788 protein-coding genes, 39 tRNA genes, 1 other RNA gene, 24 pseudogenes, 1 riboswitch and 1 other annotated feature (1 of these 854 running past the window's edge) are annotated in these 922,746 nt (G+C 46.1%); of the genes and pseudogenes, 546 read left to right on the plus strand and 306 right to left on the minus strand.

Annotation, left to right across the window (positions count from 1 at the left end):
• Positions 1–617, minus strand: the 5' portion of a protein-coding gene (locus AC5YBZ_RS02865; protein ID WP_494520078.1) for a DUF481 domain-containing protein. Its footprint begins 127 nt before the window's first position; the window shows 617 of its 744 coding nt (coding positions 1–617); the start codon lies at positions 615–617; the stop codon falls past the left edge of the window.
• 240 nt (positions 618–857) lie between these two features.
• Here AC5YBZ_RS02865 and rpsF point away from each other — a divergent pair, with 240 nt between their 5' ends.
• Genes rpsF through rplI form a run of 4 tightly spaced genes read left to right on the plus strand, consistent with a single transcriptional unit; the run spans position 858 to position 2,301 of the window.
• The gene (gene rpsF / locus AC5YBZ_RS02870; RefSeq protein WP_110457147.1) at positions 858–1,268 is read left to right on the plus strand and encodes a 30S ribosomal protein S6; all 411 of its coding nucleotides are present in this window, start codon (positions 858–860) and stop codon (positions 1,266–1,268) included.
• Between the two features lie 8 nt (positions 1,269–1,276).
• Positions 1,277–1,582, plus strand: coding sequence for a primosomal replication protein N (gene priB, locus AC5YBZ_RS02875; RefSeq protein ID WP_110457148.1), 306 nt, complete (start codon positions 1,277–1,279; stop codon positions 1,580–1,582).
• Positions 1,583–1,593: 11 nt separating this feature from the next.
• Positions 1,594–1,821, plus strand: a complete 228-nt coding sequence (gene rpsR, locus AC5YBZ_RS02880; RefSeq protein ID WP_011867078.1) for a 30S ribosomal protein S18 — start codon at positions 1,594–1,596, stop codon at positions 1,819–1,821.
• Between the two features lie 27 nt (positions 1,822–1,848).
• The gene (gene rplI, locus AC5YBZ_RS02885) at positions 1,849–2,301 is read left to right on the plus strand and encodes a 50S ribosomal protein L9 (protein WP_475515829.1); all 453 of its coding nucleotides are present in this window, start codon (positions 1,849–1,851) and stop codon (positions 2,299–2,301) included.
• A 149-nt stretch (positions 2,302–2,450) separates the two neighbouring features.
• Here the strand turns inward: rplI and AC5YBZ_RS02890 are convergent, their stop codons facing one another.
• The gene (locus tag AC5YBZ_RS02890; protein WP_494520077.1) at positions 2,451–4,655 is read right to left on the minus strand and encodes a S46 family peptidase; all 2,205 of its coding nucleotides are present in this window, start codon (positions 4,653–4,655) and stop codon (positions 2,451–2,453) included.
• A 123-nt stretch (positions 4,656–4,778) separates the two neighbouring features.
• Between AC5YBZ_RS02890 and dnaB the strand changes: the two genes are divergently transcribed.
• A complete protein-coding gene (gene dnaB, locus AC5YBZ_RS02895; RefSeq protein ID WP_110457153.1) occupies positions 4,779–6,185 on the plus strand; it encodes a replicative DNA helicase in 1,407 nt (468 codons plus the stop codon).
• 101 nt (positions 6,186–6,286) lie between these two features.
• Entirely contained in the window at positions 6,287–7,363 is a 1,077-nt protein-coding gene (alr, locus tag AC5YBZ_RS02900) for an alanine racemase (RefSeq protein WP_494520076.1), read from the plus strand.
• Between the two features lie 73 nt (positions 7,364–7,436).
• Here the strand turns inward: alr and AC5YBZ_RS02905 are convergent, their stop codons facing one another.
• Positions 7,437–7,901: a chemotaxis protein CheX gene (locus AC5YBZ_RS02905; protein WP_494520075.1), complete on the minus strand. Its 465-nt coding sequence runs from the start codon at positions 7,899–7,901 to the stop codon at positions 7,437–7,439.
• A 405-nt stretch (positions 7,902–8,306) separates the two neighbouring features.
• Here AC5YBZ_RS02905 and dusA point away from each other — a divergent pair, with 405 nt between their 5' ends.
• The 3 genes from dusA to AC5YBZ_RS02920 all read left to right on the plus strand — a co-directional run bounded on the left by dusA (position 8,307) and on the right by AC5YBZ_RS02920 (position 10,270).
• Positions 8,307–9,296, plus strand: coding sequence for a tRNA dihydrouridine(20/20a) synthase DusA (dusA, locus tag AC5YBZ_RS02910; RefSeq protein ID WP_494543400.1), 990 nt, complete (start codon positions 8,307–8,309; stop codon positions 9,294–9,296).
• Positions 9,297–9,621: 325 nt separating this feature from the next.
• Positions 9,622–9,912 carry a hypothetical protein gene (locus tag AC5YBZ_RS02915; RefSeq protein WP_494520073.1) on the plus strand — a complete coding sequence of 97 codons (291 nt, stop codon included), beginning with the start codon at positions 9,622–9,624 and terminating at the stop codon, positions 9,910–9,912.
• A 151-nt stretch (positions 9,913–10,063) separates the two neighbouring features.
• Positions 10,064–10,270, plus strand: a complete 207-nt coding sequence (locus AC5YBZ_RS02920) for a PspC domain-containing protein (RefSeq protein WP_494520072.1) — start codon at positions 10,064–10,066, stop codon at positions 10,268–10,270.
• Positions 10,271–10,643: 373 nt separating this feature from the next.
• On the opposite strand, the gene AC5YBZ_RS02925 is transcribed toward AC5YBZ_RS02920, so the two are convergent.
• Entirely contained in the window at positions 10,644–11,381 is a 738-nt protein-coding gene (locus tag AC5YBZ_RS02925) for an enoyl-CoA hydratase (protein WP_494524334.1), read from the minus strand.
• A gap of 50 nt (positions 11,382–11,431) precedes the next feature.
• On the opposite strand from AC5YBZ_RS02925, the gene AC5YBZ_RS02930 reads away from it, so the two are divergent.
• Genes AC5YBZ_RS02930 through AC5YBZ_RS02940 form a run of 3 tightly spaced genes read left to right on the plus strand, consistent with a single transcriptional unit; the run spans position 11,432 to position 13,633 of the window.
• On the plus strand, positions 11,432–11,902 hold the full coding sequence (locus AC5YBZ_RS02930) for a copper chaperone PCu(A)C (RefSeq protein ID WP_494520070.1): 471 nt from the start codon (positions 11,432–11,434) through the stop codon (positions 11,900–11,902).
• 12 nt (positions 11,903–11,914) lie between these two features.
• A complete protein-coding gene (locus AC5YBZ_RS02935) occupies positions 11,915–12,886 on the plus strand; it encodes a DUF2333 family protein (protein ID WP_494520069.1) in 972 nt (323 codons plus the stop codon).
• 3 nt (positions 12,887–12,889) lie between these two features.
• Entirely contained in the window at positions 12,890–13,633 is a 744-nt protein-coding gene (locus AC5YBZ_RS02940; protein WP_494524336.1) for a TIGR04219 family outer membrane beta-barrel protein, read from the plus strand.
• A gap of 108 nt (positions 13,634–13,741) precedes the next feature.
• Here AC5YBZ_RS02940 and tolC read toward each other — a convergent pair.
• Positions 13,742–15,068: pseudogene (gene tolC, locus AC5YBZ_RS02945) on the minus strand (outer membrane channel protein TolC).
• Between the two features lie 289 nt (positions 15,069–15,357).
• On the opposite strand from tolC, the gene nudF reads away from it, so the two are divergent.
• The 7 genes from nudF (at position 15,358) to parC (ending at position 23,419) form a co-directional block, all read left to right on the plus strand.
• Positions 15,358–15,966 (plus strand): ADP-ribose diphosphatase, encoded by a 609-nt coding sequence (nudF, locus tag AC5YBZ_RS02950; RefSeq protein WP_494520066.1) that lies wholly within the window; start codon positions 15,358–15,360, stop codon positions 15,964–15,966.
• Positions 15,924–16,409, plus strand: coding sequence for a DUF1249 domain-containing protein (locus AC5YBZ_RS02955; protein ID WP_494520065.1), 486 nt, complete (start codon positions 15,924–15,926; stop codon positions 16,407–16,409). Before nudF ends, AC5YBZ_RS02955 begins: the two co-directional genes overlap by 43 nt.
• 9 nt (positions 16,410–16,418) lie before the next feature.
• Positions 16,419–17,258 (plus strand): 3',5'-cyclic-AMP phosphodiesterase, encoded by an 840-nt coding sequence (gene cpdA / locus AC5YBZ_RS02960; RefSeq protein ID WP_494524338.1) that lies wholly within the window; start codon positions 16,419–16,421, stop codon positions 17,256–17,258.
• A 183-nt stretch (positions 17,259–17,441) separates the two neighbouring features.
• Positions 17,442–18,020 (plus strand): YqiA/YcfP family alpha/beta fold hydrolase, encoded by a 579-nt coding sequence (locus tag AC5YBZ_RS02965; RefSeq protein WP_494520063.1) that lies wholly within the window; start codon positions 17,442–17,444, stop codon positions 18,018–18,020.
• Positions 18,021–18,065: 45 nt separating this feature from the next.
• On the plus strand, positions 18,066–19,952 hold the full coding sequence (parE, locus tag AC5YBZ_RS02970) for a DNA topoisomerase IV subunit B (protein WP_494520062.1): 1,887 nt from the start codon (positions 18,066–18,068) through the stop codon (positions 19,950–19,952).
• A 90-nt stretch (positions 19,953–20,042) separates the two neighbouring features.
• Positions 20,043–21,152 (plus strand): PQQ-dependent sugar dehydrogenase, encoded by a 1,110-nt coding sequence (locus AC5YBZ_RS02975; protein WP_494521667.1) that lies wholly within the window; start codon positions 20,043–20,045, stop codon positions 21,150–21,152.
• On the plus strand, positions 21,152–23,419 hold the full coding sequence (gene parC, locus AC5YBZ_RS02980) for a DNA topoisomerase IV subunit A (RefSeq protein ID WP_494520061.1): 2,268 nt from the start codon (positions 21,152–21,154) through the stop codon (positions 23,417–23,419). Before AC5YBZ_RS02975 ends, parC begins: the two co-directional genes overlap by 1 nt.
• A 179-nt stretch (positions 23,420–23,598) precedes the next feature.
• On the opposite strand, the gene AC5YBZ_RS02985 is transcribed toward parC, so the two are convergent.
• The 7 genes from AC5YBZ_RS02985 to rsgA form a co-directional block, all read right to left on the minus strand.
• On the minus strand, positions 23,599–23,790 hold the full coding sequence (locus AC5YBZ_RS02985; RefSeq protein WP_494520060.1) for a bacterioferritin-associated ferredoxin: 192 nt from the start codon (positions 23,788–23,790) through the stop codon (positions 23,599–23,601).
• A gap of 188 nt (positions 23,791–23,978) precedes the next feature.
• Complete coding sequence (locus tag AC5YBZ_RS02990; RefSeq protein WP_494520059.1) at positions 23,979–24,905, minus strand: D-2-hydroxyacid dehydrogenase; 927 nt, start codon at positions 24,903–24,905, stop codon at positions 23,979–23,981.
• A 131-nt stretch (positions 24,906–25,036) separates the two neighbouring features.
• Entirely contained in the window at positions 25,037–25,735 is a 699-nt protein-coding gene (locus AC5YBZ_RS02995) for a glycerophosphodiester phosphodiesterase (protein WP_494520058.1), read from the minus strand.
• Positions 25,735–28,923: a mechanosensitive ion channel domain-containing protein gene (locus AC5YBZ_RS03000; protein WP_494524340.1), complete on the minus strand. Its 3,189-nt coding sequence runs from the start codon at positions 28,921–28,923 to the stop codon at positions 25,735–25,737. The genes AC5YBZ_RS02995 and AC5YBZ_RS03000 overlap by 1 nt, the downstream gene beginning before the upstream one ends.
• Before the next feature lie 142 nt (positions 28,924–29,065).
• Positions 29,066–29,968 (minus strand): DMT family transporter, encoded by a 903-nt coding sequence (locus AC5YBZ_RS03005; protein WP_494520056.1) that lies wholly within the window; start codon positions 29,966–29,968, stop codon positions 29,066–29,068.
• Positions 29,969–29,976: 8 nt separating this feature from the next.
• The gene (asd, locus tag AC5YBZ_RS03010) at positions 29,977–30,837 is read right to left on the minus strand and encodes an archaetidylserine decarboxylase (protein WP_494524341.1); all 861 of its coding nucleotides are present in this window, start codon (positions 30,835–30,837) and stop codon (positions 29,977–29,979) included.
• Between the two features lie 46 nt (positions 30,838–30,883).
• Positions 30,884–31,939 carry a small ribosomal subunit biogenesis GTPase RsgA gene (gene rsgA, locus AC5YBZ_RS03015; protein WP_494520054.1) on the minus strand — a complete coding sequence of 352 codons (1,056 nt, stop codon included), beginning with the start codon at positions 31,937–31,939 and terminating at the stop codon, positions 30,884–30,886.
• 114 nt (positions 31,940–32,053) lie between these two features.
• On the opposite strand from rsgA, the gene orn reads away from it, so the two are divergent.
• The 27 genes and pseudogenes from orn to AC5YBZ_RS03150 all read left to right on the plus strand — a co-directional run bounded on the left by orn (position 32,054) and on the right by AC5YBZ_RS03150 (position 58,215).
• A complete protein-coding gene (orn, locus tag AC5YBZ_RS03020) occupies positions 32,054–32,599 on the plus strand; it encodes an oligoribonuclease (RefSeq protein ID WP_110457177.1) in 546 nt (181 codons plus the stop codon).
• Positions 32,600–32,703: 104 nt separating this feature from the next.
• A tRNA-Gly gene (locus tag AC5YBZ_RS03025) sits at positions 32,704–32,779 on the plus strand.
• A gap of 47 nt (positions 32,780–32,826) precedes the next feature.
• Positions 32,827–32,902 (plus strand) — tRNA-Gly (locus AC5YBZ_RS03030).
• Between the two features lie 9 nt (positions 32,903–32,911).
• Positions 32,912–32,987 (plus strand) — tRNA-Gly (locus AC5YBZ_RS03035).
• Between the two features lie 47 nt (positions 32,988–33,034).
• A tRNA-Gly gene (locus AC5YBZ_RS03040) sits at positions 33,035–33,110 on the plus strand.
• Positions 33,111–33,543: 433 nt separating this feature from the next.
• Positions 33,544–33,999 (plus strand): hypothetical protein, encoded by a 456-nt coding sequence (locus AC5YBZ_RS03045; protein ID WP_494520052.1) that lies wholly within the window; start codon positions 33,544–33,546, stop codon positions 33,997–33,999.
• Positions 34,000–34,361: 362 nt separating this feature from the next.
• Positions 34,362–35,840: an NAD(P)H-hydrate dehydratase gene (locus tag AC5YBZ_RS03050; protein ID WP_494520051.1), complete on the plus strand. Its 1,479-nt coding sequence runs from the start codon at positions 34,362–34,364 to the stop codon at positions 35,838–35,840.
• Between the two features lie 107 nt (positions 35,841–35,947).
• The gene (tsaE, locus tag AC5YBZ_RS03055) at positions 35,948–36,421 is read left to right on the plus strand and encodes a tRNA (adenosine(37)-N6)-threonylcarbamoyltransferase complex ATPase subunit type 1 TsaE (RefSeq protein ID WP_494520050.1); all 474 of its coding nucleotides are present in this window, start codon (positions 35,948–35,950) and stop codon (positions 36,419–36,421) included.
• Positions 36,408–37,727: an N-acetylmuramoyl-L-alanine amidase gene (locus AC5YBZ_RS03060; RefSeq protein ID WP_494520049.1), complete on the plus strand. Its 1,320-nt coding sequence runs from the start codon at positions 36,408–36,410 to the stop codon at positions 37,725–37,727. Before tsaE ends, AC5YBZ_RS03060 begins: the two co-directional genes overlap by 14 nt.
• 11 nt (positions 37,728–37,738) lie before the next feature.
• Complete coding sequence (gene mutL / locus AC5YBZ_RS03065) at positions 37,739–39,613, plus strand: DNA mismatch repair endonuclease MutL (RefSeq protein WP_494524342.1); 1,875 nt, start codon at positions 37,739–37,741, stop codon at positions 39,611–39,613.
• A gap of 28 nt (positions 39,614–39,641) precedes the next feature.
• Positions 39,642–40,531, plus strand: a pseudogene (miaA, locus tag AC5YBZ_RS03070) (tRNA (adenosine(37)-N6)-dimethylallyltransferase MiaA).
• A 93-nt stretch (positions 40,532–40,624) separates the two neighbouring features.
• A complete protein-coding gene (gene hfq / locus AC5YBZ_RS03075; RefSeq protein WP_494520047.1) occupies positions 40,625–40,903 on the plus strand; it encodes an RNA chaperone Hfq in 279 nt (92 codons plus the stop codon).
• 20 nt (positions 40,904–40,923) lie between these two features.
• The gene (gene hflX, locus AC5YBZ_RS03080) at positions 40,924–42,222 is read left to right on the plus strand and encodes a ribosome rescue GTPase HflX (protein ID WP_494543401.1); all 1,299 of its coding nucleotides are present in this window, start codon (positions 40,924–40,926) and stop codon (positions 42,220–42,222) included.
• Between the two features lie 41 nt (positions 42,223–42,263).
• Complete coding sequence (gene hflK, locus AC5YBZ_RS03085; RefSeq protein ID WP_494520045.1) at positions 42,264–43,406, plus strand: FtsH protease activity modulator HflK; 1,143 nt, start codon at positions 42,264–42,266, stop codon at positions 43,404–43,406.
• Between the two features lie 2 nt (positions 43,407–43,408).
• Positions 43,409–44,287 (plus strand): protease modulator HflC, encoded by an 879-nt coding sequence (gene hflC / locus AC5YBZ_RS03090; RefSeq protein WP_494520044.1) that lies wholly within the window; start codon positions 43,409–43,411, stop codon positions 44,285–44,287.
• Between the two features lie 324 nt (positions 44,288–44,611).
• Entirely contained in the window at positions 44,612–45,202 is a 591-nt protein-coding gene (gene petA, locus AC5YBZ_RS03095; RefSeq protein WP_475515859.1) for a ubiquinol-cytochrome c reductase iron-sulfur subunit, read from the plus strand.
• The gene (locus tag AC5YBZ_RS03100) at positions 45,202–46,416 is read left to right on the plus strand and encodes a cytochrome b (protein ID WP_475515860.1); all 1,215 of its coding nucleotides are present in this window, start codon (positions 45,202–45,204) and stop codon (positions 46,414–46,416) included. The genes petA and AC5YBZ_RS03100 overlap by 1 nt, the downstream gene beginning before the upstream one ends.
• Entirely contained in the window at positions 46,416–47,117 is a 702-nt protein-coding gene (locus tag AC5YBZ_RS03105) for a cytochrome c1 (RefSeq protein ID WP_475515861.1), read from the plus strand. The genes AC5YBZ_RS03100 and AC5YBZ_RS03105 overlap by 1 nt, the downstream gene beginning before the upstream one ends.
• Before the next feature lie 106 nt (positions 47,118–47,223).
• Positions 47,224–47,853: a stringent starvation protein SspA gene (gene sspA / locus AC5YBZ_RS03110; protein WP_475515862.1), complete on the plus strand. Its 630-nt coding sequence runs from the start codon at positions 47,224–47,226 to the stop codon at positions 47,851–47,853.
• 2 nt (positions 47,854–47,855) lie between these two features.
• A pseudogene (locus tag AC5YBZ_RS03115) lies at positions 47,856–48,313 on the plus strand (ClpXP protease specificity-enhancing factor).
• Positions 48,314–48,490: 177 nt separating this feature from the next.
• A complete protein-coding gene (locus tag AC5YBZ_RS03120; protein WP_475515864.1) occupies positions 48,491–49,066 on the plus strand; it encodes an anthranilate synthase component II in 576 nt (191 codons plus the stop codon).
• A 170-nt stretch (positions 49,067–49,236) separates the two neighbouring features.
• A complete protein-coding gene (locus AC5YBZ_RS03125) occupies positions 49,237–51,711 on the plus strand; it encodes a S9 family peptidase (protein ID WP_494543698.1) in 2,475 nt (824 codons plus the stop codon).
• 209 nt (positions 51,712–51,920) lie between these two features.
• Complete coding sequence (locus tag AC5YBZ_RS03130; protein WP_494520043.1) at positions 51,921–53,066, plus strand: HDOD domain-containing protein; 1,146 nt, start codon at positions 51,921–51,923, stop codon at positions 53,064–53,066.
• Between the two features lie 408 nt (positions 53,067–53,474).
• Positions 53,475–54,692, plus strand: coding sequence for an aspartate aminotransferase family protein (locus tag AC5YBZ_RS03135; protein ID WP_494524343.1), 1,218 nt, complete (start codon positions 53,475–53,477; stop codon positions 54,690–54,692).
• 134 nt (positions 54,693–54,826) lie between these two features.
• A complete protein-coding gene (astA, locus tag AC5YBZ_RS03140; protein WP_494524344.1) occupies positions 54,827–55,846 on the plus strand; it encodes an arginine N-succinyltransferase in 1,020 nt (339 codons plus the stop codon).
• Positions 55,847–55,855: 9 nt separating this feature from the next.
• The gene (astD, locus tag AC5YBZ_RS03145) at positions 55,856–57,316 is read left to right on the plus strand and encodes a succinylglutamate-semialdehyde dehydrogenase (protein ID WP_494524345.1); all 1,461 of its coding nucleotides are present in this window, start codon (positions 55,856–55,858) and stop codon (positions 57,314–57,316) included.
• Positions 57,317–57,420: 104 nt separating this feature from the next.
• A complete protein-coding gene (locus AC5YBZ_RS03150; protein ID WP_494524346.1) occupies positions 57,421–58,215 on the plus strand; it encodes a DUF1338 domain-containing protein in 795 nt (264 codons plus the stop codon).
• A 108-nt stretch (positions 58,216–58,323) separates the two neighbouring features.
• On the opposite strand, the gene AC5YBZ_RS03155 is transcribed toward AC5YBZ_RS03150, so the two are convergent.
• From AC5YBZ_RS03155 to crp, 4 genes are all read right to left on the minus strand, one after another.
• Positions 58,324–59,676, minus strand: a complete 1,353-nt coding sequence (locus AC5YBZ_RS03155; RefSeq protein ID WP_494543402.1) for an ATP-binding protein — start codon at positions 59,674–59,676, stop codon at positions 58,324–58,326.
• The gene (locus tag AC5YBZ_RS03160) at positions 59,673–60,347 is read right to left on the minus strand and encodes a response regulator (protein ID WP_494520039.1); all 675 of its coding nucleotides are present in this window, start codon (positions 60,345–60,347) and stop codon (positions 59,673–59,675) included. The genes AC5YBZ_RS03155 and AC5YBZ_RS03160 overlap by 4 nt, the downstream gene beginning before the upstream one ends.
• 283 nt (positions 60,348–60,630) lie before the next feature.
• A complete protein-coding gene (locus AC5YBZ_RS03165; protein ID WP_494520038.1) occupies positions 60,631–60,969 on the minus strand; it encodes a PepSY domain-containing protein in 339 nt (112 codons plus the stop codon).
• 81 nt (positions 60,970–61,050) lie between these two features.
• Positions 61,051–61,686, minus strand: coding sequence for a cAMP-activated global transcriptional regulator CRP (gene crp / locus AC5YBZ_RS03170; protein WP_012156707.1), 636 nt, complete (start codon positions 61,684–61,686; stop codon positions 61,051–61,053).
• Positions 61,687–62,267: 581 nt separating this feature from the next.
• Here crp and AC5YBZ_RS03175 point away from each other — a divergent pair.
• Positions 62,268–63,041, plus strand: coding sequence for an SEL1-like repeat protein (locus AC5YBZ_RS03175; RefSeq protein ID WP_494520037.1), 774 nt, complete (start codon positions 62,268–62,270; stop codon positions 63,039–63,041).
• A 466-nt stretch (positions 63,042–63,507) separates the two neighbouring features.
• Here AC5YBZ_RS03175 and AC5YBZ_RS03180 read toward each other — a convergent pair whose 3' ends face one another.
• From AC5YBZ_RS03180 to AC5YBZ_RS03190, 3 genes are all read right to left on the minus strand, one after another.
• Positions 63,508–64,395, minus strand: coding sequence for a phosphoribulokinase (locus AC5YBZ_RS03180; RefSeq protein ID WP_494520036.1), 888 nt, complete (start codon positions 64,393–64,395; stop codon positions 63,508–63,510).
• 83 nt (positions 64,396–64,478) lie between these two features.
• Positions 64,479–64,730 carry a YheU family protein gene (locus AC5YBZ_RS03185; protein WP_494520035.1) on the minus strand — a complete coding sequence of 84 codons (252 nt, stop codon included), beginning with the start codon at positions 64,728–64,730 and terminating at the stop codon, positions 64,479–64,481.
• Between the two features lie 3 nt (positions 64,731–64,733).
• On the minus strand, positions 64,734–65,708 hold the full coding sequence (locus AC5YBZ_RS03190; protein ID WP_494521664.1) for a hydrolase: 975 nt from the start codon (positions 65,706–65,708) through the stop codon (positions 64,734–64,736).
• A 134-nt stretch (positions 65,709–65,842) separates the two neighbouring features.
• Between AC5YBZ_RS03190 and AC5YBZ_RS03195 the strand changes: the two genes are divergently transcribed.
• Together AC5YBZ_RS03195 and AC5YBZ_RS03200 are read left to right on the plus strand one after the other, a co-directional pair.
• Complete coding sequence (locus tag AC5YBZ_RS03195) at positions 65,843–66,349, plus strand: twin-arginine translocation signal domain-containing protein (protein ID WP_494520034.1); 507 nt, start codon at positions 65,843–65,845, stop codon at positions 66,347–66,349.
• Between the two features lie 106 nt (positions 66,350–66,455).
• Complete coding sequence (locus AC5YBZ_RS03200; RefSeq protein ID WP_494520033.1) at positions 66,456–68,063, plus strand: GMC family oxidoreductase; 1,608 nt, start codon at positions 66,456–66,458, stop codon at positions 68,061–68,063.
• A gap of 22 nt (positions 68,064–68,085) precedes the next feature.
• On the opposite strand, the gene AC5YBZ_RS03205 is transcribed toward AC5YBZ_RS03200, so the two are convergent.
• A complete protein-coding gene (locus AC5YBZ_RS03205) occupies positions 68,086–68,529 on the minus strand; it encodes a TIGR02444 family protein (RefSeq protein WP_494543403.1) in 444 nt (147 codons plus the stop codon).
• 228 nt (positions 68,530–68,757) lie between these two features.
• A complete protein-coding gene (locus AC5YBZ_RS03210) occupies positions 68,758–70,671 on the minus strand; it encodes an ABC transporter ATP-binding protein (RefSeq protein WP_494520031.1) in 1,914 nt (637 codons plus the stop codon).
• Positions 70,672–70,846: 175 nt separating this feature from the next.
• Between AC5YBZ_RS03210 and AC5YBZ_RS03215 the strand changes: the two genes are divergently transcribed.
• Entirely contained in the window at positions 70,847–71,047 is a 201-nt protein-coding gene (locus tag AC5YBZ_RS03215) for a YheV family putative zinc ribbon protein (protein WP_494521663.1), read from the plus strand.
• A gap of 80 nt (positions 71,048–71,127) precedes the next feature.
• On the opposite strand, the gene AC5YBZ_RS03220 is transcribed toward AC5YBZ_RS03215, so the two are convergent.
• Positions 71,128–71,439, minus strand: coding sequence for a hypothetical protein (locus AC5YBZ_RS03220; RefSeq protein ID WP_119977604.1), 312 nt, complete (start codon positions 71,437–71,439; stop codon positions 71,128–71,130).
• A 495-nt stretch (positions 71,440–71,934) separates the two neighbouring features.
• Here AC5YBZ_RS03220 and AC5YBZ_RS03225 point away from each other — a divergent pair, with 495 nt between their 5' ends.
• Positions 71,935–73,371, plus strand: a complete 1,437-nt coding sequence (locus AC5YBZ_RS03225) for an MFS transporter (RefSeq protein WP_494520030.1) — start codon at positions 71,935–71,937, stop codon at positions 73,369–73,371.
• Between the two features lie 291 nt (positions 73,372–73,662).
• Entirely contained in the window at positions 73,663–75,066 is a 1,404-nt protein-coding gene (dbpA, locus tag AC5YBZ_RS03230; RefSeq protein ID WP_494520029.1) for an ATP-dependent RNA helicase DbpA, read from the plus strand.
• 737 nt (positions 75,067–75,803) lie between these two features.
• Here dbpA and AC5YBZ_RS03235 read toward each other — a convergent pair.
• Positions 75,804–76,112 carry a hypothetical protein gene (locus tag AC5YBZ_RS03235; RefSeq protein ID WP_115407322.1) on the minus strand — a complete coding sequence of 103 codons (309 nt, stop codon included), beginning with the start codon at positions 76,110–76,112 and terminating at the stop codon, positions 75,804–75,806.
• A gap of 81 nt (positions 76,113–76,193) precedes the next feature.
• On the opposite strand from AC5YBZ_RS03235, the gene AC5YBZ_RS03240 reads away from it, so the two are divergent.
• Positions 76,194–76,994, plus strand: a complete 801-nt coding sequence (locus tag AC5YBZ_RS03240; RefSeq protein ID WP_494543404.1) for a hypothetical protein — start codon at positions 76,194–76,196, stop codon at positions 76,992–76,994.
• Between the two features lie 889 nt (positions 76,995–77,883).
• Here AC5YBZ_RS03240 and AC5YBZ_RS03245 read toward each other — a convergent pair.
• Positions 77,884–79,269: a DEAD/DEAH box helicase gene (locus AC5YBZ_RS03245; protein WP_494520026.1), complete on the minus strand. Its 1,386-nt coding sequence runs from the start codon at positions 79,267–79,269 to the stop codon at positions 77,884–77,886.
• A gap of 556 nt (positions 79,270–79,825) precedes the next feature.
• Here AC5YBZ_RS03245 and AC5YBZ_RS03250 point away from each other — a divergent pair.
• From AC5YBZ_RS03250 to cydC, 3 genes are all read left to right on the plus strand, one after another.
• Positions 79,826–80,158, plus strand: a complete 333-nt coding sequence (locus AC5YBZ_RS03250) for a DUF3622 domain-containing protein (RefSeq protein WP_475515888.1) — start codon at positions 79,826–79,828, stop codon at positions 80,156–80,158.
• A gap of 183 nt (positions 80,159–80,341) precedes the next feature.
• Entirely contained in the window at positions 80,342–82,159 is a 1,818-nt protein-coding gene (gene cydD, locus AC5YBZ_RS03255) for a heme ABC transporter permease/ATP-binding protein CydD (RefSeq protein WP_494543405.1), read from the plus strand.
• 11 nt (positions 82,160–82,170) lie between these two features.
• Positions 82,171–83,961 carry a heme ABC transporter ATP-binding protein/permease CydC gene (gene cydC, locus AC5YBZ_RS03260; protein ID WP_494543699.1) on the plus strand — a complete coding sequence of 597 codons (1,791 nt, stop codon included), beginning with the start codon at positions 82,171–82,173 and terminating at the stop codon, positions 83,959–83,961.
• 182 nt (positions 83,962–84,143) lie between these two features.
• Here the strand turns inward: cydC and putA are convergent, their stop codons facing one another.
• The 4 genes from putA to AC5YBZ_RS03280 form a co-directional block, all read right to left on the minus strand.
• Positions 84,144–87,323, minus strand: a complete 3,180-nt coding sequence (gene putA / locus AC5YBZ_RS03265) for a bifunctional proline dehydrogenase/L-glutamate gamma-semialdehyde dehydrogenase PutA (RefSeq protein ID WP_494524351.1) — start codon at positions 87,321–87,323, stop codon at positions 84,144–84,146.
• A gap of 485 nt (positions 87,324–87,808) precedes the next feature.
• Positions 87,809–88,384 (minus strand): TIGR04211 family SH3 domain-containing protein, encoded by a 576-nt coding sequence (locus AC5YBZ_RS03270; RefSeq protein ID WP_494520023.1) that lies wholly within the window; start codon positions 88,382–88,384, stop codon positions 87,809–87,811.
• Positions 88,385–88,598: 214 nt separating this feature from the next.
• Positions 88,599–89,867: an inorganic phosphate transporter gene (locus AC5YBZ_RS03275; protein ID WP_494520022.1), complete on the minus strand. Its 1,269-nt coding sequence runs from the start codon at positions 89,865–89,867 to the stop codon at positions 88,599–88,601.
• A gap of 24 nt (positions 89,868–89,891) precedes the next feature.
• Positions 89,892–90,572: a TIGR00153 family protein gene (locus AC5YBZ_RS03280; RefSeq protein WP_110455915.1), complete on the minus strand. Its 681-nt coding sequence runs from the start codon at positions 90,570–90,572 to the stop codon at positions 89,892–89,894.
• 253 nt (positions 90,573–90,825) lie between these two features.
• Here AC5YBZ_RS03280 and AC5YBZ_RS03285 point away from each other — a divergent pair, with 253 nt between their 5' ends.
• The gene (locus tag AC5YBZ_RS03285; protein ID WP_494524352.1) at positions 90,826–92,310 is read left to right on the plus strand and encodes a CYTH domain-containing protein; all 1,485 of its coding nucleotides are present in this window, start codon (positions 90,826–90,828) and stop codon (positions 92,308–92,310) included.
• A 131-nt stretch (positions 92,311–92,441) separates the two neighbouring features.
• Here AC5YBZ_RS03285 and AC5YBZ_RS03290 read toward each other — a convergent pair whose 3' ends face one another.
• The 8 genes from AC5YBZ_RS03290 to AC5YBZ_RS03325 all read right to left on the minus strand — a co-directional run bounded on the left by AC5YBZ_RS03290 (position 92,442) and on the right by AC5YBZ_RS03325 (position 99,332).
• Positions 92,442–93,263, minus strand: a complete 822-nt coding sequence (locus tag AC5YBZ_RS03290; RefSeq protein WP_494524353.1) for an ion transporter — start codon at positions 93,261–93,263, stop codon at positions 92,442–92,444.
• A gap of 67 nt (positions 93,264–93,330) precedes the next feature.
• Positions 93,331–93,663: a hypothetical protein gene (locus AC5YBZ_RS03295; protein WP_494520019.1), complete on the minus strand. Its 333-nt coding sequence runs from the start codon at positions 93,661–93,663 to the stop codon at positions 93,331–93,333.
• A 65-nt stretch (positions 93,664–93,728) separates the two neighbouring features.
• Positions 93,729–94,373, minus strand: a complete 645-nt coding sequence (locus tag AC5YBZ_RS03300) for a hypothetical protein (protein WP_494520018.1) — start codon at positions 94,371–94,373, stop codon at positions 93,729–93,731.
• 82 nt (positions 94,374–94,455) lie between these two features.
• On the minus strand, positions 94,456–95,142 hold the full coding sequence (locus AC5YBZ_RS03305; RefSeq protein ID WP_494520017.1) for a PspA/IM30 family protein: 687 nt from the start codon (positions 95,140–95,142) through the stop codon (positions 94,456–94,458).
• An 82-nt stretch (positions 95,143–95,224) separates the two neighbouring features.
• Positions 95,225–95,638 (minus strand): YjfI family protein, encoded by a 414-nt coding sequence (locus AC5YBZ_RS03310; protein ID WP_110455921.1) that lies wholly within the window; start codon positions 95,636–95,638, stop codon positions 95,225–95,227.
• Positions 95,639–95,715: 77 nt separating this feature from the next.
• Positions 95,716–97,443 carry a polyamine aminopropyltransferase gene (locus AC5YBZ_RS03315; RefSeq protein ID WP_494520016.1) on the minus strand — a complete coding sequence of 576 codons (1,728 nt, stop codon included), beginning with the start codon at positions 97,441–97,443 and terminating at the stop codon, positions 95,716–95,718.
• A 24-nt stretch (positions 97,444–97,467) separates the two neighbouring features.
• On the minus strand, positions 97,468–98,367 hold the full coding sequence (locus AC5YBZ_RS03320) for a DUF350 domain-containing protein (RefSeq protein WP_494520015.1): 900 nt from the start codon (positions 98,365–98,367) through the stop codon (positions 97,468–97,470).
• A gap of 11 nt (positions 98,368–98,378) precedes the next feature.
• A complete protein-coding gene (locus AC5YBZ_RS03325) occupies positions 98,379–99,332 on the minus strand; it encodes a hypothetical protein (RefSeq protein ID WP_494520014.1) in 954 nt (317 codons plus the stop codon).
• 241 nt (positions 99,333–99,573) lie between these two features.
• On the opposite strand from AC5YBZ_RS03325, the gene glnE reads away from it, so the two are divergent.
• Positions 99,574–102,450 (plus strand): bifunctional [glutamate--ammonia ligase]-adenylyl-L-tyrosine phosphorylase/[glutamate--ammonia-ligase] adenylyltransferase, encoded by a 2,877-nt coding sequence (gene glnE, locus AC5YBZ_RS03330; protein ID WP_494520013.1) that lies wholly within the window; start codon positions 99,574–99,576, stop codon positions 102,448–102,450.
• A gap of 19 nt (positions 102,451–102,469) precedes the next feature.
• Here glnE and AC5YBZ_RS03335 read toward each other — a convergent pair whose 3' ends face one another.
• The 3 genes from AC5YBZ_RS03335 to AC5YBZ_RS03345 all read right to left on the minus strand — a co-directional run bounded on the left by AC5YBZ_RS03335 (position 102,470) and on the right by AC5YBZ_RS03345 (position 105,623).
• Complete coding sequence (locus AC5YBZ_RS03335) at positions 102,470–103,264, minus strand: ABC transporter permease (RefSeq protein ID WP_494520012.1); 795 nt, start codon at positions 103,262–103,264, stop codon at positions 102,470–102,472.
• Positions 103,265–103,273: 9 nt separating this feature from the next.
• Entirely contained in the window at positions 103,274–104,410 is a 1,137-nt protein-coding gene (gene zapE / locus AC5YBZ_RS03340; protein WP_494520011.1) for a cell division protein ZapE, read from the minus strand.
• 286 nt (positions 104,411–104,696) lie between these two features.
• On the minus strand, positions 104,697–105,623 hold the full coding sequence (locus AC5YBZ_RS03345) for an LpxL/LpxP family Kdo(2)-lipid IV(A) lauroyl/palmitoleoyl acyltransferase (protein WP_494521661.1): 927 nt from the start codon (positions 105,621–105,623) through the stop codon (positions 104,697–104,699).
• 102 nt (positions 105,624–105,725) lie between these two features.
• Here AC5YBZ_RS03345 and hldE point away from each other — a divergent pair, with 102 nt between their 5' ends.
• Positions 105,726–107,156, plus strand: coding sequence for a bifunctional D-glycero-beta-D-manno-heptose-7-phosphate kinase/D-glycero-beta-D-manno-heptose 1-phosphate adenylyltransferase HldE (gene hldE, locus AC5YBZ_RS03350; RefSeq protein WP_494520010.1), 1,431 nt, complete (start codon positions 105,726–105,728; stop codon positions 107,154–107,156).
• Entirely contained in the window at positions 107,153–107,986 is an 834-nt protein-coding gene (locus tag AC5YBZ_RS03355) for a hypothetical protein (RefSeq protein WP_494524356.1), read from the plus strand. The genes hldE and AC5YBZ_RS03355 overlap by 4 nt, the downstream gene beginning before the upstream one ends.
• 73 nt (positions 107,987–108,059) lie before the next feature.
• Here AC5YBZ_RS03355 and AC5YBZ_RS03360 read toward each other — a convergent pair whose 3' ends face one another.
• The 4 genes from AC5YBZ_RS03360 to AC5YBZ_RS03375 all read right to left on the minus strand — a co-directional run bounded on the left by AC5YBZ_RS03360 (position 108,060) and on the right by AC5YBZ_RS03375 (position 111,547).
• Positions 108,060–108,350 carry a hypothetical protein gene (locus AC5YBZ_RS03360; protein ID WP_494520008.1) on the minus strand — a complete coding sequence of 97 codons (291 nt, stop codon included), beginning with the start codon at positions 108,348–108,350 and terminating at the stop codon, positions 108,060–108,062.
• Positions 108,351–108,710: 360 nt separating this feature from the next.
• Positions 108,711–110,093, minus strand: a complete 1,383-nt coding sequence (locus AC5YBZ_RS03365; RefSeq protein WP_494543406.1) for an NAD(P)(+) transhydrogenase (Re/Si-specific) subunit beta — start codon at positions 110,091–110,093, stop codon at positions 108,711–108,713.
• Positions 110,094–110,099: 6 nt separating this feature from the next.
• On the minus strand, positions 110,100–110,375 hold the full coding sequence (locus AC5YBZ_RS03370) for an NAD(P) transhydrogenase subunit alpha part 2 (RefSeq protein ID WP_248977486.1): 276 nt from the start codon (positions 110,373–110,375) through the stop codon (positions 110,100–110,102).
• Complete coding sequence (locus AC5YBZ_RS03375) at positions 110,375–111,547, minus strand: Re/Si-specific NAD(P)(+) transhydrogenase subunit alpha (protein WP_475515910.1); 1,173 nt, start codon at positions 111,545–111,547, stop codon at positions 110,375–110,377. The genes AC5YBZ_RS03370 and AC5YBZ_RS03375 overlap by 1 nt, the downstream gene beginning before the upstream one ends.
• A 331-nt stretch (positions 111,548–111,878) precedes the next feature.
• Between AC5YBZ_RS03375 and AC5YBZ_RS03380 the strand changes: the two genes are divergently transcribed.
• The 5 genes from AC5YBZ_RS03380 to AC5YBZ_RS03400 all read left to right on the plus strand — a co-directional run bounded on the left by AC5YBZ_RS03380 (position 111,879) and on the right by AC5YBZ_RS03400 (position 118,990).
• Positions 111,879–113,663, plus strand: coding sequence for an assimilatory sulfite reductase (NADPH) flavoprotein subunit (locus AC5YBZ_RS03380; protein WP_494520005.1), 1,785 nt, complete (start codon positions 111,879–111,881; stop codon positions 113,661–113,663).
• 92 nt (positions 113,664–113,755) lie between these two features.
• Positions 113,756–115,453, plus strand: coding sequence for an assimilatory sulfite reductase (NADPH) hemoprotein subunit (gene cysI, locus AC5YBZ_RS03385; protein WP_494520004.1), 1,698 nt, complete (start codon positions 113,756–113,758; stop codon positions 115,451–115,453).
• Complete coding sequence (locus AC5YBZ_RS03390; RefSeq protein WP_494520003.1) at positions 115,446–116,198, plus strand: phosphoadenylyl-sulfate reductase; 753 nt, start codon at positions 115,446–115,448, stop codon at positions 116,196–116,198. Before cysI ends, AC5YBZ_RS03390 begins: the two co-directional genes overlap by 8 nt.
• Before the next feature lie 579 nt (positions 116,199–116,777).
• On the plus strand, positions 116,778–118,496 hold the full coding sequence (locus AC5YBZ_RS03395; RefSeq protein ID WP_494543407.1) for a hypothetical protein: 1,719 nt from the start codon (positions 116,778–116,780) through the stop codon (positions 118,494–118,496).
• Between the two features lie 80 nt (positions 118,497–118,576).
• Positions 118,577–118,990: a DUF3010 family protein gene (locus AC5YBZ_RS03400; RefSeq protein ID WP_494520001.1), complete on the plus strand. Its 414-nt coding sequence runs from the start codon at positions 118,577–118,579 to the stop codon at positions 118,988–118,990.
• Positions 118,991–118,993: 3 nt separating this feature from the next.
• Here AC5YBZ_RS03400 and AC5YBZ_RS03405 read toward each other — a convergent pair whose 3' ends face one another.
• From AC5YBZ_RS03405 to AC5YBZ_RS03415, 3 genes are all read right to left on the minus strand, one after another.
• Entirely contained in the window at positions 118,994–119,512 is a 519-nt protein-coding gene (locus AC5YBZ_RS03405) for a peroxiredoxin family protein (RefSeq protein WP_494521660.1), read from the minus strand.
• 100 nt (positions 119,513–119,612) lie between these two features.
• The gene (locus AC5YBZ_RS03410; RefSeq protein ID WP_494520000.1) at positions 119,613–121,193 is read right to left on the minus strand and encodes a hypothetical protein; all 1,581 of its coding nucleotides are present in this window, start codon (positions 121,191–121,193) and stop codon (positions 119,613–119,615) included.
• A 42-nt stretch (positions 121,194–121,235) separates the two neighbouring features.
• Entirely contained in the window at positions 121,236–122,162 is a 927-nt protein-coding gene (locus AC5YBZ_RS03415) for a phospholipase A (RefSeq protein WP_494519999.1), read from the minus strand.
• Positions 122,163–122,417: 255 nt separating this feature from the next.
• Here AC5YBZ_RS03415 and cobA point away from each other — a divergent pair, with 255 nt between their 5' ends.
• Complete coding sequence (gene cobA / locus AC5YBZ_RS03420; RefSeq protein WP_494519998.1) at positions 122,418–123,224, plus strand: uroporphyrinogen-III C-methyltransferase; 807 nt, start codon at positions 122,418–122,420, stop codon at positions 123,222–123,224.
• On the opposite strand, the gene AC5YBZ_RS03425 is transcribed toward cobA, so the two are convergent.
• Positions 123,218–124,051, minus strand: coding sequence for a TIGR03899 family protein (locus AC5YBZ_RS03425; RefSeq protein ID WP_494519997.1), 834 nt, complete (start codon positions 124,049–124,051; stop codon positions 123,218–123,220). The genes cobA and AC5YBZ_RS03425 overlap by 7 nt on opposite strands.
• 353 nt (positions 124,052–124,404) lie before the next feature.
• On the opposite strand from AC5YBZ_RS03425, the gene hemG reads away from it, so the two are divergent.
• From hemG to aroG, 3 genes are all read left to right on the plus strand, one after another.
• Positions 124,405–124,926, plus strand: a complete 522-nt coding sequence (gene hemG, locus AC5YBZ_RS03430) for a menaquinone-dependent protoporphyrinogen IX dehydrogenase (protein ID WP_494519996.1) — start codon at positions 124,405–124,407, stop codon at positions 124,924–124,926.
• Between the two features lie 20 nt (positions 124,927–124,946).
• Entirely contained in the window at positions 124,947–125,474 is a 528-nt protein-coding gene (locus AC5YBZ_RS03435; protein WP_494543408.1) for a cytochrome b/b6 domain-containing protein, read from the plus strand.
• A gap of 441 nt (positions 125,475–125,915) precedes the next feature.
• Positions 125,916–126,974, plus strand: a complete 1,059-nt coding sequence (gene aroG / locus AC5YBZ_RS03440; RefSeq protein ID WP_494519994.1) for a 3-deoxy-7-phosphoheptulonate synthase AroG — start codon at positions 125,916–125,918, stop codon at positions 126,972–126,974.
• A 56-nt stretch (positions 126,975–127,030) separates the two neighbouring features.
• Here aroG and AC5YBZ_RS03445 read toward each other — a convergent pair whose 3' ends face one another.
• Positions 127,031–127,207 carry a hypothetical protein gene (locus AC5YBZ_RS03445; RefSeq protein ID WP_475515922.1) on the minus strand — a complete coding sequence of 59 codons (177 nt, stop codon included), beginning with the start codon at positions 127,205–127,207 and terminating at the stop codon, positions 127,031–127,033.
• A 304-nt stretch (positions 127,208–127,511) separates the two neighbouring features.
• Between AC5YBZ_RS03445 and AC5YBZ_RS03450 the strand changes: the two genes are divergently transcribed.
• The 3 genes from AC5YBZ_RS03450 (at position 127,512) to AC5YBZ_RS03460 (ending at position 131,788) form a co-directional block, all read left to right on the plus strand.
• A complete protein-coding gene (locus AC5YBZ_RS03450; RefSeq protein ID WP_494519993.1) occupies positions 127,512–129,287 on the plus strand; it encodes an ABCB family ABC transporter ATP-binding protein/permease in 1,776 nt (591 codons plus the stop codon).
• Between the two features lie 1,041 nt (positions 129,288–130,328).
• Positions 130,329–130,910: a DUF5610 domain-containing protein gene (locus AC5YBZ_RS03455; RefSeq protein WP_494519992.1), complete on the plus strand. Its 582-nt coding sequence runs from the start codon at positions 130,329–130,331 to the stop codon at positions 130,908–130,910.
• Positions 130,911–131,047: 137 nt separating this feature from the next.
• Positions 131,048–131,788 carry a ferredoxin--NADP reductase gene (locus AC5YBZ_RS03460; protein ID WP_494519991.1) on the plus strand — a complete coding sequence of 247 codons (741 nt, stop codon included), beginning with the start codon at positions 131,048–131,050 and terminating at the stop codon, positions 131,786–131,788.
• Between the two features lie 183 nt (positions 131,789–131,971).
• Here AC5YBZ_RS03460 and AC5YBZ_RS03465 read toward each other — a convergent pair whose 3' ends face one another.
• A complete protein-coding gene (locus tag AC5YBZ_RS03465; protein WP_494519990.1) occupies positions 131,972–132,184 on the minus strand; it encodes a hypothetical protein in 213 nt (70 codons plus the stop codon).
• A 575-nt stretch (positions 132,185–132,759) separates the two neighbouring features.
• Here AC5YBZ_RS03465 and AC5YBZ_RS03470 point away from each other — a divergent pair.
• From AC5YBZ_RS03470 to AC5YBZ_RS03485, 4 genes are all read left to right on the plus strand, one after another.
• A complete protein-coding gene (locus AC5YBZ_RS03470) occupies positions 132,760–133,767 on the plus strand; it encodes a Fe(3+) ABC transporter substrate-binding protein (protein ID WP_494543409.1) in 1,008 nt (335 codons plus the stop codon).
• A gap of 168 nt (positions 133,768–133,935) precedes the next feature.
• Positions 133,936–135,567: an ABC transporter permease gene (locus AC5YBZ_RS03475; RefSeq protein ID WP_494519988.1), complete on the plus strand. Its 1,632-nt coding sequence runs from the start codon at positions 133,936–133,938 to the stop codon at positions 135,565–135,567.
• Positions 135,568–136,608, plus strand: coding sequence for an ABC transporter ATP-binding protein (locus AC5YBZ_RS03480; protein ID WP_494543410.1), 1,041 nt, complete (start codon positions 135,568–135,570; stop codon positions 136,606–136,608). It begins immediately after the preceding gene.
• 158 nt (positions 136,609–136,766) lie between these two features.
• Positions 136,767–137,714 carry a Dyp-type peroxidase gene (locus AC5YBZ_RS03485; protein WP_494524363.1) on the plus strand — a complete coding sequence of 316 codons (948 nt, stop codon included), beginning with the start codon at positions 136,767–136,769 and terminating at the stop codon, positions 137,712–137,714.
• Positions 137,715–138,215: 501 nt separating this feature from the next.
• On the opposite strand, the gene argR is transcribed toward AC5YBZ_RS03485, so the two are convergent.
• Positions 138,216–138,686: a transcriptional regulator ArgR gene (gene argR / locus AC5YBZ_RS03490; RefSeq protein ID WP_494524364.1), complete on the minus strand. Its 471-nt coding sequence runs from the start codon at positions 138,684–138,686 to the stop codon at positions 138,216–138,218.
• A 376-nt stretch (positions 138,687–139,062) separates the two neighbouring features.
• Here argR and mdh point away from each other — a divergent pair, with 376 nt between their 5' ends.
• The gene (mdh, locus tag AC5YBZ_RS03495) at positions 139,063–139,998 is read left to right on the plus strand and encodes a malate dehydrogenase (protein ID WP_494519985.1); all 936 of its coding nucleotides are present in this window, start codon (positions 139,063–139,065) and stop codon (positions 139,996–139,998) included.
• 75 nt (positions 139,999–140,073) lie between these two features.
• Here the strand turns inward: mdh and ispB are convergent, their stop codons facing one another.
• Entirely contained in the window at positions 140,074–141,045 is a 972-nt protein-coding gene (ispB, locus tag AC5YBZ_RS03500; protein ID WP_494524366.1) for an octaprenyl diphosphate synthase, read from the minus strand.
• Positions 141,046–141,320: 275 nt separating this feature from the next.
• Here ispB and rplU point away from each other — a divergent pair, with 275 nt between their 5' ends.
• From rplU to AC5YBZ_RS03535, 7 genes and pseudogenes are all read left to right on the plus strand, one after another.
• The gene (rplU, locus tag AC5YBZ_RS03505; RefSeq protein ID WP_033537952.1) at positions 141,321–141,632 is read left to right on the plus strand and encodes a 50S ribosomal protein L21; all 312 of its coding nucleotides are present in this window, start codon (positions 141,321–141,323) and stop codon (positions 141,630–141,632) included.
• A gap of 14 nt (positions 141,633–141,646) precedes the next feature.
• Positions 141,647–141,901 (plus strand): 50S ribosomal protein L27, encoded by a 255-nt coding sequence (gene rpmA, locus AC5YBZ_RS03510; protein ID WP_007650346.1) that lies wholly within the window; start codon positions 141,647–141,649, stop codon positions 141,899–141,901.
• 220 nt (positions 141,902–142,121) lie between these two features.
• On the plus strand, positions 142,122–143,291 hold the full coding sequence (cgtA, locus tag AC5YBZ_RS03515) for an Obg family GTPase CgtA (RefSeq protein ID WP_494519983.1): 1,170 nt from the start codon (positions 142,122–142,124) through the stop codon (positions 143,289–143,291).
• Between the two features lie 35 nt (positions 143,292–143,326).
• Positions 143,327–144,088: a threonine/serine exporter family protein gene (locus tag AC5YBZ_RS03520; protein ID WP_494519982.1), complete on the plus strand. Its 762-nt coding sequence runs from the start codon at positions 143,327–143,329 to the stop codon at positions 144,086–144,088.
• Positions 144,085–144,554: pseudogene (locus tag AC5YBZ_RS03525) on the plus strand (threonine/serine exporter family protein). Before AC5YBZ_RS03520 ends, AC5YBZ_RS03525 begins: the two are co-directional and overlap by 4 nt.
• 52 nt (positions 144,555–144,606) lie before the next feature.
• A complete protein-coding gene (folA, locus tag AC5YBZ_RS03530; protein ID WP_494543411.1) occupies positions 144,607–145,089 on the plus strand; it encodes a type 3 dihydrofolate reductase in 483 nt (160 codons plus the stop codon).
• 86 nt (positions 145,090–145,175) lie between these two features.
• The gene (locus AC5YBZ_RS03535; RefSeq protein ID WP_494519980.1) at positions 145,176–145,562 is read left to right on the plus strand and encodes a DUF3718 domain-containing protein; all 387 of its coding nucleotides are present in this window, start codon (positions 145,176–145,178) and stop codon (positions 145,560–145,562) included.
• Positions 145,563–145,764: 202 nt separating this feature from the next.
• Here the strand turns inward: AC5YBZ_RS03535 and AC5YBZ_RS03540 are convergent, their stop codons facing one another.
• The 7 genes from AC5YBZ_RS03540 to lptD all read right to left on the minus strand — a co-directional run bounded on the left by AC5YBZ_RS03540 (position 145,765) and on the right by lptD (position 154,758).
• On the minus strand, positions 145,765–147,795 hold the full coding sequence (locus tag AC5YBZ_RS03540; protein ID WP_494519979.1) for a methyl-accepting chemotaxis protein: 2,031 nt from the start codon (positions 147,793–147,795) through the stop codon (positions 145,765–145,767).
• A gap of 102 nt (positions 147,796–147,897) precedes the next feature.
• Positions 147,898–148,722 carry a symmetrical bis(5'-nucleosyl)-tetraphosphatase gene (locus tag AC5YBZ_RS03545; protein WP_494519978.1) on the minus strand — a complete coding sequence of 275 codons (825 nt, stop codon included), beginning with the start codon at positions 148,720–148,722 and terminating at the stop codon, positions 147,898–147,900.
• Positions 148,723–148,763: 41 nt separating this feature from the next.
• On the minus strand, positions 148,764–149,144 hold the full coding sequence (gene apaG, locus AC5YBZ_RS03550) for a Co2+/Mg2+ efflux facilitator ApaG/CorD (RefSeq protein WP_475515938.1): 381 nt from the start codon (positions 149,142–149,144) through the stop codon (positions 148,764–148,766).
• A 53-nt stretch (positions 149,145–149,197) separates the two neighbouring features.
• Positions 149,198–150,007 carry a 16S rRNA (adenine(1518)-N(6)/adenine(1519)-N(6))-dimethyltransferase RsmA gene (rsmA, locus tag AC5YBZ_RS03555; protein WP_475515939.1) on the minus strand — a complete coding sequence of 270 codons (810 nt, stop codon included), beginning with the start codon at positions 150,005–150,007 and terminating at the stop codon, positions 149,198–149,200.
• Positions 150,007–151,008, minus strand: coding sequence for a 4-hydroxythreonine-4-phosphate dehydrogenase PdxA (pdxA, locus tag AC5YBZ_RS03560; RefSeq protein ID WP_494519977.1), 1,002 nt, complete (start codon positions 151,006–151,008; stop codon positions 150,007–150,009). Before pdxA ends, rsmA begins: the two co-directional genes overlap by 1 nt.
• Positions 151,009–151,013: 5 nt before the next feature.
• Positions 151,014–152,315, minus strand: a complete 1,302-nt coding sequence (gene surA / locus AC5YBZ_RS03565) for a peptidylprolyl isomerase SurA (protein WP_494519976.1) — start codon at positions 152,313–152,315, stop codon at positions 151,014–151,016.
• A 124-nt stretch (positions 152,316–152,439) separates the two neighbouring features.
• Positions 152,440–154,758, minus strand: coding sequence for an LPS assembly protein LptD (gene lptD, locus AC5YBZ_RS03570; protein WP_494519975.1), 2,319 nt, complete (start codon positions 154,756–154,758; stop codon positions 152,440–152,442).
• 155 nt (positions 154,759–154,913) lie between these two features.
• Here lptD and AC5YBZ_RS03575 point away from each other — a divergent pair, with 155 nt between their 5' ends.
• The 5 genes from AC5YBZ_RS03575 (at position 154,914) to AC5YBZ_RS03595 (ending at position 159,179) form a co-directional block, all read left to right on the plus strand.
• Entirely contained in the window at positions 154,914–155,918 is a 1,005-nt protein-coding gene (locus AC5YBZ_RS03575) for an aminoglycoside phosphotransferase family protein (protein WP_494519974.1), read from the plus strand.
• Entirely contained in the window at positions 155,915–156,616 is a 702-nt protein-coding gene (murU, locus tag AC5YBZ_RS03580) for an N-acetylmuramate alpha-1-phosphate uridylyltransferase MurU (RefSeq protein ID WP_494519973.1), read from the plus strand. Before AC5YBZ_RS03575 ends, murU begins: the two co-directional genes overlap by 4 nt.
• Before the next feature lie 14 nt (positions 156,617–156,630).
• The gene (gene djlA / locus AC5YBZ_RS03585; protein ID WP_494519972.1) at positions 156,631–157,410 is read left to right on the plus strand and encodes a co-chaperone DjlA; all 780 of its coding nucleotides are present in this window, start codon (positions 156,631–156,633) and stop codon (positions 157,408–157,410) included.
• Between the two features lie 101 nt (positions 157,411–157,511).
• Entirely contained in the window at positions 157,512–158,180 is a 669-nt protein-coding gene (locus AC5YBZ_RS03590; RefSeq protein WP_494543412.1) for an outer membrane beta-barrel protein, read from the plus strand.
• Between the two features lie 48 nt (positions 158,181–158,228).
• Positions 158,229–159,179: a D-2-hydroxyacid dehydrogenase gene (locus tag AC5YBZ_RS03595; protein WP_494543413.1), complete on the plus strand. Its 951-nt coding sequence runs from the start codon at positions 158,229–158,231 to the stop codon at positions 159,177–159,179.
• Positions 159,180–159,235: 56 nt separating this feature from the next.
• Here AC5YBZ_RS03595 and purT read toward each other — a convergent pair whose 3' ends face one another.
• Entirely contained in the window at positions 159,236–160,414 is a 1,179-nt protein-coding gene (gene purT / locus AC5YBZ_RS03600; protein WP_494543414.1) for a formate-dependent phosphoribosylglycinamide formyltransferase, read from the minus strand.
• 271 nt (positions 160,415–160,685) lie between these two features.
• Here purT and AC5YBZ_RS03605 point away from each other — a divergent pair, with 271 nt between their 5' ends.
• The 4 genes and pseudogenes from AC5YBZ_RS03605 to AC5YBZ_RS03620 all read left to right on the plus strand — a co-directional run.
• On the plus strand, positions 160,686–161,081 hold the full coding sequence (locus AC5YBZ_RS03605; protein WP_494519968.1) for a DUF3302 domain-containing protein: 396 nt from the start codon (positions 160,686–160,688) through the stop codon (positions 161,079–161,081).
• 1 nt (position 161,082) lies between these two features.
• Complete coding sequence (locus AC5YBZ_RS03610) at positions 161,083–162,219, plus strand: HlyD family secretion protein (protein ID WP_494543415.1); 1,137 nt, start codon at positions 161,083–161,085, stop codon at positions 162,217–162,219.
• A gap of 565 nt (positions 162,220–162,784) precedes the next feature.
• A pseudogene (locus AC5YBZ_RS03615) lies at positions 162,785–163,519 on the plus strand (PAS domain-containing protein); the annotation flags it as partial.
• Between the two features lie 144 nt (positions 163,520–163,663).
• Positions 163,664–164,050: pseudogene (locus tag AC5YBZ_RS03620) on the plus strand (methyl-accepting chemotaxis protein); the annotation flags it as partial.
• Positions 164,051–164,078: 28 nt separating this feature from the next.
• On the opposite strand, the gene AC5YBZ_RS03625 reads toward AC5YBZ_RS03620, so the two are convergent.
• Positions 164,079–164,624, minus strand: a complete 546-nt coding sequence (locus AC5YBZ_RS03625) for a DUF4136 domain-containing protein (protein ID WP_494543700.1) — start codon at positions 164,622–164,624, stop codon at positions 164,079–164,081.
• Between the two features lie 242 nt (positions 164,625–164,866).
• Here AC5YBZ_RS03625 and AC5YBZ_RS03630 point away from each other — a divergent pair, with 242 nt between their 5' ends.
• Positions 164,867–165,136 (plus strand): DUF1289 domain-containing protein, encoded by a 270-nt coding sequence (locus AC5YBZ_RS03630; protein ID WP_494543416.1) that lies wholly within the window; start codon positions 164,867–164,869, stop codon positions 165,134–165,136.
• A 4-nt stretch (positions 165,137–165,140) separates the two neighbouring features.
• On the opposite strand, the gene AC5YBZ_RS03635 is transcribed toward AC5YBZ_RS03630, so the two are convergent.
• The 4 genes from AC5YBZ_RS03635 to AC5YBZ_RS03650 are packed head-to-tail and all read right to left on the minus strand — an operon-like array spanning position 165,141 to position 168,411.
• A complete protein-coding gene (locus AC5YBZ_RS03635; RefSeq protein ID WP_494543417.1) occupies positions 165,141–166,394 on the minus strand; it encodes an ATP-binding protein in 1,254 nt (417 codons plus the stop codon).
• A 12-nt stretch (positions 166,395–166,406) separates the two neighbouring features.
• Positions 166,407–167,120: a response regulator gene (locus AC5YBZ_RS03640; RefSeq protein ID WP_475515953.1), complete on the minus strand. Its 714-nt coding sequence runs from the start codon at positions 167,118–167,120 to the stop codon at positions 166,407–166,409.
• Positions 167,120–167,530, minus strand: coding sequence for a DUF3019 domain-containing protein (locus tag AC5YBZ_RS03645; RefSeq protein ID WP_494519962.1), 411 nt, complete (start codon positions 167,528–167,530; stop codon positions 167,120–167,122). Before AC5YBZ_RS03645 ends, AC5YBZ_RS03640 begins: the two co-directional genes overlap by 1 nt.
• 5 nt (positions 167,531–167,535) lie before the next feature.
• A complete protein-coding gene (locus AC5YBZ_RS03650; RefSeq protein ID WP_475515955.1) occupies positions 167,536–168,411 on the minus strand; it encodes a MipA/OmpV family protein in 876 nt (291 codons plus the stop codon).
• Positions 168,412–169,297: 886 nt separating this feature from the next.
• Between AC5YBZ_RS03650 and AC5YBZ_RS03655 the strand changes: the two genes are divergently transcribed.
• Complete coding sequence (locus AC5YBZ_RS03655) at positions 169,298–169,864, plus strand: acetate uptake transporter (protein WP_475515956.1); 567 nt, start codon at positions 169,298–169,300, stop codon at positions 169,862–169,864.
• A 96-nt stretch (positions 169,865–169,960) separates the two neighbouring features.
• Here AC5YBZ_RS03655 and AC5YBZ_RS03660 read toward each other — a convergent pair whose 3' ends face one another.
• The 4 genes from AC5YBZ_RS03660 to AC5YBZ_RS03675 form a co-directional block, all read right to left on the minus strand.
• The gene (locus tag AC5YBZ_RS03660) at positions 169,961–170,629 is read right to left on the minus strand and encodes a YiaD family glycine zipper/OmpA-like lipoprotein (RefSeq protein WP_494524371.1); all 669 of its coding nucleotides are present in this window, start codon (positions 170,627–170,629) and stop codon (positions 169,961–169,963) included.
• Between the two features lie 207 nt (positions 170,630–170,836).
• Entirely contained in the window at positions 170,837–171,307 is a 471-nt protein-coding gene (locus AC5YBZ_RS03665; protein WP_494519959.1) for a YcxB family protein, read from the minus strand.
• 288 nt (positions 171,308–171,595) lie between these two features.
• Positions 171,596–172,024, minus strand: a complete 429-nt coding sequence (locus AC5YBZ_RS03670; RefSeq protein ID WP_494519958.1) for a VOC family protein — start codon at positions 172,022–172,024, stop codon at positions 171,596–171,598.
• Between the two features lie 29 nt (positions 172,025–172,053).
• Positions 172,054–172,659 carry an NAD(P)H-dependent oxidoreductase gene (locus AC5YBZ_RS03675; RefSeq protein ID WP_494519957.1) on the minus strand — a complete coding sequence of 202 codons (606 nt, stop codon included), beginning with the start codon at positions 172,657–172,659 and terminating at the stop codon, positions 172,054–172,056.
• Between the two features lie 155 nt (positions 172,660–172,814).
• On the opposite strand from AC5YBZ_RS03675, the gene AC5YBZ_RS03680 reads away from it, so the two are divergent.
• The 4 genes from AC5YBZ_RS03680 to AC5YBZ_RS03695 all read left to right on the plus strand — a co-directional run bounded on the left by AC5YBZ_RS03680 (position 172,815) and on the right by AC5YBZ_RS03695 (position 177,785).
• On the plus strand, positions 172,815–173,459 hold the full coding sequence (locus tag AC5YBZ_RS03680; protein WP_494519956.1) for a helix-turn-helix transcriptional regulator: 645 nt from the start codon (positions 172,815–172,817) through the stop codon (positions 173,457–173,459).
• Positions 173,459–174,172 carry a pseudouridine synthase gene (locus AC5YBZ_RS03685; protein WP_494543418.1) on the plus strand — a complete coding sequence of 238 codons (714 nt, stop codon included), beginning with the start codon at positions 173,459–173,461 and terminating at the stop codon, positions 174,170–174,172. Before AC5YBZ_RS03680 ends, AC5YBZ_RS03685 begins: the two co-directional genes overlap by 1 nt.
• A 174-nt stretch (positions 174,173–174,346) precedes the next feature.
• Positions 174,347–175,315 (plus strand): LysR family transcriptional regulator, encoded by a 969-nt coding sequence (locus tag AC5YBZ_RS03690; protein WP_494519954.1) that lies wholly within the window; start codon positions 174,347–174,349, stop codon positions 175,313–175,315.
• A 166-nt stretch (positions 175,316–175,481) separates the two neighbouring features.
• Entirely contained in the window at positions 175,482–177,785 is a 2,304-nt protein-coding gene (locus tag AC5YBZ_RS03695; protein WP_494543419.1) for an OmcA/MtrC family decaheme c-type cytochrome, read from the plus strand.
• 364 nt (positions 177,786–178,149) lie between these two features.
• Here the strand turns inward: AC5YBZ_RS03695 and AC5YBZ_RS03700 are convergent, their stop codons facing one another.
• Entirely contained in the window at positions 178,150–179,685 is a 1,536-nt protein-coding gene (locus AC5YBZ_RS03700; protein ID WP_494519952.1) for an MFS transporter, read from the minus strand.
• 442 nt (positions 179,686–180,127) lie between these two features.
• The gene (locus AC5YBZ_RS03705) at positions 180,128–183,235 is read right to left on the minus strand and encodes an ImpA family metalloprotease (RefSeq protein WP_494543420.1); all 3,108 of its coding nucleotides are present in this window, start codon (positions 183,233–183,235) and stop codon (positions 180,128–180,130) included.
• A 351-nt stretch (positions 183,236–183,586) separates the two neighbouring features.
• Between AC5YBZ_RS03705 and AC5YBZ_RS03710 the strand changes: the two genes are divergently transcribed.
• Entirely contained in the window at positions 183,587–185,308 is a 1,722-nt protein-coding gene (locus AC5YBZ_RS03710) for a methyl-accepting chemotaxis protein (protein WP_494543421.1), read from the plus strand.
• 205 nt (positions 185,309–185,513) lie between these two features.
• Here the strand turns inward: AC5YBZ_RS03710 and AC5YBZ_RS03715 are convergent, their stop codons facing one another.
• The 10 genes and pseudogenes from AC5YBZ_RS03715 to pepA all read right to left on the minus strand — a co-directional run bounded on the left by AC5YBZ_RS03715 (position 185,514) and on the right by pepA (position 198,542).
• A complete protein-coding gene (locus AC5YBZ_RS03715; protein ID WP_494524376.1) occupies positions 185,514–188,414 on the minus strand; it encodes a valine--tRNA ligase in 2,901 nt (966 codons plus the stop codon).
• Between the two features lie 20 nt (positions 188,415–188,434).
• Positions 188,435–188,917: a DNA polymerase III subunit chi gene (locus AC5YBZ_RS03720; RefSeq protein WP_110456003.1), complete on the minus strand. Its 483-nt coding sequence runs from the start codon at positions 188,915–188,917 to the stop codon at positions 188,435–188,437.
• Between the two features lie 753 nt (positions 188,918–189,670).
• Complete coding sequence (locus AC5YBZ_RS03725; protein WP_494543422.1) at positions 189,671–191,506, minus strand: ATP-dependent nuclease; 1,836 nt, start codon at positions 191,504–191,506, stop codon at positions 189,671–189,673.
• A 69-nt stretch (positions 191,507–191,575) separates the two neighbouring features.
• On the minus strand, positions 191,576–191,914 hold the full coding sequence (locus AC5YBZ_RS03730) for an energy transducer TonB family protein (RefSeq protein ID WP_494543423.1): 339 nt from the start codon (positions 191,912–191,914) through the stop codon (positions 191,576–191,578).
• A gap of 128 nt (positions 191,915–192,042) precedes the next feature.
• A complete protein-coding gene (locus AC5YBZ_RS03735) occupies positions 192,043–192,522 on the minus strand; it encodes a hypothetical protein (protein WP_494543424.1) in 480 nt (159 codons plus the stop codon).
• A gap of 508 nt (positions 192,523–193,030) precedes the next feature.
• A complete protein-coding gene (locus AC5YBZ_RS03740) occupies positions 193,031–193,162 on the minus strand; it encodes a hypothetical protein (protein ID WP_494543425.1) in 132 nt (43 codons plus the stop codon).
• A gap of 519 nt (positions 193,163–193,681) precedes the next feature.
• Positions 193,682–194,572 carry a TPR end-of-group domain-containing protein gene (locus AC5YBZ_RS03745; protein WP_494543426.1) on the minus strand — a complete coding sequence of 297 codons (891 nt, stop codon included), beginning with the start codon at positions 194,570–194,572 and terminating at the stop codon, positions 193,682–193,684.
• 316 nt (positions 194,573–194,888) lie between these two features.
• Positions 194,889–195,353 (minus strand): rhodanese-like domain-containing protein, encoded by a 465-nt coding sequence (locus tag AC5YBZ_RS03750; RefSeq protein ID WP_475515973.1) that lies wholly within the window; start codon positions 195,351–195,353, stop codon positions 194,889–194,891.
• Positions 195,354–196,080: 727 nt separating this feature from the next.
• Positions 196,081–196,846 (minus strand): annotated as a pseudogene (locus AC5YBZ_RS03755) (EAL domain-containing protein).
• 187 nt (positions 196,847–197,033) lie between these two features.
• The gene (pepA, locus tag AC5YBZ_RS03760) at positions 197,034–198,542 is read right to left on the minus strand and encodes a leucyl aminopeptidase (protein ID WP_494543427.1); all 1,509 of its coding nucleotides are present in this window, start codon (positions 198,540–198,542) and stop codon (positions 197,034–197,036) included.
• Between the two features lie 221 nt (positions 198,543–198,763).
• On the opposite strand from pepA, the gene lptF reads away from it, so the two are divergent.
• Positions 198,764–199,876 carry an LPS export ABC transporter permease LptF gene (lptF, locus tag AC5YBZ_RS03765; RefSeq protein ID WP_494519941.1) on the plus strand — a complete coding sequence of 371 codons (1,113 nt, stop codon included), beginning with the start codon at positions 198,764–198,766 and terminating at the stop codon, positions 199,874–199,876.
• Positions 199,873–200,931, plus strand: a complete 1,059-nt coding sequence (gene lptG / locus AC5YBZ_RS03770; RefSeq protein WP_475515977.1) for an LPS export ABC transporter permease LptG — start codon at positions 199,873–199,875, stop codon at positions 200,929–200,931. The genes lptF and lptG overlap by 4 nt, the downstream gene beginning before the upstream one ends.
• Positions 200,932–201,023: 92 nt before the next feature.
• On the opposite strand, the gene AC5YBZ_RS03775 is transcribed toward lptG, so the two are convergent.
• The 7 genes from AC5YBZ_RS03775 to AC5YBZ_RS03805 all read right to left on the minus strand — a co-directional run bounded on the left by AC5YBZ_RS03775 (position 201,024) and on the right by AC5YBZ_RS03805 (position 208,312).
• Positions 201,024–201,533, minus strand: coding sequence for an RDD family protein (locus AC5YBZ_RS03775; protein WP_494524381.1), 510 nt, complete (start codon positions 201,531–201,533; stop codon positions 201,024–201,026).
• A 57-nt stretch (positions 201,534–201,590) separates the two neighbouring features.
• Positions 201,591–201,839, minus strand: coding sequence for a DUF2960 domain-containing protein (locus AC5YBZ_RS03780; protein ID WP_494543428.1), 249 nt, complete (start codon positions 201,837–201,839; stop codon positions 201,591–201,593).
• Positions 201,840–201,893: 54 nt separating this feature from the next.
• Positions 201,894–202,376: a GNAT family N-acetyltransferase gene (locus tag AC5YBZ_RS03785; protein ID WP_475515979.1), complete on the minus strand. Its 483-nt coding sequence runs from the start codon at positions 202,374–202,376 to the stop codon at positions 201,894–201,896.
• Positions 202,377–202,536: 160 nt separating this feature from the next.
• A complete protein-coding gene (locus AC5YBZ_RS03790; RefSeq protein WP_494524382.1) occupies positions 202,537–204,015 on the minus strand; it encodes a carboxypeptidase M32 in 1,479 nt (492 codons plus the stop codon).
• A gap of 37 nt (positions 204,016–204,052) precedes the next feature.
• The gene (locus AC5YBZ_RS03795) at positions 204,053–204,685 is read right to left on the minus strand and encodes a DUF2913 family protein (protein WP_475515981.1); all 633 of its coding nucleotides are present in this window, start codon (positions 204,683–204,685) and stop codon (positions 204,053–204,055) included.
• Between the two features lie 227 nt (positions 204,686–204,912).
• Positions 204,913–206,211: a DEAD/DEAH box helicase gene (locus tag AC5YBZ_RS03800; protein ID WP_475515982.1), complete on the minus strand. Its 1,299-nt coding sequence runs from the start codon at positions 206,209–206,211 to the stop codon at positions 204,913–204,915.
• 313 nt (positions 206,212–206,524) lie between these two features.
• Positions 206,525–208,312 (minus strand): aminopeptidase P family protein, encoded by a 1,788-nt coding sequence (locus AC5YBZ_RS03805; protein WP_494543429.1) that lies wholly within the window; start codon positions 208,310–208,312, stop codon positions 206,525–206,527.
• Positions 208,313–208,489: 177 nt separating this feature from the next.
• Between AC5YBZ_RS03805 and AC5YBZ_RS03810 the strand changes: the two genes are divergently transcribed.
• Both AC5YBZ_RS03810 and AC5YBZ_RS03815 read left to right on the plus strand, forming a co-directional pair.
• Positions 208,490–209,677, plus strand: a complete 1,188-nt coding sequence (locus tag AC5YBZ_RS03810) for an MFS transporter (protein ID WP_494519937.1) — start codon at positions 208,490–208,492, stop codon at positions 209,675–209,677.
• Positions 209,678–209,858: 181 nt separating this feature from the next.
• Positions 209,859–211,082, plus strand: coding sequence for a M24 family metallopeptidase (locus tag AC5YBZ_RS03815; protein ID WP_494519936.1), 1,224 nt, complete (start codon positions 209,859–209,861; stop codon positions 211,080–211,082).
• Positions 211,083–211,414: 332 nt separating this feature from the next.
• On the opposite strand, the gene bamJ is transcribed toward AC5YBZ_RS03815, so the two are convergent.
• The 3 genes from bamJ to AC5YBZ_RS03830 all read right to left on the minus strand — a co-directional run bounded on the left by bamJ (position 211,415) and on the right by AC5YBZ_RS03830 (position 213,171).
• A complete protein-coding gene (gene bamJ / locus AC5YBZ_RS03820; RefSeq protein ID WP_494519935.1) occupies positions 211,415–211,888 on the minus strand; it encodes a BamJ family beta-barrel-assembly machinery protein in 474 nt (157 codons plus the stop codon).
• A 91-nt stretch (positions 211,889–211,979) separates the two neighbouring features.
• Positions 211,980–212,642, minus strand: a complete 663-nt coding sequence (locus tag AC5YBZ_RS03825; protein WP_494519934.1) for a DUF1294 domain-containing protein — start codon at positions 212,640–212,642, stop codon at positions 211,980–211,982.
• A 43-nt stretch (positions 212,643–212,685) separates the two neighbouring features.
• Positions 212,686–213,171 (minus strand): hotdog fold domain-containing protein, encoded by a 486-nt coding sequence (locus AC5YBZ_RS03830; protein WP_494519933.1) that lies wholly within the window; start codon positions 213,169–213,171, stop codon positions 212,686–212,688.
• A 229-nt stretch (positions 213,172–213,400) separates the two neighbouring features.
• Between AC5YBZ_RS03830 and AC5YBZ_RS03835 the strand changes: the two genes are divergently transcribed.
• Complete coding sequence (locus tag AC5YBZ_RS03835) at positions 213,401–214,318, plus strand: polyprenyl-phosphate transporter (protein WP_494519932.1); 918 nt, start codon at positions 213,401–213,403, stop codon at positions 214,316–214,318.
• 147 nt (positions 214,319–214,465) lie between these two features.
• Here the strand turns inward: AC5YBZ_RS03835 and AC5YBZ_RS03840 are convergent, their stop codons facing one another.
• Positions 214,466–214,810, minus strand: a complete 345-nt coding sequence (locus tag AC5YBZ_RS03840; protein WP_475515989.1) for a DUF3634 family protein — start codon at positions 214,808–214,810, stop codon at positions 214,466–214,468.
• Positions 214,811–215,028: 218 nt separating this feature from the next.
• Here AC5YBZ_RS03840 and AC5YBZ_RS03845 point away from each other — a divergent pair, with 218 nt between their 5' ends.
• A complete protein-coding gene (locus tag AC5YBZ_RS03845; protein ID WP_494519931.1) occupies positions 215,029–215,208 on the plus strand; it encodes a hypothetical protein in 180 nt (59 codons plus the stop codon).
• A gap of 101 nt (positions 215,209–215,309) precedes the next feature.
• Here the strand turns inward: AC5YBZ_RS03845 and AC5YBZ_RS03850 are convergent, their stop codons facing one another.
• The 4 genes from AC5YBZ_RS03850 to aptA form a co-directional block, all read right to left on the minus strand.
• Positions 215,310–216,032, minus strand: a complete 723-nt coding sequence (locus AC5YBZ_RS03850; RefSeq protein WP_475515991.1) for a TorF family putative porin — start codon at positions 216,030–216,032, stop codon at positions 215,310–215,312.
• 122 nt (positions 216,033–216,154) lie between these two features.
• Positions 216,155–216,520, minus strand: a complete 366-nt coding sequence (locus AC5YBZ_RS03855) for a cupin domain-containing protein (RefSeq protein ID WP_475515992.1) — start codon at positions 216,518–216,520, stop codon at positions 216,155–216,157.
• 70 nt (positions 216,521–216,590) lie between these two features.
• Positions 216,591–218,081, minus strand: coding sequence for a CoA-acylating methylmalonate-semialdehyde dehydrogenase (locus AC5YBZ_RS03860; RefSeq protein ID WP_475515993.1), 1,491 nt, complete (start codon positions 218,079–218,081; stop codon positions 216,591–216,593).
• Positions 218,082–218,135: 54 nt separating this feature from the next.
• Complete coding sequence (aptA, locus tag AC5YBZ_RS03865; protein ID WP_475515994.1) at positions 218,136–219,464, minus strand: omega-aminotransferase AptA; 1,329 nt, start codon at positions 219,462–219,464, stop codon at positions 218,136–218,138.
• A gap of 255 nt (positions 219,465–219,719) precedes the next feature.
• On the opposite strand from aptA, the gene AC5YBZ_RS03870 reads away from it, so the two are divergent.
• Positions 219,720–221,216, plus strand: coding sequence for an aldehyde dehydrogenase (locus AC5YBZ_RS03870; RefSeq protein ID WP_494519930.1), 1,497 nt, complete (start codon positions 219,720–219,722; stop codon positions 221,214–221,216).
• Between the two features lie 269 nt (positions 221,217–221,485).
• Positions 221,486–222,349, plus strand: coding sequence for a sulfurtransferase (locus AC5YBZ_RS03875; RefSeq protein WP_494519929.1), 864 nt, complete (start codon positions 221,486–221,488; stop codon positions 222,347–222,349).
• On the opposite strand, the pseudogene AC5YBZ_RS03880 reads toward AC5YBZ_RS03875, so the two are convergent.
• Positions 222,346–223,654: pseudogene (locus AC5YBZ_RS03880) on the minus strand (NAD(P)/FAD-dependent oxidoreductase). The gene AC5YBZ_RS03875 and the pseudogene AC5YBZ_RS03880 sit on opposite strands and share 4 nt — an antisense overlap.
• A 184-nt stretch (positions 223,655–223,838) precedes the next feature.
• On the opposite strand from AC5YBZ_RS03880, the gene AC5YBZ_RS03885 reads away from it, so the two are divergent.
• The 12 genes from AC5YBZ_RS03885 to AC5YBZ_RS03940 all read left to right on the plus strand — a co-directional run bounded on the left by AC5YBZ_RS03885 (position 223,839) and on the right by AC5YBZ_RS03940 (position 236,121).
• A complete protein-coding gene (locus tag AC5YBZ_RS03885; RefSeq protein WP_494519927.1) occupies positions 223,839–224,387 on the plus strand; it encodes a cupin domain-containing protein in 549 nt (182 codons plus the stop codon).
• Between the two features lie 411 nt (positions 224,388–224,798).
• Entirely contained in the window at positions 224,799–225,560 is a 762-nt protein-coding gene (locus AC5YBZ_RS03890) for a gamma-glutamyl-gamma-aminobutyrate hydrolase family protein (RefSeq protein ID WP_494519926.1), read from the plus strand.
• A 5-nt stretch (positions 225,561–225,565) separates the two neighbouring features.
• Positions 225,566–226,915 carry a glutamine synthetase family protein gene (locus AC5YBZ_RS03895; RefSeq protein WP_475516000.1) on the plus strand — a complete coding sequence of 450 codons (1,350 nt, stop codon included), beginning with the start codon at positions 225,566–225,568 and terminating at the stop codon, positions 226,913–226,915.
• Positions 226,916–227,205: 290 nt separating this feature from the next.
• Positions 227,206–228,306: a polyamine ABC transporter substrate-binding protein gene (locus AC5YBZ_RS03900; RefSeq protein ID WP_475516001.1), complete on the plus strand. Its 1,101-nt coding sequence runs from the start codon at positions 227,206–227,208 to the stop codon at positions 228,304–228,306.
• A 184-nt stretch (positions 228,307–228,490) separates the two neighbouring features.
• On the plus strand, positions 228,491–229,591 hold the full coding sequence (locus AC5YBZ_RS03905; RefSeq protein ID WP_494519925.1) for a polyamine ABC transporter substrate-binding protein: 1,101 nt from the start codon (positions 228,491–228,493) through the stop codon (positions 229,589–229,591).
• A gap of 101 nt (positions 229,592–229,692) precedes the next feature.
• A complete protein-coding gene (gene potA / locus AC5YBZ_RS03910) occupies positions 229,693–230,829 on the plus strand; it encodes a polyamine ABC transporter ATP-binding protein (protein ID WP_475516003.1) in 1,137 nt (378 codons plus the stop codon).
• On the plus strand, positions 230,826–231,752 hold the full coding sequence (locus tag AC5YBZ_RS03915) for an ABC transporter permease subunit (protein ID WP_475516004.1): 927 nt from the start codon (positions 230,826–230,828) through the stop codon (positions 231,750–231,752). The genes potA and AC5YBZ_RS03915 overlap by 4 nt, the downstream gene beginning before the upstream one ends.
• Complete coding sequence (locus tag AC5YBZ_RS03920) at positions 231,749–232,576, plus strand: ABC transporter permease subunit (RefSeq protein WP_494519923.1); 828 nt, start codon at positions 231,749–231,751, stop codon at positions 232,574–232,576. Before AC5YBZ_RS03915 ends, AC5YBZ_RS03920 begins: the two co-directional genes overlap by 4 nt.
• A gap of 106 nt (positions 232,577–232,682) precedes the next feature.
• Positions 232,683–233,969 (plus strand): NAD(P)/FAD-dependent oxidoreductase, encoded by a 1,287-nt coding sequence (locus tag AC5YBZ_RS03925; protein WP_494543430.1) that lies wholly within the window; start codon positions 232,683–232,685, stop codon positions 233,967–233,969.
• A gap of 460 nt (positions 233,970–234,429) precedes the next feature.
• Positions 234,430–235,194, plus strand: coding sequence for an 8-oxoguanine DNA glycosylase OGG fold protein (locus tag AC5YBZ_RS03930; RefSeq protein WP_494543431.1), 765 nt, complete (start codon positions 234,430–234,432; stop codon positions 235,192–235,194).
• 69 nt (positions 235,195–235,263) lie between these two features.
• Entirely contained in the window at positions 235,264–235,404 is a 141-nt protein-coding gene (locus AC5YBZ_RS03935; RefSeq protein WP_494543432.1) for a hypothetical protein, read from the plus strand.
• A 378-nt stretch (positions 235,405–235,782) separates the two neighbouring features.
• Positions 235,783–236,121, plus strand: a complete 339-nt coding sequence (locus tag AC5YBZ_RS03940; protein ID WP_494543433.1) for a hypothetical protein — start codon at positions 235,783–235,785, stop codon at positions 236,119–236,121.
• Positions 236,122–236,248: 127 nt separating this feature from the next.
• On the opposite strand, the gene AC5YBZ_RS03945 is transcribed toward AC5YBZ_RS03940, so the two are convergent.
• The 8 genes from AC5YBZ_RS03945 to rpsU all read right to left on the minus strand — a co-directional run bounded on the left by AC5YBZ_RS03945 (position 236,249) and on the right by rpsU (position 243,979).
• Entirely contained in the window at positions 236,249–236,845 is a 597-nt protein-coding gene (locus AC5YBZ_RS03945; protein WP_494543434.1) for a hypothetical protein, read from the minus strand.
• Between the two features lie 101 nt (positions 236,846–236,946).
• Positions 236,947–237,939, minus strand: coding sequence for a helix-turn-helix transcriptional regulator (locus tag AC5YBZ_RS03950; RefSeq protein WP_494543435.1), 993 nt, complete (start codon positions 237,937–237,939; stop codon positions 236,947–236,949).
• A 285-nt stretch (positions 237,940–238,224) separates the two neighbouring features.
• Positions 238,225–238,965 carry a helix-hairpin-helix domain-containing protein gene (locus tag AC5YBZ_RS03955; protein WP_494543436.1) on the minus strand — a complete coding sequence of 247 codons (741 nt, stop codon included), beginning with the start codon at positions 238,963–238,965 and terminating at the stop codon, positions 238,225–238,227.
• 288 nt (positions 238,966–239,253) lie between these two features.
• A tRNA-Ile gene (locus AC5YBZ_RS03960) sits at positions 239,254–239,330 on the minus strand.
• A 196-nt stretch (positions 239,331–239,526) separates the two neighbouring features.
• Positions 239,527–241,365, minus strand: coding sequence for an RNA polymerase sigma factor RpoD (rpoD, locus tag AC5YBZ_RS03965; protein ID WP_494519921.1), 1,839 nt, complete (start codon positions 241,363–241,365; stop codon positions 239,527–239,529).
• Positions 241,366–241,490: 125 nt separating this feature from the next.
• Positions 241,491–243,218: a DNA primase gene (dnaG, locus tag AC5YBZ_RS03970; protein ID WP_494519920.1), complete on the minus strand. Its 1,728-nt coding sequence runs from the start codon at positions 243,216–243,218 to the stop codon at positions 241,491–241,493.
• A gap of 95 nt (positions 243,219–243,313) precedes the next feature.
• Positions 243,314–243,757, minus strand: a complete 444-nt coding sequence (locus tag AC5YBZ_RS03975) for a GatB/YqeY domain-containing protein (RefSeq protein ID WP_494524388.1) — start codon at positions 243,755–243,757, stop codon at positions 243,314–243,316.
• Between the two features lie 6 nt (positions 243,758–243,763).
• Entirely contained in the window at positions 243,764–243,979 is a 216-nt protein-coding gene (gene rpsU / locus AC5YBZ_RS03980; protein ID WP_006080725.1) for a 30S ribosomal protein S21, read from the minus strand.
• A 324-nt stretch (positions 243,980–244,303) separates the two neighbouring features.
• Here rpsU and tsaD point away from each other — a divergent pair, with 324 nt between their 5' ends.
• Positions 244,304–245,317 carry a tRNA (adenosine(37)-N6)-threonylcarbamoyltransferase complex transferase subunit TsaD gene (tsaD, locus tag AC5YBZ_RS03985; RefSeq protein ID WP_475516010.1) on the plus strand — a complete coding sequence of 338 codons (1,014 nt, stop codon included), beginning with the start codon at positions 244,304–244,306 and terminating at the stop codon, positions 245,315–245,317.
• Between the two features lie 44 nt (positions 245,318–245,361).
• Here the strand turns inward: tsaD and plsY are convergent, their stop codons facing one another.
• The gene (gene plsY, locus AC5YBZ_RS03990) at positions 245,362–245,973 is read right to left on the minus strand and encodes a glycerol-3-phosphate 1-O-acyltransferase PlsY (RefSeq protein ID WP_475516011.1); all 612 of its coding nucleotides are present in this window, start codon (positions 245,971–245,973) and stop codon (positions 245,362–245,364) included.
• A 296-nt stretch (positions 245,974–246,269) separates the two neighbouring features.
• On the opposite strand from plsY, the gene folB reads away from it, so the two are divergent.
• The 5 genes from folB (at position 246,270) to AC5YBZ_RS04015 (ending at position 249,874) form a co-directional block, all read left to right on the plus strand.
• Positions 246,270–246,623 (plus strand): dihydroneopterin aldolase, encoded by a 354-nt coding sequence (gene folB, locus AC5YBZ_RS03995; protein ID WP_494519918.1) that lies wholly within the window; start codon positions 246,270–246,272, stop codon positions 246,621–246,623.
• A 4-nt stretch (positions 246,624–246,627) separates the two neighbouring features.
• On the plus strand, positions 246,628–247,119 hold the full coding sequence (gene folK, locus AC5YBZ_RS04000; protein WP_494543437.1) for a 2-amino-4-hydroxy-6-hydroxymethyldihydropteridine diphosphokinase: 492 nt from the start codon (positions 246,628–246,630) through the stop codon (positions 247,117–247,119).
• A gap of 23 nt (positions 247,120–247,142) precedes the next feature.
• Complete coding sequence (locus AC5YBZ_RS04005; RefSeq protein ID WP_494519916.1) at positions 247,143–247,943, plus strand: undecaprenyl-diphosphate phosphatase; 801 nt, start codon at positions 247,143–247,145, stop codon at positions 247,941–247,943.
• A 35-nt stretch (positions 247,944–247,978) separates the two neighbouring features.
• Positions 247,979–248,833, plus strand: a complete 855-nt coding sequence (locus AC5YBZ_RS04010; RefSeq protein WP_494543438.1) for a methyltransferase domain-containing protein — start codon at positions 247,979–247,981, stop codon at positions 248,831–248,833.
• A gap of 99 nt (positions 248,834–248,932) precedes the next feature.
• On the plus strand, positions 248,933–249,874 hold the full coding sequence (locus AC5YBZ_RS04015) for a L,D-transpeptidase family protein (RefSeq protein WP_494519914.1): 942 nt from the start codon (positions 248,933–248,935) through the stop codon (positions 249,872–249,874).
• Positions 249,875–249,967: 93 nt separating this feature from the next.
• On the opposite strand, the gene cynR is transcribed toward AC5YBZ_RS04015, so the two are convergent.
• Positions 249,968–250,855: a transcriptional regulator CynR gene (cynR, locus tag AC5YBZ_RS04020; protein WP_494519913.1), complete on the minus strand. Its 888-nt coding sequence runs from the start codon at positions 250,853–250,855 to the stop codon at positions 249,968–249,970.
• Between the two features lie 105 nt (positions 250,856–250,960).
• On the opposite strand from cynR, the gene AC5YBZ_RS04025 reads away from it, so the two are divergent.
• The 4 genes from AC5YBZ_RS04025 to AC5YBZ_RS04040 all read left to right on the plus strand — a co-directional run bounded on the left by AC5YBZ_RS04025 (position 250,961) and on the right by AC5YBZ_RS04040 (position 255,301).
• Positions 250,961–251,620, plus strand: a complete 660-nt coding sequence (locus AC5YBZ_RS04025) for a carbonic anhydrase (RefSeq protein ID WP_494519912.1) — start codon at positions 250,961–250,963, stop codon at positions 251,618–251,620.
• Positions 251,621–251,650: 30 nt separating this feature from the next.
• Positions 251,651–252,121 carry a cyanase gene (gene cynS / locus AC5YBZ_RS04030; RefSeq protein ID WP_494519911.1) on the plus strand — a complete coding sequence of 157 codons (471 nt, stop codon included), beginning with the start codon at positions 251,651–251,653 and terminating at the stop codon, positions 252,119–252,121.
• Positions 252,122–252,190: 69 nt separating this feature from the next.
• Positions 252,191–253,408 carry a CynX/NimT family MFS transporter gene (locus AC5YBZ_RS04035; RefSeq protein ID WP_494519910.1) on the plus strand — a complete coding sequence of 406 codons (1,218 nt, stop codon included), beginning with the start codon at positions 252,191–252,193 and terminating at the stop codon, positions 253,406–253,408.
• Between the two features lie 627 nt (positions 253,409–254,035).
• Positions 254,036–255,301 carry a RidA family protein gene (locus AC5YBZ_RS04040; protein ID WP_494543439.1) on the plus strand — a complete coding sequence of 422 codons (1,266 nt, stop codon included), beginning with the start codon at positions 254,036–254,038 and terminating at the stop codon, positions 255,299–255,301.
• Between the two features lie 348 nt (positions 255,302–255,649).
• Here AC5YBZ_RS04040 and AC5YBZ_RS04045 read toward each other — a convergent pair whose 3' ends face one another.
• Together AC5YBZ_RS04045 and AC5YBZ_RS04050 are read right to left on the minus strand one after the other, a co-directional pair.
• Positions 255,650–255,916, minus strand: a complete 267-nt coding sequence (locus tag AC5YBZ_RS04045) for an Lpp/OprI family alanine-zipper lipoprotein (protein ID WP_110456066.1) — start codon at positions 255,914–255,916, stop codon at positions 255,650–255,652.
• A 204-nt stretch (positions 255,917–256,120) separates the two neighbouring features.
• On the minus strand, positions 256,121–257,365 hold the full coding sequence (locus AC5YBZ_RS04050; protein ID WP_494519908.1) for a multifunctional CCA addition/repair protein: 1,245 nt from the start codon (positions 257,363–257,365) through the stop codon (positions 256,121–256,123).
• Between the two features lie 166 nt (positions 257,366–257,531).
• On the opposite strand from AC5YBZ_RS04050, the gene AC5YBZ_RS04055 reads away from it, so the two are divergent.
• Both AC5YBZ_RS04055 and AC5YBZ_RS04060 read left to right on the plus strand, forming a co-directional pair.
• Positions 257,532–259,247 carry an ExeA family protein gene (locus AC5YBZ_RS04055; RefSeq protein WP_494543440.1) on the plus strand — a complete coding sequence of 572 codons (1,716 nt, stop codon included), beginning with the start codon at positions 257,532–257,534 and terminating at the stop codon, positions 259,245–259,247.
• Entirely contained in the window at positions 259,247–260,254 is a 1,008-nt protein-coding gene (locus AC5YBZ_RS04060) for a general secretion pathway protein GspB (protein ID WP_494519906.1), read from the plus strand. Before AC5YBZ_RS04055 ends, AC5YBZ_RS04060 begins: the two co-directional genes overlap by 1 nt.
• A 100-nt stretch (positions 260,255–260,354) precedes the next feature.
• On the opposite strand, the gene AC5YBZ_RS04065 is transcribed toward AC5YBZ_RS04060, so the two are convergent.
• The 15 genes from AC5YBZ_RS04065 to AC5YBZ_RS04135 all read right to left on the minus strand — a co-directional run bounded on the left by AC5YBZ_RS04065 (position 260,355) and on the right by AC5YBZ_RS04135 (position 277,126).
• Entirely contained in the window at positions 260,355–261,611 is a 1,257-nt protein-coding gene (locus tag AC5YBZ_RS04065; RefSeq protein ID WP_494519905.1) for a cytosine permease, read from the minus strand.
• 114 nt (positions 261,612–261,725) lie between these two features.
• Positions 261,726–262,115 (minus strand): allophanate hydrolase-related protein, encoded by a 390-nt coding sequence (locus AC5YBZ_RS04070; RefSeq protein WP_494519904.1) that lies wholly within the window; start codon positions 262,113–262,115, stop codon positions 261,726–261,728.
• Positions 262,116–262,170: 55 nt separating this feature from the next.
• Positions 262,171–263,124, minus strand: coding sequence for a carbamate kinase (gene arcC / locus AC5YBZ_RS04075; protein ID WP_494519903.1), 954 nt, complete (start codon positions 263,122–263,124; stop codon positions 262,171–262,173).
• Positions 263,125–263,132: 8 nt separating this feature from the next.
• Entirely contained in the window at positions 263,133–264,545 is a 1,413-nt protein-coding gene (locus AC5YBZ_RS04080) for a YlbE family protein (protein ID WP_494519902.1), read from the minus strand.
• A 13-nt stretch (positions 264,546–264,558) separates the two neighbouring features.
• Entirely contained in the window at positions 264,559–266,097 is a 1,539-nt protein-coding gene (gene fdrA / locus AC5YBZ_RS04085) for an acyl-CoA synthetase FdrA (protein WP_494543441.1), read from the minus strand.
• A 23-nt stretch (positions 266,098–266,120) separates the two neighbouring features.
• Entirely contained in the window at positions 266,121–266,969 is an 849-nt protein-coding gene (locus tag AC5YBZ_RS04090) for an oxamate carbamoyltransferase subunit AllH family protein (protein WP_494519900.1), read from the minus strand.
• 9 nt (positions 266,970–266,978) lie between these two features.
• The gene (locus tag AC5YBZ_RS04095) at positions 266,979–267,641 is read right to left on the minus strand and encodes a cysteine hydrolase family protein (RefSeq protein ID WP_475516029.1); all 663 of its coding nucleotides are present in this window, start codon (positions 267,639–267,641) and stop codon (positions 266,979–266,981) included.
• A gap of 336 nt (positions 267,642–267,977) precedes the next feature.
• The gene (locus tag AC5YBZ_RS04100) at positions 267,978–268,880 is read right to left on the minus strand and encodes a LysR substrate-binding domain-containing protein (protein ID WP_494519899.1); all 903 of its coding nucleotides are present in this window, start codon (positions 268,878–268,880) and stop codon (positions 267,978–267,980) included.
• A 344-nt stretch (positions 268,881–269,224) separates the two neighbouring features.
• Positions 269,225–270,472: a sodium:proton antiporter NhaD gene (gene nhaD, locus AC5YBZ_RS04105; RefSeq protein WP_494543442.1), complete on the minus strand. Its 1,248-nt coding sequence runs from the start codon at positions 270,470–270,472 to the stop codon at positions 269,225–269,227.
• A 423-nt stretch (positions 270,473–270,895) separates the two neighbouring features.
• Positions 270,896–272,182: a glutamate-1-semialdehyde 2,1-aminomutase gene (hemL, locus tag AC5YBZ_RS04110; RefSeq protein WP_475516032.1), complete on the minus strand. Its 1,287-nt coding sequence runs from the start codon at positions 272,180–272,182 to the stop codon at positions 270,896–270,898.
• A 554-nt stretch (positions 272,183–272,736) separates the two neighbouring features.
• Positions 272,737–273,135 carry a c-type cytochrome gene (locus tag AC5YBZ_RS04115; RefSeq protein ID WP_475516033.1) on the minus strand — a complete coding sequence of 133 codons (399 nt, stop codon included), beginning with the start codon at positions 273,133–273,135 and terminating at the stop codon, positions 272,737–272,739.
• Positions 273,135–273,524, minus strand: coding sequence for a cytochrome C (locus AC5YBZ_RS04120; protein WP_475516034.1), 390 nt, complete (start codon positions 273,522–273,524; stop codon positions 273,135–273,137). Before AC5YBZ_RS04120 ends, AC5YBZ_RS04115 begins: the two co-directional genes overlap by 1 nt.
• Entirely contained in the window at positions 273,524–274,750 is a 1,227-nt protein-coding gene (locus tag AC5YBZ_RS04125; protein WP_475516035.1) for a molybdopterin-dependent oxidoreductase, read from the minus strand. The genes AC5YBZ_RS04120 and AC5YBZ_RS04125 overlap by 1 nt, the downstream gene beginning before the upstream one ends.
• A gap of 6 nt (positions 274,751–274,756) precedes the next feature.
• The gene (locus AC5YBZ_RS04130) at positions 274,757–275,071 is read right to left on the minus strand and encodes a c-type cytochrome (protein WP_494519897.1); all 315 of its coding nucleotides are present in this window, start codon (positions 275,069–275,071) and stop codon (positions 274,757–274,759) included.
• A gap of 336 nt (positions 275,072–275,407) precedes the next feature.
• Positions 275,408–277,126, minus strand: a complete 1,719-nt coding sequence (locus AC5YBZ_RS04135; protein WP_475516037.1) for a chloride channel protein — start codon at positions 277,124–277,126, stop codon at positions 275,408–275,410.
• Positions 277,127–277,189: 63 nt separating this feature from the next.
• Here AC5YBZ_RS04135 and AC5YBZ_RS04140 point away from each other — a divergent pair, with 63 nt between their 5' ends.
• A complete protein-coding gene (locus tag AC5YBZ_RS04140) occupies positions 277,190–278,023 on the plus strand; it encodes a DUF6776 family protein (RefSeq protein ID WP_475516038.1) in 834 nt (277 codons plus the stop codon).
• Between the two features lie 114 nt (positions 278,024–278,137).
• A complete protein-coding gene (gene erpA / locus AC5YBZ_RS04145; protein WP_220061717.1) occupies positions 278,138–278,488 on the plus strand; it encodes an iron-sulfur cluster insertion protein ErpA in 351 nt (116 codons plus the stop codon).
• A gap of 376 nt (positions 278,489–278,864) precedes the next feature.
• On the opposite strand, the gene AC5YBZ_RS04150 is transcribed toward erpA, so the two are convergent.
• From AC5YBZ_RS04150 to AC5YBZ_RS04170, 5 genes are all read right to left on the minus strand, one after another.
• Positions 278,865–279,326, minus strand: a complete 462-nt coding sequence (locus AC5YBZ_RS04150; protein ID WP_494519895.1) for a hypothetical protein — start codon at positions 279,324–279,326, stop codon at positions 278,865–278,867.
• 104 nt (positions 279,327–279,430) lie between these two features.
• Complete coding sequence (locus AC5YBZ_RS04155; RefSeq protein ID WP_110456079.1) at positions 279,431–279,802, minus strand: DUF2750 domain-containing protein; 372 nt, start codon at positions 279,800–279,802, stop codon at positions 279,431–279,433.
• Between the two features lie 151 nt (positions 279,803–279,953).
• Positions 279,954–281,261 carry an alkaline phosphatase gene (locus AC5YBZ_RS04160; RefSeq protein WP_494524790.1) on the minus strand — a complete coding sequence of 436 codons (1,308 nt, stop codon included), beginning with the start codon at positions 281,259–281,261 and terminating at the stop codon, positions 279,954–279,956.
• 133 nt (positions 281,262–281,394) lie between these two features.
• Positions 281,395–283,851 (minus strand): S9 family peptidase, encoded by a 2,457-nt coding sequence (locus AC5YBZ_RS04165; protein WP_494543443.1) that lies wholly within the window; start codon positions 283,849–283,851, stop codon positions 281,395–281,397.
• A 74-nt stretch (positions 283,852–283,925) separates the two neighbouring features.
• On the minus strand, positions 283,926–286,688 hold the full coding sequence (locus AC5YBZ_RS04170; RefSeq protein WP_494543444.1) for a TonB-dependent receptor plug domain-containing protein: 2,763 nt from the start codon (positions 286,686–286,688) through the stop codon (positions 283,926–283,928).
• 378 nt (positions 286,689–287,066) lie between these two features.
• Here AC5YBZ_RS04170 and AC5YBZ_RS04175 point away from each other — a divergent pair, with 378 nt between their 5' ends.
• Complete coding sequence (locus tag AC5YBZ_RS04175; RefSeq protein WP_475516042.1) at positions 287,067–289,244, plus strand: winged helix-turn-helix domain-containing protein; 2,178 nt, start codon at positions 287,067–287,069, stop codon at positions 289,242–289,244.
• Positions 289,245–289,385: 141 nt separating this feature from the next.
• On the opposite strand, the gene AC5YBZ_RS04180 is transcribed toward AC5YBZ_RS04175, so the two are convergent.
• Positions 289,386–290,498, minus strand: coding sequence for an anhydro-N-acetylmuramic acid kinase (locus AC5YBZ_RS04180; RefSeq protein ID WP_494543445.1), 1,113 nt, complete (start codon positions 290,496–290,498; stop codon positions 289,386–289,388).
• 9 nt (positions 290,499–290,507) lie between these two features.
• Positions 290,508–291,935 (minus strand): peptidoglycan DD-metalloendopeptidase family protein, encoded by a 1,428-nt coding sequence (locus AC5YBZ_RS04185; protein WP_494524400.1) that lies wholly within the window; start codon positions 291,933–291,935, stop codon positions 290,508–290,510.
• Between the two features lie 127 nt (positions 291,936–292,062).
• Between AC5YBZ_RS04185 and tyrS the strand changes: the two genes are divergently transcribed.
• Positions 292,063–293,259 carry a tyrosine--tRNA ligase gene (tyrS, locus tag AC5YBZ_RS04190; protein ID WP_475516045.1) on the plus strand — a complete coding sequence of 399 codons (1,197 nt, stop codon included), beginning with the start codon at positions 292,063–292,065 and terminating at the stop codon, positions 293,257–293,259.
• Positions 293,260–293,689: 430 nt separating this feature from the next.
• On the opposite strand, the gene AC5YBZ_RS04195 is transcribed toward tyrS, so the two are convergent.
• The 9 genes from AC5YBZ_RS04195 to gltB all read right to left on the minus strand — a co-directional run bounded on the left by AC5YBZ_RS04195 (position 293,690) and on the right by gltB (position 309,028).
• A complete protein-coding gene (locus tag AC5YBZ_RS04195; protein WP_494543446.1) occupies positions 293,690–294,169 on the minus strand; it encodes a nuclear transport factor 2 family protein in 480 nt (159 codons plus the stop codon).
• The gene (locus tag AC5YBZ_RS04200; protein ID WP_475516046.1) at positions 294,166–294,792 is read right to left on the minus strand and encodes a trimeric intracellular cation channel family protein; all 627 of its coding nucleotides are present in this window, start codon (positions 294,790–294,792) and stop codon (positions 294,166–294,168) included. Before AC5YBZ_RS04200 ends, AC5YBZ_RS04195 begins: the two co-directional genes overlap by 4 nt.
• The gene (locus AC5YBZ_RS04205) at positions 294,789–295,178 is read right to left on the minus strand and encodes a DUF2721 domain-containing protein (protein WP_494521657.1); all 390 of its coding nucleotides are present in this window, start codon (positions 295,176–295,178) and stop codon (positions 294,789–294,791) included. The genes AC5YBZ_RS04200 and AC5YBZ_RS04205 overlap by 4 nt, the downstream gene beginning before the upstream one ends.
• Positions 295,179–295,345: 167 nt before the next feature.
• Positions 295,346–296,323 (minus strand): cobalamin biosynthesis protein CobD/CbiB, encoded by a 978-nt coding sequence (locus AC5YBZ_RS04210; protein WP_494543447.1) that lies wholly within the window; start codon positions 296,321–296,323, stop codon positions 295,346–295,348.
• Between the two features lie 100 nt (positions 296,324–296,423).
• Positions 296,424–297,116, minus strand: coding sequence for a 5'-methylthioadenosine/adenosylhomocysteine nucleosidase (locus AC5YBZ_RS04215; RefSeq protein ID WP_119978802.1), 693 nt, complete (start codon positions 297,114–297,116; stop codon positions 296,424–296,426).
• Between the two features lie 1,501 nt (positions 297,117–298,617).
• Positions 298,618–301,023 carry an Ig-like domain-containing protein gene (locus AC5YBZ_RS04220; protein ID WP_494543448.1) on the minus strand — a complete coding sequence of 802 codons (2,406 nt, stop codon included), beginning with the start codon at positions 301,021–301,023 and terminating at the stop codon, positions 298,618–298,620.
• 429 nt (positions 301,024–301,452) lie between these two features.
• A complete protein-coding gene (locus tag AC5YBZ_RS04225; RefSeq protein WP_494543449.1) occupies positions 301,453–301,719 on the minus strand; it encodes a hypothetical protein in 267 nt (88 codons plus the stop codon).
• Between the two features lie 1,444 nt (positions 301,720–303,163).
• Complete coding sequence (locus AC5YBZ_RS04230; RefSeq protein WP_494543450.1) at positions 303,164–304,573, minus strand: FAD-dependent oxidoreductase; 1,410 nt, start codon at positions 304,571–304,573, stop codon at positions 303,164–303,166.
• Between the two features lie 6 nt (positions 304,574–304,579).
• The gene (gene gltB / locus AC5YBZ_RS04235; RefSeq protein WP_494519880.1) at positions 304,580–309,028 is read right to left on the minus strand and encodes a glutamate synthase large subunit; all 4,449 of its coding nucleotides are present in this window, start codon (positions 309,026–309,028) and stop codon (positions 304,580–304,582) included.
• A gap of 481 nt (positions 309,029–309,509) precedes the next feature.
• Between gltB and mnmL the strand changes: the two genes are divergently transcribed.
• The 3 genes from mnmL (at position 309,510) to oxyR (ending at position 312,179) form a co-directional block, all read left to right on the plus strand.
• A complete protein-coding gene (mnmL, locus tag AC5YBZ_RS04240; protein WP_494519879.1) occupies positions 309,510–310,424 on the plus strand; it encodes a tRNA modification radical SAM protein MnmL/YtqA in 915 nt (304 codons plus the stop codon).
• 296 nt (positions 310,425–310,720) lie between these two features.
• Positions 310,721–311,086 carry an Hpt domain-containing protein gene (locus AC5YBZ_RS04245; protein ID WP_494519878.1) on the plus strand — a complete coding sequence of 122 codons (366 nt, stop codon included), beginning with the start codon at positions 310,721–310,723 and terminating at the stop codon, positions 311,084–311,086.
• Between the two features lie 181 nt (positions 311,087–311,267).
• A complete protein-coding gene (oxyR, locus tag AC5YBZ_RS04250) occupies positions 311,268–312,179 on the plus strand; it encodes a hydrogen peroxide-inducible genes transcriptional activator OxyR (RefSeq protein ID WP_494519877.1) in 912 nt (303 codons plus the stop codon).
• 1 nt (position 312,180) lies between these two features.
• Here oxyR and AC5YBZ_RS04255 read toward each other — a convergent pair whose 3' ends face one another.
• Both AC5YBZ_RS04255 and mutH read right to left on the minus strand, forming a co-directional pair.
• Entirely contained in the window at positions 312,181–313,260 is a 1,080-nt protein-coding gene (locus AC5YBZ_RS04255; protein WP_494519876.1) for an adenylate/guanylate cyclase domain-containing protein, read from the minus strand.
• 320 nt (positions 313,261–313,580) lie between these two features.
• The gene (gene mutH / locus AC5YBZ_RS04260; RefSeq protein WP_494519875.1) at positions 313,581–314,270 is read right to left on the minus strand and encodes a DNA mismatch repair endonuclease MutH; all 690 of its coding nucleotides are present in this window, start codon (positions 314,268–314,270) and stop codon (positions 313,581–313,583) included.
• A 689-nt stretch (positions 314,271–314,959) separates the two neighbouring features.
• On the opposite strand from mutH, the gene rppH reads away from it, so the two are divergent.
• The 9 genes from rppH to AC5YBZ_RS04305 all read left to right on the plus strand — a co-directional run bounded on the left by rppH (position 314,960) and on the right by AC5YBZ_RS04305 (position 323,254).
• Positions 314,960–315,484, plus strand: a complete 525-nt coding sequence (gene rppH / locus AC5YBZ_RS04265) for an RNA pyrophosphohydrolase (protein WP_494519874.1) — start codon at positions 314,960–314,962, stop codon at positions 315,482–315,484.
• Positions 315,485–315,509: 25 nt separating this feature from the next.
• Positions 315,510–317,741: a phosphoenolpyruvate--protein phosphotransferase gene (gene ptsP, locus AC5YBZ_RS04270; RefSeq protein WP_494519873.1), complete on the plus strand. Its 2,232-nt coding sequence runs from the start codon at positions 315,510–315,512 to the stop codon at positions 317,739–317,741.
• Between the two features lie 99 nt (positions 317,742–317,840).
• Positions 317,841–318,632 (plus strand): sulfite exporter TauE/SafE family protein, encoded by a 792-nt coding sequence (locus AC5YBZ_RS04275; RefSeq protein WP_494519872.1) that lies wholly within the window; start codon positions 317,841–317,843, stop codon positions 318,630–318,632.
• 95 nt (positions 318,633–318,727) lie between these two features.
• Positions 318,728–319,579, plus strand: a complete 852-nt coding sequence (locus tag AC5YBZ_RS04280) for a thymidylate synthase (protein ID WP_494519871.1) — start codon at positions 318,728–318,730, stop codon at positions 319,577–319,579.
• A 303-nt stretch (positions 319,580–319,882) separates the two neighbouring features.
• The gene (nhaA, locus tag AC5YBZ_RS04285; RefSeq protein WP_494524408.1) at positions 319,883–321,058 is read left to right on the plus strand and encodes a Na+/H+ antiporter NhaA; all 1,176 of its coding nucleotides are present in this window, start codon (positions 319,883–319,885) and stop codon (positions 321,056–321,058) included.
• On the plus strand, positions 321,055–321,438 hold the full coding sequence (locus AC5YBZ_RS04290; RefSeq protein ID WP_494519869.1) for a hypothetical protein: 384 nt from the start codon (positions 321,055–321,057) through the stop codon (positions 321,436–321,438). Before nhaA ends, AC5YBZ_RS04290 begins: the two co-directional genes overlap by 4 nt.
• A gap of 202 nt (positions 321,439–321,640) precedes the next feature.
• Positions 321,641–322,549 (plus strand): transcriptional activator NhaR, encoded by a 909-nt coding sequence (gene nhaR / locus AC5YBZ_RS04295; protein ID WP_494521655.1) that lies wholly within the window; start codon positions 321,641–321,643, stop codon positions 322,547–322,549.
• Positions 322,550–322,623: 74 nt separating this feature from the next.
• A complete protein-coding gene (locus AC5YBZ_RS04300; protein WP_494521654.1) occupies positions 322,624–322,863 on the plus strand; it encodes an FAD assembly factor SdhE in 240 nt (79 codons plus the stop codon).
• Positions 322,844–323,254: a protein YgfX gene (locus AC5YBZ_RS04305; protein ID WP_494519868.1), complete on the plus strand. Its 411-nt coding sequence runs from the start codon at positions 322,844–322,846 to the stop codon at positions 323,252–323,254. The genes AC5YBZ_RS04300 and AC5YBZ_RS04305 overlap by 20 nt, the downstream gene beginning before the upstream one ends.
• Positions 323,255–323,267: 13 nt before the next feature.
• On the opposite strand, the gene nadB is transcribed toward AC5YBZ_RS04305, so the two are convergent.
• On the minus strand, positions 323,268–324,890 hold the full coding sequence (gene nadB / locus AC5YBZ_RS04310; protein ID WP_494519867.1) for an L-aspartate oxidase: 1,623 nt from the start codon (positions 324,888–324,890) through the stop codon (positions 323,268–323,270).
• 197 nt (positions 324,891–325,087) lie between these two features.
• On the opposite strand from nadB, the gene rpoE reads away from it, so the two are divergent.
• The 11 genes from rpoE to acpS all read left to right on the plus strand — a co-directional run bounded on the left by rpoE (position 325,088) and on the right by acpS (position 334,585).
• Positions 325,088–325,666, plus strand: a complete 579-nt coding sequence (rpoE, locus tag AC5YBZ_RS04315) for an RNA polymerase sigma factor RpoE (protein ID WP_110456599.1) — start codon at positions 325,088–325,090, stop codon at positions 325,664–325,666.
• A 38-nt stretch (positions 325,667–325,704) separates the two neighbouring features.
• Entirely contained in the window at positions 325,705–326,310 is a 606-nt protein-coding gene (locus tag AC5YBZ_RS04320) for a sigma-E factor negative regulatory protein (RefSeq protein ID WP_494543451.1), read from the plus strand.
• Positions 326,311–326,377: 67 nt separating this feature from the next.
• Complete coding sequence (locus AC5YBZ_RS04325) at positions 326,378–327,310, plus strand: MucB/RseB C-terminal domain-containing protein (RefSeq protein WP_494543452.1); 933 nt, start codon at positions 326,378–326,380, stop codon at positions 327,308–327,310.
• Positions 327,311–327,317: 7 nt separating this feature from the next.
• Entirely contained in the window at positions 327,318–327,776 is a 459-nt protein-coding gene (locus tag AC5YBZ_RS04330) for a SoxR reducing system RseC family protein (RefSeq protein WP_494543453.1), read from the plus strand.
• Between the two features lie 129 nt (positions 327,777–327,905).
• On the plus strand, positions 327,906–329,696 hold the full coding sequence (lepA, locus tag AC5YBZ_RS04335; protein ID WP_494519863.1) for a translation elongation factor 4: 1,791 nt from the start codon (positions 327,906–327,908) through the stop codon (positions 329,694–329,696).
• A gap of 151 nt (positions 329,697–329,847) precedes the next feature.
• Positions 329,848–330,765 (plus strand): signal peptidase I, encoded by a 918-nt coding sequence (lepB, locus tag AC5YBZ_RS04340; protein WP_494543454.1) that lies wholly within the window; start codon positions 329,848–329,850, stop codon positions 330,763–330,765.
• A 1-nt stretch (position 330,766) separates the two neighbouring features.
• Positions 330,767–331,444 carry a ribonuclease III gene (rnc, locus tag AC5YBZ_RS04345; protein WP_110456593.1) on the plus strand — a complete coding sequence of 226 codons (678 nt, stop codon included), beginning with the start codon at positions 330,767–330,769 and terminating at the stop codon, positions 331,442–331,444.
• Positions 331,441–332,433: a GTPase Era gene (gene era, locus AC5YBZ_RS04350; protein ID WP_475516071.1), complete on the plus strand. Its 993-nt coding sequence runs from the start codon at positions 331,441–331,443 to the stop codon at positions 332,431–332,433. The genes rnc and era overlap by 4 nt, the downstream gene beginning before the upstream one ends.
• A 112-nt stretch (positions 332,434–332,545) precedes the next feature.
• The gene (recO, locus tag AC5YBZ_RS04355; RefSeq protein ID WP_494519860.1) at positions 332,546–333,241 is read left to right on the plus strand and encodes a DNA repair protein RecO; all 696 of its coding nucleotides are present in this window, start codon (positions 332,546–332,548) and stop codon (positions 333,239–333,241) included.
• Positions 333,242–333,349: 108 nt separating this feature from the next.
• Entirely contained in the window at positions 333,350–334,087 is a 738-nt protein-coding gene (pdxJ, locus tag AC5YBZ_RS04360) for a pyridoxine 5'-phosphate synthase (protein ID WP_494519859.1), read from the plus strand.
• Positions 334,088–334,186: 99 nt separating this feature from the next.
• Positions 334,187–334,585 (plus strand): holo-ACP synthase, encoded by a 399-nt coding sequence (gene acpS, locus AC5YBZ_RS04365; RefSeq protein ID WP_494519858.1) that lies wholly within the window; start codon positions 334,187–334,189, stop codon positions 334,583–334,585.
• A gap of 56 nt (positions 334,586–334,641) precedes the next feature.
• On the opposite strand, the gene AC5YBZ_RS04370 is transcribed toward acpS, so the two are convergent.
• A complete protein-coding gene (locus AC5YBZ_RS04370) occupies positions 334,642–335,925 on the minus strand; it encodes a sensor domain-containing diguanylate cyclase (RefSeq protein ID WP_494519857.1) in 1,284 nt (427 codons plus the stop codon).
• 661 nt (positions 335,926–336,586) lie between these two features.
• On the opposite strand from AC5YBZ_RS04370, the gene AC5YBZ_RS04375 reads away from it, so the two are divergent.
• Positions 336,587–337,126 carry an Mpo1 family 2-hydroxy fatty acid dioxygenase gene (locus AC5YBZ_RS04375; protein WP_494519856.1) on the plus strand — a complete coding sequence of 180 codons (540 nt, stop codon included), beginning with the start codon at positions 336,587–336,589 and terminating at the stop codon, positions 337,124–337,126.
• A 67-nt stretch (positions 337,127–337,193) separates the two neighbouring features.
• Here AC5YBZ_RS04375 and AC5YBZ_RS04380 read toward each other — a convergent pair whose 3' ends face one another.
• Together AC5YBZ_RS04380 and AC5YBZ_RS04385 are read right to left on the minus strand one after the other, a co-directional pair.
• A complete protein-coding gene (locus AC5YBZ_RS04380) occupies positions 337,194–338,477 on the minus strand; it encodes an HlyC/CorC family transporter (protein WP_494519855.1) in 1,284 nt (427 codons plus the stop codon).
• 134 nt (positions 338,478–338,611) lie between these two features.
• Entirely contained in the window at positions 338,612–339,400 is a 789-nt protein-coding gene (locus AC5YBZ_RS04385) for a cytochrome C assembly family protein (RefSeq protein WP_494519854.1), read from the minus strand.
• Between the two features lie 292 nt (positions 339,401–339,692).
• Here AC5YBZ_RS04385 and ffh point away from each other — a divergent pair, with 292 nt between their 5' ends.
• The 13 genes from ffh to AC5YBZ_RS04450 all read left to right on the plus strand — a co-directional run bounded on the left by ffh (position 339,693) and on the right by AC5YBZ_RS04450 (position 355,731).
• Positions 339,693–341,066, plus strand: a complete 1,374-nt coding sequence (gene ffh, locus AC5YBZ_RS04390) for a signal recognition particle protein (RefSeq protein ID WP_494519853.1) — start codon at positions 339,693–339,695, stop codon at positions 341,064–341,066.
• A 300-nt stretch (positions 341,067–341,366) separates the two neighbouring features.
• A complete protein-coding gene (locus tag AC5YBZ_RS04395; protein ID WP_494543455.1) occupies positions 341,367–342,587 on the plus strand; it encodes an efflux RND transporter periplasmic adaptor subunit in 1,221 nt (406 codons plus the stop codon).
• A 2-nt stretch (positions 342,588–342,589) separates the two neighbouring features.
• The gene (locus AC5YBZ_RS04400; protein ID WP_494543456.1) at positions 342,590–345,736 is read left to right on the plus strand and encodes an efflux RND transporter permease subunit; all 3,147 of its coding nucleotides are present in this window, start codon (positions 342,590–342,592) and stop codon (positions 345,734–345,736) included.
• Positions 345,729–347,246 carry an efflux transporter outer membrane subunit gene (locus AC5YBZ_RS04405; protein ID WP_494543457.1) on the plus strand — a complete coding sequence of 506 codons (1,518 nt, stop codon included), beginning with the start codon at positions 345,729–345,731 and terminating at the stop codon, positions 347,244–347,246. Before AC5YBZ_RS04400 ends, AC5YBZ_RS04405 begins: the two co-directional genes overlap by 8 nt.
• 258 nt (positions 347,247–347,504) lie before the next feature.
• Positions 347,505–347,756: a 30S ribosomal protein S16 gene (rpsP, locus tag AC5YBZ_RS04410; RefSeq protein WP_494543458.1), complete on the plus strand. Its 252-nt coding sequence runs from the start codon at positions 347,505–347,507 to the stop codon at positions 347,754–347,756.
• 20 nt (positions 347,757–347,776) lie between these two features.
• The gene (rimM, locus tag AC5YBZ_RS04415) at positions 347,777–348,307 is read left to right on the plus strand and encodes a ribosome maturation factor RimM (RefSeq protein ID WP_110456582.1); all 531 of its coding nucleotides are present in this window, start codon (positions 347,777–347,779) and stop codon (positions 348,305–348,307) included.
• A 15-nt stretch (positions 348,308–348,322) separates the two neighbouring features.
• On the plus strand, positions 348,323–349,069 hold the full coding sequence (gene trmD / locus AC5YBZ_RS04420; protein WP_494543459.1) for a tRNA (guanosine(37)-N1)-methyltransferase TrmD: 747 nt from the start codon (positions 348,323–348,325) through the stop codon (positions 349,067–349,069).
• A gap of 35 nt (positions 349,070–349,104) precedes the next feature.
• Complete coding sequence (gene rplS / locus AC5YBZ_RS04425) at positions 349,105–349,455, plus strand: 50S ribosomal protein L19 (protein WP_475516081.1); 351 nt, start codon at positions 349,105–349,107, stop codon at positions 349,453–349,455.
• 439 nt (positions 349,456–349,894) lie between these two features.
• Positions 349,895–350,986, plus strand: a complete 1,092-nt coding sequence (locus tag AC5YBZ_RS04430; RefSeq protein WP_494519849.1) for a 3-deoxy-7-phosphoheptulonate synthase — start codon at positions 349,895–349,897, stop codon at positions 350,984–350,986.
• A gap of 14 nt (positions 350,987–351,000) precedes the next feature.
• Complete coding sequence (gene tyrA / locus AC5YBZ_RS04435) at positions 351,001–352,140, plus strand: bifunctional chorismate mutase/prephenate dehydrogenase (protein ID WP_494519848.1); 1,140 nt, start codon at positions 351,001–351,003, stop codon at positions 352,138–352,140.
• A 296-nt stretch (positions 352,141–352,436) separates the two neighbouring features.
• On the plus strand, positions 352,437–354,101 hold the full coding sequence (hcp, locus tag AC5YBZ_RS04440; protein WP_494543460.1) for a hydroxylamine reductase: 1,665 nt from the start codon (positions 352,437–352,439) through the stop codon (positions 354,099–354,101).
• Positions 354,102–354,160: 59 nt separating this feature from the next.
• On the plus strand, positions 354,161–355,216 hold the full coding sequence (locus AC5YBZ_RS04445) for an FAD-binding oxidoreductase (RefSeq protein ID WP_494543461.1): 1,056 nt from the start codon (positions 354,161–354,163) through the stop codon (positions 355,214–355,216).
• A 179-nt stretch (positions 355,217–355,395) separates the two neighbouring features.
• Entirely contained in the window at positions 355,396–355,731 is a 336-nt protein-coding gene (locus AC5YBZ_RS04450) for a hypothetical protein (RefSeq protein WP_475516086.1), read from the plus strand.
• A gap of 58 nt (positions 355,732–355,789) precedes the next feature.
• Here AC5YBZ_RS04450 and AC5YBZ_RS04455 read toward each other — a convergent pair whose 3' ends face one another.
• The 3 genes from AC5YBZ_RS04455 to hpf (AC5YBZ_RS04465) all read right to left on the minus strand — a co-directional run bounded on the left by AC5YBZ_RS04455 (position 355,790) and on the right by hpf (AC5YBZ_RS04465) (position 360,622).
• Positions 355,790–357,118 (minus strand): IS4 family transposase, encoded by a 1,329-nt coding sequence (locus AC5YBZ_RS04455; RefSeq protein ID WP_494518922.1) that lies wholly within the window; start codon positions 357,116–357,118, stop codon positions 355,790–355,792.
• Positions 357,119–357,257: 139 nt separating this feature from the next.
• Positions 357,258–359,252 (minus strand): prephenate dehydratase, encoded by a 1,995-nt coding sequence (pheA, locus tag AC5YBZ_RS04460; protein WP_494519846.1) that lies wholly within the window; start codon positions 359,250–359,252, stop codon positions 357,258–357,260.
• A 41-nt stretch (positions 359,253–359,293) separates the two neighbouring features.
• Positions 359,294–359,414: a sequence feature (Phe leader region), on the minus strand.
• An 833-nt stretch (positions 359,415–360,247) separates the two neighbouring features.
• Positions 360,248–360,622, minus strand: coding sequence for a ribosome hibernation-promoting factor, HPF/YfiA family (gene hpf / locus AC5YBZ_RS04465; protein ID WP_475516088.1), 375 nt, complete (start codon positions 360,620–360,622; stop codon positions 360,248–360,250).
• Between the two features lie 270 nt (positions 360,623–360,892).
• Between hpf (AC5YBZ_RS04465) and AC5YBZ_RS04470 the strand changes: the two genes are divergently transcribed.
• Entirely contained in the window at positions 360,893–361,576 is a 684-nt protein-coding gene (locus tag AC5YBZ_RS04470) for a cytochrome b/b6 domain-containing protein (RefSeq protein WP_494519844.1), read from the plus strand.
• 188 nt (positions 361,577–361,764) lie between these two features.
• On the opposite strand, the gene AC5YBZ_RS04475 is transcribed toward AC5YBZ_RS04470, so the two are convergent.
• Positions 361,765–362,226 carry a c-type cytochrome gene (locus AC5YBZ_RS04475; RefSeq protein WP_494524415.1) on the minus strand — a complete coding sequence of 154 codons (462 nt, stop codon included), beginning with the start codon at positions 362,224–362,226 and terminating at the stop codon, positions 361,765–361,767.
• A 241-nt stretch (positions 362,227–362,467) separates the two neighbouring features.
• Between AC5YBZ_RS04475 and trpR the strand changes: the two genes are divergently transcribed.
• A complete protein-coding gene (gene trpR / locus AC5YBZ_RS04480; protein WP_494519842.1) occupies positions 362,468–362,746 on the plus strand; it encodes a trp operon repressor in 279 nt (92 codons plus the stop codon).
• A gap of 400 nt (positions 362,747–363,146) precedes the next feature.
• On the opposite strand, the gene slyD is transcribed toward trpR, so the two are convergent.
• Positions 363,147–363,761 carry a peptidylprolyl isomerase gene (gene slyD, locus AC5YBZ_RS04485; protein ID WP_494519841.1) on the minus strand — a complete coding sequence of 205 codons (615 nt, stop codon included), beginning with the start codon at positions 363,759–363,761 and terminating at the stop codon, positions 363,147–363,149.
• Positions 363,762–364,483: 722 nt separating this feature from the next.
• Here slyD and thrA point away from each other — a divergent pair.
• Genes thrA through thrC form a run of 3 tightly spaced genes read left to right on the plus strand, consistent with a single transcriptional unit; the run spans position 364,484 to position 369,201 of the window.
• Entirely contained in the window at positions 364,484–366,952 is a 2,469-nt protein-coding gene (gene thrA / locus AC5YBZ_RS04490; protein WP_494519840.1) for a bifunctional aspartate kinase/homoserine dehydrogenase I, read from the plus strand.
• Positions 366,949–367,884: a homoserine kinase gene (gene thrB, locus AC5YBZ_RS04495; RefSeq protein ID WP_494519839.1), complete on the plus strand. Its 936-nt coding sequence runs from the start codon at positions 366,949–366,951 to the stop codon at positions 367,882–367,884. Before thrA ends, thrB begins: the two co-directional genes overlap by 4 nt.
• Before the next feature lie 30 nt (positions 367,885–367,914).
• On the plus strand, positions 367,915–369,201 hold the full coding sequence (thrC, locus tag AC5YBZ_RS04500) for a threonine synthase (protein ID WP_494519838.1): 1,287 nt from the start codon (positions 367,915–367,917) through the stop codon (positions 369,199–369,201).
• A gap of 139 nt (positions 369,202–369,340) precedes the next feature.
• Here thrC and nfo read toward each other — a convergent pair whose 3' ends face one another.
• The gene (gene nfo, locus AC5YBZ_RS04505; RefSeq protein WP_494519837.1) at positions 369,341–370,201 is read right to left on the minus strand and encodes a deoxyribonuclease IV; all 861 of its coding nucleotides are present in this window, start codon (positions 370,199–370,201) and stop codon (positions 369,341–369,343) included.
• 543 nt (positions 370,202–370,744) lie between these two features.
• Here nfo and AC5YBZ_RS04510 point away from each other — a divergent pair.
• Complete coding sequence (locus AC5YBZ_RS04510; RefSeq protein ID WP_494519836.1) at positions 370,745–371,287, plus strand: hemerythrin domain-containing protein; 543 nt, start codon at positions 370,745–370,747, stop codon at positions 371,285–371,287.
• Positions 371,288–371,360: 73 nt separating this feature from the next.
• On the opposite strand, the gene AC5YBZ_RS04515 is transcribed toward AC5YBZ_RS04510, so the two are convergent.
• The 5 genes from AC5YBZ_RS04515 to AC5YBZ_RS04535 form a co-directional block, all read right to left on the minus strand.
• Positions 371,361–371,552 carry a DUF3545 family protein gene (locus AC5YBZ_RS04515; protein ID WP_475516098.1) on the minus strand — a complete coding sequence of 64 codons (192 nt, stop codon included), beginning with the start codon at positions 371,550–371,552 and terminating at the stop codon, positions 371,361–371,363.
• A 218-nt stretch (positions 371,553–371,770) separates the two neighbouring features.
• Positions 371,771–373,408, minus strand: a complete 1,638-nt coding sequence (pgi, locus tag AC5YBZ_RS04520) for a glucose-6-phosphate isomerase (RefSeq protein WP_494519835.1) — start codon at positions 373,406–373,408, stop codon at positions 371,771–371,773.
• Between the two features lie 15 nt (positions 373,409–373,423).
• Positions 373,424–374,380 carry a transaldolase gene (gene tal, locus AC5YBZ_RS04525; RefSeq protein WP_494543462.1) on the minus strand — a complete coding sequence of 319 codons (957 nt, stop codon included), beginning with the start codon at positions 374,378–374,380 and terminating at the stop codon, positions 373,424–373,426.
• Positions 374,381–374,646: 266 nt separating this feature from the next.
• A complete protein-coding gene (locus tag AC5YBZ_RS04530) occupies positions 374,647–375,741 on the minus strand; it encodes an OmpA family protein (RefSeq protein ID WP_494543463.1) in 1,095 nt (364 codons plus the stop codon).
• A 230-nt stretch (positions 375,742–375,971) separates the two neighbouring features.
• The gene (locus AC5YBZ_RS04535) at positions 375,972–378,335 is read right to left on the minus strand and encodes a phosphoketolase family protein (RefSeq protein ID WP_494519833.1); all 2,364 of its coding nucleotides are present in this window, start codon (positions 378,333–378,335) and stop codon (positions 375,972–375,974) included.
• Between the two features lie 430 nt (positions 378,336–378,765).
• On the opposite strand from AC5YBZ_RS04535, the gene AC5YBZ_RS04540 reads away from it, so the two are divergent.
• Together AC5YBZ_RS04540 and yaaA are read left to right on the plus strand one after the other, a co-directional pair.
• Positions 378,766–380,244, plus strand: a complete 1,479-nt coding sequence (locus AC5YBZ_RS04540; protein WP_494519832.1) for an alanine/glycine:cation symporter family protein — start codon at positions 378,766–378,768, stop codon at positions 380,242–380,244.
• A 130-nt stretch (positions 380,245–380,374) separates the two neighbouring features.
• A complete protein-coding gene (gene yaaA / locus AC5YBZ_RS04545) occupies positions 380,375–381,148 on the plus strand; it encodes a peroxide stress protein YaaA (protein ID WP_494519831.1) in 774 nt (257 codons plus the stop codon).
• Positions 381,149–381,287: 139 nt separating this feature from the next.
• Here yaaA and AC5YBZ_RS04550 read toward each other — a convergent pair whose 3' ends face one another.
• Positions 381,288–382,691: a M28 family peptidase gene (locus tag AC5YBZ_RS04550; RefSeq protein WP_494543464.1), complete on the minus strand. Its 1,404-nt coding sequence runs from the start codon at positions 382,689–382,691 to the stop codon at positions 381,288–381,290.
• A gap of 135 nt (positions 382,692–382,826) precedes the next feature.
• On the opposite strand from AC5YBZ_RS04550, the gene AC5YBZ_RS04555 reads away from it, so the two are divergent.
• On the plus strand, positions 382,827–383,123 hold the full coding sequence (locus AC5YBZ_RS04555; protein WP_110456556.1) for an ArsR/SmtB family transcription factor: 297 nt from the start codon (positions 382,827–382,829) through the stop codon (positions 383,121–383,123).
• Between the two features lie 151 nt (positions 383,124–383,274).
• Here AC5YBZ_RS04555 and rpsT read toward each other — a convergent pair whose 3' ends face one another.
• A complete protein-coding gene (gene rpsT / locus AC5YBZ_RS04560; RefSeq protein WP_110456555.1) occupies positions 383,275–383,541 on the minus strand; it encodes a 30S ribosomal protein S20 in 267 nt (88 codons plus the stop codon).
• A 247-nt stretch (positions 383,542–383,788) separates the two neighbouring features.
• On the opposite strand from rpsT, the gene murJ reads away from it, so the two are divergent.
• From murJ to AC5YBZ_RS04620, 12 genes and pseudogenes are all read left to right on the plus strand, one after another.
• Complete coding sequence (murJ, locus tag AC5YBZ_RS04565) at positions 383,789–385,348, plus strand: murein biosynthesis integral membrane protein MurJ (protein WP_494524421.1); 1,560 nt, start codon at positions 383,789–383,791, stop codon at positions 385,346–385,348.
• A 65-nt stretch (positions 385,349–385,413) separates the two neighbouring features.
• Entirely contained in the window at positions 385,414–386,349 is a 936-nt protein-coding gene (gene ribF / locus AC5YBZ_RS04570) for a bifunctional riboflavin kinase/FAD synthetase (protein ID WP_494519828.1), read from the plus strand.
• Positions 386,350–386,382: 33 nt separating this feature from the next.
• A complete protein-coding gene (gene ileS / locus AC5YBZ_RS04575) occupies positions 386,383–389,205 on the plus strand; it encodes an isoleucine--tRNA ligase (RefSeq protein WP_494543465.1) in 2,823 nt (940 codons plus the stop codon).
• Between the two features lie 10 nt (positions 389,206–389,215).
• On the plus strand, positions 389,216–389,728 hold the full coding sequence (lspA, locus tag AC5YBZ_RS04580; protein ID WP_494519826.1) for a signal peptidase II: 513 nt from the start codon (positions 389,216–389,218) through the stop codon (positions 389,726–389,728).
• A gap of 4 nt (positions 389,729–389,732) precedes the next feature.
• Positions 389,733–390,155, plus strand: coding sequence for an FKBP-type peptidyl-prolyl cis-trans isomerase (gene fkpB, locus AC5YBZ_RS04585; protein ID WP_494519825.1), 423 nt, complete (start codon positions 389,733–389,735; stop codon positions 390,153–390,155).
• Positions 390,156–390,184: 29 nt separating this feature from the next.
• The gene (gene ispH, locus AC5YBZ_RS04590) at positions 390,185–391,114 is read left to right on the plus strand and encodes a 4-hydroxy-3-methylbut-2-enyl diphosphate reductase (protein WP_494521653.1); all 930 of its coding nucleotides are present in this window, start codon (positions 390,185–390,187) and stop codon (positions 391,112–391,114) included.
• 231 nt (positions 391,115–391,345) lie between these two features.
• Complete coding sequence (pilV, locus tag AC5YBZ_RS04595) at positions 391,346–391,885, plus strand: type IV pilus modification protein PilV (RefSeq protein WP_494543466.1); 540 nt, start codon at positions 391,346–391,348, stop codon at positions 391,883–391,885.
• Positions 391,886–392,866 carry a PilW family protein gene (locus tag AC5YBZ_RS04600; protein WP_494524422.1) on the plus strand — a complete coding sequence of 327 codons (981 nt, stop codon included), beginning with the start codon at positions 391,886–391,888 and terminating at the stop codon, positions 392,864–392,866.
• 13 nt (positions 392,867–392,879) lie between these two features.
• Positions 392,880–393,352, plus strand: a pseudogene (locus AC5YBZ_RS04605) (pilus assembly PilX family protein).
• Positions 393,349–397,056: a pilus assembly protein gene (locus tag AC5YBZ_RS04610; RefSeq protein WP_494543467.1), complete on the plus strand. Its 3,708-nt coding sequence runs from the start codon at positions 393,349–393,351 to the stop codon at positions 397,054–397,056. The pseudogene AC5YBZ_RS04605 and the gene AC5YBZ_RS04610 overlap by 4 nt, the downstream one beginning before the upstream one ends.
• Positions 397,057–397,058: 2 nt before the next feature.
• The gene (locus AC5YBZ_RS04615) at positions 397,059–397,451 is read left to right on the plus strand and encodes a type IV pilin protein (RefSeq protein ID WP_494524424.1); all 393 of its coding nucleotides are present in this window, start codon (positions 397,059–397,061) and stop codon (positions 397,449–397,451) included.
• A complete protein-coding gene (locus AC5YBZ_RS04620; RefSeq protein WP_494543468.1) occupies positions 397,448–397,744 on the plus strand; it encodes a TapY2 family type IVa secretion system protein in 297 nt (98 codons plus the stop codon). The genes AC5YBZ_RS04615 and AC5YBZ_RS04620 overlap by 4 nt, the downstream gene beginning before the upstream one ends.
• Before the next feature lie 90 nt (positions 397,745–397,834).
• Here AC5YBZ_RS04620 and AC5YBZ_RS04625 read toward each other — a convergent pair whose 3' ends face one another.
• Entirely contained in the window at positions 397,835–398,326 is a 492-nt protein-coding gene (locus tag AC5YBZ_RS04625) for a GspH/FimT family pseudopilin (protein WP_494524425.1), read from the minus strand.
• 151 nt (positions 398,327–398,477) lie between these two features.
• On the minus strand, positions 398,478–398,990 hold the full coding sequence (locus tag AC5YBZ_RS04630) for a GspH/FimT family pseudopilin (protein WP_494524426.1): 513 nt from the start codon (positions 398,988–398,990) through the stop codon (positions 398,478–398,480).
• Positions 398,991–399,279: 289 nt separating this feature from the next.
• Between AC5YBZ_RS04630 and AC5YBZ_RS04635 the strand changes: the two genes are divergently transcribed.
• The gene (locus AC5YBZ_RS04635; RefSeq protein WP_110456541.1) at positions 399,280–399,618 is read left to right on the plus strand and encodes a P-II family nitrogen regulator; all 339 of its coding nucleotides are present in this window, start codon (positions 399,280–399,282) and stop codon (positions 399,616–399,618) included.
• A gap of 147 nt (positions 399,619–399,765) precedes the next feature.
• Here the strand turns inward: AC5YBZ_RS04635 and AC5YBZ_RS04640 are convergent, their stop codons facing one another.
• A complete protein-coding gene (locus AC5YBZ_RS04640) occupies positions 399,766–400,788 on the minus strand; it encodes a LacI family DNA-binding transcriptional regulator (protein ID WP_494543469.1) in 1,023 nt (340 codons plus the stop codon).
• A 422-nt stretch (positions 400,789–401,210) separates the two neighbouring features.
• Here AC5YBZ_RS04640 and AC5YBZ_RS04645 point away from each other — a divergent pair.
• Together AC5YBZ_RS04645 and AC5YBZ_RS04650 are read left to right on the plus strand one after the other, a co-directional pair.
• Positions 401,211–403,833, plus strand: a pseudogene (locus AC5YBZ_RS04645) (TonB-dependent receptor).
• Between the two features lie 119 nt (positions 403,834–403,952).
• On the plus strand, positions 403,953–405,482 hold the full coding sequence (locus tag AC5YBZ_RS04650) for a tryptophan halogenase family protein (protein WP_494543470.1): 1,530 nt from the start codon (positions 403,953–403,955) through the stop codon (positions 405,480–405,482).
• A gap of 190 nt (positions 405,483–405,672) precedes the next feature.
• On the opposite strand, the gene AC5YBZ_RS04655 is transcribed toward AC5YBZ_RS04650, so the two are convergent.
• Positions 405,673–406,392, minus strand: coding sequence for a SapC family protein (locus tag AC5YBZ_RS04655; protein WP_494519813.1), 720 nt, complete (start codon positions 406,390–406,392; stop codon positions 405,673–405,675).
• Positions 406,393–407,346: 954 nt separating this feature from the next.
• On the opposite strand from AC5YBZ_RS04655, the gene AC5YBZ_RS04660 reads away from it, so the two are divergent.
• From AC5YBZ_RS04660 to nagP, 5 genes are all read left to right on the plus strand, one after another.
• A complete protein-coding gene (locus AC5YBZ_RS04660) occupies positions 407,347–410,082 on the plus strand; it encodes a beta-N-acetylhexosaminidase (RefSeq protein WP_494524429.1) in 2,736 nt (911 codons plus the stop codon).
• A gap of 309 nt (positions 410,083–410,391) precedes the next feature.
• A complete protein-coding gene (gene nagK / locus AC5YBZ_RS04665) occupies positions 410,392–411,300 on the plus strand; it encodes an N-acetylglucosamine kinase (RefSeq protein WP_494519811.1) in 909 nt (302 codons plus the stop codon).
• Between the two features lie 44 nt (positions 411,301–411,344).
• Complete coding sequence (gene nagA, locus AC5YBZ_RS04670; RefSeq protein ID WP_494519810.1) at positions 411,345–412,475, plus strand: N-acetylglucosamine-6-phosphate deacetylase; 1,131 nt, start codon at positions 411,345–411,347, stop codon at positions 412,473–412,475.
• A gap of 104 nt (positions 412,476–412,579) precedes the next feature.
• The gene (nagX, locus tag AC5YBZ_RS04675) at positions 412,580–413,716 is read left to right on the plus strand and encodes a transmembrane glucosamine N-acetyltransferase NagX (RefSeq protein WP_494543471.1); all 1,137 of its coding nucleotides are present in this window, start codon (positions 412,580–412,582) and stop codon (positions 413,714–413,716) included.
• Positions 413,717–413,959: 243 nt separating this feature from the next.
• On the plus strand, positions 413,960–415,264 hold the full coding sequence (gene nagP / locus AC5YBZ_RS04680) for an N-acetylglucosamine MFS transporter NagP (protein WP_475516128.1): 1,305 nt from the start codon (positions 413,960–413,962) through the stop codon (positions 415,262–415,264).
• 305 nt (positions 415,265–415,569) lie between these two features.
• On the opposite strand, the gene AC5YBZ_RS04685 is transcribed toward nagP, so the two are convergent.
• Together AC5YBZ_RS04685 and AC5YBZ_RS04690 are read right to left on the minus strand one after the other, a co-directional pair.
• Positions 415,570–415,645 (minus strand) — tRNA-Thr (locus AC5YBZ_RS04685).
• Between the two features lie 21 nt (positions 415,646–415,666).
• Positions 415,667–415,742: transfer RNA gene (locus tag AC5YBZ_RS04690), tRNA-Phe, on the minus strand.
• A gap of 379 nt (positions 415,743–416,121) precedes the next feature.
• On the opposite strand from AC5YBZ_RS04690, the gene AC5YBZ_RS04695 reads away from it, so the two are divergent.
• Positions 416,122–416,676, plus strand: a complete 555-nt coding sequence (locus AC5YBZ_RS04695; RefSeq protein WP_494543472.1) for a cytochrome b — start codon at positions 416,122–416,124, stop codon at positions 416,674–416,676.
• Positions 416,673–417,248 (plus strand): YceI family protein, encoded by a 576-nt coding sequence (locus AC5YBZ_RS04700; RefSeq protein ID WP_494543473.1) that lies wholly within the window; start codon positions 416,673–416,675, stop codon positions 417,246–417,248. Before AC5YBZ_RS04695 ends, AC5YBZ_RS04700 begins: the two co-directional genes overlap by 4 nt.
• A gap of 138 nt (positions 417,249–417,386) precedes the next feature.
• Here the strand turns inward: AC5YBZ_RS04700 and AC5YBZ_RS04705 are convergent, their stop codons facing one another.
• Complete coding sequence (locus AC5YBZ_RS04705) at positions 417,387–418,028, minus strand: trimeric intracellular cation channel family protein (RefSeq protein ID WP_494543474.1); 642 nt, start codon at positions 418,026–418,028, stop codon at positions 417,387–417,389.
• 460 nt (positions 418,029–418,488) lie between these two features.
• Here AC5YBZ_RS04705 and ltaE point away from each other — a divergent pair, with 460 nt between their 5' ends.
• Positions 418,489–419,496 (plus strand): low-specificity L-threonine aldolase, encoded by a 1,008-nt coding sequence (gene ltaE / locus AC5YBZ_RS04710; RefSeq protein WP_494519804.1) that lies wholly within the window; start codon positions 418,489–418,491, stop codon positions 419,494–419,496.
• A 140-nt stretch (positions 419,497–419,636) separates the two neighbouring features.
• On the opposite strand, the gene AC5YBZ_RS04715 is transcribed toward ltaE, so the two are convergent.
• From AC5YBZ_RS04715 to AC5YBZ_RS04750, 8 genes are all read right to left on the minus strand, one after another.
• Positions 419,637–419,858 carry a hypothetical protein gene (locus AC5YBZ_RS04715; RefSeq protein WP_494519803.1) on the minus strand — a complete coding sequence of 74 codons (222 nt, stop codon included), beginning with the start codon at positions 419,856–419,858 and terminating at the stop codon, positions 419,637–419,639.
• Between the two features lie 207 nt (positions 419,859–420,065).
• Positions 420,066–420,443 (minus strand): cytoplasmic protein, encoded by a 378-nt coding sequence (locus tag AC5YBZ_RS04720; protein ID WP_494519802.1) that lies wholly within the window; start codon positions 420,441–420,443, stop codon positions 420,066–420,068.
• 451 nt (positions 420,444–420,894) lie between these two features.
• On the minus strand, positions 420,895–421,107 hold the full coding sequence (gene cspE / locus AC5YBZ_RS04725) for a transcription antiterminator/RNA stability regulator CspE (RefSeq protein ID WP_110456523.1): 213 nt from the start codon (positions 421,105–421,107) through the stop codon (positions 420,895–420,897).
• Between the two features lie 708 nt (positions 421,108–421,815).
• Positions 421,816–422,028 (minus strand): transcription antiterminator/RNA stability regulator CspE, encoded by a 213-nt coding sequence (gene cspE / locus AC5YBZ_RS04730; protein ID WP_110456523.1) that lies wholly within the window; start codon positions 422,026–422,028, stop codon positions 421,816–421,818.
• A 546-nt stretch (positions 422,029–422,574) separates the two neighbouring features.
• Positions 422,575–423,723, minus strand: coding sequence for an L-threonine dehydrogenase (yiaY, locus tag AC5YBZ_RS04735; protein WP_475516140.1), 1,149 nt, complete (start codon positions 423,721–423,723; stop codon positions 422,575–422,577).
• A 418-nt stretch (positions 423,724–424,141) separates the two neighbouring features.
• On the minus strand, positions 424,142–424,615 hold the full coding sequence (locus tag AC5YBZ_RS04740) for a LabA-like NYN domain-containing protein (protein WP_475516141.1): 474 nt from the start codon (positions 424,613–424,615) through the stop codon (positions 424,142–424,144).
• A 184-nt stretch (positions 424,616–424,799) separates the two neighbouring features.
• Positions 424,800–425,045, minus strand: a complete 246-nt coding sequence (locus AC5YBZ_RS04745; RefSeq protein WP_494543475.1) for a GNAT family N-acetyltransferase — start codon at positions 425,043–425,045, stop codon at positions 424,800–424,802.
• Positions 425,046–425,068: 23 nt separating this feature from the next.
• Positions 425,069–425,233, minus strand: a complete 165-nt coding sequence (locus AC5YBZ_RS04750; protein WP_494543476.1) for a hypothetical protein — start codon at positions 425,231–425,233, stop codon at positions 425,069–425,071.
• A gap of 352 nt (positions 425,234–425,585) precedes the next feature.
• Here AC5YBZ_RS04750 and AC5YBZ_RS04755 point away from each other — a divergent pair, with 352 nt between their 5' ends.
• Complete coding sequence (locus AC5YBZ_RS04755; protein ID WP_494543477.1) at positions 425,586–426,740, plus strand: efflux RND transporter periplasmic adaptor subunit; 1,155 nt, start codon at positions 425,586–425,588, stop codon at positions 426,738–426,740.
• Positions 426,740–429,853, plus strand: a complete 3,114-nt coding sequence (locus AC5YBZ_RS04760) for a multidrug efflux RND transporter permease subunit (protein ID WP_494543478.1) — start codon at positions 426,740–426,742, stop codon at positions 429,851–429,853. Before AC5YBZ_RS04755 ends, AC5YBZ_RS04760 begins: the two co-directional genes overlap by 1 nt.
• Positions 429,854–430,007: 154 nt before the next feature.
• On the opposite strand, the gene AC5YBZ_RS04765 is transcribed toward AC5YBZ_RS04760, so the two are convergent.
• The gene (locus AC5YBZ_RS04765; RefSeq protein WP_494519797.1) at positions 430,008–431,093 is read right to left on the minus strand and encodes a metallophosphoesterase; all 1,086 of its coding nucleotides are present in this window, start codon (positions 431,091–431,093) and stop codon (positions 430,008–430,010) included.
• A 351-nt stretch (positions 431,094–431,444) separates the two neighbouring features.
• Positions 431,445–433,109: an energy-dependent translational throttle protein EttA gene (gene ettA, locus AC5YBZ_RS04770; RefSeq protein ID WP_494519796.1), complete on the minus strand. Its 1,665-nt coding sequence runs from the start codon at positions 433,107–433,109 to the stop codon at positions 431,445–431,447.
• Between the two features lie 391 nt (positions 433,110–433,500).
• Here ettA and glyA point away from each other — a divergent pair, with 391 nt between their 5' ends.
• From glyA to AC5YBZ_RS04840, 14 genes are all read left to right on the plus strand, one after another.
• A complete protein-coding gene (gene glyA / locus AC5YBZ_RS04775; protein WP_494524434.1) occupies positions 433,501–434,757 on the plus strand; it encodes a serine hydroxymethyltransferase in 1,257 nt (418 codons plus the stop codon).
• A gap of 123 nt (positions 434,758–434,880) precedes the next feature.
• On the plus strand, positions 434,881–435,345 hold the full coding sequence (gene nrdR / locus AC5YBZ_RS04780; protein WP_494519795.1) for a transcriptional regulator NrdR: 465 nt from the start codon (positions 434,881–434,883) through the stop codon (positions 435,343–435,345).
• Between the two features lie 37 nt (positions 435,346–435,382).
• On the plus strand, positions 435,383–436,516 hold the full coding sequence (gene ribD, locus AC5YBZ_RS04785; RefSeq protein WP_494543479.1) for a bifunctional diaminohydroxyphosphoribosylaminopyrimidine deaminase/5-amino-6-(5-phosphoribosylamino)uracil reductase RibD: 1,134 nt from the start codon (positions 435,383–435,385) through the stop codon (positions 436,514–436,516).
• Between the two features lie 26 nt (positions 436,517–436,542).
• Positions 436,543–437,214 carry a riboflavin synthase gene (locus tag AC5YBZ_RS04790; RefSeq protein ID WP_494524436.1) on the plus strand — a complete coding sequence of 224 codons (672 nt, stop codon included), beginning with the start codon at positions 436,543–436,545 and terminating at the stop codon, positions 437,212–437,214.
• Between the two features lie 67 nt (positions 437,215–437,281).
• Positions 437,282–438,385: a bifunctional 3,4-dihydroxy-2-butanone-4-phosphate synthase/GTP cyclohydrolase II gene (ribBA, locus tag AC5YBZ_RS04795; protein WP_494543480.1), complete on the plus strand. Its 1,104-nt coding sequence runs from the start codon at positions 437,282–437,284 to the stop codon at positions 438,383–438,385.
• A 124-nt stretch (positions 438,386–438,509) separates the two neighbouring features.
• On the plus strand, positions 438,510–438,986 hold the full coding sequence (gene ribH, locus AC5YBZ_RS04800; RefSeq protein ID WP_494524438.1) for a 6,7-dimethyl-8-ribityllumazine synthase: 477 nt from the start codon (positions 438,510–438,512) through the stop codon (positions 438,984–438,986).
• Positions 438,987–439,000: 14 nt separating this feature from the next.
• Complete coding sequence (nusB, locus tag AC5YBZ_RS04805) at positions 439,001–439,405, plus strand: transcription antitermination factor NusB (protein ID WP_119977396.1); 405 nt, start codon at positions 439,001–439,003, stop codon at positions 439,403–439,405.
• Between the two features lie 361 nt (positions 439,406–439,766).
• Positions 439,767–440,729, plus strand: coding sequence for a thiamine-phosphate kinase (gene thiL / locus AC5YBZ_RS04810; protein WP_494543481.1), 963 nt, complete (start codon positions 439,767–439,769; stop codon positions 440,727–440,729).
• A complete protein-coding gene (locus AC5YBZ_RS04815) occupies positions 440,726–441,220 on the plus strand; it encodes a phosphatidylglycerophosphatase A family protein (RefSeq protein WP_494543482.1) in 495 nt (164 codons plus the stop codon). Before thiL ends, AC5YBZ_RS04815 begins: the two co-directional genes overlap by 4 nt.
• 736 nt (positions 441,221–441,956) lie before the next feature.
• Positions 441,957–443,531 carry a hypothetical protein gene (locus AC5YBZ_RS04820; RefSeq protein ID WP_494519791.1) on the plus strand — a complete coding sequence of 525 codons (1,575 nt, stop codon included), beginning with the start codon at positions 441,957–441,959 and terminating at the stop codon, positions 443,529–443,531.
• A 9-nt stretch (positions 443,532–443,540) separates the two neighbouring features.
• On the plus strand, positions 443,541–444,803 hold the full coding sequence (locus AC5YBZ_RS04825) for an ankyrin repeat domain-containing protein (protein WP_494519790.1): 1,263 nt from the start codon (positions 443,541–443,543) through the stop codon (positions 444,801–444,803).
• A 199-nt stretch (positions 444,804–445,002) separates the two neighbouring features.
• Complete coding sequence (gene fdrA / locus AC5YBZ_RS04830) at positions 445,003–446,556, plus strand: acyl-CoA synthetase FdrA (RefSeq protein ID WP_494519789.1); 1,554 nt, start codon at positions 445,003–445,005, stop codon at positions 446,554–446,556.
• 2 nt (positions 446,557–446,558) lie between these two features.
• Positions 446,559–447,980, plus strand: coding sequence for a YlbE family protein (locus AC5YBZ_RS04835; protein ID WP_494519788.1), 1,422 nt, complete (start codon positions 446,559–446,561; stop codon positions 447,978–447,980).
• A gap of 176 nt (positions 447,981–448,156) precedes the next feature.
• Complete coding sequence (locus AC5YBZ_RS04840; RefSeq protein WP_494519787.1) at positions 448,157–449,092, plus strand: carbamate kinase; 936 nt, start codon at positions 448,157–448,159, stop codon at positions 449,090–449,092.
• A gap of 196 nt (positions 449,093–449,288) precedes the next feature.
• Here AC5YBZ_RS04840 and AC5YBZ_RS04845 read toward each other — a convergent pair whose 3' ends face one another.
• From AC5YBZ_RS04845 to AC5YBZ_RS04855, 3 genes are all read right to left on the minus strand, one after another.
• Entirely contained in the window at positions 449,289–450,257 is a 969-nt protein-coding gene (locus tag AC5YBZ_RS04845; protein ID WP_494519786.1) for an oxamate carbamoyltransferase subunit AllH family protein, read from the minus strand.
• A 9-nt stretch (positions 450,258–450,266) separates the two neighbouring features.
• Positions 450,267–451,124 (minus strand): LysR family transcriptional regulator, encoded by an 858-nt coding sequence (locus AC5YBZ_RS04850; protein WP_494519785.1) that lies wholly within the window; start codon positions 451,122–451,124, stop codon positions 450,267–450,269.
• Between the two features lie 140 nt (positions 451,125–451,264).
• Entirely contained in the window at positions 451,265–452,191 is a 927-nt protein-coding gene (locus AC5YBZ_RS04855; protein ID WP_494543483.1) for a LysR family transcriptional regulator, read from the minus strand.
• Between the two features lie 217 nt (positions 452,192–452,408).
• Here AC5YBZ_RS04855 and AC5YBZ_RS04860 point away from each other — a divergent pair, with 217 nt between their 5' ends.
• Both AC5YBZ_RS04860 and AC5YBZ_RS04865 read left to right on the plus strand, forming a co-directional pair.
• Positions 452,409–452,894: a nucleoside deaminase gene (locus AC5YBZ_RS04860; protein ID WP_494519783.1), complete on the plus strand. Its 486-nt coding sequence runs from the start codon at positions 452,409–452,411 to the stop codon at positions 452,892–452,894.
• Positions 452,894–454,129, plus strand: a complete 1,236-nt coding sequence (locus AC5YBZ_RS04865; protein WP_494519782.1) for an MFS transporter — start codon at positions 452,894–452,896, stop codon at positions 454,127–454,129. Before AC5YBZ_RS04860 ends, AC5YBZ_RS04865 begins: the two co-directional genes overlap by 1 nt.
• 104 nt (positions 454,130–454,233) lie before the next feature.
• On the opposite strand, the gene pyrI is transcribed toward AC5YBZ_RS04865, so the two are convergent.
• The 7 genes from pyrI to barA all read right to left on the minus strand — a co-directional run bounded on the left by pyrI (position 454,234) and on the right by barA (position 462,854).
• Complete coding sequence (pyrI, locus tag AC5YBZ_RS04870) at positions 454,234–454,695, minus strand: aspartate carbamoyltransferase regulatory subunit (protein ID WP_475516164.1); 462 nt, start codon at positions 454,693–454,695, stop codon at positions 454,234–454,236.
• 16 nt (positions 454,696–454,711) lie between these two features.
• Complete coding sequence (gene pyrB / locus AC5YBZ_RS04875) at positions 454,712–455,641, minus strand: aspartate carbamoyltransferase (RefSeq protein WP_494519781.1); 930 nt, start codon at positions 455,639–455,641, stop codon at positions 454,712–454,714.
• 537 nt (positions 455,642–456,178) lie between these two features.
• Positions 456,179–457,840: a DNA repair protein RecN gene (gene recN / locus AC5YBZ_RS04880; protein WP_494519780.1), complete on the minus strand. Its 1,662-nt coding sequence runs from the start codon at positions 457,838–457,840 to the stop codon at positions 456,179–456,181.
• A gap of 117 nt (positions 457,841–457,957) precedes the next feature.
• Positions 457,958–458,902: an AEC family transporter gene (locus AC5YBZ_RS04885; RefSeq protein WP_494524443.1), complete on the minus strand. Its 945-nt coding sequence runs from the start codon at positions 458,900–458,902 to the stop codon at positions 457,958–457,960.
• Between the two features lie 315 nt (positions 458,903–459,217).
• Complete coding sequence (locus AC5YBZ_RS04890) at positions 459,218–459,475, minus strand: DUF3319 domain-containing protein (RefSeq protein ID WP_494519779.1); 258 nt, start codon at positions 459,473–459,475, stop codon at positions 459,218–459,220.
• Between the two features lie 6 nt (positions 459,476–459,481).
• Positions 459,482–460,078, minus strand: coding sequence for a YjaG family protein (locus tag AC5YBZ_RS04895; protein WP_494543484.1), 597 nt, complete (start codon positions 460,076–460,078; stop codon positions 459,482–459,484).
• Positions 460,071–462,854 carry a two-component sensor histidine kinase BarA gene (gene barA / locus AC5YBZ_RS04900; protein ID WP_494519777.1) on the minus strand — a complete coding sequence of 928 codons (2,784 nt, stop codon included), beginning with the start codon at positions 462,852–462,854 and terminating at the stop codon, positions 460,071–460,073. Before barA ends, AC5YBZ_RS04895 begins: the two co-directional genes overlap by 8 nt.
• Positions 462,855–462,970: 116 nt before the next feature.
• Here barA and rlmD point away from each other — a divergent pair, with 116 nt between their 5' ends.
• The 13 genes and pseudogenes from rlmD (at position 462,971) to rpoS (ending at position 476,954) form a co-directional block, all read left to right on the plus strand.
• Positions 462,971–464,302 (plus strand): 23S rRNA (uracil(1939)-C(5))-methyltransferase RlmD, encoded by a 1,332-nt coding sequence (gene rlmD, locus AC5YBZ_RS04905; RefSeq protein WP_494524444.1) that lies wholly within the window; start codon positions 462,971–462,973, stop codon positions 464,300–464,302.
• Between the two features lie 168 nt (positions 464,303–464,470).
• The gene (gene relA, locus AC5YBZ_RS04910) at positions 464,471–466,675 is read left to right on the plus strand and encodes a GTP diphosphokinase (protein WP_494543485.1); all 2,205 of its coding nucleotides are present in this window, start codon (positions 464,471–464,473) and stop codon (positions 466,673–466,675) included.
• 67 nt (positions 466,676–466,742) lie between these two features.
• Complete coding sequence (mazG, locus tag AC5YBZ_RS04915) at positions 466,743–467,546, plus strand: nucleoside triphosphate pyrophosphohydrolase (protein ID WP_494543486.1); 804 nt, start codon at positions 466,743–466,745, stop codon at positions 467,544–467,546.
• Between the two features lie 109 nt (positions 467,547–467,655).
• Positions 467,656–469,293: a CTP synthase gene (pyrG, locus tag AC5YBZ_RS04920; RefSeq protein WP_475516174.1), complete on the plus strand. Its 1,638-nt coding sequence runs from the start codon at positions 467,656–467,658 to the stop codon at positions 469,291–469,293.
• 131 nt (positions 469,294–469,424) lie between these two features.
• Positions 469,425–470,721, plus strand: a pseudogene (gene eno, locus AC5YBZ_RS04925) (phosphopyruvate hydratase).
• A 100-nt stretch (positions 470,722–470,821) separates the two neighbouring features.
• Positions 470,822–471,121 (plus strand): cell division protein FtsB, encoded by a 300-nt coding sequence (ftsB, locus tag AC5YBZ_RS04930; RefSeq protein ID WP_475516176.1) that lies wholly within the window; start codon positions 470,822–470,824, stop codon positions 471,119–471,121.
• 65 nt (positions 471,122–471,186) lie between these two features.
• Positions 471,187–471,918, plus strand: a complete 732-nt coding sequence (ispD, locus tag AC5YBZ_RS04935) for a 2-C-methyl-D-erythritol 4-phosphate cytidylyltransferase (protein WP_475516177.1) — start codon at positions 471,187–471,189, stop codon at positions 471,916–471,918.
• Between the two features lie 51 nt (positions 471,919–471,969).
• Positions 471,970–472,452 (plus strand): 2-C-methyl-D-erythritol 2,4-cyclodiphosphate synthase, encoded by a 483-nt coding sequence (gene ispF, locus AC5YBZ_RS04940; protein ID WP_494524792.1) that lies wholly within the window; start codon positions 471,970–471,972, stop codon positions 472,450–472,452.
• A gap of 12 nt (positions 472,453–472,464) precedes the next feature.
• Positions 472,465–473,535 (plus strand): tRNA pseudouridine(13) synthase TruD, encoded by a 1,071-nt coding sequence (gene truD, locus AC5YBZ_RS04945; protein WP_494524450.1) that lies wholly within the window; start codon positions 472,465–472,467, stop codon positions 473,533–473,535.
• Positions 473,528–474,277: a 5'/3'-nucleotidase SurE gene (gene surE / locus AC5YBZ_RS04950; RefSeq protein WP_494524451.1), complete on the plus strand. Its 750-nt coding sequence runs from the start codon at positions 473,528–473,530 to the stop codon at positions 474,275–474,277. The genes truD and surE overlap by 8 nt, the downstream gene beginning before the upstream one ends.
• On the plus strand, positions 474,274–474,909 hold the full coding sequence (locus AC5YBZ_RS04955; RefSeq protein ID WP_494519768.1) for a protein-L-isoaspartate(D-aspartate) O-methyltransferase: 636 nt from the start codon (positions 474,274–474,276) through the stop codon (positions 474,907–474,909). The genes surE and AC5YBZ_RS04955 overlap by 4 nt, the downstream gene beginning before the upstream one ends.
• 123 nt (positions 474,910–475,032) lie before the next feature.
• Positions 475,033–475,902 (plus strand): peptidoglycan DD-metalloendopeptidase family protein, encoded by an 870-nt coding sequence (locus AC5YBZ_RS04960; RefSeq protein WP_494543701.1) that lies wholly within the window; start codon positions 475,033–475,035, stop codon positions 475,900–475,902.
• Between the two features lie 77 nt (positions 475,903–475,979).
• Positions 475,980–476,954 (plus strand): RNA polymerase sigma factor RpoS, encoded by a 975-nt coding sequence (rpoS, locus tag AC5YBZ_RS04965; protein ID WP_494519767.1) that lies wholly within the window; start codon positions 475,980–475,982, stop codon positions 476,952–476,954.
• A gap of 191 nt (positions 476,955–477,145) precedes the next feature.
• Here rpoS and mutS read toward each other — a convergent pair whose 3' ends face one another.
• Complete coding sequence (gene mutS, locus AC5YBZ_RS04970; protein WP_494524453.1) at positions 477,146–479,713, minus strand: DNA mismatch repair protein MutS; 2,568 nt, start codon at positions 479,711–479,713, stop codon at positions 477,146–477,148.
• A gap of 333 nt (positions 479,714–480,046) precedes the next feature.
• On the opposite strand from mutS, the gene recA reads away from it, so the two are divergent.
• The 14 genes from recA (at position 480,047) to AC5YBZ_RS05040 (ending at position 490,434) form a co-directional block, all read left to right on the plus strand.
• Positions 480,047–481,108, plus strand: coding sequence for a recombinase RecA (gene recA, locus AC5YBZ_RS04975; RefSeq protein WP_494519765.1), 1,062 nt, complete (start codon positions 480,047–480,049; stop codon positions 481,106–481,108).
• 13 nt (positions 481,109–481,121) lie between these two features.
• Positions 481,122–481,571: a recombination regulator RecX gene (gene recX / locus AC5YBZ_RS04980; RefSeq protein ID WP_494519764.1), complete on the plus strand. Its 450-nt coding sequence runs from the start codon at positions 481,122–481,124 to the stop codon at positions 481,569–481,571.
• A 198-nt stretch (positions 481,572–481,769) separates the two neighbouring features.
• Complete coding sequence (alaS, locus tag AC5YBZ_RS04985) at positions 481,770–484,394, plus strand: alanine--tRNA ligase (RefSeq protein WP_494524454.1); 2,625 nt, start codon at positions 481,770–481,772, stop codon at positions 484,392–484,394.
• A 590-nt stretch (positions 484,395–484,984) separates the two neighbouring features.
• Positions 484,985–485,182 (plus strand): carbon storage regulator CsrA, encoded by a 198-nt coding sequence (gene csrA, locus AC5YBZ_RS04990; RefSeq protein WP_110456474.1) that lies wholly within the window; start codon positions 484,985–484,987, stop codon positions 485,180–485,182.
• A 213-nt stretch (positions 485,183–485,395) separates the two neighbouring features.
• A tRNA-Ser gene (locus AC5YBZ_RS04995) sits at positions 485,396–485,487 on the plus strand.
• A gap of 22 nt (positions 485,488–485,509) precedes the next feature.
• Positions 485,510–485,586, plus strand: a tRNA-Arg gene (locus AC5YBZ_RS05000).
• A 30-nt stretch (positions 485,587–485,616) separates the two neighbouring features.
• A tRNA-Arg gene (locus AC5YBZ_RS05005) sits at positions 485,617–485,693 on the plus strand.
• A gap of 33 nt (positions 485,694–485,726) precedes the next feature.
• Positions 485,727–485,803 (plus strand) — tRNA-Arg (locus AC5YBZ_RS05010).
• 57 nt (positions 485,804–485,860) lie between these two features.
• Positions 485,861–485,937 (plus strand) — tRNA-Arg (locus tag AC5YBZ_RS05015).
• 8 nt (positions 485,938–485,945) lie between these two features.
• Positions 485,946–486,037 (plus strand) — tRNA-Ser (locus AC5YBZ_RS05020).
• Between the two features lie 754 nt (positions 486,038–486,791).
• Positions 486,792–487,040: an OadG family protein gene (locus tag AC5YBZ_RS05025; RefSeq protein WP_494543487.1), complete on the plus strand. Its 249-nt coding sequence runs from the start codon at positions 486,792–486,794 to the stop codon at positions 487,038–487,040.
• A gap of 19 nt (positions 487,041–487,059) precedes the next feature.
• Positions 487,060–488,871, plus strand: coding sequence for a sodium-extruding oxaloacetate decarboxylase subunit alpha (gene oadA, locus AC5YBZ_RS05030; RefSeq protein WP_494524455.1), 1,812 nt, complete (start codon positions 487,060–487,062; stop codon positions 488,869–488,871).
• Positions 488,872–488,879: 8 nt separating this feature from the next.
• Entirely contained in the window at positions 488,880–490,010 is a 1,131-nt protein-coding gene (locus tag AC5YBZ_RS05035) for a sodium ion-translocating decarboxylase subunit beta (protein WP_494519759.1), read from the plus strand.
• A gap of 238 nt (positions 490,011–490,248) precedes the next feature.
• Positions 490,249–490,434, plus strand: a complete 186-nt coding sequence (locus AC5YBZ_RS05040) for a hypothetical protein (RefSeq protein ID WP_494524456.1) — start codon at positions 490,249–490,251, stop codon at positions 490,432–490,434.
• A gap of 42 nt (positions 490,435–490,476) precedes the next feature.
• On the opposite strand, the gene AC5YBZ_RS05045 is transcribed toward AC5YBZ_RS05040, so the two are convergent.
• The 3 genes and pseudogenes from AC5YBZ_RS05045 to AC5YBZ_RS05055 form a co-directional block, all read right to left on the minus strand.
• On the minus strand, positions 490,477–490,818 hold the full coding sequence (locus tag AC5YBZ_RS05045; protein ID WP_494519751.1) for a PBPRA1643 family SWIM/SEC-C metal-binding motif protein: 342 nt from the start codon (positions 490,816–490,818) through the stop codon (positions 490,477–490,479).
• Positions 490,819–490,903: 85 nt separating this feature from the next.
• The gene (locus AC5YBZ_RS05050; protein ID WP_110456469.1) at positions 490,904–491,089 is read right to left on the minus strand and encodes a hypothetical protein; all 186 of its coding nucleotides are present in this window, start codon (positions 491,087–491,089) and stop codon (positions 490,904–490,906) included.
• Positions 491,090–491,466: 377 nt separating this feature from the next.
• Positions 491,467–492,715, minus strand: a pseudogene (locus AC5YBZ_RS05055) (dicarboxylate/amino acid:cation symporter).
• A 274-nt stretch (positions 492,716–492,989) separates the two neighbouring features.
• Here AC5YBZ_RS05055 and AC5YBZ_RS05060 point away from each other — a divergent pair.
• From AC5YBZ_RS05060 to AC5YBZ_RS05225, 34 genes are all read left to right on the plus strand, one after another.
• Positions 492,990–493,412 (plus strand): YqaA family protein, encoded by a 423-nt coding sequence (locus AC5YBZ_RS05060; protein WP_494543488.1) that lies wholly within the window; start codon positions 492,990–492,992, stop codon positions 493,410–493,412.
• Positions 493,413–493,449: 37 nt separating this feature from the next.
• Complete coding sequence (locus AC5YBZ_RS05065; RefSeq protein ID WP_494543489.1) at positions 493,450–496,284, plus strand: M16 family metallopeptidase; 2,835 nt, start codon at positions 493,450–493,452, stop codon at positions 496,282–496,284.
• 179 nt (positions 496,285–496,463) lie between these two features.
• Positions 496,464–498,047: a glutamate--cysteine ligase gene (gshA, locus tag AC5YBZ_RS05070; protein ID WP_494543490.1), complete on the plus strand. Its 1,584-nt coding sequence runs from the start codon at positions 496,464–496,466 to the stop codon at positions 498,045–498,047.
• On the plus strand, positions 498,047–498,472 hold the full coding sequence (locus AC5YBZ_RS05075; protein ID WP_494543491.1) for a hypothetical protein: 426 nt from the start codon (positions 498,047–498,049) through the stop codon (positions 498,470–498,472). The genes gshA and AC5YBZ_RS05075 overlap by 1 nt, the downstream gene beginning before the upstream one ends.
• A 110-nt stretch (positions 498,473–498,582) precedes the next feature.
• Positions 498,583–499,203: a transglycosylase SLT domain-containing protein gene (locus AC5YBZ_RS05080; protein ID WP_494543492.1), complete on the plus strand. Its 621-nt coding sequence runs from the start codon at positions 498,583–498,585 to the stop codon at positions 499,201–499,203.
• Positions 499,204–499,482: 279 nt separating this feature from the next.
• Positions 499,483–499,992, plus strand: coding sequence for a 5-(carboxyamino)imidazole ribonucleotide mutase (purE, locus tag AC5YBZ_RS05085; RefSeq protein ID WP_475516196.1), 510 nt, complete (start codon positions 499,483–499,485; stop codon positions 499,990–499,992).
• Between the two features lie 324 nt (positions 499,993–500,316).
• Complete coding sequence (locus AC5YBZ_RS05090) at positions 500,317–500,877, plus strand: sigma-70 family RNA polymerase sigma factor (protein WP_494543702.1); 561 nt, start codon at positions 500,317–500,319, stop codon at positions 500,875–500,877.
• Positions 500,864–501,664, plus strand: a complete 801-nt coding sequence (locus tag AC5YBZ_RS05095; RefSeq protein WP_494519748.1) for a hypothetical protein — start codon at positions 500,864–500,866, stop codon at positions 501,662–501,664. Before AC5YBZ_RS05090 ends, AC5YBZ_RS05095 begins: the two co-directional genes overlap by 14 nt.
• A 176-nt stretch (positions 501,665–501,840) precedes the next feature.
• Entirely contained in the window at positions 501,841–505,128 is a 3,288-nt protein-coding gene (locus AC5YBZ_RS05100) for a S41 family peptidase (protein ID WP_494543493.1), read from the plus strand.
• A 402-nt stretch (positions 505,129–505,530) separates the two neighbouring features.
• A complete protein-coding gene (locus AC5YBZ_RS05105) occupies positions 505,531–506,403 on the plus strand; it encodes a hypothetical protein (protein WP_494543494.1) in 873 nt (290 codons plus the stop codon).
• Between the two features lie 625 nt (positions 506,404–507,028).
• The gene (hpf, locus tag AC5YBZ_RS05110) at positions 507,029–507,385 is read left to right on the plus strand and encodes a ribosome hibernation-promoting factor, HPF/YfiA family (protein ID WP_110456460.1); all 357 of its coding nucleotides are present in this window, start codon (positions 507,029–507,031) and stop codon (positions 507,383–507,385) included.
• Positions 507,386–507,693: 308 nt separating this feature from the next.
• Positions 507,694–507,909: a TIGR02450 family Trp-rich protein gene (locus AC5YBZ_RS05115; RefSeq protein ID WP_494519743.1), complete on the plus strand. Its 216-nt coding sequence runs from the start codon at positions 507,694–507,696 to the stop codon at positions 507,907–507,909.
• A 220-nt stretch (positions 507,910–508,129) separates the two neighbouring features.
• Positions 508,130–508,552 (plus strand): organic hydroperoxide reductase Ohr, encoded by a 423-nt coding sequence (ohr, locus tag AC5YBZ_RS05120; RefSeq protein WP_494521649.1) that lies wholly within the window; start codon positions 508,130–508,132, stop codon positions 508,550–508,552.
• 33 nt (positions 508,553–508,585) lie between these two features.
• The gene (locus AC5YBZ_RS05125; protein WP_494519742.1) at positions 508,586–508,993 is read left to right on the plus strand and encodes a DoxX family protein; all 408 of its coding nucleotides are present in this window, start codon (positions 508,586–508,588) and stop codon (positions 508,991–508,993) included.
• Positions 508,994–509,460: 467 nt separating this feature from the next.
• On the plus strand, positions 509,461–511,608 hold the full coding sequence (locus tag AC5YBZ_RS05130; protein ID WP_494543495.1) for a TonB-dependent hemoglobin/transferrin/lactoferrin family receptor: 2,148 nt from the start codon (positions 509,461–509,463) through the stop codon (positions 511,606–511,608).
• Between the two features lie 9 nt (positions 511,609–511,617).
• Positions 511,618–512,973: a 4Fe-4S binding protein gene (locus tag AC5YBZ_RS05135; protein WP_494519740.1), complete on the plus strand. Its 1,356-nt coding sequence runs from the start codon at positions 511,618–511,620 to the stop codon at positions 512,971–512,973.
• Between the two features lie 1,161 nt (positions 512,974–514,134).
• Positions 514,135–514,917: an ABC transporter permease gene (locus AC5YBZ_RS05140; protein WP_494543496.1), complete on the plus strand. Its 783-nt coding sequence runs from the start codon at positions 514,135–514,137 to the stop codon at positions 514,915–514,917.
• A gap of 53 nt (positions 514,918–514,970) precedes the next feature.
• Positions 514,971–515,579, plus strand: coding sequence for an ABC transporter ATP-binding protein (locus AC5YBZ_RS05145; RefSeq protein WP_494543497.1), 609 nt, complete (start codon positions 514,971–514,973; stop codon positions 515,577–515,579).
• Positions 515,569–516,330 carry a KpsE/RkpR family capsule polysaccharide export protein gene (locus tag AC5YBZ_RS05150; protein WP_494543498.1) on the plus strand — a complete coding sequence of 254 codons (762 nt, stop codon included), beginning with the start codon at positions 515,569–515,571 and terminating at the stop codon, positions 516,328–516,330. Before AC5YBZ_RS05145 ends, AC5YBZ_RS05150 begins: the two co-directional genes overlap by 11 nt.
• Positions 516,306–516,860, plus strand: a complete 555-nt coding sequence (locus AC5YBZ_RS05155) for a hypothetical protein (RefSeq protein WP_494543499.1) — start codon at positions 516,306–516,308, stop codon at positions 516,858–516,860. Before AC5YBZ_RS05150 ends, AC5YBZ_RS05155 begins: the two co-directional genes overlap by 25 nt.
• Positions 516,857–518,545 (plus strand): polysaccharide biosynthesis/export family protein, encoded by a 1,689-nt coding sequence (locus AC5YBZ_RS05160; protein ID WP_494543500.1) that lies wholly within the window; start codon positions 516,857–516,859, stop codon positions 518,543–518,545. Before AC5YBZ_RS05155 ends, AC5YBZ_RS05160 begins: the two co-directional genes overlap by 4 nt.
• A 186-nt stretch (positions 518,546–518,731) precedes the next feature.
• Positions 518,732–520,768 carry an HlyD family secretion protein gene (locus tag AC5YBZ_RS05165; RefSeq protein ID WP_494543501.1) on the plus strand — a complete coding sequence of 679 codons (2,037 nt, stop codon included), beginning with the start codon at positions 518,732–518,734 and terminating at the stop codon, positions 520,766–520,768.
• Between the two features lie 4 nt (positions 520,769–520,772).
• The gene (locus AC5YBZ_RS05170; RefSeq protein WP_494543502.1) at positions 520,773–522,932 is read left to right on the plus strand and encodes a glycosyltransferase family 2 protein; all 2,160 of its coding nucleotides are present in this window, start codon (positions 520,773–520,775) and stop codon (positions 522,930–522,932) included.
• 2 nt (positions 522,933–522,934) lie between these two features.
• Entirely contained in the window at positions 522,935–524,152 is a 1,218-nt protein-coding gene (locus AC5YBZ_RS05175; RefSeq protein ID WP_494543503.1) for a DUF6395 domain-containing protein, read from the plus strand.
• 60 nt (positions 524,153–524,212) lie between these two features.
• Positions 524,213–526,243: a glycosyltransferase gene (locus AC5YBZ_RS05180; protein ID WP_494543504.1), complete on the plus strand. Its 2,031-nt coding sequence runs from the start codon at positions 524,213–524,215 to the stop codon at positions 526,241–526,243.
• 121 nt (positions 526,244–526,364) lie between these two features.
• The gene (locus AC5YBZ_RS05185; RefSeq protein WP_494543505.1) at positions 526,365–527,531 is read left to right on the plus strand and encodes a nucleotide sugar dehydrogenase; all 1,167 of its coding nucleotides are present in this window, start codon (positions 526,365–526,367) and stop codon (positions 527,529–527,531) included.
• A gap of 83 nt (positions 527,532–527,614) precedes the next feature.
• Positions 527,615–528,205 carry a hypothetical protein gene (locus AC5YBZ_RS05190; RefSeq protein ID WP_494543506.1) on the plus strand — a complete coding sequence of 197 codons (591 nt, stop codon included), beginning with the start codon at positions 527,615–527,617 and terminating at the stop codon, positions 528,203–528,205.
• A gap of 96 nt (positions 528,206–528,301) precedes the next feature.
• Positions 528,302–529,225, plus strand: coding sequence for a UTP--glucose-1-phosphate uridylyltransferase GalU (gene galU, locus AC5YBZ_RS05195; RefSeq protein ID WP_494543507.1), 924 nt, complete (start codon positions 528,302–528,304; stop codon positions 529,223–529,225).
• Positions 529,226–529,337: 112 nt separating this feature from the next.
• Positions 529,338–531,557: a glycosyltransferase family 2 protein gene (locus AC5YBZ_RS05200; protein WP_494543508.1), complete on the plus strand. Its 2,220-nt coding sequence runs from the start codon at positions 529,338–529,340 to the stop codon at positions 531,555–531,557.
• Between the two features lie 20 nt (positions 531,558–531,577).
• Positions 531,578–532,162 (plus strand): DEAD/DEAH box helicase family protein, encoded by a 585-nt coding sequence (locus AC5YBZ_RS05205; protein WP_494543509.1) that lies wholly within the window; start codon positions 531,578–531,580, stop codon positions 532,160–532,162.
• A 1-nt stretch (position 532,163) separates the two neighbouring features.
• A complete protein-coding gene (locus AC5YBZ_RS05210; RefSeq protein WP_494543510.1) occupies positions 532,164–533,189 on the plus strand; it encodes a hypothetical protein in 1,026 nt (341 codons plus the stop codon).
• A gap of 221 nt (positions 533,190–533,410) precedes the next feature.
• Positions 533,411–535,546 (plus strand): capsule polysaccharide biogenesis protein, encoded by a 2,136-nt coding sequence (locus tag AC5YBZ_RS05215; RefSeq protein WP_494543511.1) that lies wholly within the window; start codon positions 533,411–533,413, stop codon positions 535,544–535,546.
• Positions 535,547–535,693: 147 nt separating this feature from the next.
• Positions 535,694–536,881: a capsule polysaccharide biogenesis protein gene (locus AC5YBZ_RS05220; RefSeq protein ID WP_494543512.1), complete on the plus strand. Its 1,188-nt coding sequence runs from the start codon at positions 535,694–535,696 to the stop codon at positions 536,879–536,881.
• A gap of 148 nt (positions 536,882–537,029) precedes the next feature.
• On the plus strand, positions 537,030–537,563 hold the full coding sequence (locus tag AC5YBZ_RS05225; protein ID WP_494543513.1) for an acyloxyacyl hydrolase: 534 nt from the start codon (positions 537,030–537,032) through the stop codon (positions 537,561–537,563).
• A 219-nt stretch (positions 537,564–537,782) separates the two neighbouring features.
• Here the strand turns inward: AC5YBZ_RS05225 and ssrA are convergent.
• Positions 537,783–538,138: a transfer-messenger RNA gene (gene ssrA, locus AC5YBZ_RS05230) on the minus strand.
• A 115-nt stretch (positions 538,139–538,253) separates the two neighbouring features.
• Entirely contained in the window at positions 538,254–538,748 is a 495-nt protein-coding gene (smpB, locus tag AC5YBZ_RS05235; RefSeq protein ID WP_475516211.1) for an SsrA-binding protein SmpB, read from the minus strand.
• Between the two features lie 202 nt (positions 538,749–538,950).
• Here smpB and AC5YBZ_RS05240 point away from each other — a divergent pair, with 202 nt between their 5' ends.
• Complete coding sequence (locus tag AC5YBZ_RS05240; protein WP_475516210.1) at positions 538,951–539,385, plus strand: type II toxin-antitoxin system RatA family toxin; 435 nt, start codon at positions 538,951–538,953, stop codon at positions 539,383–539,385.
• Positions 539,386–539,409: 24 nt separating this feature from the next.
• Complete coding sequence (locus tag AC5YBZ_RS05245; protein ID WP_494519718.1) at positions 539,410–539,742, plus strand: RnfH family protein; 333 nt, start codon at positions 539,410–539,412, stop codon at positions 539,740–539,742.
• Between the two features lie 120 nt (positions 539,743–539,862).
• Here AC5YBZ_RS05245 and AC5YBZ_RS05250 read toward each other — a convergent pair whose 3' ends face one another.
• A complete protein-coding gene (locus AC5YBZ_RS05250; RefSeq protein ID WP_494519717.1) occupies positions 539,863–540,372 on the minus strand; it encodes an outer membrane protein assembly factor BamE in 510 nt (169 codons plus the stop codon).
• A gap of 410 nt (positions 540,373–540,782) precedes the next feature.
• On the opposite strand from AC5YBZ_RS05250, the gene AC5YBZ_RS05255 reads away from it, so the two are divergent.
• The 7 genes from AC5YBZ_RS05255 to AC5YBZ_RS05285 all read left to right on the plus strand — a co-directional run bounded on the left by AC5YBZ_RS05255 (position 540,783) and on the right by AC5YBZ_RS05285 (position 549,806).
• Positions 540,783–541,592 carry an SAM-dependent methyltransferase gene (locus AC5YBZ_RS05255; RefSeq protein WP_494519716.1) on the plus strand — a complete coding sequence of 270 codons (810 nt, stop codon included), beginning with the start codon at positions 540,783–540,785 and terminating at the stop codon, positions 541,590–541,592.
• A 56-nt stretch (positions 541,593–541,648) separates the two neighbouring features.
• The gene (locus AC5YBZ_RS05260; RefSeq protein ID WP_494524466.1) at positions 541,649–541,870 is read left to right on the plus strand and encodes an RNA-binding protein; all 222 of its coding nucleotides are present in this window, start codon (positions 541,649–541,651) and stop codon (positions 541,868–541,870) included.
• Between the two features lies 1 nt (position 541,871).
• Positions 541,872–542,726: a hypothetical protein gene (locus AC5YBZ_RS05265; RefSeq protein ID WP_494543514.1), complete on the plus strand. Its 855-nt coding sequence runs from the start codon at positions 541,872–541,874 to the stop codon at positions 542,724–542,726.
• A complete protein-coding gene (locus AC5YBZ_RS05270) occupies positions 542,695–543,648 on the plus strand; it encodes a GGDEF domain-containing protein (protein ID WP_494543515.1) in 954 nt (317 codons plus the stop codon). Before AC5YBZ_RS05265 ends, AC5YBZ_RS05270 begins: the two co-directional genes overlap by 32 nt.
• A gap of 1,202 nt (positions 543,649–544,850) precedes the next feature.
• Positions 544,851–546,485: a malate synthase A gene (gene aceB / locus AC5YBZ_RS05275; protein ID WP_494524468.1), complete on the plus strand. Its 1,635-nt coding sequence runs from the start codon at positions 544,851–544,853 to the stop codon at positions 546,483–546,485.
• Between the two features lie 128 nt (positions 546,486–546,613).
• Positions 546,614–547,939, plus strand: coding sequence for an isocitrate lyase (aceA, locus tag AC5YBZ_RS05280; RefSeq protein ID WP_494519712.1), 1,326 nt, complete (start codon positions 546,614–546,616; stop codon positions 547,937–547,939).
• Between the two features lie 466 nt (positions 547,940–548,405).
• A complete protein-coding gene (locus AC5YBZ_RS05285) occupies positions 548,406–549,806 on the plus strand; it encodes an HDOD domain-containing protein (protein WP_494543703.1) in 1,401 nt (466 codons plus the stop codon).
• A 22-nt stretch (positions 549,807–549,828) separates the two neighbouring features.
• Here AC5YBZ_RS05285 and AC5YBZ_RS05290 read toward each other — a convergent pair whose 3' ends face one another.
• From AC5YBZ_RS05290 to AC5YBZ_RS05300, 3 genes are all read right to left on the minus strand, one after another.
• Positions 549,829–550,653, minus strand: coding sequence for a M90 family metallopeptidase (locus AC5YBZ_RS05290; protein WP_494524470.1), 825 nt, complete (start codon positions 550,651–550,653; stop codon positions 549,829–549,831).
• 432 nt (positions 550,654–551,085) lie between these two features.
• A complete protein-coding gene (locus AC5YBZ_RS05295; RefSeq protein ID WP_494524471.1) occupies positions 551,086–551,514 on the minus strand; it encodes a CopG family transcriptional regulator in 429 nt (142 codons plus the stop codon).
• A complete protein-coding gene (locus tag AC5YBZ_RS05300) occupies positions 551,474–552,217 on the minus strand; it encodes an AAA family ATPase (protein WP_494519709.1) in 744 nt (247 codons plus the stop codon). The genes AC5YBZ_RS05295 and AC5YBZ_RS05300 overlap by 41 nt, the downstream gene beginning before the upstream one ends.
• A gap of 514 nt (positions 552,218–552,731) precedes the next feature.
• Between AC5YBZ_RS05300 and AC5YBZ_RS05305 the strand changes: the two genes are divergently transcribed.
• The 3 genes from AC5YBZ_RS05305 (at position 552,732) to AC5YBZ_RS05315 (ending at position 554,000) form a co-directional block, all read left to right on the plus strand.
• Positions 552,732–552,950 (plus strand): DUF3820 family protein, encoded by a 219-nt coding sequence (locus AC5YBZ_RS05305; protein ID WP_494519708.1) that lies wholly within the window; start codon positions 552,732–552,734, stop codon positions 552,948–552,950.
• 133 nt (positions 552,951–553,083) lie between these two features.
• The gene (locus AC5YBZ_RS05310; RefSeq protein ID WP_475516942.1) at positions 553,084–553,386 is read left to right on the plus strand and encodes an NrfJ; all 303 of its coding nucleotides are present in this window, start codon (positions 553,084–553,086) and stop codon (positions 553,384–553,386) included.
• A gap of 113 nt (positions 553,387–553,499) precedes the next feature.
• Positions 553,500–554,000, plus strand: a complete 501-nt coding sequence (locus AC5YBZ_RS05315) for a GNAT family N-acetyltransferase (RefSeq protein ID WP_494519707.1) — start codon at positions 553,500–553,502, stop codon at positions 553,998–554,000.
• 12 nt (positions 554,001–554,012) lie between these two features.
• On the opposite strand, the gene AC5YBZ_RS05320 is transcribed toward AC5YBZ_RS05315, so the two are convergent.
• Positions 554,013–555,755: a bifunctional metallophosphatase/5'-nucleotidase gene (locus tag AC5YBZ_RS05320; RefSeq protein ID WP_494543516.1), complete on the minus strand. Its 1,743-nt coding sequence runs from the start codon at positions 555,753–555,755 to the stop codon at positions 554,013–554,015.
• A 129-nt stretch (positions 555,756–555,884) separates the two neighbouring features.
• Positions 555,885–557,000, minus strand: coding sequence for a CNNM domain-containing protein (locus AC5YBZ_RS05325; RefSeq protein WP_494519705.1), 1,116 nt, complete (start codon positions 556,998–557,000; stop codon positions 555,885–555,887).
• A 146-nt stretch (positions 557,001–557,146) separates the two neighbouring features.
• Here AC5YBZ_RS05325 and rlmN point away from each other — a divergent pair, with 146 nt between their 5' ends.
• The 8 genes from rlmN to der all read left to right on the plus strand — a co-directional run bounded on the left by rlmN (position 557,147) and on the right by der (position 566,003).
• The gene (rlmN, locus tag AC5YBZ_RS05330; RefSeq protein WP_494543517.1) at positions 557,147–558,268 is read left to right on the plus strand and encodes a dual-specificity RNA methyltransferase RlmN; all 1,122 of its coding nucleotides are present in this window, start codon (positions 557,147–557,149) and stop codon (positions 558,266–558,268) included.
• Positions 558,269–558,304: 36 nt separating this feature from the next.
• Complete coding sequence (gene pilW, locus AC5YBZ_RS05335) at positions 558,305–559,090, plus strand: type IV pilus biogenesis/stability protein PilW (RefSeq protein ID WP_494519703.1); 786 nt, start codon at positions 558,305–558,307, stop codon at positions 559,088–559,090.
• On the plus strand, positions 559,090–560,049 hold the full coding sequence (locus AC5YBZ_RS05340) for a RodZ domain-containing protein (RefSeq protein ID WP_494519702.1): 960 nt from the start codon (positions 559,090–559,092) through the stop codon (positions 560,047–560,049). Before pilW ends, AC5YBZ_RS05340 begins: the two co-directional genes overlap by 1 nt.
• 19 nt (positions 560,050–560,068) lie before the next feature.
• Positions 560,069–561,184: a flavodoxin-dependent (E)-4-hydroxy-3-methylbut-2-enyl-diphosphate synthase gene (ispG, locus tag AC5YBZ_RS05345; RefSeq protein ID WP_119977447.1), complete on the plus strand. Its 1,116-nt coding sequence runs from the start codon at positions 560,069–560,071 to the stop codon at positions 561,182–561,184.
• 150 nt (positions 561,185–561,334) lie between these two features.
• Positions 561,335–562,606, plus strand: coding sequence for a histidine--tRNA ligase (hisS, locus tag AC5YBZ_RS05350; protein ID WP_494524472.1), 1,272 nt, complete (start codon positions 561,335–561,337; stop codon positions 562,604–562,606).
• Between the two features lie 12 nt (positions 562,607–562,618).
• Positions 562,619–563,242, plus strand: a complete 624-nt coding sequence (locus AC5YBZ_RS05355; protein WP_494519700.1) for a tetratricopeptide repeat protein — start codon at positions 562,619–562,621, stop codon at positions 563,240–563,242.
• Positions 563,243–563,253: 11 nt separating this feature from the next.
• On the plus strand, positions 563,254–564,441 hold the full coding sequence (bamB, locus tag AC5YBZ_RS05360) for an outer membrane protein assembly factor BamB (RefSeq protein WP_494519699.1): 1,188 nt from the start codon (positions 563,254–563,256) through the stop codon (positions 564,439–564,441).
• Between the two features lie 92 nt (positions 564,442–564,533).
• Positions 564,534–566,003 (plus strand): ribosome biogenesis GTPase Der, encoded by a 1,470-nt coding sequence (gene der / locus AC5YBZ_RS05365; RefSeq protein WP_494524473.1) that lies wholly within the window; start codon positions 564,534–564,536, stop codon positions 566,001–566,003.
• A 423-nt stretch (positions 566,004–566,426) separates the two neighbouring features.
• On the opposite strand, the gene xseA is transcribed toward der, so the two are convergent.
• On the minus strand, positions 566,427–567,755 hold the full coding sequence (gene xseA / locus AC5YBZ_RS05370; protein WP_494519698.1) for an exodeoxyribonuclease VII large subunit: 1,329 nt from the start codon (positions 567,753–567,755) through the stop codon (positions 566,427–566,429).
• 119 nt (positions 567,756–567,874) lie between these two features.
• Between xseA and guaB the strand changes: the two genes are divergently transcribed.
• The 3 genes from guaB (at position 567,875) to tadA (ending at position 571,811) form a co-directional block, all read left to right on the plus strand.
• Positions 567,875–569,341, plus strand: coding sequence for an IMP dehydrogenase (gene guaB / locus AC5YBZ_RS05375; protein ID WP_494519697.1), 1,467 nt, complete (start codon positions 567,875–567,877; stop codon positions 569,339–569,341).
• A 106-nt stretch (positions 569,342–569,447) separates the two neighbouring features.
• Entirely contained in the window at positions 569,448–571,025 is a 1,578-nt protein-coding gene (guaA, locus tag AC5YBZ_RS05380; protein ID WP_494519696.1) for a glutamine-hydrolyzing GMP synthase, read from the plus strand.
• Between the two features lie 258 nt (positions 571,026–571,283).
• On the plus strand, positions 571,284–571,811 hold the full coding sequence (gene tadA / locus AC5YBZ_RS05385) for a tRNA adenosine(34) deaminase TadA (protein ID WP_494519695.1): 528 nt from the start codon (positions 571,284–571,286) through the stop codon (positions 571,809–571,811).
• A 227-nt stretch (positions 571,812–572,038) separates the two neighbouring features.
• Here the strand turns inward: tadA and mltF are convergent, their stop codons facing one another.
• Complete coding sequence (mltF, locus tag AC5YBZ_RS05390; RefSeq protein ID WP_494524474.1) at positions 572,039–573,493, minus strand: membrane-bound lytic murein transglycosylase MltF; 1,455 nt, start codon at positions 573,491–573,493, stop codon at positions 572,039–572,041.
• 616 nt (positions 573,494–574,109) lie between these two features.
• Here mltF and purL point away from each other — a divergent pair.
• From purL to cydX, 4 genes and pseudogenes are all read left to right on the plus strand, one after another.
• Complete coding sequence (gene purL / locus AC5YBZ_RS05395; RefSeq protein WP_494521647.1) at positions 574,110–577,991, plus strand: phosphoribosylformylglycinamidine synthase; 3,882 nt, start codon at positions 574,110–574,112, stop codon at positions 577,989–577,991.
• Positions 577,992–579,231: 1,240 nt separating this feature from the next.
• Positions 579,232–580,788: a cytochrome ubiquinol oxidase subunit I gene (locus tag AC5YBZ_RS05400; protein ID WP_494543518.1), complete on the plus strand. Its 1,557-nt coding sequence runs from the start codon at positions 579,232–579,234 to the stop codon at positions 580,786–580,788.
• 15 nt (positions 580,789–580,803) lie between these two features.
• Positions 580,804–581,944, plus strand: a pseudogene (gene cydB / locus AC5YBZ_RS05405) (cytochrome d ubiquinol oxidase subunit II).
• A gap of 12 nt (positions 581,945–581,956) precedes the next feature.
• A complete protein-coding gene (gene cydX / locus AC5YBZ_RS05410; RefSeq protein WP_494519691.1) occupies positions 581,957–582,073 on the plus strand; it encodes a cytochrome bd-I oxidase subunit CydX in 117 nt (38 codons plus the stop codon).
• A 538-nt stretch (positions 582,074–582,611) separates the two neighbouring features.
• On the opposite strand, the gene AC5YBZ_RS05415 is transcribed toward cydX, so the two are convergent.
• Entirely contained in the window at positions 582,612–584,612 is a 2,001-nt protein-coding gene (locus tag AC5YBZ_RS05415; protein ID WP_494543519.1) for a methyl-accepting chemotaxis protein, read from the minus strand.
• Positions 584,613–584,847: 235 nt separating this feature from the next.
• On the opposite strand from AC5YBZ_RS05415, the gene AC5YBZ_RS05420 reads away from it, so the two are divergent.
• Both AC5YBZ_RS05420 and AC5YBZ_RS05425 read left to right on the plus strand, forming a co-directional pair.
• Complete coding sequence (locus AC5YBZ_RS05420) at positions 584,848–585,045, plus strand: TetR/AcrR family transcriptional regulator C-terminal domain-containing protein (RefSeq protein ID WP_494521646.1); 198 nt, start codon at positions 584,848–584,850, stop codon at positions 585,043–585,045.
• 379 nt (positions 585,046–585,424) lie between these two features.
• Positions 585,425–586,336 (plus strand): DUF6268 family outer membrane beta-barrel protein, encoded by a 912-nt coding sequence (locus AC5YBZ_RS05425; protein ID WP_494543520.1) that lies wholly within the window; start codon positions 585,425–585,427, stop codon positions 586,334–586,336.
• Between the two features lie 136 nt (positions 586,337–586,472).
• On the opposite strand, the gene AC5YBZ_RS05430 is transcribed toward AC5YBZ_RS05425, so the two are convergent.
• The 3 genes from AC5YBZ_RS05430 to AC5YBZ_RS05440 form a co-directional block, all read right to left on the minus strand.
• Positions 586,473–587,033, minus strand: coding sequence for a chalcone isomerase family protein (locus AC5YBZ_RS05430; protein ID WP_494543521.1), 561 nt, complete (start codon positions 587,031–587,033; stop codon positions 586,473–586,475).
• A 66-nt stretch (positions 587,034–587,099) separates the two neighbouring features.
• Entirely contained in the window at positions 587,100–587,579 is a 480-nt protein-coding gene (locus AC5YBZ_RS05435) for a DUF2947 domain-containing protein (protein ID WP_475516247.1), read from the minus strand.
• 250 nt (positions 587,580–587,829) lie between these two features.
• Positions 587,830–590,313, minus strand: coding sequence for a motility associated factor glycosyltransferase family protein (locus tag AC5YBZ_RS05440; RefSeq protein WP_494543522.1), 2,484 nt, complete (start codon positions 590,311–590,313; stop codon positions 587,830–587,832).
• A 699-nt stretch (positions 590,314–591,012) separates the two neighbouring features.
• Here AC5YBZ_RS05440 and pseB point away from each other — a divergent pair.
• The 9 genes from pseB to pseI all read left to right on the plus strand — a co-directional run bounded on the left by pseB (position 591,013) and on the right by pseI (position 599,631).
• The gene (gene pseB / locus AC5YBZ_RS05445; RefSeq protein WP_475516249.1) at positions 591,013–592,017 is read left to right on the plus strand and encodes a UDP-N-acetylglucosamine 4,6-dehydratase (inverting); all 1,005 of its coding nucleotides are present in this window, start codon (positions 591,013–591,015) and stop codon (positions 592,015–592,017) included.
• Positions 592,014–593,159, plus strand: coding sequence for a UDP-4-amino-4,6-dideoxy-N-acetyl-beta-L-altrosamine transaminase (gene pseC, locus AC5YBZ_RS05450; protein ID WP_494543523.1), 1,146 nt, complete (start codon positions 592,014–592,016; stop codon positions 593,157–593,159). Before pseB ends, pseC begins: the two co-directional genes overlap by 4 nt.
• 232 nt (positions 593,160–593,391) lie before the next feature.
• On the plus strand, positions 593,392–594,273 hold the full coding sequence (locus AC5YBZ_RS05455) for a class I SAM-dependent methyltransferase (RefSeq protein WP_494543524.1): 882 nt from the start codon (positions 593,392–593,394) through the stop codon (positions 594,271–594,273).
• A gap of 82 nt (positions 594,274–594,355) precedes the next feature.
• Positions 594,356–595,111, plus strand: coding sequence for a hypothetical protein (locus AC5YBZ_RS05460; RefSeq protein ID WP_494543525.1), 756 nt, complete (start codon positions 594,356–594,358; stop codon positions 595,109–595,111).
• A gap of 13 nt (positions 595,112–595,124) precedes the next feature.
• Positions 595,125–595,832, plus strand: coding sequence for a pseudaminic acid cytidylyltransferase (gene pseF, locus AC5YBZ_RS05465; protein ID WP_494543526.1), 708 nt, complete (start codon positions 595,125–595,127; stop codon positions 595,830–595,832).
• 1 nt (position 595,833) lies between these two features.
• Positions 595,834–596,964 (plus strand): UDP-2,4-diacetamido-2,4,6-trideoxy-beta-L-altropyranose hydrolase, encoded by a 1,131-nt coding sequence (pseG, locus tag AC5YBZ_RS05470; protein ID WP_494543527.1) that lies wholly within the window; start codon positions 595,834–595,836, stop codon positions 596,962–596,964.
• Entirely contained in the window at positions 596,954–597,916 is a 963-nt protein-coding gene (locus tag AC5YBZ_RS05475) for an ATP-grasp domain-containing protein (RefSeq protein ID WP_494543528.1), read from the plus strand. Before pseG ends, AC5YBZ_RS05475 begins: the two co-directional genes overlap by 11 nt.
• Positions 597,903–598,586: an HAD family hydrolase gene (locus AC5YBZ_RS05480; protein WP_494524487.1), complete on the plus strand. Its 684-nt coding sequence runs from the start codon at positions 597,903–597,905 to the stop codon at positions 598,584–598,586. The genes AC5YBZ_RS05475 and AC5YBZ_RS05480 overlap by 14 nt, the downstream gene beginning before the upstream one ends.
• Positions 598,576–599,631 carry a pseudaminic acid synthase gene (gene pseI / locus AC5YBZ_RS05485; protein ID WP_494543529.1) on the plus strand — a complete coding sequence of 352 codons (1,056 nt, stop codon included), beginning with the start codon at positions 598,576–598,578 and terminating at the stop codon, positions 599,629–599,631. Before AC5YBZ_RS05480 ends, pseI begins: the two co-directional genes overlap by 11 nt.
• A gap of 156 nt (positions 599,632–599,787) precedes the next feature.
• On the opposite strand, the gene AC5YBZ_RS05490 is transcribed toward pseI, so the two are convergent.
• From AC5YBZ_RS05490 to AC5YBZ_RS05505, 4 genes are all read right to left on the minus strand, one after another.
• Positions 599,788–600,051 (minus strand): hypothetical protein, encoded by a 264-nt coding sequence (locus AC5YBZ_RS05490; protein ID WP_494543530.1) that lies wholly within the window; start codon positions 600,049–600,051, stop codon positions 599,788–599,790.
• Entirely contained in the window at positions 600,051–601,346 is a 1,296-nt protein-coding gene (locus tag AC5YBZ_RS05495; RefSeq protein ID WP_494543531.1) for a motility associated factor glycosyltransferase family protein, read from the minus strand. Before AC5YBZ_RS05495 ends, AC5YBZ_RS05490 begins: the two co-directional genes overlap by 1 nt.
• Before the next feature lie 505 nt (positions 601,347–601,851).
• Positions 601,852–601,927: transfer RNA gene (locus tag AC5YBZ_RS05500), tRNA-Arg, on the minus strand.
• A gap of 77 nt (positions 601,928–602,004) precedes the next feature.
• Positions 602,005–603,162 carry a flagellar assembly protein T N-terminal domain-containing protein gene (locus AC5YBZ_RS05505; protein ID WP_494524502.1) on the minus strand — a complete coding sequence of 386 codons (1,158 nt, stop codon included), beginning with the start codon at positions 603,160–603,162 and terminating at the stop codon, positions 602,005–602,007.
• 605 nt (positions 603,163–603,767) lie between these two features.
• Between AC5YBZ_RS05505 and AC5YBZ_RS05510 the strand changes: the two genes are divergently transcribed.
• Both AC5YBZ_RS05510 and AC5YBZ_RS05515 read left to right on the plus strand, forming a co-directional pair.
• Positions 603,768–604,391, plus strand: a complete 624-nt coding sequence (locus AC5YBZ_RS05510) for a FlgO family outer membrane protein (protein ID WP_494524503.1) — start codon at positions 603,768–603,770, stop codon at positions 604,389–604,391.
• Complete coding sequence (locus tag AC5YBZ_RS05515; RefSeq protein ID WP_475516272.1) at positions 604,388–604,834, plus strand: LPP20 family lipoprotein; 447 nt, start codon at positions 604,388–604,390, stop codon at positions 604,832–604,834. The genes AC5YBZ_RS05510 and AC5YBZ_RS05515 overlap by 4 nt, the downstream gene beginning before the upstream one ends.
• A gap of 194 nt (positions 604,835–605,028) precedes the next feature.
• Here AC5YBZ_RS05515 and AC5YBZ_RS05520 read toward each other — a convergent pair whose 3' ends face one another.
• The 3 genes from AC5YBZ_RS05520 to flgA all read right to left on the minus strand — a co-directional run bounded on the left by AC5YBZ_RS05520 (position 605,029) and on the right by flgA (position 606,613).
• Entirely contained in the window at positions 605,029–605,454 is a 426-nt protein-coding gene (locus tag AC5YBZ_RS05520; RefSeq protein ID WP_494519680.1) for a flagella synthesis protein FlgN, read from the minus strand.
• A gap of 6 nt (positions 605,455–605,460) precedes the next feature.
• Positions 605,461–605,784, minus strand: coding sequence for a flagellar biosynthesis anti-sigma factor FlgM (gene flgM, locus AC5YBZ_RS05525; protein WP_494519679.1), 324 nt, complete (start codon positions 605,782–605,784; stop codon positions 605,461–605,463).
• A gap of 121 nt (positions 605,785–605,905) precedes the next feature.
• Positions 605,906–606,613 carry a flagellar basal body P-ring formation chaperone FlgA gene (flgA, locus tag AC5YBZ_RS05530; RefSeq protein ID WP_494519678.1) on the minus strand — a complete coding sequence of 236 codons (708 nt, stop codon included), beginning with the start codon at positions 606,611–606,613 and terminating at the stop codon, positions 605,906–605,908.
• 199 nt (positions 606,614–606,812) lie between these two features.
• Between flgA and AC5YBZ_RS05535 the strand changes: the two genes are divergently transcribed.
• From AC5YBZ_RS05535 to AC5YBZ_RS05730, 40 genes and pseudogenes are all read left to right on the plus strand, one after another.
• A complete protein-coding gene (locus AC5YBZ_RS05535; protein WP_494519677.1) occupies positions 606,813–607,733 on the plus strand; it encodes a chemotaxis protein CheV in 921 nt (306 codons plus the stop codon).
• Positions 607,734–607,880: 147 nt separating this feature from the next.
• Positions 607,881–608,714 carry a CheR family methyltransferase gene (locus AC5YBZ_RS05540; RefSeq protein ID WP_494519676.1) on the plus strand — a complete coding sequence of 278 codons (834 nt, stop codon included), beginning with the start codon at positions 607,881–607,883 and terminating at the stop codon, positions 608,712–608,714.
• Positions 608,715–608,861: 147 nt separating this feature from the next.
• Complete coding sequence (gene flgB, locus AC5YBZ_RS05545; protein WP_494519675.1) at positions 608,862–609,260, plus strand: flagellar basal body rod protein FlgB; 399 nt, start codon at positions 608,862–608,864, stop codon at positions 609,258–609,260.
• A 2-nt stretch (positions 609,261–609,262) separates the two neighbouring features.
• Positions 609,263–609,682, plus strand: a complete 420-nt coding sequence (gene flgC / locus AC5YBZ_RS05550) for a flagellar basal body rod protein FlgC (protein ID WP_494521644.1) — start codon at positions 609,263–609,265, stop codon at positions 609,680–609,682.
• A gap of 10 nt (positions 609,683–609,692) precedes the next feature.
• Positions 609,693–610,475 carry a flagellar hook assembly protein FlgD gene (gene flgD, locus AC5YBZ_RS05555; protein WP_494519674.1) on the plus strand — a complete coding sequence of 261 codons (783 nt, stop codon included), beginning with the start codon at positions 609,693–609,695 and terminating at the stop codon, positions 610,473–610,475.
• A gap of 62 nt (positions 610,476–610,537) precedes the next feature.
• On the plus strand, positions 610,538–611,899 hold the full coding sequence (gene flgE / locus AC5YBZ_RS05560; protein WP_494519673.1) for a flagellar hook protein FlgE: 1,362 nt from the start codon (positions 610,538–610,540) through the stop codon (positions 611,897–611,899).
• A 186-nt stretch (positions 611,900–612,085) separates the two neighbouring features.
• The gene (flgF, locus tag AC5YBZ_RS05565; protein ID WP_494519672.1) at positions 612,086–612,829 is read left to right on the plus strand and encodes a flagellar basal-body rod protein FlgF; all 744 of its coding nucleotides are present in this window, start codon (positions 612,086–612,088) and stop codon (positions 612,827–612,829) included.
• Positions 612,830–612,839: 10 nt separating this feature from the next.
• Positions 612,840–613,628 carry a flagellar basal-body rod protein FlgG gene (flgG, locus tag AC5YBZ_RS05570; RefSeq protein WP_110456386.1) on the plus strand — a complete coding sequence of 263 codons (789 nt, stop codon included), beginning with the start codon at positions 612,840–612,842 and terminating at the stop codon, positions 613,626–613,628.
• A 9-nt stretch (positions 613,629–613,637) separates the two neighbouring features.
• The gene (flgH, locus tag AC5YBZ_RS05575; RefSeq protein WP_494524504.1) at positions 613,638–614,315 is read left to right on the plus strand and encodes a flagellar basal body L-ring protein FlgH; all 678 of its coding nucleotides are present in this window, start codon (positions 613,638–613,640) and stop codon (positions 614,313–614,315) included.
• 11 nt (positions 614,316–614,326) lie between these two features.
• Positions 614,327–615,418, plus strand: a complete 1,092-nt coding sequence (locus AC5YBZ_RS05580) for a flagellar basal body P-ring protein FlgI (protein ID WP_494524505.1) — start codon at positions 614,327–614,329, stop codon at positions 615,416–615,418.
• Positions 615,419–615,435: 17 nt separating this feature from the next.
• Positions 615,436–616,422, plus strand: a complete 987-nt coding sequence (gene flgJ, locus AC5YBZ_RS05585; RefSeq protein WP_494543532.1) for a flagellar assembly peptidoglycan hydrolase FlgJ — start codon at positions 615,436–615,438, stop codon at positions 616,420–616,422.
• Between the two features lie 40 nt (positions 616,423–616,462).
• The gene (gene flgK / locus AC5YBZ_RS05590; RefSeq protein WP_494524507.1) at positions 616,463–618,376 is read left to right on the plus strand and encodes a flagellar hook-associated protein FlgK; all 1,914 of its coding nucleotides are present in this window, start codon (positions 616,463–616,465) and stop codon (positions 618,374–618,376) included.
• An 11-nt stretch (positions 618,377–618,387) separates the two neighbouring features.
• The gene (gene flgL, locus AC5YBZ_RS05595; protein ID WP_494543533.1) at positions 618,388–619,578 is read left to right on the plus strand and encodes a flagellar hook-associated protein FlgL; all 1,191 of its coding nucleotides are present in this window, start codon (positions 618,388–618,390) and stop codon (positions 619,576–619,578) included.
• A gap of 85 nt (positions 619,579–619,663) precedes the next feature.
• Positions 619,664–620,485, plus strand: coding sequence for a flagellin N-terminal helical domain-containing protein (locus AC5YBZ_RS05600; protein ID WP_494524509.1), 822 nt, complete (start codon positions 619,664–619,666; stop codon positions 620,483–620,485).
• Between the two features lie 248 nt (positions 620,486–620,733).
• Positions 620,734–621,552 carry a flagellin N-terminal helical domain-containing protein gene (locus AC5YBZ_RS05605; RefSeq protein ID WP_494524510.1) on the plus strand — a complete coding sequence of 273 codons (819 nt, stop codon included), beginning with the start codon at positions 620,734–620,736 and terminating at the stop codon, positions 621,550–621,552.
• Between the two features lie 95 nt (positions 621,553–621,647).
• Positions 621,648–622,028: a flagellar protein FlaG gene (locus tag AC5YBZ_RS05610; RefSeq protein WP_494524511.1), complete on the plus strand. Its 381-nt coding sequence runs from the start codon at positions 621,648–621,650 to the stop codon at positions 622,026–622,028.
• Positions 622,029–622,062: 34 nt separating this feature from the next.
• Positions 622,063–623,431 (plus strand): annotated as a pseudogene (gene fliD, locus AC5YBZ_RS05615) (flagellar filament capping protein FliD).
• Between the two features lie 18 nt (positions 623,432–623,449).
• Entirely contained in the window at positions 623,450–623,770 is a 321-nt protein-coding gene (locus AC5YBZ_RS05620; protein WP_494519664.1) for a hypothetical protein, read from the plus strand.
• Positions 623,771–623,779: 9 nt separating this feature from the next.
• On the plus strand, positions 623,780–624,187 hold the full coding sequence (gene fliS, locus AC5YBZ_RS05625) for a flagellar export chaperone FliS (protein ID WP_494519663.1): 408 nt from the start codon (positions 623,780–623,782) through the stop codon (positions 624,185–624,187).
• Positions 624,188–624,461: 274 nt separating this feature from the next.
• Positions 624,462–625,895 (plus strand): sigma-54 dependent transcriptional regulator, encoded by a 1,434-nt coding sequence (locus AC5YBZ_RS05630; RefSeq protein ID WP_494524514.1) that lies wholly within the window; start codon positions 624,462–624,464, stop codon positions 625,893–625,895.
• A 117-nt stretch (positions 625,896–626,012) separates the two neighbouring features.
• On the plus strand, positions 626,013–627,086 hold the full coding sequence (locus AC5YBZ_RS05635; protein ID WP_494519661.1) for a sensor histidine kinase: 1,074 nt from the start codon (positions 626,013–626,015) through the stop codon (positions 627,084–627,086).
• Positions 627,079–628,428, plus strand: a complete 1,350-nt coding sequence (locus AC5YBZ_RS05640) for a sigma-54-dependent transcriptional regulator (RefSeq protein ID WP_494524516.1) — start codon at positions 627,079–627,081, stop codon at positions 628,426–628,428. The genes AC5YBZ_RS05635 and AC5YBZ_RS05640 overlap by 8 nt, the downstream gene beginning before the upstream one ends.
• A 283-nt stretch (positions 628,429–628,711) precedes the next feature.
• Positions 628,712–629,044 (plus strand): flagellar hook-basal body complex protein FliE, encoded by a 333-nt coding sequence (fliE, locus tag AC5YBZ_RS05645; RefSeq protein ID WP_494519659.1) that lies wholly within the window; start codon positions 628,712–628,714, stop codon positions 629,042–629,044.
• 67 nt (positions 629,045–629,111) lie between these two features.
• A complete protein-coding gene (gene fliF, locus AC5YBZ_RS05650) occupies positions 629,112–630,803 on the plus strand; it encodes a flagellar basal-body MS-ring/collar protein FliF (protein WP_494524798.1) in 1,692 nt (563 codons plus the stop codon).
• Positions 630,796–631,845: a flagellar motor switch protein FliG gene (gene fliG, locus AC5YBZ_RS05655; RefSeq protein WP_494519658.1), complete on the plus strand. Its 1,050-nt coding sequence runs from the start codon at positions 630,796–630,798 to the stop codon at positions 631,843–631,845. Before fliF ends, fliG begins: the two co-directional genes overlap by 8 nt.
• Positions 631,845–632,789 carry a flagellar assembly protein FliH gene (gene fliH / locus AC5YBZ_RS05660; RefSeq protein ID WP_494519657.1) on the plus strand — a complete coding sequence of 315 codons (945 nt, stop codon included), beginning with the start codon at positions 631,845–631,847 and terminating at the stop codon, positions 632,787–632,789. The genes fliG and fliH overlap by 1 nt, the downstream gene beginning before the upstream one ends.
• Positions 632,758–634,098 carry a flagellar protein export ATPase FliI gene (gene fliI / locus AC5YBZ_RS05665; protein ID WP_475516297.1) on the plus strand — a complete coding sequence of 447 codons (1,341 nt, stop codon included), beginning with the start codon at positions 632,758–632,760 and terminating at the stop codon, positions 634,096–634,098. Before fliH ends, fliI begins: the two co-directional genes overlap by 32 nt.
• Positions 634,099–634,151: 53 nt before the next feature.
• Complete coding sequence (gene fliJ, locus AC5YBZ_RS05670; RefSeq protein WP_494519656.1) at positions 634,152–634,598, plus strand: flagellar export protein FliJ; 447 nt, start codon at positions 634,152–634,154, stop codon at positions 634,596–634,598.
• Between the two features lie 189 nt (positions 634,599–634,787).
• The gene (locus AC5YBZ_RS05675; protein WP_494543534.1) at positions 634,788–636,122 is read left to right on the plus strand and encodes a flagellar hook-length control protein FliK; all 1,335 of its coding nucleotides are present in this window, start codon (positions 634,788–634,790) and stop codon (positions 636,120–636,122) included.
• Positions 636,123–636,198: 76 nt separating this feature from the next.
• Positions 636,199–636,720, plus strand: coding sequence for a flagellar basal body-associated protein FliL (gene fliL / locus AC5YBZ_RS05680; RefSeq protein WP_494519654.1), 522 nt, complete (start codon positions 636,199–636,201; stop codon positions 636,718–636,720).
• A 39-nt stretch (positions 636,721–636,759) separates the two neighbouring features.
• A complete protein-coding gene (fliM, locus tag AC5YBZ_RS05685; RefSeq protein WP_475516301.1) occupies positions 636,760–637,788 on the plus strand; it encodes a flagellar motor switch protein FliM in 1,029 nt (342 codons plus the stop codon).
• A 54-nt stretch (positions 637,789–637,842) separates the two neighbouring features.
• A complete protein-coding gene (gene fliN, locus AC5YBZ_RS05690) occupies positions 637,843–638,226 on the plus strand; it encodes a flagellar motor switch protein FliN (RefSeq protein WP_475516302.1) in 384 nt (127 codons plus the stop codon).
• 16 nt (positions 638,227–638,242) lie between these two features.
• The gene (gene fliO, locus AC5YBZ_RS05695; RefSeq protein WP_475516947.1) at positions 638,243–638,623 is read left to right on the plus strand and encodes a flagellar biosynthetic protein FliO; all 381 of its coding nucleotides are present in this window, start codon (positions 638,243–638,245) and stop codon (positions 638,621–638,623) included.
• Positions 638,624–638,649: 26 nt separating this feature from the next.
• Complete coding sequence (fliP, locus tag AC5YBZ_RS05700) at positions 638,650–639,369, plus strand: flagellar type III secretion system pore protein FliP (RefSeq protein WP_494543704.1); 720 nt, start codon at positions 638,650–638,652, stop codon at positions 639,367–639,369.
• 8 nt (positions 639,370–639,377) lie between these two features.
• Positions 639,378–639,647, plus strand: coding sequence for a flagellar biosynthesis protein FliQ (fliQ, locus tag AC5YBZ_RS05705; protein WP_110456360.1), 270 nt, complete (start codon positions 639,378–639,380; stop codon positions 639,645–639,647).
• 91 nt (positions 639,648–639,738) lie between these two features.
• A complete protein-coding gene (fliR, locus tag AC5YBZ_RS05710; RefSeq protein ID WP_494519653.1) occupies positions 639,739–640,536 on the plus strand; it encodes a flagellar biosynthetic protein FliR in 798 nt (265 codons plus the stop codon).
• Positions 640,536–641,669, plus strand: coding sequence for a flagellar biosynthesis protein FlhB (gene flhB, locus AC5YBZ_RS05715; RefSeq protein WP_494524517.1), 1,134 nt, complete (start codon positions 640,536–640,538; stop codon positions 641,667–641,669). The genes fliR and flhB overlap by 1 nt, the downstream gene beginning before the upstream one ends.
• A gap of 91 nt (positions 641,670–641,760) precedes the next feature.
• Positions 641,761–643,860, plus strand: coding sequence for a flagellar biosynthesis protein FlhA (gene flhA, locus AC5YBZ_RS05720; protein WP_494543535.1), 2,100 nt, complete (start codon positions 641,761–641,763; stop codon positions 643,858–643,860).
• 11 nt (positions 643,861–643,871) lie between these two features.
• A pseudogene (gene flhF / locus AC5YBZ_RS05725) lies at positions 643,872–645,268 on the plus strand (flagellar biosynthesis GTPase FlhF).
• Positions 645,269–645,272: 4 nt separating this feature from the next.
• A pseudogene (locus tag AC5YBZ_RS05730) lies at positions 645,273–646,055 on the plus strand (MinD/ParA family protein); the annotation flags it as partial.
• Positions 646,056–646,069: 14 nt separating this feature from the next.
• Here the strand turns inward: AC5YBZ_RS05730 and AC5YBZ_RS05735 are convergent.
• The gene (locus tag AC5YBZ_RS05735; RefSeq protein ID WP_475514295.1) at positions 646,070–646,957 is read right to left on the minus strand and encodes an IS982 family transposase; all 888 of its coding nucleotides are present in this window, start codon (positions 646,955–646,957) and stop codon (positions 646,070–646,072) included.
• An 83-nt stretch (positions 646,958–647,040) separates the two neighbouring features.
• On the opposite strand from AC5YBZ_RS05735, the pseudogene AC5YBZ_RS05740 reads away from it, so the two are divergent.
• The 11 genes and pseudogenes from AC5YBZ_RS05740 to AC5YBZ_RS05790 all read left to right on the plus strand — a co-directional run.
• Positions 647,041–647,148 (plus strand): annotated as a pseudogene (locus AC5YBZ_RS05740) (MinD/ParA family protein); the annotation flags it as partial.
• Positions 647,141–647,860: an RNA polymerase sigma factor FliA gene (locus AC5YBZ_RS05745; protein ID WP_494524519.1), complete on the plus strand. Its 720-nt coding sequence runs from the start codon at positions 647,141–647,143 to the stop codon at positions 647,858–647,860. The pseudogene AC5YBZ_RS05740 and the gene AC5YBZ_RS05745, both read left to right, overlap by 8 nt.
• A 42-nt stretch (positions 647,861–647,902) precedes the next feature.
• On the plus strand, positions 647,903–648,286 hold the full coding sequence (gene cheY, locus AC5YBZ_RS05750) for a chemotaxis response regulator CheY (RefSeq protein ID WP_119977497.1): 384 nt from the start codon (positions 647,903–647,905) through the stop codon (positions 648,284–648,286).
• 13 nt (positions 648,287–648,299) lie between these two features.
• Positions 648,300–649,037, plus strand: coding sequence for a protein phosphatase CheZ (locus AC5YBZ_RS05755; protein WP_494519647.1), 738 nt, complete (start codon positions 648,300–648,302; stop codon positions 649,035–649,037).
• A 15-nt stretch (positions 649,038–649,052) separates the two neighbouring features.
• Entirely contained in the window at positions 649,053–651,227 is a 2,175-nt protein-coding gene (locus AC5YBZ_RS05760; protein ID WP_494543536.1) for a chemotaxis protein CheA, read from the plus strand.
• A gap of 96 nt (positions 651,228–651,323) precedes the next feature.
• On the plus strand, positions 651,324–652,442 hold the full coding sequence (locus AC5YBZ_RS05765) for a protein-glutamate methylesterase/protein-glutamine glutaminase (RefSeq protein ID WP_494519645.1): 1,119 nt from the start codon (positions 651,324–651,326) through the stop codon (positions 652,440–652,442).
• Positions 652,435–652,902, plus strand: coding sequence for a membrane anchored protein in chemotaxis locus (locus tag AC5YBZ_RS05770; protein WP_494543537.1), 468 nt, complete (start codon positions 652,435–652,437; stop codon positions 652,900–652,902). The genes AC5YBZ_RS05765 and AC5YBZ_RS05770 overlap by 8 nt, the downstream gene beginning before the upstream one ends.
• 44 nt (positions 652,903–652,946) lie before the next feature.
• The gene (locus tag AC5YBZ_RS05775) at positions 652,947–653,738 is read left to right on the plus strand and encodes a ParA family protein (RefSeq protein WP_494519643.1); all 792 of its coding nucleotides are present in this window, start codon (positions 652,947–652,949) and stop codon (positions 653,736–653,738) included.
• Positions 653,722–654,753: a chemotaxis protein CheW gene (locus AC5YBZ_RS05780; RefSeq protein WP_494519642.1), complete on the plus strand. Its 1,032-nt coding sequence runs from the start codon at positions 653,722–653,724 to the stop codon at positions 654,751–654,753. The genes AC5YBZ_RS05775 and AC5YBZ_RS05780 overlap by 17 nt, the downstream gene beginning before the upstream one ends.
• 7 nt (positions 654,754–654,760) lie before the next feature.
• A complete protein-coding gene (locus tag AC5YBZ_RS05785) occupies positions 654,761–655,255 on the plus strand; it encodes a chemotaxis protein CheW (RefSeq protein WP_110456347.1) in 495 nt (164 codons plus the stop codon).
• Positions 655,256–655,404: 149 nt separating this feature from the next.
• Positions 655,405–655,806, plus strand: a complete 402-nt coding sequence (locus tag AC5YBZ_RS05790; protein ID WP_494524799.1) for a DUF2802 domain-containing protein — start codon at positions 655,405–655,407, stop codon at positions 655,804–655,806.
• 34 nt (positions 655,807–655,840) lie between these two features.
• Here AC5YBZ_RS05790 and AC5YBZ_RS05795 read toward each other — a convergent pair whose 3' ends face one another.
• Positions 655,841–656,161 carry an EscU/YscU/HrcU family type III secretion system export apparatus switch protein gene (locus AC5YBZ_RS05795; RefSeq protein WP_494519641.1) on the minus strand — a complete coding sequence of 107 codons (321 nt, stop codon included), beginning with the start codon at positions 656,159–656,161 and terminating at the stop codon, positions 655,841–655,843.
• A 12-nt stretch (positions 656,162–656,173) separates the two neighbouring features.
• A complete protein-coding gene (locus AC5YBZ_RS05800) occupies positions 656,174–657,955 on the minus strand; it encodes a hypothetical protein (protein WP_494524522.1) in 1,782 nt (593 codons plus the stop codon).
• Positions 657,956–658,181: 226 nt separating this feature from the next.
• On the opposite strand from AC5YBZ_RS05800, the gene AC5YBZ_RS05805 reads away from it, so the two are divergent.
• Positions 658,182–658,964 carry an MlaA family lipoprotein gene (locus AC5YBZ_RS05805; RefSeq protein WP_494524523.1) on the plus strand — a complete coding sequence of 261 codons (783 nt, stop codon included), beginning with the start codon at positions 658,182–658,184 and terminating at the stop codon, positions 658,962–658,964.
• A gap of 115 nt (positions 658,965–659,079) precedes the next feature.
• Positions 659,080–660,180, plus strand: a complete 1,101-nt coding sequence (locus AC5YBZ_RS05810) for a response regulator (RefSeq protein WP_494524524.1) — start codon at positions 659,080–659,082, stop codon at positions 660,178–660,180.
• Positions 660,181–660,281: 101 nt separating this feature from the next.
• Here AC5YBZ_RS05810 and AC5YBZ_RS05815 read toward each other — a convergent pair whose 3' ends face one another.
• Positions 660,282–661,793 (minus strand): peptide MFS transporter, encoded by a 1,512-nt coding sequence (locus AC5YBZ_RS05815; RefSeq protein WP_494524525.1) that lies wholly within the window; start codon positions 661,791–661,793, stop codon positions 660,282–660,284.
• 553 nt (positions 661,794–662,346) lie between these two features.
• Between AC5YBZ_RS05815 and rfaH the strand changes: the two genes are divergently transcribed.
• From rfaH to AC5YBZ_RS05960, 29 genes and pseudogenes are all read left to right on the plus strand, one after another.
• The gene (gene rfaH, locus AC5YBZ_RS05820) at positions 662,347–662,865 is read left to right on the plus strand and encodes a transcription/translation regulatory transformer protein RfaH (RefSeq protein WP_494543538.1); all 519 of its coding nucleotides are present in this window, start codon (positions 662,347–662,349) and stop codon (positions 662,863–662,865) included.
• A 928-nt stretch (positions 662,866–663,793) separates the two neighbouring features.
• Entirely contained in the window at positions 663,794–666,535 is a 2,742-nt protein-coding gene (locus AC5YBZ_RS05825; protein WP_494543539.1) for an SLBB domain-containing protein, read from the plus strand.
• Between the two features lie 124 nt (positions 666,536–666,659).
• On the plus strand, positions 666,660–667,622 hold the full coding sequence (locus AC5YBZ_RS05830; protein ID WP_494543540.1) for a Wzz/FepE/Etk N-terminal domain-containing protein: 963 nt from the start codon (positions 666,660–666,662) through the stop codon (positions 667,620–667,622).
• Positions 667,623–667,860: 238 nt separating this feature from the next.
• Complete coding sequence (gene wecB, locus AC5YBZ_RS05835; RefSeq protein ID WP_494543705.1) at positions 667,861–668,976, plus strand: non-hydrolyzing UDP-N-acetylglucosamine 2-epimerase; 1,116 nt, start codon at positions 667,861–667,863, stop codon at positions 668,974–668,976.
• Between the two features lie 22 nt (positions 668,977–668,998).
• Complete coding sequence (gene wecC, locus AC5YBZ_RS05840; protein ID WP_494543541.1) at positions 668,999–670,264, plus strand: UDP-N-acetyl-D-mannosamine dehydrogenase; 1,266 nt, start codon at positions 668,999–669,001, stop codon at positions 670,262–670,264.
• Positions 670,264–671,454 (plus strand): UDP-N-acetylglucosamine 4,6-dehydratase, encoded by a 1,191-nt coding sequence (locus AC5YBZ_RS05845; protein WP_494543542.1) that lies wholly within the window; start codon positions 670,264–670,266, stop codon positions 671,452–671,454. The genes wecC and AC5YBZ_RS05845 overlap by 1 nt, the downstream gene beginning before the upstream one ends.
• A gap of 12 nt (positions 671,455–671,466) precedes the next feature.
• A complete protein-coding gene (locus AC5YBZ_RS05850; RefSeq protein ID WP_494543543.1) occupies positions 671,467–672,618 on the plus strand; it encodes a LegC family aminotransferase in 1,152 nt (383 codons plus the stop codon).
• Between the two features lie 16 nt (positions 672,619–672,634).
• A complete protein-coding gene (gene neuC / locus AC5YBZ_RS05855; RefSeq protein WP_494543544.1) occupies positions 672,635–673,813 on the plus strand; it encodes a UDP-N-acetylglucosamine 2-epimerase in 1,179 nt (392 codons plus the stop codon).
• A 7-nt stretch (positions 673,814–673,820) separates the two neighbouring features.
• Positions 673,821–674,894: an N-acetylneuraminate synthase gene (gene neuB, locus AC5YBZ_RS05860; RefSeq protein ID WP_494543545.1), complete on the plus strand. Its 1,074-nt coding sequence runs from the start codon at positions 673,821–673,823 to the stop codon at positions 674,892–674,894.
• Entirely contained in the window at positions 674,887–675,540 is a 654-nt protein-coding gene (locus tag AC5YBZ_RS05865) for an acetyltransferase (protein WP_494543546.1), read from the plus strand. The genes neuB and AC5YBZ_RS05865 overlap by 8 nt, the downstream gene beginning before the upstream one ends.
• Before the next feature lie 15 nt (positions 675,541–675,555).
• A complete protein-coding gene (locus AC5YBZ_RS05870) occupies positions 675,556–676,617 on the plus strand; it encodes a nucleotidyltransferase family protein (RefSeq protein ID WP_494543547.1) in 1,062 nt (353 codons plus the stop codon).
• Positions 676,617–677,318 (plus strand): acylneuraminate cytidylyltransferase family protein, encoded by a 702-nt coding sequence (locus tag AC5YBZ_RS05875; RefSeq protein WP_494543548.1) that lies wholly within the window; start codon positions 676,617–676,619, stop codon positions 677,316–677,318. Before AC5YBZ_RS05870 ends, AC5YBZ_RS05875 begins: the two co-directional genes overlap by 1 nt.
• A gap of 76 nt (positions 677,319–677,394) precedes the next feature.
• Entirely contained in the window at positions 677,395–679,068 is a 1,674-nt protein-coding gene (locus AC5YBZ_RS05880) for an asparagine synthetase B family protein (protein ID WP_494543549.1), read from the plus strand.
• Between the two features lie 5 nt (positions 679,069–679,073).
• A complete protein-coding gene (locus AC5YBZ_RS05885) occupies positions 679,074–680,432 on the plus strand; it encodes an MATE family efflux transporter (RefSeq protein WP_494543550.1) in 1,359 nt (452 codons plus the stop codon).
• 19 nt (positions 680,433–680,451) lie between these two features.
• Positions 680,452–681,111 carry an alanine racemase gene (locus AC5YBZ_RS05890; protein WP_494543551.1) on the plus strand — a complete coding sequence of 220 codons (660 nt, stop codon included), beginning with the start codon at positions 680,452–680,454 and terminating at the stop codon, positions 681,109–681,111.
• A complete protein-coding gene (locus tag AC5YBZ_RS05895) occupies positions 681,089–681,532 on the plus strand; it encodes an alanine racemase C-terminal domain-containing protein (protein ID WP_494543552.1) in 444 nt (147 codons plus the stop codon). The genes AC5YBZ_RS05890 and AC5YBZ_RS05895 overlap by 23 nt, the downstream gene beginning before the upstream one ends.
• Positions 681,533–682,243: 711 nt before the next feature.
• Complete coding sequence (locus AC5YBZ_RS05900) at positions 682,244–682,855, plus strand: hypothetical protein (protein WP_494543553.1); 612 nt, start codon at positions 682,244–682,246, stop codon at positions 682,853–682,855.
• A complete protein-coding gene (locus AC5YBZ_RS05905) occupies positions 682,848–683,570 on the plus strand; it encodes a hypothetical protein (protein WP_494543554.1) in 723 nt (240 codons plus the stop codon). The genes AC5YBZ_RS05900 and AC5YBZ_RS05905 overlap by 8 nt, the downstream gene beginning before the upstream one ends.
• Before the next feature lie 52 nt (positions 683,571–683,622).
• Complete coding sequence (locus AC5YBZ_RS05910) at positions 683,623–684,111, plus strand: hypothetical protein (RefSeq protein ID WP_494543555.1); 489 nt, start codon at positions 683,623–683,625, stop codon at positions 684,109–684,111.
• A gap of 15 nt (positions 684,112–684,126) precedes the next feature.
• Positions 684,127–684,672 (plus strand): acyltransferase, encoded by a 546-nt coding sequence (locus AC5YBZ_RS05915; protein WP_494543556.1) that lies wholly within the window; start codon positions 684,127–684,129, stop codon positions 684,670–684,672.
• Positions 684,665–685,378: a WecB/TagA/CpsF family glycosyltransferase gene (locus tag AC5YBZ_RS05920; protein WP_494543706.1), complete on the plus strand. Its 714-nt coding sequence runs from the start codon at positions 684,665–684,667 to the stop codon at positions 685,376–685,378. The genes AC5YBZ_RS05915 and AC5YBZ_RS05920 overlap by 8 nt, the downstream gene beginning before the upstream one ends.
• A 1,150-nt stretch (positions 685,379–686,528) precedes the next feature.
• On the plus strand, positions 686,529–687,596 hold the full coding sequence (gene wecA, locus AC5YBZ_RS05925) for a UDP-N-acetylglucosamine--undecaprenyl-phosphate N-acetylglucosaminephosphotransferase (RefSeq protein WP_494543557.1): 1,068 nt from the start codon (positions 686,529–686,531) through the stop codon (positions 687,594–687,596).
• Positions 687,597–687,739: 143 nt separating this feature from the next.
• Positions 687,740–688,783: a UDP-N-acetylglucosamine--undecaprenyl-phosphate N-acetylglucosaminephosphotransferase gene (gene wecA, locus AC5YBZ_RS05930; protein WP_494543558.1), complete on the plus strand. Its 1,044-nt coding sequence runs from the start codon at positions 687,740–687,742 to the stop codon at positions 688,781–688,783.
• A gap of 183 nt (positions 688,784–688,966) precedes the next feature.
• Positions 688,967–689,624: pseudogene (locus tag AC5YBZ_RS05935) on the plus strand (sugar phosphate nucleotidyltransferase); the annotation flags it as partial.
• A 387-nt stretch (positions 689,625–690,011) separates the two neighbouring features.
• A complete protein-coding gene (rfbB, locus tag AC5YBZ_RS05940; protein ID WP_494543559.1) occupies positions 690,012–691,088 on the plus strand; it encodes a dTDP-glucose 4,6-dehydratase in 1,077 nt (358 codons plus the stop codon).
• A complete protein-coding gene (gene rfbA / locus AC5YBZ_RS05945; protein WP_494519612.1) occupies positions 691,085–691,960 on the plus strand; it encodes a glucose-1-phosphate thymidylyltransferase RfbA in 876 nt (291 codons plus the stop codon). Before rfbB ends, rfbA begins: the two co-directional genes overlap by 4 nt.
• An 8-nt stretch (positions 691,961–691,968) precedes the next feature.
• Positions 691,969–692,853, plus strand: coding sequence for a dTDP-4-dehydrorhamnose reductase (rfbD, locus tag AC5YBZ_RS05950; protein ID WP_494543560.1), 885 nt, complete (start codon positions 691,969–691,971; stop codon positions 692,851–692,853).
• A gap of 10 nt (positions 692,854–692,863) precedes the next feature.
• Entirely contained in the window at positions 692,864–693,418 is a 555-nt protein-coding gene (gene rfbC / locus AC5YBZ_RS05955) for a dTDP-4-dehydrorhamnose 3,5-epimerase (protein WP_494543561.1), read from the plus strand.
• Positions 693,419–693,639: 221 nt separating this feature from the next.
• A complete protein-coding gene (locus AC5YBZ_RS05960; protein WP_494543562.1) occupies positions 693,640–694,419 on the plus strand; it encodes a hypothetical protein in 780 nt (259 codons plus the stop codon).
• Positions 694,420–694,613: 194 nt separating this feature from the next.
• Here the strand turns inward: AC5YBZ_RS05960 and tnpC are convergent.
• Positions 694,614–695,486, minus strand: a pseudogene (gene tnpC / locus AC5YBZ_RS05965) (IS66 family transposase); the annotation flags it as partial.
• On the opposite strand from tnpC, the gene AC5YBZ_RS05970 reads away from it, so the two are divergent.
• A complete protein-coding gene (locus AC5YBZ_RS05970; RefSeq protein WP_494543563.1) occupies positions 695,421–695,801 on the plus strand; it encodes a GGDEF domain-containing protein in 381 nt (126 codons plus the stop codon). The pseudogene tnpC and the gene AC5YBZ_RS05970 sit on opposite strands and share 66 nt — an antisense overlap.
• Before the next feature lie 231 nt (positions 695,802–696,032).
• On the opposite strand, the gene AC5YBZ_RS05975 is transcribed toward AC5YBZ_RS05970, so the two are convergent.
• The 3 genes from AC5YBZ_RS05975 to AC5YBZ_RS05985 form a co-directional block, all read right to left on the minus strand.
• The gene (locus AC5YBZ_RS05975; protein WP_494519598.1) at positions 696,033–696,626 is read right to left on the minus strand and encodes a Crp/Fnr family transcriptional regulator; all 594 of its coding nucleotides are present in this window, start codon (positions 696,624–696,626) and stop codon (positions 696,033–696,035) included.
• Positions 696,627–696,746: 120 nt separating this feature from the next.
• Complete coding sequence (gene deoD, locus AC5YBZ_RS05980; RefSeq protein WP_494543564.1) at positions 696,747–697,457, minus strand: purine-nucleoside phosphorylase; 711 nt, start codon at positions 697,455–697,457, stop codon at positions 696,747–696,749.
• Positions 697,458–697,473: 16 nt separating this feature from the next.
• Positions 697,474–698,694, minus strand: a complete 1,221-nt coding sequence (locus tag AC5YBZ_RS05985; RefSeq protein WP_494543565.1) for a NupC/NupG family nucleoside CNT transporter — start codon at positions 698,692–698,694, stop codon at positions 697,474–697,476.
• 517 nt (positions 698,695–699,211) lie between these two features.
• Here AC5YBZ_RS05985 and AC5YBZ_RS05990 point away from each other — a divergent pair.
• The 12 genes from AC5YBZ_RS05990 (at position 699,212) to AC5YBZ_RS06045 (ending at position 710,770) form a co-directional block, all read left to right on the plus strand.
• Positions 699,212–699,958 carry a phosphatase gene (locus AC5YBZ_RS05990; RefSeq protein WP_494524803.1) on the plus strand — a complete coding sequence of 249 codons (747 nt, stop codon included), beginning with the start codon at positions 699,212–699,214 and terminating at the stop codon, positions 699,956–699,958.
• A 277-nt stretch (positions 699,959–700,235) separates the two neighbouring features.
• Entirely contained in the window at positions 700,236–700,559 is a 324-nt protein-coding gene (locus tag AC5YBZ_RS05995) for an ArsR/SmtB family transcription factor (RefSeq protein ID WP_494524579.1), read from the plus strand.
• A 33-nt stretch (positions 700,560–700,592) separates the two neighbouring features.
• Positions 700,593–700,838, plus strand: a complete 246-nt coding sequence (locus AC5YBZ_RS06000) for a thioredoxin family protein (RefSeq protein ID WP_494524580.1) — start codon at positions 700,593–700,595, stop codon at positions 700,836–700,838.
• A 244-nt stretch (positions 700,839–701,082) separates the two neighbouring features.
• On the plus strand, positions 701,083–702,087 hold the full coding sequence (locus tag AC5YBZ_RS06005; RefSeq protein ID WP_494519591.1) for a permease: 1,005 nt from the start codon (positions 701,083–701,085) through the stop codon (positions 702,085–702,087).
• 354 nt (positions 702,088–702,441) lie between these two features.
• A complete protein-coding gene (cysD, locus tag AC5YBZ_RS06010; protein ID WP_494543566.1) occupies positions 702,442–703,347 on the plus strand; it encodes a sulfate adenylyltransferase subunit CysD in 906 nt (301 codons plus the stop codon).
• 66 nt (positions 703,348–703,413) lie between these two features.
• Entirely contained in the window at positions 703,414–704,823 is a 1,410-nt protein-coding gene (gene cysN / locus AC5YBZ_RS06015) for a sulfate adenylyltransferase subunit CysN (RefSeq protein WP_494543567.1), read from the plus strand.
• A 103-nt stretch (positions 704,824–704,926) separates the two neighbouring features.
• Positions 704,927–706,654 carry an SLC13 family permease gene (locus AC5YBZ_RS06020; protein WP_494543568.1) on the plus strand — a complete coding sequence of 576 codons (1,728 nt, stop codon included), beginning with the start codon at positions 704,927–704,929 and terminating at the stop codon, positions 706,652–706,654.
• A gap of 114 nt (positions 706,655–706,768) precedes the next feature.
• Positions 706,769–707,404 (plus strand): adenylyl-sulfate kinase, encoded by a 636-nt coding sequence (gene cysC / locus AC5YBZ_RS06025; RefSeq protein WP_494543569.1) that lies wholly within the window; start codon positions 706,769–706,771, stop codon positions 707,402–707,404.
• A 60-nt stretch (positions 707,405–707,464) separates the two neighbouring features.
• Complete coding sequence (gene cysQ / locus AC5YBZ_RS06030) at positions 707,465–708,259, plus strand: 3'(2'),5'-bisphosphate nucleotidase CysQ (protein WP_494524585.1); 795 nt, start codon at positions 707,465–707,467, stop codon at positions 708,257–708,259.
• Positions 708,260–708,288: 29 nt separating this feature from the next.
• A complete protein-coding gene (gene mak / locus AC5YBZ_RS06035; protein WP_494524586.1) occupies positions 708,289–709,194 on the plus strand; it encodes a fructokinase in 906 nt (301 codons plus the stop codon).
• A gap of 90 nt (positions 709,195–709,284) precedes the next feature.
• Positions 709,285–710,037 carry a YdcF family protein gene (locus tag AC5YBZ_RS06040; protein WP_494524587.1) on the plus strand — a complete coding sequence of 251 codons (753 nt, stop codon included), beginning with the start codon at positions 709,285–709,287 and terminating at the stop codon, positions 710,035–710,037.
• 61 nt (positions 710,038–710,098) lie between these two features.
• Positions 710,099–710,770 carry a DUF2982 domain-containing protein gene (locus AC5YBZ_RS06045; protein WP_475516351.1) on the plus strand — a complete coding sequence of 224 codons (672 nt, stop codon included), beginning with the start codon at positions 710,099–710,101 and terminating at the stop codon, positions 710,768–710,770.
• Between the two features lie 69 nt (positions 710,771–710,839).
• Here the strand turns inward: AC5YBZ_RS06045 and AC5YBZ_RS06050 are convergent, their stop codons facing one another.
• The 4 genes from AC5YBZ_RS06050 to galU (AC5YBZ_RS06065) all read right to left on the minus strand — a co-directional run bounded on the left by AC5YBZ_RS06050 (position 710,840) and on the right by galU (AC5YBZ_RS06065) (position 713,858).
• The gene (locus AC5YBZ_RS06050) at positions 710,840–711,259 is read right to left on the minus strand and encodes a bactofilin family protein (protein ID WP_475516352.1); all 420 of its coding nucleotides are present in this window, start codon (positions 711,257–711,259) and stop codon (positions 710,840–710,842) included.
• 81 nt (positions 711,260–711,340) lie between these two features.
• Entirely contained in the window at positions 711,341–711,847 is a 507-nt protein-coding gene (gene napF / locus AC5YBZ_RS06055) for a ferredoxin-type protein NapF (RefSeq protein ID WP_475516353.1), read from the minus strand.
• Positions 711,848–711,924: 77 nt separating this feature from the next.
• Positions 711,925–712,938 (minus strand): UDP-glucose 4-epimerase GalE, encoded by a 1,014-nt coding sequence (gene galE / locus AC5YBZ_RS06060; protein ID WP_494524588.1) that lies wholly within the window; start codon positions 712,936–712,938, stop codon positions 711,925–711,927.
• On the minus strand, positions 712,938–713,858 hold the full coding sequence (galU, locus tag AC5YBZ_RS06065; RefSeq protein ID WP_494524589.1) for a UTP--glucose-1-phosphate uridylyltransferase GalU: 921 nt from the start codon (positions 713,856–713,858) through the stop codon (positions 712,938–712,940). The genes galE and galU (AC5YBZ_RS06065) overlap by 1 nt, the downstream gene beginning before the upstream one ends.
• Before the next feature lie 293 nt (positions 713,859–714,151).
• Between galU (AC5YBZ_RS06065) and phhA the strand changes: the two genes are divergently transcribed.
• The 5 genes from phhA (at position 714,152) to maiA (ending at position 719,027) form a co-directional block, all read left to right on the plus strand.
• A complete protein-coding gene (phhA, locus tag AC5YBZ_RS06070; protein WP_494543570.1) occupies positions 714,152–714,949 on the plus strand; it encodes a phenylalanine 4-monooxygenase in 798 nt (265 codons plus the stop codon).
• Positions 714,950–714,989: 40 nt separating this feature from the next.
• Positions 714,990–715,328, plus strand: coding sequence for a 4a-hydroxytetrahydrobiopterin dehydratase (locus AC5YBZ_RS06075; RefSeq protein ID WP_494524591.1), 339 nt, complete (start codon positions 714,990–714,992; stop codon positions 715,326–715,328).
• Positions 715,329–715,561: 233 nt separating this feature from the next.
• Positions 715,562–717,106 carry a transcriptional regulator TyrR gene (gene tyrR, locus AC5YBZ_RS06080; RefSeq protein ID WP_475516358.1) on the plus strand — a complete coding sequence of 515 codons (1,545 nt, stop codon included), beginning with the start codon at positions 715,562–715,564 and terminating at the stop codon, positions 717,104–717,106.
• A 208-nt stretch (positions 717,107–717,314) separates the two neighbouring features.
• Complete coding sequence (locus AC5YBZ_RS06085) at positions 717,315–718,301, plus strand: fumarylacetoacetate hydrolase family protein (protein WP_494524592.1); 987 nt, start codon at positions 717,315–717,317, stop codon at positions 718,299–718,301.
• Between the two features lie 81 nt (positions 718,302–718,382).
• Entirely contained in the window at positions 718,383–719,027 is a 645-nt protein-coding gene (maiA, locus tag AC5YBZ_RS06090) for a maleylacetoacetate isomerase (RefSeq protein ID WP_494524593.1), read from the plus strand.
• A 57-nt stretch (positions 719,028–719,084) separates the two neighbouring features.
• Here the strand turns inward: maiA and AC5YBZ_RS06095 are convergent, their stop codons facing one another.
• Entirely contained in the window at positions 719,085–719,975 is an 891-nt protein-coding gene (locus tag AC5YBZ_RS06095; protein WP_494524594.1) for a LysR family transcriptional regulator, read from the minus strand.
• A gap of 247 nt (positions 719,976–720,222) precedes the next feature.
• Here AC5YBZ_RS06095 and AC5YBZ_RS06100 point away from each other — a divergent pair, with 247 nt between their 5' ends.
• Positions 720,223–721,440 carry an MFS transporter gene (locus AC5YBZ_RS06100; RefSeq protein ID WP_494524595.1) on the plus strand — a complete coding sequence of 406 codons (1,218 nt, stop codon included), beginning with the start codon at positions 720,223–720,225 and terminating at the stop codon, positions 721,438–721,440.
• A gap of 41 nt (positions 721,441–721,481) precedes the next feature.
• Here AC5YBZ_RS06100 and AC5YBZ_RS06105 read toward each other — a convergent pair whose 3' ends face one another.
• The 13 genes from AC5YBZ_RS06105 to AC5YBZ_RS06165 form a co-directional block, all read right to left on the minus strand.
• Positions 721,482–722,852, minus strand: coding sequence for a sigma-54-dependent transcriptional regulator (locus AC5YBZ_RS06105; protein WP_494524596.1), 1,371 nt, complete (start codon positions 722,850–722,852; stop codon positions 721,482–721,484).
• The gene (locus AC5YBZ_RS06110; protein ID WP_494543571.1) at positions 722,849–724,672 is read right to left on the minus strand and encodes a sensor histidine kinase; all 1,824 of its coding nucleotides are present in this window, start codon (positions 724,670–724,672) and stop codon (positions 722,849–722,851) included. Before AC5YBZ_RS06110 ends, AC5YBZ_RS06105 begins: the two co-directional genes overlap by 4 nt.
• 91 nt (positions 724,673–724,763) lie before the next feature.
• A complete protein-coding gene (locus tag AC5YBZ_RS06115) occupies positions 724,764–726,161 on the minus strand; it encodes a TRAP transporter large permease (RefSeq protein WP_494524598.1) in 1,398 nt (465 codons plus the stop codon).
• Positions 726,161–726,799, minus strand: coding sequence for a TRAP transporter small permease (locus tag AC5YBZ_RS06120; RefSeq protein ID WP_475516366.1), 639 nt, complete (start codon positions 726,797–726,799; stop codon positions 726,161–726,163). The genes AC5YBZ_RS06115 and AC5YBZ_RS06120 overlap by 1 nt, the downstream gene beginning before the upstream one ends.
• Before the next feature lie 88 nt (positions 726,800–726,887).
• Entirely contained in the window at positions 726,888–727,907 is a 1,020-nt protein-coding gene (locus tag AC5YBZ_RS06125; protein WP_494543572.1) for a TRAP transporter substrate-binding protein, read from the minus strand.
• A 541-nt stretch (positions 727,908–728,448) separates the two neighbouring features.
• Complete coding sequence (locus AC5YBZ_RS06130) at positions 728,449–728,676, minus strand: hypothetical protein (RefSeq protein WP_494519568.1); 228 nt, start codon at positions 728,674–728,676, stop codon at positions 728,449–728,451.
• Between the two features lie 150 nt (positions 728,677–728,826).
• A tRNA-Val gene (locus AC5YBZ_RS06135) sits at positions 728,827–728,902 on the minus strand.
• Positions 728,903–728,939: 37 nt separating this feature from the next.
• Positions 728,940–729,015, minus strand: a tRNA-Val gene (locus AC5YBZ_RS06140).
• A gap of 37 nt (positions 729,016–729,052) precedes the next feature.
• Positions 729,053–729,128: transfer RNA gene (locus AC5YBZ_RS06145), tRNA-Val, on the minus strand.
• 37 nt (positions 729,129–729,165) lie between these two features.
• Positions 729,166–729,241: transfer RNA gene (locus AC5YBZ_RS06150), tRNA-Val, on the minus strand.
• A gap of 37 nt (positions 729,242–729,278) precedes the next feature.
• Positions 729,279–729,354: transfer RNA gene (locus tag AC5YBZ_RS06155), tRNA-Val, on the minus strand.
• A 37-nt stretch (positions 729,355–729,391) separates the two neighbouring features.
• Positions 729,392–729,467 (minus strand) — tRNA-Val (locus AC5YBZ_RS06160).
• A gap of 37 nt (positions 729,468–729,504) precedes the next feature.
• Positions 729,505–729,580 (minus strand) — tRNA-Val (locus AC5YBZ_RS06165).
• 650 nt (positions 729,581–730,230) lie between these two features.
• Here AC5YBZ_RS06165 and gltX point away from each other — a divergent pair.
• From gltX to AC5YBZ_RS06215, 10 genes are all read left to right on the plus strand, one after another.
• The gene (gltX, locus tag AC5YBZ_RS06170) at positions 730,231–731,640 is read left to right on the plus strand and encodes a glutamate--tRNA ligase (RefSeq protein WP_494519567.1); all 1,410 of its coding nucleotides are present in this window, start codon (positions 730,231–730,233) and stop codon (positions 731,638–731,640) included.
• Positions 731,641–731,744: 104 nt separating this feature from the next.
• A tRNA-Ala gene (locus AC5YBZ_RS06175) sits at positions 731,745–731,820 on the plus strand.
• A 161-nt stretch (positions 731,821–731,981) separates the two neighbouring features.
• Positions 731,982–732,057 (plus strand) — tRNA-Glu (locus AC5YBZ_RS06180).
• Between the two features lie 106 nt (positions 732,058–732,163).
• A tRNA-Glu gene (locus tag AC5YBZ_RS06185) sits at positions 732,164–732,239 on the plus strand.
• 106 nt (positions 732,240–732,345) lie between these two features.
• Positions 732,346–732,421: transfer RNA gene (locus tag AC5YBZ_RS06190), tRNA-Glu, on the plus strand.
• A gap of 106 nt (positions 732,422–732,527) precedes the next feature.
• A tRNA-Glu gene (locus AC5YBZ_RS06195) sits at positions 732,528–732,603 on the plus strand.
• A 106-nt stretch (positions 732,604–732,709) separates the two neighbouring features.
• A tRNA-Glu gene (locus AC5YBZ_RS06200) sits at positions 732,710–732,785 on the plus strand.
• A gap of 106 nt (positions 732,786–732,891) precedes the next feature.
• Positions 732,892–732,967 (plus strand) — tRNA-Glu (locus AC5YBZ_RS06205).
• A gap of 106 nt (positions 732,968–733,073) precedes the next feature.
• Positions 733,074–733,149 (plus strand) — tRNA-Glu (locus AC5YBZ_RS06210).
• Positions 733,150–733,201: 52 nt separating this feature from the next.
• Positions 733,202–733,277: transfer RNA gene (locus AC5YBZ_RS06215), tRNA-Ala, on the plus strand.
• Positions 733,278–733,774: 497 nt separating this feature from the next.
• On the opposite strand, the gene AC5YBZ_RS06220 is transcribed toward AC5YBZ_RS06215, so the two are convergent.
• Positions 733,775–735,604, minus strand: a complete 1,830-nt coding sequence (locus AC5YBZ_RS06220) for an ABC transporter ATP-binding protein (protein ID WP_494543573.1) — start codon at positions 735,602–735,604, stop codon at positions 733,775–733,777.
• A gap of 292 nt (positions 735,605–735,896) precedes the next feature.
• Between AC5YBZ_RS06220 and AC5YBZ_RS06225 the strand changes: the two genes are divergently transcribed.
• From AC5YBZ_RS06225 to AC5YBZ_RS06260, 8 genes and pseudogenes are all read left to right on the plus strand, one after another.
• Positions 735,897–737,378 carry a DNA-3-methyladenine glycosylase 2 family protein gene (locus AC5YBZ_RS06225; RefSeq protein ID WP_494524599.1) on the plus strand — a complete coding sequence of 494 codons (1,482 nt, stop codon included), beginning with the start codon at positions 735,897–735,899 and terminating at the stop codon, positions 737,376–737,378.
• On the plus strand, positions 737,375–737,959 hold the full coding sequence (locus tag AC5YBZ_RS06230; protein ID WP_494543574.1) for a methylated-DNA--[protein]-cysteine S-methyltransferase: 585 nt from the start codon (positions 737,375–737,377) through the stop codon (positions 737,957–737,959). Before AC5YBZ_RS06225 ends, AC5YBZ_RS06230 begins: the two co-directional genes overlap by 4 nt.
• A gap of 63 nt (positions 737,960–738,022) precedes the next feature.
• Positions 738,023–739,321: a DEAD/DEAH box helicase gene (locus AC5YBZ_RS06235; protein ID WP_494543575.1), complete on the plus strand. Its 1,299-nt coding sequence runs from the start codon at positions 738,023–738,025 to the stop codon at positions 739,319–739,321.
• Between the two features lie 43 nt (positions 739,322–739,364).
• Complete coding sequence (locus AC5YBZ_RS06240; RefSeq protein ID WP_494519560.1) at positions 739,365–739,835, plus strand: phosphatase domain-containing protein; 471 nt, start codon at positions 739,365–739,367, stop codon at positions 739,833–739,835.
• A 64-nt stretch (positions 739,836–739,899) separates the two neighbouring features.
• Positions 739,900–741,417 (plus strand): phospholipase D family protein, encoded by a 1,518-nt coding sequence (locus AC5YBZ_RS06245; protein ID WP_494519559.1) that lies wholly within the window; start codon positions 739,900–739,902, stop codon positions 741,415–741,417.
• Positions 741,418–741,511: 94 nt separating this feature from the next.
• Positions 741,512–742,411, plus strand: coding sequence for a chemotaxis protein CheV (locus AC5YBZ_RS06250; RefSeq protein WP_494543576.1), 900 nt, complete (start codon positions 741,512–741,514; stop codon positions 742,409–742,411).
• A gap of 304 nt (positions 742,412–742,715) precedes the next feature.
• Positions 742,716–743,940: pseudogene (gene sstT, locus AC5YBZ_RS06255) on the plus strand (serine/threonine transporter SstT).
• Positions 743,941–744,271: 331 nt separating this feature from the next.
• Positions 744,272–744,679 (plus strand): hypothetical protein, encoded by a 408-nt coding sequence (locus AC5YBZ_RS06260; RefSeq protein ID WP_475516380.1) that lies wholly within the window; start codon positions 744,272–744,274, stop codon positions 744,677–744,679.
• Positions 744,680–744,750: 71 nt separating this feature from the next.
• Here the strand turns inward: AC5YBZ_RS06260 and AC5YBZ_RS06265 are convergent, their stop codons facing one another.
• Positions 744,751–745,404, minus strand: a complete 654-nt coding sequence (locus AC5YBZ_RS06265; protein ID WP_494524603.1) for an RluA family pseudouridine synthase — start codon at positions 745,402–745,404, stop codon at positions 744,751–744,753.
• Between the two features lie 205 nt (positions 745,405–745,609).
• Between AC5YBZ_RS06265 and AC5YBZ_RS06270 the strand changes: the two genes are divergently transcribed.
• Both AC5YBZ_RS06270 and AC5YBZ_RS06275 read left to right on the plus strand, forming a co-directional pair.
• A complete protein-coding gene (locus AC5YBZ_RS06270) occupies positions 745,610–746,329 on the plus strand; it encodes a substrate-binding periplasmic protein (protein WP_494524604.1) in 720 nt (239 codons plus the stop codon).
• Positions 746,330–746,519: 190 nt separating this feature from the next.
• On the plus strand, positions 746,520–747,446 hold the full coding sequence (locus tag AC5YBZ_RS06275; RefSeq protein WP_494524605.1) for a M14 family metallopeptidase: 927 nt from the start codon (positions 746,520–746,522) through the stop codon (positions 747,444–747,446).
• On the opposite strand, the gene AC5YBZ_RS06280 is transcribed toward AC5YBZ_RS06275, so the two are convergent.
• Positions 747,430–748,074, minus strand: coding sequence for a LysE family translocator (locus AC5YBZ_RS06280; RefSeq protein WP_494524606.1), 645 nt, complete (start codon positions 748,072–748,074; stop codon positions 747,430–747,432). The two genes, AC5YBZ_RS06275 and AC5YBZ_RS06280, sit on opposite strands and share 17 nt — an antisense overlap.
• A gap of 234 nt (positions 748,075–748,308) precedes the next feature.
• Here AC5YBZ_RS06280 and nadE point away from each other — a divergent pair, with 234 nt between their 5' ends.
• Positions 748,309–749,142 carry an NAD(+) synthase gene (gene nadE, locus AC5YBZ_RS06285; protein ID WP_475516385.1) on the plus strand — a complete coding sequence of 278 codons (834 nt, stop codon included), beginning with the start codon at positions 748,309–748,311 and terminating at the stop codon, positions 749,140–749,142.
• A 71-nt stretch (positions 749,143–749,213) separates the two neighbouring features.
• Here the strand turns inward: nadE and AC5YBZ_RS06290 are convergent, their stop codons facing one another.
• Positions 749,214–749,666, minus strand: coding sequence for a DUF6942 family protein (locus AC5YBZ_RS06290; RefSeq protein WP_494543577.1), 453 nt, complete (start codon positions 749,664–749,666; stop codon positions 749,214–749,216).
• A gap of 165 nt (positions 749,667–749,831) precedes the next feature.
• On the opposite strand from AC5YBZ_RS06290, the gene AC5YBZ_RS06295 reads away from it, so the two are divergent.
• Entirely contained in the window at positions 749,832–751,370 is a 1,539-nt protein-coding gene (locus AC5YBZ_RS06295; protein WP_494524607.1) for an alpha/beta hydrolase, read from the plus strand.
• Positions 751,371–751,377: 7 nt separating this feature from the next.
• On the opposite strand, the gene AC5YBZ_RS06300 is transcribed toward AC5YBZ_RS06295, so the two are convergent.
• The 4 genes from AC5YBZ_RS06300 to AC5YBZ_RS06315 all read right to left on the minus strand — a co-directional run bounded on the left by AC5YBZ_RS06300 (position 751,378) and on the right by AC5YBZ_RS06315 (position 756,212).
• Positions 751,378–753,384 carry a sensor domain-containing diguanylate cyclase gene (locus tag AC5YBZ_RS06300; RefSeq protein WP_494543578.1) on the minus strand — a complete coding sequence of 669 codons (2,007 nt, stop codon included), beginning with the start codon at positions 753,382–753,384 and terminating at the stop codon, positions 751,378–751,380.
• Positions 753,385–753,881: 497 nt separating this feature from the next.
• Positions 753,882–753,958: transfer RNA gene (locus AC5YBZ_RS06305), tRNA-Pro, on the minus strand.
• 138 nt (positions 753,959–754,096) lie between these two features.
• Complete coding sequence (locus AC5YBZ_RS06310; RefSeq protein WP_494543579.1) at positions 754,097–755,881, minus strand: DUF3413 domain-containing protein; 1,785 nt, start codon at positions 755,879–755,881, stop codon at positions 754,097–754,099.
• 115 nt (positions 755,882–755,996) lie between these two features.
• Entirely contained in the window at positions 755,997–756,212 is a 216-nt protein-coding gene (locus tag AC5YBZ_RS06315; RefSeq protein WP_494521640.1) for a YejL family protein, read from the minus strand.
• A 77-nt stretch (positions 756,213–756,289) separates the two neighbouring features.
• On the opposite strand from AC5YBZ_RS06315, the gene yejK reads away from it, so the two are divergent.
• The 16 genes from yejK (at position 756,290) to AC5YBZ_RS06395 (ending at position 770,049) form a co-directional block, all read left to right on the plus strand.
• A complete protein-coding gene (yejK, locus tag AC5YBZ_RS06320; RefSeq protein ID WP_110456279.1) occupies positions 756,290–757,321 on the plus strand; it encodes a nucleoid-associated protein YejK in 1,032 nt (343 codons plus the stop codon).
• Between the two features lie 235 nt (positions 757,322–757,556).
• Positions 757,557–758,438, plus strand: coding sequence for a 6-carboxytetrahydropterin synthase (locus AC5YBZ_RS06325; protein WP_494524610.1), 882 nt, complete (start codon positions 757,557–757,559; stop codon positions 758,436–758,438).
• A 102-nt stretch (positions 758,439–758,540) separates the two neighbouring features.
• The gene (locus AC5YBZ_RS06330) at positions 758,541–759,329 is read left to right on the plus strand and encodes a M23 family metallopeptidase (RefSeq protein ID WP_494521639.1); all 789 of its coding nucleotides are present in this window, start codon (positions 758,541–758,543) and stop codon (positions 759,327–759,329) included.
• A 266-nt stretch (positions 759,330–759,595) separates the two neighbouring features.
• Complete coding sequence (locus AC5YBZ_RS06335) at positions 759,596–760,219, plus strand: LON peptidase substrate-binding domain-containing protein (protein ID WP_494543580.1); 624 nt, start codon at positions 759,596–759,598, stop codon at positions 760,217–760,219.
• A 48-nt stretch (positions 760,220–760,267) separates the two neighbouring features.
• Positions 760,268–760,915, plus strand: a complete 648-nt coding sequence (locus tag AC5YBZ_RS06340) for a sigma-70 family RNA polymerase sigma factor (RefSeq protein WP_494519542.1) — start codon at positions 760,268–760,270, stop codon at positions 760,913–760,915.
• The gene (locus AC5YBZ_RS06345; RefSeq protein ID WP_494543581.1) at positions 760,908–761,660 is read left to right on the plus strand and encodes a ChrR family anti-sigma-E factor; all 753 of its coding nucleotides are present in this window, start codon (positions 760,908–760,910) and stop codon (positions 761,658–761,660) included. The genes AC5YBZ_RS06340 and AC5YBZ_RS06345 overlap by 8 nt, the downstream gene beginning before the upstream one ends.
• Before the next feature lie 23 nt (positions 761,661–761,683).
• Positions 761,684–762,631, plus strand: coding sequence for a YbgA family protein (locus AC5YBZ_RS06350; RefSeq protein ID WP_494524619.1), 948 nt, complete (start codon positions 761,684–761,686; stop codon positions 762,629–762,631).
• Complete coding sequence (gene phrB, locus AC5YBZ_RS06355) at positions 762,628–764,022, plus strand: deoxyribodipyrimidine photo-lyase (protein WP_494519539.1); 1,395 nt, start codon at positions 762,628–762,630, stop codon at positions 764,020–764,022. The genes AC5YBZ_RS06350 and phrB overlap by 4 nt, the downstream gene beginning before the upstream one ends.
• 9 nt (positions 764,023–764,031) lie before the next feature.
• On the plus strand, positions 764,032–764,466 hold the full coding sequence (locus AC5YBZ_RS06360) for a nuclear transport factor 2 family protein (protein WP_494519538.1): 435 nt from the start codon (positions 764,032–764,034) through the stop codon (positions 764,464–764,466).
• A gap of 29 nt (positions 764,467–764,495) precedes the next feature.
• Positions 764,496–765,215: an SDR family NAD(P)-dependent oxidoreductase gene (locus AC5YBZ_RS06365; RefSeq protein WP_494519537.1), complete on the plus strand. Its 720-nt coding sequence runs from the start codon at positions 764,496–764,498 to the stop codon at positions 765,213–765,215.
• On the plus strand, positions 765,215–766,468 hold the full coding sequence (locus AC5YBZ_RS06370; RefSeq protein ID WP_494519536.1) for an NAD(P)/FAD-dependent oxidoreductase: 1,254 nt from the start codon (positions 765,215–765,217) through the stop codon (positions 766,466–766,468). The genes AC5YBZ_RS06365 and AC5YBZ_RS06370 overlap by 1 nt, the downstream gene beginning before the upstream one ends.
• Positions 766,465–767,220 carry a DUF1365 domain-containing protein gene (locus AC5YBZ_RS06375; RefSeq protein ID WP_494543582.1) on the plus strand — a complete coding sequence of 252 codons (756 nt, stop codon included), beginning with the start codon at positions 766,465–766,467 and terminating at the stop codon, positions 767,218–767,220. The genes AC5YBZ_RS06370 and AC5YBZ_RS06375 overlap by 4 nt, the downstream gene beginning before the upstream one ends.
• 33 nt (positions 767,221–767,253) lie before the next feature.
• Positions 767,254–768,534 (plus strand): class I SAM-dependent methyltransferase, encoded by a 1,281-nt coding sequence (locus tag AC5YBZ_RS06380; RefSeq protein ID WP_494524621.1) that lies wholly within the window; start codon positions 767,254–767,256, stop codon positions 768,532–768,534.
• Entirely contained in the window at positions 768,512–769,021 is a 510-nt protein-coding gene (locus AC5YBZ_RS06385) for a DUF2878 domain-containing protein (protein WP_494519533.1), read from the plus strand. The genes AC5YBZ_RS06380 and AC5YBZ_RS06385 overlap by 23 nt, the downstream gene beginning before the upstream one ends.
• 3 nt (positions 769,022–769,024) lie before the next feature.
• Positions 769,025–769,531 carry a chalcone isomerase family protein gene (locus AC5YBZ_RS06390; RefSeq protein ID WP_494519532.1) on the plus strand — a complete coding sequence of 169 codons (507 nt, stop codon included), beginning with the start codon at positions 769,025–769,027 and terminating at the stop codon, positions 769,529–769,531.
• Positions 769,528–770,049 carry a DUF3833 domain-containing protein gene (locus AC5YBZ_RS06395; protein WP_475516410.1) on the plus strand — a complete coding sequence of 174 codons (522 nt, stop codon included), beginning with the start codon at positions 769,528–769,530 and terminating at the stop codon, positions 770,047–770,049. The genes AC5YBZ_RS06390 and AC5YBZ_RS06395 overlap by 4 nt, the downstream gene beginning before the upstream one ends.
• Positions 770,050–770,165: 116 nt before the next feature.
• On the opposite strand, the gene AC5YBZ_RS06400 is transcribed toward AC5YBZ_RS06395, so the two are convergent.
• Positions 770,166–770,744, minus strand: a complete 579-nt coding sequence (locus tag AC5YBZ_RS06400; protein WP_494543583.1) for a VOC family protein — start codon at positions 770,742–770,744, stop codon at positions 770,166–770,168.
• A 125-nt stretch (positions 770,745–770,869) separates the two neighbouring features.
• Positions 770,870–771,418, minus strand: coding sequence for a L,D-transpeptidase family protein (locus tag AC5YBZ_RS06405; protein WP_475516412.1), 549 nt, complete (start codon positions 771,416–771,418; stop codon positions 770,870–770,872).
• Between the two features lie 138 nt (positions 771,419–771,556).
• On the opposite strand from AC5YBZ_RS06405, the gene AC5YBZ_RS06410 reads away from it, so the two are divergent.
• A complete protein-coding gene (locus tag AC5YBZ_RS06410; protein WP_494519529.1) occupies positions 771,557–772,384 on the plus strand; it encodes an ion transporter in 828 nt (275 codons plus the stop codon).
• A gap of 40 nt (positions 772,385–772,424) precedes the next feature.
• Positions 772,425–773,936: an MATE family efflux transporter gene (locus tag AC5YBZ_RS06415; RefSeq protein ID WP_475516414.1), complete on the plus strand. Its 1,512-nt coding sequence runs from the start codon at positions 772,425–772,427 to the stop codon at positions 773,934–773,936.
• A gap of 82 nt (positions 773,937–774,018) precedes the next feature.
• Here AC5YBZ_RS06415 and AC5YBZ_RS06420 read toward each other — a convergent pair whose 3' ends face one another.
• On the minus strand, positions 774,019–774,267 hold the full coding sequence (locus AC5YBZ_RS06420; protein ID WP_494543584.1) for a DUF2986 domain-containing protein: 249 nt from the start codon (positions 774,265–774,267) through the stop codon (positions 774,019–774,021).
• Positions 774,268–774,386: 119 nt separating this feature from the next.
• Between AC5YBZ_RS06420 and yqfB the strand changes: the two genes are divergently transcribed.
• From yqfB to AC5YBZ_RS06435, 3 genes are all read left to right on the plus strand, one after another.
• The gene (gene yqfB / locus AC5YBZ_RS06425) at positions 774,387–774,716 is read left to right on the plus strand and encodes a N(4)-acetylcytidine aminohydrolase (RefSeq protein WP_475516416.1); all 330 of its coding nucleotides are present in this window, start codon (positions 774,387–774,389) and stop codon (positions 774,714–774,716) included.
• 191 nt (positions 774,717–774,907) lie between these two features.
• Complete coding sequence (katG, locus tag AC5YBZ_RS06430) at positions 774,908–777,085, plus strand: catalase/peroxidase HPI (RefSeq protein WP_494543585.1); 2,178 nt, start codon at positions 774,908–774,910, stop codon at positions 777,083–777,085.
• 603 nt (positions 777,086–777,688) lie between these two features.
• Complete coding sequence (locus AC5YBZ_RS06435; RefSeq protein ID WP_475516418.1) at positions 777,689–778,663, plus strand: nucleoside hydrolase; 975 nt, start codon at positions 777,689–777,691, stop codon at positions 778,661–778,663.
• Between the two features lie 166 nt (positions 778,664–778,829).
• Here AC5YBZ_RS06435 and rbsK read toward each other — a convergent pair whose 3' ends face one another.
• The 3 genes from rbsK to AC5YBZ_RS06450 form a co-directional block, all read right to left on the minus strand.
• Positions 778,830–779,993, minus strand: coding sequence for a ribokinase (gene rbsK, locus AC5YBZ_RS06440; RefSeq protein WP_475516419.1), 1,164 nt, complete (start codon positions 779,991–779,993; stop codon positions 778,830–778,832).
• A 233-nt stretch (positions 779,994–780,226) separates the two neighbouring features.
• Positions 780,227–780,652, minus strand: coding sequence for a hypothetical protein (locus AC5YBZ_RS06445; RefSeq protein ID WP_475516420.1), 426 nt, complete (start codon positions 780,650–780,652; stop codon positions 780,227–780,229).
• Between the two features lie 212 nt (positions 780,653–780,864).
• Entirely contained in the window at positions 780,865–781,221 is a 357-nt protein-coding gene (locus AC5YBZ_RS06450; RefSeq protein WP_475516421.1) for a glutathione S-transferase N-terminal domain-containing protein, read from the minus strand.
• Positions 781,222–781,578: 357 nt separating this feature from the next.
• On the opposite strand from AC5YBZ_RS06450, the gene AC5YBZ_RS06455 reads away from it, so the two are divergent.
• From AC5YBZ_RS06455 to AC5YBZ_RS06465, 3 genes are all read left to right on the plus strand, one after another.
• Positions 781,579–782,283, plus strand: a complete 705-nt coding sequence (locus AC5YBZ_RS06455) for a DUF445 domain-containing protein (protein WP_494543586.1) — start codon at positions 781,579–781,581, stop codon at positions 782,281–782,283.
• A gap of 116 nt (positions 782,284–782,399) precedes the next feature.
• Positions 782,400–782,750, plus strand: a complete 351-nt coding sequence (locus tag AC5YBZ_RS06460; RefSeq protein ID WP_110456258.1) for a VOC family protein — start codon at positions 782,400–782,402, stop codon at positions 782,748–782,750.
• A gap of 1 nt (position 782,751) precedes the next feature.
• Positions 782,752–783,105: a 5-carboxymethyl-2-hydroxymuconate Delta-isomerase gene (locus AC5YBZ_RS06465; RefSeq protein ID WP_119979014.1), complete on the plus strand. Its 354-nt coding sequence runs from the start codon at positions 782,752–782,754 to the stop codon at positions 783,103–783,105.
• A gap of 46 nt (positions 783,106–783,151) precedes the next feature.
• Here the strand turns inward: AC5YBZ_RS06465 and AC5YBZ_RS06470 are convergent, their stop codons facing one another.
• From AC5YBZ_RS06470 to purM, 6 genes are all read right to left on the minus strand, one after another.
• Positions 783,152–784,480, minus strand: coding sequence for an IS4 family transposase (locus AC5YBZ_RS06470; RefSeq protein WP_494543587.1), 1,329 nt, complete (start codon positions 784,478–784,480; stop codon positions 783,152–783,154).
• A 134-nt stretch (positions 784,481–784,614) separates the two neighbouring features.
• Entirely contained in the window at positions 784,615–786,276 is a 1,662-nt protein-coding gene (gene asnB, locus AC5YBZ_RS06475) for an asparagine synthase B (RefSeq protein ID WP_494543588.1), read from the minus strand.
• 398 nt (positions 786,277–786,674) lie between these two features.
• Positions 786,675–788,369 carry a M28 family metallopeptidase gene (locus tag AC5YBZ_RS06480; protein ID WP_494543589.1) on the minus strand — a complete coding sequence of 565 codons (1,695 nt, stop codon included), beginning with the start codon at positions 788,367–788,369 and terminating at the stop codon, positions 786,675–786,677.
• 204 nt (positions 788,370–788,573) lie between these two features.
• Positions 788,574–789,320 carry an HAD-IIA family hydrolase gene (locus AC5YBZ_RS06485; protein WP_110456254.1) on the minus strand — a complete coding sequence of 249 codons (747 nt, stop codon included), beginning with the start codon at positions 789,318–789,320 and terminating at the stop codon, positions 788,574–788,576.
• Between the two features lie 180 nt (positions 789,321–789,500).
• The gene (purN, locus tag AC5YBZ_RS06490) at positions 789,501–790,145 is read right to left on the minus strand and encodes a phosphoribosylglycinamide formyltransferase (RefSeq protein WP_494543590.1); all 645 of its coding nucleotides are present in this window, start codon (positions 790,143–790,145) and stop codon (positions 789,501–789,503) included.
• Positions 790,145–791,182 (minus strand): phosphoribosylformylglycinamidine cyclo-ligase, encoded by a 1,038-nt coding sequence (gene purM, locus AC5YBZ_RS06495; RefSeq protein ID WP_494519521.1) that lies wholly within the window; start codon positions 791,180–791,182, stop codon positions 790,145–790,147. The genes purN and purM overlap by 1 nt, the downstream gene beginning before the upstream one ends.
• Before the next feature lie 212 nt (positions 791,183–791,394).
• On the opposite strand from purM, the gene upp reads away from it, so the two are divergent.
• Entirely contained in the window at positions 791,395–792,021 is a 627-nt protein-coding gene (gene upp, locus AC5YBZ_RS06500; protein WP_110456250.1) for a uracil phosphoribosyltransferase, read from the plus strand.
• 115 nt (positions 792,022–792,136) lie between these two features.
• Here the strand turns inward: upp and AC5YBZ_RS06505 are convergent, their stop codons facing one another.
• The 4 genes from AC5YBZ_RS06505 to AC5YBZ_RS06520 form a co-directional block, all read right to left on the minus strand.
• Positions 792,137–792,754 carry an acyltransferase gene (locus AC5YBZ_RS06505; protein WP_494519520.1) on the minus strand — a complete coding sequence of 206 codons (618 nt, stop codon included), beginning with the start codon at positions 792,752–792,754 and terminating at the stop codon, positions 792,137–792,139.
• 2 nt (positions 792,755–792,756) lie between these two features.
• The gene (gene tsaA / locus AC5YBZ_RS06510; protein WP_494519519.1) at positions 792,757–793,494 is read right to left on the minus strand and encodes a tRNA (N6-threonylcarbamoyladenosine(37)-N6)-methyltransferase TrmO; all 738 of its coding nucleotides are present in this window, start codon (positions 793,492–793,494) and stop codon (positions 792,757–792,759) included.
• A gap of 108 nt (positions 793,495–793,602) precedes the next feature.
• The gene (gene rcsF, locus AC5YBZ_RS06515) at positions 793,603–793,989 is read right to left on the minus strand and encodes an Rcs stress response system protein RcsF (RefSeq protein ID WP_494519518.1); all 387 of its coding nucleotides are present in this window, start codon (positions 793,987–793,989) and stop codon (positions 793,603–793,605) included.
• Positions 793,990–795,558: 1,569 nt separating this feature from the next.
• Positions 795,559–795,951, minus strand: a complete 393-nt coding sequence (locus AC5YBZ_RS06520; protein ID WP_494519517.1) for an H-NS histone family protein — start codon at positions 795,949–795,951, stop codon at positions 795,559–795,561.
• Between the two features lie 329 nt (positions 795,952–796,280).
• Here AC5YBZ_RS06520 and AC5YBZ_RS06525 point away from each other — a divergent pair, with 329 nt between their 5' ends.
• The 3 genes and pseudogenes from AC5YBZ_RS06525 to AC5YBZ_RS06535 all read left to right on the plus strand — a co-directional run bounded on the left by AC5YBZ_RS06525 (position 796,281) and on the right by AC5YBZ_RS06535 (position 799,967).
• A complete protein-coding gene (locus tag AC5YBZ_RS06525) occupies positions 796,281–797,030 on the plus strand; it encodes an electron transfer flavoprotein subunit beta/FixA family protein (RefSeq protein WP_494519516.1) in 750 nt (249 codons plus the stop codon).
• Positions 797,030–797,953 carry an electron transfer flavoprotein subunit alpha/FixB family protein gene (locus tag AC5YBZ_RS06530; RefSeq protein WP_494519515.1) on the plus strand — a complete coding sequence of 308 codons (924 nt, stop codon included), beginning with the start codon at positions 797,030–797,032 and terminating at the stop codon, positions 797,951–797,953. The genes AC5YBZ_RS06525 and AC5YBZ_RS06530 overlap by 1 nt, the downstream gene beginning before the upstream one ends.
• 149 nt (positions 797,954–798,102) lie before the next feature.
• A riboswitch (Lysine riboswitch) is annotated at positions 798,103–798,319 on the plus strand.
• A 78-nt stretch (positions 798,320–798,397) separates the two neighbouring features.
• Positions 798,398–799,967 (plus strand): annotated as a pseudogene (locus AC5YBZ_RS06535) (Na+/H+ antiporter NhaC family protein).
• A gap of 81 nt (positions 799,968–800,048) precedes the next feature.
• On the opposite strand, the gene AC5YBZ_RS06540 reads toward AC5YBZ_RS06535, so the two are convergent.
• Positions 800,049–802,181: a M3 family metallopeptidase gene (locus AC5YBZ_RS06540; protein ID WP_494519513.1), complete on the minus strand. Its 2,133-nt coding sequence runs from the start codon at positions 802,179–802,181 to the stop codon at positions 800,049–800,051.
• A 269-nt stretch (positions 802,182–802,450) separates the two neighbouring features.
• Here AC5YBZ_RS06540 and AC5YBZ_RS06545 point away from each other — a divergent pair, with 269 nt between their 5' ends.
• On the plus strand, positions 802,451–803,029 hold the full coding sequence (locus AC5YBZ_RS06545) for a thymidine kinase (RefSeq protein ID WP_494519512.1): 579 nt from the start codon (positions 802,451–802,453) through the stop codon (positions 803,027–803,029).
• Between the two features lie 115 nt (positions 803,030–803,144).
• Here the strand turns inward: AC5YBZ_RS06545 and AC5YBZ_RS06550 are convergent, their stop codons facing one another.
• The 8 genes from AC5YBZ_RS06550 to AC5YBZ_RS06585 form a co-directional block, all read right to left on the minus strand.
• The gene (locus tag AC5YBZ_RS06550; protein WP_494519511.1) at positions 803,145–803,801 is read right to left on the minus strand and encodes a 3-oxoacid CoA-transferase subunit B; all 657 of its coding nucleotides are present in this window, start codon (positions 803,799–803,801) and stop codon (positions 803,145–803,147) included.
• 11 nt (positions 803,802–803,812) lie between these two features.
• Positions 803,813–804,520: a CoA transferase subunit A gene (locus AC5YBZ_RS06555; RefSeq protein ID WP_494519510.1), complete on the minus strand. Its 708-nt coding sequence runs from the start codon at positions 804,518–804,520 to the stop codon at positions 803,813–803,815.
• Between the two features lie 68 nt (positions 804,521–804,588).
• The gene (locus AC5YBZ_RS06560) at positions 804,589–805,497 is read right to left on the minus strand and encodes a hydroxymethylglutaryl-CoA lyase (RefSeq protein ID WP_494519509.1); all 909 of its coding nucleotides are present in this window, start codon (positions 805,495–805,497) and stop codon (positions 804,589–804,591) included.
• 2 nt (positions 805,498–805,499) lie between these two features.
• Complete coding sequence (locus AC5YBZ_RS06565; protein ID WP_494543591.1) at positions 805,500–807,533, minus strand: acetyl/propionyl/methylcrotonyl-CoA carboxylase subunit alpha; 2,034 nt, start codon at positions 807,531–807,533, stop codon at positions 805,500–805,502.
• 54 nt (positions 807,534–807,587) lie between these two features.
• A complete protein-coding gene (locus AC5YBZ_RS06570; RefSeq protein WP_494519507.1) occupies positions 807,588–808,394 on the minus strand; it encodes an enoyl-CoA hydratase-related protein in 807 nt (268 codons plus the stop codon).
• Between the two features lie 45 nt (positions 808,395–808,439).
• Positions 808,440–810,047: a carboxyl transferase domain-containing protein gene (locus AC5YBZ_RS06575; RefSeq protein WP_494519506.1), complete on the minus strand. Its 1,608-nt coding sequence runs from the start codon at positions 810,045–810,047 to the stop codon at positions 808,440–808,442.
• Positions 810,048–810,141: 94 nt separating this feature from the next.
• Complete coding sequence (locus AC5YBZ_RS06580; protein WP_494519505.1) at positions 810,142–811,311, minus strand: isovaleryl-CoA dehydrogenase; 1,170 nt, start codon at positions 811,309–811,311, stop codon at positions 810,142–810,144.
• A 119-nt stretch (positions 811,312–811,430) separates the two neighbouring features.
• Entirely contained in the window at positions 811,431–811,829 is a 399-nt protein-coding gene (locus tag AC5YBZ_RS06585) for a MerR family transcriptional regulator (protein ID WP_494519504.1), read from the minus strand.
• Between the two features lie 284 nt (positions 811,830–812,113).
• On the opposite strand from AC5YBZ_RS06585, the gene AC5YBZ_RS06590 reads away from it, so the two are divergent.
• The 3 genes from AC5YBZ_RS06590 (at position 812,114) to AC5YBZ_RS06600 (ending at position 814,826) form a co-directional block, all read left to right on the plus strand.
• Positions 812,114–814,018: a propionyl-CoA synthetase gene (locus AC5YBZ_RS06590; protein ID WP_494519503.1), complete on the plus strand. Its 1,905-nt coding sequence runs from the start codon at positions 812,114–812,116 to the stop codon at positions 814,016–814,018.
• A 302-nt stretch (positions 814,019–814,320) separates the two neighbouring features.
• Positions 814,321–814,539 (plus strand): hypothetical protein, encoded by a 219-nt coding sequence (locus AC5YBZ_RS06595; RefSeq protein WP_494543592.1) that lies wholly within the window; start codon positions 814,321–814,323, stop codon positions 814,537–814,539.
• Positions 814,540–814,634: 95 nt separating this feature from the next.
• Positions 814,635–814,826, plus strand: coding sequence for a DUF3185 family protein (locus AC5YBZ_RS06600; protein ID WP_475516953.1), 192 nt, complete (start codon positions 814,635–814,637; stop codon positions 814,824–814,826).
• 129 nt (positions 814,827–814,955) lie between these two features.
• Here the strand turns inward: AC5YBZ_RS06600 and AC5YBZ_RS06605 are convergent, their stop codons facing one another.
• A complete protein-coding gene (locus AC5YBZ_RS06605) occupies positions 814,956–815,954 on the minus strand; it encodes an NADP-dependent oxidoreductase (protein WP_494543593.1) in 999 nt (332 codons plus the stop codon).
• A gap of 327 nt (positions 815,955–816,281) precedes the next feature.
• Here AC5YBZ_RS06605 and AC5YBZ_RS06610 point away from each other — a divergent pair, with 327 nt between their 5' ends.
• Both AC5YBZ_RS06610 and gnd read left to right on the plus strand, forming a co-directional pair.
• Positions 816,282–816,722 carry a MarR family winged helix-turn-helix transcriptional regulator gene (locus tag AC5YBZ_RS06610; RefSeq protein ID WP_494543707.1) on the plus strand — a complete coding sequence of 147 codons (441 nt, stop codon included), beginning with the start codon at positions 816,282–816,284 and terminating at the stop codon, positions 816,720–816,722.
• Between the two features lie 236 nt (positions 816,723–816,958).
• Positions 816,959–818,500 (plus strand): NADP-dependent phosphogluconate dehydrogenase, encoded by a 1,542-nt coding sequence (gene gnd, locus AC5YBZ_RS06615; protein WP_494543594.1) that lies wholly within the window; start codon positions 816,959–816,961, stop codon positions 818,498–818,500.
• Between the two features lie 97 nt (positions 818,501–818,597).
• On the opposite strand, the gene AC5YBZ_RS06620 is transcribed toward gnd, so the two are convergent.
• Positions 818,598–820,130, minus strand: a complete 1,533-nt coding sequence (locus AC5YBZ_RS06620) for a DUF3612 domain-containing protein (protein ID WP_494524636.1) — start codon at positions 820,128–820,130, stop codon at positions 818,598–818,600.
• Positions 820,131–820,316: 186 nt separating this feature from the next.
• Between AC5YBZ_RS06620 and AC5YBZ_RS06625 the strand changes: the two genes are divergently transcribed.
• Complete coding sequence (locus AC5YBZ_RS06625) at positions 820,317–820,862, plus strand: aldolase/citrate lyase/malate synthase family protein (protein WP_494519498.1); 546 nt, start codon at positions 820,317–820,319, stop codon at positions 820,860–820,862.
• 115 nt (positions 820,863–820,977) lie between these two features.
• On the opposite strand, the gene AC5YBZ_RS06630 is transcribed toward AC5YBZ_RS06625, so the two are convergent.
• The gene (locus AC5YBZ_RS06630; RefSeq protein ID WP_494519497.1) at positions 820,978–821,853 is read right to left on the minus strand and encodes a 1,4-dihydroxy-2-naphthoate polyprenyltransferase; all 876 of its coding nucleotides are present in this window, start codon (positions 821,851–821,853) and stop codon (positions 820,978–820,980) included.
• A gap of 432 nt (positions 821,854–822,285) precedes the next feature.
• On the opposite strand from AC5YBZ_RS06630, the gene AC5YBZ_RS06635 reads away from it, so the two are divergent.
• The 5 genes from AC5YBZ_RS06635 (at position 822,286) to AC5YBZ_RS06655 (ending at position 827,298) form a co-directional block, all read left to right on the plus strand.
• Positions 822,286–823,203, plus strand: coding sequence for an SDR family NAD(P)-dependent oxidoreductase (locus AC5YBZ_RS06635; RefSeq protein ID WP_494543595.1), 918 nt, complete (start codon positions 822,286–822,288; stop codon positions 823,201–823,203).
• 106 nt (positions 823,204–823,309) lie between these two features.
• Entirely contained in the window at positions 823,310–824,173 is an 864-nt protein-coding gene (gene tesB, locus AC5YBZ_RS06640) for an acyl-CoA thioesterase II (RefSeq protein WP_494519495.1), read from the plus strand.
• A gap of 98 nt (positions 824,174–824,271) precedes the next feature.
• Positions 824,272–824,670 (plus strand): YbaY family lipoprotein, encoded by a 399-nt coding sequence (locus AC5YBZ_RS06645; protein ID WP_494519494.1) that lies wholly within the window; start codon positions 824,272–824,274, stop codon positions 824,668–824,670.
• A 510-nt stretch (positions 824,671–825,180) separates the two neighbouring features.
• On the plus strand, positions 825,181–825,828 hold the full coding sequence (ompW, locus tag AC5YBZ_RS06650; protein WP_494519493.1) for an outer membrane protein OmpW: 648 nt from the start codon (positions 825,181–825,183) through the stop codon (positions 825,826–825,828).
• A 141-nt stretch (positions 825,829–825,969) separates the two neighbouring features.
• On the plus strand, positions 825,970–827,298 hold the full coding sequence (locus tag AC5YBZ_RS06655) for an IS4 family transposase (RefSeq protein ID WP_494518922.1): 1,329 nt from the start codon (positions 825,970–825,972) through the stop codon (positions 827,296–827,298).
• Positions 827,299–827,349: 51 nt separating this feature from the next.
• On the opposite strand, the gene AC5YBZ_RS06660 is transcribed toward AC5YBZ_RS06655, so the two are convergent.
• On the minus strand, positions 827,350–828,669 hold the full coding sequence (locus AC5YBZ_RS06660; RefSeq protein ID WP_494543596.1) for a Na+/H+ antiporter family protein: 1,320 nt from the start codon (positions 828,667–828,669) through the stop codon (positions 827,350–827,352).
• A gap of 309 nt (positions 828,670–828,978) precedes the next feature.
• Here AC5YBZ_RS06660 and AC5YBZ_RS06665 point away from each other — a divergent pair, with 309 nt between their 5' ends.
• Positions 828,979–829,584, plus strand: coding sequence for a peroxiredoxin (locus tag AC5YBZ_RS06665; RefSeq protein WP_494519491.1), 606 nt, complete (start codon positions 828,979–828,981; stop codon positions 829,582–829,584).
• Positions 829,585–829,863: 279 nt separating this feature from the next.
• Here the strand turns inward: AC5YBZ_RS06665 and rnt are convergent, their stop codons facing one another.
• Positions 829,864–830,553 carry a ribonuclease T gene (rnt, locus tag AC5YBZ_RS06670; protein WP_494519490.1) on the minus strand — a complete coding sequence of 230 codons (690 nt, stop codon included), beginning with the start codon at positions 830,551–830,553 and terminating at the stop codon, positions 829,864–829,866.
• Between the two features lie 191 nt (positions 830,554–830,744).
• Between rnt and AC5YBZ_RS06675 the strand changes: the two genes are divergently transcribed.
• From AC5YBZ_RS06675 to AC5YBZ_RS06755, 17 genes are all read left to right on the plus strand, one after another.
• Positions 830,745–831,578 carry a flagellar protein MotY gene (locus tag AC5YBZ_RS06675; protein ID WP_494543597.1) on the plus strand — a complete coding sequence of 278 codons (834 nt, stop codon included), beginning with the start codon at positions 830,745–830,747 and terminating at the stop codon, positions 831,576–831,578.
• Between the two features lie 580 nt (positions 831,579–832,158).
• Positions 832,159–834,306 carry a prolyl oligopeptidase family serine peptidase gene (locus AC5YBZ_RS06680; protein WP_494519488.1) on the plus strand — a complete coding sequence of 716 codons (2,148 nt, stop codon included), beginning with the start codon at positions 832,159–832,161 and terminating at the stop codon, positions 834,304–834,306.
• Positions 834,307–834,477: 171 nt separating this feature from the next.
• Positions 834,478–834,876, plus strand: a complete 399-nt coding sequence (ybgC, locus tag AC5YBZ_RS06685) for a tol-pal system-associated acyl-CoA thioesterase (protein ID WP_494519487.1) — start codon at positions 834,478–834,480, stop codon at positions 834,874–834,876.
• Entirely contained in the window at positions 834,866–835,555 is a 690-nt protein-coding gene (gene tolQ / locus AC5YBZ_RS06690; RefSeq protein WP_494524643.1) for a protein TolQ, read from the plus strand. Before ybgC ends, tolQ begins: the two co-directional genes overlap by 11 nt.
• Positions 835,555–835,989: a protein TolR gene (gene tolR / locus AC5YBZ_RS06695; RefSeq protein ID WP_494519485.1), complete on the plus strand. Its 435-nt coding sequence runs from the start codon at positions 835,555–835,557 to the stop codon at positions 835,987–835,989. The genes tolQ and tolR overlap by 1 nt, the downstream gene beginning before the upstream one ends.
• Before the next feature lie 3 nt (positions 835,990–835,992).
• Positions 835,993–836,928, plus strand: coding sequence for a cell envelope integrity protein TolA (gene tolA / locus AC5YBZ_RS06700; RefSeq protein ID WP_494519484.1), 936 nt, complete (start codon positions 835,993–835,995; stop codon positions 836,926–836,928).
• Positions 836,929–836,937: 9 nt separating this feature from the next.
• Positions 836,938–838,263 carry a Tol-Pal system beta propeller repeat protein TolB gene (tolB, locus tag AC5YBZ_RS06705; protein ID WP_494519483.1) on the plus strand — a complete coding sequence of 442 codons (1,326 nt, stop codon included), beginning with the start codon at positions 836,938–836,940 and terminating at the stop codon, positions 838,261–838,263.
• A gap of 31 nt (positions 838,264–838,294) precedes the next feature.
• Complete coding sequence (pal, locus tag AC5YBZ_RS06710) at positions 838,295–838,834, plus strand: peptidoglycan-associated lipoprotein Pal (protein ID WP_494519482.1); 540 nt, start codon at positions 838,295–838,297, stop codon at positions 838,832–838,834.
• Positions 838,835–838,858: 24 nt separating this feature from the next.
• Positions 838,859–839,578, plus strand: a complete 720-nt coding sequence (gene ybgF / locus AC5YBZ_RS06715; RefSeq protein ID WP_494543598.1) for a tol-pal system protein YbgF — start codon at positions 838,859–838,861, stop codon at positions 839,576–839,578.
• Between the two features lie 161 nt (positions 839,579–839,739).
• Positions 839,740–839,815, plus strand: a tRNA-Lys gene (locus tag AC5YBZ_RS06720).
• Positions 839,816–839,852: 37 nt separating this feature from the next.
• Positions 839,853–839,928, plus strand: a tRNA-Lys gene (locus AC5YBZ_RS06725).
• A gap of 130 nt (positions 839,929–840,058) precedes the next feature.
• Positions 840,059–840,134: transfer RNA gene (locus AC5YBZ_RS06730), tRNA-Lys, on the plus strand.
• A 130-nt stretch (positions 840,135–840,264) separates the two neighbouring features.
• Positions 840,265–840,340: transfer RNA gene (locus tag AC5YBZ_RS06735), tRNA-Lys, on the plus strand.
• Between the two features lie 37 nt (positions 840,341–840,377).
• Positions 840,378–840,453: transfer RNA gene (locus AC5YBZ_RS06740), tRNA-Lys, on the plus strand.
• Positions 840,454–840,490: 37 nt separating this feature from the next.
• Positions 840,491–840,566: transfer RNA gene (locus AC5YBZ_RS06745), tRNA-Lys, on the plus strand.
• A gap of 37 nt (positions 840,567–840,603) precedes the next feature.
• A tRNA-Lys gene (locus AC5YBZ_RS06750) sits at positions 840,604–840,679 on the plus strand.
• A gap of 37 nt (positions 840,680–840,716) precedes the next feature.
• Positions 840,717–840,792: transfer RNA gene (locus tag AC5YBZ_RS06755), tRNA-Lys, on the plus strand.
• 354 nt (positions 840,793–841,146) lie between these two features.
• On the opposite strand, the gene AC5YBZ_RS06760 is transcribed toward AC5YBZ_RS06755, so the two are convergent.
• The 3 genes from AC5YBZ_RS06760 to acs form a co-directional block, all read right to left on the minus strand.
• A complete protein-coding gene (locus tag AC5YBZ_RS06760) occupies positions 841,147–841,404 on the minus strand; it encodes a GrxA family glutaredoxin (protein ID WP_494519480.1) in 258 nt (85 codons plus the stop codon).
• A gap of 65 nt (positions 841,405–841,469) precedes the next feature.
• Entirely contained in the window at positions 841,470–843,209 is a 1,740-nt protein-coding gene (gene radD / locus AC5YBZ_RS06765; protein ID WP_494519479.1) for a DNA repair helicase RadD, read from the minus strand.
• A 172-nt stretch (positions 843,210–843,381) separates the two neighbouring features.
• Positions 843,382–845,334, minus strand: coding sequence for an acetate--CoA ligase (gene acs, locus AC5YBZ_RS06770; protein WP_494524645.1), 1,953 nt, complete (start codon positions 845,332–845,334; stop codon positions 843,382–843,384).
• 178 nt (positions 845,335–845,512) lie between these two features.
• On the opposite strand from acs, the gene AC5YBZ_RS06775 reads away from it, so the two are divergent.
• The 3 genes from AC5YBZ_RS06775 to AC5YBZ_RS06785 all read left to right on the plus strand — a co-directional run bounded on the left by AC5YBZ_RS06775 (position 845,513) and on the right by AC5YBZ_RS06785 (position 851,051).
• Positions 845,513–848,935, plus strand: coding sequence for a hybrid sensor histidine kinase/response regulator (locus AC5YBZ_RS06775; protein WP_494543599.1), 3,423 nt, complete (start codon positions 845,513–845,515; stop codon positions 848,933–848,935).
• Between the two features lie 24 nt (positions 848,936–848,959).
• Positions 848,960–849,571, plus strand: coding sequence for a fumarylacetoacetate hydrolase family protein (locus AC5YBZ_RS06780; protein ID WP_494524647.1), 612 nt, complete (start codon positions 848,960–848,962; stop codon positions 849,569–849,571).
• 190 nt (positions 849,572–849,761) lie between these two features.
• Complete coding sequence (locus tag AC5YBZ_RS06785; RefSeq protein ID WP_494524648.1) at positions 849,762–851,051, plus strand: NAD(P)/FAD-dependent oxidoreductase; 1,290 nt, start codon at positions 849,762–849,764, stop codon at positions 851,049–851,051.
• Between the two features lie 162 nt (positions 851,052–851,213).
• On the opposite strand, the gene AC5YBZ_RS06790 is transcribed toward AC5YBZ_RS06785, so the two are convergent.
• A complete protein-coding gene (locus tag AC5YBZ_RS06790) occupies positions 851,214–851,771 on the minus strand; it encodes an outer membrane beta-barrel protein (RefSeq protein WP_494519474.1) in 558 nt (185 codons plus the stop codon).
• 714 nt (positions 851,772–852,485) lie between these two features.
• Here AC5YBZ_RS06790 and AC5YBZ_RS06795 point away from each other — a divergent pair.
• Complete coding sequence (locus AC5YBZ_RS06795) at positions 852,486–853,019, plus strand: protein tyrosine phosphatase family protein (RefSeq protein WP_494519472.1); 534 nt, start codon at positions 852,486–852,488, stop codon at positions 853,017–853,019.
• A 306-nt stretch (positions 853,020–853,325) separates the two neighbouring features.
• Here the strand turns inward: AC5YBZ_RS06795 and AC5YBZ_RS06800 are convergent, their stop codons facing one another.
• Entirely contained in the window at positions 853,326–854,195 is an 870-nt protein-coding gene (locus AC5YBZ_RS06800; RefSeq protein WP_494524649.1) for a LysR family transcriptional regulator, read from the minus strand.
• A gap of 176 nt (positions 854,196–854,371) precedes the next feature.
• Here AC5YBZ_RS06800 and AC5YBZ_RS06805 point away from each other — a divergent pair, with 176 nt between their 5' ends.
• Together AC5YBZ_RS06805 and fghA are read left to right on the plus strand one after the other, a co-directional pair.
• Positions 854,372–855,502 (plus strand): S-(hydroxymethyl)glutathione dehydrogenase/class III alcohol dehydrogenase, encoded by a 1,131-nt coding sequence (locus AC5YBZ_RS06805; RefSeq protein ID WP_494543600.1) that lies wholly within the window; start codon positions 854,372–854,374, stop codon positions 855,500–855,502.
• A 114-nt stretch (positions 855,503–855,616) separates the two neighbouring features.
• Positions 855,617–856,459, plus strand: a complete 843-nt coding sequence (gene fghA / locus AC5YBZ_RS06810) for an S-formylglutathione hydrolase (protein ID WP_494543708.1) — start codon at positions 855,617–855,619, stop codon at positions 856,457–856,459.
• Positions 856,460–856,718: 259 nt separating this feature from the next.
• Here the strand turns inward: fghA and AC5YBZ_RS06815 are convergent, their stop codons facing one another.
• From AC5YBZ_RS06815 to ppsR, 4 genes are all read right to left on the minus strand, one after another.
• Entirely contained in the window at positions 856,719–857,378 is a 660-nt protein-coding gene (locus AC5YBZ_RS06815; protein ID WP_494519469.1) for a response regulator transcription factor, read from the minus strand.
• Between the two features lie 217 nt (positions 857,379–857,595).
• Entirely contained in the window at positions 857,596–858,024 is a 429-nt protein-coding gene (locus tag AC5YBZ_RS06820; protein WP_494519468.1) for an acyl-CoA thioesterase, read from the minus strand.
• A 163-nt stretch (positions 858,025–858,187) separates the two neighbouring features.
• On the minus strand, positions 858,188–859,255 hold the full coding sequence (locus AC5YBZ_RS06825; RefSeq protein WP_475516482.1) for a 3-deoxy-7-phosphoheptulonate synthase: 1,068 nt from the start codon (positions 859,253–859,255) through the stop codon (positions 858,188–858,190).
• 177 nt (positions 859,256–859,432) lie between these two features.
• Positions 859,433–860,245 (minus strand): posphoenolpyruvate synthetase regulatory kinase/phosphorylase PpsR, encoded by an 813-nt coding sequence (gene ppsR / locus AC5YBZ_RS06830; protein WP_494519467.1) that lies wholly within the window; start codon positions 860,243–860,245, stop codon positions 859,433–859,435.
• 126 nt (positions 860,246–860,371) lie between these two features.
• Here ppsR and ppsA point away from each other — a divergent pair, with 126 nt between their 5' ends.
• From ppsA to AC5YBZ_RS06855, 5 genes are all read left to right on the plus strand, one after another.
• Positions 860,372–862,741 (plus strand): phosphoenolpyruvate synthase, encoded by a 2,370-nt coding sequence (gene ppsA, locus AC5YBZ_RS06835; protein ID WP_494519466.1) that lies wholly within the window; start codon positions 860,372–860,374, stop codon positions 862,739–862,741.
• 106 nt (positions 862,742–862,847) lie between these two features.
• Positions 862,848–865,892 (plus strand): D-2-hydroxyglutarate dehydrogenase YdiJ, encoded by a 3,045-nt coding sequence (gene ydiJ, locus AC5YBZ_RS06840; RefSeq protein WP_494519465.1) that lies wholly within the window; start codon positions 862,848–862,850, stop codon positions 865,890–865,892.
• On the plus strand, positions 865,885–866,334 hold the full coding sequence (locus AC5YBZ_RS06845) for a DUF1285 domain-containing protein (RefSeq protein WP_494519464.1): 450 nt from the start codon (positions 865,885–865,887) through the stop codon (positions 866,332–866,334). Before ydiJ ends, AC5YBZ_RS06845 begins: the two co-directional genes overlap by 8 nt.
• 141 nt (positions 866,335–866,475) lie before the next feature.
• Positions 866,476–866,892: a MarR family winged helix-turn-helix transcriptional regulator gene (locus AC5YBZ_RS06850; RefSeq protein WP_494519463.1), complete on the plus strand. Its 417-nt coding sequence runs from the start codon at positions 866,476–866,478 to the stop codon at positions 866,890–866,892.
• A 69-nt stretch (positions 866,893–866,961) separates the two neighbouring features.
• The gene (locus AC5YBZ_RS06855; protein ID WP_494519462.1) at positions 866,962–867,393 is read left to right on the plus strand and encodes a PliI family lysozyme inhibitor of I-type lysozyme; all 432 of its coding nucleotides are present in this window, start codon (positions 866,962–866,964) and stop codon (positions 867,391–867,393) included.
• Between the two features lie 45 nt (positions 867,394–867,438).
• On the opposite strand, the gene AC5YBZ_RS06860 is transcribed toward AC5YBZ_RS06855, so the two are convergent.
• Together AC5YBZ_RS06860 and AC5YBZ_RS06865 are read right to left on the minus strand one after the other, a co-directional pair.
• The gene (locus tag AC5YBZ_RS06860; protein ID WP_494519461.1) at positions 867,439–867,783 is read right to left on the minus strand and encodes a hypothetical protein; all 345 of its coding nucleotides are present in this window, start codon (positions 867,781–867,783) and stop codon (positions 867,439–867,441) included.
• Between the two features lie 296 nt (positions 867,784–868,079).
• The gene (locus tag AC5YBZ_RS06865) at positions 868,080–869,117 is read right to left on the minus strand and encodes a Glu/Leu/Phe/Val dehydrogenase dimerization domain-containing protein (protein ID WP_494519460.1); all 1,038 of its coding nucleotides are present in this window, start codon (positions 869,115–869,117) and stop codon (positions 868,080–868,082) included.
• Between the two features lie 321 nt (positions 869,118–869,438).
• Here AC5YBZ_RS06865 and AC5YBZ_RS06870 point away from each other — a divergent pair, with 321 nt between their 5' ends.
• Positions 869,439–869,888 (plus strand): DUF4826 family protein, encoded by a 450-nt coding sequence (locus tag AC5YBZ_RS06870; RefSeq protein ID WP_494519459.1) that lies wholly within the window; start codon positions 869,439–869,441, stop codon positions 869,886–869,888.
• A 91-nt stretch (positions 869,889–869,979) separates the two neighbouring features.
• On the opposite strand, the gene AC5YBZ_RS06875 is transcribed toward AC5YBZ_RS06870, so the two are convergent.
• The 6 genes and pseudogenes from AC5YBZ_RS06875 to AC5YBZ_RS06900 all read right to left on the minus strand — a co-directional run bounded on the left by AC5YBZ_RS06875 (position 869,980) and on the right by AC5YBZ_RS06900 (position 875,671).
• Positions 869,980–871,107 carry a ribosomal protein uL16 3-hydroxylase gene (locus AC5YBZ_RS06875; protein WP_494519458.1) on the minus strand — a complete coding sequence of 376 codons (1,128 nt, stop codon included), beginning with the start codon at positions 871,105–871,107 and terminating at the stop codon, positions 869,980–869,982.
• A 151-nt stretch (positions 871,108–871,258) separates the two neighbouring features.
• Positions 871,259–872,629: an adenylosuccinate lyase gene (gene purB / locus AC5YBZ_RS06880; RefSeq protein WP_494519457.1), complete on the minus strand. Its 1,371-nt coding sequence runs from the start codon at positions 872,627–872,629 to the stop codon at positions 871,259–871,261.
• Positions 872,630–872,661: 32 nt separating this feature from the next.
• A complete protein-coding gene (gene hflD, locus AC5YBZ_RS06885; protein ID WP_119978965.1) occupies positions 872,662–873,279 on the minus strand; it encodes a high frequency lysogenization protein HflD in 618 nt (205 codons plus the stop codon).
• Between the two features lie 3 nt (positions 873,280–873,282).
• Positions 873,283–874,398, minus strand: a complete 1,116-nt coding sequence (gene mnmA, locus AC5YBZ_RS06890) for a tRNA 2-thiouridine(34) synthase MnmA (RefSeq protein WP_494519456.1) — start codon at positions 874,396–874,398, stop codon at positions 873,283–873,285.
• A gap of 179 nt (positions 874,399–874,577) precedes the next feature.
• Positions 874,578–875,028: pseudogene (locus AC5YBZ_RS06895) on the minus strand (NUDIX hydrolase).
• A gap of 28 nt (positions 875,029–875,056) precedes the next feature.
• Entirely contained in the window at positions 875,057–875,671 is a 615-nt protein-coding gene (locus AC5YBZ_RS06900) for an rRNA large subunit pseudouridine synthase E (RefSeq protein WP_494521637.1), read from the minus strand.
• Between the two features lie 430 nt (positions 875,672–876,101).
• Here AC5YBZ_RS06900 and AC5YBZ_RS06905 point away from each other — a divergent pair, with 430 nt between their 5' ends.
• Positions 876,102–878,321 (plus strand): NADP-dependent isocitrate dehydrogenase, encoded by a 2,220-nt coding sequence (locus AC5YBZ_RS06905; protein ID WP_494519454.1) that lies wholly within the window; start codon positions 876,102–876,104, stop codon positions 878,319–878,321.
• 110 nt (positions 878,322–878,431) lie between these two features.
• On the opposite strand, the gene cspD is transcribed toward AC5YBZ_RS06905, so the two are convergent.
• Positions 878,432–878,638, minus strand: coding sequence for a cold shock domain-containing protein CspD (cspD, locus tag AC5YBZ_RS06910; RefSeq protein ID WP_028764803.1), 207 nt, complete (start codon positions 878,636–878,638; stop codon positions 878,432–878,434).
• A 244-nt stretch (positions 878,639–878,882) separates the two neighbouring features.
• Between cspD and clpS the strand changes: the two genes are divergently transcribed.
• A complete protein-coding gene (clpS, locus tag AC5YBZ_RS06915; protein ID WP_494519453.1) occupies positions 878,883–879,191 on the plus strand; it encodes an ATP-dependent Clp protease adapter ClpS in 309 nt (102 codons plus the stop codon).
• Between the two features lie 34 nt (positions 879,192–879,225).
• The gene (gene clpA, locus AC5YBZ_RS06920; RefSeq protein WP_494519452.1) at positions 879,226–881,481 is read left to right on the plus strand and encodes an ATP-dependent Clp protease ATP-binding subunit ClpA; all 2,256 of its coding nucleotides are present in this window, start codon (positions 879,226–879,228) and stop codon (positions 881,479–881,481) included.
• Positions 881,482–881,665: 184 nt separating this feature from the next.
• On the opposite strand, the gene infA is transcribed toward clpA, so the two are convergent.
• The 3 genes from infA to aat all read right to left on the minus strand — a co-directional run bounded on the left by infA (position 881,666) and on the right by aat (position 883,421).
• Positions 881,666–881,884 carry a translation initiation factor IF-1 gene (gene infA, locus AC5YBZ_RS06925; protein WP_005500725.1) on the minus strand — a complete coding sequence of 73 codons (219 nt, stop codon included), beginning with the start codon at positions 881,882–881,884 and terminating at the stop codon, positions 881,666–881,668.
• Between the two features lie 114 nt (positions 881,885–881,998).
• Positions 881,999–882,721 carry an arginyltransferase gene (locus AC5YBZ_RS06930; protein WP_494519451.1) on the minus strand — a complete coding sequence of 241 codons (723 nt, stop codon included), beginning with the start codon at positions 882,719–882,721 and terminating at the stop codon, positions 881,999–882,001.
• Positions 882,711–883,421, minus strand: a complete 711-nt coding sequence (gene aat, locus AC5YBZ_RS06935; RefSeq protein WP_494519450.1) for a leucyl/phenylalanyl-tRNA--protein transferase — start codon at positions 883,419–883,421, stop codon at positions 882,711–882,713. The genes AC5YBZ_RS06930 and aat overlap by 11 nt, the downstream gene beginning before the upstream one ends.
• Positions 883,422–883,473: 52 nt before the next feature.
• Between aat and AC5YBZ_RS06940 the strand changes: the two genes are divergently transcribed.
• Positions 883,474–883,965 carry an outer membrane lipoprotein gene (locus tag AC5YBZ_RS06940; protein WP_494519449.1) on the plus strand — a complete coding sequence of 164 codons (492 nt, stop codon included), beginning with the start codon at positions 883,474–883,476 and terminating at the stop codon, positions 883,963–883,965.
• Positions 883,966–884,048: 83 nt separating this feature from the next.
• Here AC5YBZ_RS06940 and AC5YBZ_RS06945 read toward each other — a convergent pair whose 3' ends face one another.
• Positions 884,049–884,390 carry a hypothetical protein gene (locus tag AC5YBZ_RS06945; protein ID WP_494519448.1) on the minus strand — a complete coding sequence of 114 codons (342 nt, stop codon included), beginning with the start codon at positions 884,388–884,390 and terminating at the stop codon, positions 884,049–884,051.
• Positions 884,391–884,618: 228 nt separating this feature from the next.
• On the opposite strand from AC5YBZ_RS06945, the gene AC5YBZ_RS06950 reads away from it, so the two are divergent.
• Positions 884,619–885,371, plus strand: a complete 753-nt coding sequence (locus AC5YBZ_RS06950) for a Nif3-like dinuclear metal center hexameric protein (RefSeq protein ID WP_475516504.1) — start codon at positions 884,619–884,621, stop codon at positions 885,369–885,371.
• 128 nt (positions 885,372–885,499) lie between these two features.
• Here AC5YBZ_RS06950 and metG read toward each other — a convergent pair whose 3' ends face one another.
• Positions 885,500–887,521, minus strand: a complete 2,022-nt coding sequence (gene metG / locus AC5YBZ_RS06955) for a methionine--tRNA ligase (RefSeq protein ID WP_494519447.1) — start codon at positions 887,519–887,521, stop codon at positions 885,500–885,502.
• Between the two features lie 158 nt (positions 887,522–887,679).
• Here metG and apbC point away from each other — a divergent pair.
• From apbC to AC5YBZ_RS07000, 9 genes and pseudogenes are all read left to right on the plus strand, one after another.
• A pseudogene (gene apbC / locus AC5YBZ_RS06960) lies at positions 887,680–888,794 on the plus strand (iron-sulfur cluster carrier protein ApbC).
• Between the two features lie 11 nt (positions 888,795–888,805).
• Positions 888,806–889,441, plus strand: a complete 636-nt coding sequence (gene udk / locus AC5YBZ_RS06965) for a uridine kinase (RefSeq protein ID WP_494519445.1) — start codon at positions 888,806–888,808, stop codon at positions 889,439–889,441.
• Between the two features lie 27 nt (positions 889,442–889,468).
• Entirely contained in the window at positions 889,469–890,053 is a 585-nt protein-coding gene (gene dcd / locus AC5YBZ_RS06970; protein ID WP_475516507.1) for a dCTP deaminase, read from the plus strand.
• Complete coding sequence (gene pabC, locus AC5YBZ_RS06975; protein WP_494519444.1) at positions 890,053–890,886, plus strand: aminodeoxychorismate lyase; 834 nt, start codon at positions 890,053–890,055, stop codon at positions 890,884–890,886. The genes dcd and pabC overlap by 1 nt, the downstream gene beginning before the upstream one ends.
• Positions 890,883–891,890 (plus strand): endolytic transglycosylase MltG, encoded by a 1,008-nt coding sequence (gene mltG / locus AC5YBZ_RS06980; protein WP_494543601.1) that lies wholly within the window; start codon positions 890,883–890,885, stop codon positions 891,888–891,890. Before pabC ends, mltG begins: the two co-directional genes overlap by 4 nt.
• Positions 891,887–892,516, plus strand: a complete 630-nt coding sequence (tmk, locus tag AC5YBZ_RS06985) for a dTMP kinase (protein ID WP_494519442.1) — start codon at positions 891,887–891,889, stop codon at positions 892,514–892,516. Before mltG ends, tmk begins: the two co-directional genes overlap by 4 nt.
• Positions 892,517–892,518: 2 nt before the next feature.
• Positions 892,519–893,436 (plus strand): DNA polymerase III subunit delta', encoded by a 918-nt coding sequence (gene holB / locus AC5YBZ_RS06990; protein WP_494521636.1) that lies wholly within the window; start codon positions 892,519–892,521, stop codon positions 893,434–893,436.
• Positions 893,437–893,441: 5 nt separating this feature from the next.
• Positions 893,442–893,768 carry a PilZ domain-containing protein gene (locus AC5YBZ_RS06995; RefSeq protein WP_494519441.1) on the plus strand — a complete coding sequence of 109 codons (327 nt, stop codon included), beginning with the start codon at positions 893,442–893,444 and terminating at the stop codon, positions 893,766–893,768.
• Between the two features lie 46 nt (positions 893,769–893,814).
• On the plus strand, positions 893,815–894,603 hold the full coding sequence (locus tag AC5YBZ_RS07000; protein WP_494519440.1) for a TatD family hydrolase: 789 nt from the start codon (positions 893,815–893,817) through the stop codon (positions 894,601–894,603).
• 415 nt (positions 894,604–895,018) lie between these two features.
• Here AC5YBZ_RS07000 and rsmF read toward each other — a convergent pair whose 3' ends face one another.
• Positions 895,019–896,452, minus strand: a complete 1,434-nt coding sequence (rsmF, locus tag AC5YBZ_RS07005; protein ID WP_494519439.1) for a 16S rRNA (cytosine(1407)-C(5))-methyltransferase RsmF — start codon at positions 896,450–896,452, stop codon at positions 895,019–895,021.
• 87 nt (positions 896,453–896,539) lie between these two features.
• On the opposite strand from rsmF, the gene AC5YBZ_RS07010 reads away from it, so the two are divergent.
• On the plus strand, positions 896,540–897,766 hold the full coding sequence (locus AC5YBZ_RS07010; protein ID WP_494519438.1) for a nucleoside recognition domain-containing protein: 1,227 nt from the start codon (positions 896,540–896,542) through the stop codon (positions 897,764–897,766).
• A gap of 117 nt (positions 897,767–897,883) precedes the next feature.
• On the opposite strand, the gene AC5YBZ_RS07015 is transcribed toward AC5YBZ_RS07010, so the two are convergent.
• A complete protein-coding gene (locus AC5YBZ_RS07015; protein WP_494521635.1) occupies positions 897,884–898,690 on the minus strand; it encodes a DUF481 domain-containing protein in 807 nt (268 codons plus the stop codon).
• A 403-nt stretch (positions 898,691–899,093) separates the two neighbouring features.
• Complete coding sequence (locus AC5YBZ_RS07020) at positions 899,094–899,465, minus strand: diacylglycerol kinase (RefSeq protein WP_494519437.1); 372 nt, start codon at positions 899,463–899,465, stop codon at positions 899,094–899,096.
• A gap of 227 nt (positions 899,466–899,692) precedes the next feature.
• Between AC5YBZ_RS07020 and AC5YBZ_RS07025 the strand changes: the two genes are divergently transcribed.
• Positions 899,693–900,568: a DNA ligase gene (locus AC5YBZ_RS07025; RefSeq protein WP_494543602.1), complete on the plus strand. Its 876-nt coding sequence runs from the start codon at positions 899,693–899,695 to the stop codon at positions 900,566–900,568.
• A gap of 197 nt (positions 900,569–900,765) precedes the next feature.
• On the opposite strand, the gene AC5YBZ_RS07030 is transcribed toward AC5YBZ_RS07025, so the two are convergent.
• The 3 genes from AC5YBZ_RS07030 to AC5YBZ_RS07040 all read right to left on the minus strand — a co-directional run bounded on the left by AC5YBZ_RS07030 (position 900,766) and on the right by AC5YBZ_RS07040 (position 905,101).
• Positions 900,766–902,715, minus strand: coding sequence for a HAMP domain-containing methyl-accepting chemotaxis protein (locus tag AC5YBZ_RS07030; RefSeq protein WP_494543603.1), 1,950 nt, complete (start codon positions 902,713–902,715; stop codon positions 900,766–900,768).
• 502 nt (positions 902,716–903,217) lie between these two features.
• On the minus strand, positions 903,218–904,156 hold the full coding sequence (gene ylqF, locus AC5YBZ_RS07035; protein WP_494519434.1) for a ribosome biogenesis GTPase YlqF: 939 nt from the start codon (positions 904,154–904,156) through the stop codon (positions 903,218–903,220).
• A gap of 105 nt (positions 904,157–904,261) precedes the next feature.
• Positions 904,262–905,101: an isopenicillin N synthase family dioxygenase gene (locus AC5YBZ_RS07040; protein ID WP_494524655.1), complete on the minus strand. Its 840-nt coding sequence runs from the start codon at positions 905,099–905,101 to the stop codon at positions 904,262–904,264.
• 298 nt (positions 905,102–905,399) lie between these two features.
• Here AC5YBZ_RS07040 and AC5YBZ_RS07045 point away from each other — a divergent pair, with 298 nt between their 5' ends.
• Positions 905,400–906,308, plus strand: coding sequence for a bifunctional methionine sulfoxide reductase B/A protein (locus AC5YBZ_RS07045; RefSeq protein WP_494543604.1), 909 nt, complete (start codon positions 905,400–905,402; stop codon positions 906,306–906,308).
• A gap of 137 nt (positions 906,309–906,445) precedes the next feature.
• Here AC5YBZ_RS07045 and AC5YBZ_RS07050 read toward each other — a convergent pair whose 3' ends face one another.
• Both AC5YBZ_RS07050 and rne read right to left on the minus strand, forming a co-directional pair.
• Entirely contained in the window at positions 906,446–908,005 is a 1,560-nt protein-coding gene (locus tag AC5YBZ_RS07050) for a SulP family inorganic anion transporter (protein WP_494543605.1), read from the minus strand.
• A gap of 127 nt (positions 908,006–908,132) precedes the next feature.
• Positions 908,133–911,549, minus strand: a complete 3,417-nt coding sequence (gene rne, locus AC5YBZ_RS07055; protein WP_494543606.1) for a ribonuclease E — start codon at positions 911,547–911,549, stop codon at positions 908,133–908,135.
• A gap of 597 nt (positions 911,550–912,146) precedes the next feature.
• On the opposite strand from rne, the gene rluC reads away from it, so the two are divergent.
• The 3 genes from rluC (at position 912,147) to AC5YBZ_RS07070 (ending at position 914,818) form a co-directional block, all read left to right on the plus strand.
• The gene (rluC, locus tag AC5YBZ_RS07060; protein WP_110456148.1) at positions 912,147–913,106 is read left to right on the plus strand and encodes a 23S rRNA pseudouridine(955/2504/2580) synthase RluC; all 960 of its coding nucleotides are present in this window, start codon (positions 912,147–912,149) and stop codon (positions 913,104–913,106) included.
• Positions 913,103–913,759, plus strand: a complete 657-nt coding sequence (locus AC5YBZ_RS07065) for an HAD-IA family hydrolase (protein ID WP_494519429.1) — start codon at positions 913,103–913,105, stop codon at positions 913,757–913,759. The genes rluC and AC5YBZ_RS07065 overlap by 4 nt, the downstream gene beginning before the upstream one ends.
• 171 nt (positions 913,760–913,930) lie before the next feature.
• Entirely contained in the window at positions 913,931–914,818 is an 888-nt protein-coding gene (locus AC5YBZ_RS07070) for an IS982 family transposase (RefSeq protein WP_475514295.1), read from the plus strand.
• 126 nt (positions 914,819–914,944) lie between these two features.
• Here AC5YBZ_RS07070 and AC5YBZ_RS07075 read toward each other — a convergent pair whose 3' ends face one another.
• A complete protein-coding gene (locus AC5YBZ_RS07075; protein WP_494543607.1) occupies positions 914,945–915,553 on the minus strand; it encodes a Maf family protein in 609 nt (202 codons plus the stop codon).
• 325 nt (positions 915,554–915,878) lie between these two features.
• Here AC5YBZ_RS07075 and yceD point away from each other — a divergent pair, with 325 nt between their 5' ends.
• The 9 genes and pseudogenes from yceD (at position 915,879) to AC5YBZ_RS07120 (ending at position 922,675) form a co-directional block, all read left to right on the plus strand.
• Positions 915,879–916,403, plus strand: coding sequence for a 23S rRNA accumulation protein YceD (yceD, locus tag AC5YBZ_RS07080; RefSeq protein WP_494524659.1), 525 nt, complete (start codon positions 915,879–915,881; stop codon positions 916,401–916,403).
• Positions 916,404–916,420: 17 nt separating this feature from the next.
• Complete coding sequence (gene rpmF / locus AC5YBZ_RS07085; protein WP_020913118.1) at positions 916,421–916,591, plus strand: 50S ribosomal protein L32; 171 nt, start codon at positions 916,421–916,423, stop codon at positions 916,589–916,591.
• A gap of 15 nt (positions 916,592–916,606) precedes the next feature.
• Positions 916,607–917,637: pseudogene (plsX, locus tag AC5YBZ_RS07090) on the plus strand (phosphate acyltransferase PlsX).
• Between the two features lie 9 nt (positions 917,638–917,646).
• Positions 917,647–918,606, plus strand: coding sequence for a beta-ketoacyl-ACP synthase III (locus AC5YBZ_RS07095; protein WP_494543608.1), 960 nt, complete (start codon positions 917,647–917,649; stop codon positions 918,604–918,606).
• A 43-nt stretch (positions 918,607–918,649) separates the two neighbouring features.
• A complete protein-coding gene (gene fabD / locus AC5YBZ_RS07100) occupies positions 918,650–919,576 on the plus strand; it encodes an ACP S-malonyltransferase (protein WP_494519424.1) in 927 nt (308 codons plus the stop codon).
• Between the two features lie 11 nt (positions 919,577–919,587).
• Positions 919,588–920,334, plus strand: a complete 747-nt coding sequence (gene fabG / locus AC5YBZ_RS07105; RefSeq protein WP_494519423.1) for a 3-oxoacyl-ACP reductase FabG — start codon at positions 919,588–919,590, stop codon at positions 920,332–920,334.
• 160 nt (positions 920,335–920,494) lie between these two features.
• Positions 920,495–920,728, plus strand: coding sequence for an acyl carrier protein (gene acpP, locus AC5YBZ_RS07110; RefSeq protein WP_011865403.1), 234 nt, complete (start codon positions 920,495–920,497; stop codon positions 920,726–920,728).
• Positions 920,729–920,913: 185 nt separating this feature from the next.
• Positions 920,914–922,155: a beta-ketoacyl-ACP synthase II gene (gene fabF / locus AC5YBZ_RS07115; protein WP_494519422.1), complete on the plus strand. Its 1,242-nt coding sequence runs from the start codon at positions 920,914–920,916 to the stop codon at positions 922,153–922,155.
• A gap of 160 nt (positions 922,156–922,315) precedes the next feature.
• Entirely contained in the window at positions 922,316–922,675 is a 360-nt protein-coding gene (locus AC5YBZ_RS07120) for a hypothetical protein (RefSeq protein WP_494543609.1), read from the plus strand.
• The last annotated feature ends 71 nt before the right edge of the window (positions 922,676–922,746 follow it).

Raw genomic sequence — 922,746 nt, forward strand, 5'->3', positions numbered from 1 at the left:
TTGTAACTTAAATCTAGGGTTAAGGTGTTGTTTTCTTCGCCAGCTTCTGCGGTCAGATCGGCGTTAAAGCTAGTGTATTCATGGATACGTTGCTCCAATTTGGCTGCGGTACGTAAAATGATATCGCGATCGGCGGCGGGGGCGGGAATGTCATCGGTTACCGCTGGTAAATTATAACGATAACCAGGACCTACCTCTAAACTGAGGCGGGTGTTATTGTCGCTGATCACATCGAAACCATAGCCAGTTGAAACGGTAGAGCTGCGGGTATAACTACCGAAGCGGTCTTCAATAAAGTCGCCGCGAGCAAACACATAGCCGCTGTAAAATTTATAACTGGACTGTAGCTGTAGATCGTACTTTTCCGAGGTGGTTTTTTCCGCATCGGCGGCGTAATAGGCTTTTATCACCCCTTCTTGACGGTACACCGCCGTATCGTAAACCAATTTTGTTCGGCCGTTAAAGCTACTGGAGTCGGTGTTACCGGTGTTGATCTGTAAACCCGCTTCGATTTCGGCAGAAAAATCACTGGGGGGCTCTTGGTAGTCGGGCGGAACAAGTGCCCAGGCGCTGTAAGAAAAACAGAGTGTGACGAATAAAAGAGTAGCTCTTACCATTATTATTATTCTTAATTTGCTTAAGCGAGCCCAGATTTCGGTGCTCGTCAATACGACAGCCCAATATGATAGCGTTTTCATGCCCTGTCGGTAAAGTGCAACGGCTTAAGATATCGCTTGAATTTTGTTGCTTGTGCAGGTAATATTCCGCGGCTTAATTCAGTCACTTTAATTAGTTCCTTGCCTCTATTTGGTCTGACTGAGCCAACAACGAGGCTAGATAACCGTAAGGAGCAAAAAATGCGTCATTATGAAATCGTATTTTTAGTTCACCCTGATCAGAGTGAACAAGTGCCAGGTATGATCGAACGTTACACGGGTATTCTTACCCAAGCTGGCGGTCAAATCCATCGTTTAGAAGATTGGGGCCGTCGTCAACTGGCTTACCCAATCATCGAATTGCATAAAGCTCACTATGTTCTTATGAACGTAGAAGCAACTGCAGAATCGGTTGAAGAGCTAGAAACAGCTTTCCGTTTCAACGACGCTGTTCTTCGTAGCATGGTTATGCGCACTAAAGGTGCCATCACTGAAGCTTCTCCAATGGCTAAAGCAAAAGACGAGCGTGATTCACGTCGTTCTAGCGAAGATCGTCCAGTTGCTGATGCAGCTGATGAATCTGAAGAAGCCGCTGAAAACACAGCAGAGTAAGTTTTTCTGTGTCCACCAATAACTTGGTGTTGTCTGGAACCATAACCCGTTCTAGAAGCTTTAAAAGCCCTGCTGGTATCGCGCATTGCGTGATTATGTTGGAACACAAATCACAGTGTTATGAAGCTGAAATGCTCAGAAACGTATACTGTCAGATACAAGTCATATTGAGCGGCGAACGCTTTGAAAGCGTTACAGACAAACTGAAATCCGGGGTGGATATCGAGGTTCAAGGTTTTATTGCTCTGCAACAAGGGCGAAATGGCCAAAACCGTTTGGTATTACACGCTGAAAATGTCGAATTGAAAACTTAGGAGACTGTCACATGGCACGTTATTTCCGTCGTCGCAAGTTCTGCCGTTTCACTGCAGAAGGCGTTACAGAGATCGATTACAAAGATATCGCTACTCTAAAGAACTACATCACTGAAAGTGGTAAAATTGTTCCTAGCCGTATCACTGGTACAAACGCTAAATATCAACGTCAACTAGCTCGCGCCATTAAGCGTGCTCGTTATCTTTCTCTACTGCCGTACACTGATTTACATCAGTAATACTGCATCAATTTAGAGGAATATAAAATGAACGTTATTTTACTTGATAAAATCGCTAACCTAGGCAACTTGGGTGACCAAGTTTCTGTAAAAGCGGGTTACGCACGTAACTACCTTTTACCACAAGGTAAAGCTGTTGTTGCTAACACTGCTAACACTGAAGTTTTTGAAGCACGTCGTGCTGAACTAGAAGCTAAGTTAGCTGCTGATCTAGCTGCTGCAAACGAGCGCGCTGAAAAGATTAACGCACTTGAGCCAGTTGTTATCGCTTCTAAAGCGGGTGACGAAGGCAAGCTATTCGGTTCAATTGGTAACCGTGATATCGCTGATGCAGTTACTGCTGCTGGTGTTGAACTTGCTAAGAGCGAAGTTCGTCTTCCACTAGGTGCTATCCGCACTACTGGTGAATACGAAATTGATGTTCAAGTTCACACTGAAGTTAAAGCTGTAGTTAAAGTTTCTGTTGTTGCAGAAGCTTAATAACTTAGCTTAATCGCTTTAAAGAGAGCACCGCACTAACGTGATTAGAGCGGTGTTTTTTTATGCCTAAAATAAGCGACTAGCAAGTTGGTAATTTTAAACCGGCAATAAAAAACCACCCGCAGGTGGTTTTGATATAGCCTAGGCGGTTAATTACTGACGAGTGTTAGCTCATCAAGCAGATTATCGGCATGATCCACCTCATCCATCATCCACAGGATATACCTAAAGTCGACGTGCACAGCACGTGTAATGGTTGGGTTAAAGAACCAATCTTTAGTGATCGCCTCATAGGTCGAGTCAAAATTCAGCCCCACCAGTTCACCTTTGCCGTTAAACACCGGTGAGCCTGAGTTACCTCCCGTGGTATCGACACTGGATAGAAAGTTAACCGGCACCGAGTCGAAGCGTTCAGGTTTATCTATACAAGAAAACAGACGGCACAACCATGAGGCGGGATCTTGATAAACCGACTCCACTTGGTGACTGCCGTAACGCTTAGCGGTAATGGCATCTAATACCTTTTGCGGCGCATTAAATGGCGTGACGCCAGTATGTTTAGCCGCAAGTCCTTCTAAGCGGGTAAAGGGCTGTTTATAGAGGGCATCTTTTGATTGATAACCATCGACCATACCGTAAGTGATGCGCAAAGTACCGTTAGCATCGGGATACACTGGCCAATCGTTTGCCTTGTAGTAGGCGATAACCGCTTGCATATAATCTGGGCGGGCTTTAGACAGTTTACCGGCTAAGGTCTTTTGCGCTTGCTCTTGTGCCATATTGGTGTCGTATAGGGCAACCGCTAAGCGAATAAAGGGATCGCTACTGCTTTCAAAGGCATTAACATCGGCATCCATCCAGGCTAAACGTTTAGCTTGATCTGTAAGTGAAGTTAATGAGTAGAGGCCGTCTAATTTATCTGACAGCGTGATGTTACTCCCTTCGGTGTTGAGCATCTCGTCGAGCTCAGCCACTCGATGTTCTTGCGCCAGATACGCGTTAAGATCCTGCAGCCATAACGTCTTATCAACGGAAATGGCAAAACGTGAATCGATACGTTTAAGACGCGCTTTAAACATCTTCATGTCACGGGTTTGATAACCCTCTTCACGCTCAGCATCGGGCTTGGTTTGCTCTTTGGCTAAGCGGTAAAGCTGATTGGCCGCAGACAACAAGGCGCTAGACTGAGCGTTGTCGAAGAAGTAGCGCCGTTGCTGCGCTGCACGTTGCTCAATCAATAAGGCTTCGAGTTGGTCAAATTTGGCTTGGTAGTGCTGATACTCACTATCGTTTGCAAGCCAGTGGCTAAAGCTATCTTCGCGTGACTGTTTGATGCTCGCAATATCGGTAGCCTTAAAACCATCGAGTAGACCATTGTACTTTTTCATGCGATTAGCCATCGACAGTAGCGTGCCTGCATATTTGATGGCTACATCCGTATCATGTTCTCCCATGGCTTCGAGGGTATCGATACGCAGTTGATAGCGCGTAGCGAGGGTAGGGTAGAGCCAGTCGCTGGCAAACTTAAGTTCACTGGTGAGGCGGTAACGGCTGGTCGAACCCGGATAGCCTGCGGCAAATACGCCGTCACCGGCTTTGACGCCATCGCGGTTAATCTTGAGGTAGCTTTTAGGGGTAAAGGGCACGTTGTCAGCTGAATATGCCGCAGGCTTACCATCTTTGCCTACATAAGCGCGCAAGAAGGTAAAGTCGCCCGAATGGCGCGGATATTCGTAGTTATCGATATCACCACCAAAGGCGCCCACGCTCTCTGGTGGGGCATAGACCAGACGCACATCACGAATGATTAACTGCTTGATAAGGTAGTATTCTAAGCCGTTATGAAAACTGCGTACCGAGCAGCGGTAGTTTTCATCGCTCTCACACTGTTTGATTAAGGCTTTGCGATGGGTTTGGATTTGCTCAAACCGTTGCAGTGGATCGTCGCTTAATTGGTGTTTGACTTGGTCACTCACATCGGTGACCGCCTCGGTAATATACAGGCGCTCATTAGGGCCCGCCGAGGGTTCATCGCTCATTTTTTTGGCTAAGAAGCCGGTTTCGATGTAGTTATGTGCTTTTTTACTGTTGTATTGGATAGCCTGATAAGCACAGTGGTGATTAGTCACAACTAACCCTTGGGGGGATACGAAACTGGCGGTACAATACCCGAGGCCAACAACGGCATTCATTGGGTATTGGGTCAGATCGGCGAGTTGCTCTGCTGCAATGTGAATACCGCGTTCGCTAAGTTTATCGGCGATTGACGGCATCTGATAAGGTTGCCACTGCCCTTCATCGGCTATGGCGATGCCTGATGACAGCATTAAGGCTGCAACCAATGCTTTGCGCATGTTTATTCCTTAATTATTATAGGTGTGTTTGTTGGATTAACTGGCGTAGGCTGCCAGTTATGGCTCTGCTTGACCCCAGTTTTATATCATATTTTGCCTAATTGTTGGAAATTTGGAGAGTAAATGGCACAGCAAGGTAGTTTTCAGGCTAAGAAAAAGCCCAGAGATTTACAACTCGATGCATTAAAGATGCCGCCACATTCGATTGAGGCCGAGCAATCTGTGCTGGGTGGTTTGATGTTGGACTCTGACGCGTGGGATAAAGTGGCTGAGGCCGTGGTAAAAGAAGATTTCTATTCCCGTTCTCACCGGATGATCTTTATGGCGATGGAGTCTTTGGTGGCTGCCGGCCAACCGATAGATTTGATCACCGTATCAGAGCAGCTCGAACTTGAAGATAGTCTTGAAGATGCCGGTGGTTTTGCCTACTTAGGTGAAATTGCTAAAAATACCCCAAGTGCAGGTAATATTTTATCCTACGCCTCTATCGTGCGTGAGCGTGCGGTGGTACGCGAAATGATTAAAGTCGCCAACGAGATTGCCGATGCCGGCTTTAATCCTGAAGGACGAAACTCGGGCGAGCTACTGGATTTAGCCGAGAGTAAAGTCTTTAAAATCGCCGAGCAGCGCACCAATGCCAATGAGGGACCAGAAGGCATTAAGACCATTTTGGAAAAAACGGTCGATAAAATTGAAGCCCTATATAACAACCCGCATAACGGTGTTACCGGGGTATCGAGTGGCTTTGGCGACTTAGATAAGATGACCGCCGGTTTCCAATCGGGTGACTTGATCATCGTGGCGGCGCGTCCCTCTATGGGTAAGACCACGTTTGCGATGAACCTGTGTGAGCAAGCGGCATTGAATGAAGGCAAACCGGTATTGATTTTTAGTCTCGAGATGCCTTCAGAACAGATCATGATGCGTATGCTGGCGTCGCTTGGACGCGTCGACCAAACCAAGATCCGTACCGGTCAGCTCGACGATGACGATTGGGCTCGGGTATCGTCGACCATGGGCATTATGCTCGAGCAGGGCAAGATGTATATCGATGATGGCTCGGGTTTAACGCCAACCGAGGTGCGTAGCCGCGCACGGCGGATTGCCAGAGAGCATGGCGGTTTGTCGATGATCATGATCGATTACCTGCAATTGATGCAGGTACCTGCTTTGTCAGACAACCGAACGCTGGAGATCGCCGAGATCTCGCGCTCGCTTAAAGCCTTGGCAAAAGAGTTAGAGATCCCAGTGATCGCACTGTCACAGCTTAACCGCTCGTTGGAGCAACGCGCCGATAAACGCCCTGTAAACTCGGATTTGCGTGAATCGGGTTCTATTGAGCAAGATGCGGATTTGATCATGTTTATTTATCGTGATGAGGTGTATAACGACGACTCACAAGATAAAGGCACCGCAGAGATCATTATTGGTAAGCAACGTAACGGCCCTATCGGCCGGGTGCGTTTGGTGTTCCAAGGCCAATATTCACGCTTTGATAACTACGCGGGTCCTCAATTCGAAGAAGATTAATCGCCAGTGGGGCAGGATGAAAGATGATTTATCTTGCCCCGCGAGCCGTTAATTTGCGCTATGTTGTTATAGGTTACTTGCTTCTAAAATAAGGTTATTGTTTGAAACCCTTTCCCCGTGCAGAGATCAGTGCCGCGGCGCTGAAATCGAATTTACGCCGATTACGCGAGCTCGCCCCCCACAGTAAGGTCATGGCCGTGGTTAAGGCTAATGGCTATGGTCATGGTTTACTGAATGTTGCTAACTGTCTATCGACCGCCGACGGTTTTGGCTTGGCAAGATTAGAAGAGGCGCTCGAACTCAGGACTGGTGGCGTTACTGCTAAACTGCTGCTGTTAGAAGGTTTTTTTCGTCAAAGCGATCTGGAACTGCTCGTCACCCATGACATAGATACCGTGGTGCACCACGAGTTTCAAATCGAGATGCTCGAGCAGCAAACTCTGACTAAGCCTGTGACCGTATGGCTAAAAATTGATTCGGGTATGCATAGGCTTGGCTTTAATCTGGCCCAGTTCAACGCCATTTATGCCCGTTTAATGGCGTGCCCGCAAGTGGCCAAACCTATCCATTTGATGACCCACTTTGCCTGCGCCGATGAGCCTGATAATCCAGCGACGGCGAAACAAGCCGAACGTTTTAATGAGATGACCCAAGGTCTGCCGGGATTTCGCACCTTAGCTAACTCGGCTGCAGCATTGTACTGGCAGCAAACACAGGCCGATTGGATCCGCCCAGGTATTGCCCTTTATGGTGTCTCACCCGTTGCCAATGACTTTGGCAGTAATCATGGTTTAGTGCCAGCCATGGAGTTGGTGTCGCAGCTCATTGCTGTTCGCGACCACAAGGCCGGCGATCCTGTGGGCTATGGCAGTTATTGGCATGCTAAGCAAGATACCCAATTAGGGGTGGTGGCGATTGGTTACGGTGACGGTTATCCGCGTAATGCCCCAGAGGGTACCCCAGTGTGGGTCAATGGCCGCTTAGTACCTATTGTTGGCAGAGTATCAATGGATATGCTTACGGTGGACTTAGGCATAGACGCCACTGATAAGGTTGGGGATGCTGTCATGTTGTGGGGCAAGGCGTTACCCGTTGAGGATGTTGCCGAGCATATTGGCACTATCGCCTACGAGTTAGTGACCAAATTGACCCCGCGCGTAGCCGTTTGCATGGACTAACGACAAATACCCCATTAGCGCTGATTTTTATAACGATTAACTACCTTAACGACCCAAGTCGTTAAGGTCTGTGTTAGCGTTCGAAACAGATTTCGATATAAGCGTTACCGAATTCGCTACTAAAAGGCATAACGATTTTTTGCCCATCTGATTTATGGGCTATGGTGTGTGCCTTACCCGATACCACTACTGGGGTCGCCATCTCAAAGTCGTAGCCCTTTTCCCCTAATAGTTTTTTTGCTCCGCCTGTCACCATGTTGGTTAATTCGCCGACCAGATCGGTGATCTCCTCGTTGATCTGTTGCGGCTTTTCTCCCAGCATCTTATGCATGATCTCAAGTATCAATGGCGCTTCAAAGGTGATCGATAGCGATCCCTTTGTCTGCGGCCCAACTAGGCCAATAAGTCCTGATACATCTCCCTTAGCGATATTATCTTGCTTTAAATTTGGCTTACCCGGCGTCAGTTGCATGTTCGCCATGGTCTCCAGCACATTGAGTAGCGAGGCTAAAAAGGGGTTAATAAAGTTAACATTCATGACGGATGAGGCCTTATCTCAAGTAGGGATTAATTCAAGGCTATAAGCTTAGGTGTATTTAGCGTTATAACACATTGTGGTTTGACCACCTTAGCATAGGCGTACCGATCTCGAGCAAGGGCTTTATTAGGCTTACGTGATCGTTTGACGTTTTTATAGGCGGCATTTGAAACTTGTCATTACTGTGTATTTTATTTGCTGGGTAAACATGTCAAGTAAGGCGCTGATAGTGGGGCAAGTAGCAAGGGGAAGGGGCATGACATGTATAGAGGATATTACAGGTAAGTTTGCCCGTTCTTTTTACGTCTCAATTGAACGCAGACCTGTGCATTCTCTAGTGGTCGAGGTAAAATGCGCGGTCACGCCCTTTACTGTGGCTTGCTAAACTAGGGGATACCGTTTTTTATGTCGTTAAATATCATGCCATCAGTCATCAATCGTACTTTCAGTATTGCGCCCATGCTGGATTGGACGGATAGGCATTATCGCTACTTTGCTCGCATCATGTCTGCTCAAGCTTTGCTGTATACCGAGATGGTGACAACGGGAGCGATTATCCATGGTAAGGGGGATTATTTAGCGTATAACGAAGAGGAGCACCCGCTTGCACTGCAACTTGGTGGGTCGAATGCGGTTGACTTAGCCACCTGTGCCAAATTGGCTGAGCAACGTGGTTATGATGAGATTAATCTTAATGTCGGTTGCCCGTCAGATAGAGTGCAAAATGGACGCTTTGGTGCCTGCCTTATGGCCGAACCTAAGTTGGTGGCCGAATGTGTCGATGCAATGCGCAGTGTGGTGGATATCCCCGTTACGGTCAAAACCCGTATTGGTATCGATGAGTTAGACAGTTATGAGTTTTTGACTGAATTTATCGACACAGTTAGCGCCGCAGGCTGTGACACCTTTATTATCCATGCCCGAAAAGCTTGGCTGCAAGGCTTGAGCCCCAAAGAAAATCGTGAGATCCCAGAGCTGGATTATCAGCGCGTTTATCGTTTAAAGCGCGATTATGCCGCGCTGAATATCTCCATTAATGGTGGCGTTAAAACCTTAGATGAATGTGCTGAGCATCTTAAACATCTAGACGGTGTAATGGTGGGGCGTGAAGCCTATCAAAACCCTTATATTCTGGCCGAAGTTGATCAATGCTTATGTGGTAGCGAAAAGCCTGTGTTGAGCCGAGATGCCGTGCTAGAAAAAATGCTCCCCTATATCGAAAAACACTTACAAGCAGGCGGGCGCTTAAACCATATCACTCGCCATATTACTGGGCTGTATCAAGGTGAAGTGGGCTCGCGAGCTTGGCGTCGTTATGTGAGTGAAAATGCCCACAAACCTGGCGCGGGTATCGAAGTGATCCATCAGGCCAGAGCCTGCATGGATAGTGTGTAAATAAGTACTATCCATCTTTATTGGATAACATCACGGTTTAATTCACTGTTACCTTGTTATGTCAGCGTAAGCCTTCACCTTCGGTGAAGGCTTTTTTGTTGCGCTCAGCTTTGATATGGGCGTTCAACATAGAGGGTAGTGAAAATGACCACTGCCTAGCGAAACTCGCTAACACCTACTGACTTGGTTAATGCTTGTTCGTTATTTGGGATAATGCCCATCTTGTGTTTTCTATTTTAATTCAGTTGCTTAGTTTGTTTTTGTCGAGTTGGCACACCGCTTGTATTGTCTTATTTATCACCATTCAACAACAAAGGGTAAGACCATGAACAAGTTAACTAAGATGTCATTAATCGCTGCCACATTTATCGGGGTTAGTTTTTCTGCAACGGCAGAGGATTTTATACCCAATGACATCAGCGCCACTTTGGAGCGTCAGTTAGCGGCGCAAATGCAAGAGGCGATCGCTATTGCTCAACAAGAATTAACATTGTCACTGCAGGCGCAGTTGTCGGAGTCGCTGTTTGATAGTGGCTTTGAGTCATCTAACCCGGTGCTCGATACGGTAATGCCAGAGCAACATCCTGTGATTGCCAGTGTGAGCCAAAAGGACTAGGCAGATGTATTTTGTGGAGCTGGCATTGATTTTATTGTTACCTGTCTTAGGTTTTGTGATTTGCGCGGCACTGGTGTGCACAGTAAGAAGTCTGACTGGCAGTTAACTGTAAACTTGTATTGCTAAAGCAATAATTTAATAGGAGTCACCAATGAAGATTGATGATTTAACTGATGCTCTAAAGCGATCTGATAGTTTGATTTGTGGGGTTGCGGCGACGATGGCTGATAAGTTTGCTTGGTCGTGTCTGTGGACTCGCGTGGTGTGGGCACTCGCGGTGGTAATAAATCCGGCTATGTGGTTACTGATTTATTTTGTGCTAGCACTGGTATTACCGAAGCGAAGAGCACCTTATTAGTTAGCTACATAGGCTTTGATTGATAGGTCATAGCAAGTGTTAAACCAGATGATAGTGATATTTATTGAGAGGATACTATGATGAAACTTAGATTAACCAGTACACAGAGCCCAGCCGCTATTGCCGTAGAGTTAGGCGTGGTTGTTGTAATTAGCTTGCTGATTTTTACCTTAGTACTTTAGCTGTAATGGTTACGATAAATAGATTCAATGAGTTAGAACTGATTCTCGCTTCACGATAATAGCTAAGTGTGAGGTGACTTTTGTACCAAGAGGAGATGACAGCATCATATAGGTTGGATTTAGGTTGTAAATAATGATGTCGCCGGCTTAGGTTGGCTAAACCGACGCTGTATTATCACTCGTTTATGGTGTTACTTATTCAAGAAAGCGGTAAATTGCGCCTTAGCTTCATCACTTTGCAGTCGCTGCGCGAACGCTGCTAACTCTTGTTGCATTTGCGAGCGCACCACCTCGATATCGTATCGCATTAAGCGGCGACTCGCCTGCAAGGCTTGAGGCGGTTTCTGCGCTAACTTAATCGCTTGGTTGAGCGCATGGTCAAATAGCTGCTCACTGGGTAACACCTGATTGACGATATTCATCGACAATGCCGACTCGGCATTAAAGCTTTCACCTAATAGCAGCAATTCGGCGGCTTTTTGCGGTCCCACTAAACGTGGCAATAACAGGCTGGCACCGGCTTCGGGAACCAAGGCTAAATTGACAAAGGGGAGTTGAAATTTAGCACTGTTGTCGGCGTAAACTAAGTCGCAATGCAGTAGCAGTGTGGTACCGATCCCGACGGCAGCTCCCGTCACGGCAGCAACAATGGGCTTATTGAGATCAAGCAGGGTAAAAAGAAACTTAAACGCAGGATGCTCTGGACCTAAGTTACTATTTTTTAAAAAGTCAGCGATATCATTACCTGAGGTGAAACAATCTGTTTGCCCTTTAATCAGAAAGGCATTAATTCCGTTGTCTGATTCCCCTTGGATAAGGTATTCTGTGAGCTGATTGTACATATCGAGATTAAGCGCATTGCGTTTTTCTGGGCGATTTAAGGTGATAATGCGAACGCCCTGCTCATCCAGAATTTGAATGGTACTCATTGGTCAAGATCCTTATTGTGGCAAATGGGATTAAGAAGGAGTTTAAGACATTGAAACAGATTTTCAAACACGCGTTTAACTTTGTGTTGCTATCATGCACTTCATTCTCCGCTTTGGCAAATGTGATGCTAGTCGATGGTTATGTGCGAGCCATGCCTACCACAGTCCCTAATACGGCAGCCTATTTTACCCTGATGAATCATGGCCCTGAGATCAACTTAGTGGCTGTAGAAACCGATGTTGCCGAGCAGGCACAATTACACACTCTGGTCGAAGAGGGAGGCGTGATCAAAATGCGCCAACAAGCCCATTTTACCATTGCCACCCATGGCAATTTGGCCTTGGCGCCATCGGGTGACCATGTGATGCTGTTAGGCTTAAAACAGCCATTGCAAATTGACCAGAAAGTTGATTTAACGCTTAAATTTGATAATGGTACCGAGCAGGTCATTACCCTGAAGGTCACCAAACAAGATGCGGCTAAGCAAGATGGTGAAATGGATCATCATCACCACCATTAATGGAGTCATCGTATGCAGATAACATGGAAAAAAGGCGGCCTTGTAGCCGCGATAGTGTTTCTAATTGGCTATTTCGTCAGTGTCTGGTGGAGCGTCGAGCCCGATAGGATAGAGCCACACCAGCTTAACAGTGCCACTGGCCACAAAGTGGTAGGCTATGCGACGACCACGTCACTGATTTTAACGGTCGAGACCCTGCTCGATAAGAGCGGTGGTTGGTTATCTAATGACATTATGCCGCCCTCGTTATTTATGGATAACATGCCAGCGTTTGAATTTGGTGCTATCGAGCAGGCGCGCGATCTCGCCTTGATCATGCGCAAAGAGTTTAGTCGTTCGCAATCGCAATCGACTGCCGATAAAGACCTGTTAGCCGCCCATTCTAAGCTGAATATTGAACACACCAGTTGGTTGGTTCCCAGTGCCGAAGGTGAATACCGTGATGCGATAAAATTACTCAAACTGTATCGTGCCCGTATCGCGGACACTAATAATCCAGACGCTCAGTTTTATGCCCGTGCCGATAACTTAAATGAATGGCTAAAAGAGGTGCAAAAGCGCCTAGGTAGTATGTCACAGCGGCTATCTGCTAGCGTAGGACAGGATCGTCTCAATACCGATTTGGCCGGTGATACCGAAGCCAGTCAGTCGACCCCTAATCTAGCACATAAGCAGATAAAAACAGGTTGGTGGCAAATTGATGATGTCTTTTATGAAACTCGCGGTGCCACATGGGCCTTGCTGAATTTTATGAAGGCTATCGAGGTCGATTTTGCCGATGTATTAAAGAAGAAAAACGCTGAAGTCAGCTTACAGCAGATCATTCGTGAGCTGGAAGAAACTCAGCAACCTGTGTGGAGCCCGATGATCCTGAATGGTTCTGGGTTTGGCATAGTGGCTAATCACTCTTTAGTGATGGCCAATTATATTTCCCGCGCAAACGCTGCGGTAATTGATCTCACTAACTTATTGACTCAAGGTTAAATGATGAAAAAAACACTACTTGCATGTGCTCTGCTGAGTTCATTGGCAGCGACTTCTGCACAGGCCGCGACACTGGTTGGTTTTAAAGTGGGTGGCGATATTTGGCAAGCAGATACCAATGGTACTTTTGCACAAGGTGGTCAAACTCAACAAGATTTTGATTACGGCTCATCATCACAAGGTAGCCTTTGGGTTGCCGTTGAGCACCCGATCCCATTAGTACCTAATGTTAAAATTCGTGAAAATCGTTTAGACGCCGATGGTCAAGGCACATTGGTTGCTCCTTGGACTTTTGGAGAGCATACCTTTAATCCTGGTGATATTACGACCGCGACTAACTTAAGCAATACCGATTTTGTGCTGTATTACGAACTGCTCGATAACGACTTGGTCGCGCTCGATTTAGGTGCGGCTTACAAACGTATGCACGGTTCATATCGAGTTGCTGATGCTGGCCATCCTGAGCAAAAAGATCTCAGCAGTGGTGTGGTGATGGCGTACGCTAATGCCGAAGTCGGTTTACCCGGCTTAGGTTTATACGGTTTTGCTGATGTGATGCTCGGCATCGATGAAACTAGCGTATATGATTATTCTGTTGGTTTAGGTTGGCAGTTTGATGGGGTCGCGCTAGACACTAAAATCCGTGTCGGCTACCGTGATTTTACCTTCGATGTTAATGCCTTTGACGGTATCACTGCGAATTCACAGTTCAAGGGCGCTTTTGCTGGTGTAGAACTGGTGTTTTAAAGCCCTTATTTAAGGTACATTCAACCTAGCGTGATTATCTGTATGTGTTGAATGAATCGATATAAAAAAACCGCCGTAAGGCGGTTTTTTTATAATTAACAATCCGTTTTACTGGCTGACAACAGGTGTAATTAACCCACTGTTAATCGCAATCACATCATCTTCATTCAGGGTACCAGCCGCTTGTTTTAGCGCTAAAATGGAGTTGATGTAACCGTAACGGGCATTCGATAATTGACGTTTTGAATCGTACAAATCACGGGTACGGTTTAGTACGTCAACAATCGTACGAGTCCCCACTTCAAAACCGGCTTGGGTGGCTTTTAGTGCACTCTCTGAAGAGATAACTGATTGCTCATAAGCACGAATTGAGCTGATAGAGGCGCCGACGTTGTTGAAGTTGTTGCGCACATCTTTAACGACTTTACGGTACGTTTGTTCCATCTTTTCACTGGCTTCAACATACTGATACTGTGCTTGATTAACTCGTGAACTGACTTTGAAACCTTCGAAAATCGGTACGCTTAAGGTTAAGGCCGACATTGGCATTATCCACATCCGGCTGATTACCTATTTGGTTCTTTTGCTCAAGATTAGTGGTGTAACCTGCATTTAAATTCAGCGACGGCATATGACCTGATTTGTAAAGCGTGATGGTCTGCTGTGCAATATCTTTACCGATGCGGGTCGCCATAAGATCAACACTGTTACTTTCGGCCATTTTTAACCACTCACCCGGTTTAGCTGGCATCGGTGAAACGGCGGTGAAGCGATTAGTATCTAAGATATCGATTGATTTATGGTCGATGCCGGTGATCTCGCGTAAGGCTTCGTAGCTGTTGATTAGCTGGTTTTCCGCTAAGATTTCAGAGGCGCGGGCTAAATCGTACTGTGCTTGAGCTTCATGTACATCGGTAATGGCAGTCAAGCCTACCGCAAAACGTTGTTTAGTTTGTTCTAGTTGACGTTCAATCGCGCGTTTTTCTGCGCCTTTAAACTCGTAGTTATCTTTTGCCGACAATACCTCAAAATAAGCACTCGTGACGCGAATAATTAGGTTTTGCAGCACGGATGCATAAGCAGCATCGGCCTGCGTGGCGGCAAGTTCAGCCAAATCCAGACCCACCCACGCACTGTGGTCGTATACTACTTGCTTCAATGACACGCCAGCATTTAAGCCGCTGTTATAGATACTGTCAGATACATCTGACCAACTCTTGCCATAACCAATGCTAGCGCTAATGGTTGGCAGCAGTGGAGCGCGATTTTCTTCAATCTGCTCGTAGAGTCTGTCGCGCTGAGATTGCGCTTGCAGAGCAATAGGGTCGCTGGTGAGGGCTTGTTGATAAATTTGCAATAGATCGTCGGCGTGCACGGCTGAAGTTGTCGCCGTTAGAGTCAAGGCTGCACACAAGGTGCGAATCTTAAATTTCATTACCTGTCCTTTTTTAGACATAAATACTCCTTAGGGTGGAGCAATTTACTTAATAAAGTTAAGTGATGCTTTACAGCAAATCATTGAGTAAAGCGGTTTGCGCTTCCCGACGCTTCCCGATACATCTAAACTTATAAGGTTAAGATATTAAGAAATTAACCAATTTTAAGTCAACTATGAAGTGTAACAGTTTTTGATTTTATGTCTGCAATTTTTAGGAGCTTACATGCTATATTTAGCGACCCTGCATATACCCTAGCGACGATGAAGATAACTCAAAGGAAAGCTGATGAAACAGAAGTTTAGCCGTGATGATATCGAGATGCTCAGCAAAGAACCCCTCTATCAGGGGTTTTTTCGTGTTGATGAATATCGTTTTAAACACAGGTTATTTGCCGGCGGATGGAGTGAGGTAGTGACCCGTGAGGTATTTGAGCGTGGCCACGCTGTGGTGGTGCTGCCCTATGATCCAGTTAGCGATAAAGTGGTGTTGATTGAGCAAATTCGGATACCTGTTGTGGCGGATACCTCGACACCATGGTTGTTTGAGTTAGTGGCTGGTATGATTGAACCTGGTGAATCGGCAGAGCAAGTGGCCCACCGTGAGCTGCAAGAGGAAGCGGGATTGGTGGCAAGCAAAATGGTGCGAGTAGGTGACTACTTTGCTAGCCCTGGTGGCAGTAGTGAACGTTTTGACTTTTATTGGGCCCAAGTAGATGCGAGTGTAGCAAATGGTATTCATGGGCTTAGTGATGAGCATGAAGATATCAAGGTACATGTGATGTCACGTGAAGCGGCTTACCAACTATTATGTGATGGTGTGATAAATAACGCCTCTACCATGATTGGTCTGCAATGGCTGCAATTGAACTACCAAAAATTAAGAGAAGGGCTGTGACAGTTTCGTTAAACAAGCGGCACAATAGCTATCAAGTGGACGTCAGTCGCTTTTTGGCTTTATGTAGTCGAAATTACTTTAATATATTGCGTTGGCTACCCGCCTCTTGCGAGCAAGGGGCCTGTTGGCAAGTCAATGGTGATTTTGGCAGTTTAGACGTAAAATTGCTCGAAAATACCCAATATACCCAATTGATTGAAATCTCTAGAGCCATCGACTCCGTGCAATTAATTGATACCCCGAAGGTTGTCGTTCGTGTTTATCACGATGCTAAATTAGCAGAAGTGTTAACTAGTCGACAGATTTATCGCTTAAGACCAGTATATGATTACCCAAATATACGTATGTATCATAGAGATGAAAAGTACCAGGTAAATGCTTTTCTTGAAGAGTTACTACAGATTGACAACCATGTCAGGATTATTTGTCAGTCGACATTTTAGGGTTTTAATGTGCTAAAAGAGGCAATCTCTTATTCTATCGGTGAAGGTGAAAGCGTTAGACTGGTCCAAGTGACCGATCCGCACCTGTTTGCCGATCGCGAAGCTCAACTTTTAGGCGTTAATACCGCAAATAGCTTAGAAGCGGTGCTTAGCACCATTAAGGCGGTTGATTATCCCGCGCACCTTATGTTGGCGACAGGGGATATAAGTCAGGATTACTCGCACGAGTCTTATCATAATTTTGTGCGTGCGATTGAACCGCTGAATTTACCTTGCCATTACTTACCCGGTAATCATGACGATCCCCGAGTGATGCACCTGCATATGCAAGGGCCTCGAGTGTATGGCGAACAACGCATCTTGGCAGGTAACTGGCAAATTATCATGTTGGACTCCACTGTTAGGGGAAAGCCCGGAGGCCATATGGCGGACACTCAACTAGCTTTGATAGAGTCCGCGATTGCCGCACAACCAGATAAACATACATTATTGGTGATGCACCACAATCCAATTTTGGTGGGGTGTCAGTGGCTGGATCAACACTGTATGGACAATGGTTCTGACTTTATTGCCAAGGTTGCTAAGCTACCTCAGGTTAAGGGATTATTGTGGGGGCATGTGCATCAAAGCTTAGATCAAACCCACCCAACAGAGCATGGCAGCATGCGTTTAATGGCAACACCTTCCACCTGCATCCAGTTTAAACCTAAGTCGCCTTATTTCGCTTTAGATGCGCAGCAACCAGGCTATCGATTACTGGAGCTTAAAAGTGATGGTGCTATATTGACCAATGTTTACCGGGTTCCAGGCAATAAGTTTTCTCCCGATCATGAGTCAAGTGGCTACTAACGAATCCTCATGCTAGCTCAGCGTCATGGTGATGCTTGATTGGAGCTAAAGCTTTATTTGGTGAATTGCGCTGCCAATGTTAGCATCGTGGCACTTACTCTATCTGTCGCTACCTTTTGATTTATTCGGTGTTGTCAGTGTCGGTATCACGAGTTAAATAATAGCAATCGTTATCGAGGAAATATGCTGCTCTATCTCCATGGCTTTAATAGCTCCCCTCAGTCAGATAAAGGACTGGCGACCGCTCGATATATTGCCAAGCATTTTCCACAACTCTCTTTTTTTCAACCGCAGTTACCCGCCACTCCCGCAGCCGCGATGACATTACTGATAGAGATTGTCGAACAAGCATTGGCTAAAGGGGAGTCGCTGCATTTTATTGGTTCCTCATTGGGGGGCTACTTTGCTAGTTACCTCGCCGAAACTTACGGTGGCAGGGCGGTACTTATTAATCCTGCTGTCACGCCTTATGCCTTATTTGATGATTTTATCGGCCAACAGTACAATCCCTATACTGATGAAACGTATCAAATATTACCCGAGCATAAACAAGAGGTTGCACTGTATGATACCCAGGTTATTCTCTACCCTGAGCGTTTTTTTGTATTATTACAATCTGGTGACGAAGTGCTCGATTACCAACAAGCAGTGAATAAATACCATTGTTGTCAGCTGCTAATAGAGGCGGGTGGTGACCATAGTTTTATCGGCTATGAACAACAGTTGGATAGGATCTGCCAGTTCCTGTTTCTTAATAAATAGACATGTAGGGCCGCAATAAGGCCTGAATAACCATATGTGTGTGCCATGACAAATCAATACACCTCAGATGCAATTGAAGTACTTAATGGACTCGACCCTGTTAAGCGTAGACCCGGCATGTATACCGACACCACCCGTCCGAACCATTTAGGACAAGAGGTGATCGATAACAGTGTGGATGAGGCGCTGGCAGGACACGCAACTAAAATTGACGTGATCCTTCATAAAGATAACTCGCTGGAAGTGATTGACGATGGTCGTGGTATGCCCGTTGATATTCATCCAGAAGAGGGGATTTCTGGGGTCGAATTGATCTTAACTAAACTGCATGCCGGCGGTAAGTTTTCTAACGATAACTACCAGTTTTCAGGCGGCTTGCACGGGGTGGGTATCTCGGTGGTTAACGCCTTGTCTGATCGCGTGGAAATCAGCGTGAGACGTGGCGGTGAAGTCTATGAAATGGCGTTCCAGAATGGTGATAAGGTTGAAGATCTTAAGGTCACAGGCACCTGCGGTAGACGCAATACGGGCACCCGGGTGCATTTTTGGCCTACCGCCAGCTATTTTGATTCAGTTAATTTCTCTATTCCTAAACTGGTTTATTTGCTGCGCGCCAAAGCGGTATTGTGCCCTGGACTGCGAATTAAATTCACCAATAAACAAACTGGTGAAAGCGAAGAGTGGTTTTATGAAAGCGGCCTAACCGATTATCTGCAAGCCTCGATTAACGGAGCAGAGACCTTACCCAAAGAGCCGTTTATCGGCACTATGACAGGCAATACCGAAGCGGTTGATTGGGCGATAACTTGGTTGCCAGAAGGCGGTGATTACCTTAACGAAAGCTATGTTAACCTTATTCCGACCCCGCTAGGTGGCACCCATGTCAATGGATTTAGGCAAGGCTTGCTTGACTCTATGCGCGAGTTTTGTGAGTTCCGAAATCTGATCCCGCGCGGTATCAAGCTCTCGCCCGAAGATATTTGGGACCGCAGTAGTTATATCTTGTCGATTAAGATGCAGGATCCGCAATTTGCAGGACAGACTAAAGAGAAACTCTCCAGCCGCCAGAGCGCTGCATTTGTCTCTGGTATTGTGCGTGATGCCTTTAGTTTATGGCTTAATACCAATACAGAGCAGGCCGAAGCCTTGGCCGATATGTGCATTAATAATGCGCAGAAACGCTTAAAAGCAGCCAAGAAAGTGGCGCGTAAAAAAGTGACCTCGGGCCCAGCCCTACCCGGGAAGCTAACCGATTGTAGCGGCCAAGATCCTATGCGTGGCGAGCTATTTTTAGTCGAGGGTGACTCGGCAGGCGGCAGTGCTAAACAGGCAAGAGACCGTGAGTTTCAAGCCATCATGCCCTTGCGCGGTAAGATTTTAAATACCTGGGAAGTGGACGCATCGCAGGTATTGGCCTCGCAAGAGGTGCACGATATTTCAGTGGCGATAGGCTGCGATCCTGACAGTAATGATATTGCTGAGCTGCGTTACGGCAAAATTTGTATTCTGGCCGATGCTGACTCCGACGGACTGCATATTGCGACCTTACTATGTGCACTGTTTATGAAGCATTACAAAGTATTGGTAGAGAAAGGCCATATCTATGTGGCGATGCCGCCGCTGTTTCGTATCGATGTGGGTAAAGAGGTGTTTTATGCCCTTGATGAGGCGGAAAAGCAGGGCATTTTAGATCGCATCGCCGCTGAGAAAAAGAAAGGCAAAGTACAGGTGACTCGCTTTAAAGGTTTGGGCGAGATGAATCCGCTGCAACTGCGCGAAACTACAATGGATCCCAATACGCGCCGTTTAGTGCAGTTAACTATTGATGAAGCCGATGATACGATGGCTCTGATGGATATGTTGTTAGCGAAGAAACGCTCAGGCGATCGTAAAGCCTGGCTGGAGACCAAAGGGGATATGGCTCAGCTATAACCTATATGATTCAAGGATGAATAAGTAGATGAACTTAAGATAATGAAAAATAAATCAATAAAAACTTTATCTTTTAAGTTGTTTATAGCCATGGTCACCATGGCTATGGCAACAGCGGTCAATGCCGAGCGGCAATCGATTATGATCACGGTCGCCAAAGGATTTGGGCTCTCTTTGTATGCTTCCGATCTGGGCGATGCTAAGCAGATGGCCATGGGCGACAATGGTACCCTATTTGTCGGCTCCTATAAGGCGGGGGCAATCCATGCATTGGTGGACAGTAATGCCGATGGTCGAGTCGATAAACGCTATATCGTCGCCAAGGATCTACATCATCCAGAAGCACTCGCTTTTCATGATGGCGATCTTTACGTGGCCGAAGGCTCGCGGATTATCCGTTATGCGGATATCGAAAATCGCATGCGTCGTCCTAATCGTGGTAAAGAGGTGTATAACCGCTTACCAGGCAAAACCAACAAGAGTCGCCGCGCGATGCGCTTTGGTCCTGATGGCCGCTTATATGTTGCTATTGGGGCCCCCTGTAATGTGTGCGAGGCTCCTGCGCCGTTTGGCAGTATCATCGCCATCGATGTCAACAGCGGCAGCAGCCAACAGGTGGCCACAGGTTTACGTAATGTGACCGGTTTTGATTGGGCACCAGATGATAATAAATTATGGTTTGCCGACATAGGTCGAGACTGGATGGGGGATCGATTACCCCCGGATGAGATCAATCGCGTTGATACCGTTGGTAGTCATTACGGGTTTCCCTATATTCATGCTACCGACGTCGAGGAACCCGCTTATGAAAAACCTAAGGGGTTAAAAGTGATCGCTCCGGTGTTTGAGTTACCCGCCCACGTTGCGCCCATGGGGTTGCAATTTTATCGTGGTCAGCAGTTTCCGGCCAAATACCATGAGCAGATGTTTGTTGCTGAAAATGGCTCGTGGAATCGGTCGAGTAAAATCGGTTACCAGGTCACTATGCTGACGCTCGCGGGCGATAAGATAGTTGAGCGGCAAACCGTGGTGAGTTTTCTAGATGGTGAATTCCCGGTCGCTAGACCTTACGGGCTGCTGTCGGCTCCCGATGGCACTATCTATATTTCTGATGATTTTAAAGGCAATGTTTATCGACTGTTTTATAAAGATGACGGCGTCAATGAGAGTGAACCGAGTGAACAACAGGATCCAAATTAATGAGTGATGCGATAGATTTGAGCCTCGATGGTGTCGAGCAGATGCCACTGAGGCGTTTTACAGAAGAAGCTTATCTCAATTACTCCATGTACGTCATCATGGACCGTGCATTACCGCATATCGGTGACGGCTTGAAGCCAGTGCAGCGGCGTATTATCTACGCCATGAGTGAGCTAGGTTTATCGGCGCAGTCTAAGCATAAAAAATCGGCTCGTACCGTCGGTGACGTATTGGGTAAATACCATCCTCATGGTGATAGTGCCTGTTATGAAGCCATGGTGTTGATGGCTCAGCCATTCTCTTATCGTTATCCGCTGGTTGACGGACAAGGTAACTGGGGGGCACCCGATGATCCTAAATCGTTTGCCGCCATGCGTTATACCGAGGCGCGTTTATCGAAATTCTCAGAAGTGCTACTCACAGAGCTGGGTCACGGCACTGTCGATTGGGGCGTTAACTTCGACGGCACCATGAAAGAGCCGCTGGTGTTACCGGCCCGTTTACCGCATATTTTACTTAATGGGATTACCGGTATTGCGGTGGGGATGGCAACCGATGTGCCACCCCATAACGCACGTGAATTAGTCGATGCTTGTATCGAATTATTGGATAACCCTAAGACCGAACTTGAACGCATTATGGAGCTGGTTCCGGGGCCGGATTATCCGACAGAAGCGGAAATCATCACGCCTAGAGCCGATATCGCTAAAATTTACAGTACTGGTCGTGGCTCGATTAAAGCGCGCGCCGTGTACACTATCGAAGCTGGTGAGATAGTGATCACTGCACTGCCGCATCAAGCCAGTAGCGGTAAGATTTTAGAGCAGATAGCCGCGCAGATGCAGGCCAAGAAGCTGCCGATGGTCGCCGACCTACGTGATGAGTCTGATCATGAAAGTCCGGTGCGCATGGTGGTTGTGCCTCGCTCGAATCGCGTTGATTGCGATCAACTCATGGCGCATCTATTTGCCACGACCGATCTGGAAAAGAACTTTAGGGTCAACTTAAACGTGTTGGGGCTCAACGGCCGTCCGCAAGTTAAAGGGCTTAAGCAGCTCCTAAGCGAATGGTTAGAGTTTAGGATGAGCACCGTCAGACGCCGCCTAGAACATCGGCTCGATAAGGTGCAGGCCAGATTACATATTCTTGATGCCTTGATGATAGCGTTCCTCAATATTGATGAAGTGATTGAGATCATCCGTTATCACGACGATGCGAAAACCGAGCTGATGTCGCGCTTTAGCCTGAGCGAAGACCAAGCTAATGCCATCCTTGATTTAAAACTGCGCCATTTAGCTAAGCTAGAAGAAGTGAAGATTAAGGCGGAGCAAAGCGAGCTCGAAGCCGAACGTGAAAAGCTCGAGCTACTGCTTGGCTCAGAACGTCGTATGAAAACCTTAATCAAAAAAGAGCTTAAGCAAGACGCTGAAACCTATGGTGACGCTCGCCGTTCGCCGCTGGTCGAACGCCAAGAATCTAAAGCTTTAAGCGAGCAAGAGTTAGTCCCAGCCGAAGCGGTGACTGTGGTGTTATCGGAAAAAGGCTGGGTACGTTGTGCCAAGGGCCATGATATCGACCCTACAGCATTATCTTATAAGGCGGGAGACAGTTTCCTCTGCGCCGCCTCAGGGCGCAGCAATAATGCCAGCGTGTTTATTGGTAGTACCGGCAGGGCATTTGCCACCGATACCCATACCTTACCGTCGGCGCGTAGCCAGGGTGAACCATTAACCACGCGCTTCCAATTGTCGCCAGGTGAAACCATTGAGCATGCCTTGATGGGAGAAGATGGGCAATGCTTCCTACTGGCGAGTGATGCAGGTTACGGCTTTATTGCTGACTACAAAGATATGGTGTCGCGTAATAAGGCGGGTAAAGCCCTATTAAGTTTGCCTGCTAATGCCAAAGTACTGCAGCCTAAACGGGTCGATAAGTCTCGTCGTGAGTCGATTTTAGCGATCACTAATGAAGGTCGAATGCTACTGTTTTCAGTAGATGCACTGCCACAACTGTCTAAAGGTAAAGGTAATAAAATCATCGGTATTCCGAGCGAGCGCGCTAAAAATCGTGAAGAGCTGCTGATGCATTTACAGGTGGTGCCCGAAGACACCGCCGTCACCTTGTGGGCGGGGAAGCGTAAGTTGACCTTGAAATCTAGCGATCTTGAGCATTATCGTGGTGAGCGTGGCCGCCGCGGCGCTAAATTACCGCGCGGTTTACAGCGTGTGGATAAAGTTGAGCTCGGCGCCGATGAGCCAGTGCTTTAACCCCTCAGAGCTTTAATATCTGAGTGAGATAACAAAAAGCTGCTTTTAAGCAGCTTTTTTATTGGTCATTTTTTATGTCTAAGGCTTTACTGCATCAGGTTACTAAGGAGTCCTCAATACATAACGCTATGGTTTTAGCTTTGTGGCGTAAGTCTGTCTTAGTATGACTAACGCATCGATTAAGCCACTTCGTAGAAGTTAGGCGCGACATCTAATCTTGCTTGAATAATCTCACTGGCCATGCGGGTACATTTACCGCATTGGCTGCCAACGCCCAAACGTTTTTTAAGATCGGCTAAAGAGGTATCTCCCTGATCGACAGCTTGTTTAATCTGAGTATCGGTAATGGCATGGCATAAACAAACGTACATACTAAGGCTCTCTCTATAGTGATGCTTGAGAGTGTAAATGAAAACGATTCTCAGTTCTAATAACTTTAAGTTATAGGTAGTATTTATGCGGCAAGCTTCAGCTATTAAAAACCAGACGCTATTTTAGTCCGTTTTGACAGCTCCCTTGATAGGTGACTAGCGCCAATATAATGCTTAAAGGTAAGTTTTCAATAGCCGCGTTCAAAGTTGACTAAATGGCTGAGCGCTTGCCCCTTGATAAAGTGGTGATAGTTAGCGGCAAAGATTTCCACCACTTGCTCAGGCTGACTCGGTGCTGCAATATGCGGGGTGATGGTGGCATTGCTTAATGACCAGATGGGATGGTTGTCGGGTAACGGCTCTTGATTGAACACATCTAAAATCGCTTGTTGCTTGGGTCGCTGTAGTAGTTGTTGATATAGCGCATCGAGATCGAGTACATCACCTCGACCGAGATTAAATAAAATGGCTTCATCTTTAATCATGCTGAGCATTTGGCTGTCTAAAATGCCTCGGGTATCTGGCGTACTAGGCAGGATCGCGGCAATGGCATCGGCCTGGGCAATATGGCTGGGCAGATTGGCGAGGGTATCGACCTTATCGAATCCAGTCGTTGGTTTGGCACCGCGGTTAATTCCGGTCACCCGCATGCCGAAGTGTTTAGCCGTTTGTGCAATATGTTTGGCAATATTGCCTGTGCCTAAGAGTAATAATGTTTGCCCTTGCAAGGTTTTAAAGCTGCTAGGGCGCCATATTTTATCCGCCTGTTGTGACTGATACTGTTTATGTTGACGTTGATGAGCCAGCAAGTAGCCAAATAGATATTCACTCATTAAAGGGCCAAATATCCCTTTAATGTTAGTGAGTTGGTAATCGCGGCGTAGGCGAGGTTTGACTAAGGGGTCGACACCCGCATAGGTCGATTGCATCCAAGTCAATTGCTGCGCATGGCCCACGAGCGGCGCCGCTAATGGGGGCTCTGCTAACCAAATGTTTGCGCTGAAAATACTGCTAGGATCATCGTCTAGTAGCGTCATTTGTGGGAGGTGACAGGAGTCGAGCAGTTGGCGGTATTTCTGGTTATCACTGGTGAGCAGCAGCAGTTTATGTTGCATAGCAAGTCCCTATTATCATTGGCGTTATCGCGCTTATTGTGGCCATATGGTGAGCAACTCTAGCCTAACACGTTAACTTGGTAGCTTAACCGAGTGGCTTAGATTAGCGCTTAGATTAGTGTATTCGCTTTTCAGCTAAGCTGCTCGATAACTTGCTGACTAATATCAGGATAGTTACTAAAAATCCCATCAACGCCGAGCTTAACTAAATAGGCGATATCTGCCGCATCATCGACGGTATAAACATAAACCTTAGCCCCGCGCTGGTGGGCATCTATCACTATCTCTGGGGTAATAAAGCTCAAGCTGAGGTGCAGCGAATAAGCCTGTAAGTGGCTCACTAAGGCGGCATTATCAAAAGGAATGCCCTCAATAAGCGGCGCCACTAAGACTTGAGGAAACTGCTGTTTGACGCTGGCAACAAAGTGGTGGTTAAAGGAGGAGATCAACAGCTTATCGGCGCTAAAATTTAGCTGGGATAAGATATTAGGGTACAAGCTTAAAAATGGCGCCAGTGAGTTCATCCCCTTAAGCTCAATATTGACGATACAGTCGACGTGTTGCAGATAAACCAGCAACTCCCACAGGGTGGGGATAGGCTCTGCGCCGACGCGTACCGTGGCTAAATAGGCTTGGCTGACTTCTTCTATCAGTCCTGTGCCAGTGCTTTTACCATCGAGGCGCCTATCATGAAATACATACAGTTGGCCTTCGACATTGTGCACGTCAATTTCTATAGCCGTGCTCCCAAGTTGCACTGCTTTTTTTATCGCGGCTAGGGTGTTTTCTGGCGCATAACCGCTAGCCCCTCGGTGAGCGAATACCTGCATTAGTTTCTAATCAACCCTTGAGTTTCTTTGCCTTGGCCACTGTTAATATGCACTTCAAGCTGTGGGTAAGCGAGTTCTAAATCGTTTTCTTTGAGTTTCTTATTCACCTGTTTATGCAGCTTGTGACGCAGCGGCCAACGGGTATTCATGTCTTTTGCATAGGCGCGAATTTCGTAATCTTGGGTGTGTTTACCAAAGCCTGCAAACCACACTTCGGGCTCAGGGATCGCCAGCGCTTCATCGCACTCTTTAACAGCTTGATACAGTGCCGCTTCAACCCGGGCCGGGTCTGAGTCTCGCGCTACCGAGACGTACACAATCACTCGAGTGATAGGATCGGATAATGACCAGTTGATCAGCTGCTCGGTAATAAATGCTTTATTGGGCACAATGATCTCTTTGCGATCCCAATCGACAATGGTGGTGGCGCGGATCTGAATTTTACTGACAGTGCCGGTTAAGTCGCGAATGGTGACCGTATCTCCAATCCGTACTGGCTTTTCGAATAAGATGATAAGACCCGAGATAAAGTTGGCGAAAATTTCTTGTAAGCCAAAACCCAAACCCACCGAGAGGGCAGCCACTAACCACTGCAGCTTGGACCATTCCATCCCTAAGGTGGAAAAGCCACTCAACATACCAAAAAACACCACCAAATAGCGGCTTACCGTGGTAAGGGCGAAACCCGTACCCGGTGTTAGATCTAGCCGCTGGAGGATCATCAGTTCCAGTAGGCCGGGTAAATTAGTGGCAATCATTAATGAAAAGCCCACAATAATCAGTCCCAGCAGTAACGATTTAAGCGTGATAGGCAGCTGCTGAGAGATACCATCGATCACGGTCGAGCTGGTCCAGAGGGTGATGCCATCCAAAAATGAGAAGATGGCACTGTGGGTTTGTGTCCACAGTCCAATTAAGCTGATTAAGAAAGCCAGGGTCAATAACGAACGCACCAAGCCTAATGATTGACTCGAGATGGTTTCTAGATCGACCACTGGCTCTTCGTAGGTGTCGCCTTGTTCATTATTGGCGCTGTCGTCATCTTTTTCTCGTTGGGCCAATATTTCGGCGCGTTTGGCTTTTGCGCGGTGGAAGGCGATCCGCCGGCGCTCAATCAGCATCCAGCGTTTGATCAGTTGATAGAGCAACATAAAGCTCAATGACAAGATCAAGGACAGCTGTAGCTGTAACAACATCTGGAAGGCGGTAAAATAGTAGCCCCTAAAGGCTAATATAGCGCATGCGGGCGGCAGCAATAACAGTACGGCCCAGAGTGTTTTTTGCAGGAGGCGCTTGTTTTTATCATCTTGATGATAACGTCGCTTCTGCTTAGATAGCTGTAAAATATCTTTATAAAACCAAAACAGCATGATGGCAAATAAGATAAAGGCACCACGGCCTAAGCTGTTACGGATCATTGAGGTTTCTAGCACCTCGGTAAAACCCAGCACACCAATGATTGGCATGGTCATCAGAGTGAAGGTGCGCAGCCGTTGCTGCCCCGCATGAATGGTATTGGCATCACCTTTAAAGTGGCCAATTAATACCCCTTTTTCTAACGCAAGCAGATCGGTAAAACGATATAGCAGGTACAAGGCGGCGATAGCTAAGATCCCCATACCAACCGATGATACCAAGTTATGCTGTGAGTAATATAAAATCAGGCCGCCGGTCAATAATGGTAAGGGTTTGATGGCGCTATAACATAGCGAAGTAAAAAGCGCGGCTATGGTGTAGGCAAACTTATCTTGGGTTACGTTACCGACAAATGCGGCATTGTGGGCCATGGCTTTATTAAAGCTTGGGGTGACTAGGTCCTGAAGCACTAGGCATAAGACAAATAAGATTATCCACCAAGACCACAGCGTACTTTGTTCCTTAAAGGAGTCGGTAATTTGGTACCAGGGAGCTTGGGTTAGCAGCCATTGGCTACTTTGCAGCAGATCACTAAACCAGAATCGGTCAATACTATTGGCGTTAGCAACCCAGAACAGATGTTCGTTGAGGGTTGTTTTAAGATTTTTGTATTGTTGATTGAGTTGCTCATAGAGCACCCGCAGTTCGGCTAACTCGCCGATATACAAATCGTAGTTTTCCAGTAGTTGTTGTTGCAATTTATACTGTGATTGCAACAATTTAGTTTGCAATGGTGTGTGATCGCTCGCCCCGTTGTTGAGATTGGCATGCAAGGTGAGATCTTGCTCTATTTGATAGCGTTCAAGACGTGCGTTGGCGATATCATTGCTGATCTTGTCTTGATTAGGTGGTTTAGGCAGTGACGATAAAATGCGCAAAAAACGCTCACCAAACGCCGAATTCAGTTTGACTAAGCCTATCTGCTGCTGAATATTACTCAACTGCTTGGCTTGCATTTGATATTGGGTTTCGGCTTCTTCTTGTTTGGTGGCCACTTCGCTCATTTGGTAAGTGAGTTGTTGTAGCTGTTCGCCGTAGGCTTGGTTTTGTTCATTAAGTGCTAGCGCAAGTGCATCATCGGTTGCCGAGGTTTCAATTTGGCTGGCCGCTATGGTGGCGGCAGTGGTTTTATGGCGTTGCACTGAAATCGCCGCATTTAGCTTTTCGATCAGCTGTTCTTGCTGGATCAATTGGCGGCGCACTAAGGTTAACTGTTGTTGAGTGAGGGCGATCTGTTTTTGGCTGCTGGCAAGCTCTGATTCCAGTGTCGACAATGTCTGGCGGTAGAGCCGCCCTTGGGCTTCGGTTATGTCGGTTTCGTTACTACTACTGGTGCGAGTGTGCTGCGCTAGCGTGCTATTGGCCTGCGTAATAATGGTGGGCAGTTGATGCTGTCGTTTGATCAGTTCGTTAATTTGTTGCCCTAGGCTGGCTTCAATCTCTTTTAGTTCAGATAGGCGAAGGTAAGCCATGGAGGCTTGTTGGCTTAAATCTTGTTGTGGTTGCCAACTTAACGGCTTAGATGCCTGCTCTATTTGTTTGCTGATATCATTTTTTTTGTTTTGATATTGATGCTGCAGCGCCTCGAAATTACTTTGTAGTTCGCGCTGCTCATTGATCTGTTGTTCCAGTAAAGCCAGTTGCTCTTCGGGGGTTTTCGTTATGGTATTTGTGCTTTGGCCTATCCCTAAGTGTTTGTTAAGAGATAGCGGTGAGTTAGCAGTGGCTGCAAAAGAAAGAACACATAGAAAAATGAGTAAAATACGAGACATAATCTGCTTTTTATTGGCATTAATACATGGATAGACCGCTATATAGTACCAATATAGATAGAAAATGATATTGATGGAGCGGTTAATTTGAACTGAATCGCGACAGGGCTGCTTGATCTGTGGTTATTGCCAATCACCTTGACTATGTCGAGGCGGTCTCTGATCGTTTTTGGGCCCGCTGACTTTTATGGCTCTGTTGCGTTTCATAGATGGCGGTTACCACCACCAGCGCGCCGCCAATCACCGTATTCAGAGCTAACTCTTCCCCTAATAGCCACAGTGCTAATAGCGCACCATATAAGGGTTGCAAGCAGGAAACTAAGCTGACGGTTTTGGCGCTAAGTTGACGTAGTGCCGATGTAAATAACGCATGCGGCGCGGCGGTAAATACCACGCCGAGTAGGATAATCAAGCCCCAAACTGAGTGGTTGATGGTGCTGATATTGACTTGATGCCAAGGCATTAAAAACACAACGGCCACGGCGGTTTGATACAGCATGGCTTGTGCGCCGCTATATTCAGCAAAGTAACGCTTGTGGAGTAAATTACGAGCAGTAAACAGCATGGCTGAGAGTATGCCCAAAATGATCCCCAAGGTGACATCGTTACCGAGTGTGGCTTCGGGGATCAATAAACTGACGCCACAGAGCACACTAATACCGCTTAGTAAGTCGGTGCGTTTGAGGCGGCTTGCGTTAAACAGTGGCTCAATTAATACCGTCATCACTGGATAGGTAAAAAAGGCAATCATCCCTATGGCCACAGATGAGAGCTGCATAGAGGCGAAATAGGTGACCCAATGCAGGCTCACGATAACCCCAAGCCCAATTGCTATCAGGTAATCTTTGTGAGCGTTGAGACGAAGGCGGCAACCACTGCTTTTAACAATAAGCGCTAAAATGAGGGCGGCAACAGCGCAGCGCAGCAAGGTAATATCGAGTGCACTCAGTGGGATTAATTTAGAAAACAGTGCCGTCCCACCAAAGAGTAAGACGGCAATATGCAGCTCGATTAATCCGTGATGGCTGCTAGCGTTCGGCTTCAATGTCGCAGTTAGTCTATTTTGGCAAAAGCTTGACCCATGCGCGTGACCGCTTTGGGTTTAACACCGTCGGCAAACTCTTCAATGGCATCTTTAGCAAACAACATCACCACAGTACTGCCTAGCTTAAAGCGACCCATTTCCTCACCTTTGTCTAAGGTTAAGGCTTCCGGCCCTTCAGTTGGGTAGTCCCAGGTGAAGACTTTTTTACCCGTTGGCGGGGTGACTGTGCCAGCCCAGACAGTTTCGATGCTGGCGACAATGGTTGCGCCAACAAGCACCATAGCAATAGGGCCTATTTCGGTTTCAAACATCGCCACGACGCGCTCGTTTCGAGCAAATAGCCCAGGTACGTTTTCAGCCGTTAATGGATTGACCGAAAACAGTTCACCAGGGACATAGGTCATCTTAGATAAGGTGCCTTTTATTGGCATATGAATGCGGTGGTAATCTTTAGGCGCTAGATAAATGGTGGCAAAATCGCCTCCTTCAAAGCGCTTTGCATCATCGACTTGATTGCCTAATAAGGCTAAAGCAGAGTAGTCATGGCCTTTAGCCTGAAAGATGCGTCCCGATTTGATAGGGCCACATTGACTGACGGCGCCGTCGACAGGATGGACGATATAATCGTCATCATCACATAAAGGACGAATTCCCGGTTTTAATGCGCGGGTAAAAAATGCGTTAAAGCTGGCATAAGCCTCTGGTTCACTTTGGGCGGCTTCGCTCATATCAATTTTGTACTGCTTGATGAACCACTTAATTACGCTAGTGGTGACCATACCTAGCTCTGCTGCCGCTAACTTACCAACCAGGCGTGAGAGAAGGTGTTTTGGCATCATGTATTGCAAGGCAATTTTCAGTTTGTCCACGTTAGTTATCCTTAAAATCCAATATGGCTATGTTGCTGGCAGTTGGTTAGTCGCTGTCATTTCTAAAATGACGAGCATGGCGCTGCTCATCGAGGCTGTCTATGATGCGATGATAGTTGTTGTACCTATCTTCGAATATTTTGCCTTCGTTAAACGCAGCGGTAATGGCACAACCTGGATCGTTTTTATGTTTACAATCCCTAAACTTACAGGTGCCAATATAGTCTCTAAATTCGATAAAACACCAGCCGACACGTTCTGGAGGCAGATGCCACAAAGCGAATTCGCGCACGCCAGGTGAGTCCACTAGGTCACCGCCGCTGGGGAAGTGCAGTAATTTAGCCGTGGTGGTGGTGTGTTGACCTAGGCCTGAGTTTTCAGACACATCGCCAGTGAGTAATTCGGCGTCGGGTAATAGCGCATTGATTAATGATGATTTTCCAACGCCTGATTGGCCGACAAACACACTCACTTTATCTTTAAGCAGCGCTTTTATGGTGTCGACCCCTTCGCCTTCGATGCTGCTGACTTTATACACAGGGTAACCAATTTCTTGGTAGCGACGTAAAGCCGCTTCAACTTGGGGGGCTTCCTCTGCACTAAGTAGGTCAATTTTATTGAGGATAATGACAGGCGCTATGCCTGTGTCTTCAGCGGCCACGAGGTAACGGTCGATAATTTGGGTGGTAAAACTTGGTACTACCGATGAGACAATCAATATTTGGTCAATATTGGCGGCAATAATTTTGATGCCATCGTACATGTCAGGTCGAGACAATGATGAGTGCCTTGGGTGCACCGCTTCGACAACGCCGGCAATGGTCGCTGTGGTTTCAACAGTAAGGCGGACAATCACTTTATCGCCAGTGACTAAGCTTTGAATATTTCTGCGTATGTTACAGCGGACCAATTGGCCATCTTCGGTTTCAATGTCAGCATGTTGACCAAAACGAGAGATGACGGTGCCGAGCAACTCGGGCCCAAGTGAACTATCTTGTAGTTCTGGTGCGGCGTCACCAGCCTCTTTGCGCTGCAAACGTTTTTCGTGGTTAGCACGCATGCGGCGGCGCTGGCCTTGACTTAAAGGTTTCTTTTTACTCACAGTGTAATCATCGTCAAAATAAGGTTATTTTGTGTTGTCTAAAGAAAGCAGTATGATACACGGTCTTAAACAAAAAAGCCTGAATTTAGGCAAACGTAATAATAAGGCAGAGACATGGCTGCAGATGAAAGTAATCTGATTTGGGTTGATCTAGAGATGACAGGGTTAGAACCTAGTGTCGATAGAATCATTGAGATAGCGACTATTGTGACAGATAAGGAGCTAAATATTCTGGCAGAGGGCCCTGTGATTGCGATCAATCAGTCAGATGAAGTGTTGGCAGGCATGGATGATTGGAACCAGAAACATCATGGTGAGTCTGGCTTAATTGAACGGGTTAAAGCAAGCCGCATTAATGAAGCGCAAGCAATTGAACAAACGATTGCATTTTTAGCGTTACATGTACCCAAAGGTGTATCACCTATGTGCGGCAATAGTATTGGTCAAGATAGACGCTTTTTGAACCGTTATATGCCAACACTTGAGGATTACTTTCATTATCGTAATATTGATGTGAGTACGGTAAAAGAGTTGGTTCGTCGTTGGAAGCCTGAAGTAATGGACGGCTTTACTAAGCGTGGTACCCATCAAGCATTGGTCGATATTCAAGAATCTATTGCTGAATTGCAGTTTTATCGTGATAAAGTATTTAAAATTTAATCAATCAGTATAAATTTTTAAAGCAAGGGGTTGCAGCGGGGCGAAATTCTCCTATAATGCGGCCTCAACTTTCAGCTAGCGGCTCACGTTAGCAGGATTGAAACGCGACATTAGCTCAGTTGGTAGAGCGATACCTTGCCAAGGTATAGGTCATCGGTTCGAACCCGATATGTCGCTCCAAATTACAATTTATAGCGTCACCAAATGCTATAGATAAAAAGATTTATGCGACATTAGCTCAGTTGGTAGAGCGATACCTTGCCAAGGTATAGGTCATCGGTTCGAACCCGATATGTCGCTCCAAATTTGATTGCGACATTAGCTCAGTTGGTAGAGCGATACCTTGCCAAGGTATAGGTCATCGGTTCGAACCCGATATGTCGCTCCAAATTACAATTTATAGCGTCACCAAATGCTATAGATAAAAAGATTTATGCGACATTAGCTCAGTTGGTAGAGCGATACCTTGCCAAGGTATAGGTCATCGGTTCGAACCCGATATGTCGCTCCAATCTCCTTTTCGTTTTGTATCCCTCCCGCTAAACTTGCTTGCAATTTTAGAACAGTTGACTCTAATTTATCAGAGAAACAGTGCTATACTTTACCTAAGGTCTATGTCATCGGTTGCTTGTTTCGAAGCCGATATGTCGCTCCAATTTTTCTTTCGCTTTTATTATTTCTCTCCTCCTTAAACTTGTTAGCGCCAGAAATCGCTGCAATCGTATGCTACAAGTTTGTTCTTGGTTCATGCTAAATGTCTTGTATCAGTTAATTTGGTCTTGGGCGATTGCCGCTTAATTTCTTTAACGAAACCTAATGTAAATATGGTTGAACTGTGCAAACTATGACCTTGTTCAAAAAAAAATTCGCAAAATACTTCATAATGAAATCGAATCGATATTGACGCCTAGTCAAATGGCTTGGCTTGGATGGGAGAGGGTAAGATGAGATTTCAGCAGCTTAATGAACAATTGGAGTATATCTCTAAGTGTCGCTTAGAAATGGCTCGACTATATGGTCGCTTACACAGTGCAGTTGATTCATCTCGCGTCAAGTTGATGCTTGAGTACTTACAGCAGCATGAAAAAGAGATGTCACTGAAGATAGATGATTATATCGAAGAGGCCCCCTCTAAATTATTAGAACTTTGGTACAACGATATTGTGTTTGAAGACTTCATCAAACGCTGCCAAGAGGTGGTTCCTAAAGCCAATATGAATGAAGAAGATTTATTAGAGCTGCATTTAGATTTGGATAACCGTCTGATTGGACTGCTGCAGAAAACGGCCGACTCATCTGTGCCTGGTGATGTCAAAAATGCGATGAGCGAGCTGGTACGAGTAAAGAAAATTCAACAGCAGCGTTTAGTGCATAGCTGCATTCGTATGGATGATATCTAAAGTATGTCGATAACTTAGTCGCTTAACAGGCTTAAGTTACTGAGTTATCTGTTGCTGGGAGCTACGCCCAGCATCTATTGCTACCAGCTTGAACCGCGCTAACCGTTTCTATCTTGCGCGTTTTCCCTTCTTTATTGCCCAAGGTCACCACATTGTTTTACCCCCCGCCCCGCAGAATGCCAACCTTTACCTAAAGCTCAGGCTTAAGTCGTACTATCTGGCTCATTTTTTTGTGCAAGATCAAACTTATCTCAATAATTACGGTAAGTCGTGAATCTAATGACAAACAAGCTATCTAACATCGAATATGCTAAGCCTTATCTACCGCATATGATGTTTTATTAACTTTTAGGAGTCTTTCCATGTTGTTTTGTGATGCACAACTTCCGCAAACATTATATTCGGCACAAATGGTGAGAGAGGCTGAGGCCCATTTTATCAATTCAGGTGAAATATCGTTATTAGGGTTAATTGATCGCGCAGGGCAGGCGGCCTTTGCATTATTGCAGCAGCAAAATAAGTTAACTAGCCAGATTTTGGTATTAGCGGGATATGGCAACAATGGGGCTGATGCTTATATCTGTGCCACGCTTCTGCTTGAAGCTGGCTGCCAAGTAAAATTGTATGCCCTTGAAAAAGAACCTGTTGGCGAAGGCGTGAGTTATGCCAAAGCGGCGTTTCTGGCGGCAGGCGGTCACCTAGAGCAAGATTGGCAGCAAGGGTTATTAGCGGCTGATGTGGTGATTGATGGTTTACTCGGTACCGGCTTTCACGGCGAGCTCAATGAGACGTTTACGGCCATTATTACCACTGTCAATCAGCAGCCTTCTTGGGTGTTATCCATCGATGTGCCTTCGGGAATTAATGCCGACACGGGGGCTGGGCAGCTGGCGGTTAAAGCGGATGTGACATTGACCATGGGAGCCGTAAAGCAAGGGCTTGTTACCGGCAAGGCTCGAGATTGCGTCGGTTATTTATGGTTTGCCGATATTGGATTAACCCCACACCTTCCTCCGTCTAATGTCATTAATATTGCGCACCGAGTCACCGACTTAGGCATGCCCACTCGGGCGAAAAATAGTCATAAAGGCTCTTGTGGTAAGGTCACTGTGATCGGGGGGGATATCGGTATGGCCGGTGCGCCAAGGCTGGCTGGCGAAAGCTGTTTACGCGCCGGTGCAGGTCTTGTTGCCGTGGTTTCCAGGCCGCAGCATCTCCCTATTATCAATGCTGGGCGACCAGAGTTGATGTTTTGGGGGTGTGAGTTGGTTGATATGGAGGTGTATCAACGATTGGGGTGGGCCGATGTATTATTAATAGGGCCAGGCCTTGGCAAGCATGACTGGGGATACAATTTACTCAAAGCCACTGGATTAAGCGATAAGCCATGCGTTATGGATGCCGATGCGCTTAATCTATTGGCACTTGAGCCCAATAAGCAGCGCCATTGGGTGTTAACGCCTCACAGTGGCGAAGCGGCAAGGCTACTGGGGCTCAGTATTGAAGAGGTTGAACAAGACCGCTTTGCTGCAGCTTACGCCTTGCAAGCCAAGTATGGTGGCGTTGTGGTATTGAAAGGCGCGGGCACACTTATTTACGATGGCACTCGTTGCCATGTTGCCCCAGTGGGTAACCCTGGATTAGCCAGTGGTGGCAGTGGTGATGTATTAGGGGGCATAATTGCGGCGCTAATGGCGCAAGGAATGTCCAATATGGATGCGGCCAGCGCGGGTGTTGTGGTGCATGGCGTCGCTGCAGATATGGCGGCTAAAGAGGGTGAGCGTGGTATGTTGGCTTGCGATCTGTTTCCGCATATCCGTGCGCTAGTGGACAAGATTTAAAACCATCAGATTAAAAACAGCTAATGTTTGTTTAGATAGAATTCAGTTTGGGTTAAAGTATCTGGTTATAATCAGTTTGCTCCAATTTAGGTTACGACAAATATAACATGACGCCAGTGACAGTTTATCTTGAAAACGAGTTTGACACAGTGAGCTTAGGGCAGCAGTTAGCTCAAGCGATCACGCCTCCGTTAACCATCTATTTGAGTGGTGAATTAGGCGCTGGAAAAACGACCTTTAGTCGTGGTTTGATCCAAAGTTTAGGTCATCAAGGGGCGGTTAAGAGCCCAACTTATACGTTAGTTGAACCCTATGAACTGAATGGTATTGAAGTTTATCATTTTGATTTATATCGTCTCAGTGACCCTGAGGAGTTGGAGTTTATGGGGATTAGGGATTATTTTGCCGATAATAGTTTATGCATTGTAGAGTGGCCCGATAAAGGGGCTGGTATATTGCCCGAAGCCGATCTATTTATCGATATAAAATACCTTGATCAAGGCCGAGAGGTTACCTTAAGTGCAAATAAGCCTGCTGGGCAATTACTGCTAGACAGTTTACCTCATAATGATAACAACTGATTCGATAATAAAGCGTGTATTGCTGCTGTTGCTGTTGTGTGTTCCAGCAATGGCTCACAGCGCGAATAGGTTAGATGGTGTGCGAATTTGGGCCGCGCCGAAATCGACGCGGGTAGTTTTTGACCTACGTCAGCCGCCGCAATATAGCCACTTTACTTTGACGAGTCCTTATCGACTGGTGGTCGATCTCAGTGGTACCTCGACCGCGATGGATCTTCGCAAGATCGAGAATAATAGTAAGCTAGTCAAAAAGGTGCGCATTAGTAAGCCTCCAAAAAAAGGCACGCTTAGACTCGTCATCGATTTAGTTAAGCCTGTTAAAGCTAATTTATTTGCTTTACCCCCAACAGCGCCGTACGGCAATCGTTTAGTTGTCGATCTTGAAGACGGTGGGGCAGAACAGCAAATCGTTAAAGCCAAGCCCGTGTCTGAATTAAGGGATGTGATCGTCGCGATTGATGCAGGTCATGGTGGTGATGATCCCGGGTCAATCGGCCCTAAAGGGACCTATGAGAAAAAAGTGGTGTTGCAGATTGCTAAAAAGGTGGAAGCGAAAATCAATGCCACCCCAGGCATGAAGGCCGTCATGACCCGTTCTGGTGACTATTTTGTTAACCTCAATAAGCGCTCAGAAATTGCACGTACCAGTAAAGCCGATCTGTTAGTGTCAATCCATGCTGATGCATTTACTTCGCCTCAGCCACACGGTGCCTCGGTTTGGGTGCTATCAATGCGACGGGCTAACAGTGAGATCGGTCGTTGGCTGGAACAAAAAGAGAAGCATTCAGAACTGCTCGGCGGTGCGGGTGAGATCATTCAAAATGCCGATAATGAACAGTATCTAGCCATGACTTTACTCGACATGTCGATGGACCGTTCTATGGCCATTAGCCATAATATTGCCGGTGATGTATTACTCAATTTAGGCAAAGTCACTAAATTACATAAGCACCAGCCAGAAGCGGCCAGTTTTGCGGTATTAAAGTCTCCCGACATTCCCTCTATTTTGGTTGAGACAGGCTTTATCTCTAACCATAAAGAGGAGCGTTTACTGACACAGCGCGAGCATCAAAACAATATTGCTAATGCGGTACATAAGGGCGTATTACGCTACTTTGAAACCAACCCGCCCGCCAATACCCTTCTGGCTAATCGTAGTACTTTGAGCCATAAGGTCGAAAGAGGTGAGTCGTTATCGGTTATTGCTCATCGTTATCAAGTGTCGGTAAGCAGTATTAAAAAGGCCAATAACCTTAAATCAAACACAGTTCGTATTGGCCAGAAGCTGGTCATTCCCCGCGCTTAATAGGAGTCAAAATGACCATTAAAATTTTGCCTCCTCAGCTGGCTAACCAGATTGCCGCTGGCGAGGTTGTTGAGCGTCCCGCATCGGTTATCAAAGAGTTGGTTGAAAACAGCCTAGATGCTGGCGCCAGCAAAATCGATATCGAAATCGATAAAGGCGGCAGTAAGCTGATTAAGATCCAAGATAACGGATCAGGGATCGAAAAAGATCAACTCGGCTTGGCGCTGTCGCGTCATGCGACCTCTAAATTGGCTTCTTTGGATGATCTCGATGCTATTTTAAGCTTTGGTTTTCGTGGCGAAGCACTTGCCAGTATTAGTTCGGTATCGCGTTTAACCTTCACTTCGCGCACTGCTAGCCAAACTGAGGCGTGGCAGGCTTTTGCTGAAGGCTCTGAAATGGCGGTAAAAGTGATCCCCGCCGCACACCCTGTAGGCTCTACGGTAGAAGCGGTCGATCTGTTTTTTAATACCCCTGCTCGTCGTCGTTTTCTAAAAAGCGACAAAACAGAATTTACTCATATTGATGAGTGGCTTAAGCGGATTGCTTTAGTGCGACGTGATATCCATTTTACCCTAAAGCATAATGGTAAAATGGTGCGTAATTATCGTCCGGCGAATACCCAAAATCAGTATCTACAGCGTCTAGCTCAGGTGAGCGGTAAACAATTTGCCGAGCATGCGTTGGCGGTAGATTGCGAGCATAATGGGTTAAAGCTCAGTGGCTATATCCAGTCGCCGCATTTCGAGGTGAGCTCAAGTGATACTCAGTATTTTTATGTTAATGGTCGATTGGTGCGTGATAGGCTGGTTAATCATGCGGTGAGACAAGCGTTTGCTGAGCAATTGCAGAGCGTTCAGGTTGGTTATGTGTTGATGCTTGAGATTGACCCACATCAAGTGGATGTTAACGTGCATCCAGCAAAGCATGAAGTGCGTTTCCATGAAAGTCGCTATGTACATGACTTTATTTTACAAGCCTTACAATCGGCTCTGTCACAGGCTGAGCTGTTGCCGTTGAATGCTTATCAGCCTGGGGGGAATGAGGCTCTAGCGGAGCACACCGAAGAACCATCAGCACAATCATCGCCAGCGGCAAACCGTCCATCGTCGCCGTTTGCTGGGCAGTATGGCGTGTCTGCTCCTGTTTCTTCCCCGATTGAAGAACGTCATGTGCATGAACGAGCTGCTTCGGCGTATGGTCAACGGGAATCAGGCTATAGTCAGTCTACTGCTTCTGGGTATCGATCAAGCCATTCAGATCGCTATCAAGCACCAGATTTACCTTCGCAGGTAGCCATTGATAATTATGCGCAGTTGCTTGCGACACCCGATGTAAACAGGTCCACAACTGCACCACCATCGCCTATGCCTTTGGTTTTAGCTGGGCAATACTGGGTAATTGCGCAAGGTGATGCTCTGAAGTTATTGGCGTTTTCGAACGTCGCCGATGCAGTGCTGCGTCAACAGATAGAGCACAAGCTTGCATCAGGGCTCGTGGGGCAACCATTATTGATGCCGGTGTCAATAAAAGCTGACAATGACTGGCTCGATACTCTTGAGCAACGAGAGCAACTTATCAGGAAACTGGGCCTCGAATTAACTATTCGATTGGGGCAGTTGATTATCAAAAAAGTGCCCCCATATCTAAGGCAAAGCAAGTTAGCGGATGTTATCGCTGATTTTTTACAGTGGATTCGCTTTGAAGAGCCAGAAGATGAGGCCATCGTGAATTGGTTAGTTGGCCATGGCCGAGATCACTTTACTTCGGCGTCAGCACTTTGGACTGATTTTTGTCAGTTACCTGAGCCGCAACAGCAACAAATAATATCGAAAGCCAAGGCGTTACCTTGGCAAGAGTGGTTAAGTGAGCAAACGAGTGACTAGCAATAATAAGCCGACAATTTTAACCCTAATGGGACCGACGGCGTCCGGCAAAACTGCGTTAGCTATTGAGCTCGTGGAGCGTCACCAGTGTGAAATAATCTCGGTTGATTCAGCTCTCATCTATCGTGATATGGATATTGGTACCGCTAAGCCCAGTGCTGAAGAGCAACTTCGTGCGCCACACCGATTGATTGATATTCGTGATCCTAGCGAAAGTTACTCAGCCGCCGATTTTCGCCATGATGCGCTTAACGAAATTGAACATATCTTAGCCGCGGGGAAAACACCGTTATTAGTGGGTGGCACCATGCTCTATTTCAAAGCCTTGCTTGAGGGATTATCACCATTGCCAGCGGCGAACAATGAAATTAGAGCCGATATCGCCAAAGAGGCTGAAACACTAGGCTGGCAAGCACTGCATCAGCAATTGCAGCAGATTGATCCCGTGTCAGCGCAGCGTATTCATCCTAACGACCCACAGCGTTTATCGCGGGCATTAGAGGTGTTTCGTATCAGTGGTAAAAGCTTAACCGAATTAACAGAGGTGAAATCCGCCGCATTGCCATACTCAGTTGTGCAATTTGGTATATCCCCAAGCGATCGGAAAGTGTTACATTCAGCCATTGCTACACGCTTTGATACCATGTTAAAGCAAGGGTTCATCGAAGAAGTGCAAGCGCTCAAAGCGCGTGGTGATTTGCATTTAGAACTGCCTTCGATGCGCTGTGTGGGGTACCGTCAAGTATGGCAATACCTCGATGGTGATTACGACTATGATACTATGGTTGAAAAATCCGTAGTTGCGACTAGGCAATTGGCTAAGCGTCAATTAACATGGTTACGCGGCTGGGCCATTTAAATTGGCTAGAGAGCGGTGATGATGCAAATATAGGTCGACTAATACAATATTGTCGCTAGCTAATTCATTCACTCTATATAATACTAAAACCAAACCCGAAGTTGATGCAGCATTAGGTTTTATTTAATTTTAATAAAAAAGGAAATTATATAATGGCAAAGGGGCAATCTTTACAAGACCCATTTTTGAACGCATTACGTCGTGAACGCGTTCCGGTATCTATCTACCTAGTTAACGGTATCAAGCTTCAAGGACAAGTTGAATCATTTGATCAGTTTGTTATTTTATTGAAGAACACTGTCAGCCAGATGGTATATAAGCACGCTATTTCAACAGTTGTGCCAGCGCGCCCATTTAATGTGAGCAACCATCACAACACCCCTAATCAGACGGGCAGTTACAACGCACCTACAGAAGACAGTGCTGAGTAATTTCCTGAGGAGTTTACTTTTTGTTTGATCGCTATGAAGCGGGAGACGCAGCCGTTCTTGTTCACATCGACTTTGCCGATGAAAGCAGTAGAGAAGATATTACTGAACTTCGTTTGTTAGTTGAGTCCGCAGGAGCCAAAACCGTAGGTGTTATAACGGGAAGTCGTCGCTCTCCAGATCGTAAGTTTTTTGTTGGTTCAGGGAAAGCGGAAGAATTAGCAGCGTTAGTTGCTGCCACTGACGCGAGTGTGGTTATTTTTAATCATCCATTGAGCCCAGCCCAAGAGCGAAATCTTGAGCAGGTGTGTCAGTGCCGTGTATTAGACCGTACAACACTCATCCTCGATATTTTTGCGCAGCGTGCGCGTACGTACGAAGGTAAGTTACAGGTGGAGCTAGCGCAATTGCGCCACATGTCAACGCGCCTCATACGTGGTTGGACCCACCTTGAGAGACAAAAAGGCGGGATTGGCTTACGTGGCCCTGGTGAAACACAGCTTGAAACCGACAGACGTTTGTTGCGTGGACGTATTAAAACAATCAACAAGCGTTTGGAAAAAGTCGACAAGCAGCGAGAGCAGAGTCGACGAGCTCGTCAGCGCAGTGAATTAGCTACCGTATCCTTAGTTGGTTACACTAACGCTGGCAAATCAACATTATTTAATGCACTTACCGTGTCAGATGTTTATGCGGCAGACCAATTGTTTGCTACGCTCGATCCGACCTTAAGAAAGCTAGAGTTACAAGACGGTCCGGTTATTTTAGCCGATACCGTTGGTTTTATTCGGCATCTTCCGCATGATCTTGTCGCTGCTTTCAAAGCGACATTACAAGAAACGCGTGAAGCCGATCTGTTATTACACATAGTCGATTGTTCTGATGACAATATGGGTGATAACTTTGAGCAAGTGCAGTTGGTGCTCAAAGAGATAGGTGCTGATGATATTCCACAATTGGTTGTCTGTAACAAGATAGACCTGTTGGAAGATGTGGGTCCCAAGATCGATTACGATAGTGAAGGGGTTCCTACGCGGGTGTGGGTTTCGGCTCAACAACGCAAAGGCTTGGAATTGCTCGAGGAGGCGATCAACAAAATTGTAGGTCGTGTCGTTTTAGAGCTTACCTTGCAAATACCAGCGACGGCTGGGCATTATCTTGGTCAGTTTTATCGACTGGATGTGATACAGCAGAAAGAGTATGACGATCTGGGGAACTGTATCTTGTCTGTACGTTTATTAGAAGCCGATTGGCATCGATTAACAAAGCAGAGCCAAGGGGAATTGGAAACCTTTATTGTTGAAACAGCAGCAGTAGAGTAGTTTTTAGTAATCTCGTTTATTTCATACCTATGGAGTGCTAAATGGCTTGGAACGAGCCCGGTAACAAGGGTCAAGATCCTTGGGGAAATAAAAATAGCAATGACAAAGGGCCACCAGATCTAGACGAAGTGTTTAAGAATATTTCTAAACGCTTTGGCGGCAAAGGTAATGGCTCTGGCGGTGGATTCAGTACATTAGGATTCGTTATTGTTTTAGGTATCGCCGTGGTGGTGTGGGGACTCTCGGGTTTCTATACCGTTAAAGAAGCTGAAAAAGGGGTTGCGTTACGCTTTGGCCAATATATCGGTCAAGTGGAACCTGGCTTACAGTGGAAAGCGACCTTCATCGATGAAGTGTTTCCGGTAAACGTGAGTAATGTTCGCTCGATCCCTGCATCGGGAAGCATGCTGACAGCTGATGAAAATGTGGTGTTGGTTGAGCTAGATGTGCAATACATTGTAGTCGATGCTTATCGCTATTTGTTCAGCGCTGTCGATGCGAATTCAAGTTTACGTGAAGCTACTGATAGTGCTTTGCGCTATGTGGTCGGTCACAACCGTATGGATGACATTTTGACCACCGGACGTGATCAGATTCGCCGCGATACTTGGGATGAAGTGAACCGTATTATCGAACCGTATAATTTAGGTATCGAAATTCGCGACGTTAACTTTTTGCCTGCACGCCCACCTGAAGAGGTGAAAGATGCCTTTGATGATGCTATTGCAGCGCAAGAGGATGAGCAACGCTTTATCCGTGAAGCTGAGGCGTATTCGCGTGAGATTGAGCCTAAAGCTCGTGGTACCGTACAACGTATGGAACAACAAGCTAACGCATATAAGGAACGTGAAATTCTAGAGGCTCGCGGTAAAGTCGCTCGCTTTGAGAAATTACTTCCAGAGTATCAAGCTTCTCCAGAAGTGACGCGTAATCGTCTTTATATCGATGCGATGTCAAAGGTTTATTCGGGTGCTAACAAAGTATTGGTCGATGCGAAAAGCAGCGGCAATATGATGTATTTGCCTTTGGATAAATTGATGGACCAAAACAAAGCATCTAAGCAACCTCAAGCGGCAGCGCAAGGTTCATCGAATCAGTCTGCTAACAGCGTGGTGGATAATTTAAGTATGCCACTTGACGGGCGTCCTTCTCGTAGCGACCGTACTCGCCAGGGGAGAAACTAATCATGGGTAGATTATCTGTCATTATTATCGCAATCTTGATTGCGACCGGTTTATCTTCACTGCTGGTTGTTAATGAAGGTGAGCGGGCAATTGTATCGCGATTTGGTAAAATTCTTAAAGATGATGGTGTGACAAGGATTTATACGCCGGGTTTACACGTTAAGCTGCCATTGATTGATAAGATTAAGTTTTTAGACTCACGCATCCAGACTATGGACGGCGCAGCAGACCGCTTTGTGACTTCAGAGAAAAAAGACTTAATGGTCGATTCGTATGTCAAGTGGCGTATTTTCGATCATGAGAAATACTATCTTGCTACAAACGGTGGTAACAAGGTTCAGGCAGAATCTTTGTTGCAACGCAAGATTAATAACGATCTTCGTACCGAGTTTGGTCGTCGTACTATCAAAGACATCGTCTCAGGTAGCCGTGATGAGTTACAACAAGATGCATTGAGAAATGCATCTGAAAGTGCTGAAGACTTGGGTATCGAAGTGGTTGATGTGCGTGTCAAGCAGATTAACTTACCCGCTAATGTGAGTTCGAGTATTTATCAGCGTATGCGTGCAGAACGTACCGCGGTAGCGAAAGAGCATCGCGCACAAGGTAAGGAGCAATCTGAGATCATTCGAGCTAAGACCGATGCGAGTGTAGAGATTCAAATTGCTGAAGCTGAGCGTAAAGCCTTATCCGTACGAGGTGAGGGTGACGCTATTGCAGCAAAAATCTATGCAGATGCTTATAACAAAGATCCTGAGTTTTATTCTTTCTTACGTAGTTTGGAAGCATATAAAGCCAGTTTCTCAAACGGTTCAAACGTGATGGTATTAGAGCCAGACAGTGACTTCTTCAAATACATGAAGCGTTCTGACGGCAAATAAGCCATAAAAATAAAAAAGCCCGACGAGTTCGGGCTTTTTTGTACTTATTAAATTCAAACAACTAATTTAGCTTAAGTTGTTAATCTATCGTTAATCAATTTGCTGCTTCATTTTCGCATAATATGTGCTATTTCCCTTGCTATTGCCCCTATAGATTGATTGTTTTGCAAACAGAGTTAACTTTGTTCGCTGTTTTACTATGATCTGCTTCTAATTTTTGGCTATAATGAGCCCCGCCTCAAATTTGATTTTTGTGCTTTGGGGTAAAACCCCAATATCAAATTTTTTAAAACAAAAATTCCAACACTCTCTGGAGATAAGTGGATGAGCAATGCGCCAGTCGATACCGGACGTCGCAGATTCCTGACCGCAGCAACCGCCGTAGTAGGTGGTGCTGGTGCCGTCGCTGTAGCGGTTCCTTTTATAAAGTCATGGAATCCGAGTGCCAAAGCGAAAGCTGCAGGTGCACCGGTTGAAGTAAACATTAGTAAGTTAGAGCCGGGTCAGTTGATCCGTGTTGAATGGCGTGGAAAACCTGTATGGGTTGTCCGTCGCACCGAAGAGATCTTACAAGGTCTTGCTACTCACGATGAGAAATTACGTGATCCTGGTTCGAGTGAAGAACAGCAACCTGCCTATGCGCAAAATGCGGTTCGTTCAATTAAGCCTGAGTACTTTATCGCTGTAGGTCTTTGTACTCACTTAGGTTGTTCGCCTACGTATCTACCGGATACTTTTGGTGAGCAAGTCGAAGGTGTGGCCTCTGGTTTCTTCTGTCCATGTCATGGTTCAAAGTTTGATATGGCAGGCCGTGTATTCCAAGGCGTTCCAGCACCCTTAAACCTTGTTGTTCCACCTCATCAATACATTGATGACGGCAACGTAATTATCGGTGTCGATCAGGGAGCTGCGTAATGGTAAAGAATATTATTGATTGGATTGATGCAAGAATCCCCATGACGGCCACCTATAACCGTCATGTTGGACAATATGCAACACCAACAAACTTTAACTTTTGGTACTTCTTTGGCTCGCTAGCCATGCTAGTGTTAGTCAACCAGTTACTGACTGGTATTTGGCTAACCATGAACTATGTACCTACCGCTGAGGGTGCGTTCGCCTCTATTGAATACATCATGCGTGATGTTGAATATGGTTGGTTACTGCGTTATATGCACTCCACTGGTGCCTCTGCATTCTTTGTCGTTATCTATCTGCACATGTTCCGTGGTCTTATCTACGGCTCATATCAAAAGCCTAGAGAGCTTCTCTGGTTGTTTGGTATGCTAATTTTCCTTGTGTTGATGGCCGAAGCCTTTATGGGTTACCTACTACCTTGGGGACAGATGTCTTACTGGGGAGCTCAGGTAATTATCTCGCTATTTGGCGCGATCCCTGTGATTGGTGATGACCTAACGCTTTGGATCCGTGGTGACTTTGTTGTTTCAGGTGCAACACTAAACCGTTTCTTCGCACTGCATGTGATTGCACTCCCATTGGTGCTAGTCGTATTGGTATTCTTGCACTTAATTGCGCTACACGAAGTGGGTTCAAACAACCCTGACGGTATCGAAATTAAGAAGAATAAAGATGAAAATGGTTGGCCAAAAGATGGCATTCCATTCCACCCTTACTACACAGTAAAAGATATTATGGGCGTCGCAGGCTTCCTAATTGTCTTCTGTTATGTATTGTTCTTTATGCCTGAAGGCGGTGGATACTTCCTAGAGAAGCCAAACTTCGAAGCAGCTAACCCGATGAAGACACCTGAGCATATTGCGCCAGTTTGGTACTTCACGCCTTTCTACGCGATTTTGCGTGCGATTCCTGACAAGCTGTTAGGGGTTGTGGGTATGGGCTTAGCGATTGCTGTGTTGTTTGTTTTACCTTGGCTAGATCGTTGTAAAGTTAAGTCGGTGCGCTACCGTAGCATGATCCACAAGCTTAACATTGGTCAGTTCGCTGTATCGTTTGTTGTCTTAGGATACTTGGGTGCGGTTCCAGCCACGCCAGCGCTAACCATTGCGGCTCGTATCTTTACTCTGACTTACTTCGGTTTCTTCTTAGCGCTTTGGATTTACAGCAAGAATGAGAAGACCAAGCCTGTACCAGAGAGGTTGACTCACTAATGAAAAAATTATTGATTGCATTAATTACATTGGTGCCATCACTTGCCTTCGCTGCAGGTGGTTCAAATGTACATTTAGAAAGTGCCAACATCGACCTAAAGGATACTGAGTCACTGCAACGTGGTTTAGATAAATTTCAGCACTATTGTGCTGGTTGTCATAGCACTCAGTATCAGCGTTATAACCGTGTTGCCGAAGATTTAGATATCTCATTAGACGATATGCGTAATAAGTATATGGTCGTTGAAGGAGCTAAAGTTGGCGATTTGATGGAAAACTCGATTCCTGAAGTTGACGCGGCAAAATGGTTTGGTGCAGCGCCGCCTGATTTGACTCTGGTAGCTCGCGTGCGTGGTGAAGATTGGATCTACACTTACCTTAAGAGCTTCTATCATGATGAGAGTCGCCCATTTGGCGTGAACAATACCGTCTTCCCATCAGTGGCCATGCCTCATGTGATGCAAGAACTGCAAGGCCTATCGGTTAAGCAAGAAGATGGTAGCTTTGTGACAACTGGCGGTAAGCTTACTGCAGAAGAGTACGACCAAGTAGTGCGTGACATCACGGGATTCCTTGTTTATTCAGGCGATCCGGTCAAACTTGAGCGTGAAAGCTTAGGTTGGTGGGTGATGGGCTTCCTGTTCATTTTCTTTATCGTGGCTTATCTGTTAAAGAAAGAATACTGGAAAGATGTACACTAACCCCTAATAAAGGTTAGAATGTATTATCCGCATATTCCAAACGGGGGGCTTTGCCCCTCGTTTGTTTTTGCTTTTTTAGCTTTCGACTTAATTTTGGAGGGTATCAATGGCTGTTGCTGCCAATAAACGCTCAATCATGACCCTGTTTTCAGGCGCTGACGATCTCTATAGCCACCAAGTACGTATCGTATTGGCGGAAAAGGGCGTTACCGTTGATGTTCTACAGGTTGACCCTAATGAGATGCCTGAAGATCTTATTGAGCTAAATCCATACAATACAGTTCCGACATTAGTTGATCGTGAGCTAGTACTTTATAACTCGCGTATTATTATGGAATATTTGGACGAGCGTTTTCCTCATCCGCCACTAATGCCTGTTTATCCTGTATCTCGTGGTCAGACTCGTTTGATGATGCACCGTATAGAAAACGATTGGTACACCTTAGTAGATCGTATTCGTAAGGGGGATCGTGCCGACGAGGCGCGTAAACAGTTGCAAGAGAGCTTAACCTCAATTTCGCCAATCTTTAATGAAATGCCTTATTTTATGGCGGAAGAGTTTGGTCTGGCTGATTGTTATTTAGGTCCGCTATTATGGCGCCTGCCTGTACTGGGTATCGAGTTAGATAGCCGCACAGCCAAAGAAGTTAAAGCCTATATGACGCGTCTATTCGATCGTGAGTCATTCAAAGCATCATTAACAGAGTCTGAGCGCGAAATGCGCATGGGTATCTAAAAATGAAACCGATGACACCTAATCGTCCGTACTTGCTGCAAGCATATTATGATTGGTTGATGGACAATGAGCTAACGCCACATGTAGTGGTTGATGCTTATGTTCCAGGCACTCAAGTGCCTCAGCAATATGTTAAAGATGGACAGATTGTGCTGAATATTACCGCCAGTGCGGTGGGTAATTTACAGATCGGTCACGATGCTATCGAATTTAGCGCTCGTTTTGGTGGTGTGCCTCAGCAAGTTGTTTTACCTATGGCATCCATCGTGGCTATTTATGCACGAGAGAATGGTGCGGGGACGGTATTCGACCAAGAAGAAGCCTATCAGATTGAACTTGAGCCAGAAGAGACAGGCCTCTATCGGTAGTCGAGCAGAAACCTGCGCCAGCGACGTCTTCAACACCTGAGGGTGATGAAGCTAAGCCTAAGCGCCGTGGTCATCTAACGGTCGTTAAGTAGCAATACGTTTAACTGCATATTACAAAAAACCAGCCAAATGGCTGGTTTTTTATTGCCTACTCTTTGTCGAGTTGGGCATTGAGCTCATGGGGTTTGCTAGTGGATGAATAGTTAACTTCTCTGTGTTAGCATCTGCGCCACAAGAACAACCTCACGACCTTAGGCTAGTAGCAGTATATGCTCTTAATGATCGACAATTACGATTCATTTACGTATAACTTAGTGCAGTATTTTCAGCAGCTCGGGCAGGAAATCATAGTTAAACGCAATGATGAGATCACCCTAGCACAAATTGAACAGTTATCGCCTCGCTTACTGGTTATCTCGCCGGGGCCTTGCTCACCTAATGAGGCGGGGATTTCATTGGCTGCTATTAGCCATTTTGCTGGTAAATTGCCGATATTGGGTGTCTGCTTAGGTCACCAAGCCATTGCTCAGGTGTTTGGGGCGAGTGTGGTGCGCGCCAAACGCGTGATGCACGGCAAAACCAGTCGTATTACCCATAGTGATAAAAGGTTGTTTGCAGGGCTAAATCAACCGTTAACTGTGACTCGGTATCACTCACTGTTAGTCGACAGTGTACCGAAAGATTTTGTACTCGATGCTTGGTTTGACGATCCGCTTCACGGACGCGAGATCATGGCGATGAGCCATTGCTCTCTACCTATCTATGGCGTTCAGTTTCATCCAGAGTCGATTTTGACAGAGCAAGGGTTGGAGTTACTAAAGCGCTTTATCGATATGGCGGCTTAACTTAGGTATAGGTGCATATTTTACAGCTTACCTGCATTTTCTTTTTTCAAACTGTTACAACATTTTTACTTGTCCTTCCGCGTTTTTAGTCCATTTTGTGATATAAAAGGCAGCAAAATAACTGCCATGCAGCGACAGCTGTTTATGCAAAATAATAAGAAGGAAGGATGATGATGGGTGCTTTTCGTGGTTTTAGCCTCAGCCTATTAACGCTCGCCATGTTGGGTGGCTGTGCTACCTCATTGCAAGAAAATTCAGCAGAGACGACAACCTCTGCGCCAGTCAACTTGGCTGCACCGCCAAGTATTGGCCACCCCCTCACACTCAAGCAAATAATGGCCAATCCTGATTGGATGGGGATTTTTGCCAAGGGCGAATATTGGAGTGATGACAGTCAATCGATTTATTTTGCCAGACAGGCCCATGGCGCACCGATTAAGACCTATTATCAGCAGCGTCTAACTGAGCCCAGTGCTAATGAGTTAGCATTAGAACAATTACATGCCGCGTCACAGCAACACGGGGTTTTGGACAACGCTAAAACACGTAAAGCCTACCTTTACCAAGGCAATTTGTTTGTTAAAAACCTGTTGTCAGGCCAAGTGACTCAGTTGACGCGTCAAAATATCGCTATCGATGGGGTGCGGTTCCTAAACAGTGGCGATATCGCTTATTGGCAAGGCGATGATATCTTTAAGATCCATCAAGACTCTGGTTTGCTGGAGCAGATGGCTAATATCAAGATGGCTATAGAGCCCAAAGGGGTAGAGGAGCCATCAAGCTACATTGCCAAGCAACAACACAGATTGATTGAGTATGTGGCCTTGCAGCAAGAAAATGCTATCGCAAAGCAAACCTATCAAACTCAGCTGGCCAAGAGCGATCCAACCTTATCGGCCAAAACCTGGTATTTAGGTGATAAAGAGGTAGTGACCCAGTTAAGCCTGTCGCCAACGGGACGCTATGTTTTATTGTCGCTGCGTGACAAGGATTATAGCTGGCGTGCCGAGCATGACATCATGCCTAATTACCTAGGTAAGGATGGCTATGTTGATGCTGTTCCTGCGCGAGCACGGGTTGCAGAAGACAAGCATCCAGGCGAGCGTTTAGTGTTATTAGATCTGCAAACCCGAGATAAAAAAGAGATCACTATCGAGGGATTAACTGGTTTTGATGACGATGTCTTAGCCAAGGTTAAAGCTGAAAATGCGCAAGCTAAGGGCGAGCGTTACCAGAGCCAAACCTCCCCGCGTAAGGTGCAATTAATGCAAGATTGGGGTTGGTCTCAAAGCGCCATTCAATGGCAAGCTACGCAGGATAAGGTCGCAGTAATGCTGGAAGCGATTGATAATAAAGATCGCTGGCTTGCCACACTCGATATCAACCAAGGGCGTTTAGTTACCCAGCACAGATTGCACGATGATGCTTGGGTAAACTACAACTTTAATCAGTTTGGCTGGTTGCCCAATAGCGATAGCCTTTATTATCTGTCAGAAGAGACTGGTTATTCTCATCTTTATATTAAGACCAAAGGTGAGGAAGCTACGCCACTGACTCAGGGGAAATATGTTGTTAGCGATATTACCCTTGGCCCTAAAGCGGAGTTTATCTATTACAAAGCCAATAAACAGCACCCAGGGATCGATAATGTTTATCGGGTTGAGATAGCCTCGGGTAAAGATCAGCAGTTAACCCAGTGGGATGGTCAACTCGATTACCAACTTAGCCCAGACGGAACTAAGTTGCTGCTTAATGCATCTCGTCGTACCCAGCCTGCAGAGCTATTTGTGCAGGCCATTGATGGTGAGCTAACTCAGCTAACCCATTATACCAGTGATGCGTTTAAGCAATACCCGTGGCAAGCGCCCGAAGTCGTTGCTGTGCCGTCAACCCATGGCGCCGATGATGTTTATGCGCGAGTGTATTTACCTCAAGGATTTGATAACACCAAGGCGGATAAGTATCCGGCGGTGATCTTCAATCATGGCGCAGGTTATCTGCAAAATGCCCATTATGGCTTCTCGGGTTATTTTCGAGAGTTTATGTTTCATAACTTACTGACTCAAAATGGTTATGTTGTGATGGACATGGATTATCGTGGGTCCAAAGGTTATGGTCGCGATTGGCGCACCGCGGTTTATCGAAATATGGGGCACCCGGAGGTTGAAGATTTAAAAGATGGCGTTAGCTGGATGGCGAGTAACGTCAATGTTGACGCTGAGCGCGTTGGCACCTATGGGGGATCTTATGGTGGTTTCCTTACCTTTATGGCGTTATTTACTGAGCCTGAGCTATTTCAGGCCGGTGCAGCTCTGCGCCCTGTGAGTGACTGGGCGCATTACAATGCGCCTTATACCTCTAACATTCTAAATACCCCTGAGGTGGATGCTATCGCCTATGAGCGCAGCTCACCCATTGAGCACGCCCAAGGGCTTAACAAGCCATTATTGATCATGAGCGGTGTACTCGATGATAACGTCTTCTTCCAAGATAGTGTGCGTTTAGTACAACGTCTCATTGAATTGGAAAAGCCGATGTTTGAAACGGCTATTTATCCGGTTGAGCCTCACGGTTTTCGTCAACCATCGAGTTGGCTGGATGAATATCGTCGAATCTTTAAGCTGTTCGAACAAGAGCTTAAATAAAGTAATAACACAAGGCTTCCTATCGGAAGCCTTTTTTATATCGCAAAATAAATAAGTTAGCTTAAGGGGATACTGTTTTGCCATTCCCATTCAGGTTCTTAGTCACGAAAATGTCTGTTTTATGGTGTTACAGCAAGCTGTCTGGCTGGGGATTTAGTGTAATATAGCGCAATTAAGCGTTAATCTTGGCCTGTCATAAAGGGGTTTAGGTGGGAAAATCTGTTTCAGGTGGTGTGCGTCCGGGCATCATTGTCGATATTGAACATCGGCTGTTAAAGCAACTGATTGTGGGAAAACAAACAGCGACAACATCGATGTTTGATGAACTCGATCGTGAGCTCGAGGGCGATGCCAATAAGCTGGCTATCGAACGTGATGCGATATTTGAGCGTTTATCTAAGCAAATTCAAGCCAGACAAGTGTTTGAGACTGTATCGGCACAGCTCATTAGCACGGTTAATTCCACTTTAGATAACCAATTAGCCTCACCCGAGCAATTGCTGCCACAATCGGGGCTCAATGAGAGTCAGATGTTGATGCTGGAGGTGCTACATCAACAAAATCTGGATATCAATCGTTTAAGGCTGATCATGAACGATCTGCCTTGGCTGTGCCGTGACCTAAGCAATATCGTTAACAGTCCTTCTTTTAGGCAAAAAAGGCAGCAGCGCTCCGATGTGAAAGTGACCGACTTGAAATTAGTGCTTAATTTTATTGGTATTGAAAATCTGCGCCAAGTGATCCCCTATTTTTGTCTACGAAATTGGCTGCCCGCCGCCAATGCCAACTTGCTGTGGACCACGCGTAAATTATGGCGCTATTCGATGCTCACCGGCATCGCGGCTAAAGCTTTGGCTAAGCTTAATGAGCAAGACGTGGCCTTTGCTTATAGTTGCAGCTTGTTATACCAGTTAGGCACTTCAGTGGTGCTTAAAAATGGTGCAAAAGTGTTTGAAACTGTCTGGGGTAATTGGCTCAGAGAGGCCAGTGCTAGTCGAGATAAAGAGCTGTATGATGCTGTATTAGCAACTGAATTTCCAGCCAATAACATTTATCAGCAGGCATTGCAGCACGCCCATAAACTTAACTGGCAACTACCGAGCTTGCTTGATTTTACCGCGAGCCCCTTGACTCAGGTACAAATTGAACTCGATACCCATTTAGCTTACAGCGAGTTATCGACCTATGCCGCCTTAGTCGCGCGCGCGAGCTGCTTTGCTAAGGTGATGATGTTAGAAGAGATGCGCTTAATCACCCCAAAAGAAAAGTGCTTAATGTTTGATTATTATGAATTATCAGAGCAAGAACTGCTCAGGCTCAAGGGGCAAAATTACCGTAAGTTAGATCTCTTATAAGCTCACTCAACCCTCTTTGATCAGCCAAGGCTGTCGTCGATAGTCTTGGTGGTTGTAAATGAATGCAGATGTAATCAATTTCCTCGTTACGCCATCGTTAATAAATGTGTATATATTCATTATTACTGCATTGTTAATGGTTTTGCAGTCAACTAAGTTTTTTTGTGACTAAATATGCTGTAAACCCCGCCTTTAAACGCTTGTATAAGTCATAAAGCCAAATCTTTATGCATTAATCGTGCACCTGTTCAAGGTGTATAGTGTTGGAAACTAGTATTTTGTTCACATTTTCGTTATTAATGTCATCTAAGATAACTCAATAACCGTCGTCGTTGCAGGTCATTGTCACGACTAAAGGCGGGTACGAATGGTTTTTAAAGCCATCGACAACAAAGAAAGGATAGAGGAATGAGCGTTAACAACAAGCTAACCCGAGCCCAGTTTGATGAAGTTATGGTGCCTAATTATGCACCTTCTGCCGTGATCCCAGTGCGTGGTGAGGGAAGCAGAGTATGGGATCAGGATGGCAATGAGTTTATCGACTTTGCCGGTGGCATCGCGGTAAATTGCTTAGGTCACTGTCATCCAGCATTGGTTGCGGCGTTAAAAGAGCAAGGCGAAAAGCTTTGGCATCTTTCGAATGTGATGACTAACGAACCTGCCTTGGCGTTGGCGACTAAATTGGTCGATGCCACTTTTGCTGAAAAAGTCTATTTTGCTAACTCTGGCGCCGAAGCAAACGAAGCGGCGCTTAAATTGGCTCGCCGTTATGCGCTAGATAAATTTGGCGCTGGTAAAGAGCAAATTATTGCGTTCGATAAAGCCTTCCATGGCCGAACTTTCTTTACTGTGACGGTTGGCGGCCAAGCGGCATATTCTGATGGATTTGGTCCTAAACCTCAGGGCGTGACGCATTTACCGTTTAATGATATTGCCGCGCTTGAAGCGGAAGTATCAGATAAAACCTGTGCGATTATGCTTGAGCCTTTGCAAGGTGAAGGCGGGATTATCGACGCCTCACCTGAGTTTTTGGCTGCGGTACGTGCATTAGCCGATAAGCATAACGCCTTAGTTATTTTCGATGAAGTGCAAACCGGTGTAGGGCGCTTAGGTGCGCTGTATGCTTACATGTTGACCGACGTGGTGCCAGATATCCTCACCACGGCCAAAGCCTTGGGTGGCGGCTTTCCGATTGCGGCAATGCTGACGACCACTGAGATTGCCGAGCACCTTAAAATCGGCACACATGGCTCAACTTACGGTGGTAATCCATTGGCGTGTGCCATAGGTAATGCGGTGTTGGATGTGGTCAATACACCTGAAGTGCTTGATGGGGTTAAACGCCGCGAGCAGTTGCTGCGTGATGGCCTAAACAAGATCAATGACAAGTATCAAGTCTTCGCTGAGATTCGTGGTAAAGGCTTGTTGATGGGCGCGGTATTGAATGAGCAGTATCAAGGTCGTGCTAAAGACTTCTTAGTTGCGGGTATCTCGCAAGGGCTGATGAGCCTGATTGCCGGTGCCAATGTGATCCGCTTTACTCCTTCTCTTGTGATCCCTGAGGCAGATATTGCCGAAGGTCTGGTGCGTTTCGAGCGCGCGGTAGCTCAAGTGGCTGCAGACTAAGAGGCGAAAAAGCGCGGAGGCTCCATTATCGCGCTTTTTTGTTAGCATAATTTCTTGGCTCTCAAGTGCATTTGCGGCGCATACGTGCCGTGCTGCCTGTACTTGAGCGCCTTGATAAGTGAGGAGGCTCAAAGATGTTAATTATCCGCCCCATCCGCTCGAGCGATTTTGCTGCGCTGTACCACATAGCAGAAGAATCAGGCCATGGATTTACGTCTTTACCCGTCAATGAGGAGCTGCTGCGCAATAAGATTGCCCGCTCAGAAGCCTCATTTGTCAAAACTATCGACAAGCCATTTGATGAAGGTTATCTGATGGTGCTCGAAGACACCGACACCCAAGAGGTGGTGGGTACCTGCGGTTTAGAAGCCGCTGTAGGCATGGTCGATGCGTTTTATCATTATCGTTTAGGCACCGAAGTGTACCACTCGGAGCAAATTGACGTGCGCAATGAGGTTGAGACCTTAACCTTATGCCACGATTACACAGGCTCAGCCGAGCTTTGTACTCTGTTTTTAGGCGACAAATACCGTAAAAATAATAATGGCCGCATGTTGTCACGCAGCCGTTTTCTATTTTTAGCCCAACATAGCGAGCGCTTTGGTGAGACTGTCATCGCCGAGATGCGTGGCGAGAGTGACGCCGAGGGGAATTCCCCTTTTTACACTTGGTTGCAGCAACACTTTTTAGGTATCGACTTTGTGCAGGCCGATTATCTGTCAGGCCTAGGGCAAAAAGCCTTTATGGCAGAGATGATGCCTAAAAACACTGTGTATGTGTGTATGTTGCCAGAAGCCGCGCAAAAGGTGATTGGCGAAGTGCATACTAATACGCGTCCGGCGCTAAATCTGCTGCAAGCTGAAGGCTTTCGTTGCCGCGGGTATGTGGATATTTTTGATGGCGGCCCCACGGTCGAATGCAATATTAATGATATTCGTTCGGTCAGAGAAAGCCGTTTATTGACGGTCAAGGTCGGAGATATGCCGGCCTCTGACAGTAGTTTTATCCTCTCAAATACTTTGTTAGCCGATTATCGCGCCACATCAGCCAAGCTGGTTGTCAGCGATGAGACCGATGAAGTGATTCTCTCTCCTGAGCTCGCGGCCGCATTAATGGTTGCCACAGGCGATCCCATCCGTGTCTTAGCAATGTAGGAATAACCAATGACTCAATTTATTAACGGCCAGTGGGTTGCCGGTCTTGGTCACGATGTGACCTCAACTAACCCAGCAAATAATGACATTATCTGGCGCAGCAAAACGGCGACAGCAGAGCAGGTTAATCAAGCCGTTGCAGCGGCGCGCGCGGCACAGTTTGACTGGTTTATGCTTGGCTTTGATGCACGTTTGGCGATTATTGAAGCTTACCGCGCCGAACTTGAGGCGCACAAAGATGACATCGCCGAAACCATTGCCCAAGAAACCGGTAAACCTCAGTGGGAAACCGCTACCGAAGCGGGGGCCATGATAGGCAAAATCGGCTTATCCGTTGCCGCTTACCATAAACGCACGGGCAGCAGCGAGAATGAAACTCCAGCTGGACGCGCTGTATTGCGTCACAAGCCCCATGGGGTAGTGGCGGTGTTTGGCCCCTATAATTTCCCTGGACACCTGCCTAATGGGCATATAGTGCCTGCACTATTGGCGGGTAATACTGTGGTATTTAAGCCGTCGGAGTTAACGCCTAAAACCGCTGAGCTGATGCTCAAACTGTGGCAACAAGCGGGTTTACCAGCCGGAGTGATTAACCTAGTGCAAGGCGAGGTCGACACAGGTAAAGCCTTGGCATCACATCCGCAAATTGATGGCTTATTCTTTACTGGTAGTTCGCGCACAGGTCATCTTTTGCATCAGCAATATGCAGGGCATCCGGGTAAGATTTTGGCATTAGAGATGGGCGGCAATAATCCACTTATCATCAAAGATGTCAAAGACACTAAGGCCGCGGTGCACGATATTATCCAGTCGGCTTACATCTCTTCTGGGCAGCGTTGTACCTGTGCTCGTCGACTCTACATAGAGCAAGGCGATGCCGGTGATGAGTTACTCAATCAACTCGTGCAAGCGGTCAAACAGATCAAGGTCGGTGCATGGAATGCTCAGCCTCAACCCTTTATGGGCTCAATGATCTCAGAGACTGCCGCCAAAGGCATGGTGGCGGCGCAGCGTAATCTACTTAACTTAGGTGCTACCGCGCTGGTGGAGTTAACTCATCTAGAGGAAGGTACCGGGCTGGTTTCTCCTGGGCTTATTGATGTTACTCAGGTGATTGAATTACCAGATGAAGAATATTTCGGCCCGCTACTGCAAGTGGTGCGTTATAGCGATTTTGAGCAAGCGATTACGTTAGCGAATGCTACCCGTTATGGTTTGTCTGCTGGGCTACTTGCCGACAGCCGTGACGATTATGAGTATTTCTTAGCGCGTATTCGCGCTGGCATCGTTAATTGGAATAAACAGATCACAGGGGCGTCGGGCGCGGCGCCATTTGGTGGTGTCGGCGCATCGGGCAACCACAGAGCCAGCGCATTTTATGCGGCCGATTACTGTGCCTATCCTGTTGCCTCGGTAGAAGCCGATGTGGTGAGCTTACCTGCGACACTCAGCCCAGGTTTAACGGTATAGCGCTCAATAGATGGGGGATCTTATTCCCCCATGTTTATAGACTAGCTGCACGTTTATTGGCGACATAATTAACGGACAATAGATGCCGTTTAAGGATGAAATTGATGCACACAGATGTAAACCAGCTTTTTGCGTCCCTGTGGGATGATTATGTTGAAATGACCCCTTCTGCCGCAAAAGTACACCAACTCTTGGGTAAGGGTGAGCCGATCATTAACGATCATATTGCCCTGCGTACCTTTAATCTCGACAAGGTTAATTTAAGTGTGTTAGCCAACCATTTTGAGTCTTTGGGGTATGTCGCGTGTGGCGACTACTATTTCGAAGCCAAGAAACTTAAAGCAAAACACTTTGAGCACCCTGATGCGACTCAGCCTAAGGTGTTTATCTCTGAGCTATTGGTGGAAGAGTTTAGCCCGCAGTTGCAAGCCATAGTGAAAGACTTGGTCGACCAAGTCGATGTTGCTGCCACCACGGCGGATAACTTCCTCTATTCTGGGTGTCACTGGACGCTGGATATTGCCACCTATGAAGCCTTACTCGCTGAAAGTGAATATGCCGCGTGGGTTGCCGCCATCGGTTACCGAGCTAATCATTTTACGGTATCGATTAACCATTTAGCGGGGGTCGAAACCCTAGCTGAGGTTAATGAGATCCTAAAAGATAACGGTTTTGTGCTTAACTGTGTGGGCGGTGAGATTAAAGGCTCGCCAGAGGTGTTACTTGAGCAATCATCGACCATGGCCGATAAAATAGCGGTGAGCTTTAGCGATGGGCAGAAGACGATCCCTAGCTGTTTTTATGAGTTTGCCCTGCGTTACCCTAAAGCCGACGGTGAGCTTTACACCGGCTTTGTGGCGGCCTCTGCGGACAAGATTTTTGAAAGCACCAATAGTTAACTGCCTACTAGTGTAGCGAGCGAGTATCAGCTTGCCTCAACGCACTAAAAAGCCGATGTTGAAACATCGGCTTTTTTATTGGCTTAAATAATGGAACAAACGGCAGGGTTATTGCGGCGTAAAGCGTAACTGAATTTTTAAGCCGCCAAGGGTGTCACTGTGCTCAAAACTAAGGCCAATCGCATACTGCTCGGCAATGTCTTTCACTATCGAGAGCCCTAGAGTGCCATGACCTATGATGCTCTCATCTAAACGAGTCCCTCTGTGAGTAAGCAATGACAGCTGATCACTGTCGACACCACAGCCATCGTCTTCGATGGTTAATATAAGCTGCTTATCGTCATTTTGTGCTGTTGCCCTCTTTACGCAAACAGACACTGTCGATTTAGCCCATTTAAAGGCATTATCGAGCAGGTTGCCAATCAGCTCCATGCCATCTTCCCTGTGTATCGGCAAGCGGTTGATACTGTCATCAATGGCAAATTGACTCTGTATCTGTTTGCCATGGTGAACCTTATTTAAGGTCTGACACAGATCATGTAGATCTTTGGGCAGCTGCATCTGCGCCGCCGGTAGCATGTCGCCAGTGATCCGCGCCGCCGCCAGTTTGCGCTCAATCATTTTATGAATAAGATCGAGTTGCTTTTGCAATGCCATGGCCGAGTCAGGGTTTTTTAGCCCCAAAGCTTCAACTTGCTGCTGCATCACCGCCAGCGGGGTTTTTAAGCCATGACTAAGATTACCCAAATTATTACGACTGCGTTCCATCTGCTTGCTTGAGTATTGCAAAAGCTCGTTATAGGTGGTGGCTAGTGGGGCAAGCTCTGGAGGGATCTTGTTGACATCTAAAGAGGTTATTTCTCCGCCGCGCAGTTTAATCAAGGCTTGTTGCATATCATTTATCGGTTTAAAAGATTGCCTTAATACGATAAAAATCCCCGCGATCATGGCCAGCAGCATGGCTAAGTTGACCCCCAGTTTGGTGCCATAAACTTGAGTGAAGACTTGGCGGCCAATACTCAAGTCTTGGGCGACTGTAATGGTGGCCTGTACTAAGGCGGTCTCACTGCTTAGGCCTAAAGAGAGCAGTTGGATGTCGTGATTTTGCGGCCCTTTGGTCTGCCAGACTCGGGTTTCCCCTTTGGTTAAGGGGCGAATATCGAGGCGTTGATCCCATAAGGAGCGGGATCTGAGCTCGATATGATCCATATTAAGTTGATAATAGCGGCCCGAATAGACAGGTTTGTAGAAGCTCGATAGTTGGCTTTGATCTATGCTGATGTTGCCGTTATCGAATTGAATCGCCAGTAATACCTGCTGTAAATCCTCTTCGAGACGGTCAATAATCGAGTCATGAAACGCTTGCCTGAGCATCGACTCAAAAATGACGATGGCAACAAAGGTTGAGATGATCACCAAGCCTGATAACCACAGGCTCAGCTTGGTGCGAATGGAGATCATTGTTTTAAGCCGTGAAAAATATACCCTTGTCCGCGGCGCGTTTCGATGGCGGTTTTGCCCAGTTTTTTACGCAGATGGGTCACGTAAACCTCAACCACATTACTCTCTTTCTCGTCATCAAATTGATACAGTTTGTCGGTCAGCTGCGCTTTTGATAGCAGCTTTTTCGGCGACATCAAAAAAATCTTCAGTAAGCGAAACTCCATGGCGGTCAATTCAAAATGTTGCTCGCCAACGCTGACGCTTTGCTGGCCTTCATCTAAAGTCACCCCCTCGAAGCTGAGTTCTTTAGTGGGAGTACTGGCCTTGCCGTGGGCACGGTTGATCAGCGCATTGATGCGGGCCAACAGCTCCTGAGTATGAAACGGTTTACCTAAGTAATCATCGGCGCCAGCATTAAAGCCTTCTACTTTTTCGTGCCATTGACTGCGAGCCGTCAGCATAATGACTGGTGTGTTAACCCCTTGATTACGCCAATTTTGTAGTAACAATAAGCCATTACCATCAGGCAAACCAATGTCGAGGATCACGCAATCATAATTGGTCTCTTTGATAAGGTAGTCGGCTTCTGCGGCTTTATCGGTGATATCGGTAACGTAACCCGCTTGTTTCAGCTGTTTTTCCAGCTCGGCAACTAAGAGGGTGTTGTCTTCAACGAGCAGCAATTTCATATATGGATTTACCTGTTTGGGTGATCATTTCTGGTTGGAGTTGCTCAAAAAATGATTGTTTCTAAGCATTATCTAGCCTAGTTATTAATACCAATAAAATTGAATAAGTGATCTATTTGTTGATAAAAAAACGAGCTATACAAGGTGCGAGTTGAAATAACGATTTACTTTGCTTGTAAACTTATACCTTGTAGCAGCGCATCTTAACCATCAAGCATGACCCGATAATTAATGCGATTGGCATAAATCATACACCTTTTCCAAGAGGCCATGTAGCGCTGTGTTATTTTTTGTCGTATTGGCAATGAGTGGGCAGTTCCGCAGTGTTTCTTGGTTCGCCAGTGGTGGCATCCATCTTCAGCGAGATTAATTCTCCTTGCAGACTTCTAAGTTGCAGATGGTAATGCCATTGTCCTTGAGCTTGATACAAATGGGCGTCGAGCAGTTTAACGCTGCAATAGCTTTCGACTTTGGCTAGTACTACATCGAGGGGGAGTATTTTACCATCGCTGACCAGTTTTTGGGCTTGATTGTGCTCAAGTTCGGTAAGTGGCGTGGCTGATAGCGAGGCGAGCGAAAAGAGATAGAGGATGAATGCACTAGCAATGTAGATGGGTTTCACTAATGCTGTCCTAAAAAAAGTGGCCTGACATAATGTCAGGCCACTTTAGCGAAGATCTATTAAATCTAACTTAACGCTAGCTTAGCGAGTACCATAAACTACGATAGTTTTACCGTGCGCCTGGATAAGATTTTGCTCTTCAAGCATTTTTAGGATTCGGCCCACAGTTTCACGTGAACAGCCCACAATCTGGCCAATCTCTTGACGAGTGATCTTAATCTGCATACCGTCAGGATGGGTCATCGCATCAGGCTGTTTAGCTAGGTGCAGTAAGGTTTGCGCAATGCGACCAGCAACATCAAGGAAAGCTAAATCGCCCACTTTCTGGCTGGTACTGTGCAGGCGGTAAGCCATTTGCGAAGAGAGTTTCATCAAGATCTCAGGATTAACCTGGATCAATTGCTTAAACTTCTTGTACGAGATCTCGGCGATCTCACACGCCTGCTTAGCGCGAACCCAAGCGGTACGTTCAGCTTGTTCTTCAAACAAGCCTAATTCACCAATAAAGTCGCCTTGGTTAAGGTAAGAGAGGATCATCTCTTTACCTTCTTCATCTTTGATTAATACTGCAACAGAGCCTTTAACGATGTAGTACAGCGTATCTGAGTCTTCACCAGCATGGATCAGTGTGCTTTTGGCTGGATATTTATGAATGTGACAGTGTGATAAAAACCATTCCAAAGTTGGATCCGGTTTAGGCTTACCAATCAGAGCCATGCCTGTGTTCCTCGACTGAATTAATGTAAATACAAGAATATGCTAAATAAGTAGATTACGTCAATTGAGCAGAAAAAACCTCGTGAGAGATCAAACTTTGCGACAAATTTGCAACCCAATAAGCAGATTTTACCGTATTGTAAATATCGGACTTTATAATGATACATTAGTAATATATGTCAACTATTACCGTGTTAAGTCGACGCTATTTGCCTAACAATGCTGTATGCATCACACCAACTGCTTGAGCCGATTCTCTATGCCGTTATTTACGCTTAGATAGCGTTGGTTAGGCGCTATTGTCAATTTTGTTTAAAGAGCGTTGCCTATGCGACGATTTATCTCGACTTAGCGTGGCGATTATTGTTAACGTTATCGGTCTATGTCGCTGTTGGTGTTAGTAGGCTTTTTAATGCCTCTAGTTAACGTCCCTAGCGATTTCGGTATGGCACCCAGTGCCGATGGCTGGTTACGCCACTAGGTTTTATGGGTTGCTGTATTTGTCTTATCAGTGAACGTTTATTGCTTTAACGGGCGGTTTGGTTGGCCAATTGAGTTGTTTGATTTGGGAGAAGTGAACCATGAAGATCAATACGTGGATGATAACCGCCAGTTTATTGTTTGGCAGCGCGGTAAGCCATGGGGCGTTCGCATTTTCGATTCCAGCCACGGCGCAAGCGCAAGCGGCGAGTAAGTTGGCTCATATCCAACTCAAAGCGGTTCAAGGCGACTCCGAAGCCCAATACTTGTTGGGTTTGATGTATGTATCGGGACGTTTTGTCTCACAAGATGCCTCTCTAGGGCAACAATGGATCATTCGCGCCGCAGAGCAAGGCCACCTCAAAGCGGCACAAACCATTGCCGATCTCTCCTTCGATGGTAAGCTTATCGATAAAGATTTAGCCCAAGCCGAACGCTGGTATCAACAATTAGCGGCTCAAGGCGATACACGGGCTAAATTTCGTTTAGGCTTTATTTATGCATCAGGTGGTCATGGCGTAGTACGTAATTGCGGTAAGGCGGTCGATTACTTTCTTGCCGTGGGTGATAACGTGGCGCTGGGCAATGCGGCGTGGATATTATCCACATGTCCCGAATCTGAACATCGTAACGGTGATAAGGCGATGGCTATCGCTAAGGGTCTAGTTGCTGCCAATAACCAAGATCCGACTCATTTAGATAACCTTGCGGCGGCGTACGCCGAAATGGGTGACTTTAATGCTGCGGTTAATATCCAGCAACAAGCTATACATGCGCTTAAACAGATGGCAGACCAACATCGTTTTGATGAGTTTCAGTTGCGCTTGCAGCATTATCAGCAGCAAAAACCTTACCGCGAAGCTTTACCCTTATAGTCTGCAGTGAGCTTGGCTGCCGCTTGCAAATATGCGCAAGTGCATCCGCTGCAGCGCATATTAAACAAGGCGAAGCGGCGTATTGCTTGAGCTCAAGCCGAATTGTTACTTTTGAGTCTAAATGACGGCAGCAATCCCCAGGGTATTAAAAACCGAATTCAATAATAGGCAGGTATTCACGAGCCGATGTAGTGAGCACTTATGTGGATATAAATAGGCTGGTGTGGATACAAATGGGTTGGGTTACAGCATAAATGACAAGCCGTACTTACTGAAGAATGGTGTACTAAGGTATCGTGAGCAATAGCTTACAGTGGGGGATGGTGCGCTAGCATACTCAAGGAAGCAAACAGATCAAGATGGGGGAATTCACTCCCAAGAGTATACTAACTATCAGTCTTTCGCCTGAAATCCCGATGAGTGAGATTCTACGTGGACTGACTTAAACGAAGCTTAAGCTACGCCATTATTCATTATCTAAATCGAGTAGCTGTTGTCTTTTTTCTTGTAGATCGCGGATAAGCGGATTCAAAATCAGCTCCATCGCCAGTGACATTTTACCGCCAGGCACTACCAAGGTATTGATACGAGACATAAATGAACCATCGATCATCTTAAGGTAATAGGGAAAGTCGACGTTGTTGATACCGCGAAAGCGGATCACCACAAAACTTTCATCTAAGCTGGGGATGGTTTTGGCGCTAAAAGGATTAGAGGTATCGACGGTGGGCACGCGCTGAAAGTTAATATGGGTGCGTGAGAACTGGGGCGTCATATGGTTAATATAATCGTCCATGCTGCGCACAATTGAGCCCATCACTTTCTCGCGGCTATGGCCACGTTCAGAAGTATCGCGAATGATCTTCTGGATCCACTCTAAATTAACAATGGGGACCATGCCGATTAGCAGATCCACATGTTGCGCCACATTGCACTCATCGGTGACCACCCCACCGTGTAACCCTTCGTAATAGAGCATGTCGGTGTTGTCGGGTAGCGGTCGCCACTGGGTAAAGGTGCCGGGCATCTGATTAAAAGGCACTGCCTCATCAAAAGTGTGTAGGTAGGAGCGGGTCTCGCCTTGGCCCGTTGCGCCATAATCTCGAAAACACTGCTCTAGTTTCTTAAAGTCATTGGCTTCTGGGCCAAAATAGCTGATATTTTTGCTGTCGTGTTGCGATTGGCGGATCTTCAGTTCCATCTCGGGACGGGTATAGTGATGAAAGCTGTCTCCCTCGATCACCGCCGCGTTGATCCCCAGTTGGCGGAATATATGGCTGAACGCAGTCGTGGTCGTGGTGGTGCCGGCTCCAGAGGAGCCCGTCACGGCAATTATCGGGTGTTTGGCTGACATTTGTTTACCTAAAAACGCTGAAGTAGTCACGGTCTGCTAAGCAGCAGTGAAGCAATAGTTATACGGTACAGACCCTGTGCAGGTCAATCTTCTGTTGATTTGGCTAAGGTATTGTCTTTGTGACGAATCGCAATCGATTCATCCTCTTCACTGTACTCGACGACCAGTTCATTGCGCGCTAGTGCCTGCTGGCATTGACGTATCGCCGTAGACATTGCCGCGTCATCGAGGGCAGCAAAACTGCCATCTTCCATCTGAGTGAATAAAAATTCTTTGATTAAGTTATCCAATGTATCACTGGGCAGTTGTTGTAACGCAGAGTAAGGCACCAACATGGTTTATTGTCCTATGTCGAACAGAAAATGGGTGATACGTTTTTCTAAATAATATTGCGGTTTTAGTGGCGTACCGCCGTCGATAAAGCCCACATGGCCGCCATTATGATGCAGCTCATACTGCACCGCGCTCGCCAGCTCACAGGCATTGGGGATCACCTCATCATTCATAAAGGGATCGTCTTTAGCGTGGATCACCAGTGTCGGCTTGGTAATTTTACTCAGATAGGCCAGGCCGCTGGCGCGTTGATAATAATCGGCTACGCCGCTAAAGCCGTGTAAGGGGGCGGTAACCCGATCGTCAAACAGATGGAAGGTCGTTAAAAGTGCAATATCGGCATGGGACACTGGCATCTGGCCCTGCAAGGAGGGCATATCGAGTTTTTCACGCACTTTTTGCTGTAACTGTTTAATAAGGTAAGTTTGATACACTTTTGAAAAACCGCTTTTCAGCCTAGTGGCGCAAGCGCCCAATTGCAGTGGCGCCGAGACGATAATCCCCCGTTCAATTAAGCTGTTATCGGCACGTTCCCCCAAATATTTTGCCAGCACATTGCCCCCTAAGCTATAGCCGACGGCCAATAAGGGGCTGGTGGGATAATGCTGCTTAAGCATGCTAAGGGTGGCCTGTAAATCTTGGGTATCGCCGCTGTGATAACTGCGGGCCAAGCGATTACTCACCCCAGAGCAGCTGCGATGATGATGCACCACGGCGCATACCTGCATACTGGCCAAGCGGTTAAGTAGGCGCCTGATATAGTGGGAATCGGCGCTGCCTTCTAAGCCATGCACCAAGACCACAATGGCTTGATTAGCCTTGGGCTCACCTAAAAAATCAACATCGATAAAGTCACCATCATCGAGTTCGAGGCGTTGGCGTGTTAGCGCAGGGCCATCCACTTTTGTCAGCACCGGTAATATCGTCTGAATATGTGGGTTTTTAGCCCACCAAGGGGGAGAAAATTGTGGTTGCGTCATCATTGGCTGTTGCTGAATATTAAAACATGTGTTTAATTATTGTAAGTGTCGATAAGTGTCGATAAGTGTACCACAGAAAGTGGTGCCGAATTTAAGCCTCTACAGGTCGATTAGGGCAATGCAGGAGAGAGAACATGAACAGACGAACCTTTTTGGCTACGGCGCTCGTAGGCACTGGGGCGTTGGCTTTAGGTGTCACTCTTTATCGCCCGCCTTATGTGCAAGTCAATAAAGCACTCGACCGTCACCACCGCCTGTTGTTCAGTTTGCTGCTGCCAGTGGTATTAGATGGCGCACTGCCGCAAACTGATTCGCTGCGAATTGCCGCGCAAAATCGCACTCTAGATGCTATTAGCGACACTATGGCACTGCTGCCTATTGATGCGCAAGCCGAGCTAGAGCAGTTACTGAATCTGCTGGAATCGCGACTTGGCATGTTGTTGCTCACCGGGAGCATGACGCCACTGTTACTGCGTAGCCCAGCGCAACTGATTGCCATGTTAGAAAGTTGGCGAAACAGTTATTTAGATATGATGATCACCGCATATCAAGGTTTAAGGGAGTTGATAATGGCCAGTTATTACGCTTGCCCAGAGCATTGGTCGCGGCTGAATTACCAAAAACCTGCCTTGTTTGGCTAAACCTCCGGGCTCACTCATGTGGCTAACGATAACCGTTCGCTGCGTATTGATACCATAATCCACCCTTAAACAAGGGTTACAGCAGCATTAGTACGGAGGCCAGACATTGGCGATACCAGACCCCATAGTAGAAGGCTTAGCAAGCGGATGGCATCACATCGATGGCAGCCATCTTGACGCGCCCACCACGTTAGAAGCCGATGTCGTGATTGTGGGCAGCGGCGCTGGTGGCGGTGTATCGGCGGAGATCCTTACCCAAGCCGGTTTATCGGTGATCATCATCGAGGCGGGGCCGCTCAAGTCCTCAGAGAGTTTCAATATGGAAGAGCGCCGTGCCTATCCTAACTTGTACCAACAAGCGGCCTCGATGAAAACCAAAGATAAGGCGATAGGCATTTTTCAGGGGCGCGCCGTAGGTGGCTCAACCACCATCAACTGGACCACATCGATTCGTACCCCTGACGAGGCCCTGCGCTTTTGGGCTGCTGAAAAATCGGTGAGCGGCCTGACAAGCGAGACTCTAGCGCCTTGGTTTGAGCAGATGGAGCAGCGACTCAATATCAGTGAGTGGGCTATTGAGCCTAATAACAATAACCTGGCGCTCAAGCGCGGCTGTGAAGCCCTAGGCTGGCAGCACACAGTGATCAAGCGTAACGTGGCGGGCTGCTGGAACACAGGTTATTGCGGCATGGGCTGCCCAGTCAATGCCAAGCAGTCGATGTTAGTGACCACCATTCCGGCGGCGCTATCCCAAGGGGCGACGTTAGTCAGTCGAGTGAAAGTGACTAAAATTGAGCACCACAAGCAGCAAGTATTTGCCTTAAAAGCGCAGGCGCTGAATGACACCCTCACGCCGACGGGGGTCGAAGTACTGTTTAAGGCCAAGCATTATATTTTAAGCGCCGGTGCCATACATACCCCAACCTTGATGCTGCGCTCAAAACTGCCCGATCCTTATCAACTCATCGGCAAACGCACCTTTTTACATCCCACCTTACTCAGTGGTGCACTGTTTAACGATGCGATTAATGGCCACAGCGGCGCGCCGCAATCTATCTATTCTGACCAATTTGTGTGGCAAAATGGCGCTTCAGGCGAGCTAGGTTATAAGCTTGAGGTACCGCCGATCCACCCGGTGTTAATTGCTTCTAAAACCTTAGGATATGGCCAGAGTCATGCGCAGTTAATGGCCGAGTTTAATCAACTGCAGGTGACCATAGCGCTGGTGCGCGATGGTTATCATCATGACAGTCAGGGGGGCCAAGTGCAGCTAACCGATAATGGCTTTAATCTCGATTATCCGCTTAACGAGGCGTTTTGGGGGGCAGCGCGGCGTGCCTTTGCCAGCATGGCAGAGCTGCAATTTGCGGCGGGCGCAAAGCAAGTGCTGCCCATGAGTGAGGGTATGGGGCTGTTGTCGAGCTGGGCCGAGGCGAAACAAGCGATTGCCGAGATGCCCTTAGCACCACTGAAAACCATCGTCGCGTCGGCGCATGTCATGGGCGGTTGTCCAATGGGTGAGGACCCGGCAATGGCGATGGTCAATAGTCAGGGGCAATCGCACTATTTCGATAACTTGTCGGTGATGGATGGTTCAATCTTTCCCACCAGTTTAGGGGCCAATCCTCAACTGTCGATTTATGCGATTACGGCTAAAAATGCCACCGCGTTAGCGCAGCGGTTAACCTCTGGCATATCAACGCCCGATGGCTGAGCGTCAATGCCGCAGAGATAAGTTACCTGTTGGATATGCGCGTCAAGTGCTCGCCAATATCCATATCGAACAGGCTCAAATAGCGGGCTAGGTTATCGGCATGGGGTGAGGATTGCAGTAAGCTTGGGGTGTGCAAAATCAATTTTTGCACCTTGCGCTCTAACATCAGTTCCGCCGTCAACATCTGCTGATACTCATCGGGGGCGAGATGGCCTTTACTGAGTTTTCGCAGGTGACGATAGGGCTGGAGCAAGTTGAGCTCAACGCTTGCTATCTGTGTGGTGAGGTGTTGCCAGCTTTGAGTAGGCATAAGGTAGTCATGGCTGTCGAGCCACGTTGCCAACAGCGCTAGGTTAACATTTACCCCGTGTTCATCCTGTAGCTTGAGGTACTCAGCCTGCTGCTGGGCATAGAGTAAGTCGCAGTCTTGCCAAAGCGATGGGGGAAGTTGGGTTAAACACGTCATGGTGACAGATCCTTGTGCTACTTGATTACGATGAACAGGTGTTATAAGCGAGCGTGAACTACCCCAGTTTTGGCTGAGTACTTGTGCGTGCTGGTGGCTGGCGAAAGCCTTCAGCGCCAACATTAGCCTTAGATGCAATCTGCCTTGAGGCGAATAAACCGCCTCAAGGGAGTTGGATGACTGTAGTTAAGTGGCTATAGTTAAGTGGTTATGGCTAAGTGATTGTAGTTAGGTGATTTGTGCGGTTACGCTTTGTTCCATCGCTTCAATCTGTTCTTGCAGTTCCAGCCACTCCATTTCGCTCTCTTCCAATGCTTGGGTCAGCTCGGTTCGCTCGCTCAATACCGCCGTCAGCTTGGCCTTGTTATCGGCATCATACAGGCTGGTGTCGGCCAGCATGTTTTCTAATTCGCTTAGGCGTTCGCTGCACTCTTGCTGCTGTTTTTCCAGTTTGGTTTGTACTTTCTTCAGCGGCGACAGTTTTTGTCTTAACTCAGCTTCGAGGCGCTTTTGCAGTTTTTTATCTTGTGCAGGCGAAGCTTCGCTCACGCCTTCGTTGTGATTATCGCTCTTGGCCGCATCGAGCAACCATTGGTGATAATCATCGAGATCGCCATCGAAGCTACGCACTTCACCTTGATCCACCAAGTAGTAGTCGCTGCAACTGAGGCGCAATAAGTGCCTATCGTGAGAGACGATAATCATCGCCCCTTCGAAAGATTGCAGTGCCATGGTGAGCGCATGACGCATCTCAAGATCTAAGTGGTTGGTGGGCTCATCGAGTAGCAGCAGGTTAGGGCGTTGCCATACCAAGAGCGCTAACACCAAGCGGGCTTTTTCACCACCCGAAAAAGGCCGCACTGGCGATAATGCCATGTCACCGTTAAAGCCGTATCCGCCCAGAAAATCACGCAGCTCTTGCTCGCGATGGTTGGGGGCAAGGCGCATTAAATGTTGCAGCGGTGAGTCATCTAAGCGTAAAAACTCCAGTTGATGCTGGGCAAAGTAACCTATGTTAAGTCCTGGGTTGGTTTCATAGATGCCGCTTAGCGGTTGCAGTTGGCCCGACAATAACTTTATCAGGGTGGATTTACCCGCGCCGTTACGTCCGAGCAGGCCGATACGCGCACCGGGCACCAAGTTAAGGTGAACATGGTTTAAAATCACCTTATCGCCATAACCTACAGAGACTTGCTCCATTTTCACCAAAGGATTGGGCAGGGCGTCGGGGGCTTTAAACTCCATATAAAATGGGCTGTCGGCTTTAGATGGCAGCAGTTCAGCCATGCGTTCGAGCGCCTTTAAGCGGCTCTGGGCCTGCTTAGCCTTACTGGCCTTATAGCGAAAACGGTCAACAAACGACTGCATGTGCGAGCGCTCTTTTTGTTGGCGCTCATACGCCACCTGTTGCTGCGCCATCCGCTCGGCGCGAATGCGTTCAAAGGCGCTGTAATTGCCTTTGTAATAGTTGAGTTTGTGGTGTTCGACATGGACAATTTCATCCACAATGGCGTCGATAAAGTCCCTGTCGTGACTGATCAGAATCAAGGTGCCTTGGTAGGACTTAATCCACCCCTCAAGCCAATACATGGTGTCTAAGTCTAAGTGGTTGGTGGGTTCATCGAGCAGCAACAGATCCGAGCGACACAGTAGCGCTTGGGCCAAGTTGAGTCGCATGCGCCAACCACCCGAGAAACTTTTAACCGGATTTTGCTGATCGGCTTCGGCAAAGCCAAGGCCAGCCAATAAGCTGGCGGCGCGCGATTGAATGGTATAGCCGCCGATGGCATCGAGTTTGCCGTGCAGCAAGGCAATGGCATTACCGTCGTTATCTTGCTGGGCTTGATGCAGTGCCTGCTCTAATTGTCGATATTCTTTATCACCGTCAATCACATATTCTAATGCGCTGACACCTAACGCGGGTGTCTCCTGCGCCACCGAGGCAATTTGCCAGCCACTAGGAAGGCTAAACTCGCCTTTATCTAAGCTTAAATGACCGAGGATCAGCGCTAACAAGGATGACTTACCCGTGCCATTAGCGCCCACTAAGCCGACTTTATGGCCGGGATAGATGGTCAGTGACGCTTCGTCTAATAGGGTTTTTGAACCACGAATAAGTTGTGCTTGAGTAATGGTGATCATTAAGGTCGACTTGATACTGCATGGAGATAATTGGCTGAGGATAATAGCGTAAAATCGCCTATTTTAGCCACCGTTTCGCAATAACAATTTCTAACTAATGGAAGTCTTTTTGATTGGCTTATGGCAAAATGCCGCCATTGAATTGCTAATTTACAGACTACAGGTTAATCGCAACGTGAGTAAAGTCAGAGTAAAGAAACGTTTTGTCGCCGGCGCGAAGTGCCCCAAGTGTAAAGCGGTAGACAGTATCGTACTGTTTAAAGAGCAAGGAGTTGAAACGGTAGAGTGCATCGAGTGTGATTACCGTGAGCAACAAGCCGAAGCCGAGGTTGCCGCTAAGGCGACAGGTGGTGTTATTGGGGTGTTTAAGCCTTAAATAACTCAAGCCCTTAAACAGCTTAAGCTAGGTGCTGCTAGGTGCTGCTAGGCGCTGGCACCTAGCACTGTATCTGACGCTTAATCCTTAAAGCCTTCATATAAAAACAGATGACGCGTCTGGTTAAAGCGTGCTTCATCGCTGTTGATAAAATCGATAGCCAGTTGCGCCTGCTCTTGGCGACACTTATCGAGCTTGGCGATTTCATATTCGTTCATCACTATGTTCATCGCCTCGACCGTCCATTCGCACTCACCTAGGCCGATGGTGACTTCGTCGGGATCATAGTGAGTCACCATCCAGTCTTGCAGCTGCTCAGTTGAAATCTGCTGATTTTTCCATTGTTCAAGTTGTTCGATAAGTTGGCTTTTGCTGATATTGGCTTGTGTCATTGGGTTGTTAATTACTGGCTGATAAATCTTGCCGCCTAGGATACCGATTTATAACCGGCGATGCGATGCTAAATGGAAGCTTGCCGATAACTTAGGCTTAATTAACTTAGCCACAATTAACTTAGCCACAATTAACTTAACCTTAATTGACTTCGCCTCAAGCTGCGCGTCTTGGTGATGTGACTGTTATCGCTAGCGCATGCCCTATCTTTTATCCCTAGTTGTTTCGTCATAGTCATATTAGCCATTGCCATTTAGCCAATGTTATTTCGCCAATGCTACTTCGCTCCGCCACTGCTTTTTAGCTATTGCTCATTAACCACAGTGACTCACTCGCAGACACTGAGCCAAGTGGTTTAACCCATAAGCGAGGGGTGAGCCTGTGGTGTGTATCGCAACCTTGATAAAATGGGGGGGCATTTAGGTTGCAAGTGTTGCCTTGTTGTACGCGGCGGGGTAGTTTGTTGTGTTTTTTTTATTTTTGGATCACATCAAATGAATAATAAAGTTACATCCAAAGCCACCGAGTCGGCTGCGTCGACTCACACTAAGACGGCTTTTCCGCGTATGTTTTGGGTCGCCAATGGCGTCGAACTGCTCGAACGCGCCGCCTATTATGGCGTGTTTATCGTCATCACCTTGTATTTGTCTCGTATCTTGGGCTTTAGCGACGTAGAAGCGGCGTGGTTGGCAGGCTCCTTCTCGGCGGGTCTCTACTTTTTACCCACCTTCAGCGGTGCCTTAGCCGATAAGATAGGCTTTAGGGGCGCCTTGTTGCTGGCGTTTGGTCTATTGACCATAGGTTATGCCTCATTAGCGATTTTCCCCATGCTAATAGAAAACCAAGGGCTGGTGGAATACGGTAAAGACACTGTCTACCATGGCTTGAGAGAAGCCGATATTCGCTGGGCGATCATCCCTATCTTAATCGTCATCATGATTGGTGGCTCCTTCATCAAGGCGGTGATCACCGGCACGGTTGCGCTATCGACCACCACAGCGACCCGCGCTAAGGGCTTTTCTATCTTTTATATGATGGTTAATATCGGCGCTTTTTCCGGTAAAACTGTGGTTAAACCGCTGCGCGAGTCGATGGGCGATCTGGGATTAATTAACCTCAACTATTTTGCCGCTAGCATGACGCTACTGGCGTTTATCAGCATTTTGCTGTTCTTTAAGAGCACAGATAACAATCGCTCGGGTAAGAGCCTGGGACAAATTTGGCAAGCATTAACGAAAGTGCTGTCTAATGGCCGTTTGATTTCGCTTACCGTGATTATCTCTGGTTTTTGGATGGTGCAACATCAGCTGTATGCCACCATGCCAAAATATGTGCTGCGCATGGCGGGCGAAGGATCTTCCCCTTCTTGGTATGCGAACGTTAATCCGCTGGTGGTGTTTCTGTGTGTGAGCCTAGTGACCACGCTAATGGCAAAACGCAGCGCACTTTCTTCGATGACCATAGGCATGTTTATCATGCCTGTATCGGCGCTACTCATGGCCTCGGGCAATATGTTTGCCGGTACTGACACCATTTTAGGCATGCATCCTATTGCGGCGATGATGATCATCGGCATTGTGTTTCAAGGCTTAGCGGAGTGCTTTATTTCGCCGCGTTTCTTGGAGTACTTTTCACTGCAAGCACCTAAGGGCGAAGAGGGCTTGTACTTAGGCTTCTCGCATCTGCATTCGTTTATTAGCTCATTGTTGGGTTTTGGTTTGTCAGGATATTTACTCGAGGCTTACTGCCCCGATCCGCGCACCTTTAGTGACCATGCTGCCTGGGTTGAAGCCTCATCCCATGCCCATTACATCTGGTACGTGTTTGCCGGTATTGCCAGCGTGTCGGCAATCTCGTTAATTATTTATGGCGCTGCGATTAAACGCATGGACGCAAAAGTGACAGCTGAGGCCGAGCTGGCCACCGCTTAACTCGCGACTCTTTTAACCGCTATCTTAACAGCTGTTATCTCAAGCCCCTGCGCCGCGTAGGTAAATATTCACGCGGCGTCGGGGCTTTTTAGTGATAAACCCTTTTAACCACACTTGCCTAACGCACTTTGATTAAAACATTGCTATAATCGCCGCCAATACAGGGCAGGGCTTAACGCATTCGGTAATATGAGGGTGTTGGGTTTGCCTATCGACATGCTTTAAATTCGATTAGCTGTGCACGCGCGATTAATACTCGGCCAAGCCCAGCTGTCCGACTAGGAAAATACCGTGAGTCAAGCCGACAACAACACCGCAACTGCTTTTAACAGCCTGGCATTAAAACCTGAACTGCTTGAGACCCTAACCACCATAGGTTTTGAGTCTATGACCCCCATTCAAGCCAAAAGCTTGCCAGCCATCTTAAACGGCGAAGATGTGATTGGCCAAGGCAAAACTGGCTCAGGGAAAACCGCCGCCTTTGGCTTAGGATTACTCAATAAATTGGATGTGAAACGTTTTCGCATTCAAGCTTTGGTGATGTGCCCCACCCGCGAGCTGGCCGACCAAGTGGCGGCCGATCTGCGAACGCTGGCCCGTGGCATCCACAATATTAAAATTTTAACCTTGTGTGGCGGCGTGCCTATGGGGCCACAAATTGGCTCGCTTGAACATGGTGCCCATATTATTGTGGGGACGCCGGGTCGTATTATCGATCATCTCGATCGCGGTCGTTTAGATCTTGAAAACGTCAACATGTTAGTGCTTGATGAAGCCGATCGCATGTTAGAGATGGGGTTTCAAAAAGAGCTCGACGCCATCATGCTCGCCGTGCCGCGTGAGCGTCAAACCTTGCTGTTTAGCGCCACTTTCCCAGAGCAAATTCAAACCATCAGCGAGCAGTTTTTGGTCAACCCTGTGATGATCAAGGTTGAAGGCAAGCACGACGGTGACACCATTGACCAGCATTTTTATGAGTGCGGTAACAATAACGATCGCATGAAAGCCCTGCGCCTGCTGCTACTGCATCACAAGCCAGAAAGTGCCGTGGTGTTTTGTAATACCAAACGCGAAACCAAAGATGTGGCCGCGAAATTGGCTAACGATGGCTTTAGCGTTGTGGCGCTGCACGGCGACTTAGAGCAGCGCGATCGCGACCAGATGTTACTGCGATTTGCCAACAAGAGTGCCAGCGTGATGGTGGCTACCGATGTGGCCGCACGCGGGCTCGATATCGATGCGCTCGATATGGTGGTTAACTACCATGTTGCTTACGACACCGAAGTGCACATTCACCGTATTGGCCGTACTGGCCGCGCGGGCAGCAAAGGGGCGGCGCACACCTTCTTTAACCATGAAGACGGTTACAAAATTGCACTGCTTGAAGATGAAATTGGCCGTGACATTCTGGGCGAAGCCTTGCCAAGCGAAAGCCTGCTCGACACTTACCCACCCCAACCACGCATGGTCACTATTCAAATTGATGGCGGTAAGAAAAACAAAATTCGTCCAGGCGACATCTTAGGTTGCCTCACAGGTGACAACGGCATCGAAGGCACCGAAGTGGGCAAGATTAAGATCACCGAGTTTCGCTCATATGTTGCTGTCGATCGCAAAGTGCTCAATAAAGCCCTTAACAAGATAACCAAGGGCAAGCTTAAAGGTAAGAGCTATCGCGCTTGGGAACTGCGCTAACTTATCGCGCTAATGTGAAAAGGAGCTGACTAACGTCAGCTCCTTTTTTGTTTGTTGTGTTTCTTATTTAGTGTTTGGCCGAATTGCTATTGGTTAAGAGGGTTGAAGGCGTACCTTCATGGCAACCTATCACCTGCGGTGAGCTAATGTGCAAGCGCTCTTTTGGCTCGGTGAGTGAAGCGTAGCTTCGTGCTTACGAACGAAAGAGGTATGGATGCCGAAAAATGTTGGGAATATTTTTGGCCATGATTTCGAAGGCCAAAACCGCGCTTACACTTATATCTAACGCCTCTTCGATTTAGCCGTATTTGATGTGAGTTGCTGGTTCAAAAGCTAACCAGGTTTTGCCCCAAAGTTTGGTGGTCTTGAAATGAAGAACAATGACATTTGCTTGAGTAGCGGCTGGCTGTATTTTCATTTATTGATGTGCTATGAAGACGCACCTTCATGGCAATTAATAGCCTGCCGCAGGCTTTATGTGCAAGCGCTCTTTTGGCTCGCTGTGAATATATCCCTATACGCTCCACGGCGGCATCCATGCCGCCAAGGGCCAAAACCGCGCTTACACCTATCTCTAACGCTTCTTCGATTGGACTTCATTTGATACGACTAGTGAGTTAAAGGCTAAGAAGCTTTTGCCCCATTCCTTGTTTCGCATGGCTGAACTGGCTCTGCTTTGTATTGGACTGTTGACCTAATTTTAGTAATTCTAGAACAGTGTCTACTGTTCTAGAGGCTTACCATTCTCTAGATAATCTTGGTAGCGCTTTTCTAATGCCTTCAAGAATGTTGCTCCACCCAATACGTTCTTTCCAAAGCTTGCCATCGACTATTACTCTGTAGCAGTCAATACGATTGGTTTTATATAACTCTAACGTGTGCGTAGTTGGCACTCCATTGTCGTAATCTGTAATTTCAATCACTCTTCGAAGCTCAGGAATACATTGCACAGATACATCACCTTGTTCGTATTGTGCTGAAGTAGAATTTACTTTACTGTATGATTTACGATAATTTTTTTGAGTCTTACTAGTGTGTCTATACATGCTTGGCCTCCTACCTTACAAGGTAGCGTACCTTGCAAGGTAGCGCTAATAAGCTGTTATACAACTAAAGGAGATTCTGAGTTGTTCTCAAAATTATTTAATTTATTTCGGCCATCTTCTAAAGAAGACAAGTGTGGACGTGCAGAGACTCCATCGGTACAAATAAAAACATCTGTAGTAATGTCTTCTTCTTCATCAAGCTCTGTCAGCAATGCTCGAAAGTTACTTAAAGAAGCTACTCAACTCAAAAAATCTAAAGAGTACGATGCAGCATGTGAAAAGTTACGAGAGGCTTATGAGGCATCTGACGCGAATGAACTTATGGTTAAAGAGCGTCTTCGCTTGCCTATGTACCTTCAGTTAGCTGGAAAAAACGATGAGGGTTGGAAAGCTCTCAACGAACTAAACGTAGAGTACGTCGATGTATTCTCTCAAGCAGAAATAGCTAATCAGATGCGAGTTTTTCTTCAAAAAGAAAAACAGTTTAAAAAGGCAATAATGTTCTCAATCTGGGCGATTGCAAAAGAAATTGAGCGAGACGTTCAAAATGTTGAAGCATCAATTGAAAATACAGATAGGATGGCTGAATTACGCGCTGAATACGACTTCCTTGAAGACGATGATGAAAAAGAGATTCATGGTTACACACCTAATGGCAATCCTATAACTGATTACGCTTACGAGTTATTCCTGTCGAGGCTTACAGAAGCTAAGTCAATAGAGGGTGTACATCAGCGCATTGAAAAAGATATGAAAAAGGCAAAACTTCTTGAGCTGATTCAGCCTCTTGCTAATGACATCTCTGCCTATTTTTCGCAAAAGAGTCATTATCGCCTTGAAGAAGTTAGAGGTATCATAGACAAACACGTAAACGTTGTATAACAAAGCATTTAAGAGTGATTCGCAACGCTTGGCAGTTTCGCTTCGCTCAAGTATAGCCAAACGTCGCTCACACCTTAATGCGGCGTTAGCCCATAGAAATATTAATCTGAAACTCACATATATAGAGCTAAAGTTCTAACACGGAAATGTCCAAAACCGAGTTAGCTTTTGATTGTCCGAGTGACACTAGTAAGATCAAATCGAAGAGATTAAGAACTCGGGTGTAGGTGCGGCTGTGACCTTCCGTGACATGGATGTCACGGCAGAGCCTACAGGGATTGTACTTGCGGCGTGTCACAGAAGCACCTGCACAAAAGGCCTGCGGCAAGCAATTCAAAATGATGAAGGTTAACGCTACCATCAATCAATAAAAACCAACTCAGCCAAATGCAAAATCCAAAAATGCCAACACCTTCATTCGAAGTCCCACAACCTTTTGTCCAAACATAATTTTGCTTTTTACGGTTCTGTGGATACCAATTACGGCTAAATCGAAGAGATTAAGAACTCGGGTGTAGATGCGGCTGTGACCTTCCGTGACATGGATGTCACGGCAGAGCCTACAGGGATTGTACTTGCGGCGTGTCACAGAAGTACCTGCACGAAAGGCCTGCTGCAAGCAATTGATAAACCATGAGGTTATGGTTAAAACAACCCCTTTAAATACCTAAGTCGGGTAAACGTAAGGCCACACTCACCGTGCCTCAGAGGTATCGACACATTCCCCGTTGGCCAGCCAATCGCTATATTCGTAGGCTTCATCCCTAATCCCTAATCCCTAGACCGGGTAACACCTAGGGCGAATAATTCCTAGGGTAGGAAATTGCGAGATAAAAAAATGGCCAGTATTGCTACTGACCATAGTGTGGTTACGACTTACCGATAAGCGTTACTTAGCGGTTTGCGCGGCACTTGGGCGACGCGTACGGCGACGACTCGGGGCGTTACCGTCTCGGTGTTCGCTCTTGCCTTGGTAAGGACTTTTGCTTTGTCCTTGGCCTTCGCGGTTGCCTTGCGGCTTATCGTCATTGCGGTTGTGACCGCCGCTATTACGCGCTGGGCGATTGCCGCTGGGCTTAGCATTACGTGGGCCACGGTTTTGTCCATGACGCTTAGGTGTTAAGTCTGTTTCTGGCAGCTTATGAGTCGACTCAAAGCCTGCCACTTCGGTGCGCGGCAGGGTTTTACCGATCAAGCGCTCGATATCGGCCAGCAATTTGCTCTCTTCGCTGCTCACCAGTGAAATCGCTTTACCCGCGGCGCCGGCGCGACCAGTACGACCGATACGATGTACGTAATCCTCTGGCACGTTCGGCAAGTCAAAGTTGACCACTTGTGGTAGTTGATCGATATCGAGGCCACGAGCGGCAATATCGGTCGCAACCAATACGCGGACTTCGCCACTTTTAAAGTTAGCCAGCGCCTTGGTGCGCGCGCCTTGGCTCTTATTACCATGAATGGCCGCAGCTGTGATGCCTTTGGCATCTAAGCTCTTAGCGAGGCGGTTTGCGCCATGCTTGGTGCGGCTAAAGACCAATACTTGTTGCCAATCATGTTGCTTAATTAATTGCACCAGTGCAGCCGACTTTTGCGTCTTGTCTACTGGGCAAATTAACTGCTCTACCGTATTGGCGGTGGTGTTACGCGGCGTTACTGAGATCTCGACCGGATTGTTAACCAAGCCTTTGGCTAGGGTGCGGATCTCATCGGAAAAGGTGGCCGAAAACATCAGGTTTTGACGCTTGGCGGGTAATACGGCCAAGATTTTTTTGATGTCGTGGATAAAGCCCATATCCAGCATGCGGTCGGCTTCATCGAGCACTAACACTTCTAGCTGGTTAAAGCTAACGGCGCGTTGGTTATAAAGGTCGAGTAAACGCCCTGGGGTGGCCACTAAAATATCGACGCCACGATTAATTTGGCTGATTTGCGGACCAATGCCGACGCCGCCAAATACTACGGCGCTACGCAGGGGTAAATATTTGCCGTAAGTAGTGACGCTTTCTGCTATCTGTGCAGCCAGCTCTCGAGTTGGGGTTAACACCAGTGCACGCACTTGTTTGGCGCGAGCACGTTCTCCTTTGCTTAGCAATTCGAGTAGTGGCAGGGTAAAGCCTGCGGTTTTGCCCGTGCCGGTTTGTGCCGCCGCCATTACATCCTTACCTTCTAACACGGCTGGAATCGCCTGCGCTTGAATTGGAGAGGGTGTTTCATAACCTTTGTTGGCTACAGCTTTTAAGATAGGGGCGGATAAACCTAGGGAGGTAAAACTCATAGATGGGTCTCTTGGGGCTGCATGGGCAGCAAAATTCAGGTGCCAGGTACGCTGGCGGGCGTGCATCTTACAGGATTTACTGAAAAATCGCTAATTATTCGCTAAAACATGGCGAATAAATGTGCAGGCATGGGAGCCATGGGCTATCAATGGCTGGGTGGAAGTATAGCGTTTAAGTGGTACGTAAGACACCTTGTGTGGTTAAGGGGTCGTTAAGGCACCTGTAATATCGAGCGTCGGCTGTAGATGACTAGGCCGTTAGGCGATATATTTAGCTGGGCTTAGCGTCGCTAAAAATGAGGGGCAGTATGTCATTAAACATAACTTTAATAATAACTTAGGCTTATACTTGCCTTGTGTTAGTACTTTTTGGGTTATTAAAATTGACCCCTTAGTTAAATTGATTAGTATTATTCACTCGCTCATGATTGAGTTTTGTGCAAAGGAGACTACAATAGCCGCCTTTCGGGCAAAACCCATCGCGGGCCTCGCCCAACCGGTGGTAGATATTTAGACACTCGAAGATCTATGCCTTTACTTATGTTAGGACTGAATCATGTTAAAAGATAAAAAGTATGCCCTTCGTGTTGTTGAAACCGAAAAAGGCTGGAGTGCACAAGTCACTCGTCGTATGACTGCGCGTAAAACCGTGGTTTCTAAGTCAAAAGCTGGCTTTGCAACCGAAGCGGAAGCGACAGAGTGGGGCAATGCCGCACTGCAACAGATCGTTGAAAACCTAATGGTACGCAATCAGCGCCGCGCTAAGCAGCGTGAAGAGCGTACCGAAGCGTTAGCGGCAAAAGAAGCGGCAGCGCAAGAGTGGCGTGACGCGCATCCAGATGCCGATGCAGATGAAGATGACGACGAGATCTATATCAAGCAAGATTAAAGCTTGTTATTGATATATCGCCCTAAAAGCCAGCCATAAGTGCTGGCTTTTTTGATCTAGCTCAATTTTTGTGAAGCGCCTAACATTTACGCTCGCCCCTGTTTATTAAGCTCCCATTGCCTGCGATACTTCATGGATTGGCAATATACGCCGTTACCCTCGCCTCAATGTCGTCGGAGCCCCATGGACAAAAGCTTAGAAAAAGTGCTTTCCCGTTGGTTGAAACAGCAAAAATCAGCCTGTGGCATCTACCTTAACCTCACTGTGTTGTTTGGCGTATTGACGGGCCTAGCCTTAGTGGTACAAGCCTATCTGCTGGCCACCATGTTGCATGGCATGATTATCGAGTCGCAGCCCAAAACCGATTTCATCAACCATTTTTATCTCCTCATCGGCATCATAGCGCTTAGGGCATTATTGGCCTATGGCCGCGAGCGCGTAAGCTTTAAAGCGGGCTGTTTGCTGCGCGGGCAGATCCGTAAAGCGGTGCTGGATAAGTTAACCCAACTGGGGCCTGTGTTTATAAAAGGTAAGCCGGCGGGTAGCTGGGCCAGCATTGTATTAGAGCAGGTTGAAGATCTGCATGACTTTTACGCCAAATACCTGCCACAGATGCTGCTGGCGGGCTTTATCCCGCTGACCATTTTGGCGGTGGTGTTGCCGATAAACTGGGCCGCGGGCATCATCTTGCTGGCAACGGCCCCGTTAATTCCGCTATTTATGATCTTAGTGGGCATGGGCGCTGCCGATGCCAACCGTAAAAACTTCACCGCCTTGTCGCGTTTAAGTGGCCACTTTATGGACCGCCTTAAAGGCATGAGCACCATTAAGCTGTTTTATCGTGGCGAGCGTGAGATCAAAGCGATTGAAACCGCCTCCGAAGAGTTTCGCAGCCGCACTATGGCGGTGCTGCGTATGGCCTTTTTAAGCTCAGCCGTGCTGGAGTTTTTCGCTGCAGTGTCGATTGCGGTATTGGCGGTGTATTTTGGTTTTAGCTTTCTTGACCATCTCGATTTTGGTCATTATGGCGCTGGCCTTACCCTGTTTACCGGTTTATTTGTGCTGATCTTGGCCCCCGAGTTTTATCAACCGCTGCGGGACATGGGCACGCATTATCACGCTAAGGCGCAGGCCATCGGCGCGGCAGAAGCGTTAATGGCCTTGCTTAATCATCCCGAGAGTGGCTGTGGCGATAACAATAGTGGCGATAACGGCGATAACCATAGTGGCGGCAATCAGGGGGTGCCGTTTGCCTCTCATCAGCCGCTGAGTATTGTGCTGCAAGATGTGACCGTGCGTAGCCTCGATGGCCAAGTGTTGGCCGGGCCGCTGAGTGTGACGTTAGCGGCTGGGCAACGTATGGCGTTGGTGGGGCCTAGCGGGGCAGGCAAAAGCAGTTTACTCAATATGTTGCTCGGCTTTTTACCCTATGAAGGGTCGGTGTTGGTCAATGGCATCGAGCTGAATACACTCGACAGAGTCAGTTATCGCCGCCATTTGGCCTGGCTGGGGCAAGAGCCGCAGCTGTTTCATGGCACGGTGCGCGATAACGTGGCGATGAGTAATATCGAGATGAGCGACGCCTGCGTACTGGCGCTTTTGGACAAGGCGCAGGTGAGAGAGTTTGTCGACGCGCAGCCGCTCGGGTTAGCCCATCCCATAGGGGAGCAGAGTGCCGGGGTATCGGTGGGGCAAGCTCAACGCTTGTGCCTTGCTCGTGCGATGGGGCAAGAGGCGCAGCTTTTGTTGCTTGATGAGCCTACCGCCAGTTTAGACAGTCACAGTGAGCAAGCGGTATTAGCGGCACTGGATGAGGCGATGGCAGGCGCGAGCGCCTTGATGGTGACTCATCGTCTAGATTCTCTGCAGCAGATGGACAAGATAGTGGTGTTAGACAAGGGGCGCATTGTGCAGCAGGGCGATTATCAGACCTTGGTAAGCCAGCAGGGGCTATTTCGGGAGCTGTGCCATGAGCAGGCTTTAAGCGAGGCATTGTCATGAAACGTAAAGGGATAAGCCAACTGTTGCCGTTTTTAAGGCTGTTTAAACGCCAATGGCTGATGATGGGCGTTGGCCTGTTGTTAAGTATCACCACCTTGATGGCTGGCATTGGCTTGTTATCGCTGTCGGGCTGGTTTCTCTCGGCCACGGCGGTTGCAGGACTCTCGGTGGCGACCGCACAGGCGTTTAACTATTTTACCCCCGCAGGTGGCGTGCGATTTTTATCCATCGCCCGCACCGCCAGTCGCTATGGTGAGCGCCTTGCCACCCATGAGGCCACCTTTAAATTACTGACCGAGCTTAGGTGCTGGGCATGGCGCAAGTTGATGCCGCTGAGCGCGAGCGATCTTCAGGCGGTGCGCGGTGGCGATCTGCTGAATCGTTTAGTGTCAGACATTGATACGCTCGATCATCTCTATTTACGCTTAATCACTCCCATGGCCGCCTCGCTGTTGATGATTGGCGCCTTATACCTGTTTTTGGGCTGGTTTGATGCCACCTTAGCGCTCACCCTGTGCGGCGTGTTATTGGCCTTATGGTGTTTATTGCCGTTGATCTTTTATGCCTTAGGCCATCGCCCGGGCATCGCCCAGCTTGAGGCAAAACGCGACTTTAGAGTATTAATGCTCGAATATGTGCAAGGTCAGGCCGAGTTAACCCTATTTGGTGCGCTACCTCGGTTTCGCGCTGAGCTTGATAGGGCGCAGACAAAGTTGTTTGCCAGCCAAGCGGCGATGGCCAATGTCACTGCGCTGAGCCAAGCGGCGTTGGTCTTGTGTCATGGGCTTGCCGTGGTACTGCTGCTATATATGGCGGCCGATGGGGTGGGTGAACATCTGCCACCTGGGCCCATGCTGGCGCTAGTAGTCTTTATGACACTGGCTTGTATCGAGATGTTGATGCCGCTAGCGGCAGCGTTTCAGCACCTGTCTGCGTGTGTGATGGCCGCCGAGCGAGTCAATGAGGTGGCGCTGCAATCGCCTAGCATCATCTTCGATGAGCAGGCAGAGCATAGAGTCACCCACGGCGCGTTAAGCTTGCAGCAGGTCGATTTTGCCTATACGGCAGATAAACCAGTACTCAAAGGAGTTGATCTAACCCTGCAGGCTGGCGACAAGGTGGCGCTGCTGGGGCAAACTGGTTGTGGCAAGTCGAGTTTGTTGTCATTAATCACTCGTCAGTGGCAGCCGCAAGCGGGCAGTATCATGCTCGATGGGGTGCCTATTTCAGCCTACAGCGAAAAACAACTGCGCCAAGGCATGACTGTGGTGAGCCAGCGTATCTACCTGTTTGCCGGAACCCTGCGCGATAACTTAACCTTAGCCCAGCTCGATACGCAAACGGAGATCCAGACACAAGGCTTAAGCCGTGCAGCCAGGCGTGAGGCGCAGGCGGCCAATGATAAGCTGCTCGTTGAGGTGCTCAATAAAGTGGGCTTAAGTACCTTAACTCAAGGTGATAAGCCACTGGATACTTGGATTGGTGAAGGCGGGCGGCAGTTGTCTGGAGGGGAGCAGCGCCGTATTGGGGTTGCCAGAGCGCTATTGCGTGACGCGCCGTTATTGCTGCTTGATGAGCCTACCGAAGGGTTAGATCAACGCACCGAACGTGAGATCTTGGCGCTGTTATTTGAATTTGCTCAAGATAAAACCTTGTTGATGATAAGCCACCGCCTAACTGCGATGGCGCAGATGGACTGTATTCATCTGATGGAAAATGGGGCGATCCGCCAAAGTGGTAGCCATCAAATGCTGCTGCAACAGGATGAATACTATGCCAGTTTACAACGGCGCTTAGTGTAAACAAGGCTTGCTTAAGCCGGCGATGAGCCGTTAAGCTGACAGTAAAAAGCCAGTTGCATTGCAACTGGCTTTTTACTTATCGACTTTTTACTTATCGACTTTTTATTTATCGTCGCTGACACCTTACGGTATCGGCTTACTTGTTCATTTGCCTACTTACGCTATGGGATACGCTAATGGTATTAGTCATCACTATCGCCCAGTGATAAGAGGGTCGCATTGCCACCGATGGCGGTGATGTTATTGGTGCGGGTCTTTTCGGTCACAAAACGGGTTAAGTAGTGTGGGCCACCGGCTTTAGGGCCTGTGCCCGACAGGCCTTGTCCGCCAAAAGGCTGCACGCCAACGACAGCGCCAATTTGGTTGCGATTGATATAGACATTACCCACATTAACCTTGTCGGCTAAGGCGAGGGCATGGCTTTCGTTACGGCTATGGATCCCCAGGGTGAGACCAAATCCGGTTGAATTGATCTCATCAATAACCTTAGGTAAATCGGCAGCCTTATAGCGGATAACATGTAGGATAGGCCCAAAGTGCTCTTTTTCTAACACTTTAATCGAGTCAATTTCTACCGCAATCGGCGCCACAAAGTGGCCATTTTCGGTGCCAGATGGTAACTCAAGCTGGTTAATCAAACGGCCTACTTGCTTAATGTGATCGATATGGGCATTAAGGTTGGCCTTGGCGGTCGCATCGATCACCGGCCCGACATCTGTCTTCACCGAGTTGGGATCGCCAATGGTTAACTCATTCATCGCCCCTTTGAGCACATCAATAACACGATCGGCGATATCTTCTTGTAAAAACAGCACTCGCAGCGCCGAGCAGCGTTGTCCTGCACTGGTAAAGGAAGATGACACCACATCATTAACCACTTGCTCTGGCTGCGAGGTTGAGTCCACTACCATGGCATTTTGGCCACCAGTTTCGGCGATTAGCGGAATGATGGCCCCTTCGCGCTGGGCTAAGGTTAGGTTGATGCGCTTGGCCGTGACGGTTGAGCCTGTGAAGCAGACGCCCCCTATGCGCTCATCGGCGGTGATGGTCGCGCCAACGCTAGCACCCGTGCCAGGCAGGAACTGTAACACCTCTTTGGGGATCCCCGCTTGATGCGCCAGCTGCACCGCGCGGTAGCCGATAATTGAGGTTTGTTCGGCAGGCTTAGCCACCACAGTGTTACCCGCAGCAAGCGCGGCGGCAACTTGACCTAAGAAGATGGCTAGCGGGAAGTTCCAAGGGCTGATACACACAAAGACGCCGCGACCTTGCAAGAACAGCTCATTGAGTTCACCCGTTGGGCCAGGCAGCAGTTCAGGCTTGGCCATCATCTTCTTGGCTTGCACCGCGTAGTAGCGACAGAAATCGACCGCTTCGCGCACTTCATCGATACCGTCTTGAATGCTCTTACCCGCTTCACGGGTACATAAAACAATCAACTCTTCGCGGTGTTCTTCTAATAGATCCGCTAGCTTTTGTAACGCGTTGGCGCGCACTTCAACGGGCGTTGCACACCATGAACCAAAGGCGCCGTGGGCACTGGCGAGCGCATGTTCTATGGCGTGGCTGTCGGCAAAGGCGACGGTGCCGACCACCTGAGTGGTGTCATAGGGGCTGAGCACTTCTATGGTGTCACCCGTTAGGGTTTCGCCATTGACCAGCGGGCCCGCGCTCCAGCGCTTGTCTTTAAAGGTGTCTAGCGCCGCGAAAAATGGCTCAGATTCCGAGATGATATTCATATTGAGTCCCTTAGAGTTTTTACGTTCGGCGCCAAAAATATCGGCTGGCTGAACAATTTTATTATTGGCTAGGGTGTTGTAGTTTTGTAGGGTCGTCAAAGGATGGACAACCAAAGAGTCGATGGGGGTTTTAGGGTCCACCAGTTTATGCACAAACGAGGTGTTGGCGCCATTTTCTAGCAGGCGACGCACCAAGTAAGGTAGCAGATCTTTGTGGGCACCAACGGGCGCATAGATACGCACTGTGCTCACGCCAGCTTCGGCCAGCAAGGTGTCATACAACTCTTCGCCCATGCCGTGCAGACGTTGAAATTCATAGAGGCGATCGCCCGCCATATCGGCAATGGCCGCGACAGTTTGCGCATTGTGGCTGGCAAACTGCGGATAGATGGCGCCGCGTGTGGCATCTGACAACAAATAGCGGGCGCAGGCAAGGTAAGAGACATCGGTGCCTGCCTTACGGGTGTAGAGTGGGTAACCGCCTTCACCTGCCATTTGTGCCCATTTTAGCTCGCTGTCCCAGTAAGCACCTTTCACTAAGCGCAGTGGGATCTCATCGCCTTGATCTTTCGATAGGCGCGTTAGCCAGCACAGTACCGGCAGGGCGCGTTTAGAATAGGCTTGCACGACTATGCCTAACAGGCCCCAGCCTTTGGCGGCGTCTGAGTTATACAGCTTTTGGAACAGCTTGAGCGACAGCTCTAAGCGGTCGGCTTCTTCGGCATCGATAGAGACGCCAATATTGAGGGCGCGTGCTTGCTTGATTAATTTGATAACGGTGTCGTACAGCTCGGTGAGTGTGCGATCTTCGTTAGCGACTTCATAGCGTGGATGCAGCGCTGACAGTTTAATAGAGATGGTTGGACGCGGCGCTTGGCTTTCATCGTACTCTTGCTCGCCCAAGGCGGCGATAGCACTAGAATAATCGTCGAAGTATTTTTGCGCATCTTTCATGGTGAGCGCCGCTTCGCCGAGCATGTCGTAGCTGTGGGTATAACCTAGCTTACGTTTATCGACACTGTTTTTTAGGGCTTCTTTAACGGTGCGACCTAATACAAATTGCTTGCCCATGATCTTCATCGCTGCCAGCATGGCTTGGCGGATCACAGGTTCGCCTAAACGGTTAACTAAGCGGTTGAGTAGGCTACTAGGCTTACCATCAATCTCTTTATCTAGGTTGACGATTTTACCCGTTAGCATCAATCCCCAAGTCGAGGCATTGACTAAGGTGGAGCCACTCTTATTGAGGTGTTCGTCCCATTTCGCCCCTGAGAGCTTGTCTTCAATCAGTGCGTCGGCGGTCTCGGCATCGGGGATGCGCAGCAAGGCTTCGGCGAGGCACATCAAAATAATGCCTTCTTGAGTCTCTAAGCTATATTGCTGCAAAAAGGCATCGATACCGACCATCAGGCCTTTTTTATCGTATTGACGTACCTTGCTGACTAGGTCGTGAGCACGCTGGGTGACGCGCTGGATCTCTGCTTCACTGGAAGGCACCAGTTGGATCAGTTCTGAGAGGTATTGCTCTTCATCGACAATATAGTTGTGGGTGATCGCTTCAAAAAGCTCATCTAGGGTAGCTGAGTCATAACGACCAGTCAGAACTTCACTTGCTTTGAACATAGTAGTAACTTCCACCTGGACCTACATTAGGGACAGTTTTGGCTTGAACAAAAGGTCTGTTTAAAAGGCGTTTGGTCTTATTTTTGTATCCAATCTGGCGCCTTCGCGCGCCGATTATACATTCAAAATGTGACGAGGAACACCATTGTGAAAACTAATGTGATCCTTGTTTGAAATGATGTAAATAGATGGTGTGCTATGCCCAGCTTGTATGGGTTTAGTTAGTGAGTGGTAATTGCACTGCGTTTGAAATCAACTGTAAATGGAGTGTTAAATACGGTCTGTTTTGTCGTGTTGACCTTAATCGCTATGGTGTCTGCTGCAATCCATTTGTTGTCATCGCGGGCTGGCGTTATCGCAGCGGCTGACAAGGTGGCTTTGTGCTGCTCAGATGTGGTAACTCCCTGACATTTGGCTATCAAAAAGTGTAATGCACAAAAAAGCCAGCAGCCTAGCTGCTGGCTTTTTTAAAGCGCTAATAGTTATTACCAACGATTCTTCTGGCGACGACGTGGTCTTGGCAGGTAAGCGATGATCACCCCAAGAATTAAGCCGATACCGGCAATCATACCGCCTTGCTTGAGCTGTTCGAAACGCTCGTTGTTTTGGATTTTTGCTAGCTCGCGTGTGGCGCTGTCGCGTTCGCTACTGGCTACGGCAAGCGCTTGCTCACTGTTGGCAAGCTGAGAGCGAAGTTGACGGATAAGTTGAGTGCTGTTGCTGCTTTCATTGGTCAAGGTATCGAGTTCAGTTTGTACCTGAGCCAGTTTGGCTTCGACTTCGGGTAATTGCACTCGAAAGCTCTTGCTAGTCATGACTAGATTACCATCTACCCAACCCTCACGGCCTTTGTGGTCGATAATCTTAACGTAGTCGCCTTCAGTCTCACCTAAGTAAGTGATGGCTTGCCCTGCTTCTATACTGCCTAAAATACGGAACTGAGTGCCGGGGCCGCCATGAAGGAAGATGTAGACGTTATCTGAAATATAACGGGTTTGTTCTGCTGCCGAAAGCGTCGCTGACAGCAACATCAATGCAACGATAGATAGGAGTCTTAACACTTTGAGTTCTCTTCAACGAAATATTGCCACATGCTAGGGATTTCACGGTCTTTTTGCAAGGGGTGGCGAGGCTGATATTTTGTCAAATGACGACAGAGATCAATCATGGTGTGTGGTTGTAGGCTCTGTGGCTATGTAGTAGGCCCATGTGGCGGCCATAAAAAAGGAAGCCTTAAGGCTTCCTTTTAGTGGTGCTATCAATACTATCAAGCGATTAGCCGAAAATACCCTTGATGGTAAAGAAGAAGATGATCGATAGACCCGCACCAGCAGGTAAAGTGACCACCCAAGATACCACGATGTTACGTACCACACCGATATTGATAGCGGCAATACCACGTGCCATCCCCACACCTAATACTGCACCCACTAAGGTTTGCGTGGTAGAGATAGGTAAACCGGTGCCCGAGGCGATAACCACGGTAGATGCGGCTGCTAGCTCGGCGGCAAAACCACGGCTAGGAGTAAGGTGGGTAATATTTTTACCTATGGTTTGCATAACGCGCTTACCAAAGATAGCCAGACCCATCACAATACCCACGGCACCTAAAGGTAGGATCCACCATACCAATGGGGCTTTGCTGCTGATCTCACCACCACTGTTGACCACAGAAACAACCGCGGCCAGTGGGCCAATGGCGTTAGCAACGTCATTAGAGCCGTGCGCAAATGCCATACAACAAGCGGTAACCACCATCAAGATGGCGAACACTTTCTCAACGTTACCAAACTGGGTTTGACGATCGGCTTTGTCGCTCATCTTCAGACGTTTAATCGCCACCATACCGCCAAGACCAACAAGGATGGCAATGCCTATGGCTAATGCATAAGACTCAACATCACTGAAATGCAAACCAACGTGCTTTAGCCCTTTCTTGATGGTCACAAGTGACATGACAAAGCCAGCTAAACCCATGTAGAACGGCACATAACGTTTAGCATTTTCAAGCGGATTTTCGGTATTGAAAATCAACTTTTGTACGCTTTGGAATATCATAAAGGCGATAAAACCGGAGATGGCTGGCGTGACCACCCAAGAGCCCACAATGCCAAACACCTTACCCCAAGCCACTGAGTCAGCACCCACTCCGACCGAGGCAAACCCCACTATCGCGCCCACAATTGAGTGAGTCGTCGATACTGGCCATCCTAATGCCGAGGCAACCACTAACCAGATACCTGCAGCTAATAGCGCCGCAATCATGCCGTAAACCAATAACTCGGGTGAGTCGACAAAATACGCTGAATCGATGATCCCTTTTCGAATCGTGCTGGTAACTTCACCGCCGGCAAGATAGGCGCCAGCGAATTCGAAGATCATTGCAATAATGATCGCTTGTTTAATGGTGATCGCGTTTGAACCTACAGAGGTTCCCATTGCATTGGCGACATCGTTTGCGCCGATACCCCACGCCATTAAAAATCCAAATGCGGCCGCAATAGCAATAAGCCATGGGCCGTTGGTGACTAATACATCAACCATGTTGATACCTTGATAACTTGTTTTTTAGACGCGAGCTAACATTAGCTCTAAGCGAGAACCGACGCGCTCAGCAAGATCTGCTAAGTCACCAACCCACTCAATTATCTTATAAAGGAACATCACATCGATAGGATTTAGCTCATTTTCAATGCTAAATAACTGGCGACGGATTTTGATTTGTAGATCATCTGTGTCCTCTTCGATTTGGTCGAGTTCACTGATCATCTTAGCTACAAGATCGACTTCACGCCCACGAAAACCTGTTTCTAGTAGGTCGTCGAGTTCGTTAATGGCTTCCTTAGCCTGCACAACAGCATCAATACAGCGTTGTAAATAGGCGGTGAAGGGTTCTTGTATAGCTGCGGGGACAAGTAGTTGACGGCCAATGACGCGGCCTGAAATGTCTTTCGCCTTATTAGCGATCTTATCTTGCTGGGTAAGTAGCTCCAGTAAGTCAGTTCGTTCAACTGGCATAAACAGGCCACCAGGAAGAGTCAGACGGATCTCTCTTTTAAGATCATCCGCTTCACGTTCCGCTTGGCTAATTTGCTTACGAAGTTGAACGGCTTTGTCCCAGTCACCTGCGACAGTTGCTTCAAAAAATGGTACAAGTATCGACGCACAATAGTGCACTTTATCGATATGCTCTTGTAACGGTTTGATTGGCGATTTTGCAAACACGCCCAAAATAGAGTTTACTGGCATTGCCGTGTACCTATTTAGGTTATTCCACTGTTGGAAAATGCGGGCGCATGTTAACCCAAGCGTCCACGTATTGAAACTGTGTTTTTATATAAAAACTGACAGTTTTTATTCTAACGAGTTATATAGAAACTGCAAAGCGTAATCCTAAAGTGCTTTTGTGACAGCAATATTACATTATGACGTTTTCATTAAATAATAATGAAAGCTGCATTACAGAAGCGAATTTATTAATCAAAAAGTGAGCAATTGGCGAATGGTAGCCGAAATAGAACTTAAACTATTTTTCCCACAAAAAGAACGACAAGCCTTGGTGTCACTGCTAAACAGTTTACCTCATAGTGAGTCAAAAGGCGTAAAACATCTCAGTAATAGTTATTTTGATACCCCAGACTTACAGCTGCGGCAATGGGACATGGGGCTGCGTATTCGCGGTTGCGATGGCCATTATGAGCAGACTATCAAGACTGCGGGCAGTGTTGTGGGCGGAGTGCATTCTCGCCCCGAATACAATATTGATATCGATCAACCTAAGGTCGATTTATCACGCTTCCCGCCTAAAATTTGGCCAGCAGGTGCTGACATCGATAAAGTGCAGCGCCAATTAAACTCGCTATTTGATACCGATTTTAGCCGGATGATTTGGCATATTTATCTGCAAGATAGCTTGGTTGAGGTGGCCTTAGATATTGGCACTATCACTGCCAATGGTGTCAGTGAACCTATATGTGAAATCGAGTTTGAGCTGCTTGCTGGCCAGACGCAGGCGTTATTGACATTGGGCGAGCAAGTCACCGAGCAGGTCTCTGCGCGTTTGGGGCGAGCCAGTAAGGCGCAGCGAGGGTATCGCTTGGCCGCGATGGCAAGCCCACAGCAGTTAGAGGCGCTTGATGTTATCGCCTTAAGCGATAAGGCAACGCCAAAACAGGCATTATTAACTGTGCTTAGTATTGGGCTGGAGCGTTGGCAATTGCTTGAAGCCATGGTGTTAGCGTCCACCGAGTGTGTTGAGCAACCAGAACTGGTATATCGGCTGCGCGCCTGTATCAGGCTGCTGCGCTCTACTTTGATGTCATTTGGTCTGTTAGATGAGCCCTTATCACAGGCTTTTGCGCGCATAGAGCAACATCTGGCCCCAGTGGATACAGCTTTAGGCTACAGCACCTTATTAACTCAAAGCGACACTCTGTTAGCGACGCTGCCGCAGATGGAGGGGGTTGAGCCATTAATCACCGAGGCTTTAGTTGCACTGGATTTACCCGGCATGATGCAAACTATGTTGGCAGATACCAATTATGGCCATCTGCAGCTCAAGTTGGTTAACTTATTATTTGCCTATCGCGAAGGCTTACTGCCGCTTAATCTCTCGTCTGAGCTGGTGCAATTTGCCAATATCCAGCTAGAAGATTCATGGCGGCAAGTGAGTACTATGATGTCGTCTGAGACGGCATTAAACCGTGATGACTTGCTCTCGCTGGGTAAGGCGTTAGAGCAAAGTCACTTAGTGGGCATCGCTTATGGCGACTTGTATCGCGTCAAATCAAGAGCGCTATTTAACGCTCCTTGGCATGATTTAGCCCAAGGGATCAGCAGCTTAATTGCCTACCAATGTTTAGCAAAGCTGGCTAAGGCGCACAATGTGGCGATTCAGCCTTGGCTCGATGAGCAACAACAGAGCTTATTGGTGGCGATGGAACATTCGCGCCGCTCAGCCCTTAAGGTAACGCCTTACTGGCGTTAATTCCGGCTAAGGCTTGGTGTCAGCGCTTGGGCTCCCAAGCCTTAATTGGGCTTATGTTGGCATTGGCGGTGTTGAGCTTTGTGGTTTAATGCTGATATGGCTGGCCAACCCCTTAGCATTAACCATGTTGGCTATCTGGGGGGGGGACTATCTTGTTTGAGCGACTTGTCTTGCTGGAGCTGTTGTTTAAGTTCAGCCACCTCTTGTAGCAGTATGGCTTGGTTTTGCTCCATTCGTTGCAGGGCATGATGAAGATCACTACGAATTTCTTCGCTCTGAGTATCTAACTTTTCTGACTCATCGGGAGCGATAAAAATCGAGGCCATATAGCCCGATATCACCCCGAAAAAGCTCACACCACACACTATGACTAGACCGCCGATAAAGTGGCCTATGGTGGTGACCGGATAATGGTCGCCATAACCTACGGTGGAAATAGTTACCAGCGCCCACCAGATGGCCTCTTCAGCGGTATGGATATTCGACCCAGGCTCGCCACTTTCTACAATTAATATCAATACTGAGGCGAAGGTGAGTAAGGTGACCAAGGCCACTAGTAGGCTAGCAAGCGTCGCCTGACGTCGCTGTTTCATCATGGGCACAATGATTGAGCGGGTCATTCTGAGTAGGCGAATCACCCGTAAGATCTGAAATAACCTTGCCATGCGCAGCGGTTCAATCGCCGGGATACTGGCAACAAGATCGATCCAATTGTGTTTGATATAGTGACGCTTATCGTCGGCGCGAAACAGATTGATGAAAAAATAACTGATGAAAATGGTGCAAATACTGGCATCGACAAATAATAGCAGTCGGCGAGTTTCAGTGTCGAGCTTGGCAAAAGTGAGCATCAATACCACGACCACAGAGATTAATGATAGCGCCATCATGGCTAGCTGAAACGGTGATGGGGCCTGCTCCATTGGCGGTAACCAACGTTTTTTCTCTGCCATAAAATGGTTCCCTAAACGGGACGCAGGTTAATCTCGCGCCCTTTTGTGTTGTATATGAGACACAATCTTATTCGTTTTCTCCAACAAAATGAACCAAGTCATCCAACACCCGGCGTTTTATTTCCAGCTGTTCGTTAGGGGGCAGGTTGTATTTTTGCGCCAGTAGTTGGTAATCATCTAGGCTGAGCGATACCGTGAGTCTTGGACGTTTGGGGCGTTTAGTGACCGATAATCCTAAGATAGTGCGGATTTGATCCGAGGGGCTAACCCCAGCATCCAGTGCCGCTTTTCGGATGGAGTATTGAAACTTTTCATCTAGATCGAATGCCACTTGCGTGGCCTTGGCGGCCTTTTGGTTTTGTAACCACTGCTCCGGGAGCGGTTGTTTAATTTTACTCATCTATCGTTACCTCTGCTGGGCGGCAAGTCGCTAAGGGGGCTGCGGATTTAGCGCTGCTGCGCTTATTACTTGCCTGGCCAGTATTCACGAATATCACTCAATGGGCGATACAGGGTCAACATGACATCGGTCTCACCGCCTTCATAGACCTCGACTTCAATGCCATAACGTTCTTCATCGTCGAGTAGTTGATACAGCTCAAATGGCTCACCACTATTAGTATCTTCGTCTTGGGGAGGTGTCATGCCACGATAATCTTGACGGTGAAAATAGCCAAATTGGGCAAAGTTAATCTGATGATATTGGCTGCCTAACCAAGCGTTCAGTGATTCAGGTGCTGTGGGCAGTATATTGAGGCTTGCCTGAACATCTTCTTCAAAAATATCACTAAATTGGTCAAGGTCGACAATTTGTTCAACTTGGCTGCGGGTGATTTTTAGGGCAAAACACAGATGAGTTTCATCATCTTCGTCGAGTGATAAAAACAGGGTTTCACTGCCATGACCTTTTAACACCCATTCGGTCGATTGTCGACGTTCAAATTCATAGGTGTTGACCGCTTCGACACGCAGTTGTTGGCCGCGCAGTTGTTCGGGCAGGGCAAAGCTGTCATCGAGGGTGATCATATCGCCAAGCTGGAGATGATTGGGGTGGCTTAGTTGACGTGGCGCTGGGGCTTTTTTACTAAAGAGCCCTTTTAAGAATCCCATGAGATACTCCTAACACTAACGAAAATGGCTAAAAGCACCTTAAGGCAAGCCCCAAAGTGCTTTGTAGCAAACTTAACAGCGATTACTTGCGCGCTTTAAGGCGTTCGAGTACCGCATTGGCATTGGATTTCTGTTCGCCAATGCCCGCTTCGGCTAATTTGGCCTGTAGCGATTTATCACTGTTCTCTTCGGCTAAGGTTTCAGAGGCCTTTAAGCGATCGTCAAACTGTTGTTGACGTGCTTTAATGCGCTCGAGTGAATCTTTAGCGTTCAGTAGTTTTGAGTTGCTGCTGGCAAATGAGTCGGTAATGGTTGCCGTGGCTTTTTGTACACTCTCAGTGGTTTTAACCATGCTGAGTTGGCGCTGATAATCTGCCAGCTGGCGCTCGGTTTTACGCACTAACTCTTTGAGTCGGGTCGCATGAGCACTAAAGCTATCGTTAGCCGTCTGCTGTTCGGCAAGCTCTTGGTCTAGTTGGGCTATCTTCTCGGCCACTTCTAGCGCCAGGGTTTCATTGCCTTTTTCTAGCGCCTGAGTGGCATAGCCTTCATGCTCGGCGACAGCGCGTTTTAGACGGTCGATTTCGCGGCTAGCATGCATCTCTTTAGCCATCACATCGGTTAGCTCACGCTTAGCCTTAGTGAGGTGCTTTTCTGCATCGCGGATCTCTTGCTCAAAAATACGCGTGGAGTTGGCATCAACAATGCTTTGGCCCACTTCGGTCGCGCCGCCGCGAAACGCGGTTAAAATCTTATTTAGAATGCCCATTATGAGACTCCTCTACAGTGTAATCGTGTGCTAAAAACCGAATGTCTCGCTCACAGTTACCACAAGTTAATTTGGTCTGAATCTAGTTTAAGAACTCGCTGAGTTCATCGATCACTTCTAAGCAGTTATCCGACAGTACCGATAACTCTTGTTCAATTTCTTTCATGCTCGAGTTGACCGACAGCGCTCCGTACACCACGTATTTGTCGTCAATTTTGGCAAAAGAGGACAGCGGCATGGGAATATTAAGCTCTAGCATGGTTTCGAACATCTGGCTGCGACGCTCGGGTTTTACTTCATCTTCGCCCCACAGATAACTGATGCACAGCACCTGATTCTCTGTGACCGACACAAATAACGGTATCTCTTCACGTCCAACAATATTGACTTGTAACACCTCAACATCACCGTCAATGGGATAGCAATCAAACTGAAAGCCAGTGTGGCTATTGTCGCCAAGATCATTGAGGTGGTTGGCAATTTGGTGAATGTTCATAGTTGTCCTCTTTGACATATTATGTCTGCGGTTAAAGATAGCACTGAGACATAATATGTCAAGCGCTATTTTACGATTCAAAATAGGGTTAGATTTTCATTTTCAGACCAAGCTTGTTGATGATACTGATACAGCTGCATTGAGCCAATCTCATTCACTTTTACCTCATCGGCGTGTTGATAATAGTTGCCAGGAAACTCAAATGCCCCTTTGATAAGCCCCGGCGTTAACCAAGCTTCCTCTATCGATAACTGGGCCAGCGCTTGCAGACGCTCACGTGGCGCTTTGCCTGCAAGGGTGGCGATACTCCAGCCCCACTCGCCAAAACTGGGCACATTATGGTGATATTGCTGCATATTAAACCCTGCGCTGGCGAGGGTCTTACCCACAGAAATAAACGCCTTAGGGGCATGATAGGGCGAGGTCGATTGGATCGTAATTGCGCCGTCTGCGCTCAGTAGCTCTTTGAGTTTAAGGTAAAACATGTCGGAGTAGAGTTTATTGAGATCCGGATGGCTCGGGTCGGGTAGGTCGACAATAATGGCATCAAATTTATCGCCGCGGCGGATCAGTTTATCGGCGCCATTAAAGGCATCATCGAAGACCAGCTCGACCCGCTTGTCGTTGAGCGCATCATTATTGAGCTTAAGCAAGGCGTGACGCAGTCGCGTCGGCATGGCGTCATTGGGGTTTTTAAATAACGCCACTAAGTCCGCATCCAGATCCATAAGTGTCACCTGCTGGGGTTGCCACTTGAGGACTTGGCGTAAGCCTAAGCCATCGCCGCCGCCAATTATCAGCACCTTGTCATGGCGCGCACTGGCTTCGAGTGTCGGATGAACTAAAAACGCATGGTAGATATGCTCATCCTGGCTAGAAAACTGCAGCCGGCCATTAATGTAAAGCGAATACACCGGGGGCAGATCATTTCCGCGTAAGCGTTCGGTAAAGGTTAGCTGTTGGAAGCGAGTCGCCTTGGCGTAGATCACTTTATCTTTGTAGAGCAAGTTATTAAATTGTTGCTCCCACTGCGGCCCATGGCTGGCGAGCAGGACTAACAAGCCGCTAGCGATAATATGGCCAGCGAGCAGTAATTTGGCGTGAGTGATATTATCCCAAAAGCGCCAAATAAAGATGAAGCCTGCGAGCAGGTTAAAGCTGGCGGTTAAGGCCGCCGCCAGTTGAATATCGATGGCTAACATCAATGTCACCCAAATCGCCGCGCCTACCCCTGCGCCAATATAGTCGGCGCCATAAATGGTGCCAGCATTGTGCAGCAAATGGGCTTCACACAGGGATTGTCTGACTCTGGCGATCAGCGGGATCTCCATGCCGATCATCAAGCCCAGCAATACTCCCCAAAAATAGGGCAGATACTCACTTAGTTTTTGCAAGCTGCCGATAAAGCCGCCTTGAGGCAGCTGATCGGGTGGCAGGCCGATAGTGTTAGCGATCAGCATCGGCAGCTGCTGACCAAAGCCGATGACGGCGGCGGTGATTAAAATCGCCAAGGCGCCGCACAGGGCGACACTGAGTTCTAAAATCGCAAAGCCAGTATAAGCGCAGCGAATTTTTCGCGCCGCAAAGGCGCCAATACCCATGGAGACGATCATTAGGCCAATCATGGTGTAGATGGCGGCTTCTAATGCGCCGAGCACTCGCCCGGCATAGTGAGACAATAAGTATTCGTAAATCAGACCGCAGCCAGCCAGTACGGCCATGATGCCCAGCAACAGTAGATCGTCAAACCAGGTGAGTTTTTTGGCGCCAACCGAGGTTGGCGCAGTCGTGGGAGAAGAGTGCATTACATCCTTGCTGGTGTGGTTAGATTACACCATCAAACTGGTTAAAATAAGGGCGATAGCCACGCTAATGGCCAATTCAACGGTGGCGATCCCCACATTGTGTTGCAGCTCCACCTCTTCGGCCAAATTGATGTTAGCTAAGACTAACTTTTTCACTAAGGCTTGCAGCAAAGAGAGCGCCAGCAGCATGATCACCGAAAACACTAACCAGCCAATAATATTGTTGATATAGGCATCGGGGATAAAAATAATAAAGTGACTGGCGGCATTAAAGCTCAGCGCCATCGCTAACATATAGCCGCTGTGGCGAATGGCTAATGCGGTTTGACCTTGAGCTAAGGCTTGTTGCATCGAGGTATCTTGGTGGCGTTTAGCGTAGCCTTTTTCACGGATGCGGGTGAGTAACACCAACATGAGTTGTGAAATAGCAAATGCACTAAAGATTGCGATAAAGGTATCTAGAGTCAGATCTTCAGCCCAAATCAGTACGGCGCGAATAATAATGGCAGTGGCGATGGCTGCGGTGGCATCGACAATTGCCACCGAAATATTACCCTTAATGATGAGGGCGTTTTTATCAATCTCGTTAAGGGCGATCTTATCGTGTAAAAAGCGCCCCAGTTTGATCAGCATTAAGCCGAAGATGCCGTAGGCACTCATGCCGATAGCTTCAACCCAGTATGACTCGGCCGCCTCACCAGTGATGGCGCCCGTTAGCACTATGCCTAAGCCTGCCACTGCGCCAGCGGTGCTGATACCAAAGGCAAAATTATCGCGCTCAGACAGTTCATGGGTGCTGTTCACCTTAACGGTCCAGCCCTGCAGGTAGCGTATCGCCGTAAGGAGGATAATGGCGATAGCAAGATCGATCCCCAAAATGATGGCCAGTTCGGTGGTGATACCGAAGTGTTGCAATATTGTCATCTTAATTTCCTTTATTTGCCCCGACGGACACCGCGTGTCGTGCGACTGCCTGAATTTCTAAAGTTGCTGTTTTTGGAGTAGTTAGAGCGAAATTTACTGCCACTGCTGCGGCCAGCCGTGCTGGCTTTAGGCACGCTGGCACTTTGGCGTGACAAGCTAGTAGAACCTGCACGCGGCTTGGCATAGGGGCTGTCGAACTTTTTCCCCTGGGCATTAAACTGCTTTTTGGTACGCTCAAAGGTTTGATTCTGCGCCTGAGCTTGTTTCGGTGATGTGTAACGGTAGCGACCGACATCATTGTAATAACTGTAGTTACGGCGGCTCGACCAACGGTCGTAATACACTGGGCCGCGCACCAGATTAGAGAACATGGCATACATGCCATACCAGGCCCAAAACGACATGCCGTCGGAGCCTGTTTGCCAATTACCGTAGGCGGGGTTACCAACCAGTTGACTGCCTGCACCAAAATCTTCGGCGCCATTGGCCAGTACTGCCGCCTCACGGCTGATGGCATTGACCCGTGCCAAGGCGCCATCTGACATATCGGCGACCACATTAACCGGATCCGACAGCATATCGTTAAACAGGCTAGGATCGGCGGCTTGATAGAGGTTTTCTGCTTCGCTGAGCTGTTGATCCAGATCGACAAAGTTATTGCCATCACTGAGCTCGTTAAGGCGTCGTTGCAGCGAGGTATACATAGGCCCGGCTGACGTTGCATCTTTGGCTAACTCGCGCAGCAGTGGGGCGAGATCGGTTTTTTGTCCTTCGAGCACCTCAACATACTGCCTGAGTAGGTTGGCATTACGGATCTCACCATTGTCGAGCATCTGACCCAGATTATTGATGCGCTCTTGGGCGAGCTGTTGAAATTTTGCGATTTTTTCTGGCCTGTCATCACCGCAGCCCGTTAAGGTCAGCAGTAAGGTCAGGGTGAGAATGCGCATTAGCATTACTGCCATGTTTTCTCCATAAACATAAGGTTAGATTACAACGGATAAAGGATGAACCGTTGAGCACTTCTTTGCATAATATAGCGACTAGTTGGGTTATAGTAACCCTTAAACGCGATCAATTTCGTCTCCTGCGGCCCTTTTTATTGCGGCACAGGGCTCGATAAGCCATATCGCGCGAATTAACGCATATCTATATCATTCGAGACATATTATGTCGAATGTTTAAATGTTAGGGATTGTTTAGGCTATGGAAAATATCACGCATCACCCGTTACCCGCAGTGGTTAAGCAAGCCGCAGAATTGCAATGGCAACGCCTGACTGACGTTTGGCCTGATATGTCTGAGCAGTTAACAACAGAGCAAGAGGCACAATTACGCCAGATGCTCGGTTTAAGTGACTTTGTCGCCGAGCAGCTTTGCCGCCACCCAAACTGGATCATGTCGTTATTTGAAGGGCAATTAGCAAGCCTAGACCGTGCCGATTTCAGCAACGAGTTAAACTCCTTGTTGGCGGGTGCTAGCGATGAAGAGCAGGTCAAAGCCATATTGCGCCGCTATCGCAATCGGCAAATGGTGCGTTTGGCCTGGCGTGATTTTCAAGGCTATGCCTCACTCAATGAAGCCCTACTCGATTTATCGGCGCTAGCCGAAGCGCTCATTATTGCGGCGCGCGATTGGCTTTATCAGCAAATGTGCACGCAACATGGTACGCCATGCGATAGCGAAGGGGTTGCGCAGCCCTTGATGATTTTGGGCATGGGCAAGCTGGGGGGACGTGAGCTTAATTTCTCCTCCGATATCGATCTGATCTTTACCTTTCCCGAACATGGCGAGACCCGTGGTGGTCGGCGCGCCTTAGACAATCAACAATTTTTTATTCGTATGGGTCAGCGCTTAGTGAATTTACTTCACCAAGTGACGGTCGATGGCTTTGTGTATCGAGTCGATATGCGTCTGCGTCCCTATGGCGAGAGCGGCCCCTTGGTGGTCAGTTTTAGCGGCCTTGAAGATTATTACCAAGAGCAGGGCCGAGACTGGGAGCGCTACGCCATGGTGAAAGCCCGCGCGCTGGGGCCGTGGAACGCGTTTTCTGATGAGCTACATGACATGTTACGCCCGTTTGTTTATCGGCGTTATTTAGATTTCTCGGCCATCGAGTCACTGCGTAAGATGAAACAGCTGATCAGCCAAGAGGTGCGCCGGCGTAAGTTGACCGACAATATCAAGCTGGGCGCTGGTGGGATCCGTGAAGTGGAGTTTGTGGTGCAAAGCTTTCAATTAATTCGCGGCGGCCGTGAGCCCGCGTTGCGCCAGCAGAGTCTGTTTGCTGCCATCGATACGCTGTACCACTTAGGCCAACTTGAATATTTGGCGGTCGATGAGCTGAAAAACAGCTATCAACTGCTAAGGCGTGTCGAAAACTTATTACAAGCCATTGGCGATCATCAAACTCAGACCTTACCTAGCAGCGAACTCGATTGGCAGCGTCTCTGTTTTGCCATGGACATGACGGATGAGGCTGAACTTCGCAGCCATATCGATGCGGCGATGAGTAAAATTCACCGTTATTTTAACGACACCGTCGGTGGCCAAGATACCGAAGAGATCTGCGATCTGTGGACGCAACAGTTATGGAATGTGCAAGACGATGACGATGCACATAGCCTGATGGAAGAACAAAGCATTGCCGATCTCGCCTTATGGCCAGCGTTAAAAAGTTGGCGCGAGACAGTTGCTAAACGCACAATAGGTCCACGTGGACGAGACACCTTAGATAAATTAATGCCTTTGCTGTTGCAGGAATTCACTCATCTGGCGGCACCGTCTAAGGCCTTTACGCCGGTCTCTAAGGTGCTGGATCAAATTTTAACTCGCACTACCTATTTAGAGCTGTTGTTTGAAAACCCCGGTGCGCGCCAGCAATTGGTGAGTCTGTGTGTGGCCAGTCCGTGGATCGCGCAGCAGTTAGCCAAATTTCCCATGTTGCTTGATGAGCTTATCGACCCATCGCAGCTGTATGACACCACATCGCTCGACGATTACCCCAGTGAGTTACGCCAATATTTACTGCGGGTTCCCGAAGAGGATATGGAGCAGCAAATGGAAGCCTTACGGCAGTTTAAATTGTCGCAGCAGTTAAAAATTGCCGCCGCCGACGTCACCGGCGTATTGCCTGTGATGCAGGTGAGCGATCATCTCACATTTTTGGCTGAGGCGATCATCGAGCAGGTGATTCAGCAGGCATGGCAACAGGTCGTGGCGCGCCATGGGGTGCCGCCCCACTTGCAAGGCGAGCAGATGGGCTTTGCCGTGATAGGTTATGGTAAAGCCGGTGGCATAGAGCTGGGGTATGGCTCAGATCTTGATTTAGTGTTTTTGCATGACTATAGCCGCGAAAAATATCCACAGAGTAGCCAAACCGATGGCGATCGCCCTGTTGATATTGGTCATTTTTACTTAAAGCTGGCCCAGCGAGTGTTACATCTGTTTTCAACTCGTACCACCTCGGGTGAACTGTACGAAGTCGATATGCGCCTGCGTCCCTCGGGCGCATCGGGTTTACTGGTGAGTGAAATTGAATATTTTGGGCGCTATCAACAAGAGGAAGCTTGGACCTGGGAGCATCAAGCCTTAGTACGTGCACGCTTCCTATTTGGTGATAATGCCTTGGCGGTGCGCTTTAGTGAGCTGCGCCGCGATGTGCTGGCGATGGCACGCGATAATAACCAGCTGGCGAAAGAGGTGCGAGAGATGCGCCAGAAAATGCGTGCTCACCTGTTGAAAGTTGAGTCGGGTTATTTCGATTTAAAACAAAGTCCCGGTGGCATTGCCGATATCGAGTTCATTGCCCAATACCTAGTCTTAGCGCATACCTATACCCACCCTGAGTTAGCAACCTGGTCTGATAATGTGCGCATTTTTGAAACGCTTTCAGAGTTAGAGTTATTAGCGCATCTCAGTGCCCAACATTTGACTCAAGCCTATTGCTTTTTGCGTGATGAAAGTCACCGACTGACATTACAGCAAGCACCCGGCCAGCTGCCGCTGGAGCGGGTGGCGTCTCATACCCAGCGGGTACTGTCTATCTATGAGCAAGTCCTCGGAAGTGATGAGTCGCAATAACCAGATTGATACTCGGTCGCTAGTCAGATGGAATACGCCGCAGTAACAGTTTACCGCTGGCATTGAGGCTATAGTTAACCGACAAGCTGAGGGCGAGGGTGACACATAAGCTGAGCATGATAAATATGGCCAGTAAGATGATCAGCTGATATTTGATCGCCAGCATAGGATCGCTACCGCCCAATATTTGCCCTGTCATCATGCCGGGTAAGGTGACTAATCCTGTGGTGCTCATCGAGGCCAATATGGGCGCTAACGCTTGGCGTAATGCCTGTTGAACAAAAGGCTTAGCGGCCTGTTTTGGCCGCGCCCCCAGGGCTAGGCGGCCTTCATATTCACTGCGATTCTCCTCTAAAGCGTTAAATAGGCGCTGCAGGGCAACGATATTGCCGCTGAGGCTATTGCCTAATAACATACCCGCCAGCGGGATCAAATACTGGGCGCTATAGGTGGGCGTGGGTTGCAGTAATCCCAGTAGTAAAATGGCCAATACCGGCAATAACGACAGGCTGACGCTGGCTAGCATGGGCAAAAATAGCACCCGCTTAGGCAATTTTGCGCCGCCTAAAATGGCACTCGCACCAATTAACATCATGGCTGCTAACCACGTCAAGTTGAGCCAGACACTGTTGAGATCGAACAAAAACTGTAAGTAGATCCCCACCAGCAGGAGTTGCAGCGTCATACGCAGCACCGCAATGCCAATATCACGGCCGATCCCCAATTGTAGCCAGTGATTAATGGTTGCTGGGATGCTGAGTAGCAGCATAAACAGCGTTAAATCTACCCAACTAATATCAATGGTTGCTTGCATATCGCGTCTCTAGTGATCGCTCTTATCGACAGCGCTAAGTGTAGCGGTTAAATATTGGCGTGATTGCATTTCAATCAGCCGGCTCTGGGTACGCTTAAACTCAAAGGCCAATGCCCCTGGGGTATAAAGGTGCTCCAGTGGCAGGGCGGCATGTAAATACAGCTGTACTTGTTGATCGTAAAGCTCATCGACCAAGGCGATAAAGCGCCGCGCCGGATCGTCATTGGCAGCGTAGTGTAACTGCCGCTCGCCAGTCTGGGTGGCCTGTGCGCCATCTTCGGTGCCCCGGGCGCGTATCCATGAGCGCGGCGCTCCGCCCAGCGGCGGAATGTCGCTGAGTAAAATAGTGCGATAACAACTGGCTAGCTCAATATAATCCAGTTGAGATCGCGGCCCATCACAGAGGGCATCGAAGCTTAGCCAAAGTGTGCTGCGGGTGCGTTTTATTACCGGGATCTGTCGACCTAAGATCTGGATCGGCTGGGTTTGTACCTCAGTGTCATCACGCAGTTGTTCAAACAGTGCGTCAAACCGAGCAGCATGGTTGTAAAAGTAGGTTTGTTGATAAGTTAATTGCCGCAGACGATGATCGAGCGGGCCGTCAAGATGGAACGCTTGAGTATGCTTATTGAGCAGGTCGATGGTAGGTAAAAAACGCTCGCGAGCTAAGCCGTTTTCATACAGCTTATCGATGGGGGTATTAGAGGTCGCAACCAGCACGATACCGCGGCGAAATAAGGCCTCAAACAGCTTGCCTAAAATCATCGCATCGCCAATATCGGCAACAAAAAACTCATCGAAACAGATAACCTTGCACTGCTTAGCGAGGCGCTGGGCAATCCGCTCTAACGGGTTTTGCTGGCCCTGTTCGAGTCGCATCTCTTGATGCATTCGCGCCATAAAACGGTGAAAGTGCAGCCTAAGTGGCATATTGGCGGGCAGGCTCTGGCAAAATAGATCCATCAGCATGGTCTTACCGCGACCGACACTTCCCCATAGATAGAGGCCGTTAATGTGCGGCGTTTGGCTGTGGAGTTGTTGATACAGGTGCTCTAACTGTTCGATGGCGGCTCGCTGGTGGGGGTCGTCAACAAAATGGGCTTCACTTTGTAATTGGGCGAATCGTTGGCGTGGAGAGAGTGACATAAACACTGTGGGTTATTGACCAATCGCATCAGTATATCAGCATATTATGACAATAATCGAATGGGGCCCGTTTAGCATGCTTGCCCGTAAGTGAGGTAAATTGTCTTAGGTGGCTCGCTGTTCTGAGTGACCACAACATGGGTATCGACCCGAGTAAAAGGGCCGCAGGGAGGCGCTGAGTCTGCAGCTCTTTGCGATGGGACGTTGCTATGAAAAGTGATTATGGGAAGTGACTCGCAGCGGGTAGCAATCATAACGCCAGCACTGCGCTGGCGTTATGATGAGCTTATTGATACAGCGACGGATCGTCTTGATTAGGGCGAGTTTTAAAGCGGCGATGCAGCCACATATATTGGGCGCGATTACGATTGATGATCGACTCGATAATTTGGTTACCGCGAATGGCATCTTCGATTTCATTGTCGCCGGGAAAATTATCCAGTGGCGCTTGGACTTCAATGGTGTAGCCCTTATCGTCGCCGTTGCGTTCGACCACAAAAGGCAAGACTTTAGCTTTGCCTAGCTTAGCCAAGGTGGTTGCGCCTGTGATGGTGGCGGCATCGGGCACATTAAAGAAGGGAATAAAGACAGCGCTTGAACGGCCAAAGTCTTGATCGGCCGTATACCAGATAACATCGGGGGCTCTGAGGCTGCGCACCATTTGACGTAAATCTCGCTTAGGTACCAAGCCTTTGTTGGAGCGTAATCGGCCATTAACCTGCAGATATTCCATCAATGGGTTGTTATGTGGCCGATACACGCCGATACCGGGTTGAAACTGACCAAAGATGCGCGCGCCCATCTCTAGGGGTAGACAATGCACCGCAAACAAGATAACCCCTTGGCCGCTAGCCAAGGTTTGCTCGACATGTTCTTGGCCTTTAATCGTCATATGACGCTGTACTTTGGCATCTGACCACCACCATGCGTTGGCGATATCAAAGATGGCTTTGCCAGTCTCTTCAAAATTCCGATTCAGCAATTGCGCTTGCTCTTGCGCTGGCATATCAGGAAAGCACAGCTCTATATTACGTTTGGCGGTATGCACTCGGCTGCCAGCCACTCTTTTAGCGAAGCGCCCAAGCATTTTCCCCAGCCACATCTGCATCGGTAGGGGTAACAACTGAGTGAGGCGCATCAAGCCGACGCCCAACCAGACTAGCCAATATTTAGGATGACAAAATGTTACCGAGAATTCTGCTTTTTCGACCACGAGCCACTCAAATCTATTAATCAAAATTACTGCACATTCTAACTCAAATATTAGGTAAAATTAGGTATAATCATGGATTAATTTTTAAAAGATAAGCCCAATATGAAGATTTCTCTGCCAGCATTTGAAAAAGCTAAAGTTCTCGTGGTCGGCGATGTGATGTTAGACCGTTACTGGACCGGACCGACTGGGCGCATCTCTCCTGAGGCTCCGGTACCTGTGGTGCGAGTCAATCAGGTTGAAGATAGACCGGGCGGCGCAGCTAACGTGGCGCTGAATATTGCAGCCTTGGGCGGCAACGTTCGCCTAGCGGGTATTGTTGGCGAAGATGAAACTGCCACAGCCCTTACCCAAGGCGTGCAAGCCTTAGGTGTTGAGCCTAAATGGTTCAGAGTAGCTGAGAAGCCGACAATCACTAAGCTCAGAATTTTGTCACGTAATCAGCAATTGCTGCGTTTAGATTTTGAAGAGCCTTATCTGCCCGCGCACAGTCAAGCGCTGTTAAATAGTGCCGAGAGCGAATTTACCGATGTATCTGTTGTGGTGCTGTCTGATTACGCTAAGGGCGCATTAGATAAGCCGCAAGAGTTTATTGCCAGAGCGAAAGCGAAGGGCATTAAAGTCTTGGTCGATCCTAAAGGCAGTGACTTTTCTCGTTATCGCGGCGCAACGCTATTAACGCCCAACATGCTTGAGTTTGAGCAAGTTGTGGGGACTGTGCGCGATGAAGCGGATCTGGTAGAGAAGGCACAGGCGTTGCTTAAAGAGCATGATTTAGAAGCCATGTTGGTGACGCGTTCAGAAAAAGGCATGACCCTCATCACCGCTAACGCGCCTGAGTTACATATTCCGACCGTGGCCCGTGAAGTGTACGATGTGACAGGTGCTGGTGATACAGTTATTTCGGCGCTTGCTACCGCCTTAGCCGCGGGAAGCGATCTGCCACAAGCATGTGCGATTGCTAACACTGCCGCAGGGATTGTTGTCGGTAAGCGAGGCACCTCAACGGTGAGCCGTATCGAATTGATCGCCGCCTTAAACTTAAGTCATGGCGAGAGCGGCTTTGGGGTGATAAGCGAAGATCAGTTAGTTTATGCGCTAGAAGAGGCGAAGCTGCGCGGTGAGCGCGTGGTGATGACCAATGGCTGTTTTGATATTTTACATGCGGGCCATGTTAGCTATTTGCAGCAAGCCAAAGCCTTGGGCGATCGCTTAATTGTGGCGGTTAATGATGATGAGTCGGTAAAGCGTCTCAAAGGCGATGGTCGTCCGGTCAATCAACTGGATCGCCGCATGGCGGTGCTTGCTGGACTTGCGTCGGTCGACTGGGTGGTGTCATTCAGTGAAGATACGCCGCAACGCATTATTGCCCGCCTGCTGCCCAATATGTTGGTTAAAGGTGGCGACTATCAGGTTGAGGATATCGCAGGGGGTAAAGAGGTGATTGCCGCCGGTGGCAGCGTTGAAGTGCTTGGCTTTGAAGATGGTGTATCTACTACAGCGATAATACAAAATATCATGGCGAAACAGTGATCTCAGAGGCGTTACTGCTAGCCAGTGCTTGGTTGTGGGTCCCTATGTCCCATGGGCAAGCATTGGTTTGTCATACGCCTGAGCTTGTTCAATGTTTAGCCCAGTTACCCAGCGATGCGCGTCAGCAACTGCCACCCAAGCGAGAGCTGCTTAAAGAGCTGGGTAACCGTGGCGCCATGGCGAAACCTATCGACCACCCTGAGATCACTGGGGTGGTGTTGCTTAACCCTGAGAATATTCCTCGATTATCGTCGGCACGTTGGAGCGGTGAGTTGTATAGCTTAGCCCTTGATAATGCCGTGCCAATGACGCTCTGGCATGAGCAGGGGCATTTGGCTGTGACCTCTTCTGCGTCAGCATGGTTAACTCAGCATCCCTTGTCGGGTTATCAACATGAGTGGCTGGCCGATATTTACCTCGTGTGGGTGCTGGCAAGGCAAGGGCAAGACCAGCATCTGGCTTGGCAGCAATACCATAAACGTAATCTCGCGATGTTTGATAATGTGCTGGCTCTCTCTCACTGGTCAGCGCCTATGCTGGCTCAGTTGCTGCATAGTTATAGCTGGCAGGAGTTAGGTCAGTTTAAGGATTTTGATCGCTTAATCGATGAGATTTATCCGACGTTACACCAATATCAGGCCGATGAATTAAATGAGTTTGCAAGTTTGTCACAGCATCTTTTTGGCAGCAGTATTCGCTATAGACTGCCACATTATATGTTTTGGCGCCGGGCACAAATGGCGGATGTGATTCGACCGACACTGGAACACCTTATGGGTAAGCCAAAGGCGCTAGCGTGGTTAGATACGCAGACCATGAGTGGTGATTAAGCCTCATTGACACTTGGAGCTCGCTAGAGCAAAACGCGCCGATGTCTCAAGGGCAAGTTGCACCACTGATACACTATAACTGTTGCCGTGGTGGGCGACGCTCACGCAATATCACATTGGGGTTAAAGTCGATATCACCTTCATCATTGATGGTCACCAACTGATCTTCCTGTTTGGCTATTGCTGTGGAGGTGTTTGGGGTGCGTCTAACAAACAGTAGCTGGTAGCCGAGTTTGGCTAAAGTGTAGAACGCAAACCGCTGCGCATTAGTGAGCCTATCCCAATGTTCATCTGATTTAGCTTGAGAAAGGCGTCTATCTTCAGTCGATAACAGTGGATGTTTAAGTGCGATCTCTTGCAACATAATCTTCCCCTTAGGCAATAGAGAATGAGTATCGATGTCATGTGATAAATGTCATGCAGTACGTGACGCATATAATCAGAAGATTTTGGCTTTAGCAAGTTAAAGCTCAGTTTGTTACATTTGCTCTGTGTTAATGGCAGATGGTGTATATTAATTGCAGAGGCTAAGACTTAGGTGCCGATATGTGCGGGGTATCGAAAGCGTGGCCGACAACGTTGCTGACACACGGTATAACCTACGCCTATTTCGGGCTAAAAGCTGGTCGTATTTTTAGCCAATAAAAAAGACCGCTTATGCGGTCTTTTTAACGGCTGTCTTAGATAATGTGGCTAATCCCTATGGGGTTAACCTATACCAATATTAATCAGCTTCTTTCAAACTTTGGGTTAAATCGACAATGGCCTTTTTACCATCGCCAAATAACATCAAGGTGTTATCTTTAGCAAACAGCGGATTAGGTAAGCCGGCAAACCCTGGGCTGAGAGAGCGTTTCACCACGACCACTGTGCGCGCCTTATCGACGTTTAAGATAGGCATGCCGTAAATTGGGCTGCCTTTATCCTCGCGTGCCATGGGGTTGGTCACATCGTTTGCGCCAATTACAATCGCCACATCGGTCTGCTCAAACTGAGGGTTGATCTCATCCATTTCGATTAACTGCTCGTACGGCACTTCGGCTTCAGCTAAGAGTACGTTCATGTGCCCTGGCATACGGCCAGCAACAGGGTGAATCGCGTAGAGCACTTGAGCGCCGCGAGCTTCTAGCACTGAGGCGAGTTCGCGCACCGCGTGTTGCGCCTGCGCCATTGCTAAACCATAACCCGGTACAATCACCACGCGCTCGGCGGTTTCTAGCAGCATCGCCACTTCTTCTGGTGAAGAGGAGGTTACCTTGCCAGCATAAACTTCGTCGGCATCGATAGTTTCGCCGCCCTCGGCCATGACGCCAAATAGGACGTTAAATAGTGAACGGTTCATCGCCTTACACATGATCTGGGTCAAGATGATGCCAGAGGCCCCAACCAGTGAGCCCGACACAATCAATACCGTATTACCCGTGATAAAGCCGGTTGTCGCCGCCGCAATACCCGAGTAGGAGTTCAGCAAGGCAATTACCACTGGCATATCGGCGCCGCCGATAGGCACCACTAAGAACAAGCCCAATAATACGGACACCGCGACGAGCGCATAGATTAGCACCGTGTTGCTTGGGTCTAGCACTATGGCGACTGACAAACAGATTGCAGCGATTAATAAAGCGGCATTAATCACTTTATTGCCTGGTACTTTAATTGGGTTGCCTGAGATCAACTCTTGTAACTTAGCAAAAGCAACGAACGAGCCTGACAAGGTAACCGAACCTATGAGTACCGTTAAGGCAATTGAGATCAGCGCCACGATATGGGTGGCCGAGTCAGGGTCAAGGAAGCTGGCTAAGGCGATAAACAGCGATGCACCGCCACCAAAACCGTTAAGCATAGCGACCATTTGAGGCATGGCGGTGACTTGGATTTTAGTGGCCATCAAGGCCCCAATGGTTCCGCCTAATAGAATACCAGCAATGATCCACTCGTAGCTTAAAATGCTTTGATTGAACAAGGTCACGACCACGGCTATAAACATACCTAAGGCCGATAACTGATTACCACGTACAGCGGTGCGTGGTTTAGTTAACCCTTTAATGCCTAAAATAAACAGACTCGCGGCCACGAGGTAGGCGAGATAAATAATCGTCATACTCATGTTGGCTTATTTCCTTTTAAACATGGCAAGCATGCGATTGGTAACCATATAGCCACCGACCACATTAATCGTGGCAAGTACCACAGCGATAAATCCTAATACGTTAACCCAAACACCTGCGCCAGAACCGGCCGACAGCAATGCGCCTACCAGTGAGATGCCCGAAATGGCATTAGAGCCAGACATTAACGGGGTATGCAGGGTTGGTGGGACTTTAGTGATCAGTTCCACCCCAAGAAAAACGGCCACCACAAATAGGGTGAGTAGTAATAAAATTTCCATTATTGAGCCTCCTCTGGCGCAGCAATGTCGGGCATGCCCAATAGCGAGCGGATCCGGGCGTTAACCACTTCTCCTTGATGCACGACAACTGTATCGCGCACGATTTCATCATCAAAATCTAAATGAAGTTGGCCGTCATTATCGACGAGCAATTTCAGTAGGTTTTCAATGTTGGTGCCATACATTTGACTGGCGTGGGTTGCGGCTGTGCCTGGTACATTCGAAGGACCCAAGATCGTGACGCCATTATGCACAACGGTTTCATCGAGGCGGGTCAGCTCACAGTTGCCGCCAGTTTCGGCAGCCAAATCGACAATGATAGTGCCAGGTTTCATCCCCTCGACCATGGCTTTAGTGATAAGCACTGGCGCCTTGCGACCAGGAATGGCAGCAGTGGTGATAACAATATCTTGTTGTGCTAGCACATTGGTCATGGCTTGCTGTTGGCGCTTAATAAAGTCATCACTTTGCTCGGCAGCATAACCGCCTTTGGTCTCGGTGTTTTCAGTTTCCAGATCCAGCTCGACAGGCTTGGCACCGACAGACAGAATTTGTTCGCGCGCGGCGGGGCGAATATCATAAGCTTCCACCACGGCGCCAAGGCGTTTAGCGGTCGCACATGCCTGTAGGCCTGCTACACCAACGCCCATGATAAAGGCACGGGCCGGTTTTAAGGTGCCTGCAGCCGTCATCATCATAGGGAACATACGCGGTGCTTTATGGGCGGCCAGTAGTACCGCTTTGTAGCCAGCGATCGTCGCCATTGACGATAGAATATCCATGCTTTGGGCGCGCGTGATGCGTGGTACGAGCTCAAGGGCGATAGCTGTGGTGCCCGTTGCGGCAAGCGCCGTGGCGTTGTCTGGGTGAGCTAGGGGATCCATCATGCCGATAAACAGTTGGTTAGCTTTAGCCAGCGTTTTGATTTCATCAAATTGGCTGCCTTTGCAGTTAACCACAGTGATGATGTCAGCCTGCTCAAACACTTGCTCGCGGGGGGTGATAATAGCTCCGGCTTCCTGATATTGTTGATCGCTAAAACCTGCGCTTTCGCCAGCGCCGCTTTCGACAAGGATTTGGAGGTTTTTTTTGATTAACCGAGTCACGTTTGCCGGAATCAACGCAACGCGTTTTTCATCGGCTTGGCTCTCTTTTAGTAGACCTAGTTTCACTGAGAAACCTCTTAGTTAGGGACAGACGTCGTTATTAAAGTTGACTCATTATTGTGGCGAGTCTATTAGCATACACAAGCCCGAATTTTTCATATTTGGCTTTTTACCACTGGTCAGAGCAAAAAATTTGCGCTAGACCACAATTTCTTATTTTAAATTCTGTGCTTAACTACCCATTTTTTACGATTTTGATTCGCCACCCTCACTTTTGTAGCTCAATTAATGCGCTCTGCATATTCCAAAAAGATATTAAAAATCATATTTTATTCTTTTTTGCTTTTCAAGTAAGGCTCTAAGCTAGGTCTATTACACTGATATAGGGCCGTCCTTCATGCTGTTAAAAGAGCTTTCATCACTAGCTTCTCCACTGTCTCAAGGACAGGTCGATAAGCTAAAACAACTCACGAGTGAACTTACTGCGGTGCAACTGGCGTGGGTGGGCGGCTATCTGTCGGCGACTGCCGAAGTGGCGAGTCATGCCATCAATACTGCCAGTGCGCCAGAGCAAACCATCACTATTCTCTATGGTAGTCAAACAGGCAATGGCCGAGGTGTTGCGACCGACTTGGCTGAAAAAGCCCAGGCACAAGGCTATGCCGTTAATCTCGTTTCTATGGCCGACTACAAGGTGCGCCAGCTGAAACAAGAGACCTTACTACTTGCCGTGGTCAGTACCCATGGTGAAGGCGAAGCCCCTGATGATGCCATTGAGCTACACCAGTTTTTAGCATCGAAACGTGCGCCGCGTTTAGAGCAGCTTAATTATGCTGTATTAGCGCTCGGTGACTCGAGTTACGAGTTTTTCTGCCAAACCGGTAAAGACTTTGAGCAGCGCCTTGCCGCGTTAGGTGCTAAATCGATTGTGCCGCTAACTGAGTGTGATGTCGATTATGATGTGGCTGCGAGCCAATGGCAGCAGCAGGTGTTGACTGCCGTTAAGCCGTTAATCTCGGCCTCTAGCGCGAACGTGGTCTCAATAGGCGGTGTCAGTAGCGCCACTGCAGCAACTTACACTAAGCAAAAACCCTATAGCGCCGAGGTGCTAGTGAGCCAAAAATTGACCGGGCGTGATTCAGACAGAGATGTGCGCCATGTTGAGATTGATCTCGCTGACTCAGGGCTCAGTTATCAAGTGGGTGATGCACTCGGGGTATGGTTTAGTAATTCAGATGCCTTGGTTAATGAGATTTTGAGTGCCTTGTCCCTCGATGGCGCAGTGCAGGTGACGCTTGCTGAGCAAAGCCTGTCGTTTTTTGAGGCGCTTAAAGATAAGCGCGAATTAACCCAGCTTTACCCTGGACTGGTGCAAAGCTGGGCACAACTAAGCGGTGATGAAGCATTACTGGTAATTAGCGAAGACCGAGAACAGACGCGTCAGTTTGTGCTCAATCATCAACTTGCCGATCTGGTTGCTCTGTATCCGGTTGATATTACCGCTTTCCAGTTGGTCGAGTTATTGCGCCCAATCACGCCGCGCCTCTATTCGATAGCATCGAGCCAAGCCGAGGTGGACGGCGAAGTACATCTGACTGTGGCATTGGTTGCGGATGAGCGAGAAGGTGTTGCCCGTTTTGGCGGCGCGTCACACTTTTTAGCGACCGCAGCAGAGGGTGCAGCAGTTAAGGTCTATGTTGAGCCGAACAACCACTTTCGTTTGCCTGATAATCCAGAAACGCCTGTGATTATGATAGGTCCTGGCACCGGTGTGGCCCCTTTTAGGGCCTTTATGCAGGAGCGTGCCGTACAAGGGGCGGCTGGAGAAAGTTGGTTATTCTTTGGTAATCCGCACTTTGAGCAAGACTTCCTGTATCAAACCGAGTGGCAGCAATATCTTAAAGAGGGCACGCTAACCCGCTTTGATTCGGCTTTTTCGCGAGATCAGGCGCACAAGGTTTATGTGCAGCATCGCATTGCTGAGCGCGGGGAGGCCTTGTGGCAGTGGTTAGAAAAGGGGGCTCACCTCTACGTGTGTGGCGATGCCGAGCGAATGGCTAAAGATGTGCATCAAGCTCTGCTTGATGTGGTGAAGCAATATGGCAGTAAAGATGAAGAGGCGGCCGCAGCATATTTAGAGCAACTTCGCCGTGATAAACGTTATCAAAAAGATGTTTATTAATCGACGTATTACGCATTTTAGCTAAAAAACCACTTAAAGTAGCGAAACGTGCATCGGCAGCGCCCGGGCACTTATAGGGAAAGACAGTAGCCATGAGCGAACAAAAATTATCAGTAAATGAACACCTAAAGACCGACAGTAACTATTTGCGCGGCACTATCGAAGAGGGGCTAGATACCTCATTGACTGGCTCGTTCAGCGAAGGTGACCAGCAACTGATCAAGTTTCATGGTTTTTATCAGCAAGATGACCGCGATCAACGCAATGAACGTAAAGCGCAAAAGCTAGAACCTCTTTACAGTTTTATGTTGCGTGCTCGAGTGGCGGGTGGGGTGTGTACGCCGAAGCAATGGTTGGGGGTCGATAAAATTGCCTCAAACCTCACCAGCTCAAATAGCATTCGTCTTACGACGCGTCAGACGTTTCAGTATCACGGTATTCCTAAGCGTAATCTTAAAACGCTAATTCAAGATTTGGACAAAGAAGCGCTAGATTCAATCGCAGCTTGTGGTGACGTCAACCGCAACGTGATGTGTAATCCCAACCCGGTAGAGTCTAAGCTGCATCAGCAAGCTTTTTACTGGGCCAAGCAGTTGTCGGATAACTACTTGCCGCGTACTAAAGCTTACGCCGAGATATGGTTAGGTGATGACAAGGTGGCCGTCAGTGAGGGTGATGAAGTAGAGCCTGTGTATGGCAAAACGTATCTGCCGCGTAAATTTAAGATGGCGGTGGCGGTACCGCCCGATAATGATGTCGATGTCTACACCAACGACCTTGGCTTTATCGCCGTAGCTGAAGCGGGTGAGTTAATTGGTTTTAATATGGTGGCAGGCGGCGGTATGGGATCAACCCATGGCGAGGTTGCCACCTTCCCGCGTCTGGGTGATGATTTTGGCTTTATTAAAGCGGAAGATTGCCTTAAGTTTGCCGAAGCGGTACTTAAAGTGCAGCGTGACTGGGGCAATCGCTCCGATCGTAAACAGTCACGCCTTAAATACACCATTGTAAAACATGGATTTGATGCCTTTAAAGCTGAAGTTGAAAAGCGTGCTGGCATTAAGTTTGAGCCTAAACGTGATGTAGTGATCGGCGATCGCGGCGATCGTTATGGTTGGATAAAAGGCGTTGATGACCAATGGCATTTGACCCTATTTATCGAAGGCGGTCGGATTAAAGATCTACCGGATCAGCCGTTGCAAACTGGACTGCGTGAAATTGCCTTGGTACACAAAGGGGATTTTCGTATGACCTCTAATCAGAACATCATCATCGCGGGTGTTGCCGAGGCAGATAAAGCACAGATTGAAGCGATTGCGCGCCGTCACGGTTTGATGGGCAAGTTGATCAGCGAAACCCGTGGTCATTCCATTGCCTGCGTAGCATTGCCGACTTGTGCATTAGCGATGGCAGAAGCGGAGCGTTACTTTCCTGATTTCTTGACCAAAGTTGAAGCGCTGCAGGAAAAGCATGGTTTTCTCGACCAAGGTATTGTTATTCGTATGACGGGGTGCCCTAATGGTTGTGCTCGTCCTTTTGCGGCTGAAATTGGCTTGGTTGGTAAGGCTCCCGGGCGTTATAACCTCTATCTTGGTGCCAGTTTTGAAGGTACGCGATTGAATAAGCTTTATCGAGAGAATATTCAAGAGACGGAGATTTTAGCCGAACTCGATGCCCTGTTTGCTCGCTATGTCAGTGAGCGTGAAACGGGAGAAACCTTTGGTAACTTCACTGTGCGTGTCGGCGTAGTGAAAGCGGTATTAGATGCCGCCAGGGATTTTCATGGATAAATTAATGATATCGCCAAACCAGTTACAGGCGCTGATTGGCGCACCTAAAGTAGAGCAACAAGCTGAATTAGCAAAGATAAATGAATACCTTGTGACTCTTACAGCGGCCGAGCGCGTCCTGTGGGGATTAGCCTATTTACCCGGTGAGCATGGTTTGTCATCCAGTTTTGGCATTCAGGCGGCAGTCATGTTGCATCTGGTCAGTCAGGCTCAGAGTGATATTGCGGTGATCTTAACCGATACAGGTTACCTGTTTCCTGAGACTTATCAGTTTATAGATCAATTGACCGAGCGCTTGCAACTTAACCTTAAGGTGTACCGAGCGCCAATGAGCGCCGCTTGGCAAGAGGCCAAATTTGGCAAATTGTGGGAGCAGGGGCTCGATGGTCTAGAGCAGTATAATCGCATCAATAAAGTGATCCCGATGCAAAATGCACTACAAGAGCTTAATATTGGCACTTGGTTTGCGGGGTTAAGACGCACCCAAGCCAGCACTCGTGAAGCTTTGCCTATTTTAGCCATTCATGGCGAACGTTATAAATTACTGCCCATAGTCGATTGGAGTAATAAAGATGTGCATCAATATTTGATCGCACATCAATTACCCTATCATCCGCTGTGGGAGCAAGGTTATGTCTCAGTAGGTGATACCCATTCTACCCAACCCTTAACACTGGGAATGACAGAAGAAGAGACACGTTTTAATGGCTTGAAGCGGGAATGTGGCCTGCATTATGAGATTTAGGTGTTATGGGATTGGTGTATAACTGCTGGTGTTTTTTTAGGCGCTTAGATTGTAGCTATCATCATGATAGTTAAGCTAATAAGACGTTAGTCTTAATACTTTTTCATGCTTTATGCACTTTTTTTAAACATGGTTATACACAGGCTGGTGATTTGTTCTATAGTTGTAAGTTCCCGTAGATGGTTTTGATAGTTTGTCTGGATTTTATTCCGCTGGGGTAGCGTAACTTTTATCTTCCTTATAAAAAGGTTACCAGCAGACAGGGCAGCAATTCGATACCAACACGTCACTGCGAAACTTGATTGGTTTGCTAGCGCTTGCTAATTATCGCTTAGGCCCTGGATAGTCCGGTGTGGCTATCCAGGTGTCTGGGACTGTTATTCACTTATGTGGCATCGCCTGTTTATCTTCTTTCTTGTGGTATTTTCACCTGTTCAATTGCTTGATACGCCTAACTAGTCCAATAGTCATTTCCCTTTTTATTCATCCATATAGTACTATCTGTACACTATTTTTTTGTACCAGCCAAAGGCGGTGACAATGTCTTGGCGGATCATCGATATTTAAAGGGAGTTTTTAATGAAGAAGGCATTAGTGGCCGCGGCCGTGATCGCTATTGGAGCCGGTGCTTACTGGGTTTCGCAACAAGAAGAGCCGCAGTCACATAATGCGACGTTGGCCTATATTCCTGCCGATACTCCTTTGTTTTCTGCACAGTTTAGTCCGTTTCCTATCAAAGATTACATCGACGCTATTCCTGAGGCGCAAAAGCAATATCCTGAAGAATTACGCGAGTTGATGCTTGAAGAAGATGATCCGCGCGCGAAGTTTGTTCTCGGATTATTGAATCGCTACATGGGGAGTATTAAAGATGGACAGACCTTTATCGATACCTTTGGTTTACCGCAAAATATCACCAGCTATTTTTATACCTTAGGCGCACTTCCTGTTCTTAAACTTGACGTTGCAAAGCCTGAGGCGATTTGGGCGCTGTTAGACAGCCTCGAAGCCGAAAGTGGCTTAATGCATGACATGCGCTCCTTGGGTGATGTTAATTACCGCGCCTATCCATTGATGGATAAAGGGGATACTGAGCAAGTCGATCTGGTGGTCGCTATCAATAATGACATGCTGACCCTAACCTTATCCACCAACTTTAGTGAGCCGATGTTGTTGGAAACGGCCTTAGGGGTAAAGGCGGTGACCAATCCTATTAGTGATACCAATATTATCGATGACGCTATTGCTAAACACGGTTTTTTAAAGGATGGATTAAGTTATATCAATCATCAGGAGTTGGTGAAGGGCATTACCACTCGTGACGGCAACCAATTGGCTAAACAGTTAACTCGTCTCTTTGCCATGGCTGATGAAGATCCCTTTATCGAATTGCGCTCACAAGTGTGCCGCGATGAGTTTAATGGTATCGCCAACAACTGGCCTAAAACCGTAATGGGGTACACAGAATTTGAGTTAACCAAGCAGCAGACCACTATGGGCATTAGTACGGTTATCGAAAGTCACAACCAGGTGATTATGGGCGCGTTGCAACAAGTTCGTGGTTTTTTACCTACTTATACTCAAGATATTTCAAGTAGTGTATTTTCTATCGGTTTAGGCATAGATGTCGCTCAGTTTGTGCCTGCGATGACAAAAGTGTGGGACGACCTGCTTACGCCATCCTATCAGTGTGAACCTCTACGCCAAATACAAGCTGAGATGGAAGGTCAAAGTCCAGCCATGTTAGGTATGTTTACAGGGATGGCCAATGGGGTTAAAGGGTTGTCGATGTCGCTTATTAACTATGAGTTAAATGAAGCGGCGGCGGATTTTGAGATTAAAACCTTGGATGCTATTGTGACGCTGTCGGCAGATGACCCCGCCATCTTGTTTAATATGGTGAAGCCATTTGCACCAGAATTAGCCAATATTCAACTCCCTAAAGATGGTAGCCCCGTTGATTTAAACAGCGCGCTGCAATTCCCGCCTTATTATGGCTTTACCGTGAAGATGGCCCTTAAAGGTAATCATTTAGCTCTCTACAGTGGTGATAAAAGCCAACAAATTGCAGATGGATTAGTCGAGGAGGCGTTAGCGAGCAACGGGTTATTGCGCCTATCGGCCGATTACGCCAAGCTGTTTACGCCGATGATGACGTTAATGGAGATCAGTGGTGAGCCTATCCCTGAAGAGTTAGCTAGCCTTAACGATTACCGTATGAAGGTAAAGGTGGATTTAGATGTTAATGCTAGAGGCATAGTGATTAATTCATTGATGCAGACGGCAAACGACAAGTAAGCCATTAATCGATTTGAGCCCTCCCCCAGTGGTGAGTCACCAGGGGGAGGGCTTTTTAGTTTTTACAGCAGGTGAATATTGTGGTGATAACAGGTGTGTTTTTAAAGGGGAATGAAGCTCGTTTAGTGAGTGTTGAGGGGACGCGTGCAGACCATAGGGTGTTAGTAAGTAAAATCAATAAACTGGCTATTCCTAAGGCTCCTACCGCAGAGGATATTTCGCTGTTTTGCGCCGCCTTTGGGGCGTATTGTCAGCAACATAATGTGGCGCAATTAGTGCTTAATCGCCGCGCAACAACTGGACAAGGTGCTGGTGGCGCAGGCACTTTTATCCTTGAGGGAGTGTTATTGACTATCGCTAATGTGCCATTGAGCTTGGTGCATCCGGCGACACTTAAAGCAACCGATAAGCGAACTGCTGAGTTGAAGGCTGATAAGCCTAAAACGGTTGATTTAGGCAAGGCCTACGACCTTGCCTTCGAAGGGTTAAGTTAAGGCTTAACTGCGTTTCTCTACGCCTAGCTCAGCTAAGGTGGCGGCGATATCTTCGGCTGCGCTGGCAGGGTTGATATCGTCATCAATTTTTAAGATAGTACCGTCCTTTCCAATATAAAAAGTCACTCGGCTGGCGACTCGCACTAAATTAAGCACATCAAAGGCTTTAGCCGTGGCTTTTGTCGGGTCGCTTAACATGGGGAAATCGGCTTTTTGTTCTTCGGCAAACTTTTGGTTATCTTCAAGATCATCGACACTGGCCATCATATAAACGGCGTTATATTCCCGAATAAGGTGGCCTTTTTGCACCAGTGATTTGCACTCTAATGTACAGCCGTGAGTATTAGCCATGGGATACCAAGCCAGCACCAGCGTTTGTTTGCCTAAATAATCTTGTAGTTGGTAGAAATGACCGTCGGTTGCTTGCAGCCTAAAGTCTGGTGCTTTATCGCCTACTTTTAAATCGGTTGCATGGGCCAAATTGATGCTGGCTAGGCCGAGGAACAGGACGCTTGTGAGCATCCTAATATGGGGCCATCGGCTCGATAGGGTGTTGATTAGTGTCTTCATGTTATTGCTCCTTTTTTTGTGGACATTAGGCGATTGCTAGAGGGCTTTCTGGTCATTCTAGAGAGTCTTTGCTGGCGTATAAATCGATGAGCGAGATGATCGAATTGCGCCATAACATGGCGTCTGTATTGGTTAAAATATCAGGATAAGTTGCTAGCCCTGATAACTGTTGGCCGAGCATATCATAAATGAGGCTACTGCTAATGCTCACCTTAATATTGCTGTTGGGTAACGTAATGAGGTGATATCTATCAAAGCTACCGCGAGTCGGCTCACCGATTAATAGGGTATTTGCCCATTGCTGGGCAAAATAGGCTACCCACTGGCATTGCTGACGACAGTCGGGGCCAATCAATAATACTAGCTGTCCCGCTTGAGCCATGGGGGATGTTAATGGTGTTAGCCAAGCGGGCTCATATTGAGGCATCTGATGTGCGTCTGGTGGATAGGGGGACAATTTAGGCTGAGTGAGCCTTTGTTGGGCAAATGTGCCGCTTGGCAATCTCGCTCGGCTGGTCGCTGATGTTGGCGCACTACTGGGCCATTTACGTGCATGCCATTGACTAAAGCGAGTATCAAACTGGCTACGGATCTGTTGGCTGGCTTGGTTTACCTGCTGTTGTTCATCGGTGGGGAGGTTATCATAGGCAACAAATTTCAATTGCGACAAATAATCGCTGCGCAAGTTTGGCGCTCGTCGATAACGGGCAATGGCGTAAAGTGCTGAAGCCGTGTCTACATTGGCTTGTAAGTTGTGCTTGCGATAGTGTTGCGCCAACCCAGTTAACAGTTGATCCCCATGGCCATAAGCATTACGTAAATCTATGATGGTTAGCGGCGTTGATAACGACTGGCTGAGCGCTTTTTGCAATGGACTATTGGGAGTGAATTTACTTAAGTCATGTAGGCTAAATTGACCGCGGACTGCATCATAGTAGCCCTCTGTTTTTAGTGCTGTTGCAGGCAAGATTTGAGTCGAAGATGGTAATGGCAGATTAAGCTGGCGGATATGCTGTTGCAGATCACTCAAGGTGATGCGTACATGGTCGCTATGCTCTATGCCTATCTCTTGTCTCAGTAGCGAAATATGGTGTAGCAGTTTGGCTTGCTGATCAGGCTGTGATTGCTGTGATGGTGCTAAAAACCGTTGCCAAGCATCGACCCAGCGGGCAATGGGCAGGCCATCAATATGAGTCACTAAAGGGTGTTCGCTATCGATTAGCCTATTGTCGTTATTGAGTACTCGCCAGCCATCGTTACTGTGTTGAAGATGAATGGGCAGCTTAGCTGCATTATTTACATCAGATATGCGACTAGCAATATCATCGAGAGGTGCTAATACATTATGTAGCTGCATGGCAAACTCACTGCGCTTGACGGGCAATGTGCTCTGCTCGGCCAGCCTTTGAGCCCGCTCGCTAATGAGTGTTAATCGCTGCGGTGCAATAGCGGCAAATGAGGAGTGTTCGGCTAATTGTTGCTGCAAAAATTGTAAATCGTCACGGATCTCTTTACCTGTTAACAGCGCCTTAGGTGGCTCGTTTCGCAGTGCGATAAACGTCAGTTGCAGGCAGCTAATAAGCATGATTAATCCAAAGCCATTGATGATGGATTGATGACCGAATTTCATCATGCTGATGGTTTATCCTCTCGTGCTGAACCCACACTCAGGCCGTTATAAAATGTCGTTTATGGAAAAGCCAATCCCAATTCTATTGGTGTGTGAGTTATAGTCTAATAGGCTCTCGCCATAGCCGTTAAAGTACTGCGTATACAGTCTTAGGTTGCCGACGATGGGGTAACTCCAAGTGACTTCCACTGCGCCATAGTTAGGATTATCTAAGTTGTTACGCAGTAGCATACTAAATCTATGTTTATCTAACCCGTACACCGCGTGTAATTCAACATTACCCATATAATCAGTGATATCGGGGTTGTCGTCGCCTCTTGCCGATGTGGGCGTCTCTTTGGCGTCTTCAGGAATACGCCACCACACCTTGGCGCTCAATGCAAAGGGGCCGCTGTCAAAAACCATAGTACCGTAGATACGATTCCAGCTACGGGAGAGATCACCTGTTTGGCCATTGGATTGATGCACCGCGCCGATCCCCCACAGCGAGTTAGTTAGCGGGCCAATTTTCCAATCATTATTGAACAGCATAAATACTTCGGGTTCATGATTTGTTTCCCGAAACGGTGATGAAATCTCTTTATTATAGACCTGCCAATAAGATTGATTGGTATAGGCAAAAAACAAGTGGCCATTATCGCCAAATACGTTGTACATCAGCGGAAACTTGAAGCTAATTTGAAATTTAGCTTCCATTTTATCTATATCGGCGTCGGAATTTTCTATCTCTTCTTTAAAGGGCTCGATATTGGGACTGGTGTTATAGGTGAAAGGTAAGATGTAATTGACCTTGTGCGGGGTGATCACAAAGGGTAAGTCGGCGGTTGCCAATTCCACCTTTATCCTCTCATCAACCAATGAGTCGCTTTTTGAGGGAGAGGCGATCTCTGGTTTGTCTGCGCTAAAGGCTGGCGTAGCGAGCGTAAGTAATCCAAGTAGAGGCGTCCAATAACGACACTGAGATATTTTCATCCATGTGTTCCTTTTAGCATATGCGCTTTGAGCATATGAGATCATGTGGCTATAACAGTAAAAGCTAGATCTGTTTTAACATTTGACTCGCCACACTGCATCTTTTATCTGCGCCGCGACGGTTTTTGCTACCGTCATAGGTTCTTTTCGATACATTCTTAATAACTAAATGGAATAGAATCTAATTATTATATATTTTTTAAGTAATAAAAATGACGCTATATTAAGCTAATTATTATTGGCAGAGATGCGGACATGGAACTAATTACTTTACCTAGGCAGCAGGAGCGCGGCAAAGTTTGGCTGGTTGGCGCAGGCCCAGGAGACGTTGAGCTACTCACGCTTAAAGCTTTTCGCATCTTAAAACAAGCCGATGTAGTGCTTTATGATGCTTTGGTGAGTGAGGACATCATGGCCTTAGTGCCAGTAGCTGCCGAGAAAATTGCCGTGGGTAAACGCGCTGGTAAACATAGCGCGGCCCAAGATGAGATCAATCAACTGCTTGTTACTAAGGCTTACACCCGCAAACATGTGGTGCGCCTTAAAGGCGGTGATCCGTTTATCTTTGGTCGCGGCGGTGAAGAGCTAGAAACCCTGGTCGAAGCCGGCGTCGCCTTTGAAGTTGTCCCTGGCATAACGGCGGCGAGCGGGACATCAGCCTATGCTGGCATTCCATTGACCCATAGAGATCATGCGCAAGGCGTGACCTTTATTACCGGTCATTGCAAACTGGCGAGTCGTCCGATCGACTGGCAAAGCTACGCCAACAGTCAAAACACCCTAGTGATTTACATGGGGATTTTAAATGCTAACACCATTAAGCAAGGGCTCATTGGGGCGGGTCGTGCGTCGACGACACCGGTTGCGATCGTTTCTAAAGCGACGACCGATGAACAGCGAAGCTTTATCGGCACCTTAGAAGAACTGGAACAGTTGGCGGCATCGCCACAACTACAGATGCCAGCACTCATGATTATTGGCGAAGTGGTTGATTTAGCTCAAAGCCTTAACTGGTTTAATCCTCAGCCTGTAAATTGCGGCGTGGCGCAAACGAGTCAATAATCAATTTTAAAGTCTTTACTAAAAATGGCTGTTAGCGCTTTAACATACTCTTCATCCGGTTTAGAACGCACCAATTGGGCGAGTTCATCGCCCGAAGGAGTTAAGCGATAGTAGTTAAATTGCAGGTTTCCATGTTTAGGGGTGAGCGTCATAGATTTGCCCGATAATGTCAGGCTGATGGCGGTTTTAGCGTTAAGCACCCCGGTTTCAAACTCGCTTTTATGCAGTAATCCCGCATCCACCATAGTTAGGATGGCGGAGTAAGGTAAGCCAAATTGTGACAGGGCGATGTGGGTATTGTCTGACTTGCGAAACAGTTGTCCAATGCCACCAGAATGGCGATAGCCCATGAGTAATTTCAGTTTGGATTCGTTATTAACGGTTACGCTCATGCCTAAGGCTTTTTCAAACATCTGTGCTTCTTTGTGAGTTAGCTGTTTGAGTGTCGATAGGCTGCGTAAGCTAAAGCGACCGGGACTGGTGAGTTCATTGGCTAATATACGCCCCCATAAGGTTTGCATGTTACGGTTATGGATCTGCTCCGCTAATTGAAAGAATTGATGGATCCAGTCGGGGTCTAAATCAGCGCCAATCACATCAGAAGGTGTTTGTGCTAGCGCAATAGTATAGATAGTTTCTAGATTACTCTGGTATTGGTTGACTAACAGGTTTTGCCGTTGCTGGGCACGCGCTGTTATTGATGCCATCGAAGGTCGATACCCTTCCTCACCACTCAAGCCTATATAACGCCCAAGTGACAAGGCTTTTTTACGTGCAGAGACATCAAGCTGATTGTGCTGTGAAGCGCTAGAACCCTTTTCAGTCATGGTTTCAAATGTAATTATGTGATGAAGTAACAAGCAGTCTATCGCACTATTATTGACCTTGCCTTGCTTAATTTCATCTTATTTATTACTGATATCTATGAATTTACCTTGGTTTTTTCTTTAGGAGTTGAGCAGCATGATGCAAGGGGGGGCTATCGTTAACAGTGAGCGCGCACTGAGCATGGCGAGCTGGGCGAGGGGCATTAATCTTAACGAATTATCGCTGTATTTGTGATGCAGGTAAACTTACCAGGGCTTTTGCTGCAACCCCTCGTGATCTGTTTCAATTAAATATTGCTACAAATCGCTTATGATGATTTTATTGGTTGATATTAATAAAGTTAGAGGTATCAGTGAGTAAAATATTAATTATCTATTCTAGCGTACATGGACAGACGCGTAAGGTCACTGATCACCTCAAGCAGCGTCTCGAATCTTTTGGCAATCAGGTTACTTGCGCCAGTATTGACGATGTGCCACCACTTGAAGCCTTTGATAAGGTGGTGCTGGGGGCCAGTATTCGTCACGGTAAACATCATCCCGCGGTCTATGACTTTATTAGTCAAAATATGCAGGCCTTAAATGATAAGGTGAGTAGTTTTTTTTCGGTCAGTCTAGTGGCCAGAAAACCGGCTAAAAACACCCCAGAAACCAACCCCTATATGCAGGCATTTTTAGCCAAAACGTCTTGGAAACCTAAGTTACTGGCAGTATTTGGTGGCAATTTAGATTATCAAGGCTACAACGCCCTCGATAGAAATATTATTCGCTTCATCATGTGGCTCACCAAAGGGCCGACAGCGCCAGATACTCGGGTGGAGTACACCGATTGGGATAAAGTGGGCGAATATGCGAGTCAATTGCATCAACTGTAAGTGTGGCTTACGGCTAGGAGATGACTGATATGCTCCGTAAATTGATTAATAAAACCATAGAGTACCAACATCTGCTGTTGATCTTGTTATCGCTATTTTTGATCCTCACCAGCAGTTGGATTGTAATGGGGCGCAGCATCAGAGTGAATGCTTCAGTCTGGGATTATTTACATGTTTATTTAGGTATGTTGGTTGCCGGTTTGTCGCTACCGATGTTACTGGCGAATGTTGTTAAGGGGAAGTGGCGTCAATTTTTTCCTTGGCTTATGGGGGATTTTACCCAACTAAGTAGTGATGTTTGCGGTTTAAAGCGCGGTAAGATCCCTGCAGCTGGGGGGCGAGGCCTCTTTAGTGTGATAGAGGGGGTTGGCCTGATATTGCTGTTGTTAGTGTCGTTTACCGGTGTGATGTGGTTTGTGACTCAAGGCAGCAGTGAAGCGTTAAATTGGCGCAGTTATCATCAGAGTTGTGCCCATGGATTTATAGGCTTTATGCTGGTGCACTGTATATGCGCTGCAGCGCACCTTATTGACTTAATTCGTAACTAAATATTGGGTTAACTGTCCGTCCGTGACAAGGTTAGCATCTTCATCGTAAATTAATATACATGGCCGTTGGTGTAGACTTATCAGACGAGTAACTGCTGACCTCTACTAATTGAGGAACAGCAATAAGCTCAACGTTATTTTCTGTTATAGCCTATTGGCTTGATGGTAACCTTAGGTTAGATGAAGGTTGTGGCTGCTTTAAACTGAACTTCGCTGTTATGTTAAATTTAGCGACAGCTTTAGGCGGCATTAACGGCTTATTACGAGTGGTGAAATTGATAAATCACCTTTTACAAATTACTGATAAAAATCTTATTTTTCATCTTTAATTGTATTAGGCCACTGTTTAGTTGCAATACTCGATAATACTGGATAGATTTAAACAAGTAGCGCAAAAGAGAGACTTGTTTTTAATCGTTAGCCGGAGTGTAAATATATATCATGTATTATCAAAACGATGATGTTCGTATCAATAAAATTAAAGAGTTATTACCTCCAGTCGCGATTCTTGAGCGATTTCCGGCTACTGAAAATGCATCTGCCACTGTTTTTAATGCGCGTAATAGTATTCATCAAATATTAAAGCAGCAAGATGATCGCCTGTTGGTGGTGGTGGGCCCGTGTTCAATCCACGATCCTGTGGCGGCGTTGGAATATGCGCAAGGCTTAGTGAAGGTACGAGAGCAATATAAAGATCAACTTGAGATCGTCATGCGAGTTTACTTTGAAAAGCCGCGCACCACTGTGGGCTGGAAAGGGTTAATCAACGATCCTGATATGGACAATAGCTTTAAATTAAATGATGGGCTGCGCACAGCACGTAAGCTATTACTGGATTTAAACGATATGGGCGTGCCGACTGCCGGTGAGTTTTTAGATATGATCACACCGCAATATGTTGCCGATCTGATGTGCTGGGGAGCTATCGGTGCTCGCACAACAGAGTCTCAGGTTCATCGTGAATTGGCGTCGGGTTTATCTTGTCCTGTGGGATTCAAAAATGGAACCGATGGCACTATTAAAGTGGCGATCGATGCTATTGGCGCGGCCAGTGCCCCACATCATTTCTTGTCGGTGACCAAATACGGCCATTCTGCCATTGTATCGACTAAAGGTAACCCTGATTGCCATATTATTCTGCGGGGGGGCAAAGAGCCCAACTATAGTGCTGAACATGTTAAAGCGATTAACGAACAACTGCTTAAGGCTAAGTTGCCTACCAATATTATGGTGGATTTTAGTCATGCTAATAGCTGTAAGCAGTTTACACGTCAGTTGCTGGTGGCTGAAGATGTTGCAGGGCAGATAAGTGCTGGTGAGCGAGCCATTTTTGGCGTGATGATTGAAAGTCACCTAGTGGAGGGGCGCCAAGATCACGTAGAGGGACAGGCTTTACGTTATGGCCAAAGTATTACCGATGCGTGTTTGGGCTGGCAAGATACTGAAACATTACTCGGTATGCTTAACCAGAGTATTATACGTCGTCGCGAAACAGGTTAAAAAAATATAAATATAAAGAGGAAGCCGATGGCTTCCTCTTTATTATTAAAGTGCGATTAACGACTTTGCTGAGTAATGAGGTATTCGTTAGCCTTGGCTAAACTGCCAAAAGAGGAGATTAAATTACTCTGACCTTTTTGTTGAATTTCGGGGTTATTCGATTCGGTCATCATCCATACCCAAGTTTGTATTAACGGTAGTGGTGGGTATTGCGCGTCAGATGATTGTGGCATATCGGCTTCCTTAACATTTAGCGGGTTATTCCCGATGCTCTATACAATATTGGTTGAGCGACTTTATATAATACCGAGGTTATCAAAAATCGCCATATATGATAACCCCTTGAGGTTATGAGTATATTGACGATTAACGGTCCCTTGTTCGGTCAAGGTGTCAACCTAACGGTAATACTTTGTAACCGTTTTTTACCACAAAAATAACACTAAAGTCTATCAGCTGATTGAGGCTAGATGGGGAATGTTTTCTTGCTGGTTACTTCTCGATATTTGTGGTGTTTATTGATGATACGGAGCCCCTATGCGCCCGACACTTTATTTTGATGGACCGATAGATAAATTAAATTGGCATGTATTAAAGCTACTTTGGCCCTACTTACTGGAGTTTAAGGGGCGGGTGATACTGGCTTTGCTGTGTTTGGTTATCGCTAAACTCGCCAGTGTTGGTTTACCCTTTGTACTCAAAGAGATTGTCGATACTTTAGATAAAGCATCGACAGAGCAAATTATTAGCGTACCTATAGCCTTAGTCGTTGCTTATGGCGCAATGCGGTTGTTAAACACGGTCATTTCTGAGGTGCGTGACACCTTATTTGGTCGAGTGACAGAGCGAGCGATTCGTCGCCTTGGCTTGTCGGTATTCCAACATCTACATCGATTAGATTTAGCCTTTCATCTGGAGCGCCGCACTGGTGGTCTGTCTCGTGATATTGAGCGTGGTACCAGCGGTGTCAGCTTCTTGATGCGTTTTATGGTGTTTAATATTGTGCCCACCCTGTTAGAAATTGCCTTAGTGGTGGGGATTTTGTTTTATAACTACGGTTGGCAGTTTGCGTTGATCACTTTAGGTGCAGTGGTGGCTTACATCTTATTTTCAGTGATAGCCACCGAATGGCGTACCGGTTTTGTTCGCGAAGCGGCATTAGCTGACTCACAATCTAATACCCGCGCTATCGACAGTTTATTGAATTATGAAACCGTGAAGTATTTCAATAATGAAGAATATGAGGCGCAAAAGTACGATCAAGCATTACAACGTTGGGAGCGGGCAAAGCGCAGTAATCGCTTATCATTGTTTGCCCTAAATGCTGGTCAAGCATTAATTATTTCGTTAGCCATGACCTTGATGCTAGCGTTAGCCGCGCAGCGGGTTAGCGCTGCGGCAATGACCATCGGTGATTTTGTGTTGATTAACGCCTTTATGATGCAGCTTTTTATGCCACTGAATTTTTTAGGCTTTGTCTATCGTGAGATCCGAGGCGCCCTAGCCAATATTGAGCGCATGTTCTCTTTATTAGATCGGACACCTACCATTGAAGACAAGCCAGATGCCGCCAGTCCGACACTGACCCAAGGTAGCCTACGTTTTGAACATGTTAGCTTTAGTTATGATGGCCGTAAGATCCTTGATGATGTGAGTTTTGAATTACCCGCAGGTAAAAAAGTGGCGATTGTGGGTGACAGTGGTGCGGGCAAATCCACCATAGTTAAACTGCTATTTCGTTTTTATGAAGCACAGTCTGGGCACATTTTTATTGATGGTGAAGATATTACACAATTGAGTCAACATGCTCTGCGACAAGCCATTGCTATAGTGCCGCAAGATACTGTGTTATTTAATGATTCACTATTGGAAAATATCCGCTATGGCTCACCAAATGCAACTGATGAACAGGTGCAAGGCGCGATTAGGATGGCTCATTTAGCCGGATTTATTGAGCAACTTAAGGACGGCTGGCACACTAAAGTGGGTGAGCGCGGTTTAAAGCTCTCGGGTGGTGAAAAGCAGCGAGTCGCTATTGCTCGAGCCGTTTTAAAGGGATCGCCTTTGTTGGTGTTTGATGAAGCCACATCATCGCTCGATAGCCATTCAGAGCAAGCTATTTTGACGGCATTAAAAGAGATGGAAAAAGGCCACAGCAGTTTGGTCATCGCCCATCGCTTATCGACGGTGGTCGATGCTGACCAAATTATAGTGCTTAGCCAAGGCAAGATAGTGGAGCGCGGTGATCATCACAGCTTGTTAAAAGCCAAAGGCTTGTACCATAAATTATGGACGGTGCAGCATCAACATTAATCGGCTTAGGTTGTAATCATACACGCTGTTTTATTTGCTTGCGGCAGGCTGGAATTCGTTTTTGCTGCAGATTGACATGCGACCCGATCGCCCCCGTTGCCACCTTGGTTTGACTAACCCATGAAGCTAATCAAAGATAGGTGATGGCTCTTGGGGGAAATGTTATTAATGGAACTTAGTGGTGGTGACTGTATATAATCGTGATGCTCTATATTTCATGATGAGCGCCTAACAGACAGCCATTACGCTGTTTTTGAGGTGTTAATGGGTCTCCAACCATCGCAAAGTAGGCTTAGTTTATTATTGCCAGTGTCGTAAGGCGTGAGTCGTATGATCTCCCCGCGCTTAAAACAGATGGTTTCGCCTTCGATGACGGTTAACCGATCACAGTTTTGACAGCTGACCGAGAGGGGTTTACTTTTTCCACCCGCTCCAAAAAACGAATCACTCACCAGATGTTCTCCTTGGTATTGAATTTTATACTAGCTGTACCGCTATTCCATATGTTGCTAATGTAGTCAAGTGTAACGTATAAAGCTAGCGCTATCCAAGTCGCATTAGATTAATAACTCTAAATCATCTATTTAGTTAGCCCTAAACCTTAATCATTTTAGTCAAGGCTCATAGCGCCGGCATTACTCGATTACTGGCAGTGAAAGCTTGGGTCGAGCAAACGCATGCTAGACGGTTAATCTCGATGATCTATGTGTGGTTTTCGAGATATAGGCTTATGCCAGCGGTTTCCACTTGACCGCTGTGGCACTGTATTGAAACACATCAATATGATTTAAATATTGCACTGCTCACGGTAGGCCTATTGCCTTGTTAGCTCTATGTCACATTATCATCACCACATGGTAACCCATTTGGGGGGTAAATTCGATCTAGTTAGCACTTTTTACTTAAAATACACCATCTTGATACATTTTAAGGTGTTATAGCGTAAAGGTGCATAAGGCAGAGATAAAAGTTAAAGCGGTTTAAAAAATGGTCGATAATAGAAGCTAGGCTAAAGGGCCATTATCGCTTAGAGAGGCAGTTATGCAGATTAACAATCATGGCACCGCCGTGTCAGAAACGGCTCGAACTAAATCAGAAGCCAATATGGATCACGGCCAGCAGGTGTCGGCAGTGGCTAAAACTAACACAGCTCAGGCAACGAGTAAGCAGCTAATGAATAAGGCCATTTTGTCAGCACAGCATGAGGTGAACCTCAGCTCAGCTAACGAACCTATGCGGCTACTCTATAAGGCTGCGATAGCTTCAATTAATGAGCATCTCGCTCCCTCTATGGGTGAGCAGGCGATTGAAACCGCGGTTGAACAAGGTGTCGATACTTCTGCTGAAGCGACAGCCGAACGTATTGTTAGCTTTGCTACGCAGTTTTTTACTGTGCATCAAGAGCAAAACAGTAATATGGCCTTTGACGAGCAGCTTAACTCATTTTTGGCGATTATTGGCGGCGCGATTGAGCAGGGGTTTGATGAAGCTAAAGATATTCTATCTGGATTGAAAGTTCTCGAAGGGGATGTTGCCGATGGTGTAGAGCAAACTTACTCTTTGGTGCAGCAAGGGTTACAGGAATTTCGTGACAGCTTTAACCCAGATGTTGGATCTCTATAAGCAAGTGATGATTTAATCTTGTACCGACTCATTAATTGGTCAAATAAGCTCTATGGTATAGGTTGCCTTGACTCTACTCTCAATAACTTCAATGATGGTGTTTATCGACCTTGATAAAACTCTCAAAGGGGACGCCAATGTGGCAACAGGCAAACGTGGTAGAGCGCATAGATTGGAACGAACGGTTATTTACGTTAAAGCTGTCTGCTGATATTGGTGATTTTATTGCGGGGCAGTTTATTAAGCTCTCACAAGTTATTGATGATAAAAGAGTAGCGCGAGCTTACTCATTAGTAAATGCGCCTTCGAGTCAGTATCTTGAGATTCTGGCGGTAAGTGTAGAAGAGGGGAAGCTCTCTCCGCAATTACAGATGCTAAATGTTGGCGACAGTATCGATATTTCCACTCAGGCGACAGGTTTTATGACCCTAGATGAGTTGCCAGCTCAAGGCCAACATTTATGGCTATTTGCAACCGGAACCGCTGTAGGGCCTTTTATCTCTATGATGCGAACCGAGCAACCATGGCTGCGTTTTGACAAGGTGATTTTGGTTTATGGGGTTAGGCAGGCAAATGACTTAGCTTATTACCAAGAGTTGCAGCAGTTTAAGTTAACCTATCCGCAGCAGTTTGAACTCGTCACCTCTGTGACTCGTGAAAAAGGCGTTGGTACCATAGCTAGCCGTATACCCGATGCGATGGCTGCAGGCGTTATTGAGGCGCAAGTTGGGCTTCAATTAACCCCCGAAGATGCTCAAGTGATGATTTGTGGTCACCCTGAGATGATTAAAAGTCTGACTCAACAGCTTAAAGAGCGTGGTTTAGCCACTAATTTACGCCGAGCGCCCGGCCAAATCACGGTTGAAAAATATTGGTGACAACAGGCTCTAAGCCCCATCTCTTGTGTCGCAGTAACGCTTATCTTCTTTGCAAAGATGAGGTAGCTTAAACCAATTAACTGAAAGGTGGGGGGCTTTAATGCTATCGCCCACCTTTAGCCTACTGTCTCAACCCCCTAGCTTCTAGCCACTAAATACTGCTTTAGTGTCATAAAGCCTTCTTTAATGCCTTACTCCTTTGATAACGGCCGCCTTTTTTACTGCTGCGGTGTTTTGCCATGTATTGGCGTTTGCTGTACTTGCTACTCGGCGTATGACTTTACTCGCCATAGACTGGTTAACAGCATGGTCCGTGTTATCTTTGGTCGTATTGGCGGCGGCCGCTGCGTTTGCTGTTTCTGCGGTTTTGTTCGCCAAAGGTTCCGTAAAGTTCATGGCTAACGCCAAATTGTATTCGCCGCTCCTCATCGAATTTTCGTCTATCGGCATGGTGAACATAGCGACAACGGCACGGCGAAGAGTTGCACCCTTTGAGGGGGAGCGTAGGGGCTTGCGCAGAAAGGTAACGTTGACCTTGCAGTGAGTTGGCTCTGGTACAATCCATAGCATCATTGACAATTTCTACGCTATGAAAATTCGACTTTATTGACAGATTTTGTAGCTCCGCAACAGGTGGGTATTCACTAATCGGTTTGGCTATAGTTTTGCTACGTGCTGTATTTGCAGATTTTTTTCGCCTTATACCTAATCTGTGCTTAAACAGATATAGCAGTAACATGAGCGCCAAGATCAGTGCGGTAATTTTAATAAGCATAGTTATTCTCTGTGATGTATCGCTTGTCAGGTTGTTGCGTTTGCCCTGTTAGTGTAGACACTATTGTTAACTAAGCACAAAACTGCCGATATATGATGATTTTTTGATAATTCGACTTGCCGTCATGTGAGGTTTTGATTACCCTATTCGCAATTGATAACCATTATCATTATCGGTTTGTGACTGGAGAGTTGAAATGAACTTTACTAAAGGCATTATTGCGTTAGGTTTGGCTTGTATAACATCAATGACAAGTGCCGCTGAGACGTTAACGATTTACTCATATCGGCAGGCATTTTTGATAGATCCCATTTTAACTGACTTTACCAAACAGACGGGTATTGAGGTGAATGTGGTCTTTTCTAAAAATGGCATTGCCGAACGTATTGCCAGAGAAGGGCGCTTATCTCCCGTTGACTTAGTGCTGACATCTGACTTTTCTCGCTTAATGGAATTGACCGAGAAAGGTTTGGTTAGTCCGGTGAAGAGTGATGTGTTGCAGAGCAATATCCCAGAAACGATGCGCTCGCCCAGTGGAGAGTGGTTCGCATTAACTCAGCGGGTGAGAAATATTTATTCATCTAAAGAGCGTTTAGGGCTATTAGATATTGATTATGAAGATCTTGCTGACCCCAAATATAAAGGCAAAATTTGTACTCGCAGCGGTAAACACCCCTATAACATTGCTTTGGTTGCCTCGATGATCGCCCATCATGGTGAAGCTGAAACCAAAGAGTGGTTAAATGGTTTTAAGGCCAATTTGGCACGTAAGCCACAAGGTAATGATCGTGCTCAGGTGCAAGCTGTTAAAGAAGGTTTGTGTGATATTGCCATAGGTAATAGCTATTACTTAGGTAAAATGCTGCAAGATCCTAATCAAGTTGCTTGGGCTGAGGCGGTCAATATTAACTTCCCTAATCAAAGTAATCGGGGTGCGCACATTAATATTTCAGGAATGGCGTTGGCTAAGTATGCCCCCCATAAAGACAACGCAATCAAATTAATGGAATATTTGTCAGGTGATGCCGCACAGCAATCTTATGCGCAGATCAATATGGAATATCCGGTCAAAGTCGATGTCGCGCCATCTGAGCTAGTGGCCTCTTGGGGGGAGTTTAAAGCCGATGCGTTACCGATCTATAAATTGGCTGAGTATCATCAGGCAGCCGTAAAATTATTAGATGAAGTGAAGTTCGATTTATAACATATAGTCAATGCTTGCTTTTGATATCGGTATAGCCTTCTTATTTAGAAGGCTATTTTGCTTTTTAGCTACAGAGCGCACATTTTTGTAAGTTATAATCGTTTTTATTTAAGCTTCGATTTAGGTTGGTCCTTGATAATTATCTGACTAAGCCAGATGAGATAACGAATGATTTTAGGTTTTGCTCGACGTTGGTCAGTGCTCAGTTACTTGATAGCAGTGATCTTAACACTGCCATTGTTAGCCATTATTGTGCAGGCGGCTGTGCCCGGTGAGGCTATATTTGCTCATCTACTCGATACCGTATTACCCACATATATCTTTAATACGTTGGCGTTGATGCTGTGTGTCTGTATTGGTGCCGTGGTATTTGCACTGCCCGCAGCTTGGTGCATTGCCCGTTGTGAGTTTCCGGGGCGCCAACTCTTCCAGTGGGCATTGTTATTACCTTTAGCTATGCCAGCCTATGTGGTGGCTTATGTGTATACCGATCTGCTCGATTATGCTGGCCCGATTCAACGAAGTTTGCGTACTTTGTTTGGTTGGCAATCGCCCCAAGACTATTTTTTCCCCGATGTACGCACCTTGATGGGTGCAGCAGTGATGTTAGCTTTAGTGTTGTTTCCCTATGTTTATCTGTTGGCTCGCACCGCATTTATGGAGCAATCCTCAAGCTTACAACATGCAGCTCGCGTGATGGGGTGCTCCCCATGGCAAGGTTTTTGGCGCTTAAGTTTACCCATGGCAAGGCCCGCATTAGCCGTTGGCGCTTCTCTGGTCGCAATGGAAACCGCAGCTGACTTTGCTACAGTAAGTTATTTTTCTGTGCCGACATTAACCACAGCGGTATATGACACTTGGCTAGGCTATGGCAGTTTATCTGCTGCCGCCAAGTTATCGGCAATTATGTTGTTGGTGATTTTTTGCATGATTGGCAGTGAGCGTTTTGCGCGCCGTAAGCAAAAGTTATTTCAGAAGCAGGCCGAGCTCAATGATCGTGACCGTTATCTGTTATCGGCACCTAAAGCATGGCTGGCAACTTTTTACTGCGCTGGTTTATTGGTGTTGGCTTTTCTACTGCCTTTTACTGTACTTGTCAGTTATGCCTGGCAATATTTTGAGGTCAGTTGGCACAACCAGTTTTTACAATATAGCTTTAACAGTCTTTACATTGCGTTATTAGTGGCCTTGAGCACTGCGGTTATTGCAGTGGTTCTGATGTTTGTTAGGCGATGTAGCCCACGGCGCAGCGACCTATTACCGTCACGTTTAGCGTCTACCGGCTATGCGCTGCCTGGTACCGTGCTGGCGATTGGGATCTTGGTGCCACTCACTTATATGGATTTTGCCATTAATGATATTTACGCCTACTTCGATGCACAAGGGCCTGGTTTACTGTTAAGCGGCAGCGTATTTGCGTTAATTTTTGCCTTTTCAATTCGCTTTGTGGCTATTGCTATTGGCAGTGTGGAGAGCAGTTACAAGCGTATAAGTCCAACGCTGGATATGGCTTCGATCACCATGGGGCTAAGACCCAACGCCTTGCTGCGTAAGGTGCACCTTCCTCTGTTACGAAAAGGCATTTTTGCTGGCGTGTTGTTGGTGTTTATCGAGTGCATGAAAGAGCTGCCTGCGGCCTTATTACTAAGGCCGGTCGGGTTTGAAAATCTTGCCACCTACGTATATCAGTTCGTGTCAGATGAACAGCTTGAGCATGGCGCTCTGGCGGCTATTGTTATTGTTCTTGTTGGTCTCATTCCGCTGATCTATTTAAACCGTTCTTTGGAGCATAATACTTAAATGTCTACCCTCAATATCGAAGATGTTCATAGTGATTACCAAGGTCTGGTGATTTTAAAAGGACTCAGCCTTAATATTCAACGGGGAGAGATTGCTGCGCTGCTAGGCCCCAGTGGCTGCGGTAAGACTACCCTGCTCAGGGCGATTGCTGGGCTGCAACCTATCTCTGCTGGCAGAATTAGTATCAATAAGCGGTTGTTGTCGGGCGATGATCACTTTGTGCCGAGTGAGCAAAGAGAAGTGGGGATGATCTTCCAAGATTATGCACTGTTTCCCCATTTAACGGTTGCCGACAATATTTTGTTTGGGGTCAAAGGATTAACTAGTGCTGAGCGACAAGCGAGATTAACTGAAATGCTAGCTCTGGTGAAACTCGATGGTTTAGCAACCCGCTATCCACACGAGTTATCTGGCGGTCAGCAACAGAGGGTATCGATTGCTCGAGCACTGGCCTATGAACCTGAGTTATTACTGCTCGATGAGCCTTTTTCTAATATAGATGCCAAAGTGCGTAATGAAATGATGCTGGAGATCCGCAGCATTTTAAAACAACGTAATGTCAGTGCAGTATTTGTGACGCACAGTAAAGATGAAGCCTTTGTATTTGCTGATAAATTAGCGCTATTTAATCAAGGAGCCATAGTGCAATATGGTTGTGCCGAAGCGCTTTACAGTGCGCCAGCCGATAAATATGTTGCTGAATTTTTAGGAGAGGGCAATTATCTTGCTGCTGAGGTGGTGGACGGTTTTACACTCTCTACGCCACTGGGGGCGATTGTCAGCACTGCACCTATGTTGTTTGATGTAGGGCATAGTGGTGAACTGTTATTGCGTCCAGAGCAAATCGATATTCATGCCAATGAGCAAGGGGAGGGGATGATCGTCGAGCGACGTTTTTTAGGCTGTAATTGTCATTATCGAGTATTGGTCGGTACACAACGCTATGATGTTCGCAGCCCCAAAAACGATTTAGCGCTTGGCCAACGGGTTCAATTAGAGGTGATCCCTCATTCCTTGGTGTTATTGTCGCGTCCTGAGTAACATATTTGTCACTCATGGTGGTTGTTCTGGTTAATAAACGTTAATCTAACCGTAAATACGGTTTCTTTTTAACGCGTTGTAGATTGTGTAATACTATTCATCATTAAAGTTTTGGACAATATTGCCGAAAATTGAAACTGACAGAGGGTAGGGTCTATATGGATAGTCAGGTTATGCCACGTGAACAGTTAGGTGTGTGTGCCGAAGGAAATTTACATAGCGTATATTTGATGTTTAATGCCGATGACGGTGTGGAATCTCAATTACGTCCTTGTGTGGCCAATGTTGCGCAGTACATTTATGAGTTATCGGACCAATATGCCGATAGCGCCTTTAATGGCTTTATCGCGATTGGCGCAAATTATTGGGACAGCTTGTATCCGCAGGTCCGTCCGGTTCAATTGAAACCGTTTCCAGCGATGAATGCCGATAATCGAGACGCGCCAGCCCACGAGTATGACCTCTTTATTCACCTTCGCTGCGATCGTTATGACATCTTGCATCTTGTGGCAAATGAAGTGTGCCAGATGTTTGAAGGTTTGGTTGAACTGGTGGATGAAGAGCGCGGTTTTCAGTTTATGGATACGCGGGACCTTACCGGTTTTGTCGATGGCACTGAAAACCCCAAAGGGCGTCATCGCCAAGATGTGGCGTTAGTGGGCGATGAAGACGCCACATTTCGTTCTGGCAGTTATGTGCATGTACAAAAGTACGCGCACAACTTAAGCAAATGGAACCGACTTCCTCAGAAAAAGCAAGAAGATATCATCGGCAGAACTAAGATTGATAATATCGAATATGCTTCGCAGGACAAACCACTCACTAGCCATACTAAGCGGGTTAATCTGAAAGATAGCCAAGGACGTTCGATGGAGATCTTAAGGCAGAGTATGCCTTATGGCTCAATGAAAGAGCAGGGATTGATGTTTATCGCGCTGTGCCGTAATTCGGAGAATTTTGAAAAAATGCTCCAGAGTATGATCCACGGTGACGGAGCGGGTAATCATGATCACTTAATGCACTTTACTCAAGCACTAACAGGCTCGGCTTTTTTTGCGCCTTCGCTGGATTTTATGCAACTGGCTGCCGCCGAAAACGGTGAGTGAATTGCGTAAGTGTAGTGCCAATGGGCTGCTGATTAACCACCGTGACCAAGTATGTCAATGCAGCTTGTGTATTGATGTAGTGATGCAAAATTGTGCGCCAAACCAGTAGTCATACAAAGCTGACTGCAATAAAATTCGACTCGGCTAGAATAGGCTCTAGTTGGCCTGTTTTCTAAGCTGGACAAGCGTAAAAAGCGATAACATCTTGCATGCTGATTAAATGCCGATAAGTTTCTCTTATCGGCATTTTTATATCTAGGCTTAGGGCTTTAAGTAATGCTTACCATGGCGAAGCAGTTGTTAATGGCTGAATAAGCGTGATAGCAACGCGATAAAAAAGACGCCATTGGCGTCTCTTATCTGCTAAGCCGAGCTGATGGCTGTTAACTCACTAGTATCAGTTTTTTGAATATTTAATATCTCGAAAAGTGACTCTTTCGAGATTGGATAAGTGACAATACGATTAATAATACAACATGCGAGATAGCAGACCGCCGTCAATTAATCTGCATAGTTAAATAATGACTTTACTGTGTTTAATGTTTTATCCACTTCTTGAATATTCGATGGGCAGATGAAAATCGTGTCATCACCAGCAATCGTTCCCAATATACCTTCAGGCTTACCTATAGAATCCAGCAGTCTAGCGATTAACTGTGCTGCTCCTGGGCTGGTTCTTACCACAATCATAGATTGATTATGGTCTACATCCAGTACAAGGTTTTTCAGTGGGCTGCCAGCCGTCGGAACCCCTAGCTCTGCGGGGAGGCAGTAAACCATCTCTTGTTTGGCGTTGCGTGTACGCACAGCGCCGAACTTACTGAGCATGCGCGAGACTTTCGATTGGTTAATATTGTTATAACCTTCAGCTTGAAGTGCGGTGACGATTTCACTCTGAGATCCAAAGCGCTCCTCTTTTAAAATTGCCTTAAAGGTTTTGACGAGTTCTTCTTGGTTTTTATTAGCTTGCATAGCTTTCGCATTCATTATCCGTGAAATTGACTCATTGTGAATAGCTATGCAAAGTAAGTCAAGCATTATTCGGTCGTTGTGAATAAAAATTCACTTGTCACTTTGTGCTCTGTTGTCGATGTTGCATAATGATTAGCGGATACCTGCCTCATTTAATAGGGTTATTTTACATTGGAATGGTTCGAATGTGGATTTATTTTCGCTACAAAAAGCCATTGAGTAATCGTTAATACATGCACTTTACCTCGGCTATTTATAAAATATCTTGCTACACGACTAAGGGATAATTGAATTATTGGTGTGATTGAAGTAATGTTGCGCCATCTGTAAATTTAGATCTATGTCACATAATAACCAAGAATTAACGGAGATAACTATGAAAGTTGCTGTACTTGGTGCCGCTGGTGGTATTGGCCAGGCTCTTGCTCTACTACTTAAAACTCAATTGCCTGCCGGCTCTAAATTATCCCTTTACGATATCGCGCCAGTGACCCCTGGTGTTGCGGTTGACTTAAGCCACATCCCTACAGCGGTTGAAGTCAAAGGGTTCGCGGGCGAAGACCCAACACCAGCACTAGAAGGTGCTGATGTGGTGCTAATTTCTGCAGGTGTTGCGCGTAAGCCTGGTATGGATCGCTCAGATCTATTTAACATCAATGCAGGGATCGTTAGAAACCTTGTTGAAAAGTGTGCAGCAACTTGTCCTAAAGCGCTTATCGGTATTATTACCAATCCTGTTAACACCACCGTCGCTATCGCTGCTGAGGTACTAAAGGCTGCAGGCGTTTATGATAAAAACCGTTTATTTGGTGTCACTACCCTTGATGTTATTCGCTCTGAAACCTTCGTGGCCGAAGCCAAAGGGTTAGATGTGGCTGATGTTAAAGTCAATGTCATTGGTGGCCACAGCGGTGTAACCATTCTTCCTCTGCTTTCTCAAGTTGAAGGCGTTACTTTTAGTGATGACGAAGTCGCTGCTTTGACTACTCGTATTCAGAATGCGGGTACTGAAGTGGTTGAAGCTAAAGCCGGTGGTGGTAGTGCAACACTTTCAATGGGTCAGGCTGCGTGTCGTTTTGGTCTGTCATTGGTTCGCGGCCTTCAAGGTGAAGCGAATGTTGTGGAATGTGCCTATGTTGACGGTGGTAGTGAGCATGCAGCATTTTTCGCTCAACCAATCCTTCTAGGTAAGAACGGTGTTGAACAAGTACTGGCTTACGGTGAAGTGAGTGAGTTTGAAGCTAATGCGCGTGATGCGATGTTAGATACGCTAAAGGCTGATATTAAGCTTGGAGTCGAATTCGTTAAGTAAGCTAAACGAATCAATAAAAAAGGAGCCGATTGGCTCCTTTTTTGTTATTTAAATCTTTGCGCCATTAGTCAATCATTAGTGATTACGCGCTACGGCGATTCTAGCGAGTGATATTAGCGCTTGCTTGTAGTCACTCTCTGGCAGTATTGCTAAGGCACTAATGGCCTTATCAGCCTCTTCTAGCGCTCTTTGTTCAGTATATTTGAGTGCACCACATTGCTTGAGCGCATTGAGAATTGTCTCAATGTGACCAGAACCGTCACCTTGCTCAATCGCTTGACGAATCAAGGCTTGCTCTTCATCGGTACCATTGGCAATGGCATAGATTAGCGGTAACGTAGGCTTACCTTCGGCTAAATCATCACCAATGTTCTTTCCTAACTCTTCGGTTTCTGCTGTGTAGTCTAATAAATCATCGGTGAGCTGGAATGCTGTGCCTAAATATTTACCATAGTCAGCTAAGGCGGTTTGCACCTCAATACAGCTATCAGCCAAAACGCCTGCTAAACGGGTCGCAGCTTCAAACAGCTTTGCTGTTTTGCAATAGATGACACGCATATAGCTTTCTTCAGTGGTGTCAGGATCGTTACAGTTCATTAGCTGTAATACTTCGCCTTCTGCTAATACGTTAGTAGCATCGGCTAGGACTTCTAACACTTGCAAGCTGCCCAGCTCGGTCATCATCTGAAACGAGCGAGTATATAAAAAATCACCGACTAACACGCTTGCGCTATTACCAAAAAGTGCATTAGCTGTCTCGCGACCACGTCTTAGCATTGACTCATCTACCACGTCATCATGCAGTAATGAAGCGGTATGAATAAATTCAACGATTGCAGCCAGCTTGATATGAGCTTCACCGTCATAGGCAATCGCACGAGCCGCCAGAATGGATAGCAGTGGGCGCATTCTCTTGCCCCCGCCATTGATAATATAGAATCCAAGTTGGTTAATTAGGGCTACATCTGACTCCAACTGTTTATAGATCAGTTGATCGACGGCTTTCATATCAGCATCAGCCAGCTGACGAATGGCGTTCAAATCCATATTAGGCTCTACTTCTAGTGGTATTTTGTAATTCAGGCAGCCCAAATTAAGGCAAAAATGTTATAGTATTGAGATTCTACCTAAAAATGTCGAGTAAGGCATTATTAGAAGACTAATGTGAGAGTAATTCCGATCTTTTTTTGATCAAAGTGAATTAGAGCTTGTCAGCCTAATGAACTTAGCGTAAACTCCGCGACCATTGTCATTAAAGCTTTTATAGCGCCCAGCCTAACATTAAAAGGTCTGCGTGCTTGAAATATCGGAGTAAAATAGCTATGTACGCTGTTTTTCAAAGTGGTGGTAAGCAGCACCGTGTTGCTGAAGGCCATACAGTTCGTTTAGAGAAATTAGAAGTCGCTACAGGCGAAACTATCGAATTTGACCAAGTTCTTTTGGTTGCTGATGGTGAGACTGTACACGTTGGTGCACCTTTAGTTGAAGGTGGTAAGGTTGTTGCTGAAGTTGTCAGCCATGGCCGTGGCGAAAAGGTAACTATCGTTAAGTTCCGTCGTCGTAAGCACCACGATAAGAAGATGGGCCACCGTCAGTGGTTCACCGAAGTTAAAATTACTGCTATCAACGCTTAATAGGAGTCTAACTCATGGCACATAAAAAAGCTGGCGGTTCTACTCGTAACGGCCGCGATTCAGAAAGTAAACGTCTTGGTGTTAAGCGTTTCGGTGGTGAATCAGTTCTTGCTGGTAACATCATTGTTCGCCAACGTGGTACTAAATTCCACGCAGGTGTTAACGTAGGTATTGGTCGTGACCATACTCTATTTGCACTAACTGACGGTAAAGTTAAGTTTGAAGTTAAAGGTCCTAATAACCGCAAGTTCATTAGTATCGAAGCTTAACTCTTAGTTCACCTAAGATAGTTTATAAAGCCCTGCCTCTGGTAGGGCTTTATTGTTTATAAATCTGGTGAAATGAGCCGGTTACGCTGCTCCAGCACCAGTAAAACATTGAACCCTCAAACCTGTGTATCTCGTTTGAAGTTCAATACAGAAATTGTTTTTTGGCGGTACGATTAGATTGGCAGTATAATCGGTCTATTGTGTGGTGCCTGGAGTTGGTATGAAGTTTGTCGATGAAGCTGTGATCAGAGTAGAAGCTGGTGATGGTGGTAGTGGTTGCGTTAGTTTTAGACGTGAAAAATATGTGCCTGATGGTGGCCCAGACGGTGGTGATGGTGGTGATGGTGGTAGTGTTTATCTGCAAGCAGATGAAAACCTTAATACCCTAATCGACTATCGCTTTGAGCGTTTTCATTTTGCCGAGCGTGGTAAAAATGGCCGTGGCCGTGATTGTACTGGCCACAGTGGTCAAGATCTTATCCTTAAGGTGCCAGTCGGGACCCGCGCCATTGATGAAGAGACTCAAGAGGCATTAGGCGATCTCAAGACCCATGGTCAAAAACTGCTAGTGGCAAAAGGGGGCTTCCACGGCCTAGGTAATACGCGCTTTAAGAGCAGTACCAACCGTGCGCCAAGACAGAAAACCCTTGGTACGCCAGGTGAAGTACGTAGCTTGCGCTTAGAGCTGATGTTACTTGCCGATGTGGGCTTATTGGGTATGCCCAATGCGGGCAAATCAACCTTTATTCGCGCCGTGTCTCGTGCAAAGCCTAAAGTGGCTGACTATCCGTTTACCACATTGGTTCCTAACCTTGGTGTGGTGACGCCGCGTCATGGGCAGAGCTTTGTGATTGCGGATATTCCCGGCTTAATCGAGGGCGCCGCAGAAGGTGCCGGTTTGGGTATTCGCTTCTTGAAACACCTCGAGCGTTGCCGAGTGCTGCTGCATATTTTGGATATTGATCCTATCGATGGCAGCGACCCTGTTGATTCAGCCCGTGCAATTGTTGCCGAGCTTGAAAAGCATTCTCCATTGCTGGCGAGTAAGCCGCGTTGGTTAGTGTTTAACAAGACAGATCTGCTCCTTGAAGAAGAGATCCAAGAGCGAGTAGAGCGTATTGTTAAAGAGTTAGACTGGAAAGGCGAAGTCTTTACTATCTCTGCGTATAATCGCGAAGGCACCCAAGAACTTAGCTTGAAGTTGATGGACTTTATTGCTGCGCTACCTGAAGAGGTAGAAGCGGATCCTGATGCTGAAGTTGAATTCAAGTGGGATAATTATCATCAACAGACTCAAGATGTTGTCAACGAAGATTATAATGGCGATGACTTGGATGATGATGACTTTGACGATGATGATTATGATGTTGAGATCATCTATCAAAGGTAAGCTTAGCTTATTATCGCTTTCATTCTGAGAACCACGTGTACGCAGATACTCAAAATGATATTACTCGGCAAGTTGTCCGGGTTGCCCAACTTTTGCTAGCCTATGGCGCTGAATCTGAACTCATTGAAGAGATCAGCCAGCGCCTCGGTTTGGCATTAGGGTTGGCTAGTGTTGAAATATCCATCTCCTCTAACTCCCTCGTGCTAACCAGCTTAGTGCATGGGCGGTGTATTACCACCACGCGTCGAATTCGCGAACATGGCATAAATATGACCATTATCTGCGAACTACAGCGCATCTGTTTATTAACTGAGAAGGGCATATACGGCTTAAATGAAGTGCGTAAGCGCGTATCTCGTATACAAGCTAAAAGCTACCCTAAGCGCTATTTAATCCCCATGATTGGCTTATCCTGTGGCAGTTTTTGTCACCTATTTGGTGGCGATATGGTAGCGATAATAATCACCATCTTTGCCGCCTCGCTAGGCATGTTTGTGCGCTTAGCCATTGCTAAGCGTCATTTCAATTTATTGGTGAACTTTGCCGTCACTGCCTTTGTGACAACCTTAGTGGCGCAAATGGGCTATCACTTTGATCTTACCAGTACACCAAAGTTACCTATGGCGGCGAGTGTGTTAATGTTGGTGCCGGGCTTTCCGATGATTAATGCGATTTCAGATATGGTTAAGGGACACCTTAACGTGGGGATCTCGCGTTGGGGGCATGCCACTTTATTGACTGTTTCCTCGGTGATCGGCATAACTATCGCGATGCAATTAGGTGGGTTATTCCTTTGATAGAACTCTTACTAAAATTGGCAAACGATGCGCTGTTTTCATCGATTCCGGCGGTAGGTTTTGCCATGGTATTTAACGTGCCGAAACGCTTTTTACCTTATTGTGCGTTAGCCGGCGCAACGGCCACAGCGTCAGAACCTTGTTATTACATATTAACTTACCTATTGAATGGGCCACGTTTGTGGCGGCTGCATTGGTCGGCGTATTGACGATTAGCTTTGCCAAACGTCATCTTGCGCCACCTTTAATGTACGCAGTAGCGGCTATCATACCTATGATCCCAGGTACTTATGCTTACAATACTGTTATTGCGTTAGTGCAGCTGTCTGCCCAGTCGCAGGTGAGTCCAGAGTTGACTGCTGAAGTGATCAGTAATGGTTTAAAAACGGTATTTATACTCGGTGCATTGTCTGTCGGCTTAGCGATGCCCAGTCTGCTCTATTTTCGCACCCGTCCAGTCATTTAATCCTGTTGATATAATCCGTTTTAATTAAGCGGCCGAGACCGTTGGAGCTAATATGAGAATTGCTATGATTGCCGCGATGGCCAATAACCGTGTGATAGGCAAAGATAATCAGATGCCATGGCATCTGCCTGAAGATCTGCGCCATTTTAAGGCCATGACCTTAGGTAAACCGGTAGTGATGGGGCGTAAGACCTATGAATCCATCGGTCGTCCGTTACCTGGGCGCCACAACATTGTGATTAGTCGTCAGGTCGGACTTACTATTGAGGGCGTGACCTGCGTCGATTCATTTGATGCTGCGCTGCAAGTGGCTGGTGATGGCGATGAGCTCATTATCATTGGTGGTGGTCAGTTGTATCAGGCGTTATTGCCCAGAGCCGATAAACTCTATTTGACCGAGATTAATCTTGATGTTGAAGGGGATACGTTTTTTCCTGATTGGGATGATGGATCGTGGGAGCGAGTGACCACTGAAACACATATGAATGAGAAAGGTTTAGAGTATCGCTTTATCAACTTGGTAAAAAAATGTTAACGTGTGGGTGCTATCCTAAGTAGTCTTAGCGTAAATGTTACCGTTTATGCTATTGAAAAAAATAATAAATATTATAGGAGTACCCCATGCGTCTGTTACCTACGACGATTGCAGTGATATTAGTGGCCTCATCTTATGCGGTGCCAGTAAAAGCCAACGATCAACTAGCTGCCAATATTTGTAATTACGTTCAAGCGGATGATAAAAATCGCTTACGTAAAAAGCTGAAAGAGACTCGTGTAAAACTGCGTAACGTCTACCAAGATATCTCCTGCGATGGTGATAGCTTGTTACGCTTTGCGATGAAAAGTGGCGCTAATGACGTGGGAGCCTTTGTCGCGAAGCGTCTCTCTGCCGAGGATTTGGCCAGTAAAGAAGCTGATGGTCAAAGTATTCTTGAATGGGCTGAGGCTAACGATCATAGTGCGTTGGCGATGACCTCTGCAATTAAAGAACGGATTGCTGGAAGCTAACCTTATACCTAATCTAGAGTTATAAGTATCAAGCCATAAAAAACCGGACTAACAGTCCGGTTTTTTTGGGGTTAATGTTTATCGAGTCATCGCTCCCATCACACTATTATTTCATTGGATAAGTGCAATGAAAGCAGTGCTTTTTTAGCGCCTATAAGCGCCGTTAATCAGGCTTTAGCGAGCGCGAGTAGCGTCATAAGCACTAGACTTTAAACTCGCCTACAGAGGCTTGTAGCTCCTCTGCTAATCGTGCCACCTGATGGCTCGACTGCGCAGTTTGATCTGCACCAATCGCGGTCTCTTCTGAGATGGCGGCGATATGTTCAAGCTTCTCAGACACCTGTTGGCTGACAATGTTTTGTTCTTGCGCCGCATTAGCAATATGGGTGCCTGAATCATGGGCGCGATGCACTGCATGGTTAATGCTTTCGAGCGCGAGGTTAGCTTGCTCTGTTTTCTCTACGCAATGACTGGCTTGCTCTCGTCCTAGTTCCATCACTGATACCGCTTGCTGTGCCCCTTGTTGCAAGACTTCAATCATCTGCTGGATCTCTTGAGTCGAGTCTTGTGTGCGCGAGGCTAAGCTGCGGACCTCATCGGCGACCACGGCAAACCCGCGGCCCTGTTCGCCGGCCCGCGCGGCTTCGATGGCGGCGTTTAATGCCAGTAAATTGGTTTGTTCTGCGATACCGCGGATCACATCCAATATTGAGCCAATCGCGGCGCTGTCAGAATGCAGTTTATTGATCACTTGACCGGCTTTGGTCACTTCCTCGGCTAAGGCTAAAATCGTACGCTTATTGTCATCGGCTATGGTGCGCATATGCTGAGCTTCTTCATCGGCACTTTTTATCTGGCTCAATGCATCATCGGCACTGCTGGTGACTTGCATTGCACTTGAACTTAACTGCGTCGTCGCAGCGGCGACCTGATCGACCTGATTTTTTTGCTCTTGAATACCCGCAGTAGTCTGCGCTGTGATGGCTGATGTCTGCTCAGCTGCGGCGGCCAGCTGATTAGATCTATCCAAAATGCCTTGAATAAGCGTGCGTAAACTATCGACTAAGCGATTACAGTTGCGCGATAACTCGGAAAATTCATCATGGCCCGAATCATCCAATTTATGGGTGAGGTTACCTGATGCGAGAATATCGAGTGCATTATTGACCTCGCCCAATGAGCGGGTCAGTGGGCGGATCACCGCAATGCTCACCATGATAGCGACGATTATGGCGATCACAACCAGTGCCATGGTGCTATAGCTGGCACTGTCGATATCATCTATGGCCTTGTTACTGATGCTTTGAGAGATGTTTTCAATCGACTGATTCAGGTTACTCATGCCTTGATTAACAGTATCGACGTCGGTTTCAACTTTGCTCAATAGATCGGTCGCGGCTATGTCAAAATCCAGTTGTTTCCCCTTTTGTAGCTGGATGGCATTGGGGCCATCAAGTATCACGAGGACTTTAGTTGCTTCTTGGTTAATATTGTCGAGCACCTGCTGGTCGATAACGCCCTCCCAGTGCCGACTCACATAGGCTAGCTTGTTACTAGCATCGCTTAAAATGTAACCTATTTCTTTGGTGATGGTGTCATATTTAGCTTTATCGTTAGTATTAACCAGATCATAACTGCTAGTGATGAGGTTACTAAAGCTGTTATCGATATTACTGGCGGTGGCTGCAATTTCACGTTCGGTAGGATCTTCGCTGATCTCCAGATCGATAAGATCCAGCAGCAATGAAGCGGTGTCATCGGCTGCCACTTCCAAGTCGTCGAGCGTAGCAAGCAAAGCTTCTTGCGTTTGTAGCGACTGTAAACGCGCCGAGATCATTTTTTGGCTATCATCTTCAAAAGCTTGATAACTGGTTTTAAGGGCGGCAATTTGTGTATCGAGCTCTTGCCCTTGTTGCAGCCCTTGAATAATGGTTTGTAAGTTATTTAGCTCGCTAATAAACCCTTTAGCATCTTCGTCGAACCTTGTCTGGATCTGTGGTAGTTGGGCCGAATGCGTACTGTGGTAAGCCTCTAATAGTTGTTTTTCTTGTAGGGCGAGACTTTGTGTCAGGTGGTTACTGCTCTCTAGCGCCGGAAGGCTCAGCTCTTGCAGCACCAAGGTGCTGCTCTTGATATTATTATTGGTGATTAACGAGGCAACGCCTAATGTGATTAACAATAAAGTGACAATGCTAAATCCGCCAATCACTCTTGCGGCGACATTTAATTTCATAGGGGACTCCGATTTTTTTGTTGTTATATCCCGAATTACCAATATTTTAATAGGGTTGGCAGGGCTGTTACTCTAGCTCTATCGGCCAGTTAGTACTTTATCTTAACCTTTTTTTAACTTGTTTTGGGTGATTTTTTGGTTTGATTCTAAGTGCCAGAGGGTTAAATGTTGACCCCAGCAACAGCCAGTGTCTAATGCTTTAAGCGCTGGATGAGCCACTTTCCCCATTAATGAGGCCCAGTGGCCAAACACTAAAGTATGGGTTTGCGCCGCTAAATTGGGAAGTGCAAACCATGGCACTAAGCCTGGGTGACTGTCACTGTCGGGGGGCTGTTTACAGTCGAAGTCTAAACGACCGTCATGGTGTAAATAACGCATACGGGTGAGAGCGTTAATACAATAGATTTTTCGCTCAAGCGCCGGCATAGATAATGACCAAGTATCGACATCATTGGTGTACATCTTGGCGATAAGCTCGGTTAAATAATCGGGGCGTTGTAGGGCTTCATGTACGCTACGGGCTTCTTGTATGGCGGTTTGTGCGTTCCATTGCGGTGGCACACCCGCATGGGTCATCAGTAATTTGTGTTCACTATGTTGTCGCACCAGTGGCTGTATTCTCAGCCAGTCGATCAGATGGTTAATGTCGCTGGCCGCGAGCAAAGCGTCAAGTTTGTCACTGGGTTTAGGGCGCTTAAGTTTGCCATGTAAGGCTAGCAAATGCAGGTCATGGTTACCCAGCACAGGTTGAGCAGCGCCATCTAATGATTTGATATACCTTAATGTTTCTAGTGACTTATCACCTCTGGCAACCATATCGCCAACCACCCAAAGCTCATCTTTTGATGGGTTAAAATCGACCTGACTCAATATGGCTTGTAGTTCATCAAAACAGCCTTGTATATCGCCGATAAAATAGGTGGCCATCAATTACTCATTTAGTTGGAGGATATAAGAAGTTAAGTACGCTAGTGTATGAGCCCGGGCGCAGCTAAGCGAAAGGGCGCGATGGGGGCTTTAAATTCACGGCCATCTTTTGTGACCATCACATAATGACCTTCCATCACGGCGAAAGGGGTCTCACACACGGTACCACTGGTATATTGGTAGGCGGTGTTCGGTGCAATGGTTGGCGTTTCGCCGACCACGCCTGCACCTTGCACTTCGCTATAATGACCATTGGCATCGGTAATACACCACATACGGCTGATTAGGGTGACGTCTTGCTCACCTAAATTGATAATAGTGATGGTATAGCTAAAGAGGTAACGGTCTTCTGCGGGGGATGACTGCTCTTCGATATATTCAGTTTTAACCTCAATTTTAATTGAGGATTCAAGTGGTTTCATTGAATGTCCTAAATGTAACAGAGAGTGCGGGGAGCTATTCCCCGCGAAGAGACTTAGCCGTTTTTCTTGTCGATGACTAAGTTAGCCATGGCAACGTACTGCTCAACCGTTATCTGCTCTGGGCGTTTGGTCGCATCAATATTGAGCGAAGCAAAGTCTTCATCAGATAGCATCTGTTTGAGATTATTACGCAGCGTCTTGCGGCGCATATTAAATGCGGTCGTACACAGGTGTCTTAATAAGTCGACATCTTTACATGGCCAAGGCTTATTCTTATAAGGCACTAAGCGTACTACGGCCGAGTCAACTTTTGGCGGTGGGGTAAAACATCCCGGTGGCACCTCTAACACAGGCATCACTTGGCAAAAATATTGCGCCATCACCGTTAGGCGACCATAGGCCTTAGTGCCGGGCGAGGCCGATAGACGCAGCACCACTTCTTTTTGCAGCATGAAATGCATATTTTCAATATGCTCTGCAAACTCAAATAGGTGGAACATTAATGGTGTCGAGATGTTGTAAGGCAAGTTGCCAAACACCTTCATCTGCTTGCCTTCTTCCACGAGCTGGTTAAAGTCAAACTTAAGCGCATCACCTTGGTGGATCTCGAGTTTATCTTTAAGAAATGGATGGGTTTTAAGCCGCTCAACCAAGTCTTTATCGAGTTCAACCACGGTCAGCTTGTCGATGCTTTCGGCAACAGGTTCTGTCAATGCCGCTAGGCCTGGACCAATTTCAACCATGACATGGTCATTGTCGGGGGCAATCGCGCCAACAATTCGATTGATCACATTGCTGTCGGTCAAAAAGTTTTGTCCGAAGCGTTTTCTTGCGGTGTGGCCTAAATGTACTTTATTACTCATTACTTCTCTTTTTGTGACTCGTTCGTAGTGGCTAATTCAATAGCCTTGTTTAACGCGCAGACAAAGCTACCTATTTCGGCTTCACCTGTACCAGCAAGGGCTAATGCCGTGCCATGGTCGACGGAGGTGCGAATATAGGGCAAGCCTAAGGTGATATTAACCGCACTGCCAAATCCTCGTGACTTGAGTACTGGCAGGCCTTGGTCGTGATACATGGCCAAGACAACGTCGGCATCTTCTAAATATTTAGGTTGAAATAGGGTATCGGCAGGCAAGGGGCCCACCAGACTCATGCCTTGCTCACGCAGCTCTTCTAATGCTGGACTGATAACATCTATCTCTTCTCGGCCTAAGTGGCCATCTTCTCCTGCATGCGGATTGAGTCCACAGACATATATTTTGGGGTTTTGTAAGCCAAATTTATTCACCAAATCATGGTGTAAAATGTTGATAATTTGATGCAGGCGATCGCGAGTGATCGCTTTAGACACATACGCCAGCGGAATATGAGTGGTCACTAAGGCGACCTGTAATCCGGGGGCGGCCAATAACATCACCACATCTTGGCAGTTTGCCTGATGGGCGAAAAATTCGGTGTGGCCACTAAATGGAATACCCGCTTGATTGATAATCCCTTTGTGCACAGGGCCCGTTACGACGGCATCAAATTCGCCGCTCATATTCTTGTCGCCAGCGTAACTTAATGTGTCAATCACATAGCTGCTGTTTTGTTCGTCAAGCTTGCCGCATACAGATTCGGTGACCAAGGGAAAAGGTACAATGGTCAAGGTGCCTGCTTCTTGAGGTTTAGGGGCTTGATTTGGCTGATAAGGACGCAGCTGGATCGGTAAGCCAATTTTTTTGGCTCTGGCCTTCAATAAAGCCGGATCGGCACAAACAACAAGCTCAGCGGGCCAAGCACGCTGAGCAAGTTGGATGACTAATTCTGGTCCCACGCCAGCCGGTTCGCCCGGCGTGATTGCGATACGTTTAGTCGTCAATATGATTAACCTCGGTTAAAGTCGGCATCAAATACTTCGATGTAAGCTTCCGCTCGCATCTCATCCAGCCAGTTTTGCAGTTCTTCATTAAACTTGCGACGGAAAATCAGTTGATGAGCACGATTAGTATTGAACTTGTCTGTCGCGTCAGTCTTACGTTTTTCTTCAAGCTGTACTATGTGCCAGCCATGACTGGAGCGAAATGGCTCACTGATTTCATTAATTTGTAGAGAGTTCAAGGTTTGTGCAAATGCAGGCACATAAACCGCAGGATCAGCCCAACCTAGCTCGCCACCTTTGGCGGCAGAACCTGGGTCTTCACTGTATTGACGCGCTAAATCGGCAAAATCGACATCTCCGGCACGCAGTTGCTGCACAAAGTTGTCGAGCATGGCCTTAGCGCGCTCTTCCGACAGGATTGGCGATGGTTTAATTAGAATATGGCGAGAGCGAACCTCATCAACCTCTTGGGTTTGTAGGCCGCGCGCATCCATGACCTTGATAATGTGGAAACCCGCACCGCTGCGAACAGGGCCAATAATGTCATTGGTTTTGGCACCCGCCAGTAGTTCAGCAAACAGCGTTGGCATTTCATTGATGTTCATGTAGTCCCAAATACCGCCTTCAAGTGCTTTAGGACCCGCCGATGACGCAATGGCGGTTTGCTTGAAGTCGGCGCCATCTTGCAGACGTTTCAATACGATATTGGCCCGTTTACTGGCACTGTCTAACTGTTCGCTATTGGGGTTGCTTGGTACTTCAATTAAGATGTGACCAATTTGAAACTCCACCTGCTGCATGCCTTGTTCTTCAATCAATTTAACTAGGCTACTGATCTCTTGTGGCGATACTTGAATACGGCGCTGAACCTGAATGCGTTGGATTTCACCTAAGGTGATCTCTTCACGTAATTGTTCGCGATATTGTGCCCAGCTCAAGCCGTCGGCTGCAATTTTGGCTTGCATGTCGGCTACGGTGATATTTTGTTCTCTAGCAATATTCTCAATGGTTTGATCTAGCTGTAAGTCACCAATGTGAAGGCCGATACGGTCTGCCATTTGCAACTGTAAGCGGGTCATGATCAGCCGCTCAATCACCTGGGTACGAAGTGCTTCGTCAGAGGGTAACGCTTGGCCTGCAGCTTCTGCGTTCGCTTTGACTGTGTTTAGCATGTTGGTGATTTCGCTTTCCAGCACAATCCCTTCGTTAATTTGTACTGTCACGCGGTCTAATGGCTGTGCGGCCATAACGCTGTGGCTCATCGCCAATGTGAGTAACGCAATAATCAGTTGTTTACAGGGTCTCATCCACAAAAATCCTTGGCATATTGAGGTCGTTTGTCATTGTTGACCGACCACTTAATTCGATTATTTTGATTGGACTACAAGTCCGTATCTAGGTTCAGCAAAAGAGTAACTAATTTATTGAACCCTAGTTTTTCAAGTAGAGCGGCTTACGATAATTAAACAAACCATCATCGAGCATATCAGCCACACCTAATGGGCCTGAACCACCTAAACCTTTGATAACAAAATTCAGGTAGAAGCCATGCTCAAACAGTTCTCGATCATCAATGGTGGGTTCTAAATTATCATCGTAGTTGGTCTTAATGCGATAATGATAACTTAAGCGTAGCGCCCAGCAACAAGATTCATATTGAAACCCGGTATAGGTTTCAACACTTCGGCTTTCATTGAGGTCATAATACCAGTTGCCAACAATATACAAGTTGTCACTGATTGGCCATGCGCCGCGCACACCTGTTTGTGACACATTAACCGATTCATTGGTGTTGCTGTTAATTAAATCGGGTACATAGCGGTAACTTAACTGCAGTAGTTTATTGGTCTCGGGTCGAAAATCTAATGTGACTTCACTCTTTTTATTTTCACTATTTTCGGTGTCGTATTGAATAGCGCCGCTCATAAACCAATCATTATAGAGTTGCGTATTCAGCTCTGCCGCTAATACCGAGTTAGAGGTATTTTCTTGTTGAAAGCTCTGGTTAGGTTGCGACACCTCGGTGAGGCCGACTTTACTGTCTTCAAAGTAATAAATTTGGCCAATACTGAACTGAAAGGTCTCACGGTTATGCTCATCAAACAGGCGTGTGGTTAACCCGAGTGTCATTTGATTCGCATCGGCAATACGGTCGAGGCCTGAAAAACGGCGATCCCGAAACAGACCATAGTAGTCATCTTGCAGCAAGGCGGTATCGTAGATACCAATTTGCGATTGATCTTCATAGCCGACATACAGGTATTGAAATTGAGGCTCTAATGTTTGACGGTAGTTGACATTAAAATAGTCGGTATAACGCTCAAAATTGATCTGCCCATGCAGGCGCACCTGAGGTAAGGTGCGGCTCACGCTACTGGCTAGCTCAGAATCAGGATTATTATCGGTATCTTGCCAGTAGTTGGTCTGCAGCAGTTTAATTTCGCTGGTTAATGAGCCCGCGGGACCATGAATTGGCAAGGATATACTGGGCTCTAGGTGCAGGCGATTAGCACTATTATACTGATTGTCTTTATGGCGAAAGTTGCTCGCTTCGGCCAGTAGATTAACATCTAAGCCACTCCACAGCTCTGGACTGCGGTAATTGAGCCCCACTTGCGGCATCACCTGATATGGCGATTCATCTTCGCCTAATACCTTAATATCTTGTACTCTGGCAGTGATATCCCAGTTGTTCTCAAAGTAGGCTATCTCACCAATGCGTGACAGTTGGTTATCGGTGGCGCGCAATACGTCCGATTTCAGATCGTTAAAGTAATTATTATCAGAGACATCGGTAAAATTGGCTAATACGCGCCAATTCTCATCCACGGCGCCTTTATGTTGCCAGTGATATAAGTAACGGTCAGAGCGATTAGTCAGTAGGTTGTCGTTGGCTAAATATTCAACATTTAAGCCGCCTTGCTGGGCTTCACCAGCCAGATAACGGAACTCCGTTTTTAAGAACAGACCGCGCGCGGACATGTAATGCGGCGTGAAGGTGAAATCGTATTCGGGAGCGATATTCCAATAATAAGGGGTCGCAAGTTCAACCCCATTGGTGGTGCTGGTACTAAATAACGGAAACAGGAAGCCTGACTTGCGTTTATCCGAGACGGGTATCGTCATGTAAGGTAGATAAAAAACCGGTACGCCAGCAATTCTTAACTTGGCATCCCACAGTTCGCCCCACTCTTCGGTGCTGTCAATTTTAATGGTTTCAGCTTCAAGCAACCAAGAAGTATCGCCCGGAGGACAGGTGGTGAAATTGGTATTGCTCAGATGCAGGTTATTATCTTGAGTGATTTGCAGTTTTTCAGCATCGCCATGAATCTGCTGCCCATGCAGCCAATATTGGGCACCGCTTAATTCGGCGCTATTAGTGCGCATTTGCGCGCTCAATGAGTCGGCGGTAACGGTAAACATACTGTCTTGAAACACCAAGTTACCGTTGGCATCTAAGCGTTCGTTGGCTTGATCTAGCGTTGCGTTATCGGCTGCAATGTGCCGCCCGCCTTGGCTGAAAGAGACATCGCCGCTAAAGGTTGCCTTATCGCCTAACTTAGCCTCAGTGGTGTTTGAAATGATTTTTATTTGCTGTAAATCGAGTGGCACATCAGCGCTATTGGCATCTGGAATAGGCACGGGAGGTTCCACAAGACATTGTGTGTCGGTATCGACGGCGCGATCTAATTCGTCTGCTAGGACTAGGTGTGGAAGCAGTATTAAAGCCAATAAGTAACGGATATGCATCTTTATCGTTTTTGTGATTTCTTAGTCTAGACAAATTATCGAAGAGAATAGTTGCAGCTATTTACACAAGCAACCGAGCAAAAGAGATAGAATCATCTTAATTGCTGTTTCCATTTTGCTTTATAATAAAGCAATTTTTGCTTAAGAGCCATGAGGTGCCCTTGTCAGATCTAAGATTTATCGCCTTAAAAGCGTGGATTGAACGCGTACTGAGCGCCAATGCCGCCATAGAACTCATTTCTGGTGATGCCAGTTTTCGTCGATATTTTAGGGTAACTCTGGGGCCTAAAAGCTACATCGCCATGGACTCACCTCCGGATCTAATTGCCGTGGGCCCGTTCATCACATTAGCAAACGAATACCAAAAACAGGGGGTTAATGTTCCTCAAGTCATTGAAAAAAATGTTGAACAAGGTTTTTTGCTGCTCAGTGATTTGGGTGATACTCAGCTACTGAGCGTATTAACACCCGCCAATGTCAGCGATTATTACCAGCAGGCATTAGGTTTGCTCATTCCTATTCGCGCAGTCACCACTGTCGATGGCGTACCATTACCACGTTATGACGCCGCCTTTGTTTATCGAGAGTTAGATATTTTTTCTGATTGGTTAATCGGTCGCCATTTACAACTTAAGTGCAGTGCTGATACTCAGCAGATGCTAGCCGATACCTATCGGATACTGGCTGATAGTGCACTAGCGCAACCCCGCGCGGGGATGCACCGCGACTTTCATAGCCGTAATTTGATGTTGTGTGATAAACAGTTGGCGGTGATTGATTTTCAAGATGCAGTGATAGGGCCTGTCACCTATGATGCGGTGTCACTGCTTAGAGACTGTTATGTGCGCTGGCCTGGCGAGGTGGTTGATACCTTGATGCAGCAGCATTACCAGCAATTACTCTCTGACAATGTGCTGAGTCAGGATGTCACTTTGGCGCAATATCAGCGTTGGTTCGATTTAATGGGCATACAGCGTCATCTTAAGGCCGCAGGTATCTTTTGTCGGTTAAATTACCGTGACGCTAAGCCCGGTTACATGCAAGATATTGCGCTCACATTGCAATATGTTAGCGATATCGGCAAGCACTACTCAGTATTACACCCCTTTATCCACTGGTTAGATAATCAAGTGATCCCCAAGATGGAGCAGACCCTGTGAAGGCGATGATTTTAGCTGCAGGTCGTGGCGAGCGTTTACGACCGCTGACGGATAAGCTACCCAAACCGCTGGTTGAAGTGGCAGGTAAGTCATTGATTGTCTACCATATAGAGCGTTTAGCCGCCCTTGGTTTCACCGATATAGTGATTAATCATGCTTGGCTGGGTGATAAGCTTATCCAGGCCTTGGGTGATGGCGAGCGTTGGCAAGTTAACTTGCATTACAGCGGCGAAACAGAGGCATTAGAAACCGGTGGTGGGATTAAAAACGCCTTAGGGTTACTCGGATCTGATCCGTTTTTAGTGATCAACGGCGATGTGTTTATTGATGCGATGCCAACCATCGCAGGCCAACCTCTCTCGTTAGCGGCTATCAAGGCTGCAATGGGCGAGGCTCAGGCTTATTTGTGGTTAGTCGATAATCCGTTGCAGCATCCAGAGGGGGATTTTGCCTTACTTGAGGGGCGGCTGAGCGCTGCTGGCCCAGCCAAGCTGACCTTTTCAGGTATGGGAATTTACCAGCCAGCGCTGTTTAATGGCACCACCAGTAAGCGGTTTGCACTGGCGCCCCTTCTAAAAGATAAAATGGCGCATGGATTAGTTGCCGGTGAACATTTTAACGGCTTTTGGTGCGATGTCGGTACGGTCGAGCGATTAGCGGCACTAAATACGCGCATGACAACACTAGATAAAAAATAACATTAGGTTAATAGATGAAAATTTGGGGTAAGGTATTTGGTTTTGCGATCGGCTTTATGTTTGGTCGTATTTTTGGCGCAATGTTAGGATTATGGCTAGGCCATTTATACGACAAAAAGCGCGCCGAACTCAGTGGCATTATTGGCAAGGGCAGTAATCGCCAAACGCTGTTTTTTAATACCACCTTTGCGGTGATGGGGCATGTTGCAAAGGCCTCCGGCCATGTCACCGAAACGGATATTCGTATCGCTAGCGCGCTCATGGATCAACTGCGCTTAAGCGGTCAGGCTCGGCGCGATGCCCAGATGGCTTTTAACCAAGGTAAAGCCAGTGATTTTGATCTTAACGCTTGCCTCAAAACCTTTCGGTTATTGTCCATGGGGCGTAAAGATCTGGTGCAGATGTTTTTGGAAATCCAGATCCAGACCGCCTTATCTGACGGTGAGCTCGATGCCAAAGAGCATGCTATCTTACTGTTGGTCGCTAAGGAGCTGGGTTACAGCCGTCAGCAGCTCGATGAGTTACTTAAACGCTGGCAGGCGGAGTTTAATTTTCATCGCAGTGGTGGCCAGCAACAGACCTCGATTGCCGACGCCTACAGCGTGCTGGGGTTAACCGAAGCCGACTCTGATCAACAGGTCAAACGTGCCTATCGTAAGCTGATGAATGAACATCACCCAGATAAGTTAGTCGCTAAAGGCTTACCTGCTGAGATGATGGAGCTGGCTAAGAAAAAAGCTCAAGATATTCAAGCGGCTTATGATAGAGTCAAACAAGATCGCGGTATGAGGTAGCGATTTCAAATAGCAGGTTGAAACTCGGTATTAAGCCTCCATCATTGGGTGGCTTAGATCGCCAATGGATTAGCGCCATCTTGGTGCTCAGGGAGATAAACATGAAAGCGATAACGACAACGAGTCGATATCAAGTCGGCTGTCTATTACCTTTGCTGCTCTGCCTAACTGTCCCGTCAACCCCAGTGCAGGGGGCCTCTGTTCAGACTGAACCCGGAATGTTTGTGGCACCATTTGGTGGCTATAGTTTTGCCGCCAGTGAATTCGATGCCATCGAGCTTAATACCCAAACCCAAAGTGGGATTAATATCAGCGAGTCCGGCCACTACGGCATCATGGTCGGCATTCACACTCGTGACCCCGGCAATGTCTATTTGCTTTATAGCCATCAGGCCACAGAGCTTAATCGCCGCGGCAATGTTACCCCTAAGCAACTAACCACATTGGATGTCGATTACCTGCACGTGGGCGGCTCGCTCTATTTTCCTCATGGTGCCTTACGCCCCTACATCACCACTAGTTTAGGGCTGACCCAAATGCGCCCCGATAACGATTATGGCAACGAAACGCGTTTTTCGATGGGGTTTGGTGCCGGGATTGAGTATCAAGTGAATCCGCGCCTCTCGCTGTTTACCGATGCGCGGGCATTCGCCACCTTTGTGAGCAGTGACAATTTGCTCTTTTGTGATGCTAGCCAGTGTATCTGGCAGATAAGTGCCGACATTATGTGGCAAGGGCAGGTCAATGCTGGGCTAAAATTACGTTTTTAACTGGCGTTGAGACGATAACTCACTTAACGGATGATGAGAATAATAACGATGAAAATTGTAGTACTCGATGGCTATACCTTAAATCCGGGCGATCTGAGCTGGCATGAGTTTGAGTCGCTCGGTGATTTTCACTGTTTTGAGCGCACCGCAGCGCCATTAGTGTTAGAACGTGCTCAAGATGCCGATATTATATTAACCAACAAAACCGAGCTTAATGCCGATACCCTTGCCATGCTGCCTTGCGTGCGCTACATAGGTGTATTGGCGACGGGTACGAATGTGGTTGACGTTAACGCCGCCGCTGCGCGGGGGATAGTGGTCACGAATGTGCCAGGGTATGGCCCCGATGCCGTAGCGCAGATGGTTTTTGCCCATATATTGCATCACACCCAAAAGCTCGCAGAGCATCATCAGGCGGTTATCGCAGGTCGATGGAGTCAAAGTGCTGATTTTTGTTTTACCTTATCGCCGCTGCAATCGCTTAAAGGTAAAACCTTAGGTTTAATCGGTTATGGCGATATCGGCCGTCAGGTGGCCAATATAGCGCGTGCATTTCAGATGCAGGTATTGGTCAGTACGCCGCAGCCAAAAACTGACTTACCCACAGGTGTCAGCTGGTGTGAGCGCAGCGCGTTATATCAAGAAGCTGATATTATCTCTTTGCATTGTCCACTCACGCCTGAGACGGATAAGATGATCAATGCCGCTAGTCTTGCAAAGATGAAACCCAATGCGCTGCTGATCAATACCGCTCGTGGCGCCTTAGTCGACGAAGCCGCGTTAGCCCATGCGCTGAATGAGGGGGCTATTCGCGCCGGTGTTGATGTGTTGTCCAGTGAGCCGCCAGCGGTCGATAACCCCTTGCTCACGGCGAGCAATATCAGCATTAGTCCACATAATTCGTGGGCGACCCGTGAAGCGCGGCAAAATTTGATGGATATTGCACTGAGTAATCTAACCGGCTACCTGTCGGGGCAATCCATTAACCGCGTCGCTTAGTGCGATATTTACATTTAAAAAGGCGCCTTGGCGCCTTTTTAAATGCTTGCACGTTACTAGTCGAAGATCACCTCGACCTTGGATGCTACCGTTAAGGCTTTTTCTATCGCATCTTCAATGGACTCACCACGGGCAAGGCCAACGCCGAGTCGTCGGCGTCCGTCAATTTCAGGTTTGGCAAACAGGCGCAGTTGCGTATTCGGCTCGGTTAAGGCCGCGGCCATATTGCGATAACGTAAGTCTTTCGATTGTCCCTGAGCCAAGATCACCGCCGATGCTGACGGACCATGCTGCGCAATATTAGCAATAGGTAAGCCTAAAATGGCGCGTACATGCAGGGCAAACTCAGACAGATCTTGGCTGATCAAGGTGACAAGTCCGGTATCGTGAGGGCGAGGGGAGACTTCTGAAAAATAAACCTCATCGCCTTTAATAAACAGCTCGACACCAAACAGACCGTAGCCGCCTAAGGCCTCAACTACTTTACGGCCAATCTGTTGCGATTTAGCCAATACGCTAGCCGACATGGCTTGTGGCTGCCATGACTCGCGGTAATCGCCCTCTTCTTGTCTGTGACCAATAGGATCGCAGAAATGGATACCATTTACGGCGCTAATGGTCAGTAAGGTGATCTCATAATCAAATGGCACGAAGCCCTCAACGATGACGCGCCCGCCGCCCGCGCGGCCACCCTCTTGGGCGTATTGCCATGCTGGCAAGATTTGGGCGTCTTCGCGGATCACGCTCTGGCCTTTACCTGATGAGCTCATCACGGGTTTGACCACGCAGGGCAGGCCAATCGTTTGTACTGCCTGTTCAAATTCAGTTTGAGTGTCGCAAAAAAAGTAAGGCGAGGTGGGAATGGCTAGGGTTTCTGCGGCAAGGCGACGTATGCCTTCCCGATCCATGGTCAGTTGGGTGGCTTTGGCGGTCGGGATGACATTGAGCCCTTCGGCTTCCATATCGACCAAGGTTTGGGTGGCAATGGCTTCAATTTCTGGAATAACCAAGTGCGGTTGCTCTAGTGTGATCACTTGGCGCAGAGCCTCGCCATCGAGCATGTTTATCACATGTGAGCGGTGGGCGACTTGCATGGCAGGTGCATTGGGGTATCTGTCGACGCCAATCACTTCAACGCCTAAACGTTGCAGTTCGATTGCGACCTCTTTTCCAAGCTCGCCGCAGCCGAGCAACATGGCGCGCAGCGCGCCTTTAGTGTGGGGTGTGCCTATCATGGTGTGGGTACCTTTTATTCATTATTGGCTAAGGGGATATGCCAATTTTTTATTAGTGTTTTTTAATATCTTACCTTTTTACAGCAAAGTTAAACGGTTTTCGAGTCACCGAGTGTACAAGCGATAACTGCATCAAACTCTGCCGATACAAAAAATGTGATGTCACTGTTGGTTATTGTTTTACTTAAGTGTTATAAGGATGTTAATTGTGGTGGGGTTTCACCGCTCAGAGTACGCTATTGTCAGCGTATAAAAGAATAAGGAGAGCGCTATGTTTTTGGATTACTTTGCGTTGGGGGTGATTATTTTTGTCGGCGTGTTTTTGTTTTATGGCGTTATTGTTATCCATGATATTCCTTATGAAATAGCTAAAAAGCGTAATCATCCGCAACAAGATGCATTGCATGTAGCAGGTTGGGTGAGTTTATTTACCTTACATGCCATTTGGCCTTTTTTATGGATATGGGCCACGTTATATCGAGAAGATAGAGGGTGGGGCTTTAACCAAGTGGTTGAGCGAGAATTACAGTTGGAAGATGAAGTTAAGCAACTCAATCAGACTGTGGTGCAGTTAGAGCATCGAATACAGGCGATCGAAGAGTCTAAGGCGGTTTTGCCAACGCCTGCCAGTGTTATCCCCCCCCAGATGGCTGAAAAGGAATCATAAGATGGATCTGTTAATCGTATTGACTTACGCAGCTTGCTGCATCGCCATATTTAAGGTTTTCCATATTCCGTTAAATAAGTGGACTGTGCCTACCGCGGTGTTGGGTGGTATTTTTATTGTCGGTGGACTGGTGCTGCTGATGAATTACAACCATCCCTATACGCCTTATGCTAAAGAGATGTTTGTGTCTGTGCCGATCAATCCTGCCGTTAAAGGCGTTGTTACCGAGGTGCATGTTGCGCCTAATGTACCTCTAAAAAAAGGCGATGTGCTGTTTAAATTAGATCCCACTCCTTTTGAGGCCGTGGTGATGCAGAAGCGAGCAGCGTTAGCTGCTGCCGAGCTAGAAGTGCCACAGTTAGAAGCGGCTTGGCAGACAGCTAAAGCCAGTGTTGAGTTAGCATTAGCCGATCGAGACCGTACTAAGTCGGTCTTTGACCGTTACGATAAAGGCCAAAGACAAGCTGGTGCCAACTCCCCTTTTAGTGAACTTGAACTTGATAATCGGCGGCAACGATACTTAGCGGCCGAAGCGCAATATACCGCAGCGAAATCAGAAGAGTTGCGGGTTCGCTTGGCTTATGAATCTAATGTTGATGGGGTTAACACTAAAGTGGCGGGGCTCCGCGCCGAATTAGATAAGGCGTTGTATGAGCTTGATCAAACTGTGGTTTATGCACCGTCTGACGGGATAGTGACTCAAATGGCCTTACGCCCTGGCATTGTTGCTGTGCCTATGCCGCTGCGTTCAGTGATAAGCTTTATTCCTAATGAAGAGCGTTATATGGCTGGCGCATTTTGGCAAAACTCTCTGTTGCGTCTCAAGGAGGGTGATACAGCTGAAGTGATTTTAGATGCAGCGCCCGGACAAGTATTTAGCGGTACTGTGGCTAAAATATTGCCAGCGATGGCCGAAGGTGAGTTGCAATCAACGGGGAGTTTGATGCCCTCGCGTATGTTGACTTTGCCTGGGCGAGTGGTGGTGTTGATCAAAGTCGACAATAACCAGATTAGCCAATCTTTCCCCGCAGGTGTATCGGGGGAAATCGCCATCTATACTGAGCATTTTTCCCATGTGGCGGTTATGCGTAAGGTGTTGGTGAGAATGCAAGGTTGGTTAAATTATCTGTTCCATTAATCTTATTACACTGCGTATTGAAGATTAATGCTTAATGTTTTATTTCCTGCGCCGATAACAATAGATGATTATCGGCGCAGGAAACTCCTCTGCTCAGTATAAAAACCTATCTGGCTATAATCGTATTTAATATCAGCTCACCAACAGGCTCCGGCATAACGCTTTCGTGTATGGGGATTTTAGGCTCATCTAGTTGGTTTAAATTGTTAATTATGTAGCGCTTGGGGGGAGGTGATGTTTCAGGCCTGCTCATTGGACCTGTGAGGCCACTTTTATATGTGACGCAGTGCGCGAAACGGGTAAAATAGTGACATGTCTGCTGATCCGCTCCGCCAGCTATGCCGTATCGGCTACGCCAATCTAATAAGGTGCTGGTGTATATATGAACTGTGTTGAAAGTGATTTTGCTTATTTAAAGTAGAGTGCATGTGGTCAGTTAGATTGAGTCTATGCTGAAGCATGCATTTTTTGTTCTGTTTAGGGGCCCAGTCTCCAGAAGTTAAGGTGTAACTGTATGTTTGGTTTTGGTGGTGGTAAGTCAGCGTTGCAACAGCAACAAGCGCTAATGAATGAAGCCTTGCGTACTGATAACCACATTTTAAGTGCTATCCGTAATAGCGTGCCTTACATTGAGTTTTCTGTCGATGGTCACATATTGACAGCCAATGAACAGTTTTTGGCCGTTATCGGTTACTCGCTTAAAGAGATCCAAGGACGGCATCATAGTGTCTTGTGTCAAAGCGAATATGTCTCTGATCGCAGTTATAAACAGTTTTGGTACGATCTAGGGCAAGGAAAACTCAATCAAGGTACCTTTCAGCGCATTTGCAAAGATGGGGCTACCATCTGGATTGAAGCCACCTATGTGCCAGTTAAAGATGCACAAGGCCGGGTGAGTAAAGTTATCAAAATCGCCAGCGATGTGACCGAAGACCGGCAACAGCTCGATCGTCAAGAAGCGATTTTTAATGCGTTAAATAAGTCGCTGGCATTTATCGAATTTACCCCAGATGGTGAAGTCATCGACGCCAATAGTAATTTTTGTAACACCATAGGCTACTCGCATCACGAGATTAAGGGCCTGCATCATCGACTTTTTTGTACCGAAAGCTTTTTACGTGAGCAGCCTGACTTTTGGGCGTTGTTGGCTAAAGGCCGATTTCAATCTGGCTTATTTGAACGTATCACCAAGCAGGGTAATACTGTGTGGCTAGAAGCCACCTATAACCCTATCGTTGACGAGAAGGGCAACGTGGTGAGAGTGGTTAAGTTTGCCAGTGATGTCACCCCGCGTATAGAGCACCAGCAAGCGGTACAAAACGCGTCAGTATTGGCTCGTCAAAGCGCAGTTGAGACGGTTGATATTGCTCAAAATGGTGCCAACATGCTCGATTCAGCCTCCGAAGTAGCTAATGATATTGATGCATCGGTGACGGAAGCGGCGGCCTTAATGGAGCAATTAGCACTGCAATCACAACAAATTACCAATATCGTGAGCACTATAGCTAAGGTTGCCGATCAGACCAATCTACTGGCCCTTAACGCTGCTATTGAAGCGGCTCGAGCTGGTGAATATGGCCGCGGCTTTGCTGTTGTGGCCGATGAGGTGAGAACCTTAGCGGCAAATACCTCCAGAGCGACTCATGATATCGAAGAGATCGTCAAACGTAATAGTGAATTAACCAAGGTATCAGAAGCGGGGATGTTAGCCATCCAAGCCAAGGTATCTCAGTGTAATCAACAACTGCAATTAACCCAGTCTTTAATTGACGACATTCGCAAAGGGGCGCAAAACGTCGCCGATACGGTTAATGGATTGGTGAGCGACTAGCCAATACTCGTATGCTTACGCCGCAGGATTATTTTGATGACTCTTGCGGCGGAAATTGAGCTAATATTTTTGCCACGGTTTGCTGTGTTAGCTGAGCTTTATCTGCGCCGCCTGAATCAAAACTAAAGCTGTCGCTGCCACGCCAAATCAGCTGCTGTGTCCTAGTATCAATCATATCAATTTGAATCGTTTGTAATTTTGCCGAGTCACTGCCGATAGGCACGCCCACGCTGGTGCCTATGCCCACTCCACCAGAGCTGCCCCAACTGCCTGTTCCCAGCCCTATGGATAGCCCGGACGTTTTAGGCTTATTGGTAATACTGAAGGTGTAATTGACCTTAAATTGTGCCGCGTCATTGGCTTGGTTAAACCCTTGGGCGAGCAGAGATGATTGTATGGCATCGGTTATCCGTTGTGCACTTAGAGGATCGCTATTGCTGGCTGTGGTGATGCTAGAGAAAGTGTGCAGCTGACTAAAGTCATAAGCGGTATCGTAATCTTGATTTGGTTTGCTGCTGCAGGCCAACAGCAGTAGGCTACAAAAGAGTATGCTTGCCAATCGTGTCGATATCATCATTAATCCTCTACGGTTATTGCCGTTACTGACTCTAAGCACTACAGCGAAAAAATGCAGTGATTCACATGGTTAGTCGTGGTGGCTGATCGTTTATCTGCATTTTTTGAGTATGTATCTCATGGCTTAATATTAGCCAGTTTGCACCAGATAGGTTATGTTTTATTAACATTTAACGTTGTCGATACGCTGTGAAATAGACTTTGGGATGACTGGCTGTACTCAATCATTAAGGAGGGCAAGTGGAACAATTAGAGTTTTTTGCAATACCTAGCCCTTGTATTGGGGTGTGCCAGACGGATGCGAGAGGCTACTGTAAAGGGTGTTTACGTAACCGAGATGAGCGCTTCAATTGGCTCAATTTTTCAGATGCACAAAAATATAATGTGATCCGTTTGTGTAAACAGCGTAAGCGCCGGCGATCACAGGCGTTACAAAAAGCCAAGAAGAGTGAAATATTACAAGCAAGATTAGCGCAAACTGCTCGTTTAGATTTCGATGAGCAAGCCTAATCGCTCACCAACTGAGGGTAAACCTCGTCTCGCTAGGTTTGCTGGTAAGTGTCACGTCACCATGATGCCACTGCATGATGCGTTTGATGATGGCCAGTCCCAAACCGTGCCCTTGGCTATCTTGTGTTGTGGCTTGGCTACGATAAAAGGGCTCAAATATTTTATTCTGCTCTTGCGGTGCGATCCCATCACCATCATCAGTGACACTGATACTGACCCCTTTATTAAGAAAGCTGAGTTCGATCTGGATCTGCTGCTTGGCGAACCGCTGTGCATTGACGAGCAGATTTTGCAGGGCGCGGTCGATAAGCGCTGGATCGGCACTTACTGGGCGCTGATCTCCTGCGATAGTAAAATCGATGGAGATAGGGCTGAGGTGTTGTAAACGTTCAATCGCTTGCCGCACAACAGATGTTAGATCGCACTGGATCTGAGGTTGCGTATGCCGCCGAGTTTCCAAACTGGCGTAGGTTAGCAACTCTTGTAGTAGGTTTTCCATCTCTTCGACATCTTGCTGCATCTCGGCTAAAAAAGCCTGTCGCCGCTCGATATCGGTATCGGGGTGACAATACTGTGGCATTAAGGCTAGCGCGAATTTAAATCGGGCCAGCGGTGTTCTAATTTCATGGGATACCGCATTGGACAAGTGGCGCTGATTTTCTATTAGCGCACTAATATGTTGAGCCATCTCATTAAAAGTTTGGGCTAGTGGCAACACTTTTGAGTGAGGGGGCAGTTGGATTTGGGTGTCCCACTTTGCCTGACCAAAGGCTTTGGTCGCCAGCCTTAATGTTTGTAGATCTCGCGATAGCGGCCACACCCACAGCAACACCACTAAGGCTAATGACAGATAAAACAATAGTGTAAACAGCCTTCTAAGCTGTCCATTTGGAGTCAGCTCTATTGGGCCAGCCATTAATATCTGTTGCTCATCTAACTTGATAAAATGCAGCTCATGCTGATCATTATGAGCCGTCACTAACACCTTATCTGTGCTGAGTTGGTCGCTATCGATTAAGGCAATTTGTTTGGCATCTAATAGTTGCAGCGGATAGAGCCTGTTGCTGCCTATCTGGGCGAGCAGTTTCGCTCGCTCAGCTCGTGGGTGGGCGGCCAGCAGTTTGGCCATCGCTATCAGCGGTGCGTTAGCAGCATCGCTGTCTTCGATGTTATTTTGCCAAATACTGTCCAGCGTCCAGCCGATCCCCAGTACGCCGATGCTGAGTATAAGATAGAGGCTAACAAACAGTCGTTTCAAAAGTCATTTCGCTTAATTGTTCCATGCCTCGGGGGCAAATAGGTAGCCTTGGCCCCACACGGTTTTGATTCTAAAAGGCGTATCAATATTGTCCCCCAGCTTTTTGCGTAAACGTGAGATGCGAACATCTATCTTTCTATCTTTACCATCGAAGTCGATATTGAGAAGGTATTGATAGATATATTGGCGGCTGAGTACCTGCCCACCTTGTGAGGCCAGCAACCATAATAGTTCAAACTCATGGCTGGTGAGGTCGACTTGTTTATCTCCTAGACGGATAGTTTGCGTGTGTGGATCGATACTGAGACGTCCGTAAGTCAAACAATGTGATTCGGCCTGCATAGGTTTCGCTTTGCGGCGTAGCAGATTATTGATTCTAGCAATCAATAAGGCCGGATCGACGGGCTTGACGACATAATCATCAGCGCCGAGTTCTAGGCCTTTAATTTGGTCTTCATTTGAGCCCATGGCGCTCATCAGTAAGATAGGGCCAGCAAAATAGTCGGGTAGCTTTTCACACAAGGTGAGCCCATCCATGCCAGGTAGCATGATGTCGAGCAAGATAATATCGGGTTTATAATTGAGCAGTCGAGTGAGTACGGTATCGCCACGACGCTCAACTTCAACATGCATTCCGTGGGATTTTAAATAATCCACGATGAGGTTGGCTAGACGGATATCGTCTTCGACAAGCAGGACTCTATGGGTCGCTTGAGCTTCTGACATTAAAATAGACTCCAGGGGTTACGATAGCGGCGCCGAGTTTTGGGCTCCGAGGTTGGGGTAATGTTTAATTGCGCACTGGCTAAGGTTTGGTGCGTCAGTTTGTTGATCAATATAAATTGAATATCTTCTTTACTTGAAACCTTCAGCGACAGAGCATGAATGTCTGCGGTATCGGCGCACCATTTAGGTATGGTTTGATAATTAGATAAAACACATACCACTTGCGGAATAGCGGTATGCCAGTTTAAGTGCAATTCTATCTCACAGCTTTGTTCTTCAGTGGCGGTAATACAAAATTGTGGCGATACCGACAGTGAGGCCGTATGTTCGCTTTCTGTCGCCATAGTGCTATTGGCTAAGAAGAACCACAGCAATGTGGCATGTAAAAATGGGATAATCAACGAGTACACTAGTCTTAAAACCTATACGCAGCGCCAACAAAGAAGGTGTTGCTGCTGTGCTTATTGACTAAGGGACTGGCAACTATCTCATCGGCCAGGTCGGTGTAGCGGGCTAGAAATAACAATGCCCAATGTGAGTTAATTATATATTGAGTCGTCAATGTTAGGCTTACGTTGGTCGCAGAACCAGGATTGTAAGCTTGGTGCCAGTAATAATTTTCGCTGCTTCTGACACCATAGTAATAATTGACCACTTCTTGGCTTTTCCAATTGGCACTGCTTGCTAGTTCAAATTTCCATTGATCGATGGCAAAGCGATACATCCATTTTAGTTGAGCTTCCATACCTGAATGAACATCGAGTAGATCGTGAGCCCATGCCATATTGAAGATGCCAACAGGTGTATATAAAAAGGCTTCAACGCCACCTAGAACGGTAAAATCTCGCTCCTCCAATTCATTAAATTGTAATGCATAAAGATCGTCTAAATCCCAAAATGATGTTGAATTAGCGCTGCCTGTTGAGACTCGGCTGCCACCAGCAACAAAGATATTAGAGGGATCCCAGCGAGAAAAATAGGCACTATCATCACTAAAACTGGTGACAAGATTAACGGTCATGTTTTCGCTTTCAAGCAGGCTATAGCCAAGGTTACCGTTATCTAAAAACCACTTTTCACCGTAGTAAGCAAAGGTTGGCGTGATATAGATGGGAATGTCATCGAACTGGGTGATGGGATTGGATTTTACGCCATAGCCAACAGCAATACCGATATCCCAAATACCAATGGTGATGCACTCGCTATTATTGTTGCAGTCGACAGTCTCATTGGCATAGGTTGCAAATGATAATAAAGCTGTCGTTAGTAGTGCAGTGATAAATTTTTTCATTATGGCTATGGGATCATGGGTGATTAAGTAATTAAATTCCTACACTACAGATTAACACTGAAGCCGTTTTTAAGCTGTTGTTTCAATAAGGTTGATACAAAGTGATACAGTTGTCGATTCACTAGCATGCTTGGGCTGTAGGGGATAGGATCACCTGCTCACAATGCTCCCACTAAATGACGTAATACCGCCTTTTAACATAACCCAGCGTGTCTATTTTTCTGCATCATAACCTCTTAGGTAAAGTCATTGACTTAACCACCGACGAGTGTTTACTCCAAGGTTGAGACGGTGATGACAAGGATGGGGTCATAAGCTTATCGTCGTTGCTAATGGAGCCACGGGTAAGGCATTTGATATCACCTAAGGATAAACAGCCTCACAGAGCGACCCCCCTGCAGTGTCGGGCTGGTCGTAGGCTGGGCGCATGGTGCGATGTTTCGCGCGACTTTAACCTGATCTAGATCAGCCATGCTGGTTTTTTAGGATATGCCGCTTAATTTTGCGATCCATGTCTCGTTATGGTTGGTTGCGTGTGCTTGATCACAATAAGCGGCACTATTGCCTCGCCTTGAGAAGGCGATAAGCTCAGTGGTACTTACTCGTTGTGATGCGCGTCATGCTAACTGTCTATTTGTGATGTTGGTCTCGCTTTTGTGACGGGTTTATCTATCTTTATGATTATATTGGATTATATACCCCCTCAAATATGGTGTCCCGCCACGATCTAAGCGCAACTATCTGTATTTAAATACTATTTCATTTAATTTTGCTCGAATGTGGCTGTGGATTGCTGTCGTACTGCAGCTGCTCTAGAATCCGCCGCTTGCTGCGCGACCTATAGGAGATCGCGTATTTCTGCATTGCAATTGATTAGGGGAATTTAATGTCTACCACTTTCGCAAATCCTGCGCCTTTAGGCTTAATGGGATTTGGCATGACCACTATTTTACTCAATATTCACAACGCTGGATATTTTCCCATTGACGCTATGATCCTCGCAATGGGGATGTTTTATGGCGGACTAGGGCAAGTGATTGTAGGGATTATGTGTTTTGTCAGAGGCGACACCTTTGGTACCACAGCCTTTACCTCATACGGTTTATTCTGGCTGACCTTGGTAGGGCTTATCATCTTGCCTAATGGCGGGATTGCTGCGAGCCCAGCACACTTTATGGGCTGGTATTTGGCATTGTGGGGCACCTTTACTGCCTTTATGTTTGTGGCCTCGCTGCGCTACCCAAGGGCAAAACAGTTTGTGTTTGGGTCTTTGACGCTATTGTTCTTTTTACTGGCGGCGCGTGATTTTACTGGCAGTGAGTTAATTGGCACGATTGCGGGGTTTGAAGGCATTATCTGTGGCGCCAGTGCCATCTATTTTGCCATGGCTCAGGTGATCAACGCCGAATATGGGCGCACCATTTTGCCTGTAGGTGAAATCAAAAAAGCCTAACCTAATAGTGATGTTCAGGCTGCCGAGGTTTGCAATCGAGAGAGGTGCAAAATGGCAGCCTGAGCCGTCACGCTGGTATTAAGGCGGCAATTGGCCTTAATTAATGGGGCTTAACACTATTTCAACGCGGCGATTTTGTGCTCGACCTTGTTCAGTACTGTTACTCGCAATAGGACGTGACTCGCCCATGCCTTGTGAGGCGATACGTACAGGTGCAACATTTTGTGACATCAAGTAGTTGGCCACTTCACTGGCACGAACTTGTGATAGTCGTAAATTATATGACTCACTTCCCGTGCTATCGGTATAGCCAATAATATTCAGTCTGGTTTCATCATATTCTTTAGCCACTAACGCGACGCTGTTGAGCACTTGCTGTGCACGTGTACTCAGTTGACTCTGGTCAACACCAAAGGTCACTTCGTTGGGCATATTCAAAATAATATTATCGCCACTACGGGTTACACTTACCCCCGTCGATTGTAGTTGTTTACGCAGCTCGGCTTCTTGTACATCCATATAATAACCAACCCCGCCACCAACAGCCGCCCCAGATGCGGCGCCGATCAAGGCACCTTTACCGCGATCGCTCTTGCTTGAAGAGGCCACGCCAATAGCGGCGCCAGCAATCGCGCCAATAATCGCCCCATTGGTGGCTTTGGCATTTTGCGATTCATTAGTGTATGGATTGGTGGTTTGGCAGGCTGACAATAGTAGCGCCGAGCCAGCAACAAGCGCGGTTAACGCATGTTTTTTATGGTTCATGGTGACTCCAAAATTGATCGACAACGCTCTGTTTGCCGAGATTGATGAATATTTTTTATTAACAATGATCTTAGTTTACCTAAGCGAGAGTCAGTTAATTCAAGCTGACTCTTTGCTCCTTTTGCGTTTAACTATACTCACATACCGTGGGCCAGTTAATATTGATTTTCGTCGGTGAGCTTTATCGGCTCAGTAGGCCCAAACTGCTTATATCTTAGCCCTAATAAAATCGCAGGCCTGAGGATTCAGATGACTTTTTGATACGTAACTGGTGCCTTTGGCTAAGGTGATGAGGAAACCTTTATCGGTTTCTTTAATGCGATACATCTCATCCCAAGCAATGAGGGTGTTGACGCAATAAGACTGAGTGCTAATGCCGCGCTCATCTACGGTCAGGGTGGTTTCATTACCTGCGGCTTTGCTCCACATCTGCCTTATCAGCCACCATGATCGTTTAAATTTAACACTAAGTGCTTCCAGTACCCCAAGGCCGATAATAAACCATGAAGCATAGCTATTACTGCCAGTGAGCAGAAGCGCCGTGCCAATAACAATAAAGCCGATGGCTTTGTAATAGGCTTTTATCGATGTGTCCTGCGTCACCGATTGGTCAAAGCATTCTGCATAATAGGCTTTATCGAGGGTAAATTGGGTGGTGTAGTGAAATGGGTCACTCATAGGGAATTTAAAGTCACTTAAAACGATTTTGCCTTAGTGTAATGGCAATAGAAATTTGTGCAACGATGTACTCGCTTTAGAGTCTATTTATCAACAAACTTTAATATAAGACTGTCGGTTATCCTAAGTGTCAAAGGGCTAGGATAAAGGGCTGTGTTACTCGCAAGCGTTATGTTTACTCAGCCGATCTGGTTAAGGTAAGCAGCTAAATCGCCTGTGTTAACTGCTTAACTAAGATGCGATGCTTATCAGGGATAATGGGTCCAAGCATCGGTGAGTCAGTTACTACTAACCGGCGTTTTCGTAATGATTGCGCTCACTTGGGTTGTCGCTTACATATTGGACAAACTCCACTTCAAATCCGTCAGGATCAATAAAATAGGCATTGCGGCGGTGTGGAGCGCTCACGCCTTCTTTGTCGACTGCAAATCCCGCTTGAGTTAACCGTTTGATGACGCCGTCAAGATCATGGGTGACAAACGCAAAATGGGCCAGCCCGACTTGATGACCTGTCAATTCTCGATTGTTCGCTTCACCATCATCATTCAAGGCCAAATATTGATAGTCATCACCAAAGTGTACCCAATGGCGTGGCTTGCCATACCAAGTCCCTTCGCCACCCCCGCGGATCGCCCAGTGAGGCAATGCCGCCTGATAGAAGGCTAGGCTGGTGTTGATATCTTTAACGACTAAATTCACATGCTCTAAATGGATCATGATTTACTCCTTATGTACATGGCTTAAAGCTACATGCCGTAGCTGTATTCCTGCTGTTTTGGGTAAGCTTGATGCTGGTGGTTATGGCGAATGGTGGCTAAGGCGAGGGCGTATTGATGCAGCATGTGTAGGCTGTAATCAATGCGCGCTCTGAGGTGTTGTTCGCGCGCATCTTGCGGACCTTGTTGCAGCACATTTTCACTGTTTCTAATGATCAGGTGATCGGGAATGGGCACCAGTTTGTTGTTCTTTAGTGCATTCATTTTGAGCTCGGCAATTGGGTAGGCGCCGCTTATGCCGCTCGATACCGCCACTAATAGCGCCGGTTTGTGGGCGGTGTCTTGACCATCACACAGCAGCAGAAAATTCTTTAATAAGGGCGATGCCATGCCGCCCCATTCTGGCGTGATAAGCACTAAGGCATCGGCCTGTTTCACCTGCTGGTCAATACTGTGCCAGTCGCTATCGAGTAATGCAGGACTCGCCCTGTCACCATCCCAAAAAGGTAGCTGATACTGACACAGTTCAACATGGTTAATGGACTGAAATTGAGGGCTATGCTCTGCAATATATCGCGCGACATTGGCGCTTTGAGATGGGGTTCTTTGGCTGGCACTGACGATGAGGAGATTCATATTGTAAACCTTTTTGTTTATTTAATAATTTATAAAGTAGATGCTTTACTTAAGTTTGTAAACAATAAAGTAAATAAAAAAGTTTACTTATTGGTTGGCTCGACATGATTGATCGCAGATAATAGTCAGATAGCAGTCTGAGCCGGGAGCCGAGAGTGACCAAGAAAACCAGTGAAAAAATAGTCGATTATATTAAAGTGACTGGGCCGTGTACCGCCAAGACCTTAGCTGAACAGTTTTCATTAACCACCATGGGGGTGCGCCAGCATCTGCAAGGGTTAGAAGAGGCCGGGATGCTGGCCTTTGACGATCGCAAGGCGAGTCGTGGTCGGCCGACACGCTATTGGTCTCTCACCAAGAAAAGTGACGCCTTGTTCCCTGATAAACATGATGATTTAACTCACCAACTGATTGAGTCGGTTAAGGTTGTGTTTGGCGATAGTGGATTAGCACAATTGATCAGCCACAGAGAAGAAGCCAGTAAAGTGCTTTATCAAAGTGCATTGGCGCATCATGCCAGTGTGCTCGATAAACTGCATGCCCTTGCCAGACTAAGAACCGACGAAGGCTATGTCGCCACCGTTGAGCAAGAGGATAATCACTTTTGGCTGCTGGAAAATCATTGTCCTATTTGCGCCGCAGCCAGCAGTTGTGTCAATTTTTGCCGCTCAGAGTTACAGCTTTTTCAATGGTTATTTGAGGGGGTCGCAACTGTCAGCAGAGAGGAGCACATTATTGAGGGCGCTCGCCGCTGTGCCTATAAAGTGACGCCTACAACTGGCCTTGTAGGTGAGTCATAATGCAGTCTAAACGGGCGAGGTTAGACAGGTTTATTAGCAGCCATACGCAGATCCCCAAAAAGCAGATACGGCTAATTCTGGCCCAAGGGCGGGTGACGGTTGACGGCCAACTAGCCCGTGATATTGATTTAGCGGTCGACCAATTTAGTCATATCGTTTTTGACGGCCAGGTGCTGCAGCAGCGCCGCGCACGTTACATCATGTTACACAAGCCTGTGGGAGTGGTATGCGCCACCAAAGATGAGCAGCACAAAACGGTCATCGACTTGCTCGATGGCACTGATAATCGCGATCTGCATATTGTAGGCAGGCTCGATCTCAATACCTCTGGTCTAGTGCTCCTGACCAATGATGGCCAGTGGTCTAAACGCATTATGGCGCCAGACCATAAAGTGGCTAAAACCTATTTAGTGACCCTTAAAAAACCCTTGAGTCAGGAGTATATTGAGGCCTTTGCTCAAGGGTTTTATTTTGCATTTGAAGATATCACCACCTTGCCAGCTCAGTTAACCATAGTGAACGCTGCACTGGGGCATCAAGCATTAGTGACCTTGTATGAGGGGCGATATCACCAAATTAAGCGTATGTTTGGCCGTTTTCGCAATCCTGTCGTGGCGCTGCACCGTTTATCGGTTGGCACCTTAGCGTTGGATGAGCACCTGCAACCAGGCCAAAGCCGCGAGTTGACACCTCATGAGGTGGCGACAATATAGTTCGCCGTGATCAATCGCGCCGCTTGGTGTATTTGCTAGCCCCAGCTAAACGCAAGACCATGATGATTACAATTGTTAACGGTTTGTTTTCAAATGTGTGATCAAGCCGCTAGTGTGGCGATTATTGGCTATGCTATAAACAGATGATAACCCTCATAGACAATAGTGCCGATGATGAGTCAAACCTTAAAAAAGATCAGTGAGCTCGACGTGTTTTGCTTAATGGTATTTAAGGTGATCTTTCAAACAGGACACGCCAACGTCGCCGCCAAACAACTTAATGTCTCTGCGCCAAAAATTAGCCGTTGTTTAAATATGTTACGCGCCACCTTTGATGATGAGTTGTTTTATCGCCGTCAACTGGGGTTAAAACCCACCCCCATGGCGGAGTTTTTATATGAGCCTGTCTGTCAGTTTTGTGATGCGGTGTTAAAAATAGAGCAATCGCTGGTGGATCAAACCTGTGAGCCCAGCCGAGGCTGTTTCAAAGTGGCGGTGATCCCCAGCATTTTGGCCAGCTTATCGTTAGCCTTTGCCCAAAGTGAGCATCGTCAGTTAATGGGCCAACTGCAGTTTGTGACTTGGGACAATGAATCAGCCGACAGTATTCACAATGGTGAACTGGATATGGGCATCGCTTTCGCCGCCGACAGTGAACATACGCTGAGTATTGAACCTGTCGGTGATTTGTCACAGCTTTGTGTTGCGGCCCATCAAAGCCATGCGATTTGGACGGATGCTTCAGAACTGACCTTAGAGGCCATCTGCCAATTTCCGTTTTTGTGCCTAAATGGCAAAGGCTTTAATGATAAGATCGATCCCTTAGAAGTGTTTGCTCGCCAAGCGGGGCTTACTCTTGAGGGGATCGATAGAGTCTGCTCACGAGATGAATGGTATAGCCACTTACTCACCATGGGCTCCTTGTCATTCTTACCTTGCTCAGAGGCGCTGATTTGCACCGCTTTACCCGGTATCAAAGTGATGGCATTGCCTAGTGAACAGGTGCAACGTTTGCATGGTGATAGCATGTCTCCACAATATTTACTTATTGAAAATGCACCAGAATATCGACGTTATTCAACCGAGCAGCGTGCGCTAATGGTTCAATTACTTAAACAATTGCTGGCCACTGGCCAAAGCTGACCCTCTGTTTTAAATATTGAAATTTACCGTTGCAGATTTCGAAATTTCCATTCATGAATCTATCAATTACAGTCACAACTCGAACACAATTCACTAACAATTTGTATTGCCTGCCTTATATTTGGGTTACTGCAATAGCAGCAAATACCTAGAAAGGGATATGGCGATGAAAAAAAATAAAACAACGTTATTAGCCATGGCACTCATGTGTGCCATTGGCGTGAGCGCATGTAGTGATGGTGATGATGGCCAAGACGGTGCACCCGGCGCCCCTGGGATCCCAGGTGAGCCAGGTAGTCCAGGGACTCCAACTGGTTCTACAGTCAATACGGTCAATTCAGCAGCAGACTTCATGCTAACCTTACAACCTGCCGATATCGTCGTTGTGGGCACTGATGCTTTTAGCCTCAAGTTCGACGTGACCGGCAAGAATGCTAAAGGAGAAGAGGTTCCGTTTACGGGGTTAGATAAGATAGCCTTATATGTCACCAATGAAGTGGTCAACACTACTGATGTTGGCGCGCCCATGTTGTGGTCTAACAATGCATTGGTCAATGAGTTTGGCTCGAGCATGTACTGTACGCCAACGGGTGATACAACGGATCGCAGGGGTAATGTAGTCGATGCCTGTACTCTGGTGGAAGATCCTGAAAATCCAGGTACCTATATGGGCACATGGGAACATGATGGTAATGCGCCTGTTGTCTCTGCCGCGGGTGATCCTAATAGTTTATTTAGGGTGATGATCCGTAGTTATGATGTAACCGATGCAAGTGGTGAAGGGATCTCGGATAAGTTACTTTCTACTCCGCTAGATTTCATTCCTGCCACGGGTGAATTAGCCGTATCGGCTAAAGATGCGGTATCCAATGCTGCGTGTATTCAGTGTCACAGTGAGCTGAAAGGCTATGGTGATGGTGATATGCGCATCGCCAATATTGGCGCCCACCACAACTATCAAAAAGTGGAAAATTGTGTGGCGTGTCATAACCCCGCTAATGCCACCGATCAAAACGATCCTGAAAGAGGTTATAACCTTAACTTCAACGCAATGATCCACACCATTCACGCCGGTGGTCATCTTGCAGAGTGGGGCGTGTTAAAAGGAGAGGCATTAGACGAGTTTGGTGAGATCCACTTCCCTGCTGAGCTTAACGAATGTACCACTTGTCACGATAACGGTGAGCAGTGGAACGTTAATGTCTACCGCGAAGCGTGTGTGGGGTGTCACGTTACCGTTAACTTTGAAACCGGTGAAGGCCACTCTGAGTATACTTTGCCACAAGCAGATGATTCAGCCTGTATGACCTGTCATATTGGTGGACTCAGCCCTGCAGTTGCGCATAAAGTGGGTGGCAGAGATGAGCTAGCTGACAAGTTTATTATCGACATCCAGTCGACAGAAATCCTTGCATCGGCTACGGCAGGTAAGAGCACATTGGTTGTTACTTCAAAAGTGACTATGAATGGTGTAGCACTTGATGCAGCAACATATGCCGAGATTACTGACTATATGACCAGTGCTACTCGTGGCTTCTTAATCGGTCGCTTAGATGCTGATACTGGTGATATTGCACATGGTTATGCTTCTGCTGGAAGCTTCAAAATGAACTTCACTGGCGGCGTTATGGGTGCTGGTGGTGTATTGGTCAATCAAGCCGAGTTCGATACTGACGAGTTGGTTGGGCCAATATATGCGACTGCAGAAGTTCAAGTATGTGGTGAAGCAGGCAAGATCGTTAAGTGCACTGGTCATGAAATTGGCGTGGCAAATCAAGCGGAAACCAAATATTTTAATCTTACAGATGGTGCCGCAGCAGTTGAAATGCGCATTGCTGATGCTGACCGTACAACTGTTAGCGAAGCAAAATGTAATGCTTGTCATGGTAACCTTACTTACCCTAAAGGAACCCACGGAACGACTGAGTTTACGCAATGTGTAGCTTGTCATAGTGAGAATTTAGGTGCCGTTCCAAGCTTCCACCCTACCGTTACTTTCAACACTGGTAAAAAAGATGCTGATGGTAATGATATTTGGGAAGCTGTAGAAGGCTTAACTTTTGCTAACCGCGATCTTGTTACTGTCGCTCACCGTTTCCATAGTGGTCACTGGGATGGCGAAGCAGGAGTTTATCGTGATGAAGATGGTAACCTGAATGGTTTCTCTGCAGTTGAAACTGATTGTCAAGCTTGTCATAAAGATGGTGCTACTTTCTTTGCAGCCGATGGTGGACTAACTTCTGGTAAGCGTTCAATTGAAACCGATGCAGGCTTTATCTCTCCAGTGGCTGAATCTTGTCGTAGCTGTCACGTTGAAGCGTCTGCGCTGGCTCACTTCAAGAGTAATGGGGCCTATGTTCAGGACGATCCAGGTTCAATTTCGAACTTGCCAGTTGAGTCTTGTGCAACCTGTCACGCTGAAGGTAAGACTTACGGTGTTGATAAGGTTCATATGGGAGGCGCTCATTAACACGTATGTGTACCCAAGATAGCCATAATAATAAATCTCGTTAGGTGAGCTCATCCCTGCTAGTAGTTCACTGAGATAAAGCAAGATTTTGGGGACCGATTCGGTCCCCTTTTTTATGGCCGAGTATTCAGACCGCATACTTACATTGAGTAACTTAGATTGAGTATTTTGAATGAGTGTTCTGATTGCATATGAATGTCACTCCCATGAATCGCGCGTATTCACAGCTTAGGTTGTCATCCATGGGGATAAGGTCAAATCGCGCTCAGATGTCATTAGGGCTAAGTCGATATGTGAGTGAGATAAAAGAGGGCAAATAATTTGCCCTCTTTGTGTGTCAATCACCAGCCCTTAAACAAGCCACTTACTGACTTTGTTGTAATTTAAGCAACCATTTACCGTAAAGGAAAATCCCCACAGCCGAAATAGTGCCGATTGCCGCGATGATATACCACGCCATACCGATATTGTGGGTGTTATACAGCAAGGTGGTGAGCGATTGCGCCGACTCGCCGGTATAGCTTACCAAGGTGGTGAAGGCTTCACCCTGTGGGATCGCCGCCACATCGTTCACACTCATGCCGCGCTCAGCTAATAGCTCACGGGAGAAGATCTCTTTTGAGGCATAAATCTCATATAGCTTAGGGCCAAAATAGCCTTCCAATCCCCAGCCTATCCCTTGGGGGAGCATCACAAAGCCCAAGTACATGGCTTTTTTACCTTCGGGGGCAATGTTGCCCATAAATTCGTTCTTTTTCGGGCTAATCATCATCTCACCGAAAGAGAACATGGCGATGGCCAGTACAATCATCCAAGCTGCATTGGTCGCGCCAATGAACACAAAGGCTAAGATACTCAATAAGCAGCCACCTAACATGGCGGTGGTGATACGGTATTTAGCAGTGAGCGCCGCGACTAAGAAGCAACTGGTCATGATCATGCCAGCGTTAAGGTTAAGCATGCCTTCTGGCATCACCTTAGTGCCGCTGTTATCGAGCCCGAGCCAGAACTGCAATATACCGTTTGAGGTGCCCTCAGGGCCAAACAAACTGGTGACAATTACGCTGGTATCGACCCATTCGGCAATGTGGATAGGTAGCACATCAAATAACGAGTTAAACAGAAACCAGAAACCAGCAAACACCAACATATAGTAGATCACGACTGGTTTTTTCAGTTCATGCCAAGCATCTTTCCATAGGGCTTGCTGGGTCACTTCGCCATTTTTTATCTGTAGGTTACGCGCTAAACGCTCATCTTTCCCCGGCTCTTTATAGGCCAGTAAAAAGAGAAAGTTGAGCGAAATAATTGCCGCGCAGGCATAAAACACATTGTCCCAAGAGAGCTGGCGCATATGCACGGCAACGAGCGGCCCTAAGAAGCCCCCAATGTTGACGACCTGATAAAAAATACCCCACGCCATCGAGGTGTTTTGTCTCCCCGTCGATAGCACTAAGGTGCCTTGAATACCGGGTTTAAAGATGCCGGTACCGCCTGCTAATAACATGGCACCAAACAGGAACCCCCAGAAACTGGGGAATAAGGCCATTACTAAATAGCCGCCAATTTTGATTAAGGTGGAGGCGAAAATTGTTTCCTTGTAACCGACGCGATCGGAAATGCCCCCAGTAAACACAGGAATAAAGGTTTGCATCAAGGCCCAAATAGAGATGATAACGCCATAGTCGTGCAAACTAATGCCCAAACCGCCTTCAGACACCGGCGCTTTGGCATACAGGCCAGCACTGGCTTTGACGCCGTAGTAAGCGATACGCTCTACTAGCTCCATGCCGCCGACAATCCAAAAAATATAACTTAAGCTGGCAATGGAGGCCCACATACCCAGCTGTTTCACTTCACGCAGGTCGTTATCTGCGTAAGTATTGTTGGAATCGCTCATACCCTTCCTTCTTATTATTATCCCAATCCCATTAATGATGTGCTGCTGACTGATGCTTAAAATGGGCTGTTACTACGGGGTAAATTTAATATGACCAGCTATTGAGTTTACCTTTGCATTCGTCCATTTGTTGATCGATAAGTCATCGCTTATTAAATGTGATGGGTACTCTTTATTGTTGTTTTATAGGCAATAATGTTGATATTGCGCTAATAGTGTGTGATCTAGTGGCACACTTTACCTAAATTTCGCCCTAAAAACCAAAGTGATTGTTGTCAATGTGCTTGGTGTTACAGCGCTTAGTCTTGCCGCTGCAAAGCAAATGGCATCAGTTAGGTGATAGATGAGAGGGCTATAAAGGTGGATAACAAGATGAAAAAAGCGAGCACCTAAGATGCTCGCGAGATGATTTAACCGTGGTTAAGCAATTAGCTCAGGCCGATTAGAGTGGCCAAGCTTGAGTGCCATCAACTGGTACCTCGAGTAAGTCTAAGCCAAAGCAATAGTCACCCGGTTGGTACACATAGACAGATTTGTTCACTAAGGGATAAACAAAGCTGGCCACCTGAGCCTTAGCGGCATCAGTGGTCTCCAGTCCCCACATTTGATAGAAGTCACGATAATCTAAGCCAGTTGAGTAGCTCATGGCGATCATCAAGAAATCGTTTTGGCTCATGTTTTTAGCATCATCCAAACTGAATTGGTCAAATCCTATCCCTGCGCGATCCGCCAGCCAACTTGCTTCATCGGCCTGCGCCCGCTCAAATGCACGCAGTACAATGTGCAGTCGTGCAAGCAGGTGCCAACCGTTTTGCAGGGGTCCTTGTTGCTGCGCCACGACCATAGATTGCAGCATAATCGCCATACCATTAGACCAGCCAGTGAGCTTAGCCGCCTGCATATAAGCAAAGGGATCGACTTCATTTTGGCTCGCTTGCAAGGTGGCAAATTCATCGCTTATCTCTAGCCCTTGGCATTGTGGTAACTTGCCGCTTTCAAGGTAGGCGCGAGACTTGCTGTAATAGGAGTAAGGGTTGGTTGAGGCGTGCCCCTCATGGCCGTTGAAACGTAGGCGCCAGCTTTCTAAGCCATGGCCTAACTCATGAATATCGCCATGTCCGGTAGGGCTAAATGACCAGCCCGCATCGTAGGGGTTACCCGAGCAGCCTGCACCGCAGGTGGGTTGATCCGCATTCATGTGTTTAACGATGTCGAGCTGATTGATGGTCAGCCCTTTGCTGGCGGCAAAGTCATGAATTTCATCGACCCTTTCAATAAATGGGCCTTGAAAACCCGCCAGTAGGTGAGGGTAGTTATGCACATGGGTCATGATAGCCTGCCCCATTTTCTCTGGGGTGTCCCATAGCGGCTCATGGCTCATGGTGCTGCGCATCTTATCGAGGCGAGAATGCACCTCAAAGTGCGGTGTGGCCAGCTCAGCCCAATCGTAGTCACCTTTGTCGAGTGCTTGTAAAAAGGCGGTGCCGTCCATCCCTTCACGCCAATAGGGGTGTTGCCCTACAGTCGTAAACGACAGTGTCACCGGGAGATCGTTGGCATTAAAACTGACCTGCAATGGACCGCCGTAGGGGGAGGTCAGCTTAATAGTTTCACCCGGCTTAATTTCAATATGGGGTGATTGTAAAAACTTAGCGCGGTTATAGCCATTATTGGCAAACTCATGGGTTGAGCCTGAGCGCTGGGTATTAATAAATACCCAAGCGCGCAGTGGGCTGTCATCGGTGCGGGTGACCTTAACGGTTTGTCCGGGCAGTGCATAGACACCCGCCGATCGAAACCCTTGCTTGCTGACCAACTTGACCTGCTGACTCATCGGGGTGATATGGCTAAAATCGGTGCGGCTGAAGTTACCTAAATCGAGCGGCACCGCATTGATATCACGCGTGTAATAAACCGTATGATCGGCAAAAAAAGCCTTTAAATAGTCCATGGTGGCAGTGGTCGCCACATTCATAGGGTAGCTAATGTCATGGCGATACACATCGCCCAGCATGATCAGGTATTTGTACAGCTGGTGATCATCTAGGCTGAAAATGTCGAGTTTTTGGCTATCAAACCCAACTATCTGGCTACGAATATGATTGAGGGCGGGGCGATAATCGTTATTAAAGCGAGCATCGCAGCCAGTGGCGCAGGCCGCTAAATTAAACGGCGCTGTTTCATCCCTTAGTAGGCTTAACCATAGACTCTCTTGGGTTAACGAGGGTTTAGCGTTAAACATGGCGCTATAGTTAGCCCAGTCGGCTTTATCGGCACCAAAATAGTTACCTGGTCCACCCGGACCTTGCATGGCAAATCCCATGGTGTTGAGCACAGTTTGAGTGAGCGGCACGCTGTTCCAACTGTGCATATGCTGATAAAGCAGTGGTGTACCAGCCTGTTGTAGGCGCGTTAGGTTGTCGCTGACCAGTGCGTCGCTAAAATCGCCGCTTGAGCCAGTGATCACCAGCTGAGCATCGGCTAAGCAGTCGCTGAGCTCGGCGGCCACATTGCAGCGCGTCACTTGCCAATCGGGGAACTGTTTACCTAACCATGCTGTAATACGGTTATTGCTCCAATCGCCCATCATTAGCAATTTGACCTGCTTTGCTTGAGGCAAGGTGGTGGCATCTTGGGCTAACAACCAACCTAAGAGTCGCAGCATACTGGGTTCAAAATCGAGATTATTGCCCTCTTGCATACCAGAGATGATATCTGAGCCAAACGCGGCGTTACGCTGGCCTGCCGTTTCACTGGTCGCCGCGAAAATACGGCCATTATTGCCGCGCACCAGTTCGAAACGTTTGCTGTTGGGGTAGGCATTGGCGGCGGAGATGATCTGGATCATTTGCGATTGTTGACCCGAGTCATAACGCACCACATCATTTTGATAAATCTCGCGCAGCATCGTCAGATGCTCTTGGCGATACTGAGCGATAAGGTTGACGGCGCGGTCGATCACCTGAGTCTCAAAGCCACTCATTTGGCCAGCATCCCCAGTGCGAATGGCGGCGCTGATCTGATCTTTAAGGCTCAATGTCAGCTGATCTTGACTGCGTTGACCTGCGCCATCGGTAACCTCTAGCGATAAGCTGATGTCGGCATCTTGCTCTAATGCAGTGGCATCAATGGTTAACACGGCGGTATCTGCGCCCGATAAGTTCACGCTTGGGCCGCTCAGTTGCTGCCAGCGGTAGCTCACGGTGCCCTGGTTATAGACGGCCACCTCGGCGATGAGGGTTTGCAGCTGATGGTTCCACCCCTGCAAGTCTGGGCCCAGTTCAACATCGGGTGGCTGCACAGGCTCCGGCTCCGGGGTTGGCTCTGGCTCCGGATCAGGATCTGGGTTAGGCTCTGGCTCCGGATCTGGGGTTGGATCGGGATTAGGCTCTGGATCCGGATCGGGTGTAGTCGGAGGCGGCGTGGTTGGCGGGATAATGTTGCCTTCACCTGTACCACTGTCTGGGATGCTAGGGGAGTTGTCCTCTACGCCACCACCACTACAAGCCATCAACCCCAGTATGAGGGGCAGGAGTAACCATTGTTTCATTATTAACATTCCATGATCATTTTGGCGCTATTTTGATTGCATTAATATGATAAAGCAATTGTTTAAAGAAATTAGTCAATAAAAACAATGGTTAATCTGGTTTGTTGACGTTAGTAAAAATATTGACGCTAAGGATGAGTGATATTCATTCACTGCTTACGCAGCCGTTTTTGGTTAAGCTGTTGTTTTTAAAGTTTATACTTCTGGATGTTGTTCAAACTGTTTCTTATATATTGATCTCCCCCCAAGTATTGATATATAGCGCTTGTTAGACTGCCCGACAATAAATATGGTGTCGTTTCAAATCATCATCTTTATCCTGTCGACTAGGGTGAATCAAGGAAAATCGGTATGTCTCGGTTAGAAAACGAATTGCTTCAAGCCAATACACTGGCATCATCCACCAAAGGCCTGCGTTTTTTTGAACGCTTCAAATCAGTGCGCTTTCAGTTAAAGCTCAATGTGTTTTTGAGCATTATCGCTTTTTTGTTTTTGGGGTATAAAGGGATAACCGGAATGCAGCAGGCCGGGGATTCGATTGGTGAGCTTTACACCCAAGGCATGCAGCACAGCATTCGGGCTGGTACAGTATTAAACGAGCTAGAGAAGGCCCGTAGCGGCCTATTGCTTGGGTTTCAACATGATCCCAGTAGTCAGTTTGCCGATATGCACAATCATCCCCTTGAGTTTCATATCGATGCCAGTAAGGCATCGATTAAAAAGCTGCACGATATTGTCGATAACGAGATTTTAAGCTCAAATTTAGATGATAGTGAGCGCCAGCAGGTCAATCGACTCGTTAACTTACTCGACAAGGTGACAGAAGAGGGCTTTAAACCCGCCATAGCAGCCTTAAGTAATGGTGATTATACTCAATCGAATCATCTCCTGTTGACGAAAATCAACCCACTATTTAAAGATATCACTGGCGAGGCTCAAGGGTTCTTAGATCTCCAAATCGGCGAGGCGAAGCACAGTTTTGAGCTATCTGAAGATAATATTGCTCAGTATATCTGGCTGGTGGCAATTTTCTCTGGCATCAGTATGTTAGTCATTAGCGTCAGCTCAATGCTTATCATCAAACGGGTCAGTGAGTCAGTCACTCAATTAGAAGCTACCGCGATCGATATTGCCGCGGGAGATCTCACCAAGCGCATTACACTTGGCGGTAGCGATGAGTTTGCCCATATTGCCGACAATGTTAATCGGATCGCGTCAGACTTCCAAAAGGCGGTCAACAATACCCATCAATCCACATCTCGTTTGGCTAGCTCAGCCGAAGAGAACGCCGTGGTGTCAACGCAGACCCAGCGTAACGTCTTAGACCAGCAACAACAAACCCAGCTTATCGCCACGGCGATTCATGAGTTTACCGCGACCGTGCGTGAGGTAGCGCAAAGTGCTGCTGCGGCGGCAACAGTGTCAGAGGAGGCGAATAGTGCCGCCCACGGGGCGCAAACCGTAGTCAATGAGAGTATCTCGGTTATCGAAGCGCTTGCCACAGAGTTGACCAGTGCGAGCGAAGCGATGACGCTACTCGCACAGCACTCAAATGAGATTGGTAGCGTAGTCGATGTGATCCAGGCTATTTCAGAACAAACTAACCTACTCGCATTGAACGCAGCGATTGAGGCGGCAAGGGCAGGCGAACAGGGACGAGGATTTGCTGTGGTGGCCGACGAGGTACGTTCGCTCGCTAAGCGCACTCAAGACTCTACCGAAGAGATCCAGAAGATGATTCAGCGGTTACAACAGGGCGCGCAAAGTTCGATGCAGAAGATGCAAAGTGGCACCGAGCAGGTGAAACTGAGTGTCGATAAATCCCTCTCGGTGCGAGAAGCATTACAGTTGATCATGAATAGCATCGAGCAGATCAATGGCTTAAATGCACAAATTGCGACTGCTTCAGAGGAGCAAAGCTCGGTAACTGAGGAGATCAATATTAACATCACTAATATTAGCGAGATCTCAGATCAAACCGCAGAAGGGGCAAGGCAGAGCAGCGCCGCGACCGAGGATTTAGCCAGACTCGCCGAATCGATGGAAGCTGATATTGCTCATTACAAGGTGTGAGCCCTTTTAGTTAAGCCTATAGCGCCATAGCTTTTATAATAATGGTTTAGGCAATATAGACTTAAGCCATGAAAGCATTAGCAATAAAGGTGTTAGGCAATAAAAAAGGCAGTCTTATGACTGCCTTTCTTGTTAAGCGGTTAAGTCTCTAGGTTTTCAGCTTTTAAACCTTTCAGCCCTAAAACCTTGCAGCTTTCAAACGCGGTTAAGCTTCCAGCTTGGCAAGTTCTGCTTTTTGCTCGGTGAGCTTGTCCATATCACGTTGGTATTCCGCTTGCTTAGCACGCTCTTTTTCAATCACGGCAGCAGGGGCTTTCGCTACGAAACCTGGGTTAGACAGCTTACCTTCGATACGCTTAAACTCACCCGCTAGCTTCTCAAGCTGCTTGTCGATACGCGCCATCTCTGCCGCCACATCGATAAGCCCCGCCATTGGGATCAACAGCTCCATGTCACCAATCAACTGAGTGGTCGACATAGGCGCAGTGTCGTTGTCGCCAAGAATGGTCATGCTTTCAAGTTTAGCCAAGGTCTTAAAGAAGGCTTGGTTGGTCTCAATACGGGCCTTGTCGCGCTCACTTACGCCACGCAGCAGTGCATTAAGCGGCTTGCTTGGGGCGATGTTAAGCTCGGCGCGAATATTACGTACCGCGGTGATCACTTGCTTCACCCACTCAAGATCTTCCATCGCGGTGGCATCGACTTTATCTGCCTGATACTCAGGGAACGGCGCGAGCATCAAGGTGTCGCCTTCAACGCCAGCTAGCGGTTTAACGCGCTGCCAAATCGTCTCAGTGAGGTAAGGCATCATGGGGTGCATCAGGCGCTGCATCGCTTCAAGGATGGTCACCAAGGTGTGGCGAGTACCACGAAGCTGGGCGTCAGTGCCGCTTTGCATCACAGGCTTAGTGAGCTCTAGGTACCAGTCACAGAACTGGTTCCAAGTGAACTCATAAATGGTGTTGGCCGCCAAGTCGAAGCGGTAGTTTTCCATGTGCTCATCATAGGTTTTCACGGTTTGATTAAACAGACCGATAATCCAGCGATCGGCCAATGACAGCTCCATTTCGCCGCCATGTTGACCACAATCTAATGGCTCGCCTACAGCATCATCTGCAGCATCATCCGCTTGCACTTCGGTGTTCATTAACACGTAGCGTGATGCGTTCCAGATCTTGTTACAGAAGCTGCGGTAACCGTCGAGACGCTTCATGTCCCAGTTGATATCGCGGCCAGTTGAAGCCATTGATGCCAAGGTGAAACGCAGTGCGTCAGTACCGTGAGCTTCGATGCCATCGCTAAACTCTTTACGGGTGCTCTTTTCAATCTTTGCGGCTAGTTGAGGCTGCATCATGTTGCCGGTGCGCTTCTCAACTAAGGTTTCAAGATCGATACCGTCAATCATATCCAGAGGATCGAGCACGTTACCCTTAGACTTAGACATCTTGTTACCCGCTTCATCGCGGATAAGGCCTGTCACATAGACCGTCTTAAACGGCACTTGTGGTTTGCCATTTTCATCTTTAATGAAGTGCATGGTCATCATGATCATGCGCGCCACCCAGAAGAAGATGATGTCAAAACCTGTCACCAACACATCCGTTGGGTGGAAGGTTTTAAGCGCCTTAGTATCTTCTGGCCAGCCTAAGGTTGAGAAGGTCCATAACGCTGAACTAAACCAAGTGTCCAGTACATCAGGGTCTTGGCGTAGCACAACGGTGTCGGCTAAGCCGTGCTTAGCACGTACTTCGCTTTCATCGCGGCCCACGTACACTTTACCCGCTTCGTCATACCAAGCAGGAATACGGTGTCCCCACCATAGCTGGCGTGAGATACACCAATCTTGAATGTCACGCATCCAAGAGTTGTACATGTTCTCATACTGCTGCGGTACAAATTTGATATCACCGTTTTCAACCGCTTCCATGGCGGTTTTCGCCATTGGCGCTACGGCAACATACCATTGGTCGGTCAGTAGTGGCTCAATCACCACACCAGAGCGATCGCCATAAGGCACTTTTAATCCGTGGGGATCAATTTTGCCCAGCAGGCCTAAGGTTTCAAACTCTTCAACAATGGCGCTACGGGCTTTAAAACGGTCAAGGCCGGCATAACGCTCTGGCAGAGCGTTGTCTAACTCGCTGTTGGCGGTGCCGTCGCTGTTAACCACTTCAGCCGTTGAGCGGATCGCCGCGTCCATGGTTAAGATGTTAAACATGGGTAGGTTGTGACGTTTACCGACTTCGTAGTCGTTAAAGTCATGGGCCGGGGTGATTTTGACACAACCGGTACCAAATTCCATGTCGACGTAATCGTCGGCAATGATCGGAATGCGGCGGTTAACGATAGGCAGCAGGATAAATTTGCCAATCAGTGATTGATAACGCTCATCATCAGGGTGCACTGCAACGGCGCTGTCACCTAACATGGTTTCAGGGCGCGTAGTGGCCACTTCAAGGTAGTCTTTTCCGTCAGCGGTCAGTGCGCCATCGGCCAGCGGGTAGCGAAAATGCCACATGCTACCTTGCTTCTCTTTGTTCTCAACTTCGAGATCAGAGATCGCGGTGTGCAGCTTAGGATCCCAGTTAACGAGGCGCTTACCACGGTAGATGAGCTCATCTTCATACAGACGAACAAACACCTCTTGTACCGCTTCAGACATCCCTTCGTCCATGGTGAAACGCTCACGATCCCAATCAACCGATGCGCCAAGACGACGTAGCTGTTTAGTGATGGTGCCGCCCGATTGGTTTTTCCAATCCCAGATGCGCTCGATAAAGGCATCGCGACCGAGATCGTGACGGCTCTTACCCTCTTCGGCTTCTACTTTGCGCTCAACCAGCATCTGGGTGGCAATACCCGCATGGTCGGTACCCACCTGCCAAAGGGTGTTTTTGCCCTTCATGCGCTGGTAACGGGTCAAAGTATCCATGATGGTATCTTGGAAGGCATGGCCCATATGCAGACTGCCCGTCACGTTTGGTGGCGGGATCATGATGCAATAGTTGCCTTTTGACTCATCGCCGTGGGGCTTAAAGTAACCTTTCTCTTCCCAGTTCTGGTAGAGGCTTTGTTCGATTGACTGCGGGTTGTATGTCTTTTCCATAGGAGCGTGTGCTTCTCAAACTAATTAATTGGTTGTTGGGTCGTCAGGGGGATCCCTAACTGGCGATACTGACGATAACGATCGCGGGCGGTCGCTTTCATGGCAGCATCGTTAGCAACGAAGTCGATAATCTGGCCAAAGTTTACCGCAAATTGCGGCGCTTGGTCTGCAAGATTTATCAGAAGATGACGATTTTTATTGGGGCCGAGCTTATCAAAGCCAATTTCCACTGGCGCGCCGCCCGTTGGCCCTTCACCTTTTAGGTTGTGGGGCACGAATGCTGTGGGCTCAAATTGCCATAATATTTCGTCAATGGCATAGGCTTGCTGCTGATCGTTGCAATGAATATACACCAATTGCTGGCGAGCAAACGCTTGCTGTGCAAGTTGGCACGCCAAACGGTAAACATCATCGAGCGCCGATGTCACCGTAGCTGCTGCGGCTGCAGGTTGCCCAGCTTTAGGAAGTGTTTGCGGCATCAGGTAAAACAGGGCGTTTGGCATTATCTGGCTCTATGTTGGCTGAGTCTGACTTGATGATTGACGAAAGGGGAGATTTTACACTAAAAGTGGGGGGGTAAACCATAGGGGGAGGGGATTTGTCGAATAACAAATTGGGTAATATTTTTGGTGGTAGCGTTTGGCCGCATCGTCATTGATTTGGTGTGTTTGAAGGTCGTACCTTCATGGCAACCTATCACCTGCGGTGGGCCATGTGCCAGCACTCTTTTGAGGTGGGGAGAGTAGTTTCATTGTTTTATTTAAGTACTTACCTGTTTTTGGTATTTGTAAGGTGAGTTTTAAACCATAGCTTCATGGTTTATCAATTGCCTGCCGCAGGCTTCATGTGCAAACACATTTGTGACACGCTACGAGCACATCCTTGTGAGCTCTGCCTCGGCATCCCTGCCTCGGAAGGTCAAAAATGTGTTTACACTGGATTATCAGTCTCTTCGATTTAACCTTATGGGATCACAAGTAAAGGCCCTTAGCGTAGATCTAAAACACCAGGAATACAGCAAGCGCTGAGCAATGAGTATCTGAAGAAAGCAGGATTATATTCACTGAGAGATGGATGGATCGCAGTTCATTTAGAACACCTAATCAGAAAATGAATTAGGTGTTCTAAATGAACCGCCCTCGGCTTTGGCATCCTGCTTCGCCCTACCTCCTAAATCCATTTAGTCGTGTGCGGAGCCGCATGCAGGGTGGCGTGGGGGCTGGAGGCTAGATACCTCCGGCTACCCGATTATATTTCTATTCTTCAGCATTGATTGTAACTGATGAAAGGCGGGCCTGAACGACATCACTTAGTTCCGACATATCCGACCAAGCTACTGCACCTGCAGGTAATCCATGTTCTCCAAGTTCAAGAATACCGTCCAATAAGCCTTTAATTTTTTGGTACATATCTTGTTCTTCTTTAATATGTTTTATACAGTTTTCTGGCTTATCACTGCCAATAGTTTCGTCAAAGTAAGCATCTTCAAAGTTGATCACAGAAGCAACTACTCTTGATTTTTCTGTCATTTGAGCAAGAATTTTCTCGTTGTTAGTCCAAGCTGGATTTGCCATCGTAAATTGGTCATAAACAATTGCACCATTAACACTCAACTCTTTATTTTTTCTCTTAGATTTTACTGTTGGAACATCAGTGTCATGTAGCGCGTAGAACTTTTTACCGAAGTGGTTTAAGACTTTCATCATTGACGCAACGGTTACTTTCCCTCTTGCTCTTATGATATTTAGATCGTGATACGAATTGTTATCTGATTCAATCTCTTTATTCTTGATGTAGTTAAAAGCAGAGTATTCAGTATCACCTTCAACGATAAGAACTTTTCCACCAAAAAAAGCTTCGGATATATGCGAGTCAAATAAGTTAATTAACTTTAAATTTTCTTTGTCATCTTCATCTAACTGTGCGGATTCAGGCTTAAACAAAGTGGTGGTTTCAATGTCATCATTTTGAGTTTTATCAACTCTAATAATCGTAGTGTGGTCTTTTGTCAGGTCAATAAAGCTAGGAGAGTGTGTTGCAACCATTATCTGCCAATTTTCATTATCAGGAAGAGAATAAAGTACATCTCTTGCGACTTCTGTAGCAGATGGGTGTAAACTCACCTCGGGTTCATCAAGTAATAAAACATGAGCTGTATTTGGGCCAACCGGTTCATGATGTGATTTTGCTGTTTTTCCAGCAGCTTTGGCTCGAATGCCATTATCGGCCAACAGCTTAAGTATCGTCCATAGTGCAGTTCTTCTGCTTCCACTACCTTGTTTTTCTAAAGGAAATGTCAAGCCACCTATAGGCCCCATCTCGATTGAGAACTCGTTACCTAAGAGATCAATTTTAATTGGGGCTGAGCTTTCTGGAGCAGATATCTTTAATTCTTGGCTTGGGAATATTTTGCTAATAATTTCATTTGCAGTACCTTCTAGGCCTTCGATACTTTCTTGTTGCGTTATTTTTGATGAGTCTCGCAAATCCTTTAAGCTTTCCACAAGTAATTCATACTTGGTTTTTTCGTCTTCTTCATTCTCTTTAATTGTTTTGATACTATCTTCGAGCAAACTTTTCAAAAGAGATGTAATAGCCTTAGACTGAACCTCTGGATCATCGAATGTATTCACTCTATGTGGTTTTGGTCTTCTAGCTTTTGCCACATTATTTGTTCCCCAAGGCATTCTTTCTTGGTCGCCTTCTTGCGCCCATCTATCAAGAGCAACGTTAAACCCGACTCTCACAGGCTCTTTATTGGTTCCAGTCCACTTCCACTTTTCTCTTATTAGATATGTTCCGTCACCTTGATCTAAACACCATTCATCTCCAGGTTTATTATCTTCGATGGCCACAGAATGTACTTCTATTTCAGGAAAACTATCCACGCTAACTTGCTTGTTGTGAAAATCATCTTGCTCTAATTTTAAACAATCAGTGACAGCCTCATATGCTTTTAGAATCGTACTTTTCCCCGCATTATTAGGGCCAACCAAAACTACTATGTTGTCGATATCTAGCTCAATGGGCTGGCTCCCTATACAACCAAAATTCTTGATTTTTAATGTCTTAATACTTGGGGCTTGGCTCATTATTAATTCCTTTTAGGTGTCGAGGTGTTCTAGAAATAGTCCCGCTGACTTGGCTTGTTATAAGGCGCTTCAACGCACCAACTTAAACTTAAAGATAACATTAAAACATCTTTGCTCTTTATCACTCTCTGAGAATAACCATTTCTCCATTGCCTTTATAGCTGAACGGTCAAATATACGTCGGGGCTTTGTCTCAGTTATTTTTTGAGAAGTTACAACACCAGTAGAGTTTACTATGGCTTCTATTTTCACAAATCCAGAATCTAAACGCAGGTGATCTTCAATCACAGGCCATTTAGCAACAACAGCGTGCTTTAGCTCAAACTTTGAGTTATCACATGATGATACTTCATAGTTTGGTGTGCTTATTGATGCAACCACTGCGGCTGCGATTAATGCCGAACTCATAATGCCTTATAACGCCGCGTTAAGTAGTGAGCAACGCCACCACAGAACTTAAACCATTACACCGTAAACACAAAACCCAACGATGAAATGAAAATGCCATGCGTTGGGAATCTGTCTTAAACGCTTTGTTAGGCTTTTTGATCCAAGTTAAATATCGCTGTACAACCCAATCCAGTAGATTGAAGCATCATATTTACGCCCCCTTTATTCTGCATCCAGATGTAATCTCCAGTTTCAGCAACATAGTCAAAAGCAGACATTTCCTTGGCATATGCCATACATGATTTTGAAGACTGAATTATTGAAGTAAGGTCATATTTGCATTGAGTTCCAACTTTAAACAACGTAACTTTGTTAAAAACAGAATCCCCTTTGCTACCCCAAGTACCAATCATTGTAAGTTGATTTGGGTTGTCATTATGTTTGGTAACATTGATGCGTATGTCAGAGCCTCCCGCATTTTCATATATCTTTTTTATAGCAGTATCACAACCTGTAAAGCCTTGGTTATGAGCTTGTTTTACTGCAAAATCTATAAACTCAGGATCTCCAGAAAAGGATGGAGATGAGATAAAAAGTAATGATAGTAACGTAGTTCTAATTTTCATAAATTTTCCTAAATAATAATTTGTAAGCCTAACAACTTATTAGTGAGACCTTGCAAGGTACGCTACCTTGTAAGGTAGAAGACCAAGCATGTAAATAAATGGGGTCAGAGTTTACTTTTATGGGAGGTGATTGGCGCATGGTGGTTGGCTTTTCATTCCCTGAATGGCGTGGTCGATGTTTGATTCGAGTTGGCCTGGCTCTGTCCTTAAGTGGTGATACTTTAATCTACCCTGCTGGTTGCAATCAACATGTTATGTCACATTTCAGTATGCTTTTTTCCATAAAAATAATGGCTTGTATCAAGGTGTATCAAACGCAGATAAATCGAAGAGACGAAATGACCCAGTGCAGATGCGGCTGAGGGTATCGAAAACATGGATGTTTTCGTTAAGCGGCCATGGATGGCGTACAGCGTCCCGAAGCAGTATCTGCACATCCCCCGCCGGGCAGGCGTTAAGTAGCAATGAAGGTACGACCTTCAAACACATTCAATAAATAAGCACTCAGCTAAATGTTAGCTAGCACTTCATTCACAGTATCAAATGAAGTCAAATCGAAGAAAGTTAATAATCCAGTGCAGATGCGGCTGCGGACGTTGATGGCAGGGATGCCATCGTCGAGCCTCCACGGACGGCTCACAACGATATCCCTATCTAAAAGCCAGTTCGGCATCCCTGCCTCTCGTTCGTGGGCTCGAAGCTACGCTTCACTCACCGTGTAGCAGAAGTATCTGCACATATGCCCACGGCAGGTGATTGATAGCAGCGAAGGTTAACGCTTAATCAACCCTCACCGCAGGTGATAGATTGCCATGAAGGTACAACCTTCAAACACATCCAATAAACAAGAACTCAGCTAAATGTTAGCTAACACGTCACTCACCTTACCCAATGAAGCCAAATCGAAGAGACGAAATGACCCAGTGTAAACGCGGTTTTGGCCCTTGGCGACAGGATGTCGCCGTGGAGCCTCCATGGATGGAATCTCGGCGAGCCAAAATAGTGTTTGCACATCCCCCGCCGGGCAGGCGATAGATTGCCATGAAGGTACGACCTTCAAACACATCCAATAAATACGAACTCAGCTAAATGTCAGCTAGCACATTACTTACCGTGTAGCAGAAGTATCTGCACATGCCCCTGCCGAACAGGCGTTGTATTAGCTCTCGGTCGATGAGATAAGAATATCGAACCTTGGGTTGTCTCTTAGGTTCGCAAAATCGGCTTCATTGGCGGCTACCTCTCTAAAGGACACGCTGTTTTCAATGGCTTGCTGTAGATCCGACAAGGCGCGATCTTCCTGCCCTAGGCAGGCGAAGGCGCAGGCACGTTGATAGAGCGCATGGGCGTTATTAGAGTCGACTTCGAGCACGCGATTACACAGGCTGAGCGCCCAGTTAAACTCGCGCATCTCCATGGCGGCATCGGCTTTAGAGGTCATGGCTTCAAGATCGCCCGGGCGAATGTTTAAGATCTCATTGTACACCGCGATTTTTTGCTCTGGGGTTTGTGCGCCTTGAGCGTGTAACCATAGGGTATGGATTTCATTAATAATTTCAATATCACGGTTGTTTTTGGTGATGATGCGGCTTTTCCGTTTAAGGTCATTTTCCAACTCCTTAAACTTAGATTCATATTGTTCGGTAATGTTATCGAGCTGATCGGCGGCGAGTTTGGCGGTATTCATTTTTATCTCACGCAGTGATTGCCAGCCGATAAAGGCGATAAGCGAGGCAACGCCAGCGATAATATAAAAGAAGTAGGTCACGGTCACGTTGGCATAGTTAAGTGACTTGTCGGCGACCGACAGCTCGCGGTCGGTAATGCTGACGATCATGCGGCGCTCAAGATCTTGTTGCTCGCTTCTTAACTGTTTCAGTTCATCGAGAATATAGCGCTCAATCAGAGGTCTATCGAGAATATCGGTTTGTGAATGTGCCAATGGGGTTGCTGGGGGAGTTTCTGCATCTTCATTATTAGTCGCGGCGTTAACCTGTATCGAAAACTGCATGAAAATAAGGGTTAATAGAGGTAACAACAGGCGTGACATAGCGGATTCCTTTGAGCAAATATAAAGATGTCGTATCAAACAGGTTTGAGCGGATCACACCCTAACAATTTCCACTCCTAGATGCCAACTCCTTGACCACAAAGATAACGATTAAGGCCGAAGTGGTCGTTTTAATTGATAAAAAAAGGGCAGCCCTTACAGGCTGCCTAAATGCAGAGATGATAAACAGATGATAATTAACTATGTATTGCAGCGTATTGGGGTCATCACCTCCTTTCTTCGGGCGAACTCATGATGTTCGCGTTGTTAAATTGCTTGGTAAGCAGGCCATTGACCATTTTCATTTGCGCCGACACTATTTTGCCAGTTTGGGGCTAACTTGTTTTGTCAGGCTGGCAAAGCCGCCTTTGAGCACTTTGACATTGTCATAACCCAGATGACGCAGCGCCGTGCCAGCGGCCATGGCGCGAAGGCCAGATTTACACACTATCACCACAGGTTTATCGGTTGGGATCTTGGCGAGGTTTTCTGGGGTAAATAGCTCATTAAGACTAATATCGATTTGCTGGTTTATCCCTAAACCAAAGATGCCACGCTCTTCGGGGGTGCGAATATCGATGGCAAGCATGGGTTGGTTTGATTGAGCCAGCGTTATAAAGGCATCGGGACTCATTAGGCCAATGGCCTTACCCACGGTCGCGCCTTTGGCGTTGTTAAACTGCTGCTGATAGCTTTGGGCTAACTTGGCATCAAAGGCTTGTGCTTGGGCACTGAGGCCGAATGCAACGCAGATTAAGGCAATATTTAAGTACGATTTCATTGGATAGTGTTTCCTTTTATGTCGTGCCGGTGATGGCTAACCGGGCTAAGCTTGCGCATTATTACGACTGCAATTGGCGCTAACAGAGCGACGTTGGCAGCATTCCTTACAGATTTCACACTGTGTTTCATCTCGCAGACCCAGCGCGTTTTCGGCGATGAAAGGTGAGTTGGGCTGTAGATGAGTTGGGCTATTATGAGCTTAGGCATTTGGGGATATATTGAGCTTAATCACACTGCATTCGCCGATGATAAATCAAAAATTCTCAATTAATCAGTGGTTAATCCAGTGCTGGTTTTATAGTGTGTATCGGCAAAAGTATGGTGTTTATCACTGCTTTTTGCTGTGCAGGGTAGAGACATATTTTGCCGATTTAGATGTTATAAAACCTAAAGCAGATATGCTGATGCTGAATATCAAGATTATTCAATTGTAAAAATGGCCCGCGATGACAAAACTGCGGCGTGAATGGCCATGAGGATATATGAGTGTGTCTATTGCTGAGGTGAGTTAATGCCGTCGGTGGAAGAATAGATTTGAAAGACGGGCTTGAAAGACTGGTTTCAAGGGCTGGCTTGAAGAATTAGCTTGCTGTATTAGTGACTGGCGGTTGTCAGGGTTAAAAGGCGCAGCGTTAGGCCGCGCTCTTGGTCAATAACTCATGTCCCTAAATAGTGTGGTGAGCGCGTTTGATTGGCACCTTAACTCTTTGGTGGCGATTGAGGCGTTAAAACTGAGAAAAATCGACTTGTGGCAGGTGCTCAAATCCAGGTTTGGCAAACAGGTAGCCCTGCATTAGCTCAATACCAATATCACGCAGCCAAACCATCTCTTCGACAGTTTCTATGCCTTCGGCTAGGCAGGTGATGTTGAGCTCATTAAACATATTGAGGGTGTGTTTTACAATGGCTTGGCGCGCAATGTCTTGGTCGATATTACGGATAAGATCCATGTCGAGCTTAATGATATTGGTCTGGAAATTGGCTAATAAGCCCAGTCCGGCATACCCTGCACCAAAATCATCGATTGCGGTGATAAACCCCAGTGAGCGATAGTATTCGACTACACGTTGAACATGGTTGCTGTCTTCAATTTTTTCCACCTCGGTAAATTCAAACATGATTTTATTGGTGGGAAAGCCATACTCTTTGGCAGCAGCGAGGGTGGTGCGAATGCAGCGCTCGGGTTGATAAATGGCATTAGGTAAAAAATTGATGCTCAGCATAGAGTCGAGCTCAAGCTTAGAGGCCAAGGCAATGGCTCTTTACCCGACACGCCTGATCGAAGGCGTAACGATTTTTTTCGGTGACTTGGGAGATAATAGAAAAGGCCGATTCATTATTTAAGCCGCGCACTAAGGCTTCATAGCCAAATATCTGCTGTTGCTTAATATTAATGATGGGCTGAAAGGCCATGGTAAAATCAAAGCATAACTGGGTGTTGTTGGCGCAGTTGCTACAAGAAAATTTGTCGAGATTAAAGTCTGAATTCAAAATGGTTTCTTCCACCAGACATCCCTTGTCAGGTCTAATTTATGGTTAGGTTAGTCGGTTTACTGTGCATCAACAAGTGGTTGAAAGTGATTACAGCACTTGGCGATCCGCTCGGTTGTTAGCCAGATAAAAAAAGTGAAGCTGAGCGCTTCACTTTTATCGGCCAAAAACCTTTTTACTGTATCAATTACTCGCCTTGTTCAACACCGGCGCGATTGATCAGAAATTGGGTTAACAAAGGCACTGGACGGCCAGTTGACCCCTTGTTTGCGCCACTGTTCCATGCTGTGCCTGCAACGTCGATGTGGGCCCAATTGTACTTTTTGGTAAAGCGTGACAGGAAACATGCCGCGGTGATAGCGCCAGCTGGGCGGCCACCTAAGTTGGTCATGTCGGCAAAGGGGCTTTCAAGGTGCTCTTGATACTCATCCCACAGTGGCATGCGCCATGCGCGGTCACCACTTTGCTCACCCGCATTAAGTAGCTCGTGTGCTAATGGGTTATGTGACGAAAACAGCCCTGAAGCATGCTTACCCAGTGCGATCACGCAGGCGCCCGTTAGGGTCGCGGTATCGATCACCAACTCTGGGTCGAAACGCTCAACGTAAGTCAGTACATCGCATAACACTAAGCGGCCTTCGGCATCGGTATTGAGCACCTCAACAGTTTGACCTGACATGGTGGTGAGAATATCACCCGGGCGGTAAGCATTGCTCGATGGCATGTTTTCACAGCCTGCTAAGATGCCCACCACATTGATAGGCAGTTTAAGCTCACATAGGGCTTTCATTGCGCCAATCACGCCTGCGGCGCCACCCATATCGTATTTCATCTCATCCATGGCTTCGCCAGGTTTGAGAGAAATACCGCCAGAATCAAACGTAAGACCTTTACCTATCAATACGATAGGTTTTTCTGTGCTGTCGACCGACCCCTTATATTCCATGACCGTCATGACAGATTCGTTGTCGCTGCCACGACCGACGGCAAGGTAGGAGTTCATGCCCAGTTTGGCCATTTGCTCTTCACCTAGGGTGCTCACACTTAAGGTGTCGTGGTGCTCGGCAATTTGACGCGCTTGTGAGGCAAGGTACGCTGGATTACAGATGTTAGGCGGCATATTGGCCACGTCGCGGCACAGATGCATACCCGAAGAGACGGCCATGCCGTGTTCGATAGCACGCTCGCCTAAGGTGAGTTCGCGGCGTGTCGGCACATTAAAGACTAATTTGCGTAGCGGACGACGGGTTTCGCCTTTGCGAGTCTTGAGTGCATCGAAGCAATATAGGCTGTTTTGGGTGGTTTCGACCGCTTCGCGGACTTTCCAGTAGGTATCGCGCCCTTTAACATGCAGTTCTGTTAAAAAGCATACCGCTTCCATTGAACCCGTTTCATTTAAGGTGTTAATGGTTTTGGTGATGATCTGCTTGTATTGACGCTCATCGAGCTCGCGCTCTTTGCCACAGCCAACCAATAGCACGCGCTCACTTAGCACGTTAGGTACATGATGCAACAGTAGCATCTGTCCTGGTTTACCTTCTAAATCGCCACGGCGTAAAAGGTTACTAATATAGCCTTCACTGATTTTGTCGAGTTGCTCAGCAATACCAGATAGGCGTCTAGGTTCATAGACACCAACGACAATACAGGCCGACCGTTGTTTTTCTGGGCTGCCGCTCTTAACGCTAAACTCCATGAGCTCTCCTAGATTCTTAAAGACAAATTTTATTATTTATTAGATAATGTCTGCTTATGTCCAAATCGTCCCTAAAAAATGGTACACCGCTGTTAATTTTATGGGTGTTCTTCTGCCAAGTTTAGTTAAGGTTTGGTCACAAAACTACCAAAAGTAGACAGTCTACATGAAAAGTAGGCTGACACCAGCATAAATATAAGTTTAGGGACTGGATCCTGCCTGTGATTGTATTTAGATACTTGATTCGAGAAGTTTTAAAAGCGCAAATGGCGGTACTTTTAGTGCTGTTAGCTATTTTTATTAGCCAACATTTTGTCCGCGTACTTGCTGATGCATCCGAAGGGGAGTTTCCGGCCTCCTTAGTCATGACCCTGCTTGGCCTTAACCTGCCTTACCTTGCCGTACTTGTGGTGCCCTTAAGCCTGTTTTTGGGCATTTTGGTGGCCCATGGGCGCATGTATGCCGAAAGTGAAATGGTGGTGTTACATGGGGTCGGGGTAAGCGAATGGTATATCACCCGCGTCACTCTACTGCTGGCGCTAGCCAATATGCTGTTTACCGGCATATTATCGATTTATGTGACGCCTTGGGCCGAAGAGGCGCAAAATCGCGTGTTAGAACATGCCCAGTCTGAAGCGGGACTCGCGGCAATCACTCAAGGGCGTTTTCAAACCAGCCCCAATGGTCGAGCGGTATTGTTTGTTGAACGTATTGGCCGTGACAATCAACTAGATAAAGTATTTGTGGCCCAGTTACCTGATCCTGAGGATGATTCGGGGCAATCCAACATCGTTGTCGCTCATGGGGGCAGTGTGGTGGAAGATGAATCGGGCGCGCAAAGGCTCAAGCTAAACGAGGGCACTCAGTACCAAAATACTCCTAATCAACTCGACTATCAGTTGGTTGAATTTAGCGGGTATGAGATGCAGATTAAAGAGCAAGAGGTGGATCAGCGAAGGCGTAAGTTGTCGGCTTTGCCTATCGACCAATTGATGGCCACCGAAGGGGCGGGCGCCGTCGCCGAGTTCCATTGGCGTTTGGCCATTCCGTTGGCGATCCCCTTTATGACCTTAATTGCCGTGCCCATGGCGCGGGTTAATGTGCGTCAAGGTAAGTTTGCCAAGATGTTTCCGGCGATTTTACTTTACCTAGGTTATTTTGGTTTGATGATTGCCGGGCGTAAAGCACTCGAAGATGAGGTGATCCCGGCCTATTTAGGCATGTGGTGGATCCATGCGTCGGCGCTGTTGTTAGGCATATTGCTACTGGGTAAGGAACGACCTTTTGGCGCCAAACTTGCTGGCCTTCTAAGACGTAAGAAGGTGGCCGCATGAGAATTTTAGATTTCTATATCGCCCGCACCCTGATCACCACCTCGGCATTGTGCTTGCTGGTGCTTACCGGTTTGTCGGGCATTATTAAGTGGGTCGATCAACTGCGTGTCGTGGGGCGCGGCAGTTATTCCATGGTGGATGCAGGCATTTACGTGCTGTTTTTGATCCCCCGTGATATTGAGATGTTTTTCCCGATGGCGGTGCTACTCGGCGCGTTGATCGGCATGGGCATGCTGGCCTCTAACTCTGAGTTAGTGGTGATGCAGTCATCTGGTTTGTCACGCTTTCAAATTACCTTATCGGCGATGAAAACCGCGGTGCCACTGATGCTAATTGTGATGGCCTTGGGGGAATGGGGCGCACCCGTTGCCGAGCGTCACGCGAAAGAGTTGCAAGCGGTGAAAGTGTCTGGCGGTAGTCTGTTTAAATCCAGCCGTGGGATCTGGGCTAAAGATGGCGATCTATTTGTTAATATAGGTGAAATCCAAAGTATTGATAACCTACGTAATATTGTACTGTATGAGTTTGACGCCGAACTCAACCTGGTGCGCACGATTGCGGCAAAGCGCGGAGTCTATTCGGGCGATCATTGGCGCCTCTTGGATGTGCGTCAAACCTTGCTGGAACAAGATAGGGTGAGCTCGAGCAATTTAACCCTTTACCGCTGGGAATCGACGCTTACGCCAGATAAGCTTAGCGTGGTGTCGGTGAAACCCGAGGGCTTGTCTATCGAAGGCTTGGTGGATTATCTGGACTATTTAAAGATTAACAATCAAGATTCCGGTCGTTATGAACTGGCACTATGGCGTAAGGTGATGCAGCCAGTGACCGTGGCGGTAATGATGTTGGTGGCGCTGTCGTTTGTATTTGGGCCGCTGCGCACCGTGACCATGGGCGCCAGAGTGTTATTGGGGGTGATGGCCGGTTTCAGTTTTTATATCTGTAATGAGATATTTGGCCCCATGACCTTAGTGTATGGCTTACCGCCTATTCTTGGGGCGATAATGCCGCCTTTGATCTTCAGTAGCTTGGCGATTTACTACATTCGTAAATAAGGCTGAAAGGTTTAAGCTCGTTGCGCGAAAACCTAGCACCTAGCACAAAAAAGGACCATTGAATGGTCCTTTTTTGATGCTGGTGTTGAGGGTTATACCCCGTGCCAATTACGCAGTTGGTTGGCTTCTTTAGACAATACCACCACTTCAGAGCGGGTCATCATATCTTGCAGCGCGAGCTTGTCGCCATTGATTAAGATCCACAAATTACCTATGCCAAGCAGTGACCAGACTAAACGTGCGGTGGCGGTGATCACACTCAGGCTTTGGCCGTTAGGGTGTTGGATCTTCAGACGCCAAGCGCGCATGCCGAGGGTTTGGCCGCCGTAACTCCAAAACAGGACGTAAAACAGCCCTACACACAAGGCGATCCACAGCTGATACAGACCTTGATAAAGCGGGGTGCCGTTGAGCAGATCGGAGACATGATCAACACCTTGCATCGATAACATGCCGCTGGCGGTGAGTGCGATAAAGACACCAAAGCCGATGGCGCCAGCGATCATATATACCGCCACGGCCAGTAATAAGTCATAAACGATGGCCCCGAGGCGGCGAATAAATCCCGCCCGAGGAAAGTTAGCGTGTTCACTATTGGACATTTGAGTTCCTACATCTACAGGTTAGCTAGGGCTGTTATGGCTGCCATTAAGATCTGATTATTCGACTTCATCGCGAATAAAGTGAATTTTGGTAAAGCCAAAGCGCTCAAACTCTTTTAAGCGATAATCTTTTACCGCTTGTGAGCCTTTAGAGGTCGTCGCCACTTGGGCTTCCATCGCATGATAACGGGTCAAATCGACCCCTTCGGCGGCTGCAACCGCTTCATACATGTCGTTATACTTGTCGTAAACGAAGTTGATCTCTTTGTACTGCTTGTTAAAGGTGTAACCGACTCTACGGGCCATATTGCTCTCTTAAATATGTAATTAACTAATTTTTCATCGACTTACAGACCCAGCTCAAGCTAACGGATACACCATATAGCAGGCGTCAGCGGGGTAGTCGTCGAGAGATTTGCTGATTATACGCGATTTAAAGCCTAATCGTTGCCAATATGTGTGAGCACCGCCCACGGCCACTAAAGAGATACTGGCCACATTGTGCTGTTTGGCGTTATCGATTAAGCGCTTAAAGATCTGTTCACCCGCGCCTAAACCTCTGGCCTTGGATGATAAGGCGATGTCGTGCAGATACAGGGTATTGCAGCGGCTAGGCTGAGTTACTACCTGCTCTAATGTTGGCGGCTGATCCAATTGCCATGGATGGGCGAGGCAATAGCCAATCAGTTGCTCGTTACGTTCGATGGCGTAGCAAGAGTCTGGTGACAGTTGTACCTTACTTTGCAGTGCCTGTAGCGATTCGGGTTCGATATTGGGGTAGCACTCATCTTGGATCTGCAGTATCGCGGGCCAGTCAGCGGCGTGAATAGGGCGGATAATCATGGCGGTTGTACTCTATGAGTCGCTTTCTTGTCAGTGGTGATTAATGTTGATGGTCTCACAGCTGGCTAGGCTAATCAATTTGGGCGTTATAAGCCGCCCCGTGATGGCAAGTACAGGGTGATCACGGTGCGACTATCTAGATGCCATTACCCCAGGAAAATTAGAGGTAGCGAGTCATTAAATGCTGCTTAAAGTGCGCCGGGTTTAGTGTCTCTCCAGTGGCGGCGATGACTAACTCATCAGTTGTCAGTAATGCGCCTTTCGACCAAATATGGTCCTGTAACCATTGGGTCACTAATGTCAGTTCGCCCGCGGCAATTAAGGCATCGATACTGCCAATTTGGTTTTGCATGCTGGCGCTAAATTGGGCTGCATACATGGCGCCTAAGCTATAGCTTGGGAAGTAACCCAGTTCACCCACTGGCCAGTGAATATCTTGCATACAGCCGTTGCGATAATCCCCCTGGGTGGATAGACCTAAGAGTGATTGCATCGAGGCATCCCAAAATTCGGGCAGATCGGCTACCGTTAAACGACCCTCAATCAGGCCTTTTTCCACCTCATAGCGCAACATGATATGGCAGGGATAAGTGACCTCATCGGCATCGACGCGAATGCGCCCCGGTGAGACTCGCGTGAGCCAATGTTGTAGCTCTAGTTCACTGAGCTGGCAGCCTAAATGGTGATTAATGCGTTGCAGTAATAGCGGCAATATGCCCGTGCCGCGCGCCATCTGCATCTCAAAAAATAGACTTTGGCTTTCATGTATCGCCATGGATCGTGCATTACCTGCGGGCTGGCCGCGCCACTCAAGGGGTAAGCCTTGCTCGTATCTGGCGTGGCCAGTTTCATGGATAGTGCTAAAGAGTGCTGTTAAAAAGTCATGCTCATCATAGCGGGTTGTGATGCGCACATCGCCCGGAACTCCGCCTGAAAAGGGGTGGCTGCTGGTATCGAGTCGGCCCTGCTTAAAGTCAAACCCCAGCAAGGTCATCACATCTAGATTGAGCGCTTTTTGCTGGGCGATTGTCGCGTGAGGCAGCGTCTTGGTCGGCCACTCTTGCTGCTTGGCTTGTACCTGCTGGATGAGCGAGGGTAACCAGGTTTTGAGGTCGCCAAACACGCGATCAATTTGCGCCATAGTGGTACCGGGCTCAAATTTATTCAGCAGCGCATCGTAGGGCGCAAGCTGCTGTGCCTCACCTAAGATCTGCGCCTCTTCTCGCACCAAGGCGATAACGGCTTCTAAATTTGGTTTAAATCCTTGCCAGTCGTTTTGTTGTCGCTGGGCGCGCCAGGCATGTTCACAAGTATAGGTTAATTGCGTTTTCGCCTGCACCAACTTGCCCGGCAGCGCGGTCGCTTGTAGCTGCTGATAGCGCATTTCACGCAGGTTAGCCTGTTGCGCGGCAGATAAGGGCTCGTCGGCCGCGCGGGCCAAGTGTTCCGCTAGGCTGGGGGCGGTTTTTAATGCATGAATGTGCAAGGCTAATTGCGCCATCGCTTCACCCCGCGCCTGACTGCCGCCCGCTGGCATCATGGTGGCTTGATCCCAGTCACCAAGGGCTTGTAAGTGCTCAAAATGATAGATGGTTTTAAACTGCTGGCACAGGGCATTGTAGTGTGATCTTGATGTCATGGGCTGTCTCGTTGGCTGGCTATCGGGGTTATTTTAGTTATTTGACGAGCAGGGCAAGCGCCGGCTGTCGATTATTAGGATAGAGCTTATAGGCCTTATGATGCTTAATTAAGCTGGCTTTTTTATTCCCCGCGCTGAGCAACAATTGATGCTCGGCGGCTAACTTAGCGAGCGCTTGTTCATCGCTGCGCACATAAAGGGTAATAGGTTTTAGTAATTTACCCTCGGCAATATCTTGCTCATATTGCTCCACTGAGATGATTAAGCTGTTGCGGCCATCGCTGTCGAGCTTGAGTTTGCCACTGACTTCGCAATCCACAATCACCAACCAGTCATCCTCGTTGAGAGAGTCGAGCATAGTTTGCAGCGATGCCCCAATGGTGTGGTTGTCCATCGCTGCGCGGTATTGCTGGTCGATACGAGCCAGTAACCCCGGCAGATTAGCTGCGGCGCCCATGCTACGTCCGTCGCGGATCCAGTGATTCAGATCGTCAGCCACCAGTTTTGAAAAACGGCGCTCCTTTAACGATTGCGCCATCCAACTGCAGATAAAGTGACTCTCGGCCGCGGCGGTTTTAAGGGCGTTGGGGCTGTCGGCGCGTGCAGCTAAAGCGGCCAGTCCTGCTTGCGCTAATTCAACGAGGGCTTGATTATAGGTTTGCTCTGTCATGGTTTCTCCGAGCACAAAAAAAGGGGGCAATTTGCCCGCCGAGTATACCTTATGTTGTCGCTAACGCCCTAGAGTGCGGTGATCACCCTGTGCTTGTTCGCGATAGCGAACGATGCTGAGGCTATTAGTGGCACGCGGCTTACGATGCATAATTAAGCGCGGTGCACAAAAAAGGCACCGTTAAGTGCCTTAATTGTTTAGTAAATAATTTTGTGACCGTACGTCGATTATTTTTGCTTCTTAATTTTAGCGTTTGCCGAGTTCTTCACTTTGACGCGGCGAGCGCCCATGTTCTTCTCAGCGATCACCTGCGCGCCCACATTGTCGCTACGCTGTTGCTTTTTAGCAAAGCTGCGACGTTTTTGCAGCTGTTTAATCAGCAGCTCACGACTGCCCACTTCGTAGCCCGGAATAGTGATGCGGCGGATCTTAGTGCCGATCAATTTTTCGATATCGGCTAAGGTGCGCTCCTCTTCACGGCTCACCAAAGAGATGGCGACGCCGCTGCGACCGGCACGGCCTGTACGGCCAATACGATGCACATAGTCTTCGGCGAGGAAGGGCAGATCATAGTTAACCACATATTCCAGCGCTGGGATGTCTAAGCCACGAGCGGCCACTTCGGTCGCAACCAATGCGCGTACCTTGCCCTCTTTAAATTCGCGCAGCGCACGGCGGCGATTGCCTTGGGCTTTTTCACTGTGGACCACGGCCGCAGGAATGCCGTCAAGGTTAAGTTCTTTCACTAAGGTGTCGGCCGCTTCACGGGTGGCGGTAAACACCAACACCTGTTGCCAGTTTTTCTTACCGATAAGCTCAGACAGTAACTCACGCTTGCGGCGTTGCTCTACCGGATAAACCACTTGGCTGACGGTTACCGCTGTGGTGTTTTGTTTGTCCACGCTGATAAGCTTTGGTTTAACCAACATTTCGTTAGCCAGTTGCTTAACGGCATTAGAGAAGGTCGCCGAGAACAACAGGTTTTGACGCTTGCTGTTTACTGCTTGTAAGATTTTTTGAATGTCGCTGATAAAGCCCATATCCAACATACGGTCGGCTTCATCGAGTACCAAAAATTCCACATTCGACAGGCTCAAGTTACAGGCTTGGATATGCTCGAGTAAGCGCCCGGGCGTGGCGACAATAATGTCGGCCCCTTTTTTCAGCTTTTGCGCTTGGGTATCCATCTTGACGCCGCCATAAATGGTCAGCACAGAGATAGGCAGATAGCGGCTGTACTCTTTGATATTGTCAGCCACTTGAGCCGCGAGCTCTCGGGTGGGCGCTAAAATTAAGGCGCGGGTGTTTGAGCGTTGGGTTTCGCTTGGCTTATCAACCATCTTTTGCAGTATCGGCAACGCGAAGGCTGCTGTTTTACCAGTACCGGTTTGTGCACTAGCCAGTACATCTTGACCACGGCGAATCGCTGGAATCGCTTGCTGCTGAATAGGCGTCATTTTTTGATAGCCACAATCGGAGATAGCACGCACAATCTCTGGAGCAAAACTAAAAGATTCAAATCTCATTGGGGTATCCTGTTTTTACCTATTCAACATATCGACAATATAACAATTTAGTTTGGTCTATTTAATCAGTAGAGAACGCATCGCTAGATTAATGACCGACGCCAAATGGCGGCCGCGGAGTATAGCAAAATTTTTGGTTAAAACCTGCACTTTTATTGTATTGGGGTAAGTGCGCTTAATAAAGTTCGAGCTTTGGATGTAATGCTAGGTAAGCCCTGAGTGAGTTTTTATCAGTAGAAATAAAAACAGCACCTAGATTCGGTGCTGTTTATCGATATTTTTTACAGAAAAGTTGTCATCACTTGAACGTAACTTAAATCGCTGCGGTTGCTTGTAATAGCCAAGCTAGCGCGTCACCTTGCATTAATGGTGATAAGGTGTCACGCACTCGTTGATGATAATCATTAAGCCAAGTGAGCTCCTGCGTTGTCAGCAACTGGCGCTCAACTAGGCGCGTATCAATGGGGATTAAGGTGAGCGCATCAAACTCATACATCTCTCGTTCAGCCCCAGCCAATGCTTGGCATGGACGAATGGCGACTAAGTTTTCGATGCGAATACCAAACGCATCGGCGCGGTAATATCCTGGCTCATTGGACAGTACCATGCCGGGCAATAAAGCCACATTGTTGCTGTTTTTACCGATCCGCTGTGGTCCCTCGTGCACACTTAAGAAGTGGCCGACGCCATGGCCGGTGCCATGATCATAATCGAAGCCGTGCTGCCACAGGTATTGGCGCGCAAAGCCATCGAGCTGTTGCCCTGTGGTGCCTTTAGGGAAGCGTGCTTGGTCAAGTGCGATATGGCCTTTAAGCACTAAGGTGAACATCTTACGCTGCTCATCGGTGACATCACCAATGGCGATAGTGCGAGTCACATCTGTGGTGCCATCGAGGTATTGCGCGCCAGAGTCGACCAGATAGAGACTGTTCATGCTCATCATAGCGGGCGTGCCATTGTTATGATTGTAATGGCACATCGCCGCATTCGCGCCAGCGGCCGAAATGGTATCGAAACTCGGCTCGCGATAGCGCGGGTCGGTTAGGCGAAAGCTTTCCAATTTATCGGCCAGTTGGCCTTCATCATAGAGACGTTTGGCGGCCACTTCGTTGTCTAACCACGCTAAAAATTGGCTGACGGCCACACCATCACGGATATGACTGGCGGTCATGCCGGCTAATTCTGCTGGGTTTTTCTGCGCCTTGGGTAAGGCGACCGGATCGTCACCTGTGATGAGCTTAGCGCCATGTTGCTCGGCAACCAGTTGCATCCAAGCGTTGGCGTTGTTGGGGTCAGCCAATAGCTTAACGCCATTGAGTTGGCTTAGCGCAGTTTCGAGTTCGCTTTCAGCGTTAAAGCTGACGCCTGCGCCTACGTGTTCGCTGATGCCTGCGGGCAGTTTATTGATGTCGGTAAATAACACCATATCGCCATTGGCATGCAGCAAAGCGGTGCCCAGTACCACAGGTAAGCGAGGCACATCGCGGCCACGAATATTCAGCAACCAGCAAAATGAGTCCAGTGCGGCGATAAGCGCCGCATCGGCGCCGGCTTGTTTAATCAATTGGCCAATGTGGATGCGCTTGTCGTGGCTGCTGGCCCCGGCGCTTTGTTGATCAAATAAAATGATCTCATGGGTCGATGCTGCAGGGCGATTATGCCAATGACTGTCGATAGGGTTGTCGCTGACACAGACCAGCTCAATGCCTGCGCGTTCGAGCTGGGTCTTGGCATCTTGATACCAACTCAGTGAATGTAAGCGTGCATCGACGCCGACCTTAGCCCCGCTCGGCAGCTGTGTTATTAACCAGGGGATCTGCGGCGTGTCGGTGAGGCTTTGATATTGAAACAGCGTCTCATCGACTTGTTGTTTCACTTGCACTGTGTAACGGCCATCGACAAAGATGGCTGCGTGCTCTTTTAACACGATAGCCATACCGGCAGAGCCGGTGAAATGGGTTAACCAGTGTAAACGCTCGTTGCGTTCTGGCACATATTCGCCGAGGTATTCATCGGCTCGAGGGACGATAAAAGCATCGATATTAGCGGTCGTCATCTCGGCGCGCACGGCGCTAAGGCGTTCTGCAATCGGTTGGGTCATTATGGCTCCTGTTATTACCACAATCTTGTGGCGTCGGGCTTTAAGTGCAAGGATTATCGCAGTTGCTGGCGTGGGTTGGAAGTGCCGTTAAGGATTTGTACTAGATTGCAACGGCCATACTGGTTTATCTTGTATCGATAATAATGACAATAAGATAACTGACCAGGAAGTAAGCTAATGCCAAGAAATGTATGGGTATTAACCCTAGCGCAGGCGTTCGCCATGAGCGCCACGCCGATGATGATGTTGCTAGGGGGCTTAATTGGTGTCGAGCTGGCCCCAAGCGCCGCATTAGCGACGCTACCCATCGCCATGATGGTGATAGGCGTAGCGTTATCGGTAATTCCAGTGAGCCGCTTAATGCGCCGTTTTGGGCGTAAAACAGTGTTTATTTCGGGGGCATTGTTAGGCGCCTGCGCCGGTGTGGTTGCGGCGATTGCCACGCAGTTGCATTGGTTTGGCTTATTCTGTGTGAGCGGTTTTATGCTGGGCGCAGCCGGGGCGGTGGTGCAGCAGTATCGATTTGCGGCGATGGAGTCGGTGGCAGCCATTGATGGGGCTAAAGCCGCATCACGGGTGTTAGTCGGCGGGCTGGTGGCGGCGTTCTTTGGCCCCGAATTGGCAGTCTTAGGATCTGAGCTGATAAGCCAGCCTTATGTGGGCGCTTTTATCTTTTTAACCTTAGTGTGCCTAACCGCTGCGGTGATATTAAGCTTTTATGAAAACGTCGATGCGCCGATGGGGCGTCAGGTGGTTAAGCGCCGCGACGGTCGAGACTTAAAGCAGATCTTGTTGCAACCTCAGATTTGGACCGCCATCGGCGCGGCCACCATAGGTTATGGCATGATGAGTTTTATTATGACCGCGACACCACTGCATATGCACCATGTTGAGCACCATTCATTAGCCGATACTAAATGGGTTATCCAAAGTCACATTATTGCGATGTATTTCCCCTCATTATTCAGTGGTTATTTGATGTCAAAATTTGGCCCCAAACCTATGATGCTGGTGGGGCTTGCCGCCTATGGGATCACCATTGTGGTGGCTTTGCTGGGGCATGATCTGCTTAATTACTGGCTGGCACTGGTGTTACTCGGGATCGGTTGGAATTTTCTCTTTGTGGGTGGGACGGTACTGTTACCGCAATTTTATCATAGTGATGAGCGTTTTAAGGTGCAGTCCTTTAACGATGCTTTTGTTTTTAGCGCCCAAGCGGTGGCATCACTCAGCGCCGGCTGGGTGTTACATAATATGGGCTGGGAAGTGATGCTCGTGACCTGCATTCCGTTGATCGCCATGCATTTGTTGTTGATGGCGTGGGGGCGAATAACGGTAAGCAAAGAGCAGAAACTTGAGTTATAGCCTGAGCCTTAACGGGCTTATTGAACTTCTATTTATTAACCCTGAGTGGGCCAATCGCGGCGCACGATTTGCTATTTAATCACGGCTAAATTTTTGTATACTTTATGCCAAATAATCATCCCTTCATTTAATCAGATGAGTGGCGCTAACAGGTTAGCGCCGACGCATCAAAGGTAGTGTAATGACAATAACGACGACAAACGGTATAGGTGGTTCAACGCCGGCACAGGAATTGGCCAAGCTTGTTGATATGACTCAAGGGGTTGAGGCGATAGGCTACGCTGAATATCAGGCAAGAATTGCCAAGGCGCAGGCATTAATGCAAGCGCAGGGGATAGATGCCATCTACCTTAATGCGGGGACTAATCTGTATTATTTTACCGGCACGCGCTGGTATGCTAGCGAGCGCATGGTGGGGGCTATCTTACCGGCTAACGGTGCGTTGCAATATATCGCGCCGGCATTTGAATTATCGACCCTACTCGGCTTTATGGTGATTGAAGGCGAGGTGAATACTTGGCATGAAGATGAGAGCCCTTATGCCTTGTGCGCTAAGGTATTAGCGCAGATGGGCGTAGCGCAAGGTAAGGTCGGTATCGATGAATCTGCCGCCTTTTTTATCTTTGACGGTGTGCGTCAAGTGGCGCCGCATCTTGAGTATGTCAATGCTAAAACCATTACTGCGGGCTGCCGCATGATAAAATCGGCTCAGGAGTTAGCCCTGCTGCAACGGGCGAAAGAGATGACCTTAGCGGTGCACCAAGCGGCGGCGCGTATCTTATATGAAGGGATCACGGTAGCCGAGGTAGAAGCCTTTATCAACGACGCGCATAAGGCGGTCGGCATTGCTGCTGGCTCTTATTTTTGTATTGTACTCTTTGGTGAAGACACCGCTTACCCCCATGGAGTGAAATCGCCTAAGGCGTTAGCATTAAATGACACTGTGCTTATCGATACTGGTTGCCAGTTACATGGGTATAATTCAGATATTACTCGCACCTATGTGTTTGGCACGCCTAGTGCGCGCCAGCGACAGTTATGGCAGTTAGAGCAAGAGGCTCAGCTTGCGGCATTTGATGCGGCTCAAATTGGCGCGACCTGTGCTAGTGTCGATCGCGCCGCGCGTGATGTGCTGGAGGCCGCAGGTTTTGGCCCTGGATATGACGTGCCAGGGTTGCCACATCGTACCGGTCACGGTGTTGGACTCGATATCCATGAGTGGCCCTATTTGGTATTAAACGATCACACACCACTGGCAGCGGGAATGTGCTTTAGTAATGAGCCTATGCTGTGTGTGCCGGGTGAGTTTGGTGTGCGGCATGAAGATCACTTTTACATGACAGAGCAGGGCCCAGTATGGTTTACCGAGCCTGCTCACTCAATCGATAACCCATTTGGGTACTAGGGCCTGTTGATCTTTCAAGGTTGTTTTTGCAGCGAATTGCTGGGCATTTATACAAGGCAGAAGCTTTGTGGTGTAGTTGTTCTACATAAAAAGCTGAGAACGCAGTAGAAATGACCAACAAACGCTGCCCGAAGGGGTCGGCTAAAAACGTTTTACTCTTTGTTAAGTGAATTTTGCTTAGATGACTAGGCTGCAATCCACTCGCCTCAATTAAAACGTTTTTGTCTCGAACAAAATTCAACCAGCAAAGATCAACAGGCCCTAATGATTAATGCATAAAAAAACGCGCCTTGGGGGGCGCGTTTTTTGTTGAGCGAGCGTCGCTCTTGCGACTAGTTGTCGATACTGATGAGTTCAACATCAAAAATCAGTACCGAGCCGCCCTCAATTTTACCCGTTGCACGGTTGCCATAGGCGAGCGTGCTTGGGATAAAGAAACGATACTTGTCGCCAACACTCATCAATTGTACTCCTTCGGTCCACCCTTTAATCACCCGATTAAGCGGGAAAGCGATGGGCTCACCGCGCTCAACTGAGCTGTCAAAGACTGTGCCGTCGATTAAGGTGCCGTGATAATGCACCGTCACGGTATCGCTGGCTTTGGGATGGACGTTACCTTCTCCTTTAGCCAGTACTTGATATTGCAGGCCTGATAAGGTCTCGACCACGCCCGGTTGGTTTTTATTGTCGGCTAAAAATTTCTGGCCAATTTCGATATTTTTTTTGGCCGCTTTTTGGTTGTTCATGCTGCTGTAGAAGTAGAACAACACTCCAGCAATAACGACAACCGCTAATAACATTCTCATAGTCAATTCTTCTGGTTAACCCTGGCGCCATGATAACCAATCTCTTAGGCTAAATATAGCTATCTCATCGGTATAAACTATTGAAAATGGGTTACCTTAACCATTGCTTAAGCATGGCTTGGCCATTATCTGTCACCAGCCAGATAAGCAAGCTGCTGTTTAATAGCACCATTAGCCATAAGCCAAGACGAAAGGTCACTTTTTTAGATTTGTGCCTCAATGAATGTTGGCCGAGCAGGGCACCAGGCCAGCCACCAATGAGTGCTAAGAGTTGTAAACTATTTTCTTTGATGCGCCACTGCCCGGTTTGCGCCGCCTGTTTATCTTGGGCGTAAGCAAGGTACGTGATTAGGCTAACAAGGAGATAATAGAGTATTAAGCCAATAGGTAGGCGTTGCATTAGGCTGGCAAAGAACAGACCGCTAAACAAGGCGCCAATCAGCAGTAACCTAAACCCGAGTTGTCCACCAAAGCGAGAGGGGGCCTTGTGTTTATGCCGTTTAGCTTTGGTGTTAATCTTGCCTCTGCGCTGATACACGGGCGCGCCCTTATCATCGACGATGAGGGCGCAGCTGCGCCCCTGCTTGTCTTTTGCTGTTTGGTAATGCAATTTAACACCGACTTTGGGCGCTGTAGCCTGCGCCCCTAAGCTACTGATATGGAGAAACAGTCGTTCGTTGCCATTATCGGGTTGAATAAAGCCATAACCCTTGTCGTTATTCCAATTAACGAGTGTGCCTGTTAGTGGTCTCAATGGGGTACCTACATCCTGTATGGGGTAATGAGGAAGCTAGCGCCTAAGCCGCCGCTTTTGGGGTGGGTTTGGCCGAGATCCACAGTTTGATATGTCCTTTTACAACGACAACATCATCTTGATCATAAGCGGTCACGGGCACCAATAGATCGCCCTCAACCCATTGCTCAGGTTGTACCACAGCTTCGCAGCGGATGTCACTGCCCGCCTTTGCGGTATAGTCGACACTCATCCCTTTGGGGATCCACCTTAGGTGCGCCGGAATAGAGGCCTCAGCCATCACCCCCATGGCCATTTCTAAGCCATTACAGATGGCGATAACATGCACGGTCTGAATATGATTGTGCACCGCCTTACGTTTTTTGATCAGGCATTGGCAGTAATTGGGGCGTAACTCGGTGATCAACGGGCGTATGGTGCCAAAATAGGGGGCCATGCGTGCCACCATGATTGAGAACAGCTTATTGCCAAGGGGGAGTTTGCTCAGCCTGTGGTAGAGGCGCATAACTTTGGTGGGTTTCTGTTTCATTATGAGTGTCTATGATTATATTTATCTGGTCTGATGAGTGCCTAGGTTAGCCTAATCACAATTAGTTAACAATAGGGGCTAGTTAACAATTGGGGCGCAGTAGAGCGGCCGCAGAGATGATTAAAACTGAATAAAACAAAGTTCATTTCCACTTGCTTCGTGAGCATGGGTATAATCCCCCACAGAGGCTCCAGAGCCTAAGCATTAATCATTAACATAAGGATTTTGAGTGAAATACCTGCTGACTTATTTAAAGGGCATGGCGATGGGCGCCGCCGACGTGGTGCCGGGCGTATCTGGCGGTACTATCGCGTTTATTACCGGAATTTTAGACACCCTACTGGAGAGTATCCGCCGCATTAACCCTAATCTGATTAAGCTCGTTCGTCAGCAGGGCATTAAGGCCGCGTTTGAACATATCAATGGCCCATTTTTACTCGCGGTATTCGGCGGTATTTTAACCAGTATCTTTACCTTGGCTAAATTGATCACCTATCTGCTGGTGGCTCACCCAATCCCTGTGTGGTCGTTTTTCTTCGGCCTGATCATTATCTCTGTGGTGCATATGTTAAAGCAGGTACAGGGTTTTAGTCTGGTGCGTTTGGCCTTGTTTGTAATGGGCGCTGTATTTGCGTGGGGCATCACCATGCTTAACCCTATCGCAATGGAGATGACCTACTTAAATGTCTTTATTGGCGGCTGTATTGCGATTTGCGCCATGCTGTTACCGGGGATCTCCGGCAGCTTTATTTTGCTGCTACTGGGCCTGTATACCTCGGTGCTGAGCGCGGCCAAGAATATCGATATCGCTGTGTTGGCGACCTTTGCGGCGGGCTGTATTGTTGGTTTGCTGTCATTTAGTCATCTCTTATCGGCATTACTGCGTAAGTATCATGACGCCACATTGATTTTTTTGACCGGTTTGATGCTGGGCACCTTAGGTAAAATTTGGCCATGGAAACAAGTGCTGACGTGGCGCACTAACTCCCATGGAGAACAAGTGCCACTGCTAGAGCAAAACTTATCACCCATGCAGTTTGAAGCCGTGACTGGCCAGCCATCACAGTTTATCTGGGCGCTTGTGGCCATGTGTACCGGTATCGCTTTGGTGTGGGCGCTGGAATACTTTGCGGGAAGGAAACGTTGAGTTAAAACATAAGCCGTTAGCCATTGTTGGCTCAATGGTAACAGTTTATCAGTGGAGCAAGGATGAGGCGTGTCATTACGCAACACTTTAACAATAGCGCTCAAGGTTAGCTTGAGCGCTAGGCCGACTTCGTTTAATAGGATTGAGTTAACCCGCTTGGCGTGAGTTGTCGGTGGTTTTTTTATCATAGTATTCGAACGGAAATACATTACGAATACGCTGGGTAATGCTATCCCCCACATTGGCCGAAACATGTAAGCGAACATCGCCCGCTTTTTCAGCGCGCACCACACAGGTAAGTTTTTCAGCCTTGGCGATCGCCCTGCATTCACGCAGGAACTTTTCGGGGATCTTGCCTTTGTGTTCAGTCAGGCGGCCCTGTTTAAAATGCATCTCAAATAGGGTGAGTCCCTTCTTACCGCTAAAAATAAGTTTATATACCAACATTAAACCGACAAGAATAAAGATAACTTTGAGTACTGTCGCTGTCATGCTAACTCCTTATTGCACTTTTTAATCAAGATACTCCCGCTGGCGGTTTTTTCATAGCGCTGCAGATCAACTTTTTAAAAGATGGCTATACTTATTTTTTCCTGCTTAGGTTGCCGCTTTTGCGGCGTACTTTGCCAATAGGTAGGGTTATGAGTAACACCAGTGGCGAGTGTGGATTGGTGGTTTACAGGGAGCGATTTACATCACTTAAGGATGACATGATGCAACTTTCTAATGCACGCCGCTGGGCGCAGTTATGTGAACAACAAGCCGAATTGGTAGAGCGTCTATCTACGACTTTTCCAGAGCGAAAACAGCATCATGAACAACTTGGGGGCGAGTGGCGTTTACTGGCCGATAAGATCCGTAATGGTGAAAGCCCTAAATTAACCGACTAGCGTTACTGGTGAATGTACTGAGTGAAAGATAAAAAACCGCCAAATGGCGGTTTTTTGATGGGCAATGAGTGCAGTGCTGCACTTCATATCAGGTTAAGCGCTTAAAAAGCGTAACTTGCCGAGACTAAGAAAGTACTGTCATTACGGAAGCTGCCTTCATCAAATTGGTACTCGCTATCGATATCGTTATCTAACCAAGCGGCAGATAAGCCGATGCCAGCAAGCTCTGTTGAGACACCAATTGAGTAGTCAACATATTTACCCATATCATCATCTGGCGCATCACCAAAGTTGTAGCCTACATGCAAGTCTAGGCTCCAGTTGTCGGCGAATTCCCAGCCGTAGTTGAGTTCAGTGTAGTGGTAGTCTAAGTCACTTCCGCCGTAGTCATTGGTGTACCAATAGGCTGCATGAAAGTCGGCAAAATAGAAACCGACTGAGCCTTCAAGGTAATCTTGTGAGACATCATCACCTGGGTAGGTGTAGTAGAGTAAAGTCACGTCATACTCGACTTCTTCACCAATGGCTCCAGCGTAGCCCGCATAGAGATCGACCTCTATGTCGGCGCCATTACCATCTTCTGGATCATCAAAATCAACATTACTGCCCCAAGCGCCTACAAAGAAGCCGCTGTCCATGCTGTAATCGATACCAGCTTGTATGGCAAAATCGCCAGCCGATTGTGACACGCCACGAAAGCGGTAGTCGTTTGTAACACTCACTTCGCCAGACACTTCAGCGTGCGCTATTGGTGAGAGTAGCGCTGCTGTTAAGGTCAAAGCCGCCGCTTGGGCAATCCGTTTCTTATTAAATTTTTTATGCACGGTAATTTCTCCATTTCACTTTGTTGACATGGGTATTTTTAAACGAGTAAAAATACCAAATTTAGCCAAACAACAGCTGCTATTGCTGAGACATCATGGCGATTACTCACAATCGAACTCAGTTACTTCGGTTCAAAAATGACGTAAATTTTTCTACATTGTTCAATCACTTTCCACACGCCAGAGAAGCCTGCTGGGATCACAAAACGATCGCCTTTGGTCACGGTTATGCTATTGCCTAGGCTGTCGGTGATCTCGCTGCTACCCGCTAAAATTTCGCAATATTCGTGCTCAGTGTAATTGACCTTCCAACTGCCTTTTTCACCTTGCCATACACCCGTGTGAAACTGATCGCATGGGCTGGAATAATGATTTTCAAGCTGTTGTTTTGGGTCGCCAGAGAGCACTTTTTCTTTGGCTACATCATAGTGCTCAACCTGAGTGCTATGTAGAGCAAGATTTATGATGGCATCGACTTGTTTTGTCATTACATCTCCAATGGTTAAACATATACAGGTGCAGCGAGAACTGCACCCTTTTTTTAATTGTTTTATAGGTTTATTTCATTGTTGGCATAACAAATTCAGCCTGCGCTTCTTTCGGTTTAGGCCAGCGAGCGGTGATCGCTTTACGCTTGGTATAAAAACGTACGCCATCGGGGCCATGCATGTGCAGTGGTCCAAATAAAGAGCGTTTCCAGCCGCCAAAACTATGGAATGCCATTGGCACAGGGATCGGCACATTGACACCGACCATGCCCACCTGAACGTGGTGACAGAAATGGCGCGCCGCTTCGCCGCTTTGGGTAAAGATGGCGGTGCCGTTACCAAACTCATGATCGTTGATCAGCTGTAGGGCTTGGGCATAATCTTTAACGCGCACAATGGCCAGTACTGGGCCAAAGATCTCCTCTTTATAAATGGTCATCTCCGGTGTGACGTGGTCAAACAGGCAGCCCCCGAGGAAATAACCCTGCTGGTGATCGGCAACGCTCAATTGACGGCCATCGGCAAGCAGTGTCGCGCCTTCGGCCACACCGATATCGACATAGCTGCGAACCTTATCAAGATGCTGCGCCGACACGAGCGGCCCCATATCCATATCGGCTTCTAGACCATTACCCACTCGTAACGCCTTAATTTGCGGCAGCAGTTTGTCGACTAATGCATCCCCGGCATCACCTACAGCGAGTACCACCGAAATGGCCATGCAGCGCTCTCCTGCTGAGCCGTAGGCCGCGCCCATCAATGCGCTTACCGCTTGGTCAAGATCGGCATCAGGCATCAATAACATGTGATTTTTAGCGCCGCCCAAGGCTTGGACGCGCTTGCCATGTTTCGAGGCAGTTTCATAGATATATTGCGCAATAGGGGTTGAACCCACAAAGCTGACCGCCTGAACATCTTGATGGGTTAACAGGGTATCGACCGCCTCTTTATCGCCATTGACGACATTAAATACGCCATCAGGTAAACCCGCTTCGCTAAGCAGTTCGGCCATGCGCATCACTGAGCTGGGATCTTTTTCTGACGGCTTCATGATAAAGGTGTTGCCTGCGGCGATGGCGATTGGGAACATCCACATGGGCACCATGACAGGGAAGTTAAAGGGGGCAATGCCGGCCACCACACCTAAGGATTGATTGAGTGTCCATGCATCGACGCCACCACCGACTTGCTCGGTATGCTCGCCTTTTAACAGGTGGGGGATACCACAGGCAAATTCGACCACTTCCAAACCACGGATGATTTCGCCCTTGGCGTCATCGAGTACTTTGCCGTGTTCGCGGGTGATCATCGCCGCGAGTTCATCCATATTGGCTTCGACTAAGGCTTTAAACTTAAATAAGATGCGTGAGCGATTCAGCGGCGTCATCTGTGACCAAGGGCCATGGGCTTTCTTCGCCAGCTCAATGGCGCCGGCCACTTCTGCAGCGCTGGCTAACGAGACACTGGCTTTTTGTTCGCCAGTGGCGGGTTCAAATACGGCGCTTGAGCGCTCACTCTGGTTACTGTGCTGTCCGTTGATGTAATGGTTTATCTGTTGCATAACACTGGTATTCCTAAAAAATGGGATAAAATGGATTCGATGGACGCTGGCCTATTAGCCCACCGCAGTAATGGCATCACTGAGCGTATTGACCATGTGGTCTATCTGCTGTTTATCGACAATCAGTGGCGGTGACAGGGCGATAATATCGCCAGTCGCTCTGACTAAGGTGCCGTTATTGAAGCAGGTTTCAAAAATGCCAAAGCCACGTTTGCCTATGCCTTTTTCGCTTGGACTAAATTGCAGACCAGCGACAAGGCCGGTATTGCGAATGTCGATAAGATTGGGCAGCCCTTTTAAGCTATGCACCGCCTGTTCAAAATAATCTTCAAGTGAGCGCGAGCGAGCAAAGAGTTGCTCCTCTTGATAAATATCGAGCGTGGCTAATGCCGCAGCCGCAGCTACTGGGTGGCCTGAGTAGGTGTAGCCATGGAACAGCTCAATGGCACCTTCAGGTGCATCCATGCTGGCATCATAAATCGCATCATCAATCAGCACCGCGCCCATGGGAATGGTGCCATTATTGAGTGCTTTTGCCGTGGTGATCATGTCGGGTTTGACATCCCAGCGCTGGCTGGCAAAGGCATCGCCTACGCGGCCAAAACCGGTGATCACTTCATCAAAAATTAATAAGATGCCATGCTTTTTAGTGATTTCACGTAGCCGTTTAAGGTAACCCTGTGGCGGTAAAATCACCCCTGCAGAGCCTGACATTGGCTCGACAATCACAGCCGCGATATTTTCAGCACCATGCAAGGTAACCAATTGCTCTAAGACATCGGCTTTTTCTGCTCCGGTTTCGGGCAGCCCTTTACAAAAGGCATTGGTGTTGATGTCTAGGGTGTGGGGCAGGTGATCGACCCCTTGCAGTAATTGCTGGCTAAAGGTACGGCGGTTACCGCCGATGCCGCCGACGGAAATCCCACCAAAGCCGACGCCATGGTAGCCCAACTCTCGTCCGATAAAGCGGGTGCGAGTGGCTTCACCTCGGGCACGGTGATAATTGAGGGCAATCTTCAATGCCGTATCTACTGACTCAGAGCCTGAGTTGGTAAAGAACACTTTATTGATGCCAGCGGGCGCGATATCGGCAAGGCGCTCGGCTAGCTGGAATGCCAGAGGATGGCCCATCTGAAACGAGGGGGCGTAATCCATTTCGTGGATCTGTTTGCTCACCGCCTCAGAAATCGCCTTGCGGCCATGTCCTGCGTTGCAACACCACAGGCCAGCAGTTCCGTCGAGCACGGCACGGCCGTGCACATCGGTGTAATACATACCTTCTGCTTGAGCAAGTAATCGCGGGCTTTGTTTAAACTGCCTATTGGCGGTAAATGGCATCCAATAGTGGTCGAGTGTTTGCCCTGTCTTATTATCGTGTTCCATATCATTTACCTTGGTTCGGTTTATTTGTTGTTTTTTTGAGTGGTCGATATTTGCTATGCTATGTCAGAAATAATGAACATGAAAGTGATTTGTGCATTATTTGTAGCGAAAAATATCTTTTTGTAAAAAATATTGAAATTTTATTAACGAAAGGCGTAATCTAGGCAGCCAAGACGCGCACTAATGTGCAAAGGGTGCGCTGCAAATTGATTGTAACTATCGTAATGATGATTTATCACCCGCTAAGAGGTCAGAATGAGTACTCCCCAAAGTCGAGAACAGTGGCAGCAGATGGCAGATTCGCTATCAATTAATGGTCAGGCATTTATCAATGGCGAATATTGCGCTGCGGTGTCTGGTGAGACGTTTGATTGTATTAGCCCGATTGATGGCAAGGTGTTGGCGCAAGTAGCCAGTTGCGATCTTGCCGATGCCGATATTGCCGTGGCCAGTGGTAGAGCCGTGTTTGAACGCGGTGATTGGTCACAGATGGCGCCCGTTAAACGTAAGCAGGTAATGATTCGTTTTGCTTCACTGCTTGAGCAACATCAAGATGAATTAGCCTTATTAGAAACCTTAGATATGGGTAAGCCTATTCGCTATTCTACTTGCGTGGATGTTGCTGGCGCCGCTAGAGCGCTGCGATGGTCGGGAGAGGCGGTTGATAAAATTTACGATGAAATTGCGCCAACGGCTCATAACGAAATAGGCATGATCACCCGCGAAGCCGTGGGCGTTGTCGCGGCCATTGTGCCGTGGAATTTTCCGTTGTTAATGGCCTGCTGGAAACTCGGCCCTGCGCTGGCAACCGGTAACAGTGTGGTATTAAAACCATCAGAAAAATCACCGTTAACCGCTATTCGTGTGGCACAGCTAGCCATCGAGGCCGGGATCCCTAAGGGGGTGCTCAATGTGTTACCAGGGTTCGGGCACACTGTGGGTAAGGCGTTAGCCTTGCATATGGATGTTGATACCTTAGTGTTTACTGGCTCAACTAAAATAGCCAAGCAATTAATGATTTATGCTGGCGAGTCTAATATGAAGCGAGTCTGGTTAGAGGCGGGGGGCAAGAGTCCTAATATCGTCTTTAACGATGCGCCTAATTTGCAAGAAGCGGCCATTGCCGCAGCGTCGGCCATTGCATTTAATCAGGGCGAAGTGTGCACCGCTGGCTCTCGTTTGCTGGTGGAAGCTGGGGTTAAGGATGAGTTGATAGCCTTGATTGCTGCCGAGATGCAAGCATGGCAACCGGGTCATCCTCTCGATCCTGACACCACTTGTGGCGCGGTTGTTGACCAGCAGCAGCTCGATAACGTATTGGCCTATATCCGCTCTGGTGTTGCCGAAGGAGCAAGCTTAGTGCAAGGCGGCGAGCAGGTGATGGCTGAGTCGGGTGGCGTGTATGTGGCGCCAACCATCTTTGCCGATGTAAACAATCAGATGACCATCGCCAAAGAGGAGATCTTTGGTCCTGTGTTGTCTGTGATAAGTTTTGAGGGCATGGATGAAGCCATTCGTATTGCCAATGACACCATCTATGGGCTGGCCGCAGGCGTATGGACTAGCGATATCAGCAAGGCACATAAAACCGCCAAGGCACTGCGCAGTGGCATGGTTTGGATTAACCATTACGATGGTGGCGATATGACGGCGCCATTTGGTGGCTATAAACAGTCGGGCAATGGTCGTGACAAGTCGCTGCATGCATTTGATAAATATACTGAAATCAAGGCTACCTGGATTGCGCTTTAAGTAAAAAGCCTTACTTAACATCGTCAGTTGCTCAGCCACTCGCTCAGCACTTTCTGGTGCTAACCCCGTAACCGCACGCTAGCATCATGCATAGTGTGCGGTTTTTTATGGTGAGCATTTACATCCCACTAGGGACAGTGGCAGATTGTATGCCTAACAGTTGATACCGAGATTGTTATTGGCATTTTTTGCTTGTAGCTACCTAGGTTATTCGTATATGTTGCCAAACAGTCACCAGTTTAATTGGCCAAAGCCTGTTTGGAGTCACAATGCAATACCCTTTAGTTAGCACTGCCTGGCTTGAAGCGAATCTATTTGAAGCAGGTGTCATTATTCTCGACGCCAGTATGGATAACGTCATAGGTAAGACGCCTATTGTTTACGATAAATTTATCGCTATACCGAGAGCGCAGAAAATCGATTTAGAAACGGTGTTTTGCGACACCACCTCAGCACAAGTGCATGCCATGCCTAGCGTCGAGCAGTTTAATCAAGGTATTGCCAATTTAGGTATCGACAGTGATAGCACTGTGGTTATCTATGATAATCAAGGTATTTATTCATCACCACGGGCCTGGTGGATGTTTAAAGTGATGGGGTTTGAGCGTGTGTTTGTGCTCGATGGTGGCTTACCGCAGTGGCTGCTTGAGGGGCGCACCACGGTTGAGCAGTATCACCAACACCCACATCAAGGTAATTTCAAAGGCCAATATCAAGCGGGCTTAGTATGCGATATGGCATATGTGTTAGCGCGATTTGATGCCGACAATGCACAAGTGTTTGATGCCCGCGCCGCCGAACGTTTCAATGGTGAAATGGCAGAGCCTCGTGCCAATGTACGTAGTGGTCATATCCCAGGTTCGATTAATCTGCCATTTAGTCAGGTGCTTGATGGGCATAAATTACAAGCAACGCCAGTGTTACAGACGTTATTTGCTCAGCAAGAGAGTGGCGATAACATCGAGCGAATTTTTAGCTGTGGCTCTGGCATCACCGCCTGCATATTGATATTGGCCGCTGTGGCATCGGGTTGCCCTAAAACCGTGCTCTATGATGGCTCTTGGACCGAGTGGGGCAGTCATCATCACTTGCCCATTAGCCCCTGTGCACCTGTTATCGTCCCCGACGCTTAAAATAGATCCTTAAATCTGTGGTACAGCATACCGGCAGCCAGCATGGGCGACCTAAAGGTCGGCCCACCAGGAAAAGTCATATGCTGCACTTTATCAAAAATATCAAACCGTTCAGCCTGGGCCGTTAGTGCTTCACTGATCAGTTTAGCTGCCATATGGGTGGCGTTAACCCCATGGCCAGCATAGGCCTGCGCGTAGAGAATATTGGGGCAGTCGGGGAGGCGTCCTATTTGCGGTAAACGATTAGCGCCAATGCCTATCATCCCCCCCCATTCGTAGTCAATTTTGACCCCTTTTAACTGTGGAAAGACCTTTTCTAAGTTGGGGCGCAGTGCGGCATTAATGTCTTTAGGATCTTTACCCGAATAGGTGCACAGGCCGCCGAATAGTAAGCGATTATCTTGTGATAAATGAAAGTAATCTAAATCGATACGCAGATCGGCAAAGGCCATATTTTTGGGGATGATCTCGTCACACTGTGCCTGAGTTAGAGGTTCGGTCGCCAGTAAATAACTGCCAGCGGGCAACACTTTACCGCCGACATAACTTTCCAGTTTATGGCCAATATAGGCATTGCCTGCCAGCACCACATATTGACAATCCACTTGCCCCTGTTCGGTGATGACTGTCGGGCGTTCGCCCTTGATAATGTTTGTGGCGGCGCTGTATTCAAACATCTGCACGCCCAAAGCACGAGCCACCCGCGCCTCGCCCAACGCCAGATTAAGAGGATGTAGATGACCACTATTCATGTCGACCAGCGCGCCAATGTAACAGTCCGAGCCAATCACCTCTTTGATTTGGTGCTGCTGTAGCAGCGAGAATCCTTCACCGCGACCTTGATCCACCATCTCTTGATAATCCGCTTCAAGCTCTGTCATGTGACGAGGCTTTGTGGCGAGATCGCAATAACCCATCTGTAGGTTACAGTCGATATTATGCTGTTTGACGCGGTTTTTGACGATATCGACGGCTTCAAAGCCCATCTCATGGATAGCCTGTACCCCTTCGGTACCGATTTCGTTTCTAAATTGGTCAACGTTGTGGCTCTATGCCGCGGATCAATTCACCGCCATTTCGACCCGATGCACCCCACCCAATGCGTTTGGCTTCCAGTAAAGCCACACTAAAGCCTTTTTGAGCCAGTTCAATGGCAGTATTGATACCGCTAAAGCCGCCGCCAACGACGCAGACATCAACCTTGATATGTTCGGTCAGTTTAGGCAGTGGCTCTAATGCATTAGCCGTGGCGAAGTAGTAAGACTGGGGGTAATTATCACTGTGGATCGGCGGTTTGCTAGACATTGTGGCTCCTGAATCGCTTTTTATTGTTGTTATTCGACTTAATCGACCCGAGGAAGAGTGTACTTTTAGCTTTCGGGTTGGTTATAATTCACACTTGTTGATTATATTTAACATGCTTTTTTGTTTGATACAAACTAGTATGACAAATTGTTTTGCCATAAATCGGTTGGATAGGAGAGGTTTTTTGGATATCGGTGCAAATCTCAAAGCTGTTCGAAAAATGAAGGGGTTATCGCAACGAGAGTTAGCTAAGCGTGCGGGCGTAACCAATAGCACTATCTCGATGATAGAAAAGAACAGTGTGAGTCCTTCAGTCAGTTCTTTGAAAAAAGTCTTGTCAGGACTGCCTATGTCATTGGTGGACTTTTTTTCTATTGAAGAGAGCCTGCCCAGTGAGCAAAAGGTGGTTTATCGCGCTGGTGAACTGCTCGATATCGGTGATGGCAACCTTGATTACAAACTGATCGGTCGTGATTATCCTAACCGTGCCATGTCGGTGATGAATGAAGTGTACCCCCCCGGCGCCGATACGGGGGAAGAGATGTTGCAGCATGAAGGCGAAGAGGCTGCTATGGTGATTGAGGGGCAAATTGAGATCACCGTTGGCGATGAAGTGTTTATTCTCTGCGCAGGTGACAGTTACTACTTTAACAGTGAATTACCGCATCGCTTTCGCAACCCGTTTGAACAAGCTTGCCGTATTGTGAGTGCCACGACTCCCGCTAACTTCTAATCAGTAACTCCTTTGGCGGTGCTTGATTGATAAGCAGCGCTATGGGGTTATCCTTGCTGCGCTGTGTTTGATATTTGATCTCTAACGGAGCATTATTTCGTTTGAGGTGTAAATAATTTTATCCACTCAATCGGCTTGTTTTTACCTCCTCCACTCACTGTACTCCCCGTATTATCGCAGACTTTTGTTCAAAATATTCGTCGTTGTAGCTGGTGCTATCAATCTGTTTGGTGATCGCTTTACTGTTTTAATTCAGTTTTGCCGCTTTTGTTGCGCAAGTGTTTATTTTTTGTTTTGAAGACCTATTGCCTAGTGTTATTTTTCAGTGTAGTGTGTGAAAAAATGAACATTCGGTTAGCCTTTGCTCATTATTAACAACTATAAGAAAAGCAACAACTCTACAGGTGATCTATGTCCGAGGAAGGACTGGCTGTTATTGGCGTGACAGCTTGTAATCAACAATTAGGCCTACACCCATTTAATATCGTCGGTGAGAAATATCTATTAAGCATTGCTGACGCCACTAACGCTTGGCCACTCGTTATCCCGTCATTGGGTCATTGCCCTGCGGCGGCGATCCTGCCACGACTCGATGGCATTCTATTCACTGGGTCTCCCTCTAATATCGAGCCTCATCATTATGATGGTGAGGTGAGTGACGCAGAAACGTTACACGATCCTAAGCGTGATTCAACCACACTCCCCCTATTAAAGGCTGCTATTGCCGCGGGAATCCCTGTGCTGGCTATCTGCCGCGGGTTTCAAGAGATGAATGTGGTGTATGGCGGTTCTTTACATCAAAAATTACATCAAGTGGGTGGTTTTATTGAACACCGCGAAGATAAAACCGCACCAGTAGAGGTTCAATATGGGATATCGCATCCAATCCAAATTGAACCTGGAGGCCTGCTCCACGAGGCATGGGGCCGCAATTTGGCAGAGGTTAACTCTGTACATACCCAAGGTGTCGACCGCTTGGGCATTGGATTGCGGCCAGAAGCTTACGCTCCCGATGGATTAGTCGAGGCGTTTTCGGTCAAAGATGCGAAAAACTTTGCGTTAGGGGTGCAGTTTCATCCGGAATGGAAGGTCTTAGACCATCCTTTTTATCGCGCAATTTTCACCGCCTTTAACAAAGCCTGCCAACAAAGAGCAGCGCAACGAACGAGATAATAAAAATGAAAAAGTTAATCAGCTATTTAAAAGAAAATAAAATTACAGAAGTTGAATGTGTTATCAGTGATATGACAGGTATCGCCCGCGGTAAGATTGCCCCTGTTGCTAAGTTTATTGATGAAAAAGGCATGCGTATGCCTGAGAGCGTTTTATTGCAAACGGTGACGGGTGATTATGTTGATGATGAGGTGTATGACTCATTGCTCGATAAAGCCGATATTGATTTTGTCTGTGTCCCCGATGATAAAGCCATCTTTATGTTGCCTTGGTGTATTGAAGCCACCGCGCAAGTGATCCACGATACCTATGACAAAATGGGTAACCCGATTGAGTTGTCACCGCGTAACTTGCTAAAAAAAGTCTTAAAACTTTATGAAGATAAAGGCTGGAAGCCCGTCGTCGCGCCAGAGATGGAGTTTTATCTTACTAAGCCAAATGAAGATCCTGATATTCCACTGAGTCCACCTATTGGTCGAAGTGGTCGCCGTGAGTCTGGTCGTCAGTCATTTTCAATCGATGCCGCGAATGAATACGATCCACTGTTTGAAGATATGTATGACTGGTGTGAAGCACAGGGGCTAGATATCGATACCCTGATCCATGAAGAGGGCACTGCCCAAATGGAAATTAACTTCAGTCATGGTGATGCGTTATCACTGGCAGACCAAGTGTTTGTGTTTAAACGTACGTTGCGTGAGGCAGCACTGAAGCATAACGTGTGCGCCACCTTTATGGCGAAGCCCGTTACCGATGAGCCCGGCAGTGCGATGCATATTCATCAAAGCGTGGTTGATGCTAAGACGGGTAAAAACATTTTCACTAATGAAGATGGTACTAAGAGCGCAAAATTTTTAAGTTATATCGGTGGCTTACAAAAATATATTCCTGAACTGCTCCCTTTGATGGCGCCTAATGTGAACTCATTTAGACGTTTCTTACCTGGTACTTCGGCGCCCGTTAACTTGGAATGGGGTGATGAAAACCGCACTTGTGGTCTACGTATTCCAGAGTCTTCGCCGCAAAACCGCCGTATCGAAAACCGCATAGCCGGCGCCGATGCTAATAGCTATTTGGCCATTGCAGCGACACTACTGTGTGGTTTTATGGGCATGGTTGAAGATGTGAAACCATCGACACCAGTACAAGGGCGCGCAAACGAGAATCGACTCGGTAACAGCTTACCGTTAACGCTAGAAGAAGCCTTAGCTGTGATGTCTGAAAGCTTAGCTGTGCGTGAATATTTGGGTGAGACATTCACCAATGGCTATATTGCGGTCAAGCAAGCTGATTTGGAAAACTACCGCCGCGTGATCAGTTCTTGGGAACGTGAGTTCTTATTACTAACCGTATAACCATTACTGTTATGAATGTCTTAGTCCAGTTGCCTGCTAACTGAGACGTAGAAATGGTCAGTATATTGGGCGCAGTGTTGTGCTGCACCACAGTGCCCATAACCTTATCTACATAGAGAAAATGAAGGAGGCTTAACCAGTTCGATGCGGATGTAAGCTGTAGCATTGTAGGTAATAACCAGATCAGGGTTGCCTAAGTCGGCAATTGTTGGTCCAAAAGGGATACAAGCCAATTGGCTATCACTATGACACAGTCTTACCCGTGAAAGCGGCGTGGCAAGGGAGAAAAAATGACATTATTAAAGCGAATAACCGCATCTTGTTTGGTGGCGCTATCGGCATTAGCCAGCAGTGCGGCCTACAGCGAAGAAGTATTGAAAGTGTATAACTGGAACGATTATATCGCCAAAGATACCCTAGATAACTTCTACAAAGAGACTGGGGTGCGGGTGATTTACGATGTGTTTGATAGCAACGAAATGGTGGAAGCCAAGTTGTTGTCGGGCCATTCTGGCTACGATATTGTCGTGCCATCCAATGACTTTCTTGCCAAACAGATAAAAGTAGGGGCATTTACCCCACTGGATAAAAGTAAGCTGACTAATTTAGGTAATCTCAACGCCGACCTGATGAAGCAGCTTGAAAAAGCCGATCCGCAGAACCTTTATTCGGTGCCATATCTTTGGGGAACCACAGGCATTGGCTATAACGTCGACAAAGTGAAAGCGCTATTAGGCGACGATGCACCTGTGGATTCTTTAGCGCTGATTTTCGACCCCAAATATGCACAAAAGCTCACGAGTTGTGGTTTGTCTATGATGGACTCTGCTGACGAAATGATGTCGCAAGCCTTATCTTATCTGGGGCGCGATCCTAACAGTACCGATCCTGATGATTATCAGGCAGCCGGTGAAGTCATTGAGCAGGTGCGTCCTTACGTGACCTACTTTCATTCATCGCGTTATATCACCGATTTAGCCAATGGCGACACCTGTGTGGCATTTGGTTTCTCTGGCGATGTATTTCAAGCGGCGGCGCGCGCCGAAGAGGCTGGCAATGGTCAAAAGATCGAATATGCCATAGCCAAAGAGGGCGCCTATTTGTGGTTTGATATGTTGGCGATCCCTGAAGATGCAGAGAACAAACATAATGCACACCTGTTTATCAACTATCTGCTGCGCCCTGATGTGATAGCCGAGATCTCTAATTATGTGGCTTACGCTAACCCTAATGATCCGGCGCAAGCCTTGGTCGATGAGGCGATCCGTAATAACCCGGGGATCTATCCGAGCGAAGCGGTGCTGAAAAACTTGTACATTCGAGAGGTTCGTCCTCTGCGTGTTCAGCGGGCAATGACTAGAGCCTGGACGAAAGCGAAATCTGGTCTTTAATCCATCTAATGAGTTGATAAGTATATCTATTAATCCATTAGATCTTGTAAAGTATTAAGCAATCTACCGATGCGTTTAACTGGCTGTAGCATTGGATAACTATAACAACGAAAGCCGTCATTATCGGCCATGCAACGGCAGTAAGTCTTAACGATATTACTGGCAAGCTAAATAAGGAGATAGCATGAATCTTTTAAAGAAAATGTCCACGGTCGCCGTCGTCACGGCTGGTGTATTTGCCAGTTCGATGGCCAATGCTGAAGAAGTGGTACATGTGTATAACTGGTCTGATTATATCGCCGAAGACACCCTAGCAAACTTTGAAAAAGAGACGGGTATCCGAGTCGTTTACGATGTGTTTGACAGCAACGAAGTGGTTGAAGCTAAACTGCTATCGGGTCGTTCAGGGTATGATTTAGTCGTGCCATCAAACAACTTTCTTGCTAAGCAAATTAATGCTGGGGCGTTTCAAAAGCTCGATAAGAGCCAGCTGAGTAACTATAACAACCTCAAGCCTGAGTTGATGAAGCAACTTGAAGCCGCCGATCCGCGCAATGAGTATTCAGTGCCCTATTTATGGGGCACCACAGGCATTGGTTATAATGTGGCAAAGGTGAAGGAAGTCCTAGGTGAAGATGCACCTGTTGATTCACTCGAACTGTTATTTAACCCTAAGTACGCACAGAAAGTGTCTAAATGTGGCATGTCTTTCCTCGACTCTGCCGATGAGATGCTGCCGATGGCGTTGGTGTATCTCGGTCTAGATCCAAACAGCACCAGTAGCGATGATTATGCCAAAGCGGGTGAGGTATTGTCTAAGGTGCGCCCTTATGTGACCTATTTCCATTCTTCACGCTACATAACCGATTTGGCTAACGGCGATATCTGTGTTGCCTTTGGTTATTCTGGCGATGTGTTTCAAGCTGCCGCGCGTGCCGAGGAAGCTGAAAATGGCCAAGAGATTGGTTATTCCATCCCTAAAGAAGGTGCTAACTTATGGTTTGATATGTTAGCCATTCCAGCAGATGCGAAGAACGCCAAAAATGCGCATACCTTTATTAACTACCTGCTTCGTCCTGAAGTTATCGCGCCAATCACTAACTACGTCGCTTACGCTAATCCTAATGTGCCAGCGCAAGAGTTTGTCGACGAAGAGATTTTAAACGATCCGGCCATCTATCCAACGGCTGAAGTACTTGAGCGTTTATACGTTGCCGATGTGCGCCCAATGAAAGCACAGCGCGCGATGACTCGCGTGTGGACTAAGGTCAAATCGGGTATGTGATCCCTTAGTAAGGGCGAACCCATGGGTTTGCCCTTTTTATTCACTTTTTAATTTTTAGTGTTGCAGTAAGTGCCAATGAGGCACTGTCGTGGAGAAGTACTATGACCAACAATTCGGGCGTCACCAATAAACCGACAACAAAGACGCAAGGAGAGGTATTGCTGAAGATCGATAGAGTCAGCAAATTATTTGACGATGTTCGCGCGGTAGACGACGTGTCATTGAATATTAATCGTGGGGAAATTTTTGCCTTATTAGGGGGATCGGGCTCCGGCAAGTCAACCTTGCTGCGCATATTAGCCGGTTTTGAAAAACCCTCTGAAGGTCGCATCTACCTCGACGGCGAAGATATTACCGATATGCCGCCCTACGAGCGTCCTATCAATATGATGTTTCAGTCTTATGCGTTATTCCCGCATATGACAGTGGCGCAGAATATCGCCTTTGGTTTAAAACAAGACAAAATGTCCAAAGCCGAAATCGACACTCGTGTGCAAGAGATGTTGAAACTGGTGCACATGGAAGCTTATGCCAAACGTAAGCCAAATCAGCTCTCTGGTGGTCAGCGTCAACGTGTCGCACTCGCTCGTTCGCTTGCTAAGCGGCCTAAATTATTACTGCTCGATGAGCCCATGGGCGCACTGGATAAAAAGTTGCGTACTCAGATGCAGCTTGAAGTGGTCGATATTCTCGAAGCGGTCGGGGTCACCTGTGTCATGGTGACCCATGATCAAGAAGAAGCCATGACCATGGCCGAACGTATCGCCATTATGAGCGATGGCTGGATAGTACAGACAGGCTCACCTATCGATATCTATGAGAGCCCAGCTAGCCGTATGGTGGCTGAGTTTATTGGCTCGGTTAACTTATTTGAAGGCGATATTGTCGAGGATGAGGTCGACCATGTGATTATTCAATCGCCCAATATTGACCAGCGATTCTACGTTGGCTACGGGGTATCGACTAGCGTGGATACCACGCAGGTATGGTTAGCGGTTAGACCGGAAAAAACCCAGATCAGCCGAGAGCAACCCCAAGGCGAATACAACTGGTGTGCAGGGGTCGTGGAGGATATCGCTTACCTTGGTGGTATTTCGGTCTACTACATTCGCTTAAGCAGTGGCCAACTGGTCCAGTCGGTGATGACCAACAGCGATCGCCGCTCAGATTCCCCCACCTGGGAGGAGAAGGTGTTTATCGGATGGGAGGCCACCAGTGGAGTGGTATTAAGATCATGAGTGGGGTCGTGCAAAAGCGAAAAAAATCGCTAAGACAACGATTATTCAAAGGGCAGCATTTAACCATAGGTGTGCCATACCTGTGGTTGTTGATGTTCTTTGCCTTGCCATTTGCGATTGTATTGAAGATCAGCCTATCGTCGCCAGCGATCGCCATTCCGCCTTACGACGCACTGTTTCAATATGCCGATGAGTCGCTGCAGATCTTACTTAATCTGGGTAACTACATCTTGGTGTTTGAAGACTCCCTGTATGTGAATGCCTATTTGGGGTCATTGAAAATGGCCTGTATCACCACGATTGGGTGTCTGCTGGTGGGATATCCAATGGCATACGCCATTGCTAGAGCGCCGAAGCAGCATCAAACCGTGCTGATTTTGCTAGTGATGTTGCCTTCATGGACCTCATTTTTGATCCGCGTTTATGCCTGGATGGGCATATTAAGTAATAACGGTGTGATCAATAATGTGTTGATGTGGCTGGGGGTTATTTCCGATCCTATTCAAATGCTTAACACCAACTTTGCGGTTTATATCGGTATTATTTATACCTATCTGCCGTTTATGATTTTACCTTTGTATGCCAATTTATCTCAGCTAGATGGCAGTTTACTCGAAGCGGCAGCCGATTTAGGCTCGCGCAGCTTAAATACCTTCTGGAAGGTCACTTTGCCGCTCTCTAAGGGGGGGGTGATTGCTGGCTCTATGTTGGTCTTTATTCCTGTGGTGGGTGAGTTTGTTATTCCTGAGCTATTGGGTGGCCCAGATTCTCTGATGATAGGTAAGGTGTTGTGGCAGGAGTTCTTTAATAACCGTGATTGGCCTGTAGCCTCATCGCTTGCGATTGTGATGTTGGCGCTATTGATTATTCCTATCACGCTGTTTCACCGTTATCAGTCAAAAAGCATGGAGAAAAAGATATGAGTAACAGACTAAAAAAACTCAGCTTTTCTACCGTTATGCTATGGGCTGGGATGATATTTCTCTACGCGCCTATGTTCATCTTGGTGTTCTACTCATTTAATGAATCCAAGTTGGTGACGGTATGGGGCGGATTTTCGGCCAAGTGGTATGGCGAGTTGTTTCGCGATGATCAAATTTTAGATGCGGTTGCGACCAGTTTAAAAGTGGCTTTCTTCGCCTCTACCATGGCGGTGATCTTAGGCACCATGGCGGCATTTGTTATGACACGCTTTGCTCGCTCATGGGGCAGGTTAACCTTGTCGAACATGATCACGGCGCCTCTGGTGATGCCAGAGGTGATCACGGGTTTGTCACTATTGCTATTGTTTGTTCATATGGCAGATCTGTTTGGTTGGCCTGCTGAGCGCGGTATGTTGACGGTATGGATTGCCCATTCCACCTTCTGTGCCGCCTATGTTGCTGTGGTGGTCTCGTCGCGCTTACGTGAGTTAGATATGTCGATAGAGGAGGCGGCGCAAGATTTAGGCGCGACCCCGCTCAAGACCTTTTTCTATATCACGGTGCCGATGATCTCACCTGCCTTAATTGCCGGTTGGTTGTTGTCATTTAGCTTATCGCTCGATGATCTCGTGATCGCCAGTTTTGCCTCTGGTCCAGGTGCGACCACGCTGCCTATGGTAGTGTTCTCGTCGGTAAGGATGGGGGTATCACCTAAAATCAATGCGCTGGCAACCTTGATTATTTTACTGGTGTCACTGATCGCCTTTATCTCATGGTATATGGCGCGCCGCGCCGATAAGCGCAGCCGGATGGCCAGCGAATAACACCGATAGCATCGCAAAATAATGGCAAGCTACAGCAGTAAGGCTGCTGTAGCTTGTTAATACAACAGCATAATTATTATAACGATAACAATTCAGGGTGGTTGATATGAACTGTACACCTCATGCAAATTCCTATTATGCCGCGTCTGCAAATAACAAGCAGTTACGCGAAAAACTGGCCGATAATATTGAGACTGATGTCTGTATTATTGGCGCAGGATATACTGGTTTATCTTCGGCGATCCATCTATTAGAAGCGGGTTTTAAAGTCACTGTGCTAGAGGCCGCCCGTGTGGGCTTTGGTGCTTCTGGTCGTAATGGTGGGCAAATCGTCAATAGTTTTAGCCGTGATATCGATATGATTGAAAAAACGGTTGGCGTGGACAGAGCTAAATTATTTGGTGAGATGGCGTTCGAAGGTGGACGCATTATTAAAAATTTAGTCGCGAAATATAATATTCAATGTGATTTAAAAGATGGTGGGGTATTTGCTGCACTCAATAAAAAGCAGATGGGGCATTTAGAATCACAAAAAGCCTTATGGGAGCGCCATGGTCACCTTGGGCACCTTGAATTACTCGATGAGTCGGGAATTCGTGGGGTGGTCGATTCTGAGCGTTACATGGGCGGCCTGCTCGACAAGAGTGGCGGCCATATTCATCCGCTTAACTTAGCGTTAGGCGAAGCCGATGCGGTGGAATCCCTTGGTGGGCAAATTTTTGAAGATTCGGCTGTCATTAAAGTCGATGAGGGGGATAGCCCTGTTGTGCACACGAAAGAAGGTTCGGTCAAATGTAAGTTTGTGATCGTGGCGGGTAACGCCTACCTCAATGGTTTAATACCTGAGCTACAAGCTAAATCTATGCCTTGTGGCACTCAGGTGATCACCACTGAACCCTTAGGGGCTGAGTTGGCGCAATCGTTATTACCACAAGATTACTGCGTCGAAGATTGTAACTACTTGCTCGATTACTACCGTTTATCGGGTGATAAACGTCTTATTTACGGCGGTGGAGTGGTGTATGGTGCGCGGGATCCCGCCGATATTGAAGCAATTATTCGCCCCAAGATGCTTGAGACCTTTCCCCAGCTTAAAGACGTTAAGATAGAATTTGCCTGGACGGGGAATTTCCTATTGACCCTGTCTCGTCTGCCGCAAGTGGGGCGCATCGGCAGTAATATTTATTATTCTCAAGGCTGTAGCGGCCATGGTGTGACTTACACTCATTTGGCTGGGCAAATTTTGGCTGAGACGATTAATGGGCAAGCTAAACGTTTTGATGCCTTTGCCAGCTTACCTCATTATCCGTTCCCTGGCGGCCATCTGTTGCAGGTGCCATTTTCAGCCATCGGCGCTTGGTATTACACCATGCGCGATAAGCTTGGCATATAAGTTAGTATGAAGCGGTAATCGATGAAATAAGCGTGCTAGCACCTATAAAAAAGCCCGAGAATGTCGGGCTTTTTAGTTTAAATGGCTGCCCATAGGTGCAATTACCATAACATGACTCTTCAATCAGAAAGCCTAATGGATGCAGTAGAGCATTTGGGTTATTTGGCTAAGGTAGAGGGCAAGGTTGGTTTAGAGTCCAGCTACAAAGCTTTTAGCCCTAGCCGCTTCAAACCGGGCGCTAAACGGAAGTAAGCAGGCTTGAACTGTGAGGCACTTCAAAAATCTATAATGCTATTGGTCCACCAGTTTTTTAAACAGGAACAGACGTCACCGGGTGACGTTTGGGTAGCTAATACTGGCTATTCGATACACCGATCCCTCCTTTGATGGAGCAGTGTCGGGCATGAAGTTTAGAAATACTTTTAATGCTCCATAACTATAAGCTGAGTAGAAGACTGTCATGATGACTCCTAAGTTTCTGTTAGACAATATTTCAACAATTCGCGTAAATGATGATACCCAATTTAAAGTACAGCGCCCCTATTACACATTTACCAAACATCAAGTGATTGAGGACATTTTGAATGAATGCCCAAATGGTGAAATTAATCGTGGAATCGTAACGGAGTTTTTTAAACGTGGAGAGCATGTTCATGGTTTTTTTGCTGCAATGATCTGGGGGGGGATTTCGACCGGAGGGCCTACCGGAAATAATTTGTCTCTGTTGCTGTCTGTCGAACCTGATACATTGCAGCAGCACATAGCTACCGTGAACCAGTATGTCGAACAAAATAAATTTTCAGAGGCTTATCATTATATGAATGGTACGGGCAAACTCAGAGGATTAGGAGACTCATTTTTTACCAAACTGTTTTTCTTCCTAGGCAAGGCCAATAAGCAGGAGGTTATTCCCCCAATTTTCGATAAGTGGACAAAGTTGGCATATGCGGCTCTCTTGATCGATAGCGAAGACTATAGCCAATTTCATCGGTATATATCATCAGTCAAAGGTGTAGCTGTTAGGTTTCGTTCTGCTTACCAAGGAGAGGCATATAGCGACTATGTCGCTAAGATGAACTGCTGGGCCAAAGGTTGTGGAGTCGGTGTAAGTGATTTAGAGCAATTTATTTTTGGTTGTAACAAAAGACAAGACCCTTCGCCATCAAATCCGCGGATGATTTTTGAGCAGAAGGTCAATGATTTTATGCTTATGGCTGTGAGTTAGTCGCTGACCAAAAGTTGAAATTTTTTGTAGGTTTAGATTGCTCATTATTTGAAAGATGGAGATAGCTTTATGAAAGAGTATATTGTAACTGGCACCTGCAATGGCAGTCGCGCCATGGTACGGATTTTTGCCTATAGTGCTGGTCAAGCCACCCGCCTCGCCCGTGAAGAGCATGGTTTTTCGTCGACTCTTAACACTAAGCTGGCTTGATATTATTAGTAAAAGCAGCAATCTAGACTTTAAATAGCTGCAATTGGCTTTTAGAAGAGCCTGAAATGTTTGTCGCTTGTCTGTAATGAATAGGCTGAACTTTCTAGTCTCTTTCTCATCTGTCAATTGTCTAAGCTAACTAAACCAAACGTTGATAGGTTTGATTATACTGGTAGTGTTGCGCGTTACAGATAATCACACTTACCCAACGTAGATATACCCCAAAAAATTTGAAGGCTATTACCTAGTAAAGTGTAAGTATATCTATGTTCTAGCTAGTTTTAATAGTATTTCTCATTTGTGGTGTGAACCCATAAATTTGAACTACCTTACCTATTTCATATATTGTCACGATTTTGATATAAATGAGGCTTATAAATGAGTGTTACATTAGCAATACGAGTTCCTAAAGGTAACGGTAAACGCGATTTTGAACAAACTATAAATGCTTATGAGGCTGAAGGGTTTGCATTGAGCCATGAACAGCGCGGAATTGCTATCCACGGTTTAAAGTTAATTATTCTGGATCAGGTCGATAGAAAAACGGTTACGGCTGTTGTTTCCCATATAGAAGAGCAAGAAGATATAGGTAGGTTCAACATTCACTTTACTGATGTTGAACGCAAGCATTACGTCGATATTAAGTTCCCTAAAGGTTATGACGCTCATAAAGGATGCACAATTATCGACTGGGATGATTACTTTTTATTTAGATAGAAAATTAACATAACAAATAAGGATTAGAACCGAGCAGCTGGTCCTTATTCCAAGCGCTGGATAAACCTGTGGCCGTATCTTTATTGAACATCATGAGCATTAAAATACGACTGGTAAATGGCCATTATTATCTCAGTAACAGCACAAAACTTGAGAATGATAGATTACTCATCTGGCAGCACATCTGTTCAACCCCTAAGTCATGTTTTAGTTTGACTGCGTGTTGTTCATATTCTTCGATTGGCATATCTAATGTTGAACCTGTAAACCAATATAAATATGACCAAATAGCCTGAGTCTGATTTACACCATTTACGGGGATTAAGGCCAATTCACGGAAAGAAACTAACTGCTTCTCCAGACCCCCCGGGTCGATGGTGAAAATACAATCTGGGTTATCACCCTGGAAGCGGCCGAAATAGTGGGGGGCCAATAGTTGGATAAATTCCGCCGCGCCTATGTGTGCCTGATGAACGCAGCAATGTTGCGGCGGTATAGCGTCAAACGGAATGTCCACTAGCAGGTTAGCACCCACCAGCCACCAGAGGGTGGCGCGGGTTCGCTTGCTGGCCCATTCAAGTACCGCAGTGTTAGGCTGCTTGATATCTATGATAACCAGCACAGGACCTTGGGGCTGGATATAACACAGCTCTGCTGGTGTGCGTACTATGACATTCTCATTGTTGTGTAATTCAATCGCTTGCTCTGTTACCAGTAATAACATCCCGCTTCCTTCTTTTTATTTTTCGCTTTAGTTCTGAATTTCTACTCAGTGCATGATAACTGGCTGGGACGTCAAAAAAAGTCGCTTAGCTGGGCGGTAATTCAATTTTGGTACTTTGCCTGCGCAGCGGTCAAACTTTGGCGTAGAGCTTCCCGTAGTGACGGAGGTGACAGCACTTCACTGATATCACTCATAGACATTAGCCACCACTTTAACTCTTCGGTATTAGGCAGCTCTGCCTCGATAATGAAATGCTTGCCATCGTCTAAGTGATCAATTTTTTGCTTCAGACTCAAAGGTGTTTCCAAGAGGTGATATCCCAAATTAAAATCGACCTTAAGTTTAAGGGTGATCAGTTCTTCTATCGGGAAGGCGAGATTACCCTGTGTCAGGTAGGTGCTTAACTCAAAGTCTACGGGCGTTTTTCGAGTTTGCAGTATCCGCTCGGCGCTTTGGACCCGATGCAGGGCAAAGTGCCGAAAATCATCGTTGTCTACTAGGGTGGCTATCAGGTAAATAGTGGTTCCTCGGGTGACCAAGGCAAGTGGGTTGATATCATACTGCTTAGCTTGATTTACCGCCCGTGGACGATAGTGGATCGTTAAACGCTGCCCCTCCATTAACGCCTGTTCCAGCGGCGGCATGATCGACGAATCGATATGTGGTGCTAGTGGCTGAAACCCTGAAGGGAGCGATGCAACGCACTTGGACCAGCTAGCTAATTTGGGATTGTTAGCCAGTTTTAGTTCTGCTTGGTCGAAGAAGCCATCAAGGTTATCTTTTAGCTGGCGTGGTAATAGGCCAAGTAGGAATTTCTTAGTGAGGTTCAAAGCTAAGGCGGTACTTGGCGTCATCTCTATGGCTGACGAATGAAAACCCTTGTTGCGGTACCAGCCATGGGGGCGAAGTGCTCCATTCCGGCTAATGTTGTAATGGTTGCTTAGTTTGTCGAGGTCCCTTTGCACCGTGCGCAGGGGCGCATGCAGTCCATCCCGTTCTAACTTTTCCTTGAGTGCTAATGTGGTTATCGACGCAGGTGCCTCAGGAAGGTACTTGAGTATGGCAAGGTGGCGCTGGGTTTGTATTTCTGACATATACCTATGGACTCAATGTATAAGTAAATTGAAAGCAGTCTTATCAGTTCAATGGATAATTTTTTCTCTGACGCAGTCTAGCCTGTAAGCTAAAAAGAGCATCACTGGATATGTCTTGTGGGGTGATGGGAGCGGTATAACCCCCCAGATTCGTATTTAGGGCATCGTTCGAAGTTAAATCTAACAATGCACCTTCTTGCACGACTAAGCTGAGTCAAGTGAGATAAGCGAGCGGTTGTCATCCATTTTACCTAGTAAGCAAAAAACAAACAATTGTAACGATAGCTACTGACTAATTCGACAGAAATAATTGTTATTAATGGTAATTTTTATAACATCATGAATTTCAATAAAAATGTTGGTGGCTGTGATTTTTCCAATCCCTTTGATTTTTAATAAATCTGATTCTGTTAATGGCAGTAGTTGATTAATGGTAGTAATCCCTTCTGACTCGAGCGCAGATAAAACCTTTTTGTTAACACCTTTAATCAAATGTAGAAATCCAGCCTTGTCTCTGAAGTAGGTTAAGCTGTCCTCTATTGGAATAAATCGTGACATAACATTGCAGATGTTCTCTTCGTTGTAGTATTCACAGATTTTTTTTTCAATTAATCTTAGTTGTTTATTTTTGCTTGAGTAACGGCTGGCAAGATCCATCTTGTCATGAATATTGGCAGTAGAGTCAAAAATTGATAGCAATCCAATGGCATATTTTAAATATTGCTTTTCATCAACAGGTCCAGCATCTGAAGCCGCAGTTGACCCTTCATCCAGAAAATCGAACTCACTGCCAAGCTTTGAGAGCCAAATCCCATGCTTTTGTCCTCCGTAATCTGGAGGATTCCCTTTCCCTGTATAAACTTCACCAGACTTTTTTAAAATCCATAATGGTGTGCCTAGTTGTAGCGTAGGATGGAAAATCATTCCATTATTCAAATCAGCGGATTTATTTAGGCTGAGTGTGATGTGCTGCTTTGAAGGCTTTGAGCTTGTTAATAAGCGGAAAATAATATTGAAAATCTTCATATCTATCCTCTTAACGCACACATGTGAGGTGGCAGTTTGACAGGAATTATTAATCTAGGCAAAGCACCGATGTAAGAAGGTAAAGTCTTAAAATTAACACTCTTGTGAAGCGTAATTGTAAGCTAACTAAAAATTCAGTGTTGTACCAGCTTTAAATTGCTACTTGCGAGCAAGACTAAGCCTTTCGAAAGCAACACTTATTGCTACTAATACAGGCACAACTACAGGCAGTTCGAGCAGATACGAAAAAGGCGTAGCAAGTACTAACCTGCTACGCCTTATCTGAATTGGTGGCCCCTCACAGACTTGAACTGTGGACCTGACGATTATGAGTCGTATGCTCTAACCAACTGAGCTAAGGGGCCGACTTAAGATGGTCGTCACCATCGAAAGCGCAGAGAAGTATACGAGGTTTAATTGCGCTTGTCACCCCAGAATATGGCTCAAATCCCAAGTTTGAATTCAATTGGTTATCTGTTAATCAATCTGGCGCAAATCTCCATTGAAAACAAAAAGCCCAGCAAGATGCTGGGCTTTTTTTGGTCGTTAAAACGCGTATGACTACTCGTCGAGGAACGACTTTAAGATCTCTGAGCGAGAAGGGTGACGTAGCTTACGCAACGCTTTTGCTTCAATCTGACGAATACGTTCACGTGTTACGTCAAATTGTTTGCCCACTTCTTCAAGCGTGTGGTCGGTATTCATGTCGATACCGAAACGCATCCGCAGTACTTTGGCTTCGCGGGCGGTAAGGCCGGCTAACACTTCGTGAGTGGCGTTTCTCAAGCTTTCGCCTGTCGCCGAATCCAATGGCAGCTCGAGGGTAGTATCCTCGATAAAATCACCTAAGTGCGAATCTTCATCATCACCAATAGGAGTTTCCATTGAGATTGGCTCTTTAGCAATCTTTAGTACCTTACGGATCTTATCTTCAGGCATTAACATGCGCTCGGCCAACTCTTCTGGTGAAGGTTCGCGCCCCATCTCTTGTAGCATTTGACGAGAGATACGGTTGAGCTTGTTAATAGTTTCAATCATATGCACTGGGATACGGATCGTTCTTGCTTGGTCAGCAATAGAGCGAGTGATCGCCTGACGGATCCACCATGTTGCATAAGTTGAGAACTTATAGCCGCGACGATATTCAAACTTATCAACGGCTTTCATCAAACCAATGTTACCTTCTTGAATTAGATCCAAGAATTGTAAACCACGGTTGGTGTACTTTTTCGCGATAGAGATAACCAGACGTAAGTTGGCTTCGACCATCTCTTTTTTCGCCCGGCGAGCCTTAGCTTCACCGATTGACATTCGACGGTTGATATCTTTAATCGCGGCAATCGCCAGACCGGTTTCGTTTTCAATCGCATCGAGCTTAGCGCGGCAACGACGTACGTCGTCGGCAACCATAGCTAAACCTTCTGAATAAGGCTTTTTAGCGGCGATTTCGTCGTTAAACCAGTCGATGCTACTTTCGTTAGAAGTATACACTTTAACGAAGTTTTTCTTTGGCATCTTGGCTTGTTCAACACACAGTTTCATGATGAGGCGTTCTTGCACACGCACTTTGTCCATCATTTCACGCATGCTTTTAACAAGGCGATCGAACTGTTTTGGAACTAGGCGGAACTCTTTAAAGATTTCGCCAATTTCAAATAACGCCTTGGTCGATTCCGGATGCTCACGGCCTTTTTCGGCAATGATTTTTAATGCGCGTTCATGGGCTTCGCGAAGTTGAGTGAAACGCTCGCGCGCTTCTTCAGGATCTGGCCCTTTCGGGGTATCATCCTCTTCATCTTCACTATCCTCATCATCGTCGTCATCTTCGTCATCGAGTTCGTCGTCTGAGAGTTCCGAGCCAATGTGTGTTGCTGTTGGGGCAACATCTTCAGCATTGGGGTCCACAAATCCAGAGATTATGTCTGATAGTCTGACTTCTTCAGCTTCATAGCGGTCGTATTGCTCAAGGATCATGGCGATCGCTTTAGGATACTCAGCTACAGAGGCCTGAACGGTATTGATGCCTTCTTCAATACGCTTAGCGATAACAATCTCGCCTTCGCGGGTCAGAAGTTCTACCGTGCCCATTTCACGCATGTACATGCGCACAGGGTCTGTCGTACGTCCGAGTTCAGCCTCTACCGTAGCCAGTGCTGCGGCAGCTTCTTCGGCAGCATCCTCATCGGTGCTGTCTTCAGACATCATGATCTCATCGGCATCCGGCGCCTGCTCGTAGACGCGAATACCCATGTCATTAATCATCTGGATAATATCTTCGATCTGGTCAGAATCGACCATATCTGCAGGTAAGTGATCGTTCACTTCTGCATAGGTTAAATAACCTTGCTCTTTACCTTTGGCAAGCAACAATTTAAGTTGCGACTGCGGAGTATGCTCCATAGATATCATCCAAGTTGGGTAACTGTTACAACGACGGACAAACGAGTGCCGCGCAAATCGTCAATTATAGCCTTGTGTGTAGCGCTGTGCTAGCCCAAGTCATTACTTTAAGACAAATTTTGCTCTTAAGTTTGACCCTGTATCACAGCAATGAGCTTTTTCAATTGCATCCGCTCTTCTTTAGTATGGTGCTGTTTTAAGCTCAATTCCTGATATCGTTGCTCAATGTATTGATTGTTTAACCATATCAGGGCTTTTTTGAACTCTTGCTGCAAATTTTCATCCGCCACTTGATGTTCCCATTGGGTCAATTTTTTCAGGGTGCCTAATTGGTCATCACCTCTGAACTGTTCAAGTAGTTGTGCGCTGTTTATCTTGTTGGCTCGAGTTCGGTCTAATAAGAGGGTCAGCAAATCGATGCCGGCCATCTTGATATGTTTTAGCGCTGGTTGCTCTGGTAATCCGTTACCTAAGCTGGGATCTTGCACTAACAGTGCGATGGCTAGTCGCAACGGTGTCCCACGTCCCTTGAGCGCTTTATTGTGCAGCGTTTGACTCTGTTTGCTTGCTTTAAAACCGAGTTTACGTTGCAACTCTTCCGCACTGTTCATGCCCAGTTTATAGGCTAGATTTTCTAGTAATAAACTTTGCAGAACAGTATCTTGTACTTTTTCTATCAGCACCATGGCTTGTTTAGCCAAGGTGCCTTTATCTGTGCCATAGCGGCTGGCTAAGGTATCGAATAAAAATTCGGGTAACAGCTTAGCCTCTGTTATTAACTGTTCAAATGCTGGCTTGCCAATTTGTCTGACCATAGAGTCAGGATCTTCGCCTTGAGGCAAAAACATAAATTTGACCTGATCGCCAGGTTTTAACAGCGGCAGCGCCGTCTCTAAAGCGCGCCAGGCGGCTTCGATACCCGCTTTGTCGCCGTCATAACAACAAACGACTTCTTTAGCACTTCGTAACAGTAACTGAAATTGTTCTGCCGTTGTTGATGTACCGAGCGAGGCGACGGCGTAATCGACATCAAATTGAGCCAATGCCACCACGTCCATGTAACCTTCAACGATTAATATCTGTTGCGGGTCTCTGTGACGCTGCTTTAGCTCATATAAGCCGTATAGCTCATACCCTTTATGAAATATGGGCGTTTCAGGCGAATTCAAGTACTTTGGCGTGCCGTCACCGAGGACGCGCCCACCAAAGCCGATCACTCTGCCACGTCTATCGCGGATCGGAAACATCAGCCTGTCACGGAACCTGTCGTAACGTTTGCCATTATCGTTTTCGATCACCATTCCGGCGGTGAGCAGTTTATCTTGTGAATCTTGGTTGTGCCGATAACGACTGAGTAATCCATCCCAGCCATCGGGTGCAAAGCCAATATTGAAGTGTTTAATTACTTCATCGGACAATCCACGATGACTTAAATAATCGAGCACTTTTTGTTTATCTGGATGCTGTCTCAGCTGGCTTTGAAAAAATAGGCTGGCCTCATCCATTAATTGGTAGAGGTCGCGACTTAGCCCTTCATCACGGCGTTTTCCGGTGCCTTGCTCTCTGGGGACTTCTAAGCCTAATTGGCCTGCAAGTTCTTCTATCGCATCGACAAAGTCTAATCTGTCATATTCCATGACAAAGTCGATAGCATTGCCATGAGCGCCGCAGCCAAAACAGTGGTAAAACTGCTTGTCTCTGCTGACAGTAAAGGACGGTGATTTTTCGCTATGAAACGGGCAACAGGCAGAATGATTTTTCCCCGCCTTTTTCAGGGGGACTTTAGCATCGATAAGATCGACTATATCGGTGCGAGCTACAAGCTCATTGATAAAATCACGAGGTATCGCCATTGGTATATAAATGCCGCCTTTTCGCGAAAAAATTGAAATAGTACAAACAAACAAGCCGTGCTTTAGCACGGCTCATTCATACATTGAACACTAAGTTACTGAAGCTTAGCCTTAATCATGGCGCCAATCGCCGCCATGTCAGCTCGTCCTTGTACCTTAGGTTTCAACGCTCCCATTACTTTGCCCATATCCGCCATGGATGATGCACCGACCTCTTGGACCGTTGCATCTACTAGCTGAGCTACCTCTTCTTGTGAAAGAGGTTTCGGCAGGAAAGTTTCAAGTACTTGAATCTCACTTGCTTCAGCATCGGCTAGTTCGTCACGACCCGCTGCACTGTATTGCGCAATAGAATCACGACGCTGTTTAACCATTTTGGTTAAGACAGCTATGGCTTGATCATCATTCAGAGATTCGCGGGTATCCACTTCAATCTGTTTGATGGCAGCCAGTGCCATACGAATAGTTCCCAAGCGCACCTTATCTTTGGCGCGCATGGCATCTTTCATTTGGTCTTTTAGCTGATCAATTAGGCTCATAAGAGATTAGTATAAACGTACGCGACGCGCATTTTCACGAGAAAGCTTCTTAGCAAGACGCTTAACTGCAGCGGCTTTAGCACGCTTACGTGCAGTAGTTGGCTTCTCGTAAAATTCACGAGCACGAACGTCGGCTAAGATACCAGCTTTTTCACAAGAGCGCTTGAAACGACGTAAAGCTACGTCAAATGGTTCATTTTCACGTACTTTAATAATTGGCATACGCCATCACCCCTTAGGTGTAGGTTGTATTGAGTTAATTAATTAACTCAAGTTAATTTAAAAATGGTGCGGAATTCTATACCGACTACCAATAGTTTGTAAACCCCTTTGTAGCGATCCTATTTGCGATCTTTACTCGGTGTTTAGATAAAGTTTAGCATTTTGCGTTGGACTTGGTGAGTCCTCAGCCCTGATATAGCGTGATAATCAACCATTATAACGCCGTCGCGGCAAGGGGGGAAGAGGGAGGTCATTTATCGATTGGTATAATTGCCACAGAGCAGGTAAAATTGGTCGCCACTTCATTTAGGTAGACAGGAAACGATGCGAGTTATAGGTATAGAGACATCTTGTGATGAAACCGGTATTGCCGTTTATGACGACGAGAAAGGGCTTTTATCTCATACACTTTACAGTCAGGTTAAGTTACACGCCGATTATGGTGGGGTGGTCCCTGAGCTGGCCTCGCGCGATCATGTCCGTAAAATAGTGCCACTGATAAAACAAGCGTTAGCCGATGCTAACTGCACCCAAGATGATATCGATGGCATTGCTTACACTAAAGGTCCTGGTTTAGTGGGGGCATTGCTTGTTGGTGCCTGTGTTGGCCGCGCTTTGGCCTTTGCTTGGGGAAAACCCGCCGTGGGCGTACACCATATGGAAGGGCATTTACTCGCGCCTATGCTCGAAGATAATGTACCTGAATTCCCTTTCTTGGCCTTGTTGGTGTCAGGGGGGCATTCGATGATGGTCGCGGTTGAAGGCATCGGTCGTTATCAGGTGCTTGGCGAGTCGGTTGATGATGCTGCCGGTGAGGCGTTTGATAAAACCGCCAAGCTGATGGGCTTAGATTACCCCGGAGGCCCAAGACTGGCAAAATTGGCCGCTCAAGGGCAACCTAATTGTTATCGTTTTCCACGCCCTATGACAGATCGCCCAGGGCTTGATTTTAGTTTTTCTGGCCTTAAAACCTTTGCCGCCAATACGATTGCCGCCGAGCCCGATGATGAGCAGACTCGCGCGAATATTGCCCGCGCATTTGAAGAGGCGGTGGTTGATACCTTAGCCATCAAGTGTAAGCGCGCGCTTAAGCAAACTGGGTATAACCGCTTAGTGATAGCCGGAGGCGTGAGTGCCAATAGCCGTTTAAGAGCGTCATTAGCGCAAATGATGCAAGATCTCGGCGGGCAGGTTTATTATCCACGTGGTGAGTTCTGTACCGATAATGGCGCGATGATCGCCTATGCGGGCATGCAGCGTTTAAAAGCCGGCCAGATAGAAGATTTAGCCGTTAAAGGTATGCCACGCTGGCCGTTAGATTCATTACCGCCAGTATAGTCGTGCCGTTAGCCTGTGAATAGCCCAGTACAAAGTAGCCCTTTTTACTGGGCTTTTTCTTTCTTTTTACGCGACACTTTCGACTCTTCTCCCTTTAACAGGCGAGCGATATTTTCTCGATGGCGGATCACTATTAACATGGACAACATGGCTACGGGGATGGTGAAGCGATCGTCGAAATACCACGTATAAACTGGTGCGAGTAAAGCGGTCATGATGGCCGCTAAAGATGAATAACGGCAGATAATGACTAAGATTATCCATGTCAGCATCAACGAGAGTGATAGGTCTGCACCTATGGGAGCCATAGCGCCAAAGGCGGTCGCAACGCCTTTACCACCTTTAAATTTAAAAAAGATAGGAAAGATATGCCCTAGGCAGGCGCTAATAGCGATAATACCTAAGGGAACGGCATCGACACCGAGGCGAAAAGCGATGTAGGTAGGGATGGCGCCTTTAAGCATGTCGAAGAGCAACACCGTGGCTGCGGCGCTCGCGCCACCGATACGCAAGACATTGGTCGCGCCAGGGTTACCAGAACCTTCGTTACGGGGGTCGGGTAAGCCTCGAAGACGACACACTAGCACTGCACTGGAGATTGAACCGGCCAAGTAGGCGATCAAAATCATCGCTAGAGTGAACAGCGTTAAGCTCAAATTGGTTTCCTTATCCTTCTTAAGGTATTATCGCGACCTAGCATTGAGGCCTCTCATTAACCTTATATTTTACGCACTGGTTGATAGAGCGGTTGTAATGAGCAGCGGGGCGATGTCATCCGTTCTCATGAACCCTGTTTCGATGCCATTACAGCAGCTTATCCTACTTGGGTTTTTAGCTGTAAGAAAGGGGTAAACACAGTTATCTGTACAATTTTGTCATTATATCAAGATTGGACTCATTAGCTTATTAGACCTCTTTTTACCGACACTTAACTTGCCTAGCGGGAGGCATTATGGACAAGGTGCTTATTTCACAATTGAAAGTGGAAACAGTGATTGGAATTTACGAGTGGGAAAAGCAGATCCATCAGCAACTGTTAATCGATCTGGAAATGGCCTGGGATAATGGCCCTGCCGCTGACAGCGACGATTACCAATATGCGTTGTGCTATGAAACGGTTTCTAATCGTTTAGTTGAGCTTATTACCGAAAAGCCTATTGAACTCATTGAAACGGTTGCCGAAATGTGCGCTAAGTGCGTGATGACTGAGTTTGATGTGCCTTGGGTGAAAGTGAAAGTGATGAAGCCCGGTGCGGTCCCTTTAGCATCCGCTGTGGGCGTCGAGATACAACGAGGTCATCTATAACACTATGGCGCGTATTTTTATTAGTATTGGCAGTAATATTGACGCCGAGCATTATTTTAATGTGGCCCTTAAGGCGTTAACCGAACACTTTTCAAACCTGTGCCTATCGTCGGTATTTGAAAGCGAAGCGGTGGGATTTAAGGGCAGTAATTTTCTCAATATGGTGGTGGCTGCCGACACGCCATTAACCATAGCGCAAGTGGTTGCGTTGTTTAAGCGCATAGAGCAAGATAACGGCCGCAGTTTAGGGGCCAAAAAGTACAGCCCACGCACCTTAGATCTTGACCTGTTATTGTATGACGACTGGGTGGGTCAAACCCCGGTAGAACTGCCTCGCGCAGAGATCACCACCAATGCTTTTGTACTGTGGCCATTAGCCGAGATCGCGCCGACCTTACGGCATCCCGTCGAGCAACAAACCTACCAAACCTTGTGGGATAACTTTGATAAGTCGCAGCAAAAGCTGTGGCCGATTGAATTTCATTGGTGTTACTAACAATCCATCGCTAAAGGATAAATATGGATACGTTTCAGGTAATTGTATTGGCACTGATACAGGGCCTTACGGAGTTTTTACCTATTTCTAGCTCGGCGCATTTAATTCTGCCTGCCCAGCTTTTAGACTGGCAAGATCAAGGGTTAACCTTCGATGTCGCCGTGAATACTGGATCATTATTGGCAGTGGTTATCTATTTTCGCCGTGAGCTATGGTCGATGTTTACCGCTTGGACGGGCAGCATTGTCAGCGGTCAGCAAGATGAGCAAAGTAAACTCGCATGGTGGATCATTTTAGCCACCATTCCAGCGGTTATTGTCGGTTTTACTGCCAAAGGGTTTATCGCCACGCATCTGCGCAATATTGAAGTCATTGCCTTTACCACCATAGTATTTGGCCTGCTACTTTGGTGGGCCGACCGCATGACGCGAGAAGGGTTTAGTGAGTTTCAGGTTGGGTGGAAGAAAGCCCTAGTGATAGGTATCGCCCAAGCGATGGCGTTGATCCCGGGGACGTCACGTTCTGGGGCCACCATCACCGCGGCCTTGATGCTCGGGCTGAGCCGCGAAGCGGCAGCGCGCTTTTCATTTTTAATGTCGGTGCCAGTGAGTTTAGGGGCCGCGATTTTAGTGGTTAAAGATCTCATTGAAAGTGGTGAGGCGCTAGACTATCAAGCCTTGGGCTTAGGTACCGTGCTCTCTTTTGTGGCGGCATACCTTTGTATTCATTATTTTCTTAAAATTATTAGCCGCATGGGTATGACACCCTTTGTTATTTATCGCCTAGCGTTAGGTGCAGTGTTGTGTGTGGTGATTTTCGCTTAACGTTTTTATTTACCATGAATTATTAAAGAGATCCCATGATCAGCCATTATTTATGTCCCGTTTGCCAAGCTCAGATGTCGATTCATGAGGCTTCACAAGGGCTACATTGCCCTAACAAGCATCATTTAGATAAAAATGAGCAAGGGTATTGGGTTTTTAGCCAAGCTAAAAAGCCGCACATGGACTCTCGTCAGGTGATGCGCGCCAAGCGTTTCTTGCTTGAGTCTGGCGTGTTTACCCCACTGCTAGATGCGTTAAAACAGCAACTGACCCTCGCATTAACAGACTATGTGACAGATCAAGATGCTGCGGTTAACCATTTAGATTTTGATTGCGGTGATGGCTTTTATTTGCGAGCCCTGACCGATACCCTGCAAGGCGTGGCAGCAAACTGCAATCAAACAGGGATAGGTGAGGCGGAAAACGCCTTATTTGCGGCGGTTAAAAGTCACCCTGAGGCAACCTACATCGTCAGTCAGTTAAAGCAGCTTCCCTTTGTGGATGAATGCTTTGATCTCGTCACGCTTATCGATAAGCCACTTAAAGGCAAAGAGTTGTTACGTGTGCTTAAGCCTAACGGTTTGTTTGTACAGGTGTCACCCGGCCCGCGTCATCTGTGGCAAATTAAGCAGTATCTCTATAAAGACTTAACCGAAAAACCTGCCGATCTTACCTTAGCGAAAGGGCTTGAGCTTATCCATCAGCAGCGGGTGAGTTTTACGCTTAATGTCACCCCTGATGATGCGGTGACCCTATTAGAGATGACGCCTTATGCTTGGCGAGCGGCCGATAAGGTCAAGCGGCAGATGTTAACTGGGGACTTTAGCCTGCTTGAAGTTGATTTTTACCTTACCCTAAGTCGTAAACAAGTGATTGAAAAGGTTAATTAGCCTTGGCTAACATTGAGCACTAGAAAATAGGCTTGGCTCAAGGTACCCTTTAACTTATTAAAGCTAGGCCATTAACACCCAGATTAGGAAGTAATATTGATGATGCGTAAAATGCTGTTGGTCATCTTGTGGTTATTGCCGTGCTATACACTTGCCAATGTCTATTCTTTACCAACCAATGGTGGACGCCTGATTGGTGAGTTACAGACGCATGTGGTTCAGCAGGGGGAATATTTTAAGACTATTGCCGATCATTATAATGTCGGTATTTTAGAGTTGATGGAAACCAACCCTGGCGTCGATCCTTTTTTGCCAACGCCAGGCACGGCATTGACCATACCGACACAGATGTTGTTACCAGATGTGCCGCGTCAAGGTATTGTGATTAATCTGCCTGAGCTGCGTCTCTATTATTTTCCTGATAATGGCCGTGAAGTCCATGTATTTCCTGTCGGTATTGGCCGTGTTGGGCGTGAAACACCAGAGATGGTGACTAAAATTAAGTCGCGTATTCCTAATCCAAGTTGGACACCGCCGGCCAGTATTCGCGCCGACCACTTACGCGAGCGTGGCGAAGTGTTACCGCGCGTGGTGCCAGCGGGGCCCGATAACCCCTTAGGCCAATATGCGATGCAACTCTCTTATGGCGATGGTAGTTATCTGATCCACGGTACCAATAAAGATTTTGGTATCGGTATGCGCGTCAGTGCCGGCTGTATAAGGCTTAACCCTGACGATATTGAGTGGTTATTTAATCAGTCAAAATATGGCGATAACGTACGAGTGATAAATCAAGCGGTGAAAATATCGGCTGAGCCAGATGGCAGGCATATTATTGAGGTGCATTCGCCGTTGTCTGAGTCGGAAGATGAGCCCAGCAATAAGGTGATCACCTTAAACAGTCAAGTGGTTAAGTTCATCAGTCAAGATAAGGTCGATAGGGCTAAAGCTAACGATGCCATACTGACTCAAAATGGCATTCCTGTGAGTATCTCTCGTGATGAGATAAGTTCGCCTGAGTTTAGCTCATCTGGGAATTAATATTCACCTTGTTTGCATCAAGCGCCCAATGGGCGCTTTTTTTATGCCCGACTTTTGTCAGAATGGTTTCAACAGGATAGCTAGCTGCCTATGTTAGGTTAATTTTTCTGCCACTATCTGATGTGTTAAATCAATAAATGCCGCTGCCGCTGCGCTTTGGTAGGCGCCTTTGCGTTGTATTAACACCGCAGTTCGTTGTAACAAAGAGGGCGCAAGGGCGATTGAAACCAGTTCGTCGCGATTACTGGCAATGTTGGACGGTAGCAGAGTGGTCAGCGCCGTGTGGCGCACGATCTCAATCACCGCACTGAGAGAGTTGACCTCCATGAGCACCCGCGGTTGCACCTGATGTTGACGGCAATAACGATCGATCTGTTCTCGTGTAGCAAATTCACTGCTGAGCAGGACCAGTGATTGTTTACTCAGTATAGGTAGGTCAATCGCGGCCACCTTAGCCAGCGGGTGATCTCGTCCCACGACTAATGCCAGCGTTTCCTCTAATAGTGTTTGCGAGACAAGATCGGCAGACTGTACATCATCAAAGGCGATACCTAAATCAAACTTGTCCTCAAGTAAGTGCTCTTCCATCCGCTCTTGCGACATCTCCTGCACACTCAGTGTGACATTAGGATAGCGCGCATGAAATGCCTGTATTAACGGCCCGATGAGATAGGTGGTGAAGGTGGGCGTAATGGCAATGCGCAGCGCGCCGCGACTCAGGTTTTGCACATCATGAATCGCTCGTCGCCCCTCTTCTAAGTCTTGCTGGGCGCGACGGGCATAGCGTGCATAAACCTCTCCAGCATCGGTTAGTTGTATGGTGCGACCGGTGCGATCGAACAGGATCGTTCCAAGGTTTTCCTCTAGTTGCTTGATTTGTTGTGACAGTGCCGGTTGCGACACATATAGAGCGTTTGCAGCCCGCGTAAAACTGCGGTGCTCAGCAACGGCGAGAAAATAGTTGATATGTCGTAATAGCATGGTTCACCCATAAGTTTTACTTATGGGGCTGATAATACATCGGTCTTTTACCTTATTACAAGGTGGGCGTAACATCCACTGCATCGATTAGAGAGAGACACCACTATGAAAGAGATCATTGAAGGTTTTTTAAAGTTCCAGAGTGACGCATTCCCCGAGCGCGCCGAGCTGTTCAAAAATCTGGCCACTAAGCAAAATCCACGTACGCTGTTTATCTCCTGCTCGGACAGCCGCTTAGTGCCTGAACTGGTTACCCAGCATGAACCCGGTGGACTGTTTGTTATTCGTAACGCTGGCAACATAGTGCCATCTTACGGTCCTGAGCCTGGTGGTGTATCAGCTTCAGTGGAATACGCAGTTACGGCATTGCGCGTCACCGATGTCGTCATTTGTGGCCACTCAGATTGTGGTGCGATGACCGCGATAGCCACATGCAAGTGCATGGACCATATGCCAGCAGTTGGCAGTTGGCTGCGCTATGCCGATTCGGCTCGTATCGTTAACGAAGCTCGTCCTCATGTCAGTGAACGAGACCGTATTGAAGCTATGGTGCGAGAAAACGTGATAGCTCAACTTGAAAATATTAAAACCCATCCATCAGTGCGCCTGGCCCTAGGAGAAGGTCGTTTGGCATTACATGGCTGGGTTTACGATATCGAGTCAGGCCGTATTGATGCGTTAAATGGTGCCACTAACACCTTTGTTTCACTTGCGGATCATACCGATGTCCGCGCCTATCCAACACAGCTACCAGTAGCTGTATAACCCTTACTTAACTCAAAAGAGGTATTAATTATGATCCAGTCTCAAATCAGCAATACAGCTCGTCAGGCGTTAACTGAAGTGATTATTGCAGCCAAAGCAGAAAAAAACTTGTCGTTCGAGCAAATTGCCGAGGGTACAGGCCTTAGTGATGTATTTGTTACTGCCGCCCTGTTAGGTCAGCAGCCATTACCAGCCGAAGCCGCCCAAAAGGTGGGTCAAACCCTTGGTCTTGATGATAGCGCGATTGCATTACTACAAACGATCCCTTTGCGTGGCAGCGTTGAAAACAACATGCCAACCGATCCAACAATCTATCGCTTTTATGAGATGATGCAGGTTTATGGCACCACACTAAAAGCCCTAGTACATGAACAGTTTGGTGATGGCATCATCAGCGCCATCAACTTCAAGATGGACATGAAGAAAGTAGAAGATGCTGAAGGTGGATCGCGCGCGGTGATCACCCTTGATGGTAAATTCCTGCCTTATAAGCCTTTCTAACCATTGGCCTTATAACGATAGTCGGTGCATTGCGCCGACTTTTTTCTTCAGACAGGCCAGTATTTACCTATGAACACTGATAATAACAAGGCGTCCAAGTCTTTTACGGGTCAATTTAGCTTGGCTTCCTTTTGGCCTATGCTCGTCATTGCCGCATTGGCAATCAATCTACGTCCGGCGCTCACCGCCATCGGTCCCTTGCTCGAAGAGATCCGTAGCAGTACCGCAATAGGATTATCAACGGCTTCACTGTTAACCGTATTGCCCATGCTATGCATGGGGCTATTTCCCTTGCTGCAACCCTGGCTAGGACGACGACTGAGTGAAAGTGTGTGGATAACGCTTGGGCTACTTGCCATCGCCTTTGGCTGTCTATGGCGTTTATGGCTGAGTGACGGCGCCGCGCTTATTAGTAGTGCGTTACTGACCGGAACAGGCATAGCCATAGTGCAGGCAATAGCGCCCGGTGTCGTTAAACGGTGGTATCCACAGCGTGTGCCTTTGGCCATGGGTATTTACTCAGCGTCTTTGATGGCTGGAGGTGGCTTCGCCGCCATATTCAGCCCTATGGTGGCGCACCATTATGGCAATTGGGGCGCAGGGTTAGGTCTGTGGTTCATCCCCGCCATCATCGCTATGCTGCTATGGTGGTCAAGGCCTCGCGAAGTATTAGCAGCTAAGGATGATGGCGTCTCAATCAACTTTTTCACGCATCGGCGTGCTTGGTTGCTGGCCATCTACTTCGGGCTGGCTAATGGCGGTTACGCTTGTATGATCGCTTGGCTACCCAGTTATGCCCGTAGTTTAGGCTTGAGCGCGCAGAGTAGCGGCGAACTTATCGGCATCATGACGCTGTTTCAGGTGTTGGCCGCACTGACGGGGCCAGTGTTGTCAGTTGAGCGAGATCGACGCCCATGGTTGTTTTTTGGCATTGGCATTCAGTTAATCGGATTCAGTGGACTAATGCTGGTACCTCAGCCAATGTTGGTGGTTTGGGTCGCAATGATTGGCACCGGCCTTGGCATCGGTTTTGCGCTGACGCTGACGGTGGCACTCGAACATCTATCGACACCGAGGCTAGCGGGGGCGCTAACCGCATTTATGCAGGGCATGGGTTTTATCATCACCGCCATTATCCCCTATATTGCAGGAATACTCCGTCAATCGACAGGGAATTATCAGGCCTCTTGGCTGATGTTGATCGTCGCGCTTGTCGTGATGCTTATTATCACATCGAGGTTCTCTCCAACTGGCTACACCAAGGCGATGGCTCCCAATAAAGCCTAACCATGTAGTTTCTGTGAGCTTGAGGATTTCTGAGTCTTAGTGTGCGAGCATCTTGGTATTAATCTTGATTTGGCTGGACCCGACGCCAATTTGCGCTGTCCGCGTAATAGGCTGTGCATGATGGGATGATAAGAAACGCTTTTCTGCCTATGAGTGTGATATTAAACGTGAAAGCTGCTGAGCAGCGGATAATGCTTAATCACCACAATGGGCATCTATGGTGTCGTTAGTTATAGATTAAACACTAATAATTTGAATCACGAATAATTAAAGCTTAAAAAAATGGTTTGTTTATATCATCAAGTGAGATTGCTATATTTATTTAATGAATAGTATTTATTGTGGATATTAATAGCGCTATATCATTAATGACTCGTATCACAGTTAATGCAAGGCGTAGTTATTAATCTCTTGTGTGTTTCTGTTATTTGGTGGTATTAATATTCCAATAGCTAAATTAGCTATCTTAGTTAATATAATTAGAGTCGATAATCTAATCCCTCTTAATCGAAATTGTGTTAAAGCATTAATTTATGCTTTAAAGCCTTTGTGTGTTTAAAAATTAGCATGCATTTAAACGTAAATAAAATAACTCTACATAAATGATATAAAATAGGATGTAACTATATGAGTGGTAAAATTATTAAGGTTTCAAGAAATACCGGCAACGCACCCGAAAGCTCTGTATATACACAAACGGTGGCATTTTCTCATTACAATAATATTTCGGCTCAATTACCCGTAGACCCTAAAACGGGGCAAATAGTGACTGGTGGTGTAAAAGAGCAGACAAAGCAGTGCTTAAACAATATTAAAGCCATTGTCGAGAGTATCGATCATGTAATGGACGACGTTGTAAAAATTAATATTTTCCTTAAAAACATCGCCGATCTTGATGCTGTAAATGACGTTTATAGCGCATTCTTCCAAAGCTATCTTCCAACACGGACGACAGTTGCTGTTGCTGCTTTACCTATCCAGGGGGCTTTAGTTCAAATTGATGCGGTTATTTCCAATGGGGAGGGTACTGCTCCACAAGCACCTTGTGCACTGGTCAAGGTCGCCAGCAATACGCAGCAGGCACCCATTAGTTCGGTATCGACGCAAACAGTGGCGTTTTCGCATTACAACAATATTTCAGCTCAATTACCTATCGATCCTAAGACTGGGGCAATGGTCGAAGGTGGTGTACAGGAGCAGGCTGCGCAGTGCTTAACAAACCTTAAGGCGATTTTAACCAGTATTGATGTACCTTTTGACGATATTGTCAAAACAACGATATTCATTAAAAATGCCGCCGATATTGAAGCTGTCAACGAAGTGTATACCACTTTTTTCCCAGACTCTGCAATTGCTCGAACCGCAGCTTATGTACCCGCACGCTCTATCTTAGTTGCTGCAGCTTTGCCTATGGATGCTTTAGTGCAAATTGATGCGGTGGTATCACACGGAGATGGCACTCCGCCACAAGCGGTAGAAGACAGACATGGCATTGTCATAAGGGCAAGTAATACGCCAAACGCCCCCCTAAATGCGCTATATTCACAAACTGTGGCTTTCTCACATTATAATCATATAGCAGCTCAGTTACCTTTAGAACCACAAACAAATCAACTGGTTGATGGGGGCATAACAGAGCAGGCCGAACAATGCTTACGCAATATCAAAGCCATTGTTGAAAGTATCGACCATGTGATGGACGATGTCGTTAAAATCAATATTCAGCTGAAAAACATTGCCGATATTGAGGCGGTAAACCAAGTTTATACCCGCTTCTTTGACGGTGCTCTGCCAGCAAGAACAACTGTCGGGGTTAGTGCTATCCCTATGGATGCCTTAGTGCAAATTGACGCGGTTGTTGCTAATGCAGAAGGGACACCGCCACAAGCATAGCGTGGATGTTATTGCCGTTGACCCACTCTTCAATAGCGGTAAGTTAAGTTTGGCTTATCATAACATATGACATTTATGGTCGAGGTGAGGATCTGGAAGTGATGCTAGATGCTAACTTTGTATTCGAATCTGTCGGAAGTTTTGTTGTATGTGCCGTAAGATTAGAGGAGTTGGGCGAGTAATGATTTTTATGACTAAAGACTTTGATTCGCTCTGGCAATGCGAGTCAGGATAACGCCAAAAAATTAAGGCTTGGTATGGTGTGTGTCACTAACAGTGGCACTTTTACTCACCTTTAACCAAGCCTTGTAAGTTCACTTATAAAAATAAGCTTAACTTTGAGACAAATTACTTCTTGTAAGAAGAAGCGATGTTGTCGATACGGCTGTTAGCACGCTTAGCTTCAGCTTGTGCGTCCATAGCTGCTGCTTTTGCATCTTTAACGTCTGCAGAAAGAGCGCCTTGCTCAGACTTAAGAGAGCTAACTTCAGCTGATAGTTGATCAACCTTGTTGCCTAGGTTCGCAACGCTTTCTTCTAGAGCAGTAGTGTTTGCACAACCACCAAGAAGGGCCGTCATTGCTACGCCAGCAAGCATAAGTACTTTTTTGTTCATTGGGAAATCCCTTTAGAGTGTGTTGGATTAAGTGGAGCAGTTGAAACACAACTGCAACTAGTTAATTATGTCATAGCTATATTATTTTGCTATGAATTTTCGTGTTTACCTTGCAATACAATATCTCATGAGCACCCAAAAGCAAGACCCTGTAGGTAATTTGTGTCAATTTAGGTCATTGATCACCATACCGTTAACCTTATGCTAGTGCTTTGTATCAGTTTGCAGCCTATTAGCTTTGTATTTTGCAATAATTTCAATGCGCTGACGTTGTAGTTCGCTTTTGATCTCGGCCCCAGTAAAGCCAGCATCGATAATGGGTTTTATGGCAATGTTTTGTGCCGCCTCAAAGCAGTCTTGTAAGTATTGCGACTGCGGGTAGTCGTGCTGTTCAAATCCGCTGCGGCCTTTCATGTCGGCTTCACAGGCCAACAACAGCTGAGATAGCCGCTGGGGCTTACGCCAGAGATCGGCTTTGTCGAATATTTTGATGATGGTCTGCGGCTTTAACTCAAAAGCCTGATGTACATTTTGATGCTGATCGCATACCAGTAAAGCCAGATCGCGATATTCATTAGGTACCCTAATGCGAGTACACAGCGCTCTGATTGGCGCCAGCCCTTTTTGTCCATGGCCGTGATGTTTAGGCAGTAGCTCAGGCGGTGTAAGGGCTTTACCTAAGTCATGCACTAGGGCTGCGAAGCGGATTGCACGCTCTGGTGATAACTTTGCGGCTTGTTCGAGTACCATCATGGTGTGCACACCAGTATCAACCTCTGGGTGCCACTCTATTGGCTGGGGGATGCCAAATAACGCGTCAATCTCGGGGAACAACACTGGCAGTGCAGCGCACTGGCGTAATACCTCAAAAAACACTTGCGGCGCCTCGGTTGCCAGTGCCTTATCTAATTCTAAAAATACCCGTTCTGGGGTTAAGGCATCGAGTTCGCCGCTGCGGCTTATCTGTTGCATTAATGCCATGGTTTCTGGCGCAACACTAAAACCTAAGTGGTGGAAACGTGCGGCGAAACGAGCCACCCGCAATACCCGCAGTGGATCTTCGACAAAGGCCGCCGATACGTGGCGCAGTAAACGCAGCTCAATATCGCGTTGGCCGCCATAGGGGTCAACCAGTGTACCTTGCTCATCTTGAGCGATCGCATTAATGGTTAAGTCGCGGCGCAGCAGATCCTCTTCAAGGGTGACATCGGGGGCGGCGTAACAACTAAAGCCACCGTAACCTGCAGCAGTTTTGCGTTCGGTGCGCGCTAAGGCATATTCTTGCTGAGTTTTAGGGTGCAGAAACACCGGGAAATCTTTACCCACTTGATTGTAGCCTTGAGCGAGCATCTGTTCAGGTGTTGCGCCAACTACCATGTAGTCACGATCTTTGATGGGCAGTTGCAATAATTGGTCGCGGACCGCGCCGCCAACGAGATAGATTTTCACCAGTTTAAGTCTCTTTGCTTACTTTGCCTCTAGCTTATCATGCTAAGGGGGCGTGATCGTACTGTTTGCAACGCGGCGGCGCGCAAATATTTTAGGCTAATTTTTGACAATGGATTGGCTAAAGCTTAGTTTGGAGCGTCAATTATTTTTTGGGACTACAGCCTGCATGTACAAAGCGTTTTATGGACTTAACGATAACCCATTTTCTATTGCACCCAACCCGCATTATCTGTTTCTAAGTGACCGTCATCGTGAGGCGTTGGCACATTTGACCTATGGCCTAGGTGAGACGGGGGGCTTTGTACTGCTAACGGGCGAAGTTGGCACAGGAAAAACCACGGTGTCGCGTACCTTGCTCAATCAGTTACCGGACAATACCGACACCGCCTTTATTCTGAACCCTTCGCTAACCGAGTTAGAGTTGTTAGCCACCTTGTGCGATGCATTGAATATCGAATATGGCACCGAGCCGAGCCTGAAGCAGCTTACCGATAAAATAAGCCAGTTTTTATTGGCGAACCATGAACGCGGACGTAATACCGTGATGATCATTGATGAAGCGCAGCATCTGCGCGCCGAAGTCCTTGAGCAGCTGCGTCTGTTAACCAATCTCGAAACCGACACTAAAAAACTATTACAAGTGATTTTGATTGGTCAGCCAGAGCTACAACAATTGCTTAAACGCCAAGAGTTACGTCAATTGGCCCAGCGCATCACCGCCCGTTATCACTTATTGCCTTTGACTCAGCAAGAAATTGCTCTGTACGTGCAGCACAGATTGCAGGTAGCGGGGCGGCATGAGCCTTTGTTTCATCGCAGTGCGATCAAAGCCTTGCATCAATACAGTGGCGGTATTCCGCGGTTGATTAATCTGTTGTGTGAGCGCGCCTTGATGGCCGGTTACGCGCAATCTAAGGTGCCGATTGATGCCAACATGGTGCGCACTGCGGCAACGGAAGTGCTCGGCGAAGAGGTTAAGTCGCGATCGCTTTTTTGGCCTACGGCAGCGGCGGCCGCCGTGGTATTCACCTTTGCGGGGGCATTTTATCTGTTTAACCACACTGATGAGCGTGGCGCGCTTAATCTGGTCGCAGAGCCGAGTACTAATTCCAGTGCAGTACTCAGTTCAGGTGCGGGCGCTTCATCGAGCCAGATGCCTAATCAAGTGGCGCAGCGCGAGCGCTCAGGCGATTGGGGGGCGATTCCTCAACCCTCAGATGACCTTGATAGCATGAGCGCGCCTAAGTCGGCGCAACTGAGCGCCAGTCAACAGATTTTGCGTCAAGCCATAGAGCAGAGCCGCAGCATAGATAGCGCCTACGCCAGTATTTTAGGCTTGTGGGGCAAGTCGCCCTACATCGGCTTAACGGCTTGTCAGTCGGCGCAGCAGCAAGGGCTCGATTGTTTTCAGCAACAAGGTAATTGGTTTTCGCTGCTACGGTTAAACTACCCTGCGGTGGTGTATCTGCAAGATGAAGATCAACAGCCATTTTATGGCACAGTGGTGTCGCGCCAAGGTGAGCAGCTGTTGTTGCAACTGGGCGAGCAGCAATTGTGGGTCGACAGAGCTTGGTTTACTCGCCATTTCAGTGGCACCTTCGAAATTTTATGGCAGGCGCCCAGTTACCAGCCTAAAGAGATAGGTCGCGGCGCGCCAATTGCGCAGGTGCAATGGCTTGAAAATGCGCTGGCACATATCCAGCAAAAATCTCCACGTTTGGTGAACCAATTTGACGATGAGTTAGAGCAGGCGCTGCGAGCGTTTCAACGTCAGCACGGTTTGCGGGCCGATGCCATTGCCGGCAGCCAAACCTTAGTGCAGCTTAATCTTTACTTGAGTGATCAAGGGCCGCGGCTGCAAGAAAGTGGGGGGCGCTACTGATGTCTATTTTACTCGATGCCGTGATGCGAGCTAAACAGCAAGAGCAGCCTCTAGATGCAATTATTACTCCGCGTGCCCAATATCAGGCGATGAACCGTACTCGTCACCTTGGATTAAAGTTGGCGCTGTTTGTCACTCTGCTGGTGCTCGCGGTATTGGCGGCATGGCTACTCAGTAGTGTCAGCCCGTTACGCCCAAACGCTTTGAAGGCGCCGTTATCTGAGCCCACAGTGACACGACAGCCTGATGCGCTAGCGTTAATGTCGCCGTCTAAGGTCAGTCACAGCCAGCAAGCTAATTCTAGCCCACAAGCTAATGTGGCCGACACCACGCAGCCGGCGAGCCCAAATGTGCAGCTGGCGGGAAAAGTTGCATTGCCTGTACCCATAGCACGGCCTATGGGCTATCAAGCGCAGGCAGTGCAGGTTAGTGAGCAAGCCAATTTGGCGCAGGGGTCGCGCACCATCGCCATGGCAACCCAAGTGACAGATAACGCCGCCCAAGAGCCCATTATTTTAGGCGCGAATAGTAATCAACGTGGCCAAGACTTACTTAATTCGCTGCAGGCGCAAGTCGATGAAGCCGCTAAAGATGTGGGCTTTAGCAACTCAACCCACGCGCGGGGGCACAATGCACCTGTGAGCCAAAGTGAGCCGCCAAGTGATAACCTGCTCGCCGCCTTTGAAGCGGCATTAAAAGCGGTGGAGATAGATAAGGCGGTGGCAACGCCTGTGACCGAACCTAAGCTTGATCCTATTCCTGAGCCTAGCGCCGATACGCTGCCTAAATATGGGCAGTTACCCGCTAGTGTGCAGCTACAGGTGCCTGAATTTACGATATTGGCTCATGTCTATGCCAGTAACCCCGATAAGCGCTGGCTTAATGTCGATGGCGCCGAGTTACAGCAAGGTGACATGATTGGCGACGCATTACGCATTATCGAGATAAGACCGCGTGATGTGGTACTTGAAGTGGCTGGCACCGAGTTTAAAGTGCCGGCCATTTAATATTTGTTAAGCATAATAAAAAGGCCATGCCTTCTGATACAGAAGAGATGGCCTTGTAGTACTGACTTATACCTTAGGGTTTGACATGAGTCGTTAAGCGTTAACCGTTATTAGTCAGTGCGTTACTCTTGGATTGACCGATACGCGTTAATAGGAAGTAACCTACTGAAGCTATCATCAAAGAGTCAATCGATGGGATCCCCGATAGGGTGAACCAACCATTTACCGTGCAAAAGCCCACTAATGAACCCACACCCCAAGCCACAAAAGTCATTGGCTTAATGGCAGGATCTTGTTGTAAGCAGGCTTCATCATAGCCGTTACGACGATTGATAAAGAAGTCGGCAATGTAGATCCCTGCAATGGGAGGGGTTGCGATACCCAAGAACAATAAGAATGGAATAAACCACGCCATAATATCCATGCTACCGACGATTGCCGCCAGAATACCGAGTACCACAGTGAGCTGCCATTTAGGGAACTTAGTAAACAGCGTTGATACCACTAAGGTGCCCTGGAACATGTTACCCGCGTTACCTGTGATGCAAGCAAACACCAGCAAAATAGCTGCAGGCAGCGTGCTACCAATAATCGCCATGGCAGACAATAGCGAGCCTTCAGAGGTGATAGACCCAGGTATCGCGCCCACCAAAAAGAGCACAGGATAGGCTAAACCAAAGGTTAATACACCCGCTAATACCGCATGCTTACGATTGTGAACAAAGCTGCCAAAATCGGGTGAGGTGGCCACTAAGACGATGATGGTACCCACTACCGATGACACCGCTGCACCGAAACTTAAGCTACTGACTTTCTCAACCACTGGCACCGAGGCGGTTAATGCCATATAAAGGATCACAAACATCAACAACACTATGATGGGCACGGCAAATTTTGATACCTTGCCCAGCGCTTCAAAGCCAAAGGCGGTAGAAGCAACAAAAATAACACAACCTAGGGCCACGATAAGCGCTACGGGTAGCTCAAGCCCAAATTGTGTGGCCAGCAGATCATGCACGCTGTGGCCAAACATGTTCGCCGTCACTGCTATCCAACCAAACAAGCTGATGGCCATGATGACATTGATGGCGATAGCACCTTTGCTGCCAAAGGAGTATTTCACAATGCCGTATGTGGGCAAGCGAGCCTGCTCACCAATGGCAATGTTGATCACCGCAAGCACGGTTAAGATTAAGCTGCCCACAGCAATCACCGCTGCTGCAGAGCCTAATGTTAACTGGCTACCGAGACTCGATGAGGCTAATAGCACTGGGGTTACAAGGATCCCTAGCAGGATCATTGCGATTTGAGCACCGGAGGCCGTGTTGGATTGTTCGGTATTATTTCTGCTACTCATAATTAGTACGCCTTAAATTCACAACTGAATGTGATTGAAGAGATCCCAAAGACAATCGGTGGTGACTTGTCGATGTTATTGTTATTTGTGTATCTCGATTTATGCGTTAACGGTTTATGCCTTGGTTGTCTTGATATAATTGCGCCATCCACCGGTCTCGGTGATTTCACGCTGTCCTTCGACCAGCCATGGCTCACCTAACACCCCCAGTACTTCACTACCATCGGCAAGCTTAACTTTACCGATAGCAAGGCCTGCAGGCTCATTGCTCAATACCGAAGCGAAGGCTTCCATAGGCAGTTCCCACACTTCAAGGTCAACGCTGTTGCTTGGCGCAGTGGTGCGGATCATTGCAGGGTGAACATCATTGATTGACCATAGGCGGTAATGCTGGTCGGTTTTATCTTCACGAATGAATTTACCGCCCACATTGATTAGGTTTGGGTTGAGTTCAAGGCCGCGCATTAGGGTGCCGTTTACTGCTAAAAGAGTTGTTTTAGACATAAGATTTACTCCGTAAAAAAAAAGGGTCCGGCCATGCCGGACCTCAAAAAAATGATTAGTGGTTGCGGATCCAGGTGCCCGTTGCACCATCAATGGCTTCGATAACGGTGCTGGCTTTAGTGATAAGCCCTGCGCCATCTGGATTACCGGCTAAGAATTGCAATAAGGCGTCGACTTTAGGCTTCATTGACCCTTCGCCAAATTGGCCTTGCTCGCCCAGTTTTTGCGCCTGTGCTGGATCCAGTTCACTTAGCCACTCTTGCTCTGGGGTGCCAAAGTTGATGGCCACCTTTTCAACGCCAGTTGGAATGATCAGCATGTCGGCGTGCAACTCTTTGGCGAGCATGGCTGAAGCTACATCTTTATCGATGACCGCCTCAACGCCCACCAAGTCCCCTTGTGCGTTGCGTTCCACCGGAATGCCACCACCGCCAGCGGCGATGACGAGTGCGCCACTGCCAAGCAGGGTTTTAATGCTGTCGGTCTCGATGATCTCTTGTGGGCTAGGGCTCGCCACGCAGCGGCGCCAACCGCGTCCTGAGTCTTCCATAATGTGCCAACCTAATTCGGCGGCATATTGCTCGGCTGTGGCTTTATCCATAAATGAACCAATGGGCTTATTCGGCGCTTGGAACGCTGGATCATTGGGATCCACCCGGGTTTGAGTTACGAGTGTGACCACAGGGCGGGCAATACCGCGGCGGCTTAACTCATTACTCAATGCCTTTTGGAACATATAGCCAATGGCACCTTGGGTATCGCCAACCGCGTAATCAACCGGAACAGGGTCGACTTCGTGGGCGGCCAACTCAGAGCGGCGCAGAATAAAGCCAACTTGAGGACCATTGCCGTGGGTTAATACCAGATCCCATCCACGTTCAATTAAATCCACCAAGTAACCTACGTTATTCACCACCGTTTGGTACTGATCATTGATGGAGCAGTGGTCATCATTGTCTATCAACGCATTGCCGCCAAAGGCGACGACTGCTAAAGGTTTTTTAGTCATGGTTATTCCTAGTGTTCACGTTGAGTGGCAAAGGTTTGTAAAGCATCAACAAAGCACTGCATTGGTGCTGTGGTGATCCCGGCGCCAATTTGGCCTACACCCGCTTGTTTATGGGCGATACCTGTGTTGATGATGGGTAATACAGAGTGATCGGCAACCTTGCGCGCATCGATACCCGCCGCTGTTGGGGCAAAGTTAAGTGCTGGCAAGGTAAAGGCAGGGTTACCGCCTAAGGTGATGGCCTGCATTGCGCGGCTATTATTAGTCGCATCAATCGGGGTGCCGCCGACAAACTTCACAATCGCTGGCGATGAAGCCATGGCAAAACCACCGACCCCCGCGGTTTCAGTAATGGCGCTGTCGCCTAAATCTGCCGCAGCATCTTCGACGCCATAACCTGGGAAAAACAGCCCATCGACCGGGTTTGCAGGTGCTTGGAACCAAGTGTTACCCGTGCCAGACAGGCGGATACCAAAGTTAACCCCGTTACGCGCCATCACAGTTACCATGGTGCTGTTAGGGATATTCTCGGCCGCTTTAAGCATGCTCTTACACGCTGCCATCGACAGGTTTAAGAAGAAATGATCGTTGGCGGTGATAAAACTAATCACTCGTTGGATCTGCTCTTTAGGCTCAGCGGTATTAAGCAGTGCTGGTACCAGTTGTTTTAACAGTAAGCCGGTTGCTGCCGCATTACGGTTGTGTACTTCATCACCCATGTGCAGAGCTTGGGCCATAATGGGCTTTAGCTCGATAGGGCCAGATTGAACCAACATGGCTTTCATCGCTTGAGCCAGCTCAGTACCCATCCACTCTAAGCGTTCAATCACGGCTGGGCTATTGGCACCAAAACGCAGCACTTTACCTAAGCCTTCGTTAAAGTTGCTGTAGACGCGCTCATTACCATTATTTGGGTTTTCGACCACCCACAACGGCATTGAACGGCTAATGATCCCGGCCATTGGGCCTACGGCATCAAAGTGATGACAAGGCTCGAAGGTCACTTCACCTGCGTGGATCAACGCCTCTGCTTGCTCAAGGTCATCAGCCCATTTTTCAAATAAGATGGCACCTAAAATCGCCCCTTGTACTGGGCCGCACATCTCCTGCCACGCAATCGGTGGGCCTGCATGTAGGATCAGTTTTTTCTCTGCTAGGGTGGGTATCGCCTCGCCAGCAAGCATCACATCGACCAGCATAGGTTGGGCGGCTAAGTAGCGCTCCATGGCCGTTTGGTTGGCAAGCTCAATCTCTGGTTGGTTGAGTAATTCTGCTAGGGCTAAGCCGCCTTGACGATCGCCACCTGCTGGAGGTTGCCAGTTCATGGCTATCGCTTCACCGCCGGCACGTTCAATGTTAGTGGCGAAACTTGCTAGGCCTGCATTGAGGACTGTCAGTTTCTGAGTGAAAAGTGCTTTCATTTGAATTACCTATTTAGCAAAGTTGAGAAATGAATTTCGCAGCAAGGTGCGCAGCATCGGCATTGCTATCTGCAATTAATACCCCGGCCTCGCTCAAGGCATCACGGGTTAAATCACGAGACTGGGGATCTAACTCTGTGCCGCACACATGGGCAATAAACAGTGGTGCAGTGGCGGTTTTGCTACGAACCGTGTCAATCACATCAAGTAGCTCAGTCAGTGGGGCTTCTGACGCGCCATAACCTAACACCACATCAAACAGGATCACGGCGGTGGCTGGGTCTTGAGCATCTTGTAAAATGCGCTGGTTACGTAATGTCGGGTCGATCATCGGATGCGGACGACCTTGGGTGAAGGCATCATCACCGAGATCCACTATGGTGTGCTGCTGGCTTGTCCATACATCATCAAGCTGGCTGTTACCTTGGGTTGGCGTGTTTGAATACGCATTTATGCCATATTGGCTGGCAATAATTTGCGCTTCGAAGCAGAAGGTTCCGCCGGCAAAGACCCCTCTAATATAACGCTGGCTAGGCAATAACTTGCTGCTTAGCGTAGTTAACACTGAATCATCTTTTGGCTGAGTTTGTACGTCTGGAATCGCTTGCTGGTTTAACACTGCCACTGCCACTTCGGCAGAGTGCGCCAACGAGTGGGCAGCATAAACCCCATCGAGTGCCATTGAGGAATCTGCCGCGCCAAGAAAATGCACCACAACCGGTTTATCAACTTGGGCTGCGGTCGCTAAAATTTGCTCTGCAATCGCCTTTGCGGGTGGCTTAGAGATCAGCACGATCACCTTAGTGACCTCATCATCGGCAAGTGCCTGTAGGCCATGCAGCATAGAGATACCGCCCACATCTTGGTGCAGATCATGACCGCCCGTGCCTAACGCTTGCGATACGCCTTCACCCAGTTGATGAATGCGGCAAGTGGCTTCTTGTAGCCCAGTACCAGATGCCGCAACGACGCCAATCGCGCCGCGGCGTACGACGTTTGCAAAACCTAGGGGAATACCGTTGATAATGGCGGTGCCGCAATCGGGTCCCATGACCATCAGTTCTTTTTGCTGGGCCAGTTGTTTGATGGCGCGCTCATCGGCTACCGATACATTGTCGCTAAACATCATGACGTTCAGCCCAAGATTTAAGGCTTTTATCGCCTCTGCGGCGGCATATTCACCAGGGACAGAGATCATCGCCAGGTTAGCATCAGGATGTTGGGTTAACCCAAGCGCAAAGCTGGTCAGTGGCTGAGAGAACTGTTGGCTGTCATTGCCTGCATCGGGTTTTGCCGTGAGCGCCTCAAATGCGATTTCAATCGCTTCTTGGCATGCTGCCTCGTCGCCTTTTACCGCGACAACCAGATCATTGGGCTTGGCAATAATATCGCTGCCAAAACCGGCATCGGTCATGCGTGCTAAGTTCGCTTCTGTGCCCATGGCGACAGAGGCCTCTTCTATGCCACTCATTTTATTGAGGCGGGCTGAAATCTGCATCAAGGAAACGGAATCCTGATAGAGATTTTCAAATGTTTTATATTTAATGGTCATATAAGTACCTGTTAAAATAAGTTTTAATTCAGTAATACGTTATTGAGGCAATACAGCATTCCCGCAAGGGTGTCGGCACCTGAGCTGGCGCCAATGTTGAGGTTAGCCATCACTCTGTGGTTAAGTATCGAGGCGTCCGTTGCGGTAAATAAATCATGTATTAGCCATTGCACTGGGTGCGAAAAATGGTGATAAAGAGCCAATGTTAAATAATGTGCGCTAATCTCATTGGTCTTATTAATATCTAACAGTATTGCTGTTTTAATTTGATTAAAAAGCGTTTCGGCCTGCGGATGCACTGTGGTTAAACTGGATAGTACCGCCAGCACGCCTATTAAAAAGTCATCACCTGATGGTGTGAGTCCCTTACCATGACCTATATTTTTAGCTAATTTTTCTGAGTGAATATAAATACAGTTTGGGAGTGTTAATCCTAAGTGTTGAATATATTCAGCAGCAGAGTTAATGGTTAACTTTTCCTTACTGGAAATATACTTTCCAAGTAAGGCTTCCGTCATACCGACATTATTTTTAATACGGTAATGATTAATCGTTAATAACGCTGGAGCTTGTTGCCACTTTCTGGCTGTAAGGGTATTAATTGCTAAGTTTACAGTGGACTTTAGCCGTATCATGCCACCTCGCATAAATAGCGTCTCGCCCACCTTTATCTTGTTGGTTAATGGCCCTATCGACTCGAAGTCACACTGATATGCAGTGGGAGTCGCTGGTAAACGTGTATCAAGAAGGGATACCCAAGGCGTGTCAATCAGATCGGTTTTGATATTCATCGACCGCCGAAAAACGCTGTGTACCTTGCCGTTAAATGATGTTGCTGGGCAAAGGTATCCCTTAGTGAGCGAGAGTATCATCTCATCGACTTACTTAAGTCCTTCGATGATATTTTCGCTATTTGATACCCAACCGAATATCGCGCCCTGCGCCTTGATCATATCAAGGGTCGATTGATGGAATTCTGGGAAGTAAGACCCAACACAATCTTCAGGCACAATGCACTCATAGCCGCGGTCATTGGCTTCTCGTACTGTAGTACCAACGCACACTTCGGTGGTGACGCCACACACAATCAAGGTTTTGATATTGTTGTTTTGCAGGATTAGGTGCAGATCGGTTTGGTAAAACGCCCCTTTACCTGGCTTGTCGATAATCGGCTCGCCAGCAATAGGGTAGAGTTCAGGAATGATATCGTGACCTGCTTCGCCGCGGATAAGTATACGGCCTTTTGGCCCTTTCTCGCCGATAAAGGTTTTGCCACCACGGGTTAGTTTTGCTGGTGGGCAGTCGGTTAAATCGGCGCGGTGACCTTCGCGGGTATGGATAACCATGATCCCCGTTTCGCGGGCGGTGTTTAATAATTTGCCACAAGGTTCAATTGCGCTGCGCACTAAAGAGACATCGTTACCTAGCGCTTCGCCAAACCCACCAGGCTCAACAAAGTCTCGCTGCATATCAATGACGACTAGCGCAGTCGTTGCTGGATCGAAGTTTAATGCAAATGGTTCGGCTTGAAATAATCTAGTCATAATTTAATAACCTTTATAATAATTGGGCCGGGTTAACTCAAAGTGGTTAACACCGTTTGATAGTATCGGGCTAATATTGATTAAAAAAGTGATAAAATCAGGCTTGAGAAATCAAATAATTTGATGCTTTAACCTGTTAAAGCGACGGCTCTCTCAATATGATGATGCCTATAGGGCGCAGGTCTCGTCTTAATTGGTATTGGGCTAGGATGCGTCAAATATTTTGACGCATCACTTCGCTTTAATTGTTTAATGAGGGGGGTGAAACTGTGAATTGGCTCACACGCTAATCCCTCAGAAAATGATGCAGGACGCGGTTAGGCGCGTTATAGCAGTTTAGTCGCACCACTGATTGGCGTGTTCGGGTTGCATTAAGTACTCAATACACCAATTTAATACCGGGCTTTCACGGTTAGCATGCCAGGCATAAAACAGCTGAGTAGGTTGTTTGTGTTCGACAATGGCCTTTTTAATCACCTGACCTAAATCAAGCGAGGTTTTAATGCGGTGATGCGGGATATAGCCTATCCCTACGCCACGCTCAATTAAGGCTATTGCCGTTGATAGCTCTGGCGCGTAAATGATTTTTTGTCCGGTGAGGGACCAGGCATCTTGTGGCAGGATATGTTTGGCGGTGTCTTTAACCACAATAACGGGATATTGTCTTAGCTGCTCGGCCGTTAATACGTTGATTTGGCTGGCTAACGGGGAAGATTGCGCCACGATGAAATCCCACTCAATTTTACCAATTGATTGCGAAACCACCCCTTCCATCTTGGGGGCGGAGTGCGGCGCGCCAATTACCAGATCGGCTCGTCTATCATAGAGTGCATCCCAGCAGCCATTGTACACCTCTGTGGTGACTGAAATTTTTGTGGATGGAAATTGCTGATTAAGTTGCGCAATTAGATCGATTAATCCATCACGATTAATTATGTTGTTAATGGCAATATTAAAGGTGGCATCAACACCGGTGCAGATCATGGCGCTGTTACGCACTAGCTCGTCATAGGTATCGAGCATCCACTGACTATGATCAATAAAATATTGCCCAGCCGGGGTGAGTTTGATCTGTCGTCCCTTGCGGTCAAATAGAGCAAATCCAAGCTCTTCTTCCATTTTTTTTACCGTGTAACTCACGGCGGACGGTACGCGATTGAGTCGTTCGGCTGCAACCGCAAAACTCCCCGATTTAGCGATCAAATGGATGGTTTTAAAGGCTTCCTTAGACAAAGGCATAGTGAGATTCGCTTTGGTAAATTTTTGGCAGTATATGCTTTTGGTCGCACTAAGCAAATCCCTTCAGTCGACTCTATGCTGGGGACGATGGATAGAGGGGGCAGTTTGGGTCTCATGCTGTGATAACCATCAACTAGCTTGGTGCTGCTCATCTTATAATTGTGCTGGCTTGCAATAAAGGGGCTTTAATAGCAGGTGACTTTTAATCAAGTGGGCTGGTAATCAAGCAGGCATGTAATAAAGCTGGCTGGTAATAGAAGGTATGGCAAACAATAGGCTGAGCTAATAACAATGCGATGAGCAGGGTCATCGCATTGTTAAGTGCTAAGGGGTGGTTGCGCGCTTTAGCCAAAAAACTCGTAGGCCAGCAGTAAGGTTAAGCCATAGCCGCAGGTGTAGCACAACAGAAGTGCTGGGACATATTTTAAATAGGCCACAAAGGTCAGCTCTTTGACCTTACTCATGGCGATGATGCCCGCCGCGCTACCAATGACCAGCAATGAGCCGCCAACCCCAACAGAATAGGTGAGGCCTAACCATTCTGGGGTGGTCAGCACCGGTTCGGCTTTCAGTAATGCGGCTGTTAATGGCACGTTATCGAGCAATGCCGAGCCTATACCTGTGACAAAGTTAGAGATATTGGGATCAAACTTGGCATACACCTCGGTGAGCAGATGCAAGGTACCAATCTCTTTAAGCATGCCCACCAATAATAATATGCCGAGGAAGAACAGTAGGGTGTCGAATTCAACCTGACGAATATATTCGAGGACCTGTAACTCCTCTTTATTACTGCGAGAGGTGGTGCCCACTAAAAACATCACCGACAACCCAGAGAGGAAAGTCAGCACGGGTGGAATACCAAACAAGATATTGAGCACCATGGTTAATATGATGGTGATCAGAAAAATAATGGCGATGAGCACATCTATACGGCTGTACTGAGGCTTTATCGGCGTGGTGCTCACTCGTCCTTCGGCTTTGAGCGAGAACAACACTGCCAGTAACATGACGCTTATCGCGGCGGGGATAAACAGTATCAGTAACTGCGAGATATGCACATGGCCGCCAAGGAAGATCATCAAGGTGGTCACATCACCCGTGATCAGCGCGACACCGCCAGAGTTGACCGCAAAGATGATTAATACCGACATACGGCGTTTCATCTGGCTTTCAAGTTGAAAGGTGGTTAATAACCCGAGTGAAACCAAGGTGGCGGTGACGTTATCACAAATGGCCGACAGCACCAGCGAGAACAAGGCCACTTGGATCATCAGCATGCGTACCGATACTTGCTGTGGAAATAACTTTTGCACTAAGACTTGGATCATCCCTTTGGCATTGAGATAAGCCACAAAGGTCATGGTCGACATAAGGAACAGCCACAAGGTGGCGATTTCTAATAGGTTGTGATCAAGTTCCTGGGCCATTAGCCGCTGGTGATCGGCATCGTTTGCGGCAACAAACAGGGTTATCCAGGCTATACAGCCAAAAAACAAGGTAGTTTTAGCTTTGTTAAGGTGAGTCACCTCTTCAAAAATGATGCTTAATAGCGCTAGCACAGCAAGGGTGATCAGGAAAATGTCGAGCATACATTGGTTCCTACGGCCGACTTAAGTCCGCACCTCATGGCGATGAGAATGAAGATTTAAAATCAAGGTTATATTAAGGTTGTTGTGATAGCTGGCGATCAGACCATAGGAAAGTGCAATAGGCAAGCGTTACCTTAGTCTAACTTTGCAGTAAAACTGTGATGCGGATAGGCTTTTAAGGGGGCTGTTCATGTTTAATGTGCTGCAATTGCAGGCTTTGGTAGATGATTTAACTGTTTGCTGGCTGTGAATCGTCCGTTAACATTAGCTTCTACTTTATTATATGATTGCTCATTTTATGTGATTTTATCGGTTTAGCGTGGCGGGCTCCTTATGGGCATGGGGCAGATAAACAAAAAGAGGACACTAGGTCCTCTTTGTTTTGTTAGGCATACGCGTTATCGGTACTGCTTAACGCTGGTGTTATTTAGCCATTTTTGCAAATACGCGATCGGCAGCGGCAAGCGTTGCTTCAATCTCTTTGTCGCCATGAGCCATAGACAAGAAGCCTGCTTCATAGGCGCTTGGCGCTAGATAAACACCTTCATCTAACATGCCATGGTAAAACTCTGGGAAGGCCTCGGCATTACATTGAGTGACTTGGTCGAAACGTGTGACTTTCTCTTCGTCAGTGAAGAACAAGCCAAACATACCGCCAACATAGTTGATGCTCAGTGGAATACCATGTTTGTTGGCCGCCGCCTTAAAGCCTTCGGCAACACGTTTTGTTTTATCAGCAAGCGCTTCGTAAAGACCTGGCTCGCTGAGTGCTTCCATCTGCGCAAGACCGGCTGACATCGCAATCGGATTACCAGACAGGGTACCCGCTTGATAAACTGGGCCCGTTGGCGCGATAAACTGCATCACATCTTTACGGCCACCGAAAGCGCCTACTGGCATGCCGCCGCCGATCACTTTTCCTAATGTGGTGAGATCGGGCGTGATCCCGTAGTGGCCCTGAGCCCCGCTTTTCGATACGCGGAAACCAGTCATCACTTCGTCGATAATAAGCAGTGCGCCGTATTGATCACACAGGGCACGCAGGCCTTCAAGGAAACCAGGGATTGGCGGAATGCAGTTCATGTTGCCAGCTACAGGCTCAAGAATGATGCACGAGATCTCTTCTGGATACTGTTCAAACAGCGTTTTAACCGATTCAAGTTCATTATAAACGGCGGTTAGGGTGTGCTTAGCAAAATCTTCAGGAATACCAGGAGAGCTTGGCTGACCCAGAGTCAGCGCGCCAGAACCTGCTTTTACGAGTAAGCAGTCCGCGTGGCCGTGGTAGCAGCCTTCAAACTTAAGGATTTTATCGCGACCAGTGAAACCACGAGCCAGACGAATGGCGCTCATGGTCGCTTCAGTACCTGAGCTCACCATACGGACTTGTTCCATCGATGGCACCATCTCGATCACTTTTTCAGCCATGCGCACTTCAAGTTCAGTGGGGGCACCAAATGACAGGCCATTTTCCACGGCGGCCAATACCGCTGCACGAATCTTTGGATGGTTGTGACCTAGAATCATCGGTCCCCAAGAGCCAACATAATCGATATAGGCTTTGCCATCGGCATCATAAATATAAGCACCATCCGCTTTTTCGATAAACAGTGGCGAACCACCAACACCGTTAAAGGCACGTACTGGCGAGTTAACGCCACCAGGAATAGTTTTTTTAGCCTGTTCAAATAGGGTTTCAGAGCGGGTCATGCTAGATCCTTTAAAGTCAGTTGCCAGATTAAAAATCGGCTTTTGTGAATATCAATTAACGGCTCATTAGGGTTGCTCAACTTGTGCCGCAACCCTTTATATCACTGCAAATCTTGCCATGGACATGCATAGCCCACCGTTACCTGCCTGTTTTTCTTGCGTTCGTGGCAGCGGGGCATAAGCACCATCTTTGCAATGCTGTGTATCAATTTTGTGGGTTAAGTGCAACTTAACAGCGCCTTGTTAGCGTTTTACCGTGAGACAAAACCTTGCGCCTGAATATAAGCCGCTAGAGTATATCAGCCCATACTAAATTGTCTTCAAGTTGATCTATTATTGTGACCGTATACGCAGCATTTTCAATGTCATCGATCACAGAGTGGCGGATTGCTAGTACTGACGCGAAGCGGTCTGTTTTATGGGGAGAGGGCTAAAAATAATGGGCGGACCTGATGGCACCGCCCATGATGTTAGGTATCGAAGTTATCTTATGGCACCGCATTAGCATAGCTGCCGCGCCGAGTCATTCGAACCTTGAGTGAGCTTACATGCACTTAGTGCAGCGTAAGTGTTGCCTGCTGCGAATAGTACAGCGAGACATCTTTCATCTGTTGCTCAGATAGCTGCGCGGCTTGCCCTTGCATAATGGGGTTGCTGCGCTCGCCGTGCTTAAACGCCATTAGCTGCTTAAACAGGTAAGCGGCTTTTTGCCCTTCGAGCATGGGGTAGCTTGGCATCACCTTAAGCATAGTTGCGCCATGGCAAGCGATACAGCGAGTCGAAGCCAGCTGCTTTCCCTGCTCAACATCGGCCGAATATGCCAAGGTACTAGGGCTTATCTTTAGCCCCATATTTTCGATCGTTTGGTTGAACTCTCGGCGCTCATTGCCGCTGACAATAGCGGCAAATAGCAGTGCAGCGATGAGGCCAAGGCTCACAAATAAACGTTTCATCAGTGGTCTCCTTTAGCCGTTGGCATGGGGGGCATCAGCTCAGGATCTAACGGTTTACGCCTAAAGATCTGCATGTCGATACCAGTCTCGTTATAGTAAGTCGACAGGTAATCGAGCACAGGATCCCAAGTGTCAGATAAATCCCATAAACCTTGGGTGTCAATCATCCACTCAATGGTCTCGCGCCATACGGCTCTATTTCCGGGGTTTTGCGGGATAATATGACTGGTGTGACAGGCGTTACACTGATCTTTTACCATCTCCCAGCCCGGCGCCATAATCAAACCCGTTTCAGCATCCACCGGATAGGTGGCCACCTCAGACGAGCCTGCGGCTACCCCTGGCATACTTGCTAGCATTAACGCTGCCGCAAATAGGTGTTTTTTCATTACACCACCCTTAATGCAATGCGGTGGCAACCGTTAAATAGGTACCCTTTGGGGTTCCACTGAGGTTGTACCATTGGTTGGGTGTCACCTTGGCTGTCGGTGGCACGGGCCCAAATTTCGTAGTAGCCAGTTTGTGGTAGCTTGAGGCTAATGGCCCATTGTTGCCATGCCGTTGGATTGGCGGGTTTGGTGAGTGACGCGCTTTGCCACGTGGTGCCATAGTCATAGCTGACTTCCACTTTAGTCACTTCACGCACACCAGCCCAAGCATGGCCGCGCACTTCAATGTTCTCGCCTAGGGCTAGCTCACCGCCGGTTTGTGGTGAGGTAATTAACGACTTAACAATCATCTCTTCGATGATCTTAAAGTCTTTGTTGTCGACCTTTTCACCTGGGGCGACAGGATGCTTTGGTACTTGATAAGCGGGAGCCGCCATCTTTTTACCATCGTGCACGCGATCGCGTACGCCAATGCCGGTGGCACATTTTTGTGATACTGAGCCAGGACGACCGCCAAAGACGATACGCAGTGGGTAACCGTGCATGTAAGGAATATCTTCGCCGTTCATTGCCCACGCGATAAGGGCGTTTTCATTCATGGCCGCTTCAATCGGCACGCCACGAGAAATGGCCGCGCCTTTACCACTAATGTGCTTGTCGGCGCCATAGTGCGCGGTATACACCGCATCGCTCTTTACGCCACAGTCGGCTAATACGTCTTTGACTAAAACACCAGTCCACTCTGCGCAAAAGACAGCCGAGTTACTCCACTGGTTACCTTTGGCGTTAGGGTAGAAGTTGACTCGGCTATTGCCGCCACATTCGAGTACCAGTTTTTGGGTATGGGTCTTAAACTTCTTTTTTAGCTCGGCGATGGTGTAGGTTTTAGGCGTTTCGATTGACTCGCCATCGACGGTAAACTCCCAAGTGTCAGGATTGATGTTCTCGAAGTCGGGCATCTGGCCATTCCAGCGAATAAAGGCCACATCCGATGGCGTGGTCGCAGGATCAAGCAGATGTTCTGGTGGGAAGGCATTCAGTGGGCTGCTGTTGAGTACCTTAAAGTGTTCAGGCAGGTGATCGACTTTACTCCACTTTACCGCTGACACATCCATGGCTGCCATGCCTTCTGGTCGGTTTTGCGCAAATACCCAATTGACTGGCAACATGGCCGCTACTGAAGTGGCTACCGCCCCTTTAAGAAAATTACGTCTATCGATTGCCATGGTGTGTTAGTCCTTACCTTTAGAAAAATAGTGCGCCATCTGCTGCATCTGCTCAGTTGTTAACAATTTGGCGACTTTACTCATGGTTTTATCTTGGCGTTGGCCGTTTTTAAATGCGGTTAATTGCGCAACCATATATTGACTGTTTTGCTGAGCAAGATTGGGAATGCTGGGAAATGGATTATTGCCCGACTGTCCATGACATGCTTTACACATGTTGAGCAGTTTCTCATCCGATGCTGCAAAGCTGTTGGTGCACAGGCTTATACTTGCCAATGTGACGGAAGCAATAAGCCAGCGGCTGTTACGTTGTCGCTGCATGTTATTTAATACTCGTAGTTATGTTTAGCCGTAACGGTCAGTGAGTTATTTGCATCAATTGAGTGCCTATCGAATTGCGCATAAAAAAACATCACTAAATTCACGCTAATGCGCGTAAGTGTTACCAGGGTCACAAAACTAAGACTAAATGAGAGCGATAGCATGTAAAAAGTTATGAAAAGTTATAAAAGATCATGATAATCAATTGTTTACTGATTTGTGGTCAGGGTGAGCTAAGGGGCGGGGGGGATCACATTAACCAAGATGTGCTGAAAAACTGAGCGCTAGGCGGGTGGCAGCGTTGACGTAAGCCGAATGCTGCCGAACTCGTTAGCGTTAAATTTGGCCTGAATTAATCTGTTTTTGTAACGCCGACCAGCCGATCACGCCAACGACATTATCGCGCTCGCCTTGATAGACAAACACCTCGCCGCGGCGTTCGATGGCCAAAATTTCGTAGACCTCTTTTAATGTGCTGCTATCGGCAACGCCTTGGATCGGGTGGCGGCTTAAGGTGCTTTTGCTGTCGTCATGTTGCAGCTCTAATTGCAACATCTCCATTTGACCTTGGCGGTTACGCATTAACACCGAGCGTCCTTCAGCGCGTTTTAGTACTTCAAGCAGCAACTCATCATTGTCTTTAACGATAACAAAGCGCTTATCCATGATGGCGCGCACGCCGGTTTTTTGCAGCCCCAGTTTGACCGGCGCAATTTTGTAGTCCAGCCCCATCAGCTCCATCTGTTTATAAAACAGCGACTGAGTATTAAAGGCTTGGTGGGCGATTAAGAAGGCGGGTATGGTGACAAACATCGAGGGCAGGATGATGGCGGCGTTATTGGTGAGTTCTAGCAATGCCACCAAGGCGGCCAGCGGTGCGCTGAGGCACACGCCCATCATGGCGGTCATGCCTATGATGGTGTACAGGCCTATATAGGGGCTAATGCCGGGGAAGAACTGCGCGCTGATAATGGCTAAAATAGCGCCAATTAAGGCACCGATCCCAAATAATGGGCCGATAATCCCGCCAGGGATCCCAAGACCTATGGCGGCAATGGTGGCGATAATCTTGCCTATCAGCAAGCCCACTAATAACCCCAGGCTTGGATGCTCACTAATAGCGTAACTTATCGCCTGCTCACCACTGCCCAAAGCTTGGGGTAACAGCAGCCCGACTGCGCAGGTGACCAAGCCTGCCAACATGAGCCTAGCAAATAGCGGCCATTGTTGGCCTTTAGCGGTGACCGTTAGCAGGCTGTGATTAAACAGGGCGGCGATGCAGCCGAGTGTTAGGCCACACAGGGCTAAGATCGGATATTGCGACAAGGGGATATGGTCGATACCTATCTGTTCATATTCATGGATATTGCCAAACACTAGTTGACTGGTCACCGCGCCACATATGGCTGATAGCATGATAGGGAAGAAGTAATGCACCTTATATTCTCTGAGTACTACCTCAAAGACAAAGATCACCGCGGCCAATGGCGCGTTAAAGGTTGCGGCAATACCTGCGGCGATGCCACTGGCGCACATAATGCGTACGCTGTTGTCCGGTAGCTGGAACTTTTCTGCCATAACACTGGCACTGACAGCGCCTAAATGGATGGCAGGGCCTTCGCGGCCCACTGAAAAGTTGCTAGCAAGGGCAAATAAGGCTTGAAAGAATTGCCCCGGCGCCGATTGTAAGGGAATTTTGCCGTAGTGCAGTTTCATGCGGTGCATTACATAGGCGATACCCATGCGTTTGTAACGTTTAGAGCCCAATTGCGCCACGAGCCAGATCAACAATCCACCAAAAAGCGGTAATAGCACTCGCCAGTCGCTAAAGTTGTCAGTAAAATCCCATACTTGAGATTGGGTTAAGGTATGTAACCACTGCAGTAATAGCCTAAATAATATAATGACCCCAGAAGCCACCAAGGCAAATGCGAGCGCCAAGCCGCACAATTGCACACTGATTTTGGCTTGTGACAATTTATCTTTGAGTGCTGTATTAAGGTAATGCTGGCATTGAGAAATAAGGCGATTAACGAGTTGCTGCACAGAAACCATGGTGGTAAACCTTTACCGTACTAAAAGCGTGAGTGTCGATTTTTTATAAGGGGCTAGTATTTAATGTCAAATTATCATCGTTGGATCGATCGCTTGCAAGTGATAGAGCGAAAAATTCGACCTTCGAGCGTTTATCTTTTCTTTTTGATCTTAGTGGCATTTTTTGCTGGCGTATTGACCTGGGATCTCTGGTCATCGCAACATCCAATTCAGCCCGCTCAATCGAAAAATAGCACCGAGCTAAGCCAAGCCTTAACAAAGCAGGCCGAGATGTTAGCTTCGCGCAATTTGGAATTGGCGTTAGCCCAAGAAGCCAATGACAATATGCAAAAGATGTTTTTAACTCAACATCAAAAACAGAAAGAGCTTGAACGAGAACTGGCGTTTTATCGCAGCATTATGGCGCCAGAAAACCAAGCCGACGGTGTGGCAATTCATGATTTAGGCTTAAACCCTGGCCTATTGCCCAACCAGTTCAGGGTGAAATTGGTATTAACCCAACTGCAAAAGCGCAAGCAAGCCTTGAAAGGTAAGGCCGAGCTCACGTTTATCGGTTTGCAGGATGACAAAGTGGTGAGCCTGCCGTTATCGTCACTCACTGATGATAAGCTTAACTTTAGCTTTCGCTATTTTCAGATTTTAGAAACCGTGGTGCAATTCCCTGAAGGCTTTGTGCTTTCTCAGGTCGACGCAAAAGTCACAGTGCCAGCCAGTCGTTGGAGTAAAGGCGACAGTGCCGAGTTGGTGTTTGCCGCCGCAGATCTGTTGCAAGTGGAGCCGACGGTTGATGGTGTCGATGAGGAGGTCACTATAGAAGATGACGTACCTGAAGAGACTGAGCAGCATGAGGACGACACCCAAAATCGCAATGAGGCCATTGATCCACTAGCCCAATAAGCTGTGGGTGATAATACAAAAATAAATTGATTTTATCTGAGCCAAGACTATTACTTGAACAAATTGGTCAGGTATTGGATAATTCGCTCAGCAAACCGATGTATAGAGGTAGTAATGACTGAACAAGTTGAAGATACAATGCCAATCCGTTTCACCGACGCGGCAGCTTCAAAGGTAAAAACCTTGTTGGACGAAGAGCAAAATGATGCACTTAAGTTGCGTGTGTACGTGACCGGTGGCGGTTGCTCAGGTTTTCAGTACGGTTTTACGTTCGATGAAAAGGTCAACGAAGGTGACTTTACCGTTGAGAAACAAGGGGTTCAGTTAGTAGTTGACCCAATGAGCCTACAATATCTTGTGGGTGGCGAAGTGGACTATACTTCGGGACTTGAAGGCTCGCGCTTTTTTGTGAAAAACCCTAATGCCACCACCACCTGTGGCTGTGGTGCTAGCTTCTCGGTATAACCTAGCCGCTTGACCACCTATGGTGAGTCTGACGCACAAAAAAGCCAGCATTGCTGGCTTTTTTGTGTCTGGAACACTTATGCCAATTTACCAGGGACGGTAAAAAATTGGCGTTGCGTCTAAAGCACTTATGCCAATTTACCTGGGACGGTAAAAAATTGGTGTTGTGTCTAAAGCACTTATGCCAATTTACCAAGGACGGTAAAAAATTGGTGTTGTGTCTAAAGCACTTATGCCAATTTACCAGGGACGGTAAAAATTGGCCTTGTGTCTGTGGTAACCCAGCCTGAATGTCTTAACGTCACAAAGACCAAAGACCAAAGCCCAAAGCCCAAATCACTGCGTGATAGCGCCTGACTCTATGTAGCGATAAAGGTTAACGCATGATGTTCATGTTATTTTTAACATGACAGTAGGCCGACACTTGGGCGGTAAACGCTATCCACACTTGTAATATCGCTAATAAAATCAGCACGCCAAACACCAAGTAGTCGGGGATTTTGCCTTGCCATTCGCCTAATTGAAAGGTCGATGGGCCTGTGAGCAAATTATCTGGGTCGTATAGCAACACAGGTAAAATGCTGACCAGTCCAAGTTGCACCACAGTGTAACCGCGCAGTAGATACAATCCCGCCCGTTGGCGGCCTAGCACAGCAATCACCATCAGTAGCGTCAACAGACAAAATAACACCCCTTGTTTGGCTACAAGGCCACTAATCGATGCGATGCTTAAGAAGAGTAACAAGCCAATTAAACGTTTTGGTAGCCGCGCTTTGACTGGCGTAGAGCTGGTTTCCTGCGGCTGAGTGGCATCATGTAACGGTGAGGATGGTTGCACGAGTGAGGCTCCGTCATCGAATAACAAGATAAGCGCTTTAGTCTGGCTAAAGCGCTGTTTAGCGACTGGCTGATCGCGCTGTGGCGAGCCAGTGATTGTCGAGCTTAGTGGCTCTGCTTAGGCGTTAAGCGCTGCTCTAGCTCATAAGGCGGGATCACCACGCCAAGATCTTCTTGCACTGGGAATACGGCAACAAACAGATCATCATCTTGCATGCCTGGAACCCAACGTTCTAGCCATTCATCAAGGGCAATGGCTAAAGGGGTACAATCAGCCCAATCATCTACGGCCCACATGGCAGCAGACTCTTCGCAAGGCCACATTGGGATGCAATCTTCATCATCTGTGGTGAGCATGACGCAGCCATCAGCGTCTTGCAATGTCCATAGGGTTTTGTGGGCCTTGGCTTGTTCGACAAGGTAGTCGTAACGCGCTTCTGGCGTCATCTTGCTGGCATCTTTTGCACTTTTGCTCATGGTGTTCTCTTTCATCTTAATGGGGCTAAACCGATTGGCGGCAATGATAACATTTGTTACGCCGCAGTATAGAGGATTTTGTTGCGCGGTGAGGCGGGAGTTAGCCGGCCGCAATACATTGGCGGCCGGCATGTTTACCCAAGGAGCAGGTTTAGTGGATTAAGTCGATCAATTTTTTGGCGATTTGGGTATTGTCTTGATGACCATTAAATTGCGCCGCACCTTGACCATAAGCAAAGACTTGTACGTCGACGGCGTCGTGCCCGCCGGTTGTCCAGCCAGTAGAGGTCAGGGTGTCAATTTGTTGCTTTAATCGCGTAGTGGCTTCTTTTACCCCATTATCTTGTGCTAATGCCGTTTGCAGCTGCTGGCGATACTCATTGCGCTGCTCGGCATCGATAGGTAAGCCTAAGTGTGTTTGCCAAAAATCACTAAAGGCTTGTTCACTTGCCAAGTGTGTCGGTGATTCAGACAGCCACTTGGCTAAGGTACTGGGCATCTGCTTGACGCTATGCAGCAGCTGACCACGCCATTGATATACACCATCTGCGCCGAGGCTCAGGCCGCCGGTCGAGTGATCGGCTGTCATCACCAATAAAGTGTTGGGATGCTGGTCGATATAGTCGACGACCACTTGGGTGGTGGCGGCTAAATCGGTCATTTCAGCCATGGCGCAGGCAATATCATTGCTGTGGCCACACCAATCGATTTGGCTGGCTTCTATCATCATCACAAAGCCTTTAGGGTTAGGTGGCAGCAGTGTGAGCGCATGCTCGGTCATTTGGCTTAAACGCAGTGGGGCTGGGCTGCCCAAGGCTGGCGCTAATCCTTTGGGGGCAAATAGTCCCAAGGCGGGTAGGCGCTCGAGTTGGCTCAGCGCGCTGAGATCGTCTTGATATTGATAACCTAAGGCGCGCAGTTCGGCGACTAAATCTCTATCTTCACGCACGAAATACTGTTGGCCGCCACCTAGCATAAGATCGGCCACCGGCTTGTTGTTGATGAGATTGCTGAGAAAATCATCGGCTATCTCATTGTAGTTTCTGCGATGTTCATTGTGGGCCAAAAAGCTGGCTGGGGTGGCGTGGTTAATCTGTGAGGTTACCACCACGGCGGTAGTGCGCTGCTTGGCTTTGGCGTATTCGAGCAAGGTCGGCAAGACTTGTTTGTCGCTGTTAACGGCAATGGCGCCGTTATAACTCTTATGGCTGGTGGCTAAAGCGGTTGCCGCCGCCGCTGAGTCGGTGACATAGGTGTCATCATCGGGATAGGTACTTGCCATGCCCACTAACAACTTATCAAAAATGGTCGGTTCAACGGCCTTGGTGGTGAGATCATCATTAAAATAACGATAGGCGCTGGTATAGGCGGGCCCCATGCCGTCGCCTATGATGTAGATGATATTGGTCGGCGCTGCCGCCACTGCGCAAGGCAGGGTTGCGATTAAGGTGGCGAGCATCGCGTTAAGCTTACTTGAGTGAGCCGAGCTGCTGATGGCCGCAGCCAGACGCGCCATAGTGGCAAAGCATGACTCTAATGTAAGTTTTGATGTCAGTTCTGATGTAGTTTGCAATGTGGACTGGGTCATTATATTACTCCAACGACTCGATAGATTCAGGGGCTTCAGCGCTGTGAGCCTTGCCGATGTCAGCGTTAATGGGCTTAACGTATTGCTCTAGCCATTGCTGCTGCTCCCAAAGCATGTGCTGTAGCGACTCTTTGGCTGCATAGCTGTGGCTTTCATAGGGCAGCATCACCAACTTTGCCGTACCGCCTAGGCCACGGATGGCGTTAAACAGTCGTGACGATTGCATCGGGTAGGTGCCTGAGTTGGCGTCCATCTCGCCATGGATCAGCAGTAGCGGCTCATCAATTTTATCGGCATGGGTAAAGGGCGACATCTGCTGGTAGAGAGCGGGTGCTTCCCAGTAATTACGTTTTTCATATTGGAAACCAAAAGGGGTCAGGGAGCGATTATAAGCGCCGCTTCTCGCGATACCGGCTTTAAACAGATCCGAGTGAGCCAAGAGGTTGGCGACCATAAATGCGCCATAAGAGTGGCCGCCGATAGCGACTCTGTTTGGATCGGCGATACCCATGTCACTTAAGGTGTCGATGGCCGCTTTAGCATTCGCCACCAGTTGAGTGCGAAAACTGTCATTGGGCTGAATATCGCCTTGACCGACAATCGGCATAGCCACTTTATCGAATACGGCAAAGCCTTGGGCGACAAAGGGCAGTGGCCCTTTGGCGCTGATCCCTTGGTATTGATGCACTGAATAGTTTACTTGAGCGGCAACTTTCGCGTCTTTGTATTCGCGTGGATAGGCCCACATGAGCAGGGGCAGCGGCCCTTGTGATTTATCATAACCGGCAGGTAAGTAGAGCATGCCTGAGAGGGGCAAGCCATCGGCGCGCTGATAGTTAACCAGTTGGCGAGTCATGCCTTTATAGGCGGCCAGCTCATTATCGGCTTGATAAAGTAGTTGCTCGCTACCTGTATGTGGCTCCACTAACACTAAATGTGGCGGGGTTATAGAGTCTTCACGCTTAATGATTAATTTAAGAGGCGACAAACTGATGACATATTTAACCTGCTCAAGTTTATCGCTCGCGCTTTGCCAGATAGTCTCGCTATAGTTGTTATCGAGCTGGGTTTGCTTGAGGAAAGGGCGATAGCCCTTAGCCGATGCACCAATACCATAATGGCTGAATTTACCTTGGGTTATATCTACAAGAGCAACCCCTTGTTGTCTATCGCGATAGAGCCTACCGGGGGCTTTATAGGTGTCACGCTGGGCTTTTTGATACCAGAGTTTGGCGGGCTTGGCTTCGTCTGTACCCAGTAAGCTTACATCCAAAATGCTGACGCGCACCTGCTTCTTGTTGGCATTTTTTTCACTGACAAACAGTCGGCCTTGTTCTGCCCAATCAAGATCGTTAATACGCCATGGCATTTGCAGCAAAGCGTGTGGGATTTGGGTAAATGGTGCTGGCCAGTTGAGCACTTCATCGCGCAGCGCGGCAGGCTGCTCGCCATCGCCGTTATCCAGAGGTTGAACAAACACTAAGGTGTCGGGTTGATCGGGTCGCCAGTGGATAAGGCGCGGGCCAGTACTGACCGAGTCGGCACCAGCTGCGCGAAACTCGCCGCTGTCGATATGACCTAAGGTTTTGATATGTTGGCCATCGCGGTTAAATAGCTCAACCTGCTGGGAAAAGTCATAGTATTTAACGATATAGGAATAGGGCGCGTGTATCTGTTTTGCGATCAGGAACTGATCGTTGGGTGATAAGGCAAAGTGACTGTTGATCTGCGGTTGGCCCACATTGGTGCGTTGACCATCGAGGGAGATTATCGCCAGCTGGCTGGTGGTTAACTGCTTAAATGCCTGCTCATCTTGCTGATTTTGAATTAAATCTTGATAAGTACGCCGCGGTGCTTTTTCACCCAAGGCGTGGCTAATGTTAGGGCCTATGTTGGCAAGGGGAGCTTGCTTATCTTGCGGCACCGCGAAGGTGGTGACAATGGCCTTACTGTCATGTTGCCATTGGTATTTGGCGCCAAATACTGCATTAAGTGGGCTGGCATTGAGACGCTGGGTTTGGCCGCTGGCCAGTTGATACAGGTACAGATCAACGGCCCGAGGCGTAATGGCTATGTAGCTTAGGTATTGACTGTCGGGCGAAAACTGTACGTTAGCAATGTTAGCGCCTTGCTGTTGTATGGTGAGGCGTTGATTGTTATCAAGATTGATTAACGTAATAAATTGGTAGCGTTTTTTCGGTCTGCTTTGGGCTAAATTATCTGGCGAAATTCGCAGGCCGGCCAACTTTTTTTCGCTTTGAGCCAACTCATGAATAGTGGGGTGCGCCTGAGGATGCAATAGCGCTATATGGCGTGCATCGCCTGCCAGTCGTGTATCGACCATTTTGGTTTGCTCGAGCACCTGTTGCAGTGGCGCCGAGGGCTGCTGATAGTCGCCAGCGGTTGTGTGTAGGCTGGACAACAAGATCAGGGCAGCCATTAGATATTTTAAAATGTGCATTAGTTATCCTGACTTAAATGCATGAGTGATGAAAAAGCGCCCATTTGGGCGCTTTTTATGACTTATTCAAAAGCTTAAAACTTTTGTGAATAACCTAAGAATAAGGTGCGACCCACGATAGAGTAGCTGCTGTTGCCTTCTTCGAAGAAGGGCCAATCGTTATGATTGTCACTGCGGACGTCATATAGAGGTGGCATCTCATCGGTGAGGTTTTTCACCCCAGCAGTAAACTTACCATTCCATGGCGCGTTGTAGCCCAGAGTTAAGTTGATCACCTGATAAGCATCGAGCGTATCGGGATAATCATCTTGCTCATAGCTATCGCCATTGGCGTCAATAAGGTCAAAGGTATCGGTACCCGTGGCTTCCCCTGTGTAGTAGTAGGCCAAGGTTGCGCTGACATCTTGATAGTTCCAAGTTAGGCTGGCATTACCTTTCCATTTAGGCACAAAGTTAGTGTCGGTTTCTTCTTCAATCTCACTGTCGAGGTTCTCTTGATACTCTTTGCTTAGCAGATAAGAGGCGGCCAATTTCAGCTTAAAGTCACCGACTGCGGTTTCAGCAAAACGATAGTTAAAGCTGGCATCGATACCTTGTGAAGCTTCATAGGCACTGTTAATCGGCCCCTTACGCATACACGCTAAGTTGCTGATCCCCTCATCATCGAGCTCTGTAAGATAGCCGACCACATCCATCTGCTCGCAGCTGGTGTAGTTGCCGGTTTGGTCATAGCTTGGATCATCGAGCATCTCATCGGTGGAGATTGTTTTTACCGCCCCTTCCAGTTCAATGTTCCACCAGTCTAATGACACATCGGCGTTCTCACTAAGGTTGGCGACAAGGCCTATGTTCCAGAAATCACCCTTTTCTTCAGTTAAGTTGAGGTTGCCTGAGCTAAAACCGTCGTAGCTATCTTCATAGATCTCATTGGGTATGGTGGGATGTGGGTAATCTGTGCTGCCAAAGCTACGAGTTAGGCCGGCATACAAGCGATGCATATCGGGGGCACGGAAGCTTTTACCTATGTTGGCACGTATCATCACTTCATCGATAGGGCGATACATAATGCCCATTTGTGGTGTGGTCGCGCCGCCCACGTTTGAATCGTCTAAATAGCGGTCATAACGCAGCGCCGCAGACAAATCTAATGATTTAACCCCAGTCATGTTAGCCAACAGCGGGATCTGTACTTCACCTGCGATGGCAACGCGATCGCGATCGCCCTCACCACCCGTGCCGCCCATGCCGATAAAGCCGCCGCTCTGAGTGACTTCATCTAAGGTATCTTCATAGCTTTCACGCGCCCATTCGGCTGTGGTGGCAAAGCCAACTGTGCCTGCGGGGAGTTCCATGAGGTCGCCAGTAAACACCGCTTGGAACTGATGCATGCTTGAGGTGGAGTCTTTGGTTGAGGCGCCGATCAAGGCTTCAATTTGGGTATCGGTAAGCTTATTGTTTGGATACCATTTGGTCGGATCGGTATTGTTAGGATCGAAGGTGATGATATCGAGTAGTCCATCGGCACTCACCATATGATTATTTTGTTTCTCATAACGGTTAAAGCCACTCGACCAAGAGAGATCCAGTTCATAATCGCCTATTACCCCGCTGGCACCCAATGAAAACGCTAGCTTGGTATTTTGGGTGTCATAGATACGATCGCCTGGAAACTCTTCCATACGACGACGCAGCTGGAACTTGTTGTCGTTAGCAAATTCACCAGAGTCGTAGCTCAGCGCGCCAGTGGCTTGATCTTCATAGATGTAAGTGCCGAAGCCTTTCTCATCTTTGTACTTTTGCGCCTCTTTATATGAGGCGTTGATCATGCCGTACAGCTGCCACGCATCATTAAGATCGTAAGTGCTGTTAACGACTAGGTTGATTCTGTCATAGGCCGATTGCAGGCCACGGTCGGCATATTTGTCATAGTAGCAATCGTAAGTCCCCACTGGGGTATAAATGCCTTTATCACCGAATAGGTCGGTACATTGCGCCTGATCCAGTGGGCTATATTTGTCACTGGTATAGACCTTGTCATAGTCGCGGATCCACGAGGCCCAGCTAGAGGCCGCTGCATCTCCATAGGGACCTGCGCCCCAACGCACATTACCATCTTCATCTTCATAATAAGCAGGGTTGAATAAGCTGTCGCGCTGGGAAGTTTTAATCGCTTCAACTTTCTTATATTCGAACATGACCAAGGTTTGGCTGTTTTCGGTATTAATACCCTGCAGGTATGACAGATCAAGTTGCTCGCCACCGCCTTGGGTCGGTGAGTTGTACTTAACCGCCGCCTTAGCGCCGTCATATTCTTTCTTTAAGATAATATTAACCACACCGCCGACGGCATCTGAGCCGTAAATGGCCGATGCACCCCCGGTGAGAATTTCGATACGTTCTACCGCTGCGGTAGGGATATCAGAGGTATCAACGAAGTTACTTGAACCGCCAGCAGCACTGGGGAATGACGCCTGACGACGACCATTGATCAACACCAGAGTTCTATTGGCGCCCATACCGCGTAGGTTGACAGAGCTTGCGCTGTCGGTAAAACCGTCGCTTTCGCCATTAAGTGAACCGCCGGTATTGGCGACAGATGATTGCAGCACTTCTGCAATAGACGTTAAGCCACTGTTAGCGATATCGTCGGCAGAGATCACGGTAACTGGCGCCACACCTTCAAAGTCAGCACGTTTAATACGTGAACCTGTGACTTCGATTTTTTCTATTTTTGCTTCATTGTTATCGGTGTCGGCCTGCGCTGCTATTAGAGTGGTTGGCGTAAAGGCCAGCGCCAGCGCTATGGTAATGGCCGAGTGCTTAAGTTGGGGTTTCATCTAATATGATCCTTATTATTATCGTTAACTACCTTTTTTATCTGCAAACCTAAAGAGCTTTACTGGCTGCTCCGTGTGATGTGCGGAGAGCGCAAATGACGGTGTCGTTTAACCATCAAGATAGCTTGCTGTTTACTGCGCCTAGTTGTAATTAACTTGTTACCTCCCCACAATGCCTAGCGTGTCGTTTATAGGTTGTTTATATCTCTATTTAAAATCTATTATGTTTTTAAACAAAGGTTTAAGTATCTATTATTATCTATCCTTAATTGTGTTATTTTGTCGTTAATCTTGGGTTTGGTGTTACACTCGCTTTGCCTAGGGATAGCTTTAACGTTTCATATTTTGATTAAGCGCTAGCAAAAAACGGGGATTAAGGTGGCTGTGTTAAAAGAATTGGGATTTAAATTAGGTCGGTGTGAGGTCACTCCGCTGGGGCATCGTTTAGTGTTTTCCCCTCAAGCGCCGGGGCAAGATGCTGTGCAGGTGTCTTTGCAACCTAAGTTTATCGATGTGCTGTGTTACCTTGCCCAGCATTATCCTAACGTGGTGACTCGTGAAGCGTTAATCGATGCCATTTGGGATGGTAATCGTTATGTGGGGGCAAAAGCGCTGACTAATGCGATATGGCACCTGCGTAAGCAACTTAGCCCGGTCGCAGGCGATCAAGAGGTGATTGAAACGGTGAGAAAGTCAGGTTATCGACTGCTTATTGCCCCAGAATTTAATCCCGAAGAGATAGCCGAACAACCCGATATTTTGCAACAGGCACAGGAGCAAGTGACGAGGCTCAAGCGAGGGTATCGACAAGGCTTGATGGCCGCAGCGGTATTGGTACTTCTGCTGGCAGGTTTTACGACTTGGCACCTGTATCATGATGAGGCGCATTTTATCCCCACCACCAAAACACAATTAACCACGACCACAGATGCGGAACTGTTTCCTAACGTGTCGGCCGATGGACGTTGGTTGGTGTATGGCAGCCGGGGTAATGGACAAAGCTATAGCCTGTATCTGAAGGATCTTAATGCCTTAAGTGATACCCCTAAACGACTGACCTCGGTTAATTCGGCTGAGATCCGCGCAGTATGGAGCCCAGATGGTAATAGGCTCTATTATCCGTCACAGCGCATTGCTACTCGCCAGTGCCATATTATGCAGTTAACCATAGAGAGCGGCGAGGTGATGCCACTGGCGCCTTGTAACTCGTTTAATACCGCGTTAGATCTTGCCCCCGATGGCAATCAATTAGCCTTTATTTGGCTGGCTGAGGGCGATGAGTCCTCAGGTATTTATAGCTTGGCACTGGGCTCCTCAGCCTCACAGCCTCAACGGGTGTCGTGCCAGCAAGATTGTGGTCATCGCGATAGAGATCTTGCGTATAGCCCTGATGGACGCTGGCTGGCAATAGCGCGTCGTTTTGGCAATATTTCCGAAGATATTTTTTTACGCGATTTAGGCTCACAGCGGGAGTTGCGCTTAACCACTGGGCTGGAAGATATCCGCGGCTTAAGCTGGCACCATGATAGTGAGCGCTTAGTCTTTAGCACCGAAAACTCTGGCGTGCGCAACGGTTATATTATCGATATTGACGATAAACAGATCCAGCCCTTAGACGTCGAGGGGATGAGCTACCCACGCTTTATCTCTGGCCGCAGTGAGTTAGTGTACGCCAACTATATTCGCGATAATCAGATCTCGCTGCTGGCGTTAGAGCAGTCGATCCCCACCACGCCGTTTTCATTATTGAATGTGGAATACAGCTACCGTAATCCAAGTTATTCCGCCAGCCGTCAACGTATTGCTTATGTGTCCAATCAAACCGGTTTTAACGAGGTGTGGAGCGTCAATACACAAGGCGGCGATGTTCGTCAACATACGCACTTGAAACGGCGCGTGGCTTACCCCAGTTGGTCTCACGATGGCAATAAACTGGCATTTTTAGCACCCGATGATAAAAATGAGGGCAATAAAATCCATGTGCTCAATCTCGACTCGGGCACTATGGCTATCTTGGCGACGCCCTATTTAGATCATAACCGCCCAAGCTGGGGCTGGGACAATGAAAGCGTATTTGCTAGTACGCTCGATGGCATTACCGAGTTTTACCTCGATAACCGTCCGCCTAAGGTGTTAAGCCCGCTGAATATGCGCCTTGGACAGTCGATTGCCGCTGATAAGTTAGTCTTTACTCGCCTGGATAAACCAGGGTTGTGGGCCTTAGCCCTTGATGGCGATGGTTCTCATGCTCTGCAGCACAATACGGCGGCGAGTAAGGTTGAGCTGCTGCTTGGTGGCGACAAGTTTACTGAAGGCTACAACTGGGTCGCGACAGATAAAGGGGTCTATTACCGTGCTAACCATAGCGACCATCAGTTAGTTAACTTTTGGCGATTTAATACCAATTTAGTCACGCCCATTATCAAGCTTCCCCCCAGCGTTATTCCACGTGCAGGCTCGATGGCTTATATCCCCGACTCCCATAGCTTACTGCTGACCCAGTCGCAAAACTCGAAACGCGATGTGATCAAGTTGCAGCATAGATTATTGCTATAGCGATAGAGATCTGCGGCAAGATTTACGGCCATCAGTGATTGATGGCCGTGAACATTTTTTTGGGGGGTAAGGGCTAGTCGGCCAGAACGCAAATCGTGTTAATCGACAGTGCTCTACTCAATCGACAATGATTAATCGACGTTAGGCGGCAGGAAACAAGCCACCAAGCACAGCTAGACGTGAAGCGCCGGTAACGGCTGGTAGGTTGCCCGGTAGGCCATCATGATAACGTCTAGCCAGCCAAGCAAAGGCGATCCCCTCAACCCATTGTGGGTCTATGCCCAGCGCTGCTGTGGTATCGATGTGATAATGGGGCAGCAATTTGGCCAGACGGCGCAGCAGCTCTTGGTTAAACGCGCCGCCACCGCAAACAAACAGCTCGGCATTGTCAGCCAGTTTAAGGCAGTCGTTGGCAATGCTGTGGCAGGTTAAGTCCAGTAAGGTTGATTGAATATCGGCTTCATCTAAATAGCCAAAGTCCGCGGTTTGCTGCTCTAACCAAGCTTGATTGAAAAGCTCGCGTCCTGTGCTCTTAGGCGCGCTTAATGAAAAATACGCATGGGACAACATCTGTTTGAGTAATTTAGCATCTGTCTTACCGCTAGCAGCCCATTGGCCGTTGTCATCATAAGGCTCGTTTTTGACCTGTTTTATCCAAGTGTCTATTAGGGTATTACCTGGGCCGTTATCAAAGCCAATCACTGCGCTGGCATCACCGGGTAGATAAGTGATGTTAGAGATGCCACCGATATTTAATATGATGCGTTTGCTGCCCGCTTGAGCAAAGCTTTGCTGGTGGAAGGCGGGTACCAGTGGCGCCCCTTGGCCGCCTAAGGCGATATCTTTGCGTCTAAAGTCGGCGATAACGTCGATGTTGGTGAGGGCGGCGATGGTGTTAGGGTCGCCTATCTGCAAGGTAAACCCCATCTCAAGGTTCGGCATATGACGCACGGTTTGGCCGTGGCTGCCAATGGCCTTGATATGTGCCTTATCGATACCCACTTTGTTTACCAGCGCATTAACCGCCTTGGCAAACAGTTGTCCCACGCTTCTATCGAGTGTGCCTAAATAATTGATTTCATCATGGCTGCCAGACTGGCAAAGACGTTGTAACCCGCTCAACAGATGGCTGGGCAGTGGCTCAGTATGGGTGTCGACAAGCGTGAGCTTATCGCCCTCAAATTTGACTAATACGGCATCGACACCGTCCATGCTGGTGCCTGACATTAGGCCGATATAGTACTGACTGCTCATCTGTTTACCTTACTGTGCGGCAAGCTGAATATCGTTATTTTGCTTCAGTTTTGCCATCATCTGCTGACTAATCGCCAAGAATTGTTGCTTCTCTTTGCTGTCGATAGGCATCGACTGCGGTAGCTTAACCGTACGCGGATTACGGTGTACGCCATTGACAATAAATTCATAATGCAAATGGGCGCCTGTGACCCGACCAGTAGAGCCGAGCGTGCCGATGATTTGCCCTTGTTTTACCGTTTGGCCTTGCTTGACTTTACGCTTATTGAGATGCAGATATTTAGTCGTGTAGGTTTCATTGTGCTTAATAAACACATAGTTGCCATTGTACTGGTTGTAACCTGACTTTATCACGCGCCCCTTACCCGCGGCTTTGATCGGTGTACCAACTGCGGCAACATAGTCTACGCCGCGATGAGCTTTTACTTGGCCAGTGACAGGGTGTAAGCGGCGTGGATTAAAGCTTGAGCTGACATATTTAAAGTCCACCGGCGAGCGTAAGAAGGCTTTACGCATGCTGCGCCCTTCTGCTGAATAATAGTTGCCATCTTTATAGCGCACCGCGGTATAGGTATCGCCTTGGTTGATAAACTCGGCAGCTAAAATATTGCCATTTTGCAGGAACTGGCCATCGGCAAACTCCTCCTCAAATAAGATGGCAAATTTATCGCCTTGACGCAGATCGAGCGCAAAGTCGACGTCCCAGCCGAAAATGGTCGCCAGCTGCATAATTTGATTCGGGGTTAATCCTGCGGTCACGCCAGCATTCCAAAAGTTACTGCTAATGGTGGCGCTGGCAAATTTAGTGCGCTGTTCTACCTGTTTAGTGAGCACCTCTTCGCTGTAGCCGCTTGCCTGCTTGCTAATGACTAAGGTAGAGATGGGATCAAGATGATAACGTAACTGGCTGAGTTCGCCGCTGCCGTTTTTGACTATGGCTATCTCTTCGCCGGGTAATATTTTAAGCAGATTTTTTTTGGCTTTAGGCAGTTGGGTTATTTCATACACATCACGGGGCGTGAGGTCGGCACGTTTAAACAGTTTGGCTAAGGTATCACCACTGCGCACGGTAAATTGCTCAGTGTGCAGCTCCATAGCTGGGCTTTCGGTTGCATCTGATGCTGCAACAAGATTATTAGGTGGTTGTTTTGGCTGACTGAGTTCGCTGACGATGTCGTCTACGCTGGGGGCATCTGGAGTTCTAAAGGCCAGCGGCACAGGATAAGCTTTGGCATTATCATTGGAATTGATATCGTGTTGTAACGGCGCTTCATCGACCAAGTTGATGGTGCCAGAGAGCGTGCTATTGGTGGCGCGCGAAGCTTGTGCATCGTCGGTAGGTAATAGTAATACCGCTAGGGTGACGACCAAGAGAATGCCCAACAATATTTGATGTAGTTTGGGTAGTAATTTTAAGAGTGTAATGACCTTTCCCATTGACCCCGATACCAATTTTCAAGACTTAAGCGATTCCTGTAAGTGTACACTCTTTCATTTGTGCTGGCTAACAAGTAACATGAGTCCCCCGTAATTTATCTATAGGCTCTTAGGAGTAGCTGCCAAAATGGCTGATTTAGACCAAGCATTAGCAGAAATACAACGTGGTACCGATGAGATCCTTCTCGAAGCGGATTTACTGGAAAAGCTGAAAGAGGGGCGTCCGCTGCGCATTAAGCTGGGTGCCGACCCTACCGCGCCTGACATCCATCTTGGCCATACCGTTATCTTAAATAAGATGAGAACTTTCCAAGACTTAGGTCATGAAGTTATCTTCTTAATCGGTGATTTCACTGGCATGGTTGGCGATCCAAGTGGTAAAAATAGCACTCGTCCTCCGTTGACGCGCGAGCAGGTATTGGCTAATGCCGAGACCTATAAGCAGCAAGTGTTTAAGATCCTCGATCCCGCTAAGACCCGCATTGAATTTAACTCAAGCTGGCTTGAAGAGCTGGGCGCTGCAGGCATGATCCGTCTGGCATCACAGCAGACCGTTGCCCGCATGATGGAACGTGATGATTTTAAAAAGCGCTATGCATCGGGTCAGTCTATTGCCATCCACGAATTTATGTATCCTCTGCTACAAGGTTATGATTCAGTTGAACTTAAAGCTGACGTAGAGCTAGGTGGTACCGACCAGAAGTTTAATCTGCTTATGGGGCGTGAGTTACAAAAGGCGGCAGGGCAGAAGCCGCAAACCGTGATCATGATGCCACTGCTTGAAGGCCTCGATGGCGTGAAGAAGATGTCTAAATCGGCGCATAACTACATTGGTGTTAGCGAGCCAGCTGGTGAGATGTTCGGTAAAATCATGTCGATTTCAGATGATTTGATGTGGCGCTACTTCGAACTGCTCTCTTTCCGTCCGCTAGGCGAGATTGAGCAGCTTAAAGCCGATGTTGCCCAGGGCACTAACCCAAGAGATGTGAAAATTGCCTTGGCGAAAGAGATCATCGCCCGTTTCCATGATGAAGCCGCAGCAGAAGCGGCTCATCAAGAGTTTATCAACCGTTTCCAAAAAGGGGCGCTGCCTGAGGATATCGAAGAGGTTGAACTTGTTGCGGGCGAGGGCATTGCCATTGCTAATGTGCTCAAAGAAGCAGGCTTGGTTGGCTCGACGTCTGATGCCATGCGAATGATCAAGCAAGGCGCGGCAAAGATTGATGGCGTTAAGATTGAAGATACCCGTCTGCAGCTGAGTGCCGGCACCTCGGGTGTGTTCCAAGTGGGTAAGCGTAAGTTTGCCAAGATTACGCTAGTCTAAGGTAAGCTATAACGCTGATGAGGGTTATTGACTCACTTGCTATAGTAAAAAAGCCTGCAGCTGCAGGTTTTTTTGTGTCTGGAACATTGATGCCAAAAGCCAGGGAGGGATACTTTTGGTATTTGTGTCTGGAGCATTGATGCCAAAAGCTAGGGAGGGATACTTTTGGTATTTGTGTCTGGAGCATTGATGCCAATGGTCAAATGGTATTAACAGACGGCTCTAAATTGCGGGCTGATATTGATGACCTCATGTGCAGATACCACTTCGGGCCGCCACGAGGGCCTCTTCGCCTGCTTAACGAAAACGTCCATGTTTTCGATACCCTACGTTATATCTGCACCTAAGGCGTAGTCTCTTAACTGTATAAACGGGGGGACAATCTGATAACTGACTCAATCTAATGGGTATTACGCCAAACTCCCCAACGTCACTGGGTGGCGAGTTGATCTTGCATCGTCTGATAGTCCATCAAGTCTTCGTGGGCAGTCACTCTATGATTGGTTAAATCCAGTTTTACTGTAGTCACTCCTGGAATGGCCAGCTCAATTACCTTACCCGGTTTACCAAATAAACTGCCGGGACCTCGATAATGGTAGTTACCAATCATCACCACCAAGGAGCCTGCGTTATACATGTGCTCAATATTAAAGTCATACTCTAATACACCACGGTGAGCGCGTTCGAAAAACTCTAAGATATCGCGTCTGCCTTGGTATTTTTTACTGGCAGTGCGATCGAAAAACACGCTGTCACGATTATAAAAGGTGCCCAGAGTGCGATAGTCGTGGTCAGTCAGCGCCTGAATATATTTAACCGCCATCTGTTGCTCGACCGGCATATCGCCAGGCTTGGCCTGAGTGATGAGTGGCATTAACACCAAGATGCTAGTTAAAAAATATTTGATCATTGTTTGGTATTCTTTAAATCAAAAGCGGGAAGTTTTAAGTGCCATTTAATCGCGGCTAAGCGAATCAATAGCGCGCTTATCATGGCAAAACCAAAGGCGGCTTTATTGGCTGCCCCTAACTGTAGTGCTACCGTGTAGCCAATTCCGCCACATATGGAGGCGGTGGCATAAATTTCGGTGCGTAAAATCATCGGCACTTGGCGGCAGAGCACGTCTCGAATAATGCCGCCTCCCACGCCAGTTATCAAGCCCATGACGACGGCAATCATGCCGCTTAAGCCCAAATTAAGGGCTTTCTCGGCGCCAATCACGGTAAATAGCGCTAAGCCAAAGGCATCGGCGACGGGTAAGGTGTATTGAGGGACTTTTTTCGGTTTACGGATAAAAACTAAGGTTAATAATATGGTGGCGAGGATCACTATGATGTAATTAGGGTCGCGTATCCAAAATACCGGGGTGGTGCCAAGCAAAGCATCGCGGATACTGCCTCCGCCAATGGCGGTCACCGATGCCAGTACAATCACCCCAAAGGGATCCATGCGATGGCGGCCGGCGGCTAGCGCGCCAGAGAGGGCGAATACCGCTGTGCCGCAAAGGTCAAAAAAATAGACCCACTCTTTCATTGATCCAACTCTTTAAGGTGGAAGTTGAGCGCATCGACGGAAATGCGGATCTCAATAACCGACAACACCAGCGAATACAACAGCAGCAACAGGCTAGTGCCAAAAATCACCGAGCCGGTTTTATTGAATCCGATATAGATAAAAATCATACACAATACGCACAGGGCGAAGCTCAATACCCCCGCCTCTTGCATGCGGCGAATGATCACTATGCGTTGGCGTAAGTTTTTTAGTTGGCCACTGTGCACCGGTTTGCCTTGACTGCTGAGGCTGCGAATAAGGGCTGCCAGTGAAAAAAAGCGATTAGTGTAGGCCAGCAACAATAGCGAGATGGCCGGAAACAGTAATGCAGGCGTGGTCAAAGAGACGTGTAGGTGATTAAACAAGGTGATGATGCCCAACGATTGGTAAGCGTGCCACAATGGCGTGATTCTAATCTATTGCCGTATGTCGAGTCCAACATTAGTGACGACTTAAACTAATGGTTTATAACGACAGTTCGGCTTGTTAAGCCTCCAATAAGTGGGCAATTAAAGTACGGCGGCCAAGCCAGTTACAGATAGCGTAGCGCGGTCCAGATCAGCGGAACTAACATTAATGACACTATCCAAAGGGTATTGGTGCTACTCACTAAGCGCAGCGCGCGTGGCAACACGCTAGCATCGGGTTTATGTGGTGGGCCGACTTTGTCTAGCGGCACTTTGACGCCGCCAAATTTAACCGGCCCGCCAAGCTCTACATCGAGTACCTGTGCGGCGATATTATATGTCGACAGGTGATGATTAATCGCATAAAGGCTTCTGCGCGGAGTGAGCATCGCTTTGAGAGCTTTGGGGCCACCTTGGATTGCCAAGGTAAAGTTCCATAGCATACTGGGCACGTAATAGAGCACATAACAGAGGTAATAAGCAGGCTTACCAAAGTGGCGATAATGCGGATTGATGGCGGGCCAGCACAGTTGCAACTGTTTCAGCATGCGCGCGCCAAGCACCAAGGGAGCGCCGCCAACAATAAAAAATACCATAGTGGCGACTGTGCCATATATCGGTGTGGTCAGCAGTTTTTCGGTAATGGCTTTGCTTAAGCCCACCTCAGATAAGCCCTGTGTGTCGCGACTGAGCCAACCTTTAATTAAGGCGCGGGTTCGTGGTTTATCGGCGTGTTGTAAGGTTTGCGACGCCTCTTCTGCTACCTTATAAAACTGCTCATCAGATAAACATAAGTACAAGACTAGAAACTCAAAAAACCAAGGATAAGCAGCCAGTTGCAGTAAGAAACTGATAATAAGCCAAAAGGGAACTAACAATAACACTATCGACAGTAAGCCTGCCGTCACTTGCTGGGAAGAGGAACGCTCGGGATGATTTACCTTATCAGACAGCCGCAGCGCCAGTTGGCTATAGAGATAAAATGGCTGCATGGCTCTGGGCAAGGGAGCTAGCTTTGCCAGTAATATTGACACCAATAAAATAGCCGCCCCTTGGTAGAAGGGACTGTCTTGCATAAACTGTTGTGAAAAGTGTGGCAGCATGGCGAAATCCAGTTGGATGCTAAGCGCTACTTTATCTCGGCTACAGCGCCCGTCAATATAAACCCTGCGCCCTCATCAAGTCAGGCGCAGGCGTTCATGCTTACAGCTGTTGCAGCAAGGCTATGACCATTAATGCTGAGTGGTGGCCCGCTTTGACGATATAGCTATCAAAATCCACTGGTGAGTCATTATTGGCATTATCTGACAATGAGCGGATCACCACAAACGGCACGCCAAATTGATGACATACCTGAGCAATTGCCGCCCCTTCCATTTCACAGGCCGCCATCGTTGGGAAGTTGGCTAGCATCGTTTTGGTGCGAACCGGATCGCAGATAAAGCTATCGCCCGTACAAATTAATCCTTCAATCGCTTTCACTTCGCCTAAGCTAGCAACGGCTTTTTTAGCGGCGTTGACTAAAGTCGCGTCGGGAATAAAGGCGGCTGGTTGCTGCGCCATTTGGCCAATCTCATACCCAAATGCGGTGACATCCACGTCATGGTGGCGCACTTCTGATGAGATAACGATATCGCCAATGGCAAGGCTATCGACAAAGCCGCCAGCCGAGCCTGTGTTAATCACATAATCGGGCGCATACTTTTCAATCAGCAAGGTGGTCGCCACGCTGGCGGTCACTTTACCTATGCCAGAGCGAGTCACCACCACCTCTTTGCCTGCCAGTTGCCCGGCAACAAATTCGATACCTGCGATGGTGTGTGACTCAGGGTTCGTCATAGAGGAAATAAGGTGAGCAACTTCTGGCTCCATGGCGCCGATAATACCAATTTTCATTGAATGACCTTTAGTGATGTATTGATGTTCATGAGGCGCTGTCATGTTTTATTTGCGCCGCGCTTAATGGGCGCTAATATAGCAAACAAGTGGTTCTGTGGCGAGATCGCTTGCCGTAATGACGGCTAAGCTCATCTATTGCAAGAATGATTGCTTGCCGCATGCCTTTCGTGCAGGTATTTCGGTGGGGCGCTGCAAGTATATCCCTATACGCTCGACGGTGGCATCCATGCCACCAACCCCCACTGCCATACCTACACCGACTTATCACTCTCTTCGATTTAGCCGTAATTGGTATCCACAGAATCGTAAACAGCAAAATCGTTTTGGACAAAAGTGTGTTGGCCTTCGAATGAAGGTGTTGGATTTTTTGGGCTTGTAGCATTTAGTCGAGTTAGTTTTTATGTATTGATGGTCGCGTTAACCTTCATGGCAACCCATTGCCTGCAGCATGCCTTCCGTGCAGGTATTTCGGTGGGGCGCTGCAAGTATATCCCTATACGCTCGACGGTGGCATCCATGCCACCAACCCCCACTGCCATACCTACACCGACTTATCACTCTCTTCGATTTAGCCGTAATTGGTATCCACAGAATCGTAAACAGCAAAATCGTTTTGGACAAAAGTGTGTTGGCCTTCGAATGAAGGTGTTGGATTTTTTGGGCTTGTAGCATTTAGTCGAGTTAGTTTTTATGTATTGATGGTCGCGTTAACCTTCATGGCAACCCATTGCCTGCAGCATGCCTTCCGTGCAGGTATTTCGGTGGGGCGCTGCAAGTATATCCCTATACGCTCGACGGTGGCATCCATGCCACCAACCCCCACCGCCATACCTACACCGGCTTATCTATTTCTTCGATTTAGCCGTAATTGGTATCCACATAGCCGTTAAAAGCAAAATAGTTTTTGGACATAAATGAGTCCCCTAATTACCTCCCCCTTTATAAGGAATATAGCAAGCGCTGGGCAATGAGTATCTGAAGAAAGCAGGATTATATTCACTGAGAGATGGATGGAGCGCGGTTCACTCTCGAAACCAAGAAGCTAACCAGAAAGTTTAGCTTAGGCGTTCTAAATGAACTGCCCTAGGCTTTGGCATCCTGCTTCGCCCTATCTCCTAAATTCATTTAGTCGTGTGCGGAGCCGCATGCAGGGTGGTGTGGGGGCTGGAGGCTAGATACCTCCGGCTACCCGATTATACATTTCTACTCTAAAGGTGAAGGCAGTTCTTCTTCAAACTCACCAAGATTACTATTTTTGAGAAAATAGAAAAACAATTTAAGCGACTGTCCTTTTTATTCTCTGAGAAATATCGTTCTCGCTAATACGTTCAATTATAAAGTGTTCAAAATCAGGTTTGACGCAATCCGTCATTGACTGCTTTCAACCAATGCTAATTTAGTTTCGATATTCACTTCTCTCCCCCCCCCTAAAAAGTGCCAGATACAACTCTGGCACTTCAAAACTAAAATTAAAACGTTAAACTCTAAACGCTCAACGTTAAGGATTTGAGACGCAGGATGCGTAGCGTCCTTCGGTTGGGTCTGAGTAGTCGACAGTGCCACCGAAGAGGCCCACACTGGCGAAGTTCGAACCACTGGGCGTCGACGACCAGTAATTTATGCTGACCGGCCAATTCCGCGCAGCATACATATTGCCGTATGCCCCGTGCAGTTCACCATCTAACTCGACCACCGTTGCTAAGCGCCAGTTAGTTCGTCCGCCGACACTCTTGGTGTTGTAGGTATCGCACAGTGTATCTGCGTTACTCTGGTTGAATAGGTAGAAATCACCTACTGGGCCGTATTCTCCGTCTTCAGTATAAGTACCATTTGTTGGACTTGGACTACCGTCAATGCTGTCTAAGTAAGCCTTTGATGGTGAGTTGGTAAATAACTTACCACTACCTGTATCGAAGATGTCAATACATGCACCTGCGGGATCACACACAGTCACCGCCTCCGTGTTACTAGTCACACTATCCTTCGTGGCCGTGAGCGTCGTGTTACCCACTTCAACACCCGACAACAAACCTGCCGAGGTTACCGTGGCAATATTGCTATCAGCCGATATCCATGTCACTGAATCAGACACATCAGAGGAAGTCATGTCGCTGTATGTCGCCGTCGCCACTAACTGCTGAGTCTTACCTTTTACAGCTCTCACAGGTGAAGGTGTCACTTCAATTGAAGTGATGACCGCTGCCGATACATTCACGTCCACTGTATTACTAATTACACCATCTTTCGTGGCCGTGAGTGTCGTGTAACCCACTTCAACACCCGACAATACACCCGCCGTCGTTACCGTGGCGTAATAGGTGTCAAGCTGCCATGTCACTGAGTTTGCGATGTCAGCAGACGTGCCATCACTGTACGTCGCCCTCGCCACTAACTGCTGAGTCTGACCTTTCGCAAGATTGACCGGTGAAGGTGTCACTTCAATTGAGGTGATAACCGCTACCGATACATTCACGTCTACCGTACTACTAGTTACACCATCTTTCGTGGCTGTGAGTGTCGTGCTGCCCACTTCAACCGCAGACAATAAGCCCGCTGCCGTTACCGTGGCAGTATTGGTATCAACTGGAGTCCACGTCACTGAGTTAGCGATGTCAGCAGACGTGCCATCACTGTACGTCGCCGTCGCCACTAACTGCTGAGTCTGGCCTTTGGCAACATTCACCGGTGAAGGCGTCACTTGAATTGAGGTGATAACCGCTGCCGATACATCCACATCCACCGTATTACTGGTCAAACCATCTTTCGTGGCCGTAAGTATTGTGCTACCCACTTCAACACCGGACAACAAACCTGCCGAGTCTACGGTCGCGTAATAGGTATCAAGATGCCATGTCACTGAATTAGAGATGTCGGAGGAGGTCATGTCGCTGTATGTCGCCGTTGCCACTAACTGCTGAGTCTGACCTTTGGCAAGATTCACTGGTGAAGGCGTCACTTGAATCGAGGTGATAATCGCATCCGAGACATTCACCATCACCTCATTACTGGTGACACCATCCTTCATGGCCGTTAATGTCGTGCTACCCACCTCAACACCGGACAACAAACCCGTTGATGTGACCGTAGCGTAAGTGATATCAAGCGTCCATATCACTGAGCTAGTGATATCAGAGAATGTATCATCACTGAACGTCGCTGTAACTGTTAATTGCTGAGTCTGACCTTTTGCAAGATTTACCGGTGAAGGGGTTATTTGAATCGAGGTGATAATCGCATCCGAGACAGTCACCTCCACTGCATTACTGGTCACACCATCTTTCGTCGCCGTGAGCGTCGTGCTACCCACTTCAACCCCAGATAATAAACCCGCTGTCGTCACTGTGGCAATATTGGTATCAATTGCTGCCCACGTCACTGAGCTAGAGATGTCAGCGGAAGTTGCATCACTGTATGTCGCCGTCGCCGTTAATTGCTCAGTCTGTCCTTTTGCCACATTCACTGGTGAAGGCGTGACTTGAATGTCGGTAATCACCGCATCCGTGACAGTGACATTTACTATATTGCTGGTAATGCCGTCCATCGTCGCGCTTACCGTCGTAGGTCCCGATTCAAGGGCTATGAGTGCTCCGGGCACATCAAAACGCCCAATATCTGTATCACTCAAATGCCAGTTAAGCACTCTTAAATCCGTAAATGCTTGAGATGAGCCGTCTGAGTAATGACCAACAGCTTCAAAAGTTTGTTTATTACCTTTAGCAAGCGTCAACTCACTCACGCCACGTGTTGTTATTGGTGACGCGACGATATCTATGCGCTCTAATTTTACCTCAGGTACTGGTGGCTCTTTCGATTCAGAAAACGTGCTTTCTGAATTACAGCCAGATAAGAGCACTAAAAGCGGTAAAGCTATTAATACCAATAATTCTTTAAAAATTTTTCTCACAATTCTGTCGACTCTTTAAATTGAAAATTGGGGAAAGTGACTTCCCCACTGGATTTACACTTAAATCGATATTTCGATTGACACTGATTACGCTGCACCAATAAAAAACGGTGGGGATTCCGTCGCGGCCAGTGCGGGGACACTAAGCAAACTAGTAAACAGCAATATTTTCTTCATAATTTTAAGGTAGGTAGGTAGGTAGGTAGGTTAAATCGGCGGAAGGATATCATTTTTAAATAAGCTTTTAAACTGTAGTGATCAAGTAAAACTGGCCACGGATTTGTATTCAAAAGTCAACGAAGTCAACTAGGACACTCGCTTATAAAGCATAATAAAATAAAGCGGTGAAATACCATTTTTAGACGTGCGAATAAGTCAAACGTGATATTGATGAGTGGTTATTATAGTGAAGTGATTATGTTGAAGTCGTTACGCCAGAAGTTTGTTACAGCAATTAATATTAGTTCGTCGCTTCAACCCTTTGCGCAGCGAATTGTAGCCATCCATAGCTGAATAAAAACCAAGTACAGCAATAGCAGGTAAAGCAGGATATACAGATGCTTTGACAATATCAGTTAAGGCGACATATGAGAGAATGTTGATATCAAAATTAACCCAGAAACCCCATAGATATGAAATACCTGAAAAAAGTGCAAGGCCGTAGATAATGAGAGTAACATCAAGTTTAGTATTCATTGTTTCTGCTTAATTTTAAATTAGAATACACAGCCAATCAGATACGATGGCAGCTAACGTCTTAGTATTTATGCGTTGCGCTGTCTGCAAGGTATAAATCGCTTGCTGGACTTGGCCGCTGCCACATCCATGTATTTGGTATGCATTATGCTGTAGGAGTTTGCTTTTATGTGGTAGTCGGTTTTTTGAGCTTAGGTAAGGTAATCAATTGGTCTTATTTATGATTTTCATGTTTGATTAGTGATTCTTCACCTCAAATACTCGTGATTAACCGTACTTTTTAAACCATTCATGCCACTAAGGCCGCAGGCCTTTGCCTCACTGATTTTCATAGCAAGGTCTTACTGAATCTACGGATACTTATCGAGCACTTAATCTGTGTTTTTCACTTTTTTCTCTCGCAACTCACACCAGATAAAGTTAAATCGAAGAGACGATGAGTACAGGTGTAAGCGCGGTTTTGGCCTTCGAAATAATGGATGATTTCGCCGAGCCCACACGGACGTGCTTGAACAACGTCTATGCCTAAAAGCCAGTTCGGCATCCATGCCTCTCGTTCGTAAGCACGAAGCTATGCTTCACTCACCGAGCCAAAAGAGCGCTTGCACATTCCCCGCCGGACAGGCGATTAATAACAGTGAAGGTTCAACCTTCACCACTTTCAATAAATGAAAATACAGCCAGCCGCTACTCAAACAAATGTCATCGTTCTTCATTCCAAGACCAGCACACTTTGGGGCAAAAGTACGTTAGCCTTTAACTCACTAGTCGTATCAAATGAAGTCCAATCGAAGAAGCGTTAGAGATAGGTGTAAGCGCGGTTTTGGCCCTTGGCGGCATGGATGCCGCCGTGGAGCGTATAGGGATATATTCACAACGAGCCAAAAGAGCGCTTGCACATAAAGCCTGCGGCAGGCTATTAATTGCCATTAAGGTGCGTTTTCATAGCACATCAATAAATGAAAATTCAGCATAACGCTGCTCAAGTAAACTTAAAAAAAATGACAAGCCTTCATTTCAAGGCCACCAAACTTTTGGGGCAAAAACTGAGTTAGCTTTCTACTCGCCACTCACACCAAATGCAGCTTAATCGAAGAAACGTTAGATACCAAGTGTAAACGCGACTGCGGCCTTTGCCAGCAGGGATGCTGGCGTAGAGCCCACAAGGATGTGCTTGCGGTGTGTCGCAGAAGTGTTTGCACATGAGGTCGTTCCTTCACATCCCTGTGATCACGACATTGGTGCTGCCATGCACTGCATCTGCGGCAGGCAATTAGCTAAAGCGAAGGTTAACGCTTAATTAACTCTCACCGCAGGTGATAGGTAGCCATGAAGGTGCGACCTTCAAAATCAACCTCGTTTTCCCGAGGCAAAAAAAAGCACTTTAACTTCACTCAAAGTTAAAGTGCCAATCACAAGCAAACCTTTGCAGTATGCCTAACGGTTAGGCTTCAAAGCTGTTTAAGATCCCCATGGCGGCATCGCGGCCTTCGGCAATCGCGGTGACGACCAGATCAGAGCCGCGTACCATATCGCCACCAGCAAACACTTTTGGATTACTGGTTTGAAAGGGGTTATCGGCCACCTTGGGCGCGACCACCAATCCCCACTGATCCAGTTCTACACCGTGATCAGCCAGCCAGCTTGCTGGGCTAGGCTGAAAACCAAAGGCGATGATAATGGCATCGGCCTCAATCAGTTTTTCGCTGCCTTCGATAGGCTGTGGACGGCGACGGCCTGAATCGTCGGGCTCACCAAGTTGCGTCTCGACGCACTCGATAGCGCACACCACCCCGTTTTTGGTCTTAATGGCGGTCGGTTGACGGTTGAACAGAAAGTTAATGCCCTCTTCGCGAGCGTTTTGCACCTCGCGGCGTGAACCTGGCATGTTTTGTTCATCACGGCGATAGACACAAGTGACCTCACTGGCGCCTTGGCGTATGGCGGTGCGCACGCAATCCATGGCGGTATCACCGCCACCGAGCACTACCACTTTTTGTCCTGCAAGGCTCAAATATGGCGATTCGCTCGATTCTGTCCCCATGATGTGGTGAGTGTTACCGATAAGATAGGGCAGGGCTTGATAGACGCCTTTGGCATCTTCATTCTCCAGCCCTGCTTGCATCGCCGTATACGTTCCCATGCCTAGGAATACGGCGTCGTACTGTTCGAGCAGGCTATCGAAGCTGATATCTTCTCCGACCGTGATGCCAAGTTTAAACTCGATCCCCATCCCCTCAAGCACCGAGCGACGGGTCGCCATGACCGACTTATCCAGTTTAAACGAGGGAATACCATAGGTGAGCAGGCCACCAATTTGCGGGTTCTTGTCATACACCACAGCTTGTACGCCGTTACGGGCAAGAATATCAGCACACCCAAGCCCTGCTGGGCCTGCGCCAATAATCGCCACGCGCTCAGGGCGGGCGGTCACCTTACTCATGTCTGGGCGCCAGCCTTGGGCGATGGCGGTATCGGTGATGTATTTTTCAACGTTACCTATGGTGACAGCGCCAAACTCATCGTTGAGGGTGCAGGCGCCTTCGCACAGCCTGTCTTGTGGGCAGACTCGACCACAGATCTCGGGCAGGGTATTGGTTTCATGGACTAATTCTGCCGCTTCTAAAATGCGTCCCTGCTGCGCCAGTTTTAACCAGTTAGGAATATAGTTGTGCAGTGGGCACTTCCACTCGCAGTAGGGATTACCACAGTCGAGACAGCGGTCGGCTTGCTCGACGACTTGTGGCTGCGCGAACGGCTGATAGATCTCGATAAACTGGGTCGCGCGCTTTGCCGCTTGGTGTTTTGTCGGATCTTTACGGCCTACTTCAATAAATTGAAAGTCATTGCTCATTTGAAGTTACCCCGCTACTACTGAAAGTGCTGTATCCGATTGCTCGAGTCGTAACAGATCATTAAGCGCGATATTTTTCGGCTTAACCAATACGAAGCAGTCGATCCAGTTTTCAAAATCATTTAATAACATCTTAGCGTGTTCACTGCCGGTTTCAGCCAAATGTTCTTCGATCAGGCCTTTAAGATGTTGCTGTTGAATGGGTGAGTCGACCTTATGGGTGTCGACCATGTCGGTATTCACGCGGCGGTTGAAGTGGCCGAAGCGATCAAACACGTAGGCAAATCCGCCGGTCATCCCCGCGCCAAAGTTAACTCCAGTCTTACCCAGCACCAAGACTATGCCGCCGGTCATGTACTCACAACCGTTATCGCCAACGCCCTCGACGACGGCAATGGCGCCAGAGTTACGTACGCCAAAACGTTCACCCGCTTGGCCTGCGGCAAACAGCTTACCGCCGCTAGCACCGTAGAGGCAGGTGTTACCGATAATGACGCTCTTTTCGCTTTGGAACATGCTACCAATAGCCGGATAGATGGTGATCTTGCCACCAGACATACCTTTACCAACGTAATCGTTAGCATCGCCACACAGATTGAGCGACAGCCCAGGGGCGTTCCATACCCCAAAGCTTTGGCCTGCACTGCCGCTAAAGTTGAGCTTGATGGGGGCTTTAGCCCCTTTAAGGCCAACGGTCGTGGCAATATGGCCTGAAAGTGCGGCGCCTACAGAGCGGTCGGTGTTGTTGATCTCAAAGCGGCCTTCAAAAGATTCGCCTTGCTCAACCGCCGTTTTAGCGGCTGTCACAATCGCTTGGTTGAGTTCGCCTTTATCCGCGGTTGGGTTGATCTCCTGCCACGTGAGTGCGCAACCTGCGGGCACGACGGGTTTATGTAAAATGGCCGACAGATCTAACTGTTGTTGCTTAGGTGTTGTGCCTTCAAGGGCACTGAGCCAGTCGCTACGGCCGACAAGTTGTTCAAATTCGGTGACGCCTAAGGCGGCCATCCATTCACGAATTTCTTGGGCCATAAACTCAAAGTAGGTCATCACCCGCTCTGGCAAGCCGTGATAGTGGTTATCTCGCAGCTGTTTATTTTGGGTGGCAACACCGGTCGCGCAGTTGTTTAGGTGGCAGATACGCAGGTATTTACACCCTAGCGCTATCATGGGCACGGTACCAAAACCAAAGGTTTCAGCCCCGAGCAGTGCCGCTTTAATCACATCGGTGCCGGTTTTGAGCCCGCCATCGACTTGGAGACGAATTTTATGGCGTAAGCCATTAGCCACCAGCGACTGATGCACTTCGGCGAGCCCTAGTTCCCATGGACTACCAGCATATTTCACCGAAGTGATCGGGCTGGCGCCGGTACCGCCATCGTAGCCAGAGATGGTGATCATATCGGCGTAGGCTTTAGCAACCCCGGTGGCAATGGTGCCCACGCCGGGTTCTGATACCAGTTTGACCGAGATCATCGCCTTAGGGTTGATCTGTTTTAGGTCGAATATCAGCTGCGCCAAATCTTCAATCGAGTAGATATCATGATGCGGCGGCGGTGAAATCAGTGTGACACCTGGGCGGGCATTACGCAGCGCGGCAATTTCGACACTGACCTTATCACCCGGTAGCTGTCCACCTTCACCGGGCTTAGCGCCTTGGGCGACCTTAATTTGTAGCACTTCGGCGTTAACTAAGTAGTGCGCGGTCACGCCAAAACGCCCTGAGGCAATTTGTTTAATGGCTGAGTTGCGCTCCGAGTTAAAGCGGCGTGGATCTTCGCCGCCTTCGCCAGAATTTGAGCGACCACCAAGACGATTCATGGCGACGGCTAGCGCCTCATGAGCTTCTGGGCTGAGCGCGCCGATACTCATGGCGGCGCTGTCAAAGCGTGGGTAGAGGGTTTGTGCCGCTTCGACGGTATCGATATTGACCGGGTTTTGGCTGGCGTTCACTTTCAACAGGTCACGCAGGGTCGCCACGGGTCTGTCATCCACCAGTTGGGTAAAGCGTTTATATCCTTGGTAATCCTTATCGCGTAAGCAGGCTTGCAGGGTGTTGACCACATCAGGGTTGAAGCAGTGGTATTCGCCGCCTTCAACATACTTAAGCAGGCCGCCTTGAGGCAGCGGTTGATGTGGTTGAAACGCCCGTTTTTGCAGCTTCTGTTGATCTTGTTCTAACAGGTCAAAGTCAGCGCCTTCGATACGGCTAATGACGCCATTGAAGCACAAGTCGACCACGCTTGATGATAAGCCTACCGCTTCAAACTGCTGACTGCAGCGATAAGAGCCTACTGTGCTGATGCCCATCTTAGACATGATCTTACGCAGGCCTTTGTCTATGCCTTGGCGGAAGTTGAGCATTAAGCGCTGGGTTTCGCTGATCCCACGGGTCGCGGCCAGTGCTGAGATACTCTCGTAGGCCAAATAGGGGTAGATGGCAGTGGCCCCAAAGCCAAGCAATACCGCAAAATGATGTGGATCGCGCGCCGATGCGGTTTCAACAATGATGTTAGTGTCGCAGCGTAAGCTGTTGTCGACTAATACCTTTTGTACTGCGCCTACCGCCATGGCGGCCGGGATCACTTGCTTGCGCTTGTCGGTGGCTCGGTCTGATAAAATCAGCAGAGTGGTGCCGGTGCGGGCTAAGCGCTCGGCTTCATCGCAGATGCGAATGATGGCGGCTTCTAGCCCCTCTGACAGGTCATAATTAAGGTCAACGGTTTTGGCGCGATAGTTACTTGAGTCTAAGGCTAATAGCTGATTAAAATCACTAAAGAGCAAAATAGGTGAGTTAAACATCACTCGATAGGCATGGCCTGTGGTTTCGTTAAACAGGTTTTGTTCGCGGCCAATACAGGTGGCAAGCGACATCACATGCTTTTCGCGCAGGGGATCGATGGGTGGATTGGTGACCTGAGCAAACTTTTGCCTGAAATAGTCATACAGGGTGCGTGATTGCTTCGATAACACCGCCATTGGGGTGTCATCCCCCATGGAGCCTGTGGCCTCTTCGCCTTTATCGGCGAGCACCCAAATCACCTGCTCGAGCTCTTCGCGGGAATAACCAAATTGCTTTTGGTATTGCACTAAGGTGTCGGCTGAAAACTCGCAAACCCCTTGGGCTTCGGCGGGCATCTGCTCGGCGGGGATCAAGGTTTGGCTGTTTTTGGCCATCCACTCTTTATAGGGATGACGACGCTTGAGATCGTTATCAATTTCAAATGAGGAGTAGAGCTGACCGTTAAGGGTATCGAGCACCAATAGCTCACCTGGGCCTACGCGGCCTTTTTCGACCACTTCGTCGGGGGCGTAATCCCAAATACCTATCTCAGAGGCGAGGGTTAAAATACGATCTTTGGTGATCACATAGCGCGAGGGGCGCAGACCATTACGGTCGACGGCGCAAGCCGCGTGACGCCCATTGGTCATGACGATGCCAGCCGGGCCATCCCAAGGCTCCATATGCATGGAGTTAAAGTCGTAAAACGCCTTGAGCTCATCATCCATCTCTGGATTACTCTGCCAAGCGGGTGGGATAAGTAAGCGCATGGCGCGGTACAGATCCATGCCGCCAGCTAATAGCATTTCGAGCATATTATCCAGTGAGGAGGAGTCTGAGCCAGTCTCGTTGACAAAGGGCGCCGCTTGCTGCAGATCGGGCAGCAAAGGCGCATTAAATTTATAAGCGCGCGCTCGTGCCCATTGCCTGTTACCCGTAATGGTATTGATTTCGCCGTTGTGGGCTAAATAACGAAACGGTTGTGCCAATGGCCACTTGGGTGAGGTATTGGTTGAAAAGCGTTGATGGAATAGGCAGATAGAGCTTTGCAGGCGGATGTCGGCCAGATCTGGGTAGAAGGCCGGCAGATCTGCTGGCATCATTAACCCTTTATAGACGATGACTTGGCCTGAAAGGCTGGCAACATAAAAATCTTTGCAGTCGCTCATCTGCTGTTCAAGCCGGCGACGCGCCATATAGAGGCGTCGTTCTAAATCTTTTTCACGCCAGCCGATAGGGGCATTAATTAACACTTGCCAGATCTGTGGCTGGCTCGCTTGGCCAATCGGGCCTAGTACGTCGGCATCAACCGGGACTTCACGCCAACCGGCAACACTTAAGGTTTCTTTTTCTAATTCACGTTCGAGTAAGTGTTTGGTTTGTGTTGCTAGTTGTTCATCTTGGCTTAAAAACAGCATACCTACTGCGAATTTACGGCTAAGGTGCCAGTCATTTTCAGCGGCAATGGCTTCGAAAAATTTAATCGGAAGTTGCATAAGCAAACCACAGCCATCACCTGTACGGCCGTCTGCAGCAATACCACCGCGATGTTTCATACGGTCGAGACCGTGGATCGCAGTTCGTACTATTCTATGGCTGGCTTCGCCATCCATCTGGGCGATTAAGCCAAAGCCACAGTTATCCCGTTCAAAACTGGGGTGATACAAGCTCATATAAAAACTCCCTAATACTACTAACTAAAACACGTCGGGGAAGTTACGATTGCTATACACCCGAATCAACCAAATTAACTTTAGCCTGATAAAAGGTCAATTCAAATTTATGCATAAAAGTGGGTTGGGTGGTGGTGGTTTACCCGCGTAATTATGCAACCTTACGTTAACGTAAGCTGTGCATCGCTTGCTATAACATTATGAATAAAAACAATTTTGGTTTTGGGTTTGTTTTTGGTTTACCAAAATTTAACAATCTAGCGGGTGGGTTTTATTTTTGGGAAAGTGATTTTTATTGCAGGTGTGATGAATTATTTAACAGATCTTGGCTGTGGTTAACACTTTGACCGTTTTAGCATGTGACATGTCGCTCGTTTGTGATTGTGGGAAATAATGCAATGAGGCTTGTTTGAGGTAGGCCAAGGTTTATTGTATTGGGATTCGCTAAAATACCGCCCCATTTATTGATAGAGACAACCTTGTGGGACTAGATAGCTTCGTAAATACCTTTGGGGTGCAGTGCCGACAAAAGTATGGCCAGCGATTAAAAAAATTAACCATAGACGCTAAGTTTACCTGCCCCAATCGTGATGGGTCACTTGGGCGTGGTGGTTGCACCTTCTGTAATGTGGCTTCGTTTAGCCACGAACATGGAACCGTAGAGACTATCGCCGAGCAGTTAGCCCAGGGGCGTACGCGTGCTCAGGGGAAGTCATCAAAGTTTATCGCTTATTTTCAAGCCTATACCAGTACGTATGATGAATATAAGGTGCTTAAGCAAAAGTATGATGAAGCGATAAAAGAGCGTGATATTGTCGGTCTGTGTGTTGGGACGCGACCAGATTGTGTACCTGATGAGGTGATTGAACTGTTGGCGCAATATCAAGGCCAAGGGCTTGAGGTTTGGTTAGAATTGGGGTTACAGAGCGCCAATCCAGCAACCTTAAAACGGATTAACCGTGGCCATGGTTTCGATGAATATCAGGATACCGTGCAACGTGCAAGACGAGCGGGGCTTAAGGTGTGCACTCATCTGATTTTAGGCTTGCCCGGAGAAACCCATGAGGATTATGTCACTACCCATAAGGCCGTGCTTGCCGCTGGTGTTGATGGATTAAAGTTACACCCACTGCATATTGTCGAGGGCAGTACTATGGCCAAAGCATGGAGAGCGGGGCGTTTACCGCTGCTGTCTCAGGCAGAATATGCTCATAGTGCGGCGGAGCTGATCCGTTTCACCCCACAGGATATCGTGTTTCATCGGGTGACCGCTTACGCTAAAAAACCTATGTTATTGGCACCGGACTGGTGTGGTTTTCGCTGGGATGGGCTAGTCGCTATCGTCGATGACTTAGCCAAGAATGGTGGCCAAGGGCATTATTTGTCGCAAGCATAAAAGTGTTTATATTCACTTTAGTCTTCATGCCGCTGCCCAATAACGTGAGTCAGTCGCTCAATATTGGGCCAGCTATGTGTATCTAGTTAGGTTATTAGCTAAGGCCTGTTTGCATAATTTGCGCGTTAACGGCAATGTTTATGCAATAGCTTTAACGGCTTGTTGCACAAGTGTTAATTGTGGTGTTTTTTTCACGTCATCTGCTTCAAGTTGGTTGCGCAGGCCATAATTGGCGGTATTATGAAGTGAATGAACAGTATTAGAAAATAAGCATTAAATTTAAGAGGTGTCTAAATATGGCGACAGTTGAGTTAGAATCAATTTTAGATCTAAACACACTAGAGCAATACTGCAGCGCAATTGGTGCTAGCACCTTGCTTAAAAGTGTCGTCTTATTTGAGCAGCTCATGCCTGAGTATGTCGGCAACCTAGTCAATGCCAACGCTGCGCAAGATAAAGATACCTTATGCTCTGAAGCTCATAAATTTAAAGGCGCGGCCGGCTCTGTCGGTTTAAAGCGCATTCAAGAGTTTGCTCAGTTGCTGCAACATGGTGAGTCTCCTGAGTGGGCCGCTGGTCATGATGCTTGGCTACAAGTGATTGTCGATAATGCCAGTGATGATTTAGCCCAGCTAAAACAGTATTTACAAGCTAAAGGCTAACCTTAGCCGATGAAAAAGCCCTCGATGAGTCATCATCGAGGGCTTTTTTTATGCTAAAAAATTGTCGATAGCGGCGATGTTCACAATTTGGGGGAAATACAGCAGCCATCTTGCGAGCGGTTATGTTAGATTAGACTTAAATTGAGTATTTGAATATAAACACAGGTTGGTAATCGATTTTATGAAACATTTACCGAGTCTTAAAAATCTCTACTATCTGGTGAATCTGCACCAAGAACAGAACTTTAATCGTGCGGCTAAATTGTGTCATGTCAGTCAGTCGACGCTCTCTAGCGGGATCCAAAATTTAGAAGAGCAGCTAGGGCATCAACTGATTGAGCGAGATCATAAGTCGTTTATCTTTACCGCGATAGGTGAAGAGGTGGTATTACGCTCGCGTAAATTACTGACCGATGTAGATGATTTGGTCGAGCTGGTTAAGCATCAAGGTGAGCCAATGACGGGGGAAATTCGTCTAGGATGTATTCCGACCATCGCGCCGTTTCTACTCAGTCGAGTCGTCAAACATTGTCAGGCTAGTTATCCTAATTTAACCCTATTTTTAAAGGAAGATACCACTGAGCGTTTGCTCGATGCTTTGGGGAAGGGAGAGTTAGATTTATTGCTGTTGGCTTTACCTGCCGACACCAGTGGTTATCACAGTATGAAGGTGGGAATCGATCCCTTTAAGCTGGTGATGCACCGCGAGTTATCATCTGATATTACCCAGCCGATAGATTATAAAACACTACCCGATGAGAGTATTTTCTTGTTGCAATCGGAGCACTGTATTACTGGACATGCGATTAGTGCGTGCCGCTTGGGAGATAGTGATAAGATAAACCCGTTTGCGGCGACCAGTTTACATACGCTAGTGCAGATGGTGAACAGTAAATTAGGCACGACATTTTTGCCTCAAATGGCAATCGATGCGGGTATTTTAAAAGATACCGATTTACTCGCCATGACGCCACCTGGTGAAGCGCCCTATCGTGATATTGGTTTGGTATGGCGACAAACTTCGAGCCGTATTATGACTTTTAGAACCTTAGGCAAGGCAATTGAAAACTTACTGGCACCACCGCAGCCGTAAACTAGCTCTTTGAGCCTCGAGGGGAAACACCAAACACTTCTATAGAGTGTTGTTTCCCCTTCAGTTTTATTGGGCCTAAGTGATTAAATTCATAGCTACTTTCGCCAATGTCTAATTGAGAATGCAGTGCACCTGATATCAACATACGTTGTCCAAGTGGGTTACATTGGTCTTGGAGTCTGGCAAGAGTATTGAGTACATCACTGAAGAAGCTGATCTCCTGTTTTTGCACCCCCACCACAGCCGCTACAACTTGACCGCAATGAGCGGCAGCCTTAAATTTAGGCACAAAACCATACTGGTCTTCAAAATATTGGCGTTGCCAATTGAGCTGCTGGCTGAACTCATAATAGATATTGAAACTGCGATCGTGAACGATACCTTCCTCTAATGGCCAGTAGATGAGCACCGCATCACCCATATAGCGATAAATTTCGGCATCATTGTTGATAACTGTGTCCGATAACAGGCTAAAGCAATCTTGAATAAGGCGGCTAAAACGATAATCGCCCAGCGACTCGGCATGGGTCGTGGAGGCGACCATATCTAAGTATAAAAACAGCCGTTGTTCATATCGAGGGCGATGGTATTTACCTAAACCGATATTGAGCAGTACCTTAGGGCCAACCAAGAGCGCCATCTGTTCGATAAAGGCTAAGCCAACACGTACGGCGACAAGGTAGATGATTAAGGCTTGAAAGGATGGACTATAGAGAACATGGGCCGTGAGCATTTGCCGCAGAGTGGCCATATGATTTTCTATGGCCCACATATTTAGGTATTGTGTTATATAGGCCAGTGTCGTTGCACCGAGCAATAAAAACAATCCTTTAAAGATAACAGAAAACAGATAGGGCAAGCGGTTGATGGCGCTAAATTCAGCAATGATGTTTGACATCCAATGCAAGCTGCCAAAAATAATGCCCATATAAATCGCTAATGTTGCAAGATCGGCACTACCCACAGCCCATTGCGGTAACTCTGGGGTTTGGGCATAGCGAAAAAAGACAAAGGCCGCCATAGCGATTGTCCAAGCGAATATGGCAAAAATGAGCTTCTTTGCTTGTCTGCGCGCTCTCACGGTAAAGAATAAACCCTAATACTACTTATATCTCAGAATGCGCTAGTGTATAGAAAACCGACCTACAATTTCCAGTGATATTTGTGATCTAAGTCAAATGAAGTTGAGTTGTACTAAAAAAGCCTGTGTCCAAATGCAGTATTAGATAGGTGGCATCTATTATTGACTGTTTTATGTGCTTATTTGTGGTTTACTAAATTAGTATAAGTTGCTGCAGAGCTTGTTGGCTCTACACCTTCGGCTGAGCAGTGTTGATTGTGGTTATGTTTTGTCAGCCTTACTCTTTGTGCCAGTAATTCGGCACTTTACTTGTCCATAACTTACTTTTCGGATAATCCGGATAAATAGTTATTGAGTATCTGTTGGGTGAAGGGGATTTTTAAATAAAACCCTCTTGGATTCGTTAGCTTAATCTTGCCATCGGCTGCAATGCTTTGGGTCATGGAACGACTGTTGGCACCTTTCGGGCGCAGTTGTAACACTTCGCCGTGACGTGCGGTTATCTGTTCGACTTTACCTAACGCAATTAATTCCATTATCTCTTCCCAGTCCTGACGGATCTGAGCGAACTCTTGTACAGAAGGGGTCCATAGAATAGGCATACCGATTTGCCTATCGCCAACAGGTTTGGTTCGTATTCCTTCAACTGGGATCCACAACACTCGTTGCAGTTTGTGAAACACCAGGCTTTGTTGCCAACTGAGTCCCTGAATATTAACCAGTGGCGCCACGGTAACGTAAGTGGTCTCCATCGGCTTACCCATTTCATCTACCGGAATGGTTTTAAGCTCGACGCCTAGGTGCAGAAAGTCTTGTTCAGGCTTAGAGCCTGCCATTGCGCCCAGTTCATGTTCGATAAGTTGGCCAATCCAACCTTTATCTCGCTTGAGATCAGTCGGCACGCAAATATGATGTAACTCTGCCAGTTGGCCTAGGGTTAACCCTGCCATGTCTTGGGCACGTTGCATCAGTTCATTTAGTGTTTGTGGCGGGCGTGGTGTGTTGGTCATGGCTCGATTTTACTGTACTTATATCATTTAGCCAACGCGGTTAAAAACTGCTCGCTGACATCTTTGTGAAGTGGATTTAAATGGCTTTCAGCTTAAGTTGTTGATTTTAATTGTTTTGCTGTTTTTTTATTTTCTGTTAAAGCGGCGCGTAATTCGCCTACCAAGTTCTTTCCCAGCGTTTCCAACATGGTTATCCACAGAAATATTGGATAACTCTGGTTTTAAATTTTTAATTGCTAAGTATTTGTCCCTGTCAAGCCTAGTAGACCGTACTCTATCGCTAAATTTGATAACCTTATACTTTTGCCTGTGTATAACCTTAATCATGGTAGCGCTCCTGTATGGTAAATTATTATTTTGGTTAAAATGTGTTCTGTTTTTATGTGTCACTCTGATTAAAAATGGTTAATGTGTTTTATGTTGTTTTTAATCAGTTGCTTATGGTTTGCTGCTTTGGTGCGAATAAGGCTGCAATTTCAGTCTTAGCTGATTGTAATAACATTTTTAACTGAGTTTCAAACAGAGATATCCACAGATTTTGTGGATATCATCGCGTGTTTTTTACCGCCTCTGTTGATAAAAATAAATATTTGGGTTTTTTATCCAAATAATATCTGTTATTAGGCAATTGCCTAGGATCTCACTTTGTGAAACAATCGATCCATTAAAATTTGATATTTGGAGTCCATGTGATTGATAGTGACGGCTTTCGTGCAAATGTAGGCATCATTATCTGTAATCGCTTTGGGCAGGTTATGTGGGCTAGAAGATTTGGCCAGCATTCCTGGCAATTTCCACAAGGTGGCGTTGATGAAGGCGAAAGTGCCGAGCAAGCCATGTATCGGGAGTTGTATGAAGAGGTTGGGTTAAAAGCTGAGCATGTGCAAATTTTAACTTCAACTCGTTCCTGGTTGCGTTATAGATTACCGAAACGGTTAATTAGGCAAGACAGTAAACCTTTGTGTATCGGCCAGAAGCAAAAATGGTTTTTGCTACAATTAAAAAGCCAAGAGTCAGCTATTGACTTGGGCGCCAGCGGTCACCCAGAATTTGATGATTGGCGTTGGGTGAGTTACTGGTACCCTGTGAGACAGGTTGTGTCGTTTAAGCGAGATGTTTATCGAAAAGTAATGAAAGAGTTTGCCCCAACGGCCTTGCCGTTTCAGACGCAAGAGCCTTCCCACAGTGGCAGAAGACGAGGTCGCCGCAGGTAGAAAATAGCATAAGGAGATCAAGTCCGTGTTAAAAACGCTTAGAGACATAACTCAGGCTGTCGCAGCTGCCGACGATCTCCAATCTGCTTTATCCCTATTGGTGAGCCAAACTAAATCTGCCATGGCAACCCAGTGCTGCTCTATTTACATTCTTGAAGACAATCAATTAGTTCTCTCTGCTACCGACGGCCTAGATCCGCGCGCCGTCGGACAGGTTAAAATGCGCCTGACCGAAGGGTTGGTGGGGCTTGTCGCCGAACGCGAAGAGCCTGTCAACCTTGCGGATGCACAGTTACATCCCCGTTTTAAGTTATTTTGCGAAGTCGATGAAGAAGATTTTCGTGCCTTTCTTGCTGTTCCCATTATTTATCAAAAATTGATCTTAGGTGTGCTGGTCGTGCAGCAGGCCGATGCGCGGCAATTTAGCGAGGCGGAGGAAGCATTTTTAATGACCCTTGCTGCACAGTTAGCTATGGCCGTTAGGGAGCAGCGTAAGAAAGCCGAAGTCAAGTTGACACCTAATAAGTGTGTGTATACAGGGGTGCCTGCGGCCGATGGGGTTGTGATTGCGAATGCCATGGTGATTGGTGGCGATATTGCTTTAGAACAGCGCGATGAGCTGAGCAGTGATATTGCCGCTGAACTCGCCTTACTCGACAACGCTCTTATCACCTGCCGTAACGCCTTGAGCGTGCAATCTCAGCGTTTTGATGGTGAGAACGAGAAAGAGGTACAGTCAATCTTTACTGCCTTATTGTTACTGCTTGATGATAGTAGTTTGGGCGGTGAATATGTGCGTGAGATCCAAGCTGGTTGGAGCGCCATATCTGCGGTAAGTCGAGTCTCTTTACGTTATATCGAGCAATTTTTACAGATGCAAGATCCCTACTTACAAGAGCGAGCCAGTGATATTCGTGACCTAGGTCAGCGAGTATTAAGGGAGTTGATTGAACCGCAGAAAATGCATATCGAACTTGATGTGCCAGTGGTTTTGGTGACCAAAGAGGCCACTGTCACTATGTTGGCTGAATTTCCTGAGCATAAACTGGTTGGGATTGTGACCGAATTAGGCGGGGTGAACTCCCATGCGGCGATATTGGCTCGCGCATTTGGGGTGCCAGCCGTGATTGGCGTTGAAGGTATTTTAAATGCAGGTATCGACGGTAAGCTTATGATTCTTAATGGAAGTAGGGGGCAAGTGTTAGTGTCACCTACCCCCACTTTAATCAAAGAGTATCGTAGCCATATTGCCGCTGAAAAGGCCTTGCAAGACCGCTATGCTCAAGAGTTAGCTTTACCTGCCATTACCTTAGATGATACGCGAGTACATTTGTACCTCAATGCCGGTTTGCTTAGCAGTTTGGCCTCGGAGATTGCCGAAGGTGCAGATGGCATCGGTCTGTATCGCACCGAAATTCCGTTTATGTTACAGAGCCGTTTTCCCAGTGAAATGGAACAAACAGAGGTTTATCGACAAGTGCTTCAGGCTGCAGTCGATAAGCCGGTGGTGATGCGTACTTTGGATGTCGGTGGCGATAAGCCGTTGTCTTACTTTCCCATTATTGAAGATAATCCCTTTTTAGGTTGGCGTGGCATACGGTTAACATTAGATCATCCAGAGTTGTTTTTAGTGCAGTTACGGGCGATGCTCAATGCGGCTGGCTCGGGTGAGCAATTGCATATTTTGCTGCCAATGGTCTGTTGTCTTGACGAGATAGATCAGGCCATTGGTTATTTGGAACAGGCATATAGTGAGGTAAAGCAAGATGTTCATCCCGCATTAGTTAGGCCCAAAATTGGCATAATGCTTGAGGTGCCGGCGCTGTTATTTCAGCTTGAAGAGGTGGCGAAGCGAGTCGATTTTATTTCGGTTGGGTCTAATGATTTAACCCAATATTTGTTAGCTGTTGATCGTAATAATCCTAGAGTGAGTTCGCTTTATGATTGTTACCATCCAGGTATTCTTAGGGCGTTAAAGCGGGCGCGATTGGAGTGTGACCAATACCAGTTACCAGTGAGTGTTTGCGGTGAACTCGCAGGTGAGCCCATTGGCGTTATTTTGTTGGTCGCGATGGGATTCAATCAGTTAAGTATGAACCAAGGTAGTTTAGCCAAGATAAATTATCTTATTAGACGAGTTTCTTACACGGATTTAAGTGAACTATTAGTACAGGCGTTATCACAGTCTAATGGCGCCGAAGTGAGGCAATTAGTGACAGAGTTTCTTTCTCATCGACAGTTAGCCGAGTTTATCTAAAGGTTAATTGAATCATCTTAGCTGCTAAGCAGTAGATTTCAATCTAGGCTTTTTTGATTTAAGCTAATAGATATAGATGGGCTGAGCTGTAGAGATAAGATGTTAACCATATTTTTAAGTTGTGTGGCCCTCGGTGCATTTATTGGTTTTATGGCAGGACTGTTAGGGATTGGTGGTGGCATCATTGCCGTTCCCGTTTTACTCTATTTACTGCCCCAAACAGGCATTATGCCTGAGCATTTAACCCACGTGGCGATTGCAACCTCTCTGGCGGCAATTATCTTAACTTCTTTATCATCAGCACGTGCCCATCATCGCCTAGGTAATGTACCTTGGTCATTATTAAAAGTGATGTTGCCAGGCTTTGTGCTTGGGGCGTTATTGGCAGGCTTTATTGCGACTTTATTTGCGGCCGACACACTCAAGCAGGCGTTTGCCATCTTTGTTATTGTGATGGCGATCCAGATGATGTTTCCTTATAAAGTACCAACGACGACTCGGCCCTTACCCCATCGAGCCGTATTATTTAGTGTGTCATTTCTAGTGGCGATCATTGCCGCCTTAATGGGGATTGGTGGCGGCGTACTACTGGTGCCATTTTTATGTTGGTGCGGGTTACAGATCCGTCAGGCGATTGGGTTTTCGTCGGTAACCGGATTAACCATTGCGCTGTTTGGTAGTGTCAGCTATGTCATCGCAGGGTGGGGAGAGCCAGGGTTAACCGATTATACCTTAGGCTTCATTTATCTACCGGCTTTAATTGGTATCGTTTCTACTTCTATGTTGGCAGCTCCCTTTGGTGCTAAAGCTGCCAGTATTTGGCCAACGTCAAGGTTAAAGAAAATCTTTGCCGTACTATTGGTATTTATCGGGTTGAAGTTAGTACTTTAGTCCTGTAGTCACGATAGTCACGACCTAAAAATTAGTTATTATTTAAGTTTGTTGGTTAGCGATAACTAACTGTTATCTTATTAAAGTAGGGAACCATGAAACAGTATCTACAGCTATGTAACCGTATCATTGATGAAGGTGTTTGGGTTGAAAATGAGCGCACCGGAAAACGTTGTTTAACCGTGATAAATGCCGATTTGACGTATCGGGTCGATGCAAATGAGTTTCCGTTAATTACCACGCGTAAAAGTTTTTGGAAAGGCGCCATCGCTGAGCTTATCGGTTATATCCGTGGTTACGATAATGCAGCTGACTTTAGAAAGTTAGGCGCTAAAACTTGGGATGCCAACGCTAATGAGAATAGTGCTTGGCTCGATAATCCCCATCGTAAAGGTGTCGACGATATGGGACGCGTCTATGGCGTGCAGGGGCGAGCTTGGCGTAAACCCGATGGTGGTAGTGTCGATCAGCTGAAAAAAATTATTGATAATTTAAGTCGTGGCGTAGATGACCGCGGTGAAATTTTGAGTTTTTATAACCCAGGCGAGTTTCACATGGGCTGCTTACGTCCATGTATGCATACACATAATTTTTCTTTGTTGGGTGACACCCTCTACTTAAATAGCTTTCAACGTTCTTGTGATGTCCCTCTGGGGCTTAATTTTAATCAGGTGCAGGTGTTTACCCTATTAGCCTTAGTGGCGCAGATCACAGGTAACAAAGCGGGGACTGCTTACCATAAAATTGTTAATGCTCACATTTATGAAGATCAGCTGGAGCTAATGCAAACGGTACAACTTAAGCGTGAGCCATTACCATCACCACAACTTATTATCAATCCAGATATTAAATCGCTTCATGACTTAGAAACTTGGGTGACTATGGATGACTTTGAAGTGCATGGTTACCAACATCATGACGCGATAAAGTATCCATTTTCAGTATAATATTTCCTAAGTAACAGCGGAAATACTGAGGTAAAGCGCAAGACATGTTTAATCATGTCTTGCGTTTTTTTTATCCGGAACGCTTAAAAACAAGACTAAATAGCGGTATTTGGTTTTTTTTGTTAACTATTGGCCTTTTTTGATAAGCTAATTAGAATGAAATTGTATAAGAGGTTGTAGCTAGTTGTTCATGATATAGTCTAAATGATCGGTATTTTCGATGTTTGATGCAGATGCAAACGATTATTCACTATTCGCTTATTCAGCTAGACTCAAAGCATTGAGTGTTAATGGAGTTTATATATGGAAAAGGCTATTAGAAACTTTCTAAGCCAAGAATCAGCTGGTGGCATCTTGTTGATGGGAGCCGTCTTGCTGGCAATGCTAATGGCAAATTCACCGTTAGCAGACATGTATCAAGGTTTTTTGCATACAGAAATGCAAGTGCGCGTGGGTAGCCTAGATATCGATAAGACCCTTATTCACTGGATTAATGACGGCTTGATGGCGTTATTTTTTATGCTTATTGGCCTTGAGGTGAAACGAGAGTTATTAGAAGGGGCGCTATCCAGTAAAGAACAGGCAGCATTACCGACATTTGCTGCGATTGGTGGCATGTTATTTCCCGCGGCCATCTATTTAGTATTTAACTTTAGTGATCCTATAACTCAATCAGGTTGGGCGATTCCTGCGGCCACCGACATTGCATTTGCACTTGGGATCATGGCGTTGCTTGGTAGTCGAGTGCCAGTAGCGTTAAAGGTATTTTTGTTAGCGTTAGCCATTATCGATGACTTGGGCGTGGTGGTGATTATTGCCATGTTCTATAGCTCTGATTTGTCGACCTTCAGTTTGTTGATAGCAGCACTCGCCATCGTCGGTTTGGTCGCACTCAATCGAAAAGGGGTCACTAAGATACTACCGTACGGCTTTGTGGGACTCGTGTTGTGGATCGCAGTGCTTAAGTCGGGTGTGCACGCCACGCTTGCCGGGGTGATTATCGCCTTCTGTATTCCGCTACGAGCCAAAGATGGCAGTTCTCCATCGGAGAGATTGGAACATAATCTCCACCCTTGGAGTACCTTTGTTATTTTACCTATTTTTGCCTTTGCTAATGCCGGTGTCGATCTGTCAGGCATGAGCATAACTGATCTGTTGTCGCCTGTTCCGGTTGGCATAGCATTAGGTTTGTTATTGGGTAAGCCTCTAGGGGTGCTGTTTTTTAGTTATGTGGCAGTAAAGTTTAAGTTGGCTGTATTGCCAGAAGGAATGGGCTGGCGCCATATTGCTCCAGTGGCTGTGATGTGTGGTATTGGTTTTACCATGTCGATGTTTATCTCCTCTTTAGCGTTTGTTGGGGATGGTGAAGTGTACGGTGATCTGGCACGTCTTGGCATATTAACGGGATCGATTTTGTCAGCTTTAATTGGTTACTTTTGGTTATCAAAAGTACTACCTGAGAAAGGAGAGAACGCATGAAAAAGCAACTAACTATATTAGGGCTGTCATTGGCTATGGTGACTGGCGCTTCAGCATCACAGATTCAGGCTTGTAATCAGGAGATCGATAGCCCTGCTTGTCAGCACTATCTTGAAGGCGTTGTTGATGGGGCATTAATGTATAAACCCAATACTATGGGGCAACGCCTCGAATCCAATGATTATGAGTCACGAGCACTTAAATATCGCAGTGGTAAACGTTTTCAGCAAGCAAATAGAACTTACTGTGAGAGTCGTATTCCCGATCGTGAAGTCTTGGTGAATGGCCTAGAAGAAGCCTTCGCTGCCGGAAACATTAATACAGCAGAAGAGCTGACTAGTGTGATGTTCAATCTGATGGATTGTCAACGCCTTCAATAATTTAGCCCTGTATTTAGCCTGCCAATACCTGAATAAATGATTATCGTCACGCTCTCGTATGGTTGCCATTTTTGTTCGGCATCCTGCGAGGTGTACGGTATGATATAAACCAATGTTGCTATCACTTTGAATAGTGCCTCGCATTCATCATACGCTAATTTACTTAGCGTTGAGGGCCGCGATAGGGGTTAATTACGTGCTGATGTCACACCTTAATTACAATCATCTCTATTATTTTTGGATGGTACATAAAAAGGGCTCGGTTGCGAAAGCAGCGCAGGCTCTTTGTTTAACACCGCAAACGGTTACTGGGCAGATCCGGGTATTGGAGGAGCGTTTAAATGGCAGTTTATTTAAACGTGTCGGGCGCTCGCTTGAGCCGACTGAACTAGGTGAATTAGTATTTCGTTATGCCGATAAGATGTTCAGTCTAAGTTACGAAATGCTGGATCGGCTTAACTATCAAAAAGAAGACAATATTCTATTTGAAGTTGGCATAGCCGATGCCTTATCAAAAGCCTTAGCGAGCCGAGTGTTGCTGTCTGTGGTGCCCTCCGATGGCTCAATGCGCTTGGCCTGTTTTGAATCGACGCATGAAAGCTTAATGGAGCGATTACGCGAGCATAAGTTAGACATGATCTTGTCCGACTGTGCTGGAGAGTCGTTAAAGTATCCTGAGATCTTGTCGAAAAAATTGGGTGAATGTGGTGTAGGGTTCTTTTCATCAGAACGCTACAGTAAGCCTTTTCCTGCTTGTTTAGAGCAAGCTAAGCTATTGATCCCTGGTAAACGAACTTCACTTGGGCAACAGTTACACCATTGGTTTGATGAGAACAATCTCAATGTCACCATCTTGGGCGAGTTTGATGACGCTGCCATGATGAAAGCGTTTGGCTATTTTAAACAAGGGATTTTTGTCGCTCCCTCGATTTATAAACAAGATATTTTAGCTCACGGGATAAGTTTTTTGGGTGAAACCACTGATATTAAAGAGGTGTACCACGTGATGTTTGCTGAGCGTATGATCCAGCACCCAGCAGTGAAACGCTTGCTGGCGACCGATTTTAGCGACCTGTTTGCTGGCAAAGACAGCCAAGTTGAACTGCTTTAAAGAGTGCCAGTATTACGGTGAGCTGATACACTAACATCAATAATAATTAAGGGAGTAGTTGCGTGTCAGAACCAATGAACATAGCCAGAGTCAGATGGGCATGCCGACGAGGCATGTTAGAGCTAGATGTGTTGTTCCAACCCTTTGTGGAAACCCAATATGCCATTCTATCAAATCAAGATAAAGCCAGCTTTGTGCGTTTGTTAGAATGTGAAGATCCTGAGCTATTTGCTTGGTTTATGGGGCATGAAGTATGTCCTGATCCCGAGCTTGCTCAAATGATCATTCAAGTTCGTGGCCGGCCTGCGCCATAATTTTTATTTATATCCCTCTTTCGACCAACGACTCGCGTTGGTCGTTTTGGCGTCCGTATGCCTCACTTCACTCTTGGCCTGGCCGCCTGTCGATGTTATCTGGTTTACTGCCATTAAATGGGGGGTTATCGCTTTGGTGGTGGCCGTCTTTATTAGGTTATTGATTCGGCTTCAGCGTTGGTCTTTTGCCTTTTGGCTTGATGAGTCAGGTAATGCTGGCATGGGTAACAACGCCGCTATCTATACATTAAAGCGGCGCTGGATAACGCCACTGGTAGTACTATTTGAGTTGCACAAGGATGGCGATAAACACCTAGTGATGGTGTGGCGAGATATGTTGGACGACACAAGTTATCGTTACTTGTGCCGTCTGTTGTTACGTTTTGGTTAATATCATGAGTTAGCTAAGCGATTTTATTGGGCAGTAAAATCGTGGGCTGTGGATCATCACACTTTTCAGGGTGGTCGATATTATAGTGTAAGCCGCGGCTCTCCTTACGTTCCATCGCGCAGCGAATAATGAGTTCAGCTACTTGCACTAAATTGCGCAGCTCAAGAAGATTGTTACTTACTCTAAAGTTACTGTAATACTCCTGTATCTCTTGCTGCAGCATGGTGCAGCGCCTTAGTGCGCGTTCGAGGCGTTTATCTGAGCGAACAATCCCCACGTAATCCCACATAAATAGTCTTAGCTCATGCCAGTTATGAGCAATAACCACCTCTTCATCAGAGTTAGAAACTTGGCTTTCATCCCAGTGCGGAAGGTTCTGCGGCATCGGAATTTTATTAAGCTGACTGCTAATATCTTCAGCCGCCGCTCGGGCAAAGACCAAACATTCTAATAGCGAATTACTGGCGAGACGATTGGCGCCGTGCAATCCCGTGTAGGCCACTTCGCCTACGGCATATAAGCCGTTAAGGTCGGTCTGGCCGTGTAAATCTGTCATCACGCCACCACAGGTGTAATGCGCTGCAGGGACCACAGGAATGGGATCTTTGGTTATGTCGATGCCCCATTCTAAACAGCGCTTATAGATGGTGGGGAAGTGTTTTATGACAAAATCGGTTGGCTTATGAGTGATATCCAGATAAACGCAATCTGCGCCCAAGCGTTTCATCTCGTAATCGATGGCGCGTGCCACGATATCCCTTGGGGCCAACTCTGCACGTTCATCGAAATCGGGCATAAAGCGTGAACCATCGGGGCGACGAAGATAAGCGCCTTCGCCTCGTAATGCTTCGGTCAGTAAAAAGTTACGTGCATCGGCATGGTACAAACACGTGGGATGGAATTGGTTAAACTCCATATTAGCTATACGGCAGCCAGAGCGCCAAGCCATAGCAATACCGTCACCCGAAGCGATATCGGGGTTCGATGTGTATTGGTAGACTTTAGATGAGCCACCAGTGGCTAATGCGACAAAGCGGGCCTTGACCGTTTCGACATGTTCTTGATCTCGGTTCCATACATAGGCGCCGAGCACCCGGTTACCAGGGCGTTTAAGCTTGCGACTAGTGATTAAGTCAATAGCGTTATAGCGCTCTAACACTTGGATATTTGGGTGATTAATCACGCTTTGTTGCAGCGTAACCTGGACTTCTTTACCTGTGGCATCGGCGGCATGCAGGATGCGGCGATGACTGTGCCCGCCCTCGCGAGTTAGGTGATAAGGGGCATCACTGTTATCACTCCCATCGGCACGCTCCTCTTTATCAAAGGCGACCCCGCATTGAATTAACCATTCCATTGCGCTTTTCGCATTTTTAGCGGTGAAGGTGACCACTTGCTCGTCGCATAATCCCGCCCCTGCCACCAGTGTATCGGCGACATGGGATTCAATGGTATCCTCTTCATCGAACACCGAGGCGATACCACCTTGAGCATAATAGGTCGAGCCTTCGCTAAGGGGGCCTTTGGAGAGTAAGATAACTTTCGTTTTTTCAGCCAGATGCAGTGCTAAAGTTAACCCTGCAGCACCGCTACCGATAACCAAAACGTCAGATTGGTGTTCAACTACTTGTTTCATCGGGTATCATGGTAAGTCATGTGAGTATTGCTATGTTAAACCAAGATAGAAATTATGGATATGGGTTAGCCGTAGAAAATAAATTCATATTTGGCAAACTTTTTTAGAACTTTTTCAGTAAGCGCTAGTCTACATAGGTGAATATGATTCGAGCGACTGAGAAATCAGCATTTTAGATTTAGGAGTAGTCGGCTCGGATGAGTGGACAAATAAGTGATCAACAATTAGTTGAACGGGTACAGCAAGGAGATAAAAACGCTTTTAACCTGCTGGTACAGAAATACCAGAGTAAGGTCATCAACCTGATTGCTCGCTATGTTCGAAATCAGGCCGATGTGGCAGATGTGGCTCAAGAGGCGTTTATTAAAGCCTATCGAGCGTTGCCAAACTTTCGGGGCGAAAGTGCATTTTATACTTGGTTATATCGTATTGCAGTCAATACTGCGAAAAATCATTTAGTGGCCCAAGGGCGACGCGCACCGGCTAATGATGTCGATGCCGAAGATGCTGAATATTATGATGGCAGTGATGCGCTCAAAGAGTTCGCCTCGCCAGAGCGGTTAATGTTATCTGAAGAGATTCAGAAAGTCGTGTTTGATACCTTGGATACGTTGCCACAAGAATTGAAGATAGCTATCTCTTTGCGTGAACTCGATGGTATGAGTTATGAGGAGATAGCCAATGTGATGGAGTGTCCCGTTGGCACGGTAAGATCGCGTATCTTCCGAGCGCGAGAGGCCATCGACAAACAGTTACAGCCACTGCTGGAACGCTAAATTGTTATCTCAATAAACTAAATTTAAATGGGTGTTAAATGGATAAATTAGGTCAGGAATGGGTATCCGCTGCCGTCGACGGAGAAGTCGAAGAGCAGGTATTGGCTGAATTAGCGGCCGATAAGGATTCACATGGTCAGTGGCGTGATTATCATATGATTGGTGATGCGATGCGTGGCGAATTGCCGAAGATGTTCGATCTCGATCTCAGTGCCAACATCGCTGCTGCTATCGATGCGGAGCCTACGCTCATTGCACCAAAACGTGTTGAACCAACACAAGCTGCTTCAGTCAAGAAATCGGCAGGTATCATTCCTTTGTTTAAGCAGTTTGGTCAATATGCCATTGCCGCCAGCGTTGCATTAGTCGCTGTGGTAGGGGTGCAAAATTATAACCAAACATCCGAGTTAGACGCATCGCCATTACCAGTGCTCAATACTCGCCCCTTGATTGGCAGTGCATCACCAGTGAGTCTACAGACTGGGCCAGTGCAAAAGAACCAAAGTTATACCAACGAGCAAGTGATGGAGCAACGTCACCGTATTAATACCTATATTCAAGATCATATGTTGCAACAAAGATTGAATAATAGTGTGAATATAGACGACAATAGTGATACTTCACCGATCCCGGTTAATCACTAAAAGCTATTGCTACTTATCGCTACCGCTATATTGTGATTGATGATAAGTATGATGTTAAGGAGTTAGCTTGCGTCTTATCTGGTTGGCCCTGTTAGTCCTCTCTCTTCCCGTGACCGCACGGGATGATATGTCCGCTAAAGCTTGGTTAGAAAGCATGAGCCAAGCCCTGCGGACTCAAGAATTTAAAATGTCGCTGATCCATTTACAGTCGGATCATATTCGTCCTCTGGTTTATATTCATGGTCAAATTGAAGATCAAGAAGTGGCTTTTCTTGAGCATTTAAACGGTCCGCCTAAAAATGCCGTACGAGTGGGTAATACGGTGACGTTTATCGAGCATGATCAACCGGCATATAGCATTGAAGCCGATCGTATCCAAGGCGTATTACCTCCCGCATTTGCGAGTAATATCAGTTCGCTAGAGCAGGGGTACCAGTTTGTACTCGGCGGAAGAAGCCGTTTGGCAGGGCGCCCCAGTCAGTTGGTGCGTATCATAGCCAATGATGATAATCGTTACAGTTATCAAGTTTGGTTGGATATGGATACTTACCTGCCGCTGCGCTATGACATGCTCAATCTTGAGAAGCAATTACTCGAACAGATACTGGTGGTTGAGCTGATCGTATTAGAAGAGGCTCCCGCGATTTTACATGAGGCCTATAAGCAACAGTGGCCACCTGTGATGCCGCAGCCACCAAGAGAGCAAGGCAATAACTGGCAATTTAACTGGTTGCCCTCAGGCTTTACTATCGTGCTTAAAGACAGTCACCGGCTAATTGGCAGTCACGAAGCGGTAGAGTATATCGCGCTCAGTGATGGCTTAACTCATATTTCTGTTTATGTGGCTAGAGCGCCTGAAACCGTGTTACCAGAAGAGTTAATGACTCGAAACGGTCTGTCGCTGGCGAGTGAGCGGGTGGGTAATGCAGAAGTGGTGGCAGTCGGCAAAGCACCGGTTGAAACCCTGTCGCGTATCGCCAAGAGTATTAGAATCGAGTGATGGCATTATGATGGAAGAAGTTGCCACCGTCATTCGTGATAATCATGACGGTTGGATTACGGTAGAAGTTAAGGTTAAAAACGCCTGCAATCACTGTGACAGCAGTGAATCGTGTGGGACTTCAGCGGTATCGAAAGCCTTTTCGCCTAAGGTACAGCGCTTTTCTGTGTCAGCTACGGAGCCCTACCAACCAGGCGAATTGATAAAGTTGGGTTTACCCGAAAGCGTACTGTTAAAAGCTGCTGCGATTGTCTATTTACTGCCGTTATTAGGCTTGTTTATGGGGGCAAGTTTTGGCCGTTTTTTTATACCCATGCTGGATATTGCTGCTACCGAAGTCGTTGTGATAGGTTTTGGTGTGTTTGGTGGCGTGATAGCTTGGATGGTGGGGCGTCGTTGGGCCAAGCAGTTAGAGCAGGTTAGCCAACCTGTGATTATCGCACGGTTAGGACAACGCATCGTGTGAGTAAATTAGCTCGCTGCCAACGTTGATATTTGCTTTCACTGTATGATTACAATTGGTATTAAGGCAGCGATCGGGTACAATTCGGCACTTTTAGATAATTTTCAACTTTGAGTTTAGTCATTTCGCATAATGAAGCATATTAGAAACTTTTCGATTATTGCCCATATTGACCACGGCAAATCAACCCTTTCTGACCGTCTTATTCAAGAATGCGGTGGCCTGTCTGACCGCGAGATGGCGGCGCAAGTTTTAGATTCGATGGATCTTGAACGTGAGCGTGGTATTACCATTAAAGCCCAGAGCGTAACGCTCGACTATAAGGCGAAAGATGGCGAGACCTATCAGCTTAATTTTATTGATACTCCTGGTCACGTGGATTTCTCTTATGAAGTCTCACGTTCGCTGGCGGCTTGTGAAGGTGCGTTGCTGGTTGTCGATGCGGGCCAAGGGGTTGAAGCACAAACCCTAGCTAACTGCTATACCGCGTTAGAGATGGATTTAGATGTTGTTCCAGTATTAAACAAGATTGATCTTCCACAAGCCGATCCTGAGCGTGTTGCCGAAGAGATTGAAGATATTGTCGGTATCGAAGCCACTGACGCGGTTCGCTGCTCAGCCAAAACCGGCATTGGTATTAGTGATGTACTGGAAACCATTGTCGCCAAAATTCCCCCGCCAGTAGGCGATCCTGATGCACCGCTACAAGCCTTGATCATCGACTCATGGTTTGACAGTTATTTAGGTGTCGTCTCGCTGGTACGTATTAAGCATGGCAAGCTCAAAAAAGGCGACAAGTTTAAGGTAATGTCCACTGGACAAACCCATACCGCCGACAGAGTGGGGATTTTTACGCCTAAGCAAACTGACACTGGTGAGCTTAATACGGGTGAAGTGGGCTATGTAATTGCCGGTATTAAAGAGATCCATGGCGCGCCAGTCGGTGATACTTTGACACTGGCTAAAAATGGCGCATTAGCACCATTACCGGGCTTTAAGAAAGTTAAGCCTCAGGTTTATGCGGGTGTATTCCCTATTTCTACCGACGATTATGAGAGCTTCCGTGATGCGCTTAATAAGTTAAGCCTCAACGATGCCTCGTTATTCTTCGAACCTGAAACATCATCGGCGTTGGGCTTTGGTTTCCGTATTGGTTACCTAGGTCTGCTGCACATGGAGATTGTTCAGGAGCGTCTTGAGCGCGAATACAATCTGGATTTGATCACCACGGCACCCACCGTAGTGTATGAGGTAGTCACCACCAAAGGCGAAACTGTTTACGTCGATAATCCATCGGATCTACCGCCGATGAACAACATCGAAGAGATACGTGAGCCGATTGTTGAAACCAATATTTTAGTACCTAAAGAGTACTTAGGTAACGTGATCACCTTGTGTGTTGAAAAACGCGGCATGCAAACCAATATGGTTTATCACGGCAACCAAGTGGCGATCACCTATGATATGCCGATGGCTGAAGTCGTTATGGATTTCTTTGACCGCCTTAAGTCGACCAGTCGTGGTTATGCCTCGCTTGAGTATAATTTTAAGCGTTTCGAAGCTGCCGATATGGTGCGCCTTGATGTCTTAATTAATGGCGACCGCGTCGATGCCTTAGCGATGATTTTGCATAAGTCGAACGTACGTTATCAAGGGTTGGCATTAGTGAATAAGATGAAAGAGCTTATTCCAAGACAGATGTTTGATATTGCGATTCAAGCGGCTATTGGTAGTCAAATTATTGCCCGTTCTTCGGTTAAGGCGTTGCGTAAAGACGTTACCGCTAAGTGTTATGGCGGCGACGTATCACGTAAGAAGAAGCTGCTCAATAAGCAGAAAGAGGGTAAGAAACGCATGAAGCAAGTGGGTAACGTTGAAGTGCCACAAGAAGCCTTCCTCGCGGTACTCAAGCTAAATGAGTAATCACTGCTTACGTTAATAAATGTTAATAGTGATAGATATTGGGCGCCGCGGTTTGCGGCGCTTTCGTTGTTACAGTATAAATGAGCTATGTAAAGCGTATGGCAAACTTGCCAGATGCGCAGATACTCATTTGGCAGGAGTTTAGTTAGCTATGGCGGCTTATTTTTCCCTTATTTTAGTTTTGGTGACGCTCAGCAGTGGTTTAATCTGGCTGTTTGATGCCTTAGTGTTAGCGCCTAAGCGTCAGCAGAAGTTGGCGATGGCGCAAGCGACCCAAGCCGATATCAGTGAAGAAAGCGCTGAAAAAATTGTCCGTGAGTCGGCGATAGTCGAAACCTCGCGATCCATTTTTCCAGTTATCGCTTTTGTATTGATTTTGCGCTCATTTATTTATGAACCATTCCAAATCCCATCTGGATCTATGATGCCAACCTTGTTGGTGGGTGACTTTATTCTGGTTGAAAAATTCAGTTATGGATTAAAAGATCCGGTATGGCGCAGCCAACTGGTTGAAACCGGTAAACCAGAGCGCGGCGATGTGACCGTGTTTAAGTATCCTGAAAACCCCCAAATCGATTACATTAAGCGCATCATCGGTTTGCCAGGTGATCGCGTGGTATATCGTAATAAAGAGCTTTATATTCAAAAAAGCTGCTCTGAAGGGCAAACCGATTGTCCTAAGTTGGAAAAAGTGGCGCGTGTTGGGGTGAATCAAGGGGAATTTAATCAAGATAATATCCCATTATTACGCTATAAAGAGCAGCTTGGTGATGTTACCCATGACATCTTGATCAACCCAGGCCGTGGTGAGCCTACCTCTTTCTACTACCGTGAAAATAACTTGGCTGTGGGTGAATTTGTGGTGCCAGAAGGGCAATATTTTGTGATGGGCGATAACCGTGATAATAGTACCGATTCACGTTTTTGGGGCTTTGTACCTGAGGCGAATTTAGTCGGCAAAGCGGTGGCCATTTGGATCAGTTTTGAATTTGAGCGTACCCCAGCGGACTTCTTACCCACATGGATCCCAACAGGGGTGCGTTTTAACCGTGTAGGTGGGATCGTTTAACATGGAACCGATTAAAAATTTGCCACGTTTGTGCAGAACATTGGGTTATGAGTTTAATAATATCGCTTTGTTAGAGCAGGCGCTGACTCACAGAAGCGCCGCGAGCAAGCATAATGAGCGTCTGGAATTTTTGGGCGACTCCATATTGTCTATCGTTATCTCAGACGCTTTGTATCATCAGTTTCCTAAGGCGACCGAAGGCGATTTAAGCCGGATGCGCGCCACATTGGTGTGCGGCAAGATGCTGGCCGAAGTGGCTAAAGAGTTTAAGTTAGGTGATTACCTAAAATTAGGTCCTGGTGAGCTAAAAAGTGGCGGTTTTCGCCGTGAATCTATTTTAGCCGATGTGGTCGAAGCCATTATCGGTGCAATCTACCTCGATGCCGATCTCGAGACCTGTCGCGCACTCGTACTCAACTGGTATAAGAGTCGCTTAGCGGTGATAGAACCCATTAATCAAAAAGATCCCAAAACCCTGCTGCAGGAACACCTGCAGGGCTTTAAAAAACCTCTACCCTTATACAAGGTTGTCAATATTAGTGGAGAGGCCCATGCGCAAACCTTTACCGTTGAATGTAAGGTGGAGCAATTAGATGAAGCGGTCGTTGGCGTGGCTAACTCCCGTAGAAAAGCGGAACAAATTGCCGCAGCAGAAGTTTTGGAGCGTATCAAGCGATGAGTAATACCGAAAAGCCACAAGGCAATAATGAACCCAGTTTAGACGAGTTACTGTCTCGTATGAACAGTGGCGCCAGTGGCAGTCAATACGATGTCACTTACTGCGGCATGGTCGCCATTGTCGGTCGGCCAAATGTGGGTAAATCGACCTTATTGAATAAGCTGTTAGGGCAGAAGATTTCGATCACCTCTAAGAAGCCGCAAACTACGCGCCATCGTATAATGGGCATCCATACTGAAGGCCCGCGCCAAGTGGTGTTTATTGACACCCCAGGTTTGCATATCGAAGAAAAGCGAGCCATTAACCGCTTAATGAACCGTGCGGCATCGAGCTCATTGGCTGACGTTTGTTTGGTGGTATTTGTGGTCGACGGTTTGAACTGGACCGCCGACGATGAGATGGTGCTCAAGAAATTACAAAGCCGTGATGATGGCCGTAAAACCGTGTTGGCTATCAATAAAGTCGATAATATCAAAGATAAAGAAGCACTATTTCCGCATTTGCAAATGCTGGCTGCTAAATTTGAATTTGATGAGATTTTACCTATCTCAGCGACTCAAGGCACCAATGTGCAGCGTATTATGGATATGGCAATTGAGTCTGTACCTGAGTCGCCACATTTTTTCCCTGAAGATTATGTCACCGACAGATCGCAAAAGTTTATGGCTTCAGAAATTGTCCGCGAAAAACTGATGCGTTTCTTAGGCGACGAGTTGCCATACGATGCCACGGTGGAGATTGAGCAGTTTAAGATGATGGAGAATGGCGTCTACCAAATTAACGCCCTAATCTTAGTCGAACGTGAAACCCAAAAGCGCATGGTGATAGGTAATAAGGGTGAGCGTATCCGTACTATCGCCACTCAAGCCCGCCTAGACATGGAAGTGTTATTTGATAACAAGGTCTTCCTTGAGGTATGGGTGAAAGTGAAGTCAGGTTGGGCCGATGATGAACGGGCGCTGCGTTCATTAGGTTATGGCGACGATTAAGTCACCGTTCTTAAGCTGAATCAAAGGCCGAGATAGTCGATTGCAACTTAAGCTTGCAGTTGAGTATCTCGGCCTTTATTGTCATTAAATAGCAATAATAGAGCAGGGGCTGATGCAGCGGGGATATGTACTTCATACTCGTGCCTATAAAGAGTCGAGTGTACTGGTTAATTTATTAGTCGATGGCCAAGGCCGTATCGACTGCGTCGCTCGTCTTGGTAGTGGCCGCACCTCGATAAAAAGCATTTTACAACCGTTTCAACCTTTGCTGTTTGAGTTAGCAGGCCGCAGTAGCCTAAAGAATCTTTATCAAGTCGAAGCTGCCAGCCCTGCTGTGCCATTAAGTGGCGATGTGATGTTTGCAGGGTTCTATCTCAATGAGCTCTTGGTGCGTTGCTTAGGGATAGAGCATGGTGCGGAGCAACTCTTCTTTGTTTACCATAAAACCCTCATGGCCATGGCGGCGGGATTTAGTCAGGCACAGCTACGCTACTTTGAGGTGGAGTTACTCAAAGAATTGGGGGTGATGCCTTCGTTAAATTTGGATGTGGATCATGCGCCTATCGAAGCCGATTTTTATTATCGCCTGATGTCAGAAGAGGGCTTTAGTAGCGCCTTGGGGCCGAAATCGAATCATTATCGTGGTGAGATGTTATTGGCCCTAGAGACGGGGCAATTACATCAGGATGACTTTAAACAGGCGAAGTTGTTAATGCGCCAATTATTATCGGCTGTGCTGGGCGATAAGCCGCTTAAGTCACGCGCTTTATTTAATAAAGGCGTTAAAAAATCTTCTTATAGCAAGTAATTTACTGCACATCATATGAGTTTCAACTGGTTTTTCCCTTGTGGCTTAGTACAATAAGCGCCAATCAATCATAGAACACTCTCTATCTGTAAAGGTTAAGGACACTTCATGGGCCGTATTCATTTGGGCGTTAATATCGATCACATTGCTACTCTACGTCAGGCTCGTGGTACTAGCTACCCAGATCCTGTACACGCCGCCGCCGTTGCCGAGCATGCAGGCGCTGAGGGGATCACCGTACACCTGCGTGAAGATCGTCGTCATATCTGCGACCGTGATATTTATCTGTTGGCTAAAACCATTAAAACCCGTATGAATTTCGAAATGGCAGTGACCGATGAAATGCTCGACATCGCCTGTGAAGTTAAACCCACCTATGTTTGTTTAGTGCCTGAAAAGCGCGAAGAGTTAACCACTGAAGGTGGCCTTGATGTGGCGGGGCAGTTGGATAAAGTCCGCGCGGCAGTTGCGCGTTTAACTGCAGAAGGCATCAAGGTGTCGCTGTTTATCGATGCCGATAAAACCCAAATTGATGCCACCGTTGCCGTTGGCGCACCGGTTATTGAGCTGCATACTGGCTGTTATGCCGATGCCGAAACGGATGCTGAGCAAGCAAAAGAGCTGGCTCGTATTACTGAGATGGCGGCTTATGCTCATGGTCAAGGTTTAGTGGTCAATGCGGGTCATGGCCTGCATTATCATAATGTTAAGCCGATAGCGGCGATCCCTGAGTTGTATGAACTTAATATTGGTCATGCGATTATCGCCCGTGCGGCCATTGACGGCTTAGACAAGGCGGTGCGTGATATGAAACAGCTAATGGTTGAAGGACGTAACGGTCAGTAACTAAGGGCTTTTAGGTAACGAGTATGATGCTGCACTGGTGACGGGAAAGTCCCAGTGTATTGGTTAACTGGATGATATGCCAGATTTGTTGGAGTGGTTATGATCGTCGGTTTAGGCACTGATATTGTTGAAATTGAGCGTATCGAACAAAGTATTCCTGCTGGCGGCGATATTGATGCGCTAGCCAAGTGTCGCCTGGCCAAACGAGTGTTAACCCATGTTGAGTTAGGTATCTTCGTCGACTCTACTCAGCCTGGTCGCTATTTGGCAAAGCGTTTTGCCGCTAAAGAGGCGGCAGCGAAAGCACTTGGTACCGGGATTGGCCGCGGTGTTTCATTTCAGCATATCGAAATAAGTAACAATGACAATGGTGCCCCATTGATCAGTTTTAGCGGCGGCGCTGCCGATAGGTTAGCGGCACTTGGGGGGGCGCGAGCTCATCTCTCTATCGCCGATGAAAAGCACTACGCCACGGCGACAGTGATTATTGAGTCTTAGGTATCACAGCCCTTATAGGCTAGCCTTTCTAGCAGGCTTGGTATAACAGAACAGCTTTAGCGATATAACGAAACTTTGTTACGCCCCTCCGTTTTGGATTGATAAAGCGCTTGATCAGCACGCGCAATGAGCGATGCTACATCTTCTTTAGCTTGTAACTGAGCAACCCCAGCCGATATGGTTACCTTTGCCATTTTGGGGTAGTCAATATTCGATACTGCAATGCGGCACCGCTCAATCAGGTTGTCGGCGGCATTGAGGTTACAATTATCAAACAGCACCAAAAATTCTTCACCTCCCCACCGAATGACATGGTCAGTTGTCCTAAGGCAGGATTTAATCGTTTTTGCGACCATTTGCAGTACTTTGTCGCCAGTTGGATGCCCCCATTGATCGTTAATTTGCTTAAAATGGTCGATATCGATCATGGATAATGAAAAAGGGGTACCGTGGCGTGACTTCATAAAGTACTTTTCAATTTCGATCTCGCCTGCATTGCGGTTGAGCATGCCTGTTAGTCCATCAAGTTTAGATGTTTCTCTAAAGGCTTGTTCATCTTTAACGCGCTCAGAGAGATCTTTACTTACGCTAACATAATGTGTGATGTTACCCATATTGTCTTTGATCGGAGTGATGCTTTGGTCCGAATAGTATTGGCTGGCATTTTTACGCCTATTTAAAAATGTCGCCCTGAAGGTATTGCCCTGTAACAAGGTACTCCAAAGTTCTTGATAGAATGCCTTTGGGTGTTCTCCTGATTTTAATATTGAGGGATGTTGGCCAAGAATATCACTGTAAGTATAACCTGTTTGCGATACAAACCATTGATTAACATAATTTATAATGCCATTAGTGTCGGTTATCATTACAGAGTCTGGTGTGGTATTAAGGGCTTCCATTAGGAGTTGCTCAGTATTATTTGAGGCCACCTTGTGACTAATATCTTGCTGAATCGAAATATAATGACGTACCTTACCCGTATCATCGAACACTGGGGAGATGTTCCACTCTACATAATAAATAGATCCATCTTTTTTATAGTTTATGGTTGAACCGTGAAAAAATTGACTGTTTGCCAAACAGTAACGTAGTCGATTGATAACATTTTGACAGGTTAATGGGCCTTGTAAAATACGTGGCGTACGGCCTATTAATTCAGTGCTTAGGTAACCAGTCATCTTACAAAATGCTGGATTAGCATAAAGGATTTTGTTGCCAGATTGACTTAAATCGGCATCGGTAATAATGACGGCGTTAAAAGATTGCTCGACCCCCATTTTCAACATGGCCAGTAGGTCTGAGTGGGTTATTTCAGACTTGTCATTTAGCGTGTTTAGCATAAATTTTCCATATCTCCCCAAGAGGATGTCTGTTGATATAATACCGACTTCATGATGCTTACTAGTTGTACCAATATTAACGGGTAAGCGCTGAATTAAGTGTTAAGGCACACTATTACTTATACTGTTCAACTTGTTGTTGCAGTGCTTCTTATCCTCAACATAACTTGGGTAGACAGCCTATCTCGTTTAATTCTGCTGCTTCCCAATCATTACAAGTTTTTTCAATCGCATGAATTTTACAAGCGTTTGAAATAAAACGATTATAGCACGCTAATAGCTTAGTTTTTTCACGAGAGCATACAACGAGATTGTTTTGGCATATTTGACTGATTTTAGCGGCTTTAAGAGTAAATTAGTGTCGGCAAGGCTTAAGGGGAGCAGTGAAAGTCGCTAATGATCTGATTTAGCTTGATAGCATAGATAGCCTATCATAGGGATTATGCATGGTTGGGAGCTTATTGCTGTTATTTATAAAGGCGCTTAACCAGTTAAGCTAGTAACCTTGCTTAAAATACGCTAGGTTACTTTTAATTTACTGGTAGTCTCATCTCATGGTTACACTATGAGTCTCCAAAGTGAACTTACATTAATACAGTGGCTGTTTAAGATTAACAATTAGGCCTATCTTAAAAGTTAAGACGATACATGGAGTGTTTTGATGAAATCAGCGGTAGAACAACTATCCACTTATAAAAGTGTCCATCTTAATCCGGTTAATATAAAGACTCACTTTGTCGGTGTTCCGTTGATTATCTGGTCGGCATTTGTGATGTTAAATACCATACCCATAACGTTTTTGAAATTGGATAATCCCACTTTGGTGTTAAATGTGGCCGGTTTGTGTGCCATTGGTGTGCTTATCTATTATTTCAGGTTACACGCGAGTTTGGCCGTTGGATTAAGCTTATTTATTTTACCTGTGCTATTTAGTTCATACTACATGGCAAAAATGGAAACGGCTTGGGTTATCGCTTTGGGTGTGTTTGTCATTGGTTGGGTGTTTCAGTTGATTGGCCACAAGTATGAAAAGGCAAAGCCAGCCTTTATTGATGATTTAAATCAGCTGTTGATTGGGCCATTTTTTTTGATGGCAGAGCTCTATTTTATGCTGGGATTAGAGCAAGATTTGAATAAAGAGATCACCCCGTTAGCGATTGCTAAGCGTCGTATGTTAGAAACAGGGTCTCGGTCCAGATAAATATCAAGCCTAGCCTCATTAAAATAAAGGCGCTCATTGAGCGCCTTTATTTTTGAGGTGATTAAGCTTAGCGTTTATTCGCTTTGGGCAGATTATAATGCTGGGGCATCACGCGAACGGTCTTAATCATATTTTCGCCGACTTCAACGATTTCTATGGGGTATCCAAATATACGCATCGAGGTATTGGGCTCAGGAATATCTTCAAGATATTCGATAATCAGGCCATTAAGAGTTTTTGGCCCATCGATAGGAAAGTGCCAAGCCATCTCTTTATTCAAATCACGTATGTTAATGGTGGCGTCAATAAGGTAACTCCCATCGGGTTGCTTATTGATATCTTCACTCGGAGTGGTCACCATCGAAGTGGTAAAGTCACCCACAATCTCTTCGAGGATGTCTTCTAAGGTGACTAAACCTTGGATATCGCCGTATTCATCAACGACAAGGCCTATACGTTCTTTATTGCGCTGAAAGTTAGCTAGTTGTACGTTGAGCGGTGTCCCCTCTGGGACAAAGTAGAGTTCTTTAACCGCACGTAATAGCGATGATTTACTAAATTGCCCCTTTGATTGCAATCGTAAGGCATCACGCAAATGCACAAAACCAACGGCATCATCGATAGTATCGCGATACAGCAACACGCGAGTATGCGGGCTCTGGATCACTTGGCGGTTAATGCTTTTAAAGTCATCATTGATATTGATGGCGTATAACTCAGAGCGTGGGATCATAATGTCTTCCACGGTGACTTTCTCAAGATCCATAATCGATAACAGCATTTCTTGATGTCGTCTAGGGATCAAGGCGCCCGCCTCATGTACCACAGTACGGAGTTCTTCTTGGCTTAGGGCATCATCTTCCTTAACCGAGCGAATACCTAAAATATGCAAAAAGGTTGAGGTGATTAAGTTGACCACTTTAACCAGTGGCCATAACACCACTAATAGCATTTTAAGTAATACGCTAGATGGGAAGGCAATGCGCTCTGGGTGCAGCGCTGCAACCGTTTTGGGAGTGACCTCGGCAAAGACCAGTACCACTAAGGTTAACACTCCGGTCGCGATAGCTACGCCCACATCACCAAATAGACGAATACCCACAATGGTGGCAATCGCTGAAGCGAGAATATTGACTAAGTTGTTACCAATCAGAATAAGACCGATAAGTCGGTCGGGTCTATCGAGTAGTTTAATTGCTCGCAGCGCACCCTTATGACCATTGTTGGCTAAATGACGGAGTCGGTAGCGATTAAGTGACATCATGGCAGTCTCAGACCCTGAAAAATAGGCTGAGATAATGATGAGTACGAATAGAATAATAAAAAGTACGCTGGTGGATATTGCGTCCAATCAGTGGCCCCACTATGGCGATAATTAAGAAAAAAGCGTTGAGGAGTAGTAAATACAGCGATTTGCCTGAAGAGTCAAGCTAACCCAGGCTACGCATGGTTATGCGTAGCCTCAGGTAAACGCGATTACTGCGGTTATTGTAAAATCAGTTCTTTGACGATTCTGGCCCCAAAATAAGCCAGTGACAGCAGTATCGCGCCACTTAGCGTATAGGCAACGGCAGTACGGATTTTACAACCAACCCAATATTGCTGCGCTAGCATAGCGATGTAGGTAAACCAAGCCATAATCGACAAAATAGCCTTGTGCCCCTTACCTTCGGCAAACATATCATCAAGGAAAATAAAGCCAGTGGCTAATGACAAACTTAGCAGCATGACGCCAATAATGACTAGATGATATAACTGTTTTTCAACTGTCATCAAAGGGGGGATAGCTGGGCTTAACATCAATTGCTTTTTCTTAAGCTTGTTTTGGATCATGGCGAGCTGTATTGCATATAGCGCAGCAATCATCAATGCGCTGTAGGCCATGAGCGACAGCACCACGTGGGCCAATACTTCAGGATAGAGTTCGAAATGGATAATAAATTCTGGTGGCAGTAACCAGAGTAAAGCGACCGAAATGACCGAGCAGGCGTAGACAACCGGTACGACAACAATCACCTTGAGTCTAAACATTAAAATAGTAAAGGTGAATGCAATAATCCAATTCACCATAGAGATCACATTGGTTAGGCTAAAATTTTGTCCATCGCCAGTAAAGATGGCTTGGTAAAGTGCGGCGGCATGTAGTACTACGGCGATAGCTGCAAACCCTGCAACGGCTCGACGATTAGGCCCTTGGGCATGAAACAGACGACCAACGACCAAGATAAGGGCGATACTATAGAAAAATATGGCTGAAGCCGAAAAAATGACCATCGAAAATTAACCTATCGTTATGTTAGCTTTCTGTGCAATATCAACCCATTTAGGCTGGATTGTATGTTACCAAGTAATATCATTAGAATAACACGATCGGCGCATAAATGGGCAGAGGCTTTACACACAAAAATTAGTTCTTTCTGAGCGTTACTCCTAAGTTTTGTGATTTTATTGTGTGGTAAGACAAAAGAGCGACATCGATTACTTGCATCAGTGCGGTAGCATAATCTCTATGCATGGTTATAATACTGGCCAATCATGTACATTCTAAACGGTAAAGAACGCGATAATGTTTGAGAACTTAACGGACAGATTATCACGTACCCTGAAGAACATCAGTGGTCGTGGTCGCTTAACTGAAGACAATATAAAAGAAACGTTACGCGAAGTGCGCATGGCGCTACTTGAAGCCGATGTTGCTTTGCCTGTAGTGCGTGCCTTTGTTAATAGCGTAAAAGAACGAGCGGTAGGCCAAGAGGTTTCTAAAAGCTTAAGCCCAGGCCAAGCCTTTATTAAGATAGTACAAAGCGAGTTGGAAAACGCCATGGGCGAAGCCAACGAAGCGCTAAACCTATCGGCTCAGCCGCCTGCAGTGATCATGATGGCTGGTCTTCAAGGGGCGGGTAAAACCACCAGTGTTGCCAAACTGTCTAAGTTTTTGCGTGAGCGCGAAAAGAAATCAGTACTTGTGGTCAGCGCTGACGTATATCGTCCTGCGGCAATCAAACAGCTTGAAACCTTAGCGACAGAAGTTGAGGTTGAGTTTTTCCCGTCGGATGTCAGTCAAAAACCGATTGATATCGTAAACGCAGCACTGGCACACGCTAAGCTCAAGTTTATCGATGTGGTGATTGTCGATACTGCGGGTCGTCTGCATGTTGATGAAAGCATGATGGACGAGATAAAGGCGTTACATGCGGCCGTTAACCCGATTGAAACTCTGTTTGTGGTCGATGCCATGACAGGTCAAGATGCGGCCAATACGGCTAAAGCATTTAATGAGGCATTACCATTAAGTGGTGTGATCCTCACCAAAGTCGATGGTGATGCACGCGGTGGTGCGGCCTTATCGATTCGCCATATCACGGGTAAACCGATTAAGTTTTTGGGTGTTGGTGAGAAGACCGACGCCCTAGAGCCATTCCATCCTGATCGCGTGGCGTCACGTATTTTAGGAATGGGTGATGTCCTGTCGCTGATTGAAGAAGTTGAGCGCGGCGTCGATAAAGAAAAAGCGATGAAGCTGGCTTCCAAAGTGAAGCAGGGCGGAAGTTTCGATTTAGAAGATTTCCGTGAACAGCTACAGCAGATGAAAAACATGGGTGGCATGATGAACATGATTGAGAAGCTGCCCGGTGTGGGTCAGCTTCCGCCTGAAGCGCTCGCGCAAGTACAAGATGGCAAGATGACAGGGCAAATGGAAGCGATTATCAATTCTATGACGCCAGGTGAGCGTAAGCGCCCTGATATTATCAAAGGCTCGCGTAAACGCCGTATCGCCCTTGGCTCTGGGACGCAAATTCAGGATGTTAACCGCTTATTGAAGCAGTTTACCCAGATGCAAAAAATGATGAAAAAAATGTCGGGTAAAGGTGGCATGAAAAAAATGATGCGTGGCATGAGCGGAATGCTACCGCCTGGAATGAAAATGCCAGGCCGTTAAATACGTCTTTTAAAATACGCCAATCATAAGCTCAAGCAACCTGCTTGAGCTTTTTTTATTGTTCCACCTCGTGATGTCGATTAAAGCTGCAACTATGGTTAGATAGACATGTTGGGCTAGTGACTGATTTTACGTTTTTTTGTCTTGCCGTTGCCTAGCTGTTGTCTTAATGTTGTTGGGTGTTGTCGTTTGCGCTTCTTTGTTAGTACCATGCTGTATTAACTTTGCTCATTGATTCGTTGTATTTTAAATGGGTTGCCTTGTGCTGCGCGGTACGATTGATTAATTTAGGGCATATTCATGATTATAAACGTTTTTTCGGCAAAACACTTCGTCGTTGTCATTGCGGCATTCATTTCTTTATTTGGCTGTGAGAAGACAGAGCTGAAAATCACTCCTAAATTAGTCGTTGTTGAGAAAGTCAGTTCGGCAACGGTGCCACTTTACGGCAACTACATTGGCGTGACACAAGCGTCACTCGATGTAGAGGTTAGGGCTCGTATTAATGGTTTTGTTGAAGATAAAAGCTTTATCGAGGGTAGTGCAGTCAAAGAAGGTTCGGTGTTATATCGCATTGATAATCGACCTTATTTGGCGGTAGTAAACCGTTTAAAAGCCAATGTTGAGGCCCATCAATCTGCCTTGGATAAAGCCAAGCGTGATGTGGATCGTTTAAGGCCTTTGTATGAGCAAGATGCCGCGAGTCAACTCGATTTTGATAATGCGTTATCTGTGTTATCCCAAGCCAAATCAAGTTTAGCGGCGAGTATGGCAGAGTTGGAAGAAGCTCAGTTAGAGCTGAGTTATACAGAGATTAAATCGCCAATATCGGGTTTAGTTAGCCGCTCAGAGGTTGATATTGGCGCTCTCGTTGGCAGTAATGGTCAATCTTTGCTTACTCGGGTGAAGCAAGTTGACCCGATTTATGTCACTTTCAACATGTCGGCCTTAGATTATCTTAACGCTCGTCGGCGCATGACGAGTTACTCTGACAAGAAAGAAGCCGAGACCGAAGGTAAAGCCGTTGAGGGTTTTGTGGCCATCACCTTACCCGACAACAGTGCCTACCCATATCTGGGGGATGTGCGCTTTACCGATCCGTCTGTTAATCCTGAAACAGGTACCTTCCAAGTAAGGGCAGAGTTACCCAATCCTAATAAAGAGCTGCTGCCTGACCAATACACCAATGTACGAATCAAGCTTGACGAGATAAATGACGCCGTAGTGATCCCACAAAAGGCTACCCAGGTTGAACAGGGCGGGGTATATGTCATGGTGGTGCTGCCTGATAATAAGGTCGAGCGGCGTTTTATTGTGATAGATCATCAAGGCAAGATGGGGGTAGTGGTTAAGAGCGGTTTACGCGCCGGTGAATTGGTGATTGTTGAGGGGATGCACCGCGTTCGTCATGGTCAGCTGGCAGAACCGTTAACTCAACAAGAATATCAACAACGTGAAGATAGAGCGCAAAAAGAACAGGCGCTTAAGCAGCAAGCTTTAGAGCAAGAACAGGAGCAGTAACCATGGCACAATTTTTTGTGACTCGACCGGTTTATGCTTGTGTTATCTCCATTGTGATAGTGCTGCTTGGTTTAATTGCCATGTTCAAACTGCCCATAGATCAATATCCTTATATTACGCCGCCACAAGTTAAAGTGTCGGCTTTCTATCCTGGTGCCGCATCAACAACTGCAGCAGAGTCGGTTGCTACGCCGTTAGAGCAAGAACTAAACGGTTTACCGAACATGATTTATATGAGCTCTAAGAGCACTAACTCTGGCAGCACTAATGTCACCATTACCTTTGATGTTGGCACTAACCCAGATTTGGCTGCGGTTGATGTGCAAAACTCAACTCAACAAGCCGCTGGAAGCTTACCCATTGATGTGCAAACCGAAGGTGTGTCTGTTTCGAAAGAAGCCTCGGTTGAGCTACTCAAATTGGCGTTAACATCGACCGATGATCGCTATGACGAAATTTATTTAAGTAACTACGCTACCATCAATATTCAAGCAGCCCTTAAACGTATCCCTGGCGTCGGGCGAGTGCGAAATACCGGGTCACGTAGTTATTCAATGCGAGTCTGGTTAAAGCCCGATATTATGGCGGGTTATGGTCTTACGACTAGCGATGTGATCGCGGCGGTGAAAGCACAGAACAAGGAGTCGCCCGCGGGGGCAATTGGTTCGCAGCCCAATGCCGAGTCCCTAAGTATGACACTGCCTATCACCGCTGAGGGGCGTATGAGCAGTGTGCCGCAATTTAAAGAGATTATTGTGCGCGCCAATAGCGATGGCTCTCTTATCAGGTTGCGTGATATTGCGCGGGTGGAGTTAGGCTCGTCATCGTACACCCTACAGTCACAACTTAATGGAATCAATGCGACCATTTTGCAGGTTTACCTGTTACCAGGTGCCAATGCCCTAGAGGTGACCAAAAACGTTAAAAACGAGATGGCGACACTGGCTGAGAAGTTCCCGCAAGGTATGAACTGGGAGGTCTTTTTTGATGCCTCGATTTTTATTGAAAACTCGATTGATGAAGTGGTCAAAACGTTAATTGAAGCGTTGATACTAGTGATATTGGTGGTCTATCTGTTCCTGCAGAACTTTCGGGCGACCTTGATCCCAGCGATTGCAGTGCCTGTATCATTGATTGGCACGCTGGCGGCCATGCTGGCGTTTGGGTTTACCATTAACACTGTTAGTTTACTGGCCTTAGTGCTGGCGATCGGTATTGTGGTTGATGATGCCATTGTGGTCGTTGAAAATGTTGAGCGCTTAATGCACGAAAAGGGCTTAAACTCCGTTGAGGCGACCCGTGTTGCCATGAAAGAGCTTTCTGGGGCGTTGGTGGCAACAAGCTTAGTCTTGGCGGCGGTATTTGTACCTGTGTCTTTTTTATCGGGGATAACCGGGATAATGTACCGTGAGTTTGCCATTGCGATTACCGTGGCGGTGTTGATCTCCACGGTTGTTGCGCTGACATTGTCGCCGGCCTTGTGTGCCTTATTACTCCGGCCTGGAGATAAGGCCACCTCGGGTTTTTTCAAATGGATGAACGACAAGCTGGATATTTGTACCAGTCAATATGTCGCGATTGTCGCATTAACCGCTCGGCAGGCTACACGTAGCTATTTGGTGTTTGCCATTATGGTCGGTGGCGTTTATATGATCATGTCAAACCTACCTTCGAGTTTTATGCCTGATGAAGATCAAGGTCGCTTTTTCATCGATATGACCTTACCCGATGGTGCAACCGTGAATCGTTCACAAGCTGTGCTAAAGAAAGCCGAGGCCAAAGTGCTGGCCCATCCCGCTGTTGCGTATTCGTTTACCTTGGCCGGAGAGAATCGCCGTTCAGGCTCTAACCAAGCAAACGGTCAATTCGAAATTATTCTTAAGCCTTGGTCTGAGCGAACACAGAATGATGCAACGGTTAAAAAAGTGATGAAAGAGATAGACCATGCGTTACTCGATATATTGGAAGCTGAGTTCAACGTGTATTTGCCATCGGCAGTGCCAGGATTAGGTAATGGTTCTGGGGTTGAAATGGAGCTACAGGACACCTCTGGGACAAACTTTAAAGGCTTGATGGAAACGGCTGATGAGCTGGTTGAACGACTTAAATTACAACCAGAAGTTGCGACGGCAGGACTGTCACTTCAAAGTGCGATACCACAGCTGCACTTAACGGTTGATGAAGCCAAAGCGATGGCTATTGGCGTTAATGTGGCTGATATCTACAGTACGATAAAAACCTTTACTGATTCTGCTACAGTTAATGATTTCAATTTATTTGGCCGTGTTTATCGAGTGAAAGTGCAAGCCGAGGAGAGTTATCGTCAGTTTCCTGAGCAGATAAAAAATTACTACGTGCGCTCATCCAGCGGCGCTATGGTGCCTATCGGTGTGCTGGCGAAGTATGAGTATTCTGTTGGCCCAGCTGCGGTAACTCATTACAATTTATTTAGTAGCGCCTCGATTAATGCAACGCCGGCAGCTGGTTATGCGTCTGGCGATGTGATTAGAGCCATAGAGCGAGTGGCTAAACCCATGTTACCCAATGAGTTTAGTTACGAATGGACGGGTATTACCTATCAGGAAGTACAGTCTGCCAATCAAACCAGTATTGCTGTCGCGTTAGCCATGTTGTTTGTATTCTTATTCCTTGCAGCACTGTATGAGAGTTGGACTATCCCCATTGCGGTATTGCTAATCGCACCGATTGCTATGTTGGGGGCGGCCTTAGGAACTTGGGTCAGTGGCATGGAGAGTAATTTATTCTTCCAAGTCGCCTTTATTGCTCTCATTGGGATGGCGGCGAAGAACTCTATTTTGATTGTCGAATTTGCCAATCAATTGCATAAGGAAGGAAAAGATTACCTTGAGGCCGCGTTAGAGGCCGCTAACATGCGTTTTCGTCCGATTCTAATGACCTCAATGGCATTCATTTTAGGCGTGTTGCCGCTGGTGTTATCTGTGGGGCCAGGCGCTGTGAGTCGCCAGAGCATCTCTATCCCTATTCTGTGCGGAATGGTGTTTGCGACCACCATAGGGATTATTATGGTTCCCCTCTTTTTCGTCACGACCGCAGGCTGGTTAAAGTCTAAAATAAAGCCTACTGCAGCGAATGAACATCCTGCGCAGGAGGGCAATGCTCATGGCTAATCAATGGCTCGGACATCAAGCAGCATTCGCGCTAAAGCTAGCTTTGGTTGCTAAGGCTAAGGCTAAGGTCATAGGTATTACGGCGACGGTACTGAGTTTAGTTGGTTGTGCAATGGGACCAGATTACCAGCGTCCAGACGTTGAGCTACCGGCGCAATATCATCATGAGTTGGTACAAGATACCATCGACAATGATGGTCTGGTGCCATGGCAGTCTTTTTACCTTGACCCCAATGTACGTAAACTTATCTCTTATGCGCTGGCGCAAAACTTAGATCTTGAGGCGGTACGTTCTCGCCTCATCGCCGCTCGCTCGAAAGTGACTGTGACTGACGCGACGCTTTATCCGGAACTTGGTTTAGGTGCTAATGCAGAGCGTTCAGTCGACAGTGGCATAACCAGCACTAATCCCACTCACAGCAATGAATTCGACATTGCAGGTACAGTGTCTTGGGAGCTGGATATCTGGGGAGCTAATCGGCGTCGCAGTGAGGCTGAATATGCTCATTTTCTGTCGGCACAAGAAGCGCTTAATTTGGCGGTTATCAGCCTGATAAGCGATGTTGCCAGTCGTTATTATGAATGGCTCGATATTGAGCAGCGTTATCAAATTTCTGTCAATACGGTTAAGTTGCGTAAAAAAGAGCGTGATTTGGCAAGGCTAAGAAAACAAAATGGGGTGATTTCAGGCTTGCAGGTCAAGCAAGCCGAAGTGGAATACCAGAGCGCTAAAGTCACCTTGCCCACACTCGATTTTGAGCGCCAAGAAAAAGCCAATCAGTTAAGGGGCTTGCTCGGCGAATATGATTATCCGCTTAAAGTCGATGGAGACATAGCATCCCTCATTGCTGAAATGCCATTTTCAGGTTCCTTTAGTGTAGGCATCCCGTCAAAAATGTTGTCACAGCGGCCTGATGTCAAAGCTGCAGAGCAGGCATTAATTGCGGCCAACGCCAATGTGGGCGTGGCCAAAACGGCCTTTTTCCCAAAATTTAACATTACCGGTAGCTATGGCACAGAATCTGATGATTTAGATAAGATCTTTGATAGTCAGGGAGTCACTTGGTCACTACTTGGGGGGATCACAGCCCCCATTTTCAATGCTGGCAGTATAGCGGCTCAATACGATATAGCCCAAGAGTCATTTAAGCAGGCTCTACTTGCTTATCGAAGTACTGTATTGGCAGCATACTTTGAAGTTAATGATGCCATGAACAGCTTTCGGCGCTCTGAATCTGCAATAGAAGCACAAGCAGAACTGGTTGAAGCCTCGCGCGGATATGCCCACTTGGCGATGTTAAGATATCGCAATGGCGTATCGAGTTCGTTAGATCTAATGGATGCACAACGAAACTTGTTTAATGCCGAACTTAGCTTAAGTGAGGTGAGACGAGATAAACAGCTGGCGATGATTAAGCTATATCGTTCACTCGGTGGAGGTGTGTTTAACGCAAACGAGCTGAAGCAAACCTTCACGGATAATTCTGGCAGCGTAGAGAACGTTCAATAGCCGCTAGTTACTATCAAAATTTTGATTTACACTTATCATTAATTAACTGCTTAAGCTTATTTTTGGCTATTTGAGTTGTATCTCTGCAATTGCGAGTAAGCCTATTACTGCTAAGTATTTTCGTGGTCAAAAAAGTTGCATTCGTCGCCGATTCAGGTAGAATCGGGCGGCTTTCTATCTGGGACTCTTCGCGAACACGGGGTTCCAGTTTTTATTTTTGCTTTATAAACAAGCAAACCATTAGAGGATAAAAGACGCATGGTTACCATTCGTTTAGCTCGTGGCGGCGCAAAAAAGCGTCCATTTTATAACATCGTAGTTGCCGATAGCCGCAACGCTCGTGACGGTCGTTTCATCGAACGTGTTGGTTTCTTCAACCCATTGGCTCGTGACCAAGAAGAAACGCTACGTTTAGACCTTGAGCGTGTTAAGCACTGGGTTTCTAACGGTGCTGCTACTACTGATCGTGTAGCAAAACTGATTAAAGACGCTAGCAAAGCAGCTGCTTAATAGCGTTAAGGTATAGATTAATGAGTAGTCACCAAGAACCTGTCGTACTGGGCAAATTAGGCTCATGTCACGGCATTAAAGGTTGGTTGAAGATCACTAGCTATACCGATTCTGTCGAAGACATTTTTAACTATTCACCTTGGCTGATTAAAGAACAAGGTGAATGGCGCGAGGTTAAGGTCGAACAGTGGCGTTTTCAAGGTAAGGCGTTAATCGCTGAGCTTGAAGGGGTTAATTCGAGAGACCGAGCGCAAATGCTCACCAACTGTGAGATTGCCATTCCTGCAGAGTTGATGAAAGCCTTGCCAGAAGACGAGTTCTATTGGCGTGATTTAATTGGCTGTAATGTAGTGAATACCAAAGGCTATAACATGGGTAAGGTCGACCAGATCGTGGAAACAGGATCAAACGACGTACTCCTTGTAAAAGCTAACGCTAAAGATGGCTTCGGCAAAACGGAACGTATGATTCCTTTTGTGACCGAGCAGTTCATCCTTGAGGTGAATTTAGCAGAGAAACAAATTTTAGTGGATTGGGATCCGGACTTCTAAGTCGAGGGGCAACAGATGTGGTTAGGGGTAGTAACCCTGTTTCCAGAGATGTTTCGTGCCGTAACAGACTTTGGTGTAACGGGTCGGGCCGTTAGCAACGGCTTGTTGGAGTTGCAAACGTGGAATCCTCGTGATTTCACCCATGATAAACATCGTACAGTGGACGACCGGCCTTATGGCGGCGGACCCGGTATGTTGATGATGGTGCAACCTTTACGCGATGCCATTCACGCAGCGAAAGCCGCTGCAGGTGATAAAGCAAAGGTGATTTATCTTTCTCCTCAAGGACGCAAGCTGACTCAGCAAGGCGTCGAAGAGTTAGCGAAATCAAAGCGTTTGATTTTAGTGTGTGGTCGCTACGAAGGTATCGATGAGCGCATTATTCAAACGGAAGTGGATGAAGAGTGGTCGATTGGTGATTACGTGCTTTCGGGCGGCGAACTACCAGCGATGACTCTGATAGATTCAGTATCGCGCTTGGTTCCAGGGGTTCTTGGAAAACAAGCTTCGGCAGAGCAGGACTCCTTCTCTGATGGGTTACTGGATTGTCCCCACTATACTCGACCTGAAAGCTTAGACGGTATCGATGTACCAGCCGTATTGCTAAGTGGTAACCACGAACATATTAGACGCTGGCGTTTGCAACAAAGTCTCGGAAGAACTTTGTTACGACGACCAGAATTATTTGAAAATCTAGCTCTGACTGACGAACAAACTAAGCTATTAGCCCAATTTGTCGATGCTACCCAAAAGGGTGAGTAACAAATGGTCAGTTATTACTAGGATGGAGTTTATTCATGAATAACATCATTAAAATGCTCAACGAAGAGCAAATGAAGCAAGACGTACCACAATTTGGTGCAGGTGATACTGTTGTTGTTAAAGTACGTGTTGTAGAAGGCGGTAAAGAGCGTCTACAGGCGTTTGAAGGCATCGTTATCGCTAAGCGTAACCGTGGTCTGCATTCTGCATTCACAGTTCGCAAGATCTCTAATGGTGAAGGTGTTGAGCGTGCGTTCCAGACTCACAGCCCAATCATCTCTAGCATCGAAGTTAAGCGTCGCGGCCGTGTTCGTCGTGCTAAGCTTTACTACCTACGTGATCGTTCAGGTAAATCTGCACGTATCCGTGAGAAGCTTGCTAAGTAAGCAAACGCTTCAAGTAAACAAGATGCAGTGTTCGCACAAATACCCGCCTTATGGCGGGTTTTTGTGTTTTAGGGCACTGGAAAAGTTCGCAAAAAGAGGCTTGCTTGTTAGTATGCAGTAAAACATTGCCTTAACATTGTCTTTATACTTGTTATAAGCTCACCTATTGAAGGTGGGTTAACCTTCAATCGATAACCACTAGTTAGTCCCTAAGTAAAAAATGAATAACTGCAAAAGTGCATTGAATTGTTATCGATAGGCATTTTTTTGCTTGATTCTAAATAAAACCACAGGCATAGTTAAATCAATGATGTAATGGTGAACTGCTACAGCATTGCGCTTGCGGGTGATGAGTAAGTCAGTAATAGTTCGGTGGGCGTTATTCTAATAAGCCTAATTTTTGTGACAATATAATTATAGATAGAGGTTGGTGACGGGTATGCAGCAAGACACAATTAATAATGTCCATATTAGTTCTGAAAAAGTATTAGTAACCCCAGAAGAGTTAAAGCAACAACTTCCTTTATCCACTGCTGCCTACCAATATGTATTGAATGCTCGTAAAACCGTATCCGATATTGTGCACAAACGTGATAATCGTGTGCTAGTGGTCAGTGGACCGTGTTCTATCCATGATATCAAGTCTGCTAAAGAATACGCACTTAGACTCAAAACCCTACATGACGAATTGCAAGATGAGTTTTATATTTTGATGCGTGTGTACTTTGAAAAACCGCGGACTACCGTGGGCTGGAAAGGCATGATAAATGACCCAGATATGGATGAGTCATTTGATGTTGAAAAAGGGCTGCGTATGGCTCGAGAATTGATGATCTGGTTAGCCGAATTAGGCTTACCGGTTGCCACTGAAGCCCTTGACCCGATTAGCCCGCAATATATTTCTGAACTCGTCACTTGGTCGGCGATTGGTGCGCGCACGACTGAGTCGCAAACTCATCGTGAGATGGCATCTGGATTATCTATGCCTGTCGGGTTTAAAAACGGTACCGATGGCAAGTTAGGGGTCGCCATTAATGCACTTGAGTCTGCAGCCAGTAGCCATCGATTTATGGGAATAAATCAACAGGGGCAAGTGGCCTTATTACAAACGGCGGGCAACCCCGATGGGCATGTGATTTTGCGTGGGGGCAAAGTACCAAATTACGATGCCCACAGCGTTGCCGAGTGCGAACGTCAACTGCATGCCGCTAAGCTTAATGCACGGTTGGTAGTGGATTGCAGTCATGGTAATTCTTCAAAAGATCACAATAAACAACCCGTGGTTTGCCAAGATGTATTTGATCAAATTGAGCAGGGTAATCGTTCGATTATAGGGGTGATGCTAGAGAGTCATCTTAATGCAGGTAATCAAGCTTGCGATAAACCTTTAAGTGAACTGGATTATGGTGTCTCGGTGACGGATGCGTGTATAAATTGGCAAGATACTGAAGAGTTATTACGTCATGGTGCGGCGCAATTAGCGTCGGTTTTACCGACAAGATTTGATATGCTTAAGGCTGCAACTGCCTGATGGATAATTAAAAAATGAATGAAAAGACCACTGAAGAGCTCGAAAAGTTACGCGGCCATATTGATAATGTCGATCAACAATTATTGCACCTACTGCGTAAACGCTTGGATCTTGTTGGGCAGGTGGGGGCGGTAAAACACGCTGCAGGGGTGCCAATTTATGCACCCGAACGTGAAGCGTCAATGCTGGCTAAACGCCGTGAAGAAGCCAGTAAAATGAACGTTTCTCCGCAGCTTATCGAAGATATTTTACGCCGATTAATGCGTGAATCGTACCTTAATGAGAAGGATGTCGGTTTTAAACAGGTAAAAACCGATCTGGGTCATGTGGTTATCGTTGGTGGTAAAGGTAAGCTTGGTGGGCTGTTTAGCCAAATGTTACGTTTGTCAGGCTATCAAGTGAAATCACTCGATAAAGATGATTGGCAAGATGCTGATGCTATTTTTGCCGGAGCTGGGCTGGTTATCGTTACCGTACCCATCAGGATCACTTGTGAGTTGATTGCCAGTAAATTGGGCCAGTTACCCGAGTCGTGTATTTTAGCTGATTTAACATCGATAAAAGCCAAGCCACTTGATGCAATGCTAACGGCCCACCAAGGACCCGTAGTGGGCCTACATCCTATGTTTGGCCCAGATGTGGGCAGTTTGGCTAAACAGGTAGTCGTGGTGTGCCATGGTCGCGATCCAGAAAAGTATCGATGGCTGATGGAGCAGATACAGATTTGGGGCGCACGTTTGGTTGAAGCAGATGCGCAAAAGCATGATAAGGCGATGCAACTCGTGCAAGCGATGCGTCACTTCTCCTCGTTTGTTTATGGGCTAAATCTTTATCGTGAAGCGGCTGATATCGATACCCTATTACAGTTTAGTTCGCCCATTTATCGGTTAGAACTGGCTATGGTAGGGCGCCTTTTTGCTCAGAGTCCGGAACTGTACGCCGATATTATCTATGCGCAGCGCGAAAGCCTGACGGCGATAGGTGATTATTTAGATAATTATGCCCAGGCCCTTGAGTTGTTGAAGTCGGGGAATAGGCAAGGATTTATAGCTCAGTTTGAAGAGGTGGCTAACTGGTTTGGTGATTTTGCGCCGCAATTCCAGCGAGAGAGTCGTGTGATGTTACAATCGGTCAACGATATGAAAGTGGGCTAGTTATCTGCGTTGGCAGCGCCATTTTTGAACTCAACTCTATACTTAACCTGAGCCGAGATTAACGCTATCTGGCTCAGGTTTTTTTGTGGATTGAAAACAGGTTATCGTCCATCAATCTCATATGTTCGTTGTTCTTAAGCTCAAAAAATCCCATATTAGTTGCACTTATTCTAATTTGATCTGCCTCATAGTTTATCGCATTGATCCAATAAATCGCTTTAGCTGATGACCAAGTCGCAGTAGACTTTATTAAAACATGCAAAATAAAGGCATGATTAAAAATAGGAGTAGTTGTAATGTTTTGTATTCAGTGTGAGCAAACGATTAGAACCCCAGCGGGTAATGGCTGTAGTTATTCTCAAGGTATGTGCGGTAAGTTGTCTGATACCTCAGATCTGCAAGATCTGTTGATCTACTTGCTTCAGGGCGTTTCAGCCTATGCGGTTAAGGCAAGAGAGTTTGATATTATTGATAGTGAAATTGATACCTTTGTTCCTAAAGCCTTTTTCGCCACACTAACAAACGTCAACTTTGATGATGAGCGATTAATCGATTACGTCAATCAGGCGGAACTTTATCGTAACCGCCTAAAGGCGGCCTATGAAACGGCATGCGCTGAAGCTGGCAAAGCTGTCGATACGCTTATTCCTGCAGCATCATTAATATTGGCAACATCTAAGCCTGAAATGCTTGCTCAAGCCGCTCAAGCAGTGCCTAATCGCGGTAAAGAGAGTGTTCATGAAGATATTATGGGCCTGCGTTTACTTTGTCTTTATGGCCTAAAAGGTGCTGCGGCCTACATGGAGCATGCTCGCGTTCTTGATCAAACAGATAGCGACGTAGCGGCTAACTTCCATGAAATTATGGCGTTTCTTGGCTCAGATTCAGAAGATGCCGACAAACTGTTTGCCACGGCAATGGAGATTGGTCAGCTAAACTATCGCGTGATGGCGATGCTAGATACGGGCGAAACTGAGTCGTTTGGTCACCCTGAGCCGACGCAAGTCAACACGGTTGCTGTGAAAGGCAAAGCTATTTTGGTCTCTGGCCATGATATGAAAGACTTAGAGCTAATTTTAGAGCAGACACAAGGCAAGGGCATTAATGTCTTTACCCATGGTGAGATGTTGCCAGCGCTGGCTTACCCCGCCTTTAAAAAGTACCCACATCTTGTCGGTAACTACGGCAGTGCGTGGCAGAATCAGCAGAAAGAGTTTGCTAACTTCCCTGGTGCAGTAGTGATGACCTCTAACTGCATTATCGATCCAAATGTAGGCGATTACTCTGACCGTATTTTCACCCGCAGCATTGTAGGTTGGCCTGGTGTAACCCATATTATGGGTGATGATTTTTTTACAGTGATCGATAAAGCACTATCGCTAGAAGGCTTTATCTATGATGAGATCCCCCATCTTATCACCATAGGTTTTGCTCGAAATGCGTTAATGGCTGCTGCGCCTGCCGTGATTGAAAATGTGAAGAATGGCTCGATTAAACACTTCTTCCTTGTGGGAGGGTGTGACGGTGATAAGTCTGAGCGTAGCTACTTTACCGATATCGCAACAGCGGCACCAAAAGACTCAATTATCATGACCTTAGGCTGTGGTAAGTATAAGTTTAATAAGCTTGCATTTGGCGATATTAACGGTATTCCGCGTTTATTGGATATTGGTCAATGTAACGATGCTTATTCAGCGATCCAGCTAGCGATTGCACTGTCAGAAGTGTTTGAGTGTGAGATAAGCGAGCTGCCACTGAGCTTAGTATTGTCATGGTTTGAGCAAAAGGCGATCGTGATCCTGTTGACCTTGTTATCACTGGGCGTGAAGAACATCCGCACAGGCCCAACGGCTCCGGCATTCTTGACTGAAAATCTCGTTAAGATTCTAGAAGATAAGTTTGGTTTGCGTACGACTACAACTGTCGAAGCCGATCTCAAGGATATCTTAAGCGTCGCTTAATTCGTCTAACACCTATGGCTAAGGTCATAGGTGTTCTATTTTCCAGGGTAACTCACTCTATGAACAGCCAACAATATCACTCTGCGACTTGGCAGCATGGCGAGGTACGTCTAAGGTGCGTCGAGCGCTGGCAAGAAACTCACGATGTCACTAGTTTCCGTTTTCAGGGCGAACAGAGTGTCAAGTTTCATTTTAAGCCAGGGCAATTTATCACCTTGTTGCTTAATATTAATGGTAACGCCGTTGCACGTAGCTATACCATATCTTCATCGCCTTCTCGTCCTTACTCTATCGTGGTAACGGTTAAGCGGATCGAGGGCGGAGTAGCATCAAATTACTTAGTGGATCATCTGCTGCCTGGGCATAGCGTTACGGCTCGCGGACCAGATGGGGTGTTTAACTTGGTTGATATCGATGCTGATAAGTACCTGTTTTTAAGTGCAGGTAGCGGCATTACCCCTATGTATTCTATGTCTCGCTGGTTGACCGATACTCAAATCGGCAGCAACATTGCTTTTTTCCATAGTGCCAAATCACCACAAGATCTGATTTTCCATCAGGCTTTACAACAGCTAGAGCAACGCCATGAACACTTCTCGTTAGATTATAGCTTAGAAGAGGGGGAGAATGCTGAGATTGATTGTTATCAGGGACGTCTCTCGTTAGTCTCCTTAGCGTCAGCAGTACCTGATTACAAAGAGCGAACCATATTTGTCTGCGGCCCCGCACCTTATATGCAGGCGGTTCGAACTATGCTTGAGCAAGCTGGTTTTGACATGAGCCGTTATCATCAAGAGAGCTTTGGTGATGCGCTCGCAGCGCCTTTACTGTCAAAGTCTACCACAGCGTCAGCCCGGTTTATGTTGCATATTGGCGATGTTAAGACGCCGCTGTCAGCGGAGCAAACGGTGCTTGAAGGCATTGAAGCGGAAGGCTTACCCATTATCGCTGCATGTCGCTCTGGCGTATGCGGAGCGTGTAAATGTAAGGTGATCGAGGGGAAAACCATCTCAAGTAGTTCTTTAACCTTATCTTCAGCTGAAATTGAACAGGGCTATATTTTGGCATGTTCGACTCGGCTTCAATCTAATGTAAAGTTGAGTTTGAATGAGTAATACTTGATGGATTTATTGGTATAGAGGTGGTTTTAACGTAAGCAAAATAGAGTTAAAAGCGGCATCATTACATTCGACAGATTTGCGTAAATGCAGGTGACACAGTATGGTTAATTAATAGAGACTCTCGTATTGAGTCTGCTCATACCATTTTTTGGCAGCCTTGGAGTGACCAGCTTATGATAACCACGACATCTCAACATGCTGGTATTGATGATCATAGCCTCGGTCATCTGTTATATGGACTAATGTTGGCATTTCCGCTGTTTTTGCTGCCGCCATTGCTTGGCTTAGCCATTAATTGTGCGCAGAAAAGTAGTAAGATGAGTCAGCTACTTTATTCACATATCCGTTGGCAACGTTGGTCTATGTTGACGCTGTTGTCGATGTTAATATTGGCTTATATCATGCCGCAGGCTTGGCTAGCGGTGACATTAAGTATTGTCTCTTTATGTTGGTTTTGTCATCGCACCATAAAGGGCTGGATGGCGCTAGTTGATGGCCAAGCGATTTAATATTTTATCTTCATAATTTGTTATTAATATAAAAAGAGGGTGTTTAGCCTAATGCCAGTCAGTTAAGCTGATTGGCATTTTTCTTTTTATGGGGATATTTGCTTGGTTTTGACTTTATAGCCCTTGGGTACACCCTATCTTCTCGTTTCGTTGGTAGCTCGAAGTTACCTAGCATTTCTATCAGTTGCTCGTAATGTTTGGGTAAATTTCCTGGGCTCATCAGTGGTAATCTTGCTAGGTAACTTAGTATCGTACTCGCACAATTACTGAAGCTGAGGCGATTGGCCCATATTCCTTTTCTTGATGCGGCCTCAGTCATTGCTTGACGCATCAGGTTGTAGCCAAGTAGTAAGCCCCAAAGTTCCTGTTCTACCATCTCTGATTTTTTACTTCTTAGCGTATACTCGCTGTTTAGTAGGGTTTGTTTCATCTCTCTGTAGCCAAGCTCTATTTCCCATCGATGATTATATAACTCAACGATGTCAGCACTTGGAAAGCGTAATGGGTCGACCATTGAGGTTAATACCTGATGCGTCTTACCTTTTATTGATTTTGTCACCAGCCTCGCTTCTATATGCGTCGGTAGCGCTGGGTTTTGTTGTCTGGCTTGGGCGGTTATTGCCAATTTCACCTGTTTATCTAACCGGCCATTTGAGTGTAAAACCTCGTACTGAAGCCCCTTTCTCGCAGGGATTAACCAGTGCCGCTCTTCACCACCTAGTTGCCATTGATGTAGCAAGTTTAAGGAGTAAAAACCTTTATCGAACATCGTGAGACTATGGTCTGGAGTTGACTGTATGAGCGCTTCTGCTAGCTTCATTTCACTCGTTTTATAACCATCAAACGCGCTATTTATCAGTTGATGGCTAGTGAGCTCCATATGACACACCATACGAACCTGAGGAAATGAGGTGTCACCATGTTGATTTGATGGTGAGCCAAAAGCATTACGATTATCAGCGGTGTCTTGAGTGCGCCAGACTACACCATCAACGGCTAATAAATTCAGTCCACACCATGTCTCAAATTGAGTGTTGCTATAGTAATGTTTTGCCATCATTTGAAAGGCATTTTTCATACTCTGCACACCTAACCTCTGGCGCCCTTGAACAAGAGCACTGGGGGCAATGAGCTTCTTTTTACCTGGTAGCATCAACTCCATATGAGTCGCAAGCTCCCATACAGACTGTTGTCGGTAAAAACTCATACCAATGACAGACCACATAACTGCATCAAGGGGTAAGCGACGTTTTCTTACTGTGGCGACCCCCGCAGTTTCAAAGGCTTGCTGGATGATGTTTTCATCCAATAAGTGATTAAGATTGGTAAAAGCTGTGGCTTCTTGGTGGTATTCAAAAGCGGTGCAGAAAGCTTGTTCTAAAGACATAAAAAAATCCAATATCATTTCTGATATTGGATTTTGAAGCCTTTTAAAGATCGGTCAACTGATCGTTTATATGCTTAACTGATCAGCATTAGGGTGTTTAGCCCTCTTTTTATATGCCGTTCAATGCTCCATGTATGCCTTAACTACGGTATAACTCACTTAAGCTGCGACAGTGGCGGTGTATTTGCTCATCGAAACTGCCTATATCTGGCATCACCAGCAGGATTAATCCGTCAGCATGTAACTGTTTTGCTGCTATGGCTATATCGGTCTGGTTAAGCACTTCACAGGCATAACTGGTATTTATGATTATTGGCAGGTGACTCATGGCTTTTATTTGCACCAGAGCGGCTAAATCCAAAGCGGGTTTAACAGCGTCATTAAAGGTTCTTATGCCCGATTCACACAAGATAACCTGTTGATTACCGCAAGATAGGATGGTTTCAGCGCCATCGAGAAATTCCTCGATACTGGCCATGGTATTGCGCTCTAGAATAACTGGTATGTGCAGTGCACCAATTTGTTGCAGTAATGCTTTGTTGTGCATCTGTTTACCGCCGATAAGTAAGATATCCGCATGTTCAACAGCGTGCTTTAATTCGGTTTCGTATTCGATTTCGAGCATGCAGCTTAAATCGAATTGGTGTAAGGCACGTTTTACTTGATCCAATAGCGGACTGACTTGTTGAATATGATGTATTCCGGTGAGCAGTACGGCTTGGAAACCCGCTTCTTTTAGTTGTTTTGCTTGTTGACCAAAGTCTTGATTATCCGTGGTTAATCTAAGCTGTGCGATAGCGGCAAATTGTCCAGCACCTATGGCCAATTGTCCATGAGTGATCTGGGTAAGTTGAGGCTTTTGAGTCAGGCTCCAGCGTCGATGAGACGTTTGTATACGGCTATCATTATTGTTGTTGCTATCGTCAAATTCAGCCGTTCTGCTGGTAGTAGGCTCTATCATAAGCTGGCTATTGTTCAGCTGTGTTGGGTTAACTGTTTCACAGGGGTAGCAACCTAATACCTTGATAAAGCGAGTGATATGCTCCAGCTCGTTAAGGGCTTTTTGCATCGACTCACTCGATAAATTGGCATCTAGGTCTAGGTAGAACATCTCCTCCCAGGGCGTTCCCGGGATTGGGCGAGATTCCAGTTTGCTCATGTTGAGGTTGTGTGCTTTAAGCACTAATAAGGCTTCTACTAAGGCTCCGGGTTTTTGTCCTGTGGCCATGATCAGGGTGCATTTGGCCGGGAGTTGTTCTGGTACTGCCACAGCTTTACGTGCAACTACGATGAAACGGCTTTGATTAATTTTTTGATTGGCGAGTTCTTTCTCTATCGCTTCTAGCTGATACAGTGCGCCACCTTCGGCGCTGCCAATGGCGGCAACAGTCATATCTTTACTTGCTAAGACTTGTTCCATCGCTTCGGCGCTACTTGAGCAATATTCTAACTTGAGTTCAGGATGATGGCTTAAAAAACGACTACATTGGCTTATGGGTTGTGGGTGGGCGTAGACGGTCTTAATTTGAGCCAACTGAGTACCTGGGTGAGCGAGTAAACAGTGACCGACCTCGATAGTGGTTTCACCAACAATGGACAAGCTTGTATGTTGCAGTACGTCATAGACTTCATTTATCGATCCCGATGAAGTGTTTTCTATCGGTAAAAAACCATAATCGGCGTGACCAGACTCTACCGCTTGTACTATTTCATCGAAGCTTTTACAGCCCAAGTCTTGCATATTGACTTGGCGGCGGTCGCAATAGCGAGTGGCGGCTAAGTATGAATAGGAGCCGCGGGCCCCTAAATAAGCAATAGTGTATTGCTGTTTTTGTAATGTAGGATTCGCTCGTCCTTGCAAGTAAGCTTGCTGATTGAGTACTGAGTCTTCGATAATACTTTGGTATAGCGACAACACATAGTGTGCATCTAATCCCTGTTCACGCCCCTGTTTAACCAGCCGGGTTAATAATTCCTTTTCTCTTTGCGTGTCACGAATGGGGCGAATATCAACCTCTTTACTGCGGGCAACATCTAAACTTAAGTCGCGGCGCCTGGCGAGCAGTGCCAGTAGTTCATTGTCGAGTGCACTGATCTGTTCCCGCGTGTGATTTAAGGAATGTGGTTTGGTCATGCTGTCCTCTGTATATGAACGAGTATCTGGTTACGTTTTAAAACAAAAAAGCCTCCCTGAGGGAGGCTTTGGAATTTTCACTTTCGTTTTTACACCGAAACTCCGCCTCCCTAAAAGGATGGAATAAAAAAGAAAGTAAAAAAAGTGACGCTAGTTATTTTCATAGCCATCAAATTAGATCGCTACGTTGTGAGTGTCAATGAAAAGTTATGCAGTATGTCAATTTATCATTTTAGGCGTAGTATGAAAAAGCGCACCATCAGGTGCGCTTAGTTGGAGCTTAGATTGCATTCTCAAAATCGGTAGGCCCTCCTCTAACTTACTAAGGATCTGTTGCTTACCCTAATTCAACTTGGTAGTGAATTGGTCTAGATCCTGCTGACAACTCGGCGACGATGCTATTACATTAGCGATGTTCCAGGCGTTGATTAAATCAATGTTGCGTGGCTTTTTCTGTCGCCGTTAAAAACTCATTTGCCTTTCACTCAAACTGTGATCTCTCCTTAATGCTGTTACTGCGCCATTAACATTCACTTTCGTTGTGAAACTGGCGACCTTACCAAAGAGAGACGACCATTACTGTTTAGCTCGTTAGCTGATCCTTGTTGGTACATTTGGGTACCATAAGGCTAGGATAGTCGTCGTTTTTTATTGTGTTGCAAAATCGAATTCAAGTGTCGGCGTTCTCCTATATCTATTTCAGGTTTACCTTGTATTACTGTTTCTCAATACCGCTCTACCTTCAAGTATAACAAGGGGTGGCAACATCGCTAGTTTGTTAGCTAGATTCCTCCAGTAAGTTGATAACTCGTTGAGGCGGTTATTAGCTGCCAAGACCCAATCGATATAACACGAAAGGCATGTTCATTTTAATTATTAAGCATTTATCGAAAATACAATATAGCAACTGTAGACAATGTGGCTAGTTTGCTAGTGATATTCCTCGGTGTTTATTGAGCCTAAAATTATTGCCTACAGTCTCAACAATAACTCCTCTACGCGATATACTCCTTATCAAATGTCTCTTCATATTCATCTTCTAAGTCATCACCAACAACATCATTATCGATGACAGGTACTGCGCGACGTGCTCCTTCGGGTTTGTGGTTTAAACGGTTGAGTTGCTTTTCAAGCTTTTGTCCCATGGCATTGATTGCGGCATAAAGATCTTTATCTGTTGCTTGGGCAAATAATTGATTACTGGGAATACCGACCGATGCTTCTATCTTAAATCCTTGCTTCTCTTGTTCTATGATGACATGCGGATTAATTAATTGGATATCGTGTCTGCTGAGTTTCTCCAATCGACTTTCGATACGTTCACGGATAGGGGCTGTTACGTCGAAATCTTTGCTAGTAATCTTTATCATATATCCAACCTTGTCTTTGCTTCCTTGAGTTCAGATTACCAATTTGGCGCACTAATAATGTGATCTAGATCGTGTTTGGTGGCGGTATTTTTATGTTCAACGCTTTATTTGATGTCATCGACAAATTGGCTAAATAAACATTAGGAATAGCTTGTATTTCTTATTTTAAGACGTCATATTTGATTAGATAACTTCAGAAATTCATTTCTATTGCCTCTATGAGTCGCTTCAAATATCATCTCACGCATCTTCTGTTGTAAAGGAAATGAGATGTCTTCCAAATTGTCGAGTGTCGATAATAAAATCAAATTAAAGGTGTGGGATCTACCCACGCGAGTCTTTCATTGGGGCATGATTGGGCTACTCGGTGCATTGTGGTGGAGCGCCGATGCGGGAGAAATGCAATGGCATCAGGTATTTGCTTACTCATTAATGGTATTAATTATATTTCGCCTACTATGGGGCTTCATCGGTAGTGATACCGCGCGCTTTAGCCATTTCGTGAAGCCACCTCATCAAGTTATCCGTTATTTAAAGCAACCGACTAAAGCTACGCTTGGGCATAATCCATTAGGTGGCTATATGGTAGTAACTATGATGGTGATACTGCTAGTGCAGTTAAGCAGTGGTCTGTTTGCTACCGATGAAGTGTTTACCGAAGGGCCGCTTTATCGTTACGTTACTAGTGAACTTGGCAGCACGTTAACCTGGTTACATAAGATGAACTTTAATCTGCTATTAGCACTGGCGGCTATGCATGTGTTAGCGGTTATTGTGCATAGTTTTAAAGGTGATAAGTTGGTGGGCGCAATGATCACAGGTTATAAATATGTCACTCAAGATATGGTTGCTGAGTTGAGATTTCGCTCTAATATTATTGCATTAATCTTGGTAGGTCTATTGATGGGCTTGGCGGTCAATTACTTGATTTTGCCGTTAACTGTAATGTTGTAGTTGTTAGATAAAATAGCCATATAAAAAAGGTTAGCGGCAGATACCGCTAACCTTTTTAGTATTCGTTTTAATAACAGTATCCATGTAAGTGAATAAGTGATTATTTAATTTTTATTATTAAATATCAGTGCATTAACTTACATCTTGGCTAGTTGGCATAGTAGTTAGGCAAGCTCTGTTACTGGCGATTAGTCTTTTTTGTAGACGTCGTGGCAACCTTTACAGCTCTTACCAGTAGCCATAAATGCTGCTTTAAATGCGTTTTTATCATCACCTTGTGCAGCAACGGCAAGCTTAGCTGCATTATCCTGAAACTCACTCATTTTGCTGTCAAAATCAGTCTTGTCGCTCCATATTTTAGCCAATGCTTCTGTATTGCCTTTATCAGAACCTGCCACAAAACCTTCTGCTGGTAGTTGACTTAAGGCGGCAACATTTTGTGCGCGCATAGCGAATACTTCAGCGTCAAACGGTTTTTCACCCTTCAACATAGCGCCCATATCACCAAAGTTGTATGCGATTAGACCAAATGCTGATTGGCGATATTCGATTGCATCCTCGACTTCTTTAAAGTTGTTAGCGTGTGCTACTGAAGCTAGCATGGCGCTGCCAGCAAGTGCGAATAGGCCTAACTTAATCTGTTTTTTCATTGGATGGCTCTCACGATTTTTGATGTTTATGTGACTTGGTGCAATTATTCTAAGCGCAATTAACTGTCAGATACCAATCATTTTTTATTAAAGTTACTTCAATGTTTGTTGCTAAGTGTGTTTCAGTTACGAAAGCTACTATTTTCGATGAATTATCATATTTTAGACTGACGGTTATAGCCTTTAGCGTAGCTTTATTGCTACACTTTCGTAATGGTCAACGATTACAACAGAGGTTGCTGTGCGCGCCAATTGGGATCTAGTGTTAGATAAAGTAATGACTCATCAAAAGCCTGGTGAATTGAACGCATTATTTGAATTATTACTCACTGAAGAGGAACGAAGTGCCGTTGCCGGCCGTTTAAAAGTGTTTCAAGCCCTGTTACTGGGGGAAATGAGTCAACGGCGGATGGCAGCTGAGTTTGAGATAAGTATTGCGACCATTACTCGTTGCTCTAATTATCTTAAACATATGAGCGAGGCGCAACGCGATACGGTTCGAGCCTTAATATTGTCATAAAAACTTCTATGATGTTCTGCCACTATGCTCATTATTTATAAATTGCTAATAAGTTAGTGCAGCCTTATTGTAAAGATAAGGTTGCTATTATTAGGCAGTATATAAGTGGTGCTTGAGAAGCCTTGAGTCAGGATTATCTGGACTGAGACGCTTTCGATAATGCGACTGCTGGATATAAAATATAAGCGATGTAATAGCCTAAAGTAATGGCGATTAGCTTAACTATTGGTGACTATCGATGTGAAGAGGTTGATTAAGCAGTTAAAGTAAGTGAAAGTCTAAAATAAAAAAGCTGGCAAAATCCTAAAAAAGGCTGCCAGCTTTCAATATTACAACTCGAGTCTTATATCGTCGGATCAATTACAACTTGAGTATTAAATCATCATCTGATGATAAGTGTTTAGTGGCGACAACCACATCCACCATTGCCATCACAGCCTTCTTTGGCTTCTTTTTCGCTGTCATCATTGCAGCATCCACCCTCATGGCTGTGGCTTTCACCGCCACAACAACCGCCTTCGTGGCTATGTTCATGACCACCACAACTGCCGCCAGCATGAATGTGGCCATGGGCAATCTCTTCCTCGGTCGCGTCGCGAACAGCAAGCACCTCAACGGTAAAGTTAAGTGATTGACCGGCTAATGGGTGGTTGCCATCAACAACGACAACATCATCTTTTACTTCTGTCACTTGTACTGGACGTTGACCCATTTCAGTTTCGGCAATGAAGCGCATACCCGGTACGATATCTTCAATGTCACCAAAGGCTGACAGCGGTACGTCTTGGCGTAGGCCATCATGATAAGGGCCATAAGCTTGTTCAGCTTCAACGGTAACATCGAGCTTATCACCAACCGTTTTGCCTTCTAATGCCGCTTCTAAGCCTGGGATCATATTCTCGGCGCCATGAAGGTAAAGCATTGGTTCACCTTCAAATGAACTTTCAATTAACTCACCTTGTTGGTTTGTTAAGCGGTAATGGATGCTAACAGCTTTGTGTTGGGTGATTATCATATCGCCTCCAATTCAGAATGTGGCGGCATTTTAACTTGCTTTTTAATACTTGGCGATGATCTAGTACCGCTTCTTGAATGAAAAATTTATAAATTGTGAGTCGGGTTGTTAGCTCGGGTCATTGTACCGTTGGAAGTTGTGATGATGCGGTCGGTTTTTGTTGAATTTTTTCTCACTATTTCCAATAAATTATGCACTCACCTTAATTGCAGTAAATGAGGGGGGAGTTATGATGTTATGTCGACTTTAGTCTTAAATATTACACAAAGGTCTATTTTGCATTGTTAACTTTTTCTGGAATACTATTTCTACTGTTATTACCTGTTAATAAAGGAATTAATCTAGAATATCTGTTTGTATAGCTTAGATTTGTATCGTCCTAAATGGCGAATGTTCGCAATTGTTGATGTTTGAATTGATCTACTTTATATGTTCATCATCAAAGTGATGTGAATTAGCTATTTTTGAGAAAGTTGCCTGTAGGGGGTTGACAGCTGCATACAAAAAAAGCAATTCTAGTTACCACTTAATACACAATTAATTGTGAACAGATAATTATAATGTTTAGCCTATATTTCGTAGTAACCACCATTATTACAACCACCACGACAACCATCGTGGGGGCCGGCTGAACATACGTAAAATATAAGTATTGAATAAGCCCGCTCCCTCCAAGGAGCGGGCTTTTTTGTTTCTGGGGTAGCGCGGTACAAGGAGATGATATGAAAGTGATGAAATTTGGTGGTACCTCGCTGGCTAATTGGCAGCGTTTTAATGGCGTGGCAGACATTGTCGCTAGCAGTGCAGAGCAAGAAGGTATTGCCGTTGTGCTTTCAGCCCCAGCAACCGTGACCAATGGGCTGCTTGAAATGGTCGACTTGGCGGTTAGCGGCGGTGATTTTCTACTGGTACTGAATAAGGTTAAGTTGGTTTTTGAACAGCTATATCAGCAGGCGAGCCAAGAGAAACTGTCCTCACAGCAGTCTAGTGATCTTCAGCGAGTATTGGACAAGCAATTGTCGCTTTGGCATGACAAACTGCAAGGGATCATGCTACTTGGCGAATGTCCAGATTATGTTCGCGCTGAAATCATCGTGGGTGGCGAAAAGTTATCTGCGGCCTTAATGGAACAGTTAATGTTGGCCCGAGAAATATCGGCTAGTCAACTTGTGCCACAACACTTATTTTTAGCGACAGGTGAAGTGCTTGAATCATTAGTCGATATTAATGCCAGTAAACAACGACTTGCCGCGCTTTCGCTTGATGCTCATCGCGTGTGGGTCATGCCTGGCTTTACCGCTGGTGATAAGCATGGACGTATCGTTACCCTTGGGCGCAATGGTTCAGACTATTCGGCGGCGGTATTATCTGCCTGTATCGATGCTAGTTGCTGTGAAATATGGACTGACGTAGACGGGGTGTACAACACAGATCCTCGCGTGGTGGCCGACGCTAAACTATTAACTCAATTAAGCTATCAAGAAGCAATGGAGCTGTCTTACTTTGGTGCCAAAGTACTGCACCCTAAAACCATCTCTCCTATTGCCCAATATCATATCCCTTGTTATATCCGTAATAGCTTTAATCCAGATGCACCAGGGACATTGGTGTCTAACCAAGTCGATAAGACAGGCCTTAATGTTAAGGCGATCTCTAACCTCGATGAACAGACCATGTTTGATATCGCAGGCCCAGGCATGAAGGGCATGGTTGGCATGGCTAGTCGCACCTTGGGGGCTATCTCTCGTTCGGGCGTTTCGGTCTCATTGATCACCCAAAGCTCATCTGAATACAGCATTAGCTTCTGTGTCGCGACACAAGATGCGGACAAAGTGCGTATGGCGTTAGAGCAAGAATTTGAGCTTGAACTTAAAAGTGACATTCTTGAAGAGATAGAGATGCGTCATCACTTGGCGATAGTGTCGTTAATTGGTGATGGTATGCGCACTCATAAGGGCGTTGCGGGTAAGTTTTTCCAAGCGTTAGCACAGGCGAACGTCAATATTGTTGCCATTGCTCAAGGCTCATCTGAGCGCTCTATTTCGGCGGTGATTGAGCTGCGTAAGACTAAACATGCTATCGCCGCCTGCCATCAGCGCTTCTTTGATGTGCAGCATTATCTGGATGTATTTTTAGTCGGTTGTGGCAATGTGGGCGCAGGCTTACTCGAGCAGATAAAACAACAATCAGAGATGCTTAAAGCGCAGCATATTACCGTCAGAGTCTGTGGTATTGCTAATTCTCGCCAGATGTTGCTCGATGCTCAAGGCGTTGATCTTAATCATTGGCAAGGGCGCTTAAGTGACAGCCAACAAGATTATGATTTAAATCAGATGCTAGCATGGGCGACTGAGCAGCAATTACTTAATCCGGTATTGGTTGATTGCACCTCTAGTGAGTTGGTTGCCGATCGTTACCTCGATGTCATGAATGCCGGCTTACATGTGGTTACGCCTAACAAAAAAGCCAATACTCGAGACTTAGATTACTACCGCGCGTTAAGGCAAACTGCGTTAAAACAGCGTCGTCAATTTTTGTATGAAACGACGGTAGGTGCTGGCTTACCTGTGATTGATAACCTTAAAAAATTGTTATTTGCTGGCGATAAATTGCAAAAATTTAATGGCATATTATCGGGCTCGTTATCCTTTATCTTTGGTATGCTTGATGAGGGAATGACCCTCTCTGAGGCCACCAAAATTGCTCGTGACAAGTGCTTTACCGAGCCCGATCCCAGAGATGACTTGAGTGGCATGGACGTAGCGCGCAAGGTGTTGATCTTAGCCCGTGAAGTGGGAATGGAAATTGAGTTAAGTGATATCGTGGTTGAGTCAGTATTGCCTACGCATTTTGACGCATCAGGCGATGTTTCGGCCTTTATGCACAACTTAGCGTCACTCGACAGTGAAATAGCAGAGCGTGTAGATGAGGCTAAGGCACAAGGTAAAGTACTGCGCTATGTTGGGCAAATTGATGAGCAAGGTTGCCGAGTCAAGGTCGCAGAAGTCGATGCTAACGATCCACTCTATAGCGTTAAAGGGGGCGAGAATGCGCTGGCCTTTTACAGTCGTTACTATCAGCCAATCCCGTTTGTGCTCAGAGGCTATGGTGCTGGCACCGATGTGACTGCTGCTGGGGCTTTTGCCGATCTTCTACGGACCCTTAACTGGACACGGGAGATGGGCGCATGAGTTTAACGGTTTATGCACCTGCGTCGATGGGCAATGTTGGGGTGGGCTTTGATTTACTCGGTGCGGCGTTAGCGCCCATCGATGGCACATTGCTTGGCGATTGCGTCACTATTGAACCAGCCTTAACGGGAATATCTCTATCGTTGGCGGGTCACTGGGCCGACAAGTTGCCTGCAGATGCGGCTGACAATATTGTCTATCAATGCGCTGAGTTTTTTTTAGCGCAATTAGATAGTCAGGCGGGTATCGCTATGACGTTGGAGAAGAATCTTCCTGTGGGCAGTGGCCTCGGCTCCAGTGCATCATCAGTGGTAGCGGCTCTTTATGCCTTAAATGAATATTTCGATCGCCCTTTTGATGAGCAAGCCTTGCTGCGTTTAATGGGGGAGTTTGAGGGCAAAATTAGCGGCTCGGTACATTATGATAATGTCGCACCATGTTACCTCGGTGGCATGCAATTGATGCTCGATGTGCCGCATTCGGTATGTGAAGGATTACCCGTATTTAAACAGTGGTATTGGGTGGTGGCATATCCTGGGATCTCCCTATCGACCGCTAAAATGCGGGCGTTATTGCCAGAGGTGTATGACAAATCTGTGGCTATCGATTTTGGTCGTTATCTTAGTGCGTTTGTCCACGCCAGTTATAAGCAAGATGCAACCCTTGCCATTGCGGTATTAAAAGATGTGTTAGCCGAGCCTTATCGTGCCAGTGAAATTCCTGGTTATGAACAAGCCCGAGCGGCACTTGCTGAACTAGGCATGTTAACCACAGGCATTTCTGGCAGCGGTCCAACTCTATTTTCGGTTACTGACGACCTTGCTACCGCGCAGGCGGCGCAAGCATGGCTTGATAGCCACTATGTAAAACAAGGTGTGGGATTTTCTCATATCTGTCAGATTGATACCCAAGGTACTCGTCGGGTCGATTGAACATTATTATCAGATTAAGGCGCACTACAGATGGAACTATATAATTTAAAACACCCGTCGCAGAAAGTTACTTTTACTCAGGCGGTTAAGCTGGGTCTAGGCCGTGATCGAGGACTGTTCTTTCCGACATTAATCCCGGTATTAGACAATATGGATGAGCTGCTAGCCATGCCGTTTGTCGAGCGTTCTAAACAGATCTTAGGAGCTTGGCTAGCACAAGAACTCGGTCAGGAGATGGTCGATAAACTGGTCGATAATGCGTTTAATTTTGAGCTTCCTTTAGTGAAAGCCGATGACAACCGCTACTGTTTAGAGCTATTTCATGGTCCCACATTAGCGTTTAAAGATTTTGGTGCACGCTTTATGGCCCAGTGTCTCAATAGCTTAGCTACCGACGATAGGATCACCATATTAACGGCTACGTCCGGTGATACAGGCGCAGCCGTTGCTGACGCCTTTTATGGTTTGGATAACATCGAAGTGGTGGTGCTGTACCCCAAAGGTAAGATAAGTCTGCTGCAAGAGAAAATGTTTACCACCCTAGGTGATAACATTCACACCGTTGCTGTAGCGTCAGATTTTGATGCTTGTCAGGATTTAGTCAAAGCTGCATTTGAAGACAGTGATATTCGCGACGGCTTACATCTTAATTCGGCCAACTCGATTAATATTAGCCGCTTACTGGCGCAAATTTGTTATTACTTCGAAGCCGTTGCCCAGTTTAAACGCATTCATAACAGCGATCCTGTGATTGCCGTGCCGAGCGGTAATTTTGGTAATCTCACTGCAGGGCTATTTGCCAAAGCGATGGGATTACCTGTGAAACGCTTTGTGGCCGCCACCAATAGCAATGATACCGTCCCGCGTTATTTGACCTTAGGTGATTGGGCACCTCAAGCCACCGTCGCCACCATGTCTAATGCCATGGATGTGTCTGAGCCAAGTAATTGGCCTAGGGTTGAGGCGATTGTTGAGGCGATGGGCTGGAGTTTAAGTGATATTAGCGGCGTGGCATTATCAGAGGCCGATACTGAGGCAGCATTGTCGCAATTGTATCAAGGTGGTTATCTTTCTGAGCCCCATGCCGCGATTGCGGCGCAGGCCCTATCGATGACCATGAAGCCTAGTGAGCAGGGGGTTTTCCTTGGCACTGCGCATCCGGCCAAATTTAAAGAGGTAGTCGAGGCGTGCTTGTCTATTGAGGTCGGTTTGCCGCCAGCATTAGAGACAGTAAAAGATAAGCCGATATTGTCGGTCAATCTGCCTGCGGATTTCACCGCCCTCAAAGCCCACCTTTTTGCAACGCTGTCACGTTGAGCACGTTAAGGCTTTAGCTCATTTGTTATGAGCTGGTGGGTAAATACGGGGAAGCTTTACCCAATAAAAAGGACGATTGCTACTGCATTCGTCCTTTTGTTATTTTATGCTGGGAAAGTTGTCATCTTTACGGCTTAATTTAAGCGCTAAGCTTGGCTTGACGGCGCAGCCAGTTAATCTCATCAGGCCAATTGGCTGGCTCTATGGTTTCTAAAATTAACGGAATACGCTTTGTGGCCGGCAGTTGCATAATAAAGCTAAATGCCTCATGGCCTATGTGCCCCGCGCCAAGAGAATGATGGCGATCAACGCGGCTATTTAGAGGGGTTTTACTGTCATTAAGATGCATGGCCTTGAGGTATTGATAACCGACAATCTTGTCGAACGCGGTGAAGCTTGTCTCGCAGGCTTCTCTGCTGGTCAAGTCGTATCCTGCGGCAAACATGTGGCAAGTGTCGATACAGATACCAACCCTTGATTTATCTTCAACTTTGTCAATAATTTGCGCTAATTGCTCGAAGCTGTGACCTAAATTTGAACCTTGGCCTGCGGTATTTTCTATTACAGCAGTGACACCTTGGGTGCAGTCTAAAGCTAAGTTTATCGACTCGCTAATGCGGGTGAGACATTGATCAATACTGATCTGCTTTAGATGACTACCAGGGTGAAAATTTAACAAGGTGAGTCCCATCTGCTGGCAACGTTGTAATTCATCGACAAAGGCGTCGCGTGAACGTTCGAGCTGAACCTGATCCGGATGACCGAGATTTATCAAGTAGCTGTCGTGAGGTAAGATAGCATCGACATTGATTTGGGCATCGTAACAGTGTTGCTTAAAGGCTGCTATTTGCTTAGGGCATAAAGGTGCTGATTGCCAACGCCGCTGATTTTTAGTGAATAACGCAAATGCATTGGCGCCAATCTTCTTGGCATTGAGTGGCGCATTGGCGATGCCGCCCGCTGCACTAACGTGGGCACCAACCCAATGTTCATCTTGCATTTATTTCCTACCCTGTTGAAAATTTTTGATAAACCACTCTTTATATGTAAGCCGTATTACTCGGCTGTACATAACGTAATCGTCATCTCGTAGCCATCTAGTTTGTGAGAATCTGTTAGCACTATTAGCACCGACTCTATCGTGTTTATAGCCGTGTCTCAATCACAATGTTCTACTTAATGGCCGCTTTATTGATTCGTTGGTCGATTGGGTGACTTAGCCTTAAATATGACGAACTAGAGCTAGTGGCTGGGGGCTGTTGTGGCGTTGAGCTCGGTATTGAATTGAGCGTATATCTGCTACGGTGGTGGCGTCACTTTAATCAATATTGACGTGCTTGGTGAAGCTCGTGGGGGATTCAATGTGCTGTTTGCATTAGGCCTAATATCAACCAAATTATTAGCAATATACCGTAAGTGATTATTTTAAATTGGTTTTAGTTGATCTGAGTCACATCATAGCGTTGAGTTACATATTAGTGTGAGTTAAAAGCAAACTATTTACTATAGTGAATAGAGGCGTTTCATAAGTATGGAGGTGACGATGTTAGCAAGGCTTCATAACGACCATAAGCATATTGCGATACTGTTAACATTATTGCAGAAAAAGCAGCATAGGCTAGAAAATGCCAAGACGGTTAACTTTAATTTGATCCGGGATATCGTTGAATATATGCAAAGTTATACCGAGCATAGTCACCACCCTTTGGAGGATCTCATTGATGACTTTTATACGAAAAAATATGCTACTGAAGTAAATGAAAAACGTTTAGCTGATGAACATGAGAGACTGGTAGAGAGTTCGTCGACATTGATGGCAACATTAAACCTTATTTTAAGTGATATTCCGGTTCAATTAGAGCTGATGAGTGAAGCATTGAAAGAGTATGTCGAACTTCAGACTGAACATATGATTTATGAAGAGCAGCATTTATTTCCGCAATGGCAAGCAAGAATGACCGATGAAGACTGGGTTAGTGTTGCGGCTCAGTGCAAAGAGCGATTGATTTCTGATCCACTGTTTAATGATGACGATAATGTTTTGTTTGAAGAGTTACGTGACTATCTTGCTAAGGTTGATGATTGACTTTCCATGCCGCAATACAGTAAATAAAAATAGCGCTCTGGGCGCTATTTTTATTTACTGTATTGAACAGGCTTTACATCAGAAGGTTATCAAAATCGTAATCGAAACTACTGTCAATATCTTGGAGTTCTTTAAGCAAACGATGTTTCTCTTTGATAGCCTCAATTTCACGCCATTTTCGCTTTTTATTGGAGCTCCGCGAACGACTGCTGGGTCTTTCAATGACGGTATCATCTAGCGCACTACCATAATCTAAACGATTCATGGCAACCTCCTGTTGTTGTATTTTTTCTCATCAATTAAATATCACATTTCCATTTTATGGTGCAAGCTAAATGTTTCATTTTTGTTAATATCAAATGGATATTTTATGATTTTTAGGCGGTACAGGAGGGGGCATTAGACAAGTTGCGTTAAGCTAGAAAATACAAAAGCCAGTCGAAACTGGCTTTAACATTGTTGTTCTTAGCTTTTATATCTTGTTCATTGGTGTTTTGAACGAAATAGATTGATTAATGCATTACTTGAACTGTCGAGCTCATTCGTATCATGCTCTGCTTGTAGTCGACTCAAAATATCATTACCAAGGGTTTTACCCAGTTCAACACCCCATTGGTCGAAGGAGTTAATGTCCCATAGCGCGCCTTGCACAAAGGTTCTGTGCTCATATAGTGCGATTAAGGCACCTAGAGTGGTTGGCGTGAGTTTATTCATTAAAATGGTGTTACTTGGCTTATTGCCTTGCATCACTTTATGTTTAGCGATCAATATTTTTTCATCATGGCTTAATCCGCTAGCACTTAATTCGGCTAAGGCTTCATCATAGGTTCTACCTTGCATCATGGCTTGAGTTTGACCAAAACAGTTTGATGCAAGCTGTACATGATGCTCACCCAATGGATTATGACTTTGTAGCGGCAAAATAAAATCTGCCGGGATCAGTGCCGTTCCTTGGTGAATGAGTTGGTGATAGGCGTGTTGGCCATTGGTTCCTTCTCCTCCCCAGATAACCGGGCCTGTATTGTAGTCAACTTCAGTGCCACCTAATGTCACAGATTTACCGTTACTTTCCATGTCTAGTTGTTGAAAATAGGCTGGTAGTCCGCGTAAGTAATGGTCATAAGTGAGCACCACATGAGACTGAGCATTATGGAAGTTATTATACAGCAGTGACAACAACCCCATGATAACTGGCATGTTTTGCTCTAATGGTGCGGTTAAGAAATGTTCATCCATCTCTTTAGCACCCTCAAGTAGGGCGTAAAAGTTATCCATGCCGATCAATAGCGCAATAGGCAAACCAATCGCTGACCATAGAGAGTAACGTCCGCCAACCCAATCCCACATAGGGAAAATATTATCAGCGTCCATGCCAAATTCTGTGGCTTTAGTTACGTTAGAGGTAACTGCAACAAAATGTTTTGCAACATCGGCCTGAGTGGCGCCATGGTCGAGAAACCACTGTTTAGCACTTAAGGTATTGGTGAGCGTCTCTTGCGTGCCAAATGACTTTGATGACATCACAAATAGTGTTGTTTCTGGATCAACCAAGCGTAATTTTTCACATAAAGAGGTGGCATCTACGTTGGCGACAAAGTGGCAATTAAGTGACTTATTCCAATAAGGACGAAGTGCCTGAGTCACTATTTTTGGGCCTAAAAATGAGCCTCCAATACCGATGGCAACGATATCGGTAATTGTTTTACCGGTATAACCGCGCCATTTTCCCGAGGTTACAGCATCGACAAATTGGGCCATTTTAGCCTGTGTTTGTTTTACCTCATCAATAATATTACGGCCATCGACCAATACTTGTTGATCTGCATGGGCGCGCAGCGCTGTATGCAATACAGCGCGTTGCTCGGTATTATTGATGATCTCTCCGCTGAACATGGCTTTGATTTTGGCCGTTAAATTGCTCTCATTAGCCAGTGAGAATAATAGTGAAAGCGTTTTCTCATTGGCTCTATTTTTAGAGTAATCAAGCAGTAAGCCACAGCAAGATAATGACATTTTATCAAATCGCAGAGGATCGCTATCAAACAGCGTACGCATATGAGGCAGCAGTGCCGTATGGGCTGCGATGGCAGCCCAAGTGTCGCGTTGAGTTAACTCTGTCATGAGATGCTCCGCCTTTTATGCTTGCAGTTGCGTTTTTAACATCTGTTCAAGTTTGCCTTGATCTACGGCAAAGTTACGTATGCCTTCGGCCAGCTTTTCTACAGCCATAGGATCTTGGTTAAACTCCCAGCGAAATTCGGCTTCTGACATCGGAGTGCCCGGTGCAACGATATCCGTTGTTGGGGTTAACTTTTGTACTACAGGGGTATGACTATTAGCCATCTCTTCAAGGAGGGCTGGACCAATGGTTAAGCGATCGCAACCAGCTAACTCCATTATTTCGCCGGTGTTACGGAAGCTGGCGCCCATCACCACGGTTTTAAACCCATGACGCTTATAGTAGTTGTAGATCTTGGTTACTGATACGACGCCAGGATCCTCGCTCGCCGCGTAGTCTTTACCTGTGTCTTTTTTGTACCAATCGAGAATACGCCCTACAAATGGCGAAATAAGATAAACACCAGCTTCGGCACAGGCCCGTGCTTGTGCAAAGCAAAACAGTAACGTTAGGTTACAGTTGATCCCTTGTTGTTCAAGCTCTTTTGCTGCGCAAATGCCTTCCCAAGTCGAGGCGAGCTTTATCAAAATACGTGATTTATCAATTCCAGCAGCTTCATAAAGCTTGATCAGCTTGTGTGCTTTATCGATAGAACCCGCTTTATCAAACGATAATCTAGCGTCAACTTCGGTCGAGATGCGACCAGGAACAATTTTTAGGACTTCTACACCAATATTGACAGCCAGTTTGTCGCCCGCGTCGGCTATTTGTTGTTCAAGAACGTCGCTCTGAGCCTTAGCCCAGACAATCGCATCATCTATTAGGTGTTGATATTCAGGGATTTGTGCTGCTTTGAGGATAAGTGACGGGTTAGTCGTGGCATCTTGTGGTTGATAACGCTTGATCGCCTCGATATCGCCAGTGTCGGCAACGATAGTGGTGATCGATTTGAATTGCTCTAGTGTATTAGCCATGAAAATTACATCCTTCTTAAGAAGCAGCTTAAGTTTTGTTGTTTACTAACCGCTATTAGACGCGATTTTGCCGATATTTCCAACCATGATTGAAAAAAAATTACAGAAAAGTTGCTAAATATCGTGCAGGTGCCCTAGCGGCGGCATATTGTCTAGCTATTTAGTTTATCTTATTGCTAATTAGTATACGTTGTTAAGTGTGGCAATAAATAAAATCGCTGCCTAAGCAGCGATTTTTATCCTTAATGGATGTGACTAGCAACTAATTACCGCATTACCGGTTCGGTTCGAATACCTGTCAAATGAGCCTCTATACGGCGGTTGGCTTTATTCGCTTCAGCTGAGCGACCTTCAATGATTGGTTGGGTAATACCATAACCTTTTGCAGATACGCGATCTCGACTGACACCATATGTGTTTACCAGAATATCAGCAACCGCCATTGCACGGCGCTTTGAAAGATCCATGTTGTAATCGGGATCACCTACATTCGAGGCGTGACCAGAGATAAGTACGGTTGAAGAGGGGTTCTCCTTCATGTATGTCGCAAGTTTCTCTATACGCTCATATGATTCTTGCTTAACTGCTGCAGAGTTGTTGGCGAATAGAATAGAGCCAAGATCACGTTGCTCCGTTACTTCTTTGTAGATAGTACAACCATTGGCGTTGACTTTATGGGTTGTAGGAGTATTGGGGCATTGATCCATATCGTCGGTGACACCATCATTATCAGAGTCAACTGGAGCTGCAACTACAACTGGATCGGGCACGGTATGACCGAAGCGATAACTTAGTTCAAGACCCCAGTAGTTGCTTTCCATCTCTAGGGTGTTCCATTTATCTTCATCGAGATTTTCATAGCGACGGTATTTAGCTTGCAGTTTGAAGTTTTCAGTAAAGTTATAGCCGATACCTGCACCAACATAGGGGGCAATACCGTTGTCGCTGTAGTATTCGCTACCCCACTGTTTGTTGTTTGAGAGCACGTAGTTCATTGCACCAGCTTCAGCAGAAAGGCTCCAACGATCCGCGAATGGCCAAAAACCAACTAAACCTAAGGTCATGCCTTTAGCGCCAGCATCATTGAGCTTGTTTGCATAATCAACCCACTCGGCGCGGCCAAGATCGCGGTAACCTAGTTCAACACCAAAATAGTCGTTGAATAGATAACCACCAAAAACGTCCCAAGCATAAGGGTCATCTTCGCCACAGGTTTTCATGGTTTTTTGATCGCAGTTAGGTTCGTAGTTATTTACACCTAATCCACCACCGACATACCATGGGGTAAGTTCTTGTGCTGCATGGGCTGCAAATGGAAGCATTGAGGTCAGCAGAATTGCTTTTAATGTATTATTCATCATTTCAATATCCTTTGATTATTTATCTAGCCCCGAGAGTGTCTATATTGCACGAAAGACACGCTAGCACTTAATGGGGGATCCTTTGCTTTTATCGCTAGCCCTAATATTATCTGTCGATAATTCAGATTTTGCTATTTTTGTAGCAGGTTTTTTGGTTTTTAGTTGTTTTAGTGTAATAAAAAAAGGTGCTCATATGAGCACCTTTGGTCTTTTAGACGGTGAATATTGGCTTAACGAGTCCAGACCCAGTTTTCGATATTGCTTGGGTCAACGCCATTCGCCTTGATGTAATTCCGGTGGTCGACTAAGCGTTGTAGCATATCGGTTGTGATACCTACGTGCTGAGTTTCGTCGATAACGCCTTGTTGGAATAGCTTGTATGCCATATCGATAACAAGGTGGTAGCGAGAAGTACCGTTACGTACTCCCATATCGAATGGAGTCGTAGTCGAACCTTCCTCTTCGTAGCCTTTGATGCGGAATCTGCGGCTGCCTTTGTAATCAAAGACCAACTTTTTAATGGTATTTGGATAGCCGTGATAATTAAATACCACGCCTTTATCAGCAGTGAACACCTCATCCATCAACCAAGGCTTGCTTTGGAACTCTAGGCTACCTAGACCGCTACTGGTTAACTCGGTTACGCTGACGAAACGGATACGTACTTTTGGTAGCAGTTCTCTAATGAGTACGAGCGAAGCCATTGCTTCTTGAGTGACGTAGTCACCACAACCAACGAGGACCACATCTGGATTTTCATCAGAGGCAAAGTCCCACACCATCACCCCATCTTTGGCTTGCTGGCGCGCTTCGGCAAGCGTTAACCATTGTGGTAACTCTTTCTTACCTGCCACTAAGATGTTGAGCTTGTCACGATCTTGATATGCGCGCTCGGTATACACTAGCGTGCTGTTACCATCAGCAGGAAGATACGCAGAGATGATTTTTGGATGCTTCTCTAACATCGCACCCAAGAATGAGGGGTTTTGATGTGAGTAACCGTTATGGTCTTGACGTTCAAGCAGCGAAGACAATACCACGTTACATGCAGGCACTGGCTTACGGAAATGAACACCTTGGCTAGCGTATACATATTTACAGTATTGGTCAGCCATAGACGATACCACTTGTGAGAATGCCTCATAAGTGGGGAACATGGCGTGACGCCCCGTTACTGTGTAGCCGTGAAGCATACCAAACAGGAGGTTTTCAGATAACAGTTCAATGACGCGACCGTCGCGAGACATATCTTGGTCCCAACTCTCTATCGGCCACTGCCAAGCGCGATCGGTTTCTTCAAATACGGCTTGAAGCTGATTTGAATAAGTTTCGTCAGGGCAGAAAATACGTAGGTTGCGTTGATCTCGGTTGAGTTTCATCGCATCACGCATCCATTCGCCCATTTTGTACATGGATAAACCACGTTGACCACGAGGCGTTTCTGCACCGTAAGCGAGTTTTTCTAGATCGGGCTGCGCTAATGCACGAACGACTTCGCCACCATAACTTAACTTTTGACGTCCGCAAGTCAGCTCTTTTGGCGGTAGTAAAGACTGGATCTCTTCATCAAAAATGAGCTCTCCCTTGTCATTGATGCTGTAGAGTTCATCAAATTTATAGCTGGCTAACCAAGCTTCTAATGCATCTAGGTGACCTTTGTCTGTGGCACACTTGTTAACGATAACTTGGTGTGATTCACAGTTACCTTCCAATTTCTTACCGCCAAATTCCGCGGTACCTGTCCAACCTTTAGCGGTACGCATAAGAATCACAGGCCAGCGAGGCTTAACCACATCTTCGCCTGAGCGGGCACGCGTTTGAATGTCGTTGATCATTGCATATGACGTATCCATTGCGGCAGTCATTTGAACATATACGTCTTCTTCAAGCTGATCATCAACAATAATGGGGTGGTAGCCTAAGCCTCTAAACTCAAGATCTAGCTCTTCATGGCTCATACGTCCCATACGGGTAGGACCAGAGATTTTGTAACCATTGATATGCACGATCGGTAGTACCGCACCGTTATTTTTTGGCGAAACTAAGCGGTTGGCATACCAAGATGCTGCCAATGGACCCGTTTCAGATTCACCATCACCAATCAGACAAGCAGCGATCAGATCTGGATTATCGAGTACGGCGCCCCACGCAACAGAGAGAGAGTAGCCTAATTCACCACCTTCTAGAATTTGTCCTGGCGCTTCAGGGTTTGCGTGTGATGGGTAGCCATACGCTGCTGAAAATTTCTTACAGATATCCTCAATACCCGTCTCATTGTATGGAATGGTCTCTGGGTAGTAGTGGCTTAGCGATCCTTCCATAAACAGGTTAGCTTGTACCGCAGGAAATCCATGGCCTGGACCGACTAAATAGACGAAAGAACGGTTATGTTTGGCGATGAGGCGGTTAACGTTAGCATAAACGAAGTTAATCCCAGGGCATGTGCCCCAGTGCCCTAATAGTCTAGGTTTGATATCGCTGTGCTCTAAAGGACGTTTGTGTAGTACGTTTTGTTTTAAGTAAATTTGCGAGGTGGCGAGGAAGTTGGTCGCTCTCACAAATTTCTTAAGTGCACTGATCTCTTGTTGTGACATAAAGAACCCCATTGATGGTAAGCATAAAAGTTAATTAAATCTTATGTGGGTCACTATATTTGTAATTTTATTACAAAAACGTGTTCGATATCTTATTTTTTAAAAGTCATAATTTGATGGGTTTGTTAACAACCTTTCTGTGATCGCATTGTTACTTAGGTTATTAGTGTGATTTATTTCTGTAATATTGCGTGACTAGCTTGTCGTGTGGATGGGTAATTGTGATCTAGATCACATGATGATTTTTTAAGGGTATGCTATTTTGGCGCGTTGAATCCGGTAGGCATGATGTTTAGGCATCATGAAAGGACAATTCGAAAAGAAAATTCTACCGAGATTGTTCGATCAAATTGGGAAGGAAATTAAACACACTGACGCTGAGAGCGAGCCTGTTGGCCGTTTGAATTCGTTCTGGGGATTATCAAGTACTATGTTTGAATCTTTATTAAATTTAGTTGAAACGACGATCAATGCGATAAACGGTGTGCTATGGGGCAGTGTATTGATATACGTGCTGGTGGCTGCTGGCGTATTGTTTACTTTGCGTTTAGGTTTTATTCAACTTCGCATGTTTGGCCATGGCGCTAAGCTGGTAATACAAGGTCGTGAGAAAATAAATGGCATTTCGTCATTCCAGGTGTTTTGCACTTCGATGGCGGCGCGAGTCGGCACTGGTAATATGGCGGGGGTAGCCGTTGCCATTACGGTTGGTGGTGCTGGAGCCATTTTTTGGATGTGGCTTATTGCATTATTAGGAATGGCCACCGCATTTATAGAGTCGACCTTAGCGCAAGTCTATAAGGTTAAAGACAGCGATGGTCAATACCGTGGTGGGCCTGCTTATTATATGGAGCGAGGCTTGGGTAAGCGGTGGATGGGGACCGTATTCTCTGTGTTACTGATCATCGCCTTTGGCTTTGCATTTAATGCAGCGCAAGCCAACACCATGACTGATGCGTTAAATAATGCCTTTGGGTACGACAAAACCCTTGTAGGTCTGGTCATTATGTTTGCTGCGGCCTATATTATTACAGGTGGGCTCAAGAAGGTTGCTAAGGCCTCTGAGCTTATTGTGCCTGTGATGGCGGTAGCTTATTTGGCCATTGCGCTAGTGGTGTTAGTGATAAATATCGAGCAAGTGCCAGCGGCACTAGCGTTCATCGTTAAAAGTGCCTTTGGATGGGAAGAAGCCGCTGGTGGTGCAATGGGCGCCATGATGGCGGGTATTGCTCGTGGCCTGTTTTCGAATGAAGCCGGTATGGGCAGTGCGGCTAATATCGCAGCCTCTGCAAGTCCTAACCCTAATCATCCAGCCTCTCAAGGTTTTGTACAGATGATTGGTGTATTTGTTGACACTATCATTATCTGTAGCGCTTCAGCGGCGATTATCTTGTTATCTGGTGTGCTGGATAACCCAGGGGATCAAAAAGGCATTGGCTTGTTGCAGCTGGCGTTAACGAATGAAGTTGGTAGCTGGGCGGCGTATTTTGTCGCGTTTGCCATCATTTTATTTTGCTTCTCATCGATTATTGCCAACTACAGTTACGCTGAAAGCAATGTGATGTTTTTAACTAAGAGTAAAAAAGTGCTCTATGCGTTTCGCGCATTAGTACTTGTCATGGTGATGGCAGGCTCGGTTGCTTCATTACAACTAGTATGGAATTTTGCCGATCTTTCTATGGGAATGATGGCGTTAGTGAACATTGCGGCAATTGTGATGTTATCTAAGGTGGCGTTTGCGGTGATCAAAGACTACGAGCGTCAGATCAAGGCCGGCCAAACCCCCACATTTCATGCATCTGACTTTCCTGAGATCAATGGCTTAGACGAAGGTATCTGGAAAGGTAAGCCGAGTGCTACCGTACTCAGCAATGAAGAAAAGAGATCGAGCGCCGTACCTGAAGCCTAGTTACGTCTACTGGATTTGATTTAATAATTGAATCAGCACTATCTAAAAAACCACGCCGTTTAAGCGTGGTTTTTTTATGGTTGCATCAGTATCATAGTCCTATTGAATCCTCACCTTTAAAGGACATCTAATGCTGATTTTAGTGTCGCCAGCCAAAACATTGGATTATGACAATCCTGCTATAACCCAGGAACATACCCTGCCAGCCTTGCTGCAACACAGTGAGCTGTTGATTGATACTTGTCGACAATTAACCCCTGCTGATATTGCCTCCTTAATGAAGGTTAGCGATAAAATAGCGGGACTCAATGCAGCGCGCTTTGCATCTTGGACTGCCGATTTCAATCTTGATAATGCCAAACAAGCACTGTTTGCATTTCGCGGTGATGTCTATACCGGCTTAGATGCCGATAGCTTATCGGAGTCGAGTTTGCAACGAGCTCAGGCACGTTTAAGAATACTGTCGGGTTTATATGGCTTACTGCGTCCATTAGATTTAATGCAGCCTTATCGTCTCGAAATGGGCACCCGCTTAGCCAATTCTCGTGGCAGTAATTTGTATCAATTTTGGGGCGACATTATTACCGAGCAGGTCAATAAGGCGCTCGCAGAGCAGGGTGATGAGCTGATTGTCAATTTAGCGTCTAATGAGTACTTTAAATCGGTAAAACCTAAGCTGTTAAATGGGCAGCTGATCACCCCTATTTTTAAAGATCATAAAAATGGTCAGTATAAAGTCATTAGTTTTTATGCCAAAAAAGCCCGCGGTATGATGGCGCGTTATCTGTTAGATAATGATGTCAAAGATTATCAAGGGGTGATTAAATTCGATTGTGCAGGCTATTACTATAGCGAAGCCGAATCGACACAGCATGAGCCGGTTTTTTTGCGTGAAGCGCAGTAGTTAAGCCTATAAAAAAGCAGCCAACAGGCCAATGTTGAGCGGTTAAAAGTTAAGTGAGCGGTTAAGTTCTTTTTAACAGTAAAAAAAATCCAATATCAGCGATGATATTGGATTTTTTGTCTGTGGTGTTGCCCTTGACTTATTTTGACGTATCTACAAGTCTTAAGGGGATGTCTGATTGCGCCATCAAATAGGCAAATTGAGCATAGGCTGCCGCATTTTGCGCTAATGCCTTAGGATCGATTTTATCTAGAGTATCGTTAGGGGTGTGATGATAATCAAAATAGTCGCTGCCATCTTGGCGTAATGAAGCAACTGGCACGCCATAGCTAGGTAGCATAGAAACATCTGGTCCCCCAGAGGCGTTATTATTGCCGGCAGCGACATCATTGGCTTGCATAGATTGGGTCAGTTGTTGTAATGGGTTAAACGCATCGGGGTCCACATTAAAATCAATTTGATAGATGCGTCCAGCACCAAAGTCGGACTCAGCAGCAATGTAGTGTTTAGCTAGCTCTTGCTGATGTGCTTTGGCATAGGTTTTACCACCGATTAAGCCTATCTCTTCTGCCGCATACAGCACGACTCTGACTGTACGGGCAGGCTTCGTCGCTAGTTGTGAGATTAAATGGCCGGCAGTGGTGACAATGGCCACGCCTGCGCCATCATCGATAGCACCTGTGCCCTCATCCCATGAATCTAAATGGGCACCAATCAGTACAATTTCATCGCTTTTGCTGCTGCCAGTGACTTCAGCAATCACATTGTAGGAGGTGGCATAACCTAAATTTGTCGGTGACATGTGCAATTGCAGCACGACATTGGGATCGCGTTTTAACATCAATCCTAATAAATCTGCATCTGGCGCTGACATGGCGGCCGCCGGGATTTTTGTCACACCCTCTTGATAACGCATCATACCGGTATGCGCCATACGATCATGATCGGTACCAATAGAGCGAATGACTATGGCTAGAGCGCCTTTTTTAGCGGCAGCCACAGCACCTTTAGAGCGGCCACCAACGGTTTGGCCATAGCCTTTGCCCGTTTTAAAGCGGGGGGTGCGATGATCGATAAAGACAATTTTGCCTTCGACTTGCTGCCTGTCGGCTTGTTCGAGTGCCGCGAGGTTGGCAAATTGAACAATAGGGGCGCTTATGCCTGTAGTTGAGGTTGCCACACTGCCGCCAAGGGCGGTGATGACTATCGGTTGGGGGAAAGGAGAGACCACCCGAGCACTGGCTTCACCACGTTGCCATACGGGGATTTTTACCGGCTCTTTATAGACCTTATCAAACCCTAATGAATTGAGTTTGTCTTCGGCCCATTTTACGGCGAGTAAATCTTGTTTACTGCCTGGTAAGCGTGGGCCCACTTCAACGGTTAATGATTCGACAATATCAAACGCCAATGTTGAGTTTAATGCTTGTTGTTGCAGTCGCAGGCTCACCTCTTGATGATTATCTTGTGCGGGTGTTTGTTGGCAGCCAATTATTCCAGCAAAAAGAGCGCCGGAGAGTAGAGTAAGGGCAGAGCGTTTCATGAGTTTCCTTTGTTTTTATTACGTATGTCCCATTTTTGAAAACAATCTACCAAAAAGTGTGCTTTATGTCCCGACTATATCTTTAAGTCAACGCTATATTAGTGCCGGGGTTTGTTTTAGGAGAGATTGCTCGTAATGAATATAGAATTGATGCAGCAACGAGCTGACAATGCTGTTGTATTGCTCAAGGCGTTGGCCAACGAACGTAGGTTATTTATCTTATGTTACCTTCTGAGTGAAGGTGAGATGTGTGTGGGTGAGATGAATAAGAAGTTAGGCCTAAGCCAATCTGCGTTGTCACAACATTTAGCGTGGCTCCGTAAGGATAATTTAGTTGAAACGCGTAAAGAAGCTCAAACCGTCTTTTACTCGCTAAAGAGTCAAGAAGTGTCTGAGATCATTAAGCTGCTCAATACTATCTACTGCCATTGATCTGAAACGGTTAGTGCAGCGAGGGCAAAACTGACATAGCGAAAGCTTTGTCAGTTTTTTTATTGCCTTTTTATGATGAAAGACACGGTCTTGGTAAATTGCAGATACAAAAAAACCGGCTTGAGCCGGTTTTTTTATGTCGCTAACAGAATTAAGCAGCTAGAGCTTTGATTCTGGTATTCAAGCGAGACTTTTGACGAGCAGCTTTATTCTTGTGAATAAGGCCTTTAGTCGCCATACGGTCAACGATTGGTTGTGCAACATTAAATGCTTCAGTCGCCGCTTTGTGATCGCCAGCGTTGATAGCAGCGATAACTTTCTTAACGTATGAACGTAACATTGAACGACGGCTAGCATTATGCTGACGACGTTTTTCAGATTGAAGCGCGCGCTTCTTTGCAGACTTGCTATTAGCCAAGGTGCAACTCCTAAAAGGGTTAGATATTTTTAAAGGTCGAGGAATATGCCTTTTTTTAGTCACTTTGTCAATGACAATGATCGGATCTTTATCTTAAAGATAAATTAATCAGAGCATACTTGGCGTTCTTCAACCTAACTCGTGTAATATGGTGCGCAATTCTAGCAGCAAAAGCTGCATTGGGACAGAGCTTAAATAGACTTTTCCGTTTATTTTGTCGCTGTCTGTGCTCAGAACAGGGGGCATTTTGAGCAAAAAACTATTTAAGTCTGGCATGATCGTTAGTGCCATGACGTTGATTTCTCGTATTTTAGGGCTTGTGCGCGATGTGGTTATCGCTAATTTAATGGGCGCCGGTAGCAGTGCCGACGTGTTCTTTTTTGCCAATAAAATTCCTAATTTTTTAAGGCGTCTTTTTGCTGAGGGAGCCTTTGCACAAGCTTTTGTGCCGGTATTAACGGAATATCAAGAAAAACACAATGCACAAGAGGTACGTGAGCTGCTGTCGAAGGTGGCAGGTACACTGGGGATTTTAGTGACGATAGTCACCCTTGTCGGGGTGATAGCTTCTCCGGTATTAACCGCCTTGTTTGGTGGTGGCTGGTTTTTAGCTTGGTTAAATGATGAACCTAATGGTGAAAAGTTTGAACTAGCCTCATTAATGCTTAAAATTACCTTTCCCTACTTGTGGTTTATTACCTTTACTGCATTGGCCGGCTCAATTCTTAACACTCGAGGACGCTTTGCGGTATCGGCTTTCACGCCAGTGTTTTTAAACGTAGCCATCATCGCAGCGGCCATCTATCTCGCGCCGACATTGCAAAAACCTGAAATAGGCCTCGCCTGGGGTGTCTTTTTCGGTGGGGTGATCCAGTTCTTGTTTCAAATTCCCTTTTTGTTACGCGAAAAGGTATTAGTTAAGCCATCATGGGGTTGGCATCATCCTGGGGTGGTGAAAATTAGAACCTTGATGATCCCGGCGTTATTTGGTGTGTCAGTGTCGCAAATTAATCTGCTGCTCGATACCTTTATTGCCAGCTTCTTGGTGACAGGTTCGATCAGTTGGCTCTATTATTCCGATCGCTTATTAGAGTTCCCCTTAGGCTTGTTTGGCATTGCCATTGCGACGGTAATTTTACCGGCATTATCTAAGCGGCATGTAAATGCGCAAGGCCAAGGGTTTTCGCTGACCATGGACTGGGGAGTGAAGGCCATTTTATTGCTTGGGCTACCGGCTATGTGCGGCTTAATCGTGCTGGCTAAACCTATGTTAATGGTGCTGTTTATGCGCGGCGCCTTTAGCCTTGAGGATGTCAATATGGCGTCATACAGTTTAATGGCTTACGGTGCAGGCTTACTCAGTTTCATGTTGATTAAGGTACTGGCCCCTGGTTATTACTCTCGCCAAGATACTAAAACACCCGTGCGCTATGGCATCATCGCTATGGTCAGTAATATGGCGTTTAACCTTATTTTTGCCATTCCCTTTGGTTATGTTGGTTTAGCCATTGCCACATCCATGTCGGCGTTGCTGAATGCTGGCTTGTTATATCGTGGTTTACATCGCGCTGGGGTTTATCAGATTAGTAAGCAAACATTAATATTTTTCATCAAAACCTTGGTAGCAGCTGGCTTAATGGTAATTGTGTTATTATTGAATTTACCTATTTTAGAACAATGGCTTGCCATGTCTTTCACTGCTCGAGTTATGGCGTTATCAGGCCTTATAGGACTCGGTGCTGTGGTCTACTTATTGGCTATGGTATTGTTAGGAATTCGTCCTTGGAGAATGAAAGCTGGCTTTTGAGTGCTGATTATCGTGCTTAGCTGGTATATAATCCGCCAACTTATGCTAGCTAGTTATTGAATGTAATGGAACTGATCCGCGGTATACACAATATTTTACCTAGACACCATGGCTGTGTGCTAACCATTGGTAATTTCGATGGTGTGCATCGAGGCCATGCCGAAGTCATTACTGCGCTAGTTAAAAAAGCGCAGCAGCATGGTGTTCCAGCAACGCTTATGACCTTTGAACCTCAGCCTCAAGAGCTGTTTCAAGGTGATAGCGCGCCTGCACGCTTGAGTCTGCTGCGGGATAAAATTGTGTTGCTTGAAGAGTTAGGGATTGACCGCTTACTGTGTGTTAACTTTAACCGTAAGTTTGCCGCGATGCCTGCTGAAGCATTTATCGAACAATTGTTGGTCAAACAGCTTGGGGTTAGATACTTAGTTGTTGGTGATGACTTTTGTTTTGGCCAACATCGTAGCGGTAATTTCGACATGCTTAAGCGTGCGGGTGAAAAGTTTGGTTTCGCCGTGGTCAGCACCGCAAGTTTTGTCCTTGGAGACAAGCGCGTCAGCTCCACCGAAATTAGAAAGCAATTGGCACAAGGCAATTTAGAGCAAGCTAGGCGTTTACTCGGGCACCCTTTTACCCTGTGTGGCCGTGTTGCCCATGGTGAAAAAATTGGGCGTACTATCGGTTTTCCGACAGCCAATATCGCCTTGAAACGTAAAGTCTCTCCGGTGCGGGGAGTATTTGCTGTTAAGTTGTTTTGGGCCGGAAGTGATATCTATGAAGGTGTCGCCAACGTTGGTTTTAGGCCGACAGTCAATGGACAGCATTGTCAGTTAGAAGTCCATTTATTTGATTTTGATGGTGATCTTTACGGAAAAACCGTTGAAGTTGAATTAGTGGCAAAAATTCGCGATGAACAGCCATTTAAATCGTTAGATGCGCTGAAACGACAAATTAAAAATGATGCTGACAGAGCACTGGCTCTGCTTGGCTTTGATGCAGGCTGAGCTCTTTTAGCTAAATAAACGGTATAGGATCAAATGAGCGACTATAAATCTACTCTGAATTTACCGGAAACAGAATTTCCGATGCGTGGTAACTTGGCTAATCGTGAGCCAGAGATGTTGAAATCTTGGACCGAAAAAGGTTTATACCAAAAGATTCGTGAAAGTCGCACAGGGGCTAAGCCTTTCATTTTGCATGATGGTCCTCCATATGCAAACGGTGACATTCATATTGGTCACTCTGTTAACAAAATCCTCAAAGACATTATTATCAAGTCTAAGACCATGTCGGGTTTCGATGCCCCTTATATTCCTGGTTGGGATTGTCATGGCCTACCGATTGAACTTAAGGTTGAGCAGAAAGTCGGCAAACCTGGTCATAAGGTTTCAGCAGCAGAGTTTCGCCAACAATGTCGTGAATACGCGGCCAAGCAAGTCGATGGTCAGCGTGAAGACTTTATCCGTCTAGGTGTGTTTGCCGATTGGCAAAATCCATACCTAACCATGGATTTTAGCACCGAAGCCAACATCGTTCGTTCATTGTCTAAAGTGATTGAAAGCGGCCATTTACACAAAGGCGTTAAGCCAGTGCATTGGTGTACCGATTGTGGTTCTGCTTTAGCAGAAGCGGAAGTGGAATATGAAGACAAGATGTCGCCAGCTATCGATGTGGCATTCTCTGTGGTTGATAAACCTGTACTGTTAGCTAAATTCGGTTTAAGTGACTACAAGCATACTATTTCAGCGGTTATCTGGACAACGACGCCATGGACACTGCCTGCAAACCGCGCCTTATCGGTTGCGGCTAACATTGAATATACCTTGGTTGAAATCACTAAAGATGGCCATACTCAAGCCTTAGTGTTAGCCGATGAATTGGTTGAGTCGTGTGTGGAGCGCTATGGCGCACAAAGCCACACTGTGCTAGCAAAAGTAGCTGGTGCTGAGCTAGAGCTATTACGTTTTAACCATCCCTTCTACGACTTTGATGTGCCGGTTATTCTAGGCGATCACGTCACTGTTGATTCTGGTACTGGTGTGGTGCATACCGCGCCTGGTCATGGTCAGGACGATTTCGTCGTTGGCCAAAAGTACGGTTTGGAAGTGGCTAATCCTGTTGGTGATAACGGGGTTTATAAAGCCGATACTGAGATCTTTGCTGGTCAACACGTATTTAAAGCCAACAAGAGTGTGATTGCGCTGCTCGAAGAGAAGGGCGCCTTAATGAATCATGTGGCGATTAATCACAGCTACCCGCATTGCTGGCGCCATAAAACGCCAATTATCTTCCGCGCTACGCCACAGTGGTTCATCTCAATGGATCAAAAAGGGCTACGTACGCAAGCATTGAGCGAAATTAAACAGACGCAGTGGATCCCAGATTGGGGCCAAAGCCGCATCGAAAAAATGGTCGAGAACCGTCCTGACTGGTGTATTTCACGCCAGCGTACTTGGGGCGTGCCGATTACCTTGTTTGTACACCGTGAAACTGAAGAATTACACCCAGACAGCGTGGCATTGATGGAGCGCGTAGCGCACCGCATTGAGCAACAAGGTATTCAAGCTTGGTGGGATCTCGATGCCGCAGAACTGCTTGGTGATGAAGCGGAACAATACCGTAAAGTCACTGACACCTTAGATGTGTGGTATGACTCAGGCTCGACTTTCTCATCGGTTGTTGCTGCGCGTCCTGAATTTAATGGTCATCCCATTGACCTGTATTTAGAGGGAAGCGATCAGCACCGTGGTTGGTTTATGTCATCATTGATGATCTCAACCGCCATGAACGGTAAAGCCCCATACAAGCAAGTATTGACTCACGGTTTTACCGTTGATGGTCAAGGCCGCAAGATGTCTAAGTCTGTGGGTAACGTGATTGCTCCGCAGCATGTCACCAATAAATTGGGAGCTGACATTCTTCGCCTGTGGGTCGCAGCCACCGATTACAGCGGTGAAATGACCGTTTCTGATGAGATCTTAAAGCGTAGCGCCGATGCCTATCGTCGTATTCGTAATACCGCTCGTTTCTTGCTAGCTAACCTTACTGGTTTCGAGCCGGCAACCGATATGGTTGCCGTCGAAGACATGGTGGCGTTAGATCGCTGGGTTGTACGCCGCGCTGCAGCGCTGCAACAAGAACTGCTTGAAGCGTACGATCAATATAACTTCCACTTAGTGACGCAAAAACTGATGCAGTTCTGCTCGGTTGAGTTGGGTAGTTTCTATCTTGATATTATCAAAGACAGACAATACACGGCTAAAGATAGCAGCCATGCACGTCGTAGCTGTCAGTCTGCCTTGTATCTGATCTCTGAAGCCATGGTGCGTTGGATTGCACCAATCTTAAGCTTTACCGCAGATGAGATTTGGCACTTACTACCGGGCGAGCGTGGTGAATTTGTCTTTACCGAAACCTGGTTTGAAGGTTTGCAATCGGTGACGCTTGAGTCTGACTTGAGTGATGCTTATTGGCAGCAGCTGTTGAGCGTGCGTGATGAAGTCAATAAAGTGATTGAAAATGCACGTCGTGAAAAGCAAATAGGTGGCTCGTTAGAGGCTGAAATAACTCTTTATGCCGACGAGACTCTTGCTAGTGCATTAAACACTTTGGGTGACGAGCTGCGCTTTGTGTTACTCACCTCCAAGACCACAGTGGTTGATTTAACACAGGCACCTGCCGATGCCATTGCGACTGAATTAGCAGGCCTGAAGCTAGGTTTGCATAAGTCGACTGCTCACAAGTGTGAGCGTTGCTGGCACCACAGAGAAGATGTTGGCCAAGTGGCTGAGCATCCAACCTTGTGTACGCGCTGCGTGACTAACATCGAAGGTGACGGCGAAGTTCGTCAGTTCGCGTAAGGGAATCGTTATGCCATCAAGCTGGAAAGAGAGTGGCTTACGTTGGTACTGGATAGTTGTGTTGGTGTTTATCGCCGATCAACTTTCCAAACAATGGGTGTTAGCCAGTTTTGACCTGTATGAGTCAATCAAGTTGTTACCATTTTTTAATTTCACCTATGTGCGAAATTATGGTGCAGCCTTTAGCTTTTTGAGTGATGCAGGTGGTTGGCAGCGTTGGTTATTTACTGTGGTAGCCGTCGGCTTTAGTACTCTATTGACTGTGTGGCTGCGCAAGCAGCACCGCGGTCTGTGGCGATTAAACTTAGCCTATACCTTGGTTATTGGCGGTGCATTAGGTAATTTAATCGACCGTTTACAACATGGGTTTGTTGTCGATTTCCTTGATTTTTATTGGAATACGAGTCATTTCCCCGCCTTTAACATTGCCGACTCAGCTATCTGTGTCGGTGCGGGGCTTATCATTGTTGATTCGTTTATTACCGAGCGTAAACCAAACGGCGAAAGTGCCGCAAAGGGGTAATTCAGTGTCTGTATCTCGTTCGTTATTGTGCCACATGAATATAGTACTTGAAGATGGTTCGACCGCTGACAGTACCAAAGCATCGGGCAAGCCGGCTAAATTGAACATTGGTGATGAGACGTTAAGCCCAGCTTTTGAGGCTGAGCTTATCAATTTAACTCAAGGCGATAAGCACAGCTTTACATTGCAGGCGGCCGATGCCTTTGGTGAGTCCAATCCAGATGCAATTCACCATATGGACAGAACAAAATTCCCCGCCGATATGAACTTAGAGGCTGGCGTGATTGTCAGTTTTGCTGGCCCCGGTGGCAGCGAAATTCCGGGGATTGTACGTGACGTGTTAGGCGACTCGGTGACGGTTGATCTCAATCATCCATTGGCAGGTCGCGCCGTTACTTTTGAATTAGAAGTGGTTCAGGTACTTTAATTATGGCGATGACCAACCCTCCGCAAAGTTTGCAAATCAAACTGGCCAACCCTCGTGGTTTTTGTGCCGGCGTCGATCGCGCCATCAGCATTGTTGAGCGTGCCCTTGAACTGTTTTCGCCGCCAATTTATGTGCGTCATGAGGTGGTGCATAACCGTTACGTGGTGCAAAACCTAAAAGATAGAGGCGCCGTGTTTGTCGATGAGCTAAATCAAGTGCCCGATGACAGCATAGTGATCTTTAGTGCACACGGAGTGTCGCAGGCTGTTCGCACTGAAGCGAAACAACGCGGTTTACGCGTTTTCGATGCAACTTGCCCATTGGTGACTAAGGTGCATTTGCAAGTGACTAGAGCGAGCCGTAAAGGGATTGAATGCATCCTTATCGGCCATGCTGGGCATCCTGAAGTTGAAGGCACCATGGGGCAATATGACAACCCTGACGGTGGGGTTTTACTGGTGGAGTCTCCAGCCGATGTTGAAGCATTAGTGGTAAAAGATCCTGAAAACCTATGTTTTGTCACTCAAACTACGCTTTCAATGGATGACACTGCCGATGTTATCGCGGCTTTACAGCAGCGTTTCCCGTCGATCCAGGGGCCACGTAAAGATGATATCTGTTATGCCACCCAAAACCGTCAAGATGCGGTGCGCAATGTGGCCGATGATGTCGACTTGTTTATCGTGGTCGGTTCTAAGAACAGTTCAAACTCTAACCGGTTAAAAGAACTGGCCATAAAGAAAGGCACTCAATCATATTTGGTCGACAATGCCGATGATATTGTCGCCGAATGGTTTGATGGTGTCGAAAAGGTCGCTGTGACCGCCGGAGCCTCTGCGCCTGAAGTTTTGGTTAAGCAAGTAATCGATGCCATCGCGCAGTTAGCACCAAGCGTGATAACTGAAGTGGAAGGGCGTAAAGAAGATACTGTTTTTGCCGTGCCAGCGGAACTGAGGTAATTAACCGATTGTTTTGGTTTAAAAAGGAGGCTTAGCCTCCTTTTTTGTGTTTAAAATTCACGCAATTGAACGAGCTTACTTCAAGCTGGATTAATGGATTACTAGCAGGTAACATTCGACTAATCTACTATTAACGAGTATAGTTTATGGTCAAGCTAACTTTCAGATTTGTATAGAGTATATGGCTGAAATGGCTGTCAAGATTATGGCGTATATCGGAGAGTTGACACCATGAAAAACAGTGGGAAAGGGTTTTCCCTCATCGAAGTGATGGTATCGCTGGTCATTTTAGTTATTGGCTTAGTCGGTATTTTTAATCTTCATGTGATTGCCAAGCGAGGCAGCTTTGAATCCTTCCAGCAAACCCAAGCTTCCTATTACGCAAACGATATTATTAACCGTATGAAGTTAAATCGAGGCGAGATAGCTAATTATGCTGGAGTCTATTCAGGAGTACCTTCTGCTGCGGGAAAAGAGTGTAAGGGGGCTGCGCTATGTGATCCTGCTGAACTCGTTGCATGGGATTTATATGAGTGGCGTGCTTCTTTTGTAGGGACTGCAGAAACCGTGGGTGGCAAAAATGTCGGCGGATTAGATACGCCGACGGGGTGCATTAGCGTTGCTGTTAATACGGTGACAGTTGTGATGGCATGGCGAGGTATAAGAGAAACTAAAATTGATGCCGACTCACCTATTATCGACACATTACCAAAGTGCGCTGCTAGCACTGAAAACCGCCGTATCTATTCTATTCAAACAGTGATTATATAGATGAAAAACACGTCAGGTCGTTATTATTTCCAGTCAGGGCTATCACTTGTCGAGTTGATGGTCGCTTTGGTGATTAGCTTATTTTTAACTGCTGGCATATTCACCATGTTTAGCATGTCTTCCTCTAATGTCACCACTACTAGTCAATTTAACCAACTGCAAGAAAATGGCCGTATTGCCTTGGCGATTATGGAACGCGACCTTTCACAACTTGGGTTTATGGGAGATATGACGGGGACTGATTTTATCGTCGGTACAAATACTACAATCAATTCAGCGGCAGTGCCTAATGATTGTGTTGGTGGCGGTGTTAATAATGCATCTTTACCAAATAGCACAGCATCTCATTTCCGGCGTTTATGGGGATATGAAGCGGGTGTCAGTGGTGCAAGTTTTAGTTGTTTAACAGGTGTAAAAAATAACACTGATGTACTTCAAATAAAGAGGCTTAGTGGGCCAAGTACTTTGACGGCTAATGATGCGTCGAATCATTATGTTGCTACAACGTCTAGCCAAGCAATTTTTTTTACGGGTAATCAAACTACGCCTGTATTAGATAACAGTCGACTTTGGGAATACGTACATCATATCTATTTCATCAAAAATGATGGCTCTACTCCGGTACTGAGAAGGAAAACTCTTTCTGTTACAAGCGGAATGAAAAATGAAGAGCAGCTTGTTGAAGGGATTGAAAATATGCGAATTCTGTATGGGATTGATGACAATGGAAATGATATCCCAAATCGCTATGTGCCTCCAGCAAGCGTTGATACAACCATGTGGGATAATCAATCATTTCAGAGGATTGTAGCACTTAAAGTTTTTTTGCTTGTTAGGGCTGTAGAGGAAGATCGGAGTTACACTAACGAAACCCAATATTTATTGGGTGATAAAACGATTCAGGCTCCAAAAGATCATTTTAGGCGAAAAGTTATGTCTACAACTGTGGTTTTAGAAAATCCTGTTCTAATTCGGAGTTAGAGTAAGTATGAATATGCAAAAGCAAAAAGGTGTAGTGTTATTTTTTTCACTGATTGTACTTATCATAATGACGGTAATAGGAGTTGCTTTGGCGGTTAATTCAACTCAATCTCTGCGAATGGCAGGTGCTGGTGCAGAACGAGTGGAAGCTAAGGCTCTAGCTGATGGCGGTGTGGCAGCGGTATTGCTCAATAAAACCCCTGCCTTTTTAGCTACTATGACTAATATTGACAATGGCAATAGCTATTCAAGTGGAACTCAAGTGTTGACCCCTCTTCCTCTTGTTGATGATGGTGCTGGAGCAGTCTAAAAGTAGACCCTAAGAATGTTTCTTGTCAGCGAAGTGCTGATGCAAGTGGTACCGATTTATTTAAATGTCGACGTATCGAAATATCTAGTCAGGTAAGTTTTGGTCGGGATAAGTTAGGTCAGCTTACTGTGGTTACAGGTGTTGAGCAGAAAGTGCTCAATGGGAGTGGAGTATGAAGTTTAATAAAATATTATGTGCAAGCCTAGTCGCTGCACTGTCTGTACCTGTGCAATCACTGGCTGACGATACGGATTTATATTTAAATCCTGCTGAAAATAACGTTCGTCCTCAAGTGCTTATTATTTTTGATAACTCAGGCAGTATGGATACAATGGTTGAGGGATTGCCCGGAGGATATGAACCTAGTACAACTTATACTCCAATGGATAGTTCAAACTCTTATGATGACGGGATGATCTATTTTGCTGTGGGTACAGGCATTGATGAAGCGGGTTTAGGTATTCCTGATAGCCCTTCTGAAACAAATCGTTTTAACGATTTAATAAACGGGTGTGCCGAGGCCCGAACAGCACTTAAAAAGTATGGACGATTTTCCGGTTATATACGGGAATACATTACCCAAGGTAACGGCGCTGGGACTTGGCAACCAATCAAACAAAATTCAGGTAAGGAGCAGAATAATCCAGTTGATTGTTATGAGGATATTTCTGCTAAAAATCTCAGTAATAATAAAGATTCATTACCCAACACCGGGTTTGAAGATGGTTATCCTCAAGATGGAGTAACTACAGGTAACGGGCAGAAGAAAGAGTATGCCCCTTGGGGACCAGTAGCAAAAGTTAACGGTTTTAATACTGGTGAAATTGTTACGTTATATACAGCTAACTATCTCCGTTGGTATCGGCATTACCAAAAAGCAGCTGAGGGCGGTGACTCAGCTTCAGGAGACTTCCCTGATCAAACCCGTTTGGCTATAGCTAAAACAGCAATCTCAAGTGTGATCAGTACTGTTCCCTCTGTTGATTTTGGTTTGGCGGTGTTTAACTTAAACTTTCCTTATGAAGGAGATAGTGATGGTGGCCGAATCGTTGCGGGGATAAAACAACGTACAGGAGCAGAAAAAGAAGCGTTAATTAATACTATTACCAATCTTCCTGCAGAGACAAATACTCCTTTATGTGAAACGTTGTATGAGGCATATCGTTATTTTAGTGGTGGTAAAATCCACTTTGGACATAGCGATGAAAATTATAACGGCAGTGGTTTCAAGTATACTGCGAATCAACCTATGTATGACACCGGTATCGAAATTGGCGGAGGCTATAGATCACCTTTATCCAAGTGCAATAAAGTTGCTCATGTTATCTACATTACAGATGGGGCTCCGGTACTTGATAAAAATGCCGATACATTGATTGAGGGGTTAGGTGGGAAAGGGTTTGTTTATAAAGATGCAGAAGGAAGCCAGCCTGCAAAAGAAAGCTTTATGCCTGCATTGGCGGAATATATGTTTAATACAGATATTTCATCTGCTGATGGATTTCAACGTGTCATTACCCACACTGTCGGTTTTAGCTTAGGTGAGGATAAGGATTCTGCAGAACCATTGCTCATAGAAACCGCAAACCGTTCAAGTGACCCAAAGAATGGGCTTAAAGGCACTTATTCAAGAGCGGATAATACAGTTGAATTAATCGAAGTCATCACTAGGCTTATAGGTGAAATAGATAGTGTCGGCCAGCGATTCTCAGCGCCAGGTGTTGCTTTTAGTAGTGCCGATCCTACACGTACCCTTGATTCTGCTTATTATGCGCTTTTTGAGCCTTCTCAAAGTCCTAAATGGACGGGTAATCTCAAGAAGTTAAAAGTTAATAGTAGTGGTGGTTTAGTCGATGCTAACGGTAACCCTGCAATCGACACGTCGGGAGGTATTGCTAATACTGCCTGTACAGTATGGAGTACTTGCAGTGCTCAGGGTGATAAAAGCGGGTATACAGATGCTAATGGCCCTGTCGATGGCGGTAATGTTGTTGCTGCTGGGGGAGCCGCAAGAAGTATAATTCCGAGTAAGCGCGTTTTATATAGCGATTTAAATGGGTTGACGGAGTTTTCTGCTAATGCTGCGGGTATTACGAATACTATCAGTATGTTTTCATCGAAGGCTGGTGATCAGAGCAACTTAGCCACTTATATGGGGTTGCCCGTAGATAATGCAGATGAAGAATTAATTAAAGCGTTTCAGTGGATTCAAGGCTGGAATGTAGACGTAGCCTCTTACAATCAAGATGGTACTCCAGAAGAGTATACGTCAATAGACATTAACGGCGTAAGAGCCGACATCATGGGTGATCCACTTCACTCTCAACCGCTTGCAATCGATTATGGTGACTATACTATGATCTTTGTAGGTACAAACCATGGAGTGATGCACGCGTTTAAAGATGTAGGCGATGATGTAACTGAAGATTGGGCTTTTTTGCCTTACGAATTATTACCAAATATTAGTGTGATTAGACGAAATGATTATTCTGTGGGGCATGGTGTCTATGGTCTTGATGGGTCTCCAGTCGCCCATGTCGAACGTAATGGTGGGGCGATAAATAAAGCTTGGCTATTCTTTGGTATGCGCCGTGGTGGTCAGTCCTACTATGCATTAGATGTATCAGGAGCGTCACCTAAGCTTATGTGGCAGATCTCTAATGAGACTAATGGTTTTGCTGATTTAGGCCAAACCTGGTCAACGCCAGTGGTGACAACAATACCTGGTTTTAAAGGCCCGGTGCTTATTTTTGGTGGTGGGTATAATGCTGGCTATGATAGCGGCGGCGGTAAAAATTCTGTAGGACGAATGGTGTATATAGTTGACGCTTCCACAGGTAAACTTATTCACTCATTTGGGGCTGCAGGTGCCACATCTTTACCGAATATTGAAGACTCTATCGTTGGCTCTATAGCGACTTTAGATAGTGATAGTGATGGAGTGACAGATAGGCTGTATGCGGCAGATCTTGGTGGAAATGTGTGGCGCATGGATATGCCTTCGGATGAAAAGACAACTTGGAGTGGATTTAAATTTGCTCAGGTTGGTGGCGCACTAAGTAATAATGATAGGCGATTTTTTTACGAACCAACCGTCGCGCAAACCTATTTTACTAATACATCAAACGTAACAGTGACAGATGAATCTGGCACAACAACGACTGTTGCTTATCAAAATGTACCATATGATGCTGTGACTTTAGGTACTGGTAATAGGGCTGATCCATTAAGTACATCAACGAATGATATGTTTTTTGTTTTTCAGGATAGGCATGTGATTACTCAGCAGTTTGGTTCAGGTGGAACATCGGTACCATCCCCGCTTAGCTATCCAGATAACCTTTACAACATTACTTCTAGTTCACCGGCGTCAGAAAGTGAAAACATAGCTTTTGGTGAAAAAAGAGGTTGGTACTATGATTTTGCCGGAGTTGGAGAAAAAAGTTTGTCTCCGTCGGTGATTATTAGTGGTAAAGTTTATTTTACTTCCTTTACACCAACAGGACCTGCACCGGATGCAGATTCATGTTCGGTTTCTTCTGTAGGCAAGTTATATACATTAGATTTACACCGAGGAGGACGGTATTCAGAAGAATATCCTGATGGAGGAGACACTGAAATCCCACCATATATAGAAGTCTGTGATAACTGTATTCCGCAGCCCCCTAAAATAATTACAGCCCCTGCTTGCGAAGGTTTGGATTGTGAGGATGATGAGGCTCCTAATAATGGAACGGCAATCGATTGCGAAAGCACTGCGTACTTAATTATAGGTAAAGGTATGTGTGATGATAATGGGTTTAATTGTACCGGAACAATTAATCTTGATGCCTGTTTAAATACCAATAAGATTTACTATCATCAAGATGAGAGTAATTAAGAATGCAAAAAGTAAAAGGTTTCACCCTAATAGAGCTGATGATTACGGTAGCTATTATTGGTATTTTGGCGTCAATCGCTTACCCCTCATATATTGACTATATTACTAAAAGTGGTCGTGCTGAGGGGGTTGCTGCTGTGATGAGAATAGCTAACTTACAAGAACAGTACTATTTAGATAACCGTGCCTATGCGACAGACATGACTAAGCTTGGTCTTGCTGCAAGCCCGTTTGTGACCGAAGCGGGTCATTACTCTGTCACCTCGGCAGGTACCAGTTCTTTTACCATCACAGCGACGGCGCAGGGGAGTCAAGCTAGCAGAGATTCGACCTGTAAAACTATCACCATGACATCAGCGGGTGTTAAAGGGCCATCTAAGGAGTGTTGGAAATGATGAAATTGATTATCGCAATACTATGTGCAACGCCCCTTTTCGTTCTAGCTGCGGCGGGGAATACCAAGCAAGATTATAAATGCCATATTATTACCGCTAAAGCAGATAAGGTGGTTTTTTATCGCTGGAAACTACAAGGAGTGGCACTTAAAATCGCATCGCTTCCCGGTAAACAATTAGTGGATACTAAGGGTAAGAAATATTTCATTAAAGATGTTGTTGAGTGTGTATCGTTAACTGAAATGTTTAGTAGCGATAATTCTAAAGCATTAGATGAGCGAACATTAAGATAATCTTCACTCGCTATTAATATAAAGCCCTGTACATATTAAGACTTTTGAGTCGTAATATGTACAGGGCTTTTTTATTATTTTTAGTCTTGTTTATGAGCAACTAATACCAGTAGCGCCATAAGATACTAACCCGCTGCTGCTAATATCGATACTCTGTGATGAGGCGGCGTTACCGTTGGGGCAGTAGATAATCGTTCCTCCAGATGATAAGCCTTCTGATGAAAAGGTGATGTTACCGTTAGGCCCTGTTATAGCATCCTGACTATTAAAACTGTCGATCGCCCTCAATTCAGTATCGGCGCCATTTGCATTAATAAACACCCTTACACCACCGCTCCAATCTGTTGTCGTTCCGCACGACGTTGCACTTGCAAATGGGCAGACATTGACGGTAGTGCCGTAGCTAATTGCCTGGTTGCGTGCAAAAGCCATGACATTATGAATTTTTTCAATATTATTACTGGCACGTACGTCTTCATAAACGGATATTAAAGAGGGAACGCCTATAGTGAGTAATATGCCAGCGATCACTATCGTGACCATGAGCTCGACTAGGGTGAACCCTTGCTGCAGATATCGCATTGATATTGTCCTCGTGGTTAACGGGTTTAGTATAAGCGAGAACTTTTTCAATTTCAGTATATATAACTTATTCTTTTTAATGCTAATAAATTGGCATTAAATACGTTACAGACAAGTAAGTGACAGCGTATTTTATGGTTGGGAACTGGCATCACTTAATGCAGCTAATCTGTTGTTTATTTGAAAATCGTACTCGCCCAGCCTGATTGACGATAACGGCTTTGGAGTTGGGGTTATTAGCCGATGTCGGACAATAAGTGAGTGTGCCGTTGGTTCCTGATGCAAGACCATCCGGTTGAAAGCGCACCGCGGCACGGTTGTAGTCAACAGTATCTCGTGGGTGAAAGGGCCTCGTGCTTAATAGTAACTTGTCATTAGCATCAAGTTGATTGGTTACGCCAGAATCGGTAAATACGGATAAGCCATTTTGCCAATTTTCATCGCATTGGTTATCTTTTAGTGGGCAAATAGTGACTCTTAATCCATAGCTTATTGCTGCATTTCGGCCAAATTGTAATGTTTGTTGAATCTCTCGAATCGAGCTGTTTGCCCGCTGTGCATCGTAAAGGTTACTTAAGCTTGGTGCGGCGATGCCGATTAAGATAGTGGCGACAATTAAAGTCACCATTAATTCGATGAGGTTAAATCCATAATGCTTATCCATACATCATCCTTGTGCATACATGATCATCGCATCCTGCGATGATTCAATTGAGTAAAAGCGTTGTAGGGGTGGTTAAATTGACTAGGCTATAATTGGTCACAGAATGTAAAGTATAGTTGTTGGCGTGGCTTAGTGCCGATTTGTTATCTGGCATTGTTTTATATTGTTCTTAGCTGCGGATATTACTTCTGCTTGGTATCGTAGATATTCAACTTCTGCGTAATCATATAGCGTGGTAAGCTAATAACAACATGTTGTTATTGCCAAATAAAGTTAAAGGGAGCGTTTGATGAAGAAAGTTGAAGCCATAATTAAGCCATTTAAGTTAGATGACGTACGAGAATCTCTGGCTGAAATCGGCATTACCGGCATGACAGTTTCTGAAGTCAAAGGTTTTGGGCGCCAGAAAGGTCACACCGAATTATATCGTGGCGCCGAATATATGGTCGATTTTTTACCTAAGGTGAAAATTGAACTTGTTATCCAAGATGAACAACTAGAGCAGGCTATCGAAGTGATAGTCGATACCGCTAGAACGGGTAAAATTGGCGACGGTAAGATATTTGTGACTGAAGTCGAGCGCGTTATCCGTATTCGTACCGGTGAAGAAAACGAAGAAGCAGTGTAATTATTGTAACTTCTATCACGTGACAGGCCTTTCGCTACTGGGACAGTTCGTTATTTGCTGTTGCGGATCCTCAAGTTACTAAAAAGCCGTTGTAATGAACAACGGCTTTTTAGTACTTGCATGGCGCGTCTTGAGTCAAGTTAACACTTAGGATGACAGCGGGCTCGCAGAAGAATCTCTGATCACTGGTTCTGGCATAAACATATGCTCGGTGGGGGTATCTTCTAGTTTGTTTTGCTGTGCAATCAACAGCTCGGTAGCGGTTTGGGCTATCTTATCGTTTGGCTGATGCACCGTGGTGAGTTTAGGCCAAGTTTGCCGCGAAAAGGGGCTGTCTTCAAAGCCGACAATGGACAGTTCTGCAGGAATCGAAACGCCCTCTAAACGCGCGGCAAATAAGGCGCCTGCCGCAATTTCATCGTTACAGGCGACAATAGCAGTCGGTCTATCTGGCTTGCTAAGCAATATTTTGGCACCTTCAACCCCAAATTCAAAAGAGTATTGACCATTAATGATATAGGTTTCATTAACCGGTAACTGGTTGTTTTGCATCGCTTGCTTAAAGCCAGCTAAGCGCTCTTTTGTTGATTCATGCTGCTGATCACCGCTAAGAAAGGCGATATGTTGATGGCCAAGATCGATTAAATGCTGAGTAATCGATACCGCGCCCTGCCTGTCGTTAACTAATACCGTTAAGCCACCATATTGATCCGCCGCTTCACCGGCAATAATACGCACATAATTAGCGTTAATGTTATCCAATGCCGCGAGCACTTTGGGATCCTCTGACAGAGGGGGGGTTAGCACTAAGCCCGATAGGCGTGCGTGGCGTACCATATCTGTTAGTTCTTGGCAGATATTTTCTGACGTTGCGTCACAAGGGTGGATCAGTAGCTCGTACCCCCTTTGTTTGCAAGCTGATAAAATACCATTTTGCATATCAATGACATAGTAAGCATTAGGGTTGTCATACACAAAAGCGATGACATAGGATTTGGTTCCGGCTAGGTTACGTGCAGCGAGGTTTGGTTGGTAGTTAAGCGCTGTAATGGCTTGATTGACTTTATCAATGGTCGCTTGCCTGACCGACGGCTCCTTATTGGTGACTCTGGATACCGTCTTTATCGAGACGCCAGCGTACTTGGCAACATCATTTATGGTTACTTTCATCTAGTGGTCACTCATTGTGATAGCTGCTAATTGCAGTCTACAGAATTTAACTTTATTCAAACGATGTACTGTATGACGACACAGCAGATCTCACTTCCCCTACCGACAATATTGCTAATTTTTAACGAATTAAGCAATCATCAAATCGATTTTAGCATTTTATGCGAACGATTCTTCTTAACGAATAGTAAATTCACGATTACTTTTAATTAATATTATCAATGCCTTATATTTTTATTCCTAAACAAGTTATTGTTGGCTTTGTGATGTGTTAGACGATATTTAAGTTTTTTTGGTTATTTTGTTGTGGCGCAACTGTTAATTGTTGTGTAATCTTTGTACCCACATGACAGCGTTGTCATTCCTGTTGAGGGAATGGGCATGAAACTAAAACGATAATAAAGTTATGGAAGGGATACGAGATGCGACCATCTACTTTTAAGAAAAGTATACTAGCTACAAATATTGCACTACTCATGAGCGGCGCAATGTCGGTTTCAGCCATCGCAGCGGAAGCTGAGGCACAAACTGTTAATACCGATAATATTGAAAAAATCGAAGTGCGCGGCTTACGTGCATCAATGAAGGCGTCCATCAACGCTAAACGCTTCTCTGATGCCGTTGTCGACGCAGTGACCGCTGAAGATATTGGTAAATTTCCCGATGGCGATGTGGGTGAGTCTTTAGCGCGTATTCCTGGTGTGACTGTTAATCGTCAATTTGGTCAGGGGCAGCAGGTGTCTATTCGTGGCGCTTCATCACAACTTACCCGCACGCTGCTCAATGGTCATTCAGTTGCCTCAACTGGCTGGTTCGATCAACAGGCTATTGACCGTAGTTTTAACTATTCACTATTGCCGCCAGAGATGGTGAGCGGTATTGAGGTGTATAAGTCTTCACAGGCTGATATCACCGAAGGTGGTATTGGCGGTACAGTTATCGTTAAGACCCGTAAGCCGTTAGATTTAGATGCTAACACTGTGTTCCTCAGTGCTAAAGGGGATTACGGAACGATCTCAGAAGAGACCGATCCGGCGCTTTCAGGACTATACAGTTGGAAAAATGACAACGAAAACTTCGGTATTCTAGTGTCGGCAGCAGGCTCTCAAACTGAATATCAACGCAATGGTATCGAGACTTTATTGGGCTGGGGTGAAATTGTCCCCACGACATTCCAACAAGACAGAGAGCGCACGGCATATAACGTTGCGGCGCAGTATCGCCCTACAGATAAATTAGAGTTTGGCCTTACGGTAACCAGTATGGATTTAAAGGCGGATAACGCTAATACTTCTATTTTCTTGTTCCCAACTCAACAAGGTGTAAGTACCTGTAACCTAACCAATGCAGCCGGTGTTTGTACTGATATTACTCATACAGGTGAAGGCGGGTTTGCATGGGCACAAACTTGGGCTCGTCAAGCTGAGATGTCGTCAGACACCTATGACTTTGACTTTAAGTATGAAGCGGATAATTTCACTCTAGAAGGGCGTGTTGGCAATACCAGCTCAGATGGTGGTACAAGCCTAACGTCTAATTATGGTAATTCAATTGGCCAACCCGGTGACTTTGCTGGCCACTATGATGCTACCGGTGAAAAGATTGCTATCGATATTGCAAATAAAGATTTTGATGCCAGTGATTTTAATGGAAAACTGGCAACCGCTGGCTGGGCATTGAAAAAACAACCCAATACAGATGAAGAGACTTATGCGCAAGTCGATTTAACCTTCCCGGTTGACTTTGGGGCTATTACTTCAATTAAAACCGGTGTGCGTTACGCCGACCATGATGTGACTCAAGAAACTGATGCGGCAATTGTGGGTGATATCGCCGAGAAAGACGCCTCTGATTATTATTCAGGTACCATCTCTTCTGGTGCTGGTTTTACGTTACCTAAGCCCAATTTTGATGCGATGATCAATGATGCATACGCTGCAGTTGATGGCTTTACTCGCGATAAGTCGGGTTATGGCACCTTGAACGAAAAAAACCTTGCGGCGTACGCGATGGCGAATTTTGAGGCCGATGGTATTCGCGGTAACTTTGGTTTGCGCTTTATCTCTACCGATGTCGAATCAGATTACTATGCATTGAGTGATTCAGGCCAATTTGCCGATGAGATGAGTACTGATAAGTCTAGCTATAACGATGTGTTGCCAAGTGTGAATATCGCATTTGATTTAGCTCCAGATCTGATTTTACGTACCTCTGCGGCGCAAGTGATATCGCGTCCTAACTATTCTGAGCTTTTTGCTACATCAACACTTCCAGACTCTGAACGATGGAACGCCGGGTAATGAAAAGTTAAACCGTGGCTCAGTTTCATTAGACCCGTTTAAAGCCACGCAGGCAGATCTTAGCTTAGAGTGGTATTTTGGCGGCGAAGGCTTAGCATCTATCACTTACTTTATTAAAGATGTCAGCTCATTTATCACCACTCGTCAAAAGTTAAACCAGCAGATTGGTATTGATGATAACGACCTTATCGCCCAAGGTGATAGTGCATGCGGCGTTGGAATTTACGATTGCTGGACCGTCAGTGAAAAGTACAATGCCGATGGTGGTCGTATCGAAGGGATTGAATTACAACTTCAAGACTCATATGACAATGGTTTTGGCTACTCGGCTAACTACACCTTTGCCGATGCGGGTTCACCAGCGGAGAACTACCCTGATCAAGTCGGTGTCTTCTCTGACTCCTCTAAGCATACAGTTAACTTAGTCGGTTACTATGAGATGGAGAGCTTCAATGCTCGCTTAGCTTACAACTGGCGTAGTGAGTACATGATGCGTGAACTGCCAGGATTTTATGGCAACCGGCAACATGAAGACTATGGTTCACTCGACTTAAGCATGAATTACAGTATTACCGATTGGATGGACATTACCTTCGAAGCGGTTAACTTAACCGAAGAAGATAGCATACAAACAGGTATTGCTCCGCTAGATGCCGAAGTTATCCCTGAATTTAAAGCCGATTACCCAGTGTGGAGTTTCGAAGGTGAAGCTCGATACAAGGTGGGTGTTGCACTTAGATTCTAATCACTATTGAGATAGTTGATTGTAATTAAGCCCAGCATCTGCTGGGCTTTTTATTGACAGCATAACAAGATTAAAGCTGTTGCTATCAGGCTCTATAGGTCAGATTGAAAAGGTAATACATGGACATTAAAACAATCGTTATTGTTGGCGGAGGCACGGCTGGTTGGCTGGCGGCAAATCATATTGGTCAGGCATTAGCAGATAATACAGCGGTGACAGTGACGCTTATTGAATCGCCCGATATCCCAACAATTGGTGTTGGTGAGGGAACGGTGCCAGCTATTCGTAGTAGTTTAAAGCGATTCGGTATCAGTGAAGCTGAGTTTATTCGAAGTTGCGATGCAACGTTTAAGCAATCGATAAAATTTGTTAACTGGCTAGATAAGGAGCGTCACGGCGAACATAATTTTTATCATCACTTATTTGATTCCCCATTGCTTGTGGAGGAGGCTTTAATCCCTGTTTGGTTGCAAAACAAGCAGGGCTACTATGGTGATGTGGTCTCACCTCAACATGCAGTGTGTGAAGCTTATAAAGGGCCAAAACAGATCACCCATGCCGAATATAAAGGCTCACTTGGTTACGCTTATCATCTTAATGCGGCGAAGTTTGCGCAGTTGTTGGCAGCCAATGCCACATCTCGCTTCAAGGTCGAGCATATTAGAGCAAATGTGGTTGCGGTAAATCTTAATGATAGTGGTGATATAGCGTCTCTTGAAACCGATAGTCACGGTACGATATCCGCTGATTTTTATATTGATTGTAGTGGCTTTGATGCACTGCTGATTGATAAGACGCTAAAGGTGCCATTTGTCGACAAGTCTAAGCAACTTTTTGTCGACAAGGCGATTGCGGTGCAGGTGCCCATTGCTGATGATGCACCGATTGCGCCATTTACACTAGCTACTGCTCACCAGGCTGGGTGGATTTGGGACATAGCCTTGACTCAGCGTCGTGGAATTGGTTTTGTTTACGCATCAAAATATATGAGCGAGGCTACGGCGCTTAAAAAATTGGCGACATACATTGGTGACGATTTAGCGAAGTTTCAATACCGTATTTTACCGATGAGGCTAGGTTACCGTGAGCGGTTTATGCACCAAAACTGTTTGTCACTCGGTTTGGCTCAAGGTTTTTTAGAACCATTGGAAGCCACTTCTATCTTATTAACAGACTTTGCCGCAGGTTTTTTTGCCAATCGATTGCCAAAACATAAGGCAGAATTAAGCTTGATTGCCGAGCAACTAAATAAGGTGATGAGCTACGCTTGGGAGAGAGTGGTTGAGTTCATTAAATTACACTATTGCATATCCGATCGAACAGATGCGCCTTTTTGGGTCGATAACCGCGACAGCAATACCATTCCTCCCGCATTAGCCGATAGGCTTCAGTTGTGGCAAAACCATATTCCGAGTCGGCAAGACTTTTTTAGTAAGTTTGAGGTATTTGACCTAGAAAATTACCTCTATGTGCTTTACGGGATGCAATTTAATACTCGGCCGCATGCTGGCGAGAATCAAGATCATCAAGCATCGTGGCAATCTCGTCGACAAAAAGGGCAACAAATGACGGCTCAATTAGTCGACACGCTGCCAGATCATAGGGATTTATTACAAAAAATTATTCGCTATGGATTACAAAAAAACTGATTTCAATGGTGCTTATTTCCATTAACGCTAAAAGTGAGGTGAGCACTAAACGCTTGATATAAAGCTGCGCCATATTACTCATTTGAGAGCCTAGCTCATCTATTTATATTGAGCACTTGGCGATATGACTTTTTGTTATATCGCCAAGTGTAAATGATTACTTATCCCCACTAGATTATCGCGTGATGAATTATTGTTGGTTGTCGTATTTATTCTGTTCAACAATCAGTCTTGATAACTGGTTTAACGAAGCTCTGTGAGCGTAAATAATGGGCAGTAATCCTTTGTTTTTAAGTGCTAAAAAGTCCTCATCGCTGATAGCGTTAAGATTTTCATCATCGATCACATATACGCCATTAATGTTGATATGTTGTACGTTTTCGCCTCCCTTAATCGTGAGTTGTTGCGGGCTAAGCAGATTTTTATCAGCCAGATATTGGCATATAGCCTGTGTTTGTTGATGTAGTGCTGCAATATCCATTAAGGCATTGGTTCTGGCAGTAAGGTAGTCCGTCTGCTCACCATTATCGTTAAAGAGCCTGATCCCTTCATGTTGTGAGAGTAAGGGGCTCTGCTCATCGATACAGATCATGAGTTCATCGCTTTGTGCAGATGTTTTGGCGAGGGAGAGAGGAGCATTACTAAACCCTAATGGGGTTACCGGCGCATGCCATTTAGTTGACTGACAATAAAGATTTATTTTAGGTTTAATGCCCATCATTGCCACAGGAGTAAATCGACCTGTCTCGCTATTTTTCACAAATACAATGGGGAACTCAGCGGCTAAATTGGGGATCTCTCGCGCAACAACAGGGATTAAGTGTTCAGCAGAAAATCGGCTGTAGTCTGTTGATTGCGCTAACTTGAAGTGCAAGTGTTTTTGTGAAGAAAGGGGGGCGATTTGTGTCATGGTTGGTTACCTTTATGCAATTCGTTGGCGTTAGTTTAAGTTGGCTAAAGTCACATAGCCGCCTTTAAATTATTCCTAACGCTAATTAGTTTTATTAGCTTAACAATTTTTTTATTTGGTATTTTTACTTTGGTTGTTATTTTGTGAGTCTAGTAAATTTATCTCTTTTACCCCCAATAGTTAGAGTTGGTTTTATTGGGGCAATTATACCCAGTCATTTAGCATCGCATCACTTAGTGTTTAAAATAAGTTTCTTCATGTACTCATCTGTTTATTAAGGTTTTTAATTGTAGATATCGTGCCATGCTTAGACATATCGCCTCATCAATTGAGCATGACAATTACAGTACAGCTAACTTAGCTAAGGTTACATATGAGAGTAACATGATGATGTTATCAATAGTTATCAACATTGTCGTGAAATTGTTTTTGATTTTTATATTTCTAGACTGTGCCAATCTGGATAGGAATAACAGTGGTTAGGCTAAAAAAAACATTTTTTGTCAAAAAAATGTAGATATTCTGTTTTTTGTTGTGTAAGTTTACAGATGACAGCGTTGTCATTTGCTTGTGTGACATCTCTGTTTGTAAGGTTAACATGATGTAGGAAGAGGTCTCTTACATGCATGTGTTTGGCAGTTATCGCTTGGTTTATCCGGCATGATTGTGTTTGATGTTTCCTATAGTCTCTCCCCGGATGCTAGAGATAGCTAGGTGCTTTATTCTGTGAATAACAGTTACTGCACCTAGCATTTTTTTATGGCTATTTTTAGTGATTGATAGCGAAGCGTCATAGTGGCTAACGGTATTTAAAGTTGCTGTCGTGAAACCATTATTCACCCTCATTAGCATGCAAAGGCACTGGGTTAATCATAAATCGTATCGCTCCAATGAGTATGGATAAAACCACAAACTCGGTATCGCGCGTTGTGGATAAGATAATAGAGGAAGTCCATGAATAATAATCTTGCCGCTCTCGCGGTGATGCTCACCTTATCAAGTGCGGCGTGTAGCCCAAAATCACTCGAGTCTTCATCTCCACAAAGTCTTCTATCTGATCCTCAGCCCGCCACTACGACCAAAGCTGCAGCTATCAGTACGACAGCGTCTCAAAACGGCGCGATATCGCAACAGCAGTTGCATGATTTTGCCAACACCTTGGCCGTTACCTATGCAACGCTGACTAATTATCCGCAGCAATGTACCAGTAGCGGTGTCGATGGACGCTGTTTTGCCGCGCAAATCACTTTTACATCGGCAATTGATTTTAAAGCACGCGACTGGGCGATTTATTACAGCCAACTGCGGCCCGTTAAGGCGGTGTTACCACCGCAGCAATTGTCTGAGTCATCACCACAGTTTGCTATTACCCATGTCAAAGGTGATCTACATAAAATTACCCCCACCGAGCAGTTTGCCGGTTTTGAGGCCGGGCAAACATATACTGTGGATTTTCTCGGGGAGTTATGGCAATTATCTGAAACGGATGCGATGCCTAATTACTATATTGTGGCGTCAGGGCTTGAGCCTGAGGTGATTGCCAGTACTCGCTTGGGTATCGATCCTGACACCGGCATGGAGACGCGCCCCTACGCCGTGGCATTTGTCAGTGAGCAAACTCAATATAAGCGCAGCGGTACCGATACGCTTAAATGGGCCAGGGCTGAGGTGTTATTTGAGGCCAATGCCCAGGTACAGCCGCAGCCAACACTTGCTATTAACACCATAATTCCTACACCTAAATCGCAAATTATCGACAGTGATGCACAAGCAGTGTCACTCAGCTCTGGCTATAAGTTATCAGCTACAGAGGTCAAGCGTAGCGCAATTGATGCAGCATTGGCACGCCTTGAGCGCCTTGGTGTTACCGAGCAAAACCAGGGGATCTCGTTGACGTTACGCCCCTTAACGAAACCACTTATGGCAGGCGGTTATCAGCTCTCCATCGCGCCGGAGAACATTACGATCCGCGCTGGCGATGATGCGGGATACGCCTATGGTATCGCTTCGCTCACTAGCCTTATCGATGTGAATGCGCTTAGCGTAAATACCATGCAGATTGAAGATGAGCCAAGATATGAATTTAGAGGCATGCATGTCGATGTGGCGCGTAACTTTCACAGCAAGCAGTTTATCTTAGATCTGCTCGATCAGATGGCAGCCTATAAGCTTAACAAGCTGCACCTGCACATGGCCGATGACGAAGGCTGGCGATTAGAGATTGATGGCCTGCCCGAATTAACCGACATTGGCAGTAAACGCTGCCATGACTTGCAGGAAAATCGTTGTCTGCTTCCGCAGCTTGGCAGTGGTCCCGACGCCGCGAGCGCTGTTAATGGTTATTACACTAAAGCCGATTATATCGACATCCTTAAATATGCTAACGCGCGCCAAATCCAAGTGATCCCCTCGATGGATATGCCAGGACATTCGCGCGCAGCCATTAAGTCGATGGAGGCGCGCTATCGTAAGTTGTTGGCAAAAGGTGATATTGCGGCGGCGAATCAATATCGTTTAATCGATCCTCAGGACACCACACAATACGCCTCAATCCAATATTATGACGATAATACGCTTAACGTGTGTCTGGAGTCGTCATTTGATTTTGTCGGCAAAGTGGTCGATGAGATAGCCCTGCTACACCAGCAAGCAGGCCAGCCCTTGACCGTCTACCATATTGGCGCCGATGAAACGGCAGGCGCTTGGATTGAGTCGCCAGTATGCCAAGCGTTTTTACGCAATAACGATAAAGGCGTGGCCAGTGAGCAAGATTATGGCGCCTACTTTATTGAGCGTGTTGCCAATATGCTGGCTGAAAAAGGCATAGAGGCAGCAGGGTGGAGCGATGGCATGAGCCACACTCGCCCAGAGCGGATGCCAGCCACTACCCAGAGTAATATTTGGGATGTGATCTCCCATGACGGTTTTAAGCGTGCACATAAACAAGCTAATTTACAGTGGCATACAGTGCTGAGTAATCCTGAGGTGCTCTATTTCGATTTTCCTTATGAGGCCGATCCGAAAGAGCATGGCTATTACTGGGCAAGTCGTAATACCAACGAGCGCAAGATTTTTAGCTTTATGCCCGATAACCTCCCCGCTAACGCCGAGCAGTGGACCAATATCGAAGGCCAACCTTTTATCGCTGACGACACCATTAAACTCAATGAGCAAGGACAACGTCTCAGTGGTCCCTTAGCCCAAAGGGTGACATTTCGTGGCCTTCAAGGGCAAATATGGAGTGAGACCATTCGCAGTGACGATGTTGCCGAATATATGATTTTTCCGCGCCTATTAGTACTGGCCGAGCGTGCTTGGCATCAAGCCGACTGGGAAGTGCCATATCAGTACCAAGGGGCTATCTATCATCAAGATAGCGGCTTCTTTACTGATGATATGCGCGCCAAGCAGCTGGCTCAATGGCAGGTATTTGCCAACACGCTTGGTCATAAAGAGTTGCTAAAACTTGATATGGCCAATATTGCCTATCGAGTGCCGACCCTAGGGGCGCGTATTAAAAATAGCATGTTGCAGATTAACCACTTCTATCCTGGTTTGCAGGCCCAATACCGACTGAATGGGGGGCAGTGGCAACCCTATACTCAACAAGTCGAGGTTGAGGGCAAAGTCGAGGTCAGAGGCGTGGCGGCGGATGGGCAGCGCAAAGGGCGCATACTCAGCGTCAATTAGTCTGCTTGAATTTGAGAGTGACAACCTACTATCAAGGTCACTCTTTTCCTGCTCCACCATCAACAAGCCGCGGCATGACGGAGCCTTTTTGATGTGGTTTTACTTACGTTTTCGATGCGAAGTTTGCAATATCAAGAGCAATAATCAATTCGATGCTAGATGGCATGTTAGTTGTCTATCGATAGCAATAAAATAAATGACAACGCTGTCATTGTTATTGTAACATTGTATTAACTTGCAGTAGCGACCCAAAGTTATGGTTTCGATTAACGGTAATTTTGGATATTAACACGGTAAAAGAGGTCCGTAATGGGATTGAATCAGACGAAGGATACGCCCTTATACATAGGTATAGATGGTGGGGGAAGTAAATGCCGTGCGACCATCTATGCTGCAGACAATCGTATTTTAGGCAGTGGCGTTGCTGGGCGCGCTAATCCACTTCATGGTTTGTCGCAAACCTTTGAGTCGATTAAACAGTCGACCGCGCTGGCGTTAACCGATGCAGGATTAGCCTTAAGCGATAGCCGCCAGCTCATTGCCGGATTAGGGCTAGCAGGGGTTAATGTGCCGCACCTATACCAGCAGGTAGCAAACTGGCAGCATCCCTTTGCGCAGATGTATGTCACAACCGATCTACACGCCGCCTGCATTGGCGCCCATAATGGAGGCGATGGTGCGGTTATCATAACGGGTACGGGGTCGTGTGGTTATGCCCATGTCGGTGAGCAATCTCTGTGCCTGGGTGGCCATGGCTTTATGTTAGGCGATAAGGGCAGCGGCGCTTGGTTAGGGCTAAAAGCGGCCGAACAAGTGCTGTTACACCTCGATGGCTTTGCGCCGCCAACGGCGCTAACTGAGCGTTTACTGGCATATTTTAAGGTGTACGATGCCATGGGTATCGTGGCGCATTTAGCCGGACAATCCTCCAGCAGCTATGCCACGCTGGCACGGACGGTGTTAACCTGTGCCAATGATAATGATGAGGTCGCCAAAGCGATTGTGACCGAAGGCGCCGCTTATTTAAGTCAGCTGGCCCATAAACTGTTTGAGCTTAATCCACCACGTTTTTCAATGATTGGGGGCTTAGCCGAACCGTTAGCACCTTGGTTAGATAGCGATGTTGTGGCCAACATCGCGCCGGTGATCGCGCCGCCAGAATTTGGTGCCGCTTACTATGCCCGCCAGCAGGTGGCCGCACAATCCACCACACGTTAACTATTGCACGCCGCCAGCGTTAACGGCTTCAGGGGACATTAGTTATGCAACAAACTTTCATTGCTGAACGGCTGTTTGATGGTGAGCAGTTTCATCATCAGCTGCCCATCACGCTAGAAGATGGTCATATTCGCGTATTTGATACGGTATCGGGCGTTGAGCCCATTAAACTGACTGGCACCTTAGTGCCTGGGTTTATCGATATACAGGTGAACGGCGGCGGTGGAGCACTGTTTAATGCCGACCCCAGTGTTGAGTGTATTAACACCATAGGCCGGGCTCACGCGCAGTTTGGCACCACAGGATTTTTACCCACCCTGATCACCGATAAGGTAGAGGTGATGCAGCGTGCTGCCGATGCTGTTGCCCAAGCGATAGCTCAAGGTTGTCATGGTGTGCTTGGGGTGCATTTTGAGGGCCCGCACTTGTCGGTGCCCAAAAAAGGGGTGCATCCCCAGTCGCATATTAGGCGTATTTCTGATGCGGAATTAGCCATCTTTAGCCGCAACGACTTAGGCACCAAAGTCGTTACCTTAGCACCAGAAAATGTCTCCACTGAAGTGATTGAGGCATTAGTCGCGCAAGGGGTTAGGGTCTGCTTAGGCCATTCTAACGCCGATTATGACACGGTAGTCGCAGCCTTGGCTGCGGGGGCCACCTGCTTTACGCACCTATTTAATGCCATGTCACCAATGGGGTCGCGGGAGCCTGGCATGGTCGGCGCCGCCATCGAGAGTCGTGACGCCTGGTGCGGGTTGATTGTCGATGGTCACCATGTACATACCGCTGCCGCTAAAGTCGCGATTTACGCTAAACCTAAAGGTAAGGTGATGCTAGTGACCGACGCCATGCCGCCTGTCGGTATGGCGCAAGATGCCAGTTTCGAACTATTTGGCACGCAGGTGGTTCGCCAAGGCTCGCGTTTAAACGCGGTGACAGGTGAACTGGCGGGCTGTGTACTTGATATGATGGGAGCGGTGAATAATAGCGTCAACTTACTCGGATTATCACTCGATGAAGCACTGCGCATGGCAGCTCTCTATCCGGCGCAGTTTATCGGACATCAGGCGCAGCGGGGACAGCTGAGTGTGGGCGCCAAGGCCGATTTGGTACTGTTAGACCAGCATAAGGTACAGCAAACCTATATTGCTGGGCACTTGGTGTATCAAGGCTAACGCATTTGAATCAATAACAGGCCCTAAAAGTCATGCTTTTAGGGCCTTGCGCTATCTAGTGATAGATAAACTACATCTTTATAAACATCATAGGAAGTATGCCAATGCAAGCCGAACAGGCCAAGATGGCTAAGCCGAGATTAATGTCACTCGATGCTTTACGGGGCTTCGATATGTTTTGGATCTTAGGCGGTGAAGCCCTATTTGCCGGCCTCTTCGCTTTGACCAGCTGGCAAGGTTGGCGCATTGCCGATGCTCAGATGCAGCACAGCCAATGGCACGGGTTTACCTTTTATGATTTGATTTTTCCGCTATTTATTTTCCTTTCGGGCGTTGCGCTTGGCTTATCGCCTAAGCGGCTTGATGTTTTGCCTTGGTCTGCTCGCTGGCCTGTGTATCGTCACGCAGTAAAACGTTTGTTATTACTGCTATTTTTGGGTGTGCTTTATAACCATGGTTGGGGTGTCGGGGTGCCGGCATCCTTGGATGATGTTCGTTATGCCAGTGTACTTGGGCGCATTGCCTTTGCCTGGTTTTTTGCCGCCATCTTAGTGTGGCATACCAGTTTGCGTACTCAAATTATCGTGGCGCTGGGGTTGCTGATTGGCTACGGTGCGATGCAATTGCTGCTGCCAGTACCGGGTGGGGTGGCAGGTGATTTATCGATGGAGGGTTCGATTAATGCGTATGTCGATAGTCATTTTCTCCCCGGGATCACCTACCAAGGACGAGCGATGGATCCCGAAGGGATACTATCCACTTTACCCGCGGTGATTAACGCCCTTGCTGGGGGGTTTACCGGGCGCTTTATTGTTAAAACGCACCCCAAAGGGGAGTGGACTAAAGTGGCGCTGTTGCTGCTGATTGGCGTTAGCGTATTAACTTTAGGCTGGTGGTGTGATGGCTTGTTGCCAGTCAATAAAGATCTGTGGACCAGCTCGTTTGTGTTGGTCACTACCGGCTGGAGCTTGTTGTTACTTGGCGTATTTTATGCGCTGGTGGATGTGTTGAAATGGCACAAATTGGTTTATGTTTTCGTGGTCATCGGCTGTAACGCCATCATCATCTATTTAGCCTCTAGTTTGGTGAAATGGGACTATATGGCACGCAGTCTCTTTGGTGGACTCATCGATGCATTACCCGCCAATGCGCAGATGTTGGCCGCCACGCTCGCCTTATTGCTGGTGCAATGGTTGTTACTTTTTTGGATGTATAAGCGTGACATCTTTATTAAGGTGTAATTGTTGCGGCTGAGTGGGTTGCTAGGCTTTAGCCTGTTAAATCCAGCTGTTAGTGGTAAATTTAATAAAAACCCAAAATGACAGCGTTGTCTTTTTGGGTTTTATGTTTTAACATCGGTGAAACAAGGTGGCAAAAAGTCTGGTTGGATAAGCGTCGCCATTGTCATAAGTACCATTATCAATACTGAGCCGGTATAGGTTAATCCCATACCAATATATTAATTACTATAAGAAACTTGGCTTATGGAAATGACATTAAATAGCGAAAATAAGCGCAGCAGCGTGATCCCGATGGCGATTGTCGCAGGACTGTTCTTTATCTTAGGTTTTGCGACGTGGTTAAATGGGTCGTTAATGCCTTACCTCAAACAGATCCTACAACTCTCTCCCCTACAAGCGTCGTTAATCCTCTTCTCTTTTTATATTGCAGTGACATTTACTGCCTTACCCTCGGCATGGGTGATCCGCAAAGTAGGCTACAAGAGTGGTATGGCTTTAGGTATGGGGATCATGATGTTGGCGGGCTTACTCTTTATTCCCGCGGCTAAAACACAAATATTTGCGCTGTTTTTATTGGCTCAGTTAGTGATGGGGACTGGGCAAACTTTACTGCAAACAGCGGTAAACCCTTACGTGGTAAGAATTGGTCCAGAAGAATCGGCAGCAGCGCGCGTTAGCGTAATGGGGATTTTAAATAAAGGCGCGGGTGTGATTGCCCCTATGGTGTTTACCGCACTCATTTTAGACAGCTTTAGTGATCGCGTCGGCATAGAGCTTACCCAAGTTCAAATTGATGAAATGGCTAATAGCCTAGTGTATCCCTATATGGGAATGGCGTTATTTATCGGCTTTTTAGCTATTTTAGTGAAGAAGTCGCCATTACCTGAGCTGGCTAAGGAAGATGATGAAACCTTAAGCGGTAAAGGACACACTCGCGAAGCGTTATCGCACCCTAATCTTGCCTTAGGTGTGGTTGCGCTATTTTTCTATGTCGCGGTTGAGGTCATTGCTGGCGATACCATAGGTATTTTTGCCTTAAGTTTAGGGATCGAAAAATATGGTGTCATGACCTCATATACCATGATCTGCATGGTGTTAGGTTATATCTTAGGTATATTAACTATTCCGCGCTTTATCTCCCAACCCACGGCATTAACCATCTCGGCAGTATTAGGTATCTTGCTGACGATGGGGATTTTATTGGGGAGTAATGAGTCCTATGTGATAGCCAACGCCCTATTGGTACCCTTAGGTGGAGTCATGCTGCCCGACACCTTGTTGATGATCGCCTTTTTAGGTTTAGCTAACGCCATTGTGTGGCCTGCTGTGTGGCCTTTGGCGTTGTCGGGTATGGGTAAGTTGACCAGTACAGGCTCTGCGTTACTGGTGATGGGGATTGCCGGTGGTGCGTTTGGTCCTTTATTCTGGGGGATAACCAGCTCAGCCACCTCTTTGGGATTACAAGGCGGCTATATGGTGATGCTACCTTGTTATCTGTTTATTCTGTTTTATGCCCTGAAAGGCCATAAGATAAAAAGCTGGAAGTGAGCCAGTGATTGAATAACATGATTATCAAAAGGAGCGCAGGCTCCTTTTTTTATGCGCTATTTTTATTGATAACAAGGTGCTATCTTTTGCTTATTTAAAGCCATTCAAGGGCAGGTTGGTATTGCGTGACAGAGGATTACTTGGGCTTGGAACCATGACGTTTGCCTTTCGCCACACAAGCAAGGGCGCTTAGATAAATACATGATAAGCTTGGCTTAATCAATACCGCTTGACCGCTTGTTGATAAGCTTATGATAAATTTCAGGCATAAAAAAACCACTCAAAGAGTGGTTTTTTTATTTTTATGGTGCCGGCACCAAGAGTCGAACTCGGGACCTACTGATTACAAGTCAGTTGCTCTACCAACTGAGCTATGCCGGCTTAACTGTTACATCTAAATAGTGGTGCCCGAACCCGGAATCGAACCAGGGACACGAGGATTTTCAATCCTCTGCTCTACCGACTGAGCTATTCGGGCAACTAAACTAAGCGTTAGTTAACTACTTCAAACCAGGTGTTTGTAACCCGTCTCGTTTGGAGTGCGCGTATAATATAGCGATGATATTTTTCCTGCAAGTGCTTTTTTAGATAAATTTAACTGCATGGTCAGTTAGTGTGCTAAGTGGTTTTTTTTTATCAAAAACGCTGCTTTTTGATACTGATTTTGGGCGTTACCAGTATCGAAAGTGGCCTCAATCGCAACTGTTTTCGGCAAAAGCTTGCCTCGTTTGAGTCGAGTTATCTGGTGATTGTCAGCTAATTCTAAAAAATAGAACGTTATTGGCTAAATTACGCGCTATTCCCCTATTAAAATCGAAAGTAATATTAGCAACAGAATGAAGTGATAGGTTAACACCATGATTAAGAATACGCAGAACCGTTATGGTGCGGTCAGTATGGTATTACATTGGGCATCGGCACTGGTGGTGTTCGGCTTATTTGGGCTGGGTTTCTGGATGGTGGAATTAACGTATTACAGTAGTTGGTACCAAACGGCGCCAGCATTACACAAGAGTATGGGGATTCTACTGCTGCTTGCCACCGTTGTTCGCTTGATGTGGCGCTGGGGCAATCCTAAACCTTTGCCGTTACCACAGCATAAGCGTTGGGAAAAGCGGCTCAGCTCTTGGGTGCATGCTCTGCTGTACCTATTGTTAATGGCCATTTTTGCCAGCGGCTACCTGATCTCTACCGCCGATGGGCGCAGCATACCAGTATTTGAGTTGTTAGAGCTGCCCAGTATGGGCGAGTTATTTGCAGGCCAAGCCGATATAGCAGGCTTGGTGCATCAATATTTGGCCTATAGCCTTATTGGCTTGGTTATTGTTCACGCCCTAGGGGCGATTAAGCATCATCTAATAGATAAAGATTCTACATTAATCAGAATGACTACATTTAAGGAGATAAAATGAAACAGGGTATGTTAAGCAGCGTTATTGCAGGTGCACTTATGATGTCGGCCCAAGTAAATGCCGCCGATTATATTATCGACACGCAAGGCGCCCATGCCTCGGTGCAGTTTAGTGTGAGTCACCTAGGTTACAGCTTTGTGGTGGGGCGTTTTAATGACTTTTCAGGTGATTTTAGTTTTGATAACAGCGATATTGGCGCCTCTAAGGTCAATGTCACTATCAATACTGCCAGCATCGACTCTAATCATGCTGAGCGTGATAAGCATCTGCGTAGTAGTGATTTTTTGAATGTGGCCAAATTCCCTAAAGCTACCTTTACGTCGACATCTGTAGAACCACAAGGTGATGGCGAGTTTGTACTTAAGGGTCAGTTGAGTCTTAACGGTGTGACCAAAGATGTCGCTATCGATGCCCATTTGGTGGGTGAAGGTCAAGACCCTTGGGGCGGTTATCGTGTTGGCTTCGTTGGCCAAACTGAACTCGCACTAAAAGATTACAATATTAAGATGGACTTAGGGCCAGCCTCTAGTCATGTTACTTTAGACTTAGTGGTTGAAGGTATTCGCCAGTAAGCTTAAAGCTTAGGTAGGTTCATCATGGCTTAGCTGCTTACTTTATATAAGTAAACTAACATAGGTAATAAGCATAGGTTAGCTAAATAGCGATAAGCTAAAGCCTCGAGACCTGCGGGTATAGAGGCTTTACTGTACTTAACTTGCCTCACTATCTTGATGATATTGATAGTTAAATTTTGGCATGCTCCAGTGATAACGAATGGCTAGCATTCTAAAGCCAAAACCAAAGGTCAGTGACAGGGCTAAATTAAGCCAACTGGCTACCGCATAATGATCAAGGACGATATACAGACTCGCCGTGAGCAAGGCCACTAAGGCATAGAGCTCTTTTTGGAACACCAATGGCACTTGGTTGCATAAAATATCTCTGATCACGCTGCCAAATACACCAGTGACTACGCCCATCACAATTGCCATAACGGGGCTAAAACCCAGCATTAAGGTCTTCTGCGCGCCAATGATTGAAAACACGGCTAAGCCGAGTGCATCTATGGTTAAAAATAATTTGGATAAATAGCGCATCACCGGCGCAATGATCACTGTTAGTAGTGAGGCAAAGGCGATAGCGACCAAGTAGTGCACATTTTCAACCCAGATTAATGGGTAGTTACCCAGCAACATATCTCTGAGTGTCCCGCCGCCAATGGCGGTAGCACAGCCGATGATCACCACGCCAAACAGATCCATTTGTTTGCGCCCAGCACAGAGTGCGCCGGTCATGGCTTCGGCGATGATGCCAATAAACCAAAGTAAGGTGATAAATTCAGCTTGTTGCATCTTTTGCTCTCGTTGATCAAATGGAGCCGGATTCTGCCTGATGACAAGGCAAATTGACAACGATATTTTTTATGGTTTTTGATTAGTTTTATTAATGCTGCCTGGGTGCGCCGTTGAACGTTTTTACTGATGTGGCGCGATATCTTACTCGATTTGATTTTGTTTTTTACTTAGGGATTTTTATGCATAGCCATAGCTCCTCATCGCGATTAGGTGTTGAGCTAGATCTTGGTGCCATTTTAGGGCTGACAGATTAAAGCACTTTGTGTAACCACTCACTTTACTGGATCTTTAAAGGCTTTGGTTTTAAAGGCTCTGGTTTTTAATCAAGCAAAGGTTTTATGACGCTTTTTCAATAAGGCGCTGTTCAATAAAAAATCCTCTCCTATGCTGGCGAGGATTTCAGCCGAGGAGTAAGATGCCTGCACTGTGTATTGTGTAGCGATAGGATAGGGGAATAATGATAGATTTTCGCAGTGATACGGTAACTCAGCCAACAGTGGCGATGCGTAAAGCAATGGCCAGCGCCGAGGTTGGCGATGATGTCTATGGAGACGATCCCACGGTTAACCGATTAGAGGTGATGGCGGCAGAACGCTTTGGTTTCGATGGCGCCCTGTTTACCTCGTCGGGCACTCAAGCCAATTTGCTGGCGCTGATGTCGCATTGTGAACGGGGCGATGAATACATTTGTGGGCAACAGGCGCACAACTATAAATTTGAAGGGGGCGGCGCCGCAGTACTTGGCAGTGTGCAACCGCAGCCATTAGCCAATCAGGCCGATGGCTCTATATTGCTGAGCGATATTGAAGCGGCCATTAAACCCGATGATATTCATTTTGCTAAAACCCGACTGCTTAGCTTAGAAAACACCATTGGTGGCAAGGTGTTATCGGCACAATATTTGGCAGATGCTCAAGCGCTAGCGTTTAATCATCGTCTTAAAATCCATCTTGATGGTGCCCGGGTCGCCAATGCGGCTGTGGCCCAGGGGCTGGCGATAAGTGACCTTACCCAATATTTTGATTCTGTGTCTATCTGCTTGTCAAAAGGCTTATGTGCGCCAGTGGGCTCGCTGTTGTTGGGTGATGAGCGTTTAATTAACAAGGCGCGGCGTTGGCGCAAAATGCTCGGTGGTGGCATGCGCCAAGCTGGCATACTGGCCGCTGCCGCAGAGTTGGCACTTAACGAGCAAGTCGAGCGTTTAGCGATAGATCATGACAATGCCCATTATCTTGCCGAGCAGTTTCAGGGCGTGGCAGAGTTTGAGGTGAATGTCGCCGAGGTGCAGACGAATATGGTGTTTGCTAAAGTCAGCGATAAACTTGATATCACTGCCATTGCTAAGGGATTAAAAGCACAGGGGATATTATTAAGCCCTGGTTCGGTTGTGCGTCTGGTGACCCATGCCGATATTAGCCGCAATGATATCGATACCTTTATTAAGACACTTAAAGCTCTACTGTAAACTAAGGTGGTTAGCTACCAACAACAAGCCATCCTCAGGGAGGCTTGTTGCTGGCGCCCATTAATTATAGTAACCGGTTCTTGCTAGCTTAAGCCGCTTGTTATCTGACGAATAACATCTAGAGTAAGCGTGCTGTTACGTCACTCTTCTTTGCCGTTTTCTTGTTTACTCAGATCGTCTTTAACTGCAATGACCGCGTCACGAGAAGCGTGACCAATGGCGCGAGTGACATCGCGAGTGGTATGGCCAATTTCAGTAGTAACATCGCGTGTAGTATCGCCAATGGTACGTCCGGTTTGTTTAAGTTCGGCGCAACCACCTATGCTGAGCAGTGCGATAAGAGGAATAACAATGACTTTCATATGGGCTTATTTCGATAGGTGGTGAGGGTATTCTAACCCTTTCTCTGAGCCAGTAAAGGCTTGCGTGCTTAAGTGTAACCTTGCAAGGCTATAGCAATGAGTGTCATTAACTTATCGACAGATGAAAGTGACGGACGGAGGAGATCAGTTAAGGGGATGATTAATAAACTACCTCCAATGACGGAGGTAGTATCGGAATACTGGTGGCTATCCTTGAAGTGAGTCGAGTTTAGATAATCTCTGCTGATAGTCTTTGATAAGGTGCACCATGATTTCTTGTACCGAAGTGTCTTTAGTGAAGTCATCCATATAGATCTTAAAGGTGACCAAGACATGACCGTTGCACTTGAGACGAGAATAGTTCATCGAGAAATAAGAGCTTTCAGCATCGGCTTCTCTAACAACAAATCCCTCTTGTTCAAAGATACGATGGCCGGAGCGATCGTGCCATTTGGTGATACGGTTAAGGCCTATTTCGCATGATTCGTTAAATTCGACATGGTTTTGCCATGTGGTGGGATGAGCAGGATCTTTAATGTGTGGGCATCGAACTGTGTAGTTGTAAACATGAGAGATTGCTGTCATAAATTACCTACCTGAATTATGGATATCAATGCCATCATAGGCATCGCGTTTCTTTTCGGTCAATGTTTATTCGACTCAAAACATAGAGAAAACTGATTGAGTACGTAGAGTTATAAATCGCTGTCGACCTTTTGTAACACGACTATAGCAAGCATAACCTGTGCAATGTCTCATTTCTCATAGTCTTACATATTTTATATTACCACTGATTAATAAAGCAGCAGCTAATCGAGTCGTATTGAATTGAGCTATGGTCTAGATTGCAGGTGGGTCAATTAAAGACCTTGGCGGGAATGGTAAGAGGTAATGCAAACAGATAAATACAAAGTTGGCTGTTCAAAAAATTATCAGGTTTATCGGTAGGTATTAAAGTTCAGTACGAAATATAGGTACAAAAAAGGCGACCTAAGGTCGCCTTTTGTTCGGAGTTAAGCGGGGGTAATGTAGCTGCTTATGCAGGAACTACGTTAGCCGCTTGTAGGCCTTTTTGACCTTGCTCAACTTCGAAAGAAACTTTTTGGCCTTCTTCTAGGGTCTTGAAACCGTCAGAAGCGATAGCACGGAAATGAACGAACACGTCAGCGCCGCCATTTTCTTGAGAGATAAAGCCAAAACCTTTATCTTCGTTAAACCATTTTACAGTACCAGTAGTTGTATTAGACATTGTGTGTCCCTTATTTAAATTCATTAAAAAGTATCGCGATAGTGCGATGTGCTGAGTAGCTGAATTATTAATTATTACGAGAAGCTAAGGGAAACGCTGAGTACAAAAAGGGTGAGGATTTGGCTTAGGGTTTTACTTTTACTTTTACTTTTTTAATAACTCTTGAACAACAGAGCGAGTGCATGATAACACGCTTTATCGACTTTGCACGCTTTATTTTGGCCTAACGCTAGAGCTTTCTCGACTTTAGCAAGCTAATTTGTTGCTAATCAATATGTTGATGTTTTATTTTTAGTCATTTTATTTTGTGCTAAAGCCGAGCGTGACCATGGTTAACTTGCTTTATTGTCGAGCTTAATGCGGAATCTGTCTTTTTAGGCGGTTTTAATGTTGTTAGCGGCATAGGTTAGCGCCATAGGAGAGGGGCTGTTAGGGGGGGGGCATTACTGGGATGGCGATACACTATGGCTAATATAAGGGTTATAGCTAAAGCGGTGATATTGTCGACGCAGCGCTTAGAAGCAATGGGCTTAACTAGCGAGTGTTTAGTGGCGTGGTGTTTCGTCATATGGTAGTTAGTGTTTAGTAACATAGTGCTTAGCTATATGGAGATGGAGCTTAGCGTTGAGTCGTGGTCATATTGTAGGCACAAAAAAGGCGACCTAAGGTCGCCTTTTGTTCGCAGTTAAGCGGGGGTAATGTAGCTGCTTATGCAGGAACTACGTTAGCCGCTTGCAGGCCTTTTTGACCTTGCTCAACTTCGAAAGAAACTTTTTGGCCTTCTTCTAGGGTCTTGAAACCGTCAGAAGCGATAGCACGGAAATGAACGAACACGTCAGCGCCGCCATTTTCTTGAGAGATAAAGCCAAAACCTTTATCTTCGTTAAACCATTTTACAGTACCAGTAGTTGTATTAGACATTGTGTGTCCCTTATTTAAATTCATTAAAAAGTATCGCGATAGTGCGATGTGCTGAGTAGCTGAATTATTAATTATTACGAGAAGCTAAGGGAAACGCTGAGTACAAAAAGGGTGAGGATTTGGCTTAGGGTTTTACTTTTACTTTTACTTTCTTAATAACTCTTGAACAACAGAGCGAGTGCATAATAACAGGCTTTGATGGTTTTGCACGCTTTATTTTTGCTTGTGTGCAGGTATTTTTGCTGTCGCTGGGCTTAATGCCATAGCAATCATAACCTTAAGGCATAATTTGGTTTTTATCTAAATTGCGCTAATTGCTAATCGGTGAGGATTTAGCTGCTGGTGCTGTGTGTTTGGACTGCTATTTCTACGTTGTTTTAATAGAAAAGCGCGCTCAGTAGTTGACTGAGGCGCGCTTACAGCAAGCAGAATCTTTGCAGGGAAAAAGCAAGCTAAGGCTATTTTAGCGTAAATACAACTAAAGGACTAGTTGTGTGTTGTCCGCCAGCGTGCTTTATTCCGTGCTAGCTAAGAGCTACAGTATTATTAAAGAGCCCGCTCAAAAATCTGACAAATCTCGGCGTGGGTTGCTTGTTTTGGATTAGTAAAGCCACAAGCATCCTTAAGTGCATTATCGGCAAGTGTTGGAATGTCTTCTGCTTTAACACCGAGTTTACTCAGATTCTCAGGGATCTTCACCGCAACCGAGAGTGTCTTAATTGCATCAATTGCCGCCTGAGCACCTTGTTCATCACTCATTGTACTCACATTAACTCCCATCGCTTTGGCCACATCTTTTAGACGAGTCGCTGCAACTTGTGCGTTATAAGCTTGCACATGAGGCAGTAGCAGCGCATTACATACACCATGGGGCAGATCGTAAAAGCCACCGAGCTGATGCGCCATTGCGTGCACATAACCTAGGCTTGCATTGTTAAATGCCATGCCAGCTAAAAATTGAGCGTAAGCCATCTGTTCACGGGCATTAATGCTTTTACCATTTTCAACGGCTTCTATAAGATTTTCCTGAATGAGCTCGATAGCTTTTATTGCGCAGGCGTCGGTAATGGGGTTAGCTGCCGTTGAGACGTAAGCTTCTACAGCGTGAGTCAAAGCATCCATTCCTGTAGCAGCCGTTAGTCCAGCAGGCTTAAGTAGCATTAACTCAGGATCGTTTACCGATAAGATTGGGGTGGTGTGTTTATCAACAATGGCCATCTTAATGTGGCGCGCTTCATCGGTAATAATACAGAAACGGGTCATTTCACTGGCGGTACCGGCAGTGGTGTTAATGGCAACTAAGGGTAATTGTGGCTTAGTTGACATGTCTAAGCCTTCGTAATCTTTAATACTGCCGCCATTAGTCGCGACTAAGGCGATCCCTTTAGCGCAATCATGGGATGACCCTCCACCTAACGAGATGACAAAGTCACATTTATTGGCGGTGAGCAGTGTCAGGCCCGCTTCGACATTAGTTAATGTTGGATTAGGTTGCACGCCGTCAAATACGGTTGAAGTAATACCGGCGTTTCCCAGTTTTTCTGCCATTTGTCCAACAAGGCCAATATCCACAAGAGGCTTGTCGGTTACGATCAATGCTCGTTGAAAGCCTAATGTTTTGATATCACCGATAGCATCGTCAACTGCACCTTGTCCTAACACGTTAACTGATGGGATAAAAAATTTAGCAGCCATTAAAATCTCCTTATCATTGGTTGGTACCTAAACGTTACCTAGTTATCTGAGCTAGGTATCTCATTTAGGCATGTAAACGTTCTGCTTTGGCTGTCCCTAACCTAACAACCTCACCTAAGTAAAAGCGTGATCTAGATCGGGTATTTGCCGGGGGTAGACGAATCGGGGGGAGGAGATGACGATAAATACGACAAACAATGTAAATTAACTAATGATAACTTACCCACTTGTCTTTTAAGGATTTTTTTGTTATCAAAATATGGTGGCGCAAGCCAGTTTATGGGATGTTTGTGTCGAAACGATGCAATCGTAAGCCTAAAACGAGCACGCTTTTGTCCCCTACGGCTAATGGCGTGTAGAGGGTGTCGTCCATGCCCCCTATTTAGCTTTAATATGTTCGAGCTGAGTAGGTCAATAATCAAAGCAGCAGCGCAGCATCTATCTCATGAAACTGATCCGTCGCATCGATTAGTGCTTTGGCCGTCAATTTGGGTACGCCATATACTTGGGTTTTTAATGCATATTTTTGGTTGATGTGTTGCAGTAATAATGCAAAATCACCATCACCAGAGAGCAAAATAATGCTGTCGACTTCATTAGCTGATTCCATGATATCAATGGTGATGCCCACGTCCCAGTCGCCTTTAGCACTGCCATCACTGCGCTGAATAAACGGCTTAAGTTTCACATCGAAGCCTATGTGTTTGAGCGCATCTTGAAACTTCAGTTGGCCATCGTCCCCCCTATGAATGGCATAGGCATTAGCGATGACAATATCGCCTTCATAGCTTAGGTGTTGCCACAACTTACGGTAGTTAAATTGGCGGCCATAAGCTTCTTTACAGGTGTAATAGATATTTTGCACATCGACAAATACGGCGAGTTTTTTCAAGGAGTGTTCCGAAGTTGAGCATGATTGCGCCACTATAGCACAAGGGCTGCGTAGCCACAGTCTTCACCTCGCACTAGCCATAAGCATCGCGCCTAATCACTCGTACTTTTGTTGTACCATGCAGCTGCAGCACTGTGGTGAATTATGACTCCTTTGTGTCATTTTCTGGTAATTAGGTGGCAAGTTAACATCGGGACTTAGTGTTAAAGTACATGGGCGTGAGTGATTTTCCTTGATTAAGGTAACGTTGATGTAATTGCGCTATTTCAACGGGGAACACACCTTCGCTGCTAAATTGATGTTGCCGATAAAACGGCACTAGCTCGGGGAGTGCAAATAAAAAGCTGGCGCAAGTATTGAGCTCTGGCGACAGTGCTCGCATTAGGTTGTGAGCTACGCCTTGGTTGCGATGGTTTGGATGCACCAACATGCCGGTTAATAACTGATATGGCCCTATGGGCTTAACCTTACCGCGGCAATCAATGGCTCTTGAGGATTATCATTGAGGTATTTCACCGCAAGGTGCTCTTTTTTTCGCAGTCGAGCATGAGGCATATGACGCTTGTAAAAAATAAACGCCTGTTGGCGCATCGAAGGGGCGAGCCAATAAAGCGTCACGGCTTATCCTATGAAAGTCTTATTCTTGTATAAAGTTCACTAAGCCTAGCAGAATGCGTTGGCGCTCGAAATAGCCAAGTCTTTATCTGTTATTTGTCATTTACGGTTGCCATCGCCAGAGATATTAACCATGACGATAGCGTGAGCGGGATTAAGTGATTTTTGTGTGATATTTGTTCGCTTGTTTTGATTGAGTACCGTTTAAGTTGTCAGTTGTGCTTTTATGTTGTTTTCGTGTTGCTTTTTGGCGCTAATTTGCTTGTATTTACACTGATTTACCCTATAAGCGATGATTTGCCTTTAAAATGACGGCCACTCTCCAATGGCCTTTTTAATCGACGAATAATCAATAATGAAAAAACCGCGTTTAACTACCAGTACGATTATTATTTTAAGTTTATCTGCCGCTCTAATTTTTCAATTTATATCTCATTCAAACCAAGCTGCTCAAGCTGGTGGAAGCCGCGATAAAGGGGTTAAAAAATCGCGAGTCATTCCTGTGGTGACATCAGTCGTTACCGAGCAGAAGTTGAGCCAGCATCTGTCACTGGTTGGCAAACTTGAAGCTAATCGCTCGGTGCAAATAGCCGCTGAAGTGGCAGGAAAAATCACTCGCATTAATGTGGATGCTAACCAAGCGATAGTCGCGGACCAGACCTTAGTGGTGCTCGAACACACCCGGGCTAAAGCCAATGTGGCTCAGGCGCAAGCCTATTTTCAAGATGAACAACGCAAGTTAACCGAGTTCCAAAAGCTTATTGGTAATAACGCTATTACTCAAACCGAAATCGATGCCCAGAAAGCCAGTGTCGATATCGCCTTGGCACGTTTGCAAGCGGCGCAAGCCGAGCTGGATTTTCACCTGATCAGCGCACCTTTTTCGGGGACGGCCGGGCTGGTGGATTTTAGTGTTGGTAAGATGGTCAGTGTGGGCAGCGAGCTGCTCAGCTTAGATGATCTGGCTTCAATGCGACTGGATATTCAAGTCCCCGAACTCTATTTGTCACGTTTACAACTCGGCATGTCGGTCACCGCAACGAGTCGAGCTTGGCCAGATGAGCGCTTTGTGGGCCACGTAGTGGCAATCGATGCGCGCATCAACCCAGAGACCCTAAACCTTAAGGTGCGGGTCAATTTCGACAACCCACAGCAGAAGTTAAAACCGGGTATGTTGATGTCAGCCAATATTGGTTTCTCACCCGTTAAACAACCAGTCGTGCCAGTGCAAGCATTGGAATATTCAGGCACTAAGCGTTTTGTTTATGTTATCGACAGTGACAATGTTGCGCGGCGAACACAAGTTACCTTAGGTGCACGTATTGACGATAAAGTGTTGATAAGTGACGGCGTTAATCGCGGCGATAAGATAGTGGTGCAGGGGCTAGTCAATATGCGTGATGGCCTGAAAATTGAAGAAGTTGCCCCAGCCAATTTAAGCCCTCAGGAGGCCTTGGCCAGCAGTGATGATATGAGTGCCACGCCTGCAGCTCAAGGAGGGCGTGGCTAATGTTATTGTCTGATGTCTCGGTTAAACGCCCGGTGGTTGCTATCGTTCTGAGCTTGCTATTATGCGTGTTCGGTATGGTCTCTTTTGCTAAGTTGGCAGTGCGGGAGATGCCCGACGTTGAAAGCCCTGTGGTAACTGTGATGACCACCTATGAAGGTGCCTCAGCGACCATTATGGAAAGCCAGATAACCACAGTGCTCGAAGATGAGCTTACTGGGATCAGTGGTATCGATGAGATCACCTCCACCACGCGTAATGGCATGTCACGTATTACCGTGACGTTCGATCTTGATTGGGATCTGACCGAAGGGGTCAGTGATGTACGTGATGCGGTGGCCCGTGCTCAGCGCCGCCTGCCTGAAGAAGCAAACGACCCTATTGTATCTAAAGACAATGGCTCGGGTGAGCCTTCGGTTTACATTAATTTAAGCTCATCGACCATGGACCGTACTCAGCTGACCGATTACGCGCAGCGGGTGCTCGAAGACAGATTTAGCCTGATCACAGGTGTCAGTTCCATCAATCTTTCGGGTGGATTATATAAGGTGATGTATGTGCAGCTTGATCCTGAGTTGATGGCTGGGCGTAATGTCACCACCAGCGATATTATTAGTGCGCTGCGTAATGAAAATATTGAAAGTCCAGGGGGAGAGGTGCGCAATGATGTCACCGTCATGACGGTTCGTACCGCTCGCCTGTATCATCAGCCAGAAGATTTTGACTACCTGTTAGTGCGTACGGCAAGCGACGGCACTCCTATTTACCTTAAAGATGTGGCTTCGGTGTTTATTGGCGCCGAAAATGAAAACTCCACCTTTAAGAGTGACGGCGTTCCTAACCTTAGCTTAGGCATAGTGGCGCAGTCAGATGCCAACCCACTCGATGTTGCTAAAAAAGTGCATCTTGAAGTTGATAAGCTGCAACAGTTTTTACCTCAAGGGACGCAATTGGTGGTCGATTATGACTCCACCATCTTTATCGATCGCTCCATCAGTGAGGTATATACCACCTTGTACATTACCGGCGCGCTGGTGGTACTGGTGCTGTATATCTTTATTGGCCAGGCGCGAGCCACGCTTATTCCCGCTGTGACAGTGCCAGTATCGCTGATCTCTTCTTTCATCGCGGCGCACTACTTTGGCTTTTCGATTAACTTACTGACCTTGATGGCGCTGATCCTCTCAATCGGCTTAGTGGTTGATGATGCCATCGTGGTGGTGGAAAACATTTTCCATCACATCGAAAAAGGCGAACCGCCACTGCTTGCGGCTTATAAAGGGGCTCAAGAGGTGGGGTTTGCTGTGGTGGCGACGACGGCGGTATTAGTCATGGTGTTTTTGCCTATCTCTTTTATGGATGGCATGGTCGGGCGCTTATTTACCGAATTTTCGGTGATGCTTGCGATGTCGGTGATCTTCTCGTCCATCGTGGCGCTCACATTGACGCCAGTGCTGGGCAGTAAAATGCTTAAAGCCAACGTCAAACCTAACGGCTTTAATCGTTTCATGGACAGGCTCTTTAGCCGATTAGAGCAGCACTATCGCCACTGGGTTGCTCAAGCTGTTAAGTGGCGTGCTGGCGCTCCGCTGGTTATCTTAGCGTGCATTATTGGTAGCGGTCTATTGTTGCAACAGGTACCGGCACAATTGGCGCCACAAGAAGATCGCGGCGTTATTTTTGCTTTTATTAAAGGCGCTGAGGGCACCAGTTATAATCGCATGACTGCCAATGTTGATATTGTTGAGCAACGGTTAATGCCGCTGTTAGGTGAGGGTATTATTAAGTCATTTAGCATCCAAGCCCCCGCCTTTGGCGGCCGAGCGGGTGATAAAACTGGCTTTGTGATCATACAGTTGGAAGATTGGCAAGATCGCAGCGTTAATGCGCAGCAAGCATTGGCTGTGGTCGCTAAAGCATTAAAAGGGATCCCCGATGTGATGGTGTATCCGCTCTTGCCCGGGTTTCGTGGTAAATCCAGTGAGCCGGTACAATTTGTGCTTGGCGGCGCCGATTATGATGAGTTGTTTAAGTGGGCCAGTATTATGCAGCAGGAGGCTCAATTGTCGCCAATGCTCGAGGGCGTTGACTTAGACTATGCGCAAACGACGCCTGAGTTGTTGGTCACCGTTGACAGAGTTCGCGCCGCGCAATTGGGCGTTAGCGTCGCTCAAGTGTCGCAAACACTAGAGGTGATGCTGGGTGGGCGCAGCGAAACCACCTTTATCGATCGCGGTGAGGAGTATGATGTTTATCTTCGAGGCAATGAAGACAGCTTTAATAGCATGGCCGATCTGAGTCAAATCTATATGCGTTCTGCTAAAGGCGAACTTATCTCGCTCGATGCTATTACTCATATTGACGAGGTGGCTTCGGCTCACAAACTGAGCCATAACAATAAGCAGAAGTCGATCACCCTTAAAGCCAGTTTAGGTGAAGGTTACACCTTAGGCGAAGCGCTGGACTTTCTTGATGCCAAGGCGATTGAACATTTACCCAGTGACATTTCGGTGAGTTATACTGGCGAGTCGAAAGATTTTAAAGAGAATCAAAGCAGTGTGATGATAGTGTTCGCATTAGCCTTGCTGGTGGCCTATCTGGTATTGGCGGCGCAATTTGAGAGCTTTATTAATCCACTGGTGGTGATGTTTACTGTGCCTATGGGGGTATTTGGTGGCTTCCTCGGGTTATACCTTACGGGCCAAGGGCTGAATATTTATAGCCAAATTGGCATGATCATGTTGATCGGTATGGTGACCAAAAACGGTATCTTGATCGTGGAGTTCGCCAACCAACTTCGGGATCGTGGTAGCGATATTGAGCAAGCGATTATCGATGCATCAGCCCGGCGCTTACGGCCAATCTTAATGACCGCATTTACCACCTTAATTGGTGCTGTTCCTTTAATTATGTCTACTGGTGCTGGGGCCGAGAGCCGCATTGCGGTGGGGACTGTGGTGTTTTTCGGTATGGCTTTCGCCACCTTTATCACCCTGCTGGTGATCCCTGCGATGTACCGCTTAATCTCGGGGAACACGACTTCACCAGGTTTTGTCGAGGCGCAGTTACAGCAGGCTATCGAGGCTCAGCAACAAGGGACTAAAGCTTTAGGCTAGGGGAAGGTTTTTCAGTCTAGCTTGACCAGCCATACCGCTGTCATTGACAGCGGTATGGTGTATTAATCTGTAATGCCTAACGGCAGATAAACCACTCTTTTATCATACCCATTAACCGTTTTACTCACAGTGGCTTGCTAGAGGTAAGGTACAGTTACAATATTGAACGCGCGCCATCATAGTGGCCACGGATTAATTGATTATCCTCGATAATCAGCAGTTCACCCGACTCACCTAGCTTGATGCTACTATCGACCGCGATCACTTGGTTATCAAACAGGCCTAACACTTGTGATTGCGAGGTATGGCCCACCACAATCCGCTTTACTTGAAAGTAAGCCAAGATGTTGTCTAGCTCCTGCTGATTAAAGTTAGCTTTAAAGTAGCCACGGTACCAAGTGGGACCATTGCCGAAAAATAAAAAGTTAAGCAAATCATCTTGCTTCAGTTCGGGCTTAGACGTATCGATATGTTGTCGATATAAGGCATTGGCACGGCTTAAGGTTAATTTACGATCGATCCACTCTTGGCTTATGCCACCGTGTAAAAATAGCGTGTCATTAATTTTGACTATGGTGTGCTTACTTCTAAGCCATTGGCCTAGTACTGTGTCATTAGCATAGAGTGCATCATAACTGCGCCCCAGTTGTTCGCTGGCGGTGTGATAGCGCGGATGCACATAGCGGAGGTCACCGCGCATCACCATCTGTTCGTGATTGCCCATTAACAGATGCAGTTGGCCACCGGCCGCTTGGGCTTGCTGGTCAAGTTGATACATAAACCACAATACTTCATTAACCTGATGGCCACGGTCAAACATATCGCCTGTCATCACCAAGTGCGCATCTCCTGCGGCCCAGCGCTGCTGATTATCGATAACCTTATGACGACGCAGCAAGTTAATCAGTACATCGTATTGACCGTGAACATCGCTCAGGGCAATAACTTTGTTTACCCCTTCATAAGTATCGGGTAACAGCGCTGTCGCATGGGGATTCAGTGTGGGCTCAGGCAATTGGGCGCAATCACTGGGGCGGCGCAGCTTGGCTTGCTTAATTGGGGTTTGAGCTAATTGATTGTGGCAGATCCAGTGCGCCGTTTGCGGCTGGGCAGCCCCTGGTTCGATAAACACATAGGGGCCATCATGGATAGGCGTATTATCTTGCGCCTGTGGAGTAGCAAGCGAACTGTTACTGAGTAATAACAGCCAAAACAAATGGATAGATTGCAGGGGCTTCAAAGGTCTCTCTCTTTTATTCTGTCGGCGCTCGCGGGGTTTTGGACGTATTGAGCGCGCGAATTCTCGGTTTGTCGCTGTGAGTTGTTGCCAGAGATGTTAGCACTATTTTGCATTGCTGTGTGTTTTTGTAGGCGACGCTGGGGCGATGAGGATCAGGGGAGTTGCCTGAGACCTGATGAAACTCAACTCGTTTAAGCCTGTTCTAAACTTCAGCCTCAAACACACGTCATTTAAAATAAGCTCCTTTAATAGAAAACGGAGACCCTAGGGTCTCCGTTTGGTCGCTTTAGCCGTTATCAATTTACCTGAGCTCGCCAGCATCAAGCCTGGCGATTTTGAACGTCAATGAGATCAGCTGATACGCTTGTATTTTAGGCGATGAGGCTCGATGGCCTCAGTGCCTAAGGTCTCTTTTAACCACGTGGTGTACTCGGTGTAGTTACCTTCGTAGAAGTTCACTTGGCCTTCGTCGCGATAATCTAAAATATGGGTAGCGATTCTGTCGAGGAACCAACGGTCATGGGAGATAACCATGGCGCAACCTGGGAATTCAAGCAGGGCTTCTTCCAAGGCGCGTAAGGTTTCGACGTCTAAATCGTTGGTGGGTTCATCGAGTAACAGTACGTTGCCGCCCGCTTGCAACAGTTTGGCTAAATGAACTCGGTTACGCTCACCACCCGAGAGGCTGCCGATAATTTTTTGCTGATCGCCACCACGGAAGTTAAAGCGACCCACATAGGCGCGACTTGGGATTTCGGTGTTGTTGATCCGCATGATATCTTGGCCGCCAGAGATCTCTTGCCAAACGGTATTTTTATCATTCATCGAATCACGGAACTGATCGACCGAGGCAATCTTCACCGACTCACCAATTTCTATGCTGCCACTATCAGGCTGCTCGGCGCCGGTAAGCATCTTAAACAGGGTCGATTTACCCGCGCCGTTGGCACCGATAATACCCACGATAGCGCCTTTAGGCACTGAGAAGCTTAAATTGTCGATAAGGACGCGATCGCCATAAGACTTGGTCAGGTTGTTAACTTCAATGACCTTGTCACCCAAACGGGGTCCAGGTGGAATAAAGAGTTCGTTAGTCTCATTACGCTTTTGGTAATCGTTAGTATTAAGCTCTTCAAAACGCGCCATACGGGCCTTGCCCTTAGATTGACGGCCTTTAGCCCCCTGGCGAACCCATTCAAGTTCTTTGGCAATGGTTTTTTGGCGGGCGTTTTCGGTGGCCGACTCTTGTTTAAGGCGGGCATCTTTTTGCTCAAGCCAAGAAGAGTAGTTGCCTTCCCAAGGGATCCCTTCACCACGGTCAAGCTCTAAGATCCAACCAGCGGCGTTGTCGAGGAAGTACCTATCGTGGGTAATAGCCACAACGGTGCCAGTGTAATCTTGTAAGAAGCGCTCTAGCCAAGCAACTGACTCGGCATCCAAATGGTTGGTCGGCTCATCGAGCAGCAACATATCGGGTTTTTCGAGCAGTAAACGACACAAGGCCACACGGCGACGTTCACCCCCAGATAAGACTTCAATTTTAGTGTCCCAATCTGGTAGGCGCAGCGCATCTGCGGCGCGCTCTAAGATGTTATCGAGGTTGTGAGCGTCTTGCGCTTGAATAATGGCTTCGAGGCGGCCTTGTTCTTTGGCCAACGCATCAAAGTCGGCATCGGGCTCGGCGTACAGCGCATAGACTTCATCTAAGCGAGCAAGGGCATTTTTCGCCTCGCTGACCGCTTCTTCAATCGCTTCACGTACGGTTTGCTGTTCATCCAGCTTCGGCTCTTGGGGCAGGTAACCGATTTTAAGGTCCTGCATGGGGCGGGCTTCACCCTCAATGTCGGTATCGAGGCCGGCCATAATGCGCAGTAGGGTCGATTTACCTGAGCCGTTGAGACCCAATACACCAATCTTGGCGCCAGGAAAAAAGCTTAAGGAAATATCTTTTAGGATCTGCTTTTTAGGTGGGACAATTTTGCCCACTCGTAGCATGCTATAAACAAATTGTGCCATAACAAATTTACTCTCCGACAAAACAATGGCGCCAATTCTACTGCAATCGTGTATGAACTTAAATCGTATTTTAGAAGATGGGCGCCGGCGGCGTGTGCATCAATTGCTTTTGGGCTGACTTTTCGGTTTATGCCACCCAAGGTTTATCCTAAAACGAAAACAGTGTTTTTTATCAAAGTGCTGTAAACAGTCACTTTTATGGCTTGTAACAGAATCCGCTTGCCAAACAATGACTCGCTTATGGCGTTGGCTGCTGTGGGGCACTTAGATGAATATTTCTAAGCCTGAATTACGGCTAATTTCATGTTGCTAATGCTGGGATTGTGATCAATTGCACTGTAGAATACCGCGCAACCCTACTTAAATAAGACTTTAACAGCTGGAGTGACCAATGCTGAAAAAAGAGATGAATATTGCGGACTTCGATCCACAACTGTTTCAAGCGATCCAAGATGAAACTCGTCGCCAAGAAGAGCACGTCGAGCTTATCGCCTCTGAAAACTACACCAGTCCTCGTGTATTAGAAGCGCAAGGTTCTCAGCTGACTAACAAGTATGCCGAAGGTTACCCGGGTAAGCGTTACTATGGTGGTTGTGAGTATGTGGATATCGCAGAAGAACTCGCTATCTCTCGCGCCAAAGAGCTATTTGGTGCCACTTACGCCAACGTTCAGCCTCACTCTGGTTCACAAGCTAACTCAGCGGTATTTATGGCGCTACTTCAAGGCGGCGATACCGTTTTGGGGATGAGCCTTGCCCACGGTGGTCACTTGACCCATGGCTCTCACGTGAGCTTCTCGGGTAAATTGTACAATGCCGTGCAGTACGGTATCGACGAAACCACTGGTAAGATTGATTACGCCGAAGTTGAGCGCCTTGCCGTTGAGCATCAACCTAAGATGATTATCGCCGGTTTCAGTGCCTACTCTGGTATTATCGATTGGGGCAAGTTCCGCGAAATCGCAGACAAAGTCGGTGCTTACCTGTTTGTCGATATGGCGCACGTTGCAGGTCTAGTGGCTGCGGGTATCTACCCTAATCCACTGCCACATGCACACGTGGTGACCACTACAACCCATAAGACTCTGGCTGGCCCACGTGGCGGCTTGATCTTGTCGGCCTGTGATGATGAAGATATTTACAAGAAGCTAAACTCAGCGGTATTCCCAGGTGGCCAAGGTGGTCCATTGATGCACGTTATCGCGGCTAAAGCGGTGGCGTTCAAAGAAGCATTAGAGCCTGAGTTTAAAACGTACCAAGAGCAAGTGGTTGTTAACGCCAAAGCGATGGCAAACACCTTTATCCAGCGCGGTTATGATGTAGTGTCTGGCGGTACCGACAACCACCTATTCCTGCTTGATTTGATTGCCAAAGATATCACAGGTAAAGACGCTGATGCTGCACTTGGCCGTGCCAACATCACAGTGAACAAAAACTCAGTGCCTAACGATCCTCGCTCACCTTTTGTGACCTCGGGTCTGCGTATCGGCTCGCCAGCGATCACGCGTCGTGGTTTCAAAGAAGCGCAAGCGGTTGAGTTAACTAACTGGATGTGTGATGTGCTTGATGACATCAACAACGAAGCCACTATCGAGCGGGTGAAAAACCAGGTCCTTGATTTGTGCGCTAAGTTCCCTGTTTACGGTTAACCTTAAGGGTTAAATCAGGTAAACTTCGATGGCCGCTATGATAGCGGCCATTTTTGTATCTCTCAGTTGGCTTTTTTATGCATGCCAACCGATCTATTTAAGTGCTTTTATGCTGGAGGCTCAATGTATTGTCCGTTTTGCAGCGCAACCGATACTAAGGTGATCGATTCTCGCTTGGTTGCCGATGGTCATCAGGTTCGCCGTCGCCGTGAATGCCTAGAGTGCCATGAAAGATTCACCACTTTTGAAGGCGCCGAGTTAGTAATGCCGCGAGTGGTTAAGCAAGACGGTAGTCGCCAGCCGTTCGATGAAGAAAAGCTGCGGGGCGGCATGTTACGCGCAGTCGAGAAACGTCCGGTATCTATGGATGAAATTGAGCAGGCACTAAGTAAGATAAAGTCGACGCTGCGCGCCACCGGTGAGCGCGAAGTCACCTCTGAGATGATAGGTAATTTGATGATGGACCACTTGGTCCACCTCGATAAAGTCGCCTATATCCGCTTCGCTTCTGTGTATCGCGCCTTTGAAGATGTGTCCGAGTTTGGTGACGCCATTGCGAAACTGCAGAGTCCTAAGTCGACCAAATAAACCGATTTTTAATCATTAGATTGCATGGATATGGCACATGGCGTGGTCAAAATTTGACATTGAAATGATGGCAAAAGCCATCAAGTTAGCGCGTAAAGGGCGCTATACCACTCGACCTAACCCGAGCGTGGGCTGTGTTATCACCCTGGCGGGCAAGGTGGTCGGCGAAGGTTATCATATTGCCGCGGGCGGCCCCCATGCCGAAGTGCATGCACTGCGCATGGCTGGCGAGCAAGCCCAAGGGGCAACCGCTTATGTCACTCTAGAGCCGTGTAGCCACTATGGCCGCACCCCGCCGTGTGCACAGGCGTTGATCGATGCGCAAGTGGCGCGGGTGGTGGTAGCGGTAACCGACCCTAATCCGCAGGTGTCTGGACGTGGTATCAAGATGCTGCAGCAAGCCGGCATTGAGGTCGATATCGAACTACTGCGTGATGAGGCGGCCGCGCTGAATCAAGGCTTTATGAAGCGTATGGCGACAGGATTGCCTTGGGTGAGCATTAAGTTGGCCGCCAGTTTAGACGGTAAAACGGCGCTGTCCAATGGCACATCGAAGTGGATAACGGGCGCTAATGCCCGTCGCGATGTGCAGCGAATGCGCGCGCGTCATTGTGCGGTGATAACCGGCATCGATAGCGTATTGCAAGATGATCCCAGCATGAATGTGCGCCATCAAGAGCTTGGCAGCCTAGCCGATTCTCTGCCTGCTGAGCTGTTAAAGCAGCCATTGCGGGTGGTGCTCGATAGTCAGGCGCGCTTAGGGAGCCAAGCAAAATTATTGGCCATCCCATCACCTGTCTTATTGGTGTCTTGTACGCCTTACAGCCCGTCGGTACAGGCCTTCTGGCCACAACATGTGAGCCATTTACAGCTTGACGCCCAAGAGGGGCGCGTGCCGCTCGCTGCATTGCTGGCGCATCTAGGGCAAACGTGCAATAGCGTGATGGTCGAAGCTGGCGCCACCTTGGCGGGGGCTTTTATGGCACAGCAACTGGCCGATGAATTGGTCTTATACCAAGCGCCTAAATTGCTTGGCAGCCACGGGCGTAATTTACTCCAGTTACCCGACTATACTCAGATGACGCAACTGCCTAAGTTAGTGTTAACTGATGAGCGTAAGCTCGGTGACGATACGCGTTTTACATTTAATTTATGTGCACACTCCTGTTAAAGTGCAGAGCAACTAAGTAGGTAAAGATGTTTACTGGGATCATTGAGTCAGTAGGAAATCTAAGAAAAATTGAGCGCCGTGGCGACGATATTCGTCTCACCGTGGCCAGTGGTAAGCTGGACTTAAGTGATGTCAAACTCGGTGACAGTATTGCCACCAATGGCGTGTGTCTCACCGTGGTGGAATGCTTAAGCGACGGTTATGTTGCCGATATCTCAGCCGAGACAGTGTCACTGACAGGCTTTGCTCATTATCAAGTGGGGCAAGCGGTTAATTTAGAAAAAGCTGTCACACCGACCACACGCTTAGGGGGTCATATGGTGAGCGGTCATGTCGATGGCGTCGCTTACGTCGACGATAGGCAATACCGTGGTAAGGCTATCGAATTTTGGTTAACGCCGCCTCAAGGTTTGGCGCGCTACATCGCCCATAAAGGCTCCATTACCATCGATGGCGTTAGCCTGACGGTGAATGAGGTGCAAGGCGAACGCTTTCGCTTAACCATAGTGCCGCATACCGCGGGTGAAACCACCCTGATTAACTTAAAAGCCGGCGATAGCGTTAATATCGAGGTGGATCTGATCGCACGTCATTTAGAGCGTTTAATGACGTATTCGGAGCACAATGCAGATGAAAATGTTAGCAAAGCCCCAGAAGTGACGCTGGATCTGTTAGCTCGCTCAGGCTTTTTAAGATAGAGGCTGGCATTGCCAACCAATAGCAGATTAAATATTTATTACTAGAAGAACATTTCAAGGTCTAACAATGGCACTACATAGCATAGAAGCGATTATCGAAGATATTCGTTTAGGCAAGATGGTTATCTTGATGGATGACGAAGATAGAGAAAACGAAGGCGATCTTATCATGGCGGCAGATCTTGTCACCCCTGAGGCGATCAACTTTATGGCGACATTTGGACGTGGTTTAATTTGCCAAACCATGACGAAAGCCCGCTGTCAACAGCTGAATTTACCCTTGATGGTTACCAACAATAACGCGCAATTTTCGACTAACTTTACCGTGTCGATTGAAGCTGCTGAAGGGGTGACAACCGGTATTTCTGCCCAAGATAGAGCCGTGACCGTGAAAGCGGCTGTGGCGAAAGATGCTAAGCCAACCGATATTGTGCAGCCAGGGCATATTTTCCCGCTGATGGCCCAAGAAGGGGGCGTTTTAGTGCGCGCAGGTCACACCGAAGCGGGCTGTGATATTGCCCGTCTTGCAGGTTTAGAGCCTTCAGCTGTTATCGTTGAAATCCTGAATGACGATGGCACCATGGCGCGTCGTCCCGATCTTGAGATTTTTGCCGAAAAGCATGGCCTAAAAATAGGCACCATTGCTGATTTAATTGAATACCGTAATACCAAAGAGACCACAGTGGTGCGCGAGGCTAAGTGCAAATTGCCAACCCGTTTTGGTGAGTTTGAGATGATCACCTACCGTGACACCATAGACAACCAACTCAACTATGCCTTAATCAAAGGTGATGTTAAGCCAAACAGCTTAGTGCGGGTACACCTGCAAAATACCTTTAATGATTTACTTCATTCTGAGCGCGATGAAAAACGCAGCTGGTCACTCGAAAAAGCCATGGCACGTATTGCCGATGAAGGCGGCGTATTAGTCTTACTGGGGCATCAAGAGCACCGCAGTGAAATTTTGGCCAAGGTCAAGGCATTTGAAGCTCAGGACAAAGGCGAAGCTGCAGCCCCAGCCCAATGGCAAGGCACCTCACGCCAAGTGGGTATCGGCTCGCAAATCTTGGCCGATGTGGGCGTCACCACAATGCGCCTGCTGAGTTCGCCAAAGCGTTACCATTCGCTGTCGGGCTTTGGGTTAGAAGTCACTGAATATATTGCTGATTAATACTCATGTGAGTAAATTCACTCATTTGGTTTAAATTGCATGGGGATCAACGTCGTGTGCTGTGGTATTATACGGCCTCTTTTTTCCCGTGCCGGGTTTGTTAAAGCTAATTTAGGTAAGATAAATGAACGTAGTTCAAGGTAATATCGAATCGAAAAATGCCAAAGTTGCCATCGTGATCTCACGCTTCAACAGCTTTGTTGTTGAGAGTTTGCTTGATGGCGCGTTAGATACGCTAAAGCGCTTTGGTCAAGTTGCAGATGACAATATCACGATTGTACGTGTGCCTGGCGCTGTAGAGTTGCCTCTAGCGGCTCGTCGTGTGGCAGCAAGCGGTAAATTTGACGGTATCATTGCGCTAGGCGCGGTGATCCGTGGTGGTACTCCCCATTTTGATTTTGTTGCAGGCGAATGTAACAAAGGTTTGGCTCAGGTTGCGCTTGAGTTTGATCTTCCAGTTTCATTTGGTGTGTTGACCACAGATACCATTGAGCAAGCCATTGAGCGCTCAGGTACTAAAGCAGGTAATAAGGGCGGCGAAGCGGCTCTTAGTTTGCTTGAAATGGTCAATGTTCTGCAAGAACTAGAACAGCAGTTGTAAGATTAGGAACAAGAATGAAACCTTCAGAGCGCCGTAAAGCCCGCCGTCTAGCGTTACAAGCTATCTATTCATGGCAGCTAAGCGGAAATAATGTTGCCGATGTGGAGCATGAATTCCTCACTGAGCAAAAAATCGATGGTGTCGATGTTAGCTATTTTCGTGAATTGCTATCGGGAACCACCATAAAGTGCGCCCAGTTAGATGAGTTAATTACCCCTCATATTGAGCGTCCGTTCGATGAGGTTTCACCTATCGAAAAAGCGGTATTACGTCTGGCGACGTATGAGCTGACTTTCCGCAAAGACGTGCCTTTTAAGGTTGCGATTAACGAAGCGATTGAGCTAGCTAAGGCCTTTGGTGCCGAAGATGGTCATAAGTTTGTTAATGGCATTCTCGATAAGATAGTCGGTAGAAAGTGATAGTCGAAACGGTATCCTAGGATGCCGTTTTTTTTGTTATCATCGCTAGGAATTGTTGATTTTTTATGCTTGTTTCAGCCGCCGATTATGGGGGGGGTTGGCAAGGTGTGCCGATGACCTTGAGTCATCCACAGCTCATAGCCTACAAGAGCCTAATACCTGCTAAGTTACGATGCCATAGCGATTGTAAAACTGCAATAGCGCTGTGATGAGTGTTTGGCTTAGCCTTTAAGCCTCATACCATAGCCATGCACTAACGTATTGAGCCCGAACAACTACTAAGTATTAAAAAAATCAATGTCTTAGGTGTTGCCCTGATGGATGTGGGCCAACACATTAACTTTATAATGGTTGTCAAACTGTGAAAGAGTTTAACGTAATTGAGCGTTTTTTTGCTGAGCGCGGTCAAGCTCGCCGCGACGTAGTATTAAGTGTCGGCGATGACTGTGCCTTAGTTAATCCAGCCGAACATAAATCTATCGCTATCTCATGCGATACTCTCGTTGAAAATGTCCATTTCTTAGCTGACATGCCTGCCAAGGCCCTAGGGTATAAATCGGTTGCCGTTAATCTATCTGACTTAGCCGCCATGGGCGCCGAGCCAGCATGGATGACCTTGGCTATTACTTTACCCAGCATAGATGAAGCTTGGCTCGATGCGTTTAGTGAAGGCTTAAGTGATGCTGCCCAGTATTATGGCGTGGCGTTAGTGGGGGGCGACACCACGCGTGGCCCGAAATCCATCACCATCACCATTAATGGCCAAGTCCCTAAAGGCAAAGCGTTAACCCGCAGCGGTGCTAAAAATGGCGATTGGATCTATGTGACCGGCACCTTAGGAGACTCTGCGTTAGGCTTAGCCATTTTACGGGGCGAGCAAACGCTGAGTGGCGATGCCGCGCAGTATTTAATTCAACGTCATTATTACCCAACACCAAGAGTTTTGGCGGGGCAATCGCTGCGGAATCTCGCCTCGAGCGCCATCGATCTATCCGATGGTTTGGTGTCCGATATCGGCCACATCCTCAAACACTCTAACGTGGGGGCGATCGTCGATGTCGATCAGCTACCGCTGTCGGCAGCCATGAGGGAGTCAGTTGAGTATGAGCAAGCGCTTAGCTATGCCCTGACGGGCGGGGAAGATTATGAATTACTCTTTACCGTGCCAGAATCACAGCGCGGCCCCCTAGAAACGTCACTGGCTCATGCCGGGGTCTCTTTTGCTAAAATCGGCCAGATCGCCACAGGCAACAAACTGCGTTTGATGAAAGAGGGCGCCACATTTAAGCCAACCAATTTTAGTTTTGAGCATTTTACATCATGAAGTTACGCTCGACCGATCCACTGCTGCGCAGACTCTCTCTGACTAATCCTATCCACTTTTTGGCGTTGGGCTTTGGCTCGGGTCTGCTAGCAAAAGCGCCGGGAACCTATGGTAGTTTGGTGGCCATTCCGCTCTACTTGCTGATGAGCTACCTCTCGTTACCTTGGTATCTTGGTGTGACGCTGCTATTGATGCTGGTGGGGTTTTATATTTGTGATAAAGCCTCTAAAGATATGCGGGTGCATGATCACGGCGCCATCGTGTGGGATGAAATTGTCGGTATGTTAATCACCCTGGCTGCTGCGCCCGCAGGCTGGGAATGGTTGCTGCTGGGATTTGTGCTGTTTCGCTTTTTCGACATCCTTAAGCCATGGCCGATCAAATGGCTGGATGCCAAGGTGCATGGCGGTTTTGGCATCATGATTGATGATGTCTTAGCGGGCGCCTTTGCGTTTTTGGGTTTGCAAGGGGTGGTGTACTTCGTCGGCTAGCGCAGCGGTGAGCTGACTTTACTATTTAGTCTATTTTGCTCGCCAAAGGCAAAATAGGCTAAATACTATTTAAACGGTGAACATTCGAGTGAGCAATATCAGCCTGTAGTACTAGATTGCAATCAATGTAGATTGCAGTAAAAAGTGAATAAACATTTTTTATCCAGATCAAACTTATCGTCACTACCATCTACCATCTACCATCTACCATCTACCATCTACCATCTACCATCTACCATCTACCATCGATCTTACCAGTATCAGGTTATTGCCTTTAATTACAGCTAGTTATCTTGTTGCCTAGGGTGGTGTGCTCAGCTAGTGGTTCTCTTATAAAAGTCTCCGCTATAGATTTTCGGTTGTGGTTGCTCGTATCAATATCATCGTTGTATTTACATAAGCTTGTTATTTGAATGGGTATCAAGGTTATGCTGCGCAACAATCAAAAAATAGCAATGTGATATAGGTCATGCTTTGTTTTATTACCAGCAAGGGGGAGGCGCCAGTTTAAGGGTGAAGCGGGTCACATTATTTAACCCTAACCTTATCTTGCGTTATCTAGTTGATCTTATTTTGTTAAATAAATGATCTCGGTTTGTTGGTTTTTATGTGGGTATCGCTAAAGCTAATCTAGGCCATTTAGTTTCCTAATTTATTGTGTCGTCATAATTTTGTTAACTTTGGGGTGTTCGTTATTAACTCAAGTTAAATAATTAAATCACAATAGGACAGCGATATGGACATAAGTGATGTATGGCGCAAAGGTGATTGGGCCGCCTTCTTTGGCTTATTTACCAATAATTTAACCAATTTACTGACTATGATGGGCTTGTTGCTTTTTGTCGTCGGTTTACCTAAAGAATTTGTTATGGGGCAGGTCGCCCCGGCGTTTGGTCTGGCAGTGATGTGTGCCAGTATATTTTATGCTTGGTTTGCGTATAAGTTAAAAAAAGAAACCGGTCGTGATGATGTGACCGCACTGCCATCTGGTCCGAGTGCACCGTCTATTTTCACCGTGACTTTTCTGGTGATTATGCCGGTTTATCACACAACCAAAGATGCGGCATTTGCTATTCAAATCGCATTAGTTTGGTGTTTTGTCGAGGCGATGATCTTACTCGTCGGCTCATTCTTTGGTGACACTATCCGTCGTATCGTGCCTCGCACCGTACTGCTGTCTTGTTTGGCGGGATTAGGCCTCACACTGTTGGCGCTCAACCCTATGCTGCAAGCGTTTTCAACGCCTGTAGTGTCGTTCGTCGTGCTGGGGCTTATTTTTATCAACTGGTTTGGTAAAAAGCCGCTGTTTCCTAAGATCCCAACTGGGCTATTACTGATCATTGTCGGTACTGTGCTGGCTTGGATGTTTGGTTTGCAGTCACCCGATGCAATTATTGCTTCGCTATCGGATGCGGGCTTTAACCCTCCACAGCTGCACATTGACAGCTTTATGGAAGGCGTACCTCATGCCTTACCTTACTTGGCATCAGCTGTACCGCTGGGTTTAGCTAACTATGTATTCGACCTTGAGAATATCGAAAGTGCCGATGCTGCTGGTGACTCTTACCCGACACGCAAAATTATGATGGTTAACGGCTGTGCATCTATGCTCGGTGCCTTCATGGGTAACCCTTTCCCTGTGACTGTGTATGTGGGCCATGCGGCGTATAAAGAGATGGGCGCGAGCATAGGTTACACCCTATTTAATGGCGTGATCATGTTCTTAGTGTGTCTGTTTGGTTTAGGTGCGCTGCTACTGAGCTTGATTCCAGGAGCCGCCATTGCGCCAATCTTAGTCTACATCGGTATTGTCACAGCTAACCAAGTAGTGCGTGAAACGCCTAAATTGGAAGTGCCTGCCATCTTTGTTTGTTTGTTCCCTTGGATTGGCTACTGGGCATTAACCCTGTTCAAAAACACCTTGGCGACAGCCGGTACCAATGCTTATGACGTAGGTATTGAGGCATTAGCGGCAAAAGGTATCTATTACCAAGGCATGGTTGGCTTAGGTAATGGTGCACCACTTGCGAGCTTACTATGGGGTTGTATGGTGGTCTTTGCTATCAATAATACTCCGCTGCGCGCCGTAGTTGCCGCCTTAGTTGCCGCAGGTCTAGCGTTGGTTGGATTTATCCATGCCAATGGGGTTGGCTTTGCTCAGCCTGAGTCGATGATGTATGTCTACTCCTACTTAATGATGGCCGGTCTGTTTGGGGTTAAACATTTTTACAACCTTAAAGAGAGTGCTAAAGAACCTTTAAGCAAGCCTGTGCCTGCGACCCCAGTAACTGAAGCAACTGAAGCCGCTTAAGGAGTGAACATGAGTACAAATGCCCCTATGTCGCTGCATCAGCTAGTAAGCCATAATCGAATCGATGATGTGGTAGCGTATTTAACCCAGCAGGTTGATGTGGATACCCGAGATGAAAACGGCTGCACTGCCTTGATGATTGCGGTACAGCAAAACAACTTGGCGCTAGCTAAAGTGCTTATTGAGCATGGCGCCGATGTGAATGCTCGCGATGTGAATCAGCTGACGCCCTATTTGTGTGCTGGTGCTAATGGTTTTCACGCACTCTTATCGCTGACCTTAGCCCATGGCGCCGATGTCACTAGTGTTAACCGTTTTGGCGGCACACCACTGTTGCCCTCGAGCGAAAAAGGTTTTCTACGTACGGTACAGGTGAGTTTGGATGCGGGGATCCCGGTCAATCACGCTAATAAGCTAGGCTGGTCGGCCTTGTTAGAAGCGGTAATTTTAGGTGACGGTGGGTATTTATATGCCGATGTGATTGAGGTGTTACTCGACGCTGGCGCCGACATTCACCTTCAAGACCGCGATGGATTGAGCGCGCTTGATCACGCTAAAGCCCAGGGCCAGAGCAATGTGGTCGCTTTGATGACTCAAAACGAGCAGGTTAAGCAAGCTTATAGTGCGTCACTGCGTTTGGTTAAACAGCATATTCGTCAGTTTGAGTACCAAACGGCGCTGGCTATATTAACTGGTAATCGCCATGACTTTGCCAACCCAGCAGATTATTTCTACTACTGTGGTTATGTGCTCACTGAATTAGCGCGCTTTGAGGAGGCGATAATCGCCTACCGTCAAGGCTTGGCACTGAGTGACAATAAAGCGCAGTTCTATCTGTATATCGCTAATAGCTATCGACTGGCGAAACAACCTCAGCTTGCACTGGCTGAATTTGATAACGGCATTGCAGCACAACCAGCGTCACCGTTTGTGCTGTACCACAAGTCGAACTATTTACGTGAACTAGGCATGCATAAAGAAGCGGTCGCTGCGATGACTCAATTACTGTCGCAACAGCCCCATCGTTATGATTATTCATTCCATCAGGCTAATAGCCTGCGTTCATTGGGTCTACATAATGAGGCCATTGTTGCCATAGATAATGCCATTAAACACGATAATCGTAATGGGCTTTATTATCAGCATAAAGCTAAATCATTAGAAATAATGGGGCAGATTGAACAAGCCGTTACGGTAATTAATCAAGCGATTGAAGTTTGTGATGACAGCAATGAACTAATTGAGATTAAACATGATTTGCTCAATAAATAATACTTAACTAGATGTCCTTTTTAGGAATGTTTAATTAAGCGAGCGGCTGAGTTTAATTCAACCATTAGATAAAGTTTTGTAGTTACTAACTCTTTTAAATAAAGATACATTCACCATAGGTGTAATAGTGGTTGTGATGTCAAATCAACTATTACATAGGCTATTACACCTTTTTTGTTGAAATATAGTAGAGGCTAATATGGTCGTAAAATTAATTGTAAAAAAGAATACCTATTTCGATTCGGTTTCATTAATGGCATTAACGACCAAAGTTAATGAAATTAACGATGTTGAACAGGCATTTGTTGCCATGGCAACCGATATGAATAAAGGGGTATTAGCCAACGTCGGTCTATTATTACCCGAAGTTCAATCTGCCAACAGCGGTGATCTATTTATCGTGGTGAAAGCTGCCACCGACGAAGTGTGCGAAGCGGCGCTTGCCGAAGTCGAAGTACTCCTAAAAGGCGATGACAAAGCGGCGACGGGTTTAGGTGCCAGTGAGAAAAAACATGTCACTTTAAAAAGTGCGTTAAAGCACGCCCCTGATGCCAACCTAGCGGTGATCTCTGTTCCCGGTGAGTTTGCTAAGCGCGAAGCGCTTGCGGCGCTGAATAACGACTTACACGTATTGATGTTTAGCGACAACGTGTCAGTGGCCGATGAGGTCGAGCTTAAGACCCTTGCACACGAAAAAGGCTTATTAATGATGGGCCCAGATTGCGGCACCGCCATTATCAATCATGTTGGCCTGTGTTTCGCCAACAAGGTTCGCCCTGGCAATATTGGTATCGTTGGCGCATCTGGCACAGGTAGCCAAGAAGTGGCGGCGCGCATTCATGACTTTGGCGGCGGCATTTCACAGCTGTTAGGCACCGGCGGGCGTGACTTAAGCGCCGAAGTGGGTGGCATCATGATGCTCGATGGATTGCGTGCACTAGAAGCCGACCCTGCTACCGAGGTGATCTTAATTGTTTCTAAACCTGCGGCGAAAAGCGTTGAGGCTAAGGTGCTTGAACTGGTGCAGAGCTTCAGTAAACCTGTGGTAGTTTGCCTATTAGGTGGAGAAGAAGGGCCAGTGGTTGCGGCAGGTGCTCACTTTGCTAAAACCACTAAAGAAGCCGCGTTACAAGCAGTTGTGTTAGCCGGAGTCGATGAGAGCAGCATCAATAAGCGTGCCTTAAACTTACCGCTAATTGAAGAGATTAAAGCCAAGTTAGCACCTGAGCAAAAGTACATTCGTGGCTTATTCTGCGGTGGCACCTTATGTGAAGAAACCATGATGCTGGTACGTGAGACTCACCGTCAGGCGTATAGCAATATCGCCAAGAAACCAGAGCAGCGCTTGGCGGACATTAATGTTAGCCAGCAGCACACCTTTATCGACTTTGGTGACGATGATTTTACCAATGGGCGTCCACATCCGATGATCGATCCATCATCGCGTATCGAACGTCTGCTTAAAGAAGCAGATGACCCAGAAGTAGGGGTGATCATTCTCGATTTCGTGATCGGCTATGGCTCACATCAAGATCCTGTTGGCGTCACTTTACCAGCCATTATTGAAGCCAAGCAAAAAGCGGCGGCGCGTGGTCAGCACTTAGAGATCTTAGGTTACGTGCTAGGTACCGATTTAGACACGCCAAAACTGAGTGAGCAAGTCGATAAACTCGCCTCGGCGGGGGTCACCATTTCAAGTAGCAGTCAAAACACCGGGCTATTGGCAAGCGGGTTTGTGAGCAAGGGAGAATAACCATGAGTAAGATGACAGAACTATTTTCAAACTTAAACGTGATTAATGTGGGCCTTGAGTTCTTTAAAGACGATATCAGCAAGCAGCAAGCGCCAGTAACTCAGGTCAATTGGCAACCCATTGCTGGTGGTAATACCAAGGTGATTGCGGCGCTCGATAAATTGGCGCAGCCAGAGATAGCAGAAAAAATTGAGGCGGCCAACGAAGAGGCGGTTAATCGTATTATTAAATCACACCCTGTGTTAATGGGTTATGAAAGAGCGATTGATGTGGTTCCAGGCATGACCAAAACCACCATTTTACATGCCGGCCCACCAGTATGTTGGGATGATATGAATGGCCCAATGCGCGGCGCAGTGACTGGCGCACTGGTGTTTGAAGGCTTGGCGGCTAACCTTGATGAAGCGTTTAAATTAGCAGCATCGGGTGAGATCACCTTCTCGCCATGTCACGAGCACGATTGCGTCGGCTCTATGGCCGGTGTGACGTCGGCGTCTATGTATATGCACGTGGTCAAAAACATGACCTACGGCAATATCGCCTATACCAACCTCAGTGAGCAGATGGCGAAAATTTTACGTATGGGCGCTAACGATGAAAGCGTGGTCGAGCGCTTAATCTGGATGCGCGACGTATTAGGCCCAATGTTAAAAGCGGCCATGGACAAAGCGGAGCCTATCGACTTGCGCTTAATGCTCGCCCAAGCCCTGCATATGGGGGATGAATGTCATAACCGTAATAACGCTGGTACTGCCTTGTTATCACAGGCATTGACACCGTTGATTTTAGAAACCGATTTCACCATCAAAGAAAAGCGTGAAGTGTTTGATTTTATTGCATCAAGCGATTACTTCTCTGGCCCAACATGGATGGCGATGTGTAAGTGTGCCCTCGATGCTGGTCATGGGGTCGAAAATAGTACCTTGGTTACGACCATGGCACGTAACGGCGTCGAGTTTGGTATTCGTGTCAGCGGTATGGGTGGCTTTACCTGGTTTACTGGGCCTGCTCAAAAGGTTATCGGTCCATTGTTTGCGGGCTTTAAGCCTGAAGACTCGGGCTTAGATATAGGTGACAGTGCGATCACCGAAACCTATGGTATTGGTGGGTTTGCCATGGCGACCGCCCCTGCGATTGTGGCGCTGGTAGGCGGCACGGTAAATGAGGCGATCGATTATTCTATCCAGATGGATGAGATCACTACCGCTAAAAATCCGAATGTCACCATTCCATTATTAAACTTTAAAGGTATCTCATCGGGTATCGATATTCGTAAAGTGATGGAAACGGGTATTTTACCTATTATTAATACTGCGATTGCTCATAAAGAGCCCGGCATTGGTATGATAGGTTGTGGTATTACTAACCCGCCTGTTGAATGCTTTGAAAAAGCGATTATCACCTTTGCTAATAATATTTCATAATTACGATTAATGATGGTGTGAACATAAAGGTCGACTCTATTTAAATGCGTTTTAAAGATAAATAAATGGGTCGACCTTTTTATTGTTACTGTTTTTAATTTTTTCCTTCTTACCCATGTCGCAATGATGTGATTATTTATTCGTCATTGTATATGAAATAAATATTGAGGTTCCCCATGAGAATTGTATTAGCCCTTGGCGGTAATGCGCTGCTAGAGCGTGGTCAACCGCTCACCGCGACCAATCTTCGTCATAATATTAAAAAGGCAGCGGCATCGATTGCGGCTATTGCTAGAGAGCATGATGTGGTGATTGTTCATGGTAATGGTCCACAAGTGGGGCTGCTGATCGAGCAAAATTGTGAATATCAAAAAATTAATAGTGCGGTCACCGCTTACCCAATGGATGTATTGGGCGCAGAAACCTGCGGCATGGTCGGCTACATGTTGCAGCAGGAGTTGTTTAACAGCGACAACAAATTAGATATCACTACTATTTTGACCCAAACTTGCGTCGATATTGACGATCCAGCCTTTAATGATCCGACTAAATTTGTTGGGCCTGTCTATAACGAAGATGAGATCGAGCGAGTTAATATTGGCAATCCGTCGGCGATTTATAAGAAAGATGGTGATTACTATCGCCGCGTCGTGTCATCGCCTATGCCGCAAGATATTGTCGAATCTAAGCAGATCAGTAGCCTGCTTGAAAATGGTAACACAGTGATCGCCTGTGGTGGGGGCGGTATTCCAGTATTTAAGGCTGACAATGGTAATCTGGTTGGCGTTGAATGTGTTATCGATAAAGACTTAACGGCCGAGTTACTTGCCGAGCAGATTCAGGCGGATCTGTTTATTATTTTAACCGATGGCGCGGTTTACCTGAATTATGGCAAAGCCAATCAGCAGGCGATTAAAAATATCACCCCTGAAGAGCTCGATAAATACCATTTCCCGGCTGGCTCTATGGGACCTAAAATTGACGCCGTGTGTAAATTTGTCTCGAAGGGATTGGGCGACGCCGCCATTGGCGCCTTAGATGAGTTACCCGCAGTTATTGCTGGGCGCTCAGGTACGCGCATCACCTTGGGTGAAACGGTCGAGTATTATTGATCCTCTGCACTCTTTTCATCTAAACCTTAAAAGCCTCAATAATGAGGCTTTTTTATTTTCAGTTTAAAAGCTGTGCTTTAAGTTTACCTGCCGGAGTCAGGATAGTTGTCACCCATTAGCTTTGCCTTACATGCTATGAGTAGGCCACTTTAGCACTGCACATCAGTCCTTCATCTTAGCAAGCAGCCTTGTGCAATCAGTCTATTGGCACATCACCAAAGAGAGTTAAGCCCAAGTAGATACCACACAGGGTATCGTGGCCCGAAGAGTGGCCATAGGCGATAACCTCATTGAGAACCTCGTTGAACGCGTTATCGAGCATATCATCTGACTTATGAGACTGATTTAAACAGGCATACAGCTCGACGATCTCTTGGTTATATTGCTTGAGCGTGGCGTGCATTAACATGGCCTGACTGACATCCGTGGTTTGCGCCGCATTAGCTTGTACCGCGTGGGCCAGCGGATAAAAGTAAGGGTGTTGGCTAAAGTCGAGCCAGGAGAGTAAACCCACCAGTAGATCGTCCATCGAAGGGGTAAGTCCGGCACCAAAGCCGATAATGGATTTAAGCGCAATCGTTGGGTTGTGCTGACTTAGATTGGCGATAAACCCTTGCAGATGCGGGGTTATATACTCAGCCATCATCTTAGGTTGATACACTAGATGAGTGACGATATTGAGCTGAGGCTGCTGACAAAGTAGGGGATAGATCCCCAACGGCTTTTGATTGCGCTGTAAAAAATCAGCAATATGGGATTGAATGTTTGATTGAAGGCCAAGCGTTCTGGGTAACGTCGCGGGCAAGCTGGGAATAAAGCGTTCAATCTGTTCACTGACAATGTTTGTGCCTGTGCCTAAGTTGATATGTAAGAACAGATCATCGATATTGCCCCTCAACGCTGATAAAGCAGGGTCTATGCAGGTGTTATGGCTGCAGCTTAGCTCCACCTTAGTATCGACACTGAGCGATTTAAAATTGATTGCTTGCGGCAATAAGATGGCACAGGGGTTCATCTTTTTGGGTTGCGTCAGCAGGGATATCAAACCATAAGGGCTTTGCAGATTGCAGGCGGCGTTAAACACCGAATGCACCCTTGTGGTTATTGAACCGTGGTGTATTAACAGCTCATAAATCGGTTGAGCAAGGGTTATCTGGGTCATCATCTAGCTCAATTAATAGGTTTTATGGTGCTTTAAGTTAAAGGTATTGATTATCTCATCGGCTATCTTAGTCACAATCATGTCATGCGTATTATTAACATATAAGGCTAAATAAAAGTCGTTGGGTGGGGCATAGGTTTGCAGCTCATCGATGACGCTATGTTCGGCGGTTTTGCAGGTTTCGGGCAACAGGGTGATCCCAAAACCGATAGATGAAGCGGTAATAATGGCCGATAAGTTACTGCTGCAGTAGTTAATTTTGCTGCAGTAACCTAATTGATCCATAGAGTTGAGTATATGCTCGCGATACAAGGCTCCCGTGGGGAATAGCACTAGCGGGATCATCTTGCTATTAAAGGTGGGATGCGCCGCGCTGTCGAGCCATAATAGCGGCTCTCTGCGATAGGCGTAGGCATTACCGAGTATGGGCTGCTTGACCAAAATGAGATCGTATTGGCCCGCTTGATAGGCTTGATACAGGCTGTTGCTCAGGCCTGAGGTAAATTCAAACAAGATATTGTAGTTATGCTGAAACTGAACAATGGCCTTAGTCACGTCAACCGACAGGTCGTCAGGCACGCCTATCTTGATGATGTTTTGCTCTGATTTCTCATGAAAGTTATCGACCATAGAGGTGTTCAAGTCGATAATTTTATGGGCATACCGCAGAACAAACTCCCCTTGCTCCGTTAATGTCACCTTTTGCGGCGTGCGCATTAGTAGCGTGCTGCCGAGCATAGACTCGAGACGGTTTATCTGTTGGCTAATGGTCGACTGAGAGTTATGAATTCTTTCTGCTGCGCGGGTAAAACTGCCCGTTTCACATACGGCGATATAGGTTAAAAATAACTGCGGTGGAATAAATTTCATGATGGGTCACCTACGTTTAGCTTGTTATTATCTTTTTCGTAAAATGAGCTGCGCCATTTTGAATGGGTACTGGCTGTTGCTTGTACAAACCAGGCAAAGCCTTGTCATGTGTGCGTTTAATATTGAGCTTTAGTGTTTACTTAAGGGTTAACCGCTCCCTTAGTATTTGCGTGCGACTTACGGGTAAGGTGCTGCTTTTGCTGCGTCACGAGTTGTTCAAAGACGGCTTCTCGGTTAACCAGTATGTGGCCTATGTTGTCGGCCAGTTCGCTAATAATGGCATTACCATCATTTGTGTATAGCGACAGCGTCATGGGCTGCTCGTTACCTAAATGCGGGCAAGGGGTGACTCGCCGCCCAGCGGTGGCTCTTACGGGAAGCAGACTATAACCTAAGCCCGCTTCGACGGCGCTAAGCAGGTTATTTAAGCTGCTGCTGGAAAACGCCACATACCAGAGTTTGCCCTCATGGGTGATGCGTTCAAACATGGTGTCGCGGTAGAGCCCGCCGGGAGGAAATGCGATTAAGGGTAACGGCTCACTCCAGTGCGGCTGGGTATCGAGTGATTGATACCAGACCATGGGCTCGCTGATGGTCAATCTGTGATCATCGGCGGCGTGGGTTTCTTTGACTACTAAGATATCAAAGTCACCGTTGCGGTATCTGTGGGTTAATTCGAGGCTGAGACCTGTGGTGACATCGAGCCTAATTTCCTGATGCTGTTTAGCAAAATTGGCAAACACACCGATCATCTGCTCGGTGGCGATATCATCAGGGATGCCAATTTTAATCAGCGCGCTGCCAGCTGAGTTAGCCACCAATGCTTGGGCTTCGCATTGCAGCGCTAAAATTTTGCGCGCATAGCCGAGGAGTTTCTCACCTGAGTTGGTTAACTGAATAGGGCGTTGAGTCCGATCAAATAATGCCTTGCCGACGGCGGCTTCGAGGCGGTTTATCTGTTGGCTTATTGTCGATTGTGTTAGGTGTAAATGTGCTGCCGCTAAGGTAAAGCTGCCAGTATCGGCAAGCACCACAAAAGCGCGCAGTAGACGAGGTTCAAACATCATGACACATCATCCATAGCATTAATCCTGTCTTTCGAGGGGGCTGACATTCAGCCGATAAATAGTAAGACCTTTAACTTAGTAAGGGAAATAGTATTTACGTTATGAATGGTTTCTATTTAAAAAAATCATTTTTTACCCGTCATGCTCACCTTTATAGTGTCAAGTTAAAGCAAGTCATGCAGCAATTGCAGCAATTGCAGCTGCTAAAGGTGAAAAAATGCGCACATCAGATCCCTTTATTAAGCAAGCGTTAGCCCTTGCTGAGCAAAATGTGGCCGCCGGTGGCCGTCCTTTTGCTGCCATCGTAGTGAAACAAGGTGAGGTGGTAGCCACTGGGGTCAATCGTATTCTTCAAGAGTGCGACCCAACCGCTCACGCCGAGTTGCTGGCCCTAAGGGCCGCAGGTAAAGCTTTAAATGCCACCAGCCTTGAAGGCTGCAGCGTGTATGCCAGTGGCCAGCCTTGCCCTATGTGCTTGGCTGCTATGCGCATGGCAGGAATTAACCATTTGGTGTTTGCTTATTCGAATCAACAAGCACAGCCTTATGGGTTATCGACGGCGCATATCGCCATGGAGCTTGCGCCGCCGCTTGAGCTGCAAAGCTGGTTGTCGGTCGAGCAGTGCTCGCCAAGTGATGCCAATGACGGCGCGCTCTATGCTAAGTGGGCAGAGCATAACGCGTCTAAACAGCAGGTTGACTAATGGGCCGTCAATTAAGCGTGCGCGCTCAGTCATTATCCTTGCTGTTATTAATTGTCTTAATCGGTCTCAATCTGCGGCCATTTTTAGTGGCACCTGGGCCGCTGCTGGGCAGTATCGTTAATGACACCGGCCTCAGTTATCCCCAAGCGTCGATGCTAACCTTGCTGCCTATGATGTTGATGGGGATTGGGGCCTTTGTGGTGGCGGCTCGGCCTGCACTTATTGGCAGCCATGTCGGCTTGTTACTGGCATTGGCATTGATGACGCTAGGCTCAGCGCTGCGCTATTTCGTCAGCGATGGCAGCACGCTTATTATCACCGCGCTGCTGTGTGGTGTGGGCGTGGCATTTATACAATCTATTTTACCGGGCATGATTAAACAGTTTTTTGCCCAGCACTCGGCGGTGGTCACCGGGCTTTATTCGGCGTCATTGATGATTGGCGGCGCGTTGGGCGCACAGCTAATGCCGATGTTGTTGCAATGGGGCTATGGTTGGCAACATGCATTGGCCTTGTTGGCATTGCCCTGTTTTGCGGCCTTGGTCGTGGCTTGGAGGGTGCTTAGCCAGCGTCGGCAGATGCCTCCTACCCAATGCAACGCTTTACCTGAACTATCGCAGCTAAGCTTATCATCTCGACCGCTAAAGGGGTTACTGGCTCGCCCGCGAACGTGGACTCTAATGGCCGCCTTTGGCATAGTCAACGGCGGGTATGCTTCATTAGTCACTTGGCTGGCGGCCTTTTATCAGCAGCGTGGCTGGGATAATGCCAGTAGCAGCCATTTAATTGTGGTGATGGCGGTGACTCAAGCCTTGTTCGCCATTGGCTTACCAGCCTTGGCCAGAAGTTACACCGACAGGCGCCCTTGGTTGCTGTGGGTGTTAGTGATGCAGGCCATTGGTTTTTGGGGGTTTGCTTTTCATGCCGATAGCGCGCCGCAGTTATGGTCAATCTTGTGCGGCGCGGGACTGGGCGGGGCCTTTTCATTAACCATAGTCACAGCGCTTGATCATCTACCGGCGGTTAACAGTGCTGGGGCGCTTGCCGCATTAATGCAAGGTGGCGGCTTTTTGATTGCCGCCGCCTTTCCGCTGATGTTTGCGCAGTTATTGCAGTGGAGTGGTGATTTTGGCTATGGCTGGATGATGCATCTGGTGATGGTGTTAATTACCATGGTCATTTGCATCAACTTTAATCCGAAACGTTATGCCCAGGTGATGTGCGCTATTGATTGAGAAGAGTTTTATTAGTGCGCACATGACTGATTACCAGTACAAGGGGAAAGCCTGCTCAATGTTGAACAGGCTTGTTAGTTGTGAGTGGCTGAAAAAGTGGCGGCTTAGTGACGCTCGGTCACTATTTCACGTGAGAACACCTTCTCGCAGTATTTACATTTGAGTTGTACATCTTGCTTTTTAGCGCTGACACTAAAGCTGCTGTCTACCGGCTCATTATGGGTGATACAGTTGGTATTTGGGCACTTAAAAATGGCGTTGATCCGCTCTGGTAACGACAGGGTCAGTTTTTTTACCACTTCATAATTTTCAATCTGATTAACCGTAGCGTTAGGGGCATACAGGGCTAATTGATTCGCCTGATCTGGGCTGATAAAAACATTTTCAATTTTAATCAGATCTTTAGCGCCCAAAGCAGAGGAAGGCAGATTAAGACCAATCGTGACACGTTGATTGGTTTTATGCATCTGAAACAGCTTAAGCACTTTAATCCCCACATTGGCAGGAATATGGTCGATAACAGAGCCATTCTTTATGGCTTCAACTTGTTGCGTTTCCTTGGTCATGGTGATTATCTCCTGCTTAAAGTTGTTCGTTCAGTACTAATGCCAGCAGTGCTTCACGGGCGTAAACCCCGTTTTGCGCTTGCTGGAAGTAATAAGCGTGCTTGGTTTTATCGACATCGACAGTGATTTCGTCAACACGTGGCAATGGATGCAATACCTTTAGGTTGTCGCGTGCGTCCGCTAGCATGGCTGAATTTAGAATATAAGCGGCTTTCATGTGCGCGTACTCTGATTCATCGAAACGCTCTTTTTGAACTCGGGTCATGTACAGTACATCAAGCTCAGGGATCACCTCTTCCATAGTGGCATGCAGGCTGTAACTGATCCCTGCTTGGTCTAACTCTTCACAAATGTAATCTGGCATGGCTAAAATTTCGGGAGCCACAAAGAAGAAGTTAATGTTATTAAACTTAGACAGTGCTTGGGTCAGGGAGTGGACGGTGCGACCATATTTTAGATCGCCAACGAAGGCGATATTTAAGTTATCTAATCGCCCTTGAGTTTCAAAAATAGAGAAGAGATCCAATAAAGTTTGTGTTGGGTGTTGGTTGGCACCGTCACCACCGTTCACAATCGGTACGCCGTTAGAGAACTCTGAGGCCAGACGGGCTGCGCCCTCTTGTGGGTGACGCATTACAAATGCATCGACATAAGATGAGATCACCTGCACTGAGTCTGCTAGTGTCTCGCCTTTTTTGGCCAGCGAGGTGTTGCCACCGTTATCAAAGCCAATCACAGTGCCGCCTAGGCGTTGTACTGCGGTTTCAAAAGAGAGGCGAGTACGTGTTGAGGGTTCAAAAAAACAGCACGCCACGACTTTATTTTTTAATAGTTCTGGATTTGGCTCTGCTTTTAATCTTCCAGCAGTTTCAACGATGAGTTCAAGTTCATTTCGGTTTAATTCCGGAATGGAGATGATATGTTTTTGAAACAACGAGTTCGCCATGGCTTCTCTTCCCTATAAATAGATAACGGATACAAATGGTTTTAAACTTTTTCTGCCACTGACATTCGAGATGAGCATCGAATAGCCTCGGGCAGATAGTCGTTTAAACTTGCCGGCTCTACGCAAAAAGCAGACAAAAAAAAGCCCCCTTAAGCAAGGAGGCTTTTTTTTGAAATCGAAAAACAGAAACATAAAACCAACGCCGCTTCTCGACGATAATGAGTCAAGTTGTGCTTAACTGTCTGGTTCATTGTTGCTCTCTGTTTTGAAAAATTCCGAGGGATTATACGCCCATTTTTTGCGATCGCAAGAGTTTGTATGAACTCGTTATTTTGAAAGCTTGGTGTCGCAGTGAATCAATTAAATGCTGCTTAAGACTTCGGCCGAGTCGTGACTTATATGGTTTTGTTTTTTCTTGCTAGGAGTTATGGAGAGCGCAATTCGCTCATTAAGTACAATGGGATGAGTGAGTTTAAATAGTGAAACACCGATATCAAAAAGCGAAGGTATTTCCTTCGCTTTAGGTGTTGCCAGTCTTTAACCTCTGAGTAGTTCTTTGGCGTTGGCTAGGGTGTTACTGGTAATGGTATCGCCGCCAAGTAAGCGGGCGAGCTCCTCGATGCGTTGGGTTTTATCCAGCGGTACCATAGAGGTCTCGGTTTGTCCGGCTTTACTTTGCTTATTCACAAACATGTGTTGATGACCATTTCCGGCGACTTGGGGCAGGTGGGTTACACATAGCACTTGAGTCGATTCACCCAGTGAGCGTAGCATTTTTCCCACCACAGCAGCAGTTGGCCCCGAGATGCCCACATCCACCTCATCGAAAATAAGCGTTGGTGTGGCGACCTTTTTCGCCGTGATCACCTGAATGCCAAGGCCGATACGTGACAGTTCCCCGCCTGATGCGACTTTCGAGATAGGTTGCAGTGGCTGCCCTGGGTTAGTGGTGACTTGAAACTCGATGGTGTCACAACCGTTGGGCGACATGATCGCTTCGTTAAAGCGGATATCGATAACAAATTTACCCTTAGGCATGCTGAGTTCATGAATCGATTGGGTCACCTGCTTGTCAAGTTCTTTGGCATAACGGCTCCGGCTTTGGCTGAGCTTTTTAGCATGAGCAATGAAGCCTAGCTTGCAGCTTTGCAGCTGCTCAGCGATTTCGTCAAGCTTCTCTTCGTCTGAGTCTAAGCTGCTTAGCTCTTGATTTAAGGCTTGATGGTGCTGATAAAGATCTTTGGCACTTACGTGATGCTTGCGCGCCAACTGCATGATTTTAGAGAGGCGCTGTTCAAGGTAAGCAAAGTGATCTGGGTCGAGCTCTAATCCATCGAGGTAGCGTTGCAGCTCGCTGCTGCTCTCTTGCACTTGGATTAAGGCGTCATTGAGCATATTGCCAATGCTGTTAAGGGCGGTGTCATAGCCCTCAAGCTCTTGAGCTTGATCTATGGCTAAGTTGAGCACCGATTCTACCGCACCTTGCTCGTTGTCTTGCAATAGGAAGAGGGTGTGTTGGCAGGCTTGCACTAAGGCGGTGCCGTTAGCGAGTTTTTTATGCTCGGCTTCTATCTCGTCAAATTCGTGCTCGCCTAAATCAAAGTCATTAAGCTCCTCAACTTGGTATTGCAGCAGTTGCTTACGGGCGATGCGCTCATGTTGCGACTGTTGTAGCTGTTTAAGCTCTTTTTCAATCAGTTTGTAGCGTTGATAGCTCGCACTGACGCTGTCGAGCAGCATGCGGTGGTTAGCATAGCTGTCGAGCAGTGTCAGTTGATGCTCGCTCTTTAACATGGCGTGATGGGCGTGTTGTCCGTGGATGCCGATCAGTAATTGTCCAAGTGCGCGAAGTTGACTAAGCGGTACTGGATTGCCATTAATGTAGGCGCGTGAGCGGCCGTCACTGTTGATGGTGCGCCTGAGTATGCATTCATCATCAAGATCAAGGTCGTTATCTTCGAGCCAGCGCTTTGCCAAGGGAATATCGAGCAGAGAAAAGCGGGCGCTGACCTCGGCTTTATCTGCGCCGGGTCTAACGGTACTGGCTTCGGCGCGATTACCCAGACACAGGCCTAGGGCGTCGATAGCGATAGATTTTCCGGCACCGGTTTCACCTGTGATACTGGTCATACCGGCTTTGAAGTCGAGCTCTAAAAAACGAACAATGGCAAAGTTATTGATGCTGAGCTGGCAAAGCATAATGACATCCTTTTACAAAGTACTGTATTAATGCACAGTATATACTGATTTTTTATACAGTAAATACCTGTGTGCTTTTTGTTCGCGAATTTTGTTGAATTTAAGGTTATGGCAGCGCTACAGCAAATGGTCAAGTAGTGGCAGTACCGCAAAGCTCAGTACTATCCCTAGGCTGATATTTTGCGCGCTGACGGTGGCATTAGTTTGAAAGCGGTGCGCCAACAGGTAGACGCTAGCTGCGGTGGGCAGCGCCGCGAGGAGTACCGCCATCTTAAGCAGTGGGCCGTTAACGCCAAAGGCTTTACACAGTAGGTAGGCAAGCAGAGGTTGTAATAGTAATTTTAATAGGTTGAGCAGGGTGAGTTCGGCGCCGGTAGAAAGCTTGCGCGGGGCGTTGCGGCCCTGCTGTTGGTTGGCTTTGCACAACACCATGCCAATGGCAAACAGGGCGCAGGGGCTAGAGGTCATGCCAAATTGGCGGATGATGCCGCTAATAGGGGCATAAAGGGTAATATTGGCCGCTGAAATGGCGACACCAATTAAGCTGCCGATGATGATAGGGTTTTGCAGTAATGCCAAGCTTACAGTCTTAAGGGCGTTATCGGTTTTCCCTTGATACAGCGCGAGTTGGGCCAATACGATAGCAAATACGGTCACCGAGAGTAGGCTAGCAATAGCGGCGGCGGCCAGTGCCAACTGGTTGTTGGGGTACAACATCATCATTAACGGGATCCCGATAAACGAGGTGTTGCCAAAGGTGGTGTTAAGCGCTCGAATCGCCGCGAGATCGCGCTTTTTATCGCGCCACAGCGATATCCCCATGGTCAATAAATAGATAATGGTCATCGCTAAGCTATAACCGGCAATAAAGCCCCAATCGGTGATCTGTTCAATTGGGGTTTCGGCTAACACAATCAGCATGATAGCCGGAAAGGCGATGTAATAGACGTACTGGTTGAGTACGTTATCTGTCTCTTGGGGCAAAATCCGAGCTTTTTGGGCTATGAAGCCAGATAGCATGATGCCGAAGACGATAAACAGAGGTGATAAGATAGGTAGCATACGACAAATTTATCCATAAATTGTGCTGGTGGTAAAACTAAGGAGCTTTCCCTCTCAGGCTGTTTTTATCCGTTAGATTGTGACATGGGCTGGCTCAGTTTACGCCGTTATCTCTCTTTGGTGTCTCAGTGCCAGTGTTTCAGTACTAGGGCTCAGCATCATAATGATTAAACCCAAATATACCCCAAAGATAAGCCGACCCTAGCATGTTTACGTCGGTGCCCGCTATTGAGCTAAGGTCTAATGCGAATTAACGTAAAGCCACTTGACTGCATATGGTGCCGTTAATGGGCAATATTAACTTAACTAACTGGGCTAATTGCGTTTATTGGAGCGGCGGATATCAGGTGACTGAGAAGGGCTTTTAGTTGAGCGAGATAGTGGGCTTGCTTCTGTCTTTGCCGCGTGGGCGTTGACCGCTGGCAGCACGCCCAGTTCTTGATAGAAGTGTATCTGACGCCGTAATTCAAATAAGGAGCCACTGCGGCGTTGCTCCCCTATGGTGAGTATCCAAGAGTCGGTTAAGCCATCGCGGTTGGTTAATAGATAACCTTGGTAGATGAGCTTCTTCATCTGCAGTTAAGCGACTGAAATGCCGATGTTAGATACGCCTGCTTCGATAATTTCTTTACGGTGTCTGACAAAGTCGGCGCTGATTTTAGGGTTTTGCTCGATGAGATCGAGTAATGATGCCTGCAGCTCTTTTTCTTCAACCATTACGGGGTGGTTGAAAATAAAGTCATCTAAAGTGGCTTCATCCATCTCATCTTCGATAGTGGCTTCAATATAATTGGCGACCGTGCTCGAAGAGAGTTTGCTGATGTTGATGATATCGTCTTCCACCTTACTTTGCAGTGCGCTCAATAGTGAGGTTAATGCCACTGCGGCGTCCATAGCGGGATAGACACCGTAGGCGTCAAAGTCACTTGGCTCTGGGGTATTGAGATCGAGTCGCTCAAGATAGATGTCGATGTTGAGTTTCAGCTTTTTATCATACATTGACTGCCATAACAGGTTTAGCACTGTGTCTAATACCTGTGGATCGCCAAATTCACACACTTCACTAAATAGCTGGTAGTTGGGATACATGCGCTGGCACAGCGCGATAGCAAACAATTTTTTTTGCTCAAGCTCTAATGCTTTTAATCGTTTGAAGAACCCTGGTTTATTACTCATCGATCACATCCATAGATAACTGGGATATTACTTGGTTAGTGGCAGATTCTACCTTAGAAAGCTCATCAAGTAACTCTAGTATTTCAGGTTCTACCTCTTCGACGCTAGCGCCATTTTTAAGTGATGATTCAATTTCTTTACATAAGCGTTGGGTAGTGGGTACGCCGCAGTAGCAGCTGGCGCCATGGAGTTTATGCACATGGGCTAGCATCGCTTTGGCATCGAGGGTATCAAGCGCCAAGGTAAGTTGATTACGGGTTTCTGGCAGCGAGTCTAACAACATCTGTAACATCTCTAGTGCCAAGTCGGCTTTTTGATTCGCCTGAGTTAAACACAGTTCCCAATTGAGTGTCTGCTGTTCAAAGTGGGTAAACTTGGGGCGCACCTTCCAACTGTTAATGACCTCTTTGAGTGCTGCCTCGTCGATGGGCTTGGGCAGGTAGCCGTTCATGCCACTTTGGTTAATGCGTTCACGCTCTTCGGCGATGGCATGGGCGGTGACGGCAATAATAGGGGTGTTGCGATTTAACGAATGCTCACGGATCTGTTTAGTGGCGCTAAAACCATCGATTCCGGGCATCTGAATATCCATAAAGATTAAATCGAAGTGGCGTGATTTGGCGAGTTCGACAGCGGCCTTGCCGTTGTCGGCGACTGCCACGTGGGTGACGATTTCACGCAGTAAGGTGTCGATTAATTTAAGGTTGGCCGGATTATCATCGACCGCCAGTACGCTAAGTGGCTCTCGGTTTAACACCGGCACAATACGTAACGGCTTAGGTTGTGATGCTAGCGGTGCGCGGTAAGGGTGGATGAGGGTGTTTGCCAATTCACGTTCGCCGATTGGGGCGTGCACAATTTTGTCGACAGCCGACTGGATCACATCGAAACTCGTGGTGGTATTGTTACTGTTACACACATAGAGTGAGTAATCGCTAATGTGCCTAATTCGAGTCAAGGTATCGAGCAGTAAGGGGCTTTTGGCCAGCTCATTACAGCTGATAATGGCGTAATCGAAACGCTGGCTTGTGTTACTCATCAACGCATCAAGTTGTTGCAAGGTGGTGATAGCAGTTACCTGCATTTGCCAGTGCTGCAGTAGATGTTCATGCACCTGGCGCGACAGTTTTCTGGGCTCAAATAGTAAAATTGATTTATCTTTGAGCTTATGGGTATCTAAAGGCTGACTAATCGGATATTGGCTCAGTTTGAGTGGCAAGGTAAACCAAAATGTTGAGCCTTTGTCTGGGGTGGAGTTACAGCCGATTTGGCCACCCATCTGATTAATCACCCGTTTGGTGATGATGAGTCCTAAGCCCGTGCCGCCAAAGCGGCGTGATATGGATGAGTCTGCCTGACCAAAGGCTTGAAATAGTTGGCTTTGATGATGCTTATCGATACCAATGCCTGTGTCGGTGACTTCGCAACGAATAATGATCTTATCGGGCTCAGTGCCAGTAAGGCGCATCTTCAGGTGTATGCTGCCTTCATCGGTAAACTTAATGGCATTCCCCACTAGGTTGGTGAGCACTTGCCCGACCCTTAAGGCATCACCCGAGACGTTATCGTTGATGGCAGGCTCGATATCGACCACCAGCTCTAACTCCTTCTCTTTGGCGCTGTTGGCTAACATAGAGACGGTATCGTCGACCACTTCACGCAAGGCAAACGGCATGTTTTCTAATACCATTTTGCCGGCTTCTAATTTAGAAAAGTCGAGAATATCGTTAATGATGCTAAGCAGGTTACTGGCGCTTTTTTCAATGGTTTTTATATAGTCTTGCTGGCTGGTGTGCAGCGGCGTTTTTAGCAGTTGCTTAGCAAAGCCGATAACGCCATTGAGCGGGGTGCGCAGCTCATGTGACATATTGGCTAAGAATTCTGATTTAATTCGGCTTGCCTCTAAAGCGCGTTTTTTGGCTAAGTCGAGTTCGACGTTTTGAATTTCAATTTGCTCTAAGGTTTCGCGCAGATCTGAGGTGGCTTGGTCGATGTTTTGCTGCATCTCCTCATGGTAATCCGACAACGAACTGGCCATGGCATTAATGCCGCGTTTGAGTAGATCGAGTTCACCAATGAGATTGCCATCGACACGCGTATCGAGCTTACCTTCGCGTATTTTGGCGACCACACGCACCATATCGGTAATGGGCTGAGTCACGTTTTTAACCAACCTAAAGGTAAATAATAGGTTTAGCTGAACCCCAATTAACACCATGATAAAGGCCGCCACCGCAGCGCGGTGCTGCTCCAGCAGGGCGTTTTCTTTGTTGATCAATACCGCGATGTAACCTAGTTTGGCCGAGTTTAATTGATCGGCAGTAGCGTTATTGTCAAACGAGCTGACAATCAGCTCGCGTTGGCTGGAAAGAATAGGACTACGTAAAATAAGGCTATCGCCAAACTGCTCAATTTCGATGCCATTTAATGCGTCTATGGGTTGGTTGTAACGCATAAACTCATGACTTTTGTAGTGATGCGAAGTCACTATCACCCGGTTTTCGGTGTCGAAAATAGCGATAAATTGCACTAAGTTAGACTTATTGAGCTGTACCGAGGTGATGAGGCGTTTGGTGGTTTCAAAGTTTTTAGTTTCTAGCCCTATTTCGGCGGCGATGGCCAGCGGTTCGATAATGCTGGTGCCGCGTTCAATTAAGCTTTGTTCCAGCTCATAGAAACGATTTATGGTAAAATAACTGCCAAGTAAAATACCAACCAAAATAGTGGGGGCTAACGCCAGCACAAGAACCCAGGCTCTTAAGCTGTATTTAGTCATATTGTCGGCACTATTCATGGTGTTGGCTAATTTATACTGTTGTAGCGTATAGGTTACATTAAACTGCCTAAGTTTGGGCAGTGTTTACTCTTATTTTTATCGTTTTAGAGGCCGAAATGGCGCAATTTTTCAAAGCTAAACCCAATAAAGCTAAGCAAATATCGGCAAAGCAGCAATTTCACATCACTCAGCTTGATCATCTCGGCGCGGGTGTCTCTGAGCAGCAAGGCAAAGTGGTATTTGTGCCCGGCGCCTTGCCAGAAGAAACGGTCACTGCACAATTAATTGAGCAAAAGAAACGTTTTGCTAAAGCTAAGCTGCTACGCATCGATGTGGCATCAAGCCATCGAGTGGCCAGTGGCTGTGCATTCTATGGCCAGTGTGGTGGCTGCGATCTGCAACATCTAGCAGTGCCAATGCAGCGCGAGTATAAGCAGCAAGCCTTAGTCAACTTGCTCGACAAAATGGGCCAAACCCAGGCACAGCAACTGGCCGAGCCGCTGGTGGGGGAGGCGTGGGGTTATCGGCGTAAGGCAAGGCTTGCCACTCAGTATCAACGCGACAGCAAAACACTGAGCTTAGGTTTTCGCGCTTTGGCGAGTGAACAGGTGGTTAGCATCGACGAGTGCCCAGTGTTGGCCCCAGCATTATCGCAACTTATCGCCCCATTAACCTTGTGTTTAAATACGCTCGCGGCCAAGCGCAGTTTAGGCCATGTCGAGTTAGTGGCGGTGGAGTCGACCAATATGGTGGTGCTACGCATTACTCAAGCGCTAAGCGATGCTGATATCGCTCGTCTACGTGCTTTTGGCGCCGAGCACAGCGTGCGTATGGTGCTGCTCGATGAACATGGTCACATCGACAGCCTCGACGGTGATACCAGCCTGCCTTTTTACTGTTTGGATGACGGCAGCCAATTAGGTTTTTCACCGGGTAACTTTATTCAGATTAATGCCGATGTGAATCGTAATATGGTGAAACAGGCCATTGAGTGGCTTGCTGTTAAGCCTGGCGAGCGTGTGCTGGATCTTTTTTGTGGGGTGGGTAACTTCACCATTGCGCTGGCCAAAGCGGGCGCGCAGGTGGTGGGGGTTGAAGGTGTGCCTGCGATGGTGGCAACGGCCAAAGACAATGCGGTTGCCAGCGGCGTTAGTGGCGTTGAGTTTTACCACGCCGATTTGAGCGCCGATCTGTCTGAGCAACCTTGGCTGGGGCAGATTGATAAACTGCTGCTCGATCCAGCCCGCGCTGGCGCGTTCGAGAGTTTGCAATGGCTAAAGCAGATGAAACCCAAGTCTGTGCTGTATGTCTCTTGTAATCCGGTTAGCTTGGCTAGAGACAGTCAACAACTGCTGAAACAAGGTTATCGACTGCAAAAATTGGGGTTAATCGATATGTTCCCGCAAACGCATCATATCGAAGCAATGGCACTTTTTGAGCGAGATTAATGGGTTAAATAGATCTTTAGTGTAAATAACGACCTGAGTCGATTGACAATGTGGGCGGAATCCTCAAGATAGTGGCTTTGGTTTTTAGGTAATAGAATGATATTTCACCGCAGGAGTTCTTGTGGTGAGCGCGCGCCGCCAATATCAGCAATTAAGGACAATCATTAGATGGTATCTATTAGAGAAGCACATTTTAATGACAAAGATTTTCAATTAACTGAGTGGGTTAATCGCTACATCGATAACGAGCAAGAAGTCGCTATTCTGCTCGAGTTGATGAAAAAAATTGAAGGACTGGTCGTTAAAGAAGGGGCTCAAAGCCATTTACTTAATCAGCGCGGCCGCGAGATGATTGAGATCCTAGCCCCGCTCAATATGGATATCGAAACCCTGCAAGCCGCAGTGATTTTTGTGGTGTATGACGCCGGCCTGATAAGCGCCGAGCAGTTGCCTGAGCTGTTTGGTGAGAAATTAGCGGTACTGGTAAAAAGTGTCGTGACCATGAATGCCATTGGTGCACTCAAGGTGAACGAGCAGAGCCGCAATGCCGAGCCGCAAATCGATAACATCCGCCGAATGTTACTGGCTATGGTGGAAGATGTGCGCGCGGTGGTGATCAAGTTGGCTGAGCGGATCTGCCTACTGCGAGAAGTGAAAAGTGCTGACGAGGAGACGCGGGTCTTATTGGCGCGAGAGATTGCCGATATCTATGCACCGCTGGCTAACCGCTTAGGGATTGGCCAATTAAAGTGGGAGCTCGAAGATATCTCATTTCGTTACCTGCACCCCGAAACCTATAAAGAAATTGCTAAACAGCTCGATGGTAAGCGGCTCGATCGTGAGAGCTACATCGATAATTTTGTCAAACAGTTACAGCAGCGCCTCGATGAAGACCAAATTCGCGCCAAGGTGTATGGCAGGCCTAAACATATTTACAGCATCTGGAAGAAGATGCGCGGTAAAGATCTGACATTCGATGAGTTATTTGACGTGCGCGCGGTACGTATCGTTACCGAACGCCTGCAAGACTGCTACGGCGCCCTAGGGGTGGTGCATACCCTTTGGCATCATATTCCTAAAGAGTTTGACGATTATGTCGCCAACCCTAAATCGAATGGATATCAGTCAATCCATACCATAGTGGTTGGCCCCGAGGGAAAGACGGTCGAGATCCAAATCCGTACCGAGCAGATGCACGAAGATGCTGAGCTTGGGGTGGCCGCACATTGGAAATACAAAGAGGGCACCACAGGTAAGCAAAGCGGTTACGAAGAGAAAATCAACTGGCTGCGCAAGATTTTGCAATGGCAAGAAGATGTGGCCGAAAGTGGCAACTTGGTCGATGAAGTGCGCAGTCAAGTCTTCGAAGACAGAGTGTATGTGTTTACCCCTAATGGCGAAGTGATTGACTTACCCATGGGCTCTACCGTACTGGATTTTGCCTATTATATTCATTCCCACGTCGGCCATAAGTGTATTGGAGCCAAGGTCGATGGCCGTATCGTGCCGTTTACTTATCAAGTTGAAACCGGTGAGCGTATTGAGATCATCACCTCGAAAACCCCCAACCCTAAGCGTGACTGGCTTAACCCTAATTTAGGTTATATTCGCACCTCGCGAGCGCGGTCGAAAATTCAGCATTGGTTTAAGCAGCAAGATAGAGATAAAAACATTGTCGCTGGGCGGGAGATGCTCGAAGCGGAGCTAGCGCGCAGCAACCTCACTCTTAAAGATGCCAAAACGGCGGTCGAGCGTTTTAACATGGTCAGCATGGACGATCTGCTGGCGGGCATTGGTGGCGGCGATGTGCGTCTTAATCAGGTGGTCAACCATGTGCAGAGCCGGATGCGCATCAATGAGCTGTCAGAAGAGGAAGCCGTTGAGGACTTACTCAAGAAAAATCATTCCCGTACAGCCCATAAAAGTAGAGGTCAGGTCGAGGTAAATGGCGTCGGTAACTTGATGAGCCATATCGCTAAATGCTGTCAGCCTGTACCCGGTGATGACATTTTTGGCTTTATTACTAAAGGCCGCGGGATCTCGGTACACCGCGCCGATTGCGAGCAAGTGAAAGAGCTGATGCGGGTACATCCCGAGCGCAGCGTGGATGTGGTGTGGGGTAAAAATTACTCCGGTGGCTATAAGCTGCGTTTAAAAGTGTTTGCTAACGACAGAAATGGCTTGCTGCGAGATCTGACCTCAGTGCTGGCCGCCGAAAAATCGACGGTACTGGCGATGAGCTCATCTTTGGATGTTAAAAATCAAACTGTCATCATTGAGCTCGAGCTCGAGTTATATAATTTAGAGGGACTCTCTCGGGTGATGGCTAAGCTATCGCAAGTCGATGGGGTGATGGAAGCGCGGCGCACCTAATCGTGTCGCCCACAAACAGACAAGAGATAAAGACGGCGAGAGTCGCCTTTTATGATGAGGTTGTTCGATGAAGGTCAATAACGATATTAACCGTTTACTCGAGATCATGAGTCAATTGCGCGACCCACAAACCGGTTGCCCATGGGATAAAGCACAAACCTATCACACCATAGTGCCATTTACTCTCGAGGAGGCCTATGAAGTGGCCGATACCATTGAACGGACAGCGTTCGATGAATTGCCAGGGGAGCTTGGCGACCTGCTGTTTCAAGTGATCTTTTATTGTCAGTTAGCAAAAGAGCAGGGGTTATTTGACTTTGGTGTGGTGGTAGACAAAATCTGCCGCAAATTAACCGAGCGCCATCCTCATGTGTTTGGTGAGTTGTCCTTAACATCTACCGAGGCAGTCAAACAAAGCTGGGAAAGCATAAAGGCCAGCGAGCGTGCTGGGCGGTCATTGCATTCGGTGCTGGATGATATTCCATTAAATCTACCTGCATTAAGCCGCGCGGCAAAAGTGCAAAAACGGGTGGCCAGTGTGGGGTTCGACTGGGATGAATTGGCCCCTGTGGTGGCGAAAATTCACGAAGAGATAGCAGAGGTGCTCGAGGAAGTTAACGCACCAGAGCAGCAACCGCAAAGGATTAGTGAAGAGATGGGCGATCTGCTATTTGCGGTGGTTAATTTGTCTCGCCATTTAGGTGTGGAGCCCGAGCAAGCACTGCGCCTTGCCAATGGCAAATTTGAGCGGCGCTTTCGGGGGGTTGAAGCATTAGCTAACGCCGCCGAAAAGCCGATGAAGGCGCACTCCTTAGTAGAATTAGACGCTTATTGGGATCAAGTAAAGCGGGCCGAAACGGCAAAAGAGTAAAATATATCGCTTTGTTGTTTGTCGAATCAGCTGGGCTTTGGTATAATATTGCCCCGTCCTAGTGCTTTCATACAAGCACATATTTCCAACTCATTTTCTCAGGTTCAGCATGACTACAAGGTATATCTTCGTTACTGGTGGCGTGGTTTCATCACTAGGTAAAGGCATTGCAGCAGCATCATTGGCAGCAATTTTAGAGGCTCGGGGCCTTAATGTAACCATTATGAAGCTGGATCCTTATATCAACTTGGATCCCGGTACCATGAGCCCGACTCAGCACGGTGAGGTTTTCGTGACTGAAGATGGCGCTGAAACTGACCTCGACTTAGGTCACTACGAGCGTTTCATCCGCACTAAAATGAACCGTCGTAACAACTTTACCACTGGCCGAATTTACGAAGAAGTATTGCGTAAAGAGCGCCGTGGTGACTACCTTGGTGCAACCATTCAGGTTATTCCGCATATTACTAATGCGATTAAAGAGAAGGTGCTTGAAGGTGGTGAAGGTCATGATGTGGCAATCGTTGAGATTGGCGGCACGGTAGGTGATATCGAATCATTACCTTTCCTTGAGTCTATTCGCCAGTTAGGTGTTGAGCTAGGACGCGATCGAACCCTATTTATGCATTTGACCTTAGTGCCTTTCTTGGGCGCGGCGGGTGAAGTGAAAACCAAACCGACGCAGCATTCGGTAAAAGAATTACGTTCTATCGGTATCGCACCAGATGTATTGGTGTGCCGTGGCGACCGTGCGATACCTGCTAATGAAAAAGCTAAAATCTCGCTATTTTGTAATGTAGAAGAGCGCGCGGTTATCTCACTGAAAGATGTGGATAGCATCTATAAAATCCCAGCGTTATTGAAGGCACAAGGCCTTGACGACTTGGTCACCAAGCGTTTTGGTATCGACTGCAAAGAAGCGGACTTAAGCGAGTGGGAAAAGGTGATTTACCAAGAAGCCAATCCAACCGGTGAAGTCACCATTGGTATGGTTGGTAAATATATCGAACTGCCCGATGCCTATAAATCTGTTAACGAAGCACTTAAGCATGCAGGCTTATTTAAGCGTGTGTCGGTCAACATCAAGTATATTGACTCTCAAACGGTAGAAGCTAAAGGTGTTGAAGTTCTCGAAGGCCTTGATGGTATTTTGGTTCCAGGTGGTTTTGGTGAGCGTGGTGTTGAAGGTAAGATTTTGGCGGCGCAATATGCCCGTGAAAACAACCTGCCTTACTTCGGTATCTGTCTAGGTATGCAAGTGGCATTAATCGAGTTTGCTCGCCATGTTGCGGGACTTGAAGGCGCACATTCTACCGAGTTTAACAAAGAGACTCCTCACCCAGTAGTTGGACTTATTACTGAGTGGATTGACGAAGAAGGCAACGTTGAGCAACGCCATGAAGAGTCTGATTTAGGCGGCACCATGCGCCTTGGCGCTCAGCTATGTCACTTAATTGAAGGCACGAAAGCGGCCGAAGCTTACAAAGGCTTGACCTGTGTAGAGCGTCATCGTCATCGCTATGAAGTGAACAACACTTACAGAGAGCGTTTAGAAAAAGCCGGTTTAGTATTCAGTGGACTATCATCTGATCGTCAGTTGGTTGAGATGATTGAACTGCCAAATCACCCTTGGTTTGTGGCGGGTCAGTTCCACCCTGAATTTACATCAACGCCTCGCGATGGTCAGCCATTGTTTGAAGGCTTCATTGGTGCAGCCATCGCCTACCAAAAACGCGATTTAGGCTAAGCGATAGTGAACAGCCGCTTCCGGTTATCGGAAGCGGCTTTTTTGTTCCAGATGATGTAAATTTAACGACAAGTATTTTTTAGTTTTGTATTAACTTTTCATTTTAATCTTAAACTTAAGTCGAGGAAATTATGACTAAAATTATCAATGTCATTGGTCGTGAGATCATGGATTCACGCGGCAACCCAACGGTTGAAGCTGAAGTGCATTTAGATGGCGGATTTGTTGGTATGGCGGCTGCGCCGTCTGGAGCCTCTACCGGTAGCCGTGAAGCACTAGAGCTACGTGATGGCGACAAGAGTCGTTACATGGGTAAAGGTGTGTTAACGGCAGTCGCGAACATCAATGGTCCAATTCGCGATGCATTGCTGGGTAAAGATGCTGCAGCTCAAGCCGAGCTTGATCAGGTGATGATCGATCTTGATGGTACAGAGAACAAAGACAAGCTAGGCGCTAACGCGATTCTGGCTGTTTCGCTTGCTGCTGCCAAAGCCGCCGCTGCTTTTAAAGGCATCCCACTTTACGCGCATATTGCCGAGCTAAACGGTACTCAGGACCCAGTACTCTATGCCTGTGCCTATGATGAACATTCTTAATGGTGGCGAGCACGCCGATAACAACGTTGATATCCAAGAGTTTATGGTTCAACCTGTTGGTGCTAAAAGCTTCCGTGAAGCACTGCGCATGGGCGCGGAGATCTTCCATAATTTGAAGAAAGTGCTGCAAGATAAAGGGCTAAGCACCGCCGTTGGTGATGAAGGTGGGTTTGCACCTAACCTAGCATCTAACGCCGAAGCGTTAGCGGTTATTAAGGTTGCAGTTGAAAAAGCCGGTTATACCTTAGGTGAAGACGTTACCCTAGCACTTGACTGCGCGGCCTCTGAATTTTACAAAGATGGTCAATATGATCTGGCGGGTGAAGGTAAAAAGTTTGACTCAAACGGTTTCTCTGATTTCTTAAAATCATTGACCGAGCAATATCCGATTGTGTCTATCGAAGATGGCCTTGATGAGTCAGATTGGGATGGTTGGGCGTACCAAACACAAATCCTTGGCGACAAGATCCAACTTGTGGGTGACGATCTGTTTGTGACTAATACCAAGATTTTACAACGCGGCATCGACAACAATATCGCTAACTCAATTTTGATTAAGTTTAACCAGATTGGCTCGCTAACTGAGACCCTTGCGGCTATCCGCATGGCGAAAGCGGCTGGCTACACTGTTGTTATCTCTCATCGTAGTGGTGAAACGGAAGATGCAACCATTGCCGATCTGGCTGTGGCGACTGCAGCGGGCCAAATCAAGACGGGTTCACTGTGTCGTAGTGACCGTGTTGCTAAGTACAACCAATTGCTACGCATCGAAGAGCAGCTGGGTGAAAAAGCACCTTATAAAGGTCGCCTAGAGATTAAAGGGCAAGCATAAACGCCACTTTAACCAATAAATTATTAAAAGGTCACCACTTGGTGGCCTTTTTTGTTGTAATATCAGTGCAGAATTTCTAATAGTGATATAGCCATTAAGGATGAAGCGTCTTCTCATTGCCATGACCGTTTTATTTGGTCTACTTCAGTATCGACTCTGGTTTGGGCAAAATAGCCTGCCAGAATCATTTCAGCTGCAAGAGCAGATCGCGTTGCAGCGACAAAGTAATGCCAAATTGATCGAGCGTAATCAAGTTCTCAAAGAGGAGATTATCGATCTTCGTCGTGGAACCGAAGCACTCGAAGAGCGTGCGCGTAACGAACTTGGCATGGTCAAAAAAGGCGAAACTTTCTTTCGTGTTGTGGCCGAGCCCCAACGCAATGCAGATATTCATCGCTAACCGTATTTTATTACGTACCTTGGTACTAGGTGAAATCGGATCACCCGTGACATGAGTTTTGATTAATGACACCAATTATTGAACACCTAGTTGCAATTGTTCCCGCTGCTGGCATTGGCAGCCGCATGGGTGCCGATATCCCCAAGCAATACTTGATGTTAGAACATCAACCGATTATTGCTCATACCTTAGATGTACTGTTGCAACATCCTAGGATCGCCCAAGTGATCGTGGCGCTGAACCCAGATGATGTTTTTTTTGAATCCTTGCCTCAGGCTCAACACCCTAAACTAAAAGTGGTACAAGGGGGCAAGGAGCGAGCTGATTCGGTACTTGCGGGCTTATCGCATGTAGGGCAACACAGCTGGGCGTTAGTGCATGATGCGGCGCGACCTTGTTTACACCCAAGCGATATTGATAAGTTAATCAGTGCTGTCGAGCAGCAAGCAGATAGTGCGCCTCAAGGGGCAATTTTAGCTATGCCAGTGCGTGACACCATGAAACGCAGCAATAAAGATGGCAATATTGATACCACTATCTGCCGCAACAACTTGTGGCATGCGCTCACCCCGCAACTGTTTCCTGCTACCTCGCTTAAGGCCAACCTCAGTAACGCGCTAGCGCAAGGGGTGAATATCACTGATGAGGCATCAGCGATGGAGTGGGCAGGTGCGGCGCCGCAATTGGTGGTTGGCCGCGCTGACAATATCAAGGTGACTCACCCTGATGATTTACGCTTAGCGGCACTGTTTCTCAACAGTCGTGATTCATTGACGGCTTTCAATCACAAACAATAAGCGTTAACAGCAGTAAGATGAGCTGCAACGCGGGGATGACAGATAAGTATGATGAATATTCGCATTGGTCATGGTTTCGATGTCCATAAATTTGGTGGTGATCTGCCGCTGATTTTAGGTGGTGTTGAAGTCCCCTACGATACGGGCCTAGTGGCGCATTCCGATGGTGATGTGGTGTTACACGCGATTAGCGATGCCATTTTGGGCGCGATGGCGTTAGGCGATATTGGTAAGCACTTTCCTGATACCGATGCCGAGTTCAAAGGCGCCGACAGCCGAGTATTACTGCGCCATTGTTACCAACTTGCCATCGATAAAGGCTATCGCCTTGGTAACCTCGATGTCACAGTGATCGCACAGGCCCCTAAGATGCTGCCGCATATTGAAGCGATCCGCGCCTGTTTAGCCGCCGATTTAACCTGTGATATTGACGCGATAAATGTCAAAGCCACTACCACAGAAAAACTGGGATTTACTGGTCGAAAAGAAGGTATCGCGGTGGAAGCCGTAGTGCTGATGACAAGCAATAGTTAACAAGAGAATTTTATGAGTTCATTGCATTATTTACATGGCCAACCGCAAGCGAGCGCCGATCTTCGCACCCACAATCGTGATTTCATTGTTGAGGAGATTTTACCCTTTCTGCCTACCGGAGAAGGCGAACATCACATGCTGCATGTGCGTAAAGAGGGGTTAAATACCGCCGATGTGGCCAAAATGTTATCTAGTTTTGCGAAGGTCCATCCGAAAGAAGTCACCTTTGCCGGACAAAAAGATAAACATGCGATCACCGAGCAATGGTTTGGGGTCCGTATTCCGGGTAAAGAAACGCCAAAGTGGGATGAACTCAATAGTGAGCAATTGACCATATTAAGTAGCAGTCGTCACAGTAAAAAGCTACGCACTGGTGCGCTGGTGGGGAATCGTTTCACCTTAACGTTACGTGCAGTATCGGATATGGCTGATGTCATTAAACGGATTGAATTAGTCAAGCAAACTGGCGTCCCTAACTATTTTGGCGAACAACGGTTTGGTCATGACGGTAAGAATCTCATTTTTGGCCGACAGATGTTGGCTGGCCGTAATGTGAAAGATCGAAACAAACGCAGCATGTATTTATCGGCTGTGCGATCTAATCTTTATAACGAAGTGGTTTCTGCCCGTTTGGCTAAGTACGGTACCCAAGTGCTTGAGGGCGACTGTGTGATGTTGGCGGGCAGTAAAAGTTATTTTGTAGCCAACCCATGGGACGAGGCGTTGCTTGCACGTTTAGCCCAAAAAGACATTCAATTATCGGCACCATTATGGGGTCGTGGTCAACCGTTGTCACAAGCTGAAGCATTAGCATTTGAAACCTCCATTTCAGAGCAGTTTGCTGAAGATTGTAATGGACTCGAACAAGCGGGACTTAATCAAGAGCGCCGCACCTTGCTGCTTGAGCCGCAACATTTGAGTTATGAAGCCGACGAAGATGCGCTAGTCATTAAGTTTATTTTGCCCGCAGGCTGCTTTGCCACATCACTGCTCAGAGAGTTGGTCGATTACCAAGACGTTAATGAGCGAGAGTTTAATGCCAGACGAGCTGCTCGTGCAGAAGGTGTAGCTCAAGATGATTAAGATATTGGTGAGTAATGATGATGGTGTTACCGCGCCAGGCATCGCCGCCTTATCTCAGGCGTTATCTGCACAATATGATGTGATGACCGTTGGCCCTGATCGTAATTGTTCCGGTGCGAGTAACTCCCTAACCTTGACTAATCCATTGCGAATTAATAAGTTAGATAATGGGTATATCTCAGTTAGCGGTACGCCCACCGATTGTGTACATCTGGCGATTCGCGAGTTATACGAACAAGAGCCTGATATTGTGGTCTCAGGGATCAACGCTGGTGCAAACATGGGCGATGACACTCTCTATTCAGGCACCGTAGCCGCTGCGATGGAAGGGCGTTTTTTGGGATTACCAGCTATTGCCATCTCTTTGGTGGGGCGCGAGCTCAATTACTATGACACGGCTGCAGCGGTGGCGTGTAAAATCGTGGCAGGCTTGATTAAGGCGCCGATCGCCCAAGATCAAATTTTAAATGTGAATGTGCCTGACTTACCGCTTGAACACATCAAGGGGATTAAAGTGACCCGCCTTGGCGCCAGACACAGAGCTGAGGGAATGGTGAGAACCTTAGATCCTGCCGGACGAGAGATATTCTGGCTAGGCCCTCCAGGTCAAGAGCAAGATGCCAGTGAAGGTACCGACTTTGATGCCGTCGCTAAAGGTTACGTATCTGTCACACCTTTGACTGTGGATCTGACCGCCTATGAACAAATTCCAAAACTGAAACAATGGATTGAGCAACTATGAATGGTGTAGCCACCGCATCGGCATTGAATTTGGCAAACGCTTTACGAGGCGCAGGCATAGGCAATCAAGCCGTGTTGTCTGTTGTGGCAAAAACCCCTAGAGAGCTGTTTCTTGATGCAGCTTTGGGCCATAAAGCGTATGAAAATACAGCCTTGCCTATTGGGCAAGGTCAAACTATTTCACAACCCTATATTGTTGCCAAGATGACCGAGCTGTTGCTTGAATCCAAGCCCAAAAAGGTGTTAGAAATCGGTACGGGCTCGGGTTATCAGGCGGCGATACTGGCTCAATTGGTAGATGAATTATGTACCGTTGAGCGGATTAAAAGTCTGCAAATTCAGGCGCGGCAACGCTTAAAACGTCTCGATTTACACAATGTGTCGTTTAAGTACGGTGATGGTTGGAAAGGTTGGGCGAATAAAGGTCCATTCGATGCCATTATGGTCACAGCGGCAGCGGCCAGTATCCCGCAAGACTTGTTGGCCCAGCTAAGTCCACAAGGCGTGTTGATTATTCCTGTTGGTCAAGAAACACAACAGCTGCTACGCGTGACCCGTTATGGCGATGACTATCGGTCTGAGACGATCGAAATGGTCAAATTTGTGCCGCTGGTTAATGGTGAACTGGCCTAATGTCAGTACAGATATCATATGCTTAGCCTTAGGCATATCGTGTCTGGTACCGTCGGCTGCACCTGCATGTGTGGCGGCAGACTTTCTGTGAGCGCTGGAGCGATACAATACCTGTTATTGCTTATGTTATTGCTGCAGCTCACGGCTTGTAGCTTTCAAGCGGATAGACCTGCACCTGTGGTGAGTATTAATTCCCCTGTTAAAAAACAGTATCAAAAAGGTGGTCTGACCTCTGAGCGTTACCGAGTCAAAAAGGGTGACACCTTGTACTCAATCTCGTGGGCCGCTAATAAAGATTTTGTTGATATCGCTAGGCACAATGGGCTTAAAAAGCCCTATACCATCTTTCCTGGTCAGGTGTTAAATCTCAAAATGAGCAAGCCCGTTGCAACTAGAGTTAAGGCTCAAAATCGGAATGGAAATACGCCTAAAGTTGCAACTCTTCCAAGTAAAACAATTAATAAACAACATGTTGAAAGTCGTGCTTCGAATAATACTACGAAAGCAACTGTTGCAAAAAAATCACTTGATCAGACCTCAAATTCTGCGTACCCTGTATCAAGTGGTCAACAACCTGTTAACAATGTTATCAACAAGCCAAAGTCGACCTTGCCACAGAAAGTACATCGTTGGCATTGGCCTGTAAAAGGAAAGTTGATTGGAAAATTCTCTGCCAAAGAGCAAGGAAATAAAGGAATTAAGATAGCTGGAACGCGAGGTGAACGCATTCAAGCAGCGGCAGATGGACGTGTCGTTTATGCAGGAAATGCGCTTCGAGGTTACGGTAATCTAGTGATTATTAAGCATAGTGATGATTATTTAAGTGCTTATGCTCATGCAGATAAAATCTTAGTCAAGGAAAAGCAATTCGTAACAGTAGGACAAGCGGTTGCGAGTATGGGGAAAACGGGTACCAATCGGGTCATGTTACATTTTGAAATCCGATACCATGGTAAATCAGTCGACCCACTTAAATTTTTGCCTAAAACATAATTTTTTTAGGCGCCATTTTGGCAATTGGAGGATAAAAACGTGCAGTAATTCAGTGAGTAAAATTTGGGAGAACTATTATGGGTCGTAAAACAACTACCGCAATAGCGGAGACCTTAGTTGACTTGTCTAAGAATGAGTCTGATGTTTCACTGTTAAATAGCAAAGAGAGCGTAAAAGAAGCCGAACTGGAACAGCAAGTACAAGATGATTTGCAAAAGAATTTAGATGCCACACAGCTGTATCTAAGTGAGATTGGATTTTCCCCCCTGTTGAGTGCGGAGGAAGAGGTTTATTTTTCACGTAAGTCCCTTAAGGGCTGTGCTAAATCTCGTAACCGTATGATTGAGAGTAATCTCAGACTCGTCGTAAAAATCGCTCGTCGTTACAACAACCGTGGTTTAGCGTTACTCGACCTTATCGAAGAGGGTAATTTAGGCTTGATCCGCGCGGTTGAGAAGTTTGACCCAGAACGTGGTTTTCGCTTCTCAACTTATGCCACATGGTGGATAAGGCAAACGATAGAACGTGCCATTATGAATCAAACTCGCACGATTCGTTTACCCATACATGTGGTCAAAGAACTTAATGTTTATTTACGCACCGCCCGAGAACTGGCGCATAAGTTGGACCATGAGCCAACCGCCGAAGAGATTGCTGAGAAGCTAGATCTTCCCAGTGCCGATGTGAGTCGTATGTTGAAGTTAAATGAGCGCATTACCTCGGTAGATACCCCGTTAGGCGGTGACAGTGATAAAGCGCTGCTCGATGTATTGGCCGATGACGACAGTGTCGGGCCTGACTATAAAGTACAAGATGAGGATATGTCTAAATCTGTGGTTCGCTGGTTAGATGAGCTGAACAGTAAGCAGCGTGAAGTATTAGCGCGCCGTTTTGGTTTATTAGGATATGAACCTTCAACCCTAGAAAATGTGGGTAAAGAGATAGGCTTGACTCGAGAGCGAGTTCGCCAGATCCAAGTAGAAGCATTGAAGCGCCTTAAAGACTTACTTGGTGCACAGGGATTGTCGGTAGAAGCTATTTTTCGCCCATAAGGTCGCAATACTATCGAGTATTTAGTATCAGCACATAAGTTTGGTGAAAAAGTAAAATAGCTAAGCCTGATTGCCGTTATTATGGATATTGTAGAATATAAAAAAGCGCACCAAAAATGGTACGCTTTTTTGCTTTTAGCATTGAGTGTCAGGCTCAATAGCCTTACTGAGCCTTAATTTTCACATGGCCGTTAACGTAATTGCTTCAGTTGATATAGCAAATCCAATGCTTGTTTAGGTGAGAGTTGATCGGGGTCGATACTGTCTAAGTGTTTAAGTGCTGCCGATTCTTCTGGCGCACTAAAGCTCATGACCTGTTGTGTATCACTTGGCAATCCATTATCTCTATCGCGGCTCTCTAAATGATGTAATTTGTGTTTAGCCGCTTGAACCACTTTACTTGGTACCCCCGCTAATGCCGCGACCTGTAGCCCATAACTCTTACTCGCCGCCCCTTCTTGCACAGCATGCATAAAGGCAATGGTGTCTCCATGTTCAATGGCATCAAGGTGGACATTAACCACATTTTCCAGTAATTCTGGCAACTGAGTTAATTCAAAGTAATGGGTCGCAAATAGCGTCATTGCTTTGAGGTTATTGGCCAGGTGTTCAGCGGCAGACCATGCCAAAGATAGACCATCATAAGTCGAGGTGCCGCGGCCAATTTCATCCATTAAGACTAAACTTTCTGGCGTTGCATTATGCAAAATATTGGCGGTTTCTGTCATCTCGACCATAAAGGTAGAGCGACCCGAAGCCAGATCGTCGGCGGCGCCAATGCGGGTGAAAATACGATCTACCGGCCCAATGGCAGCGCGCTGTGCAGGCACAAAACTCCCGATATGAGCCATTAGGGTGATCAACGCGACTTGACGCATGTAGGTAGACTTACCGCCCATATTGGGACCTGTTACGATTAACATGCGCCGATGCGGGCTTAAGTTAACCGGATTGGCAATAAAGGGCGTTTGGCTAACCTGTTCGACAACCGGATGGCGCCCAGCATCAATATCAATACCGTTATGTGCGGTCAGTTCGGGGCGATGGTAATTGAACAGATCGGCGCGCTCAGCAAAATTGCTGATCACATCTAACTCGGCAGCAGCCCTAGCAAATAGTTGTAGCTCATGCAGTTTAGGCATGAGCAAATCGAACAACTCGTCCCAGAGTTGTTTTTCAAGTGCCAACGCCTTGCCTTGGCTCGAGAGCACTTTCTCCTCATGCTCTTTGAGTTCGGCGATAATGTAGCGCTCGGTATTTTTTAATGTTTGGCGGCGTTGATAGCTTAGCGGCACTAAGTCAGATTCTCTGCGGCTAATCTCAATGTAATAACCATGTACGCGGTTATAGCCCACCTTGAGGGTCGATGCCCCGGTTGCTTGTTTCTCTCTGGCTTCCAGATCTGCTAAATAATCGGTGGCACCTTGGCTAAGTGCACGCCACTCATCGAGCTCTTGATGGTAGCCAGGTTTTAATACACCACCGTCACGGATCAGCATGGGGGGATTATCGACAATGGCACGGCTCAGTAATGCGTGCTCTTCGGGAAATTCTCCCAGCATTATCGCAAGGTTGCTCAAATGTTGACTGTGGCATTTAGCTAATAGTTGTTTGATTGCAGGCAACAAAGATAACGATTGACGTAAGCGAGCAAAATCGCGAGGACGAGCACTGCGCAGGGCTAAACGGGCGGTGATACGCTCAACGTCTCCCAAGGCTTTTAATTGATCGTGCAGGGTTTCAAAGTCGCCAGAGCTGAGCAGTTCTTCGACCGCATCATGGCGGGCGCGGATGGTGTGATGATTGCGCAGTGGCTCATGGATCCAGCGCTGCAACATACGGCTTCCCATGGGGGTTGCTGTATTGTCGAGGATGGCGGCTAAGGTGTTATCAAAGCCACCTTGCAGGTTTTTAGTCAGTTCGAGATTACGGCGTGTCGCCGCATCGAGAATAATACTGTCGCACTGATTAAAGCGAACAATCGAGTTGATATGGGGTAAGGCGGTACGTTGAGTGTCTTTAACATACTGCATCAGACAACCCGCGGCCTGAAGCGAGAGCCTAACGTCACCTAATCCAAAGCCATAAAGATCTTTGGTGCCAAATTGTGCCAGTAATAATTGATAGCTAGTGTCGTAGTCAAATTCCCACTCTGGGCGCCGACGTTTACCATTAAAGCTGGCAATAAGGCCCATCTCACTAAAATCTTCACTGTGTAACAGTTCGGCAGGATTAGTGCGCTGTAATTCAGCTTCTAACGCTTCTCTGCTGGGAAGTTCAGTGACAACAAAACGTCCTGAGGAGACATCTAGCGTGGCATAACCGAAGCCGACTTTGCCATGATATACCGCTGCCAATAAATTATCTTGCCGCTCTTGTAATAAGGCTTCATCGGTTAAGGTGCCAGGCGTGACGATACGTACCACTTTGCGTTCAACTGGGCCTTTGGACGTAGCCGGATCGCCCACTTGTTCACAAATGGCCACTGACACACGTAATTGCACCAATTTTGCGAGGTAGCCTTCGACCGCATGATAAGGAATACCCGCCATAGGGATAGGGTCGCCGCCACTCTTGCCGCGAGCGGTTAATGAGATCCCCAGCAGCTCAGAGGCTAACTTGGCATCATCATAGAACAACTCATAGAAGTCACCCATACGATAAAACAGTAACATATCAGGTGCTTCGGCTTTTAGCGTCAGATATTGACGCATCATTGGGGTGTGTTTCTCGAGGTTTTGAATATCAACTGCGTTCATGAAGTAACCAAGGTATCCTGCAAAAAAAGCTCAGCATAACAACCCTTGGGTTGCTAGCGTATGATTGGCGCCAATATTAGCAATAATTTCACTTTAACGGGCGTATTTATCCAGCCAAAATTGTATTATTTAAACTCAACTGAGCTCAACCCTAGGCTAAGTGGCTGTTTTAAATTTAGTAAAAAATAATCATCAACAGTACTTGATACTGTATGATTGTACAGTATACTAGTCAGCATATTGAGACACATAAAGCACAGCTCGTTGTAAGCGCTATGCTTTATCCTAACGGATTTACCACAGCGCAACGCCTGTGATAGAGAGGAAAGCACCATGAAGATAGATGCAAATAAAGAGAAAGCCCTTAACGCGGTTCTAGGTCAAATTGAGAAACAATTTGGTAAAGGATCCATCATGAAGTTAGGTGAAAACCGCTCTATGGATGTTGAGACTATCTCTACAGGCTCTCTATCATTAGATGTTGCACTCGGTGCAGGTGGTTTACCCCTAGGCCGTATCGTTGAAATTTATGGCCCTGAGTCATCAGGTAAAACCACCTTGACCCTTGAGGTGATTGCGGCAGCGCAGCGTGATGGCAAAGTGTGTGCCTTTATCGATGCCGAGCATGCGCTTGACCCGATTTATGCGCAAAAGCTAGGTGTTGATATTGATAACCTATTATGCTCTCAACCAGATACGGGTGAGCAAGCGTTAGAGATTTGTGACGCCTTGACTCGCAGCGGCGCGGTTGATGTGATCATTGTCGACTCGGTGGCTGCGTTAACCCCTAAGGCTGAAATTGAAGGTGAGATCGGTGACTCACACATGGGCTTAGCGGCGCGTATGATGAGCCAAGCAATGCGTAAGCTTGCCGGTAACCTTAAGCAATCTAACACGCTACTTATCTTCATTAACCAAATTCGTATGAAAATTGGTGTGATGTTTGGTAACCCAGAAACCACAACAGGTGGTAACGCACTGAAGTTTTATGCCTCGGTTCGTCTTGATATTCGCCGCACTGGCGCGATTAAAGATCGTGATGAAGTTATAGGTAACGAAACTCGCGTTAAAGTGGTTAAAAACAAAATTGCTGCGCCGTTTAAGCAAGCTGAATTCCAAATCCTTTATGGCGAAGGCATCAACCGTACAGGTGAGTTAGTCGACCTAGGTGTAGCGCATAAACTGATTGAGAAAGCCGGTGCTTGGTACAGCTATAAAGGTGACAAGATTGGCCAAGGCCGCGCAAACGCCGGTAAATACCTAACAGAAAACCCAGAAATTGCCAAAGAGATCGATACCGCACTGCGTGCCATGCTGCTTGGTGGCCAAAAAGTGGCTGCTGAACCTGCCGTTAGCGACGAGAATATCGACTTAGAAACAGGTGAAGTGTTTTAAGTACTAACTTGTTATGACAGCTTCTGCTATGCATATCGCGGTTGGGCTCCTTGCCCGCCGCGACTATTCACGCCATCAAATCAAAACTAAACTGCTTCAAAAAGGCTTTGAGTTAAGCGAAATTGAGCCTGTACTCGACCGTTGTGTCGATAATGGTTTTTTAGATGACGCTCGCTTTGCCGCCTTATTACTGCGTTCTCATATTAGCAAGGGCCATGGTCAAAACCGCATCCGTCAATCGATGGCGCAAAAAGGATTATCGAAAGAGGCGATTGAAAGGGCATTAAACAATAGTGATTGTGACTGGTTTGAGCTAGCAAAATCAAAAGCCAATAAAAAATTTGCTAATAATGGGCCTATTAGCGATCAAAAAGATCGTGCTAAACGTGTACGTTATTTAATGGGCCAAGGTTATAGCTTCGATCAAATCGCCTACGCGCTAGAGGTTGACTCCGATATATGATGATTCATGTTTGCTTGCTTCAATAATCATGTCTGCTGGTTATTTCCCTTCTGTACTTGCCTTTTTGTTCGTTTATCTCACTTCCTAGGTTAAACCTCTGGTTGTTCAACAATAGACTGCTTATAATGTTGGGCTAACTATGAGTGTCGGTGAAGTTTCAATTGTCACCGCGAATGTAACCTAATTCAGGATGATTTCATGTATCAAACCACTGCAGCGCTGAGAAGTGCTTTCTTGGAGTTCTTCCGCAGAAATAGTCACCAGGTAGTGGACAGCAGTTCACTGGTACCTGGCAATGATCCGACCTTGTTGTTCACCAACGCAGGTATGAACCAGTTTAAAGATGTCTTTCTTGGTGAAGATAAGCGCGATTACACTAGGGCGACAACCTCGCAACGCTGTGTACGCGCTGGTGGCAAGCACAACGATTTGGATAACGTAGGTTATACCGCGCGTCACCATACCTTTTTTGAAATGCTTGGTAACTTCAGCTTCGGCGATTATTTTAAGCAAGAAGCAATCACCTTCGCTTGGACCTTTCTAACTGAAGAGTTAAAGCTGCCCAAAGAACGTCTGTGCGTCACGATTTATGAAACCGATGATGAAGCCTTCGATATTTGGAACAAAAAGATTGGTGTTGCGGCTGAAAACATTATTCGTATCGGTGATAACAAAGGCGCTGCTTACGCTTCAGATAACTTCTGGCAAATGGGCGATACCGGTCCTTGTGGTCCTTGTTCTGAAATTTTCTATGATCATGGCGAGCATATCTGGGGTGGCCGTCCTGGCACGCCAGAAGAAGACGGTGACCGCTTCATTGAAATTTGGAACATCGTATTTATGCAGTACAACCGTCAAGCTGACGGTACCATGGAGCCACTGCCTAAACCTTCGGTTGATACTGGTATGGGCATTGAGCGTATTGCCGCCATTATGCAAGGCGTACATTCCAACTATGAAATCGATATTTTCCAAACCCTGATTAAAAAGGCCGCTGAGATTCTGAATGTTAGCGACCTTAACAATAACTCGCTAAAGGTTATCGCCGATCATATTCGCTCTTGTGCCTTCCTGATTGCCGATGGTGTGATGCCATCGAACGAAGGTCGTGGTTATGTATTGCGCCGCATTATTCGCCGTGCCGTGCGCCACGGCAATAAGCTAGGTGCTACCGAATCATTTTTCTACAAGCTAGTACCGACGCTGATTGATGTGATGGGCGATGCAGCGAAAGGCCTTAAAGAGACACAAGCCATTGTAGAAAAGTCGCTTCAAGCGGAAGAAGAGCAGTTTGCGCGTACCCTTGAGCGTGGTTTAGGCATTTTAGATAATGCCCTTAATGGGCTCGACGGCAAGGTGCTTGACGGCGAAACGGCTTTTAAACTCTATGATACTTATGGCTTCCCTGTCGATTTGACGGCTGATGTGTGCCGCGAACGTGATATTACCGTAGATGAAGCCGGTTTCGAGGCCGCGATGGCTGAGCAGCGTCGCCGCGCCCAAGCGGCAGGGCAGTTCGATGCCAATTACAACGAAGGGCTTAAAATTGATCAACATACCCACTTCTGTGGTTATAGTGATCTTAATGGCGAAGCCAAAGTGGTTGCCCTGTATCGTGATGGTCAAGCCGTGACTGAACTGTCAGTAGGTGAGGATGCGGTGATTGTGCTGGAAAGTACTCCGTTTTATGGGGAATCTGGTGGACAATGCGGTGACAAAGGCTTACTGAGTGGCGATGGCGCTGAGTTTGTTGTGAGCGACACGCAAAAGTATGGCCAAGCGGTTGGGCATGTCGGTAAACTGCAAGCCGGTACTATCCGTGTTGGCCAAGTGTTGTTGGCAGAGGTCGATAAAACATTAAGACATCGCACCGAGCTAAACCACTCTGTCACGCATCTGTTACATGCTGCGCTGCGCCAAGTGCTAGGCAGTCATGTGAGCCAAAAGGGATCGTTGGTTGATCCTGAGCGCCTGCGTTTTGACTTTTCTCATTTCGAAGCGGTAAAGCCGGCAGAACTGCAAGCGGTAGAAGATTTAGTGAATACCCAAATCCGTCGTAACCACGAGCTTAAGGCTGAGGTGATGGATATTGAACAAGCTAAAGCACAAGGTGCGATGGCCTTGTTTGGTGAAAAATATGACTCTCAGGTACGTGTTGTGACCATGGGCGATTTTTCTATCGAACTTTGTGGTGGTACTCACGTTGGACGTACGGGCGATATTGGCCTGTTTAAGATCACCTCTGAAGGTGGTATTGCAGCTGGTATTCGCCGTATTGAGGCGGTAACGGGTGCAGCTGCAATGGCATATGTGCGTGAGCAACAGTCTCAGCTTGAACTGGCTGCCAGCTTGCTTAAAAGCGACAGTGCTTCCGTGGTGGCCAAGCTTAAGGCGCAACTTGATAAAACCAAGCAGCTTGAAAAAGAGTTGTCACAACTTAAAGACAAGTTAGCGGCAGCAACCAGTGCCGATCTCGCTGGAGAAGCCATCGACCTTGGCGGTATCAAGGTATTGGTTAAAAAGCTTGAAGGTGTTGATGCTGGCGCACTACGTGGCTTGCAAGATGAACTTAAGCAGAAATTACAATCGGGCATCGTAGTGCTTGGTATTGCTGGTGACGAGAAAGTTAATCTGATCGTGGGCGTGACTAAAGACTTAACCGCCAAAGTGAAGGCTGGCGAACTGGTCGGTATGATAGCTCCTCAGGTTGGCGGTAAGGGCGGTGGTCGCCCTGATATGGCTCAAGCCGGTGGCAGCGAACCTGCTAAGCTCGACAGCGCCTTGGCGTCTGTACTGCCTTGGTTAACTGAACGTCTAGGGTAAGTTTCATTATTGAATAACCCCTATTGAATAAAAAAGCGCTCATTGAGCGCTTTTTTTATCTCTTCGGCGCCTATATCGATATAAAGGTGGCTTACCTCCAATGAGTGGCTAATGAGGTGTACTTAGTTAGTTTTGTCATTGGTGATTGTGTAGGGTTGAAAAATTGAACACTTGACCGGATATTGCAGACTGTTGGAGCGTGGCGAGTTTGGTATCAATGGCCACCTCTACATGGTCACCTCTAATTATGCCCAGCCATTGGCAAGACTTATGACCGCTATGGCGCGGTTAAGCTCAGCGTGATGGCTGTACAGGTTAAAGAGGGATAACTGCAGCAGATATTGGTTATGCCCCTTGAATGCTATTGTGCTTGCTACTGGATGCTTTGCTACAAAACGGTAGTAAACAAAACAATTTTGCGCTAGGAAAAGCGGACAAATACCCTAGACAGGAAAATTTAAACCGATAAAGGTGCTATTAGCAGGGGTTTTTTAACAGAACACTATTAATTTGTACTAAGCTGACCGTATAATAAAGGTTATAACGGATTAGTGCCGTGCAAGCAGAATTAGAACCAAAGGAGCAAAAACATGCTGATATTAACTCGTCGTGTTGGTGAAACACTGATGATTGGTGATGAAGTTACTGTCACCGTTTTGGGCGTAAAGGGTAATCAAGTTCGTATTGGTGTTAATGCGCCAAAAGAAGTGTCTGTTCACCGTGAAGAGATCTATCAGCGTATTCAGTCTGAAAAATCAGGTAACTCTTCTGACGGCGGTAACTTTTAAGCTAATGCTTAATAAAGTCGATAACGATAAGAGTCAGCATATTGCTGACTTTTTTGTTTTTATGCCGCTAGCTTTTTGACCGCAATGGCGATATAGCAAGCAGTGATTACCCATTATAGCGATGAACTGCTTAAAAACAGTCCAAACGAATTTAGTTTCTTAGAAATGGTTTGACTTATTTTCGGCAAACAGTAATATGTGCGCCAAGAAAACGGAGAGGTGGCCGAGTGGCCGAAGGCGCTCCCCTGCTAAGGGAGTATGGGCTTTAAATCCCATCGAGGGTTCGAATCCCTCCTTCTCCGCCATTTCTTAACTGTAAAAAACGATGCGCGTGTAGCTCAGCTGGATAGAGTACCTGGCTACGAACCAGGCGGTCGGAGGTTCGAATCCTCCCACGCGCACCATTTACAGTAAATAAGTTATAGAGATAAGATGCGCGTGTAGCTCAGCTGGATAGAGTACCTGGCTACGAACCAGGCGGTCGGAGGTTCGAATCCTCCCACGCGCACCATCTATAATTTATCTGGAATTTAAGTGTTATTTTGCGCGTGTAGCTCAGCTGGATAGAGTACCTGGCTACGAACCAGGCGGTCGGAGGTTCGAATCCTCCCACGCGCACCATATTCAAAATAAATTTGACGGTCAATTCCGTCTTTTTTATGTTTTACGTAAAGTTTTGCGCGTGTAGCTCAGCTGGATAGAGTACCTGGCTACGAACCAGGCGGTCGGAGGTTCGAATCCTCCCACGCGCACCATTTTATGCGGAGAGGTGGCCGAGTGGCCGAAGGCGCTCCCCTGCTAAGGGAGTATGGGCTTTAAATCCCATCGAGGGTTCGAATCCCTCCTTCTCCGCCATTATTAAAACCCGTATACGTTACGGGTTTTTTTATGCCTGTTTTTCACCGTATACTTTTCTTACCCACGTTATTTACCTAAGTTATTTACTCAAGTTGTCCTCACGTCTGATAGCGCCGCCTTTATAGCATTACACCTCCTTACACTGCATGACGACTGCACAATCGTCACCACTCAATCGTTTTATCTCAGTGATTCCTGCATAGTCGGTTTAACTCGATAGCCTAATCGATAATTTAGTCGAATCCATAGCTTAGTCGTAACGATAGTTAAACGGCGTTAGCCAATGCCATCTGCCGATGTTGCTTGTCACCTTGAACTAATGCTCTCGAACATACTGTATAGACATGAGCCTCTGATCCTTGCTATTGCAGCTATTCATTGAATATTTTTGCATAATCGGTTACTTGACTTGTGTTAATGACGTATATTTTTATCGAAATGACGCGGCTTTTTTAATTCATAGTGGTTTCAGCTAGCTTTTTTATCATATCTTCATATTTATCGATTTTTAATTGTCGAATTATCAGCTTGAGTCAAATAGTTTCAATAAATTTGGTATGACCAATTTACATGTTGCTCGCATTTTTGTTATAGATTGGTTATGGTTATTCTGTATTTGAAACATTTTGGCTGGTGCTAAATAACCACCTCACGCTTTGAGGTGATTTTTTTTGCTTAAAAACTGAATAAGTAGTATGTCGCTTGTGTCTTGTTGCATCTACAGAGATTAAGGTTATTCGAAGAGGATAATATGGATTCTATTGCTCAACAATTGAGTGACGCATTGATGATAATGGCGTTGGGAATGGCGCTGGTGTTCGTTTTTTTGTCAATGCTCATCTTAGGCATAAGCCTAGTGGCATGGAAATTTGGCCCCCAAAAGCCACCTATGACCAGTAATGATGGCGGTAGCAGCATGCCTGAACTTTCGCCGGCTATCGAACCTAAATTGGTTGCGGCAATCACCGCGGCGATTCATCAATATCGCGCCAACGCATAATTAAAAGTAGGGAGTTTTTATGAGCAAGCCACTTGCATTAACCGATGTTGCGTTACGCGATGCACATCAATCTATTCTTGCCACTCGTCTTCGACTCGAAGATATGCTTCCTATTGCGCCACTGCTAGATAAAATTGGCTTTTGGTCGCTGGAGTCTTGGGGCGGTGCCACATTTGATGCCTGTATCCGTTACTTAGGCGAAGATCCTTGGGAGCGTATTAGAGCCTTAAAAAAGGCGATGCCGAATACGCCGCAGCAGATGTTGCTGCGCGGACAAAATTTGTTGGGCTACCGTCATTATGCGGATGACCTTGTACAGCGTTTCGTCGAACGAGCCCATGACAATGGCGTCGATGTATTTCGGGTATTTGATGCCATGAACGATGTGCGTAATCTGGAAACGGCAATCAAGTCAGTCGTTGAAGTCGGTGGCCATGCCCAAGGCACTATCTCTTACACCACAAGCCCAGTACATACCTTGTCGACCTGGGTCGATATGGCCAAACGCCTTGAAGATATGGGCTGTCACTCACTGTGCATTAAAGATATGGCCGGTCTACTTAAGCCGTATGAAGCTTATGATCTCATCAGTCAGCTTAAAGCCCAAACTAACTTAATAGTGTCACTGCATTGCCACGCCACCACAGGTCTTAGCACCGCCACCTACCAAAAGGCGATTGAAGCAGGCATTGACGTGCTTGATACCGCTATCTCATCGATGAGCCAAACCTATGGCCACAGCGCGACAGAAACCTTGGTCGCTATGGTTGAAGGCACCGATAGGGCTACGGGCTATGATATGGCGTTGCTCGAAGAGATTGCCGCCTATTTTCGTGAGGTAAGAAAAAAATACGCCGCATTTGAAGGTGAACTCAAGGGGATTGATTCACGCATTCTACGTGCCCAGGTGCCAGGTGGCATGTTAACCAATATGGAAAACCAGTTGCGCGAACAAGGCGCCGCCGACAAATTAGACTTAGTGCTTGAGGAGATCCCAAAGGTTCGCCAAGATCTCGGTTATTTACCTTTGGTCACGCCCACATCACAAATTGTGGGGAGCCAAGCGGTGATCAATGTATTGACGGGGCAGCGCTATAAGTCGCTTACTAAAGAAACCGAGGGGGTGCTTAAAGGCGAATACGGAGCTACTCCCGCACCTGTTAACCAAGAGCTCCAACAACGTGTACTTGCTGGCGCAGAGGCTATCACGTGTCGCCCTGCCGACTTACTGGCGCCAGAGCTAGACAAGTTGCGCAGCGAGTTATCGACTAAGGCTGAGGCTGAAGGGACATTATTAGCTGCAGAGCTCGATGATGATGTGCTCACTTACGCCTTGTTTCCACAAATTGGCCTTAAGTTCCTTAATAATCGCAATAACCCTGACGCATTTGAGCCAACGCCTCAAGCACCTAAGGTGCTAGTGGCAAGTGAAGCGGCTAACACATCGCCAGAGGTGAGTGATAAGCGTGGACCAGAGACCTATACGGTAAATGTTCAAGGTCAAAGTTTTGTAGTTGAAGTGGCCCCAGGTGGCGATATTAGCCAAATTGTGCCCAATGAGAATGTGGTGCCCTTTACGGTACCAACCACCAGCTCAAGCGCTGATGCCGATGTAGCGAAAGCGGAAATGAGTGCGCCGCTATCGGGGAATATCTTTAAGGTTAATGTGGCCTTAGGGGATGCCGTCAAGGCGGGCGATGTGGTGATCATTCTCGAAGCCATGAAGATGGAAACGGAGATCCGTGCCGAGTCCGACGGGGTGATCTGTCAGGTTTGGGTAAAAGAAGGTGACTCTGTTGCCGTTGGCAATCAATTGCTTGCCATAGCTTAGGAGTTAGCATGGAAGGATTACTGGCCTTTTGGGCCGAATCAGGTATCGCCAATTTTACTGCCGGGCAATTACTGATGATGGCCGTGGGTGGGTTATTGCTGTATTTAGCCATTGCTCGCGGGTTTGAGCCGTTGTTGTTATTACCTATTGGTTTTGGTGCCGTATTGGCTAATATTCCTAATGGTGGGTTTACCGACGAGGGCGGCTTACTTTATTTTGCCTACCATGTGGGTATTGAAACTGGGGTATTTCCCTTGCTGATCTTTATGGGGGTCGGGGCGCTGACCGATTTTGGTGCCTTGATTGCTAATCCTAAGATGCTACTGCTTGGCGCGGCGGCGCAGTTTGGCATTTTTGCCACCTTAATTGGGGCCATCGGCCTTAACTTAGTGCCCGGTTTTGAGTTTAGCATGCAAGATGCGGCGGCGATTGCCATTATTGGCGGAGCCGATGGTCCTACGGCAATCTTCTTAGCCTCTAAGTTAGCGCCAGATCTGCTCGGGGCCATTGCCGTTGCGGCTTACTCTTATATGGCGTTGGTGCCCATTATTCAGCCACCGATCATGAAGTTACTCACAACCGAGTCTGAACGCCAGATCAAGATGGAGCAACTGCGTGAAGTCAGTAAGAAAGAAAAGATCTTCTTTCCGCTGATGGTGCTGGGGTTAACTATCTTGTTTTTACCTGCGGCAACGCCGCTCGTGGGCATGTTTTGTTTAGGTAACTTGATGCGCGAGTCCGGTGTGGTTGATAGGTTATCGAGTACCGCTCAAAATGAGCTCATCAATATTGTCACCATCTTTTTAGGGTTAGCCGTTGGCTCTAAGCTTTCTGCCGATAAATTTTTGCAGCTAGAAACCTTAGGCATATTGGTGCTCGGCGCCGTCGCATTTGCCATTGGTACCGCGACAGGGGTCTTGATGGCAAAGTTAATGAGTAAGTTATCCGGCGGGAAGATTAACCCTCTGATTGGCGCAGCTGGCGTCTCAGCGGTGCCGATGGCGGCGCGAGTGGTCAATAAAGTTGGCCTTGAAGCGAACCAGCAAAACTTCTTATTGATGCATGCTATGGGGCCTAATGTGGCGGGTGTGCTTGGCTCGGCCGTGGCGGCAGGTGTGTTACTGGCCGTGCTTGGCTGATAGTGTAAGCGCAGGCAGTGATAAAGATAATGCGGTCTACTTAGTTCAGTAGGCCGTTTTTTTATGTTTGCCAAATGATTGTTTTGTCATTGATATAGCCAATGTTAGCGATTGCTTAGTCAAGCTAATGCTTAATCAGTTGATGCAGATCAACAAGTCCCTATCTGTTCTGTAGTCTGATAACGGTGATGCGCATCACAAGTATTGTGATTATTTGACCTGAATGAGGATGACGATAATGGAATTACAAGCTAACTGCTATACGGATCTGTGTGTGAACGGTAAATGGTTTCACTATGATCATGGTGAGCGTTCAGTTTTCATGTTAAATGGTGGCTGCCCCTTAACGTTTGAGCTTGATTCGTTACCGGCAACCGAAGCAGAACTAGAGGCTCACCTTAGTATTATTTCTGAACAAATTTGATGTTGTCGCAGTGATAGCAAAAGGTTATCACTGCTAAACCACTTATTGCTTACCACAACATTTTTTGTATTTTTGCCCGCTGCCGCAAATACAGGGATCGTTGCGCTGTGGTTTTTTCTCCACTGTGGCGGTTTTGGGTTTATTTAATATCCCCATCAAGGCGTTAATATCTTCAGCCACTTCAGGCTTGATTTCGATGTTGGCGACCAACTGATGCTCATCGGCTAACGCCTTCACTTCTGCATACCTTGCTTCGCTATTGACGATAAGTGCTAGCGGAAACGCTTCACTGCCAGGTTTCGCGACTCGCTTAGTGTTATAACCATAACTTTCATGTTTTGGCTTAGGCGTTTTACGGCCTTTAAAGAAAAACTTATCAGACATAGCATTTCCAGAGTATTGCCTTCACGGCGTCAAAAGGGCCGCTATCTTACCAGAACTTGCGATGAGCACTAGCGCCTTAGGCAAATTAATATCTCAGATTTTGATCGGCGGTTAACCAGAGTATAAAGCCCAAAGATAAGATCACCGTCATACTGATCGCGATGATATAGATAAAGCCTTTTTTGCCCTGTTTTAACGGCACGCCAGTTAAATGCAGAAACAGGGTCCAAAATAGGCATAACACAATAGGAAGTAAAAACAGACGAGCCATAAATATCCTAAAAGTAAGCGCAAATATTGCCCAAGTATAATACGCTTTGCGCGCTATCCACATCATTATGTGAATATTTTCCATCAGTATGTTCAAGGGCTTGAGATTTTACCAATGCCGAATACGCGGTAAAAATATCGTTTCAAGCAATGACATTATTAGGGGCTAGCAATCACTTGTGAGTGCTCTATTGCGCATAAACCCTCTGTAATATGACGAGTGGGCCTTCATCTAAGTGGCTAATCTAAGCAGGATAGAAGCATAGACTTAGTGAAGGATCACTAATGGCTACTCATAAAAAAACCGCATTTGCGGTTTTTTTTATGAATGGTGCTATTTCGGCTAACTTGCCTTTAAGGCTGACTCGATAATTGATGTTAACTCGCCGTGCTCACTGTGGGCTCTTCGTCGTTGTAAAATTGCGTTTCGTCGAGCTGACCTTCAGATTTACCCACCACGACGGCGGTCATCATGTCACCAGTGACATTGGTTGCAGTGCGGATCATATCGATAACGCGGTCAATGGCGGCAATAAAGGCGATACCTTCAAGTGGCAGCCCCACAACCCCTAAAGTGACCGACAGCATTACCATGGCACTACCTGGTACACCTGCGGTGCCCACAGAGGCCACTGTGGCTGTCACGGCAATTAACATATAATCGGTCATATCCAGCGGAATACCGTAGATCTGCGCGATAAATATGGCCGCAATAGCAGGGTAGATACCACCACAGCCATCCATATTCATGGTCGCGCCAAGTGGTAGTACAAAGGCGCCATATTTTTTAGATACGCCCATGGACTCTGTCGCACGGGTACTGGCGGGTAGGGTGCCAAAGCTCGATGCTGTAGTAAAAGGCCACTAGCTGGGCTGGCATCGCTTTACGGAAAAATTGCACAGGGCTTAACTTAGCGGCAAATTTAATTAATCCACCGTAAATAAACAGAATGTGGATGGCAGCAGCAATGTAGATAGCGGCAATAAACTTACCTAACGGCAGTAGCATCGATAATCCATACTCGCCCACAACCCAAGCCATTAGGCCAAATACACCGATTGGTGTCAGTTGCAGTACCATACGGGTGAGTTGAAACATGACCTCGGCGCCTGCTTCAATGGTGCGCTTTAATGGCTCTGCTTTTTCGCCCACCTTATTAATAGCGATGCCAATCAGGGCGGCAAACACGATAATTTGTAGCACCTTACCTTCGCCAAGGGATGCGAACGGATTAACCGGTACCATATCAAGCAGTACTTGAGCAAAACCTGGCACATTACGTTCACGCACCTCAGTTGTCGCTAGTTCGAGCGTGCCCCCCATATCAATCAAACTGCCTACGGTTAAACCGATAAGCGAGGCGATGGTGCCAGTAAACATAAACATCAGTAGGGTTTTAAAGCTCAGGCGTTTGAGGCTAACACCACTGCCTAGTGACGTGATACTGACCACAATGGCGCAGAACACCAGTGGGGCGACCAACATCTTAATCGCTGCAATGAATAAGTCACCTAAAGGTTTTAATTGCGTCGCTTGCTCACCTAATACTAAGCCAAAGGTGATCCCTAAAATAAAACCAGCCAGCACCTTTTGCCAAAAAGGGATCTGTTTAATCGTTTGCCACATGGGATAATGTCCAATTTAATGTTGTGTTGAGCGATGGAGCCGTTGAGTCGGGAAGAGCGCTTGTTCTAATACGCGTCATCGAGGCTGTTCAACATACTATTTTATTAGGCGACATTCTATAGGCCCTTGGCCTTGCTTACAAAATTGATTTTGTTATAACTTATTGTCATTAAAAAGAATGTTTTAATATCTTTAATTTTTAACCTTAGGGTAACATCACTCAATCTAGAGTGTTGTACATAAAAAATTACTTTTTTTCATTAGGTAAGCCAATATGACCGAGTTATGGTTGATGTTTAGTGCAGCATTTATTGCTGCAACCTTGTTACCAGGGGGATCAGAAGTTTTATTGGTGGCGTTAATCGATAACACCCCTGAAAAGTGGTTATCTTTGGTAATAGTGGCGACGTTAGGCAATGGATTCGGGTCGATCACTAGTTATTATTTGGGCACATTGGGGCGTTTTGCCACGACGCCAGAAGCGATGGCCCAAGGGCGATATCGTCACAGTATCGGCTTAATCAAACGTTATGGCTATTGGAGTCTGTTATTGGCGTGGATGCCGCTTATTGGCGATCTACTATGCCTATTGGCAGGCTGGTTAAAGCTGCCAGTGGTGAAGTCGAGTATCATGATTTTTATTGGAAAAGGAATACGTTATCTGCTGGTTGCAGCGTTAACGCTACATTGGTTGTAAGGCGCAGGCCTACCAGTTAACACAGGAGTAAACATTAATGAAGAAATGGATATTAGCTGCCGCGATTTCGGCAGCGTTGACCGCTTGCTCTGCGTCGAATATCTCGACCAGTTTGCCGCAAGGGGTTTCGTTAGTTGAAACGGTCACCACCACAGAGTCAGGTGTGGGTATTCCCTACAAAAAATATCAGCTGGCCAATGGCTTGACCGTCATATTACATCAAGATAAATCAGATCCTTTGGTGCATGTGGATGTGACGTACCATGTAGGCTCATCTCGCGAGCTTCCTGGACGCTCAGGTTTTGCCCATCTATTTGAACATATGATGTTTCAAGGCTCAGAGAACGTTGCCGACGAGCAACACTTTAAAGCGGTTACCGAAGCGGGCGGTACGTTAAATGGCACTACCAATACCGATCGTACTAACTATTTTGAGACTGTGCCCAGCAACCAATTAGAAAAAATGTTGTGGCTTGAGTCCGATCGCATGGGATACTTTTTGCCTGCCTTAACCGAAGAGAAATTTGAAGTACAACGCGAGACGGTCAAAAATGAGCGCGCTCAACGTATTGATAACCAACCTTATGGCCGTATGGGCGAGCGTTTTAACCAAGCGCTGTATCCTGCAGGGCACCCTTATTCATGGCCCGTTATCGGTTGGCCCGAAGATTTAAACCGCGCCGATGTGACCGATGTTAAGCATTTCTTCCAGCGCTGGTACGGCCCCAATAATGCCACCTTGACCATAGGTGGTGATTTCGACGAAGCGCAAACATTGGCGTGGGTGAATAAATATTTTGGCGAGATCCCACGTGGCCCAGAAGTTACCGCTGCACCTAAGCCGTTGGTGAAACTCGATAAGACGCGTTATATCTCGATGGAAGATAGGGTGCATTTACCCCTGTTAAGAATTGCGTTTCCAACGGTTTACGCCAGCCATCAAGATGAGGCTGCGCTCGATCTGCTGTCCAATATTATTGGTGGTGGCCCAACCTCGTTAGTTTATAAAAACCTCGTTAAAGACGGCTATGCAGTGCAAGCTGGTGTCAGTCATCCTTGTCAGGAATTGGCATGTCAGTTTTCTATTTACGCCTTAGCCAACCCTGCTCGTGGTGGCGAACTGAGTGATATTGAAGCGCGGGTACTTGAGTCGATTGCCGAATTTGAGCAACGTGGCGTGACCGATGACGATCTACAAAAAGCCAAAGTGCAATTTGAAGCTAACACCATCTTTGGTTTACAGAGTGTCAAAGGCAAAGTATCGACTCTGGCGTTAAATCAAACCTTTTTCGGCAACCCCGATATGATAGCGTACGATTTAACCCGCTACGCCAACGTCACTAAAGAGGATGTGATGCGGGTGTTTAACACCTACATTAAAAACAAGCCTATGGTAGTGATGAGTGTCGTGCCTGAAGGGCAAACCCAGCTAATTGCCCATGAAGATAACTATGTTGCGCCAGCGCCGCAGGTTGCCGAGGAAGCGGTAACCGGTCTTGAGGTTGTTGAAGCCGTTGCGCCATCGTTTGATCGCAGCATCATGCCAACACCTCAGGTGGCGCCGATGATCACCGTACCTGTGTTATGGACCGGCACACTCAGTAACGGCATTGATGTGATGGCTACCACCAGTAGCGAAACTCCCACTGTTGAATTGATGATCTACTTAAATGGCGGGCACCGTTTGGTGGATGTTAAGCAAGCCGGATTAGCCAGCTTAACCGCATCAGTGCTTAATGAGTCGAGCCAATTGCGCAGCACAGAAGAGCTGGCGCAGGCGTTAGAAATGCTAGGCAGCACGGTTAGTTTTGGCGCGAGCACTTATCAAAGCTACGTTAAGGTGTCGGCGCTGACGTCACATATCGACGAAACCTTGGCGATAGTTCAAGAAAAACTCTTTAAACCGGGCTTTAACAGTGCCGATTTCGAGCGTGTTAAGCAGCAACATTTGCAAAGTCTGCAACATATGCAGTCGGATCCTAACTATATTGCTAACAGTGGTTTTGATGCTTTGCTCTTTGGCGATAACACCCCCCTTGGGATCAGCACCGAAGGCACCATTGCCAGTGTCTCAGCGCTCACCCTTGATGATGTAAAAGGATTTTACCAGCAGCAGTATCGTGCCGGTAACGCGCAAATCGTGGCGGTGAGCAATTTAAAGCAGCCACAACTGCTCAGCAAATTACAAGGGTTATCGAGCTGGCAAGGTGAGTCGAGTGCATTACCAGCCTTAGCGGCAATGCCGACACTTGAGGCGGGGACTGTCTATATTGTCGATAAACCGGGAGCGGCGCAGTCGGTGATTAAGATCGGGCAGCGGGCGATGCCGTTTGACGCTACAGGCGAGTATTTCAAATCTTACTTGATGAACTACCCCTTAGGCGGCGCCTTTAACAGTCGTATAAACCTTAACTTACGCGAAGATAAAGGCTACACCTATGGCGCGAGAAGCTATTTTTCTGGCGGCAGTGAGCAAGGGCTATTCCAAGCTACAGCTAGCGTTCGTAGCGATGTTACCGCTCTGGCCTTAGTTGAGTTTGCTAAGGAGATTAACCGCTATCAAGCCAACGGCATGACAGATCAAGAGTTAGCCTTTATGCGTAACTCCGTCTCGCAAAGTCAGGCGCTCGATTATGAGACGCCTTACCAGAAAGCAGGCTTTATGCGCCGGATCCAGCGCTTTAACCTCGAGCCTAATTTTACTCTGACTCAGGCTGATATTATTAGAAATATTCCTAAAGAGGAGCTAAATAACTTGGCCAGCGCTAAACTTCAGTTGGCTGAAATGATAGTATTGATTGTGGGTGATAAAGCCAATATTGAAGCCGACATTAAAGCCTTGGGTTATCCAGTGCGTGCTTTAGCGTTGTAATCAGATCTTTTTACCCCAATATTAACGATGCGGTGATGCTTGATTTAGCTCACCGCTTTATTTTTTTTACTTGCCAATAAGCTAGTTAGAGGACTATTTTTGAGGCGAGTGAAATTTATCACGCGTTTTGTAGGTCTAGCCTGCAAATGATCATGTTGAAGCAATAAGAGACACAGATATTGAACTCTTTCACTGAAGTTATTGGCCTGCTTAACGATGAGCAGGGACGAGATGCGCTAACGGGTATGGTACGTGGCATTGAGCGAGAAGCACTGCGCATCGAGCCTTCGGGACATCTAGCAACGGACAAGCATCCAGATAGTTTAGGTGCCGCGCTAACAAACTCTCGTATCACCACTGATTACAGTGAGTCATTGTTAGAATTTATTACTCCAGTGCATCAAAATATCGATGACCTACTGACAGACTTAACGCAGACACATGCCTTTACCGTGCGCAATATAGGTCAGCAACAGCTGTGGCCTGTGAGTATGCCTTGTTATGTGGGTGATGTTGCCGATATTCCCATTGCCGATTACGGCAGTTCAAACGTGGGTCAACTCAAACGTTTGTATCGTAAAGGCTTAACCTACCGCTATGGCGCCCTGATGCAAATTATTTCCGGGGTACACTTTAACTTTTCGGTGTCGCAAGCCTTGTGGGACCGGCTTTATGAGGTGTCAGATAAACAGCTTAGCCGCGATGAGTTTATCTCAGAGTCCTATTTTGGCTTAATTCGCAATTACCGCCGTCAAGTGTGGGTATTACCTTACCTATTTGGCGCATCCCCCGCCTTATGTAGCTCTTTTATTAAAGATCAGCCCACGGCTCATCCGTTTGAAAAGCTGGGTAAGGGCACCTTGTATTTACCTTATGCGACATCACTGCGCATGAGCGATTTGGGCTACACCAATAAAGAACAAGAGCGTTTAAATATTAGCTATAACTCACTGGCTGAATATTTAACCGGTATTCAAGCGGCGATCAAGATGCCCTCGGCGAAGTTTGAGGCAATAGGCGTTAAGGTTGACGGTGAGTATCGCCAGCTTAATGCCAATGTGCTGCAAATTGAAAACGAGTTTTACTCACCCATACGGGCTAAACGAGTGACTCAAGAGGGTGAGAAACCGTCAGAGGCTTTAGCACGTGCGGGCGTTGAGTATATCGAAGTCAGAGCCCTTGATGTTAACCCGTACTCATCTGTGGGGATTGAAGCACAGCAGATCCGTTTCTTAGATCTATTTTTATTGCATTGTTTACTCAGTCCCTCGCCGAAATCGACGCCAGCAGAAGAGGCGGAGATCAGTCAAAATCTGAATGCAGTGATCCTTGAAGGGCGTAAACCCGGCTTAATGTTAAGCCGTCATGGTCAGCCGATTGCGATGCAAAGCTGGTTACACCAACTGTTTGATGAGTTAAGCAGTGTTGCAAAATTGCTTGATGGGGGTGAGCAAGGCGATTATCAAACCACATTAGCCCATTGGCTTGCGGCTGTTGATGATCCATCAAAAACCTTGTCTGGCCAAATTTTAACTGAGCTAGTATCGACGCAGCGCGATCACAGTTATTGGGTAAAAGACTTGGCGCAAACCTATTACCAAGAGTTAATGGACTATCCATTGGCTGCCGATGTTGAGCAAGCTTATCGACAAGCGGCGAGCGATTCACTGCAGGCTCAAGCGCAATTAGAGGCGCAATCTACTGTGAGTTTCGAGCAGTATTTGAGTCACTATTTTGCCGAACCCAAGGTTGAGGTCGTCTGATGAGAGCCTGCGCACTATTATTTCCCCTAGTATTGCTATTATCAGCCTGTGCCTCAGGGCCAGATAATAGTGCGCAATGTGGCACGGTTGCCGGTTACCTTGTACCGGATAAAGAGGATGGGCTCTATCGGGTGGTGGTAACTCACCTTAACGGCAAGGCTGTGATTTCAAAACCCAATTATCAGCTAGCACCGGGCGTTCATGAGTTCACTGTGGCAGAGCTTATTGATTCGCCGCAGCTAAAAGTAAAGTTGGCCGCCAGAGGCACTAAGACATTGACCATAGATGTTAAACCGAATCGTCGTTACCATTTAGCTGCGCGTTTTAATCAAGATAAAGTCTATCGTGGCCTCGACAGCGACTATTGGCAACCCGTTGTCTGGTCAGAAGATGCCCTCCAATGTGAGTTTTTATCCGTTAATTAAGTTCAGCCAATTCACTCGACCTTATCCCAAGTTCAGCTGATTTACATTGATTCAATCTAGCAAGAATGTGAAACTATAGCGCTGATTAAACGATAGTTTTGGTATTCCCCATGAAGAAGTTTCTTGCCCCTTTACTCAGCGGCCTGCTGATAGTATCACTCAGTGGATGTGCCACCTCTCCGCCAAGAGAGCCTGAGAATTTGTGTGCGATTTATCAAGAGCATAGAGATTGGTATAAAGCGGCGGTCAACACCCGTGAAAAGTGGGGCGTTCCTGTGCATGTACCGCTGGCAATGATGTACCAAGAGAGTTCGTTTAGACACAATGCCGCGCCGCCAATGGAGTACTTTTTAGGTTTTATACCTATTGGCCGAGCCAGTGATGCTTACGGTTACGCCCAAGCGAAAACCATGACGTGGGATGACTATGTCAGAGAAACGGGCAATAGTTGGTCCAGCCGTAGTGATTTTGATGATGCGATGGATTTTATGGGATGGTTTATCTACAAAACCCATAAAATTAATGGCGTGTCTAAATGGGATGCGCGCAATCAATACCTCAATTACCACGAAGGGTGGGGCGGCTATAAACGTAAAACGTATCGGCATAAAGCTTGGTTAGTCAAGGTGGCTGACAAGGTTGATGCGCGGGCGAAACGTTATGCAGCCCAATACCGTAGTTGCCAAGAAGATCTTGATTCATCTTGGTTGTGGCGCCTGTTTTTTGGTTAGTCTTTGTGCCGTCAATCCCGCTACTCGCCTCGATAATATCGAGGCTTTTTCTTATCTATCAAAAGTGAGTGCAGTGGTTATGCTTCTCTATAAAAGCGGCTTACCATCGGCTTGCAATCAAAGTCATGTCGAAGATGGTGCAATTAATCCCTCTGTTAATCTTGCATCTAGTTAAACCATATTTGGCCAATTTATCGTTATAGCGCCCCTGTTATCAAAGGGGAAAAATGACTATAATGCGCCCAAAATAATAGCTATACCCTACAAAAAGGATAAAACATGACTAAGCCATTTGTTGCCGTATTAATGGGGTCTGATTCAGATCTGCCCACCATGCAAGCCACCTTAGATGTCCTCAAGACTTTCGGTATTCGCTTTGAAGCTAAAGTAACCTCGGCGCATCGCACGCCTGCTGCGACTCACGCTTATGTGACCGACGCCGAAGCGCGTGGTTGTAAAGTCTTTATCTGCGCCGCTGGCCTAGCTGCCCACCTTGCTGGCGCTGTAGCTGGGATCACCACTCGCCCAGTGATTGGCGTACCCGTTGACTGCGGCCCGCTTCAAGGCCATGACGCCCTATTATCAACCGTGATGATGCCCGGTGGCGTGCCTGTTGCAACGGTTGCGATTGGCAGTGCTGGCGCGAAAAACGCCGGTTATTTAGCGGCGCAAATGTTGGCCGTGGGTGATGATGAGTTGGCGTTGGCGGTAAAACAAGAGCGTGCCAAGTCGGCAGAAGCCGTGCAAGCCAAAGATGCCAAACTACAAGAAAAATTAGCGAATCTATAATCACGCTTGCCGCTATCAAGGTGCCGTTTGCCTATTACCTTGATGGCGAATAAGAGTGACTAACTTATCGATTAATTAATGCCGCCAAGGTTAACCTTGGCGGCATTTTTTATGCTGCTCACACAGTTTGATGACCCATTAACCCTTTTTGGTGTCCAGTAACGTGAGTATCAATAGGCGCTTGTATCTGATTCTCTTAATCTAGACAAAAAGGTGCACTCAGTGCAGACTTTAAAACAATATTTAACCAGATAAACGATTAGGGAGCAGATATTGGACAAGGTGTCTGAAGCTGCCAAGGCCGCAGAAACGGATCACAGATTGATGCAAGAGTTTGCTAATGGGGATCCGCGTGCGTTTGAACTCCTCTATCAAAAATATAAAGGCGGATTATATCGCTATTTTATAAGGCAAATTGGTGACAGGCAGCTGGCTGAAGATCTGTATCAAGAAACATGGGCGCGGGTGATTAAAGCGGCTGTGGATTATGAGCGCCGCGCCAAATTTACCACTTGGTTGTACCGTATCGCCCATAATTTGTTGATTGATCATGTGCGGGCGCTAAAGCCCGTTGAGCTTTTTAGTGATGCGGCTGTAGAAGGGGAACCGATAGACAATGTGCTGCCTTGTATGCAGTACGCTCCGGAGCAACTGACAGTGCAAGGGCAAAAGGCCACGCTCTTAAAAGAGTGTATTGCGCTATTGCCTCATGTTCAAAAAGAGGCGTTTTTGCTCAGCATGGAGATGGGGTTCACCGCCGCTGTGATTGCCGAGGTTGCGGGCGCAGGGCTAGAGGCGATAAAAAGTCGGCTGCGCTATGCGACTCAGTCATTAAAACAGTGCGTCGAAGGTAAATGGCAGGAACAACACCATGACACAAAATAGCCAAGATGACAGCGTCGATCAGGCATTGCAACAGCTGTATCGCTCACAGGCAACCGAGCAACCTAGCGAGGCGTTAGACAGCCACATTTTAGCCATGGCGCAAGCATCCCAAATCCATGCGCCTAAGCAGGTGAGTTTCTGGCGCCAATATCGCTGGTCCCTCTCCTCGGCGGCGTCTGTGTTATTAGTCGCGAGTATATTGCTGCTCAATCCGACCAGCCAAGATCCATTGATAATGGAGCCATTTACTATTGCGCCACAAGCGCTAGACAGCCAAGCAGTGCACGCACCTCGGATGATGAGCGCGCCAATGGCTGCACCTGAAAATGATGAGCCTGATATTACAGGCTCTACTGCTGGTGATTCAAATGTTGGCGAGTCTATAGCGAGTGACGCTAGCGCCAAAATAGCAGAGGCCAGTCAAATGACAGGCGTTAGTGAGGAGAGCAGTAAAGCAGGTGATGCTTCCTCCTTAGCGATTATCGATAGCAAGGCTGATGCTAGCAACGCAGAGGGTGGCGAGCCTATGGCTCTAGAGGAGAGTGCCGAAACCGTCCGCGAAGCGAAGCCACAGCCAGCACCTAAAGGGCAAGCCAAAGCCGTAATATCCGATAAACAAGCGCTTAATCACTTACAACAGCTTGTGAGTACTGAGCAATGGTCTGAAGCGGTGATATTGTTGCAGCGCATTAACCAGCAACGCCCACAATTAGCCGATAAGACGCATCCCTTACATCAAAGGTGGCGTGACTTAACCCAACAAATCAACGCTCACAGCCAACCTTAGGCTGAAAGCTGGTGGGTATCGACTGGCATAATGTCCACAGCCCGCAGGGGCTGTGATTAACTGAATTGGACACATTTGCTAATAATTCTTCGATGATAAATTACTGCCTGGCTCGATAAAGTTTGTTACCTTGTTAGCCTAATAAAAACGAGATAAAACAAATAAATGAGCCGAATATGAAATTGAGTCATCTCTTTGCCTCTTGCGTGCTTGCATTAGGCACCTTACACACGACCCCACTTATCGCCGCCTTCGATACAGCATCGACCTCGGTTAATCAGGGCTACTATCGCGCCCCAGCCTTAAATGATAATACCTTGGTATTTACCGCCGAAGGCGATTTGTGGACTCAGCACTTAAACGATCCTCAAGCTCGCCGTCTCACCAGCTTGCCAGCGCAGGAGCTGGGCGCGGCTATCTCTAAAGATGGTCAATGGGTTGCTTATGTTGCCAACTATGATGGCGCCAGTGAGGTGTACATTATTCCTATTCAGGGCGGCGTGGCCAAGCGGGTGAGTTTTGAGAATAGCCGAGTGCGAGTGCAAGGCTGGACCGCCGATGGTCAAGTGCTTTACGCCACCGACAATGCGTTTGGTCCGGCTAACTACTGGGTCCTTAAAAGTGTCGATCCTGTCAGCTTAACCACTACAGAGCTGCCGTTAGCCGATGCGATTGAGGGAGTTATTGATGATGCGGGAACGACCTTGTATTTCACCCGTTTTGGTCTGCAAGCCACAGGCGATAATGCCAAGGTGTATCGTGGCGGCGCCAAAGGTGAGCTGTGGCGTTATACCTTAGGCAGTCAGGTTGAAGCAGTAAAGCTAACGGAGACTCATAAAGGCTCGGTGCGTCAACCTATGTTGTGGCAAGCACGGCTGTATTTTGTCAGTGACGCCAGTGGTAACGATAATATCTGGTCGATGGCCCTAAATGGCGATGACGTACGTCAGCACACACAGTTTAGCGACTGGCAAGTGCGCGGTGCCCGTATGGATAATGGCCGTATTGTGTTCCAACAAGGGGCGGACATTCAGTTGTATGATATTGCCGCTAACCAGGTGCAAACCCTCGATATACGGCTGACATCTGATTTTCCACAGCGACGTGAACATTGGGTTACGCAGCCGATGAAGTTTGCCACCGATACCCAGTTATCGCCTGCTGGCGACAAAGTGGTGGTCACGGCGCGAAGCCATGTGGCGATAGCGGGCACAGATGGTTCGCGCTTAGTTGAGCTAGCGTTACCGGGTGATCATCGCGTGCGTCACGGGATCATGAGCCCTGATGGCCAATGGGTTTACGGTATTAGCGATGCCTCTGGAGAACAGGAAATTTGGCGCTTTGCCGCCAATGGCAGTCGTCAAGCGAAGCAATTGACCACTAACGGCCACACTTTGCGTATGGGGCTGCATTTATCACCTGATGGTCGCTATATCGCCCATGATGACTACGATGGCAATTTGTGGCTACTCGACATAGAAAAGGGCAGCAATCAAAAAATTATCACTCAAGGTCAGGGGTTGGGGCCGTATCGTGATGTGGTGTGGTCAAATGACAGTCGTTTTATGGCCATCACCAAAGAGGAACAAGGTCAATTACGGCCGCAAATCGTGCTGTATTCATTGAAAAAAAAGAAAGCACAGGCTCTGACTAGCGATAAATATGAATCCTTCTCCCCCGCCTTTAGTGACGACGGACAGTGGTTATATTTCATCTCTAATCGTGCATTTAAAGCGACTCCTACCTCGCCGTGGGGCGATCGTAACATGGGCCCTATGTTCGATAATCGCAGCCAGTTGTTTGCCGTGGCGCTAAGCGCAGATGCACAGTTCCCCTTTAGTAAACCTACTGAGCTGACACCTCAGCCTGATGATGAGCAAGACGATGACATAAAAACGCGTGTCGATTGGCAAGGGCTGGCGCAACGTTTATGGCAAGTTCCGGTTGAGTCTGGCAATTATAGTCAGCTGCAGGTGACCGAAAAGGGCTTATATGTGCTGTCTCACTCGGCGACGCCCGACTCAGCCCCTTCGCTTAAGTGGATTAAATTTGACCCCATTAAGCCTAAAGTCGACACCTTTGGCGATGATGTCGCCAGCTATAGCTTATCAGTCGATGACAGTAAGCTGTTTATCCGTCGGCACAGTAACGCTGGGCAAGAGATGCTGATCCTCGATACCGCCGAGAAGCTACCAACAGATATTAGCCGCGCTAAAGTGCGTACCGATCAATGGCAACTGGCGATTTCACCGCCGCTAGAATGGCAGCAGATGTTTGAAGATGCATGGTTAATGCACCGCGATTCCTTTTTTGACAAAAACATGCGCGGTCTCGATTGGCAAGCAACGAAAGCCAAATATCAACCCTTGTTGTCAAGACTCACCGACCGCCATGAACTTAACGATCTCTTTAAGCAGATGATGGGCGAACTAGACTCGTTACATTCGCAAGTTTATGGTGGCGATCTGCCCGTTGACGCTAAGCAGCCCAAGGCGGCCAATTTGGGCGCACGTTTGGAGCAAACTGAGCATGGAGTTCGTATTAGTCATATTTATCAAAATGATGCCGAGTTACCTAGCCATGCTTCGCCTTTAGGCCGTATAGAGGTTGACGCCGCAGTTGGTGATATCATCAGCGCCATTAATGGTAAACCCGTCAACACGGTGGCCGATGTCGCCAAGGCTTTACGCAATCAGGTCAATAAGCAGGTTTTACTCACGCTAAAGCGTAATAAAAACAGCATTAAAACCGTGGTTGAACCCATTGATAATCGTACTAATGCCAAATTACGCTATTTAGATTGGGTGAATCATAATAGCCAAAAGGTGAGTGATAACAGTCAAGGTGATATCGGCTACCTGCACCTTTATGCCATGGGCGCTGGGGATATCGCCAGTTTTGCGCGCGAATTTTATGCCAACATCGACAAACAGGGATTAATTATCGATGTGCGTCGTAATCGTGGCGGTAACATCGACAGTTGGATCATCGAGAAACTGCTGCGCCGCGCTTGGATGTTCTGGCAGCCCACTCAAGGCACTCCCAATAGCAATATGCAACAAGCCTTCCGTGGTCACATTGTGGTATTGACTGATCAACTGACCTATTCAGACGGTGAAACCTTCTCTGCGGGGATCAAGGCGTTGGGCATTGCGCCATTGATCGGCAAGCAAACCGCTGGTGCTGGGGTGTGGTTATCGGGTCGTAATTCGTTGACAGATAAGGGCATGGCACGTGTTGCTGAGTATCCGCAATATGCAATGGATGGTCGCTGGATTGTCGAAGGCCGAGGGATTAGTCCAGATATTGAGGTCGATAACTTACCGCTCGCGACATTTAATGGCCATGATGCTCAGCTTGAAAAAGCCATTAGCTACTTGCAACAAGAGTTAATTGACCAGCCAATAAATCCATTACAGGCAGCGCCCATGCCCGCCTCTGGGATGGCACAAGATATTAAATAACGTGTTACCTTTTTCTCTGTAATATCTCTTTTTAGGAGGCTATCGACTAAGCGGTTCCCAGGTCGATAGCCTCCGTTTTTATTTCTGCTTACCCTTGAACCCACATGTCCTCTATCAGGTGTCAACGGTGAGCGACTTTTCGCGAGTGTGTTGGCTGTTCAAAGTGAATGAGGTCGAGTGTCAGGCCAATGTGCAGCGCCCTGATCTTGGATGTTAATATCTTGAGCAATACATTCTCTTACCAAAACACCATGACACTTTCGCGTAGCGATCACATCTTTATACCAGCAGATATTCGTTAAAACTGTACCTATTATCTATAGTTAGTAGTTGTTGCACATAACAAACATATACTGATTAAACCAGAGACTTTTGATGCAATACTATTGCAGGAGTACAGAGATGAAAAAACTTGCTGTCATACCGCACGGACTTGGAATAGTTGTAGTCGCAGTGCTCTTAAATGGATTTCCCTCTACAAGCTTGGCTCACGAGAAAGGGTTGTCATTTCGTGTGGGCGGTTTTTATTCCACTTCAGATTCTGGAATGGATGTGACTAACCCTGACTCGGGGGATAAATACACTTTAGATTTCGAGTCTGATCTGCAGTTGGTTGAAAAAGAGTGGCTACCGTATATTGCGCTGGAATATTGGTTTAATGACCGTCATGGCGTCTATGTTGATTATAGGCGACTGCATCGCAATGCTAACGACAAAGTGGTTACTGTTCCCTATGAATATGAAGATGTTGATACTGGGCAGATCTACCAAATTAAAGCTGGCGCTGATATAACGACGATGTTTAATGTCGATATTGCTAGGCTAGGTTACGCCTATGATTTTTATAGCAGTAACGATTGGGAGTTAACGGTGACATTGGGTCTGCATGTCATGTGGATGGAGTTATCATTTAGTGGCGAGGTAGGCGCCTGTATCGACGATAACTGCGAGGTTGTAGAGCTCGACCCCAATAATGTAGCCGCGACTGACGTGACGGCACCTTTACCTGATATTGGATTGCTAGCGAGCTATAAGCTCAGTGACAACTGGCGTTTATCGGCTTTAGCTCAATACTTTTATGTCAAGATTGAGGATACTCAGGGTGAGTTGGTCGATCTTAGTGCCGGGGTGGGTTACAAGTTTAACGACCACTTTTACGCCGACCTAATGTATAAGTATTACAAAATAGACGTGCAAGTTGATGGCACAGCATCCGACCTTGATCTTTATTATGGTTTTCAAGGACCTCAGCTGGCAATAACCTATCGTTTCTAACCCTAAATGATAACCATAACTCATGTTCGACATTCGGTTAGGTATGGCCGTTATCTGTCATGATTGCCGCAGATGAGTTATGGATATCGATTTGCACCTCAGCAGATAACGAATTAGCGATAAAACAGTTATTGTGCGCAATATGTGCATCTTCCCCAAACGCGTCTCACTAACGGTGTCACATGGCTTAAATGAGACTTGTGGCACTATCGTAATATGAGTGATAGCGATACGGCTATCAATGCTATTACCCAGCATTGTCTTGGTGTTTGACGCTAGTTTAACAACTTGTGAGTAATTAATAACCAAACTAGTGATTGAAAACGCCGGGTGGTTAATGCTGTGACAAACGCTTTTATGCTGTTATCTCAATAGGGACATGATTAAATTTTGTTTAGTTTTATCCGTTTATGAGTGATATAGCGGCTTTATCATCAATATCTAAACAAACAGGCTTGCTTTTAAGTGGTAACGGCGTTACATATGAAGTAGGGCAATGAATGGATATCTACTGGTTTTTGACCCATGATTAATTGAGGTCAGATTGAAAAAATCGCGTCAGCGACTTGTTTTTCAGCTAGCCGCCCCAAGTTCATTATTGAAGTCATTTTTAAAAGGAAAACCTATGAAAATAAATCTTTCAGGTCACCACGTTGATATTACCGATTCGATCAAAGAACATGTGAATCAAAAGTTTTCCAAAATCGCGACACATTTTCCGACGCTAATCTCACTCGATGTCATTATTTCCAAAGAACATGGCGAGTATCAAGCCGAACTTAGAACAAATTACGAAGGTAGCCGAATCTCAGCTTCAGGTAGTGGTGAAGTGATGTATCCGGCTATAGCGACTGCAGCCAAGAAACTTGATGCAGCGCTCAAGCATAGAAAAGGGCAACTCAAGGCCGATCTGCACGAAAAACCCGTCAGCACTACGCCAGAAATCGCTCATGAAATCATTCAAGAGATGAAACTGGTATAAGCTTTATTGATAACAAAAAACCACCTTCACGGGTGGTTTTTTGTTTGTGGGCGTAGATGATAATACGCCGAGTACTAATGCGCTGCTCGGAGGCACGTTTTAGTAAAAGTGACAACCCTATCAAGCAACCTATTGCAGTTATCAAGCAGTGAGCACCTAACAAGCTCTTTTTGTCGTCCATGAGTCACTGAATGGCTCAAGCTTCCCTAGTTCCGATTACATTATTTTTTTTCACTACATTTGCTCTATCGCATAGGTTTTTTATCCAGTTACTGAACTGAATCAGTGTTTAACACGTAAAACAGAGCATGAACCTATTTAGCCCTAAAAAACTGCTTCACAGTAAATGGACCAAGACAGTGCCGATGAATAAAGAAAAGCACTTTACCATTGTGGAAGTCGAGTTTGATGAACAACGCAATATCACCTTGTGTATTATCGAGGCGGTGATAAGTCACAAGCAATACCCCATCAATTGGCGTGAACTAAAAGACAAAACCGTGTGGCGACTCGGTTGGTGCTGATGAGCATTAAACGGTTTTTTCGATAAACTCAATCTCAATACAATAGATCTAATTGTGTACAATTTGTTTGTGCGCTTCTTGTTTTGTTGTTATAAATAGCTCTCTTAATTGCGCACAACTTAGTTGTGACTGAGGTGAACGAGGCAATTATTTACCGTTGAGCCAATACCTTACCCATTGATGATGCCCTAATGCGACGATTCTATTGAAGGAGAAAATGATGCAAACCTTATATCAAACCAGCGCCACAGCGAGTGCCGGACGCAACGGCCATGTTGCCACAGATGATGGCAAACTAGCACTCATGCTGAGTTATCCAAAAGAGATGGGCGGCAGTGGCGAAGCCACAAACCCAGAGCAACTGTTTGCCGCAGGTTATAGTGCCTGTTTCTCCAATGCGATTTTACACGTTGCCCGCGAAGCTAAAATCGATTTAACGCAAGCGCCAGTGACGGCTAATGTTGGGATTGGTGCGCGTGCCGAAGGCGGATTTGCCTTAAGCGTGGCGTTGAGCGTGATGCTGGATTTACCACAAGAACAAGCGGTTAAATTAGTCGCCACGGCTCACCAAGTATGCCCATACTCGAATGCGGTACGTAACAATATCGATGTGAGTTTGCAAGTTAATGGTCAGCAGTTGTAATGCCTTGGCAATTTCTATTATTGATGGAGAATCATGTTGAATAATATGGCCCCTATATTTGTCACTATCGGCAGGGTGCTACTTGCACTCTATTTCTTGTTACCTGGGGTGATGAAATTCATCAACTGGGATATGCATGTGGCGCTGATGCAAAAGCACAACATGGTGATGATACCAGTGCTACTAGCCGCCGCGGGTGTATTTCAAATTACAGCGGCAATAGCGTTAATCTTAAATCGTTACACCGGATTGGTTTCACTGCTATTGGCTGGTTTGGTTGTCGTGATTAACTTTAGCTTGCATGACTTTTGGAATTTCAGCGGGGTAGAGGGCGCACATGAGATGCAAAACTTCGTTAAAAACCTGGGCATCTTGGCTGGCTTGTTGGTGTTAGCGGGTGTTTCACATCAAACTGCCGACTCACAAAGAGTAAACACTTAAGCTTGCTAATAGGGTGCGCGACAATATCGCCCAAGCGTAGCGTATCTGCCATAGCACTGGGGTTGACATGATGAAGCCAGAATAAGGTTAATCGTGTCGCCCCTTGTTTTATATATTGCTTATTTTGTTGGCTTTACTGTAAAAGTAACACCTTAATTAGGCTTATTGGCTAAGCTGCCATTGTCGGTCACTTTTCATCTCATTGCCCTTTCATCATCTGTACAGCATTATTGAATGTAAAACCTAGATAGTATTTAGCTTAAAGTGAAGTAGTTTTTATTAATATTCAAAGATTTATTTACTTTTCTATTGATTGTTTTGTGTGTCACCTCTCATTTGTAGATTTCCTTTTTATCAATAAATACTTTTAAAACAAAAGGTTAACAATACTGCGGCAATGTGTCGCATTCTCTGGCGAAAAGCTGCTGTTTACACTAACGTCATCGATAACCTACTGAGATATCAACGTGACGAATTCGGCTTTATTTGGGGCGCCATTCGCTCTTTTCCTTTGTTCTACTTCTGTTGTCATGGCGGCTAACGTCGATGAAACTATTGTCATTGTAGGTAGTCGTAGCGCTGCGGCGATTTCAGAGATAGGTGGTAGCGTGACACGTATCGATGAACAGACGATGAAAAAGCATATGGCGAACAATCTACAAGATGCGATACAGGCCGAACCCGGCGTTTATATGGCTGGGATAGGTAAATTTGGCCTGGGTAGCTTTAATATCCGAGGCATGCAAGATGATCGCGTTAAAATCATGATAGACGGAGTCGAGCAGCCGCTTTTTTTTAAAGCGGGTAGTGGTTCGCCGCACACCAGTGTGATTAATCAGTATGCCAATAATATTGAACTCGATACCTTAACTGCCATCGAGATCAATAAAAATGCCGCATCCAGTTTATACGGCAGTGACGCTATTGGTGGGGCGGTGATGCTACGCACTAAAAACCCTGATGATCTGCTACAGGGAAATGAGCGGGCGCTCATTATCAGCGGCGGATACAGTGGCGAAAACCACGGCATAAAAACCACATGGGAGTCTGCTTACGATGCAAGCGGCTGGCAAGGGATGGCAATTTATACGCTACGTGATAGCCAAGAAACCCTCACCCATAAGGATGGGATCGATGTCGTGGGTGTAACAAGAGGGCGGGCCGATCCTGCCGATTACTTAAGCCACAATCTATTGTTAAAAGGCATTGCACAGCTAGATGAGCAGCAACTAAGTTTAACCGTTGAAATGTTCAAGCTTGATGGCGAGAGCGAACTACTGTCGATGGAAGGTTATCGAGTCGAAGGTCGCCGCGGTGCGCCAGATACCGTATACAGTCAAAATAGCCTAGACAGCCAGCAACAACGATTACGGTTAACCGCCAGTCATGAGTGGCAAGCCGATATGGCTTGGTTTGATAGCAGTCAGTTGCAGCTTAGCTGGCAGCAAGCGCACACGGATAACGATAACTACCGCACTAAAAATACCGATTGCTTGCAAGGGTGCGTACTGGTGCGTAACCGAAAAGACAATAATCTGCAATTGCACAGTCAGTTTGATAAGTTCTTGAGCTATTCGACAATGACTCAGCAATTGAGCTATGGATTATCGGTTGTGCGCAGTGAGTTTAATACCTTCTATGAAGATATTGAGCTGCAAAGTGGGTTACACAGTGACAGCACCACGCTAATGCCCAATGCGACATCTTTACGTACAGGCCTCTTTTTTAAACAGCGCCTGAATATCGACAGCCTGCCTTTGCACTGGGATTTCGGCGTACGGTTTGATGATCACCAAGCTGAGCCCGATGGCGATTTAGCGTCCCATCATAGTAATGCCGTGACCTTCAATACTGGTGTGGTATATCGGGTTAATTATGCTTTGTCGACCTATGCCACAGTAAATAGTGGTTATCGAGCCCCATCTTTATACGATCTCTATTATCAGCTCGAACTTCCTCACGTTATTTTAGACGCCAATCCCAATTTAGATGCGGAATACAGTGTGAATTATGAACTCGGATTGCGTTACTTCTCGTCAAGGCTCAGTGCCGAGTTAGCCTTATTTAACAATGATTTTCGTGACTTTATCGATACAGTTGTCGATGACAGTGCGTACCCTTCCCATCAGCAATATCAAAATGTTGGCCGCGCTAAAATACAAGGCATTGAACTGAAAGCCGAGTTAGCCTTAGAGCCACTTTTACCGGGCAGCTATCTGAGTATGGGGCTGGCCTGGGCCGATGGCGAAAACCTCAGTACCCAACGGCCGCTTGACAGTGTGGCTCCCTTTAATGCCAGCATGACCTTAGGGTTCGACAGTGATTCGAGCGAGTGGGGCGCATTGCTCTTTGCTAAATATGCCGACCATAAAGCTGCTGACGATTGGAGTTCGCCAGACAATTTAACAGCACCAGCGTATTTGACCCTCGATTTACAGGGATATTGGCAAGTCTCAACACAATGTCGGCTGCAGTTGGGGCTCAATAATCTGACGGATGAACAATATTGGTTATTTGGAAACGTTGCAGGGCTTAAAGCCGATGCGCAACTCAATATTGATCGTTACAGCCAACCGGGTCGCCACATTAACGCCACCGTTAACTATCGTTTTTAAGGCGTTAAGATGAACAGATGTGCAAACCGTTTCGGCTTAACCCTAGTGCAGTGGTTGGTTGTGGTGTTGTTTTTAGTCACGTTAATGTCGGGTTGGTTGCTGCCCGAACGCAGTGAACTGTGGATTAAAAGTCTATTTTGGGGATTTTTCTGGCCACTCCTAACGGTGTCGAGCCTGCTGTTGTTCGGCTCAATGTTTTGCAGTATTTGTCCGCTAGGTACGCTCGGGCGCACTCTGAGTAAGCGCTATGGCCAGCGGCGACTACCGCGTTGGTTGCAACATGGTGCCATTAGCTTAACCGTGTTGGTCGGTGGTTACTGGCTGGTGGATGCGGCAACTGTGGGGTTTACTCGCTTGCCGCTTATCGCCACCTTACTCGCGTTTAGTAGCCTGCTCCTTATGTGTATTGGTCTGTCTCTCTATTATCGTCATGCGCCCTTTTGCCGCAGCGTCTGCCCTTTTACCATAATAAATCAGTGTTTTAGCCATTTAAGTCGCTTAGGCTTAACGGCGAATGCACAGGCATGCCAAGGATGTAGTACGGTGCAATGTAGCCGAGCATGCCCTAAACAGTTAACGGTGCATAAGGCCTATATTGAGCCCATTAGCGACTGCCACCTATGTTTGCAGTGTTATGGTCAGTGCCAGCAGCTCACATTGGCATGGTTACCTAGGCACAAAGCAAAGCCACAACCGAGTTTACAACCACAGAATAAGCGCGGCAGAGGGGGATTTTATGTGCTGGCTTACCTCATATTAGCGGCGTTAGTTGTGGTGCAAAGTCAGCTGAAACATCGCTGGGATAACAGTGTCTTGCATGCTGATTTGCCCTGGAATCGCTTTGCTGAGTGGTTTAACCAGTTATTGACGTTACCCACTTGGTTTCAAAGCGCCTCTTTAGTCATTATGTTGTTCGCTATCGCGCTCACCCTGTGCTGGATGGCGGCAATGGCCGCCTTTGCCAGTAGGGTTAATCGTCAGGCTCCGATTCAATTTATGCCGGCTATGGTGGCGGTGAATACCCCGATGATTTTATGTTTACTGCTTTCCCATGGATTGCTGTCATTTATGGTGCGTGGAGCGCCGCAATTATGGCGTGGTTTTGGTCAGTTGACGGGCTTGATGTTACCCGAGTGGAGTTGGAATATTGCTCGAGGTGCACCAGCATTAAGTTTGCTTGGGTTCATTTTGTGGGCAGGCATCGCTTGGACAAGCCTATTGGCTTGGCGCTGGGCACGGCAATGGTCACTGCCTTTTTGGCAACGCACAGTGCTGTTTCTTTGTGCTAATGGCTTAGTCTGGTTGTTTCTGGGGTTGCGACTAGGTGGCATGCTAGTGGCGGTTCAAGCTGAGAGTTGCCATTAATTTAGCGACGCTGTTAGCGTTAATGTCATTGGTTAAACTGCATCATATAAGTCCTTGTCACCTTATAAATTTTCATGACTATCGGTGTTGTTAAAATAACATTTTGAATAAGAAGTGGTTCATTTTGATGATCTGCTTCTTATTTTTAATTGGCGCTAAGTGTTAGGTGGATAAATAAAGTGGCTCATAATTTTAATTCATGGCAGTTATAAGTTTTTAATGCTGGTAAATTTGAAAATACTTACTTATTCTCCTTGGCGCAATGTGTTGTCGATATCACTAGAAGATTATTATTCTATTCGCTATTACGTTTATTTGTTTTACTGTGAGACTTGAATACGCATTGATAAACCATGGCACGTAGGGCCATCATGGTTAGGCAAGATTAGCTCGTATCCCGAGATGCATAATAGGTATCGATTCAGTACATGTGTTATCGGTTGATATGGCTACTGTGTAGAGCAAAAGCACTGAACTCTGTTTTCACCCTTTTATGATTTCAGTCAAAAATATGACGATGAATGTTTTTTTGACGCAAAAACAATAGACTTTTTGTTGCTAAAACTTTAGTATCCAGTGCGAAATAGCTAAAAGCAACTGCTCAACAGTCCGTTAGTTAACATCGCGCTAACAATTGACTGGCAAATAACTAATCAAGTTGTCCTTTTCGAAGGGCCACGACAGATAGGAACATCAGGATGATGGATGTAAAGGTGATACACATGTGTATGCTTTTTGAAGGGAATACAACAGTAATGCTACCCGCATAAATTAAAAACCTTCCATCAAATATCAACAATTACTAATTCGCTTAAGCGCATTGGTCGGGCTTTATCATGTCAAATTTAGCTTAACTATATTTGGCATTTAAATAACATCATTATTTTTTAAGTTGAGTATTACTATTCGGCGTGCGGTAGCTATGTCTAAAAAAAATAAGCTGCACTCTAGTGAAGTATTAAATTTATAGATTTAGCGATACGTATTGATACATTTATACTGATTTTTAAGTTGATACACATTGTTACGAAAGACTGTTCTTCTTTTAAAAGAATAAATGCATTTAGCGCATGCTGAGTCATTATTTTCTTATATTAAAAAATCTTTTTATTGTTTATTTAGATGCCTTGCCATTGTTTGCTCAATTACGGAACCTTCAGTTTGGAAACCAATCGGACAGCTTTGCAGATCATGCGTGATACCGTGCATGCATTAATGATGAGAGAGATCAAAACTCGCTTCGGATCTAATCGATTGGGTTACTTCTGGGCGTTAGCCGACCCCATTGCCCAAGCTGGAATAATGGCACTGATGTTTTCGCTCATGGGCCGCAATAGTGTCGCAGGGATCCCTGTGGCAATGTTTTTATTAGTCGGCATATTGCCTTTTAAAATGTTCAGCAAGTTATTGCCACAGCTCAGTGCCGCAGTGGAGTCAAACAAAGGGTTGCTCAGCTATCGGCAAGTGTCTGCCATCGACCCTATTATCACGCGGGTAATGATAGAAGTTGCCACCTTCTTAATTGTTTACTGTTTGCTGATGATCTTGATGGCCTGGTTAGGCTTTGCAGTGCTCCCCAATGATTTGCTTGAGGTTTTATATGCCAGCTTGTTACTGATTATTTTGTCTGTGGGCCTAGGGTTAATGCTTTGTAGTGCGGTGACCTACTGGACTGACGTTACCAAAATTGTCGGCATTATTACTCTGCCGATGATGATTATTTCTGGGGTAATGTTTTGCGCCACCATGATCCCCGCTCAATATTGGTATCTGTTTGACTGGAACCCAGTGTTTCATGCCATAGAGCTGAGCCGTGATGGCTATTTTAGTGGTTACACCACTCCGCTTGGTGACTGGGCATACCTAGAGCTTTGCGCCTTTATCAGTTTTAGTCTTGGCTTAATGACGTTTCAAATTAATCGACTCAGATTTATAACAACATGATTTATTTCGATAATGTAAGCAAGTTCTACCCGACTCGGAGTGGGCGACATAACGTGTTAAAAAACGTGACATTGGCGCTACCCACAGACCGAAATATTGCCGTGTTAGGCCCTAACGGCGTGGGTAAATCAACTCTGATAAGAATGATGGGTGGGGCAGATATGCCCAATCATGGCCGAATACATTCGCCGCAAAATATCTCTTGGCCGCTGGGGTTACAGGGTGGGTTACAAGGCTCGATGACGGCTCGTGAAAATGTTCGCTTTGTGGCCAGAATACACGGTTATAAAAATACCCGTCCCATAGAAGAGAAGGTTCAAGAGTTTGCTGAAATAGGTAAGTTCTTTGATGAACCGGTTAAAACCTATTCAAGCGGCATGCGTTCACGAATCACTTTTGGACTCACCATGAGCTTTGACTTCGATTTTGATGTGCTACTTATCGATGAACTAGGAGCCGTTGGGGATGCAAACTTTAAAAAGAAAAGCGAAGCCCTACTGCTCAGTAAATTTGAGACCACAAAACTCATTATGGTCAGTCACTCCATGAGCCATCTTAAAAAATTTTGTCAGTCAGGCTTAGTGATAAAAGACCAAAATCTTATCTATTTTCCTGATCTTGATGATGCAATCACTGAGTACCAAACAACCTATGTCAAATAGTCCGGTGTCTACCCATATGCAAGCGGCCAATAGCCAGAACGAGCAGCCAGCAAAACCTGCAACAAAAGCGGAACTTGTGCCTAATCAGCAACCCGCAAAAATCAGCCCGTTAAAGCGGAAGTTACGTAAATTACGCCGTAATCCAAGCCTGTTTTTAGCCGATTCGAAAGCGTACGTTCATACCCGTAAAACCCTCTATACCACATGGGCCAAACTCGGATCTTTCGCCTTGGTGTTGTTGGCCTCGCTAGTCGTGATCATCTATTACAGCTTGGTTGCATCACCTCGCTATGTTAGTCAGGTGCAATTTGTCGTTAAACAAAGCAATGGCAGTGAACTGCCTTTAGCGGGGCTTGCCGCCATTGGGGCATCATCGCCATCGATGCGAGATGCTTTGATACTACAAGAATATATTCAATCGCCTGAGATGGCCTTAGCTTTGGATAATTCAATTAACTTAAAAAGCCACTACCAAGACCCGCGCTGGGATCTGCTTAGTCGTTTAGCGCAAGGTAGCACGCAAGAAGATTATATCGAGTATTTTCAAAGTCATATCAGTGTAAATTATGACGAAATGTCTGAAATCCTTAAGGTTGAAGTGCAGGGATTTACCCCAGAGTTCAGCCTGACCATGGCACAGTCATTAATGGATCGCAGTAAGACCTTTATTAATCAGTTGGGCGAAAACATGGCCAATCAACAGATGGCTTTTTTGCAGAACAAGAGGTGCAAAGAGCCCATGAGGCACTAAAAGCTCAGCAATTGATATTAATCGCCTTCCAAGATGAGCACCAACTCCTGAGTCCAGAAACCCAAAGCAGCGCCTTATTAACCGCAGTGCACCAGCTTGAAGCTGACATCATGCTTAAAGAGGCCGAACTCAAATCATTACTGGCGTACATGCAGCCCGACACCTCTGAAATACGCGCACTGCAATATCGTATTGCCGCGCTCAATCAACAGCTACAAGAGGAGCGCAGTAAACTGGTCAGCAAAGACCCGCAGTCACTCAATAAGCTGGGGGCTAATTTTAAAGAGATAGAACTTAACACCCTACTGAGCAGTGACCTTTATGCTTCGGCGCTAAGAGGGCTTGAAGTGGTCAGAAGCGAAGCCTTTAAAACGCTCAAACATTTGCTCATTATCGAAAATCCCAGACTGGCCGAAGAGCAAAAATATCCAGCACGTCTTTACAGCATATTTACTTGGTTTGTAGTCCTTATTCTAATTTATCTGGTTGGACGCCTTATCATCTCAATCATTAAGGAACATCAAGAATGAGAACATTTTTTCTGACACTGAGCCTGCTGACAATGGCTGGTGGTATCGCATCAACAAGCATGGCATCAGTATCCTTAACGCAAGATGCCGATGCCGAAAAAGTTACCTCTATAGTACAAAGCAAGGTTAACCAACGTTATGGCAGCTGGCTATTTAATGGTGGCTTTAGCAAGTACTCGTTTTCTGCGGTTAACCCTGAATATCGCATCACGCAAGGCGATACACTACTGGTACAGGTGTGGGGCGGGATAGATCATCAAGCCGAAGTTACCGTCGACCCACAAGGTAATATTTTTATTCCTAAAGTCGGGCCTATCAAGGTATTGGGTGTCAGTAATGCCCAGCTTAATGACGTCATCCTTAACAGCGTAAAGCGGGTGTATAAGTCTAACGTTGAAGTGTATGTGTCATTAATGTCGAGCCAGCAAGTTAAAGTGTTTCTATCGGGTATGGTTACTCACCCCGGGTTATACGAAGGGCAAAGTGCCGACAGTGTGTTACGTTTTATCGACCAAGCCGGTGGTATTCGTTACGACATAGGTAGCTACCGTAATATTCAGGTTAAGCGTAATGGCAAGGTGCAACAGCAAATAGACCTGTATCAATTTCTGCAACACGGCACCATGCCGCCACTGCAACTGCAAGACGGCGATGTGATTTTTATCGGCCCTAAACAAGGTGAAATCACCCTCGAAGGGCAAGTCGGTTTTGAAGGCCAATATGAGCTGCTCCAAAGCACAGTAACCCAAAATAACTGGTTACAACCGATCCTTGACGCCGTGGTGGCCGACGAACAAGCCACCCATGTCACTGTGATCAGCCCAGAGCCTTTGGCTAGCGGTGTTAAGCAGATGACGAGCAACAGTACAACAAGCGAAAACCGCGAGGTGAATGCTCGCCAATACACCATTAACCAAGCGGCTAATGTGAAAGTGCAGGCCGGCGCCTTGATTAAGGTGACATCGCAACTGCGTGCCAACAGTATCAGTGTCGACCTTATCGGCGAGCATAATTCGGCTCAAGAGATGGTACTGCCTTGGGGCGCCAGCTTAGCCGACTTAATCGGCCAAACGGAATTTACCCGCTTATCCAATCAAGGTGCGATACAGCTATTTAGGCAGTCGGTAGCAGATCGTCAGTTTGATATGTTGCAAGCTTCATTATCGTCACTAGAGCAGTCGGTACTCACTAAACGTTCGAGCACCAAAGAGGCGGCTGAGTTACGCAAAGCCGAGGCTGACGTCATCATTAAATGGATAGAAAAGGCGCGGCAGGTTAAACCCAAGGGGCAAGTGCTGCTAGCCGCCGACAGTGATTTGAGCCAAATCGTATTACAGCAAGGCGATAAAGTGGTTATCCCCGCTAAACGCAACCTAGTGATTATCCACGGGGAAGTCATGTTTCCTACCGCCATTGCTTACAGCAAGGACCTAAGCACTCAAGACTTTATCAATAAAGCCGGCGGTGCCACGCAAGACCTTGATGATATGAACATTCTTATCATGAAACCCAACGGCAGCTTTATCACGGTGAAAGACAACCTACATAAATCAGCAATGGTATCGCCAGGCGATGAGATATTTGTGTTGTCAAAGCCTGATGAAAAAGGCATGCAGTTCGCCAAAGATATCAGCCAGATAATATTCCAAATTGCCATGTCGGCAGCCGTCGTGTTGTCAATCTAATAACAGCGAGTCAGTAAGCGATATAGCATCAGTACCTACCCAATATGAACAGCTAAATTTGATATAAATTTTAGTCCCAATATTCGATCAAAAGTCATTCAGAATAATAAAAGAGACATTATGAAAGTCAGTCAATTTAAGCGCAGAAACAATAAACCATTTAATAGAAATGAGGAGAGTAAAGTTTTGAGTAAATCAATTATTCCAAAAGAAGCAGAAACTCTTGTGTCGCAAGGGCTAGCCGTCACAGCCGAGCCGCATCTTCCCTCTATTTCATCTCGAGTGATGTTTTGGCGCCCTCGCTATCTGGCTGGCTCACAATGGTTAAAACAAATTCCATTTTATTTTTGGTTGATTGAAGTGTTAAAACCCCAAAAAGTGGTTGAGCCAAACCTTAATAGTGCGGTGAGTTATTTTGCTATCTGTCAGGCTATCGACAAATTAAATCTCGATACCTTTTCATACGCAGCCTTTGGCCGCGATTGTGATATTGAGCGGGTCAACCTATATAACCATGAGCATTATCGAGAGTTTTCAACACTCAACAATATAGATGCACAAGATTTTTTATTAGATTTTGATGACAATAGTATCGATCTGTTGCTACTAAAATACGACAGCCCCCTATTTAACAGTGAAGATAATTTCGACAAGCTCAAACTTAAGCTGTCAAATTCTGCGGTAATATTAATCCACGGCTCGAAGCAAGCCGATATTCGTCAACAATGCCGTAAGCTCAGAAATCAATATCCCTCTTTTGAGCTTACTCAAGGCCAAGGACTCTTGCTGTTATGCATAGGGGACAATATTCCCACCAGACTCGAAGCATTGATTGAGCAAAGCAAAGAGCATTCTGCCCAACGACTTATTCAGGATGTCTATACCCGCCTAGGAGATGCCAACGAAGATGCTTGGCAACGTATGCTTCACGAGCAGCAGGTGTCAGAGTTAAGCCATAAATTGCAGGAGCAAACCCAATCGATTCAGCTTATCCAAGGGGTAAAACAGCAACTCGCAGACAATTTGCAGCAAGCGAATGACAACATTAGTCAAACCAAAAAACAGCAACAACTTTTAGATCAACAGCTTAAGTCCCTAGGGGTTGAAAGTCAGCAAACCGAAAAGCAAAGGCAACAACTGTTAGCGGAGAAACAACAGTTAGACGCAGAGATCATTCAGTTGAAGCAAAGTCGACTGGAGGCCGCAGAGCAAGTTAAGCAATTACAACAAGATATAGATGTACGCTTTGATGAACTGGCTCAGTTGACCCTAATGCTCACTGAAGCCGATAAAGCCTTAGATGCCGTTAAAGCCGATAACCTAGCACTTAGCAAGCAAGTGCAGCAGGCAGAACAACAGCTGCAAGCTGCCACTTCAAGTAAACTGCAATTGACACAACAAGTAGCGCAATTAACAGACTCTGCAGCACAAATAAATACTGAAAATACCCGGTTAAAAGACACGCTTACTCAAGCGCAGGCCAGCAAGCAACAACTCAGTGATACCGTTAACCAGCTGAAAGATGAACTGAATCAGGCTCAACAAACATTAGCTCAGCTGAACTTAGATAAACAGCAAGCTGAAACAGAAATCAAACAGCTCACGGCGCAGCTACAGCGCACTAGGGATAACAACGCCATGCTCGAACGCGATCAGCAAGTGGCGGCTGGCACTATCGCAACCCTTAAACAATCAGAATTAAACTTGCAGCAGTCACTGGAACTTCGTTTTGATGAATTAGCCACATTAACCAATATGCTAACAGACAAAGAACGTTTGCTAGCTGAAACTGAGGCAAAGTTTATCTTAACCATTGATGAGCTTAAGGCTGAACTTGGCGCCGCACGTGATGCTACACAAGAGTTACATACCCACTCAGCCGCTAAAAATGTCACAGGTAAGCTTAAAAACAAAATAAAAGCCTCTAAGCAGCGCCGAGTAAAAGCGCGGCAGTTTGTTAAAGACATTGAAGCAATTAAACAGTCTGAACTGTTTGATGAAGCTTGGTACCTGCAGCAACACCCTGAGGCCATGAGCCATAAATATGGTGCAGCGGGGCATTATCTGGAGTTTGGCGTAGCGCTAGCAAATAGCCCTTCTACGGCATTTGATGGTGGCTGGTACTTGCAAAGTTATCCTGATGTACAGCAAGCGAGTGTGAACCCACTTCTCCATTACATAAAATTCGGTAACAAAGAAAATCGTCTAACTAAAAAGAATTAATATAATGAATGAATTAATTAAAGAGATACAAGAGAGCGGTTTGTTTGATCCTGAATGGTATCTAAAACAGTATCCGGATGTTAAAAAAGCTGGCGTTAATCCTATTGAGCATTATTTGCAATATGGTTGGCGTATTGGCCGAAACCCATCAATAAACTTTTCTACTCTTGGTTATCTTGAGCACTATCATGATGTGAAGCAGGCAGGTTTAAATCCATTAGCTCATTATATTCGTTATGGCCTAGTTGAAGGCAGAATTAAGGCTGGTGTTAAACTAAAAGACAGAGCCCAACCCCAAGCGAAAATATTTGAAAAGCATTATGATTCAGTTACTCGTTTGATGATATTAAATGAAGCTGGAGAGACTAATACATCTGAGTATGTGGCATTGCTTAAAGAGATTAAAAGCTCACAAAGTAAAAAGTCGGAAGATGTAGAGGTTAAGCAAGTTAATCCCATTCCCGCAGATTGGCCAGAAGATCTTGAGTTGCGCCCATTACCAGAATCAACCAATGATTATCAATGGGTTAAAAAGTATCGTCAAAAAGACTTACCAAAAGATATTGGTTTGAGTGTCGTGATTCCTACCTTTAACAGAAGTCATATTTTACGAGTTACACTTGCAGCGATGCTTCATCAACAATGTGAATATCCTTTTGAAGTGATTGTGGCTGATGATGGTAGCCAAGAAGATATTAATAGTGTTGTGCGTGAATTTGAAAATAAGCTAGAGATAAAGTATGTCCGTCAAAAAGATACTGGTTACCGCCTAAGTGCTGTTCGAAATTTGGGTTTAAGAGCCTCAAAATATGAATATGTTTCGATTTTAGACTGTGATATGGCACCTAATCCAATATGGGTTCAGACCATGATTAATGTCTTGATGGAATCAGGTGAAATTGCAGTTATCGGTCCACGTAAATATGTCGATACCAGCATGTTGGCGGTTGACTATTGCGAAAAACATTCTGATTTTTTAGAAAAATTACCTGAAGTTCGAACTAATAACAGCGTAGCTGGTGCTAGCGCTGGTGAAATATCCGTGGATTGGCGATTATCTACTTTTGAAAACACGGATAATTTGCGCTTATGCGATTCTCCCTTCCGATTCTTTAGTGGTGGTAATGTTGCTTTTTCTAAAAAGTGGCTAGATAAGGCTGGTTGGTTTGATGAAGAGTTTGAGGCGTGGGGTGGAGAAGATGGTGAGTATGGCTATCGTTTGTATCGCTCAGGCGCATTTTTCCAGTCGCATATGGGGGCGATGGCTTACCATCAGGAACCTCCGGGCAAAGAAAATGAGACAGATCGTGCGGGGGGAAAGGCTATTACCGAGAAAATTCGTCTCGGAAAAGTACCATATTTTTATCGTAAACCCGCAGTGATTGAGCAAGCTGAACTCAATCCAGTGCCTTTGGTCTCAATTTATATTCCAGCTTATAACTGTGAGCAATACATTGTTCGTTGCGTTGAAAGTGCTTTAAACCAGACTATCAGTGATCTGGAGGTCTGTATATGTGATGATGGATCAACTGATAACACTTTGAAAATACTGCAATCAAACTACGGTAACCATCCAAGAGTACGTTTTACTTCTCAATCTAATGGTGGGATTGGTGCAGCGTCCAATACTGCGGTGAAGCTTTGTCGCGGTTTTTATATCGGCCAGCTTGATTCTGATGATTTTTTAGAGCCTGACGCGGTTGAGCTTTGCTTAAAAGAATTCTTTAAAGATCATTCACTGGCATGTGTTTATACCACTAATCGCAACTTAGATGGTGAAGGTAAACTTATTGCAAATGGCTATAACTGGCCTGAATATTCAAGAGAAAAATTGACTACGGCAATGATATGTCACCATTTTCGTATGTTTACTTCAAGAGCATGGAATTTAACCGATGGATTCGATGAGAAAATCACTAACGCAGTAGATTACGACATGTATCTAAAGCTTAGCGAGGTTGGTCAATTTAAGCATGTAAATAAAATTTGTTATAACAGAGTGCTCCATGGTGATAATACTTCCATTAAGCAATTGGCTAAACAAAAAGAAAATCATTTCAGAGTTGTAAATTCAACATTATTACGCCAAAAAATAGGAAGGTATAAATATTTGGCGGAGGTAACGAGTGATTCTTCTAGAGAGTATAAGTTTGTGAAGGTTTAATTATGAAGTTTAGTTATTATTTTTCAGGTGGATGTACTTTTATTGAAGCGTTTTTTGAAGATGAGGATCTTCTGGTTTCTAATAGGCTTGAGGGCGCAGGCGTTAGTATAAGAAATAGAAATCCTTTAGTTTTTTTTGATAAGGAATACAAAGATGTTCATCCTGATATAATAGCGCTTGCATGCCTTGCAATATTTTATCCTTTTATAGGTAAAAAAGTTACTTTTCCGCAACCCGTGACGTGTAAAATTGCTGAATCAATAAACAGAGAAATATTTACTAAAGATAAAATAGTTGAAATTACAAATATAGACCCAAACTTGGAAGGATATAAAGGCGAGTATGGTGAAGTTTTGGCTTTCGGTGGAGGGATGGATAGTTCTGCGATTAGGGCTTTGTTTCCTGATGCTTTTGTGGTCCATGAAGCATCTTTCAGAAATGGAGTACTTATTCATGATAAAGCAAATGAAATTACAGCTACGCTTGAGCTAAAGGGGCGGGGTTCTTTAGTTAAAACAAATTCTAGATATATTTCAGAACCTGGAGGTTGGCATGTTTGGGTTGGTTCTATTGTTACAGCATTATTAGAAGCAGGGCAAAGGAAATCTAAATATATTTATGCAGGTACAATACTCGGTGCTGCTTTTTTAGGAAGTGGAAGTAAATATTTTGATATGCATACTTGTTCAAAGTGGCATGGGGCTTCAGGTAACTATTGGCAACAACTATTCTGGGATATAGGTATTCCCTTAGTTATGCCTTTAATGGGGTGCTCTGAAATATTGACCATGAAGGCCAGTTTAAATAAATTGTCTAAAGATGATATTTCCTATTGTTCAGCAAATAATGGTGATGCATGTGAAATCTGCCCTAAATGTTTTAGAAGAAGTTGTATTGAGAACTTTATCACAGGTAAAGATATAGATTTTGATAAGTTTGATAATGGTCAGGTTAATGCGGTTATAAACAGTAGGCCACTATATATGGGGCATATTTATGCTGCAATGATAAGTGCAGGTTGGGTAGTTCCTAAGTTTGTTGGGAATAGATTTGATTTCCTACCTAAAGACAATACCTTTCCTTTGGGTTTTAATCCTGAAAGTCTAGATTTTATGCCGCATGATTTAAAACAAAGGGTTAATGATATATTGAATGATAACTTTAGGGTTATGTCAGAAGGCGAGGTTTTACAAATGCGCGGTTGGAATCAAACTTCTTGATTTTTATTTCTGGTAGTATCAGGCTGATTCTTTATTTTTATCTTTTAGTGATTATTTATAATGTCAAACTTCATCGGCAATAGTTGTTTAATTAAGAGTTTAGATTTTTATTATAAACAGGTTCTAATTGATGATATAACGTTGGGTTTTAATTATGATTTATTCTCTTGTAAAAAAGTATCTATATTAATTCCTGCATACAAATGTCAAGAAACAATTAAAACTGCGGTTTTTTCACTATTGAAGCAATCAGTTTCAAACGTTGAGTTGATAATTGTTAACGATGGTGTTCAGGATGAAACTACTGGAATCCATAGTCTCGACATATCTGAAATAGGCGATTTACACATATCCAAGCTTCATAGTCAACAAGGGGCTTACGGCGCCCGTAATTATGGCCTTAAGCATGCGACTGGCGATTTTATTACGGTGCACGATGCCGATGATTGGTCTCATCCTCAAAAATTAGAAATGCAAGTTAAGGCCTTATTGGATAATCCGCAAGCGATGGCGAGTGTGTCCCATTGGGCGCGTTGCACAACGGATATGCAGTTTGAAACTCGCCCCGATGGCAGTGTGGTACACAGAAATGTATCGTCATTGATGATCCGCCGGGAAGTGTTTGAAAGGCTGGGTTTTTGGGACAGGGTGTCAGTGAATGCCGATACAGAATATTACTATCGTATTTTGGCGGCTTATGGCCCTGACAGTATTGTTGAGGTCATGCCAGGCGTGCCGCTGGCGTTGGGGCGACGCCATGAAAACAGCTTGACCATGCAGCCGCAAACTCACTGGAAAACGCAATTTGGCGGGGTGCGGCAAGAGTATATGGACGCTGCACTTAGTTGGCACAAGGAGTGCGCCAATAGCGGTGATTGGTATATGCCTTATGCACCTCAGACGCGCCCATTTCCTGTGCCCGAGTTGATCGATAGAGCCGTTTGCGAACTGGGGGATAGGGCTTGGCCACATATCAAGGGTTATCAACTGATTGCACCACCAACCAAGACGGTATTGCTATGTGGTCATGCTGCTGGGCGTCAGCGCTTTGGGGCCGAGCGCAGTTTACTGGATCTGGCTAAGGCGATTGCCGATTTGGGTTACAAACTGGTTGTTACTTTACCCGAGCGTGGTGACGGTAAGTACATTGAGAGTTTAAGGCCATTTTGCAGCGATATTGTGTTGTTGCCATCTCCTTGGCATGAGGCTGATGACGTTTGGGATATTGCGTTAGCGGCTTACCAGCAGTTATTGGCCGTTTTTGCTATCGATTTAGTGCATATCAATAGCTTGGTTAATAGCGCGCCACTATATGCAGCAGAGGCTGCAGGTATTAGCACCATTTTACATGTGCGTGAATTGCCAGAGTTTGATGCCGCTATCCAAAGCGCTATGGCTAAGGATGTTACCGATATTCGTGAAACCTTGCTGTCGAAGGCCAGTTTGTTAATTGCCAATTCTGCTTGTACACAGAAGTATCTTACTGGTTTAAAAAAATGCACCGTTATACACAATATGGTGAGCTTGGACAGGCGATATCCGCTTAAGCACTTTTCAGCGGGCGAGTGTATTCGGGTCGGGATGATCAGCAGCAATTTACCTAAAAAGGGGGTTGCCGAGTTTGTGCAATTGGCCGAGTTAGCGGCGGAGTCTGACTTGCCCTTACACTTTTATTTGGTGGGCCCTAATAACGAACATACTGAGTCACTGCTTACTGATAAACCTAATAATATGAGTGTTATCGATTATTGCGGTTCACCCGATGAAGCGTTAGTGCATCTGGATGTGGTTATTAGTTTGTCTCGTTTTAAGGAGTCTTTTGGTCGTACGATTGCTGAGGGCATGTTAGCGGGTAAACCCGTTATTGGTTATCGCTGGGGAGCACTGCCTGAACTTATTGATAATGCGATTAATGGCTACTTGGTTCACTTTGGCGATATTAAAGGCATTCTTATGCGGCTGAACTATTTAACGCAACACCCTGAGTTAATGTTTGAGTTAGGGCAAGCGGGTCAGCAAAAGGCTTGTCGTCAATTTAGTTATGCGCCCTTTAAACAGCAATTATCTGCGAGCTATTTATCGCTTATCTAGCACGTCAATTATTACGCCATATTTAATCAATCGGTTTCTGTAAGCCCTTACAAAAAGTAGACCATTTTCCAAAATACCTTTTGGAAGACTTTATTCTCATCTTTAATTAAGAAGTTATCTAATGAACATTACCATTGCTGGAACAGGCTATGTGGGTCTGTCTAATGCTGTACTTTTAGCACAACACCATCACGTGACTGCCGTTGATATTATCCCTGAAAAAGTGGACATGATTAATGACCGCATTTCACCTATTCAGGATGCTGAGATTGAGCTTTTTTTAAAAGAAAAAGCGCTTAACCTTACTGCCACATTAGATTGGCAAAGTGCTTATCAAGGCGCCGATTTTGTTATTATCGCGACCCCAACCGATTATGATTCGGTAACCAATACTTTTAATACTGCGTCTGTTGAAGCCGTGATCCGCGATGTGATGGCGACCAATCCACAAGCCGTGATGGTGATTAAATCGACCGTACCAGTGGGATATACCAAGCGTATTAAGCAGAAACTTTGCTGTAACAATATTTTGTTTTCACCTGAGTTTTTACGTGAAGGTAAGGCCTTATACGACAATTTGCATCCGTCACGCATTATCGTGGGTGAGCGCAGTGAACGTGCCAAAGTGTTTGCCAACTTACTGGCACAAGGGGCGGTTAAACAAGATATCGAGATGCTATTTACTGACTCGACGGAAGCTGAAGCGGTTAAATTATTTTCTAATACTTATCTGGCAATGCGAGTTTCTTATTTTAACGAGCTCGATACTTATGCCGAAAGCCACGGACTCAATACACGGCAAATTATTGAAGGGGTGGGGTTGGATCCTCGCATTGGAGACCACTATAACAACCCCTCTTTTGGCTATGGCGGTTATTGTCTGCCCAAAGACACTAAGCAGCTAAGAGCTAATTTTGATGATGTGCCCAATACCTTGATTAGCTCTATTGTTGCATCCAATACGGTACGTAAAGACCATATCGCATTTTCGATAATCAATAAGCACCCCAAAGTGGTGGGGATTTATCGCCTAGTGATGAAGTCTGGCTCAGACAATTTTAGGGCTTCAGCCATTCAAGGCATTATGAAACGCATCAAAGGTAAGGGCATTGAAGTGGTGGTGTTTGAGCCTGAACTCGATACAAAAGAGTTTTATCACTCTGCAGTGATCACCGATTTAGATGCCTTTAAAGCCATGTCGGATGTGATTGTGTCAAACCGCATGGCAGAAGAGCTTGCCGATGTCGCTGACAAAGTGTACACCCGCGATCTGTTTGGTAGCGATTAAGTCTGCATTGAAGTGAATGACGATTGACTCGTCATTGCTTGCCACTGACCGTGAGTCTGCGAATGTGAGTTTAGGAAACGATTATGTTTAAAGATTTTGAGCTAACCTTCAGCGAAGAGTGTTGCCAATACATTCGCCAAGTGTATCCCAAACATCAGTTAATTTTAGAATATGGTGCAGGTGGTTCAACTTTGTTGGCGGCAGAAGCTGGCAGTACGGTTATTACCACTGAAACCGATCCTAAGTGGCTGATTGAGCTAATGGGAGCCTATAAAGAGCGGCATCTGCCTGGCGATATTATTCCTATTTGGGCCGACATCGGTAACACAAAGGCGTGGGGTTACCCAGTAGATGAGCAGTGTGTTAAGCAATGGCCAGATTACCCCCAAAAACCTTGGCATTACTGTCATGAACACCACCTGACACCCGACCTTATTTTGATTGATGGTCGTTTTCGAGTGGCGAGCTTTTTGACGGCTTGTGCCAATGTAACTAAGGCCACCACGCTGTTGTTTGATGACTTTGTCGAGCGGGAGCACTACCACATAGTGAAAACATTATTTGAACCGAGCAAGATTATTGGCGAGCGCATGGCGGTATTTAAAATTCGCCCTAAAAAAATCTCCAGTCAGTTTTTATTAAACAATATTCAATATTTTTTAGACCCAAGATAAATCAGTCTGCGGCAAACTAGCGCTATATGCACTCGCCATAATAAGTGAGTCAAGCCTCAATATTACACTCTCGAAACAGCTTAATTTAAGGAACTTATGAAAGCCATTATCCCTGTTGCCGGGCTCGGTACGCGTATGCTACCTGCGACAAAAGCAATGCCTAAAGAGATGTTACCTATCGTAGATAAACCCTTAATCCAATATGTGGTACATGAAGCTATTGCCGCTGGTATTAAGGAGATAGTGTTAGTGACCCATTCCAGTAAAAACAGCATCGAAAACCATTTTGATACTAGCTTTGAATTAGAAGCGACCCTGATTAAACGTGTTAAGCGTCAGTTGTTGGATGAAGTGCGCTCTATTTGCCCTGCCGATGTCACGATTATTCATGTTCGCCAAGGCGAAGCTAAAGGCTTAGGCCATGCAATTGCTTGTGCCAAGGCGGTTGTGGGTGATGAGCCGTTTACTGTGTTATTACCCGATGTGATTATCGATCAATACCAAAGTAACCTTAAAACCGATAATTTAGCGCAGATGTTGGCTCGCTTTAAACAGTCTGAGTATAGCCAAGTGATGGTGGAGCCTGTGCCTATGGATAAAGTCTCTAGCTATGGTGTGGTCGATTGTAATGGGATTGCGCTTAATGCAGCTCAATCTATTGCGATGACGGCGATGGTAGAAAAACCATCAGTAGATGAAGCACCGTCTAACTTAGCCGTTGTTGGGCGCTACGTGTTAGATAAGGCGATTTGGCCATTGCTGGAACAAACGGTACCGGGGGCCGGTGATGAAATTCAATTAACGGATGCGATTGCAGCTTTAATGCAACAACAAAAAGTGGAAGCCTACCATATTGTTGGTAAAAGCCATGACTGTGGTAATAAAGCGGGCTTGATGCTGGCCAACATTGAATATGGTTTACAGCATAAAGAGACCGCCGATGCCATCAGGCTGTTTATTGACAACCAACACGTTGGTTTATCACCAGCGGCGTCGCTAGCCGTTGCTAGCCGTTGCTAGCTAGCGCGTTATTTATGCCGCGGTGTGTGTGTGGCGTTGACTAATCGCGGCTTTGGATTGCGATATTTTAAGGCTGTAGTGGCTGTAACATCTATAGGTAAGTAAAGGATTAATGTCTATTTTTTCTCATGTGTTCAATTGGGTTACTCCAGAAATCAACTTTAGGTTGCTGCCTAAACAACAACTAGAAGTGGCAGAACCAGACTCAAAGTATGATTGGCAATCTACCGGTGATGACCCTTATTTTAAGTTAAAACGCAAAGGTGCGATGCCAAAGGGCTGGTATATGCTCAACCTTTGTGTCGATGCTGATATTAGTCGGTTAGACACCAAATTTTATGTTGATTATGGTCAAGATATTGATGAAGCGGATGCGCTGTGTGTCTCTTTATTGAGTGGTAAGTTAAATAAGCGGGTGATGTTTTTTGATGGTAGGCCATTATCACTTCGTTTCGACCCCATATCGTCTACTTGTAAGTTCAGTATTACTAAGCTTTCTCTGACTAAATTAACTTCTGCCCGTGCTCGAAGTTTAATGCTAAAAAAATTACAGTCTAGGCGTAGTCTCGGGGCAATAGAGACCTTATCACAAGACGACTTGCTGCTGACTTATAACCACTGTTTTGATAAGTCCGTTAGCAGTGTGACTTATCAGCAATGGCGTGAACGCCATGAGGCGCAGTTTACCGAAACCAAGGCGATAACACCTATGCTGGCAAACTTAACCGTTAAGCCAGTATTTTCTGTGGTGATGGCCAGCTATAACTCTAATATTGAGTATCTTAAAGCGTGTATTGATTCAGTTTTAGGCCAGCATTATCCCCATTGGCAGCTGTGTATTGCCGACGATGCCTCAACTAATCCTGAAGTGAAGGCGCTTTTACAGCAATACAGTGAGTTGGATGAGCGTATTGTTTGGCAAGCAAGGGAGGTGAATGGCCATATATCGGCTGCGAGTAATAGCGCATTGGCGCTGGCTAACGGAGATTATATTGCCTTATTAGACCACGATGACATGTTGGCTCCTCATGCCTTGTTGATGATGGCTGAAGCGGTTAATGAATCGCCAAATGCTGAACTATTTTACTCAGATGAAGATAAGATCGACGAGCAGGGCAATCGGAGGCAGCCTCACTTTAAGCCTGATTGGAATCGGGATCTATTTTATTCGCATAATTACATCACCCATTTAGCGGTATTAAAAACTTCGCTTGTTCACGCGATTGAAGGTTTTAGGGAGAAAGTGGAGGGGAGCCAGGATTATGATCTTATTTTAAGAGCCGTTGCCCGATTAGGTAACAAGCAAATTATCCATGTGCCTCATATTCTATATCATTGGCGAGCCGTACAAGGCTCAACAGCGTTAAGTGCGGGTGAAAAAGACTATACCAGTTCGGCTGGACTTAAAGCGTTAAAAGATTATTTTAATGGCACTAATATTCCGGTAAAAGTTAATTACCATAACTTAAACAATAGCTACAAAGTCACTTGGCCCGTGCCTGAGCCTAAGCCATTGGTGAGTTTGATTATTCCTACTAGAGATGGTTATGAATTACTAAAAAAATGTATCTCTAGCATAATAAATAAGACCCATTATCCCCATTACGAAATACTGGTATTAAATAATCAGACCCAATGTGTGCAAACACTTGAATATTTTGAGCTGTTAAAGCAAAAAAATCGTGCTCGTATTATCGATTTTGATGAAGAGTTTAATTTTTCAAATATTAATAATTTAGGGGTTCAACACGCTAAGGGCAGCATTGTTGGCTTAATTAATAATGATATTGAAGTCCTCAATGCTGAATGGCTCGAGGAGATGGTTTGTCATGCTAGCCGACCCGATATTGGGTGTGTTGGTGCCAAACTCTATTACCCCGATATGCGGATTCAACATGCTGGAGTGATTTTAGGTATTGGTGGTGTTGCTGGTCATGCTCACAAATACTTTGGATCGCACCATCATGGTTATCATTCACGGTTAAGTTTGGTACAGAACTTTTCTGCGGTTACGGCAGCGGCGTTGCTAGTGCGTAAATCGGTATATATAGAGGTGGGTGGGCTTGAACCACTGCTAAAGGTGGCTTTTAATGATGTGGATTTTTGCCTCAAGGTGCGTGAAGCTGGGTATCGAAACCTTTGGACGCCTTTTGCTGAGCTGATTCATCATGAATCAGTCAGTCGAGGTTATGAAGATTCACCAGAGAAACAGCAACGATTTTCTTCTGAAGTCACTTTTATGAAGACAAAGTGGGGGAGTCAATTGACAAATGACCCTTGTTATAATCCTAATTTAACACTTGAACATGAAGACTTTTCTTACAAAGTTTGAATTTAAGGCGAGACGTTTGCGTGAATAACATTATTTTATTGCTAGGCCCATCTGGAATCGGAAAAACAACTGTAATAAAGCAATTTATCAAGCAGGTGAAGTCAGTTAGAAGCGTCGTGCTGGACAATATTGCGCACCAGTTCGCCAGAGACGATAGCTTGATTGGGAAGAAAGATGATCTTAATGCATTAATTAAGGTTTTAGATAACGACAGAGAGCGGTTTTTAAATTATGGGTTGATGGCGCTGGAATTACATTGCGGTAAAAGTGAATCTGACTACTGGATTGTTGATGTTGGAACTGGTTTTTTAGATTCAAAAGAGTCTATGCAGTGGATCACTGAGTACCCTTCGATTTGCCTAATATCAGAGCCTCCCATTGTTTTTGAACGTTTTATAAAAGCGCGTCAGTTGGATGTCTCTTATGAGCAATATATGACGACTCAGTTTTCTAAAGCTAGAGTGGCTATTTACAACAAAGCCGCGATAGTGATTAAAACCGATGGGCTCGATGAGGTTGAAACGGCGCAGCGGTTTGGATGCTCTGTGCTTGGGATGTTACCTAACAAACTGGCGTCAAAAGCATTAACAGAATGGCTGGGCTAACATGCTTGATAAATTAAAATTCTGGTTATCAAGGCCAAAAAGTGCGCTGTTTACTTGTAAAACCGTTGACCGTAGAGTGGCCAGCCCAAAGACTGTTGTGGTTGGTAATGCGCTGAGCCCGACGATGGATTTTTATTTTCGTAGTCGTCGAAAAGAGTTTTCAGATTATTGTGAAGTTGATATCAGTGATGATAAATGGCTGACACATCCAAGTCTTATGGATGAAAACGCTTTGCTGATTTTGGTCAGGGATGTGCCATTAGCATTATTAAGGAAACTACACAAAAATCATCAAGCGAAAAATATTGTATGGTTTATCGATGATGATATACCGGCCATTAATGAAGATAAGACCTTGCCTAAACATTACCGGCACCGGTTGGCAAATTGGTATCGAAAAGCCGCGCCTATGTTGGAGGTTTTATGCTGCCAGGTTTGGGTGTCGACACCGTATCTTGCCACTCGTTACCATTTACCTGCGTCTTCGGTATTACCGCCACTGCAATTGCCTGTAAATCGCCAGCAGATGCTTCGTTGCTTCTATCACGGTAGCAGTAGCCATACCAAAGAGTGGGAGTTTGTCATCGAACTCATTAAAACCATTCAGGCGAAATATCACAACACGTATTTTGAACTCATTGGTAATCATCAGTTAAACAAAGCTTGTCGGGACATTCCAAGAGTGAATATTCTCCATCCTTTGAGTTGGCCAAACTACCAAGCGTTATTACAAAGTAGAACCATGGATATTGGCTTGGCACCGCTACTTGATTCTTCATTTAATAGAGCAAGATCCCATTGTAAACTGTTAGACATTCAACGTCAGAATGCTATTGGGATCTACTCTACCCGAGTGAGCCATGCTGATAATATTGAGTCGTATCAAGCTGGGTTTGTTGCTAAGGATACCCTTGAAGATTGGTTAGCTGCTTTTGACAAAGTGATGTTTGCCGACAAGCAACGTATTTTTGATAACTCAACCATGTTGATTGAGCAATTACAAAGCGCTGCAGTAACGCCTCAATAAACACCTTATTGAAAATGATTTTCTAATGTGCCCCATTAGTCGTTCATAGAAGCTTAAAGAGGAATAATAACATCATTATGCCCTCTACATTGAACTCAATACGCTTGCCTGTAAAACCCTTGACGCTGATTCATGAGCGAGTAAGCGCTATTGTTAAAACTTCCGATATGGCGTAGCACTTTACCTTAGCTTTACATCTATTATTTCGACAAGAGACCCCGATGACCCTTAAGCCAACTGGTAAAATTTGGACCACATCTAATGGCATTGCAAATGATGCTAATATCGCAAAATTTTTTCAATCCTCCGCATTTGTCAAAATTAATAGGCGCAGCAAGCCGCATAATGAAGATAAGGTGGTGGGCTGGGGACATAAAACCAATACTAAAAACGCCTGCCATTTTGCCGAGCGGTATGACTGTTTAGATTATATGCGGCTCGAAGATGGCTTTATTAGTTATCTTGGTCACCCTGCTGATAAGTCTCCAAGGTTCTCGTTAATTCAGGACGACAGGGGCATTTATTATGATGCACGTAAAGCGAGTGATTTAGAGCACTTATGTGTGACGGTTGATGATTGGTATAACGCTGAGTTTGAACGGCGTGCCTGCGAGTTAACGGCTTTATTAACACTGCATGGTATTTCAAAATATAATCATCAACGAAATGTGCTTCCTGATTGGTTAGCAAACCAAGAGGCTAACTCGATTATATTGGTGGTCGATCAAACGGTTGGCGATGTCTCAGTTGTTCAAGGTGGCGGCTCGTCAGCCTGTTTTAAGCAGATGATCACCGAGGCGCTTGCGAGTCATCCTGACAAAATGATTGTGGTTAAGACTCACCCTGATGTGATTAAAGGGACAAAGCAGGGCTTTATTAATAGGGATGCTTGTCAACATCCTAGGGTAAAGCTGCTAAGCGATGATTGTGCCATCAAGGCGTTAATGGCGAAAGTTGAGCGGGTTTATACCGTGACCTCTCAATTGGGGTTCGAAGCTTTGCTATATGGCTTACCTGTGCATTGTTATGGCATGCCATTTTATGCGGGTTGGGGATTGACGTTAGATAAAAAAGCCTGTGATAGACGTAATATATCACTTACCTTGCCGCAACTGGTGGCTGCCGCGTTGATTGTTTATCCCAAATACCTCGACCCTGAAACCTCTTTAGCCTGTGAGGTTGAGGTGGTGGTAGCTTGGTTGATGTTGCAGCTTGAAGAGCCCGATCATGTCGTTGATGTTTGCTATGCCTTTAATTTTTCTTTGTGGAAACGCGCTTTTATCAAGCCTTTTATTGGGCGAATGGCAAAGCGAGTGGTGTACATTAAAAGCTGCACTAGGTTAGAGCGATTAATTAAATCTGAACCCAAGGCTGCGGTATTGTTGTGGGGGAAAAGTCAGGCTAAGTGGGCCGAAACATTACAGCAGCATTGCCCTGTGTGGTTTATGGAAGATGGCTTTGTCCGTTCGGTTGGGCTTGGCGCCGATCTCCGCCGTCCATCCTGTTTAGTCATCGATCGCCAAGGTATGTATTATGCGCCTGATGGACCTTCTGATATTGTCGATTTACTTAATCGAGTGACCTTGAATAACGCACAAGCACGGCGAGCTGAGTTACTCACTAATACTTTGGTTGAGCGAGCTTTGAGTAAGTACAATGTAGGCCAGAAGTCGAGTAATAACCCGGTGTTAGCAGACATACTCTCGCTGAGAAGTGGCGATAAACATGGCCTACATCGTCACACTGAAATTATTTTAGTTCCGGGACAATTCGAGCAAGATCAATCGATAGCATCCAGTCGGGGTAAAGTGAAAAGTAACCTCCAGTTGTTGCAGCAGGTGAGGCAAGATTACCCTGATGCTTATATCATCTATAAAGAACATCCTGATCTTTACTCTGGTGTGCGTCCAGGGGCTTTAGGTGAGAGTGCGGCGCGTCACTATGCCAATATTTACTTGGCAGATGTGGATATAGTGTCGGTACTTGCACTTTGTGACCGCGTTTGTACCATTACGTCGCTCACCGGCTTTGAAGCGTTATTACGCGGTAAAACCGTCACAACTTATGGCTCGCCATTTTATGCGGGTTGGGGGCTAACCGATGACGTGCTTGAGTTCACCGAGCGTAAAAACCAACTCAGTTTAAACCAGCTGGTGTATGCCACTTTAATTAGCTATTCACGTTATGTTGATTGGTCTACAGGCTTGTTAACGTCACCTGAACGAGTCATCCAAATACTGTGTGATGAAAGAGCTGAGTTTGAGAGAAAAGGGTTATCTGGGCAGCAACTGAGTAGTGCTTGGTGGTCTCGATTAAATCGGAAAATCCGCTACTTTTACCAAGCTTATCGTTTGTAGTTGGGCTGTTTTGCCCCTTGTCGCTGAGCGTGAAATACGCTTCAGCATCCCCCTTGAAAACGGTCAGTGCTCTTCTGTTAATTTTTGTGCGGTTTGCGACAGCCTATCTTTTTCGACGTACTAATTTGTACTGAGTAACATGTTCATATGAAACGAGTTTTATTTCTACAGGGGCCGCTGGGGCCCTTTTTTAAGTTGTTAGCGCGTCACTTTTCTTCTATGGGCTATGTTACCCATAAAATGAATTTTAACGGTGGTGATAGACATTATGCCGATGCTAAATATGTCGTTGATTATTATGGTACACCTGAGGATTGGCCATCATTTTTAACGCAATATGTTATAGCGCAACAAATTGATGCGGTTGTCGTGTATGGCGATTGTCGTTTTTATCATAAAGTTGCACGGCAAGTGACATCCGAATTAGGGATTAACTTTTGGGCATTTGAAGAAGGTTATTTTAGGTCGGGTTTTGTTACGTTAGAAAAGGAGGGATGTAATGCTAATTCTCCTTTGTTTGAAGAGCTTTCGTACAGTGGTGATGGTGAGCCTAACGCGCTTAAGAGCGGCCATAGTGTGGGGCCTACATTTGCTCGTCGGGCGTGGTTTTCGTTTTGTTACTATTCGGGTTTAACACTTTTTCGACGCCATTTTGCGCATTATCATCATCACCGACCATGGACATTTAGAGAGGAAACTTATTATTGGACAAAAAGCCTGGTTCAGAAGTGGGTTTCGAAATTAATTGACCCTCCGCGATATCGAAATTTTGTACGCCGATTTGATCAGCAAATCTACCTGCTTCCATTACAAGTTGAAGTGGATTTTCAACTGAGAGAGCATTCACATTTCAGCTCTATAAAGCAGGTGATTGAAGAGGTACTTCACTCCTTTGCCAAGTATGCCAGTGAAGAGCAGGCCTTGTTAATAAAACATCATCCTCAAAACCGGGGTTTTGAACATTATGGCGAGTTAATTGAAAGACTGACAAACGAACTGGGTATAAATGAACGCGTGCTTTACGGGCATGACTTTTCGCTTCCTGATGTTTATTGCCATGCCAGGGGGGTGGTCACTGTAAATAGTACTGTGGGTATTTCAGCGTTATTACATCATTTGCCAACCAAGGTATTGGGTAAGGCTTTGTACGATATTGAAGGGTTAACTTATCAGGGGGATTTAAACAATTTTTGGCAAAGCAATAGCCAGGTTGAGCCAGTTTTATTTTCACATTTTAGATCTGACCTTTGTGAAAAAACGCAACTGGCAGGAGATTTTTATAAGCGTCCTCAAAAATTAATTGGAGCAGCATTTAGCAAAATCACTCAATCTTAACTATTTTTAGGAAAGGCAGCGAGCTTGAACTTGTATTTGATCTGTATGCATAGTAGGAAGTCTCCTTAAATACAAGCGCCTTATCAAGTTGCACTTTTCAGCTTTACTGTGTTGATGCCGTCGATTTTAATATTTCGGAGGCTTTCTTATGAATAGTTATTTTGTATTGGTTTTTCTCATTTCCAATATGCTGTTGAGTGTGCCAAATATTGCTATGGCTACAGGTAGTAATGTTCGTTGCCTTGGTTCTGCACCAACATCCAAGCAGAACGTAGATATCAATATCTTTGAATGTAGCTATATTCATCATTTTTCCTTTAATGACTCATCGTCCAATACTTATTGGTATCCGGTATTTAATATTGGCGCTTTAATTACACCTAATGATAGTGGCTTGTTAATTGGCGGAGGCGGCGGGTTAGCGTGGCGGTTTATTGATGAAGTGAGTATTTTTTTGGAAGGTGGAATGTATTGGGCTGAAGATTATGAATATGGCACAAAAGGCGTTGCCTACAAAGACTATGGTGGCCCGTGGCAATATTTCGGTAAACTGGGCTTGAGCTATCACTTAAATGAACGTTGGTCGTTCGGTTATGCTTATCTACATATTTCAAATGCCAAACAATATGAACACAATCCTGCCTTTAATGGCCACAGCGTATTTGTTAATGTTCAGTTTTAACGACGCTAAACCAATGAACTTGCCCTTTTAAACAGCTATTAAGACGGCTTACTTCCCCATTAAAACTCGGCTGTGATTAATGCGTATTAATAAAACCAAGCTTAATCTCACTTCTTCAGAAATTCTTGTGTCGGTAAATGACAGATACAAAAAAGCCGCTAAACCCGTCTGGTAGGGGTTTAGCGGCCTTTTGAAGGTTATTGCTAACCTTGGTTTTGTTGGTGGAGGCGGCGGGGCTCGAACCCGCGTCCAAAAAGCCTACATCCTCGGCGCTACATGCTTAGTCTCTCTTTTGGTTAACCAAGTACACTCCGAAAGACAGGATTGCAATTGGCGAGTTCAGTACTGTTTCGCGGTTCACCCCTGAACGTGGTTCCCTCGCTATCAAATGTAAAGGTGACCATCTTATTACTCTGCCCATTTGAGAAACGTGAGCAAGATGGCTAGCTAGCCTAAGCTGCTAGAGCGTAGTTATCGTCGTTTGCAACTATAACTGTGCGGCTTTTTACGAGGCCAACCGCCCCTCGGCATGCTCCTAGGGTTTCGTGAATCTTGTCGAATCCAGAATCGCCCCCAGTACAATTTGATTGTAACCGTGAATGCCTCTATTACCAAGGATTAATCCAGTGCTTACAATCGATTGTTGTTTATCTGTACGTTTTACCTATTTAAACAGTAGATTATCTAGGATTACTGTTGAACGGCTTTTTTCATCGTACGAGATTTTTCAATCTTCCACTCGCGCTCTTTAGTATCATCGCGCTTATCGTGTTCTTTCTTGCCTTTACCTAGGCCAATCTCAATTTTTACCCAGGCGCCTTTGCGCCAATACATAGAGATAGGCACAATGGAATAACCTTGACGGTCGACCAACCCCTGAAGTTTGTCCAGCTCTTTACGATTAAGCAACAGCTTTCTGTCGCGCATCGGATCGCATACGACATGGGTTGATGCTGTATTAAGTGGGGTAATGGTACAACCGAACAGATAAGCCTCACCATTACGCAAGAACACATAGCTCTCGGACAGGTTTACTTTACCGACTCGAATCGACTTTACTTCCCAGCCCATTAAGGACAAACCAGCTTCAAATTTTTCTTCAAATTTATAATCGAAAGTCGCGCGCTTATTGCGTGCAATCGTCGCTGATGGGTTTTTTGAGTTTTTTGCGTTTTTCTTAGCCATAGACCGCTATTATACGCGCGGCAATTTAATTTGGAATTGGCTGAACACATTATTTCTGTTTTTTGTTGGGTTTAGTGAATTTGGTGATGGATCTTTGTTCTCCTTTGGGCGGTGTAGCATAGGTGATCCTTAAGGCTTGTCGTGTTAAAATTGCGGTCAGATTTTTATTTGTCAGCCCGATGGTGTTAGGTAAAGCAAGCATATGGCCAAGATTTCCCGCAGTGTATTAGTGCGTTTTAGTGCGATGCAGATGTATGAGCTAGTAAATGATGTTGAGTCTTACAAAGAGTTTCTACCTGGCTGCGTTGGTGGCAAAGTCCTTGAATTTGACGGTCAGACCATGGTTGCCTCGGTCGATGTTTCTAAGGCGGGGATCAGTAAAACCTTTACTACTCGAAATCAGGTCATCCCCGGTGAACGCATTGAATTAGCGTTAGAAAATGGTCCATTTAAACATTTAAACGGCTGCTGGGTATTTACGCCATTAACCGAAGATGCCTGTAAGGTCGATTTTGAGCTCAATTTTGAGTTTTCTAATCCCATGGTTGATATGGCATTTGGCAAGGTGTTTAAAGAACTCATGTCATCTATGGTCACGGCTTTTACTAGCCGAGCAAAAGTCGTTTATCAATCTTAGTTTACTGAAGGAAGTTGAGTCGCGATGATAGAACAAGAGAATTTTGCGGTTGAAGTGATCTATGCACTGCCGACACAACAGAAGCGTATTACGGTAACGGTCGCTCCTGGCACTACGTGTATTGAAGCGGTTAAACAAAGTGATATGTGCCGTTTTTTTCCTGAGATAGATCTTGAAAATGTAAAGCTGGGGATTTTTAGTCGTGCTGTTAAGCATGATGAGGTGCTAGAGCCTGGGCAGCGGGTGGAGATTTATCGTCCGTTAATTGCCGACCCTAAAGATGTGCGCCGTAAGCGTGCTGAAAAAGCTAAAGATGAGGGCCGCGCCAATAAAATTACTGGTGGTCGGGTAAGATAGCCAAATTCGTTTGGTGGAAGGCAATAAAAAAGGTTCTTACGCTGATGCGATAAGAACCTTTTTTATTAAAGTAAGCGTCACTCATTGCTAAATGAACTTAGTTAAACGAGCCTAACTGTGTTATTCAAATTCTTGCTGTTTATTCAGTTCTTGTGTTTTTTGCTCTTCAACTAATGGTTTAGTGTCTGGTCGTTGCTCAGGGTTGAGTGGTACCAAGTCACCTTGTTCGCTGACTAAAGATCTTATTTCTGGTAGAGAGCTTTGCTCTAGTGGCGTCGTAAACTCTGACGATAATTCATAGTCGCCAACCACTTTAGTCAGTTTATCTTGTTCAAAATGCAGCACTAATTCTTTATGAATGATGCTGGCGTCACGGCCACTTTTGTAATGGTAGACATAGTACCAAGTGTCGTCTGCGAAACTATCGCGCAGTACGGGGCGACCCAAAATATACTCAACTTGTTCTTTGGTCATTTCGATGCGGAGTTTTTCGACCTGCTGGGTTTCCATATAGTTGCCTTGAGGCACATCAGGTTTATAAACCAACCAATCGAAGACACTACATGCACTGAGTGAAAGTGACAATGCGGCGACACCGATTAGAGTAATGCTATGTTTTTTTATTGTCATTGAATGCGCTACTTCCCTAAAAATCTGCCAGTCATAATACCCAAGCTATCACCTTGCTGACAAGCGCTATCGTTATTAATCAGATAAGACGCATGCAGATAAAACAAGCTGTTGTTAGAAAATGCTCTATCGTAATAGCCAGAGTTGAATGTTGGGTCTGACAGGCATAAAGCGGATAAGTTTCATCATTACGAAGGAGTCTCTATCTAAAACAGGCATCATGTTGACGTTTTGATTTAATCGATTTGTTATCTTATGTTTGCATTGTTAAGGAATGTGGTAAATTAAGTGTGTAGCTTTTGTGGTTGCGTCTAGTAGGCGTATGCTGCATATAACTCGAGCGAGTAGAGTTCGTTATTTGTCTGAACTGAAAGGCCGATGATTAATGTCATGATGGAATTGAAATAGCTATGAAGCCTAATTGTGGTGTCGGTAGTTTAGTGTGTGTGGGTACAGGGCTAAATTTGGCTGGGCAGATCAGCTTGATAAGTAAGAGTTATATTGAGCAGGCCGATGTGGTTTTTTCGCTAGTGCCAGATCATTTTGCACAATATTGGCTTGAGTCGCTTAATGATGATGTGCGTTCCTTACAATGTTTTTATGCTCAAGGCGATGAAGTTAAAAATCGTCGTGATAGTTACCAACAAATGGTTGATGCCATTATTGATGAAGTGTGTGCCAATAAAAAGGTAGTGTGCGCGCTTTATGGCCATCCTGGTGTGTTTGCGTCTGTATCACATATGGCTATTGCTAGTGTTCAACAACTAGGGTTTAGCGCAAAGATGGAGCCGGGTATTTCGGCAGAGGCATGTTTATGGGCTGATATGGGGATTGACCCTGGTGACTCAGGCCACCAGAGCTTTGAGGCGAGTCAATTTATGTTTTATTGCCATACTCCCGATCCGGCGGCGTATTTGCTGCTTTGGCAAATAGGTATTGCTGGTGAGCATACAATGACTCAATTTCATACCAGTGCCGAGAGACTGCAAATATTGGTAGAGCAGCTAAACCAGTGGTATCCGCTTGACCATGAAGTGGTGTTATACGAAGCCCCTAATTTACCGATACAAGTCGCCCGTAAGGAGTATTTAAGATTACAAGATTTACCCAGCGCAGCATTAAGCCCTATAACGACCTTGCTTATCCCCCCCGCGCAAGCGTTAAGGGTGAATCATGCGGTATTGGCTAAATTGGGTATTACTGCCGCAGACTTAGGCTGATATGGGAAAAACTAACGGAATATGTTGAATTAAATAATAAAAATGGAGAGTAATAGATGGCAACAATCAATGATTTTTTTGAAAGGTTAGGATCTGACGCTGCGTTGCTAGAGGCTTATCAGCGTGATCCCAAAGGAGTGATGAGAGCCAATGGATTAGATGATGAAGCGATAGACGCCATTATGTCAGGCGACAAAGCAAGAATCGATCGCCTCATTGGGCCTAGTAAGCAAAGCGTGGTATATCAAATAGTGTATGCACCTAAAGATAAAAAATAAATTGAAACGTTATAGCGTATTTCTTGTTGTGCTAACCATGGTCTTGTCGCAGGCCGTGGTCGCCGACGATCTACAAAATATTGATACCTCACTTGATGCACTTGAAACTGCCGTTGCGTCAAGGCCCGCCGATTTTGAAAAGATACAGCAGCAGATTGAGCCCCAATTCGCTGAGCTTTCATCACAGCAACAAGCCCGTTTTTGGGTATTGAATAGTGTTTACCATATTTATCAATCCGATTATCACCGCGCGCTTTCGATGCTAAATCAAGCGGAAGCGTTATTTCCCTCCGACACCATGCTGACGTCGATTTATCTGTACAAGGCCACCGCATTTATTGGTTTAAATGCTTTTTCACAAGCGCTTGATGTTATGGAGACCAACCTTAGCCGGATTGAGTCATTAAATGATGTACAGTTAAAAGTCAGTTCTTATTTGCGCCTTGCAGCATTGTTCCTTGAAATGGAGGCGTGGGAAGAGATAGAAACCTACGCGAATCAGGCGTTACGTCTTAATAACCGTCAAGATCCCAAAAACCACTGTTACGGCTTGTTATATATAGCGGTGGCTAAGTTGAAAAAAGAGCAGCTTGATAGTGCTTATGCGCAGTTCAATGACAGCATGAATTATTGTCGTGATAATAATTTTATTATGATTGAAGCAATGTCTATCAAGGGCTTAGGCGATGTTGAACTTAAGCGGGGAAATATCGAGTCCAGCATTCGCTTTTTAGATCAGGCGCTACAAGCCTATAAACCCTTTCAGTATCAAGTTGAGATTAACCATATTCATTCATTATTGGCGGTCGCCTATCATGATTTAGGTGCTGTCGCAGCAAGCTCAATATTATGCTGATCTTGTGATTGCGGCGCCTAACGATGGCATTAACCTTCAATATCAAAAAGACGCTTACAAAGTGTTGGCCGCCTTATCGCAACAAAGAGGTGAGTTTGAGTTAGCGTATGGTTATTTGAATCGCTATCAAGATATCAGCGAAACATTACATAACGAAACTAAAGCTAAGGCTTACGCCTACCAATTAGCTAGGTTTGATAACGTTGAAAAAACACGTGAAATTAAGATGCTCAATCAAGATAGGGCCTTGTATACCGCGCAGCAAAAAGTGATTGAGTTGCAACGATATAAAGAAAGCATGGCGCTGTTAGTTGCACTAGGATGTTCGGTGTTTTTTATTATTTTTGGCACAACCATGTTTGTGCAAAAACGTAAATACAAACGTGTCTCTGAACTTGATCCGTTAACGGGGATATTTAACCGCGGTACCGGGCAAGATTTGGCTGAAGATCTGTTTATTGATGTTATCGCCCGTCAAGGAATGTTTAGTGTGGTGATGTTTGATCTCGACAATTTTAAAGCGATTAATGACACCCTTGGTCATAGTACTGGCGATTGGGCATTAAAAAATGTTGTTGAAGTTGTTCGCCCGCTACTGAAAAGCCGCGATCTGTTTGTACGTATGGGCGGGGAGGAGTTCGCGCTATTTTTGCCCGACTATAATGCAGAGGTCGCAATCCACTTTGCAGAGCAGTGCCGTGCGGCAATTGAGTCTATCAATACCAAGCCTCATTCCCGAGAGTTAGTGATCACTGCCAGTTTTGGTGTGACGACCAATATAGAGACTGATTTAAGTCTTGATCCTATGATGAAGCGCGCTGATATCGCTATGTATCAAGCTAAGTCACAAGGCCGTAATGCAGTGGTTGAGTATCAAGATACCATGTCCATGGTGGCTGATATTACTCAAGCGGCCTCATAAGCTTTATTGCTACATAGTTGTATTAATTCACAGATCTCCTTTCTCAGTCCCATTGAGCTTATTAATCTCTCGCAGACCCTCGTGGTGTAATCATATCGATTCCGCTTTCAGTCTATTGTCGACCTTACTGTTTATTCGTTATCGCTCTCTCGACTCGATGTGGAGAGCCGTACTCTACTTTTTTATTTATGGTGTGTTGTGCAGCAAGTCAGCAGCACTAAGCCTAAAAGGAGGTTACTGTTTTAGGTATTGAATCTTAAAAGCTTTGTCGCTGTAGAGGCTAGTAATAGATATTCATACAACTGCAAGTTAACTTCTGTATTGGTGACTAAGGGAGAAGGTTAGTAGCATAAATTTAACCGCATTAGAGCTTTCGCCATGAAGATGTCTTGCTTATCGACACATCATCCTATGTTGTTCCATTAGCCTGCTAGGTAAGTCTGCTTCAAATAACTCGAAATGATAAGTGCTTAACAGAGCATGGAATATAGATAAATTTAAAAATAAATACCGATTAACCAATGTTTTTTGTGATGTTGATCGACAAACGTTGCGGTAATGTTAACTCACGCTATTTCGTGATGCGATAACCTTTACGTAAACGTAATAATGAAACGGGTGTTTTATTTGTTGTTGATTAATTTTACAGTCATCCATCTGATCTGTATCGGTTTTTGCTAATTACCTTTAACGTTAATCAAAACAGGGTTAACAGAAAGTTAAGGTGGCGGCGTGCACATCCTGTGTAATCTTAGTGTTACGCGGTGTAATTAATTAACGTTGTTAATTACAGCTTGGGGGTGTTGGTCAAATTGTCAGACAACTTAAGTTTTTGCTATCCAATATAGCTGAGGTGTTTAATTATTCCGTTTTAAATTAATGTCTTGTCTGGGGTTTTTGGTTTGGTCATACCAATTTTCTGGCCAATGAAAGGTGCTGTGTGATTCATTTTCTGCTCAAGGTGACTGTTGCAAATACAACCTTTTGTTAGTAGGTTTTGTTCAAAAGGTACATGTGTAGTCCATTTGTAACACTCGCACACATTTACAAGATTGCCATGTTAGTGGACGAACGATGTTAATTGTTGTGCACCATTGTTGTGAACCTTAGTTTAACAAAAGCTGCCAATATTGACTGACAACAGATATAACCAAATGAAACTAGAGCTTACATAAGACGCTATGCACTCGGGAGATATTAGGATGAATGAACCAGTATTAAATAAAGACCACACGGACACATCCATTCGCATTACGGGTGAAAGTGTTGAAGGACAAGATACGATACTTAATGAAGGTGCGTTAAGTTTACTCGAAGTGTTATGTCGTCAATTTGCCGATGAGGTGCCTAGCTTGTTGGCTGCACGTAAAGCTAAGCAAGCGGTGATTGATGGTGGCAGTTTACCTGACTTTTTGCCTGAAACTCGCGCTATTAGAGACGGCGACTGGCAAATCCGTGGTATTCCTGACGATTTAACCGACCGCCGCGTTGAGATAACCGGCCCGGTTGATCGCAAAATGATTATCAATGCCCTGAATGCTAACGTTAAAGTGTTTATGGCCGATTTTGAAGATTCGCTAGCACCAAGTTGGTCTAAGGTGATTGACGGACAAATCAATTTACGTGATGCGGTGCGCGGAGAGATTGAATTTACCGCTCCAGAAACGGGTAAGCGTTATGCCTTAAAAGACGATCCTGCAGTGCTGGTGTGCCGCGTACGAGGTCTTCACCTTATTGAAAAGCATGTCGAGTTTAACGGTAAGCCTATTCCTGGTTCGCTTTTCGATTTTTGTCTCTATTTTTATCATAACTACCATCAACTATTGGCAAAGGGCAGTGGCCCCTATTTTTACATTCCTAAGCTTGAAAGCCATGTTGAAGCGCGTTGGTGGGCTAAGGTATTTGCCTTTGTCGAAGAACGTTTTTGTTTAACACCGGGCACCATCAAATGTACTTGTTTGATTGAAACTCTGCCTGCAGTGTTCGAAATGGAAGAGATCCTTTATGAGCTGCGCTCAAACATCGTCGCGCTTAACTGTGGTCGTTGGGATTATATCTTTAGCTACATTAAAACCCTTAAAAACCATCCTGATCGTGTATTGCCTGACAGACAAGCCGTCACCATGGATAAGCCATTTTTGAGTGCTTATTCTCGACTCTTAATTAAAACATGTCATAAGCGTGGTGCCTTAGCCATGGGCGGAATGGCGGCATTTATTCCCGCTAAAGATCCGGCGCAAAATGAAGCGGTATTGACCAAAGTGCGTGGTGATAAAGAGCTTGAAGCGCGTAACGGTCACGACGGTACTTGGGTTGCGCATCCTGGCCTTGCCGATACGGCGATGGGTATTTTTAACGAATATATTGGTGAAGATCATGTCAACCAGTTGCATATTACTCGTGATGTGGATGCCCCGATTTTAGCCCGAGATCTGCTATTACCCTGTGACGGTGAGCGAACCGAAGCCGGTATGCGCCTCAATATCCGCATTGCCCTGCAATATATCGAAGCTTGGATCAACGGTAACGGTTGTGTGCCGATTTACGGCTTGATGGAAGATGCGGCCACTGCTGAGATCTCTCGAACCTCTATTTGGCAGTGGATCCAACATAAGCAGAAGTTGTCCAACGGCAAACTAGTGACGAAGGAGTTATTCAAAGAGATGCTCGTAGAGGAATTAGCCAACGTTAAGCTTGAAGTCGGGCCCGATAGGTTTACTCGCGGCAGCTACACTCAAGCAGCTGTACTGTTAGAGGATATCACCACTTCAGATGAGTTGGTCGACTTCTTAACACTACCAGGCTATGAAATTTTAACCCAGGCTGACGAGCTTTAATGATTTAACTTACTAATTTAATTTGAATAAATGGGGTAAATGGTTTACCCCAAATCGCAATATTTAGCGCCTTTGGAATTAAGCAGTATTGATTGGCACTGAATCCTAACATACAAATGGAGATGATTATGACTAAGGCAACTACACAGATTTCACGTCAAGAGCAAATTGATGCGATAAAAAAGGACTGGGCTGAAAATCCTCGCTGGGCAGGCGTTCGTCGTCCTTACACAGCGGAAGAAGTAGTCGCCTTACGCGGATCGATTGTGCCAGAAAATACCCTTGCAACTCGCGGTGCTGCCAAGCTATGGGAATTGGTTAATGGCGGCGCGAAAAAAGGCTATGTTAACTCGTTAGGTGCTTTAACTGGTGGTCAGGCTGTACAACAAGCTAAAGCCGGTATCGAAGCCATTTACCTTTCAGGTTGGCAGGTTGCGGCCGATGCCAACCTTGCGGGCACCATGTACCCTGATCAGTCGTTATACCCCGCTAACTCAGTACCAGCAGTAGTACAACGTATCAATAACTCGTTCCGTCGTGCTGACCAAATTCAGTGGAGCAACGAAATTAACCCTGAAGATGAAGGTTATACTGACTACTTCCTACCGATCGTTGCCGATGCTGAAGCCGGCTTCGGTGGTGTGTTGAATGCTTACGAGCTGATGAAAAATATGATTGATGCGGGTGCGGCCGGCGTTCACTTTGAAGACCAGCTAGCGTCAGTGAAGAAATGTGGCCACATGGGCGGTAAAGTACTAGTACCAACTCAAGAAGCGGTACAGAAACTGGTTTCTGCACGTCTTGCGGCCGATGTAAGCGGCGTTGAAACGCTGGTTATTGCACGTACCGACGCTAATGCGGCAGATCTGCTGACCTCTGATTGCGACCCATACGATGCTGATTTCGTTACTGGTGAGCGTACATCTGAAGGTTTCTACCGCGTGAATGCGGGTATCGAGCAAGCGATTTCGCGTGGTCTGGCTTATGCACCTTATGCCGATCTTATCTGGTGTGAAACCGCTAAGCCCGATCTAGAAGAAGCACGTCGTTTTGCTGAAGCAATCCATGCGCAATACCCAGATCAGTTGCTTGCTTATAACTGCTCACCGTCATTTAACTGGAAGAAAAACTTGGATGACGCCACTATCGCACGTTTTCAACAAGCCTTGTCTGACATGGGCTATAAGTACCAGTTCATCACCTTAGCCGGTATTCATAACATGTGGTACAACATGTTTGATCTTGCTTATGACTACGCTCGTGGCGAAGGCATGAAGCACTATGTTGAAAAAGTACAAGAAGTGGAATTTGCCGCGGCGAAGAAAGGTTATACCTTCGTGGCGCACCAGCAAGAAGTGGGTACTGGTTATTTCGATAAAGTGACCAATGTTATTCAAGGCGGTCAATCTTCAGTCACGGCTCTAACGGGCTCTACCGAAGAAGATCAGTTTTAAGAGTAACCTTTTCGACTTGCTGTAGTTTACAGCGGTTGTTCCTCGCACTGTGTCCTACGTGCAGTGCGGGGGTTTTTATTACCATCCAATTTGGATAGTTAGTTTAGCGTGTTTTGGCGGCCTACCTTGAGTCGCCTTTTTTATGTCCTTAATTCTCACCAATGATGTTGGCTTGTTAACCTTATACTAGGGGTTATGGCTACGCTATAAGGTTTATCATGCTTGCTATTATCCACAGCCAGCGGGATAAAGCGAAAGGCGAAATTGTGATGTGATGCAAAAGTATTCACCCTCGTGGATATGTAGCTGTTATGTTGCGATTTTTTGTGTCTATACTTACTTACGACTTTTCGTCGGCTTATGACGCGATGACATTCTTTCCCCCATTTGAGTCGAGTAACCATTGAAGGCAGTTAATCCTGGTAAAGGCACCGATTATTGGACCAAGCGGATCAGTGAGCAAGAGATGCCTGCGCTGTCATCCATGGTTAAATCGTTAGAGACATTAGCCAAAGATGATACCTCCTCCTTAGCCATTTTAGGTCGCAGTGTGATGCACGATAATGCGTTAACTTCGCGCATATTACGGGTGGCGAACAGTGCGATATATAATAAGGGGATCTCCCATGTCACCACGATTAGCCGCGCAGCTGTGGTGTTAGGTTTCGATACTATTCGTAATATCTGTATCACCGCGAAATTGCTCAGTAGCCTATTAGATAACAAGGGATTATCTGAACCGGTATACCAACGTCTGTTGCGTTTAATGGCGCGTGCCTTTCAAGCTGCGATGCTGGCTAAAATGATGTTGAGTGAACACGATGAAGAGTTACAGGAGGAGGTGTTTGTTGCCGCGTTGCTCTATCACTTAGGTGAAAGCGCCTTTTGGAGTATGGGAGGGGAGATCACCGAGCGACTCGACGCCGATTTATTAGGCGTTGCGCCAGCATTGCAAGGCGCGCGGGTGCGCGAGCATCTAGGTACTTCATTTAATCAATTGTCGATAGGCATAGCAAGAAGTTGGGGTTTAGGTGATGTATTAGTTAAGTCTTTATCTCAACCCGATGATCGCATGCCAGAGATTAGGGCGATTTTTTTAGCCAATAAGATCAGTGAACAGATGCAGGCTAACCCTATCGATATTGCGCTGCTGAATAAACGCATTAAGCAGGCTGCCGATATGTTGGCTATTGATGTCGATGAATTTAAAGGCCAGATGCGCAGATGTAGTGATGCCACCCAAAAACTAGCCGACAGTTATGGCGCCAAAGTGTTAGTGGATTATTTACCTAGCGCCAAAGTATTAGCGCTACCGATGGCGCAGGGAAGTGCAGTGCATGAGGTGCGACAGCCCAATATCTCAATCCAAATGAGTAAACTACGGCAATTAACCGATTGCGCCATCAGTCGCGCTCACTTTAATGAGGTCATTGGCATTACTTTAGAGGGGATGCTAATGGGGATCGGGCTTGACCGGTGTAGCGTCATGTTGCTATCGCCTAATCGTAAGCGTTTGCAACCGCGTATCGTGTTGGGGGATAACGCCGAGTCGATGAAGCATGACTTACTTATTGAGCTGCAGCCGCGTAAAAGTGTCTTTTCTGACTGTATTGATAGTAAATTGCCGCTGTTTATCGATAATCCTTATGCGGATAAGTGGCGTTTACCTACCACGAGCGAGTTAATTGAGCATACCTCGGCTACGGGGTTTATGTTGGCTCCAGTGATCATCGACAATAAAGTGATTGGTATTTTGTATGCGGATCGGCACAGCTCGGATAGGCCAATTATTCAAGATGACTTTGAGCGTTTTACCCACTTTACCCAACTCACTAACGTGTGTTTGTCGATGTCATTAGGTCGTTAACGTTATTAAGACTGAGCCCCAACTAATGCCAGTTGACGGGATCGAGATTAAAAAAGTGACTCATCTGCTGATATAGCGCTGGGTGTTGTTGATGAAATTGTTGTGGCTGCTCAAAAAAAGTTTCGGTTGCCACCGCAAAAAACTCGGCGGGGTTAGTCGCGCCGTAATAGTGAAACAGCGAGGGCAGTCGATGTTCTGCTTGATACTGCAAGGTTTCATATTCTGTCCGCATTACCTCAGACCAAGAGGTGTAATCTTGGGGGGAGGCTAAAATAGGTGCACCGTTGGCGTGACCATCCTCTTGGTCTAGCTGGTGGGCGAATTCATGGATCACCACGTTATGGCCATTATCTGGTGAAGCGGCATCGTCTTTTGTGGTATCCCATGACAGAATTACCTTACCAAACTCCCAAGATTCTCCTGATAATATATTTTGCCTATCCCATACAACGCCGTCGCTATTACGCTGTGAGTTGTTAACGACAAAGAGGTCTGGATAGACCAATATTTGTTTTAGTTTGGGAAAATAATCAGTTGGTCGATTGAGCAATAACAAGCAGGCTTGCGCTGCAATGGTGACCTTGATCTCGTCGTCAATAACGATACCTTGGCAGCCAACAAATTGTTTTTCTGCAATAAAAATCTTGATGTGTTGTTTAAGTTGTAACTGTAAGTCACTCGGCAAAGCCCGAAAGTAGGGCATACGCCGTTTGAGAATTGCACGCCAATGGCTAGGAAAGGCTTGGGCGTTAATTTGGTGTCGTTTAAATCTGACATACGCTGGCTTGAATGAAATGTAGCCAATGGCCATACCGCTTAGCAGCACGATGAGGAAAATCGCCAGCATTTCAATCTCCTTAATTCAATATAACTAATATTTGGGCGTAATGGCGATTTTCAAGGGGCGATGTGAATTGTATTAATACGTGACGCGTTCTTGTCGCCACCACCCCGTCATGGTGTAAATTGTGCTTTGGGCAGCTCTTGCTTAATAGGTATTAATGCCGTGTTAATGGTAAGCAACATGGGGCAATGCATAGACAAAAAAAGCTGGCAGTGTGGATTAACTATTTGGGAAAGTTCACTGCCAGAAAAGGTTGGAAGAAATCGAATGCTTGATTGTTGATGATCTTGTAGAAGCATGGAGCGTTATGCCAATATTGGCAGTGACGATATTGGCAGTGACGATATTGGCATGCCCAGAACAATAAGCACTCAATACTGGATTTTAAGTGTTAAATGGTAGCGACTGTAATCAGTATTAGCCTGACAGTTTAGGTCAATCGACGTTAATCGATAGCTCTTTTTGTCGACGCTCAATGGCACTGAGTGAGTAATGATGCTCAATCAAAAATCGAATTAATTTAGATTTAGCCATATCACAACCATTGGCTAATTCTGCCAAATGGGCGATAGCGGACTCACTCAAGGTAAAGGTCGCTTTTCGATAGGGCGCCGCCCCTCTAATACGTTCCGGCTGGTTAGCACTTGCGGGCTTTATGGCTTGCACCGGCAAGCCGTTAAAGCCTGTTTCGAGTTCAATCACCTGCGCCATGGTGCGGGCTTGCTCGGGGCGTCCGCTGGCGTAATGATTAGCATCATTAATAAAGTCATTAATCAATGCATCTAACGAAACCTGTTTGGCACGTCGCTGACGATCGCCTCGTTCACACGGCGTAGAGTTTTTCTTGAGATCGGCCAGTCCCATAGTTACCTCTTAGCTTATCCATCTGTTTTTCGGCGAGACGATTACGTATTTCGGTTGCGCTAGCAGCTTGCAACATTTCACAAGCAATACTGCGGATCTCGTCAGCGGCTTTGCCCTTAGGCTGGGTTTCCATTACAGAAAGCCCTGATTCCTCACTGTCATCATAAATATTACGGCTGTAAGTGATCGCATCGAGTACGTTAATGTCGTAAGTTTTGCAAACCTCTTTGGCTTCGATAATGCGGTTAGCCTGATTAGGCAAGCTCGGGCATTGAGTGATCACAAATGAAGCGCGCATATTGGGGTTAATCATCATACAGGTGGCGACGATATCATCCATATGGCTTACTGTTTTAAGGTCGCGGCGTTTCGGTCTGAGAGGCATCAATACATGCGAGGCCACTGACATGCTAGCGCGCAGCGCTAAGTTATCTTGCCCGCCACAATCGACGAGAACATAATCATAGTGTTGTTCGAGGCTGAGTAGGTCGTTGCGAATTTTGCCGTACAGTTGCACGCAATTAATGCCGGCTAAACCACTGTTATTATTGCGCGCTTGGATCCAGTCTGAAGTGGTGCGCTGGGGATCGCAGTCAACCATAATAACTGAGGCGCCACATTCCACTGTAAGAAATACTGCTATATTTTGGGCTAGACAGCTCTTGCCGCTGCCACCTTTTTCACCGCCAATTAAAATGATCATCTTATTCCTCTCGACCGCACTGACTGCCGATACTATTCATTTATCCCGCTTGCGAATTGCTCACACTATGGTGGTTTACCTGAGGTGTTCAACTCGTAAAACTGATGCTGTTAAACAATTTAGGGACTTATACTATATTCGTCAACTGTATGAATTTTGACGCTTTTTTACCTAATGACATCTGTCATAATATTGACCTTAATGAGCAAGTGGCAAAAAGTTGGCACCGATGATGTTATAGAGTCGTTTTAAAATAAAATGTTTATTAACAGTGAGTTACATTGTTATGGTGTTGAAGTAGTGTTAGTAAGCCAAACTAAGCATGTCAGCTAGATGTGCAATTGCCTTGATTGTTATGCAATATTGTTTTGTTTTTGAATTTTTAATTCCAATTTAATATATCTATTGTGGGTAAAATATGAGCGGGGGATGACGCATTATCTGTCGCTAGGCAGATAATGCGCTTTATGTTCCAATGGTTGTTATGCACGATTAGACCAGAGAGTATCAATTAATGGATGACAAGCTATTGCTTGAGGCAATCAATCAAACCATGCCGTTTGGTAAGTATGCTGGACGTAAACTACTTGAATTGCCCGAACCCTATCTAGTGTGGTTTCACAGCAAAGGCTTTCCTGAAGGTAAGTTAGGCCAGCAGTTGGCATTGATGTATGAGATCAAGCTCAATGGGTTAGAGGGAATGTTAGCTCCGTTATTAGTTCCCAAACAGTAAAGCTAATATTGGGGAATGAGAGCTTGCTCTAAAACTTTAGTATTGTTAGGCAATTTCACTGTATTGCCTAAAGATTTATCACTTAAGCCATGCTTTAATGCTGAGGTGATCTTAAATTAGATAAGGAAATATGATGATAGCTAAATTAGTACGCTTAGTTGCCGTGGCAACTTTGGCTCTGGGTATCTCTAGCGCATGGGCTGCAGGTATCGTACATGAAGGTAAAGTCGTCGACACCATGAATGCCGGTGGTTACACCTATGTACAGATTAAGCAAGCCGATAAAACTTTTTGGGCAGCAGGCCCTCAGGTCGAATTAACCAAAGGTGATGTGGTTGTGGTGCAAGAGCAGATGTGGATGAATGATTTCACCAGCAAAACACTGAATCGCACCTTTGATGAATTACTGTTTGTTGGTCGTATCGACAAAAAGTAATCCCATCGCGCGACTTCTCCTCTTAAATAGCGCCGATATGCGAACTATCGGTGCTATTTTTTTGCCTCAATTTAATGCAAACTAGCCTCACTTTAAGCCTACCTTAATCATCCATGTACAGTGTGATCCCTTATCAGGCGGGGTATGCCTTACAAGTCAGTCGACTTTACCATAATGCGGTGCAACAGATTGCGGAGTGTCATTACAGCGCGGCGCAAAAACAAGCTTGGTCCGCGGCGCCGAGATCGACCTACCATTGGCATAAACGCTTAACGCGATCGGCAGCCTGGTTAATGGTTGATACTGAGCAATGTGTTGGTGAGCAATGGCTTTGTGTTGGGTTTATTAATGTCGAAACCCATTATTATAGCCGCGGTTATATCGACAGCTTATATGTGCTGCCAGAATATCAAGGTAGGGGAATCGCAAGGGCATTGTACCAAGCCGTTGAACAGTGGGCGCTGCAAACGGGCGTTAACCGTTTGAGTGTCGATGCCTCAAGAGTGTCACACGGCCTATTTATGTCCCAAGGCTTTAACTTGCACCACAAGCGTTATCAAGAGAAGTGTGGCCAAGTGTTCCAAGCCTTCTATCTGTCAAAAACGCTGTCGTGATCCTGTATTAAGCTAAGGCCACAAGTGGCTGGTATATTCGATTTGCGGTGTTAATAGTCCGTTCAACCCTTGCTCACGCTCCATAAAGCGAATAAACGCATTAGGCAGGGTTAATTCATCTAAAGGCTGTTGCCACTGCGCCTCAAGCAGAGGATGGTAGCCCTCTTTGCCCGACGCCGTATAAGTGGATGATACGCCATAATAATAGTCATCAATGTTCACTGGATACCATAGCTTCTGCTCATGCTGGATCCTTAACACTTCGAGTTTGAGGATCCGCTGTCCAATGGCACGGCGGCCATCATAGCAATAGCGCAAACCGTAAGTGTACGGAAAACTACCGGCCCCGGTGCCAGAAATACTGTTATTGGTTGCCGAGTTAATTGCTGACTCAATCGTTTGGAACAAAAACCGCCCTTGAATGCGGTACTGCACCAGCGGTAGAGCGAAGGGCAACAAGCGGCCTAATACATCGGCCATCGTCACCGGCCCTTTATTTAGTGACTGGCGTACGCCGCCCGCGTTGTGCAGCGCAAAGTCGAGTTCAGTATGCAGACGCTTGGTTTCATGATAAATACTTTTACATACCCAAGGAGCGATCTCACTGCCGTGGGGCAGCGCTTTACTGGGTAAGCGGGTGTGAACTAAGTTGCGAGGAATAAAACCCAGCACTTGATGTTCGAGCGCGGTGATCGCTGGGCGATATTGTTGCACAATCACCTTGTGGATCTCATCGTTTTGCTCATCCCACAATACATGAGGATGGGTATCGAGTTGCTGCCACAGCTGCTGATAAACCTCGGGACTGACTTGCTCTTCTGATTCGATCAGTAGGTGTTTATCGAGCATAAAATAGTTACTGCCACTTAAGGCGATAACTTCACCTTGGGCATTAAATTCGATATCACACAGCCCCAGCGTTTCGGCGTATTTGCCGGCATGTAAAATAGGCGTGTTATTGACGCGCTCACCATAGGGCAGGGCGTTAATGCCTAGCTTGGCAAAGTCACCTTGCAGGGTATGAGAGTGACCACCGACGATAAGGCTAATGCCATCAACTGCCGCCGCCAGTTGTTTATCCATGTCCCAGCCTAAATGGCTCAGCACAATGATGTGATTTATTCCTTGGCGATGTAATGCATTAACCGTGTTACGCGTGGTGTCGATAGCGTTAGCAAACAAGGTGTCATCATCGGGACGTGCGATTACCTTCATTTGATCTAGAGTGATGCCCATGATCGCCATTTGAGTGTCGCCAAGGGGTTTAAGTAAGGTTTTGGCAATCTTCTCTTGATGGATATAGTCAAATAGGCGTGGATGATTTCTCAGCGGTGCCTCTTTATTGGCCTCTTCTTGGCTTAAATCCATGTTGCCAGCCAATAGTGGGAAGTCGATAGCGTCGAGAAAATCTTTTACAGGACCATTGCCCGCATCAATTTCATGGTTGCCCAGCACCATAGCATCTGGGCTCAGTCGCCTTAATAGGTCCGCATTGGCCACACCTTTAAATTGATTAAAATAAAGGGTGCCCTGAAAACTGTCGCCGCCATGGAGAAATAAGAAGGGTTGCTGTGAGGCGTGTGCCTGCTTGCGTGCACTATCTATGTGATAGCCAATGCGCGCATAGCCGCCACTGTGGCTATACACTTCATACTGCTTTTGTTGCTCAGTAAGTAAAAATTGCACCCGCGAAGGCTCGAAATGTGAATGAGTGTCGTTAATGTGCGCAAGCTTTAGGGTATATCTTATTGTCATGTAGGCCTCTTGTTTCAGAGGCGGATTATAACGCACCAGGCTAAAATGAAAAAGGGAAGCCGAAGCTTCCCTTTAATAATACCGTGTGACGTAACGACTTGGCATTATACCTATTGATGTCGGTTACGCTTATTTGATGACAATATCTTGTTGTTTATCGTCGCCAATATGGTCGTTACTGGCATCATCATCGAAGGCTCCTTCATCTGATATACGGATGCCTTTATGGGTCATTCGACGTTTCCATAACTTACGAGCCAGTTGCTGCATATCGGTGACAGGGTCATTGCTGTCAACGATTTCAAGCCCCAGTAGCGACTCGATAATGTCTTCTAAAGTCACCAAACCTTGGTTACTGCCGTATTCGTCGACAACCATAGCAATTTTAGTGCTTCGCTTAATCATCAATTCAAATAATGGCAATATTTTTGCTGTTTCAGGGACGATCAGCAAGTTACGCTTAAGCGCCGAAATCGGGGCGTCGGGCGTGTTACGTTCCGACAGCAATATCGCGTTACGGTTGATGTAACCTATGATGTTATCACGATCATCTTCGTATATTGGGATGCGAGTGAACGGACTTTTTTGATGCCTTTTTGCAAAGTCTTGTTGGGTCATATGGCCATCTAAGCTGAACATCACCGTTCTGGGCGTCATGATCGCAGTAACAGGCATCTCTTTAACCGATAACATCTGGGTTAAAATTTTGGACTCTTGCTCGTCAAGTTCGCCTGACTCATGACCGATTTTGGCCATGGCACTGAGCTCTTGGCGGATGTAAGCACCGTCATCACCTTTCCCCAATAACTGAGTGACCTGTTGTGACATCCAGATTAATGGCTTGGTGAGGCGCTCCATCCAGACGAGTGATAGCGATACCGTTGGTGCCAATCGGCGCCAATAGTTTGCACCTAATGTTTTCGGAATAATTTCTGAAAAGAACAGAATTAAGAAAGTCAGTACACCAGAAAATATACCTAACATCTCATCGCCAAAAACTTTTGCCGCTTGCGCGCCCGCCACTGCCGCACCCACAGTGTGTGCTATGGTGTTAAGCGTGAGGATCGACACCAGTGGCGATTCCACGTTGGCCTTTTGCTGGCGTAAACGCTCAGCCGCAGCAGGGTTAGTTTCTTTTAAATTAGCAATGTAGCTAGGGGTAACAGATAAAAGTACTGCTTCAAATACGCTACAGAGAAACGAGACTCCAATAGCGACCAAGATAATCACAATAAGGGTTATCATAGTAGGGGTAAAAAAACTCCGAGTAACAAGCCAATATTAGCTCAGCGGCAATAATATCATAGTCTATTTCGTTGCTGGCTAAAATTTGTTGGTGTCTGTATAATTCGCCGCCCTGTGGCAGGTATTTGGTGTTGAGGTTAGTCAAAATGAGTGAGAAAAAGATCAATTTATTGGATCTTGACCGTAAAGGGTTAAGAGCACTGTTTTCCGAGATGGGCGAAAAGCCGTTTCGTGCCGAACAATTGATGAAGTGGATTTATCATTTTGGCGTAAGTGATTTCGAAGAGATGACCAACATCAATAAGGTGTTGCGTGGCAAGCTTGCTGAGCGCTGTGTCATTGTTGCACCTGAGATCTCTAGCTACCAAAAATCTGCTGACGGCACGATTAAGTTTGCCATCAACGTAGGTAACGGCCAAGAAGTTGAAACGGTTTATATTCCTGAAGAAGACCGTGCAACCTTATGTGTATCATCACAAGTGGGTTGTGCGCTTGAATGTACCTTCTGCTCAACCGCGCAGCAAGGGTTTAACCGTAACCTAACGGTGTCAGAAATTGTTGGTCAAGTGTGGCGTGTATCGCATTTTCTTGGTTTTCAAAAAGAAACGGGCGATCGACCTATCTCTAACGTAGTGATGATGGGAATGGGCGAGCCGTTGCTTAACCTGAAAAACGTCATGCCAGCTATCGATATCATGCTTGATGATTTTGGCTTTAGTTTATCGAAGCGCCGCGTTACGGTATCTACCTCTGGTGTGGTGCCTGCATTAGATATTCTTGGCGACAATTTAGATGTGGCACTTGCGGTCAGTATTCATGCGCCTAACGATGAGCTGCGTGATGTGCTGGTTCCTGTCAATAAAAAGTATCCTTTGGAAGACTTTTTAGCGGCCATTCGTCGTTATTTAGCTAAATCAAACGCCAACCGTGGCCGAGTGACGGTTGAGTATGTGATGCTTGATCACATTAATGACAGCACTGAGCAAGCCCATGAATTGGCCAAATTGATGAAGGACACTCCGTGTAAAATCAATTTGATCCCATTTAATCCGTATCCCGGTTCGCCTTATGGTCGCTCGTCAAACTCACGTATCGATCGATTCTCTAAGGTGTTGATGGAATATGGCTTGACTGTTATTGTGCGTAAGACTCGCGGCGATGATATTGACGCAGCTTGTGGGCAGTTAGCCGGTGATATTCGAGACAGAACTAAACGTTTAGCGAAAAAACGCATGCAAGATAGTCAGATTTCAGTCACAATAAACTAACTTATTGTATCTGCTAATAGTATAGGCTTGCGAATCATGCTCAAAAAGCCAAAAATGGTGTTATTGATTAGCCTGACATCCTTAATGATGTCAGGTTGTGTGACCGAACGAACCTACAGCGGCACCGACGTGCCCGTTACTGAGCGCACCTTTGATAATGTTTCAGCTGCGCGCCAGCGAGTTCAGCTGGGATTGACCTATCTACAAAAGGGCAACAGCGAACAAGCCAAGTATAATCTTGATAAAGCATTAGAATTCGCTCCAAATCTCGAAGATGTCCACGTAGCGCTAGCCTACTATTATCAGTCGGTTGGTGAAATTGAGCTGACTGAAAAAGCCTATCGCAAAGCGATTAATGCGAGTGATGCAACGGGCGACTCGATGAATAACTTCGGGGTATTCTTATGTCAGCAGAAAAAATATGACCAAGCTGAACAAATGTTCCTTAAAGCGGTCAAAATGCCCAAATACACTCGCTCAGCGGCCAGCTATGAAAATTTAGGTATCTGTAGCCGTGAGTCGGGTGACTTACAAAAAGCACAACGCTACTTTGGCATGGCGCTTAATTACGATCCTCGCCGTGCAACTTCATTATTAGAACTGAGCGAGATAGATCTTGAGCTCGGTCGCTATCAAGAGGCTAAAGAGGGCTTAGCTCGTTATCATCGAGTTGTGTCAGAGTCTGCTCAAAGTTTAGCGTTGGGAATTAAAATAGAGCAAGGCCTCAACAATACGGAAGCGGTGAAGAAATTTGGTATTTTATTATTGGCTAAATTTCCTACCTCCGATGAGGCTAAGCAGTATCGAGAAAGTATGTACTAATGACTGATGATAAAATCGATATGCTTAACGGCGATGACGATAAAACCCTCCATCCAGCCCCAAAGCTTGGCGAACTATTAAAACAGGCGCGAGAGAAGCAGGGTTTAAGTGTGGCACACGTAGCCGATTTACTGCACCTGCGGCCCACGATTGTCAGTGATATTGAAGCCGACAATTTTGATAATATCGCTTCAGTAACTTATGCCAAGGGTTACATAAAAAACTATGCCCGTATCGTTGGCCTAGATAAGCCAGCGCTTGACGCTGGCTTAGCGCATTATTTCCCTGTGATTAATGCTCCAACGATGCAGAGCTTTTCACGCAAAACCACCCGTCAGGCCCGAGACGGTCGTCTGATGATGGTCACTTACTTTATTATCTTTGCCTTATTGGCGTTACTGGTGGTCTGGTGGGTTCAAAAGTCAGATATGACGGCTGTGGATTTGTCGCCGCTGACGGCAGAAGAAGTGGCTGATATTTCGCTCGATACATCTGCCCCCTCTGCTAGCACGCCGCTTGAGCCATTAGTGCCAAGCGCTAATGCGCCTGCAGACACTGCAATCACCCCAGATGATGGACGTGTAGTGAGTGAAGCAGATACAGAGACTATGGTTGATGCTGAAGCACCCAGCCAAACTACTAGTGGCACAGCCACTCATGGCGAGAGCCAACAAGAGAGCAGCTCTAATCGCCAAGTGAGCCAATCGACTTCGGCTGTAGCGATGAGCTTAAGCGATGATTGCTGGATTAAGGTCACTGACGCCAAAGGCCAAATCTTAGTCAATGGCTTAAAGAAGGCGGGCAGCCAACTGAATGTCTTTGGGCAGGAGCCTTTTAAGGTTATATTAGGGGCACCGCAATCGCTGACATTAAGTCTCAATGGCGAAAATGTCGATTTAGCTCAGTACCCCAAGGGGCGTGTGGCCAGATTGACATTAACCAGCTCAGCCAATCTTTGAAGTAGAAGAGTAAATTAAGATGTACAACGAGTCCCCAATCATTAGACGCCCATCGACACGTATTTATGTGGGCGATGTTCCTATCGGTGATGGCGCACCTATTGCTGTGCAGTCGATGACCAATACTCGCACTACCGATGTTGATGCAACAGTGGCTCAAATTCGTGCCCTAGAAAAAGTCGGCGCCGATCTGGTACGTGTTTCTGTGCCGACTATGGATGCAGCCGAAGCCTTCAAGCTGATTAAACAGCAGACCAATATCCCGCTTATCGCCGACATTCATTTTGATTATCGTATCGCTCTTAAAGTGGCCGAATACGGCGTTGACTGCTTGCGTATTAACCCAGGTAACATTGGTAATGAAGAGCGTATTCGTAGCGTGGTTGAATGTGCTAGAGACAAGAATATTCCTATTCGCATCGGTGTGAATGGCGGTTCATTAGAGAAAGATTTAATGGACAAGTACAAAGAGCCCACACCAGAGGCGCTGCTTGAGTCAGCCATGCGGCATGTGGATATTCTCGATCGTCTGAATTTTGATCAGTTTAAGGTCAGCGTTAAGGCGTCCGATGTGTTTCTAGCCGTCGAGTCTTACCGTTTACTGGCTAAGCAGATTAAACAACCACTGCACCTTGGCATTACCGAAGCCGGTGGTGCCCGCGCGGGCTCGGTAAAGTCTGCCGTTGGTTTAGGCATGTTACTGGCTGAAGGCATAGGTGATACCCTGCGTATTTCACTAGCAGCAGATCCTGTTGAAGAGATTAAAGTTGGCTTTGATATTTTAAAGTCACTGCGTATTCGTTCTCGCGGGATTAACTTTATCGCCTGCCCATCCTGTTCTCGCCAAGAGTTCGATGTGATTGCCACGGTTAATGCACTCGAGCAACGCCTCGAAGATGTGGTTACCCCAATGGATGTATCTATCATTGGGTGTGTGGTCAATGGACCCGGTGAGGCGCTGGTGTCTGATATCGGTCTGACAGGCGGTCATCGTAAGAGTGGCTATTATGCCGATGGTGTGCGTCAAAAAGAGCGTTTCGATAATGAACATATTGTCGATCAGCTTGAAGCAAAAATTCGCGCTAAAGTGGCGGCGGTTAATGCACGTATTCCAGCGAGTGATATCAGCAAATAATCCTAATTTTTATGGTGTCATAGTCACGGCAATGTTCGTCACTGTGGCCTAGCTCACTGGCGCTGGTCGCCAGTTTTGCGTTTATGTATGATGCGCCTATAATGCGAGGCGCTTTTTTATTTTTACAGCTAATTTCGGACGAGTTGAACAGTGGCCAAACAGATCCAAGCGATACGCGGAATGAATGACATTCTGCCAACCCAAAGCCCTTTATGGCAAAAACTAGAAGCAGTGTTACGCGATACCGTGGCTGCCTATGGATATAGCGAAATTCGAACGCCAATTGTTGAAAGTACCGATCTTTTCAAACGTTCTATCGGCGAAGTAACGGATATTGTTGAAAAAGAGATGTACACCTTTGCCGATCGCAACGGTGATTATCTTACGCTGCGCCCTGAAGGCACGGCATCTACCGTACGTGCCGGTAACGAGCATGGTTTACTGTATAACCAAGAGCAACGTTTATGGTATATGGGCCCTATGTTTCGTCATGAACGTCCGCAAAAAGGACGTTATCGCCAGTTCAATCAGTTTGGTGTCGAAGTGTATGGCATAGGCTCTGCCGATGTAGACGCCGAAGTGTTAATGATGTCGGCGCGTCTATGGCAAAAGTTGGGCATTAGCGAACATGTCAAGCTTGAGCTTAATACCCTTGGCGATCCTGCAGAGCGCGCGGTGTATCGCGATGCGCTTATTGCCTTTCTTGAGCAATACAAAGAGCAACTGGACGAAGATAGCCAGCGCCGTATGTACAGTAATCCACTGCGGGTATTGGACACTAAAAACCCTGAGGTACAAGCCTTACTGGTTAACGCGCCAGAATTGATGGATTACCTAGGTGAAGAGACTAAAGCGCATTTTTCACATTTATGTGAACTACTTGACGCCGTTGGTATCCAATACACGATTAACCCTCGCTTAGTCCGTGGTTTAGATTATTATAATCGCACGGTATTTGAGTGGGTTACAGACAGTCTAGGCGCTCAGGGTACTGTTCTTGCCGGTGGCCGTTATGATGGCCTCGTTGGTCAGTTAGGCGGCAAAGATACGCCTGCTGTCGGGTTTGCTATGGGGCTTGAGCGTATCGTATTGATGCTAGAAACCCTTGAGCTAACCGATGATGTCCGTGGTCCTGTGGATGTGTATGTCACGGCGATGGGTGACAACTGCCGCGTTGAAGCCATTAAGATTGCTCAACAACTACGCGATATCCCAGGGCTTAAAGTGATGAGCCATTGTGGTGGCGGTAACTTTAAGAAACAGATGAAGCGCGCCGATAAAAGCGGAGCAACAGTGGCTATCTTGATTGGCGAGAATGAACTGGCTAATGGCCAAGTGGCCGTCAAATATCTGCGTGAAGATAAAGAACAACAATTAGTTGCACGTGATGCGTTAGCAACTTACATTGCAGAACTCATTTAAGGGGAGTTGAACGTGGAAATTTATAGCACAGAAGAACAACAAGTCGATGCTATCAAACAGTTTTGGAAAGATTATGGCAGCTCGATCGTTATCGGCGCCGTTGTCGGCCTAGGCGGTCTATATGGTTGGAACTACTATTCAGATTATCAAGTGGCGCAGTCACAGGCTGCCTCTGAAGCGTTCCAAACCGTTACCGCCTCGGTTACCTCAGATACCAGCATGCTCGCTGCTGCAGAAAGTTTTGCTAAAGAGCATGAAGGACAAACTGGCTATCAAGCCTTGTTAGAACTCATTGTGGCTAAGGCCGCGGTTGAAGCGGGCGACTTAGATAAAGCCGAGCAATCGTTAAAGCAAGTGGTTGCGACTCAGGCTGATGAAGGCTTAGTAGCCATTGCCACTTTGCGTCTTGCCCGTGTGCAGGCCGAACAAGGTCAATTTGCCACGGCTATCGCGACACTAGAGCAAGTGTCAGCGCCTGCGTTTGCGGTACAACGTGACGAGCTAAAAGGTGATTTCTTAGTGCGTCAGGGCGAAGCCGATAAGGCTAAGAGTGCCTATCAGTCAGCTATCGATAATGGCGGCACGACCACTAGCCCAGCGCTTCAGATGAAGCTTGATAACCTGAACAAGGCATAAGGATGCTGCCCATGAAGTCTTGGTGCAAAACGTTACTCGCTTGTGGTCTGAGTATTAGCATGCTCACCGCTTGCTCTTCAAATGATGTCGAAGAGGAACCCGTTAGTCCACTGCCAGAAATTGAGGCTAGCGTATTTCCAGAAGTAAGCTGGAGTACCAATATCGGTAGTGGCGTGGGTGATTTCTATTCCGATCTGCGTCCAGCGGTTCGTTACGGTAAGTTGTATGCGGTTGATCGTTATGGGCAAATTTCAGCCTTTGATGAAGCTACTGGTGAAACAGTATGGACTGTCGATATCAGCGCCTCATTTCGAGATCGCCCATTAGCGAAAAACCACGGTGCCCGTTTAGGTGCTGGCGTTACTGCTGCCAGAAACAAAGTTTTTGTTGGCGGTGAAAGCGGTTTCTTTGCCGCCCTAGACGCCGAAACCGGTGAGATGGTTTGGGATGTGGTCGCTGGTGGAGAGTTATTATCAGCGCCTACCGTTGGCGACGATGCGGTGGTGGTTAACACCAGTTCTGGCACCCTCGAAGCGTACAATGTCGATGATGGCGAACTGCTGTGGGTGTACAAAAGCAAGTTGCCTACATTAACCCTGCGTGGTACTGGTTCGGCCACCTATGAAGCTGGCGGCTTCTTTGTGGGAACTGCCGATGGCAAGATTGCCGTGGTGATTAAAGACAATGGTCAAGCTGCATGGGAACAAGCTATTTATACCCCAAAAGGCGGTAATGAATTTACCCGTATGGCTGACGTGGACATGAAGCCACTGATCAGTGGTGAAAACCTCTATGCAGTCAGCTATAACGGTAATTTAGTCTCGATGGAGTTGCGCAGTGGTCGTATCGTATGGAGCCGTAAATACTCCAGCTTTAATGAGCTAGACTCAGCAGGGTTAAATCTCTATTTGGTCGATGATCATAGCCGTATTTATGCCGTCGATAAGCGCAATGGTTTGGAAAACTGGAGTAACAGTGAGCTGACCAATCGTGATTTGACCTCGCCAGCGGTATACCAAGATTATATCGTCGTGGGTGATTATGAAGGTTACTTACACTTTATCGATCGCACCAGTGGTAAAATAGTCGGCCGTGTTGAAGTGGATAGTTCAGGTTTATTTAGCCAGCCGCTAGTAATAGATGATAAAATCTATCTACAGACGCGTGGCGGCAAGGTTGCTAGAATAACGCTTCCATAAGGCGAGCTTTACAGTTTATGAAGCCCCTGGACGTTAGTTCTGGGGGCTTTTTATTTTAGATGTTCAAAAATGTGTAGATTAGAGGCAAGAAAATGATTCCAGTTGTGGCCCTTGTTGGCCGACCAAACGTAGGTAAGTCGACCCTGTTCAATCGTCTTACGCGCACCAGAGATGCCTTGGTAGCAGACTACCCTGGACTGACTCGGGATCGTAAGTACGGCCGTGCTCACCTGTCTGGCTACGAGTTTATCGTGGTTGACACTGGTGGTATCGACGGCACCGAAGAGGGTATTGAAACCCGCATGGCAGAGCAGTCGTTAGCAGCGATTGAAGAAGCCGATGTGGTCCTGTTTTTAACCGATGCGCGCGCTGGTTTAACCGCCGCCGATCAGGTGATTGCAGAGCATTTACGTCGCCGCCAAAAAACCACCTTTGTTGTGGCCAATAAAGTCGATGGTATCGATGCTGACTCAGCTTGTGCTGAGTTTTGGGCGCTAGGCTTAGGCGAAGTGTACCAAATGGCGGCTTCACAGGGACGCGGCGTCACCAACATGATTGAGTACGCACTCGCTCCTTATGCAGAAGCTATGGGTCTTACTCGTGATACTGATGAAGAAGCGCCTGAGGATGAGCGTGAATACACCGAAGAAGAAGCGGAAGCCGAGCAAAAACGCCTGCAGGATTTACCCATTAAGCTGGCGATTATCGGTAAACCTAACGTCGGTAAGTCAACGTTAACCAACCGTATTTTGGGTGAAGAGCGCGTTGTGGTTTATGACGAGCCAGGCACCACGCGCGACAGTATCTACATACCGCTGGAGCGCGACGGCCAAGAATATGTGATCATTGACACCGCAGGTGTGCGTCGTCGCAGCAAGGTGCATGAAACTGTCGAGAAGTTCTCGGTTATCAAAACCTTGAAAGCGGTTGAAGATGCCAACGTGGTATTGCTGATTGTGGACGCCCGTGAAGGCATTGCCGAGCAAGACTTAGGGCTATTAGGTTTTGCGTTAAACGCAGGACGAGCGCTGGTTATTGCGGTAAATAAGTGGGATGGTATCGACCAAGATGTGAAAGACAGAGTTAAGAGCGAGCTTGACCGTCGTCTTGGCTTTATTGACTTTGCCCGTATCCACTTTATCTCAGCGCTGCATGGCACAGGTGTAGGCCATCTATTTGAATCGGTACAAGAAGCTTACGAGAGTGCAACGCGCCGCGTTAGTACCTCTATGCTGACTCGTATCATGCAGATGGCGCAAGATGATCATCAGCCACCTTTGGTTAACGGCCGCCGCGTTAAGCTTAAATATGCGCATGCTGGGGGTTACAACCCACCGATTGTGGTTATTCACGGTAATCAGGTGAAGAAGCTACCAGACTCATACAAACGCTTTATGATGAACTACTTCCGTCGTTCACTCAAAGTAATGGGCACGCCAATTCAGGTGCGCTTCCAAGAGGGCGGTAACCCGTTTGAAGGCATGAACAGTAAGAAGCTCACTGTTAGCCAAGAGCGTCGCCGTAAGCGTATGATGACGCATATTAAAGACAGTAAAAAGTAATCTAATCACTTAGATTAATGTCACTAAAGGCCAGCGACTATCGCTGGCCTTTTTTGTTGATTGCGGGTTAAGTGTCTACATTAAGTGTCTGAATTTAGATGATTTTTATTTTTACTGTTTAGTTTGATAGACCTGGATGACGAATGACTTGTCAAGGCCGTATGTGCTAATAATCTAGTTATTGAGTATTTAAAGTGATGAGTGTATCCATAGATATTTTGGATAAAAGGCGGTTGGTAAATTGCCTACTTGGCATAAAGTGTTATTGGCTTTTGCTGTGGTTTTAACGCTAATGCCCTTTTTGACGATGTAAGATCCAACACCACCAAATGTTAAAATATAACAATACCAACACCAGCATTTGAAGGCCTACCTACTGGGGGCAAATTCAGCTGAGTTTATTTAGGCTAATCTAGCCGGCAGTCATAACACGGTCGATTGCACTTCGCCATCGACAAGCTTAGTGGTTAACCTATCGCCAACGCTCACATCGTCCACCTTGTGTACCACGCCTCCTTTTGCATCAAGGGTAATACTGTAGCCGCGGCTTAAGGTGGCCAGAGGGCTGACTGTCTCAAGTTGATGAGCGGCGTAGACGAGTGCTTTATTGGCATCACTAAGCTGAGTTTGCAGCGCTTTATTGAGCTTTTGGTTGAGGTAATTCAAGCGACTCTGCTCAAGCTGTAAGCGATTGCGGGGGGATTGCTGGGCTAAACGGTGGGCCAACCCTTGGCTGTGCATTGTTAAGCTTGAAAGCCTAGCATTGATAGCAGACTCGAGCCTTAGCTGTATCTCATCGAAACGTTGTTCATATTGCTGTAAGCGCCGCTTAGGATCTTGGCGATGTAATTTGTGTTCTAACTGGCTAAAGCGTTGTTGCTGGGTCAAGCGGTAATGCTGCCATCCTTGACGCAGGCGATTCATGGCGACGTTGAGTTTGTCGCGTTTACTTATGGCATCATTCGACAGTAACTCTGCGGCCGCTGACGGGGTCGGTGCGCGCAGGTCGGCAACATAGTCGCTAATGGTGGTGTCGACTTCATGACCTACGGCTGAGACGATGGGCAAGGCGCTATTGTAGATGGTATGGGCTAACGCTTCGCTGTTAAAACACCAGAGATCTTCTAATGATCCGCCACCACGAGTCAACAGTAGGACATCGACTTCGTTGCGATCGTTGGCCTGCATAATGGCATGGCACAGCGACTTGTCGGCGTGTTCACCTTGCACGGCACTGGGATAGATGATCACCTCAATGGACGGATCGCGGCGCTTTAACACATGCAGCACATCCCTTATGGCGGCGCCTGTCGGTGAGGTAATAATCCCAATGCGCTGAATGTGGCTGGGGAGGGGGCGTTTGGTGTCCACGGCAAATAGCCCCTCGCCAGCCAGTTTCATTTTTAACGCTTCATACTGCTGGGCTAACAAGCCATCGCCGGCCGGTAGCATAGAGTCGATAATGAGTTGGTAGTCCCCTCTAGGTTCATAAACGCTAATCGAGCCTTTGACTAGTACTTGTTGGCCATTGGCTGGCCGAAAGGTGACGCTACGGTTTTTACCTTTAAACATCGCCGAGCGGATCTGGGCCTGATTGTCTTTTAAGGTTAAATACCAATGGCCTGAGCTGGGGGCTGAAAAGTTTGATATTTCGGCTTCGAGCCATACTCTGCCTAACTCACTTTCGAGAAGCTGCCGCACTTCACCGTTAAGGCGTGTAACGGTGTAAACATTATTTTTTGGCATTTTCATAGACATTTTCATTCTAAGGCGACTTTTTTGCTATTTTCCATTTACCAAGGTCAAGATGCAAGGTATAATCTCGCCGCAATATTTTACCTCTTATTTAACCCTCGTGGGGAGATGTTGCCATGCTACGTTTAAAAAAAGAAGCGCTAACCTTTGATGATGTTTTACTGGTGCCAGCGCACTCTACTGTACTCCCTAATACAGCCATTCTAAAAACTCGCTTAACTCAAAAAATTGAACTCAATGTGCCTATTGTCTCTGCAGCCATGGATACCGTGACTGAAGCGCGTCTTGCTATTGCGATGGCGCAAGAGGGCGGTTTGGGCTTTATTCATAAAAATATGAGTATCGAGCAGCAAGCCGAGCAAGTTCGTCAGGTTAAGATTTATGAGGCCGGTATCGTTCAGCAACCTGTGACGGTTACGCCAACTACGACACTTGAGCAGCTTAAAGTATTAACGGAAAAGAATGGTTTTGCGGGTTACCCTGTGGTGAATGATGCACACGAATTAGTGGGTATTATCACTGGTCGTGACGTTCGCTTTATCACAGACTGGAGCCGCACCGTTGATAAGGTGATGACCCCTAAAGAACGCTTAGTGACTGTTCCTGAAGGCACTAAGCTCGATGAAGTGCAAAAACTGATGCATGCTCACCGCGTTGAGAAAGTGTTAGTGGTCGACAGCGAATTTAGACTGAAAGGCCTTATCACAGTTAAAGACTTCCAAAAAGCTGAGCGTAAACCCAATGCCTGTAAGGATGAGTTTGGTCGTTTACGTGTGGGCGCCGCAGTTGGTGCCGGCCCTGGTAATGAAGAGCGTGTTGATGCCTTGGTTAAGGCCGGTATTGATGTGCTCTTGATTGACTCATCTCATGGTCATTCAGAAGGGGTTTTACAACGTATTCGTGATACCCGTGCCAAATATCCAGAGCTGCAAATTGTTGGTGGCAATGTGGCCACAGCCGAAGGCGCTTTGGCCTTGGTTGATGCTGGCGTTAACGCCGTTAAAGTGGGTATTGGCCCTGGTTCTATCTGCACCACACGCATCGTAACGGGTGTTGGTGTGCCGCAAATTACCGCCGTATCTGACGCCGCTGCAGCCGTTAAGCACCTAGATATTCCTGTGATTGCCGATGGTGGTATTCGTTTCTCTGGCGATTTAGCCAAAGCCTTAGCCGCTGGCGCATCATGCATCATGGCAGGCTCTATGTTTGCCGGTACTGAAGAAGCGCCGGGTGAAACCGAACTTTACAATGGCCGTGCCTATAAATCATACCGTGGAATGGGCTCTCTAGGCGCCATGACACAAGGCTCATCAGACCGTTATTTCCAAAGTGACAATGCCGCTGACAAGCTGGTACCTGAGGGGATCGAAGGTCGCGTACCTTACAAAGGTAAGCTTAAAGAGATCATCCATCAGCACATGGGTGGCCTACGTTCATGCATGGGCTTAACCGGTTGTCCAACCATTAAAGACCTCAGCGAAAAAGCCGAATTCGTTAAAGTGACCTCGGCAGGTATGGGCGAGTCCCATGTACACGATGTGACCATCAGTAAAGAAGCGCCTAACTACCGTAGCGGTTCATAAAAAGTGGCATTCAGGCAGGGCATCACTATGCCTTGCCGTTGATTCATTTGATCTGCCGAGATGTTTTTCGGCCACGCGATAAATTTAAAAGATATTAAGGTAAACCATGAGCAACATTCATGATCATAAGATCCTCATTTTAGATTTTGGATCTCAGTACACTCAATTGATTGCCCGCCGAATTCGTGAAATCGGTGTTTACTGTGAGCTTTGGGCTTGGGATGTGTCTGAGGCACAAATCAAAGAGTTTGCCCCTAACGGTATTATCCTGGCGGGTGGCCCTGAAAGTGTCACCGAAGCTAACTCACCACGAGCACCTGAATATGTGTTTAATGCTGGCGTGCCAGTATTAGGCATTTGCTATGGCATGCAAACCATGTCTGAGCAGCTGGGCGGTAAAGTGATTAAAGGCATAGGTGAAGGTGAATTTGGTTATGCCCAAATAGAGGTGCAAAACCCATCTAAGCTCTTTAAGAGCATCGAAGATGCGGTGAGCGATACAGGTAAGGCTCTGCTGGACGTTTGGATGAGCCACGGTGACAAAGTGTCTGCAATCCCTGAGGGTTTTGTTACTGTTGCTAAAACCGATACCTGTCCATTTGCTGCCATGGCGAACGAGGACAAGCAATTTTACGGGGTGCAGTTTCACCCTGAAGTGACGCACACTCGTCAAGGTAAGCGCATGCTAGAGCATTTCGCGCTGGAGATTTGTCAGTGTGAAGCCAACTGGAAACCTGCCTCGATTATCGAAGACGCCATTGCTCGCTTAAAGCAGCAAATTGGCGATGACGAAGTGATCTTAGGCTTGTCTGGTGGTGTTGACTCGTCAGTCGTTGCTATGTTGCTGCACCGCGCTATTGGCAAAAAGTTGACCTGTGTATTTGTGGATAACGGCCTGCTGCGTTTGAATGAAGCTGAACAAGTACTCGAGATGTTTGGCGACCACTTCGGACTCAACATAGTGCATGTCGATGCTGAAAACCGGTTCCTTGACGCCCTTGCCAGCGAAGCTGAGCCAGAAGCTAAGCGTAAAATTATCGGTAAAGTGTTTGTGGATATTTTCGATGAAGAGTCGAAAAAATGCGCTAATGCTAAGTGGTTAGCACAAGGCACCATCTATCCTGATGTGATTGAATCAGCCGGTAGTGCAACGGGTAAGGCGCATGTGATTAAGTCGCACCATAACGTTGGCGGTTTGCCAGATGATATGGAGATGGGCTTAGTCGAACCGCTACGTGAGCTGTTTAAAGATGAAGTACGTAAGATTGGTCTCGAATTAGGCCTACCTTACAACATGTTGTATCGTCATCCGTTCCCAGGCCCAGGTCTTGGTGTACGTGTACTGGGCGAAGTGAAAAAAGAGTACTGTGACCTGTTGCGCCGCGCCGATGCGATTTTCATCGAAGAGTTGCATAAAGCCGACCTATACAACAAAGTCAGCCAAGCCTTTACCGTATTCTTACCGGTACGCTCTGTAGGCGTTATGGGTGATGGCCGTAAATATGATTGGGTGGTATCACTACGTGCGGTTGAAACTATCGACTTTATGACCGCTCATTGGGCGCACCTACCTTATGATTTCTTAGGTCGCGTATCAAATCGCATTATCAACGAGATCGACGGTATTTCTCGTGTGGTTTACGATATTTCTGGTAAGCCACCTGCGACGATTGAGTGGGAATAGTTTCCTAGCACTCAACTAAACAGAGGGGCATAGCAATATGCCCCTTTTTTATGGGCGCCGACTGGCCAATCAATATTGGTGTGGCTAGCCATCGCCAGCGATCACCTAGTTGATTATCTAGCGTATCGATTAGGAACTTATGTCAATGTGATGCCTTTTAATCTGGGTTAATTGGTGAGCCGTGAATAAGCTGCAACCATCATGAGTGGCTTTGGGATAAACTATTGGTATAGGGTTGTAATTGGGGGAGAAAGTGACTTGTCTCAGATAGCGAAAAACGCTCAACAAGAGCAAGATATCCAGTTTATGCGCCATGCACTGGCGTTAGCCGCAAAGGCTGAAGCTGCGGGCGAGGTGCCTGTGGGGGCGGTGTTGGTTAAAGAGGGTAAAATCCTTGCCGAAGGTTTTAATCTTAATATCGGTCAGCATGATGCCAGCGCCCATGCGGAGATGTTGTGCATTCGAGCAGCGGGTCAGGTCGTTGAAAATTATCGTCTGCTCGATACTACTTTGTATGTGACGTTAGAGCCTTGTGCCATGTGCGCCGCGGCGATGGTGCATGCCAGGGTGTCGCGAGTGGTATTTGGCGCGGCCGATCCTAAAACTGGCGCGGCAGGTAGCGTGTTAGACTTATTGCGTTTTAATGCGTTTAATCATCAGCTAGAGGTTACCTCTGGGGTGCTAGCCGATGAATGCGCGACCCAGCTGAGTGCTTTTTTTCGTCGTCGCAGGCAAGAGAAAAAGGCGTTAAAGCTGGCTGCAAAACAACAAGGGCTTACTGAGTAAGCCCTTGTTGGTGTTAATCGATACAACTTTCGCTGTTTTGTCTGATAAAAGTGAAAAACTTCTTTTGACGGTTGAGCGTTTTCTGATGTTTAACTTTTATCTGTGCTCGACGTCGAGACGTTAAGTTGTTTAAAGATTTTCTTTTCATCGTTAAGCTCCTTTTGATGCTGAATGCAGCCTTTGCTGCCGATGATGACGCGCTATTGTGACAGCATAATGCCCCTTACTTATTGCGCTGGAGCGGCACCTAAGCTTGGGGTTGTCTCGGGCTCGGTTTCTATCTGGGTCTTATCGGCTGTCTGCTGAGCATTATCCGCAAAGCTATCTTGGAGTTGCTGGTTCTGATTGTCTATCCACACCAACGTATCATAGTAACGACGGATATTATCAACATAATGGACAGCCTCGCTACCACGAGCATAACCATAGCGTGTCTGCTTATAATATTTGCGTTTTTGCAACAAGGGAAGCACTTGTTTCACATCGCGCCAAGCACTGGGATTAAGCCCCATTGACTCGGCTAATTTACGCGCATCTTCCACATGCCCATAGCCAATATTGTACGAGGCGAGGGCAAACCACATACGTTGATTTTCCGGTATAGACTCAGGGAGTCGCTCCAGAATATCGTTAAGGTATTTAGCGCCGCCTTTAATGCTTTGCTCTGGGTCTAAGCGGTTGCTGATCCCTACCTGTTTAGCGGTCGGCAAGGTGAGCATCATTAACCCGCGCACGCCAGTGGGAGAACGAGCATTGGGATTCCAGTGCGACTCTTGGTAAGCCGTTGCCGCGAGCTTACGCCAATCGATATTGCCTGCGTATTGTTGAAATTGTTTCTGGTATTTAGGCAGCTTAGTGTCGATGGCGCGTAAAAACGCGCGAGTATCGACATAATCGAATCGCTTGACGTGGGCAAAATACTTTTCATTTAAATGATCTAGGGTGCCAAGGCGCTGCTGCTCATGCCAAAAGCTCAGCAGTTGGCTCATTAACATATCGCTGTTATTGGCTGGCAGTAGCCAGACAATGGCTTGCTCTTCCCGCAGCACTGGGCCTGCCCTGAGTTCTGGCATATAGCGGCGATTGATCTCGAACGTTGTCGAGTCAGCAATTGTGTAGCGAATTTCATCGCGAGCGATCATCGCCAATAGTTCTTCGCTGTCCTTATCGCTGTGTTGATCCCACACCAGTTCGGGGTAGAGCTTCTGTAAGTCGGCTAAAGTTTCAATAAACGAAGAATCGGTGATCACATTAATATTGTCATCAAGCTGACTGATATCCTCTGGATATCTTTCCCCTTGTTTGAACACCAAGACTTGATTGACATAATACAGTGGCGGCCCGATCCTAAATAGCTCGCGGCGCTGCAGAGTATCGGTTAAGCCCGCCGCAATGAGATCAATTTCCCCTTGTTGCAACGCACTATAGAGTTCGGCAATAGTGGCATAAGGTTGCATATTGAGCGTTAAGCCTAAATGCTGGGCAAAGCGTTCAGCCATCTCATAATCAAAGCCTGCGGTGCCTTGGCCCGTAGTGACGTATATCTGTGCGCCATAAAGGGTGCCAACATTGAGTTGGGTTTTCACTTCCACTGGCGTTGGCACTTTTGTTGCGTCCACAGCGCTTGGCTGACAGGCAGTCAGTAATAATAAGCAGCTAAGAATCAACAAAAGATGTCGCATTAATGTCCCCCGTGAATCTAGTTGTCTGTCATAAGGCCACCGCTAGAACCTGTTTATGGTTTGAGATGGCATGTCATCAATTTGCAATGGGTTGAGTACCCAGACGAATCTGGTGAAGCGTTGCGCTGTGATACTCAGCGCTAGTGTTTTGTGTATAAATCCACTGCGCATAATAGAGTCATATACCGTGTTGGTAAGAGCCCTTAACTGCCCTTGTTTATTGTGGTATCGCATCTATGACAGCGCGGCAATACGCGGTAAAAACATGTTTGAAAGCGAGTAGGACGCTTATTGTATCATAATGAGATAAAACTCAATAATAGACAGCTTCCAGCAGTATGTTACTGAGTAATAAATTAATTTTAATCGATTTTTCAGTAGTTGCTCATTATATTTTTGCTGGCATTTCGTGCAGTCATGTCCCGTTAATTATGGGAATATTTTGTATTTTCAAGTCAGTTTTTTTATCACGTAATGCAGTTTTCGCATTACGAGGCTAATAAACTGAATGAAACGCCGTTTTGGCGCCACAAGCCTGATGATTTGTGCACCGTATTTCCCTATAATAGCGCCAGATCTGACCCTGCAATTATAATTAATAAGGTGAAAAGACGTGATGGAGATCATCCGCGGAGCCCCTGCATTATCAGCGTTTAGAGTTCAAAAATTAATGGCATCCTGTGATAACGCAGCTCTGCCCATTAACAATATCTACGCTGAGTTTGTACATTTAGCCGATTTAACCGCTACGCTAGATGCTAGCGAAACCCAGCAACTAGCCAAGTTACTGACCTATGGACCCGCTATCGAAGCACATGCTCCACAAGGCACCCTCTACTTTGTTACTCCCCGTCCCGGCACCATCTCTCCCTGGTCATCTAAAGCGACAGACATCGCACACAATTGTGGTTTACACAAAGTGAAGCGTTTAGAGCGTGGTGTCGCGTATTACGTCCAAGGCGATAGTCTTAATGATGAGCAGCAAAAGCAGTTAAACCAACTATTACATGACCGCATGGTCGAAGTGATGCTGACTGATTTTGAGCAAGCTGCTAGCTTGTTTGCTCGCACTGCGCCAGCCAAAGTCACCAGTGTGAATATTCTCGGTGAAGGCAAACGCGCGCTCGAGCAAGCCAATATCGAGCTAGGGCTTGCGTTAGCGGCCGATGAGATAGATTACTTAGTCGACAACTTTGTCCGTCTTAACCGTAATCCAAATGACGTTGAGCTGATGATGTTTGCACAGGCAAACTCTGAGCACTGCCGACATAAAATCTTTAATGCCGATTGGACAATCGACGGCGAAGTTCAGCCTAAATCGTTGTTCAAAATGATTAAAAACACCTTCGAAAAGACACCTGATCATGTGTTATCCGCCTATAAAGATAACGCTGCCGTGATGGAAGGTTCGGTGGCTGGGCGTTTCTTCCCTGAGCAAAATGGGGTGTACGCCTACCATACAGAACCTATGCATGTGTTGATGAAGGTGGAAACCCACAATCACCCCACGGCGATTAGTCCATACCCAGGTGCGGCCACCGGCTCGGGCGGTGAAATTCGTGACGAAGGTGCCACTGGCCGCGGCTCTAAGCCTAAAGCAGGATTAACCGGCTTTAGTGTTTCTAACCTTAAGATCCCAGGTTTCGTGCAACCTTGGGAAGGTGATTATGGTAAGCCGGATCGCATCGTCACCGCGCTCGATATCATGACCGAAGGCCCATTAGGTGGCGCGGCCTTCAATAACGAATTCGGTCGCCCAGCATTAGTGGGTTACTTCCGTACCTATGAGCAGCAAGTTTCTAGCCATAATGGTGTTGAAGTGCGCGGCTACCATAAGCCCATTATGCTGGCGGGTGGTTTGGGTAATATCCGCGAAGAACATGTACAAAAAGGTGAAATCACCGTTGGCGCCAAGCTGATTGTGTTAGGTGGCCCAGCGATGAATATCGGTTTGGGCGGTGGCGCGGCGTCATCTATGGCCTCGGGTCAGTCTAGCGAAGACTTAGACTTTGCTTCTGTGCAGCGTGAAAACCCAGAAATGGAGCGTCGTTGCCAAGAGGTGATCGATCGCTGCTGGCAGATGGGTGATGATAACCCGATTCAGTTTATTCACGATGTCGGCGCTGGTGGTTTATCTAACGCTTTCCCTGAGCTCGTCAATGACGGTGAGCGCGGCGGTAAATTTGAGCTGCGTAATGTGCCATCAGATGAACCCGGCATGAGCCCGTTAGAGATCTGGTGTAACGAGTCGCAAGAGCGTTATGTGATGTCGGTCGCGCCCGAAAATCTAGCTGTATTTACCGCGATTTGTGAGCGTGAACGCGCGCCATTTGCCGTGGTCGGTGAGGCAACGCAGGAGCGGCATTTATCGCTGTCTGACAGCCACTTTGACAATATGCCTATCGACTTACCTTTAGATGTCTTGCTAGGTAAAGCGCCTAAAATGAGCCGCGATGTGGTATCACAAAAAGCGCAGTCTCCAGCGTTAGATCAGGGGGCTATCGAGTTGAAAGAGGCGGTGCAACGTGTACTACGTTTACCCACAGTGGCGGAAAAAACCTTCCTTATTACCATTGGCGACCGCACTGTTACTGGTTTGGTGAATCGCGATCAGATGGTGGGCCCTTGGCAGGTGCCCGTGGCCGATTGTGCGGTGACCGCGTCGAGTTTCGACACTTACGCCGGTGAAGCCATGTCGATTGGTGAGCGCACGCCGCTGGCCTTATTAGACTTTGGCGCTTCGGCTCGCATGGCTGTTGCCGAGTCTATTATGAACATTGCCGGTACCGATATTGGCTCGTTCAAGCGCATCAAACTGTCGGCTAACTGGATGTCGGCTGCTGGTCATCCTGGTGAAGATGCTGGCCTTTACGAAGCGGTTAAGGCCGTGGGGGAGCAGCTGTGTCCAGAGCTTGATTTAACCATTCCGGTCGGCAAAGACTCTATGTCGATGAAGACCGCTTGGCAAGATGATGGCGTCGATAAAGCGGTAACCTCGCCGATGTCACTGGTGATCACCGCCTTTGGTGTCGTACAAGATATTCGTAATACGGTAACGCCTGAGCTGCGCAGCGACAAAGGTGAGACCGAGTTACTGCTGGTGGATCTGAGTGCAGGCCATCACCGTTTGGGGGGCTCTTGTTTAGCGCAAGTCTATAGCCAGCTTGGTGATGTGGCGCCAGATCTTAATGATGCTGCGCTGCTGCGTGGTTTCTTCGACGTGACCCAAAAACTGGTTGCGAAAAAAGCGATTATTGCCTATCACGACCGCAGTGACGGTGGTTTATTAACGAGCTTAGTCGAGATGGCGTTTGCGGGTAATACTGGGCTTGAGGTGAACCTTGAAGCCTTGAGCGGAACCCATGTTGAGCGCTTGTTTAACGAAGAGCTGGGCGCCGTTATCCAAGTGAGTGCATCTGATGCCAGTGCCATTAAGGCGCAGTATCAGGCCGCTGGCGTGGCGTGTGTCAGCGTTGCTAAACCAGTGGCTGGTGATGATATTGTTATTTTTGACGGCGCGAGTGAAGTATTACGTGAGTCGCGCACCGAGCTGAGAACCATCTGGGCTGAAACCACCTATCGCATGCAAGCTTTACGTGACAACCCAGAATGCGCCCTAGAAGAGTTTCAGCTTAAGCAAGTGGCCGATGCTCCGGGTTTGACCGTGGATCTGACCTTTAATCCAAGCGAAGATATTGCAGCACCTTATATCCTTAAAGGCGCTGCGCCTAAGATGGCGATTTTGCGTGAGCAGGGCGTTAACTCACATCTAGAGATGGCGGCCGCGTTTGATAGAGCCGGTTTCGAAAGCCGTGATGTGCATATGTCGGATATCTTGTCTGGCCGAATTAGCCTTGAAGAGTTCCAAGGCCTAGCGGCTTGTGGTGGCTTCTCATACGGCGACGTATTGGGCGCGGGTGAAGGTTGGGCTAAATCGATATTGTTTAATGCCCGCGCGCGTGAGCAGTTTAGCCGCTTCTTTGAGCGTCAAGACAGCTTCGCCCTCGGCGTCTGTAACGGTTGCCAGATGTTATCTAACTTAAAAGATATTATCCCGGGCACTGAGCACTGGCCACACTTTGTGCGTAACCGCTCTGAGCGCTTTGAAGCTCGCTTTAGCTTGGTTGAAGTGCAGCAGAGCCCGTCGTTGTTCTTTGAGGGGATGCAAGGATCGCGTATGCCGATCGCGGTATCCCATGGAGAAGGTCGCGCCGAGTTTGCGTCGCCAGCAGCCCTAGCTGCTGCAGAAGCTTCGGGCACCATCGCCCTGCGTTTTGTTGATGGCCATGGGCAGATTGCCACTCAGTATCCAGAAAACCCTAATGGTTCACCGAACGCCTTAACAGGGATCTGTAGCACTGATGGCCGCGTAACTATCATGATGCCACACCCTGAGCGTGTGTTTAGAACCGTGGCCAACTCATGGCATCCTGATGAATGGGGCGAAGATAGCCCTTGGATGAGAATGTTTAGAAATGCCAGAGCTAAATTAGGTTAACATGAACTGTTAATACTTGTTTAGCGACAAAAAAGGCCTCGAAATTTTGAGGCCTTTTTTATTGGTCATTACTGTGAAATATAAATGGTATTTAATACAAAGTGTTACAGTTTAGTATTTATATTACCTTGTGCTAAATAGCGATAAAGGCTTATCTATACGCCATTTTTATCTTTATATACTTAAACTTAGGGTTATGCGGCATTTTTTAAACCGTAGCGATTAACTTTTAGCAGGTATATCAGCAAGTGCTAAACTGTAATGTGACTATGGCAAATTAGGCTCTAGATATGAAAACGCCACCACCCCGTTACCGAGATGATGGCGGTTTTGCGCTAACAAAACTCTAACTAAAACTCTTGCTAAACAGCGTATTAACGAGCATTAGCTTGATATAATTCAACAAAAATACGCTTATAGCTGTTTACTAAACGGTCAAATAAGCTTTTCATTTTGATATCTCTACATAGTGGTTGATGGTATGAGTGGAGCCGAACACCACTGGGCGACTTCAGCGGATGGCCTTATAGGCTCCTCTACTGGGCGGTATGGTAACCAGACGTCTTATTTTGGACAAACGATTAAAATTAAGATTTATCATTAGTAAATATAATGATTCAAATTCACTAGTGATTACTTGTTGAGCTGTCAATGATTTTATACTTTTGTTTTTACTTGCATTTATTTTGGTTTGTTTGTTTTTTATGGTTAGTGATAATAATGGTTTATTTGTTAAGTTTTGTTAAATATCCTTTTTGTGGAGATATACATGCTTAGGGGTTATAAGTATTGTCTTTTATTAATTACCGTAACCACCTAGCATGTTTTGTTTGTTTTAGCAACCACCTTGGCGGGTGAAGTGTGTCGTCTGCCGCAAAACCCATTATTGCTGGCATGATTGATTGATTTGAATCAATTCTCAGTGGTATAAAATACCCACGGTATACTTGCCGAGCCCTGTTGTAAGTTTCTGAAAAAATTACTTTTAATTATTTCGCTGTTGATTTTTAGGGGTTAGAGATCACAAAGCTTACCGTTTCGTGGGGTGTGTCTCGTTTTTATGTGGGGGACGCCTTTTGAAGCACTGTTTTACTCAATTTGACTGAAAAGTAAATATTTGGCGGTTTAGTATATGGCGACATATACGGATCACTTTGAACAATAAAGTTCTTAAAAAATGCATTTTACGGTGGATGGGGATCTCATCGTAATAATGTTCGCACCACCTAAGGAGTCACTGATGATTGTTGAAGAGGTTGTTGAGCTCTCGCGCTTGCAGTTCGCGCTGACAGCTATGTATCACTTCCTGTTTGTTCCTTTGACCTTGGGGTTAGCGTTCTTGCTAGCCATTATGGAATCACTGTATGTGATGACCGATAAGCAGATCTATAAAGATATGACCAAGTTCTGGGGTAAGCTATTTGGTATTAACTTTGCTCTCGGTGTGACCACCGGGTTGGCGATGGAGTTCCAATTTGGAACTAACTGGTCGTATTACTCACATTATGTGGGTGATATTTTTGGCGCACCGCTGGCGATTGAAGGGTTGATGGCGTTCTTCCTCGAATCGACTTTAGTCGGGATGTTCTTCTTTGGTTGGGATCGTTTCAGTAAGCGCCAACACTTAGCCGTTACCTGGTTAGTGGCGCTGGGCTCAAACATGTCAGCCTTGTGGATCCTAGTGGCTAATGGTTGGATGCAAAACCCCGTCGGTAGCGTATTTAACTACGAAACCATGCGTATGGAGATGACCAGCTTTGCCGAGGTGGTATTTAATCCCGTTGCGCAGGTGAAGTTTGTGCATACTGTGGCGTCAGGTTATGTAGCGGGCGCGATGTTTGTTTTAGCTATCAGTGCTTACTACATCTTGAAAAAGCGTGACCTGCCTTTTGCTCGTCGTTCATTCGCGATTGCAGCCAGTTTTGGTATGACCTCTATCTTGTCGGTTATCGTATTAGGCGACGAATCGGGTTATAAGGTCGGCGAAGTACAGCGAGTTAAATTAGCCGCGATTGAAGCAGAATGGCACACTGAGCCAGCTCCTGCGGCATTTACCGCTGTGGGTTTCCCAAATCAAGAAACCATGCACACCGATTATGCCATTAAAATCCCCTATGCGATGGGCATTATTGCAACTCGCTCTCTGGATGAAGAGGTGACTGGTATTCGTGACTTGATTGCCGAACACGAAGTGCGTATTCGTAACGGTATGAAAGCCTACGCGATGCTAACAGAGTTGCGTGCGGGTAACGAAACTCCTGAGCTGCGAGCCGCTTTTGAAGAGGCTAAAGTGGACTTAGGCTATGGCTTACTGCTTAAGCGTTACACGGACAATGTGGTTGATGCTACCGAAGAGCAAATTCAAGCTGCGGCGAAAGATTCTATCCCATCGGTCGCGCCGATGTTTTGGAGCTTCCGCGTAATGGTCGGTCTTGGTGTGATCATGTTGTTTGTGTTCGCTGCCGCTTTCTGGCAAAGCACACGTCACCAAATCGAAGAGAAACCATGGGTACTTAAAGCTGCGCTATACAGCTTACCATTGCCTTGGATCGCGATTGAGTGTGGTTGGTTTGTCGCCGAGTACGGTCGCCAACCTTGGACCATTTCAGAGGTTTTGCCTACTTTCATGTCGGCATCGAGCCTGAACGTAAGTGATCTGTGGTTCAGTATCATTTCAATTACCTTGTTCTATTCAGTGTTGTTGGTTATCGAGCTGTTCTTAATGATTAAGTTTGCTCGTAAAGGCCCTAGCAGCCTGAAAACAGGTCGTTATCACTTTGAACAGCTAGATGCTTAAGCCGGAGATCTGATTATGTTTGATTATGAGATATTAAGATTTATCTGGTGGGCACTGATTGGTGTGCTATTCATCGGATTTGCCGTCACCGACGGTTTCGATATGGGAGTGGGGGCATTGCTGCCTATCATCGGTAAAGATGATACCGATCGCCGTATCATGATTAACTCGATTGCCCCTCACTGGGATGGTAACCAAGTATGGTTAATCACCGCAGGTGGTGCGCTATTTGCTGCTTGGCACTATGGTGTACGCGGTATCTTTCTCAGGCTTTTATGTGGCGATGATGTTGGTGCTGTTTGCCCTGTTTATGCGCCCAGTGGGTTTCGATTATCGCTCGAAAATTGAAGATCCAAGATGGCGTAAGAGCTGGGACTGGGCATTGTTTGCCGGTGGTTTTGTTCCGCCGCTGATCATTGGTGTGGCATTTGGTAACTTGTTACAAGGTGTGCCGTTTAACTTTGATGAGTTCCTACGTGCAACTTATCATGGTGGCTTGTTTGGGCTGCTGAATCCATTTGGTTTATTAGCTGGTCTGGTGAGCGTGGCGATGATCATGATGCAAGGTGCTGCTTGGTTACAGATGAAGACAGAAGGTGAGCTGCGCGTTCGTGCTGCGAAAGCCACTCAAGTGTTTGCTCTGTTATTGGCTGTGCTGTTTACCCTCGCTGGTGTTTGGTTAGCCAATGGGATTGACGGTTATGTGATCACATCTGCGCTTGATACTCACGGCGTGTCAAACCCAACCTTAAAAACGGTTGCCGTTGAAGCCGGTGCCTGGTTAGCAAACTATGACAAGTACCCTGTGACTATGCTGTTCCCGATTTTGGGCATTGCAATGCCACTACTGGCCTTGCTAGCGAGTCGTTTTAACCGCTCAGGTTTTGCGTTCTTGTTCAGCTCTGTTGCAGTGGCGATGATTATTTTGACCTGTGGCGCAGCTATGTTCCCATTTGTGATGCCATCATCACTTGAGCCCAATGTGAGCTTAACTATGTGGGATGCGACAGCCAGTCATATGACGTTAACCGTGATGACATGGGCAGCCGCTATCTTTGTACCGATAGTCCTCAGCTACACCATTTGGACTTACTTGAAGATGTTTGGCCGCTTAAGCCGCAGCTACATCGAAGATAACAAGACGTCACTTTACTAAGGAGCCGACACTATGTGGTACTTTGCTTGGATTTTAGGCATTTTGCTGGCGTGTTCTTTCGGTATTATCAACGCCTTGTGGTTAGAAAATACTGAAAACATGGACAGAGACGCAGATCAACAAGATTAATCTCGTCGCTAAGATAAGCGTCGCTGCCTAAATATGGCTAGTCGCGTTATCTCTAAACCCCGTACTTTACTTTGGTAGATGCGGGGTTTTTTATTGTTTGTTGAGAGGAAGAAATCATCACAATGCTAAAGACCGCCGTAACAGACCTTTGCTACAGGCTGAGGGATTGCCTTTGCTGTTCCCAATAGATACCTCGCAACTCAGTGCGGCACGCTTACGCTGGTGAGTAGATTACATTCATCACGATGAGCAGTGTTTGACTGTTGCACTCAACTTGACTTGCGAGCAATTTAATGTGGCTAGCAGCATTGGCCAAGTGATTAAGCGGTCCATGTGTTGAGGTGATGAAGCATTAGTTAAAGTGGGCAAGGGGTGGCCGAATGTTGGTGAAGCATTACCGCTAGTGAGCTAGATTTTTAGGTAATTGATTACGGTGGTGGCCACTGATTTAGCTTGCTGAATTAGGTTACTGAGGTAGGGCTTTTGAGTGCAGGAACACCAGGCCATTAAGCTGCAGATGGCCTGGTGTATTTAGGGCTTATTTAAAGATGCTGATCTTCTGTTTTATCTCATGGGCTAAATGGGATAGACCTTGAGCGGCATCAAGGGTTTCATTGGCGCGCAGTTCCCCCTCGCGAGCCAGCTCTGTGATTTGATGCAAGTTACGGGTTATCTCATCGGCCACGGCGCTTTGTTGCTCCGTTGCACTGGCAATACTACTTGAGGTGATGGCTAGCTCACCAATACTGGTAGTGATTTGATTAAGCTGCAACGCGACCTCTTGCCCCTGATTAGCAGACTCTGTGCCCAGCTGCTGGCTTTGCCCCATCTGCTGGGCGGTAAGCTTGACCTGTGATTGCAGTTGAGCAATGGTCTGGCTAATTTCTGAGATTGAAGACTGGGTACGCTGGGCTAAGGTGCGGACTTCATCGGCGACCACGGCAAACCCACGGCCTTGTTCCCCCGCGCGGGCGGCTTCAATGGCGGCATTAAGCGCCAGCAGGTTAGTCTGTTCGGCGATGCTGTTGATCACTTCCGTGACTTGGTTAATCGCTTCACTCTCTTTGCTGACGTTTTCGACACTGATGTGGCTGCTATTAAGCTGATCGCTTAAGGTGGTGAGCCCTTGCACGACTAAATTTAACTGCTGATGGCCATCGCGTGATGCACTGTCAACTTGCTGACTGCGATTGGCCCCTTCACCTGCGTGGCTAGCGACATCACGAATGGAGGTCGACATCTCTTCAATGGCGGTGGCAATTTGATCGGTCTGCGCCATCAATGCTTGTGACTCTTCACCGTTGAGGCGTGCGGTTTCTTGAGCCGTCTCGGCCTGAGTTTCTAGGGTATTGACCGAGGCTTGTAGTGCATCAATTAAGGTTCTGAGGCTGGTCGCCATTTGATGCGCGCTAATGGTGATTTTATCCACCTCGTTATCACTGTCATTGGATACCGTCGCGAACTGCTGTGACAAGTCACCTTCACCTAATTGAGTGAGTTGATATTGCAGTACGCCTAAAGGCTTGAGGGTTTTAAATAGCACTAAAGAGAGCAGCAGGGTAATAACCACAATGCCGAACAGTGCGACAGCCACATTGATGGCGAGCAGTGTTAGGCTTTCTTCATTTAGCTCGCGCACTTTGGTTTGGCCCAGTAGGGTCCATTGCCAGCCAGGAATGTTGAGTGAGTATGCATACATGGCTTCACCCTGCCTATTGAGATACTCTCGCTCACCTTCATCTTGCTTGGCTTGCTCAAGGCTTATACCGTCTAAAATGGTCTCTGTAAGTGGGGTGCCCGTCGTTTGATGTGGCTGGGCGATAATGATGTTGTCCCTATTACGCAGTAGGGTGAAGTAGCCTGACTCCTCCAGCTTGAGTTGGTTCATCGACTGTTGCAGTTCAGTAAGCGAGTCTGTGATATCAAAGCCGATATAAAGGATACCGATGACATCCCCCGCAGGCCCCGTTATCGGGCGGTAAACCGTCATGTAATCTTTACCAAACAGCTTAGCGTAACCCTCATATTCTTGGCCCTTGATCAGCGCAGCGTAGCCTGGGTGCTTGGTGCCCAAATAGGTGCCTAATGCACGTTGACCGTCGGCTTTTTTTAGTGAGGTCGAAATACGGATAAAGTCATCTCCGTCACGCACAAATACCGTTGCAGTGCCACCCGTTAGGCTAGAAAATCGGTCCACTTTACTTTTTGAAGCGTTAATTTGCTCGCGCTCGTGGGCTAATGCTGGCGTAGGGGTGCCTAACACCTTGACGGTTTTGTCGGGTTTATAAAATTGCCCTGGGTACATGGTGCGCAAGATATCGGCGTTGCGACGAGCTAATGATAATAAACTATGGTACTGCAGCTCGATAAGGTCGGCGGTGCTGTCCATTTGCGCCTTCATGGCGCTGATCCCTTTTTGTTCGAGCACATTATTAGCAGTGATATAAGAGACACTGCTAATAATACTAAATACGATTATGGTGAGTATAAAGGCGAGCACACCTATCTGTTTTGCGACCGGCCAATGTTTGTAATTCATCCGTCTATCCATGCTTGTTTATTATTGTTTGCTAAATATATAGAAATGTTATCGGCAATGTTTTGACATAGGTCTAATTCAACTAAAATATTATAAAATTAACTAGTTACCATATTGTTAACATGAGAGGTGATTTTTTAATGGTACAGTATTGAGCGTGCACCAATGTGGGGTTGGCTTTTGGTGCAGGGGGAGCGTTGTGTAAGGTGTGATGATTTAAACCGCTCACTTTTTTATTGAATTGCAACAAGTTGGCCGTTATCAGTTTGGTGATGTTCGTGGCGCTGCAGTGCGTTTATGCCTTATGTTATTTGGTGAGATGCGCCTAAAGTTAGAGTTAGGGTTGGCGGTAGAGGATATCGCGCCCCATCGCACGCGGTATATTAAAGAGACGGTTGAGATGTTTTTGCGAGCTTATCGTAGTGAAACCTGAGTGTTGATAAACCATAAAACAGACATATCGCGGGAAAATAGATGGCTTAAGTTGAACTATAATCTTGGCGCAGCTGATCGGTTTACTGTGCAGGAGCGTAATGCTAACGGTTTGCTTGCAGGCCAATTTATTACACCGTAGAGAGTCCCAGAAGTTGCTTAATGACGCTGAGTTGTGGGTGTCACCATTTGTGTTATAGATGCTTTAAAAAAGTAATAATCTCAATAATATGGCGTGATAATAAGCAGTAGTGCGCTCAATAACCGCAATAGCCACTGTGTAGCTCTCTAAGCTATTGCATTTCGTTTTTGTTGCGGTGAACATTGCCGTGATCGATAACGATCATCCATTATTTTTATATTGCTGCGATGGAGTTAGCATGATTTTTGATAACAACAGCCGTTTTTCTCGCCTATCGACCTCCTTACTATTTGGGGCGGTTGCCACCCTAGGGACTAGCGCGTCTGCTGTGGCCAAACCTTACTCGCCGTTGACTTTGAGTGTGTCTCGTATTGCGACCTCAGATGCCGACGTGAATAACTCGGGCTATGAGGTACAGCGAGATACCTGGTTATTTGGTGTTAAGAGCGATATACCACTGAATAAGCAGTGGTCACTCAGTATCAATGCTAATTATGACAAGTTAGATTTTGATTGGTCAGGCAGAGGCGCTGGATTAATGGGGGGGCAACTATCTCCTTGGTCATCTGTCGACCGTTACAGTGCTGGGGTGGGGCTGAGCTTTCGGCCTAATCAGCGTTGGATGTTCCTGTTTGCACCTAAGATCCAATACGCTTACACAGAGGATGCCTCGCGCTCAAATGCACAAAGTTATGGTGTGGTCGCCTCAGGTATGTACCGATTCAATAATGGCAATATGTTAGGGCTTGGCGTCGCCTATTTAAACGATATTTCAGAGGTCAGAACCGTGCCTTATCTGGCGGTTAACTGGCAAATTAGTGACAGGCTCAAGTTGGGCAATCCATTTTCGGCTGGTTTTAGTGTCCCAGCAGGTTTGGAGCTGAGTTATAAGCTGTCTGATGCTATCGATGTGGGTGTTGGCGCATCGAAGCGTACTCAACGATTTTTAGTTAAAGATGATAACGTGGCCGTCGAAATCGACGAGTGGGCAAGCTTTATGCGTGCAGGTTGGGCGGTGAATGAGTCATTATCGCTCAATGGTTACTTAGGTTATTACTTTAATGGTGAAATGGAGCTAAGTGAACCTAATAATACCGATAGCCTAGATGATCAACTGGCCATGGCATTTGCAGCGCAATATAAGTTTTAATAGGCGCTTACAGTGACAGCAAGTTAGTCGTAAAAATTGCGTCCATAATCAACAAGCCCAGCCAATAGCGTTGGGCTTGTTGATTATGGGGCAGCGTAATGCGTTTATGTCAGTCCTGCCATCTATTGTCGCTACCTTATTGTCCTAGCATTGCCGCCTTTAAGCTGCTTTGTGCTGGTGAGTCTCCAAGCCAAATATTGAGCAGAGCTTTTCTAAAGTCTTCGCCTTGAATGTTTGCCTGTAATTGGTTGTTTTTATAGGCACTAACGCCAACGCCCTGAGTGGTCTCAAAGGTAAACTGATCGCCATCCACAATAGGCTCATTAAATAAGGCCATAAAGGTGTCGATGTGTTGCTTAATGGGGGCTACATGGCCTTGGGTGGCATCGTCAAACCCGGTGATAATGGCATCGCTCATTTTATCAGAGGTGATCATCCCCGAGGTGATATTAAGCCGGATCACCGCCTTGGGGGCGTTGATAATGGCCTCAACGTCACTGCTTGACTGCTGAAGGTAAAGACTGCCTACATACAAGTCCATAAAGAATTTACTGCGCACGCCCGCGCCGTTGAGTTGCAAGGTGTTGTCAGCTAATTGAATCATTTCAGCCACTTCAACATCGGCGATCGTTTTGGCATTTGCCAGACAGGTCATTAGTAAAGGCAGCAATAGGGTTAAGGTGGTAATGGGTTTCATCGTGGGTCTCATTTTTAGTTATTGGTTTGAGTCATGGTTGCCGTGATGGCGATGATGGGGCGAGGGCTAACCTCGCTGACCCACTTGGTATTGGCCACTTTGATGAAATATCGCCGCTTGTTTTTTCTTCGGAGAGATCAGTAGTGGGCCGTCATCAAAAAACAGGAAACACTTCCAGTTGCGTACAAAAACATCCCACCGAGTTTCAATAACTTGATATTTTTCATAGCAAAAATAGATTGGCGTGTCATTTTCCCAGTCAAAATGATGGTGTAATATTTCGGGCAGTTCGGCCGCTTCGCTGTCCCATGCGCTTTGCCAATGGTCGGTTTCAAGCCAAGCATCGGCTTTTGCTGCCCAGTCACCCTTGGTAAATTGCTCGGCGCGACTGCTCTTGTTACTTATCCATTTATTCCACACCTCCATTGATGATTTTTGATCAAGGGGCTTAATGAATGCCTTGTCATCATCACTGACAGGAAGATCTTTGTGATTGAAGATCCATTTACGTTGGTATTGATCGAGTGGAATATAAGTATGTGCCACAGAGCCTCGCTATCGAAATTGGGTGAGATATGCAAAGGCGTATTATACGGTTTGAATACGAGCAAGGGAAAGGGCACCAGCGGATAAATCTTTGCGCTGACGCCCTAGGGCCTGTTGATCTTTGCTGGTCATTTCTACTGCGTTCTCAGCTTTTTATGTAGAATAACTACACCACAAAGCTTCTGCCTTGTATAAAATACCCAACAATTCGCTGCAAAAATAACCTCGAAAGATCAACAGGCCCTATCGCTTAATCGCCGAGCTGCTGGATATAGCTTATCGCGGCTTGGTTTTCTTCATCTAGGCTTAAGACGTTTTCAAAACAGGCGCGTGCGCCATCGATTTGGCCGACATTGGCGAGAAAAATCCCCAGTTTTAACATTACCGAAATATCTTGCGGATATTTATCGAGGTAATCCAAGTAAGTAGCTAACGCGTCTTGGGCATTGTCGTTTAAGTATAAGGCCTGAGCATATTGCGGCAGATATTCGTCGCTATAGGTAATAATTTTGGCATATTGCGCCAGCGCCAGCGGCAGGCGGTTAAGCTTTAAAGCCAGTAGGATTATCTGCTTTAACTCTGCTTCTTGTCGCTGTTCGATGGGGGTTGCCAGCACGGCATCGAGCGCCAGCTCTAGCTGGTTTTCGAGCCGATATTGATAACTTTTGGCTAAGTTATGCAGACGGGTAATATCAAGATCACTGTCGACATAAGGGGCGGTGTACTGCACCATTTTTGTGATGGCCAGCAGGTGTTTGTAATGCAGCAGAGCATGCAGTTTTTTAAAGGCATTGTTGAGTTGTGGTACAGCAGGCTCATCGCTGGGATCGATAAACGCCTTGACCACAAATTGGTCATGGTATTGCTGTCGGGTTTTTGCCAGTTCGCTTTGCTGAGCAGTTGTTAATTGTGCGTATTGCTGCGGATGTTGCTGTTGCCAAATAAGGGCGCGTCCCCACTGTGCATCGATATCCCAGCGCTCACATAAGGCGTGAATATCCACTTCATCTTGATGCTCTGCAAGGCGTGAACTTACCCGCGCGATAGCCTCATCAACTAATCGACTTAATGCGCTCGTGATGTCGCTAAAAGCTTGATAGTAAAGACGGGTATTGTCAGTCACATCTTGCTGTGACCAGTCATCGACTTTTTTGGTGGATAAAAAGTGGCTAAATTCATAATAACCATAAAATTTAACCAGCTTTGCTAGGCCAGAGTAGTTAGCGTTGATGCAGCTTTCGATATTGTCGAGCTTGCTAGCTAATGCGCCTATGCGCTCAGGATACTGATGCGCTGCTTCTATTTGGTCGACCAATTGCAGTGCGTCTTGATTGTAGTCATTTAACTGCGCCAGTTGTTCGCTAGTGGCTTTTAAGGCGTCGAGCGTGCTGCCAAGTAACTGACATTTCTTGTCGATACTCAATAGATGCTGGGCTGGGGCCAGCAGCGCGCGTTGCTTAGCGCTGATCTCTGCTAAGGTGATGTCATGGGCATTGACCTGTTCAACCCCGTTAACCTTGGCGGCATCAGGTGACAGATTGATATAGCGCGCCCCAGGGTACGCCTCGATTGCTGCTGCCAGTGATTGTATGGCGTACATTAGCTGTATAGGAGTTTCCGCCATTTCACCACTATTGGTTTCAACCCACTCGTACATAATCCCCATGTCCGGTCCAAGGCTTGCGCCATAGGTGCCTGCGGTGTGGGTGATACCCGATTGCGAATGGCAAAAATCGACGCCGCACAACAAAATTTGGCTAAAACCCATCTCCCGTGCAATTTCGATAGCGCTATTGGTGACTGTGGGGCCGACGGACTCGATATTGTTGTTATCGTGGTCACTGTTCCAAGGTAAACGAGAGCCGGTATAGAGCGCGGCGCCGCGCCATTGACCGATAATTTTCGGGGTCACATGGTAGGAGTAGACGAGCAACGTATCGTGCTCCAGTGACATCAACTCTTTATTGACATCAAAACTTATCGATTGTGGGTCGACCGAGACAATGATGTCAGGTTTTATCTCCAGTTTGGCTAATTTGCCTACAATGCGTGAGGCGGCAATGATCACCAGTCGGTCGGCGTTGGCTTTTATCCAGTCAATATTGTTATCGAGGGAGGGCCCACCGCCTAATACGATGCAGGTTTTATCATTAAATTGGCCACGCAGTACTGAGGCGGGTTGCAGGTTTTCGGCTAAATTGGTTAGCTGAGTCTGGATAAACAGCTTCTGATTAAAGGCCGTGCCTAAGCTAAAGGATTCATGCTCAATCATTTTCTCGATTTCAGCATTGATCTCACTGTAGGGCTCTAAATAATTGCCATCGACGGCAATTGAGCGATGAATGGCGTACTTACCTTTGACTAAAAACACATTATTGCGGATATCGGCAATGGTCTCTTTAAGCTCATCAAATGAGATCACGCTTATCTCATCTGTCAGATTCTCAGGGATGTCGATAGACAACATGGAGAGCACTTCTGGCAGCTCAACAAAAATAAACTTAGCCCCATCGGCAAGCGGATGCTCCATGACATAATTGGCCAGCAGCCCAGAATCGAGGCCGATGATGATATGTAAGGTATCGGGTTTAGATAAGGCCTGTTTGAAGCGTTCGTTATACAATGAAGTGGAGTCAATTTTTTCAAATGTATTGCGATTGATGCTGGGCAGGTAATATTCGCCAAAGCGGCTGACAGCAAAGCTTCTGGAGATTTCTGGCGGATTATCTAACATGATGTCCTCATTCGTCGGTTCGAATTGTGCTTGACCAGTGATGAGCATAGCCTACCTGCTAATGCTGCGGATTCAAATGGGTTTCCTATCTTTACTGGCGAAATTTGCTGGCGAATTCTCTGTTAATCGCTACTAGCGACTTACAGTTGGCATGCTTACTTTGCCATGGTTGGTTATCTGCCTTGCTTCACGTTTGACTCCAGCATTGGGGGAGACTGTTAATGCTATCAACTGGATTGTGAGTTGCTATCAAGTGCTATTTACTGTCTTTGATATGTAAAAGTGAGATGTTTGTCACAAAAGTGGCGAAGTGTAGGCCAGAGCATTGCATGGATGGCGGCTTATTGTCGCTTGTATTCACCTTGCTTGGTGTCACGGTATTTTATTCATAGGGTAAAAAGTGATTAGCTGGCTGCAGGTGAGTCGATAAATCGTACAATATGAGTAATGTGCTGCACAACAAGGGCAAATATAGTTAGACAATTAAGATTAAGTTACTAAAATTAAATGCGTTTATAAGTTTACTTTTTTGTCTGGCTCTATCTATGAGTCTGCCTGTTGTTCGGTTATCGCGATGGGCGGTATGTGTTATGCAGCAGCTTATATTTTTAGTGTGAACTCCATTATATTGGGTATCAGATTTCGCTACATTCATTTTAATTTTAGTCGTGCTGTTTAAAGCAGCTATTTGGAGACTATATGTTTAACAATAAATCCATCCTCATAACTGGCGGCACTGGCTCATTCGGTCAAAAATACACCAAGACAATTTTAGCGCGTTATAAACCTAAGCGGTTGATTATTCTCTCTCGTGACGAGTTAAAACAGTATGAGATGCAGCAGGTCTATAACGATCCTTGCATGCGCTATTTTCTTGGCGATGTGCGCGATGGCGATCGTCTTATGCAAGCGTTTAATGACGTCGACTTTGTTATTCATGCCGCGGCAATTAAGCAGGTTCCTGCAGCCGAATATAATCCCATGGAATGCATCAAGACCAATATTTACGGCGCTGAAAACGTAATTAAGGCGGCTATCGCGAATAAAGTTAAGCGCGTGATAGCCTTATCTACCGATAAAGCGGCTAATCCCATAAACCTTTATGGCGCCACTAAACTGGCGTCGGATAAACTGTTTGTTGCAGCGAATAACATAGTAGGCGCAGGGGAAACCCGATTTTCTGCTGTGCGTTATGGCAATGTGGTGGGTTCGCGTGGCTCAGTTGTGCCTTTTTTCCAACAGTTAATCAATAATGGCGCGACCTCGCTGCCTATTACTCACCCCGACATGACCCGCTTTTGGATAACCTTGCAAGATGGCGTCGATTTTGTGCTTAAGAACTTTGCTCGCATGCAAGGGGGAGAGATTTTTGTCCCTAAAATTCCCTCGGTGAGAATTACCGATTTGGCCGAGGCCTATGGCCCAGGGCTAGAGCATGAGATTGTGGGGATTCGCCCTGGTGAGAAGATGCACGAAATCATGTGCCCAGCCGACGATTCACACCACACCATCGAATTTGACGATCATTTTGTGATAACACCGAGCATCTCCTTCTTTGGTCGTGAGCATGATTACACTGCCAATAACTTGGGCGAGAAAGGGCATGCGGTACAGCAGGGGTACGAATATCACTCTGGCAATAATCCGCACTTCTTGTCGGCAGATGAGATTAAACATTTTGATAAGGAAGCGTCTGCCTCATGATCCCTTATGGTAAACAACACATTAACCAAGATGATATTGATGCTGTTGTTGAGGTATTAAAGTCAGATTACCTTACTCAAGGGCCTAAAGTGCCCGCTTTTGAACAAGCTATCTGTGACTACACTGGGGCGCAATACGCGGTGGCCGTTAACAGTGCCACCTCAGCATTACATGTCGCGTGTTTAGCGCTGGGAGTTGCAGCAGGCGATTATGTCTGGACATCGCCAATTACCTTTGTCGCTTCGGCTAATTGCGCCCTTTATTGTGGTGCCAAGGTCGATTTTGTCGATGTAGATGCTACTACTGGTAATATGTGTCCCAAGGCGCTTCAGGCTAAGCTTGAAGTGGCTAAAGCTCAAGGATGTTTACCTAAAGTGGTGATCCCTGTGCATTTGTGCGGGCATAGCTGTGATATGGCTGCGATTGCGGCACTGGCCAGTGAATACGGTTTTTACGTGATTGAAGATGCTTCTCATGGTATTGGCGGTAGTCATCAGGGCAATAAGCTCGGCAGTTGTTGTTATAGCGATATTAGCGTATTTAGTTTTCATCCGGTGAAGATCATCACCAGTGCCGAAGGTGGCGTGGCAACCACCAATAATGCCGATTTAGCGGCTAAAATGGGGCTGTATCGCAGTCATGGCATTACCAAAGATCCCCACAAAATGCAGCGCCTAGATGAAGGCGATTGGTACTACGAACAACACGCGTTAGGGTTTAACTACCGCATGACCGAGATGCAGGCCGCATTAGGTTTGAGTCAGATGGCACGTTTAAATGAGTTTGTTGCTGCACGTAATCAGTTGGCGACCCAGTACCATCAGGCTTTTGTTGATCTTAATCTGCAATGGGTGACTCCGCTTGAAAACAGTCACAGTGCCTATCATCTGATGGTCGCGTTGCTGCCGGAAACCTTAGATAGAAAAGCGATATTTAATGCCATGAGAGATGCAGACATTTGTGTCCACGTTCATTATTTTCCTGTGCATCTGCAGCCTTACTATCAAGATCTTGGCTTTGCCGAGCATGATTTCCCTCATGCTGAGTATTTTTATCGGCATTGTTTATCCTTGCCTTTATTTCCAGCGCTTACCGTTGATGAGCAGCATAAGGTGATTGCGACATTGCGAGATCTGCTGTGATCTCGCTTGGCCAAATTCAGCCTCGTCTAACTTGATAGTGTCGATGGCGTAACTACCTCGCACACTATAGATAACCATTTTAGATGGTTAATGTATTCCCTATGCCATTTGATTGGTGTTTAGGTATGAAGTTTGCAGAGATTTGCAAAAGTTTGTATTTGTCTTTGATGTGCCAAAAGAATGGCTGTTGCTAAGGCGAGCCAATCACTGCGTGTATTAACAAGGTTATGTTATGAGTACCACTACTTACCAATTGGTCAAAAATCCCTTAGGCATGTTTTCTGTTGCGCCAATGCCAAGTAAAGCGACGCTAGATCAGTTTTATAAAGATAAATATTACCAAGCAGAAATGAGCAGCTATCAGAGTGAATATAGCCTCGATGAGTTGACTTACTTTTTATCTGAGGTGGAATCCTCTATCGCGATTTGTCAATCACTGTCGCCTTTACCTGAGCAACCGCGTTTATTGGATGTGGGGTGTGGTGAAGGCTTTTTTGCGGCGCAGTGTCACAAGCAAGGCTGGCATGTGCATTTATGTGATTATTCTCAATACGGCTTACAGCACCATAATCCGCAGCTGGTGGCGTTTTTTGAGCAAGGTGATGTGCTACAGACCTTAGAAGGCTTGATTGCGCAGCAGCGTAAATTTGAGTTAATTAATCTTAAAAATGTACTCGAACACGTTATCGATCCTCAAGCCTTAATGGCAGCACTAACCCAGTTGTTAGCCGTTAATGGTGCTATACGTATCGAAGTGCCTAACGATTACTCGGCGTTTCAGTCGTTGCTGCAACAACATAACAAAACCGACAATACCTGGTTTTGTCCTCCAGAACACTTACACTATTTCAATAAGGACAGCCTAAAGGCTTTCGTGGCCAATTGTGGTTTACGCTTAGCGTTTATGACGGGCGATTTTCCGATTGAGATGTATCTGGCAAATGATTTTTCCAATTATGCGCAAGAGAGAAGCCGAGGTAAGCAGGCACATTTGAGCCGAGTCATGATCAACAATTATGTTTTCACCCAGGGTGTCGATAAACATGTTGAGTATCTGCGCTGCATGGCCGAAGTTGGCTTGTCGCGAAACTTAACCGTTTATGTCACTCAATAACAATGCGATGTCAGCTACCGTTGTAATAAGTGTGGCCACAGTGATATGGCGTTAATGATCAAAATAAATTTAAGGTATAACAATGGCGAAAGAAATTAAGGTAGCAGGGCACTCACGTAACTCTGAGGTGCAGATGCGTGAGCAGTTTTTTGAAGACTTTAAACAGTGTCCAATTCCCTCGTCTGAGATGTTAAGCAACTTGGGACTTTTCCTTAATCGACAAACCTTATCGCGCATACTATTTATGCATGAGATGTATCAAAAAATCATCGATGTGCATGGTGTTGTGATGGAGTTTGGTGTTCGCTGGGGGCAGAATCTCGCATTATTTGAATCCTTTCGAGGTATGTACGAACCCTATAACTACACGCGTAAAATTGTCGGATTCGACACCTTTAGTGGTTTCCCCTCAGTCGATGCTAAAGATGGCGATCACAGCGTGATTGACGTTGGCGCCTACTCGGTAACACAAGGGTATAAAGATTACCTTGAAGGGATCTTAGATTACCATGAGTCAGAAAGCCCAATCTCACACATTAAAAAATACCAATTAGTAGAAGGTGATGCGTCGCAGACGATTGAGCAATATCTGGCAGATAATCCAGAGACCATCATCGCCTTTGCCTACTTTGATTTTGATATCTATGAGCCGACCAAAAATTGCTTAGAGGCCATTAAAGGCCATTTGACCAAGGGCAGTATTATTGGCTTTGATGAGTTAAATTGTGCCACTTTCCCCGGTGAAACCATTGCCTTTAAAGAAGTGTTTTCGTTGTCGAAATACAAAATTACGCGCTCGCCACAAAACCCATATATGTCATACATAGTGTTTGAATAACCGGAGGCAGACAGTGAAAGTGGCCATCATTCCTGCCAGAGGCGGCAGTAAGCGAATTCCGGGGAAGAATATTAAAGATTTCTTCGGCAAACCGGTTATTGCCTACTCTATCGAGGCGGCAATGGCATCTGGGTGCTTCGATAAGATCATAGTGTCTACCGACGATGAGCAAATTGCCAGCGTCGCTAAAGCCTATGGCGCCGAGGTACCTTTTATGCGCCCAAGTGACATAGCTGATGATTTTGCCACCACAGGGCAAGTGATAAAGCACGCCGTGCAGTGGTGCCAACATCAAGGTGTTGAGCTGGATTTAGTCTGCTGTATTTATGCTTGTTCGCCGTTTATTGCGCCAACAAAAATACGCGAGGCGATGGCGCTGCTGTTGGCGAATCCCGATGCTTACTTCTGTTTTCCTGTATGTGAATTTGCCTTTCCTATACAAAGGGCCATTGGCATTGATAATGATGGCCGCGCGACCATGTTTCAGCCTGAGTGCTTTCCCATGCGCTCGCAAGATTTACCCGCGGCCTACCATGACGTAGGGCAGTTTTATTGGGGTAGGCCGATAGGTTATTTAACTGAAACGCCGATGTTTTCCTCCTATGCTATCCCCATGCCGATTTCGAGGCGAGATGTGGTGGATATCGATACCGAAGATGATTGGCGTTACGCGGTGCAGTTGTTTCAGCTTAAAGCCCTTGCAGCATCGGAGTCGGTGTAATATGGGGCTCAATGTGGCGCTGCGCGTTGACGCGTCATTAACCATGGGCACTGGCCATGTATATCGCAGCCTGACCTTAGCAAGTCAGTTGCGTCAACATGGTCATCAGGTGGTGTTTATCTGTCGGCAACTGCCCGGTAACTTGATTGACTTAATTACAGCCCATGACTTTCGGGTATTGCCCCTAAGTCAAGGTGCGATGACGACCACCACAGCAAATGATCACTGCCAGCATGGCGACTGGTTAGGGGTCGATTACCAACAAGAGATAGCGCAAGCGGCTCAAGTTGTTGACCATTACCTTGGCGAAATAGGTTGTTCTCAGTTAGATTGGCTAATCATAGACCACTATGGGATCGAGCATCGCTGGCATACAGCAATGCGCAGTCGTTGCCGGCAAGTGTTGCAAATCGATGATTTAGCCGACAGAGATTTCGACTGCGATATTTTACTGGATCAAAATTTCTATTTGAATATGGACTCGCGCTATGACGCCCGCTGTGCGGCCGCGACAACCAAACTTATCGGGCCCAAATTTGCCCTGCTCAACGAGATGTTTGGGCAACTGCAAAGTCAGCTTGCGCCTTATCCACAGCGCCTTACTCAAGGGCAAGTGCTGTTTTTTTTCGGCGGCATAGATAAAGATAATGAAACCTTAAAGGCGCTCAAAGGCGTTGCCCCCTTGCTGCGCCAATATCAATTAACGGGGCAGGTTATCTTAGGCAAACATAATCCGCACCAGGCCGATGTTACCGCCTTTTGTCGTGATTTTGGCCAGTTGTCGTTAGCGGTTCAAGTTGATGATATGGCGCGGCGAATGGCACACGCTTTTCTCTATATTGGCGCCGTTGGGGCCACTGTATGGGAGCGCTGCAGCCTTGCTTTACCTGCGATCACCTCAACCGTGGCGTTAAATCAGCAGGCGTTAGCTGAGAGCCTGAGTCAAATCGATGCGCATCTTTGTTTAGGGCCGCAGCAGCAGACTCGCTCGGCGGATTATGCACGCGCGTTTATCACCCTAATGAACTCACCAGAGCGATTACAAGCACAATCGTCAACGATAGCCCAGATGGTCGATGCACTTGGATGCTCACGGGTTGTAGATGTGATGGAGAGTATGAATGACCACTAATCCACATGTGTTAGTCACCAGTGTCGCGGCCAAAGTGCAGCTGATTGAAAGTTTAGCGCAAGCGTGCCGAGATTATGGCGTGCGCCTGTTCGCGACAGATATTAGCCCCAATAGCCCAGCATTGTATTTTGCCGATGATTATCAATTACTGCCCAAAATAAGCGACGATAATTACTTAGACGCCTTGTTTCAGTTTTGCCGCGACCAGCAAATAGGCCACATTATTCCTACGCGGGATCAAGATTTATTATTTTTTGCTGAGCACAGTAACCAATTGGCGCAGCAGGGCATTGGCTTGTTAATGAGTGACAGCGACACGATAAGAACCTGCAGCAATAAACATCAATTTCACGCCGCGTGTGTCGCTAAGGGGTTACCCATATTGCCCCAGCTAGCGCCCGATGAATTGCATTATCCTTGCGTCGCTAAGCAAGCCTATAGCAGTGCGGGTACTGGGGTGCATCTGTTATCTGGTCAAGCGGCTCTCTCGCAATTGTTGGCCGAGTACCCAGCAGAGGCTTTTCTGTTCGAGCCTTATGTGCCGTATGATGAGTACAGCATCGATGCCTTTTATGCCAATAATGGCATCTGTATACAGGCGGTGGCAAGGCAGAGACTGATTGTCGTTGGTGGTGAGTCTAAGGTGTCTCGGGTGGTCGATAACCCTGAGCTAGTCGCTTTGGCGCATCGCTTAAGCTCTGCTTTTGACTTTAGTGGCCACGTGACCATTCAAGCCTTTTATGTGGATGGACGCAGTTACTTGATAGAAGTGAATCCACGCTTTGGCGGCGCATCTAATTTGAGCATTGTTGCTGGGCTAGATTCTCCCCGAAAGCTTATCGCCAGTGTCTGTGGTGATGACGCTACGGTTGAACGGGTCAATCCAATTCAGTATGGCTTAAAAATGCTGAGATATTCTAAGGACCTGATGATCCAAGATGATGTTGAATAATAAGTTATTATTTATTTTTGATCTCGACGACACCTTAGTGCTCGAGCGAGATTATGTCCTTAGCGGTTTTAGCGCCGTGGCGTCATACATAGGTGCGCAGTGTCGATTGCCGAGCGAGGAGATTAAACAGTTTTTACACTCGACCTTTTTAACCCAAGGTCGTGAGCAGATTTTTGACAAGCTGCTACACGGTTATCCTGCTATCGCGCAGCAACTGACGATAGCGGCATTGGTCGATATTTATCGCCAGCATCAACCGGAGCTTAAGTTTGTCGACGGTGCAGAAGCAGTGTTGACGCGCTTACGGGCTGACGGTAAAAAAATTGCCATCGTCACCGATGGGCTTGCCAGTATGCAAAAGCAAAAAACGGCAGCGCTGGGATTAGCGGCCTATGCCGATCTCATCGTTTACTGCTGGGAAATTGGCGCACCTAAACCTAGCCCAGAAGGATTTAAACAAGCGATTAAGCACTTGAAGGTTGATATCGAGGATACTGTGATTATTGGTGATAATCCCAGCCATGATATTCAGCCAGGTGTGTTATTAGGAGTCGATACCGTTAGGGTATTGCAGGGACGGTTTAGTCGGTTAGATGATTTGAGTGGCTATAGCGCACGTTGTCGTGGGACTTCGTTAAAAACGATTTTTGAGGAACATTATGAGTATTAATATTGCGGGCAAAAAGATTGGTCTAGATCAGCCAACGTTTATCATTGCTGAGCTGTCGGCCAATCATAACCAACAGTTAGATGTTGCCTTAGCCACGGTCAAAGCGGCTAAAGATGCCGGAGCCGATGCCATTAAATTGCAAACCTATACCGCCGACACCTTAACGCTTGACTGCGATAGTGACCACTTTAAGGTGAACCATGGGACTCTGTGGGACGGTGAAACCTTATATTCCTTGTACCAAAAAGCCTTTACCCCGTGGGAGTGGCACCAAGAGATAATGGACTACGCTAAGCAGTTAGGGTTGATCTGTTTCTCTTCGCCGTTCGACCCAACCGCGGTTGATTTTTTAGCCGATTTAGATGTGCCAGCATACAAGATAGCATCGGCAGAAATCACCGATATTCCTCTGATTGATTATGTGGCTCGTCAACACAAGCCAATCATTATCTCTACGGGGATTGCACGACTTGCTGATATTGAACTTGCCGTAGAAACCTGTCGTAAGGCGGGTAACAATGACATCATCATTTTAAAATGTACCTCGGCTTATCCAACGCCATTAGATGAAGTGGATCTTAATACCATTCCAAATATTCGCAGCACGTTTGGTTGTGAAGTTGGCCTGTCTGATCATACGCTGGGCACCACAGTGGTGGCCGCCGCGGTTGCTCTGGGCGCACGTGTAGTGGAGAAACATTTTATTTTAGATAAGCTGTTAGGCGGCCCAGATGCCGACTTCTCTCTCGATCCGCAAGAATTTACCACCCTAGTCACAACCATTAGGGATACCGAAAAAGCACTCGGAACGGTTAATTATTCATTATCGCCTAAGCTCACCAAATTAAGGCAGTTTTCGCGCTCACTGTTTATTACTCAAGATGTAGTCGATGGCAGTGTGATCTCTCTGGATAATGTTCGCTCGGTCAGACCGGGATTTGGCTTACACCCCAAGTATCTTGAACAATTATTAGGTAAAAGGTTTCGTGGTTCACACGCTAAAGGCACGCCGCTGTCGTGGGAGCATATTGCAGACGCTGAGTAATCGCTTACTCAAGTGACTCAATGCAAACCGCTTAAACGCCAATAATACTACTGGGTAATATGGCTTTTAAAACTTGTTAAGCCCCTCAATTGAGGGGCTTAACAAGTTTTAAAAAGCCGTTTAAGCTTGTTACGCCTGATTCATCGCCATCATGTGTTACTGCGCGGATTGCAGCAGTAAGGGCAAGTCATATTCGAGGCTGTCAGCCAAAGCAAGCCAGTCGTGGCGCTCCTGCGCCGCCAGCATCTCACGAAATAACTCAACCACAGTTACGGCATTTTGTAACTCAGGCAAGATGGGTTTAAGCAGGTCGATGCACTGAGCAAAGTCATGTGAGCCATCGGCTTCATGGCCTAAGCGAAACTTATGCGCAGCCGTAATCAGTAATTGGATAAGGGCGTCAGTTGCAGTACTTTTCATCACTTACACTCCTGATATTGGGCGCCATCAATGGCGGCACCATCTAAACTTGCATTATAAAAAGTCACCTCAGGTTTAGTGAGAATATAATGTTCAAGGGCAAGCAAATAGCCGCGAAAATTCAGATCGGTTGCTACTTTTTCGCCATGTCCGTTCATCACCCAATGTTGCTTGGCATTGGCGATAGAAGGGCCTAATTTACCGTCTTGCCAAAAGGCGTGGGTCTTATTATGCGGATAACTAAAATCACAACCAAATAAGGTTATCGATTGGCTGTTTAAATGTACGGCTAAATCGATGGCCGGATGGATGACGCTACCATTGGCAAATAGGCGCAGTTTAGGGCATTGCTGGTGGAACTCATCATAGATTTTACTGTGCGAGTAGGCTGCAAAACGTTGTCCTGGCCACCACTGTAACACTGCTTGCTGTGACTTGGGGAAGTAGACCAGTTTCACGTTATCAGGCACGTTATCGGGTAAAAATTCACGCGTGACATTTTGATCTATGCTCACGACGATATCGGGAACAATCTGTTCATTGAGTAAGGCTTTTAATGCGGTGTCGACGCTAATCATCAATGGCCGAGTCGCTTCTGGTAATGCTCGTTGCGCCCTAAGGTAAGCGTAATGCTGCTCAAGCGTGGGGCCAGTGGCGATGACCAAGGTTTGATTAGGTTCATATTGCAAGCTTAAAGTGGCGGCATCGGCATCTTGTTGCATGGTCGCAAGATTATCCCGCATGCGCTGCTGAAGCTCAGCGTCATCATTGCCATGGCTTCTGTTGGCAAAATCAAGGTTATTGTTAAATACCAATAAGTCACGCAATCTGGCATTGTCATCGCTGCTCAATAAGAGTTCGGGCGTGACGGTAATGTAGTGGGGCGGTAGTCGGTGTTGTTGAAGCTGGTGCACCAGCGTTAGGCGCGGATCGCTCAACCATTCGCGCTGATCGGTATAAGTCAGTAATAAGGCAAACAGGCTGACATTGAGCAGGCCAATACGAATGCTTTTTATATTGGGGTGCTGCACTAGGACGGCGGGGACATCTCCCATGCCGACACCATAAACCGTTAGGTCATTGCAGTTTGCTGGCAGTTGTTTAATCAACAGCTGCGCTTCGGCGATACGGTTATGCCGACTGCTCAATTGAATACCATTGACACTGATGGTTTGTTCATTGCCATTAACGAGACAAGCATCGAAGTGTTCAATGTTTGCCGCATGTAAGGCTGAAGCGAGCAGAGGCCAACGCTTATTAATGATCTCTAGGTTAGCAGTAAACAGCTCAGTCATTGACGCTATCCTTTATAGGGTTGAGGTAAATAGGAATAATGGAGATAAGTTGATGTTTATTGCGCAGCGTTGACGACAAAGCTGACTTTGGCTACCAGCATTATTTATCATGCGACTATTACGCGACTATTACGCTACTTTCACGCCGTAATACGCAGTTATTTTCATGGGGCTAAAGTACCTTAAAAACGCCTCAAAATCCATGATAAAGCGGATAGCAAGCTAGTCAAAAATCATATCAGCGCTTGGCACCCTAACCACAAGTGTGAGGATTTAAACTTAGACACTGGGCTTAAAAATGATCATGGCCGCAAGAATTGGTATGGCACTAATTAAATAAGATTATATCGATTAAATCGAAGGCTAAGCCGTGAGTGTTAACCTATTCACCTAGCTACGCAGGGGCACTAAACCATTGTTAACCTAGAGGGATGTATTAGGATGTTGGCGGTTAGTGATGGTTATTTTACCTATGCATAAGATAACCATTTTAGTGGCTATCTTATGGTCTCCCCACAGGGACTCGAACCCCGATCGATCGCTTAGGAGGCGACTGCTCTATCCTGTTGAGCTATAGGGAGACGCTGTTGATTATACTGTTTTTCATCTCGATGAAAAGGCTTTAGATTTAGTTGCTTAATTAGTGGCCGCTTGTCCGCTAAATTTTAATCGCAATGTCATTTACTTGTATATTTAGCGTCCCATTTTTTGGCTCGAGCAAGGCTGTTGCACTTTGCTGCGTGACTTGATCTATGGTGACCGTTGCGCGAGTTTCCCCGGCGATTGGGCGCATGTTGTCGAGCCTATCGGGTAAGTTTTGTTGCAATACAATTTGAAAACGGTCGCCCACTTTTATACCGTTGTTACGCCCCAGGTTGATGATCACTCGTCTGTCTTGCTTAGACACAATTTGTCCGAGTAGTGGCCTGCAGTTAAGCACTTTATCGATATCGGCACTGGCTTGTGCTAATACGGCATCAATATGTTGGCCATAGCTGGAATGCCAAAAGCGGGCGCTGTTTGCCGGCACTGTGGCTTGTCGATCAAACTCCCATGGGGCTGATGAATGATATAGCTCGCTCCAAACTTGCTCACCGCTGATACCATGATACAGCGATAGCTTTAGATGAAATTGCCGTTGTGGATAGTTATTCCAAAGACCTAGTAATCCGCCTTCAACGGGATCGGTGGAGATATCGACGATTGCTGGCAGTAGGATATATTGACTGTCGGTGATGTCGCTCAACCAACTGGGCAAACGGTAGCCTCGAACATCAACTAACGATTGCTCAATATCGAGGCGTTCGTTGGCGTGAACGTTGGCAAGGCTGGCATTGCTGCGCTGCTGAATGATGTTTCCCAAGCGTTGTGATAGTGCCTGTTCAAATTGACCGATATTGCCGTATCTGAGCTGCGCACGATCGGCAATCGATGCCTGTGGCACTAAAATGGCGGCTTTTAATGGTTCCACTTGGCACTGTTGCTCTGCGCCATCGATAACATCGGCTCTTAATGTCACTGTGATTTGTTGGTTTTCGATGCGCTCACTGAGCAGTTCGACTCGCGCAATGTTGGCTTGGTTCGACATAGAAAACCGGCTTTGTACCAGTTGACCATTTTGCGTCTGTTGCTGGCTGGTAAATTGGCCACCCGATTGCAAGGTGATAACACTTAAGGCTTGTTGTATGGCTTCTTCGCGCGCCTGATTGACATTGTTGTTGAGCACGTTGGCCTCGCCATGTGCTTCAATCCACTGTGCTGACACATTAAGATGGGTTAAACCGAGCAGTAGCAAGGATATGGTTAGCCGATTCATGTAAAAGTCTCTTTCAATAATAACAACGTAAACGCTACAACCTGCGTTATTAACTGCCAAAATGATGACAGTATTTGCGGTTGTTGGGCGATATTAGCCAGATGGCATCATAGCAAGCAATATACATGCCCGTATGTACTCTGTGGCACGATTGCTTGCTTAATGGGGTTAAAGGTTGGCGTGTTGAGGCCGATATAGGGTGGGAAACCATAGTGACTATTGCTATGACCTTGGCGTTGATTATTGTCTTATCGCGCTCACAGCGATTGCTGATGCCTGAGATACTTAGTATGCCATAATAGCCATATAAGTAATTAGGTTAGCACTTAGCTATTGGCTCATAATTTGCATTTTAAATTTATGCCAGTCGAACGCGCCGCGAATTTGTCGTGTGACATAGCGATAATCAAAGTTATCGTCTGCGTCAGTATCGACCGGGTTGTGATGTTAATGCATCAGCGCCGTCAAAGGTTAAGTCAACAGTTAAATCGTTAGCGGTTAACTTAGATGGGCGGCGATCAAGCCCTTGCGTTCATATTGAAACGGCATGTTATATGTGCATTTTTTCCGGCTAAGCCTTGCTTAGCGTTATACAGGACAGAGCAATGCGTACAGCGATATTTTTGTCATCTTTATTACTATTGGGGGGATGTGCGAGCAATGAGCCTGCTGCGCCGTCATTGGCAAGCGGCAATACTTTGCCTGCTCAATCGGCAGTGCTACACCTAAGCCAACAATTGGCTAATGAACTGATCAGGCAAAACGATCAACTCACACCTAAGCATCCGTTATTGGTGACAACGCCAGTGTTGTTAGGCAATTTAAGTGGCACTAATCCCTTGGGGTTACAATTACAGCAAGGTTTAATTGCTGCTATGCATGATCATCAATTTAATTTGGTCGATCTCAATGTGGCACAAAGTGTGCGCGTGACCGACAGTGGTGATTTTATATTGAGTCGTGATTGGCGTAAACTTGCGGACGATTTGCCAGTGGAGCATGTTTTGGTGTCGACCATGAATCTGTCGCTTGATGAGCTGGTGGTCAATAGTCGTATTGTGAATGTAACCAATAATCGTGTGGTATCAGTTGCTTCGGCGAGTGTCACCTTGGCTGAATTGCCTGGTTATCTTAGGGCGTCTGAGCGGGTGGAGTCTAAGCAAGGCTTGTTGATCCGTCACAGCATGCAGGGGCAGGGTAACATGCAAATGGTAGGAGAGCTGCAATGAGAATCTGGTTAATGGCAATACTGCTGACGCTAAGTGGCTGCGCTTCCCAAGATAGATATATTCAGTGGGAAACAGAAGCGCCTGAGCAGTTTCCTAAGTTAACCGCTATCGGCTACGCCCCCTTAGCGACACAACCGGCCAAAGAGCAGTCGCAACGGGTATTAATGGCGATGCAAGCATCCAAAATCGCGGCTTATCGTGAGTTAGCTGAGCAGGTATACGGCCAGCAGTTATCTGCGTCGAGCCAAGTCAGGGATTGGATGTTGTCTGATGATAATATTCAAGCTTCGGTGACCGGGGTGATACGCGGCGCCAGAGTGGTTAAGAGTTACCCGGCGGGTGAGCATTATGTGACTGAGCTGGAACTTGATTTTTCTCAAGTGTGGGCCTTGTACCAACAGCAAAATCGTCCACAAAAAGTGAAGCAAGTGACTTACTTCTAAGAGAGTTTCCTTTTAACGGAGCTCCATTTTAATTGAGCGACTTAATGTATTGCGCAATATTAAAGCCTCTATTTTAGAGGCTTTTTTGTGTCTCTTGGTTGTGTTTTTTAGATTGGGTCATTGCGTAGCGAAAGCGAGGTGCATGAGCTAGGCGCGATGCTGAATCAAGATAACACTACGCTGTGATTAAGTGCCTAAGCTTTAAGGTTATTGCCTAAGGTCGAAATCGTTGAGGTTTTGCCTTTACCATCGTAGGTAAGACTGGATGCGTTTCGACTGGCTTGCAAGGCTTGAGAGAAGCGATTGATACTGGCCATGCTGTGTTCGATTAATGTAGCATTTTGCGCGTTAAGCGTCTTACATTGGGCTAACACTTGTTTGGTTATATCGACTAATTTTTGCAGCTTAAGATCGCTACTGAGTTTACCGCTGTCGGGGTGCTCTGATAATCGTACATCGACCGCTTTGATCTCATCTAACAACTTAGCTTTATCTGCGGCCAGCGTTAGCAACTCATCGGCACTTTGTGCTATGAGTGCCGCTTTCTCTGCTTCGATAAGGCGTTTTAAGTCGTTTAATAACGTATGTTGATTGGCGATGATGTCGATTATTGAGTTCATATCAGCTTAGCCAAGATCCTTTAGTTCATTTTCAAACTGCGCAATATTACTGGCCAGTTTGTCGGCATCAATCTTATAGCGACCTTCAGCAATAGCCGCTTTTATCTGTTCGACTTTTTTAGTATCGATTTCAGGTAAGTTGTTTAATTTTGCCTGAGCACTTTGCAGTTGCTGCGCCTGAGGAGTTATCGATACCGAGTCACTTTTTACGGTTTTAGCCGTAGTGGTTTCGGGCGATACCAGGCCAGTTTTAGCCGATGACTTATCGGTTGATGGCGACGTGACTCGATTGTTCGTGCTTGTATTTACATGCTTTATGTCTATAGCCATAATAGGTTCCAACGTTACTTAGTGAGATCAACATAACTGTATATCGGCGCTCATTTTTAAAGCTTTAGTAGAATTTTGTGGTGAGCAACAAAAAATGCTCATCAAAGTGAGTCATGTCGTACTACATTCTAACCTCAACCGCACCGACCCCGATAACGTTTGCATCTACCATTTTTTGTGAGTGACTATTCCTAACTTGAATTCTATCGCCTAAGTTACCATCACGTAAGGCCTCACCGATAGTTTTTATCTCAAAATTGGCAGTACGGGCATAAATAGACACCATGTCGCCTTTGCAGACAAAGCAAAGGTTACTGCTAAACAGGGTTTGGTTGGCGGCAATTCTGCGTTTGACCCGGGTGCCAGTGACCTGCGCCGGATCATCAAATTGTTGGCCACGTAAATTACTCTGCTCTACATAAGCGAGTGTCACCTGCTCAGCGTTAATCAGATCACCCGGGCCTAAGGTTTGTGTCGCCACAACCACAGGGTAAAGAATATCGACTCTGACCGATATGTAGATTTGCCAAGGATAGGCTAGCTCTGGAGTTTCACAACTGATTTTAACGGTATTGTTACGGCCAATAGCGCGATCGCTGGCGACCTCAACGCTTAATGCTGAACTACAAGCGGGTGGCGTCACTCGGGTGTCTAAACTTTGCGGCGATATATTGACCTTAGCATCACTTGGGGCTTCAATTTTATTTTCAATTGCCGCTATAGCTAATCGTGATATCGTCGATAAAGAGGGTACGCTAAGCTCATCAGCCGCAAAACTTGGGCATGAGCAGAGTAAAGCGATGAAAAAGTATACTGTATTTACTTTCATATTGAATAGACTAGCTTAGATAGCTAGAGAGCACCTATACTTCGTTGTGGCCCGTACTTTATAGACATTTTTCATAGAAATTAGTGTCATAAATTTGACGAGTTTAGGGCCTGGTTATCATACACATTTTTTAAAGCAATTAGCATGCCTATACTTATAGTTACTATGGTTGGGGAAGCATTCACAAGGCAAAGGCATTATGTCGAGTATTCTTGATTCAGTAAATAAACGTACCCAACTCGTGGGACAAAACCGTCTAGAATTGCTGCTGTTTAAATTAAACAGTAAGCAACGATTTGGTATTAACGTATTTAAAGTCAAAGAGGTACTGCAGTGCCCGCCATTGACGGCATTACCTAAGCTAAATCCTGTGGTTCGGGGAGTGGCGCATATTCGCGGCAAGACGATATCTGTGATTGATTTAAGTGCTGCTACGGGGGGGCGTCCAATTGAAAATATTGACGAATGTTTTATTATCATTTCTGAGTATAACCGCAGCGTGCAAGGGTTCTTAGTCCAGTCTGTTGAGCGAATCATTAATATGAACTGGGAAGCCATTATGCCACCGCCGCAGGGGGCTGGACGCTATTCCTACTTAACGGCCGTTACTGAAGTCGAAGGGGAGTTGGTTGAGATCCTTGATGTCGAAAAAATCCTCGATGAGATATCCCCTGTTAAGACGCAGATAAGCCAAGAAATGGATGATAAGTTAACCATAGATAGAGACCGCCACTATCATATTATGGTGATTGATGATTCAACAGTGGCCCGTAAGCAAATTATTAGGGCGTTAGAGTCATTAAATCTGCAAATCGATACCGCTAAAGATGGCCGTGATGCCCTCAACCAATTAGAGGCGATGGCGGCCAATATGGACAATGTCGCTCGTGAGCTCCCCTTGGTGATTTCTGATATCGAAATGCCCGAAATGGACGGTTATACCTTAACGGCAGAGATTAGAGACAACCCTAAGCTTAAAGATATTAAGGTGGTGCTACATACCTCACTCAGTGGCGTGTTTAATCAAGCGATGGTGGAAAAAGTGGGCGCCAATGATTTTATTGCCAAATTTAATCCTGATGAGTTAGCCGCAGCAGTGAATAAGCACCTTAGTTTGTAATTTAAGCGTCGTTATACAAGCCCCTAACTTTACGTAGTTTATGCTTGTCTCAGTGTGTTAGCTAATGTATAACCCTGAGCTGTTTAATGCTTGCTATAGTAGTGTATGTTGTAGCCTGTTTTATTTTTTTGAGATTGGGATATCTAGGTGCCAAATAAATCACTTGCTGAAGCTGAGTACAACCAATTTAGGTTATTTCTGGAACAACACAGCGGGATCGTGCTGGGTGAAAATAAGCAATATTTAGTTCGTAGTCGCTTGGCACCGTTAATGGGGAAATATAATCTTCCCTCGTTATCTGAGGTGGTTAAACATTCGATGAAGCCGACGGAGCGGCAGTTAAGAGCAGAGGTTATCGATGCGATGACCACTAACGAAACCTTATGGTTCAGGGATCGTTATCCGTTCGAGTTACTGGCAAATAACTTATTGCCAGAATATACCCGCTTAGGCCGGCCACTCAAAATATGGTCGGCAGCGTGTTCGTCTGGGCAAGAGCCCTATTCGTTAGCCATGACCATTTTAGAATATCAGCAGCGTAAGCCGGGGGCTTTACCGGGGAGTGCATCGATACTGGCCACCGACCTCTCGCCATCCATGCTCGATAAGTGTAAGGCGGCGCAATATGATAATTTAGCGCTGGCGCGCGGTTTATCTGATGAGCGTAAACGACAATTTTTTGCACCCACAACCCCTGGCTCTATGGTGCTTAACGATAATGTAAAACGTCTGGTTAATTTCAGAGCCCATAATTTGCTTGAAAGTTATACCTTACTGGGTAAATTTGACATTATATTTTGCCGCAACGTACTGATCTACTTTGCACCTGAGGCAAAGGCCAAAATATTGCGGCAATTTGCTGCCGCTTTGAACCCCAAAGGGATCTTATTCCTTGGCGCTTCAGAGTCGATTGCCGGATTAACCGAAGAATTTGAGATGGTGCGCTGTAATCCTGGCATCTATTATCAAAAGCGTGGTTAACCTTAATCACCTCAGTTAGCTAAAATGCCAGCAATAAGCTGGCATTTTTTATCGTTCTGGTTTTTTATTCATCACTCTCTGCTCGTTTACATCTTGCTTGGCATAACAATTGCTTTCTTGTTGGTATCTGTATGAGGAGGCAATTTTATGGCGATCAGTTTTGATAAAGCATTAGGTGTACATCAATTCACTTTGGGTGTGCGTTCAACGCGTGCGCAGGTGATCTCATCTAATATTGCCAATGCCGATACCCCTCATTATAAAGCTAAAGATCTCGATTTTGATAAGGCGCTGCAAGCGGCGCGTACTCGACAAGGCGGTTTAGCCATGAGCCGCAGTGACGAACGTCATTTCGATTTAGCGGCTTTAAGTCAGCAACATGTGAGTTATCGCGTGCCCAATCAGCCGGATACGGGTGATGGTAATACCGTCGATATTCAGCAAGAGCAATCTGAATTTATGCAAAACGCCTTAGAGTATCAGATGTCGTTAGGCTTTCTTGACAGTAAATTTGCTGGGCTGAAAAAAGCACTTAAAGGAAATTAATGATGAGCTTATTTAATATCTTTGATGTTTCAGGATCGGGTATGTCGGCGCAATCTATCCGCCTTAATACCACGGCAAGTAACATTGCCAATGCCGATTCGGTTTCCAGTAGCATCGACCAGACTTACCGTGCTCGGCATCCTGTATTTGAAGCGGAAATGGCCAAAGCGAGTCATCAGCAACAAACCTCACAGTCGGTCAAAGTGGCGGACATTGTTGAAAGTGATAAGCCGCTGCAGAAAGAATATTCTCCTGATCACCCGTTGGCCGATGCCGACGGCTTTATTTATAAACCCAATGTGAATGTGATGGAGGAGATGGCGAACATGATCTCTGCATCGCGTTCGTACCAAATGAACGTACAAGTTGCTGAAGCGGCCAAGTCTATGCTGCAACAGACTTTGCGAATCGGCAAATCTTAGGAGGTAATGAGTGAGCCTCATTAATCCGTTAAGCAGTCAGTCTCCCCTGAGCAGTGAACAGCAAAGTGGGCAGATCACACCGCAAGCAAACAGCAGAACCAGTGCCATCACCGAGTCTACGGGAAATCCGTTTCTAGATGGTATTCGCTTACCTGAGGAGTCATCGATTCCTGAGGCAAATAATCAGGAGCTGACACAAGACGATTTTTTCTCTTTATTGAGTCAACAGTTGTCGATGCAAGATCCATTTAAGCCGGTGGATAATGACCAAATGATCGCGCAGATGGCCTCATTTTCGACCGTCGATGGGATCAGCAAGCTTAATGAGGAGATTGTTAACCTTAATGCTGTGATGACCTCGAGTCAGGCACTACAAGCCTCAGGGCTCGTTGGGCAGAAAGTGCTTATCCCCTCTGATACCGGCCATATTTCTGCTGAAGATCCGCACTTAAAAGGGATCATCAGTACGCCAGAGGCTATCGATGACATTACCGTGCGCATCGAAGATGAAAAAGGTCAGCTCATCAAGACGTTTACCGTCGATGGCAGCGCAGGCGGCAATATTGATGTCAGCTGGGATGGGCTAGATAAAAATGGCGAGCCGGTGGCAAGTGGCAATTATTCGATTAAGGCATCTGGCAAAGTGGATGGTCAAAGTGAAGACCTCGCCGTATCAACCTACGCACATGTAACCAGCGTCTCATTAGGTACAGCCAGTACCGGCGCAATTTTAAACCTTAGGGGCATAGGGGGTATCAAGATTGGTGATGTACTCGCCGTCTCTGAAACCTAGATAAAGCTTACGTTAGGGCATAACGTCCACGACAACGAATAAAATTTTTAATGAGGTGATTTATGTCATTTAACATTGCATTGAGCGGTATCTCAGCAGCCCAAAAAGATCTTAATACCACGGCCAACAATATCGCTAACGTTAACACGGTTGGTTTTAAAGAGTCTCGCGCCGAATTTGCCGATGTGTATGCCAACTCGATTTTTGCTAACAGTAAAACCACAGTCGGTGGCGGCGTGACCACATCACAAGTGGCGCAGCAGTTCCACCAAGGCAGTATGCAGTTTACCAATAACGCGCTCGATATGGCGATTAATGGTGGTGGTTTTTTTGTGACCTCATCTGAATTGGGCTCGCAAGATATGTCTTATACCCGCGCGGGAGCGTTTAAAGTCGATGGTAATAACTATTTGGTTAATTCGTCAGGTAACTTCTTGCAGACATTTCCAGTCGATAAAGATGGCAATTCAACATCAGTGAGTTTAACCACGACTAAGCCTGTGCAAATTCCCGATACGGCAGGTCAACCACAAAAGACTAATGATGTGGGCATTCAGATGAACCTGAATGCCGCTGAAGATACGCTCGATCCAGCGAATTTCGATCCCACTAAGCCCGAGACCTTTAATAATTCGACATCTGTGACCATATATGACTCCTTAGGTGAGCCACAGATTTTAACCACTTACTTTGTTCGCCCGCCAGAAGCGGCGCACAATGGTGAGAGTAATTGGGTGGCGTTTTATGCCGTCGATGGTAAACAGGTCGATATTGCAGGCCCTGTAGGGACTTATGGGCGAGATACCACTGGTGATGGTACTGCCGATGCGACAGGTAATGCCGAAAATGCCAGTGGTTGGAAAGGCTCTGTATTGTCTTTTAACGATACTGGCACCTATACCGGTAGCGACCCTGCCGTAGTACAGACCGAAGCGCTTGGTGTGGGCGGGGCTAATGTCTTAGGCCCGGGTACTGACGGCGCGCAAACCCTAACGCTTAACTTTAATAATCCGACGCAATATTCATCAGCTTTTGAGGTGACTGAGCTGAGCCAAGATGGCACCACTGTTGGCCGCTTAACCAATGTAGAAGTGGGTGTCGATGGCTTGATTAATGCCAGTTACAGTAACGGATCTACGGTAGCCTTAGCCCGCGTGGCGTTGGCCCGTTTTTCTAATGAGCAAGGCTTAACGCAGGTGGGTAATACGTCGTGGAAGGCTAGTTTAGATTCAGGCCCAGCGTTAGCCGGTGAGGCTAATAGCGGTACCTTTGGTGGACTTCGCTCGTCAGCATTAGAGCAATCCAACGTTGATTTGACCACCGAGCTGGTTGATTTGATCTCTGCGCAGCGTAACTTCCAGGCTAACTCGCGTACTTTAGAGGTCAATAATACGTTGCAACAAACGGTACTCCAGATCCGTTAATGCTTGACTTAAGTGTGTTGCCGCAACGGCAACACACTGCCGCTTTTCGTTGAACTGCTCCTCTTTTCGTATTATTTATCTTCGCATCCCATTGATCTTCCATTCTCATTGATTTTTGCTATTGGCACGATGCTTGCTTTGTACTGTGATACGACAGTTTTAGTTGAAACATTGACGGAGCAGCAAGTGGATAAATTACTTTATGTCGCCATGAGTGGCGCCAAGCAGAATATGAATTCGCTGGCGGTACGTGCGAACAACCTTGCTAATGCCAATACCGATGGTTTTAAGTCAGACTTAGAACAATCTCGCTCTATGCAAGCCTTTGGTGAAGGTTTGCCGACACGGGTGTTTTCGATGACAGAAAGCCCATCGGCTAACTTTGCCAGCGGACCGCTAAAAACCACAGGCCGCGATCTGGATATTGCCGTTAAAGGCGATGGTTGGATTGCCGTGCAGAGTGCCGACGGTGGCGAAGCCTATACCCGCTCAGGCAGCTTAAGCATAGATAACACCGGCTTGCTGCGAAACGACCGTGGTAATCCCATTATGGGGGATGCCGGTCCCATCGTATTACCTCTGCCTATCGAAAAAATAGAAATTGCCCAAGATGGCATTATTTCGGTGCGCCCTTTAGGGGCGACAGCGGAAGTGATTGAAGAGGTTGGCCGGATCAAGCTCGTTAACCCAGGTAACCAAAATTTAATGCGCGGAGAAGATGGCCTGTTCCGTCAAATCTCTGGCGAAATCGCACCTGCCAATGCGCAGGTGTTTGTAGAGAGTGGCGCCGTTGAGGGCAGTAATGTGAATGCTGTCGATGAAATGGTGTCGTTAATCGATTTGCAGCGTCAGTTTGAGATGCAGGTCAAGATGATGAAAACGGCCGAAGAGATGGATCAAGCCTCTTCGACATTAATGCGCATTAGTTAGGAGATAGATTATGCATCCCGCGTTATGGATCAGTAAAACAGGCTTAGATGCTCAGCAAACCGATATTTCGGTTATCTCTAACAACGTGGCTAATGCGAGCACCATTGGCTACAAGAAAAGCCGCGCCGTATTTGAAGACTTGCTTTATCAAACGGTTAACCAAGCTGGTGGCATCAGTGCCTCTAACACCAAATTGCCCAATGGCCTGAATATCGGTGCGGGTACCAAAGTGGTGGCGACGCAAAAGATGTTCACCCAAGGCAACATGTTAACCACGGATAACTCACTCGATTTAATGATTGAAGGCCCCGGCTTTTTTGAAGTGCAGATGCCAGATGGCACCGCGGCCTATACACGTAATGGCCAGTTCACCCTAGATGATACTGGTCAAATCGTTACCCCTGGCTCAGGTTATGTGTTGCAGCCAGCGATCACCATTCCTGATGACGCCACCAGTATCACAGTGTCGGCAGAAGGGGAGGTCTCGGTAAAAACTCCGGGTGCGGCCGAAAACCAAGTGGTGGGCCAGTTAGCCATGTCCGACTTTATTAACCCAAGTGGGTTAGATCCTATGGGGCAAAACCTCTACACCGAAACTGGCGCGAGCGGTGCACCGATTCAAGGAACGGCCTCTTTAGATGGCATGGGCGCGATTCGTCAAGGTGCATTGGAGACCTCTAACGTGAATGTAACCGAAGAGCTGGTTAACTTGATTGAGAGTCAGCGAATTTACGAGATGAACTCCAAAGTGATCTCAGCCGTCGATCAGATGTTGTCTTACGTTAACCAGAATTTGTAGAGGCTTAATATGACTAAGTATCTCATGCTGGTGGCAGCCATCGCCTTAGCGGGGTGTAGCTCGACTAGCAATAATAAGCCGATTGCTGATGACCCTTATTATGCGCCCGTTTACCCAGAAGCCCCGCCAACCAAGGTGGCGGCAACGGGATCTATGTATCAAGACAGTCAGGCATCGGGATTGTATTCCGATATCAAGGCGTTAAAAGTGGGCGACATCATCACGGTGATTTTGCAAGAGTCGACCCAAGCGTCCAAGAGCGCTAATAATGAGATTAAAAAAGGCTCAGATCTTAGTCTTGACCCCATTTATGCTGGTGGCGGCAATGTCACCATCAAAGGCGTACCTATCGATTTACGTTATAAAGACAGCTTTAACACCAAGCGAGAGTCAGACGCCGATCAGAGCAATAGCCTGTCAGGCAGTATCTCGGCCAATGTGATGCAGGTGCTCAATAATGGCAACCTAGTGATCCGCGGTGAGAAATGGATCACCATCAATAACGGCGATGAATTTGTGCGGGTGACCGGCATTGTACGTTCGCAAGATATTCGTCCCGACAACACCATTGACTCGCAACGCGTTGCTAATGCGCGCATTCAATACAGTGGGACAGGCACCTTTGCCGATGCACAAAAAGTGGGTTGGTTAGGGAAATTTTTCATGAGTGATTGGTGGCCTTTTTAGGAAGTAATATCATGAAAGTTAAAATTATTTTACTTTGTGCTCTGACCCTGTTTTCTTCAATAAGCTTTGCCCAGCGCATTAAAGACATTGCCAATGTGCAAGGGGTGAGAAATAACCAACTCATTGGTTATGGTCTCGTGGTGGGTTTGCCCGGTACCGGTGAAAAGACCCGTTATACCGAGCAGACATTTAAAACCATGCTGAAAAATTTCGGTATCAATCTACCGGATAACTTTCGACCCAAGATTAAAAACGTCGCGGTGGTTGCCGTGCACGCCAATATGCCGCCCTTTATTAAACCGGGGCAAACCTTAGATGTTACCGTATCGAGCTTAGGTGAAGCCAAAAGCCTGCGCGGCGGCACCTTAATACAAACCTTTCTAAAAGGGGTCGATGGTAATGTTTACGCCATCGCTCAAGGCAGCATGGTGGTCAGTGGCTTTAGTGCCGAAGGGCTCGATGGCTCAAAAGTCATCCAAAATACCCCAACCGTGGGGCGTATTCCCAACGGCGCGATTGTTGAGCGCACGGTAGCGACGCCATTTTCAACTGGCGATCACCTGACGTTTAACTTACGCCGCGCTGATTTCTCAACGGCTAAACGCTTAGCCGATGCCATCAATGGCTTGCTTGGCCCAGGTATGGCCCGAGCGCTTGATGCCGCTTCGGTACAAGTGAGTGCACCGCGCGATGTGTCACAACGGGTGTCATTTTTAGCCACGCTGGAAAATATCGACGTTGAGCCCGCATCAGAGTCGGCTAAGGTTATCGTTAATTCCCGCACCGGCACCATAGTTGTAGGAGCTGACGTACGTTTGTTGCCTGCCGCAGTCACCCACGGTGGTTTGACGGTCACTATTGCTGAGGCGACCCAAGTGTCACAACCCAATCCCTTTGCGGATGGCGAAACAGTGGTCACCAGTAACAGCACTATCGATGTGTCTGAAGAAGATAACCGTATGTTTTTGTTTAACCCAGGTACCACCCTCGACGAGCTCGTTAGGGCGGTTAACTTGGTTGGCGCGGCGCCATCGGATGTACTGGCCATTCTCGAAGCGTTAAAAGTGGCAGGCGCTTTGCATGGAGAGCTTATCATCATCTAATTTTTGTCGGGTTGACTATGGAAAAGCTGTCACATTCATCGCACTTTATGGACATCGGGGGGCTAGACTCCCTGCGTGCCAAAGCACAAAAAGATGATAAGTCAGCTTTGAAGGAAGTGGCGCAACAGTTTGAGGGGATCTTCGTGCAAATGCTGATGCAGAGCATGCGCGACGCCAATGCTGTATTTGAATCCGACAGCCCGATGAACAGCCAATACACTAAGTTTTACGAGCAGATGCACGATCAGCAGATGTCGGTTAACCTCTCCGACAAAGGCATGTTAGGCCTAGCCGACTTGATGGTGCAGCAGCTCGATTCTACAGCCAGTGCCTTTACCCCAGCGTCAGTGTTACGTGGTGGCATGCAGCAGCCTACCTCATCTAGCGTCAATATGACGGCGCAGCATTTAAGCCAATCTAAGGTTTCAGCGACTCAAACTCCCTCTTTACCTGAGGCGCTCGACGAGGTCGTCAGCGGCAAAGTGTTGCCATCGGCCGCGCCCATAAATGGCTTCAGTAGCCGTGAAGAGTTTGTTAGCGCGTTATATCCCCATGCTAAGGCCGCAGCACAATCCCTTGGCACCACGCCAGAGGTGCTCATTGCCCAGTCGGCGCTCGAAACCGGTTGGGGACAAAAAATGGTGCGCACCACACAGGGTGAGCCCAGTCATAACCTATTTAATATTAAGGCCGACAAGCGCTGGCAAGGCGACAAAGCGGGCGTGAGCACCTTGGAGTTTGAACAAGGTGTGGCGGTGAAGCAACGAGCCGATTTTCGCGTATATGACGGCATAAAGCAGAGTTTCGATGACTTTGTGTCATTTATCTCTGAAGGGCCACGTTATCAAGCGGCCATGGAGAAGGCGGCCGATCCTGCTGCGTTTGTACAAGCCCTGCAAGATGCCGGTTATGCAACCGATCCACATTACGCCGACAAAGTGATCAAGGTGATGCAATCGGTAACCAAAGGGCTGGGTTCAGCCATATCGGGAGTAACACCATGAGTCAAATTACCATCGCCCGCCCTGTAGGAGGGATTTTTTAATGTCATTGGACTTACTTAATATTGCTCGTACGGGCGTGCTGGCATCGCAGTCACAATTGGCGATAACCAGTAATAACATCGCTAATGCCAACACTCAAGGCTACCACCGTCAAGTGGCCGAGCAGTCGAGCCTCGAGTCGCAGCGCTTAGGCAACAGTTTTTTTGGTGCGGGTACCTATGTGAGCGATGTTAAGCGTATTTATAACGATTACGCTGCACGCGAACTGCGTATTGGGCAAACAGCGGTGAGTCAGGCGCAGACCACGCAGATCAAAATGGGCGAGCTTGACCAACTGTTTTCGCAGATCGGCAAATCGGTGCCGCAAGGTTTAAATGACCTGTTTGCTGGGCTAAACAGCTTGAGCGATCTTCCCGATGATTTAGGCATTCGAGGTGGCGTACTTGGGAATGCCGAACAGCTGGCTAATGCATTAAACCAGATGAACTCGCACCTTAATGGTCAAATGCAGCAGACTAACGATCAAATCGTGGCGATCACCGACAGAATTAATGCTATCGGCAAGGAGCTTGGGCATATCAACCAAGAGTTGATGAAGTCTCAAGGGGCCGACATGCAGCTGCTTGATCAACAAGATGCCTTAATCCAAGAGCTGAGCGAGTACGCGGCAGTCAATGTGATCCCACTGGAATCAGGCGCCAAAAGCATCATGCTTGGCGGCGCCGCCATGTTGGTGTCTGGTGAGGTGTCGATGCAAGTGGGGTCGACAACCGGCGATCCATTTGGTGGAGAGCTGCGGATCACCGCATCGGTTGGCGATCAAAGCCTGGTGCTGGATCCCGCTAAAATGGGCGGTAGTTTAGGCGCCTTATTTCAATTTAGGGATGACACCTTGATCCCAGCGCAAATGGAGATGGGGCAACTGGCCGTGGGTATTGCCGATAGCTTTAACCAAGCTCAGGGCCAAGGATTTGATTTAAATGGCAATGTGGGCGCAAACCTCTTTTTAGATATCAACGATCCTAAGATGTCGACGGGCCGCGTAGGCGCTTACGGCAATAACACGGGCGATGCCACCCTTAAGGTCAATATCGATGATGTTGGGGCGCTCTCTGGTGGTAACTATCAGTTAAGTTTTACTGCGCCTGCAACCTATGAGCTTAAAGATAACGACAGTGGCGTTGTCACACCATTGGTGCTTAACGGTAACGAGCTCACTGGTGGTGACGGCTTTAGTATTCAAATAGCCGCTGGCACCTTGGCCTCGGGCGATCAGTTTGAGATCAGGCCCACAGCGGGGGCGGCTGCTGGTATAGATGTGGTGATGAGCGACCCTAAAGGCATTGCCGCTGCGGGTCCGAGTATCAATGCCGATGCGGCCAATACGGGTAGCACGAGCCTCACATTAAACAGTATGGATCCTAGCCAAGCCAATTTTCCTGGCGTAGGCGGTGAAATCACCTTTGAAATAGACACCATCACCAATAGCTATCAAGCCTTTGATGCAACAGGTACATCTTTAGGTGTGGGGATGTTTACGCCACCTAATATTGACGCCTTTGGAATGAATTTCGATGTGCAAAGCAGTACCGCCGAGGCTGGTCAGCGCTTTACCTTCGATCTCAATTTTGCCGAAGGTAATAACAACAATGCCCTTGCGATGGCCAAATTAAACGAAGCCAAATTGATGCAGGGCGGTAGCGCCACCTTAAGTGATGTATATGAGTCGACTAAGTTAGCCGTGGGCGGCAAAGCTAAATCGGCCGAGGTGGCATTAGGTTCGGCCGAGGCGGTTTACGCACAGGCCTATAGCCGAGTGCAAAGCGAATCTGGGGTGAACCTCGATGAAGAGGCCGCCAATTTAATGCGTTTTCAACAGTCTTATCAGGCATCAGCGCGGATCATGACCACGGCCGCTGAAATTTTTGACACTTTATTTAGTTCGGTGAGATAGGAGTAAATCAGATGCGCATCTCAACGGCACAGATGTTTAACCAAAGTATTACCAGTGTGTTAGACAGGCAATCATCGACCAGTAAAATCTTAGAGCAACTGTCAAGCGGTAAGCGAGTCAATACCGCAGGTGACGATCCAGTTGCCGCTATTGGTATCGATAACCTTAACCAACAAAATGCCTTAGTCGATCAGTTTATGAAAAATATCGACTATGCCAACAACCGTTTGTCATTGACCGAAAGCAAGCTTGGCAGCGCCGAGACATTGACGGCTTCGGTTAGAGAACAAGTGTTGCGTGCAGCAAATGGCGGTTTAGAAGATTCCGAGCGGCAAATGATTGCCGTCGAACTGCGCACAACCTTGGAAGAGTTAGTTGCGATTGCCAATACCCAAGATGAATCGGGCAATTATCTATTTGGTGGCTTCGAAACGGGTAAGCAGCCATTTAGTTTCGATGCCGCAGGCAATGTGGTTTATAACGGCGATAGCGGCGTGCGTGATGCGGTCGTCGCATCGGGCGTCACCTTAGGCACAAATATTCCGGGCGATCAGGCATTTATGAATGCGCCATCAGGATTAGGCGATTTCAGTGTCAATTATTTGGCAACACAAGTTGGTGATTTTAGTGTTAACAGCGCCAGTATTACCGATCCTGCAGCTTATGTTGAAGACAGTTACACCTTTACCATGGTGGGCGGCGATTTAGAGGTAAGAGACTCAAGCGCTGCGTTGGTGACCACGGTATCGCCGTTCGACCCATCTACCCCTGTAAGTGTTAATGGTATTGAGGTTTCTCTCTCGGACATGCCTGAAAACGGCGACAGTTTTACCATAAATCCTCAAAGTGAAGTCAGTATTTTCGACACCATCAATCAAGCCATTTCCTTGATAGAAGATCCCAACAAAATAAATACGCCGCAAGGAAGATCAGAGTTGGCACAGGTATTGAATGATATCGATAGTGGTGTAAATCAAATCAGTATTGCCCGAGGTCAATCGGGCACTCATTTGAAAAGTCTAGAGAGTCACAGTTCGGCCCATGTTGAAGAGCAATTAGTCAACAATTCGGCGTTATCGATGCTCGAAGATTTAGATTACGCCTCTGCTATTACAGAGCTCGAAAAACAGCAATTAGCGTTAAATGCGGTGTCGAGTGTGTTTAGCAAAGTCGGGTCGACGACACTATTTGACTATATCTAACGAGGCTTATCTCGATAGATGTTAACTCAGGATTTTTTAGCCAAGCTCAGCGTCTTGGCAGTGCAACCAAGAAGAGGAAAACACAATGGCTATTACAGTAAATACTAACGTTACATCGATGAAGGCGCAGAAAAACCTCAATACCTCATCTCAGGGGTTGGCAACGTCAATGGAACGTTTGTCTAGTGGTTTGCGGATCAATAGCGCTAAAGATGATGCGGCAGGTCTAGCCATCTCGAACCGATTAAATTCGCAGGTCCGTGGCTTAGAAGTGGGTATGCGTAATGCCAATGATGCCATCTCTATCGCACAAATTGCCGAAGGCGCGATGCAAGAGCAAACAAACATGCTACAGCGGATGCGTGACTTGACGATTCAGTCTGAAAACGGTGCCAACAGTACCGATGATTTGCTGGCACTAAAAGCAGAGATGGATCAGCTGGCCGATGAAATTAATGAGATTGGTAGTAATACTGCCTTTGGTAATACTAAGCTGTTAAGCGGTGGCTTTGCTGCGGGTAAAACTTTCCAAGTGGGTCATCAAGATGGCGAAGACATTACCATTTCGGTGGGTAAAACCGATAAGGTCAGTCTATCAGTAGGTGCTTTAGCTAATGCTTCAGCAGGTGATCGTAAGTCGGCATTAGAGAAGATTGATGCGGCGATTAACACTATCGATACCCAGCGCGCTAAATTGGGTGCGGTGCAGAACCGTTTAGCCCATAACATCAGTAACAGTGCCAATACTCAAGCGAATGTCGCCGATGCTAAGAGTCGTATTGTGGATGTGGATTTTGCTAAAGAGACCGCCACTATGACCAAGAACCAGGTACTGCAGCAAACGGGTTCAGCAATGTTAGCGCAGGCGAATCAGTTGCCACAGGTGGCCTTGTCACTGTTAGGCTAATGGTCACCAATAAGATAGATATGGGTAAAGTTGAGCCGCACAATTCGGCTCAACTTTAGTGCGTTCACCGGTGTGAACTTGGTATTTAAAGTAATAAATTCAATTGTTTAATCTAAATTTGTGTTTTTTTTGAAAAAAAGCTAAAGATTAAAATCCTCGTGCCGTTACATTTACTGTAACCAATTAGCTCCGCCTGGCTCAAATCAGACAGGCAAGTGATTAAGTCAGGCATAGTAGAGGAAACGATAATGGCTATTACAGTAAATACAAACGTTACATCGATGAAAGCTCAAAAGAACTTGAATCAGTCTAGTGGTAACCTAGCGACCTCTATGGAGCGTCTATCAAGTGGTTTGCGTATTAACAGTGCAAAAGACGATGCCGCCGGTCTGGCGATCTCTAACCGTCTAGATTCTCAGGTTCGTGGTCTTGAAGTGGGTATGCGTAACGCTAACGATGCGATCTCTATTGCCCAGATTGCCGAAGGCGCGATGCAAGAACAGACTAACATGCTACAACGTATGCGTGACTTGACCGTACAAGCAGAAAACGGTGCCAACAGTACTGACGATCTAACTGCACTGCAGGCTGAAATGGATGCCTTGGCCACCGAGATTGATGAAATTGGTAGCAATACCGCTTTTGGTAACACAAAATTATTAGCCGGTGGTTTTTCTAACGGTAAATCGTTCCAAGTGGGTCACCAAGATGGTGAAGATATCACTCTTTCTGTGGCAACAACAAACAAGACCACGCTATCTCTTGGTGCATTAGCTAATGCGTCAGCTGGCGATAGAGCAAGTGCGCTGAAGAAAATTGATGCTGCGATTCAAACTATCGACAGTCAACGCGCCGACTTAGGTGCGGTGCAAAACCGTCTCTCTTACAACATCAGTAACAGCGCTAACACGCAAGCTAATGTTTCAGATGCTAAGAGTCGTATTGTGGATGTGGATTTCGCCAAAGAAACCTCCGCAATGACTAAAAACCAGGTACTACAGCAAACGGGTTCGGCCATGTTAGCGCAAGCTAACCAGTTGCCACAGGTTGCACTATCGTTACTATAACGAGCCAAGGTTAAGCATTGATACGATAAGGGAGGTTCGGCAACGAGCCTCCCTTTCGTGATTTTAAGCAACACGGTGAATCGAGGGTTATTGCAATGGATATCAATATGGTTAACTCAGTCACTCTTGCTCCGACTAAAGTGGATGTAGGTCATGCGGCTTTGAAGCCGAATCAGCAGGATGTTGAATTAGATACTCGCTCTGCCATTAACGCAGTGGAAGCAGCAGAAGAGGCACCCGCAGCACAAGCCGAACCAAAGCAACTGCAAGGCGTCGTCGATGAACTGTCTGATATGATGTCGCTGATGCGAAAAGGGTTGGCATTTAAAATCGATGAAGACTCTGGCACGAATGTTGTAAGTGTTATGGATATAGAGTCTGGCGATATTATTCGTCAAATTCCGAATGAAGAAGCGCTGAAATTGGCACAAAAACTGTCGGAAGTGACAGGTTTACTGATGAAAACTGAAGTGTAAGGCGTTAGAACATCATAATTAAGTTGAGGTATTTATGGCATTAACAGCAACGGGAATTGGTTCTGGGCTCGATATCAATACGATTGTCGGCGTACTCGTTGATGCCGAAAAAGTGCCAAAAGAAGCGATCTTTAATAAAAAAGAAGATGCGCTTGAAGCGCAGGTTTCAGCTATTGGCAGCTTAAAAAGCGCCCTGTCTAACTTTCAAGACGCCTTAGAAAAACTAAAAGATGGTGACAGCTTAAATCAGCGTCTAGTCAGCACCGGTGAGAGTCATTATTTTACCGCTAGCGCCGATAAAAATGCTCAGTCGGGTAGCTACAATATTGTGGTTGAGCAACTTGCCCAGCGTCATAAGGTTGCCGGCGACTTTACTGCCGATCCTAAAGCCGCAGTTGGTGAAGGTAGCTTAGATTTTACGGTTAATGGTAATACCTTTAGTGTTGATGTCGCAGCGGGTGACTCGCTCGATGCGATAGCCGCCAGTATTAATAATGCCGACGATAACGTTGGAGTCACCGCGACCATAGTGACCACTGATGGCGGTAGCCGTTTAGTGATAAGCTCAGACACCGAAGGTTCTGACAGTAATGTCAGCGTCGCGGCAAACGACATTAGTGGGACTGGGCTTAATGATATGTTTGGCGCAGGTAATTTGACCGAAGTTCAAGCGGACCAAAGAAGCCATTGTGTATATCGACGGGCAAAAGTTACAGTCGCAAACCAATGATATTAGCAATGCGATTTCAGGCGTGACCTTAAACCTAACCGATGCCGATCTGAATAAGACCTCTGTACTCAAAATTGAGCTTGATGAAGAGGCCGTGAAAGAGAATGTACAGGGCTTCGTTGATGCTTATAACAGCCTGATCGATAAGATAGAAAGCCTATCATCTTATGACGCCGAAGAGAAAAAAGCGGCGGCGATGCAAGGCGATTCAATGATCCGCTCTATCGAGTCGCAAATGCGCAATATGATCTCGACCCGGGTCGATACTGGTGGCGGCGAGAGTATTGCCCTCTATGATATCGGTATCGAAGCCGATCGCTATGGTAAGTTATCTGTTAATAGCACTAAGCTAGATAAAGTGATCAATGAAGATATGGGCAGCATTGAATCCCTGTTTGCCACCAAAGACACAGGTCTGGCAACCCGCTTAGATACCATGGTAGAAGGTTATGTTAAAACCACTGGTCTGCTAGACTCACGTAACAATACGTTGACAGCAGATAAGCAACGTTTAGAAGATCAGCGCGAAGCCTTTACCATGAAGATGGAACAATTGCAGGCGCGATTATTTAAGCAGTTCAATGCCATGGACTTAGTCGTCGGTAATTTAACTTCACAAGGTAATGGCGTGATCAATGCATTAAATTCGCTCCCAGGTGTCATTAAGGCATAGGGTTAATGGTAAGGTCATTTGGATTTGCAATCACTTAATACATTAAACGCACAGCTGGCTGCTCTATTAGATCAATTAGAGGTTATTGCCGCTGAAGATGAAAAAGCAGATGAGTTGGTATCAAATTTGCTTGATATGGTGAGTCAGCGTCAATTATTGCTTAATGAGTTGCTTGAGTCTCCTAAAGAGGAAGATAGACACGTACTGCAGACACAATTAACGCTAACCAATCAATTCACAGCACGTGCGGTATCCTTGTTACAACATCGTCAACAGCTGCTGCATTTAGGGCGTAAGAGTCAAAAGCAGCTTAATGTGTATAAATCTATAGGTTCATAGTAGGTATTTATGAGAACGTCACTGAAATCATACCGTAAGGTATCAGTTGAGAGCGAAATTTCGGTCGCTTCTCCCCATCGTATCATTCAGTTAATGTTTGAGGGCGCGCTGCAACGTTTAGCGCAAAGTCGTTATGCAATTGAACATAAAGATATTGCCAATAAAGGGATCTATATTGGTAAAGCCATTGGAATTATTACCGGCTTAAATAACAGTTTGAATATGGACGCGGGCGGTGATATCGCCAATAATCTTAGCGATCTTTATGATTTTATGTTGCGTAAAATATCGGAAGCTAATATCAATAATGATGTGCAAGCCATTGATGATGTAAGTGAAATACTCAGAACGATTAAAGAGGGCTGGGATGCTATTCCGCAAAAAGATCACCATTTAGTCTCGCACAATGACGCGTAATTGCTTGGCTTATAAAGGCTTTTTGTGCGTCGCAATCCTGTCAGGTGTCAAGCCTTTGACACCTCGAGCTTGAATCGTAGATAAATTGTCCTAGAATCAGATGAGTTTGTCATAAAGTGAATCAGACACTTGCTAATACGGTGCTGATAATACACTATTCCTTAATGGTAGTTAGTTTATTTAAAATCAGTAATAACGGTATTCTCTTGTTTTCTAAGCTGCTAACACTAATAACTAATGCGAACAACACTGAGCGCTTTTACGGCCTTCTTAAATGATGCAAACAGATCAACGAATTCTACTTGTCGGTAATGAGTCAGAGCGAACTAATCGCTTATCTTGTGTTTTTGAGTTTCTTGGTGAACAAGTTGAACGGCTTGGCGTTGATGAACTTGAAGCTCGAGTTTCCAATACCCGTTTTCGGGCGCTGGTGCTTGCTCAAGATGCTCAGTCTAAAGAGCTTTTAAAAGCCATTGCCAGCGCAATTCCGTGGCAACCGATACTGGTATTGGGTCAAACCGATGCCCTTAGCACATCTAACACTCTTGGATGTATCGAAGAACCTCTCAACTATCCGCAGCTCACTGAGTTGTTACATTTTTGCCAGGTTTTTGTCCAGGCTAAACGTCCAGAAGTGCCAACCAGTGGCAATCAAACCAAATTATTTCGTAGCTTAGTGGGTCGCAGTGAAGGGATTGCTCAAGTTCGTCATCTGATTAACCAAGTGGCAGGCTCTGATGCCACAGTATTGATATTGGGTCAATCAGGTACGGGGAAAGAGGTTGTGGCGCGAAATATTCATTATCTTTCAGAGCGCCGTGATGGCCCTTTTATTCCAGTTAACTGTGGTGCTATTCCTGCTGAATTATTAGAAAGTGAACTCTTTGGCCATGAAAAAGGCTCCTTTACTGGTGCTATCAGTGCACGTAAAGGTCGGTTTGAATTAGCCGAAGGGGGAACGCTGTTTCTCGATGAAATTGGTGATATGCCACTGCAGATGCAAGTTAAGCTGCTGCGTGTATTACAAGAAAAAGTCTTTGAACGTGTCGGTGGCAGCAAGGCACTTAAAACTGATGTTAGGGTGATTGCCGCGACTCATCGTGAGCTTGAAACCATGATTGCCGATGGGGAGTTCCGAGAGGATCTCTTCTACCGCTTAAACGTGTTTCCCGTTGAGATGCCAGCACTACGTGAGCGTAAAGACGATATCCCCCTGTTATTGCAAGAGCTTGTGAGTCGAGTCTATAACGAGGGCCGTGGTAAGGTACGTTTTACCCAGCGCGCCATCGAATCACTCAAAGAGCATAGCTGGTCAGGTAATGTCAGAGAACTGTCTAACCTAGTCGAACGTTTAACTATTCTCTATCCTGGTGGCCTAGTCGATGTGAACGACTTGCCATTGAAGTATCGTCATATTGATGTGCCAGAATATCAAGTTGAAATCAGCGAAGAAGAGTTAGAGCGTGATGCCTTGGCGTCTATCTTTAGCGATGAAGTGGTGGTGGATATGCCTGAGAGCCGCTTCCCCAGTGAATTACCACCTGAAGGGGTCAACCTTAAAGATCTCTTGGCTGAACTTGAGATTGATATGATCCGCCAAGCGCTAGAACAACAAGATAATGTGGTCGCCAGAGCCGCAGAAATGCTGGGAATACGTCGCACCACCTTAGTTGAAAAAATGCGTAAATATGGCATGAGTAAAGACTAACCACTCCTGCTTACAGCTACAAAAACACTGATCTAAGGGTACTCATCATAGTGCCCTTTTTTATTGGCATAATATCTGCATTAACTCCGTTAGCAGCATTTTATTGACGGAGTGATTATGTCCGCTACGCCCAAATTAGATTTTACTGAGTTTGACTCAGCGCCATTGATGATGGCCAGCAGCGTCGCTAACGATGCGATGTCTAGCACCATGGAGCATATTCTCCAAGCGATGCCATCGGGTGTAGTGATCATTAATGGCGATGGTATTGTGACTGAGGCTAATCCAGTGGCGGTACAGTTACTTGGCCAGCCACTGGCGGGCATGCGCTGGCTGCAGATCATTAACCGCGCCTTTGCGCCGCAACATGATGATGGCCACGAAGTCTCACTGAAAAATGGTCGCCGAGTTAAGTTGGCGATAACCCCCTTAACGCCAGAGCCAGGGCAGTTGATTGTGCTGACCGATCTGACCGAGACCCGTTTGCTGCAAAAGAACTTATCTCACCTGCAACGTTTATCTGCCTTAGGTAAAATGGTGGCAAGCTTAGCGCATCAAGTGAGAACCCCATTATCGGCTGCCTTATTGTATGCCTCGAATCTGGGTAGCCCGAAACTAACCCCGGATTCACGCCAGCGTTTTCAATCAAAGCTTATCGACAGGCTCAATGAGTTATCGCAGCAGGTCGATGATATGTTGTTGATGGCTAAAGGGCGTCAACAAGAGTTGACCGATGAGTGTACCATGACCGAAGTGGTCGATATTGTGCTGGCCAATTGTGAGCCGATCGCGGCGCGCAAAGAGTGTCGCTTGCATGTGGATATGACCTCAACACAGACCTTTATGGCCAATCGCGCCGCATTGAGTTCTGCCATTAATAATTTAGTGATCAACAGTGTAGAGGCCGGAGCCACACACATTTGGATTAAGGCGCAGGATAATGCGCAGCAGATCCTGTTTGAAGTGGTTGATAACGGCAAAGGGATGGATAAATCCATGCAGCAACAGGTATTAGAACCATTTTTCACCACCAAATCTCAAGGTACTGGCTTAGGTCTGGCCGTGGTGCAAACCGTGGTGGCAAACCATCATGGCCAACTGCAGCTCAATTGTATACGCGGTCAAGGGTGCCGGGCCTCATTCGCCTTACCGGCAATGGCCGAACAGAACGTGGAGGTGGCCCATGGCTGAAGCTCATATCTTATTGGTTGAAGATGACGTTTCTCTGCGTGAGGCTTTGGTCGATACCTTACTGTTAGCCCAGTATGAATGTGTCGATGTTGGCTCTGCCGAAGAGGCGATAGTGGCGTTAAAAGAACATCGGTTTGACATGGTGATCAGTGACGTGCAGATGGACGGCATCGGCGGCTTAGGCTTACTCAATTATTTACAGCAGCACTACAGTCAGTTGCCACTGCTATTAATGACCGCTTTTGCCACCATAGATAATGCGGTGAGCGCCATTAAATTGGGTGCGGTTGATTATTTAGCTAAACCCTTCGCGCCCGAGGTGCTATTAAATCAGGTGTCGCGCTATTTAAAACCTAAATTGATCGAAAATCAGCCGATTGTGGCCGATGACAAAAGCCTAGCATTATTGGCGTTGGCGCAAAAGGTGGCTCATTCAGACGCCTCGGTGATGATCATGGGGCCAAGTGGTTCGGGCAAAGAAGTATTAGCCCGCTACATTCATCAGCACAGTACCCGCACCGAAGGCCCTTTTGTGGCAATTAACTGTGCGGCGATCCCTGAAAATATGCTTGAGGCGACCCTGTTTGGTTATGAAAAGGGCGCATTTACTGGCGCTTATCAGGCCTGTCCGGGGAAATTTGAACAGGCACAGGGCGGCACCTTGTTGCTTGATGAGATCTCTGAAATGGATTTAGGCCTACAGGCCAAGCTATTACGGGTGCTGCAAGAGCGAGAAGTCGAGCGCTTAGGTGGCCGCAAAACCATTAAGCTAGATGTGCGGGTATTGGCGACATCCAACCGTGATTTAAAAGCTATCGCCGCTAGAGGCGAGTTCCGTGAAGATCTCTATTATCGGATTAACGTTTTTCCGCTGACATGGCCGGCATTGTATCAGCGCCCTGCAGATATTTTACCCTTGGCTAAGCACTTAGTGCAGCGTCATGCCAAGTCGGGCGGATTAGCTTATGTACCGCAATTAGATGAGTCGGCATCACGACGATTATTAACCCATCGCTGGCCGGGTAACGTACGTGAGCTCGATAACGTGATACAACGAGCCCTGATTTTACAGTCGGGAGATAGCATCACGGGGGGCGATATTATTATCGACAACCAAGATATCGGTATCGACAGTGCGCCGCAATTTGGCGAACCCAAAAGTGCCGAGCTAGATGGCCTAGGCGATGAGCTCAAAGCACAAGAGCACGTGATCATCCTCGAGACATTGTCTCAGTGCAATGGCAGTCGCAAGTTGGTTGCCGAAAAGCTGGGGATCAGTGCCCGCACACTGCGTTATAAAATGGCCAAGATGCGCGATTTAGGCATCCAACTTCCGGCGTAATTCCCCCTCGTAGAACGCACAACATGGGCTATGACCGATAAGCGCAGCAGCAGAAGTTATCTTCTTATGCTGCGCTTTTACTTCTGCTATTTAAGGCTCGCGGTTCACCGCTTAATTGCGTGGTCAATTCTAGACCAATGCTTGATTTAATGGCCGCCTCTAGGCGGTTATTTAAGCAATTCGCTGGCTTAAAGTGCTATCGGTTGATCATTCTGGCAATAATATTGCATTGCACTTGCTAACAGAAATTTTTCGTCAATAATACGGCGACTAAGAGGTTAGTATGCAGATTGGTGCCAATTCTTTATTGCAGGAGATGCAATCGCTCAGTGGTGAAATTAAGCCTAGCGGGATCACTCCTAACATAACTCAGCAAGTCTCCAACACCAGTGGCAGTGACTTCGGTCAACTCCTCTCACAAGCGGTCGGCACAGTGAACTCATTACAGGGGCACTCATCGTCGATGCAAACGCGTCTCGATATGGGCGATACCCGAGTGACATTATCTGACACTGTTATCGCACGCGAAAAAGCCAGCGTCGCATTTGAAGCCACAGTGCAAGTGCGTAACAAACTTGTCGAAGCGTACAAAGAGATCATGAGCATGCCGGTATAGTGGGCAGCTTTTTCGATCACGCATTTCTTAATAAAAAACACAGCAGGTATCTATAGTGAGCACAGATATGGTAGTGGGAACAAACTCTACTGCAGACGACATGTTAGCCGGTGGAGTCCAAGAAGAGCACAAACCCAGTGGTGGTGCTTTTGGCGGCGTCGACATGCTACGTCAAGTGACCATGATCTTAGCGCTGGCGATCTGTTTAGCCTTGGCTGTGTTTGTCATGTTATGGGCGCAAGAGCCTGAATATCGCCCGTTGGGTAAAATGGACACTGCCGAGATGGTGCAAGTCCTCGATGTGCTAGATAAAAATAAAGTTGACTACCAAATTGATGTTGATGTGTTGAAGGTGCCTGAGGATCAATATCAAGAAGTGAAAATGATGCTCAGCCGAGAAGGCATCGACAACTCGGCAGCTAAAAATGATTATCTGTCCCAAGACAGCGGCTTCGGTGTCAGTCAGCGCATGGAGCAAGCACGTTTAAAACACAGCCAAGAGCAAAACCTTGCCCGTACCATCGAAGAGCTTAAGAGTGTCAATCGCGCTAAAGTGATTTTGGCCATCCCCAAAGAAAATGTCTTTGCTCGAAATCGTTCAACTCCAACCGCCACCGTAGTTATCAGTACTCGCCGAGGCGGATTAGGCCAAGAAGAGATAGACTCGATTGTCGACATCGTCGCCTCTGCGGTACACGGTCTTGAGCCTACGCGCGTCACGGTTACTGATTCTAATGGCCGTTTACTTAACTCGGGCAGCCAAGATGCAGTTTCTGCAAGGGCCAGGCGAGAGCAAGAGTTAGTACAGCAAAAAGAGTCAGAATATCGCAATAAGATTGAGTCGATATTGATGCCTATTCTCGGCCCAGAAAACTTTACCGCTCAGGTCGATGTGAATATGGACTTTACTGCCGTGGAGCAGACCGCGAAACGCTTTAATCCTGATTTACCTGCCATGCGCAGTGAAATGACCGTTGAAAATCAATCGGTGGGCTCGACCACAGGCGGCATTCCTGGCGCGCTGTCGAACCAACCGCCGATGGAGTCGAACATTCCTCAAAACGCGATGGATAACCAACAAGAGCGCACGGCACCTGGCTCTAGCCATAAAGAAGCCACCCGCAACTATGAACTCGACACCACCATTAGCCATACCCGCCAGCAAATTGGCGTGGTCAGACGCGTCAGTGTATCGGTTGCCATCGACTTTAAAACCGGTCCTGCTGGCGCCGATGGTCAAGTGCAGCGTGTGGCGCGCACCGAGCAGGAGCTGGCCAATATTCGTCGGCTACTCGAAGGCGCCGTGGGCTTTAATACCCAGCGAGGGGACATGATTGAACTGGTTACGGTTCCCTTTATGGATCAGTTGATTGAAGACGCGCCTGCGCTAGAAATGTGGGAGCAACCCTGGTTTTGGCGCGCGGTTAAGCTAGTGATGGGTGGGCTTATTATTCTGGCGTTGATCCTCTTTGTGGTGCGGCCGATGTTAAAACGGCTTATTTACCCCGATGCCAATAAGATGCCAGACGATCCTATGCTAGGGGGCGAGCTTGCAGAAATTGAAGATCAGTATGCCGCCGATACCTTGGGCATGTTAAATCGTCCCGATGCCGAATACAGCTATGCCGATGATGGCTCTATTTTGATACCGGATCTGCATAAAGACGATGATATGATTAAGGCCATCCGCGCCCTAGTGGCGAACGAACCGGAACTGTCCACCCAAGTAGTCAAAGGTTGGTTACAAGAAAATGAGTAATGATAAAGATATTGCAATTAAAGGTGGTGCTGCCGAGTTCAACGTTGATGGACTTACGGGGATCGAAAAAACGGCGATTTTATTACTCAGTTTGAGTGAAGCCGATGCCGCCTCGATTTTAAAACACTTAGAGCCTAAGCAGGTGCAAAAAGTCGGCATGTCGATGGCAGCCATGAAAGACTTCGGTCAAAGTAAAGTGATTGGGGTGCATAAGCTGTTTTTAGAGGAGGTGCAGAAATACTCATCTATTGGCTTTAACAGTGAAGAGTTTGTTCGTAAAGCCTTGACTGCCGCCCTGGGTGAAGACAAAGCCGGTAACCTGATTGAGCAGATCATTATGGGCGGCGGTGCGCGAGGGCTTGAGTCATTAAAATGGATGGATGCCAGACAGGTGGCCACCATTATTCAAAATGAACACCCGCAGATCCAAACCATTGTCTTATCGTATTTAGAGCCTGATCAAGCGGCGGAAATTTTTGCCCAAGCACCTGAAAATACTCGCTTAGATTTGATGATGCGTATTGCGAATCTCGAAGAGGTTCAACCCGCAGCGCTGCAAGAGCTTAATGACATCATGGAGAAACAGTTTGCAGGCCAAGGCGGCGCGCAAGCGGCCAAGATGGGCGGACTCAAAGCGGCGGCCAGCATCATGAACTACCTCGATACCGGGGTTGAAAGTCAGTTAATGGAAACTCTGCGTGAATCCGATGAAGAGTTAGCCCAGCAGATCCAAGACTTGATGTTTGTGTTTGAAAACCTCTCCGATGTTGACGATGTTGGTATGCAGACTCTGCTGCGCGAAGTGCAGCAAGATGTGTTGATGAAAGCGCTTAAAGGCGCTGACGATCAACTTAAAGAGAAAATATTACGCAATATGTCCAAACGTGCCGCTGAAATTCTTAACGATGATTTGGAAGCCATGGGGCCTATTCGCATCAGTGAAGTGGAGATGGCGCAAAAAGAAATACTGTCTATTGCCCGCCGCTTAAGTGATGCCGGCGAAATTATTCTCGGCGGTGGCAGTGGAGAGCAGTTCTTATAATGAGTAACGCCAACGATCGCTCAACGCCTAAAGATAAGGCTGACTTTAGTCACTGGCAATTGCCTGATGTGACAGTGGTCGATACCACGGTAAAAGAAAACCTCTTTGGTCGCAGTGCCGCGGTAAAAGAAGCGGTAGAGGTAGAGCAGCAGGTGCTGCCGCCAACGCTTGTTGAAATCGAAACTATCCGCGCCGAAGCCGAAACTGAAGGTTTTGAACAAGGCCAGCAGCAAGGCTATCAAGAGGGCTTAGAAAAAGGCCGCCTCAGTGGGTTAGAGCAAGGTCATCAAGAAGGCTTTAGCCAAGGCGAAGAGCAAGGTTACCAGCACGGCTTGACGCAAGCGCAGCAACAAGTTCAACAATTTGAAGCCTTAATGCAGCAATTAGTGGCACCTTTATCGCTACTCGATACCGAAATTGAGCAATCGCTGGTTAACCTCAGCATGACCTTAGCCAAGGCTGTGATAGGCCATGAGCTGCAGGTGCATCCAGAACATGTCTTGGCGGCCCTTCGCCAAGGCATTGACGCCCTTCCGTTAAAAGAGCAAGGCGTCAATGTGCGTTTGCACCCAGAAGATGTCACCTTGGTTGAGCAGTTGTATGGCAGTGCCCAACTGCAAAAAAATCGCTGGGAGATAGAGTCCGATCCGTCACTGCGCCGCGGCGAGTGCATCATCAGTAATGATAGAAGCCGCGTCGATATGGGGCTTGAAAACCGCATTAAGGCGGTATTTGAAAACTTAGTCCACAGCGAAAGCCACTTAGAGCAACAGAAGTTGCAACAGCAACAGACGTTAGCTAAGCAGGCGAGTGAGGCGGTGAGCGAGGTGTCGGCATCCGAGGTTCAACCCACTCCAGTCGTGGATGCTGCCACGCTCCATGATGAAAAGCATGCTAGCCAAGGCCAACAAGATGCAGACGCGACAACATCAACTGCTGAATAAATTTAAACAGCATAATCATAACGTCAATCCGTTTATGCCCGACGCCAGTGGTCAACTGGTTCGAGTGGTAGGCTTAACGCTGGAAGCCACCGGCTGCCGTGCATCGGTAGGCAGTTTGTGCAGTATTGCCACCATGGCCGGCGATCTTATTGCCGAAGTGGTGGGGTTTGACGACAAACTACTGTATTTAATGCCAGTCGAAGAGCTCAGAGGCGTGATGCCTGGCGCTAAAGTGACGCCACTGGGGGCGCAGGCTGGGCTCAATGTCGGCCTGTCCTTACTGGGGCGAGTGCTCGATGGCAACGGCGTGCCACTCGATGGCTTAGGCCATCTGCATACTGACCAAAAAGCACCGCGTCATGCCGCGCCCATTAATCCATTGGCACGGCGGGCGATCACCGAGCCGCTCGATGTTGGCGTACGCGCCATCAATGCGATGCTGACGGTCGGCAAGGGTCAACGTATGGGGCTGTTTGCCGGCTCTGGCGTCGGTAAAAGTGTGCTGCTGGGGATGATGACCCGTGGCACTACCGCCGATATCATCGTCGTGGGCTTGGTTGGCGAGCGTGGCCGTGAGGTGAAAGAGTTTATCGAAGAGATCTTAGGTGAAGAGGGGCGAGCCCGCTCTGTGGTGGTGGCCGCTCCGGCCGATACCTCGCCGTTAATGCGGCTGCGCGCCTGTGAAACATCGACCCGGATCGCCGAGTATTTTCGTGATTTGGGCTATAACGTCTTATTGTTAATGGACAGTCTGACTCGTTACGCGCAGGCGCAACGTGAAATTGCACTGGCCGTCGGTGAGCCGCCTGCCACCAAGGGCTATCCGCCCTCGGTGTTTGCCAAGTTACCTAAGTTAGTGGAACGCGCCGGCAATGGTGGCGTGGGACAAGGTTCGATCACTGCGTTTTATACAGTATTAACCGAAGGTGATGACTTACAAGATCCTATCGCCGACTCGGCGCGAGCGATCCTCGATGGGCATATTGTGCTGTCACGTGCCTTGGCCGATTCGGGCCATTACCCTGCTATCGATGTCGAGGCATCCATTAGCCGTGTTGCGCCTATGGTGATCAGTGAAGCCCACTTAGAAGCCACTCGCCGAGTAAAACAGATGTATTCCTTGTATCAGCAAAATCGCGACTTGATCTCGATTGGTGCTTATACTCAAGGCAGCGATCCCCGTATCGATAACGCCATTCGCCTGCAACCGGCAATGAACGCCTTTTTACGTCAAACGATGAAAGAGTCGCTTAGCTTTGACAGTTGTGCCTTGATGTTAGGTCAATTGAGTGCCCAATGTCAGGGATAGCGGCTATTGTGAAATAAATAGATGCCCTTGAGTTTGATGATTTAGAGGATGTGATGGCGAAACCTGATCCACTCGATACCGTGCTTAAATTGGCGCTCGACGCCGAAGAGCAAGCGTCACTGCAGCTGCGCTCTGCGCAGATGGTGCTGCAAAAATGCCAGCAGCAACTAAGCGCATTACAGCAATACCGTCTTGATTACATGAAACAGATGGAGCAGCAACAGGGGCAGGTGATAAGTGCAAGTAATTATCATCAGTTTCATCAGTTTATCCGTCAAATAGATGAGGCGATCACCAAACAGCATTTTGCGGTGAACGAGTCTGATAAGCAGCGTCAAATTGGCCAGCAAGTGTGGCAAGTCAAACAGCAAAAGCGTAAAGCGGTGGAGCTGCTGCTTGAGCGCAAGGCGCATAAGCGGCAACTTGCCGAATTAAAACAAGAACAAAAGATGATTGATGAGTTTGCCTCTCAGCAATTTTTTCGAAAACCGCAGCGTTAAGCGCCTCAGTCGCCACGATATTGCTCTTCATTAAAAATAATCATCAAACAAGGCAACAACTTAACAGTTGGCGCTTTATTTGCATTCTTTATCAAAATACTAATTTCTTATCGGCAGTACGACCGAATAATTGACACTAGAAGCGTGACATAAGCGCCGCGTGTTACGCGTAAAAGTGTTGGAGGATTTATGCCACAAATGAATAGCGTGCTGTTATCTAAAGCGGATAGCTCGGGCGATAAGTTGGGTTTGCAACCTAACAAATCTAGTGCTAACAGCTCGAAAAGTAATGACTTTTCTACGGTGTTAGCGCAAGCGTCAGCCGATAATGGCCCAAGTCATAAAACCCAAGGCTCTCCTGAAGCCGATAAGATAACGCATGACAATCAACAGGTCGTGGCAGCGGATGAGCAGCAAGACGAGGATAATGACGTTGCCAATGTGTTGGCGCAAATTAACTGGGCGACACAGTTAGCGGAAAACCAGGAACTTGCCGAGGGCGGCGCACAATTGCCACTCGATGGTGAATTAGGCTCAGATCTGAATCTGACTGGCGAGACGAGTACCGACGAGTTGTTAGCCAGCCTAACGCAATCCCAGCTTGAAGGGCTTGAGAGTCAAACAGGCCTAGATGAGGCACAGCTAGCGCAATTACCGCCGCATATGATGGCGGCATTAATTGATGGATCGCAGCAGGGTAAGAGTTCGGCTTTCAACGCCTTAATCGAGCAAGCCAACACGTTGTTAGCCGCGCAAGGTGCGGGTAGGGCTAACAGCCTTGGGGCTAAGATGGGCGGCGACGATGCTAAATCGATGTTGGGTGGAGCTCAATTTGACGTAACCTCAGAGCTTAAACCAGACGCTGCCGGGCAAATAACCGCTAAAGTGCAGGCTCAAGTGGATGCCAGCACGAGTGCGGCCAATGAGCTTAAAAATGCCAAGTTAATGGTCTCCATGGCGGCAGAGGGTGATATCGCCGACAATGGCGCAAACGAGTTAAAACCCACATCATCGACCATGACATCGATTCCTTTTGCGCGAGCCGAGACGCCAGCACAGTATCAAGTCTCTATTCGCCCGCAAGGTGACCCTGCCCAGCAGATGCAAGAGATGATTCAAAAATTCTCCCCCGTCATGCGCCAACAATTGATTGCCATGGTCAGCCAAGGGGTGCAACATGCCGAGATCCGTCTCGACCCGCCTGAGCTTGGGCAGATGATGGTGCGTATTCAAGTGCAGGGCGATCAGACTCAAGTGCAGTTTCAGGTGATGCAACATCAAACCAAAGATCTGGTCGAACAGGCACTGCCGCGTTTACGTGAGATGTTGGCCGAACAAGGAATGCAACTGACAGATAGTAATGTGTCCCAAGGCGGTGGCGGTCGAGAGCAGGGGCAAGCGGATGGCTCTGGCCAGCAAAATGGTACCTTATCAGCGGATATGGATGAAATATCAACAGATGAAAGCTTATTGGCCGCGAATAACGCAACAAGTTACCGCTCAGGTATAGATTATTACGCATAAGCAGGTAACCTATAGGGTTATTGATTGCTCCACCGGGTTTAGGCACTTAAAAAGTAGCGTGTGATAGGAAATAAACATGGCTGAAGAAGAATCGTTACAACTGGAAGAAAACCCGCCACTCAAAAGCAAAAAAAAGCTGATTATTTTTGCTTCAGTAGGGCTTGTTGTCCTCCTTGGGGGGGCTGTGGCGCTATGGTTGTTATTGGGCTCGAGTGACGCATCCGATAGCGAAGTATCAGAAGAGGCGCCTGTAGAGCAAGCGGCATCGGTTAATAGTGGTGAAGCGTTTTATGTGGGTATGCCAAGGCCATTTCTGTTTAACCTGCCAGGGCAAAAGCGTGCGCGTATTGTCGAAATAAAAGTACAGCTGATGGTACGAGGCGCTGATGATGATGTGTTACTGAAGAAACACATTCCATTAATCGAAGATGCGCTATTAACGACGTTCAGTAGTGCTAATGTACAAAAGTTAAGTTCGTTAGCCGGTAAAGATGAGTTACGACAGATGGCGCTGCTGAATGTGCAAAACACATTACGACCCGTGACCGGGCGCAAAGTGGTCGAACGGGTACTCTTTACTGGGTTTGTAATGCAGTGATGCTAGCGGCAACCTTGATTAACCAGGTAGGGCGATATTGTGAGTGATCTATTAAGCCAAGACGAAATTGATGCGTTATTACACGGTGTCGATGACGTTGATGAAGATGAGGCAAGTGATAATGAGCTAGATGCGCGCTCCTATGACTTTTCTTCTCAAGATCGTATCGTCCGTGGCCGGATGCCGACCCTTGAGATCGTTAACGAACGTTTTGCCCGCCATTTACGCATCAGCATGTTCAACATGATGCGCCGCGCGGCAGAAGTGTCGATTAATGGCGTGCAGATGCTTAAGTTTGGCGAATACGTGCATACCTTATTTGTACCAACTAGCCTTAATATGGTGCGTTTTAGCCCGTTAAAAGGCACTGCATTGATCACCATGGAAGCCCGTTTGGTGTTTATTCTGGTTGACAACTTTTTTGGCGGTGACGGCCGATTTCATGCCAAGATTGAGGGGCGAGAATTTACCCCCACCGAGCGGCGCATCGTGCAACTGCTGCTTAAAATCATCTTCGAAGATTATAAAGAAGCTTGGGCCCCGGTGATGGATGTTGAGTTTGATTATCTGGACTCTGAAGTCAATCCCGCGATGGCCAATATTGTTAGCCCTACCGAAGTGGTGGTAGTGAGTTCGTTTCATATCGAAGTCGACGGTGGCGGTGGCGATTTTCACATTACCATGCCTTACTCGATGATCGAGCCGATTCGTGAACTGCTCGATGCGGGGGTGCAAAGTGATACCCAAGACACAGATATGCGCTGGTCGCAGGCGTTAAAAGATGAAATCATGGACGTCAAAGTGGGTATCGATGCCACCATAGTCGAAAAAGAGATGTCATTGAAGAGCGTTCTGAGCTTAAAGGCTGGCGATATTATCCCGGTTGAAATGCCTGAACACATAGTGATGCGGGTCGAAGACTTACCCACTTATCGCTGTAAACTCGGACGTTCAAGAGAGAATTTAGCCTTACATATCCGGGAAAAAATCCCACGGCCCGAGACGGCGAAAAGCGAATTACAGCTGGTCACCAAAAAAGGCAAGGCAAGAGAAATTGGCAATATTTAGGTAATCCGAGTTTAGGTTAGTTAACCATTATTTGAGTTTTAAAGGTAAAAAGTGATGAGCACACAAGATACAGGTGATGATTGGGCTGCAGCAATGGCCGAGCAAGCGATTGAAGAGGCTCAAGCGGTTGAATTAGACGAATTAGCTGATAGTTCTCAACCGTTAACCGAAGAGGAAGCGGCCAAACTCGATACTATTATGGATATTCCGGTGACCATCTCTATGGAAGTGGGTCGCAGTTTTATTAATATTCGTAATTTACTGCAGCTGAACCAAGGCTCGGTAGTGGAGTTAGATCGTGTCGCCGGCGAGCCGTTAGATGTTATGGTTAATGGTACTCTTGTGGCCCACGGCGAAGTGGTTGTCGTTAATGACAAGTTTGGTATTCGATTGACCGACGTCATTAGCCAAACCGAACGCATTAAAAAGCTTAAGTGAGGCAAGGTTAATGGGAATGTCATTATCGATGCCAATGATGGCTAGTGCAATAACCACGTCTGCGGCAGAGGTCACCGCAGAGCGAGAGCCAGCGTTAACCACCATGGCGAATATGCTCGGTGGACTTATTGTCGTTATCGCACTGATTTTTTTATTGGCCTATGTGGTGAAGCGACTCAAGTTAGTGCCTACTAGCCATGGCGTGCTTAAGACCGTGGCGGTCACGCCGCTAGGGCAAAAAGAGAAAATGGTCTTGGTGGAAGTCGAAGGGCAGCAATATTTACTTGGTGTGACCAGCCATCAGGTGACCTTGATCGATAAACTCGAGACCCCTGTGACAGTATCACAAGACTCGTTTGCCAGCCGTTTACGCCAAGCTAAATCATCGCAATCATGAAACGGATTATTCTCTTAGTCAGCTTAATGAGCGCCTTATTGCTGCCCCAGTTAGCGTGGGCGCAAGACGGTATTTTACCAGCAGTAACGGTCACGACAGGAGCCGACGGTGCCACGCAATATTCTGTCACCATGCAGATATTGTTGTTGATGACAGCGCTGAGCTTTTTGCCCGCAATGGTGATAATGCTGACCTCTTTTACGCGCATTATCGTGGTGTTATCGATATTGCGCCAAGCGATTGGTTTACAGCAAACCCCATCAAATCAAGTGCTTATTGGGATGAGTCTGTTTATGACCTTCTTCATTATGGCGCCAGTATTTGACAAGATTTATGCCAATGCCGTGCAGCCCTACATGGATGAAACCCTGACCATAGAGCAGGCGTTTGAGACGGGTAAAGCGCCACTGAAAACCTTTATGCTGTCACAAACTCGCCTGACCGATCTGCAAACCTTTGTCGAGATCTCGGGTTATCAAAACATTGACACCCCAGAAGATGCTCCTATGAGCGTGCTGATCCCTGCGTTTATAACCAGTGAGTTAAAAACCGCCTTTCAGATTGGCTTTATGTTATTTGTGCCATTCTTAGTACTCGACTTAGTGGTGACCAGTATCTTGATGGCCATGGGTATGATGATGTTGTCGCCGATGATTGTATCGCTGCCTTTTAAAATCATGCTGTTTGTATTGGTTGATGGTTGGAGCTTAGTGATGGGTACCCTAGCCAATAGTTTTGGGATTTAGGAGCCGCTATGTCACCCGAAGCCCTGATTGATATCTTTCGCGAAGCCTTGGCCGTTATCGTTACCATAGTGTCGATGATCATTGTGCCAGGCTTGGTGGTCGGGTTAGTGGTGGCGGTATTCCAAGCGGCGACATCGATAAACGAGCAGACTTTAAGCTTTTTGCCTAGACTGCTAACGACCTTGTTAGCGCTGATGTTTCTAGGACATCTGTTAGTCCAAACCATGATGGAATTCTTTTTTGAAATGGTTGATATGATCCCCATGGTCGTTGGCTAAGTATGACGGTTTACTGCGCCAGGCTAGCTCACGTAAATCGATTCAATACGCTCATGTTACGTGCGCTGGTCGGCTAAGTGTTGAGGCGAATATGGAAATATTGATGTCCACCATAATGGAGACCATTTCCGCCTACATGTGGCCACTTTATCGGGTGTCGAGCATGTTGATGGTGATGGCTGTTTTTGGCGCTAACACCACTTCTGTGCGGATCCGTCTGTTGTTATCGGTGGCGATAACCTTTGCCATTGCGCCTATGCTCCCTGTAAATACTGATGTTGAGCTGTTTTCATTGGCGGCGGTATTTGTCACCGCGCAGCAGATCGTCATTGGGGTAGCGATGGGGTTTGTCACCCTGCTTATCATGCAAACCTTTGTGTTAACAGGCCAAATTATTGGTATGCAAACCAGCTTAGGTTTCGCCTCTATGGTCGACCCTGGCTCTGGCCAGCAAACCCCGGTGATTGGTAACTTTTTTCTGTTGTTGACCACGATGATCTTTCTTGCTGTCGATGGCCACCTCCTGATGATCCGTATGCTGGTTGCCAGTTTTGACACCATCCCCGTCTCTAACCAAGGTATTTCTATTAGCAGTTATCGCCAATTAGCCGAATGGGGCAGTTACATGTTTGGCGCTGCGTTGACCATGTCTATTTCAGCGATTGTGGCGCTGTTATTGATTAACTTATCTTTTGGGGTCATGACCCGCGCCTCACCGCAACTCAATATTTTTGCTGTTGGCTTCCCTGTCACCATGGTGAGTGGGCTGGTGATTTTGTGGCTCACCTTAACGCCCATTATGGCGCACTTCGATGAAGTCTGGCGCTCAGCGCAGCTATTGCTGTGTGATGTGGTGCAGTTACAGTGCCGCGCTGATGGGAGTTTCTAATGGCTGAAAATGATTCTAGCCAAGAAAAAACCGAGGAAGCCACCTCCAGAAAGCGTCAACAGGCGCGTGATAAAGGCCAGGTTGCCCGCTCAAAAGAGTTAGGCACCTCTGCGGTTCTGATGTCGGCGGCATTTGGTTTTGTCATTGTGGGCCCTGATTTAGGTGTGGCGCTTATCAATGTGATGAAAAAGCTGTTTACCATGGATCGTGCCGCGATTTTTGATACCAATAGTATGTACAACGTGTGGGAGCTGGTACTGCGTGAACTGGCCATGCCCATGGCAATTTTTATCGTGTTTTTGGCTGTGGTGGCTTTTTTAGGCAACATCGTTATCGGGGGGATCACCTTTTCGGTGAAGGCCTTTATGCCCAAAGCGAGCAAAATGAACCCGATGAGTGGCTTTAAACGTATGTTTGGTGTGCAAGCGTTGGTGGAATTAACCAAGGGAATTGCAAAGTTTTCTGTGGTCGCTATGATGGCGTACTTTTTACTGTATTACTATTTCGTTGATATCTTGACCCTGTCACAAGGACACCTCCCGGGTAATGTGTATAATGCGCTGGATCTGCTGATATGGATGTTCATTATTTTATGTTCATCGACAGTGATCATTGTTGCTATTGATGTACCGTTTCAAATTTGGAACCACAGTAAACAGCTGCGCATGACCAAGCAGGAGATCAAAGACGAATACAAGGATACCGAAGGCCAGCCCGAAGTTAAGGGACGGGTGCGGCAGATGCAGCGCGAAATGGCGCAGCGTCGCATGATGACCGAGGTACCCAATGCCGATGTGATAGTGGTCAACCCAGAACACTATGCGGTGGCGATTAAATATGATGTCACCAAGGCCGCAGTGCCTTATGTATTGGCGAAAGGGGTCGACGAGGTTGCCTTTAAGATACGTGAAATTGCCAGAGAGCATGAGGTGGCAATCGTATCAGCTCCACCGCTGGCACGGGCCATTTATCATACGACTAAGATAGAGCAAGAGATCCCCGAGGGGCTCTTCACCGCTGTTGCTCAGGTATTGGCCTATGTCTTTCAGTTGAAGCAATATCAACAAAAAGGCGGTAAGCGACCCACACCCGTGCCGTTAAATCAGCCTATTCCCGATGAGCTGAAATATTAGCGTCGTGTTTGCTGTCGTTAGGTGACTGCAAGTAGGTTGGCGCGCTTTTTGCTGTTAACCGTTCAGATGTCAAAGTTCAGGCGCTAAATTGATGGATTTGAAAGCAACATTAGGTCAACTAAAACAGGTTAAACCGGCAAACTTTAAAGGCATTGGTACGCCTGTACTCGTGCTTGCAGCCTTGGCGATGATCATCTTGCCGATGCCAGCATTCTTACTCGATATCCTATTTTCGTTCAATATTGCCTTAGCCTTGGTGGTGCTTTTAGTGGCCATCTATTCAGATCGCCCCCTCGACTTTGCGGCCTTCCCAACGGTATTGCTAGTCGCTACTTTGCTGCGACTGGCGCTGAACGTGGCCTCGACGCGTATCGTCTTGCTCGAAGGCCATAATGGTGGCGATGCCGCCGGTAAGGTGATTGAAGCGTTCGGTTCTGTGGTAATTGGCGGTAACTATGCCGTGGGTTTGGTCGTGTTTCTTATCTTGATCATTATCAACTTTGCCGTAGTCACTAAAGGTGCTGGACGTATTTCTGAAGTGAGCGCCCGTTTTACCCTCGATGCGATGCCAGGTAAACAGATGGCTATCGATGCCGACTTAAACGCCGGGGTGTTAAACCAAGATCAGGCGCGCTTACGCCGTGCAGAAGTCACTAAAGAAGCCGACTTTTATGGTGCGATGGATGGTGCGTCAAAATTTGTCAAAGGCGATGCAATTGCCGGCATCATGATTTTAGTGATCAACATTCTCGGCGGCTTTGTCATTGGTATGGTGCAGCACGGGCTAGATTTCTCCTCAGCTGTAGAAATTTATACCTTGCTGACCATTGGTGATGGTTTGGTGGCGCAGATCCCAGGCCTGTTGTTGTCGATTGCGGCCGCGTTAATGGTGACGCGTCAAAATGAGTCAGGCGACATGGGGCAAATGGTGATGGGGCAGATGTTTGACAGCCCTAAATCCTTAGGTATTGCGGCCGCGGTATTGTTGATCATGGGGATTGTGCCTGGCATGCCGCATTTTGCTTTTCTCAGCTTTGGTTTGCTGACTGCCGGTGGTGCCTATTATATTCATCGTAAAAAAGATCTCGATCGTCAAAGAGCGCTAGAGCTTGCTAAAACCTCTCCGAGTCCCGCTGGTGACAATAAGCCTAAAGAGTTGAGTTGGGATGATGTGCAACATGTCGATACCATAGGGTTAGAGGTGGGCTATCGATTAATCCCCTTGGTCGATAAGGGCCAAGGGGGTGAATTACTCAACCGTATCAAAGGAGTGCGTAAGAAGCTGTCACAAGAATTAGGTTTCTTGGTGCCGGCGGTGCATATCCGTGACAATTTAGATCTGTCGCCCAACACTTATCGCATCTCCTTGATGGGCGTGGCGTCGGGTGAGGCTGAAATTCGCCATGATTGCGAGCTCGCGATTAACCCAGGCCAAGTGTATGGCAAGCTTGATGGCGTCGAAACCACCGATCCCGCCTTTGGGCTTGAAGCCGTTTGGATAGCGCCAGAGCTTAGAGAGCACGCACAAACCTTAGGTTATACCGTCGTTGACGCAGCTACAGTGGTTGCCACGCATCTTAGCCAATTGCTCACCAATAATGCCTCTAAATTATTAGGTTATGAAGAGGTGCAGCAGTTAATGGATATGCTGGTTAAGCATTCGCCCAAGTTAGTTAATGGCTTTATTCCCGATGTGATGCCGCTGGGCACTGTGGTTAAAGTGATGCAAAACTTGCTTAACGAGGGCGTGTCTATCCGAGATTTGAAAACCATAGTACAAACCCTGTTAGAATACGGGCCCAAGAGCAATGATACTGAGGTGTTGACCGCCGCAGTGCGTATTGCCTTAAAGCGCATGATCATCCAAGAGATCAGTGGCCCAGAGGTGGAAATTCCTGTCATTACTTTGGCGCCAGAGTTGGAACAGATGTTGCATCAGTCTATGCAAGCAACAGGCGGCGATGGGCCGAATATTGAACCGAGTCTGGCTGAGCGGATGCAGAAATCGCTTATCGATGCATCGCAACGGCAAGAGATGGTAGGAGAGCCCGCCATCTTGTTGACCTCAGGAATGTTACGTTCGACGCTGTCACGATTCGTTAAACATACGATTCCAAATTTACGGGTGATCTCCTATCAAGAAGTGCCCGATGAAAAACAAATTCGCATCGTATCAGCGGTCGGTCAGTAGAGAGTATTTAGATGAAAATTAAACGTTTTTTAGCAAAAGATATGCGCTCAGCTTTGGCCCAAGTGAAAGAGACCTTAGGCTCTGATGCGGTGATCATGTCTAACAAAAAAGTCACCGGTGGCATCGAGATTGTCGCGGCTGTCGATTATGACGAGCCCAAAAAATCGCCAAGTCCAGCGGTCGCGAATATGACGCCGTCGAGCTTACTTGATCTCGCCGATGAAAAAGTCTCCATTGGTCGCCAACCCATCAAGACCGAGTCAAAAAAACAACCTGCACCCGCTGCCGATTCGTTACAAGCCCTGCTTGAGCGTCAACAAAGCCGCGTTAACCAGCAGATTGGTCGTACTAATGAAGAATTAGAGATGCCTGAATGGGCTAAAGGGCTACAAGCGCCTAGTAGCGAGCCTAAGCCAGCACGCGCCGAATCCAACCAACAAAACCATTTTGGTCAAAAGCGTGATAAACCGAGCGCGGCGAGTGTTGAATTTGACTCAATGCGAGAAGAGCTCGCATCACTGCGTAACCTATTGACTCACCAAGTAACTTCGCTGCTTAGCGAGCAAAAGAGCCGACTGGATCCTGTCGGCGCCATGCTTGAGAGCCGCCTATTAGCGGCAGAGTTTTCTGCCGAAGTGGCGACCAAGTTGTCAGGGCTGAGTGAACATTATCCGCCAGCAGAATTAGTCAAAATCTTACCGAGAAGTCTGGCGAATATGCTCGACAATCAGGGCGATGATATTGTGCGCCAAGGTGGTGTGGTCGCTTTTGTTGGGCCAACAGGTGTCGGTAAAACCACCAGTGTTGCCAAAATTGCCGCTCGATTTGCAGCACATCATGGTTCAGATCAAGTAGCATTGATAACAACCGATCATTATCGCATCGGAGCCTATGAGCAGCTGGCAACCTATGGCAAAATAATGGGATGTCCAGTAAAGCAGGCGCATGATCTTAATGAGTTGGAACAAATTTTGTATCAGCTGCGCAATCGCAAGTTAGTATTGATCGATACAGCTGGCATGGGGCAGCGAGATATACGCTTATTCCAGCAACTCGATAATTTAACGGCAAATAGCAGATTACCTATACGCAGTTATCTGGTACTGTCGTCAACGAGTCAAAGAAGAGTACTAGAAGATGCGGTGAAGCAGTTCGCTAGAATCCCATTATCGGGTGTAGTATTAACCAAACTGGACGAGTCGGTCGCCTTAGCACCAGCCTTGAGCGTATTGATCCAAAGTGGTTTACCATTAAGTTATGTCACTGATGGCCAACGAGTTCCAGAAGATATGCAGGTTGCAGATACACTCGCGTTAGCACACAAGGCGCTTTCAGTATTAGATAAGAAAGAGCAACCTGTACAACAAACTGAAAGGTCACATCAACAGGCTTCTATGCATTTGAGTAAAACAATGAGTCGGGATCAAGCAAGCGGTTTACGAATGATGAATCAACCAAATAACGAAAAAGTAAAAGTAATTGCGGTGTCTGGCGGTAAAGGTGGCGTGGGTAAAACCAGTGTCTCTATCAATACCGCGGTTGCACTCGCCGAAAAGGGTAAGCGTGTTTTAGTGCTCGATGCCGATTTGGGCTTAGCGAACGTCGATGTGATGTTAGGCTTAAGGGCTGAGCGTAATTTATCCCATGTGCTATCGGGCGATGCCGATCTTGATGATGTGATTGTTAGAGGCCCCAAAGGGATTGGTATTATCCCTGCTACGTCGGGCTCACAGTCGATGGTCGAGCTATCTCCTGCTCAGCACGCCGGGCTTATTCGCGCCTTCAGCGAAATGCGTACTCAATTTGATATTTTAATTGTCGATACCGCTGCGGGTATTTCTGACATGGTGCTGAGCTTTTCACGGGCATCGCAAGATGTATTAATCGTGGTATGTGATGAGCCAACGTCGATCACCGATGCCTACGCCCTGATTAAGATATTAAGCCGTGAGCATGGTGTGTTCCGTTTTAAAATTGTTGCCAACATGGCTCGCAGTCTACGTGAAGGGATGGAGTTGTTTGCTAAATTAAGTAAAGTGACCGACCGTTTTCTTGATGTAGCGCTTGAACTTGTCGCGACGATTCCATTCGATGAAAACCTCAGAAAGTCAGTTCGTAAGCAAAAGCTTATCGTCGAAGCCTTTCCAAAATCACCTGCATCAATCGCCTATCATGGGCTAGCAAATAAAATAATCAACCTCAGATCGGTTTAACGTAACACTGAAATCACGTTGAATTCTGCTGATGTAATATTGAGTTGTGGCTTATTCTCTTTGAGTTGATAAGCCACTAAACCTCCTATCACATTAAGCATGAAACCATGTACGCTGCGGTGCCGCGTATGCTCTATTTGTGAGATGTTTTTTAGCTGGTCATTGATTGTTTCGATAATAAATCGTCTAGAAAGCATGGCTCTATCCCATAATGATAAAGCCTTTGCTTTCATGTTTTTACGCACGTTATTAACGATAGTTACCCCACGTTCTAATAGGTCGCCTGCTAACGCTTTGCCGATATACCCCTTATCAGCATAGAGTTTATCCATTGATTCAACGACCATACCTTTTACGGGTTTCGTGTCATGCACATTCGCAGGTGTTATTTTGGCTGCAACGATGCCGCCTCGATGGTTCACAATAAGATGAAGTTTAAAACCATAGAACCAGCCCATCGTGCCTTTTCCTCGGCTGGCGAGACCTGCTAGCGTTTTATGCCTTGGAATTCGTAAATTATGACAAACCTTAATGCTCGTTGAGTCAACGAATTCGATGCCTGTTGGGGCGCTTTTTAAAGAGGAAAAATAACTGCACATTGGAATGACTGTACTCGGCATGACTTCAAGAAATCGAGTGTAGCTGAGTAAGTTTGGAAAATCAGATTTGTAGAAACGAGCCAGATATCCTGTGTAAAAATTCTTGAAGTCACGATGATTAGACATATGGAAGGCAATGATAATTGTCATAATTTCACTCATCGTCATTCTGCCAGCGCGCTTACGCTTGCGGGTTCCATCAGTTAGACACTGTTGTTCCCATTGAGGAATAAAAGCATTACAAAAATCATCGACATCACAAAATACATCCACTAAATTATTCATATGCCCTCTGCGTGATTGATTAATCTTGGTCGAGAGATCTGATCACAAAGAGGGCTATTAGTTCAATTTCTTATCCCGAGTTCAGGTTAATCAGTTGGCCGATCCCACTGCAACCGGGTGGTCATTTAGAGTTTTTCGTTGAACGCTTAGTACAGCGTAACAATCAGCAAGAGGAAGGCACGAGTGAGTAAAGCGGCCGCGTATACCTGTTTAGATAATAAAGCGTCTATCGTTGAACAGTATGCGCCGCTGGTAAAAAGGATTGCCCACCACTTATTAGCCCGTTTGCCAGCATCGGTTCAATTAGATGATCTGTTACAAGCCGGTATGATGGGCCTGCTTGAAGCCTCTTCAAATTTTGATGGTAGTAAAGGCGCCAAATTTGAAACCTTTGCGGGGATTCGAATTCGGGGCTCAATGCTTGATGAAATAAGGCGCGGCGATTGGGTACCGCGTTCGGTGCACCGTAATCAACGCCGTGTTGCGCAAGTGATTGATGAGCTCGAACAGGAACTGGGCCGCGACGCTAAAGATACCGAAATTGCCGACCGATTAGACATGACACTGGATGAATATCATCACATTTTAAACGATGTATCAGTCGGCAAGGTAATTGGTATTGAAGATCTCGGCGTTTCGGTCGATATAGTAAGGCAGGAAGACGATCACCAAGACGATGCCTTCGATGCATTAGCCGAAACTCAGTTTCATGAAGCCTTGGTTGACGCGATAAAATTACTGCCAGAAAGAGATGGTTTAGTTTTGTCATTGTATTATGACGAAGCATTAAATTTAAAAGAGATTGGAGCCGTACTGGACGTTAGCGAGTCGAGAGTGAGCCAGATATTGAGTCAGGCCATGTTGAGATTAAAAGCTAAATTAAAGCATTGGACCCATACATAACGATTACATGAGCAATATAAAAACAGCTCCGCGGAGGAAACCTTGGACAAGAATATGAAGATTCTCGTCGTTGACGACTTTTCAACAATGAGGCGTATCATCAAGAACTTGTTAAGAGACTTGGGTTTTAACAATACTCAGGAAGCAGATGACGGTTCAACGGCATTGCCCATGCTACAGAAAGGTGATTTTGATTTTGTCGTAACCGACTGGAACATGCCTGGTATGCAAGGAATTGACCTACTAAAGGCCATTCGCGCAGATGACAATCTTAAGCACCTACCGGTGTTAATGGTGACAGCGGAAGCTAAAAGGGAACAGATCATTGCAGCAGCACAAGCTGGTGTAAACGGTTATGTTGTTAAGCCTTTTACCGCGGCAACATTAAAAGAGAAGTTAGACAAAATTTTTGAACGACTCAGTTAATTAAGGTTGAGCTATGCAGGCAAATACTTTAGGGCTGATCACGTTAGCACAAGCAAGACAACTTGTTGAATTGCTTGAGGCTAATGAACAGGATAAAGCTGACAATATCGTAAGAGATATTGCGAGTCCGATTCAAAAAGAGTTATTTGATGAAGTTGGCAGGTTAACCCGTCAACTTCATAGTGCCATTGTCGATTTTCAGGTTGATGACCGTTTGGTTGAATTGACCAACAGTGAAATTCCAGATGCTAAAGAGCGCTTAAGTTATGTCATTGAGATGACAGAACAAGCGGCCAATAAAACCATGGATGCAGTTGAAGAGTCATTGCCCCTTGCCGATGCACTAACCACCAATATTAAAGCGGTTAAGCCAACGTGGGATCGCTTGATGAAGCGAGACATCCAACTGCATGAGTTTAAAGCATTATGTCACGATGTGCAGCAGTTTATTGACCGCAGCGAGTCTGATTCAACACGCTTGAAAGAGCTGCTCAACCATATCTTGTTGGCGCAAGATTTCCAAGATCTTACTGGGCAGATGATCCGCCGAGTGATTGAGTTGGTGCGTGAAGTCGAAAACAATTTAGTGTCGATGTTGACCGTCTTTGGTGAGCACCCCACATCGAGTAAGGCGCTTAAGTCAACCAAGAGTGTCGAAGCCGAAGGCCCGATTATGAACGCAGAACTGCGTGATGATGTGGTAACAGGGCAAGATGAAGTGGATGACTTACTGTCGAGTCTAGGTTTCTAAGTAGGAGTCATATTAATGTCGTTTGATGTTGATGAAGAGATACTGCAGGACTTTCTGATAGAGGCGGGAGAAATACTCGAACTGTTATCTGAACAGCTGGTCATGTTGGAAAATAATCCAGATGATACCGAACTGCTCAATGCCATTTTTCGTGGATTTCATACCGTTAAAGGCGGAGCGGGCTTTTTAAGTCTGACTCCCATGGTCGATGTTTGCCATGAAGCAGAAAATACCTTTGATTTGCTGCGTACTGGCAAACGAAGTGTCTCTGCTGAGCTTATGGATATTATTTTACAGGCTGTCGATGCGATTAATTCGATGTTTGCCGAGACGAAAGCCGGACAAGTTCAAAGCCCTGCCGATGCAACCTTACTGGCAAATCTTAAACTGTTAAGTTCTGGCGGTATGCTCGCATCAGAGGTGGCATTGTCTGCCGGTACGGCAGAGGCAACGATTGTCGATGAGGTAGCCGATGTTCCTAGCGATGAAGGTGCCACCTTGTTTGAACCGCTTGATACCAGCGATAACACAGTAGTGAGTGCTGTTGATGGTGGCAGCGACGGCAGTATTGATGAAATCAACGAGTCAGAATTTGAAGCCTTACTCGATGCGCTGCATGGATCGGGTAAAGGCCCAACAGTGACTGAATCAGCTTCTAATGATGTTAGCTTGTCCAGTGATGATATTACCGATGATGAGTTTGAATCGCTGCTAGATGAGCTGCACGGCGCAGGCAGTTTTAAACCACCTGTAGCCGCCATTGCCAAAGAGCCTGAGGCGCCAGCTCCAGCAGTTGATGCCGACGAAATTAGTGACGATGAATTTGAAAAGTTACTCGATGAATTGCACGGCTCTGGTGCAGGCCCTGGCGCTTCATCTATTGCGGCTCCGGCGGCGAAAGTGGTTGCAGCGCCCACGCCTGCAGCGGTTGAAGTGACACCGAGTCCGGCTAAGACTGAAGTTAAACCACAAGCCGCCGTTACTAAAGCACCTGCTGCTAATATGCCACAGGCCGAAACCACAGTGCGGGTTGATACTGCTCGACTCGATGAGATCATGAATATGGTCGGAGAGTTAGTATTGGTACGTAATCGTCTGCTGAGTCTTGGCATTTCTCGTGATGACGAAGATATGTCTAAAGCTTTAGCTAATTTAGATTTGGTGACTGCCGATCTGCAAGGTGCGGTGATGAAAACCCGCATGCAACCGATTAAAAAGGTATTTGGTCGTTTCCCTCGCGTGGTACGTGATTTAGCTAGAACGCTTAACAAAGAGATTGATCTTCGCATGATAGGCGAAGACACCGATCTGGATAAAAACTTAGTTGAAGCACTGGCCGACCCACTAGTTCACTTGGTGCGTAATTCTGTCGATCACGGTATAGAGATGCCTGATGAGCGTGAAGCTAACGGTAAAACGCGTACCGGCACCATTACCTTGTCAGCCAGTCAAGAGGGGGATCATATCCTGCTCAAGATTGAGGATGACGGCGCAGGTATGGATCCCGATAAGCTTAAGCAAATCGCTATCAGCCGTGGTGTGCTCGATGAAGATGCCGCTGCGCGTATGACGGATTCAGAAGCATATAATCTGATTTTCGCCCCAGGTTTTTCAACTAAGGTAGAGATCTCCGATATTTCCGGCCGTGGCGTGGGGATGGACGTTGTTAAGACGCGTATCACCCAGCTTAATGGCACGGTGCATATTGATTCGCTCAAAGGCAAAGGCACTTGTTTAGAGATTAAAGTCCCCTTGACCTTGGCGATTATGCCAACACTGATGGTGGAAGTGGCCGAGCAAGTGTTTGCTTTGCCGTTAACCAGTGTGAATGAAATTTTCCATCTTGATTTGACAAAAACCAATATTGTAGATGGTCAGCTAACCGTTATTGTTCGTGATAAGGCGGTGCCGCTGTTCTATCTAGAGAATTGGCTTAACAGGAAAGAGAGCGGCTTCAAGCATGGCGATAAAAAGAAAGGCCATGTGGTGATCGTTCAGTTAGGCACAATTCAGATAGGTTTTGTGGTTGACTCCTTGATTGGTCAAGAAGAAGTGGTAATTAAGCCGTTAGGGACCTTGCTTCATGGCACCCCAGGTATGGCGGGTGCAACGATCACCTCTGATGGGGGGATTGCATTGATCTTAGACGTACCTGGATTATTGAAGCATTACGCTAAAAACAAGCAGTAAACGTTAAGTAAGACTGTCTGATAACCTATTAAGCGTGACCCCGTAACAGGGTCACGTTTGATTGCTTACAGAGGTTTGCTGTCGATAGGAAATTGAATGGCCATTAAAGTATTAGTTGTCGATGATTCGAGTTTTTTTCGTCGAAGAGTCAGTGAGATCGTATCTAAGGACCCAGATTTAGAAGTCATAGGTACTGCCGTCAATGGCGCTGAAGCGGTTAAACTGGCCGAACAGCTCAAGCCTCAAGTGATCACCATGGATATCGAGATGCCAGTGATGGACGGCATTACCGCTGTGCGTCAGATCATGGCTAAGTGTCCGACGCCTATTTTAATGTTTTCCTCTTTGACTCATGATGGTGCCCAAGCCACGTTAGATGCGTTAGAAGCGGGCGCACTCGATTTTCTGCCTAAGCGTTTTGAAGATATTGCCACTAATAAAGATGACGCCATCGTATTACTGCAGCAGCGCATAAAGGCATTAGGACGACGTCGAATTTATCGACCTATTACGCCACGTCCAGCGTCAGTGAGTACTTTAACCAGAACTGGCGTAACTGTGAGCACGGATAGTCGAGAGGTGGTGGCCCCCGATAGACCCACTTCCCGCAGCCAAATGTCACACCGGGCGAGTGGTAAAAAGTACAAAATATTACTTATCGGTACATCAACGGGTGGCCCGGTAGCCCTGCAGCGGATTTTAACCAAGCTTCCCGCTAATTATCCACACCCTATTTTATTGGTACAGCATATGCCAGCGGCGTTTACGCCAGCCTTTGCTACGCGTTTAAATAGCTTGTGCGCGATTAATGTTAAAGAGGCAGAAAATGGCGATCAACTGCGTGCAGGTTGCGCTTATTTAGCCCCCGGAGGCATGCAAATGATGCTGGAGCGCAGCGGCGCTTATGGGCGGATTAAAATTATCGCTGGCAGTGCCGATATGAACTATAAACCCTGTGTCGATATTACCTTCGCCTCGGCGTCAAAGTTGGTTGGGGGAGATGCGCTTGCGGTGATCCTGACCGGAATGGGGGCTGATGGTCGTGAAGGCTCGCGAATGCTAAAAAATGTGGGCGCCACCATTTGGGCCCAAGATGAAGCCAGTTGTGTTGTGTATGGTATGCCACAAGCGGTAACGGCTGCGGGGATATCAAGCAAGTCATTCGCCTTGGATGAGATGGCAGAAGCGATTTTAACTGAGACTGGTCGTGGCTAAACAGCAGATAAGTACTACCACTATGTTGTGGCTATTCTTACTTATCATTAGCAGTATCGTGACCGGGGCGCTGTATTTCGATATGCGGCATAAAAATAGTCTGTTAGAAGCAAAAATTGCTGAACTGGAAAATAGCCAAGTACTATTAATGGTGCCAGAAGAGCAGGCGCAAACATTTGCCCAATGGATGGCGGCTAACCCAAAAGTGACGCAGTCAATTATTGGACAGGCTCAACCCGGCTCACAGGTGCGGATTGAAATGGGATTACTTGGGGATGCGAGGGGCAGCCGTTCACCGATCATGACGCCACAAGCGAGCGATGCAGCAGATCATTTGCCTATAAAGAGTGATAGAACTGCCCATTCGCAAACCAATGAACTGTCTGAAAGTGAAGATGGTGTTAAGGTGATAGCCTTACCTCATGGGGGAATTAGGGTGACCACGCGTGATGATAATTAAGTCAATAAGCTAGCGAAACGCTGCAGGATATAAAGGGGTTTTTGTTGAAGATCTGGACCATAGCAAACCAAAAAGGCGGTGTGGGTAAAACAACATCGGTAGTCAGCCTTGCAGGTGCGTTAGCGAAGCGCGGTCAACGGGTATTGATGGTCGATACCGATCCCCATGCATCGCTGGGCTATTATTTGGGGATCGATTCTGAATCGATTTCTGGGTCCTTGTATGATCTGTTTTTGAACCATAAGACACTGACTAAACAGCAGGTGTCCGAGCATATTGTGCTGACCAAAGTCGAGGGGATAAGCTTATTGCCGGCGACGATGGCGTTAGCGACTCTAGATCGCTCCTTAGGTCATCAAGAAGGCATGGGGTTGATTTTAAAAAAACTATTGTCTTTGGTCGAGCAGGATTACGACACCGTACTTATCGATTGCCCCCCGATCCTTGGTGTCTTAATGGTAAACGCATTGGCAGCCAGTGAGCATATATTGGTGCCGGTACAAACCGAGTTTTTAGCGATAAAGGGCCTGGACAGAATGGTGAAAACCATGATTCTAATGGGGCGTTCGAAAAAAATCACATATAGTTATACGGTGATCCCAACCATGTATGACAGGCGCACTAAGGCGTCTTCATCAGCACTACAACACTTAGAAAGTGATTTTGGCGCGGCGTTGTGGCCAGATGTTATTCCGATAGATACCAAGTTTAGAGACGCTAGCTTAGCGCATCTTCCAGCCTCTCATTATGCGGCGAATTCGCGTGGTGTAAAAGCTTATGAGCGCTTATTAGATTATCTGCTCAGCAAGGAATTTGCTCATGTCGAACTCAACTGATGATGCGGTGTTAGATTATTTTTCACTGTTGCTAGCAGAAGATATCACTGAGGATAATGCGCAGCCTGAGACGGATATAACGCCGAATAAACAGCAAGGCAGGCAAGATGATAAACAGGTTAATGAAGCTATCCGTGTCATTGTCCCTGAGGTTAAACCGGTGTTACAAACCGCCAAGGTAAATCAGCAGGCTAATTATGCGACACCAAAGGTTAATAAAAAATCATTAGCGCAACTGTTAGCACCAGTGGCTGAAGCGTCTCCAACTGATATTGGCGCTAAGTTAATTGCCAATCTTGAAACTCGAATTGAGACCAAGTTAACACCTCAATTGAAAACGGAATTAAAGACGGGATTAAATACACAACTGCAGGTTAAGATTACTGATAAGACAGTGGCGGAGATAGCGAAGCCTACGTCGCAAGTCAAAGAAAAGATTGCAACTTCAGCTACTCTTAATTTGGGTCGTCAAGAGGTTGTTGAGACAGAGCAATCTATTGCTCCTCAAACCCAAACGGGCTCAAGTCCACCCGGGATAACCGAGGCATTAATCGACACTTTGGATGAGCAATTTCAAGTATTATTTTTTAACGTTGCAGGTTTAACGCTTGCCGTCCCTTTAGTCAGTCTAGGTGGCATTGTTAAGATTGAGCGGGTTAACCATATCATGGGAAGACCGAACTGGTACCATGGTGTTCAAGCGCATCGCGGCTCACAGCTCAACGTGGTCGATACGTGCGCCTGGGTGATGCCCGAAAAATACGATGACAAACTAGCACAATCGGTGAATTACCAATATATTGTGCAGCTAGAAAACAGCAACTGGGGATTGGCGTGCGAATCGCTAATCAATTCAGTTAAAATTTTAAAATCGGAAGTTAACTGGCGTACCAAAGCGGGTAAACGCCCTTGGTTAGCTGGCGTTGTGAAAGAGCAGATGTGCGGCATATTACATGTGCAAGCATTGATTGAATTGTTGAATTTAGGATTGAGTAGTCAGGACTCTATTGACTGAGGTTTATATGGCAGATGTAAGAAACGTCGCGGCAGTGGCTGCAAGTAAAGATGATGAAGTGTTGCAGTGGGTTACTTTCCGTTTAGACAATGAAACCTATGGCATTAATGTGATGCAGGTTCAAGAGGTGCTGCGTTATACCGAAATAGCTCCTGTTCCTGGTGCACCGCATTATGTGTTGGGTATCATCAACTTGCGCGGTAATGTGGTTACTGTTATCGATACCCGCTCACGCTTTGGCTTGGCTTCATCTGATGTCGATGACTCAACCCGTATCGTGATCATTGAAGCTGAAAAGCAAGTGATTGGTATTTTGGTTGATAGCGTTGCCGAGGTAGTTTATCTACGTGCTTCAGATATCGACAATGCCCCTAATGTGGGCACAGAAGAAAGTGCTAAGTTTATTCAAGGTGTCAGTAATCGAGATAATGAGCTGTTGATCTTGGTTGATCTAGATAAGCTTTTATCTGATGAAGAGTGGATGGAATTGACTCAATTATAATAAGTTAAGCTGTTAGCGTATTATTCAGCTAGGATAAAAGCCATCGCTTATCGCGATGGCTTTTTAGTATAATCGACAGCCCACAGTATAACGGTGGTCTAACCTTCGTGACGTATCACAATAAATAGAATGGATTGGAGCGGAATATGATTGCCGATGAAATTTTAATCGCGGCATTACTCTATGTAATTGCTTGCTTAGCATTAGTATTATATCAACAAAAACAAACAGCTAAGTTACGATCTAAGGTGGATGCGTTGACATTACTGGTTAAAGAGAGTGATCGCCAGCGAGAAGCGGTTAAACGCGAATTGCAAGAGTTACGCACCGGGACCATTGGGGTTGGCCGGCGGATGCTCGAATTAGAAAAACGATTGGCAAAGCAAGATGCCAGAATTGATGAAACTAGCCAACAAGATCCGCAATCGCGCCTCTATTCTAGGGCAATGAAGATGGTGTCATTGGGCGCTGGAGTCGATGAATTGGTCGCCGAGTGTGAATTACCCAAAGCTGAAGCCGAATTGCTTCTCAGGTTACATGGCAAGGGCTAATGTGGAGTCATAACAATCTACTCAAGGTGAGGAGTTAAACTGCTTCAACGATTTTTTGGTGCATATTATCCCAACGGTCGGGAAATTTACCATCTAGCATATAAGCAAAAGCGATCAACTCGGCAATAAGTAGGTAGAGTTCTTTTGGTATTTCTTCGCCAATCTCAAGTTTTTGTAAAAAATGACTTAGATCCGGGTTTTGATGAATATAAATGCCCGATTCTTTGGCTAGGGCGATGATCTCCGCTGCCACTAAATCGCTGCCTTTGGCTGTGATCTTCGGACTCGATACTCCATCATAGCTTAACGCGACCGCTTGAGTAGCACCCGAAGTTGTGTTCTTGTCTGTAGACATAATGGGTTGGCCTTATGCTTTTATTTTAACTAAGTAGTGCTCACCAGGCAGTAAGCTAGCAGGTACCTGGTTTTGCTGAGTAATTATATTGATACTTCGCATACCGATATTGGTTAGTTTTTGTTGTAGCCCCTCAAGGCGTAAATCGATGCTTGTGAGCAGTGGCTTACTATCTGAGGTAAAGCTAAGGTTAAGTTGCTGTTGTTTGATATCAGCATTGATCAATAGGCTACCACTAGTTAAGTTAAACTTAAGCTGTAACCGCCATTTATTCTTGTTATCAGCATCTTGAGTTGTTTGTTCAAAATGACCTTCTAGCTCCTCTTGCTTATTGTCTAGGGTATAAGGCAAGGCAAAATACCAGTTGATGCCTTGATTGTTATCACTACTGGCTTGCTGATATAAAGACAAGCCAGATAACAACTTACCCATAGATTCACCCACTCCCGCTTTATCTAATAATCTCAGCAGGGAAGAACTTGCTCCAACTTGTCGCTGTAGTTGCATAAGGTATTTACTGGCATCGACTTGGCTGTTTTGTTGTAAATTACGACCTAATAATAACTGAAAGAGCACCGCGATAGTGCCACTATGACTAGCAGCTGATGTATGGGCGGTTAGCGGAGAGGCTATTCCTGCTAAGGTATCTATCAATTCTCGTTGCAAAATGTTTGGCACGGCGAGATCGGCTAAAGGACGAGGAAAGGCCAGAGCCAGTTGCTGCTTGACTAAGCTCAGTAGTGATTGCTCACTCGATACCTGGGATCTGCTTGAGTGTGTTGCTTCACTGCTGACTAATTGCTGTAGTGCTTGGCTTAATCCCCTGTGTATGGGGGAAGAAGGCGGGCCTAAAGTCTGGCCTGTGGGTTGGCTGGTACTGCCCATTGTTGAGGTAAGCCACTGTGAGTTAAGCATCAATGGATGAACTGTGCCCTGTGCCGTAGTTCCGCGGTTGCCCTCGATGAAGGGTATCTTAATGTTAGCCAGTAATTGATAGAGGTTAGTCGCCTTAATTATGGCATCGTCTCGGGCCGTCATGGGGCCAAAAAACGGGATCTTTTCCCCTAGAAGTGGTAGTGGATTGGCTGCAAAAAATGCATTGCTGGAGAGCTGTACCGCGGTGGCGTTTTGTAAGGTCGCTAGTTGTGACTGAGGCACGGCTTGTTTGGCTAAGTGCTGACTCAATTGACTGTAAGTGCTAGTTAGCGAGGGGAGGGTGGCCAGTTGCTGGCTTGGTGACTCCTGTTTAGGTGCTTGCATTAATGTCATTGGGGATAAGGTGACTGCAATTTGACCGAGCTTCGCGGTGAGGCTTAAGTGTAGTTGGCCATTTTCCACTATGATAGCTGCGCCATAGGTGCCCGAGGGTAAGGTATTATTGCTCGTGGTGAAAGCTAATGCGCCAGCCAGACTGACCATACCCGCCACGACCTTTGCCTCGCCAAGGGGATAGCCTTGTGCCCTTGATGCCAACTGAGCCAGTTGTATGAGGTTGACTTGGTTACCCTTAATATAAGCCTGCAATGGCGCTGGAATTTGTTCGTTATAGATATTACCCAATAATTGCAATTTAGCACTAAGATTGCTTGATGCTGGATTGGCGCTATAAAGTTGTGTGACCACGACTTTTTGTTGGTCTGCCGTACTCATTACTTGGCGATCGATACGACGAGAGTATTCTATACGGTAGTTGTGCTTATTGAGGCTTATAGCGTCACCTTCTGCAGTGCGCTTGAACTCGACCGGGATAAGGACCTCAGCTTTACTGGTACTGAGTGTGGTTGAGGTCGCCACAACGTCCGTGTTTACAGGCCTTATAATACTGTTTTGATTCAAGAGGCAGCCCCAAACGGTTAAGTGATTAAAGACATTTTACAAATTTCAATTTGACCTAGTGATTTTGCTGAGTATCCTAGGCGGTCTGAAAGGCAAATCAAACTGTGTAGTCTAGTATTATCTATATCGTCACAAGTACAGATGACTTTAGATATGGTTAATGCTGTATAGGAATCCGAGTTATATGAAGTATAAATGGAGTGCGTTAAGCTTGCTATTGCTTGGGGCGCCTTTGGCAGCCCAAACGACACAAGAAGATGAGAATAATGCTAAGGAAAGCACCATAGATGTCGCTATTATTTATAATGATGACAGAGATCCTTTCGAGAGCTTTAACCGCACCATGTGGGATTTTAACTACCTTTATTTAGACAAATATTTATATCGACCGGTTGCCCACGGTTATAATGATTACTTGCCTCGCCCAGTTAAAACTGGGGTGAATAACTTTGTACAGAATTTCGAAGAGCCAAGCTCTCTAGTGAATAATGCCTTACAAGGTAAGTGGGGCTGGGCGGCAAATGCGGGTGGTCGCTTTACGATTAACACCACCTTAGGCTTACTGGGTATTGTTGATGTGGCTGATATGATGGGCTTACCACGTAAGCAAGATGAGTTTAGTGAGGTATTAGGCTATTACGGCGTGCCAAACGGTCCCTATTTTATGGCGCCTTTTTTAGGCCCTTATGTAACGCGTGAATTAGCGTCTGATTGGGTCGATGGACTCTATTTTCCTTTGTCAGAACTGACCATGTGGCAGTCATTGGCCAAGTGGGGATTAAAAAACCTGCATCGACGCGCTTCAGCTATCGATCAAGAGCGTCTAGTCGATAATGCATTAGATCCTTATGCTTTTGTGAAAGAAGCCTATTTCCAACATGTAGACTATAAAGTATATGACGGTGATGTACCTGTCTCGACCGACGATGATGAGTTGCTCGATGAATACATGCAAGAATTAGATTAAATCAACTCACCTTTTACTTATTATTTATTAATAGGTTAGTAGTTTTACTTGTTATCACGTACTAAGATGTACTAGGTTAGTTAGCTTTGCCGCTGTGCAAAGTATGGGGAGCTGAATGGCGTTAGAAGATCTCGTGATTTTGTTGGTTGAAGACGATCCGGTATTTCGCAGTGTGGTCGCCGCCTTTCTCTCGAACCGAGGAGCCACTGTGGTTGAGGCCGATGATGGTCGACAGGGGTTAGAGCGCTTTAGCCAGACTGATTTTGATATTGTATTAGCGGATTTAAGTATGCCGATTTTAGGCGGTTTAGAGATGCTAAAACAGATGGTGAAACGAAAGCCAAACACTTTATCTATCGTTATCTCGGGTAATCAGGTGATGGCCGATGTTGTCGAAGCCCTGCGGATCGGTGCTAGCGATTACTTAGTGAAGCCAGTCAACGATCTGTATTTGATTGAAAATGCCATTCATCAATGTATCAACCCACATCAACAAGATGTAAAGCTTGATGACTTAGAAGAACTGTCCTATCAAGAGTTAGAAGAACACCTTAACTTGTTAGAGCGAAATGCTGAAGCGGCCAAAAGTGTTCAGCAGCAGCTCTTTCCTCCCTCAGAGATTGATTACCCTAAAGCGACTATCGATTATAGCCTATTTAAAAATGACGATGTTAGCGCCTACTTTATCGATAGCGCTAATGTCGGTGAGCAATATCAAATTATGTATATGGCTCATTTTCATCCGCAAGATAACCGCGCTGCGTTTGCGAGTGTTCTGCTTAAAAGCTTTGTGAATCAAAAGCTGAAACTATTTCGTAATGGCAACAGCCAAACGGTGATCGAGCCTTTTAATATGCTGAGCTACCTCAATGACAGGATCAGTAAGTCTGGCTTGGATATTTATATCGATCTTATCTATGTGGTCGTGGAGTTAACGCATTACCGCGCCTCTATTGCTCAAGCAGGTAAAGGGTTGAGATGCTATATACGTAATCACGAGGGGTTATTACCTCTGGCGATGCCTGATGCACTTCAGCTAGGGATTTTTGAGTGGGGGCAACCTAGCACTCAGTTTAGGGATTTAATGCCAGCAGAACGTTTGTGTATAGTCTCGAGTGTTAATGAACATAAAAGCATGTTGTTGGCCAATCACTTTGTCGGCTTAACTTATGAAACCACGCTAGCACCAGGTGGTTATGTACAGATGAGCTTTTAATTACCTGAGATCCCGGCTTATCTGCGACCCAGATTGCCTTTGCATTGCGCATAAAAAAACGCCTTACAATGTTTTGTAAGGCGTTTTTATTTCGTTAAAGCTTATCTTTTAATCGTAATCGCTTCGTGTTCTGCAGTAACAGCAATTTCCGCTTCTAGTGCTTCTTCTTCAGTTTGCGGGCCATCTTCAGCGCCATGCATCCAGTCGACAAGTTTATCTGCCATGAAGTATAGGATAACCGCTGAAATGGCTGCCGTAATAGCAATACCAGCAAAGATAGACATAGCATTAGCCAGTTGATCTTCTACCGAACCACCAGGACCAATTAACGACCCCACTAAACCACCGATCTTATTTGCAGCGGCAATAAATAGGAACCAGGCACCCATCATGAGTGATGCAATACGTAGTGGAGCCAGCTTAGTCACCATAGATAAGCCAATCGGTGATAAACACAGTTCACCCATAGTATGGAAGAAATAAGCGCCCACTAACCACCACATGCTTGATTTAGCGTTAGCATCGCCGCCCATCTCAAGTACGGCACCGATCATAAATAGGAAGCCGATAGCCAATAAGGTTAAACCAAGGGCAAATTTTACCGGTGAGTTGGGTTCTTTTTTGCCTAGATGGATCCAGATAGAAGCCACTACCGGAGCGAAGACCACAATAAAGATAGCGTTAAGCGATTGGAACCACGTTGTAGGCACTTCAAATGAGCCTATCATACGGTTGGTAAAGTCATTGGTGAACAGGTTCATTAGGCCACCGGCCTGCTCGAAACCAGCCCAGAATATGATGGTAAATAAGCCCATAACCATGATCACTTTAATACGATCGCGCTCAACTTTGGTTAAGGGTTCTTTACGTAGTTCACCTCTGGCTTCTGCATTTTGTTTCTCTAACTTAGCAGCGGGTATTGTTCCAATGTCGCCTAATAGCTTTTGTGCAAACAAGAATTGGATAATGAGTGATATCACCATACCGATACCAGCGCAGAAGAAGCCAGCCTGCCAGTTGTTGATAAACACTTCTTGTCCATCAATGACTTGAGTGTAGCCAAAGGTGGTATATGCCCAAGCAACAATAAATCCAGAAAGTGCTGCACCTAAGTTAATCCCCATATAGAAGATAGTAAATGCACCATCACGACGGTGATCGCCTTCTTCGTATAGATCACCAACCATGGTTGAAATGTTCGGCTTAAACAGACCATTACCTAAAATCAGCGTACCAAGACCAATATAAAAAACCGTGGTCTCTAGCCCTGGGATCCAGCTATGTGGCGCGGCAAGTACAAATTGGCCTATCGCCATTAATGCACCGCCTATATAGATAGCTTTACGCTGACCTAGAATATTATCGGCTAACCAACCACCGAGCAGTGGTGTTAAGTATACTAGACCTGTGAAGGTGCCATATAGTGAGAGGGCATCGGCTTGGGTCCAACCCAATCCGTGTCCACCTTGAGATTGAACTGCGTCGACAAGATATAACACCAAAATCGCACGCATTGCGTAATAACTAAACCGTTCCCATAATTCTGTTGTAAATAACAGAAACAGCCCTTTAGGATGCCCGAGCATCGTACCTTGTGGTTTTGCTGCGCTCATGTAAGTCTTCCACCTTCGCTTGTGATTGCCTACATATACAATATCTATGTAGAAAAATTTATTGTTTCAATATTATCAATGTCTTAACAACAGGAGCTTACTTGGGATAATCTGTTTTAAGCTAAAGAAATTATTCAAGTTTTTAGTTGTCTATCTGTTGCAGACTTTTGTTATTTTTTAATATTTAACGTATTAAATTGTTTTAAACCCACCTTATATACCCTTTTAGTTGCCTAAAAGTCAATTTGATCAACTTAAACGTATAGTTATTGAACATTTACTACACCACTTACTATTGCGACATTTGTTGGTTATCTGTTGCCATGTTTGGCTTACCGAATTATTGACTTTTGAGTTATAAAATCACGTTTTCAAATAATGAAACTATTTGTTATGCTTTGCCGCTTGAATAGGATGTTATCCACATTATCCCGTTGTCTTTACTACGAGTGAATCTCAGCGCCAATGACTGCCTTATTACGTTTGAGTAGAGATGGGCTAATTAAGTGGTCCCTATTTTTTTATTTTAAAGTTAGGCACTTGAGAAAAAACTATGAAAGCTTGGTATTTGTTGTATTGCAAACCCCGCGGCGAAGCTAGGGCGCAAGATAATTTAAAACTACAGCAGATTGAGACCTACCTTCCTACACTGCCACAGCAAATAACCAAAGCTGGAAAAACGACCGTAAAGCGCGTTCCGTTATTTCCCTGTTATCTGTTTATCCATTTTGATCCTGCGGTTACCAGTGTTAGTCGTATTCATTCCACTCGAGGTGTCTCTCGTATCGTCGGTTGTAAAGAATTGATGACACCGATTGACGATAGCATTATCCATGGGATAAAGATGCGAGAGCACAAACTTATCAATTTGCCCAATTTTGATAACGTTGAGCAACAAGAATTAGCTGAAGGCGATAAAGTAAAATTTATAGAAGGTCCATTTATCGATCTTGAAGGCATTTTTACTGAACAGAGCGGTGATAAACGCTGCCATATACTGTTTGAGATCATGGGACAACTGAAACGAGTCACTGTGCCTAAAAGCAGTATAAAACCGATTGGTGAAGTTTGAATTACATGGCTATAAATGGTGGATGTACTTGTATATAGCGAGTGTATTAGCGCTTTAAATGACGAAAAAGCCTCGTTTTGATGTAAGAGATCTGCCATTGTTGGCTCTTTGATTTGCTAAGTAAAGCTGGGTCGAGTGATAAATGTGCACGATTTAGACATGAATGTGTTTTAATCTTTACTTGTTTGTTTTTAAAGACTTTTTATTTTATTGGTGAGACTGAAGTATAAAGTTCATAATCAATTTGTTATCGAACAAGGGGCCCGACCAGTAATATCTTACTAAATAATAGTGTTTTTTTACTACCAAGTTGCCATTTTGACTATTTGACCCTACAAATGGCGTATTAATAAGCAGTACTTGAGGGCCGATTCCAGTATAATATGCCGCTGCTTTACTCAGGGTAAAATCGAAATCTAACCCTATAAAGACACAGATAATGCACTGCTGTGCAGAACAGAGTAACGATAGACAGTTTTAGTATGGAAGACCTATGCGCTTGTTTTCTCATACTAAAGTGGTTTAACAAAAAATATAAAACATGAAGAATTCGTATAACGAAGGGCAATTTGGGGGCCGCAACCTATGGGCGGTAGCGTGTCTACAGATTTTTTCTTGAATAGTTAATTGTCATATATCAATAACTTACCTTCGCTTTGTGTGTCTGCTATCGAACCATTTTAATAGCGTCATCTAATTTTGATTTAAAGCTCAATGATGAAGTTATGTCTTAGTTGTGCTTTAAGCTACCGCCATTATGGTAAGCGTTATTCTAAATTATTTACAAAACGGGTTTAACGCCTTAAAGCCATTGTGAATACACAGGCTGCACAGTCGTTTTAACGTTTGACCTCAATTTATCATTTAACTTCTTTTCCACTGCTCGAGAACTACTTCTCGATGCTTTGTTTATCAATGGAGATTATCGGTGTTACAACAAACCAAAAAAGTCATAATAACGGCAGTTGCAGCCCTAATGTTGATGGCTACTCAAGTTCATGCGATCACACCATCCCCTGAGATGATAGAGCAATTTAAAACGTTACCTAAAGCTGAGCAGGAGCGAATAGCTAAACAGTATGGCATCGACCCTTCAATGCTATCGGGTGGCAATGCTTCGCAAGCAAAATTTGAAAATCCACAACTTGTCGATCCTCGTGGAGCCAAAGGGCAAGAATGGTCAGAGCAAGAGTTTGCTGATGACGATAAAAAACAACGTGATGAAGAAGAGACTAAACCAGAATTAACACGTTTTGGTTACGATTTATTTGAAGGTGAGCCAACAACCTTTGCGCCAGTCTCTGATGTGCCAGTACCGAGCGAATATTTAGTCGGCCCTGGCGACACTGTTAAGGTGCAACTGTTTGGTAAAGAGAATAAAGAATACGATCTGACCATTAACCGTGATGGCAATATCCAGTTTCCGGAACTTGGACCAATCTCTGTGGTAGGGTTAAATTTTGCCCAGTTACGTGAATCATTACATCAACGTATCGCTAAGCAGATGATCGGGATTGAGTCTAATATCACCATGGGCGAACTGCGTTCAATTCGCATCTTTATTGCCGGTGATGCATACAAACCAGGTTCATACACTGTATCGAGTTTATCTACCGTTACCCAAGCTTTGTTTGTTGCTGGTGGTGTAAACGAGATTGGGTCACTACGTAACATTCAAGTCAAGCGCAACGGTAAGTTGGTTGGCAAAATGGATTTATACGATCTCTTGATGCGCGGTGATGCTTCAGGCGATGTAAATTTACGTTCGGGTGATGTGGTATTCATTCCTGCCGTAGGCGGTTTAGTCAGTATAGACGGTGAAGTCAGACGTCCTGCCATTTACGAGCTAAAACAAAACGAAACCATTGCCGATGTGGTTGCCATGGCAGCAGGATTAAAGCCTGGTGCTTATCCTAAAAGTAGCAGTGTTGAGCGCTTTAATGCCACAGGCTTACGAGCAATGGTCAACGTTGACCTAACCACCCAAGCGGGTAAAAGCATTAAAGCGAAAGCCGGCGATTATATTCGTGTAAAAAATGCATCAAGTCAGTTTGAAGATACTATTACCGTAGTCGGCGCAGCCGTGCGTCCGGGTAAATACCAATGGTATGAAGGCATCGCCATCAGTGACGTATTGCCTTCCATTTGGGGCGATTTATCCATTTCTGCAGATTTAAATTACGCCATTGTCATACGTGAAGTGAATCGGTATGGCGATATTAAAGTGTTGCAATTTTCACCCAGTAAGGCGATCGCCGATAAGGCCGTTGGCCAGGATTTGGTATTGCAGTCACGCGATAAAGTGATGCTGTTTAATTACAGTGATGAAATTCAAAATCGCTACGACCTCAATAAATTAGTAAAAGAGCGAGTATTAAAGGTCACGTCACTTAATGACGATAGCTTACTTGGTAATGATCTGTTCAAAGCAGGTTTTGCTCAACTTGAAAAGGCGCAATTATCTTATCGTAGTGAAATCGGTGGTGTGGTTGTTGCCAAGGAAGCACCTGATGATGCAGAGCTTTTAATCAAAGGTGAAGTCAACAAGATGTTAGCAAATCTGTTTGACGATGATGAGCTTATTCAATTAAGCGGCGTGATGAATCGTAACGAACTGTTATACCCTGTTATCACTAAGTTGGCAGCTCAAGGAGGTTTGGATAGCGGCGCCCAAGTTGTAGCGATTAACGGTAAGGTACGTCACCCTGGTCTTTACCCATTATCACAAAGTGGAAAAGTCAGTGATCTTGTTAATGCGGCAGGTGGCTTAACGGAAGGCGCTTATACTGTCCGCTCTGAAATTACCAGTACTGTTACTATCAATGGATCATCTGAGGTGCGTCATCATACGATTAATTTAGACGCTGCTTTAGGCGGCAGTGAAGTGGATAATAGAGCCTTACAGTCTCGTGATATCTTAACTGTATTGACAACGCCTGAGTGGCAAGAAAATAAGTCGGTTGAGATTCGTGGTGAAGTTAAGTTCCCTGGTGTGTACAACATCCGCCGCGGTGAAACATTAGCCGATGTTGTCACGCGTGCAGGTGGTTTCACTCAATATGCTTATTTAAATTCAGCAGTATTTGTGCGTGAGTCAGTGCGTCAGCAAGAGCAACTTGAAATTAAAAAGCTTGCTGACCAATTGCGTCGTGATATTGCGACCCGCGGTGTATCTAAAGACGGTAATGTCGTGAACTATAGCGACGCTCAGATGATGCTAGCAGATCTTGAAAATATTAAAGCCGTTGGTCGTTTGGTTGTCGATTTGTCTGCAATATCTGTGGGTATAACGCAGGCCGACATTCAATTAGAAGATCAAGATATTTTATATGTGCCATCGACGAAACAAACCATCTCTGTTATGGGCGAAGTGCAGCACGCAGCAACCCATAGATTTAAAGAAGGCTTAACGCTAGACCAGTATCTAGCTATGTCTGGCGGCACAAGAGAGCGCGCCGATGATGGTCGTACTTATGTGATAAAGGCCGATGGGTCTGTGATGATGCCTAGCCGCTCAATGTGGTTTAGCAGTGCAGAAAAACTCAGTCCAGGTGATACCATCATTGTTCCACTCGATACTGAGTACAAAGATAACCTCACGTTGTGGAGTCAGATCACAGGTATTATTTACAATACCGCGGTCGCCATTTCCGCAATATCAGGCATATAAACATATTAAAGAGTTAACGAGCCTCAATATTTGGGGCCGTTAATAATGCTTCATTAAGCAACATTATTAATCAGGTTGTTTTATTTGAGCAGCACTAATCATAAATATTAAAACTAAGAAGATAATGAATACACAAATAAAGCATTACGATAAGGACCAAGAGTTTGCAGCAATGCCTGCAGATGATGAAATCGATCTTCGAGAACTCTTTGCCGTGATCTGGCAAGGAAAGTGGTTGATTATTGCTATTACTACCATTTTTGCTATCGCCTCTGTCATTTTTGCTATTTTGCAACCCAATATTTATAAATCAGAAGCTTTATTGGTCCCCGCGAGTGAAGAGCAAAGCGGTGGGTTAGGTGGTTTAGCTTCACAATTTGGTGGCTTTGCTAGTATTGCTGGAATTAATCTAGGTGGTGGCGGTGGAGTTGATAAAGTTCAGATGGCAATTGAGGTGATGAAATCACGTCAATTTGCTAGTGAATTTATTCAAAAACATAACCTTCTGCCTGACTTGATTGCCGCTGTAAAGTGGGATATGGGTGATAACACTGTCAGTTACGATCGTGATATCTATGATGCTTCAGCGAAAAAATGGGTGCGTGAGGTCAAAGCGCCATATAAACCTGAGCCATCGATGCAAGAAGCCTATAAAGAATTCAATAAAATCGTTAGTGTTAATTCAGCCAAAGATACAGGCATGGTTACCGTATCTGTAGAACATGTTTCTCCAGCGGTTGCACAACAATGGGTGACTTGGCTGGTTGCAGATATTAACAAAGAAATGAAAGAGCGGGATGTTGCTGAAGCATTGAGAAGTAGCGAGTTTTTAACACAGCAGATCGCACAAACGAATGTCGCCGATATTCGAACAATCCTATATAAATTGATTGAAGATCAAGCAAAAACGATTATGTTCGCTGAAGTACGGGACGAATATGTATTTAAAACAATTGATCCCGCAATCATTCCAGAAGAGAAATTTAAGCCTAAACGTGCATTAATTTGTGTTTTAGGGACCATGTTAGGCGGAATGCTCAGTGTGATGTTCGTTTTGATTAGGCATTTCGTTAGAAAAGAAAGATGAAGCTATTCGAAGTACGAATTTTAAAATAGAAAGTATTTAAAAATGAAAAGCCTATTGAGACTGTTTTAAGAAAAACAGTGAAGCCTTGTTTTTATAAAGGATATTAAAATTTCGACTGTCTCAAAATGGATAAATATGCCTCAGCTTAATTTGACAAGCTGAGCTGTAAATGTGTTGTATTTCAATTTCTTGTTCTAGAAGAAATTGTTCTTAAATTAGGTCTGAAGTAATGACAAAAATGAAAGTTCTTACTGTTTTTGGTACACGACCAGAAGCAATTAAAATGGCACCTTTGGTTCACGCTTTAGCATCTGATGATAGATTTGAGGCAAAATGTTGTGTTACTGCTCAACACAGGGAAATGCTTGATCAAGTATTAGAGCTTTTTGAAATCACGCCTGATTACGATTTGAACTTAATGAAAGCAGGGCAAACGCTTAATGATGTAACTGCAAGAATTGTTCAAGAGCTAAAGCCTGTACTTCTGGAGTTTAAACCTGATGTTGTACTTGTTCACGGCGATACGGCAACAACATTTGCAGCAAGTTTAGCGGCATATTATGAACAAATTGAAGTAGGCCACGTTGAAGCAGGGCTTAGAACTGGAAATATTTACTCTCCATGGCCAGAAGAAGCTAATAGGCGATTAACGGGAGTACTTACCAAATACCACTTCGCACCCACAGAAACATCAAAACTGAACCTTCTTAAAGAAAACTTTAACCGAGAAAATATTATCGTAACAGGTAATACAGTTATTGATTCACTCTTGATGATCAAAGATAAAATTGAGAAGGATGAAGATTTAAAGAGAACGCTCGCTATTCAGTTCCCAGTTTTAGACGTAACTAAAAAATTAATTTTAGTTACGGGGCATCGTAGAGAGAGTTTTGGTGGTGGTTTTGAACGTATTTGTGAAGCATTAGCCTTGACAGCTAAAAAGCACCCTGATTGCCAGATTCTTTATCCAATGCATTTAAATCCTAACGTTCGTGAGCCTGTAAACCGCATTTTAGGTAGTATCCCCAATGTGCACTTAATCGAATCTCAACAGTACCTTCCATTTATTTATTTAATGACCCGTGCGCATATTATTCTGACGGACTCTGGCGGTATTCAAGAGGAAGCTCCATCTCTAGGTAAACCTGTTTTGGTTATGAGAGATACTACTGAACGACCTGAAGCAATTGAGGCTGGCACAGTAAAGTTAGTTGGTACCGATGTGGATAGAATTGTGACGGGCTTGACGACCCTAATTCTAGATGAGCAAGCTTATAAAGAGATGAGCTTTTCACATAACCCTTACGGTGATGGACATGCTTGCCAACGAATTCTAGATGTTCTAGCAAAATAATTTAATTTAACGAGAAGTATATATGTCTTTTGAAACAGTCTCAGTTGTCGGTTTAGGCTACATTGGTCTGCCAACAGCAGCAATGTTTGCATCACGCAAGAAGAAAGTAATTGGTGTGGATGTTAACCAACATGCTGTCGACACTATTAATCAGGGTAAAATTCATATCGTAGAGCCTGAGCTAGATATGATAGTAAATGCCGCGGTAAAAGAAGGTTACCTAAAAGCAGTAAGTGTACCTGAGGCTGCAGATGCCTTTTTAATTGCAGTTCCAACCCCTTTTTTACCTTGCAAAGAGGGTGACATTCCTGCTCCAGACCTTTCTTATATTGAAGCGGCTAGCAAAGCTATCGCTTCGGTATTAAAGAAGGGCGACTTGGTTATTTTGGAGTCAACCTCTCCAGTCGGTACTACTGAGCTGATGGCAGATTGGTTGTCTCAAGCTCGTTCAGACCTTACATTCCCACAAACTCATGGTGAAGAAGCGGATATCAACATTGCTCATTGTCCCGAACGAGTATTGCCAGGACATGTAGTTCGTGAATTAGTAGAAAACGATCGTGTTATTGGTGGGCTTACTCCTAAATGTTCACTACGTTCTGTAGAATTATACAGTACATTTGTGCAAGGCGAATGTGTCATCACAAATGCCAGAACAGCTGAAATGGCTAAGTTAACAGAGAATAGTTCTCGCGATGTTCAGATTGCGTTTGCAAATGAACTTTCGGTTATCTGTGACAAACTAGATATCAATGTATGGGAGCTTATCGCTCTAGCGAATCGTCATCCTAGAGTCAATATTCTTCAACCAGGCCCTGGTGTTGGAGGACATTGTATTGCTGTTGATCCTTGGTTTATTGTGTCAAAAACGCCTTGTGAAGCTCAAATTATTCATACGGCAAGAAAGGTGAACGATAGTAAGCCTGGTTGGGTAGTAGATAAAACTAAAATGGCAATTGCAGACTTTCTACAAGAGAATTCTGAAAAGACCGTAAAAGATATTACAATTGCATGCTACGGCTTAGCTTTTAAACCAGATATTGATGACCTACGTGAAAGCCCTGCAATGCAAATAGTGAAAGAAATTGCTTCTTTGCATACAGGCCGTGTTATTGCTGTTGAACCCAACATTCATCAATTGCCTAGCTCGTTGGAACAAGTTGAACTTCAAAGTTTTGAAGTTGCTAAAGCGGATGCTGACATTCACGTAATGCTTGTCGATCATAAAGAGTTCAAAGCTGAATCATTAAACTCGGCATATTTAATCGATACTAAGGGGATTTGGTAATGAGCACTATTTTGCCTTTAATTGGTCGTACCGAAGCTTTATTTACGCAAGATATTGAAAACCATGATGCAGAGTTATCGCGTATTGTTTCTGAATCAAGCTTTTTAGTCCTCGGTGGGGCGGGATCGATTGGTCAAGCTGTAACTAAAGAGATTTTTAAGCGTAATCCGAAAAAACTGCATGTTGTTGATATTAGCGAAAACAACATGGTTGAGTTAGTTCGAGATATTCGTAGCTCATTTGGTTACATTGATGGAGATTTTCAGACGTTTGCTTTAGATATTGGTTCTCTAGAGTACGATGCATTTTTTAAAGCAGACGGTAAGTTTGATTATGTACTCAACTTATCGGCTTTAAAGCACGTTAGAAGCGAAAAAGATCCTTACACTTTGATGCGAATGATCGATGTTAATGTTTTCAATACAGATAAAACGATCCAGCAAGCTATTGATGCTGGTGCTAAAAAGTATTTCTGTGTGTCTACTGATAAAGCTGCAAATCCCGTCAATATGATGGGAGCTTCAAAGCGTATTATGGAAATGTTTTTAATGCGTAAAAGTGAACAAATGGCGATTTCTACAGCGCGTTTTGCGAATGTCGCTTTCTCTGATGGATCACTGTTGCATGGGTTTAACCTGCGCATTCAAAAGCGTCAACCCATCGTAGCTCCTAATGATATCAAGCGTTACTTCGTAACACCTCAAGAGTCAGGGGAGTTGTGCCTAATGTCGTGTATATTTGGTGCAAACCGCGATATATTTTTCCCTAAACTAAGTGAGGCCCTGCATCTTATTTCGTTTGCAGATATTGCCGTGAAGTATCTAGAACAGCTTGGTTATGAGGCTCATCTGTGTGAGACAGAAGAAGAAGCTCGTCAACTAGTCAACACGCTTCCAGAGCAAGGGAAGTGGCCATGTTTATTTACATCTAGTGATACAACTGGTGAAAAGGATTTTGAAGAATTCTTCACTGAGATGGAAGAGCTAGACATGTCTCGATTTGAAAACCTTGGCATTATCAAGAATGAGCCTGACTATGAGTCAGAGTTACTCACTTTATTTGAAGACGGTATTTCAGAGATGAAGGGCAATCGAGCTTGGAGTAAGGAGCAAATTGTAAAGCTATTCTTTACGATGATTCCTGACTTCGGACATAAAGAAACTGGTAAATACTTAGATAGCAAGATGTAACTGGAGTAATTGATGAAAGCGACATCTATTGTTGAATTCGTTAGAGATACATATAGAACTGACGAGTTTATTCCGTTGCATGCACCAACGTTTAATGGCAACGAAAAAACTTATGTAATGGAAACAATTGAAAGTACATTTGTTTCGAGTGTAGGTAAGTTCGTTGATGACTTCGAGCGAAAGATTGAAGTTTATACAGGAACGGCAAAAGCCGTGGCAACTGTAAATGGTACCGCAGCTCTGCATGCAGCATTGTATATGGCTGATGTGCAGCGAGGTGATCTTGTTATTACGCAAGCATTGACCTTTGTTGCAACGTGTAATGCTCTTTACCATATGGGTGCAGAACCAATATTTGTGGATGTTTCTCCAATTAGTTTAGGGCTTTGTCCTAAAGCTGTAGCATCATTTCTCAATGAGCATGCTGAGATAACAGAAACTGGATGTATCCATAAAAACAGCGGAAAACGTATTAAAGCTGTCGTACCAATGCATACATTCGGTCATCCAGTAGAGCTTGATGAATTGCTCGCTGTTTGCCTCAAATGGAACATTGCTTTGGTTGAAGATGCAGCAGAAAGCCTAGGTTCTTTCTACAAGGGCAAGCATACGGGTTCTATCGGTGATTTTGGTGCAGTCAGCTTCAATGGCAACAAGATCATTACCACTGGTGGTGGTGGCATGGTTTTATGTAAAACTCAAGAGCTAGGAGCACGAACTAAGCATGTCACTACGACAGCGAAAGTTCCTCATCCTTATGAGTTTTTCCATGATGAGCCAGGCTTTAATTACCGTATGCCCAACCTGAATGCGGCTTTGGGATGTGCTCAGATGGAAGTGATCGAACAGTACTTGAAGCAAAAGAGAGAACTTGCAGATTGCTACAGTGACTTTTTCAAAGGAACAGACTTTAAGTTTGTTACTGAACCAGATTATGCACAGTCAAACTACTGGTTGAACGCAATAATTTGTCCAGATAAAGAAAGTAGACAAGAAGTTCTTTCTGGGACAAATAGCTCAGGTGTTATGACTCGCCCAATTTGGCAGTTAATGCATAGATTACCAATGTTCGAAAATGCAATGTGTGGTGATCTTTCATACTCTGAGTTTATTGAGGCACACTTGATAAACCTTCCAAGTACACCTGTTGAACTAAAAAGCTAAGCGGGTTAAATAATTAATGACGCAGACACATAAAAAGGTTGCGGTCTTTACAGGTACAAGAGCAGAATATGGCCTGCTCTTTTGGCTTTTAAAGGACATACAAAGCGATCCAGACTTGACACTCCAACTGCTAGTCTCTGGTATGCATCTATCACCAGAGTTTGGTGAAACTTATAAGCAGATTGAGAGTGATGGTTTTAATATCGATGAGAAAATCGAGATTTTGTTATCTTCTGACTCAGCTGTAGGAACAGCAAAAAGCATGGGGCTTGGTGTTCTGGGGTTTGCGGATGCATTAGCACGATTGACGCCAGATGTTCTTGTCATCCTTGGTGATCGTTTTGAAGCTCTTGCTGCGGCTCAGACAGCAATGATACTTCGTATCCCAATTGTTCATCTACATGGTGGCGAAATAACACAAGGTGCTTATGACGATGCAATTCGTCATGCTATTACAAAACTAAGTTATCTTCATGGTACTTCAACGCGCGAGTATCGAAATAGAGTCATTCAATTGGGTGAAGCGCCAGAGAGAGTAAAAAATATTGGTGCAATAGGGTTGGATCACCTAAATAGAGCGTCTTTCATGAGTGTTTCAGAGCTTAGTAAGTCACTTAACTTTGAGTTGATAAATCCCTACTTTGTAGTTACTTACCATCCTGTTACTCTTGGGGATGAATCTCCTGAAGAAAGTTTTCAAGCTTTACTTGATGCATTGGATGAATACCCTGAATATCAAGTTATATTGACTTACCCTAATGCTGATGACGGTGGTAGATGCATTATTCCTTTGTTAGAAGCTTATGCAGCAAGTCAGCCGCAACGAGTGTTAGCGATTGCCTCTCTTGGACAAGTTCGTTATTTAAGCTCAGTGAAGCATGCTACGGCAGTTATTGGTAACTCTTCTAGCGGTATTATTGAAGTTCCTGCTTTCGATGTCCCAACTGTAAATATTGGTTCAAGACAAAAAGGGCGTTTAGCGGCTAAAAGTGTTCTCAATGCCAATGCAACACAGACGTCGATTAACAAAGCTATTAACCTTGCAGTCAGTCGAAAGTATAAAACTGATGGTGAAATTATAACGAATCCATACGGCCAGGGTGATAGTAGTAAACAAGTCATAGAAATGATCAAAGGGTTACATTTTGAGCCTTGTAAGTCATTCTTTGACGTAAACATTGAAGATACTAAGTGAGATATTGATGACGTTGATTATTGCCGAAGCAGGCGTAAACCATAATGGCCGAGAAGAGTTAGCTTTTGCTTTGGTAGATGCTGCACATAAGGCTGGGGCCGATATTGTAAAGTTTCAAACGTTTAAAGCTAAAAACCTAGTTACAGAAGAAGCAAAGCAGGCAGAATATCAAGTAACTAATACTCAAAAGCAAGAGTCACAACTGGCAATGCTGAGTCGCTTAGAGCTTTCGTACGAGGTTCATCATAACTTGGTTAAATACTGTAACTCTTTGGGTATTGAATTTTTATCGACAGCTTTCGATTTTGAAAGCCTAGATTTTTTAGTTAATAACTTAGGTTTGACGCGATTAAAGTTACCTTCTGGTGAATTAACGAATGCGCCCCTTGTATTAGAGCACGCTCGTACGGGGTGTGACCTTATCGTTTCGACAGGAATGGCGACCCTTTCTGAAATTGAAACCGCATTAGGGGTTATTGCTTTTGGCTATATCGCTGATAAAAATGCTGTGCCTTCTATGCTGGGATTTCAAGAGGCTTATGCATCAGAAGCGGGTCAGGCAGCGTTGAAAGAGAAAGTAACGATACTTCATTGCACAACTGAATATCCAGCTCCGATGGAAGAGATTAACCTGAGAGCCATGGATACCCTTGCCAGATCTTTTGATTTAGCAGCAGGCTATTCAGATCATAGTGAAGGTATAACTATTCCGATAGCAGCAGTTGCTCGTGGAGCAGTACTAATTGAAAAGCATTTCACGTTAGATAAAAACATGGAAGGTCCAGATCATAAAGCTTCTCTTGAGCCACGTGAGCTAGAAGCCATGATAAAATCTATTCGGCAAATAGAAGTTGCGCTTGGATCTAGTGTAAAAACACCTACGGTATCTGAAATAAAAAATAAAGCTGTTGCTAGAAAAAGCTTAGTTGCAGCAACAGATATAAAACAAGGTGAAGAACTAACAGAATTCAACCTCACAATTAAGCGTCCTGGCTCAGGTCTATCGCCATATCGTTACTGGGAACTTATCGGACACAGAGCAACTAAAGGCTACAAAGCTGGAGAGCTAATTTTTGAGTGATAAGTCAATGCTACCTATCGTAATAATTGGTGGAGGAGGCCATGCCTCAGTTCTTGCTGAAATATTACTTCTACAAGGACGAGAAATTCTTGCTGTAATAAGCCCTGAAGATATAAGTCAACGTTCGGTGTTTAAGGGGATTACGCACCTAAAAAATGATGATGATATTTTGGCTTTCAGCAAGGATCAAATTCACTTAGTGAACGGTATTGGTATGATGCCTAAATCTGGATTTAAGCGAAAAATTAACGAATATTTTCTTTCGTTAGGGTATCGGTTCGAAACTGTCATAGCGGATAGTGCATTTGTATCTCCTTTTTCTAAAATCGAAATCGGCGCTCAGATCTTACCTATGGCGATTATTCAAACAGGGGCAATAGTCGGTAGTCATAGTATAGTCAACAGTGGTGCTTTGGTTGAGCATGACTGTAACATAGGTGCTTACAACCACATTGCTCCGAAAGCCACACTATGTGGCCAAGTCAAAACAGAAGATAATGTTTATATTGGTGCAGGTTCGACTGTTATCCAAGGATTATCTATTGGTTGTGGAGCTATCGTAGGAGCCGGAGCAAGCCTCACTAAGTCTTTAGGATCTAATACCATTGCATATCCTGTAAGAGTAACAACCAAAACAAATTCTTAGAAAAAAAGGTAGAATATGAGTCATTGTTGGCAAAAAACGCTGATATCAGAATCAAGTACAATAAAGCAGGCATTAGAAATAATTAACAGCGAAGCATTGCGTGTAGCTGTAGTTGTTGATCAGGAAAAAAAATTGCTAGGAATGATCACTGATGGTGATATCCGACGTGGTTTACTAAATGATTTGATGTTAACAGACTCTGTTTCCAAGGTTATGAATACTAAGCCTATTATTGCTAAACAAGGTGCTTCAAAAGAGCAACTTATAGAGCTTATGGACAAAAAACAGATCTTATCTGTTCCATTACTTGATCAGGAGGGTGTGGTTGTTGGTCTTGAAACTCTTCATAGTGCACTGAGTAAAGATCGATATCAGAATCCTGTCTTTATTATGGCTGGTGGTTTCGGTACTCGCCTACGTCCATTGACGGATAACTGCCCGAAACCAATGTTGAAAGTAGGTGATAAGCCTATTTTAGAGACAGTTATTAAAAGCTTTATTAAAGCTGGCTTTAGTAATTATTACATATCCACTCATTATATGCCGGAACAGATTCACCAACATTTTGGTGATGGTAGTGATTTAGGTGTGAGTATTTCATATGTACATGAAGATAGTCCTCTTGGGACTGGCGGTGCGCTTGGCTTATTACCTGATGATATGCCAAGAGATCTACCATTAATCATGATCAACGGTGATGTATTAACTAAGGTCGACTTCCAACGTTTGCTGAGTTTTCATATGGAAAACGATGCGGACGCAACAATGTGTGTACGTGAATATGATTATCAAATCCCATATGGTGTGGTTAATGGCGACGGTAACCTAATCACAAGCATGGTAGAAAAGCCAATACAGCGTTTTTTTGTCAATGCGGGTATTTACGTAGTATCGCCTCGAGTTATCCAATCAGTAGAGAAGAACCAGAAGATTGACATGCCAACCTTGCTTGAACAGCATATGGAAGAACGTCAAAAAGTACTTATGTTCCCTATTCATGAGTATTGGCTAGATATCGGCCGTATGGACGACTTCAACAGAGCACAGATGGATATATTATCTCTGGGGTTAGAGTAATGTTAAATGGTAAGCGAGTTATTGCGGTTATTCCAGCAAGAGGTGGGAGTAAACGATTACCTGGTAAAAATATAAAGCAATTAGGTGGTAAACCTTTAATTTCATGGTCTATCGATGCTGCGAAAAAGTCAAAATATATAGACCGTGTTATTGTTAGTACTGACTGCAATGAAATTTCAAATACAGCAGAAAAATTTGGTGCTGATGTACCTTTCCTAAGGCCAAAAGATCTATCTGGTGATACAGCTTGCACCAATGGTGTTATTTTACATGCTCTTGAAGTAGTTGGTGAAGACTTTGATTATGTGGTTATATTACAACCTACTTCACCACTGAGGAAGACAGAGGATATCGATAAATTACTAGAATCGTTCGATGAGACTATTGAAGGTGTAGTGTCGGTATGTGCTTGTGAACACAGCCCTCTATGGGCAAATACGTTACCGAGTGATAAGAATATGGGGGAGTTTTTCCCTGATTCGATTATAGGCAAGCGTTCACAAGATTTGCCGGATTATTATCGTTTGAACGGTTCGATCTATGCTTTTAAGGTAGATCGCTTTTTGAAAAACAAAGGTATTTTCTACTCAAAAAAAGTTATAGCTCATACTATGCCAATCGAAAGATCTGTAGATATAGATACGATTTTAGATTTTTATATCGCAGAAGTTATGTTAAAGCATAACAATGAATTGATTTAAATATATTTATTCAGATAAACAGGAATGAATTTTCAATCATAGATTTGGATTTTTGGTTGATTACTTGGAAAAATAAATGCTTATAAATATAAACAGAACATCACAACGTGGGCTAAAAAAGAGTGTTCAACTTAATAATAAATTATTTTATTACCATGTATTTGGTAGCTTATACTTAGAGGATGAAGCCGAAGTTATTAAGTCAACACTAGATGGCAACCACAATCACTTAGAAAAACTCGTTGGAGACTTCACTGTTATAGTGCTAGATCCAGAGTGTTGCAAAGTAAAAATTCTCTCTGATCGTCCAGGTAAGCAAAACATATTTTATCATATGGGGAAAAGTGGCCTTACGATATCCGATGACTTTTGGGAAATTAAAGATGCATTGTCGTTTGGTGTTAATGAGCTTGATATAACAGCTATTAAGCAACAAATCTTTTTTTTCACTGGATTGAATGAGCGTACTATTTTAAAAGGTGTTAAAACAGTACCTGCAGCATCAATATTGACGGCAGACATTTACAAAGAGAGTGTTACTAGTAAGCGATATTGGAAATTTAATTATATTGAAAATCAACTATCTTACGATGATAAGCTTGATTTAATCGATGAAACATTTACAAATGCACTTGGTACAATCAAAGTTCTAAATCCAAAAGAATCAAGTTTTGCAGTCGGTATAAGTGGTGGTCTTGACTCGAGAGTCATTCCTTATTATGCGAAAAAAAATGGAATGAATATTGAAGGTTTCACTATCGGACTAGAAAGACCAAGAAAACTTTTTCTATCGAATGACTTTAATAGTGCAAATAAAATTGCAGAATATTTCAACATAGAGCGTAGAACGTTAGACTATAACTCAATTCCTTTAAAAGAACAGTTGGACATTGAATCACTACTGGCTCCTGAAATAGGCTCTCAAATATTTAAGGTTGTTAATGTTGATGAATTAAAATCAAATGTTCTAGTTACTGGCGCGAGCGGTTTTGTTATTGGTGCTTCGCCATTATACAGCTCAATTAAAGATAGTCCCTTATTAGACCACACATTACTTCATCAGTCTCTTCTTGGTACTAAGCCTAAAGCTGCTAAATTTAAGAAAGCAATCAACTCATTAACTGGTTTACCATTAGATTTCAAAGCCAAGCTAAATATGTCTGGCTTCGGTGATTTCTTTACTAAAGCTGAGTTAGATGAGTGCATAGATGATATTGAAACATTTTACGCAAATCTAGGCACTCTTTCTAACTCTGAGAAATTAATGAATTACGCTATTTTTTGTCTTGGTCGAAATAATGCGAAAGGTGCTTTTGAAAGTTTTCTAGGTCAGAAAGAATCTTACAGTATCTATACGCCATTTTTCTTAGATACGGTTCAACAATTTAATGAAGATGAGCTGCTTAATAGACAGTTATTCCAAGAGTTTATAGCAAAGCGATTGCCTGAACTATCTGCTATTCAAGGGCAGGATTTTAAGCCTACGTTTTCTCGGATCTCTAATCCATTCTCTACAGTTTCAAGAAAACTATTAGCTATGGGGAACTTCGTTATTAGAGGCAATGGGGTTATGAATTATGAAAACTGGGTTAATTCCAGTGAGTTTAAACAATTGAAGACTCATTTAGATGGCGAAACAAAATATCTTCAGTCAGAGTTGGGCTTGAGTTTTGATTATAGAAATCATCGGGTTCATCCAGCTCTTCAACAAAATATTTTAAAAATGCAAACCATTTTGTTAAAGATGTAACATTAATGAACGTCAATAGTATTAAAGTATTGTTATTTAAGCCAGCAGTTGTATATCTACTGGCTGATGTTTTAGTAAAAAGCATGCAATTTCTCTTGATGCCTTCAGCTTCTCATTTATTAAGTATCCAAGAATATGGTCAATTAACATTGTTTTTAGCTTTACTTACAGCGTTAGTCCCTATGGTTAGCTTATCAAGTGAATCTGCTTATTCTATATTCTATAATCAAGATCTAGGTAAAGATAAAAAAAGGTTATTTATAAATAGTATCCATGTTGCTGCGACTGGATTTTTTATATTCACTAGTATTACTTTAATGCTATCCTTTATAGATGATAATCTATTGTTTAGTATAATTTCACTAAAATACCAAATGACAAAAATGTTTCTTATCGTTTTTTTTGAGTATTTTGTAAATTTATACTTGTTATCTAGTAGGTTAAGCTTTGATAAGTCTAAATACTTCTTTTGGTTTGTATTTTACTTCGCGATTAAGTTTTTAGTCGGTTTAGGCACTATTTATATATTTGAGAGCTCTGACGCTTATTTAAATTCTATTCTATTGCTTAATTTTTTGTTTGTATTGATTATCATATCAAGAATTTTTAATGTTATTAGTTTTATTAATGAGTTTTTTGTTTTCGAAAAGCATTTATACATAAGGATTATTAAATATTCTATAGTGATTTTGCCAGTGAGTATTTTCTCAGTAGTTAATTCTATGGTAGATAAAGCATATATTACATCTCTATTGTCCGTTGAAGAATTAGCGGATTATACGTCTATTTTTATTTTGGCAGGTTCTATACAGATTGTTATACTCGCAATGAATAAGGCATATATGCCAAAGCTACTAAGTCTTTATTCTGAGTATAGGTATTTATCTTTGGATAAGATTAAAGGTAATACTCGTAGCTTGATGATATTTAATTATGTTTGTTTTTTGACGTGTATAATTATATTGCCATTTTTATTTAAAGTGATATATAGCGAAAAAATTACGTTTAATTATGATGTTTTCATCGTTCTTAGTTTGAGTTTTTTATTTAACACTCTGTACATTTTGTATACAAATGTGCTTTCTCTTGAAGAGAGTACTGCCAAGTATAAAATGTTTGGCTTCTTATTTGCGACCATGGTTAACATACCTCTTAGTTATATTCTTACGTTAAAGTTTGGTATCTTAGGTTCAGCAATATCAACAATGTTAAGTTGTATTTTTGCCGCATTTATATTGTTTGCATTAGTTAATGTAAAAGTAAAAAGTTATTACCTATTGAAAGAGAGTGCTTTTTTTCTCTTTGGATCAAGTTTGACTGCACTACTGATGTTATACATTAATACATACTTTGAAATATATTAACTAACTATAGGTTGGAATTGTGGCTGAGCCTTATCTATTGATCGACTTAGTATCCATTAGACATAATGCGGAAATATTAAGCTCTAAAACAAACAACAAATGTGAACTTATCGCTGTTATAAAAGCTGATGCATACGGTCACGGTGCATTGGAAGTTTGTCAAGCTGTTGACTCGATAAATACGTTTGCTGTTGCCCGCTTATCGGAAGGGGTTGCATTAAAAGCTGCAGGAATAAAGAAAAATATTCTAATTTTCTCGGGAGTTAATACTTACGATGACCTAATGAAAGCGATTAAGTACGGTCTCGTTGTTGCAGTTCACACGGAGAGTCAAATTAAGCTTCTAAAGGAGCTTCCTAAAAAATATAGTCTTCATTGTTGGATTAAATTCGATAGTGGTATGCATCGGCTTGGGTTGCATGCCGATGAACTCAAGCGTGCTTTAATTACATTACAGTCTATGTCAAATATCAAAGTTGATGGCATTCTCAGTCATTATTCTTCAGCGGATAATGATCATTACCGAAGTGTATTTCAACTAAATAATTTTGACCTTGCGACTTCTGATTTTGATTTCAATACATCAATAACAAACTCTGCCGGCCCTCTTACAAGGCTATTTTCGAGAACAAAGCTATGCGAGGGTTGGCCTCTCGTTGTACGGTATTTCTCCTTTTGAAGATAGAAAAGGGTCAGATCTCGGACTGATAGCGTCTCAATCTTTAAGGGCATTCGTTATCTCAGTACGTCGACATGAGCAAGGTGAACCAGTAGGATATGATAGTATTTGGGTTTCTGAGCGTGATACTAATTTAGCCGTGATTGGTATCGGCTATGCTGATGGTTATCCTAGAAATGCTAAAAACGGTACACCAGTTCTTATTAATGGTATTGAGTACCCTCTGGTTGGTCGTGTATCAATGGATTTGATCAGCGTAGATATTGGTAGTGATTCAGATGTTAATGTTGGAGATGAAGCAATATTGTGGGGAGATGGATTACCAGTAGAGTATATTGCTAAATGTGCAGGAGTTATCCCTTACGAGCTTCTAACTGGTGTTTCTAAGCGTGTTAGCCGTTGTTATTCTGATAATAAATGAAATTTTTTTTGGTTTCTACTTCATAAATTCGGTTAACTTACACTTGGTATCAATATGATATTTTCTTCGAAAGTCTATCTAAATATATTATTGGCTACGATATTTTTATTCTTTATATCTAGGCAAAATATAATAAATTTAGGGCCGTTATCTTATTTTAATCATGTATATATATTTATTTGTACTGCTGCATTTTTAGTGTTTATCTTTTGCAAGCCAGTCAAACGTCGATTTCTGATTCTATTATGTGTTATTTTTTTATATTCAGCGTTTATGGTTTTTAGGAATGGAATTCCAATTATAAATATCTTGCAGACCTTCTTTACCTTAAAGTTTGTATTTGTATTTTTTGTTATGGCTTATGCTTTAAATGCAGACAGGGTATTAATACTTGCGAAGTTTACTAAAGCTCTTACTTATATTCTTCTAGCGTCATCACTTTTTGTAGTATTCGATTACTTAACACCAAACTTTCTATATACACTAGCAAAAGACGGTCGAGGTATCATGGGAATTTCACCTGGTTCCTTCTTTGGTTCTCGAGTCCTATATTCTGGGTTTCTTCTTTTGTATAGTATTCTGCTCTTATCATTTAAATACAATAAGAACACTAATAGGTACTTTATATATCGACCTAGGATTTACTGGTTTTTATTGTCCTTTACGTTAGTGTTGCTGTTTCTAACATTTTCTCGAAAAGAGTTACTTCTTTTGTTGGTAGCATACGGTATTACCGTTATATATAAAAATAAAGGCTTAATAAGGCTGCTAAGCTCGATTGGTATATTAATTGTTGCGCCAGTTGTATTGGCGAGTTTATGGTTGCTTGTTGGCGATTCAGTCCTAGCTAATTTCAATGAAAACTATGTACGCTATAAGATATTTTATTACGCAATGGAAATTTTTGAATACAACTTTCCATTTGGTTCTGGTCCTGGTACTTATGGAACTCTAATGTCAAAGATGTACACTGATGTCTATAGCTTCTTTAATGTAGACAAAGCTATTATTGGTTACGGTAGCCAAATCGAAGGTCCTATTTTTGATTTGTTCTTTGTCTCATTAATTGCAGAATATGGTCTTGGAATCATATTTGTTATGTGGTTTATTTTTCAACCTTTCTTTGCTGAAAAAGACGGTTACGCTGACCAAGTTGTACACGTAAGGTTAATTCGGATCAATGCTTTTTTAATGCTTGTCGGTATTGGTTCAATGGTACCTATCATGGGCAATATAATAGGACTGTTGCTTTTCTTTTTACTAGGGATATTGACTTCGAATAACAATATTTTTGTTCATAGTCGGAAGCAAGTTAATGCATAAAGTTGTAGAAACGCACATTATTGAGAACAACCTCAATAATGAGGCAGAGGTTTGGCCACTACTCAAATATCACATGACTCGCCATGTAACTCTTTCAAAAGGGGTTGAAGACATGGAATTCAAATCGAAGTCATATTTTTATTTATTTCTCTCTCTTATTATTAGTTTTATAAACTTATTATTCGCTCGATTTAGCAAAAAAAATACAGCTTATTTTGGTGCCTTTTCTCGAGTATCCGTGAATGGCGGCGTTATTTACGATGAGTTTGTTTCCGCAGAAAAGCAGAAAGAAATGTGTACTCTGTATCATTGTTCAAACTTTGAAGGGGTGCAGGTATTGAGGTGCTTTAAAAGCGGAGTGATTTTTGAAAACCTCATTGCGAAGCTATTGTGTTTTTTTATTAAGCGTTTTGGTTGGTATTCACCAGGACCAATGCTTTCAGAGTGTTTTTTTGATTTATTAATCCAAGAGTACGGCGTTTCGAAGCAGAAAGTGCAAGCAATCTTGCTTGATTATGAATGTAAGAAAGCTGCCTATAAATTCCTTCTAACGTGGCTAGGAGTCCAGAACGTTGAAATCGTATCGGCTTATACTAAGCCTGCTATTGTTAGTGCGGCGAATGAGTTAGGGATGACGACGCTAGAATACCAGCACGGTTTGTTATCACCTTACCATCCGTCATACCATTATGCTGGGAAGGATCTTTCGGCCTAGCAGCATGTTGCCTACTCGTCTAAGGCTCTATTCAAGCTTTTGGCAGGTGAAAATGCGTAAAGCTAACTTCGTTCAAGAAGATGCGATTGAAGTCGAAGGTGCCTTGCCTCAAGTATGTGACGAGGTAAAGGAACAAGTATTTAGTCAAATTGGAAGCGATAAGTTTTTCCTCTTTACTGGACAAGGTATCTGCTACTCTGAAGTTGCGACGTTTGTATTAGGTCTCATTGAGAAATATCCAGATTATACTGTTATTTATCGACCTCATCCGCGAGAGTATCAAAACCACGTACAGCTTTCTGCTAAAGTAAACAATTCAAAATTCAAAGTTGTTGATCGTGATAGCTACCAAGATACACTAAAGTTGATTGGTGCATCTAAGGCTCATTTTTCAATATTCTCTTCTTGTCACTTTGAAGCCCTTGAGCTTCTTGGGCGAACTTATGTTCTTGATGTTGTTGAAAACAATTTAATGAAGGAAGGTGGTGAAGATGAAAATATTATCTTCATTACTAAAGCATCACAAATTATGGATATATAACCTGAAAGCACATTTATGAAAAAGCTAAAACTCGTCATCTATTACTTATTTTTCTATAATCTACCTAATTCAAGATATTTATCATTGTTTAATCAGCTTCGTTGCTGGTATCTGACTCGTGTGCTTAAAGTCGTTAGTGCTCATCCTAAAAACAGGCTAGAAAATCGAATCTATATTTCCGATGCATCAATGTTAAAGATCGGTCAAAACGTACGGATTAATGAGAATGTTTTTATTCAAAGTGCAATAATAGGTAGCAACGTCATGATTGCTCCCAACGTTGCCATTCTTTCAAGCACACATAGTTATGAACGATTAGATATACCGATGGTTGATCAAGAAGATACCTTTGGGCTGCCACCAGTTATTGAGGATGACGTTTGGATTGGTCGAAATGTTGTTGTTAAACATGGAGTAACTATCGGAAAAGGCGCTATTGTTGGGGCCTGTTCATTAGTGACAAAAGACGTGCCAAATTACGCTATCGTTGGTGGCGTCCCAGCGAAAGTAATTAAATATAGAAACACCCAAGAAAATGAAAAGAAGTACAAAAATGACTAAAACATGTAAAATTGGTGGGCTAGATATCTCCGCATACGACAGTATGGATCACGCAGTGGACTCTATCTTACATCAGGGAAATGTTGTAAGTGGGTTTGCAGTCGCGGTTAACGCGGAGAAGATAGTATCTAGTTACGAGAGAGCTGATGTAAAGAGCATTCTTGAGTCCGCTACCATTCGTTATCCTGATGGCGCAGGTGTCTCATTAGTTATGTCTAAGCGAGATTGCCCTAGCGCAAGGATACCAGGCTGTGATTTGTGGTTAGAGCTAATGAGAGGCGCTGCACCATTGAACGTTCCAGTGTTTATTGTCGGAGCTAAACCAGAGGTGAACCAACAAACGGTTGAGAAGCTGAAGAATGAACTTAACGTCAATGTAGTGGATGCTTGTGATGGTTATTTCAAAGATGATCTAGAGCTTATTGAAAGAATCAAGCAAAGCCAAGCAAAAGTTGTGACTGTAGCTTTAGGCTCGCCTAGACAAGAAAATTTCATTAATAAGTGTCGTGAAATTTACCCTAATGCATTTTACATGGGAGTTGGCGGTACTTACGATGTCTTTACTGACAGAGTAAAGCGTGCACCCCAGTGGGCTCAGAAATATAACCTAGAGTGGTTTTACCGATTAGCCTGTCAACCGACAAGAATTACGCGCCAGTTAAAGTTAGTTAAATACTTATCTTTGGTGGCAACAAAGAAGGTGTAGCTCGCTATTCTATTATCGTAAGATGTTAATAAACACATATCAATAACGCACGTTCTTTGATATTTCATCAAATCTTTCAAGTGGTAAGCGAGAAGTTCGGGTTTATTCCTCCGCAGGTAAAAGTCACTAAAACGTTTACTTAAATTACAGCAAGCTGAGCTTGTTAAAAGCACTGTACGTAAGTCAAAGCTCATCTTAACCAGTACTAGTCAGCCTTATCCCTCAAGGGATTAAGACCGAATCACTGTTGAGCCGAATCATCACCAGTAAATATTAATATGGTAAACCTCTATACTTCAAGACACTATCTTAGAGTAGTACGCTATCGAGATGAGAGGTAAAACGATGGCAGATGGGATGATTAAATGCTGTAACTTATTGCAACCTCTTTACGATAGGTTATGTGAACTCTGGCTTTGAATAAGCTGTTTTCTAGCAGATGAAATAACTCTCAATGTATTAAATGATCAGAAGGCAACTTGTTATAAGTGTCTGTACGCTAAGGGGGCAATTGTACTCTGAATAATCGAGGTATTTCTAATAACTAACTGCACGATGATCAGATAAGTTGCCTTTTGTTGATATATTGTTGATTTTTATGTGTATTTTTGGTGTGCTTACAAGTTGGCGGTTGTGGAGGCTACGGTGATGTTCAAGCAACCCTTGCAGGTTGCTGGCTCAATATTCGGTGTAAGTTTAATGCTACTGAAATTGCTCAGCCTAAGGGAACAACTGGTAAGGAAAATTGGGCGCTGAACTATATTTAAAAGTTCTACCGAGTCGAGAGATTAAACAAAGATCGTCGTCACGAGGTTCGCCGCGTACAGAGGCGCCTTCATAGCCAACCGTTATTTGATAGATTGCAATTGACAATAATCGTGCCGAACGAACCATAAACCATTTGCTATTGGACGAAAGAATTGGCTATTTTCTGAATACGGCCGATGATGAAAACACCAGTACTATGCTATACAGCATAATAGAAACTTTCGGGTGAATTAACTAACTCGTTTCGATTACTTAATGCACCGCCTTAGCTGTTGTCACTCAAGCATTAAGAAGTTGAATACCCGCAACTATTTTATATGCATACACTGTATTATGTGTAACTTCCCCTAATTTTATTTTTCTCCTATTTCATGAGATCGTTATGTTCACCAGTCTATTGTTTATTTTTCTGCTTTCTTTTTTTAGTCTATTTATTTTTCGAAAAATAGCTAAATGGATTGGGTTAGTTGATAAACCTAATGAACGAAAACATCATGAAGGGCAGGTTCCACTAATTGGCGGAATCTCAGTTTTTTTTAGCTTTATGGTGACTCTGTTCATTTATTCTCCGTTCAGCAGTACTCTCATTCTTTATAGCATCTGTTCCATGGTGTTAATTGTCTTAGGCGCATTGGATGACCGCTTTGATTTGAGTTTTAAAACTAGGTTGTTTGTTCAGGCTGCGATATCGCTGGTGATGATCATATTCGGCGAAAAAAGCTTACATAATTTAGGCTATTTAATGGGCAGCGAGGTTATTAGTCTTCCATTATCAGTGAGTTATATTGTGACGATTTTTGCTGTGATCGGCGCGATTAATGCGTTTAATATGGTCGATGGTATAGACGGTTTACTTGGGGGGATATCGTCGGTTACATTTGCTGGGTTGGGGTATCTTTTTTATCTTTCAGGTAACACACTGATGGTTACCTATTGTTTGATGTTAGTGTGTGCCATGCTGCCATATATCATGTTGAATTTGGGGATCCCCTTCGGTAAGCGCTTCAAAGTGTTTATGGGAGATGCGGGTAGCATGTTCATCGGTTTTACTGTGATTTGGTTGTTGATTGAGGCTAGTCAAGTACCGAAAGACATAGCTATTCGGCCAGTTACAGCGCTTTGGTTAATCGCACTCCCTTTGATGGACATGGTCTGTATTATGATCAGACGTATAAAGAAGGGACAGTCGCCTTTTAAACCAGATAGAGAGCATTTACATCATATCTGCCAACGGTTAGGTCTATCGCCGTCCTTGTCGTTAGTACTGATTTGTTTAGCCGCCGCTTTAATGGCGATTATAGGTATTTGGTCCGATTTTTATGATATCGATGAAACAGTGATGTTTGTTGCGTTTTTAATTATGTTTGCAATTTATTATCTTTCGATCACTTATGTTTGGCGACTGACTACTTTTTTACATAAACTTTTAAAGTTCACTAGTCATATATAAAAGTAAAATTTGTTATTTTTGAGGTTATATTTATCTTAGATTCTTTATTGCAATCCAGAGAGTCTATACTATATTGCGATGATCTATAGATGCTAACTTTTTTGTTGTTAACATTCTGTAGTTAAGTTTAAGGACTAGAGTTTATGGAATATCTTATACCGTTTGTTACGGTTTTTTGTCTAACGTGTGTTGCAATCAAAGTACTACATCCGGTTGCGCAACGAGTAGGTTTAGTCGACCTACCTAATGACAGAAAATTGCATGTTGGAGCCATACCATTAATTGGTGGGGTTTCAATATATTGCAGTGTCTTACTGGTTTCGACTATCGTTGTTGAGCAGAGCCAGTTGTTCAATCTTTACCTCATCTCAGCTGCACTCATTTTGTTTTTAGGTGTACTCGATGATAAATATGACTTATCAGTTCGCGTTAGGATCGCTGCTCAGGTCATTACTGCATCAATCCTTGTTTTTGGTGCCGGACTGTACCTCACTTCTCTCGGGCATATTACTTACTTCTTTGAACTTAAACTTGGATATTTAGGTGTCTTGGTGACTGTAATAGCAGTCATTGGTGCTATTAATGCTTTTAACATGGTTGATGGGATTGATGGCTTAGCAGGTATGTTGAGTGTAGTTACATTTTCATCCCTTGCATTGCTCTTCTATTTAGCTGGCAATAGTTGGTTTATGCTCCCGCTACTTTTCATTGGTGCAATCATGGCTTACCTTCTATTCAACTTGCGTTGGCCATTTCAATCATTTGAAAAGATATTTATGGGTGATGCTGGTAGTATGCTAATTGGCTTGACCGTTGTGTGGCTATTAGTAATTGGCGTGGAAGCTGATATTCAAGTCTTTACTCCTGTTACAGCACTTTATTTAATTGGCATTCCACTAATGGACATGGCAGCAATCATGTACCGACGCAAGAAAAAAGGGTTTTCACCATTTAAACCCGATAGGGATCATCTTCATCATATATTCGAAAGAGCAGGTTATAGTCGAAAACAGACATTAATGCGTATCTCTTTGGCTTCAGCTGCTCTCGCTGTTATTGGTATTGGTGGTGACAGATTTAACGTGCCAGAATGGATTATGTTTATCGTTTTTTTAGTTATTTTTGCTGGTTATAACTGGGCATTATCGCATGTGTGGCAAATATTAACTTGGTTCCGAAAAAACTGATATATCGCGCGCTGTCAAATATACTAAGCGAATTTTCATGTGGTATATTTTATTGATATTTATATTAAATTATGTTGGCTGTTTAGGTGCTCGCATGGCTAACAGCCATTTTACTCTCTACTAAAGGCATCGCTAAAGACAAGTTACTTTCTGTTCATAAGCCGTTTGTTTTATATACAGCTAATTAAACGTCAATTACTTGATGAAGTACAATCTATCTGCCCTAAAGATGTTACCATTATGCATGTGCGTCAAGGTGAGGCTAAAAGGCCTTGGTCATGCGGTGTTATGTGCTAAACCTTGTATTGGTAACAACCCGTTTGCAGTGGTTCTCCCTGATGTGATTTTGGATGAGTATAGTGCTGACCAAAAAACTGAAAACTTGGCTGCGATGATAGCGCGTTATAAAGCCACATTAGCCAGTCAAATTATGGTTGCGCCAGTGCCTGAGGACGAAGTTAACAAGTATGGTATTGCAGACTGCAATGGCGCTGATATTGCCCCTGGTGACGCTGCAAAAATTAAGGCAATGGTTGAAAAGCCTGCAGTTGATGAAGCCCCGTCTAATCTTGCTGTTGTAGGTCGTTATGTACTGTCAGAAAAAATTTGGGAACTGCTCGCTAGAACCCCTGCGGGTGCTGGCGATGAAATACAGCTCACCGATGCAATCGACATGCTGATTGAATCGGATACTGTCGAAGCCTTCAATATGACGGGTAAGTCTCACGATTGCGGTGATAAACTCGGTTACATGACTGCCTTTGTTGAATACGGTTTGCGCGACGCTAAATTAGGTAATGGTTTTAAGCAGCAGGTTAGCGCATTGCTGGACGGTATTTGAATCTTTTAGTTTGGCGTTACGCTAATACACAGAACCTTATTTAGGCCTTGAGTTACGCTCAAGGCCTTTTTATTTTTTTACTCATCAACAGCACGTTAGTAAGCAATCTGGAAAAATAACTAGCACAGCACGCTAGTTTTTGTTCTGTGGAGCATTTTACTTTTTTGAGGGTGGTGGTTTATTACAATAGTCGTGCACGCTCAATTATTAAGCGTCTATTAAGCGTATTGTTATTGTTTAATACACAAACTTGGCTAGCGATGCGAGAATAGTCAGCACTACTCAAATGTTTCGATTCATAATGCTCTTTCTGATGTAAATCTCGTTAGAGCATTGATACTGATTTAAGTAAAACTTTACCTTAATGGGCTGTAAGGAAGTACGTAAATGAAATTTTTAATTACTGGGGGGGCAGGTTTTATTGGCTCTGCAGTTATTCGGCATATTTTAAAAAATACTGATAACTCAGTAGTTAATGTCGACTGTTTAACTTATGCTGGTAACTTAGAATCCCTAATTGATATTGATCAAGACGAGCGTTATGCATTTGAAATCGTTAATATTTGTGATCGCGCCGAGCTTGAACGAGTTTTTACCGAACATAAGCCGGATGCAGTTATGCACCTCGCGGCTGAATCTCATGTTGATCGCTCAATCACAGGGCCTGCTGCTTTTATTCAGACCAATATTGTCGGTACCTTTACTTTGCTCGAAGTAGCACGAGCATATTGGCAACAGTTACCAGATACGGCCAAGCAAGTTTTCCGTTTTCATCATATCTCGACCGACGAAGTATATGGCGATCTAGAGGGCACCGATGACTTATTTATCGAAACCACGCCTTATCAACCTTCAAGTCCTTATTCAGCGTCTAAAGCCTCTAGCGACCACCTTGTACGTGCTTGGACAAGAACCTATGGTTTTCCGGCGATTGTGACTAATTGTTCTAATAATTATGGTCCTTATCATTTTCCTGAAAAACTCATCCCATTGATGATCCTCAATGCCTTAGAGGGCAAGCCGTTACCGGTTTATGGTGATGGTATGCAAATTCGAGATTGGCTCTATGTCGAAGACCATGCTCGTGCACTCTATAAAGTGGTCACAGAGGGCGTTGTGGGTGAAACCTATAATATTGGCGGTCACAATGAGAAGGCCAATATTGAGGTGGTTAATACCATTTGCAGTTTACTTGAAGAGTTAGTCCCCCATAAACCTCAAGGTGTAGCTTTGTATGCTGATTTAATTACTAAGGTCGCAGACCGTCCAGGCCATGATGTTCGCTATGCTATAGACGCGTCGAAGATCGAACGCGAGCTTGGCTGGACACCGCAAGAGACGTTTGAGTCGGGCATGCGTAAAACCGTTGAGTGGTATTTAGCCAATAAACAATGGTGGTCGCGAGTGCTAGACGGCTCATATTCGGGTGAGCGTTTGGGGTCGTTAACAGGAGCGGTTAAATGAAAGGCATAGTATTAGCCGGTGGTTCAGGCACGCGTTTATATCCACTGACGCGTGGCGTCTCTAAACAATTACTGCCCATTTATGATAAACCCATGGTGTTTTATCCTATTTCAATCCTCATGTTGGCCGGTATTCGCGAGATATTAATCATCTCGACACCAGAAGATTGTGATAGCTTTAAGCGCTTATTGGGTGATGGGGCTGACTTTGGCGTCCAGTTTGAGTATGCCGTACAACCTAGCCCTGATGGACTGGCGCAAGCGTTTATCATAGGTGAAGACTTTATTGGCGATGACTCGGTGTGTTTAGTGTTAGGTGACAATGTTTTCTATGGACAGTCCTTTTCTAAAACGTTGCAGAGTGCGGCAAAACGTGACGTTGGAGCCACAGTATTTGGCTATCAAGTGAAAGATCCTGAGCGCTTTGGTGTGGTTGAGTTTGATGATGAGATGAAAGCGGTGTCGATTGAAGAAAAGCCCCTCAATCCCAAATCTAACTATGCCGTAACAGGTCTGTATTTCTTTGATAATCGCGTGGTAGACATGGCAAAACAGGTTATGCCCTCTGAGCGCGGAGAACTTGAAATTACCGCTATCAATGAGATGTACCTTAACGATGGCTCACTCAATGTTGAGTTACTCGGTCGTGGATTTGCTTGGCTTGATACCGGGACTCACGAAAGCCTGCATGAAGCCTCTTCTTTTGTGCAAACCATTGAGAATGTACAGGGGCTTAAAGTGGCGTGTTTAGAAGAGATAGCTTGGCGTAATGGCTGGCTGACGAGTGAGCAGGTGTTAAACATTGCTAAGCCTATGATGAAAAATGAATATGGCCAATATCTTACTCGGCTCGTTACAGAGAAAAACAGGTAATTTTATAGATGAAAATACTGGTTACTGGCTGTAATGGCCAAGTCGGTCGCAGTTTAACAAGGTTGCTTGCTCAACGTGACGATGTGGTGGTGATTGCTGCCGATAGAGATACCTTAGATATTACCGATAACAGCGCGGTAGAGGCGTTTGTATTGGCTAATGTACCCGATATTATTATTAATGCCGCGGCGTACACCGCGGTCGATAAAGCGGAAGATGAGGTTGAGTTAGCGTTTGCCATCAATAGTGATGGCCCTAAGTTTTTAGCGTTAGCTGCACAACAGATAGGTGCGGCGTTATTACATATTTCCACCGATTATGTGTTTGCTGGTGATAAACAAGGGCTTTATCAAGAAAGTGACAGCCCAGCCCCGCAAAGTGTTTATGGTAAGAGTAAACTTGCTGGTGAGCGTGCCGTCATGCAGTCGTGTGATAAACATATCATTATGAGAACCGCTTGGGTGTTTAGTGAGCATGGTAATAACTTTGTCAAAACCATGCTTCGCCTAGCCGACATGCGCGACAGTTTGAGCATAGTGGGCGATCAGTTTGGCGGCCCAACGTATGCCGGCGATATCGCCAGTGCGCTGATCACCATCGCCGATGCGATTGCTACGCAAGAGCAGGTTGAATATGGTGTTTATCATTATTCAGGTTTACCGCATGTGAGTTGGTATGAGTTTGCCGACGCTATATTTGATATTGCGGTTAATGAGTCGGCTATCTCTAACAAGCCCAACTTAACTTCGATCCCCACTCAAGAATACCCCACACCGGCTAAGCGCCCTGCTAATTCAATGTTAGATACGGCTAAAATTACCCAGCACTTCGGTATTGAGGCGAGCGACTGGAAACAGGCGCTTAATACCAATATACACGCATATAAAGGTTGATAGTTACGTTATGAAGGTTATTGATACAGCGATCCCAGATGTAAAAATTATTGAGCCGACGGTATTTGGTGATGAACGTGGTTTCTTTATGGAAACTTGGCATCAACAGAAATTTGAGCAGCTAGTCACAGGTCAACCTACCACTTTTGTGCAAGATAACCATTCTAAATCTAAAAAAGGGATTTTGCGTGGTCTGCATTACCAAACTGAAAATACTCAAGGAAAGTTAGTACGTGTCGTATCAGGTGAGGTGTTCGATGTCGCGGTTGATATTCGTAAAGGTTCACCAACGTTTGGCCAATGGGTAGGTGAATACTTATCGGCTGACAATAAACGTCAATTATGGGTACCCGAAGGATTTGCTCACGGTTTTTATGTCACCAGTGACGAGGCGGAGTTTGTCTATAAATGCACTAACTTCTATCATCCTGAGAGTGAAATTTCGATCGCCTGGAATGATGCTGACATTGGCATAGCGTGGCCTATGAGTGCTGAATCACCCATACTCTCGAGTAAAGATTCAACGGCAATGAGCCTGCAAGCATACATCAAAGCGCATTGTTAATCGGGTAAGCAATATGAGCTAGAGCAGCTTATAGGAATGACAGTCATCATAGCTAATTGTTTAAAGGTGAGTTTTAGGTGGGTGTCATTAGTTATGTTTTTTTGCGTTATGTTATGAAGTTAACTTTCGAGTTTTAGCCATTTTCTAAATTCAAATGACAAGTCTTATGGCTTAACTTTAAGTTATCTATCCTTTTGTTTTAATTGTTTCTTGGTCTTTTAATGAATAAAAAAGTTGTTGTATTAATCTTATCTACTACTCACTCTGTTTTTAATGAATTCAAAGTCGCAATTCGAAACACATGGATGCAAGATCTGAAGGAGGCGGGTGTACCTTGCTTTTTCTACGAGGGCGGGGCAGATAGTGCACATTTAGATAAGGATACAATTAAGCTTCCGTGTCCCGATACCTTACCTCACAGCGCCGAAAAATTACGTCTTGCGCTGCAGTTTGTCCATCAAGAACTGGGCGAAACTCAAATCCTCTACCGAACGAATCTCTCTTCCTTTATTGATGTGCCTGTCTTTTTATCGGTACTGGATAACATACGAGAGCCTGAAACTGCTTATCTAGGCTTAACGAGTAAAGCCAATCTTATTTCTGAGTATTTTTATGCTAATCAGACGCTTAAAAATATTGTGAGCAGTACTGGTCTGCGAAATAATGTTTATATTTGCAGTGGTGCTGGGGTATTTATTGGTCAAAAGCATATTCACTCAATCATGAATACTCATAGATATGACAGATATGTTGATGATGTGATGGTGCGTTTGTGTGTTGGTTATAATCCCGACCGCACGGCACATGTTGATCGCTTCGATTTTGTATCAGGAAAAGATCCCCGTTGCAGCCAAGCCGTTTATGACGAAAGGATGAGCAATGGTTTGTTTCATTATCGTTTTAAAACAGATAACCGCGTTATCGATGCTTTAATGCTGCAGTTTTTTGCCGATCCCAAATTAAGGCAAAAAATGTGTATTAACCCTGAGCTTGATGGTTAATCTGTAACCCTCCCTTAAAATCAGAATGTTTTAAATAGAGTTTTCCATTTACACTAAACGATTTGACTGAATACCAGCGTTTTGAATCGCTTGCGGGTACTCAATTTTGGCGTTTGGGTGGCGAAATGCGCGCTACTGATTGGGTTGCTCTTCGATTAGGCGTATCCGCCCCATGAACCCACGGGTCGATATTGTTAGTGTTTGAAGTTCCAAGGTAAGAGTGCATCGATATCTGGCTCAGCTTTCGCCAGCTCTTTCATGCACTTGACCATATAGTCATAGAGGATAAGCCCATTAGCTTTCGCAGTCTCGACGATGCTGTAAAGCATTGCGCTCGCTTCAGCCCCGTTAGGATTAGTCGAGAACAGCCAATTTTTTCTGCCAATGACTAACGGTTTAATTGCCCGTTCGGCTCGATTATTGTCTATCGATAAATGACCGTCATTGATATAGCGGACGAGCTTCGGCCATTGTCCGAGTGTATATTTTATCGCTTTACCTAGTGGGCTAGACTCTAACACCTGTTGAGTCGTCATCCACTCGTACAACTCATCTAGTATCGGCTTAGCATGCAGTTGACGTTCTGCTTTCCGTTTTTCAGCAGACGTGCCTTTTAAGCGTGATTCTATCCCATAAAGCTTCTGGATTTTAGCCAGTGCTTTATCGGCTTTACCCGACTTACCTTTGCCTTGAAGCTTCTTAGCCTCCATGAACTTGCGCCTGACATGCGCCAAGCAACCCACATTGGTCACTTGATGAAGTCCATCATAGGCACCATAGCCATCGGTTTGCAGATAACCACTATAGTCCCCCAAGAAGGCAACAGGGCACGCCCTCGCGCGACTGCTTTGATAGTCGTACAAGGCGATATTCTTTACATTGGGCAGTGCAGCCTCAGGTGAGTCCGCCCCAGAGCAGTAGAGCCACATGTAGCATTGTTTATCTTCCTTGAGGACATTGAGCGGCGTTTCATCCGCCTGAACCACCACTTGCTCAAGTAAGTGCGCTTTCAGGGCTGCATAAAGCGGGGCGAACTTCTCACTGACTTGGATAACCCACCTAGCCATGGCTTAGCTCATAAGCTTCGTAATTCTTTAAGAAATGATGATATTGTTTGTCGGCTTGGTGGTGATGAATTCTTTATTATTCTGCCTAATACAAGCCATTTTGCTGGAGTTCATATTGCCGAATTGATTTGTAAAGAGGTTTCTGAACTTAGAGTCCCTACTGGTGGTGACCCTTGGCATGGTAGTATTAGTATTGGTGTCGCAAGTAAACAACCGTATATGAAATTCTACCAAGAGTTAATTAAGGAAGCCGATAGAAGTTTGTATTTAGCTAAAGAAGCTGGAAGAAATTGTGTAAAAGCAATTGGTAAATAAGAGTTGTAGTGGTACGGTGAATTCGGGTACTAATATAATGAGTTATTCAGTATCAGACTATACCAAAGAGATGTTACGAACCATTTTAAAAAGTGCGGCCACAGGATAAATTTTTAGAGATAATCTCTATTTTTAAGTATTTATTAGAATAGGTGATGGTCGAAAGAAAGAGCAACTTAATCCAGATTTTATCAACTAAGCTCGGTCTGCCACCTGTGAGTGAAAGTGAGATCAGAGGTTTATAATTTTGTAGTAAGGTTTTGATTTTTCGATGCGTCCTTCTTGTAGTAGGTCATTAAGTATTCGTCTATAAGTCCTTGTGGTTATTCCGAGCTTTTTAGCGCCAAGGGTTGTCGACAGCTTAAAAAAATCATCATTAGCGCGACTTTTAGCATCGAGTATTTGATTAATGATACTCACTCTAGTTGATTGCGTGATGTTTTTAATGAGTTCGTGCATATTTCTATTATATCTTTTAGTGATCAAAGATGTAATGTATATAAACACGTCAGGATTATCGCCGAGTATGGTTAAAAAGTTGGATTTTGAGATTTTATATAGGCTGCCTGGCCTATTTGCTCTAACACTAAATAATGAGTTGTTGTTTTCTTGAAAAAATTCCATTTCACCAAGAAATCCGGTGTAATTATCTTCAACCTTGAGGATGAATTCATTTCCACATACATTGACGTAAGATATCGTTAAGCTGGCATTTGTACAAAATATCAAGTTTGAAACCTGACTTTTTTGTCTGAGTAAGTAAACGTTTTTTTCATAGTTAATTGCAGTCAAACCTATTGACTTAACCATATCAACAATGTTCATGTTACTTTAATCTAACTGTACATTAGTGTTGCATCAATACTACGCTTTTGCTTTAGTCAAATCAATTTTTATAAAGTGGCTCTATTTATGAGCCACTTTATAATGAACCAAGAGGGAGGGTTAGAGCGTTACTGCGGTGTCTAAAGCCACTTTAACCATTTCATGTAGGTCCGTTCTACGTTCGTCGGCACTCAGGTGTTCTTGACGTGTAATATGATCGGTTACAGTACACAGGCCAAGGGCATGACATTGATGTTCGGTTGCAAGTGAATAAAGCGCGTTTATCTCCATTTCAACACCAAGCACTCCATTTTTTGCCATCAGTTGGTAATCACTTGCATCGGGTCGATAAAATAAATCAGATGAAAATACACTACCGACTTTATACTCAATTGCTGTTTTTTGTAGTTGCTCATGGCACGCCTGCAATAAATCAAAGCTGGCGACTGCAGCAAAATCATGATCTAAGAACCGAGTTCGATTCATTTTTGAATCGGTAGATGCGCCGATCGCGACGATTAAATCTTTCAATTTGACATCATCTGATATGGCACCACAACTGCCGACTCTAATGAAGTTCTTTACTTGATAAGTCGTCATTAACTCATTGAAATATATCGCTGCAGAGGGGGCTCCCATACCATGGCCCATAACCGATATTTGTTTCGATTGATACATACCAGTAAAACCGAGCATGCCTCTAACGTTGGTGACTTCTTTTACATTGTCTAAGTAAGTTTCTGCTATTAACTTGGCTCGTAAAGGATCACCTGACATAATGATTGTTTTAGCAAAATCCCCGAGCTCAGCATTTATATGTGGAGTAGACATTTTTGTACCTCGAATATTACATTAATGATATTAAACCGCCTGCAATGGTTCCAGACATTAAGTTTGCTAGAATAGAGGCTAAAAGCACTCTTGGACCAATTTGTGAAATAAGCTCTCTTTGATCTGGGCACATTGCACCAATTCCACCTACGACCATGGCGAGTGAGCCCATATTTGCGAATCCACATAAACTGAAGATCACGATTGCCTGTGTCTTTTCTGATAATGAAGACGATACTTCTAGAAAGTTGATATAAGCAACAAATTCATTGACGACAATCTTCTGCCCTATAATTGATCCTGCTTGTATGGCTTCAGACCAAGGCACACCCATCAGAAACGTTAATGGTGAGAGTAAATAGCCAATTATCATTTCTAATGTGAGATTCTCTATACTAAATAAGTCTCCAACAGAGCCGACAATACCATTAAGTAACGCAATTAATGCCACAAAGGATATTAATAGTGCTGTGACAGTGATGACCTGATTCATTCCCATTAAGGAGCCACTTGAGATAGCATCGAGTAGCCCTTTCGATTTATCGGCATCTTCTATTTCAATCTTATTTTTGACTAAATTGGGATCTGTTTGAGGGCACAACAATTTAGCAAACAATAAACCTGCAGGAGCCGTCATAAAACATGCGGTTAAAATATATTTTGGGTCAATCCCGAGATTAATATAACCAACCATAGTCCCCCCCGCGACACTAGCTAAACCACCGGTCATCACTGCAAACAACTCCGAGCGAGTCATATTTTTAACTAACGGACGGACCATAGAAGGTGCTTCGATTGGGCCAACGAAAATATTAGCGGTGGCAGATAGCGATTCAGCCTTACTTGTTCCAAGTAATTTTGATAGGGCTCCACCGAAAATATTAATAATAAATTGCATTATTTTCAGATGGTAAAGGACAGATATTAAAGCTGAAATAAATACAACAACACACAACACATTGATAACGAATATAAAGCCTACTTTATAACTCGCTAAATCACCAAAAACAAAGGTTAAACCCGCATTAGAAAATGCTATGACATTATTAACCCCATTACTCATGCTTTCTAGAATCGATACACCGATTGGCACATACATAACGAAAGCACCAAGTAATATTTGAAGTATTAACGCTCCTGCAATGGTTCGAAAGTGAATACTTTTTCTATTTTCAGAAAATAATATACCAATAAGTATTAGTACAGTAACTCCGATACAGCTCATTAAGGTCGACATAAGTAGTGAGTCCATTTTTTATTGTCTTTAAATTATTCCTCAAATTTTTACAAAAAAAACGGACATTTTTCCGCTTTGCAATATTTTTATTACAAATGCGAGGTAAAGACTTAACCTATTTTAATCAATTGGTTAGCTTAGTTTTTTGGCTGAGGGTATCTGTTTCTTTTTGAGCTTGAGAACGTTCAATCAACAATGGCGAATGAGGTACTAATGAACATTTCCTAAATTAACAATTGATTAGCTCCAGGCTATTGAGGGGGAACATGCCAAAAATGCCTTTTGAGTATCTGACGTCAGGAGCTGATACGTACAGACTGTTTTGTTGCTGGATTTCGACGCTGCAAAAGGGGGGAGATGCCTATATGGTTTGGCTTACACGATGGTAATTTTGTGGTGAGCATTTTGTAAATGTTGATTTTGGTTTTAATTTTTGGCTCTAAGAGGGCATGGTGAAAAGCTGGTCAAATATAGTAGACTAGAACGCAACTTTTTGATCCAGGAAATAAGATTTATCATGAAATTTCTTGTTGATGTTCATGCGCATACCATTGCTTCCACTCATGCTTATAGCACCATACATGATTACCTTAGTGTGGCGAAAGAGAAGGGGGTTAAACTGTTTGCTATTACCGATCATGGTCCCGATATGGCCGATGCTCCCCACTTTTGGCACTTTGTGAATATGCGCGTGTTACCTAGGGTCGTTGATGGTATTGGTGTACTGCGTGGTATCGAAGCCAACATCAAAAATGAACTCGGCGAAATTGATTTTTTTGGTGAATATTTGCAAGCCCTCGATATTGTACTGGCCGGTTTTCATGAGCCGGTTTTTCCGCCCTCCACTAAAGAGGCTCACACTCTGGCGCTCATTAACGCGATTGAAAGTGGCAATGTCGATATTATTTCTCATCCCGGCAACCCAGCTTACCCAATTGATATTAAACGTGTCGCAGCGGTCGCAGCTAAACATAATGTGGCGCTTGAAATAAACAATTCCTCTTTTTTAACATCAAGAAAAGGCAGTGTGGATAATTGCACTGCCATTGCTAGTGCAGTCAAAGAAGCCGGTGGGTTACTGGTGATGGGCTCTGATTCCCATGTCGCTTTTGACTTGGCAGGTTTTGATAAGTCGGAAGAGATTATTGAGGCGGTGGGTTTTCCAATGGAACGTTTACTCAACCGTAGTCCTGAAGCCTTGTTGCATTTTCTCTTGGAAAGAGGGCATACATCGCTTGATGAATACGCTGTTTTAATCGAATGACATATCGTAGCGCTTAGGTTTGATTCGACGTGAGTTGAGCTTCATAAACTTTGGGGGGCTTCACTATGTTGTTTCAAACCAAGTGCCTAAACATTAAGGGCTTAATGTTAAATTAACGCGTGCTGATACCCCACAGTAATACGCTTTTCTTACGGCTCTGTTAAAGAGCCTACCTATGAGCTTGATCATATTTCCTAGCAAAATCATTCTGTAATTCTTGCCTTTTAAATAACACTTGGCGATTATGCCAAATGAGAAAGTAAAAAGAGACATAGCCATGACAGAACAAGAGCAATTGAAACTCAATGCTCGTGCTGCGGTACTTAAGGCATTAGCCCATCCGACGCGTTTGTGGTTATTGGAACAATTGCAACAGCAAGAATATTGCGTTTGCGATCTTACTGATGGTGTTAAAGCTGATATCTCAACAGTATCCAAACACCTATCAGTATTAAAGCAGGCGGGGATTATTAGTAGCCGCCGTGACGGGAAACAGATTTATTACCGTCTAGAAACCCCATGCTTATTAAAAATGCTGGGTTGTGTAGAAGCCGTAATAGCGAAAAACGCTCAAGATTTGGCTGCACAGGTTAAGTCTTAGTTTTTAGCTAGAAACACTTAGAAGAGACGTGATATGAAAATAGAAGTATTAGGAAGTGGGTGTAAAAAGTGCACCAATTTAGCGACAGATATTCAACAAGTTGCAAAGGACTTAGCCATCAACATTGAGTTAAGCAAAGTCACTGATATGGCTGCCATACTCGATTATGGTGTCATGTCGACACCGGCTATCGTTATTAATGGTGCAGTGGTGTCGGCAGGAAAAGTACCGTCTCATCAAGAGATTGAGCAGCTGTTAACGCAAGATCCTAGCCAATAGGGCTGATCATGTTCGTTAATGAAAATCACAAAGGCTTTTGTTGTAAGTTTAAGTGCTTACGTGAATACAACGAGTTGCTGCATAGCTTAGCCTAGCGCCGTTTCAAGCGGCCAAAGGCTTCTATGCTGCAGATTGTGGCTGAACACTCAAGTTTGAATTGCTCGCAATTTATGGTTTTGCAACTCAGGTGCTCATCGACGCCATATTACTGCTGGTTTACTAAGTCTTTTTTATGGGGTAGAAGATGTTAGTGTGGTTTACTGTATTTGCAGATTGGCTCGTTTACGATGTAGTCGGGTTGTCGAATCAAACTCAACTTGGTCAGGCGGTACACTTTTTTATTGAAGACACCACTAAGATTTTCGCTCTGCTGATTATCATGATTTATGCCATTGGTTGGTTGCGAGCCTCGCTAAATATTGAACGCGTTCGCGGTTATTTATCCAGTCAACCAAGAATGGTTGGCTATGGATTAGGGGCTGGATTTGGTGCGATAACCCCGTTTTGTTCTTGCTCTAGTATTCCCGTTTTTTTGGGGTTTACCTCTGCAGGGATCCCCATTGGCATTACTATGGCGTTTTTGCTCACATCACCGTTGATTAATGAAGTCGCTATTCTATTACTATTTAGTCTGCTCGGATTCAAAGTCACCTTGCTCTATACCGTGATCGGCATCTGCATTGGTATATTAGGCGGTGCATTACTGGATCTGCTCAAAGCCGAGCGTTGGCTGCAACCTCTAGCCGCTAAGGCTTATGCAATGGGACAAGAGCAATCTAGTGGAATAAAAGGCCAAGCAGCATCGTTAACAACAGCATCTGCTGTCAGTTGGCAGCAGCGCCATCAGTTTGCCAAATCTGAAACTGTTGAGATATTTGGCAGAGTATGGAAGTGGGTCATTATTGGTGTTGGTTTAGGTGCAGCCTTGCACGGTTTTGTGCCAGCGGGTTGGCTTGAAGCCAACTTAGGTGATGGGCAGTGGTGGTCTGTTCCGCTTGCTGTGCTGATGGGAGTTCCACTGTATGCAAACGCAACTGGAGTGATCCCTGTAATAGAAAGCTTGTTATTACAAGGTGTGCCATTGGGAACCACATTAGCATTTTGTATGAGCACAGTTGCTGCCAGTTTTCCTGAGTTTGTGATGTTGAAACAAGTGATGCAGTGGCGTTTGCTAGTATTATTATTTTTTATTTTATTAGTGTCTTTCACTGTAATGGGGTGGCTATTAAACTTGATCCCGTTAGCCTAACTTGGTGTAAGTGCGATAAATCAAGGGGATTATTCAGCCTGACGCCTTCAGGGGATGTTACTTTTACAAGCCGACAATTGTCTATGTCCCCTTATCACCTAACATGGTATTCATTCATTGCTGCTTTTTGATACTGTTTAAATTCACCGTTTTTACTTTCATTACTTCTTATTTCTTTTTAGTATAAATAAATTAATATTTATAACTTCTAAATCGTATTGGTACTGTTATTATTCTTTCAATGCCATCACTTGGTGAGCCTATCAATGTTTTTGCTTGCGCATAAACGAGTCTATTAATAGGTAAGCTTGCTGATTAGCCAATTGATATAATTGATATTATACGGAAACCGATATGTCTACAGCGCAAACTCATTTGAAACAACTCGAAGCGGAATCGATTCAGATCATGCGTGAAGTTGCCGCAGAATTTGATAACCCAGTGATGCTATATTCTGTCGGTAAAGACTCCTCAGTATTGCTGCATTTGGCCCGCAAAGCCTTTTATCCCGGTAAGATCCCGTTTCCTTTAATGCACATCGATACCAACTGGAAGTTTAAAGAGATGATTGCGTTTCGTGATCTGATGGCGAAAAAGTATGGTTTCGATTTGATTGTGCATAAAAATCCGCGCGGATTAGCCATGGACATCTCGCCCTTTACCCACGGTAGTGCCAAGCATACCGATATCATGAAGACAGAAGGGCTTAAACAAGCACTTGATATGCATGGCTTTGATGCCGCCTTTGGCGGTGCCCGTCGTGATGAAGAGAAATCACGTGCTAAAGAGCGAGTCTATTCGTTTCGTGACAGTAAGCATCGCTGGGATCCTAAGAATCAACGCCCCGAATTATGGAATATCTACAATGGCAAGGTCGATAAAGGCGAGAGTATTCGCGTGTTCCCCCTATCGAATTGGACTGAGTTAGATATCTGGCAATACATCTATCTTGAAGGTATTGATATACCGTCTCTTTATTTAGCCGAGCCTCGCCCTGTGGTGAAGCGCGATGGCACGTTGATCATGGTTGATGATGAGCGTATGGCACTTGAGCCCGGTGAAATGGTGGAGCACAAGATGGTGCGTTTTAGGACCTTGGGCTGTTATCCACTCACCGGCGCAGTGGAGTCGAATGCGACCACCTTGCCTGAAATTATTCAAGAGATGTTGCTGTGCATCACCTCGGAGCGCCAAGGACGAGTGATCGATAACGACTCAGCCGGCTCGATGGAAAAGAAAAAGATGGAAGGCTACTTTTAGGCCGCCGCTCCGCAACCGTAAAAATGCCTTAAGTGTGCCGTTCACCTACAGAATATGAGAAAGATCATGACAACAGAACAGACGTTATTGCAAACCGATATCGAATCCTATCTTAAGCTGCATGAAAACAAAGATATGTTGCGTATCTTGACTTGTGGCAGTGTGGATGATGGTAAGTCGACCCTCATTGGTCGCCTGTTGTTTGATAGCAAGATGATTTTTGAAGATCAGATGGCGGCCATAGAGAAAGACTCTAAACGTTTTAATACTACGGATGATGCGTTTGATCTGGCGTTGCTGGTCGATGGCTTGCAATCTGAGCGTGAGCAGGGGATCACCATTGACGTGGCTTATCGTTATTTTGCTACTGAGCAACGTAAGTTCATCATTGCCGACACCCCAGGCCATGAACAATACACCCGCAATATGGCGACCGGGGCCTCGACTTCGGACTTAGCCATTATTCTTATCGATGCACGCCACGGGGTGCAGGTACAGACGCGGCGTCACAGTTATATTTGCTCGCAGCTTGGCATTAAACACGTGATCATCGCGATCAATAAGATGGACGCGGTGGGGTACGACCAAGGTGTGTATCAAAGCATTAAAAAAGCCTACCGTGAATTTACCCAAGACTTGGCGTTTACGGATGTACGTTTTGTGCCGATTTCGGCATTAAAAGGCGATAACGTGGTTAATGAAAGTAGCCATATGACTTGGTATCCAGGCTCTACCTTACTCAAATTGCTTAATACGGTGTCAGTTGAGCAGGATAAGAGCGACTCATTTCGTTTCCAAGTGCAGTATGTTAATCGGCCTAACCTGAACTTTAGAGGTTTTTGCGGCACCTTGGCGTCGGGCGACATTCGTGTGGGTGACACCATTGCCGCCTTGCCCTCTGGTAAAGAGAGTCGCATTAAATCGATTGTGACCTTTGAGGGAGAGCTTGAGAAAGCCGTGGCGGGTCAGGCGGTAACCTTAACCTTAACCGATGAAATAGATGTCAGCCGCGGCGATATGTTGGTGCGTCCACATGATAAACCCAACTCTAGCGCGCATTTTGAAGCCGATGTGGTGTGGATGACCGAAGAGCCACTGTGTGTGGACCGCGAATATGCTATCAAATTAGGCAGTAAGTCGGTTTATGGCTTTGCAGATGCGATTAATTATAAGGTTGATATTAATAATTTAACCCAACATCCGGCGCAGCAGTTAGCACTTAATGAGATGGGGAATTGTCATTTTTCACTGACAGAGTCGGTGCAATTTGATGCCTATGACGTTAATCGCGATACCGGGGCGTTTATCATTATCGACCGATTAACCAATGTGACGGTTGGCGCCGGAATGATCCGCAAGGCGATTGATGCCGCTAAGGGTAAAAAGCGTGCGATCTCCGAGTTTGAACTTGAGATGAATGCCTTAGTGCGCAAGCACTTTCCCCATTGGGGCGTTAAAGATATCGCTAAGGCTTAAGACGCCTTTAAGAGAAAGCTAAGTCGTAAGTGGAAGCGGTAAGCGAGTAAGTCAGCTTACCGCTTATCGCCAGCCGCTTTGAGCCGCATAAAGATAGGACACTATGACACTAAACGCCTACCTCACTATTGCCATTTTTGTTGCGACCATTGTCGGTTTAGTGCGATTTCAAAACCGACCCGCACAGGTATTTGGTGTCACCCTGCTGGTGCTAGTGGCCTTTAATTTGGTCACCAAAGAGCAGCTGTTAGCGAGCATGTCTAATCCCGGTCTGGTGACCTTGGTGTTGTTGATCTTATGCTCCTTTGCCCTAGAAAAAACCCGTTTACTGCGTGTGATAGCATCCAAAGTGATCGTCAGTGGTTACCAAAGTACTTGGCTTAGGCTCTTTAGTATGACGGCGCTGAGCTCGGCTTTACTTAATAACACGGCAGTGGTGGCGACCTTGCTGTCGCCCATTCGTAACAACCCCCATCATATGGCCAGTAAGTTGTTGTTGCCACTCTCTTATGCGGCGATCCTTGGCGGCACGCTCACCTTAGTGGGCACCTCGACTAACTTGATCATCAACAGTATGTATATTGATGTATCGGGCCAGTCATTATCGTTTTTCTCGTTCACCGCCATTGGTACTTTACTGGTGTTGGGTTGTGGTGTTGTGTTGAGATTGGTGTCGGGCTGGCTGCCCAGTATTGCTCAACAAGAAACCAGTTCTAAGGGCTATTTTATCGATGCTAAGGTCATTGAGGGCTCTGAGCTCATTGGCCGTTCGGTAGAAGGCAATGGCCTTCGGCATCTCGAGTCACTGTTTTTGGTTGAAGTGGTGCGCAATAACCGCTTAATCAGCCCGGTGACACCAACAGAAGTATTGCAACAAGGGGATAGGCTCATCTTCAGTGGTGATATCACTAAGGTGATGCAGTTAGGGCAGTTCTCTGGGCTGGAGATGTTTGCCGAGAAAAATGGCTTACTCGACTCTAACCTCACCGAGGTGGTGGTCAAACAAGAAAGTGTGCTGGTGGGACGTACCATGAAGCGTGCTGGTTTTAGGGCCTTGTTCGATGCCGCTGCTGTGGCCATTCGCCGTGACGGTGAAGAGATCTCCGGTAAGTTAGGCGAGGTGACCATTAAAGCCGGTGATTTTTTAGTGCTGGCGGTAGGTAAGCGCTTCTTAACGCGGCGCACGGTAAGTAAAAACTTTATTGTGATCAGTGGCGTCGAGCCTGAGACTCGTATTAGTGGGGTTAAGGCATGGATTGCCATTGGCGGCTTTATGGTCACCATCATGTTAGCGGCTATCGGTATTATCGAGATGCTGCAAGGCATGCTATTGCTGCTCGGGGTGCTGCTCTTAAGTCAATGCCTTAATGTCAACGAAGTGGTACGCCGTTTTCCGGTCGATATTTGGCTTATTGTGGCATCAGCGATTTTATTGGCCCACGCCTTAGTCAATAGTGGTGTCGCAGAAGGGGTTGCCACTTGGGTTGCCAGCATCGCCGATAAACAGCATCTAATGTTGGCGCTCGTTTTAGTGTACGTGGTGACCTGGTTGATGACCGAGCTTATTACCAATAATGCGGCGGCGGCCTTGATGTTTCCTATTGCTTACAGCATTGCCTTGGGTTTTGGGGTGGATTTTTTACCTTTTGTTATGACGGTCGCCTTTGCTGCTAGCGCCAGCTTTATCAGCCCTTATGGCTACCAAACTAATTTGATGGTTTATAATGCGGGGCGCTATCGCTTAAGTGATTTTGTTAAAGTCGGTGTGCCCGTTAGCCTGACCTACGGCGCGATTGTGCTGACGACAGTGCCGCTGTTTTTCCCCTTTTAGCTAAAAGGATGTTGGTGGGATGCGTGATGATCGAGTGATCCAGAAGCTGTGAAGATCAGTGTTGAGCCTGTAAGCGTAATTTAATACTCAAGTGTGTGATTTTAAGGACTGCAAATGTCACCTTATAAAACCGTGGTAACAGAAGATAAATCCTCCGATGTAGTATGGCATCAGGCCAGTGTGTCGCATCAAGACCGCGTGGCAGGCAACGGGCATCAGGCGGCGGTATTATGGTTTACAGGCCTCAGTGGCTCAGGTAAATCTACGCTGGCCAATGCAGTCGATAAGATGCTGCATGAGCGAGGCGCCAGTACCTATGTGCTTGACGGTGATAATGTTCGCCATGGTCTCAATGGTGATTTAGGTTTTTCAGATAGCGACAGAGTGGAGAATATCCGCCGCATTGGTGAAGTTGCCAAGCTGTTTGTCGATGCGGGGTTATTAGTGTCGACGGCATTTATTTCGCCGTTTGCTACTGACAGAGCCATGGTGCGAAGTTTACTTAGCGACAAGCAATTTATTGAGGTATTTGTTGATACCCCGCTAGAGGTCTGTGAGCAGCGAGACCCTAAAGGGTTATACAAGCAGGCGCGCGCCGGCGAGATTAAACACTTTACCGGTATCGACTCGGCTTATGAAGCGCCGAGTGCACCTGATGTTCGCCTCGATACCGCGCGCCACAATGTGCAGCAATGTGCTCAGCAAGTCATTGATTATTTAATCGCGCAACAGCTCATTGGTGCACGTTAGAGATGCCAATTTTATGGCATACTCATCTTATTTTGCGCCCCTGCGCAGAGGTAAAGTAAATTGACAGCCCCCTTTAATCCCACTTGGTTAGCCCAGATTGTCGCCATTGCCGAGCAGGCAGGCGATGCGATTATGGCGATTTACGCGCAAGAGACGTTTGCTGTCGAGGCAAAATCAGATGATAGCCCTGTGACGGCGGCTGATATGGCGAGCCACCATGTGATTGCCGATGCGCTTGCCAAGTTAACGCCCGATATTCCGGTGATGTCTGAAGAGGCTGCCGATATCCCATGGGCCACGCGCCGCCAATGGTCGCAATACTGGTTGATTGATCCTCTCGATGGCACAAAAGAGTTTATTAAGCGAAATGGTGAGTTTACCGTTAATATCGCCTTTATCGACCATCATCAAGCTGTGGCGGGGGTGGTCTATGCCCCAGCATTAGCAAAGTGCTATTACGGCGCCGCAGGCCTTGGCGCTTGGTTAACCGATGGCGGCGAGCTGATTGATTTAACCTCGCTAGTTGTACCTGTACCCAAGGTGCCTCGGGTGGTGGGAAGCCGTTCGCATGTGAGCCCTGGGCTGGCAGATTATCTCGCCACGCTTGGACCACATAGCCTGTTAAGCATCGGTAGTTCATTGAAATTTTGCATGTTGGCCGAGGGCGCGGCAGAGATCTATCCCCGCTTAGGGTTAACTAGCGAATGGGACACCGCGGCGGCTCAGGCGGTACTTGAAAGCGCGGGCGGCGCGGTGATCAATCATGCTACAGGCTTACGCTTAGCCTATAACCAAAAAGAGACGATATTAAATCCTTATTTTATTGCTACGGCTAAACATTGGCCGATAAACTGATCCATTACGTTATCCAGTGGAGTGTAAACATGTTGCGGATTGGGGTTGATTTAGGCGGCACTAAAATTGAGCTGGTGGCCTTAGATGAGCAGGGCATGGAGCAATTTAGAAAGCGAGTCGCGACGCCTGCAAATTATGCCGCGACACTCAATACCATTGTCTCGTTAGTCAATGAGGCCGAGGCACAATTGGGGCAAACGGCGACGGTTGGAGTTGGGATCCCGGGGGTAATTTCTCCTTTTTCAGGCTTAGTTAAAAATGCCAATTCGACCTGGCTCAATGGTCACCCGTTAGACCTTGACCTGTGTGAGCGTTTGGATCGTGAAGTGCGGATAGCTAATGATGCCAACTGCTTTGCTATTTCAGAGGCCATCGATGGCGCGGCCGCGGGTAAGGCGATGGTATTTGGAGTGATTATTGGCACCGGGTGTGGTGCTGGTATCGCCATCAATGGCAAGGTTCATGGTGGCGGTAACGGCATCGGCGGCGAGTGGGGTCATAATCCTTTGCCTTGGATGACGGCGGATGAATTTAATTCCACCGCGTGTTTTTGCGGAAATAAAGATTGTATCGAAACCTTTATTTCAGGCACCGGTTTTGTGCGTGACTATCACCATAACCTCGAGCCGCATCAGCAAGGTAAGGTGTCTAGCGGAGTCGAAGTGATGGCGCTAGTCAATCAAGGTGATGCGCAGGCGATGGCCTGTTTTGAGCGCTATATTGATAGGCTTGCCCGCAGTTTGGCCCATGTGATCAATATTCTTGACCCGGATATCATCGTATTAGGCGGCGGCATGTCTAATGTCACTGCCATCTATCCTCGGCTACCGGCTTTCTTATCTCGCTATGTATTAGGGGGCGAGTGCCGCACAGCAGTGGTGCCGAATTTATATGGTTGTTCATCAGGCGTCCGCGGCGCGGCGTGGCTGTGGTGATAGTGAAAGTGAATAAACCGCACTCGCTTGGTATTGCATATCGCTTACGTTAAACTTGCGCAACGCTAATATTAAGAGGCAAGGATAGCCATGTTCTGGGTAAAAAAAATCATATCGCAACTGCTGATGCCAGTGCCGTTAACCATTATCTTATTGCTTCTCGCGATTATGATATTAAGGCGGCGTAAACTGGTTAAGTCCTTAATCGTAAGCGCGTGCTTACTTCTGTTATTTTGCAGTAGTCAATGGGGCAGTTATTGGCTGGCTTCATCGCTTGAATCGCAATATGCAGTGAATAATCAACCCATGGGCTCAGGCTGCGTGGTGATGGTTCTTGGCAGTGGTCATGACTCAGCTATTAATGCCAGCGCGAGTCAGCAGTTGTCAGCCATCGCTTTAGCGCGCTTAACCGAAGCGGTGCGTCAATTAACATTAGGGCCCAATTGTCAGTTAGTCGTGAGTGGTTGGGGCGGAGGTGATAAGTTGCCTCAGGCTCAAGTGATGGCGCAGGCCGCGATTGAACTTGGGGTCGATGCTGCGCGTATTATTCGTTTGCCATTGGCTAAAGACACGCTCGAAGAGGCGCAGCATCTTCAGTGGGAAATTGGCGATGTGCCATTTCGCTTGGTGACATCGGCGACTCATTTGCCACGTGCAATGCAGATATTTACTCAAGCGGGAACTCAGCCACAGCCTGCACCCGCAAATTTTATTGCCCGCCGAGGTTACTGGTGGCAGTTTGATGCCAGAAATCTGCTGACCTCTCAGCAGGCCATTCATGAATATGTGGGATCACTGTGGCTTAAGATTAAATTTGCAGTGGCAGATGAGCCGCTGATTTAGCATAAATCGTTTTAATTATCAGTGGCCTTGAGGGCCTACTGAGTTGTAGTGAGAGTTATAGGTGCAAGAATCAATCGTTATTCGTGCGGTATCAAAACGCAACGGCTGGAGTTTTACCCTGATAGGCTCTATCGCGTTAGTAAGTGCGGTAGTGATGTTTATTGCATCGAGTTCGCTAATGGGGCTGGGGCTTGCCTGTTTTGTATTTGGCGCGCTTTTTACTGTGCTTGGCGCCGCGAAATTAATGCAGCCAGAGGTGAGTGTGGAACTACGTCCGCAAGGTTTGGTCTACCATCATCATCGTGGCAGTATTTATTTAGAATGGGACAACATTCAGCGTGCCGATATGCCGCGAAATATACAGGGCTTTGACAATCATGAGCTGCCTTATATCGGGATCAAACTAAAGCGATTGGCGCCGCTTATCGATGATATTCCGCCGCGTTTGGCGACCGGTTTGCTCACGGAGCAGCGGCCATTATTGATGTCATCGCTAACCTTAGATGGTGAGTTGGCGGATCTAGAGCGTTATCTTAATTCAGAATTTTCGCCTCTGACGCTAGAGGGTAAAGCCTATAAAGGCGTGCAGGCGATGTTTTCCCGCCGTTGTGAGCAGCTCAATGGCCAGTTTGGCTACCATGTTTATATTCCGGTGGATTGTTTAGATAGAGCGCCGCGCGACTTTTTAACCTTAATTAGAGACTATAAACAAGCTGCCGAGTTAGCTCAGTAGTGTGCGGGCTTTAGAGCAGTTTAGGCGCGGTGGAGTGCACTCAGCGCCTAGATTTGATACATACTGCCGTTAGTTAACCAGCTCTGCGTTAGCATGATGGGGTGAATGTTGTTCAGGTGTTTCTTGGTGCATTTGCTCATTTGACAGCAAAGCTACCTCTTCTTTTACCCGCACGCCGATAAACTGGCCACCGGAAAATATCTCCATTGAGTTACAGGCTATCTCGCCTTCTACCGTTCCGGTGCCGGTAATAATCAGCTTTTCACACTTGAGCTTGCCCTTAAACAGGCCAGAGACTTTGATCTCTTTACATCGCAGCTCGCCATTAATATAACCATCGGTTTCAATAGTGATTTTATTCAGCGCGCTGATCTTGCCTTGCAGCTCCCCACCGATCAAGGCTTCTCCAGAAAAGTGGCTTTCACCGCACACCTTAGTGCCTTGTGCAATAAAAGTCAGGCCTGCATTACTGTTTTTTCTTTTAAACATAATAGTCACTGTTGTTACGATTCTAAGTAGATACTACCCGTAAAACCTGCCTAGTAAAACCACTAATATTTGGCGCGCCTGTCAGTTTTTTGGCAAGCATACCGCCTCTTTTGTGGTGATGGATATTGACTGGTTGGGGCAAGGCGAGACGCATGCGCCGCAGCCTGTGCAGCTATCAAGCATGATGGAAGGTTGCGGGGCGCCGCCAATCGACGGTGTAAAGTTAATCGCGCTGGCGTCACAGGCATCTTTGCAGGCTTGGCACCAGATGCCACTGTTTGCTAAGCAGCTGTTGTCTATTGAGGCTCTTAGTTGCCAAGGTTCGTGCGTAGTATCATTAAAGAGAGGTTCTTTGCAGGCACTTACGCATTTGGTGCAAAAGGTGCACTCAGCCTGACTAAAATTCACTTCAGGGAAGCCCCCGTCACCGCGAAATATAATGTCTGTTTCGCACGCCTCAATACACAGGTTACAGCGCGTACAGATATCGGTAAATTCAACATCAGTTCGGCTCCACGGTGGGCGTATCGCCTGCTGCTGGCGACGGTTAAACAGCCTACGGCGGCTCTGATTAATTGCGTTGCTCATGCTGTTAGGTCCAAAAGCTGATGATGTAGAGCGCCGAGGCGCTCTACAATGTGGGCAGGTATTGAGGATACCTAGGGTTAGTCATGGTATCCGTTTGGATTGCTCGATTGCCAGTGCCAACTGCTGTTGGCCATATCTTCGATGCTGTGCGTCGCTTGCCAGTTGAGCTCGGTTTGTGCCTTGTTAGGATCGGCATAGCAGGCGGCTATATCACCAGGTCGACGCGGCGCAATTTGATACTTGATCTTGTTTCCGCAGGCTGTTTCAAAGGCTTTCACCATGTCCAGTACGCTATAGCCTTGGCCTGTGCCCAAGTTATAGGTGACTAAGCCGCAGCCGCTATTGAGTTTCTCTAGTGCTTTCAAATGGCCTAAGGCCAAGTCGACGACATGAATATAATCACGCACCCCAGTGCCGTCATGGGTGTCGTAATCATTGCCAAATACACTTAAAAATGCCCGCTTACCCACAGCAACCTGAGCGATAAAGGGCATTAAATTGTTCGGGATATCGTTAGGATCTTCCCCTATTAGCCCGCTAGCATGGGCGCCTACTGGGTTGAAATAACGCAACCGAGCAATATTCCAATTAGGATCAGAGTGATACAGATCGTTTAAGATATGTTCCACCATGAGCTTAGATTGCCCATAAGGGTTGGTTGCCCCTGTCGGAAAGTCTTCGGTGATCGGCAGTGAAGCGGGGTCGCCATAGACGGTTGCCGATGAGCTAAAGACTAACTTTTTAACATTAAAATCAGCCATCACCTCACATAACACTAATGTGCCGGTGACATTGTTTTCATAGTAACGCAGTGGTTGCGCCACCGATTCTCCGACCGCTTTTAATCCAGCAAAATGGATCACCGCCGTGATTTGGTGGTCGGTAAACACTTTTTGTAAAAACGCTTTATTGAGTACATCGCCTTGATAAAAGGTGATCTTCTTTTGGGTAATGTGTTCGACACGTGCTAAGGCTTCGACACTGGAATTAGACAGATTGTCGATAACGACAACGTCTTGATTATCATTGAGTAATTCAACAAGGGTGTGGCTGCCAATATAGCCTGCACCACCCGTTACTAAAATGGTCATTAATCATTGTCCTGTGGTAATGCTGCAACCAGCGTCTTAAGGTATTGGGTAAACTCTGGACCTATTTCTCGATGGCGCAGCGCATGTTCGACACACGCTTGCATATAACCCTGTTTGTTACCGCAATCGTGGCTTTTGCCTTTCATGTAATAGGCATTAACAGTTTGTTTTTCCATCAGCATGGCAATGGCATCAGTGAGTTGGATCTCATCGCCAGCGCCAGCGGGGGTTTTCGACAGTAACGGCCAGATCTCGCGTGGCAGAATATAGCGGCCGACCACGGCTAGGTTTGATGGTGCCTCTGTGACCTCGGGTTTCTCAACCAAGGCGCTGATGGGCTCAGATTGGCCAGGGGTTAAGGCGTGGCCATTGACATCGGCGATACCGTATTGGTCGACGCAGTGCGCTGGCACGCCCTCGACCATGATTTGTCCGGTTTCGGTGTCGTCGAACAAGTTAACCATGTCGGCGAGATTATCACGGCTTAAATTGCAGCTAAATTCATCGATGATCACATCGGGCAGCAGCACGGCAAAAGGCTCATCTCCTACCACTTTTTGTGCGCAGAGAATCGCGTGACCCAGCCCCTTTGCTTGAGACTGACGCACACTTATCACGGTTACTGCCGCTGGGCAAATAGCCTGCACCTCGGCCAATAATTGTCTTTTTACTCGGCGTTCAAGCTGAGCTTCTAGCTCAAAGCTGGAGTCAAAGTGGTTCTCAATCGAGTTTTTACTGGCATGGGTGACCAGCACAATTTCATTTATACCGGCGGCAATCGCTTCATTAACGACATATTGTATCAGCGGCCTGTCGACCACTGGCAACATCTCTTTGGGGATAGCTTTGGTTGCCGGAAGCATGCGGGTACCGAGACCCGCTACGGGGATCACTGCCTTTCGGACTTTGTGCTGTTTCATCCTATTCCTAGATGTGGGGCGATGTTGGCCTTATTCTAATAAAAAACCTTTGAAAAGCCATTTTAAACTGCAGTTAAAGGTAATTATTGTCATTTTATAGACAAATGCGACGATTTCATTACATCTGTTAGCTTATTGAAATACAGTCATTTTAATCTAGCCAACTCCATGGTTGTAAATTTTAGGTTACAGAAATGGCGTAAGTATTGGGTAATTTAAAAGTGTGATCCGGTTAACAAATCATCGGTTTTCGTCAACTATGGAGGCAAGCGCAGTTAAGGGTTGTATTTATCATGAGTAAAGCGACAACATATCAAGCTAAGTATCCGGACCGACATGGGCGTATCGATTACACCTCTTGCGAGCATGAAACATGGCAAGCCTTGTATCAACGTCAGCAAGATAATGTGCCTAAATATGCGTGCGATGCCTATTTACACGGATTAAGTGAACTGGCCTTGCCCAGTGAGCGAATTCCGCAATTGAGTGAGATTGATACTGTCTTGAGCCGCACGACAGGTTGGAAAACCGCGGCGGTGCCGGCGTTAATCTCTTTTGAGCAATTTTTTCAGTTGCTGGCTAATAAAGCGTTTCCTGTGGCGACCTTTATTCGCTCTAAAGAGGAGTTTGATTACCTGCAAGAACCCGATATCTTTCATGAGATTTTTGGCCACTGCCCACTATTAACCAACCCCTCGTTTGCTCGTTTCTCTCATCAATACGGCAAGTTAGGCTTGGCTGCCTCGAAAGAGGAACGGGTCTTTCTGGCACGTTTATATTGGTTTACGGTGGAGTTTGGCTTAATTAGGCAAGCGGATCACCAGCTTAAAATTTATGGTGGCGGGATTTTAAGTTCGCCAGGGGAAACCTTGTACGCCATGAGCGAAAAGCCGTTGGTAAAGCCTTTCGATCTCATTGACATACTGAGAACACCGTACCGTATCGATATTATGCAGCCGATATATTACACCATTGAATCAATAGATTATCTCGATGAAATTGTGAAGATGGATGTGATGTCGGCGGTCACTCAGGCGCGTCAACTTGGGTTACGTGCGCCATTATTTGAGCCCAAAGCTAACGTCAGCTAGGCTGTGGATTAACCCTACTATCAAGATTTAAGGATGATATATGTCGGAATTAGCACAAATGAAGTGTGAAGCCTGTCAGGCCGATGCCCCTAAGGTGAGTGAGGCCGAGCTAGGAGAGTTACTCAATATGATCCCAGATTGGGGTGTACAGGTGCGTGACGGTATTATGCAGCTGGAGCGCGTGTATAAATTTAAGAACTTTAAATTGGCGCTGGCCTTTACCAATAAGGTGGGGGAGCTCGCTGAAGCGGAGTTTCATCACCCGGGGATCTTAACCGAGTGGGGCAAGGTGACCGTTACCTGGTGGTCACATTCTATTAAGGGCTTGCATCGTAACGATTTCATTATGGCTGCCAAGACCGACCAGTTGCTCGATTAAGTTAAAAGTTATTGAGAATCAGCGTTATAAGTTTTTTATGGCGCTGTTTTATTTTATGAGTTTATTTTCCGCTGTAAACAAGTCTTGCCACTTATCGCAGAACATTCTAACGTATAGGCGTTTTATCGGCACCGACATCGCCACCCTTATTTTACCTGGGTGATGCGGGGCGGTTGCAAAGGATATTCCCAATAATAACGCAGTAATAAGAACAACAAAGGGACGATAATAGTATGCGCTTAGCGGTAAGTTGTATTGACCGTGTGGGTCTAGCAAAAGATATATTGGTGGTGTTAGAGGGCTATGGGATTAACCTGTTTGCCATTGACGCCAGCAATCAAGGGTTTCTCTATCTCCAATTTGCTGAAGTTAAGTTTGATGTGCTCAGTGAATTACTGCCGTTAATCCGCAAGGTTGAAGGGGTCAGTGATGTGCGAACTGTCTCCTTTATGCCGTCAGAACAAGAACATTACGCGCTTAAAACCCTACTTAAAACCCTGCCCGATTCGGTGTTCTCTCTCGATGTAAAAGGGCGCATCCGCATCGTTAATGAGTCAGCATTGATGACACTGAACATGGGCGAGCATGAGGTGCTAGACGAATCGCTTAACCATTGGGTACAAGGATTTAATTTTTCCCGTTGGCTTAGCGAACCACAGGTGCTTGCGCAGGCGACACGGGTCAACATAGGTCAAAGTGAGTACCTCGCCGAGATGCTTCCGATTTACCTGCCCGATGAGCAGGATAAAAGTATTCTTGCGGGCGCCGTAGTATCACTTAAGTCTCCGGCCCGTTTAGGTAAACAGTTTAACGCGCTGCAAAATCAGACCACGGGTTTTGAAAACGTGCTTGCGGTCAGTGATAAAATGAAAGAGGTATTAGTGCAAGCCAGAAGGATGGCGCAGCTGGATGCACCTTTGTTGATCACTGGCGAAACCGGCACGGGGAAAGAGTTAATGGCGCGCGCCTGTCACGATGCCAGCATGCGTCGAGAATATCCTTTTATTGCCATTAATTGTGCAGCGATGCCTGACAGTGCGGCCGAAGAGGAGCTGTTTGGTTATGTGAGTGGCGGCGAGGTGGTCAAACGCGGCTTTTTTGAAGAAGCCAAGGGCGGTACGGTCTTTTTAGATGAAGTGGCGGAAATGTCCAAGGCGGCGCAGGTCAAGTTGCTGCGCCTACTGCAAGATGGCACTTTCCGACGCGTCGGTGGCGATGTCGAGGTACGCTCCGATGTGCGTATTATCTGCTCGACTCAGAAAAACCTTGCTGAATTGTGTCAAAGCGGCGAATTTCGCGAAGATCTCTATTACCGAATTCATGTGCTCAGCTTTCATCTGCCGAGTCTGCGCGATCGCAAGGTGGATGTGATCCCCTTAACCGAGATGTTTTTAGAGCATTATAGTCAGCAACTGTCCATCCCCATTCGCCGTATCTCGGCGCAGTGTCGTGAGCATTTGCTCAGCTATGCGTGGCCGGGCAATGTGCGTCAGTTAAAGAATGCTATTTTCCGCGCTGTTTCTATGTGGGACGGGTCGGCCGAGTTAACCGTGGAGCAACTGAAGTTGCCCTCTTATGCGGAAGGGTTTGGTTATTTTGATCACGAGTTTGAAGGTTGTTTAGATGATGCCATGAAACAGTTTGAGGCCAATATCTTGAGGCGTCTCTATCCGGCTTACCCCAGTACCCGCCAATTGGCTAAAAAGCTGGGCATGTCCCATACCGCTATCGCTAACAAACTACGCGAATATAAGATTGGTAAATCAAAAGGCGGTTGACGCCTTGTTGGTGGTGCAAGAGCGCCTAGGCTTGTAACGCAGGATTTACAACAATTAACCAGGGCAAATATAGCGTGATTTAGGTCACGCTATTTCTATCTGAGTGGGCATAGGGTATTTGTATGCTCATGCCGAATTATTAAGTACGCCAGAGAACGATGCACGGCCATTGCGGTGCCATCACCAATAAGAATATTGAGGAGTAGCTATGAAGTTAGCGAGTTACAATAATGGTCGCCGTGACGGCCAGTTAATGCTGGTCAGTAAGGATTTAACCAAAACTGTTGCCGTGCCAGCCATCGCACATACTATGCAGCAACTGCTTGATGCGTGGGATTTACTGCAGCCTCAGCTGCAAGAACTTTATGAAGCGCTCAACAGTGGCATGCTTGATAATGCTATCGATTTTGATGAAGCCAAATGTCTGTCGCCCCTGCCTCGCGCTTACCAATGGGCCGATGCCAGTGCCTATGTCAATCACGTGGAATTAGTCCGTAAAGCCCGCGGCGCCGAGATGCCAGCAAGCTTTTGGACCGATCCCTTAGTGTATCAAGGTGGCTCAGATAGCTTTATTGCACCTAAGGCCGATATTGAGCTTGCAAGTGAAGAGTGGGGCATCGATTTTGAATCAGAAGTGGCGATTATCACCGACGATGTGCCTATGGGCACTGATGTGGACTCTGCCGCTCAGCACATTAAGTTGATCATGTTGGTGAACGATGTATCACTGCGTAACTTAATTCCGGCTGAACTGGCCAAAGGCTTTGGCTTTTTCCAATCAAAACCCTCAAGCAGTTTCTCGCCAGTGGCGGTCACCCCAGATGAGCTTGGCGATAAGTGGCAAGATACTAAGGTGCATTTACCTTTAATTACCCATCTCAATAATCAACTCTTCGGTCGACCTAATTGTGGTGAGGATATGACGTTCAATTTTAGTCAGTTGATTGCCCACTTTACCAAGACGCGTCCCTTAGGGGCTGGAGCGATTATTGGCTCAGGTACTATCTCTAATTACGATCGCAGCGCTGGCTCGAGCTGCCTAGCGGAAACCCGTATGTTAGAAACCATTGCCGATGGTAAACCATCGACCGAGTTTATGCATTTTGGCGACAGGGTGCGTATTGAAATGCTTGATGAACATGAGCAATCGATATTTGGTGCTATCGATCAGCAGGTAGTGAAATACCAAGGGTAAATTGACCAGCACGTGTAATACGGGGCGACAGTAATGCGCCCCGTTTTTGTCGCCAGGGTTTTTCGGCATAGGGAGTGGAGCATGAAATTATTAGGTTATTGGCGCTCGAGCGCCGCTTATCGAGTACGCATCGCACTGAATATAAAAGGTGTCGATGTTGAGCATCAATCGATACATTTAGTTAAAGCGGGCGGTGAGCAACATCAAGCTGATTACGCCGCATTGAATCCTCAGGAGTTAGTGCCAACCTTAATTGAGGATGATGATGAACTGGCGTTATCACAATCGCTGGCGATTATTGAATACCTCGATGAGGTTTATCCCGAGCCACCCCTCTTGCCCCATGATGTGAAAGATAAAGCCATAGTGCGCGCCATGGCACTGGCTATCGCCTGTGAAGTCCACCCGCTTAATAATCTCAGAGTGCTGCAATATTTAAGTGGCCCGGCGGGACTTGATGAAGCGGCTAAATCGGCATGGTATCACCACTGGATCCACAGTGGTTTTAGCGCGCTTGAAACCCAATTGGCAACCTATGCCGGGCGTTACTGCTTTGGTGATACTGTCACCTTGGCGGATCTGTGTTTAATCCCTCAGGTATATAACGCCAAGCGCTTTAATGTTGCATTGAGCGCCTATCCGCATATTGAGCGTATTTATGATAATTGCCTACAACTTGATGCGTTTATTCACGCCTCCCCCGAGCTGCAAGCCGATGCGCAGTGAGATCTAATTTGGCTAACCTTAATGAGCTGATATGGCCTAATCCCCGTCTAGCCGGTATTAGCGATGGGTCATCAGAAAGTCGACAAAGGCTCGGTCAGCCAGCCCGACGGGGCGGTCTTTGTTCCAAGCAATATACAAATCTAGATAGACCGCAGGTGAAAAGGGCCGCGCCAAAATATTATCGCGCTGCTCTATCACCATCTCTAGCACACTCGTGATGGCATAGCCTTGTGCCACCACCTGTTTAATCAGGTTGATCAAGTTGGTTTCAAAGGCGATATTGGCCTCCAATCCCAGCTGTTTGGCTTGAGACAACATCCATTCTCGATGAAAGTAACCGGGTTTAAACATCACCAATTCATGTTGGAAAAATTGTGGCAGGGTGATGCAACTTTGGTCTGCCAGTGGGTGATCTTCACCTAGGGCGACCACCATTTGCTCTCTCAGCAGTAGGTGACTGTCGAAGTTGGCTTGCAGATCTTGCCCTGTGATGATGGCGATATCGACCTCTTCATTTTGCAACATGCGCAAACTGTCGCGGGTACCGCCCTCAAATAATGACAGTTTCAAATCGGGATAACGATGGCGAAAGGCCATTAAGCGCGAGGGTAAATAGTAAGAGCCCAGCATGCCGGGCACCGCAATGCGCACTTCTCCCTTAGTCAGGTTCGCCATCGATTTGATGTGTGCCTCAGCCTGCTTAAGTTGCTTGATGATGAGACAAGCGTGCTGATGCAGGGCGTTACCCTCGGCGGTGAGGGTCAAACGACTGCCATCTTGGCCGCGATAATGTTTATTGCGATTGATCAGGGTGACCCCTAAATCGGTTTCCAATCGTTTGATGCTTTGACTTAGTGCCGGCTGGGCAATATTGAGTTGTTTGGCCGCCAAGGTGAAACTGCCTTTGGTGGCTAAGGCATCGAAATGTTTAAGTTGTTTGATATCCACATCATTGCTCACTGAGTTGGTTAGTTGCTAGTGCTGTTATCGCTAGGGTCGTTAGTAAGGTTATCTTAGCCCTTGTTCAACGGTATCTTAGCTCTTTAAACACCAAAGTAATCTTGGAGCTAAACCGACTGAGCGCAAGATATATCCATAACAAAATAATATGGACTCAATCAAAATAATCTATTTTTGTTATGTTAGGGCTAATGCTAGCCTGTGTCTATTGAGATAACAGAGAAGTGTGTCACCCATGAGTCATCAACAACTGCAAACCCGATTAATATGGGGGCTGTCCTTAGCCTCTGTGGTTGTGTATATCAATTTATATTTGGTGCAAGGCATGCTGCCACTCATTGCTAGTAGTTTTCATGTATTACCCGCGCACGCCACATTGCTGCTGTCAGTGACCAGCTTCTCGTTAGCCTTTTCATTGCTGTTTTATGCCACCTTGTCGGACAAAATTGGTCGCAGAAAGCCACTGTTGTGGAGTTTAGGGCTGCTAGTACTTGCCGATGTCATGTTGCTGTTTGTGACAGAGTTTAGTGGTTTGATTGCACTGCGCTTGATCCAAGGGGCTCTATTGGCGGCGGTGCCCGCCATTTCGATGGCCTATTTCAAAGATATGCTCGATAAGTCGGTTTTACTGAAAGCGGGAGCGGTTTACATTGCGGCCAACAGTTTGGGTGGTATTGCTGGGCGATTACTCGGTGGTGTCATGACGCAATATCTTAATTGGCAACAGTCGATGTTATTACTGTGCAGCATTACCGCCCTTGGTACCTTAGTCGTGATAGGGCTGTTGCCTAATCGCGATAAAATTCGCGCCGAGCGTGGCGAGATTAAATTACGTTTTCAGCGCAGCGACGCCCAAGGGTTTTGGTTACACCTTAGCGATAGCACCATGATTAAATTGTATCTACTGGGTGCTATGGCCTTTATGGTGATGGTCAATCAATTTAGTTATATTCAGTTGCACCTGATGCAAGCGCCCTTTAACTGGGGGCGTTTTGAGGTGACCTTGATTTTCCTCTGTTATTTAAGTGGCACTTATGCCTCTTTTCGCTCCGCTAAATGGGTGAATAAATTAGGCCGCCAACCCTTATTTGTGTTGTCGACATTAATGATGTGTCTGGGGAGCATGGTGACCTTGCTCGATAATAGTGAGGCGATTGTGGCTGGCTTTATCTTATCCAGTTTTGGTTTTTTCACTTTTCATAGCGTCTGTAATGCTTGGGTAGCCCAGCGTGCACAGCAGCATAGAGCTAAAGCCACCGCTTTGTATCTGTGCAGTTACTATCTTGGTGCGGCGATAGGTGGCCCTTATCTATTACCCTTTTGGCAGCATTGGGGCTGGAATGGCGTTGTGGCAGGTAGCCTAGTGGTGTTATCGCTGGTGGCCGTGTTGGTACTGTATTTGGCACGCGCTCAGCGGCGCGTGCCCGTATCTTTGGCCGATGTAGCAGGTTAAGGCAAACCCCTCGACGGTTTATCTACAGTGACTGCCAATGCCTATTGGATAAAGGTTTTACGGTTGAGGCCAAATTTTTGCATCTTGTCATACAGGGTTTTACGCGGTAATTCGAGCTGCTGCATGGTCAGTTTAATACTGCCTTTATTGACATTGAGCGCCTCCTCAATCAACAGGCGCTCAAAAAATTCTACCCGTTGCTGCAGTGACATATTGGCATTGAGTTGATGGCTTGGGGTCATCGATGTGGCAAAGGCTGCTTCGCCGCCAAGCAGGACATAGCGTTCGGCAAGGTTTCTTAACTCCCTGACATTACCTGGCCAATCATGAGAGATCAGCTGAGCGGTATTTTCTGTCGACAGTGGAATAAGTGCTTTGTGGTAACGCGCCGATGCGACACGGGCAAAGTGTAAAAATAACAGTGGAATATCTTCCCGGCGTTCACGCAGCGCAGGGATAGGTATGGTGACAAGGTTGAGGCGATATAAGAGATCTTGGCGAAATTCACCAGTATTGCACAGGGATTTAAGGTCCATCTTGGTTGCGGCAATGATGCGAATATCTAAGGCAATACTCTTGTTTGACCCCAGTCGCTCTACTTTTCTATCTTCAAGCACGCGCAGTAACTTTACTTGTAAGGCCAGCGGGGTACTTTCAATCTCATCGAGAAACAGGGTGCCACCGTTAGCGTATTCGAACTTACCTATGCGAGTTTTGTCGGCTCCGGTAAAGGCACCGGCCTCTGCGCCAAATAGCTCACTTTCGATAATGGTTTCAGGGATCGCACCGCAATTGATGGCAACAAAATTGGCGGCGCTGCGGACACTATGATCGTGTAAGTAGCGCGCCACTAACTCCTTACCTGTACCGGTTTCTCCCTCGATTAAGATGTCGGCGGGCATGTCGATCACCTGTTCGATAATATGGCGCATCTGCTTTATGCCGGGGCTGTGACCCAGAATGCGCGGCCCAGGTGTACTGTGTGATTCGAGCTCCTTTTTGAGGCTACGATTTTCCAGCGTCAGGCTGCGTTTTTCTAGGGCGCGTTTTGCAATGTCGAGCATATGTTCGTTGTTAAACGGCTTTTCAATAAAGTCGTATGCCCCCTGTTTTAGCGCTTGCACCGCCATGGCGATATCACCGTGCCCTGTGAGTAAGATAATAGGGATATCTTTATCTTGGCTTAAGAGATCCGCCATCAGTGTTAAGCCGTCGATATGTGGCATATTCACGTCGGAGATCACTATCCCAGGCCAGTTTTGAGGTAAGGCGTGCATCAGTTGTTGCGGCTCGGTAAGGGCGATTGCTCGATATGATTCCAGCTCAAATAACTGAACCAATGCGCAGCCGATAAGGGGTTCATCATCGACAATAATTATGTCGTATTGTGTTAGTTCATCGGTTAGCATCATGGCGTTCCTGGTGTATATGTGGCCAAGGTAATGTTAAAAATGGCGCCGCCTTCTATGCGGTTAGCCACGCTTATTTGCCCTTGCATGGTTTCGATGATCCGCCGTGAAATAGACAAACCAAGGCCGAGCCCATGGCGAGAATTAGTGTAATAGGGGTCGAAGATTTTTTTCATTTGGCTCTCTTCAATCCCAGAACCACTATCTTCGATGCTAATGCTGACTCTATCCGTCACCGTTACGCCGATAATCAACTGTTTAGGCGAACTGTGTTGCATGGCTTTAATGGCATTGCTCATTAAATTCACCAGTACCTGCTGTAGCCGGATAGGATCGCACCAAATATGGATCTGGTTATCGTCGACATTAAGTTGCAGCTCAACCCTCTGTTTATCGACTTCTGGCTGAATAATGGTTAAGGCATCGTTGATGCACTGGGCTACGTTGGTGGCTTTCTCATTGCCAGCACTTTTACGGGTGAAGCTTTTAAATTGCGACACGATAGCGGCCAGCCTGTCGGTTAACTCTATGATAGTGATGATATTACGCCCTACATCATCCCACTTGGCTCTGGCCAGTAAGGTTTGGGTATTTTGGGCGTAACTGCGGATAGCGGCCAAGGGCTGATTGATCTCATGATTGATACTGGCCGATAAACTGCCTATCACGGTGAGCTTAGCGGCTTGGATTAACTCATCTTGGGTCTCTTTGAGTTGTCGATGGCTACTCTCTAAAGCTTGAGTTCGTTCTTGTACTCTTTGCTCTAACTGTTCGTGTGCGTGACGCATTCGTAGGCTGTTTTTACGTCGCTCAACGGCGTACAGCAAGGCTAGGGCTATTAACAGGTATAAGGCGCCATAAAGCAGCAATAAGGGCGGCATAGCCTGATAAGTTGGTGCCATAGGGGCTAGGATATGCAATTTCCAACCAGCCTCTGCCATTACTGTTTGGCTGTCCATGTAGTCAATGGCGTTGTTATTGCTGTGGTTAATCCGGTAGATAGGGTAGCGCTTATCCGCTGGATCTGTGTATGGCGGCTCAATGGTTAATTCGTGGATAGTTCTATCGGCATAGCGGCGTGACTGCTTAATCTGCTGTTGCCGCTCGGGTGTTACCGCATTGAAAGCGGCCAGACGCCATTGTGGGGCGCTCGAGATAAAGATGATGTCATCGGGATCGCTAATGGCAAATTCATAATTGCTGGCTCTGGCCATACCGGTACCGTGCTGTTCTATCTCGGTAACATCGACCTTTACCACTATCACACCAAGAATTTCTGGTTGCACTTGCTCTGCAGATTGACGTTGTCCGCTAGTATAGATGGGGTAAGAGAAGTAATAGCCGCGTTTATTGGAGCTGGTGCCCACGGCAAAGTAGCGTCCGAGTTGGCCCTTTATCGCTTGTTGGAAATAGGGGCGAAAGGCAAAGTTTTGTCCGATAAACGAGTAACTTTGCTGCCAATTACTGGCGGCAATGGCATCGCCGTTGGCATTGACCAGATAGATATCGAGCGCTTCGGTGATACTCTGGATCTCTTGTAAATACTGATTTAATGCGCTGAGGGGGCCTGTGTCACCTTGTTGCTGCAGTGCGTTGACCAATAATGGATTTTTCGACAGTACGTGAGGGATGCTTTGATAACGAGATAGGGCGCCCGATAGAAAACTGACCAGCTCTTTCATCTGCGCGGCAGATTGACGTTGAGTCTGCTGGTAGCCATGATCTAAATGAAACCAATAGGCGATATTTAATACCAGCACTAGGCCTAATGCGATAATCAAAGTGACGCTGAGGTATTTTTTTGTTTTTATATTCATTGACATAAAATGCATGTCCGCATCAACAATAGTGAGTCTGGCAAGGGGAAAGCTACCGTTGCCAGACTCACTTAATTGTTAATTAAAATCAAGTTATTTAATAACCATTTAACTTATCAATATATTCAGGCAGGAATAACGAGATCTGTGGAACGTAAGTGATCAGTGCTAAGAAGAACAGCAACAATAGCAACCAAGGTAAACAGGATTGAATCACCCATCCCATGCTGCGCCCCGTGATACCCGCGGTCACAAACAAGTTGAGCCCTACCGGCGGGGTGAGCATACCAATCTCCATATTGACCACCATGATGATGCCTAAATGGATAGGATCAATGCCCAATTGCGTCGCGATTGGGAATAAAATCGGCGCCATGATGAGCAAAATTGCCGAGGGTTCCATAAAGTTACCTGCAGCTAGCAGTAACAGGTTGACTATGATGAGGAAGCCCCAAACGGGAAGCCCCATGCCAACGATGGTTTCGGCAATTAAGTGTGGGATGCGCTCAGTGGTGAGCACGTGGGCAAATAACATCGCATTAGCGATGATAAACAGCAGCATAATACTGACTTTAGCGCCATCTCTGACCACGTGGCGGATCTCTTTGTCCACCGGGGTTTTAAGCACGGCAAGCAAGATAAAACCGATATTACGTGCACAAGCCTTTAGAAGGGACTCGCCGCGCTCTCGCCAGCTGACATTTTTTAGTGGCCCAATATCGCGATAGCCAAATACGGCAATAAAGTAAGCGTAAACACACGCTACCGCAGCAGCTTCAGTAGGGCTGGCAATACCACCATAGATGGAACCTAGTACGATAAAAATTAGCGCTAGGCCGCCCATGGCTTTAGCGCTCGATATGGCCAGTACTTTTACCCCTGGGAAAGGGCGAGAGGGGAGTTTCTTAATACGCGCAACAATGTAGATGGCGAGCATGAGTAAAAGCCCCATCATTAATCCCGGTATTAACCCTGCCATAAACATTCTGGCTGCAGACACTTCGGTAGCGGCGGCGTAAACCAGCATGACGATGGAAGGGGGGATCAATATGCCTAATGTCCCTGAGGTGGTAATAACGCCCGCGGCAAATTTTTCCGGATAGCCCGCGCGCACCATACCCACGATGACGATAGAGCCAATGGCGGCAACGGTTGCAGGCGATGAACCAGAGACCGCAGCAAAGAGCATACAGGCCATGACAGAGGCCATGGCTAATCCGCCACGAATATGACCAACACTGTCCATGGCAAAGTCGATGATCCGCCGCGCCACACCACCGGTTGATAAGAAGGCTGAGGAGAGAATAAAAAAGGGGATCGCCAGCAGGGTATAATGCTCAGAGGTCGACTCATACAGTTTAAGGGCGATTGAGGCCAGTGAGTCATCAGAAAACAATAAGATGGTGAGCATGCTAGAAAAACCTAGCGCAATGGCAATAGGCATACCGATGAGCATGCACAGAAACAGACTAATAAACAGGATGGCAATCGTCATTACTTATCTCCCTTGGTGCCAACATCAGGCTTATCACTGTTATTTTCAGCAAGATGCATGCTTTCCTTGGCTTCATCGGCAAAACTAAAACCATCAGTTTTATTTTGTAAAATAGCGATAGCTAATTCGATAAAACGCCATGTGAGTAATGCAAAGCCAATTAATAAGATACTTTGTGACATCCACAGTGGTACGGCGGGCTCTTCAACATCGATGCGTAAATATTCCCAGGCATTGTCTGGGTCAAGCTGGCTAATTAAAAAGTGCGGTAAGTCGATGTCTTCCATCGGTACGCCCACTTGGTACATTTTTGCAAGGTAATCCCAGCTGCCTTGTAAAAACATAGCGCAGTAAATTAAGCAGACAATGACGGCAATAATAGCGGTGACTTTACGGCCTTTTTTGGGTAGTTTTTTGACAAAGGCATCGACGCCGATGTGGGCGCCGACCTTCACACCATAAGACATACCAAATAATACAAACCAACCACACAGGGTGAGTGTCAGTTCCTGGATCCACAGAAAACCTGTGTTAAAGAAAAAGCGCGCAATCACTTCAGCGAACACCAACACCGTCATGGTGGTGATTAACGCATTGAGCACACCTTCTTCAAAATATGAAAATACACGAGATATCATCTCTGTTGCTCCTTAAATAGGAAAGAGGCCGCCAGCCGTGAGCTCGGCCTCAATACATCCCTATTAGCTTAGCGAATCGTTATTGTTGTTATTTGTTTGCAGCGACGGCGGCTTCGATAAGATCTTTACCAATTTTATCTTCAAACTGTGCCCATACTGGCTTCATGGCAGTGACCCAAGCGGCGCGTTGTTCTGGAGTCAAATAGGTAATTTCTGAGCGCTTAGAGTCGATAATGGCTTGCTTATCTTTATCGACTTTGGTCGCCGCAATCTCGTTACCATAAGCAACCGCTTCATCTAAGGCAGCTTTGATCACTTTACGCTTATCATTTGGGAGTGATGTCCAGAATTCATCAGAGGTCACCACCATGTAATCTAAAACGCCGTGATTACTCTCGGTAATATGGCTTTGCACTTCGAAAAATTTCTTCGAGTAGATATTTGACCAGGTATTTTCTTGACCATCGATAGCACGTGTTTGCAGTAGCGTGAACACTTCTGAGAAGGGTTTTTTCACCGGTATCGCATCGACTGCTTGAAATTGGGCAGCCAAAACGTCAGATGCCATAATGCGAAACTTTTTGCCGCCAGCATCTTCCGGCAAGATCAGTGGGCTACTGGCGGAAAACTGCTTCATGCCATTGTGAAGATAACCAAGCCCGACAAGGCCTTTTCGCTTCATCGAGTTTAATAATTTTTGTCCTGACTCGCTTTGTTGAAAACGATTAACCGCTTCCATATCTTGAAATAGGAAAGGTAAATCAAAAATTTGTAGTTTCTTGGTGTAACGTTCAAATTTAGACAGCGACGGTGCTACAAATTGCACATCATTGAGCAGTAATGCTGACAATTCGTTATTGTCACCAAACAACTGAGAATTAGGAAAGACGTTTACCTGATATTCGCCAGGGAGTCGCTCTTCGACTAAGGCTTTAAATTTAAGGGCCATTTGGCCTTTTGGCGTATTCTCTGCAACCACGTGAGAGAACTTAATTTCTACTGGGGCGGCAAACACCGACAGGCTGGCAGTTAATAAGGTTACTACCGAGGTTAGCTTAGCCAGCCGTTTAAGTGAGTGCAGAGTGAAATTGGTGTTTGATATGCTCATATTTTTTCCCTTATGTTATTAATCCTTTTGGCTTTATGGGCCACAAAGGCTGAGTTTACTGATGAACTTAATAGGGAAGTATAGGCAAGGAGTGGGCCATAAATGTTATTTTTATGTAAAACCAAAGATCTCAATAGGTTGCATTTAGTGCTGTGTTTCAGCGAGTTGACTAATGGGGCAGATCTCGCCAGTTAAATTAACCTAAATGGGTGGGAAATGACCCATTTAGGTCGCAAGCCTTATCCAGCAGCAGGATTTGAGTACTCATTTAGTTAGTACTCATGTTGGTAAGGAGTTTGACGTTGTGCGAGAAAGTGAGCGAGTTCTGAGTGTTATGGTCAACATCACGACTAAATAAATGGAGTAAGCATCGAGTGACGTAATGTCAGATTAGGTAGAATAGCGGGCGGAGGGAATAAGAAGAGTGGGAATAGGGTTTATCAAATCCTTAGTTTTTTATGCTGTAGCGTACAAGAGAGAGTATCTTGAGAGAAACAGCACCTACTCACTCGCTAAGTTACTGTAACTCTTGTTGGTAGCGTTATTTTATTGGGTCAATTCGTTTCATAATAGCGTCGCTAGGTAATAATTCTAAATGGCCGTGAGCATCAAAATACCAGCCTGTAATAAAGCCTTTTTGCCGCATAGCCACTAAATTCTGCATGACTTCTTTAGCTTCAACCATAGCTTGCTGCTCATCACATTCATGAGTGAGCTTTAAATAGGCTGCAATACTTGCCAGTGAGGCAGATTGTGTGACTTCGGCCATAATAACCACCAATACTCATCGGTTGTTGAACTCAATATTATTGAAGAATAGTCGAGGCGAGTCGTTTAGCAATGACAAATTTGAACCAAAACTTATGGCTAATAGGCTGATTAATTCTAAATAGGGAATTGTAATGCAAAAGAGGAAATATGGTGGTCGATACTGGGCTCGAACCAGTGACCCCCTCCTTGTAAGGGAGGTGCTCTCCCAGCTGAGCTAATCGACCTGGGATTTCATAATGTTTTAATTCTTTATGAAAAGAATGGTGGTCGATACTGGGCTCGAACCAGTGACCCCCTCCTTGTAAGGGAGGTGCTCTCCCAGCTGAGCTAATCGACCTGGGATTTCATAATGTTTTAATTCTTTATGAGAAGAATGGTGGTCGATACTGGGCTCGAACCAGTGACCCCCTCCTTGTAAGGGAGGTGCTCTCCCAGCTGAGCTAATCGACCTGGGATTTCATAATGTTTTAATTCTCTATGAAAAGAATGGTGGTCGATACTGGGCTCGAACCAGTGACCCCCTCCTTGTAAGGGAGGTGCTCTCCCAGCTGAGCTAATCGACCTGGGATTTCATAATGTTTTAATTCTCTATGAAAAGAATGGTGGTCGATACTGGGCTCGAACCAGTGACCCCCTCCTTGTAAGGGAGGTGCTCTCCCAGCTGAGCTAATCGACCTGGGATTTCATAATGTTTTAATTCTCTATGAAAAGAATGGTGGTCGATACTGGGCTCGAACCAGTGACCCCCTCCTTGTAAGGGAGGTGCTCTCCCAGCTGAGCTAATCGACCTGGGATTTCATAATGTTTTAATTCTTTATGAAAAGAATGGTGGTCGATACTGGGCTCGAACCAGTGACCCCCTCCTTGTAAGGGAGGTGCTCTCCCAGCTGAGCTAATCGACCTCGCTGTGTGGGGCCGTATTATAGGGAGCGTTGATCGAGTGTCAACGCTTTTTTCGATAAAAACGTTAGTCCGGTTCAAATTTGTGCGGACTGCGTTAATGTTAAACAGAGAGGGGGCTTACATCAGCTTGAAGCGATTAAATATTGTCTGTTGTGTTAGGGGATCTCATTGAATCACTGGGAGCAATTCAACTTGCTAAAGATAAAGCCTGGCTTTTAGAGGCAGCATAACCTTGTGCTACTGAGGTTCTTTATTGGGAGCCGTTACCATAGTCCAGTTTAAGGTAAGTCGAGTTAGCGTTTTTAATTGCTAGATTCGAGAGGTCATTGACCGATACTGCTCAATAATTGCTTTTTGGGTATCAAAGCGAATCTATTAGTCTGTTTCAATACTCATTAGATTAATGTCCTGTATAAAGTATAAATGCGCTTACCTTACGCTTACCTTAAATGAGTGGCTCCAATATTAATGATTAAAGGCACCAAGTGTACATTTAGTTTGTGGCAGCCTTGTGGTGGCTGTCGATGATGGCTTATCGCAATGATATGATGCAGAGTATTTTCTCTTAGTGGGTTTGGCTGTTAGAATAGCCACCACATTTAATAGTTCAGTCTACTCTAGACTTTCGACAATAGGTTTATGTCCCATTATGACGACTAAGACGCGTTTTGCTCCAAGTCCTACCGGCTTTTTACATGTAGGTGGTGCTCGTACTGCACTTTATTCATGGCTATATGCCCGTGCTAACCAAGGTGAATTTGTTTTACGTATCGAAGATACCGATATAGAGCGTTCAACACCTGAAGCATGCGAAGCCATATTAGAAGGCATGCAGTGGTTGGGACTCAATTGGGATGAAGGTCCATACTACCAAACCAAGCGTTTTGACCGTTACAACGAAATCATTGCTCAGATGCTAGAGCAGGGCACTGCGTATAAGTGTTACTGTACCCGTGAACGCATCGAATCTATGCGTGAAGAGCAAGCGGCCAAGGGTGAGCAACAAAAATATGACGGTTACTGTCGTGATAAAGCACCACGAGACACTGACGAGCCGTTCGTTATTCGTTTTAAAAACCCGACAGAAGGCAGCGTAGTATTTGATGATCATGTTCGTGGTCGTATCGAAATCTCTAATGAGCTGCTCGATGATTTGATTATTGCCCGTACTGACGGCACACCGACTTATAACTTCTGTGTTGTGGTTGATGACTGGGATATGGGGATCACTTGTGTTGTGCGTGGTGAAGACCACATTAATAACACCCCTCGTCAAATCAACATTCTTAAAGCGCTAGGTGCACCAATTCCAGAATACGCCCATGTGGCGATGATCTTGGGCGATGATGGTGCCAAGCTATCTAAGCGCCATGGTGCAGTAGGGGTGATGCAGTATCGTGATGATGGTTTCTTACCTGAAGCGCTACTGAACTATCTCGTGCGTCTAGGCTGGTCTCATGGCGACCAAGAAGTGTTTTCTATCGATGAGATGAAACAACTATTTAAGCTCGATGATATCAATAAAGCCGCCTCGGCTTTTAATACCGATAAGCTTATATGGTTGAACCAGCATTATATGAAAGAGCTAGCACCAGAATATGTAGCTAAGCATCTTGAATGGCATATGGCCGATCAAAACATCGATACCAGTAATGGTCCAGCGCTAGCGGAAGTGGTTACCGCGTTGGCTGAGCGTGCGAAGACCCTTAAAGAGTTGGCGGCGTCTAGTCGTTACTTCTATGAAGACTTTGCTGAGTTCGATGAAACTGCCGCTAAAAAGCATCTTCGTGGTGTAGCGCTGGAGCCATTACAACTGGTTCAGCAAAAATTAGCCGCATTACCAGAGTGGACATTGGAAGGAATTCATCAAGCGATTGAAGATACCGCGACTGAATTAGACGTTGGTATGGGTAAGGTCGGTATGCCACTACGCGTTGCCGTAACAGGTGCGGGTATGTCACCTGCTGTTGATTTAACCTTATTCCTCGTTGGAAAGGCTCGTTGTGAGCAAAGAATCTCCAAAGCGATTGAATTTGTAGCAAATAGAATAAATTCCTAAAAAACGAGTTGACACTTTTGGGTGTGCTGCATAGAATGCGCCTCGCAGTTGGGACACAGCGTAGCAAATGCTTGCAGTGCACTCAAAGGTGATAAGTTAGGTAAGGGGCCTTAGCTCAGCTGGGAGAGCGCAACACTGGCAGTGTTGAGGTCAGCGGTTCGATCCCGCTAGGCTCCACCATCTACTTTGTCTAAGCATTGATATTCTTGGTTAACAAGAGCGCCTACAGGCATCAATGAGTATTCACTCGATACAGAGTATAACGTATCACCTAGCATTGATGTTTAGCCTACAGGCATTAATGAGTATTCACTCGGTGCAGAGTATAACGTACCAACAGTGTCCCATTCGTCTAGAGGCCTAGGACACCGCCCTTTCACGGCGGTAACAGGGGTTCGAATCCCCTATGGGATACCACTTTTTGAGTGGTTGACTGACAAGTTGACGATTCGATAGCGTTGAAGCGATAGCCTACTGGCTTCAACGAGTATTCACTCGGTGCAGAGTATAACGTACCAACAGTGTCCCATTCGTCTAGAGGCCTAGGACACCGCCCTTTCACGGCGGTAACAGGGGTTCGAATCCCCTATGGGATACCACTTTTTGAGTGGTTGACTGACAAGTTGACGATTCGATAGCGTTGAAGCGATAGCCTACTGGCTTCAATGAGTATTCACTCGGTACAGAGTATAACGTACCAACAGTGTCCCATTCGTCTAGAGGCCTAGGACACCGCCCTTTCACGGCGGTAACAGGGGTTCGAATCCCCTATGGGATACCACTTTTTGAGTGGTTGACTGACAAGTTGACGATTCGATAGCGTTGAAGCGATAGCCTACTGGCTTCAACGAGTATTCACTCGGTGCAGAGTATAACGTACCAACAGTGTCCCATTCGTCTAGAGGCCTAGGACACCGCCCTTTCACGGCGGTAACAGGGGTTCGAATCCCCTATGGGATACCACTTTTTGAGTGGTTGACTGACAAGTTGACGATTCGATAGCGTTGAAGCGATAGCCTACTGGCTTCAATGAGTATTCACTCGGTACAGAGTATAACGTACCAACAGTGTCCCATTCGTCTAGAGGCCTAGGACACCGCCCTTTCACGGCGGTAACAGGGGTTCGAATCCCCTATGGGATACCACTTTTTGAGTGGTTGACTGACAAGTTGACGATTCGATAGCGTTGAAGCGATAGCCTACTGGCTTCAATGAGTATTCACTCGGTACAGAGTATAACGTACCAACAGTGTCCCATTCGTCTAGAGGCCTAGGACACCGCCCTTTCACGGCGGTAACAGGGGTTCGAATCCCCTATGGGATACCACTTTTTGAGTGGTTGACTGACAAGTTGACGATTCGATAGCGTTGAAGCGATAGCCTACTGGCTTCAATGAGTATTCACTCGGTACAGAGTATAACGTACCAACAGTGTCCCATTCGTCTAGAGGCCTAGGACACCGCCCTTTCACGGCGGTAACAGGGGTTCGAATCCCCTATGGGATACCACTATTTAACCTTTTGTGTTATCTATGGTTTTCATATATAGTAACGTGAATTTGGGGCCTTAGCTCAGCTGGGAGAGCGCAACACTGGCAGTGTTGAGGTCAGCGGTTCGATCCCGCTAGGCTCCACCAAATCAACGTCTTGTACGTTGGAAGAAACCACCTTAATTGGTGGTTTTTTTTCGCCTAAATTTTTGATTCAGACTTCATGGGCCACTATGCCTTTGCCTGACTCGACTCTCTGGCTCTCCGACGTCTTGACTGATTCTCTGGCATTTTTATGTCTTCAGCTAATGTCCGTGATGACACTCTCCTAATTTCAGCTAAACCATTGGCCATATCAGCTTGTTAGCGACCAGCGCTGATCTCTGGTGCGCGTCACCTATTGATAGCTAATGAGCCTATTGAGATAGTGTCTACAGAGCTCTCGTCTAATCAGATGGTGGCAATTCAGGATTCAGATCGTAATGATTCAGATAGTGGCGATGATAACCCAAGTGCCAAGCGGTTTTCTGCCTGTAGAAAGCGGACTGTGCAGGTAAGGTTAGCTACTTAATCTTAAGGCATAAAAAAAGCCTCTTTGCTGGGAATGTGGGCAAAGAGGCTGATATTGAGATTAAGGTGCAGGCTTACTCAATGCCTAAGAAGCCGCCAGTTTGATGTGCCCAAAGCTGAGCATAAATGCCGCCTTGTGCGATCAATGCTTGGTGTGTGCCTTGTTCAACAATTTTGCCTTGATCCAGGACGATAAGTCGGTCCATGGCTGCAATCGTTGACAGGCGATGAGCGATGGCGATCACGGTTTTGCCTTCCATCAGCTGATATAAACTCTCCTGAATCGCCGCTTCAATTTCAGAGTCTAATGCCGATGTGGCCTCGTCAAGCAGTAAGATAGGCGCATTTTTGAGTAATACTCTTGCAATGGCGATGCGTTGGCGTTGACCGCCGGAGAGTTTGACGCCGCGCTCGCCGACCTGAGCATCTAATCCATGATTACCTTCAGGATCGCTTAACTCATTAATAAAGTCATAGGCCTGCGCTTGTCTGATGGCATTTTCTAACTCCTCTTCTGTAGCATCTGGCTTACCGTAGCGAATGTTGTCACGGATGGAGCGATGCAGCAGGGAGGTGTCTTGAGTCACCATACCAATATTTGAACGCAGCGAGTCTTGTGTCACCAGTCTGATGTCCTGATTGTCAATGGCAATTGTGCCTTTTTCGACATCATGAAAACGCATCAATAGGTTAACTAGGGTTGATTTACCCGCACCAGAACGGCCCACCAGTCCAACTTTTTCACCGGCTTTGATATTGAGGTTTAGCGCATCGATAACGCCGCTCTTTTCGCCATAATGAAAACTGACGTTGTGAAAATCGATTTTGCCTTCGCGCACCGCTAATTCGCTGGCTTGCTCACTGTCTTCAATGTCTGTGGGTTTGGCCAGGGTGTTCATGCCATCGGTAACGGTACCGATATTTTCAAACAGTGAGCTAATTTCCCACATGATCCACTGCGACATGCCGTTTAAACGCAGGGATAAACTCACCGCTACTGCTATCGCGCCAATGGTGATGGCACTGTCACGCCATAGCCAAATAGAGACCGCGGCAATGGTAAAGGCCAGCAGGTAGTTTATCACCTGCACGCTCACGTTAATGCCTGTAACCAAGCGCATTTGTCGATAAACTGTGTCAAGGAAACCTGTCATGCTCTCTTTGGCATATTGTGCTTCTTGCTGCGTATGAGAAAACAGTTTCACCGTGGCTATATTGGTATAGCTATCGACAATACGTCCTGTCATGGATGAACGTGCATCAGCTTGTTCTGTCGACACTTTTTTTAGTTTTGGCAAGAAATAGATCTGCAGACCAATATATAAGCCTAACCAGATTAACATGGGGAGCATCAAGCGAAAGTCGGCATCGGCGATGATCACCAACATCGACAAAAAATAAACCAAGATATACACCAGTACATCCAGTAATTTGGTGACGGTTTCACGCACGGCCAGTGACGTTTGCATCACTTTAGTGGCGATACGACCGGCAAAGTCATTTTGATAAAAGGATACGCTTTGTTTGAGTAGATATCGATGGGCTAACCAACGAATTGACATCGGGTAGTTACCCAGCAAGCCTTGATATACCACTAACGCATGCAGCAATACTAAGGCGGGAATGACCACCAAAACCAGCACTGACATCATCAGCAGCTTGCCACCTTGCTGTTCAAACAAGGTCGCGGGATCGTGGCTAGCCAATAAATCCACTAAATCCCCCATAAAGGCGAAGAGTGAGACTTCTAATATGGCTAAGGCGGCAGTTAAAATCGACATCAATACTAAGGGGATTTCAAACCCTTTGGTGTAATGCCGGCAAAAAGCGTAAATCCCCCTTGGCGGTTGTTGAGGCTCCTCATCGGGTAAAGCGTTAACCCAAGATTCAAATAACTTAAACATTAAAGTCCTTATAGACTGAGAATGAGTGATAATTTTTATGAATATCACATATTACCAGAAGCTTAATCATTAATGTCTATCAAGAGTTAACTAAAACGGATCTATTCAATAGGACTAGTCGATAGGCTAGGGGAATGCCAGAGGGCTTGTGCATATCATGGTGGTGTTTTGCTTAGTGGTATTAGGTTGAGCGCCGTTTTCCGCTAGTATCAGGTTACGGCTTGGATTAGAGTTGGCTTAATCCAACCGATGATAGTGCGGAGCTGTATCTTCAATGACTAATGATAACCGAATGACAACTGAAAGCTTTCGCCGTGCCCGGTTGTCGCGCGATCGGCGTTTTGATGGTCTTTTTTTCGTCGGGGTGTTCTCTACTCGGATCTATTGCAGGCCTATTTGCCCTGCTGTGGCAGCGAAAGAGCACAATGTGCGTTATTTCGATACCGCTGTGGCAGCCGCTAATGAAGGGTTAAGGCCCTGTTTGCGCTGTCGTCCCGATAGTGCACCTCAATCGAACCCATGGATAGGGACGCAAACCACGGTAAATCGCGCGGTGGCACTTATTAACAACGGCATATTATCGGGGCCAACAGCCATATCCATCGCAGCGTTTGCCGATAAATTAGGGATCAGCAGTCGACATCTTCGTGAGCTGTTTCAGCGTCATTTAGGCGTCTCACCAAAACAATATGCCCAGTATCAGCAGCTGATGTTTGCCAAACAGCTGCTGCACCAATCTGCTATGCCTATTACCGATATTGCTTTTGCGTCCGGCTTTAATAGTGTTCGGCGTTTCAATGAATTATTTCAACAACAGTTGCAACTTACGCCGAGTGCGATACGTAAAAATCATCACGCCGCGGTGGGGTTAACATCTGATTCGACAAGTCTTCATTTACGGCTTTTTTATCGGCCTCCTTTTAATTGGCAGCATCAACGGGAGTTTTATCGTCTTCGAGCGGTAAATGAGATGGAGTGGGTGGGAGAGAACCACTATGGTCGCAGTTTTCAATTAAATGGGGGGTATGGTTATGTTGAGGCGACCCATTGTGAAGCGTCCTGTAGTTTCAAGCTTAAGGTTGTGATGAGTAGTGCAGATGATCTTGTTCATTTACAGGCTGTAGTTTGTAATATGCGCAGGATGCTCGATTTAGATGCCGATCTGATTGAAGTCGAGAGCCGGCTTGCGGCGCTGGGGGATTATTTGCCCACAATCAATAGTGGTGTTCGCATACCCGGAGTGTGGTCACCATTTGAGGCGGCGTGTCGGGCAGTGCTGGGACAACAGGTGAGTGTGCTGCAATCGGTAACGCTATTGCAGGCATTAGTGGATCATTATGGTGAGACGGTGATACTTGAGGGGCGTCGGTTGAGACTCTTTCCTACTGCCGAAGTCATCGCTGGCGCATCGCTCGATTGTCTCAAGGTGCCCAGAGCAAGAAAGGCAGCATTAAAGGCGTTAGCACTGTTTATTCAACATCATCCCCATGCATCAGTTGATGAGTGGTTGTCAATTAAGGGAATAGGGCCTTGGACGGTCGATTATGTGCGCCTAAGAGGCTTAAGTTTACCGGACATCTTATTATCCAGTGATCTCGTTGTGAGGCATCAGCTGCTTGCCAATTTGTCTAAAGCTAGAAATGCTGAGCATCTCGATGATACCACCACTAAAGGTGAACAACAGCGATATTATTCAGCGCAAACTGAGTGTCTTAGCAGTCAAATTTCACCTTGGGGCAGTTATTTAACGTTTCAATTATGGAGCCAACAATGAGCCTAGCTTGTGTTAAACACTATCGAGCGATGTCGAGAAACGATGGTGAAGTCAATTTTATGCCGATAGCAAAACAAACCATCACCACTGACATGGGTCATATTGTCATCGCCGCCAATCGATTTGGCCTTTCTGATTTAACCTTTAAGCCGCGTGAGACCGATAGCTGGGCCGCAAGAGATATCGCCTTAATTGCCGCTACAGATGCTGACAAGCAGCTGGCCAATGAGCATTTACAGCAAGCCAAGAGTGAGATAGAACAATACCTCTTAGGGCAACTGACAGAATTCACGGTGCCGTTAGCTCCCGTTGGCACGGTATTCCAACATCAAGTGTGGCAGGCCTTGTTAACCCAGCCTTATGGGAAATCATGTAGTTATAGCGATATAGCCAATGTGATTGATAATCCCAACGCGGTGAGGGCGGTGGGCAGCGCTAACGGCGCGAATCACATTGCGATTATTATCCCCTGTCATCGAATCATAGGTAAAAGCGGTACCTTAACGGGTTATGCTTATGGGCTTGCGATAAAACAGCAACTATTGACCCTAGAGCGCGGTGGTGTTGCTGGTAAATTGTAAGCTTTCTGGATGCTTTTACAGTACAATATTGGGCTATATAATATTTTGGCACCCTGTTTAGTTATGACCTCAGAAAACCGTTCCGTCACTGGCACCACCAGTCCTATCACTTTTAGCCAGCTTAATCTTAATGAAACACTGCTAGCACGCTTGCACGCGTTGGGTTACACCCAGCCAACAGCCGTGCAGCAGCAGGCTATTCCTGTAGTGCTAGCGGGGGGCGATCTCTTAGCAGGTGCCAATACTGGATCGGGTAAGACAGCCGCTTTTGCGCTGCCTTTGCTGCAAAAACTGAGCGGCCAACGTGTCAGTGGTGGGAATTATGTCAGCGCGTTAGTCTTAGTGCCCACCCGTGAGCTGGCCCAGCAGGTTGCCGACAGCTTTATCAGTTATGGCGCAGGGCTGGAGCCCAAGGCGAAAGTATTAGCTGTCTATGGCGGCGTATCGGTTAATACCCAGATGCTAGCCTTACGTGGTGGCGCTGACGTATTAGTTGCGACGCCAGGGCGACTACTCGATTTAGTGTCTAGCAACGCAATAAAGCTAAGCAAGGTACAGACTTTAGTACTCGATGAAGCCGATCGCATGTTAAATCTAGGCTTTGACGACGAACTTAAGCAGATCTTAGCCCTGTTACCCAAGCGTAAGCAGACCTTGCTGTTTTCGGCGACGTTTCCTGAAGAGGTGCGCGAGCTTACCACGGCGCTATTAGATCAACCGGTTGAGATCCAGCTGCAAGATGATGAGCCGCAAACCATCAGTCAACGGGTATTTACTGTCAATCGAGAGCGTAAAACCGCATTACTGGCTGAATTAATTAAGACCCATGCTTGGTCACAGGTGCTGGTATTTGCCAGTGCCAAAAATAGCTGTAATCGTGTAGCGCAGAAACTGGCTAAACAAGGTATTACGGCCGAGGTTTTTCATAGCGATAAAGCGCAAGGGACCCGAACCCGTCTGCTGGAGGCTTTTAAGCGTGCAGAAGTGACGGTACTTATCGCGACAGATATTGCCGCCCGTGGTATCGATATCGAAAAATTACCTGTGGTGATCAACTACGAACTGCCGAGAAGTCCAGCCGATTATATGCATCGTATTGGGCGCAGTGGTCGAGCAGGCGAGGCCGGTGAAGCGATTTCGCTGATAAGCCATGAAGACTATCATCACTTTTCTGTCATCGAGAAAAAGAACAAGATTCGCTTACCTAGAGAGCAATATCCAGGTTTCGAAGCCGACGAGCAAGTGCCAGAAGAACTCCTCTCTCGTATGGACAAGCCAACGGCAAAACCTGCGGGAACCGGTAAAAAAAAGCGTAAAAAGTTACCTAAGATCAATGAACAACTATGGAACAATAAGCCATAGTAAGTATTCGTTTTCTGTTAATGAATAGATAAAAGGAAGGGTTATGCAGCACCTTTTTTGGTTGGTAGAAGGACGAATCGCGGGTCGATGTGGACCCAATAAGGAAGACTGGGACATTAACGAGTTAAAACAAGGCGGTATCGGCGCCGTGTTATCGGTTAATGGTGGCGAGATGTGTGAGCCTGAGGTGCTTGAAGGTCACGGGCTTCGTTACGCCTGTATTCCTTTTTCTAGTAATGTTCCTCCTCTAGCGGGGGATGTTGAAATATGTGCCGAACAGTTACCTAAAGCGCTGGCGTTTATTAAGCAGTGTGAAGCTGATGATATTGCCCTGCTTATCCATTGTCGCTCAGGAAAAGACCGTACAGCGTTGCTGATGGCCTATTATTTGATGAGCAATGGAGCTGCGCCGCTGCATGCGGTGAGTCAAGTACGTGCTATTCGTGATATTGCTTTTAGCGCAGAGGGCTGGGATCAGTTCGCTTATGATGTACTATACGCTTTACAAGATTGATACTCATAGCCTATGTTAATCAGTAGGCTATTGAACTGATTATCTGATATTACGGCGGCTTATATTGAACAAGATTTTGCTTCAAGCACTACTAGCACTCAGTAGTTTTCTATTGGCCGCTTGTTCATCTAGCCTACCTGAAGTGGCTAAGACGCCGAGTTATAAATTACCTACCCCAACAGACTCATCCCTCTATCAATATCTACAAGATACATTAACGCAGCATCCTGAGCAGACTGGGGTGCTTCCGTTAGCTTCTGGTATCGATGCGTTTATTGCGCGTTTAGCCATAGTCCATGCAGCGAGTCGCAGCATTGATTTACAATACTATATCTATCGCGCCGATGAGACGGGCCGTATGCTGGTATGGTATCTCATCGATGCCGCCGATAGAGGTGTTCGTATTCGATTGTTGCTCGATGATTTGACTACTAAAACCCTTGATGAAGGCTTGATGATCTTGGCCAGTCATCCCAATATAGAAGTGCGCTTGTTTAACCCGAGTTACGATAGAACATTTCGTAATTTAGCCATGATAACTGGCTTCAGTCGTCTTAATCATCGTATGCACAATAAGTCATTGACGGTTGATAATCTCATTACCATTGTGGGTGGGCGTAACATTGGTAACGAATACTTTTCAAAAAATAAAGAGGTGGATTTTGGCGATTTTGACTTGCTGACCATAGGTGAGGCGGTCGACAAGGTCTCGGATCAGTTCGACTTATATTGGAACGCACCTGTGGTGCATGATATCAGTAGTTTAACTAAGCCTGCGACGCCGGCTATGGTGGCGAAGGCGCAAGCGAATATGGCGCAGCAGCAAGCGCAATTTGAAAATGATGAATTTATGCAACGTCTTGAGTTTAGCCAGTTGCTGCGCCAGATCCGTAAAACGCAAATAGCTTGGTTTTGGGGCGATGCTGAAGTAATTTATGATCCACCAGAAAAAGCGGTAGGCGCCCAACAAGATCAATGGTTATTATCCGACTTGGGACGTTTTCTCGCCCAAGCTAAACAGCAAGTACTGTTAGTTTCTCCCTATTTTGTCCCCACAAAGTCAGGCTCAGAAGCCATAATCGCGGCGGTGAAAAAGGGGATAAAAGTCACCGTTGTGACTAATAGCCTTGCTGCAACCGATGTATTGGCTGTTCATGCAGGTTATCAGCGCTACCGAGAATTACTGCTGGAAAATGGGGTTAATATTTATGAGATGAAGGTGGATGTTAATCACCGACCGACTGCGTGGAAAGGCAGTTCGCGCTCAAGTTTACATGCTAAGACCTTTGTACTCGATAACAATGCCGTGTTTGTGGGGTCATTTAATTTTGATCCTCGTTCGGCGTGGATCAATACCGAACTGGGGCTTATTGTTAACAATGAAGTTTTTGCCTCGTTAATATTATCTGGTATCGACAGTAGTTTACGTGAAAATGCTTACCGTGTTGAGCTCGAACAGGGGGAGTTAGTTTGGTTTGATGATAGTCAATCCACTACTTATTACAGCGAGCCCAATGCCAGCTTTTGGCGAAAATTTATGGCCGATTTAATTGGGCTACTGCCGATAGAGTCACAGTTGTAGAGGTCAAATTATTATTGATTGGAGATCGTCAATAGTGGGTGGGTGTGGTAGTGTATCGCCCATAAAATGGCTTATATTTAGATGTCGGTAAATTATGAAAAGTAAGGCAAGCCAATCTCAAGGCTTATTGTTGTTTAGACTGTCACACAGTCAACTGTTTGCCCTTGGCACGCTTAAGATCCGTGAGTTAGTGCCCTATACCAAGCTGAGTGCTATTCCCAAATCACACCACACTATTATTGGCGCGGCGACGGTAAGAGGTACTACCATTCCAATAATCGATATGGCAGCCGCTGTTGGCTATGCGCCTATCGGTGAAGACGAACGTGAAAATGCTTATATCATTATTACCGATTGTCAGCGAATGGTGATGGGCTTTTTAGTGCGTTCTATCGATAAAATCATAGATTGTAATTGGCGTGATATTGAGCCACCTCCGGCAAACTTAGGTAAAAACGCTTACCTCACAGGCGTGACTCGGGTCGACGATAAGTTAGTGCAGTTGCTCGATGTTGAATTGCTATTGTCGAAAGTATTTCCACTTAGTCTCGCAAGCAAACGCGCTATCTTGACCGATGTGCAACGTGAGATCTTAAAGCCGCTCAATATCTTGTTAGTCGACGATTCTCTGGTGGCGCGAAAACAGCTTTCGGATGCCCTCGATAGCATCAATATTCCTTATCAGGTGACCTCTGATGGCCGTGAGGCGCTGGCAATTATGGAGCGGGCACATCAAGCGGGTCATCCGGTTGATTTACTGGTCAGTGATATTGAAATGCCTGGCCTTGATGGGTATGAGTTGGCCTTTGAGGTCAAAAACACACCTGCGTTAGCCAATGCTTATATCATTTTGCATACCTCGTTATCGAGTGAAATCAGTGTTAGCCAAGCCCATCAAGTAGGGGCTAATGAAGCACTAACCAAGTTTGATGCACATGAGCTGATAGAAGCCATGTTGCGGGGGGCTGAATCCCATCGAGGGGTAAAACATTAGCGTCTTGTTATGTTTATGCTGCGGATGAGTAATATATGCAGTTAATTTAAACCGATTGCTAGACAACGCCAGTCAGATTCTATAAAACCTCAAGGTGAAGGAAGTTTAATCTTGAATCGATTGGCGTTCTGTGTTGTTTTCCTTTCGTACTTATAGCCGCTAAGTCACAGTGTAAGTCGTAATAAACTGCTGGTTAAATAAGATGGCTAATAATCAATATAACAAGAAAGTGAGACAGCGCAAGAAAGTCGGGCGTGACACGTGAAGTGTTCGAATCTAACAAATTAAAATAACAGGTCAATCAATGAATCAAAATCGGTCTTTGTTTGCTAAGTTAGCAAATGGCAGTCTTGTACTGCAAATTATGTTGGGAATTGTTGCCGGTGTATCGTTAGCATTGTTTTCGACATCGGCTGCGCACAGTGTGGCTCTTTCTTGGCGAGCTCTTTGTTGGTGCGTTAAAAGCGATAGCACCCATTTTAGTGTTTGTTTTGGTGGCATCATCCATTGCTAATCAAAAGAAAAACGCTAAAACCAATATGCGTCCTATTGTGACCCTCTATCTTTTTGGTACGTTTGCTGCGGCGATCACCGCAGTCACATTAAGTTTTCTTTTTCCAACGACACTTGTCTTGGTTACTGGTGCTGAAGGTGCTAATCCACCCGAAGGCATTGCAGAGGTGATGTACACCTTAATGTTCAAGCTGGTGGATAACCCTGTTAACGCACTTATGACAGGTAATTACATCGGTATTTTAGCTTGGGGCGTGGGCTTAGGATTAGCCTTACATCATGCGAGTGAAACCACTAAAACCGTGTTCGCCGACATCAGCCATGGCGTGTCGCAAATGGTACGTTTCATTATTCGCCTTGCCCCTATAGGTATTTTTGGTTTAGTAGCAAATACGTTTGCGGCGACAGGTTTCGAGGCGTTGGCAGGGTATGCTCAATTACTTGCTGTATTACTCAGTTCAATGTTGATTATTGCGCTAGTGGTCAATCCACTTATCGTATGGTTCAAGATTAGACGTAATCCATATCCATTAATATTTACCTGTTTACGTGAGAGTGGTGTTACCGCTTTCTTCACTCGTTCAAGCGCAGCTAATATTCCTGTTAATATGGCACTATGTGAAAAGCTTGAGCTGCATGAAGATACCTATTCAGTCTCTATTCCCCTAGGCGCAACCATTAATATGGGCGGTGCGGCGATCACCATTACAGTGTTAACTCTGGCTGCGGTACATACCCTAGGCATTCAAGTCGATATCTTGACTGCGATATTACTCAGTGTTGTTGCTGCGGTATCAGCCTGTGGGGCATCGGGTGTTGCGGGTGGCTCATTGTTACTGATCCCGCTCGCTTGTAGCCTGTTTGGTATCTCTAATGATGTTGCGATGCAAGTGGTGTCGGTTGGCTTTATTATCGGTGTGATCCAAGATTCTGCCGAAACAGCATTAAATAGTTCTACGGATGTGGTCTTTACTGCATCGGCATGTGAAGCCGCAGAGCGTACCGAACTTGCCTAGTAAGCTTAAATCGCGTCACAGTAAAAAAGAGCCTTAGGCTCTTTTTTTTTGCAAGAATACAAAGCTATATCATATTTTCTGTCGTCAACCAGTTAAAACGGCTTTATATCAGGCTTAGCACGAGACTATAAATGGGCAGTGTTGATGATAAGGAGACTGATCTCAATGACGCATTATTCGTATTGCAAAGGTATGAGATTGTATTAATAGTGATTCAGCTCGCATCTTTATTTTAACTGTAAGATACAATTTTAACTAAAGCATTAAAAAATAGTGTTAATTTAACTATTTATTTGCGGTATTGTTTTATGAATAACGAGGTTAAAGGATTATGGATAAAAAACGTAGAGTAATGTTGGATGAGTTTGGTAGTAATGACCTCTCAGCGTTACTCCAGATCATAGAAATGCCTGTGATTGAAAAGCGTAAACGTCTAAGTTGGCAGGAGCAAGATATGGATACCCGGCAAGTAATAGGGCAGTGGATTGATGAGCGCCCATCATTAGGGGATAAAATTACCCTCTATCGCCAAGATGGTAAGCTGTTTTTGGAAACTTGGTACACAGACGGTTGCCATAGTTTAGATGAGATGCAAGCGACTGAAATAGATGAAGGCTTAAAACTCGAAGATCTCGGCGGAAACTTGTTTGGTGAATATTTCTTATTGTCAGGCGATAATAATTTACAGTTTTGTAATAGTGCAGAGTGTTTTTATACTGCTAAGCGCATTGCGGCTTAATTTTTAGCGTCAACCCCTATGCTATAAACGCGGTGAATATCATTAGGTTCACCGCAGTAACAGACGCACCGCTAAAACGGATGCTTACTGTAAAATTGCATGTCACCTTGATGAAACGGGTGAGTAATTTTTAAATGCTCAGCATGCAAACATAAGCGGGGTGACGCGTTAATGACCGCTGCGTTACCGTAAAAGTCATCACCTAAAATCGTATGTCCTATGGCTTTCATATGTAGCCGGAGTTGATGGGTTCTGCCGGTGATTGGTTTTAACTTAACTAATGTACTGTTTTCTCTGCGTGTTAACACCTCAAAATAGGTGGTCGCAGCTTTGCCATCTGCGGCAATCATCTGCAATGGTGGCTGAGTCGTATCGGCCTTCATGGCCAGCTCAATTTTCCCCGTATCTTGGATCATAATACCGTCAACTTCTGCCACATAATATTTTTCAGTCATCCGGTTTTGAAATTGAGTCTTAATATTAGATTCCGCTTTTTTATTGAGTGCGAACACCATGATACCAGACGTCGCACAATCGAGGCGGTGCACCAAAATGGCGTCGGGAAATCGCTGTAATAAGCGGTTAATCGCACAGTCAAAGGTATTTTCTGCTCGGCCAGGATTAGAGAGCAAGCCTGCGGGCTTATTGAGCACAACAATATCTCGGTCTTGGTAACGGATATCGAGCCACGGGATTGCTGGGGGCTGGTAATTAAAAATTTTCATTGGTTCTCCTCGGGCGCGATCCTACCAAACAACGGCCTTGCTGTGTAGTGGTAACGGGCTCTTGCTCTGTTTAGTGACACTTGCCCTAGCACTCAGTCTAGCCTTCTGTTAGCGTGATGGTCTCGGGTTAACAGTTAAGGAAACTATGTTGCAGTACCTGTTACAGTCACTTCGCATTAAGCTTATTATTGGATTTTTTTTAAACATGTTTAGCGTGTTAGCACTGGCAAATCCCGTCGTGATGGCTTCTGATGAATGGTGTCCTTACATATGCAAACCGGGTCAGCAAGATAAAGGATATGTGGTTGAAGTGGTGCAGGCCGCTTTTGCGGCGATGGCGCAGCAATCCGAATTTGAGATCCAGCCCTTTTCTCGAGCATTGAAAAGTGCGCAACAAAATAAAATAGATATCGTATTAGCGGTCAATAATGAACATCTTCAACGTTACCAGTTACAGGCTTCTAATCAGCCAATTGGGCAATATAGTAATGATTTTTATGTTGCAATAAATGACCAATGGCAATACGAGCGCCCACGAGATCTTTATGGTAAACAGCTTGCCATTATCCATGGGTATAGCTATGGCGAGGTATTAGATAATTTTTTACCTTTATTGGCTGGCGTTTATCGCGCGTCTGGCTCATCGCCCCTGAAGATGAATTTAAAGCGTTTGACTAAAGGGCGAGTGAACGTGGTCTTGGGGAATCGTTTGGTTATTGATTACGTGGCGCAACGAGATCATCTTGATGCAGATATTCAATATGCGGGCAGTGAAGGGCTGCCGGTGACACTTTATGTTGGCTTTAGTCAGCATGCTGTGGCAAAAGGCTTACTTGAGGTATACGAGCAAGGGTTAACTAAAATCCAATCCTCGGGGCAATACCAAGAAATCTTACAACGTTATCACGTGGCGCAAGCGCGTTAGATGTGATGAATATAATCACTTATAAGCTATAACATTTTTGCTGTCGTTAACATTTTAAACGATTCACCTTAGCCTCAAACTTTCCTAACAGTATGATATAGTTGGCAGTTTAATGTTAAGTTATTAATGTTTTATCATTTATAAGCAGTGGGTTTGCAACTAACAATAAGCAAAGAGGATGCTCAATAAGATGGCGCAAAAATATTCAATCGGCACCCCTGGGCAGGCATGGGGTGAGGCAGAAAAGGCGTTATGGCGTCAAAATCAACAGATTAAACGTTCATATCATGATGAGGTGGTGTCTAAAATTAACGCGCTTTCTTCAGGTTTTGAGGTGCTACAGTATGGCGAGTTAGGCTATCTCGAAGGGCTATATCCCTTATTTGCCCTTAAAAGCCAGTCTTGGTCTGATGATAAACCGACTGTCTTAGTCACTGGCGGGGTTCATGGTTACGAAACCTCAGGTGTGCAAGGCGCGTTGAGATTTGCCGCCACTCAAGCGAAACAATGCGCTAAATATTTTAACCTGTTGATTGCTCCCTGCGTGAGTCCTTGGGGCTATGAAACCATTAACCGTTGGAATCCTTTAGCGATTGACCCAAATCGTTCATTTTATCCCAATAGTCCTGCTGGCGAGTCTGCGGCGTTAATGGCCTTGGTTGCGGGCTTAGGCGTCAAGCTTATGGCCCATATTGACTTGCATGAAACAACTGACACAGATAATAGTGAGTTTCGCCCCGCTTTAGCTGCAAGGGATGCTGTTGAACACACCAATTGGAATATTCCCGACGGCTTTTATCTGGTCGGCGATAGTGAAAATCCTTGTGATGAGATGCAAAAAGCGATTATTGAAGCCGTTGCTAAGGTGACGCATATTGCTCCTGCCGACGAGCAAGGTCGTTTGATTGGAGCGCCTATTAGTCAATTTGGGGTGATCAATTACCCCACTAAATCATTAGGTTTATGTACAGGTTTTAGTGATGCACGTTTTAACACCACCACTGAGGTCTACCCAGACAGTCCACAAGCCGATGCGGAAAATTGTATTTTGGCTCAAGTTGTAGCGGTAACCAGCGCACTCGATTACATTTTGAACCAGCTTAAAACAGGCCGTTAATTATCACTAAGCTAACGCTGACAAACAGCAACCCAGTGATCAAGTTGATCACTGGTGTTGCGCGTTGCATCTTTTGCTGAATAATGGGCTTTGATAATACTAATGCGATTAAGCTAAACCAGATTAATGACAATATGAACATCAATAGTGTGACAGCAACTTTGGTTTCTATGTTTACGGTTGGCGAGATTAATGTTGAAAACAGCGTGATAAAAAACACCATGGCTTTAGGATTAAGTAAGTTTGTAGACAGGCCCTGAATAAAACCTTGTCTAATCGTTAAGGTGTTGCAGATTTTACCTTTTGTAGCCAATACTGTTTTATTACGCCAGTGAGTAATCGCGGATCTTATTGCCCCCAGTCCCATCCAAGCTAAATAGCTAGCACCAACAAGTTGTACTGCCAAATAGATAGTGGTTGAGCTTTTGATAAGTAGGCTAACGCCTGTGAGGCTTAAAAGGGTATGTAAGGTGATTGCTACAGCTAACCCCAATGAGCAGGCTAATGCTGTCAGTCGCTGCTGTTGGGTCGCAAGTTTTACCACCAGAGCAAAATCAGGACCTGGGCTAGCTAGCGCAACGGTATGAATAACGGCCAATGATAACAACAAGTGATACTCTAATCCCATTTAAACAGACACCTTAATTTAATAATCTTAAGACATTAATGCTGCACATTTATGAATGGGAGCACCAGTTAGGTAATGCCTTATTACTGCGCTGCCATAGGTTAATCGTCAGTTGGCAGTAAATCCAGTATAAATAATCTGCTTAGAAAGTTTGAGTCGTGAAATTTATGTTGAATTAGCTCATAATGAGCACGCAAATTTCAGCTGTCAGCTAATTTAATCGGAGTCGGAATTGTGAAAGGACAGATCATTCGTGAAATGAAGGTACAACCTGTTATTGAGGTTGAGTACGAAGTACAACGACGTATTGCCTTTATCAAATCTAAGCTCAAGGAAGCCAATGCGACTAGTTTAGTGCTTGGGATCAGTGGTGGTGTCGATTCATCTCTTGCTGGGCGTCTATGTCAAATGGCTGTAGACGAACTCAACCGTGAAGGTGAGTGCGAAGGGAGTTATCAATTTATCGCAGTGAGGCTGCCCTATAAGGTGCAAAAAGATGAAGATGAAGCTCAGTTAGCTTGTCAGTTTATTCAGCCGAGTAGATTGGTTACAGTCAACATTGGCGAGGGGGTCGAAGGGATCCATCATCAAACGCTTTTGGGGCTAGAGCAAGCTGATATCATGTCTCACTCTCATGGAGATGTCGAATTTGTTAAAGGCAATGTGAAAGCCAGAATGCGTATGATTGCGCAATATGAGATAGCCGGTTTAACGGGCGGTTTAGTGGTTGGCACTGACCACAGCGCCGAAAATATTACTGGTTTTTACACTAAATGGGGCGACGGAGCCTGCGACCTAGCTCCTTTATTTGGTTTGAATAAACGCCAGGTGAGGCAATTAGCTGCAGTGTTAGGTGCCCCTGATATTTTAGTGAATAAAGTGCCAACGGCAGATCTTGAGTGTGATAAACCACAGCTCGAAGATGAAGTTGCCTTAGGGCTGACCTATGATCAAATCGATGATTTTTTAGAGGGGAAAGCGGTGGATGCTAAGGTCGAGGCACGTCTGATTGCAATCTATAAGGCGACACAGCACAAGCGTAAACCAATTCCAACTATTTATGATTAATAAATAGCGTGATGAGATTTGGACTATGACAAAAAAGCGCCTTGGGCGCTTTTTTTGTTGCGCTTAATGATTTATTTATCCAATTTACTGCGTAAATCGGCAATAACATGGTTAGGGCACTGCCTGTAATCGAGATAGGGCAGTAGATAAATCATATGCTTATCATGGCTTAGTACTTTAATTTTTGGGTTTTGGTCTAATATTGGTAGGTTGAGACTTTTTGCGCTTTGCTGACCACAGACAAAATGGTGTTGTGCATTACGCTTAAGCGCTGTAGCGCCAAACATAATATGGTTACCTTGTGTTAAGAGTTGTGGCATATGGTGACGCCAATCAGTATCGGGTGCAGTTATTTTCGCCATAATAACCAGTATTTTACGCCAGTGATTACCATTGAGACTTATCAATTGTTCAATAGCGTCTAGCTGAGTGTAGTGCCACTTACTGGGAATGATTGGCGCTGTAGGCAGGTAAAAGCAGGTATCTGCACTTGTAGAGCCAATACTGAAGATGTTGTTGGTCATTGTTTTATTTGTTGGACGTATATCTCATAGAGTCTACCGAGTCATATCGGCTATGTTAAGTGGGGTTGTGTTAAAAGGGATTAATTAGCCCGTCACGCGATTATAAAATAGGCTCAGCTCAAATGATCCGTTAAGTGGGCTGGACAAGTAAGGGATGATACATAGATGAGAATACTACTTACATCGACCAAACACCTCTTATTAGCGTTAACTTATGGCATATTGGGAACAATACTTGGACTATTAGTAGTAGGAGTGTATGTACTCAATACTCAAGCTGATCTGTCGTTATGGCACACGATAAAGCTGTCATCTCAATTTAACCAGAGCATGCAACTGACAGATTTTAAGCAGTACCTTGCCCTAGAGGATAAGTTGTTTAAAGAGGTAGACACAAAAGTATATCAGCGCACCGAACATCTTGTTCGTCAACCGCTCAACCGTTATGTACGCCATAGCCTATCCGATCCTAAACAGTGGCCACAGGATTGGAATCGCAGCTTTGAATGGCCAAATTCGACGGCACAATATGGCGTGTTATTACTGCACGGTATGTCAGATTCCCCCTATTCATTATCGCATTTTGCTAATCACTTTCGCGCTAAAGCACATATTCTAGGGTTACGTTTACCTGGTCATGGCACATTACCTTCTGGGCTTGTTGATTTACGCTGGCAAGATATGGCGCAAGCGGTCAGTTTGGCAACGCGTCACCTAGAGCAACAGCTTAATGGTAAGCCGCTGTATGTGGTTGGTTTTTCTACTGGAGCAGCATTAGCACTCAATCATGAGTTAGAAGCCTTAAATCAAGATAAACCTTCTAGTTACTCAGGGTTAATCTTTCTTTCCCCTGCCATAGGGTTATCACCTGTTGCCGCCGCAGCAAAGTGGCAATCAAGGTTGGGTCAATGGTTGGGGTTAGAGAAACTCAGTTGGAATGCGGTACAAGCTGAATATGATCCGTTTAAATATAACTCGTTTGCGGTTAATGCTGGCGATGTGGTGTATCAGGTTGCGGCGCGTAATCAAGTACTGCTTAATCAGATGACTGAATTACAAAAGACGCAATTAACTCGTGTGCTTACCTTTCAGTCAATAGCGGACAGTACGGTATCAACGGTCGATGTCATAGCGAAATTATATCAAGGTTTACCGGCCAAAGAGCATCAGTTGTTTTTGTTTGATATTAACCGTATTGATGTCAATTTAGCTTTGGTTGTCAATGACCCAATAGATGCCATTAAGCCTTTAATTGGTTCTAGTCGATTACCATATCAGTTAAATGTAGTTCAAAATCAACGATATAAAGACAGCCTTGATCAATGGCAAACCAGCGAGCAAGTTGAAGTGGTGCGTTATCAAGATGGCGATATTTTGCATGAGCCACTGGAGGTTAGTTGGCCAAGAGCAATTTACTCTTTATCTCATGTCGCATTGCCTTTTCCGGCATCTGATGGTTTGTATGGGCCAATAAAAAGGGCGACTACCCAGCCGAGAGTACAAATTGGTGCCGTATCGACCAAGGGAGAACGTGGAGTGCTCGGCGTACCAGCGTCAGAGATATTACGCCAGAAGTGGAATCCATTCTTTCCGTATATGATTGAATGCATAGATGAATATATCAGCGGGCAACAGCAACTGGCAAATAATCCTAATGCGTTAACTTCTCCGCTTAAAACCAATACTGACTCTGCAATAAGGTGATGAATTGTTACTCGTGCGGTTGAGTAATAAGTTGGCTGCTGATGACGCGATTGCGGCCATCTTTTTTTGCTTGATAGAGATTGATATCGGCTTGCTTAAACCAATAATCTATATCGCTTTGGTAATGATTATTACTTATTACTGCACCAATACTGATGGTCAGTTGGATACTATTTTCAGAACTTATTGGGATCAGAGCATCAAATACCTGCTGCCTAAATTCATTAAGATGTTGTTCTACTTCTTGCGGATTGCATAGGGGTAAAATAATCAGAAATTCTTCACCACCATAGCGAGAAATAAGGTCAGTATCTCGTTTAAAAAATTGCTGCATGATCTGGGCTAAGTGGATTAAGGCGTTATCTCCAGCTTGATGGCCGTAGGTATCATTAATACTTTTGAAATGATCAATATCAACGATGCAAAATGCCATGGCAGCGCAGCTGCGTTGACACATATCGTTTAATCGAGGGAAGTGAGTTTCGGTGTAACGGCGATTGTAGAGCTGAGTTAATTCATCTTTTTCGGCGAGTAAACGTAGTTTTGTGTTAGCCGCTTGTAGCTCTTTGGTTCTCAGAGCTACTTTTTCCTCTAGTTCTAATTGGTAGCTGATCAGCTCCTGCTTACTCTTTAAAATGCTGCTGGATAAGGTACAGATCTCTTGTGGTGTAGAGTCATTTAAGGTGGCGTCCTCTTGATCCTGCGGATGCCAATTACTGAATTTGTTGGCGATAGCTTCAAGTGGCTGAGTGAGTCGTAAACTGATCACTTTGATAATCGCAATAGAGAGCATAAATGATAATAATAAGATACCAAAAGTAGTGAAATATTGACTTTCAACTTGCTCTACCAATGGGGTGAATGGTGTGAGCACATAAAGTGTCCAGCCGTTTTTTACTATGTGTTTGGCATAGGCAAACTCGGGGCTTTTATTGTCTCGTTGTTTAATATTGAGCATGGCCAAGCTGGTTTTATAGCTAAAGCCACTGTGAGAGAACGCAAATTCACTTAAGGGCTGCTTATTGAGAGCGGGTGATGCATAGATCACAAGATTATTTTCGTCGGTGAGCACAATATTGTGCTGCGTCTCATCTGAAAGGCGTTGATAAATTTGTGCAAAGTTTGCAAGCTCTAACGAGCCTTCTATTATTCCTACCGGCTCCAGCGGAGTATTCATGTGGTAAAGGGGCGCGCTGATCGCGACGATGGGGGTAGAGCCGAAACCTCGACCTAAAAATACCGGTGAGGTGTAGGTTAGTTGGTTGAAAAACGCTTGTTGGAAATAATGGCGATCCATGATGCTAGCCGGGGTAATGTTTTTCGAGCTATCAATGTTAATAATGGGGCTCGAATTTTTGATATGTGCCTGCTCATTAGCGATTAGCATAGAGACAAAATCAGGATAGTTTTTATGTAGCTTTAACAATAGCATTTGCCATCGTTCAGGATCATATACAGAGAAGCTTAACCAACGAGCGGCGGTATCGATGGCGTTCACATGGGTGTCGATAAACGTGTCGGTAGCCTTGCCTAAATGCAGCGCGGTATCTTCGAGTTGGCGTTTAACATCTAACTGCTGATGGTTAATGGAGAGGTTATTAAAGGTCAATGCCGAAACCAGCAAGGCTAATGTCAATAATTGAGTAAAGGTATAAGTGAGTTGCTGATTAAAGCTCTTACGACGTTGGTTTTTAATCTTCCCAGCAATATAACATCGTTGCGGGAGCATAGTGATGAGGATAGTGCCTAGTGAAGTATAGAGTATGCCATTAATCCCTTGTTTTAGGGTGGTGAAAAGCATATAGCTTTCAGGCATCACTAGTACAAAGCGTACTAAAATATAAAATAGCGGCATACCGACTATGAGCCAAAAACTCACATCGGCATACAGAGAGTAATATTCTTTACGCCGCGCGTAACCCAGCCATAAGGCTTCGAGTGGAAATAAGATGAAAGTGTGCCAACTATCCCAAGCTAGATATAAACCGCTCGCGCACATCAATGCAGTGAGCAAGGCATACCAAGGGGCCTAAGAATACCGCGACAATCACAAAAAACAGGTTACCGATAATAAGCTGTTGATTACCGAATAGTGGTATAGGCACTAAATTCAGTAATAGTCCCAGCAACCCCAAAACTATTGCAAATGTAAGGTGGCGCTTATTTATCAATTGCATAAATCCCTATGTGAAATTGATTTTTGTCGTCGCAGGCAAACGTTACCTTTATGTATTGGCCTAGTTTAAGTTATTAACATGGTAAATTACCAACTAAATATATTATTTTTATAGTAATTTATTACATTCTTGATAATCGCTAGAGAGACGAGTGACGCCTTAGAAGAAAGGGTTTTCTAAATTTGCCATCTCTTAAGTTTTATCCACTACGATTGCAAGTGCTTTGAGGGGAAACAAATCGATAACTAAAAGGCGCGCTTAGCATGAGGTGATGGATAGTAAGGTTACAAACTGGCATAAAAAAAGCCAGCGATTAAGCTGGCTTCTTAGAATTTGGTCGGTATGAGAGGATTCGAACCTCCGACCCCTGACACCCCATGACAGTGCGCTACCGGGCTGCGCTACATACCGATTATATCCAAAACAGAAAAACATTGGGGTCTGTTTAAGACAGGCAGAACTTTATCAAGCCAACTTGGGTTCTGCAAGTATTAAGCGCGCCAATAATGGTTAATTGCTTAGTTTATAGGCGCTAACTGCTTAGATACCCTAATGATGATAGAATCTTCGCCCCTCGCGCATCACCTCTATCAATTCTGGAGCGCTGATTTTTTTACGTAACTGCTGACTGTAGTCTTTGTTGTAGATACGATATTTACCATGGCGATCGATAACAGTGATCTCATCTTCTTGATAGATACCGAATACTTGATCATCGCCTATGTAAGTCCAGCTTGCTGAGCTTGGCTGTAGCAGGCTTTCACCTGAACTATAGTCAGAGGCCTTATTGTTACAATTTAGCATCTGTGTCATTAATGTGGGCACGATACCATTATGGCTAGTGGGGTAATCGACAGTTTTCGCGTACTGATTTCCAGACCAGTTGATGATGAGTGGCACGTTGACATTCGCTGGTGAAAAATTTGAGCGTGGTTCATCGTTATTACTGGTAAAGACTTTACCACTCACCCCAGTGATGATTACTAAGGTGTCATCGGGTATTTCACTTAACAGCTTAGCCAGTTGTTTATCAATAAAGTTTAATGATTGACGATATTGATTAAACAGCACTTTTTGTGCAGGTTTTAAGTCATATAGTGGTTTTACTGTTTCAATGCCAAGAAAGCCGATAGGCGTGTCATAGCTGTCTGGACTTTGTAAATTGATTAACGCAAACCAAGCGGCACTCTGTTGCTGTTGCCACTGTTTAAAAGTTTCGATTGTTCCCATATCCGCTGCCGCCATACCCCTGTCGGTGTCTTGGAGATGGCTCTCAAAATCCTGATACATGGCGTATGGGGTGGATAACGCCATTTGCGGCGCAAAATGGGCTAAAGCATAGTTTTGTTGTTTGAGTTGTTGGGTTAACACGGGTGAGCGATAATTTAAGTCATTGGCGCTCATGTAACTGCCTTGTAAGCCATATAACAGTGAAAACATGCCACTGCGATGCACATTCCCACCACTGATATGTTGGCTGAAATAATGATTTTGCTGTGCGTATTGGTACATAAACGGCATGGTTTCTGGATCGAGTAGGTCTGCTCTAAAACCGTCAATGGCGATAATCAGCATATTGGCGTGATGGCTTGCCTGGCATTGAAGTGCGGAGATTGGGTAGTTGAGCGACGGTTGGATATGAGGCTCCGCTGAGTTTATGCTGCTTTTTTCGATGCCATGACTCTCCATAAATGAGCGAGCCGTTGCTGGATAAGATAATGGGTAGGCATCATCTAATCGGGTGATTTCTTGAATGTCGGCTGCATCGGCCCAGATGTGGATTAGGTGACTGCTGACAAAACAACAGCCAATAAATATCACCACTTTATAACCATAATTTGATTTACGAATGCTTTCGATGCGTTTCCATAAGTAATTTGCGGCGGTCAGTTCGAGGATTATTATTCCCAGTGGTGTGACAATATAAGAGGTGCCTTGAAGTAATGCATTCAGATCGGCCCAGGCGATATCAAATACAAAGGGGCTGAGGTGTAAGCCATAATCATCATAGATAATGGTGTCATAGAGTAAAATACACAGACTAAGGGTTGCCGCTACGGCGGCTAACCCTCTGAGTATTTTGGAATAGGGTAATAGTAGGGTGATAGGAAATAGCACCACCAAGTAAACGATAAAGGCTAAAAAGCTAAAATGGCCTAACGTACTGATAATTAAGTAGCTCCAGCCAATCCAAGACTCTGGTGCGCCGACGGTTTCGATATAGCGGACACCAATAATCATCCCTAGGAAGCCATTAAAAAAGGCAAACCAATGGCCCCAGCTCACTAAGCGTGACACGCGGTCACGACTCATCTCTTTCTTTCGCTCGATCATAGGGATCCGCTAATCAGTTGAAATAAAAATCTATCTTAATTATCTATTGTTCGACTTTACTAGTTTTTTACGAATAAAAACAAGATTTTCACTCGTAAAATAACTAAGCCAAACTTTAGCCTTTAACTGATTGAGTTAAGGCGTTAGCAAATTGCTGTGCAACTTGGCCGCGAGCCTCTTGAGGCACCTTGCGCATCAGTAGATCGGTGACACAGTTACCCAGCACCATCAAACTCAGGTCGGTTGGGGCTTGATGTTTGTCGAGTACTGCTAGCATTTCAGCAAGAATAGACTCAACTTGTGCGTTCGAATATTTAGATTGAATAGCCATAATTGAAAAATTGTTCACTTTAATTTGAAATAGCAGCATATAATAACGGATTTCTACCATTATCACTATCGAGGCTTATGAGTATTAACGTCGAACAAGCAATTATTCACGCTATTTCCCAAGATGGCGAAGGCCAACTGAGCTGCAGATTGCGTCCCCAACCGCTTTTAAACAGCCAAGCCGTAGAAACTATGCTCGAAGAGCTGCATCAAACTTATACCACCAAGGCGGGTAAAGGCTTTGGTCATTTTGGTACTCACGGTGAAGACGGAGAGGCTAATCCTAAGTTTAAAGAAGCGTTAACAGCATACCGTAATGGCGATTTAGGCTTTGTTGAGTTTTCGAGTTTGGCGGGTAAGTTACTGCAAGAAGAGCTGGCTAAATATGACTTCAGTCAAGGCGGTTTCTTGCTACTGTCTTGCTATACCCATATGACCAGTGACTACCTTTATGTGTCACTGCTTAATGCCAAGTCATCAATGACTGTGCTCGACGATATGGAACTGTCGCAAAATACCCATCTGGATTTAAATAATGTACAGCTGGCTGCCCGTATCGATTTAACCGAATGGCAAGCCGATCCTGACTCGGTTAAATATATCTCCTTTATTCGTGGTCGTGCGGGCCGCAAAGTGGCCGATTTTTTCCTCGACTTTATGGGCTGTGTCGAAGGGGTTAATACTAAGGTACAAAATAAGCAACTGATGAACGCAGTTGAAGATTTTGTCGCCAGCAGCGAACTCACTAAAGATGAGCGCCAGCAGTGCCGTGAAAAGGTGTTTGATTACTGCAGCGAGCGTTGTGATACCGGCGCTGATATTCAATTAAAAGATTTGGCCGATGAATTAGCCGATTCGGGCATGGACTCGTTTTACGATTTTGCCCAAGGTGGCGACTACGAGCTTGAAGATGAGTTTCCCGGTGATAAGCCGACACTGCGTCAACTGAAAAAGTTTTCAGGCACTGGCGGCGGTGTGACCCTAAGTTTTGATGGGCAACACTTAGGCGAGCGAGTGATTTATGATCCTATTTCTGATTCTATTCTGATCAAAGGCGTGCCAGCTAATCTTAAGGATCAGTTAGATCGACGTCTAAAGGGCGGACAATAGTTTTTTGAGCGAACCTAAAAGCTTAAGTTCGCGAAATAGCTCGCAAAAGCGCCCTAAATATGGGCGCTTTTTTGTGATGACAGATAGTGGATTGGCGGGTTTTTATTGCGCAACCTTTTCACCATGACTTGCTAAAATGTCACTGATAAGGTGAAATCATGGCTTATGACTATATCCGTTGGCAGTTCGCTAATGGGATAAATACAGGCAGACTGTTTTTCTGCCAGGAGATTAAATGCAACTTTTTGTTAGAGATTTAACTGTTATCGACTTTTCTTACCTGTGTCCAATCCGAGGCATGGTAGGCGAGAGCTGGATTGTTGATGTTTTACTTGATGGTGGGTTAGATGAGCAAAACATGGTGCTGGACTTTGCTAAGGTGAAGCGCACTATCAAAAACACCATTGATGATGTCGCGGATCATCGCTTATTGATCCCCACCGCCTGCTCAGAGGTGCGTTGGCAGCAACAGGGTAACCGTGTATGGATGGATTTTGATAGTCTGCAAGGCGATATTCATCTAGCTTGTCCCGCGCAAGCCTTCGCGCTTATTCCGACCGAAATTATCGATTTTGATAGCGTTAACACCTTCTTACAAAAGGCCCTTGCCGAGGTGTTACCGGATAATGTCAATGGTATCGCATTGACGCTCCGTAATGAAATACACGACACGCCGTTTTATCATTATTCCCATGGGTTAAAAAAACACGACGGTAACTGTCAGCGTATCGCTCACGGTCATCGCAGCCCCATTAATGTGTTCGAAAATAGCATCGCTGCACCGCAATGGGACGAATATTGGAGTCGCCGCTGGAAAGATATCTATTTAGGTTCAGCCGATGATGTAGTAGAGGTTGATGAACTTGATTTATCACCACAAACTGAGGTTAACGATGAGACCCATTATGGTTTTCATTACGTGGCCCCACAGGGCGACTTCCAGTTGGCTATGCCGAAAAAACGCTGTGAAATCATCCCCCATGATACAACGGTAGAACTGCTAGCCGAGTTTATCGCCAATACTATGGTCGCTGAAGCACCCGATAGCGAATTTAAAGTGATCGCTTATGAAGGTGTGGGTAAAGGGGCTATTTCGGTCAAAGGCGGCGCGGCGTAATCGCGGCTTTATCCATGGTTATCGTTGTCGTTTAAGGAGGTATATTTGAACTATTTGGCTGTATTGCTCGGCGCCATATCGCTAGGTTTTAGTGGTTTGGCAATGGCGCAAGTGACCCTCAATGGCACGTTAGAGCAAGGGGCGTTAATCCGTGCTCAAACCACGCCAGGTACCTCAGTGTACCTTAACGGCAGCGAAATAAAGGTGACTCCTAAGGGGAGCTTTGTATTTGGTTTTGAACGGGATGCAGCGCTTTCGCAAAAGTTAACCTTAGTTTATCCCGATGGGCTGACGCAAATAAAACCGCTAACTATTAGTGAGAAACAGTACCAGATCGATAGCCTGACGGGTATCGCGAAAAAAATCATGAAGCCCGATCCCAAAGCACAAGCCAGAGCGGCTCAAGATAGCAAACAGGTAAAGGCGGCCAGAAGTCAATTCTCAACTCAAGAGGCCTTCGCTCAAGATTTTATTTGGCCGTTAACGGGCAGAATATCTGGAGTCTATGGCAGTCAACGAGTCTATAACGGTAAGCCTGGTAATCCCCATTTTGGTGTCGATGTGGCAGCGAAAACGGGAACCGTAGTAGTGGCCCCTGCCGATGGGGTGATCACTCTCGCTGTGCCAGATATGTTTTATTCTGGCGGCACAGTTATCTTAGATCATGGCTATGGCGTCAGTTCAAGTTTTCTTCATCTTAGTAAGTTGTATGTGAAGCCTGGCGAGATAATCAAACAGGGACAAGCCATTGCAGAGGTGGGGGCTACGGGCAGAGTGACGGGCCCACATCTGGATTGGCGCATCAACTGGTTCCAGATGCGACTCGATCCGGTGACGGTGGTACCATCAATGGCCAGTGCATTAGCCACGAGCAATGACTCATCTAAATGATAAAAAAGTGAGCTTCGGTCGCTTATTTATTATTTGCCCTTAGGCGCACATTGCCCATTCCCCATTCCCCCCCTGCTTTGTTAACCCAATGACAATGGGTCATGGATTAGTGGTTCTATGGGTAAAGTTTAAATCCTGTAGCGACTCTTAACGCCTTTTAGCTTAATTCATTAAAATAGCAATCATAGTTCAGGCTATGCCAATGGTTGTGATCCCATGGTTTTGCCTGTACGTATCACGGGTATTGCTCCACAAAGAGAAATACAGTGATAGACACTCATTTAAACGATAATTTAGCGACAACCTTACCCACATGCCCAAGGCAAATGGCGGTATTCCCTCTACCGCTATTTATGTTACCTAATGGCATTCAGCGCCTGAGGATTTTTGAGCCACGCTACCTTTCTATGATAGCTGAGGCTGGAGAGCGTGGTGGGTTTGTGATTGCACGCTTTGATAACGAATTAGCATTTAATGTGCCTAATTGGGGCGCGCGGGTGGAAGTGATTGACTTTCATGCGGGCAAGGATGGCATATTAGTGGTTGATGTGAAGGCTTTACACCTAGTGAGTTTAGATAACATGGCTTATAGAAACGATAACTTACTGTTAGCCGATACTTGTTATAAACCGCACTGGGATCGGTTGAGTATTGACAGCTCGTCAATGGCACTAGGGCGCTTGCTTGAACAGCTATTTGAAGACAATGATGCTCTGGGGCAATTATATGGAACAACCCATTTTGATCGTCTAGACTGGGTCTGTGCTCGCTTTTTAGAAATATTACCTTTATCTTTGAATGAAAAGGAGAAGTTCATTCACCCATCGAGTTTTGAACAGTTGACAGTATTTCTCCACAGTCTGATTTTTGGTAACGAAAATATTAATTGATCCATTTAGTTTTTGCTCGCGTAATGCACTTTAATACTTCAGCAATGGTTGGTTAAGATGCAACAAACAGTAAGCAAAAGCTACCCAAAGAGGGAGAGCAACATTAACGCCAATAATATTGAGACTCAGGTTCCAACGGAGTTGTCTCATTGGCTTGACTCGGTTGCTGTGCAACGCGACAAGCAGGCATTTACTGAACTGTTTCAGTTTTTTGCGCCCAAAATTAAACGGTTTGGCATAAAACAGTTAGGTAGCGAGGCACAAGCTAATGAGTTGGTGCAAGAAACCATGACCAACGTGTGGCGTAAGGCCCATTTGTATAATGTAGACAAGGGTGCTGCAACCACTTGGGTGTACACCGTGATGCGTAATGCATCATTTGACATGTTAAGGCGTATCAAAGCAAAAAACGAACAAAACCTTGGCGATGATATTTGGCCTATCGATCAGGCTCAAGATGAAGCACAAAGTGAAGAGTCTAACTTTGGCGACCACTTAATGGAGAAGCAGATGTTGAATTATGTCAACACTCTGCCGCCAGCGCAGCAAGCAGTGGTCAAAGGGGTTTATTATCAAGAGTTGTCTCAAGAGCAGTTGGCGCAGCAATTGGGCGTGCCAATCGGCACGGTTAAGTCGAGATTAAGGCTAGCGTTAGCCAAGCTCAAGCAACAAATGGGAGAACAGTACAATGATTAAACATCATCCAACATTAAATGTATTAAACGGTTTTGTTGCTGGTGATTTACCTGCTTCTGTTTCTGTCATTATTGCCAGCCATGTTGAACTTTGCCGTGAATGTGCCAAACAAGTGCAGCAACTAACAGAACAGGCAGCCATGCAGGCATTTGATATAAATGAAGAGGATGATTGGCTCAATGAGCAGTTATCTGAAGCACAATTTACCAATCAAGCATCATTCAGTGATGAGCATGGAGCGAGTCAGCGGCAGTCAACCAGTGAGATAGAGGTTGATTGGGACAGTGCCTCAATGATTGATGCGATTACTGCATCACCTGCAGAGGTAAAATCTGCTGTGGCACAAACCGTCACTGAAATTGAAGTGGCAGGACAGCGTATTTCGTTGCCTCGGGCGATGAAGTCAATTGGCCTGCGAGAATGGCAAGGACTTGGCAAGTTGTCTCGTGCAAGACTGACCCTTGATGATGATGACATTAGAGCCAGCTTATTGCATATAGATAAGGGGGGCAGTGTGCCGTGCCATACTCATAAAGGGTTTGAAATCACGTTATTATTACAGGGTAGTTTCGATGATGAAATGGGCCATTATACAGCAGGGGACTTTATCTGGCTCGACGGTGACCATACCCATCAACCGATAACGCAAGAAGGCTGTGTCTGTTTAACGGTATCGAGCGATGCAATTCACTTTACCCAAGGTATGAGCCAGTTGCTTAATCCAATAGGACGATTCATCTACTAAAATGAGTAGAGTATGAGGGTGAGATGATGGACAAAAAACTTAAAATTGGCATTAGTGCTTGTGTGATGGGTGAGCCTGTCCGCTATGATAGAGGCCATAAAAAATCCAATTTCTGTGTAGAGCAGCTCAGTGATTTTGCTGATTTTAAGCCTGTCTGCCCTGAAATGGCGATTGGTCTCCCGGTGCCAAGACCGACCATTAGGCAGATCATTCGTGACAATATTATTACGGTATCACGTCCCGATGGCAGCGGTGATGTTACTGAACAGCTAACCGAATTTGGTCAAAAGGCTGCGCAGCACTATGGCGATCTCGCTGGGTTTGTGTTCTGCGCTAAAAGCCCGAGTTGCGGTATGGAGCGAGTTAAAGTGTACCATCATCACGGCAAAGGTTCTGAATCAACGGGCGTAGGCTTGTTTGCTCAGCAAGTTATGCGACTTAATCCGTTATTGCCCTGCGAAGAAAATGGTCGCCTTAACGATCCGGTCATTCGCGAGAATTTCATTACCCGCATATTTACTTATCAAAAGTGGCTCGATCTTAAAGCCAGTGGGATAAGCAAACATAAGCTGATTAATTTCCATAGCGTGCACAAATACTTAGTGATGAGTCACCATGTTGAGAGCTATCGCGAGCTGGGCCGTTTGTTGGGCCGCGCGGATATCGAACTGGACGAACTCGCCGAGCGTTATATTGCTGGCTTGATGGAAGCGTTAAAGAACAAAGCTTCACGTCGAAGCCACACCAATACGCTACAACATTTGCAGGGATATTTTAAACGTGATTTAGATGAGGCGAAGCGCAAAGAACTCACCGATGAGATTGCCGCTTACCATCAAGGATTACAGCCTTTATTAGTGCCTCTGACTTTAATCAAACACTACTTGATTGAGTACCCAAATGAGTACCTGCAAGAGCAAGTGTATTTAAATCCCCATCCTAAAGAGTTGCGTTTGAGGTACGGATATTGAGCAGTATCTTATGGATCCGTCGTGATTTAAGAATCCATGACAACCCCGCCTTGAGTGAAGCCATTGCTCAAGGCGTTAACACCGCCGTATTTATCTCGACGCCAAAGCAGTGGCAACAACATGATTTAGCCCCCATTAAAGCTGACTTTATACGGCGACATCTAGATGGATTTGCTCAGCAACTCGGTGCTTATGGCATCGAGTTTGTCCATTTGTCGGCCACAGATTTTGCTCATCAACAACAAGTGTTGCTGCAATTTTGTCAGGCTAAGGGCTGTGATACTGTGCTGGCCAATACTGAGCCGGAAGACGATGAGGTGGTTCGCGATCGTCACATTGCCCAGTCTGGCTTACACCTTAGGTTATGGCAATGTGATACCATTTTGTCCCCTGGCAGTGTGCTCAATAAACAGGGCGACATGTTTAAGGTGTTTACGCCGTTTAAAAATGCGTGGTTAAAAAGAGTGCAGCAGGTGGGGATTGAATGTGTGCCATCGCCTGCCGCCTCAACAGTATTACCAAGCGATGTCTCTATCGCACCAGTGACGTTTGATTATCCGCAGCTCGACTCCAGTGCTTGGCCGTGCAGCGATGCCGTGATGGCCGAGGTGCTACCGCGATTTTGGCAATATAAGTTATTAAATTACGCCGCGACTCGCGATTTCCCCAGTATTAAAGGTACATCCGGTATATCCCCCTATTTAGCTATAGGCGCCATAAGCCCGCGTTGGCTGGCGTTGCAGTTAATTCAAGCTCAACCTGAGGTGATTTACGATCAACAGCATGGCGCTTTTACTTGGTTAAATGAGCTTATCTGGCGTGATTTTTATCGCCACCTGCTATTCCACTTCCCCAATTTAGTCAAAGGGGATAATTTTCAAACTAAATATCAGTTAGCGCAGTGGCCGGGCAGTGATGAGGCGTTTAACGCTTGGGCGCAAGGTCGAACCGGTTACCCCATTGTCGATGCGGCAATGAAACAGCTGCTTCACACCGGCTGGATGCATAACCGTCTGCGTATGATAGTTGCCAGCTTTTTAACCAAACATCTGTTAGTCGACTGGCACAAAGGTGAGCGTTTCTTTATGCAGCACCTTATCGATGGTGATTTCAGTGCCAATAATGGCGGTTGGCAATGGGCGGCAAGCACGGGCTGTGATGCTCAACCCTATTTTCGTATTTTTAATCCTATCACTCAGAGTCAAAAATTTGATCCCCAAGGTGAGTTCATTCGTAAGTATTTGCCAGAACTTAAAAATGTGCCCGATAAATATATTCATTTTCCCCATGAATATATCGAGAAAAATGGCGTGGTTAGCGAATATTGGCAACCGATTGTTGATCATAAACAAGCACGCTTAAGGGCCTTGGCATTCTACAAATCTTATTAGGACTTATGGATGATGGCGCAATCTTTATGGTTACAGAATTTTATCGCGGTTTACACTGAGCTTTCGACCGATAATTTAGTATCGCTGGAAAAGATCTATCATCCTGATATTGAATTTGTCGACCCAATGCATCAAGTGTTCGGGCTACCGGCTCTGCTTAGCTATTTTACAGGGTTATATCAGCATCTGATCAGTTGTGATTTTGAGATTGAGCATGTGCTCGAAGGGGAGCGTGAGGCTGCGATTTATTGGACTATGACCTTTCGTCATAAACAGCTGCGTGGCGCTAGCCCTATTTCTGTTCAAGGCCATTCTCATCTAAAGGCGCAGGACAATAAGGTAATTTATCACCGCGACTATTTAGATGTGGGGGCGATGTTATATGAACACATTCCATTACTTGGCCGTGTCATTCGCGCCATCAAACAGCGCGCGGCTAAATAATGTCGATGCCAGCAAAGCAGGAGGATAAGATGCGTATTATGATAACGGGAGCTACTTCTGGCATTGGTCGGGCCTTAGCCGTATCTTATGCTAAGGCCGGTCATCACATTTTAGCTTGCGGCCGCAATCAGCAAAAACTGGATGGTTTGGTTAAGGAATATCCCAACATCACCCCACTGTGTTTCGATTTAACTCAATATCAGCAATATCCAGTAATTGATAAGGTCGATTGGCCGTTAGATCTATTGATTTTTAATGCGGGAGATTGCGAATACATCGACGATGCTTTGCATTTTGATGCCAAGCGGTTTGAGAGAGTTATTAACATCAATTTAATTTCAGTTGCTTACGGCTTACAGTCTTGGCTTAATTTGGTAAGGCCCGGTGGTCGATTGGTGATGGTTAGTTCTAGCGCTGAGATGTTAGCCTTACCCCGAGCCGAAGCTTATGGCACATCAAAAGCGGCGTTAACTTATCTGGCTAAGGTGTTATCGATAGATTTGGCTCAGCATGATATTGAGGTTAGCTGTGTCCATCCTGGTTTTGTCGATACGCCATTAACCGAGCGAAACACTTTTGCCATGCCTATGTTGATGACCACAGAGCAAGCCGCCACTAAGATTATTACTGGTGTGGCTAAAGGTAAGCGTGATATTCGTTTTCCGGGGTTATTTATATTTACAATGAGATGCTTACAGTTACTGCCATTTTCCATTTGGCGTCGCTTAGCGATAAGGATAAATAAATAATGAAAAGGATCGCCGTGATTGGCTCTGGCATTTCAGGATTAACCTGTGCCTATTTGCTCGATAAGCAGTACGACGTGACTGTGTTTGAGAAAAACGATTATGTTGGTGGCCACACTGCCACGGTTGATATTACCCATCAAGATAAGCAATATGCTATCGATACCGGTTTTATCGTATTTAACGACAGAACTTATCCCTACTTTAATCGTTTACTTGAGATGTTAGGTATTGCTGGTCAGCCTACCGAAATGAGTTTTAGCGTACATAATCGTCAAACTGGGTTTGAATATAACGGTCATGGTCTCAATTCATTGTTTGCGCAGCGCAGAAATATCTTTCGTCCTCAATTTTGGCGTCTCATCAGCCAAATTTTGAAATTCAATAAATTGTGTAAGCAAGCCTATAGTGAGCAAGCGATTGCACCTAACGCCACCTTAGGTGATTTTTTACAGCAACATGGTTTTTCTGACTTTTTTAGCCAACATTATATTTTACCCATGGGTGCTGCCATTTGGTCGACTAGTTTGGCCGAGATGAAGCAATTTGAACTGAAGTTTTTTATCCAGTTTTTTTATAATCACGGCCTACTTAATATCTCTGACAGGCCACAATGGTCAGTGGTGCCCGGTGGCTCGCGGGTCTATGTCGAGGCCATCTTGGCTGAATTGTCTAAACCGGTATTGACTGAGTCCCACATCGAGTCGGTCCGCAGAACATCTGATGGCATCGTGATTAAGCTGGTTAATAATGATGCTTTAGTGTTTGATGAGGTGATTTTTGCCTGTCACTCAGATCAGGCATTAGCCCTGCTAGGCGATGCCAGCGATGAAGAACAGTCGGTATTAGGTGCCATTCCTTATAGCCGAAACGAAGTGGTGTTACATACCGACATTGCACTGTTGCCCAAAAGGCCACTGGCCTGGGCCAGCTGGAATTACATGCTCGATGACAATCTTAATCGACCTTCCTGTGTCACCTATAATATGAATATCTTACAGGGCATTGATAGCGACAGTACTTTTTGTGTCACCCTCAATCAGAGTGACGAAATTGACCCCAATAAGGTATTACGTCGGTTTGTCTATCATCACCCCGTGCTTAATGATGCTAGCGTCAGAGCTCAACAACAGCGCTCACAGATATGTGGCCAACGTGGTACCCATTTTGTTGGCGCATATTGGTATAACGGCTTCCATGAAGATGGCGTGCGCAGCGCGCTGGATGTCACTAAACGTTTTGGCCTGACCTTATGAGCCAAGATGCTAATATAGAGCACAGTGGTATTTACAAAGGAGAGGTGCGCCATCGTCGCTATGGCGATATCACTCACGCCTTCAACTACAAGATGTACATGATGGGGATCGATTTAGATGAGTTGCCACAACTGATGCAACGCAGCAGGCTGTTTGGCAGGGATTGGTTTAATCCAATTCGGTTTTTAGAAAAAGATTATCTTAAGAATGAACCTGGCAGCCTTAAGCAGCGTATTGGTGACAAAGTCAGGGCGTTAGGTGGTGAATGGAATGATGATTGGCGGGTACTGATGTTGGCACAATGTCGCTGCATGGGTATCTATTTTAGTCCGATAAATTGCTACTTTTGTTATGACGGAGCGGGTGAGTGTCGTTATATGCTAGCGGAAGTGAGCAACACCCCATGGCAACAGCGACACTATTATTTACTGGCGCTGGAGCAAGAGCTGAAAGTGAAAAAAGCCTTTCATGTGTCGCCATTTATGGAAATGAATATGACTTATCATTGGCGCATTACTCCGCCAGCAAACAAGGCGCTAGTGCATATTGAGAATCACCAACATAGTAAAGTTTTTGATGCGACTTTGGCTTTAACAAAATTCCCAGTGAGCCAAGGTGAGCTCACTAAAACCTTGCTTGCAGCGCCTTCGATGACACTCAAAATGGTGCTAGGGATATATTGGCAAGCATTGAAACTATTTATTAAACGGGTGCCGTTTATTGCTCACCCGGGATCAGATGAAAAAACATAAATACGACAGTAATGTCCGATTAGCGAGGTTGAAATGGAACAGCTTGTAAAACAAAATCAAACGCTTAACCCTCGTCATGCTTTAGTGAATACTGGGGCTAACCAAAAATATAGAGCGTTGATTGTCAAGCTTTTAGCGCAGCTGCAGGATGCCAGCATCGAGCTTATCGAAGGCGACAAGCATCAAATACTGGGTGATAGAGAGGCCCAACTGAGTGCGCAAATTGTGGTGCATGACAGTAGTTTTTATAAAGACATTATCCAAGGCGGCAGCATAGGTGCAGCAGAGGCCTATTTAGATGCCAAATGGACCAGCCCAGATTTAACCCATCTCATTCAAGTCATGGCGAGAAACCAAGCTAAGCTTGATGCTATCGAAAGCAAGATGGCTTGGGTCACAAAGGTGAAAAACCTCTTTTTACGTCGCAAAAACCTCAATACCGAGCAGGGCTCTAAGCGTAATATTTTGGCCCATTATGATATTGGTAACGACCTGTATGAGCGCTTTTTAGATTCGAGTATGCTCTACTCGTGTGCGGTATATAGTAGTGAAGCCACCAGCTTAAGTGCCGCACAGCTCAATAAAATGCACACCATCTGCCAAGGGCTTGAATTACGCTCAACTGATCATGTTGTTGAAATTGGTACAGGTTGGGGGGGACTTGCCATCTATATGGCGCAGCATTATGGCTGCAAGGTGACCACCACCACGATTTCAGATGCCCAATATGCCTTTGCTAAGCAGCGTATCGAGCAAGCGGGCTTAAGCGAGAAGATCACCTTACTCAAGCAAGATTATCGCTTACTCGAAGGGCAATATGACAAGCTAGTCTCCATTGAAATGATTGAGGCCGTGGGCCATGAGTACCTAGGCACTTTCTTTGAAACCTGCTCAGGGTTACTCAAAGCCGATGGCAAAATGCTGATCCAAGCCATTACCATTGCCGATAGCCGTTATGATAAATACCGTAAAGGAATTGATTTTATTCAAAAATATATCTTCCCTGGCGGCTGTTTACCTTCGGTAGCCGTGATGACATCGCATATGGCGTCGCGCACCGACTTGGTGGTGAGTGAGATAAATGATATCGGCTTACATTACGCCAGAACCCTCAATGATTGGCGCCAAGCTTTCGAGCAGCGTTGGGATGAGTTAGTTAAACTTGGCTACAGCGATGAATTTAAACGTTTGTGGTTATTCTACTTTTGTTATTGCGAAGGTGCCTTCAAAGAGCGGGTGATCAGCACGCATCATCTGGTTGCCAGAAAACCCCGTTATGTGGGACAAGCCGATGAAGCGATTTTGGATTATTAACTTACTGTTATTTCAGCTATGTTGGTTTAGCGCCGCCTTGCTTGGCGACAATGCAGCGCTGGCTATGATTTTGCTTATCGCACTGCATTTTTTACTGTCGCCCACTCGCAAAGCCGATGCTAAGTTACTCTTGTTGGTGCCAATTGGTATCGCGGTGGATAAGCTACAGCTTGAATTTGGTGGTTTTAGCACAGTCGATGTGGGCTTTCCCCTCTGGCTCGCTTTACTCTGGTGCATCTTTATCATCAGTTTTAATCACAGTTTACATTGGTTAACTCGGCAGAAGAGTTGGGTTGTTGTCTTGTTTGGCGCCATTGGTGGTGCCAGCAGTTACTGGGCTGGCATTCAGTTTGGTGTATTACAGGCCCGTTGGAATGAACTCATGCTGGTGGGATCACTCATGCTGGTGTGGTCGCTGCTAATGCCGCTACTGATCACTGGCTATCGGTTGTTACAGCCGCCAGCGCTTGCCAATATAACGAGGTGACTTATGTTTAAATGGTTAGCTGTGATGCTACTCAGTAGCAGTGTTTATGCCTCTCCCATTAGCCAGCTTGAAAAGATTGGCGCCGGAGAGATGACCTATCTATTTTGGACCTTATATCGCGCCGAACTGTTTGCCAGTGAGCGGCCATTCTCAATAGAGGCAGGTACAGATGACAAAAAAATCAAAGCGCTGCGTATCGAATATTACAAAACCATAGATAAACAGGCATTAGTCGAGGCAACCGCAGAGCAGTGGCAACACCTAGGCTATAGCCCCGCCGATATTGCCCAATGGGTCGCGCCACTGCAGCGTATTTGGCCCAATGTGGCCCCAGGCGATAGATTAACTTTGCTGGTTAATCAAAGTGGTGAGAGTCAGTTTTATATGGCAGATCAATTAATAGGGAAAATAGATGATCCCCGCTTTGGTGAGGCTTTTTTAGCGATATGGTTGTCTAAAAATACGTCTGAGCCCAAGCTTAGGCGACAACTTCTGGGGTTAAGCCAATGAAATATTTGATGTCACTGTTATTGTTGTTACTGGTTACGGCCTGTGGTTCAGCCAGTTTAGAGGAGCATAGAGGCACTCAACCTGAATTAAAGTTAGAACAATTTTTTGATGGCAAGTTAAAGGCTTACGGCATTGTGTTAGATCGTTCGGGCAATTTATTACGTCGCTTCGAGGTCGATTTAGTCGCTAATTGGCAAGGCGCTAACGGCGAAATCAAAGAGTGGTTTGAGTTTGACGATGGTGAAAAGTCGACTCGAATTTGGCAGCTAAAGAAAGTGGCTGAGAATCAATATGAAGGTCAAGCCGGTGATGTGATTGGTATTGCCAAGGGTAGGACCCAAGGCTCGGCGTTATTTTGGCAGTATGATTTAGATATTGTAGTCGATGGCGAGACCTACCAAGTGACCCTAGATGATTGGATGTTCCTACTCGATGAGAACCGTCTATTTAACAAGACAGACATGAGCAAGTTTGGTTTTAAAGTGGGTGAAATAATTCTTTATATTGAAAAAATCTAGTTAATGACATTGATAATCGCATCGGCGATAACACGTTAGCCGATGCGTTTTTGTTGCTGATGATGCAGGGTTACCTTGCATAACCCATTAGCTCATGCGTCCAACATCATTAAGCGTTACTCTTTGGCCTCTGATGCGATAATGGTTTTAATACCATGGGCATGCACTTTGATACAGAGGTTAGCGCGCTTAAAGGCGATGGTCGGATTGGCTAAGCGTTCATGCTCTCCTTGGGGGGAGCTGCATTTTACCTTGATATCTGTTGTACCTGCTAACACTGGCGCCAGAGTGGGGACAGCATTAAGTAGTTGCTGGCTGAGTTGCTCAATGTTTTGTGCTTCGCCTGGCAAAACCACCTCGATGTGCTCCCACCCTTCACAGGGATAATGCTTATTACTTGGGTACGGCAGTTCGACACAGTCGATAAGCATATCACCCAGTTGCAGTGGCGTATTAAGCGCGATGATTAATATCGGCCGGCCATTAATGATGTTGTTAGAGATAATATGGCCTTGTTGGCCAAAATAGTCTTTAAGCAGCTCGGCGCCAGTCTCTGAGTTAACACGTACGGCGACATGATCGCAAGCAAGCCCTAGGGTATCGAGTTGTAATTCTTGTAAAAACTCTTGAATACCATGGCTAAACTGCGGCCAGCTATGTTCAAGTTCGTCTAGGGTAATGTGGGGTTTTGTCATCGCATTGGACTCTTTTACTGACATAAAAATTTAGTGGTGAGTGCAGGATGAGCTATTAAAATCCTCCTGCTAGTGTCAAATGGCATTAACACCATAAACATCATAGTGCTAGTGTGTGACTAACGTTACGGCCAGATCTCTATGGGCGTTCCTGTTTCTATCGCCTGCCATAACTCATCGATTTCATGGTTTTTCAAGGCGATACAACCATCGGTCCAGTTGAGTCGCTGGGCTTCATCTGGGGTTAATGACGAATTGGGATTCTGGCCGTGGATCATGATTTGTCCACCAGGGTCTATCCCTAAGGCGGCGGCGCGTAATCTATCTTCTTCATTGGGATATGAGATATGAATCGCACGGTAGTAGGCACTGTCGGCTTTTTTGTAGTCGAGAAGGTAGCGACCTTCAGGGGTGCGCTGATCGCCTTCTTGAAGCTTATGTCCCGTGGGGCGATCGCCCATGGCAATCGTATAGCGGCGCAGTACTTTGCCATCGCGCATCAATTGCATACTGGCTTGTGATTTATTTACAATGACTAAATCGACTTTACCAATCTGGTCAGTACTGTGGTTAGAGCCATGAAAGCTGGCAGATTGCTGGCTCGAGGTGGCCCAAGTTGAACTAGTATTGAGCAGTAAGGCGCACAGTAAGAGCTGTTTAAAAAGTGTTTGCATGGTCATTGATTGATAAATAAAACCGCCGTTTGGGTGTTCATCATACCTTATTTTAGATTAAGCTGGATCAGTTTGTTGAACCCATTATTATGCACATATTCTCCGCTGCTGATACATATAAAAGGATGTTAATTTCTGATGAACGCCACCCCTGAGTTGTCTCGCCGCGAAAAATTACGCGATATCATTTTTGGTACCGATACTAAGGCTGGCCGCTATTTTGACTTGGTCTTAATCGTTTGTATTGTCCTTAGTGTGGCGTTGGTTTTCCTTGATACTATCGAAAGTGTTAATAGCCGCTACGGCACATGGATCCGTATTGCCGAATGGGGCTTTACTGGCATTTTCACCCTCGAGTATCTACTGCGCTTATACTGCTCGGCGAAACCTTGGCAATATGCTCGCAGTTTTTACGGGGTTGTTGACTTGTTATCCATATTACCCAGTTACTTGGCGCTATTTTTCCCTGGTGCTAACTTCACCTTAGTGATCCGAGTGCTGCGCTTGTTCCGTATCTTCCGAGTGCTTAAGCTACTGCGGTATTTAAGTGAGGGAAATGTTTTACTGCGGGCGATGATGCAATCGAGCCGTAAAGTATTCCTGTTTTTCTTTTCGGTCAGCCTGATTGTGATGGTGTTGAGTGCGGTTATGTATGTGGTTGAAGGGCCGGAAAATGGTTTCTCCTCTATGCCTCAATCCATCTATTGGACCATAGTGACCATTACGACGGTGGGCTATGGTGATATCACCCCGCAAACGCCGCTTGGTCAAGGTATTGCCGCTTTTACTATGTTGATAGGCTATTCCATTATTGCCATTCCAACGGGGATCTTAACCTCCGAGATCTCTCAAGAGGTGGTGCGTAGAAAAGATCTCCGCCGCTGTAGTAACTGTTTAAAGTCGGGCCATGAGTTAAACGCCCTATATTGTGATAAGTGCGGCAGTGAGCTTGAGACCGATCTTTAATCTGCAATATTGTCTATTTTACCCTCTATAAAGGATACACATGACTAACGCAAAGTTTGTCGAAGGCCCGATAATGCGCCACATCTTGGTGATGAGTTCCACCGCCGCTATCGGGATCTCGGCGTTATTTGTGGTCGACCTTATCGACATCTTTTTTCTCAGCTTATTGGGAGAGCAAGAGCTAGCTGCAGCAGTTGGGTACGCGGGTACCATCTCATTTTTTACTACCTCTATCGGTATCGGATTGTCCATCGCATTAGGCGCGTTAGTGTCAAGAGCCATAGGCGCCAAACAGTTTGCCCAAGCTAAGCGATTGCTGCTCAATAGCGCGGTGGTAACATTACTCGTGGCCATAGTGGTCGCTATGGTGGTGACCTATTTTATTCCCGAGCTTATTGCGTTAGTCGGTGCCAGTGGTCGCACCGCGCAGTTAGCTGCTGATTACCTATATATCTTGGTGCCTTCGATGCCACTAATTTGCCTAGCGATGGCACTTGGCGCCGCGCTGCGCGCCGTGGGGGATGCTAAGTTATCCATGATATCGACACTGGCCGGTGGTGGCGTCAACCTGATTTTTGACCCTATCTTTATCTTCTTATTTGCCATGGGAATAGAAGGTGCCGCGCTGGCGTCGGTGCTGGCGCGTGTGGCTGTTCTCATTATTGCCGCGCGCGGCGTCATGGTTAAGCACCAGTTGGTCGGCAAGTTTGATTTAACCGCCTTTAAGCAAGATCTTCGCCCCATTTTTGCTATTGCCGGGCCGGCAATGATGACCAATATTGCAACCCCTATCGGCAATGCGGTCGTTACCCGTGCGATTGCCGATTTTGGTGACAGTTATGTCGCCGCTTGGGCGGTATTAGGTAGACTCACGCCAGTGGCCTTTGGGATGATATTTGCGTTGTCCGGCGCGGTCGGCCCTATTGTGGGACAAAATTTTGGCGCGAGAGAGTTCGATAGGGTGAAAGAGATCTTAACCAAGGCGCTGCTGTTTTGCAGCGTTTATGTGATCTCGATATCGCTATTATTATTTGGACTTAAAGAACAGATCATTGTGATTTTTGCCATGCAGGGTGATAGCGCCGAACTGATCCGTTTTTTCTGTAGTTATATTGCGGTGTTCTTCGTGTTTTCCGGGGCGCTGTTTGTGGCTAATGCATCATTTAATAATTTGGGTAAAGCCAAATACTCAACTGTGTTTAACGTGGGGAAAGCGACGCTGGGGACGATTCCATTTGTTTATTATGGTGCGCAGTGGGGTGGGGTTGAAGGGGTCTTAATTGGCCAAGTGTTGGGCGCGATTGTGTTTGGTGTCCTCGGCGTGTGGACCGCATACCGACTCGTTGATAAGGTGCAACAGCAGCAAATTCTGTTAGTGGGTTTTGAGGTAAATACCGAGTCAAGGCCTCTCGATGACGAACTGAGCCCATCGAGTCCTAATCCATTATCATCATCTTGTGCTCAAATGGCGCAGCTGAGTGAAGAGCAAGATTGCGAAGCCAGTAATCGGGTCTCAGAGCTCATTACGGGTAAACCAGTGGTTAGAGACTAGTGTGATAGAACGTTGGAGGGGGTAAGTTCAAGGCGTCCGAGTCTGAGGTGGTAAAAGACCGACGCCTAGCAAGGTGAGGCGATTAAGCTTGAGTTTCACTTTCAGTGCTGGTTGGCTCTGCAGGTTGGTCACTGGCCTGCTCGTTGTCGCTCGCTTCTGTTCCATTTTTGGTAGCATTGGCTTTGGCAGCTAATTCAGCTTGTTCACGAGCGAGCTCTTTGGCGCGATCGCCTTTAGATATATACTTCTTGATCGTAGGAGCCGTATGCTTGTTGAGACGCGCTTTAGCACGTTTTGCGGTCTTTTTGATTATCTTCTGTTTTCTGTTCATTGGCTCCACCTTAATTAACTCAAAATAGGGCTTAGCTTCGAGAGAGCGTAAACCGGGGGCGGATTTTAACTCAATCTCAAGCAGGCGGCTATAGGCAAACATTCTAATCGAGACAATTTATGACAATTAATCCTGTAAGTGAGATCACTTTTTTTGAACGCTTTGAGGCCGATATTCTCTCTGGGGCGAAAAATATTACCTTAAGAGATGAATCAGAGTCCCATTTTAAGGTTGGCCAAGTGCTGCATGTTGCGACCTTTGAAGATAACCGTTGGTTTTGCGACATTAAGGTTAATCGTGTCGAGACGGTCGCGTTTGATGCACTAAACCTTGAGCATGCAGCGCAAGAAAACATGACACTAGATGAGCTAAAGCAGGTGATAAGAGCAATATATGGCAATATTGATCAATTGTATTTAATTGGTTTTGAAGTGATTAAACGCCAATAATCCGCTGTGGTTTTGCTGCGGTTTAAAGAGGGCTGCCGCTCTCCAAAGAGTAAGGAGTACAGCACTTATCTAATCGGTAAAGTCTATCGCAACGATTGATAGACTTTACTGGCCAAAAGTGGGGCTAAGGTACTATAAATAATAGACCTTTATAACTAACCTGTTGTAAAGCAGGGAAGGAGATAGTGCTCATGTCTAACAGTAAATGTCCGATGCATCATGTTGCAGGAAGTGGCACAGCAAATAAGGATTGGTGGCCAAACCAATTACGGCTTGAGATGTTGACTCAACACTCATCCAAGTCTAACCCCATGGAGGAGGGGTTCGATTATGCCAGTGAGTTTAAAAGCCTAGATCTTAAACAAGTTAAGCAAGACTTACACACCCTGATGGGAGATTCTCAAGACTGGTGGCCGGCAGATTTTGGCCACTATGGGCCGCTGTTTATTCGTATGGCATGGCATAGTGCCGGTACCTATCGAATTAGTGATGGACGCGGTGGCGGCGGCCGAGGTCAGCAGCGATTTGCGCCGTTAAATAGCTGGCCAGATAATGGTAACCTCGATAAGGCGCGCCGCCTATTGTGGCCGGTTAAACAAAAATATGGCCGTAAGATCTCATGGGCTGATTTAATGATCTTAGCGGGTAATGTGGCATTGGAGTCAATGGGGTTTGAAACCTTAGGTTTTGCCGGTGGTCGCGAAGATGTGTGGGAGCCAGAAATCCATGTCAATTGGGGCGCAGAAACCACTTGGTTGGCCGGAGACAAACGTTACTCTGGTAATCGAGAACTCGACAACCCTCTTGCTGCAGTGCAAATGGGGTTAATTTATGTCAATCCTGAAGGGCCTGATGGCAATCCCGATCCCCTTGCTGCAGCCCATGATATTCGTGAAACCTTTGCCAGAATGGCAATGAATGATGAAGAAACTGTGGCCTTGATTGCCGGTGGGCACACCTTCGGTAAAACTCATGGCGCCGGAGATGCGGCCTTAGTTGGTCCTGCGCCAGAAGAGGCCCCCATTGAGTTACAAGGACTCGGTTGGCACAATCGTTTCGGAAGCGGCAAAGGGGCCGACGCTATAACCAGTGGACTTGAAGTGACTTGGACTCAATCACCGACTCGTTGGAGCCATCACTTTTTTGAAAACCTATTCGGTTACGAATGGGAATTAACCAAGAGCCCGGCTGGCGCACACCAATGGCGCCCTATAGGTGATGCGGGGGCTGATGAGATCCCCGATGCACACGATGCCGGTAAACGCCACGCGCCATCAATGTTGACCACTGACTTATCGTTACGCTTTGATCCGGCCTATGAGAAAATATCACGACGTTTCTTAGCCCATCCCGATGAATTTGCCCAAGCATTTGCTCGTGCTTGGTTTAAGTTGACGCATCGCGATATGGGGCCACGTGCTCGTTATTTGGGCGAAGACGTTCCATCAGCAGAGATGATTTGGCAAGATCCTATTCCTCAAGCCGATTATGAGAGCATCGATAGGCAAGATATCAGCGATTTAAAACAGGTCATTGAAGCCAGCGGACTGAAGATATCTGAGATGGTGTCAACGGCATGGGCATCGGCAGCTACGTTTCGAGGCTCAGATAAGCGGGGTGGCGCCAATGGCGCAAGAATTCAATTGGCGCCGCAAAATGGCTGGCCTGTCAATCAACCCCAACAGTTGTCGAAGGTTTTGGCAACTTATAGCCAAATTCAAGCCGACTTTAATCAGGCACAAATAGGTAAACAGGTCTCCTTGGCCGATCTTATTGTGCTAGGTGGTGGTGTCGGTATTGAACTTGCTGCGCGTCATGCTGGGCGTTCTATCAGTGTGCCCTTTACTCCAGGACGCACAGACGCCTTAGCCGAACAGACTGATATAGACTCATTTGCGGTACTCGAACCCGTTGCCGATGGGTTTAGGAATTATCTTGATGATAATCTCAAGGTACCCGCTGAGGCTTTATTAGTTGATAAAGCGCAGTTAATGGACCTAACGGCACCAGAAATGACGGTACTATTGGGTGGTATGCGAGTGTTGTCTACCAATGTGGATGGATCACCGCATGGGATGTTGACCGACAGGCCTGAAATTTTAACCAATGACTTTTTCACCAACTTGCTGAGTATGGACACCGAATGGAAACCCACATCCAGCGATGAAACCTTATTTGAAGGCTTTGATCGTGCAACGGGTGATCTTAAGTGGACAGCCACCCGAGTGGATTTAGTATTTGGTTCAAATTCAGTGCTCAGAGCCTTAGCAGAAGTTTATGGCAGCGACGATGCACAAGATAAGTTTATCGATGATTTTGTTGCGGTGTGGCATAAGGTGATGGAGCTAGATCGTTTCGATTTACGTTAGTATTTATTGTACAAAAAGTACGACTTAGACGGCTCAACTCATTTAATTTATGACGGATAACTGCTATGACAATAAGATGCCTAGTAGCATGAGCCGGCTCATGCAAGGTGCCGCTTAGTTTAAGCGGCACCTTGCATACTGACATTTTTGTTTTGGTGCAGCGGCGATAAGTCTGCAATATCTAGGGTGTTAAACGTGGGAGGTGGTGATAAAACTTTACGTTGATAATGTTAGTGATTAAGGGTGCTGTAGAGGAAGGTTAACGGATGGATTTTTTATCCAGCGCAAAGGCGCGAATATGTTAGCATGCACTTAAGTGAACCAATATGTTCACTTTCAAGTACAAGTTTGATGGCCTATCACACTTAAGCCATGATTATTTTTGTATAGTGCTCGGTGCGTTTAAACGTCGTAATTTGTCTGTATCCGCCTGAAATAGACTTCGAATTTCATGTTGTTTTCCTCGAAGTCTTTGTTAACTCAGTCGCAGAACATTCAGCCATATCGAGCACATTAAACCAGTGATTCACTGACGTAATGCGATTGATATAACACCCTATAGTAATAGTATCGATTTATCTAATTAGTAGGACAGTGATCCCCATGACAACTAAAATTATATTAGACACAGATCCCGGTATTGATGATGTAATGGCGATTCTGTTTGCCCAAGCGCATCCTGACATTGAACTTAAAGCCATCACTACGGTTTATGGCAACGTCACTATCGAAAATGCGACACATAACGCTTTATATCTTAAGCAAAAATATAAACTCCAAGCCGATATAGTGACTGGTGCGAGCAAGCCTATTGTACGTCCTCCAGTCGGCCCAACTGTGGTGGTTCATGGCGAAGGGGGGTTTGGCGATGTTAAAGTACCCGCTGAGGTAGAAGGCCAAGCGGATCCACGCCCAGCCTATCAGTACATTATCGATGCGGTTAAAGCCGAGCCTGGTGAAATAACCCTAGTGGCTATCGGTCCGTTAACGAACCTCGCGTTAGCGCTACAGGCTGACCCTACGATCGTTGATTTGGTCAAAGAAGTGGTCGTTATGGGCGGCGCCTTTGGTGAAAATGATCACCGCGGTAATGTGACGCCATTTGCCGAAGCCAATGTACATGACGATCCTCATGCAGCCGATATGGTATTTACCGCTTCATGGCCAGTAGTCGTGATTGGTTTAGATGTAACAGAGCAAAGCTTTTTCACCCGCGATTATCTTGATCAGTTACGTGACGATGCGGGTGAAGTTGGCCAGTTTATCTGGGACGTCAGCCGTTACTACTTAAAGTTTTACAGTGAAAAAGTGGGTTTAGAGGCGTGCCATGTGCATGATCCTTCGGCGATCGCCTACGTGATTAACCCTGAGTTATTTACCTTAAGAGAAGGTCCTATTCGGGTGGTTACCGACGGCGTTGCAGAAGGCATGACCATTCAGAAGTTTGATGGTCGTACTTATCTACACGATGATTGGATGGATCACGCGCCGCAAAAGGTGGGCGTTGCGGTCAATGATAGTGAATTATTAGCCTTATATCGTAGTAGCATTATTGATTATGCTGCTAGTTTAAAATAAGTCGTTAAATTTATTATCGGTCGCTTGATACTTTAAAGGGTTGACCGTTAAAAAAGCGCAGTTACTACTGCGCTTTTTTTATTACTTTTTAATGTAAATTAATAGCTAAGTTAGCGCTAGGCTGAGCCATTAAGGTTGATTGAGACCATAGCGTTTTGATGGAATACTAAGCGTTAAGCCTTGCCGCGACCAGAGAGGCGTCAGGCATGTTTGCCGCACCAAGGCGCTCAACCGCTAAGGAGGCATAGGCGTTGGCGTATTTAGCCGCATCATGTAGCGTACTGCCCTTGGCAAGCTCGGCCACTAACGCGCCATTAAAGGCATCTCCAGCGCCAGTGGTGTCGACCACCGCGCTTTTTAACACATCAACTTGGGTAAATTGGCCATTTTCATAGAGCAATACCCCATCAGCACCACGGGTGATCACCACCGAGGTGACTCCTAAAGCATGTATCGCGATAGCGGCTTGTTTAGCGCTCTCTAAATCTGAGACTTCAATACCAGTCATTAATGAGGCTTCGGTTTCATTGGGGGTTATCATATCCACCAAAGGCAGTAACTCAGGGGTTCTGTCATGGTATGGCGCGGGGTTGAGGATCACTTTAGCGCCACTCTCTTTGGCGATGCTCATTGCCAACTTGATAGCATCAAAATTGGTTTCAAGTTGGGTAAGAAACAGCTCAGCATTAATAATATGATGCTTGGCAGTTTGCACTTCATCGGCAGTTAGGGTCATATTTGCGCCTTCATTCACCGCAATCATATTTTCGCCGGCTTGCTCGCTGACATAAATGAGCGCGGTTCCTGTAGGGCTGGTGGATGACTCGACAATAATGGTGTTGTCTATGCCTGTACTGCTCAGGTGTTGGCGGGCAAATTGACTAAATTGGTCGGTACCAATTTTGGTCATAAAGGTAATGTTAGCGCCATTTTTAGCAGCAGCATAAGCTTGATTGGCACCTTTGCCACCGGCGCCAATACTGCTACTACTTGAATGCAGCGTTTCACCGGGTTGAGGGAAGCGTTCTAGGTTCGCAACGATATCGACATTGAATGAGCCAAGTACAAATACATTCTGTTTCATTTTTTTTAATCTACCTTGGGTTGAATCGAGTCCTAAGGTGTCGCTCAGCAAGTTGTGTTCTATCAGTTGTGCCAGCATGGCATCCAAGCTGTACTTTTTGATATCCACCCCTTCAGACTGACAGACGCCGCCATGAATTCGTTTTACTAGGCCGTCTTGTTCCAGTTGGACGAGATCACAGCGAACCGTTTTGGCTGTCACTGCGAGTAACCTGGAGAGTTGTTGGTTAGATAGCTGTTTATGCATGCTAAGTAGCTTGAGAATAACAGCTAGCCTTTCATTTCGACTTAGTTTGTTCATAGTAGAATATAGTTGTTCTGCTGCAGATAAGTTGTGATAAAGATGAGAGCTTAACATGTAAAACGAACGGTTTGGTTCGTTTTGGCGTTAATTTTCGTTATTGGAGCGTATTGACGCTAGGAATAAGAGCGTTTGCTAGAAGCTCAAGAGGGGAATATTGAGCCATAAAACAGGTGGCTTTATGGGGTAAATATATCGATATCTTGAGCCGTAGCGCCTTCATTACACTCACCACGGATCTCGCCTCGACCTAGTTCGATAATGCGGCTTAATTCAATATAACCCTCGCGGCAATATCCAGTCATCGCAATGGTTTTGTCGAGCCCTAATTCAATTTGCTGTGTCCAATCAGACAGATCGGGAGGTGTGTTCTTTTTTCTGCTTTGCTGGCGCTCTATTTGCCTTGTCTGCAGATACGGTCGCTCTATGGTCGGCAATGTGGCGTATTTTATTTTATAGGTGAATAGTTTAATGCCATCGCCTGTAATTTGGGTCTGAAATTTGTCTTCCACTTTGATATCAAAGTCATCAACGCTGCGCTGACTAGCGGTGCATGCGGACAGTATTAATAATCCGAATAAAACAAGCGTATTTTTTATTTGCATGATTTTTATTGTCTTTATATGCATGGTATTAAAGTATGGCTCGAGGATAACGTAAATTGGGCTGCTTAGCACCTATGGCTAAAGTCTCTGGCGAGGTAAGGTGATTAGCGCACTTAGGTGGAGGGAATACCATTAACACAGGCAGGCGCCCTATAAGTTGATGGTACAAATCATGCGCGTTAGTCATTACTGATTAACGCGCTGGTCAATCATTATGCGAAGCGTTGGTTAAGATAGTTAATGATGTCTGAAGATTCATACATCCATTGTACTTGACCGTTTTCCTCTATGCGTAAACAGGGCACCATGGCTTTGCCGCCTTGCTTTACCAGTGTTTGTTGATGCTCGGTTTGTTTGGCATCGACAGTCGCGATATTAAGGCCTTGACGACGAATAGTACGGCGCACTTTGACACAAAATGGACACGCAGGATATTGATATAACTGAATTTGGCGAGTCTGCTCATCAATTTTGGTTTGTTCTGCTATCGGGCGCTGACGCTTCTTTGGGGCAAAAATGAAATTAAAAAACAGAATAATACGACCTAATACCCAACGAACGATAAACATTGACAACATCCTCATGTAATTTGATGGGCGTGATTTTAACCTAAGTGTGACCCGGATCAAAGTGATGATTGATCTGGCTGTGTTATCGGGGCCTTGAAATAACACTTGTTTTGGGTTTGCAGCACTTGTTGATGCGCTAATCATTAAGGCATGCCGATAATGGCGGAACAAAGGTCAACGTGACTTGATCTTAAAAGCCTAATCCCCATGTTATCTCCATGCGTTGTGGTGGAGTAAAGGCCGTTTGTTACTCAATGGCTTATGGAGTGGCTTATGGTAAGATACGCGCGGTTTTTTATGCATCAAAACAGGTTATCGATAAGTTGTCGTCACCTTGGTAGTTGGAGAGAAGAGACGTTGAATAAGAGTTTTATTACAAATTTATTGGCTGGCGCAGTGATGGCAACAGGCTACTTATTGGCTTCCCCTGTGATGCTCAATATCGGATTATTTGCCCTGTCGGGCGCCTTAACCAACTGGCTTGCTATCCATATGCTGTTTGAAAAGGTACCCGGTTTATACGGCAGTGGGGTGATACCCGCACGGTTTGAAGAGTTTAAAGCGGGCATTGCCCATTTGATGATGGAACAGTTTTTTACCGACGAGAATATCGATAAATTCTTGTCTCAGCAGGGCGATGGTGCGTCGCACATTAACTTAACCCCTATCATTGAACGCGTGGACATGACCCCCGCATTTGACGCGCTAGTGACCACGGTTGAACAATCATCTTTGGGCGGCATGCTCGCCATGTTTGGTGGCACTGATGCCATTGAACCATTAAAGGCGCCTTTTATTGAGAAGATGAAAAACTCACTGATAGAGATCACTCAAAGTGATGATTTTTATGCGCTATTAAAGCAAGAGATTGAGCAGCCTGATGTATTGGCCGAATTGAAAGCTAAAATCACCGCGATAGTACACCAGCGTCTTGAAGAGTTAACCCCACAACTGGTGAAACAAATTGTTCAAGAGATGATAAAAAAACACTTAGGGTGGCTTGTCGTGTGGGGTGGGGTGTTTGGTGGTTTAATTGGTTTGGTCGCCGCCTTGATTGCCTAAGTAAACGCTTGGATGTCGATAAACAAAAAGAGAGCTTAGGCTCTCTTTTTGTTTAGTCATTAACGTGTTATCTGTGTTAATGTTTTATCTACTGCTATCGACAATATGAGGCGATTATGGACGCTCCCTTAAGCATTAATTATTTAGAAATTCCGGTGTTAGCCATGGCACCCACTAAAACGTTTTTTAGTGACGTGTTCGGTTGGCAATTTGTCGATTATGGTGACAGTTATAGCTGCTTTATTAATGCAGGCATAAACGGCGGCTTTTACTTAAGCGAACAGCACTTTGACTTAAGCCAAGGTGCGCCCTTGATTGTGATCTATTCGGCGCAACTGACCCACACATTGGCCGAGGTGGAGCGGGCGGGAGGCGTGATCTCCAAGGCGATATTTTCCTTTCCCGGCGGCCGTCGTTTTCACTTTAAGGACCCCAACGGTAACGAATTTGCGGTTTGGTCACAATAATATGCCACATTGTATCATTGAGTATTCGGCGCCACTGGCGCAGCAGTTTGATATCAACGCCTTAGTCCAAGCCGTGCATCAAGGGGCGATTAATTCAGCCTTATTTGAGTCATCGGCCATTAAGTCGCGTAGTTACGCCAGTGAGCATTCACAAATCGGCATGTTAGCCGATGGCAGTTTTATCCATCTCACTTTTCGTATCATGCCCGGACGCACTGATGCGCAAAAGCAGCATTTAACCCAGAGTGTCTATCAAGCCATGGCAAGCTTAACCGCTTCGGTCAACAGTATTACCATGGAAGTACATGACTTGGTGCCTGAGCACTATTTTAAGCGCAGCATACCTTGCGAATAAGGTTAGGATTATCGACATAAAAAAGAGACCTTAAGGTTAATGCCAGTCAGTTAAGCTGATTGGCATTTTTCTTTTTATGGGGATATTTGCTTGGTTTTGACTTTATAGCCCTTGGGTACACCCTATCTTCTCGTTTCGTTGGTAGCTCGAAGTTACCTAGCATTTCTATCAGTTGCTCGTAATGTTTGGGTAAATTTCCTGGGCTCATCAGTGGTAATCTTGCTAGGTAACTTAGTATCGTACTCGCACAATTACTGAAGCTGAGGCGATTGGCCCATATTCCTTTTCTTGATGCGGCCTCAGTCATTGCTTGACGCATCAGGTTGTAGCCAAGTAGTAAGCCCCAAAGTTCCTGTTCTACCATCTCTGATTTTTTACTTCTTAGCGTATACTCGCTGTTTAGTAGGGTTTGTTTCATCTCTCTGTAGCCAAGCTCTATTTCCCATCGATGATTATATAACTCAACGATGTCAGCACTTGGAAAGCGTAATGGGTCGACCATTGAGGTTAATACCTGATGCGTCTTACCTTTTATTGATTTTGTCACCAGCCTCGCTTCTATATGCGTCGGTAGCGCTGGGTTTTGTTGTCTGGCTTGGGCGGTTATTGCCAATTTCACCTGTTTATCTAACCGGCCATTTGAGTGTAAAACCTCGTACTGAAGCCCCTTTCTCGCAGGGATTAACCAGTGCCGCTCTTCACCACCTAGTTGCCATTGATGTAGCAAGTTTAAGGAGTAAAAACCTTTATCGAACATCGTGAGACTATGGTCTGGAGTTGACTGTATGAGCGCTTCTGCTAGCTTCATTTCACTCGTTTTATAACCATCAAACGCGCTATTTATCAGTTGATGGCTAGTGAGCTCCATATGACACACCATACGAACCTGAGGAAATGAGGTGTCACCATGTTGATTTGATGGTGAGCCAAAAGCATTACGATTATCAGCGGTGTCTTGAGTGCGCCAGACTACACCATCAACGGCTAATAAATTCAGTCCACACCATGTCTCAAATTGAGTGTTGCTATAGTAATGTTTTGCCATCATTTGAAAGGCATTTTTCATACTCTGCACACCTAACCTCTGGCGCCCTTGAACAAGAGCACTGGGGGCAATGAGCTTCTTTTTACCTGGTAGCATCAACTCCATATGAGTCGCAAGCTCCCATACAGACTGTTGTCGGTAAAAACTCATACCAATGACAGACCACATAACTGCATCAAGGGGTAAGCGACGTTTTCTTACTGTGGCGACCCCCGCAGTTTCAAAGGCTTGCTGGATGATGTTTTCATCCAATAAGTGATTAAGATTGGTAAAAGCTGTGGCTTCTTGGTGGTATTCAAAAGCGGTGCAGAAAGCTTGTTCTAAAGTCATAAAAAAATCCAATATCATTTCTGATATTGGATTTTGAAGCCTTTTAAAGATCGGTCAACTGATCGTTTATATGCTTAACTGATCAGCATTAACCTTAAGGTCTCTTTTTTAGTTTGCGATGTGATACTTATCGCTTAAGCATACGCGCTTTCATGTACCGACTGTACTGCACGGCCAGAAGGGTCGATGATGCCTTGTAAGCTCGCATCCCAAGCCAGCGCTTCAGGCGTCGAGCAGGCCACCGACTTGCCGCCAGGCACAGTTTCTGCTGCTGAAGGCAGTGGGAAGTGTTCTTCGAAGAAACAACGATAGAAGTAAGCTTCCTTCGTTTCGGGCGTGTTGTATGGGAATCTAAATTTGGCGTTAGCCAGTTGTAGATCGTCAACCTGCTGCGCCGCATGATCTTTAAGACCATCGATCCAAGAGTAACCTACACCATCACTGAACTGCTCTTTTTGACGCCATGCCACTTCTTTGGGCAGTTTGTGCTCAAATGCCTGGCGTAAAATATGTTTCTCGATGCGGCCATCTTTTGACATTTTAGCTTCAGGGTTGATGCGCATGGCGGTATCGATAAACTCTTTATCAAGAAACGGCACGCGAGCCTCGAGCCCCCAGGCCGCCATGGCCTTATTGGCGCGTAGGCAGTCAAATAGGTGTAGCTTGTCCAATTTACGCACTAACTCTTCATGGAAGGCTTGGGCATTAGGCGCTTTATGGAAGTAAAGATAACCGCCAAATAGCTCATCGGCGCCTTCACCTGACAATACCATTTTTATTCCCATAGCTTTGATTTTACGAGCCATTAAGTACATTGGCGTGGCTGCGCGAATGGTGGTGACATCATAGGTTTCAAGGTGGTAGATCACATCTTTAATCGCATCTAATCCATCTTGGAAGGTAAAGGTGATCTCATGATGTATGGTGCCAATGGCATCGGCCACTTTTTTAGCCGCCAGCAGATCCGGCGCGCCTTCGAGCCCCACAGCAAATGAATGTAACTGTGGCCACCATGCATCGGACTCGCCATCATCTTCGATGCGGCGTTTAGCAAAGGTTTGGGTGATAGCTGAGATGATTGATGAATCTAATCCACCCGATAGCAATACGCCATAGGGCACATCAGACATCAGCTGACGCTTTACAGCAGCTTCGAGGGCATCGCGTAGCTCATCGACGCTGGCGTCGTTGTGCTCTACTGCGCTAAAAGATTGCCAATCACGCTGATAGTACTGCTCGTAACCTGCTGGGGTCAGTAAGTGGCCCGGCTTAAATTCTTCCACGGTTTTACACACAGGCATTAGTGCTTTCATTTCAGATGCGATATAGAAGTTACCTTCTGCGTCGCGGCCGGTGTATAGCGGAATGATCCCCATATGGTCGCGACCAATTAAATAGGTATCTTGGGTTTTGTCGTACAGTACGAAAGCAAAAATACCGTTTAATTTATCTAAAAATGCGCTGCCATATTCTTGGTATAGTGCCAAAATCACTTCGCAATCTGAGTTGGTTTGATAGCTGTACTTATCGCCTAATTCAGCTTTGAGTTCTTTGTGGTTATAGATCTCACCGTTGACGGCAAGAATAAGCGTTTCATCGTCAGATAACAGTGGCTGTGCGCCATGTTCGATATCGACAATGGCTAAACGCTCATGGGCTAAAATGGCCTTATCACTGCTGTAGATCCCTGACCAATCAGGACCACGATGGCGCAGTAGTTTGGACATCTCTAGTGCCACTTGACGTAGTGGAGTCGCATCGGACTGAATATCTAAAATGGCGAATATTGAACACATAACAAAAACTCCCAAAAACTCACTTAACCTCAATTGCCAATCACTTTGACAGCATTTTATCGATTTGCCAAACCTATTTTTTAGTAAAACGTCGGTTTTATAGGTTTTTTAGTGACTATTTGCATGGTTGTTTGGGGTGTAAAATGATGATTGTTTATTTTAATGGCGATTTTTGTGGTTAATCACTATTTGGATCGGTTTTTTGATGCCGAGATTTTGACAATCTTAAATTGACTCGCAGTTTATGATGTTATGGCCAATGTTGATGGGTAAATGAGCTATTTGTATGGTGTGATGATTATCTATACAGCAAAGGCTTCAATGAGAAGCCTTTGACAATCTAGTGAGTTGAAACATGTCAGTAAGCGTGAGTGAGTCTGTGGCCTAAGCCACTAGCATTACTGCATGCCTTGGGCTGTTACATTTTCTGGCCTTTGCGGCGTGTTGGCTGCCTGGGTCTTGGCTGGGCGTAAATGGTGAAACTCAGTGCCCGGGTAGTAACCGGGCCAGTCGTCACTATTAGCAAGCGTTTGTGCTGCCTGATAGTAGACGCCTAAATCTTGCAGCGCGCCAGAAAGATCCCAATCGGCACGGTATTCATCGCACACATTGTGATAACAGCCTTTCATCTTTTCTTTCATTGATGCACGGTAGGCTTTAGACGCTTCATCGGCAGGGTCATTACCTCCACCGGCAAAGACGGCTGGTACACCATATTGGGCGAAGCTGAAGTGATCAGAGCGGAAAAAGCCACCAGCTTCAGGACGGGACTCGCTAACTGCGATACGTTGCTGAGTACTAGCTGCGGTTGCAAGATAGCTTTCCAGTTCTGATTTACCTTTACCTACTATGGTGTAATCACTGGTGCGGCCATAAATGTTGGTGCTATCTAAGTTAAATACCGCCACAGTGTTTGTTAAAGGGTAGAGTGGATTAGCAGCATAATAACGAGAACCAAGCAGACCTTGCTCTTCACCTGTGGTGGCGACAAAGGTTAACGAACGCTGCAAGGGGCTGCCCTCACTCGCTTGTTTGGCAAATTGGCGGGCAATTTCCAATATGCCAGCAATGCCTGAAGCGTTATCTAAGGCGCCATTGTATATTTGGTCACCCCCTTTACTGGCATCGACGCCGATATGATCCCAGTGGGCAGTGAAGAGGATCTGCTCAGCCTTAGCTTGGCTGCCCGGAAGCGTGGCGACCACGTTATAGCTGTTAGTGTATGTGGCTTGATTGGCAAAGGCGATATCGGCAGTTTTGTCCAGTGCCACATTGATGGGGCCGCTTGCGGCGCGGTCAGTTAATGTGGCTAGCGATAACCCCGCGGCGTCAAACAGTGCCTTGGCGTTTGTTTGGGTTATCCAGCCCTCAACTTGTACGCGCTGTGCTTGAGTGGCGCTGTCTAATACTAAATCTTGTTGAGCGCCGGTCCAGCTATTTTCTACCACAGACCAAGGGTAAGCCGCGGGCTGGGTATCGTGCACTATAATGGCGCCCAGTGCACCTTGGCGGCTAGCCTCTTCAAATTTATAGGTCCAGCGACCATAGTAGGTCATGGCTTTGCCAGTAAATTTCCCCGAATCGGGTAGGGCAAAACCAGGATCGTTGACTAAGATCAGCGCGATTTTTCCGCGCATATCAACTCCTTGATAATCGTTCCATTGATATTCTGGCGCGTTGATACCATAGCCGACAAAAACCAGTGGGGCATCCTTGATATTCACTTGTTGGTTATCGTGGCGACTGCTAAGCACTATGTCTTGACGATAATGCATTGTGATACCTGCAAGGCTAACTTGTTGCTGTTCGCTGGCGGTATAGCTCACCATAGGTACAGATTGCAGATAACTGCCATCGTTCGCCCCAATGAGTCCAGCCGAGGCAAAGGCGGTACTGAGATAGTCTAACGTGAGTTGCTCACCACGCGTGGTTGGCGCTCGACCTTCAAAGGCGTCTGATGACAGGGTTTGGATATCTTGACGAAATCGCGTTTCGTTAAACTCTGGCGTGTTTAACGCAGTGTGTATCTCTGTCGGGTTTTGGCTACAGGCGCTGAGTATTATCAGCGCGCATGCGGGCAGGAGTAATCGCATCTCATATCCTATTTTTATTGTTATTTATGACGGTAGTTTGAGCTTTATTGAGCGCGATCATTATGGTTCTAAGTGGTGTGAGTTGACATGAATAATGTCAGTGGCGCTCAATATTACTGCTGGGACATGATGGGGAAGATGGCACACTTTAGCAAGTGAGCCATCTGATTAAAATGTTACGCTTTATGACTATGGGTTGATTGATTAGATAACGTCGATGTCACCGGCGCAGTCAAAAATATGGTTAGGCCTAAAGGGCTCTTTTTCGATATCTTTGAGCTGACTGACACCGCTGGTCACTAAGATGGTTTCGAGACCTGCTTGGAACCCAGCTAAGATATCGGTGCGCATGTTATCACCGATGATAACCGTGTTTTCAGAGTGGCCATTGATGTGGTTGAGTGCACTGCGGATGATCCACGAGCTGGGTTTACCGACGCAAAAAGGTTTACGGCCGCTGATGCGTTCAATCGGTGCACACAAGGCGCCACAGGCAGGGCTATAGGCTGGGCCGTGAGTGTCTGGGTTAGTGGCAATAAAACGAGCTCCACCAGCCACAAACTGTGCGGCTTTATGGATCATGTCCCAGTTGTATGAACGAGTTTCACCAACAATCACAAAGTCAGGATTAATGTCGGTAATGGTAAAGCCGGCTTTGTATAACTCGTGAGTCAAGGCACCTTCACCAATGACATAGGCTTTATCACCCGATTGATGCTTAAGAAAGTCAGCAGTGGCCATGGCCGAAGTGTAAAAACAGGCTTCTGGAACATTGATGCCAGCAGCGCCGAGGCGGTTTTGCAGATCTTTACCGGTTTGTACGGGATAGTTGGTGAGGATGACTAACGGATTGCCCTGTTCTAGGATCCGCTCTATAAAGATATCACTTCCCGGGATAAGCTTGTTGTTATGCAGTAATACACCATCGATATCGCAAATTACATTTTTCATCTTTGCTTCCATGTGGCTAGCAGAAATTAACTCCTCTCCATCTAAAACCAATTAAGCAGTAAAAACAATACTCACAGGCCAATTCTTTAAGTGGTCTAGCAAAGATTGCCTGGGATTACGTGCAAGTAAAAAAAGAGACCCTGAGGTCTCTTTGTTATTTATGCTGTTAGCTATGGCCCGTTAATCGGCGGCATAGCCCATAACATCGAGCGGTTTACTGTCGAGATAGGCAGCGCCATCTTTCATGATTAGGCGGTTTTGACTAAACCATTTAACCACGAGTGGATAGATAGCATGCTCTTGCTCATGAACGCGCTCGGCAAGGGTTGTGGCATCATCTTCTGGGTAAATCGGCACTTTGGCTTGCAAAATAACCGGTCCAGCATCGAGCTCAGGTGTGACAAAATGCACGCTGGCACCGTGCTGACTGTCACCGGCATCGATTGCCCGCTGGTGGGTGTGTAGCCCGGTGTATTTGGGGAGTAAAGAGGGATGAATATTGATCATTCGCCCCTCAAATTGCTGCACAAACTCATCGGTTAATATCCGCATAAAGCCTGCCAGTACGATAAGATCGGGTTGATACTTATCAATAGCTTGCTTCAGGCGAATATCATAATCGCTACGGGTTTCACCTTGGTACGCTATCACACAACTGGTATCTATCTCACTGTGATGGGCACGTACAAGGCCATAAGCATCGGGTTTATTACTGATAACACCAACGACTTCGGCATGTACATTGTCATCACAGCCATCGATAACGGCTTGTAAATTACTGCCATTACCTGAGATTAAAACTAATACGCGACAGCACTGGGGCATTAGATGATCTCCACTTGCTCTTCGTCGCCATTGCGGCTAGCAATGTCACCGATTAGCCAAGCGTTTTCACCTTCAGCTTTTAGCAAACGTAAAGCACTGTCTACTTGATCTTGTGGCAAGGCGATAATCATGCCCACGCCACAGTTAAAGGTACGGTACATCTCAAATTCAGCGATGTTGCCATTGTCCATTAACCAGTTGAACACGGTTGGCCACTGCCAAGAATCACCTTTAACCACAGCTTTGGCATCATTAGGCAGTACGCGTGGGATATTTTCCCAGAATCCGCCGCCAGTAATGTGTGCCATAGCGTGGATGTCATTTTGCTCAAGCAGCTTAAGCAGCGGCTTAACGTAAATTTTGGTCGGCTCGAGTAGGTGATCGATAAGCGGCTTACCATCAAGGTCTTGCTGAGGATCGGCTTGGCTTACTTCAAGCACCTTACGAATAAGCGAGTAACCATTTGAGTGCGGACCGCTCGAACCTAAAGCGATAAGTGCATCACCGGCGACCACTTTAGAGCCATCTAGCACGTCTTCTTTTTCAACTACACCGACACAGAATCCAGCAAGATCGTAATCTTCGCCTTCATACATGCCAGGCATTTCGGCGGTTTCACCACCGATCAAGGCACAACCTGATTGAGCACAACCTTCGGCAATACCATTGACGACTGAGGTTGCCGTTGCAACATCCAGTTTGCCAGTGGCGTAGTAGTCGAGGAAGAAAAGTGGCTCTGCGCCAGCAACGATTAAATCGTTTACACACATGGCAACTAAATCAACGCCGACACTGTCGTGTTTTTTGTAATCGATGGCCAGTCTAAGCTTGGTACCTACACCATCGGTGCCAGAAACAAGAACTGGATGTTTGTACTTAGTTGGTAGCTCGCAAAGGGCACCAAAGCCACCAAGGTTGCCCATAACTTCTGGGCGGTGGGTACGTTTTACAGCAGATTTGATATTGTCTACCAGGGCGTTGCCTGCGTCGATATCAACACCTGCGTCTTTATAGCTTAGTTGGGTAGGAGTGCTCACGGAGGATCCTCTCGGGTACATCGTTATTGGATTTTTATGCGCCGCATTCTATCAGTTTGTGGAGGCGCTCGAAAGTGATGATTTTGAATATTGAAACGGACTTAGCTCACGATTTACCGTGTTTATAAAACTTTATGTTTTCCAATTTGGACAAATCTACTAAAATCGGTGCAATTTGCTCAAAAAACACAAATATGCATCAGGAGAAAACGATGAAAGTAGTCGAAGTTAAACACCCTTTGGTCCGTCATAAAATTGGATTAATGCGTGAAGGGGATATTAGTACTAAGCGTTTTCGCGAGTTAGCAGCAGAAGTAGGAAGCTTATTAACCTATGAAGCGACCGCAGACTTTGAAACTGAAAAAGTGACTATCGACGGTTGGAATGGTCCAGTTGAAATCGATCAAATCAAAGGTAAAAAAGTCACTGTAGTACCTATTTTACGTGCAGGCTTAGGCATGATGGATGGTGTACTTGAGCACGTACCGAGTGCGCGTATCTCAGTAGTGGGTCTTTACCGCGACGAAGAAACCTTGCAACCTGTGACTTACTTTGAAAAATTAGCCAGCAACATGCATGAGCGTATCGCGCTTGTGGTCGACCCTATGTTGGCAACGGGCGGATCAATGATCGCCACTATCGACTTGTTAAAAGCCCGTGGTTGCACTTCAATTAAGGCCCTAGTGTTAGTCGCTGCACCAGAAGGTGTTGCAGCACTAGAGAAAGCCCACCCTGATATCGAGCTATTTACTGCATCTATCGATGATTGCCTCAACGAGCAAGGTTATATCTTGCCAGGTTTGGGTGATGCTGGTGATAAAATTTTCGGCACTAAATAACATGCGGACGGTGTAAACCGTTTGGCAATAAAAAATCCGATGCCATTGGTCATCGGATTTTTTTTATTTTATTGTGTGCTATTGAGTGTGCTATTGAGCCGTAATGATTGCGCGATTAGGCTTTATCTCTTCTGTCGCCAATGACCTTAGCCGGATTACCCGCCACAATTGCATAATCAGGCACATCTTTAGTGACGATACAGCCCATGCCGACCACGGCGCAGTTGCCAATCGTGACACCATCGACGATGCCGGCTTGAGCACCTATCCATACATCTTTGCCGATAACGATGCCCTTTGAGTGGGCATTTTGCTGGTAGATGGGCATGGTGGGCGACATGCCATGATTAAAGGCGTAAATGGTGACGTTATTGGCGATGCGGGTTTGGTCGCCAATAATAATTTTGCCACGTCCACCATCGAGCGAGCAGCCGTGATTGATCGCCACCTCGCGACCTAAAATGATCGGCCCATGTAAAAAACAATCGGCGGCTATCATGCATTGATCGCCAATAATAATATCGCGTCCCGGCTCAGCAAACAGCTGCGCCTGTGGCGCAATAAAGCAGTGCTCACCTATGCTAACGGTTTCAACCGCCATCAGGTGCTGTTGAATGGCTGCTTGCCAGGGTTGAGCCCAGCTTAAATGTTTCGGCTTAAGTGAAAAATAGAGCCAAGGCATGTAAGCGAGACGCTGTTTGTGCTGGGCTTGATAATCGATAGCGTCAGTCATGGTTAGTCATCTAAACGGATTTTTTGCGCATTTGAAGGGCGGATCGCCTCCACGTGAATAGAACCATCTATCACTCGCCATAGAATATCTAAATCGTAGAGCGCCACCTGATATTGCTTGGGATCGGCCTTGGCTTTTTTATAAGCTGGGCGTGGATCTTGGGCTAGTACTCCTTCAATAATGGCTTGCAGGTTAGGATACTGGCTTTGTTGGTAATGGCTCAGTTGCTGCTGCACGGTATCGGTAAAATGCACCTTGGCTAACACTGGCGCATCATGGGCGATCCCGCCTTGGGCATCATCAATCGCATCTGAAAAAGGGATGTAAGGCTTAATGTCTATGATAGGAGTTCCATCGAGCAGATCCATCGCCGAGATCTCAAGCATCACTTTGCCTTTTTGCTGGTGGATCCCATGCAGTTTCACTACTGATTGCCCGATGCCGTTAGGGCGAAACGTGGAGCGGGTGGCAAACACCCCTAGCTTTTCATTGCCGCCTAATCTTGGCGGTCTAACTGTGGTTTTCCAGCCTTGAGCTAAGTTTTCATGAAAGCTAAATAGCAGCCAAATATGCGAGTATTGCTCTAATCCACGCACGGTATCGATATGATTAAATGGAGGTTGTAGTTCGACAAACCCTCTAGCGGCACTCACCAATCCTGGTTGTCTTGGAATGCCAAATTTTTGTTTATAAGGGGTGTGGCAGATGGCCACAGCCTGAATTTTGCTGCTAAAAGTCATTCTACTCGCTCGGTTAAGCGTAAGATAATATGAAGCTTGGCTTCATCGGTTAGGGGAGCTTAAGCCTGATGCAATAGGCTTAAGCTTACGTTGGTTCATGCCTTGGTTTTATTTGTCTGTGTTGGTTTGAGTCAGAATTGCTTGGCCTACGCACAGGGTTTGAGTTACGCAGGTTTTGCTGGGTTGGTCAAACATCACACACCGTTTAATGATCAGACCATTGGCACCTTTATCGGCGGCGGCGTAGCGCGCTGCGGTGCGTGCTGCACTTAATGATGCAGGCGCATCATTTGAACGTTCTTGGCAAGACTCGCCCTCGACCATACCTTTAAGTTCATAAGGCACTGTTGGCTCAGTTCCCTCTTGATAGAGGGTAACCTCTCCCACTTTAAAATAGTCGTTAATGGCTTGGCCATCTAAATTGCTATTAAAAGTGTATTCACTGGCGCAACCAGCAAGGAGCAAAGCAAATAGGGTAAGGGTCATCTTTTTCATGCTAAAGGCCTGTTTATGTTGAGGCTGTACAGTGTAAATTCGCCATTCACACTGTACTGTTTAAGAGGGAAATACTACCGCTTTAGTGACGCTTGATAAAGTTGTAGTTGGTGATTGTTGCCATCTATTTAACGATAAGGGAAATACACTGGCATAAATGAGTGTGGTAAATATCCTTAACGAGTCAATCTGTGCTTAGGGTGGTTAGGTTTTATGCCTAATGATGCACCAGCGTACTGTGTAGCGACAGTAAACACCATAATCCGTTTTTTCAGCATCGAGCATCGCAGGTGTCTTTTATGAACGGGATAAATGAGTTGACTATAAATACCATTATAATAGTGCTCTTCGTTCCCAAGTGTACATGTTTCTTTGATGTTGGCTCTGGTTGAATATTCGTTAAAACGGTTATTGGTGATAGTTTAATATTGGCAGGAGTAAACGGTTTTTGGCCTACGAGGAACGATGCTACCTTGTAGTCTTAGTCATGGGTAAACAAGATTAACAGCTGCAGTTTTAGTCAATACTTGAACCATCATCATTGAGTTGAATGAAATAGGGAGTCATTGGCTTTGAAAGCAGGAAATAAACTAATGGCTATGAGCATCACCAATAACCTAGTCACTGTATCTCTGGGGTGAAAAATAAGTTTGATTTACTGCTTAAAGCTCTTTGTTTAGGGGTGAATATTGGTAAACAATACGACCTTGTTGTTGAGTGACATGTCGCGAGTGTTAGACGCGATGCACTGGCACTCAAGTAACTATACTAACCATAATGACTACAAATCATAATTAACGATATCCCCCTCATTTTTATGCGTGTATTAAAACGCTTGTACTTTCGCAATTAGATGATACTTCATCAATGGAGAGTTGTTGTTGGGGCTAAGGACTGATGAATCGGCATTTGGGGATCGTTATCGCGGGTCATTATAGTGGATAGCTATTTGCTGTGAAATACTTGCAGAGAGTGACTTATGTTCAGTATTTCAGTCATCAAAGTATAATGAATTTAGGCTATTCATATTAAAGATAAACCGTCTTTACTACGGTATCGATAACAAGGATATGTAGTCTGTCCTTAACCTAAGTTAAATGTGGAAGTTATCAGTTAATTGAACTTGCACAATGCCGTTAGCAATGTAATTTGCTCTTGCTGTATTTGTATTCGGCATATTCAGTTGTGTAGAACGCAGCATAAGTTTAACGGAGCTTTAGTCGTCATCGCTTAAGTGTTTTACCTCTACTTATCAATTGCTTATCTTTTCTTGTTAAGTGGGGAACACTATATTACCGCGACTCAAAGTCATTTTTGTCGCAGTGGTATTGATATGGAGATAGGGCGATAAGATGTAAGACTAAATGGGACAGTTAAATCGTTAACGAGTCAATCAGGAGATACTAAGTAGAGTTAATCTATCTAGTCTAGATATCATAGAGGAGAGATTAATATTAGCTTTCACTTAAAGTTGACCCTGATTACAACAAAGCCAACACATCAAGTGTTGGCTTTGTTATGTATTGCCAGAGTCAATATAGGTATCTATTCTGGCGATATCGCAACTTACTAGATCAGAAACTCTTCTAAGCTGCGGCCTTTTTCTAGTTCGTTTTTAAATACGGTTGGCGTGCGGCCTTGTCCAGTCCAAGTGATGGTTTCACCATCGACTTCGATTTTATATTTAGGCGGACGTGGTGCGCGTTTTTTAGGAGCAGTTTTAACCGCAACAGCGCCTAAATCATCAACCGATAAACCGACGGCTTCCATCTGAAGACGGATCTCTTCAATTTTGGCATTACGCTCAGCCATCGCAGCGCTTTCTTCTTCTGCCTGCTTCTCTTTTTCGGTAATAATCTTTTCTAGTTTGCTAGCGACATCTTTTAAATCTTCTACAGATAACTCTTTTACCGCAGCTTTAAAACGACGGCCGTGTGTCAATATATCTAGAAATTCGCTCATATTATTGGTGTCCTGCTTAAATATAATTGTAAATAGGCTTATCACTGATAATAATAGAAACTAATATCCGCTTAATCAAACGAATTAAATAATTATTTTGCTATATATTGTAATTTTATTAATGCAGAGCCAAATTGCATTAAAATTGATATGAAAAAGTGAACGTAATCACTTTTATATTGGTGTTTTGTTGTCATTTTCTGTTTGTAGATTTCTCGTTGCGTTCTTGTTGACGTTAACGTCAACAGCACGTAAAGTGGCTTAAGTTTGTGATAGTTTTGCTATGCACTTTTTTATTCAACATAAAAAGATGGTAAGAAGGAAGCCTTATGAAAGTATTGGTGCCAGTTAAACGCGTCGTCGATGCCAATGTGAAAGTCAGGGTGAATGCTGACAATAGCAATGTCGATACCGCAAATCTTAAAATGGCGATTAACCCATTTTGTGAAATTGCTGTAGAAGAAGCGGTTCGGTTAAAAGAAGCGGGTATTGTCACTGAAATCGTCGTGGCAACCATAGGCCCTAAGGCTGCACAAGAGCAATTGCGCACCGCTATGGCGTTAGGCGCTGATCGTGGTGTGCATGTGGAAACCGACGAAGCACTTGAACCGCTGTCGATTGCCAAGTTACTCAATGCGATTCAGACTCAAGAGCAAGCACAGCTTATTTTACTGGGCAAGCAATCTATTGATGGCGATAACAATCAGACAGGTCAGATGCTGGCAGCATTGGCAGGCATGCCACAAGCGACTTTTGCTTCTGAGGTGAAGGTTGAGGGAGAAACTGTCTTGGTGACACGTGAAATTGACGGCGGACTACAATCGCTGAAAATGCCACTGCCAGCCATCATTACGACAGATCTACGTTTAAATGAGCCTCGTTACGCCAAATTACCCAATATCATGAAAGCGAAACGTAAACCACTAGAGACAATAACGGTCGAGAGTCTTGGTGTTGAGCTAAAGTCACATCAAACCGTACTAAAAGTCACTCCACCTGCACAGCGTAAGGCGGGCGTGATGGTGGCTTCTGTTGAGGAGCTGGTTGAAAAGCTAAAAAATGAAGCGAAGGTGATCTAATGGCGATTCTAGTAATAGCAGAACATGATAACGCGAGTTTAAAACTAGACACGGCTAAAGTGGTTTCGTGTGCACAACAAATTGGTCGCGATGTAGACTTATTAGTCGCAGGTGAAAACTGTGCACCAGTGGTCGAGGCTGCTAAGCAATTGAGCGGTGTGCGCAGTGTATTAGTGGCAGACAATGCGGCTTATGCCCACGGTATCGCCGAGAACTTAGGGGCACTAGTGGTCTCTATCGCCAACGATTATCAACATATTTTGGCTTCAGCATCGAGTTTAGGTAAAGATGTTTTACCGCGCGTAGCAGCCTTACTTGATGTGTCGCAACTGTCTGAAGTGGTTGAAGTTGTCAGTGAAGATACCTTTGTTCGGCCAATCTATGCAGGCAGTGCCATGGCTACCGTGCAGAGTGTAGATGCCATCAAAGTGATGACGGTGCGCGTGAGTGCATTTGACGCTGTGAGTAATGATGGCGCGGCAGCCGAGCAGACCCTTGGTGGTGTTTTTACCAGTAATGTTGAATTTGTTTCACAAACATTGACCGAATCAGAGCGCCCAGATTTAGGCGCGGCATCGGTTGTGGTGTCGGGCGGTCGTGCAATGGGCAGTGCTGAGAATTTTGCAATGTTAGAGCAACTTGCCGATAAACTGGGGGGGGCTTTAGGGGCATCTCGTGCAGCAGTAGATGCGGGCTATGTGCCTAACGATCTGCAAGTTGGGCAAACCGGTAAGATTGTTGCCCCAGATCTGTACATTGCTGTTGGTATTTCGGGCGCGATTCAACACTTGGCAGGGATGAAAGACTCTAAGGTGATTGTGGCCATCAACAAGGATCCAGAGGCGCCTATTTTCCAAGTGGCCGATTATGGTTTAGAAGCGGATCTGTTTGATGCAGTACCTAAGTTAGTAGAGCTTCTTTAGTAAGTTGTAAACACTTGGTGAATATCTTGGTGTTCATTTAAAACTTAGTGTGATATGGATCACGTTGGCCGGCTTTGAGGTAGCATCCTTAAAGCCGCTTGTGTTTCTATGTGCGTCACGCCTGCCGATAGTGAAATTGGTCAGGCGTCCTGAGACGTAGAGGTGCATTAAATATTAGTAGTATTCGTTAGGGTGATGCCGTACAGCGAATAGGAAAGGATTTAATGCCGAAGTGGTCGAGTTCATCAAAGCTCACTGCTGGGGCTGTCATCGAATAGAGGCAGCACTGCCATAGTGCTTTTTATCCGGAATGATAAAAAGAAGGTATACCGACAACTGGTATCACTATGGAGCGCTACTGATAGGACAGGTGTAATATCTTTTGCTATATCCCACCAGTTCAGTTGCCCTCCATTCGTAATTTAACGAAGACAATATAAAACAATGACGACTTTGAGTTACGCCGATTCGGCGCTTTCCTTGCTGCCCCCTGTGGTGGCTATTTTGCTGGCGATTTTTACTCGTCGAGTATTACTTTCGCTTGGGGTGGGGATCCTACTTGGGGCTGTGCTTATCACCGATTATTCCTTCGGTGACACGGGACAATATCTCGCTAAGCAGGTGACGGGGTTATTTTGGGCCGATGGCGCCCTCAATAGTTGGAATGTCTATCTGCTTGGGTTCCTTATCTTGTTGGGGATGATCACCGCATTGATCACTGTCAGCGGCGCTGCTAAGGCGTTTGCCAATTGGGCACGTCAGCATATTCGCAATAAACGTGATGCTAAGCTATTGACCATGTTTTTAGGTTGCGTGGTATTTATTGACGATTATTTTAATAGCTTAGTTGTCGGCAGCGTGGCAGAGTCCGTTAACCGATCGCTATTACATTTCACGCAGTAAATTGGCCTACCTGCTGGATTCGACCGCAGCGCCTATCTGTGTTATCTCACCCGTGTCGAGTTGGGGGGCATATATTATTGCGCTGATTGGCGGCATTTTAACGGCACATGGTTTTGCTGATACAGGGCATCTAAGCGTGTTCATTCAGATGATCCCGATGAACTTCTACGCTATCTTTGCGCTGTTACTCCTATTGTGTGTCGCCTTTATGGGGCTCGATGTTGGCCCGATGCGTCAGCATGAGCTTAACGCCCAAAAAGGTCATCTTTATGATGAGTCTAAAGGATTACCACCTGGAGCCAATAGCGATCTGCCTGAGGCCGATTCGGGTAAAATATCAGGGCTATTTTTACCCATCACAGTACTCGTTGGCGCCACTATCTATTATATGGTCAGCAGCGGAGCAGACGCGTTAGCCGCGGATAACTTGCCATTTACCTTAATTGGCGCCTTTGAAAAAACCGATGTGGCTTCATCACTGTTTTTTGGGGCGATCATTGGCCTAGTGGCCACATTGCTGTTAGTTCTCAGTCAAGGTTTAGATAAATCATTAATCCTTAAAGGGATGATAGCAGGTGCACGTTCTATGTTACCTGCTATCTATATCTTACTGTTTGCTTGGACCATTGCCGGTGTGATTGGTCAGATGGAAACGGGTAAATATATGGCCAGCCTAGCCACAGGTAATATCCCCTTTGCGTTACTGCCTGCGGTATTATTTATTCTGGCCGGATTGACCGCGTTTTCAACGGGGACTAGCTGGGGCACGTTCGGCATCATGTTGCCGATTGCCGCCGATATGGCCATGGGCACGCACACCAATATGATGCTTCCCATGCTGGCTGCAGTATTAGCGGGTGCGGTATTTGGCGATCATTGCTCACCGATCTCCGATACCACTATTTTGTCGTCAACAGGCGCTAATTGTCATCACATTGACCATGTATTAACTCAGCTACCTTACGCGCTTATTGTGGCAGGGATAAGCTTAGGTGGCTATGTGGTGCTCGGCTTTACCGAATCGCTGGCTGCAGGCTTAGGTGCCAGTAGTGTGCTGTTTGTGATAAGTGTGGTTGTACTTCGCTATCAAGCTGCTAAACCAACGATATAATCATGAGCCGCTAAGGCGAAATCAGTGATAAAAAATGCCGCTAATCATAGCGGCATTTTTATGGGCGTTGCATGAGTTGCTTTAGTTTAAACCGCGTCGCTTAAGTAGCGCTTCTGTTGTAGGCGCTTGCCCTCGGAATGCTTTGTAGGCTTCCATCGGTGGCACGCTGTTGCCCACTTCGCGTATCGTCTTGCGGTACTTCATGCCAATGTCGCGATTTAGACCACCTTGGGTCTGTACATAAGCAAAAGCATCTGCCGCTAAGATCTCACTCCACATGTAGGCATAATAGCTAGCTGAATATCCACCTGGGAAGGCATGAGCAAAATAAGTGGATTTGTAACGTGGTGGAACGGCAGCGATATTGATGCCATGTTTTTCCAGCGCTTTAGCTTCGAAACTCGCTACATCTTGTAATGGTGCGTCTGCAGGTAGTGAATGCCACTCTAAATCTACTAATGCGGCTGCCATATACTCCAGCGTATCGAAACCTTGATTGAAGCTGCGTGATTTAAGTAATTTCTGCAGCAGTTCATCAGGGATCACTTCACCTGTCTCATAGTGTTTAGCATAGTTAGCTAACACTTTTGGATGGGCAGCCCAATCTTCTTCGAAGGTTGATGGGAACTCGACAAAATCACGCGAGACCGCAGTGCCTGAAAGGCTAGGGTAGGTGACCTTAGAGAACATGCCGTGAGTACCATGGCCCAATTCGTGGAACATAGTGGTCACTTCATCGTAGCTCACAAAAGTGGCTTCACCCTCTGGTGCCTTTTTGATGTTCATCACGTTAACGACAACCGGCTTACTGTTGAGCAGTTTTGATTGTGCTACAAATGAGCTCATCCATGCACCGCCACGCTTACCTTCACGGGCAAAGTAATCGCCGTAGAAAATAGCCATCGAAGTCCCATCTGCATCAAACATCTCATAGGCTTTTACATCTTCATGATACACAGGAAGATCGGGGCGCGGCTTAAAGGTGACGCCGTAAAGCGATTCAAGCGTGAAAAATACGCCGTCAGTCAATACTCGATTGAACTCGAAATAAGGCTTGATAGAGCTTTCATCAAGATTAAACTTTTCTTGACGTACCTTTTCGGCGTAAAAGGCCCAATCCCATGGCGCTAGAGTAAAATCGCCACCGGTTTTATTGATCATCGCCTGAATATCGTCGGCTTCTTTTTGAGTGTTAGCGACAACAGCTGGCACCATAGAGCCAAACATTTGGTAAACCGCTTCGGGATTTTTAGCCATTTGCGGTGCTAGGCGATAGTCAGCCCAGCTCTTGTAACCTAGCAACTCAGCGCGTTCGGCGCGAAGTTGTGCGAGGCGAGCAACAAGTGAAGCGGTTTCGTTTTCACCACTCATCCCTCGAGTTGATGAGGCTTGCCATACTCGTTGGCGTAACTGACGGTTTTCAAGTTTAGCTAATACAGGTTGGCGCGTAGTATTGGTGATACTAAGCAGGTATTTGCCTTCATGGCCTTGAGCCGCTGCATCGGCTTTAGCAGCGCGAATTTCACTGTCAGACAAGCCCGCTAATTGATTGACATCATCAATAACCACCGCAATCTCTTTGGTCAGGCGCATTAGGCGCTGGCTAAATTCATTGGTCAGTGTCGATTGTTCTTCATTTAAGACGCGAATTTTTGCTTTTTGCTCATCGGTCAATTTGGCACCAGCCATCACAAAGCGTTGGTGATAAACCTCGATAAGACGCACTTCTTCATTCGTCAAACCTAAGCTATTGCGCTGTTGATAGAGGCTGTCGATACGGGCAAATAATGGCGCGTTAAGGTGAATATTATCGGAATGAGCGGCCATTTTAGGCGCCATTTCACCTTGGATTTTGCGCAGTGTTGGGTTGCTATCTGTACCCGCTAAGTTATAGAACACCTTTGAAGCACGGTTCAGCAGTTCGCCACTGGTTTCTAATGCAACTATGGTGTTTTCAAATGTCGGCGCCGCGCTATTATTGGCAATCGTGAGTACTTGTTGATAATGCTCTTTGATACCTTGATCTAGTGCGGGCTGAAAATGTTCATCTTTGATGATGTTAAAATCGGGCGCTTGGTATTGCAGCGAACTGGCTTGCATTAATGGGTTTTGAGTTTGCACCGCTGCGGCAGCAGGCGCTTGAGTTTCATTGAGTGAGCAGCCTGTAAGGGCAATGGTGGCCGCGATTGACGCAGCAAGTAATGTTTTGCGCATGTTTATAAAAACCTTCAATTGTTGTTTTGTTATTATTTATACACGTCCAACGTAGCAAAGCTGGGTTAAAATTGTCTGAAATGACGATAAGTTTGCTAAGTTGTTTTACTCAAATGTAATGGGCAACAATACCATTATTTGGCTTTGCGAGGGAAGAGTCTGGGATGTTTTCTAGCTCACAAGAGCGCAAATTGGGTTAGTTTATAGCTACGAAACACGATTAATTAGTGTTAAAATCTGCGCTCAAAATAATCATAGGAATAACTCAGTTGGCGCAGCTCTATTTTTACTACTCTGCGATGAACGCAGGTAAGTCGACCTCTTTACTTCAGTCATCTTATAATTATCGCGAGCGCGGTATGCACACTTTGGTGATGACAGCGTCGATTGACGATCGCTATGGCATTGGTAAAGTGGCGTCACGTATCGGGATTGAAACTGACGCTCAAGTGTTCAGTGCTAGCGATAATTTATCCTCGATGATAATGAGCGCCCATCAAGAACAACATTTACACTGTATCTTAATCGACGAATCACAGTTTCTCAGTAAAGAGCAGGTAAAGCAGTTAACCTATGTGGTGGATATTTTAGATATTCCCGTTCTGTGTTATGGCCTGAAAACCGATTTCCAAGGTGAGTTATTTAGTGGTAGCCAATATTTGCTTGCCTGGGCCGATAAGTTAGTCGAGTTAAAAACCATTTGTCATTGTGGTCGTAAGGCCAATATGGTGGTGCGCCTAGATGGTGAAGGTAAACCAATGAAAGAGGGTGAACAGGTGGCTATTGGTGGTAACGAAAGTTATGAGTCTGTATGCCGTAAACACTTTCGCGAGTTTTTGTGGGACTAATCAGTTTCACTGATCCAGCACTCATAAAAAGGTTACCTCGCGAGGTAACCTTTTTTGTAGGGGATTTTAAGCTGTAACTCTTAGACCTGTAACTATTAGAGTAGGCATTTAGATCCTAAAACACCATCTCAGGTACATGCTCTGGCACGATTAGCTTACCCGCCGTTTTCTCAATGATCTCTTCGACACTCACCCCTGGTGCGCGCTCCAGTAGATGGAAGGCGCCATCTTTAATCTCGACAAAAGCCAAATCGGTCAATACCCGTTTAATACAGCCATAACCTGTGAGCGGTAGCTCGCATTTAGGCAGTAACTTTGAGTTACCGTATTTGTCGGCATGCATCATGGTGACGATGATATTGTCCGCGCCAGCTACTAAATCCATGGCACCGCCCATGCCTTTGATTAGTTTGCCTGGGATCATCCAAGAGGCGATTGAGCCATTAACATCGACTTCAAAAGCGCCAAGCACGGTTAGATCCACATGACCGCCACGGATCATCGCAAAACTCTCGGCCGATGAGAAAAAAGATGCGCCCGGTACTGCCGTTACCGTTTGTTTACCCGCATTAATTAGATCCGCATCTATGGTCTCTTCCGTTGGGAATTCGCCCATGCCAAGCAGGCCGTTTTCCGATTGCAGCATCACTGCCATCCCATCGGGAATATAGTTAGCGACTAAGGTGGGAATACCAATGCCTAAATTGACGTAAAAGCCATCTTGTAGCTCTTGGGAAACACGTTGTGCTAGTTGTTCTCTTGATAACGCCATGGTGTTTCCTCCTATTTAGTGGCTGCTTTGACGGTACGTTGCTCGATGCGCTTCTCGAACGTGCCTTGGATCACGCGATCGACATAGATACCTGGGGTATGGATATGATCTGGGTCGAGTTCCCCCGGCTCAACGATATGCTCGGCTTCTACCACGGTAATCTTACCCGCGGTGGCCATCATAGGGTTGAAGTTAGCGGCGGTTTTACGGAACACCAAGTTACCCATGGTATCGGCTTTCCAGGCGCGGACTAAGGCAAAATCTGCTTTCAGTGCTGGTTCTAATACATAGTGACGACCATCGATTTCGCGTGTTTCTTTGCCTTCAGCGACGGGGGTGCCATAACCTGTGGCGGTAAAGAATGCGGGGATACCTGCGCCGCCCGCGCGGATTTTTTCCGCTAATGTACCTTGAGGCGTCAAGATAACATTGAGTTCGCCAGAGAGCATCTGCTGCTCAAAAGTGGCGTTTTCACCCACATAAGAGGCGATCATGGTGCTGATCTGACGGCTCTTGAGTAGCAAGCCTAAACCAAAGTCATCGACGCCAGCGTTGTTTGAAATCGCAGTGAGTCCAGTCGTGCCCATTTTAACCATTTGAGCAATGAGTCCTTCAGGAATACCACACAATCCAAATCCACCGACCATGACGGTCATGTTGTCTTCAAGGCCGTGTAATGCTGCTTCGTAGCTGCTAACCAGCTTATTGAGTCCTGCCATTATTATTATCTCCTGTGAGAGGTGCTAGGCTAGGCGCCGAGCATCTTTTCTTCTAGTCGCGCCTTAAGTTATTCGGTCAGCGCGAGGGCTACTTTTGCGCCACTGGTTCTGCCCAGCGCTCGGCTAATCGTATTGCCCGCCTCTATTAAGCTTGGTAAATCAACGCCTGTTTCTATGCCTAAACCGTGCAGCATGTAAACCAGATCTTCTGTCGCCAAGTTACCCGATGCGCCTTTGGCATAAGGGCATCCCCCCAGACCTGCGACCGAGCTGTCGATAACGCTTACGCCCGTTTCTAAACAGGCGAGAATATTAGCCAGTGCTTGGCCATAAGTATCATGAAAATGCAGCGCCAGTTTATCTATGGGGACTTTCTGCGCTACCGCCTCCACCATTTTACGGGCGTTAACTGGCGTGCCAACACCGATAGTGTCGCCGAGTGAGATCTCATAGCAGCCCATTTTGTAAAGAAGTTCTGCCACTCTCGCGACTTCACTTACGGCAATATCACCTTCATAGGGACAGCCTAGAACACAAGATACATAGCCGCGTACGGCGATGTTTTTGGCTTTAGCAGCCTCTATCACTGGGATAAAACGCTCGATAGACTCTTCAATTGAACAGTTGATATTACGCTGGCTGAAGCTCTGTGAAGCGGCGCCAAAGATGGCCACTTCGTCTGCGCCAGCGTCAAGCGCAAGTTCCAGCCCTTTTAAATTGGGTGTAAGCGCGCTGTAGACTACGCCACTGCGTTTATTGAGCCGCTTAAAAATATCCGCTGAATCGGCCATTTGCGGCACCCATTTCGGTGACACAAAGCTGCCCGCCTCGATGCGTTTTAGCCCAGCCACGGCTAACTGGTCGATAAGGATAAGCTTGTCAGCCGTAGTGACTGCTTGCTCGTTTTGCAGGCCATCGCGGGCGCCAACCTCAAAAAGGCTTACCTTACTTGGGTATCTGCCAAGGCTAGTGGACATGATTAAGCCTCCTCACTAGCGCTGACATCGGCAAGCACTGCGCCATCGCTGACCAGCTCGCCAGGCTCAAAGAAGAAGGCGGTAACTGTGCCATTAAACGGTGCTTCTATGGTGTATTCCATCTTCATCGCTTCCATCACCATTAAGCCTTGGCCTTGTTCAACCTTATCGCCTACTGCAACAAGATGGGTCACGATAGTGCCATTCATGGGGGCTTTAAGTTTATCTTCGATGCTACCTTGGTCTTCAACAATTTCAGTTTGAATCGCGCGGTAATGATAGCTGCCAGAGGGTAAAAACAGCGTAAAATCATCACCTTCTCGGCTCACAGGGATCTTGCTCTTATGACCATTAATCTCCGCGTGCAGCAGATCTTGTTTAAGCTCACCGCTGAGCGTCAGTGTTTGATCGTTAAAATTGAGATAATAACTATCACCCACTTGGCTGAGGGTTAAGTGCTGTATTTGATGTTGGTCGTCCAGCAGGGTGAGCTGGTGAACACCGCTGCGGTTAAGCCTAAAACCACTCACTTGGCCCCAAGGAGAGTAGGGATCATTGCTATTGGTGGCGGTGAGTTTTGCCAGCTCTTTTTGGGCACAAAGGTGGTATAGGGCAGCAAAGGCGAGGGCGCTATTTTGCTCTTTGCTGCTCTCAGCATCTAAGTTAGTACCAATTAAGGTGTCACCGTAACGCTCTATAAAATCGGTGCTAAAGTTGGCATCACTAAAGGCTTGATGTTCGGTGATATTCGCTAAGAACTCGATATTATGTTTCAGACCGCTAATTTGATAAGACTCAAGTGCGTGCACTAAGCGTTGCAGTGCCCGTGGACGAGACTCGTCCCATACAATTAATTTCGCGATCATGGGATCGTAAAAGTTACTGATCACATCGTTTTCACGAATGCCTGAGTCGATACGCACATAGCGGCTTTGCTCGGGCTCGCGCAAGAAGTTCAGCTTACCGCTAGCAGGTAAAAACGCATTTTGCGGATCTTCGGCGTAAATACGCGCTTCAAACGAGTGACCGTGAATACGCACTTCATCTTGCTTCAGTGGTAACTCACTGCCACTGGCCACCATTAGCTGCCATTTGACTAAGTCTTGGCCTGTAACCATCTCGGTGACGGGATGCTCAACCTGCAAGCGGGTATTCATCTCCATAAAATAGAAGCTACTTGCCTCGTCGGTAGCATGGGTGTCGAGTAGAAACTCGACCGTACCGGCGCCGACATAATCAATCGCTTTAGCGGCAGCAACGGCTGCTTCACCCATGGCACGACGAAGGCTGTCCGTTAAACCCGGTGCTGGAGCCTCCTCGACCACTTTTTGGTGGCGACGTTGAATGGAGCAGTCACGGTCGGAGAGGTAGATACAGTTGCCTTGAGTGTCGGCAAACACTTGCACTTCGACATGACGAGGCTGTCTTAAGTAGCGCTCAATCAATAATTTATCGTTACCAAACGAAGATGCCGCTTCACGGCGGGCTGAGTTAATCGCGCCCAGCGCTTCCTTTTCAGACTCGACGATTCGCATCCCTTTACCACCGCCGCCATAGGCCGCTTTGATCAGTTGCGGAAAGCCTATCTCTTTCGAGGCTTGAAGTAAGGTTGCATCACTTTGGTCGTCACCGTGGTAGCCCGGTACTAATGGCACATTGGCTTTTTCCATGATGATCTTAGCCGCACTTTTGCTGCCCATGGCATCGATGGCGTCGGCGCCTGGGCCAATGAAGGCGATGCCAGCTTGTTCACACTGGCGTGCAAAGTAGGCATTTTCAGATAGAAAGCCATAACCCGGATGAACGGCCTGAGCGCCGCTGCGCTTTGCGATCTCTAGGATCAGATCGCCTTTTAGGTATGACTCACTCGGTGCGCTACCGCCTAAGTAGAAAGACTCATCGGCCATCGCCACATGACGCGCGTCTTTATCGGCATCGGAATAGAGGGCGACAGTTTTTACCCCCATGGCATTGGCGGTCTTGATAATGCGACAAGCAATTTCGCCGCGGTTGGCAATCAGTAGTTTAGTAAACATGTTAGCGAACTCCCGCGCTTGGCTTGGCAATAGGGTCATTATTCATTGTGGTGTTCATATCGCTTTCCAATCTGGGCTACGTTTATCGAAAAAGGCATTTAGCCCCTCTTGACCTTCATCAGATACACGAATACGGGCGATGCGCTCACTGGTGTAGCTCAATGTATCGTCATCGATAACGCCATCTTCTAAGCGTGACAACAAGGTTTTTACCCATGCCATACCTTGTGGGCTATTGCTTAACAGGGCGGCGATAATGGGTGCTGCTGCAGCGTCGAGATCATCAGCTATCTCATGGATAACATTGAGCTTTAACGCTGTTTCTGCATTAAAACGCTCGGCGGTGAGCATGTAGCGGCGTGAGGCGCGTTGCCCCATGGCGCGTACCACGTAAGGGCTGATCACTGCGGGAATTAATCCAAGCTTGACTTCGCTTAGGCAAAAGCTGGCGCGCTCGTTGGCGATCGCGATATCGCTTGCGCAGATAAGGCCTAGTGCGCCACCAAAGGCAGCTCCTTGTACCAGCGCAATAGTCGGTTTAGGGAACTTATCCAATGTATGCATCAAGGTGGCGAGCTCATTGGCATCGGCCAAGTTTTGCTCAAAATCCATCATGGCTTGTTTGCGCATCCAGTTAAGATCGGCGCCAGCGCTAAAGTTTTTGCCATTGGCCTTGAGCACTAAGACTTGGCAATCGTCATTGCTAGCAAAACTATCCAGTGCTGCGATCATCTCGCTAATCATCACCTCATCGAAGGCGTTATGTTTGTCGGCGCGGTTAAGCACCATCTCGCCGACGCCATTGTTTAGGGCGCAGCTGAGGTATTGAAATTGAGTGTCTAGTGTTGTCTTGTCGGTCATGTTTGCATCCTCTGCCTAAGTTAAGAAATCGAAGTTGATGGCCGCTTACATGCGGAACACACCAAACTTGGTTTCTTGAACTGGGGCATTTAGGGCGGCAGACAAGGCTAAGCCGACAACATCGCGTGTTTGGGCTGGATCGATAATGCCATCATCCCAAAGGCGAGCGCTGGCATGGTAAGGGTGACCCTCTTTGTCATATTGCTCGACGATTGGCGCGCGAAACGCCGCTTCATCCTCGCTTGACCACTCAAGGCCTTTACGCGTGAGTCCATCACGGCGAACGGTAGCCAATACGCCAGCGGCTTGTTCACCGCCCATCACAGAGATGCGCGCATTTGGCCACATCCACATCATGGTGGGTTCAAAGGCTCGACCGCACATACCGTAGTTACCCGCGCCGTAGCTGCCGCCAATAATCACGGTAAATTTAGGCACGTTGGCACAAGAGACCGCGGTGACCATCTTAGCGCCGTGTTTGGCTATGCCTTCATGTTCGTATTTTTTACCCACCATAAAGCCGGTGATATTTTGCAGGAACAGCAGCGGGATCTTGCGCTGACAACAAAGCTCGATAAAGTGAGCCCCTTTTTGCGCCGACTCAGAGAATAAGATGCCGTTGTTGGCCACAATACCCACGGGATAGCCATGAATACGGGCAAAACCGCACACGAGTGTCGCGCCATAGTTCGCCTTGAACTCATCGAAATCTGAGTCATCGACGATACGGGCGATCACCTCTTTGACATCGAATGGCTTCTTCAGATCTGTGCCGACAATGCCGTAGAGCTCATTAATATCAAATTTAGGTGGTTTGGCTGGGCTTAATAAGCTTTCAATCTGTTTGTTGTGATTGAGACGTGTCATGGCTTTACGGGCAAGTTCGAGGGCGTGCTCATCGTTTTGGGCCAAGTGATCGGCAACGCCAGATATTTTGGTGTGTACTTCGGCGCCGCCAAGCTCTTCTGCCGACACCTCTTCACCGGTTGCCGCCTTAACTAATGGTGGGCCAGCCAAGAAGATAGTGCCTTGCTCTTTAACGATAATGGACTCATCGGCCATGGCTGGCACGTAAGCGCCACCTGCGGTGCACAAGCCCATGACCACCGCAATTTGAGGAATGCCTAATGCTGACATCTGTGCTTGGTTATAGAAGATACGCCCAAAATGATCGCGATCGGGGAACACCTCATCTTGACGTGGCAGGTTAGCGCCACCCGAATCGACTAAGTAGATACAGGGCAGGTGGCAACGCTTAGCAATATCTTGCGCGCGCAGATGCTTTTTGACGGTCAGCGGATAGTAGGTGCCGCCTTTAACCGTGGCATCGTTGGCGATCACCATACACTCGACGCCACTGACTCTGCCTATACCGGCGATGATCCCTGCTGCGGGCACCACTTCGTCATACACCTCATAGGCGGCAAATTGGGATATCTCTAAAAACGGCGAGCCAGAGTCGAGTAGCTTCTCGACGCGCTGGCGAGGCGACAATTTGCCGCGAGCAAGATGACGTTCCATAGCGACGGCGCCGCCACCTTGTTCAATTTCAGCGAGTTTGAGCTTGAGATCGGCCACGACACTGGCCATCTGTTGATGTTTGGTTTTGAACTCATCGCTGCGAGGATTGATTCGACTACTCAGTTGCGTCACGTCAATGTTCCTTTTGTAAACTGTGATGGTGTCTGATGAGGCGTTGGCACTCATCAAAGGCCGAGCGATCTCTCGGCCATCAATAAGCGATTAACTATTTAGATTCGTTAAATAGCTCGCGGCCAATTAGCATGCGGCGAATTTCTGAGGTGCCAGCGCCAATTTCATACAACTTAGCATCACGCAGTAGGCGACCCGCAGCATATTCGTTGACATAGCCGTTACCGCCGAGCAGTTGAATCGCATCGAGTGCCATTTTGGTAGCGAGTTCGGCAGAGTAGAGAATCGCGCCTGCGGCGTCTTTGCGAGTCGTCTCACCACGGTCGCAAGATTTAGCGACGTTATAGATATAAGATTTTGCCGCGTTCATGCCGGTATACATGTCGGCCAACTTGCCCTGAACTAGCTGGAACTGGCCGATAGATTTACCAAACTGCTCACGCTCGTGGATGTATGGCACCACGATATCCATACAGGCTGTCATGATCCCAAGTGGGCCACCAGACAAGACCACGCGCTCGTAGTCTAGGCCGCTCATCAGAACTTTTACGCCGTTGTTGAGTCCGCCTAAGATGTTTTCTTCTGGGACTTCACAATCTTCAAAGACCAATTCACAGGTGTTTGAACCGCGCATGCCCAGTTTGTCCAGCTTCTGTGCCTGGCTAAAGCCTTTGGAACCGCGCTCGACGATAAATGCGGTGATCCCGTGGGGGCCTTTATCTAGGTCAGTTTTAGCGTAGATCACATAGGTGTGGGCGTCGGGCCCATTGGTGATCCACATCTTGTTGCCGTTGAGGATATAGCGGTCACCCTCTTTGCGTGCGTGCAGTTTCATTGAAACCACATCAGAACCAGCATTAGGTTCACTCATGGCCAAGGCACCAATATGCTCGCCGCTCACCAGTTTCGGCAGATACTTAGCCTTCTGCTCGGCGTTGCCGTTGCGATTAATTTGGTTAACACACAGGTTAGAGTGCGCGCCATAGCTAAGGCCAATAGACGCCGATGCACGCGAAATCTCTTCCATCGCCACTACGTGGGCGAGATAACCCATGTCGGCGCCGCCGTATTCTTCAGGCACAGTGACGCCTAACAAGCCCATGTCACCCAGCACGGGCCAGAGCTCGTTAGGGAAGGCGTTTTCCTGATCGACTTTAGCGGCGATAGGAGCAATTTCATTGGCGGCGAAACTCTGCACTGCATCACGCAGCATATCGACATCTTCACCGAGACCAAAATTAAGAGAGGAGTAGAGTTGAGTCATTGTTATATCCTACAGGTCTGATTTTTTTATAATTATTTTAGTATGTTAGTGTTGTTTTTTGTAATACTTTATGGCTTATCAACTGCTTGTGTTAATTCTGTATGGTTATGTATCCAGGATTACTGTTGTTGTAGTTCAAGTGCCGCGCGGCATTGCTGCTCGGCAGAATTGAGCTCCATCAATACCACCTTGATGTCGTCCATCTGCTGCTGAAGAGCGGTCTTTTTCTCTTCGACAAGATCGAGCATGGTGTGTAGCTGGGTGCTGCTGTTTTTGTCGGCGTCATAAAGCTCAAATAAACGGCGGGTTTCGGCTAGAGAAAAGCCAAGTCGCTTACCGCGTAAAATCAGTTTTAGGCGTACTCTGTCCTTGAGACCATAGATGCGGGTTTGCCCACGACGCTTAGGTTTTAGCAGCCCCTGATCTTCATAAAAACGGATACTACGGGTGGTTATATCGAACTCTTTTGACAGATCGCTAATGGAATAAGTCATCTGGGTGGTGTGTTTGTCGCTCATCAAAAAAATACCATAACAATTAACATTGCTAGAACGATATATGAAGTTTACGTAAAGGTAAAGATTTTAGGCGGTAAAATGTACGAAGTACGCATGCCTATACTAATAAGTTAAATATTAACAATCATTTAGCTTGTTAATTGAGTGGCCATTATGCAAAGGTCTAATGGGCAAAGGCGCGCCGTGTCTCATAATGCTTTTACTGGCCCTCGTCGCTTTAGGGGGCAAAACGGAGTGATCAGTAACCGATATGGGCGCTACCCATGTCATTCGGAGAGAGGCAAATGAAGGCGTTACATAACCAATTACATCAACAATCTATTGAAAACCCAAATGAGTTTTGGGCCGATGCCGCCCAAGCAATCAATTGGGTTAAACCATTCGACACCGTACTCGATGACGTAAATGCACCCATGTATCGCTGGTTCAGTGGTGGCGAAATCAATACCTGTTACAACGCCGTTGACCGCCATGTAGAGGCAGGGCGTGGTGAGCAGGTGGCGATTCAATATGTCAGCCCGATCACCGATACCGAATATGGCGTTACGTACAATGAGCTGCAAGCTCAAGTGAGTCGCCTTGCAGGTTACATGGCAAACCAAGGTGTGACTAAGGGCGATAGAGTGATCATCTATATGCCGATGATCCCCGAAACCGCCTATGCCATGTTGGCTTGTGCACGACTCGGTGCCATCCATTCGGTGGTGTTTGGTGGTTTTGCCGCCAATGAGCTGGCGACGCGTATTAATGATGCCAAGCCGAAAATGATCTTATCGGCATCGTGTGGTATCGAGCCCTCTGGTGTGGTGGCGTATAAGCCGTTACTTGACGACGCACTGGCTCAAGCGACCCATCATGTGGAGCAATGCCTTATTCTCAACCGCCATCAATTGCATGCTGATTTAGTTGATGGCCGCGATGTGGATTGGCAATCGGCCATGGTGGATGCGCCCAATATCGATTGTCAACCAGTGGAGGCGACCGATCCTTTATATGTGCTTTATACCTCTGGAACCACAGGTCAGCCTAAAGGCGTAGTACGCGACAACGGCGGCCATGCTGTGGCGCTCGCGTGGTCGATGAAAAATATTTATGACATACATGCTGGTGATGTGTTTTGGGCGGCATCGGATGTCGGTTGGGTGGTGGGGCACTCCTACATAGTGTATGGTCCATTGCTGGTGGGGGCGACAACGCTATTATTTGAAGGCAAGCCAGTGGGCACCCCAGATCCGGGGATTTTCTGGCGTACCATTGCTAAATATCAGGTGAAGAGCTTCTTTACTGCACCGACCGCCATTCGTGCCATTAAGCGCGACGATCCTGATGGTGACTTCTTAAAAGATGTTGATTTAAGTTGTCTACAGACGGTGTTTTTAGCTGGTGAACGCTGCGATCCCGATACTTTACATTGGGCTGAGCAGAAGCTGAACAAACCCGTTATCGATCATTGGTGGCAAACCGAGACGGGCTGGCCAGTGGCCGCCAACATGATGGGCACTGCGCCTGTGCCGGTTAAGGCGGGCTCCCCTGCATTAGCGGTACCGGGTTATGATGTGCAAGTGGTTGACGAGATGGGCGAGCGCGTTGCTGCTAATCAAACTGGCAATGTGGTGATCAAACTGCCACTACCACCAGGCACCTTGGCGACCCTTTGGCAAAATGAGGCGCGATATAAGGAAAGTTACTTGTCCATGTACCCTGGTTTCTATCTTACTGGCGATGCGGGTTATATGGATGAAGAGGGATACTTATACATTATGAGTCGTATCGACGACATCATTAATGTTGCCGGGCACCGTTTATCGACCGGCCGTTTTGAAGAGGTATTGTGTCAACACGAAGCCGTGGCTGAAGCGGCGGTTATCGGCGTTGACGATAAGCTTAAAGGGCAGGTGCCGCTGGGGTTAGTGGTACTTAAAAAAGGCTGCACCTTAAGTGATGAGCAACTGCATAAAGAGCTGACAGCCCTTGTGCGCGAGCAGATTGGCCCTGTGGCCGCGTTTAGGTTAGTCAGTGCCGTGCCTAAATTACCTAAGACACGCTCGGGCAAGATTTTACGCGGTACTATGCGTAAAATTGCCGATAATCAGACCTTTAATATGCCAGCGACCATTGAAGATCCTTATACATTAGAGCTAGTTCGTAATGTATTAACCCGGATGGGCTATGCCGATGCCCATGTATAAGGCTGGTGATTAAGCTTGTATGAAAAGGGCCATCTGGCCCTTTTCCTTTTTAGCCCTAGCCCTTCAGTAGTTGGCGACACAAGCCCAGTGTGTAAATCGATATCTTTATCTGCGTATGTCAAAAAGCGCCACGGGTACCACTTGGCGCGTCAGGTTTGATGCGCAATATGTTGCAACGTTCATTGGGGGCAGGCGGCTTTCATCTCTTTTGGCACTATTGGAATCCGATATGGGGCTATTACTTATCTCTACACGTGATGAAGCCTTTAAGCTAAGTTCTCTCCAAAGGGGTGGCTTCGGTTGTGACGACTAGCGTCAGTGGTGCACTGCACGATGTTGCTGTTATATTGGTCACCTGGCAGTTGATTTTCTTTTTTACCCCAGGGTTTACATTGATGGGGATTATGGTGATAGTGTCTAAGCAGTTTAAATTGTCATACGCCAGTTATCATTGGATGGTTAGGGCTTGTTTTAACATGGTATTTGTTGGCGGCAGTCTACTGCTTGTCCGTTGGGGTTAACACATTGCGTCGAGTTAACTGTCTTTACACGCGAGTCAGTTTTTATGTGTTGTCGCCAATATCGAATGGTTGAAAATAAAGGATACAGATTCATGATGATCAATAAAGTCATTGGTATTGCGCTTATTCTTGTTGGCGTGGCGTTGGCTGTGTGGGGTTATAACATTTATGATTCGGCAAGCTCGCAGATCAGTCGAGCGTTCAGCGGCGATACCCCACTAGAAGCGTGGGCAGGTATGGTGGGCGGCGGGTTATGCGTCTTTGTCGGATTATTAAAGGTAAAATAATCCCTGACAGCTGGTAGATTAAAGCCTGTTTTAGGCCCTGTTTTAGGCTTTATTGTCTGATAACTAAAACTCAAAAAAGCCGACTTTTAACTAGTCGGCTTTTTAGTTTACGACTTTTTATTCAGCCGTTTAAGAGAGTTTAACCACCATCTTACCGCGGTTTTTACCTTCGAACAGGCCGATAAATGCCGCAGGGGCTTGCTCGATACCTTCATAGATAGTTTGCTCGGCTTTCACTTTACCATTAGCTAACCATTGCCCCATCTGCTGGGTAAACTCTGGATAATGTTCCCAGTGCTCAAATACGATAAAGCCCTGAATTTTTAGCTTTTTCATAATAATATAAGCAAGGTTACTCGGCCCAGGTGTTGGCGCGGTATCATTGTACTGGGCAATCATGCCACACACGGCGATACGGCCATGATCGTTCATATTATCCAGCGCTGCGGCTAAGTGCTCACCACCGACGTTTTCAAAATACACATCGACACCTTGAGGCGCAGCGGTGCGCAGTGCGGCGCTTAAGTCGGTTGTGGTTTTGTAATTAATCACCTGCTCAACGCCCATGGCTTTGAGGCTCGCGGCTTTTTCGTCAGATCCCACAGAGGCGACCACTTTGGCCCCCATTAACAAACCGAGTTGACAAGCCACGCTACCCACAGCGCCAGAAGCGGCCGATACAAACAGGGTTTCACCTGCTTTGAGCTCGGCGATACGGTTTAAACCTGTCCATGCTGTCATGCCTGGCATGCCTAATACGCCAAGAAAGTGAGACTCACATAAAGGGGTTGTAGGTAAAATGGTGTGGTCGCTACCGTCGGTCACATAATGTGTGCGCCAACCATTCATGCTGCTCACTTTACAGCCAACAGGGAAGTCGGCGTGCTTTGACGCTATGACTTCGCCGATGGCACCACCTTCAAGCACTTCGCCTAAGGCGAACGGTGCGATATAACTTTCTCTGTCAATCATGCGGCCGCGCATGTATGGGTCAACTGACATCCACAGGTTTTTGACTAAAAACTGACCTTGCTGTAACTCAGGTAGGGTGACTTGAGTTAAGGCGAAATTGGCTGCCGTTGGCATACCCTCTGGGCGAGATTGGAGTAAAATGTGTTGTGCTTGCATGAAAATCCTCATTTTGCTTTGTGCGCTAACTAATTGTGGTAAACTCTACTCTCAAAGCCTGAGTAATGCAAATAGTTTGCGCGCAAACTAAATATCGGTGTTAAGAGAAACCCATATACGGTTTGCTATTGTAGGCATGCATTTATACCGTTTTATGGGTATAGAATACCTAAAATGAATGGGTTGAGTTTTTCTGGCGCATTTTGATCCTCCATTTTTATAATTACTTTTTCAGTGAATAACGAGTTTAAGGGCAACCCAGTGGCGAGCAAATCAGTGACAAGCACATCAGACAACCTATCTCCTAGCGCTGCTAAAAACACTGCGATGGCAACGACCTCAACAGTGAAACCTGCATTGTCAGATAATGTCTGTTTTGCCTTATATACTGCCGCGAACGCCCTAGTGCGGGCCTATCGCCCACTGCTAGAACAGTGTGATTTAACTTATCCTCAATACCTAGTAATGCAAGCATTGTGGTTACACGATGGCGCCAGTTTGACGGATCTTTCTCAATCGACACGCCTCGATTTAGGCACCTTGACCCCCATAGTTAAGCGTCTGGAAGGTAAGGGATTGGTGGCGCGGACGATCGACAGTCGCGACGAGCGTAAAAAAGTGATTAATGTGACATTAGCGGGCGCGGCGTTGAAACAAGCTGCCTTGGCGTTAACGCAGCAATTATTGGATAAGGTGAGCATTTCAGGTGCCAAGCTCGATGAAATGCGCGATCTGTGCCTCACATTGACGGCCCAGCTCAATCAGTAACGGACACGCTGGCGATTTACTGAAATACAGTGTTTTCTTCAGCGGCCAGTGATATTGGATAATACCTAGTCATTAAGTTACTCATTTTTGTATAATCATTATCAATTTATTGCTTGCTTAATATGAGCAATCGGCTTGTTAGTGTTTTCCTCTTTTTGGCCTAAGATGTGATTTAAATCGCGTGAACACCATCATTGGCAGGCTTCTTTCATCGCTTTTTTTGTGGGACACATGTAATGCAAAATCATTCAGAATTGCTCGATATTGGCATGATAGGCTTAGGTGTGATGGGAAAAAACCTCGCACTTAATATTGCCGACAACCACTATCTTGTGGCTGCGTTCGATTTAGATAATGACAAAGTTAATGGCTTACTGGCACAAGAACAACAAGAGCGCTTAGCCGGCCAGCCTCAGCGTATTAAAGGCTGTAATAATCTTTCTGAAATGTTATCCAATCTCACTAAACCCCGTATTGTGGTGTTATCTGTGCCCGCCGGGGAGCCTGTTGATGGCGTCTGCGGTGCCCTGATTGATGCGGGCATTGAAGCCGATGATATTGTCATTGATACAGGTAACAGCCTATGGACCGATACCGTCGCCCGTGAAGCCCATTATGCGGGGCAATTTATCTTTTTTAGCTGCGCCGTGTCAGGTGGTGAAATGGGCGCACGTTTTGGTCCATCATTGATGCCTAGTGGTGATATCAATGCCTGGGAGCATATTAAACCCATTTGGCAAGCGATAGCCGCTAAAGTGGATGCTGCAACGGGTTTACCTATTGAACGACAAGAGCCAGGTAATCCTGTTACAGAGGGCGAGCCCTGTACCACCTATATTGGCCCTGCTGGCGCAGGGCATTATGTCAAAATGGTACATAACGGTATCGAATATGCCGATATGCAGCTGATCTGTGAAGCTTATCTGTTGCTGTCAGATACCTGTAGCATGAGTGCCTTAGAGGTGAGTGAGGTCTTTTCGCGTTGGAACCAAGGCAGCCTCAATAGCTATTTGATGGAGATAAGTGCCGAGGTGCTGGCTCAGATCGATCCTTTAACAGACAAGCCATTAGTGGAGATGATCCTCGATAAAGCAGGACAAAAGGGCACCGGCTTGTGGACCGCGGTAAGCAGTTTACAGGTGGGTACTCCCGCGCCAACTATTGCAGAAGCCGTTTATGCCCGCGCAATGAGCACTCAAAAAACACAGCGTCAACAATTAAGCCAGTGTCTAGCGGGGCCAAGCAAGGCTGCGCTTACCGGCAGTGAGCGGACGACGTTTATCGAACAGTTAGAAAACGCCTTATATTGCGCCAAGATTGCTTGTTATGCACAAGGGTTTCAGTTGATGGCGATGATGGCTACCGAGAGAGGTTGGCAATTGGACTTTGCCGAAATTGCTAAGATATGGCGCGCTGGCTGTATTATTCGTGCCAAGTTTTTACAGTCGATCAGTGAGGCTTATCAAGCCGCGCAGGCACAAGGGGTGGAACTGAGCAACTTGTTGATGGCCGAGAGCTTTAGTGCAGCATTGTCAACCAAGCAGCTCGATTGGCGCAGGGCAGTGGCCCAAGCCGTGTTAAGCGGTGTGCCTGTACCCTGTATCGGCTCGGCATTGGCATATTATGACAGTTATCGTTGTGACACCTTGCCTGCTAACCTATTACAAGGTCAACGTGACTTCTTCGGTGCCCATAGTTTTGAGCGAGTTGATACTCCAGTAGGGGAAAAATATCACCTTAATTGGAGCCACAAGCCACGTACGTTAGTGAAGTTATAGCCAATAGTTATGACATCTAACCGTTGAGATATGGATAAGCAAAAGGCCACGGGTTCCCCTGTGGCCTTTGCCGTTGTGATAGCGCTGATACGATTATCTATCCGCCGCAAGTGCCGCTGGCGTAACAGCTGGGTTTACGTGGGCAGGTTGAGCCCCGCGAGCAGATCAATCTGGCTTCGTTGTCTATGCCGCGCTCAATCCAATTGATATTAAGTATTCTCGCCACGCGCTTAATATCCGTTTTAATGCTGGTGGGCAGGTGAGCTGAGCCGCCGTTATCGACACAGACCTGTTTCAGCTCATGGGCGATAGCTTGTGCATCGCCGCCCTGAGCTTCGATGGCGGGGTTGAGGTCAATACCGGCGCATAGCACATGGGGCGTGCCAGCCAGATCGTTAACCCTAATCGATTCACAGCAGTAAATTTTTGGCTCTTGAGCCACATCTAAAATCGAGATCTGTGCCGAAGACCCCGTCGAAGAGGCATTGATCATTCTAAATACCGCCCAGTGCTGGCAGGGATCTTCAACTTGGCGCATATTGCCCCAAGGCAGCGGAATGCCATTACCCCGATAAACGGCTTTAAGTTTGCCTGGTGAGTAGGCATCAAAATAGTGCCAATGGCTATAAGGTGACACGGCCGTCATGCGGCGCATCGCCACCGAGGCTGACACGCCAACGCGTTTAGCAACATCAATTTCATAACCATGCCTGTCGAGCAGTTGTCTAAAGGGAACCTTGGGACACAGCAGGGCGCCAGCAAAAAAGCTCGACTCAAAATCACGCCAAGCATGCAAAATATCTTGCGCATCGACAGTGGAGGATTGCGGCGCTGTAAAGCTGTCTTCACTTAGGCTAGTACCGTGGCTTCGACCCGCGACCATAATACTTTTTAAGCCATCTTTGTTGTGTAACACGCAATGTCCTATGTGGACGGCTAAATCGTATTTGAGCCGATTCGTGTGGTTGTTGAGTAATTTGTTGAGGCACAGCTTATTGGGCATTTCAAAATAAGAGGTGATGATGTGCTGCTCGCTAGCACCTGCTTCAAGACGGATTTGTTTAGGGGCGCGGGTAAACCATTTCACTGTTAATCCTAACTTGGCGACAATTTCCAGCAGATCATCTAGGCTGAGCGGCATGCGTTTTAAGCCCACTTCTTCAGCGGCGCGCTCAAGATCAGGAAAATGATTTTGATGATGCTCTTGATGCGCACGTATTAATAAGTGCGCAAATTGGCGGCCGCTGATGCCAGTTTGTGACAACATTTCAGGGATGGCAATTTGTAAAATTTCACTAGAAAACAAAAAGCTTGGCTCTAGCGCCATGCCACTTATGCCGCCGCGAGAACCTTTAACTGGAGTGATGGCTTGTTGCTCTGGCGCATCGTCAAGAAACCAGTCGACCTCTTTTTGAAACACCGCCGCTATAACAGCTAGCATGCCAGCGCTGGGCACACGTTTACCTCGCTCTATCATAGATAGATAAGAGACCGAGGGCGCCGAATCGGTATCCACACGGATACAGCGGGCCGACAAATCTTCCATGGTGAGGTTGTTACGTTTTCTGAGGTTACGGATTTTGGTTCCCAAAAAATGCGACTTTCTCATTAAACTTGTGTTGTTTTTCATTTTGTAAAATTCACATTGTGAAATTTCTATTGTGAAATTGTAAATAAAAAAAGACTAGACTACAAATCAAGCAATCGAGATAAGTCAGTTGCAGTGTATTTCGGCAAAGTCGATACCTATTAGTCAGTCAGCTTTGAGATGCCCCAAACGCGATAAACGTACCAAATTATATATGAGGATGAAGCTATGAATATTCACACACAGCAATCTAATCTTATCGACCACAGTATTTACAACTTCATCAAGCAGGTAATGCCTATGACACATACAAACGGAAACACCGCCTTAGAGCAGCACAACCACAGTGAAGCGACAGCCTATGCCAAGCAAGTGCTGGATCAACACTTTCCGTTGAGTAATGGGTCGCATCAGGATGTCTGCAGTTATGTCGTTTATTATAAGCAGCTATTGGCATTCTTTGCCGATGGTAGTCAAAGTGGGTTGGCAGAACCTAAACAATTTGTCGCCTTAACAGGCCATAAATGTGAGCCGACGTCATTGGTTTTGAAAAACAATGGTTTTCACGTTGAAGTGTCTATTAATCGTCGGGGTGAGCATGGTTGTAATGACTTAGCTGGCATTGATGATGTGCAAGTTGAAGCCACATTAATGACCATAGTTAACAGTCAACAGGCGCCATCACAGCGCAGTTGGACTAGTCTAGTTAGCGGACAGGCCGGAAGTCGCAACAAGCAATTTACGTCGAAAGATGGCGCTGAATACGAGGTATAAAAGCGCAATAATTTGGGGTTATCGCTAAATTTATCTATCGAATAACATAAATAAGGCCAGTGAATTCACTGGCCTTATTTATGTGTGATGTAAGCTAAAAGCTAAAAGCTAAAAGCTAAAAGCTAAAAGCTAAGCCTAGACTGAATAAGGCACTAAAAATAATCGTTAACTTGGCCGTTTTACCCAATAAAGGGTTTAAGGCTTGGCCTGAAGTGTGGCTAAACTCACTGTTAAGCTTACGTGCCAAAATCAGTGATAGCCCGCCTAAGAGCACAGGTAAACCTGGTAATAACCCCAGAAAAAAGCCGCCAATAATGAGGGCGAAAGGCAGATAAACCAATGCTTGATAGAGCACTCGTGCTTGGCCTTCGCCGATTTTGACCGCCAAGGTTAATTTACCCGCTTTGGCATCGGTTGGGATATCACGGGTGTTATTCACTAACATGATAGCTGCATTAAACAGGCCTATGGCGCTGCCAAGCAACCAAGCTGCCGTGTTGGTCGTGCCAGCCTGAAGATAGAAGCTACCCACGACAGCCACTAAACCAAAAAAGATAAATGCCGCCACTTCTCCCAATGCATGAGATGCCAATGGGTAGGGGCCGCCGCTGTAACCAAGTGCCCCTAAAATTGACAGGGCTGCTAATAGTGCGATGGGCCAGCCGCCATGATAAATGAGTATTGACCCAACCACTAAAGCCAGAGCCAGACAGCCAACCATGGCATTACGCACTTTTTCTGGCGCCAGTAAGCCGCTTTGCGTTACTCGTATTGGGCCTAAGCGTTCATGGGTGTCGATACCGCTTTTAAAGTCAAAGTAGTCGTTAGCTAAGTTAACCGCCACTTGCAGTAAAACCCCACATAACATGGAAATAGCAGCGATGAACCAACTGAATTGTTCTAGGTTAATCGCTAAAATATTGCCCACTAATAACGGGCCAATAGCTGCAGGAAGAGTGCGTGGGCGTGTCGCCAGGATCCAAGGATTCATTGTTGTATTTGTACTTACGTTAGCAATATAGGAGTGGGAGCGGTATTCGCTCAAGACGGTCAATCAATAGCATAGCAAAAAACGGTGACGCCTTGCAGCGCTTGCAATAGCGTTATGTGAACTGCTTCGTTCTATTTTTGCTCAAATGGCGCATAATTGCTCAGCTGTTCTACTTAAATGTTATTTTGTTATTGTTTTGTGAAGATAAATCGTCAAAGTTTGAGCGAGCGCACAATGCCTTACCTATTCTGACTCATATTTGTCGATAGCCTCAAAGAATATCACCATCATATATGCTGTTATAAGACTCTTTAGTAAGGTCGGTTGATGGCTAAGTTAATCATTATCTAATTAATTAATATGGAATTTTATGATTGTAGTAGCTTGATGTAGGGAAGCGTCAACAAGGCAATGACATAAGGGAAATAGTTTATGCGTTTTGATGAACAGGTGGCTGTGATCACTGGAGCCGGAGCCGGCTTAGGGCGAGCTTATGCTATCGCGCTTGCCGAGCGGGGCGCGCATGTTGTGCTAATTGATGCTGGCATTGCCGATCCCGATGCAGTGCTTGACCAAGACTCTGGTCTGGCAAAAACCGCACAAACCCTGTCAGAATTAGGCGCGCAGACCATGAGCTTTAAGCTAGATGTGCGTGATAGTGCTGGTTTAAATGATGCGGTTACGGCAATTCTTGGCCGTTGGGGCCATATTGATATTGTCATTAATAATGCCAGTATTCATCATCCTTGTGCGTTCGAGGAGCTTTCTTATGCTCAGTGGCAGCAACAGCTCGATATCGATGTCAATGGCAGTTTTATACTGACTAAACTCGTTTGGCCTCAGATGAAGCGCCAAGGTTATGGACGCATACTCATGAGCTGTGGCGCCAGCGCCTTATATGGCGATCGACATGAAAGTTGTTTTTCCACCAGTAAAATGGCCTTAATTGGCTTAGTGAATAGTCTGGCGATCGAAGGTGTTGATAGCAATATTTGTGTCAACTCGATTACCCCTCACGCATTGACTCAAATGACCGAACATCATTTGTCACCCTTAGTTAAGCCGCTGTTCTCGACCTCATCGGTAAATGCGGTGATGTTATTTTTGACCTCCTCCTTAGCTCCTAGCGGTCAGCATTTGTTGGTCGCAGCCGGTAGTGTGAGCCATGGCAAATTCACTGAATCTCCACACATGCGTATTACTGATGCCGAGTGTAATCCAAATGTGATACATGCGCGTTGGCATGAGCTTAAGTATGCGCGCCCTTATCGAGTACATCGCAGTGGTGAAGCTCAAATAACCGCTTGGGCTAAAAGAAGTGCTAGCGAACACCATATCGTGATTGAATAATTAGCGGTGTAATTAAACACCTTATCCCCCGTTATACTCTAGTCATATGAACGTCTTCTAAGGTAAGCTTGTCGTTTAATTTAGTAGATATTGTCGGTAAGGTGTAATGAGTCAAGTATTAGATGATCTATTATCGCTGCTGTCGCTTGAGCAGATAGAGGTTGGCCTTTATCGAGGTCAAAGCCAAGATTTGGGCTTCGGTCACGTATTTGGTGGCCAAGTGATGGGCCAAGCCCTAAGCGCGGCGGCACAAACCGTTGATCCTTTAAGGCAAGTTCACTCGTTTCATTCCTATTTCTTGCGCGCTGGCGATGAAAAACTACCGATAGTGTACGATGTGGAAGTGGTTCGCGACGGTGGCAGCTTTAGTGCGCGAAAAGTGAAAGCGATTCAAAAAGGGCGGCCGATCTTTTATATGACCTGCTCGTTTCAATCTCATGAGCAAGGTTTTGAGCACCAGAGCCAGATGCCAGATGTGCCAGGACCTGAAGGATTAATGAACCAACAAGAGTTGGCGATGACGTTGCGTGATAAAGTGCCTGCCCGTGTGCTTGAAAAGTTTATGGCCGACTCCCCCCTAGAAATGCGCTTAGTCAACCCCAGCAGCCCGATAGCGCCAGCGGCATCAGATCCTAAACGTTACGTGTGGATCCGTGCCAACGGCAATGTACCCAATGAGCTGTCGGTACATGAATATCTGTTGGCTTATGCCTCTGACTTTAATTTTTTGGTGACCGCAGCGCAGCCCCATGGCGTGTCGTTTTTAACCCCAGGTATGCGCATGGCGACGATAGATCATGCCATGTGGTTTCATCGTCCTGTCGATTTAAGTCAGTGGTTGCTTTACAGCATCGATAGTCCCAATGCGTCGGGTGGTCGAGGATTTGTCAGAGGTGAGTTTTACAGTGAAGATGGCACCTTGGTAGCATCTGCGACTCAGGAAGGGTTAATTCGTTTAACGCAGCGATGAACTTAAATGGAATGAATTGCTGCAAGCAAACTTGAGCATATAGTTTTGAGTGACGTGGTTTGAGATAGTTTTTATAGTGAGTTAATGGGATGCACATCATGAAAGGTAAAGTAAAAGGGTTTATTGCACTGTTTTGTTTATTGTTACTTAGTGCTTGCGTTACCGTTGAGCCCGAGCCGCCAGTGATTGTTAATGGGGCTGCAGGTTATCTAGAGCGCATAGCGTTGCCTCAAGGCAGTGCTATTACCATTGCAGTTATCGATCTTGATACACCAGGGGTTATTGTGGCGCAGAAGTCATTTAATATTGCTAAGGTACCTGTGCCATTTAAATTTACCTTTGCTGCGGATACTATTGATAGCAGCATCAATTATGGGGTCGTTGCTATGATCCGTTATAACGGTATGGTGATCTTTCAAACATACGATAAGTTTCCGGTGATCAATAATGGTAAATACACCACGGAAGTGATTATGAAGCCAGTGAGCGGCCGTTAACTCATGCTAGGCGTGTTGTCTTAACATATATGTAATCAAAAACGGAGCTTCGGCTCCTTTTTTATTCCTAAAAATTAGCTCAATAAATTAGGTTGGCTTAATGAGCGCTTATTAAAAATGTTGATAAGTCTTTGACAAGTTGCTTAATCGTTTCTCAGTGCATTTTAGTTAATTTGACATGCACCCTTTTACTATCGGATACGAACCAATTGGCAACACGAAATGTTAACGCCAAGTTACTTTCAACCTGTTGGGTTAAGCCCATTTTTTATTTCACTTTGAGGTGAGGTTAATTCGCCTGTTTGATCTAGGTCACTCATTTTAAAGGGGTATTATCAATGTTTGTTTAGTGGGTGTGATCCGTGTCACTGGTGCGCACTTGAAATGACGGTGTTATTTATTTTGTTGACATAGATCAATATGTAGCAAGGTTGCAGCTGGCAGGATGACTGCAAATGTAAGCAAATTGCTAATAACAATCTCAATATACAATTGTATTAATGGAGTAGTATGATGAAAAAGTCTCTCGTTTCAGGTCTTGTTGCCGCCACCCTACTTACAGGCGGATTTAGTGCTGCGGTTTCTGCTCACCAAGCTGGTGATATTATTGTGCGTGCTGGTGCGGTTATGGTTGCACCAAATGAATCTAGTCAGGATGTGGCAGGCTTTGGTGAGTTTAAAGTAAGCGATGATACCCAGTTGGGGCTTAATTTTGGTTACATGCTGACCGATAATATTGGGGTTGAGTTGTTAGCGGCAACACCCTTTAGTCATGATGTTTCTTTAGATGGTGTCGGTAAAATTGCCGAGACCAAGCATCTTCCACCAACTTTAGTCGCACAGTACTATTTCGGTTCGGCTCAATCAAAGTTACGTCCATACATTGGTGCAGGTGTTAACTTCACCAACTTCTTCGACAATGATTTTACCAATGATTTGGATGGTGCTTTGACTGATCTAAGCCTTAGTAACTCATGGGGCTTAGCAGCTCAGGTAGGTCTTGATTATCAAGTGAATAAAAACTGGCTGGTAAACGCCTCTGTTTGGTATGCACAAATCAGCACAGATGTTAAATTTAATCTAGGTGATGCTCCTGTGACGATTGAAACAGATATCGATCCATGGGTTTATATGGTCAGTGTGGGTTACACTTTCTAAGCGCCATTGGTATGGGTGTATCTTAGTTAGCGAAAAGGCAGCCAAGTGGCTAATGCTGATCAGTTAAGCATATAAACGATCAGTTGACCGATCTTTAAAAGGCTTCAAAATCCAATATCAGAAATGATATTGGATTTTTTTATGTCTTTAGAACAAGCTTTCTGCACCGCTTTTGAATACCACCAAGAAGCCACAGCTTTTACCAATCTTAATCACTTATTGGATGAAAACATCATCCAGCAAGCCTTTGAAACTGCGGGGGTCGCCACAGTAAGAAAACGTCGCTTACCCCTTGATGCAGTTATGTGGTCTGTCATTGGTATGAGTTTTTACCGACAACAGTCTGTATGGGAGCTTGCGACTCATATGGAGTTGATGCTACCAGGTAAAAAGAAGCTCATTGCCCCCAGTGCTCTTGTTCAAGGGCGCCAGAGGTTAGGTGTGCAGAGTATGAAAAATGCCTTTCAAATGATGGCAAAACATTACTATAGCAACACTCAATTTGAGACATGGTGTGGACTGAATTTATTAGCCGTTGATGGTGTAGTCTGGCGCACTCAAGACACCGCTGATAATCGTAATGCTTTTGGCTCACCATCAAATCAACATGGTGACACCTCATTTCCTCAGGTTCGTATGGTGTGTCATATGGAGCTCACTAGCCATCAACTGATAAATAGCGCGTTTGATGGTTATAAAACGAGTGAAATGAAGCTAGCAGAAGCGCTCATACAGTCAACTCCAGACCATAGTCTCACGATGTTCGATAAAGGTTTTTACTCCTTAAACTTGCTACATCAATGGCAACTAGGTGGTGAAGAGCGGCACTGGTTAATCCCTGCGAGAAAGGGGCTTCAGTACGAGGTTTTACACTCAAATGGCCGGTTAGATAAACAGGTGAAATTGGCAATAACCGCCCAAGCCAGACAACAAAACCCAGCGCTACCGACGCATATAGAAGCGAGGCTGGTGACAAAATCAATAAAAGGTAAGACGCATCAGGTATTAACCTCAATGGTCGACCCATTACGCTTTCCAAGTGCTGACATCGTTGAGTTATATAATCATCGATGGGAAATAGAGCTTGGCTACAGAGAGATGAAACAAACCCTACTAAACAGCGAGTATACGCTAAGAAGTAAAAAATCAGAGATGGTAGAACAGGAACTTTGGGGCTTACTACTTGGCTACAACCTGATGCGTCAAGCAATGACTGAGGCCGCATCAAGAAAAGGAATATGGGCCAATCGCCTCAGCTTCAGTAATTGTGCGAGTACGATACTAAGTTACCTAGCAAGATTACCACTGATGAGCCCAGGAAATTTACCCAAACATTACGAGCAACTGATAGAAATGCTAGGTAACTTCGAGCTACCAACGAAACGAGAAGATAGGGTGTACCCAAGGGCTATAAAGTCAAAACCAAGCAAATATCCCCATAAAAAGAAAAATGCCAATCAGCTTAACTGACTGGCATTAGCCAAGTGGCTGCCTTTTTGTATCGGAGTGATGACATTAAGATCACAACACCATGGCGGCAATCCAACCGAAGACCAGTAACGGGATATTATAGTGAATGAACGTTGGAATGACGCTGTCACGAATATGGTCGTGTTGACCATCGGCATTAAGACCCGCAGTGGGGCCTAAGGTTGAGTCTGAGGCTGGTGAGCCCGCGTCGCCTAATGCTGCAGCGGTACCTACCAGTGCAATCGTTGCGGCAACCGAAAAGCCAAAGCTCATGGCCAGTGGCACATAAATGGTAGCGATAATAGGGATGGTTGAAAATGATGAGCCAATGCCCATGGTGATCAATAAGCCAACCACTAACATTAAGAAGGCCGCCAATGCCTTATTATCGCCAATCAAATAAGAAAGTGATTCAACTAACGTACTCACATCACCCGTCTCTTTGACTACCGCGGCGAACCCTGCAGCCGATATCATGATAAAGCCTATGTTGGCCATCATGCGCACACCTTGGTTAAAGATATCTTGATCGGCGACATGCTTAAGCGCCCCAGAAAAACTGAAGATGATAAAGCCAACGAGTGCGCCAAAAATCATCGAGCCAGTGTAGAGTTGCACCAGTAGTGTGGCCAATATGGCGCTAAGGGCAATCAAAATATTGTGGCGATTAATGTTGGCTTCTGGCTCGGCAACTAATGCTAATTCTTGCTTGTATTCACGCGGCTTACGGTAGCTAATAAATGTGGCGACTAATAGGCCGACAATCATCCCTAGCGCAGGTATCAACATGGCCGTTGGGATCTGTTCACGTACAGCATCAAGATTATTGCTATTAAGGTTAGACAGCAAAATATCATTGAGAAAAATGCCGCCAAAGCCAATAGGTAAGATCATATAAGTGGTGACTAACCCAAAGGTCAATACACATGCCACTAAACGGCGATCTAAACGTAATTTAGACATCACGTGCAGTAGTGGCGGGATCAAAATGGGAATAAAGGCAATATGGATTGGCAAAATATTTTGCGAAGAAACGGCCATAGCTAATAGAGCAAGCAGCAGTAACCAGCGTACACGATTGATATTAAGACTATTTTGCTCTTGACCCAGTAGGGTAATCACTTTTGTTGAAATTAGCGTCGTCAGACCCGAATGCGAGAGGGCGACGGCAAAGGCACCTAATAAGGCATAACTGAGTGCGATTTGAGCACCACCGCCAAGTCCGGTATTAAACGCATCGACCGTATGCTGTAAATCCATACCACCCACTAAGCCTGCAACAAGCGCACTGATGGTGAGCGCGATAACAACGTGTACTCTTGCAAGGCTGAGCCCCAGCATCAAGCAAACTGCAATAACTACTGCATTCATATATTTTCTGGCTTTTGTGTTTTAAGTGGGGACTATTTTCGACCGCAAGCATGCTATTTGTCCAGCCGAACGGCATTTTATCTGTAAAAAAAATGAGATGTAATGTAACTGTATCTAGGTTTACTGCGTAAGTGTAAACCCTAGGTGGGCATTGGTGTTAGACTCGGACAGTTATTGGGCAACTGAAATCAAATTGTTCAAAAAAGGTGACAATGATCCCAAATAGCTTGTGTCCCGCTGGTGACTGCCTATAATGCTTTTTAGTTCATAGTTCTAAAGCTTTTTTCAATCCATAGATGGAGATATAAAATGAGTGTATTAGTAGGCCGTCCGGCTCCTGATTTTACTGCTGCAGCGGTTCTTGGTAATGGCGAAATCGTAGATAGCTTTAACCTAAGCGAAGCGATCAAAGGTAAGACAGCTGTAGTATTCTTCTACCCACTTGATTTCACTTTCGTTTGCCCATCTGAACTGATCGCTTTCGATCACCGTATGGATGAGTTCAAGAAGCGTGGCGTTGAAGTTATCGGTGTTTCTATCGATTCTCAGTTCACTCACAACGCGTGGCGTAACACTCCGGTAGACAAAGGTGGTATTGGCCAAGTTCAATACACACTTGTTGCTGACGTTAAGCACGAGATCTGTAAAGCATATGATGTTGAGCATCCAGAAGCGGGCGTGGCTTTCCGTGGTTCTTTCCTTATCGATAAAGAAGGTCAAGTACGTCACCAAGTGGTTAACGATCTTCCATTAGGTCGTAATGTAGACGAAATGATCCGTATGGTTGATGCACTTCAGTTCCACGAAGAGCACGGTGACGTTTGTCCTGCTGGTTGGGAAAAAGGCGACAAAGGTATGAATGCAAGCCCAGAAGGCGTAGCTTCTTACCTGACTGACAACGCTGACTCACTATAATTTTCGGGTCATAGTATGTAAGTCAAAAAGCCGCGATTATCGCGGCTTTTTTGTGTTCAAAATAGGTTCTGTCACTTAAGCCAATTGAAGGCGTGATAAATAACCTTGATGGTATTTTATTCTCTCGCGACTTGCTAAAGTAAACGTTTTTAGCAAGTGATGGGGCTATGTTATCCCCCACAGATGCGGCTTTATTAGCTTTAATGCTATTTTGACCTTAGGCTATCTTGGTCTTAGGTATACTCCATCGTCAGCTCACCTATTTTGCCTGTGAGCTTATCAACCAGTTTGCCCTTCACTTTGCTTGCTACTGTCTTGCTGTGCTGAATTTTCAGCAGACTCCAAGGGCCAGCCGCCTAGGGCTTTCCATTTATTGACGATATGGCAAAAAAGCTCGGCGGTACGTTCTGTGTCATACAGTGCCGAGTGCGCTTCTTTATTATCAAAATCAATTCCAGCGATAGCGCAGGCTCTAGCGAGCACGGTATGTCCGAGTGCAAGGCCCGATAAGGCTGCTGTGTCAAAGGTGGCAAATGGATGAAACGGCGTGCGTTTCAACCCATTGCGTTCAATTGCTTTGGTGACAAAACCATGATCAAAGGCGGCATTGTGAGCCACTATGATGCTGCGGTGGCAGCCGGACGCTTTTTGTGCTTTTTTTACTTCTTTAAATATTTCTAAGAAGGCTTCTTTTTCTGATACTGCACCGCGTAATGGGTTAGATGGGTCAATACCGTTAAATGCCAGTGCTTCAGGTTCAAGATTAGCGCCTTCAAACGGCTCAATATGATAATGCAACGTTTTATCTAGCATTAACACACCTTGATCGTCCATTTTCAGCATAGTCACTGCAATTTCAAGCAACGCATCGGTCTGGGCATTGAACCCAGCAGTCTCTACATCGATAACCACAGGGAAATAGCCCCGAAAACGGTGGTTGAGTTTATTAGCGTCGCACATATCGCTCATCAAATTATCCAAATAATTAGCCAAGCGCTATTATGAAGTATCTAGCCTGAGCTTGTCATGTTTGATTGGTTAATATCTAGGCTAAAGGAATAGTAAAACATGCCGATAGCCCTAAGTAACACAATGAATGAGAGCGATTGTCTATGTTGAGTAGGGTGCCGTTGATTTTTACATTATGGTTGAGCTTAGGGATGTCACTGACAGTTCAGGCTGAGTTACGCCATTATGTGGCATCATTAGAGCAGTCACAGTGGCGAATTAGTGATAACACGCCGATTGTCTGCCGACTGGAACATGAGATCCCTTCATACGGTAAGGCCATCTTTACTAGTTACGCGGGTAAACATCATGATTTGAATTTTACGCTTAATATGTGGGTAAAACCTGATGAGGTAACGCACGCAAAATTGATGAGCACAGCCCCCGAATGGCGTCCTGGTGTACAGTCAAAACCGATAACCGATCTGACTTATCAGAAGTACTTTAGCGGTGAAGTGCCTAAACATGCGGCTTGGTCGATGTTGAATGAATTAGAGCGCGGCATGCAGCCTACATTTTACTATGCAGATTGGTATAACCGTTCTAGTAAAGTAGCTGTAGGGCTTTCCGCCGCTAATTTTGCGCGTAACTATACCGATTTTCGTGCATGTCTCGCTAATTTATTACCCTATAGCTTTGAAGATATTGCCTTTACTGTACTCACCTATGAGTTTGGTGGTAATGAGTTAACAAGGTACTCTAAGGCTCAAATTGCTAAAGTGCAGCAATACCTGTCTTACGATCAAGATGTAGAGTTAGTACTTATCGATGCCTATACCGATAGCTATGGCGGCCGATCTATCAATGCTAAGGTATCAGAAACACGGGCTAATTCACTTAAAGATCTGTTTTTATCGGCAGGTATACCACAAGATCGTATTCATACCGAAGGCCATGGTGAGCGTCGTCATGTGGCCTCGAATGACACCATTGAAGAACGTGCGCGTAACCGCCGGGTGGTGATAAGGTTGAGTAAGCCACTATAGGCGTAGCGGCTAATATTCAGATAAACCCAGCTAATGCTGGGTTTTTTATTGCCGCAAATTTGTATTGGCATTATTACAGGTAAAAAAAAAGCCCACTTAATATAGTTAAGTGGGCCGCAAATAATAGATTGCAATCAACAAATTGAAGGAAGGAAGTCAAGCATAAGAACCAGGGAAAAACTTACGTGTATCAACACACAAGCTTAGAGTTCTTGTTTTCAAATCTACGTAGGTAGACACTTCCTGAAAACGAGGCGAATTATAGGATTAGCCCTCTAAAGCAGCAAGCGAGAAAAATTGCTAATTTGAATTAGTATTTCTAATGCTTGGTAGTGATGGTTATTGCACTAGATGCACTCATTTGGCCTTTCTGCGATTGATTAAGCACAATATGTGCATAATTTTACGTTTTAATTAACTTATCCATGTTGGTTTTTTATTAACAATTAACTGGAGTATCGCTATCGTTGATTGTTTTAATATTATTGCGCTGTTTAATTTTACTTGTATAGTACGTGGTTATGAGCTTTTGCTCACAAATTTATTATAAATAATAACTAGATATTCAGGATGGCAACAGATGAGTCTTAAAACGATTTTGTCAAAGCAACACCTTCTGTTGATAGCGGGGTTTGGGCTAGTGCTCAGCGGCTGTCAGTATAATGCATCTCAAACTGATAACACGCCAACGACAACCCAAGGCGTGGTCGAGACACTTCATGGTGTCGAAGTAGCCGACCCCTATCGTTACCTTGAAGAAGACAGTGAAGCGACCCAAGCTTGGGTAAAACAGCAGCAACAGGCTGGTCATGACTATCTTGCTCAACTCGAAAATAAACAGGCCATTGTCGATCGTATCACTGAGCTGTGGAATTATGAAAAAGTGACCGCGCCAGCTGAGCATGGCGATTACACTTATTATTACCGTAACGATGGCCTGCAGGCGCAGTCGGTGTTGTATGTTAAAGATAAGCATGGTCAAGAAAAGGTTGCTCTCGATCCCAATAGTTTTTCAACCGATGGTACCGTGGCATTAAGCGGTGTGTCTGTTAGTGGTGACGGTAAAACGATTGCCTATGGCGTGTCAAAATCAGGTTCGGACTGGCAACAGTGGCAGTTTGTTGATGTCGTCAGTGGCAAAAAGCTGGTTGATGAACTCAATTGGATTAAATTTTCTAGTGCGCAATGGAGTAAAGATAACCAAGGGGTGTATTACTCTCGTTATGATGCGCCAGCGGGCGGCAACTTACTTGCCGATGTAAACTTTAACCAAAAAGTCTACTATCACAAATTAGGTACAGATCAATCTCAAGATGTGTTGATCTATGAGCGTCCCCAGAATAAAGATTGGGGATTTGGCGCCGAAGTATCGGAGCAGGGCGATTACCTGTTGATCTCGATTTCACAAGGTACCGACAGTCGCAATCGTTTCTTCTATAAGTCGTTAACCGAACACAATGCTCCGGTGGTTGAATTGATTGTTGAGCTTGAAGCCGAATATAGCTTCTTGGGCAATGATAAATCTGTGTTCTATTTTAAGACCGATTTAGACGCGCCTAATGGCAAAGTGATTGCCATTGATGTGAAGCGTCCGGCCAAAGCAAATTGGAAGACGGTGATTGCTGAATCAAGCGATCCTATTGCGAGCGTAGCAATCATTAACGATCATTTAGTGGTCAGCTACTTACATGATGTATTAGGTCAGTTATCTATTTTCAGTATGGAGGGTGCCAAGCGTCAGGATGTAGACTTGCCCGGTAAAGGGAAAATTGCCGGCCCTTATGGCAAGCGAAGCAAAGACTATTTCTATTACACCTTTAATAGTTACGTGCAGCCACAGACCACTTACAAGTTTGATTTTAAAACGGGTCAATCTAGTCTGTTCGCTAAACCAGAGGTCTCGTTTAACCCCGATGACTATGTGTCAGAGCAAGTGTTCTACACCAGTAAAGATGGCACCCGTGTCCCTATGATGGTTTCTCATAAGAAGGGATTAACACTCGATGGTAATAACCCCACCTTATTGTATGCCTATGGCGGATTTGCTATTTCATTAACACCGCGTTTTAGCCCAGCGAATATCGCTTGGATGGATATGGGCGGTATTTATGCTGTGCCTAATCTTCGTGGCGGTGCCGAATACGGTGAAAGTTGGCATCAAGCAGGCATGTTTGATAAGAAACAAAATGTGTTTGACGATTACTATGCTGCGGCGCAGTACCTTATTGACAACAATTACACCAATAGTACTAAATTAGGCGCTTATGGTCGCAGTAACGGTGGTTTGTTGATGGGGGCCGCGTTAACTCAACGTCCTGATCTGTTTGCCGCAGTGTTACCTGCAGTCGGCGTTTTAGACATGCTGAGATTCCACAAATTTACTATCGGTTGGGCGTGGACCAGTGAATATGGCAGCGCCGATGTCGCTGAGCAATTCCCCGCGCTACTCGCTTATTCGCCTTACCATAATATTACCGAGCGTGAATATCCGGCCACAATGGTGATGACAGCCGATCATGACGATCGTGTAGTGCCACTGCATAGCTTTAAATTTGGTGCACTGCTGCAAGACCGTCAAACAGGCGATGCGCCAATTATTATGCGTATCGAATCTAAAGCTGGTCATGGGGCGGGTAAACCCACAGCAATGAAGATCGATGAATTTGCCGATATCTACAGTTTCCTTTGGCACAGTTTTGGTTTAACTGTTCCAGCTAAGATTGGCTGATAACTGACTCGCTATGATAGAAACTTTAAAAGGGAAGTGAATAACTTCCCTTTTTTATTAACAAAATTTTATGAAGTAACTGCTTACTGATAGTGCCTGAACCATTCACAATTGCCTACGCTGTAGGTATAGTAGGCCTCTATTTTAGCTAATGTTTGGCGATCATTATTTATGTTTCGATGGCCTATTTCTGTTTATTACGAAGATACTGATGCAGGGGGAGTGGTTTACCACTCCAATTACCTCAACTTTTTCGAGCGCGCTCGCACCGAGTGGCTTAAACACATCGGCGTGAAACAGACTCAATTACTTGCCGATGATATTGCCTTTGTGGTTAAAAAGGCGGAGTTGGACTTTAAAGTAGCCGCTCGATTTGAGCAGGACCTTGTGGTTGAAACCGAAGTTATAGAGTTGAAAAAGGCTTCGTTATTATTTCGTCAACGGTTGCTTGATGCTTCAGGCAAGTTGTACTGCGAAGGTCATATTCTGGTTGCCTGCATAGCTTTGTCTCGCATGAGACCAAGAGCGATTCCGCAAAACATTGTTCAGGAGTTTAAGAGTGGAAGCTGATATTTCCTTTATTGGGCTGTTTTTACAAGCCAGTTTGTTAGTCAAGTTTGTGATGTTGACGCTATTAGCGTTATCAATTGTTTCCTGGGCAGTGATTATTCAGCGTCGGCGTTTACTGACCACGGCTAGAGAACGCGCACTCAAGTTTGAAGATAAATTTTGGTCTGGTGTCGATTTAAATAAACTCTATAAAGAACTCTCAGCGCGTCAAGACAGCAATAGCGGCTTAGAAGCCCTGTTTTACAGTGGTTTTAAAGAGTATGCTCGACTGAATAACCTTAATGGTAAAGTCCCTAGTGCGGTGATGGACGGCAGCTATCGTGCCATGCGCGTGGCATTGTCGCGCGAACTTGAAAAGCTAGAGACCCATTTACCCTTATTGGCTACCATAGGCTCAACCAGCCCCTATATTGGCCTATTTGGTACCGTGTGGGGGATCATGAACTCTTTTATCGCGCTAGGTGCGGTTGAAAACGCCACGCTTGCTATGGTTGCTCCTGGGATTGCTGAGGCATTGATTGCGACCGCAATGGGTCTATTTGCTGCCATTCCTGCTGTGATCGCCTACAACCGATTTTCGACTCAAGTGGATAAGATAGAGATGTCTTATGCCAATTTTATGGAAGAGTTTTCCAGTATTTTACATCGCCAAGCTTATAGCGAGAAGGAAGTGGTCTAATGCAACAAGGTTATCAGCGTAAACGACGCCGGCCTGTCGCTGAGATCAACGTTGTGCCTTATATCGACGTGATGTTGGTCTTGTTGATTATTTTTATGGTCACGGCGCCCATCGTTACTCAAGGGGTAAAAGTTGACTTACCACAAGGACAAGCTGAGACTTTGCCTGCAGACAGTAAGCCTCCCGTGGTCGCCTCTATCGATGCTAATGGTGATTATTACCTTGATGTGGGTTCGAGTAGCTCGAAGGAAGTATTAGATTTGGAGGAGCTGGCGGTAAGGGTCGGTGCCATTATTCAGCTAGAGCCAGAGCGTCCGGTGGTGGTTAAAGCCGATCGCAGTATTGCCTATGAAAAAGTGATTCAGCTAATGGTGTCCTTGCAACAGGCTGGCGTACCATCTGTTGGCCTGATGACAGATTCACCAGAGGAGTAATGGGTGGCAGCTAAATCAGATTTTACTTTACCTCTTGTTATTTCGGCCAGTATTCATATTGGCGTGCTTATCGTTGTAGCGATGGGGGTTAATTTTGACGAGAAACCTAAAGTGGTTCCTCAAGTCAGTGCCCCGGCAGTGCAAGCTGTGGTGGTCGACCAACAAAAGGTGGCACAACACGTTGAAAAGCTTAAGGCAGACAAGAGAGAAGCTGAGCGTAAAGAGCAAGCACGTCAGGAAGAACTTGAACGCAGAGCTCGTGAGGCTAAACAAGCTCGAGAGCGTGAGCAGGCACAAATAAAGAAACTTGAACAACAACGTAAACAGAAAGAGATAGAAACTCAAAATGCAGCTGCGGCGGCGAAGGCTGCCAAGTTAAAAGAGCAGCAAGAAAAAGAGAAAGCGGCGCAAGCAGAAGCGCAGCGTAAACAGAAAGAAGCAGAGCGAAAAGCCGCTGAAGATGCGGCAGCGAAGGCTGAGGCTAAGCGTAAACAGGAGGAAGCCGCGGCGAAGAAAGCGGCAGACGAACGTAAGCGTAAAGAGGAAGCTGAGCGTAAACGTAAAGCTGAAGAACAAGCACGTTTAGAGCAAGAGCGCATGATGCAAGAGGCTTTAGCGGCCGAGCAAGCGGCATTATCGCAGACTCGTAATAAACAGGTGACGACAGAAGTGCAGCGTTATACTTCGATGATCCGAGCGACTATTCAGCGCAACTTAGTGGTGGATGAGTCGATGCGCGGCAAAAGTTGTCGCATATTTATTCGACTAGCAAAGGATGGTTTTGTTACCGCCAATGAGATTTTATCGGGTGACCCTGTAGTTTGCCGCGCCACTAAAGCGGCTATTAATAAGGCGGGGCGTTTACCTGTATCGCCTGAGGCTGACGTTTATAATAAGTTAAAAGAGATTAATTTGACCGTTCAACCGGAATTTAATTAAAGGGGCTTCATGAAGATTTTGACAAAATGGCTAATTTTAGGGCTGTTGATATGTACAGCGCCTGTCAAGGCTGCACTGGATATTGTTATCACCGAAGGGGTTGATGCGGCGCGTCCTATAGCAGTCGTGCCGTTTGTTTGGCAAGGAACGACGCCTATGCCTTCACAAATATCGGATGTGGTGATGTCGGATCTGACCCGCAGTGGCACATTCAAACCCTTGGACGAACTTGGTCTACCGCAGCGTAATATCAGTTCTGCAGCAGATTTTAATTCCAGGGCTTGGTCGGGTGTTGGCGCAGAGGCTGTGGTGCTGGGTTCAATAAAGCCTTATGGGCCAGACCAATATTTAGTGAACTTTGAACTCATCGATTTGGTTAAGGCGCAAATGCAGTCAGGCGGCCCTTCATCGGCAGTTGACTACGTGATCGATAGCCGTGAAACGGTCATAAGTGCCGCTCAGTTTAGACAATATGGTCACAGGATCAGCGACATTGTTTATGAGAAACTGACCGGGATCCGTGGCGCGTTTTTAACCCGTATCGCCTACGTGGTAGTTGATCATCAAGATAAATCGCCCTACAAACTGATGATTGCCGATTATGATGGTTATAACGAACAGATGTTATTGCGCTCACCTGAGCCCTTAATGTCGCCTTCCTGGTCTTCTGATGGACGCAGGTTGGCTTATGTCAGCTTTGAAAACAAGAAAGCTGAAATATTTGTGCAAGACATTTATTCTCAGTCACGTACTAAGGTGACGAGTTTTCCTGGGATTAATGGTGCCCCTTCATTTTCGCCTGACGGCAAAAAATTAGCAGTTACCTTGTCTAAAGATGGTCAGCCTGAAATTTATGTAGTTGATATCACTTCAAAAGCCATTAAGCGTGTCACTAACCATTACGCTATAGATACTGAAGCGTCATGGACGCCTGATGGGGAGTCGATAATTTTCACCTCTGAACGAGGTGGGCGTCCGCAGCTCTATCAAGTGACGCTGGCTTCGGGTAAAGTTTCAAGATTAACCTTTGAAGGTGAATGGAATTTAGGTGGCTCTATTTCTCCTGATGGCCGCAGTATGGTCTTTGTTAACCGTACTAACGGTAAGTTTAATATTGCGCGCATGGATTTAGAAACACGCTTTATGCAAGTGCTGACTTCGACGCGTTTAGATGAGTCACCCAGTGTTGCCCCTAATGGCACTATGGTCATTTACGGCACAACTTATCAAGGAAAACAAGTTTTAGCGGCGGTCTCTATGGATGGCCGATTTAAGGCTCGACTGCCAGTTGGTCAAGGGGAAGTGAAATCTCCAGCTTGGTCACCTTTTTTATAATATCAATCTCGAAAAAGATTAAGGATGTAAAATGAATTTGAATAAGCTTTTTAAGGCGATGTTGGTTGCCGTTCCCGTTATGGCAATGAGTGCGTGTAGTACTACATCTGAGTCAGAAACAGATGCGAGCAGCTCAATGGGTGGTAATAACGGTAGCGAAATGACGACTGGTGGTGTTGAAACCGGCGGTGTGGCACCTATTTTAACCCCTGAAGAGCAGCAACGTCTTAAGTATCAAGAGTTGCGTAAAGAGCACATCATCTATTTCGATTTTGATAGAAGCTCGGTTTCTTCAGAGTTTTCTGAAGTGCTTAATGCCCACGGCGAATACTTAGTTGAACATCCTAATGTGCGCGTCATGATTGAAGGCCATGCCGATGAGCGTGGTACGCCTGAGTACAATATCGCCCTAGGTGAGCGTCGCGCTAAAGCAGTTGCTAAGTACTTACAAAGCATGGGTGTTTCACCTAGTCAAATGAGTATTGTAAGTTACGGTGAAGAAAAGCCACTTGATTTCTCTCGTACAGATGCGGGATTTGGCAAAAACCGTCGCGCAGTATTAGTTTACTAATAACGGATGTTAACAGGGATACATATGAAAAATGCCGTACTTACCGCGGCAATTCTGATGAGTGTTGGTGTGGCGACTGCCGCACCAGCGCCGGTTGAAGATATTGCTGGTGGTGCTTCTAATGATAGGGTGGCTCGTCTAGAGCGTATGCTCAAGGCAAAACAGGCTGCTGAGTTTGAAACACAGCAACGACTCGATACCTTGCAACAAGAAGTATTAGATTTACGCGGGTTGACTGAACAGCAAAATTATCAGATAAATCAGATATTACAGCGTCAACGTCAGCTTTATGATGATATTGCAAAGCTCAGCAGTGCTAAATCGGTGGTAAATACGGCTACTCCAGTCGCATCAGAAACTAGCTCGTCGTTAGGCGAAACCGCTTCTTACGAGCAGGCGGTTAATTTGGTGCTTAAACAGCGTCAATATGATGAGGCTATCCCTGCATTTAGAAGTTTTATAAAGCAGTATCCGAGTTCTACGTACGCAGCTAACGCGAACTACTGGCTCGGCCAATTGTTATATAATAAAGGTGAATTTGCAGAAGCGACTCAAGCATTTGATACCGTAGTTAAACAGTTTAAAGATTCAAACAAGCGTGGTGATAGCTTGGTTAAGCTGGGGATGATTGCACAAAAGCAGTCAGACAATGCAACTGCCAAGCGTTACTATCAGCAAGTGATCAATGAATATGCTAATAGTGCTGCGGCTAGAATCGCTACACAACAACTGGCGGGTCTTTAATCTCTATTTAACTAAAAAACATACCCTTAGTTTGTTTTTCATGCAAACGAAAAGAAATGAGAAATTTGCACTTGCATGAGAAGATGAAAAAGGTATTATAGGCGCCCTCAAAGCGGCGTAGTCGCAAGGGCGCTAAATCAAAAAGGTTTAGTTGTAAAAATGGGTCGTTAGCTCAGTCGGTAGAGCAGTTGGCTTTTAACCAATTGGTCGAAGGTTCGAATCCTTCACGACCCACCACTTTTTCTGCAGGTGGTTAAACAAGTAGACGCCAGATGGGTCGTTAGCTCAGTCGGTAGAGCAGTTGGCTTTTAACCAATTGGTCGAAGGTTCGAATCCTTCACGACCCACCACTTTTTCTGCAGGTGGTTAAACAAGTAGATACCAGATGGGTCGTTAGCTCAGTCGCTATTTTTGATAGAGAACAGGGCAGTTGGCTTTTAACCATTGATGACGGTTAATTCACATTATCATCACTTAGATGGGTCGTTAGCTCAGTCGGTAGAGCAGTTGGCTTTTAACCAATTGGTCGAAGGTTCGAATCCTTCACGACCCACCACTTTCTCTGCAGGTGGTTAAACAAGTAGATACCAGATGGGTCGTTAGCTCAGTCGCTATTTTTGATAGAGAACAGGGCAGTTGGCTTTTAACCATTGATGACGGTTAATTCACATTATCATCACTTAGATGGGTCGTTAGCTCAGTCGGTAGAGCAGTTGGCTTTTAACCAATTGGTCGAAGGTTCGAATCCTTCACGACCCACCACTTTCTCTGCAGGTGGTTAAACAAGTAGATACCAGATGGGTCGTTAGCTCAGTCGGTAGAGCAGTTGGCTTTTAACCAATTGGTCGAAGGTTCGAATCCTTCACGACCCACCACTTTCTCTGCAGGTGGTTAAATAAGTAGACACCAGATGGGTCGTTAGCTCAGTCGGTAGAGCAGTTGGCTTTTAACCAATTGGTCGAAGGTTCGAATCCTTCACGACCCACCACTTTCTCTGCAGGTGGTTAAATAAGTAGACTTCAGATGGGTCGTTAGCTCAGTCGGTAGAGCAGTTGGCTTTTAACCAATTGGTCGAAGGTTCGAATCCTTCACGACCCACCACTTTCTCTGCAGGTGGTTAAACAAGTAGACACCAGATGGGTCGTTAGCTCAGTCGGTAGAGCAGTTGGCTTTTAACCAATTGGTCGAAGGTTCGAATCCTTCACGACCCACCAATCTTTCTATATTCACTTTTCCTCTATATTCTAATCCAATTTTTGTAAATTTATGAAATGGATCAATATCGCCAAAGTCTTAGAATAAACCACTTAGCTTAGTATGCCCCCATTTATCAACTGTAACTCCCAATTAAGTCAAATTACATCAATACGCAATATTTAATCAGCATGATTGCTTAAATGTTGATGGTACATACAGCTCACGGTTAGAGACGTGATAATTCATAAGTAGAAAAAGAAGATGGTATTTTTGATGGTTGAATTACATGTTGAATTCATAACTGGCGAATTAAATAACTAAGGAGGCCTAAGCCTCCTCAATTATTACTTAATCGATTAAGAATAAACAAATTAGAGTAATTTGTTATCACGTACGTACTGTTCAAATTCAGTGCAACCACCAACGTGAACCTGATCAACAAAGATCTGCGGCACTGTTTCAACTGGCTTTCCAACGGTTTTTTCAAGATCGGCTTTGCTGATCCCTTCTGCATGGATATCTACATACTTGAATTTAAAATCATCACGAGCTTCAACAAGTTGCTCTGATAACTGAACGGCTCTAACGCAGTATGGACAGCCTGGGCGGCCAAAAATTACAACAAACATATAAACTCCTGAAAAAATAATTCGAGACTTTATACCATAGCTAAGATTCGATTGCATATTCTGTATCAAGCAAAGCGTTTTTCGGTGTGAAATCGTCCTTGGTAGTCGAAAAATCGTTCCAGTAAGTCCCAGCCTTTTTTACTTTTTTTGAGCAGTAATAGATCTGGCGCTCTAAAGGTGTCTCTGGCAGCAATAACCTGCTCAATGGTAGTGAACTTAGGTGGTTTACAACCAGGTGTACGAGTATGTTGGTGCACAAATATGGCGTAAAAGGCCCTAATTTGTGCGGGAGTGTCGAACTTGAAATAGCAATTAAAGTCATTGCCGTCAATATCCAGGTAACGCACCCTGAGCTTATTGTTGTGCGACTCTAATAGCATCTCTTGGCAGCGAAACAGGTGGTGATGCTTTTGTTGTAACACCTCTTTTAAGCGTTTATCTGGATCCACTAGCATGTGATCGCAATGTTGGCAGATTTTGGCTGCAATATCGTTTTCTTCGCCGCAGTTAGGACAAGATTTTGATCGAAAACGAAAATCACATTGCACCTTGCCTTGTTCAGTTTCGACTACGGCTTGGCATCGACGACCAAAATGCTCAACTAAATCACCCTCATCGTCGACTAGGCCCCAGAAGATATTGGCAAAGTGACACACAGGGCAGTGCACCTGTACAGGGACGCTTTTGCTGTTGGGTTTGACTTGACCAACCTCAGGGAAAAAGAGGTCGAAACCGTTAGCAGCATAGTCAATCACCAAGCAATCTGTTTTTCCCTCACAAATTCGCAGCCCACGCCCAACCATTTGCTGAAATAAGCTCACCGATGCGGTAGGCCGTAAAATGGCAATGAGATCAACATGGGGGGCGTCAAAGCCTGTGGTAAGTACCGCAACATTAACTAAGTATTTTAACTGCCGCAGTTTGAAGTGCTCGATGATTTTATCGCGATCTTGTGCTGTTGTCGTTGCCGTGATGAGTCCTGCGGGTTCATCGGCTAACAATGTCATTATCTCCTCCGCATGCCTAATCGTTGCTGCGAAAATAATGGTGCCTTGCTTATGTTGTGATAACTGCATTATCTGAGTCACGATTGCTTGAGTCGCTCGCCCTGATACATGGAGTAAAGCATTGACCTCTTTTTCACGATACTCACCACTATCGCTGGCTTGTAGTTCGCTAAAGTCATATTGAGCGGATAAACCATCAAACAGTTTAGGGGGGGTTAAAAATCCTTGTTTGATTAAGGGACGCATTGGCAGTTCAAAAATACACTGCTCAAAAGCGGGCTTATCATCATTTCCCATTTTACCGTGATAATGGTGACGATAGATCCAGCCGGAGTCGAGCCGATAGGGGGTCGCGGTTAGGCCTAGCAGTTTCAGTTGAGCATTTTGTGCTCTCAGGTGCGTTAGCAACTGTTGATATTGGCTATCTTTATCGGCAGTGACGCGGTGACATTCGTCGATGATCACCAGTGAATAGGGCTCATTAAACTGCGCCGGATTTTTCACGGCAGATTGAATGCTGGCGACAACGGTCTTATTGGCCGTTGATTTTTGTTTTAATCCGGCGGAGTAGATGCTGGCCTCTTGGGTTAATAGGCCAACTTTCTCAGCATTTTGGGCCACTAACTCTTTAACATGGGTGAGGATAAGAATGCGCCCGCGAGCAATGCGCGCTAGTTCGGCTATTACAATACTTTTGCCAGCACCAGTTGGGAGGACTAACACTGCAGTGTCTTGGCTGCGCCTAAAATGGCTCACCGCGGCGTCGACGGCTTGCTGTTGATAATCTCGTAATTTCACGCTGTGCTTATGTCGCTATCGCTGAGGCTACAAAGCTAACAGGATAGCAATGTGCCAAGGTTGAGTCGACCCGCGACGCTCTATATCAGATAAAAAAAGCCCCTCAAGAGGGGCTAGTCAGGTCAATCATGGCTTAGCATGAAATACGCCATAGCAGACAGCTAAGCTATGGTTATTCACTGCGATTTAAGCGGCTTTCAATCAAGGTGTCGATAACCGCTGGATCGGCCAAGGTAGATGAATCACCTAAGTTGGTCACTTCGTTGGCCGCAATTTTGCGCAAGAAGCGGCGCATGATCTTACCCGAACGTGTCTTAGGTAAGCCGTCAGCCCATTGAATTAAGTCTGGAGTGGCTAAGGCACCAATTTCTTTACGAACCCACTGACGTAAGGCCTGACGTAATTCTTCACTGGGCGTCGAGCCTTTAGTGAGCGTCACATAGGCATAAATCCCTTGGCCTTTAATGTCGTGCGGGTAACCCACCACTGCGGCTTCGGCGACTAACTCGTGTGCCACGAGCGCACTCTCGACTTCCGCTGTGCCCAAGCGATGACCCGATACGTTGATCACATCATCGACGCGACCCGTTATCCAGTAGTAGCCATCTTCGTCACGGCGGGCACCGTCACCGGTAAAGTACATGCCGCGGAACGTTTTAAAATAGGTCAAGGCAAAGCGATCGTGGTCGCCATAGACGGTACGCATCTGTCCTGGCCATGAATCGAGTATCACTAAGTTGCCTTCGGCAGCACCGTCGATAATATTACCCATGTTATCCACTAGTGCCGGTTGCACGCCAAAAAAAGGTCGGGTTGCCGAACCCGGTTTAGTGTCGGTCGCGCCGGGCAGCGGGCTGATTAAAATCCCGCCAGTTTCGGTTTGCCACCAAGTATCGACAATAGGGCAGCGCTCATGACCAATGACTTCATGGTACCAGCGCCATGCCTCTGGGTTAATCGGCTCACCCACAGATCCCATAATGCGCAATGAGCTGCCATCAAATGCGGCAAATTGCTCTTTACCTTCGGCCATCAAGGCACGAATGAGCGTCGGTGCAGTGTAAAGAATATTGACCTTATGGCGGTCAATCATCTCACCGAGTCGAGCAGGGCTTGGGTAATTTGGGATCCCTTCATGAATAAGCACTGTGGCGCCGTTAGCTAACGGACCGTAGACCATATAGGAATGACCCGTGATCCAACCCACATCGGCTGTACACCAATAGACTTCACCGTCTTTATAATCAAATATATACTCGTGTGTCATCGAGGCATAAACCATATACCCACCAGTGGTGTGTAACACACCTTTGGGGTTACCGGTCGAGCCAGAGGTGTAGAGTAAAAATAGCGGATCTTCAGCGCCCATCTCTTCAGGAAGACAATGCTCAGACGCTGTTTCCATCACGGCTTGCCATTTAATATCTCGGCCTTCAACCCAGTTAATATCACTGCCAGTGCGCTCATAGACAATCACTTTTTCAACGCAGGTCACATCAGGATGAGATAGGGCTTCATCTATGTTGGCTTTAAGTGGAATGGCTCGTCCGCCGCGAAGTCCTTCATCGGCGGTGACAATCACTTTGGATTTACCATCAATGACACGAGATGCGATTGAGTCGGGCGAGAACCCGCCAAATACCACAGAGTGCACCGCACCGATACGTGCACAGGCCAGCATGACCACTGCCGCTTCTGGCACCATAGGCATATAAACCGTGACCACATCGCCACGACGCACGCCTTGGCCGCGCAGTGCGTTAGCAAATTTACACACTTCTTTATGCAGTTCGCCATAGGTTACTTGGCGTTGGTCGGCGGCGTCATCACCTTCCCAGATGATGGCCACTTTATCGGCATTTTGGGCTAGATGGCGGTCCAGGCAGTTGGCTGATGCGTTTAATGTACCGTCATAAAACCAGTTAATTGACAGGTTATGATCGTCAAAAGAGGTTTTCTTAATTTTAGTGTATGGCTTTATCCAATCGATACGTTGACCATGCTCTCTCCAAAAACCTTCAGGATTAACTACTGATTCCTGATACATTTTTTTATATTGTTCTTCGTTAATGTTGGCGTGGTTAGCGATTTCGCTTGGAACTTTGTAGAGAGACTGGTTGCTCATCTGACTTCCTTTAGTATCTTATTGTGCGTGGGCAAAGTATGGATTGCTTCGGCACTTTCACTCCATTAGACCTTGGTCTAGTAAAAAAATATCCTTTAATTTTAATCTGTTGTGATTATATTCTCGCCATATTTACGCTAGTATTTGCTGCAGAATAATTAAAAGAACTGGAAAATCGATGAATCTGACCCTAATTGTCGGTGTTATCGCCATTTTATACGTGTCATTGCTGTTTTTATTGGCTTGGGCGGCAGAGCGTTGGTTTGGTCGTATCACCAAAAAAATGCAGAACTGGATTTACGGCCTCAGCCTAGGGGTCTATTGCTCGTCATGGAGTTTTTTGGGCACTGTGGGCCAGGCCGCGCAAGATATGTGGTCTTTCCTGCCTATTTTTTTAGGGCCAATCTTGGTGTTTACCTTAGGCTTTGGCCTATTGCGTAAAATGGTGATTGTCTCCAAGGCGCAAAATATTACCTCAGTGGCCGATTTTATTGCCGCCCGTTATGGCAAGTCGCAAACCATTGCCGCTATCGTCACCCTGATTGCCTTGTTCGGCATCATGCCCTATATCGCGCTGCAGTTAAAAGCGATGGTGTTTAGCTTAAACCTGTTTCAACCCGAGGATGCACCTTATAATGGCGCCGGGGTGTCGTTAATTGTCACCGCGCTGTTGGCCATTTTTGCCATTTTATTTGGCACCCGTAAGCTGGACGCTACCGAACATAACCCTGGGCTCATGGTGGCAATTGCCTTTGAGTCGCTGGTTAAACTTGGCGCCTTTTTATTAGTGGGTGTGGTGATAAGCTTCGGTTTTTTTGATGGTTTTACCGATATTTGGCAACAAGCTAAAACGGCCGATTTGATCAATCATCCTAACCTGCGTATCGAGCAGATGATGCCGCAGCTCTTGGTTGGGATGGCGGCATTTTTATGTATGCCGCGCCAATTTCACGTGATGATGGTTGAATGTGCCGATGAAAAAACCTTGCTCAAAGCGCGGTGGTTGTTTCCATTATATTTAGTGTTATTTGGCCTGTTTGTAGGGCCGCTGGCGTTGGCTGGCAAGTTAGTGTTGGGCGACAGTGTCTCTGCCGATACTTATGTGATTAATTTACCATTGGTGCTCGATCAACCGGTTGTCGCAGTCATTGCCCTATTAGGCACCTTATCGGCGGCTACCGGTATGCTAATTGTGGCGGTGGTGACCATCAGCGTGATGGTCAGTAACGAATGGCTCGTGCCGCTATTATTGCGTTCGGGTAAAATTCGACAAAAAAACTTCAGTCAATTTTCCCAGTTTTTACTCAATGCACGGCGTATCGCCATCATCCTTATCTTATTGCTCGGCTATTTTAGTTTTTTAGCCTTAATGGACAGTGACTCATTATCGGCGCTTGGCATGTTGTCCTTTGGCGCATTTGCTCAGCTTGGCCCTGCGCTTATTGGGGGGATGTATTGGAAGCACGGTAATCGCAGCGGGGTTTACTTGGGCTTAATCGTCGGCTTTGGCCTGTGGTGCTATATTTTGCTGCAAGGTATGGGCGGGGTTGATGGGGTCTTTAGTGGCGACTTTACCCTGCTCGAATCGATTAATCCTAATGTCCGCGATGTTCTGACCGCCTTACTGGCCAACTTAGCTTGTTATGTGCTTGGCTCTATCTGGTTTAGGGCCGGCGTCGCTGAGCGTATTCAGGCCAGTGCATTTGTGACTCCCGGTCAACTTAAAAATAGCACGGGGCGCAAAGCGTCTCCTATCTCACAGCAAGACTTACTGATTTTGGCCAGTCGTTTTGTCAGTCCCACTCGTGCGTATGAGAGTTTTTCACGCTTTTCTGAAACGGCGGTGCGCAGCGACAGTTGGCATAAGGTCGCCTCTCCGGAGTTAATTGCCCATACCGAGCATATGTTAGCGGGCGTCTTGGGCGGCTCGAGTGCTTCATTGGTGATGGATTCGGTGCTGCAAGGGCGTGACTTGGCCCTTGATGAGGTGTTTAATCTTGTCGATGAAGCCTCGTCAAAAATTATCTTAAGCCAAGATATGTTACGCGGCGCCATCGAACATGCCTATGAAGGGATGAGTGTGGTTGATAAAGAGCTTAATTTAGTGGCATGGAACTACAAATATGCCGAGTTGTATGACTACCCCGAAGACTTTTTACAGCAAGGTATGCCAATCGCCGATGTGGTGCGCTTTAATGCCGAGCGAGGTTTTTGCGGCGAGGGCGATATTGAGTCGCAAGTGGCAAAACGGGTACAACATATGCGCAATGGGACAGCGCATGTGTCTGAGCGCGAGCGCAAAGATGGCAAAGTCATTAAAATTCAGGGCAACCCTATGCCCAGCGGCGGCTTTGTCATGACCTTTACCGATATTACCCAATACCGAGCGCAGGCCAAGGCGCTGCAAGAGGTGAACGAAACGCTCGAAGCCCGGGTCAACGAGCGAACCTACGAACTGGCGCTGCTTAATAGCCAGTTGCTCGAGGCTAAGGCGCAAGAGGAAAACGCCAATGCATCGAAAAGCCGCTTTTTGGCGGCGGTGGGTCATGATCTCATGCAGCCATTAAATGCGGCGCGCTTGTTTACCGCTTCGCTGGCTCAGTATCCTAATTTAGATCATGAGGGGCGCACCACACTGTCACATGTGAATAGCTCGCTTAAAATTGCGGGTGAGTTGCTTACCGATCTACTGGATATCTCCAAGTTGGATTCGGGCACGGTTGATGTCAAGTTACGCGACTTTTCGGTGGCTGAATTACTCGAAGGCTTGGCGGTGGAGTTTGACGCCATGGCCAAAGATTATTCGATACAGTTTGCCATGGTGCCCAGTAGCGTCATCATTCATTCAGATTTAAGCCTATTACGTCGTGTGTTACAAAACTTTTTAACCAATGCTTACCGTTACGCCAAGGGGAATCGAGTGTTGTTCGGTTGTCGTCATCGACCCGGCGGACTCGAGATCCAAGTGATCGATACCGGCTGCGGTATTGACGACAATGAGCTGAGCGAAATTTTTAAGGAATTTAAACGACTCGATAATCCACAGAGTAACAGCGTCAGTGGCTTAGGTTTAGGCCTCGCGATTGCCGATAGAATTGCGCGAGTGCTCAAACATGATATCAAGGTAGTATCGACTTTGGGCCAAGGCTCAATGTTTTCGATAACCGTGCCATTAGGTGATGCCAGCCATGTGACCGCCCCTAAACGTTCTAATTTAATCATGCAGCCATTAGCTGGGGTCAAAGTGCTGTGTATCGATAACGAAGAGGCGATTTTAGCAGGGCTAGAAAGTTTACTGAGTCGTTGGCAATGTGAAGTCATTTGCGCCAGCGATCTGGCTGATGCCCGTATTAAGCTGGGCCTCAAGGGGGTCGCCCCGGATATCGTCTTAGCGGATTATCATCTAGATAACGACCAAAATGGGGTCGATGCCATGGATGGGATCCGCGCCTTGTATGGTGAGCACTTGCCGGGGATTTTGATCACCGCCAATACTCGCAAAGAGATAGTTGACGACGTGCGTCTGCGTGGCTATCACTACATGGCGAAGATGATAAAACCCGCAGCGCTGCGAGCGCTGATCTCGAGTTTAGTCAAATAAATAGTTCATATTTAGGAGCCTCATTTGAATCACGTAATATGTGATGGCAAGTCCATCATCCCTAGTAAGATTGTTTGTGTGGGTCGTAATTATGCCGAGCATATCGCCGAACTTAATAATGAGGTTCCCGAGCAGATGGTGTTATTTGTTAAACCCAATTCGGCTATATCCTCAGTGCTGAGGAGTTATCACCAAGAACCGCTGCACTATGAAGCCGAACTCTGTTTTATGGTGGCAGCTGGCCGTTTTTCCGCCGTGGGGCTGGGGCTTGATCTCACTAAAAGGCAATTGCAAAGTGAGTTAAAAGCAAAAGGCTTACCTTGGGAGCGTGCTAAGGGATTCGATGGCTCGGCGCTATTTAGCGAGTTCGTGAGTATTGCCCAAGATAGCCAGCAACTAGCCTTTACCCTGCATGTGGATGGTACTCTGCGTCAACAAGGTGATATTGGTTTGATGATCCATAAACCCGATATTATCTATCGAGAAATCAGCGAGTTTATGACCCTCAATGATGGCGATATTGTGATGACAGGTACGCCAAAAGGGGTTGGGGTGATTAACGCTGAAGAGGTGTTCACGCTACAGCTGCAATACGAAGGCTGTACCAGTATTGAGTGTCGTTGGCAGGCTCAATAGCCTTTTTAGTTTCAGCCTTAGCTAAATGATTTTATAGACTCTTATCTTAGATAACGCATCTCATTTTAACGATGCGTTTGATTCATTTCTTTGTTGTTGACCCGTGTTTGAACTTCTATATACTCAAATAACACACACCTTTGTAAAAAATATAAAACAAAGCTTTAGCCGAGCAACTTAGGGAGCCTTCATGTCATTACCGCGCTGCAATTCCTATTATAACGCCACCATAAACCAAGAAACTGACTATCAATCATTACAAGGCGAGCTTGATGTTGATGTCGTCATTATTGGTGGCGGTTTTACTGGCGTTGCCACTGCCGTTGAGTTGTCGGAGCAAGGCTACAAAGTCGCCATTGTTGAGGCAAATAAAATCGGTTGGGGCGCAACTGGACGTAATGGCGGTCAGGTCACTGGCAGTCTATCTGGCGACGCGGCGATGACGAAGCAACTGCGTAATCAAATCGGCAGTGAAGCAGAGGATTTCGTGTGGGATCTGCGCTGGCGCGGTCATGAGATCATCAAAAACCGGGTGGCAAAATACAATATCCATTGCGATCTAAAACTGGGTCATCTGCATACCGCCTATAAACCTGCTCATATGAGCGAGATGCAGGCGACCTTTGATGAAGGTGTGCGCCGGGGCATGGGGGATGAGCTTAAACTGTTATCAAAAGACGATATTCCCGAGTACCTCGATACGCCGCTGTATCATGGGGGCTTACTTAATAAGCGCAATATGCATCTGCACTCAGTTAATTTGTGTATTGGTGAGGCGAGGGCGGCCGAGGCCAATGGCGCGCTGATCTTTGAGCACTCAGCTGTGCTGGATATTATTGACGGCGATCGGCCCGTGGTGAAAACCGCACAAGGGCAAATTACAGCCAATAGCGTGGTCTTGGCGGGTAATGCTTACCATAAATTGGCGCGTAAAAAATTAAGTGGCTTGTTGTTTCCTGCCTCCCTAGGTAACTGCGCCACGATTAAGCTTGATCCCGCACTTGCTAAGCAGCTCAATCCTCATGATGTCGCCGTGTATGACAGCCGTTTTGTACTCGACTATTACCGCATGACCGCCGATAATCGCTTAATGTTTGGTGGTGGTACCAATTATTCTGGCCGCGATTCAAAAGATGTCGCGGCAGAACTTCGTCCGGCGCTTGAGCGCACCTTCCCGCAGCTTAAGGGGATTGAAATCGAGTTTGATTGGACCGGTATGGCGGGTATTGTGGTCAACCGTATTCCCCAGCTAGGTAAAGTGTCTAACAATGTATTTTACTGCCAAGGTTATTCTGGTCACGGCGTGGCGACCTCGCACATCATGGGTGAGATCATGGCCGCTGCTGTGATTGGTCAACACAAAGAGTTTGATCTATTTGCCAACATGAAACAGATCCGTTTGCCCGTCGGCGAATGGTTGGGAAATCAAGGCATGGCAATTGGTATGCTTTACTATCGCATGATGGAGAATTTCCGCTAACTCAGTGCGAATTTCACTCCTTAGAATGTTGCTTTATCGCCCTGTGGCTAAAGCATGTTATGGTTTAGGTGTATATTAACCTAATAGGTCATAACATGCTTTATCATTAATACACCATGACTCTTGTAAAGCTTCTTGCATAAGGTGTCGTGTTAAAAACCATTACATGTGATAAATAAGATTAATATTAATACTATCACCTTCAAAATTAACACCGTCAAAAGTAAAACTGTCATCGAATAATCTTAACCACTCAATTTGCAGTTCTAATGGCGAGCCATTATTAATGCCCATACCTACACCAAACTGTAAGACACTTTCTGTTTGTGAGGCATCAGCAATAGCGCCTTTGACACTGCCATAGCCCACGAGTCCATATATATTAAAGTGCTCATGTACCGGTAACGTTCCTTTTGCTAATAGGCTTAAACTGTTTTCGACTTCAACGCTAACTCCCATAAATTCATAGTCATCAATATTGGCGTAGCCTCTAAATTCAACGCCAAAATTGCGATGAAATTGATAGCCCACGATCCCGCCTAGTAATCCATTGTCGAACGAGTCTGAACCGACACCGACTACATCAACATTGGTATCGACATAGGCATACCCTAAACCAATATAGCCACGTTGAATGTAATCGTCGTTAGCATGGGCTAACTGGGCTGTTAAGCAGGCGAGAGAAAGCAGCAGTGTTTTATATCCATTATGTATATTCATTTTTTATCATCCTAGAAAATGTTTAAACTCAAATACTAGCTTTGTTCAATTATGATGAAGTTCCATTTGAAGTTCGTTTAATGTGAACTATGTCACGTACTTGATGGGGCGAATTCGATTCCTATGACAGCGGCATTGCTTACCTGAGATTTAGTATGGTTCAGCGTTATCTTCACCGTCTCCACAGGCGCTGATCAGCATGACGCATACCAGTGCAATGAGTATTTTGTGTAGTGTGAGCATATTAATCTCCATATCAAGGTAAGTACATCCAAGTGAGCCACTATTATGTATAGGTGATACTCAGCAATTTTCCATGGAGAGTGGGGAAATATATCTTTTATATCAGGGATTACTAACGTGTTTCATTAATTAGATTTTTGCTTGATAGGTGACGATAGGTCATTTTATGCAATAACGTGGCTATACTAATTTTGCTAAAAGGTGAATAACCCAAACTTATAGCTGGCTTTCAGTTACTGGCTTGGATGCGATCAATCCCCCTAGTGGTCAGTGGTATGTTTTATTAGCGCATGATGGAGGAATATTTTTTAGCGAGCGAGTTGTAATAAAAGTTTAACGGTAAGGATTTAATGGTGATCTTGAATGCAAATATCCTTTTTATTGGGGGTTAGCTCAACTATTTCAAAACCTTAGTGAACTAATTCCCTTGATTGAATGCCTTATTTAGCAAATTAAATCCAGGAATAAAAAATGAAAAAATTAGCGTTACTCTCTCTATTATTGTTTACGGGCTTTACCCATGCTGACATTACCCCGCTACCCGAGTTAAATGAGATCAAAGATTATCAGCAGCTCAACTCTAAGATCTTAACCGCGGGTTTACCGACAGAATCACAATTTAATACTCTGAGTAAAGCCGGTGTCCAGTTGGTGATTAACTTGATGCCTGATGGACAAAAGGATGCTCACGCGAATGAAGCCAAACTGGTCACCGATGCTGGTATGGAATATGTCTACATTCCCGTCGATTGGATGAACCCCAAGGTTGAGGCGGTAGAAGCTTTCTTCGAGGTGATGGATAAGCACCGTGATAAAGAGATCATTATCCACTGTATGGCTAATTATCGTGCCTCAGCTTTTGCCTATCTGGATCAGTTACGTATTGGTAATAAGGTATCTATGGAGGACACTATGGTGGAATGGGGCGATCTGCAGCAAAGTTTGCAAAAGTATTCTCAATGGGCTGAGCTAATCGAACAGGTTAAAGCTAAGTACAATCTCTAACTCTTACTTCTTCTATGTACTTATCCTAAGTGCAGTGACTAAGGACCAATTGTCTGTTCTCAGTTTAACTAGAAATACCTATGCCCAATCACTCAGGTTATTGGGCATACTTGTATCAGTGATGTGTCATCTTTAATCCGTGTGACAATCAAGACATTCATACTAAGCTCAAACATGCGACTTATGGGTTAATGTAGACAACGCATAAACCAAGATATACCACATAATCTGCTTCGCTTTGAGCGCATGAGCTATTCATAGGGCTGTGAAAAAAAACCACCCCAAAATGTTTAAAAAGGCACTCTGTCAGGGGAGTTTCTCTGCCAAAAAATCTACCATTAACCGCACTTTAGGCGAAAGGTGGCGGTTTTGCGGGTAGAGCGCCCACACACCTTCGTTGGGCTCTTGATAGGCGGTTAACAGGGGTATTAGGGTGCCAGCTTCGAGATCTTGGCTGATGTAATAGTTGGGGAGTTGCGCTATGCCTATTCCCTTAAGTGCGGCATCACGCAGGCCGTGACCTGTATTGCATCGCAACCGGCCATTAATCTTTATCTGTCTCTCCCGGCCTTGGTCGATAAAGCGCCAGTAATCATAGTTGCCGATTAAACAGTTATGCTGACTCAGCTCAGAAAGTGTATGGGGTTCGCCATAGCGTTTTAAGTAAGCTGGAGAAGCGCAAACAAAGTTTTTTCGCTGACTGATGCGTTTGGCCATTAAACTTGAGTCGGCCAACTTGCCGATACGAATGGCTAAATCGATACCGGCATCGATTAAGTTAACCTGGCGATTGGTCAGCTCAACATCCATCTCGACACTGGGATAGTTGAGCATAAAGTCATTAACAATAGGCAGAATATATTTCTCTCCATAAGCGACTGGGGCGGTCAGTTTAAGGCAACCTTGGGGCGTGCCTTTTAAGCTGCTTAGTGCGCGTTCGGCTTCATCTAATCCGTCGAGTACTTGACGGCAATGTTGATAGTAGAGCATCCCTTCTTCGGTCAGAGACACTTTACGGGTGGTGCGGTACAGCAATTTGGTGTCGAGTCTGTGCTCGATGGCGCTGATCTGCCTGCTGACTTGGGCGGTAGAGATCCCCAGCCGTTTGGCTGCGGCGGTAAAGCTTTCCGTTTCGGCCACGGCGACAAATTCGCTGACCCCTTCCCAAGGTTGCATTATTACTGTCTCGTAAAAATCATTTGCTGATTTGCTAGATTATCATTCCTCAAGAAACAAATACAATGGCTGCCATGAGGAGGCCAGTAATAAACTGGTTCGATTGTCATACCTGTTGCGAAGAAAGCGACTAAATTGTATGTGGCGCATCCACATCATCCAAGGGAGTTATTACTATGTCAGATAAGTTTATTAAGTCGAAAGCGGCCATTGCTTGGGGACCGGGTCAACCTTTGTCGGTTGAAGAAGTGGATGTAATGTTACCTAAGGCGGGCGAAGTATTAGTTAAGATTGTAGCGACTGGCGTGTGTCATACCGATGCATTTACGCTATCGGGGGATGATCCTGAAGGGGTATTTCCGGCGATTTTAGGTCATGAAGGTGGCGGCATCGTCGAGATGGTTGGCGAAGGTGTCACCAGCGTTAAAGTAGGCGACCATGTTATTCCGCTTTATACCCCAGAGTGTGGTGAATGTAAGTTCTGCAAGTCGGGCAAAACTAACCTGTGTCAAAAAATCCGTGAAACCCAAGGTAAAGGCTTAATGCCAGATGGCACCACGCGTTTTTATAAAGATGGCGAGCCAATTTTCCATTATATGGGTTGTTCTACTTTCTCTGAATATACCGTATTGCCAGAGATCTCATTGGCTAAAGTGAACCCTGAAGCGCCGCTTGAAGAGGTGTGTTTACTGGGCTGTGGTGTGACAACCGGTATGGGTGCAGTGGTTAACACTGCCAAAGTAGAGCCGGGTGCGAGCGTGGCGATATTTGGCATTGGTGGCATTGGTCTGTCGGCGATTATCGGCGCAACCATGGCTGGCGCTTCACGTATTATCGCTATCGATATTAATGACAGTAAGTTTGAGTTGGCGCGTCAACTTGGCGCGACAGATTGCATTAATCCTAAGGAATATGGCAAGCCTATCCAAGAGGTGATTGTTGAGCTAACCGATGGCGGCGTCGACTACTCTTTTGAGTGTATCGGTAATGTCGATGTGATGCGCTCAGCGTTAGAGTGTTGCCATAAGGGGTGGGGCGAATCTGTCATTATTGGCGTTGCTGGTGCAGGGCAAGAGATCTCGACTCGTCCGTTCCAATTAGTGACCGGCCGAGTATGGCGTGGCAGCGCGTTTGGCGGTGTTAAAGGACGCTCTGAATTACCAGAAATCGTTGAAAAATACCTACGTGGAGAGTTCAAGTTAAGCGATTTTATTACTCACACTATGCCACTTGAAGAGATTAACAATGCCTTTGATTTGATGCATGAAGGTAAGAGCATCCGCTCTGTGGTGCACTTCGATAAATAGTGGCAAAGCATAAACGGATTAGCAAAAACCTATTAGCAAAAACCAATTAGCATCAATCTACTGTGTGGCGCAGGTGAGCGCTGTTGCCTGCGCCACACAGGGTGAGGATAAATGATGACCATAGAAAATATCAGCAGTAATAAGAGTTTTGAGGGTTGGCATAAACAGTATAAACATCAATCCTCTAGCCTTAATTGCACGATGCGTTTTGCGATTTACTTGCCGCCTCAGGCCAGTGAACAAAAAGTGCCAGTACTTTATTGGCTATCAGGCTTGACCTGCACTGATGAAAACTTCATGCAAAAGGCTGGTGCAATGCGCATGGCTGCAGAGCTTGGGGTGGCGATTGTCGCGCCAGATACCAGCCCTCGGGGTGAAGGGGTTGCCGATGCTCCGGATGGCAGTTATGACTTAGGTCTAGGGGCAGGTTTTTACCTTAATGCTACACAGGCGCCGTGGAAGTCGCATTATCAGATGTATGATTATGTGGTGAATGAGTTACCTGAGTTAATCGAGCAGCATTTCCCGGTTAATGACAAACGCGCGATTGCGGGTCACTCGATGGGCGGACATGGCGCCTTGACTATAGGATTGCGTAATCCGCAGCGTTATCAGTCGATTTCGGCATTTAGTCCGATAGTCAATCCAATGAATTGTCCGTGGGGACAAAAAGCTTTTGAGCACTATTTGGGTAAAAATCGCGATGAGTGGTTGCAATATGATGCGTGTGAACTGCTAAAAAATGCCACGGCAAGGTTACCGATTCTGGTTGATCAGGGGACGTGTGACAGTTTCCTTGATGAGCAATTAAAGCCTCAGGCGCTCATCGATGTGGCCAGCACCAAGCAATATCCGTTAACCTTGCGTATGCAAGCTGGTTATGATCATAGCTATTACTTTATTGCCAGCTTTATTGAAGCGCATTTGAAGTTTCATTTTGAACACTTAACGGCTTAAGCTGTTTACATTTTAACTCTAGCACTACCGTATAAGCTTATAGTGTTAAAGCGTGAGTAGTCGTTCAACAAATAAGCCGAACATCAGTTCGGCTTATTTGTTGAATTGGCATAGTGTTATTAGCCAAAAGCTATGAATCGCCACTACTTCACAGGGTGGCTATTAAGCTCAGGCAGAGAGTGAGAACAGTCGATTTGAGGCCAGTGCTGCGTAAACCAAGAGTCAGCATTAGCGCTCGTTTCACCGCTGCTTTGTTACACTAAATCTCGACTCGGTCCATCTCTAGCTGTTGCAACGAAATTACCGCTTGGGTGCGATTTCTGACACCGAGTTTTCTGAAAATGGCGGTGGCATGCGCTTTAATGGTCGCTTCTGATACCCCTAAATCATAGGCAATTTGCTTATTTAACAGCCCTTCGGCAAACATCTGCAATACCTTATATTGCTGCGGTGTTAAGTCAGCCAATTTGGCAGCCATTTGATCGGTCGCATCTTCATTAATTTGTTGCAGTTCAATATTATCGGGCAGCCATATATCACCATACAACACTGTAGTGAGGGCCTCGGCTAGGGTTTCCATCGAGGCTGATTTAGGGATAAATCCCGCGCTACCGTAATGCACTGCGCGGCTAATCGTCATGGCATCTTCATGGGCTGAAATCACTACCACGGGCAGCTCTGGGAAGTGAGTGCGCAGGTGGATAAGGGTCGAGTAACCATGGGAGCCTGGCATTTGTAGGTCCAGCAGTACAATGTCGTAGTCTCTAGTACTGTTTTCTAATAGCTTTTGTAAGGCGTCAGCGCTGTCGGCTTCAAACCAATTGGTTTGCGCAAAGGCGCCACTCAATGCTTGTCGCAAGGCATTACGAAATAAGGGGTGATCATCGGCGATGATAATATTCAAATTTTCTAGCTTCATTGCTTTTTGGTTATCTTTGTTGCATTTGAAGGTGGATTCAATGTAACAGATAACCTGCGTATTATTCTATGGATTTTATGCCGATAATGTTGATTTTTTGTTTAATTGTTCTATTTGCAAGACTTTTGTCTAGTATGATGTGGCTGTATTAATGCCAGAATAGAGGCAATATATGATAGAGGTGCTACTTATTTACACCTCTACAAGCTGCAATAGTTTAAGTGTGTAGTGGCCAAACTTGAGTGGGTTTTCTGTCATCATCGACCGCAACGAAAGTAAATACGCCACGGATTGCGTGCTCACGCAGATCTTGATACATATCTTCGACAAAAATATTCACCTCCACCTTTAATGAGGTGTTACCCACATGGATCACCTTGGCAATGATCTCGGCTAAGGTGCCAGCGGGGATCGCTTTATTAAAGTCGATTCTGTCAGAGCTGACCGTGACCAGAGGTTTGCGGCAAAAACGTGTCGCCGCGATAAATGCAGTTTCATCCATCCACGCCAAGGCTTCACCACCAAATAGAGTGTTGTGATGGTTGGTGATTGACGGGAAAATCGCTTTAATAACGCGGGCTTCAGATTGTTCAATCCGGGATAACATCGCCTCAGAATAAGGCGATTGAGTGTGAGTTAGGGGCATAAGGCAACCTTGAGGTTATGCAGAAAAAATCCACCAACACGTAATCGAGTTACGTGGCGAGTGGTTGTTGGTGTTTAAGTTCATCCAATGAAGATAAAAAGGCTTCATGCTTGAAGCCTTTATCGGGGTAAAACTGGGGCATTCTTGTTAAGAAGTAGGGTGATTAGGCACCCGCTAATTTGTTCATCCGTGCACGGGCCGCTTTTGCTAGGTCGCGTAGCAACTGCTCGGAGTCTTGCCAGTTAAGGCACGCATCTGTGATGCTTTTGCCGTAACTCAGCGGCTGGCCTGGGATCACTTTTTGGCTGCCTTCCTCAATAAAGCTTTCAGCCATAATGCCGGCAATGGCGGTAGAGCCTTGCTCCAGTTGCGCGATAATGTCTTTGGCAACAACTAATTGTTGTAAATGTTGCTTTTGACTGTTGCCGTGGCTGAAGTCAATAACCATACGGTGCGATAACCCAACGCTCGCCAGCTGCTTAGCTGCGGCATTAACGTCTTCGGCATGGTAGTTTGGCTGCTTACCACCGCGTAAAATGATGTGTCCAAATGGGTTACCACTAGTACGGTATACCGCCATGGCGCCATCTTTATCAGGTGAATAGAAGATATGTGGCTCTTTTGCGGCGCGCACCGCGTCGATTGCGATATTGATGTTACCGTCAGTACCGTTTTTAAAGCCGACAGGGCAAGAGAGTGCCGAGGCCATTTCGCGATGGATTTGGCTTTCGGTGGTGCGAGCCCCCACAGCGCCCCAAGTGATAAGGTCGGCTATGTATTGGCCGTTAACCATATCAAGGAATTCGGTCGCAATAGGTAACTTGAGTTCCGTTATCTGTTGTAATAGATGTCGTGCTAAGCGAAGCCCTTTATTGGCATTAAAGCTACCGTCGAGATCGGGGTCTGAAATTAACCCTTTCCAACCGACTGTGGTGCGCGGTTTTTCAAAATAAACGCGCATAAGGATGCACAGATCATCTTTTAACTCTTGATGCATCACGGCGAGACGTTTAGCGTAGTCGATCGCGGCATCAGTATCGTGAATAGAGCAAGGACCGATGATCACCAGCAGTCGTTGATCTTCACCGGTGAGGATCGCTTCGACTTCACGTCGTTGTTGTACAAGGTAGTCGGCAGCGTCTTGAGTCAGCGGATATTCAGATGCGAGTTTAGCAGGTGAAATGGCTTTACATAATAATGTGGTGCGTAGTTCGTCTGTTTTAGTGGTCATTCAATATACCGAGCGTTTGTCTTGGCATTTCGCCGTATTGTCTCGGATTATAACTAATAGTTGCAGGCTGCACAGTGCCTAAATCATGAAAATATTCGCTAATTGTCGGCAAGTGTGCAGTGCAATTGACAAAATTTGCCCTTTTTACTGGGTCATATCTTGCCTGATAGCCCTTATTTAAAACATATGACGCTCCAGTCCGGTGAGTTCTAAAATCTTGGTGGCGATCTCTTCGACCGAATGATTTGTGGTGTTAACAAAGGGGATGCGCTCGCGTTTGTACATCATCTCTACCTCTTTAACTTCGATACGGCACTGCCTTAACGAGGAGTAACGACTATTTTCCATACGGCTTTGGCGGATCTCATGTAAACGCACAGGATCTATGGTTAGACCAAATAGTTTGTGCTTATTCTTTTTGAGGGTCTCTGGCAGCTTGAGGTTATCCATATCATCTTCGATAAAAGGATAGTTAGCGGCTTTAATACCAAACTGCATCGATAAATAGAGGCTACTGGGTGTCTTGCCGCAGCGTGATACGCCCAGCAAGACAATGTCGGCTTTGTCGATATGTTTCAGGGTTTGACCGTCATCGTTCTCCATAGCGAAATTAATGGCGTCGATGCGCGCTTCATAACTGTGGTTGGCTTTACCGTGAGTGCGATGCAGCACAGGGCTTGCCTTGATGCCTAGCTGTTCTTCTAACGGGGCGACGAAGGTATTCAAAAAGTCATAATCGATGCATTCACTGCTGTAGATGATGTCACGAATTTCTGGCTTGACGATAGAATGGAAAACTAATGGTCGTTCACCTGTTGTAATAAAACAATCATTTATTTGCTTCTTAACCGCCTGAGCTTTTTTGGTTGTCTCCACAAATGGAATGGTAAGCGCTTCAAAAGACACTGGAAATTGCGAGAGGACCGCATGGCCAAACACTTCGGCTGTGATCGCCGTCCCATCTGAGATATAAAAGACTTTACGTGACATTTCGACCTCTTGTAGTAATAAAATTACAAATAAAATTATAGATTTACGATGCTTGCTGTGGAGTGTAAACTGCCGCTGCCCTCGTGTGAAAGGGCCACACTGAAATAAACTTGCGGAGATAGAACTGTGCAGCAATATGTACTCTGGTATCAAGAATTAGGCATGGGTGATGTCAACAAGGTTGGCGGTAAAAACGCCTCACTTGGAGAGATGATCAGCAATCTAGCAAATGCAGGTGTTCAAGTGCCTGGTGGCTTTGCGACCACCTCTTTTGCGTTCAATGAATTTCTTGAACAAAGCGGACTTAACCAGAAGATATACGACACTCTAGATTCTCTAGATGTAGATGACGTGAATGCACTCGCTACAGCCGGTGCACAGATCAGACAGTGGGTTATCGACACCCCATTCCATAGCGAATTTGAGCAGGTTGTACGTGAATCGTACGACAAGCTTTCTTCAGAAACCCAAGATGCATCTTTTGCCGTTCGCTCTTCTGCGACAGCCGAAGATATGCCAGATGCTTCATTTGCCGGCCAACAAGAAACGTTCCTTAACGTTAAGGGATATGAATCAGTATTGGTAGCGATTAAGCACGTTTTTGCTTCACTGTTTAACGACCGAGCTATCTCATACCGTGTGCACCAAGGTTACGATCATAAAGGCGTAGCACTTTCTGCCGGTGTACAGCGTATGGTTCGCTCTGATACTGCAGCATCAGGTGTGATGTTCACCATGGATACTGAGTCAGGTAACAACGACGTGGTATTTATCACTTCATCATTTGGCCTTGGTGAAATGGTCGTACAAGGTGCGGTGAACCCTGATGAGTTTTATGTACACAAGCCAAGTTTAACCGCCGGTCACAAAGCGGTTGTTCGTCGTAATATTGGTAGCAAGCTTATCCAGATGGTTTACTCAGATGATTTAAATCACGGTAAGCAAGTTAAGATTGAAGATGTGGCCGCTGACAAGCGTCGTCAATTCTCTATCAATGACGAAGAAGTGATGGAACTGGCTAAACAAGCCATGGTTATCGAGCAGCACTACGGTCGTCCAATGGACATTGAGTGGGCAAAAGATGGCAATGATGGCAAGCTTTATATCGTTCAGGCGCGTCCTGAAACTGTACGCTCACGTGAAGATGTGCAGCTTATCGAGCGCTACCACCTTAAAACCCATGGTGATGTGATTGGTGAAGGTCGTGCCATTGGCCATAAGATTGGTAATGGTATTGCTAAGGTACTGTCTTCTATCGAAGATATGGACCAAATCCAAGAAGGTGATGTACTGGTTACCGACATGACAGACCCAGATTGGGAACCTATCATGAAGCGCGCAAGTGCTATCGTGACTAACCGCGGCGGCCGTACGTGTCATGCGGCGATTATCGCACGTGAACTTGGTGTTCCTGCGGTAGTGGGCTGTGGCGACATCACTGACAAGATTAAGCATGGTCAAGAAGTCACTGTATCTTGCGCCGAAGGCGATACCGGCTTTATTTATCAAGGTATTCAAGATTTCGAAGTGATGTCATCACGCGTCGATTCAATGCCTGAACTGCCAATGAAGATCACTATGAACGTGGGTAACCCTGATAGAGCGTTCGACTTTGCTCGTCTGCCTAACGAAGGTGTGGGTCTTGCGCGTCTAGAGTTCATCATTAACCGTATGATCGGCATTCACCCGAAAGCCTTGCTTGAGTTCAATGACCAAACTGCTGAGCTGCAACAAGAGATCCACGAGATGATCGCAGGTTATGAATCACCTGTTGAATATTATGTGGCACGTCTGGTTGAAGGTATTGCGACTATCGCATCGGCTTTCCATCCGAAGAAAGTGATTGTACGTATGTCAGACTTTAAGTCTAACGAGTACGCAAACTTGGTCGGTGGTGAACGTTACGAGCCAGAAGAAGAGAACCCAATGCTGGGCTTCCGCGGTGCAAGCCGTTATATCTCTGAGTCGTTCCGTGATTGTTTCGCCCTTGAGTGTGAAGCCATTAAGCGTGTGCGGGGTGAGATGGGTCTGACTAACGTTGAGATCATGATCCCATTCGTACGTACCCTTGAAGAAGCGGCGCAAGTGATTGAGCTACTTAAAGAGCAGGGCCTTGAGCGCGGTAAAGATGGTCTACGTGTCATTATGATGTGTGAACTACCTTCTAATGCCTTGTTGGCCGATCAGTTCCTTGAGTACTTCGATGGCTTCTCAATTGGCTCTAACGATTTGACTCAGCTAACACTAGGTCTTGACCGAGATTCAGGCATCATCAGCCATCTGTTTGATGAGCGTAATCCAGCGGTGAAAGCCTTACTGGCGATGGCAATTAAGTCGGCTAAAGCCAAAGGCGCTTATGTGGGGATTTGTGGTCAAGGACCATCAGATCACGCAGATTTTGCTGCATGGTTAGTTGAGCAGGGCATCGATACCGTATCACTCAACCCAGATACCGTTATAGACACTTGGTTATACCTAGCTGAAGCTCACGCTTAATTATTCTTAAAATAGAATAAGCTAATTCGATAAAAGCCGCTTTTTAGCGGCTTTTTTTTGTTTATAATGGCAGCACTATTTTAATAACGACAAAGCAGAAACCAGCATGCTACCTAAGTTATCTCATCAACAAACGCTAGAGCCCGTATATTGCGATTTTCTCGATGCGTTAGCCGAAAGCGGTTTTACTGGCGATATTGATAAGCGTTACAGCGCGCGACTCGCTCAGGCTACAGATAACTCTGTCTACCAATTTTTGCCCCAAGCGGTGCTCTATCCACGCAATCAAACCGACGTGCGTATCGCATTAAAGTTGGCCACTAAGCCTACTTTTACCAAGGTGGTGTTCAGTGCCCGTGGCGGCGGAACAGGTACCAATGGACAGTCATTAACCCATGGTTTAATTCTAGACTTATCGCGATATATGAACCGAGTGCTCGAAGTGAATGCCGAGCAAGGCTGGGTGAGAGTTGAGGCGGGTGTGGTAAAAGATGCGCTAAATGATGCGCTGCGTCCCCATGGTTATTTTTTCAGCCCCGATCTTTCAACCTCAAATCGCGCTACTTTGGGCGGTATGATCAATACCGATGCATCAGGTGCTGGCTCGCTGGTTTATGGTAAAACCTCTGATCATGTATTGGCGCTTTCAAGCGTGCTATATGATGGTAGCGTGTTGGACACGGGCCCATTGACTTACGCTCAACTGCAGGCACTTGAGCAAGAGGGATCCCCTGATTTAGGCCAAGTGCTGCAACGTGATATTGCTAAGATGACCCGCGATCATCGTGCTGAAGTGGAGGCGCGTTTTCCCAAGCTTAATCGTTTTTTAACCGGTTATGATTTAAAAAATGTCTGGAATGACGCCCTAGATGAGTTCAACTTATCGCGCATCTTGACCGGCTCAGAAGGGACGCTGGCTGTGGTAACCGAAGCTAAATTGGATATCACGCCGCTACCGACTACCCGCATGATGGTCAATATTAAATATGATTCGTTTCAATCGGCGTTGCGTCATGCTCCCGACTTAGTCAAAGCCAATGCCACTGTGGTTGAAACGGTCGACTCAAAAGTACTTAATTTAGCTAAGCAAGACATTATCTGGCATTCGGTCTCATCATTAATTGACGATATTCCAGGTAAGATTATCGACGGTTTAAATATGGTGGAATTTGCTGGCGAAACCGATGAGGTCGAGCATAAAGTGAACTTGCTATGTGAGATGCTTGACACTCAGATAGCTCAGCAAAAAGATGGCTTGCTAGGTTATCAAGTGACGGCAGACAAAGGGTCCATCAACACCATTTATGCCATGCGCAAGAAAGCGGTGGGTTTGCTTGGGGCCACCAAAGGCAGTCGCAAGCCTATTGCCTTTGCCGAAGATACTGCGGTGCCACCAGAAAAACTCGCCGATTACATTATGGAGTTTAGGGCGCTACTTGATAGCCACCAACTACAATATGGTATGTTTGGTCATGTAGATGCTGGAGTGCTGCATGTGCGTCCAGCGCTCGATATGTGCGATCCCAATGACGAGCGTTTACTGAAAACCGTGTCTGATGACGTTGCCGCGCTTACCCTTAAGTATGGCGGCTTGATGTGGGGCGAACATGGTAAAGGGGTGCGCGGTGAATATGGCCCAGCGGTATTTGGCGAGACCTTGTTTGATCTGTTAGAGGAGGTGAAGGGCTTATTCGATCCACTTAATAAGCTCAATCCCGGTAAGCTGGTGGCGCCTAAAAACAGTGGGCCGCTGCGATACAATGTCGACAGTACCAAACGTGGCACGTTCGACAGGCAAATTCCGGTGACTACCCGGGAAGCTTTTCCCGATGTAATGAACTGTAACGGTAATGGCTTGTGCTTTAATTACAGTGTCTATTCACCTATGTGCCCCTCGTTTAAAGTGACTGGCGATCGCGTACAATCGCCTAAAGGTCGCGCAGGGCTGATGCGTGAGTGGCTACGTTTGTTAGAAGTTGAGGGCGTCGATGTCGAAGCCTTAGCAAAGGCCAAGCCGTTAGGGTGGCTGCAGCGCACCCAAAACACCATAAAGATAGATAGAGAATATGATTATTCTCATGAGGTGATGGAGTCATTAAAAGGCTGTTTAGCCTGTAAAGCCTGCTCCTCGCAGTGCCCGGTTAAAGTCGATGTGCCCAAGTTTCGAGCACAATTTTTCAATATCTATTATCAGCGTTACCTGCGCCCTGCTAAGGATTATTTAGTCGCTGGGATAGAAGACTCACTGCCGCTAATGGCCATGATGCCAAGAGTCACCAACGCCGTATCACAAAACCCGGTTAGCCAATGGGTGATTAAAAAGTCCCTTGGCTATGTCGATGCGCCGGCGTTATCGGTCCCCACTCTGAAGCAAAAATTAGAGAATCACAGCTGCCGAGGTTACGATCTTGAGGCGCTACAGCAGATCCCTCAAGATGAGCGCAACCGCTATGTGCTGGTGGTACAAGACCCTTTTAACAGCTTTTACGAAGCCGATACCGTTTATCACTTAGTGAAACTTATCGAAAAGCTTGGATTTAAGCCGATATTATTACCCTTTAAACCTAATGGTAAGCCAATCCATATTAAGGGCTTTTTGGATAAGTTTGCTAAAACGGCGCAATCGAGTGCAGATTTCTTAAATGACATTTTTGCACTGGGGATGCCGATGATTGGTGTCGATCCGGCGATGGTGCTCTGTTATCGGGATGAATATAAAGAGGTACTCGGTGATAATCGCGGCGATTTCAATGTGCAACTGGTCAATGAGTGGTTACTGGATATTGTCCAGACGCTTCCTCAGTTGGAGCCCACCGACAAGGTGTTCATCTGGTTTAGTCACTGCACCGAATCGACAGCTAAACCCAATACCGCCAATGAATGGCTGGCGATTTTTAAACACTTTGGCGCCACACTCAATACCGTTAATTTAGGCTGTTGTGGCATGGCAGGGACTTATGGCCATGAAAGCGAGAATTACTCACGCTCTAAAGCCTTATTTGATATGTCTTGGGACGGCGCCATTAAACAGTTACTGCCAGAGCAGGTGCTGGTCTCTGGTTATTCGTGTCGCAGCCAAGTGAAGCGATTTGGCGGCTTTAAACCTAAACATCCGCTGCAGGCTTTATTAACCTTGCTTAGTCATGAGTGATATTAATGCAGCGGATAGCCAATTACACCAGCTGACTCAGGGGGTGAGCTTGTGCGATGACAAACCGCTGTTTTTTATCAATGCCCAAGGTAAATGGTTTTATCAACAAGGCTTATTACCAGATAAGTTTAGCCGTTTATTTAGCAGCATCTTGCAGCGGCTTGATGGTGATTACTTTTTAATAACGCCAGTGGAAAAAGTGCGTGTCGAGGTTGAGGCTTATCCACTACTGATTGTTGATTATCAAGAGGTTGAAGCGGGTCAACTGCAGATCACCACCTCTATAGATACTCAGTTTATGCTCGACAGTTGCCATTGTTTTGAGATCCAAGAGCAAGATATCTTCGTATTACTCCCTAAAGGACTATCGGCAAAACTGGGACGGGCTTGCTATTACCGCTTTGTTGAACAGTATTTACTTGATGATACCGAACTAGACTAATGGAACGGCATTATTAAGTTAGCTAAGTGGTTATTTGATAACGTGAATGGTTTTACTTACTTATTTAGTTGTACCTAAAGCTAGTTTCTTTAAAGCCAGATGGTAATATTAATATAAGGCTATTGAGGCAGGAGGTGCTGATTGAAACATTATGAGAGTTTGGGATACTTGATATCTCACCTTAATATCAGTCTGCAAAAGGCGTTTGATGAGCGTCTCAAGCGCTATGATCTAGAGATTAAACTCTGGCCAGTGCTGTTTGCCTTATGGCAAGAAGAGGGGATTACTCAGACTGAATTGTCAAAACGTTGCGATGTGGCTAATTACACTATGACTCGACTGCTCGATCAACTGCAGGTACAAGGTTTAATCACCCGTCATCAAGAAGCCGACAATCGACGTGCATTCCAAATATTTCTTACCGACAGTGCTAAAGCATTAGAGCAAGATTTGACCCGTGAAGCTGAATGGATAAATGAGCGTTTTTTAGCTTGTCTAAGCGAGGCAGAGTCAACGCAATTTATTTATTTATTGAATAAAATTAACCATCTGCCATAAGAGTGCACTTAAAATCGAACACCTCTTTTTTACGTCTATTTACCCATCAAGTGATCGAGGATAATGGTTATGCGTACCAAATTCCCGCTTATTGTCCTGTTGGTTGTTGTTATGTCTGGATGCTCTGTTAGCACCAACAGTAATACGTCAGTACTTCAGCCAATGCAAGATGCACAACCGCAGGCATCAGATACCTCTATGCCCACAGCCTACGCAGAGTCATTCTCTTTGGCTAATGGCTATAGCTTGGTGGTCGCCGAAGGTGCGTTAGAGCCTCGCTCTATCGGCAGCGTAAATGTCGCCTTGTATCGCAATCTTGAAGTAGGAGATTTCGTTACTTCGGTTTCATTTACTCGAGATGGTATTGTGCTTAATTCACTCTTGATTGAAAATGGGATTCAGAAGCAAAAACTGTCGGTGACCATGGTCACTGTTGGCAGTGGTGATTACCAAACTCGTCAATATGTGTGCGTCAATGGTGAGCAATTATCATTGTGCTAAATGATTCAACACCCCCGAATCAATATTAAATCGAAATAGTGTGTTTCATACAAGTAGTAACCCTCCTACACAACAAAGAGCAGTTAAAAAGACTACGCTGTGAAGCAGTTGCCGACTTTGCAACAAGTTCTGCTTTCCTTGCTTGATACTGGTGATGAGTCGGTTTTTTTTGTAGATACGGCAGATCATCTGTTCGCTATTTGGGTCAATAAAAAGTTGAAATTTACAGGGGTTGCCATCGTGTAGTTTTATTTGGTGTTCGCTTTTTGGGCCAAAATTAAGCTTGCGAGACACACGCTTACCGTTCACAAATACCTGCTCTAGGCCACACCAATCGCTGGCCTGTAACTCCACAACATCTTGAGTAAAGTCGTATTTGAAACTGATCATAGTGCTCTCCCGACACTAATAATGAGCTATTAATTCAAGCAGAGGACTATGACATTTTCCAGTACGCTTATGTGAATATTCGGTGGATAAAGCTTATCTCGTTGCTGGTAAAGATAAATCTTGTGCAAGGTATTTGGGATAAGCGGATCATGATCGTAAAGGGCTCTCAATGTCAAAATCTATCGAAGCTCAATTACAGTTATTAAGGTGGGATGACATAAACGATAAAAAGCCACCGATATCGCCGGTGGCTTAATGATAATGCTTATTATGCTATTGCTAATATTAACAATATATTAGCTAATGTTATTACCATTGATAATCGCGCGTGCTAGTTCGTCAGCCACGTCTGCGGTGGTGCGATTTTGCGCATCAGATAACTCAAAGACCTTAAGTAGGGTGTTGTAAATCTCTTCTACTTTAGCGGTCGATTGTACCTGATCGTAATTTTTCTCAAACGATACGTTGATGATGCCACCGGCATTAATGACATAATCAGGTGCATAGAGAATGCCTAACTCTTTCAACTTCTCACCATGACGAGTTTCTGCAAGTTGATTATTGGCACAACCGGCAACGATGCTGGCTTTTAACAACGGGATAGTAGTGTCGTTAATGGTTGCGCCAAGGGCGCATGGGGCATAAACATCAACATCTTGGTGATAGATATCTTGTGGAGCCACAACCGTTGCACCAAACTCAGTGGCCACTTTATCCAATGATGACTGATGAATGTCGGTAACGATAAGTTCAGCGCCTTCTTGATGCAGATGACGACATAGGTAATAGCCAACGTGTCCAACGCCTTGTACCGCAATTTTAAGCCCTTTAAGACTGTCGATACCACGCTGATGCTTAACCGCAGCTTTAATGCCTAAATAGGTGCCTAACGCCGTGTGGGGCGATGGATCGCCACTTTGGCCTTCTAAACCAGCCACAAAAGGCGTTTCTTGATGGGCAATCATAATATCGGCTGTCGATACACCGACATCTTCAGCCGAGTAGTATTTGCCGCCTAAGCTGTGAACACAACGACCAAAGGCTCTGAAAAGGGCTTCACGATTTTCCATTTTTGGATCGGCGATGATAACCGCTTTACCGCCACCCATGGCTAATCCTGCCAATGCATTTTTATAAGTCATACCGCGTGATAGACGCAAAACGTCAGTTAGGGCTTCATCGTCTGACTCATAATTCCACATTCTACAGCCACCGACAGCAGGGCCTAGATTAGTGTTATGAATTGCAATAATGGCGCGTAAGCCACTTTCTTTGTCATGACAAAATACGACCTGTTCATGATCGTCAAATGAGATATGATTGAATACTGCCACTTTAGGTGTTCTCCACTTGGGAATTAAAACGCCGAGCTGCAAAAATAGGCGACTTCGACGGCTTGTTATATTTATTGCAGAACGATAACATTTAGCGATACTCTCAACAAAGCAAAGATGTGTAATTATCGTGATATAGGTGGCAATTTAGCTTTCCACTTTACGTTAACGTAAGCTTGGTGGTTATTTTTTGCATCAAAATGACGATAATGACTGACAACATTTTTGGTTATCGCTTATGGCTATAGGTTTTAGCCCGTAGGTGTAGATAGTCGATGCGCGGATAATGACGCCATAATTATAACAACAATAGGAAGCAGTATGACGGAACAAGCAGTCGATCAAACTCAACCTTTGAGTGACCAAGAGCGAGAAGCGCTTACCCAGCAATGGATCAGGGAACACTTTCAAAAAGCCAACCGTTTTTTAGCCGAAAAAGGGGTGATACCCAGTAAAGTGATTGCCGCAGAAAGTCGCTATTTAGCGCCTTATTTAGCGGTGTGGAAGATGGAATCTAAGCAACCTAAGCCACAAACTTTTTGGGTGATGTCAGGCGATTTACCGTCAGATTATGTGGATGTGAAAGTGGCGGCATCTGCGCGTGATGCGATTCGGCATTTTTCAATGATATGGCAGTTAAAAGCGGAAAACTTGAAAAATTCCGGTGCGACAAACGATCCAACTCAAGCTAAGTTTGCTCAGCTATTGATCTCCCGTGCTGAGAGTCTGTATCAGATCCATAATGATGAAAAGTTATGGCAAGGTGCGTAGCGTTTTAAACGCCAAGCGATAAAAAGCCGTTTACCTTAATAAAGGGAAACGGCTTTTTTGTACCGAGCATATCGGGCCTTATTTGTGCCGACTAGGCGAGATAAGCGTAACCCTGATCCAGTAACCAGATAAAATAATCGGCTACAGCAGTTTGCTTACATAAGGCTAATGCGGTGTCACTATCAAAGCTAAACTGGTTGGCTAGGGCATCAAGGGTGCTAAGTTCGATGTTATCGAATCGATAGATCTCACCATTAATGAATAACCTTGCCTGGCTATCATCTTCTACACGGATCACTTTTAGCCCACCGATGCGCTGGATCTCAGCGCCATCTTGTAAGGCTTCGATCAGCTCATCATTAGTATGCTGGCCATCGGGATCACATATATCCAGCTCAAAGCGATTTTGGCTCAGCAGTTGTCCTAACACTTGCTGATAATGTTCTGGCTGGGTTAAGAGTTCGGTTAACAGTGCCAGCATTTGAGTTTGTTGTGCTGCGGGCAATAATCCTGGGCTGTTAGGCTCTTGGTTCGAGGTAAAGCGTTTATTACCACTATTGGTGTCGATAAGGTGATCGGCAATACCACTGATTAACTCTTGCTGGCTCGGGGCACGAAAACCGATAGAGTAACTCAGTGCGGTTTCAAGCGTTTCTCCCCGATGCGGAAAACCAGGTGGAATATAGAGCATATCTCCCGCTTCAAGAACCACATCAATCATGGGCTCAAAATCATCGATAAGTGCCGTATGAGTATCGCCACCTCTAGGGGAATAAGTGCCTTGCGGGCCCACTTTCCAGCGGCGCTTGCCTTCACCCTGCAATAAGAACACATCATAATTATCAATATGTGGACCAACGCCACCACCTGGGGTAGCAAATGACACCATTAAGTCATCAAAGCGCCAGTCTGGAATGAATCGAAATGCCTCAACTAACGGCTGAGCGTCTGGATACCAGTGGTTAACTGCCTGTACCAACAACTGCCAGTTATCTTCGCCAAAGGGGGCGTAATCTTCGATAGGGCCTTGGATGATTTCCCAATTATCGGGTTTAGTTAAAATAATGCGAGAGGCAATCTCCTCTTCACAGGCCAGTCCAGCCAGCTCATCAGCCGAAATAGGATCGTTAAAATCTTTAAAGGCAGCTTTAATCACTAATGGTTGTTTCTGCCAGTAGTGGTTGAGAAAATCTTGCAGGTTAAAATTGAGAGTATACATGGCGTGATAACCTTAGTTAGAAGGGGGAGTCAGTCAAAAAAGCCTATTCAATAACAGTGCAGTATAGCGACTATTTGGCATCGAAAGGGCTTAAAACAATAAAGGCGGTAAGCATTAGCCTACCGCCTTTATAAACGCTAATGTTAGTCGCTTACTTTAGTTCGTCGACAAAGGCTTCGGCGCGGCCAATGTAGTTAGCTGGCGTCATTTTTTTCAGCTCAACTTTAACGTCTGCTGGTAGCTCGAGATTATCGATAAATTGTGCAAGTTGCTCGCCATCGATACGTTTACCACGGGTTAGCTCTTTGAGCTTTTCGTATGGCTTTTCGATACCGTAGCGACGCATCACGGTTTGTACCGGCTCTGCTAGTACTTCCCAGTTTTGATTAAGCTCGTCACGCAGGTGCGTTTCGTTAACTTCAAGCTTGCTGATCCCTTTTAAGGTTGCTTGGTAAGCAATCAGCGCATGCGCCATGCCGACACCTAGGTTACGCAGAACCGTAGAGTCCGTCAGATCACGTTGCCATCTTGATACCGGTAGCTTTGCTGCTAAGTGCTGCATAATTGCATTAGCAATACCTAAGTTACCCTCTGAGTTTTCAAAGTCGATAGGGTTAACTTTATGCGGCATGGTTGATGAACCAATTTCGCCAGCAATAGTTTTTTGCTTAAAGTGACCTAAGGCAATATAACCCCAAATGTCGCGGTCAAAGTCAATCAGTACCGTGTTGAAACGCGCAACAGCATCGAACAGTTCAGCGATATAATCGTGTGGCTCAATCTGGGTGGTGTATGGGTTCCAGTTAAGACCAAGGCTGGTCACAAAGCGCTGTGACAGTGTGTGCCAATCCACTTCGGGGTAAGCCGATAGGTGGGCGTTATAGTTACCCACAGCGCCATTGATTTTACCCATGATCTCAACGGCTTGAATTTGTTTAAGTTGGCGTTCAAGACGTACGGCAACGTTAGCCATCTCTTTCCCCAGAGTCGAAGGTGACGCAGGTTGACCGTGGGTACGTGACATCAATGGGACTGAGCGATATTCAGCTGCTAGCTTTTTGATGCTATCAACGATTTGCTGACAGTAAGGTACAAGCACCTGCTCGCGAGCATCGGTTAACATTAAACCATGAGACAGATTGTTAATATCTTCAGAGGTACAGGCAAAGTGTACAAACTCATCGATAGCGACTAATTCGGCGTTATCGGCGATTTTCTCTTTGATAAAGTACTCAACCGCTTTGACGTCATGGTTGGTGGTGGCTTCAATGGCCTTGACACGCAGGGCGTCCTCTTCACTGAAGTTATCTTTGATTTGATCGAGCAGTGCTAATGCCGCTTCGCTAAAAGGTGGAACTTCTTCAATTTCTGGACAGCTAGAAAGCAGCTTTAGCCAGTTTATTTCGACTTGAACACGGTATTTGGTCAGGCCGTACTCGCTGAAAATCCCTCGTAATGAGGCGGTTTTACTACCATAACGACCGTCTACCGGAGAGATAGCAGTTAGTGCGGAAAGTTCCATTAGAAGCTCCTTTAATGAACTTAGCTTATTATTTATAGGGTGAGGCTTTTCTTTGCTGTATCAACTATTGCTTTACGTGAGAAGACAAGGTGTCTGCGCTTGCCTCCCAGTTGGCGCCATAATACTGCGCTGCGAATGGCGGCGAGCAGTAGGGCGCGAATTTTTTGCTGAACCAGTGGCTGTTTCAGAAACTCGGGATTGCCGGAGATCTGAATTTTTGGCCCCAAATCACTGATAATATCGCTATAAATACCGGCAAAGTTACCAATCACTTGATCGTCTGTTATCGAAAAGTGGTGTAGCTGGCGGTGCACCTGATTGATGCGCTCAGCCAGCATGCCCATGGCATTCGATGAGCGTGCCAGTTTGCGCTCAAGGGCCAAAATGCCGATTAAATAACGGGTGATCTCGACATCTTTTTGCTTGTCATCACCCAGTTGATTGAGGATCAACTGATAGCCTTGGTTGAGAGCCACTTTATCGGCATAGACCTCACTAGTACTGTCAGGATTGGTGACCAAAATACTATTAAGGCTGGCCGCGATGGCGTCATTGTCTGCTTGACCATGGCGAGCCACTCGCTGAACTAGCGAAATGGCTTGCAAAATGCCGGCAAAAGCCATGGTCCGATCGAAAATAGGCTCACTCACGTTTTACTCTCTTATTAACGAATCTATGATACCGCCGCCGAGGCAGACTTCACCGTCATAAAATACGGCCGACTGACCTGGGGTAACTGCAGCAACGGGTTCATCAAAAATCACTTTAATGCGATCTTCACCTTCATAGGTGAGGGTGCAAGCGACGTCGTGCTGACGATAGCGGGTTTTGACGGTGATCTTGGCACCATCTTGTGGGCCTTTTCTATCAACCCAATGCAGCTGATCGGCATAGAAGCCAACCGACATCAATCTTGGGTGTTGACCGCCTTGACCGACAATTAACACATTACGCTCGAGATCTTTATCAACCACATACCAAGGGTCGTCGCCACTGTTTTTCATGCCGCCAATGCCCAAGCCTTTACGCTGGCCTAAGGTGTGGTACATCAAGCCTTGGTGCTCGCCAATCACTTCACCTTCAGCGGTCTCGATTTTACCGGGCTGTGCCGGTAGGAAGGTTTGCAAGAAGTCGGTAAATTTGCGCTCGCCAATAAAGCAGATGCCAGTGCTGTCTTTTTTATCATGGGTGATAAGCCCCATCTCTTTAGCGATGTCGCGTACTTCACTTTTTTGCAGCTCACCGACTGGGAACAGCGAGCGAGCAATTTGCTCATGGCTTAAGGTGTAGAGGAAGTAGCTTTGATCTTTATTGCTGTCGACACCACGTAGCATTTGGCTTTGGCCAGAGGCATCGCTGCGGCGCACATAGTGCCCCATGGCGATATAGTCGGCGTCTAAAATTTCATCGGCGAATTCTAAAAACGCTTTGAATTTAATCTCTTTATTGCACATGATATCTGGGTTTGGAGTACGGCCAGCTTTATATTCGGCTAAAAAATACTCAAAAACATTGTCCCAATATTCGGCTGCAAAGTTAACGGTATGCAGGGTGATACCCAGCTTATCGCATACAGCTTGTGCATCTTTTAGGTCATCGGCGGCGGCGCAATACTCGTCGGTATCGTCCTCTTCCCAGTTTTTCATAAACAGGCCTTCAACTTGATAGCCCTGTTTAAGCAGCAAATAAGCTGAAACAGATGAATCAACACCACCAGACATGCCGACGATGACTTTTTTTGCGTTTGGATTGGGTTCGATTAGTGCCATAGATCCTAAAAACCGTTTAAAAATTGTGTTGCTACGGCGCCACAGTTAATGCAGCTCTGCTGCCGAGTGTCGTTGCGCTCAACTGCATCTTGATAAATAACAGATCAGGAGCCACCAACGCACGCTTAACGCCGTATATGCGGGGGCATATTCTATCACGCATTATGCGTGGTAGCTAACTAGAGAAACTGACAATTAACCACGTCAGTCGAAAATTGTTTTCCCTGTAGCTGATCTTCAATACATTGGAGCACTAATGGGCTGCGCAGCTGGTGATTAAGGGCTTGGATCTCTGCGAGGCTCAGCCATAAGGCGCGGTTGATGGCGCTATCTTGTGGATGCGGCGTACGTTGGCTATCGAGTTGGCAGAAATAGGTAAAACGCAGGAAGGCGAGTTCAGGATTTGCCTGCAATTGATAAACCCCAATTAAAGATTGCGGGGGTAATATTGAGCCCGGTTTCCTCTTGTACCTCTCGTTGGCAAGCTTCGAGCAGGCTTTCATGAGCTTCAAGGTGGCCAGCCGGTTGGTTGTATCGCAGCTGGCCATCGATAGACTCTTCGACCATCAAATACTTATCCTTGCACTTTATGATGCAGGCAACGGTGACATTAGGTTTATAGCGATGCATTGCAGTCCTTTAGTGGCTATCAACAGACTTAGGTTTGTGGCAGTATTTTATATTCACCGTTAGCAATCCCATCTAGGCTCCATTGGCCTATTTTATAACGAATTAATCTGAGTGTCGGGAAGCCTACATGGGCAGTCATGCGCCTGACTTGCCGATTACGCCCCTCGCAGATCTCAATACTGAGCCAAGTCGTCGGGATGTTTTGCCGCTCTCTAATGGGGGGATGCCGAGGCCAGACATCTGGCGCAGTCATAACTTCAACCTTAGCGGGTAGGGTAAAGCCATCTTTTAATTCCACCCCTTGACGCAGTGCTTGTAATGCCTCAGCGGTAGGGGCACCTTCTACTTGCACCCAATAGGTTTTGTAAGTTTGCTTTTTAGGCTCGGTGATGCTCGCCTGCAGTTTGCCGTCATTAGTCAGTAACAATAGCCCTTCACTGTCTCTATCTAATCGACCTGCGGCGTAGACCTCTTTTATGGGAATAAAATCTTTGAGGGTTTGGCGGCCTTGCTCATCTGTAAACTGGCACAATACGTCGAAAGGCTTATTAAACAGCACGATAACTGGGTTTTCTGCCCGCGGCTTACTGGGCTTTTTGGCTCTTTTAAATTGAGAGATAGCCGCTGATTTATCCGCTGCCATCTTGGTTTTTGATGGCGCTGATTGGCCGCGACGTGAATAAGGTTTGGCTTTTACTGGCTTTGATGAACTCACAAGGAAAACTTCTGGCGTAGTGTATTCGATTCGTGACATTGTACTGTGCATTCGCCATTAGTGGAATTTGAATATTGCGGTGAATGATTTATGATGTCGGCCATTAAAATGTGATCGATAGCAAAACGTAGGTGGTTTTTGAGAGATAGGCTCTAGTGATGTTGCATTGATTTGGCTTGCCTTGAAAGCCCATGCTCCATAGGGGTTTAAGTGGTTAAGTAGATTGACTCCTCCACCTAGATTATCTGCGCATTCTTGATGAGTTTGATGCTCGTCATATGATAAAAAGATAGAAAATAGTAATAGAACAGTTACTTGATTCATTAATGCTTTATTTTACCCAAACGTAGGACATAACATGAACGACAATCCAACGATTATCTATACCGAGACCGATGAAGCCCCGGCGTTAGCCACCTTATCTCTACTACCTATTATTAAAAACTTTACCGCTGCGGCGGGTGTCGGTGTTGAAACCCGTGATATTTCATTATCTGGCCGTATCATTGCTAACTTCTCTGATTATTTGACGCCTGAGCAACAGATAGCCGATGCGTTAGCCGAGCTGGGTGAATTAGCCACTAAGCCTGAAGCCAATATCATTAAATTGCCTAACATCAGTGCCTCGATCCCGCAGTTAAAAGCCTGTATCAAAGAGCTACAAGATAAAGGCTACGCTTTACCTAATTACCCTGATGAACCTAAAAACGACACCGAAGTCGACATCAAAACCCGCTACGACAAAATTAAGGGCAGTGCCGTAAACCCTGTGCTACGTGAAGGCAACTCAGATCGCCGCGCACCCACATCGGTCAAAAATTATGCCAAGAAAAATCCTCATTCAATGGGCGCATGGAGCCGTGACTCTAAGTCACACGTTGCCCATATGGAGGGGGGCGATTTTTATGGTACAGAGCAGTCGGTGACCCTTGAAGCTGCTACTTCTGTGGATATCGTGTTTGAAGGTGCCGATGGCTCGCACAAGGTTCTTAAGTCAGGTTTAGCCTTGCAGGCTGGTGAAGTGGTTGATGCGTCAACCATGAACAAGAAAGCATTGGTCACTTATCTTGAACGTGAAATTGAGGCGGCAAAAGAAGAAGACGTACTTCTATCATTGCACCTCAAAGCCACCATGATGAAAGTGTCTGATCCAATTTTATTCGGTCATGCAGTCAAGGTTTACTACAAAGAGCTGTTTGCTAAATACGGTGAGCTGTTTGAAGAGATTGGGGTTGATGTGAATAACGGTTTTGGTGATGTGTATGCCAAAATCGCGACACTCCCAGCTGAAAAACAAGCTGAAATAGAGGCAGATATCGCCGCAATTTATGCCCAGCGTCCAGCATTGGCTATGGTTGATTCTGATCGTGGTATTACTAACTTACATGTGCCAAGTGATGTGATTATCGATGCATCTATGCCTGCTGCTATTCGTTCATCTGGTCAAATGTGGGGCCCCGATGGCAAGCTTAAAGATACCAAGGCGCTGATCCCAGATCGTTGTTACGCTGGCGTGTATCAAGAGACCATTCAATTTTGTAAAGAACATGGCGCATTCGATCCTACCACTATGGGCAGTGTCCCGAATGTTGGCTTGATGGCTCAAAAAGCTGAAGAGTATGGTAGCCACGATAAAACTTTCGAAATCCAAGCCGATGGTGTGGTTAAGGTGATTGATACCGACGGTCATGTATTACTGGCGCATACAGTTGAAGCCGGTGATGTGTGGAGAATGTGTCAGGTTAAAGATGCGCCTATTCGCGATTGGGTGAAACTGGCTGTTAACCGTGCCCGTTTATCAGCGACTCCTGCGGTATTTTGGTTGGACGCTGAGCGTGCCCATGATGCGCAGCTTATTGCTAAGGTGAACAAATATCTTGCTGAACATGATACCGATGGGCTTGATATCCACATTATGTCGCCTATTGAAGCGACCCGTTTTTCACTCAAACGTATTAAAGCTGGCCTAGATACCATCTCGGTGACGGGTAACGTACTGCGTGATTACCTCACCGATCTGTTCCCCATTTTAGAACTTGGCACCAGCGCTAAGATGTTATCTATCGTACCGCTTATGAGCGGCGGTGGACTGTTTGAGACGGGCGCGGGCGGTAGTGCGCCTAAGCATGTGCAACAGGTCGAAAAAGAGGGTCATCTGCGCTGGGACTCATTAGGCGAGTTTTTGGCATTAGCAGCATCATTAGAGCACCTAAGCCAGAACTACAATAACCCTAAGGCGCAAGTGTTAGCCGATGCACTCGATATTGCTATCGGTCAATTCTTAGATGAAAATCGCTCGCCTTCACGCCGTGTTGGTGAGTTAGATAACCGTGGCAGCCATTTCTATCTTGCGCTGTATTGGGCTAAGGCGTTAGCAACTCAAGATAACGATGCTGAAATTAAGGCTTACTTTACTCCATTGGCTCAAGCATTAAGCGACAACGAAGCTAAAATTGTTGCCGAGTTAAATGCGGCTCAAGGCGCGCCAGTGGATTTAGGCGGCTATTACCGCTTAGATGCTGCCAAGGCTGAAGCCGCCATGCGCCCAAGTGCGACTTTAAATAGTTTATTAAGCTAAGACGGTCACAGTGGTGATCGAAGGGAAGCCTGTAGGCTTCCCTTTTTGTCGCCCAAATTGGCCAATAAAAAAGGCAGGATATTCCTGCCTTTTTTGTTTTTATCAACCGCTTATTTAGTCGGTGATATCGCCGATGCGTGCATCCCTTTTGGCCCTTGTTCTACCTCGAATTGGACTGGTTGGCCTGCTTTTAGAGTTCGATAGCCTTCCATTTCGATGGTAGAATAGTGTGCGAAAACGTCTTCACCACCAGCTTCAGGGCAGATAAACCCGAATCCTTTGGCGTTGTTGAACCATTTAACAGTTCCGTTTGCCATACTTCCACTTCCTTCTGTTGTTTACTGACCAGTTAGATAGTAAAACTAATGATGCGGGGAGAATTCACCGCTCAATGAACAGAATGTAACCAGTAAAAGCGGATGTCAAGGTTAAATTAACAATAAAGTAACAATTTGGCAAAAACTGCGAACGACTGGGCTATTGGTCGGATGACTGTTATGGTGATTGAAAGTAAAATATCAACATTTGGTAGAAGCCAAAACTAGAGGCTAATATTTAAAGATGGGTAAAGCAGGAAATATCGAACACATTGAAGAGCGTGTCGAAGCAGAGATTGCACCGCCTTCAATGTATAAAGTGATTTTAAATAATGATGATTACACCCCAATGGATTTTGTGATTGAGGTATTACAGCTCTTTTTTAAAAAGAACGAACAAGAAGCCACAGATATCATGTTAGCGATACATCACCAAGGTAAGGGAATATGTGGCATTTTTCCGTTTGGTATTGCAGAAACTAAGGTTGCACAAGTAAATCAGTTTGCAAGACAAAACCAACATCCGTTACTGTGTTCATTAGAGAAAGCCTGAATCTCGAAGTGTGTGATTAATTTAGGGGGTGCTTATGCTAAATAAAGATCTTGAGGTGACACTGAACCTGGCTTTTCAACAAGCCAGAGACGCACGTCACGAATATATGACCGTAGAGCATCTGCTACTGGCTTTAATCGATAATCCGGCTGCACAAGAGGCTTTACTGGCCTGTGGCGCCAACCTCGATAAACTCAGAGAAGAAGTGTCTAGCTTCATCGAACAAACCACGCCGGTCATCTCCGATCCTGCTGATGAGCGAGAAACTCAACCTACGCTTGGTTTTCAGCGCGTACTGCAGCGTGCGGTGTTTCATGTGCAATCATCTGGTCGCAATGAAGTTACTGGTGCCAATGTGCTGGTGGCCATCTTTAGTGAGCAAGAGTCACAAGCCGTTTATCTGCTGCGCAACAGCGAAGTTACCCGCTTAGATGTGGTTAATTACATCTCTCATGGGGTCGGTAGAGATGATATGGACAGCGCACAAGAGCCTGAGCAGGCAGCAGAACATGCAGAAGCAGAAGAGCGCAGTAAGTTAGCGCAATTTACCACCAATCTTAACGAAGAAGCTCGCAAAGGTAATATCGATCCCCTGATTGGGCGTACCGAAGAGATAGAGCGCTCGATTCAGATTCTATGTCGTCGCCGTAAAAATAACCCGTTATTGGTTGGCGAGGCGGGCGTTGGTAAAACGGCGATTGCTGAAGGGTTAGCTTACCGTATCGTCAATGAGCAGGTGCCAGAGGTGATGGCGAATGCGACGGTGTACTCGCTCGATTTAGGCGCGCTGCTGGCGGGCACAAAATATCGTGGTGATTTCGAAAAGCGATTCAAAGGATTGCTAAAAGAGCTGACGCAAGATGAACATGCGATTTTGTTTATCGATGAAATTCATACCATCATAGGTGCCGGCGCCGCGTCAGGCGGCGTGATGGATGCCTCTAACTTACTTAAACCTCTGCTCTCGAGCGGTAACTTACGTTGTATGGGATCAACCACGTTTCAAGAATATCAGAGTATTTTTGAGAAAGATCGCGCGCTGGCTAGACGTTTCCAAAAAGTGGATATTAATGAGCCTTCAGTGGCAGAAACCACTAAGATTTTGCAAGGGCTTAAGTCTAAATATGAAGAGCATCATGGGGTGCGCTATACTTTAGCGGCGCTGAGTGTGGCGGCGCGTTTGTCTGATAAGCACATTAACGACAGACACCTACCCGATAAAGCCATTGATGTGATCGATGAAGCGGGCGCCAGAATGGCGATGTTGCCTGCCAGCAAACGTAAAAAAACCATAGGTCAAAGTGAGATTGAGGCGATCATCGCTAAAATTGCACGTATCCCTGAGAAGTCCGTATCGGCCACAGACAAGGATATGCTCAAGAACCTTGAACGCAACCTGAAGATGGTGGTGTTTGGTCAAGACAAGGCCATTGAAGCCCTGAGTGCTGCTATCCGCCTGTCTCGAAGTGGTCTTAGTGGCGAAGGTAAACCTGTTGGTAGCTTCTTGTTTGCTGGCCCGACCGGGGTGGGTAAAACCGAGGTGACCAGTCAACTTGCGGCATGTTTAGGGCTTAACCTAGTGCGCTTTGATATGTCGGAATATATGGAAAGCCATACTGTATCGCGCCTCATCGGTGCGCCTCCAGGATACGTGGGCTATGATCAAGGCGGCTTGTTAACTGATGCTGTGATTAAAAACCCTCACTGCGTAGTTTTGCTTGATGAGATAGAAAAAGCGCATCCCGATGTCTATAACTTGCTGTTACAGGTGATGGATCACGGCACCCTAACCGATAACAATGGCCGCAAAGCCGATTTTAGGCATGTGACCTTGGTGATGACCACCAACGCCGGTGTGCAGGAGACGGTGCGTAAGTCCATCGGCTTTAAACAGCAAGATCATAGCCAAGATGCACTGTCAGAAATCAACCGTGTGTTCTCGCCTGAGTTTAGAAACCGCTTAGATGAGATCATCTGGTTTAATCACTTAGATATGACAGTTATCGCCAAAGTGGTCGATAAGTTCTTGGTTGAACTGCAAGCTCAGTTAGATGATAAAGCCGTCACACTGGAAGTAAGCGATGAAGCCAGGACCTTACTCGCCGAAAAAGGTTATGATAAATCGATGGGGGCACGCCCAATGGCACGTGTCGTTACAGAACTTATCAAGCGACCACTTGCCGATGAAATATTATTCGGCCAGCTAGAGAAGGGCGGTACTGCTCGGGTAGATGTCGATGGTGATAAGTTGACTATTGAGGTGGAACGACTGGAAAAAGTGACCCACTAAAATGGATTTATCACCCATTAAAAAAGGCTGCAATTGCAGCCTTTTTGCTATCTATCGTTCGGTAAAATATGCATAGATAATGCAGAGTCCACTGACTTTAGTTGTGTAAAAACTACAATATGAAACTAAATCTAGTAAACCAAAAAACCGGCTTTGCCGGCTTTTAATAACTCGTTAGCTAACTTTAGCGTGAACGGAAGACGATGCGCCCTTTGCTCAAATCATAAGGGGTCAGCTGAACTGTGACCTTGTCACCCGTAAGAATACGAATGTAGTTTTTACGCATTTTGCCTGAGATATGGGCCGTTACTACGTGACCATTCTCTAGCTCTACTCGAAACATTGTATTTGGCAAGGTTTCAAGAATAGTGCCCTGCATTTCAATGTTGTCTTCTTTCGCCATTAATCAGTTATCCTGTTAGCCTTCAAATATTAAAAACGGGCGTATCATGCCGCAAAATCGCTCTGCTGTAAAGAGGTGCTTCGTTATCCTAGTAAATAACAAAGGGCCACTATTTTATGGTTCCTTATGGCAAGTCTCACTTTGTTGCCAACCGCTTGGGGTCAATATTTCGTAGGGTCGGTAAGCTTTTTTATAATTCATCTTACGTGATTCATCTATTTGATAACCTAAATAGACAAACTCTTTATTCATTAACTTCGCCAGGCGGCATTGAATTAAGATCATTAGGGCCCCCATTGAACGTTTATCTTCATCGGGGGAGAAAAAACTGTAAATTGCCGATAGGCTGTTGGGCAGGGCATCGGTGACCGCAACGCCGATCAGCTTGCGTTCATGGCGCAGCTCAATCAATAATGGCTGATGCCAAGCGCAATGAATAAAGTGATGATATTGCTCCCTCGAAGGCGGGTACATGGGGCCGTCGCTGTGGCGCTGCGCTATGTAATCGTGATATAGCTGGTAGTGTTCGTCAGTGGTAGTGGTGACGATTGACCAACTGAGATCGCGGTTATTTTTAAGGGTGCGTTTTTGCCGTCTCGATAGGGAAAACAATTTAACTGGAACGCGAATTGGCATGCAGGCTGAGCAATGTGGGCAGTGGGGTTTATACAAAGTATCGCCACTGCGGCGAAATCCCAGTCCAAGCAGTTGCTCAAATAGGTCGATATTAAAGCGATCTTCTTGCAGCACCATTAATTGCTCTTGCCGCTCAGGTAAATAACTGCAGGCAAATGTATTGGTCAGCCCCACTTGAATCGTATCGGATTTAGAGGTCAAGGTGCACCTGTCTCGGTTGCCAAGTAAGTGGGTCGACTTCGGCATCCCGAAAGCGTGTTAATAAGTTGATAAAATCACTGCGTTTGAGAGCTTTAGCACCAAGTGACATCAAGTGAGGGTTGACAACTTGGGCGTCGATGAGCTTAAACTGGTGGGCTAAAAGGTGTTGATGTAACATCATCATACCCGCCTTGGAAGCATTGCTTTGCAGATGAAACATCGACTCGCCACAAAAGACTTGGCCGATAGCCAAGCCATACAAGCCGCCGATCAAGCTGCCCTGATCCCAGACCTCAATTGAATGAGCTTTACCTTGAGTATGTAAGCGAGTATAGGCCTGCTCTATGTCTGCAGTGATCCAGGTGCCTTCGTTTTCCATTCGGGTTTGAGCGCAATAATGGATCACTTGCTTAAACGCGAGGTTGACGCTGAACTGCCAGTCACGCTTTTTGATATCACGAATTAAGCGTCGGCTGACTTTCATGCTGCCGGGGACAAATACTGCGCGAGGATCGGGTGACCACCATAAAATAGGATCATTTTCGTTAAACCAAGGAAAAATCCCCTCATAATAGGCATTGAGTAATCGCTGCGGCTGCAGGTCGCCCCCAATGGCCAATAGTCCATTGGGGTCAGTCAATGCGTGCTCTGGCGAGGGGAACTTGACGAGTTCATGATTTAAATAGGACAGTGAGTTCACAATTGAGTAAAATTAAGTAAGCGTCTCTCTATAAGTTAGCGGAAAAACAGTTATGTTGAAACCTCAGTTGAGCTTCTTTCGTATAGTTTGTTTAGCATTGTTCAGCTTGTCTCCTGTTGTGCTATCGCCTTGCGCTAATGCGGGCTATGAGCGCAATAAAGCGGTGCCAGTAGAGAAAGTGGTTTATGGCCATGTCTATTCGGTACGTAACATTACCCAAACCCAGTTAATCAGCGATCGTAATCAAGGATGGAAGACCTTTGGCGGAGCCTTATTAGGCGGGGTGATTGGGCATCAGTTTGGTGGTGGCTCGGGGCAAGATGTTGCCACTGTGCTTGGAGCGTTAATTGGTGCCAGAGCCGGTAATCGTTATCAGCGCGATGATTACCAACAGCTCAAATTGGTTGAGCTGATGATCACCTTCGAAGATGGCGAGCAGGTGATGGTGTTGCAAGATTTTGATCCCGGTATGGTGTTTAACGTCGATGATGAAGTGCGCGTTGTCTATTTACAGGGCGGCGTGAGAGTCGATATTGCCCAGTAGGGTGGTTAAAGCTTGGTAACAAAAAAGGAGCTCAAGGCTCCTTTTTTGTGTTTATGGTCGCGAGTTGGTGGTCGCGAGAAAAACTAAAACCCGCGTGGTAATTGGCCTTTACCGGCTAACTTAGCACGCCATAACGCTTTAGGGGTCATACCATTGGCTGAACTGTCTGACGCTGCGTTTGCTGTTTTAGCTGGCGCTGTCTTTTTGGCAACGGTTTTGGTTTTTTCTTTTTTTACAGCAGCTTGCACCGGAGTGTTGTCGCCTTGCTCTGCTAGCATTGCTTCAAGCTCGCTAAAACGAAGAGATTTTCCGCCATCGATCTTATACCAGCTTCCTTTTTGCTCAATAGAAACCGCATGACCTTGCGTTTTGCTTAGCGCAGATTCCAGCGCGCTAATCACCTCTTCTTTAGTCAACTTTGACATAGTCTTAACCTATTTTTTAATGTGTAATTGAAGGTTTGCGGTAATTTTATCGTTTAAACGGTTAAAAAGTCCAATTTTCACCAAGATTCGACCGATTTCTATGAACTGCGGCGCAGATATGGCTAAACTAAGCGCAATAATGGCAGGCGAAATCTGTTAAGTAGAATGTCCAAATAGTGGGTTCACCAGACTTTGGCTATCCATATATTCAATTGATAAGGAGTTTTAATGACGCGCTTAGAACTGACGCGATACCTTAATGAGTTTTTGCAGGTATCCAATTATAAAGATTATGCGCCAAATGGCTTACAGGTAGAAGGTAAGGCGCAGATCAATACCATAGTGACTGGCGTGACGGCGTGCCAAGCCTTGATCGATCGCGCCATAGAACTTAATGCGGATGCCATATTGGTTCACCACGGCTTTTTCTGGAAAGGCGAGAGCGAGGTGATAACGGGCATGAAATATCGACGCATTAAGGCATTGATAAAAAATGACATCAATTTATACGGATATCACTTACCACTTGATGGCCATCCGATGCTGGGGAATAACGCCGAGTTGGGCAGGGCATTGGGCATTGTCGATGCAGAGTCGATTGAGGGCGTTGCCCAAGGTTTAGTCTGGCAGGGGCGTTTGGATAATCCGATGTCGGTTAATGACTTTTCTACCTTGCTTGGCGGTGTATTACAGCGTCAGCCATTACATCTGGGGGATAAGGATAAACCCATTCATCATGTAGCGTGGTGCAGTGGTGGTGCTCAGGATTATATCGATATTGCTGCAGAGCAGGGAATGGATGCCTTTATTAGCGGCGAAGTGTCTGAGCGTACGTATCATAGCGCGCAAGAACTTGGGATCCACTATTTTGCCGCGGGCCATCATGCCACTGAACGTTTTGGTATTAAAGCCTTGGGCGAGCATTTGGCCAGTGAGTTTGAGCTAACTCATCATTTTGTGGATATCACCAATCCAGTGTAGTTTTACTCGTGCTGCAAATTATCGCGGTTGCAAGTTAGCCTTGTTGCAAGAGTTTGAGTCACAAAAAAGGCCGCTAAGCGGCCTTTTTATTATGTGTTTATGAGTGTAGCTAGGTTAGCACAGTGGATTTACTTCACTCGCATGCCAGGTTGTGCGCCTTCGTGAGGCTCTAAGATCCATAAATCTTTTTTACCTGGACCTGCCGCTAGCACCATGCCTTCAGACATGCCAAAGCGCATCTTACGCGGTGCTAAGTTAGCCACCATTACGGTCAGTTTACCTTCAAGATCTTCGGGGGCATAAGCTGATTTAATGCCAGCGAACACTTGCTTGGTTTCGCCGCCCAGATCAAGTTGCAGTTTGAGTAATTTGTTGGCTTCAGGAACATGTTCCGCTTTTGCGATACGGGCAATACGCAAATCAAGCTTAGCAAAATCGTCGAAGCTTATCTCTTCGCTAATCGGGTCAAGCTCTAGCTGACTCTTAGGCGCTTCAGTCACCTGCAAATTTTCGGTCGATGCTTCGATGATCGCTTCGATATCTTTCATCTCAACACGTTGCATTAGCGCCTTAAACGGAGCAATTTCATGCCCAGAGAGGTCACGGCCTAGGTCATCCCATGTCAGCGTGAGCTGCAAGAAGCCTTCAACATCCTTTGCCAGTTGCGGTAACACGGGTTTTAGATAAGTCACTAGGATGCGGAACAGGTTCAATGCATTGCTACAAACCTGATGCGCTTCTTGCTGTTTATCGTCTTGCTTGATCAATTGCCAAGGGGCTGCATCGGCGACATAGCCATTGGCGATGTCTGCCAGCGCCATGATTTCGCGCATCGCTTTGCCAAATTCACGGGTTTCGTAGAACTGGGCAATGGTTTCTTGCTTAGCCAAGAAGAGCTCAGTGAGTGATTGATCTTCCACTTGGGCTAATTTGCCGTCAAAACGTTTGCTAATGAAGCCTGCGGTGCGTGATGCTAAGTTGACTAATTTACCCACAAGATCAGAGTTCACCCGCTGGGCGAAATCTTCTAGGTTAAGGTCTAAATCATCAATCCGGCTGCTGAGCTTCGCGGCATAGTAATAACGTAGGTATTCAGGGTTCAAGTTGTCTAAATAGGTGCGCGCCTTAATAAAGGTGCCCTTTGATTTAGACATTTTGGCGCCATTGACTGTGACATAACCATGAGCATAGACGCTGTTAGGTTTACGGTAACCCGCACCTTCTAACATCGCTGGCCAAAATAGGCTGTGGAAGTAGACAATATCTTTACCGATAAAGTGATACACCTCTGCGGTAGAGTCTTTAGCCCAGAAATCATCAAAGTTAAGGTCGTCACGTTTGTCACACAGGTTTTTAAATGAACCCATATAGCCGATAGGCGCATCTAGCCACACGTAGAAAAACTTACCTGGCGCATCGGGGATCTCGAAACCAAAGTAGGGGGCATCACGGCTGATATCCCACTGTTGCAGACCTTGGTCGAACCATTCACCAAGCTTGTTGGCCATCTCTTGTTGTAGAGAACCGGATCGAGTCCACTCTTTTAACATCTCTTCAAATGCTGGCAGGTCAAAAAAGAAGTGCTCACTGTCTTTCATTACTGGGGTCGCACCCGATACCGCCGATTTAGGGTCGATTAAATCGGTCGGGCTATAAGTAGCACCACAGCTGTCGCAGTTATCACCGTATTGATCGACAGATTTACATTTAGGGCAAGTGCCTTTCACAAAACGGTCGGGTAGGAACATCGATTTTTCAGGATCGAAAAGCTGCGAAATAGTGCGCGACTTGATGTAACCCCCATCGCGCAGTTTAAGGTAAATATCGCTGGCTAATGCGCGGTTTTCATCGCTATGTGTGCTGTGAAAATTATCAAATGCGATATTAAAGTCGGCAAAATCTTGCTCATGCTCTTTTTGCACCTGAGCAATCATCTCTTCAGGAGCTAACCCTAATTGCTGCGCCTTCAACATAATCGGAGTGCCGTGGGCATCATCGGCACAAATATAGTGACATTCGTGACCACGCAGCTTTTGGAAGCGTGCCCAAATATCGGTTTGAATATATTCCAGCATGTGGCCTAAATGGATAGGTCCGTTAGCGTACGGAAGTGCGCTGGTCACGAGAATTTTACGTTGTGAAGTTGCCATCTTGTCTCAAAATCAGTAAGTGCCCAAAAGAATGGCATAGATACTAACCGATCATCACCTAAGTTTCACCAAAAGCTGCTTTAACTGAGCTAAATCTATCCGAATATTGTCAGATTTTCTGATACACTTAGCCAAATTAATTTTAGGGGGTAGTCGTTTTGTCTTCAGCTTCTCATCATTATCATCTTAGCGATGATCTTCTCGCGCCAGTATTGGCCATTTTAGATGCATATCAAGATCCCAATTTACAGCAAGGTTTAGTGACCGCAGGGTGTGTGACTAAACTTGACATCGAAGGTAAACGCCTATTGTTGGGCTTGTGTTACCCCTATCCGTGTCAGAGTCAGTATCGCGATACGGTCATATGGCCATTACCAATAAGTTAGCGGTACTCGATGCCATCGATGAAGTAGAATGTGAAATCGATTTCCAACCTGCAACGATTGCATCTGGTGCTGTAGCGCCATTGCCAAACGTTAAGCAAGTCATTGCCGTTGCCTCAGGTAAGGGCGGCGTGGGTAAATCAACTACGGCCGTTAACCTCGCATTGGCACTTGCTGCCGAAGGCGCCAAAGTCGGCATTCTCGATGCCGATATTTACGGCCCATCCATCCCCATTATGCTCGGTGTGCCCGATTTTAATCCGGTGTCACCCGATGGCAAGATGATGACGGCGGCGAGTGCCCATGGCATCGCAGCTCAATCAATAGGGTTTATGTTAGGCGGCGATGAAGCCGCAGTGTGGCGTGGCCCTATGGCTGCTGGCGCATTAGCCCAGCTGCTCAATGAAACCTTATGGCCTGAGCTTGATTATCTGGTGATTGATATGCCACCAGGCACCGGTGATATTCAATTGACCTTGTCGCAAAAAGTACCGGTAAGCGGTGCGGTTATCGTGACAACGCCACAAGATATTGCGCTTGCCGATGCGAAGAAAGGCGTCAGCATGTTCCAAAAAGTCAATATTCCAGTATTGGGTATTGTGGAAAACATGAGCTTCCATATGTGCAGCGAATGTGGCCATAAAGAGCATCCTTTTGGGCAAGATGGCGGCGCTAAAATGGCGCAGCGTTACAATGTGCCATTACTGGGCCAGTTACCGCTAAAACTCAATATTCGTGAAGATGTTGATAATGGTGTGCCGACCGTAGTGGCCGATAGTGAAGGACAAGTGGCGCAGCTGTACCTAGCGATTGCCCGTAAAGTCGGGGCACAACTTGCGTTAACCCAAACGCAGAGTGTTGTTTCAATTTCAATTTCAGATGATGAGTAAGGTTTAAAAGCATGAATTCGCAATGTGTCATTATTGGTATCGCTGGTGCGTCAGCGTCGGGTAAAAGCCTAATCGCTAAGACCATTTATGAAGAGCTATGCCGTGATTTAGGCACAGATCAAATAGGTGTGATAGCCGAAGATGCTTATTACAAAGACCAGAGCCATCTGTCGATGGAGCAGCGGGTATTAACTAATTATGATCACCCCAAGGCGCTCGATCACCCTTTATTGTGTGAACACCTTGAAGCGCTTAAAAATGGCCAAGCGGTTGATATTCCTAAATACAGTTATACCGAACACACGCGTATGGCTGAGACCATCACTATGACGCCCAAAAAGGTGATCATTCTTGAAGGCATATTACTGTTAACCGATCCCACATTGCGTGAAAAAATGGATGCCAGTGTGTTTATGGACACCCCGCTCGATATCTGCTTCATGCGCCGTTTAAGCCGTGATGTTGCAGAGCGCGGGCGTACGATGGAATCTGTGATGCAACAATACACTCAAACGGTAAGGCCGATGTTTTTGCAATTTATTGATCCGTCGAAGCAATACGCTGATATTATTGTGCCTCGAGGCGGTAAAAATCGTATCGCCACCGATATATTGAAAACCAGAATCCAACACCTGTTAGTAAAATAATAAGATTAATGTAGGAGTGACGTTGAGATGCGTTTAACGGATTTAGAGATTGAAGCTTGCTTAGATGATGGCTCGATTGTGATTGAACCGCGTCCCGATGCTGATGCCATTAGTGGTGTGAGCGTCGATGTTAAGCTTGGTGATCAGTTTCGCGTATTTCAAGATCATACCGCTCCTTTTATTGACCTTAGTGGCCCAAGTGCCGAAATGCAGGCGGCGCTCGATAGTGTGATGAGTGATAAAATTGTGATCCCAGAAGGAGGCGCATTTTTCCTTCACCCGGGAGAACTGGCATTAGCTATCACTCATGAAATCGTCACCTTGCCGTCTGATATTGTTGGTTGGTTGGATGGACGCTCTTCGTTAGCGCGATTGGGGTTAATGGTGCACGTGACAGCGCATCGTATCGATCCTGGTTGGCAAGGTAAGATAGTGCTTGAATTTTACAACAGTGGAAAACTACCTTTGGCATTGCGTCCAATGATGACTATTGGCGCGCTAAACTTTGAGCGGCTTAGCTCACCAGTGGCGCGTCCTTATAATAAGCGGGCCAGTGCTAAATACCGAGATCAGCAAGACACTGTCGCTAGCCGGATCAGTCAGGACCAATAATGTCTGCATTATTATGGGTCAATGGCGTTCGCCAAGATACCGTATCTGCTGTTGATAGAGGCCTCGCCTATGGTGATGGCCTTTTTGCTACGATGCGCTGTTCAAAAGGACGCGTGCTGTTTTTAGATGCGCACCTAGGCCGCGCAGTACAAACCAGTCAACGCCTTGGTATGCCTTGGCAAGCGTCTGCGCAACTTATTGGTTTATTAAGTTCAATTGCGATAGAGCAACAGCAAGAGTTAGGTACCGATTTTTGCATTAAACTTTTGCTCAGCCGCGGCGTGGGCGGACGAGGTTATCAGCTACCTGAACATGTGTCGGTCACAGAGGTGGTGTCGGTGCACCCGATGCCAGGTCACTATCGTCACTGGCAGACGAATGGCATAGCCTTACAGCTCAGCCCTATGCGCCTAGGCGGGCAAACTCGTTTAGCGGGAATGAAGCACCTTAATCGTTTAGAGCAAGTCTTGATTAAAGCCCAAGTGTTAGACAAGGGCTTTGATGATTGGTTGGTGCTCGACACTCAAGAGCAAGTGATTGAGTCTTCGATGGCGAATCTGTTTCTAATCAAAGATAAACAGGTAGTGACGCCAAGTATGCACCTAGCGGGCGTTGCCGGTGTGATGCGAGAACAGCTGATTTACTGGTTTATTGAGGCGGGGTTTAATGTTGCGATTAGACCTGTTATCCCGAGTGAATTAAGTCAGTTTGATCATGTGTTACTGTCCAATAGCCTGTTTGGTGTGGTTGGGGTCAATCGTATCGAACAGTGCCGCTTTGCCCCCAGTGCCTTGCCCCTTCAAATAAACCAAGCCCTCACATTATCATTATGAAAAAAATCATTAGTAGAGTGATGATTGCACTCTTTGCGTTACTCACCTTAGCATCGGTTGGCCTCTATTGGGGTTACCAGTCGTTGATGAGTTACAGTCAAACGCCGCTGACGCTGACATCCGCTCAAGAATTTGAGCTCAAGCGAGGCACGTCTTTTATTCAAATGGCACAAGTCTTAGAGCAGCGCGGCGTCATACAAGACAGTTGGAAGCTGAGAGTATTGGCCAAGGTTCGCCCTGATTTAACCCAGATCCGCGCAGGGTTATATGAGCTAGCGCCGCAGGATAACGTCATTAGCCTGCTGGAAAAATTAACCCAAGGGCGCGAAAAGGTCTTTAGTGTCACTCTAGTTGAAGGGCTCACCATAAAAGAGTGGCGCGCAATTTTGATGCAATTACCCAAAGTGCAATGGCAAGACGGAATATTTAATCGGGTGTTGATTGAGCATGGCGATATGTCGGGCCAACCCGAGGGGAAATTTTATCCCGATACCTACCACTATGTCGCTGGCGATGACATAAAGGAGATTATCGAACAAAGCTACCTTAAAATGCAGCAAGAGCTGCAACAGGCATGGCAAGGAAGAGACACTCGGATCCCGTTAACGTCGCCTTATGAGTTATTGATCTTAGCGTCGATTATTGAAAAAGAGACGGGTAAAGCCAGTGAGCGCACTTTAATATCGGCCGTCTTTACTAATCGACTGCGTAAAAATATGCGCTTGCAAACCGACCCTACCGTTATTTACGGCATGGGTGACAGGTTTAATGGCAATATTACTCGCAAAGACTTACGTGAACGAACGCCGTATAACACATACCGAATTAATGGCTTAACACCAACGCCTATCGCGGCGCCAAGTGGCGCATCGCTTTACGCCGCAGCTCATCCAGCCGATGTAGATTACCTCTACTTTGTGTCGAAAAACGATGGCAGCCATATCTTTTCTAAAACATTAGCCGAACATAATCGGGCTGTAGATAAATACCAGAGAAATCGATGAACAATACCCATGCAAAATTTATTGTTATTGAAGGATTAGAGGGAGCCGGTAAGTCGAGTGCTATCGCTTTAGTCAGAGACTTTATTGCGCAGCATACCGGAGCCATTCCAGTCTGTACTCGTGAGCCCGGCGGTACGCCGCTGGCTGAGCGTATTCGCGACCTCGTTAAAGTGGCGGACCCTAGTGATCCTTTATGCGATGAGGCTGAGTGTTTATTGATTTACGCCGCGAGGGCTCAGCTGATTGCCAATGTCATCAAGCCGGCTTTAGCTAATGGGCAGTGGGTATTAGGCGATAGGCATAATCTGTCCTCTTTAGCATACCAAGGAGGAGGGCGAGGATTAATGCCGTTAGTATCTTCGGTAAGTGAAGCCACTTTAAAGGGCTTTAAACCCGATTTGACTATTTATCTGGATATCGATCCTGTGCAGGGGTTACAACGAGCCGCAGACCGTGGCGCGTTGGATAGGATAGAACAACAAGCGGTGAGCTTTTTTGAGCGCGCCAGATATACCTATTTATCGCTCGCAGAGCAAGATGATGCCATTGTGATTGTCGATGCCAGTCAACCCATGGCAAAGGTCCATAGCGATATTGTGGCTGTACTGCAGCAGCAAGGTTGGTAATGATGGTGAACATTCCTTGGCTCATGCCTGTGATAGCCCAGTTTAGTCAGCAATTAACGACGGGGTTGCAAGGTCACGCGTATTTAGTGGGGATGCATCAAGGATACGGGGGCGTCGAGTTAGCCCTAGCGTTAGCGCACACCGCGCTTTGTCAGCAACCGAGTTCACAGGGACCCTGCGGTCATTGCAAGCCCTGCCAACTGACACTCGCCGGAAATCATCCAGACCTTTACCAAATAGAAGCGGATGGCAACCAGATTAAGGTGGATCAGATAAGAGACTTATGTCATCGCCTGACATCAACTGCGCAGCAAGGCGGTAAACGTGTAGCCGTGATTAAACATTGCGAGCGCCTCAATGTTGCCGCTGCCAACGCACTACTAAAGACCCTCGAAGAACCTGGTCAGCAAACTTTGCTGTTATTACAAAGCGATACGCCGAGTCGCTTGATGGCGACCATAAGTAGTCGTTGTCAACGCTTGCATTTTAAGTTGCCTACAGCGCAAGAGGTTCAAGCATGGTTGTCTCAGCAATATGAACTGAGCGGTGATGTCATCTGGTGTTTGCCTGTCATGGGCGGACCAATTGAGTTGTTAGCGGCGTTGCAATCACAACGGTTTACCGAGTTACTGCAACTGCGCAAAGACTGGATACAAAGTTTGTCGTCCGGTCATCTGTGTGCTAGTTTCACTCATATAGAACAAAAGCAAGTTTCTGATGCGCTTAAGGTTTTATATCTAGTTTTAAGGCAAAAGTTAGTTAAACAGAAAAATGCAGACGCGCTGGTTAATGTTAAAGTAAGCCGTTTAGCGGCTCAGGTGATGGCGACATATCATGAACTTAATATGATGCCCAACGTGAATTTTATGGCTATTTTTCAATCGTTTATTTTAGAGTATCAATCACTAACACAAGAGTAATAATTATGGTCGACCTCGTGGTTAATTTTGATACCTTACATCAGCTATATCGTGCCTACATGCCGTTTATTCAGCCAGCAGGTTTGTTTGTTGCTACAACAGAGAGCCACTATTTAGGCCAAGAGTTGTCTGTGGCCTACCAACTTCCTGGGTCGACGACTAAGATGGAGTTTCAAGGTATTGTTGTGTGGATCAATCCCCTAGGCGCTTCTGGCGGCAGGCCTGCGGGTATTGGGCTAAAAATCATCTCAGATGCTTCCACTCATAAGCATCATATCGAGAACTTGCTTGCCCGAGAACTCTCCTCGAGTGATTTGACCTGCACCATGTAGCTCGGTATCCTTTGCGTCCTTTTCGTTGTTTACTTGGATTATAAGCGTGCTCATCGATTCTCACTGTCATCTCGATCGTCTCAAGGCTGCTCCCGATCAAGCTTCCTTACAACATATTATCGCGCAGGCTAAAGCGCGTGGTGTTGACTACTTTTTGTGCGTCAATGTTCGCCAACAAGGCTTCACCCAGATGCAAGCCAAAATGGCCGATTTTGAGCAAATCTTCTTGTCTGCTGGGGTGCATCCCTTAGATGTAAAAGAGGGGCTGGATACTGCACAGTTATATGAATATATTAACGATCCTAAAGTAGTGGCGATCGGTGAAACAGGGCTAGATTATTTTTATGCCGATGACACGAAAGCGCTGCAGTTATCATGTTTTGAACAACAAATTGCACTTGCAGTTGAAGTGGATAAACCGCTGATTGTGCATACTCGTGATGCCAGAGAAGATACCATTGCCTTACTTAAAGCGGGCCAAGCCGATAAGGTTGGTGGGGTATTACATTGTTTTACTGAAAATTGGGAAATGGCTAAAGCGGCGATCGATTTAGGCTTTTATATTTCAGTATCTGGCATAGTGACCTTTAAAAATGCTGGCGATTTACGGACGGTTATCCGCAAAGTCCCCAAAGACCGTTTATTGGTTGAGACCGATGCCCCTTATTTGGCGCCGGTGCCTCATCGTGGGCAAGAAAATCAACCCGCTTATGTTCGTGATGTGGCCGAATTTGTGGCTGAACTTCGAGGCGAATCTTTTGAGGAGTTAGCCGATTATACAACGACCAACTTCTTCAATTTATTTAGAGACGCGGCTAAATTAGCCAATCGTTAGTATGATTGGCCTTAATATCCTAAGGTCAATCATACTCAGAATATCCTTTAATGCTTAGATTCAATGTGATGGCTGTGATGAGTATGACAGTGATTGTGGCACATCTGTGGCACGTCACTTCTAGCTTTAGGAATGTAATGCACCGGGCCGGTGACAATCATCACAGGCTGTTTCAAATTACAGATAAAAAAAGACCCAAAACTATTCCAATTGTTCTGGGTCTAGGGGAATGGCTCTTTGCAGAGCCGTGCGCTACTGTTTGAGATGGCCTCTTAATGCTCTCAGGCTTTTAGTGTAGTCAAGGCTGAGCGTGTTGCTGGGTTTGTCTACATTAAGCGTTAATTAAAATGTAACAAAATGTAAATTCATGACTAAGTTACGAAATTGCCGTGAGCTTAATTAAGCATTAAGTGGTCTATTTAGCGCTTAATGACGGGCAAATCTTATCTTTGACCAAGTCTCGCGGTAAGCTGTTTTTCAATTTATTGCCCAGGTGTTTAACGAGACCTAAATTGGCCTGATGATAACTGACGAGTTGCTCACCTTGTGGTGTGGCTTTGGTGGGTAACATAATGTCTCGCCCCATAAGATAACTGCTGGCTTGGCTTTCATCTAAGGGGATACTCTTACGGGTATCAGCTAATGCCACTATGGCTTCATGACGAACCTTAAAGCCTTTTTTTAGTGCATCTGCCAACTTTAAACCGATGCGCTGAAAGCGGATCTTGCCAATAAGTGGCATGATATTGCGCGGGAATAACCAATATTCATCGTCACGCTGCATCACAACGCCATGTTCGGATAGGTTAATGTCGAACGTCGATTGAAAGTAATCTTCAAGGGCCTTAAGCGGTTTATTCGTAGCCTGCGTAAACGGAAAATTCTTCTGTGGTTTAGGCTGCTCTACTGCGCGTTCAATATCGGCAATTTTATTAATTTTAGCGATAAAGAAACCTTCGCTGTCATAAATCTGCGGCCAAACATGTAAAAAACCCTCTTCGGTACACGCCTTATGCGCATCAGGAAACAGGTTGGCGAGTGATTCAAACTGTACGGAGTCAGGATAACGCTGCTGCAGATGTAAACACACCTGCTGATTTTCGGTGCGATTGAGTGTACAAGTTGAGTAGACAAGTGACCCACCTGTTTTTAATGCTAAAAAAGCGGATTCGATTAGATCAATCTGAGTGTTGGCGATGGCTTCAATCTCGGCAAAATCCCAATGTTTTAAAGCCTCTGGATCTTTTCGTACCGTACCTTCACCGCTGCATGGCGCGTCGAGTAAAATAGCATCGAATGTGTCATAGAGGTATTCGCCAAATACCCGTGCATCAAAATGGGTGAGGGCGGTGTTTTTTACGCCCATGCGTAGCACATTGGCGTGCAGGACTTTTACTCGGCTCGATGAGTATTCATTGGCAACCAGTAAGCCTTGATTGTGCATCATGGTGGCAAGCTGGGTGGTTTTAGAACCAGGGGCTGATGCCATATCGAGCAAGGTTAAGTCTTGAGGCGCATCGATGGGCATTGGAAATAACGCGTGGGGAGGCAACATCGAACTAGCTTCTTGAATATAAAATAGTCCCTGAATATGTTCGATGGTATTGCCCAATTGCACATCATCATTCACCGTGATCCAAAAGCCGGCATCACACCAAGGGATAGGTTCAAACTGCCAGCCTTTAGGCTGCATTAAGGCGACAAAGTGACTCGCGGATATTTTTAAGGTATTAACCCGTATCGATGGTCTTAATGGCTTATCGCTGTAAGCGATAAAATCATCCATCGATAGATGTTCGGGCATATCTTTAGCTATGCTATTGATAAAATTTTGATTTAGTTGAACCATAAGAAAGAAAAAGCAGATATTGTTGTCAGGCAGTATATCACATCGCTAGTTAGGCCTTAGTTAAACCTAGACCAAAAAGGAGTTTTTGTGCTTAATCGCATCTGGTTTGTTTTCTTTGCTACCTCATTACTGGCGATCGTCATCGGCTTATTTCAAGGGGACTGGCATCTATTATCAAACGCAGTTGATGCACTGTTTGCCAGTGCAAAATTGGCGGCGGAAATCGCATTAGGGTTAATTGGGGTATTATCACTCTGGATGGGCTTGATGCGTGTTGGAGAAAAGGCGGGGGTTGTGGCTGCGCTCTCCTCATTATTCGAGCCATTATTACGGCGCTTAATGCCTGAGGTGCCTAAGGGGCATCCGGCTTTCGGTAGCGTAACCATGAACCTGACTGCTAATGTACTTGGGCTGGATAACGCAGCAACCCCTCTGGGTCTCAAAGCGATGCAAGATCTGCAAACACTTAATCCTGATAAAGCGGTAGCGACTAATGCTCAGATCCTGTTTTTAGTGCTTAATACCTCCTCGGTCACCTTGGTGCCAGTGACGGTCTTTCTGTATCGTGCCCAGCAAGGGGCTGCGGCTCCTGCAGATATCTTTTTACCCATATTATTAGCGACCTGTGCTTCCACCTTAGTTGGGGTGTTAGTGGTGGCTTGTTTTCAGCGAATTTCGTTACTCAATAGTGTGATTTTGGGCTACGGTGCATTGTTTTTCGCCATGATCTCAGCGTTGGTATTTTATCTTGGTAGCTTAAGTGTCACCGCGATTGGTGAGCTTTCGACGGGGCTAGGCAACGGTATCTTATTATCATTGATTTTCAGCTTTATTATCATTGCAGGTCTGCGTAAGGTCGCGGTGTATGATGAGTTTATCACTGGTGCGAAAGAGGGGTTTGAACAATCGATAAAGCTTATTCCTTACCTGCTGGCAATGCTATTAGCGATTGCTTTGTTAAGGGCATCTGGTGCGCTGGATTATTTACTCAATTTGGTTGCAGCCTTAGTGAATCTATTCAATGGCGACACTCGCTTTATTGATGCCTTACCAACGGCGATAATGAAGCCTTTTAGCGGTTCGGGCGCACGCGCTATGATGTTAGAAACCATGCAGCATCATGGTGTCGACTCCTTTGCCGGACGTCTTGCAGCGATTCTGCAAGGCAGTACAGAGACAACTTTTTATGTGTTAGCGGTATATTTTGGTGCCGTTGGCATTCGCAATGGACGCCACGCATTGGTGTGTGGCTTGACGGCTGATATTGCAGGGATCTGTGCGGCGATTTGGGTCTGTTATCAGTTTTATGGTTGAGCATAAGGCTCGACATTGATGAAGTTGCTTGTTTTATGACTCAACATTAAGAGCCCGTAATAATTGTTATATTGGGTCAGGCTTTGTCTGTGTTGAGTGATTGGTTGATGCGTATGGTTAAAAGTGGTAACTAACCGAAAGCATGGGGCCGATAAAGCTATAATAAAGGTTGTAATTAGCGACCTTAATATCAGCTTGTGTCACTGTACTATCGAAATCTACATCGACTTTATAGTAATTAAATCCAGCGGTCATGTGCCAATTATCGGTGATCTTCGCTTCTAATCCTGCACGAATATCCACAAGGCTACCTTTAATATCATCGAGTTCGATATAAAAGTATTGTGCATGCGCATTGAACTTAAATCCAGAGATAAACTCATAGTCGGCGTATAAACCAATATCGGGTAATGGGGCTGTAACATCTTCATCGACAAATTTAGGAGTGGCATCGCCGCATTGTTGCACGTTATTGCCTTCAAGGCAGACTGCAATATCACCACTGAATGCGGTTTTGATGAACATGGTATGGAGACCAAGGGATAAGCCAAGGTTGTAGTTATTACCTTGGAAAACATTATAGCCATAACCGATACGAGCAATGTCAATGTTGAGCGTGGTGTCTAATCTGGCACCTGCCTGCACATTATAAATTTGATCGTCTAACGTGACTTGAAACGGAACTGTTAGCTTTTTGACTTCGGCATTACGATGTAACTGTTTCCAATCGGCATAAATATGATGCTTGGCATTAAAGTGATACTGGATTTCAAAAAATGGCAGGAATTGAGACTCTGCTAGATTAAGATCTTCTTCAAAATCAAGTTTAAAGTCATTGCCTAACAGTGGGTCGGTGACATCCATACTTGAATTTGAATTTGAATAAAACCCACCAATGCGGATCACGGTTTTCTTCTGTTTCATTTCGGCTGACACATTGGCCACGTCAGCCTCTTGGTTCGCCAACGACGGAGTACTGAGTATTGCCAGTGCTAATGCTAATAAAGGTAAATATTTGTAAGCCAAAGAATACTCCGTTAAATCATTGCTTATTGATAAGCCTCTGATTGTATTGTGTTAGCTATAATCTTACTGTGAACAGTTTAGCATGTTATCGTTTTTGTTAAATGATTTGTATCAAAAAATGTTCACAACAATGGCTTTTCTGCAATAGCAGTGGGCTGGTGGGGCTCTTCGGCTAACTAAAGATTTAACAAGTTGGTTAGCAATTGGTTTACATGACTTAATTTATCAAAGATGATTGATAAGATCTTTATCCGACATTTCTCAGTACAATGGTTTATTAATCGAAACTGTTGATTAAAGCTTAATAAATCAATGGCAGGATGATGACCAGCCATGTGATACCGCATAATAGTAAACTCATAAATACCGCTGCTGAGGCTATATCTTTGGCTTGTCCGCTTAAGGGATGGATCTCATTGCCGATACGATCGACTACAGCTTCAATGGCAGAATTTAACAGTTCGACAATGAGCACAATAAACAGTGTCATGATGAGTAAGATGCGCTCTACTGTCGATATATCAAGGATAATGGCGATGGGGGACATCAGCATCGCGAGGAGGAGTTCCTGCCTAAAAGCCGCCTCACAGCGCCAAGCAAGTTTGAGCCCTTGGATTGAGAAGCCCGTGGCTCTAAAAACCCGCTTTATGCCATGATTATTTTCTGGTTTCATAATATTCCATTGTAAAAACTGAGCGATGCGCAGTAGTGATTTTAGTTAAGGTGACCAATGATGATTATATGCAGGAGCGGTTTTAATCATCATGGTCCAATAGCTGTTAGCACTAATGGTTAGCTTATCTATCTGCTAGCATTAGGTTTAACTTTGCCTTGTTAGTCTACACTTATTATTCATGTTGTTTTACGTAGTGAGCCATAACCTAACTCAAGGAGGAGTCTATGGTATTTACTTTATTTCGTTTGGTGGTTTGCAGTGTATTATTAGCACACCTGTATTGTGCAACTGTTTACGCTGAGCCTATTTCACTTAATGCGGATACTGAAGTTCAGCTGCAATTACAACATGCTGGTGCTATTACCCCGCAAGATGTTATATCAGAGTACTTGGTCAGCGAAAAGTTCGATGGCGTTCGAGGTTTTTGGTCTGGCAGTGCTATGTACACTCGAAGTGGTCGTCAGATCGATATTCCCAAGTGGTTTACTGCTGATTTTCCCGCCGAAGCTTTAGATGGTGAGTTATGGATTGGACACGGTCGTTTCGATGAGATTTCGGCACTGATCCGTCAAAGCAAGCCCATTGAGACACAATGGCGTCAAGTTAAGTTTATGGTCTTTGATGTGCCACAATTAGCGCAGCCTTTTGCTAAGCGCTATAGCTATGCTTTGGAACGATTTGCTGATATTACTCCTTATTTAGTCGTTATATTGCAGCAACAATTTGCGGATATGGCCGCGTTAGAGCAACAGTTGACTCAAGTGATTAAGGATGGTGGCGAAGGCCTAATGTTACACCATAAATCGGCTCTATACCGTCAAGGACGCAACAAGGAGTTGGTGAAGTTTAAACGTTATGAAGACGCTGAGGCTGAAGTGGTTGGTTATCATCAAGGAAAAGGTAAGTATCTGGGGATGCTTGGGGCATTAGAGGTCAAAACACCCAATGGAGTCCGATTTAAGTTGGGCTCAGGACTGACCGACGCCGAACGGCTACACCCTCCAGCATTAGGCACCATAGTGACCTATAAATATTATGGTTTAACCAGTAATGGCGTGCCTCGATTTGCCAGCTTTATACGTGTAAGGCCTAGCTTGTAAGCAAGTTGTTCATAATCTTAGGCACTGAAAACGCTTAAATGGTGAACATCATAACGCGCCACATGCCATTATCTTAAGGGGATGTGGCGCTACTCTTGTTCAGGGGTATAGCTTTCATTTATGGTTAACTGTCATTGCGTAATACTTGTAAAACGCTTCACTTTTAGCCGTAAACTATCATCCTCGGTATACCGTGTTTACACCTTAAATTGACTTACCATCAGCTTAAGCTGTTCAGACAGTTGAGCGATTTCGATAGTCGAACCTTTGGTCTGATTGGCTGATACGGCATTTTCTTCGGCGATATGTTTAACATTTAGCACGTTTTGATTGATCTCTTCAGCTACAGAGCTCTGTTGCTCTGATGCGCTGGCAATCTGAATATTCATGTCATTGATAACGCTAATCGCTTGAGTGATGACTGCTAAGGCTTTGCCAGTTTTATTGGCTTGATCAACACTGCTCGCGGCTTGTTCTTTGCCTTGCTGCATAACTAATACGGTACTTTGGGTACTTGCTTGTAGTTGTTGAATAATATTTTGAATATCTTGCGTCGAAACTTGAGTTCGTTGTGCCAACGTTCGCACTTCATCTGCAACCACTGCAAATCCTCGGCCTTGTTCACCCGCACGAGCAGCCTCGATAGCGGCATTAAGGGCTAACAAATTGGTTTGATCTGCGATACCACGAATCACATCTAATATTTTTACAATATTGTCGGTTTCCAGTTCAACACTAGTTAGTTTTTCTGATGATTCATTAACCCTATCGGCGAGGTTGCTGATAGCCATAATGGTTTTCTCTACCTCTTGACGACTGATATTCGCCTGGTTATCTGCTTGCTTAGCAGCATCAGCCGCTTGTGCTGCATTTTGAGCTACGTCATTAACCGTTGTGGACATCTCATTCATGGCTGTCGCCACAGAATCGGTTTCATTTTGCTGTTTTACGACGCCAAAACTCGACTGTTCAGTGACGACAGCAAGTTCTTCAGAAGCAGTCGCTAATTCAACACTGGCTGATGTGATTGTGGTGACCATATTACGTAAGTTACTTGCTGTTTCTTGTATTGAGTCAATCAATACCCCTGTTTCATCTCTACTCGTACTCTGGATTTCAATGGTTAAATCTCCCTGTGCTAATTGGCGTGCGGCCGCGACCGCTTGGCTAATCGGGCGAGTTATAGAGACGGTAAGCACATACGCTGCCACACTGCCTAAGACTACGGCTGCCAAAGACAATAGTAAGGTGAGGCGAATACTGTTACTAGTGCTATTTTTTACTTCGGCACCTAAGCGTTGCATATCGGTTATGACAGATTCTTTGGTACTTTCGGCATTTTTAGCAACTATGGGGCCGATACGATATAGGGTATGGCTAATCAAATCATTACGTGTGTTAATTAACTGATGGATCTGCTTTAAGCCATCGACATACGTGAATTGAGCTTGAGTGAATTGCGACAGTGAGTCGTGCTGTTGCGGCTGCTCTAGATAGGGCTTGAGCGCAGCTGTGTGTTGGCTCAAATTGTTACCCATTTCAGCAAGGGCGGTTTTATAGTCAGCTTCACTATTTGAGTCTAAAAATTTAGAGGCAAATAAACGCCCGAATAAGAGTGACTTTTGCACTTCGGCGGCATAAAAAACCACGTCGGCTTGATCATTAACATGGGCAGATTGAATGATGGCATCGATTGTCTGACGCATGGTTTCGCCTGGAGGTAAAATCGCTTTTGCTAAGACTTTATCTCGCTCTGAAATTAAATTAACCACCTTAGTAAAGGCGTCTTGATAAGTGAGAAGCTCGGACTCAATAGTGGCGATGTAATGGGCACGCTGGGGTTCTTGGATCTCGCCTTTTGCGTTCACCAATAACTGCTTGAGTTTATCTGAGTAATCTCGATATTCATTAAGGTCTTTGTCACTACGGGTTATTAAGTAGTCTTTAACATTCATTCTCACCATTAACATGGTAGTTTGAAGATCACTGACGATGTTAGTATCTTGGTTTAGGTCTTGGTAGCTATTAATTCCGTCGCTGGCTTTATTGAGCGAGAAAATACCTACTATCAGCACTAATGAAAGCAACGTCAGTACGATAAAGAAACTCGAGCCAATTTTTACTGCTAACCGTAAATTTTTAAACATCACTTATCCAGCTATTCAGCTTATCAATAATTTTGATGCGTGTTATAAATGATTTTATATTTAGTATCAATACGTTGCATACTGATACAATTGATTGGTTTAATTTGTACTTGTTGTATAAAGGATACAGTCATTAACTTGTTGAGTCGTGATTAAGTTTGAATAAATGCTCATAACCGGCTTATTTGAATGATTTGTATGGTTATTGAACTATTTGGTAGGCTGGATAGGTGGTGACAGCTGAAAAGATGGTAATGTTTAAATTGTGATATTAATCCATAAATAATTTAAGGATATGTACTGTTTGAGTGATAAATAGGCGTTATCGTCATTTGCTAATTAGCAGCATCCCAACACTGTGAACTTATTGAAGTTGATTTGATGGTTATTTATATAAAAGGTGTCGTAAGCTAATAAATATTATTGATGTCAGATAGCTATAATAAAAACTATTTTGATAGACTCAATGCGAGTGTATATGCTCGCATTGAGTCATTAGCGGCTAGCTATGGCGAATACCTGAGCGCTTGAGTCGTTCAGCTTCGAGCTTTTGCTGTTTTAGCGCCTCTTTTTCGGCCAATATGCGCGCGACTTCGGCCTTTTCTGCTTCAGCCATCGCAGGGGTTTCTAGTGATAATTGGCCGATTTTTCCTGAGCGGAATTCATGTAATAACAGTTCAGATGCTTTGTGCAGATCGATACGTCCGCCAGGTCTCAGTGCACCGCGTTTACGACCAATGGCTTCAAGCAGGCCGATATCATCTTTAGGGAGTTCTTTTAATTTATAGCGCTCAGCTATGGCCTCTGGATAAGCCGTTAAAAAATACTCAGCGGCAAACATGGCGACATCTTCATATTCCATTGCCGTATCTTTAATCGCACCGGTGACGGCTAAGCGATAGCTGCTGGCTTCATTGTCCACTTTTGGCCATAAAATACCGGGTGTGTCAGACAGCACAATACCGTTTTTAAGGTTGATGCGTTGTTGTCTTTTAGTCACTGCGGGTTCATTACCGGTTTTAGCTATGACTCTACCAGCCAAAATATTGATAATAGTAGATTTCCCAACGTTAGGAATACCCATGATCATGGTGCGAATATCTTTTTCTGTGGTATCTCGACTGGGTACCAGCTTACGGCACAGATCAGGCACTTTGCGTACTTGTGCAGCTTGTAAGGTGGTGATCGCCATGGCTTTCACCCCTTGTTCTTGCTCGAGGTGGTCAATCCATAATTGTGTGGTAGCAGGATCGGCGAGATCGGATTTATTGAGTAATTTTATGCATGGCTTATCACCGCGCAGTGTTTTTACCATAGGGTTTTCACTACTAAAGGGGATACGGGCATCGAGTACCTCAATCACGAGATCGATTTGAGGCATCACCTCTTCAATCTCTTTACGCGCCTTGTGCATGTGACCGGGATACCACTGAATAGCCATGTTATTACTCTACCTTTAGCTGAAGTTGGCGCGATTTTACCTTGATATGTCGGAAAAATCACAAATAAAAAGCGCCAAATGGCGCTTTTTATTGAGGAGTTCAGGTTAAATGACCCCAAGTTCTCTTAAGCGTTCCATCAAGTAACTCTCTGCAGTATAGCGCTCAGATAGCACCACTTCTGGCTTAGGGTGTAAAAACAGCGGCAGAGAAATACGCGAGCGGGTTTTATCTGTACCTTCAGGATTAACCACTCGGTGAGTGGTCGAGGGGAAGTACCCCCCAGAGGCCTCTTGCAGCATATCACCAATATTGATGATGATGTTACCAAAGTCACTAGGGACATCTAACCATTCACCGGTTTGGGTTTTTACTTGTAAACCAGGTTCACTCGCGGCGGGTAACACAGTCAATAAGTTAATATCTTCATGCGCTGCAGCTCGTATAGCGCCCATCTCTTCATCGCCCGACATTGGCGGATAATGCAAAATGCGCAGCAGTGTTTTATGGCTACCTTCTATCATCTTGGGTAGTGCAATCGAGTAGTTAACTGCGATTTCTGCAGGTGTATGTGCTTCTACCCAACCGAGTAGTTCCGCTGCTAGGCTATTGGCTTGTTGGTAATAGGCGAGAATATTGTCTCTGAGCGAGTCAGGAATGCGCCCCCAAGGATAAACATGGTAATACTCTTTGATGTCTTTAACGCTATGGCCCTTAGCGGTTTCAGAGATGCTGGCAGGGAAGAAGCCGTCATGGGTTTCTGCTTTAAACAGGAAGTCCTGTTTTTCATCGCTGTTAAAGAAGGCTTGCCACTGACTATAGATGGTTTCAACCAGTGTTTTGTCGATAGTGTGGTTGGATAATACGCCAAAGCCGGTATCGCGCAGCGATTGGACAAAACGCTCAGCGCTATCGGGTGCTTGATAATCGATTGTTTCTAATTTCATCTTCTGTTTTCTTGTTAGTAAACCCCGGCGAGAGTTTACCGTTGTCGCTGCAGTTGGGCAAATAAGTGTGATAAAAATCACCTTAATATGGTTCTAATTAATGAGGCGCCTCATAATGAACTCCACATTTGAGTTGCTCATTAACTTATTATCGACAGTCGGTTCATTGGCAACGGTGTAATATAGGACTGGAACAGTCGGTCTTTGTCTTTAATTTGTTAGGGGTTGCAACTATCATCATCGGTATCTTGGCTGCGCCATTTAGCACTAAAAAAGAATCAATAGAGAGTAGTTATCTATGCGTGAATTAACCGAGTTCGAGCAGTATGTTATTGAAGACAAGGGCACTGAACGCCCTTTTAGTGGTGAATATAATCATCATGATGCCTTAGGCGTTTATCATTGTAAGCGCTGTGATGCGCCTTTATATCGCAGTGAGCATAAATTTAATGCTCATTGTGGCTGGCCAGCGTTTGATGATGAGATCCCTGGTGCAGTTAAACGTATAGCCGATGCCGATGGTCAGCGCACCGAAATTGTGTGTCAGCAGTGTAACGCGCACTTAGGCCATGTGTTTGAAGGCGAATATTTAACAGAGAAAAATACCCGTCATTGTGTTAATTCGGTCTCTATGGTGTTTAAACCGGCAAGCCCAACACCAGTTACTAACAAGCATCAATGGGCTACCTTAGGTGGTGGCTGTTTCTGGTGTTTAGAAGCCATTTTTGCTCAGCTTCACGGGGTGATATCGGTACAATCTGGTTATAGCGGTGGCGATGAAAATAGTGCCAATTATAAACAGGTGTGCAGTGGTACCACTGATCATGCTGAGGTAGTGCATATTGAGTTTGATGCAGAGCAAATTAGCTTTGATGAATTACTCGACATATTTTTTAATAGTCACGATCCCACGACACTAAATCGTCAAGGCAATGATATTGGGACACAGTATCGTTCGGTCATTTTTGCCCATAATGAAGCGCAAATTAATACTGCGTCAGCCATGGTAGCCAAGCTTACTCAAGCCCAGTTATTTGATGCACCGATAGTGACCGAATTAGTGGCGTTTCAACATTTTTACCCGGCTGAAGCTTACCATAAGGATTATTTTGCCAATAATGGTGAGCAACCCTATTGCCAGTTAGTGGTTAAGCCCAAAGTGGATAAGTTTAAGGCGCGCTTTGCCAATAAGGTAAAACAAAGTTAGCCACGAGGAATGGTTTTTAAATACGGATGAGCAACAACCAATAAAAAAGGCGCAGATGCGCCTTTTTTATGTAGATGTCTTAGCTAACACTCAACTAACTTACAGTTCAACACCTTGAGTACCTTGAGCTGGGTACCTTATGAGTCGAGCTTGTCATCGGCAATCTTGTAGTGCGGATCTTCGATAAAGTTAACCTCAACCAGATCGCCTGCTTTATGCAGCAACTGCTTACAATCCTGGCTTAAGTGACGTAAATGCAGTTTTTTACCACTGCTCACGTAACGTTCGGCTAAAGTATCGATCGCACCTAACGCAGAGTGATCGCACACCCGTGAATTTTGGAAATCAACAATAACATCTTGTGGATCAGATTTAGCATCAAACAGTTCTAAGAAGTGAGCTACCGAACCAAAGAATAACGGACCATTGAGTTTGTATACTTTCCAGCCGTTAGCATCTTGGCTCACATCCACGTTGATGTGCTTTGCATGTTCCCAAGCAAATACCAAAGCAGACACAATCACGCCAACAAACACTGCAAATGCAAGATCGGTAAACACAGTGACCACGGTTACTAAGATGATCACGAAAGCATCGTGCTTAGGCACTTTGCGCATCACCTTAAAGCTGGTCCATTCAAAAGTACCTAAAACAACCATAAACATCACACCAACTAGCGCTGCCAGTGGGATCATTTCAATTAAGGATGAGCCAAATAAGATAAAGGCCAAGAGTGCCACAGCAGCCGTGATACCCGAGAGACGTCCGCGCCCGCCAGAGTTGATATTAATCATCGACTGACCAATCATGGCACAACCGCCCATGGCGCCAAAGAAGCCGCTGGTCATATTGCCAATGCCTTGACCAATACACTCTTTGTTGCCTTTGCCTCGTGTGCCCGTCATTTCGTCGATCACGGTTAAGGTTAACAGTGATTCGATTAACCCAACCGCAGCAAGAATAAAGGAGTAGGGCAAAATAATGTATAAGGTTTCTAAGTTAAAGGCCACTTCAGGGATGGCAAATGTCGGCAGTGAACCCGCTATAGTGGCATTGTCATCACCACTCATAGACTTCAAAAAGTCTAATACGTTACGGGTATCAAGATCGAAGTAGACCACCAAGGCCGTCACCGTGAGGATTGCCGCCAGAGAAGAGGGGATGGCATTAGTCAGCTTAGGTAAAAACTGAATAATCACCATGGTCAGCGCCACCAACCCTAACATCAGCATGAGTTGATCTTGCGGTAACCAAGTCAGTACACCATTGGCATCAGGGGCTTTGAATTGGCCAAGCTGTGCTAGGAAAATCACAATCGCAAGGCCGTTGACGAAACCAATCATTACAGGGTAGGGCACGATGCGAATAAACTTACCTAATTTAAGCAGGCCGCAGCTGATCTGGATAAGTCCTGCGAGCACGACGGCTGCAAATAGGTACTGGATACCGTGTTCGGCGACAAGTGCGACCATCACGACGGCCATGGCGCCAGTTGCCCCCGAAATCATTCCTGGGCGACCACCAATCAATGCGGTAACCAGTCCCATGATAAAGGCGGCATAAAGGCCTACCATGGGCTCTACACCTGCAACGAACGCAAATGCGACAGCTTCCGGTACCAAGGCTAACGCAACGGTTAATCCTGAAAGTAAATCAGCTCTATGGCTAGCGGTTTTGTGACGAATAAGATCGAACATTTAGCCTCTATTATTAAATGATAGGTTGAAGGAAATTGCGGCCGGGCATACTAGCAAAATTTTGACCGCAATAAAATAAAAAGCCATGCTGCTCAGCATGGCTTTTTAGTTCGAAAATGGCTACCTCTTAAGGGCGGGCCATATCCGAATTGGCGCTGTTACCACGAGCCGCCGGCTCTGTCGTTGCTTCTTTTGTTGAAGCCTCATATTGACGCCCTGTGGGAATATCAACATTTGGACGAGCCTCTACCGTTGGCTTGGTCATTGTCGAACTGACCATAGTACCAAAACGGCTGGCAGGTTTTGCTGCTGTTTTAGCCTTTGCTACTGGGGCTGCAGGTGCCGAAGTTGGCGGTGTTGCAACTGATACTGCAGGAGCTTCTATCTTCGCTGGCTTGGCCATCGGCGCAGAAACCGATTTAGGTGCTTGCGTCGAATCCGTAGCGGTATCCACATCTGCTGACACTTCAACTTTTGCTACTGGCGTTGTTGTTTCAACAGGTTTAGCGACATCTTCTTGGGCAGCTGCTTGCGCGCTAGCCGCTGGCACAACGTCAACTTTATCTACATCTACTTTAACATTATCAGCAACATTGTCAGCCTTGACACTGTCGGCAGTGGTTTTCGCTGAAGTGCTCGATGCGCTTGATGACGAAGTGACACGGCCTTTAGGTTTAGAGGCTGATTTATCTGCTTTAGCATCAACAGTAGGCTGAGCCTCTTGAGTCTCAGTCTGAACTGAAGCTGATGTGTTAGCTTCTGTTGTCGTGGCTTCAGTTGCTTCAGCATTAACCGTGGCTGTCGCCGGTGCGTCAACAGACGGTGACGCTGCAGTAGTCGCTTGTGGCGCTGCAGGCTTAGTGTTATTTACTTCATAAGTGTTAACAGTTTGAGCCATATCATTATCAAGGATCGGCGCGGTTTCAACATCATTTGGGATGAACGCTGGCTGGCCATTGTCTGAACGGCTTTCTTGGTCGCCATCTTCGTCACGACGACGACGTTGGCCTGCTGCTCTCAGATGACGAGGACTACGACGACTGCGACGTTGACCATCACGTGGCTCACGTTTGTTATCGGCATCTGCGTCATTGTTGTCGGCTGAGTTGTCATCATTATTGACCTGAGCTTGATCTTGGCTTGCCGTTTCATTATCACTTTGAGCCTGCTCTTGCTTAGGTTGAGTCTCGTTAGCCGAGTCAGCGTTTTGCGCTGGCTTTGATTCAACAGCCTTTGAGGGTTCAGCATCAGCTTCAACAGTCTTTGATTCAACAGCGCTAGATTCCGAAGCATTAGCTGCGGTATCGGCCGCTTTATCTTGCTTTGGCTTAGCTTTACGTGGTTGACGCTTTGGACGGGCGTTTTGCTCATCTTGTGGCGTTGCTGCATCAGCTTGTTTGGTATCAGGCTTAGGCTCAACCTCGACATCTTGAGTTTGTGCTTGCAATGCTAACGCTGCTTCATCAGCTTGTTGCTGCTCGGTCTGAACACGGACTTTACGGCGCATGTTACGACGTTGACGACGCTCTCTTGCTGCTTCCTGTTTAGGTTGCTGTTCTTGCTCAGTGCTAACCTCTTCAGCGGCCTTTTGTGGGCTGCGTGTTTTGGTATCGTCACGTTTAACACGCTTGTTGTCATTACGCGCTTTAGTTGGGCGAGCATCACTGGCATCGGCCTTAGGCGAACGCGTGCGCTTGTTATCAGTCTCTTTGTTGTCGCTGTCATCACGATTTTTGCGGGTATCATTACGACGTGTGTTACGACGACCATTTCCACGGCTTTGCGTATTGCGACGAGGCTGCTCTTTAGTTTCTTTCTCTTCTTTGCTTGGTTCACTGGCACTGAAGAGGTTACTGATAGCAGCAACCAACTTTGACAATAAACCTGGCTTTTTAACGTCAGCAACTTTTTGTACAGGTTGTTGTACTGGTGTCTCTGTTTTTGGCTCTTGCGTAGGCGCTGCGTAGCCTTTTAGTGCAGGCTCTGGTGATGCTGCACGTTCAAGTTTACGTGGCTCGTAAAGCTTAGACTCTTGCTTTTCAAGTAGTTTGTAGCTTGATTCGCTAATTTGGTCATCTTTACGGTGACGCGAAACACGATAATCAGGCGTAGTCATGTTTGGATCTGGGATCACATACACTTCGACGTTGTGACGCTGCTCGGTGATGCGGATTGCCTTGCGTTTTTCATTGAGTAGAAACGCTGCAACATCAACAGGTACCACGGCTTCAATTTGCGAGGTGTTTTCTTTGATAGCCTCTTCTTCCATCAGACGCAAAATAGACAGCGCTAATGATTCAGTTCCGCGAATCGTACCTTGACCATGACAACGTGGGCATAAGTGTGCAGCCGACTCTTCCAGTGACGGACGCAGGCGCTGACGCGACATTTCCATCAAACCAAAGCGCGAAATACGGCCTAATTGTACGCGGGCTCTGTCGTGGTGAACGGCATCGCGCATTCTGTTTTCAACTTCACGTTGATGTCTGACTGGGGTCATATCGATGAAATCAATCACCACCAGACCACCTAGGTCGCGCAAACGTAATTGGCGTGCAATTTCGTCGGCGGCTTCAAGGTTGGTGTTCAGTGCTGTCTCTTCTATATCACCGCCTTTAGTGGCACGGGCAGAGTTAATATCGATTGACGTTAATGCTTCGGTCGGGTCAATAACAATTGAACCACCAGATGGCAGACGCACTTCACGTTGGAAAGCCGATTCAATTTGAGTTTCAATTTGGAAGTGAGTAAACAGCGGCACTTCGGCATCATAGTGCTTAATACGGTCGACAAAGTCTGGGCGAACGAGTGCAACGTGCTGTTTAGCTTGCTCGTAAATGCGCGGATGGTCGATAAGGACTTCGCCCACATCACGGCGTAAGTAATCGCGGATAGCACGCACGATAACGTTACTTTCTTGATGAATAAGGAACGGCGCTGGACGTGTTTTAGCCGCTTCTTCGATAGCGGTCCAGTGATGCTGTAAGACTTTTAAGTCCCACTTTAATTCAGCGGAATCTTTACCAACACCGGCAGTACGGACAATAAGGCCCATGCCTTGTGGCACTTCAAGCTCTGACATCGCCGCTTTTAATTCGGTACGCTCATCACCTTCGATACGACGAGAAATACCGCCAGCGCGAGGATTGTTTGGCATCAGTACCAAATAAGAGCCAGCCAAGCTGATAAAGGTCGTTAATGCTGCGCCTTTATTACCGCGCTCTTCTTTATCGATTTGAACAATGACTTCTTGACCTTCTTTCACCACTTCTTTGATGTTAGGGCGGCCTTGGAACGAGTAACCGTTAGGGAAATATTCGCGTGCAATTTCTTTCAGTGGTAAGAAGCCATGGCGATCGGCGCCATAGTCCACAAACGCAGCTTCTAGAGAGGGTTCTACGCGGGTAATTTTACCCTTGTAAATATTGGCTTTTTTCTGTTCGTGACCAGGGCTTTCGATATCTAGATCATACAGTTGTTGCCCATCAACGAGGGCAACGCGCAACTCTTCAGATTGAGTCGCATTAATTAACATCCGTTTCATGATGACGTATTTCTTCTTAAAATAGGGTCATCAAACTCGCTAATTTCGATGCATTACGGGCCCAGATTTAATGAGTGAAGCCTCGCGGCTTGGTTCTGGGCTAAGGTGCGCATTGTCTGTAAAACGCAATCACTGCGTGTCGCAACCTATTTATGGCTTATTTTTTAATATTACTAAAAACAAGGAATTCGTTGTAAAACGTCAACCAACCCCATAAATTCTATGTACTTTCCTGTAATGCCAAAATCGATAAGCGTCAGTCTGATGACGAGTTAGAATTAAACTTCGAATTTGGAGCGCTATTTGCTGGAGAAACCTCTTTGAAATGTGGCATAGATACTGGGTTTAGTCGTTCAAACGCGTTTTCTCGGTTTATTTTTGATGCAACGACTTGTAAATCAATGATTTGCTACTCAGTAGTAATGTCTTTTACTCTCCGCTTTTCGCGCATGCTTTCGGGGTGAGGGAACACTTTATTCACCATTTAACCCGATTGGCGTGGCAAATATAGCAACAAACCAGAAATTCAGCAAATGGAAAGGCATAAAAGTTGTTAGTTGTGTACAATAAGCGGCTTGAACGAGAGCAAGGCGTAGCATGAATAATCAACAACCCTTAAATAAAGTCGAATTGGTCACCATAGATGAGGATCATTTAGGCCAGCGAATCGACAACTTTCTTGTGACTAAACTCAAGGGCGTCCCGAAAAGCATGATCTATCGTATCGTGCGTAAAGGTGAAGTGCGGGTGAACAAGAAACGGATTAAACCTGAGTATAAATTACAAGATGGCGACATTGTTCGCATCCCGCCTGTTCGGGTGTCAGCCAGTGACGACAAGCCCGCGCCGAGCGCTAAGTTGACCAAGGTTTCGCAACTTGAAGCGCGCATCGTATTTGAAGATAACTGGCTTATTGTGCTTAATAAGCCTGCTGGCATTGCGGTACATGGGGGGAGTGGCGTTGATTTCGGTGTCATTGAAGCGATGCGCTCACTCAGGCCACAACAAAAATTTCTTGAATTAGTGCATCGATTAGATAAAGACACCTCGGGCGTTTTGCTGATCGCTAAGAAACGCAGTGCGCTTAAGCATCTGCATGACCAATTGCGTTATAAAAAAATGCAGAAAGATTACTATGCACTGGTGCGTGGTGAGTGGCAGAGCCATGATAAAGTCGTAAACGCGCCACTATTAAAACTGACCCTAAAATCGGGTGAGCGAATTGTGCGGGTCAATCAAGAGGGTAAAGCCTCTGAGACGCGCTTTAAAATAAAGCAGCGTTATAAAGGGGCAACGTTAGTGCAGGCAAGTCCTGTTACTGGGCGAACCCACCAAATTCGGGTGCATTGCCAATATGCGGGGCACCCCATTGCGTGTGACGATAAGTACAGTGAGCAGAATTTTGATGATTCAATGCGAGCACTTGGGCTCAACCGTTTGTTCTTACACGCGGCGCAGCTTAAATTTATTCATCCGAGTACGGAAGAGGTTATGCAGGTTAAGGCGCCATTAGATAAGGCGTTAGAACAGCTATTATCGAAATTGGAAAAAGTATGAAACGATACGAATTAGTCATATTCGACTGGGACGGTACGCTAATGGACTCGGTCGGTAAAATTGTGGCATGTATGCAACAAACGGCAAAAGAGTTGAGCTTATTGGTGCCTACTGAGACGGCGGTGCGCGATATTATCGGTTTGTCGATGGATGAAGCGTTAAATGTATTGCACCCCAGTGCCTGTCATCAGACTCGGCAGAATATGATTAATGTCTATCGTGAACAATATTTGCAGCTTAACCAAACTCCAAGCCCCGTCTTCGATGGAGCGGAGGAGTTGTTGTTATCCTTGAAGGCATCGGGGCATCAATTGGCTGTGGCGACTGGCAAAGCCCGAGCAGGATTGAATAGGGTCTTAAATGAGACTGGATTTGATCAACACTTTGTCGCCAGTCGCTGTGCTGATGAAGCCCACAGTAAACCGCATCCACAAATGTTGCAGCAATTATTACAGCAATTGACGGTGGCACCAGAAAAGGCGGTGATGATTGGTGATTCTATTCATGATCTCAATATGGCCCGAAATGCGGGAATGGATGCCATTGGTGTGAGTTATGGCGCCCATAGTGCAGCGCGATTAAGTGCAGCCTTACCTGTTGCGATTGTCTCATCAACTCCCGACCTATTTGCCGCGATCACCGCTGCGCGGTAGTTAAACTGGTTGCTTTTTCGTAATCGCTAGCGTGTAGACGCTAACGATTACGATGGTTTACTCAAAGCTGGTTTACTCAAATTAACCTGAACTCGGGATAAGAAATTGAACTAATAGCCCTCTTTGTGATCAGATCTCTCGACCAAGATTAATCAATCACGCAGAGGGCATATGAATAATTTAGTGGATGTATTTTGTGATGTCGATGATTTTTGTAATGCTTTTATTCCTCAATGGGAACAACAGTGTCTAACTGATGGAACCCGCAAGCGTAAGCGCGCTGGCAGAATGACGATGAGTGAAATTATGACAATTATCATTGCCTTCCATATGTCTAATCATCGTGACTTCAAGAATTTTTACACAGGATATCTGGCTCGTTTCTACAAATCTGATTTTCCAAACTTACTCAGCTACACTCGATTTCTTGAAGTCATGCCGAGTACAGTCATTCCAATGTGCAGTTATTTTTCCTCTTTAAAAAGCGCCCCAACAGGCATCGAATTCGTTGACTCAACGAGCATTAAGGTTTGTCATAATTTACGAATTCCAAGGCATAAAACGCTAGCAGGTCTCGCCAGCCGAGGAAAAGGCACGATGGGCTGGTTCTATGGTTTTAAACTTCATCTTATTGTGAACCATCGAGGCGGCATCGTTGCAGCCAAAATAACACCTGCGAATGTGCATGACACGAAACCCGTAAAAGGTATGGTCGTTGAATCAATGGATAAACTCTATGCTGATAAGGGGTATATCGGCAAAGCGTTAGCAGGCGACCTATTAGAACGTGGGGTAACTATCGTTAATAACGTGCGTAAAAACATGAAAGCAAAGGCTTTATCATTATGGGATAGAGCCATGCTTTCTAGACGATTTATTATCGAAACAATCAATGACCAGCTAAAAAACATCTCACAAATAGAGCATACGCGGCACCGCAGCGTACATGGTTTCATGCTTAATGTGATAGGAGGTTTAGTGGCTTATCAACTCAAAGAGAATAAGCCACAACTCAATATTACATCAGCAGAATTCAACGTGATTTCAGTGTTACGTTAAACCGATCTGAGGTAAATTAGTGTAGCCCAAACAATCACCGCCTCAGCGACATCAAAATAACTTATGCTCTTACTCATTCGTCTGAGTTTGCTTTGTCTGTTTAACCGTTTGATGGCTGACTTCACCCTAGATAAGCTTAGGATCGGCTTGCGGGGTGAGGATATCGACTCCTTGATTGAGTAACATCTCGGTGAGCGCGATAAGAGGCAGCCCCACTAGGGTATTGGGGTCGCGCCCTTCAAGGCGAGTAAACAGGGCGATACCAAATCCTTCACATTTAAAGCTTCCGGCACAATTTAATGGCTGTTCTTTGGCTATGTAGTAGCGTATCTGCGTTTCCGTGAGCTCTCTAAAGTGGACAATAAAGGGCTCGCATCTCACCTCAACGCTGTCAGCAACCACATTGTAGAGCGCTATGGCAGTATAAAAGGTAACGCTTTTACCTGAGACGTTCATCAACTGGGTTACTGCGTTTGCTTCGGTTAAGGGTTTTCCCACGATTTGACCATCAACAACGGCTACCTGATCTGATCCAATAATGAGCCCTGACGTTTTTCCGCTAGCCCCGGCTTTTGCCTTGGCCACGGCCAAGCGCATCACCAAATCGGGTGCTGTTTCATCGATGTTGGGGGTTTCATCTACATCGGGTGCGCAAGTATCAAAAGTAATACATAATTTTTCCAGCAGTGATTTACGGTAGCTAGAGGTCGATGCTAAAACAATGGACGGAGTCATTAATTGGCCTTTATATAAGATATTTCAAGATAAGATAATGGCATACAATCGTACTGACAATGGCTGGCAAGTACGCTAGGCAAAGCCTTATTGTGTCACATTGTGCGACTACCCACTAAAATCTGTCAGTATTCGACTAAAATTAGTGAATGAATGCTTCTATTTTAAGCGCGCGGGGCTTGAGTATCACTGAGCGCTTGGGTAGAATTTTGCCTCCAATAATTTTTGATTTATTCATGAGTTTTTAAGAATAACTATCTTGGATGATGAAGGTAGTGAATTTTCCTTTGACTAAGAGTAATTCAAACTATAATATGCGCGCCTTATGCAAACAGTAAAGATACCGGTTTCAATTGATCCAAACCGCGCAGCGGCAAGCAAGCTTTCCTATGAAGGCATGGTTCCTGGTGTGCAGTTAAAAAGGTTAAATGAATTATGTGCCGGCGACTGTTCCGATGTGGCAGTGTCGCTTGAATGTGGCGTAGATATACAGGGGATAGTCTACCTGAAAGGGAAGGCTGTGACGGAGCTCACTCTGAATTGTCAACGTTGCATGGCACTATTTACCACGGAGGTTACGGTCGACTTTTGTTTTAGCCCTTGCGGGTCTGAGGCAGAAATCGATGAGCTCCCGGATGCGTATGACCCTATTGAGTGCAATGAGATAGGTGAAGTTCGTCTGCATCAATTGATTGAAGATGAATTGATCGTAGCTATGCCTCTGATCCCGATGCATGTTGACGAAAGTTGCAGCCAAGGCGATCAAGATATAGTAGTAGGCGAGATTGAACCCGCTCAACAGGAGCGTCCAAATCCGTTTGCAGTGTTAGAAAAACTGAAGAGCAAGTAATCTAGGAGACAGGTCAAATGGCTGTACAACAGAATAAAAAATCTCGTTCAAAGCGCGGTATGCGCCGTTCACACGATTCATTGAGCACTGCTCAATTGTCAGTGGATGCTACGAGTGGTGAACTACACCGTCGTCACAATGTGACAGCAGACGGTTTCTACCGTGGTCAAAAGGTTATCAACAAGTAATTTGTTGATAATTATATGACTGATCTGACGCTTGCGTTAGATGCGATGGGGGGCGATTTTGGCCCCTGCATCACAGTGCCTGCAACCCTGCAGGCACTTCGCTTATACCCCTTCCTAAATGTCATTATGGTTGGCGATAGATCGCAAATAGAGCCTCTATTACGCCAATGTGAATCGTCACTACTGTCACGAATTGAAATTATTCATACCACTGAAGTGGTAAAAATGTGCGATCGCCCAGTGCATGCTTTGCGTAATTGTAAGCAAAGTTCAATGCGCCTCGCCATTGAATTAGTTCGTGATAACAAGGCACAAGCCTGTATCAGCGCCGGTAATACTGGTGCGTTAATGGCAATCTCTAAAGTATTACTGAAAACCTTACCCGGCATCGACAAAGGTCCGCTTTAGTCAGTTGTCTGCCTGCAGTCAATCAGAAGCCGGTTTACTTGCTCGACTTAGGGGCAAATGTGTCATGTTGCTCGGAAACCTTATTTCAGTTTGCAGTGATGGGGTCGGTATTGTGTGAAGCGGTCGATAAGACTCCTTCACCTAAAGTGGCTTTGCTCAATGTTGGTATTGAAGAGATAAAAGGCAACGATCAAGTCCAGCAAGCTGGGCAGTTATTGCAGCAGACTCCACAAATTAATTACACCGGCTTTATTGAAGGTGATGATATTTACTTAGGTAATGTGGATGTCATTGTCTGTGATGGGTTTGTCGGTAATATTACGCTTAAAACTTCCGAGGGGATCGCCAGACTTCTCGTACATCAGTTAAAGAAAGGGTTAACTCAAGGCTTTTTTGTACGATTAATGGCAAAGTTAATCGCTCCGCGTATCAATAGTGTTTTAAATCAGATGAACCCCGACCACTATAACGGGGCAAGTCTGATAGGATTGCGCGGAATTGTAGTAAAAAGTCATGGAAGTGCCGATGAATCTGCCTATTTGCAAGCAATTAGTTTGGCAGTAACCGAAGCGCAACGTCGACTCCCCAAGATGATTGAAGAACGTCTTGAGTCGATCCTTTTAGACATAAATAACTGATATCTCCTTATGCATACAAAAATTCTCGGAACTGGTAGTTATTTGCCAGCGCAAGTCCGTAGCAATCACGATCTGGAAAAAATGGTGGAAACCAGTGATCAGTGGATTGTTGAACGTACCGGTATCTCAGAGCGCAGAATAGCGGCCAAAGATGAATCTGTATCGACCATGGGTTATCAAGCCGCAGTTAAAGCGCTTGAAATGGCCGGTATAGCAGCAAGTGAGTTAGACATGATAGTGTGTGGCACCACCAGTGCCAGTAATGCTTTTCCAGCCGCCGCATGTGAGATCCAGGCTTTACTCGGTGTTCACACTATTCCCGCATTTGATGTCGCTGCTGCGTGTTCAGGTTTTGTCTATGCTTTATCGGTTGCAGATCAGTTTGTTAAAACTGGCGCGGCTAAAAAAGTGTTAGTCATAGGTGCCGATGTATTATCACGTCTGTGTCAGCCTGAAGATCGCTCAACGATTATTTTATTTGGTGATGGTGCTGGCGCGGCTGTGGTTGGTGCCTCGGATACACCGGGTATCTTATCGACTCATATCTATGCTGATGGTCGTCAAGGTGATCTGCTTAAGTGTGCATTCCCACCGCGAGCGGGTGAAAGTTCTGAAGCAGTAGGTTACATGACGATGAAAGGCAATGACGTGTTTAAAGTTGCCGTAACGCAATTGTCGCATGTGGTCACAGAAACATTACGTATTAATCAAATTGATAAAGCTGATATCGACTGGTTAGTTCCTCATCAAGCTAATTTCCGCATTATAAAAGCGACCGCTAAAAAACTCGATATGAGTTTAGATAAAGTGGTGTTAACTCTAGCAAAACATGGTAACACTTCAGCGGCTTCCGTACCTATTGCACTGGATGAAGCGGTGCGTGATGGTCGTATTCAACGTGGTCAACTATTGTTATTAGAAGCCTTTGGTGCAGGATTTGCTTGGGGTAGTGCATTAGTTCGTTTTTAGTGTTGTTCCTTATACAATACATTGATTTAGCAAAGGTATAAAAATGGAAAAGATTGCTTATGTGTTTCCAGGGCAAGGTTCTCAGGCCGTAGGAATGCTGGCTGATTTAGCTGCAGAGCATGAGATTATTGGACAAACTTTTAATGAGGCGAGCCAAGTGCTGGGCTATGACCTTTGGCAATTGGTTCAAGATGGCCCTGCCGAAACCCTTAATCAGACCGATAAAACCCAGCCAGCATTGCTAACAGCAAGTGTTGCCATTTGGCGTGCGATAGCATCAACTAATGCACCTAAGCCTGCCATGTTGGCAGGTCACAGCCTAGGTGAATATTCAGCCTTAGTCTGCGCTGGTGTGATGAGCTTTACTGACGCGGTAAAACTGGTTGAGCTTCGTGGTCAATTGATGCAACAAGCTGTCCCAGCTGGGACCGGTGCTATGTATGCCATTATCGGCTTAGATAATGACGCTATCCAAACGGCGTGTGATGAAGCTGCTCAAGGCGCCGTCGTTAGCCCAGTTAACTATAATAGTCCTGGTCAAGTGGTTATTGCTGGTGAAAAGGCAGCGGTAGAACGTGCTGCTGCTGCATGTAAAGCCGCAGGTGCTAAAATGGCTGTGGCACTGCCAGTGAGCGTGCCGTCACATTGCGAGTTGATGAAGCCCGCTGCTGACAAGTTAGCCGAAGCCTTAGCGGTTATTGAATTTAATGTACCATCCATTGAGGTTATCAATAATGTCGATGTTGCCGCGCCGCAAGCGGCTGACGCCATCAAAGATGCCTTAGTGCGTCAGCTTTATTGTCCTGTAAGATGGTCTGAAACAGTAGATGCTATGGCTGGCGCTGGTGTAACACAATTAGTGGAAGTCGGCCCTGGTAAAGTATTAACGGGTCTAGCGAAAAGAATTAATCGATCACTGAGTGCTAAAGTGGCTAACGATTCTGCCACCGTTGCTGCACTTAGCGAATAAAGGAGTCATTAATGAGTTTTACTATTGATTTAACTGGCAAGGTTGCTTTAGTTACAGGTGCAAGCCGTGGTATTGGTCGCGCAGTGGCTGAAACATTAGTGCAAGCAGGAGCCACCGTTATTGGTACGGCTACCAGTGACCGCGGCGCAGCAGCTATCCAAGAGTATCTTGGGGACAAGGGGTTTGGATTAGTATTAAATGTGACCGACAGTGAATCTGTGGCCCAATTGTTTACCTCGATCAAAGAAAAAGCTGGCGATGTTGATATTCTTGTTAACAACGCAGGTATCACGCGTGATAATTTGTTAATGCGCATGAAAGAAGATGAGTGGCTCGATATTATCGATACGAATCTAACATCGGTTTATCGCACCTCTAAGCAGGTGATGCGTACTATGATGAAAAAGCGTCAGGGGCGTATTATTAACATTGGCTCAGTTGTCGGTACAATGGGCAATGCAGGCCAAACTAACTACTGCGCTGCGAAAGCAGGATTGATCGGATTTACAAAATCTCTGGCCAGAGAGGTTGCATCTCGTCAAATAACAGTGAATGCTATAGCACCTGGATTTATTCAGACTGATATGACAGATGAGCTGACTGAAGAGCAGCAAAAGGGTATCATGTCGCAAGTTCCGATGGAAAGATTAGGTCAACCGCAAGAAATTGCGAATGCTGTACTATTTTTAGCCTCGGATTCAGCTGCTTACATTACAGGGGAAACTCTACATGTGAACGGCGGCATGTACATGGTGTAATCGTCAGTTAAAATAACTGGCTGATTTTAATTGAATTTGGACGTAAATTTGCGTAAGTTTCGTGGTTAGACCACAAAAGTTAAGCTTGCATTGTGTACCAAATTGAATAAACTACTCGCAATCTTACGCAAGTGCGTAATTTGAATAGGAAAGAAAACTAATGAGCAACATCGAAGAACGTGTAAAGAAAATCATTATCGAGCAACTGGGCGTTAAAGAAGAAGACGTTAAACCAGCAGCATCATTCGTTGACGACCTAGGTGCAGATTCTCTGGACACCGTTGAGTTGGTAATGGCTCTAGAAGAAGAGTTTGACACTGAGATCCCTGATGAAGAAGCTGAAAAGATCACTACTGTTCAAGCAGCGATCGATTACGTTTCTAAGAATCAGTAATACTGAATTCTACAAAACAGGCGGCATTTATGCCGCCTGTTTTTGTTTTAGGCTTATGAACATTCTCAGCACCGTTCGTGTGCAGAGGCAACTCTCGCCCCTCAATGTGCTATAACGTTAGTAAGCCCAATCATTTCATTGCCTCTTGGGGCATATCATCATTACTTTAGTCAAAAGGTGAAAACGTGTCTAAACGTCGTGTAGTCGTAACAGGTCTTGGTCTCGTCACTCCTGTAGGCAATACCGTAGAGACGTCCTGGAAAGCATTAGTTGCAGGACAGAGCGGTATCGCGCCAATCACAAAATTTGATGCATCTGAATTTTCGACCCGTTTTAGTGGGTCGGTAAAAGATTTTGATGTTGAGCAGTATCTGCCCAAAAAAGAAGCGCGTAAGATGGATCTGTTTATTCAGTATGGTATGGCTGCAGGTATTCAAGCCATAGAAGATGCTGGCTTAAACATGGAGCAAGAAGATCCAACCCGTGTTGGCACCGCTATTGGTGCTGGTATGGGCGGTATGCCGCTTATCGAGGCAGGTCACTCTGCGTTATTAAAAGGCGGCCCTCGTAAGATTTCGCCCTTTTTTGTGCCTAGCACCATTATCAATATGATAGCCGGTCATCTGTCGATCAAATATGGTATGACTGGACCTAACTTTGCGGTAACGACTGCCTGTACTACTGGTGTACACAACATTGGTTTTGCTGCCCGCACCATTGCCTATGGCGATGCTGACGTGATGGTTGCTGGCGGGGCTGAAGATGTAACTTGTCCGTTAGCGGTAGGCGGTTTCGGTTCAGCTAAAGCATTGTCAACGCGAAATGATGATCCGAGTGCGGCTAGCCGACCATGGGACAAAGATCGTGACGGTTTTGTTATTGGTGACGGTGCAGGGGTAATGGTATTAGAAGAATATGAGCGAGCTAAAGCGCGCGGCGCCACTATCTACGGTGAGTTGGTCGGATTTGGTATGAGCGGTGACGCTTTCCATATGACTTCGCCACCGGCTGATGGTGCAGGCGCTGCTGCGGCTATGGTTAACGCCATCAATGATGCGGGTATTGATAAGACACAAGTGGGTTACATTAATGCTCATGGCACGTCGACACCAGCAGGTGATAAAGCGGAAGTGGCAGCAGTTAAATCTGTTTTTGAGCAACATGCTTATGAGCTATTGGTGAGTTCAACTAAGTCGATGACTGGCCATCTATTAGGTGCAGCTGGTGCGGTTGAGGCGATTATTACCTTATTGGCCCTGCGCGATCAGATAGTACCACCGACGCTGAACTTAGATAATCCTGATGAGGGATGCGATTTGGATTTCGTTGCCCATAAAGCTCGCCAACATCAGTTTGAGTACGCACTCTGTAACTCATTTGGATTTGGTGGAACCAATGGTTCGTTATTGTTTAAACGTGGTGAATAAACCAGCTTGCTTCTGTTAAAGCACCTTAGGGTGCTTTTTTTATGGGTGATTAACGCTAGATGATATAAGGGTTAATGTTAATTCATCTCTATTGGCAAGCCCGCGGTATCGGTAGATAATCCGACTCTGTTTAGATTACAGCTATGATTAGGAAACTACCGTGCTAAATATATTCGTTACGCCTTTAATGCTAATTGTGGGGGCTTTAACTGCGAATTTAAGTACTATGATCCGTGGCGAAAGCAAGCTAAAGCTCAATATAGGAATGAAAACCTTTGTCTGCGCTGCCACAGCATTTGCATCTGTGTGGTTTGCGCTGCTAGTCACGGCGATTTATACCGGTGGCGATACCAATACGCTTGCCGGGGTTGAGGTCTTAATGTTGTTTCTTACTGGCCTGATAGCCTATCGCCTGTTGAAACTCGATCGCTTTATTACTGCTTCGGTGCAATTGTGGCTATTTCGCTTAGCATTACCGTTAATCCTATTTTCATGTTGGTTAGTGATGATGTTTGCTTAATATTACAGCGTAAATCGTCAATCTTAGATATTCGATTTACGCTATTTGCAGTACACTTTAATCAGGTGATC

This window comes from Shewanella sp. 553, from assembly GCF_059338375.1.

What these genes read in the sequence shown, in the direction of transcription:
- flgJ (WP_494543532.1), top strand. Translation starts at nt 615,436, where the DNA reads ATGGAAAAGCTGTCACATTCATCGCACTTTATGGACATCGGGGGGCTA.
- AC5YBZ_RS03815 (WP_494519936.1), top strand. Translation starts at nt 209,859, where the DNA reads ATGACAATAACGACGACAAACGGTATAGGTGGTTCAACGCCGGCACAG.
- AC5YBZ_RS04860 (WP_494519783.1), top strand. Translation starts at nt 452,409, where the DNA reads ATGCGCACATCAGATCCCTTTATTAAGCAAGCGTTAGCCCTTGCTGAG.
- AC5YBZ_RS04170 (WP_494543444.1), bottom strand. Translation starts at nt 286,688, where the DNA reads ATGAAACCCCAACTTAAGCACTCGGCCATTACCATAGCGCTGGCGCTG.
- AC5YBZ_RS06050 (WP_475516352.1), bottom strand. Translation starts at nt 711,259, where the DNA reads ATGTTTAAAAGAAAAAACAGTAATGCAGGCCTGACTTTTATTGCACAA.
- AC5YBZ_RS04715 (WP_494519803.1), bottom strand. Translation starts at nt 419,858, where the DNA reads ATGAAAGTCATTGTTATTCCTCTTATCGCACTGCTCAGCATAGGTGGT.
- AC5YBZ_RS04845 (WP_494519786.1), bottom strand. Translation starts at nt 450,257, where the DNA reads ATGATGACCCAGATAACCCTTGCTCAACCGATTTATGAGCTGTTAATA.
- AC5YBZ_RS06870 (WP_494519459.1), top strand. Translation starts at nt 869,439, where the DNA reads ATGACGGAACAAGCAGTCGATCAAACTCAACCTTTGAGTGACCAAGAG.
- yceD (WP_494524659.1), top strand. Translation starts at nt 915,879, where the DNA reads ATGCAAACAGTAAAGATACCGGTTTCAATTGATCCAAACCGCGCAGCG.
- AC5YBZ_RS06465 (WP_119979014.1), top strand. Translation starts at nt 782,752, where the DNA reads ATGCCACATTGTATCATTGAGTATTCGGCGCCACTGGCGCAGCAGTTT.
- mak (WP_494524586.1), top strand. Translation starts at nt 708,289, where the DNA reads ATGTTGCGGATTGGGGTTGATTTAGGCGGCACTAAAATTGAGCTGGTG.
- wecA (WP_494543558.1), top strand. Translation starts at nt 687,740, where the DNA reads ATGGAATATCTTATACCGTTTGTTACGGTTTTTTGTCTAACGTGTGTT.
- flgM (WP_494519679.1), bottom strand. Translation starts at nt 605,784, where the DNA reads ATGGCTATAGACATAAAGCATGTAAATACAAGCACGAACAATCGAGTC.
- ribBA (WP_494543480.1), top strand. Translation starts at nt 437,282, where the DNA reads ATGGCACTACATAGCATAGAAGCGATTATCGAAGATATTCGTTTAGGC.
- AC5YBZ_RS06855 (WP_494519462.1), top strand. Translation starts at nt 866,962, where the DNA reads ATGCGTACCAAATTCCCGCTTATTGTCCTGTTGGTTGTTGTTATGTCT.
- AC5YBZ_RS05190 (WP_494543506.1), top strand. Translation starts at nt 527,615, where the DNA reads ATGTTTAAAGATTTTGAGCTAACCTTCAGCGAAGAGTGTTGCCAATAC.
- purT (WP_494543414.1), bottom strand. Translation starts at nt 160,414, where the DNA reads ATGATAGGCACACCCCACACTAAAGGCGCGCTGCGCGCCATGTTGCTC.
- der (WP_494524473.1), top strand. Translation starts at nt 564,534, where the DNA reads ATGATTCCAGTTGTGGCCCTTGTTGGCCGACCAAACGTAGGTAAGTCG.
- AC5YBZ_RS03610 (WP_494543415.1), top strand. Translation starts at nt 161,083, where the DNA reads ATGGATCTGTTAATCGTATTGACTTACGCAGCTTGCTGCATCGCCATA.
- AC5YBZ_RS06225 (WP_494524599.1), top strand. Translation starts at nt 735,897, where the DNA reads ATGACAACTGAAAGCTTTCGCCGTGCCCGGTTGTCGCGCGATCGGCGT.
- AC5YBZ_RS03745 (WP_494543426.1), bottom strand. Translation starts at nt 194,572, where the DNA reads ATGTCACGCCTGTTGTTACCTCTATTAACCCTTATTTTCATGCAGTTT.
- AC5YBZ_RS03105 (WP_475515861.1), top strand. Translation starts at nt 46,416, where the DNA reads ATGAAAAAATTATTGATTGCATTAATTACATTGGTGCCATCACTTGCC.
- cynR (WP_494519913.1), bottom strand. Translation starts at nt 250,855, where the DNA reads ATGCTATTACGACATATCAACTATTTTCTCGCCGTTGCTGAGCACCGC.
- AC5YBZ_RS05075 (WP_494543491.1), top strand. Translation starts at nt 498,047, where the DNA reads ATGAGAGCCTGCGCACTATTATTTCCCCTAGTATTGCTATTATCAGCC.
- AC5YBZ_RS04610 (WP_494543467.1), top strand. Translation starts at nt 393,349, where the DNA reads ATGAAGTTTAATAAAATATTATGTGCAAGCCTAGTCGCTGCACTGTCT.
- AC5YBZ_RS03625 (WP_494543700.1), bottom strand. Translation starts at nt 164,624, where the DNA reads ATGATATCGACACGATTGGCAAGCATACTCTTTTGTAGCCTACTGCTG.
- flhB (WP_494524517.1), top strand. Translation starts at nt 640,536, where the DNA reads ATGGCTGAAAATGATTCTAGCCAAGAAAAAACCGAGGAAGCCACCTCC.
- AC5YBZ_RS04330 (WP_494543453.1), top strand. Translation starts at nt 327,318, where the DNA reads ATGATGGAAGAAGTTGCCACCGTCATTCGTGATAATCATGACGGTTGG.
- nagA (WP_494519810.1), top strand. Translation starts at nt 411,345, where the DNA reads ATGCAACAAACTTTCATTGCTGAACGGCTGTTTGATGGTGAGCAGTTT.
- AC5YBZ_RS06995 (WP_494519441.1), top strand. Translation starts at nt 893,442, where the DNA reads ATGGTCGACCTCGTGGTTAATTTTGATACCTTACATCAGCTATATCGT.
- AC5YBZ_RS05480 (WP_494524487.1), top strand. Translation starts at nt 597,903, where the DNA reads ATGATGTTGAATAATAAGTTATTATTTATTTTTGATCTCGACGACACC.
- AC5YBZ_RS05025 (WP_494543487.1), top strand. Translation starts at nt 486,792, where the DNA reads ATGGATTCTATTGCTCAACAATTGAGTGACGCATTGATGATAATGGCG.
- AC5YBZ_RS05050 (WP_110456469.1), bottom strand. Translation starts at nt 491,089, where the DNA reads ATGGCTCGTCTGTTTTTACTTCCTATTGTGTTATGCCTATTTTGGACC.
- AC5YBZ_RS05210 (WP_494543510.1), top strand. Translation starts at nt 532,164, where the DNA reads ATGCTTGATAAATTAAAATTCTGGTTATCAAGGCCAAAAAGTGCGCTG.
- AC5YBZ_RS05060 (WP_494543488.1), top strand. Translation starts at nt 492,990, where the DNA reads ATGACCGAGTTATGGTTGATGTTTAGTGCAGCATTTATTGCTGCAACC.
- AC5YBZ_RS02925 (WP_494524334.1), bottom strand. Translation starts at nt 11,381, where the DNA reads ATGAGTACCATTCAAATTCTGGATGAGCAGGGCGTTCGCATTATCACC.
- AC5YBZ_RS03545 (WP_494519978.1), bottom strand. Translation starts at nt 148,722, where the DNA reads ATGGCCACCTATTTTATCGGCGATATACAAGGCTGTTTTGATGAACTA.
- AC5YBZ_RS06940 (WP_494519449.1), top strand. Translation starts at nt 883,474, where the DNA reads ATGTTGAAACCTCAGTTGAGCTTCTTTCGTATAGTTTGTTTAGCATTG.
- AC5YBZ_RS06630 (WP_494519497.1), bottom strand. Translation starts at nt 821,853, where the DNA reads ATGAATCCTTGGATCCTGGCGACACGCCCACGCACTCTTCCTGCAGCT.
- AC5YBZ_RS04160 (WP_494524790.1), bottom strand. Translation starts at nt 281,261, where the DNA reads ATGCTCGCCACCTTAATCGCAACCCTGCCTTGCGCAGTGGCGGCAGCG.
- tsaD (WP_475516010.1), top strand. Translation starts at nt 244,304, where the DNA reads ATGCGAGTTATAGGTATAGAGACATCTTGTGATGAAACCGGTATTGCC.
- AC5YBZ_RS06075 (WP_494524591.1), top strand. Translation starts at nt 714,990, where the DNA reads ATGTCGGAATTAGCACAAATGAAGTGTGAAGCCTGTCAGGCCGATGCC.
- AC5YBZ_RS05090 (WP_494543702.1), top strand. Translation starts at nt 500,317, where the DNA reads ATGCAAGAGTTTGCTAATGGGGATCCGCGTGCGTTTGAACTCCTCTAT.
- AC5YBZ_RS03720 (WP_110456003.1), bottom strand. Translation starts at nt 188,917, where the DNA reads ATGCCAAACGCCCTGTTTTACCTGATGCCGCAAACACTTCCTAAAGCT.
- AC5YBZ_RS05495 (WP_494543531.1), bottom strand. Translation starts at nt 601,346, where the DNA reads ATGACTGAGCTGTTTACTGCTAACCTAGAGATCATTAATAAGCGTTGG.
- AC5YBZ_RS03700 (WP_494519952.1), bottom strand. Translation starts at nt 179,685, where the DNA reads ATGAGCGATTCCAACAATACTTACGCAGATAACGACCTGCGTGAAGTG.
- katG (WP_494543585.1), top strand. Translation starts at nt 774,908, where the DNA reads ATGTCTAACAGTAAATGTCCGATGCATCATGTTGCAGGAAGTGGCACA.
- AC5YBZ_RS04065 (WP_494519905.1), bottom strand. Translation starts at nt 261,611, where the DNA reads ATGAGTAGCAGAAATAATACCGAACAATCCAACACGGCCTCCGGTGCT.
- rnc (WP_110456593.1), top strand. Translation starts at nt 330,767, where the DNA reads ATGGAACCGATTAAAAATTTGCCACGTTTGTGCAGAACATTGGGTTAT.
- AC5YBZ_RS05780 (WP_494519642.1), top strand. Translation starts at nt 653,722, where the DNA reads ATGTCGAACTCAACTGATGATGCGGTGTTAGATTATTTTTCACTGTTG.
- AC5YBZ_RS03300 (WP_494520018.1), bottom strand. Translation starts at nt 94,373, where the DNA reads ATGGGATTCTTAAAAGGGCTCTTTAGTAAAAAAGCCCCAGCGCCACGT.
- AC5YBZ_RS06600 (WP_475516953.1), top strand. Translation starts at nt 814,635, where the DNA reads ATGATCAATAAAGTCATTGGTATTGCGCTTATTCTTGTTGGCGTGGCG.
- AC5YBZ_RS03160 (WP_494520039.1), bottom strand. Translation starts at nt 60,347, where the DNA reads ATGAAATTGCTGCTCGTTGAAGACAACACCCTCTTAGTTGCCGAGCTG.
- potA (WP_475516003.1), top strand. Translation starts at nt 229,693, where the DNA reads ATGACCAACAATTCGGGCGTCACCAATAAACCGACAACAAAGACGCAA.
- folA (WP_494543411.1), top strand. Translation starts at nt 144,607, where the DNA reads ATGAGAATTGCTATGATTGCCGCGATGGCCAATAACCGTGTGATAGGC.
- AC5YBZ_RS05080 (WP_494543492.1), top strand. Translation starts at nt 498,583, where the DNA reads ATGAAGAAGTTTCTTGCCCCTTTACTCAGCGGCCTGCTGATAGTATCA.
- AC5YBZ_RS07020 (WP_494519437.1), bottom strand. Translation starts at nt 899,465, where the DNA reads ATGAAACCAGAAAATAATCATGGCATAAAGCGGGTTTTTAGAGCCACG.
- AC5YBZ_RS03460 (WP_494519991.1), top strand. Translation starts at nt 131,048, where the DNA reads ATGTGGCAACAGGCAAACGTGGTAGAGCGCATAGATTGGAACGAACGG.
- AC5YBZ_RS03780 (WP_494543428.1), bottom strand. Translation starts at nt 201,839, where the DNA reads ATGGCCCGTAGAGTCGGTTACACCTTTAACAAGCAGTACAAAGAGATC.
- fghA (WP_494543708.1), top strand. Translation starts at nt 855,617, where the DNA reads ATGACCATAGAAAATATCAGCAGTAATAAGAGTTTTGAGGGTTGGCAT.
- AC5YBZ_RS03870 (WP_494519930.1), top strand. Translation starts at nt 219,720, where the DNA reads ATGAGTACTCCCCAAAGTCGAGAACAGTGGCAGCAGATGGCAGATTCG.
- pdxJ (WP_494519859.1), top strand. Translation starts at nt 333,350, where the DNA reads ATGGGCCGTATTCATTTGGGCGTTAATATCGATCACATTGCTACTCTA.
- AC5YBZ_RS02965 (WP_494520063.1), top strand. Translation starts at nt 17,442, where the DNA reads ATGCTGCTCTATCTCCATGGCTTTAATAGCTCCCCTCAGTCAGATAAA.
- AC5YBZ_RS02905 (WP_494520075.1), bottom strand. Translation starts at nt 7,901, where the DNA reads ATGAATGTTAACTTTATTAACCCCTTTTTAGCCTCGCTACTCAATGTG.
- AC5YBZ_RS06260 (WP_475516380.1), top strand. Translation starts at nt 744,272, where the DNA reads ATGGATAAAAAACGTAGAGTAATGTTGGATGAGTTTGGTAGTAATGAC.
- AC5YBZ_RS07095 (WP_494543608.1), top strand. Translation starts at nt 917,647, where the DNA reads ATGCATACAAAAATTCTCGGAACTGGTAGTTATTTGCCAGCGCAAGTC.
- apaG (WP_475515938.1), bottom strand. Translation starts at nt 149,144, where the DNA reads ATGAAACCACTTGAATCCTCAATTAAAATTGAGGTTAAAACTGAATAT.
- AC5YBZ_RS06520 (WP_494519517.1), bottom strand. Translation starts at nt 795,951, where the DNA reads ATGAGCGAATTTCTAGATATATTGACACACGGCCGTCGTTTTAAAGCT.
- AC5YBZ_RS02920 (WP_494520072.1), top strand. Translation starts at nt 10,064, where the DNA reads ATGAAGATTGATGATTTAACTGATGCTCTAAAGCGATCTGATAGTTTG.
- argR (WP_494524364.1), bottom strand. Translation starts at nt 138,686, where the DNA reads ATGCAAGCTAATAAAAACCAAGAAGAACTCGTCAAAACCTTTAAGGCA.
- AC5YBZ_RS05340 (WP_494519702.1), top strand. Translation starts at nt 559,090, where the DNA reads ATGACTGATGATAAAATCGATATGCTTAACGGCGATGACGATAAAACC.
- AC5YBZ_RS06315 (WP_494521640.1), bottom strand. Translation starts at nt 756,212, where the DNA reads ATGGCTATTCAATCTAAATATTCGAACGCACAAGTTGAGTCTATTCTT.
- AC5YBZ_RS03485 (WP_494524363.1), top strand. Translation starts at nt 136,767, where the DNA reads ATGGATAGTCAGGTTATGCCACGTGAACAGTTAGGTGTGTGTGCCGAA.
- AC5YBZ_RS04005 (WP_494519916.1), top strand. Translation starts at nt 247,143, where the DNA reads ATGGATACGTTTCAGGTAATTGTATTGGCACTGATACAGGGCCTTACG.
- AC5YBZ_RS05200 (WP_494543508.1), top strand. Translation starts at nt 529,338, where the DNA reads ATGTCTATTTTTTCTCATGTGTTCAATTGGGTTACTCCAGAAATCAAC.
- yiaY (WP_475516140.1), bottom strand. Translation starts at nt 423,723, where the DNA reads ATGGCTGCTAAATTTTTTATCCCATCAGTTAACGTGTTAGGACAAGGT.
- parC (WP_494520061.1), top strand. Translation starts at nt 21,152, where the DNA reads ATGAGTGATGCGATAGATTTGAGCCTCGATGGTGTCGAGCAGATGCCA.
- AC5YBZ_RS06570 (WP_494519507.1), bottom strand. Translation starts at nt 808,394, where the DNA reads ATGACCGACAAGACAACACTAGACACTCAATTTCAATACCTCAGCTGC.
- AC5YBZ_RS03890 (WP_494519926.1), top strand. Translation starts at nt 224,799, where the DNA reads ATGTCCGAGGAAGGACTGGCTGTTATTGGCGTGACAGCTTGTAATCAA.
- pabC (WP_494519444.1), top strand. Translation starts at nt 890,053, where the DNA reads ATGTCTGCATTATTATGGGTCAATGGCGTTCGCCAAGATACCGTATCT.
- AC5YBZ_RS04230 (WP_494543450.1), bottom strand. Translation starts at nt 304,573, where the DNA reads ATGAGCAATGACTTTCAATTTATTGAAGTAGGCCGTAAAGATCCGACA.
- rfaH (WP_494543538.1), top strand. Translation starts at nt 662,347, where the DNA reads ATGAAAGCTTGGTATTTGTTGTATTGCAAACCCCGCGGCGAAGCTAGG.
- AC5YBZ_RS05810 (WP_494524524.1), top strand. Translation starts at nt 659,080, where the DNA reads ATGGCGTTAGAAGATCTCGTGATTTTGTTGGTTGAAGACGATCCGGTA.
- rlmN (WP_494543517.1), top strand. Translation starts at nt 557,147, where the DNA reads ATGAGTGAGAAAAAGATCAATTTATTGGATCTTGACCGTAAAGGGTTA.
- AC5YBZ_RS04080 (WP_494519902.1), bottom strand. Translation starts at nt 264,545, where the DNA reads ATGAAAGCACTTTTCACTCAGAAACTGACAGTCCTCAATGCAGGCCTA.
- tesB (WP_494519495.1), top strand. Translation starts at nt 823,310, where the DNA reads ATGAGTCAAGTATTAGATGATCTATTATCGCTGCTGTCGCTTGAGCAG.
- AC5YBZ_RS03425 (WP_494519997.1), bottom strand. Translation starts at nt 124,051, where the DNA reads ATGACTGAAAAGGGTTCTAGCGCTTCACAGCACAATCAGCTTGATGTC.
- AC5YBZ_RS06530 (WP_494519515.1), top strand. Translation starts at nt 797,030, where the DNA reads ATGGCGATTCTAGTAATAGCAGAACATGATAACGCGAGTTTAAAACTA.
- AC5YBZ_RS03905 (WP_494519925.1), top strand. Translation starts at nt 228,491, where the DNA reads ATGAATCTTTTAAAGAAAATGTCCACGGTCGCCGTCGTCACGGCTGGT.
- guaB (WP_494519697.1), top strand. Translation starts at nt 567,875, where the DNA reads ATGCTACGTTTAAAAAAAGAAGCGCTAACCTTTGATGATGTTTTACTG.
- AC5YBZ_RS05580 (WP_494524505.1), top strand. Translation starts at nt 614,327, where the DNA reads ATGAAAGTTAAAATTATTTTACTTTGTGCTCTGACCCTGTTTTCTTCA.
- AC5YBZ_RS03860 (WP_475515993.1), bottom strand. Translation starts at nt 218,081, where the DNA reads ATGCAACAGATAAACCATTACATCAACGGACAGCACAGTAACCAGAGT.
- folK (WP_494543437.1), top strand. Translation starts at nt 246,628, where the DNA reads ATGGCGCGTATTTTTATTAGTATTGGCAGTAATATTGACGCCGAGCAT.
- AC5YBZ_RS03950 (WP_494543435.1), bottom strand. Translation starts at nt 237,939, where the DNA reads ATGTCAGAAATACAAACCCAGCGCCACCTTGCCATACTCAAGTACCTT.
- ftsB (WP_475516176.1), top strand. Translation starts at nt 470,822, where the DNA reads ATGAAGCGTCTTCTCATTGCCATGACCGTTTTATTTGGTCTACTTCAG.
- AC5YBZ_RS07065 (WP_494519429.1), top strand. Translation starts at nt 913,103, where the DNA reads ATGAAACGATACGAATTAGTCATATTCGACTGGGACGGTACGCTAATG.
- ribF (WP_494519828.1), top strand. Translation starts at nt 385,414, where the DNA reads ATGGAACTGATCCGCGGTATACACAATATTTTACCTAGACACCATGGC.
- AC5YBZ_RS04385 (WP_494519854.1), bottom strand. Translation starts at nt 339,400, where the DNA reads ATGGTCATTTTTTCGGCTTCAGCCATATTTTTCTATAGTATCGCCCTT.
- fliS (WP_494519663.1), top strand. Translation starts at nt 623,780, where the DNA reads ATGAGAACGTCACTGAAATCATACCGTAAGGTATCAGTTGAGAGCGAA.
- fliG (WP_494519658.1), top strand. Translation starts at nt 630,796, where the DNA reads ATGAGTAATGATAAAGATATTGCAATTAAAGGTGGTGCTGCCGAGTTC.
- djlA (WP_494519972.1), top strand. Translation starts at nt 156,631, where the DNA reads ATGAAAATTTGGGGTAAGGTATTTGGTTTTGCGATCGGCTTTATGTTT.
- AC5YBZ_RS06395 (WP_475516410.1), top strand. Translation starts at nt 769,528, where the DNA reads ATGAAATATTTGATGTCACTGTTATTGTTGTTACTGGTTACGGCCTGT.
- AC5YBZ_RS05760 (WP_494543536.1), top strand. Translation starts at nt 649,053, where the DNA reads ATGTCGTTTGATGTTGATGAAGAGATACTGCAGGACTTTCTGATAGAG.
- AC5YBZ_RS03590 (WP_494543412.1), top strand. Translation starts at nt 157,512, where the DNA reads ATGAAAGCGATAACGACAACGAGTCGATATCAAGTCGGCTGTCTATTA.
- AC5YBZ_RS04055 (WP_494543440.1), top strand. Translation starts at nt 257,532, where the DNA reads ATGTACAAAGCGTTTTATGGACTTAACGATAACCCATTTTCTATTGCA.
- AC5YBZ_RS04540 (WP_494519832.1), top strand. Translation starts at nt 378,766, where the DNA reads ATGTTTGAATCTTTATTAAATTTAGTTGAAACGACGATCAATGCGATA.
- AC5YBZ_RS05985 (WP_494543565.1), bottom strand. Translation starts at nt 698,694, where the DNA reads ATGTCGACCTTAATGAGCTGTATCGGAGTTACTGTACTAATACTTATT.
- AC5YBZ_RS03665 (WP_494519959.1), bottom strand. Translation starts at nt 171,307, where the DNA reads ATGAGTGACCCATTTCACTACACCACCCAATTTACCCTCGATAAAGCC.
- fdrA (WP_494543441.1), bottom strand. Translation starts at nt 266,097, where the DNA reads ATGACCATTAAATATAAAACATTTGAAAATCTCTATCAGGATTCCGTT.
- AC5YBZ_RS03185 (WP_494520035.1), bottom strand. Translation starts at nt 64,730, where the DNA reads ATGTTGGTGCCTTACTCTGCGTTACAACAACTGCCCAGTGATACATTG.
- glyA (WP_494524434.1), top strand. Translation starts at nt 433,501, where the DNA reads ATGCTGAAAAAAGAGATGAATATTGCGGACTTCGATCCACAACTGTTT.
- AC5YBZ_RS04245 (WP_494519878.1), top strand. Translation starts at nt 310,721, where the DNA reads ATGGCGACAGTTGAGTTAGAATCAATTTTAGATCTAAACACACTAGAG.
- AC5YBZ_RS04040 (WP_494543439.1), top strand. Translation starts at nt 254,036, where the DNA reads ATGAGTGGTAAAATTATTAAGGTTTCAAGAAATACCGGCAACGCACCC.
- AC5YBZ_RS05635 (WP_494519661.1), top strand. Translation starts at nt 626,013, where the DNA reads ATGTCCGCTACGCCCAAATTAGATTTTACTGAGTTTGACTCAGCGCCA.
- AC5YBZ_RS03455 (WP_494519992.1), top strand. Translation starts at nt 130,329, where the DNA reads ATGCAGATTAACAATCATGGCACCGCCGTGTCAGAAACGGCTCGAACT.
- yejK (WP_110456279.1), top strand. Translation starts at nt 756,290, where the DNA reads ATGAGTATTAACGTCGAACAAGCAATTATTCACGCTATTTCCCAAGAT.
- AC5YBZ_RS04760 (WP_494543478.1), top strand. Translation starts at nt 426,740, where the DNA reads ATGTTATTGTCTGATGTCTCGGTTAAACGCCCGGTGGTTGCTATCGTT.
- AC5YBZ_RS05415 (WP_494543519.1), bottom strand. Translation starts at nt 584,612, where the DNA reads ATGAATTACAAACATTGGCCGGTCGCAAAACAGATAGGTGTGCTCGCC.
- lptG (WP_475515977.1), top strand. Translation starts at nt 199,873, where the DNA reads ATGAGAATTTTAGATTTCTATATCGCCCGCACCCTGATCACCACCTCG.
- AC5YBZ_RS06405 (WP_475516412.1), bottom strand. Translation starts at nt 771,418, where the DNA reads ATGCAAACACTTTTTAAACAGCTCTTACTGTGCGCCTTACTGCTCAAT.
- era (WP_475516071.1), top strand. Translation starts at nt 331,441, where the DNA reads ATGAGTAATACCGAAAAGCCACAAGGCAATAATGAACCCAGTTTAGAC.
- gltB (WP_494519880.1), bottom strand. Translation starts at nt 309,028, where the DNA reads ATGAGCTTGTATCACCCCAGTTTTGAACGGGATAACTGTGGCTTTGGC.
- cspD (WP_028764803.1), bottom strand. Translation starts at nt 878,638, where the DNA reads ATGGCAAACGGAACTGTTAAATGGTTCAACAACGCCAAAGGATTCGGG.
- thrA (WP_494519840.1), top strand. Translation starts at nt 364,484, where the DNA reads ATGAAAGTGATGAAATTTGGTGGTACCTCGCTGGCTAATTGGCAGCGT.
- cysN (WP_494543567.1), top strand. Translation starts at nt 703,414, where the DNA reads ATGACAACAGAACAGACGTTATTGCAAACCGATATCGAATCCTATCTT.
- AC5YBZ_RS05905 (WP_494543554.1), top strand. Translation starts at nt 682,848, where the DNA reads ATGCATAAAGTTGTAGAAACGCACATTATTGAGAACAACCTCAATAAT.
- AC5YBZ_RS03450 (WP_494519993.1), top strand. Translation starts at nt 127,512, where the DNA reads ATGCGCCCGACACTTTATTTTGATGGACCGATAGATAAATTAAATTGG.
- AC5YBZ_RS02985 (WP_494520060.1), bottom strand. Translation starts at nt 23,790, where the DNA reads ATGTACGTTTGTTTATGCCATGCCATTACCGATACTCAGATTAAACAA.
- AC5YBZ_RS03295 (WP_494520019.1), bottom strand. Translation starts at nt 93,663, where the DNA reads ATGAGTAAAATTAAACAACCGCTCCCGGAGCAGTGGTTACAAAACCAA.
- purL (WP_494521647.1), top strand. Translation starts at nt 574,110, where the DNA reads ATGGAGATCATCCGCGGAGCCCCTGCATTATCAGCGTTTAGAGTTCAA.
- AC5YBZ_RS06680 (WP_494519488.1), top strand. Translation starts at nt 832,159, where the DNA reads ATGAGTCTTAAAACGATTTTGTCAAAGCAACACCTTCTGTTGATAGCG.
- galE (WP_494524588.1), bottom strand. Translation starts at nt 712,938, where the DNA reads ATGACCATTTTAGTAACGGGTGGTGCAGGCTATATTGGCAGCCACACC.
- phhA (WP_494543570.1), top strand. Translation starts at nt 714,152, where the DNA reads ATGAGTAAAGCGACAACATATCAAGCTAAGTATCCGGACCGACATGGG.
- thrC (WP_494519838.1), top strand. Translation starts at nt 367,915, where the DNA reads ATGGAACTATATAATTTAAAACACCCGTCGCAGAAAGTTACTTTTACT.
- AC5YBZ_RS03470 (WP_494543409.1), top strand. Translation starts at nt 132,760, where the DNA reads ATGAACTTTACTAAAGGCATTATTGCGTTAGGTTTGGCTTGTATAACA.
- AC5YBZ_RS03955 (WP_494543436.1), bottom strand. Translation starts at nt 238,965, where the DNA reads ATGAAGATTTTCAATATTATTTTCCGCTTATTAACAAGCTCAAAGCCT.
- fliJ (WP_494519656.1), top strand. Translation starts at nt 634,152, where the DNA reads ATGGCGAAACCTGATCCACTCGATACCGTGCTTAAATTGGCGCTCGAC.
- AC5YBZ_RS04885 (WP_494524443.1), bottom strand. Translation starts at nt 458,902, where the DNA reads ATGCTACCTATCTTATCACCTCTGTTTATCGTCTTCGGCATCATGCTA.
- AC5YBZ_RS03285 (WP_494524352.1), top strand. Translation starts at nt 90,826, where the DNA reads ATGGTAGCCGAAATAGAACTTAAACTATTTTTCCCACAAAAAGAACGA.
- folB (WP_494519918.1), top strand. Translation starts at nt 246,270, where the DNA reads ATGGACAAGGTGCTTATTTCACAATTGAAAGTGGAAACAGTGATTGGA.
- fliI (WP_475516297.1), top strand. Translation starts at nt 632,758, where the DNA reads ATGCAGACGCGACAACATCAACTGCTGAATAAATTTAAACAGCATAAT.
- AC5YBZ_RS05300 (WP_494519709.1), bottom strand. Translation starts at nt 552,217, where the DNA reads ATGATCATTTTAATTGGCGGTGAAAAAGGTGGCAGCGGCAAGAGCTGT.
- cgtA (WP_494519983.1), top strand. Translation starts at nt 142,122, where the DNA reads ATGAAGTTTGTCGATGAAGCTGTGATCAGAGTAGAAGCTGGTGATGGT.
- AC5YBZ_RS06085 (WP_494524592.1), top strand. Translation starts at nt 717,315, where the DNA reads ATGAAGTTAGCGAGTTACAATAATGGTCGCCGTGACGGCCAGTTAATG.
- napF (WP_475516353.1), bottom strand. Translation starts at nt 711,847, where the DNA reads ATGAGCAACGCAATTAATCAGAGCCGCCGTAGGCTGTTTAACCGTCGC.
- AC5YBZ_RS03640 (WP_475515953.1), bottom strand. Translation starts at nt 167,120, where the DNA reads ATGTCAGAAGCTCAAGCGACCCATAGAGTCCTGCTTGTCGAAGACGAT.
- AC5YBZ_RS06505 (WP_494519520.1), bottom strand. Translation starts at nt 792,754, where the DNA reads ATGACTGACGCTATCGATTATCAAGCCCAGCACAAACAGCGTCTCGCT.
- AC5YBZ_RS05995 (WP_494524579.1), top strand. Translation starts at nt 700,236, where the DNA reads ATGACAGAACAAGAGCAATTGAAACTCAATGCTCGTGCTGCGGTACTT.
- AC5YBZ_RS03800 (WP_475515982.1), bottom strand. Translation starts at nt 206,211, where the DNA reads ATGAGATTTGAATCTTTTAGTTTTGCTCCAGAGATTGTGCGTGCTATC.
- trmD (WP_494543459.1), top strand. Translation starts at nt 348,323, where the DNA reads ATGTGGTTAGGGGTAGTAACCCTGTTTCCAGAGATGTTTCGTGCCGTA.
- AC5YBZ_RS03235 (WP_115407322.1), bottom strand. Translation starts at nt 76,112, where the DNA reads ATGTATAGACACACTAGTAAGACTCAAAAAAATTATCGTAAATCATAC.
- nagX (WP_494543471.1), top strand. Translation starts at nt 412,580, where the DNA reads ATGCAAGCCGAACAGGCCAAGATGGCTAAGCCGAGATTAATGTCACTC.
- AC5YBZ_RS05305 (WP_494519708.1), top strand. Translation starts at nt 552,732, where the DNA reads ATGGATGACAAGCTATTGCTTGAGGCAATCAATCAAACCATGCCGTTT.
- pilW (WP_494519703.1), top strand. Translation starts at nt 558,305, where the DNA reads ATGCTCAAAAAGCCAAAAATGGTGTTATTGATTAGCCTGACATCCTTA.
- AC5YBZ_RS04660 (WP_494524429.1), top strand. Translation starts at nt 407,347, where the DNA reads ATGAATAATAATCTTGCCGCTCTCGCGGTGATGCTCACCTTATCAAGT.
- AC5YBZ_RS03900 (WP_475516001.1), top strand. Translation starts at nt 227,206, where the DNA reads ATGACATTATTAAAGCGAATAACCGCATCTTGTTTGGTGGCGCTATCG.
- flgC (WP_494521644.1), top strand. Translation starts at nt 609,263, where the DNA reads ATGAGCTTATTTAATATCTTTGATGTTTCAGGATCGGGTATGTCGGCG.
- AC5YBZ_RS04625 (WP_494524425.1), bottom strand. Translation starts at nt 398,326, where the DNA reads ATGCGATATCTGCAGCAAGGGTTCACCCTAGTCGAGCTCATGGTCACG.
- AC5YBZ_RS04280 (WP_494519871.1), top strand. Translation starts at nt 318,728, where the DNA reads ATGAAACAGTATCTACAGCTATGTAACCGTATCATTGATGAAGGTGTT.
- recX (WP_494519764.1), top strand. Translation starts at nt 481,122, where the DNA reads ATGACAGCTTCTGCTATGCATATCGCGGTTGGGCTCCTTGCCCGCCGC.
- nhaR (WP_494521655.1), top strand. Translation starts at nt 321,641, where the DNA reads ATGTCACACCTTAATTACAATCATCTCTATTATTTTTGGATGGTACAT.
- AC5YBZ_RS03135 (WP_494524343.1), top strand. Translation starts at nt 53,475, where the DNA reads ATGAGCGTTAACAACAAGCTAACCCGAGCCCAGTTTGATGAAGTTATG.
- AC5YBZ_RS04850 (WP_494519785.1), bottom strand. Translation starts at nt 451,124, where the DNA reads ATGAAATTTATTCCACCGCAGTTATTTTTAACCTATATCGCCGTATGT.
- AC5YBZ_RS05600 (WP_494524509.1), top strand. Translation starts at nt 619,664, where the DNA reads ATGGCTATTACAGTAAATACTAACGTTACATCGATGAAGGCGCAGAAA.
- AC5YBZ_RS03475 (WP_494519988.1), top strand. Translation starts at nt 133,936, where the DNA reads ATGATTTTAGGTTTTGCTCGACGTTGGTCAGTGCTCAGTTACTTGATA.
- AC5YBZ_RS04290 (WP_494519869.1), top strand. Translation starts at nt 321,055, where the DNA reads ATGAAAAAGCAACTAACTATATTAGGGCTGTCATTGGCTATGGTGACT.
- AC5YBZ_RS06275 (WP_494524605.1), top strand. Translation starts at nt 746,520, where the DNA reads ATGGCGCAAAAATATTCAATCGGCACCCCTGGGCAGGCATGGGGTGAG.
- AC5YBZ_RS05875 (WP_494543548.1), top strand. Translation starts at nt 676,617, where the DNA reads ATGTTAAATGGTAAGCGAGTTATTGCGGTTATTCCAGCAAGAGGTGGG.
- AC5YBZ_RS03730 (WP_494543423.1), bottom strand. Translation starts at nt 191,914, where the DNA reads ATGAGTTCGGCATTAATCGCAGCCGCAGTGGTTGCATCAATAAGCACA.
- AC5YBZ_RS03895 (WP_475516000.1), top strand. Translation starts at nt 225,566, where the DNA reads ATGAAAAAGTTAATCAGCTATTTAAAAGAAAATAAAATTACAGAAGTT.
- recO (WP_494519860.1), top strand. Translation starts at nt 332,546, where the DNA reads ATGCAGCGGGGATATGTACTTCATACTCGTGCCTATAAAGAGTCGAGT.
- AC5YBZ_RS03790 (WP_494524382.1), bottom strand. Translation starts at nt 204,015, where the DNA reads ATGACATCAAGATCACACTACAATGCCCTGTGCCAGCAGTTTAAAACC.
- ispF (WP_494524792.1), top strand. Translation starts at nt 471,970, where the DNA reads ATGAATATTCGCATTGGTCATGGTTTCGATGTCCATAAATTTGGTGGT.
- AC5YBZ_RS05250 (WP_494519717.1), bottom strand. Translation starts at nt 540,372, where the DNA reads ATGACAATAAAAAAACATAGCATTACTCTAATCGGTGTCGCCGCATTG.
- AC5YBZ_RS05975 (WP_494519598.1), bottom strand. Translation starts at nt 696,626, where the DNA reads ATGAACATTGTTGATATGGTTAAGTCAATAGGTTTGACTGCAATTAAC.
- AC5YBZ_RS05785 (WP_110456347.1), top strand. Translation starts at nt 654,761, where the DNA reads ATGGCAGATGTAAGAAACGTCGCGGCAGTGGCTGCAAGTAAAGATGAT.
- cydX (WP_494519691.1), top strand. Translation starts at nt 581,957, where the DNA reads ATGTGGTACTTTGCTTGGATTTTAGGCATTTTGCTGGCGTGTTCTTTC.
- AC5YBZ_RS05065 (WP_494543489.1), top strand. Translation starts at nt 493,450, where the DNA reads ATGAAGAAATGGATATTAGCTGCCGCGATTTCGGCAGCGTTGACCGCT.
- AC5YBZ_RS06240 (WP_494519560.1), top strand. Translation starts at nt 739,365, where the DNA reads ATGCAGCACCTTTTTTGGTTGGTAGAAGGACGAATCGCGGGTCGATGT.
- AC5YBZ_RS03320 (WP_494520015.1), bottom strand. Translation starts at nt 98,367, where the DNA reads ATGACAATATTGCAACACTTCGGTATCACCACCGAACTGGCCATCATT.
- dnaB (WP_110457153.1), top strand. Translation starts at nt 4,779, where the DNA reads ATGGCACAGCAAGGTAGTTTTCAGGCTAAGAAAAAGCCCAGAGATTTA.
- nhaD (WP_494543442.1), bottom strand. Translation starts at nt 270,472, where the DNA reads ATGCTCGACATTTTCCTGATCACCCTTGCTGTGCTAGCGCTATTAAGC.
- rplU (WP_033537952.1), top strand. Translation starts at nt 141,321, where the DNA reads ATGTACGCTGTTTTTCAAAGTGGTGGTAAGCAGCACCGTGTTGCTGAA.
- AC5YBZ_RS07030 (WP_494543603.1), bottom strand. Translation starts at nt 902,715, where the DNA reads ATGTTTAAAAATTTACGGTTAGCAGTAAAAATTGGCTCGAGTTTCTTT.
- lepA (WP_494519863.1), top strand. Translation starts at nt 327,906, where the DNA reads ATGAAGCATATTAGAAACTTTTCGATTATTGCCCATATTGACCACGGC.
- neuC (WP_494543544.1), top strand. Translation starts at nt 672,635, where the DNA reads ATGACGCAGACACATAAAAAGGTTGCGGTCTTTACAGGTACAAGAGCA.
- AC5YBZ_RS06675 (WP_494543597.1), top strand. Translation starts at nt 830,745, where the DNA reads ATGTCACTGACAGTTCAGGCTGAGTTACGCCATTATGTGGCATCATTA.
- nfo (WP_494519837.1), bottom strand. Translation starts at nt 370,201, where the DNA reads ATGCAAGATGAACATTGGGTTGGTGCCCACGTTAGTGCAGCGGGCGGC.
- tsaA (WP_494519519.1), bottom strand. Translation starts at nt 793,494, where the DNA reads ATGACTTTTAGCAGCAAAATTCAGGCTGTGGCCATCTGCCACACCCCT.
- mutS (WP_494524453.1), bottom strand. Translation starts at nt 479,713, where the DNA reads ATGAACGCAGTTGATATTCAAAACCTCGAGAAACACACCCCAATGATG.
- pgi (WP_494519835.1), bottom strand. Translation starts at nt 373,408, where the DNA reads ATGACAGAGTTAACTCAACGCGACACTTGGGCTGCCATCGCAGCCCAT.
- pyrB (WP_494519781.1), bottom strand. Translation starts at nt 455,641, where the DNA reads ATGGCGAACTCGTTGTTTCAAAAACATATCATCTCCATTCCGGAATTA.
- AC5YBZ_RS04640 (WP_494543469.1), bottom strand. Translation starts at nt 400,788, where the DNA reads ATGAAAGTAACCATAAATGATGTTGCCAAGTACGCTGGCGTCTCGATA.
- AC5YBZ_RS03445 (WP_475515922.1), bottom strand. Translation starts at nt 127,207, where the DNA reads ATGCCACAATCATCTGACGCGCAATACCCACCACTACCGTTAATACAA.
- tolB (WP_494519483.1), top strand. Translation starts at nt 836,938, where the DNA reads ATGAAGATTTTGACAAAATGGCTAATTTTAGGGCTGTTGATATGTACA.
- nrdR (WP_494519795.1), top strand. Translation starts at nt 434,881, where the DNA reads ATGTATTGTCCGTTTTGCAGCGCAACCGATACTAAGGTGATCGATTCT.
- AC5YBZ_RS05095 (WP_494519748.1), top strand. Translation starts at nt 500,864, where the DNA reads ATGACACAAAATAGCCAAGATGACAGCGTCGATCAGGCATTGCAACAG.
- AC5YBZ_RS05255 (WP_494519716.1), top strand. Translation starts at nt 540,783, where the DNA reads ATGAAGCCTAATTGTGGTGTCGGTAGTTTAGTGTGTGTGGGTACAGGG.
- AC5YBZ_RS06325 (WP_494524610.1), top strand. Translation starts at nt 757,557, where the DNA reads ATGCAACTTTTTGTTAGAGATTTAACTGTTATCGACTTTTCTTACCTG.
- purE (WP_475516196.1), top strand. Translation starts at nt 499,483, where the DNA reads ATGACTAAGCCATTTGTTGCCGTATTAATGGGGTCTGATTCAGATCTG.
- rpsR (WP_011867078.1), top strand. Translation starts at nt 1,594, where the DNA reads ATGGCACGTTATTTCCGTCGTCGCAAGTTCTGCCGTTTCACTGCAGAA.
- AC5YBZ_RS04550 (WP_494543464.1), bottom strand. Translation starts at nt 382,691, where the DNA reads ATGAAACGCTCTGCCCTTACTCTACTCTCCGGCGCTCTTTTTGCTGGA.
- AC5YBZ_RS05515 (WP_475516272.1), top strand. Translation starts at nt 604,388, where the DNA reads ATGAGAATCTGGTTAATGGCAATACTGCTGACGCTAAGTGGCTGCGCT.
- AC5YBZ_RS04210 (WP_494543447.1), bottom strand. Translation starts at nt 296,323, where the DNA reads ATGCTGCCACACTTTTCACAACAGTTTATGCAAGACAGTCCCTTCTAC.
- mutL (WP_494524342.1), top strand. Translation starts at nt 37,739, where the DNA reads ATGACCATTAAAATTTTGCCTCCTCAGCTGGCTAACCAGATTGCCGCT.
- ylqF (WP_494519434.1), bottom strand. Translation starts at nt 904,156, where the DNA reads ATGGCTATTCAGTGGTATCCCGGTCACATGCACAAGGCGCGTAAAGAG.
- fliQ (WP_110456360.1), top strand. Translation starts at nt 639,378, where the DNA reads ATGTCACCCGAAGCCCTGATTGATATCTTTCGCGAAGCCTTGGCCGTT.
- AC5YBZ_RS06805 (WP_494543600.1), top strand. Translation starts at nt 854,372, where the DNA reads ATGTCAGATAAGTTTATTAAGTCGAAAGCGGCCATTGCTTGGGGACCG.
- tolR (WP_494519485.1), top strand. Translation starts at nt 835,555, where the DNA reads ATGCAACAAGGTTATCAGCGTAAACGACGCCGGCCTGTCGCTGAGATC.
- AC5YBZ_RS04555 (WP_110456556.1), top strand. Translation starts at nt 382,827, where the DNA reads ATGAATATAGAATTGATGCAGCAACGAGCTGACAATGCTGTTGTATTG.
- AC5YBZ_RS03750 (WP_475515973.1), bottom strand. Translation starts at nt 195,353, where the DNA reads ATGAAATCGTACTTAAATATTGCCTTAATCTGCGTTGCATTCGGCCTC.
- wecA (WP_494543557.1), top strand. Translation starts at nt 686,529, where the DNA reads ATGTTCACCAGTCTATTGTTTATTTTTCTGCTTTCTTTTTTTAGTCTA.
- AC5YBZ_RS06120 (WP_475516366.1), bottom strand. Translation starts at nt 726,799, where the DNA reads ATGATATCTCGTGTATTTTCATATTTTGAAGAAGGTGTGCTCAATGCG.
- AC5YBZ_RS05295 (WP_494524471.1), bottom strand. Translation starts at nt 551,514, where the DNA reads ATGGGACTGGCCGATCTCAAGAAAAACTCTACGCCGTGTGAACGAGGC.
- fdrA (WP_494519789.1), top strand. Translation starts at nt 445,003, where the DNA reads ATGGTCGTAAAATTAATTGTAAAAAAGAATACCTATTTCGATTCGGTT.
- tyrA (WP_494519848.1), top strand. Translation starts at nt 351,001, where the DNA reads ATGAATGAAAAGACCACTGAAGAGCTCGAAAAGTTACGCGGCCATATT.
- pseG (WP_494543527.1), top strand. Translation starts at nt 595,834, where the DNA reads ATGGGGCTCAATGTGGCGCTGCGCGTTGACGCGTCATTAACCATGGGC.
- ettA (WP_494519796.1), bottom strand. Translation starts at nt 433,109, where the DNA reads ATGGCACAATTTGTTTATAGCATGCTACGAGTGGGCAAAATTGTCCCA.
- AC5YBZ_RS06875 (WP_494519458.1), bottom strand. Translation starts at nt 871,107, where the DNA reads ATGTATACTCTCAATTTTAACCTGCAAGATTTTCTCAACCACTACTGG.
- AC5YBZ_RS03685 (WP_494543418.1), top strand. Translation starts at nt 173,459, where the DNA reads ATGCAGTCTAAACGGGCGAGGTTAGACAGGTTTATTAGCAGCCATACG.
- nagK (WP_494519811.1), top strand. Translation starts at nt 410,392, where the DNA reads ATGGGATTGAATCAGACGAAGGATACGCCCTTATACATAGGTATAGAT.
- AC5YBZ_RS06585 (WP_494519504.1), bottom strand. Translation starts at nt 811,829, where the DNA reads ATGAGCGACAAACACACCACCCAGATGACTTATTCCATTAGCGATCTG.
- AC5YBZ_RS04825 (WP_494519790.1), top strand. Translation starts at nt 443,541, where the DNA reads ATGAGTACAAATGCCCCTATGTCGCTGCATCAGCTAGTAAGCCATAAT.
- AC5YBZ_RS05610 (WP_494524511.1), top strand. Translation starts at nt 621,648, where the DNA reads ATGGATATCAATATGGTTAACTCAGTCACTCTTGCTCCGACTAAAGTG.
- AC5YBZ_RS05430 (WP_494543521.1), bottom strand. Translation starts at nt 587,033, where the DNA reads ATGAAACCCATTACCACCTTAACCCTATTGCTGCCTTTACTAATGACC.
- wecB (WP_494543705.1), top strand. Translation starts at nt 667,861, where the DNA reads ATGAAAGTTCTTACTGTTTTTGGTACACGACCAGAAGCAATTAAAATG.
- AC5YBZ_RS05135 (WP_494519740.1), top strand. Translation starts at nt 511,618, where the DNA reads ATGAACAGATGTGCAAACCGTTTCGGCTTAACCCTAGTGCAGTGGTTG.
- oadA (WP_494524455.1), top strand. Translation starts at nt 487,060, where the DNA reads ATGAGCAAGCCACTTGCATTAACCGATGTTGCGTTACGCGATGCACAT.
- AC5YBZ_RS06350 (WP_494524619.1), top strand. Translation starts at nt 761,684, where the DNA reads ATGATGGACAAAAAACTTAAAATTGGCATTAGTGCTTGTGTGATGGGT.
- gnd (WP_494543594.1), top strand. Translation starts at nt 816,959, where the DNA reads ATGCAAAATCATTCAGAATTGCTCGATATTGGCATGATAGGCTTAGGT.
- AC5YBZ_RS03775 (WP_494524381.1), bottom strand. Translation starts at nt 201,533, where the DNA reads ATGTCCAATAGTGAACACGCTAACTTTCCTCGGGCGGGATTTATTCGC.
- tmk (WP_494519442.1), top strand. Translation starts at nt 891,887, where the DNA reads ATGAACAATACCCATGCAAAATTTATTGTTATTGAAGGATTAGAGGGA.
- AC5YBZ_RS04720 (WP_494519802.1), bottom strand. Translation starts at nt 420,443, where the DNA reads ATGACAGCAATCTCTCATGTTTACAACTACACAGTTCGATGCCCACAC.
- AC5YBZ_RS06945 (WP_494519448.1), bottom strand. Translation starts at nt 884,390, where the DNA reads ATGTCAAAGTTGACTAAAGAAGAGGTGATTAGCGCGCTGGAATCTGCG.
- AC5YBZ_RS05735 (WP_475514295.1), bottom strand. Translation starts at nt 646,957, where the DNA reads ATGAATAATTTAGTGGATGTATTTTGTGATGTCGATGATTTTTGTAAT.
- rpoE (WP_110456599.1), top strand. Translation starts at nt 325,088, where the DNA reads ATGAGTGGACAAATAAGTGATCAACAATTAGTTGAACGGGTACAGCAA.
- astA (WP_494524344.1), top strand. Translation starts at nt 54,827, where the DNA reads ATGTTAATTATCCGCCCCATCCGCTCGAGCGATTTTGCTGCGCTGTAC.
- AC5YBZ_RS06365 (WP_494519537.1), top strand. Translation starts at nt 764,496, where the DNA reads ATGCGTATTATGATAACGGGAGCTACTTCTGGCATTGGTCGGGCCTTA.
- AC5YBZ_RS03725 (WP_494543422.1), bottom strand. Translation starts at nt 191,506, where the DNA reads ATGAGCCAAGCCCCAAGTATTAAGACATTAAAAATCAAGAATTTTGGT.
- AC5YBZ_RS04615 (WP_494524424.1), top strand. Translation starts at nt 397,059, where the DNA reads ATGCAAAAAGTAAAAGGTTTCACCCTAATAGAGCTGATGATTACGGTA.
- AC5YBZ_RS06485 (WP_110456254.1), bottom strand. Translation starts at nt 789,320, where the DNA reads ATGAAAAATGTAATTTGCGATATCGATGGTGTATTACTGCATAACAAC.
- AC5YBZ_RS06345 (WP_494543581.1), top strand. Translation starts at nt 760,908, where the DNA reads ATGATTAAACATCATCCAACATTAAATGTATTAAACGGTTTTGTTGCT.
- AC5YBZ_RS05815 (WP_494524525.1), bottom strand. Translation starts at nt 661,793, where the DNA reads ATGAGCGCAGCAAAACCACAAGGTACGATGCTCGGGCATCCTAAAGGG.
- AC5YBZ_RS03915 (WP_475516004.1), top strand. Translation starts at nt 230,826, where the DNA reads ATGAGTGGGGTCGTGCAAAAGCGAAAAAAATCGCTAAGACAACGATTA.
- AC5YBZ_RS05885 (WP_494543550.1), top strand. Translation starts at nt 679,074, where the DNA reads ATGAACGTCAATAGTATTAAAGTATTGTTATTTAAGCCAGCAGTTGTA.
- AC5YBZ_RS04060 (WP_494519906.1), top strand. Translation starts at nt 259,247, where the DNA reads ATGTCTATTTTACTCGATGCCGTGATGCGAGCTAAACAGCAAGAGCAG.
- AC5YBZ_RS06115 (WP_494524598.1), bottom strand. Translation starts at nt 726,161, where the DNA reads ATGACGATTGCCATCCTGTTTATTAGTCTGTTTCTGTGCATGCTCATC.
- AC5YBZ_RS05125 (WP_494519742.1), top strand. Translation starts at nt 508,586, where the DNA reads ATGTTGAATAATATGGCCCCTATATTTGTCACTATCGGCAGGGTGCTA.
- AC5YBZ_RS03935 (WP_494543432.1), top strand. Translation starts at nt 235,264, where the DNA reads ATGAAAGAGTATATTGTAACTGGCACCTGCAATGGCAGTCGCGCCATG.
- AC5YBZ_RS04115 (WP_475516033.1), bottom strand. Translation starts at nt 273,135, where the DNA reads ATGAAACGTTTATTTGTGAGCCTTGGCCTCATCGCTGCACTGCTATTT.
- AC5YBZ_RS06660 (WP_494543596.1), bottom strand. Translation starts at nt 828,669, where the DNA reads ATGAATGCAGTAGTTATTGCAGTTTGCTTGATGCTGGGGCTCAGCCTT.
- AC5YBZ_RS06645 (WP_494519494.1), top strand. Translation starts at nt 824,272, where the DNA reads ATGAAAGGTAAAGTAAAAGGGTTTATTGCACTGTTTTGTTTATTGTTA.
- AC5YBZ_RS03280 (WP_110455915.1), bottom strand. Translation starts at nt 90,572, where the DNA reads ATGCCAGTAAACTCTATTTTGGGCGTGTTTGCAAAATCGCCAATCAAA.
- AC5YBZ_RS05115 (WP_494519743.1), top strand. Translation starts at nt 507,694, where the DNA reads ATGAACCTATTTAGCCCTAAAAAACTGCTTCACAGTAAATGGACCAAG.
- hldE (WP_494520010.1), top strand. Translation starts at nt 105,726, where the DNA reads ATGAAGATTTCTCTGCCAGCATTTGAAAAAGCTAAAGTTCTCGTGGTC.
- fliH (WP_494519657.1), top strand. Translation starts at nt 631,845, where the DNA reads ATGAGTAACGCCAACGATCGCTCAACGCCTAAAGATAAGGCTGACTTT.
- AC5YBZ_RS06220 (WP_494543573.1), bottom strand. Translation starts at nt 735,604, where the DNA reads ATGTTTAAGTTATTTGAATCTTGGGTTAACGCTTTACCCGATGAGGAG.
- AC5YBZ_RS04835 (WP_494519788.1), top strand. Translation starts at nt 446,559, where the DNA reads ATGAGTAAGATGACAGAACTATTTTCAAACTTAAACGTGATTAATGTG.
- AC5YBZ_RS06815 (WP_494519469.1), bottom strand. Translation starts at nt 857,378, where the DNA reads ATGAAGCTAGAAAATTTGAATATTATCATCGCCGATGATCACCCCTTA.
- nadB (WP_494519867.1), bottom strand. Translation starts at nt 324,890, where the DNA reads ATGAAACAAGTAGTTGAACACCAATCTGACGTTTTGGTTATCGGTAGC.
- AC5YBZ_RS06605 (WP_494543593.1), bottom strand. Translation starts at nt 815,954, where the DNA reads ATGCAAGCACAACACATTTTACTCCAATCTCGCCCAGAGGGTATGCCA.
- tal (WP_494543462.1), bottom strand. Translation starts at nt 374,380, where the DNA reads ATGGCTAATACACTAGAGCAATTCAAATCGATCACCACTATCGTTGCC.
- AC5YBZ_RS03675 (WP_494519957.1), bottom strand. Translation starts at nt 172,659, where the DNA reads ATGAATCTCCTCATCGTCAGTGCCAGCCAAAGAACCCCATCTCAAAGC.
- AC5YBZ_RS03395 (WP_494543407.1), top strand. Translation starts at nt 116,778, where the DNA reads ATGAAGAAGGCATTAGTGGCCGCGGCCGTGATCGCTATTGGAGCCGGT.
- purB (WP_494519457.1), bottom strand. Translation starts at nt 872,629, where the DNA reads ATGGAACTTTCCGCACTAACTGCTATCTCTCCGGTAGACGGTCGTTAT.
- sspA (WP_475515862.1), top strand. Translation starts at nt 47,224, where the DNA reads ATGGCTGTTGCTGCCAATAAACGCTCAATCATGACCCTGTTTTCAGGC.
- AC5YBZ_RS06790 (WP_494519474.1), bottom strand. Translation starts at nt 851,771, where the DNA reads ATGAATATACATAATGGATATAAAACACTGCTGCTTTCTCTCGCCTGC.
- AC5YBZ_RS06795 (WP_494519472.1), top strand. Translation starts at nt 852,486, where the DNA reads ATGAAAAAATTAGCGTTACTCTCTCTATTATTGTTTACGGGCTTTACC.
- AC5YBZ_RS03805 (WP_494543429.1), bottom strand. Translation starts at nt 208,312, where the DNA reads ATGACCCAACCGATTGCAGAACGCCTTAGCGCCGTGCGCGCCGAGATG.
- AC5YBZ_RS03405 (WP_494521660.1), bottom strand. Translation starts at nt 119,512, where the DNA reads ATGCTCACAAGCGTCCTGTTCCTCGGCCTAGCCAGCATCAATTTGGCC.
- fliN (WP_475516302.1), top strand. Translation starts at nt 637,843, where the DNA reads ATGAGCACACAAGATACAGGTGATGATTGGGCTGCAGCAATGGCCGAG.
- AC5YBZ_RS05245 (WP_494519718.1), top strand. Translation starts at nt 539,410, where the DNA reads ATGATAGAACAAGAGAATTTTGCGGTTGAAGTGATCTATGCACTGCCG.
- AC5YBZ_RS04370 (WP_494519857.1), bottom strand. Translation starts at nt 335,925, where the DNA reads ATGCTAAACACGCTAAATGACAAGTCTGAAATAACCCACTCAGACCTA.
- AC5YBZ_RS04600 (WP_494524422.1), top strand. Translation starts at nt 391,886, where the DNA reads ATGAAAAACACGTCAGGTCGTTATTATTTCCAGTCAGGGCTATCACTT.
- hcp (WP_494543460.1), top strand. Translation starts at nt 352,437, where the DNA reads ATGTTTTGTATTCAGTGTGAGCAAACGATTAGAACCCCAGCGGGTAAT.
- AC5YBZ_RS04215 (WP_119978802.1), bottom strand. Translation starts at nt 297,116, where the DNA reads ATGAAAATTGGTATTATCGGCGCCATGGAGCCAGAAGTTGCTCACCTT.
- AC5YBZ_RS05160 (WP_494543500.1), top strand. Translation starts at nt 516,857, where the DNA reads ATGAGAACATTTTTTCTGACACTGAGCCTGCTGACAATGGCTGGTGGT.
- fliL (WP_494519654.1), top strand. Translation starts at nt 636,199, where the DNA reads ATGGCTGAAGAAGAATCGTTACAACTGGAAGAAAACCCGCCACTCAAA.
- AC5YBZ_RS06610 (WP_494543707.1), top strand. Translation starts at nt 816,282, where the DNA reads ATGGCAACGACCTCAACAGTGAAACCTGCATTGTCAGATAATGTCTGT.
- rlmD (WP_494524444.1), top strand. Translation starts at nt 462,971, where the DNA reads ATGGCGCAATTTTTCAAAGCTAAACCCAATAAAGCTAAGCAAATATCG.
- AC5YBZ_RS06825 (WP_475516482.1), bottom strand. Translation starts at nt 859,255, where the DNA reads ATGACCACTAAAACAGACGAACTACGCACCACATTATTATGTAAAGCC.
- AC5YBZ_RS06390 (WP_494519532.1), top strand. Translation starts at nt 769,025, where the DNA reads ATGTTTAAATGGTTAGCTGTGATGCTACTCAGTAGCAGTGTTTATGCC.
- AC5YBZ_RS06860 (WP_494519461.1), bottom strand. Translation starts at nt 867,783, where the DNA reads ATGATCAGTTTCAAATACGACTTTACTCAAGATGTTGTGGAGTTACAG.
- AC5YBZ_RS06655 (WP_494518922.1), top strand. Translation starts at nt 825,970, where the DNA reads ATGTCTTTAGAACAAGCTTTCTGCACCGCTTTTGAATACCACCAAGAA.
- rbsK (WP_475516419.1), bottom strand. Translation starts at nt 779,993, where the DNA reads ATGCATAAACAGCTATCTAACCAACAACTCTCCAGGTTACTCGCAGTG.
- rfbD (WP_494543560.1), top strand. Translation starts at nt 691,969, where the DNA reads ATGAAAATACTGGTTACTGGCTGTAATGGCCAAGTCGGTCGCAGTTTA.
- AC5YBZ_RS04090 (WP_494519900.1), bottom strand. Translation starts at nt 266,969, where the DNA reads ATGATACTCTCGCTCACTAAGGGATACCTTTGCCCAGCAACATCATTT.
- AC5YBZ_RS04620 (WP_494543468.1), top strand. Translation starts at nt 397,448, where the DNA reads ATGATGAAATTGATTATCGCAATACTATGTGCAACGCCCCTTTTCGTT.
- AC5YBZ_RS05040 (WP_494524456.1), top strand. Translation starts at nt 490,249, where the DNA reads ATGGAATTACAAGCTAACTGCTATACGGATCTGTGTGTGAACGGTAAA.
- AC5YBZ_RS06040 (WP_494524587.1), top strand. Translation starts at nt 709,285, where the DNA reads ATGTTCTGGGTAAAAAAAATCATATCGCAACTGCTGATGCCAGTGCCG.
- AC5YBZ_RS04745 (WP_494543475.1), bottom strand. Translation starts at nt 425,045, where the DNA reads ATGTTGGTGCATCCAAACCATCGCAACCAAGGCGTAGCTCACAACCTA.
- AC5YBZ_RS04165 (WP_494543443.1), bottom strand. Translation starts at nt 283,851, where the DNA reads ATGCACATTTTAAAATATCTAATGGCTGCCCTGATCTTGTTGTCCAGC.
- tyrR (WP_475516358.1), top strand. Translation starts at nt 715,562, where the DNA reads ATGCGCTTAGCGGTAAGTTGTATTGACCGTGTGGGTCTAGCAAAAGAT.
- AC5YBZ_RS06130 (WP_494519568.1), bottom strand. Translation starts at nt 728,676, where the DNA reads ATGGCCGAAGTCACACAATCTGCCTCACTGGCAAGTATTGCAGCCTAT.
- AC5YBZ_RS06235 (WP_494543575.1), top strand. Translation starts at nt 738,023, where the DNA reads ATGACCTCAGAAAACCGTTCCGTCACTGGCACCACCAGTCCTATCACT.
- AC5YBZ_RS05830 (WP_494543540.1), top strand. Translation starts at nt 666,660, where the DNA reads ATGAATACACAAATAAAGCATTACGATAAGGACCAAGAGTTTGCAGCA.
- AC5YBZ_RS05310 (WP_475516942.1), top strand. Translation starts at nt 553,084, where the DNA reads ATGATAGCTAAATTAGTACGCTTAGTTGCCGTGGCAACTTTGGCTCTG.
- AC5YBZ_RS04475 (WP_494524415.1), bottom strand. Translation starts at nt 362,226, where the DNA reads ATGAAAAAACAGATTAAGTTAGGCCTATTCGCACTTGCTGGCAGCGCC.
- AC5YBZ_RS06290 (WP_494543577.1), bottom strand. Translation starts at nt 749,666, where the DNA reads ATGACCAACAACATCTTCAGTATTGGCTCTACAAGTGCAGATACCTGC.
- lptD (WP_494519975.1), bottom strand. Translation starts at nt 154,758, where the DNA reads ATGCATATCCGTTACTTATTGGCTTTAATACTGCTTCCACACCTAGTC.
- AC5YBZ_RS04510 (WP_494519836.1), top strand. Translation starts at nt 370,745, where the DNA reads ATGTTAGCAAGGCTTCATAACGACCATAAGCATATTGCGATACTGTTA.
- rpsU (WP_006080725.1), bottom strand. Translation starts at nt 243,979, where the DNA reads ATGCCAATTATTAAAGTACGTGAAAATGAACCATTTGACGTAGCTTTA.
- bamB (WP_494519699.1), top strand. Translation starts at nt 563,254, where the DNA reads ATGAAGTCTTGGTGCAAAACGTTACTCGCTTGTGGTCTGAGTATTAGC.
- flhA (WP_494543535.1), top strand. Translation starts at nt 641,761, where the DNA reads ATGGATTTGAAAGCAACATTAGGTCAACTAAAACAGGTTAAACCGGCA.
- AC5YBZ_RS04395 (WP_494543455.1), top strand. Translation starts at nt 341,367, where the DNA reads ATGATTATAAACGTTTTTTCGGCAAAACACTTCGTCGTTGTCATTGCG.
- AC5YBZ_RS03245 (WP_494520026.1), bottom strand. Translation starts at nt 79,269, where the DNA reads ATGAGTTTTACCTCCCTAGGTTTATCCGCCCCTATCTTAAAAGCTGTA.
- AC5YBZ_RS05285 (WP_494543703.1), top strand. Translation starts at nt 548,406, where the DNA reads ATGCCTGCGCTGTCATCCATGGTTAAATCGTTAGAGACATTAGCCAAA.
- crp (WP_012156707.1), bottom strand. Translation starts at nt 61,686, where the DNA reads ATGGCTCTGATTGGTAAGCCTAAACCGGATCCAACTTTGGAATGGTTT.
- ispB (WP_494524366.1), bottom strand. Translation starts at nt 141,045, where the DNA reads ATGGATTTGAACGCCATTCGTCAGCTGGCTGATGCTGATATGAAAGCC.
- AC5YBZ_RS05175 (WP_494543503.1), top strand. Translation starts at nt 522,935, where the DNA reads ATGAAGTTTAGTTATTATTTTTCAGGTGGATGTACTTTTATTGAAGCG.
- cysI (WP_494520004.1), top strand. Translation starts at nt 113,756, where the DNA reads ATGAGCGAACAAAAATTATCAGTAAATGAACACCTAAAGACCGACAGT.
- AC5YBZ_RS03275 (WP_494520022.1), bottom strand. Translation starts at nt 89,867, where the DNA reads ATGGTTGATGTATTAGTCACCAACGGCCCATGGCTTATTGCTATTGCG.
- AC5YBZ_RS04320 (WP_494543451.1), top strand. Translation starts at nt 325,705, where the DNA reads ATGGATAAATTAGGTCAGGAATGGGTATCCGCTGCCGTCGACGGAGAA.
- yaaA (WP_494519831.1), top strand. Translation starts at nt 380,375, where the DNA reads ATGCTGATTTTAGTGTCGCCAGCCAAAACATTGGATTATGACAATCCT.
- AC5YBZ_RS02955 (WP_494520065.1), top strand. Translation starts at nt 15,924, where the DNA reads ATGGCTGCAATTGAACTACCAAAAATTAAGAGAAGGGCTGTGACAGTT.
- glnE (WP_494520013.1), top strand. Translation starts at nt 99,574, where the DNA reads ATGGAAAATATCACGCATCACCCGTTACCCGCAGTGGTTAAGCAAGCC.
- AC5YBZ_RS03650 (WP_475515955.1), bottom strand. Translation starts at nt 168,411, where the DNA reads ATGAAAAAATTTATCACTGCACTACTAACGACAGCTTTATTATCATTT.
- AC5YBZ_RS03125 (WP_494543698.1), top strand. Translation starts at nt 49,237, where the DNA reads ATGATGGGTGCTTTTCGTGGTTTTAGCCTCAGCCTATTAACGCTCGCC.
- AC5YBZ_RS03595 (WP_494543413.1), top strand. Translation starts at nt 158,229, where the DNA reads ATGAAAATTGTAGTACTCGATGGCTATACCTTAAATCCGGGCGATCTG.
- acpS (WP_494519858.1), top strand. Translation starts at nt 334,187, where the DNA reads ATGATCGTCGGTTTAGGCACTGATATTGTTGAAATTGAGCGTATCGAA.
- arcC (WP_494519903.1), bottom strand. Translation starts at nt 263,124, where the DNA reads ATGACTAAAAAACCTTTAGCAGTCGTCGCCTTTGGCGGCAATGCGTTG.
- AC5YBZ_RS03410 (WP_494520000.1), bottom strand. Translation starts at nt 121,193, where the DNA reads ATGATGAAATTCGGTCATCAATCCATCATCAATGGCTTTGGATTAATC.
- AC5YBZ_RS03310 (WP_110455921.1), bottom strand. Translation starts at nt 95,638, where the DNA reads ATGAACATTCACCAAATTGCCAACCACCTCAATGATCTTGGCGACAAT.
- AC5YBZ_RS06460 (WP_110456258.1), top strand. Translation starts at nt 782,400, where the DNA reads ATGGACGCTCCCTTAAGCATTAATTATTTAGAAATTCCGGTGTTAGCC.
- AC5YBZ_RS02990 (WP_494520059.1), bottom strand. Translation starts at nt 24,905, where the DNA reads ATGCAACATAAACTGCTGCTGCTCACCAGTGATAACCAGAAATACCGC.
- AC5YBZ_RS03975 (WP_494524388.1), bottom strand. Translation starts at nt 243,757, where the DNA reads ATGAGCCTAATTGATCAGCTAAAAGACCAAATGAAAGATGCCATGCGC.
- AC5YBZ_RS06110 (WP_494543571.1), bottom strand. Translation starts at nt 724,672, where the DNA reads ATGTCAATGAATATAAAAACAAAAAAATACCTCAGCGTCACTTTGATT.
- rpsF (WP_110457147.1), top strand. Translation starts at nt 858, where the DNA reads ATGCGTCATTATGAAATCGTATTTTTAGTTCACCCTGATCAGAGTGAA.
- AC5YBZ_RS05505 (WP_494524502.1), bottom strand. Translation starts at nt 603,162, where the DNA reads ATGAATCGGCTAACCATATCCTTGCTACTGCTCGGTTTAACCCATCTT.
- AC5YBZ_RS06410 (WP_494519529.1), top strand. Translation starts at nt 771,557, where the DNA reads ATGAACGCCACCCCTGAGTTGTCTCGCCGCGAAAAATTACGCGATATC.
- AC5YBZ_RS07070 (WP_475514295.1), top strand. Translation starts at nt 913,931, where the DNA reads ATGAATAATTTAGTGGATGTATTTTGTGATGTCGATGATTTTTGTAAT.
- AC5YBZ_RS04125 (WP_475516035.1), bottom strand. Translation starts at nt 274,750, where the DNA reads ATGGCAATCGATAGACGTAATTTTCTTAAAGGGGCGGTAGCCACTTCA.
- AC5YBZ_RS03195 (WP_494520034.1), top strand. Translation starts at nt 65,843, where the DNA reads ATGAACAGACGAACCTTTTTGGCTACGGCGCTCGTAGGCACTGGGGCG.
- AC5YBZ_RS04405 (WP_494543457.1), top strand. Translation starts at nt 345,729, where the DNA reads ATGGCTAATCAATGGCTCGGACATCAAGCAGCATTCGCGCTAAAGCTA.
- pseC (WP_494543523.1), top strand. Translation starts at nt 592,014, where the DNA reads ATGATCCCTTATGGTAAACAACACATTAACCAAGATGATATTGATGCT.
- AC5YBZ_RS04755 (WP_494543477.1), top strand. Translation starts at nt 425,586, where the DNA reads ATGAAAAAACCGCGTTTAACTACCAGTACGATTATTATTTTAAGTTTA.
- AC5YBZ_RS06420 (WP_494543584.1), bottom strand. Translation starts at nt 774,267, where the DNA reads ATGAACAGAAAACAGAAGATAATCAAAAAGACCGCAAAACGTGCTAAA.
- rcsF (WP_494519518.1), bottom strand. Translation starts at nt 793,989, where the DNA reads ATGAAAAAGATGACCCTTACCCTATTTGCTTTGCTCCTTGCTGGTTGC.
- AC5YBZ_RS06905 (WP_494519454.1), top strand. Translation starts at nt 876,102, where the DNA reads ATGAACGACAATCCAACGATTATCTATACCGAGACCGATGAAGCCCCG.
- AC5YBZ_RS04445 (WP_494543461.1), top strand. Translation starts at nt 354,161, where the DNA reads ATGAACAGCCAACAATATCACTCTGCGACTTGGCAGCATGGCGAGGTA.
- AC5YBZ_RS07050 (WP_494543605.1), bottom strand. Translation starts at nt 908,005, where the DNA reads ATGTTCGATCTTATTCGTCACAAAACCGCTAGCCATAGAGCTGATTTA.
- petA (WP_475515859.1), top strand. Translation starts at nt 44,612, where the DNA reads ATGAGCAATGCGCCAGTCGATACCGGACGTCGCAGATTCCTGACCGCA.
- zapE (WP_494520011.1), bottom strand. Translation starts at nt 104,410, where the DNA reads ATGTCACTCTCTCCACGCCAACGATTCGCCCAATTACAAAGTGAAGCC.
- ribH (WP_494524438.1), top strand. Translation starts at nt 438,510, where the DNA reads ATGAACGTAGTTCAAGGTAATATCGAATCGAAAAATGCCAAAGTTGCC.
- AC5YBZ_RS03120 (WP_475515864.1), top strand. Translation starts at nt 48,491, where the DNA reads ATGCTCTTAATGATCGACAATTACGATTCATTTACGTATAACTTAGTG.
- AC5YBZ_RS06330 (WP_494521639.1), top strand. Translation starts at nt 758,541, where the DNA reads ATGGCGCAAGTGACCCTCAATGGCACGTTAGAGCAAGGGGCGTTAATC.
- AC5YBZ_RS04195 (WP_494543446.1), bottom strand. Translation starts at nt 294,169, where the DNA reads ATGATCAAATATTTTTTAACTAGCATCTTGGTGTTAATGCCACTCATC.
- AC5YBZ_RS04820 (WP_494519791.1), top strand. Translation starts at nt 441,957, where the DNA reads ATGGACATAAGTGATGTATGGCGCAAAGGTGATTGGGCCGCCTTCTTT.
- ltaE (WP_494519804.1), top strand. Translation starts at nt 418,489, where the DNA reads ATGATAGATTTTCGCAGTGATACGGTAACTCAGCCAACAGTGGCGATG.
- AC5YBZ_RS04100 (WP_494519899.1), bottom strand. Translation starts at nt 268,880, where the DNA reads ATGCCTTTGTCTAAGGAAGCCTTTAAAACCATCCATTTGATCGCTAAA.
- tsaE (WP_494520050.1), top strand. Translation starts at nt 35,948, where the DNA reads ATGACGCCAGTGACAGTTTATCTTGAAAACGAGTTTGACACAGTGAGC.
- AC5YBZ_RS03325 (WP_494520014.1), bottom strand. Translation starts at nt 99,332, where the DNA reads ATGGCAGTAATGCTAATGCGCATTCTCACCCTGACCTTACTGCTGACC.
- AC5YBZ_RS04700 (WP_494543473.1), top strand. Translation starts at nt 416,673, where the DNA reads ATGAAACAGGGTATGTTAAGCAGCGTTATTGCAGGTGCACTTATGATG.
- fliF (WP_494524798.1), top strand. Translation starts at nt 629,112, where the DNA reads ATGGTAGTGGGAACAAACTCTACTGCAGACGACATGTTAGCCGGTGGA.
- rsmF (WP_494519439.1), bottom strand. Translation starts at nt 896,452, where the DNA reads ATGGTTCAACTAAATCAAAATTTTATCAATAGCATAGCTAAAGATATG.
- ispD (WP_475516177.1), top strand. Translation starts at nt 471,187, where the DNA reads ATGACACCAATTATTGAACACCTAGTTGCAATTGTTCCCGCTGCTGGC.
- AC5YBZ_RS05915 (WP_494543556.1), top strand. Translation starts at nt 684,127, where the DNA reads ATGAAAAAGCTAAAACTCGTCATCTATTACTTATTTTTCTATAATCTA.
- AC5YBZ_RS07015 (WP_494521635.1), bottom strand. Translation starts at nt 898,690, where the DNA reads ATGAAACAGAAGAAAACCGTGATCCGCATTGGTGGGTTTTATTCAAAT.
- AC5YBZ_RS05220 (WP_494543512.1), top strand. Translation starts at nt 535,694, where the DNA reads ATGAAACGAGTTTTATTTCTACAGGGGCCGCTGGGGCCCTTTTTTAAG.
- AC5YBZ_RS03050 (WP_494520051.1), top strand. Translation starts at nt 34,362, where the DNA reads ATGTTGTTTTGTGATGCACAACTTCCGCAAACATTATATTCGGCACAA.
- flgH (WP_494524504.1), top strand. Translation starts at nt 613,638, where the DNA reads ATGACTAAGTATCTCATGCTGGTGGCAGCCATCGCCTTAGCGGGGTGT.
- AC5YBZ_RS03060 (WP_494520049.1), top strand. Translation starts at nt 36,408, where the DNA reads ATGATAACAACTGATTCGATAATAAAGCGTGTATTGCTGCTGTTGCTG.
- AC5YBZ_RS04855 (WP_494543483.1), bottom strand. Translation starts at nt 452,191, where the DNA reads ATGATGTTTGAACCTCGTCTACTGCGCGCTTTTGTGGTGCTTGCCGAT.
- ybgF (WP_494543598.1), top strand. Translation starts at nt 838,859, where the DNA reads ATGAAAAATGCCGTACTTACCGCGGCAATTCTGATGAGTGTTGGTGTG.
- rpsP (WP_494543458.1), top strand. Translation starts at nt 347,505, where the DNA reads ATGGTTACCATTCGTTTAGCTCGTGGCGGCGCAAAAAAGCGTCCATTT.
- AC5YBZ_RS06550 (WP_494519511.1), bottom strand. Translation starts at nt 803,801, where the DNA reads ATGGCGTTATCAAGAGAACAACTAGCACAACGTGTTTCCCAAGAGCTA.
- AC5YBZ_RS04300 (WP_494521654.1), top strand. Translation starts at nt 322,624, where the DNA reads ATGAACATAGCCAGAGTCAGATGGGCATGCCGACGAGGCATGTTAGAG.
- surA (WP_494519976.1), bottom strand. Translation starts at nt 152,315, where the DNA reads ATGAGACCCTGTAAACAACTGATTATTGCGTTACTCACATTGGCGATG.
- lepB (WP_494543454.1), top strand. Translation starts at nt 329,848, where the DNA reads ATGGCGGCTTATTTTTCCCTTATTTTAGTTTTGGTGACGCTCAGCAGT.
- AC5YBZ_RS03315 (WP_494520016.1), bottom strand. Translation starts at nt 97,443, where the DNA reads ATGCACTCTTCTCCCACGACTGCGCCAACCTCGGTTGGCGCCAAAAAA.
- AC5YBZ_RS04865 (WP_494519782.1), top strand. Translation starts at nt 452,894, where the DNA reads ATGGGCCGTCAATTAAGCGTGCGCGCTCAGTCATTATCCTTGCTGTTA.
- AC5YBZ_RS03690 (WP_494519954.1), top strand. Translation starts at nt 174,347, where the DNA reads ATGAGTCAAACCTTAAAAAAGATCAGTGAGCTCGACGTGTTTTGCTTA.
- AC5YBZ_RS04655 (WP_494519813.1), bottom strand. Translation starts at nt 406,392, where the DNA reads ATGACACAAATCGCCCCCCTTTCTTCACAAAAACACTTGCACTTCAAG.
- xseA (WP_494519698.1), bottom strand. Translation starts at nt 567,755, where the DNA reads ATGAAAATGCCAAAAAATAATGTTTACACCGTTACACGCCTTAACGGT.
- AC5YBZ_RS05960 (WP_494543562.1), top strand. Translation starts at nt 693,640, where the DNA reads ATGAATAAAAAAGTTGTTGTATTAATCTTATCTACTACTCACTCTGTT.
- hfq (WP_494520047.1), top strand. Translation starts at nt 40,625, where the DNA reads ATGGCAAAGGGGCAATCTTTACAAGACCCATTTTTGAACGCATTACGT.
- AC5YBZ_RS05170 (WP_494543502.1), top strand. Translation starts at nt 520,773, where the DNA reads ATGAATGAATTAATTAAAGAGATACAAGAGAGCGGTTTGTTTGATCCT.
- AC5YBZ_RS05535 (WP_494519677.1), top strand. Translation starts at nt 606,813, where the DNA reads ATGTCGAGTATTCTTGATTCAGTAAATAAACGTACCCAACTCGTGGGA.
- AC5YBZ_RS06580 (WP_494519505.1), bottom strand. Translation starts at nt 811,311, where the DNA reads ATGACTCAACTCTACTCCTCTCTTAATTTTGGTCTCGGTGAAGATGTC.
- truD (WP_494524450.1), top strand. Translation starts at nt 472,465, where the DNA reads ATGAGTTCATTGCATTATTTACATGGCCAACCGCAAGCGAGCGCCGAT.
- acpP (WP_011865403.1), top strand. Translation starts at nt 920,495, where the DNA reads ATGAGCAACATCGAAGAACGTGTAAAGAAAATCATTATCGAGCAACTG.
- AC5YBZ_RS05910 (WP_494543555.1), top strand. Translation starts at nt 683,623, where the DNA reads ATGCGTAAAGCTAACTTCGTTCAAGAAGATGCGATTGAAGTCGAAGGT.
- AC5YBZ_RS05630 (WP_494524514.1), top strand. Translation starts at nt 624,462, where the DNA reads ATGATGCAAACAGATCAACGAATTCTACTTGTCGGTAATGAGTCAGAG.
- flgK (WP_494524507.1), top strand. Translation starts at nt 616,463, where the DNA reads ATGTCATTGGACTTACTTAATATTGCTCGTACGGGCGTGCTGGCATCG.
- AC5YBZ_RS03925 (WP_494543430.1), top strand. Translation starts at nt 232,683, where the DNA reads ATGAACTGTACACCTCATGCAAATTCCTATTATGCCGCGTCTGCAAAT.
- AC5YBZ_RS05315 (WP_494519707.1), top strand. Translation starts at nt 553,500, where the DNA reads ATGTACAGTGTGATCCCTTATCAGGCGGGGTATGCCTTACAAGTCAGT.
- AC5YBZ_RS04070 (WP_494519904.1), bottom strand. Translation starts at nt 262,115, where the DNA reads ATGTCTAAAACAACTCTTTTAGCAGTAAACGGCACCCTAATGCGCGGC.
- AC5YBZ_RS06005 (WP_494519591.1), top strand. Translation starts at nt 701,083, where the DNA reads ATGTTAGTGTGGTTTACTGTATTTGCAGATTGGCTCGTTTACGATGTA.
- ppsR (WP_494519467.1), bottom strand. Translation starts at nt 860,245, where the DNA reads ATGTCACGTAAAGTCTTTTATATCTCAGATGGGACGGCGATCACAGCC.
- AC5YBZ_RS05325 (WP_494519705.1), bottom strand. Translation starts at nt 557,000, where the DNA reads ATGATAACCCTTATTGTGATTATCTTGGTCGCTATTGGAGTCTCGTTT.
- AC5YBZ_RS06435 (WP_475516418.1), top strand. Translation starts at nt 777,689, where the DNA reads ATGACAACTAAAATTATATTAGACACAGATCCCGGTATTGATGATGTA.
- AC5YBZ_RS05260 (WP_494524466.1), top strand. Translation starts at nt 541,649, where the DNA reads ATGGCAACAATCAATGATTTTTTTGAAAGGTTAGGATCTGACGCTGCG.
- AC5YBZ_RS05880 (WP_494543549.1), top strand. Translation starts at nt 677,395, where the DNA reads ATGCTTATAAATATAAACAGAACATCACAACGTGGGCTAAAAAAGAGT.
- AC5YBZ_RS06125 (WP_494543572.1), bottom strand. Translation starts at nt 727,907, where the DNA reads ATGAGCATATCAAACACCAATTTCACTCTGCACTCACTTAAACGGCTG.
- AC5YBZ_RS04890 (WP_494519779.1), bottom strand. Translation starts at nt 459,475, where the DNA reads ATGAAGAAGCTCATCTACCAAGGTTATCTATTAACCAACCGCGATGGC.
- AC5YBZ_RS03180 (WP_494520036.1), bottom strand. Translation starts at nt 64,395, where the DNA reads ATGTCAGCCAAACACCCGATAATTGCCGTGACGGGCTCCTCTGGAGCC.
- AC5YBZ_RS04120 (WP_475516034.1), bottom strand. Translation starts at nt 273,524, where the DNA reads ATGAAAAAACACCTATTTGCGGCAGCGTTAATGCTAGCAAGTATGCCA.
- AC5YBZ_RS04130 (WP_494519897.1), bottom strand. Translation starts at nt 275,071, where the DNA reads ATGCAGCGACAACGTAACAGCCGCTGGCTTATTGCTTCCGTCACATTG.
- flgB (WP_494519675.1), top strand. Translation starts at nt 608,862, where the DNA reads ATGGCGATCAGTTTTGATAAAGCATTAGGTGTACATCAATTCACTTTG.
- AC5YBZ_RS05640 (WP_494524516.1), top strand. Translation starts at nt 627,079, where the DNA reads ATGGCTGAAGCTCATATCTTATTGGTTGAAGATGACGTTTCTCTGCGT.
- AC5YBZ_RS05845 (WP_494543542.1), top strand. Translation starts at nt 670,264, where the DNA reads ATGAGCACTATTTTGCCTTTAATTGGTCGTACCGAAGCTTTATTTACG.
- dusA (WP_494543400.1), top strand. Translation starts at nt 8,307, where the DNA reads ATGTCGTTAAATATCATGCCATCAGTCATCAATCGTACTTTCAGTATT.
- AC5YBZ_RS05440 (WP_494543522.1), bottom strand. Translation starts at nt 590,313, where the DNA reads ATGTTAGATAATCCGCCAGAAATCTCCAGAAGCTTTGCTGTCAGCCGC.
- AC5YBZ_RS06450 (WP_475516421.1), bottom strand. Translation starts at nt 781,221, where the DNA reads ATGTTTATCGTTCGTTGGGTATTAGGTCGTATTATTCTGTTTTTTAAT.
- guaA (WP_494519696.1), top strand. Translation starts at nt 569,448, where the DNA reads ATGAGCAACATTCATGATCATAAGATCCTCATTTTAGATTTTGGATCT.
- dnaG (WP_494519920.1), bottom strand. Translation starts at nt 243,218, where the DNA reads ATGGCGATACCTCGTGATTTTATCAATGAGCTTGTAGCTCGCACCGAT.
- AC5YBZ_RS05870 (WP_494543547.1), top strand. Translation starts at nt 675,556, where the DNA reads ATGAGTCATTGTTGGCAAAAAACGCTGATATCAGAATCAAGTACAATA.
- rnt (WP_494519490.1), bottom strand. Translation starts at nt 830,553, where the DNA reads ATGAGCGATATGTGCGACGCTAATAAACTCAACCACCGTTTTCGGGGC.
- ohr (WP_494521649.1), top strand. Translation starts at nt 508,130, where the DNA reads ATGCAAACCTTATATCAAACCAGCGCCACAGCGAGTGCCGGACGCAAC.
- AC5YBZ_RS05215 (WP_494543511.1), top strand. Translation starts at nt 533,411, where the DNA reads ATGACCCTTAAGCCAACTGGTAAAATTTGGACCACATCTAATGGCATT.
- fliR (WP_494519653.1), top strand. Translation starts at nt 639,739, where the DNA reads ATGGAAATATTGATGTCCACCATAATGGAGACCATTTCCGCCTACATG.
- AC5YBZ_RS04225 (WP_494543449.1), bottom strand. Translation starts at nt 301,719, where the DNA reads ATGAATACTAAACTTGATGTTACTCTCATTATCTACGGCCTTGCACTT.
- AC5YBZ_RS03465 (WP_494519990.1), bottom strand. Translation starts at nt 132,184, where the DNA reads ATGAACTTTACGGAACCTTTGGCGAACAAAACCGCAGAAACAGCAAAC.
- astD (WP_494524345.1), top strand. Translation starts at nt 55,856, where the DNA reads ATGACTCAATTTATTAACGGCCAGTGGGTTGCCGGTCTTGGTCACGAT.
- mltG (WP_494543601.1), top strand. Translation starts at nt 890,883, where the DNA reads ATGAAAAAAATCATTAGTAGAGTGATGATTGCACTCTTTGCGTTACTC.
- maiA (WP_494524593.1), top strand. Translation starts at nt 718,383, where the DNA reads ATGAAATTATTAGGTTATTGGCGCTCGAGCGCCGCTTATCGAGTACGC.
- hflK (WP_494520045.1), top strand. Translation starts at nt 42,264, where the DNA reads ATGGCTTGGAACGAGCCCGGTAACAAGGGTCAAGATCCTTGGGGAAAT.
- AC5YBZ_RS03250 (WP_475515888.1), top strand. Translation starts at nt 79,826, where the DNA reads ATGTTAAAAGATAAAAAGTATGCCCTTCGTGTTGTTGAAACCGAAAAA.
- bamJ (WP_494519935.1), bottom strand. Translation starts at nt 211,888, where the DNA reads ATGAGAATGTTATTAGCGGTTGTCGTTATTGCTGGAGTGTTGTTCTAC.
- infA (WP_005500725.1), bottom strand. Translation starts at nt 881,884, where the DNA reads ATGGCGAAAGAAGACAACATTGAAATGCAGGGCACTATTCTTGAAACC.
- yqfB (WP_475516416.1), top strand. Translation starts at nt 774,387, where the DNA reads ATGACAATTAATCCTGTAAGTGAGATCACTTTTTTTGAACGCTTTGAG.
- AC5YBZ_RS05240 (WP_475516210.1), top strand. Translation starts at nt 538,951, where the DNA reads ATGGCCAAGATTTCCCGCAGTGTATTAGTGCGTTTTAGTGCGATGCAG.
- mnmA (WP_494519456.1), bottom strand. Translation starts at nt 874,398, where the DNA reads ATGGCACTAATCGAACCCAATCCAAACGCAAAAAAAGTCATCGTCGGC.
- AC5YBZ_RS03660 (WP_494524371.1), bottom strand. Translation starts at nt 170,629, where the DNA reads ATGAACCATAAAAAACATGCGTTAACCGCGCTTGTTGCTGGCTCGGCG.
- AC5YBZ_RS06665 (WP_494519491.1), top strand. Translation starts at nt 828,979, where the DNA reads ATGAGTGTATTAGTAGGCCGTCCGGCTCCTGATTTTACTGCTGCAGCG.
- AC5YBZ_RS04470 (WP_494519844.1), top strand. Translation starts at nt 360,893, where the DNA reads ATGTCTTCCAAATTGTCGAGTGTCGATAATAAAATCAAATTAAAGGTG.
- AC5YBZ_RS04630 (WP_494524426.1), bottom strand. Translation starts at nt 398,990, where the DNA reads ATGGATAAGCATTATGGATTTAACCTCATCGAATTAATGGTGACTTTA.
- AC5YBZ_RS05755 (WP_494519647.1), top strand. Translation starts at nt 648,300, where the DNA reads ATGCAGGCAAATACTTTAGGGCTGATCACGTTAGCACAAGCAAGACAA.
- AC5YBZ_RS05150 (WP_494543498.1), top strand. Translation starts at nt 515,569, where the DNA reads ATGTCAAATAGTCCGGTGTCTACCCATATGCAAGCGGCCAATAGCCAG.
- AC5YBZ_RS05225 (WP_494543513.1), top strand. Translation starts at nt 537,030, where the DNA reads ATGAATAGTTATTTTGTATTGGTTTTTCTCATTTCCAATATGCTGTTG.
- AC5YBZ_RS06800 (WP_494524649.1), bottom strand. Translation starts at nt 854,195, where the DNA reads ATGCAACCTTGGGAAGGGGTCAGCGAATTTGTCGCCGTGGCCGAAACG.
- AC5YBZ_RS06380 (WP_494524621.1), top strand. Translation starts at nt 767,254, where the DNA reads ATGGAACAGCTTGTAAAACAAAATCAAACGCTTAACCCTCGTCATGCT.
- AC5YBZ_RS06820 (WP_494519468.1), bottom strand. Translation starts at nt 858,024, where the DNA reads ATGCCCCTAACTCACACTCAATCGCCTTATTCTGAGGCGATGTTATCC.
- AC5YBZ_RS06845 (WP_494519464.1), top strand. Translation starts at nt 865,885, where the DNA reads ATGAGTGATATTAATGCAGCGGATAGCCAATTACACCAGCTGACTCAG.
- AC5YBZ_RS05605 (WP_494524510.1), top strand. Translation starts at nt 620,734, where the DNA reads ATGGCTATTACAGTAAATACAAACGTTACATCGATGAAAGCTCAAAAG.
- AC5YBZ_RS06760 (WP_494519480.1), bottom strand. Translation starts at nt 841,404, where the DNA reads ATGTTTGTTGTAATTTTTGGCCGCCCAGGCTGTCCATACTGCGTTAGA.
- parE (WP_494520062.1), top strand. Translation starts at nt 18,066, where the DNA reads ATGACAAATCAATACACCTCAGATGCAATTGAAGTACTTAATGGACTC.
- AC5YBZ_RS04185 (WP_494524400.1), bottom strand. Translation starts at nt 291,935, where the DNA reads ATGGGAAAGGTCATTACACTCTTAAAATTACTACCCAAACTACATCAA.
- pal (WP_494519482.1), top strand. Translation starts at nt 838,295, where the DNA reads ATGAATTTGAATAAGCTTTTTAAGGCGATGTTGGTTGCCGTTCCCGTT.
- slyD (WP_494519841.1), bottom strand. Translation starts at nt 363,761, where the DNA reads ATGATAATCACCCAACACAAAGCTGTTAGCATCCATTACCGCTTAACA.
- AC5YBZ_RS03605 (WP_494519968.1), top strand. Translation starts at nt 160,686, where the DNA reads ATGTTTTTGGATTACTTTGCGTTGGGGGTGATTATTTTTGTCGGCGTG.
- AC5YBZ_RS05990 (WP_494524803.1), top strand. Translation starts at nt 699,212, where the DNA reads ATGAAATTTCTTGTTGATGTTCATGCGCATACCATTGCTTCCACTCAT.
- AC5YBZ_RS04705 (WP_494543474.1), bottom strand. Translation starts at nt 418,028, where the DNA reads ATGCAACAAGCTGAATTTATCACCTTACTTTGGTTTATTGGCATCATC.
- AC5YBZ_RS06560 (WP_494519509.1), bottom strand. Translation starts at nt 805,497, where the DNA reads ATGTCCACTAGCCTTGGCAGATACCCAAGTAAGGTAAGCCTTTTTGAG.
- AC5YBZ_RS05320 (WP_494543516.1), bottom strand. Translation starts at nt 555,755, where the DNA reads ATGACAATAAGATATACCCTAAAGCTTGCGCACATTAACGACACTCAT.
- rplI (WP_475515829.1), top strand. Translation starts at nt 1,849, where the DNA reads ATGAACGTTATTTTACTTGATAAAATCGCTAACCTAGGCAACTTGGGT.
- hflC (WP_494520044.1), top strand. Translation starts at nt 43,409, where the DNA reads ATGGGTAGATTATCTGTCATTATTATCGCAATCTTGATTGCGACCGGT.
- AC5YBZ_RS04895 (WP_494543484.1), bottom strand. Translation starts at nt 460,078, where the DNA reads ATGAGTAATAAACCAGGGTTCTTCAAACGATTAAAAGCATTAGAGCTT.
- AC5YBZ_RS06375 (WP_494543582.1), top strand. Translation starts at nt 766,465, where the DNA reads ATGAGCCAAGATGCTAATATAGAGCACAGTGGTATTTACAAAGGAGAG.
- barA (WP_494519777.1), bottom strand. Translation starts at nt 462,854, where the DNA reads ATGACTAAATACAGCTTAAGAGCCTGGGTTCTTGTGCTGGCGTTAGCC.
- AC5YBZ_RS05290 (WP_494524470.1), bottom strand. Translation starts at nt 550,653, where the DNA reads ATGCTGGCGATTTTCCTCATCGTGCTGCTAAGCGGTATGGCCATTGGC.
- flgG (WP_110456386.1), top strand. Translation starts at nt 612,840, where the DNA reads ATGCATCCCGCGTTATGGATCAGTAAAACAGGCTTAGATGCTCAGCAA.
- pepA (WP_494543427.1), bottom strand. Translation starts at nt 198,542, where the DNA reads ATGGAGTTTAGCGTTAAGAGCGGCAGCCCAGAAAAACAACGGTCGGCC.
- AC5YBZ_RS04515 (WP_475516098.1), bottom strand. Translation starts at nt 371,552, where the DNA reads ATGAATCGTTTAGATTATGGTAGTGCGCTAGATGATACCGTCATTGAA.
- AC5YBZ_RS03480 (WP_494543410.1), top strand. Translation starts at nt 135,568, where the DNA reads ATGTCTACCCTCAATATCGAAGATGTTCATAGTGATTACCAAGGTCTG.
- cysC (WP_494543569.1), top strand. Translation starts at nt 706,769, where the DNA reads ATGTCACCTTATAAAACCGTGGTAACAGAAGATAAATCCTCCGATGTA.
- AC5YBZ_RS03415 (WP_494519999.1), bottom strand. Translation starts at nt 122,162, where the DNA reads ATGAAAATATCTCAGTGTCGTTATTGGACGCCTCTACTTGGATTACTT.
- recN (WP_494519780.1), bottom strand. Translation starts at nt 457,840, where the DNA reads ATGCTTTGCCAGCTCAGCATCAATAACTTTGCCATTGTTCGTTTTTTA.
- pheA (WP_494519846.1), bottom strand. Translation starts at nt 359,252, where the DNA reads ATGACCAAACCACATTCCTTAAATCACACGCGGGAACAGATCAGTGCA.
- AC5YBZ_RS06415 (WP_475516414.1), top strand. Translation starts at nt 772,425, where the DNA reads ATGACTAACGCAAAGTTTGTCGAAGGCCCGATAATGCGCCACATCTTG.
- AC5YBZ_RS05920 (WP_494543706.1), top strand. Translation starts at nt 684,665, where the DNA reads ATGACTAAAACATGTAAAATTGGTGGGCTAGATATCTCCGCATACGAC.
- AC5YBZ_RS06785 (WP_494524648.1), top strand. Translation starts at nt 849,762, where the DNA reads ATGTCATTACCGCGCTGCAATTCCTATTATAACGCCACCATAAACCAA.
- rfbA (WP_494519612.1), top strand. Translation starts at nt 691,085, where the DNA reads ATGAAAGGCATAGTATTAGCCGGTGGTTCAGGCACGCGTTTATATCCA.
- AC5YBZ_RS04035 (WP_494519910.1), top strand. Translation starts at nt 252,191, where the DNA reads ATGAACACTGATAATAACAAGGCGTCCAAGTCTTTTACGGGTCAATTT.
- oxyR (WP_494519877.1), top strand. Translation starts at nt 311,268, where the DNA reads ATGAAACATTTACCGAGTCTTAAAAATCTCTACTATCTGGTGAATCTG.
- AC5YBZ_RS06370 (WP_494519536.1), top strand. Translation starts at nt 765,215, where the DNA reads ATGAAAAGGATCGCCGTGATTGGCTCTGGCATTTCAGGATTAACCTGT.
- aptA (WP_475515994.1), bottom strand. Translation starts at nt 219,464, where the DNA reads ATGGAACACGATAATAAGACAGGGCAAACACTCGACCACTATTGGATG.
- AC5YBZ_RS05045 (WP_494519751.1), bottom strand. Translation starts at nt 490,818, where the DNA reads ATGTCTGATAAGTTTTTCTTTAAAGGCCGTAAAACGCCTAAGCCAAAA.
- AC5YBZ_RS03175 (WP_494520037.1), top strand. Translation starts at nt 62,268, where the DNA reads ATGAAGATCAATACGTGGATGATAACCGCCAGTTTATTGTTTGGCAGC.
- AC5YBZ_RS06105 (WP_494524596.1), bottom strand. Translation starts at nt 722,852, where the DNA reads ATGATGCTAACCGATGAACTAACACAATACGACATAATTATTGTCGAT.
- rsmA (WP_475515939.1), bottom strand. Translation starts at nt 150,007, where the DNA reads ATGAGTAATAAAGTACATTTAGGCCACACCGCAAGAAAACGCTTCGGA.
- AC5YBZ_RS03705 (WP_494543420.1), bottom strand. Translation starts at nt 183,235, where the DNA reads ATGAAACAATGGTTACTCCTGCCCCTCATACTGGGGTTGATGGCTTGT.
- AC5YBZ_RS06400 (WP_494543583.1), bottom strand. Translation starts at nt 770,744, where the DNA reads ATGACAAAACCCCACATTACCCTAGACGAACTTGAACATAGCTGGCCG.
- rpmA (WP_007650346.1), top strand. Translation starts at nt 141,647, where the DNA reads ATGGCACATAAAAAAGCTGGCGGTTCTACTCGTAACGGCCGCGATTCA.
- mazG (WP_494543486.1), top strand. Translation starts at nt 466,743, where the DNA reads ATGAAGGTCAATAACGATATTAACCGTTTACTCGAGATCATGAGTCAA.
- AC5YBZ_RS04530 (WP_494543463.1), bottom strand. Translation starts at nt 375,741, where the DNA reads ATGATGAATAATACATTAAAAGCAATTCTGCTGACCTCAATGCTTCCA.
- hpf (WP_475516088.1), bottom strand. Translation starts at nt 360,622, where the DNA reads ATGATAAAGATTACTAGCAAAGATTTCGACGTAACAGCCCCTATCCGT.
- AC5YBZ_RS06900 (WP_494521637.1), bottom strand. Translation starts at nt 875,671, where the DNA reads ATGGCAGCGGATAAATCAGCGGCTATCTCTCAATTTAAAAGAGCCAAA.
- udk (WP_494519445.1), top strand. Translation starts at nt 888,806, where the DNA reads ATGAATTCGCAATGTGTCATTATTGGTATCGCTGGTGCGTCAGCGTCG.
- AC5YBZ_RS05475 (WP_494543528.1), top strand. Translation starts at nt 596,954, where the DNA reads ATGACCACTAATCCACATGTGTTAGTCACCAGTGTCGCGGCCAAAGTG.
- AC5YBZ_RS02940 (WP_494524336.1), top strand. Translation starts at nt 12,890, where the DNA reads ATGAAAAAAACACTACTTGCATGTGCTCTGCTGAGTTCATTGGCAGCG.
- AC5YBZ_RS04275 (WP_494519872.1), top strand. Translation starts at nt 317,841, where the DNA reads ATGTTAACCATATTTTTAAGTTGTGTGGCCCTCGGTGCATTTATTGGT.
- AC5YBZ_RS04045 (WP_110456066.1), bottom strand. Translation starts at nt 255,916, where the DNA reads ATGAACAAAAAAGTACTTATGCTTGCTGGCGTAGCAATGACGGCCCTT.
- AC5YBZ_RS04155 (WP_110456079.1), bottom strand. Translation starts at nt 279,802, where the DNA reads ATGAGCAAAAGTGCAAAAGATGCCAGCAAGATGACGCCAGAAGCGCGT.
- AC5YBZ_RS06310 (WP_494543579.1), bottom strand. Translation starts at nt 755,881, where the DNA reads ATGATCGAGCGAAAGAAAGAGATGAGTCGTGACCGCGTGTCACGCTTA.
- rpoS (WP_494519767.1), top strand. Translation starts at nt 475,980, where the DNA reads ATGGGTCGTAAAACAACTACCGCAATAGCGGAGACCTTAGTTGACTTG.
- ispG (WP_119977447.1), top strand. Translation starts at nt 560,069, where the DNA reads ATGTACAACGAGTCCCCAATCATTAGACGCCCATCGACACGTATTTAT.
- AC5YBZ_RS03150 (WP_494524346.1), top strand. Translation starts at nt 57,421, where the DNA reads ATGCACACAGATGTAAACCAGCTTTTTGCGTCCCTGTGGGATGATTAT.
- nusB (WP_119977396.1), top strand. Translation starts at nt 439,001, where the DNA reads ATGAAACCTTCAGAGCGCCGTAAAGCCCGCCGTCTAGCGTTACAAGCT.
- AC5YBZ_RS03695 (WP_494543419.1), top strand. Translation starts at nt 175,482, where the DNA reads ATGAAAAAAAATAAAACAACGTTATTAGCCATGGCACTCATGTGTGCC.
- nagP (WP_475516128.1), top strand. Translation starts at nt 413,960, where the DNA reads ATGGAAATGACATTAAATAGCGAAAATAAGCGCAGCAGCGTGATCCCG.
- AC5YBZ_RS02915 (WP_494520073.1), top strand. Translation starts at nt 9,622, where the DNA reads ATGAACAAGTTAACTAAGATGTCATTAATCGCTGCCACATTTATCGGG.
- gltX (WP_494519567.1), top strand. Translation starts at nt 730,231, where the DNA reads ATGACGACTAAGACGCGTTTTGCTCCAAGTCCTACCGGCTTTTTACAT.
- AC5YBZ_RS03360 (WP_494520008.1), bottom strand. Translation starts at nt 108,350, where the DNA reads ATGTTGCAAGAGATCGCACTTAAACATCCACTGTTATCGACTGAAGAT.
- AC5YBZ_RS04400 (WP_494543456.1), top strand. Translation starts at nt 342,590, where the DNA reads ATGGCACAATTTTTTGTGACTCGACCGGTTTATGCTTGTGTTATCTCC.
- neuB (WP_494543545.1), top strand. Translation starts at nt 673,821, where the DNA reads ATGACGTTGATTATTGCCGAAGCAGGCGTAAACCATAATGGCCGAGAA.
- fabG (WP_494519423.1), top strand. Translation starts at nt 919,588, where the DNA reads ATGAGTTTTACTATTGATTTAACTGGCAAGGTTGCTTTAGTTACAGGT.
- AC5YBZ_RS06590 (WP_494519503.1), top strand. Translation starts at nt 812,114, where the DNA reads ATGAAGGCGTTACATAACCAATTACATCAACAATCTATTGAAAACCCA.
- AC5YBZ_RS05400 (WP_494543518.1), top strand. Translation starts at nt 579,232, where the DNA reads ATGATTGTTGAAGAGGTTGTTGAGCTCTCGCGCTTGCAGTTCGCGCTG.
- AC5YBZ_RS03855 (WP_475515992.1), bottom strand. Translation starts at nt 216,520, where the DNA reads ATGACAAAACAAGTCGATGCCATCATAAATCTTGCTCTACATAGCACT.
- AC5YBZ_RS04095 (WP_475516029.1), bottom strand. Translation starts at nt 267,641, where the DNA reads ATGACTAGATTATTTCAAGCCGAACCATTTGCATTAAACTTCGATCCA.
- AC5YBZ_RS06635 (WP_494543595.1), top strand. Translation starts at nt 822,286, where the DNA reads ATGCGTTTTGATGAACAGGTGGCTGTGATCACTGGAGCCGGAGCCGGC.
- asnB (WP_494543588.1), bottom strand. Translation starts at nt 786,276, where the DNA reads ATGTGTTCAATATTCGCCATTTTAGATATTCAGTCCGATGCGACTCCA.
- AC5YBZ_RS03305 (WP_494520017.1), bottom strand. Translation starts at nt 95,142, where the DNA reads ATGGGCATTCTAAATAAGATTTTAACCGCGTTTCGCGGCGGCGCGACC.
- AC5YBZ_RS03655 (WP_475515956.1), top strand. Translation starts at nt 169,298, where the DNA reads ATGTCTACCACTTTCGCAAATCCTGCGCCTTTAGGCTTAATGGGATTT.
- AC5YBZ_RS06385 (WP_494519533.1), top strand. Translation starts at nt 768,512, where the DNA reads ATGAAGCGATTTTGGATTATTAACTTACTGTTATTTCAGCTATGTTGG.
- AC5YBZ_RS03785 (WP_475515979.1), bottom strand. Translation starts at nt 202,376, where the DNA reads ATGATTATCCGCCCTATTCACGCCGCTGACTGGCCCGCGATACTGCAG.
- AC5YBZ_RS06625 (WP_494519498.1), top strand. Translation starts at nt 820,317, where the DNA reads ATGAATATTCACACACAGCAATCTAATCTTATCGACCACAGTATTTAC.
- AC5YBZ_RS04650 (WP_494543470.1), top strand. Translation starts at nt 403,953, where the DNA reads ATGGACATTAAAACAATCGTTATTGTTGGCGGAGGCACGGCTGGTTGG.
- fliO (WP_475516947.1), top strand. Translation starts at nt 638,243, where the DNA reads ATGTCATTATCGATGCCAATGATGGCTAGTGCAATAACCACGTCTGCG.
- surE (WP_494524451.1), top strand. Translation starts at nt 473,528, where the DNA reads ATGATTAAGATATTGGTGAGTAATGATGATGGTGTTACCGCGCCAGGC.
- AC5YBZ_RS05675 (WP_494543534.1), top strand. Translation starts at nt 634,788, where the DNA reads ATGCCACAAATGAATAGCGTGCTGTTATCTAAAGCGGATAGCTCGGGC.
- AC5YBZ_RS06525 (WP_494519516.1), top strand. Translation starts at nt 796,281, where the DNA reads ATGAAAGTATTGGTGCCAGTTAAACGCGTCGTCGATGCCAATGTGAAA.
- erpA (WP_220061717.1), top strand. Translation starts at nt 278,138, where the DNA reads ATGACTGAACAAGTTGAAGATACAATGCCAATCCGTTTCACCGACGCG.
- upp (WP_110456250.1), top strand. Translation starts at nt 791,395, where the DNA reads ATGAAAGTAGTCGAAGTTAAACACCCTTTGGTCCGTCATAAAATTGGA.
- AC5YBZ_RS03290 (WP_494524353.1), bottom strand. Translation starts at nt 93,263, where the DNA reads ATGGCAGAGAAAAAACGTTGGTTACCGCCAATGGAGCAGGCCCCATCA.
- AC5YBZ_RS03715 (WP_494524376.1), bottom strand. Translation starts at nt 188,414, where the DNA reads ATGGAAAAGACATACAACCCGCAGTCAATCGAACAAAGCCTCTACCAG.
- AC5YBZ_RS03795 (WP_475515981.1), bottom strand. Translation starts at nt 204,685, where the DNA reads ATGACAGAGCAAACCTATAATCAAGCCCTCGTTGAATTAGCGCAAGCA.
- AC5YBZ_RS05520 (WP_494519680.1), bottom strand. Translation starts at nt 605,454, where the DNA reads ATGAACTCAATAATCGACATCATCGCCAATCAACATACGTTATTAAAC.
- AC5YBZ_RS06480 (WP_494543589.1), bottom strand. Translation starts at nt 788,369, where the DNA reads ATGCGATTACTCCTGCCCGCATGCGCGCTGATAATACTCAGCGCCTGT.
- AC5YBZ_RS06295 (WP_494524607.1), top strand. Translation starts at nt 749,832, where the DNA reads ATGAGAATACTACTTACATCGACCAAACACCTCTTATTAGCGTTAACT.
- AC5YBZ_RS07075 (WP_494543607.1), bottom strand. Translation starts at nt 915,553, where the DNA reads ATGACTCCGTCCATTGTTTTAGCATCGACCTCTAGCTACCGTAAATCA.
- aceB (WP_494524468.1), top strand. Translation starts at nt 544,851, where the DNA reads ATGAATGAACCAGTATTAAATAAAGACCACACGGACACATCCATTCGC.
- holB (WP_494521636.1), top strand. Translation starts at nt 892,519, where the DNA reads ATGGTGAACATTCCTTGGCTCATGCCTGTGATAGCCCAGTTTAGTCAG.
- AC5YBZ_RS04955 (WP_494519768.1), top strand. Translation starts at nt 474,274, where the DNA reads ATGAATGGTGTAGCCACCGCATCGGCATTGAATTTGGCAAACGCTTTA.
- AC5YBZ_RS06280 (WP_494524606.1), bottom strand. Translation starts at nt 748,074, where the DNA reads ATGGGATTAGAGTATCACTTGTTGTTATCATTGGCCGTTATTCATACC.
- AC5YBZ_RS05105 (WP_494543494.1), top strand. Translation starts at nt 505,531, where the DNA reads ATGAAAAAACTTGCTGTCATACCGCACGGACTTGGAATAGTTGTAGTC.
- AC5YBZ_RS03830 (WP_494519933.1), bottom strand. Translation starts at nt 213,171, where the DNA reads ATGAAACAGAAACCCACCAAAGTTATGCGCCTCTACCACAGGCTGAGC.
- cydD (WP_494543405.1), top strand. Translation starts at nt 80,342, where the DNA reads ATGGACAAAAGCTTAGAAAAAGTGCTTTCCCGTTGGTTGAAACAGCAA.
- AC5YBZ_RS03335 (WP_494520012.1), bottom strand. Translation starts at nt 103,264, where the DNA reads ATGCAAGCAACCATTGATATTAGTTGGGTAGATTTAACGCTGTTTATG.
- AC5YBZ_RS02935 (WP_494520069.1), top strand. Translation starts at nt 11,915, where the DNA reads ATGCAGATAACATGGAAAAAAGGCGGCCTTGTAGCCGCGATAGTGTTT.
- AC5YBZ_RS03205 (WP_494543403.1), bottom strand. Translation starts at nt 68,529, where the DNA reads ATGACGTGTTTAACCCAACTTCCCCCATCGCTTTGGCAAGACTGCGAC.
- AC5YBZ_RS05100 (WP_494543493.1), top strand. Translation starts at nt 501,841, where the DNA reads ATGAAATTGAGTCATCTCTTTGCCTCTTGCGTGCTTGCATTAGGCACC.
- AC5YBZ_RS04200 (WP_475516046.1), bottom strand. Translation starts at nt 294,792, where the DNA reads ATGAAAGAGTGGGTCTATTTTTTTGACCTTTGCGGCACAGCGGTATTC.
- hpf (WP_110456460.1), top strand. Translation starts at nt 507,029, where the DNA reads ATGAAAATAAATCTTTCAGGTCACCACGTTGATATTACCGATTCGATC.
- putA (WP_494524351.1), bottom strand. Translation starts at nt 87,323, where the DNA reads ATGTTCAAAGCAAGTGAAGTTCTGACTGGTCGTTATGACTCAGCTACC.
- cspE (WP_110456523.1), bottom strand. Translation starts at nt 422,028, where the DNA reads ATGTCTAATACAACTACTGGTACTGTAAAATGGTTTAACGAAGATAAA.
- AC5YBZ_RS06230 (WP_494543574.1), top strand. Translation starts at nt 737,375, where the DNA reads ATGAGCCTAGCTTGTGTTAAACACTATCGAGCGATGTCGAGAAACGAT.
- AC5YBZ_RS05805 (WP_494524523.1), top strand. Translation starts at nt 658,182, where the DNA reads ATGAAGTATAAATGGAGTGCGTTAAGCTTGCTATTGCTTGGGGCGCCT.
- AC5YBZ_RS05795 (WP_494519641.1), bottom strand. Translation starts at nt 656,161, where the DNA reads ATGTCTACAGACAAGAACACAACTTCGGGTGCTACTCAAGCGGTCGCG.
- AC5YBZ_RS03710 (WP_494543421.1), top strand. Translation starts at nt 183,587, where the DNA reads ATGTCTCGGTTAGAAAACGAATTGCTTCAAGCCAATACACTGGCATCA.
- AC5YBZ_RS05460 (WP_494543525.1), top strand. Translation starts at nt 594,356, where the DNA reads ATGGCGAAAGAAATTAAGGTAGCAGGGCACTCACGTAACTCTGAGGTG.
- AC5YBZ_RS05510 (WP_494524503.1), top strand. Translation starts at nt 603,768, where the DNA reads ATGCGTACAGCGATATTTTTGTCATCTTTATTACTATTGGGGGGATGT.
- AC5YBZ_RS05490 (WP_494543530.1), bottom strand. Translation starts at nt 600,051, where the DNA reads ATGAAAAGTACTGCAACTGACGCCCTTATCCAATTACTGATTACGGCT.
- cysD (WP_494543566.1), top strand. Translation starts at nt 702,442, where the DNA reads ATGTCTACAGCGCAAACTCATTTGAAACAACTCGAAGCGGAATCGATT.
- AC5YBZ_RS03535 (WP_494519980.1), top strand. Translation starts at nt 145,176, where the DNA reads ATGCGTCTGTTACCTACGACGATTGCAGTGATATTAGTGGCCTCATCT.
- AC5YBZ_RS06620 (WP_494524636.1), bottom strand. Translation starts at nt 820,130, where the DNA reads ATGAAAAACAACACAAGTTTAATGAGAAAGTCGCATTTTTTGGGAACC.
- acs (WP_494524645.1), bottom strand. Translation starts at nt 845,334, where the DNA reads ATGAGCAACCAGTCTCTCTACAAAGTTCCAAGCGAAATCGCTAACCAC.
- AC5YBZ_RS05185 (WP_494543505.1), top strand. Translation starts at nt 526,365, where the DNA reads ATGAACATTACCATTGCTGGAACAGGCTATGTGGGTCTGTCTAATGCT.
- fliP (WP_494543704.1), top strand. Translation starts at nt 638,650, where the DNA reads ATGAGCGCCTTATTGCTGCCCCAGTTAGCGTGGGCGCAAGACGGTATT.
- AC5YBZ_RS06775 (WP_494543599.1), top strand. Translation starts at nt 845,513, where the DNA reads ATGAATCTGACCCTAATTGTCGGTGTTATCGCCATTTTATACGTGTCA.
- AC5YBZ_RS03540 (WP_494519979.1), bottom strand. Translation starts at nt 147,795, where the DNA reads ATGAAATTAAATGTCGCCGCAAGAGTGATTGGCGGATTTAGCATTGTC.
- alaS (WP_494524454.1), top strand. Translation starts at nt 481,770, where the DNA reads ATGTATCAAACCACTGCAGCGCTGAGAAGTGCTTTCTTGGAGTTCTTC.
- AC5YBZ_RS05180 (WP_494543504.1), top strand. Translation starts at nt 524,213, where the DNA reads ATGTCAAACTTCATCGGCAATAGTTGTTTAATTAAGAGTTTAGATTTT.
- rplS (WP_475516081.1), top strand. Translation starts at nt 349,105, where the DNA reads ATGAATAACATCATTAAAATGCTCAACGAAGAGCAAATGAAGCAAGAC.
- AC5YBZ_RS03735 (WP_494543424.1), bottom strand. Translation starts at nt 192,522, where the DNA reads ATGAAAATTAGAACTACGTTACTATCATTACTTTTTATCTCATCTCCA.
- AC5YBZ_RS06565 (WP_494543591.1), bottom strand. Translation starts at nt 807,533, where the DNA reads ATGTTTACTAAACTACTGATTGCCAACCGCGGCGAAATTGCTTGTCGC.
- AC5YBZ_RS07045 (WP_494543604.1), top strand. Translation starts at nt 905,400, where the DNA reads ATGCGTGAATTAACCGAGTTCGAGCAGTATGTTATTGAAGACAAGGGC.
- AC5YBZ_RS06555 (WP_494519510.1), bottom strand. Translation starts at nt 804,520, where the DNA reads ATGGCAGGACTCAATAAGCTGGTTAGCAGCTACGAAGCAGCATTACAC.
- ydiJ (WP_494519465.1), top strand. Translation starts at nt 862,848, where the DNA reads ATGCTACCTAAGTTATCTCATCAACAAACGCTAGAGCCCGTATATTGC.
- clpA (WP_494519452.1), top strand. Translation starts at nt 879,226, where the DNA reads ATGCTAAATAAAGATCTTGAGGTGACACTGAACCTGGCTTTTCAACAA.
- AC5YBZ_RS02890 (WP_494520077.1), bottom strand. Translation starts at nt 4,655, where the DNA reads ATGCGCAAAGCATTGGTTGCAGCCTTAATGCTGTCATCAGGCATCGCC.
- AC5YBZ_RS04790 (WP_494524436.1), top strand. Translation starts at nt 436,543, where the DNA reads ATGTTTACTGGGATCATTGAGTCAGTAGGAAATCTAAGAAAAATTGAG.
- AC5YBZ_RS06020 (WP_494543568.1), top strand. Translation starts at nt 704,927, where the DNA reads ATGACACTAAACGCCTACCTCACTATTGCCATTTTTGTTGCGACCATT.
- purN (WP_494543590.1), bottom strand. Translation starts at nt 790,145, where the DNA reads ATGCCCCAGTGCTGTCGCGTATTAGTTTTAATCTCAGGTAATGGCAGT.
- AC5YBZ_RS04135 (WP_475516037.1), bottom strand. Translation starts at nt 277,126, where the DNA reads ATGGTTTCTGTGCAGCAACTCGTTAATCGCCTTATTTCTCAATGCCAG.
- galU (WP_494543507.1), top strand. Translation starts at nt 528,302, where the DNA reads ATGAAAGCCATTATCCCTGTTGCCGGGCTCGGTACGCGTATGCTACCT.
- nhaA (WP_494524408.1), top strand. Translation starts at nt 319,883, where the DNA reads ATGGAAAAGGCTATTAGAAACTTTCTAAGCCAAGAATCAGCTGGTGGC.
- AC5YBZ_RS06100 (WP_494524595.1), top strand. Translation starts at nt 720,223, where the DNA reads ATGAGTCATCAACAACTGCAAACCCGATTAATATGGGGGCTGTCCTTA.
- fabD (WP_494519424.1), top strand. Translation starts at nt 918,650, where the DNA reads ATGGAAAAGATTGCTTATGTGTTTCCAGGGCAAGGTTCTCAGGCCGTA.
- csrA (WP_110456474.1), top strand. Translation starts at nt 484,985, where the DNA reads ATGCTGATATTAACTCGTCGTGTTGGTGAAACACTGATGATTGGTGAT.
- flgE (WP_494519673.1), top strand. Translation starts at nt 610,538, where the DNA reads ATGTCATTTAACATTGCATTGAGCGGTATCTCAGCAGCCCAAAAAGAT.
- relA (WP_494543485.1), top strand. Translation starts at nt 464,471, where the DNA reads ATGGTATCTATTAGAGAAGCACATTTTAATGACAAAGATTTTCAATTA.
- ompW (WP_494519493.1), top strand. Translation starts at nt 825,181, where the DNA reads ATGATGAAAAAGTCTCTCGTTTCAGGTCTTGTTGCCGCCACCCTACTT.
- AC5YBZ_RS04535 (WP_494519833.1), bottom strand. Translation starts at nt 378,335, where the DNA reads ATGTCACAACAAGAGATCAGTGCACTTAAGAAATTTGTGAGAGCGACC.
- AC5YBZ_RS03155 (WP_494543402.1), bottom strand. Translation starts at nt 59,676, where the DNA reads ATGATCTCCATTCGCACCAAGCTGAGCCTGTGGTTATCAGGCTTGGTG.
- AC5YBZ_RS05850 (WP_494543543.1), top strand. Translation starts at nt 671,467, where the DNA reads ATGAAAGCGACATCTATTGTTGAATTCGTTAGAGATACATATAGAACT.
- AC5YBZ_RS03670 (WP_494519958.1), bottom strand. Translation starts at nt 172,024, where the DNA reads ATGATCCATTTAGAGCATGTGAATTTAGTCGTTAAAGATATCAACACC.
- clpS (WP_494519453.1), top strand. Translation starts at nt 878,883, where the DNA reads ATGGGTAAAGCAGGAAATATCGAACACATTGAAGAGCGTGTCGAAGCA.
- ybgC (WP_494519487.1), top strand. Translation starts at nt 834,478, where the DNA reads ATGTTTCGATGGCCTATTTCTGTTTATTACGAAGATACTGATGCAGGG.
- AC5YBZ_RS04840 (WP_494519787.1), top strand. Translation starts at nt 448,157, where the DNA reads ATGAGAATTGTATTAGCCCTTGGCGGTAATGCGCTGCTAGAGCGTGGT.
- AC5YBZ_RS02975 (WP_494521667.1), top strand. Translation starts at nt 20,043, where the DNA reads ATGGTCACCATGGCTATGGCAACAGCGGTCAATGCCGAGCGGCAATCG.
- AC5YBZ_RS06270 (WP_494524604.1), top strand. Translation starts at nt 745,610, where the DNA reads ATGTTTAGCGTGTTAGCACTGGCAAATCCCGTCGTGATGGCTTCTGAT.
- AC5YBZ_RS05455 (WP_494543524.1), top strand. Translation starts at nt 593,392, where the DNA reads ATGAGTACCACTACTTACCAATTGGTCAAAAATCCCTTAGGCATGTTT.
- rpmF (WP_020913118.1), top strand. Translation starts at nt 916,421, where the DNA reads ATGGCTGTACAACAGAATAAAAAATCTCGTTCAAAGCGCGGTATGCGC.
- AC5YBZ_RS05425 (WP_494543520.1), top strand. Translation starts at nt 585,425, where the DNA reads ATGATTTTTGATAACAACAGCCGTTTTTCTCGCCTATCGACCTCCTTA.
- ffh (WP_494519853.1), top strand. Translation starts at nt 339,693, where the DNA reads ATGTTTGAGAACTTAACGGACAGATTATCACGTACCCTGAAGAACATC.
- ileS (WP_494543465.1), top strand. Translation starts at nt 386,383, where the DNA reads ATGAGCGACTATAAATCTACTCTGAATTTACCGGAAACAGAATTTCCG.
- AC5YBZ_RS04010 (WP_494543438.1), top strand. Translation starts at nt 247,979, where the DNA reads ATGATCAGCCATTATTTATGTCCCGTTTGCCAAGCTCAGATGTCGATT.
- nudF (WP_494520066.1), top strand. Translation starts at nt 15,358, where the DNA reads ATGAAACAGAAGTTTAGCCGTGATGATATCGAGATGCTCAGCAAAGAA.
- AC5YBZ_RS03940 (WP_494543433.1), top strand. Translation starts at nt 235,783, where the DNA reads ATGAGTGTTACATTAGCAATACGAGTTCCTAAAGGTAACGGTAAACGC.
- AC5YBZ_RS06360 (WP_494519538.1), top strand. Translation starts at nt 764,032, where the DNA reads ATGATGGCGCAATCTTTATGGTTACAGAATTTTATCGCGGTTTACACT.
- AC5YBZ_RS03380 (WP_494520005.1), top strand. Translation starts at nt 111,879, where the DNA reads ATGCTGTTAAAAGAGCTTTCATCACTAGCTTCTCCACTGTCTCAAGGA.
- aroG (WP_494519994.1), top strand. Translation starts at nt 125,916, where the DNA reads ATGTATTATCAAAACGATGATGTTCGTATCAATAAAATTAAAGAGTTA.
- AC5YBZ_RS03845 (WP_494519931.1), top strand. Translation starts at nt 215,029, where the DNA reads ATGATGCAACTTTCTAATGCACGCCGCTGGGCGCAGTTATGTGAACAA.
- AC5YBZ_RS03210 (WP_494520031.1), bottom strand. Translation starts at nt 70,671, where the DNA reads ATGATCACCATTACTCAAGCACAACTTATTCGTGGTTCAAAAACCCTA.
- AC5YBZ_RS03225 (WP_494520030.1), top strand. Translation starts at nt 71,935, where the DNA reads ATGAATAATAAAGTTACATCCAAAGCCACCGAGTCGGCTGCGTCGACT.
- AC5YBZ_RS05035 (WP_494519759.1), top strand. Translation starts at nt 488,880, where the DNA reads ATGGAAGGATTACTGGCCTTTTGGGCCGAATCAGGTATCGCCAATTTT.
- AC5YBZ_RS03875 (WP_494519929.1), top strand. Translation starts at nt 221,486, where the DNA reads ATGCAATACCCTTTAGTTAGCACTGCCTGGCTTGAAGCGAATCTATTT.
- AC5YBZ_RS04180 (WP_494543445.1), bottom strand. Translation starts at nt 290,498, where the DNA reads ATGAGCAGTCAGTACTATATCGGCCTAATGTCAGGCACCAGCATGGAC.
- AC5YBZ_RS04635 (WP_110456541.1), top strand. Translation starts at nt 399,280, where the DNA reads ATGAAGAAAGTTGAAGCCATAATTAAGCCATTTAAGTTAGATGACGTA.
- AC5YBZ_RS02995 (WP_494520058.1), bottom strand. Translation starts at nt 25,735, where the DNA reads ATGCAGGTATTCGCTCACCGAGGGGCTAGCGGTTATGCGCCAGAAAAC.
- mdh (WP_494519985.1), top strand. Translation starts at nt 139,063, where the DNA reads ATGAAAGTTGCTGTACTTGGTGCCGCTGGTGGTATTGGCCAGGCTCTT.
- lspA (WP_494519826.1), top strand. Translation starts at nt 389,216, where the DNA reads ATGCCATCAAGCTGGAAAGAGAGTGGCTTACGTTGGTACTGGATAGTT.
- AC5YBZ_RS05765 (WP_494519645.1), top strand. Translation starts at nt 651,324, where the DNA reads ATGGCCATTAAAGTATTAGTTGTCGATGATTCGAGTTTTTTTCGTCGA.
- galU (WP_494524589.1), bottom strand. Translation starts at nt 713,858, where the DNA reads ATGAAACAGCACAAAGTCCGAAAGGCAGTGATCCCCGTAGCGGGTCTC.
- cobA (WP_494519998.1), top strand. Translation starts at nt 122,418, where the DNA reads ATGGAACTAATTACTTTACCTAGGCAGCAGGAGCGCGGCAAAGTTTGG.
- dcd (WP_475516507.1), top strand. Translation starts at nt 889,469, where the DNA reads ATGCGTTTAACGGATTTAGAGATTGAAGCTTGCTTAGATGATGGCTCG.
- fliE (WP_494519659.1), top strand. Translation starts at nt 628,712, where the DNA reads ATGCAGATTGGTGCCAATTCTTTATTGCAGGAGATGCAATCGCTCAGT.
- thrB (WP_494519839.1), top strand. Translation starts at nt 366,949, where the DNA reads ATGAGTTTAACGGTTTATGCACCTGCGTCGATGGGCAATGTTGGGGTG.
- rne (WP_494543606.1), bottom strand. Translation starts at nt 911,549, where the DNA reads ATGAAACGGATGTTAATTAATGCGACTCAATCTGAAGAGTTGCGCGTT.
- metG (WP_494519447.1), bottom strand. Translation starts at nt 887,521, where the DNA reads ATGGCAACTTCACAACGTAAAATTCTCGTGACCAGCGCACTTCCGTAC.
- AC5YBZ_RS06445 (WP_475516420.1), bottom strand. Translation starts at nt 780,652, where the DNA reads ATGCAAATAAAAAATACGCTTGTTTTATTCGGATTATTAATACTGTCC.
- ribD (WP_494543479.1), top strand. Translation starts at nt 435,383, where the DNA reads ATGGCGTGGTCAAAATTTGACATTGAAATGATGGCAAAAGCCATCAAG.
- AC5YBZ_RS03370 (WP_248977486.1), bottom strand. Translation starts at nt 110,375, where the DNA reads ATGGAAATTTTATTACTACTCACCCTATTTGTGGTGGCCGTTTTTCTT.
- AC5YBZ_RS04960 (WP_494543701.1), top strand. Translation starts at nt 475,033, where the DNA reads ATGTTATTGCTGCAGCTCACGGCTTGTAGCTTTCAAGCGGATAGACCT.
- wecC (WP_494543541.1), top strand. Translation starts at nt 668,999, where the DNA reads ATGTCTTTTGAAACAGTCTCAGTTGTCGGTTTAGGCTACATTGGTCTG.
- AC5YBZ_RS04375 (WP_494519856.1), top strand. Translation starts at nt 336,587, where the DNA reads ATGAAATCAGCGGTAGAACAACTATCCACTTATAAAAGTGTCCATCTT.
- rluC (WP_110456148.1), top strand. Translation starts at nt 912,147, where the DNA reads ATGAATAATCAACAACCCTTAAATAAAGTCGAATTGGTCACCATAGAT.
- AC5YBZ_RS04815 (WP_494543482.1), top strand. Translation starts at nt 440,726, where the DNA reads ATGAAGTTACGCTCGACCGATCCACTGCTGCGCAGACTCTCTCTGACT.
- pilV (WP_494543466.1), top strand. Translation starts at nt 391,346, where the DNA reads ATGAAAAACAGTGGGAAAGGGTTTTCCCTCATCGAAGTGATGGTATCG.
- AC5YBZ_RS06265 (WP_494524603.1), bottom strand. Translation starts at nt 745,404, where the DNA reads ATGAAAATTTTTAATTACCAGCCCCCAGCAATCCCGTGGCTCGATATC.
- AC5YBZ_RS03045 (WP_494520052.1), top strand. Translation starts at nt 33,544, where the DNA reads ATGAGATTTCAGCAGCTTAATGAACAATTGGAGTATATCTCTAAGTGT.
- AC5YBZ_RS07025 (WP_494543602.1), top strand. Translation starts at nt 899,693, where the DNA reads ATGGTATTTACTTTATTTCGTTTGGTGGTTTGCAGTGTATTATTAGCA.
- recA (WP_494519765.1), top strand. Translation starts at nt 480,047, where the DNA reads ATGAAGATAGATGCAAATAAAGAGAAAGCCCTTAACGCGGTTCTAGGT.
- mutH (WP_494519875.1), bottom strand. Translation starts at nt 314,270, where the DNA reads ATGACCAACACACCACGCCCGCCACAAACACTAAATGAACTGATGCAA.
- smpB (WP_475516211.1), bottom strand. Translation starts at nt 538,748, where the DNA reads ATGGCTAAGAAAAACGCAAAAAACTCAAAAAACCCATCAGCGACGATT.
- cspE (WP_110456523.1), bottom strand. Translation starts at nt 421,107, where the DNA reads ATGTCTAATACAACTACTGGTACTGTAAAATGGTTTAACGAAGATAAA.
- AC5YBZ_RS03840 (WP_475515989.1), bottom strand. Translation starts at nt 214,810, where the DNA reads ATGACAGCGACAGTACTCAAAGTTATCTTTATTCTTGTCGGTTTAATG.
- deoD (WP_494543564.1), bottom strand. Translation starts at nt 697,457, where the DNA reads ATGTCTACTCCACATATAAATGCTGAGCTCGGGGATTTTGCTAAAACA.
- pseI (WP_494543529.1), top strand. Translation starts at nt 598,576, where the DNA reads ATGAGTATTAATATTGCGGGCAAAAAGATTGGTCTAGATCAGCCAACG.
- AC5YBZ_RS04025 (WP_494519912.1), top strand. Translation starts at nt 250,961, where the DNA reads ATGAAAGAGATCATTGAAGGTTTTTTAAAGTTCCAGAGTGACGCATTC.
- aceA (WP_494519712.1), top strand. Translation starts at nt 546,614, where the DNA reads ATGACTAAGGCAACTACACAGATTTCACGTCAAGAGCAAATTGATGCG.
- flgL (WP_494543533.1), top strand. Translation starts at nt 618,388, where the DNA reads ATGCGCATCTCAACGGCACAGATGTTTAACCAAAGTATTACCAGTGTG.
- AC5YBZ_RS06000 (WP_494524580.1), top strand. Translation starts at nt 700,593, where the DNA reads ATGAAAATAGAAGTATTAGGAAGTGGGTGTAAAAAGTGCACCAATTTA.
- cynS (WP_494519911.1), top strand. Translation starts at nt 251,651, where the DNA reads ATGATCCAGTCTCAAATCAGCAATACAGCTCGTCAGGCGTTAACTGAA.
- AC5YBZ_RS03190 (WP_494521664.1), bottom strand. Translation starts at nt 65,708, where the DNA reads ATGACGCAACCACAATTTTCTCCCCCTTGGTGGGCTAAAAACCCACAT.
- AC5YBZ_RS04015 (WP_494519914.1), top strand. Translation starts at nt 248,933, where the DNA reads ATGATGCGTAAAATGCTGTTGGTCATCTTGTGGTTATTGCCGTGCTAT.
- AC5YBZ_RS03435 (WP_494543408.1), top strand. Translation starts at nt 124,947, where the DNA reads ATGACTGATATGCTCCGTAAATTGATTAATAAAACCATAGAGTACCAA.
- AC5YBZ_RS03945 (WP_494543434.1), bottom strand. Translation starts at nt 236,845, where the DNA reads ATGTTATTACTGGTAACAGAGCAAGCGATTGAATTACACAACAATGAG.
- AC5YBZ_RS03365 (WP_494543406.1), bottom strand. Translation starts at nt 110,093, where the DNA reads ATGAGTATGACGATTATTTATCTCGCCTACCTCGTGGCCGCGAGTCTG.
- flgA (WP_494519678.1), bottom strand. Translation starts at nt 606,613, where the DNA reads ATGAAAGTAAATACAGTATACTTTTTCATCGCTTTACTCTGCTCATGC.
- AC5YBZ_RS04450 (WP_475516086.1), top strand. Translation starts at nt 355,396, where the DNA reads ATGATAACCACGACATCTCAACATGCTGGTATTGATGATCATAGCCTC.
- AC5YBZ_RS03100 (WP_475515860.1), top strand. Translation starts at nt 45,202, where the DNA reads ATGGTAAAGAATATTATTGATTGGATTGATGCAAGAATCCCCATGACG.
- AC5YBZ_RS06470 (WP_494543587.1), bottom strand. Translation starts at nt 784,480, where the DNA reads ATGACTTTAGAACAAGCTTTCTGCACCGCTTTTGAATACCACCAAGAA.
- pyrG (WP_475516174.1), top strand. Translation starts at nt 467,656, where the DNA reads ATGACTACAAGGTATATCTTCGTTACTGGTGGCGTGGTTTCATCACTA.
- pseB (WP_475516249.1), top strand. Translation starts at nt 591,013, where the DNA reads ATGTTTAACAATAAATCCATCCTCATAACTGGCGGCACTGGCTCATTC.
- pyrI (WP_475516164.1), bottom strand. Translation starts at nt 454,695, where the DNA reads ATGACCAAGGAAACGCAACAAGTTGAAGCCATAAAGAATGGCTCTGTT.
- AC5YBZ_RS07040 (WP_494524655.1), bottom strand. Translation starts at nt 905,101, where the DNA reads ATGAAATTAGAAACAATCGATTATCAAGCACCCGATAGCGCTGAGCGT.
- AC5YBZ_RS06250 (WP_494543576.1), top strand. Translation starts at nt 741,512, where the DNA reads ATGAAAAGTAAGGCAAGCCAATCTCAAGGCTTATTGTTGTTTAGACTG.
- tyrS (WP_475516045.1), top strand. Translation starts at nt 292,063, where the DNA reads ATGGCTGATTTAGACCAAGCATTAGCAGAAATACAACGTGGTACCGAT.
- AC5YBZ_RS03810 (WP_494519937.1), top strand. Translation starts at nt 208,490, where the DNA reads ATGCCAAGAAATGTATGGGTATTAACCCTAGCGCAGGCGTTCGCCATG.
- rimM (WP_110456582.1), top strand. Translation starts at nt 347,777, where the DNA reads ATGAGTAGTCACCAAGAACCTGTCGTACTGGGCAAATTAGGCTCATGT.
- AC5YBZ_RS04140 (WP_475516038.1), top strand. Translation starts at nt 277,190, where the DNA reads ATGTCAAATTATCATCGTTGGATCGATCGCTTGCAAGTGATAGAGCGA.
- AC5YBZ_RS06540 (WP_494519513.1), bottom strand. Translation starts at nt 802,181, where the DNA reads ATGCGCAAAACATTACTTGCTGCGTCAATCGCGGCCACCATTGCCCTT.
- AC5YBZ_RS04455 (WP_494518922.1), bottom strand. Translation starts at nt 357,118, where the DNA reads ATGTCTTTAGAACAAGCTTTCTGCACCGCTTTTGAATACCACCAAGAA.
- orn (WP_110457177.1), top strand. Translation starts at nt 32,054, where the DNA reads ATGGCTGCAGATGAAAGTAATCTGATTTGGGTTGATCTAGAGATGACA.
- AC5YBZ_RS03000 (WP_494524340.1), bottom strand. Translation starts at nt 28,923, where the DNA reads ATGTCTCGTATTTTACTCATTTTTCTATGTGTTCTTTCTTTTGCAGCC.
- AC5YBZ_RS03930 (WP_494543431.1), top strand. Translation starts at nt 234,430, where the DNA reads ATGATGACTCCTAAGTTTCTGTTAGACAATATTTCAACAATTCGCGTA.
- mltF (WP_494524474.1), bottom strand. Translation starts at nt 573,493, where the DNA reads ATGCGACATCTTTTGTTGATTCTTAGCTGCTTATTATTACTGACTGCC.
- AC5YBZ_RS03220 (WP_119977604.1), bottom strand. Translation starts at nt 71,439, where the DNA reads ATGACACAAGCCAATATCAGCAAAAGCCAACTTATCGAACAACTTGAA.
- AC5YBZ_RS03390 (WP_494520003.1), top strand. Translation starts at nt 115,446, where the DNA reads ATGGATAAATTAATGATATCGCCAAACCAGTTACAGGCGCTGATTGGC.
- rfbB (WP_494543559.1), top strand. Translation starts at nt 690,012, where the DNA reads ATGAAATTTTTAATTACTGGGGGGGCAGGTTTTATTGGCTCTGCAGTT.
- hemL (WP_475516032.1), bottom strand. Translation starts at nt 272,182, where the DNA reads ATGACCCGCTCTGAAACCCTATTTGAACAGGCTAAAAAAACTATTCCT.
- AC5YBZ_RS04430 (WP_494519849.1), top strand. Translation starts at nt 349,895, where the DNA reads ATGCAGCAAGACACAATTAATAATGTCCATATTAGTTCTGAAAAAGTA.
- AC5YBZ_RS06950 (WP_475516504.1), top strand. Translation starts at nt 884,619, where the DNA reads ATGACGCGCTTAGAACTGACGCGATACCTTAATGAGTTTTTGCAGGTA.
- rpoD (WP_494519921.1), bottom strand. Translation starts at nt 241,365, where the DNA reads ATGGAGCATACTCCGCAGTCGCAACTTAAATTGTTGCTTGCCAAAGGT.
- rfbC (WP_494543561.1), top strand. Translation starts at nt 692,864, where the DNA reads ATGAAGGTTATTGATACAGCGATCCCAGATGTAAAAATTATTGAGCCG.
- AC5YBZ_RS04695 (WP_494543472.1), top strand. Translation starts at nt 416,122, where the DNA reads ATGATTAAGAATACGCAGAACCGTTATGGTGCGGTCAGTATGGTATTA.
- AC5YBZ_RS03920 (WP_494519923.1), top strand. Translation starts at nt 231,749, where the DNA reads ATGAGTAACAGACTAAAAAAACTCAGCTTTTCTACCGTTATGCTATGG.